The sequence below is a fragment of the Salinibacterium sp. dk2585 genome, from assembly GCF_008001035.1.
Classification (GTDB): domain Bacteria; phylum Actinomycetota; class Actinomycetes; order Actinomycetales; family Microbacteriaceae; genus Homoserinimonas.
In genome coordinates this window covers 961,912-1,871,888 of the sequence record NZ_CP042856.1, presented here as the reverse complement: position 1 = coordinate 1,871,888, position 909,977 = coordinate 961,912, and the positions used below count along the sequence as shown (strand labels likewise).

Annotated in this window: 836 protein-coding genes, 16 tRNA genes, 6 rRNA genes, 1 other RNA gene, 10 pseudogenes and 1 riboswitch (1 of these 870 running past the window's edge); of the genes and pseudogenes, 509 read left to right on the top strand and 360 right to left on the bottom strand. The window is 66.9% G+C overall.

All coding sequences use genetic code 11. From position 1 onward, the window contains the following. The 13 genes from dapA to dapF all read left to right on the top strand — a co-directional run. Positions 1 to 501: the 3' portion of a 4-hydroxy-tetrahydrodipicolinate synthase gene (dapA, locus tag FVA74_RS08805; protein WP_147721670.1), read on the top strand. It extends 477 nt beyond the left edge of the window; the window shows 501 of its 978 coding nt (coding positions 478-978); its start codon lies beyond the left edge, outside the window; it ends in the stop codon at positions 499 to 501. A gap of 76 nt (positions 502 to 577) precedes the next feature. Further along, positions 578 to 2,254, top strand: a complete 1,677-nt coding sequence (locus FVA74_RS08800) for a ribonuclease J (RefSeq protein WP_147721668.1) — start codon at positions 578 to 580, stop codon at positions 2,252 to 2,254. A 133-nt stretch (positions 2,255 to 2,387) separates the two neighbouring features. After that, complete coding sequence (locus tag FVA74_RS08795; protein WP_147721666.1) at positions 2,388 to 5,123, top strand: DNA translocase FtsK; 2,736 nt, start codon at positions 2,388 to 2,390, stop codon at positions 5,121 to 5,123. A gap of 5 nt (positions 5,124 to 5,128) precedes the next feature. Then, on the top strand, positions 5,129 to 5,737 hold the full coding sequence (gene pgsA, locus FVA74_RS08790; protein WP_147721664.1) for a CDP-diacylglycerol--glycerol-3-phosphate 3-phosphatidyltransferase: 609 nt from the start codon (positions 5,129 to 5,131) through the stop codon (positions 5,735 to 5,737). After that, positions 5,734 to 6,213: a CinA family protein gene (locus FVA74_RS08785; protein ID WP_147721662.1), complete on the top strand. Its 480-nt coding sequence runs from the start codon at positions 5,734 to 5,736 to the stop codon at positions 6,211 to 6,213. The genes pgsA and FVA74_RS08785 overlap by 4 nt, the downstream gene beginning before the upstream one ends. 129 nt (positions 6,214 to 6,342) lie before the next feature. Beyond that, a complete protein-coding gene (locus FVA74_RS08780; protein WP_147721661.1) occupies positions 6,343 to 6,690 on the top strand; it encodes a helix-turn-helix domain-containing protein in 348 nt (115 codons plus the stop codon). Between the two features lie 31 nt (positions 6,691 to 6,721). Next, entirely contained in the window at positions 6,722 to 6,943 is a 222-nt protein-coding gene (locus FVA74_RS13750) for a DUF3046 domain-containing protein (RefSeq protein WP_168220096.1), read from the top strand. 306 nt (positions 6,944 to 7,249) lie between these two features. After that, positions 7,250 to 8,329 carry a recombinase RecA gene (gene recA / locus FVA74_RS08770; protein ID WP_147721657.1) on the top strand — a complete coding sequence of 360 codons (1,080 nt, stop codon included), beginning with the start codon at positions 7,250 to 7,252 and terminating at the stop codon, positions 8,327 to 8,329. Between the two features lie 4 nt (positions 8,330 to 8,333). After that, positions 8,334 to 8,957: a regulatory protein RecX gene (locus FVA74_RS08765; protein WP_147721655.1), complete on the top strand. Its 624-nt coding sequence runs from the start codon at positions 8,334 to 8,336 to the stop codon at positions 8,955 to 8,957. A 31-nt stretch (positions 8,958 to 8,988) separates the two neighbouring features. Beyond that, complete coding sequence (locus FVA74_RS08760) at positions 8,989 to 9,420, top strand: hypothetical protein (RefSeq protein ID WP_147721653.1); 432 nt, start codon at positions 8,989 to 8,991, stop codon at positions 9,418 to 9,420. A 43-nt stretch (positions 9,421 to 9,463) separates the two neighbouring features. Next, a complete protein-coding gene (miaB, locus tag FVA74_RS08755) occupies positions 9,464 to 11,020 on the top strand; it encodes a tRNA (N6-isopentenyl adenosine(37)-C2)-methylthiotransferase MiaB (RefSeq protein ID WP_147721651.1) in 1,557 nt (518 codons plus the stop codon). Between the two features lie 5 nt (positions 11,021 to 11,025). Next, on the top strand, positions 11,026 to 11,985 hold the full coding sequence (gene miaA, locus FVA74_RS08750) for a tRNA (adenosine(37)-N6)-dimethylallyltransferase MiaA (protein WP_147721650.1): 960 nt from the start codon (positions 11,026 to 11,028) through the stop codon (positions 11,983 to 11,985). Beyond that, the gene (gene dapF, locus FVA74_RS08745; RefSeq protein WP_147721649.1) at positions 11,978 to 12,853 is read left to right on the top strand and encodes a diaminopimelate epimerase; all 876 of its coding nucleotides are present in this window, start codon (positions 11,978 to 11,980) and stop codon (positions 12,851 to 12,853) included. Before miaA ends, dapF begins: the two co-directional genes overlap by 8 nt. Before the next feature lie 5 nt (positions 12,854 to 12,858). Here the strand turns inward: dapF and FVA74_RS08740 are convergent, their stop codons facing one another. Next, positions 12,859 to 13,467, bottom strand: a complete 609-nt coding sequence (locus FVA74_RS08740; protein WP_147721648.1) for a class I SAM-dependent methyltransferase — start codon at positions 13,465 to 13,467, stop codon at positions 12,859 to 12,861. Between the two features lie 42 nt (positions 13,468 to 13,509). Here FVA74_RS08740 and hflX point away from each other — a divergent pair, with 42 nt between their 5' ends. After that, positions 13,510 to 15,060, top strand: a complete 1,551-nt coding sequence (hflX, locus tag FVA74_RS08735) for a GTPase HflX (RefSeq protein ID WP_147721647.1) — start codon at positions 13,510 to 13,512, stop codon at positions 15,058 to 15,060. An 85-nt stretch (positions 15,061 to 15,145) separates the two neighbouring features. Here hflX and FVA74_RS08730 read toward each other — a convergent pair whose 3' ends face one another. The 3 genes from FVA74_RS08730 to lexA all read right to left on the bottom strand — a co-directional run bounded on the left by FVA74_RS08730 (position 15,146) and on the right by lexA (position 17,746). Continuing rightward, positions 15,146 to 16,009, bottom strand: a complete 864-nt coding sequence (locus tag FVA74_RS08730; RefSeq protein WP_147721646.1) for an ABC transporter permease subunit — start codon at positions 16,007 to 16,009, stop codon at positions 15,146 to 15,148. Then, entirely contained in the window at positions 16,006 to 16,929 is a 924-nt protein-coding gene (locus tag FVA74_RS08725) for an ABC transporter ATP-binding protein (RefSeq protein ID WP_147721645.1), read from the bottom strand. The genes FVA74_RS08730 and FVA74_RS08725 overlap by 4 nt, the downstream gene beginning before the upstream one ends. Positions 16,930 to 17,071: 142 nt before the next feature. After that, positions 17,072 to 17,746: a transcriptional repressor LexA gene (gene lexA, locus FVA74_RS08720; protein WP_147723142.1), complete on the bottom strand. Its 675-nt coding sequence runs from the start codon at positions 17,744 to 17,746 to the stop codon at positions 17,072 to 17,074. Positions 17,747 to 18,029: 283 nt separating this feature from the next. On the opposite strand from lexA, the gene FVA74_RS08715 reads away from it, so the two are divergent. The 6 genes from FVA74_RS08715 to FVA74_RS08690 all read left to right on the top strand — a co-directional run bounded on the left by FVA74_RS08715 (position 18,030) and on the right by FVA74_RS08690 (position 22,540). Next, the gene (locus tag FVA74_RS08715) at positions 18,030 to 18,398 is read left to right on the top strand and encodes a LysM peptidoglycan-binding domain-containing protein (RefSeq protein ID WP_147721644.1); all 369 of its coding nucleotides are present in this window, start codon (positions 18,030 to 18,032) and stop codon (positions 18,396 to 18,398) included. 34 nt (positions 18,399 to 18,432) lie between these two features. Further along, complete coding sequence (locus tag FVA74_RS08710) at positions 18,433 to 19,527, top strand: histidinol-phosphate transaminase (protein ID WP_147721643.1); 1,095 nt, start codon at positions 18,433 to 18,435, stop codon at positions 19,525 to 19,527. Positions 19,528 to 19,632: 105 nt separating this feature from the next. Beyond that, positions 19,633 to 20,256, top strand: coding sequence for an imidazoleglycerol-phosphate dehydratase HisB (gene hisB / locus FVA74_RS08705; RefSeq protein WP_147721642.1), 624 nt, complete (start codon positions 19,633 to 19,635; stop codon positions 20,254 to 20,256). Then, a complete protein-coding gene (hisH, locus tag FVA74_RS08700; RefSeq protein WP_147721641.1) occupies positions 20,253 to 20,894 on the top strand; it encodes an imidazole glycerol phosphate synthase subunit HisH in 642 nt (213 codons plus the stop codon). The genes hisB and hisH overlap by 4 nt, the downstream gene beginning before the upstream one ends. Positions 20,895 to 21,005: 111 nt before the next feature. Continuing rightward, entirely contained in the window at positions 21,006 to 21,755 is a 750-nt protein-coding gene (gene priA, locus FVA74_RS08695) for a bifunctional 1-(5-phosphoribosyl)-5-((5-phosphoribosylamino)methylideneamino)imidazole-4-carboxamide isomerase/phosphoribosylanthranilate isomerase PriA (protein WP_147721640.1), read from the top strand. Continuing rightward, the gene (locus FVA74_RS08690) at positions 21,752 to 22,540 is read left to right on the top strand and encodes an SseB family protein (RefSeq protein WP_240792180.1); all 789 of its coding nucleotides are present in this window, start codon (positions 21,752 to 21,754) and stop codon (positions 22,538 to 22,540) included. The genes priA and FVA74_RS08690 overlap by 4 nt, the downstream gene beginning before the upstream one ends. Before the next feature lie 2 nt (positions 22,541 to 22,542). Here FVA74_RS08690 and FVA74_RS08685 read toward each other — a convergent pair whose 3' ends face one another. Continuing rightward, positions 22,543 to 22,869 carry a DUF1844 domain-containing protein gene (locus FVA74_RS08685; RefSeq protein WP_147723140.1) on the bottom strand — a complete coding sequence of 109 codons (327 nt, stop codon included), beginning with the start codon at positions 22,867 to 22,869 and terminating at the stop codon, positions 22,543 to 22,545. Positions 22,870 to 23,216: 347 nt separating this feature from the next. On the opposite strand from FVA74_RS08685, the gene infC reads away from it, so the two are divergent. From infC to rrf (FVA74_RS08565), 24 genes are all read left to right on the top strand, one after another. Then, entirely contained in the window at positions 23,217 to 23,822 is a 606-nt protein-coding gene (gene infC, locus FVA74_RS08680; protein ID WP_147721639.1) for a translation initiation factor IF-3, read from the top strand. A 61-nt stretch (positions 23,823 to 23,883) separates the two neighbouring features. After that, positions 23,884 to 24,087, top strand: coding sequence for a 50S ribosomal protein L35 (gene rpmI, locus FVA74_RS08675; RefSeq protein WP_147721638.1), 204 nt, complete (start codon positions 23,884 to 23,886; stop codon positions 24,085 to 24,087). Between the two features lie 35 nt (positions 24,088 to 24,122). Beyond that, positions 24,123 to 24,509, top strand: coding sequence for a 50S ribosomal protein L20 (rplT, locus tag FVA74_RS08670; protein WP_147721637.1), 387 nt, complete (start codon positions 24,123 to 24,125; stop codon positions 24,507 to 24,509). A gap of 26 nt (positions 24,510 to 24,535) precedes the next feature. Then, positions 24,536 to 25,366 (top strand): RNA methyltransferase, encoded by an 831-nt coding sequence (locus FVA74_RS08665; protein WP_147721636.1) that lies wholly within the window; start codon positions 24,536 to 24,538, stop codon positions 25,364 to 25,366. 50 nt (positions 25,367 to 25,416) lie between these two features. After that, on the top strand, positions 25,417 to 26,202 hold the full coding sequence (locus tag FVA74_RS08660) for an amino acid ABC transporter ATP-binding protein (protein WP_147721635.1): 786 nt from the start codon (positions 25,417 to 25,419) through the stop codon (positions 26,200 to 26,202). 56 nt (positions 26,203 to 26,258) lie between these two features. After that, positions 26,259 to 27,086, top strand: a complete 828-nt coding sequence (locus tag FVA74_RS08655) for a glutamate ABC transporter substrate-binding protein (RefSeq protein ID WP_147721634.1) — start codon at positions 26,259 to 26,261, stop codon at positions 27,084 to 27,086. An 84-nt stretch (positions 27,087 to 27,170) separates the two neighbouring features. Next, positions 27,171 to 27,818: an amino acid ABC transporter permease gene (locus tag FVA74_RS08650; protein WP_147721633.1), complete on the top strand. Its 648-nt coding sequence runs from the start codon at positions 27,171 to 27,173 to the stop codon at positions 27,816 to 27,818. Next, a complete protein-coding gene (locus FVA74_RS08645) occupies positions 27,815 to 28,678 on the top strand; it encodes an amino acid ABC transporter permease (protein ID WP_147721632.1) in 864 nt (287 codons plus the stop codon). Before FVA74_RS08650 ends, FVA74_RS08645 begins: the two co-directional genes overlap by 4 nt. A 38-nt stretch (positions 28,679 to 28,716) precedes the next feature. Further along, complete coding sequence (gene pheS / locus FVA74_RS08640) at positions 28,717 to 29,754, top strand: phenylalanine--tRNA ligase subunit alpha (protein WP_147721631.1); 1,038 nt, start codon at positions 28,717 to 28,719, stop codon at positions 29,752 to 29,754. Beyond that, positions 29,754 to 32,279: a phenylalanine--tRNA ligase subunit beta gene (gene pheT / locus FVA74_RS08635; RefSeq protein WP_147721630.1), complete on the top strand. Its 2,526-nt coding sequence runs from the start codon at positions 29,754 to 29,756 to the stop codon at positions 32,277 to 32,279. The genes pheS and pheT overlap by 1 nt, the downstream gene beginning before the upstream one ends. A 191-nt stretch (positions 32,280 to 32,470) precedes the next feature. Then, positions 32,471 to 33,517, top strand: coding sequence for an N-acetyl-gamma-glutamyl-phosphate reductase (argC, locus tag FVA74_RS08630; RefSeq protein WP_147721629.1), 1,047 nt, complete (start codon positions 32,471 to 32,473; stop codon positions 33,515 to 33,517). Beyond that, a complete protein-coding gene (argJ, locus tag FVA74_RS08625) occupies positions 33,514 to 34,698 on the top strand; it encodes a bifunctional glutamate N-acetyltransferase/amino-acid acetyltransferase ArgJ (protein WP_147721628.1) in 1,185 nt (394 codons plus the stop codon). Before argC ends, argJ begins: the two co-directional genes overlap by 4 nt. Further along, a complete protein-coding gene (gene argB, locus FVA74_RS08620) occupies positions 34,698 to 35,624 on the top strand; it encodes an acetylglutamate kinase (RefSeq protein WP_147721627.1) in 927 nt (308 codons plus the stop codon). The genes argJ and argB overlap by 1 nt, the downstream gene beginning before the upstream one ends. Positions 35,625 to 35,662: 38 nt before the next feature. Beyond that, entirely contained in the window at positions 35,663 to 36,811 is a 1,149-nt protein-coding gene (locus FVA74_RS08615) for an acetylornithine transaminase (RefSeq protein ID WP_147723139.1), read from the top strand. Then, positions 36,808 to 37,743, top strand: coding sequence for an ornithine carbamoyltransferase (argF, locus tag FVA74_RS08610; RefSeq protein ID WP_147721626.1), 936 nt, complete (start codon positions 36,808 to 36,810; stop codon positions 37,741 to 37,743). The genes FVA74_RS08615 and argF overlap by 4 nt, the downstream gene beginning before the upstream one ends. Continuing rightward, positions 37,743 to 39,152 carry an argininosuccinate lyase gene (argH, locus tag FVA74_RS08605; RefSeq protein WP_147721625.1) on the top strand — a complete coding sequence of 470 codons (1,410 nt, stop codon included), beginning with the start codon at positions 37,743 to 37,745 and terminating at the stop codon, positions 39,150 to 39,152. Before argF ends, argH begins: the two co-directional genes overlap by 1 nt. Continuing rightward, a complete protein-coding gene (locus FVA74_RS08600) occupies positions 39,152 to 39,775 on the top strand; it encodes a DNA-3-methyladenine glycosylase (RefSeq protein ID WP_147721624.1) in 624 nt (207 codons plus the stop codon). Before argH ends, FVA74_RS08600 begins: the two co-directional genes overlap by 1 nt. A gap of 57 nt (positions 39,776 to 39,832) precedes the next feature. Further along, on the top strand, positions 39,833 to 40,555 hold the full coding sequence (locus FVA74_RS08595) for an ABC transporter ATP-binding protein (RefSeq protein ID WP_147721623.1): 723 nt from the start codon (positions 39,833 to 39,835) through the stop codon (positions 40,553 to 40,555). After that, positions 40,552 to 41,946 (top strand): FtsX-like permease family protein, encoded by a 1,395-nt coding sequence (locus tag FVA74_RS08590; protein WP_240792179.1) that lies wholly within the window; start codon positions 40,552 to 40,554, stop codon positions 41,944 to 41,946. Before FVA74_RS08595 ends, FVA74_RS08590 begins: the two co-directional genes overlap by 4 nt. Positions 41,947 to 42,094: 148 nt before the next feature. After that, positions 42,095 to 43,399, top strand: a complete 1,305-nt coding sequence (tyrS, locus tag FVA74_RS08585; protein WP_240792178.1) for a tyrosine--tRNA ligase — start codon at positions 42,095 to 42,097, stop codon at positions 43,397 to 43,399. Positions 43,400 to 44,499: 1,100 nt separating this feature from the next. Further along, positions 44,500 to 45,102 (top strand): hypothetical protein, encoded by a 603-nt coding sequence (locus FVA74_RS08580; protein WP_147721621.1) that lies wholly within the window; start codon positions 44,500 to 44,502, stop codon positions 45,100 to 45,102. Positions 45,103 to 45,664: 562 nt separating this feature from the next. Then, positions 45,665 to 47,186: ribosomal RNA gene (locus FVA74_RS08575) — 16S ribosomal RNA — on the top strand. 451 nt (positions 47,187 to 47,637) lie between these two features. After that, positions 47,638 to 50,766: ribosomal RNA gene (locus FVA74_RS08570) — 23S ribosomal RNA — on the top strand. A gap of 129 nt (positions 50,767 to 50,895) precedes the next feature. Beyond that, a 5S ribosomal RNA gene (gene rrf / locus FVA74_RS08565) occupies positions 50,896 to 51,012 on the top strand. Between the two features lie 228 nt (positions 51,013 to 51,240). On the opposite strand, the gene FVA74_RS08560 is transcribed toward rrf (FVA74_RS08565), so the two are convergent. Continuing rightward, positions 51,241 to 51,765 (bottom strand): gamma carbonic anhydrase family protein, encoded by a 525-nt coding sequence (locus FVA74_RS08560; RefSeq protein ID WP_147723137.1) that lies wholly within the window; start codon positions 51,763 to 51,765, stop codon positions 51,241 to 51,243. 28 nt (positions 51,766 to 51,793) lie between these two features. On the opposite strand from FVA74_RS08560, the gene ffh reads away from it, so the two are divergent. After that, positions 51,794 to 53,359 (top strand): signal recognition particle protein, encoded by a 1,566-nt coding sequence (gene ffh, locus FVA74_RS08555; protein WP_147721620.1) that lies wholly within the window; start codon positions 51,794 to 51,796, stop codon positions 53,357 to 53,359. Positions 53,360 to 53,380: 21 nt separating this feature from the next. Beyond that, positions 53,381 to 54,196 (top strand): maleylpyruvate isomerase family mycothiol-dependent enzyme, encoded by an 816-nt coding sequence (locus FVA74_RS08550; protein WP_147721619.1) that lies wholly within the window; start codon positions 53,381 to 53,383, stop codon positions 54,194 to 54,196. Positions 54,197 to 54,207: 11 nt separating this feature from the next. Here the strand turns inward: FVA74_RS08550 and FVA74_RS08545 are convergent, their stop codons facing one another. Further along, positions 54,208 to 55,374 (bottom strand): glycosyltransferase family 1 protein, encoded by a 1,167-nt coding sequence (locus FVA74_RS08545; protein WP_147721618.1) that lies wholly within the window; start codon positions 55,372 to 55,374, stop codon positions 54,208 to 54,210. Between the two features lie 97 nt (positions 55,375 to 55,471). Between FVA74_RS08545 and FVA74_RS08540 the strand changes: the two genes are divergently transcribed. The 4 genes from FVA74_RS08540 (at position 55,472) to rimM (ending at position 57,840) form a co-directional block, all read left to right on the top strand. Next, positions 55,472 to 56,314: an LLM class F420-dependent oxidoreductase gene (locus FVA74_RS08540; protein ID WP_147721617.1), complete on the top strand. Its 843-nt coding sequence runs from the start codon at positions 55,472 to 55,474 to the stop codon at positions 56,312 to 56,314. 211 nt (positions 56,315 to 56,525) lie between these two features. After that, positions 56,526 to 56,981, top strand: a complete 456-nt coding sequence (rpsP, locus tag FVA74_RS08535) for a 30S ribosomal protein S16 (RefSeq protein ID WP_147721616.1) — start codon at positions 56,526 to 56,528, stop codon at positions 56,979 to 56,981. A gap of 3 nt (positions 56,982 to 56,984) precedes the next feature. Beyond that, positions 56,985 to 57,221 carry an RNA-binding protein gene (locus FVA74_RS08530; RefSeq protein WP_147721615.1) on the top strand — a complete coding sequence of 79 codons (237 nt, stop codon included), beginning with the start codon at positions 56,985 to 56,987 and terminating at the stop codon, positions 57,219 to 57,221. Next, positions 57,193 to 57,840 (top strand): ribosome maturation factor RimM, encoded by a 648-nt coding sequence (gene rimM / locus FVA74_RS08525; RefSeq protein WP_240792177.1) that lies wholly within the window; start codon positions 57,193 to 57,195, stop codon positions 57,838 to 57,840. The genes FVA74_RS08530 and rimM overlap by 29 nt, the downstream gene beginning before the upstream one ends. 5 nt (positions 57,841 to 57,845) lie before the next feature. Here rimM and FVA74_RS08520 read toward each other — a convergent pair whose 3' ends face one another. The 3 genes from FVA74_RS08520 to nirB are packed head-to-tail and all read right to left on the bottom strand — an operon-like array spanning position 57,846 to position 62,370. Continuing rightward, positions 57,846 to 59,012, bottom strand: a complete 1,167-nt coding sequence (locus tag FVA74_RS08520) for a uroporphyrinogen-III synthase (protein WP_240792176.1) — start codon at positions 59,010 to 59,012, stop codon at positions 57,846 to 57,848. Beyond that, on the bottom strand, positions 59,009 to 59,785 hold the full coding sequence (gene cobA, locus FVA74_RS08515) for a uroporphyrinogen-III C-methyltransferase (protein ID WP_147721613.1): 777 nt from the start codon (positions 59,783 to 59,785) through the stop codon (positions 59,009 to 59,011). The genes FVA74_RS08520 and cobA overlap by 4 nt, the downstream gene beginning before the upstream one ends. Further along, positions 59,779 to 62,370 (bottom strand): nitrite reductase large subunit NirB, encoded by a 2,592-nt coding sequence (gene nirB / locus FVA74_RS08510; protein ID WP_147721612.1) that lies wholly within the window; start codon positions 62,368 to 62,370, stop codon positions 59,779 to 59,781. Before nirB ends, cobA begins: the two co-directional genes overlap by 7 nt. A gap of 208 nt (positions 62,371 to 62,578) precedes the next feature. On the opposite strand from nirB, the gene nirD reads away from it, so the two are divergent. The 3 genes from nirD to trmD are packed head-to-tail and all read left to right on the top strand — an operon-like array spanning position 62,579 to position 64,431. Then, positions 62,579 to 62,968 carry a nitrite reductase small subunit NirD gene (gene nirD, locus FVA74_RS08505; RefSeq protein WP_147721611.1) on the top strand — a complete coding sequence of 130 codons (390 nt, stop codon included), beginning with the start codon at positions 62,579 to 62,581 and terminating at the stop codon, positions 62,966 to 62,968. Continuing rightward, positions 62,965 to 63,711 (top strand): sirohydrochlorin chelatase, encoded by a 747-nt coding sequence (locus tag FVA74_RS08500; protein WP_147721610.1) that lies wholly within the window; start codon positions 62,965 to 62,967, stop codon positions 63,709 to 63,711. The genes nirD and FVA74_RS08500 overlap by 4 nt, the downstream gene beginning before the upstream one ends. A gap of 21 nt (positions 63,712 to 63,732) precedes the next feature. Beyond that, positions 63,733 to 64,431 (top strand): tRNA (guanosine(37)-N1)-methyltransferase TrmD, encoded by a 699-nt coding sequence (gene trmD / locus FVA74_RS08495; RefSeq protein WP_147721609.1) that lies wholly within the window; start codon positions 63,733 to 63,735, stop codon positions 64,429 to 64,431. Positions 64,432 to 64,437: 6 nt separating this feature from the next. Here the strand turns inward: trmD and FVA74_RS08490 are convergent, their stop codons facing one another. Beyond that, positions 64,438 to 65,409, bottom strand: coding sequence for an LLM class F420-dependent oxidoreductase (locus FVA74_RS08490; RefSeq protein ID WP_147721608.1), 972 nt, complete (start codon positions 65,407 to 65,409; stop codon positions 64,438 to 64,440). A 145-nt stretch (positions 65,410 to 65,554) separates the two neighbouring features. Between FVA74_RS08490 and FVA74_RS08485 the strand changes: the two genes are divergently transcribed. The 5 genes from FVA74_RS08485 (at position 65,555) to FVA74_RS08465 (ending at position 68,475) form a co-directional block, all read left to right on the top strand. After that, positions 65,555 to 66,076 (top strand): hypothetical protein, encoded by a 522-nt coding sequence (locus FVA74_RS08485; RefSeq protein WP_147721607.1) that lies wholly within the window; start codon positions 65,555 to 65,557, stop codon positions 66,074 to 66,076. A 146-nt stretch (positions 66,077 to 66,222) separates the two neighbouring features. Beyond that, the gene (gene rplS, locus FVA74_RS08480; RefSeq protein ID WP_147721606.1) at positions 66,223 to 66,570 is read left to right on the top strand and encodes a 50S ribosomal protein L19; all 348 of its coding nucleotides are present in this window, start codon (positions 66,223 to 66,225) and stop codon (positions 66,568 to 66,570) included. Positions 66,571 to 66,653: 83 nt separating this feature from the next. Beyond that, entirely contained in the window at positions 66,654 to 67,403 is a 750-nt protein-coding gene (lepB, locus tag FVA74_RS08475; RefSeq protein WP_147721605.1) for a signal peptidase I, read from the top strand. A gap of 1 nt (position 67,404) precedes the next feature. After that, complete coding sequence (locus FVA74_RS08470; protein WP_147721604.1) at positions 67,405 to 68,106, top strand: ribonuclease HII; 702 nt, start codon at positions 67,405 to 67,407, stop codon at positions 68,104 to 68,106. A 45-nt stretch (positions 68,107 to 68,151) separates the two neighbouring features. Beyond that, the gene (locus tag FVA74_RS08465) at positions 68,152 to 68,475 is read left to right on the top strand and encodes a DUF2469 family protein (RefSeq protein WP_147721603.1); all 324 of its coding nucleotides are present in this window, start codon (positions 68,152 to 68,154) and stop codon (positions 68,473 to 68,475) included. Between the two features lie 36 nt (positions 68,476 to 68,511). On the opposite strand, the gene FVA74_RS08460 is transcribed toward FVA74_RS08465, so the two are convergent. Beyond that, a complete protein-coding gene (locus tag FVA74_RS08460) occupies positions 68,512 to 69,804 on the bottom strand; it encodes an LCP family protein (RefSeq protein WP_240792175.1) in 1,293 nt (430 codons plus the stop codon). 149 nt (positions 69,805 to 69,953) lie between these two features. Here FVA74_RS08460 and FVA74_RS08455 point away from each other — a divergent pair, with 149 nt between their 5' ends. The 6 genes and pseudogenes from FVA74_RS08455 to FVA74_RS13900 all read left to right on the top strand — a co-directional run bounded on the left by FVA74_RS08455 (position 69,954) and on the right by FVA74_RS13900 (position 74,627). Beyond that, positions 69,954 to 70,325: a YraN family protein gene (locus FVA74_RS08455; RefSeq protein WP_147721601.1), complete on the top strand. Its 372-nt coding sequence runs from the start codon at positions 69,954 to 69,956 to the stop codon at positions 70,323 to 70,325. Beyond that, a pseudogene (locus FVA74_RS08450) lies at positions 70,325 to 71,251 on the top strand (ATP-binding protein); the annotation flags it as partial. The gene FVA74_RS08455 and the pseudogene FVA74_RS08450, both read left to right, overlap by 1 nt. 196 nt (positions 71,252 to 71,447) lie before the next feature. Then, a complete protein-coding gene (locus FVA74_RS08445) occupies positions 71,448 to 72,593 on the top strand; it encodes a hypothetical protein (RefSeq protein ID WP_147721599.1) in 1,146 nt (381 codons plus the stop codon). 129 nt (positions 72,594 to 72,722) lie between these two features. Continuing rightward, on the top strand, positions 72,723 to 73,001 hold the full coding sequence (locus FVA74_RS08440; RefSeq protein ID WP_147721598.1) for a hypothetical protein: 279 nt from the start codon (positions 72,723 to 72,725) through the stop codon (positions 72,999 to 73,001). Between the two features lie 109 nt (positions 73,002 to 73,110). Then, positions 73,111 to 73,698, top strand: coding sequence for a hypothetical protein (locus tag FVA74_RS08435; RefSeq protein ID WP_147721597.1), 588 nt, complete (start codon positions 73,111 to 73,113; stop codon positions 73,696 to 73,698). A 641-nt stretch (positions 73,699 to 74,339) separates the two neighbouring features. Beyond that, positions 74,340 to 74,627 (top strand): helix-turn-helix domain-containing protein, encoded by a 288-nt coding sequence (locus tag FVA74_RS13900; RefSeq protein ID WP_370454536.1) that lies wholly within the window; start codon positions 74,340 to 74,342, stop codon positions 74,625 to 74,627. Here the strand turns inward: FVA74_RS13900 and FVA74_RS13610 are convergent. Next, positions 74,585 to 74,902 carry a hypothetical protein gene (locus FVA74_RS13610; protein WP_168220095.1) on the bottom strand — a complete coding sequence of 106 codons (318 nt, stop codon included), beginning with the start codon at positions 74,900 to 74,902 and terminating at the stop codon, positions 74,585 to 74,587. The genes FVA74_RS13900 and FVA74_RS13610 overlap by 43 nt on opposite strands. 29 nt (positions 74,903 to 74,931) lie before the next feature. On the opposite strand from FVA74_RS13610, the gene FVA74_RS08425 reads away from it, so the two are divergent. The 4 genes from FVA74_RS08425 to FVA74_RS08410 all read left to right on the top strand — a co-directional run bounded on the left by FVA74_RS08425 (position 74,932) and on the right by FVA74_RS08410 (position 80,723). Continuing rightward, positions 74,932 to 77,016, top strand: a complete 2,085-nt coding sequence (locus FVA74_RS08425; protein ID WP_147721595.1) for a bifunctional DNA primase/polymerase — start codon at positions 74,932 to 74,934, stop codon at positions 77,014 to 77,016. A gap of 802 nt (positions 77,017 to 77,818) precedes the next feature. Then, positions 77,819 to 78,310: a hypothetical protein gene (locus FVA74_RS08420; RefSeq protein ID WP_147721594.1), complete on the top strand. Its 492-nt coding sequence runs from the start codon at positions 77,819 to 77,821 to the stop codon at positions 78,308 to 78,310. Then, on the top strand, positions 78,208 to 78,822 hold the full coding sequence (locus tag FVA74_RS08415; RefSeq protein WP_147721593.1) for a recombinase family protein: 615 nt from the start codon (positions 78,208 to 78,210) through the stop codon (positions 78,820 to 78,822). Before FVA74_RS08420 ends, FVA74_RS08415 begins: the two co-directional genes overlap by 103 nt. Continuing rightward, positions 78,822 to 80,723: an N-6 DNA methylase gene (locus FVA74_RS08410; protein ID WP_240792174.1), complete on the top strand. Its 1,902-nt coding sequence runs from the start codon at positions 78,822 to 78,824 to the stop codon at positions 80,721 to 80,723. The genes FVA74_RS08415 and FVA74_RS08410 overlap by 1 nt, the downstream gene beginning before the upstream one ends. Here FVA74_RS08410 and FVA74_RS08405 read toward each other — a convergent pair. Beyond that, positions 80,720 to 81,415, bottom strand: coding sequence for a hypothetical protein (locus FVA74_RS08405; protein WP_370454537.1), 696 nt, complete (start codon positions 81,413 to 81,415; stop codon positions 80,720 to 80,722). The genes FVA74_RS08410 and FVA74_RS08405 overlap by 4 nt on opposite strands. Before the next feature lie 204 nt (positions 81,416 to 81,619). Between FVA74_RS08405 and FVA74_RS08400 the strand changes: the two genes are divergently transcribed. Then, positions 81,620 to 82,872 (top strand): IS3 family transposase gene (locus tag FVA74_RS08400; RefSeq protein ID WP_147721161.1). Its coding sequence is split into 2 segments (ribosomal slippage): positions 81,620 to 81,902 and positions 81,902 to 82,872, totalling 1,254 coding nucleotides; the frame shifts between segments, so codons are not numbered across the junction. A gap of 442 nt (positions 82,873 to 83,314) precedes the next feature. Here the strand turns inward: FVA74_RS08400 and FVA74_RS08395 are convergent. Further along, on the bottom strand, positions 83,315 to 84,880 hold the full coding sequence (locus FVA74_RS08395) for a recombinase family protein (RefSeq protein ID WP_168220094.1): 1,566 nt from the start codon (positions 84,878 to 84,880) through the stop codon (positions 83,315 to 83,317). A 43-nt stretch (positions 84,881 to 84,923) separates the two neighbouring features. Between FVA74_RS08395 and FVA74_RS13835 the strand changes: the two are divergent. From FVA74_RS13835 to FVA74_RS08370, 6 genes and pseudogenes are all read left to right on the top strand, one after another. Next, positions 84,924 to 85,178, top strand: a pseudogene (locus FVA74_RS13835) (ATP-binding protein); the annotation flags it as partial. 18 nt (positions 85,179 to 85,196) lie between these two features. Then, on the top strand, positions 85,197 to 85,520 hold the full coding sequence (locus FVA74_RS13830; protein WP_255471460.1) for a hypothetical protein: 324 nt from the start codon (positions 85,197 to 85,199) through the stop codon (positions 85,518 to 85,520). Continuing rightward, positions 85,517 to 86,758 carry a DNA-processing protein DprA gene (gene dprA / locus FVA74_RS08385; RefSeq protein WP_147721589.1) on the top strand — a complete coding sequence of 414 codons (1,242 nt, stop codon included), beginning with the start codon at positions 85,517 to 85,519 and terminating at the stop codon, positions 86,756 to 86,758. The genes FVA74_RS13830 and dprA overlap by 4 nt, the downstream gene beginning before the upstream one ends. A gap of 42 nt (positions 86,759 to 86,800) precedes the next feature. Further along, positions 86,801 to 87,727 carry a phosphodiesterase gene (locus FVA74_RS08380; protein ID WP_147721588.1) on the top strand — a complete coding sequence of 309 codons (927 nt, stop codon included), beginning with the start codon at positions 86,801 to 86,803 and terminating at the stop codon, positions 87,725 to 87,727. Between the two features lies 1 nt (position 87,728). Next, positions 87,729 to 88,640, top strand: a complete 912-nt coding sequence (locus tag FVA74_RS08375) for a tyrosine recombinase XerC (RefSeq protein ID WP_147721587.1) — start codon at positions 87,729 to 87,731, stop codon at positions 88,638 to 88,640. Between the two features lie 75 nt (positions 88,641 to 88,715). Next, positions 88,716 to 89,717 (top strand): FKBP-type peptidyl-prolyl cis-trans isomerase, encoded by a 1,002-nt coding sequence (locus FVA74_RS08370; RefSeq protein WP_240792173.1) that lies wholly within the window; start codon positions 88,716 to 88,718, stop codon positions 89,715 to 89,717. Between the two features lie 78 nt (positions 89,718 to 89,795). Here the strand turns inward: FVA74_RS08370 and FVA74_RS08365 are convergent. Further along, a pseudogene (locus FVA74_RS08365) lies at positions 89,796 to 90,254 on the bottom strand (peptidoglycan DD-metalloendopeptidase family protein); the annotation flags it as partial. A gap of 186 nt (positions 90,255 to 90,440) precedes the next feature. Here FVA74_RS08365 and FVA74_RS08360 point away from each other — a divergent pair. The 10 genes from FVA74_RS08360 to FVA74_RS08315 all read left to right on the top strand — a co-directional run bounded on the left by FVA74_RS08360 (position 90,441) and on the right by FVA74_RS08315 (position 98,890). Continuing rightward, positions 90,441 to 92,123 (top strand): BCCT family transporter, encoded by a 1,683-nt coding sequence (locus FVA74_RS08360; protein WP_147721586.1) that lies wholly within the window; start codon positions 90,441 to 90,443, stop codon positions 92,121 to 92,123. A 229-nt stretch (positions 92,124 to 92,352) separates the two neighbouring features. After that, positions 92,353 to 93,285: a 30S ribosomal protein S2 gene (gene rpsB / locus FVA74_RS08355; protein WP_147721585.1), complete on the top strand. Its 933-nt coding sequence runs from the start codon at positions 92,353 to 92,355 to the stop codon at positions 93,283 to 93,285. Between the two features lie 47 nt (positions 93,286 to 93,332). Next, positions 93,333 to 94,160, top strand: a complete 828-nt coding sequence (gene tsf, locus FVA74_RS08350) for a translation elongation factor Ts (RefSeq protein ID WP_147721584.1) — start codon at positions 93,333 to 93,335, stop codon at positions 94,158 to 94,160. Between the two features lie 99 nt (positions 94,161 to 94,259). After that, positions 94,260 to 94,976 (top strand): UMP kinase, encoded by a 717-nt coding sequence (pyrH, locus tag FVA74_RS08345; protein WP_147721583.1) that lies wholly within the window; start codon positions 94,260 to 94,262, stop codon positions 94,974 to 94,976. A 45-nt stretch (positions 94,977 to 95,021) separates the two neighbouring features. Further along, positions 95,022 to 95,576 (top strand): ribosome recycling factor, encoded by a 555-nt coding sequence (frr, locus tag FVA74_RS08340; RefSeq protein ID WP_147721582.1) that lies wholly within the window; start codon positions 95,022 to 95,024, stop codon positions 95,574 to 95,576. Further along, positions 95,577 to 96,563, top strand: coding sequence for a phosphatidate cytidylyltransferase (locus tag FVA74_RS08335; protein ID WP_240792172.1), 987 nt, complete (start codon positions 95,577 to 95,579; stop codon positions 96,561 to 96,563). A 37-nt stretch (positions 96,564 to 96,600) separates the two neighbouring features. Beyond that, positions 96,601 to 97,152: a DivIVA domain-containing protein gene (locus FVA74_RS08330; RefSeq protein ID WP_240792171.1), complete on the top strand. Its 552-nt coding sequence runs from the start codon at positions 96,601 to 96,603 to the stop codon at positions 97,150 to 97,152. A 114-nt stretch (positions 97,153 to 97,266) separates the two neighbouring features. Further along, positions 97,267 to 97,851 (top strand): transglycosylase SLT domain-containing protein, encoded by a 585-nt coding sequence (locus tag FVA74_RS13745; protein WP_240792170.1) that lies wholly within the window; start codon positions 97,267 to 97,269, stop codon positions 97,849 to 97,851. Between the two features lie 13 nt (positions 97,852 to 97,864). Beyond that, positions 97,865 to 98,158, top strand: a complete 294-nt coding sequence (locus FVA74_RS08320) for a hypothetical protein (protein ID WP_147721580.1) — start codon at positions 97,865 to 97,867, stop codon at positions 98,156 to 98,158. 9 nt (positions 98,159 to 98,167) lie between these two features. After that, the gene (locus FVA74_RS08315) at positions 98,168 to 98,890 is read left to right on the top strand and encodes an alpha/beta hydrolase (protein ID WP_147721579.1); all 723 of its coding nucleotides are present in this window, start codon (positions 98,168 to 98,170) and stop codon (positions 98,888 to 98,890) included. Between the two features lie 15 nt (positions 98,891 to 98,905). Here FVA74_RS08315 and FVA74_RS08310 read toward each other — a convergent pair whose 3' ends face one another. Both FVA74_RS08310 and FVA74_RS08305 read right to left on the bottom strand, forming a co-directional pair. Next, positions 98,906 to 99,949 (bottom strand): AI-2E family transporter, encoded by a 1,044-nt coding sequence (locus FVA74_RS08310; protein WP_147721578.1) that lies wholly within the window; start codon positions 99,947 to 99,949, stop codon positions 98,906 to 98,908. 15 nt (positions 99,950 to 99,964) lie between these two features. After that, complete coding sequence (locus FVA74_RS08305) at positions 99,965 to 102,544, bottom strand: DivIVA domain-containing protein (RefSeq protein WP_147721577.1); 2,580 nt, start codon at positions 102,542 to 102,544, stop codon at positions 99,965 to 99,967. 302 nt (positions 102,545 to 102,846) lie between these two features. Between FVA74_RS08305 and FVA74_RS08300 the strand changes: the two genes are divergently transcribed. Both FVA74_RS08300 and FVA74_RS08295 read left to right on the top strand, forming a co-directional pair. Continuing rightward, on the top strand, positions 102,847 to 104,628 hold the full coding sequence (locus FVA74_RS08300; protein ID WP_147721576.1) for a hypothetical protein: 1,782 nt from the start codon (positions 102,847 to 102,849) through the stop codon (positions 104,626 to 104,628). Continuing rightward, a complete protein-coding gene (locus tag FVA74_RS08295; protein ID WP_147721575.1) occupies positions 104,625 to 105,587 on the top strand; it encodes a tetratricopeptide repeat protein in 963 nt (320 codons plus the stop codon). Before FVA74_RS08300 ends, FVA74_RS08295 begins: the two co-directional genes overlap by 4 nt. Before the next feature lie 4 nt (positions 105,588 to 105,591). On the opposite strand, the gene glgB is transcribed toward FVA74_RS08295, so the two are convergent. Both glgB and FVA74_RS08285 read right to left on the bottom strand, forming a co-directional pair. Continuing rightward, positions 105,592 to 107,748: a 1,4-alpha-glucan branching protein GlgB gene (gene glgB, locus FVA74_RS08290; RefSeq protein WP_147721574.1), complete on the bottom strand. Its 2,157-nt coding sequence runs from the start codon at positions 107,746 to 107,748 to the stop codon at positions 105,592 to 105,594. Further along, positions 107,745 to 109,784: an alpha-1,4-glucan--maltose-1-phosphate maltosyltransferase gene (locus tag FVA74_RS08285; RefSeq protein WP_370454534.1), complete on the bottom strand. Its 2,040-nt coding sequence runs from the start codon at positions 109,782 to 109,784 to the stop codon at positions 107,745 to 107,747. Before FVA74_RS08285 ends, glgB begins: the two co-directional genes overlap by 4 nt. 397 nt (positions 109,785 to 110,181) lie before the next feature. On the opposite strand from FVA74_RS08285, the gene FVA74_RS08280 reads away from it, so the two are divergent. The 5 genes from FVA74_RS08280 to FVA74_RS08260 all read left to right on the top strand — a co-directional run bounded on the left by FVA74_RS08280 (position 110,182) and on the right by FVA74_RS08260 (position 113,825). Beyond that, positions 110,182 to 110,757, top strand: a complete 576-nt coding sequence (locus tag FVA74_RS08280; RefSeq protein ID WP_147721572.1) for an alternate-type signal peptide domain-containing protein — start codon at positions 110,182 to 110,184, stop codon at positions 110,755 to 110,757. A 95-nt stretch (positions 110,758 to 110,852) separates the two neighbouring features. Further along, a complete protein-coding gene (locus FVA74_RS08275) occupies positions 110,853 to 111,386 on the top strand; it encodes a hypothetical protein (protein ID WP_147721571.1) in 534 nt (177 codons plus the stop codon). Beyond that, positions 111,383 to 112,324: a hypothetical protein gene (locus tag FVA74_RS08270; protein ID WP_147721570.1), complete on the top strand. Its 942-nt coding sequence runs from the start codon at positions 111,383 to 111,385 to the stop codon at positions 112,322 to 112,324. The genes FVA74_RS08275 and FVA74_RS08270 overlap by 4 nt, the downstream gene beginning before the upstream one ends. A 23-nt stretch (positions 112,325 to 112,347) precedes the next feature. Next, entirely contained in the window at positions 112,348 to 113,184 is an 837-nt protein-coding gene (locus FVA74_RS08265; protein WP_147721569.1) for a hypothetical protein, read from the top strand. Further along, positions 113,181 to 113,825, top strand: coding sequence for a signal peptidase I (locus FVA74_RS08260; protein WP_147721568.1), 645 nt, complete (start codon positions 113,181 to 113,183; stop codon positions 113,823 to 113,825). The genes FVA74_RS08265 and FVA74_RS08260 overlap by 4 nt, the downstream gene beginning before the upstream one ends. Here the strand turns inward: FVA74_RS08260 and ybaK are convergent. Continuing rightward, positions 113,775 to 114,248 carry a Cys-tRNA(Pro) deacylase gene (gene ybaK, locus FVA74_RS08255; RefSeq protein WP_147721567.1) on the bottom strand — a complete coding sequence of 158 codons (474 nt, stop codon included), beginning with the start codon at positions 114,246 to 114,248 and terminating at the stop codon, positions 113,775 to 113,777. The two genes, FVA74_RS08260 and ybaK, sit on opposite strands and share 51 nt — an antisense overlap. Then, positions 114,248 to 116,278 carry a glycogen debranching protein GlgX gene (gene glgX, locus FVA74_RS08250; RefSeq protein WP_147721566.1) on the bottom strand — a complete coding sequence of 677 codons (2,031 nt, stop codon included), beginning with the start codon at positions 116,276 to 116,278 and terminating at the stop codon, positions 114,248 to 114,250. The genes ybaK and glgX (FVA74_RS08250) overlap by 1 nt, the downstream gene beginning before the upstream one ends. A 92-nt stretch (positions 116,279 to 116,370) precedes the next feature. Between glgX (FVA74_RS08250) and FVA74_RS08245 the strand changes: the two genes are divergently transcribed. Genes FVA74_RS08245 through FVA74_RS08225 form a run of 5 tightly spaced genes read left to right on the top strand, consistent with a single transcriptional unit; the run spans position 116,371 to position 123,257 of the window. Next, positions 116,371 to 117,525, top strand: coding sequence for a cysteine desulfurase family protein (locus tag FVA74_RS08245; RefSeq protein WP_147721565.1), 1,155 nt, complete (start codon positions 116,371 to 116,373; stop codon positions 117,523 to 117,525). Positions 117,526 to 117,549: 24 nt separating this feature from the next. Next, on the top strand, positions 117,550 to 118,920 hold the full coding sequence (locus FVA74_RS08240) for an MFS transporter (RefSeq protein ID WP_147721564.1): 1,371 nt from the start codon (positions 117,550 to 117,552) through the stop codon (positions 118,918 to 118,920). Then, the gene (locus FVA74_RS08235; protein ID WP_240792169.1) at positions 118,917 to 120,425 is read left to right on the top strand and encodes a pyridoxal-dependent decarboxylase; all 1,509 of its coding nucleotides are present in this window, start codon (positions 118,917 to 118,919) and stop codon (positions 120,423 to 120,425) included. The genes FVA74_RS08240 and FVA74_RS08235 overlap by 4 nt, the downstream gene beginning before the upstream one ends. Before the next feature lie 44 nt (positions 120,426 to 120,469). Next, on the top strand, positions 120,470 to 121,579 hold the full coding sequence (gene mnmA, locus FVA74_RS08230; RefSeq protein WP_147721563.1) for a tRNA 2-thiouridine(34) synthase MnmA: 1,110 nt from the start codon (positions 120,470 to 120,472) through the stop codon (positions 121,577 to 121,579). A gap of 40 nt (positions 121,580 to 121,619) precedes the next feature. Then, the gene (locus tag FVA74_RS08225) at positions 121,620 to 123,257 is read left to right on the top strand and encodes an ABC transporter ATP-binding protein (RefSeq protein ID WP_147721562.1); all 1,638 of its coding nucleotides are present in this window, start codon (positions 121,620 to 121,622) and stop codon (positions 123,255 to 123,257) included. A gap of 29 nt (positions 123,258 to 123,286) precedes the next feature. On the opposite strand, the gene FVA74_RS08220 is transcribed toward FVA74_RS08225, so the two are convergent. The 3 genes from FVA74_RS08220 to FVA74_RS08210 all read right to left on the bottom strand — a co-directional run bounded on the left by FVA74_RS08220 (position 123,287) and on the right by FVA74_RS08210 (position 126,980). Continuing rightward, positions 123,287 to 124,249 carry an ABC transporter permease gene (locus FVA74_RS08220; RefSeq protein ID WP_147721561.1) on the bottom strand — a complete coding sequence of 321 codons (963 nt, stop codon included), beginning with the start codon at positions 124,247 to 124,249 and terminating at the stop codon, positions 123,287 to 123,289. After that, positions 124,246 to 125,250: an ABC transporter permease gene (locus tag FVA74_RS08215; RefSeq protein WP_147721560.1), complete on the bottom strand. Its 1,005-nt coding sequence runs from the start codon at positions 125,248 to 125,250 to the stop codon at positions 124,246 to 124,248. Before FVA74_RS08215 ends, FVA74_RS08220 begins: the two co-directional genes overlap by 4 nt. 77 nt (positions 125,251 to 125,327) lie before the next feature. After that, a complete protein-coding gene (locus FVA74_RS08210) occupies positions 125,328 to 126,980 on the bottom strand; it encodes an ABC transporter substrate-binding protein (RefSeq protein ID WP_147721559.1) in 1,653 nt (550 codons plus the stop codon). A 113-nt stretch (positions 126,981 to 127,093) separates the two neighbouring features. Between FVA74_RS08210 and ligA the strand changes: the two genes are divergently transcribed. The 5 genes from ligA (at position 127,094) to gatB (ending at position 134,268) form a co-directional block, all read left to right on the top strand. Next, the gene (ligA, locus tag FVA74_RS08205; protein ID WP_147721558.1) at positions 127,094 to 129,349 is read left to right on the top strand and encodes an NAD-dependent DNA ligase LigA; all 2,256 of its coding nucleotides are present in this window, start codon (positions 127,094 to 127,096) and stop codon (positions 129,347 to 129,349) included. 96 nt (positions 129,350 to 129,445) lie between these two features. Next, positions 129,446 to 130,810 carry an alpha/beta hydrolase gene (locus FVA74_RS08200; protein WP_147721557.1) on the top strand — a complete coding sequence of 455 codons (1,365 nt, stop codon included), beginning with the start codon at positions 129,446 to 129,448 and terminating at the stop codon, positions 130,808 to 130,810. 58 nt (positions 130,811 to 130,868) lie between these two features. Further along, positions 130,869 to 131,201, top strand: coding sequence for an Asp-tRNA(Asn)/Glu-tRNA(Gln) amidotransferase subunit GatC (gene gatC, locus FVA74_RS08195; RefSeq protein WP_147721556.1), 333 nt, complete (start codon positions 130,869 to 130,871; stop codon positions 131,199 to 131,201). After that, entirely contained in the window at positions 131,198 to 132,739 is a 1,542-nt protein-coding gene (gene gatA, locus FVA74_RS08190; protein ID WP_147721555.1) for an Asp-tRNA(Asn)/Glu-tRNA(Gln) amidotransferase subunit GatA, read from the top strand. Before gatC ends, gatA begins: the two co-directional genes overlap by 4 nt. Next, entirely contained in the window at positions 132,739 to 134,268 is a 1,530-nt protein-coding gene (gene gatB / locus FVA74_RS08185) for an Asp-tRNA(Asn)/Glu-tRNA(Gln) amidotransferase subunit GatB (protein ID WP_147721554.1), read from the top strand. The genes gatA and gatB overlap by 1 nt, the downstream gene beginning before the upstream one ends. Positions 134,269 to 134,277: 9 nt before the next feature. Here the strand turns inward: gatB and FVA74_RS08180 are convergent, their stop codons facing one another. From FVA74_RS08180 to FVA74_RS08165, 4 genes are all read right to left on the bottom strand, one after another. Beyond that, the gene (locus FVA74_RS08180; RefSeq protein WP_168220093.1) at positions 134,278 to 135,081 is read right to left on the bottom strand and encodes a LysM domain-containing protein; all 804 of its coding nucleotides are present in this window, start codon (positions 135,079 to 135,081) and stop codon (positions 134,278 to 134,280) included. 58 nt (positions 135,082 to 135,139) lie between these two features. Then, entirely contained in the window at positions 135,140 to 135,931 is a 792-nt protein-coding gene (locus tag FVA74_RS08175) for an alpha/beta fold hydrolase (RefSeq protein WP_147721552.1), read from the bottom strand. Further along, complete coding sequence (locus FVA74_RS08170; RefSeq protein WP_147721551.1) at positions 135,928 to 136,863, bottom strand: serine/threonine-protein kinase; 936 nt, start codon at positions 136,861 to 136,863, stop codon at positions 135,928 to 135,930. The genes FVA74_RS08175 and FVA74_RS08170 overlap by 4 nt, the downstream gene beginning before the upstream one ends. Before the next feature lie 72 nt (positions 136,864 to 136,935). Further along, positions 136,936 to 137,148 (bottom strand): hypothetical protein, encoded by a 213-nt coding sequence (locus FVA74_RS08165; protein ID WP_147721550.1) that lies wholly within the window; start codon positions 137,146 to 137,148, stop codon positions 136,936 to 136,938. 101 nt (positions 137,149 to 137,249) lie between these two features. Between FVA74_RS08165 and FVA74_RS08160 the strand changes: the two genes are divergently transcribed. Continuing rightward, complete coding sequence (locus tag FVA74_RS08160) at positions 137,250 to 138,290, top strand: LLM class flavin-dependent oxidoreductase (protein ID WP_147721549.1); 1,041 nt, start codon at positions 137,250 to 137,252, stop codon at positions 138,288 to 138,290. Position 138,291: 1 nt separating this feature from the next. Here FVA74_RS08160 and FVA74_RS08155 read toward each other — a convergent pair whose 3' ends face one another. The 4 genes from FVA74_RS08155 to FVA74_RS08140 all read right to left on the bottom strand — a co-directional run bounded on the left by FVA74_RS08155 (position 138,292) and on the right by FVA74_RS08140 (position 141,222). Beyond that, positions 138,292 to 138,645 carry a VOC family protein gene (locus FVA74_RS08155; RefSeq protein ID WP_147721548.1) on the bottom strand — a complete coding sequence of 118 codons (354 nt, stop codon included), beginning with the start codon at positions 138,643 to 138,645 and terminating at the stop codon, positions 138,292 to 138,294. Positions 138,646 to 138,716: 71 nt separating this feature from the next. Beyond that, positions 138,717 to 139,526, bottom strand: coding sequence for a hypothetical protein (locus tag FVA74_RS08150; protein WP_147721547.1), 810 nt, complete (start codon positions 139,524 to 139,526; stop codon positions 138,717 to 138,719). Next, positions 139,523 to 140,188 (bottom strand): SatD family protein, encoded by a 666-nt coding sequence (locus tag FVA74_RS08145; protein WP_147721546.1) that lies wholly within the window; start codon positions 140,186 to 140,188, stop codon positions 139,523 to 139,525. The genes FVA74_RS08150 and FVA74_RS08145 overlap by 4 nt, the downstream gene beginning before the upstream one ends. Before the next feature lie 44 nt (positions 140,189 to 140,232). Further along, positions 140,233 to 141,222: an NYN domain-containing protein gene (locus tag FVA74_RS08140; RefSeq protein ID WP_147721545.1), complete on the bottom strand. Its 990-nt coding sequence runs from the start codon at positions 141,220 to 141,222 to the stop codon at positions 140,233 to 140,235. Positions 141,223 to 141,304: 82 nt separating this feature from the next. Between FVA74_RS08140 and FVA74_RS08135 the strand changes: the two genes are divergently transcribed. After that, positions 141,305 to 141,640, top strand: coding sequence for a hypothetical protein (locus FVA74_RS08135; protein WP_147721544.1), 336 nt, complete (start codon positions 141,305 to 141,307; stop codon positions 141,638 to 141,640). A 1-nt stretch (position 141,641) separates the two neighbouring features. On the opposite strand, the gene FVA74_RS08130 is transcribed toward FVA74_RS08135, so the two are convergent. Beyond that, positions 141,642 to 142,145, bottom strand: a complete 504-nt coding sequence (locus FVA74_RS08130; protein ID WP_147721543.1) for a metallophosphoesterase — start codon at positions 142,143 to 142,145, stop codon at positions 141,642 to 141,644. After that, positions 142,142 to 142,825 (bottom strand): NAD(P)H-hydrate epimerase, encoded by a 684-nt coding sequence (locus FVA74_RS08125; protein ID WP_147721542.1) that lies wholly within the window; start codon positions 142,823 to 142,825, stop codon positions 142,142 to 142,144. The genes FVA74_RS08130 and FVA74_RS08125 overlap by 4 nt, the downstream gene beginning before the upstream one ends. A gap of 36 nt (positions 142,826 to 142,861) precedes the next feature. Here FVA74_RS08125 and FVA74_RS08120 point away from each other — a divergent pair, with 36 nt between their 5' ends. Continuing rightward, complete coding sequence (locus FVA74_RS08120) at positions 142,862 to 143,155, top strand: DUF503 domain-containing protein (RefSeq protein WP_147721541.1); 294 nt, start codon at positions 142,862 to 142,864, stop codon at positions 143,153 to 143,155. 105 nt (positions 143,156 to 143,260) lie between these two features. Beyond that, complete coding sequence (locus FVA74_RS08115; protein ID WP_147721540.1) at positions 143,261 to 143,989, top strand: DUF4097 family beta strand repeat-containing protein; 729 nt, start codon at positions 143,261 to 143,263, stop codon at positions 143,987 to 143,989. 13 nt (positions 143,990 to 144,002) lie between these two features. Here the strand turns inward: FVA74_RS08115 and FVA74_RS08110 are convergent, their stop codons facing one another. After that, positions 144,003 to 145,052 carry a zinc-dependent alcohol dehydrogenase family protein gene (locus FVA74_RS08110; RefSeq protein WP_147721539.1) on the bottom strand — a complete coding sequence of 350 codons (1,050 nt, stop codon included), beginning with the start codon at positions 145,050 to 145,052 and terminating at the stop codon, positions 144,003 to 144,005. A gap of 122 nt (positions 145,053 to 145,174) precedes the next feature. On the opposite strand from FVA74_RS08110, the gene FVA74_RS08105 reads away from it, so the two are divergent. Further along, positions 145,175 to 145,468, top strand: coding sequence for a hypothetical protein (locus FVA74_RS08105; protein ID WP_147721538.1), 294 nt, complete (start codon positions 145,175 to 145,177; stop codon positions 145,466 to 145,468). 116 nt (positions 145,469 to 145,584) lie between these two features. Beyond that, positions 145,585 to 146,322 carry a membrane protein insertase YidC gene (locus tag FVA74_RS08100; RefSeq protein WP_147721537.1) on the top strand — a complete coding sequence of 246 codons (738 nt, stop codon included), beginning with the start codon at positions 145,585 to 145,587 and terminating at the stop codon, positions 146,320 to 146,322. 7 nt (positions 146,323 to 146,329) lie between these two features. Here the strand turns inward: FVA74_RS08100 and FVA74_RS08095 are convergent, their stop codons facing one another. Continuing rightward, complete coding sequence (locus FVA74_RS08095; RefSeq protein WP_147721536.1) at positions 146,330 to 146,905, bottom strand: YdeI family protein; 576 nt, start codon at positions 146,903 to 146,905, stop codon at positions 146,330 to 146,332. A gap of 73 nt (positions 146,906 to 146,978) precedes the next feature. Between FVA74_RS08095 and FVA74_RS08090 the strand changes: the two genes are divergently transcribed. Then, entirely contained in the window at positions 146,979 to 147,407 is a 429-nt protein-coding gene (locus tag FVA74_RS08090) for an ankyrin repeat domain-containing protein (RefSeq protein WP_240792168.1), read from the top strand. Then, positions 147,397 to 148,914 (top strand): methyltransferase, encoded by a 1,518-nt coding sequence (locus FVA74_RS08085; RefSeq protein WP_147721535.1) that lies wholly within the window; start codon positions 147,397 to 147,399, stop codon positions 148,912 to 148,914. Before FVA74_RS08090 ends, FVA74_RS08085 begins: the two co-directional genes overlap by 11 nt. Positions 148,915 to 148,924: 10 nt before the next feature. On the opposite strand, the gene FVA74_RS08080 is transcribed toward FVA74_RS08085, so the two are convergent. Then, positions 148,925 to 149,227 (bottom strand): GNAT family N-acetyltransferase, encoded by a 303-nt coding sequence (locus tag FVA74_RS08080; protein WP_168220092.1) that lies wholly within the window; start codon positions 149,225 to 149,227, stop codon positions 148,925 to 148,927. Between the two features lie 76 nt (positions 149,228 to 149,303). On the opposite strand from FVA74_RS08080, the gene FVA74_RS08075 reads away from it, so the two are divergent. Beyond that, entirely contained in the window at positions 149,304 to 150,449 is a 1,146-nt protein-coding gene (locus tag FVA74_RS08075) for an Rv2578c family radical SAM protein (protein WP_147721533.1), read from the top strand. 9 nt (positions 150,450 to 150,458) lie between these two features. Here FVA74_RS08075 and FVA74_RS08070 read toward each other — a convergent pair whose 3' ends face one another. Continuing rightward, the gene (locus tag FVA74_RS08070; RefSeq protein ID WP_147721532.1) at positions 150,459 to 150,914 is read right to left on the bottom strand and encodes an SRPBCC family protein; all 456 of its coding nucleotides are present in this window, start codon (positions 150,912 to 150,914) and stop codon (positions 150,459 to 150,461) included. Between the two features lie 127 nt (positions 150,915 to 151,041). Here FVA74_RS08070 and FVA74_RS08065 point away from each other — a divergent pair, with 127 nt between their 5' ends. The 3 genes from FVA74_RS08065 to FVA74_RS13605 all read left to right on the top strand — a co-directional run bounded on the left by FVA74_RS08065 (position 151,042) and on the right by FVA74_RS13605 (position 152,358). Further along, positions 151,042 to 151,896: a DUF3097 domain-containing protein gene (locus tag FVA74_RS08065; RefSeq protein ID WP_168220091.1), complete on the top strand. Its 855-nt coding sequence runs from the start codon at positions 151,042 to 151,044 to the stop codon at positions 151,894 to 151,896. A 70-nt stretch (positions 151,897 to 151,966) separates the two neighbouring features. Continuing rightward, positions 151,967 to 152,149 (top strand): PspC domain-containing protein, encoded by a 183-nt coding sequence (locus FVA74_RS08060; RefSeq protein ID WP_147721531.1) that lies wholly within the window; start codon positions 151,967 to 151,969, stop codon positions 152,147 to 152,149. A gap of 35 nt (positions 152,150 to 152,184) precedes the next feature. Continuing rightward, a complete protein-coding gene (locus FVA74_RS13605; protein ID WP_168220090.1) occupies positions 152,185 to 152,358 on the top strand; it encodes a hypothetical protein in 174 nt (57 codons plus the stop codon). A 20-nt stretch (positions 152,359 to 152,378) separates the two neighbouring features. On the opposite strand, the gene FVA74_RS08055 is transcribed toward FVA74_RS13605, so the two are convergent. Genes FVA74_RS08055 through FVA74_RS08030 form a run of 6 tightly spaced genes read right to left on the bottom strand, consistent with a single transcriptional unit; the run spans position 152,379 to position 159,014 of the window. Next, positions 152,379 to 153,233: a polysaccharide pyruvyl transferase family protein gene (locus FVA74_RS08055; RefSeq protein WP_147721530.1), complete on the bottom strand. Its 855-nt coding sequence runs from the start codon at positions 153,231 to 153,233 to the stop codon at positions 152,379 to 152,381. Beyond that, positions 153,230 to 154,411: a right-handed parallel beta-helix repeat-containing protein gene (locus tag FVA74_RS08050; protein WP_147721529.1), complete on the bottom strand. Its 1,182-nt coding sequence runs from the start codon at positions 154,409 to 154,411 to the stop codon at positions 153,230 to 153,232. Before FVA74_RS08050 ends, FVA74_RS08055 begins: the two co-directional genes overlap by 4 nt. Then, the gene (locus tag FVA74_RS08045; protein WP_147721528.1) at positions 154,408 to 155,886 is read right to left on the bottom strand and encodes a lipopolysaccharide biosynthesis protein; all 1,479 of its coding nucleotides are present in this window, start codon (positions 155,884 to 155,886) and stop codon (positions 154,408 to 154,410) included. The genes FVA74_RS08050 and FVA74_RS08045 overlap by 4 nt, the downstream gene beginning before the upstream one ends. Next, a complete protein-coding gene (locus FVA74_RS08040; RefSeq protein ID WP_147721527.1) occupies positions 155,883 to 156,743 on the bottom strand; it encodes a glycosyltransferase in 861 nt (286 codons plus the stop codon). Before FVA74_RS08040 ends, FVA74_RS08045 begins: the two co-directional genes overlap by 4 nt. Then, positions 156,740 to 158,176 carry an O-antigen ligase gene (locus tag FVA74_RS08035; protein WP_147721526.1) on the bottom strand — a complete coding sequence of 479 codons (1,437 nt, stop codon included), beginning with the start codon at positions 158,174 to 158,176 and terminating at the stop codon, positions 156,740 to 156,742. The genes FVA74_RS08040 and FVA74_RS08035 overlap by 4 nt, the downstream gene beginning before the upstream one ends. Next, entirely contained in the window at positions 158,154 to 159,014 is an 861-nt protein-coding gene (locus FVA74_RS08030) for a hypothetical protein (RefSeq protein WP_147721525.1), read from the bottom strand. Before FVA74_RS08030 ends, FVA74_RS08035 begins: the two co-directional genes overlap by 23 nt. A gap of 261 nt (positions 159,015 to 159,275) precedes the next feature. Between FVA74_RS08030 and FVA74_RS08025 the strand changes: the two genes are divergently transcribed. From FVA74_RS08025 to FVA74_RS08005, 5 genes are read left to right on the top strand one after another with little or no spacing between them, the layout of a single operon-like run. After that, the gene (locus FVA74_RS08025; RefSeq protein WP_147721524.1) at positions 159,276 to 159,869 is read left to right on the top strand and encodes a DapH/DapD/GlmU-related protein; all 594 of its coding nucleotides are present in this window, start codon (positions 159,276 to 159,278) and stop codon (positions 159,867 to 159,869) included. Continuing rightward, on the top strand, positions 159,866 to 160,861 hold the full coding sequence (locus FVA74_RS08020) for a glycosyltransferase family 2 protein (protein WP_147721523.1): 996 nt from the start codon (positions 159,866 to 159,868) through the stop codon (positions 160,859 to 160,861). Before FVA74_RS08025 ends, FVA74_RS08020 begins: the two co-directional genes overlap by 4 nt. Then, positions 160,858 to 162,030: a glycosyltransferase gene (locus tag FVA74_RS08015; RefSeq protein WP_168220089.1), complete on the top strand. Its 1,173-nt coding sequence runs from the start codon at positions 160,858 to 160,860 to the stop codon at positions 162,028 to 162,030. The genes FVA74_RS08020 and FVA74_RS08015 overlap by 4 nt, the downstream gene beginning before the upstream one ends. After that, positions 162,027 to 164,117, top strand: a complete 2,091-nt coding sequence (locus tag FVA74_RS08010; RefSeq protein ID WP_147721521.1) for a glycosyltransferase — start codon at positions 162,027 to 162,029, stop codon at positions 164,115 to 164,117. Before FVA74_RS08015 ends, FVA74_RS08010 begins: the two co-directional genes overlap by 4 nt. Positions 164,118 to 164,122: 5 nt before the next feature. Beyond that, entirely contained in the window at positions 164,123 to 165,148 is a 1,026-nt protein-coding gene (locus tag FVA74_RS08005) for a glycosyltransferase (RefSeq protein WP_168220088.1), read from the top strand. Positions 165,149 to 165,200: 52 nt separating this feature from the next. On the opposite strand, the gene FVA74_RS08000 is transcribed toward FVA74_RS08005, so the two are convergent. From FVA74_RS08000 to FVA74_RS07980, 6 genes are all read right to left on the bottom strand, one after another. Beyond that, entirely contained in the window at positions 165,201 to 166,706 is a 1,506-nt protein-coding gene (locus tag FVA74_RS08000) for a sugar transferase (RefSeq protein ID WP_240792167.1), read from the bottom strand. Between the two features lie 192 nt (positions 166,707 to 166,898). Further along, positions 166,899 to 167,072 (bottom strand): hypothetical protein, encoded by a 174-nt coding sequence (locus FVA74_RS13600; RefSeq protein ID WP_168220087.1) that lies wholly within the window; start codon positions 167,070 to 167,072, stop codon positions 166,899 to 166,901. Between the two features lie 85 nt (positions 167,073 to 167,157). Continuing rightward, positions 167,158 to 168,681 carry a glycerol kinase GlpK gene (gene glpK, locus FVA74_RS07995; protein ID WP_147721519.1) on the bottom strand — a complete coding sequence of 508 codons (1,524 nt, stop codon included), beginning with the start codon at positions 168,679 to 168,681 and terminating at the stop codon, positions 167,158 to 167,160. Continuing rightward, positions 168,681 to 170,393, bottom strand: a complete 1,713-nt coding sequence (locus FVA74_RS07990) for a long-chain-fatty-acid--CoA ligase (RefSeq protein ID WP_147721518.1) — start codon at positions 170,391 to 170,393, stop codon at positions 168,681 to 168,683. The genes glpK and FVA74_RS07990 overlap by 1 nt, the downstream gene beginning before the upstream one ends. 9 nt (positions 170,394 to 170,402) lie before the next feature. After that, a complete protein-coding gene (zapE, locus tag FVA74_RS07985) occupies positions 170,403 to 171,512 on the bottom strand; it encodes a cell division protein ZapE (RefSeq protein WP_147721517.1) in 1,110 nt (369 codons plus the stop codon). A 22-nt stretch (positions 171,513 to 171,534) separates the two neighbouring features. Beyond that, a complete protein-coding gene (locus FVA74_RS07980) occupies positions 171,535 to 172,455 on the bottom strand; it encodes an SDR family oxidoreductase (protein WP_147721516.1) in 921 nt (306 codons plus the stop codon). A 177-nt stretch (positions 172,456 to 172,632) separates the two neighbouring features. On the opposite strand from FVA74_RS07980, the gene FVA74_RS07975 reads away from it, so the two are divergent. After that, a complete protein-coding gene (locus tag FVA74_RS07975) occupies positions 172,633 to 172,869 on the top strand; it encodes a hypothetical protein (protein ID WP_147721515.1) in 237 nt (78 codons plus the stop codon). Positions 172,870 to 172,873: 4 nt separating this feature from the next. Here the strand turns inward: FVA74_RS07975 and FVA74_RS07970 are convergent, their stop codons facing one another. Further along, entirely contained in the window at positions 172,874 to 175,354 is a 2,481-nt protein-coding gene (locus tag FVA74_RS07970) for an ATP-dependent DNA ligase (protein ID WP_147721514.1), read from the bottom strand. Positions 175,355 to 175,423: 69 nt separating this feature from the next. Between FVA74_RS07970 and FVA74_RS07965 the strand changes: the two genes are divergently transcribed. The 4 genes from FVA74_RS07965 to dinB all read left to right on the top strand — a co-directional run bounded on the left by FVA74_RS07965 (position 175,424) and on the right by dinB (position 179,508). After that, positions 175,424 to 176,437 (top strand): Ku protein, encoded by a 1,014-nt coding sequence (locus tag FVA74_RS07965; RefSeq protein WP_147721513.1) that lies wholly within the window; start codon positions 175,424 to 175,426, stop codon positions 176,435 to 176,437. 32 nt (positions 176,438 to 176,469) lie between these two features. Next, on the top strand, positions 176,470 to 177,393 hold the full coding sequence (locus FVA74_RS07960) for a cation diffusion facilitator family transporter (RefSeq protein WP_147721512.1): 924 nt from the start codon (positions 176,470 to 176,472) through the stop codon (positions 177,391 to 177,393). A gap of 101 nt (positions 177,394 to 177,494) precedes the next feature. Further along, positions 177,495 to 178,244 (top strand): M23 family metallopeptidase, encoded by a 750-nt coding sequence (locus tag FVA74_RS07955; protein WP_168220086.1) that lies wholly within the window; start codon positions 177,495 to 177,497, stop codon positions 178,242 to 178,244. A 34-nt stretch (positions 178,245 to 178,278) separates the two neighbouring features. After that, positions 178,279 to 179,508: a DNA polymerase IV gene (gene dinB / locus FVA74_RS07950; protein WP_147721510.1), complete on the top strand. Its 1,230-nt coding sequence runs from the start codon at positions 178,279 to 178,281 to the stop codon at positions 179,506 to 179,508. A 6-nt stretch (positions 179,509 to 179,514) separates the two neighbouring features. On the opposite strand, the gene FVA74_RS07945 is transcribed toward dinB, so the two are convergent. The 5 genes from FVA74_RS07945 to orn all read right to left on the bottom strand — a co-directional run bounded on the left by FVA74_RS07945 (position 179,515) and on the right by orn (position 181,462). Next, positions 179,515 to 179,865, bottom strand: a complete 351-nt coding sequence (locus tag FVA74_RS07945) for a metallopeptidase family protein (RefSeq protein WP_147721509.1) — start codon at positions 179,863 to 179,865, stop codon at positions 179,515 to 179,517. After that, positions 179,858 to 180,328 (bottom strand): DUF2017 domain-containing protein, encoded by a 471-nt coding sequence (locus tag FVA74_RS07940; RefSeq protein ID WP_147721508.1) that lies wholly within the window; start codon positions 180,326 to 180,328, stop codon positions 179,858 to 179,860. Before FVA74_RS07940 ends, FVA74_RS07945 begins: the two co-directional genes overlap by 8 nt. Then, positions 180,325 to 180,609, bottom strand: a complete 285-nt coding sequence (clpS, locus tag FVA74_RS07935) for an ATP-dependent Clp protease adapter ClpS (RefSeq protein WP_147721507.1) — start codon at positions 180,607 to 180,609, stop codon at positions 180,325 to 180,327. Before clpS ends, FVA74_RS07940 begins: the two co-directional genes overlap by 4 nt. Before the next feature lie 101 nt (positions 180,610 to 180,710). Continuing rightward, positions 180,711 to 180,786, bottom strand: a tRNA-His gene (locus tag FVA74_RS07930). 55 nt (positions 180,787 to 180,841) lie between these two features. Next, positions 180,842 to 181,462 (bottom strand): oligoribonuclease, encoded by a 621-nt coding sequence (gene orn, locus FVA74_RS07925; RefSeq protein ID WP_147721506.1) that lies wholly within the window; start codon positions 181,460 to 181,462, stop codon positions 180,842 to 180,844. A 57-nt stretch (positions 181,463 to 181,519) separates the two neighbouring features. On the opposite strand from orn, the gene FVA74_RS07920 reads away from it, so the two are divergent. Together FVA74_RS07920 and FVA74_RS07915 are read left to right on the top strand one after the other, a co-directional pair. Next, on the top strand, positions 181,520 to 181,789 hold the full coding sequence (locus FVA74_RS07920) for an oligoribonuclease (RefSeq protein ID WP_147721505.1): 270 nt from the start codon (positions 181,520 to 181,522) through the stop codon (positions 181,787 to 181,789). An 83-nt stretch (positions 181,790 to 181,872) separates the two neighbouring features. Further along, a tRNA-Arg gene (locus tag FVA74_RS07915) sits at positions 181,873 to 181,945 on the top strand. Between the two features lie 97 nt (positions 181,946 to 182,042). Here FVA74_RS07915 and FVA74_RS07910 read toward each other — a convergent pair. From FVA74_RS07910 to FVA74_RS07895, 4 genes and pseudogenes are all read right to left on the bottom strand, one after another. After that, on the bottom strand, positions 182,043 to 185,444 hold the full coding sequence (locus FVA74_RS07910; protein ID WP_147721504.1) for a DEAD/DEAH box helicase family protein: 3,402 nt from the start codon (positions 185,442 to 185,444) through the stop codon (positions 182,043 to 182,045). A 147-nt stretch (positions 185,445 to 185,591) separates the two neighbouring features. Next, positions 185,592 to 186,800: a restriction endonuclease subunit S gene (locus FVA74_RS07905; protein ID WP_147721503.1), complete on the bottom strand. Its 1,209-nt coding sequence runs from the start codon at positions 186,798 to 186,800 to the stop codon at positions 185,592 to 185,594. Further along, positions 186,797 to 188,296: a class I SAM-dependent DNA methyltransferase gene (locus FVA74_RS07900; RefSeq protein ID WP_147721502.1), complete on the bottom strand. Its 1,500-nt coding sequence runs from the start codon at positions 188,294 to 188,296 to the stop codon at positions 186,797 to 186,799. Before FVA74_RS07900 ends, FVA74_RS07905 begins: the two co-directional genes overlap by 4 nt. A 204-nt stretch (positions 188,297 to 188,500) precedes the next feature. Beyond that, positions 188,501 to 189,672, bottom strand: a pseudogene (locus FVA74_RS07895) (IS3 family transposase). A 156-nt stretch (positions 189,673 to 189,828) separates the two neighbouring features. Here FVA74_RS07895 and FVA74_RS13595 point away from each other — a divergent pair. Both FVA74_RS13595 and FVA74_RS07890 read left to right on the top strand, forming a co-directional pair. Next, positions 189,829 to 189,975, top strand: coding sequence for a hypothetical protein (locus tag FVA74_RS13595; RefSeq protein WP_168220085.1), 147 nt, complete (start codon positions 189,829 to 189,831; stop codon positions 189,973 to 189,975). 335 nt (positions 189,976 to 190,310) lie between these two features. Further along, entirely contained in the window at positions 190,311 to 190,694 is a 384-nt protein-coding gene (locus FVA74_RS07890) for a hypothetical protein (RefSeq protein ID WP_147721501.1), read from the top strand. A 232-nt stretch (positions 190,695 to 190,926) separates the two neighbouring features. Here FVA74_RS07890 and FVA74_RS07885 read toward each other — a convergent pair whose 3' ends face one another. The 4 genes from FVA74_RS07885 to FVA74_RS07870 all read right to left on the bottom strand — a co-directional run bounded on the left by FVA74_RS07885 (position 190,927) and on the right by FVA74_RS07870 (position 194,233). Then, entirely contained in the window at positions 190,927 to 191,838 is a 912-nt protein-coding gene (locus tag FVA74_RS07885) for a hypothetical protein (protein WP_187266492.1), read from the bottom strand. A 74-nt stretch (positions 191,839 to 191,912) separates the two neighbouring features. After that, complete coding sequence (locus FVA74_RS07880; protein ID WP_147721500.1) at positions 191,913 to 192,233, bottom strand: hypothetical protein; 321 nt, start codon at positions 192,231 to 192,233, stop codon at positions 191,913 to 191,915. Between the two features lie 75 nt (positions 192,234 to 192,308). Then, positions 192,309 to 193,259: a DMT family transporter gene (locus FVA74_RS07875; RefSeq protein ID WP_168220084.1), complete on the bottom strand. Its 951-nt coding sequence runs from the start codon at positions 193,257 to 193,259 to the stop codon at positions 192,309 to 192,311. Between the two features lie 5 nt (positions 193,260 to 193,264). After that, complete coding sequence (locus FVA74_RS07870; RefSeq protein ID WP_147723127.1) at positions 193,265 to 194,233, bottom strand: aldo/keto reductase; 969 nt, start codon at positions 194,231 to 194,233, stop codon at positions 193,265 to 193,267. Positions 194,234 to 194,372: 139 nt separating this feature from the next. Here FVA74_RS07870 and msrA point away from each other — a divergent pair, with 139 nt between their 5' ends. From msrA to ettA, 5 genes are all read left to right on the top strand, one after another. Further along, a complete protein-coding gene (gene msrA, locus FVA74_RS07865; protein WP_147721498.1) occupies positions 194,373 to 194,900 on the top strand; it encodes a peptide-methionine (S)-S-oxide reductase MsrA in 528 nt (175 codons plus the stop codon). Between the two features lie 95 nt (positions 194,901 to 194,995). Continuing rightward, a complete protein-coding gene (locus FVA74_RS07860) occupies positions 194,996 to 195,202 on the top strand; it encodes a methyltransferase (protein WP_147721497.1) in 207 nt (68 codons plus the stop codon). Between the two features lie 97 nt (positions 195,203 to 195,299). After that, positions 195,300 to 195,797: a single-stranded DNA-binding protein gene (locus FVA74_RS07855; RefSeq protein WP_147721496.1), complete on the top strand. Its 498-nt coding sequence runs from the start codon at positions 195,300 to 195,302 to the stop codon at positions 195,795 to 195,797. An 87-nt stretch (positions 195,798 to 195,884) separates the two neighbouring features. Then, positions 195,885 to 196,346 (top strand): hypothetical protein, encoded by a 462-nt coding sequence (locus tag FVA74_RS07850; protein ID WP_147721495.1) that lies wholly within the window; start codon positions 195,885 to 195,887, stop codon positions 196,344 to 196,346. Positions 196,347 to 196,366: 20 nt separating this feature from the next. Continuing rightward, on the top strand, positions 196,367 to 198,049 hold the full coding sequence (gene ettA / locus FVA74_RS07845) for an energy-dependent translational throttle protein EttA (RefSeq protein ID WP_147721494.1): 1,683 nt from the start codon (positions 196,367 to 196,369) through the stop codon (positions 198,047 to 198,049). Here ettA and FVA74_RS07840 read toward each other — a convergent pair. After that, positions 198,025 to 198,411 carry a hypothetical protein gene (locus tag FVA74_RS07840; protein ID WP_147721493.1) on the bottom strand — a complete coding sequence of 129 codons (387 nt, stop codon included), beginning with the start codon at positions 198,409 to 198,411 and terminating at the stop codon, positions 198,025 to 198,027. The genes ettA and FVA74_RS07840 overlap by 25 nt on opposite strands. Positions 198,412 to 198,603: 192 nt before the next feature. On the opposite strand from FVA74_RS07840, the gene FVA74_RS07835 reads away from it, so the two are divergent. Further along, complete coding sequence (locus FVA74_RS07835) at positions 198,604 to 199,062, top strand: thioesterase family protein (protein WP_240792165.1); 459 nt, start codon at positions 198,604 to 198,606, stop codon at positions 199,060 to 199,062. A gap of 3 nt (positions 199,063 to 199,065) precedes the next feature. On the opposite strand, the gene FVA74_RS07830 is transcribed toward FVA74_RS07835, so the two are convergent. After that, the gene (locus tag FVA74_RS07830; RefSeq protein ID WP_147721492.1) at positions 199,066 to 199,947 is read right to left on the bottom strand and encodes an acyl-CoA thioesterase II; all 882 of its coding nucleotides are present in this window, start codon (positions 199,945 to 199,947) and stop codon (positions 199,066 to 199,068) included. A gap of 84 nt (positions 199,948 to 200,031) precedes the next feature. Between FVA74_RS07830 and FVA74_RS07825 the strand changes: the two genes are divergently transcribed. From FVA74_RS07825 to FVA74_RS07805, 5 genes are all read left to right on the top strand, one after another. Further along, a complete protein-coding gene (locus FVA74_RS07825; protein ID WP_147721491.1) occupies positions 200,032 to 200,715 on the top strand; it encodes a hypothetical protein in 684 nt (227 codons plus the stop codon). Between the two features lie 113 nt (positions 200,716 to 200,828). Next, the gene (locus tag FVA74_RS13740; protein ID WP_240792164.1) at positions 200,829 to 201,800 is read left to right on the top strand and encodes a siderophore ABC transporter substrate-binding protein; all 972 of its coding nucleotides are present in this window, start codon (positions 200,829 to 200,831) and stop codon (positions 201,798 to 201,800) included. Then, positions 201,797 to 202,774, top strand: a complete 978-nt coding sequence (locus FVA74_RS07815) for an ABC transporter permease (RefSeq protein WP_240792163.1) — start codon at positions 201,797 to 201,799, stop codon at positions 202,772 to 202,774. The genes FVA74_RS13740 and FVA74_RS07815 overlap by 4 nt, the downstream gene beginning before the upstream one ends. Then, the gene (locus FVA74_RS07810) at positions 202,767 to 203,804 is read left to right on the top strand and encodes an iron chelate uptake ABC transporter family permease subunit (protein WP_147721490.1); all 1,038 of its coding nucleotides are present in this window, start codon (positions 202,767 to 202,769) and stop codon (positions 203,802 to 203,804) included. The genes FVA74_RS07815 and FVA74_RS07810 overlap by 8 nt, the downstream gene beginning before the upstream one ends. Continuing rightward, a complete protein-coding gene (locus tag FVA74_RS07805; protein ID WP_147721489.1) occupies positions 203,801 to 204,592 on the top strand; it encodes an ABC transporter ATP-binding protein in 792 nt (263 codons plus the stop codon). The genes FVA74_RS07810 and FVA74_RS07805 overlap by 4 nt, the downstream gene beginning before the upstream one ends. On the opposite strand, the gene FVA74_RS07800 is transcribed toward FVA74_RS07805, so the two are convergent. Further along, positions 204,593 to 206,266 carry an FAD-binding dehydrogenase gene (locus FVA74_RS07800; RefSeq protein ID WP_147721488.1) on the bottom strand — a complete coding sequence of 558 codons (1,674 nt, stop codon included), beginning with the start codon at positions 206,264 to 206,266 and terminating at the stop codon, positions 204,593 to 204,595. 240 nt (positions 206,267 to 206,506) lie between these two features. Here FVA74_RS07800 and pdhA point away from each other — a divergent pair, with 240 nt between their 5' ends. The 7 genes from pdhA to FVA74_RS07765 are packed head-to-tail and all read left to right on the top strand — an operon-like array spanning position 206,507 to position 212,760. After that, positions 206,507 to 207,673: a pyruvate dehydrogenase (acetyl-transferring) E1 component subunit alpha gene (gene pdhA / locus FVA74_RS07795; RefSeq protein WP_147721487.1), complete on the top strand. Its 1,167-nt coding sequence runs from the start codon at positions 206,507 to 206,509 to the stop codon at positions 207,671 to 207,673. After that, positions 207,670 to 208,692, top strand: a complete 1,023-nt coding sequence (locus FVA74_RS07790) for an alpha-ketoacid dehydrogenase subunit beta (RefSeq protein WP_147721486.1) — start codon at positions 207,670 to 207,672, stop codon at positions 208,690 to 208,692. The genes pdhA and FVA74_RS07790 overlap by 4 nt, the downstream gene beginning before the upstream one ends. Beyond that, positions 208,689 to 209,945, top strand: a complete 1,257-nt coding sequence (locus FVA74_RS07785; protein ID WP_147721485.1) for a dihydrolipoamide acetyltransferase family protein — start codon at positions 208,689 to 208,691, stop codon at positions 209,943 to 209,945. Before FVA74_RS07790 ends, FVA74_RS07785 begins: the two co-directional genes overlap by 4 nt. A gap of 42 nt (positions 209,946 to 209,987) precedes the next feature. Beyond that, positions 209,988 to 210,656, top strand: a complete 669-nt coding sequence (locus tag FVA74_RS07780) for a VOC family protein (RefSeq protein ID WP_147721484.1) — start codon at positions 209,988 to 209,990, stop codon at positions 210,654 to 210,656. A gap of 15 nt (positions 210,657 to 210,671) precedes the next feature. Then, entirely contained in the window at positions 210,672 to 210,968 is a 297-nt protein-coding gene (locus tag FVA74_RS07775; RefSeq protein WP_147721483.1) for a DUF1905 domain-containing protein, read from the top strand. 23 nt (positions 210,969 to 210,991) lie between these two features. Continuing rightward, entirely contained in the window at positions 210,992 to 211,822 is an 831-nt protein-coding gene (locus tag FVA74_RS07770; protein ID WP_147721482.1) for a CoA ester lyase, read from the top strand. Positions 211,823 to 211,863: 41 nt separating this feature from the next. Next, positions 211,864 to 212,760, top strand: coding sequence for an SDR family oxidoreductase (locus tag FVA74_RS07765; RefSeq protein ID WP_147721481.1), 897 nt, complete (start codon positions 211,864 to 211,866; stop codon positions 212,758 to 212,760). On the opposite strand, the gene FVA74_RS07760 is transcribed toward FVA74_RS07765, so the two are convergent. The 4 genes from FVA74_RS07760 to FVA74_RS13665 all read right to left on the bottom strand — a co-directional run bounded on the left by FVA74_RS07760 (position 212,757) and on the right by FVA74_RS13665 (position 217,665). Beyond that, positions 212,757 to 213,227, bottom strand: a complete 471-nt coding sequence (locus FVA74_RS07760; protein WP_147721480.1) for a globin — start codon at positions 213,225 to 213,227, stop codon at positions 212,757 to 212,759. The genes FVA74_RS07765 and FVA74_RS07760 overlap by 4 nt on opposite strands. Further along, on the bottom strand, positions 213,224 to 214,249 hold the full coding sequence (locus FVA74_RS07755; protein ID WP_147721479.1) for a mechanosensitive ion channel family protein: 1,026 nt from the start codon (positions 214,247 to 214,249) through the stop codon (positions 213,224 to 213,226). Before FVA74_RS07755 ends, FVA74_RS07760 begins: the two co-directional genes overlap by 4 nt. A 61-nt stretch (positions 214,250 to 214,310) precedes the next feature. Beyond that, positions 214,311 to 216,851, bottom strand: coding sequence for an aminopeptidase N (pepN, locus tag FVA74_RS07750; RefSeq protein WP_147721478.1), 2,541 nt, complete (start codon positions 216,849 to 216,851; stop codon positions 214,311 to 214,313). 91 nt (positions 216,852 to 216,942) lie between these two features. Then, positions 216,943 to 217,665 (bottom strand): hypothetical protein, encoded by a 723-nt coding sequence (locus FVA74_RS13665; protein ID WP_187266491.1) that lies wholly within the window; start codon positions 217,663 to 217,665, stop codon positions 216,943 to 216,945. 107 nt (positions 217,666 to 217,772) lie between these two features. Here FVA74_RS13665 and FVA74_RS07740 point away from each other — a divergent pair, with 107 nt between their 5' ends. The 5 genes from FVA74_RS07740 to FVA74_RS07720 are packed head-to-tail and all read left to right on the top strand — an operon-like array spanning position 217,773 to position 222,078. Next, positions 217,773 to 218,390 (top strand): DsbA family protein, encoded by a 618-nt coding sequence (locus FVA74_RS07740; protein WP_370454510.1) that lies wholly within the window; start codon positions 217,773 to 217,775, stop codon positions 218,388 to 218,390. A 35-nt stretch (positions 218,391 to 218,425) separates the two neighbouring features. After that, on the top strand, positions 218,426 to 218,911 hold the full coding sequence (locus tag FVA74_RS07735) for a ribose-5-phosphate isomerase (protein ID WP_147721476.1): 486 nt from the start codon (positions 218,426 to 218,428) through the stop codon (positions 218,909 to 218,911). Between the two features lie 15 nt (positions 218,912 to 218,926). Continuing rightward, the gene (locus FVA74_RS07730; RefSeq protein ID WP_147721475.1) at positions 218,927 to 219,940 is read left to right on the top strand and encodes an Fpg/Nei family DNA glycosylase; all 1,014 of its coding nucleotides are present in this window, start codon (positions 218,927 to 218,929) and stop codon (positions 219,938 to 219,940) included. Positions 219,941 to 219,961: 21 nt separating this feature from the next. Further along, the gene (locus FVA74_RS07725; RefSeq protein WP_147721474.1) at positions 219,962 to 220,582 is read left to right on the top strand and encodes an FMN-binding negative transcriptional regulator; all 621 of its coding nucleotides are present in this window, start codon (positions 219,962 to 219,964) and stop codon (positions 220,580 to 220,582) included. After that, positions 220,579 to 222,078, top strand: a complete 1,500-nt coding sequence (locus FVA74_RS07720; protein ID WP_147721473.1) for an amidohydrolase — start codon at positions 220,579 to 220,581, stop codon at positions 222,076 to 222,078. The genes FVA74_RS07725 and FVA74_RS07720 overlap by 4 nt, the downstream gene beginning before the upstream one ends. A gap of 16 nt (positions 222,079 to 222,094) precedes the next feature. Here the strand turns inward: FVA74_RS07720 and FVA74_RS07715 are convergent, their stop codons facing one another. Then, complete coding sequence (locus tag FVA74_RS07715) at positions 222,095 to 225,838, bottom strand: SCO7613 C-terminal domain-containing membrane protein (RefSeq protein WP_147721472.1); 3,744 nt, start codon at positions 225,836 to 225,838, stop codon at positions 222,095 to 222,097. Positions 225,839 to 225,951: 113 nt separating this feature from the next. Then, positions 225,952 to 226,140, bottom strand: coding sequence for a DUF2510 domain-containing protein (locus FVA74_RS07710; RefSeq protein ID WP_168220083.1), 189 nt, complete (start codon positions 226,138 to 226,140; stop codon positions 225,952 to 225,954). A 229-nt stretch (positions 226,141 to 226,369) separates the two neighbouring features. Between FVA74_RS07710 and FVA74_RS07705 the strand changes: the two genes are divergently transcribed. From FVA74_RS07705 to FVA74_RS07690, 4 genes are read left to right on the top strand one after another with little or no spacing between them, the layout of a single operon-like run. Further along, positions 226,370 to 227,503: a glycosyltransferase gene (locus tag FVA74_RS07705; RefSeq protein WP_240792162.1), complete on the top strand. Its 1,134-nt coding sequence runs from the start codon at positions 226,370 to 226,372 to the stop codon at positions 227,501 to 227,503. Beyond that, positions 227,500 to 228,576, top strand: a complete 1,077-nt coding sequence (locus FVA74_RS07700) for a glycosyltransferase (RefSeq protein ID WP_147721470.1) — start codon at positions 227,500 to 227,502, stop codon at positions 228,574 to 228,576. The genes FVA74_RS07705 and FVA74_RS07700 overlap by 4 nt, the downstream gene beginning before the upstream one ends. Then, positions 228,573 to 229,562, top strand: a complete 990-nt coding sequence (locus FVA74_RS07695; protein WP_147721469.1) for a glycosyltransferase — start codon at positions 228,573 to 228,575, stop codon at positions 229,560 to 229,562. The genes FVA74_RS07700 and FVA74_RS07695 overlap by 4 nt, the downstream gene beginning before the upstream one ends. After that, a complete protein-coding gene (locus FVA74_RS07690) occupies positions 229,559 to 230,401 on the top strand; it encodes a glycosyltransferase family 2 protein (protein WP_240792161.1) in 843 nt (280 codons plus the stop codon). Before FVA74_RS07695 ends, FVA74_RS07690 begins: the two co-directional genes overlap by 4 nt. Before the next feature lie 17 nt (positions 230,402 to 230,418). Here the strand turns inward: FVA74_RS07690 and FVA74_RS07685 are convergent. After that, positions 230,419 to 230,492 (bottom strand) — tRNA-Gly (locus FVA74_RS07685). Between the two features lie 132 nt (positions 230,493 to 230,624). On the opposite strand from FVA74_RS07685, the gene FVA74_RS07680 reads away from it, so the two are divergent. The 8 genes from FVA74_RS07680 to FVA74_RS07645 all read left to right on the top strand — a co-directional run bounded on the left by FVA74_RS07680 (position 230,625) and on the right by FVA74_RS07645 (position 238,260). Beyond that, positions 230,625 to 230,698, top strand: a tRNA-Pro gene (locus FVA74_RS07680). A 54-nt stretch (positions 230,699 to 230,752) separates the two neighbouring features. Continuing rightward, entirely contained in the window at positions 230,753 to 232,132 is a 1,380-nt protein-coding gene (gene tig, locus FVA74_RS07675; protein WP_147721467.1) for a trigger factor, read from the top strand. 95 nt (positions 232,133 to 232,227) lie between these two features. Further along, positions 232,228 to 233,427: a PLP-dependent aspartate aminotransferase family protein gene (locus FVA74_RS07670; protein ID WP_147721466.1), complete on the top strand. Its 1,200-nt coding sequence runs from the start codon at positions 232,228 to 232,230 to the stop codon at positions 233,425 to 233,427. Positions 233,428 to 233,518: 91 nt separating this feature from the next. Continuing rightward, positions 233,519 to 234,130 carry an ATP-dependent Clp protease proteolytic subunit gene (locus FVA74_RS07665; protein WP_147721465.1) on the top strand — a complete coding sequence of 204 codons (612 nt, stop codon included), beginning with the start codon at positions 233,519 to 233,521 and terminating at the stop codon, positions 234,128 to 234,130. Between the two features lie 42 nt (positions 234,131 to 234,172). Beyond that, positions 234,173 to 234,826 carry an ATP-dependent Clp protease proteolytic subunit gene (locus FVA74_RS07660; protein WP_147721464.1) on the top strand — a complete coding sequence of 218 codons (654 nt, stop codon included), beginning with the start codon at positions 234,173 to 234,175 and terminating at the stop codon, positions 234,824 to 234,826. 151 nt (positions 234,827 to 234,977) lie between these two features. Beyond that, positions 234,978 to 236,255 carry an ATP-dependent Clp protease ATP-binding subunit ClpX gene (clpX, locus tag FVA74_RS07655; protein ID WP_147721463.1) on the top strand — a complete coding sequence of 426 codons (1,278 nt, stop codon included), beginning with the start codon at positions 234,978 to 234,980 and terminating at the stop codon, positions 236,253 to 236,255. After that, a complete protein-coding gene (locus tag FVA74_RS07650; RefSeq protein WP_255471453.1) occupies positions 236,197 to 237,432 on the top strand; it encodes a benzoate/H(+) symporter BenE family transporter in 1,236 nt (411 codons plus the stop codon). Before clpX ends, FVA74_RS07650 begins: the two co-directional genes overlap by 59 nt. Positions 237,433 to 237,441: 9 nt before the next feature. After that, on the top strand, positions 237,442 to 238,260 hold the full coding sequence (locus tag FVA74_RS07645) for a methyltransferase domain-containing protein (RefSeq protein WP_147721462.1): 819 nt from the start codon (positions 237,442 to 237,444) through the stop codon (positions 238,258 to 238,260). 13 nt (positions 238,261 to 238,273) lie between these two features. Here FVA74_RS07645 and FVA74_RS07640 read toward each other — a convergent pair whose 3' ends face one another. From FVA74_RS07640 to FVA74_RS07605, 8 genes are all read right to left on the bottom strand, one after another. Continuing rightward, positions 238,274 to 238,516, bottom strand: a complete 243-nt coding sequence (locus FVA74_RS07640) for a hypothetical protein (RefSeq protein ID WP_147721461.1) — start codon at positions 238,514 to 238,516, stop codon at positions 238,274 to 238,276. Further along, the gene (valS, locus tag FVA74_RS07635) at positions 238,516 to 241,086 is read right to left on the bottom strand and encodes a valine--tRNA ligase (protein WP_147721460.1); all 2,571 of its coding nucleotides are present in this window, start codon (positions 241,084 to 241,086) and stop codon (positions 238,516 to 238,518) included. Before valS ends, FVA74_RS07640 begins: the two co-directional genes overlap by 1 nt. 109 nt (positions 241,087 to 241,195) lie before the next feature. Continuing rightward, on the bottom strand, positions 241,196 to 241,795 hold the full coding sequence (locus tag FVA74_RS07630; protein ID WP_147721459.1) for a TetR/AcrR family transcriptional regulator: 600 nt from the start codon (positions 241,793 to 241,795) through the stop codon (positions 241,196 to 241,198). Continuing rightward, positions 241,792 to 243,408, bottom strand: a complete 1,617-nt coding sequence (locus FVA74_RS07625; protein WP_147721458.1) for an ABC transporter ATP-binding protein — start codon at positions 243,406 to 243,408, stop codon at positions 241,792 to 241,794. Before FVA74_RS07625 ends, FVA74_RS07630 begins: the two co-directional genes overlap by 4 nt. Next, positions 243,405 to 244,274 carry an ABC transporter permease gene (locus tag FVA74_RS07620; RefSeq protein WP_147721457.1) on the bottom strand — a complete coding sequence of 290 codons (870 nt, stop codon included), beginning with the start codon at positions 244,272 to 244,274 and terminating at the stop codon, positions 243,405 to 243,407. The genes FVA74_RS07625 and FVA74_RS07620 overlap by 4 nt, the downstream gene beginning before the upstream one ends. Beyond that, positions 244,271 to 245,197: an ABC transporter permease gene (locus tag FVA74_RS07615; RefSeq protein WP_370454508.1), complete on the bottom strand. Its 927-nt coding sequence runs from the start codon at positions 245,195 to 245,197 to the stop codon at positions 244,271 to 244,273. The genes FVA74_RS07620 and FVA74_RS07615 overlap by 4 nt, the downstream gene beginning before the upstream one ends. Before the next feature lie 19 nt (positions 245,198 to 245,216). Continuing rightward, positions 245,217 to 246,854 (bottom strand): ABC transporter substrate-binding protein, encoded by a 1,638-nt coding sequence (locus tag FVA74_RS07610; RefSeq protein WP_147721455.1) that lies wholly within the window; start codon positions 246,852 to 246,854, stop codon positions 245,217 to 245,219. 138 nt (positions 246,855 to 246,992) lie between these two features. Then, the gene (locus tag FVA74_RS07605; protein ID WP_147721454.1) at positions 246,993 to 247,592 is read right to left on the bottom strand and encodes a biotin transporter BioY; all 600 of its coding nucleotides are present in this window, start codon (positions 247,590 to 247,592) and stop codon (positions 246,993 to 246,995) included. Positions 247,593 to 247,733: 141 nt separating this feature from the next. On the opposite strand from FVA74_RS07605, the gene FVA74_RS07600 reads away from it, so the two are divergent. Beyond that, entirely contained in the window at positions 247,734 to 249,398 is a 1,665-nt protein-coding gene (locus FVA74_RS07600; RefSeq protein ID WP_147721453.1) for a catalase, read from the top strand. A gap of 28 nt (positions 249,399 to 249,426) precedes the next feature. Here the strand turns inward: FVA74_RS07600 and FVA74_RS07595 are convergent, their stop codons facing one another. Next, entirely contained in the window at positions 249,427 to 250,215 is a 789-nt protein-coding gene (locus tag FVA74_RS07595; protein ID WP_147721452.1) for an enoyl-CoA hydratase/isomerase family protein, read from the bottom strand. Further along, a complete protein-coding gene (locus FVA74_RS07590) occupies positions 250,202 to 251,377 on the bottom strand; it encodes a MalY/PatB family protein (protein WP_147721451.1) in 1,176 nt (391 codons plus the stop codon). Before FVA74_RS07590 ends, FVA74_RS07595 begins: the two co-directional genes overlap by 14 nt. Positions 251,378 to 251,478: 101 nt before the next feature. Here FVA74_RS07590 and FVA74_RS07585 point away from each other — a divergent pair, with 101 nt between their 5' ends. The 6 genes from FVA74_RS07585 to ndk all read left to right on the top strand — a co-directional run bounded on the left by FVA74_RS07585 (position 251,479) and on the right by ndk (position 258,773). Beyond that, positions 251,479 to 252,375 carry a L,D-transpeptidase gene (locus FVA74_RS07585; RefSeq protein ID WP_168220082.1) on the top strand — a complete coding sequence of 299 codons (897 nt, stop codon included), beginning with the start codon at positions 251,479 to 251,481 and terminating at the stop codon, positions 252,373 to 252,375. Positions 252,376 to 252,385: 10 nt separating this feature from the next. Continuing rightward, complete coding sequence (locus tag FVA74_RS07580) at positions 252,386 to 252,976, top strand: hypothetical protein (RefSeq protein WP_147721449.1); 591 nt, start codon at positions 252,386 to 252,388, stop codon at positions 252,974 to 252,976. A 290-nt stretch (positions 252,977 to 253,266) separates the two neighbouring features. Beyond that, a complete protein-coding gene (ileS, locus tag FVA74_RS07575; protein WP_147721448.1) occupies positions 253,267 to 256,572 on the top strand; it encodes an isoleucine--tRNA ligase in 3,306 nt (1,101 codons plus the stop codon). Next, a complete protein-coding gene (locus tag FVA74_RS07570) occupies positions 256,565 to 257,950 on the top strand; it encodes a folylpolyglutamate synthase/dihydrofolate synthase family protein (RefSeq protein ID WP_147721447.1) in 1,386 nt (461 codons plus the stop codon). Before ileS ends, FVA74_RS07570 begins: the two co-directional genes overlap by 8 nt. Then, on the top strand, positions 257,947 to 258,324 hold the full coding sequence (locus tag FVA74_RS07565) for a DUF4233 domain-containing protein (RefSeq protein WP_147723121.1): 378 nt from the start codon (positions 257,947 to 257,949) through the stop codon (positions 258,322 to 258,324). The genes FVA74_RS07570 and FVA74_RS07565 overlap by 4 nt, the downstream gene beginning before the upstream one ends. Positions 258,325 to 258,356: 32 nt before the next feature. Continuing rightward, a complete protein-coding gene (gene ndk / locus FVA74_RS07560) occupies positions 258,357 to 258,773 on the top strand; it encodes a nucleoside-diphosphate kinase (RefSeq protein ID WP_147723120.1) in 417 nt (138 codons plus the stop codon). Positions 258,774 to 258,780: 7 nt separating this feature from the next. On the opposite strand, the gene FVA74_RS07555 is transcribed toward ndk, so the two are convergent. After that, positions 258,781 to 259,602: a vitamin K epoxide reductase family protein gene (locus tag FVA74_RS07555; protein ID WP_240792159.1), complete on the bottom strand. Its 822-nt coding sequence runs from the start codon at positions 259,600 to 259,602 to the stop codon at positions 258,781 to 258,783. Between the two features lie 432 nt (positions 259,603 to 260,034). On the opposite strand from FVA74_RS07555, the gene FVA74_RS07550 reads away from it, so the two are divergent. Beyond that, the gene (locus FVA74_RS07550) at positions 260,035 to 262,659 is read left to right on the top strand and encodes an Rne/Rng family ribonuclease (protein WP_147721446.1); all 2,625 of its coding nucleotides are present in this window, start codon (positions 260,035 to 260,037) and stop codon (positions 262,657 to 262,659) included. Between the two features lie 17 nt (positions 262,660 to 262,676). After that, positions 262,677 to 263,816, top strand: a complete 1,140-nt coding sequence (locus FVA74_RS07545) for a hypothetical protein (protein WP_147721445.1) — start codon at positions 262,677 to 262,679, stop codon at positions 263,814 to 263,816. Here the strand turns inward: FVA74_RS07545 and FVA74_RS07540 are convergent. Further along, a complete protein-coding gene (locus tag FVA74_RS07540) occupies positions 263,805 to 264,089 on the bottom strand; it encodes a DUF4031 domain-containing protein (RefSeq protein ID WP_147721444.1) in 285 nt (94 codons plus the stop codon). The genes FVA74_RS07545 and FVA74_RS07540 overlap by 12 nt on opposite strands. 228 nt (positions 264,090 to 264,317) lie before the next feature. Here FVA74_RS07540 and rplU point away from each other — a divergent pair, with 228 nt between their 5' ends. From rplU to FVA74_RS07480, 12 genes are all read left to right on the top strand, one after another. Then, a complete protein-coding gene (rplU, locus tag FVA74_RS07535) occupies positions 264,318 to 264,626 on the top strand; it encodes a 50S ribosomal protein L21 (RefSeq protein WP_147721443.1) in 309 nt (102 codons plus the stop codon). 26 nt (positions 264,627 to 264,652) lie between these two features. Next, a complete protein-coding gene (gene rpmA, locus FVA74_RS07530; RefSeq protein ID WP_147721442.1) occupies positions 264,653 to 264,910 on the top strand; it encodes a 50S ribosomal protein L27 in 258 nt (85 codons plus the stop codon). 95 nt (positions 264,911 to 265,005) lie between these two features. Next, positions 265,006 to 266,580 (top strand): GTPase ObgE, encoded by a 1,575-nt coding sequence (obgE, locus tag FVA74_RS07525; protein WP_147721441.1) that lies wholly within the window; start codon positions 265,006 to 265,008, stop codon positions 266,578 to 266,580. Between the two features lie 8 nt (positions 266,581 to 266,588). Beyond that, positions 266,589 to 267,428, top strand: coding sequence for a glutamate 5-kinase (gene proB / locus FVA74_RS07520; protein ID WP_147721440.1), 840 nt, complete (start codon positions 266,589 to 266,591; stop codon positions 267,426 to 267,428). Positions 267,429 to 267,465: 37 nt separating this feature from the next. Next, positions 267,466 to 268,734, top strand: coding sequence for a glutamate-5-semialdehyde dehydrogenase (locus tag FVA74_RS07515; protein ID WP_147721439.1), 1,269 nt, complete (start codon positions 267,466 to 267,468; stop codon positions 268,732 to 268,734). Between the two features lie 44 nt (positions 268,735 to 268,778). Further along, a complete protein-coding gene (locus FVA74_RS07510) occupies positions 268,779 to 268,979 on the top strand; it encodes a hypothetical protein (protein WP_147721438.1) in 201 nt (66 codons plus the stop codon). A 10-nt stretch (positions 268,980 to 268,989) separates the two neighbouring features. Continuing rightward, on the top strand, positions 268,990 to 269,595 hold the full coding sequence (gene nadD / locus FVA74_RS07505) for a nicotinate-nucleotide adenylyltransferase (RefSeq protein WP_147721437.1): 606 nt from the start codon (positions 268,990 to 268,992) through the stop codon (positions 269,593 to 269,595). A gap of 47 nt (positions 269,596 to 269,642) precedes the next feature. Beyond that, positions 269,643 to 271,208, top strand: a complete 1,566-nt coding sequence (locus tag FVA74_RS07500) for a hypothetical protein (RefSeq protein WP_147721436.1) — start codon at positions 269,643 to 269,645, stop codon at positions 271,206 to 271,208. 41 nt (positions 271,209 to 271,249) lie between these two features. After that, entirely contained in the window at positions 271,250 to 271,651 is a 402-nt protein-coding gene (gene rsfS / locus FVA74_RS07495) for a ribosome silencing factor (RefSeq protein WP_147721435.1), read from the top strand. Continuing rightward, positions 271,648 to 272,610: a hypothetical protein gene (locus FVA74_RS07490; protein ID WP_147721434.1), complete on the top strand. Its 963-nt coding sequence runs from the start codon at positions 271,648 to 271,650 to the stop codon at positions 272,608 to 272,610. Before rsfS ends, FVA74_RS07490 begins: the two co-directional genes overlap by 4 nt. 39 nt (positions 272,611 to 272,649) lie before the next feature. Continuing rightward, positions 272,650 to 272,723: transfer RNA gene (locus FVA74_RS07485), tRNA-Ala, on the top strand. A gap of 356 nt (positions 272,724 to 273,079) precedes the next feature. Continuing rightward, positions 273,080 to 276,562 carry an FUSC family protein gene (locus tag FVA74_RS07480; RefSeq protein ID WP_147721433.1) on the top strand — a complete coding sequence of 1,161 codons (3,483 nt, stop codon included), beginning with the start codon at positions 273,080 to 273,082 and terminating at the stop codon, positions 276,560 to 276,562. Between the two features lie 214 nt (positions 276,563 to 276,776). On the opposite strand, the gene crcB is transcribed toward FVA74_RS07480, so the two are convergent. Then, on the bottom strand, positions 276,777 to 277,145 hold the full coding sequence (gene crcB, locus FVA74_RS07475) for a fluoride efflux transporter CrcB (protein WP_370454507.1): 369 nt from the start codon (positions 277,143 to 277,145) through the stop codon (positions 276,777 to 276,779). A 5-nt stretch (positions 277,146 to 277,150) separates the two neighbouring features. After that, positions 277,151 to 277,612, bottom strand: a complete 462-nt coding sequence (locus FVA74_RS07470; protein WP_147721431.1) for a CrcB family protein — start codon at positions 277,610 to 277,612, stop codon at positions 277,151 to 277,153. A gap of 162 nt (positions 277,613 to 277,774) precedes the next feature. On the opposite strand from FVA74_RS07470, the gene FVA74_RS07465 reads away from it, so the two are divergent. The 5 genes from FVA74_RS07465 (at position 277,775) to FVA74_RS07445 (ending at position 283,207) form a co-directional block, all read left to right on the top strand. Next, entirely contained in the window at positions 277,775 to 278,452 is a 678-nt protein-coding gene (locus FVA74_RS07465; RefSeq protein ID WP_147721430.1) for a protein-L-isoaspartate(D-aspartate) O-methyltransferase, read from the top strand. Between the two features lie 130 nt (positions 278,453 to 278,582). Continuing rightward, positions 278,583 to 279,425, top strand: a complete 843-nt coding sequence (locus FVA74_RS07460; RefSeq protein WP_240792158.1) for an IclR family transcriptional regulator — start codon at positions 278,583 to 278,585, stop codon at positions 279,423 to 279,425. A gap of 107 nt (positions 279,426 to 279,532) precedes the next feature. Then, entirely contained in the window at positions 279,533 to 280,525 is a 993-nt protein-coding gene (locus tag FVA74_RS07455) for a PDR/VanB family oxidoreductase (protein WP_147721429.1), read from the top strand. A gap of 61 nt (positions 280,526 to 280,586) precedes the next feature. Next, positions 280,587 to 281,786: a cytochrome P450 gene (locus tag FVA74_RS07450; RefSeq protein WP_147721428.1), complete on the top strand. Its 1,200-nt coding sequence runs from the start codon at positions 280,587 to 280,589 to the stop codon at positions 281,784 to 281,786. A gap of 56 nt (positions 281,787 to 281,842) precedes the next feature. Further along, positions 281,843 to 283,207: an MFS transporter gene (locus FVA74_RS07445; RefSeq protein ID WP_147721427.1), complete on the top strand. Its 1,365-nt coding sequence runs from the start codon at positions 281,843 to 281,845 to the stop codon at positions 283,205 to 283,207. Positions 283,208 to 283,264: 57 nt separating this feature from the next. Here the strand turns inward: FVA74_RS07445 and FVA74_RS07440 are convergent, their stop codons facing one another. Further along, positions 283,265 to 284,194, bottom strand: a complete 930-nt coding sequence (locus tag FVA74_RS07440) for an MBL fold metallo-hydrolase (protein ID WP_147721426.1) — start codon at positions 284,192 to 284,194, stop codon at positions 283,265 to 283,267. 18 nt (positions 284,195 to 284,212) lie between these two features. Further along, on the bottom strand, positions 284,213 to 285,589 hold the full coding sequence (locus FVA74_RS07435; RefSeq protein ID WP_147721425.1) for an aldehyde dehydrogenase family protein: 1,377 nt from the start codon (positions 285,587 to 285,589) through the stop codon (positions 284,213 to 284,215). 151 nt (positions 285,590 to 285,740) lie between these two features. On the opposite strand from FVA74_RS07435, the gene FVA74_RS07430 reads away from it, so the two are divergent. From FVA74_RS07430 to FVA74_RS07420, 3 genes are read left to right on the top strand one after another with little or no spacing between them, the layout of a single operon-like run. Further along, on the top strand, positions 285,741 to 286,529 hold the full coding sequence (locus tag FVA74_RS07430; RefSeq protein ID WP_147721424.1) for an SDR family oxidoreductase: 789 nt from the start codon (positions 285,741 to 285,743) through the stop codon (positions 286,527 to 286,529). 4 nt (positions 286,530 to 286,533) lie between these two features. Beyond that, on the top strand, positions 286,534 to 286,902 hold the full coding sequence (locus FVA74_RS07425) for a YidH family protein (protein ID WP_147721423.1): 369 nt from the start codon (positions 286,534 to 286,536) through the stop codon (positions 286,900 to 286,902). Continuing rightward, on the top strand, positions 286,899 to 287,237 hold the full coding sequence (locus FVA74_RS07420; protein ID WP_147721422.1) for a DUF202 domain-containing protein: 339 nt from the start codon (positions 286,899 to 286,901) through the stop codon (positions 287,235 to 287,237). The genes FVA74_RS07425 and FVA74_RS07420 overlap by 4 nt, the downstream gene beginning before the upstream one ends. 10 nt (positions 287,238 to 287,247) lie before the next feature. On the opposite strand, the gene FVA74_RS07415 is transcribed toward FVA74_RS07420, so the two are convergent. Beyond that, positions 287,248 to 288,081, bottom strand: coding sequence for an aminoglycoside phosphotransferase family protein (locus FVA74_RS07415; RefSeq protein WP_147721421.1), 834 nt, complete (start codon positions 288,079 to 288,081; stop codon positions 287,248 to 287,250). Further along, positions 288,081 to 289,592, bottom strand: coding sequence for an SDR family oxidoreductase (locus FVA74_RS07410; protein WP_147721420.1), 1,512 nt, complete (start codon positions 289,590 to 289,592; stop codon positions 288,081 to 288,083). The genes FVA74_RS07415 and FVA74_RS07410 overlap by 1 nt, the downstream gene beginning before the upstream one ends. Positions 289,593 to 289,665: 73 nt before the next feature. Here FVA74_RS07410 and FVA74_RS13660 point away from each other — a divergent pair, with 73 nt between their 5' ends. The 3 genes from FVA74_RS13660 (at position 289,666) to FVA74_RS07395 (ending at position 294,511) form a co-directional block, all read left to right on the top strand. Beyond that, positions 289,666 to 291,411 (top strand): hypothetical protein, encoded by a 1,746-nt coding sequence (locus FVA74_RS13660; protein WP_147721419.1) that lies wholly within the window; start codon positions 289,666 to 289,668, stop codon positions 291,409 to 291,411. 17 nt (positions 291,412 to 291,428) lie between these two features. Then, complete coding sequence (locus tag FVA74_RS07400) at positions 291,429 to 293,957, top strand: RNA helicase (RefSeq protein ID WP_147721418.1); 2,529 nt, start codon at positions 291,429 to 291,431, stop codon at positions 293,955 to 293,957. A 74-nt stretch (positions 293,958 to 294,031) separates the two neighbouring features. Further along, the gene (locus tag FVA74_RS07395; RefSeq protein WP_147721417.1) at positions 294,032 to 294,511 is read left to right on the top strand and encodes a hypothetical protein; all 480 of its coding nucleotides are present in this window, start codon (positions 294,032 to 294,034) and stop codon (positions 294,509 to 294,511) included. 8 nt (positions 294,512 to 294,519) lie between these two features. On the opposite strand, the gene FVA74_RS07390 is transcribed toward FVA74_RS07395, so the two are convergent. The 4 genes from FVA74_RS07390 to FVA74_RS07375 all read right to left on the bottom strand — a co-directional run bounded on the left by FVA74_RS07390 (position 294,520) and on the right by FVA74_RS07375 (position 298,057). After that, on the bottom strand, positions 294,520 to 294,894 hold the full coding sequence (locus FVA74_RS07390) for a hypothetical protein (RefSeq protein ID WP_147721416.1): 375 nt from the start codon (positions 294,892 to 294,894) through the stop codon (positions 294,520 to 294,522). Positions 294,895 to 295,022: 128 nt separating this feature from the next. Then, on the bottom strand, positions 295,023 to 296,069 hold the full coding sequence (locus FVA74_RS07385) for an aromatic acid exporter family protein (protein ID WP_147721415.1): 1,047 nt from the start codon (positions 296,067 to 296,069) through the stop codon (positions 295,023 to 295,025). A gap of 47 nt (positions 296,070 to 296,116) precedes the next feature. Beyond that, positions 296,117 to 296,944 carry a siderophore-interacting protein gene (locus tag FVA74_RS07380; RefSeq protein WP_147721414.1) on the bottom strand — a complete coding sequence of 276 codons (828 nt, stop codon included), beginning with the start codon at positions 296,942 to 296,944 and terminating at the stop codon, positions 296,117 to 296,119. Between the two features lie 72 nt (positions 296,945 to 297,016). After that, positions 297,017 to 298,057, bottom strand: coding sequence for an App1 family protein (locus FVA74_RS07375; RefSeq protein WP_147721413.1), 1,041 nt, complete (start codon positions 298,055 to 298,057; stop codon positions 297,017 to 297,019). Positions 298,058 to 298,232: 175 nt separating this feature from the next. Here FVA74_RS07375 and FVA74_RS07370 point away from each other — a divergent pair, with 175 nt between their 5' ends. Beyond that, on the top strand, positions 298,233 to 298,874 hold the full coding sequence (locus tag FVA74_RS07370; protein WP_147721412.1) for a TetR/AcrR family transcriptional regulator: 642 nt from the start codon (positions 298,233 to 298,235) through the stop codon (positions 298,872 to 298,874). 26 nt (positions 298,875 to 298,900) lie between these two features. Here FVA74_RS07370 and FVA74_RS07365 read toward each other — a convergent pair whose 3' ends face one another. Both FVA74_RS07365 and FVA74_RS07360 read right to left on the bottom strand, forming a co-directional pair. Next, the gene (locus FVA74_RS07365; protein ID WP_147721411.1) at positions 298,901 to 299,572 is read right to left on the bottom strand and encodes a DedA family protein; all 672 of its coding nucleotides are present in this window, start codon (positions 299,570 to 299,572) and stop codon (positions 298,901 to 298,903) included. Beyond that, a complete protein-coding gene (locus FVA74_RS07360; RefSeq protein ID WP_147721410.1) occupies positions 299,569 to 300,366 on the bottom strand; it encodes an aminotransferase class IV in 798 nt (265 codons plus the stop codon). The genes FVA74_RS07365 and FVA74_RS07360 overlap by 4 nt, the downstream gene beginning before the upstream one ends. 11 nt (positions 300,367 to 300,377) lie before the next feature. Here FVA74_RS07360 and pabB point away from each other — a divergent pair, with 11 nt between their 5' ends. The 6 genes from pabB to holA all read left to right on the top strand — a co-directional run bounded on the left by pabB (position 300,378) and on the right by holA (position 309,353). After that, complete coding sequence (pabB, locus tag FVA74_RS07355) at positions 300,378 to 301,772, top strand: aminodeoxychorismate synthase component I (protein WP_147721409.1); 1,395 nt, start codon at positions 300,378 to 300,380, stop codon at positions 301,770 to 301,772. Next, a complete protein-coding gene (locus tag FVA74_RS07350; RefSeq protein ID WP_240792157.1) occupies positions 301,769 to 302,539 on the top strand; it encodes an SGNH/GDSL hydrolase family protein in 771 nt (256 codons plus the stop codon). The genes pabB and FVA74_RS07350 overlap by 4 nt, the downstream gene beginning before the upstream one ends. A gap of 69 nt (positions 302,540 to 302,608) precedes the next feature. After that, entirely contained in the window at positions 302,609 to 305,164 is a 2,556-nt protein-coding gene (gene leuS, locus FVA74_RS07345) for a leucine--tRNA ligase (protein WP_147721408.1), read from the top strand. A gap of 88 nt (positions 305,165 to 305,252) precedes the next feature. Continuing rightward, entirely contained in the window at positions 305,253 to 305,879 is a 627-nt protein-coding gene (locus tag FVA74_RS07340) for a ComEA family DNA-binding protein (RefSeq protein WP_240792156.1), read from the top strand. A 13-nt stretch (positions 305,880 to 305,892) separates the two neighbouring features. Then, entirely contained in the window at positions 305,893 to 308,247 is a 2,355-nt protein-coding gene (locus FVA74_RS07335) for a ComEC/Rec2 family competence protein (RefSeq protein ID WP_147721407.1), read from the top strand. 65 nt (positions 308,248 to 308,312) lie between these two features. Then, a complete protein-coding gene (gene holA / locus FVA74_RS07330) occupies positions 308,313 to 309,353 on the top strand; it encodes a DNA polymerase III subunit delta (RefSeq protein ID WP_147721406.1) in 1,041 nt (346 codons plus the stop codon). A gap of 9 nt (positions 309,354 to 309,362) precedes the next feature. Here holA and FVA74_RS07325 read toward each other — a convergent pair whose 3' ends face one another. Next, a complete protein-coding gene (locus FVA74_RS07325) occupies positions 309,363 to 310,061 on the bottom strand; it encodes a hypothetical protein (RefSeq protein WP_147721405.1) in 699 nt (232 codons plus the stop codon). Between the two features lie 111 nt (positions 310,062 to 310,172). Continuing rightward, positions 310,173 to 310,433 carry a 30S ribosomal protein S20 gene (gene rpsT / locus FVA74_RS07320; RefSeq protein ID WP_147721404.1) on the bottom strand — a complete coding sequence of 87 codons (261 nt, stop codon included), beginning with the start codon at positions 310,431 to 310,433 and terminating at the stop codon, positions 310,173 to 310,175. A 283-nt stretch (positions 310,434 to 310,716) separates the two neighbouring features. Here rpsT and lepA point away from each other — a divergent pair, with 283 nt between their 5' ends. The 3 genes from lepA (at position 310,717) to hemW (ending at position 314,895) form a co-directional block, all read left to right on the top strand. Next, positions 310,717 to 312,570 (top strand): translation elongation factor 4, encoded by a 1,854-nt coding sequence (lepA, locus tag FVA74_RS07315; RefSeq protein ID WP_147721403.1) that lies wholly within the window; start codon positions 310,717 to 310,719, stop codon positions 312,568 to 312,570. A 433-nt stretch (positions 312,571 to 313,003) separates the two neighbouring features. After that, a complete protein-coding gene (locus FVA74_RS07310) occupies positions 313,004 to 313,660 on the top strand; it encodes a DUF1990 family protein (RefSeq protein WP_206022613.1) in 657 nt (218 codons plus the stop codon). A gap of 2 nt (positions 313,661 to 313,662) precedes the next feature. Next, positions 313,663 to 314,895: a radical SAM family heme chaperone HemW gene (gene hemW, locus FVA74_RS07305; RefSeq protein WP_147721402.1), complete on the top strand. Its 1,233-nt coding sequence runs from the start codon at positions 313,663 to 313,665 to the stop codon at positions 314,893 to 314,895. Between the two features lie 17 nt (positions 314,896 to 314,912). On the opposite strand, the gene FVA74_RS07300 is transcribed toward hemW, so the two are convergent. Both FVA74_RS07300 and FVA74_RS07295 read right to left on the bottom strand, forming a co-directional pair. After that, positions 314,913 to 315,329, bottom strand: coding sequence for a DUF4870 domain-containing protein (locus FVA74_RS07300; protein ID WP_240792155.1), 417 nt, complete (start codon positions 315,327 to 315,329; stop codon positions 314,913 to 314,915). Positions 315,330 to 315,406: 77 nt separating this feature from the next. Beyond that, positions 315,407 to 315,799: a DUF4870 domain-containing protein gene (locus tag FVA74_RS07295; RefSeq protein ID WP_147721401.1), complete on the bottom strand. Its 393-nt coding sequence runs from the start codon at positions 315,797 to 315,799 to the stop codon at positions 315,407 to 315,409. Positions 315,800 to 315,993: 194 nt separating this feature from the next. Between FVA74_RS07295 and hrcA the strand changes: the two genes are divergently transcribed. The 12 genes from hrcA to FVA74_RS07235 all read left to right on the top strand — a co-directional run bounded on the left by hrcA (position 315,994) and on the right by FVA74_RS07235 (position 327,272). Next, positions 315,994 to 317,016 carry a heat-inducible transcriptional repressor HrcA gene (gene hrcA / locus FVA74_RS07290; protein ID WP_147721400.1) on the top strand — a complete coding sequence of 341 codons (1,023 nt, stop codon included), beginning with the start codon at positions 315,994 to 315,996 and terminating at the stop codon, positions 317,014 to 317,016. A 93-nt stretch (positions 317,017 to 317,109) separates the two neighbouring features. Then, positions 317,110 to 318,210 carry a molecular chaperone DnaJ gene (dnaJ, locus tag FVA74_RS07285; protein ID WP_147721399.1) on the top strand — a complete coding sequence of 367 codons (1,101 nt, stop codon included), beginning with the start codon at positions 317,110 to 317,112 and terminating at the stop codon, positions 318,208 to 318,210. A 5-nt stretch (positions 318,211 to 318,215) separates the two neighbouring features. Next, a complete protein-coding gene (locus FVA74_RS07280) occupies positions 318,216 to 318,944 on the top strand; it encodes a 16S rRNA (uracil(1498)-N(3))-methyltransferase (protein WP_147721398.1) in 729 nt (242 codons plus the stop codon). Positions 318,945 to 318,983: 39 nt separating this feature from the next. Further along, positions 318,984 to 319,340 carry a histidine triad nucleotide-binding protein gene (locus FVA74_RS07275; RefSeq protein ID WP_147721397.1) on the top strand — a complete coding sequence of 119 codons (357 nt, stop codon included), beginning with the start codon at positions 318,984 to 318,986 and terminating at the stop codon, positions 319,338 to 319,340. A gap of 61 nt (positions 319,341 to 319,401) precedes the next feature. After that, entirely contained in the window at positions 319,402 to 320,352 is a 951-nt protein-coding gene (locus FVA74_RS07270; protein ID WP_147723113.1) for a PhoH family protein, read from the top strand. Then, complete coding sequence (ybeY, locus tag FVA74_RS07265; RefSeq protein WP_147721396.1) at positions 320,349 to 320,813, top strand: rRNA maturation RNase YbeY; 465 nt, start codon at positions 320,349 to 320,351, stop codon at positions 320,811 to 320,813. Before FVA74_RS07270 ends, ybeY begins: the two co-directional genes overlap by 4 nt. A 43-nt stretch (positions 320,814 to 320,856) precedes the next feature. Beyond that, positions 320,857 to 322,155: a hemolysin family protein gene (locus tag FVA74_RS07260; protein ID WP_147721395.1), complete on the top strand. Its 1,299-nt coding sequence runs from the start codon at positions 320,857 to 320,859 to the stop codon at positions 322,153 to 322,155. Continuing rightward, positions 322,152 to 323,063, top strand: a complete 912-nt coding sequence (era, locus tag FVA74_RS07255; RefSeq protein WP_147721394.1) for a GTPase Era — start codon at positions 322,152 to 322,154, stop codon at positions 323,061 to 323,063. The genes FVA74_RS07260 and era overlap by 4 nt, the downstream gene beginning before the upstream one ends. A gap of 82 nt (positions 323,064 to 323,145) precedes the next feature. Then, positions 323,146 to 324,378 carry a sensor histidine kinase gene (locus tag FVA74_RS07250; protein WP_147721393.1) on the top strand — a complete coding sequence of 411 codons (1,233 nt, stop codon included), beginning with the start codon at positions 323,146 to 323,148 and terminating at the stop codon, positions 324,376 to 324,378. Beyond that, positions 324,371 to 325,036: a response regulator transcription factor gene (locus FVA74_RS07245; RefSeq protein WP_255471451.1), complete on the top strand. Its 666-nt coding sequence runs from the start codon at positions 324,371 to 324,373 to the stop codon at positions 325,034 to 325,036. The genes FVA74_RS07250 and FVA74_RS07245 overlap by 8 nt, the downstream gene beginning before the upstream one ends. Positions 325,037 to 325,116: 80 nt before the next feature. Then, the gene (locus FVA74_RS07240; RefSeq protein WP_147721392.1) at positions 325,117 to 325,878 is read left to right on the top strand and encodes an ABC transporter ATP-binding protein; all 762 of its coding nucleotides are present in this window, start codon (positions 325,117 to 325,119) and stop codon (positions 325,876 to 325,878) included. Next, positions 325,875 to 327,272 carry an FtsX-like permease family protein gene (locus FVA74_RS07235; RefSeq protein WP_147721391.1) on the top strand — a complete coding sequence of 466 codons (1,398 nt, stop codon included), beginning with the start codon at positions 325,875 to 325,877 and terminating at the stop codon, positions 327,270 to 327,272. Before FVA74_RS07240 ends, FVA74_RS07235 begins: the two co-directional genes overlap by 4 nt. 23 nt (positions 327,273 to 327,295) lie before the next feature. Here the strand turns inward: FVA74_RS07235 and FVA74_RS07230 are convergent, their stop codons facing one another. Further along, positions 327,296 to 327,913 carry a hypothetical protein gene (locus FVA74_RS07230; protein ID WP_147721390.1) on the bottom strand — a complete coding sequence of 206 codons (618 nt, stop codon included), beginning with the start codon at positions 327,911 to 327,913 and terminating at the stop codon, positions 327,296 to 327,298. Positions 327,914 to 328,134: 221 nt separating this feature from the next. Between FVA74_RS07230 and leuA the strand changes: the two genes are divergently transcribed. From leuA to FVA74_RS07170, 12 genes are all read left to right on the top strand, one after another. Further along, on the top strand, positions 328,135 to 329,904 hold the full coding sequence (leuA, locus tag FVA74_RS07225; RefSeq protein ID WP_147721389.1) for a 2-isopropylmalate synthase: 1,770 nt from the start codon (positions 328,135 to 328,137) through the stop codon (positions 329,902 to 329,904). A gap of 46 nt (positions 329,905 to 329,950) precedes the next feature. Beyond that, a complete protein-coding gene (gene recO / locus FVA74_RS07220) occupies positions 329,951 to 330,709 on the top strand; it encodes a DNA repair protein RecO (protein WP_147721388.1) in 759 nt (252 codons plus the stop codon). After that, positions 330,706 to 331,509, top strand: a complete 804-nt coding sequence (locus tag FVA74_RS07215) for an isoprenyl transferase (RefSeq protein ID WP_147721387.1) — start codon at positions 330,706 to 330,708, stop codon at positions 331,507 to 331,509. The genes recO and FVA74_RS07215 overlap by 4 nt, the downstream gene beginning before the upstream one ends. A gap of 108 nt (positions 331,510 to 331,617) precedes the next feature. Beyond that, complete coding sequence (locus FVA74_RS07210; protein WP_147721386.1) at positions 331,618 to 332,319, top strand: NUDIX domain-containing protein; 702 nt, start codon at positions 331,618 to 331,620, stop codon at positions 332,317 to 332,319. A gap of 67 nt (positions 332,320 to 332,386) precedes the next feature. After that, complete coding sequence (gene nadA, locus FVA74_RS07205) at positions 332,387 to 333,661, top strand: quinolinate synthase NadA (RefSeq protein ID WP_147723111.1); 1,275 nt, start codon at positions 332,387 to 332,389, stop codon at positions 333,659 to 333,661. A gap of 2 nt (positions 333,662 to 333,663) precedes the next feature. Beyond that, on the top strand, positions 333,664 to 335,163 hold the full coding sequence (gene nadB / locus FVA74_RS07200) for an L-aspartate oxidase (RefSeq protein WP_147721385.1): 1,500 nt from the start codon (positions 333,664 to 333,666) through the stop codon (positions 335,161 to 335,163). After that, positions 335,157 to 336,008: a carboxylating nicotinate-nucleotide diphosphorylase gene (gene nadC, locus FVA74_RS07195; protein WP_147721384.1), complete on the top strand. Its 852-nt coding sequence runs from the start codon at positions 335,157 to 335,159 to the stop codon at positions 336,006 to 336,008. Before nadB ends, nadC begins: the two co-directional genes overlap by 7 nt. A 4-nt stretch (positions 336,009 to 336,012) precedes the next feature. Beyond that, positions 336,013 to 337,176: a cysteine desulfurase family protein gene (locus FVA74_RS07190; RefSeq protein WP_147721383.1), complete on the top strand. Its 1,164-nt coding sequence runs from the start codon at positions 336,013 to 336,015 to the stop codon at positions 337,174 to 337,176. A 77-nt stretch (positions 337,177 to 337,253) separates the two neighbouring features. Beyond that, entirely contained in the window at positions 337,254 to 338,321 is a 1,068-nt protein-coding gene (locus FVA74_RS07185; RefSeq protein ID WP_147721382.1) for an aminotransferase class V-fold PLP-dependent enzyme, read from the top strand. A 104-nt stretch (positions 338,322 to 338,425) separates the two neighbouring features. Beyond that, positions 338,426 to 339,811: a glycine--tRNA ligase gene (locus FVA74_RS07180; RefSeq protein WP_147721381.1), complete on the top strand. Its 1,386-nt coding sequence runs from the start codon at positions 338,426 to 338,428 to the stop codon at positions 339,809 to 339,811. Between the two features lie 501 nt (positions 339,812 to 340,312). Further along, the gene (locus FVA74_RS07175; protein ID WP_147721380.1) at positions 340,313 to 341,278 is read left to right on the top strand and encodes a glycyl-tRNA synthetase; all 966 of its coding nucleotides are present in this window, start codon (positions 340,313 to 340,315) and stop codon (positions 341,276 to 341,278) included. Positions 341,279 to 341,405: 127 nt separating this feature from the next. Next, positions 341,406 to 342,053 carry a DsbA family protein gene (locus tag FVA74_RS07170; protein WP_147721379.1) on the top strand — a complete coding sequence of 216 codons (648 nt, stop codon included), beginning with the start codon at positions 341,406 to 341,408 and terminating at the stop codon, positions 342,051 to 342,053. Positions 342,054 to 342,149: 96 nt separating this feature from the next. Here the strand turns inward: FVA74_RS07170 and FVA74_RS07165 are convergent, their stop codons facing one another. Beyond that, positions 342,150 to 342,626, bottom strand: a complete 477-nt coding sequence (locus FVA74_RS07165) for an aminoacyl-tRNA deacylase (protein ID WP_147721378.1) — start codon at positions 342,624 to 342,626, stop codon at positions 342,150 to 342,152. Between the two features lie 32 nt (positions 342,627 to 342,658). Between FVA74_RS07165 and dusB the strand changes: the two genes are divergently transcribed. The 8 genes from dusB to FVA74_RS07125 all read left to right on the top strand — a co-directional run bounded on the left by dusB (position 342,659) and on the right by FVA74_RS07125 (position 350,130). Further along, positions 342,659 to 343,846: a tRNA dihydrouridine synthase DusB gene (dusB, locus tag FVA74_RS07160; protein WP_147721377.1), complete on the top strand. Its 1,188-nt coding sequence runs from the start codon at positions 342,659 to 342,661 to the stop codon at positions 343,844 to 343,846. Further along, entirely contained in the window at positions 343,839 to 345,116 is a 1,278-nt protein-coding gene (locus FVA74_RS07155) for a deoxyguanosinetriphosphate triphosphohydrolase (RefSeq protein ID WP_187266489.1), read from the top strand. Before dusB ends, FVA74_RS07155 begins: the two co-directional genes overlap by 8 nt. Before the next feature lie 53 nt (positions 345,117 to 345,169). Next, the gene (gene dnaG / locus FVA74_RS07150) at positions 345,170 to 347,083 is read left to right on the top strand and encodes a DNA primase (RefSeq protein WP_147721376.1); all 1,914 of its coding nucleotides are present in this window, start codon (positions 345,170 to 345,172) and stop codon (positions 347,081 to 347,083) included. 45 nt (positions 347,084 to 347,128) lie between these two features. Continuing rightward, positions 347,129 to 347,968, top strand: coding sequence for an ATP-binding cassette domain-containing protein (locus FVA74_RS07145; RefSeq protein ID WP_147721375.1), 840 nt, complete (start codon positions 347,129 to 347,131; stop codon positions 347,966 to 347,968). 87 nt (positions 347,969 to 348,055) lie between these two features. Beyond that, positions 348,056 to 348,128: transfer RNA gene (locus FVA74_RS07140), tRNA-Asn, on the top strand. 94 nt (positions 348,129 to 348,222) lie between these two features. Further along, positions 348,223 to 349,131: a sensor histidine kinase gene (locus FVA74_RS07135; protein ID WP_147721374.1), complete on the top strand. Its 909-nt coding sequence runs from the start codon at positions 348,223 to 348,225 to the stop codon at positions 349,129 to 349,131. A 1-nt stretch (position 349,132) separates the two neighbouring features. Beyond that, positions 349,133 to 349,822, top strand: a complete 690-nt coding sequence (locus FVA74_RS07130) for an AzlC family ABC transporter permease (protein WP_147721373.1) — start codon at positions 349,133 to 349,135, stop codon at positions 349,820 to 349,822. Then, positions 349,819 to 350,130: an AzlD domain-containing protein gene (locus tag FVA74_RS07125; protein ID WP_147721372.1), complete on the top strand. Its 312-nt coding sequence runs from the start codon at positions 349,819 to 349,821 to the stop codon at positions 350,128 to 350,130. Before FVA74_RS07130 ends, FVA74_RS07125 begins: the two co-directional genes overlap by 4 nt. Positions 350,131 to 350,138: 8 nt before the next feature. Here the strand turns inward: FVA74_RS07125 and def are convergent, their stop codons facing one another. After that, positions 350,139 to 350,705: a peptide deformylase gene (gene def, locus FVA74_RS07120; protein ID WP_147721371.1), complete on the bottom strand. Its 567-nt coding sequence runs from the start codon at positions 350,703 to 350,705 to the stop codon at positions 350,139 to 350,141. Between the two features lie 40 nt (positions 350,706 to 350,745). Here def and FVA74_RS07115 point away from each other — a divergent pair, with 40 nt between their 5' ends. The 3 genes from FVA74_RS07115 (at position 350,746) to FVA74_RS07105 (ending at position 353,137) form a co-directional block, all read left to right on the top strand. Next, entirely contained in the window at positions 350,746 to 351,699 is a 954-nt protein-coding gene (locus FVA74_RS07115) for a multidrug DMT transporter permease (protein WP_147721370.1), read from the top strand. A gap of 103 nt (positions 351,700 to 351,802) precedes the next feature. Further along, a complete protein-coding gene (locus FVA74_RS07110) occupies positions 351,803 to 353,047 on the top strand; it encodes a glycosyltransferase (RefSeq protein WP_240792154.1) in 1,245 nt (414 codons plus the stop codon). Between the two features lie 16 nt (positions 353,048 to 353,063). Continuing rightward, a tRNA-Ile gene (locus FVA74_RS07105) sits at positions 353,064 to 353,137 on the top strand. 417 nt (positions 353,138 to 353,554) lie between these two features. Here FVA74_RS07105 and FVA74_RS07095 read toward each other — a convergent pair. Beyond that, positions 353,555 to 354,586 (bottom strand): alpha/beta hydrolase, encoded by a 1,032-nt coding sequence (locus tag FVA74_RS07095; protein ID WP_147721368.1) that lies wholly within the window; start codon positions 354,584 to 354,586, stop codon positions 353,555 to 353,557. A 67-nt stretch (positions 354,587 to 354,653) separates the two neighbouring features. Between FVA74_RS07095 and FVA74_RS07090 the strand changes: the two genes are divergently transcribed. The 5 genes from FVA74_RS07090 to FVA74_RS07070 all read left to right on the top strand — a co-directional run bounded on the left by FVA74_RS07090 (position 354,654) and on the right by FVA74_RS07070 (position 359,677). After that, a complete protein-coding gene (locus FVA74_RS07090) occupies positions 354,654 to 355,862 on the top strand; it encodes an MFS transporter (protein WP_147723108.1) in 1,209 nt (402 codons plus the stop codon). A gap of 248 nt (positions 355,863 to 356,110) precedes the next feature. Further along, positions 356,111 to 356,314, top strand: coding sequence for a cold-shock protein (locus tag FVA74_RS07085; RefSeq protein ID WP_147721367.1), 204 nt, complete (start codon positions 356,111 to 356,113; stop codon positions 356,312 to 356,314). A gap of 148 nt (positions 356,315 to 356,462) precedes the next feature. Next, entirely contained in the window at positions 356,463 to 357,281 is an 819-nt protein-coding gene (locus tag FVA74_RS07080; RefSeq protein ID WP_147721366.1) for a DUF1684 domain-containing protein, read from the top strand. A 56-nt stretch (positions 357,282 to 357,337) separates the two neighbouring features. Next, positions 357,338 to 358,987 (top strand): bifunctional 3'-5' exonuclease/DNA polymerase, encoded by a 1,650-nt coding sequence (locus tag FVA74_RS07075; RefSeq protein ID WP_147721365.1) that lies wholly within the window; start codon positions 357,338 to 357,340, stop codon positions 358,985 to 358,987. Between the two features lie 186 nt (positions 358,988 to 359,173). Beyond that, a complete protein-coding gene (locus FVA74_RS07070; RefSeq protein WP_147721364.1) occupies positions 359,174 to 359,677 on the top strand; it encodes a DUF3145 domain-containing protein in 504 nt (167 codons plus the stop codon). A gap of 30 nt (positions 359,678 to 359,707) precedes the next feature. On the opposite strand, the gene FVA74_RS07065 is transcribed toward FVA74_RS07070, so the two are convergent. The 7 genes from FVA74_RS07065 to aceE form a co-directional block, all read right to left on the bottom strand. Then, positions 359,708 to 360,895, bottom strand: coding sequence for a glycosyltransferase family 4 protein (locus FVA74_RS07065; RefSeq protein WP_147721363.1), 1,188 nt, complete (start codon positions 360,893 to 360,895; stop codon positions 359,708 to 359,710). A gap of 11 nt (positions 360,896 to 360,906) precedes the next feature. Then, positions 360,907 to 362,142, bottom strand: coding sequence for a beta-ketoacyl synthase (locus tag FVA74_RS07060; protein ID WP_147721362.1), 1,236 nt, complete (start codon positions 362,140 to 362,142; stop codon positions 360,907 to 360,909). 128 nt (positions 362,143 to 362,270) lie between these two features. Further along, a complete protein-coding gene (locus tag FVA74_RS07055) occupies positions 362,271 to 362,519 on the bottom strand; it encodes an acyl carrier protein (RefSeq protein WP_147721361.1) in 249 nt (82 codons plus the stop codon). Between the two features lie 40 nt (positions 362,520 to 362,559). After that, positions 362,560 to 363,564: a beta-ketoacyl-ACP synthase III gene (locus tag FVA74_RS07050; protein ID WP_147721360.1), complete on the bottom strand. Its 1,005-nt coding sequence runs from the start codon at positions 363,562 to 363,564 to the stop codon at positions 362,560 to 362,562. Then, positions 363,561 to 364,478, bottom strand: a complete 918-nt coding sequence (locus FVA74_RS07045; protein ID WP_147721359.1) for an ACP S-malonyltransferase — start codon at positions 364,476 to 364,478, stop codon at positions 363,561 to 363,563. The genes FVA74_RS07050 and FVA74_RS07045 overlap by 4 nt, the downstream gene beginning before the upstream one ends. A gap of 89 nt (positions 364,479 to 364,567) precedes the next feature. Further along, complete coding sequence (locus FVA74_RS07040) at positions 364,568 to 365,776, bottom strand: CdaR family transcriptional regulator (protein ID WP_147721358.1); 1,209 nt, start codon at positions 365,774 to 365,776, stop codon at positions 364,568 to 364,570. A gap of 15 nt (positions 365,777 to 365,791) precedes the next feature. Then, positions 365,792 to 368,518 (bottom strand): pyruvate dehydrogenase (acetyl-transferring), homodimeric type, encoded by a 2,727-nt coding sequence (gene aceE / locus FVA74_RS07035; protein WP_147721357.1) that lies wholly within the window; start codon positions 368,516 to 368,518, stop codon positions 365,792 to 365,794. Positions 368,519 to 368,704: 186 nt separating this feature from the next. Here aceE and FVA74_RS07030 point away from each other — a divergent pair, with 186 nt between their 5' ends. Further along, positions 368,705 to 369,166, top strand: coding sequence for a peroxiredoxin (locus tag FVA74_RS07030; RefSeq protein ID WP_147721356.1), 462 nt, complete (start codon positions 368,705 to 368,707; stop codon positions 369,164 to 369,166). A gap of 52 nt (positions 369,167 to 369,218) precedes the next feature. Then, positions 369,219 to 369,291, top strand: a tRNA-Val gene (locus tag FVA74_RS07025). A 60-nt stretch (positions 369,292 to 369,351) separates the two neighbouring features. Here FVA74_RS07025 and FVA74_RS07020 read toward each other — a convergent pair. Together FVA74_RS07020 and FVA74_RS07015 are read right to left on the bottom strand one after the other, a co-directional pair. Beyond that, positions 369,352 to 369,543, bottom strand: coding sequence for a hypothetical protein (locus tag FVA74_RS07020; protein ID WP_147721355.1), 192 nt, complete (start codon positions 369,541 to 369,543; stop codon positions 369,352 to 369,354). A gap of 323 nt (positions 369,544 to 369,866) precedes the next feature. Continuing rightward, positions 369,867 to 370,316, bottom strand: coding sequence for a hypothetical protein (locus FVA74_RS07015; protein ID WP_147721354.1), 450 nt, complete (start codon positions 370,314 to 370,316; stop codon positions 369,867 to 369,869). A gap of 241 nt (positions 370,317 to 370,557) precedes the next feature. On the opposite strand from FVA74_RS07015, the gene FVA74_RS07010 reads away from it, so the two are divergent. The 3 genes from FVA74_RS07010 (at position 370,558) to FVA74_RS07000 (ending at position 373,290) form a co-directional block, all read left to right on the top strand. After that, the gene (locus tag FVA74_RS07010) at positions 370,558 to 371,484 is read left to right on the top strand and encodes an ABC transporter ATP-binding protein (protein ID WP_147721353.1); all 927 of its coding nucleotides are present in this window, start codon (positions 370,558 to 370,560) and stop codon (positions 371,482 to 371,484) included. Continuing rightward, on the top strand, positions 371,481 to 372,362 hold the full coding sequence (locus FVA74_RS07005) for an ABC transporter permease subunit (protein ID WP_147721352.1): 882 nt from the start codon (positions 371,481 to 371,483) through the stop codon (positions 372,360 to 372,362). The genes FVA74_RS07010 and FVA74_RS07005 overlap by 4 nt, the downstream gene beginning before the upstream one ends. Positions 372,363 to 372,621: 259 nt before the next feature. After that, complete coding sequence (locus FVA74_RS07000; RefSeq protein ID WP_168220080.1) at positions 372,622 to 373,290, top strand: DUF1345 domain-containing protein; 669 nt, start codon at positions 372,622 to 372,624, stop codon at positions 373,288 to 373,290. A 143-nt stretch (positions 373,291 to 373,433) separates the two neighbouring features. Here the strand turns inward: FVA74_RS07000 and FVA74_RS06995 are convergent, their stop codons facing one another. From FVA74_RS06995 to FVA74_RS06985, 3 genes and pseudogenes are all read right to left on the bottom strand, one after another. Further along, on the bottom strand, positions 373,434 to 375,077 hold the full coding sequence (locus tag FVA74_RS06995; RefSeq protein WP_240792153.1) for a carboxylesterase/lipase family protein: 1,644 nt from the start codon (positions 375,075 to 375,077) through the stop codon (positions 373,434 to 373,436). A gap of 297 nt (positions 375,078 to 375,374) precedes the next feature. Then, positions 375,375 to 376,019: a hypothetical protein gene (locus FVA74_RS06990; RefSeq protein WP_147721349.1), complete on the bottom strand. Its 645-nt coding sequence runs from the start codon at positions 376,017 to 376,019 to the stop codon at positions 375,375 to 375,377. 842 nt (positions 376,020 to 376,861) lie between these two features. Further along, positions 376,862 to 378,004: pseudogene (locus FVA74_RS06985) on the bottom strand (ABC transporter ATP-binding protein). 565 nt (positions 378,005 to 378,569) lie between these two features. Between FVA74_RS06985 and FVA74_RS06980 the strand changes: the two are divergent. Next, positions 378,570 to 379,334 (top strand): MerR family transcriptional regulator, encoded by a 765-nt coding sequence (locus FVA74_RS06980; RefSeq protein ID WP_147721348.1) that lies wholly within the window; start codon positions 378,570 to 378,572, stop codon positions 379,332 to 379,334. 120 nt (positions 379,335 to 379,454) lie between these two features. On the opposite strand, the gene FVA74_RS06975 is transcribed toward FVA74_RS06980, so the two are convergent. Beyond that, positions 379,455 to 379,736: a hypothetical protein gene (locus FVA74_RS06975; RefSeq protein WP_147721347.1), complete on the bottom strand. Its 282-nt coding sequence runs from the start codon at positions 379,734 to 379,736 to the stop codon at positions 379,455 to 379,457. Positions 379,737 to 380,580: 844 nt separating this feature from the next. Between FVA74_RS06975 and FVA74_RS06970 the strand changes: the two genes are divergently transcribed. From FVA74_RS06970 to rnpB, 6 genes are all read left to right on the top strand, one after another. Continuing rightward, positions 380,581 to 383,328, top strand: a complete 2,748-nt coding sequence (locus FVA74_RS06970; protein ID WP_147721346.1) for an AAA family ATPase — start codon at positions 380,581 to 380,583, stop codon at positions 383,326 to 383,328. A 174-nt stretch (positions 383,329 to 383,502) separates the two neighbouring features. Continuing rightward, positions 383,503 to 383,952, top strand: a complete 450-nt coding sequence (locus FVA74_RS06965; protein ID WP_147721345.1) for a nucleotidyl transferase AbiEii/AbiGii toxin family protein — start codon at positions 383,503 to 383,505, stop codon at positions 383,950 to 383,952. 386 nt (positions 383,953 to 384,338) lie between these two features. Beyond that, positions 384,339 to 387,419, top strand: coding sequence for a cytosine permease (locus FVA74_RS06960; RefSeq protein ID WP_147721344.1), 3,081 nt, complete (start codon positions 384,339 to 384,341; stop codon positions 387,417 to 387,419). Between the two features lie 28 nt (positions 387,420 to 387,447). Continuing rightward, the gene (locus FVA74_RS06955; RefSeq protein ID WP_147721343.1) at positions 387,448 to 388,266 is read left to right on the top strand and encodes a Nif3-like dinuclear metal center hexameric protein; all 819 of its coding nucleotides are present in this window, start codon (positions 387,448 to 387,450) and stop codon (positions 388,264 to 388,266) included. 34 nt (positions 388,267 to 388,300) lie between these two features. Beyond that, positions 388,301 to 389,041: a zinc ribbon domain-containing protein gene (locus tag FVA74_RS06950; protein ID WP_147721342.1), complete on the top strand. Its 741-nt coding sequence runs from the start codon at positions 388,301 to 388,303 to the stop codon at positions 389,039 to 389,041. A gap of 59 nt (positions 389,042 to 389,100) precedes the next feature. After that, positions 389,101 to 389,477: RNase P RNA component class A (gene rnpB / locus FVA74_RS06945), an RNA gene on the top strand. Positions 389,478 to 389,502: 25 nt separating this feature from the next. Here rnpB and ppgK read toward each other — a convergent pair. Together ppgK and map are read right to left on the bottom strand one after the other, a co-directional pair. Then, on the bottom strand, positions 389,503 to 390,258 hold the full coding sequence (ppgK, locus tag FVA74_RS06940; protein ID WP_147721341.1) for a polyphosphate--glucose phosphotransferase: 756 nt from the start codon (positions 390,256 to 390,258) through the stop codon (positions 389,503 to 389,505). Beyond that, the gene (gene map / locus FVA74_RS06935) at positions 390,258 to 391,136 is read right to left on the bottom strand and encodes a type I methionyl aminopeptidase (RefSeq protein WP_147721340.1); all 879 of its coding nucleotides are present in this window, start codon (positions 391,134 to 391,136) and stop codon (positions 390,258 to 390,260) included. Before map ends, ppgK begins: the two co-directional genes overlap by 1 nt. 33 nt (positions 391,137 to 391,169) lie before the next feature. On the opposite strand from map, the gene FVA74_RS06930 reads away from it, so the two are divergent. Further along, the gene (locus FVA74_RS06930; protein WP_147721339.1) at positions 391,170 to 391,343 is read left to right on the top strand and encodes an SPOR domain-containing protein; all 174 of its coding nucleotides are present in this window, start codon (positions 391,170 to 391,172) and stop codon (positions 391,341 to 391,343) included. Between the two features lie 25 nt (positions 391,344 to 391,368). Here FVA74_RS06930 and gdhA read toward each other — a convergent pair whose 3' ends face one another. From gdhA to FVA74_RS06915, 3 genes are read right to left on the bottom strand one after another with little or no spacing between them, the layout of a single operon-like run. Next, a complete protein-coding gene (gene gdhA, locus FVA74_RS06925) occupies positions 391,369 to 392,718 on the bottom strand; it encodes an NADP-specific glutamate dehydrogenase (RefSeq protein ID WP_147721338.1) in 1,350 nt (449 codons plus the stop codon). A 36-nt stretch (positions 392,719 to 392,754) separates the two neighbouring features. Continuing rightward, on the bottom strand, positions 392,755 to 393,588 hold the full coding sequence (gene panB, locus FVA74_RS06920; protein ID WP_147721337.1) for a 3-methyl-2-oxobutanoate hydroxymethyltransferase: 834 nt from the start codon (positions 393,586 to 393,588) through the stop codon (positions 392,755 to 392,757). Between the two features lie 25 nt (positions 393,589 to 393,613). Continuing rightward, a complete protein-coding gene (locus tag FVA74_RS06915) occupies positions 393,614 to 395,350 on the bottom strand; it encodes an NAD+ synthase (protein ID WP_147721336.1) in 1,737 nt (578 codons plus the stop codon). Between the two features lie 69 nt (positions 395,351 to 395,419). Here FVA74_RS06915 and glnA (FVA74_RS06910) point away from each other — a divergent pair, with 69 nt between their 5' ends. Together glnA (FVA74_RS06910) and FVA74_RS06905 are read left to right on the top strand one after the other, a co-directional pair. Then, entirely contained in the window at positions 395,420 to 396,757 is a 1,338-nt protein-coding gene (gene glnA / locus FVA74_RS06910) for a type I glutamate--ammonia ligase (protein ID WP_147721335.1), read from the top strand. Positions 396,758 to 396,765: 8 nt separating this feature from the next. Further along, positions 396,766 to 399,714 (top strand): bifunctional [glutamine synthetase] adenylyltransferase/[glutamine synthetase]-adenylyl-L-tyrosine phosphorylase, encoded by a 2,949-nt coding sequence (locus tag FVA74_RS06905; RefSeq protein ID WP_147721334.1) that lies wholly within the window; start codon positions 396,766 to 396,768, stop codon positions 399,712 to 399,714. A 67-nt stretch (positions 399,715 to 399,781) separates the two neighbouring features. Here FVA74_RS06905 and glnA (FVA74_RS06900) read toward each other — a convergent pair whose 3' ends face one another. Further along, complete coding sequence (gene glnA / locus FVA74_RS06900) at positions 399,782 to 401,206, bottom strand: type I glutamate--ammonia ligase (protein ID WP_147721333.1); 1,425 nt, start codon at positions 401,204 to 401,206, stop codon at positions 399,782 to 399,784. Between the two features lie 137 nt (positions 401,207 to 401,343). Between glnA (FVA74_RS06900) and FVA74_RS06895 the strand changes: the two genes are divergently transcribed. Beyond that, a complete protein-coding gene (locus FVA74_RS06895) occupies positions 401,344 to 401,757 on the top strand; it encodes an RDD family protein (protein WP_147721332.1) in 414 nt (137 codons plus the stop codon). A 60-nt stretch (positions 401,758 to 401,817) separates the two neighbouring features. Here FVA74_RS06895 and FVA74_RS06890 read toward each other — a convergent pair whose 3' ends face one another. Next, positions 401,818 to 402,534, bottom strand: a complete 717-nt coding sequence (locus FVA74_RS06890) for a DUF4191 domain-containing protein (protein WP_147721331.1) — start codon at positions 402,532 to 402,534, stop codon at positions 401,818 to 401,820. 121 nt (positions 402,535 to 402,655) lie between these two features. Here FVA74_RS06890 and FVA74_RS06885 point away from each other — a divergent pair, with 121 nt between their 5' ends. Then, positions 402,656 to 404,149, top strand: coding sequence for a protein kinase (locus FVA74_RS06885; RefSeq protein ID WP_168220079.1), 1,494 nt, complete (start codon positions 402,656 to 402,658; stop codon positions 404,147 to 404,149). Here FVA74_RS06885 and sucB read toward each other — a convergent pair. From sucB to FVA74_RS06870, 3 genes are all read right to left on the bottom strand, one after another. Beyond that, positions 404,146 to 406,029: a 2-oxoglutarate dehydrogenase, E2 component, dihydrolipoamide succinyltransferase gene (sucB, locus tag FVA74_RS06880; protein ID WP_147721329.1), complete on the bottom strand. Its 1,884-nt coding sequence runs from the start codon at positions 406,027 to 406,029 to the stop codon at positions 404,146 to 404,148. The genes FVA74_RS06885 and sucB overlap by 4 nt on opposite strands. Positions 406,030 to 406,080: 51 nt before the next feature. Then, positions 406,081 to 407,454: a dihydrolipoyl dehydrogenase gene (gene lpdA, locus FVA74_RS06875; RefSeq protein WP_147721328.1), complete on the bottom strand. Its 1,374-nt coding sequence runs from the start codon at positions 407,452 to 407,454 to the stop codon at positions 406,081 to 406,083. A 92-nt stretch (positions 407,455 to 407,546) separates the two neighbouring features. Further along, entirely contained in the window at positions 407,547 to 409,040 is a 1,494-nt protein-coding gene (locus FVA74_RS06870) for a leucyl aminopeptidase (RefSeq protein ID WP_147721327.1), read from the bottom strand. Positions 409,041 to 409,128: 88 nt separating this feature from the next. On the opposite strand from FVA74_RS06870, the gene FVA74_RS06865 reads away from it, so the two are divergent. From FVA74_RS06865 to FVA74_RS06835, 7 genes are all read left to right on the top strand, one after another. Beyond that, positions 409,129 to 410,055, top strand: a complete 927-nt coding sequence (locus tag FVA74_RS06865) for a proteasome assembly chaperone family protein (RefSeq protein ID WP_147721326.1) — start codon at positions 409,129 to 409,131, stop codon at positions 410,053 to 410,055. Positions 410,056 to 410,096: 41 nt separating this feature from the next. Further along, positions 410,097 to 411,410 carry a nitrate/nitrite transporter gene (locus tag FVA74_RS06860; RefSeq protein WP_147721325.1) on the top strand — a complete coding sequence of 438 codons (1,314 nt, stop codon included), beginning with the start codon at positions 410,097 to 410,099 and terminating at the stop codon, positions 411,408 to 411,410. Positions 411,411 to 411,579: 169 nt separating this feature from the next. Next, positions 411,580 to 412,890 carry an RNA polymerase sigma factor gene (locus FVA74_RS06855; protein WP_147721324.1) on the top strand — a complete coding sequence of 437 codons (1,311 nt, stop codon included), beginning with the start codon at positions 411,580 to 411,582 and terminating at the stop codon, positions 412,888 to 412,890. Beyond that, positions 412,883 to 414,208 carry a MurT ligase domain-containing protein gene (locus FVA74_RS06850; RefSeq protein ID WP_147721323.1) on the top strand — a complete coding sequence of 442 codons (1,326 nt, stop codon included), beginning with the start codon at positions 412,883 to 412,885 and terminating at the stop codon, positions 414,206 to 414,208. Before FVA74_RS06855 ends, FVA74_RS06850 begins: the two co-directional genes overlap by 8 nt. After that, a complete protein-coding gene (locus tag FVA74_RS06845) occupies positions 414,205 to 414,957 on the top strand; it encodes a type 1 glutamine amidotransferase (protein WP_147721322.1) in 753 nt (250 codons plus the stop codon). The genes FVA74_RS06850 and FVA74_RS06845 overlap by 4 nt, the downstream gene beginning before the upstream one ends. A 9-nt stretch (positions 414,958 to 414,966) precedes the next feature. Continuing rightward, complete coding sequence (locus FVA74_RS06840; protein ID WP_147721321.1) at positions 414,967 to 416,058, top strand: alanine racemase; 1,092 nt, start codon at positions 414,967 to 414,969, stop codon at positions 416,056 to 416,058. After that, a complete protein-coding gene (locus tag FVA74_RS06835; protein WP_147721320.1) occupies positions 416,055 to 417,125 on the top strand; it encodes an alanine racemase in 1,071 nt (356 codons plus the stop codon). Before FVA74_RS06840 ends, FVA74_RS06835 begins: the two co-directional genes overlap by 4 nt. Positions 417,126 to 417,134: 9 nt before the next feature. Here the strand turns inward: FVA74_RS06835 and FVA74_RS06830 are convergent, their stop codons facing one another. Further along, a complete protein-coding gene (locus tag FVA74_RS06830) occupies positions 417,135 to 417,359 on the bottom strand; it encodes a hypothetical protein (RefSeq protein WP_147721319.1) in 225 nt (74 codons plus the stop codon). 236 nt (positions 417,360 to 417,595) lie between these two features. Between FVA74_RS06830 and FVA74_RS06825 the strand changes: the two genes are divergently transcribed. After that, positions 417,596 to 419,677: a type IIA DNA topoisomerase subunit B gene (locus tag FVA74_RS06825; RefSeq protein WP_147721318.1), complete on the top strand. Its 2,082-nt coding sequence runs from the start codon at positions 417,596 to 417,598 to the stop codon at positions 419,675 to 419,677. A 51-nt stretch (positions 419,678 to 419,728) separates the two neighbouring features. On the opposite strand, the gene FVA74_RS06820 is transcribed toward FVA74_RS06825, so the two are convergent. Continuing rightward, the gene (locus tag FVA74_RS06820; RefSeq protein ID WP_147721317.1) at positions 419,729 to 422,179 is read right to left on the bottom strand and encodes a DNA topoisomerase (ATP-hydrolyzing) subunit A; all 2,451 of its coding nucleotides are present in this window, start codon (positions 422,177 to 422,179) and stop codon (positions 419,729 to 419,731) included. Positions 422,180 to 422,182: 3 nt separating this feature from the next. Here FVA74_RS06820 and FVA74_RS06815 point away from each other — a divergent pair, with 3 nt between their 5' ends. Beyond that, positions 422,183 to 423,322, top strand: a complete 1,140-nt coding sequence (locus FVA74_RS06815; RefSeq protein WP_206022609.1) for an alkaline phosphatase family protein — start codon at positions 422,183 to 422,185, stop codon at positions 423,320 to 423,322. An 11-nt stretch (positions 423,323 to 423,333) separates the two neighbouring features. Here FVA74_RS06815 and sepH read toward each other — a convergent pair whose 3' ends face one another. Beyond that, the gene (gene sepH, locus FVA74_RS06810; RefSeq protein WP_147721316.1) at positions 423,334 to 424,431 is read right to left on the bottom strand and encodes a septation protein SepH; all 1,098 of its coding nucleotides are present in this window, start codon (positions 424,429 to 424,431) and stop codon (positions 423,334 to 423,336) included. 198 nt (positions 424,432 to 424,629) lie between these two features. On the opposite strand from sepH, the gene FVA74_RS06805 reads away from it, so the two are divergent. Continuing rightward, positions 424,630 to 424,923, top strand: coding sequence for a DUF4193 domain-containing protein (locus FVA74_RS06805; protein WP_147723106.1), 294 nt, complete (start codon positions 424,630 to 424,632; stop codon positions 424,921 to 424,923). Positions 424,924 to 424,933: 10 nt separating this feature from the next. Here FVA74_RS06805 and FVA74_RS06800 read toward each other — a convergent pair whose 3' ends face one another. Then, on the bottom strand, positions 424,934 to 425,377 hold the full coding sequence (locus tag FVA74_RS06800; RefSeq protein WP_147721315.1) for a DUF3093 domain-containing protein: 444 nt from the start codon (positions 425,375 to 425,377) through the stop codon (positions 424,934 to 424,936). A 56-nt stretch (positions 425,378 to 425,433) separates the two neighbouring features. Between FVA74_RS06800 and dut the strand changes: the two genes are divergently transcribed. The 5 genes from dut to dxs all read left to right on the top strand — a co-directional run bounded on the left by dut (position 425,434) and on the right by dxs (position 432,325). Further along, the gene (gene dut / locus FVA74_RS06795) at positions 425,434 to 425,892 is read left to right on the top strand and encodes a dUTP diphosphatase (RefSeq protein ID WP_147721314.1); all 459 of its coding nucleotides are present in this window, start codon (positions 425,434 to 425,436) and stop codon (positions 425,890 to 425,892) included. After that, entirely contained in the window at positions 425,889 to 426,521 is a 633-nt protein-coding gene (locus FVA74_RS06790; RefSeq protein ID WP_147721313.1) for a DUF3710 domain-containing protein, read from the top strand. The genes dut and FVA74_RS06790 overlap by 4 nt, the downstream gene beginning before the upstream one ends. A 2-nt stretch (positions 426,522 to 426,523) precedes the next feature. Continuing rightward, positions 426,524 to 427,339 (top strand): DUF3159 domain-containing protein, encoded by an 816-nt coding sequence (locus FVA74_RS06785; RefSeq protein ID WP_240792152.1) that lies wholly within the window; start codon positions 426,524 to 426,526, stop codon positions 427,337 to 427,339. A 204-nt stretch (positions 427,340 to 427,543) separates the two neighbouring features. Then, entirely contained in the window at positions 427,544 to 430,378 is a 2,835-nt protein-coding gene (locus FVA74_RS06780; protein WP_147721312.1) for an aconitate hydratase, read from the top strand. 9 nt (positions 430,379 to 430,387) lie between these two features. Continuing rightward, positions 430,388 to 432,325 (top strand): 1-deoxy-D-xylulose-5-phosphate synthase, encoded by a 1,938-nt coding sequence (gene dxs / locus FVA74_RS06775; protein ID WP_147721311.1) that lies wholly within the window; start codon positions 430,388 to 430,390, stop codon positions 432,323 to 432,325. Positions 432,326 to 432,397: 72 nt separating this feature from the next. On the opposite strand, the gene FVA74_RS06770 is transcribed toward dxs, so the two are convergent. The 4 genes from FVA74_RS06770 to FVA74_RS06755 all read right to left on the bottom strand — a co-directional run bounded on the left by FVA74_RS06770 (position 432,398) and on the right by FVA74_RS06755 (position 437,642). Further along, a complete protein-coding gene (locus FVA74_RS06770) occupies positions 432,398 to 434,530 on the bottom strand; it encodes a 3-hydroxyacyl-CoA dehydrogenase NAD-binding domain-containing protein (RefSeq protein ID WP_147721310.1) in 2,133 nt (710 codons plus the stop codon). Continuing rightward, a complete protein-coding gene (locus FVA74_RS06765; RefSeq protein ID WP_370454509.1) occupies positions 434,530 to 435,720 on the bottom strand; it encodes an acetyl-CoA C-acyltransferase in 1,191 nt (396 codons plus the stop codon). Before FVA74_RS06765 ends, FVA74_RS06770 begins: the two co-directional genes overlap by 1 nt. A gap of 82 nt (positions 435,721 to 435,802) precedes the next feature. Next, entirely contained in the window at positions 435,803 to 437,035 is a 1,233-nt protein-coding gene (locus FVA74_RS06760) for a ribonuclease D (RefSeq protein ID WP_187266488.1), read from the bottom strand. 13 nt (positions 437,036 to 437,048) lie between these two features. Continuing rightward, positions 437,049 to 437,642, bottom strand: coding sequence for a DUF3000 domain-containing protein (locus tag FVA74_RS06755; protein ID WP_147721307.1), 594 nt, complete (start codon positions 437,640 to 437,642; stop codon positions 437,049 to 437,051). 22 nt (positions 437,643 to 437,664) lie between these two features. Between FVA74_RS06755 and FVA74_RS06750 the strand changes: the two genes are divergently transcribed. Continuing rightward, positions 437,665 to 438,873 (top strand): S9 family peptidase, encoded by a 1,209-nt coding sequence (locus tag FVA74_RS06750; RefSeq protein WP_147721306.1) that lies wholly within the window; start codon positions 437,665 to 437,667, stop codon positions 438,871 to 438,873. Here FVA74_RS06750 and FVA74_RS06745 read toward each other — a convergent pair. Then, the gene (locus FVA74_RS06745) at positions 438,839 to 439,279 is read right to left on the bottom strand and encodes a SufE family protein (protein ID WP_147721305.1); all 441 of its coding nucleotides are present in this window, start codon (positions 439,277 to 439,279) and stop codon (positions 438,839 to 438,841) included. The genes FVA74_RS06750 and FVA74_RS06745 overlap by 35 nt on opposite strands. Positions 439,280 to 439,308: 29 nt before the next feature. Then, positions 439,309 to 440,208 carry a sulfurtransferase gene (locus tag FVA74_RS06740; RefSeq protein ID WP_147721304.1) on the bottom strand — a complete coding sequence of 300 codons (900 nt, stop codon included), beginning with the start codon at positions 440,206 to 440,208 and terminating at the stop codon, positions 439,309 to 439,311. 160 nt (positions 440,209 to 440,368) lie between these two features. Between FVA74_RS06740 and zapE (FVA74_RS06735) the strand changes: the two genes are divergently transcribed. The 3 genes from zapE (FVA74_RS06735) to FVA74_RS06725 all read left to right on the top strand — a co-directional run bounded on the left by zapE (FVA74_RS06735) (position 440,369) and on the right by FVA74_RS06725 (position 443,803). Beyond that, positions 440,369 to 441,406, top strand: a complete 1,038-nt coding sequence (gene zapE, locus FVA74_RS06735; RefSeq protein WP_370454505.1) for a cell division protein ZapE — start codon at positions 440,369 to 440,371, stop codon at positions 441,404 to 441,406. A gap of 212 nt (positions 441,407 to 441,618) precedes the next feature. Continuing rightward, complete coding sequence (locus FVA74_RS06730) at positions 441,619 to 442,833, top strand: ammonium transporter (RefSeq protein ID WP_147721303.1); 1,215 nt, start codon at positions 441,619 to 441,621, stop codon at positions 442,831 to 442,833. A gap of 109 nt (positions 442,834 to 442,942) precedes the next feature. Further along, positions 442,943 to 443,803: a hypothetical protein gene (locus FVA74_RS06725; RefSeq protein WP_147721302.1), complete on the top strand. Its 861-nt coding sequence runs from the start codon at positions 442,943 to 442,945 to the stop codon at positions 443,801 to 443,803. A 57-nt stretch (positions 443,804 to 443,860) separates the two neighbouring features. Here FVA74_RS06725 and FVA74_RS06720 read toward each other — a convergent pair. Beyond that, positions 443,861 to 443,936: transfer RNA gene (locus tag FVA74_RS06720), tRNA-Val, on the bottom strand. 149 nt (positions 443,937 to 444,085) lie between these two features. Between FVA74_RS06720 and FVA74_RS06715 the strand changes: the two genes are divergently transcribed. The 5 genes from FVA74_RS06715 to FVA74_RS06695 all read left to right on the top strand — a co-directional run bounded on the left by FVA74_RS06715 (position 444,086) and on the right by FVA74_RS06695 (position 447,086). Beyond that, positions 444,086 to 444,157: transfer RNA gene (locus FVA74_RS06715), tRNA-Gly, on the top strand. A gap of 34 nt (positions 444,158 to 444,191) precedes the next feature. After that, positions 444,192 to 444,265 (top strand) — tRNA-Cys (locus FVA74_RS06710). A 19-nt stretch (positions 444,266 to 444,284) separates the two neighbouring features. Continuing rightward, a tRNA-Val gene (locus FVA74_RS06705) sits at positions 444,285 to 444,359 on the top strand. Between the two features lie 202 nt (positions 444,360 to 444,561). Continuing rightward, entirely contained in the window at positions 444,562 to 446,517 is a 1,956-nt protein-coding gene (gene thrS / locus FVA74_RS06700) for a threonine--tRNA ligase (protein ID WP_147721301.1), read from the top strand. After that, positions 446,517 to 447,086: an HIT domain-containing protein gene (locus tag FVA74_RS06695; RefSeq protein WP_147721300.1), complete on the top strand. Its 570-nt coding sequence runs from the start codon at positions 446,517 to 446,519 to the stop codon at positions 447,084 to 447,086. Before thrS ends, FVA74_RS06695 begins: the two co-directional genes overlap by 1 nt. Positions 447,087 to 447,108: 22 nt before the next feature. On the opposite strand, the gene pdxY is transcribed toward FVA74_RS06695, so the two are convergent. Together pdxY and FVA74_RS06685 are read right to left on the bottom strand one after the other, a co-directional pair. Then, the gene (gene pdxY, locus FVA74_RS06690) at positions 447,109 to 447,960 is read right to left on the bottom strand and encodes a pyridoxal kinase PdxY (RefSeq protein WP_147721299.1); all 852 of its coding nucleotides are present in this window, start codon (positions 447,958 to 447,960) and stop codon (positions 447,109 to 447,111) included. Positions 447,961 to 447,987: 27 nt separating this feature from the next. Continuing rightward, the gene (locus tag FVA74_RS06685) at positions 447,988 to 449,337 is read right to left on the bottom strand and encodes an aminotransferase class I/II-fold pyridoxal phosphate-dependent enzyme (protein ID WP_240792151.1); all 1,350 of its coding nucleotides are present in this window, start codon (positions 449,335 to 449,337) and stop codon (positions 447,988 to 447,990) included. A gap of 62 nt (positions 449,338 to 449,399) precedes the next feature. Between FVA74_RS06685 and pdxS the strand changes: the two genes are divergently transcribed. The 10 genes from pdxS to FVA74_RS06635 all read left to right on the top strand — a co-directional run bounded on the left by pdxS (position 449,400) and on the right by FVA74_RS06635 (position 459,641). Further along, positions 449,400 to 450,287 (top strand): pyridoxal 5'-phosphate synthase lyase subunit PdxS, encoded by an 888-nt coding sequence (pdxS, locus tag FVA74_RS06680; protein ID WP_147721297.1) that lies wholly within the window; start codon positions 449,400 to 449,402, stop codon positions 450,285 to 450,287. Continuing rightward, entirely contained in the window at positions 450,277 to 450,894 is a 618-nt protein-coding gene (gene pdxT, locus FVA74_RS06675) for a pyridoxal 5'-phosphate synthase glutaminase subunit PdxT (RefSeq protein WP_147721296.1), read from the top strand. Before pdxS ends, pdxT begins: the two co-directional genes overlap by 11 nt. A gap of 38 nt (positions 450,895 to 450,932) precedes the next feature. Next, the gene (locus FVA74_RS06670; protein WP_147721295.1) at positions 450,933 to 451,691 is read left to right on the top strand and encodes a YebC/PmpR family DNA-binding transcriptional regulator; all 759 of its coding nucleotides are present in this window, start codon (positions 450,933 to 450,935) and stop codon (positions 451,689 to 451,691) included. Beyond that, positions 451,692 to 452,255, top strand: coding sequence for a crossover junction endodeoxyribonuclease RuvC (ruvC, locus tag FVA74_RS06665; protein ID WP_240792150.1), 564 nt, complete (start codon positions 451,692 to 451,694; stop codon positions 452,253 to 452,255). It begins immediately after the preceding gene. Between the two features lie 28 nt (positions 452,256 to 452,283). Further along, positions 452,284 to 452,913 (top strand): Holliday junction branch migration protein RuvA, encoded by a 630-nt coding sequence (ruvA, locus tag FVA74_RS06660; RefSeq protein WP_147721294.1) that lies wholly within the window; start codon positions 452,284 to 452,286, stop codon positions 452,911 to 452,913. Next, positions 452,910 to 453,971 (top strand): Holliday junction branch migration DNA helicase RuvB, encoded by a 1,062-nt coding sequence (gene ruvB / locus FVA74_RS06655; RefSeq protein ID WP_147721293.1) that lies wholly within the window; start codon positions 452,910 to 452,912, stop codon positions 453,969 to 453,971. The genes ruvA and ruvB overlap by 4 nt, the downstream gene beginning before the upstream one ends. A 74-nt stretch (positions 453,972 to 454,045) precedes the next feature. After that, positions 454,046 to 454,384, top strand: a complete 339-nt coding sequence (yajC, locus tag FVA74_RS06650; protein ID WP_147721292.1) for a preprotein translocase subunit YajC — start codon at positions 454,046 to 454,048, stop codon at positions 454,382 to 454,384. A gap of 99 nt (positions 454,385 to 454,483) precedes the next feature. Continuing rightward, a complete protein-coding gene (gene secD, locus FVA74_RS06645; protein ID WP_147721291.1) occupies positions 454,484 to 456,328 on the top strand; it encodes a protein translocase subunit SecD in 1,845 nt (614 codons plus the stop codon). After that, a complete protein-coding gene (secF, locus tag FVA74_RS06640) occupies positions 456,328 to 457,323 on the top strand; it encodes a protein translocase subunit SecF (protein WP_147721290.1) in 996 nt (331 codons plus the stop codon). Before secD ends, secF begins: the two co-directional genes overlap by 1 nt. 74 nt (positions 457,324 to 457,397) lie before the next feature. Next, on the top strand, positions 457,398 to 459,641 hold the full coding sequence (locus FVA74_RS06635; protein ID WP_147721289.1) for a bifunctional (p)ppGpp synthetase/guanosine-3',5'-bis(diphosphate) 3'-pyrophosphohydrolase: 2,244 nt from the start codon (positions 457,398 to 457,400) through the stop codon (positions 459,639 to 459,641). Here the strand turns inward: FVA74_RS06635 and FVA74_RS06630 are convergent. The 3 genes from FVA74_RS06630 to FVA74_RS06620 all read right to left on the bottom strand — a co-directional run bounded on the left by FVA74_RS06630 (position 459,631) and on the right by FVA74_RS06620 (position 462,368). Beyond that, positions 459,631 to 460,191 carry a hypothetical protein gene (locus FVA74_RS06630; protein WP_147721288.1) on the bottom strand — a complete coding sequence of 187 codons (561 nt, stop codon included), beginning with the start codon at positions 460,189 to 460,191 and terminating at the stop codon, positions 459,631 to 459,633. The genes FVA74_RS06635 and FVA74_RS06630 overlap by 11 nt on opposite strands. Before the next feature lie 88 nt (positions 460,192 to 460,279). Then, entirely contained in the window at positions 460,280 to 461,512 is a 1,233-nt protein-coding gene (locus FVA74_RS06625) for a DUF349 domain-containing protein (RefSeq protein WP_147721287.1), read from the bottom strand. A 76-nt stretch (positions 461,513 to 461,588) separates the two neighbouring features. Continuing rightward, entirely contained in the window at positions 461,589 to 462,368 is a 780-nt protein-coding gene (locus tag FVA74_RS06620) for a peptidylprolyl isomerase (protein ID WP_240792336.1), read from the bottom strand. Between the two features lie 94 nt (positions 462,369 to 462,462). Here FVA74_RS06620 and FVA74_RS06615 point away from each other — a divergent pair, with 94 nt between their 5' ends. The 45 genes from FVA74_RS06615 to pyk all read left to right on the top strand — a co-directional run bounded on the left by FVA74_RS06615 (position 462,463) and on the right by pyk (position 511,242). Then, the gene (locus FVA74_RS06615; protein ID WP_147721286.1) at positions 462,463 to 463,803 is read left to right on the top strand and encodes a replication-associated recombination protein A; all 1,341 of its coding nucleotides are present in this window, start codon (positions 462,463 to 462,465) and stop codon (positions 463,801 to 463,803) included. A gap of 177 nt (positions 463,804 to 463,980) precedes the next feature. Then, the gene (rpsD, locus tag FVA74_RS06610) at positions 463,981 to 464,610 is read left to right on the top strand and encodes a 30S ribosomal protein S4 (RefSeq protein ID WP_147721285.1); all 630 of its coding nucleotides are present in this window, start codon (positions 463,981 to 463,983) and stop codon (positions 464,608 to 464,610) included. Positions 464,611 to 464,740: 130 nt separating this feature from the next. Further along, complete coding sequence (locus tag FVA74_RS06605; protein WP_147721284.1) at positions 464,741 to 464,968, top strand: M15 family metallopeptidase; 228 nt, start codon at positions 464,741 to 464,743, stop codon at positions 464,966 to 464,968. 38 nt (positions 464,969 to 465,006) lie between these two features. Continuing rightward, positions 465,007 to 467,664 carry an alanine--tRNA ligase gene (gene alaS / locus FVA74_RS06600; protein WP_147721283.1) on the top strand — a complete coding sequence of 886 codons (2,658 nt, stop codon included), beginning with the start codon at positions 465,007 to 465,009 and terminating at the stop codon, positions 467,662 to 467,664. 2 nt (positions 467,665 to 467,666) lie between these two features. Continuing rightward, on the top strand, positions 467,667 to 468,143 hold the full coding sequence (gene ruvX, locus FVA74_RS06595) for a Holliday junction resolvase RuvX (RefSeq protein ID WP_147721282.1): 477 nt from the start codon (positions 467,667 to 467,669) through the stop codon (positions 468,141 to 468,143). Further along, positions 468,127 to 469,398, top strand: coding sequence for an endolytic transglycosylase MltG (gene mltG / locus FVA74_RS06590; RefSeq protein WP_168220078.1), 1,272 nt, complete (start codon positions 468,127 to 468,129; stop codon positions 469,396 to 469,398). The genes ruvX and mltG overlap by 17 nt, the downstream gene beginning before the upstream one ends. Next, positions 469,391 to 470,236, top strand: a complete 846-nt coding sequence (locus FVA74_RS06585) for a shikimate dehydrogenase (RefSeq protein ID WP_147721280.1) — start codon at positions 469,391 to 469,393, stop codon at positions 470,234 to 470,236. The genes mltG and FVA74_RS06585 overlap by 8 nt, the downstream gene beginning before the upstream one ends. Positions 470,237 to 470,286: 50 nt before the next feature. Beyond that, complete coding sequence (gene aroC, locus FVA74_RS06580; RefSeq protein WP_147723101.1) at positions 470,287 to 471,498, top strand: chorismate synthase; 1,212 nt, start codon at positions 470,287 to 470,289, stop codon at positions 471,496 to 471,498. After that, positions 471,495 to 472,052 (top strand): shikimate kinase, encoded by a 558-nt coding sequence (locus FVA74_RS06575; RefSeq protein ID WP_240792335.1) that lies wholly within the window; start codon positions 471,495 to 471,497, stop codon positions 472,050 to 472,052. The genes aroC and FVA74_RS06575 overlap by 4 nt, the downstream gene beginning before the upstream one ends. Further along, on the top strand, positions 472,049 to 473,122 hold the full coding sequence (aroB, locus tag FVA74_RS06570; RefSeq protein ID WP_240792334.1) for a 3-dehydroquinate synthase: 1,074 nt from the start codon (positions 472,049 to 472,051) through the stop codon (positions 473,120 to 473,122). The genes FVA74_RS06575 and aroB overlap by 4 nt, the downstream gene beginning before the upstream one ends. Positions 473,123 to 473,238: 116 nt before the next feature. Next, complete coding sequence (efp, locus tag FVA74_RS06565) at positions 473,239 to 473,802, top strand: elongation factor P (RefSeq protein WP_147721278.1); 564 nt, start codon at positions 473,239 to 473,241, stop codon at positions 473,800 to 473,802. Further along, positions 473,802 to 474,218: a transcription antitermination factor NusB gene (nusB, locus tag FVA74_RS06560; protein WP_147721277.1), complete on the top strand. Its 417-nt coding sequence runs from the start codon at positions 473,802 to 473,804 to the stop codon at positions 474,216 to 474,218. The genes efp and nusB overlap by 1 nt, the downstream gene beginning before the upstream one ends. 101 nt (positions 474,219 to 474,319) lie before the next feature. Then, entirely contained in the window at positions 474,320 to 475,123 is an 804-nt protein-coding gene (locus FVA74_RS06555) for an ABC transporter ATP-binding protein (RefSeq protein WP_147721276.1), read from the top strand. Between the two features lie 47 nt (positions 475,124 to 475,170). Next, positions 475,171 to 476,202: an aliphatic sulfonate ABC transporter substrate-binding protein gene (locus FVA74_RS06550; RefSeq protein WP_147721275.1), complete on the top strand. Its 1,032-nt coding sequence runs from the start codon at positions 475,171 to 475,173 to the stop codon at positions 476,200 to 476,202. Then, the gene (locus tag FVA74_RS06545) at positions 476,202 to 477,104 is read left to right on the top strand and encodes an ABC transporter permease (RefSeq protein WP_147721274.1); all 903 of its coding nucleotides are present in this window, start codon (positions 476,202 to 476,204) and stop codon (positions 477,102 to 477,104) included. The genes FVA74_RS06550 and FVA74_RS06545 overlap by 1 nt, the downstream gene beginning before the upstream one ends. Before the next feature lie 89 nt (positions 477,105 to 477,193). Beyond that, a complete protein-coding gene (gene pyrR, locus FVA74_RS06540) occupies positions 477,194 to 477,742 on the top strand; it encodes a bifunctional pyr operon transcriptional regulator/uracil phosphoribosyltransferase PyrR (RefSeq protein WP_147721273.1) in 549 nt (182 codons plus the stop codon). Then, entirely contained in the window at positions 477,739 to 478,692 is a 954-nt protein-coding gene (locus FVA74_RS06535; RefSeq protein ID WP_147721272.1) for an aspartate carbamoyltransferase catalytic subunit, read from the top strand. Before pyrR ends, FVA74_RS06535 begins: the two co-directional genes overlap by 4 nt. Further along, positions 478,689 to 480,017, top strand: a complete 1,329-nt coding sequence (locus FVA74_RS06530) for a dihydroorotase (protein ID WP_147721271.1) — start codon at positions 478,689 to 478,691, stop codon at positions 480,015 to 480,017. Before FVA74_RS06535 ends, FVA74_RS06530 begins: the two co-directional genes overlap by 4 nt. Next, positions 480,010 to 480,546, top strand: a complete 537-nt coding sequence (locus tag FVA74_RS06525) for a hypothetical protein (RefSeq protein WP_147721270.1) — start codon at positions 480,010 to 480,012, stop codon at positions 480,544 to 480,546. Before FVA74_RS06530 ends, FVA74_RS06525 begins: the two co-directional genes overlap by 8 nt. Further along, positions 480,546 to 481,691, top strand: coding sequence for a glutamine-hydrolyzing carbamoyl-phosphate synthase small subunit (gene carA, locus FVA74_RS06520; RefSeq protein ID WP_147721269.1), 1,146 nt, complete (start codon positions 480,546 to 480,548; stop codon positions 481,689 to 481,691). The genes FVA74_RS06525 and carA overlap by 1 nt, the downstream gene beginning before the upstream one ends. Then, positions 481,691 to 484,996 carry a carbamoyl-phosphate synthase large subunit gene (carB, locus tag FVA74_RS06515; RefSeq protein WP_147721268.1) on the top strand — a complete coding sequence of 1,102 codons (3,306 nt, stop codon included), beginning with the start codon at positions 481,691 to 481,693 and terminating at the stop codon, positions 484,994 to 484,996. The genes carA and carB overlap by 1 nt, the downstream gene beginning before the upstream one ends. Further along, positions 484,986 to 485,828, top strand: coding sequence for an orotidine-5'-phosphate decarboxylase (gene pyrF, locus FVA74_RS06510; protein ID WP_147721267.1), 843 nt, complete (start codon positions 484,986 to 484,988; stop codon positions 485,826 to 485,828). The genes carB and pyrF overlap by 11 nt, the downstream gene beginning before the upstream one ends. Before the next feature lie 9 nt (positions 485,829 to 485,837). Next, a complete protein-coding gene (gene gmk, locus FVA74_RS06505) occupies positions 485,838 to 486,752 on the top strand; it encodes a guanylate kinase (RefSeq protein ID WP_147721266.1) in 915 nt (304 codons plus the stop codon). A 22-nt stretch (positions 486,753 to 486,774) separates the two neighbouring features. Beyond that, a complete protein-coding gene (rpoZ, locus tag FVA74_RS06500) occupies positions 486,775 to 487,032 on the top strand; it encodes a DNA-directed RNA polymerase subunit omega (protein WP_147721265.1) in 258 nt (85 codons plus the stop codon). A gap of 10 nt (positions 487,033 to 487,042) precedes the next feature. Then, positions 487,043 to 488,260: a bifunctional phosphopantothenoylcysteine decarboxylase/phosphopantothenate--cysteine ligase CoaBC gene (gene coaBC / locus FVA74_RS06495; RefSeq protein ID WP_147721264.1), complete on the top strand. Its 1,218-nt coding sequence runs from the start codon at positions 487,043 to 487,045 to the stop codon at positions 488,258 to 488,260. A 24-nt stretch (positions 488,261 to 488,284) separates the two neighbouring features. Further along, positions 488,285 to 489,481, top strand: coding sequence for a methionine adenosyltransferase (gene metK / locus FVA74_RS06490; protein ID WP_147721263.1), 1,197 nt, complete (start codon positions 488,285 to 488,287; stop codon positions 489,479 to 489,481). Then, a complete protein-coding gene (locus FVA74_RS06485) occupies positions 489,481 to 491,484 on the top strand; it encodes a primosomal protein N' (RefSeq protein ID WP_147721262.1) in 2,004 nt (667 codons plus the stop codon). Before metK ends, FVA74_RS06485 begins: the two co-directional genes overlap by 1 nt. Before the next feature lie 43 nt (positions 491,485 to 491,527). Then, a complete protein-coding gene (fmt, locus tag FVA74_RS06480) occupies positions 491,528 to 492,463 on the top strand; it encodes a methionyl-tRNA formyltransferase (RefSeq protein WP_147721261.1) in 936 nt (311 codons plus the stop codon). Further along, positions 492,460 to 493,854 carry an RsmB/NOP family class I SAM-dependent RNA methyltransferase gene (locus tag FVA74_RS06475; protein ID WP_147721260.1) on the top strand — a complete coding sequence of 465 codons (1,395 nt, stop codon included), beginning with the start codon at positions 492,460 to 492,462 and terminating at the stop codon, positions 493,852 to 493,854. The genes fmt and FVA74_RS06475 overlap by 4 nt, the downstream gene beginning before the upstream one ends. A gap of 9 nt (positions 493,855 to 493,863) precedes the next feature. Next, the gene (gene rpe / locus FVA74_RS06470) at positions 493,864 to 494,532 is read left to right on the top strand and encodes a ribulose-phosphate 3-epimerase (RefSeq protein ID WP_147721259.1); all 669 of its coding nucleotides are present in this window, start codon (positions 493,864 to 493,866) and stop codon (positions 494,530 to 494,532) included. Between the two features lie 46 nt (positions 494,533 to 494,578). Then, complete coding sequence (locus FVA74_RS06465; RefSeq protein ID WP_147721258.1) at positions 494,579 to 494,953, top strand: FKBP-type peptidyl-prolyl cis-trans isomerase; 375 nt, start codon at positions 494,579 to 494,581, stop codon at positions 494,951 to 494,953. A gap of 44 nt (positions 494,954 to 494,997) precedes the next feature. Beyond that, a complete protein-coding gene (locus FVA74_RS06460; RefSeq protein ID WP_147721257.1) occupies positions 494,998 to 495,261 on the top strand; it encodes a phosphoribosyl-ATP diphosphatase in 264 nt (87 codons plus the stop codon). Between the two features lie 54 nt (positions 495,262 to 495,315). Further along, positions 495,316 to 496,155, top strand: coding sequence for an ATP phosphoribosyltransferase (gene hisG / locus FVA74_RS06455; RefSeq protein ID WP_147721256.1), 840 nt, complete (start codon positions 495,316 to 495,318; stop codon positions 496,153 to 496,155). Between the two features lies 1 nt (position 496,156). Continuing rightward, positions 496,157 to 496,918, top strand: coding sequence for an imidazole glycerol phosphate synthase subunit HisF (gene hisF / locus FVA74_RS06450; RefSeq protein ID WP_147721255.1), 762 nt, complete (start codon positions 496,157 to 496,159; stop codon positions 496,916 to 496,918). Between the two features lie 12 nt (positions 496,919 to 496,930). Beyond that, positions 496,931 to 497,299 (top strand): phosphoribosyl-AMP cyclohydrolase, encoded by a 369-nt coding sequence (gene hisI / locus FVA74_RS06445; RefSeq protein WP_147721254.1) that lies wholly within the window; start codon positions 496,931 to 496,933, stop codon positions 497,297 to 497,299. Continuing rightward, entirely contained in the window at positions 497,292 to 498,815 is a 1,524-nt protein-coding gene (locus FVA74_RS06440; protein WP_147721253.1) for an anthranilate synthase component I, read from the top strand. Before hisI ends, FVA74_RS06440 begins: the two co-directional genes overlap by 8 nt. Beyond that, on the top strand, positions 498,812 to 499,423 hold the full coding sequence (locus tag FVA74_RS06435; protein ID WP_147721252.1) for a Trp biosynthesis-associated membrane protein: 612 nt from the start codon (positions 498,812 to 498,814) through the stop codon (positions 499,421 to 499,423). Before FVA74_RS06440 ends, FVA74_RS06435 begins: the two co-directional genes overlap by 4 nt. A 31-nt stretch (positions 499,424 to 499,454) precedes the next feature. Further along, positions 499,455 to 499,685, top strand: coding sequence for a DUF6704 family protein (locus tag FVA74_RS06430; protein ID WP_147721251.1), 231 nt, complete (start codon positions 499,455 to 499,457; stop codon positions 499,683 to 499,685). A gap of 6 nt (positions 499,686 to 499,691) precedes the next feature. Continuing rightward, the gene (trpC, locus tag FVA74_RS06425) at positions 499,692 to 500,465 is read left to right on the top strand and encodes an indole-3-glycerol phosphate synthase TrpC (RefSeq protein ID WP_147721250.1); all 774 of its coding nucleotides are present in this window, start codon (positions 499,692 to 499,694) and stop codon (positions 500,463 to 500,465) included. Between the two features lie 28 nt (positions 500,466 to 500,493). Further along, the gene (gene trpB, locus FVA74_RS06420) at positions 500,494 to 501,705 is read left to right on the top strand and encodes a tryptophan synthase subunit beta (protein ID WP_147721249.1); all 1,212 of its coding nucleotides are present in this window, start codon (positions 500,494 to 500,496) and stop codon (positions 501,703 to 501,705) included. After that, positions 501,702 to 502,505: a tryptophan synthase subunit alpha gene (trpA, locus tag FVA74_RS06415; protein WP_147721248.1), complete on the top strand. Its 804-nt coding sequence runs from the start codon at positions 501,702 to 501,704 to the stop codon at positions 502,503 to 502,505. Before trpB ends, trpA begins: the two co-directional genes overlap by 4 nt. Before the next feature lie 54 nt (positions 502,506 to 502,559). Beyond that, positions 502,560 to 503,600, top strand: coding sequence for a prolipoprotein diacylglyceryl transferase (gene lgt, locus FVA74_RS06410; protein WP_147721247.1), 1,041 nt, complete (start codon positions 502,560 to 502,562; stop codon positions 503,598 to 503,600). Positions 503,601 to 503,672: 72 nt separating this feature from the next. Continuing rightward, positions 503,673 to 508,247, top strand: a complete 4,575-nt coding sequence (gene gltB / locus FVA74_RS06405) for a glutamate synthase large subunit (protein ID WP_147721246.1) — start codon at positions 503,673 to 503,675, stop codon at positions 508,245 to 508,247. Further along, on the top strand, positions 508,240 to 509,694 hold the full coding sequence (locus FVA74_RS06400; RefSeq protein WP_147721245.1) for a glutamate synthase subunit beta: 1,455 nt from the start codon (positions 508,240 to 508,242) through the stop codon (positions 509,692 to 509,694). The genes gltB and FVA74_RS06400 overlap by 8 nt, the downstream gene beginning before the upstream one ends. A 75-nt stretch (positions 509,695 to 509,769) precedes the next feature. Next, the gene (pyk, locus tag FVA74_RS06395; protein ID WP_147721244.1) at positions 509,770 to 511,242 is read left to right on the top strand and encodes a pyruvate kinase; all 1,473 of its coding nucleotides are present in this window, start codon (positions 509,770 to 509,772) and stop codon (positions 511,240 to 511,242) included. A gap of 7 nt (positions 511,243 to 511,249) precedes the next feature. On the opposite strand, the gene FVA74_RS06390 is transcribed toward pyk, so the two are convergent. Together FVA74_RS06390 and FVA74_RS06385 are read right to left on the bottom strand one after the other, a co-directional pair. Then, positions 511,250 to 511,723: a 2'-5' RNA ligase family protein gene (locus FVA74_RS06390; protein ID WP_147721243.1), complete on the bottom strand. Its 474-nt coding sequence runs from the start codon at positions 511,721 to 511,723 to the stop codon at positions 511,250 to 511,252. Positions 511,724 to 511,774: 51 nt separating this feature from the next. Then, a tRNA-Leu gene (locus tag FVA74_RS06385) sits at positions 511,775 to 511,857 on the bottom strand. Between the two features lie 39 nt (positions 511,858 to 511,896). Here FVA74_RS06385 and FVA74_RS06380 point away from each other — a divergent pair. Further along, the gene (locus FVA74_RS06380) at positions 511,897 to 512,499 is read left to right on the top strand and encodes an ANTAR domain-containing response regulator (RefSeq protein ID WP_147721242.1); all 603 of its coding nucleotides are present in this window, start codon (positions 511,897 to 511,899) and stop codon (positions 512,497 to 512,499) included. Between the two features lie 43 nt (positions 512,500 to 512,542). Here FVA74_RS06380 and FVA74_RS06375 read toward each other — a convergent pair whose 3' ends face one another. Further along, positions 512,543 to 512,971 (bottom strand): PaaI family thioesterase, encoded by a 429-nt coding sequence (locus tag FVA74_RS06375; RefSeq protein WP_147721241.1) that lies wholly within the window; start codon positions 512,969 to 512,971, stop codon positions 512,543 to 512,545. A 58-nt stretch (positions 512,972 to 513,029) separates the two neighbouring features. Between FVA74_RS06375 and polA the strand changes: the two genes are divergently transcribed. From polA to rpsA, 4 genes are all read left to right on the top strand, one after another. Next, positions 513,030 to 515,708, top strand: coding sequence for a DNA polymerase I (gene polA / locus FVA74_RS06370; RefSeq protein WP_147721240.1), 2,679 nt, complete (start codon positions 513,030 to 513,032; stop codon positions 515,706 to 515,708). A 51-nt stretch (positions 515,709 to 515,759) separates the two neighbouring features. After that, on the top strand, positions 515,760 to 517,418 hold the full coding sequence (locus FVA74_RS06365) for a DUF885 domain-containing protein (protein WP_147721239.1): 1,659 nt from the start codon (positions 515,760 to 515,762) through the stop codon (positions 517,416 to 517,418). Between the two features lie 97 nt (positions 517,419 to 517,515). Next, positions 517,516 to 519,624, top strand: coding sequence for a hypothetical protein (locus FVA74_RS06360; protein ID WP_147721238.1), 2,109 nt, complete (start codon positions 517,516 to 517,518; stop codon positions 519,622 to 519,624). 191 nt (positions 519,625 to 519,815) lie between these two features. Continuing rightward, entirely contained in the window at positions 519,816 to 521,264 is a 1,449-nt protein-coding gene (gene rpsA / locus FVA74_RS06355) for a 30S ribosomal protein S1 (protein WP_147721237.1), read from the top strand. 95 nt (positions 521,265 to 521,359) lie between these two features. On the opposite strand, the gene FVA74_RS06350 is transcribed toward rpsA, so the two are convergent. After that, positions 521,360 to 521,941, bottom strand: a complete 582-nt coding sequence (locus FVA74_RS06350) for a DUF4126 domain-containing protein (RefSeq protein ID WP_206022673.1) — start codon at positions 521,939 to 521,941, stop codon at positions 521,360 to 521,362. 80 nt (positions 521,942 to 522,021) lie between these two features. On the opposite strand from FVA74_RS06350, the gene coaE reads away from it, so the two are divergent. From coaE to FVA74_RS06290, 12 genes and pseudogenes are all read left to right on the top strand, one after another. Further along, positions 522,022 to 522,666 (top strand): dephospho-CoA kinase, encoded by a 645-nt coding sequence (coaE, locus tag FVA74_RS06345; RefSeq protein WP_147721236.1) that lies wholly within the window; start codon positions 522,022 to 522,024, stop codon positions 522,664 to 522,666. A gap of 9 nt (positions 522,667 to 522,675) precedes the next feature. Then, entirely contained in the window at positions 522,676 to 524,757 is a 2,082-nt protein-coding gene (gene uvrB, locus FVA74_RS06340) for an excinuclease ABC subunit UvrB (protein ID WP_147721235.1), read from the top strand. A gap of 90 nt (positions 524,758 to 524,847) precedes the next feature. Continuing rightward, positions 524,848 to 527,841, top strand: a complete 2,994-nt coding sequence (gene uvrA, locus FVA74_RS06335; RefSeq protein WP_147721234.1) for an excinuclease ABC subunit UvrA — start codon at positions 524,848 to 524,850, stop codon at positions 527,839 to 527,841. Between the two features lie 27 nt (positions 527,842 to 527,868). Beyond that, entirely contained in the window at positions 527,869 to 529,770 is a 1,902-nt protein-coding gene (gene uvrC / locus FVA74_RS06330) for an excinuclease ABC subunit UvrC (RefSeq protein WP_147721233.1), read from the top strand. Positions 529,771 to 529,812: 42 nt separating this feature from the next. After that, the gene (gene rapZ / locus FVA74_RS06325) at positions 529,813 to 530,688 is read left to right on the top strand and encodes an RNase adapter RapZ (protein ID WP_147721232.1); all 876 of its coding nucleotides are present in this window, start codon (positions 529,813 to 529,815) and stop codon (positions 530,686 to 530,688) included. Between the two features lie 63 nt (positions 530,689 to 530,751). After that, positions 530,752 to 531,729 carry a DNA-binding protein WhiA gene (gene whiA / locus FVA74_RS06320; protein WP_147721231.1) on the top strand — a complete coding sequence of 326 codons (978 nt, stop codon included), beginning with the start codon at positions 530,752 to 530,754 and terminating at the stop codon, positions 531,727 to 531,729. Between the two features lie 64 nt (positions 531,730 to 531,793). Continuing rightward, positions 531,794 to 532,420 carry a superoxide dismutase gene (locus tag FVA74_RS06315; protein WP_147721230.1) on the top strand — a complete coding sequence of 209 codons (627 nt, stop codon included), beginning with the start codon at positions 531,794 to 531,796 and terminating at the stop codon, positions 532,418 to 532,420. 185 nt (positions 532,421 to 532,605) lie between these two features. Further along, on the top strand, positions 532,606 to 533,613 hold the full coding sequence (gene gap, locus FVA74_RS06310; protein ID WP_147721229.1) for a type I glyceraldehyde-3-phosphate dehydrogenase: 1,008 nt from the start codon (positions 532,606 to 532,608) through the stop codon (positions 533,611 to 533,613). 63 nt (positions 533,614 to 533,676) lie between these two features. Beyond that, entirely contained in the window at positions 533,677 to 534,891 is a 1,215-nt protein-coding gene (gene pgk, locus FVA74_RS06305; protein WP_147721228.1) for a phosphoglycerate kinase, read from the top strand. Then, positions 534,882 to 535,688, top strand: coding sequence for a triose-phosphate isomerase (gene tpiA, locus FVA74_RS06300; protein ID WP_147721227.1), 807 nt, complete (start codon positions 534,882 to 534,884; stop codon positions 535,686 to 535,688). Before pgk ends, tpiA begins: the two co-directional genes overlap by 10 nt. Before the next feature lie 105 nt (positions 535,689 to 535,793). After that, positions 535,794 to 536,045, top strand: coding sequence for a preprotein translocase subunit SecG (gene secG, locus FVA74_RS06295; protein ID WP_147721226.1), 252 nt, complete (start codon positions 535,794 to 535,796; stop codon positions 536,043 to 536,045). A 9-nt stretch (positions 536,046 to 536,054) separates the two neighbouring features. Then, a pseudogene (locus tag FVA74_RS06290) lies at positions 536,055 to 536,418 on the top strand (RNA polymerase-binding protein RbpA). A 40-nt stretch (positions 536,419 to 536,458) separates the two neighbouring features. Here FVA74_RS06290 and pgl read toward each other — a convergent pair. From pgl to tkt, 6 genes are read right to left on the bottom strand one after another with little or no spacing between them, the layout of a single operon-like run. Then, a complete protein-coding gene (gene pgl, locus FVA74_RS06285; RefSeq protein WP_147721225.1) occupies positions 536,459 to 537,223 on the bottom strand; it encodes a 6-phosphogluconolactonase in 765 nt (254 codons plus the stop codon). A gap of 2 nt (positions 537,224 to 537,225) precedes the next feature. Then, the gene (locus tag FVA74_RS06280; protein WP_147721224.1) at positions 537,226 to 538,170 is read right to left on the bottom strand and encodes a glucose-6-phosphate dehydrogenase assembly protein OpcA; all 945 of its coding nucleotides are present in this window, start codon (positions 538,168 to 538,170) and stop codon (positions 537,226 to 537,228) included. Further along, positions 538,167 to 539,705, bottom strand: coding sequence for a glucose-6-phosphate dehydrogenase (gene zwf, locus FVA74_RS06275; RefSeq protein WP_147721223.1), 1,539 nt, complete (start codon positions 539,703 to 539,705; stop codon positions 538,167 to 538,169). The genes FVA74_RS06280 and zwf overlap by 4 nt, the downstream gene beginning before the upstream one ends. Continuing rightward, complete coding sequence (locus FVA74_RS06270; RefSeq protein WP_147721222.1) at positions 539,705 to 541,303, bottom strand: glucose-6-phosphate isomerase; 1,599 nt, start codon at positions 541,301 to 541,303, stop codon at positions 539,705 to 539,707. The genes zwf and FVA74_RS06270 overlap by 1 nt, the downstream gene beginning before the upstream one ends. Continuing rightward, positions 541,300 to 542,409, bottom strand: coding sequence for a transaldolase (gene tal / locus FVA74_RS06265; RefSeq protein WP_147721221.1), 1,110 nt, complete (start codon positions 542,407 to 542,409; stop codon positions 541,300 to 541,302). Before tal ends, FVA74_RS06270 begins: the two co-directional genes overlap by 4 nt. A 58-nt stretch (positions 542,410 to 542,467) precedes the next feature. Beyond that, entirely contained in the window at positions 542,468 to 544,564 is a 2,097-nt protein-coding gene (tkt, locus tag FVA74_RS06260) for a transketolase (protein WP_147721220.1), read from the bottom strand. A gap of 272 nt (positions 544,565 to 544,836) precedes the next feature. Between tkt and FVA74_RS06255 the strand changes: the two genes are divergently transcribed. After that, a complete protein-coding gene (locus tag FVA74_RS06255; protein ID WP_147721219.1) occupies positions 544,837 to 545,757 on the top strand; it encodes a heme o synthase in 921 nt (306 codons plus the stop codon). Between the two features lie 96 nt (positions 545,758 to 545,853). Here the strand turns inward: FVA74_RS06255 and FVA74_RS06250 are convergent, their stop codons facing one another. Continuing rightward, the gene (locus FVA74_RS06250; protein ID WP_240792332.1) at positions 545,854 to 546,954 is read right to left on the bottom strand and encodes a heme A synthase; all 1,101 of its coding nucleotides are present in this window, start codon (positions 546,952 to 546,954) and stop codon (positions 545,854 to 545,856) included. Between the two features lie 275 nt (positions 546,955 to 547,229). Here FVA74_RS06250 and sufB point away from each other — a divergent pair, with 275 nt between their 5' ends. The 5 genes from sufB to FVA74_RS06225 are packed head-to-tail and all read left to right on the top strand — an operon-like array spanning position 547,230 to position 551,325. Next, a complete protein-coding gene (gene sufB / locus FVA74_RS06245) occupies positions 547,230 to 548,648 on the top strand; it encodes a Fe-S cluster assembly protein SufB (protein ID WP_147721218.1) in 1,419 nt (472 codons plus the stop codon). Continuing rightward, a complete protein-coding gene (gene sufD, locus FVA74_RS06240) occupies positions 548,649 to 549,851 on the top strand; it encodes a Fe-S cluster assembly protein SufD (protein ID WP_147721217.1) in 1,203 nt (400 codons plus the stop codon). It abuts the gene before it with no gap. Further along, on the top strand, positions 549,848 to 550,171 hold the full coding sequence (locus FVA74_RS06235; protein WP_147721216.1) for a non-heme iron oxygenase ferredoxin subunit: 324 nt from the start codon (positions 549,848 to 549,850) through the stop codon (positions 550,169 to 550,171). The genes sufD and FVA74_RS06235 overlap by 4 nt, the downstream gene beginning before the upstream one ends. A gap of 55 nt (positions 550,172 to 550,226) precedes the next feature. Continuing rightward, positions 550,227 to 550,991, top strand: coding sequence for a Fe-S cluster assembly ATPase SufC (gene sufC, locus FVA74_RS06230; RefSeq protein WP_147721215.1), 765 nt, complete (start codon positions 550,227 to 550,229; stop codon positions 550,989 to 550,991). Positions 550,992 to 550,995: 4 nt separating this feature from the next. Next, complete coding sequence (locus FVA74_RS06225; RefSeq protein ID WP_147721214.1) at positions 550,996 to 551,325, top strand: metal-sulfur cluster assembly factor; 330 nt, start codon at positions 550,996 to 550,998, stop codon at positions 551,323 to 551,325. Between the two features lie 8 nt (positions 551,326 to 551,333). On the opposite strand, the gene FVA74_RS06220 is transcribed toward FVA74_RS06225, so the two are convergent. After that, positions 551,334 to 551,999 carry a biotin transporter BioY gene (locus FVA74_RS06220; RefSeq protein ID WP_147721213.1) on the bottom strand — a complete coding sequence of 222 codons (666 nt, stop codon included), beginning with the start codon at positions 551,997 to 551,999 and terminating at the stop codon, positions 551,334 to 551,336. 107 nt (positions 552,000 to 552,106) lie between these two features. On the opposite strand from FVA74_RS06220, the gene FVA74_RS06215 reads away from it, so the two are divergent. Next, on the top strand, positions 552,107 to 553,705 hold the full coding sequence (locus FVA74_RS06215) for an ABC-F family ATP-binding cassette domain-containing protein (RefSeq protein ID WP_147723097.1): 1,599 nt from the start codon (positions 552,107 to 552,109) through the stop codon (positions 553,703 to 553,705). A 6-nt stretch (positions 553,706 to 553,711) separates the two neighbouring features. Here FVA74_RS06215 and FVA74_RS06210 read toward each other — a convergent pair whose 3' ends face one another. The 3 genes from FVA74_RS06210 to FVA74_RS06200 are packed head-to-tail and all read right to left on the bottom strand — an operon-like array spanning position 553,712 to position 555,056. Further along, a complete protein-coding gene (locus tag FVA74_RS06210; RefSeq protein ID WP_147721212.1) occupies positions 553,712 to 554,566 on the bottom strand; it encodes an SURF1 family protein in 855 nt (284 codons plus the stop codon). Then, positions 554,563 to 554,781 carry a hypothetical protein gene (locus FVA74_RS06205; RefSeq protein WP_370454504.1) on the bottom strand — a complete coding sequence of 73 codons (219 nt, stop codon included), beginning with the start codon at positions 554,779 to 554,781 and terminating at the stop codon, positions 554,563 to 554,565. The genes FVA74_RS06210 and FVA74_RS06205 overlap by 4 nt, the downstream gene beginning before the upstream one ends. Next, positions 554,778 to 555,056 (bottom strand): DUF3099 domain-containing protein, encoded by a 279-nt coding sequence (locus FVA74_RS06200; RefSeq protein ID WP_147721211.1) that lies wholly within the window; start codon positions 555,054 to 555,056, stop codon positions 554,778 to 554,780. Before FVA74_RS06200 ends, FVA74_RS06205 begins: the two co-directional genes overlap by 4 nt. 119 nt (positions 555,057 to 555,175) lie before the next feature. Here FVA74_RS06200 and fabG point away from each other — a divergent pair, with 119 nt between their 5' ends. After that, positions 555,176 to 555,883, top strand: coding sequence for a 3-oxoacyl-ACP reductase FabG (gene fabG / locus FVA74_RS06195; protein WP_147721210.1), 708 nt, complete (start codon positions 555,176 to 555,178; stop codon positions 555,881 to 555,883). Positions 555,884 to 555,913: 30 nt separating this feature from the next. On the opposite strand, the gene serB is transcribed toward fabG, so the two are convergent. Beyond that, positions 555,914 to 556,552 (bottom strand): phosphoserine phosphatase SerB, encoded by a 639-nt coding sequence (gene serB / locus FVA74_RS06190; protein WP_147721209.1) that lies wholly within the window; start codon positions 556,550 to 556,552, stop codon positions 555,914 to 555,916. A 39-nt stretch (positions 556,553 to 556,591) separates the two neighbouring features. After that, the gene (gene glgC / locus FVA74_RS06185; protein ID WP_147721208.1) at positions 556,592 to 557,833 is read right to left on the bottom strand and encodes a glucose-1-phosphate adenylyltransferase; all 1,242 of its coding nucleotides are present in this window, start codon (positions 557,831 to 557,833) and stop codon (positions 556,592 to 556,594) included. Between the two features lie 46 nt (positions 557,834 to 557,879). Between glgC and glgA the strand changes: the two genes are divergently transcribed. From glgA to FVA74_RS06170, 3 genes are all read left to right on the top strand, one after another. Further along, positions 557,880 to 559,082 carry a glycogen synthase gene (gene glgA, locus FVA74_RS06180; RefSeq protein ID WP_147721207.1) on the top strand — a complete coding sequence of 401 codons (1,203 nt, stop codon included), beginning with the start codon at positions 557,880 to 557,882 and terminating at the stop codon, positions 559,080 to 559,082. A gap of 32 nt (positions 559,083 to 559,114) precedes the next feature. Continuing rightward, the gene (locus FVA74_RS06175) at positions 559,115 to 559,897 is read left to right on the top strand and encodes an ABC transporter ATP-binding protein (RefSeq protein WP_147721206.1); all 783 of its coding nucleotides are present in this window, start codon (positions 559,115 to 559,117) and stop codon (positions 559,895 to 559,897) included. Positions 559,898 to 559,985: 88 nt separating this feature from the next. Beyond that, positions 559,986 to 560,237 (top strand): type B 50S ribosomal protein L31, encoded by a 252-nt coding sequence (locus FVA74_RS06170; protein ID WP_147721205.1) that lies wholly within the window; start codon positions 559,986 to 559,988, stop codon positions 560,235 to 560,237. Positions 560,238 to 560,350: 113 nt separating this feature from the next. Here FVA74_RS06170 and FVA74_RS06165 read toward each other — a convergent pair whose 3' ends face one another. Together FVA74_RS06165 and treS are read right to left on the bottom strand one after the other, a co-directional pair. After that, positions 560,351 to 561,040, bottom strand: a complete 690-nt coding sequence (locus tag FVA74_RS06165; RefSeq protein WP_147721204.1) for an exonuclease domain-containing protein — start codon at positions 561,038 to 561,040, stop codon at positions 560,351 to 560,353. Between the two features lie 52 nt (positions 561,041 to 561,092). Continuing rightward, on the bottom strand, positions 561,093 to 562,796 hold the full coding sequence (treS, locus tag FVA74_RS06160; RefSeq protein WP_147721203.1) for a maltose alpha-D-glucosyltransferase: 1,704 nt from the start codon (positions 562,794 to 562,796) through the stop codon (positions 561,093 to 561,095). Between the two features lie 106 nt (positions 562,797 to 562,902). On the opposite strand from treS, the gene FVA74_RS06155 reads away from it, so the two are divergent. Both FVA74_RS06155 and FVA74_RS06150 read left to right on the top strand, forming a co-directional pair. After that, positions 562,903 to 563,817, top strand: a complete 915-nt coding sequence (locus FVA74_RS06155) for an alpha/beta fold hydrolase (protein ID WP_147721202.1) — start codon at positions 562,903 to 562,905, stop codon at positions 563,815 to 563,817. Then, a complete protein-coding gene (locus FVA74_RS06150) occupies positions 563,814 to 564,923 on the top strand; it encodes a glycosyltransferase family 1 protein (protein ID WP_147721201.1) in 1,110 nt (369 codons plus the stop codon). Before FVA74_RS06155 ends, FVA74_RS06150 begins: the two co-directional genes overlap by 4 nt. Here FVA74_RS06150 and FVA74_RS06145 read toward each other — a convergent pair. Together FVA74_RS06145 and FVA74_RS06140 are read right to left on the bottom strand one after the other, a co-directional pair. Then, the gene (locus FVA74_RS06145) at positions 564,877 to 565,515 is read right to left on the bottom strand and encodes a histidine phosphatase family protein (protein WP_147721200.1); all 639 of its coding nucleotides are present in this window, start codon (positions 565,513 to 565,515) and stop codon (positions 564,877 to 564,879) included. The two genes, FVA74_RS06150 and FVA74_RS06145, sit on opposite strands and share 47 nt — an antisense overlap. Then, positions 565,512 to 566,372 carry a Sir2 family NAD-dependent protein deacetylase gene (locus tag FVA74_RS06140; protein ID WP_147721199.1) on the bottom strand — a complete coding sequence of 287 codons (861 nt, stop codon included), beginning with the start codon at positions 566,370 to 566,372 and terminating at the stop codon, positions 565,512 to 565,514. The genes FVA74_RS06145 and FVA74_RS06140 overlap by 4 nt, the downstream gene beginning before the upstream one ends. A 114-nt stretch (positions 566,373 to 566,486) precedes the next feature. On the opposite strand from FVA74_RS06140, the gene FVA74_RS06135 reads away from it, so the two are divergent. The 3 genes from FVA74_RS06135 (at position 566,487) to FVA74_RS06125 (ending at position 569,820) form a co-directional block, all read left to right on the top strand. Next, complete coding sequence (locus FVA74_RS06135; RefSeq protein WP_147721198.1) at positions 566,487 to 567,290, top strand: RNA methyltransferase; 804 nt, start codon at positions 566,487 to 566,489, stop codon at positions 567,288 to 567,290. 33 nt (positions 567,291 to 567,323) lie between these two features. Continuing rightward, positions 567,324 to 568,553, top strand: a complete 1,230-nt coding sequence (locus FVA74_RS06130; RefSeq protein WP_147721197.1) for a D-alanyl-D-alanine carboxypeptidase family protein — start codon at positions 567,324 to 567,326, stop codon at positions 568,551 to 568,553. Positions 568,554 to 568,716: 163 nt separating this feature from the next. Continuing rightward, positions 568,717 to 569,820, top strand: coding sequence for an acyl-CoA desaturase (locus FVA74_RS06125; protein ID WP_147721196.1), 1,104 nt, complete (start codon positions 568,717 to 568,719; stop codon positions 569,818 to 569,820). A gap of 30 nt (positions 569,821 to 569,850) precedes the next feature. On the opposite strand, the gene FVA74_RS06120 is transcribed toward FVA74_RS06125, so the two are convergent. Beyond that, a complete protein-coding gene (locus tag FVA74_RS06120) occupies positions 569,851 to 570,612 on the bottom strand; it encodes an SGNH/GDSL hydrolase family protein (RefSeq protein WP_147721195.1) in 762 nt (253 codons plus the stop codon). A 157-nt stretch (positions 570,613 to 570,769) separates the two neighbouring features. Here FVA74_RS06120 and FVA74_RS06115 point away from each other — a divergent pair, with 157 nt between their 5' ends. Then, positions 570,770 to 571,039 (top strand): GlsB/YeaQ/YmgE family stress response membrane protein, encoded by a 270-nt coding sequence (locus FVA74_RS06115; protein ID WP_147721194.1) that lies wholly within the window; start codon positions 570,770 to 570,772, stop codon positions 571,037 to 571,039. A gap of 103 nt (positions 571,040 to 571,142) precedes the next feature. Next, on the top strand, positions 571,143 to 572,957 hold the full coding sequence (locus tag FVA74_RS06110; protein ID WP_147721193.1) for a DEAD/DEAH box helicase: 1,815 nt from the start codon (positions 571,143 to 571,145) through the stop codon (positions 572,955 to 572,957). Positions 572,958 to 572,988: 31 nt separating this feature from the next. Here FVA74_RS06110 and FVA74_RS06105 read toward each other — a convergent pair whose 3' ends face one another. Continuing rightward, the gene (locus FVA74_RS06105; RefSeq protein WP_240792331.1) at positions 572,989 to 574,281 is read right to left on the bottom strand and encodes a glutamyl-tRNA reductase; all 1,293 of its coding nucleotides are present in this window, start codon (positions 574,279 to 574,281) and stop codon (positions 572,989 to 572,991) included. Positions 574,282 to 574,299: 18 nt separating this feature from the next. Between FVA74_RS06105 and hemE the strand changes: the two genes are divergently transcribed. Genes hemE through hemL form a run of 8 tightly spaced genes read left to right on the top strand, consistent with a single transcriptional unit; the run spans position 574,300 to position 582,728 of the window. Next, positions 574,300 to 575,370 (top strand): uroporphyrinogen decarboxylase, encoded by a 1,071-nt coding sequence (gene hemE, locus FVA74_RS06100; RefSeq protein WP_147721192.1) that lies wholly within the window; start codon positions 574,300 to 574,302, stop codon positions 575,368 to 575,370. A 10-nt stretch (positions 575,371 to 575,380) separates the two neighbouring features. Further along, positions 575,381 to 576,793, top strand: a complete 1,413-nt coding sequence (locus tag FVA74_RS06095) for an NAD(P)/FAD-dependent oxidoreductase (RefSeq protein ID WP_147721191.1) — start codon at positions 575,381 to 575,383, stop codon at positions 576,791 to 576,793. A gap of 55 nt (positions 576,794 to 576,848) precedes the next feature. After that, a complete protein-coding gene (gene hemQ, locus FVA74_RS06090; RefSeq protein ID WP_147721190.1) occupies positions 576,849 to 577,577 on the top strand; it encodes a hydrogen peroxide-dependent heme synthase in 729 nt (242 codons plus the stop codon). After that, entirely contained in the window at positions 577,574 to 578,719 is a 1,146-nt protein-coding gene (locus FVA74_RS06085) for a ferrochelatase (protein ID WP_147721189.1), read from the top strand. The genes hemQ and FVA74_RS06085 overlap by 4 nt, the downstream gene beginning before the upstream one ends. Continuing rightward, positions 578,716 to 579,660 carry a hydroxymethylbilane synthase gene (gene hemC, locus FVA74_RS06080; RefSeq protein ID WP_147721188.1) on the top strand — a complete coding sequence of 315 codons (945 nt, stop codon included), beginning with the start codon at positions 578,716 to 578,718 and terminating at the stop codon, positions 579,658 to 579,660. The genes FVA74_RS06085 and hemC overlap by 4 nt, the downstream gene beginning before the upstream one ends. 39 nt (positions 579,661 to 579,699) lie before the next feature. Continuing rightward, complete coding sequence (locus FVA74_RS06075; protein ID WP_240792330.1) at positions 579,700 to 580,413, top strand: uroporphyrinogen-III synthase; 714 nt, start codon at positions 579,700 to 579,702, stop codon at positions 580,411 to 580,413. Further along, positions 580,410 to 581,387, top strand: a complete 978-nt coding sequence (gene hemB / locus FVA74_RS06070; RefSeq protein WP_147721186.1) for a porphobilinogen synthase — start codon at positions 580,410 to 580,412, stop codon at positions 581,385 to 581,387. Before FVA74_RS06075 ends, hemB begins: the two co-directional genes overlap by 4 nt. A gap of 30 nt (positions 581,388 to 581,417) precedes the next feature. Then, positions 581,418 to 582,728 (top strand): glutamate-1-semialdehyde 2,1-aminomutase, encoded by a 1,311-nt coding sequence (gene hemL / locus FVA74_RS06065; protein WP_147721185.1) that lies wholly within the window; start codon positions 581,418 to 581,420, stop codon positions 582,726 to 582,728. On the opposite strand, the gene FVA74_RS06060 is transcribed toward hemL, so the two are convergent. Further along, a complete protein-coding gene (locus tag FVA74_RS06060) occupies positions 582,725 to 583,564 on the bottom strand; it encodes an endonuclease/exonuclease/phosphatase family protein (RefSeq protein ID WP_147721184.1) in 840 nt (279 codons plus the stop codon). The two genes, hemL and FVA74_RS06060, sit on opposite strands and share 4 nt — an antisense overlap. Next, the gene (locus FVA74_RS06055; protein WP_147721183.1) at positions 583,561 to 584,238 is read right to left on the bottom strand and encodes a LysR family transcriptional regulator substrate-binding protein; all 678 of its coding nucleotides are present in this window, start codon (positions 584,236 to 584,238) and stop codon (positions 583,561 to 583,563) included. Before FVA74_RS06055 ends, FVA74_RS06060 begins: the two co-directional genes overlap by 4 nt. Before the next feature lie 22 nt (positions 584,239 to 584,260). Here FVA74_RS06055 and FVA74_RS06050 point away from each other — a divergent pair, with 22 nt between their 5' ends. The 5 genes from FVA74_RS06050 to FVA74_RS06030 all read left to right on the top strand — a co-directional run bounded on the left by FVA74_RS06050 (position 584,261) and on the right by FVA74_RS06030 (position 586,636). Further along, the gene (locus FVA74_RS06050; protein ID WP_147721182.1) at positions 584,261 to 584,623 is read left to right on the top strand and encodes a DUF5997 family protein; all 363 of its coding nucleotides are present in this window, start codon (positions 584,261 to 584,263) and stop codon (positions 584,621 to 584,623) included. Positions 584,624 to 584,876: 253 nt separating this feature from the next. Beyond that, positions 584,877 to 585,626 carry a glycosyltransferase family 2 protein gene (locus FVA74_RS06045; RefSeq protein WP_147721181.1) on the top strand — a complete coding sequence of 250 codons (750 nt, stop codon included), beginning with the start codon at positions 584,877 to 584,879 and terminating at the stop codon, positions 585,624 to 585,626. Positions 585,627 to 585,697: 71 nt separating this feature from the next. Then, positions 585,698 to 585,979 carry a hypothetical protein gene (locus FVA74_RS06040; protein WP_147721180.1) on the top strand — a complete coding sequence of 94 codons (282 nt, stop codon included), beginning with the start codon at positions 585,698 to 585,700 and terminating at the stop codon, positions 585,977 to 585,979. Between the two features lie 40 nt (positions 585,980 to 586,019). Continuing rightward, positions 586,020 to 586,382 (top strand): hypothetical protein, encoded by a 363-nt coding sequence (locus tag FVA74_RS06035; RefSeq protein ID WP_147721179.1) that lies wholly within the window; start codon positions 586,020 to 586,022, stop codon positions 586,380 to 586,382. After that, positions 586,379 to 586,636: a DUF1653 domain-containing protein gene (locus FVA74_RS06030; RefSeq protein ID WP_147721178.1), complete on the top strand. Its 258-nt coding sequence runs from the start codon at positions 586,379 to 586,381 to the stop codon at positions 586,634 to 586,636. The genes FVA74_RS06035 and FVA74_RS06030 overlap by 4 nt, the downstream gene beginning before the upstream one ends. A 62-nt stretch (positions 586,637 to 586,698) precedes the next feature. On the opposite strand, the gene FVA74_RS06025 is transcribed toward FVA74_RS06030, so the two are convergent. Then, on the bottom strand, positions 586,699 to 588,333 hold the full coding sequence (locus FVA74_RS06025) for a M28 family metallopeptidase (protein ID WP_168220077.1): 1,635 nt from the start codon (positions 588,331 to 588,333) through the stop codon (positions 586,699 to 586,701). Positions 588,334 to 588,468: 135 nt separating this feature from the next. On the opposite strand from FVA74_RS06025, the gene FVA74_RS06020 reads away from it, so the two are divergent. Next, a complete protein-coding gene (locus tag FVA74_RS06020) occupies positions 588,469 to 589,107 on the top strand; it encodes a YitT family protein (RefSeq protein WP_240792329.1) in 639 nt (212 codons plus the stop codon). Between the two features lie 21 nt (positions 589,108 to 589,128). On the opposite strand, the gene FVA74_RS06015 is transcribed toward FVA74_RS06020, so the two are convergent. Further along, positions 589,129 to 590,640, bottom strand: a complete 1,512-nt coding sequence (locus FVA74_RS06015) for an NCS2 family permease (RefSeq protein WP_168220076.1) — start codon at positions 590,638 to 590,640, stop codon at positions 589,129 to 589,131. Positions 590,641 to 590,752: 112 nt separating this feature from the next. Between FVA74_RS06015 and FVA74_RS06010 the strand changes: the two genes are divergently transcribed. The 6 genes from FVA74_RS06010 (at position 590,753) to FVA74_RS05990 (ending at position 596,702) form a co-directional block, all read left to right on the top strand. Then, positions 590,753 to 591,886, top strand: a complete 1,134-nt coding sequence (locus tag FVA74_RS06010) for a glutathione-independent formaldehyde dehydrogenase (RefSeq protein ID WP_147721176.1) — start codon at positions 590,753 to 590,755, stop codon at positions 591,884 to 591,886. A gap of 63 nt (positions 591,887 to 591,949) precedes the next feature. Further along, complete coding sequence (locus tag FVA74_RS06005) at positions 591,950 to 593,542, top strand: bifunctional phosphatase PAP2/diacylglycerol kinase family protein (protein ID WP_147721175.1); 1,593 nt, start codon at positions 591,950 to 591,952, stop codon at positions 593,540 to 593,542. 50 nt (positions 593,543 to 593,592) lie between these two features. Next, on the top strand, positions 593,593 to 593,721 hold the full coding sequence (locus FVA74_RS13825) for a hypothetical protein (protein ID WP_255471450.1): 129 nt from the start codon (positions 593,593 to 593,595) through the stop codon (positions 593,719 to 593,721). Positions 593,722 to 593,833: 112 nt separating this feature from the next. Continuing rightward, entirely contained in the window at positions 593,834 to 594,886 is a 1,053-nt protein-coding gene (locus FVA74_RS06000; RefSeq protein ID WP_147721174.1) for a zinc-dependent alcohol dehydrogenase family protein, read from the top strand. A 178-nt stretch (positions 594,887 to 595,064) separates the two neighbouring features. After that, on the top strand, positions 595,065 to 596,075 hold the full coding sequence (locus FVA74_RS05995) for a DUF808 domain-containing protein (protein ID WP_147721173.1): 1,011 nt from the start codon (positions 595,065 to 595,067) through the stop codon (positions 596,073 to 596,075). A 195-nt stretch (positions 596,076 to 596,270) separates the two neighbouring features. After that, positions 596,271 to 596,702 carry a pyridoxamine 5'-phosphate oxidase family protein gene (locus FVA74_RS05990; RefSeq protein WP_147721172.1) on the top strand — a complete coding sequence of 144 codons (432 nt, stop codon included), beginning with the start codon at positions 596,271 to 596,273 and terminating at the stop codon, positions 596,700 to 596,702. Positions 596,703 to 596,811: 109 nt separating this feature from the next. Here the strand turns inward: FVA74_RS05990 and FVA74_RS05985 are convergent, their stop codons facing one another. Beyond that, positions 596,812 to 597,585: a CPBP family intramembrane glutamic endopeptidase gene (locus FVA74_RS05985; RefSeq protein WP_147721171.1), complete on the bottom strand. Its 774-nt coding sequence runs from the start codon at positions 597,583 to 597,585 to the stop codon at positions 596,812 to 596,814. Between the two features lie 957 nt (positions 597,586 to 598,542). On the opposite strand from FVA74_RS05985, the gene FVA74_RS05980 reads away from it, so the two are divergent. The 4 genes from FVA74_RS05980 (at position 598,543) to FVA74_RS05965 (ending at position 602,896) form a co-directional block, all read left to right on the top strand. Further along, entirely contained in the window at positions 598,543 to 599,499 is a 957-nt protein-coding gene (locus FVA74_RS05980; RefSeq protein WP_168220075.1) for a TIR domain-containing protein, read from the top strand. Positions 599,500 to 599,754: 255 nt separating this feature from the next. After that, on the top strand, positions 599,755 to 600,432 hold the full coding sequence (locus FVA74_RS05975; protein WP_147721170.1) for a hypothetical protein: 678 nt from the start codon (positions 599,755 to 599,757) through the stop codon (positions 600,430 to 600,432). Positions 600,433 to 600,658: 226 nt separating this feature from the next. After that, positions 600,659 to 601,897 carry a hypothetical protein gene (locus FVA74_RS05970; RefSeq protein ID WP_147721169.1) on the top strand — a complete coding sequence of 413 codons (1,239 nt, stop codon included), beginning with the start codon at positions 600,659 to 600,661 and terminating at the stop codon, positions 601,895 to 601,897. A gap of 33 nt (positions 601,898 to 601,930) precedes the next feature. Beyond that, positions 601,931 to 602,896: a hypothetical protein gene (locus tag FVA74_RS05965; RefSeq protein WP_147721168.1), complete on the top strand. Its 966-nt coding sequence runs from the start codon at positions 601,931 to 601,933 to the stop codon at positions 602,894 to 602,896. A 100-nt stretch (positions 602,897 to 602,996) separates the two neighbouring features. On the opposite strand, the gene FVA74_RS05960 is transcribed toward FVA74_RS05965, so the two are convergent. Further along, positions 602,997 to 603,497: a hypothetical protein gene (locus tag FVA74_RS05960; RefSeq protein WP_147721167.1), complete on the bottom strand. Its 501-nt coding sequence runs from the start codon at positions 603,495 to 603,497 to the stop codon at positions 602,997 to 602,999. 620 nt (positions 603,498 to 604,117) lie between these two features. On the opposite strand from FVA74_RS05960, the gene FVA74_RS05955 reads away from it, so the two are divergent. Beyond that, entirely contained in the window at positions 604,118 to 605,119 is a 1,002-nt protein-coding gene (locus FVA74_RS05955) for a hypothetical protein (RefSeq protein ID WP_147721166.1), read from the top strand. Between the two features lie 124 nt (positions 605,120 to 605,243). Here the strand turns inward: FVA74_RS05955 and FVA74_RS05950 are convergent, their stop codons facing one another. Next, complete coding sequence (locus tag FVA74_RS05950; protein WP_147721165.1) at positions 605,244 to 605,756, bottom strand: hypothetical protein; 513 nt, start codon at positions 605,754 to 605,756, stop codon at positions 605,244 to 605,246. A 338-nt stretch (positions 605,757 to 606,094) separates the two neighbouring features. Next, positions 606,095 to 607,186 carry a hypothetical protein gene (locus FVA74_RS05945; RefSeq protein ID WP_147721164.1) on the bottom strand — a complete coding sequence of 364 codons (1,092 nt, stop codon included), beginning with the start codon at positions 607,184 to 607,186 and terminating at the stop codon, positions 606,095 to 606,097. A gap of 283 nt (positions 607,187 to 607,469) precedes the next feature. Between FVA74_RS05945 and FVA74_RS05940 the strand changes: the two genes are divergently transcribed. Together FVA74_RS05940 and FVA74_RS05935 are read left to right on the top strand one after the other, a co-directional pair. After that, a complete protein-coding gene (locus FVA74_RS05940) occupies positions 607,470 to 608,375 on the top strand; it encodes a hypothetical protein (RefSeq protein ID WP_147721163.1) in 906 nt (301 codons plus the stop codon). Between the two features lie 236 nt (positions 608,376 to 608,611). Next, the gene (locus FVA74_RS05935) at positions 608,612 to 609,685 is read left to right on the top strand and encodes a ParA family protein (RefSeq protein WP_168220074.1); all 1,074 of its coding nucleotides are present in this window, start codon (positions 608,612 to 608,614) and stop codon (positions 609,683 to 609,685) included. A 158-nt stretch (positions 609,686 to 609,843) separates the two neighbouring features. Here FVA74_RS05935 and FVA74_RS05930 read toward each other — a convergent pair. Next, a protein-coding gene (locus FVA74_RS05930; protein ID WP_147721161.1) for an IS3 family transposase occupies positions 609,844 to 611,096 on the bottom strand; the annotation gives its coding sequence in 2 pieces (ribosomal slippage) (positions 609,844 to 610,814 and positions 610,814 to 611,096; 1,254 coding nt in all). 88 nt (positions 611,097 to 611,184) lie between these two features. Between FVA74_RS05930 and FVA74_RS13820 the strand changes: the two genes are divergently transcribed. From FVA74_RS13820 to FVA74_RS13590, 3 genes and pseudogenes are all read left to right on the top strand, one after another. Beyond that, entirely contained in the window at positions 611,185 to 611,319 is a 135-nt protein-coding gene (locus FVA74_RS13820; RefSeq protein ID WP_255471465.1) for a hypothetical protein, read from the top strand. Between the two features lie 343 nt (positions 611,320 to 611,662). Beyond that, positions 611,663 to 611,974, top strand: a pseudogene (locus FVA74_RS13895) (leucine zipper domain-containing protein); the annotation flags it as partial. A 95-nt stretch (positions 611,975 to 612,069) separates the two neighbouring features. Beyond that, positions 612,070 to 612,222 carry a hypothetical protein gene (locus FVA74_RS13590; RefSeq protein ID WP_168220073.1) on the top strand — a complete coding sequence of 51 codons (153 nt, stop codon included), beginning with the start codon at positions 612,070 to 612,072 and terminating at the stop codon, positions 612,220 to 612,222. Between the two features lie 53 nt (positions 612,223 to 612,275). On the opposite strand, the gene FVA74_RS05920 is transcribed toward FVA74_RS13590, so the two are convergent. After that, positions 612,276 to 612,360 (bottom strand) — tRNA-Leu (locus FVA74_RS05920). 101 nt (positions 612,361 to 612,461) lie between these two features. On the opposite strand from FVA74_RS05920, the gene FVA74_RS05915 reads away from it, so the two are divergent. The 3 genes from FVA74_RS05915 to mshC all read left to right on the top strand — a co-directional run bounded on the left by FVA74_RS05915 (position 612,462) and on the right by mshC (position 615,947). Further along, positions 612,462 to 613,784: a M20/M25/M40 family metallo-hydrolase gene (locus tag FVA74_RS05915; protein WP_147721160.1), complete on the top strand. Its 1,323-nt coding sequence runs from the start codon at positions 612,462 to 612,464 to the stop codon at positions 613,782 to 613,784. A gap of 66 nt (positions 613,785 to 613,850) precedes the next feature. Next, positions 613,851 to 614,705: an undecaprenyl-diphosphate phosphatase gene (locus FVA74_RS05910; RefSeq protein ID WP_147721159.1), complete on the top strand. Its 855-nt coding sequence runs from the start codon at positions 613,851 to 613,853 to the stop codon at positions 614,703 to 614,705. Positions 614,706 to 614,714: 9 nt separating this feature from the next. Further along, positions 614,715 to 615,947, top strand: coding sequence for a cysteine--1-D-myo-inosityl 2-amino-2-deoxy-alpha-D-glucopyranoside ligase (mshC, locus tag FVA74_RS05905; RefSeq protein WP_147721158.1), 1,233 nt, complete (start codon positions 614,715 to 614,717; stop codon positions 615,945 to 615,947). Between the two features lie 14 nt (positions 615,948 to 615,961). On the opposite strand, the gene FVA74_RS05900 is transcribed toward mshC, so the two are convergent. Beyond that, on the bottom strand, positions 615,962 to 616,822 hold the full coding sequence (locus FVA74_RS05900; protein WP_147721157.1) for a PAC2 family protein: 861 nt from the start codon (positions 616,820 to 616,822) through the stop codon (positions 615,962 to 615,964). Between the two features lie 99 nt (positions 616,823 to 616,921). Between FVA74_RS05900 and FVA74_RS05895 the strand changes: the two genes are divergently transcribed. Genes FVA74_RS05895 through FVA74_RS05850 form a run of 10 tightly spaced genes read left to right on the top strand, consistent with a single transcriptional unit; the run spans position 616,922 to position 627,447 of the window. Next, positions 616,922 to 617,602, top strand: a complete 681-nt coding sequence (locus FVA74_RS05895; protein ID WP_147721156.1) for an HAD family phosphatase — start codon at positions 616,922 to 616,924, stop codon at positions 617,600 to 617,602. Then, positions 617,599 to 618,624 carry a tRNA (adenine-N1)-methyltransferase gene (locus FVA74_RS05890; RefSeq protein ID WP_147721155.1) on the top strand — a complete coding sequence of 342 codons (1,026 nt, stop codon included), beginning with the start codon at positions 617,599 to 617,601 and terminating at the stop codon, positions 618,622 to 618,624. Before FVA74_RS05895 ends, FVA74_RS05890 begins: the two co-directional genes overlap by 4 nt. Before the next feature lie 36 nt (positions 618,625 to 618,660). Then, complete coding sequence (locus tag FVA74_RS05885; protein ID WP_168220072.1) at positions 618,661 to 619,590, top strand: FKBP-type peptidyl-prolyl cis-trans isomerase; 930 nt, start codon at positions 618,661 to 618,663, stop codon at positions 619,588 to 619,590. 5 nt (positions 619,591 to 619,595) lie between these two features. Further along, positions 619,596 to 620,594, top strand: a complete 999-nt coding sequence (locus tag FVA74_RS05880; RefSeq protein ID WP_147721153.1) for a YafY family protein — start codon at positions 619,596 to 619,598, stop codon at positions 620,592 to 620,594. Further along, positions 620,594 to 621,583 (top strand): YafY family protein, encoded by a 990-nt coding sequence (locus FVA74_RS05875; RefSeq protein WP_147721152.1) that lies wholly within the window; start codon positions 620,594 to 620,596, stop codon positions 621,581 to 621,583. The genes FVA74_RS05880 and FVA74_RS05875 overlap by 1 nt, the downstream gene beginning before the upstream one ends. 54 nt (positions 621,584 to 621,637) lie before the next feature. Next, complete coding sequence (locus FVA74_RS05870; protein WP_147721151.1) at positions 621,638 to 621,838, top strand: twin-arginine translocase TatA/TatE family subunit; 201 nt, start codon at positions 621,638 to 621,640, stop codon at positions 621,836 to 621,838. A 41-nt stretch (positions 621,839 to 621,879) separates the two neighbouring features. Next, the gene (gene tatC, locus FVA74_RS05865; protein WP_147721150.1) at positions 621,880 to 622,635 is read left to right on the top strand and encodes a twin-arginine translocase subunit TatC; all 756 of its coding nucleotides are present in this window, start codon (positions 621,880 to 621,882) and stop codon (positions 622,633 to 622,635) included. 11 nt (positions 622,636 to 622,646) lie between these two features. Then, positions 622,647 to 625,076, top strand: a complete 2,430-nt coding sequence (locus FVA74_RS05860; protein ID WP_147723091.1) for an RNA helicase — start codon at positions 622,647 to 622,649, stop codon at positions 625,074 to 625,076. Between the two features lie 12 nt (positions 625,077 to 625,088). Beyond that, positions 625,089 to 626,726, top strand: a complete 1,638-nt coding sequence (gene lnt, locus FVA74_RS05855; protein ID WP_240792328.1) for an apolipoprotein N-acyltransferase — start codon at positions 625,089 to 625,091, stop codon at positions 626,724 to 626,726. After that, complete coding sequence (locus FVA74_RS05850) at positions 626,719 to 627,447, top strand: polyprenol monophosphomannose synthase (RefSeq protein ID WP_147721149.1); 729 nt, start codon at positions 626,719 to 626,721, stop codon at positions 627,445 to 627,447. The genes lnt and FVA74_RS05850 overlap by 8 nt, the downstream gene beginning before the upstream one ends. A 59-nt stretch (positions 627,448 to 627,506) precedes the next feature. Here FVA74_RS05850 and FVA74_RS05845 read toward each other — a convergent pair whose 3' ends face one another. From FVA74_RS05845 to FVA74_RS05830, 4 genes are all read right to left on the bottom strand, one after another. After that, complete coding sequence (locus FVA74_RS05845; RefSeq protein WP_147721148.1) at positions 627,507 to 627,872, bottom strand: RNA polymerase-binding protein RbpA; 366 nt, start codon at positions 627,870 to 627,872, stop codon at positions 627,507 to 627,509. Between the two features lie 88 nt (positions 627,873 to 627,960). Continuing rightward, entirely contained in the window at positions 627,961 to 628,746 is a 786-nt protein-coding gene (locus tag FVA74_RS05840; RefSeq protein ID WP_147721147.1) for a glycerophosphodiester phosphodiesterase family protein, read from the bottom strand. Further along, positions 628,739 to 629,659, bottom strand: a complete 921-nt coding sequence (locus tag FVA74_RS05835) for an SPFH domain-containing protein (RefSeq protein WP_147721146.1) — start codon at positions 629,657 to 629,659, stop codon at positions 628,739 to 628,741. The genes FVA74_RS05840 and FVA74_RS05835 overlap by 8 nt, the downstream gene beginning before the upstream one ends. Then, complete coding sequence (locus FVA74_RS05830) at positions 629,656 to 630,138, bottom strand: NfeD family protein (RefSeq protein WP_147721145.1); 483 nt, start codon at positions 630,136 to 630,138, stop codon at positions 629,656 to 629,658. Before FVA74_RS05830 ends, FVA74_RS05835 begins: the two co-directional genes overlap by 4 nt. 164 nt (positions 630,139 to 630,302) lie before the next feature. Between FVA74_RS05830 and FVA74_RS05825 the strand changes: the two genes are divergently transcribed. Next, positions 630,303 to 631,064, top strand: coding sequence for an SDR family oxidoreductase (locus tag FVA74_RS05825; protein ID WP_147721144.1), 762 nt, complete (start codon positions 630,303 to 630,305; stop codon positions 631,062 to 631,064). 14 nt (positions 631,065 to 631,078) lie between these two features. Further along, positions 631,079 to 633,487 (top strand): excinuclease ABC subunit UvrA, encoded by a 2,409-nt coding sequence (locus FVA74_RS05820; protein ID WP_147721143.1) that lies wholly within the window; start codon positions 631,079 to 631,081, stop codon positions 633,485 to 633,487. A gap of 227 nt (positions 633,488 to 633,714) precedes the next feature. Here FVA74_RS05820 and FVA74_RS05815 read toward each other — a convergent pair whose 3' ends face one another. Together FVA74_RS05815 and FVA74_RS05810 are read right to left on the bottom strand one after the other, a co-directional pair. After that, the gene (locus FVA74_RS05815) at positions 633,715 to 634,332 is read right to left on the bottom strand and encodes a trimeric intracellular cation channel family protein (RefSeq protein ID WP_147721142.1); all 618 of its coding nucleotides are present in this window, start codon (positions 634,330 to 634,332) and stop codon (positions 633,715 to 633,717) included. Positions 634,333 to 634,399: 67 nt separating this feature from the next. After that, a complete protein-coding gene (locus FVA74_RS05810) occupies positions 634,400 to 634,921 on the bottom strand; it encodes a DUF1269 domain-containing protein (protein ID WP_147721141.1) in 522 nt (173 codons plus the stop codon). Positions 634,922 to 635,141: 220 nt separating this feature from the next. On the opposite strand from FVA74_RS05810, the gene bsh reads away from it, so the two are divergent. After that, positions 635,142 to 636,116 (top strand): choloylglycine hydrolase, encoded by a 975-nt coding sequence (gene bsh / locus FVA74_RS05805; protein WP_147721140.1) that lies wholly within the window; start codon positions 635,142 to 635,144, stop codon positions 636,114 to 636,116. 18 nt (positions 636,117 to 636,134) lie between these two features. On the opposite strand, the gene FVA74_RS05800 is transcribed toward bsh, so the two are convergent. Both FVA74_RS05800 and trpD read right to left on the bottom strand, forming a co-directional pair. After that, a complete protein-coding gene (locus FVA74_RS05800; protein WP_147721139.1) occupies positions 636,135 to 636,425 on the bottom strand; it encodes a hypothetical protein in 291 nt (96 codons plus the stop codon). A 48-nt stretch (positions 636,426 to 636,473) separates the two neighbouring features. Beyond that, a complete protein-coding gene (trpD, locus tag FVA74_RS05795; protein WP_147721138.1) occupies positions 636,474 to 637,526 on the bottom strand; it encodes an anthranilate phosphoribosyltransferase in 1,053 nt (350 codons plus the stop codon). Between the two features lie 71 nt (positions 637,527 to 637,597). On the opposite strand from trpD, the gene FVA74_RS05790 reads away from it, so the two are divergent. From FVA74_RS05790 to FVA74_RS05775, 4 genes are all read left to right on the top strand, one after another. Further along, entirely contained in the window at positions 637,598 to 638,242 is a 645-nt protein-coding gene (locus FVA74_RS05790; RefSeq protein ID WP_147721137.1) for a heme-copper oxidase subunit III, read from the top strand. A gap of 72 nt (positions 638,243 to 638,314) precedes the next feature. Beyond that, positions 638,315 to 639,133, top strand: a complete 819-nt coding sequence (locus tag FVA74_RS05785; RefSeq protein ID WP_147721136.1) for a c-type cytochrome — start codon at positions 638,315 to 638,317, stop codon at positions 639,131 to 639,133. Between the two features lie 61 nt (positions 639,134 to 639,194). Then, complete coding sequence (locus tag FVA74_RS05780; protein ID WP_147721135.1) at positions 639,195 to 640,268, top strand: ubiquinol-cytochrome c reductase iron-sulfur subunit; 1,074 nt, start codon at positions 639,195 to 639,197, stop codon at positions 640,266 to 640,268. After that, complete coding sequence (locus tag FVA74_RS05775) at positions 640,265 to 641,899, top strand: ubiquinol-cytochrome c reductase cytochrome b subunit (RefSeq protein ID WP_147721134.1); 1,635 nt, start codon at positions 640,265 to 640,267, stop codon at positions 641,897 to 641,899. Before FVA74_RS05780 ends, FVA74_RS05775 begins: the two co-directional genes overlap by 4 nt. Positions 641,900 to 642,561: 662 nt before the next feature. Here the strand turns inward: FVA74_RS05775 and FVA74_RS05770 are convergent. The 6 genes from FVA74_RS05770 to FVA74_RS05745 all read right to left on the bottom strand — a co-directional run bounded on the left by FVA74_RS05770 (position 642,562) and on the right by FVA74_RS05745 (position 648,179). Beyond that, positions 642,562 to 642,996, bottom strand: a complete 435-nt coding sequence (locus FVA74_RS05770) for a GNAT family N-acetyltransferase (protein ID WP_168220071.1) — start codon at positions 642,994 to 642,996, stop codon at positions 642,562 to 642,564. A 1-nt stretch (position 642,997) separates the two neighbouring features. After that, entirely contained in the window at positions 642,998 to 643,468 is a 471-nt protein-coding gene (locus tag FVA74_RS05765) for a cytochrome c oxidase subunit 4 (protein ID WP_147721132.1), read from the bottom strand. A gap of 7 nt (positions 643,469 to 643,475) precedes the next feature. Next, positions 643,476 to 645,230: a cytochrome c oxidase subunit I gene (gene ctaD / locus FVA74_RS05760; RefSeq protein ID WP_147721131.1), complete on the bottom strand. Its 1,755-nt coding sequence runs from the start codon at positions 645,228 to 645,230 to the stop codon at positions 643,476 to 643,478. 9 nt (positions 645,231 to 645,239) lie between these two features. Further along, a complete protein-coding gene (gene coxB, locus FVA74_RS05755; protein WP_147721129.1) occupies positions 645,240 to 646,136 on the bottom strand; it encodes a cytochrome c oxidase subunit II in 897 nt (298 codons plus the stop codon). 143 nt (positions 646,137 to 646,279) lie between these two features. After that, entirely contained in the window at positions 646,280 to 646,651 is a 372-nt protein-coding gene (erpA, locus tag FVA74_RS05750; protein ID WP_370454529.1) for an iron-sulfur cluster insertion protein ErpA, read from the bottom strand. Between the two features lie 97 nt (positions 646,652 to 646,748). Further along, positions 646,749 to 648,179: a dipeptidase gene (locus tag FVA74_RS05745; protein ID WP_147721125.1), complete on the bottom strand. Its 1,431-nt coding sequence runs from the start codon at positions 648,177 to 648,179 to the stop codon at positions 646,749 to 646,751. A 39-nt stretch (positions 648,180 to 648,218) separates the two neighbouring features. On the opposite strand from FVA74_RS05745, the gene FVA74_RS05740 reads away from it, so the two are divergent. Further along, complete coding sequence (locus FVA74_RS05740) at positions 648,219 to 648,791, top strand: DUF3043 domain-containing protein (protein ID WP_147721123.1); 573 nt, start codon at positions 648,219 to 648,221, stop codon at positions 648,789 to 648,791. Here FVA74_RS05740 and FVA74_RS05735 read toward each other — a convergent pair. The 24 genes from FVA74_RS05735 to FVA74_RS05620 all read right to left on the bottom strand — a co-directional run bounded on the left by FVA74_RS05735 (position 648,766) and on the right by FVA74_RS05620 (position 674,588). Next, on the bottom strand, positions 648,766 to 649,827 hold the full coding sequence (locus FVA74_RS05735; protein WP_147721121.1) for a quinone-dependent dihydroorotate dehydrogenase: 1,062 nt from the start codon (positions 649,825 to 649,827) through the stop codon (positions 648,766 to 648,768). The genes FVA74_RS05740 and FVA74_RS05735 overlap by 26 nt on opposite strands. A 45-nt stretch (positions 649,828 to 649,872) precedes the next feature. Continuing rightward, positions 649,873 to 650,328, bottom strand: coding sequence for a transcriptional regulator NrdR (gene nrdR, locus FVA74_RS05730; protein WP_147721119.1), 456 nt, complete (start codon positions 650,326 to 650,328; stop codon positions 649,873 to 649,875). Between the two features lie 66 nt (positions 650,329 to 650,394). Then, positions 650,395 to 651,720, bottom strand: a complete 1,326-nt coding sequence (gene hisD / locus FVA74_RS05725; RefSeq protein WP_147721118.1) for a histidinol dehydrogenase — start codon at positions 651,718 to 651,720, stop codon at positions 650,395 to 650,397. Between the two features lie 45 nt (positions 651,721 to 651,765). Then, positions 651,766 to 655,227, bottom strand: coding sequence for a DNA polymerase III subunit alpha (dnaE, locus tag FVA74_RS05720; protein WP_147723089.1), 3,462 nt, complete (start codon positions 655,225 to 655,227; stop codon positions 651,766 to 651,768). Between the two features lie 138 nt (positions 655,228 to 655,365). Continuing rightward, positions 655,366 to 656,286: an RluA family pseudouridine synthase gene (locus FVA74_RS05715; protein WP_147721116.1), complete on the bottom strand. Its 921-nt coding sequence runs from the start codon at positions 656,284 to 656,286 to the stop codon at positions 655,366 to 655,368. Positions 656,287 to 656,288: 2 nt separating this feature from the next. After that, positions 656,289 to 656,873, bottom strand: a complete 585-nt coding sequence (gene lspA, locus FVA74_RS05710) for a signal peptidase II (protein ID WP_240792326.1) — start codon at positions 656,871 to 656,873, stop codon at positions 656,289 to 656,291. Then, positions 656,860 to 657,576: a DivIVA domain-containing protein gene (locus FVA74_RS05705; protein ID WP_147721114.1), complete on the bottom strand. Its 717-nt coding sequence runs from the start codon at positions 657,574 to 657,576 to the stop codon at positions 656,860 to 656,862. Before FVA74_RS05705 ends, lspA begins: the two co-directional genes overlap by 14 nt. A 116-nt stretch (positions 657,577 to 657,692) precedes the next feature. Beyond that, entirely contained in the window at positions 657,693 to 658,004 is a 312-nt protein-coding gene (locus FVA74_RS05700) for a YggT family protein (protein WP_147721112.1), read from the bottom strand. A 136-nt stretch (positions 658,005 to 658,140) separates the two neighbouring features. Continuing rightward, on the bottom strand, positions 658,141 to 658,632 hold the full coding sequence (locus FVA74_RS05695; RefSeq protein ID WP_147721110.1) for a cell division protein SepF: 492 nt from the start codon (positions 658,630 to 658,632) through the stop codon (positions 658,141 to 658,143). Positions 658,633 to 658,673: 41 nt separating this feature from the next. Beyond that, complete coding sequence (locus FVA74_RS05690; protein ID WP_370454528.1) at positions 658,674 to 659,375, bottom strand: YggS family pyridoxal phosphate-dependent enzyme; 702 nt, start codon at positions 659,373 to 659,375, stop codon at positions 658,674 to 658,676. Between the two features lie 2 nt (positions 659,376 to 659,377). Then, positions 659,378 to 660,544 carry a cell division protein FtsZ gene (gene ftsZ, locus FVA74_RS05685; RefSeq protein WP_147721108.1) on the bottom strand — a complete coding sequence of 389 codons (1,167 nt, stop codon included), beginning with the start codon at positions 660,542 to 660,544 and terminating at the stop codon, positions 659,378 to 659,380. 157 nt (positions 660,545 to 660,701) lie between these two features. Next, a complete protein-coding gene (locus FVA74_RS05680) occupies positions 660,702 to 661,373 on the bottom strand; it encodes an FtsQ-type POTRA domain-containing protein (protein ID WP_206022672.1) in 672 nt (223 codons plus the stop codon). Between the two features lie 304 nt (positions 661,374 to 661,677). Next, positions 661,678 to 663,090 (bottom strand): UDP-N-acetylmuramate--L-alanine ligase, encoded by a 1,413-nt coding sequence (gene murC, locus FVA74_RS05675; protein ID WP_147721104.1) that lies wholly within the window; start codon positions 663,088 to 663,090, stop codon positions 661,678 to 661,680. Between the two features lie 5 nt (positions 663,091 to 663,095). Continuing rightward, a complete protein-coding gene (locus tag FVA74_RS05670; RefSeq protein ID WP_147721102.1) occupies positions 663,096 to 664,172 on the bottom strand; it encodes a glycosyltransferase in 1,077 nt (358 codons plus the stop codon). Beyond that, entirely contained in the window at positions 664,169 to 665,377 is a 1,209-nt protein-coding gene (gene ftsW / locus FVA74_RS05665) for a putative lipid II flippase FtsW (RefSeq protein WP_168220070.1), read from the bottom strand. Before ftsW ends, FVA74_RS05670 begins: the two co-directional genes overlap by 4 nt. A gap of 63 nt (positions 665,378 to 665,440) precedes the next feature. Next, positions 665,441 to 666,442, bottom strand: a complete 1,002-nt coding sequence (locus FVA74_RS05660; RefSeq protein WP_147721098.1) for a hypothetical protein — start codon at positions 666,440 to 666,442, stop codon at positions 665,441 to 665,443. After that, a complete protein-coding gene (gene mraY, locus FVA74_RS05655; protein ID WP_147721096.1) occupies positions 666,439 to 667,545 on the bottom strand; it encodes a phospho-N-acetylmuramoyl-pentapeptide-transferase in 1,107 nt (368 codons plus the stop codon). The genes FVA74_RS05660 and mraY overlap by 4 nt, the downstream gene beginning before the upstream one ends. Continuing rightward, positions 667,542 to 668,522, bottom strand: coding sequence for a Mur ligase family protein (locus FVA74_RS05650; RefSeq protein WP_147721094.1), 981 nt, complete (start codon positions 668,520 to 668,522; stop codon positions 667,542 to 667,544). Before FVA74_RS05650 ends, mraY begins: the two co-directional genes overlap by 4 nt. Continuing rightward, the gene (locus FVA74_RS05645; RefSeq protein ID WP_147721092.1) at positions 668,513 to 670,051 is read right to left on the bottom strand and encodes a Mur ligase family protein; all 1,539 of its coding nucleotides are present in this window, start codon (positions 670,049 to 670,051) and stop codon (positions 668,513 to 668,515) included. Before FVA74_RS05645 ends, FVA74_RS05650 begins: the two co-directional genes overlap by 10 nt. A gap of 13 nt (positions 670,052 to 670,064) precedes the next feature. After that, positions 670,065 to 671,804: a penicillin-binding protein 2 gene (locus tag FVA74_RS05640; protein ID WP_147721090.1), complete on the bottom strand. Its 1,740-nt coding sequence runs from the start codon at positions 671,802 to 671,804 to the stop codon at positions 670,065 to 670,067. Positions 671,805 to 671,877: 73 nt separating this feature from the next. Then, the gene (locus FVA74_RS05635) at positions 671,878 to 672,501 is read right to left on the bottom strand and encodes a hypothetical protein (RefSeq protein WP_147721088.1); all 624 of its coding nucleotides are present in this window, start codon (positions 672,499 to 672,501) and stop codon (positions 671,878 to 671,880) included. Then, the gene (gene rsmH / locus FVA74_RS05630) at positions 672,498 to 673,454 is read right to left on the bottom strand and encodes a 16S rRNA (cytosine(1402)-N(4))-methyltransferase RsmH (protein WP_147721086.1); all 957 of its coding nucleotides are present in this window, start codon (positions 673,452 to 673,454) and stop codon (positions 672,498 to 672,500) included. The genes FVA74_RS05635 and rsmH overlap by 4 nt, the downstream gene beginning before the upstream one ends. Positions 673,455 to 673,552: 98 nt before the next feature. Continuing rightward, positions 673,553 to 673,984, bottom strand: coding sequence for a division/cell wall cluster transcriptional repressor MraZ (mraZ, locus tag FVA74_RS05625; RefSeq protein ID WP_147721084.1), 432 nt, complete (start codon positions 673,982 to 673,984; stop codon positions 673,553 to 673,555). A 235-nt stretch (positions 673,985 to 674,219) separates the two neighbouring features. Further along, positions 674,220 to 674,588 (bottom strand): DUF3040 domain-containing protein, encoded by a 369-nt coding sequence (locus tag FVA74_RS05620; RefSeq protein WP_147721082.1) that lies wholly within the window; start codon positions 674,586 to 674,588, stop codon positions 674,220 to 674,222. 73 nt (positions 674,589 to 674,661) lie between these two features. Here FVA74_RS05620 and FVA74_RS05615 point away from each other — a divergent pair, with 73 nt between their 5' ends. Further along, positions 674,662 to 675,750, top strand: coding sequence for a polyprenyl synthetase family protein (locus FVA74_RS05615; RefSeq protein WP_147721080.1), 1,089 nt, complete (start codon positions 674,662 to 674,664; stop codon positions 675,748 to 675,750). Positions 675,751 to 675,782: 32 nt separating this feature from the next. On the opposite strand, the gene FVA74_RS05610 is transcribed toward FVA74_RS05615, so the two are convergent. Then, positions 675,783 to 676,121: an Rv2175c family DNA-binding protein gene (locus FVA74_RS05610; RefSeq protein WP_147721078.1), complete on the bottom strand. Its 339-nt coding sequence runs from the start codon at positions 676,119 to 676,121 to the stop codon at positions 675,783 to 675,785. 191 nt (positions 676,122 to 676,312) lie between these two features. On the opposite strand from FVA74_RS05610, the gene FVA74_RS05605 reads away from it, so the two are divergent. Together FVA74_RS05605 and pknB are read left to right on the top strand one after the other, a co-directional pair. Further along, positions 676,313 to 677,572 (top strand): LysM peptidoglycan-binding domain-containing protein, encoded by a 1,260-nt coding sequence (locus FVA74_RS05605; RefSeq protein ID WP_240792324.1) that lies wholly within the window; start codon positions 676,313 to 676,315, stop codon positions 677,570 to 677,572. A 69-nt stretch (positions 677,573 to 677,641) separates the two neighbouring features. Beyond that, positions 677,642 to 679,582: a Stk1 family PASTA domain-containing Ser/Thr kinase gene (gene pknB / locus FVA74_RS05600; RefSeq protein WP_147721076.1), complete on the top strand. Its 1,941-nt coding sequence runs from the start codon at positions 677,642 to 677,644 to the stop codon at positions 679,580 to 679,582. 80 nt (positions 679,583 to 679,662) lie between these two features. On the opposite strand, the gene FVA74_RS05595 is transcribed toward pknB, so the two are convergent. The 3 genes from FVA74_RS05595 to FVA74_RS05585 all read right to left on the bottom strand — a co-directional run bounded on the left by FVA74_RS05595 (position 679,663) and on the right by FVA74_RS05585 (position 682,798). Next, positions 679,663 to 680,991 carry a class II 3-deoxy-7-phosphoheptulonate synthase gene (locus tag FVA74_RS05595; protein ID WP_147723085.1) on the bottom strand — a complete coding sequence of 443 codons (1,329 nt, stop codon included), beginning with the start codon at positions 680,989 to 680,991 and terminating at the stop codon, positions 679,663 to 679,665. Positions 680,992 to 681,128: 137 nt separating this feature from the next. Then, positions 681,129 to 681,818, bottom strand: a complete 690-nt coding sequence (locus tag FVA74_RS05590; protein ID WP_147721074.1) for a 1-acyl-sn-glycerol-3-phosphate acyltransferase — start codon at positions 681,816 to 681,818, stop codon at positions 681,129 to 681,131. A 32-nt stretch (positions 681,819 to 681,850) separates the two neighbouring features. Further along, the gene (locus FVA74_RS05585; protein ID WP_147721072.1) at positions 681,851 to 682,798 is read right to left on the bottom strand and encodes an ROK family glucokinase; all 948 of its coding nucleotides are present in this window, start codon (positions 682,796 to 682,798) and stop codon (positions 681,851 to 681,853) included. A 186-nt stretch (positions 682,799 to 682,984) separates the two neighbouring features. Between FVA74_RS05585 and FVA74_RS05580 the strand changes: the two genes are divergently transcribed. After that, entirely contained in the window at positions 682,985 to 684,811 is a 1,827-nt protein-coding gene (locus tag FVA74_RS05580) for a long-chain fatty acid--CoA ligase (RefSeq protein WP_147721070.1), read from the top strand. 88 nt (positions 684,812 to 684,899) lie between these two features. Here FVA74_RS05580 and FVA74_RS05575 read toward each other — a convergent pair whose 3' ends face one another. From FVA74_RS05575 to FVA74_RS05565, 3 genes are read right to left on the bottom strand one after another with little or no spacing between them, the layout of a single operon-like run. Continuing rightward, entirely contained in the window at positions 684,900 to 685,388 is a 489-nt protein-coding gene (locus tag FVA74_RS05575; protein ID WP_147721068.1) for a peptide deformylase, read from the bottom strand. 19 nt (positions 685,389 to 685,407) lie between these two features. Next, on the bottom strand, positions 685,408 to 686,775 hold the full coding sequence (locus FVA74_RS05570; RefSeq protein WP_370454526.1) for an AAA family ATPase: 1,368 nt from the start codon (positions 686,773 to 686,775) through the stop codon (positions 685,408 to 685,410). A gap of 47 nt (positions 686,776 to 686,822) precedes the next feature. Beyond that, on the bottom strand, positions 686,823 to 690,227 hold the full coding sequence (locus FVA74_RS05565; protein ID WP_147721066.1) for a pyruvate carboxylase: 3,405 nt from the start codon (positions 690,225 to 690,227) through the stop codon (positions 686,823 to 686,825). Between the two features lie 122 nt (positions 690,228 to 690,349). Here FVA74_RS05565 and FVA74_RS05560 point away from each other — a divergent pair, with 122 nt between their 5' ends. Beyond that, the gene (locus FVA74_RS05560) at positions 690,350 to 691,138 is read left to right on the top strand and encodes a ParA family protein (protein WP_147721064.1); all 789 of its coding nucleotides are present in this window, start codon (positions 690,350 to 690,352) and stop codon (positions 691,136 to 691,138) included. 126 nt (positions 691,139 to 691,264) lie between these two features. Here FVA74_RS05560 and FVA74_RS05555 read toward each other — a convergent pair whose 3' ends face one another. From FVA74_RS05555 to FVA74_RS05540, 4 genes are all read right to left on the bottom strand, one after another. Next, a complete protein-coding gene (locus FVA74_RS05555; RefSeq protein ID WP_147721062.1) occupies positions 691,265 to 691,813 on the bottom strand; it encodes a MerR family transcriptional regulator in 549 nt (182 codons plus the stop codon). A 183-nt stretch (positions 691,814 to 691,996) separates the two neighbouring features. Continuing rightward, positions 691,997 to 692,644, bottom strand: a complete 648-nt coding sequence (locus tag FVA74_RS05550; protein WP_240792345.1) for a MerR family transcriptional regulator — start codon at positions 692,642 to 692,644, stop codon at positions 691,997 to 691,999. 80 nt (positions 692,645 to 692,724) lie between these two features. Beyond that, positions 692,725 to 693,279, bottom strand: coding sequence for an FHA domain-containing protein (locus FVA74_RS05545; protein ID WP_147721058.1), 555 nt, complete (start codon positions 693,277 to 693,279; stop codon positions 692,725 to 692,727). A gap of 18 nt (positions 693,280 to 693,297) precedes the next feature. Continuing rightward, positions 693,298 to 693,981, bottom strand: a complete 684-nt coding sequence (locus tag FVA74_RS05540) for a CDP-alcohol phosphatidyltransferase family protein (protein ID WP_240792323.1) — start codon at positions 693,979 to 693,981, stop codon at positions 693,298 to 693,300. Between the two features lie 54 nt (positions 693,982 to 694,035). On the opposite strand from FVA74_RS05540, the gene FVA74_RS05535 reads away from it, so the two are divergent. Both FVA74_RS05535 and FVA74_RS13890 read left to right on the top strand, forming a co-directional pair. Further along, complete coding sequence (locus FVA74_RS05535; protein ID WP_147721056.1) at positions 694,036 to 694,479, top strand: HEAT repeat domain-containing protein; 444 nt, start codon at positions 694,036 to 694,038, stop codon at positions 694,477 to 694,479. Further along, positions 694,365 to 695,048, top strand: a pseudogene (locus tag FVA74_RS13890) (Pr6Pr family membrane protein); the annotation flags it as partial. The gene FVA74_RS05535 and the pseudogene FVA74_RS13890, both read left to right, overlap by 115 nt. Before the next feature lie 52 nt (positions 695,049 to 695,100). Here the strand turns inward: FVA74_RS13890 and FVA74_RS05530 are convergent. Further along, positions 695,101 to 696,543 (bottom strand): FAD-dependent oxidoreductase, encoded by a 1,443-nt coding sequence (locus FVA74_RS05530; protein ID WP_147721054.1) that lies wholly within the window; start codon positions 696,541 to 696,543, stop codon positions 695,101 to 695,103. 63 nt (positions 696,544 to 696,606) lie between these two features. On the opposite strand from FVA74_RS05530, the gene FVA74_RS05525 reads away from it, so the two are divergent. Continuing rightward, a complete protein-coding gene (locus FVA74_RS05525) occupies positions 696,607 to 697,002 on the top strand; it encodes an RNA-binding S4 domain-containing protein (protein WP_147721052.1) in 396 nt (131 codons plus the stop codon). Here FVA74_RS05525 and FVA74_RS05520 read toward each other — a convergent pair. The 6 genes from FVA74_RS05520 to FVA74_RS05495 form a co-directional block, all read right to left on the bottom strand. Beyond that, on the bottom strand, positions 696,999 to 698,453 hold the full coding sequence (locus tag FVA74_RS05520) for a glyceraldehyde-3-phosphate dehydrogenase (RefSeq protein WP_147721050.1): 1,455 nt from the start codon (positions 698,451 to 698,453) through the stop codon (positions 696,999 to 697,001). The two genes, FVA74_RS05525 and FVA74_RS05520, sit on opposite strands and share 4 nt — an antisense overlap. Before the next feature lie 92 nt (positions 698,454 to 698,545). Continuing rightward, positions 698,546 to 700,306 (bottom strand): malto-oligosyltrehalose trehalohydrolase, encoded by a 1,761-nt coding sequence (treZ, locus tag FVA74_RS05515; protein WP_147721048.1) that lies wholly within the window; start codon positions 700,304 to 700,306, stop codon positions 698,546 to 698,548. Beyond that, the gene (gene treY / locus FVA74_RS05510) at positions 700,303 to 702,582 is read right to left on the bottom strand and encodes a malto-oligosyltrehalose synthase (RefSeq protein WP_147723082.1); all 2,280 of its coding nucleotides are present in this window, start codon (positions 702,580 to 702,582) and stop codon (positions 700,303 to 700,305) included. The genes treZ and treY overlap by 4 nt, the downstream gene beginning before the upstream one ends. Continuing rightward, positions 702,582 to 704,765 (bottom strand): glycogen debranching protein GlgX, encoded by a 2,184-nt coding sequence (gene glgX, locus FVA74_RS05505; protein ID WP_147721046.1) that lies wholly within the window; start codon positions 704,763 to 704,765, stop codon positions 702,582 to 702,584. Before glgX (FVA74_RS05505) ends, treY begins: the two co-directional genes overlap by 1 nt. A 70-nt stretch (positions 704,766 to 704,835) precedes the next feature. Beyond that, positions 704,836 to 705,810: a serine hydrolase gene (locus FVA74_RS05500; RefSeq protein ID WP_147721044.1), complete on the bottom strand. Its 975-nt coding sequence runs from the start codon at positions 705,808 to 705,810 to the stop codon at positions 704,836 to 704,838. 1 nt (position 705,811) lies between these two features. Further along, positions 705,812 to 706,633, bottom strand: coding sequence for a type II CAAX prenyl endopeptidase Rce1 family protein (locus FVA74_RS05495; RefSeq protein WP_240792322.1), 822 nt, complete (start codon positions 706,631 to 706,633; stop codon positions 705,812 to 705,814). Positions 706,634 to 706,708: 75 nt separating this feature from the next. Between FVA74_RS05495 and FVA74_RS05490 the strand changes: the two genes are divergently transcribed. The 7 genes from FVA74_RS05490 (at position 706,709) to FVA74_RS05460 (ending at position 716,807) form a co-directional block, all read left to right on the top strand. Then, entirely contained in the window at positions 706,709 to 707,425 is a 717-nt protein-coding gene (locus FVA74_RS05490) for a hypothetical protein (RefSeq protein ID WP_147721042.1), read from the top strand. Continuing rightward, positions 707,422 to 709,002 (top strand): DNA polymerase Y family protein, encoded by a 1,581-nt coding sequence (locus FVA74_RS05485; protein ID WP_240792321.1) that lies wholly within the window; start codon positions 707,422 to 707,424, stop codon positions 709,000 to 709,002. Before FVA74_RS05490 ends, FVA74_RS05485 begins: the two co-directional genes overlap by 4 nt. A 30-nt stretch (positions 709,003 to 709,032) precedes the next feature. Then, the gene (locus FVA74_RS05480; protein WP_147721041.1) at positions 709,033 to 712,377 is read left to right on the top strand and encodes an error-prone DNA polymerase; all 3,345 of its coding nucleotides are present in this window, start codon (positions 709,033 to 709,035) and stop codon (positions 712,375 to 712,377) included. A 78-nt stretch (positions 712,378 to 712,455) separates the two neighbouring features. Next, the gene (locus FVA74_RS05475; RefSeq protein ID WP_147721040.1) at positions 712,456 to 714,252 is read left to right on the top strand and encodes a thiamine pyrophosphate-requiring protein; all 1,797 of its coding nucleotides are present in this window, start codon (positions 712,456 to 712,458) and stop codon (positions 714,250 to 714,252) included. Continuing rightward, entirely contained in the window at positions 714,249 to 715,316 is a 1,068-nt protein-coding gene (locus FVA74_RS05470; protein WP_147721038.1) for an aromatic acid exporter family protein, read from the top strand. Before FVA74_RS05475 ends, FVA74_RS05470 begins: the two co-directional genes overlap by 4 nt. A gap of 71 nt (positions 715,317 to 715,387) precedes the next feature. Further along, positions 715,388 to 715,891: a pyridoxamine 5'-phosphate oxidase family protein gene (locus FVA74_RS05465; protein ID WP_147721036.1), complete on the top strand. Its 504-nt coding sequence runs from the start codon at positions 715,388 to 715,390 to the stop codon at positions 715,889 to 715,891. Positions 715,892 to 715,907: 16 nt separating this feature from the next. Continuing rightward, positions 715,908 to 716,807: a TIGR01777 family oxidoreductase gene (locus tag FVA74_RS05460; RefSeq protein WP_147723079.1), complete on the top strand. Its 900-nt coding sequence runs from the start codon at positions 715,908 to 715,910 to the stop codon at positions 716,805 to 716,807. Here the strand turns inward: FVA74_RS05460 and FVA74_RS05455 are convergent. After that, positions 716,785 to 718,164: a flotillin family protein gene (locus FVA74_RS05455; protein ID WP_147721034.1), complete on the bottom strand. Its 1,380-nt coding sequence runs from the start codon at positions 718,162 to 718,164 to the stop codon at positions 716,785 to 716,787. The two genes, FVA74_RS05460 and FVA74_RS05455, sit on opposite strands and share 23 nt — an antisense overlap. Positions 718,165 to 718,436: 272 nt before the next feature. Here FVA74_RS05455 and FVA74_RS05450 point away from each other — a divergent pair, with 272 nt between their 5' ends. The 7 genes from FVA74_RS05450 (at position 718,437) to FVA74_RS05420 (ending at position 727,465) form a co-directional block, all read left to right on the top strand. Continuing rightward, positions 718,437 to 719,924 carry an MDR family MFS transporter gene (locus tag FVA74_RS05450; RefSeq protein WP_370454524.1) on the top strand — a complete coding sequence of 496 codons (1,488 nt, stop codon included), beginning with the start codon at positions 718,437 to 718,439 and terminating at the stop codon, positions 719,922 to 719,924. A gap of 129 nt (positions 719,925 to 720,053) precedes the next feature. Then, positions 720,054 to 721,712, top strand: coding sequence for an ABC transporter substrate-binding protein (locus FVA74_RS05445; protein WP_240792320.1), 1,659 nt, complete (start codon positions 720,054 to 720,056; stop codon positions 721,710 to 721,712). Between the two features lie 11 nt (positions 721,713 to 721,723). Further along, positions 721,724 to 722,713, top strand: coding sequence for an ABC transporter permease (locus FVA74_RS05440; protein ID WP_240792319.1), 990 nt, complete (start codon positions 721,724 to 721,726; stop codon positions 722,711 to 722,713). Beyond that, the gene (locus tag FVA74_RS05435) at positions 722,710 to 723,555 is read left to right on the top strand and encodes an ABC transporter permease (RefSeq protein WP_147721030.1); all 846 of its coding nucleotides are present in this window, start codon (positions 722,710 to 722,712) and stop codon (positions 723,553 to 723,555) included. The genes FVA74_RS05440 and FVA74_RS05435 overlap by 4 nt, the downstream gene beginning before the upstream one ends. Beyond that, on the top strand, positions 723,552 to 725,237 hold the full coding sequence (locus FVA74_RS05430) for an ABC transporter ATP-binding protein (protein ID WP_147721028.1): 1,686 nt from the start codon (positions 723,552 to 723,554) through the stop codon (positions 725,235 to 725,237). Before FVA74_RS05435 ends, FVA74_RS05430 begins: the two co-directional genes overlap by 4 nt. After that, complete coding sequence (locus FVA74_RS05425) at positions 725,234 to 726,634, top strand: LLM class flavin-dependent oxidoreductase (protein ID WP_147721026.1); 1,401 nt, start codon at positions 725,234 to 725,236, stop codon at positions 726,632 to 726,634. Before FVA74_RS05430 ends, FVA74_RS05425 begins: the two co-directional genes overlap by 4 nt. A 36-nt stretch (positions 726,635 to 726,670) precedes the next feature. Continuing rightward, positions 726,671 to 727,465, top strand: coding sequence for an EI24 domain-containing protein (locus FVA74_RS05420; protein WP_147721024.1), 795 nt, complete (start codon positions 726,671 to 726,673; stop codon positions 727,463 to 727,465). On the opposite strand, the gene FVA74_RS05415 is transcribed toward FVA74_RS05420, so the two are convergent. Further along, entirely contained in the window at positions 727,466 to 727,771 is a 306-nt protein-coding gene (locus FVA74_RS05415) for a thiamine-binding protein (RefSeq protein WP_147721022.1), read from the bottom strand. A 109-nt stretch (positions 727,772 to 727,880) separates the two neighbouring features. Between FVA74_RS05415 and FVA74_RS05410 the strand changes: the two genes are divergently transcribed. From FVA74_RS05410 to FVA74_RS05400, 3 genes are all read left to right on the top strand, one after another. Next, positions 727,881 to 730,154, top strand: a complete 2,274-nt coding sequence (locus tag FVA74_RS05410) for a carbon starvation CstA family protein (protein ID WP_147721020.1) — start codon at positions 727,881 to 727,883, stop codon at positions 730,152 to 730,154. Then, entirely contained in the window at positions 730,151 to 730,351 is a 201-nt protein-coding gene (locus tag FVA74_RS05405) for a YbdD/YjiX family protein (protein WP_147721018.1), read from the top strand. Before FVA74_RS05410 ends, FVA74_RS05405 begins: the two co-directional genes overlap by 4 nt. A gap of 118 nt (positions 730,352 to 730,469) precedes the next feature. After that, positions 730,470 to 730,943: a hypothetical protein gene (locus FVA74_RS05400; protein WP_147721016.1), complete on the top strand. Its 474-nt coding sequence runs from the start codon at positions 730,470 to 730,472 to the stop codon at positions 730,941 to 730,943. Here the strand turns inward: FVA74_RS05400 and FVA74_RS05395 are convergent. From FVA74_RS05395 to FVA74_RS05365, 7 genes are all read right to left on the bottom strand, one after another. Continuing rightward, positions 730,931 to 731,545, bottom strand: coding sequence for an ATP-binding protein (locus FVA74_RS05395; protein ID WP_147721014.1), 615 nt, complete (start codon positions 731,543 to 731,545; stop codon positions 730,931 to 730,933). The two genes, FVA74_RS05400 and FVA74_RS05395, sit on opposite strands and share 13 nt — an antisense overlap. Beyond that, positions 731,542 to 732,327 (bottom strand): energy-coupling factor transporter transmembrane protein EcfT, encoded by a 786-nt coding sequence (locus FVA74_RS05390; protein WP_147721012.1) that lies wholly within the window; start codon positions 732,325 to 732,327, stop codon positions 731,542 to 731,544. The genes FVA74_RS05395 and FVA74_RS05390 overlap by 4 nt, the downstream gene beginning before the upstream one ends. Further along, entirely contained in the window at positions 732,324 to 733,790 is a 1,467-nt protein-coding gene (locus FVA74_RS05385; RefSeq protein WP_187266501.1) for an ABC transporter ATP-binding protein, read from the bottom strand. Before FVA74_RS05385 ends, FVA74_RS05390 begins: the two co-directional genes overlap by 4 nt. Before the next feature lie 5 nt (positions 733,791 to 733,795). After that, complete coding sequence (locus FVA74_RS05380) at positions 733,796 to 734,416, bottom strand: ECF transporter S component (protein ID WP_147721008.1); 621 nt, start codon at positions 734,414 to 734,416, stop codon at positions 733,796 to 733,798. Next, a riboswitch (TPP riboswitch) is annotated at positions 734,407 to 734,517 on the bottom strand. It overlaps the preceding gene by 10 nt. 33 nt (positions 734,518 to 734,550) lie before the next feature. Next, positions 734,551 to 735,579 carry an NADP-dependent oxidoreductase gene (locus tag FVA74_RS05375; protein WP_240792318.1) on the bottom strand — a complete coding sequence of 343 codons (1,029 nt, stop codon included), beginning with the start codon at positions 735,577 to 735,579 and terminating at the stop codon, positions 734,551 to 734,553. 83 nt (positions 735,580 to 735,662) lie between these two features. Then, entirely contained in the window at positions 735,663 to 736,109 is a 447-nt protein-coding gene (gene sufU / locus FVA74_RS05370) for a Fe-S cluster assembly sulfur transfer protein SufU (RefSeq protein ID WP_147721004.1), read from the bottom strand. Next, positions 736,106 to 737,398 carry an aminotransferase class V-fold PLP-dependent enzyme gene (locus FVA74_RS05365; protein ID WP_240792344.1) on the bottom strand — a complete coding sequence of 431 codons (1,293 nt, stop codon included), beginning with the start codon at positions 737,396 to 737,398 and terminating at the stop codon, positions 736,106 to 736,108. The genes sufU and FVA74_RS05365 overlap by 4 nt, the downstream gene beginning before the upstream one ends. Before the next feature lie 670 nt (positions 737,399 to 738,068). Between FVA74_RS05365 and ehuB the strand changes: the two genes are divergently transcribed. The 8 genes from ehuB (at position 738,069) to thpD (ending at position 744,428) form a co-directional block, all read left to right on the top strand. Beyond that, entirely contained in the window at positions 738,069 to 738,968 is a 900-nt protein-coding gene (ehuB, locus tag FVA74_RS05360) for an ectoine/hydroxyectoine ABC transporter substrate-binding protein EhuB (protein ID WP_240792317.1), read from the top strand. 11 nt (positions 738,969 to 738,979) lie between these two features. Further along, complete coding sequence (ehuC, locus tag FVA74_RS05355) at positions 738,980 to 739,714, top strand: ectoine/hydroxyectoine ABC transporter permease subunit EhuC (RefSeq protein ID WP_147721000.1); 735 nt, start codon at positions 738,980 to 738,982, stop codon at positions 739,712 to 739,714. Continuing rightward, on the top strand, positions 739,711 to 740,364 hold the full coding sequence (gene ehuD / locus FVA74_RS05350; RefSeq protein ID WP_147720998.1) for an ectoine/hydroxyectoine ABC transporter permease subunit EhuD: 654 nt from the start codon (positions 739,711 to 739,713) through the stop codon (positions 740,362 to 740,364). Before ehuC ends, ehuD (FVA74_RS05350) begins: the two co-directional genes overlap by 4 nt. Continuing rightward, the gene (gene ehuA, locus FVA74_RS05345) at positions 740,348 to 741,217 is read left to right on the top strand and encodes an ectoine/hydroxyectoine ABC transporter ATP-binding protein EhuA (protein ID WP_147720996.1); all 870 of its coding nucleotides are present in this window, start codon (positions 740,348 to 740,350) and stop codon (positions 741,215 to 741,217) included. The genes ehuD (FVA74_RS05350) and ehuA (FVA74_RS05345) overlap by 17 nt, the downstream gene beginning before the upstream one ends. Continuing rightward, complete coding sequence (gene ectA, locus FVA74_RS05340) at positions 741,214 to 741,723, top strand: diaminobutyrate acetyltransferase (RefSeq protein ID WP_255471459.1); 510 nt, start codon at positions 741,214 to 741,216, stop codon at positions 741,721 to 741,723. The genes ehuA (FVA74_RS05345) and ectA overlap by 4 nt, the downstream gene beginning before the upstream one ends. Before the next feature lie 78 nt (positions 741,724 to 741,801). After that, positions 741,802 to 743,100 carry a diaminobutyrate--2-oxoglutarate transaminase gene (ectB, locus tag FVA74_RS05335; RefSeq protein ID WP_147720992.1) on the top strand — a complete coding sequence of 433 codons (1,299 nt, stop codon included), beginning with the start codon at positions 741,802 to 741,804 and terminating at the stop codon, positions 743,098 to 743,100. Further along, positions 743,097 to 743,489 (top strand): ectoine synthase, encoded by a 393-nt coding sequence (locus FVA74_RS05330; RefSeq protein ID WP_147720990.1) that lies wholly within the window; start codon positions 743,097 to 743,099, stop codon positions 743,487 to 743,489. The genes ectB and FVA74_RS05330 overlap by 4 nt, the downstream gene beginning before the upstream one ends. A gap of 45 nt (positions 743,490 to 743,534) precedes the next feature. Further along, complete coding sequence (thpD, locus tag FVA74_RS05325) at positions 743,535 to 744,428, top strand: ectoine hydroxylase (protein ID WP_206022671.1); 894 nt, start codon at positions 743,535 to 743,537, stop codon at positions 744,426 to 744,428. Between the two features lie 6 nt (positions 744,429 to 744,434). Here thpD and FVA74_RS05320 read toward each other — a convergent pair whose 3' ends face one another. Beyond that, a complete protein-coding gene (locus FVA74_RS05320) occupies positions 744,435 to 744,968 on the bottom strand; it encodes a GAF domain-containing protein (RefSeq protein WP_147720986.1) in 534 nt (177 codons plus the stop codon). A gap of 65 nt (positions 744,969 to 745,033) precedes the next feature. On the opposite strand from FVA74_RS05320, the gene FVA74_RS05315 reads away from it, so the two are divergent. Together FVA74_RS05315 and FVA74_RS05310 are read left to right on the top strand one after the other, a co-directional pair. After that, entirely contained in the window at positions 745,034 to 746,473 is a 1,440-nt protein-coding gene (locus FVA74_RS05315) for a glycosyltransferase family 2 protein (protein WP_147720984.1), read from the top strand. Then, on the top strand, positions 746,466 to 746,678 hold the full coding sequence (locus tag FVA74_RS05310; RefSeq protein ID WP_168220069.1) for a hypothetical protein: 213 nt from the start codon (positions 746,466 to 746,468) through the stop codon (positions 746,676 to 746,678). The genes FVA74_RS05315 and FVA74_RS05310 overlap by 8 nt, the downstream gene beginning before the upstream one ends. An 87-nt stretch (positions 746,679 to 746,765) precedes the next feature. On the opposite strand, the gene FVA74_RS13585 is transcribed toward FVA74_RS05310, so the two are convergent. Further along, on the bottom strand, positions 746,766 to 746,909 hold the full coding sequence (locus FVA74_RS13585) for a GPGG-motif small membrane protein (protein ID WP_168220068.1): 144 nt from the start codon (positions 746,907 to 746,909) through the stop codon (positions 746,766 to 746,768). A gap of 173 nt (positions 746,910 to 747,082) precedes the next feature. On the opposite strand from FVA74_RS13585, the gene FVA74_RS05305 reads away from it, so the two are divergent. Further along, positions 747,083 to 747,349 (top strand): hypothetical protein, encoded by a 267-nt coding sequence (locus FVA74_RS05305; RefSeq protein WP_147720982.1) that lies wholly within the window; start codon positions 747,083 to 747,085, stop codon positions 747,347 to 747,349. A 3-nt stretch (positions 747,350 to 747,352) separates the two neighbouring features. Here FVA74_RS05305 and FVA74_RS05300 read toward each other — a convergent pair whose 3' ends face one another. Continuing rightward, positions 747,353 to 748,021: a CoA pyrophosphatase gene (locus tag FVA74_RS05300; protein ID WP_147720980.1), complete on the bottom strand. Its 669-nt coding sequence runs from the start codon at positions 748,019 to 748,021 to the stop codon at positions 747,353 to 747,355. Between the two features lie 129 nt (positions 748,022 to 748,150). Here FVA74_RS05300 and FVA74_RS05295 point away from each other — a divergent pair, with 129 nt between their 5' ends. From FVA74_RS05295 to FVA74_RS05285, 3 genes are all read left to right on the top strand, one after another. Then, positions 748,151 to 749,299, top strand: a complete 1,149-nt coding sequence (locus FVA74_RS05295) for a zinc-dependent alcohol dehydrogenase (protein ID WP_147720978.1) — start codon at positions 748,151 to 748,153, stop codon at positions 749,297 to 749,299. Between the two features lie 13 nt (positions 749,300 to 749,312). After that, the gene (locus FVA74_RS05290; RefSeq protein ID WP_147720977.1) at positions 749,313 to 749,879 is read left to right on the top strand and encodes a hypothetical protein; all 567 of its coding nucleotides are present in this window, start codon (positions 749,313 to 749,315) and stop codon (positions 749,877 to 749,879) included. Between the two features lie 169 nt (positions 749,880 to 750,048). After that, a complete protein-coding gene (locus FVA74_RS05285; RefSeq protein ID WP_147720975.1) occupies positions 750,049 to 750,867 on the top strand; it encodes an oxygenase MpaB family protein in 819 nt (272 codons plus the stop codon). A 14-nt stretch (positions 750,868 to 750,881) separates the two neighbouring features. On the opposite strand, the gene FVA74_RS05280 is transcribed toward FVA74_RS05285, so the two are convergent. Further along, positions 750,882 to 751,070, bottom strand: coding sequence for a hypothetical protein (locus FVA74_RS05280; RefSeq protein WP_147720973.1), 189 nt, complete (start codon positions 751,068 to 751,070; stop codon positions 750,882 to 750,884). 110 nt (positions 751,071 to 751,180) lie between these two features. On the opposite strand from FVA74_RS05280, the gene FVA74_RS05275 reads away from it, so the two are divergent. Further along, positions 751,181 to 752,893: a DEAD/DEAH box helicase gene (locus tag FVA74_RS05275; RefSeq protein ID WP_147720971.1), complete on the top strand. Its 1,713-nt coding sequence runs from the start codon at positions 751,181 to 751,183 to the stop codon at positions 752,891 to 752,893. Between the two features lie 109 nt (positions 752,894 to 753,002). Here FVA74_RS05275 and FVA74_RS05270 read toward each other — a convergent pair whose 3' ends face one another. From FVA74_RS05270 to FVA74_RS05260, 4 genes are all read right to left on the bottom strand, one after another. Next, positions 753,003 to 753,932: an NAD(P)/FAD-dependent oxidoreductase gene (locus tag FVA74_RS05270; protein ID WP_168220067.1), complete on the bottom strand. Its 930-nt coding sequence runs from the start codon at positions 753,930 to 753,932 to the stop codon at positions 753,003 to 753,005. Between the two features lie 58 nt (positions 753,933 to 753,990). Beyond that, positions 753,991 to 754,608, bottom strand: a complete 618-nt coding sequence (locus tag FVA74_RS13580) for a hypothetical protein (RefSeq protein ID WP_168220066.1) — start codon at positions 754,606 to 754,608, stop codon at positions 753,991 to 753,993. Between the two features lie 155 nt (positions 754,609 to 754,763). Further along, a complete protein-coding gene (locus FVA74_RS05265; RefSeq protein ID WP_168220065.1) occupies positions 754,764 to 755,531 on the bottom strand; it encodes a thioredoxin domain-containing protein in 768 nt (255 codons plus the stop codon). A gap of 77 nt (positions 755,532 to 755,608) precedes the next feature. Then, on the bottom strand, positions 755,609 to 756,382 hold the full coding sequence (locus tag FVA74_RS05260; protein ID WP_147723074.1) for a hypothetical protein: 774 nt from the start codon (positions 756,380 to 756,382) through the stop codon (positions 755,609 to 755,611). A gap of 93 nt (positions 756,383 to 756,475) precedes the next feature. On the opposite strand from FVA74_RS05260, the gene FVA74_RS05255 reads away from it, so the two are divergent. Both FVA74_RS05255 and FVA74_RS05250 read left to right on the top strand, forming a co-directional pair. Next, on the top strand, positions 756,476 to 758,497 hold the full coding sequence (locus FVA74_RS05255; protein ID WP_147720965.1) for a DUF262 domain-containing protein: 2,022 nt from the start codon (positions 756,476 to 756,478) through the stop codon (positions 758,495 to 758,497). Next, the gene (locus FVA74_RS05250) at positions 758,497 to 759,678 is read left to right on the top strand and encodes an SGNH/GDSL hydrolase family protein (RefSeq protein ID WP_147720963.1); all 1,182 of its coding nucleotides are present in this window, start codon (positions 758,497 to 758,499) and stop codon (positions 759,676 to 759,678) included. Before FVA74_RS05255 ends, FVA74_RS05250 begins: the two co-directional genes overlap by 1 nt. Here the strand turns inward: FVA74_RS05250 and FVA74_RS05245 are convergent. Then, positions 759,675 to 760,067, bottom strand: a complete 393-nt coding sequence (locus FVA74_RS05245; RefSeq protein WP_147720961.1) for a ChaB family protein — start codon at positions 760,065 to 760,067, stop codon at positions 759,675 to 759,677. The two genes, FVA74_RS05250 and FVA74_RS05245, sit on opposite strands and share 4 nt — an antisense overlap. Positions 760,068 to 760,133: 66 nt before the next feature. Continuing rightward, positions 760,134 to 760,910, bottom strand: coding sequence for an SDR family NAD(P)-dependent oxidoreductase (locus tag FVA74_RS05240; protein ID WP_147720959.1), 777 nt, complete (start codon positions 760,908 to 760,910; stop codon positions 760,134 to 760,136). Positions 760,911 to 761,022: 112 nt separating this feature from the next. Here FVA74_RS05240 and FVA74_RS05235 point away from each other — a divergent pair, with 112 nt between their 5' ends. After that, entirely contained in the window at positions 761,023 to 763,962 is a 2,940-nt protein-coding gene (locus tag FVA74_RS05235; protein WP_147720957.1) for a DUF2207 domain-containing protein, read from the top strand. A 98-nt stretch (positions 763,963 to 764,060) separates the two neighbouring features. Beyond that, complete coding sequence (locus FVA74_RS05230; RefSeq protein ID WP_147720955.1) at positions 764,061 to 765,482, top strand: FAD-dependent monooxygenase; 1,422 nt, start codon at positions 764,061 to 764,063, stop codon at positions 765,480 to 765,482. A 2-nt stretch (positions 765,483 to 765,484) separates the two neighbouring features. Here the strand turns inward: FVA74_RS05230 and FVA74_RS05225 are convergent, their stop codons facing one another. Next, the gene (locus FVA74_RS05225) at positions 765,485 to 766,531 is read right to left on the bottom strand and encodes a DUF418 domain-containing protein (protein ID WP_147720953.1); all 1,047 of its coding nucleotides are present in this window, start codon (positions 766,529 to 766,531) and stop codon (positions 765,485 to 765,487) included. 21 nt (positions 766,532 to 766,552) lie between these two features. After that, positions 766,553 to 766,969, bottom strand: coding sequence for a DUF3151 domain-containing protein (locus FVA74_RS05220; RefSeq protein ID WP_147720951.1), 417 nt, complete (start codon positions 766,967 to 766,969; stop codon positions 766,553 to 766,555). A 127-nt stretch (positions 766,970 to 767,096) separates the two neighbouring features. Here FVA74_RS05220 and FVA74_RS05215 point away from each other — a divergent pair, with 127 nt between their 5' ends. Continuing rightward, complete coding sequence (locus tag FVA74_RS05215) at positions 767,097 to 767,873, top strand: Cof-type HAD-IIB family hydrolase (protein WP_370454523.1); 777 nt, start codon at positions 767,097 to 767,099, stop codon at positions 767,871 to 767,873. Positions 767,874 to 767,956: 83 nt separating this feature from the next. Here the strand turns inward: FVA74_RS05215 and FVA74_RS05210 are convergent, their stop codons facing one another. Continuing rightward, positions 767,957 to 769,720 carry a glycosyltransferase family A protein gene (locus FVA74_RS05210; protein ID WP_147720947.1) on the bottom strand — a complete coding sequence of 588 codons (1,764 nt, stop codon included), beginning with the start codon at positions 769,718 to 769,720 and terminating at the stop codon, positions 767,957 to 767,959. Between the two features lie 253 nt (positions 769,721 to 769,973). Between FVA74_RS05210 and FVA74_RS05205 the strand changes: the two genes are divergently transcribed. From FVA74_RS05205 to FVA74_RS05195, 3 genes are read left to right on the top strand one after another with little or no spacing between them, the layout of a single operon-like run. Further along, positions 769,974 to 770,303 (top strand): ATP-dependent DNA ligase, encoded by a 330-nt coding sequence (locus FVA74_RS05205; RefSeq protein ID WP_147720945.1) that lies wholly within the window; start codon positions 769,974 to 769,976, stop codon positions 770,301 to 770,303. Then, positions 770,300 to 770,524: a hypothetical protein gene (locus FVA74_RS05200; protein WP_147720943.1), complete on the top strand. Its 225-nt coding sequence runs from the start codon at positions 770,300 to 770,302 to the stop codon at positions 770,522 to 770,524. Before FVA74_RS05205 ends, FVA74_RS05200 begins: the two co-directional genes overlap by 4 nt. A 35-nt stretch (positions 770,525 to 770,559) precedes the next feature. Further along, positions 770,560 to 770,901 (top strand): hypothetical protein, encoded by a 342-nt coding sequence (locus tag FVA74_RS05195; protein ID WP_147720941.1) that lies wholly within the window; start codon positions 770,560 to 770,562, stop codon positions 770,899 to 770,901. A 34-nt stretch (positions 770,902 to 770,935) separates the two neighbouring features. Here the strand turns inward: FVA74_RS05195 and FVA74_RS05190 are convergent, their stop codons facing one another. Beyond that, on the bottom strand, positions 770,936 to 771,655 hold the full coding sequence (locus FVA74_RS05190) for a DUF1345 domain-containing protein (protein WP_168220064.1): 720 nt from the start codon (positions 771,653 to 771,655) through the stop codon (positions 770,936 to 770,938). Between the two features lie 151 nt (positions 771,656 to 771,806). Here FVA74_RS05190 and FVA74_RS05185 point away from each other — a divergent pair, with 151 nt between their 5' ends. Together FVA74_RS05185 and FVA74_RS05180 are read left to right on the top strand one after the other, a co-directional pair. Further along, positions 771,807 to 772,916, top strand: a complete 1,110-nt coding sequence (locus FVA74_RS05185) for a DNA glycosylase AlkZ-like family protein (RefSeq protein ID WP_147720937.1) — start codon at positions 771,807 to 771,809, stop codon at positions 772,914 to 772,916. A 74-nt stretch (positions 772,917 to 772,990) separates the two neighbouring features. Beyond that, entirely contained in the window at positions 772,991 to 773,377 is a 387-nt protein-coding gene (locus FVA74_RS05180) for a hypothetical protein (protein WP_147720935.1), read from the top strand. Between the two features lie 6 nt (positions 773,378 to 773,383). On the opposite strand, the gene FVA74_RS05175 is transcribed toward FVA74_RS05180, so the two are convergent. Then, positions 773,384 to 773,680: a DUF2277 domain-containing protein gene (locus FVA74_RS05175; protein ID WP_147720933.1), complete on the bottom strand. Its 297-nt coding sequence runs from the start codon at positions 773,678 to 773,680 to the stop codon at positions 773,384 to 773,386. A gap of 38 nt (positions 773,681 to 773,718) precedes the next feature. After that, entirely contained in the window at positions 773,719 to 774,159 is a 441-nt protein-coding gene (locus FVA74_RS05170; protein ID WP_147720931.1) for an Hsp20/alpha crystallin family protein, read from the bottom strand. Between the two features lie 206 nt (positions 774,160 to 774,365). Between FVA74_RS05170 and FVA74_RS13575 the strand changes: the two genes are divergently transcribed. After that, positions 774,366 to 774,506 (top strand): hypothetical protein, encoded by a 141-nt coding sequence (locus FVA74_RS13575; RefSeq protein WP_168220063.1) that lies wholly within the window; start codon positions 774,366 to 774,368, stop codon positions 774,504 to 774,506. An 84-nt stretch (positions 774,507 to 774,590) separates the two neighbouring features. On the opposite strand, the gene FVA74_RS05165 is transcribed toward FVA74_RS13575, so the two are convergent. Continuing rightward, entirely contained in the window at positions 774,591 to 775,250 is a 660-nt protein-coding gene (locus tag FVA74_RS05165; RefSeq protein ID WP_147720929.1) for a response regulator transcription factor, read from the bottom strand. Continuing rightward, on the bottom strand, positions 775,247 to 776,746 hold the full coding sequence (locus FVA74_RS05160; RefSeq protein WP_168220062.1) for an ATP-binding protein: 1,500 nt from the start codon (positions 776,744 to 776,746) through the stop codon (positions 775,247 to 775,249). The genes FVA74_RS05165 and FVA74_RS05160 overlap by 4 nt, the downstream gene beginning before the upstream one ends. 423 nt (positions 776,747 to 777,169) lie before the next feature. On the opposite strand from FVA74_RS05160, the gene FVA74_RS13570 reads away from it, so the two are divergent. After that, positions 777,170 to 777,310 carry a hypothetical protein gene (locus FVA74_RS13570; RefSeq protein ID WP_168220061.1) on the top strand — a complete coding sequence of 47 codons (141 nt, stop codon included), beginning with the start codon at positions 777,170 to 777,172 and terminating at the stop codon, positions 777,308 to 777,310. 522 nt (positions 777,311 to 777,832) lie between these two features. On the opposite strand, the gene FVA74_RS05155 is transcribed toward FVA74_RS13570, so the two are convergent. Both FVA74_RS05155 and FVA74_RS05150 read right to left on the bottom strand, forming a co-directional pair. Further along, positions 777,833 to 778,228, bottom strand: coding sequence for a PLDc N-terminal domain-containing protein (locus tag FVA74_RS05155; protein WP_147720925.1), 396 nt, complete (start codon positions 778,226 to 778,228; stop codon positions 777,833 to 777,835). 125 nt (positions 778,229 to 778,353) lie between these two features. Beyond that, positions 778,354 to 778,971: an NAD(P)-dependent oxidoreductase gene (locus FVA74_RS05150; protein WP_147720923.1), complete on the bottom strand. Its 618-nt coding sequence runs from the start codon at positions 778,969 to 778,971 to the stop codon at positions 778,354 to 778,356. Between the two features lie 119 nt (positions 778,972 to 779,090). Here FVA74_RS05150 and FVA74_RS05145 point away from each other — a divergent pair, with 119 nt between their 5' ends. Further along, positions 779,091 to 779,489, top strand: coding sequence for a tautomerase family protein (locus FVA74_RS05145; RefSeq protein ID WP_147720921.1), 399 nt, complete (start codon positions 779,091 to 779,093; stop codon positions 779,487 to 779,489). Positions 779,490 to 779,571: 82 nt separating this feature from the next. On the opposite strand, the gene FVA74_RS05140 is transcribed toward FVA74_RS05145, so the two are convergent. Further along, positions 779,572 to 779,889 (bottom strand): nuclear transport factor 2 family protein, encoded by a 318-nt coding sequence (locus tag FVA74_RS05140; RefSeq protein WP_147720919.1) that lies wholly within the window; start codon positions 779,887 to 779,889, stop codon positions 779,572 to 779,574. Here FVA74_RS05140 and FVA74_RS05135 point away from each other — a divergent pair. Further along, positions 779,880 to 780,383 carry an O-acetyl-ADP-ribose deacetylase gene (locus FVA74_RS05135; RefSeq protein ID WP_147720917.1) on the top strand — a complete coding sequence of 168 codons (504 nt, stop codon included), beginning with the start codon at positions 779,880 to 779,882 and terminating at the stop codon, positions 780,381 to 780,383. The genes FVA74_RS05140 and FVA74_RS05135 overlap by 10 nt on opposite strands. Before the next feature lie 91 nt (positions 780,384 to 780,474). Here the strand turns inward: FVA74_RS05135 and FVA74_RS05130 are convergent, their stop codons facing one another. From FVA74_RS05130 to FVA74_RS05120, 3 genes are all read right to left on the bottom strand, one after another. Further along, a complete protein-coding gene (locus FVA74_RS05130; RefSeq protein ID WP_147720914.1) occupies positions 780,475 to 781,260 on the bottom strand; it encodes an SDR family oxidoreductase in 786 nt (261 codons plus the stop codon). Positions 781,261 to 781,301: 41 nt separating this feature from the next. After that, complete coding sequence (locus FVA74_RS05125) at positions 781,302 to 782,030, bottom strand: SDR family oxidoreductase (protein WP_240792342.1); 729 nt, start codon at positions 782,028 to 782,030, stop codon at positions 781,302 to 781,304. A 73-nt stretch (positions 782,031 to 782,103) separates the two neighbouring features. Beyond that, on the bottom strand, positions 782,104 to 783,234 hold the full coding sequence (locus FVA74_RS05120) for a dihydroorotase family protein (RefSeq protein ID WP_240792315.1): 1,131 nt from the start codon (positions 783,232 to 783,234) through the stop codon (positions 782,104 to 782,106). A gap of 33 nt (positions 783,235 to 783,267) precedes the next feature. Between FVA74_RS05120 and FVA74_RS13730 the strand changes: the two genes are divergently transcribed. Then, positions 783,268 to 783,447 carry a hypothetical protein gene (locus FVA74_RS13730; protein WP_240792314.1) on the top strand — a complete coding sequence of 60 codons (180 nt, stop codon included), beginning with the start codon at positions 783,268 to 783,270 and terminating at the stop codon, positions 783,445 to 783,447. Here FVA74_RS13730 and FVA74_RS05115 read toward each other — a convergent pair. The 6 genes from FVA74_RS05115 to FVA74_RS05090 all read right to left on the bottom strand — a co-directional run bounded on the left by FVA74_RS05115 (position 783,437) and on the right by FVA74_RS05090 (position 788,780). Beyond that, a complete protein-coding gene (locus FVA74_RS05115) occupies positions 783,437 to 784,390 on the bottom strand; it encodes a dihydrodipicolinate synthase family protein (RefSeq protein ID WP_147720910.1) in 954 nt (317 codons plus the stop codon). The genes FVA74_RS13730 and FVA74_RS05115 overlap by 11 nt on opposite strands. After that, on the bottom strand, positions 784,390 to 785,595 hold the full coding sequence (locus FVA74_RS05110) for an amidohydrolase (RefSeq protein WP_147720908.1): 1,206 nt from the start codon (positions 785,593 to 785,595) through the stop codon (positions 784,390 to 784,392). Before FVA74_RS05110 ends, FVA74_RS05115 begins: the two co-directional genes overlap by 1 nt. A gap of 48 nt (positions 785,596 to 785,643) precedes the next feature. Continuing rightward, positions 785,644 to 786,432, bottom strand: coding sequence for an ectoine/hydroxyectoine ABC transporter ATP-binding protein EhuA (gene ehuA, locus FVA74_RS05105; RefSeq protein WP_304610602.1), 789 nt, complete (start codon positions 786,430 to 786,432; stop codon positions 785,644 to 785,646). Positions 786,433 to 786,479: 47 nt separating this feature from the next. Then, positions 786,480 to 787,154, bottom strand: a complete 675-nt coding sequence (gene ehuD, locus FVA74_RS05100) for an ectoine/hydroxyectoine ABC transporter permease subunit EhuD (protein ID WP_147720906.1) — start codon at positions 787,152 to 787,154, stop codon at positions 786,480 to 786,482. Continuing rightward, a complete protein-coding gene (locus FVA74_RS05095) occupies positions 787,151 to 787,867 on the bottom strand; it encodes an amino acid ABC transporter permease (protein WP_147720905.1) in 717 nt (238 codons plus the stop codon). The genes ehuD (FVA74_RS05100) and FVA74_RS05095 overlap by 4 nt, the downstream gene beginning before the upstream one ends. A 94-nt stretch (positions 787,868 to 787,961) precedes the next feature. Further along, positions 787,962 to 788,780 (bottom strand): transporter substrate-binding domain-containing protein, encoded by an 819-nt coding sequence (locus FVA74_RS05090; protein ID WP_168220057.1) that lies wholly within the window; start codon positions 788,778 to 788,780, stop codon positions 787,962 to 787,964. A gap of 304 nt (positions 788,781 to 789,084) precedes the next feature. On the opposite strand from FVA74_RS05090, the gene FVA74_RS05085 reads away from it, so the two are divergent. Beyond that, complete coding sequence (locus tag FVA74_RS05085; RefSeq protein ID WP_147720901.1) at positions 789,085 to 789,792, top strand: GntR family transcriptional regulator; 708 nt, start codon at positions 789,085 to 789,087, stop codon at positions 789,790 to 789,792. Between the two features lie 135 nt (positions 789,793 to 789,927). Here the strand turns inward: FVA74_RS05085 and FVA74_RS05080 are convergent, their stop codons facing one another. Next, on the bottom strand, positions 789,928 to 790,884 hold the full coding sequence (locus FVA74_RS05080) for an L-lactate dehydrogenase (protein ID WP_147720899.1): 957 nt from the start codon (positions 790,882 to 790,884) through the stop codon (positions 789,928 to 789,930). Positions 790,885 to 790,963: 79 nt separating this feature from the next. Beyond that, a complete protein-coding gene (locus FVA74_RS05075) occupies positions 790,964 to 791,176 on the bottom strand; it encodes a DUF1304 domain-containing protein (RefSeq protein ID WP_147720897.1) in 213 nt (70 codons plus the stop codon). Positions 791,177 to 791,310: 134 nt separating this feature from the next. Between FVA74_RS05075 and FVA74_RS05070 the strand changes: the two genes are divergently transcribed. The 3 genes from FVA74_RS05070 (at position 791,311) to FVA74_RS05060 (ending at position 793,347) form a co-directional block, all read left to right on the top strand. After that, positions 791,311 to 791,781, top strand: a complete 471-nt coding sequence (locus FVA74_RS05070) for a GNAT family N-acetyltransferase (RefSeq protein ID WP_147720895.1) — start codon at positions 791,311 to 791,313, stop codon at positions 791,779 to 791,781. 97 nt (positions 791,782 to 791,878) lie between these two features. Continuing rightward, a complete protein-coding gene (locus tag FVA74_RS05065) occupies positions 791,879 to 792,424 on the top strand; it encodes an RNA polymerase sigma factor (RefSeq protein ID WP_147720893.1) in 546 nt (181 codons plus the stop codon). Positions 792,425 to 792,534: 110 nt separating this feature from the next. Further along, positions 792,535 to 793,347 (top strand): hypothetical protein, encoded by an 813-nt coding sequence (locus FVA74_RS05060; protein ID WP_147720891.1) that lies wholly within the window; start codon positions 792,535 to 792,537, stop codon positions 793,345 to 793,347. A gap of 157 nt (positions 793,348 to 793,504) precedes the next feature. On the opposite strand, the gene FVA74_RS13815 is transcribed toward FVA74_RS05060, so the two are convergent. Both FVA74_RS13815 and FVA74_RS05055 read right to left on the bottom strand, forming a co-directional pair. Further along, positions 793,505 to 793,636 carry a hypothetical protein gene (locus tag FVA74_RS13815; protein ID WP_255471455.1) on the bottom strand — a complete coding sequence of 44 codons (132 nt, stop codon included), beginning with the start codon at positions 793,634 to 793,636 and terminating at the stop codon, positions 793,505 to 793,507. Between the two features lie 33 nt (positions 793,637 to 793,669). Beyond that, complete coding sequence (locus tag FVA74_RS05055; protein WP_147720889.1) at positions 793,670 to 794,398, bottom strand: MerR family transcriptional regulator; 729 nt, start codon at positions 794,396 to 794,398, stop codon at positions 793,670 to 793,672. A gap of 400 nt (positions 794,399 to 794,798) precedes the next feature. Here FVA74_RS05055 and FVA74_RS05050 point away from each other — a divergent pair, with 400 nt between their 5' ends. Then, a complete protein-coding gene (locus FVA74_RS05050; protein ID WP_147720887.1) occupies positions 794,799 to 797,534 on the top strand; it encodes an AAA family ATPase in 2,736 nt (911 codons plus the stop codon). 69 nt (positions 797,535 to 797,603) lie between these two features. Here the strand turns inward: FVA74_RS05050 and FVA74_RS05045 are convergent, their stop codons facing one another. After that, on the bottom strand, positions 797,604 to 798,389 hold the full coding sequence (locus FVA74_RS05045) for an SDR family NAD(P)-dependent oxidoreductase (RefSeq protein ID WP_168220056.1): 786 nt from the start codon (positions 798,387 to 798,389) through the stop codon (positions 797,604 to 797,606). 87 nt (positions 798,390 to 798,476) lie between these two features. After that, complete coding sequence (locus tag FVA74_RS05040) at positions 798,477 to 800,681, bottom strand: LLM class flavin-dependent oxidoreductase (RefSeq protein ID WP_147720883.1); 2,205 nt, start codon at positions 800,679 to 800,681, stop codon at positions 798,477 to 798,479. A gap of 204 nt (positions 800,682 to 800,885) precedes the next feature. Here FVA74_RS05040 and FVA74_RS05035 point away from each other — a divergent pair, with 204 nt between their 5' ends. Continuing rightward, positions 800,886 to 801,269: a GNAT family N-acetyltransferase gene (locus FVA74_RS05035; RefSeq protein ID WP_147720881.1), complete on the top strand. Its 384-nt coding sequence runs from the start codon at positions 800,886 to 800,888 to the stop codon at positions 801,267 to 801,269. A 195-nt stretch (positions 801,270 to 801,464) separates the two neighbouring features. On the opposite strand, the gene FVA74_RS05030 is transcribed toward FVA74_RS05035, so the two are convergent. From FVA74_RS05030 to FVA74_RS05015, 6 genes and pseudogenes are all read right to left on the bottom strand, one after another. Beyond that, on the bottom strand, positions 801,465 to 801,944 hold the full coding sequence (locus FVA74_RS05030) for a TetR family transcriptional regulator C-terminal domain-containing protein (RefSeq protein ID WP_240792341.1): 480 nt from the start codon (positions 801,942 to 801,944) through the stop codon (positions 801,465 to 801,467). Continuing rightward, positions 801,945 to 802,115 (bottom strand): annotated as a pseudogene (locus FVA74_RS13810) (TetR/AcrR family transcriptional regulator); the annotation flags it as partial. A gap of 31 nt (positions 802,116 to 802,146) precedes the next feature. After that, on the bottom strand, positions 802,147 to 803,118 hold the full coding sequence (locus FVA74_RS05025; RefSeq protein ID WP_206022670.1) for a CPBP family intramembrane glutamic endopeptidase: 972 nt from the start codon (positions 803,116 to 803,118) through the stop codon (positions 802,147 to 802,149). Positions 803,119 to 803,168: 50 nt separating this feature from the next. Beyond that, entirely contained in the window at positions 803,169 to 803,831 is a 663-nt protein-coding gene (locus tag FVA74_RS05020) for a hypothetical protein (protein WP_206022667.1), read from the bottom strand. A 357-nt stretch (positions 803,832 to 804,188) separates the two neighbouring features. After that, the gene (locus FVA74_RS13565; RefSeq protein WP_168220055.1) at positions 804,189 to 804,356 is read right to left on the bottom strand and encodes a hypothetical protein; all 168 of its coding nucleotides are present in this window, start codon (positions 804,354 to 804,356) and stop codon (positions 804,189 to 804,191) included. Positions 804,357 to 804,425: 69 nt separating this feature from the next. Continuing rightward, the gene (locus FVA74_RS05015; protein WP_147723071.1) at positions 804,426 to 805,271 is read right to left on the bottom strand and encodes an alpha/beta fold hydrolase; all 846 of its coding nucleotides are present in this window, start codon (positions 805,269 to 805,271) and stop codon (positions 804,426 to 804,428) included. A 335-nt stretch (positions 805,272 to 805,606) separates the two neighbouring features. Between FVA74_RS05015 and FVA74_RS05010 the strand changes: the two genes are divergently transcribed. Together FVA74_RS05010 and FVA74_RS05005 are read left to right on the top strand one after the other, a co-directional pair. Beyond that, positions 805,607 to 805,888, top strand: coding sequence for a hypothetical protein (locus FVA74_RS05010; RefSeq protein WP_147720873.1), 282 nt, complete (start codon positions 805,607 to 805,609; stop codon positions 805,886 to 805,888). 332 nt (positions 805,889 to 806,220) lie between these two features. Further along, entirely contained in the window at positions 806,221 to 806,799 is a 579-nt protein-coding gene (locus FVA74_RS05005; RefSeq protein WP_147720871.1) for a small multidrug efflux protein, read from the top strand. 403 nt (positions 806,800 to 807,202) lie between these two features. Here the strand turns inward: FVA74_RS05005 and FVA74_RS04995 are convergent, their stop codons facing one another. The 5 genes from FVA74_RS04995 to poxB form a co-directional block, all read right to left on the bottom strand. Beyond that, complete coding sequence (locus tag FVA74_RS04995) at positions 807,203 to 808,537, bottom strand: glutaminase (RefSeq protein ID WP_147720869.1); 1,335 nt, start codon at positions 808,535 to 808,537, stop codon at positions 807,203 to 807,205. Further along, positions 808,537 to 809,235 (bottom strand): NADPH-dependent F420 reductase, encoded by a 699-nt coding sequence (locus FVA74_RS04990; RefSeq protein ID WP_147720867.1) that lies wholly within the window; start codon positions 809,233 to 809,235, stop codon positions 808,537 to 808,539. Before FVA74_RS04990 ends, FVA74_RS04995 begins: the two co-directional genes overlap by 1 nt. Then, on the bottom strand, positions 809,232 to 810,302 hold the full coding sequence (locus FVA74_RS04985; RefSeq protein WP_147720865.1) for an LLM class flavin-dependent oxidoreductase: 1,071 nt from the start codon (positions 810,300 to 810,302) through the stop codon (positions 809,232 to 809,234). Before FVA74_RS04985 ends, FVA74_RS04990 begins: the two co-directional genes overlap by 4 nt. 129 nt (positions 810,303 to 810,431) lie before the next feature. After that, positions 810,432 to 810,623, bottom strand: a complete 192-nt coding sequence (locus FVA74_RS04980) for a hypothetical protein (protein ID WP_147720863.1) — start codon at positions 810,621 to 810,623, stop codon at positions 810,432 to 810,434. Between the two features lie 148 nt (positions 810,624 to 810,771). Beyond that, positions 810,772 to 812,493: a ubiquinone-dependent pyruvate dehydrogenase gene (gene poxB, locus FVA74_RS04975; protein ID WP_147720861.1), complete on the bottom strand. Its 1,722-nt coding sequence runs from the start codon at positions 812,491 to 812,493 to the stop codon at positions 810,772 to 810,774. A 408-nt stretch (positions 812,494 to 812,901) separates the two neighbouring features. On the opposite strand from poxB, the pseudogene FVA74_RS04970 reads away from it, so the two are divergent. Beyond that, a pseudogene (locus FVA74_RS04970) lies at positions 812,902 to 813,162 on the top strand (integrase core domain-containing protein); the annotation flags it as partial. A gap of 186 nt (positions 813,163 to 813,348) precedes the next feature. Then, complete coding sequence (locus FVA74_RS04965; RefSeq protein ID WP_147720859.1) at positions 813,349 to 813,567, top strand: hypothetical protein; 219 nt, start codon at positions 813,349 to 813,351, stop codon at positions 813,565 to 813,567. 225 nt (positions 813,568 to 813,792) lie between these two features. Here the strand turns inward: FVA74_RS04965 and FVA74_RS04960 are convergent. Next, positions 813,793 to 813,866, bottom strand: a tRNA-Pro gene (locus FVA74_RS04960). A 267-nt stretch (positions 813,867 to 814,133) separates the two neighbouring features. Between FVA74_RS04960 and FVA74_RS04955 the strand changes: the two genes are divergently transcribed. The 3 genes from FVA74_RS04955 to FVA74_RS04945 are packed head-to-tail and all read left to right on the top strand — an operon-like array spanning position 814,134 to position 817,775. Beyond that, the gene (locus FVA74_RS04955) at positions 814,134 to 815,354 is read left to right on the top strand and encodes a TetR/AcrR family transcriptional regulator (RefSeq protein WP_147720857.1); all 1,221 of its coding nucleotides are present in this window, start codon (positions 814,134 to 814,136) and stop codon (positions 815,352 to 815,354) included. Positions 815,355 to 815,385: 31 nt separating this feature from the next. After that, positions 815,386 to 816,597: a TetR/AcrR family transcriptional regulator gene (locus tag FVA74_RS04950; protein ID WP_147720855.1), complete on the top strand. Its 1,212-nt coding sequence runs from the start codon at positions 815,386 to 815,388 to the stop codon at positions 816,595 to 816,597. Then, on the top strand, positions 816,594 to 817,775 hold the full coding sequence (locus FVA74_RS04945) for a TetR/AcrR family transcriptional regulator (RefSeq protein ID WP_147720853.1): 1,182 nt from the start codon (positions 816,594 to 816,596) through the stop codon (positions 817,773 to 817,775). Before FVA74_RS04950 ends, FVA74_RS04945 begins: the two co-directional genes overlap by 4 nt. Before the next feature lie 9 nt (positions 817,776 to 817,784). On the opposite strand, the gene FVA74_RS04940 is transcribed toward FVA74_RS04945, so the two are convergent. The 19 genes from FVA74_RS04940 to FVA74_RS04855 all read right to left on the bottom strand — a co-directional run bounded on the left by FVA74_RS04940 (position 817,785) and on the right by FVA74_RS04855 (position 836,006). Further along, on the bottom strand, positions 817,785 to 818,255 hold the full coding sequence (locus tag FVA74_RS04940; RefSeq protein ID WP_147720851.1) for an NUDIX domain-containing protein: 471 nt from the start codon (positions 818,253 to 818,255) through the stop codon (positions 817,785 to 817,787). 57 nt (positions 818,256 to 818,312) lie between these two features. Then, positions 818,313 to 819,425 carry an LLM class flavin-dependent oxidoreductase gene (locus FVA74_RS04935; RefSeq protein WP_147720849.1) on the bottom strand — a complete coding sequence of 371 codons (1,113 nt, stop codon included), beginning with the start codon at positions 819,423 to 819,425 and terminating at the stop codon, positions 818,313 to 818,315. A 44-nt stretch (positions 819,426 to 819,469) separates the two neighbouring features. After that, on the bottom strand, positions 819,470 to 820,531 hold the full coding sequence (locus tag FVA74_RS04930) for a serine hydrolase (RefSeq protein WP_147720848.1): 1,062 nt from the start codon (positions 820,529 to 820,531) through the stop codon (positions 819,470 to 819,472). A 59-nt stretch (positions 820,532 to 820,590) separates the two neighbouring features. Beyond that, positions 820,591 to 822,096, bottom strand: coding sequence for a ribosome biogenesis GTPase Der (der, locus tag FVA74_RS04925; RefSeq protein WP_147720846.1), 1,506 nt, complete (start codon positions 822,094 to 822,096; stop codon positions 820,591 to 820,593). 32 nt (positions 822,097 to 822,128) lie between these two features. Further along, entirely contained in the window at positions 822,129 to 822,809 is a 681-nt protein-coding gene (gene cmk, locus FVA74_RS04920) for a (d)CMP kinase (protein ID WP_240792313.1), read from the bottom strand. A gap of 35 nt (positions 822,810 to 822,844) precedes the next feature. Then, the gene (locus tag FVA74_RS04915; protein WP_147720844.1) at positions 822,845 to 823,942 is read right to left on the bottom strand and encodes a prephenate dehydrogenase; all 1,098 of its coding nucleotides are present in this window, start codon (positions 823,940 to 823,942) and stop codon (positions 822,845 to 822,847) included. Beyond that, the gene (locus tag FVA74_RS04910) at positions 823,939 to 824,706 is read right to left on the bottom strand and encodes a pseudouridine synthase (RefSeq protein ID WP_147720842.1); all 768 of its coding nucleotides are present in this window, start codon (positions 824,704 to 824,706) and stop codon (positions 823,939 to 823,941) included. Before FVA74_RS04910 ends, FVA74_RS04915 begins: the two co-directional genes overlap by 4 nt. Beyond that, complete coding sequence (gene scpB / locus FVA74_RS04905) at positions 824,693 to 825,313, bottom strand: SMC-Scp complex subunit ScpB (protein WP_147720840.1); 621 nt, start codon at positions 825,311 to 825,313, stop codon at positions 824,693 to 824,695. Before scpB ends, FVA74_RS04910 begins: the two co-directional genes overlap by 14 nt. After that, positions 825,303 to 826,127, bottom strand: a complete 825-nt coding sequence (locus tag FVA74_RS04900) for a ScpA family protein (protein WP_240792312.1) — start codon at positions 826,125 to 826,127, stop codon at positions 825,303 to 825,305. The genes scpB and FVA74_RS04900 overlap by 11 nt, the downstream gene beginning before the upstream one ends. A gap of 4 nt (positions 826,128 to 826,131) precedes the next feature. Next, positions 826,132 to 827,013 carry a ParA family protein gene (locus tag FVA74_RS04895; protein WP_370454527.1) on the bottom strand — a complete coding sequence of 294 codons (882 nt, stop codon included), beginning with the start codon at positions 827,011 to 827,013 and terminating at the stop codon, positions 826,132 to 826,134. 164 nt (positions 827,014 to 827,177) lie between these two features. Next, the gene (gene xerD, locus FVA74_RS04890) at positions 827,178 to 828,089 is read right to left on the bottom strand and encodes a site-specific tyrosine recombinase XerD (RefSeq protein ID WP_240792311.1); all 912 of its coding nucleotides are present in this window, start codon (positions 828,087 to 828,089) and stop codon (positions 827,178 to 827,180) included. A 4-nt stretch (positions 828,090 to 828,093) separates the two neighbouring features. After that, entirely contained in the window at positions 828,094 to 828,672 is a 579-nt protein-coding gene (locus FVA74_RS04885; RefSeq protein WP_147720834.1) for an NUDIX hydrolase, read from the bottom strand. 3 nt (positions 828,673 to 828,675) lie between these two features. Further along, positions 828,676 to 830,382 carry a CTP synthase gene (locus FVA74_RS04880; RefSeq protein ID WP_370454520.1) on the bottom strand — a complete coding sequence of 569 codons (1,707 nt, stop codon included), beginning with the start codon at positions 830,380 to 830,382 and terminating at the stop codon, positions 828,676 to 828,678. Positions 830,383 to 830,411: 29 nt separating this feature from the next. Continuing rightward, positions 830,412 to 832,112, bottom strand: coding sequence for a DNA repair protein RecN (recN, locus tag FVA74_RS04875; RefSeq protein ID WP_147720832.1), 1,701 nt, complete (start codon positions 832,110 to 832,112; stop codon positions 830,412 to 830,414). 27 nt (positions 832,113 to 832,139) lie between these two features. After that, on the bottom strand, positions 832,140 to 833,114 hold the full coding sequence (locus tag FVA74_RS04870) for an NAD kinase (protein ID WP_370454519.1): 975 nt from the start codon (positions 833,112 to 833,114) through the stop codon (positions 832,140 to 832,142). A gap of 31 nt (positions 833,115 to 833,145) precedes the next feature. Beyond that, positions 833,146 to 833,943, bottom strand: a complete 798-nt coding sequence (locus tag FVA74_RS04865; RefSeq protein ID WP_147720830.1) for a TlyA family RNA methyltransferase — start codon at positions 833,941 to 833,943, stop codon at positions 833,146 to 833,148. After that, the gene (locus FVA74_RS13560; protein ID WP_168220054.1) at positions 833,936 to 834,103 is read right to left on the bottom strand and encodes a hypothetical protein; all 168 of its coding nucleotides are present in this window, start codon (positions 834,101 to 834,103) and stop codon (positions 833,936 to 833,938) included. The genes FVA74_RS04865 and FVA74_RS13560 overlap by 8 nt, the downstream gene beginning before the upstream one ends. Positions 834,104 to 834,148: 45 nt before the next feature. Further along, positions 834,149 to 835,114 carry an HAD-IIA family hydrolase gene (locus FVA74_RS04860; RefSeq protein WP_147720828.1) on the bottom strand — a complete coding sequence of 322 codons (966 nt, stop codon included), beginning with the start codon at positions 835,112 to 835,114 and terminating at the stop codon, positions 834,149 to 834,151. A 58-nt stretch (positions 835,115 to 835,172) separates the two neighbouring features. Beyond that, positions 835,173 to 836,006 carry a hypothetical protein gene (locus tag FVA74_RS04855; RefSeq protein WP_240792310.1) on the bottom strand — a complete coding sequence of 278 codons (834 nt, stop codon included), beginning with the start codon at positions 836,004 to 836,006 and terminating at the stop codon, positions 835,173 to 835,175. A 279-nt stretch (positions 836,007 to 836,285) separates the two neighbouring features. On the opposite strand from FVA74_RS04855, the gene FVA74_RS04850 reads away from it, so the two are divergent. Further along, positions 836,286 to 836,522: a hypothetical protein gene (locus tag FVA74_RS04850; RefSeq protein ID WP_147720826.1), complete on the top strand. Its 237-nt coding sequence runs from the start codon at positions 836,286 to 836,288 to the stop codon at positions 836,520 to 836,522. Positions 836,523 to 836,616: 94 nt separating this feature from the next. Here FVA74_RS04850 and rrf (FVA74_RS04845) read toward each other — a convergent pair. The 4 genes from rrf (FVA74_RS04845) to ftsY all read right to left on the bottom strand — a co-directional run bounded on the left by rrf (FVA74_RS04845) (position 836,617) and on the right by ftsY (position 843,399). Beyond that, positions 836,617 to 836,733 (bottom strand): 5S ribosomal RNA (rrf, locus tag FVA74_RS04845). 129 nt (positions 836,734 to 836,862) lie between these two features. Beyond that, positions 836,863 to 839,981 (bottom strand): 23S ribosomal RNA (locus tag FVA74_RS04840). Positions 839,982 to 840,432: 451 nt separating this feature from the next. Continuing rightward, a 16S ribosomal RNA gene (locus tag FVA74_RS04835) occupies positions 840,433 to 841,955 on the bottom strand. Between the two features lie 568 nt (positions 841,956 to 842,523). After that, positions 842,524 to 843,399: a signal recognition particle-docking protein FtsY gene (gene ftsY / locus FVA74_RS04830; RefSeq protein WP_147720824.1), complete on the bottom strand. Its 876-nt coding sequence runs from the start codon at positions 843,397 to 843,399 to the stop codon at positions 842,524 to 842,526. Positions 843,400 to 843,490: 91 nt separating this feature from the next. Between ftsY and FVA74_RS04825 the strand changes: the two genes are divergently transcribed. Beyond that, complete coding sequence (locus FVA74_RS04825; RefSeq protein WP_147720822.1) at positions 843,491 to 844,486, top strand: TIGR03885 family FMN-dependent LLM class oxidoreductase; 996 nt, start codon at positions 843,491 to 843,493, stop codon at positions 844,484 to 844,486. Next, complete coding sequence (locus FVA74_RS04820) at positions 844,483 to 846,159, top strand: alpha-amylase family protein (RefSeq protein ID WP_147720820.1); 1,677 nt, start codon at positions 844,483 to 844,485, stop codon at positions 846,157 to 846,159. The genes FVA74_RS04825 and FVA74_RS04820 overlap by 4 nt, the downstream gene beginning before the upstream one ends. Before the next feature lies 1 nt (position 846,160). On the opposite strand, the gene FVA74_RS04815 is transcribed toward FVA74_RS04820, so the two are convergent. From FVA74_RS04815 to smc, 3 genes are read right to left on the bottom strand one after another with little or no spacing between them, the layout of a single operon-like run. After that, the gene (locus tag FVA74_RS04815; protein ID WP_147720818.1) at positions 846,161 to 847,396 is read right to left on the bottom strand and encodes an MFS transporter; all 1,236 of its coding nucleotides are present in this window, start codon (positions 847,394 to 847,396) and stop codon (positions 846,161 to 846,163) included. A 28-nt stretch (positions 847,397 to 847,424) separates the two neighbouring features. Then, positions 847,425 to 849,071, bottom strand: a complete 1,647-nt coding sequence (locus FVA74_RS04810) for a RecQ family ATP-dependent DNA helicase (protein ID WP_147720816.1) — start codon at positions 849,069 to 849,071, stop codon at positions 847,425 to 847,427. Positions 849,072 to 849,126: 55 nt separating this feature from the next. Continuing rightward, complete coding sequence (gene smc, locus FVA74_RS04805) at positions 849,127 to 852,750, bottom strand: chromosome segregation protein SMC (RefSeq protein ID WP_147720814.1); 3,624 nt, start codon at positions 852,748 to 852,750, stop codon at positions 849,127 to 849,129. 172 nt (positions 852,751 to 852,922) lie between these two features. Here smc and FVA74_RS13555 point away from each other — a divergent pair, with 172 nt between their 5' ends. Next, positions 852,923 to 853,996 (top strand): GNAT family N-acetyltransferase, encoded by a 1,074-nt coding sequence (locus FVA74_RS13555; RefSeq protein WP_168220053.1) that lies wholly within the window; start codon positions 852,923 to 852,925, stop codon positions 853,994 to 853,996. A gap of 71 nt (positions 853,997 to 854,067) precedes the next feature. On the opposite strand, the gene FVA74_RS04790 is transcribed toward FVA74_RS13555, so the two are convergent. Together FVA74_RS04790 and FVA74_RS04785 are read right to left on the bottom strand one after the other, a co-directional pair. Beyond that, positions 854,068 to 855,054: an ABC transporter substrate-binding protein gene (locus FVA74_RS04790; protein WP_147720808.1), complete on the bottom strand. Its 987-nt coding sequence runs from the start codon at positions 855,052 to 855,054 to the stop codon at positions 854,068 to 854,070. Between the two features lie 65 nt (positions 855,055 to 855,119). After that, complete coding sequence (locus tag FVA74_RS04785) at positions 855,120 to 855,587, bottom strand: MarR family winged helix-turn-helix transcriptional regulator (protein WP_147720806.1); 468 nt, start codon at positions 855,585 to 855,587, stop codon at positions 855,120 to 855,122. 102 nt (positions 855,588 to 855,689) lie between these two features. On the opposite strand from FVA74_RS04785, the gene FVA74_RS04780 reads away from it, so the two are divergent. The 3 genes from FVA74_RS04780 to FVA74_RS04770 are packed head-to-tail and all read left to right on the top strand — an operon-like array spanning position 855,690 to position 857,963. Then, positions 855,690 to 856,598, top strand: coding sequence for an SDR family NAD(P)-dependent oxidoreductase (locus FVA74_RS04780; RefSeq protein WP_147720804.1), 909 nt, complete (start codon positions 855,690 to 855,692; stop codon positions 856,596 to 856,598). A gap of 8 nt (positions 856,599 to 856,606) precedes the next feature. Continuing rightward, positions 856,607 to 857,485: an amidohydrolase family protein gene (locus tag FVA74_RS04775; RefSeq protein WP_147720802.1), complete on the top strand. Its 879-nt coding sequence runs from the start codon at positions 856,607 to 856,609 to the stop codon at positions 857,483 to 857,485. Between the two features lie 25 nt (positions 857,486 to 857,510). Further along, a complete protein-coding gene (locus FVA74_RS04770; protein ID WP_147720800.1) occupies positions 857,511 to 857,963 on the top strand; it encodes a MaoC family dehydratase in 453 nt (150 codons plus the stop codon). Between the two features lie 39 nt (positions 857,964 to 858,002). Here FVA74_RS04770 and mutM read toward each other — a convergent pair whose 3' ends face one another. From mutM to FVA74_RS04695, 15 genes are all read right to left on the bottom strand, one after another. Next, the gene (mutM, locus tag FVA74_RS04765) at positions 858,003 to 858,887 is read right to left on the bottom strand and encodes a bifunctional DNA-formamidopyrimidine glycosylase/DNA-(apurinic or apyrimidinic site) lyase (protein ID WP_147720798.1); all 885 of its coding nucleotides are present in this window, start codon (positions 858,885 to 858,887) and stop codon (positions 858,003 to 858,005) included. A 6-nt stretch (positions 858,888 to 858,893) separates the two neighbouring features. Next, complete coding sequence (gene rnc, locus FVA74_RS04760; protein ID WP_147720797.1) at positions 858,894 to 859,604, bottom strand: ribonuclease III; 711 nt, start codon at positions 859,602 to 859,604, stop codon at positions 858,894 to 858,896. A gap of 7 nt (positions 859,605 to 859,611) precedes the next feature. After that, positions 859,612 to 859,815, bottom strand: coding sequence for a 50S ribosomal protein L32 (rpmF, locus tag FVA74_RS04755; RefSeq protein ID WP_147720795.1), 204 nt, complete (start codon positions 859,813 to 859,815; stop codon positions 859,612 to 859,614). A gap of 2 nt (positions 859,816 to 859,817) precedes the next feature. Next, positions 859,818 to 860,366 carry a DUF177 domain-containing protein gene (locus tag FVA74_RS04750; RefSeq protein ID WP_240792309.1) on the bottom strand — a complete coding sequence of 183 codons (549 nt, stop codon included), beginning with the start codon at positions 860,364 to 860,366 and terminating at the stop codon, positions 859,818 to 859,820. 81 nt (positions 860,367 to 860,447) lie between these two features. Continuing rightward, positions 860,448 to 861,782 carry an aspartate aminotransferase family protein gene (locus tag FVA74_RS04745; protein WP_147720793.1) on the bottom strand — a complete coding sequence of 445 codons (1,335 nt, stop codon included), beginning with the start codon at positions 861,780 to 861,782 and terminating at the stop codon, positions 860,448 to 860,450. A gap of 52 nt (positions 861,783 to 861,834) precedes the next feature. Continuing rightward, positions 861,835 to 864,063, bottom strand: a complete 2,229-nt coding sequence (locus tag FVA74_RS04740; RefSeq protein WP_168220052.1) for a DUF3488 and transglutaminase-like domain-containing protein — start codon at positions 864,061 to 864,063, stop codon at positions 861,835 to 861,837. After that, entirely contained in the window at positions 864,050 to 865,333 is a 1,284-nt protein-coding gene (locus FVA74_RS04735) for a DUF58 domain-containing protein (RefSeq protein ID WP_147720789.1), read from the bottom strand. Before FVA74_RS04735 ends, FVA74_RS04740 begins: the two co-directional genes overlap by 14 nt. A gap of 13 nt (positions 865,334 to 865,346) precedes the next feature. Beyond that, positions 865,347 to 866,345 (bottom strand): MoxR family ATPase, encoded by a 999-nt coding sequence (locus FVA74_RS04730; RefSeq protein WP_147720787.1) that lies wholly within the window; start codon positions 866,343 to 866,345, stop codon positions 865,347 to 865,349. Positions 866,346 to 866,418: 73 nt separating this feature from the next. Next, positions 866,419 to 867,405 carry an iron-siderophore ABC transporter substrate-binding protein gene (locus FVA74_RS04725; RefSeq protein WP_147723065.1) on the bottom strand — a complete coding sequence of 329 codons (987 nt, stop codon included), beginning with the start codon at positions 867,403 to 867,405 and terminating at the stop codon, positions 866,419 to 866,421. A gap of 48 nt (positions 867,406 to 867,453) precedes the next feature. Then, positions 867,454 to 868,287, bottom strand: coding sequence for an ABC transporter ATP-binding protein (locus tag FVA74_RS04720; RefSeq protein ID WP_147720785.1), 834 nt, complete (start codon positions 868,285 to 868,287; stop codon positions 867,454 to 867,456). Next, entirely contained in the window at positions 868,284 to 869,333 is a 1,050-nt protein-coding gene (locus FVA74_RS04715) for an iron chelate uptake ABC transporter family permease subunit (RefSeq protein ID WP_240792308.1), read from the bottom strand. Before FVA74_RS04715 ends, FVA74_RS04720 begins: the two co-directional genes overlap by 4 nt. Further along, entirely contained in the window at positions 869,330 to 870,409 is a 1,080-nt protein-coding gene (locus tag FVA74_RS04710) for an iron ABC transporter permease (RefSeq protein ID WP_240792307.1), read from the bottom strand. Before FVA74_RS04710 ends, FVA74_RS04715 begins: the two co-directional genes overlap by 4 nt. Position 870,410: 1 nt before the next feature. Next, complete coding sequence (locus FVA74_RS04705) at positions 870,411 to 871,373, bottom strand: siderophore-interacting protein (protein WP_147720783.1); 963 nt, start codon at positions 871,371 to 871,373, stop codon at positions 870,411 to 870,413. 50 nt (positions 871,374 to 871,423) lie between these two features. Further along, the gene (gene coaD / locus FVA74_RS04700; RefSeq protein ID WP_147720781.1) at positions 871,424 to 871,915 is read right to left on the bottom strand and encodes a pantetheine-phosphate adenylyltransferase; all 492 of its coding nucleotides are present in this window, start codon (positions 871,913 to 871,915) and stop codon (positions 871,424 to 871,426) included. Between the two features lie 28 nt (positions 871,916 to 871,943). Further along, positions 871,944 to 874,106 (bottom strand): ATP-dependent DNA helicase RecG, encoded by a 2,163-nt coding sequence (locus FVA74_RS04695; RefSeq protein WP_147720779.1) that lies wholly within the window; start codon positions 874,104 to 874,106, stop codon positions 871,944 to 871,946. Positions 874,107 to 874,158: 52 nt separating this feature from the next. Here FVA74_RS04695 and rsmD point away from each other — a divergent pair, with 52 nt between their 5' ends. Next, complete coding sequence (gene rsmD, locus FVA74_RS04690) at positions 874,159 to 874,713, top strand: 16S rRNA (guanine(966)-N(2))-methyltransferase RsmD (RefSeq protein WP_147720777.1); 555 nt, start codon at positions 874,159 to 874,161, stop codon at positions 874,711 to 874,713. 6 nt (positions 874,714 to 874,719) lie between these two features. On the opposite strand, the gene thiL is transcribed toward rsmD, so the two are convergent. After that, on the bottom strand, positions 874,720 to 875,688 hold the full coding sequence (thiL, locus tag FVA74_RS04685) for a thiamine-phosphate kinase (RefSeq protein ID WP_147720775.1): 969 nt from the start codon (positions 875,686 to 875,688) through the stop codon (positions 874,720 to 874,722). Positions 875,689 to 875,712: 24 nt separating this feature from the next. On the opposite strand from thiL, the gene FVA74_RS04680 reads away from it, so the two are divergent. Together FVA74_RS04680 and FVA74_RS04675 are read left to right on the top strand one after the other, a co-directional pair. Further along, positions 875,713 to 876,198: a DUF3515 family protein gene (locus FVA74_RS04680; protein ID WP_147720773.1), complete on the top strand. Its 486-nt coding sequence runs from the start codon at positions 875,713 to 875,715 to the stop codon at positions 876,196 to 876,198. Between the two features lie 198 nt (positions 876,199 to 876,396). Then, positions 876,397 to 876,891 (top strand): hypothetical protein, encoded by a 495-nt coding sequence (locus FVA74_RS04675; RefSeq protein WP_147720771.1) that lies wholly within the window; start codon positions 876,397 to 876,399, stop codon positions 876,889 to 876,891. A gap of 7 nt (positions 876,892 to 876,898) precedes the next feature. Here the strand turns inward: FVA74_RS04675 and FVA74_RS04670 are convergent, their stop codons facing one another. From FVA74_RS04670 to FVA74_RS04655, 4 genes are all read right to left on the bottom strand, one after another. Beyond that, positions 876,899 to 878,041, bottom strand: coding sequence for a hypothetical protein (locus FVA74_RS04670; RefSeq protein ID WP_168220051.1), 1,143 nt, complete (start codon positions 878,039 to 878,041; stop codon positions 876,899 to 876,901). 104 nt (positions 878,042 to 878,145) lie between these two features. Next, positions 878,146 to 879,711, bottom strand: coding sequence for a Mur ligase family protein (locus FVA74_RS04665; RefSeq protein ID WP_147720767.1), 1,566 nt, complete (start codon positions 879,709 to 879,711; stop codon positions 878,146 to 878,148). Next, entirely contained in the window at positions 879,708 to 880,445 is a 738-nt protein-coding gene (locus FVA74_RS04660) for an alpha/beta fold hydrolase (RefSeq protein WP_147720765.1), read from the bottom strand. Before FVA74_RS04660 ends, FVA74_RS04665 begins: the two co-directional genes overlap by 4 nt. A gap of 39 nt (positions 880,446 to 880,484) precedes the next feature. Beyond that, complete coding sequence (locus FVA74_RS04655; RefSeq protein WP_240792306.1) at positions 880,485 to 881,906, bottom strand: glucose-6-phosphate dehydrogenase; 1,422 nt, start codon at positions 881,904 to 881,906, stop codon at positions 880,485 to 880,487. A 133-nt stretch (positions 881,907 to 882,039) separates the two neighbouring features. On the opposite strand from FVA74_RS04655, the gene FVA74_RS04650 reads away from it, so the two are divergent. Beyond that, entirely contained in the window at positions 882,040 to 882,885 is an 846-nt protein-coding gene (locus FVA74_RS04650) for an SMP-30/gluconolactonase/LRE family protein (protein WP_147720763.1), read from the top strand. A gap of 7 nt (positions 882,886 to 882,892) precedes the next feature. Here FVA74_RS04650 and FVA74_RS04645 read toward each other — a convergent pair whose 3' ends face one another. From FVA74_RS04645 to FVA74_RS04570, 16 genes are all read right to left on the bottom strand, one after another. Further along, a complete protein-coding gene (locus FVA74_RS04645; protein ID WP_240792305.1) occupies positions 882,893 to 883,933 on the bottom strand; it encodes an NAD(P)H-dependent glycerol-3-phosphate dehydrogenase in 1,041 nt (346 codons plus the stop codon). Beyond that, the gene (locus FVA74_RS04640) at positions 883,930 to 884,700 is read right to left on the bottom strand and encodes a lysophospholipid acyltransferase family protein (protein ID WP_370512091.1); all 771 of its coding nucleotides are present in this window, start codon (positions 884,698 to 884,700) and stop codon (positions 883,930 to 883,932) included. Before FVA74_RS04640 ends, FVA74_RS04645 begins: the two co-directional genes overlap by 4 nt. 10 nt (positions 884,701 to 884,710) lie before the next feature. Continuing rightward, positions 884,711 to 886,036: a UDP-N-acetylglucosamine 1-carboxyvinyltransferase gene (gene murA, locus FVA74_RS04635; protein ID WP_370454497.1), complete on the bottom strand. Its 1,326-nt coding sequence runs from the start codon at positions 886,034 to 886,036 to the stop codon at positions 884,711 to 884,713. 38 nt (positions 886,037 to 886,074) lie between these two features. Further along, positions 886,075 to 886,689, bottom strand: coding sequence for a 3-isopropylmalate dehydratase small subunit (gene leuD / locus FVA74_RS04630; protein ID WP_147720759.1), 615 nt, complete (start codon positions 886,687 to 886,689; stop codon positions 886,075 to 886,077). Then, positions 886,689 to 888,218, bottom strand: coding sequence for a 3-isopropylmalate dehydratase large subunit (gene leuC, locus FVA74_RS04625; protein WP_168220050.1), 1,530 nt, complete (start codon positions 888,216 to 888,218; stop codon positions 886,689 to 886,691). The genes leuD and leuC overlap by 1 nt, the downstream gene beginning before the upstream one ends. A 92-nt stretch (positions 888,219 to 888,310) precedes the next feature. Next, positions 888,311 to 888,985 (bottom strand): FHA domain-containing protein, encoded by a 675-nt coding sequence (locus FVA74_RS04620; protein WP_147720757.1) that lies wholly within the window; start codon positions 888,983 to 888,985, stop codon positions 888,311 to 888,313. Positions 888,986 to 889,047: 62 nt separating this feature from the next. After that, complete coding sequence (locus FVA74_RS04615) at positions 889,048 to 891,399, bottom strand: transglutaminase domain-containing protein (RefSeq protein WP_147720754.1); 2,352 nt, start codon at positions 891,397 to 891,399, stop codon at positions 889,048 to 889,050. Then, the gene (locus tag FVA74_RS04610) at positions 891,396 to 892,634 is read right to left on the bottom strand and encodes a DUF58 domain-containing protein (protein ID WP_147720752.1); all 1,239 of its coding nucleotides are present in this window, start codon (positions 892,632 to 892,634) and stop codon (positions 891,396 to 891,398) included. Before FVA74_RS04610 ends, FVA74_RS04615 begins: the two co-directional genes overlap by 4 nt. Before the next feature lie 5 nt (positions 892,635 to 892,639). Next, on the bottom strand, positions 892,640 to 893,608 hold the full coding sequence (locus tag FVA74_RS04605; RefSeq protein ID WP_147720750.1) for a MoxR family ATPase: 969 nt from the start codon (positions 893,606 to 893,608) through the stop codon (positions 892,640 to 892,642). Positions 893,609 to 893,642: 34 nt separating this feature from the next. Continuing rightward, complete coding sequence (locus FVA74_RS04600) at positions 893,643 to 899,243, bottom strand: Ig-like domain-containing protein (protein WP_147720748.1); 5,601 nt, start codon at positions 899,241 to 899,243, stop codon at positions 893,643 to 893,645. Positions 899,244 to 899,358: 115 nt separating this feature from the next. After that, positions 899,359 to 900,111 (bottom strand): hypothetical protein, encoded by a 753-nt coding sequence (locus FVA74_RS04595; RefSeq protein WP_147720746.1) that lies wholly within the window; start codon positions 900,109 to 900,111, stop codon positions 899,359 to 899,361. Further along, a complete protein-coding gene (locus FVA74_RS04590; protein ID WP_147720744.1) occupies positions 900,108 to 901,769 on the bottom strand; it encodes a serine/threonine-protein kinase in 1,662 nt (553 codons plus the stop codon). The genes FVA74_RS04595 and FVA74_RS04590 overlap by 4 nt, the downstream gene beginning before the upstream one ends. Further along, positions 901,769 to 902,878 (bottom strand): FHA domain-containing protein, encoded by a 1,110-nt coding sequence (locus FVA74_RS04585; RefSeq protein ID WP_147720743.1) that lies wholly within the window; start codon positions 902,876 to 902,878, stop codon positions 901,769 to 901,771. Before FVA74_RS04585 ends, FVA74_RS04590 begins: the two co-directional genes overlap by 1 nt. Positions 902,879 to 902,887: 9 nt before the next feature. Then, positions 902,888 to 903,718: a PP2C family serine/threonine-protein phosphatase gene (locus tag FVA74_RS04580; RefSeq protein WP_240792304.1), complete on the bottom strand. Its 831-nt coding sequence runs from the start codon at positions 903,716 to 903,718 to the stop codon at positions 902,888 to 902,890. Positions 903,719 to 903,790: 72 nt separating this feature from the next. Continuing rightward, the gene (locus tag FVA74_RS04575; protein WP_147720739.1) at positions 903,791 to 904,843 is read right to left on the bottom strand and encodes a TerC family protein; all 1,053 of its coding nucleotides are present in this window, start codon (positions 904,841 to 904,843) and stop codon (positions 903,791 to 903,793) included. Positions 904,844 to 905,033: 190 nt separating this feature from the next. Beyond that, complete coding sequence (locus tag FVA74_RS04570; protein WP_147720737.1) at positions 905,034 to 906,239, bottom strand: MFS transporter; 1,206 nt, start codon at positions 906,237 to 906,239, stop codon at positions 905,034 to 905,036. A gap of 15 nt (positions 906,240 to 906,254) precedes the next feature. Between FVA74_RS04570 and FVA74_RS04565 the strand changes: the two genes are divergently transcribed. Together FVA74_RS04565 and FVA74_RS04560 are read left to right on the top strand one after the other, a co-directional pair. Then, positions 906,255 to 906,950: a TIGR00645 family protein gene (locus tag FVA74_RS04565; RefSeq protein ID WP_147720735.1), complete on the top strand. Its 696-nt coding sequence runs from the start codon at positions 906,255 to 906,257 to the stop codon at positions 906,948 to 906,950. Between the two features lie 53 nt (positions 906,951 to 907,003). Beyond that, complete coding sequence (locus tag FVA74_RS04560; protein ID WP_187266470.1) at positions 907,004 to 907,426, top strand: GIY-YIG nuclease family protein; 423 nt, start codon at positions 907,004 to 907,006, stop codon at positions 907,424 to 907,426. Positions 907,427 to 907,524: 98 nt separating this feature from the next. Here the strand turns inward: FVA74_RS04560 and FVA74_RS04555 are convergent. Then, a tRNA-Glu gene (locus FVA74_RS04555) sits at positions 907,525 to 907,597 on the bottom strand. A 134-nt stretch (positions 907,598 to 907,731) separates the two neighbouring features. Here FVA74_RS04555 and FVA74_RS04550 point away from each other — a divergent pair. Next, complete coding sequence (locus tag FVA74_RS04550; RefSeq protein ID WP_147720734.1) at positions 907,732 to 908,367, top strand: MBL fold metallo-hydrolase; 636 nt, start codon at positions 907,732 to 907,734, stop codon at positions 908,365 to 908,367. 9 nt (positions 908,368 to 908,376) lie between these two features. Here the strand turns inward: FVA74_RS04550 and FVA74_RS04545 are convergent, their stop codons facing one another. Both FVA74_RS04545 and FVA74_RS04540 read right to left on the bottom strand, forming a co-directional pair. Continuing rightward, positions 908,377 to 909,660, bottom strand: a complete 1,284-nt coding sequence (locus FVA74_RS04545; protein WP_147720732.1) for an MFS transporter — start codon at positions 909,658 to 909,660, stop codon at positions 908,377 to 908,379. Positions 909,661 to 909,746: 86 nt separating this feature from the next. Further along, the gene (locus FVA74_RS04540; protein ID WP_147720730.1) at positions 909,747 to 909,974 is read right to left on the bottom strand and encodes a DUF2795 domain-containing protein; all 228 of its coding nucleotides are present in this window, start codon (positions 909,972 to 909,974) and stop codon (positions 909,747 to 909,749) included. Positions 909,975 to 909,977: the final 3 nt, after the last annotated feature.

Here is a 909,977-nt window from a genome sequence, read left to right as displayed (position 1 = left end):
CACCCCAACATCCTCGCCGTCAAGGATGCGAAGGGCGACTTCAGCGAGGTCAGCCGGGTGCTGAACCAGACCGACCTCCTGTACTTCTCGGGCGATGACGCCAACGTGCTGCCGCATCTCGCGATCGGCGCGAGCGGGCTCATCGGCGTGACGGCGAACATCGCCCCGACGCCGTACCGGGTCATCATCGACGCGGTCAACGCGGGCGACCTCAGCTCCGCGACGGCCGCGCACAAGTCGCTCGAGCCGCTCGTGCGTGCCGTCATGACGCACGTGCCGGGCACGGTCGCCGCCAAGTACATCCTGCACGGGCTCGGCCGCATCGGCTCTCCGCGCGTGCGGCTGCCGCTCGTGGGCCCGGAGGACTTCGAGGCCGCCGTGATCGAAGACGAGCTCGCGCTCGTCGGCGACATCCCGGGCCTCGACCTCAGTAACTTCCGTCCCGACCGCAATGCGGCGGCCGGCGGTGCCCTGCCCAAGGTGGCGGGCACGACTCGCTGACACAGCGACGCACAACTTGATACCGAGGGCTAGCGACCCTTCCATCGGCCTGCGGGCCGCGACACCACAGGACGCCATGAACTCACACATCTACGCACCCGCGAAGCTCAAGCCAGGCACGCTCCGTGTCATCCCGATCGGCGGTCTCGGCGAGATCGGCCGAAACATGACGGTCTTCGAGATCGACGGCAAGCTTCTGATCGTCGACTGCGGCGTGCTCTTCCCTGAGGAGCACCAGCCCGGCGTCGACCTCATCCTTCCCGACTTCACGCCCATCCGCGATCGCCTCGACGACGTGCTTGGCATCGTGCTCACGCACGGCCACGAAGACCACATCGGTGCCGTTCCTTACCTGTTGCGCCTGCGGCAGGACATCCCGCTCATCGGCTCGAACCTCACGCTCGCCCTCATCGAGGCGAAGCTCAAGGAGCACCGCATCACGCCGTACACCCTCACGGTCAAGGAGGGGCAGAAGGAGACCTTCGGGCCCTTCGACCTCGAGTTCATCGCCGTGAACCACTCGATTCCGGATGCCCTTGCCGTCCACATCACGACCGTCGCCGGCACCGTGCTCCACACGGGCGACTTCAAGATGGACCAGCTGCCCCTCGATGACCGCATCACCGACCTGCGGGCCTTCGCACGGCTCGGCGAGGCTGGGGTCGACCTCTTCTTGCCCGACTCCACCAATGCGGATGTCCCGGGCTTCACCGCGCCCGAACGGGGCATCGGTCCTGTGCTCGAGTCGGTCATCGCCAAGGCGCCGCGCCGGGTCATCGTGGCGAGCTTCTCGAGTCACGTGCACCGTGTTCAGCAGGTGCTGGATGCCGCCCACGCGAACGGGCGAAGGGTTGCCTTCATGGGCCGGTCAATGGTGCGCAACATGGGCATCGCGGCTGACCTCGGCTACCTCAAGGTGCCCGATGGCGTGCTGATCGACCAGAAGAAGGCCGACCAGTTGCCCGACGACAAGATCGTCTACATGAGCACGGGGTCGCAGGGCGAGCCGATGGCCGTGCTGGCCCGCATGGCGAACCTTGAACACAAGATTGAGATCGGCAAGGGCGACACGGTCATCCTCGCGTCGAGCCTCATCCCGGGCAACGAGAACGCGGTCTACCGCGTCATCAACGGCCTGACCAAGCTCGGGGCCAACGTCGTGCACAAGGGCAACGCCAAGGTGCACGTCTCTGGCCACGCGAGCGCGGGCGAGCTGCTCTACTGCTACAACATCCTGAAGCCGAAGAACGTGCTTCCCGTCCACGGTGAATACCGGCACCTGGTGGCCAACCAGCAGCTCGCGGTGCAGACGGGCATCCCGGAGGAGAACACGATCATCGCCGAGGACGGCACGGTCATCGACCTGCGCGACGGCGAGGCGACGGTGGTCGGCCAACTCGACCTCGGGTATGTCTACGTCGACGGCTCGACCGTTGGTGAGATCACAGATGCCGACCTCAAGGATCGACGGATCCTCGCCGAGGAGGGCTTCATCTCGATTTTCGCAGCGATCGACGCACAGACGGGTCGCGTCATCGTCGGGCCGGAGATCCAGTCCCGCGGCTTCGCGGAGGATGAGGCCGTGTTCGACGCCGTCAAGCCGCAGGTCGTGAGGGCCCTCGCGGAGGCCGCCGAGAACGGCACTCGCGATACACACGCCTTCAGCCAGGTCATCCGTCGTACGGTCGGGCGCTGGGTCAACACACAGCACCGTCGCCGGCCCATGATTGTCCCGGTCGTGATCGAGGCCTAGAGTCCGGCAGGTTGATAGGCCCGCCAGGGTCGTCGCGAAACCCGGCGGGTTGAGTGAAGCCCGCCAGGGCTGTATCGAAACCACGCCGCACCCCTAACCGGCCTTCGTCGGTGCCCGCAGGTACCGTGGTCGCATGGCTACGAGCACCAAGTCGACGTCGCGCGCGCGAAACGCTCCGGCGCGCAACGCGAAGGCTCCCGCGCGCACGGCGGCGACGAAGAAACTCCCCGCGCAGCCTCCTGCGCCGGAGCGAGGCGTCGTCACGAGTGCCTGGCTCGGTGCTGCCCATGTCGTGGGTGCCGCCGCTCGCCTCTTCGGGCGTGAGACGCTCGCCAAGGAGGAGCGCCGCGACGGGGTGCCGTTCTTCATCTTCCTGCTGGCGATTGCTGGCGCCGTGGTCGAGTGGTTCATGCCGAATGACCCGGTCGCAATGGCGCTCGACGCCTGGACCTTCGGCGGGCTCTTCGGGCGGGTCGCATACGCGCTTCCCGTCATCATGGTGCTTTTCGCGCTGTGGCTCTTCCGCCATCCGGCCTCCGTCAACGACAACGGCCGCATCGGCATCGGGCTTGCCGTGCTCCTCGTCAGTGTGAGCGGGCTCTGCCACATCTTCGGGGGCACACCGCAGCCGAGCGCGGGACCCGTCGCGCTCGCCTATGCGGGCGGCATTCTCGGCTGGATCGCGGGGCAGCCCTTCGTGCAGCTGGGGGTCGCGTGGCTCGGCGTCGTACTCATGGGCGTGCTGCTCATGCTGTCGATCTTCATCATCACCAAGACACCGCCGAATCGCATCGGTCGTCGACTGCGCGAGCTCTATGCCTACCTCTTCGGTGAGCAGTTGCCCGAGGGGGAAGGCCGAGCCAAGGATCAGGCCACAAGCGAGATCGCCGACTTCGGCGACCTCGGCATCGACCCGGAGGAAGCGGCGACGCTTCCATGGTGGCGCCGAAACAAAACGCAACGCGAGACCGATCCGGCCTTCGACAGCCCTGTCGTCGCCCGCGCCGACGAGACCGAGGTCGTCCCGAGCGATGCCCCGCCCATGACTGAGAATCCCTTCGGCGGCGTCGAGCTGCTCGAGGAACTCGCGAAGGCAGAGGATGCGGTGAAGCGCTTCACGGGGGAGGTACCGCCGGCCGCTGGCCAGGGCACGGGCATTCGTGACGACGGCGACTCGGCCGTCGACCTTCTTCCCGGCTTCACGGACTCGGCGTCGGAGAAGGGCCGCAAGGGCGAATTCGACGGCGATGCCGAGCGTCCGCAGGCGCCCTACCGGCTCCCCGCATCCTCGGCGCTCAAGCAGGGCACGCCGCCCAAGTCGCGGTCCCAGGTCAACGACGACGTGGTCGCGGCGATCACCGAGGTGCTCAAGCAGTTCTCGGTCGACGCGAAGGTCACGGGCTTCAGCCGCGGCCCGACAGTGACCCGCTACGAGATCGAGCTCGGTCCGGGCGTCAAGGTCGAGCGCGTCACCGCGCTCAGCAAGAACCTCTCCTACGCCGTCGCGAGCAACGAGGTGCGCATCCTCTCGCCCATCCCCGGCAAGAGTGCGATCGGCATTGAGATCCCGAACCTCGACCGCGAGATCGTCTCGCTCGGCGATGTGCTTCGCTCGAAGGCGAGCACCTCGAGCCGGCACCCCATGACGATCGGGGTCGGCAAGGACGTCGAGGGCGGCTTCGTCGTCGCCAATCTCGCGAAGATGCCCCACCTCCTCGTCGCCGGTTCGACCGGCTCGGGCAAGTCGAGCTTCGTGAACTCGATGATCACCTCGCTCCTCATGCGCGCCAAACCCTCCGAGGTCCGCATGGTGCTGATCGACCCCAAGCGCGTCGAGCTGGCGCCCTATGCCGGCATCCCGCACCTCATCACGCCCATCATCACGAACCCGAAGAAGGCCGCTGAGGCGCTCGCATGGGTCGTGAAGGAGATGGATATGCGGTACGACGACCTCGCGAGTTTCGGGTACCGGCACATCGACGACTTCAACGCCGCGGTCATCAACAACGAGATCGTGCTTCCGGAGGGCAGCCAGCGCAAGCTGAAGGCATACCCGTACCTCCTGGTCGTGGTCGATGAGCTGGCCGACCTCATGATGGTCGCGCCGCGCGACGTCGAGGACTCGATCGTGCGCATCACGCAGCTCGCCCGAGCATCCGGTATCCATCTCGTGCTGGCGACCCAGCGACCCAGCGTCGATGTCGTGACGGGCCTCATCAAGGCCAACGTGCCGAGCCGCCTCGCCTTTGCGGTCAGCAGCATGACCGACTCCCGTGTGATCCTCGATCAGCCCGGCGCCGACAAGCTCATCGGCCAGGGTGACGCCCTTTTCCTGCCCATGGGTGCTTCGAAGGCCATCCGCGTGCAGGGTGCCTGGGTCGGCGAAGACGAGGTCAACGCCGTCGTCAAGCACGTGACGCAGCAGGCCCGGCCCGAATACCGCCAGGATGTCGCCGAGGTCGCCGAGAAGAAGCAGATCGACAGCGACATCGGCGATGACCTCGAGGTGCTACTCGCCGCGGCGGAGCTCGTCGTGAGCACGCAGTTCGGCTCGACCTCGATGCTCCAGCGCAAGCTCCGTGTCGGCTTCGCTAAGGCGGGACGCCTCATGGACCTCCTGGAGTCTCGCGAGATCGTGGGCCCGTCGGAGGGTTCCAAGGCGCGCGATGTGTTGGTCACGCCCGAGCAGCTCCCTGGCGTGCTGGCGCGCCTGCGCGGGGAGGAGCCGCCGGCCCCATCGGCTGCGCCCGTCGCCTCCTCTGCCCAGGCCTCGCACGCCGACGACCCCGTCGCTGCCATGACGAGCGGCTACGATGAGGTCGAGGCGTCTGACAACGAGGATGCCTGGCAGCTGACCGACAGGGAGTAAGGCACGTGGGGGTCCCCGATTCACTGCGTGGCCGCGTCATTCGCGCGGGAGACACGCCGGCAAGCATCCTGAACGTGCCGAACATCATCACGATCGTACGCATCCTCCTGGCGCCCCTGTTCTTCTGGATGCTCCTTGCCGATGGGGGAGCGTATTCGCCCCTCCGCTGGGCCGCCGCTGCGGTCTTCATCGTCGGCATCGCGACCGACAGCATCGACGGGCACATCGCCCGCCGGCGCAATCTCGTGACCGACTTCGGCAAGCTCATGGACCCGATCGCAGACAAGCTACTGACGGGTGGTGCGCTGGTCTGCCTCGCCCTGCTCCACGAACTCGCGTGGTGGGTCGTTGCGGTGATCCTCGTCCGCGAGATCGGCATCACGCTCTACCGGGTTGCGATGCTGCGTGACCGGGTCATCCCGGCGTCGCGCGGAGGCAAGCTCAAGACAGTGCTGCAGTCGGTCGCGATCTCCTTCTTTCTGGTTCCGCTGTGGACGGTCGTGGGGGATTGGATCCACTGGGTCAACGGCGCGCTCATGACGGCTGCTGTCGCGGCGACCGTCCTCTCGGGCCTTGACTATCTCCTCAAGGCGCGCCAGGGGAGGTCGGCGTGACTGCTTCACGCGAACTCGTCGAACTGCTGATCGAGCGGCGGCTCACGATCGCCATTGCGGAGTCACTCACGGGAGGGCTTGTGGTGTCCGACCTGATCGCGACGCCCGGGGCATCCGCGACCGTGCTGGGCGGGGTGGTCGCCTACAACACCGAACTCAAGCGCAGCGTGCTGGGCGTCGACGCCTCGATCCTCAATGTGCACGGGGCCGTGCATCCGGATGTCGCGGGCCAGATGGCATCCCTCGTGCGGGATGTACTCGCGGTCGATGGCGTGCCCGCCGACATCGGCGTCTCGACGACGGGCGTCGCTGGGCCAGACTGGCAGGACGGCCGCCAGCCCGGCACTGTTTTCATTGGTGTCGCGATCGGCTCTGATCTCCGCGTCTCGTCGCACGAGTTTGAGGGGGACCGCGACGCGATCCGACGCCAGGCGGCGGATGCCGCAGTGCTCGCGGTGCTCGATCGACTTCGCTGATCGAGTCTGGGAATACCCATCGCTACGATCTGGTTACAGCAGGTACATTCACAAGCACCGCACAGACTGCGATGACTAGAGTTTCACCCACGCTAGGCTTCCAGTCACGTACATTTTGGGGAGGGTCCAATGGTTCTCGTTCGTCAGGAAATCGGGGACGTTCTGCGGGACTTCCGCCTGCAGAAGGGGCACACCCTCCGTCAGGTTGCGAGCCGCGCCAGTGTGGCGCTCGGCTATTTGAGCGAGGTGGAGCGTGGCCAGAAAGAGGCCAGCTCCGAGATCCTCGCCTCGGTCGCAGAAGCGCTCGACACTCCGATCTCCGTCATCATGCACGAGGTCGGTGATCGCATGGCGATCATCGAGGGCCTCAATGTCATTCCCGACACCGTTCCGGAAGACTTCGGCAGCGCCTTCAAGCGGGAGTTCCCGCGCAACGGCTTCGGGTCGTCCATCGAGCCAGGCATGGCGGTCCGCTGAGCCTCTTCGCCTTGCCGTTCTCGGAGGCGTCGTGCGTCTGAGTGAGTTCTGGATCGCCGTCACCGAGGAGTTCGGCGAAGCCTATGGCCGGATGCTCGTACACGACCTGGTCTTGACCGAGCTGGGCGGCGTCACCGGCGAGGTGGCGCTCCGCCAGGGCGCTTCTCCGCGCGACATCTGGGTTGCCCTCTGCAGGGCGTCTGACGTGCCGTCGGACCGGTGGCACGGCGTCGGTCGGCTGCGGGAGCCCTGACCCGGGCGCGACTCTGCTGTCATTCAAAGACGACACGCCGAACATTCACTCGAACATGTGTTCGGTCGAGAGTAGGCTCCTTCACAGCGGTGGATCGAAAGCAGTTCTCACACTTCCGGCTGCGCCCCGACGACTGTCGGTGGTGCCTCCTAGTGTCTGAGGTGCTGGCGATACGCCGACAACCAGCCTTGTCGTACGCGGTCGGACCCTGCACCATCGGTCCTCCTGCAAGGCGACAGAAGACAGGCACACCACCTCGTCACGGCCGAAGAGATTCCGGGCGTGCGCAACGACAGGAGCTTCACAATGGCATCAGCAGCCGATCGCGAGAAGGCACTCGACACCGCACTCGCGCAGATCGACCGGCAGTTCGGCAAGGGCTCGGTCATGCGCCTCGGCAGTGACGATCGTGCACCCGTCCAGGTCATCCCCACCGGTTCCATCGCCCTCGACGTCGCGCTGGGCGTCGGCGGCCTGCCCCGCGGGCGCATCGTCGAGATCTACGGCCCGGAGTCCTCGGGTAAGACGACGCTCACGCTTCACGCAATCGCCAATGCGCAGCGCGCTGGCGGCATCGCGGCCTTCATCGACGCGGAGCACGCGCTCGACCCCGAGTACGCAAAGTCCCTCGGCGTCGACATTGACTCGCTCCTCGTCTCCCAGCCAGACACGGGTGAGCAGGCACTCGAGATCGCCGACATGCTCGTGCGCTCGGGCTCGATCGACCTGATCGTCATCGACTCCGTCGCCGCACTCGTGCCGCGTGCTGAGATCGAGGGCGAGATGGGCGACTCCCACGTCGGCCTGCAGGCGCGACTCATGTCCCAGGCGCTCCGCAAGCTCACCGGTGGCCTCAACTCGACCGGCACCACCATGATCTTCATCAACCAGCTCCGCGAGAAGATCGGCGTGTTCTTCGGCAGCCCCGAGACCACTGCGGGTGGTAAGGCGCTCAAGTTCTACGCTTCGGTTCGCCTTGACATCCGCCGCATCGAGACCCTCAAGGAGGGCACCGACGCGGTCGGAAACCGCACTCGCGTGAAGGTCGTCAAGAACAAGATGGCACCGCCTTTCAAGCAGGCCGAGTTCGACATCCTCTACGGCGTCGGCATCTCCCGCGAGGGCAGCCTGCTCGACTTCGGTGTGGAGCACGGCATCGTCCGCAAGTCGGGTGCCTGGTACACCTACGACGGTGACCAGCTCGGGCAGGGCAAGGAGAACTCCCGCCGGTACCTCATCGAGCACCCCGAGGTCGCCAAGGAGATCGAAGACAAGATCCTCGTCAAGCTCGGCATCACGAAGGACCCGAATGCTGTCGCAGCGCCGGCAGACAACGTCGAGCCGATCGTGCCGAAGGTCGCTGGCCGCAAGGCCGTAGGGGCCTGACGTAGTGTCCTCCAGCAGCGGTGACGGGGGCGGGCATCTCGCCCCCGTCACCTACCTCCCGGGCGCACGCGCCGACGCAGAGTGGGCGGTGCCCGGGGTCGACGAGGCGCCGCGCGACGCGCCGCAGGTTCCTGAGCGCCAGGCGAAGCGCGCGTCCAATGTGAGTCTCGCGGGACTCGGCCGTCGCAACATGTCTCGCTGGGAGCTCGAAAACCTCCTGCGCTCGAGAGACCTTGACGATGAGGCGATCGAGTACGAGCTCGGCCGGCTCGAGGCGGTGGGCCTGGTCGATGATGCTGCCCTCGCAGAGACCCTCGTGCGCACGCAGCACGAGCGCAAAGGGCTCGGCAGGCAGGCGATCGTGGCGGAGCTCCGGCGCAGGCACATCGAGCAGGAGATCATCGACGCAGCGCTCGAGTCGCTGGGGCGAGATGACGAGCGTGAGCGTGCCATCGAGCTCGCCGAGAAGCGCGCCTCCCAGTTGCAGTCCTATGACCATGAGACCGCCAAGCGCCGCCTGACCGGCTTCCTCCAGCGCAAGGGCTACTCGTCCGAGGTCATCCGCGACGCTGTCGACCGGGCCCTCGGGTCGCCGCGCTCCCGCCCGGGAGGCGTGCGCTTCCGCTGAGGGCCACGCAGCCCGCGACTACCATGGGGCCATGCAACTGGGCCGAGCTATCCTGTGCGGCTTCGCGGTCGCTGCCCTCGCCGGGTGCTCGGCGATGCCTCCCGTCGTCGAGTCCGCAAGTCCGCAACCTCCCTCGCCCAGCGCGGTCTCTAAGGAGACATCGCTGGAGCAATCCCTCGTCGGCACCTCGTGGCAGGGGGTGGACAGTGCAGGCGACCGTACGTCTTTCACCCTTGAGCCCGATCACACGGTCATCGTCGCCTTCAACGATGGCGACTGGCATGACGAGCGCGACACCTGGCAACTCGACGGCGGAGTGCTCACGATCACTGTGCACGTGGACGCCGTCCACGGTGATCTCGTCTACCGGGCCGACTACGTAGCATCCGCCGACACGCTCGAGGCGACGGCCACCTCGACGCTGAGTGAGCGCACGCTCACGGTCACTCTCGAGCGCTCCTGAGCGCCCCACCCGTGCGGCCCAGCGGCGTTAGGCTAGCGTGATCATGACCACGCTCGCTCCGTCCCTCGCATCGCCCCAGGGCACATCGCCGCGCACCTACGAGGTGCGCACCTATGGGTGCCAGATGAACGTCCACGACTCAGAGCGGCTCAGTGGTTCCCTCGAAGCGGCGGGCTACGTGCGGGCTGACGGCACGGAAGCGGATGTCGTCGTCATCAACACCTGCGCTGTGCGGGAGAACGCCGACAACAAGCTGTACGGCAACCTTGGCCAGCTCGCCTCGATCAAGCGTCGCCACGAGGGGATGCAGATCGCCGTGGGTGGCTGCCTCGCGCAAAAGGACAAGAACGTCATCCTTGAGAAGGCCCCCTGGGTCGATGTCGTCTTCGGCACGCACAACATGGGGTCCCTCCCCACGCTCCTCGAGCGCGCGCGGCACAACGGCAAGGCCGAGATCGAGATCCTCGAGTCGCTCGAGGTGTTCCCCTCGACGCTCCCGACGCGGCGTGAATCGACCCACAGCGGCTGGGTCTCCATCTCCGTCGGCTGCAACAACACCTGCACCTTCTGCATCGTGCCGGCGCTGCGCGGTAAGGAGAAGGATCGCCGTCCCGGCGACATCCTCGCTGAGGTACAGGCGCTCGTGGACGACGGCGCGATCGAGGTCACGCTGCTCGGCCAGAACGTCAACTCCTACGGCGTCGAGTTCGGCGACCGGCAGGCCTTCAGTAAGCTCCTTCGTGCGACGGGGGAGATCGACGGGCTCGAGCGCGTGCGCTTCACGAGTCCGCATCCTGCCGCATTCACTGACGACGTGATCCACGCCATGGCGGAGACGCCCAACGTCATGCCACAGCTCCACATGCCCCTCCAATCGGGCTCCGACCGCGTCCTCAAGGCGATGCGTCGCAGCTACCGCTCGGAGCGCTTCCTCGGCATCCTCGACCGCGTGCGTGATCGCATCCCGCACGCCGCGATCTCGACCGACATCATCGTGGGCTTCCCGGGGGAGACAGAGGAGGACTTCCAGGAGACGCTTCGCGTGGTCCAGCAGGCGCGCTTCGCCTCTGCATTCACCTTCCAGTATTCAATCCGGCCTGGCACGCCCGCGGCCACTATGCCCGACCAGGTGCCCAAGGCTGTCGTGCAGGAGCGCTACGAGCGGCTTGTCGAGCTGCAGGACCGCATCTCCTGGGAGGAGAACCAGAAGCTCGTCGGCACCACGGTCAACGTCATGGTCTCGGCCGAGGGCACGAAGGACGCGCAGACGCACCGGCTCTCCGGTCGCGCCGAGGACAGCCGTCTCGTGCACTTCGCGCTGCCCCAGGACTCGCCGACGCCGCGCCCCGGTGACATCGTGACGGTCGTCGTGAGCGACGCCAAGCCCTTCTACCTCATTGCGGATGCCGCGGCGGGAACAGCCCCGAGCATCCGACGCACCCGTTCCGGCGATGCGTGGGACCGTGCCGAGGCGGCTTCGTGCGGCGTGCCCGCGTCGGCGGCCTCGGGCACGAGCACGCCGGGGCGGGTCTCGCTTGGCCTGCCGTCGCTCCGCGTGGCGACCGTGCCGATCTACGACTCGGCTGACGGAGAGCGCTGAGCACTGTGGCCGAGCAGCCGCCCCTGATCGCGATCGTCGGTGCGACCGGCACAGGCAAGAGCGAACTCTCGCTGGAGGTGGCCGAACGGATCGCGGATGCCGGGGGTTCGGCCGAGATCGTCAACGGCGACGCCATGCAGCTCTACCGCGGCATGGACATCGGCACGGCGAAGATTCCCCTAGGGGAGCGTCGAGGTGTCCCGCATCACATGTTCGACGTGCTCGACGTCGACGAGGAGGCGAGTGTCGCCGCCTTCCAGGAGCAGGCACGCGCGGCCGTGACGGAGATCGCGGAGCGAGGCGCGACGCCGATTCTCGTGGGAGGCTCGGGACTCTACATCTCCTCGGTGCTCTTCGACTTCCGGTTTCCTGGCACGGATGCCAGCGTGCGCGAGCGCCTCGAGGTCGAGCTTGAGGCGGCCGGCCCCGGTGCGCTGTTCCGACGGCTGCAGGAGCGCGACCCCGACGCGGCAAAGTCGATCGGGCCGCACAATGGTCGACGCATCGTGAGGGCCCTCGAGGTGATCGAGATCACGGGGGAGCCTTTCGGCGCGGGCCTCCCGGAGGACGCTCCCTGGTGGCCCGACACGCGCATCCTGGGCCTCACGGCGCCGCGCGACGTGCTCGTGCAGCGACTCGATGCCCGTGTGGAAGGCATGTGGCGCTCCGGCATGCTCGATGAGGTCGAGTCGCTCATGGCCGCGGGAATCGAGCGCGGCGTCACGGCACAGCGCGCAATCGGCTACGCGCAGGCGATCGCCCAACTGCGGGGCGAGCTTTCCCGTGAGGCCGCGATCGAGCAGACTCAGGCGCTCACCCGACGCTACGCACGGCGGCAGGTGGGCTGGTTCCGCCGCTATCGTTCGGCGCTGTGGCTCGAGCACGACAACCCGGAGAGGGCCGATGCCGCGGCTGTCCGCGCACTGGCCGGCACAACCGCGCACGTATCCTTGGACAATGCCTGAGATCCATTTCACCAAGGGGCACGGCACGGGCAATGACTTCGTGCTGTTCGCCGACCCAGACGGCACGATCGAGCTGAGCCCCGAACAGCTCGCCGCGATCGCCGACCGACGCTTCGGCGTGGGTGGCGACGGCGTGATCCGGGCGGTCCGCTCGTCCAAGCTTCCGGAGGGGGCGGCTGCCCTCGCTGAGGATGACGCTGCCGAGTGGTTCATGGACTACCACAATGCGGATGGTTCACCGTCGGAGATGTGTGGCAACGGCATCCGTGTCTTCGCGGAGTACCTCACGGCAAACGGTCTCGTCGAGCTTGGACGCAATGACACGCTGACGGTTGGCACGCGGGCTGGAGTGCGCGACCTCCAGCGCAACCAGCGCGGCTTCCAGGTCGACCTCGGCCGCTGGCGCCTCGACGGTTCCGATCCCCTCGTCCGCACGGCAGGCGTGCCCGTCGCGCGTCCCGGCCTCGGCATCAATGTCGGCAACCCGCATGTCGTCGTGGCGTTGTCATCGAAGGACGAGCTGGATGCCGCAGATCTTTCTGTCCCGCCCGTCCTGGAACCCGAGGCGCCGGATGGGGCGAACGTCGAGTTCGTCGTACCGCACGACCCGCTCGTCGTGGATGGCATAGGGCACATCACGATGCGGGTGCACGAGCGTGGGAGCGGCGAGACCCTCTCCTGCGGCACGGGTGCCGCGGCGGCTGCGCTTGCAACGCGTCACTGGGCGGGCGCCGGCGCTCCAGACCACTGGCGCGTTGACGTGCCGGGTGGGTCACTCGGCGTGCGGATGTGGGCGGCTGAGGACGGCGAGCACGTCTCGCTGAGTGGTCCAGCGGTGCTGGTCTTCGAGGGAGACCTCAGCGTCTGACGCCGTCAGCGTCGGCGAACGCGGAGTACGCGGAAGCCCTTGTTTGTGGCCGCCCTGGTGACGGCGAATCCCGTGGGCAGTGCGCCTTCCATCCAGCGCTGCAGAGAGTCGGAACCGAGATTCTTCTGCACGACGAGCCAGGCGTCGGCTGCCGCCTCGAGCCGCGGCAGCCAGTGCAGCAGCATGTCGTGGAGCACGTTCTTGCCCACCCTGATGGGCGGGTTCGAGCGGATGCCCATGAAGGTCACGTCGTCGGGAACATCCTGGGGCAGCACTGCGTTCACATTCGACAGGCCGAGGGTCTCGGCATTTCGGCGCACGAGGTCGAGCGCACGCTCGTTCACGTCGACTGCCCAGACGGTTGCGTGAGGTGATTCGAGCGCCATCGTGAGGGCGATCGGGCCCCAACCGCTGCCAAGATCCAGCAGGTGTCCTCCCGGCGGCGGAGGGGGAGTATTGGCAAGAAGCACCTGGGTCCCAACGTCGATGCGATCGGGACTAAACACTCCACCTGCGGTCGTGAGTGTGCGGGGCAACCCCGCGAGGTTCACAGTCAGCGGGCGTAGTTTGAGCTCACTCTCCGGTTCTGCGGAGAAGTAGTGCTCGTTGGCCATGGAGAGAAACCTATCGAATAGCGAGGAGCTAGGGTTAACCCAATGACTGAAGCTGAATCTGAAGAGCGTCGTGACGAGGACGTCATCGAGCGCGTGTTGGCCAGCGCGGCGACCCGACCTGTAGGCTCCACGATCTTCACGAGTGAACGCGCCCAGGCGCTCCAGTCTGATCCGGGCGCTGCGCCGACCGGCGAGACGGATGGCGAGCAGTTCGACCGCGAGGAGCGCGAGGCGCTTCGCCGGGTCTCTGGCCTCTCGACCGAGCTCGAAGACGTCACCGAGGTCGAGTATCGGCAGCTGCGCCTCGAGAAGGTCGTCCTGATCGGGATCTACTCGCAGGGCACGCTCAAGGAGGCGGAGAACTCCATGCGGGAGCTCTTCGCGCTTGCAGAGACGGCCGGTGCTGTCGTGCTTGACGGACTGCTGCAGAAGCGGGCGACGCCCGACCCGAGCACCTACTTCGGCAAGGGCAAGGCGCATGAACTGCGGGATGTCGTCGCCTCGGTCGGCGCTGACACCGTGATCGTCGATGGTGAGCTGGCCCCAAGCCAGCGGAGGGCCCTGGAAGACGTCATCCGGGTCAAGGTCATCGACCGCACGGCCGTCATCCTCGACATCTTCAGCCAGCACGCCAAGAGCCGGGAGGGCAAGGCCCAGGTCGAGCTCGCGCAACTCGAGTACCTGCTCCCGCGTCTTCGCGGGTGGGGCGAGTCGATGTCCCGCCAGGCCGGTGGTCAGGTGGGTGGCGCTGGGGCGGGTATGGGAAGCCGTGGGCCGGGTGAGACGAAGATCGAGCTCGACCGTCGCCGCATCCATTCCCGCATGGCGAAACTTCGGCGTCAGATCAAGGAGTTCAAGCCTGCACGTGAGGCGAAGCGCGCGAACCGTAATCGCTTCGCGGTGCCGAGTGTGGCGATCGCGGGCTACACCAACGCGGGCAAGTCGAGCCTGCTCAACCGCATCACGCGGGCCGGCGTGCTCGTCGAGAACGCCCTGTTCGCGACACTGGATGCGACGGTGCGCAAGGCCGTGACGGCCGATGGTCGCAACTACACGCTGACCGACACGGTCGGCTTCGTCCGCAACCTACCCCACCAGCTCGTCGAGGCGTTCCGTTCGACGCTCGAGGAGGTCGCCGAGGCCGATGTCATCGTGCACGTAGTCGACGCGTCGCATCCGGATCCGGCGAGCCAACTCGCGACCGTGCGTGACGTCATCGGCGAGGTGGGTGCGCGCGACATCCCAGAGATCGTTGCGTTCAACAAGGCCGACCTGGCGGATGATGACCAGCGGCTGCTCCTTCGCGGTCTCGAGCCCGACGGCATCTTCGTGTCCGCACGCACGGGTGAGGGCGTGGAGGAGCTGCTCGCGCGCATCCAGGACGTGCTGCCCGACCTCGCCGAAGAGATCGAGGTCGTCGTGCCCTTTGACCGGGGAGACCTCGTCGCGCTCGCCCATGACCGGGGGCGCGTCCTCGCCTCGACGTATGACGAGCACGGCACAAAGCTCCACGCCATGGTTGACGGGCAACTTGCGTCCCAGCTGCGCGCGGTCGATGTGGCGGCCCTGGGCGAGCCGACGCCGAGCTCCTAGCCGGCTGTAGCATCCCTGTGCTGCCGAGAACGGGCGAGGCCCCAGCCGGCAAACCGACCGGGGCCCCGCACGTGCTCATGCGCGATCAGGCGTCGCGCCCCTTGAGGGCGAGCGCTCCGAGCAGCAGGCTGGCGGCGGTCCACGCGAGCGCGACCAGCGTAGCCATGCCCGGCTCGAGTGCCGTCATCATGCCGTTCGGCGTTGGGGTGCCCTCGCCGCCTGGAATCGTCAGCATGGCGTTGCCCGCGGTATCGAGCATGTAAGGGATGACATCTGAGATCCAGTCGATCCAGATGGAGAAGATGCCGAGCGCCATCGGCAGCACCATGAGCACGCCGACGACGATCGCGATCCCGCCCGCGCCCGAGCGGACGAGGGTGCCGACGCCGAGACCGAAAAGTCCGACGAAGCCGAGGAATGTCGCGGCGCCCAGCATGGCCACCAGTTCCTCGGCCCCAAGGGGCGCGAGCATGTCGTCTGCGCTCAGGAATGGCATCGCTACAAGGTAGGCGGCGAGCACGCTGACCGCACCGAGCAGGAACATCCAGACAAAGGTCACGACGCCCTTGGCCGCATACATGCCGAGACGGCGCGGTGCCGCGGCGAGGCTCGACTTGATCATCCCCGTCGAGTACTCGCCTGAGATGCTCAGCACGCCCTGGATGCCCGCCACGAGCATCCCGAACATGATGCCGCTCGTGACGGCCGACATCGTCGCGCTCTGGCGAAGTTCGTCGGTGGCGGGGAGGTCCTCACCGGTCATGGGGTCGATCGCCTGGAAGTTGGCGGCGGATGAGAGCAGCAGCGCGAGGAGCAGCCACAGCACGAGGATGATGCCGGAGCTCCAGTAGGTCGAGCGCAGGCTCGTGAACTTGATCCACTCGGAGCGCACGAGACCGCCGAAGCTGAGTCGCGCGCCGCGCGTGATGGAGGCGGATGTCGCGGTCATCGGGCACCTCCCACGGGCACGGCGCCGCCGGCGCGGTACTCGACTTCGTCCTGGGTGAGGGCCATGTAGGCCTCTTCGAGTGAGCTTGCGACGGGCGTGAGCTCGTGGAGTACGACACCGTGGACCGCCGCGGCCTCGCCGACCTCTTCCGCCGTGACGCCGTTCAGGCTGATCGCACCGTCGGAGAGCGGAGTCTGCTGCGCCTGGGGGAGTGCCTCGGCCAGGAGTTCGGGGCGCGGTGTGCGCACGCGCACGGTCGAGCCGCCGGCGCCCGCGATGATGTCGGAGACGGGCGCGTCGGCGAGGATGCGACCGCGACCGAGAACGATGATGTGGTCAGCGGTCTGTGCCATCTCGCTCATGAGATGGGAGGAGAGCAGCACAGTGCGTCCCTCGGCGGCAAGGTGCCGCACGAGCTTGCGCACCCACTGCACGCCCTCTGGGTCGAGGCCGTTGACGGGCTCGTCGAGGATGAGCGTCGCTGGGTCGCCGAGGAGCGCGGCTGCGATGCCGAGCCGCTGCCCCATCCCGAGGGAGAAGCCGCCGACACGCTTGCGCGCGACGCTGGCGAGGCCGGTCAGCTCGATGACCTCCTGCACGCGGGCCTTGCCGATGCCGTGCGTCGCCCCCATCGCAAGGAGGTGCTTGTAGGCGCTGCGACCGGTGTGCACGGCCTTGGCGTCGAGCAGCACGCCGACCTCGCGCATGGGAGCCCGGTGTTCGCGGTACGCCTTGCCATTGACGGTGACGCTCCCCGCGCTCGGCTTGTCGAGCCCCACGATCATGCGCATGGTCGTTGACTTGCCGGCACCGTTCGGGCCGAGAAAACCCGTCACCGTGCCGGGCCGCACGGTGAAGTTGACATTGTCTACCGCCGTTCGGCTTCCATAGCGCTTCGTGAGCGTTGCCGCCTCGATCAAGGTTCCCCTCTCCGTCGTCGTATGGAGACAGTCGTCCCCGCGACAATCACGCTAGGGCACCGTGCCTCGCCGGGGCATCCGTCGCGCGGATGGTCTTCACAACCCCCGCTACGGCTCGGGGTACCGTCTCAAGGGGGAGGTGCTAGACCGCCCGGAGGACAGCGACGACCTTGCCGAGGACCTCGGCGTAGTCCCCGAGGATAGGGGCGAAGGCGCTGTTTCGGGGGAGGAGCCAGGTGTGACCGTCGCGCTGCTGGAAGACCTTGACGGTGGCTTCGTCATCGAGCATTGCCGCGACGATGTCGCCGTTCTCCGCAGTCTTCTGCTGGCGCACGACGATCCAGTCGCCGTCGCAGATGGCGGCGTCGATCATCGAGTCGCCGACGACCTTGAGCATGAAGAGTTCGCCCTTGCCGACGAGCTGCCGCGGCACGGGGAACACCTCGTCGATCTGCTCCTCGGCCGTGATCGGAACTCCGGCCGCGATGCGTCCCACGAGGGGGACCATCGCCGCGTCGCCGCGCGGCACTGAAGAGATCGCCTCCTCGGGGCTCTCGCTGCGCTCGTTCTGCGGCAGGTCGATCAGCACCTCGATAGCGCGTGGCCTGTTGGGGTCCCGTCGGAGATAGCCGCTCAGCTCGAGCTGCCCCAACTGGTGTGTGACGCTCGAGAGGGATGCGAGGCCGACCGCGTCGCCGATCTCGCGCATGCTCGGCGGGTACCCCTTGGTCGACACCGCGCGCTGGATGAACTCGAGGATGGCGAGTTGCTTCTCGCTGAGGCTCTTGCGCCTGCGGGGTGAGGGCTTCTCGTCCATGGTCTCCTCGTCGCGCGACTCAATGTCGGTGGGTGCTGGTGTGCTGTCTCTCAACAATCGAAACTGTATCCGCCTGGATGCCCAGATACAAACATCTGTTCGAGTGTGTCGCGGCACGCTTCGCGGAATCTTCTTGATTCTCGGTGCTTGCACTGCGACGCATTCGAAGATATGTTCGGTACAAAGTTCCGCACCCGGCCCTCCCGGCCGAGTGTCGGGTGCGGAACCTTCTCCCGAGGCCACAGCGGCCACCTGGGCAGCACGACGGCGAAAGGAGTCAGCAATGAGCACCACCGCATCACCCACCCGCGAGTACCCGAGGCTGCGCCCGGTCGAGTCGATCGCCGCCCGCCCTCGCCTTCGCCTCACCCGGCGTGGCCGAATCGTCTTCACGACACTTGCTGCAACCCCTCTCGTCATCGCTGCACTCCTGCTTGGCCTCAACGGCGGCATGGCGACTGCGAGCGGCACGGCGGGCGCTCCGCTCGAAGCCGTGACCGTCTCATCCGGCCAGTCGCTCTGGTCGATCGCGAGCGAGGTTGCGCCCGACGCTGACCCGCGCGACGTGATCGCGTCCTTCGTGCAGGTGAACCAGCTCGACTCGCTCGACGTCGTGCCCGGTCAGGAACTCCTCGTTCCCTCTCGCTACTGAGCACGCTCGGTTCGCCCGCTCCTAGAATGGGGCAGTGGCATCACTCGCAGACCTCCCCATTCGCGACAATCTCCGGGGGCTGACTCCGTACGGAGCTCCCCAGGAGCAGGTGAGCGTTGCACTCAACGTCAACGAGAACACCCATCCGATTCCGGAGAGTGTCGCGCACGACGTTGTGACGTCCCTGGCGCGGGCCCTCATGGGCATCAACCGCTATCCCGACCGCGAGTTCACGACGCTGCGCGAGCGGCTCGCGAGCTATGTCGGCCACGGCGCGACGGCCGACCATGTCTGGGCGGCGAACGGATCGAACGAAGTGCTCCAGCAGGTGCTGCAGGCGTTCGGAGGTCCCGGACGTTCCGTGCTCGGTTTCCCCCCGACCTACTCGATGCACTCGATCATTGCCGCGGGCACTGACACCACGTGGGTCGCTGGCGAGCGCGACCCCGGCTACGAACTCTCGCCGGCGCTCGTGACGAAGTGGATCGAGAAGACGAAACCAGACCTCGTCTTCCTCTGTGCACCCAACAATCCGACCGGCACGCCCGTCTCCCTCGACACGATCGTCGCGGCATACGACGCAACCGACGGGATGGTAGTCGTCGACGAGGCCTACGCGGAGTTCGCTCCCGAAGGCTCGCCTTCGGCGCTTTCACTGCTCGAGGGCCGCGAGCGACTCATCGTCTCGCGCACCATGAGCAAGGCCTTCGCCTTCGCGGGTGCTCGCGTCGGGTACATGATCGCGGACCCAGCGGTCTGCGACGCGATCCGCCTCGTGCGCTTGCCGTACCACCTCTCTGCGCTCACCCAGGCAGCGGCGGTGGCGGCGCTCGACCACACGAGCGAGATGCTCGGCATGGTCGGCGACATCCGCGGGCAGCGCGACCGGCTCCTGAAGGAGCTGTCCGAACTGGGCTTCACGGTCTGGCCGAGCGAGGCCAACTTCGTGCTGTTCGGGGGAGTCCACCAACCCCACGCGCTCTTCGAGGCGCTCCTGGAACGCGACATCATCATTCGTGACCTCGGAATCCCACACCACCTCCGGGTCACGGCAGGCACCGAGCGCGAGACGACGCTGTTCCTCGAAGCGCTCCGCGACCTTGGCGGAGCATCATTCGGCGCTCGGTGAACACAGCGGCCGCAGTTCCCGCCGCTCGCTAGACTTGATGCGGGCATTCGCCCACCCCAACTGGCTCGCCGCGCGGCGGCGACGCCGCGAGATGAGGATGCAGCAATGGCAGAGCAGGCCGAAACATCGGGTCGTCGTGTCGCGCAGCTGACGCGCCAGACGAGCGAGTCGAGCGTCGAGCTCTCACTTGACCTCGATGGCACGGGGCGCGCCGACATCAGTACCTCGGTGCCCTTCTATGACCACATGCTGACGGCGTTCGCAAAGCACTCACTCATCGACCTCACGGTTCGCGCCACAGGTGACGTCGAGATCGACGTGCACCACACGGTTGAGGACATCGGCATCGTGCTGGGCAAGGCGCTCGCGCAGGCGCTCGGTGACAAAGCTGGAATCTCGCGCTTCGGCGACGCGATGGTCCCACTCGATGAGGCGCTCGTCAGTGCCGTCGTCGACGTGTCTGGCCGGCCCTACCTCGTGCACGAGGGTGAGCCCGCAGGTTTCGAGTTTCACCTCATCGGCGGGCACTTCACGGGGTCGATGGTGCGCCACGTGTTTGAGGCCATCACGTTCCACGCCGGGCTCACAGTGCACGTGCGCGTGCTGGGGGGCCGGGATCCCCACCACATCGCCGAGGCCGAGTTCAAGGCCTTCGCGCGCGCAATGCGCAAGGCGATCGAGCGGGACGCCCGCGTGAGCGGGGTGCCGTCGACGAAGGGCGCCCTGTGACGCTCGCGTCCAAGCCCAGTGTCGTCGTACTCGATTACGGCAGCGGCAACGTCCACTCCGCCGTCAAGGCTCTCGAGCTCGCCGGTGCAGATGTGGAGTTGACGGCTGATCCCAAGCGGGTAGCCGAGGCCGACGGCCTCCTCGTGCCGGGAGTCGGCGCGTTCTCCGCCGTTATGGCGGCGCTCGAGAAGGTTGGTGGCGGCGAGATGATCGACCGTCGCCTCGCCGGAGGGCGCCCCGTGCTCGGGATCTGCGTCGGAATGCAGGTGATGTTCGAGAAGGGCGTCGAACGCGGCGTCACGACCGAAGGGCTGGGGGAGTGGCCTGGCACGGTCGACGAGCTTGACGCACCCGTCGTTCCCCACATGGGTTGGAACAGTGTCGAGGCGCCCGAGGATTCGGTGCTCTTCGACGGTGTCGAGGATGAGCGCTTCTACTTTGTGCACTCCTATGCGGCAAAGGAGTGGGGCATCGACGCGATGCCTCCCTTCCCCGCGGCGCGACTCACGTGGGCCGACCACGGTGGACGATTCCTCGCGGCGGTTGAGAATGGCCCGCTGAGCGCGACACAGTTCCATCCCGAGAAGTCTGGCGGCGCGGGCATCCGCGTGCTCAGCAACTGGCTTCGCACGCTCTGAGTCATCGAATTCGCCGCCGCCGCCTTCCGGAGTAGTATCGGTGACTTGTTGCGCGCGCCACGGCGCAAGCCTTCATTTCCTTCCCCCGGCATGCCCCGAAGAAAGCCCATGATGAGCGAGTTCAACACGACACCCGGCCTTACCCTGTTTCCTGCCGTCGATGTGTCTGACGGCAAGGCTGTGCGTCTCACGCGCGGCGAGGCTGGCAGCGAGACCAGCTACGGCGACCCCGTCGCGGCCGCCGAGGCCTGGGCGGCCCAGGGGGCCGACTGGATCCATCTCGTCGACCTCGACGCGGCATTCGGGCGCGGAAACAACTACGGGATCATCAAGAAGGTGATCCGGCAGGTGCGTGGCTCGCTCAACATCGAGCTCTCCGGTGGCATCCGCGACGACCGTTCCCTCGAGGCTGCGCTTGCGACGGGCGCGAAACGGCTGAATCTCGGCACGGCGGCCCTCGAGAACCCGGAGTGGGCAGCGCATGTCATCGCGGAGTATGGCGAGGCGATCGCGGTGGGGCTCGACGTGCGCGGCACGACCCTCGCAACCCGCGGCTGGACACAGGACGGTGGCGACCTCTGGTCGGTCATGGACCGTCTCGAAGAGGCCGGCTGTGCGCGCTACGTCGTGACGGATGTCACCAAGGACGGTACCATGCAGGGGCCGAACGGCGACCTCCTCCGCCAGGTGCTCGAGCACACCGACAAGCCCGTTATCGCCTCCGGCGGCATTTCGAGCCTCGATGACCTTCTGGCACTGCGGGAGCTCGTCCCGCTCGGGCTTGAGGGTGCCATTGTCGGCAAGGCCCTCTACAACGGCGCCTTCACCCTCGCCGAGGCCTTGGACGTCGCGGGCGCGTGACCTCGGGTTCCTCACACGGCCACCCCATCGGTGGCGCCGACTCGGCCGGCCAGCCCTGGGCGGGCCGTTCATTCGGCGAGACCCCCTTCGCCGATGACGACGGCTCGGCTCCCGCTGCGTTCCTCGCCGCTATCTCCGCCTTTCGACAGGGGGAGGCATCGTCCGCACAGGTCGTCGACATTATTCGCGGATGTCGCTTGCTCGTCCCGCTCGTTGCGTCGCTTGGCGAGGCGGGCACGAACGAACACGGCGTGACGGTCGACAAGAGCGCAGACCTCGCGATCGTGACGGTCGCTGGACCCGACGGGCGTGCTGTGCTCCCCGTATTCAGCTCGGTGGCGGCCATGCAGGCATGGAACCCCTCGGCTCGTCCCGTGCCTGCCGACGCCGTGCGGGTGGCGCTTGCCGCGGCGGATGAGTCGACCGAACTCGTCGTCGTTGACCCGACGAGCGAAACGGAGTTCGTCATCCGCCGGCCCGCACTCTGGGCGATAGCGCAGTCGCTGCCATGGGCGGCGCCGTTCGACAGCGCTGCGATCATCGGCGAGTTCGAGGCATCCGTCGCGTCAGAAGCGGACGTCGCGGCGGTGACGCTGCGCTCGGGCGATCCCACGGCGCGGCTGCAGGGCCCCGAGGCGGTCGTCGAGTTGGCGCTCAGGCCGGGCCTTGACGAAGGCGCACTGCAGGATCTGGTGTCGCGCCTGCAGGACCGGTGGTCACGCAGCGAGGGAATCGCCCTCGGGGTCGACTCCCTCGCGGTCCGCGTCGTGCCCGCTGCGGTCTGACCCTAGGAGACCGGGCCCGTGTACTTCTCGCCCGGGCCCTTGCCGGGTGCGTCGGGGATTGCGGATGCCTCGCGGAAGGCGAGCTGCAGTGAACGGAGCCCGTCGCGCAGCGGCCGCGCGTGCGAGTCGGAGAGGTCGGGGGCAGCGGCCGTGATGAGTCCCGCGAGGGCCGTGATGAGCTTGCGGGCCTCGTCGAGGTCGGTCTCCGCATCGGGGTCGTCGGCGAGACCGCACTTGACGGCCGCGGCGCTCATGAGGTGTACCGCGACGGTGTTGATGACCTCGATCGCGGGCACGTCGGCGATGTCGCGCGTCGCGCCGGCCGGCATGTCGTAGATGTCGTTGTCGTGGGCCTCGTGTCCACCGGGACGCGGGGTATCGCTCATCAAGATTTCCTCTGCTAGAATCGTCCGGGCTCTGGAACCGTTGTCGGTTCCGGATACGAAAGTGGAGATTCTCCCACCCGCGCTTGACCGCCGTGCTTTAAAGGTTACCGGGTTGTTGGCACCCCGCTGACGCGCACCACGTGCTCGTCGGTAGTACTGAAGGGTGCCGTGCCAGTGCAGTTCCGCATCCTGTGCGGGGTCTCTCTGGGTGAATCCTCCCTCTCGTCGCCACGGCATCCGCCGCAGGCCAGGCACACAGTTTTCGCAGACGAGTACATGAGGAGGACCGCATCAGCGATCCCAGAACGAATGACCGAATCCGCGTCCCGGAAGTCCGTCTCGTTGGCCCCGGGGGCGAGCAGGTCGGCGTTGTCCGCATTGAGGAGGCCCTGCGCCTAGCTCAGGAGGCCGACCTGGATTTGGTTGAGGTTGCTCCCAATTCCCGGCCCCCGGTCGTCAAGATCATGGACTTCGGCAAGTTCAAGTACGAGACGGCGCAGAAGGCGAAGGAAGCCAAGCGCAACCAGTCGAACACGATCCTCAAGGAGGTTCGTTTCCGGCTCAAGATCGACAAGCATGACTACGAGACCAAGCGCAAGCGCGCCGAGGGGTTCCTCAAGCAGGGCGACAAGGTCAAGGCCATGATCCTGTTCCGCGGTCGCGAGCAGTCGCGTCCCGAGCAGGGTGTTCGCCTCCTGCAGCGCTTCGCGGAGGATGTCGCGGAGCTCGGCACGGTCGAGTCGACCCCGACGATCGACGGTCGCAACATGGTGATGGTCATCGGCCCGCACAAGACGAAGGCCGAGATCAAGGTCGAGTCGGATGCCCGCAAGGCGTCGTCGAAGGAGCCCCGCGAGGCCCAGGACGAGTCCAGCGAGGCGACGCCTGCGGAGTAGTCCGCACCCCAGTCTTCGCCCGCACGGGCGTGATGAAGCACGACAGTGAACAAGGAGAGAAATGCCTAAGCAGAAGAGCCACTCAGGGGCCAAGAAGCGTTTCAAGGTCACCGGCAGCGGCAAGGTCATGAAGCAGCAGGCCGGCATGCGCCACAACCTCGAGGTCAAGTCGGGGCAGCGCAAGCGCCGCCTGAACGCCGACCAGGTGCTGGCACCCCAGGACGCGAAGGTCATCAAGCGCCTTCTTGGCAAGGCCGGCCGCTGAGCCGCCCCCGCATTCGGAACTAAGGAACAGAGAAAATGGCAAGAGTAAAGCGGGCTGTCAACGCCCACAAGAAGCGTCGGGTCATCCTCGAGCGCGCCAGCGGTTACCGCGGCCAGCGCTCGCGCCTCTACCGCAAGGCGAAGGAGCAGGTCACCCACTCGCTCGTCTACGCGTACCGTGACCGTCGTGCCCGCAAGGGCGACTTCCGTCGCCTGTGGATCCAGCGCATCAACGCTGCGTCGCGCGCCAACGGCCTCACCTACAACCGTCTCATCCAGGGCCTCGGCCTCGCGGGTGTGCAGGTTGACCGCCGCATGCTCGCCGACATGGCAGTGAACGACCCCAAGACGTTCGCGGCCATCGTCGCGACCGCCAAGGCGGCGCTGCCGGCCGACACGTCGGCTCCCAAGGTGTCGGCATAGCCGCACACCCGGCCTAGACTTAGGCCATGCTTGACAACCCGCGCTCACCCCGTGTGCGTGGCGTAGCGAAACTTCGCAAGAGAGACGCCCGGTCTGAGACCGGGCTCTTTCTTTTGGAGGGCCCGCAGGCGGTGTCGGAGGCGCTCGCCTGGCGCCCCGAACTCCTGCAGGAGCTCTACGCCACGCCCACGGCGCTCGAGCGACACCCAGACCTCGCTGCTGCGGCGGAAGAGGCGGATGTCACGGTCGAGTTCGTGACGGAGCAGGTGCTCGAGGCGATGGCCGACACGGTCACGCCGCAGGGCGTCGTCGCCGTCTGTCGACAGTTCCCCGTCTCGGTGCGCGAACTGCTCGCCCCGGGGGAGCCCGGGCGGCCGAGCCTCATTGTCGTGCTCGAGGAGGTTCGCGATCCGGGCAACGCGGGTACGATCATCCGGGCCGCGGATGCTGCTGGGGCGGACGGCGTGATCTTTAGCGGCCGCACGGTCGACCTCTACAACCCGAAGGTGGTCCGTTCGACGACGGGCTCGCTCTTCCACATCCCGGTCGCGGTGGGCGCGGAGTTCCCCGCGCTGCGGGAGCGCCTGCGCGATGCCGGGTTGAGCGTCTTGGCCGCCGACATCAAGGGCGACGACCTGCTCGCTGCCCGCCAGGAGGGCGTGCTGTCGCAGCCGACCGCGTGGCTGTTCGGCAACGAGGCGCGGGGCCTCAGCGACGACTACCTCGCGCTGGCTGACCGGGCCGTCTCGGTGCCGATCTACGGGCGGGCCGAATCGATGAATCTCGCGACCGCAGCATCCGTCTGTCTCTATGAAAGCGCGTTCGCGCAGCGGATCTCGTCGGTTACGAACACGTAACGGCATGACGGATCTCCCCGACAGGGGCCCCACCGGACTACGTTTGGCTCATGACCTCGAGTTTTGAGACCACGAGCAACCCGATCCACGCGGCACCTGGTGAACCTCTCGTCGTCCTGGAGAACGTAGATAAGCACTACGGTGACTTTCACGCGTTGAAGAACATCAACATGACGGTCAACAAGGGTGAGGTCGTCGTGGTCATCGGGCCCTCAGGCTCGGGCAAATCGACCCTCTGCCGCACGATCAACCGCCTCGAGACCATCACCTCGGGTGAGATCCGCATCGACGGCAAGGCGCTGCCCATGGAGGGCAAGGCACTGGCTGCGCTTCGTGCCGACGTCGGGATGGTCTTCCAGTCGTTCAACCTCTTCGCACACAAGACGATCCTCGAGAACGTCACGCTCGGCCCCATCAAGGTGCGGCGCCGGGCGAAGGCAGAGGCGGAAAAGGATGCCCGAGCGCTTCTCGAGCGCGTCGGTGTGGAGGTGCAGGCAGACAAGATGCCGGCCCAGCTCTCGGGCGGCCAGCAGCAGCGTGTCGCGATCGCGCGCGCGCTCGCGATGAAGCCGAAGGTCATGCTCTTCGACGAGCCGACCTCCGCGCTTGACCCCGAGATGATCAATGAGGTGCTCGACGTCATGGTGCACCTCGCAGCCGAGGGTATGACGATGATCGTCGTCACCCACGAGATGGGCTTCGCGCGCAAGGCCGCCGACCGTGTCGTGTTCATGGCGGACGGTGAGATCGTCGAGGAGGCGGCGCCGGAGGAGTTCTTCAGCAGCCCGAAGAGCGACCGCGCGAAGGACTTCCTCTCCAAGCTCCTGACCCACTGAGACCTGCACACAGGGCGGGGTCGCGCTTCGCCGCGACTCCTTACGAAAGGAACAACATGCACAAGAGATCAACACTTGTGGCCACGCTTGCCGCGGCTGCGCTCGTCCTGACCGGATGCGCTGGCGGCGACAGCGATAACGGCGGCGGAACGACCGACGGCGAGGGCACGGCATCGGGTTCGATCACGATTGGCGTTAAGGAAGACCAGCCAGGTCTCGGTTACCTCGACGCAGCGACCGGTGAGCGCAGTGGCTTCGACATCGAGATCGCGAAGTGGGTCGCCGAGGAGCTCGGCTACGGCGAGGACCAGATCGAGTGGGAGGCCATCCCGAGTGCCAACCGCGAGTCTGCCCTCGTGAACGGCGACGTCGACCTCTACGTCGGCACCTACTCGATCACCGACAGCCGGAAGGAGCAGATCGACTTCGCCGGTCCGTACTTCATCACGGGCCAGGGCCTCCTGGTGGCTGCAGACGAAGAGTCCATCCAGAGCGAGGAAGACCTCGCGGGCAAGACTGTGTGCTCCGCAACCGGTTCGACGCCCATCCAGAACATCAAGGACAACTTCCCCGACACCGAGACGGTCGAGTTCGACACCTACTCGCAGTGCGTCGAGGCTCTTCTCGACGGTCAGGTCGACGCAGTGACGACCGACCAGGCGATCCTTCTCGGCTATGCCTCGCAGGACCCCGACAACCTCAAGGTCGTCGGCGAGCCCTTCACGGTGGAGAAGTACGGTGTTGGCCTGCCCAAGGGCTCCGAGCTCCGCGGCCAGATCAACGAAATGTTCACCGAAGGTGGCGACCGCTGGCAGGAGATCTACGACGCGACGCTCGGCCAGTCCGGCACTGAGGTCGAGCAGCCCGAGATCGAGGACTACTAAGCCCTCAACGGATGGCGGCGCCGCTGAGGCGGCGCCGCCATCCCTTCCCGCCGTTTCTCGCCCTTCGAAAGGACTGTCGCTGACGTGGATCCCCTGATCAACAATCTCGACATCTTCGTTCCCGCCTTCAGGAACACGATCATCCTGTTCGTGGTGTCAGGCGTTGCGGCGCTCATCCTGGGCACGATCGTTGGCGGCATGAGGGTCTCGCCCGTGCCAATCATGCGTGGTGTCGGCACGGTCTACGTCAACTTCATCCGCAACACCCCGCTCACGCTGCTCATGTTCTTCTTCGCTTTTGGCTATCCGAAGCTCGAGCTCGGCAAGCTTTCCTACATGACGCTCGCGATCATCGCGCTGAGCCTCTACACGGCGACGTATGTCGCCGAGGTCATCCGCTCGGGCTTCAACACGGTTCCCGTGGGCCAGGCCGAGGCCGCGAGGGCGATCGGGCTTCCCTTCGCGCAGACGATGTCGCTCGTGATCCTGCCCCAGGCATTCCGTGCGGTCATCCCGCCCCTCATGAGCGTGTTCATCGCGCTCCTCAAGAACACGACGGTTGCGGCCGGGTTCTCCGTCTTCGAGGCCGGCGCGATTCGCGCGTACCTCTCTGAGCGCGGCGAACCCGCGATCGTCGTGCTGCTGTGGGTCGCCGCAATCTTCGTCGTGCTCGTGACGGTCCTGTCGCTCGTGCAGCGACGACTTGAGAACAAGTGGAGGGTGGCCCGATGAGCAGCGTGCTCTATGACGTCCCCGGACCGAAGGCGATCCTGCGCAACCGCATCCTCGCGGTCGTGACCGTGGTCGTCGTGCTGGCGATCCTCGGCTTCATCATCTACCGCCTCGCGGTCACCGGCCAGTTCACTGCGGAGAAGTGGCGCATCTTCACGTTCCCGCTTGTTCACCAGAACATCATCGACGCGACGCTGCGTACGCTGTCGGCCTTCGCTGTCGCAGCGGTCGCGAGCCTCGTGCTCGGGCTGCTGCTGTCGATCGGTCGTCTGAGCGATCACGCGATCATCCGCGTGCCGGTCATGCTGTTCACGGAGCTCTTCCGTGCCATTCCCGTCCTGATCCTCATGATGATCATGTACTACGGTCTCCCGCCGCTCGGTGTCACGTTCATGACCCCGTTCCTGGCCGTTGTCATCGGGCTCACCCTCTACAACGGTTCGGTGCTCGCTGAGGTCTTCCGAGCCGGCATCGAGTCGCTGCCGAAGGGCCAGACCGAAGCCGGTTACGCGATCGGGATGCGCAAGTCCGCCGTCATGCTGCTGATCCAGTACCCGCAGGCGATCCGCGCAATGATGCCCGTCATCATCTCGCAGCTCGTCGTGGTGCTGAAGGACACAGCCCTTGGCTTCATCGTGACGTTCCAGGAGCTGCTGTACCTCGCCAAGTTCTACGGCGGACAGGTGACCTACGGCTCGCCAATCATCCCGTCGACGATCGTCTTCGGCACGATCTACATCCTGCTCTGCCTTGCTCTATCCGCGGTCGCGAAGTGGGTCGAGGTGCGCTCGCGGCGCAATCCGAGGATCACGAAGGTGGCACCGGCCGTCCAGGCAGCCAACCAGGTCGAAATCAAGTAGACGGGGGCCCGGCCCGAGGCAGACTAAACTTGAGCCTCGTGTCTGAACCCCTGATCACCGAGTCCCGTGTCGCCGAGGCGGTGGATGCCGCCCTTGCCGCGATCGCGGAGGCCAGCGACTCTGCCGCGCTCAAGTCGGTGCGCTCCGCCCACCTCGGCGAGGCTTCCGCGCTCGCCAAACTGAATGGCGAGCTGCGCAACGTGCCCAACGACCAGAAGGCCGCCCTCGGCAAGCTCGTCGGCCAGGCCCGCGGGCGCGTGAACCAGGCGTTTACAGCGCGCGAGCACGAGGTTGCGGCTGCCGAGGAGACGGCGCGGCTTGCTGCTGAGGCGGTGGATGTCACGGCCCTTGGTTCCCGCTGGACTCCCGGGGCGCGGCATCCGCTCACCCTCCTCATGGAGCAGATGTCGGATGTCTTCGTCGGCATGGGCTGGGAGGTCGCGGAGGGCCCCGAGCTCGAGAACGAGTGGTTCAACTTCGACGCGCTCAACTTCGATGAGGACCACCCCGCGCGCGCAATGCAGGACACCTTCTTCATCGACCCGGTCGATTCGCACCTCGTGATGCGCACGCACACTTCGCCCGTGCAGATCCGTTCGCTGCTGGAGCGCCCGCTGCCGGTCTACGTCGTGGCGCCGGGCCGCACCTTCCGCACGGACGAGCTCGACGCGACCCACACCCCCGTCTTCAACCAGATCGAGGGCATCGCGATCGACAAGGGACTCACGATGGCGCACCTTCGCGGCACGCTCGAGCACCTCGCCCGCGCGATGTTCGGGGAGGAGGCGAAGATTCGCCTGCGCCCCAACTACTTCCCCTTCACCGAGCCGAGCGCCGAGATGGACGTGTGGCAGCCGAACGCCAAGGGTGGCGCCCGCTGGGTCGAGTGGGGCGGATGCGGCATGGTCAATCGCAACGTGCTCCGCGCGGCCGGCATCGACCCCGAGGAGTACCAGGGCTTCGCCTTCGGAATGGGGATCGAGCGCACGCTCCAGTTCCGCAACGACATGAATGACATGCGCGACATGGTCGAGGGCGACATCCGCTTCTCGCAGCAGTTCGGAATGGTGGTCTGATGCGCGTCCCAGCCTCGTGGCTTCGTGAATTCGTCGAGGTCCCCGCAAGCTCGACCCCCGAGGACATCCACGCCGCGCTCGTGCGCGTGGGGCTCGAGGAGGAAGACATCCACCGCGCCGAGCTGAGCGGACCGATCGTGGTCGGCACCGTGCTCGAGTTCGTCGATGAGCCGCAGTCGAACGGCAAGACGATCCGCTGGTGCCAGGTCGACGTGGGCCCGCGGCGTGAGCCTGTCGACACCGAGGGGGAGAGGGACATCCGCGGCATCGTCTGCGGCGCCCACAACTTCTTCGCCGGCGACAAGGTCGTGGTGTCACTCCCCGGCGCCGTGCTGCCCGGCCCCTTCCCGATCTCGGCGCGCAAGACCTACGGTCACGTGAGCGACGGCATGATCGCCTCCGCCAAGGAGTTGGGCCTCGGCGACGAGCACGGCGGTATCCTGCGCCTGGCCGAGCTCGGCCTCGACCCGGAGCCCGGCACCGACGCGATCGCGCTCCTCGGCCTCGACGACTACGCGGTCGAGGTCAACGTCACGCCAGACCGTGGCTACGCCTTCTCGATCCGCGGCATCGCCCGCGAGTACTCCAACTCGACGGGGGCGGCCTTCCGCGACCCCGCGCTCGCGCCCGAGCTGCGTGAGCTCGTCGAGTCCACGCACGAGGGCTTTTCGGTGACGGTTGCGGACCAGGCGCCGATCCGCGGGAACGTCGGATGCTCGGTCTTCGTCACGCGGGTCGTGCGCGGCATCGACCCGACCCGGCCGACCCCCGCATGGATGGTCTCGCGACTCAAGCTCGCGGGCGTCCGCTCCATCTCCCTCGCGGTCGACATCACGAACTACGTCATGTTCGAGCTCGGCCAGCCGATCCACGGCTACGACCTCGCCAAGCTCACGGGGGGCATCACCGTGCGTCGCGCGAACCAGGGTGAGACCCTCACGACGCTCGACGACCAGGTGCGCAAGCTCAGCACGGAAGACCTCCTGATCACCGACAATTCCGGCCCGATCGGCCTTGCGGGCGTCATGGGCGGCGCGACGACCGAGATCTCGGATGCCACGACCGACGTACTGATCGAGGCCGCGAACTTCGATCCAGTCTCGATTGCGCGCACGGCCCGCCGTCACAAGTTGCCGAGCGAGGCGTCCAAGCGCTTCGAGCGTGGTGTGGACCCGCACGTCGCTGAGGCGGCCGCGGCGCGAGTCGCCCAGCTCCTCGTCGAGCTCGCCGGCGGCACGGTCGACACACTCGGGTCGACCCTGTTCGAGGGATCCGCCCCGTCGCCCATCATGCTGCGCGACGGGCTCACGACGTCGCTGCTCGGCGTCGAGTACACGAGCGAGGAGGTGCGCTCCTCGCTCGAAGCGATCGGCGCAAGCGTCGAGGATGTTGACGGCGGGCTCTCCGTGACGCCGCCGTCGTGGCGACCCGACCTGACTGACGAGCCGACCCTCGCGGAGGAGGTCGCCCGACTCATCGGCTATGACCGCATCCCGTCGATCCTGCCTGTGGCCCCTCCCGGCCGTGGCTTGTCACGCTCGCAGCGCCTGCGTCGCGCGGCGTCGAACATGCTCGCGGCGAATGGCCTGACCGAGGTGCAGTCGTACCCTTTCCTCTCGGAGGCAACGCACGCCCGCTTCTCGGGTGATGCTCCGGCCATGCGCCTCGCGAACGCACTCGACGCGAGCGTGCCGCTGCTTCGCCGCAGCCTCGTGCCGGGCCTGCTCGAGACGGCGCGCCGCAACCTCTCCCGCGGCCTCACCGATCTCGCACTGTTCGAGGTCGGCACGGTGTTCCTGCCGGAGGCCGGTCGCGCCTACGGCAGCGGCCCGTTGCCCGTTGGCAACGCTCACCCGGGTGACGAGGTCGTCGCGGCGCTGAACGCCGGCATCCCGCCGCAGCCGTGGCATGTCGCCGCGCTCTTCGTTGGCGAACGAGTCGTGCACCAGCCGGGTATCGGCGCTGTGCCGTCGTCGGTCTCCGACGCGATCGATGCGGCCCGCCAGCTTGCACTTGCGCTCGCGGTCGACATCCGCGTCGAGCAGGGCAATCACCCCGCCTACCACCCCGGCCGCACGGCCGAGATCTTTGCGGGCGAGCGCGTGGTCGGAATCACGGGCGAGCTGCTTCCGGCAATCGCCGACGATCTCGACCTGCCCCGCGTGGTCGCGCTCCTGGAACTCGACCTCGACGCCCTGATCGAGCTCGGTACTCGCGAGGTTGTCACCTCACCGATCTCTGGATATCCCGCCGCGACGCAGGACGTGTCGCTCGTGGTTCCCGTCGAGGTGCCCGCAGGCGATGTGCTTGCGGCGCTCACGGAAGGCGCGGGCGCGCTGCTCGAGAGTGCGCAGTTGGTTGACGACTACCGAGGTCAGGGCATCCCTGAGGGCAGCCGTTCGCTCACCTTCGCGCTGCGCTTCAGGGCAGCCGACCGCACGCTGACGGCGGCCGAGGCATCCGATGCTCGTCTCGCGGGCGTCGCCGTCGCGGCGGAGCGATTCAGGGCAACCCTGCGCGAGTAGTCGAGAGGGGCGCGGTTCGCGCTACAGTGTTCGGGTGGACATGATCCGTGGAACCCTGCTCGGCGAGCGTCGCCTCGAGCTGTTCCGCGCGCGCCGACTCTCGGCGACGTCGCCTCGCTGAGCCCTTCGCTCAGCCGCCGCGTCGCCGCCTCCGGCCTTTCATCGTCCGTTCCTCATTTAAGGTAGAACCCATGACCCTCTCCGTTGCCGTCGCCGGCGCGAGCGGCTATGCGGGTGGCGAGCTGCTGCGCATCCTCGCTCACCATCCGGATGTCACGATCACGACCGTCACCGCCCATTCCAACGCTGGGCAGCCGCTCATCGCGGCGCAACCGCACCTCCGTTCCCTCGAGCACCTCACGCTCGTCGACACGACCCCCGAGAACCTTGCGGGTCACGACGTCGTCTTCGTCGCGCTCCCGCACGGTAAGTCGGGGGAGCTGACCGACCACCTCGGCGAGGGCGCCCTCGTGATCGACTGCGGCGCAGACCACCGCCTCACTTCGGAGGCAGACTGGACCAAGTTCTACGGCGGTGAGTTCTACGGCGCCTGGACCTACGGCATGCCCGAACTCCTGCTCGCTGACGGCTCGCGGCAGCGGGAACGGATCGTCGGCGCCCGCCGCATCGCGGTGCCCGGATGCAATGTCACGGCGATCACGCTGGGCCTGGCCCCCGGCCTCCAGGCTGGGCTCGTGCATTCGCAAGACCTGGTCTCCGTGCTCGCGGTCGGCACGAGTGGGGCGGGCAAGAGCCTTAAGACACATCTCCTGGCGAGCGAGATCCACGGTTCGGCCATGCCGTACGGGGTCGGGGGAACGCACCGGCACACCCCCGAGATTGTGCAGAACCTCACGGTCGCCGGCGCGGAGGGAGCAACGGTCTCGTTCACGCCCGTGCTGGTGCCGATGTCGCGGGGCATCCTTGCGACGAGCACAGCGCAGCTGCTGCCCGGCGTCAGCCTTTCGGATGCTCGGGCCGCATGGGAACTCGCCTACGGCACGGAACCCTTCGTGCATGTGCTGCCGGAGGGTCAGTTCCCGAAGACGGCCGACGTGCTGGGCGCGAACACGGCGGTCATGGGACTCGCGGTCGATGAGGCGGCCAACCGGCTTGTCGTCATCAGCGCGATCGACAATCTCGTGAAGGGCACGGCGGGCGCCGCCGTGCAGTCGATGAACATCGCCCTCGGGCTGCCCGAGACAACGGGCCTTGAGACGAACGGAGTGGCGCCATGAGGCAGCCGGTGGAGAGTGGCGTCGGGGGAGTGACCGAGCCCGCGGGCTTCGAGGCCGCCGGTATTGAGGCCGGCCTCAAGGATTCGGGCGGGCTCGACCTCGCACTTGTCGTGAACCGCGGCCCCCTGCAGTCGGCGGCGGCCGTCTTCACCTCCAACCGGGCCGTGGCCAACCCGATCATCTGGTCGCGGCAGGTCATCCAAGATGGTGTCGTCTCTGCCGTCGTGCTCAATTCGGGCGGGGCGAACTGCTTTACGGGGTCCTTCGGCTTCCAGACGGCGCATGCGACCGCCGAGGCCGTCGGCAAAGCCCTCGACGTCTCGGCGGGTGACGTGCTCGTCTGCTCGACGGGCCTCATCGGTGTGGGTGACCAGACCTTCCGCGACCGCGTGCTCGCGGGCGTCGACGTCGCGGCGAAGGCCCTCAGCGCGACCGGTGGCGACGACGCCTCCCGCGCCATCATGACGACCGACACCCAGCCCAAGCGCGCGACGGTGCGGGGCGACGGGTACACGATCGGCGGCATGGCGAAGGGCGCAGGGATGCTCGCGCCCGGGCTCGCGACCATGCTCGTCGTCATCACGACGGATGCGGAACTCACGAGTTCCGAGCTCGACGAGGCACTTCGCGCGGCCACTCGGATCAGCTTCGACCGGCTCGACTCCGACGGCTGCATGTCGACCAACGACCAGGTGACGCTCATGGCGAGCGGGGCATCCGGAGTCCGTCCCGACCTTTCGATGTTCACGGTGCAGCTGCAGGGGCTGTGCATGGACCTCGCGTTCCAGCTTCAGCGTGATGCGGAGGGCGCGAGCCACGACATCGTGATCGAGGTCATGAGCGCCGCGAGCGAGGACGACGCGGTCGAGGTCGGGCGGTCGATTGCCCGCAACAATCTCTTCAAGGCAGCGATCTTCGGCAACGACCCCAACTGGGGCCGCGTGCTCGCCGCGATCGGCACGACCTCGGCCGAGTTCGACCCCTACAACGTCGACGTGCTCATGAACGGCGTGCGGGTGTGCACCAAGGGCGGCCCAGACCGGCCGCGCGAGGAGGTCGACCTGAGTGGTCGCGAGGTGCTGCTGCAGCTTGAACTCAACGCGGGGCATGCTGCCGCGATGATCCTCACGAACGACCTCACGCACGACTACGTGCACGAGAACAGCGCGTACTCAAGCTGATGGGCGAGCCGACCGACCTCAACGCCGTGCAGGCGCAGACGCTCATCGACTCCCTGCCGTGGCTGACCCTCTTCCGTGACCGCATCATCGTCGTGAAGTTCGGCGGTAACGCGATGGTCGACGATGAACTCAAGAGGGCCTTCGCTGCCGACATGGTCTACCTGCACCACGTGGGCATCCGGCCCGTCGTCGTGCACGGTGGTGGCCCCCAGATCTCGCGCGCCCTCAAGGAGCGCGGCATCGAAAGCGAGTTCCGCGGCGGCCTGCGGGTGACGAGCCCCGATGCGATGGACGTCGTGCGCGACGTGCTGACGCGAGAGGTCAGCGGTGAACTCGCGGCCCTCATCAACGAGCACGGTGACCTGGCGCAGCCGGTGTCGGGCGAGACGCAGGGCCTCTTCCGCGGCCGTCGCCGTGGCACGGTCGTCGACGGGGAAGAAGTCGATCTCGGACTCGTCGGTGAGGTCGTCGATGTCGATCCCTCCGTGCTGCACGCCCTCCTCGACGCGGGCAAGATCCCCGTCGTCTCCTCCGTCGCACCCGATGGGGAGGTGCCGGGGCAGGCGCTCAACGTCAATGCGGACTCGGCCGCGGCATCCGTCGCCGTCGCGCTCGGTGCCGTCAAGCTGGTGGTACTGACGGATGTCGCGGGGCTCTACTCCGACTGGCCGAACCGCGACTCGCTCGTGTCTCGGATCACGGCGTGCGAGCTCTCCGCACTGCTCCCGTCGCTCGAGTCCGGCATGATCCCCAAGATGACGGCCTGCCTCGAAGCCGTCGCGGGCGGGGTGGACAAGGCCGCGATCATCGACGGGCGAGTCGCCCACTCGATCCTCCTCGAGGTGTTCCGCAGCAGCGGCGTGGGCACGGAGGTCGTGCCCGACGCCACCCCAAACGACAACGACTCGACAGCGAAGGCAGGGTAGTGGTGAATCACGACTGGAGCAGCAGGTTCGGTGCGGCCATGATGGGCTCGCACGCGACACCCCTCACGATGCTCGAGCGGGGTGAGGGCTGCTACGTGTGGGGAACCAACGGCAAGCGATACCTGGACTTCCTCGCGGGAATTGCCGTGAACTCGCTCGGGCACGCGCATCCGGCACTCGTCGACGCGGTCTCGAGCCAGGTCGCAACGCTCGCGCACGTTTCCAACTACTTCGCGACGCCGCCGCAGATCGAGCTCGCTGAGCGGCTCAAGCGCATCACTGGCGCGGGGGAGCGCGGGCGCGTCTACTTCGGCAACTCGGGAGCAGAGGCGATGGAGGCCGCGTTCAAGCTCGCGCGCCTCAACAACGACGGTGGCAAGCGGCGCCGCATCCTCGCCCTCACGAACGCCTTCCACGGCCGTACCATGGGCGCCCTGTCGCTCACCGGCAAGGCCGCCCTTCGCGATCCCTTCGCTCCGCTCCTCGACGGTGTCGAGCACATCGACAGCACGATCGAGGCGCTCGAAGCGGCAATGGATGACACCGTCGCCGCCGTCGTGTTCGAGCCCATCAAGGGCGAGGCCGGCGTCGTCGACCTGCCGGAGGGCTTCATCGTGCGTGCACGTGAGCTCACGCGGGAGCACGGCGCGCTGCTCATCCTCGATGAGATCCAGACGGGCGTCGGCCGCACGGGCACGTGGTTCACCTACCAGCAGTTCGACATCGAGCCCGATGCCGTCACGATCGCGAAGGGCATCGCCGGCGGCATGCCCATCAGTGCCCTCGTGACGTTCGGAGAGGCATCCGAGCTCTTCAAGCGGGGCCACCACGGGAGCACCTTCGGCGGCAACCCTCTCGCGACCGCGGCGGCCAACGCAGTGCTCGGCGAGATCGAGGCATCCGGCCTCATCGGCAACGCGGAGCAGCGCGGCACGCAGCTGCGGGAACTGATCCGCGAGATGGACTCCCCGCTCGTCGACGAGGTGCGCGGACGCGGTCTGCTGATCGGCGTCGGCCTCACGGAGCCGGTGGCGAACAGGGTGTCTGCGGCCGCGCTCGACGCAGGCCTCATCGTCAACGCGGCGAACGAGTACAGTGTGCGGATCGCGCCGCCCCTCATCGTCGGCGACGTCGAGATCGACGAGTTCGGCAGACTCTTCAGCACGGCATTGGAGGCCGCACAGTGACCAGGCATTTCCTTCGCGATGACGACTTGAGCCAGGCGGAGCAGCGTGAGATCCTCGACCTCGCTATAGCGCTGAAGGCGGAGCGCTTCTCGCAGCGCCCCCTTGAGGGCCCGCAGACGGTTGCCGTGATCTTCGACAAGTCGTCGACGCGCACCCGCGTCTCCTTTGCCGTCGGCATCGCCGATCTCGGGGGAGTGCCCCTCATCATCAGCACGGCCAACAGCCAGCTTGGTGGCAAGGAGACCGCGTCCGACACCGCAAGGGTGCTCGAGCGCATGGTCGCCGCGATCGTGTGGCGCACCTACGGCCAGGCCGGGCTCGAGGAGATGGCGGAGGGCACGACTGTCCCCGTCGTCAACGCGCTCTCCGACGACTTCCACCCGTGCCAGCTGCTCGCAGACCTGCTGACCATTCGGGAGCACCGCGGTGCGCTCGAGGGCCAGACCGTGACCTTCATCGGCGATGGCGCCTGCAACATGGCGCAGTCCTACGCGCTCGCAGGCGCAACGGCCGGCATGCACGTGCGCATCGCGGCACCGGAGGGCTTCCACCCGACGCAGTCCGTCATCGACGACGCGGTCGCGATCGCGGCAACGACGGGCGGTTCGGTCGAGTGCTTCTACGACCCCAAGGAGGCCGTCACGGGCGCCGATGTCGTCGTGACCGACACCTGGGTGTCCATGGGCAAGGAGGAGGAGAAGGCCGAGCGCGTCAAGCTCCTCGGAGGTTATCGGGTCGATTCGGAGCTGATGGCGCTCGCGAAGGACGATGCGATCTTCATGCACTGCCTCCCAGCCGATCGCGGCTACGAGGTCACGGCCGACGTGATCGACGGTGGCCAAAGCGTCATCTGGGATGAGGCGGAGAACCGCCTGCACGCCCAGAAGGCGCTGCTCGTCTGGCTCCTTGAGCGCAACGGGGTGCAGGGCTGATGGCGGGAGAGACCAACACGGGCTCGCTCTGGGGTGGCCGTTTCAGCGATGGGCCGTCGCCCGAGCTCGCACGCCTCAGCAAGTCGACGCACTTCGACTGGCAGCTTGCGGCCTACGACATCCTTGGCTCCAAGGCTCATGCCAAGGCGCTTGCCGCGGCGGGCTACCTCGACCAGGACGAGCTTGAGCGCATGCTCGCGGCCCTTGACCGCCTCGCTTCCGACGTCGAGTCGGGGCAGATCGCGGCGGAGGAGTCCGACGAGGATGTCCACGGCGCCCTCGAGCGGCACCTCATCACGATCGCTGGTCCAGAACTCGGCGGCAAGCTGCGGGCGGGCCGCAGCCGCAACGACCAGATCGCGACCCTCGTGCGCCTCTACCTGCTCGACCATGCGGCGAACATCCGCCACCTGGTCGTGCAGCTGATCGACGCGCTCGCCGCCCAAGCGGATGCGCACCCCACGGCGATCATGCCGGGTCGCACCCACCTGCAGCACGCGCAGCCTGTGCTGCTTGCGCACCACATCTTGGCTCACGCGTGGCCGCTCGTGCGCGACCTCGAGCGCCTGCGGGACTGGGGCGTCCGGGCATCCGCCTCTCCCTACGGTTCGGGCGCGCTCGCGGGCAGTTCCCTCGGGCTCGATCCCGCCCTCGTGGCAACGGAGCTCGGGCTCTCCGCACCGACCGAGAACTCGATCGACGCGACCGCAAGCCGCGACGTCGTCGCCGAGTTCGCCTTCATTGCCTCGACGATCGGCATCAACCTGTCGCGCCTGGCGGAGGAGATCATCCTCTGGAACACGCGCGAGTTCGACTTCGTCACCCTCGACGACGGCTACTCGACGGGATCGTCGATCATGCCGCAGAAGAAGAACCCCGACATTGCGGAACTCGCGCGCGGCAAGTCCGGCCGACTCATCGGCAACCTCACGGGTCTCCTGACGACGCTCAAGGGCCTCCCGCTCGCCTACAATCGCGACCTCCAGGAAGACAAGGAGCCGGTCTTCGACTCTGTCGAGACGCTCGAGGTCCTCCTGCCCGCCTTCACGGGGATGCTTGCGACCCTGCGCTTCAATACCGAGCGCATGGCGGAGCTCGCGCCGCAGGGCTTCTCCCTGGCAACGGATGTCGCGGAGTGGCTCGTGCGCCAGCATGTGCCGTTCCGCGAGGCGCACGAGATCAGCGGTGCGCTCGTCTCCTTCTGCGAGGCACGTGGGCTTGAACTCCATGAGCCGAGCGACGACGACTATGCCGCGATCGACCGCCGCCTCACGGGGGCGGTGCGTGAGGTCCTCTCGATCGACGGTGCCGTCTCGAGCCGCAACGGCGTCGGCGGCACCGCACCGGAACGCGTCGCGGAGCAACTCGCCGCCCTCACAGCACGGGTGCGCGACCTGACAGTGCGGTGATGCCCGAGGAACTCGCGAGCGTCCTCGCGCAGGACGCCGTGCAGGCGGCCCCACGCCTGCTCGGCTCGTTCCTGTCCGTCGACTCGCCCGAGGGGCGCGTGACGCTCCGCATCACGGAGCTTGAGGCGTACCACGGCGCGGATGACCCCGGGTCGCACGCCTTCCGCGGCCAGACCCCGCGCAACTCCGTCATGTTCGGTCCGGCCGGGCACCTCTACACGTACTTCACCTACGGCATGCACACGTGCTCGAACATCGTCTGCGGCACGGAGGGCGTGGCATCCGGATGCCTCATCCGAGCGGGCGAGATCGTCGAGGGCATCGAGCTGGCCCGCGCGCGTCGGCACACCTCCCGCGTCGACGACGACCTCGCCCGCGGCCCTGGCCGGGTCAGCGTGGCGCTCGGCATCACGCTCGCCGACGGTGGTGCTGACCTGTCGAGCTCGCGTATCCGCTTGTCCCTCGGAAGCGAGCAGCCGGATATCGCGGCCGGACCCCGCACGGGAGTCTCCGGGCCCGGGGGCACGGATGCCTTCCCATGGCGCTTCTGGATCCCGGGCGCCCCCACGGTCTCGCCCTACAAGCGGCACGTGCCGAAGCCCCGGAATACATCGCGAGGATGACGCGGGATGCGCCGCCCGACCGATGTGGTCGAACGGTGCGTCGGCGAGGCTGGAAGCATGAATTCTTCCGCCTCAACACCTCTGCTCTCGGCATCGCGCGTCTCGATGACGTACCCCGGAACCCGCGCCCTCGACGGGGTCGACCTGGCCATCTATCCCGGCGAGTCCGTCGCCATCATGGGGCCCTCAGGATCGGGCAAGACGACGCTGCTCCACGCGCTTGCGGGCATCATCACCCCGACGAGCGGCGAGGTCGTCGTGCACACGCCGAGCGGCGCCATTGCCGTGAGTGCCCTCGCGGAGTCCGAGCGCTCGAGACTGCGCCGCGAGGAGTTCGGCTTCGTGTTCCAGCAGGGACTCCTGATCCCCGAACTCACGGTCGTCGAGAATGTCGCCCTTCCCCTTCTCCTGGCGGGGCGCACGCGGGCGACCGCCGAGGCGCACGCCGTTGAGTGGCTCGGCCGGCTCGGCCTCGGCGGCCTCGAGCGGCGCCGCATCGGCGAACTCTCGGGTGGCCAGGCTCAGCGCGTCGCGATCGCTCGCGCCCAGGTCACGGGCGCTCGGGTGATCTTCGCCGACGAGCCGACGGGAGCCCTCGATTCCGTGACCTCGACCGAGACAATGACGGCGCTCCTCGATGCCGCGACGGAAGACGGTCGTGCGCTCGTCGTCGTCACGCACGACGACCAGGTCGCCGCCCGCTGCTCGCGCGTCGTGCGGCTACGTGACGGGCGCCTCGATGTCCAGGCCGCGACGACCGTTTCGAGGGCCAGCGCATGAGCAGCATGACGGATGTCCGCGCTCCTGCCCCGGGGCGCCTCGCGCCGTCGAGGCGTCGCGCGCCCATCGGAACCCTGACGTGGATGCTCGCGAGGCCCAGCGCCGACTCGGTCTCGACGCTCGTGCTTCCTGGTGTCGCGTTCGCCATCACGACCGCCCTGCTCCTCACGGTCGCGGGTGGTGGCGTGATGTTCTGGAACTGGCCCGACGAAGTGAATGCGGCCACATACCAGGTGCTGAGTGGGCTCGCCCTCGCGCTGCTCGTGATTCCGCTCGCGAGCCTGAGCGGCGCCGCCGCGAGGCTCTCGGCGCGTCGGCGTGACGACCGCCTGGCGACCCTCCGCCTCCTCGGGGCGACGCCCGGCAACGTCGTCGCGATCACGGTCCTCGAGTCGGTCATGGTCGCCGCGGCAGGCGCGCTGGTGGGCGTCGTCCTGTACCTCGCGGCCTCTCCGCTGGTCGGCCTCATCCCCTTCGGCGGGGAGGCCATCGGCGCGGCGTCGATCATCCTGAATCCGCTCGCGATCATCGGCGTCATCGCAGGGATCGTGCTGCTCGCCGCCGTGAGTGCCGTCATCGGCCTGCGCAAAGTCGTCATCTCACCGCTGGGCGTGAGGCTGAAGCAGAGCGCGCCGCGCATGAGTTGGCTCCGCGGCCTCATCGGGGGAGTCGTTGTCATCGTCGCCGTCGTCGTGCTGCAAAGCTTCGGCGTGCTGCCCGACTACACGGCGGTCGCGGTGGCCATAGCCGCAACCTTCGCGGTCGGAGTTGCCGTGCTCAACCTGGTCGGCCCGTGGCTCATCTGGGTCTTTGCACGGATGCAAGTCGGTCGCGCCCGTACGGCGGCGCGCCTCATCGCCGCACGCACGACGCTCGAGGCACCCAAGGTCGCGTGGCGCCAGGTCAGCGGCCTCGCGATGACCAGCTTCGTCGCGGTCGTGGGCGGCACCGGTGTGTCGTTCCTGATCGAGGAGGGCGGTCCTGCCAACGAGCTGGCGCTCTACGTCGACGTGCGCACGGGCATCATCATCACCCTCGTCGCCTCCTTCCTCATGGTCGCCTGCTCTGTGGGGGTCAACCAGGCATCCGCAGTGCTCGACCGCCGTGACCTCTACGTCGGGCTCGACCGGGTCGGCATGCCGCGCGAGGTGCAGGAACAGGCGCGGGCTCGCGCGATCCTCGTGCCGCTGTGCTGGGTCTCGCTGGGATCGGCGGCCCTCGGCGGACTGCTCGTCTTCCCGCTCGCGGGGTACGCGCTCATCGTCGCCCCCACGTCGCTCCTCGTGATCGCTCTCGCGTTCGTCGCCGGAATCGCGCTCGTCGCCCTGTCGCTCGTTGCGACCCGTCCCGTCGTGACAAGCGTGCTGCGCAGCCCCGAGCGCGCGCAGTAGCTCGGAACGGCAGGGGTTCTCCATGCGGCCGGCGGTGGCACCGCCGGCCGCATTGTGCACGAATCGGAGGTATCCGTGCGTGATCGCACGGCGCTCACCGACTCGGGCGAGTGAGGCGGGGTCTTCGGCCGCTGGTAGCCTTGGTCGGGTGTCAGCGAGCGCGCAGAACCTAGAACAGCAGAACAACGACGAGTCATTCGAGTCCCTGTGGGACGAGCTTTTGTGGCGAGGCCTCGTCCACGTCTCGACGGACCCTGAGGCGCTCAAGACGCTGTTGGATGGTCCGCCCATCGTCTACTACTGCGGCTTCGACCCGACGGCGCCGAGCCTGCACCTCGGCAATCTCGTGCAGGTGTTACTGCTGCGTCGCATCCAGCTAGCGGGTCACCGGCCGCTCGCGCTCGTCGGCGGTTCGACGGGACTCATCGGTGACCCGAAGCCCACGGCTGAGCGCACCCTCAACACCCCCGAGGTCGTTGCCGAGTGGGTCGGCAAGATCCAGGGCCAGGTGTCACGGTTCCTGAGTTTCGAAGGCGACAACGCGGCGCGCTTGGTGAACAACCTCGACTGGACTGCACCGATGTCGGCCATTGACTTCCTGCGCGACGTCGGCAAGTACTTCCGCGTGGGCTCGATGCTCAAGAAGGATGCGGTGACCGCCCGCCTCAATTCCGACGCGGGCATCAGCTACACCGAGTTCAGCTACCAGGTGCTCCAGGGGATGGACTTCCTCCAGTTGTACCGCAATTACGACTGTGTGCTCCAGACGGGCGGCTCCGACCAGTGGGGCAACCTGACGAGCGGCTCCGATCTGATCCACAAGGCGGAGGGCGCGAGCGTCCACGCGATCGGCACGCCGCTCATCACGAACTCTGACGGCACCAAGTTCGGCAAGAGCGAGGGCAACGCCGTGTGGCTGGATGCCTCGCTCACGAGCCCCTACGCGATGTACCAGTTCTGGCTCAACACCGACGACGCGGATGTCATCGCTCGTCTCAAGGTCTTCACCTTCCTGTCGCGTGCGCGCATCGAGGCGCTGGCGGAGTCGGTCGCGAATGAACCCTTCCGGCGCGAGGCGCAGCGCACACTGGCCTTCGAGGTGACCTCGCTCGTGCACGGCGCGGAGGCAACGCACGCGGCCATCGCCGCGGCCGAGGCGCTCTTCGGCCAGGGCGACCTCACGGCGCTCGACGAGCCCACCCTCTCCGCCGCGCTCGCTGAGCTTCCGCAGGCTGAGGCGACGGCCGAATCCTCGCTCGCCCAGTTGCTTGTCGACACCCGCCTCACCAAGAGCCTGGGGGAGTCCCGCCGGGCGATCGAGCAGGGCGGTGTCTACTGCAACAACGTGAAAGTGACGGACGTGGGGGAGTCGATCGGCGACCGCTTCCTGTTCTCCCGCTTCGCCGTCCTGCGTCGCGGCAAGAAGACCCTCGCGGGCGTCGTCGCACGGTAAGCACAGTCGCGTCTCGTTAGGATGGGGCGAACTTTTGAGGGGAGAGCGTGGACGATAAGCCTGATGTCGGTCAGGGGACTGGTGCCCCGAACAGTCCCGACGGCGGACTTCGTCGCGATCGCAGGCGACTCCGCGAGAGCGCCCGCATAGAGGCAGAAGAAACCGTCTCTCGCGAGCAGCCCGCGGAATCGACGGCGCTCCCTGACACGGGAGGCTTCAGTGCATTCGAGGCGCTGGGCTTCGAACGCCGATCCTTCGAACCGCCGGCTCAGGAGTCGGCTCCCGTCGACGTCTCGCGCTTCCGCAACATCCCCGCGCCAGCGTCTCCGGCTGCCGCTGAGCCCCTGACGCCGCCGCAGTCCTCAGGCGTCATCCCGCCCGCGTATGGTTCCGAGCCCGCGCGGCCCGTTGCACCGGCACAGGCCTCCGGGTCGGTGACTTCCGGGCTGGTGACTTTCGAGCCGGATGCGTCCACGCCGCCGCTCCTGCAGCCGCCGCCCCTTGAAGAACCGCCGCGCCCGGCCGTCCCGCCCGTGACCCACGCCTTCGCTTCGCCTGGCCCCTTCTCCCAGTCGACACAGCCGCCTGTTCGCCCGCAGGACACGTCCACCGCCTACCTGCCCGTCGCGCCGGTCACGGGTGCAGGGGCTCCGAGTGCAGGGGTTCCGAGTGCAGGTGTTCCGAGTGCAGGGGCTCCGGATGCCGCGGCTCCCGGCGTTTCCCCGGCGGCGTTCACCGTCCCCCCGGTTCCCTCGCGTTCTGAGGCCGAGACGCCGACTCAGGCCATTTCGGCTGCCGAGCTGTACTCACCGCCCGCTGCGGCCGCCCCCGTGGTGTCGCCCGGCCCTATGCCGCCCGCCGAAGCACCGACCTCGGACTTTGAGGCTGCACCGGTTTCGGCGGGGTCACCGTCGCTACCAGGGGCAAACCCGTCCGTCGCCTTGTCGGCGCCGCTTGCCCCTCCCGCTGTTCCGCCGCAGGAACTTCCGCCAGCACCTTCCGCGGGAGCGGACGTCAAGCCGACCACGGCGGCTGCGCCATCCTCCGGGCACCCCGTCCTCGGACCGCTGGCGCCCCGAGTTCAGGAGACTCCGCAGGAGGTGGTGCTCCTCGACCGCGTCGCCCTCGCCGCCGCCATCCTGCTCCCGCCCGTCGGGTTCGTGCTCGGCCTCGTGGCATCCGCGCGTGGTCGCGCCTACCGAGGGTGGACATCCGCCATGGCGCGGGCCTCGCTCTGGATCGCCGTCGGCATGACCTTCGTGTTCATCGTTGCCGGGGTCCTCCTCTGGTCCGAACATCGAAAGCAGCTCGACGCTGAAGAGAGCGCGCAAGCCGCTGCCGCCGCACATGCGGCGCTGGTCGAGGAGAGCGCCGCATTCTGCGGGGCGTTGACGGGCTCGCCCGTGCTGGCGACGGATGCTGCCGACTTCGGTTGGCCCGCGGCGGACGACACTGCCGGCTACGTCCCTGGGATCTCCGCCTACGCCGCCACTTGGCAGGGCTTGGTTCCTCTCGCACCGGCGATCATTGCTGAGCAGGTGACGTCGGCCAGCGCGCAGATCGATCAGATCGTCGCGAGGGCCGCGAGTTTCCCCGACACGAATCGGGCAGGAGACCTCCTCGACCTGCAGGCAGTGCCCGAGATCGCTTCAGTCCAGGCGCACGTCGCGGAGTACTGCGCGCCCGGCGACACGGGCGAGTGAGGCGCGACACGCCCGGGGTGCACCATGATTTGGCGCCGGTCCCAAAGCCTGCGTAAAGTAATCACTCGTCACCCCAAAGGTGCGGAAAGCCGCAGAGCTTCCCGGCCTCACGTGGGACACAATCCGAAGGCGAAAGCCGCCGAAGATTCCGGCCAGCGACTCATGTTGCAAAGTCACGATCTTCGGGTCTAGGATTAAAAACCCTTCCCACTCTCGACTCCATCATGGAGTACGCAGCGGGTCTGCATGGCCTCTCGGCCGTCAGAAACCCAGCGCAGAGGGTGGTAAGTTTGGAAAGTTGCCTCGGCAGCTGCCGCCGGGAGGTGGGGCACCGGGAGCGTCCGTTCCTTGAGAACTCAACAGCGTGCACAATGTCAAATGCCAAAAACCTCGTACATCCTTTTGGGGTGTAGGAGATTCCTTTGGAAAAACATTAAACAACAATGCAAATGTCAGCAATGATGTTTGTTCTTGTCAGTTTCAAACTTGTGTTCGGTCTGCCTATTCCGGTGGTCGTTCACACTAGATGTGCCAGTCGCTTCGGTGATTGTGCAATCAAACATTTACGGAGAGTTTGATCCTGGCTCAGGATGAACGCTGGCGGCGTGCTTAACACATGCAAGTCGAACGATGAAGCCGGAGCTTGCTCTGGTGGATTAGTGGCGAACGGGTGAGTAACACGTGAGTAACCTGCCCCTGACTCTGGGATAAGCGCTGGAAACGGCGTCTAATACCGGATACGAGCTTCCACCGCATGGTGAGGAGTTGGAAAGAATTTCGGTCTGGGATGGACTCGCGGCCTATCAGCTAGTTGGTGAGGTAACGGCTCACCAAGGCGACGACGGGTAGCCGGCCTGAGAGGGTGACCGGCCACACTGGGACTGAGACACGGCCCAGACTCCTACGGGAGGCAGCAGTGGGGAATATTGCACAATGGGCGCAAGCCTGATGCAGCAACGCCGCGTGAGGGATGACGGCCTTCGGGTTGTAAACCTCTTTTAGTAGGGAAGAAGCGAAAGTGACGGTACCTGCAGAAAAAGCACCGGCTAACTACGTGCCAGCAGCCGCGGTAATACGTAGGGTGCAAGCGTTATCCGGAATTATTGGGCGTAAAGAGCTCGTAGGCGGTTTGTCGCGTCTGCTGTGAAAACTGGAGGCTCAACCTCCAGCCTGCAGTGGGTACGGGCAGACTAGAGTGCGGTAGGGGAGATTGGAATTCCTGGTGTAGCGGTGGAATGCGCAGATATCAGGAGGAACACCGATGGCGAAGGCAGATCTCTGGGCCGTAACTGACGCTGAGGAGCGAAAGCATGGGGAGCGAACAGGATTAGATACCCTGGTAGTCCATGCCGTAAACGTTGGGAACTAGATGTAGGGACCATTCCACGGTTTCTGTGTCGCAGCTAACGCATTAAGTTCCCCGCCTGGGGAGTACGGCCGCAAGGCTAAAACTCAAAGGAATTGACGGGGGCCCGCACAAGCGGCGGAGCATGCGGATTAATTCGATGCAACGCGAAGAACCTTACCAAGGCTTGACATATACGAGAACGGGCCAGAAATGGTCAACTCTTTGGACACTCGTAAACAGGTGGTGCATGGTTGTCGTCAGCTCGTGTCGTGAGATGTTGGGTTAAGTCCCGCAACGAGCGCAACCCTCGTCGTATGTTGCCAGCACGTAATGGTGGGAACTCATATGAGACTGCCGGGGTCAACTCGGAGGAAGGTGGGGATGACGTCAAATCATCATGCCCCTTATGTCTTGGGCTTCACGCATGCTACAATGGCCGGTACAAAGGGCTGCAATACCGTAAGGTGGAGCGAATCCCAAAAGCCGGTCTCAGTTCGGATTGAGGTCTGCAACTCGACCTCATGAAGTCGGAGTCGCTAGTAATCGCAGATCAGCAACGCTGCGGTGAATACGTTCCCGGGCCTTGTACACACCGCCCGTCAAGTCATGAAAGTCGGTAACACCCGAAGCCAGTGGCCCAACCGCAAGGAGGGAGCTGTCGAAGGTGGGATCGGTAATTAGGACTAAGTCGTAACAAGGTAGCCGTACCGGAAGGTGCGGCTGGATCACCTCCTTTCTAAGGAGCATGTGCCAGTCCGTCTGTCTACAGCGGAATTCACTGGCCAAGTCAGTTCAGGAACGAATGTTTCCTGCTGGCGCTCATGGGTGGAACATTGACATTGTGACCAGAACCGATGGGTTCGAACTTAGTACGCCGGCTGCTTGCAGTCGGAAGGAAGGGTTTGGGCCGGGAGGGTCTGGTCTTTGCACGCTGTTGGGTCCTGAGGGACCGGGCCGGTCCAGGTGGGAACATCTGGGTCTGTCGAACTCCTCTGGGCCTCTGTCTGACACACTTCGGTGTGGTGGAGGGGGTACCGCCCGTATTTTGAGAACTACACAGTGGACGCGAGCATCTTAGACACTCGCGCAAATTCAGCCGACAGGGCTTGCCTTGGATGGTTGTTGGAGCGCGCAGATGTCTTCAATTGATTTGCAAATTTATTTGCTGATCTTTGTGTAATTTTTGTCATCAAGTTTCTAAGTGCAAACGGTGAATGCCTTGGCTTCTGGAGCCGAAGAAGGACGTAGAAATCTGCGATAAGCCTCGGGGAGTTGATAATCGAACTGTGATCCGAGGATTTCCGAATGGGGAAACCCCGCCAGGCGTAGCAATACGACCTGGTGACTCCCGCCTGAATATATAGGGCGGGTAGAGGGAACGTGGGGAAGTGAAACATCTCAGTACCCACAGGAAGAGAAAACAATAGTGATTCCGTCAGTAGTGGCGAGCGAACGCGGATCAGGCCAAACCGATCATGTGTGATAGCCGGCAGGCGTTGCATGGTCGGGGTTGTGGGACTTCCAGGTATCTCTGCCGAGATACGCATCGACGAGCGCGATATAGATGAACGATCTTGAAAGGTCGACCATAGAGGGTGCCAGTCCCGTAATTGAAATGTCGCGCCGCGGTGGGAAGGATCCCAAGTAGCACGGGGCCCGAGAAATCCCGTGTGAATCTGTCAGGACCACCTGATAAGCCTAAATACTCCCAGAAGACCGATAGCGGACAAGTACCGTGAGGGAAAGGTGAAAAGTACCCCGGGAGGGGAGTGAAATAGTACCTGAAACCGTTTGCATACAAACCGTTGGAGCCTCCTTAGTAGGGGTGACAGCGTGCCTTTTGAAGAATGAGCCTGCGAGTTAGCGATATGTGGCGAGGTTAACCCGAGTGGGGAAGCCGTAGCGAAAGCGAGTCTGAATAGGGCGATTCAGTCGCATGTCCTAGACCCGAAGCGAAGTGATCTATCCATGGCCAGGTTGAAGCGACGGTAAGACGTCGTGGAGGACCGAACCCACTTAGGTTGAAAACTGAGGGGATGAGCTGTGGATAGGGGTGAAAGGCCAATCAAACTTCGTGATAGCTGGTTCTCTCCGAAATGCATTTAGGTGCAGCGTTGCGTGTTTCTTGCCGGAGGTAGAGCTACTGGATGGCCGATGGGCCCCAAAAGGTTACTGACGTCAGCCAAACTCCGAATGCCGGTAAGTGAGAGCGCAGCAGTGAGACGGTGGGGGATAAGCTTCATCGTCGAGAGGGAAACAACCCAGACTACCAACTAAGGTCCCCAAGCGTGTGCTAAGTGGAAAAGGATGTGGAGTTGCAGAGACAACCAGGAGGTTGGCTTAGAAGCAGCCACCCTTGAAAGAGTGCGTAATAGCTCACTGGTCAAGTGATTCCGCGCCGACAATGTAACGGGGCTCAAGCACACCACCGAAGTTGTAGATTTCGTACTATAGGCAAGCCTTCGTGGTTCAGCCGTACGCGGGACCGTGAGTGGTAGGAGAGCGTCGTGTGGCAGTGAAGCGGCGGTGTGAACCAGCCGTGGAGCCTACACGAGTGAGAATGCAGGCATGAGTAGCGAAAGACGGGTGAGAAACCCGTCCGCCGAATGAACAAGGGTTCCAGGGCCAGGTTAATCCGCCCTGGGTAAGTCGGGACCTAAGGCGAGGCCGACAGGCGTAGTCGATGGACAACGGGTTGATATTCCCGTACCGGCGAAGAACCGCCCAAGCCAATCCAGTGGTGCTAAGAGTCCTAACCCGGATGAGCGGATCCCTTCGGGGGATGATGCGGTCCGTCTAACGCTCGACCCCATGCTGGTGCGGCTAGCGTATTAACAGGTTGTGACGCAGGAAGGTAGCTGAGCCGGGCGATGGTTGTCCCGGTCTAAGGATGTAGGGCGAGAGATAGGCAAATCCGTCTCTCATAACGCCTGAGACCCGATGGGTAGCCCGAATGGGCGAAATCAGTGATCCTATGCTGCCAAGAAAAGCATCGACGCGAGGTTCTAGCCGCCCGTACCCCAAACCGACTCAGGTGTTCAGGTAGAGAATACTAAGGCGATCGAGAGAATCGTGGTTAAGGAACTCGGCAAAATGCCCCCGTAACTTCGGGAGAAGGGGGGCCTGAGGCGTATTAGGACTTGCTCCGAAAGCGTTTGAAGGCCGCAGAGACCAGTGGGAAGCGACTGTTTACTAAAAACACAGGTCCGTGCCAAGTCGCAAGACGATGTATACGGACTGACGCCTGCCCGGTGCTGGAAGGTTAAGAGGAGCGGTTAGCGTAAGCGAAGCTGCGAATTTAAGCCCCAGTAAACGGCGGTGGTAACTATAACCATCCTAAGGTAGCGAAATTCCTTGTCGGGTAAGTTCCGACCTGCACGAATGGCGTAACGACTTCCCAGCTGTCTCAACCGCGAACTCGGCGAAATTGCACTACGAGTAAAGATGCTCGTTACGCGCAGAAGGACGGAAAGACCCCGTGACCTTTACTACAGCTTGGTATTGGTGTTCGGTGTGGCTTGTGTAGGATAGGTGGGAGACTGTGAAGCGGGCACGCTAGTGTTCGTGGAGTCATTGTTGAAATACCACTCTGGTCATATTGGATATCTAACGACGAACCGTGATCCGGTTCTCGGACAGTGCCTGGTGGGTAGTTTAACTGGGGCGGTTGCCTCCCAAAAAGTAACGGAGGCGCCCAAAGGTTCCCTCAACCTGGTTGGCAATCAGGTGGCGAGTGTAAGTGCACAAGGGAGCTTGACTGTGAGACTGACAAGTCGAGCAGGGACGAAAGTCGGGACTAGTGATCCGGCAGTGGCTTGTGGAAGCGCTGTCGCTCAACGGATAAAAGGTACCTCGGGGATAACAGGCTGATCTTGCCCAAGAGTCCATATCGACGGCATGGTTTGGCACCTCGATGTCGGCTCGTCGCATCCTGGGGCTGGAGTAGGTCCCAAGGGTTGGGCTGTTCGCCCATTAAAGCGGTACGCGAGCTGGGTTTAGAACGTCGTGAGACAGTTCGGTCCCTATCCTCTGCGCGCGCAGGAAATTTGAGAAGATCTATCCCTAGTACGAGAGGACCGGGATGGACGAACCTCTGGTGTGTCAGTTGTTCCGCCAGGAGCACCGCTGATTAGCTACGTTCGGAATGGATAACCGCTGAAAGCATCTAAGCGGGAAGCCAGCTTCAAGATGAGATTTCCATACCCTTCGGGGTGAGAGGCTCCCAGCTAGACTACTGGGTTGATAGGCAGGATGTGGAAGCGAGGACTAACGACTCGTGCAGCTGACCTGTACTAATAAGCCGATAACTTGATAACACCTTACAAAGGTGTCTCGCGTCCACTTTGTGGTTCCCGATTTACGGTCGGGAATCATCCCGCACACCAGTGCCGAGCTTCCGCTCGAGACGGTGCGCGGCTATGAACTGATACATAAATCAATAGTGTTTCGGCGGCCATAGCGAGAGGGAAACGCCCGGTTACATTCCGAACCCGGAAGCTAAGACTCTCTGCGCCGATGGTACTGCAGGGGGGACCCTGTGGGAGAGTAGGACACCGCCGGACTTCTTTCGAGAAATGGCCACCCCACCGGGGTGGCCATTTCCCGTTAACCCGACCCCACCCACCGGGACACACGCGCCAGGGCGGCTCCCGGCTCAGAAGGGCAATAGCCTCAGTCCTCGCTGCCACTGGGCTCGATGGTGCATCTTGACGGCACGTCTTGACTGGCGCCGAAGCGCGAGGCGCACCGGGCTTGTCGCCGCGGTGCCTTTCAGTAGGAGCGGTCGGGTCTCAGCCGCCGAGAGCTTCGCGGTGGAGCTCCTTGTAGCCGACGTAGCGCACGCCGTTCTCGCGGAGGCCGGCTTGCTCGTCGAGGCTCAGTTCGCGGCGGACCTTCGCAGGCACCCCCGCGACGAGCGAGCCGGGTGGGATCACGGTTCCTTCGAGCACGACTGCGCCGGCTGCGACCAAGGATCCCTTGCCGATGACCGCCCCGTTGAGGACGGTCGCGCTCATGCCGATGAGGCAGTCGTCTTCGACAGTGCATCCGTGCAGCATCGCGGCATGTCCGACGCTCACGCCAGCACCGATCGAGGTGGGAACGCCGGCGTCGCAGTGCACCGTCACGTTGTCCTGGAGATTGCTGCCGGCGCCCAGCGTGATGGTGTCCACATCCGCCCGAAGCACTGTCCCGTAGAAGACGCTCGACTGCTCGTGGAGCGTCACGCGCCCGATGAGTGTTGCATTGGGGGCGACCCAGGCGGTGTTGGCGACGGTGGGCGAAACCCCGTCGATGGGAACGATCAGCGGCGACATGTCCATGGCAGTTAAACTAGTAGGCATCATGGCCACTTTTGGAAACCTCACCGACCGCCTCGCGGATACCTTCAAGAACCTCCGCAACAAGGGCAAGCTGAGCCCGGCGGATGTCGACGGCACCGTCCGCGAGATCCGTCGCGCCCTGCTCGAGGCGGATGTCGCGCTCGATGTTGTCAAGCAGTTCACCTCTGCCGTGCGCGAGCGCGCTCTCGGCGACGAGGTGAACAAGGCGCTCAACCCGGCGCAGCAGGTCGTCAAGGTGGTCAACGACGAGCTTGTGACGATCCTCGGCGGGGAACAGCGGCGCCTGCAGTTCGCAAAGTCAGGCCCGACGGTCATCATGCTCGCGGGCCTGCAGGGTGCAGGCAAGACGACGCTCGCCGGCAAGTTGGCGAAGTGGCTGGCTGGGGAGGGCCACACCCCGCTCCTCGTTGCCGCCGACCTCCAGCGCCCCAACGCCGTCACGCAGCTCCAGGTGGTTGGCGAGCAGGCGGGCGTGCACGTCTTCGCACCGGAGCCCGGCAACGGCGTCGGCAACCCGGTGAAGGTCGCGAAGGACGCGATCAAGTACGCCAACGACAAGGTGCACGACGTGGTCATCGTCGACACGGCCGGCCGTCTCGGTGTCGACGCCGAGATGATGAAGCAGGCCGCCGACATCCGCAAGGCCGTTGATCCCGACGAGGTGCTCTTCGTGATCGATGCCATGATCGGTCAGGATGCCGTCGCTACGGCGAAGGCGTTCCAGGAGGGTGTCGACTTCACGGGTGTCGTGTTGACGAAGCTGGATGGTGATGCCCGCGGTGGTGCTGCCCTCTCGGTCGCGTCCGTCACCGGCCGTCCCATCATCTTCGCGAGCACGGGGGAGCGGCTCGAGGAGTTCGAGCCTTTCCACCCAGAGCGCATGGCGAGCCGGATTCTCGACCTCGGTGACATCCTCACGCTCATCGAGCAGGCGCAGAAGACCTTCGACGAGGAGGAGGCGAAGAAGGTCGCGGAGAAGTTCGCGACCGACAGCTTCACGCTCGAGGACTTCCTCTCCCAGATGCAGCAGCTGAAGAAGATGGGCTCCATGAAGGGCCTGCTCGGCATGCTGCCTGGCGCGCGCGGCATGAAGGAGCAGCTCGAGAACTTCGATGAGTCTGAGCTGACCCGCACGGAGGCGATCATCCAGTCGATGACCCCCGCAGAGCGCCGCAACCCCAAGCTCCTCAACGGCTCGCGTCGCCTGCGCATTGCACGTGGTTCGGGCACGACCGTGACCGAGGTCAACGGCCTAGTGCAGCGCTTCGAGCAGGCCGCCAAGATGATGAAGACGGTGGCGAAGGGTGGCGTGCCGCAGATTCCGGGCATGGGTCCCATCCCCGGTGCTGGTTTCGGTGGCGGCAAGAAGAAGGGCAAGGCGCCGCAGAAGAAGTCTCGCTCGGGCAACCCCGCGAAGCGGGCGGCCGAGGAGAAGGCCCTGGCCGCTGGCAAGCCGGCGTCGAACGCTCCTGCCGGGTCGGGTTTCGGGCTCGGTGGCGGCACGGCGGATGGCATGCCGAGCGAGGAAGAGCTGGCCGCGCTCCAGAAGATGCTCGGGGGTCGCTGAGCGTTGCTCTAGTGTGGCTCCATGACTGATCAGGAGCTCCTCGCCGGATACATTACGGTTGGTCGGCGGGCCATCGGTGACTTCGTCGCTTTGCTTGAGCGGCTTCCGGATGCCGCCTGGTCAACTCCGACGGACCTGCCCGGCTGGGACGTCAAGGCGGTCGCATCGCACGTAGCGCACTTGGAATCGGTGTTGGCCGGCGACCCTGAGCCGACCGTGGGACTCGGTGACCTCCCGCACCTGACGGCACCAACGGGTGACTACACGGAGCGCGGAGTCGTTGCACGTCGGGACCACGCGCCGGCAGACATCATCCGGGAGATCCGCGAGTCGGCCGATGCACGGTTCGCCGCGCTCAAGGCGGATCCACCGACGGATGCTTCGGCCAAGCCTGCCCTCGGTGTGCCCGGCCTGTCATGGGACTGGCGCACCCTCCTGCGCAATCGGCCCCTCGACGTGTGGATGCACGAGCAGGACATCCGGCGTGCTGTCGGCCTGCCGGGCGGCTTCGACACCCCGCCCGCTGAGCACACGGTGCGCTACTTCGCGGAGAGCCTGGGCTTCGTTGTTGCGAAGCGGGGGAAGGCGACGCCCGGAACGACGGTGGTCTTCGCGCTCGATGGGCTACCGCCACTCGCGGTCGGCGTGGGTGAGGACCGTCGAGGCAGAGTCCTTCCCGCCGTGCCTGAGCAGCCTGATCTGCGCATCGACTTCGATTCCGAGTCGTTCATCGTGTTGGCAGGCGGACGCCGGTCAGCGGACCCGGAGCGCGTGCGCGTGACGGGAGACGAGCAGCTGGCCGAACGCATCCTCTCCGGCATGACCGTCACCGGCTGAGCCCGCCGCGCTCACCTCGTGACGGAGGGGCGGCCGGTGGTGACCGCCCAGCCGCCAGCGGGACGCCGACGGTGGAGCTCGAGCGACTCGCTGTAGTGGCCCATGAGCTCTTCGCACAGCGAGGTCCAGGTGCGCGGCAGCACGCTCGCGCGTCCCACCTCGGCGAAGGCGCGACGCTTCGCATCGTCGCCCACGAGGTCGGCGACGCGGTCGCGCAGCTCGTGCAGGTTGCCCGGCGCGTAGAGCCATCCGTTTCGGCTCGAGTCGACGAGGTCGACAGGTCCGCCGCGGCCTGTTGCGACAACGGGCACCCCGCTCGCCATGGCCTCCTGAATGGTCTGGCAGAAGGTCTCCAGCTCTCCCGGATGCACGAAGACGTCGAAGCTTGCGAGTGCCGTTGCGAGCCGGTTCCCGCCGAGGAATCCCGTGAAGTGCGCGGTCGGCATGAGGTCTTCTAGGCGAGCACGCAGCGGCCCTGCGCCGACGATCACGAGCTTGGTGTGGGGAAGTGTCGTGAGTACGCGGAGGTCCTCCACCTGCTTTTCTGAGGCGAGCCGCCCGACGTAGCCGACGACCCGCTCGCCGTTCGGCGCCACGGCGCGGCGCCAGTCCTCGTCGCGTCGTGCTGGCATGAATCGTTCGGTGTCGACGCCTCGTCCCCAGCGCCGCACCCGGGTGACGCGGTGTTCCTCGAGCTGCTGTTCCGCGTAGCTCGAGGGGGCCAGGGTGAGTGTGGCGCGCTGGTGGATGCGCTGCACCTGGCGCCAGAGCAGCGGCTCTGCGCCACGGAAGCCGTAGCGAGCGGCGTAGGCGGGGACATCCGTCTGGTAGACGGCGACGGTCGGGATGCCGAGCTGCTCGGCCGCAATGACCGCTTGCAGGCCAAGCACGAATGGTGAGGCGAGGTGCACGACATCAGGGCGGAAGCGTCGCAGCGACTTCGCAACCCGCGCGACCGTCACCGTAGCGATGCGAACGTTACGATAGCTCGGCAGCGCAAGCGCGGGCAGGCCCTCGATGTCGAAGCCCGAGAGTTCCTGGGGCAATTCGCTGTCGCGCGGTGCGATCACGAGCACGTCATCCCCGCGGGCGGCGAGATGATCGATCACACGCAAGAGGGAGTGCGTGACGCCATTCATGTGCGGGAGGAAGGTTTCGGCGACGAGCGCGATTCTCATGCCCCGAGCCTCGGCACCGCGTGCGTCCGCGCGACTGCGTGCGGGTAGCCGCGGCGTGAACGCCACAAGAATCGCTCGCCCTGCATAGTCTGGACACATGACAAGCACACGACCCATCCGCATCGGCGTACAGCTCGCGCCCCAGCACGCCCCCTACGAGCGAATCCGCGACGCCGCTGCGGAGCTCGAGGAACTGGGGGTCGACATCCTCTTCAACTGGGACCACTTCTTCCCACTCTCGGGTGAACCCGACGGGCAACACTTCGAATCCTGGACGATGCTCGCGGCGCTCGCTGAGCAGACAACACGAGTCGAGATCGGTGCGCTCGTCAACTGCAACAGCTACCGCAATCCCAACCTGCAGGCCGACATGGCGCGCACGATCGACCACATCAGCGCCAAGGGCGGGGAGGGTCGCTTCATTTTCGGCACGGGTGCCGGGTGGTTCCAACGGGACTACGACGAATACGGTTACGACTTCGGCACTCCGGGCACTCGGCTTGCGGCGCTCGCTCGCGACTTGCCCATCATCCGGTCCCGCTGGGAGGAGCTCAACCCCCTTCCGACGCGGCGCATCCCGATTCTCATTGGGGGCGGCGGCGAGAAGAAGACACTTCGGATCGTCGCGGAGCACGCGAACATCTGGCACAGCTTCTCGGATGCCCCGACCCTCGAACGCAAGCTCGGCATCCTCGCACAGCACGGCAGGGACGTGGGCCGCGACACGAGCGAGATTGAGATCTCCACGGAGGTCAAGCGGCGCCCGATCGGCACGAGTGGTGGATCTACGGGCGCGGATGCCGCGGACGAGCTGGTCGACCTCGGCGCGACGCTGTTCACGGTTGGCCTCTCAGGGCCGCACTACGACGTCGATGCCGTGAAGGACTGGCTCGAATGGCGGGACGCCCACAACGCGCGGCGCGGAACTGCCGCCAGCTGAGCGTCACCAGGGCACCCGCAGACACAATGACGGGGAGCGTGGCGCCCGCGGTGCGCAGTGTCCGCGAATCTCTGGCAGAATAGAGCGTTGAGCCCGCGTCATCCGACCCTCTAATCAGATGACGACGGGATCCATTAGACCTTTCTGGCCGAGTGTGCCCCCACGCTCACGGCTGTCAGTTCGCTCCCATATCTAGAAACACAGGAGAATTGTGGCTGTAAAGATTCGTTTGAAGCGCCTTGGCAAGATCCGGGCACCGTACTACCGCATCGTTGTGGCCGACTCGCGCACCAAGCGCGACGGTCGCGTGATCGAGGAGATCGGCAAGTACCACCCGACCGAGGAGCCCTCGTTCATCGAGGTCGACTCGGAGCGCGCGCAGTACTGGCTCAGCGTCGGCGCACAGCCGACCGAGCAGGTTGCCGCGATCCTCAAGCTCACGGGCGACTGGGGCAAGTTCAAGGGCGACGCCAAGGCTGTCTCGACCGTCAAGGTCAAGGAGCCCAAGGAGGCGTTCGTCGCCGACGAGAAGAAGAAGCCCGTGCTCAAGCCCAAGAAGGCTGAGCCAAAGGCAGACGAGGCCCCTGCCAAGTCCGAGGCTCCCGCCGAGGAGACCGCACCCGCCGAGGCCGTCGAGGCCGAGGCAACCGACGCAGACAAGGCCTGATCCTTGCTGGCTGCTGCTCTGGAACACCTTGTCAAGGGGATCGTCGATCACCCGGACGAGGTCGCAGTGGACGCCAGGAACACGCCGCGCGGCGAGGTCCTCGAGGTGCGCGTGCACCCCGAGGACCTCGGCCGCGTGATCGGTCGTTCCGGTCGTACTGCCAAAGCCCTCCGCACTCTTGTCTCGGCGATCGCCGATGGCAAGAAGGTTCGTGTCGACGTGGTGGATACCGATTTCTAGAGAAGCTGGCCCCAACACGACCCAGCTTCGGGTCGGTCGCCTGACAAAGGCCCATGGCCTCAAGGGCGCAATCAAGCTTGAGCTGTACACGGATGACCCGGCACGTCGCTTCGTGCCGGGCGCCGTGTTCACCCTCCAGGTGCCGACGACGTCGCCCTGGCACGGCAAGACCCTCGAGCTTGCCGAGCTCCGCTGGTACAACGCGCACCCGGTCGCCTTCTTCAAGGGAGTGCCGGATCGCACGACCGCGGAGTCCCTCCTCAAGGCCATCCTGTGGATCGACCAGGACCTCGAGCAGGAGTCTGGCGAAGAGGACGCGTGGTTCGACCACCAATTGGTCGGACTCTCTGTCGTTCGCGACGGCACCGTCATCGGTCGCATCGCGCGGGTCGAGCACATGCCCGCGCAAGACCTCCTGCACGTCGAGACGGATTCCGGGGACGTGCTGGTGCCGTTCGTGAAGGCGATCGTGCCCAGCGTGGACATCGCAGCGGGCACCGTGACGGTGACGCCTCCGGCGGGCCTCTTCGAAGAGCTTCCCGACGATGAGCCTGCCCCCGCGCAGGACCGCGCTGAGGCGGAATCGAGCGGCGACGCCCCGGAGACCGAGCAGTCCTGAATTCGTTAGACGTCGAGCCGGTAGCCGCGCTTGACGACTGTCACCACGAGCCCGGGGGTTCCGAGGGCGCGCCGTAGGCGGCTCAAGGCCACCTCCATGACGTGATCGTCGTGCGTGCCGGGTAGCGACGCGACAAGGTCTGAACGGGAGACGACAGCGCCGGGGACGGCGGCGAGTCGTCGCAGGAGTGCGAGCGGTGTCGGCGCGAGCATGGCGCTGGTACCGCCGATCTCGACCAATTGTCCCCGCAAGACGAGCGTGCCGTGCGCCGTCGGGACCCGCTGGACTCGTTCCGTCTCGAGGTGCTCACAGAGCAAGCGGATGAGCGCCCCCATTCGGTAGCGTTCTGGCTGCACGACGCGGATGCCGGCGGCGAGGAGCGGAGCGGCCGTCACGGGGCCAACTGCCGCGGCCAGGACGTCGCCGCGGAAGGCGTCGTGGACGCTGTCGAGTACGCCCATGCATTCTGCTGCGAGGAAGAGGGCATCGACGGCGGGCGCGCTCGTGAAGGTGACGGCATCGAGGGCCCTCGCGCAGATCGACTCGATGAGGCGCTGCACGCGTTCGTCGGCGCTTCCGAGGTGCGTCCAGCTGTAAGGCGCCACGGTCAGCACCGTGTGGCGTGCGCGAAGTCGTGCGAGCTGGAGTTCGTCGGTGTGTCCATGCAGCTGCACCGCGATCGTGAGGCCGTCGGGCAACTCCTCGAGCGCCTTCGACACCAGCGACTGCGTGGTCTCCTCCTCGCTCATGCCGTCGTCGTCGAGACCGGCCGCACGGATGCCCCCGCGGGCCTTGGGGCCGCGCACCAGTATCCGGGCACGGGCGAGCGCGAGCAGCAGTTCATCGCCGAGGCCCGCGGCATCCGTCACCTCGAACCAGCGCCGGACTCCGTACCCGGTTGTCGCGAGCAGGGCGTCTGGCTGCGCCGCGATGATCGCGCGCGTGTCAGCCAGTACCGGCCCGTCGGCACGGTCATGCGTCACCCTCAGTGTCGGTGCGTGCGTGACGCTTGCCCCGCGACGTTCGAACGCGTCGATCAGGTCGTCGCTTCGCCGGTGGGAGGTGACTCCGATGCGGAAGCCTGCGAGCTGGTCGTGCCGAAACCCAGGGACACCCTGGCCGATCGTGTCCGGGAGCACGGCGGGCGGGTCGAGGGTCACGTCCGGCGTCACAGTCCCTCCGTCAGGAACTCGGCCGAATGGAGGACTCCGGCCGCGACGAGGTCCCCAGAGTGAGCCAGTCGCACGACCTCTCCCACGACGAGGACGGCGGGCGCAGCGACGTCGGCGCGAGTGGCGTCGGCCACCACGTCTGCCAGGTTCGAGATCGTCGTCTTCTGCTCGTTGCTGTAGCCGCGCTCGATGATTGCCACGGGCAGGTCTGCAGCGGCGCCGTGGCGGCGCAGTCCCGCCGAGAGGTGGGGGAGTGTGCCCACACCCATCAGCACGACGATGGTGCCGCCAAGCGCCGCCAGATGCTGGAGTTCCTCCTCGCTGAGCGGCGCGTGCCCCGAGACGACCGTGAAGAGTTTGCTCACGCCCCGGTGGGTCAACGGGATGCCGGCGGCCGCGGGAACCGAGATTGCGCTCGTGACCCCCGGGATCACCTCGACGGGAATCCCGGCCGCACGGCAGGCGATGACCTCTTCGCTGCCACGGCCGAAGACGTAGGGGTCGCCGCCCTTCAGCCGCACCACGTGGCATCCGGCCCTCGCATGGTCGATGAGGAGCAGCTCGATGCCCTGCTGGCTCACGGGGTGGTGTCCGGGAAGCTTGCCGACGTTGATCAGCAGGGCACGCGGAGCCCACTCGCTGAGCCGCTCGTGGGGCGAAAGCCTGTCGTAGAGCACGACGTCTGCATCGGCGAGCGCGCGCAGGGCACCGACCGTCATGAGGTGCTCGGCCCCTGGCCCGCCGCCAACGAGCGTCACCCGGCCGGTCACGATCCGCTCCTCACCGGGATCGTTCTGCCCGCGAGGAGGATGGTCGCCGGGTCCGCGGTCTCCTCAGTGGTGGCAGGGCGCCACTGTTCGCGTTCCGCAACCCGGGGGAACCCGAGATCCGGAGCGTCCGGCGCGTTCACGAAACTGCGGAACCTGAGGAGCTTGTCTGGGTCCGCGAGGGTCGCCGCCCATTCGTCCTGGTAGGTGCCGACGTGACGCTCCATGGCCGATTCGAGGTCGGCGGCGAGGCCCAGCGAATCGTCGACGACCACGTCGCGCACATGGTCTATGCCGCCGGGGAGTTCCTCCATCCACCTGGCCGTGCGCTGGAGCCGGTCGGCCGTGCGGATGTAGTAGACCAGGTAGCGGTCGATATAGCGCACGAGGGTGTCATCGTCGAGGTCGGAGGCGAGCAGTTGGCCGTGGGTGGGCTGGAAACCGCCGTTACCACCGACGTAGAGGTTCCAGCCCTGATCGGTCGCGATGACCCCTACGTCCTTGCCGCGCGCCTCCGCGCACTCGCGGGCGCAGCCCGAGACGCCAAACTTGAACTTATGCGGCGCGCGTAGGCCGCGATAGCGCAGTTCGAGCCGGATGGCCATGCCCACCGAATCCTGCACGCCGAAACGACACCAAGTCGACCCGACACAGCTCTTGACGTTGCGAAGAGACTTGCCGTAGGCCTGTCCCGACTCGAAGCCGGCATCGACGAGCCTCCTCCAGATATCAGGCAGCTGGTCGAGTCGCGCGCCGAACATGTCGATGCGCTGACCACCGGTGATCTTCGTGTAGAGCTTGAAGTCAGCCGCCACCTGCGCGATGACGGCGAGCTTCGCGGGCGAGATCTCGCCGCCCGGGATGCGCGGCACCACAGAGTAGGTGCCGTCCTTCTGCATGTTGGCGAGCGCCCGATCGTTCGTGTCCTGCAGGCCACCACGACCCGCGTCGAGAATGTGGCCATTGAAGTGGCTGGCGAGCATGGAGGCGATTGCCGGCTTGCAGACGTCGCATCCGTGTCCTTCGCCGAAGCGCGCGATGATGTCGTCAAAGGAGGCCAGCTCGAGCACTCGGACGGAGTCGAAGAGCTCCTGTCGGCTCAGGGAGAAATGCTCGCACAGCGCTCGATCGACGGCGAGGCCCGCCTTCGTCAGTTCGCTCTCGAGCAGTTTCTTGACGAGCGGGACACAGGAGCCGCACTGCGTACCTGCACGGCTGCACGCCTTCAGCGCACCAAGTTCGGTGCAGCCGTCCTCATGGATGCCGGCGCGAACCGTGCCGGCCGTGACGGCATTGCAGGAACACACGAGCGCGTCATCCGGAAGCTCGGCGCCCTCGGGGGCGGTGGCACCCGGTACCGAGAGATACGAGCCGGGGTCGGCGCTGAGCTGGGAACCAAGCAGGGGACGCAGCGAGGCGAATGGCTCGACGTTGCCCACGAAGACGCCGCCGAGGAGCGTGCGGGCATCGTTCGAGACGACGAGCTTCTGGTAGAGGCCGCGGGCGGGGTCGGCGTACACGACTTCGAGCGCGCCCGGCTGCTCGGCGCGCGTGTCGCCGAAGCTCGCGACATCCACCCCCGACAGCTTGAGCTTCGTGGCGTCGTCGACCGTCGTGAACTCGGCGGCGCCGCCCAGAAGGCGATCGGCGACAACCTCCGCCATCGCATTGGCCGGGGCGACCAGCCCGATGCACCGACCCTCGAAGCAGGCCACCTCGCCGATGGCCCAGATGCGGGCATCCGAGGTCCTGCAGTCGCGGCCGATGATGACCCCGCCGCGCTCGCCGACGTCAAGTCCCGCCGCGCGAGCGAGCTCATCACGCGGACGAATGCCGATTGCGAAGACGACGAGATCGGCAGCGACGCGGCTGTGGTTCGTGAACTCGACGGAGGTCACGGCCCCCGTGTCACCCACATGCACCGCCGAGGGCAGTGTCGCCAGGTGCAGCTCGATGCCCTGCGACGTGATGATCCTCCCGAGCGCCTGTCCGGCACCCTCGTCGAGCTGCGCGTTCATGAGCCAGCCGGCAGAGTTCACGACCGCGGCATCTGCTCCGCGCCGTTGAAGGCCCCCAGCGGCTTCGAGACCGAGGAGACCGCCGCCGGCGACAAGCACGCGCGGCCGCCGGCCCAAGTCGTTCGAGAGCCGCTCGACCTCGGCCATCAGGGCGTCGATGTCGTCGATCGTGCGGTAGACCCGCGCGTGCTCCGCTCCCTCGATGGGCGGGACCGTCGCGGATGAACCGGTCGCGAGTACGAGTTCGTCCCACTCGACCACGTGGCCCGCCGCTGTCGTCACCGTGCGGGCGGCGCGGTCGATCGCAGTCACGCCGTCGCCCAGGCGAAGACTGACGTTGGCCGCATCCCACGGCGCGGTCGGGAGGGTGATGTCATCGCCCCCGTCGAGCCGACGACTGAGGGCGACCCGATCGTATGGAAGGTGGGGCTCTTCAGAGATGACCGTGATGTGCAGCGTGCCCGCGGTGTCGCGGTTCGTGAGCGCGTCGGCCAAGCGGTGTGCCGCTGGACCGCCGCCGATGATGACGAGGCGGCGCGGTGTGGAGGAGGGCCGGTGCTGGTCTCGTGTCATGGCGTGAGCCTATGGACGGGGTATTTCCTGGCGGTTTCCCCATCATGACCGCGGCGTGACCTTCACGCCACAACGCTCGGCCTGCGCTGTGAGACAAGCTTCACGGGCGTGAAACACGCTGTGACGGGCGCGAAACACGGCGAGCCTAGGGTCGGTATCGCCTCGCGAGAGACTCGCACGCTCACTCGCCTACGAGAACGGACCGGCCATGACCCTACTGGAATCGCCCCCGCACCACGCACCTCCGCTCCTCTTCGCTCCGCAGTGGCACACCGTGTGCTCCTCTTCGGAGCTGGAATCCGGTTGGGCAGTGGCAGCGCTGGTCGGTGACAGGCAGGTGGCAATCGCCGTCGTGGGCGGCGAGGTCTTCGCCGTGAGCCACCTGGATCCGATGAGCGGCGCCCCCGTCATGGCGCGAGGCATCGTGGGCTCTCGGCGCGCCGAGGGTGAAGGGCACCGGCCGACCATTACGTCGCCGCTCCTCAAGCAGGTCTACGACCTCCGCACGGGGCGCTGCTACAACGACCCGGATCTCATGCTTGAGTGCTACCCGACCCGGGTCGTCGACGGCATGGTCGAGGTGGGGGTACCGATGTGAACACGACGGATGTCGCGGCGCTCGCCGCCATCTCTCATGGCACGTCGTCGCCACTGGGCCAGGCAGCCGTCGCTGCTCTCGTCGCGGCGGTCGGCCGTGCACTCGATGGTGTGCCGGTGCGCGGCGGTTTCGTCGACGTGCAGCAGCCGGATGTTCCGCTCACGATCGCCAGCCTCGGACGCGAGCGGCCCGTCGTCGTGGTGCCGCTTCTCCTGTCTGCGGGCTACCACGTGCACGTCGATCTCGCGCAGGAGGTCGAGAAGTGGCCCCGCGCTGTGCTGACCGATGCCCTCGGCCCCGACCGCGACCTTGTCGACATCCTTGTCAGTCGGCTGCTCTCAGTCGGCCTGCGCGTCTCTGACCGCATCGTGCTCGCCTGTGCGGGGTCGAGTGACGAGCGGGCGCTCGATGACTGCCGCGAGGTGGCGCGGATGCTCTCCGCGTCCCTCGGCATGCCGGTGCGTACCGCCTTCATCTCGGCGGCATCCCCGACCGTTGCGGATGCCGTCGCGGCAGAACGCCGCGAGTGGCCCTCCGACCGGGTCGTCGTGAGCACCTACCTGCTCGCGCCCGGCTACTTCGCCCACCTCGTTGCGACTTCCTCGGCCGACGTGGTCGCGCCGCCACTCCTGCTCGCGCATGAGGAACCGGACTCCCGCATCGTGCAACTCGTGCTCGATCGTTACGCCCACGCGCCCATCGATGTGGAGGAGGGAGCCATGCCTGCGGTCGGCCTCGCCTGAGTCGCTGCATAGACTTTGCGAGTGCGCATCGACATTGTCACGATCTTTCCCGAGTTCTTCTCCGTGCTCGACGTCTCCCTGCTTGGCAAGGCGCGGCAGAGCGGCGTGATGACACTGCAGGTGCATGACTTGCGCGACCACGCGCACGACCGGCATCGCACGGTCGACGACACTCCCTACGGCGGGGGAGCGGGAATGGTCATGAAGCCGGAGCCGTGGGGCGAGGCGCTCGACGGCATCCTGGAGTCGTCGGATGCGCCAACCGTCATCTTCCCCTCACCGGCGGGCGAGGTGTTCACGCAGGCCACCGCGCGCGAGCTCGCGCAGCGTTCGCATCTGATCTTCGGATGCGGTCGTTACGAGGGCATTGACCAGCGTGTCGTTGACTACGCGGCGACGCGTGCGGAGGTGCGTCTCATCAGCCTCGGCGACTACGTGCTCAATGGCGGCGAGGTGGCCACAATGGCGATGATCGAGGCGATCGGCCGCCTGATCCCCGGGGTCATCGGGAACCCGGAGAGTCTCGTCGAGGAGAGCCACGAAGCCGGCCTGCTCGAGTACCCGAGCTACACGAAGCCCGCGTCGTGGCGCGGACTCGACGTGCCTCCCGTGCTCCTCAGCGGCAACCATGCGGCGATCGCGGCGTGGCGCCACGAGCAACAGGTCGAGCGCACTCGTCGCGTGCGGCCGGAACTGCTGCCGCCTCCCTCACTCGACTGAACTGCGTCAGAGGCTCCGAAGGCGTTCGAGTAGCGGCTCGGCGACCTCGGCGAGGAACTGTTCCTGGTAGCGATCGCCGATCTGCACGAGGGCGATGTCAGTGAACCCGGCGTCCATGAACGGGCGCACGCTCTCGGCAAGCTCATCGAGGTCGGGCCCGCACGCGATGGATTCCGCCACGTCGTCCGGACGCACGGAGTTCGTTGCGGCGCTGAAGCCGGCAGGCGTCGGAAGGTCAGCGTTCACCTTCCAGCCCCCGGCGAACCAGCGGAACTGCTCGTGCGCGAGCGCGACACCATCCTCGCGGTTGGGCGCCCAGCAGATGGGCACCTGCCCGATGACGCGAGCGCCGTCTCCTGCATTCGCTGCGTCGTGCCACGACGAGACGAGGTCTCCGTCTGGCTCGGTCGTGATCATGTGGTCAGACAGGGGCGCGAAGCGCGCGATCGACTTCGCGCCAGAGACGGCGATGCCGATGGGGACACCCTCGTCGGGCAGGTCCCAGATTCTCCCCGAATCCACCCTGAAGTACTCGCCCTGCCACGTCACGAGCTCGCCGGTGTGAAGCTCCCGGATGATCATGACGGCCTCTTCGAGCATGTCGTGCCGGGCATCCACCATCGGCCAGCCCTCACCAACGACGTGCTCGTTGAGGTTCTCGCCGGCGCCGAGCCCGAGGATGAAACGGCCGCCCGACAGCAGCTGCATCGTCGCCGCCTTCTGCGCCACGACAGCGGGGTGGTACCGGATGCTCGGGCATGTGACATACGTCGCCAGGTCCACCCGCGTGGTCGCGTGGGCCACTGCGCCCAGCACAGACCACGCGTAGGGGGAATGGCCCTGCTCGGTCAGCCAGGGGGAGTAGTGGTCACTCGAGACCTCGAAGTCGAAGCCTGCCTGCTCAGCGGCGACCGCGTAGGACACGAGTTCGCGGGGCCCGCTCTGTTCCGTCATGAGGGTGTAACCGAAGCGTGTCATATCTCGACTCTCCCGCGGCTTGGCGTGCTGCCGATAAATCCCCAGCAAACACGAAGCCTTGCGCTCGCCCGGTGGGGGAGGGGAACGCGGTGCGCTCTCGGCGAAACGGGCGGAGGCGCTCGGGCGGGAGTCGTACTCTGGAGGCATGGTCATCCGGCGCGGTATCTACTTCGCCCTGCGGTGGGCGCCCGTCGTGCTCCCCACCTGGTTCGTGGTCGTGTCCTGGATCTGGCACTGGCGGGACATCGGAGGCGTCATCGCGCCGCTCTTCTTCGCGCTCGTGATCGCCGCAGCGCTTGCGGTGGTGTTCTTCCTCACGTGGATGCGCAAGGGCGTGCGGCTCGACCAGGCGGTCTCGTGGGTCGACGTCGGCGTACTGGGCACCTGGCTCCTGCTGATCGTCGCGTCCCCGTTTCCGATTCCCGTCCCCATGCTGCTCCTCGTGCTCATCGTGGGCGTCATCGCATTCTGGTCTGCCGTCGTGCAGTGGGTCTTGGAGACGCGTCGCCGCGTGAAGGCAGTCGTCGATGAGTTCAGTGAGGCCGCGGCATCCGCGCGGGAGTTCCAGGCCGCGCGAGTCACGGTCCCGGGCCGCCCCACTCCGGATGCGCCGCTTCGCGGGCAGGTCATCCGCCTTGACCCGCCAGTGCAGCGCGAGGGCGATTAGCGCCAGCCCCAGCGCTGTGGCAGAATGAGTGTTTGTGCCTGCGCACGACCCTGCCACAGGGGGGTCTGCAACGTCTCGGCACCATCCCACTTTCTGCAGTACTGAGAACGCGGTCGACCTGTGGCGGTCGCAGAGAGCGAATCACCATGAACATTCTCGACGCCGTCGACGCGGCTTCACTCCGCTCCGACATCCCGGAGTTCCGCGCCGGTGACACCGTCAAGGTGCACGTCAACATCATCGAGGGCAACCGCTCGCGTATCCAGATCTTCCAGGGCGTCGTCATCGGCCGCCAGGGCGAGGGTGTGCGCGAGACGTTCACGGTTCGCAAGGTGAGCTTCCAGGTCGGCGTCGAGCGTACCTTCCCGGTGCACTCGCCCGTCATCGACCACATCGAGGTCGTGACGCGCGGTGACGTCCGCCGCGCCAAGCTCTACTACCTGCGTGACCTGCGCGGCAAGAAGGCCAAGATCAAGGAGAAGCGCGAAAGCTGATCCATCGCTTCGCGCGACGCACGTAAAGAACGTGTCCACCTGAGCTCCCCGCCACGTAAACTGGCGGGGAGCTCAGGGGTTTAATGTCAGAAAATTCTTCGCCGGCGGATGCTGCTGCGACAACTGCTTCGGGCCGCCGACGTCGCGGCGCCCTGCTGTTCCTTCGTGACCTCCTGGTCATCTTCGTTGCCGCCGTGCTCATCTCGGTCGTCATCAAGACCTTCCTCGTGCGGTCGTTCTATATCCCGTCCTCGTCGATGGAGGACACGCTCCAGATCTATGACCGCATCATCGTCAACCAGCTCGTTCCCGATGTCGTCGAGCTCAACCGCGGCGACATCATCGTCTTCCAGGATCCGGGCGGGTGGCTCGCACCGTCACCCCAGGAGGAACGCTCCCCGGTGGTCGAGGCGGTCGACTGGGTGCTCGCGGCCGTCGGCCTGAGCGCTCCCGACAGCAATGATCACCTCATCAAGCGGGTCATCGGCCTGCCCGGCGACGAGGTTGCCTGCTGCAACACCTTTGGCCAGATGTCGGTCAATGGCGTTCCGCTCGACGAGCCATACCTGAAGCTCCCGGAGCGCGTGACAAAGGTCGCGAAAGACGACTTCGCCGTCACCGTTCCGGACGACGCCCTCTGGGTGATGGGCGACAACCGCTACAACTCCTGCGACTCGCGCTGCAACGCCTCGGGGCCGAGCAAGGGTTTCGTGCCGCTTGAGAATGTCGTGGGGCGCGCCGTCGTGATCAGTTGGCCGACTGATCGCTGGGTCTGGCTCGACAATCACCCCGAGGTCTTCGAAGGCGTCGACGATTCGGAAAGCGCGGGCTGACGTGACGGTCGCGACTCCAAGCCTCACGATCGAGCGACGCCTTCAGCGGGTCGGCTCTCGTTTCGTCATCGGCGTGGATGAGGTCGGGCGCGGCGCAATCGCGGGTCCGGTCGGCGTCGGCATGTGCGTCGTGGGCGGGCGCATGTCGAAGATTCCAGAGGGTCTGCGTGATTCCAAGCTCCTGAGCGAGCGTCGCCGTGAGCAACTCGCGCCCGTCGCCGAGTCATGGAGCCTCCACAGCGGGGTGGGCCTCGCCTCGCCTGCGGAAGTCGACCGGCTCGGCATCTCGGCATGTCTCGGACTCGCGGGCGCCCGCGCACTCGAGTCGCTCCAGGACGCAGGGATTCCGCTCGCTGAGAGCACCATCATCCTTGATGGCCACTTCGACTGGCTCAGCCCCGCACTGGGCGGCGTAGCGAACGTCGTCACGCGGGTCAAGGCCGACCGGGACTGCGCCTCAGTCTCCGCGGCATCCGTCATCGCGAAGGTGCACCGCGACTCGCTCATGATCCAGCACGATGAGCGCATCCCGGGCTACGGATGGCGCGGCAACAAGGGCTACGGCAGCGCGGCGCACTACGCCGCGATCACGGAACTCGGCCCGAGCGAGCTGCACCGGCACAGCTGGCTCAAGCCGCCGAGCCTCCTCGATGGGCTGCTTGATGACAGCGAGTCTGCAGCCGAGGAGCTTCAGGCCTCCTGAGCTCAACCTGGCCGCTCCGCGCGAACAGCGTAGGATTGAGCCGCTATGGAAGACGACGAGTTTGAAGACTACGACCGCGAGGTCGAGCTGGCCCTGTTCCGGGAGTACCGCGACGTGGTCTCGCAGTTCCGCTATGTCGTCGAGACCGAGCGTCGCTTCTACCTCGCCAACGAGGTCGAACTCGTGCGGCAGGACACGGAGCACGACTTCTACTTCGAGCTGACGATGAAAGACGTCTGGGTCTGGGACGTCTACCGTTCAGATCGGTTCGTCAAGGCAGTTCGCGTCCTGACGTTCAAGGATGTCAACGTCGAGGAACTCAACGCGAAGGAGCTGGAGCTGCCGAAGGAGCTCGCACTCGACGAGTAGCGCCCTGCCTGTAGCGCTACGCGCTGGCGTCTGACCCTACTGGCCCGCCGAGCAGGAGGGCGTCGCCGCGGTCGATCCCGTGATCGAGTCCGGCAGTTGCACCACGGGACTCTCCGCAGGGGTGCCCGGCTCGACGGCTCCAGTCTCTGGGGTGGCCGGCGTTCCCGGAGTGCCGGGCTCGGGCTGTGTTGGTGTTGTAGCCTCGCTCGGTTCAGGGGTCGTGACACCAGCATCCGGGTTCTGCACGGCGCCCTCGCCGAGGGAGCCAGTCAGGTGCACCGGTACATCGTTGATGAGGGCATCGAAGAGCTCTTGGGCGTCATCCTTCTTCAGCAGCACGCCGCTCTGGCTGCCGCTGTTGCCGTAGTAGGTCGGCAGTTGGGCGAAGGTGACGTTCTCGAGCGGGATGTCCTTGAGCGCGACGGCGATGGACGCGAGCGTCGACACGTTCTGCAGGCTGTTCGACATCTCCATGTTCTGCACGGCCGCCTGCGCGAGCCCGTAGACCTTCACGGGGTCAGACAGTGTGTCGGCGCTCTTGATGGTGCGGGCCAGCGAGGAGAGGAAGACCTGCTGGTTGCTGATGCGGGCGAGGTCGCTGCCATCACCGACGCCGTAGCGCGAGCGGACGAACTGCAGGGCATCAAAGCCGGAGAGGGTGTGCTCGCCTGCCGCGAGCGAGAAGTTGATCTGCTTGTCGTTGATGTCGCTTGCAACACAGACGGGTACACCGCCGACGGCGTTGGACATCTGGATGACACCGTCGAACTCGATCATGCCGGCGAACGGGATCGTCAGGCCCGTGAGCTTCTCGACCGTCAGCACGGTGCAGGCGAGGCCGCCGTAGGTCAGGGTCGTGTTGATCTTCTGCGATGACATGGCGGGGGAGCTGCCGCCGTCCTCCGCCGGGCAGGAGGGAATCGAGACAAACAGGTCCCGGGGAAAGCTGACGACGGTCGCATGCGTGTGGTCCTCGGAGATATGCAACAGGATCGTGACGTCGTTGAGGGTCTGGCCCCGCTCGCCATAGGCGGCATTCCCGCCTCCGCTGTCACTGCCAACCAGCAGGAGGTTCACGCCGCCCTCGATGGCGCCGATCTCCGGCACCTGGTCCTCGCCGGCAAGCTCGATCCCCGGCTTGATCTGGTTCGTGATGTTCGCGACCGCCACGCCGGCCACCGCGAGCGTGCTCGTCAGGGTGACGGCAAGCGCAGCCCCGAGCAGCTTGAGAAGACCGCGGCCGGTGCCGCGGTTCGGCAGTCGACCGTGTCGCGCGACGGGCGAGGGGCCGGATACGCGCCGGCGGCGGGTGGGTGGTTCGGGATGCACAGCGGATGAGCCTAATCCGTGCTGCCTGTGTGGCAGATGTGCTTCCGTCAGTTCCTCCCCAGCCCGCCTCCGCGTCCTTCCCTCACGGATGCGGAAGTACCGCAAGACGCCGCTGCGCCCGACGGCCATCCTCGACGCAGGAGGTGGCGATGTCCGCAAAGGATGAGCTCGGCAGATGGGGTGAAGATCACGCGGCGGCGTTCCTGGCACGCGCCGGATACACGATCATGGAACGCAACTGGCGGTGCCAGCAGGGCGAGATCGACATCGTTGCGGTCGACGGTCGCGACACGGTCTTCGTTGAGGTGAAGACGCGGTCCGGGCTCGGTTTCGGGCATCCCCTCGAAGCGATCACGAGCGCTAAGCTGTCCCGCCTTCGACGTCTGGCACGAGCATGGTGCGAGGCGAACCCCCAGGACGGCGTTCCGGCCCCGCGACGCAGTATCCGCATCGACGCGATCTCGGTCATCCGTCGTGCCGGCGCCGCGCCCGTCGTCGAACACCTGCAGCAGGTGTACTGATGCCGGTCGCGCGAACGCGAGCCGTCGCATTGCTCGGGCTGGCCGGCGGACTCGTCGAGGTCGAAGCCGACATCTCCAGCAACCTTCCCGGTTTCTCGATCATCGGCCTGCCCGACGCCGCGCTGGGAGAAGCAAGGGAGAGGGTGCGTTCAGCCGCCTCGAACTCCGGATGTCCGCTGGCAAGTCGCAAGATCACGATCAACCTCTCGCCGGCTTCGCTTCCGAAGCACGGTTCGGGCTTCGACCTGGCCATCGCAGTCGCGGCGCTCGCCGCCGATGAGGTCATCTCCCGAGAGTCCGTCGAGCGCGTCGTGCATGTCGGGGAGGTCGGACTCGACGGCAGGCTTCGCCCCACCATCGGGATACTGCCCTCGGTGCTCGCCGCCTCGCGAGCAGGCGCAGAGACCGTCATGGTGCCGCGCGCCAACGCCGACGAAGCGTCGCTCGTGCCGGGCGTGCGCATCGTCGCTGTCGCGTCGCTGCGAGACGCCGCGATCTGGCATGGTGCCGAACTCGAGCCGATTCCCGTGGACGAGCTCGCCCTCCCCTCATCGCACTCGGAAGCGCGTCGCACACCAGACCTGGCCGATGTCGTGGGCAATCCGGATGCTGTCGACGCGCTTGTCGTCGCGGCGGCCGGTGGTCACCACATGTTCATGCTCGGGCCACCCGGCGCGGGCAAGACCATGTTGGCGGAGAGACTTCCCGGCCTCCTGCCCGAGCTCGATGCGGAACGGGCCCTCGAGGTCAACTGCCTGCGGTCACTCGTCGGCCAACCGCCCGGGTCGACGCTCGACACGCGCCCACCATTCGAATCGCCCCACCACACGGCGACCGCTGCCTCCCTCGTGGGAGGAGGCAGTGGCATCGTGCGCCCGGGCGCGGCGGCGAGGGCGTCGCACGGCGTGCTCTTCCTCGACGAATCGAATTGTTCGTACTCAATACAAGCAATAGCCTGCGGGTCCGCAACCCTCCTAGTACAATTTTTGTAACGGGAAACCAGTGGTTACCGCGTACTCGCTGAGTAGAGGTTCGACGTAGCTCCATCGCTACTCCCTCTCGCACTCGGCCTCACGCGCACCCGCGGTGGCGTGGTCCAACCACTAACCGTTAGGAGTTGCCATGGAACTCACATTCCCTGACATCTACGGAGCCGATCGCGGCTTCAGCGTGCGGGCAGATGTCCTCACGCAAACGGCAGACGGGGTGTCCCTCAACGTTATCTGGAACGAGTTCCAGGAAGCACTGACAGAGTGGAATCAGGGACGCTCCGCGTTTCAGGCTCTGTTCTCGTTCAACACCACGGACGCCTATTCGTTGCACGCCGTTGATCACAAGAACAACATCAGCTTCGAGCAGGCATCGGAGTTTGGTCTCGCGAAGGCAGGGCGCGCGAAGCCCGACTACATGCGCATGGGCTACGACTTCACTTGGTACGACCTGGCTCTGCGCTATACACGCTCGTTCCTTCGCGAAGCGAGTGCAGAACAGGTTCGAAGCCAGCACGCTGCAATCTTCGAAGCCGACAACCGCCTGGTCTTCGGCGGCATAATGCGCGCACTCACGACCAAACCTGCTGACGCATCGAGTCGTCCGGTCTCGCCGGAAGGTCTGCCGATCTTCTCGCTGTGGGACGGTCTCTCGGACTCGAAGCCGGAACCGTTCGGCGGAAGGACCTTCTCCGGCGGTCACCAGCATTACTTCGTGTCTGGTGCTGCAACCGTCGATGGTGGCGACCTCAAGCAACTGATCGACACCATTCAGGAGCACGGCTACGGTCTCCGCTCGTCTAACGAGCAGATTGTGATCTTCGTGCATCCCACGGACTTCGAGGCCATCCGGCAATTCCGCCGCGACTCGGAGAACGACGCCGCGCACCCCTACGACTTCATCCCGTCTGTCAGTGCGCCCGCGTATCTCACCGACGTGTCGATCATCGGGGATCGTGCGCCATCCACGTACCAGAACCTCTCCATCGAGGGTTCGTACGGCGATGCGTGGATTCACAAGGACTACCTCGTGCCGCAGGGCTACATGGTTGCTCTCGCGTCGTCCGGTCCGGGAAGCACCCGCAACCCAGTCGCATTCCGCCAGCACTCACAGAGCCAGAACCACGGGCTGATTCTCCACTCGGAGAATGCGTCCTACCCGCTCGTCGGTTCGACGTACGAGCGCGGGTTCGGAACTGGAATCGAGAATCGTTCGGCCGCGGCTGTCATGCAGATCAAAGCTTCGGGGTCGTACGTCAACCCCGAATGGCCGTCATAGGCCGACCTCCGGTAGTCGCTGGGGTTTCCACCCTCTTTCCTCCGGCGACACCAACTCAGGGCGTCGCGCTGCGTGGCTCCGGCGCGGCGCCCTGTCAGTTCATTCGAGCCACGGATTGGAGCCATACCAATGACCACCTTCCTCGAATCCCACCTTTCGGATAGGGACATACGGACCGCCAAGGCCGTGAACGACTTCAAGTCCACGCACGCCCTCAACGGGCCGGGGACTGACCCAGAGTTCGTGGCCAGCTTCAACGCCATTCTCAAGGCGGAAATGGAGCCGATTGCTGCGCGCCTGCACGCCTCAGTCTCAGAGCGCGTGCGCGTCGATCCGCTCCTGAACCTGACATCGGATGAGATGACTGCCGAGCTCCGAGCCACACCACGGCGAGGGCGTCGTGGGTGACAGCCAGTGCACTGCAACCACGCGAGCCGGTAACCCGTGCCGTCGAAGTCGCGTTCGTGGGTCTGACAAGTGCCAGGCGCACGGGGGAGCGAAGTACAAACCGAATGACGTGATCGCCAAAGCACTCGATGGTCTGGAAAAGCCGCGCTGTAGATACACGAAGCGCAACGGCGAACAGTGCAAGCTCGCGCCGATCAAGGGTGGCACGGTCTGCAAGAAGCATGGCGGTGCTGCCGCGCATATTCAGCGCAAGGCCAAAGAGCGTTTGATGAACATGGTGAATCCTGCGCTGGTCGAGCTCAACAAGATTCTGTTGGCTCCCGCTACGTCGGACGGCGACAAGCTGCGAGCTATCAGCATGGTGCTGGACCGTACTGGCTATGGCAAGGGCATGACCATCGAGCACGTTCAGTCGAAGCCATGGGAAGTCACGATGGGGCACATCATTACGGAGATGCCCGAATCACATCCATCTGAGAGCCAAGCGACTTACGTGCTCCCCGCGCTCGAAGACATCGAAGACGCCGAGATAGTCGAAGAATCCACCCTGCCTTATCCGGAGCCGGTGCGTCCGCACTTCGACGGCCCTCGAATCGGACCCCATATGGATGGCAATGTCACCGTGCTCCGTCATGGCGCACTCCACATCAAGAGCACCGTAGAGCGACCCGAACGAAAGAGACGCGACGATGACTGACAGTCGTGAGCAAGGTGGCGAGTTCTCTCCGGACGCGCAGAAGCTGATTCCATACCCTGACCCGCTCGATCCCCCTAGCGCGTTCCGTGACTACATCGAGTTCAGATACGAGCATGATCGCCCCTATCGGTGAGAGGGGTTGGAGGCTCCGATCCGTTGGAGCGGGCTCGGGGTGGGGCACTTACAAGCAAGCGTTCTTCGCAGTGGCTCCCGGTTGCCCTGAGTATGCCCACTCGACGCGTCATTGCGGCTGCAAAGCATTCCGGCACCGGCGAGCGGCCTTGGACCACATTCGCGAGCACGACGACAGCGTTACTTAGGTTTGCTGGTATCGAATTGTTCGACAGTTGCGAGAAGGTCGCTCAGGTCGACGCTCAGCGACGCTCAGCGACGCTCAGCCGCGGTTCCATTGCTCCGGGTCGATTCGATTGTTGCCGCAACACTCCGAGCTCGACAGCAGTTCAAGATCGGCACAATAGTTGATATATATCCTGATATTATTGTTGTATCGAACAAACGCGACAGCGCCGATCTGATCTCTGCCTCTCACCCTGAGAAGCAACTCAGCTAGTCGGGCGAGTCTCGGACCTCCGGTTAGTACCTAACGGATAGAGCCTCTGGTCGATCACACCGAATAGGTAGTGATCCCATTGAGTCTCCCTCGACGCCGACAGCCGGTCGGCGATTTCATTCAAGATCGCAGGTTCACACACGAGGAGGTTGCGCGAGCCCTCGGCTGCAAAGTTCCTCGCGTCAACACGATCATCAGCGGAGCGGTCTACCCAACCGCCGCAGAGATTGAAGCCCTCGAACGTCTGATCGGGCTCCCGATTCAGGTCATGTTCGAAGATGAGGTACTGAAGTACTTCAACCCTCTAGGCAGCATCTACAGCCAGGTCCGTCGCAGCGCCGAGGGGTTGGACAAATGAGCGCCCCGGCCGAGGTTCCCGACGAAGTAGTAGATGCCGTCGTTGCTTTCCTGCATGGTTTGGAGGCCGACAATGCTGCCCGCGCATGAGAAAGGGGCCGCCCGGGACAAGAACGGCCCCACATTCGCAGAAAGGAAGAAGAACGCTGCGGACATCGCGATCAACAGGTTCGAGTCGATTGTACTAGGAAACCCCAGATCAGCAAGGGTTTTGCGCTGGCTGGACGAGCGCATCCTGGCTGCGTTCTCCTTCGGACTTCTCATCCAGATCACCATCTTGTTTTCGCTTCTGGGAGGTCGTCACCATGGCTGATCCGGTGTTCACTCTCGAATCCCTCCAGACGTTCACGGATCAGGGCTGGGCGATCTTCCCTTGCCACTCGATCCGCGACGGCCAGTGCTCCTGTGGGAACTCGTCGTGCAGTAGCCCCGGTAAGCATCCGAGAATCTACAACGGCGTAAAGGGCGCATCGACTAGTCGCGAGCAGGTAGCTGAGTGGCATCAGTCGTGGCCTGACGCCAACTGGGCGCTCGCTACCGGCGCACCGTCTGGGGTGTGGTTGCTCGATCTTGACAAGAGCGACGTCAAGGACGGTGCCGCCGCGATCAAGGCCTGGATGGAGGAGCGCGCAATCGTGCCATTCGCGACGCACGTCGTGCAGACCGGCAGTGGTGGGTTGCACTACTACTTCACCGGTCGCGGGATCGATCTGCGGAACCGTGTCAACGTGCTTCCCGGCGTAGATGTCCGGGCGACCGGGGGATACGCTCTCCTGCCCGGGTCGAATCATCTCAAGGGTGTCTACCGCGTGGTCCGAGACGTACGGATTACGGATGCTCCCGATCTCTTGGTGGACTTCCTATCCTCAACGCAGGGTGCTGGCGGTGGTGAGCACGGTCCTCTGCCATCAGATCTCGACTTCCTGCAAGGCGTCGATGAGGGCGCTCGTGATGACACGCTCTTCCGAAAGGCTTGTCAGCTTCGGCGCAAGTACAACGACAACCGGGAGATCGTAACGGCGTTCGTGATCGCGGCTGCAACCCGATGCGATCCGCCGTTTCCGATCGATCAGGCGATGGTCAAGGTGGAGCAAGCCTTCAAGCAGGATCACGAAGACGGCGACCCCTTCTTCCACGACAAGGAGGGCTTCTGGGACCGTCGTCCTGTCCTGGCGTCCATCTATGAGAATTCCGAGAAGACGGGTGTATCGCCGTGGGGCGCACTTGGTGGAGCGATTCTGCGTGGGCTCCACACCGTGCCGTACGACGTCCGATATCGGTCGTTCCGCGGTCCGGCGTCGCTCAATCTCGGGGTCATCAACGTCGGGGAGTCCGGCGGCAATAAGAGCCTCACGGGCCGGCTGTTGGACGACATGCTCGACTTCGGTCCGTTCGCTGAATTCTCCGAGAGTGAGGCCGGATCAGGAGAGTCCATCGTGGACTCGTACGCCTACTGGCGGAATCTTTCGAAGGACGAGCGCGAGGAAGGTGGCCCGACCCGGGAACTCGCGTGGCTCATGCCGTCGCACGCGCACCGGTTTCGGTTCGATGAGGTCGGCAAGCTCGGTGCTATCGCGAAGCGGGATGGCGCGACGATCTTCGAGTACATCAAGTCGGCGCTGACCGGTGAACAGATTGGCCGCAAGCTCGCGGGCAACCTCGGCGTCCAGCTCAAGAAGGACGAGTATCGCTTCACGATCACCATCAACGCGCAGCCCACACGCGCCGAAGTGCTGTTGTCAGAGTCTGAAGTTGCGGGCGGCACTCCTGGCCGGTTCCTGTGGTGTCTCATGGACTACCCGCCGTTCGGGGACTCGGCGCTTGACCACGACGACTTCAACGCGATCCGCGTCGAGCCGTTCGAACTCAAACCGGTGCCGTGGGACGGCGTGCCTGAAATCAAGGCGCTGGAGGCAATGAACCGCGAACACCGAGATCACATGCGCGCAGGTCACCGAGGGGAGCGCAACGCCATCGACGGCCACGCCGTCATGGTTCGCGTGAAGGTCGCGATCGGTCTCATGGTTCTCGACGGTCGGGCGCACCTGAACGACGAGGACTGGGAGCTGGCGGGTGCCGTGATGGACCACAGCAACGCCACCAGAGCGCGCGTCCAGTTGGCTCTCGCAGGCATGAGGGAACGCAACCTCGAGGCGTCAGCAAAGCGCGCAGCCTTCGTCCAGACCCGGACTCTAGAGCACGTCGCAGACGCTAAACAAGCACGTCTGACGCGCGTGACCGAGCGCCTGCGCAAGTTCATCGAGGACAACCCGAACGCGAGCGAGAGCCGCCAGAAACAGCATCTCAAGCACGGGCCGGACCGGGAGCTCTACGCCGAGGCAATGGCCCGTCTCGACCGCGAGACGAGCGCTGACGTGATCGAGGGCTAGTTCCCGTCGAGCGTGGGCTAGTACCCGTTAGTACCCAGTACGTCGGGTACTAGCCCCAATAACAACAATTCGACGGACCCCTATTCGCGAATCGGAATTTGCATCTCTCTTTGAGATATCGATTTTGTTGTTGCACCTAGTTCCACGGGTACTGGGTACTACTTGGGTACTAGCGCGGTAGGTCTTAGGCTCCTACGACTTCGGCAGCTAAGAGCGGTAAAGGCCTTGGTAGCTGGTCTCAAGGTCACTTTGAGAACGATTCGACAGTCTCGTCTCCGTTTAGGGCAGGGCAAACCTCTACCTACGACGTTGCTCTAGAGAGGCCGCGAGTTCGAATCGACCTGGCCGGGGCATAGAGAAACACGTTGCCAGGGTCGCTGAGCGTCGATCTGAGACGAGAACTCCAGGGGTTGGTATCGAACTACCGGGAGACAATCCTAAGAACGCTGTCGTCGCTCTATCGAGAATAGAGAAAGCCCAGGTCAGAGGCTTATAAAGCATTCGTTGGTATGTTTTACATGAGCAATACTTCCTGATTGAATTGTTGTAACAGGTTCGAACATATGTACGAATCTGACTAACGATTCAACGAAGGAATGACCATGACTGTTGCCGACCTAATAGAGCATCTAGAGCAATGCGACCCAGCTGCTCAGGTCCGAATCGCGCACCAACCCTCGTACCCACTTGCCGTGGACTTGGGTGGCGTTGCCATTGAGGAACACGACGACACCGTTTACCTGCTCGAAGATCCGAACGGTTCATCGAGCTACGCAAGCGCTGAACTGTGGGCGAGTGCGCGATGAGTCTCGATATGTACTGGAAGCGCTACGACCAGACTCTTGCCTTGATCCGGGCGGAGAAACCAACCACCTTTGCCGGAGTCAAGCTGATCCTCGACAGATTCGAGCCACCTAGCTCTGGCGACGCCTTCTTTCCTGGCGGAGCTGACGACACCCTTGCCGATGCCATGAACGACGCGGGTTGGAGCGTCAAGTTGGAGGAAGGCGACTACCTGTGGACTGCGGTCCACCCGTACTCCGGCGCTGTTGTGCAACACGTCGAGGGCGATGTCTATTGCCTGCTCGAAGGTCAAATATCGCCGCGTGGCGCAACGATCGCGACCACTGACGGAGTGGTCATTGCCGAGCAACGCCACATTGACCTTGCGAGCGGGGACGAGTCGTCAACATCATCGGCTACCTGCGTGTCTCCACCGCAGATCAGGAACATGGCATCGATGCCCAGAGAACGGCGATCACCCTCGAAGCGACTCGGAGAGGGTGGGACGTAATCTGGCTGGAGGACGCCGGACGTTCAGGCAAGTCACTCGACCGTCCTGCTGTACGCGAAGCGCTCGACATGCTCGAACGCGGCGAAGCAGTTGCCCTTGCAGTCTCGAAGCTCGACCGGCTGACGCGATCAGTCCACGACTTCTCTGGGATCCTCACGACGGCATCGAGACAAGGCTGGGGTTTGATCATGCTCGACCTAGGGGTGGACACCACGACGCCGGCTGGCAAGCTTGTCGCCAATGTCGTTGCCGCAGTCGCTGAATGGGAGCGGGACATGATCGCACTTCGCACCAAGGAGGGTCTAGCCGCTGCCAGAGCTAAAGGCGTCCGACTCGGCGCTCCGTCGCGACAAGATCCTGCCACGGTTGAGCGCATCCAGTTTCTCCGCAGCGGTGGCCTGACCTATCGCGCAATCGCAGACCTGCTCAATCAGGGCGACGTGCCGTTACCTGGTGGTGGGGCGCGGTGGCATCCAGCGAGTGTCCGCCAGGCAGGGAGAGTTGCCGCGTGATGTCTGTCAAGAACCGTAGAATCAGCAGAGTGCATGCCGACTTGAATCTCACAGAGCTGTTCCGCCGTCTCTACTACTTCTTGTATTCGAACGGACAGGCCAGCCGCGCGGAGCGAATTGTCGAAGACATGACTCTCGTGCTTCTCTCGAAGTTGGCGGTAGAACGCGTAGATGACCAGACCTCGTACAACGCCGTCTTAGACGGGGGAGATCCGGACATCCTGTTGGAGCTTGTCCACCGGGAGTTTCCCGAGGCTCTCCGAGAGGGGGAGCGATTCAACAATGACTCCGAATCGATTCGCCACTCGCTGCGTGAACTCAAAGGAGTAATGCTTTCTGGTGCTCCGGCGCACATCATCGGTGATGCTTTCCAGGCCGTTATGGGGCCTCGGGTAAGGGGGGACAAGGGTCAGTTCTTCACTCCTCGTAGCGTTGTGCGCGCCATGGTCGAGATCGTCAACCCTCGCCCGGGAGAGAGTGTCCTTGACCCCGCCGCGGGTTCGGGTGGATTCCTCGCTGAGGCGTACGCTCATCAATTGTCTGAAGGTGGCCCCGGCAAGATTGTCGGGCTTGACAAGGACTTCGACCTCTACCGGCTCATGACCGCGATGCTAGCGATAGTGGCGGGCCCCCAGGCCGAGGCCCGAAACAGGAACTCGCTGGATCTCGAAGAGTGGCGCCAAGACCACGGCGTTGATAGCGAGCTCTTCGATGTGGTTCTCACCAACCCCCCGTTTGGCGCTCGAATCGGGGTCAGTGATCAGCGGATTCTCGCGGAATACGACTTTGGCCACAACTGGGTGAAGAAGTCAGGGAGTTGGACCAAAACGAGCGAACTAGCATCCAGCCGCGACCCCCAGATCATGTTTCTTGAACTCTGCGTTCGACTCTTGAAGCCCGGCGGTCGCTTGGGAATCGTCCTGCCTGAGGGGGTGTTTGGAAACTCGTCGAGTGCGTACGTCTGGTCCTGGCTGCGCGAACGTGGGAGCATAGAAGCCCTATTGGACTGCCCCCGCACGACATTCCAGCCGGGTACCGATACGAAGACCAATGTCCTCTTCTTTGTAAAGGGAGAGCTTCAAGGACCAACCCGCGTGGCAACAGCCTTGAGTTGCGGGCATGATCGCCGCGGCCGAACAGTGCGCGCTGACGGAACCCGGTATCCCGACGACTTCGAGACGCTGGCGGACGACTACGCAAAGTCGGATCCAGAACTCTGGTCAGAGGTCGACCTCGGAACCCGGGAGTACTTGGTTCCGCGATACTACGAGGCGGCAATCCCGCGAGACGAGAAGGAACAGGCGATCGTCGACGGTGCCACCTGGGTGACATTGCAAGATCTCGTTGATGCAGGAGAGCTTACAGTTCGAAAGGGGCATGAGCCTGGCTCGGAAGCGTACGGTACGGGCGATATCCCCTTCATCCGAACGTCCGATATTGGCAACTTTGAGATCCATACTGACCCGACTAAGTCAGTCAGCGAAGCGACCTACGACAAATTCCAGAAGTCACAGAACCTGAGAGCCGGTGACGTGCTGATGGTTGTCGACGGGCGGTACAGGATTGGTTCGGCGGCCATGGTTTCAGAACGAACGAGACGGAGTGTCGTTCAAAGCCATCTGCGGATCTTGAGCTTGAGTGATTCTTCCCGACTGGATTCTTACGCGTTGCTGTACGCGCTAACGCTCCCATCGGTGCGCCGACGCGTCCGTGACCTGGTTTTTGTTCAGAGCACTCTCGGAACACTGGGCAAGCGGGTGCTTGAGCTGGAAATCCCACTCCTCGTAGGGGACGGCCCTTGGCTGCGCAACATCGACGAGTTCAGAAACGTGCTCCAACAGCGCGACGTTCTCCTGGGCAAGCTCAACGCAACAGCTGGCGGCGACGAGTTCGAACTCTAGGCAGCAGTGCCCTTCTGGGCCTCGACGTTCGCAAGAATCTGCGCGATCCACTCGTAGAAGCCGTCGAGGCCCTTGTCTCCTTGAGCAATGTTGCACGGTCGGTGCGCAAAGCCGACGTTGCCGGGGTTGTGCTGTCGCGGTGACGCGTGCGCCGTCTCGATGGCGGCCTTGCCTCGTTGAGCGTCGGCGAATGCCTCGAAGGGGATTCGCTCCCGACAGATCAGGCATACCGTGTTGTTGGTCTGGATAGGGCCAAATTCGGCTTCGAGAGCATTGCGGATATCGGAGCGGGGCGCGGGCGCATTGACCGTACCGTAAGCAAGCCAGGTGAGCCTACGTGCCACAGACATGCAATCCTCGTATGACGCCGCCTTTTCGCGCAGCTTTGCTTGGATGAGCGGGCTAAGGGCCGCCATGTCAATGTCATATTCGAGTAGCGCAGCATTGTCGAGCTGCATCACCCATCGCAGTATTCGGTTCGGCCCCGCGTTGGTGCCTGCCCATGCAGCCCCGGTTGTCATCGTCGCGTCACGCTTGATCTTGTCGTGAACACGTCGCGCATCGACAAAAAACTGAGCAAGAAACGGGTACTGCTGGCAGAGCCCGGAATGCCCGCGTTCTCGATAGCACGTAGACGGAAAGCGGTCAGCGTACTTTGATCGGCTTGGGACAACCAATCCGCAAAACGACATAGGGCCTCCTTAGGCGACACTATGAGGCTATCGGATCCTCTGAGTTGCGCTCATCGCCGGAGCGTCAACGAGTCAACGGCCCACGGTTCCCTCAATCAATCGACTGTCGAGAACCGTGGGCCGAACTCAGATCGACCTACTCGAACGGGACTGTGAATCGCCCCGGCATGTCCGGAGACAGAGTTCTTTGGAAGGATCTGTCTCATGGCACGACCCAGCAAGTATCCGCGCGAGCTTCGTGAGCGCGCTGTCCGTATGGTCGCCGAGGTGCGCCCTGACTATCCGAGCGAGTACGCCGCGCTGAGCGCGGTCGCGAAGATGCTCGGCGTCGGCTCATCGGAGACAATCCGTCTCTGGTGCCGCCGCGCCGAGGTTGACACCGGGCAGCGTCCCGGGCTGACGACCGAGGCGCAGGCGGAGATCAAGAAGCTCAAGCGCGAAAACGCTGAGTTGCGTCGGGCGAACGAGATTTTGAAGGCGGCGTCAGCTTTCTTCGCGGCCGAACTCGACCGGCCACATCAGCGATAGTCGCCTTCATCGAGGCGCACAAGGACCGCACCGATGGCGGTTTGCGGTGGGGTGTCGAGTCGATCTGTTCCGTGCTCACTGAGCACGGGGCACGGATCGCCCCATCGACCTATTACGACGCCCGAGGACGCGGTCCCTCGGCGCGCGTGCTGGCAGATGAACGGTGGAAGCAGATCATCTTGACCACCTGGCAGGCGCAGCGCCGGCTCCTGGGCGCCCGCAAGCTCTGGCTACGACTCCGCCGCGACGGGCACGACATCGCCCGCTGCACGGTGGAGCGACTCATGCGCGAACTTGGGATCGCGGGCGTGGTGCGCGGCAAGCGCCGTCGCCTGGTCGATATCGATCCGCGGGAGACCCGACCGGCTGACCTCGTCGACAGGCACTTCGCAAGGCTTCGAGTGAACCAGCTCTGGGTGGCCGATTTCACCTACGTGTGGACGTGGTCCGGCTGGGTTTACGTCGCGTTCGTGTTCGACGCGCACTCCCGCCGGATCCTCGGCTGGCGGGCGGCGACCAGCATGACGACGCCGCTCGTGCTCGACTGCCTAGAGATGGCGCTGTTCACCCGCCGCCGTGAGGGCGCCGACGACTTCACTGCACTGACCCATCACACCGATGCCGGCAGCGTCTACACCTCGATTGCGTTCACCGACCGGCTCGTCGAGGAGGGCATCGACCCCTCGGTCGGCTCCGTTGGCGATGCCTACGACAACGCCCTGGCCGAGTCGCAGATCGGGCTCTACAAGACCGAGCTCATTCATCACGAAGGCCCATGGCGAGACGTTGACCAGGTCGAGGCCGCAACCGCTGGGTGGGTCCACTGGTTCAACACGGAGCGCATCCACGGCTCGATCCACGACCTCACACCCGTCGAACTCGAGCACCTCGACTACGCTCTGACGGAACCTCTCGAACGAGCGGGCTGACACCAGTAATACGCTCTCCGGACATGCCGGGGCGATTCACTGGCTCGCCAGTGGTCGAGTTGCGCCATTCAAGCTTCGGCTCAGCTAGGTAGTCTGCAATCAAACGCCCCGCGAACGCACCCGCACGAACTGGGTCATACTCGTGACCTTCCGATAGCCCAGTTACGTAGCGTTCCTCGCTGTCCTCGGGCTGCGTCGCATCCTCGATGCCAATCGAGTATGAGCCGCTCGATTCGAGCGTGACGGTTGTAATGAGCGAGGTATAGCCTCTGTACCGGCTGTCTGTCCCCATTGGATCTCCCTTTCGTTGGAGTCCCACAGCACAAACAAAAAAGCACCGTGAGACGAAATGTCTCGCGGTGCTTCGGTTCCCGGCACGTTATCTCTCCGGGCTATTGGACCTTGTGCCGCTCTTGTCGGCCATCCATGCGATACCAACAGGCTATATCAGCGCACCCCACGTTGACCAGACCTTGATTCGCGATTCGACTGTTGCCTTGATGCGAGCATGGTGCAGCGCCTTACGTTCGGCGGCTTGCTCCGGAGTTTCGTTGAGCTTCCAGCCCGCGTTGCGAGGGGCACCGTCTGGGTAAGGAAATACCTCGATGCGGTCCACAACGAGTTTCAGAAATGACCGGCGATCCAGTGGCGGCCATTCGCGCCAGTTCTCCAACTTCCCACCTTGCACAATGGCGTTGAGTTGCGGCTTGCCAATCAGGTCACCGATGCGACGATTCACATCTTCCATCTCGGTTTTGATGCGCTCGACTTCAGTGCGACCCTTACGTTCGTCCCACGCGCCGATCATTACGGACCTGCCGACGCCATCGAGTTCGGCGTTGAGTTCTCGCTGGCGATCTTCGAGAGCCTTCAACGTGTTCTCGTCTTTCGGACTCTTCTCCTGCATACGCGCCTTCCAGCGCTCCGTGTCGTTGAGGAGGGCAATGACTTTCTCGAAAACGATCTCTTCCGTCGGATCGTGTGCGATCGAGACTCTGTTGGTGTCCTCCCATACCGAGACTCTCCTGCCGTCTCGAGTCCGTACGCGCTCAACGCGAGGATGGTTCTCGGGGTCAGGACCGTGCACGCGAGCCAGACACGCGAGAGTCGCGGTACTCGAACCCTTCCCCTTGCCGGTTGCCTTGCTGTGGGTGATGAGTGGCTTACCGCAAAGTCCACAGCGCGCGAGCCCTCCACCAAGAGAACGTTTCCCACCGTTCGCACCGGGGGAGTGGACGATCTTTCGCGTCGGGTCTGTGAGCAGCGTGGAGAGACGGTCGAACGTCTGCTGGTCGATGATCGGGTCCCAACCCCGGACGCCTGCGACAGTTTCACCGAGCATGCTCCGGTTGAGAAGGATCGGACGCAAACCGGTCTGTCGCCAGTGGTGGCCCTTGCGAGTCCGTTCGCCCCGGTCGTTCCACTCAACAACGATTGAGTGTAGAGACTGGCCACGATCAAGGAGCCTGGTTGATGCCTCCTTGATAAGAGCGACCTCCTTCTCGTTCGGAACAAGAGACTTTGTCTCGGGGTCGCGTTCGTAGCCATATGGGGGAGTTCCACCGTGCCACTCACCGCGCGCAGCTTTGGCGGCTTTGTGTCGTTGCTGGCGCTCGCTCGCGCGACGTGTCTCGAAACGCGCGATACCTGCGAGCATCGTGCCGCGAAACTCACCGTCTGCGGTCGTTAGGTCGATCTCGCCATCGACGGTTACGATCTGCGCTCCGAGGTCTGCGAGAGTGCTCAAGTCTTTGATGCTTCGCAGGAGTCGGTCAACGTCGACCGCCACGATAACTTCGAAGTCCTTACCGATCCGGGAGAGCATTCGACTCCACGCAGTGTTACTGCCGCGCGCCTTCGATGCCTTAGTTTCGTTGTCCTCGAAGGTCTCTACGATCTGCCAACCGCGAGCGTTCGCGAGGGCAGTGCAGCGGTCGCGCTGCGATCCGATGCCTTCGGCTCGATCAAGCGACTGTCGGAGATAGAGCGCAGCTCGTCTTGTTCCCATAATCAATTGTATTGTACTTTGACAATTCGCCGAAGCTCCCGAGTTCTCCGCCTCCGTGCTCGACGCGCTGCGGCAACCCCTCGAGTCGGGTGCCATCACGATCCACCGGGCCAATGCGGTTGCGTCGTTCCCCGGACGCTTCCAGCTCGTACTCGCGGCAAACCCGTGCCCGTGCGGCCAATACGGCAGCCGGGACAGCGAATGCACGTGCACGCCGCACAACCGACGCCGCTACCTTGCGCGACTCTCGGGGCCGCTCCTCGATCGCATCGACATCCAACTCAGGGTCAGCCGGATCACGGCAGCCCAGCTCCGGATGGCAGGCGAGGGAGGCACTTCAAGCGATGAGGCGCGGCAGCGCGTCCGCGAGGCGCGCGCGGTCGCGGCGGACCGGCTTCGGGACACCCCGTGGGAAGTCAACGCCCACGTCCCCGGCACCTGGTTGCGGAGCCCGGGCATCCGCCTTCCACCGACATCGACCGCAAGCCTCGATCGCGCGCTCGAGCGGGGCGGAATCACCATGCGTGGATACGACCGGGTGCTTCGTACGGCCTGGACTATCGCGGATCTGGATGGGGCAGGGACCCCAAGCCCCGACCACGTCGGCCGGGCACTGTTCCTGAGGAGAGGCATCACATGAGCATGTTCGGAGTCGATGCGAGTGAGGTGACCCGCAACGTGCAGCTGCTGCGGCGCACGGAGCTTTCGACAACGCAGGCGCGGGAGAGCTTCGCGCGGGCCGCCTGGAGCGGCATCGCCGAGCCCGGGGATGCGGTCGCCGGAGCGCTTGTACACGCACTCGGTGGATCCTTGGCCCTCACCGTCGTCGTCGAGCGGTGGGCTGTGGGTCGCGTGCTCTCGGCGCTCGAAGAGCGAGGCGCCGCCATGGCCGAGAAGGAGGTGACGGAGGCTCTCGCCCGGTGGTTCCCGCGGCTGAACTCGAAGTCCGTCATCGGGGCACTTCGCCAGGGAGCCCGTCTCGGGGCACGCCTCCTCTTGCCGGGGGACCACCTCTGGCCGGCGGGCGTGGATGACCTCGGCCATCACGCGCCGATCGCCCTGTGGGTGCGCGGCACCGATGACGCGCTGAGCTCGGTCGCCAACTCGATCTCGCTCGTCGGTGCGCGGGCCGCAACGGGATACGGCGAGCACGTGACGATGGAAGCCGCAGCGGGACTCGTGGACCGTGGCTTCGCGATCGTGTCGGGCGCGGCCTACGGCATCGACGGCATGGCCCACCGCTCAGCTCTCGCCAGCGACGGCCAGACGATCGCCTTCCTCGCGGGAGGCGTCGACCGGTTCTACCCCTCGGGGCACGACTCCTTGCTCAGCCGCATGGTCGACGGCGGAGCGGTGATCACGGAGCTGCCGCCCGGCGCGCAGCCCACCAAATGGCGCTTCCTCCAGCGGAACCGGCTCATCGCGGCGGCGAGCCAGACAACCATCGTTCTCGAGGCGGGCTGGAGATCAGGGTCGCTCAATACCGCGGCACACGCCGCCGCCCTCGGTAGGCCCCTCGGCGCGGTCCCCGGCCCGGTGACGAGTCCAGCGTCGGCGGGCTGTCACCGACTCATCCGGGAGTTCGACGCGGTGTGCGTCACGAGTGCGGAGGAGATGGCAGAGCTTGCCCCCGGCGGTGCAGGCCGTGACCGCGCTCGCACAGAGGGCGACCAAGCGGGAAACGACGGTTCGAACGACGCCGCCTCGCCGGACCGTATCCGCATCCTCGACGCCCTCAGTCGCCGATCGCCGCGCAGCGTCGAGGACATCGCTGCCCGCTCGGGGCTGTCCTTCGCGGCGACGCAGGGGCAACTCGGCCTGCTCGGCATGGAAGACGCGGTGATCGAACGCGAGCGAGGATGGGTGCGCGTGTCGTGACGAGGTGGTGCGCTTGTCACCCCCACCGAATACTGTGAAGGCGTGACCGCCCTAGGACAACATCCTGATCCCAGCCACGTGATCGCCCACATCAGCGACACGCACCTGCTCGCGGGCGGACGTCGGCTCTATGACGCCGTCGACACGGCGCAGAACCTGGAGCGGGCACTCGTGCAGCTGGAGCGCTCCGACATCCGGCCCGAGGCCCTCGTCTTCACGGGTGACCTGGCTGACCTGGGGGAGCCGGAGGCGTATGCCACCCTCAAAGACTTGGTGGAGCCCGTGGCAGAACGACTCGGCGCGCAGGTCATCTGGGTCATGGGAAACCATGACGAGCGCTACCAGTACTCCGAGGCGCTGTTCGGCAACGGTTCGGAGCAGCCGCAGGACCGCGTCTATGACATCAACGGACTGAGGATCGTTTCCCTCGACACGACGGTGCCCGGCTATCACCATGGCGAGCTCACGGACGAACAACTCGAATGGCTCGCCGAGGAACTCGCGAGGCCCGCGGCCCACGGCACGCTCATCGCGGTGCACCACCCCCCAATCCCGACGCCGCTCCTCTGGGCAATGCAGATGCTCGAGCTTCACGACCAGCACCGCTTCGCGAACGTCGTCGAGGGCACGGATGTGCGCGGCATCCTCGCGGGACACCTCCACTATTCAAGCCACAGCACGGTAGCGGGAATTCCAGTCTCCGTCGCGGCGGCGACGTGCTACACCCTCGACCTCAGTGCCCGCGAACGACTGCTCTCGGGACGCGACAGCGCTCAGTCCATGAACATTGTTCACACCTATCCCGACAGGGTCGTGCACTCGCTCGTGCCTATCGGAGCCAGCAAAGAGATCTCCGGCGTGGACGCCAAGCACCGGGCGCAGATCGAAGCCATGACGCCGGAGCAGCGAATCGCGATGTTCTCCAAGAAGGACTCGCCCTTCAACCTCGGCACCGAACCGGCGAGATGACATGCGTCTCGACGAGGCCGTAGACGCCTACTCCCGTCACCTCGAACACGAGCGCGGCTTCAGCGCTCACACGGTGCGGGCCTACCGTGCGGACCTGGCGTCGCTCGCCTCCTTCGCGGAAGAACAGGGAGTCGAACGGATGCACGAGCTCACCCTCGAACTCCTCCGAGACTGGCTCTGGCAGGAGTCCCAGCGGGGTCTCTCGAAAGCGACCCTGGCGCGTCGCTCGGCCTCCGCCCGTGGCGTTACCGCGTGGCACGCACACCGTAGCGGCGAAGCGGATCCCGCTGCGCGGCTTCGCGCCCCTCGGCCCGATCGGCACCTGCCACGTGTGCTGACACGCGAGCAAATGGACACGATGCTCGGCTCCCTGTGGAAGCGTGCGTCCACCGCTGACGCACGGGCCATGCGCGATCTCGCCGTGGTCGAGATGCTGTACGCCTCGGCGCTGCGCGTCAGTGAACTCGTGACCCTCGATATCGACGACGTCGACCTCGCTCGCCTGACAGTGCGCGTGACCGGCAAGGGAGCGAAAGAGCGCGTCGTGCCGTTCGGGGTTCCGGCCAAGGAGGCGCTGGTCGACTACCTCACTGACGCCCGACCACGACTCATATCGAAGGACGCACAGCGCGCGGGGCGAGCCGTCTTCATCGGAGACCGCGGTGCGCGCCTTGGCGCCAGGTCGGTGTACTCGCTCGTCGCATCGCTGCTCGAGGCGGTTCCGGGCGGCGGGCCGTCGGGGCCGCACTCGCTCCGTCACACGGCGGCCACCCACCTGCTCGACGGGGGAGCCGACCTGCGGGCGGTGCAGGAGATGTTGGGGCACGCGAGCCTCGGCACGACCCAGGTCTACACGCACGTCTCGATGGACAGGCTCAAGGACTCCTACCGCTCCGCCCATCCAAGAGCCTGACTTCCCAGCGCGCGCATAGGCGCCGGGATGAGAAGCTAGGACTAGTCGCAACATCCCCCACACGGAAAGTCTCACGTGCCTGCATCCTTCACGGCGTCCCGCCGAATCCTGACCGTCTTCATCGCCCTCGGCCTCGGCGCCACTGCGCTCACGGCGTGTGCGCCCGGTGACGACGAAGCAGCATCGACGGCTGCGGCCAAGGACTGCGCGGTCGAGGGCAACGCTTCTGGTGCGGTCGATGTCACGGGTGAACTCGGGGCAGCCCCCGAGGTGTCATTCGACAGCCCGCTTGAGTCTGCCGAGACACAGCGCTCCGTCATCATCGAGGGTGACGGCTCCGCACCTGCGACGGAGGGTGACACCGTCACGGTCTCGTACACCCTGTTCAATGGCGGCACCGGCGAGGAGATGGAGTCGACGGGGCACCTCGACGACAGCGACCGCGTGCCGTTCGTGCTCGATGAGGCGATGTACCTTCCCGGAATCGTGAAGGCACTGAACTGCTCAGTCGAGGGCGAGCGCGTGGTTGCGACGATAGCGCCGGAGGATGCCTTCGGCGAGGCCGGAAACGAGTCGATCGGTGTATCGGGCGACGACACGCTCATCTTCGTGTTCGACATCCTCAGCGTCAGCAAGCCCGTCGACGCAGCGGCTGACATGGTTGTCGTGGAGCCCGGCGCCGAGGGCATGCCCACGGTCGAGTATGCGGAGGACGGTTCGCCGACGATCACCTTCCCCGAGACGGCTCCTCTTGAGAAGCCCACCCTTGCGGTCATCACGGAAGGCGACGGGGATGTCGTTGGTGAGGGCGACACGGTCGAGGTCCACTACAGGGGCGTGAACTGGGACACGGGCGAAGAGTTCGACTCCTCGTGGTCGCGCGGCGAGCCGTCGGCGTTCCCGACCTCCGGCGTGATTCCCGGGTTCAAGGCTGCGCTCGAGGGCCAGACCGTCGGCTCCCAGCTGATCGTCGTCATCCCCCCGGCGTACGGCTACGGTTCGGCGGGTCAGGGAGCGATCGGCGGCACCGACACGATCGTGTTCGCCATCGACATCCTCAGCACGACCGCCGGCTGAGCCGCCTCGCCCGAGGGTGCGAGTAGGTAACAGCACGGAGCGGGGGATTCCGCCGAGGTAGTTGAGCGGTGACACGTAGTCTCCGTGCACTCTCACGCCAATATGGATGCACGGCGATCGGCAGTGCGTGCCGCTCCACGCAGAACGTGCATCCATCGCCGCTACGTTGCCGATCGTCTGACCCCGCGTGACGGCCTGGCCCGCGGCGAGCCCGGAAGTGACGGGTTCCATGCTCGAGATGACGCCGTCCGCATGTCGAATGGATACGACGGCGCGGTCGACGACGACACCGACATAGTGCACGGTGCCATCTGCGGGCGCCACGACAGTCCCATCCGAGGGAGCGGCGACGTCGATCCCGCGGTGGCCGGCAGCGTACGGAGTCGGCGGAGCCAGGTACGAACCCACGATTCGTCGCGGGCCCTCCACCGGCCACAGCCACCTGCCGGGTGCCGCCTCCGCCGCCGTGCTCGCACGCTTCTCGTGCGACGCGGCGGCAATGGGGGAGTTGCTCGCGCCCACGAGGAAGACGGGCATGCACAGCGCCAGAGCAATGAGCCGGATCGCTCTGGCTGGCGGCGGAGGCGACATGACAACAGCGTGCCGCTCGTGATGCTCGCGCGTGGTCGCGCTGCCGTGAAGCGTGGGCTTTTGCGAGCCTCCGTGTCCTGTGGAGGAGGTTCGCATCTGTCGAAAAGCGGTATGCCGGGGCAGCATGAAGCTATGTCCCAAGTTTCTCCGCCCGATCATCCCGTCGCTCCAACCACTGTCGTAGCGAAGTGGGTGTTCTGGCCATCCGCTGCAATCGTGCTCGTCTTCGTCGTCTACGCCCTCGTCGCACCCCAATCGGCGGAGCAACTCTTCGACGGACTGCAATCGACGATCGTGCGCAACTTCAGCTGGTACTACGTGCTGATTGCGGCGCTCTTCGTCTTCTTCGCCCTGTGGATGGGCTTCAGTCGTTTTGGCTCGATCAAGCTCGGCAAGGACGATGACGAGCCGGAGTTCTCGCTCATGTCGTGGCTCTCCCTGCTGTTCGCTGCGGGTATGGGCATCGGTCTCGTCTTCTACGGCGTATCCGAGCCGCTCAGCCACTTTGCGAACCCGCGGCCCGGGGTCTCCGGGTCCGACAGCGTGCTCGCCCAGAGCGCGCTCTCGCAGACGTTCCTCCACTGGGGCTTCCACGCGTGGGCGATTTACGTGGTCGTGGGCCTCGCGCTCGGCTACGCGATCCACCGCCGCAACCGTCCCGTCTCCATCCGCTGGGCACTCGAGCCGCTCCTCGGTCGCAGGGTGCGTGGCGGCTGGGGGAACCTCATCGACATCATCGCGCTGGTCGGCACGCTCTTCGGCGTCGCGACCTCGCTCGGCTTGGGCGTGCTGCAAATCGGCGCCGGACTCGAGACCAGCGGCATCGCCGAGAGCACGCGCACGAGCCAGATCATCATTATCGTGGTCATCACGGGGGCGGCTGTGTTCTCGCTCATCACCGGCGTAAATCGCGGAATGAAGTGGCTGTCGAACACGAACCTTGTGATCGCGGGCGTCTTGCTGCTCGCCGTGCTGTTCCTCGGTCCGACCCAGTTCCTGCTGCGCGAGTTCGTGCAGTCCATCGGTGCCTACCTCCAGAACTTCCTCGGGCTCGCCTTCACTGTCAGCGCCTTCGCTGGGCGCGCTGGTGAGGAGTGGCAGGCCGCGTGGACGACGTTCTACTGGGGCTGGTGGATGTCGTGGGCGCCCTTTGTGGGAATCTTCATCGCGCGCATCTCGCGCGGCCGCACCGTGCGGCAGTTCGTCGCTGGCGTGCTGCTCGTGCCGACAGCGATCACCTTCCTCTGGTTCAGCGTCTTGGGCGGCGCGGCCATCATCCGCGAGACGGAGGGGAACGGCGGTCTCATCGGGCCCGATGGGGCGGTCGACCTGGAGGGGTCCCTCTTCCTCCTGCTCGAGGATCTCCCCGCAGGAGGAGTGCTCATCGCGGGCGCCATCATTCTCATCGCCCTGTTCTTCGTGACCTCCTCGGATTCGGGCTCCCTCGTCATGGCCATGCTGGCGACGGGCGGACAGGTCGAGCCCCGCAACACGATCCGGGTCTTCTTCGCGATCGTCACGGCACTCGTTGCGATCGCTCTGCTCTTCTCAGGCGGCCTGGAAGCGCTCAAGACCGCGGCCATCACAACGGCACTTCCGTTCAGCGTCGTCATGCTGCTGATGTGTTGGTCGACGGTCGTCGCCTTTGGGCGGGAGCGTCGGGCCTACGAAAAGGCCGAGCGCGACGTCTTGATCGATCGCGTTGGTGTCTACTATGGGCTCGAAGTCGACGCACCGACCGAGCAGGCGCCCCGAGGCCTCGGTTTCAAGCGGCGCAGGCCAACGCGAGGACACCACGAGCCGGACGTCTTCTAGCAACCTCTTCGCCCGGCCACGGGTGATATAGTTGCCCCTGCATCCCGTGTAGACGGGGTGACTACGCGTGCCCATCAGGCCTCCGCATCCATTCAGTCCCCACTCCGCCGCAAGGCGAGCAGGGGCGGATGCGCGTCGGGCACCAGGTTCTGCGCCGACCGGCGCGATTCAACTGAGAATATGCACGGATGCTGCTGCGGTGGCGTCCTGCAAGAAAAGGAGAACGGCCATGGCCGTCGTTACCATCCGCCAGCTGCTCGACAGCGGCGTTCACTTCGGACACCAGACCCGTCGCTGGAACCCCAAGATGAAGCGCTTCATCCTCACGGAGCGTTCGGGTAGCCACATCATCGACCTCCAGCAGTCGCTCGCGTACATCGACAAGACCTACGACTACGTCAAGGAGACGGTCGCCCACGGCGGCACCATCCTCTTCGTCGGCACCAAGAAGCAGGCCCAGAACGCGATCGCCGAGCAGGCGCAGCGCGTCGGCCAGCCTTACGTCAACCAGCGTTGGCTCGGAGGACTCCTCACGAACTTCCAGACGGTGAGCAAGCGTCTTGCTCGCATGAAGGAGCTCGAGGAGCTCGACTTCGACGACACCACGAAGGGCTTCACCAAGAAGGAGCTCCTCATCAAGAAGCGTGAGCTCGACAAGCTGCACAAGTCGCTTGGCGGTATCCGCAACCTGACGAAGACGCCGTCGGCGATCTGGGTTGTCGACACCAAGAAGGAGCACCTCGCGATCGACGAGGCCAAGAAGCTTGGCATCCCGGTCATCGCGATCCTCGACTCCAACTGCGACCCCGACGAGGTGCAGTACCCCATTCCGGGCAACGACGACGCGATCCGCTCGGTCGGCCTCCTCACCCGCATCATCGCGGATGCTGCGGCTGAGGGCCTCATCCAGCGTCACCAGAAGCCTGAAGAAGGCAACGTCTCGGCCGTCGAGCCGCTCGCGGAGTGGGAGGCCGAGCTCCTCGGCCAGTCCGAGGGCGTCGGCGCGACGACCGCTGAGAACGACGCAGACGCACAGGTAGCCGAGAAGGCGCCGACGACGGATGCGACGCCCGAGCACGCGACGGAGTCGAAGGCTGACGCCGAGGCGAAGATCGAGGCTGAGGCGACCGAGGCCGAGAAGGCCCCGGCCACCGACGCGTAGTAGTCGTCGACTCCCCAAGTCCACTTCCATCACACTTAGGAGTTCCCATGGCAGATTTCAGCCTGGAAGACATCAAGACCCTGCGCGAGCGCCTCGGCACCGGCATGGTCGACACGAAGAACGCGCTCGTCGAGGCGGGCGGTGACCTCGAGAAGGCCACCGAGCTGCTTCGCCTCAAGGGCGCCAAGGGCAACGCGAAGCGTGCTGACCGCTCCACGAGTGAGGGCGTCGTCGTCGCGAAGGCCGTCGACGGTCGCGCGACCGTCATCGAGCTCGCCTGTGAGACCGACTTCGTCGCGAAGGGCGAGAAGTTCGGCGCACTGAGCGAGCGCGTGCTCGACGCGGCCGTCGCCGCCGGCGCCAACACCGTCGAGGAGGCCCTCGCGGCCGACCTCGACGGCAAGACCGTCGCCGCCGCGATCGATGAAGAGGCTGCCGTCATCGGCGAGAAGTTCGAGCTTCGTCGCGTTGCGGTCGTCGAGGCCGAGAAGTTCGAGATCTACATGCACAAGACGAGCAAGGACCTGCCCCCGCAGATCGCTGTCGTCGTGGGCTACACGGGTGACGATGCTGAGGCAGCTCGCGGCATCGCGCAGCACATCTCCTTCGCCAACCCGTCCGTGCTCTCGCGCGAGGACGTCTCCGAGGCCGACATCGAGAACGAGCGTCGCATCGTCGAGGAGATCAGCCGCGGCGAGGGCAAGCCCGAGGCTGCCCTGCCGAAGATCATCGAGGGTCGCCTGGGTGCCTACTTCAAGCAGGTCGCCCTGCTTGAGCAGGACTACGCTCGCGACAACAAGGTGACGATCGCGAAGGTCGCCCAGGATGCCGGTATCACGGTGACGGGCTTCGTCCGCATCAAGGTCGGCGCCTAACATACGCGTTATGAGGGGGTCCGAGACGCTGAGCGTCTCGGGCCCCCTTTTCGCGGGCCATAGCAATACTCTGTAGACACGACGACCTTGGGAGCGAGCATGACATCTGAGACGGGCAAGCGGAGGGTGCTCCTGAAGCTTTCGGGTGAGGCATTCGGTGGGGGCCAACTCGGAGTGAACCCTGACGTCGTCAGCCGACTGGCGCGCGAGATTGCCGACGCCTCGAAAGAGGTCGAGATCGCGATCGTCGTCGGCGGCGGTAACTTCTTCCGCGGCGCCGAACTGAGCCAGCGCGGCATGGACCGCGGCCGTGCGGACTACATGGGGATGCTGGGCACCGTCATGAACGCCCTCGCGCTCCAGGATTTCCTCGAGCAGGCGGGTGCGGAGCCTCGCGTGCAGTCCGCCATCACCATGACGCAGGTTGCGGAGTCCTACATCCCGCTGCGCGCGGAGCGACACCTCGAGAAGGGTCGCATCGTGATCTTCGGCGCCGGTGCAGGCCTGCCGTACTTCTCGACCGACACGGTCTCGGCTCAGCGCGCCCTCGAGATCGGTGCTGATGTCGTGCTCGTCGCGAAGAACGGCGTTGACGGGGTCTACGATGACGACCCACGCAAGAACGACTCGGCTGCCAAGCTCGAGAAGGTCACGTACCAGGAGGCGCTCGTGCAGGGCCTCAAGGTGGTCGATTCGACCGCGTTCAGCCTCTGCATGGACAACGAAATGCCCATGGTGGTCTTCGGAATGGAGCCCGAGGGCAACGTCGCGAAGGCGATCCGCGGCGAGGCCATCGGCACGCTCGTCAGCAATTAGCACCGGCTCGCCGGTACACTCGCTACAGACCCAGAAGGAGCACCAGTGATCAGCGACGTTTTGGCAGAGGCCAAAGACAAGATGGGCAAGTCGGTCGAGGCGGCGAAGGATGACTTCGCAAACGTCCGCACCGGCCGCGCCAACCCCGCCCTCTTCCAGAAGCTGCTGGTGGACTATTACGGCACGCCGACCCCTCTCGGTCAGCTCGCCACGATGAACAATCCCGAGGCGCGCATGCTCATCATCACGCCGTTCGACAAGTCCGCGCTGAAGGACATCGAGAAGGCCATCGCGAAGGCGGAGCACCTCGGTGCCAACGTGGGCAATGACGGCACGATCATCCGTGCCGTACTCCCCGAGCTCACGGCGGACCGCCGCAAGGAGTACGTCAAGCTCGTGAAGGGCAAGGGCGAGGACGCCAAGGTGTCGATCCGAAACATCCGTCGCAAGGCGAAGGACGACCTCGACGCCCTCAAGTCCGAGGTCGGCGAGGACGAGATCGCTCGCGGCGAGAAGGAGCTCGAGGCGATCACGAAGACCTACATCGACGCGGTCGACGAAGCGCTCAAGAAGAAGGAAGCCGAGCTGCTCGAGGTCTGAATGTCGGAGGAGTCGGACGGCCACACGCCCGCGCCGCGATCCGGCCGAGCCCATTCGAAGCGCGACGAGCTCGAGGCGCTCGCCCACGCGCGCGCTGAGGACATCAAGGCACAGTTCGAGGCGCAGCGGGCCAAGCTCGAGGCGACCAATGAGCGCATAGAGGCGAAGGCGGGCCGCAACCTCTTCGCGGCTACCGCCATCGGCCTGGCGCTTGGAGCCATGCTCCTTCTGAGCCTGATGGTGTTCAAAGAACTGTTCCTGCTCTTCGCCGGGGCGCTCGTGGGGTTCACGGCATTCGAGCTCGCAAGCGCACTGCGCTTCGGTGGGCGCAATGTTCCCCGGCTGCCGACCGTGCTCGCCGCCGTCGCGACAGTCCCCGCAGCGTTCTACCTGGGGGCGGACGGCAAGTGGTTCGCCGCTCTCGCCGGCATCGCCTTCGTTGCGCTCTGGCGGACGGTGGAACTCGTGCGCCCCAGCCACCGCGTCTCTGCCAGGGAGTTCTGGCTCGACATCGCCGGCGGAACGCTCGTGCAGGTGTACATCCCGTTCATGGCGGGTTTCGCCGTGCTGCTGACGGCACAGGACGGCGGTGAGCGCTGGGTGCTGGCGTTCATCATCACGGTGGTCGCCGCCGACATCGGTGCCTATGTGACGGGCCTCAACTTCGGACGCCACAAGATGGCTCCGCGCATCAGCCCAGGCAAGACGTGGGAAGGGCTCGCGGGTGGAGTCGTCGCGACCCAGGTGGTGGGCATCCTGCTCACCGTGTTCCTGCTTGAGAAGCCGTGGTGGGTCGGCGTGATCTTCGGGCTGACGATGATCTTCACGGCGACGATCGGCGATCTCGCTGAGTCGCTCATCAAGCGGGATCTCGGCATCAAGGACATCAGCACATGGCTGCCCGGTCATGGGGGCTTCCTCGACCGCCTCGATTCCATTCTCCCGAGCGCTGCAGCAGCCTGGGTACTCTTCTACCTCTTCGGATAGCGACGGGTCCCAAGCCTCGGTAGGGCAGAATGGGTGCGTGAGCGCTACCTTCCCCAAGACCCGCAGGAACCGTCTCGGTTACGACATCGAACAGGTCGAGGACTTCCTTGAGGATGCACGCCGCGCCTACACAGCGGAGCGTGGGGAGGTTTCCAGCATTTCAGCCGGCGACATCCGCCTGACGGCCTTCGCAATGCGCAAGGGGGGGTATTCCCCTGAGCATGTGGACGCGGCGCTTGAGCGACTCGAAGACGCCTTCGCGATGCGAGAGCGTGCTCGGCTGGCGGCGGAGCTTGGTGAAGACACTCTCGTGCAACAGCGGCGCGAGCTCGCCCAGGAGATCGTCGACCGGCTGGCGCGGCCCTCGGGCAACCGCTTCGCACGCGTCAACCTCCTCGTCAACGGCTATCGCCGGAGCGAGGTGGATGCTTTGGCAGACCGCATCTCTGCGTATCTCACGAGGGGTGAGCCCCTTGCGGTCTCTGACGTACGCAGGTCGGCGTTCCGACCCCAGCGCGGCGGCTACCGGGAGGCGCAGGTCGACATGGTGCTGGATGCCGTCGTCGACATCATGCAGACGGTCGACTGAGCCGCGCGTGGCCTATATTTTCCCAGTCCCGTCGGCTAAGGTCTGTTCACTGTGAGTAGGCGAGGGATTCATCGCGCATCCCGGGCCGGGGGAACCAGGTCGGGCGATGCCCTGTTGTCGACCCGCATGCACGGGCGCCTCGCGCTCCAGGTCTTCGCGTTCACCGTTGCGGCTGGCGTCATGGCGGTGTCGGTGGTTGCCCCGAACATGCCGCAGACGGCACAGGCCGGTGCCGATGCATCCGCGACTCCGGATGCAGACGTGGCCCAGTCGATCTCGGTCGCATCGGTCGCAGCGCTGCAGCCGCTCGGTCGTGACAGCTTCCAGGCCGAGCGTTACGTGCCTCCGCCGCCTCCCAAGGTTTCCACCGGTGCGCCCGCTGCTGGCAGCCCGGATCCTGGCTCCGCCAAGGCAATCGCCTATGACATGGTGGCGGCGCGCGGATGGGGAGTCGACCAGTACGACTGCCTCGTTGCGCTCTGGAACAAGGAATCCGGCTGGAACACCTTCGCGCACAACCCCTCCAGCGGTGCCTACGGCATCCCGCAGTCCCTGCCCGGCAGCAAAATGGCCTCGGCGGGGGCCGACTGGGCGACGAACCCGGCGACGCAGATCACTTGGGGCCTCGGCTACATCCAGGGCCGCTACGGCACTCCCTGCGGCGCCTGGGGGGCCAGCCAGGCCAAGGGCTGGTACTAACTACACTGGGGTGATGCCCCGCTCCAATCGCCCTCGCGGCCGTCGCCGGCCAGCAGGGGAGGAGCGCGATCTCGCGGCAATCATGCTTGGCGGGCGCCGCACCGAGACAAAGCGTGACGGGGAATGGATCGTGCAGCCCGTGACTGGCGCTTCAGCGGTCAAGTCGTACTCGTGCCCTGGATGCCCCACGGCCATCGCGCCCGGCACCCCGCACGTCGTGACGTGGCGCGCCGACTCGATGCTGGGCGATGAGCGCGCGCTCGCTGAGCGGCGCCACTGGCATTCGCACTGTTGGAAGATCAAGTAGGGAGTCACGATGACCGAGACGATCGAGATCAAGGCTGGCGTGGAACTGCCCGCGCAACGCGAGGACATCGAGCTCCACACGACCGACGGGCTGACACTCGTGGGCGAACTCGCGTTGCCGCTCGACCGTGAGCCTGTCGCGACGATGCTTGCGCTGCATCCCCTGCCGACCGCGGGCGGCTTCATGGACTCGCACATCATCCGGAAGGCTGCAGCGCGGTTGCCAGCGCTGAGCGACATCGCCGTGCTGCGTTTCAACTTCCGCGGCACGACCTCGCCGCGTGGCACGAGCGGCGGTGAGTTCGGCGACGGCGTCGACGAGGCCTGGGACCTCCAGGCGGCCGTGGAGTTCCTGCACCGGCGCGGCCTGCCCGCGCCTTGGCTGGTCGGCTGGTCGTTCGGCACGGAGGTTGCGCTCAAGCACGGGCGCCGCTACGACATCCCCGGCGTCGTGTTGCTTTCGCCGCCGTTGCGCCGCACGAGCGACGCGGAGTTGGCCGCGTGGGCGGGCAGCGGCAAGCGGATGATCGCGGTCGTCCCGGAGTTTGATGACTTCCTGCGTCCAGACGAGGCGGTGCAGCGTTTCGCGGCTGTTCCCGAGGCGGAGGTCATCGCCGTCGAGGACGGTAAGCACCTGTGGGTGGGGGAGAAACAGACACGGAGGGTGCTCAACGAGATCGTCGAGCGGCTCAACCCGGCGCGTGCGCCGCTGCCGACGACCTACCCGAGCTGATCCCCAGCGCAGCGCTCAGAGCTCGTTCTGCCGCGGGATGAAGACCTGCTTGACGATGATGAGGACCGACGCCGCGACGGGGATCGCCACGAGCGCGCCGAGGACGCCGAGCAAGGCCCCACCGGCGAGGGCCGCGATGACGACCAGCACGCCAGGGACTTTCACCGCCCGGTTCATGATGCGCGGGTTGATTACGTAGGCCTCGATCTGCATGTAGACGAGGTACCAGATCGCAGCGAAGAGCACTGTCGGCCAACCGTTGAACGCGAGCACGCCGAGCACGATGATCGTTGAACCGGTGAGCGTTCCCACGAGCGGCACGAGGCTGAAGAGGAACGCGATGAAGGCGAGTAGCACGGAGTACTTGGCGCCGATGATCGACAGGAAGATGAAACTCAGCACGCCGTTCGTGAGCGCGAGCGTCGCCTGGCCGACGACGTAGCGTCCCACCGACTCGATCACCTGCTCAGCGATGTCGATGAACTTGCCTCGCTTCGACGCCGGGACGAGCTGGTAGATGCCGCGCTTCATGGTGTGGAGCGATGAGACGAAGTACAGGGTCAGGATGAGGATGATGATGGCCCCGAAGGCGGCGGTCGCGATGCCGATGCCCGCCTGGAGCACACCTCCGCCGATCGAGAAGAAGTCGAGCTCCTCGACGAATTTCGTGATCTCCTCGAAGACAAGCGGCACGTCGAGTGCGGGGAAGACCCGCTGCACTTCCTTGGCGAGCTCGCCATTCTGGGTAAGTTCGATGATGTCGAGCACCTGGTCGGCGAGCCGTTCCACCTGCTCCACAATGACCGGGATGAGCGCGAAGACGAGGCCAGTGGCCGCGCCGACGACGCCGGCGAGCACCGTGAGAATGGCCGCCCATCGCGGGAAGCGCTTTCGCTCGAGGAAGGATACGAGCGGATCGAGGCCGAGGGCGATGAAGAGCGCGGCACCGATGTAGGTCAGAATCGTCGCGAGGCTGCCGATCGCGGTGCCGATACCGATCGCGACGAGCGCACCGAGTGCTGCGAAGAGGCCGAACCGGAAGGCATTCTGGATCTTCATCGGGCTCCCGTGGTGTTAGTTGTCGCCGGAGATCCTCTCCGCCTCCTTGAGCATGCCACGGAGGTTCTCGAAGTACCCAGCGACGGCGTCTCGCTCGATCCTAATCTTGGCGAGCCGTTCCTCCGCCTCCGACACGAGCCCTGCCGAGTCACGCTCGGCCTCGTCGACGATGGCGCGTGCGCGCTTCTCGGCGTTGGCGAGGATTTCCGCCGCGGTCGCGGAGGTCTCCTCGCGCAGGGCTCGCGCCTCCGCCCTCGAAGTCGCCTCGAGGTGCTCGGCCTCCGCCCGCTTTTCGGCTGCGCGCTTCGTGACGTCGGCGAGTTGGGCCTGGGCCTCCTCGAGGTACTTCTGTGTCTGGGCGACCGCCTCCTGCTGTTTTGCGAGGAAGTCCTTCTCGGCTTCGTCGCGCCGGGCGGTGAGTTCGACGTCGAGGTCGATGCGTGCCTGCTCAGTCTCCCGCGCGATCGTGGCGCGTGCCTCGTCGGCTTCAGCTGCGAGAGCCGCCCGCACCGTCTCGTCCTCGTGCTTGAGCGCTGCGCGCTGGGTCTCTGCCTCACGAGCGAGGTCCTTGCGCTGCTTCTCGACGTCGCGGCGGAGCCGCTCGAGTGACGTTGTCGTCTCCTCCTCCGCAGCTGTCCGGCGCCCGGCGATCTCGAGCTCCAGTTCGGCCCGGGCACGGGAGATCTCTTCTTCGAGCTCGCTGCGTGCGCGTGTCGTCTCCTCGTGGAGTGTCGTACGCGTCGTTGTCGTCTCCTCCTCAAGGTCGGCACGTGTCTGCGCCGCCTCCCGCTCGAGTGCGGCGCGCACCCGCTCCGCCTCCTGCTCGAGGGTTGTGCGGATTCGCGTGGCATCTGCCTCGAGTTCGCCGCGCACGCGGCTCGTCTCCTCCTGCAGGCGAGCGGTCTCCTCGGCCACGTGCTGCTCGAGCTCGGCCGTGCGGGTGGCGACCTCCCGCTCGATCGCAGTGCGCTTCGTTGAGACCTCCTGGTCGACCTTTGCGCGCTTATTCGCGACTTGCTGTGCGATCTCGCTGCGCTTGCTGGCGACCTCTTGATCGACCTCGCTGCGCTTGGCCTCTACTTCGTGGTCGATCTCGCTGCGCTTCGCGGCGACTTCCTGCTCGATCTCGCTGCGTTTCGCCGCGACTTCGTGCTCGATCTCGCTGCGACGGGTTTCGATCTCCCGTTCGAGCTCCTGCATGCGGGCTTCGATCGTGCGTTCGAGTTCCTGGGCTCGGGTCTCGAGTTCACGCTCGACTTCGAGAGTGCGCGACTCGATATCGCGTTCGAGCTCGCCCCGCCGGGTCGACACCTCGAGGTCGATCGCGGACTGCTTGCTGGCGACCTCCTGGTCCGCCGCACTTCGCTTCGCGGCGACCTCCTGGTCGATCGCCGAACGCTTGGACGCAACCTCATGGTCGATGTCGGTGCGCTTGGCATCGACCTCCTGGGTGATCTCCGCCGTGCGTGTGGCGATCTCCTGTTCCAGCTCTTCGCGCCTGCTCGTGATCTCACGGTCGAGCTCACTGCGCCGGGTGAGGATCTCGTGCGCGAGGGCGGCACGCTGTTCCGTGGTCTCGCGTTCGAGCTCAGCACGGGCATCCGCTGTCTCGGTGGCGAGCTGGGCCCTGGCCTCTGCCGTCTCGCGCGCGAGCGTGGCGTGCGCCTCGCTCGTCTCGCGTTCGAGAGCACCGCGGGCCTCGCGGGTGTCGCGCTCGAGTGCGCCGCGTGCCTCCGCGGTGTCGAGTTCAAGCGAGGTGCGCGCCTCGGCGATCTCCCGTGCCAACTCGGCGCGAGTGGACTCGACGGTGGCCGCCAGTTCTGCCCGCGTCTGCTCGACGTGCCGGTCGAGGTCGGTGCGCTTCTGCTCGATCTCGCGCTCGAGGTCGCCGCGCTGCTTCTCGCTTTCGGCCGTGAACTCGGCCCTGCCCCGTTCCGTGTCACGGGCGAGGGCGACGGCGGCCTCCCGGGCTTCGCCTGCTTCGCGGTCCACGACGGCGCGCAGTTCGGCGACTTCTCGCTCTGCCTCCGCACGAACGGCAGCAGCCTCGCGCTTGGCGCTTGTACGCACCTCAGCTGCCTCGGTGGCGACAGCGCCACGGATGCTCGCAGCCTCGCGCAGCGCGTCCTGCGTCAGGGTCTCGGCCTCGACGCGTGCCCTGGTGACAAGGTCCTCGGCGTCAGTGCGCGCATCCGCCAGCATCTTGTCGGCGCGTGCCGTCGCATCGGCGATCAGGCTGTCTGCGGCCTCTGCGGCTTCCGCCCGGAGCGCCTGCACCTCTGCCTGCACCGTGCTGCGGAGCTTCTCGGCATCGATGTCGGCCTGGCTGATGAGCCGGGTCGATTGCTCCTCGGCGACGCGGAGCGTGTTCTCGAGCTTGGTGCCGAGGCCCGCATACGTCGGGCTGCCGGTCTCATCGAGTTCGGCCTGGAGGTCGTCGACCGTCGCCTTGAGGCGCTTGATCTCCTTGGTGGCCTCTGCCTTGTCAGCATTCGCCTTGATGAGTTCGCGGCGAAGATCCTGGAGGGCGGAGTCGACCTCCTCGCGGTTGTAGCCGCGCATTGTGGTGCTGAACGATCCCTCGTCGATGGGCACGGTCGTCTCCTGTGGTCGTCGAATCAGCGTCGGCTGGTTCCGCTAGCTGAGTTTAGTCGGTGGGGGACAGCGACCCGATTCGAGTCGTTCGATGTGCGCTGTGAGCAATCCTCCTCGCATCCGCGAGTCGGCGCATTCAGCCCGCTGTTAGGAGGCATTCAGACTCGATGACTTAGTGTGGAATGTCTTCGCCTGCCGTTTCGGTACCCGAACAAGAGGGCGCCACAGGCCGACTGACCGGGGAACCTCCTTCGTGTCGGCGGCACCCCAGATCCGACACGGCACCGAGAGAGGAGGGTTCGTTGCGGTTTGTAGCAGCGATCGTCAGCTTTGTTCTTGCCTTTGTACTGATCGGTCTCGGCCTCGCCCAGCGAACCGTGTTCGCGGGACCAGAGCGTCTCGTCGCGGAAACGTCGTCGATGGATGACGCGCCCGTGACGCTCATCGAGAGCGAGACGCTCCACGCCCACGACGGCCGGCAGCGCCTGAACATCAGCGGGCCGGGGGACATCGTGGCGGTGTACGGCCGGACCGCCGACGTCCAGGCTTGGATCGGCGACGCCACACACAACGTACTGACCTTGGACGAGGAGTCGGACTCACTCGAGGCGGAACTCGTCGAGGGCGAAGAGGAGACCGTGCCGAGCGCGCTGGGCTCTGACCTGTGGCTGGCGGAGTACACGGGCGAAGCTGCCCTGACCTTCATGGCCAATGTGCCGGAGGGCATCTCTGTGCTCGTCATGTCGAACGGCAAAGAGGCGGCACCGAAGGACGTCAGCATCGCGTGGCCACTCGACAATCGCACGCCCTGGGCTGGGCCGCTCATTGTCGCCGGTGTCGTGTTGCTCATCGCCGGAATCGGTCTCTACCTCTGGGCGCTCGCGCACTGGCGTCGCATGCGTGGCCCGCGCCGCAAGTCCGGCAAGGGGCAGAAGATGCCGCGGCCACCGAAGTACAGCGCCCGGAAGGCCGCCAAGGCAGTGCGTCCCGCGGCACCGCGGCCGGAAGCCTCCACGCGCGGGCGGCGTTCGGGCCGGGCACGCATCGCGGTTGTGCCGGGGCTGCTCATCGGCTCGCTCGTGTTCACGGGCTGCTCGCCAGACATGTGGCCGCGCATCGACGAACCCGAGCCTTCGCCGTCGGCGACCGCGGGTGCCGAGGCCAGCGTGGCTGCACTCAAAGATGTCGCGGTCACGGAGGCGCAGCTTCGCAGCATCATGGCGGACATTGCCACGGTTGCCGCAGAGGCCGATGCGTCGCTCGACGCCGACCTGTTGGCGACGCGCTTCGAAGGTCCGGCCCTCGAGATGCGCAAGTCCAACTACGTCATGCGGGCCGCCGACGGCGCCCAGCCTGCGCCCACACCCGTGCACGCCGAGCCGATCGCGCTCTCGCTGCCGCAGCAGACGGATGCGTGGCCCCGCGTCGCGCTGGTGATCGTGCAGGACCCCGAGGACGAGACGGTCGTGCCGATGGCCTACGTGCTGCAGCAGGAGTCCCCGCGCGAGAACTATCGCGTGCAGTACGGGGTGAAGCTGCAAGCGACCGAGCAACCCTTCCCGCAGGTCGCCGCTGAGACCGTGGGCGCCGTGCGCTACTCACCCGACAACAAGTTCCTCAAGCTCACGCCCGAGCAGGTCGCCACGGCGTATGCCGACGTGCTGCTGAACGGCACCGCGAGTGAGTACGCGGAGGAGTTCGATCTCGAGAACGACTCCTTCCTCTCGATCGCCGGCCCGGATGCCCGGGCAGCGCGTGCCGCTGCCGTCTCCGGTCCCGTGGCGCTCGCGACCACCCCTGCAGAGGGAACAGGTGAGCGCATCGCCCTCGCGACCAACGACACCGGCGCGCTTCTGACGCTGAACTTCGGTGACACCGAAACCGTCACGCCGACGGAAGCGGGGGCCACCATCAGCGTGGGGCCGACGGTAAAGTTGATGACCGGCCTCACCGAGACGACCAAGGGTGTCTACGTCACCTATGGCTACCAGCTGCTCTTCTATGTGCCGCCGGCAGGCAGTGACGAGAAGATCCGTCTCATTGGGGCGACCGAAGGCGTGACAGCGGCAGGAGAACTCCCATGACCAGCGTTCCCCCCTCCGGCGCGCACCTGCGTGGTGCCGTCGACCTCTCATCCCTCGTCCGGCCCGCCGCGCAGGCGCAGCCCTCGGCTCCGCAGGGCGGACCTCAGGCGGGCGGTGCTGCGGCGGGAGGCTCCGCGCCTGGGACGATGACCGTCCCGTCGCTCGCGCTCGAAAGCGGCGACGCAGCGCTCCAGGGCCTGCTTGAACTCTCCAACACCGTGCCGGTCGTCGTGGAGTTCAATGCCGGCGAGCCGTGGCAGGGCATCGCATCCGTCGTCAAATCCTTCGGTGGGCGTCTCGTGCTCGCGAGCGTGGATGCCACTCGAAACCCGCAACTGCAGCAGGCGTTCAACGTCGCGGCCGTACCGACCGTCGCCGCCATCGTGGCGGGGCGCCCTCTCGCGCTGTTCGAGGGGGAGGTCGCCGAGGACCAGCTCCGGGCCGTGTTCGAACAACTCCTCGCCCTGGCAGCGCAGAACGGTGTCTCGGGTGCCGTGACTGTGGACGGCCAGCAAGCAGACGATGCCGAGCCGCAGGAGGAGCCCCTTCCACCCCTGCACCAGGAGGCGTACGACGCGATCGAGCGGGGCGACTTCCCGGCGGCGATCGCCGCATACGAGAAGGCGATCGCACAGGACCCGCGAGACCAGCTTGCTGTTGCCGGCCTCGCACAGGTGTCGCTGCTGAACCGGCTCTCCGGCAAGGCCGCAGCCCAGATCCGCACCGCCGCCGCGGACGCGCCCAAGGATCTCGACGCGCAACTGGATGTCGCCGACCTCGACGTCTCGGGCGGTCACCTCGAGGATGCGTTCGCGCGCCTCCTCGACCTGTTCATCGCGCTCGACCAGGACGGCCGCGACCGCGTGCGCACGCGCCTGCTCGAGTACTTCGAGGTTGCCGGCGCGGAGGACCCGCGCGTCATCGCAGCCCGTCGGCAGCTCACGAACCTGCTCTACTGAGCAGTCACGCGCGCGGTTTGAGGTAGAGCGCGCCGAGCGGGGGGATCGTGAGTTCCGCCGATGCCGGCTGCCCGTGTGACGGTGTCTCGTCGGCGGTGACCATGCCGAAATTGCCGACGCCCGAGCCGCCGAACTCCGTGGCATCCGTGTTGACGAGCTCGACCCACTCGCCCGCCTGGGGCAGGCCGACGCGGTAGGGCCCCACGGCGATGCCGGAGAAGTTCACGACCGCGACGACCGGCTGCCGGTCTGCCGACCAGCGCACGAAGGCCACGACATTGTTGGTGGCATCGTCGCCGACCAGCCACTGGAAGCCGCGCGGGTCATTGTCCCTCTGCCACAGTGAGGGCTCAGCCGCGTAGACGCGGTTGAGCTCGCCGACCAGACGGTGCAGCCCCTGGTGGGCCGGCTGGTCGAGAATCCACCAGTCGAGTCCGCGCTGCTCGCTCCATTCGGATGGCTGGCCGAACTCCTGGCCCATGAAGAGCAACTGCTTGCCCGGATGCGCCCACATGTAGGCGAGAAACGCGCGCACGTTCGCGAGCTTCTGCCACTGGTCGCCCGGCATCTTGCCGAGCAGCGAGCCCTTGCCGTGCACGACCTCGTCATGGCTGATCGGCAGCAGGAAGCTCTCGCTGAAGGCGTACTGCAGGCTGAAGGTGATGTCGTGGTGGTGGTGTGAGCGCCACATGGGATCGACGGCGACGTACTGCAGGGCGTCGTGCATCCAACCCATGTTCCACTTGAGGCCGAAGCCGAGGCCGTTGCCCGCCGTGGGGCGCGTGACGCCCGGGAACGCGGTCGACTCCTCCGCGATCATGACGATGCCGGGGTAGCGCTTGTAGGCGGTCGCGTTGACCTCCTGCAGGAAGCTGATGGCCTCGAGGTTCTCGCGGCCGCCGAACTCATTGGGCAACCACTCGTCGCGCGAGTAGTCGAGGTAGAGCATGCTCGCGACGGCGTCGACGCGGAGGCCATCGATATGGAACTCCTCAAGCCAATAGAGGGCGTTGGCGACGAGAAAATTTCGCACCTGGGAGTCGCCGAAGTTGAATACGAGCGTGCCCCAGTCGGGCTGCTCGCCGCGGCGTGGGTCGCTGTGCTCGTAGAGCGGCATGCCGTCGAAGTTCGCGAGCGCCCACTCGTCTTTGGGGAAGTGGCCGGGCACCCAGTCCATGAGCACGCCGATGCCCGCCCGGTGGAGGCGGTCGATGAGGTAACGCAGGTCGTCGGGGTGACCGAAACGGCTCGTCGGCGCGTAGTAACCGGTGACCTGGTAGCCCCAGGAGGGACCATAGGGATGCTCGGCGAGCGGCATGAACTCGACGTGCGTGAAGCCCAGCTCGGTCACGTAGTCGATGAGCTGATCCGCGACGTCACGGTAGCCGAGCCCGGGACGCCAGGAGCCCAGGTGGAGTTCGTAGACGCTCATGGGCGTGTTGTGTGGGTCGCGCGCCGCGCGCCGCGCGAGCCACTCGTTGTCGCCCCACTCGTAACTGCTCCTGCCCACGACTGACGCGGTCTTGGGCGGTACCTCGGTGTAGCGGGCCATGGGGTCGGCGCGGCTCACCCAGTCGCCGTGGCGGGTGAGGATCTCGAACTTGTAGTTGCTGCCTGGCTCGAGCTCGGGGATGAAGAGCTCCCAGACCCCGTTGTCGTCGAGGCGGCGCATGGCGTGACCGACGCCATTCCACCCGTTGAAGTCGCCCATGATGCGCACGGCCCGCGCGTGCGGTGCCCACACGGCGAACGCCGTGCCCTCGACGCCCTCGTGCGTCGTGAAGCGGGCCCCGAGCATCCGCCACAGTTCTTCGTGTCGGCCCTCGCCAAACAGGTACACGTCCATCTCGCCGAGGGTGGGCCCGAAGCGGTAGGGGTCATGGGCGATCCACGCGGGGGCACCCTCGTAGCGGGTCTCGAGCCGGTAGGGGCGCGCGGGGGCTGATGCGCTAGCCTGCCACAACCCGTCAGCGACATGCGCGAGTGCCAGGCGTGCGCCGTCGTCGAAGACCGCCTCGACCGCTGCGGCGAGGGGTCGTAGCGCCCGGATGACGACGTTGCCATCGCGCTCATGCTGCCCCAGCACGCTGTGGGGGTGCGGATGCCGCCCCTCAGCGATCGCGAGGATGGTGCCGGTTTCGAGGGTGGTGTCGCGCGTCATGCCTTGGCGCTCTCTTCACTCGTGCTCCGGTAGTCAACGCGCAGGATGTGCACGGGCTCTGTGAACGGGTCGAGCCGCACGAAGTTGTCGCTCGACCAGGTGAAGCGCTGCTTTGTGAGGAGATCGGTCACTTCGTACTCGTCGCCGTGTTGCAGGCCGAGGCGCGTGAGGTCGAGGTGCACCATGGTCTCCCTCACCGCGTGCGGGTCGACGTTCGCGACGATGATGAGCCCGTCCGACTGGCCAGAGCGAATGTATTGCCCGTCGAGGTACTTGCTGTAGACGAGGATCGAGTCGTCATCGCTCCAGTGCACATCGAGGTTTCGCAGTTGTCGAAGCGCGGGGTGCTCCGAGCGGATGCGGTTGAGCTGGCGCAGGTAGGGCGCAAGCGAGCGACCCTCCGCCTCGGCGGCCTCCCAGTCGCGAACCTTGTACTCGTATTTCTCGTTGTCGATGTTCTCCTCGGAACCCGGGCGCGCGACATCCTCGAACAGCTCATAGCCGGAGTACACACCCCAGGTCGGCGACGAGGTCGCGGCGATCGCAGCGCGCACCTTGTAGGCGGCCGGCCCGCCGAACTGCAGGTACTCCGTGAGGATGTCAGGGGTGTTGACGAAGAAGTTGGGCCGCAAGTAGTCAGCGGTCTCGCGCGTGAGTTCCGTGAGGTACTCCTCGAGCTCCTCCTTCGTGTTGCGCCAGGTGAAGTAGGTGTACGACTGCTGGAAGCCGACCTGCGCCAGCGAGCGCAGCATCGCTGGGCGTGTGAAGGCCTCCGCCAGGAAGACGACATCAGGATGCTTGCTGTTGACCTCGTGCAGCAGCCACTCCCAGAACCACAGCGGCTTGGTGTGGGGATTGTCGACGCGGAAGATCTGCACGCCCGTCGCGATCCAGTGCTCGACGATGCGCAGCACCTCGCGGCTGAGGCCCTCGGGGTCGTTGTCGAAGTTGAGCGGGTAAATGTCCTGGTACTTCTTGGGCGGGTTCTCGGCGTAGGCGATCGAGCCGTCGACCCGCGTCGTGAACCACTCGGGATGCTCCGTGACCCACGGGTGATCGGGGGAGCACTGGAGGGCAAGGTCAAGCGCGATCTCGAGCCCGGCCTTCTTCGCGGTCGCCACGAACGCTTTGAAGTCGGTGAGGGTGCCGAGGTCTGGATGGACGGCGTCGTGCCCGCCTTCTTTCGCGCCGATCGCCCAAGGGGAACCGGGGTCGTTCGGCCCGGCATGCAGCGTGTTGTTGGGTCCCTTGCGGAAGGCGGTGCCGATGGGGTGGATCGGCGGGAGGTAGACGACGTCGAAGCCCATCGCGGCGACGGCCGGGAGGCGGCGGGCCGCAGTGCGGAACGTGCCGCTCTTGAAGGTGCCGTCCTTCTTCTGCTTGGCGCCTTCCGAGCGGGGGAAGAACTCGTACCAGCTGCCGACCGCAGCACGCGTGCGCTCGACGCGGAGGTCCAGCGGCAGGCTGAGGGTCGTACGGCTCGTGATCGGGGTGCGCTCTATCTCGGCAGCAAGCCTGGAGTCGGATGCCGCAGCCAAGCGCTCCATCGGCGAGAGCTTCGTGTTCGCGAGCACGGTCGCCGCGTCCTTGAGTGCGGGGATGGCGCTCGCCGATGCCGACAGCATCGCGGCCCCCTCCGCCATCATGAGCTCAGCGTCGATGCCGGCGGGCACCTTGATCTTGGCGTTGTGCAACCAGGTGGCCCATTCGTCAACCGCGGCCCGCACGCTCCACGTCCATACCCCGGGCGCGGAGACCTGCGCCTCGGCACGCCAGCGGTCGGTACCTGGGGCGACCGGGCGCATCCGGTGCCTCTCCTGCGCGCCAAGGGGGTCACTGAGGAGGATGTCGACGCGAAGGATGTCGTGGCCCTCCATGAAGACGGTCGCCTCGAAGGGCACGACTTCGCCCACGAATGACTTGGCTGGCCACTGGTTCTCCGGCTGCTGTGGGCTGCGGTCGCGGATGGCGATGCGGCCAGTCTTCGGTGTGTAGTCGGCCGTCGCGAGCTGGGGGGTCGGTTTCGGTGTAGCCACGATCTTGACCGTACTCGCTCCCTCCTCGCGCAGGGAGGGAAGAGCGGCATCCACAGGGCTTTAGGGGGACATTTCGCCGGATTCGGGGGACGAGATGGGTCCGTATTTAGGGGGACCCCCACGATTGGGGACAGAGATTCGATGCGGCAGGACAGACACGTTCGTACAGTCATGTGCGGGGGAACACCCTGAGCGGAATATCGGATGGTGGATCGCTCATCCCAAGCCTTACCAGCACCACGACCCGAGCGGCCTAGACCCCCGCGAGGAAACCCATACAAGACAACCCGAATCGTCTTGCACGCACGCCACAGGCCCTACCCGGGGCGGCGTCAGCGTGCGCGCATCGGGCCACCCAACCCGGCATCCTTCGCGATGTCCAGCGAAAGGAAACATCATGAACAAGCTTCTCAAGGGCTCCATCGCCGGCGCAGCTGGCATTGCACTGCTCCTCGGTGGCGCGGGCACGCTCGCCTCATGGAACTCATCCGTGTCGGCGGCCAACACCGGTAGCTCCGCGACCATCACGGCGGGCACGCTGAACGTGCAGGCCAAGGCTGGCAGCGACGGCACCTGGACCGTCAAGAACGGCACTGGCGCTCCGCAGACGGTCGCGAACATCGCCACCTTCCGCGCTGTTCCCGGCGACCAGCTGACCTTCTCGCGTGACTTCACGGTCACCGCGACGGGCGACAACCTGGAGGCCGAGCTCGAGCTGTCCGGCTCGGCCATCTCCGTGCCCAGCTCGCCCACGACCGCAGACACCGCCCTCGCGAACCTTCTCGGCAGCAGCGCCACATTCGCCGTCGACGGCACGTCCGGCTCGACGCTGGCCGTCAACACCGGAACCACCGACGTCACCGTGTCGGCCACCATCACATTCCCGAACGGTGCCGATGGTGCTGAGAACGCAGCGATGGCGGGCCGCGTGGACCTCAGCGGCTTCGCCGTCACGGTCTCGCAGACCAACTGACGTCCAGTCGGGCACGCTGCCACGCAGCGTGCCCGGCACCCCGGCGTCTACAGGTAACAGCACGAAGAAGACAGGAACTCGAGGAGGTGACGATCGTGACGGAAGCAATGCAGCCCACGACCGCCGGCTCTCGGCGCCCCTCGAATGTCCTCAGTAGGATCCTGAGCCTCGTACTCAGCGTAGGCGTGGCCGTCGTGATCGGTGCCCTGGGCACCGGCGGCACCTACGCCTACCTCAACGCTTCGACGAGTTCGGGAGCGGGCGTGATGGTCACCGCAGGCAGCGCGCGCCTGACCGCGACGGCTCCCACCGCAATGACCAACTTCTCGCCCGGGCTCGTGCAGCGATCACCGTTCACCGTGAGCAACACCGGCGATGTGGCGCTCAGCGTCTCCGCCTCGTCGGTCGCCAGCTCAAACGCGGCCGCTGCGCTCGTGGGCGGGGTCGCCGCCGGCGACTGCAGTGGCCTGCCCGCAGCAGGGGCACCCCTCGGGACCGCCCTTGCGACCGTGCAGCCCGGCCAGTCGGCGACGCTGTGCTTCGTCGCCCAGATGCCCGCATCGGCGGCACTCGGGGCTGCGGGACAGAGCACGCAGTTCACGATCACACTGAGCGGAGTGCAGCAGTGAACGATGCCAGCGGACGCGCGGCGCGGCTGATCCGCCCTCGCACGACGATCGCCATCGCCCTTGCCCTCATCCTGGCGATGGGCTCCACCGTGAGCTTCGCGGCCTGGAGGGCCACCACGACCGCGTCCTCCGCGGCGTCGAACGGCACCATCACGCTCGCCAGTTCTGGCATCCCGAACCTCGCCCACACCTACACGAGCGTCGAGAGTTCGAAGATCGTGCCCGTCACGTTGAGCAACTCGGGGTCGGTCGCCCTCCCTCTTACGTCTGTCGCCATTGCGACGACCGGCGCACTCCCCGCAGCCAACGTCACTCTCACGGTGTGGGCCAGGTCCGGTAGCACGTGCCCCGCCTCCATTCCGGCGGCGCCGACAGTGAAGGCGTCGGCGAGCCTGTCAGCTTCAATCCTGTCGCTCCCCGCGGGGCTCGGCACGGTTCCCGCTGCCGGCTCCGTCGTGCTCTGCGTCGCAACGACGTTGACGGGAACGCTGGGGGAGGTGGCCGGCCTCTCCCTGACACCCACCCTGACGTTCTCCGGCCGGGTTGGCGACAACTGGACCGCGACGGATCCGAGCACGACCCGATCGTTCACGCAGAACGTTGCCGGCCTTGCGGCGCCGAGGATCGTGGATTGCATCAACGGGACGCGTTGGACCCTCCTCTACACCTACGACACGGCCCGCATCGTGTGGACGGCTGTTCCCGGCGCAACGTCCTACCGGCTCTACCGGAATGGCGCCGCCATCGGTTCCGCGATCACGGGGACCGAGTTCACCGCCAACGGCAGTACCGCGGTGATCACCCAGGGCGGAACGATCACGGTGCGCGCATTCGCGGGCTCGGTCCAATCCGAACCGTCGAACCCCCTCACGGTGACGACTTACGACCCCATCGGCTTCGTCCCCGGCAACGATGTGCGCTGCGGAGCGATCGGATGACGCGGCGGAAAGCAGTCGGAGCGTTGGCCCTGGGTGCAATGACGGTCGCCGCGATGCTGGCGGGTGGCGCGCTGCCCGCGCACGCAGCATCCGGAAACCTTGAGGTGAGCGCGGACGGCACGAGCTATTCCAAGAACTTCACTGGCGTGCTCTTCGATTCGCTCGGCGCCGTGGTGCCGGGCGACGAGGAACTCGAGTCGTTCTGGCTCCGCAATAGCGGGGACGAGGCCGGCTATCTGCGCGTCACCCTTGAGGGCGTCACCTTCGACGACCTCGACTTCGCCAATGCGCTCACGCTCCAGGCCACCGTCGGCGGAAGCCAGGGACCGCGCTCTGCCGTCAGCCTCGCGCAACCCTGCTGGGTCCTGAACGAGGGGACCGTGCTACTGCCGGGCCAGGCGATCCGGGTCGATACGCTGCTTCACTTCGGCAACCTCGACGGCATGCTTGGGCAGGGGGGCACGGCAACGGTGGCGCTCGCCGCGGCGCTGAGCGACACGAGGCCAGGGAGCTTGCCCGCCACGAGCTGCGGCGGCAGCGATGTGTCGATCGGAGTCGTGGGTGCGCCCGGCCGTGGCCCCGAGGGGCCGGGGCAGGCCATCGGGGTGTCCTCAACCACGGCCCCTGCGACGGAGGTTCCGCAAGCCCCGGGAGACCTGCCGGTGCTCAACCTGCCCGGGGGGATCGTCATCGACCCCAATACGTGGCAGCTGTTCGAGGAATACCTGGTGCTGATCCTGGTGGGTGCGATGGCCGCGGGCGGCCTAGTCTTCCTGCTCGGGAGGCGCCGCAAGAAGGATGAGGCTGCCCAGGGACCGGCGGGGCCGGCGGGCCCGGCCGAGGCGGGAGGTGCCCCGTGACTGGCAAGCGAGCGCAGACCGACGAGGCTACACCTCGCGGGATCCTGTACTCCCTAGGTGTCGGTGCGAGTGCAGGCCTGCTCGCTTTCGTCGTGCTCCTCGGTCTCCTCGTCATCGTGGTCCCGATGGCGGTGGGAGCAACCCCCCTCACGGTGCTGACCAGTTCCATGGAACCGAAGCTCCCACCGGGAACGCTTGTCATCGTGCGCCCTGTCGACCCCATGCAGGTCAAGGTGGGCGACGTGATCACCTACCAGATCGAATCCGGCAAGGAGGGGGTCGTCACCCACCGCGTGACGGGCATCATCAATTCATCGGATGGCACGCGCACGTTCACGACGAAGGGGGACAACAACGACGTCGAGGACGCAGCGCCTGTGCTCCCCGTGCAGGTGCAGGGCGAGCTCTGGTACTCAGTGCCGTGGATCGGCTATGTCAACAACCTCGTCAATGGTGCGAATCGCGCATGGATCGTCCCGACAATCGCTATCGGCCTGTTCCTCTATGCCGGCTACATGATCGCGAGCGGCATCGCAGGGGCCGTGAAGAAGAGGCGCTCCTCCACGGCGGCTGTGGAGGGCTCGACCCGGTCAGCGGGCGATGTCGAACACGAGCGCGTCGGTGACGCGCACCAGGTCTGACGGGGCCAGCTCGATATCGAGCCCGCGCCGTCCGCCGCTCACGAAGACGGTGTCCCACAGCTCGGCCGTCTCGTCGATGACCGTGTCGTGGCGCATCTTCTGCCCGATCGGGCTGATGCCGCCGACGACGTAGCCGGTGCGACGCTGTGCGACGGAAGGGTCGGCCATCACCGCCTTCTTGCTGCCGACGGCCGCAGCGAGCGCCTTGAGGTCGAGCTTGCCCGAGACGGGCACGAGACCTACGACGAGGCGACCATCGACATCCGCCAGCAGGGTCTTGAAGACGCGGTCGGGATCGACGCCGATCGCTTCCGCCGCCTCAAGCCCGAAGTTCGTATTGCTGGGGTCGTGCTCGTAGCTGTGCACCGAGTAGCGGATGCCCGCAGCATCGAGCGCCACGGTCGCAGGGGTGCCGACCGCCATCAGCGGGCCAGGAAGAGCTGCATCGACGTCGGCGCCATTCGCACCTTCGAACCGGGCGCGTGCACGTCGGGGCCAGTGATGTCGAGGGCCGAATCCCACAGCAGCATGTAGTCGCTGACGCCGGGATGCTCCGGGAGGCACACGAACTCCTCCGACTCGCGCCCCTGCACAACGAGGAGGATGCGGTTGAACCCCTCGTGCTCGGGTGTCGACGCCGCGAGGTACTGGGAGACGCGCTGGCTGGGGGAGTCCCAGTCCTCGATCGACATCTCGGAGCCCGCGGCGTTGTACCAGTGCATCTCGCTCGCCGACGGCACCTTCTCGCCCAGCTTGCCGAAGCGCACCGGGCGCAGCGCGGGGTTCTCCCGCCGCAGCCGGAGCAGCTTCTTGGAGATCTCGAACAGGTCGCGCTGCCACTCCTCGTGCTCCCACGGCAACCAGCTGAGCTCGTCGTCGTGGCAGTAGGCGTTGTTGTTGCCGCGCTGGCTGCGACCGAACTCGTCGCCAGCCGTGATCATGGGGATGCCCGCCGACAGCAGCAGCGTGCCGAGGAGATTGCGCATGGCCTTGCGCCGGCAGGTCGTGATCTCGGGATCGTCGCTCGGCCCCTCCCACCCGTGGTTGAAGGAGTGGTTGTTATCGGTGCCGTCGCGGTTGAACTCGCCGTTGCCGAGGTTGTGCTTGCGGTTGTAGGAGGTCAGGTCTGCCATCGTGAAACCGTCGTGGGCCGTGATGAAGTTGACACTCGCGAGCGGTCCGCGCTCTTGGTTGAACACGTGCGCGGAGCCTGCGAAGCGCCGCGTCATGCTGCCGATGCCCTGGCTCGCGGTGCCGTGGTGACGCTCTGCGGCGATGTCCGAGAGCCAGAAGTCGCGCATCCGGTCGCGGTAGCCGTCGTTCCACTCCATCCAACCCGCGGGAAAGTTGCCCGTCTGCCAACCGCCCACGCCAACATCCCACGGCTCGGCAATCATCTTCACCCCCTGCAGTTGGGGGTCTTCGATGATCGCCTGGAGCAGCGGATGCTCCGGGTCAAACTCGTGGGCGGCATTGCGCCCCAGCGTCGCGGCCAGATCGAAGCGGAACCCGTCGACCTGCACCTCATTCGCCCAATACCGCAGCGAATCGAGGACGAGCCGCTGCACCGCGGGCACCGAGGTATTGAGGGAGTTGCCGCATCCGGTGACGTCGACGTAGTTGCCGTCGGCATCCTGCCGGTAGTAGGAGGCGTCGTCGATCCCTCGGAAACTTGTCGTGGGCCCGCCCGGCCCCTGCTCGGAGGTGTGGTTGTAGACGACATCGAGGACGACCTCGAGGCCGGCCTCGTGCAGCAGCTTGACCATGCCCTTGAACTCGCGCAGCACCGCCGCAGTGCCGCCGGCCCTGGCAGCGGCCGACGCGTACTCCGTGTGGGGCGTGAAGAAGTTGAGGGTGTTGTAGCCCCAGTAGTTGCTGAAACCGAGCTTGGTGAGTCGTTCCTCACTCACCGACTGGTGCACCGGAAGCAGCTGGATGGTGGTCACGCCCAAGTCCTTGAGCTGCGCGATCGCCGTCTCGTGGGCGAGACCGGCATAGGTTCCGCGGAACTCCTCCGGCAGCGCCGGGTTGAGCTTCGAGATCCCCTTGGCGTGCGCCTCATAGATGACGGTGTGATCGAGCGGCACACGCGGCTTGTTGACCCCGCACCAGTCGAAGGCGTCATCCTGCACATAGGAACGCCATTCGCCGCTTGGGCTGCGCACCAGCCCCCTGGCATAGGGGTCGAGCAGGTTCCGCCGGTCATCGAAGCGCTCGCCCTCGCCGCGCACCCGCAACGAATACCGGGTACCCGGTACGAGCAGCGGATGCCGCACACTCCACACATCGTGCTCGTCGCGGCTGAGCGGGGCCGTCGCCACGATGCGATCGGCATCCGCGTGGTCGAAGAGGCACACCTCGACGGCCGTCGCATGGGCCGACCACATGCGGAGCTCACCGCCGCCCTCGTCGACGCGCACCCCGAGGTCGCGGAGAGGATCGTGTGTGGCCATCGTTCTAGAGTAATGAGGGCCCGTGTCACGCCAGTGACGAGGGCTACCCCAATACGGGTTCTGGAACGAGCACTTCACCTGCAAGGAGCAGCATGCCGGTCTACCTGGACCACGCGGCCACGACGCCGATGCTGCCTGCCGTGCGCGATGCCTATGTGGCGGCGCTCGATCTCGTCGGCAACCCGGCATCCATCCACTCCCACGGCCAGAACGCCAAGCGGATGCTCGAGGAGGCCCGCGAGCAGGTCGCGGCATCGCTCGGCTGCGACCCCATCGAGGTCGTCTTCACGTCGGGCGGCACAGAGGCGGTCAACCTCGGCATCAAGGGACTCTTCTGGGCGCGCAATGGCGCGGGCGCATCGAGGCCCAGGATCCTCGTGCCGCGCGGTGAGCACCACGCAACGATCGACACGGTCGAGTGGCTGGCCGCCCACGAGGGTGCCGTCGTCGACTGGCTACCGGTCGACGACGTGGGCCGCATAGACGTCGCCGCCGTCGACAGCGCGCTGCGCAAGCACGACGACATCGCACTCCTCACCTTCCTCTGGGCCAACAACGAGGTGGGCACCATCCAGCCCGTCGAGGAGCTCGCGGCGCTCGCCGCAGCCCACGGGGTGCCCGTGCATGTGGACGCTGTCTCGGCCTACGGGCACCTGCCCGTCTCCCTGCGCGACAGCGGAGCATCCGCCATCAGCATCTCCGCACACAAGATCGGTGGGCCGCTCGGCATCGGCGCCCTCGCTCTCTCGCGAAGCGCAACGCTCGAGCCGCTGCTCCACGGGGGAGGGCAGCAACGGAACGTGAGGTCGGGAACGCAGGATGCCCCCGCCGCGATCGCGTTCGGCGTCGCGGCGCAGCATCCGCTCTCTTCCCTCGAGCCTCTGCGCGACCGCCTCATCGAGGGCGTGCTCGCGAGTGTTGAGGGGGCCGTGCTGCGGGGAGATCCCGTGGGACGGCTGGACAACAACGCCCACTTCACCTTCGAGGGGTGCCAGGGCGACTCGCTGCTCTTCATGCTCGACATGGCGGGCATCTCCGCGAGCACGGGCTCGGCCTGCCAGGCGGGCATCCCGGAGCCCTCGCACGTGCTGCTCGGCATGGGGCTGACGGAGGCGGATGCTCGCAGCGCCCTGCGCTTCTCGCTCGGCCATGATTCGAGCGAGGCCGACGTCGATGCCCTCCTGGCGGCCCTCCCCGCCGCGGTCGAGCGCGCGCGGCGCGCGGGGTTCAGCGATCGCGCCGTCTGACGCCGCCACCAATATGCTGGCGCCATGGATGCAATGGCGCAGACAGTCAGCCGTAGGTCTATCGCCACCTACGCGGTCGGTTCGCTCGGAACGGGCGGCTTCGGCACGCTTCCGGGCCTCGTGCTCGTCTACTACCTGACCGACACGCTCGGTGTCGCGGCGCTCGCCGCGGGGCTGGTCGTCACGCTCGCGAAGATCTGGGACGTCATCATCGACCCGGTTATCGGTGCGCGCAGCGACGCGAGCCTCGTCGCGACCGGGTCGCGTCGACGGTTCATGGTGCTTGGCGGCGTCGCCCTGCCGGTCTTCTTCGTGCTGACCTTCGCTGTTCCCGCGGGGATCGGACCGGTGGCATCCGCAGTGTGGGTCGCGCTCGCGTTCCTGCTCTGCGCGACGGCGTTCAGCCTCTTCCAGGTGCCGTACATCGCACTGCCCGCCGAGCTCACGGCCGGCTACGACGACCGCACCCGCCTGCTCACGTGGCGTGTCGTGGTGCTGACCCTCGCGATCCTGCTCTTCGGCGCAGGCGGGCCGGTGCTGCGCGGACTCGGCGATGATCCGCGTGCCGGGTACCTCCTCATGGCGGTCGTCGCGGGGCTCGTCATCGGGGGTGGGATGCTCCTCTCCTCGCGTGTGGCTCCCGTCGCGTCGCCGGGAACCGCGCCGAGGACGTCGCTCGGGGAGTCCTACCGCGGCGGGCTCGCGGCACTGCGCTCGAGCCAGCCGTTCCGCGCCCTCCTCGCGACCTTCGTGCTGCAGGGCCTGGCGACGGGACTCATGCTCGCGGGCGCACAGTATGTCGCGACGTGGGTGCTCCGCTCCGAGGACGCCGTGACGCTGCTCTTCGTCGCGCTCATCGCGCCCGCGCTGCTGCTCGCGCCTGTCTGGGGGCGGGTGTCTCGCCGTGTGGGCAAGCACGGCGCATTCGTGGTCGCGAGCGTGCTGTTCAGCCTCGCCGCGCTGTCGATGCTCGGCCTCCTCTGGGCCCCCGGCCCGTGGGTCTATCTGCCGGTGGCCGTGGCGGGCGGAGCATACGCGGGCATGCAGTCGCTGCCCATGGCGATGCTGCCGGATGTGATCTCGCACGACGAACGCGTGACGGGGCTGAGCCGCGCTGGCATCTTCGGGGGAGTGTGGACGGCGGGCGAGACCACCGGCATGGCATTCGGCGCGACGGTGCTCACGATCGTGCTCGCCGTCAGCGGGTACGTCGAGAGTGTCGCGGGAGTCGTTGCCGTGCAGCCCGACGCTGCGATCGATGGCATCGTGCTCAGCTTCAGCGTCGTGCCCGCGGCATTCATGCTTGCGAGCCTCGTCACCCTCCGCCACTATCGCCTTCGCAAGGCAGACACCGATGAACCGCGACGTTCCCCCATCGTGCAGGAGGCACCGTGACTGCGACCCCGCTGAGCCCCGAATCGGAGGCGATCCTCGCCCGGCTCCGCACGCTTCGTGAAGCGGATGCCCCGACACACGGCGGACGCGTGCTCTCCTACGTCTACGACTCCGGCCTCGCGGAACTCGATGAGCTCGCAGCACAGGCGATCCGCATCATGCAGCCGGTCAATGGCCTCGATCCGACGACGTTCCCATCGGTCGCGGCCATGGAACGCGAGGTTGTCGGATTCGCACGACGGATACTCCATGGTGACGACTCGGTCGTCGGCTCCGTCACCTCAGGCGGCACGGAGAGCTGCCTCCTGGCCGTCAAGACGGCCCGCGACCTGTGGAGGGCCGCGGGTGGCTCTGGGACACCCCGGCTCCTCGCCCCCGCGACCGTGCACGCCGCGTTCCACAAGGCTGCCCACTACTTCGGGCTCGAGCTCGACCTCGTACCGGTCGCCGCCGACGGTTCGGCCGATGCCGGGGAGCTGCTCGCGCGCGTGTCGGCGGATGTTGCGCTCATCGTGGTCTCCGCGCCCGCCTACCCGCACGCGAGCCTCGACCCCATCGATGAGGTCGCCGCCGCGGCATCCGCCGCCGGAGTTCCATGCCACGTCGACGCCTGCATCGGCGGGTGGGCGCTGCCCTGGTGGGGTGGGGTGCCCCAGTGGGACTTCGCGGTCGAGGGCGTCACGAGCATCTCCGCCGACCTGCACAAGTACGGCTACGCACCCAAGGGCGCGTCTGTGCTGCTGCATCGCGGACTCGATCGTCACCGTGCGCAGTACTTCGCCACGACACGCTGGCCTGGTTACCCCGTCGTGAATCCGACGATGATGGGGTCGAAGTCCGCCGGTTCCCTTGCGGCCGCCTGGGCCATCATCGAGCGGCTGGGGGAGCACGGCTTCGCTCGCCTGACAGCCGCCATGCGGCGGGCGACGGAGGCCCTGCGCGGCGTCATCGACGGCATCGAGGGGCTTCGCGTCGTCGGCGCGCCCGTCGGCCCGCTCTTCGCCGTCGAGACGGATGTCGCGGCACCCGCCGCACGCCAGGTCGACCCGCACCACTGGGCCGACGCGGTGCGCGCACACGGGTGGCTCCTGCAGCAGCAACCGGGGCTCGTGCAGGCGAACGGCGTGCGCCTGGCAAAGACTACGCACCTCACCATCACTCCCGTGACTGAGGGGGTGCTCGGGGAGCTCGGCACTGCACTGTGCTCCGGAGCGGATGAGGTGAGGGGCGTTCCCTCCGCCGGGGAGCGCGATGTACTCGCATCCGTCCCCGCCGGGATGCTCGCGGCGGCTGGCGCGGGCGGCATGGATTCGCACACGGCGGCCGCCGTCTTGGCCGGCCTGGGACTCGGCGGGGCTGGCGGGGCGCTCCCCGCCCGCATGGCGCCCGTGCTCGCGCTCATGGAAGCGCTGCCGCCGGAAGTCACCGAGCGCCTGCTCGTGGAACTCCTCGCACGCCTCATCGAACCCGGAACTGACCACACCCCCTTGTGCGACGGCGCTTGACGACACCCCGTGACCGCTCAGATGCGGCCGCGTAGACTGCTGCGATGAAGATTCTGGCGGCGATGAGCGGCGGGGTGGACTCAGCGGTCGCCGCCGCGCGCGCGGTCGACGCGGGCCATGAGGTCGTCGGCGTACACCTCGCGCTGAGCCGAATGCCGGGCACGCTCCGCGCCGGCAGCCGCGGATGCTGCACCATCGAGGACTCGATGGACGCGCAGCGCGCTGCCAACATCATGGGCATCCCGTACTACGTGTGGGATTTCTCGGAGCGCTTCAAGGCCGATGTCGTCGACGACTTCATCGCCGAGTATGAGGCGGGTCGCACGCCCAACCCCTGCATGCGCTGCAACGAGAAGATCAAGTTCGCGGCGCTCCTCGAGAAGGCACTCGACCTCGGCTTCGACGCTGTCGTCACGGGCCACTATGCCGCGATTCGTGAAGACGAACACGGCAACCGTGAACTCCACCGTGCGGCCGACTGGGCCAAGGACCAGTCATATGTGCTGGGCGTGCTCACGGCCGAGCAGCTGGAGCACTGCATGTTCCCGCTGGCCGACACGCCGTCCAAGGCGGAGGTGCGGGCCGAGGCAGCCGAGCGCGGCTTCAGCGTCGCGAGCAAGCCCGACAGCCACGACATCTGCTTCATCCCCGACGGCGACACGCGCGGCTGGCTCGCCGAGCGGCTGGGCGCCGAGCCCGGCATCATCCTCGATCGCGAGGGCAACAAGGTCGGTAAGCACGAGGGTGCCGCGGCCTTCACGATCGGCCAGCGCAAAGGACTCAATCTCGGTATCCCCAGCGTGGATGGTCGTCCTCGCTACGTGCTCGACATCCAGCCCAAGCAGAACACGGTCGTCGTGGGCCCGCGCGAGGCGCTCGACCTCGCCGAGATCGCGGGGAGCCGCTTCAGCTGGGCGGGCCTCGCTCCCGCCGACGCCGCCACTCCATTCGCTTGCCACGTGCAGGTGCGGGCACACTCGGAGCCGGTTCCGGCGCTCGCCCATGTCGAGGCGGGCGAGCTGGTTATCCGTCCAAACGTGCCCCTGAACGGTGTCTCGACGGGCCAGACCGCCGTCGTCTACGTCGGCACGCGCGTGCTCGGCCAGTGCACGATCGACCGCACCGTGAGTGCGGCGCCGCTCGCCGCGCACTGAAGCACCCCCGAAATGGGGTGCCCTGCGGCACAATGGGGGAATGACGGATGCCCCACAGCACGCCCCTCTCCTGCAGGTCCGCGATCTCGCGATCAGCTTCTCGACCGAGTCGGGGCCCGTTGAGGCGGTCACGGGCTTTTCGCTCGACATCGCACAGGGCGAGACGGTCGCCATCGTGGGGGAGTCAGGCTCTGGCAAGTCGACGAGCGCCATGGCGATCATCGGCCTCCTGCCGGGGAATGCGCGCGTCGGCGCCGGCAGCAGCATCCTCTTCGACGGAGCCGAACTAGTGGGGGCCAAGGAGTCGCGGCTTCGCAGCATCCGGGGCGCCTCGATCGGACTCGTGCCGCAGGACCCAATGTCAAACCTTAACCCCGTCTCCAAGATCGGCACGCAGGTGGCCGAGACGCTCCTGGCACATGAGATGGCGACCCGACGGGACGTCGATCGCAAGGTGGTCGAGGTGCTGGCGTCGGCGGGGATCCCCGATCCGGCCCAGCGCGCCAAGCAGTACCCCCACGAACTCTCTGGCGGCCTTCGCCAGCGCGCGCTCATCGCGATTGGGCTTGCCTGCCGTCCGCGCCTGCTGATCGCGGACGAGCCGACCAGCGCCCTGGACGTCACGGTGCAGCGCACGATCCTCGACCAGATCGAACGGATGACCGACGAGATCGGCACGAGCGTCCTGCTCATCACGCACGACCTCGGCCTCGCCGCCGAGCGCGCCTCCCGCGTCGTCGTCATGAGCCAGGGGCGCACCGTGGAGACGGGGCCGGCCCAGCAGATCCTCACGGCACCCGAACACGAGTACACGCGTCGACTCGTTGCGGCGGCCCCGAGCATTGCCGCCATCCGCGAGCAGCCACAGCGGCACGCGGCCTCGGGTGGACAACACGAGAACATCATGGAGGTGCGGGGGCTCACGAAGGTGTTCCGCCGGCGCGGCAAGGCGGGCGACTTTGTCGCTGCCGACGATGTCACGATCGACGTGCCCCGCGGCACGACCGTGGCGATCGTGGGGGAGTCGGGCTCGGGTAAGACGACGACGGCACGGATGCTGCTGCGCGTCGTCGAGCCCACGAGCGGCTCCATCCTCTTCGACGGCAATGACGTTGCGAATCTCTCGAAGGCGCAGCTGCGCGACTTCCGCCAGCGCGTGCAGCCGATCTTCCAAGACCCGTACTCCTCGCTCAACCCCTCGTTCACGGTCGAGCGGATCATCGAGGAACCCCTCAAGGTCTACCGCCGCGGTACCCCCGCCGAGCGCCGTGCCAAGGTTCGCGAGCTACTGGAACAGGTCGCGTTGCCGAGCGACACGGCGAAGCGCTACCCCTCCGAGTTGAGTGGCGGCCAGCGACAGCGCGTCGCAATCGCGCGAGCACTCGCGCTCGACCCTGACCTCATCGTGTGCGACGAACCGGTCTCGGCCCTCGACGTGCTCGTGCAGTCGCAGGTGCTCACGCTGCTCGACGACCTGCAGGTGAAACTCGGGCTCAGTTACGTCTTCATCAGCCATGACCTCGCGGTCGTGCGGCTGATCAGCGACTACGTGTGTGTCATGAAGGACGGCCGTATCGTCGAGGCGGCGCCGAGCGAGGAACTGTTCCAGAACCCGAAGCACGAGTACACGAAGGCGCTGCTGGCGGCCATCCCGGGCAACGAGCGCGCCTCAGCCTGAGCTGTCGACTCGGGGCGCCGACTGCCGCGTCAGCGGCGGCGTGCTCCCGAACGGGGGTCGAGTGCCTCGCGCATGGACTCTCCCAGCAGTGTGAAGCCGAGCGCCGTGATCGCGATGCAGAGACCTGGAAGGAAGGCCAGCTGCGGCGCGATCGCCAGTTCGTTCTGGGCGTAGGTGAGCATCCGCCCCCACTCGGCGGTCTCTGGGCGCCCTCCGCCGAGGCCGAGGAATGAGAGGGCGGCGGCCTCGATGACGGCCGTCGCGAGCGAGAGCGTGCCCTGCACGATGACGGGGCCGAGGCTGTTTGGCAGCACGTGCGTGAAGGAGATCGCGGGCTTGCCGAGCCCGAGCGACTTCGCCGCGAGCACATACTCGGAACTCTGCTGCGCGAGCATGGAGGAGCGCAGGAGGCGGGCGAAGATGGGCACCTGGCTCACGGCGATCGCGATCATGACGGCATAGGGAGTCTGCCCCAGGACGGCGGCGATGCTTACCGCGAGCAGGAGGTTCGGAACCGAGAGGAGCACATCGACGACGCGCATGACCACGTTGTCGACCCAGCCACCGAAGGTTGCGGCGACCAGGCCAAGCAGGAGGCCACCGAGCAGCCCGAGGGCGGTCGAGATGAGGCCGATGAGCAGCGACGCCTGCGCGCCCCAGATGAGCTTGCTCAGCACATCCCCGCCGAAACGGTCGAGGCCGAGCACGAAGCCCTCCACCTCGCCGATGCCCGGGATGACGGTGGGGCGGATGAAGCGGGCGCCGGGCAGTTCCTGGCCGCCGTAGGGCGCGAGCACGGGCGCCAGGATCGCAACGAGCACGAAGACGGCCACGATCGAGGCGCCCACGATCGCCTGCGGATTGCGCCTGAGCCGGCGCCACGCGTCGCCCCAGAGGCTCGAACCGCGGCTCGCGCGAGCCGAATCTGCGCCGCCAGAGGGAGCGGTGGCGCCGGCGCCGGATTCGGGGGCGGGAGGAAGGTAGGAGCTCACTGCACACGCACCCTCGGGTCGATGATGCTGTAACTCACATCAACGATCAGGTTGATGAGGGCGTACAGCACCGCGATGAACAGGATGAATCCCTGGAGGACGGGATAATCGCGCCGGAAGATCGCGGTCGCAAGGAACTGGCCGATGCCCGAGAAGGCGAAGACCGTCTCGGTGAGCACGGCTCCCGAGATGAGGAGGCCGAGTTGCAGGCCGATCGTCGTGACGACGGGCAGCATGGCGTTGCGCAGCACGAAGCGGTCACGGATCGAGGAGTCGTGAAGCCCCTTGGCCCGTGCCGTGCGCACGAAGTCGGCGCCCTGTGTCTCGAGCACGGAGGCGCGTGTGATGCGCGCGATGATCGCGAGCGGGATCGTGCCGAGGGCGATGCCGGGAAGGACGAGGTGCATGAAGGCATCCCACGCGGCGTCCCATTCGGCCGTGAGGATGCCGTCGAGCACGTAGAAGCCCGTCACGCGGGTCGCGTCCATCCGGGCGTCCATGCGCCCGTCTGGTGGGAACCAGCCGAGCTCGACGGCGAAGAAGTACTTGAGGATGAAGGCGAGGAAGAAGACGGGCACCGTGATGCCGACGAGACTCACGACGACCGCGACGTGGTCGGGAAGCCTCCCGTAGCGCTTCGCGGAGATGTAGCCGAGGGGAACACCGATGCCGACTGCGAGAATGAGGGCGACGATGCTGAGTTCCATGGTCGCGGGGAAGCGGTTGGCGAACTCCTCGAGCACGGGTCGGCCAGTCTGGATCGAGACGCCGAAGTCCCCACTCAGCAGGCGGCCCATGTAGGTCAGGTACTGCTCGAGGATCGGCTTGTTGAAGCCGTAAAGCTCGTTGATTTGCTCGACGCGCTCTGGCGTGGCGCGCTCGCCGAGGAGCGCACTCGCGGGTCCGCCCGGGAGCGCCCGCACCCAGAGGAAGAGCAGCAGCGAGAGGCCGAAGAGGGTGGGCACGACGAGCGCAAGGCGCTTCGCGATCACTTGGAGCACAGGCATCCTCAGGGTTGGCCAGCCGGCGCTGGTCGTGGTGATGGGGGCACCCCGCGGGGTGCCCCCATCATGACGGACTAGTCGTTCAGCTCGACCAGGTTGTAGACCTCGTCATTGACGGGGCTCACGGGGTAGCTGCCGACTCGCTCACTGAATGCGAGCGAGGGTGCCGGGTGGGCGAGGGGCACGGCCGGGATGTACTCGGCGATCATCTGGTTGATGTCCTCATACAGCGGCAGCTGTTCCTCGATCGTCGCGGTGCCTCGCGCCTCCGTCAGGGCGTTGAAGAGTTCGGGGTTGTCGAATCCGAACTCCATCGAGGGCTGGCCGAAGAAGACGCCGACGAAGTTGTCGGTGTCGTTGTAGTCTCCCGTCCAGCCGAGCAGGTGGATGCCGTGGTCGGAGCTGCCCTGCATGATGTCGAGGTACTCACCCCACTCATTCGCCTGGGGCACGACTGTGATGCCGATCTCGGAGAGCTGGGTGCTCAACACCGTGAAGATCTCCTCCGGGTTCGGCATGTAGGGACGCGACACGTTGGTCGGGTAGTTGAAGGTCAGCTCCCAACCCTCGGGGATTCCCGCCTCGGCGAGCAGCGCTTTGGCCGCGTCGACGTCGTAGTCGTAGGTCGTGACGTCCTCGTTGTACCCCGAGACGACGGGCGGGATGAACTGCGTCGCCAGTTCGGTGCCCTCGGGCAGCGTCTGGTTGACGAGCTGCTCCTTGTCGATCGCCATGCTGATCGCCTGACGAACGCGCACGTCCTGGAGCTCCGGCACGGCCTGGTTGATGCCCAGGTAGAGGATCGTGAAGGGGTCGCGGGCGAGGATCTGGAAGCCGTCCTCCTCGAGGGCAGCGGTGTCGGCGGGGGACACGAGGTCGTAGCCGTCGATCGTGCCTGCCTCAAGCGCCTGGCGACGGGCGTTGGGGTCGTCGATCACGCGGAAGATGACATCCGTGACATCGCCCTGCTCGCCCCAGTAGTCGTCATACGCCGTGAGCTCGACCTGCGAGCCGGCGTCCCACGAGGAGAACGTGAAGGGGCCCGTGCCCGTCGGGTGCTCTGAGCCGTACTCGGAGATGCTCGGGGCCTCCTCCGTGCCGCCGATGTCGTCGGCGCCGTACTCCTGGAGGGCGGTCGGGCTCTGCATCGAGAACGACGGGAGCGACAGGGCGGCGATGAATCCGGCCCAGGGCTGCGTCAGGTGCACGATGGCCTCATTCTCGCTCGGTGCCTCGCAGCTCTCGTAGACCGCGCCCTCGTCACCCGCGAAACCCTTGAAGAGGTTGTTGTAGTAGTACGAGGCGCTCGGGCTCTGTGCGATGCCCTCGAAGTTGTGCCAGCGGTCGAAGTTATAGCACACCGCCTCGGCATTGAACTCGGTGCCGTCGTGGAAGGTCACGCCCTCCTTGAGGTCGAAGGTGTAGCTCAGGCCGTCGTCGCTTCCCTCCCACGATTCAGCGAGGAGGGGAGCGGGGTCAGCGCTGCCCTGTTCGACGCCGATGAGGCCCTCGAAGATCTGCCGGGCGACGCGGAACGTCTCGCCGTCGTTGGCGAAGGCCGGATCGAGCGTCACGGGCTCCGCGGATGCTGCGAACACGAAGGTGCCCGCGGCATCCCCTGAGTCTTCGCCTCGCTCGCTCGCGACGCACCCCGTCACGAGCATTGCGCCGAGCGCGGTTCCGGCGACAGCGCCGAGGCGGCGCTGTCGGCGAGTTCTTGTGTGCATGGACATCCTCCGTTGGGTAGGGGCATGGTGCAGATTTCGATGACTTTACCCCCCAAGTGGGTTACGGCATTGTTTCGATCGCTGTGTCGGCGGTCGTACATACACTTGACCTCGTGGCAGAGTCCGTGACCCCTCCAGAGCTCGAGTCGGCGAAGGCCGAGGCAGATCAGCTCACGAACCGCATCCTTGAACTGCGCGAGGCCTACTACGAGCGCGACGAGGTGCTCGTCTCCGACGAGGAGTATGACGCCATGATGCGTCGCCTCGAGGAGCTCGAGCGACTCTTCCCCGAGCTGCAGGGGCAGGACAGCCCGACGCAGACGGTCGGGGGTCGCGCACAAGCGCTCTTCGATCCCGTGGAGCACGCGGAACGCATGCTGAGCCTCGACAACGTCTTCTCACTCGAGGAATTCGGCGCGTGGGCCACGAAGGTCGAGCGCGACGCGCACCGCCACATCGACTACCTGTGCGAACTCAAGATCGACGGCCTGGCGATCAACCTGCGCTACGAGAACGGCGTGCTCACGACCGCCGCGACGCGCGGTGACGGGCGCACTGGCGAAGACGTCACCGAGAACATCCGCCTCGTCGAATCGATTCCGCAGAGGCTTGCCGGCACGGGGCATCCGCCCCTCGTCGAGGTGCGCGGCGAGGTGTTCATTCCCGTCGAGGCGTTCCGCGAGCTGAACGCAGAGCAGGCCGAAGCAGGCGAGCGGATCTTCGCCAACCCGCGCAACGCCGCCTCGGGCTCCCTGCGCCAGAAGGCGGAGGGCAAGTCTGCCGAGAAGCTCGCCCAGATGCACCGCCGACTGTCGAAGCTCCGGATGCTCGTGCACGGCATCGGCGCCTGGCCGAACCCGCCCGTCGCCGCGCAGTCGCAGGTCTACGAACTCCTCGCGCAGTGGGGCCTGCCCACAAGCTCCCACTACCGCGTCGTCGGCACGGCGAAGGAGGTCGAGGCCTTCATCGAGCACTATGGCGAGCACCGTGCCTCGGTCGAGCACGAGATCGACGGCATCGTCATCAAGGTCGATGAGCTCGCGCTGCACGACGAGCTCGGGGCGACGAGTCGAGCGCCACGGTGGGCGATTGCCTACAAGTACCCGCCGGAGCAGGTCAACACGAAGCTGCTCGACATCGTCGTGAGCGTCGGACGCACGGGCCGAGCCACCCCGTTCGCTGTCATGGAGAAGGTGCGCGTCGCCGGCAGCGAGGTGCGCCAGGCGACGCTCCACAATCAAGACGTCGTGAAGGCGAAGGGCGTGCTCATCGGCGACACGGTGGTGCTCCGCAAGGCAGGCGACGTGATTCCCGAGGTTCTCGGCCCCGTCGTCGAGTTGCGCGACGGCTCGGAGCGCGAGTTCGTCATGCCGAGCGACTGTCCAGAGTGCGGCACGCCGCTGCGGCCGGCAAAGGAGGGCGATATCGACCTCAGGTGCCCCAACGCGCGGGCCTGCCCAGCGCAGGTGCGGGGCCGCGTCGAGCACGTCGGCAGCCGTGGCGCACTCGACATCGAGGGATTGGGGGAGGTCAGCGCCGCGGCCCTCACCCAGCCGCTGTTTCCTGCCGAGCCACCGCTCGAGACGGAGGCAGGCCTTTTCGAGCTCACGGTGCGCGAGCTCTTCCCCATCAGGGTGCAGGTTCGCGACAGCGAGACGGGAATGGTCAAACTCGGCGATGATGGGGAACCCAAGGTCGTCACGCCGTTCCAGCGGCAGCGCAAGAAGAGCGACCCGCCATATGATCCCGAGTCCGGTGAGTTCTCCGGGGACGAGCACGCAGTTCCCTCTAAAGGCGCGATCGAGCTCATCGACAACCTCGAGTCGGCGAAGACGAAGCCCCTGTGGCGCATCCTCGTGAGCCTCAACATCCGTCACGTCGGGCCCGTGGCCGCGAGGGCCCTCGCCGACTACTTCGGCTCGCTTGACGCGATTCGCACGGCGACGCGCGAGGAACTTGCCGCGGTCGACGGCGTTGGCGGCATCATCGCGGACGCGCTCATCGACTGGTTCGAAATCGACTGGCACCGCGAGATCGTCGACCGTTGGGCGGCCGCCGGCGTGCAGTTCTCGACCCCGGGGCATCCCGGGCCAGGGGCTGCTGCTGCGGGCGGTCCGCTTGCCGGCCTGACGGTCGTGGCCACCGGTTCGCTCGAGGGCTTCACACGCGAGGGTGCACAGGAGGCAATCATCGCGGCCGGGGGCAAGGCGGCGTCAAGCGTGTCGAAGAAGACCGACTTCGTCGCGGCCGGGCCGGGCGCCGGTTCGAAACTCGCGAAGGCCGAGGAACTCGGCCTCCGAATCATCGACGCAGACCAGTTCGCCATCCTCGTGCGTGAGGGGCCTGCGGGGCTCGAGAACAACGACTGACGGGTGGCCGCTCGCGCCAGCGCGGTAGCTCATTTGCGGGAGACCCGAAGTAGACTCAACACGAAACTGTCCGATCGCTCGGCAGAAGGGCTACTCGTGTTGCCTCGTCTTGTGGCGCTGATCGCGGCATCGACCATCCTCCTCGGACTCGCGTCGACTCTCGTCGCCACCTTCGACGAGCCTACGAAAGGCTCGCAAGCACCGGTCACACGGGCACACGCCGTCTCCTACAACGCGGCAGTCAGCGGGCTGCCCACCCTTTCCGTCGAAACGGCGGTCACGTCGGATGAGCTTGCGGGGCTCACGGGTGCCGAGCTCCTTCATGCGCTGGCGCTGAGCGACGTCGTGAGCCTCGAACGCTTCGCGCTCGACCACCCCGGTGTGGTGGCTTCTGTGCTGGAGGAGCCGCCTCCCGCGTCCGTCGTCGCCGATTGGTGGTCGAGCGTGCACGCGGGGCAACGGCACAGCCTGCTTCGCACGCTCCCTCGCCTGCTCGGCAACCTCGAGGGCATGCCCTATTCCATTCGCGACAAGGCGAACCGCGCCTTCCTCGAGGACTCGCTGCGGCAACTCGAAGATGACGTCGCCACGACGACGGGGCGCTCGGCGCGGCACGAGGCGGAGTCCCGCCTGTCGATGCTCCGCGAGATCGAGAAAGCACTGGGCCCGAGGCAGGCAGCGCCCATGCGTTCCCTCATCGCGGTGGATGACACGTGGCCGGGCCGCGCCGTCGTGGCGCTCGGTGACCTCGATGTCGCCGACTACGTTAGCTACCTCGTGCCGGGAATGTTCTTCACGGTCGAGGGCCAGATCGTCGACTGGACGGAGATCGCCCTCGACATCCACCGCGACAAGGCTGGCCTCGTGCGAGGCAGTTCGCAGGATGCGTCCCTTGCCGCCGCAAGCTTCGCGACCGTGGCATGGATGGGCTACGAGACCCCCGACATCTTCACGGTCGGCACCCTCGACAGGGCACGTGAGGGCGCGCAGCAGCTGGATGCCACGGTCGCGGGCCTTCGCGCGGCGCGGGGTGCCGAGCAACCGCACGTCTCCCTCATCGCCCATTCCTATGGTTCGACCGCGGCGTCGCTCTCCCTCGCCCGCGGCACGCTCGATATTGACGCGATCGCCATCGCGGGTTCCCCGGGAGTCGGGGTCGAGCGCGCGGCCGACTTCGGGCTCGAGGAGGGAACGGTCTTCGTCGCAGAGGCGAGCTGGGATCCGATCGTTGACACCGCGATCCACGGGGCGGACCCAGGCGCCCCGGGTTTCGGAGCAGTCGTCATGGGCGTCGCGGGCGGAGTCGATGGCGCAACGGGCGAGACCCTCGCCGCGGTCACCGGCCACCTCGGATACTTCGCGAAGCACTCCGAATCGATGCGCAACTTCGCGCTCATCGGGCTCGGCCTCGGGGAACGCGTGACAGGGGCCTCGGGCCAGCAACTCCTGGCCGCCGGATAGAATTGGCCGATTGGCCCTGACTGGGGCCCGAACCCCCGCACATCCACCTTGGAGCCGCATGTCCCAGAACTCGACAGGGCGCCCCGCGCCGCACGAGCAGATCACGCCGGAACAGGTTGCGCACCTCGCCAACCTCGCGCGAATCGCCCTCACTCCCGAGGAGATCGACAAGTTGACCGGTGAACTCGGTGCCATCGTCGATTCGATCGCGAAGGTCTCCGAGATCGCAACGCCCGACGTCCCGGCAACCTCGCACCCGATCCCGCTGTCGAACGTCTTCCGCGACGACGTCGTGGGGGAGACGCTGACGACCGAGCAGGCGCTTGCGGGCGCGCCCGAGCACGATGGCACGCGCTTCGCCGTCTCCGCGATCCTGGGAGAAGAACAGTGAGCGACCTGACCACCCTCACAGCGGCCGCGCTCGCGGAGAAGCTCTCGAGCGGCGAGGTGTCGAGCGTCGAGGCGACGCAGGCCCACCTCGACCGCATCGCCGCGGTCGACGGCGACGTGCACGCGTTCCTCCACGTGTCGGATGCCGCGGTCCAGACCGCCGCAGCGGTCGACGCGCGGCGCGCGGCGGGCGAGAAGCTGTCGCCGCTTGCGGGAGTACCCGTGGCGATCAAGGACGTGCTCTGCACGATCGACATGCCATCGACCGCCGGGTCGAAGATCCTCGAGGGCTGGGTGCCGCCGTATGACGCGACGGTCGTGCGTCGGCTGCGCGACGCCGACCTGATTCCCCTCGGCAAGACCAACATGGATGAGTTCGCGATGGGCTCGTCGACCGAGCACTCGGCCTACGGCCCGACGCGCAATCCCTGGGACCTCGAGCGCATCCCGGGCGGCTCGGGCGGCGGTTCGGCCGCGGCAGTCGCGGCCTTTGAGGCGCCCCTCGCGCTCGGTTCCGACACGGGTGGCTCGATCCGCCAGCCCGGGGCCGTGACCGGCACGGTGGGTGTCAAGCCGACCTACGGCGGCGTCTCACGCTACGGTGCGATCGCCCTCGCGTCGTCGCTCGACCAGGTGGGCCCCGTCACGCGCACGGTGCTCGACGCGGCCCTGCTGCACGACGTCATCGGAGGGCATGACCCGCGCGACTCGACGTCGCTGCGCGACGCATGGCCGAGCTTCGCCGAGGCGGCTCGCGCCGGTGCCCAGTCGCGTTCGCTCGCCGGCGTGCGTGTCGGCGTCGTCAAGGAGCTCGACCGCGAGGGCTTCCAGCCGGGTGTCCACTCGCTGTTCCTCAAGGCGCTCGACACGATGGCCGCCGCCGGCGCCGAGATCGTCGAGGTCTCGGCTCCGAGCTTCGACTACGCAATCGCGGCCTACTACCTGATCCTCCCCGCTGAGGCCTCGAGCAACCTCGCCAAGTTCGACTCCGTGCGCTTCGGCATGCGTGCCACGCTGCCGAACGGCGGCACGGTCGAGGAGGTCATGGCGGCAACGCGCGAGCAGGGCTTCGGCGATGAGGTCAAGCGCCGCATCATCCTGGGCACCTATGCGCTCAGCGCGGGCTACTACGACGCCTACTACGGCAGCGCGCAGAAGGTGCGCACGCTCATCCAGCGCGACTTCGACGCAGCCTTCACGCAGGCCGACGTGCTCGTCTCGCCCGCGGCGCCCACGACGGCGTTCAAGCTCGGTGAGAAGCTCAACGACCCGCTCGCGATGTACCTCAACGACGTCACGACGATTCCTGCCAACCTCGCTGGCGTGCCCGGCATGAGCCTGCCGATGGGCCTCGCCGAGGAAGACGGGCTCCCCACGGGCCTGCAGATCATGGCCCCTGTCCGAGAGGACGCCCGTCTGTACACGGTCGGCGCGGCACTCGAGTCGCTCTTTGAGGAGCAGTGGGGACATCCGCTGCTCAGTAAGGCACCAAATCTCGCCTTCGGCGAGGACTTCGCGGCTCAGGAGGGAGCGGTCTGATGGCCAAGGCAGAACTGATGGACTTCGACAAGGCCCTCGAGCTCTTCGAGCCCGTACTGGGTTTCGAGGTGCACGTCGAACTCAACACCACGACGAAGATGTTCTCGGATGCCCCCAACCCGGCAGCGGCGGACGGCGGCACGGGCGAGCCCAACACCATGATCACGCCCGTCGACCTCGGGCTGCCCGGGTCGCTGCCCGTGGTCAACGAGCAGGCCGTCAAGTACTCGATCAGCCTGGGCCTCGCGCTCGGTTGCGAGATCGCGCCGTCGTCGCGCTTCGCCCGGAAGAACTACTTCTACCCGGACCTCGCGAAGAACTACCAGATCAGCCAGTACGACGAGCCCATCGCGTTCGAGGGTTCCGTCGAGGTGGAGCTTGCCGACGGCACACGCTTCGAGGTGCCGATCGAACGCGCCCACATGGAGGAGGACGCCGGCAAGCTGACGCACGTCGGTGGCGCTACCGGTCGCATCCAGGGCGCCGAGTACTCGCTCGTCGACTACAACCGCGCGGGTGTGCCGCTCGTGGAGATCGTCACGAAGACGATCTTCGGCGCGGAGCACCGTGCCCCCGAGCTCGCCAAGGCCTACGTCGCGACCATTCGCGACATCGTCATCGGCCTCGGCATCTCTGAGGCGCGCATGGAGCGCGGCAACCTTCGCTGTGACGCCAACGTCTCGCTGCGTCCGCGCACGGCACCCGGTGAAGAGCCGGCGCCCCTCGGCACCCGCACTGAGACGAAGAACGTCAACAGCCTCCGCAGCGTCGAGCGGGCGATTCGCTACGAGATCCAGCGGCAGGCGGCCATCCTGGCGAAGGGTGGCACGATCATCCAGGAGACTCGCCACTGGCACGAGGACACGGGCGTGACCTCTGCGGGGCGTCCGAAGAGCGACGCCGACGACTATCGCTACTTCCCTGAGCCCGACCTTGTGCCGGTCGAGCCGTCGCGGGAGCTGATCGAGGAACTGCGAGCAGCCCTTCCTGAGCCGCCGGCCGTGCGTCGCCGTCGCCTCAAGGAGGCCTGGGGCTTCACCGACCTGGAGTTCCAGGATGTCGTGAACTCGGGCCTGCTCAACGAGGTCGAGGCCACGACGGCGGCCGGGGCATCCGCCCACGCCGCCCGCAAGTGGTGGACGGGCGAGATCGCGCGCATCGCGAACGAGCGTGGCGTCGACGCGGCAACGCTTGTCTCGCCCATGCAGGTCTCCGAGCTCGTCGCGATGGTGGAGGACGGCGAACTGACCGACCGCCTCGCGCGCCAGGTGCTCGAAGGCGTCATCGCGGGGGAGGGCTCGCCTCAGGACGTCGTCAAGGCGCGCGGTCTTGCCGTCGTCTCTGATGACGGCGCACTGATCGCCGCGATCGATGAGGCACTCGCCTCGCAGCCCGACGTGCTCGAGAAGATCCGCGACGGCAAGGTGCAGGCCGCCGGCGCGATCATCGGTGCCGTCATGAAGGCCATGAAGGGCCAGGCGGATGCCGCGCGGGTGCGTGAACTCGTGTTGGAGCGCGCTGCCCAGTAGCGAGTGTGGCTAGCGGCGTGCCCGGTCGAGGTTGAGCACCTCGCCGGCGCACGCCATGTCGCCGCACGTGCTGATGCGCGCGGGATTGAGATACCTGATGTCGGCACCCGTGATCCCGAAGCGCTGCGCAATCCCGCTCATGGTGTCGTTCTTCGCCACCGTGTAGCTCTGGACGGTGCCGTCGGCGCTTTCCGTGGTGCCGCGTGCCCCGTTCGTCGATCCCGCGTCGACGGGGTGAAGGTCAGTCCGCTGTTCTGCTGTGTGCCACATGAGGGGCGCGACCGCGATGACGCGGTGGAGGCATCCCGCGGCCGCGGCAGCTTCGGTCTCGCTTGCGTTCGGCGTGCGGATGAGCAGTATCGTCCTGATGAAGCTCGGGTCGCCCGAGCCGAGTTCGGTTGCGAACGGTAGGTCTCCCGAGCCCGGACTCCCGAGACCCAGGTTCAGGCCTCCCGGAAGACAGTCGCCGACCGCGGGCGACTCTGGGCTGCCGTAGAGCGAGTGGATCGCGGGCTCATAGCCATCCAGCGCGAGCGCTGTCGTGGCGTGGTGGGCATCGACCTGCGTGATGGTCACGGTGCTGAGCTCCGCACCCGCGCCATCTGTCAGCACCCCGCTCGCCAGCAGGGTGCCGGGCGGTGGCGTCTCGATCCGCGGCGGTGCAGTGACCGGCTCTGACGGGGCGCTCGGAGTTGCCGAAGTTCCCTTCGCCACTGCTTTGTCCCGCGGCCCGAGCGTGAAGGAGCACGCCGCCAAGCTCAGGGTGGTGAGGCAGGCGAGCGCCGCGGCAGCGAGCCGCCCAAACTGATGCATGCTCGCGAAGCTATCGGCTCCGCGCCGAGATGTCGAGCACCGCGGAGGTCTCGTGCCGTCAGCTCGGCGGCGCATCCTGGCGGTTCGGCGACAGGAACTCGATGGCCGCGTGGCGGAAGTCCCGGGAGGTGGGGGCGTTGAAGTGGTGGCGGCCGGGAAGCTCGAGGAATGAGGCATCCGGAGCCGCCTCGCTGAGCGATCGGGACTGCTCGAGGAGGGGATCCTCCGTGCCGGTCGCGAGGAGGAGCGCTTGGGTGGGGGCGCGCGCGATGTCGACCTGGGGTCCGCTCCGCAGGCCCTCCACGACCGCGATGAGGGCCTCGAGGTCGTTGCCCGGGAGCGTTGACGCCATGCGCATGAAGGTCGCCGTGAGCGCGTCGTCGATTGGCCGGCCCAAGCGGACGAGGTCCCGCGCTGCCGCGAGGTCGAAGCGCTCCAGGGGGTCGCCCGATGGCAAGCCACCCAACACGGCACGTCGCACGAGACGAGGGGAGTCGGATGCTGCGAGCCAGCTCACGCGCGCGCCGAGCGAGTATCCGAGGAGCATGACGTCTGACAGGCCGTACTCCTCGACGACGGTGGACACATCGCGGGCAAAGCGATCCATGGCGTAGAACGCGGGATCGTGGGGGGCGTCGCTCTCGCCGTGTCCGCGCTGGTCGAGGGCGAGGATGCGGTGGCCCGCCCTGCTCAGGTCGCGCACCCACCCGGTGCTGCTCCAGTTCGCGATCGCACTCGAGGCGAAGCCGTGCAGCGCGAGCACCGGGGGAGCGTCGGGTTCCCCGAACTCGTGCACGGTGAGCCGCAGTCCGTCGCGCGTGGCAACGGAGCGACGAGCGTGCGCTGTCATGAAGACGCCACGTCGGGGCCGTTCGTGTCCGCCGGCTCCGCGGCATCCGAGGGATCATGAGCCGGATCGTGCGCGCGAGCGAGTTCGCCGACCGCGATGGTGCGGAGGTCCAGGACAACATCGCTGAGCGCCGGTCGATCCTCTGGCTTCCGTGCCGTCATGGCGCCCAGCAGGGTGCGCCACTCCTCTGGCAGGTCCTTCGGCACCTCGGGGTCCCGCATGAGGCGCGCGACCGCGGAGGGGATCGAGTCCCCGGGAAAGGCACGAGCGCCCGTGATGCACTCCAGCAGCACGAGTCCGAGTGAGTACACGTCGCTCGGCGGCCCGACTTCCTCGCCGCTGGCCTGCTCGGGGCTCAGGTACTGTGCGGTGCCCGTTGCGGTGCCCGGCGTCGTGATCTCGGGCCGACCGTCACTCTTTGCGATCCCGAAGTCGATGAGCTTGGCGTGGATGCGCGTGTCGGTGCGCGCGTAGGTCACGAGCAGGATGTTGCCGGGCTTGATGTCGCGATGCACGACGTTGCGCTCGGCAAGGTAGTTGAGGGCGCTCGCGATGTCATAGCCAAGGAGCGCGGCCTCGAGCGACTCGAGCCTTCCGCGGAGCAAGCGCTCGTGCAGGCTGCCGCCGCTCAGGAGTTCCATCACGAGGAAGATCGTGGGCGTGTCGGGGTGCGGCAGGTAGACGCCGGCGTCGAGTACGGTCACGAGGCCCGGGTGGTTGAGTCCCGCGATCGTGCGGATCTCGGCCTCCTGTCGGTCGATCTCGGCCTGGTCGAGTGCGGCCGAGCGATAGACCTTGATCGCGACCTCACGACCCAGCAGCATGTCTCGCGAGCGATACACCGAGGCCATCCCGCCGGCGCCGAGCGCGGGACCGAGGCGATAGCGACCGCCCAACAGTACGGCGCTGTCGTGGGCAGCGTCGTGACTCATGGACGCAGGCTAACCCCGCGCCTCACGCTCTGCATCGGCCGATATCGTTTCGTGATACTTGCGAGCCGCGGCTCAGTTGCGGCGTGCCCTGCGCTCGAGTTCCACGGTCGTGACGGCCCCGACGGCGGCGATGCCGAAGCAGGCAAGGCCGACCCAGGCGGAGACAAGGCTCGGGTCACGGAGCAGGAGGCCAGCGAAGAGCATGGCGAGCACGATGGAAACGGATGCGACGGCCCACGCAGCGAAGGTGCGGATATTGGAGCGGCGGTGTGGTGATGTGCTCATGGATCCATTGTCGTCGGAGCTGGAAGGGAATACGCCGGGTGCGGTGCGAGTTCCGTGTATATGTCAACGTATGAATCCAATGAAACAGATTGAAGGATGCCTTGAGCGCGCAGATTGAACTAGGACTCGACACCTTCGGAGATGTCATGATCGACGCGGGTGGCCGTGTGCTGTCGCATGCCGAGAGCATCCGCAATATTGTCGAGCAGGCGGTGCTGGCAGACGGGCTGGGAATCGATTTCATCGGCATTGGCGAGCACCACCGTGCCGACTTCGCCGTGTCTGCTCCGGAAGTCGTGCTCGCGGGCATCGCGACACGCACCTCCCGCATCAAGCTCGGCTCTGCCGTGACGGTGCTCAGTTCCGACGATCCAGTGCGCGTGTTCGAGCGCTTCAGCACGGTTGACGCGCTGTCGAACGGGCGCGCTGAAGTCATCATCGGTCGCGGTTCCTTCACGGAGTCGTTCCCGCTCTTCGGGTTCGACATGGGTGACTACCAGCAGCTCTTCGAGGAGAAGATCGAGCTCTTCAGTGAGCTCATCAAGAACGACGCAGTGACCTGGTCAGGCACCATGCGTTCGTCGCTCACCGAGCAGCACGTCTACCCCAAGCTCGAGCGGGGCACGCTCAAGACGTGGGTGGGCGTCGGCGGCAGCCCCGAGTCGGTCGTGCGCGCCGCCCACTTTGGCCTGCCGCTCATGCTGGCGATCATCGGCGGCGACCCCCTCCGTTTCGCCCCCTACGCTGACCTCTACAAGCGTGCGCTCGCCCAATTCGATAGGGACGAATTGCCGATCGGCGCTCACTCGCCCGGGCATGTCGCTGCGAGCGACCAGCAGGCGGCCGATGAGCTGTTCCCGCACTTCAAGGCGAATCGCGACAATATCGGACGCGAGCGCGGGTGGCCGCCCATGACGCGGGCGGAATACGAGCAGGAGATCGCCCAGGGCGCCCTCTTCGTCGGCTCTCCCGAGACCGTCGCCAGCAAGATCGTGCGTGCCGTGCGAGGACTCGGGCTCTCTCGCTTCGACCTGAAATACGCCAATGGCACCATGCCGCACGCGCAGCTCATGTCGTCCATCGGGCTCTATGGTCGCGAGGTCCTGCCCCGTGTGCGGGAGATGCTCGCCGCGGAAGCGTGAGCTAGCCCTTGGCCACGATGCAGAAGCGATTGCCGTCTGGGTCTTCGAGCACGACGTAGTCGGCGTCGTCCTCGTACTCCCAGTCGTGCACCTCGTGCGCGCCCAGGGTGAGCAGCCGTGCTACTTCAGCCTGCTGGTCGGCTGCGTAGAGGTCGAGGTGATGGCGACGGTGCGTGCGGGCATCCGATGTCACCTGCATGAGCGAGATTGGCACGCCGACGCCATTGCGGGGGATGAGGGTGGCCCAGTCCACCTCTGGCTGCTCGCGCGTCTGGTAGTCGAGCGCGGTGCACCAGAACTCGACGGCAGCGGGGATGTCGCGGACTCCCCACACGACGGACCCGATCGTCAGCATGCCGCCAGTATGCGCCGCGGCTGCCGCGCAATCAAGGGATTAGCTCAGCGCTAATAACCGCGGAGTATAAGTTATATTGTGATGCTGGCCGTCTGATTCGACGTGAGATACAGCAGTACGGCGACGGCGAGCACGACGCCCCAGCTGGCGAAGCTTCCGACGAGGAAGTACTCGGCCTTCGAGCCGTGGGCGGTGTCTTTCGAGATCTCCGGGAACCGGATGATGCCCTTCGCCGCGACGAGCGCTGCGAGCGCCGTGAACTGGCCCGCCATGATGAGGGCGAAGAGGAACACGCGCTCGAAGGGGCCGAGGATGCGCCCGCCCTTGAGGGGGAGCTCACCGGTCGGGGCCGGGCTCACGGCGGGCTCGCGCGACAGGGAGAACCAGGAGCGGCGAGTTGGCGGGGCCGGCGGCGGCGACGTGGACGCTGCGCGTGGCACGGCCGCCAGGATGAGCCGCACGATGATGTTCGATGTCTCGACCAGTAGCAGCACGCTGGCGACTGCGAGGACGAAGGTCTCGAGGCTCACCTCTTCGACGATGCCGTAGGGGAGCTGCCGGTACCAGGACGCGATCGCCCCGTTGTGATCCGCCTGCACGACGGGGAAAGCCCACGCCGCGACTGTCGAGACCCCAAGTATGGCGAGCTTGAGGTAGCTGCTCTGGCCGCTTGAGGGGAGCGCGGTGGAGGCAACCCAGGCCAGCATGACGCCGACGACCGCGACACTCCACACGAGAGGGATGCCGAGACCCAGGGCCACGAGCACTGCGGCAGTTGTGCCCGCGACAGCTCCCACGAGCGGCCCGGCCGGCTTGCGGAAGCGTTCTCGCGCGATGTCGGCCACGCCGACGGAGACGAAAAGCAGGGCAATGAGCATCACGGGCGACCTCCTGCGACAAGCGTCTCACCGGCGAGCACCGCGGCCGCGCCACTGCGGCGGAGATTCTGCGATACGGCCGACTGTGTGATGCCCTCGTCGTCGGCGAGTTCCGTCTGGGTTCGTCCCAGGAGTTGCCCCAACAGCAGGCGCCGTTCCCTGGCGGACATCGATGTGACGAGGTGGTCCCGGGTCATGAGGTATGCGTTGACGATGGATTCTGACGCTGGCGCGGTCGCATCGAGCGGGGCATCCGTGGCGCTTCGATACCAGGTACGCAGGAAGGGCTGTCGCGAGTACTCGCGTTCGCGCGCCTCGGAGACGGCGTCGCGGGCCGACCACCAGGCGGAGCCGTCCTGGAGCGTGCCGGCGGCGCCCTCGCCGATCCTGCGGAGCTCGCCATGGCCGAGTCCGAAGCGACAGTCGACTCCCTCCGGAAGCGCCAGGCGAGCGAGCAGGGTCAGTCGCAGGGCCCCCGCGAGGTCGCGGTGGATGGCCTGGAATTCATCGCCGATGGTCGCATGGAGGGGCTCGATCGACTCGAGCTCCTGAGAGGCGCGGGCGAATGCGGTCTCGACAGTGTCTTGAAGCGCCCGCCGGTCGGGGTGGCTGCGTGAACGCGAGACGTCCGCGATCACGGCGATGGCTCGTTCGGGAAGCTCCATCCCATAAGCATAAAGCTAATTCCGAGCGAATATAAGGGGAGGGCTTATTCGGCCTCGTCTTTACCCCGGAGCCGAAGCAGGCGCATCTGGCCGTCCTGCTTCACCTCCACGATGTTCCCGCGCGAAGTCAGGAACTCGGTGAAGCTCTTGTAGCCCAGCGCGGACTCCTGGAATGAGGGGTCCATCCGCAGCATCTGGTTCTTCACCGAGGAGCTCACGAGCCAATCGGCATCGTCCTTCGCGTGGCCAAGCCGCAGCGCGCGGATCAGGAGAGCGGATGCCGCCTGCTGCGCCGCCTGCTTCGCGCGCTTGCTGGGGGCAGACGGGGTCGTGCTGTCCGAGGCGGCCTTCGGGTTGGCGCGCCGGCGAGCGCGACCGTTGCCGGACGCATCGGCCGGGGCCGTCGCATCCGTCGTCTTCGGTTCCGGCTCGGGTGCCTCCACCTCGGCTGGCTCATCATCGCTGATGCCTGGGAGCGCGTCGTAGTCAGCGAACTCGTCGCAGGCCGCCGCAAGGAACTTGCTCGTCGAACCGGCGACGCCGATTCCCACGACGTAGCGGCCCAGTCGTGCCGCGCGCTGGGCGAGGGGGATGTAGTCGCTGTCGCCCGCCACGATCACGACATGGGTGAGGTCGGGAAGTCGGAACAGGTCTTCGACGACGTCGACCGCGAGTCGGATGTCAGCACCGTTCTTCATCGACTTGACGGCGGGAAACAATTGCACGAGGTCGACGGCGCGCTCCATCAACTGCCCCTTGTAGCTGGCATTCACCTCGATCGACCAGTCCGCGTAGGCGCGGCTGATGACGATCGACCCGAAGGAGGACGCGTAGTCGAGCACCGCACCGATGTCGACGGTCGCGCGCTCGAGTCGTGCTGCGAGATCCCGGTCGTCGCGCACGCTGTCGGCCGTAATGCTGCGGATCTGCTCCTTGTTGAAGTGCCCCCGCCCGTGGATCTGGTCGTAACGGCTGATGACGATGTTGTCGAAGTCGATGTAGACGGCGACGCGTCCCTCTGTCGTTTCAGGCATAGGCCCAGTCTGCTGCCTCCGGCTGGGAGACGGAACCACACGGCGCTGGGCTTGCGGGCAAACGAGGGCTATCGTCGTCGCCATGACGAACATCGTGGAGCAACTGTCGGAGCGCGTCACATCGTCGCTGGGCGCCAAGGTCAACTACGGAGAGAAGCTGCAGATCGGCGGAGTCGACGCAGTTCCCGTCTCCCTCGTCACCTTCGGGTTCGGGGGAGGGTCTGGGGGTGACGACAGCACGGGACAAGGCGAAGGCGGCGGTGGAGGAGGCGCGAGCATTCCCCTCGGCATGTTCGTGCCGGGGCCAAACGGCCCGCGTTTCGCGCCAGCCCTCATACCGCTCCTCGCCGTCTCGATCCCGCTCACCTGGGTTGCCGGAAAGGCGCTGAGTCGAGTCATCCGCGCGCTCAAGAAATAGGTCAGCCGCGGTCGACGGTCACCAACTCGACGTCGTGGACGTCACCGTCGTGGACGACCGTGGTCATCATGGTGCATTGCGGCTGCCGCCGCCGGTCGGTTGGCGAACCGGGGTTGAGTAGGCGCATGCCCCGCGGTGTCGTCGTGTCCCACGGGATGTGGCTGTGCCCGAAGACGAGCACGTCGGTGTCGGGGAACGCTGCGTCGCAGCGCTTCTCGCGACCCTGCGCGGCGCCCGTCTCGTGCACGACCGAGAAACGGATGCCTTCGATCGTCTCGTGGGCAACCTCGGGCAGTCGATGCCTGAGTTCCGCGCCATCATTGTTGCCCCACACCCCGACAAGGCGTGTCGCGCGGGCCTCCAGCTCGTCGAGCACGGATGCCTCGACCCAGTCGCCCGCGTGGATCACGACGTCGGCGTCATCCACTGCGCGCCACACCTGCTCCGGAATGCGCAGCGCGCGCTTCGGCACGTGCGTATCGGCGATCAGGAGAAGCGTCGTCATGCCGTCTCCGCCTCCTCGAGGTCGTAGTGCGCCGCCGGCTCCATCTTCGCGAGTTCCGCGCCGATGCCGATATCGACCACGATGATGCGGCCCGCGTACGCGCGCGCGGGTGGCCGCAGCAGCCCGGCCTTCATGACGCCGAAGGTGACCGTGATGTCGGCGGGCAGCACGGCGGGTGCTGGCACGGAGCCGTCGTCGGGGTCGACGCCGCTCGGCAGGTCGACGGCGACGACGAGCGGATGCTTCGGCTCGCGCGTGACCGGCAACACCGACTCCACGACGGCGCGGGCTGCGCCCCGCAGGGCGGGGTCTCCCGCTGAACCGGTGCCCACGATCCCATCGACGAGCGCGTCACAGGAGCGGGCGAGGCGATCCGCGGCAGCCGCGCCCTCGACCGTTGCGCCTGCGTCGAGGGCCGCGCTGAGGCCCTCCTCATGGAGCCGCGCTGCGGTGGGCACGATGTGCACGCGGTGGCCGGCGCGGGCGAGCTCCGCGCCTGCAAAGAGCGCGTCGCCACCGTTGTTTCCGGCGCCGACGAGCAGCAGGACTGTTGCCTGCGGCGGCAACAGCCTCGCCACCTCTTCGGAGAGGGCGGCGGCAGCCCGCGCCATGAGCGGGGCGCCGGCCGCGAGGAAGGGAGCCTCGGCATCACGCACCTGGGAGGCGAGGTAGGCGTGCATAGCAAGAACCTTACGTCGGCGCGTAGCGTGGCCGGCATGTGGATTGCGGTGGCCGAGTTCGACCTCCTGCTGGGGGACGTGCGGTCCCTCAAGCAGAAGCGGTCGATCGTGCGCCCCCTCGTGGCAGAACTGCGCCGCTTCGACATCAGCGTCGCCGAGGTGGGGCATCTCGACCTGCATCGCCGGGCGCTCGTGGGTGCGGCCGCGGTGTCGTCGAGCGCTGCACACGCGCGCGATGTGCTCGACCGGGCTGAAGACGTCGTGGCCGAGCATCCGGAGTTCGAACTGTTGAGCGTGCGCAGGATACTGCACTCGAGCGACGACGAGTAGTGCGACCCTGAGACCAGAATCGGGGGAGACCCCGATATCGGCCCTGCCCTGCCGCGCCCTACGCTCGAGTCGCGCCCACCGGCGCCAGCACCCGAAGGAGCCACCATGCACCGCCCCGCCCGAATCGCCGCCGCAGCCCTCGTTGCGGCCTCCCTCGTCACACTCAGCGGATGCGTGCTCCTGCCGCAGAAGACCTTCGACGAGACGATCGCGATCGACGAGGAGATCACCGCAGTCGAGTTCGATGGCGACTCCGGCAGCGTGACGATCCGCGGAGTCGATGACCTCGACGAGGTGACGGTGTACCGCGATCTGCGGTACCGCTTCGACCTGCCGGACGAGGACTCGCACCGGGTCAGGGGAGGCGTGCTCGTCCTCGAGGACTGCGGGCCGCAGTGCTCGGTCAGCTACACGGTCGAGGTGCCCTCGCGCATCCCCGTGAGCGGTGCCACCAGCAACGGGGCGATCGACGTGAGCAACCTCGGCGATGTTGATGTGAAGACGTCCAACGGCCGCATCACGCTCGACGACATCGTGGGCGAGGTCTACGCCAAGACGAGCAACGGACGAATCGAAGGGCGCGCGCTCACCGACGGCGCGGTTGAGGCCGAGTCATCCAACGGCTCCATCGAGCTTGAGACCGACGGAACGGCGGATGTCAGGGCGCACACCTCGAACGGATCGATCACCCTCACGGCACCAAGGGGCGACTACCGCATCGACGTCGAGACCAGCAATGGCGGCACCTCAAACGAGCTGGGCAGCGACCCGGATGCCGACATCCGCTTTGACCTGCGCACCTCGAACGGCTCCATCACGGTGCTTCGCGGCTGACGCGCGGTCATCGTCAGGGGCGGAGCAGCACCTTCGTGGCCCGGCGCTCGTCCATCGCGGCGTAGGCCTCCGCGACCTCCTCGAGGGGAAGCTGCAGGTCGAAGACGCGTCCGGGGTTGATGGCGCCCGAGAAGACCTCCTGCATGAGTTCCTCGATGTAGCCGCGCACGGGGGCGACTCCGCCGCGCACGCCGATGTTGCTCTGGAAGAGGCGCCGCACGGGCAGTTCGGGGCCACCGGCGGGCACCCCCACGTAGCCCACCATGCCGCCGGGCCGCGTGGAGCGGATCGCCTGGTCCATCGACTCCTTCGTGCCGACGCACTCGAGCACGCAGTCGGCGCCGACGCCGTCGAAGAGCTCGCGGATGCGAGCGACTCCCTCGTCGCCGCGCTCCGCCACGATGTCGGTCGCGCCGAACTCGCGGGCGATCTCCTGGCGATCCTCGTGGCGCGACATCGCGACGATGCGGCTCGCGCCGAGTCGCTTGGCGGCGAGCACGGCGCAGAGCCCGACCGCCCCGTCGCCGACGACCACAACCGTCTTGCCTGGGCCGACGCCGGCCGATACTGCCGCGTGGTGTCCAGTGCCCATGACGTCGGCAAGGGTCAGCACGCTCGGGACGAGGTCCTCATCGGGATGCCGCGGGGTGACGACGAGCGTGCCGTCGGCGTTGGGCACCCTGACGCGCTCGCCCTGGGCTCCGCTGGCGAGGTGGCCCTCGCGATCGGGGGCACCCCACCAGCCGCCGTGCTGGCACGATGTCGTCACGCCGTTTCGGCAGTTCACGCAGGTGTTGTCGCAGTGGTAGAAGGGCGCGATCACGAAGTCTCCGACGGAGATGTTCGAGACCTCTGTTCCGGTGTCTTCCACGACACCAATGAACTCGTGCCCGATCGGTCGCGGCTCCCGCACCTTCTCGACACCCCGGTAGGACCACAGGTCGGAGCCGCACACACAGGCGGCGACAACGCGCACGATCGCGTCCCGCGGGGTCAGGATGGTGGGTTCTGGAACCTCTTCGAGGCGAACATCGCGTTCGCCGTGGATCACCGTTGCTCGCATGCGTAGCAGTCTAAGCAGTCACGATCTGCAGGAGGCATACCGCTTGCCGAACGCCCGCGGCACCTGACCTGGTCGCGGGTGCGTGCGCTAGCCTCGAGTCACCAGATCACGCGGAGGCAACAGTGGAATCGGCCGTCATGCAGCGACTCGTCGCGACCATGACATTCGCGTTCCTCGCCTTCGCCGCCGTGCCGAGCGAGCCGATGACGGTCGTCCTGGCGATCACGACGACCCTCGTGCTGGGGTACGTCGCGCTTCGCATGGCCTCACGCCCGAGCGCGCAGGCCACGGTTCCCGGCATCGGCCGCCGCGCGAGGGCCCACAGTCAGGCGCTCGACCGTTCACCTGAGCCGCAGCATCCGACGACCGATGGTCGTCCGCGCAGTCGCGCCCCCGGAGTGTTCCTCTCCGCGTAACCCGCGGGACACCCACCTCTGCCGTGGTGCGTGCCGCGACGCGCGGCCAGCATGCCTGCGTGCCCACCGACGCCCAATCCGGCGCGTCCCTTCTTCGATGCTGAACGGAAACTCTCATGGACTTCACCTCTATTGCCCCCTTCTCGACCGTGCTCGACGCCGCCTACTCGGTCGTGCTTGCCTTCGCCGACCTGCTGGCCCCCCTCGCCGGGGCAATGGCGGCGGCGTTGGCGGTCGTGCTCATCACCGTCATCGTGCGCACCCTCCTCATCCCCGTCGGCGCGTCCCAGGTGCGCGCCGAGTACACGCGGCGTCGTCTCGCACCGAAGCTTGCGGAACTGCGACGACGCTTCTCGAAGAACCCCGAGCTGTTGCAGCGCAAGACGATGGCGCTCTACGCAGAGGAGAAGGCCTCGCCCCTCGCCGGATGTCTGCCCCTGCTCCTGCAGGCCCCCGTGCTCTCGACTGTCTATGCCCTCTTCGCCTTCGGCGTCATCAATGGCCACGCCAACGTGCTACTTGATGAGTCCTTCCTTGGCACCGCCCTCGGCGATTCCCTCCTCGCGGCCGTCTCCGGGGGCGCGGGCGTCCTGGCCCACGCGCTCGTGATGGGCGTCATCGCGGTCGCCGCCTTCATGTCGCGTCTCGTCGCCATCCGCTTCGCCGCCTCTGCGCCCGTCGTCGGTGACATTCCCGGCGCTCTCGCACCCGACGGGCCGCTCAGCTGGCTGGCCTTCGCGACCGTGATCGTCGCGGCGATCGTGCCGCTCGCCGCCGCGCTCTACCTCGCGGTCAGCACGAGCTGGACGCTCGGCGAGCGGGTCATCCTGCGGCGAGTGCTGGCTCCCCGGTGACGGCGCTTCAGTAGAGGGTCTCGCCGCGCTCGAGCATCTCCACGAAGCGTGCAATCCGGCGCGCGCGCGTCTCGGGACGCTTCGCGTCGTTCGTGCGGAAGATGATCGCGAAGCGGTTCTGCGAACTCAGGGCGTCGAAGGCAGCGGATGCCACGGGTGAGGCGTCGAGCGCGGCACGGAGGTCGGCGGGTGCCTCCGCCGTCGCGACGCGGTAGGCGGCATCCCAGCGGCCGTCCGCTTTGGCGGCCTCGACGGCGGCGATGCCGGCCGGGCGCATCCGTCCCTCCGCCGTGAGCCGCTCGATGTAGTCGCGGTTTCGCTGCGACCACACGCTCCTGGGCCGGCGCGGTGTGAAGGACTGCAGCACGAAGTCGCTGTCGAGGGAGTTGATCTGGCCGTCGATCCAACCGAAGCAGAGGGCGACATCGAGCGCATCCGGGTAGCGGATGCCCGGCTTGGTGGAGGCCTTCTTGCGCAGTTGCAGGCGGACCCCCGGGTGGGAGGAGCCGTGCTCGTCGAGCCACGCCTCCCACGCCTCGGCGGTGTGCGGATAGAGCACGGGCTTGTCGTTGTGTGCGACCACGACGACAGGCTATTGCGTGCAGCCGACATCACCGAGCGCGAGTACCGTGGAGAGGACGACCAGAAGGAGACACGTGGACGACAGCGCGGGCACACCCAGCTTCACCGCCGAAGAACTCGAGCTCATCGAGTCGATCTTCGGGATGGCTCGCTCCGGCAGCACGCATGAGCTCGCGGCGCTCATCGACGGGGGAGTGCCCGCCAATCTGACGAACGCCAAGGGCGACTCGCTCCTGATCCTCGCGGCCTATCACCAGCATCCGGAGACCGTCGCGGCCCTCCTGGAGCGCGGCGCCGACACCGATCGGGTCAACGACATGGGGCAGACGGCCATGGCGTGCGCCGTGTTCAGGAACAACGCGCAGATCGCCCAGGCGCTGCTCGACGCGGGAGCAGACCCTGACGTCGGCAACCACACGGCCCTCGAGATCGCGCGCCAGTTCGGCATCAGTGACATGGTCGAGCTGCTCGAGAAGCACGCCGCGGGACCCCGTGGCAGCTGACGAGGGCGACGCCCGACTCATCGAGGCGCTGCGTTCCGACCTCGCGTCCGCCCGGTTTACCGTCGACACCCTCACGGCGCTGTGGGGAACCGAAGCGGATGCCGCGTTGTTCCGTGGACAGCGCGTGCCGGCCCTTCGCGCGCTCGACAGGGACGAATCGAGTGCGGGCACCCTGGCAAGGCTCTTCGTGCTCGGCCTTCCGACGAGCGTCGAGCGGCTCGACGCCGCCCTGCCCACGCTTGGCGCGGAGGGCGCGGAACGCCTCGGGCTCGTCGCCCGCGTCGGCGGCGACGTCACGCCGCGCCTTGACGTGCGGCCCTATGACTTCATCGACGCGCACGGTGCTGGCAGCTTCGTGCTCGCGAGCGATCTCGGGGAGCTCGCGCTCGGCCGCGCGATCCCGGAGGGCCACGTGCTCGGCGTCGGGGGAGCGTCGCGCACGCTCAGCGGCCTCACGGTACGCGACCGGGTCGGCGCTGTGCTCGACCTCGGCACGGGATGCGGCATCCAGGCGCTCCACGCTGCGCGGCACGCGGACCGCGTCGTGGCCACCGATATCTCGAGCCGTGCACTCGAGCTCGCGCGCCTCAACAGCCGCCTTGCGGGAATCGAGACGGTGGACTTGCGCGAGGGGAGCCTCTTCGAGCCCGTCGTGGGCGAACGCTTCGACCTCGTCGTCTCCAACCCGCCCTTTGTGATCACGCCCCGCATGGAGGGAGTGCCGAGCTACGAGTACCGCGACGGAGGCATGGTCGGCGACGACCTCGTCGCGGGGGTCGTGCGCGGCGTCGGCGAGCACCTGGAACCGGGCGGGATCGCGCAACTGCTCGGCAACTGGGAGTACCGGGCTGGCGAAGACGGCCTCGACCGCGTCGGCCGGTGGGTCGACGAGTCCGGGCTCGACGCCTGGGTCGTCGAGCGCGAGGTGCAGTCGGTGGAGGAATACGCGGAGACATGGATCCGCGACGGCGGCACGCGCCCAGGCACGGACGACTTCGACCGCCTCTACTCGGCATGGCTCGACGACTTCGCGGAGCGTGGCGTCGACCGGGTCGGCTTCGGCTATCTCACCCTGCGCCGGCCTCGCGCGGGTGCTCCGACGCTCCGCAGGCTCGAGCGGCTGCACGGTCCGCTCGGCTCGACCGCGCTGGGAGAGGCCATCGCCACCTCGCTCCGCGCGCATGACATCCTCACCGCGCTTGGCGACGAGCGGCTGGCGGATGCCCGACTCACGCTCGCGGGCGACGTCACCGAGGAGCGGCACTACTGGCCGGGTGACGAGGATCCGACCGTCATGACCCTGCGGCAGGGCGGAGGCTTCGGCAGGACGCGTCAGGTCGATACGGCGCTCGCGGCCGTGGTGGGGGCGTGCGACGGTGAGTTGAGCATCCGGGCCATCACGGCTGCGATCGCCCAGCTCCTGGAGGTCGACGCCGACAGCCTGCTCGCGGAGGTGCTCCCGGGCGTGCGGGAACTCGTCTTCACCGGCTTCCTGCGTTTCGGCTGAGGTCCATCGCTTAGCTGTCGAGCACGTGCGGCGGGTCGACGATGTCGCGGTAGCCGTCGTGCTTCGTCACATACGCGGTCGCCATGGGGCACAGGGTCACGGCCCGCTTGCCCTTGGCCCTGATGTCGTCGAGGGCGGCGACGATCAACTTCGTGCCGTAGCCCTGGCCCGTCTGGTCATCGTCGACCTTCGTATGGAGGATCACGCGGCGATCGCCGTCGTCGCGGTAGTTGATGTGGCCGATGACCTTGCCATCGAGGGTGAGGTCATAGTGGTGGGCCTGCTCATTGGGGATCACGGTCGCGTCGCTCATACGTCCATCCTCACCTCCTCGCCTACGAGCAGGCTGGGTGGTGGCGCGCGATTCGAACATATGTTCTAATGGGCGCATGCGTTGGAGCGGCCAGGAGATCAACGAGGAAGAGGCGGATGCCCTGCCAGGCCTTGCCCGCTTGAACAACCTGGTGCGCACGACCCGCACCCCCGAGTTTGACGGCATCACCTTCTACGAGGTGCTCGCCAAATCCGCCCTCAACCGGGTTCCGGGGCAGAGCAAGATGCCCTTCGGTTGGACGATCAACCCGATGCGTGGATGCCTGCACCAGTGCACCTACTGCTTCGCCCGGCCTACCCACAACTACCTCGACCTCGACTCGGGCCGGGACTTCGATACGCAGATCATCGTGAAGGTCAATGTGGGCGAGGTGCTCACGAAGGAACTCTCGAAGCCGTCGTGGGGGAGGCATCCGGTCGCCCTTGGCACGAACACCGACCCCTACCAGCGTGCTGAGGGCCGGTACCGGCTCATGCCGGGAATCATCTCGGCGCTCGCCGCATCCGGCACCCCCATTTCGGTGCTCACCAAGGGCACGCTGCTGCGCCGCGACCTCCCGCTCCTCGCGGAGGCGCGCCAGCATGTGCCGGTCGACCTCGCGATGTCGATCGCGATCTACGACGACGAGTTGCAGCAGTCGGTCGAGCCAGGCACGCCCACGGCTGCCGCGCGGCTCGCGACCGTGACCGCGGCGCGGGAGGCAGGATTCAACTGCACGGTCTTCATGATGCCGATCCTGCCGTTCCTCACCGACACGCGCGCGCACCTCGACGAGGCGCTCCGGCGCATCCGTGAGGCGGGTGCCACCTCGGTCACCTACTCCGCGCTGCACCTCAAGCCGGGCGTCAAGGAGTGGTACTTCGCCTGGCTTGAGCGGGAGCATCCCGAGCTGCTGGGGCGATACCGCTCGATGTACTCGCAGGGCACCTATGCGCCCAAGGAGTACCGCAAGTGGCTGGCGAGCAAGATCCATCCGCTCATCAAGGCGCACGGCCTGCAGCGAGGCCTCGAAGACCCCGCCACGGGCGGCGTGATGTCGAGTGCGCTCGAGGGCGACGGCGTGCCGACACGACGAACGGGCGAGCTCCCGAAGGAACTCGCCCGTGTCAGCGCGACGGCGGTGAGCCCGCCGTCGCTCATCTCAGAGGAGTTGCCGCCGGGCCTCGCCGCTCGGGCGATGGCCCAGCCAACCCTCTTCTGAGCGCTGTCGTCAGTTGTCGACCTCGCCGCGCCAGGCACCGGTCTCGTGCCCGCGGCCCTCGATGAACTTCTTGAAGTTTTTCATGTCTGCCTTGACCGAGCGGTCGTCGAATCCGAGCACGTCACCGGCCTTCTCGAGGAGGCCATGAGGCTCCCAATCGAGCTGCACCGTAACGCGCGTCGAGGTGTCGGTGAGCTTGTGGAAGGTGACGACCCCGGCGTGGTTGTCGTCGCCGCCGATGCTGTTCCAGGCGATGCGTTCGTCGGGGATCTGCTCCGTGATCTTGGCGTCGAACTCTCGTTCCTGACCGGCGATCACGACCTCCCAGTGGGTGACCTCGTCGGTGGTCTGGGTGATCTTCTTCACCATGCTCATGAAGTGAGGGAACGACTCGAACTGCGTCCACTGGTTGTACGCGGTGTTGACGGGCACGTCCACGTCGATGGTCTCGATTACCTGTGCCATATCCTGCTCCTTCGATAGTGGTGAGCCTTCGGATGGGGAGTGGCTCCCGGCTTCGGACGTTAGTCACACCTTGCTGAAGGCTGTGCCTATTCACAGCGATCGCGGAGCAAGGGGATAGCCTCTCTGGGTGAGTGACGACCCCTTCGGCCCCGACCGTTACAGCTCCGATGTGCTCGCCGACTTCTCGCGACGCAAGAGTCCCGCTCCACCGCCGCAGGTCGAGGCAGTCGACGACCTCGTGATCGAGTGGGGCGACACCGGATACTGCGGTGCCGTCGTCGGGATCGATGGCCGACACGTGCAGTTGGAGGACTTCAAGGGGGCCGTGCGGCTCTTTCCGCTCGGGCCTGGATTCCTGCTCGAGGGCAAGCCCGTCGTGCTCACGGCACCCGCCCGCAAGGCGCCGAGCGGAATGCTGCGTTCCGCCTCAGGGTCAGTGGCCGTGACCGACCACACGGCGCGCGTCGCGCGAGCGAGCCGCATCTTCGTTGAGGGTCGCCACGATGCGGAACTCGTCGAGAAGGTGTGGGGACACGACCTGCGGGTCGAGGGCGTCGTCGTTGAGTACCTCGAGGGGGTCGATGATCTTGAGTCGATCATCCGCGACTTCCGCCCGACGGCAGAGCGGCGCGTGGGCGTGCTGGTCGACCACCTCGTGCCGGGGTCGAAGGAACAGCGCATCGCCGACGCGGTGCGGCGCGGACCCCACGGCGCGAACGTACTCGTGGTGGGGCATCCCTTCATCGATATCTGGCAGTCTGTCAAGCCGGCCCGCCTCGGCCTCGACGCGTGGCCCGTCATCCCCCGGGGCATCGAATGGAAGCACGGTATCTGCGAGGCACTCGGCTGGCCGCACGAGGAGCAGGCTGATATCGCTCGGGCCTGGCAGCGCATCCTGGGCACCGTGCGCAGTTATGCAGACCTTGAGCCAGTGCTGCTCGGCCGAGTCGAGGAACTCATCGACTTCGTGACGGTGGAGTGACCCCAGATTCAGGGTCGGATGGGGGTGATCCCCCATGGCACGCTGGGCGGACTCGCGTCAGGCTGTAGGCATGCCACAACTTGAACGCCCTCGCCACGGCCGCGTCATCGCGGGAGTCTGCGCCGCGATCGCCAACCGCTTCGGTTGGTCGGCCGGAATCGTGCGACTCGTCTTCGTGCTCTCGATCCTGCTGCCCGGCCCTCAGGTGCTGATCTACCTGCTCTTGTGGATCTTCGTTCCCAAGGAGCGTTGACGCCTTCGGGGCCTGCGGCGCGGTAGAGTCGAAGCATGAACATCGTCGCCTTCGTGCTGTCTTTCGTCATCTTCGCCGGTGGCCTGGTACTCATGGGGTACGCGCCGGAGATCGAGGGCCTCGAGCTCGTGTCGTTCCTCGGCGGAATCCTCGCCGTCTCCCTCGCGGTAGCGATCCCCGTTCACGTGATGAAGCGCGCCGACCGCTAGCACGAGCGCAGTCTCGGCCATCAGTGCCAGAGATCGCTCGGAAATGACGCGAGGAGAGGCCCCGGGTCCCAGTTGAGGGCCGGGGCCCCTCCCATGTCGATGGCCTCATCGACGGATGCCGCGAGCAATCCCCGAGGGTCCCGCCCCGTGCCGAGGTAGTAGTCCTCGTACTTGAAGGGGTCCTCGTGCCGTGTCGCAACGGCACGCGCCGGCACACCCAGGCTCTCGGCGGCGATGATTGCGTGGAGTGATGAACCCACCACGAGCTGGCTGTGACGGATGCGCCGGAGGATTCCCCGCACGGGCGAACGCGGATTGACGATGTCGCGGCGCCATCCTGCCGGGAACGTCGCGCGGGGCGCCAGCTCGTTCAGGTTCGGCACGACCGTCAACTCGTGCCGCGGGGGAGCCGGGCGGCTTGCCAGCGCGGGGAACACCCTTGGGAGCAGGAGCGCCGGGTCGCCGTAGACCGCCGGGACCTCGGCGCCGAGGGCCCTGAGCGACTCGGCCGTGCGGGGGCCGCGGACCGCGCGCACATCGAGGGTGCCGGCGATCGTGGCATCCGCCGGCCCCTTGGGGTTGAGTCCCGTGCCCCACACGACGTCGCCCGGCTCCGCGAAGTGCAGGATCGAACCGATCGCGACGAGGCGAGGGTCGCCGGATGCCCGTGGCAGTCCCTGCGCCAGGCGGGAGACGATGAGCGGGCCGAGCAGGTCGCCGAAGTTGCGCAGCGGCCTCGACCGGCGCGCGGGCCTGCCCCACCTGGAGGTGCGGCGCAGGGGGTCCCAGTGCACGACGGCGACGCCGTTCGCGTCGCCGAGCACGACCTGGCCCCGCCGCTCGCCGAGGAGCGGGCGCGCCGCCAACCCGGTCATCCCGCTCCCGCCTGTGTCTCGGCGAGGCTCTCGCCATCGAAGGACTTCTCGGCGGGGGCCACGTCACCGGTGCCTTCCACCTCCGCCTGTGCGGGTTCGGCGAGCCTGAGGTCACCCGCCGTGCGGTCGACGACCTCGACCTCCTGCACGCGGTTGCCGTCGCGGCCGATCGCGGCGGGTTCGTCGCAGAGGCCCGTGTTCCACCTGGCGACGATCGTGTTGCTCATCGGCATGTCGCAGTTGGAGACGTAGTCGATCACGTTGCGGTCGAACACGAGGCCCGGCAGCTCCTCGACGAGCACTGAGCCGTCGATCATGGTGTTGTTCCGCACGATGACGTCGGATGCCGTGGTCTCCCGAAGGTCGAGGAGGGTGCCGTTGCCGCACAGCTCGCTCTTCTCGACGCAGCCCTGCACGTGGTTGGACTCGATGAGCACATCCGAGATGCCGTTCCCGTTGCCCGGGGAGAAGATGATGCTCGCGTTGTGGCAGTTGCCGATGTAGTTGCCGCGGAGCACGAGCGCCGAGCTGTCGAAGATCTGCACGCAGTCGGCGTGCACGTCATTATCTGCCGTCTGGTCGTAGTCGCGGATGATGCTGTTCTCGACGAGCACATTCGACGCGCCCGAGAACTGGATTCCGTCGATCGAGCTGCCACCCTCGAAGGTTGAGGAGCTGATGACCACGTCATCCGCGTGCACGAAGAGGCCAGAGCCGGTCACGTGCACGGAGTCGAGCGTCGTGCCGCTCGCTCCCTCATCGAGGTAGACGACGCCGGCGACCGGCAGGTCGCGCCACGTGATGTTCGGCGCGTCGGTCTTGATCGCCGAGATCACGGGCGCCGATTCCGGCGCAGGCTCGACGACGACGTTCTCTGCGACTGAGGCGAGTGTGCCGACCTCCCCGATGTCGATCTCGCCGTACTCACCATCGCCCAACTGGATGACGGTGCCAGCGATCGCCGTGCCGAGTGCGTCGTGAAGCGCGCAGGGCTCGGCAGTCGAGCATTGGGTTCCCGAACCTTCCGGGGATACCGAGAGCGCGCTCGGGCCTGTCGCGGGGGCGCCGCCGTCGGGGTCGTCGCCCGTACAGCCGCTGAGCAGGAGGGCAGCGACTGCCGCGACGCCCGCAACCGTGGCAGCCGGGCTGCTGCGGCGCCGCGAGGTGGTGGTGGTCATGCTGTGCTCCTTTCCGTGAGGTCGCGCCGGGACCGCGCCCGCGCGATGAAGTCGAGCAATTGGCGGATGTCGGCCCTGTAGGCCGGGATCAGGAGGGCGGCAGCGAGCGGCAGTGCCCCGAAGAGCGCGCCGATCGCGAGCTCGAGGAGGTCGTGCAGTTCAACGAGTGAGGCACCCAGATGCGCCATGCCGAAGCAGAGGGGCGACACGAGGAGGGGGCGGATGACGGGGGCCGCGACATCCGTCACCGTCACGGCGGTGCCGCGAATCGCGACGAGGAAGCCGGGAACGAGCAGCGCGAGCGACACGAGACCGTAGAGGAGCGCGAGGCCGTGGAGCCCGCCGAGGAGCACGCCGACGATGAAGGAGGCGATGACGATGGGCTTGGTCACGAGGAAGTAGACGAGCTGCACGTGGGCCCGGCCGAGGGAGATGTAGATCCAGCCCGAGACGTTTCCGAGGGTCTGGGCGACCCCCGCGATGGCCAGCAGGCTGAAGATGGGGGCGGCCTCCGCCCACTGCGGGCCGAGGAGTAGGCCGACGAGGGGCACGGAGAGTGCCGCCGCGATCGCGAAGCTCGGCAGTGAGACATACGCGAGCACGAGGAGCGAGGCGCGGATGTAGCGGCGGTAGCGTTCCGGCTCGTCACGGAGCCTGCTCAACACCGGGAGGGCGACCCGCGCGAGCGGTCCATTGAGCTGGTTGATCGGCAGCATGAGCAGCGCGTAGGCCCGCGAATACATGCCGAGGGCGCTCGCGCCGAGCACGCGCCCGATGATGACGTTGTCGAGGTTCCTGGCCGCGTAGTTGAGAAGCTGCACGCCGAGGACGCTCCCGCCGATCGAGACGAGCGGATTCACGGAGCGGTCGATGCGCGGTGAGCCGAAGTGGGGACGCACGATGAGCGCGAGCGACGCGAGCCGCCAGGTGAAGGTCACGGCGTTGAGCGCGATGAGTGACCAGACGCCGGCGCCGAGGAAGGCTGCGACGATGGACGCTGCGACCCCGGCCGCCATCGCGAGCACCTCGATCGTGGCGAGTGACTGGAACCGGAGGTCGCGCTGCAGGCGCGCCTGCAAGGGCGTGGAGAGGCTGTTGATGAGCACGGTCGGGGCGAGTGCGAGGGTGAGGAGCACGAGCCGTTCGTCCTGGTAGACGGCCGCGACGAGAGGGGCGGATGCCGCGGCGAGCCCCGCGAAGACCACGCCCAGCAGCACCGAGAGCCAGTGGAGCGATGACCATTGCCGCTCATCGATGCGGGAGGCCTGCACGATTGCGCTGCCGAGGCCGAACTCGCGCAGGAGTTCGGCGACCCCGACAATCGCCGTCACCATCGCGACAAGCCCGAAGTCGTCTGGCGCGAGGAGCCGCGCGAGCACGACCGTGGAGAGCAACTGGATGAGTGTGCGCGACCACTGGCCCGCAATCGTGACCATGGTGCCCCGGGAGGTGTCGCGCGCGAGGGTGTCTGTCACAAGCGGCTCGTCTCGTCGCGGTCCCAGTGATGCGTCGTGCCCGCGCGCAGCTTGCGCTCAGCCGCGAAGTGCGTCGCGGCCTGCGTGGCGCAGTAGACGAGGAAGGGCCACCAGAGCCGCGGTCGCGTCGGCAACTGGGGGAGCACGCTGCGCACGCCGGATCGCTCGGGCGAGGCATCCGCGCTCTCGGGCCGTCGTGCGAGGCCGAGTCGTGCGAGCTCCCTGTTGCCGGCTGCGATGCGGCCGCCGCGAGTGATGAGGGCCCGCAGGGTGCGCGGGGGACGCACGATGAAGCAGTGGTCGTGGAGGGTCGCCCGCTCGTCGAGGCGGAACAGCTGCTGCACGTAGCGGTCGTCGGCGACGACGGAGGGGAAGACACCGAAACGGGCACGCCCCTCCCGAGACAGCGCGTAGAGCCCCGAACCGACGTGCCCCTCGGTGCGGAAGGAGGTGCGTTCCCAGATGCGGTAGTAGGCCCGCACGAGGCCGCTCGCGCCCTCGAGGTCGAGCACCATGCGAGGGCTCGCCACGAGCGGCCCGCCGGGCTGTGCAAGCAACTCGGCGAGGGCCGCGAGGGCTTCGCCGCTGACCTCGACGTCGGCATCGACGTAGGCGCGCGGGAAGCGGCTGGCCGCTGCATCCGCCGCATTGAGGGCAGCGACCTTTGACGCCGACTGCAGTTCGATCACGCGCACCTCGGGCGCGACGGCCCGGCAGCGATCGGCGGTGCCGTCCGAGCATCCGTTCGCCGCGACGATGACCTCGAGGTCACCAGGGGCGCCCTCGAGCATCCTGCGCAGCGAATGGCCGATGACCGTCTCTTCGTCGTGCGCCGGCACGATCACGCTGAGGCTCATGACACCACAGCCTCTCGCGGGAGCTCTGCAGGCTGGGCACGGGGCAGCCGCTGTGAGGCCACCCACGAGCCGAGGCCGAGCAGCACGAAGAACATCAGGAAGGTCTGGATGAACATGAAGGCGTCGAAGAAGAAGAGCGAGACGGAATAGCCGAGGATGGCGATGCCGACCGCGAGAGCAAGGTCGCGCTGGCGCTCGCTCAGCCCGCGTTCCGCCGCGCCAGTGCGTCGCGCAAGGCCGATGAGGTGCATCGCGGGAAGGAGGATCAGCGCGAGCACGCCCATGACGCCGAGGATGCCCGACTCAAGGAGCGTGCTGAGCATCTGGTTATCGAGGATGAACGCGTTCGCGAGGCGTCCAGTGGTGATGCGGCTGCCGAGCCCGGTGCCGAAGAGCGGGTTGATCGATGCCTGCTCGAGGCTCGGCTCGAGGTCGGCGAGCCGCCCGGAGCCGGTCATCCCGGGTGCCGTCAGTTGCGATTCGATCAGCGCCGTGGGGCTCGCGAGATTGCGGATCATGTCGCCCACGTTGCGAGGGGAGGCCAGGTAGGCGAGAAGGGCTGCGGGGATGCCGAAGACCAGCACACGGCTGATGGCACTCGGCCGCATGAGCACGAAGACGATGGTCATGACGGCGAGCATCACCATCCCGGTGCGGGATACGGCCGCGATCATCCCGACGCCGAGGCAGAAGGTGCAGCCGAGCCAGAAGAGTTGCCGGTTGCCGAGGGTCACGGGCCAGCGCGCATGGCGCGACTGGTAGATGGCGAGTGGGATGAGCAGGCAGAGGAAGACCGCGAGGGCGATGGGATGCTGGGACGGGCCGAAGGCGCGCACCGTGCCCTCCTTGACGAACTCGTTCTCCTCGAGCGTCGTGCGTTGGAGGAAGGGCAGGGCGTTCGCGAAGAGGATGAAGACATTGATGCGCGTGACACGTTCGAGCGCCACGAGCACGCCTGTGATCGCACCGAGCACGGTCGCGAAGGCGATGACCCTGTCGACGGCCGACTCGGTGTTTGCGAGCATCCGAACGACGAAGAAGACCGCGGAGATGAGCACGACGCTTCCGAGGCTCGATACGGCGTTCTCTGCGAGGCCCTCCGCGACGAGGCCCGGCACGTTGAGGCCGATCGACACCACCTGCGTGAGCAGGTACACACCGATGAGTCCGCCGAAGCTGAGTCGCTGCCAGCGGAAGCCCCTGTCGGTCAGGAGCGCGACGACGATCGCCGCCACGGTCAGCGCGATCATGATGCGGTAGGGCTCGAGCGCGAACGACGACGGAATCGGCAGCGAGTACCGCCGCGCGGGCACGATCATGATGATCGTCACGAGGAGGAGCAGGAGCCCCGACCATCCGAGCACGAAGCCCGAGCGGCGCGGGGGTGCCGCCGCGGTGTCGAGCGGCGACTCAGTGCGTGAGCGCACGGTCATCGGCTCGGTCCTCGATCAGCGGATGCTGCGGGGCCGCCGTTGCTCCGGCCCGATCCGCCCTGGCGTCTCGCTCGACGCCCGCTACCCTGAGCTGTTCGGCCGTGGGCTCTTCGGCCTCCTGCCTCTTGCGGGCGCGGGCCTCCCGGCGGTTCCGTCCGGCGTTGTCGACGATGAGGATGAACACGACGAAGGCGAGGAAGACGCCGACGCCGACCGCGACCATGGGAAGGTAGGGGCTGCTTCCCTCGAGTACCTCCGCTTCTTCCGTGCGGAGGGTCTCGAAGATGACGCGGTCGCTCGCAGGAATTGCCTGGGCATCCTGCTGGGCTGTCGCGTACTGCTTGAAGATCTCGGCACCCGCGGTCGAGATGGCCTCGGCGCGGGCGGGCGAGGTCGAGGTGCCGAGCACGTCGACGATGGGGAGCTTGTAGTCGCCCGGGAAGCGCTCGCTGCCGTCAGGCTGCGTGGTGCGCTGCACACCACTGATGGTCTCGTCGTTGCTGAGGGGCCCGACCTGCTGTTCGACGAGGTCGCGGATGCCGTCACTGCTGATGAGGTAGGCGTAGATCACGGCCGTGTCGGCGAGGCTGCGACTGTCGCCCGGCGTCTGGCCCTCGATGAGCGGGCGGGGCGGGATCTCGCTCGAGAAGATCGACTGGCGCGGTGTCTGCAGCATGACGGTCGTCGACGCGGAGTGCTCCTGCTCCGCGCGAAGGTCGAAGGTGCCCTTCTCGAGGGTGAAGCCCGAGAACAGGGCGGCGCCGAGCGAGACCAGGATGCCGAGCGCGAGGAGGATCTTGTGCCGGAACAGCGCCGCAAAGAAGAGGCCTACGTCCATGGTTGTTCTCCCTGGTGATGGTCTGCGGCGACGATGAGTGTTCGCCTCGGTGCCGTGGCGACCGGGCGGGGTGCCCGAGACCCGGCATGGATAGGGGTGAGATGACGGCGACCCTGCCGCAGGAGTGGAGTTCACCCTAGGCAGCCGTTCGCTTCGAAATCAACGAAATCGGCGTGAGAAAAGCCTCATGTGGAGAGCCGGCTCGGCTCATCTTCGAGTGGTGCCCTGTGGGGGTTGGACACGACCCTGAAAGGACCGCGAATGAGCGCCATCACGAGCGCGGTGCGCTCCATCACGAGCGTGCGCACCTACCTGCATGGTCTGCGGATCGCGCACTTCTACTCCTACAGCCACGCTCGACAGCTGGGCCGCCTGCGGAGGGGCGAGCGGGTCACCTTCGCCCCCAACGTCTCCTTTCGCAATGCGGAGCGGATCTGGCTGGGAGACGGCACGCACATCGGCGAGCGCAGCCTTGTCTGGGCCGGCGACTCGACGGGGCGGATCCGCCTCGGTACCAAGTGCCTGCTCGCGCCTGGCGTCATGCTCACGGCTTCGAACTACTCGACGGTGCCCGGGGTGCCGATCATGGACCAGGCGAAGGTCGAGCGCGACATCATGCTTGGCGACGACGTGTGGCTCGGCGCCAATGTCGTCGTGACGGCGGGGGTCACGATCGGATCGGGATGCATCGTTGGTGCCGGCGCGGTCGTGACGCGTGATCTCCCGCCCGGCAGCATCGCCGCGGGAGTCCCAGCCAGGGTGATCGGCCGGAGGGGCGGCGAAGGCGCCGAGCCCTCGGCATCCGATGCTGACGATGCGATCGCCGTCGTCACTCCCATGGCGGGACGCTCATGACGGTGCACGCTGCGGCCGGCGGCCTGGCCGTCATCGTCGTGAGCTTCAATACCCGCGAACGCACACTCGCGTGCCTCGACTCCATCGTGCGAGCACGGCATGACACGCCCGTGCGGATGATCGTGGTCGACAACGCGTCCCGCGACGGCAGCGCCGATGCGGTGGCGGCACGGTTTCCCAAAGCGACCCTCGTCCGTGCCGGGGAGAACCTGGGCTTTTCGCGCGCCGTCAACGTCGGCGCCGCTCATGCCACCGAGGAACACCTCGTGCTGCTCAATCCCGACACGCTCGTGCGGGAGCGCTCGCTGGCCACGCTCCGCGAGTTCGCGCTCGAGCACCCGGAGTACGGGCTCTATGGCGGCCGCACCCTCAGCGACGCGGGAGCGCTCGATCCGAGTTCCTGCTGGGGTGCGCCGACGCTCTGGTCGCTGCTGTGCTTCGCGACGGGCCTCTCGACGGCTTTCCCGCAATCGCGAGTCTTCGACCCGGAGTCGCTCGGCTCGTGGCAACGCGACACGGTTCGTGAGGTCCCCATCGTGACCGGATGCCTCCTGCTCATGCGCCGCCGTGACTTCGAGCAGCTCGGTGGGCTCGATGAACGCTTCTTCCTCTACGGCGAAGACGCGGAGTTCTCGATCCGCGCCGCGGAACACGGGCACCGTCCCGTCATCGTGCCGGAGGCAAGCATCATCCACTCGGTTGGCGCATCGACGGGCGACCGCGGCCGCAAGATGGCGATGGTGCTGGCGGGCAAGGTGACGCTGTTCCGGACGCTGTGGCGCTGGCCGAGGTCAGCTATCGCGATCGGGTTGCTGCGTGCTGGCGTGCGCCTGCGTGCGGTGCTCGAGCGGGCCACTCGGCGACCGGATGCGATGTGGGCGCGCGCCTGGCACCTGCGCGGCTCATGGACCCCGGGGTATCCACGGGCGAAGCAGGCCCTCTTCGGGGAATCGGCGACCGAGGTGCCGACAGCGGAGGGGATAGCGGCATGAGCGACTTCGTCTTCACCTTCACCTTCGAGACCTACGACGATGCCGTCACGAGGGGGATGAATCGACCCCCTGACCGGCTCCTGGCCACTCTGCTCGACCATCCCCGTGTGGACGGGCTGCTCGTCGCCAACCCGCACCGCAGCCTCCTCAAACGGGGAGCCAAGAAGCTCCTGGGGGGCGGTGACGCGCCATTCCCGGCGCGAGAGCGCGTCGGCCTGCACACACCGCTCCGGCTGCGAGCAAGCGACCCGGTCGACATCGGTGGCCTGCGCGCGGCGGGACAGGACTACGACGCGTCCCTCCGGCGCGCGGCGGCGCGACTCGGGCTGCGCACACCGCACGTCATCACCGCGAGTCCGCTCGTCGCGGGGTTCGCGCCGCTCGACTGGGCGGCATCCGTGACCTACTACGCGCGGGACGACTGGACGGAGCTCCCCGCCAGGCGACCGTGGTGGCCCGGCATCCGCGAGGCCTACCGGCAGATCGCGACGCGCGGCGCGAGTGTCGCCGCCGTGTCGCAGCAGATCATCGACCGTATCGAGCCGATCGGACCCGCCCGGGTGGTGCCCAATGGCGTCGAACCTGCGGAATGGGCCGGGGAGACGCCGGCCGAGCCCGACTGGCTCGCGACGATACCCCGACCGAGGGCGCTCTATGTGGGCACGCTCGACAGTCGGCTCGACACGGCGGGGCTCCGTGTCCTGGCCGACGCGCGTCCCGAGCTGCAGATCGTGCTGCTCGGGGTCGTCGGCGAGGAGGCTGCCGTCGCGTCGATCGCCTCAGTGCCGAACATCCACGTGAGGCCGCCTGTGGGGCGTGCGCCCCTTGTCGCCGCCATCCGCAACAGCGACATGTGCCTCGTCGCGCACAATCGCACGCGGCTCACAGAGGCCATGAGCCCGCTCAAGATCTATGAGTACCTCGCGGGCGGCGCCCCCGTGCTGTCGATCGACCTCGAACCGGTGCGAGGGATCAGTGATCGGGTGCTGTTGACGCAGGATGTCGCGGGCTTCGCCGAGCGGCTCGATGAGGCGCTCGCCCACGGCCCCGCGCGAGAGGATGATCGCCTGCGCTTCGTGGGCGAGAACTCTTGGCGGTCGCGCCATGAGCAGATCCTCGACCTCGCACTCGGTGTACGCGCCGGGGTGACAGGGGACGGCCGATCGTGAGGGAGATCCTGCGCGTCGCATCCGCCCCCGCCCGGTCGACGCGGAAGGCGAACCCCTACAATCACCTGCTTGCGACGGCCCTCGAGTCGCTCCCAGGTGAGCCGAGTGTCGAGGTCGAGGAATTCTCTCTCGCGAAGCTTCTGCGCACGCCTCCCCACATCGTGCACCTGCACTGGCCAGAACTCACCTTCCTCTCGGGTCATCGTGGTCTTCGCCACCTGGCACGGCTCATGGGGTTCCGCCTGGCGCTCGCGCGAGCACGCCGCGTCGCGGGAACGCGGGTGATCTGGACGGTGCACAATCCGCGCCCCCACGAGGAACGGTCGACCACCATCGTGCGCGGCCTGTACCGGCGGATGCTGGAGCGCACGGTCGACGGTGTGCTGGCGCTCTCACACGACGGTCTCGAGGCCGTGCGGCAGGAGTGGCCGGGCCTCGCGCACCGGCCCGCTGCCGTGACGCGCCACGGGCACTACGGCCACGAGTACCCCCTCGACATCCCGCGCGAAAAGGCCCGTGATGCACTCGGCATCGCGAAGACGGAGACGATCGTGCTCTTCGCAGGCCAGGTGCGCCCCTACAAGAACGCGGGAGCCCTGCTGCGTGCGGCGACCGCACTGCGGGCTGAGCGGGCTGCGGCAGCCGACGGCCTCCGCGTCGTCGTCGCGGGCAAGCCCTCGGATCCGGGACTCGAAGGGGAACTGCGGATGCTTGCCGCCGAGCATGCGGAGGCCGGGGGCGCCGCGACGCTCGAACTCGAGGCGCTCGACGATGACAGGCTGGCCCTGTGGCTGCGCGCCGCCGACCTCCTCGTGCTGCCGTATCGACGCATCCAGAACTCGGGCTCGGCGATCCTCGCCCTGACGGCGGGACGGCCCGTCGTCGTGCCAGCCCTCGGTGCGATGGAGGAGCTGGCGGGGGAGGTGGGCCGCGAGTGGGTGCACGCCTACCCGGGCGACTTCGACGCGACGACCCTGCGCGCTGCCCTCGAATGGCTTCGTCGCGAACCGCGTGCCGAGCATCCTGACCTGTCCGCGCTCGACTGGCAGCACATCGCCGAGGCCACCCGCCACGCCTTTCTCACTGTGCTTTCCGCCCCACGACAGAAGGAGTCCAGGATGCATCACGCGGCATCACCGTCCGGCCGAGTCATGCTTGTCGCGACGAGCGGCGGGCACCTCACCCAGCTGCATTCCCTCCGCTTGCGCATCGCCGGCACCGAGAACGTGCTGTGGGTGACGGATGTCACGGCGCAGAGCCGATCGCTGCTGCGGGGTGAGCGCGTGTTCGGCCTCCCGAACCGCCCACCGCGCGCCTATCTGGGTGTTGTGCGCGACGCCATCTCCCTCGCGAAGCGCATGCGCGGCGAACGCATCACGCACGTCTACAGCACGGGAGCGCAGATGGCGCTCTCGGCTCTCCTCGCGGCGAAGCTCCACCGCGTTCCCTTCTCCTACATCGAGAGCGGCACGCGCGTGCGGGAGCTATCGGCGACCGGTCGCGTGATCGACCGCATCCCCGGGGTGCAGCGCTACGTGCAATACCCCTTCGCGACGAATGACCGTTGGCGTTTCGCACTCTCGGTCTTCGATGGCCTGAGCGTCGAAGAGGTGCCCCTGCCTCCCGAGGGGCACACGCCGCGGGTCGTGGTCTCTGTCGGTGGCAACGCCCACTACGGTTTCGAGCGCCTCATCCGGCGGCTGCACGCCATCATCCCGCCGACCTGGTCGGTGCTGTGGCAGGTGGGGCCGACGGATGTTTCGGACCTCGACATCGACGCCGTCCCGAGTCTGCCCGCAGCCGAGCTCGCGCACGAGATCGAGCGGGCCGACATCGTGGTCTCCCACGCGGGCACGGGGTCCATCCTGAGTGTGCTGCGTGCGGGGAAGCGACCCATCGTCGTGCCGCGCAGGGCCGCCCATGGCGAGCACGTCGACGGGCACCAGGATGACCTCGCCGACTATGTCGACGCCCGCGGTTTCGCCCTCGTGCGTGAGGCCGATGAACTCACGCTCGACGACCTCATCGAGAACCAGCGCTGGGTGGTGCGCCCCGCGGGGCGGGCTGCACCCGTCGCGGTCGCGTGATGGCCATGCGGGTACTCCACGTGACTGAGGCGCTCGGCGGTGGCCTGCAGAGCGCGATCGTCAACTATGCGCGAGTGACGCCGGACCTTGAGCACCGCGTGTTCTCCCGGGCGCGCGAGGGCCAGTCGACCCACGGGTGGCCCGAGGGAGTGCAGGCGACGACCTACTCGGGCAGGCTGCCGGGCTTCTACCGCGCCGTCAACAAGGCGGTCCGACGCATCCAGCCCGATGTCGTGCACCTGCATTCCTCCTTCGCAGGTGTGGCTCGGGGCTTTCTCCCTCCCGGCACGCGAATCGTCTATTCGCCCCACTGCTTCGCCTTCGAGCGCACCGACGTGCCTTCCGCCGTCCGTTGGGCATTCGGTGCGCTCGAGTATGCGCTCGCCCGTCGGCCGCAGACGACCCTCAGCGTGAGCCCCCACGAAGCCCTGCTGAGTCGCTCGCTCAGCAGGGGGAATCCGGTTGTCGTCGCCCCCAACCCCTCGCCGCTCGCGCCCGCGGACGAGGCGCGTCCGTCTCCCACTGGCAACGACCTCTCCGTGACCATGGTGGGGCGGCTGGGCGCCCAGAAGGCCCCCGATATCTTCGCGGAGGTGGCCCACCTCTGCCAGGACGACGGCATCCGCTTCACCTGGATCGGCGACGGCCCCGCGGGCGTGCCCGAGATGCTGCGCGCCTCAGGCGCGGCCGTCACGGGGTGGCGGCCGCCGGAGGAGGTGCGGGAGTTGCTCACGCGCTCGAACCTCTACCTGCACACGGCGTCGTGGGAGGGAGGGCCAGTCTCCGCCATCGAGGCGGCGACCCTCGGCGTTCCCGTGATCAGCCGCACGATCCCGAGCATGCGCTCGCTCGGCTACGCGACGGCGGGTGGCAGTGCCCCCGAGCTCGCGGGGGCGGTGCGGCGTTTCGCGCGCGACCTTGAGTATCGGCGCCATGTTGAGGCGCGCACGGCTGCCGTGCGCCGTCGTTGCAGCACCCAGCGACTCGAAGAGGGACTGCGTCGGGCCTACGCGATCGCGGCAGCTCGCTGACCATGAGGTGCTGGCCCCGGGCGCGAGCCGGCGGTCGGCTCGGCTTGGCGGCTCAGTAGGCGCCGTCGCGCGCGAGCACGGCTCGGGCCGTGCGCCAGAGCAGCAGGAGGTCGCCCGTGAGCGTCCAGTTCTCGACGTAATAGAGGTCGAGGCGCACGCTCTCCTCCCAGGAGAGCTTGGAACGTCCGCTCACCTGCCAGAGCCCCGTGACGCCCGGCTTCACGAGGAAGCGGCGGTGCACGTGCCCGTCATACTCGGCGACCTCACGGGCGAGCGGCGGTCGCGGGCCGACGAGCGACATGGCGCCGACAAGCACGTTGAACAGCTGGGGCAGTTCGTCGATGCTGAAGCGCCGCAGCACACCGCCGATGCGGGTGATGCGGGGATCGTCGCGCATCTTGAAGAGCACGCCATTGCCGTCGTCGGCCGTGAGGCGACCCTCGCGGCGCATCCGTTCGAGCACAGCCTCGGCGTCGGGCACCATGGTGCGGAACTTCAACATCGTGAACTGCCGACCGTCGCGGCCTACGCGGGGCTGACGGAAGAGCACCGGTCCGGGGGAGTCGAGCCGGATGGCGACGGCCACGAACAGCATGAGCGGCGCGAGGACGGCGAGCCCGAGCGAGGTGGCGACGACATCGAGCGCCCGCTTGAGATACAGCTTCGCACCGTCGTAGCGCGGGGTCTCTACATGGATCAGCGGGAGTCCCGCCACCGGGCGCGTGTGGATGCGGGGTCCGCCGATGTCCGTGAGGCTCGGGGCAACGATCAGGTGGTGGCGCCCTGGTTCGAGCTGCCAGCTGAGCTGACGGATGCGTTCGGCCGAGAGCTCGTCGGAACTCGTCACGATCACGGTGTCGGCGAGTGACGACTGTAGTGCCTCGAGCACCGTCTCGAAGCATCCGACGATGGGAACGCCCGCGTCAGCCTCTCGGCGGTCCACGGGAACACAAGCGCCCAGCACGGTGTACCCGGCCTCAGGCATGCGGGCGAGCTCCCGCATGGTGTGACGCACCGACTCTGGCGACCCGACGAGCAGCACGCGACTCGAATAGTCGCCCTCGCGACGCTTGGCGCGCAGCCAGGTGCGCCACGACCAGCGAACGAAGATGAGCGAGAGCAGGCCGATCGGGAGGGCGACCAGAAAGTAGCCGCGGGCGAGTTGGAGGTCGAAGAGGTAGACGACGATCGCCAGGCCGCCGAAGGTGGCAAACGATGCCTGGGCCACCCTGCGGTACTCCGCCGCGCCGACTCCGAGCACGCGACTATCGCGGCTCCCCACGACGGTGAGCATGACGGTCCAGGCCGCGCTGAGGCCGATCGAGTACACGGTGGCAAAGGGTTGCGCGGCGTTGATGCTGGCCGGGTCGCCACTCGCGATGCTGTGGATGTGCACCCAGGCGAGCTGCGCGCCGAAGACGGCGATGACGACGACGAAGAGGTCGCTGAGGGCGAGTCGCGCGGCGAAGCGCTTCTCCCAGCTCGCGGTCGTCGCGTGCTGGAGCGCTGCCGCGAAGTCGGCGTGCCCGACCTCGGTCCTGCCAATCGCTACCGTCACGCCGCTCCCTCTCGCCACCCGCGGGACTCCGCGGTCGGGCCGTCATCGAATCGATGCTGAGAAGGCCACGCTAACGAGGGTGGACACCGCTTTCTAGGGGCGCCCGGACGGTTCTCATTTGGGCGAGAAACGGCGGAAACACCGGCGAAATGTCACGTTCTCCGCAGATTTGGGGAGGCGGATGCGGCAGCGCTATGACTGCGCGATCGCCACCACGACCACGATGGTCGCGACGAGGCCGCCGAGGGCCAGCGCCGACGTGGCAATGAGGTCGAGACGAGCGGACCGGGAGAGCGAACGGGAAGCCGGTGCGGAGGCGTCACGAGGTGATCTCGTGGGCGCTGGAGCGTCGGTGCCGATGGCCATGGGGGCCAGTGTAGACCCGCCGTTCATGAACGGCTTCTCATGGTCGGCTCATGCCCCGACGTGGCGTGTCGCGCGCCGCGCGCGGTCACTTCACGTCCTCGTCCACCCAGTCGAGGGTGCGCAGCACGGCCTTGTCCCAGTTGCGGTTGAGCCTGTCGCGCTCGGCCGCACCCATCGTCGGCTCCCAGCGTTTGCTCTCGCGCCAGTTCGCCCGCAACTCATCGAGGTCGCTCCAGAACCCTGTCGCGAGACCAGCGGCATAGGCTGCGCCGAGCGCAGTCGTCTCGCCCACCTCCGGTCGCACGACGGGGAGGCCGAGGATGTCCGCCTGGAACTGCAGGAGCGTGTCGTTGCCGGTTGCCCCGCCATCCACCTTCAACTCCTCGAGCCTCGTGCCGGTGTCTGCCGTTGCGGCGTCGAGCACCTCGCGGGTCTGGAACGCGATCGACTCGAGTGCGGCACGGGCGATGTGCCCCTTGTTGACGAAGCGGGTCAGTCCGACGAGGGCGCCACGGGCATCCGGTCGCCAGTGGGGAGCGAAGAGACCGGAGAAGGCCGGCACGAAGTATGCCCCACCGTTGTCTTCCACGCTGAGCGCGAGTGATTCGACCTCAGGCGCCTTCGAGATGATGCCGAGGTTGTCGCGCAGCCACTGCACGAGGGAGCCCGTCACGGCAATCGACCCCTCGAGCGCGTAGTGCGGCTCACCGTCACCCAGTTTGTACGCGATCGTCGTGAGCAGGCCGTTGGCGCTCATGACGGGTTCCGTTCCCGTTCCGACGATCAGAAAGTTGCCCGTGCCGTAGGTGTTCTTGGCCTCTCCCGCGTCGAAGGCGGCCTGGCCGAACGTCGCCGCCTGCTGGTCACCGAGGATGCCCGCGATCGGCGTCTCGCGTAGCAGGCTCGACGGCCCCGCTGTGCCGTACACCTCACTCGAGCTGCGCACCTCCGGCAGCATCGAAGCGGGGATGCCGAAGGCGTCGAGGATGTCGTGCCGCCACTCGAGCGTGCGAAGGTCGAGCAGCAGCGTGCGGCTCGCGTTCGTCACATCCGTCGCATGGATTCCGCCGCGCACGCCGCCCGTGAGGTTCCAGAGCACCCACGTGTCGGTCGTGCCGAAGAGCAGTTCGCCGCGCTCGGCTCGTTCGCGGGCGCCCTCGACGTTCTCAAGGATCCACGCGATCTTCGTCGCCGAGAAGTAGGTGCTGAGCGGCAGGCCCGTCGCCTCCCTGAAGCGGTCGAGGCCCCCGTCGGCCGCGAGTCGCTCGGCGATGCCCTGCGTGCGGGTGTCCTGCCACACGATCGCGTTCGTGATCGGGCGCCCCGTCCTGGCGTCCCAGACGACCGTTGTCTCGCGCTGGTTCGTGATGCCGACCGCATGGATCGAATGGCGGGTGATGTCGGCCCGAGCGAGCGCCTGGCCGATGACCTCACGCACGCCGTTCCAGATTTCGGATGCGTCATGCTCGACCAAGCCCGCGCGCGGCAGTATCTGGCGGTGCTCCTTTTGCCCCACACTCACGACTGCCCCGGACCTGTCGAAGACGATCGCTCGGGAACTCGTCGTGCCCTGGTCGATCGCGAGAATGTACCGGGCGTCGTCGCTCATCAGAGCAGGCTATCGCGCACCACTCGCCGCAGCGTCTTGCCGATGAGGGATTTCGGCAGCTCGTCGACCTCGACCACACGCCGTGGAACCTTGTAGGGCGTGAGGAGCGGGCGAACGTGCGTGCGCACGGCTTCGGCGTCGAAGGTGGCGCCAGGGCGGAGCACGACGGCGGCCACGACCTCCTCGCCGTTGCGTTCGTTCGGGATGCCGACGACGGCCGCATCCACGATGTCCTGGTGGGTCTTGACGGCTTCCTCGACCTCGCTCGGCGACACGTTGAAGCCGCCGGTGATGATGAGTTCCTTGATGCGGTCAACGATCGTGACGAAGCCACCCGTGTCGATCGTCACGATGTCGCCGGTGCGGAACCAGGGCGCTCCGCCGTCGGGGTCGGGCACGAAGACGGCTGCCGTTTCCTCCGGTTTCTTCCAGTAGCCGCTCATGACCTGCGGGCCGCGCACGACGAGTTCGCCAGGCTCCCCGAGAAGACGCTCGATGGAGGGATCGTCGGGGTCGATGACCTTCGCCTCCGTGTCGGGGAGGGGGAGGCCGACCGTGCCGGCGCGGCGTGCTTCCGAGACGGGATTGGCCATGAGCACGGGGGAGCACTCGGAGAGGCCGTATCCCTCATTGAGGTAGCCGCTCGTTGCCTTCTCCCACGGTTCGACGAGGGCTGTCGAGAGGGGCATGGCACCCGAGATGCTGACCTGCACGCCCTCGAGGGAGACGCCCTGCTCCTTCGCGGCCGTGAGGAGTCGCTCATAGATGGGCGGCACGGCGGGAAGCACCGTGGCGGGGCGCTTGCGCATGACCTTCAGCACGAGGTCGGGGTCGAACTTCGGGAACAGCACGAGGCGTGCGCCCATGCTCATGGCGAAGGTGAGGCAGAGCGTGAGCCCGTAGGCGTGGAACATGGGCAGTACCGCGTAGAACACGCAGCCCTCGCCGCGTGGCACGGAGGGCACCCAGGCGCGGGCCTGTGCTGCGTTGGCCGCGAGGTTGAGGTGTGTCAGCGTTGCACCCTTGGGGTGCCCCGTCGTGCCACTCGTGTATTGGATGACCGCGACGTCGTCGATGGTCGGCTTCGGCACGTCGCCGCTGATGCGGTTCGACGTCAGGAGTCCGTGCCACGGCGTCGTGCCAGAGACGGTCGTCGTGAGCGAGGCGCGGGTCTCGCGCAGGCGCGGCACCGGCAGGCGGAGCGCTGCCCGGGTGAGTGCTGGCATGGCCCGCGTCACGTCGACCGACACGATGGCATCCACCGCGACATCGGCGGGGAAGGCCTGGATGTGCTCGACCACCTTGTCCCAGGCGATCACGACCTTGGCGCGGTGGTCCTCGAACTGGTGGCGCAGCTCCCGCGCCGTATAGAGCGGATTGTGCTCGACAACGATTGCTCCGAGCCTCAGCACGGCGTAGAAGGCGGCGATGTGCTGCGGGCAGTTCGGCAGCACGAGGGCGACCGGATCGCCCGCCGTCACGCCGAGGGCGCGAAGCCCTTCAGCGGCTCGGTCGATCTGTTCACCCAACTGGGCGTAGGTCGTCGTTGAGCCGAAGAACTCGAGGGCCGGCGCCTCGGGAAACTCGCGCACGGAGTTCTCGACGATGTCGAGCAGGCTGCCCTTCGGGAGTTCGAGTTCGTGCGGCACTCCCGGTGCGTAGTTCGCGAGCCAGGGGCGCGGGGGATTTGAAAGGGAGGAGTGCGCGTTCACTCCGACAGCCTAGTCAGGCATATGGGCGGCGGATGCCACGGGACGGCGCAGCAACGCGAGCCTGCTGGCGGTCCGCGCGACGTCGATGGGCAGGCCGTCGACGCCGAGGCCGAGTTCTTCCCGGTCGGCGACGGCACCGCGCTCCGCCGGCACGGGGGTGCCCTCAAGCACCTCCTCCGGCGAGAGCTTGCTCAGGAAGCTCGTGGCGACACCGCGGTCGTTGAGCACGTCGATGAGGTTGAGGAACCGCTGGCGCGCCTGTGGTGAGCACGTCGTGAGCCGGGGAACGCCCTCCACGATCCACGTCGACCAGCGTTCGGCCCACTCTAGGTAGTCGCCGGGGGAGGTCGGGCGTTCACACAGCTCGGCGAAGGTGATCCAGAGCTCCGAATCATCCGCTCGTCGTGCCGTGACGCCCTGGCCGCTGCTGCGGAGTTCGCGCGCCTCCTCAGCCGCTGGTTCTGCCAGCAGGCCGGGCGGCCCCCAGCTGCCGCGTGCGAATCCCTGACGGCGCTCCTCCGGCCGTTCGCGCCGGCGGTAGTCGGTCGTGCCGTCGAGCGAGACGACCTGCATGCTCGACTCGATGAGGCGGATGCCCGGCTCGAAGAGGTGGTGGAAGAGCGGGGCGGGCAGCAGGCCGCTCGGCGGGTAGTTCGAGGTGGCGAGCAGCGGAATCCCGCGCTCGGTGATGCGCCGCAGCACCCTCAGTGCGAGCGTCGCGTCCCCAGCGTCGTGCAGGTGGAATTCGTCGAAGTACAGCAGGGTCACGTCGTCGAGCAGCGCGTCGATCGCGCTGTCGATCGCTCCCGCGCGCGGGCGGCCATCGCGGTAGAGATCGGCGTGCAGCTCCCGATAGAAGGAGTGGAAGTGCAGTCGCCGGATGCCTTTCGCCGGCAGCGCTGCGACAAAGGCATCGGCGAGCCAGGTCTTGCCCCGTCCGACAGTGCCCCACAGGTAGAGGCCTCGCGCCGGGGCATCCGCCGTCTCGCCGAGCGCGGCGCCGAAGTCGGTGAGGACCTGCAGTGCCTGCAGTTGGTGCTCGTCGAGCGTGTGTCCGGTCGCGTGTGCCGCCGACTCGATCGAGGCACGGATGTCGGGGGCAGCGGGGGAGGGACTCACCCTCCCACGCTACCCGCTGTGCTCAGAGCCCCTTGCCGCCCGTCACCGGCAGCACGGCCCCGGACACGTAGCTCGCGTCCTCCGACGCGAGGTACACATAGGCGGGCGCCAGCTCGGCCGGCTGGCCGGCGCGACCCAGGGGAGTGTCCTGCCCGAACTCGGGAAGCTTGCTCGGCCATCCCGTGGCCGGGATGAGGGGCGTCCAGATGGGGCCGGGCGCAACCGCGTTGACACGGATGCCCTTCTCGCCCACTTCCTGAGCGAGGGCCTTGACGAAAGCGACCTGTGCCGCCTTCGTCATCGCGTAGTCGATCAGTTCGGGCGAGGGGTTGAACGCCTGGATCGACGAGGTCACGGTGATGGTCGAACCAGCGCTGAGTGACGGCAGCGCGGTGCGTGCGATCCAGAGCATCGAGTAGAGGTTGGTCTCGAACACGCGGCGGAACTCCTCGGTGGGCAGCTCGGCGAGCGACTCGCGGTTCTTCTGGTAGCCCGCGTTGAGCACGAGCGTATCGAGTCCGCCGAACTCGCCAATCGTGCGCTCGACGACCGAGGTGCTGTGCTGTTCATCCCGCAGGTCACCGGGGAGGAGCAGCGCCCGACGCCCCGCCGAACGGATCAACTCCGCCGTCGACTCGGCGTCCTCCGCTTCCTCCTCGAGGTAGGTGATCGCGACATCCGCCCCTTCGCGAGCAAACGCAATTGCGACCGCTCGACCGATCCCGGAGTCGCCACCCGTGATGAGGGCCCTGCGCCCCTCGAGGCGTCCCGTGCCGACATAGCTGTCCTCGCCATGGTCGGGAGTGGGCATGGTCTCGTCATTCGTGCCCGGCTGGGAAAGATCCTGTTCCGGGAACCCCTCCTCGCGGTGGGCGGAGCGGGGATCCTCATTCGAGCCGTTCTGCGATGACGTCTGGCCGGGGTTCTTGGTGTTCTCGCTCATGCCGGGGAGGTTACGCTCGCGTGAACTTCAAGGCTCCCAGCGGATTCCCTGTTGATGCGCCCCCCAGTCGGGGGTACGTTGACGGCAACGTCGCGAATCGGGTCGCGACCGCCGGGACCTTCACCGGCCCTGCGGGGCCGCTGAGCTCGGCATGCACTGAGGGTGATGGTGAGTGGCATGACGTCGTTGGCGGAGAAGAGCACGTTCCGGACGGTGGATGGAGATCGGGCCACCGAGGCACAGGCTGTCGTCTGGACGGAGATGGGCCAGGGGGTCTGGGTCGCGAAGCGCGGCAAGGATTTCATGGGGCTCATCGAGGAGCTGTGGGGTGCTGGCTATCGGGTGACCGACCGGAACGGTGCGATCGTGGGCGAGTTCGCGACCTACGAGAGCGCGCGCCGACGTATCGCCTGAGCGCTCAGGATTCGAGCCGCACGTCGTCCACGGTCTTGTCCTCCCTGAGGCCCCGCCACGCGGGATGCCGCAGGCGTCCGGTGCGCGTCCACTCGGTGAATTCCACCTCCCCGACGAGGGCGGGCGTCACCCAGACGGCGTCGCGCGCGTCGGCGGCTGGCACGTCGCTGAGCGGGTTCGTCTTGCGTTCGCGACGCCGCAGGGTCTTCTGAAGTTCGTCGAGTTGCTTTTCGCTGAAGCCCGTGCCGACGCGGCCGATGTAGCGCAGGGTGCCCTCCGCATCCGGCAGGCCGAGCAGTAGGGAGCCGATGCGGCCGCTACGGGAGCCAGAGCCCGGGCGCCAGCCCGCGATGACTACCTCCTGCGTACGATTGTGCTTGAGCTTGACCCAGCTCTTGGAACGGCGGCCCGGGGTGTAGGTCGATGCCCGGCGCTTGGCCAGCACTCCTTCCAGGCCGAGCGTCGTGCTGGCTTCGAGGGCGCTGTCGAGGTCGCCGTCGAATGCCGGCGGAACCTTGACTCGCTCCGTTTCATTGACGGTGTCGACGAGCACCTTCCGGCGTTCGTCGTAGGGCTCCTTCAGCAGCGATCGTCCCGCGCTCCACAGCACGTCGAAGGCCATAAAGTGCACGGGCGTGCGCTCCATCGCCTTCTCGACGTCGCTCGCCTTCGTGAGGTTCATCCGATCCTGCAGGCGCCCGAAGTCGGGTCTCCCCGCGCGATTGATCGCGACGATCTCACCATCCAGGATTGCAAATGCCTCGGATGCCTCGGCGAGCTCCTCCAGCTCCGGATAGCTGTGCGTGAGGTCGCGCCCGTTGCGACTCGTGAGGCGCACCCCTGAGTCATCGACGACGGCGATCGCCCGGATGCCGTCCCACTTCATCTCGAACGCCCAGTCGTCCCGTTCCTGCTGCAGGAGCAGCCTGTCGCCGTCGTCACCTGCGGAGGCCAGCATGGGTGAGGGAGGCTCTGGGGGCGCCTCGCGTGGTGTCTTGGCACGGGCATCCGGCGCCTCTGTCTTCTTCGACCGCGCCGATGAGGAGCCCTTGGGCGCCATGAGGTGGATGAGCCAGTTGTTCTCTTCCCTGCCGTCCCTGCCGCCCGTGTGGATGAGGGCATAGCGGTGCGTGCCGTGCTTCTCGCCGTGGAGCGTCGCGATGACCTCCTTGCCGTCTCGCCACTTCTCGAGTTCGTACCAGCCGCTGTCCCAGATCGTCACCTCGCCACCGCCGTACTCGCCCTCGGGGATCGACCCCTCGAACGCCCCGTACTCGAGCGGGTGGTCTTCCGTCTGCACGGCGAGGTGGTTCGTGCCAGGGTCCGTGGGCACACCCTTGGGGATCGCCCAGCTCACGAGCACGCCCTCATGTTCGAGCCGGAAGTCGTAGTGCAGGCGCCGTGCGTGGTGCTCCTGGATGACGAAGGAGGGGCGATCCGATGAGGGGGAGGCGGACCCGCCCATGGGCTCGCTCGTCTTGTCGGGATCACGCATGCTGCGGTACTTCGCGAGCCGCTCGACCGTCTCCGGTGTCGCATCGAAGCTGTCGAGCCGCTCGCGCGTCGGCTCGAGTGATGCGAGGTGGCCTGCTGTGAGCGAGGCGAGCGGGTCGCCGCGACGGCGCACGCGATCGAGCACCTCCGTGTAGTCGAGGTGGCGCAGGCCGGGCTGGGCGAGTTCTCGCCACGTGCGCGGCGCTGCGACCATGGGGCGCAGCCGACCCCGCAGGGAGTAGGGCGCGATGGTCGTCTTTGCGCCGTTGTTCTGGCTCCAGTCGACGAGCACCTTCCCCTTGCGCAGGGCCTTCTTCATGTCGCTCACGACGAGACCCGGATGATCTGCCTCGAGCGCCCTTGCGAGCTCGTGTGCCACGGCCGAGACCGCATCGGAGTCCTGTCTCCCGTCGAGGGCGGCATAGAGATGGATGCCCTTGCTGCCGCTCGTCACCGGAAACGGCTCGAGTCCCATGTCCTTCAGGATGGCTCGGGCGAGCCGCGCGACCTCCGCGCACTCCTCGAGGCCGGCGCCCTCGCCGGGGTCGAGGTCGAGCACGAGCCGGTCGGGGTTCTTGCGCACGCCGGTGCGGCCGAACTGCCACTGCGGCACGTGGATCTCGAGCGCGGCGATCTGCCCAAGCCAGGCGAGCGTCGCGCGATCGTTGACGAGGGGATAGGTGTTCACATGGTCGCTGTGCTGGATGTCGCGACGGGCGACCCACTTGGGTGCGGAGTTGTCAAGGTTCTTCTGGAAGAAGACCTGGCCCGGCGCATCCGCCGTTCCGACGCCGTGCACCCAGCGCTTGCGCGTCACGGGCCGATTGGCGACGTGAGGGATCATGACCTCCGCGATGCGCGAGTAGTAGTCGAGCACGTCGGCCTTGGTGGTGCCCGTCTCGGGATACAGCACCTTGTCGAGGCTCGTCAGCTTGAGGCGCTTGCCGTCGATGTTGACGACCTGATCTGCTTCCCGGTCACGCGTGGCCATGCGCCCATAGTGCCCTCGATTCCGTGGGAAGCCTGTGAATGCTTGTGAAAGGAGCGCACAATGTGAGCCATGAGAGCCATTTGGAAGGGTGCCATCGCGTTCGGCCTCGTCAATGTGCCCGTCAAGGTCTACAGCGCGACGGAGGACCACGACATTTCGCTGCACCAGGTGCACGATGCCGATGGTGGGCGCATCCGTTACCAGCGGCGCTGCGAGATCTGCGGCGAGGTCGTCGACTACGCCCACATCGACAAGGCCTACGACGATGGGGAACGCACCGTCGTGCTGGCGAAGGAGGACTTCGACGCGCTTCCCGTCGAGCGCAGCCGGGAGATCGACGTCGTCGAGTTCGTGCCGAGCGAGCAGATCGACCCCATCATGTTCGAGCGGGCCTACTATCTCGAACCCGACTCCAAGTCGACCAAGGCCTACGCGCTGCTGCGCCGCACCCTCGAGGAGACCGACCGCACGGCCATCGTGAAGTTCGCGCTGCGGCAGAAGACGCGGCTCGCCGCCCTGCGGGTGCGCGGCGACGTGCTCATGATTCAGACCCTCCTCTGGGACGACGAGGTGCGGGAGGCGAGCTTCCCCGCCCTTGACGAGCGGGTGCGCATCTCGCAGAAGGAACTCGACATGTCGGCCGCCCTCGTCGAATCCTTCGAGGCCGACTTCGATCCTTCGCGGTTCACGGACGAGTACCAGGAGCAGCTTCGCGAGCTCATCGAGGCGAAGCTGGAACAGGGCGACGCGCTCGACACGGATGCGACCTTCGGCGAGTCGGACGAGGGCGGCGAGGGCGGTGGCGAGGTGCTCGACCTCATGGAGGCGCTCCGCCGCAGCGTCGAGAAGAGTCGCGGGGGCGGAGCATCTGGCAGCAAGGCGCCCGCGAAGTCCTCGGCCAAGGGGTCGTCGAAGTCGAAGAGCACGTCAGGGTCGTCGACCGCGAAATCCCCCGTCTCGAAGAAGACAACGGGGCAGAAGACGGCACCGAAGAAGGCGGCTTCGAAGGGGACATCTGACGACAAGAAGTCGACGGGAACCAAGACCGCGGCCAAGAAATCCTCCTCTCGCAAGTCGGCGTGAGCCCGGCCTGAGCCGGCCATAGAGTGGAGCCGATGGGCTTCCACAATCACGATCATCACGACCACGCGGCTGGAGCGGCGAACCGCCGCCGCCTCGTGATCGCGATCGCCATCATCGCGTCGGTGCTCGTGGTCGAGGTCATCGGTGCTGTGCTGAGCGGCTCGCTCGCGCTCCTCGCGGATGCCGGTCACATGCTCTCCGACCTGATCGCGCTCATCATCGCACTCGTGGCGACCGTCATCGCTGCGCGCCCTCCGAGCGAGCGGCGCACCTTCGGCCACCGCCGCGTCGAGGTGTTCGCCGCCTTCGTGAACGCGGGCCTGCTCGCTGCGGTTGTGATCTCCGTCGCGGTCGAGGCGATCTCGCGCCTCGGCGCGTCGTCCGAGCAGGTGCAGGCACTGCCCATGCTCGTCGTTGCGATCGTCGGTGCCCTCGCGAATGTCGCCGCACTGCTCGTCTTGCGGGGCGGCGCCACATCGAGCATCAACATGCGCGCCGCCTACCTCGAGGTCCTGGGCGACCTGGCCGGCTCGATCGCGGTCATCGCCTCGTCGATCGTGATCCTCGCCACCGGGTTCATGCCTGCGGATGCGATCGCCTCCCTCCTGATCGTCGCGCTCATCCTGCCGCGCGTCTTCGTCATCCTGCGCGATGTCGTCGCCGTGCTGGGGCAGGAGGTGCCGAGGGGCACGGATGTCACGCTGATCCGCGAGCACGTGCTCGCGACGCCTGGCGTGCTCGATGTACACGACGTGCACGTCTGGTCGGTGACGCCGGGGCAGAACGTCTTCTCGGCCCATGTCGTGGTCGAGGGCGGGGTGTTGATGGGAGGCGGCGCATCCGCTCTCCTCACCCGGCTCGATGCGTGCCTGGCCGATCATTTCGACGTCGAACACTCGACCTTCCAGCTCGAGCCTCCGGAGCACGCGGAGCAGGAACCCCTGCAGCATCCCTGACGAGGCGCCGAGGGCTCTCAGGCGGCTCGGAGGGTCCTGCGTCTAGCGTTGTGGCCTTGCCCAGCCCGGCGCCTGCCGGGAACGCACCCGGAAACGCTCTCGTGACTCCCTTCGATACTGAATCCCATTCCCCACGCCACCTCGCGGCGCCAGCCTCACCGGCCCTCGCCTCACCTGCACCGAGCCTGCCGCCCGCGCTCCTGCGCCGCCTGCGCGGGGTCCGGACGGTCAAGGCGCTGCGCTCGCCCGTGGGCGTCCTGACCGCAGGGCTCCTCGCTGCCGCGTCTATCGCCCTCGTGCTCCCGACGACCACCGGCTCCGAGGCGCTCGTCGCGTCGGTGCCCGAGCCCCCGGCGCAGTCACTCTCCATCGCGGCGGCATCCCCGCTCGCAGCGCTCGCCCGCGACTCCTATTCTGCGGTCGCACCGCCGAAGCTCCAATATCCTCTGCCCCCGGGTAGCGCCGTCGCGAGTGGCTACGGCCCGCGGGAATGCTCCAACTGCTACTCCAACTTCCACCACGGCATCGACATCTTCCCCGGCGCAGGCACGCCGATTGCCGCCATGGCCAACGGTGTCGTGAGCAAGGCGAACGCCGCCGGTGACAACGCCATGGGCGTCAACGTGCACATCGACCATGTGATCGATGGCGTGCCCGTGACGAGTGTCTACGGGCACCTCCAGGCCGGCTCGCTCGGCCTTCGCGTCGGCGACACCGTCACGGTGGGCCAGCTCATCGGCAGGGTCGGGGCGACGGGCAATGCTGCCGGCGCTCACCTGCACTTCGAGATCCACCCGGGCGGCTCAGGCTCCGTCAATCCCTACGCGTGGTTGGCCGCCCGCATCGGCTGAAACGGATGACGGTGGTTGCGCGTAGCCTTATGCGGTGAGTAAGCAGGATGGCAGCGCGCGACAGGTCAGCGCGGCATCCGTCGACAGTTCGACCTCGCCGATCTTGCATGTCGACCTCGACGCGTTCTTCGCCTCGGTCGAGTTGCTCGACCATCCTCACCTGGCCAACCGGCCGGTCGTCGTCGCCCGCGACTCGCCGCGCTCGGTCGTGACAGCAGCCAACTATCCGGCACGGCGCTTCGGTGTGCGTTCGGCCATGCCGCTCGCGCAGGCCAAGCGGCGCTGCCCCTCGGCGGTCGTGCTCGAGCCGCATTTCGAGAAATACCGGCACTACTCGCGCATGGTCATGTCGATCTTCGATGACATGACCCCCACGGTGGAGCGGCTCGGCATCGACGAGGCATTCCTCGATGTTTCGGGGGCAGGCAAGGTGCTCGGCAGTCCCGCGCAGGTCGCGACGCTCATCAGGCAGCGGGTGCGCGACGAGACGGGGCTGGCCTGCTCGGTCGGGGCGGCATCCACCAAGTTCGTTGCGAAGCTTGCGTCGGGCCGCGCCAAGCCCGACGGGCTGCTCGTGATCCCGGCGGCAGAGACGCTCGAGTTCCTGCACCCGCTTCCCGTCTCGGCCCTCTGGGGTGTCGGCGAGGCGACCGAGCAGGCGCTGACGCGCCACGCGCTCCGCACGATCGGTGACATCGCTGCCACCCCGCGCGAGAGCCTGCAGCGCGCGCTCGGCACAGCACTCGGCAGCAAGCTGCACGACCTTGCCAACGGCATCGACCCGCGGCGCGTCACGACCGAACGTGTCGAGAAGAGCGTCGGCCATGAGGTGACCTTCGAGGTGGACGTGACGGATGGCGAGCAGTTGCGCCGAGAACTGCTTCGCCTCTGCACCCGCGTCGGTGCCCGCCTGAGGGCCAACGGCCTCGAGGCCAATACGGTCGCGCTCAAGCTCCGTTACGCGGATTTCACGACCATCAGTCGCTCGCGCAAGCTGTCGACGCCGAGTGACCTCGCCCGCACGCTCTTCACCGAGGCGCGTGCCCTGCTCGATTCGGTGGGCGAGCATCCGCCCATCCGGCTCATCGGGGTGCGCGCCGAGCAGCTCGTCGAGGCCGGGGGAGCGGCCCTCACGCTGTGGGATCAGGATGACGGATGGCGCGACGCCGAGCGCACGGTCGACGGCGTCACCCGTCGTTTCGGTATCGACAGCCTGCGCCCGGCTTCGCTGCTGTCCCGGCGGGCGGAACGGCCCAGGCCCTAGCCGACCTCAGCCCCAGCCGAGCTCGTGCAGTTGCACGTCGTCGATGCCGTAGTAATGCGCGATCTCGTGCACGAGGGTCACGTGGATCTGGTCCTTGAGCTCGTCCACGTCTTGGCAGGCGGCAAGGAGTGGTTCCCTGAAGAGCACGATGCGGTCGGGGAGTTCGCCGAAGCCGTACTGGCCGCGGTCGGTGATCGCGACACCCTCGTAGACGCCGAGCAGGTCGAGCGAACCGTCCTCTGGCCGGTCCTCGGTTACGAAGATGAGGTTGTCGAGCCCGTCCACCATCTCGTCGGGCAGCAGGTCGAGCTCATCGACGACGAGGCGCTCGAACTCCTCGGCCGACAGCTCAAGCATCGATCGCCTCGATGAGGGAGTTCTGCACGAAGCCCAACCAGTCATAGACATCCCGCATCATGGGGTCGACGCCGGGACGGTCCTCGTCACCCTCCGCCTGGATGCCTAGGCGCGTAGCCAGGATCAGCCGGATGTCGGTGAGGCTGCGGAGCCACGCCTGCACCTGCTCGGGTCGGAGGCGCAGTTCGCCTTCCCGCACCGCGTCGAGCGCTTCGAGGATGACGCCGGCATTCGCGAGCTTGCGGCCGGCGAGATCCACCTGGGTGAAGCGCCGAAACTCAGCGGAGGCCTCCGCGTCATCAGGGTACGCATCGGGAAGGATTCGCCCGACCGCCGGGTCGTCGAAGTCTGCCGCGGCGACAACATCGGCCGCCTGGCGGGCCAGGGTGCTCAGGAGTGCCACCTCGGCCTCCTCGATCTGCGCCACGACAGCACCATCGGGTTGCGGCTCGAAGCGCCTCATGCGTCGGCCTTCGTCAAGGTGGCCCACAGGCCGTAGTCGTGCATCGCCTCGACATGTCGCTCCATCTCCTCGCGACTCCCGGATGCGACGACCGCCTTGCCCTCGAAGTGCACGAGCAGCATGAGCCGCTCGGCCTCGACCGGCGTGAACCCGAAGTATGTGCGGAAGACGTAGGAGACATACGACATGAGGTTGACCGGATCGTTCCAGACGACCGTCTGCCACGGCGAGTCGGAGGCGACCTCGTGCCGTGTGTCGGTGCTCTCGAGCGTGCGGGTCATGAGTCCAGCCTGTCACATGAGGGATCAGTCGTCCGTGGGGGCGCAAACAGGAAAGGCCCGGCAATGCCGGGCCTTTCCTGGGCCTCCGGGGAGGCTCACTGTGGGGTGAACGACGGGACTCGAACCCGCGACATCCGGCACCACAAGCCAGCGCTCTACCAACTGAGCTACGCCCACCATGTGTTCTCGCCTGCCGATTTCTCGACCTGGCGATGGCAACTAGAAGATTCTATTACAGACGCGAGGCGAAATCTTCCACCACGCCGGCGGAGATGACCTGCAGCTCCTCGGTCGTCGGCCCGGGGTCGGAGACGAAGACGGCCTTGCGGTAATACTCGAGCTCGCGGATCGACTCGAGGATGTCGGCGAGGGCCCGGTGTCCGCCGTTCTTGACGGGCGCGTTGATGTACACCCGGGGGAACCAGCGGCGGGCGAGTTCCTTGATCGATGACACATCGACGCTGCGGTAGTGCAGGTGGCTGTCGACGCGGGGCATGTACTTGGCGATGAAGGCGCGGTCGGTGCCGATCGTGTTGCCCGCGAGGGGAGCCTTGCCGGCCAATGGCACATGCTTCAGGATGTACTCGTTAACGGCGAACTCAGCGTCAGCGAGGCTCACGCCGTTGGGGAGTTCCTCAAGGAGGCCGGACTCCTCGTGCATGTTGCGCACGAAGTCGCCCATGTTGTCGAGCGCCGACTGGTCGGGCTTGATGACGATCGAGAATCCCGGGTCGACCGGATTCAGGTCGTAGTCGGTGATGACGACGGCGACCTCGACGAGCTCGTCGTTCTCAAGGTCGAGTCCTGTCATCTCGCAGTCGATCCAGACGAGTCGGTCGGAGGTGCTAGCCATTAGGGAATCCTATCGCCGCCCAGTGACGCGACATCACAGTGGTGCTAACAATGAGGCATGACTGACTCGAAGCCCACACTCGCCCACGGCGACGAATACATCGTGATCTACAGCGGAGGCCCGAGCGACGGGCAGACCGACCGTCGCATCAGCACGGACGGCAGCTGGGATGATTCGCTCACCGTCCTTGCCTCAGAGGGCGGCATCGAGAGCATGATGAACTACGACGCCACCTCCTGGCGTGAGGTCGGCGGCGTCTACCACGTGACCTACACCTTTGACCCGGGCGACAGCGACGAGCTCGAAGACCCCATCGACCGCGACTGAGTCACCCGACTCAGACCCCACGCAGAGACGCCGCGACGGGCACCCTCGAGGGTGCCCGTCGCGGTATCCTAGGGGGGTGCCCAGCCTCCGTAGCTCAGGGGATAGAGCAGGAGCCTTCTAATCTCTTGGTCGCAGGTTCGAATCCTGCCGGGGGCACTTGTCACTTGTCACGCTAGTTCGGAAAATTGCCACCTAGTTCGGAAAACCTCGGCACCAAGCCTTCTCGTGCCGGAAAGCACTCGGAGTGGTTTGCTTATGCCGTCTGGTTGTCGACCACGCTGGCGACGGGCTCTGCGGCCGCCCGTATACGCCGTAGCGCGGCCACTAGTTCCGCGATCTGAGCGCCGTTGAAGAGGCTCTCGGGCCCCGTAGGGGCTATTCCGGTGAACGGGGGCTCATAGAGCAGGGCGGGATCAACGGTGCCGCGCTGGGCCAGTTGATCGACGATGAGACCGATGAAGACGAGCTGATTACCCGTAAGTGTAGTTCCGCCAGCGAATGCGCTGAGGGCGTCTGACGCGGCGGCGCGGTCCATGCCGACCAGCGAACGCACGAAGTGTCCGAGCCCTTCCGCTTCGGTTGCTGCTGCTGCAATCTCGTTACGCTCGAATTGACCGCTTTCGAGCATAATCCGCTCGAGTTCGGTGAGGTCCAGTTCGGTGAGCTGATGGCCGAGCCGAAGCTTCGCCAACGTCAGATGATCGGCGTGGTCACGAAGGAACGCGAGTGCCTTGTCCCGGAAGCGAGCCCGGTCGACCCCGGCGGACACGTGTTTGAGCTCGACCTCGCCGGCATCCGCTGTCGTGTCGGTGAAGTTGGTGTAGACGATTGAGCGGGCCTGGTGGTCGATGAGCCCGACGAGTTCGCGCAGACGGATGCGCATCATTTCGAGCATGGGCACGGTGACGTCCTGCCACCATTCGTCGCCAGCCACGTCCGCGAGGAGCTTTAGGTTCACAGCGACCCGGGGGATGCTCTTCTGCTCGGCCAGGGCGTTGGCTATCGCTTGAATGCGCTTGCGTGCGGCGGAGAATCCGGCGTCGGCGGTGAGTACGCCCAGTTGGGCGCGCAAGGCGAACAGGTCGAAGCGCTTGGCCTGCTCGTCGGAGTCGATCACGTCATCGGCGGATGGCAGCCCCGCCAGGCTGGCGGCCTCTTCGTAGTCGTCGTCCCGCAGGGTCAACCAGGCGGCACCTTCGCTGAAGCGCTCCACCGCGCGGCGCCGCGGCCGCACGAGAAAGTTGTCCAGGTTCATGCCGCTGACCTGTCTGTGCAGGCGCGCTGCGAGGCCTTCGCGTACCGCAGCCAGCTCGGCATCGTCGGGGGCATCGTCGATGCTGGCCAGCAGGGTGACCCTGGCGCGGAACAGTCGCTCCCCCAGAGAGAGTCCGGCAGAGGCTTCCGCCGCCGGGTAGTCCTCGTTGAAGTATTCGATGTTCTGGCATACGTCGAAGATGACGAAGTCCGTTTTGTGCTCGCCCGGCCCGTACAGGTCGGTGCGCAGCCGGGTGCCGCGTCCCACCATCTGCCAGTACTTGGTGCGCGAGTGCACGGGCTTGAAGAACACGAGGTTCACCACGTCGGGCACATCGATTCCCGTGTCGAGCATGTCGACGGAGATCGCTATCTGCGGCAGTTTCGCCGGGTCGGAGAAGTCATCAATGAGGCTTTGCGGGTGGGTGGTCTTGTGGGTGATGATGCGGGCGAAGTGGCCAGCGTGCTCCGGATAGTTAGCGTTGAAGCGACGTTCGATGAACTCGGCGTGCTTGTTGTTCTTGGCAAAGACGATGGTCTTGCCGAGCCGATCGCCGCCGGCAACTTTCCGCCCCTCGGACATCAGGGTTTGCAGCACCTTGTCGACGGTGTCCTGGTTGAACAGCCAAGTGTTCATCGCGCTGGCCCCCACCTCATCGGGGATCGCGTCGTCCTCCCAATCGAGGAGATCCCAAGCCTCTTTCTCGTCCTCGCTGAGGTCGACGTAGCGGATGCCTTCCCGCACGAACTGGGTGGCGATCGAGCGACCCACCGGAGGGACGAGGTAACCCTCGGCGATGGCATCGGTCAGCTCGTACGAGTCGGTGGGCACCCCATCTTCGAGGTGGAATAGCCCATACGTGTTGTGGTCGACCTCGTTCTTCGGCGTCGCGGTGAGCCCCACGAGCAGGGCGTCGAAGTAGTCGAAGATTGCACCGTACTTCTGGTAAACCGACCGGTGCGCCTCGTCGATCACGATGAGATCGAAGTACCCGGGGCCGAAGCGACGCAGGCCGTCACCGCTCAAATCGATTAGACCCATCATCGTCGGGTATGTCGAGAGGTATACGCGTCCCTCAGTGTCCTTTTCCGCGATCAGATTCACCGGGGCGGCATCCGGAAGCAACGCCTTGAACGCGCTGGTGGCCTGGTTGACGAGGGCAATCCGGTCGGCCAGGAAGAGGATGCGTTTGGCACGGTTTGCCCGGATCATCAGGTCGGACAGGGCGATGACCGTGCGGGTCTTGCCGCTGCCGGTGGCCATGACCAAGAGGGCCCGGCGCTCTTTCTTCTCGAAGGCCTCACCGACCTTGCGCACGGCACGCTGCTGGTAGTGCCGGTCGATGATGGTGTCGCTGATCGCCAGCGACCCCAGCGGTGTAGCGGTGGTGCGGCGTTGGATGATGAGGGCGAGCTGGTCCTGCGTGTAGAACCCCTGCACCTGCCGGGGCGGGTAGGAGCCGTCGTCCCAGATCCAATGCTCGTAGCCGTTCGTGTAGAAAATAACCGGGCGCTGGCCGTAGGCGACGTGCAAGGCGTCTGCATAGAGCTTGGCTTGCTGCTGCCCGACGTTCGCGTCCTTGCGGGTGCGCTTAGCTTCGACGACCGCTAACGGCATGCCGTCGTCACCCCAGAGCACGTAATCCACGAAGCCGTCGCCGGTGCCGTTGGGCATTCCCGCGACGGGGAACTCGCGGTCACGCGGCTGGTCGAGCGTCCAGCCAGCTTCGTGCAGCAGCACGTCGATGAAGAGGTCGCGGGTCTCGTCTTCGCGGTAGTCGTGGGTGTCGACGACGGTGGCGTTTTGCTGCTTGGCGAGCGCGACCTGACGCTGCAGCTCGGCCAGCTGCGCGGCGAGTTGCTCGTTTTGGGCGGTGGCGTTGGCGAGTTCGTCGTCCTTGGCTGCAAGCTCGGCGGCAAGCGACCGCAGCTGGGCCAGCGATTTTGCGGCGGCTCCCATCTGCGGCCGGGGCAGGGATGCGGCGTCAAACGGCAGCCCTGGCTCGGGCCGATGCTGGGGCGAGCGCGCGTAGTGGGTCGCGAACCAGAACATCACGTGAAAGAGTTCCCGCACGACGGGCACGCTGTCCACCGCCGAGATCGGGGCGGTCTTGTGCACTGCTGTATTGCCCTGCTTGCGGATCAGATTCAGCTTGGTCAGAAGGCCCGGGCCGACGAGCTGCTTGAAGCTGGGCTCGTGAAGCATGCCCGACAAGTCATTTTGGTACGGCTGGGTGAGCGTGGCATCGGCCCGATACATCCAGGTGACGGCGAGCTCGATGGTACGGCGGGCGTAGAACAGCGCGGACCGGGGGTCGCCGTGGGTGTAGAACTCAGCGCGGCGGGCCTCGTCGGCGATCGCTGGCCACTCGGTCCGCACGAAGTCGAAGTTGCTCGGCATGGCTTTCTCCCCCCACGGCCGGCTAACGATGTCGCCAGACTATCCGTCGCTAGCGACAGCGTGTCGATTTCGCTGCCTATGTGTGTCGATATCCGATGCCCGTCACTCCAACGGCCGTCAGCGAATCACTAAACCGAGCGGCCGCCGCTACAGTTCCCCGCGGAACGCTCGATGCTGCAGGGAGGCGAAGAGTTCGTCGAGGCGGGCGAGGTGTGAACGCATCTCGCCCCTGCTCTCTTCGACACTTCGCACGAGAGAGGTGAATCGCTCTTGTTCAGCGATTGTTGGCATAGTGACGGGGATGGCGGCGAGCGACTTGGTGTTGATGTTGTACTGACCAGCGGAAGTCGTTGCCCCGCTCATGAGCGAGGCCCTCCCGCGGGAGGAAGCGAGATACTTGGCGAGATACGTCGAACTGATACCTGGACGTGGTCGCGCTCTGATCAAGTAGGAGGCGTAGACGAAATCACGCCCGACAAGGCAGTCAGGGAACTCGACAGTTGCCCCCACTATGGCCCGATTGCCGTTTGAGCGCACGATCAACAGGTCACCTGGACGGAGTAGCAACCGCGCCTTCTCCGCGTCCGACAGTTCGACCGACTTGATTTGAGTGAGATCCAGCTCACGCGATGAGACATTGGGAATTCTCAGTACCGGAGCACCAACTGCGCCAGCTTTGACCGATGTGCCATAGCGAAATTCTTGAACCAACTCGCCCAACAGTGCTGTTCCATCGGACTTGGCGACAAGTGAACTCAAGGCCGAATCGAGGAACTCATCGAGGAGGGCGAGGGACCGGCGGCGCTGAGCGCGGAGCTCGTCGACCTGGTCGAGGATCCCCGCGATTCGCCGCTGCTCGGGGAGGGGTGGGAGGGGAATCTCCAGTGCTAGGCATCGCTCGAAGTTCAGGTTGGAGATGTTAGTCGTCTGCTGACCGAAACTTCGAACGGTGCGCTGTACAGATTCCGATGTAAACCACCAAAACAGATATCGGGAATCGAGATTACAGCTGGCGGCTCGCAGGACCGAAATGAATCCGCCTACTGCCATAGGTTCCTGCAGTTCACCGACCCACGAAGCCTTGCCCACCATGTTCCAACTGTTGGCACTTGAAACAACTAGATCGCCAGTCTGAACGAACTGCTCAGCCCTTCTTACGATATGCCTTGGAATTCGAATAACGTCGGACAGATCAAGTTCGCGTTGAACATTCTTCGTTCGGAGACAGATGACACCTGTGCCGTCACCGGAGACATCCGCCGGTTTGAACGTGACGCCGCGAATGAACTTCGCGACGGAGCCCAGACTGACGACGACTGAAGCAGTCTTGGCGGACTCAACGAGCGGCAGGGTCATTTAAGGGTCTCGGCGAGGACGGCCGTGGCATCCGTTATCTTCTGTTCGAGGGCGGAGAGGTCGGCGAGGATTTCTCCGGGGGCGCGGTGCTCGACATGCTCGTGCTCGACCTCTTTGTAGCGGTTGAGGCTGAGGTCGTAGTTGTTGGCGGCAATCTCGTCCTTCGGCACGAGGAACGACTGGGCCGTGCGGGGACGGCCCGCCTCGGGGCTGCCGGGTGCGGAGAGCGACTGCCAACGCGCCAGCACGTCCGGCAGATCGTTGGCGTCGATGGGGGTGCGCTTGTCGTCGAGGGTGAAGCCGTCGGTCTTTATATCGTAGAACCAGACGCTGTTGGTGCCTCCCGAGCTTGTTTTGGTGAAGAAGAGGATCGCTGTAGAGACGCCGGTGTACGGCTTGAACGCACCGCTCGGGAGCTTGATTACCGCGTCGAGCTTGTGGTCTTCGACGAGCATCCGCCGCAGCGATCTGTGGGCGGTTGAGGAGCCGAACAGCACGCCGTCGGGCACGATCACGGCGGCCCGCCCGCCGTTCTTCAGCAGACGCAGCATGAGGGCGAGAAAGAGCAGCTCGGTCTTCTTCGTCTTGACGATCGCCAGCAGGTCTTTGGCTGTCGTGTCGTAGTCGAGGCTTCCCGCAAACGGCGGATTCGCAAGCACCAAGGTGTGCTTGCCCACCGCCTCAGTGTGCTCCTCGGCGAGGGAATCGCGACGCACCATCGTCGCGTTCTCCACCCCGTGCAGCAGCATGTTCATGCTGCCGATGCGGCTCATTGCGGCGTCGGAGTCGAAGCCGGTGAACATGGTGCGGTCGAAGTGCTGCCGCAGTGCCGCATCCGCCCACAATTCAGGGTGGCGCCCGCGCACGTATTCTCCAGCAACCAGCAGGAACCCGGCGGTACCGGCGGCCGGGTCGACGATCACATCCTGCGGGGTAGGAGCTGCCATGTCGACCATGAGCTGGATGATGTGACGAGGGGTGCGGAACTGGCCGTTCTGCCCACTCGTGGCCAGCTTGCTCAGCATGTACTCGTAGACGTCGCCTTTGGTGTCGCGGTCCTGCATCGGGATGTTCTCGAGCAGCTCCACCACCTTTACCAGCAGCGCCGGTGTTGGGATTGTGAAGCGGGCGTCTTTCATATTGACGGCGAAGCTCGACCCGGCCTCGCCCATCCCCTGGATGAAGGGGAAGACATTCTGGCTGACGACCTTGTACATGTCAGCGGCGCCAAAATGCTTGAAGTGGGACCACCTCAGGTCGCTGTACGGGCGGGGCCATCCGCTGGAGTCATCGATCCCGTCGGGGAAAACGGGGTTCTCGATTGACTTGCCGAGAGTGTTCGCCTTGTTCTCGGCGAGGGTGTGCAGCTCGTCGAGGCGCTTGATGAAGAGCAGGTAGGTGATCTGCTCGATCACCTCCATCGGGTTGGCGATGCCACCCGACCAGAATGCATTCCAGACCTTGTCGACTTGGGATTTTAGCTCGCCTGTAACCACGTGTGTTGCTCCCCTTGAAACCGTTGGTGCGGTTGCGCACGCCCTCAGAGTCTCTCAGATTCCCGAAGAGTGTCAGTTTTGGCCGTTGCGTTGTACGCACTTTCTGAGACGTCAGCCGCGGCAGATAGACAGCCGCATCGTGGGCCCCCCGAACCATAGACTCTGACCATTGGGGACTGCTGAAGGTCTTGGTGACTCTTCGGGTTAGGCCGCGAGTGCGGCCGGTGTGGTCATGATGGTCTCGAATTCGATCGGCGTCAAACGGCCCAACGCTCGCTGTTTCCTGCGGCGGTGATAGGTCGCCTCGATCCAGGACACGATCGCCAGGCGGAGCTGCTGGCGAGTTGCCCATCGGTGCTGGTTCAGGAGGTTCTTCTGGAGTAGTGCGAAGAAGGACTCCATCGCGGCGTTGTCTCCGGCGGCACCGACCCGTCCCATCGATCCGGCGAGCCCGGCGGCGCTGAGTTCGTGAACGAAGCGCCGGGAACGAAACTGACTGCCGCGGTCCGAGTGAACGATCGTGCCGACCGGGCGGCGGCGTTGGATCGCCATCCGCAGCGCGTTCACCGCCAGTTGCGAGGTCATGGTGTCATCGATCGAGTAACCCACGATCCGGTTCGAGAACACGTCCTTGATCGCGCACAAATACACCTTTCCCTCGGCGGTCCAGTGCTCGGTGATGTCGGTCAACCACAGCTGGTTCGGTCCGGCCGCGGCGAAGCGGCGACGAACCAAGTCGTCATGGACCGGCGGGCCGGCCTTGCGGTTCTTGCCGCCCTTCTTCTTGGCGAACACGCTCCAGATTCGCTGCTGAGAGCACACCCGCCACACCCGCCGCTCCGAGACTTCAAAGCCGAGGTCGGCCAGCTCGTCGGCGATGAACCGATACCCAAACACCGGATCCTCCCGATGCACATCGATCGCCGCGTTGATCAGCTGGGCCTCATCCCAATCCCGATCCGCCACAGGCCTGCGCAACCATCGATAGAACGGTTGCTTGGCGATCTTCAACACCCGGCACGTCACCGCGACCGGCACCCTGATCGGGGCGCCGGTCGCGGCCAGCTCGCGGACGAGCGGGTAGATCATTTTGGGCTGCGCAGAACCCCTTGCGACAAATACGCCGCCGCCCGACGCAGCACCTCGTTCTCCTGCTCCAGCAAACGGATGCGCTTCTTCGCCTCTCGCAGCTCGGCATGTTCGGTCGAGCTCACCCCGGGCTTGACGCCGTCGTCGACCTCGGCGATCTTGACCCACCGCTGGACACAGGACTCGGAGATCCCGAAGTCCTTCGCGATCTGCGCAAACGACGCCTCACGGCGTCTTGCGATCGCGACGACATCATCGCGGAACTCCTTCGGAAACGCTCTCGGCATGGCAAACATCCTTCCAGAGGCGAGCATCTCGCCCCAGATCAGGAGTCACCTAAACCTTCAGCAGTCCCCTGCATGGAGTCGTATCCACTGCAATGCCCGGCGGTAGAGGTTGTGGGAAGTGGTCTTACGGCAACCAGTGTCGGGCTATCTGCTTGCGTGCTGTTGCTTTTCTACGCCAGCACGAGCCAGACCCCCAAGGTTCGCGTCCCAACCGCCGTTGTGGGGTTCGCGGCTCTCTTCACGGTCATGATCGTGGGTGCGGATGCGTCGCTGGCGCACACCATTGAGGTGCGCTACTACTAGCGGACATTCCGGAATAAGCAGTGCAATCGCCGACTGCAATTCCTATCGAGTCGCCCGCAAACCTGGCATTCCATCGAAGTCAACATTTCCGAACTAGCCCGGCAAGTGACAGCACTTGTCGCTTGCCACGCCGGTTCGGGCACGCATGGACGTTCCACGACCTCTGCCAAGCATTGGACGCTGACCGACGCTGGAATCCGAGGCTTGAACGACGCAAAGGAAGCGGGCCTCGCGAGGTCCTCAGCACGATACTTGCCCACAATCGCGGTGCAGAACTTGCCGGTGCGGCGAGCGCGCCACCCTGACAGGGCGACCCCGGCGAGGTTTGCAGCGACGTGCAGCACCGCCCCGCCAGGTTTCGTGACCGCCGCCATACGTGCGAAGGGCACGTTTCCGACGCAATCAACGACGACATCGTAGGTGCGATTCTGGGGGCCTGGGGAGGTCACTACTCGGGCAGGCTGCCCCTCGGCTACCGGATCGCGTCGGCTGCCTCGATCCTGATCTACGCCTTCCTCATCACTGTCATCCTTGACCGGGCCGAGTTCATCGAGCTGTACCCACCCGGTTGGTCGACCACCGGCGCATGGATCGTGTTCGGCTATCTCGCGTTTGGCGTCCTGCTCAACGTGATCTCCCGATCCGAGCCCGAACGCTACGTCATGACCCCCGTGGCGCTCGTACTTGCGACACTGGCGCTGCTTGTCGCGCTCGCATGATTCGATGGACGCGCACTCGCGGCCACGCGACGCTGAGTCAGGTCGACGGCGGGCGCTGGCTGGCTCGCGTGGGCATGGGGAGTGTGGCTGAGGAGGTGGACTCGGTCGCCGAGGCCGTCGAGCTGTATGCGCAGCGTTACCGTCGCCCACATCCCAATCCGCAGCCCATCGCCCTCGAGAGGCGGATCACGAGGGCGATGGGTTCTGCTGGCATGTGGGCTAGGCCAGCGGCTTAGTAGTCGCGCTCCTCCGGAGCGATGCGCTGACGCACGGTGCCAGCAGACACCGGACCGGGGGCGAGGGGCGACTCGCCGGTGGTGGTGTCTTCGTCGGAGCCGGGCATCTCGGACGAGCGCGGCGTCTCGGCGGCAGCTGTCGGCTGGTCCGCCGGGGCGGCAGCAGCCCAGTCCTGCACCGGCGCGTCGTCTTCTCGGCTCGCAAGTGACTGCGGAAGCGCGTAGCTCGGCGCGGTGAAAGCGCTGGGCGTTGCGTCACCGAACGAGGGGGTGCTCGCGGCGTCGCCGCGTTCCGGCGTCGGGGAGACGGTGGAACTCGCGGCGTTGCTCGCGTTCAAGACCGGCTCGGTCTCGTTCACCTGCTGCTTTGCCCACTCCTTCTGCTTGTTGACGAGGTCCTGGTCGGCCTGACCCGCCTCGTAGGCCCACGTGTCAAGGTCGGCCTTGAACAGCTTCTTGGCGCGTCCCGGCCGCATCTGCCAGTCCACGAGCCGGTTGCGGAACTCGATGAGTGACTGCTCAGCCTGGAAGCTGAACGACACCGAGTTGCGCTTCATCTCCTCGATCTCGTGCGCGGCCCAGTCGGCGACCATGCTGCTGCCGTTGAGGGGGAGGAGTCGCAGGCGAGTGTCGGCGTCGTGCAGCAGGTGCTCGGCGTGCTGCTGCTCCGGGTGAGAGAGCGCATTCCAGCGCGCTGCCCGCCGGGCACCGCTGATGAGCGCGGCCACCGTGGCGATGCGTCGCTCCTGCTCGGCGTGCGCGATCACGCGGCGCGCGCTTCCGCGGCCGATGAGGGCGGCGACGACGCCGGCCACAACGATCGCGAGGAAGGGGATGACAGCCGTCGAGATGACGCGCCACCCATCGTCAGAATTGAGCCAGTCCACGAGATCGTTCCACCATTGCATGGGGCAGATACTATGCGAGTTCGGGGTACATCCCGGGCGTGGTGGGGCGTGTCGTCCGGGGCCGCACGAGATGCTCAGGCGACGCCGAAGCAGGCGAGCGCGTCATCCATGCGCCAGAACTCGCCGAGCGAGATGAAGCGGCGCAGTGAGCTGCTGACGCGCTTTGCCCGGTAGCGCTCGCCCTGCGGATCCTGATAGCGCTCCACATAGCCGAGGACCTCGCCGTCGCTGCGCGTCACGCGCCAGAGTCCGCCCCGCAGGGGGACAAGCGTTGGTCCTGCGGGGCCGGCGCCGCGAGCCGCCCCCGTGGCAGAGTGCTGGGTGGCGGAGTACAGGCGCGGGCGGTCGGGAACAGAGGTCGGTGCGAGCATGATTCTCTCCGGGTCGACGGTCATGAATGCACCGTCGGCCGGCCCCGATCGGTGTGACATGAACGCTATCGACGGCCACCGACATCCGTCGCCCGCACCTCAGGCGATCGCGCGGGTCTCGCTGTCACTCAGCGCGAGGTCGGCGTCGACCACCTTGTCCTTGCGGGCGGTCTGCGCGAGCACGATGCCGATCAGGACGACCGCAGCGCCGAGGATCTGCACCCCTGCGAGCCCTTCACCAAGCCAAAGCCAGGCGAAGATGAAGGCGAAGATGATCTCGGCCGTTGCCACGACCCCCGCCGCGGTCGCGGTCAGGTAGCGCAGGGCGAGCAGCGAGAAGAAGAAGGGCGCGAAGGATCCCAGGAGCATGTTCCATGCGAGGGGGATCCAGAGGGGCAACTCCACGTGGGCGAGGTTGCCCTGCAGCGAGACGGCGTCGGTGAAGAGGGCCGGGTCGAGGTTCCACCACCCGCTGAAGAGCAGCCAGAAGACGGTGGCCGACGACATGGCCCAGAACGCCACGGCCATGGCCGAGGACTTTCCCACCTCACGCTCACCGCCGAGGAAGTAGATCGAGAGCGAGGCAGCCGCGCCCAGGCCGAAAAGCACGCCGACGGGGTCGAGTTCAGCCGTCCACAGTTGCGCCACGACCACGAGCCCGCCCAGCACGCAGGCGATCGCGACCCAGAGACGGGCCTTGACCTGCTCCTTGAAGAACGCCCACGCGATGACCGCGACGATGAGCACGGCCGTGTATTCCAGGAGGAGCGTGATGCCGACGGGCAGACGCTGGATCGCCATGGCGTAGGTCCACTGGAGCATCGCGATGCCGAAGATGCCGAGGAGGACGAGGGCGAGCAGCTGGCGTGGCGTCACGCGGAAGGCGCGCCTGTTGGCGATGAGCAGGTAGATCCCGGCGATGACCGCCGTGCTCGCGACCCTGAAGAGCGTGAGCTGGGCTGGGTCGAGCCCGGAGTCGACGACGATGCGCGTGACGCTCCCGTTCACGCCGAACAGCACCGCGGCGAGGAGCGCGTAGAAGTACCCCACGCCCGTCAGCGGGTGCCGGTGCCGTGCACCGCGTAGGGCTCGATCTCGGCGAGTTCCTCCCCAGTGAGCGCGGGAGCCTCCAGCGCTGCGAGGTTGTCGTCCAGCTGCGCGACGCTGCTGGCACCGATGAGGGCCGAGGTCACCTGCGGATGCCGCAGCACCCACGTGAGCGCCAGCTGCGAGACGCTCTGCCCACGGGCATCCGCCACCTTGGAGATCGCGGCGATCCGCTCGCGGTAGGCCGCGTCGAGGTTCTTCTCCGTCAGCCAGCGGCCCTCGGCGACGCGTGAGTCGGAGGGAATGCCGGCGGCATAGCGGGAGGTCAGGAGTCCCTGGGCGAGGGGAGAGAAGACAATTCCGCCCATGCCGAGTTCCTCCAGCACGCCCAGCAGGCCTTGCTCGGGCGTGCGGTCGAACATGTTGTAGCGCGGCTGGTGGATCACGAGGGGGATGCCGTGGGCTGCGAGGGCGCGATGTGCCGCCCGCGTCTGTTCCGGGTTGTAGTTGGAGATTCCGGCATAGAGCGCGCGGCCGGACTGCACGGCAGTCGCGAGTGCCCCCATGGTCTCCTCGATGGGCGTCTCGGGGTCGGGACGGTGCGAGTAGAAGATGTCGACGTAGTCGAGTCCGAGGCGATCGAGGCTCTGGTCGAGCGAGGCGAGCAGGTACTTGCGCGATCCCCATTCGCCGTAGGGGCCAGGCCACATGTCATAGCCGGCCTTGCTCGAGATGATGAGCTCGTCGCGGTGGCGGGAGAAGTCGCTCTTCAGGATGCGCCCGAAGTTCTCCTCGGCAGAGCCCGCGGGCGGCCCGTAGTTGTTCGCCAGGTCGAAGTGGGTCACGCCGCGGTCGAAGGCTCGTCGCACGATCGCCCGCTGTGTCTCGAGCGGATGATCGTGCCCGAAGTTGTTCCACAGGCCGAGCGAGATCCGGGGCAATTTGAGCCCGCTGCGCCCTGACCGCGCGTAGGGCATCGAGTCGTACCGGTCGGCGGCTGGGGTGTAGGTCTCGGCGTTCACCGCTAAAGGATATGGCCGTCCCACGGGAATGCGGCGCGGATGCTGCCTGTTGTCCCTCGTGTCTCGCAACCGTTGCAGACGTAGGGTGGTGAACATGCAGACTTTCGTACTCGCCGGTGGATGCTTCTGGTGTCTCGATGCGGTTTATCGCACGCTCGAGGGTGTGCACGATGTCGTCTCGGGCTACACGGGCGGACACGTCGAGCAGCCGAGCTATGAGGCCGTGTGCACGGGTGCGACGGGGCACGCAGAGGCCGTTGCGGTGACCTTCGACGAGTCGGTCATTCCGGCCGAGGTCATCCTCGACGTCTTCTTCACGCTTCACGACCCGCGGCAGCTGAACCGCCAGGGCGCGGATGTCGGCACCCAGTACCGCTCCGAGATGTTCTACACGGATGACGCGCAGCGCGAACTCTTCGAGGCCGCCCGCGAACGGGCATCCGAGACCTGGGGCGGGGGCGTTGTCACCGTGATCTCGCCGCTCGGGGTCTTCTTCGAGGCCGAGGAGTACCACCAGGACTTCTTCGCAAAGAACCCGGGCCAGGGCTACTGCATGGCCGTTGCGGTTCCCAAGGTCTCGAAGGTGCGCAAGAGCTTCGCGAGCTACGTGCGCGCCTCCTGAGTCTCCCTGGCGCCGACTGTGTCTGGGAGTGCCCTGAATTCTGGCCTTCCGAGAGCCAGTCGTCGTATCGTCGAGGCACGACGAAAGGAGCACTCGTGAGCGACATCGTTGTCGGCAAGACCTGGGTCGCATTCGGGCCTGCGGGAGCCGTGGGATCCATCCATTCGACTGACCACGGCTACGAGGTGCGGATGCTCTCTGGCGGGTCTACGGGCGTGTATCCCAGCCTCGACGTGGCCAAGAGTGCGCTGCACTCGAACCTGCTGCCGGGCAGTGACTGGCCGGAGTTTCGCGAGCACTAGGAGTCATCTCTGCCTCCACACGGGGGCCGGCTGCGTGCCCTCCACAGTCGTGGAGGTGAGCCTGCTCGTGTGGTCGAGCGCGCCGAAGAATGGCGGCATGACAGACACAATTACCCTGACAGGGCTCGTTGCGACCGAGCCGAAGCATCTCACGACGAGCGAGGGGCTGCCGATCACGAGCTTCCGGCTCGTCTCGACCCAGCGCAGGTATGACCGCGCCGCGCAATCCTGGGTCGACGGAGACACGAACTGGTACACGGTCACGGCATTCCGTCGACTCGCGTCCAACGCCTCCGTGTCGCTCCAGAAAGGCCAGCGGGTGCTCCTGACCGGTCGACTGCGCCTGCGTGATTGGCAGAGTGGTGATCGCAGCGGACTGACCGTTGAGGTCGAGGCCGAGTCGATCGGGCACGACCTCATGTGGGGCACCGCGAGCTTCAGCCGCAATTCTGTCGTTGTCTCGGCGCCAGAGGAGCGAGCGGATGCCCCGGCCGAGACGAGCGACCCGGTCCGCCCCCTCGGCGACAGCGCCTCGGATTGGGCGGCGGCACCCGCGGGAGCACTGCAGGACGCGGGTGCGGAGAAGCCGTTCTGAGCACAGCCTCCCGGCGTCGGCGTGCCCCTAGAATCGGTGGAGCCGGCGCCGGGGGAGCGCCCACCAACCAGACGCAGGGGAGGCAACATGCGAACGCCACGTCGCGGAGTGCTCGCTCTCACTGCAGTTGCCGTCGCTTTTGCGCTTGCGGGCTGCGCGTCTGAAGCGCCAACGCCTTCGCCCTCGCCGCGCCCCACCGCGAGTCCAAGCGTCGAGCCGGCCCCGCCTCCCACGTTCGACCCCGAGGCTGGAGCGAGCGACAACCGCGCGTACTTCGACGAGGTCGTGCGGGGTCACATCGAGGCAGGGGGAGACATGTCGAATGCCACGATCATCTCCCTGTTGACTTCGGCCGGCTGGACCGCCGCGCAACTCGAGGTCACCCCGGATGGCACGCCCCTCGGCAATGCCACGGACGCTCTCTCCTTCGCCGCCCTGATGGGCGAGAAGTGCATCGTCGGCCAGTGGAACGGCGAGTACACGAGCACGGTCGTGCCAGTGCTCTCAAGTGGCACCTGCCTCATCGGCACCCCGCATCGCGTGGGCTGAGCGACAACTAGACTCAAGGCATGGCCGAATACATTTACTCGATGGTCCGCGCCCGCAAGGCGGTTGGCGACAAGGTGATTCTCGACGACGTCACCATGGCTTTCCTCCCCGGGGCCAAGATCGGTGTCGTCGGTCCGAACGGTGCCGGTAAGTCGACGATCCTCAAAATCATGGCGGGGCTCGACACCCCGAGCAACGGCGAGGCTCGACTTACGCCGGGCTTCTCGGTCGGCATCCTCATGCAGGAGCCCGAGCTCGACGAAGACAAGACCGTGCTCGAGAACGTGCAGCAGGGCGTCTCTGAAATCAAGGGCAAGATCGACCGTTTCAATGAGATTTCCCTCGCGATGGGCGAGCCCGACGCTGACTTCGATGCGCTCATGGCCGAGATGGGCACGCTCCAGGAAGCCATCGACGCCGCCGACGCGTGGGACCTCGACTCACAGCTCGAGCAGGCCATGGACGCCCTGCGCTGCCCGCCCGCCGACGAGAAGGTCGGGCACCTCTCCGGCGGTGAGAAGCGCCGCGTCGCACTCTGCAAGCTCCTCCTCGAGAAGCCTGACCTGCTCCTCCTCGACGAGCCCACCAACCACCTCGACGCCGAGAGTGTGCTCTGGCTCGAGCAGCACCTGGCCAAGTACCCAGGCGCCGTCATGGCCGTGACCCACGACCGGTACTTCCTCGACCACGTGGCTGAGTGGATCTGTGAGGTCGACCGCGGTCGCCTCTACCCCTATGAGGGCAACTACTCGACCTACCTGGAGAAGAAGGCAGAGCGCCTCGAGATCCAGGGCAAGAAGGACCAGAAGCTCGCGAAGCGCCTCGCGGGCGAGCTCGAGTGGGTGCGATCCAACGCCAAGGGCCGCCAGGCCAAGTCGAAGGCACGTCTTGCTCGCTACGAGGAGATGGCTGCCGAGGCGGAGCGCACCAGGAAGCTCGACTTCGAGGAGATCGTGATCCCCGTGGGACCACGACTCGGCGACGTCGTGATCGAAGCGAAGAACCTCAAGAAGGGCTTCGGTGACCGCGTCCTCATCGACGGGCTCTCCTTCAGCCTTCCCCGCAACGGCATCGTCGGCATCATCGGACCCAACGGCGTCGGCAAGACGACACTCTTCAAGACGATCGTGGGCCTCGAGCCGCTCGATGGTGGGGATCTCAAGATCGGTGAGACGGTCGACATCTCCTATGTCGACCAGAGCCGTGGCGGCATCGATCCCAACAAGAACCTGTGGGAGGTCGTCTCCGACGGCCAGGACTACATCCAGGTGGGCAAGACCGAGATCCCCTCGCGCGCCTACGTCTCCCAGTTCGGCTTCAAGGGTCCTGACCAGCAGAAGAAGGCGGGCGTGCTCTCCGGTGGTGAGCGCAACAGGCTCAACCTGGCGCTCACGCTCAAGCAGGGCGGAAACCTCCTGCTGCTCGATGAGCCGACCAACGACCTCGACATCGAGACCCTGTCGAGCCTTGAGAACGCGCTCCTCGAGTTCCCCGGTTGCGCCGTGGTCATCACCCACGACCGGTGGTTCCTCGACCGTATCGCCACGCACATCCTGGCCTACGAGGGCACGGAGGAGAACCCGAGCTACTGGCACTGGTTCGAGGGCAACTTCGAATCCTACGAGCAGAACAAGATCGAGCGCCTCGGTCCCGACGCGGCGAAGCCGAGCCGAGCGAGCTACCGCAAGCTCACGCGCGACTGAGCGCCAGTCGCCACCGCGTCCGATTCGAGGGCGGCCTGCCTTCGGGCGGCCGCCCTCGAGCGTTTGGTGAGCACCTGGTCGATCGCAATGCCGATGACAATGGCGATAGCCACGCCGATGGCCATGGCTGCACTCGCCTGCAGCCTTCGGCATGCCCAGCCGACGGCGGAGGCCCCACGGCGGCTCCGCATCCGGCGGAACCTGTCGACGCAGATCCGGCTCCCCATGGCGTGGGTGGTGGCGTCACCGAGCAGGGCCCCGATCGCGGCAGCCGCGGCGACGGCAACGAGGTTCGCGTCCGTTCCTGCGGCGGCCAGGGCGGCCACGGCCACAAGAACGGTTTCACTGGGCACCTGCTCCATGAGTCGAGCCTTGCCGCTGCGCGAGGCTCCGACATCCGGCATCCCCCGGAGTGGACCCTGACTCTGTCGATGGGGAATGCAATAGCCTGATGCGGTCGTGGTGGAGTCGCCCGACGCCCGTGCACCCTCGGCCAAGTCATGCGCCAACTGCGTGCACGACTTGTTTCAGGGATGCTGCCAGGAGGTCCAGTAGTGCGAATCCATGTGCCCGTTCACCTTCGCTGGGGCGACCTCGACGCCTACAACCACGTGAACAATGTCGAGGTGTTCCGCATCCTCGAAGAGGCCCGCGTGAGGGCCTTCTGGGCATCGGATGACTCTCGCGACGAGCCGCTGGACTCCGCAGTCTTCGAGCCCGGCGGCTCCTCGCTGAGCCTCATCTCCGGGCATCGGATCGAGTACATCCGGCCGCTCGCATACCAGCGCGCGCCCGTCGACGTGCAGCTGTGGTTTACCTCGTTGAGCGGGGCACGGGCGACGATTGGCTACGAGCTCTTCGACGGGGCGAGTCCGACCGTGTACGCCCGGGCGTCGAGCACGATGGTGTTCGTCGAGGAGGACGGCTATCGCCCGCGCCGGATGACCCGCGAGGAGAACGCCGCCTGGGCGCCCTACCTCGGCGAGCCGGTGTCATTCAGCGGCCGCGGCTGAGCCTCAGTCGAGGGCCGCCGTGGGCACCCGCACCATGCCCTCTTGCGCCACACTCGCCATGAGTGCGCCGTCGCGCCGGAAGAACCGGCCGAGGGCAAGCCCCCGACCCCCGATCGCGTTGGGTGCCTCCTGCGCATAGAGGATCCACTCGTCGACCCGCCCGAAGCGATGCCACCACATCGCGTGATCGAGGCTCGCCATTTTGAGGCCGGGGGTCATCCAGGAGACGCCGTGGCGTCGCAGGATGGGCTCCAGCAGCGAGTAGTCGCTCGCGTAGGCGAGGGCAGCGCGATGGATCTCGGGATCGTCCGGGAGGGGTGAGGTGGCCTTCATCCACACCGCCTGGTGCGCGACTCGCTCGCCCTCGACCCGCAGGTAGATGGGGGAGGGGACGTGCCGGATGTCGAAGGCGCGGTCCTCCGACCACTGCCGGGCGGCCGGGTGGTCGATGCCCTCAAGCACGGCCGCTGTCGTCGGGAGGCTCTCGGGGTCCGGGATGTTCTCCGGCATCGGCACCTGGTGCTCGAGGCCCGTGTCCTCGGTCTGGAAGGAGCAGATGAGCGACATGATCGGCACACCGTCCTGATAACTCTGCACATTGCGGGCGCTGAAGGAGCGACCGTCGTGGATGCGCGCGACGGAGAAGGTGATGGGCTTGCTCGCGTCGCCCGGCCGCAGGAAGTACCCGTGGAGCGAGTGGATGACGCGGCCCTCGGGGATCGTGCGCATGGCGGCGACCGCCGATTGGGCCAGCACCTGGCCACCGAAGACGCGTCCGCCGTGCATCCACTGGCTCTTGCCCGTGTAGATGTCGTATGAGGTGCGGGCTCCCGTGTCGCTGAGATCGAGAGTCGCGAGGAGTTCCTCGATCGGTGAGTCAGTCATTGAGTGGCGTTCCCTTTTCGCTGCTGCCCGGCATGCCGGTGCTGGCCATGCGGTGCCCAGCCTGTCAAGTAGTTTAGAACCGCGATGAGTAATACTTTCACCCTTGCGGATTCCCTCTCCCTCGATGACTTGCATCTCTACCTGAGCCGCGCGAGTCGCATCGAGGACGGCGCGGTCCGGCTCATTGCGGGCTCGGGTGTGCTTGCCGTGTACACGGGGGTCATCTTTCCCATCGGACTGCTCGATGAGAGCCCGACCGTGCTCGGCCTGCGCACCTTCGCGCTCCACGACGACTCAAGCTTCGACGCCGTCGTTCCCATCCGCTCGCTCGTGGAGCGGCTCGTGCGCCTCCAGGGAGCCGAGCGTGACCGCGAGGCGGCGGTGACGGTTGGAGTTCCCATCCAGGTGAACACGGCGACGTGGGCGGCGATCTCACCGCCCCGTGGGGGCTGGCGCTCGGTCGCTGAGGTCGACGCGACGCATTTGGATGCGACCGCGCGTGGCGGCATCGCGGAGGTGGCCGAGGCGATTCCCACGGGCATGGGGGAGCAGCTCGTGCACAGGGTGCGCTCTGAGGTCTGGGGCCGTGGCATCCCTGGGTTCGAGTACGTGCCAGCTGGTGCCGCATTTGGTGCGTTCTCGCTCGGGTTCCTGGGAGAGCCCGCGGAGGGCCCTGTCGGCGTGTTCGAGACCGGGCCGTGGACGCGGTTGAGCTCTCCGCGCGGGCACGTTCTCGTGCGGCGACGGGGTTGGACCCTGCAGCGCTGAGCCGCGTTTCACGCTGCGGAACACTCCAGTTGGGAACTTAGGTTAGGCAATGCTAACCTTCTGATCGGCGCCCAAGCGGGGCGTCAAATACCCCACTTCCTGGAGAACTCATCGTGCCCAGAATCACCAGTGTCGTTGCCCTCAGTGGCGTTGCCGTGCTCGCAGTCGGACTCCTGAGCGGTTGCGCCTCCGACAGCACGGCAGCGGATGACGCGGCCCCCGCGAAGATGATCACGATCGAGACCAACACGGGCGCCGTTGAGGTTCCCGTGAACCCGGAGCGTGTTGCCGTGCTCGACAACACCGCCTTCGAGACCCTGCTCTCGTGGGGGATCGAGCCTGTTGCCGTGCCAAAGCCCCTGCTTCCGCGGAGCGGCTTCGACGCCTGGAACGACGACGCGGAGATCTTTGATGCGGGCAGCCACCGCGAGCCCAACCTCGAGGCAGTCAGTGAGGCGGAGCCCGAGCTCATTATCGGAGGCCTGCGCTTCCAGGACTTCACCGACGAACTCTCCTCCATCGCGACCGTGATCGACATTGCCCCGTCCGACGAGTCCAAGGACGGCTACGTGGCGGGACTCCGCGCGCAGACCGAGGTCCTCGGGCAGATCTTTGACCGCGAAGACGAAGCAGCAGAGCTCATCGCGGAACTGGATGAGGCCGTCGAGGGCGCTGCCGACCTCACGAACGGCGAGACGGTGTTCCTCGCCAACTCGAGCGGCGGGCGCATCGACAACGGCGCTGGTCGTCTCTCGCGCATCCTCGATGAGATCGACCTCGTCGACGCCTTCGCGAAGCAGGACCTCGACGCCGATTCGGTGCATGCGGACTCGGGCCTCGCCCCCGAGACGGTCGCCGCGGCCAACCCTGACTGGATGATCGTGATGGACCGCGACGCCATTGCGGCGGAGGGCGAGTACACGCCCGCCAAGCAGGTCGTCGAGGCCCAGGAGGCATGGAAGGCGACGACCTTCATGACCGAGGATCAGGTGATCTACCTCGAGCCCGACTTCTACGTGACCGAGGGCATCCAGGCCTACACGACGGTGTACCAGCAGATCGTCGCGGCGTTCAACGCCCGGTGACTTCCCTGACGACGAGGCGCGCCCTCCTCACCGCGACCGCGGTGGGGACGGGCGCCCTTGTCGTGGCCTCACTCCTCGTCGGAGGCTATGACATCTCGGTGGTCGGGCTTGTGACCGATCCCGCGCAGTGGGAGATGTTCCTCATCTCGAGGGTGCCCCGCACCCTCGCACTCATCTTCGCCGCAATCGCGATGAGCATCTCCGGCGTCATCATGCAGATGATCACACAGAACAAGTTCGTCGAACCTACGACTGCCGGCACGGCGCAGTGGTCGGGACTCGGGATGCTGGTCGGTCTCATTCTCTTCCCCTCGGCACCGCCGCTGCTGAAGATGCTCATCGCCTGCGTCTTCGCCTTCATCGGCACGGCGATCTTCCTGGGCGTGCTGCGGCGCCTCGCTTCTCGCTCATCGCTCATCGTGCCGCTCGTCGGCATCATGCTCGGTGCGGTCGTCGGCGCGGGAACCACCTACCTCGCCAACAGCTTCAACCTGCTCCAGGCGCTCACCGCGTGGCGCTCGGGCGGCTTCAGCAACGTCGTCCGCGGGTTCTACGAGCCGCTCTGGGTCGTCGCGATCATCGCGGTGCTCGCGTTCCTCGTCGCAGATCGCCTCACGGTAGCGGGCCTCGGCAAGGACCTCGCGACGAACGCGGGCGTGAACTACGACCGGGTCGTGCTCCTCGGGGTCATGATGGTCGCCGTCGCCACCGGAGTCACGACCGTCGTCGTCGGCTTCATCCCCTTCCTGGGGCTCGTGGTGCCGAACCTCGTCTCGATGCTCATGGGTGATGACCTGCGCAAGAACATGCCTTGGGTCGCCGTGATCGGCACAGGGCTTCTGCTGGCCTGCGACCTCGTGGGCCGCACGGTCGTCTCCCCCATGGAGATTCCCGCCTCCGTCATCATGGGCGCCGTTGGGGCTGCCCTCTTCATCGGCCTCGTGCTGCGCCAGAGGAAGGTGGCGCATGTCTAGTGCCGACGTGAAGGCGGTCGCCGCAGCGGCCGGGGTCAGTCGGGGGATGCGCCTGCGTCGCGGCGCACGCCGCCTGCCTACCCTGTCGCCGAAGGCGAGGCTGCTCCTCGCCGCGGGCATCCTCGTGGTCGCGATCGCCTGTTACCTCCTGCTTTTCATCCGCGGCTCGTTCGCCTTCAGCTTTGACCGCCGATTGACGATGCTCGGCGCGATGACGATCGCCGCCTTCACGCAGGGCGTGGGAACAGTGATCTTCCATACCGTCACGAGCAACCGCATCCTGTCGCCGTCGATCATGGGTTTCGACTCCCTCTACACGCTCATGCAGACGCTCATGGTCTTCTTCTTCGGGGGAGCGGCGCTGGCACAGACGGAGGGCATCCCGAAGCTGCTCGCGCAGACGGCACTCATGGTCGTCTTCGCCACGATCCTCTACCGCTGGCTCTTCTCCGGGCGCTTCGGCAGCCTCTTCCTGCTCCTCCTCGTCGGAGTCGTCTTCGGCATGGCTTTCGACAGCCTGAGCACTTTTGTGCAGCGCCTGCTCGACCCCACCGACTACGACCTGCTCTCGACGAGGCTCTTCGGCCGCATGAGCAACGTCGAGGCGGGATACCTGCCGATCGCGGCCGGCATCTGCGTGCTCGTGGCGCTGTTCCTCTGGCAGCGTCGCCACCGCCTCGACACCCTGCTCTTGGGCAGGGAGACCGCCACGAACCTCGGCATCTCGTACAAGCGCGAGCTCACCCTCATGCTCATCGTCATCGCCCTCCTCGTCGCGCTGTCGACCGCCCTCGTCGGGCCGATGACCTTCTTCGGCTTCGTCGTCGCGATCCTGTCGTACCAGTTCACGGGCACGCACAAGCATGCCTACGTCATGCCGATGGCGTTCCTCGTCGGCCTCACGACGCTGGTCGTGGGCCAGTTCGTGCTGCAGCACATCTTCTACGCCTCAGGGATGCTCAGCGTCATCATCGAGTTCGGCGGCGGCATCCTCTTCCTCATCCTGATCCTGCGAAAGGGAACCCTGTGATCACGATCTCCGACGTCACGAAGTCCTACGGCGACGACACCGTGCTCGGCCCTGTCACGGGACAGATCGAGAAGGGCGGCATCACCTCGCTCGTCGGCCCCAACGGGGCAGGCAAGTCGACCCTCATGACCGTCATCGGTCGCCTCCTCGAGCCGACCACGGGGGCGGTCTCGGTCGGCGGGCTCGACGTGCAGGTGGCCAAGTCTCGCGACCTCGCCAAGATGATGTCGATCCTGCGGCAGGAGAATCACGTCACGGCGAGGCTCACCGTGCGTGAACTCGTCGGGTACGGGCGCTTTCCCCACTCGCAGGGGAGCTTGACGGCTGCCGACCGCGAGCACGTCGACTCCGCGCTCGAGTTCCTGGGGCTCGAGCCACTTGCCGACCGCTTCCTCGACCAGCTCTCCGGCGGGCAGCGCCAGCGCGCCTTCGTCGCCATGGTGCTCGCGCAGGACACCGAGTACGTGCTGCTCGATGAGCCGCTCAACAACCTCGACATGAAGCACGCCGTGCTCATGATGCGCAGGCTTCGCGACGCGGCTGACCAGCTCGGCAAGACGATCGTCATCATTGTCCACGACATCAACATCGCGGCCGCCTACTCCGATCGCATCATCGCGATGCGTGACGGATGCATCCTCCACAGCGGCACGGCGGCAGAGATCATGCGCGACGACATCCTGAGCGAGGTGTTTGACACCCCCATCGAGGTGCACGAACTGGCGGGCCGGCCGATCGCGGTCTTCGACGCGCTGCCCAGCATCGCGCCGACAGTGCAGCCCGCCTGATCAGGCCCCGGCTGCGGCGCGCCCCGCGACACGACCGCTGAACAGGCAGCCGCCGAGGAACGTGCCCTCGAGCGAACGGTAGCCGTGCATGCCGCCGCCGCCGAAGCCGGCTGCCTCCCCAACCGCATACAGCCCCGGCACGGGTGCCCCATCGGTGCCGAGCACGCGGGCCGAGAGGTCGGTCTGCAGGCCGCCCAGGCTCTTGCGGGTCAGCACGTGCATCCTCACGGCGATGAGCGGACCCGCGGCGGGATCGAGGATGCGATGCGGGCTTGCGACACGGATCAGCTTGTCACCCTTGTAATTGCGCGCCTGGCGGAGGGCGGCGACCTGTGAGTCCTTCGTGAACTCGTTGGCCATCTCACGGTCGCGGGCGACGATCTCAGCGCGTGCCCGCTCGGCGTCGAATGGAACCTCCGGCTCGAGCTCGGCCATGCTGCGCAGCAGCTCGTCGAGGTCGTCGGCAACGATGAAGTCGGCGCCGTTGCGCTTGAAGGCCTCGACCGGCCCGGGGGCACCCTTCTTGATGCGCTCGAGCAGCAGCGGCACATCCTTGCCCGTGAGGTCGGGATTCTGCTCGCTGCCCGAGAGCGCGAATTCTTTCTCGATGATCTTCTGCGTCAGCACGAACCAGCTGTGGTCGTGGCCGGTCTTTCGGAGGTACTCGAGGGTGCCTAGCGTGTCGAAGCCTGGAAAGAGCGGGGTTGGCAGGCGCTTGCCCGTCGCATCCAGCCAAACGCTGGAGGGCCCAGGGAGAATACGGATGCCGTGCCTCGCCCAGACGGGATCCCAGTTCTCGATGCCCTCCACGTAATGCCACATGCGGTCGCCGTTCACGAGGCGTCCGCCCGCGCGCTCACTGATGGCGAGCATCCGACCATCGACGTGCGCTGGCACACCGGAGAGCATGCGTTCCGGGGGTGTGCCGAGTCGCGCGGGCCACTGCGCGCGCACCATGTCGTGGTTGCCGCCGATCCCGCCGGAAGCGACGATGACGGATGCCGCACGCGCCTCGAAGTCTCCGGCGACCCCGCGGCCGCTCGCTGCACCCCGCGCCGCCGGATGCGGCGTCAGCACGACGCCGCGAGCCCCCACGACGGCGCCGTCTTCCAAGATGAGTTCGTCGACCCTGTGCCGGAAGGCGAGCGTTGCGCGACCCGTCGCCTGCGCCGCGCGGACTCGGGCGATGAACGGCGCGACGACACCGGGTCCCGTGCCCCAGGTGATGTGGAACCGCGGCACCGAGTTGCCGTGCGTCATGGCGGTGCCGCCACCACGTTCGGCCCAGCCGACCACGGGGAACCAGCGCACCCCCATGCCGTGCAGCCACGCCCGCTTCTCACCCGCCGCGAACTCGAGGTAGGCGTCGGCCCAGCGGCGCGCCCACAGGTCTTCATCGTCTCGATCGAAGCCCGCGCTCGCGTACCAGTCCTGTCGAGCCAATTCCAGGCTGTCGCGCACCCCGAGGCGCCGCTGCTCGGGCGAGTCGACGAGGAAGAGGCCGCCGAACGCCCACCACGCCTGCCCGCCGAGGCTGGCCTCGGGCTCCTGCTCCAGCACGATGACGGACCGTCCCGCCTCGAGGAGTTCGGCCGCGGCAACGAGGCCGGCGAGTCCCGCGCCGATCACGATCGCGTCTGCGGCGAGGTGCGAAGGTGCGTGGGGCTGTGGCATCCGTTGGTCCCTCCGGGGCGATGAGTCGCTCGATTGCGCCCCACGATAGCGTGCGGTGCACTCCGGCGTCGCGTGACGGCACGGGTGCTTGATCGCGGTGCTTGATTTCTGGGCTGCGCATGCGTAGCGTCGCGTTCACCGGGCAGAGTGGCCCGGTCGGTTCGAGCCACAAGCCCGAGCCGAGAGGATCGTGCCCGCCATGGCTCACCTGCTGCGGTCGGCACCGGTCGAGGAGGCAGCATGAGTTCGGTCGTTGTCAGTTCTAGCCGCGAGGTCGACGCCGCATCCGGCGCTCCGCACGATGAGCCCACGCGGCTCCAGCGGCCGGGGGAACAGCTCGTCACGATGCTCGCCCCGGATGGCACGCGGCACCCGAACCCTCCCCTCGATCACTTCGTCGCCGATCTCACGCCCGAGCGCTTGCTCGCCCTGCACGAGGACATGGTGACGGTGCGCCGCATTGACATGGAAGGCGTGGCGCTGCAGCGGCAGGGCCAGCTCGGCCTCTGGCCGCCGCTGCTCGGCCAGGAGGCTGCGCAGGTCGGCTCGGCGAGGGCACTGCGTTCTGATGACTTCGTGTTCACGAGCTATCGCGAGCACGCCGTCGCGTACTGCCGGGGCATCGCGATCGACACCATCATGCCGATGTGGCGCGGCACGGCGGCATCCGGCTGGAACCCCTTCGAGTTCGGCATGGCGCCACCGGCGATCATCATCGGGGCGCAGACGCTGCACGCGACCGGCTATGCGATGGGGTGCGCCAAGGACGGCGTCGACTCGACGGCCATCGCCTACTTCGGCGACGGCGCGACGAGCCAGGGCGACGTCAACGAGGCCATGGTCTTCGCCGCGACCTACTCCGCTCCCGTCGTGTTCTTCTGCCAGAACAACCACTGGGCGATCTCGGAGCCCGTCGGGCTCGTGGCCCGTCGGCCGCTCGCGGATCGCGCTCCGGGCTTCGGCATCCCGAGCATGCGCGTCGACGGCAACGACGTGATCGCGGTCATGGCGGCGACGCGGTGGGCGCTCGAGCGTGCACGCTCCGGCGACGGGCCGTCGTGGATCGAAGCGGTGACCTATCGTATGGGGCCACACACGACCTCCGATGATCCGAGCCGTTATGAGGACCCCCTCGAGCGCGAGGAGTGGGCCGCGAAGGACCCGATCGACAGGCTCGAGCGGCACCTCGAGCAACTCGGGGTGCTCGGGGACGCGCATCGCGCCGCGGTGAAGGAGAAGGCGGATGCGACGGCCGCAGCCATGCGGGCCGCCTGCGTCGGCCTGCCAGACCCGGAAGCGCTCAAGCTCTTCGACCATGTGTACACCGAGCCGACCGCGTGGCTGAACCGGCAGAGGAGCCAGTACGAGGCATACCTCGCGATGTTCGAGGGTGGCGACGAGGCATGACCGAGCTCACTCTCGCCTCCGCGATCACTTCGGGACTGCGCCACGCCCTCGCCCAGGATGATCGCGTCGTGATCATGGGGGAGGACATCGGCCGGCTTGGCGGCGTGTTCCGCGTGACGGACGGCCTGCAGCGCGACTTCGGGGCCGACCGGGTCATGGACACGCCACTCGCTGAGGCGGGGATCCTGGGCACGGCGGTCGGCCTCGCCTATCGCGGCTATCGTCCCGTCGTCGAGATCCAGTTCGATGGCTTCATCTACCCGGCCTTCGACCAGATCGTGGCACAGGTGGCCAAGCTGCACTACCGCACCCGCGGGGTCGTGCGCATGCCGATCACGGTGCGCGTGCCCTACGGAGGCGGCATCGGGGCGGTCGAACACCACTCGGAGTCACCCGAGGCCTACTTCACCCACACCTCCGGGCTCCGCGTCGTCACCTGCTCGAACCCGCAGGACGCCCACTGGATGGTGCGCCAGGCGATCGCGAGTGACGATCCCGTCATCTTCTTCGAGCCCAAGCGCCGGTACTGGGTCAAGGGCGAGGTCGAGGACGCGATGCAGGCGGCGCCGCCGCTCGACCGCGCTCGGGTCGTGATGGAGGGGGCGGATGTCACGCTCGTCGCCTACGGTCCGCTCGTCGCGACGGCGATCGATGCCGCCGTGGCCGCCGCGGATGAGGGCGTCTCGGTCGAGGTCGTCGATCTCCGTTCGCTGTCGCCCGTCGACTTCGAGACGGTCGAGGCATCCGTGCGCCGGACGGGGCGCCTCGTCGTCACCCACGAGGCGCAGCAGTTTGGGGGACTCGGTGCAGAGATCGCCACGAGCGTCACGGAGCGTTGTTTCGAACACCTGCGTTCGGCGCCCGTGCGCGTGACGGGGCACGACGTGCCCTATCCCGCGTCGCGACTCGAGGAGCACTTCCTCCCCGACCTCGATCGGCTGCTCGACGGCATCGACCGCGCCCTCGGCCGTGTCAATTCGCTCACCGGCTGGTCAGCACCCGCGGGGAGGCCGGCATGAGCGTGCAGGAGTTCGCCCTCCCCGACCTCGGCGAGGGGCTGACGGAGTCGGAGATCGTCTCGTGGGAGGTCGACGTCGGCGACACCGTCGAGCTCAACCAGGTGCTTGCCGAGGTCGAGACGGCCAAGGCGCTTGTCGAGCTGCCGTCGCCCTTCGCGGGCACGATCTCCCAGCTTCTCGTCGAGCCGGGCACGACCGTGCGGGTCGGCACGCCAATCATCACGATCGAGACAGCGGATGCTGGGGGGCTGAGCTTAACGGTGGAGGTACCGCCGATCTCGGCCGAACCCCCCGATGCGGCCGAGAGCATCCCGGACGCGCCGGAGCCGCCGCCTGCCCCGCCGACGCCCACACCTCCCGAGACGCCGCCAGCACCCGAGCGCACCTCGGTGCTGGTCGGCTACGGCCCCAAGGTCGCATCGGCGGAGCGACCGCGCCGGCGCCACCGTCGGGAGGAGTGGCTTGCCTCACGCAGCGACGCTGCCGAGGAGCCGCAGCGTGCCTCGGATGCCGCGCCGCGGGATCCAAACCGCTCGCCCCTCGGTGCACGAGGAAGCGACACGCGCGTGCCCATCGCTGGAGTGCGTCGACGCATGGCCGAGGCCATGGTGCACAGCGCGTTTACGGCGCCGCACGCGAGCCTGCGCCTCGATGTCGATGTGACTGAGAGCCTCGGCCTCGTGGAGAGACTCAAGCGGCACCCGCGCCTGGAGGGAACGCGCGTGGGCTTCCTCACGATCGCGGCGGCCGCCTGCCTCAGCGCGCTGCGCACCTCGCCCGCGATCAACAGCCGCTGGGACGCTGAGCGCGACGAGGTGGTGGAGTTCGCCCACGTGGGGCTCGGCATCGCGGTGGCCACCGACCGCGGACTTCTCGTGCCGCACATTCACGACGCGGATCGGCTCTCCTTCGTCGAGCTCGCCAGCGCGATGACGGAACTTGTCACGAAGGCGCGTGAGGCGACCACGACTCCCGCGCAGCTGGCTGGTGGCACCTTCACGATCACGAACGTGGGAGTCTTCGGGGTCGACGCGGGCACGCCGATCCTGCCCCCGGGCGAGGCAGCGATCCTTGCGCTCGGCGCGGTGCGGAAGCGACCGTGGGAGCACGAGGGTGAGGTGGCACTGCGTTCTGTCGTGAGCCTCACGCTTTCCTTCGATCACCGACTGGTCGACGGCAGGCAGGGCTCCGAGTTCCTGACGGCGGTCGGCGACATCCTGGGCGATCCCTCGAGCGTGCTGGCGTATCGGTGATGGGGTCTTGCATCGAACCCTCGGGCGGGCCAGTGTGGGCGCATGCTGAACGACTCCACAGCCACGCTGCTTCCTGAACAGACCGCCGACAGCCTGCGCGAGAGCGCTTTCTCGCACCTCCAACGTGCCCTCCGGGGCTCCTACCGCACGGTGGATTTCGCCTCGGCCGCGCGGATGGTCGCGACAGTGGCGGAGATCGCCGACGAGCTGAACCACCATCCGGAGGTGCGCCTCGGATGGGGGCGTGTGGCGTTCGAGTTGACCTCGCACGACGCCGGGGGAGTGACGGAGCGCGACCTCGACCTCGCCGCCCGCATCGATGCTGCCGCGGCGGATGCCGGTGCAACGCCCGCCAAGGCCGTGCTGAGCCTCTACGAACTCGCGATCGATGCACGCGACGCCGACGCCATCCGGCCGTTTTGGAAGGCCGTGCTCGACTACGTGGAGGTGCCCGCGAGCGACGGTGGGGTCGAGCTGGCAGACCCGCGGCGGCTTGGCCCAAGGGTCTGGTTTCAGGGCATGGATGTCGCGCGCACCGAGCGCAACCGCCTGCACATGGATGTCTACGTGCCCGCCGAGGATGCGGAGGAGCGACTCGAGGCGACGCTCGAGGCTGGAGGAACGCTCGTCACCGATGAGTTCGCGCCCGACTGGTGGGTCGTGGCGGATGCGGAGGGGAATGAGGCCTGCATCTGCACCTCGTCCCGCTGATGGCAGGTGACGCGCATGCGGTATGAGTTCACGAGCGAGCTGTGGCGGTGGAAGGGCCGAGTCGATTCGACCTGGGTGTTCGCCTCGGTGCCGGAGGAGGTCTCCGACGAGATCCAGCAGGTCGTCGCCGGGATGGAGAAAGGCTTCGGCTCGGTGCGGGTCGATGTCTCGCTTGGTGCGAGCAGGTGGCGCACCTCGATCTTTCCGAGCGATCGCGCCTACTCCCTGCCGATCAAGAAGGCCGTGCGCTCCGCGGAGGGCGTGGAGCTGGGCGACGAGGTGCACATCGCGATCGCGCTGGTCGACTTCTAGCCCGCGCTCGGTACCATGAATCGATGAGCACCCCCTTCACGATGGGCCCGGCGATCCTCTTCTGCCCCGCCGACCGACCCGAGCGTTTCGCCAAGGCCGCTGAGCGAGCAGATGCCGTCATCCTCGACCTCGAGGATGCGGTGGGTGAGGCGCACAAAGCGGCAGCGCGCGAGGCGGTCATCGCCTCCTCACTCGACCCCGACCGCACGATCCTCCGCATCAATAGCACGCGCAGCGATCACTTCGAGGCAGACCTCGACACGCTCGCGAGGAGCGGCTACAGCACCGTCATGGTGCCCAAGGTCATGACACCGGAGGAACTCGCGCTCCTCGCCCCATACCGAGTCGTCTCCCTCATCGAATCCGCGCGGGGAGTCCTCGCCGCGCCCGAGATCGCCGCGCTGCCGCACGTCGTTGGCCTCTTCTGGGGTGCGGAGGACCTCACGGTCTCCCTCGGTGGCACGAGCAGTCGCGGAGCGGACGGGCGCTACCGCGATGTGGTCCGGGTCGCGCGCTCGAACATCCTCCTCGCGGCGCGGGCCAACGGCAAGGCCGCCATCGACGCGATCAACGTCGACTTCACGAAGCTCGACTCCCTCGCGGCGGAAGCAGCGGATGCCGCGGCGAGCGGCTTTTCCGCGACCGCCTGCATACACCCTGCCCAGGCTGAGACGATTCGTGCCGCCTACCGTCCCACCCAGGAGCAGCTCGACTGGGCACAGCGGGTCGTGGACGGGGCCGCCGGGACCCAGGGGGCATTCAGCGTCGACGGAGCGATGATCGACGAGCCGGTCATCCGTCACGCAGAGGCGCTCCTGCGTCGCGCGGGCTCACACGAGCGCTCCGCGCGTTAGCTCCACCGTACGTACAACCCCGTCGAAAGGCCCCTCACCGCATGACCACCCTTGCCGTCGCCGGTGCCACCGGTCACCTCGGCCGACTCGTCCTCGCCAGCCTCATCGAGAGGGGTGCGGCCCCGAGTGACATCGTCGCGATCGGCCGGGATGTCTCGAAGGTCGCCGACTTCGCCGAGCAGGGGGTCGTTGTCCGCCCCGCCGACTATTCGCGCCCGGCGACACTCGACACGGCGCTTGAGGGCGTCGACCGCCTGCTCCTCATCTCGGGCAGCGAGGTGGGTCGCCGGGTCGCCCAGCACAGCAACGTCGTGCAGGCAGCCAAGCGGGCAGGGGTGCAGTTCATCGCCTATACGAGCGCGCCGCACGCCGACACGACGAGCCTCGCGCTCGCGCCCGAGCACAAGGCGACGGAGGAGTTGGTGCGCAGTTCGGGCATTCCCTTCGCGATCCTGCGCAATAACTGGTACACCGAGAGCTACGTGCAGGTCGCCCAGCAGGCCAAGTACACGGGGCTGATCATCGCGAGCCTCGGCGACGGGCGCGTCGCGAGTGCTGACCGACGTGACTACGCGGAGGGGGCAGCCGTCGTGCTCGCGGGCGAGGGGCACGAAGGCGCGGTCTACGAGTTCTCGGGGGATGTCGCGTGGGGCTACGAGGAGCTCGCCCGGGTCATCTCCTCGATCGTCGAGAGGGAGGTGACATACAAACGTGTGTCACCCAGGGAACACCGCAAGATCCTCACCAAGGCGGGGCTCGACATCGGCACGGCCGGATTCATCGTCACCCTCGATACGAACACGCGTGAGGGTGCGCTGGCGGATGCGACGGACACCCTCAGTTCCCTCATCGGGCGGCCCACGACCCCGCTCGCCGAGGGACTCGCAGCCTCCTACGCCGAGTCGGTGGCGGCGCAGCAGGGCGAGGTGCGGGACTAGTCCTCGAAGGTGTTCAGCAGGCTGTGCGCAGCGCGATCCAGGTACGACCACAGGGTCGCGTCGTCGAGCGGGCTGAGTTCGAGCGTGTCGAGTGCTCGGCGCATGTTCGCGAGCCAGGCATCGCGCGCTTTCGGGCCGACCTTGTAGGCGGCGTGACGCATCCGGAGTCGCGGGTGGCCGCGCTGCTCACTGTAGGTGCCTGGCCCGCCCCAGTACTGCTCGAGGAACATCGTGAGGCGCTGCACGGCCCCCTCGAGGTCGTGCGCCGGATACATGGGCCACAGCACTGGGTCCTGCTGCACGCCGTCGTAGAACGCACGCACGAGGCGATCGAAGGTGTCGTGACCGCCGACCTGCTCGAAGAAGCTTCCGCCGGCAGCCGGGCCGTTCTCGGTCGAACGGAGCGTCACGGGGCTTCGCACGCCCTCGGGGCCGGCGGGAACGTCTGCCGGGTGGGACTGGCTCATCGTGACTCCTTGCGGGTTCGTGCAGGCTTGGGGGCGGCGGGCTCCGTGATCGCGAGAGGGCTCGTCTTCGGCGGTCGCGCTCCCGTGACATTCGTGGCGCCGTCGTAGCCCTGCAAGACGACACTGTTGAGCGCGGGAAGGCGCACGCCCATCTCGTCGAGCGTCGCCTTCAGCCGGGCGCGAAGCTCGCGGGCGACATCATCCTTGCTCGATGACCTCGTCTTGACGACGAGGCGCACAACGACCGCCTCGGAGGAGATCGACTCGATGCCCCAGATCTCCGGCTTCTCGAGGATGCGACTGCGCCACTTGGAGTTCTGGTGCATGTCGACGGCGGTCGCGAGCATCCGTTCCTGCACCAGCTCGACATCGGCCTCATAGGGCACCGCGAGGTCGATGATCGCGCGCGCCCAACCCTGCGAGAGGTTCCCCACACGCAGAATCTCGCCATTGCGCACGAACCACAGGGTTCCGTTGACGTCGCGCACCTGCGTGACCCGGATGCCGACCACCTCGACGACGCCCGTTGCGGGTCCGAGATCGACGACGTCACCGACGCCGAGCTGGTCCTCCGCGACCATGAAGATGCCGTTGAGCACGTCCTTGACGATGTTCTGGGCACCGAAGCCGAGGCCGGCTCCCACGGCGGCGCTGATGATCGCGAAGGCACCGGAGGCGTTGGGGAACAGCACCCCCACAAGCAGGATGAGCGCGAGGACGACCAGGACCGCAGTCAAGGCGCTATTCAGCACGGTTCCAAGCGCCCGCGTACGCTGCACGACGCGAGCGGCCGCGAGCGGGGATGCGGACAGTGCCTGGGTGTCCTCGATGTTCTGCCGCTTCTTCACGCCGCGCACGACGCGGTCCACGACGCGTGCGACGATCCGCAGCAGCACGTACCGAACCACGATGGCCCCGGCGACGATGAGCAGCACCTTGAGCGGCACCTGCCAGGTGTCGATGAACGTCAGTGCGTCCGCCCAGAAGGCGGTCCAGTCGAAGGCGGAGGGAGTGTCGTCCATTTGCCGCCAAGTCTAAGCGGGGTGCCTGCGTGACCCCGGAGGATCACGCAGGCACAAGCGCTTAACGGGCGTCGCGCTCCTGCACGCGCAGTGCACGCTCCACGCCATCGAGGTTCTCGACCACGAGGCGGCGGAGGGCCGGGATCTCCTGGTTCGCGTCGAGCCACTGGCGCGTGGCATCCACCAGCTCCTGCGAGGCGAGGGGTGCCGGGTAGAGGCCCACGATGAGGGCGGATGCGATGCCGTAGCTGCGAGACTCCCACAGCGTCAGGAGGGAGGAGAAGTAGCGTTCGACGAGCGGCTCGAGCGAGGAGGGGTCATTGACATGCTGCACGCCCATGCCGGTGTGCCGCACGATCATGTTGGGCACCGTGTCGGAGTCCACGATCGACGAGAACGCGGCGAGCTTGGCCTCGGCCGTCGGGATCGTCGCGCGGGCTCGCGCCGCCGCCTGCTGGCCGTTCGCCGTGTTGTCCTTCTCGAGCGCTGCTGCGATCTCAGCCACGCCGGCGGCGCCATTGAGCACGAGGCCCTCGAGCAGCTCCCACGACAGGTCGGTGTCGACCTCGAGGCCCTCGAGCGTGATCTCGCCATCGCGGAGGCCGCGCAGCACTTCGGCGTGGTCCTGCGTCGATGCAATCGCCGCGAAGAACTTCACGAACTGGAACTGGGCATCGGAGCCGGCCTCGGCCCGCTGGGCGAGCGCCCACAGTTCCGTGCCGACCTTCTCGATCGTCGCCTCGCGCGTCGCCGGGTCGACGTACATGCGCGCCGTCGTCATGAGCTGCGTCAGGGTCGTGCGGATCGTGGTCGACTCGGTCTCGCTCGCGATGTTGCCGAGCACGAGGCGCACGTAGTCGCTCGCCTTCGTCTCGCCGTCGCGCGTGGAGTCCCACGCCGAGCCCCAGACGAGCGCTCGCGCGAGCGGGTCCGAGATGCGGCTGAGGTTCTCGATCGCCGTCTCGAGCGAGGCGTCGTCGAGACGGATCTTTGCGTAGGCGAGGTCGTCGTCATTGATGAGCACGAGTGCGGGACGCTGCATGCCGACGAGTTCCGCGACATCCGTTCGCTCCCCGTCGACGTCGATCTCGATGCGGTGCGAGCGGGTGAGTGCGCCGTCGGCGTCGTGGTCGTAGAAGCCGATCGCGAGGCGGTGCGGACGGATGGTCGGGTAGTCCTCAGGAGCGGTCTGCGCGACCGCGAAGGAGGTGATGCGGCCGTCGGCATCCGTCTCGATCTCGGGCCGCAGCGTGTTGACGCCCGCCGTCTCGAGCCACAGCTTTGACCACGTCGACAGGTCGCGGCCGCTCGTGGCCTCGAGCTCGGTGAGGAGGTCAACGAGTTGCGTGTTGCCCCAGGCGTGCTTCTTGAAGTACGCCGCGACGCCCGAGAAGAACGCCTCGCGGCCGACCCAGGCCACGAGCTGCTTGAGCACCGAGCCGCCCTTGGCGTAGGTGATGCCGTCGAAGTTGACCTGCACGTCCTCGAGGTCGTTGATCGTCGCGACGACGGGGTGCGTCGAGGGCAGCTGGTCCTGGCGGTAGGCCCAGCTCTTCTCCATCGCCTGGAAGGTCGTCCACGCCTCGGTCCACTCGGTCGCCTCAGCGGTCGAGATGGTCGAAGCCCACTCCGCGAAGGACTCGTTGAGCCACAGGTCGTTCCACCACTTCATGGTCACGAGGTCGCCGAACCACATGTGGGCCAGCTCGTGAAGGATCGTGACGACGCGACGCTCCTTGATGGCATCCGTCACCTTGCTGCGGAAGACGTAGGTCTCGGTGAAGGTGACGCAGCCCGCGTTCTCCATGGCGCCCGCGTTGAACTCGGGCACGAAGAGCTGGTCGTACTTCTCGAAGGGGTAGGCGTAGTCGAACTGTTCCTCGTAGTACTCGAAGCCCTTGCGGGTGATGTCGAAGATGTAGTCGGCATCGAGGTATTCGCTGAGCGACTTGCGGCAGAAGACGCCGAGGGGGATCGTGCGGCCGTCGCGGCTCGTGAGCTCGGTGCGCACGACGTCGTACGGTCCCGCGACGATCGCCGTGATGTAGGAGGAGATGCGGGGCGTCGGCGCGAAACGCCAGGTGCCGACCTCCCCGTCGATCTCGGGTTCGGGGGTGGGGGAGTTGGAGACGACCTGCCAGCGGGCGGGTGCCGTCACGGTGAATGAGAACTCCGCCTTGAGGTCGGGCTGCTCGAAGACGGGGAACACCCGGCGGCTGTCGGGCACTTCGAACTGCGAGTAGAGGTAGACCTCGCCGTCGACGGGGTCGACGAAGCGGTGCAGGCCCTCACCTGTGTTGGTGTACTCCATGTCGGCGACGATCGTGAGTTCGTTCCGCTCCGTGAGCGCTTCGAGCTGGATGCGCATGCCGTCGGCGGCAGACACATTGACCTGCTCACCGTTGAGCGTGATCGAGTGCACGGTGCGCGTGATCGCGTCGATGAAGGTTGACGTTCCCGCCTCGGCCGTGAAGGCGATCGTCGTCGTGCTGCGGAAGGTCTCGTCACCCGTCGTCAGGTCGAGTGCCACGTCGTAGCGCTCTACTGAGAGGAGGGCACTGCGTTCCTGTGCCTCGAGGCGGGTGAGATTGTCTCCGGGCATGCGAATGCTCCTCCATTGTGAGTCGGTTGTCGTGCGACGCTGCGCACGTTCGGTGCGGCAGCCGTCGTCAGCAAGCCTAATCGCGAGACGGTCAGTGGATGCTCGTTGTCATGCCATCTCTCGTCGGCACCGCCTGCGCGGCCTCCGTCGGCTGCGGCGCCTTGGTCAGTAGGCCCCGCGTGTCCGCGATCGCACCCACGAGTATCGCGTGGAGCAGTGCGTCAGAGTCGTCGACGAGGGCATCGGCGGCTGCAAGCACCGCGGTGCTCACGATGGCCCGACCCCGACGCGAGAACGAGACAGGGCGCCGCGACGGCGGAATGCTCGCAGCGAAGTCTTTCGCCCAGGCCATGGCGAGCGGTGCGCTCGAATGTGCCTCCGCGAGGAGCTCCGCTGCGGTGTCCGGCGTCGGGCACGCGAGTTCGTCGAGGGCCGACTCACACGCGAGCACACCCGCGGCGAGACTGCGCTGGGCGGACTCGGCGGCGACCCCGATAGGGGTGACCGCGGCGCGGAGGGCCACGAGGGGCTCGATGATCGGTGAGTCACCCGTCAGGCCGACCACGCTCGGGATATGGGTCGCGAGGCGCTGGCGGCCCTCATCGCTCGTGAAGTCGTTGACCCCGCGGGCGAGGAATGCGAGGAATGGATGCGTGCACTGCGGATGGTCACTCCACGCCTCACCCGCGAGATAGGAGGCGAATTCCATGAAGCAGGCGCCCTGCCGAGGACGCCGGTGGCGTCCCCTCGACAACACGGGCATGCCGCCCGGGGCCTCCCACGAGAACCGGTCGCGCTGTCCTCCGATAGTCATCAGACACCTCCACGTTGAGACGCTTGTGTCCCTTCAGTGTGCGCTCCTTGTTCGGCGATTACCAGAGCCAAGCGCGCAAGCACGGCTACCGTGGAGCTATGACTGACATGACCGCCGCCACGCCCACCCGAGTCGACTTCTGGTTCGACCCCTCCTGCCCGTGGGCCTGGATGACGAGCCGCTGGATCGATGAGGTTGCAGCGCTCCGGGACCTCGATGTGCACTGGCACATCATGAGCCTCGCCGTGCTCAACGAGGACCGTGACGACCTGTCGGACCATTACCGCGAGTTCCTCCCTCGCGCACTGCGCTACGCCCGCCTCGTCGCGGCCGTCACCGAAATGGAGGGAGAGCAGGCGGTCAAGCCGCTCTACGATGCGCTGGGAACGCGCATCCACCCGGGCGGGTCGACCGACGCCGACACCGTCATGCGGGAGGCGCTTGCCGAAGTGGGCCTCGACGCCGGCCTCATCGCCTACGCCGACACCGAGGAATATGAGCCGCAGCTGCGGGCGAGTCACGCCGAGGGCATCGGTCGCGTGGGCCAGGATGTCGGCACGCCTGTCATCGCGGTCGAGGGCACCGCCTTCTTCGGCCCCGTCATCTCGCCCGCCCCCAAGGGCGAGGAAGCCGCGAAGCTGTGGGATGGCGTCGTGGCCGTCGCCGCCTACGACGGCTTCTTCGAACTCAAGCGCTCACGCACTCGGGGCCCCCAGTTCGACTGACCTCTGGGGGTGCGCACCGCTCCTAAACTGGACGGATGCGCATCCACATCGCCACCGATCATGCCGGCCTCGATTTCAGCCGCCACCTGCAGCAGCACCTCGCCGAGCAGGGGCACGAGGTCATCGACCACGGTCCGAGCGACTACGACCCCCTTGACGACTACCCCTCGTTCTGCATCAACGCGGCCCGGGCGGTCGCGCGCGACCAGGAGGCGGGTGTCGAGGCGCTCGGCGTCGTCTTCGGTGGCTCGGGAAACGGTGAGCAGATCGCGGCCAACAAGGTCACGGGCATCCGTGCCGCACTCGTGTGGAGCACTGCGACGGCCGAACTCGCCCGCGAGCACAACAACGCCAACGTGATTTCGATCGGCGCGCGCCAGCACCCCGTCGAGGATGCCGTCACGTTCATCGACACCTTCATCGCGACACCGTTCCCCGGCGAGGAGCGGCACGCCCGTCGCATCGCGCAGCTCGGTGAGTACGAGACGACAGGCCACATCGCGGGCCACGAGATCGTCTGAGGCCCGGCTCCTCCCATGCCCGAGGGTCACTCCGTCCACCGCATCGCGCGGCAGTTCTCCCTGCACTTTGTCGGCCACGTGGTCGCTGTGTCGTCCCCGCAGGGGCGCTTCGCGTCTGGGGCGGCCCAGCTCGACGGGCACCGCATGGTCGACGCGGTCGCGGTCGGCAAGCAGATGTTCCTCGAGTTCGACCACGGGCTTTGGATGCGCGTGCACCTCGGCCTCTATGGCGCCTGGGACTTCGCGGGCGACATCACCGCTGATGCGACTACAGCATCCGCCGACGGCCGTATGGGCCAGACCAACATGCGCGGCACGATCATCGACGACGTCGAAGGCGAGGTTCCGGATGCCGCGGGCGCACGCGGTGAGAACGAGGCGAGCCTGCGCAGCATCGGCGCCCCGCGCCGCACGCGCCTCCGCATGGCCGAGAACGAGAAGCTCGGTGACGACATCGCGGTGTTTCCCCCGGAACCCGTTGGACAGGTGCGGGTGCGCCTCCTCACGGACGTTGCTGTCGCCGACCTGCGGGGCCCGACCGCGTGCGAGGTGCAGACGCCGGACGAGGTCGCCGCGTCGATGGCGAAGCTCGGCCCAGACCCGCTCGTGGGTGACCCCGGCGAGGGCGAGGAGCGCTTCGTCGCCGCCGTTCGCCGCACCACGACGCCGATCGGCCTCCTGCTCATGGATCAGAAGGTCGTGAGCGGCATCGGCAACGTCTACCGGGCGGAACTGCTGTACCGCGCGCGACTCGACCCACACACGCCTGGCAAGCAGGTGCCGGAGGAGCTCGTACGCGAACTCTGGCGCGACTGGGTGTACCTGCTCGGCGTGGGCGTCGAGACCGGCCAGATGATGACGATGGACGGCCTCGAGGGCGAGGCCTATCGCGCTGCGCTCGCGAGCCGAGATGACCGCCACTGGGTCTATCACCGCGCTGGCGAGCCATGCCGGGTGTGCGGCACCAACATCGCGATGGAGATGGCCGCTGGGCGCAAGCTCTACTGGTGTCCGCGCTGTCAGAAGTAGCGCGTCTGCCATGATTTCCCCATGCGGCACACACCCGACTTCATCGTCACCGACCCCGATGAGGTCAAGCGACTGATCCGGCACAATCCGTGGGCGACGATCGTTTCCCATACCGCCAAGGGGCTCGTTGCATCCCACTATCCCGTCGTGCTCGAAGAGGGGTGCGACGAGATCAGCATCGTGAGCCATGTCGGCCGTCCCGACGATCGCTCGCTCGAGCTTGGCCAGCACGAGGTCATGGTCATCATCCAGGGGCCGCACGGCTACGTCTCGCCCGGCTGGTATGGCGACGGACCCGCCGTCCCGACCTGGAACCACGTGACCGCGCACCTCTATGGGACGCCCCAAATCCTCAGCGACGAGGAGAACTGGCAGGTGCTCACCGACCTCGTGCATCGCTTCGAAGACGCGATGCCGCATCCGAAACTGCTCGAAGACAACGAGGAGTACGGGCGCAGCATCATGTCGGGCACGGTCGGGTTCCGCCTCGTCGTCGAACGCTTTGAGGCGCGTGCGAAGCTGAGCCAGAACAAGCCGGCCGAGGTCGTCGAGTCGGTCATGCACGGGCTGGAAGGTGGGGGCGAGTACGCGGACCCGCAGCTCGTGGACGAGATGCGGAGAGTGCACGGGGGCGGCGAATGAGCTCCGCGCGCGTGCTCAGGAATGCGCGCGTGGTGGGCTCCGATCACGGCGACGCGGTCGACATAACGATCAACGATGGACGCATTGAAGCGGTGTTCCCTGCGGGCGAGCCCGCGCCCGATGCCGATGCCGGTGCCGAGGTCACGGATCTCGACGGGCGCTGGGTGGCGCCGGGCCTGTGGGACAACCACATCCATATGAACCAGTGGGCCCTCGCCACGCACCGCCTCGACGTCTCGTCCGCGATGTCGGCGCGCGAAGCCGCCGGGCTCGTCGCCGAGGCACTCAGGAGTTCGCCACCCGCCCTCGACCACGATGGACGCCCGCTCACCTTCGTGGCCAATGGCTTCCGCGACGGCGTGTGGCCGGATGCGCCGAATCTCGAAGACCTGGATGCAGCGAGCCCGAACATCCCCATCGTGCTCGTGAGCTTCGACCTCCACGCAGTCTGGCTGAACAGCCCCGCGCTCGAACGATACGGTCTCGCGGGGCACCCGAGCGGCCTGCTGAGGGAGGACCCGGCCTTCGAGATCGAACGACGCGTGAACGAGGTTCCCGACGCGGTGCTCGACGCCTGGGTTTCGGAAGCCGCGGCCGCGGCCGCGGCCCGCGGCGTCGTCGGGGTCGTCGACCTCGAGATGAGCTGGACCATGGACGCCTGGTTGCGCCGGCAAGGCGCCGGGGTGGACGCGCTCCGCGTGGAGTTCGGGATCTACACCCAGGACATCGACCGCGCCATCGGCATGGGGCTTCGCACGGGGCAGCGCGTCGGCGACCTGCTGACGGTCGGGCGGCACAAGATCCTCACCGACGGCTCACTCGGCACTCGCACGGCCTACTGCTTCGATCCCTATCCGGGAGTGCCCGCGGACCAGCATCCGCACGGGCTGTTGACGGTGCCACCGGAGGAGTTGCTGCCACTGCTAGGTCGTTCGGCGGATGCGGGCATCCTCGCGACAGTGCACGCGATCGGCGACCACGCCAATTCCCACGTGCTCGACGTCTTCGAGCAGCTCGGGGTGCGTGGGGGACGCGTCGAGCACGCGCAGTTGCTCGCCCAGGCCGACATCGCGAGGTTTGGGCGCCTGGGTATCGAGGCGAGTGTGCAGCCCGAGCACGCAATGGATGACCGCGACATCGCCGAGCGGCACTGGCATGGTCGCACGGAGCGCGCCTTCATGCTGCGCTCGCTCCTCGATGCGGGCGCGACGCTGCTGCTCGGTTCCGATGCACCGGTTGCGCCCCTTGACCCGTGGGTGACGATGTCCGCCGCCGTCAGCCGCTCGCGGGATGGTCGGCTCCCGTGGCATCCCGAGCAGGCGATCTCGAGCAGTGAGGCACTCGCGTCTTCCGTGCGCTCATCCGTGAGCAGTGGTGAACCGGCAGATCTCGCTGTGACGGACGAGAACCCGCTTCAGGTGGAGGCGGTCTCGCTTCGCACGATGGATGTCGCGGCAACCATGCTCGACGGTCGCTGGACCTTCCTCGACCTCTAGCCGCTGCCAGCCTTCCTCAGCGCAGGGAGCCGATCCGCGTGGCGATGCGCGCGACGTCGCGCACTCTCTGCTCGTAACGGATCGCGAGGGCGAGAAGGATCGCGCCTCCGATTCCCGCCCAGACGTACCAGTCGGCCGCCTCGTAGACCGCACGGATCTGCGGCGAGAAGGTGCGCAGCGCGTGCGCCAGGACGACGACGGTGCCGATGACGAAGGGCGCCTGCAGGCGGAACGCAACTCCGGCGACGATCGTCACCACTGCGGCGATACCGAGCGCGACGAGTCGCCACACCTCGGGCTCGAAGAAGGTGGCGAAGAGCGTGGGAAGCAGCAGGAGCGCGATTCCCGGTCCGAGCTGCGGCCAACTGCGTGATTCCGGCACCCGGCGAAGCGTGATCGCCCCGCCCGCGATGAGCGCGAGCGCTATCGGGACGCTGAGCAACTCGACGTGGTCGACCGTCCAGCTTCCAATCACCGCGACGAGCACCGCAAGCGTGAGGCTCGTCCACGAGGTGACGGTGCCGAGTGGGGGAGCCGTCCATGCCAGGGCAATGACGTGGAGGGCAGAGAGCGCGAACACGAGGATCAGGATGCGCAGCGCGGCGTACCCGGCATCCGATTCATTCGCAGCTGCGACTTCCGCGCCGGCCAGGAGCGCGATCGCACCGCGGAATACCCAGTGGCCTGTCGTGCTCGCGATTCGAGCTGGTCTGTTGGCCATGCCGCTTCGTACCCGCGCAAGCTTGGTGCCGGCCACAGCGAGGGCGGCGACGCCGGGAAGCAGCCACGGCTCCAGCAGGGCTCCTTCAGTCAACGCCGTATCTGAACGGATGACGGTCACGATGACGGTCCCGATGAGGCCGACAACCGCCGCCGCCCCAGCAAGCCGAGCCGTGGCACCGACGGCGCCCCTTCGCGATATCAGGACGCATGCGCCGAGGAGCAATGCTGCGGAGACGGCGAGCGTCAGCACGGCGCGGAGCGTCTCGGCCGCGGTGGGAGCCGCGCTGCTGAACACGAGCGGGAGGATGGCGAGCGCGAGGGCGAAGAGCAGCACCCAGGGCGATACCCGCGCCGCGTCGCCGTCGGTGGAGCGCGCTTCGCGACGCCGGATGAGCAGGGCGACGACGACAAGGGCGAGCGCCGGCGGCAAGACGTAGGGTTCGGGGTGCGTGACGTCGCCGCCGTCGAGTGCCCACCACAAGGCGGCCGTCGCGAACGCGAGCGCCAGCCAGCCGAGATGGCGACGTCGTGACAGAGACCCCACGAGACCGTCGTCACTCGTCGCCGCCAGGGCGATGGCGATGGCGGCAAGCGCGAGCACGATCCATCCGTCGCCGATTCGCCCTGACAGAGTGGCGAGCAATGACGGGACGAAGGAGAGTGCAGCACCGACTTCGAGGGCTTGCCTGTTCACTCGGCGGCCGGCGTCTCTCGACGTGTGGAGCAGGAGTGCACCGGCCGTCACGACCGCGGCGACGAGGGCGGGGGCGAAGCTCGGCATCGACCCGGAGGGCAACCAGACGGTGGCTGCCGCGGACAGGCCGAAAGCGAGGGCGGGCGCGACCGTGAGGGCGGCCGCATACTGCTCCGGGACCGCTCGGTAGTCCTTCCTCAGCGCCAGCCACGCGCACGCAGCGGCGGCGATGAGCACGGAAGAGGTCACCGTGAGCACGGGCAACGGCATGTCGGAACTCCACCGCGTTGCCACAGCCGCTGCGGCGACGAGGGCGGATGCCAGGGCCGCCCAGAACACGCCCCGGGCCTCAACGGACCTGGAGGGCGCGCGGAACGCGGCCGTGAGGAGCAACAGCATCGCCGCGCCGGCGAGGGCGCCCACGGCGTCCGTCCCCGTGCCGTCTGCAAACTGTTCGGCCGCTGCGGCTGCCGCAAGCACTACGACACCCGTCCCTGCAGTAGCGAGTGACCCCCTCGTCAGCGCGACCTGCGCCGTGCGGAGCGTCAGGATGATCGCGGCGAGCGTCACGACGGTCGTGACCGGCCACGTCGAGTCGGAGCCCCATCCCGCGAGCCACGCGAGCCCAAGGCCGCCGATCGCGACGGTGGTGAGGCTTGAACCTAGGCGAGGCCTGCGCGGCCGAAGCAGGAGTCCTGCTGCCCCGAGCAGGATCCAGCCCGCGATCGTGAGCCAGAGACTGGGGAGCACGGGAGGAAGCAGGAGGGCAGCGACGCTCGCGGCCAAGCCGAGCGCGGGCGCTACGCGAGCCAAGGAGCGGACGATTGCCGCCGCCGCTACAGCTGCGATCACGAGCGCGAGTGTCCCCGCCGCGGCATCGAGTTCGGCGAGGGTCCACGCATGCATCTCGGAAGCATCGCCGCGCCCGCCAAGGAGCGATTCGGCGATGGTTGCGGCCGCATTTGCGAGGGCGATGGTCACGGCCGGCGCTGTCGCCAGGAGCGCGACGACCGCGGCAGCTGAGACGGCCAGACGGAGCGGAAGACGGTAGGTGGAGTTCTCCGGCCGCAGGAGCAGTGTCACGAGCAGGGCCGCGGCGAGCGTGGGGACCGCGACGGAGACGAGGGGGAGATCGCTCGTCGTGAAGACGCGGAGGCCATAGGCCGCACCCGCGAGTGCGATCGCGCCTCCCGCGGCAGCGCCGGACAGTGCCGCTCCCACCCGGTCATACGGGCTGGCGGAGCGCAGATGGAGGAAGACGTGCAGCGTGGCCACCAGAGCGCTGCCCACAAGCGCGAGGCTCGCGCCCACGGTGAGCTCCGGTGCGACCAGGAAGGAACTGACGATAGCGGCCAGCAGCGCGGGAGCGCTCACGAGTGTGACGAGGAGCCGTTCGGGCTGCGCTGGGCGACGACCGCTTGCCGCAGGAAGCCAGGCCGTATGCTGCACGACGCCGGAGAGCGAGGTCACGATCGCAACCGCGAAGATGGCCGCGCCGGTTTCGAAGGAGGCAACGAGGCTCGAGGCGAGCACGGCGGTGCCGATGGGAATCGCGAGGTACCCGACGAGGCTCGCTGCGCGGAGGCGCGAAAGGCGATACCAGGCGATGAACGCGACACCGCTCGCGAGGAGCACGATTCCCCAGTATCGAGCCCCGTCGACTGAGGCGACACCGAAGAGGTCGTTGGCCCGGATGGCGAAGGCGTCCAGATAGGTGAGGACGAGGGCGAAGACGGCGACGGCTTCGCTGCTTGCACGGAGTGATCGGCGTCGCAGGATGCCAGCGGTTGCGAAGGCAGCCACCGTCACGCTCGCAATGATGATCGAGCGCCAGACCAAGCCGTAGTTGATGAAGGCGTACACCATGAAGAAGATGGCGAAGACCGACAGGAGCGAGATCCCCGTCACGAGCAGGGCCACCTGCACGCCTGAGCGGCGCGGACCACGGGCGTCCGGGTCGCCGGCCCGCGGGTCTCGGTCCGGTTCGCGGTCACCGGAGGGGCCAATTCTCGGGGCCGGCGCCAACGGGACATCCGCCTGGGCCGGGACGAGCGTCGCCGGCGCCGCAGTCAGGGGAGGCGGCGCGGGTTCGACGTCGTGCCTCGGCGTCGCGCGCATCGTTGCGATGAGGGAGGCACGCTCGTCGAGCAGGGCGGCGGCCCGGAACGAGAGCTCGGCGAGCTCTGCCGCTCGCTCGTGGGAGAGGTCAAGGCCGCAGCGGTGGCAGGTGGCGGATCGAAGGGAGGCGAAGCAGGAAGGGCACCTCGTCGTATCCCGCAGGAAAGCGCGAGCTGCCGACAAGTCCTGCCTGAGCGCGCCGTGGTTCTGTTCTGTTGCTTCCACCTGATGCCTTCCGCGTCAACTGGTCTGACCCTAGCGGCGGGGAAAGGTCACGGCAGCGATCCCGCACACGAATGTGGAGAACGTCGTGGAACCCGTGCGGTGGAGAGGTGCAGCTAGGGGCGCCCCACGAGCGGGGTGCGGTAGGTCGACGAGACCTGGATCTCCGGGCGGGGAGGCTGCACCTCATTGGTCCACATGAGGCCGTTCCACCAGCGGACCTGGGGGAGGCCGAGCGGGTCGTGGTACCAGCCAGCGGGGGCGGTCGAGGTGACGGCGCTGTCGAATGTTGCGGTAGAAGACATCGGGTGGCTCCTGAGGGCATTGCTCGGGCAGGTTCGGGGCCTTGCCGAGCTCGGGTGGGGTAGCTCGATGCTAGCCCCCAGTAGGGGGGACATTGCAATATGCGGAGGGGTACATTTTGCCCCGCGGACGGGGGCCACGATTTCGTGAAATCCGCTCGCAGCCACCTTTGAGCAAGCTGTGGTCGCCTGTGACCGGCACGCCGCTGGGCTGCCGGAAAGGGATGCCGGAATGCAGCCGATGCTCGACGCCACCGCAGTCTCGACCCCGGAGCGGTCGGAGCGCGAAATCCGGGTGGCTTCAGTTCCGGCGAACCACGTCTATGTTCGGCACATCGCCCCGGAGGGGAGCCAGGATGCCGGGGTGCCGAATGTGACGAGGCTGCCCGATCCCGATCCCTCTGACCCCCAGCGATCGACTATCTCGACGTGGTGGCCTCCCGTCATGCTCGATCCCGCCTGGGTGCGGGACGCCGAGGGGGTTGACATCTTCCACGTGCACTTCGGCTTCGACTCGCGCTCGCCCGCCGCCCTCCGCGAACTCGTCGCCGAACTGCGCCGCAGGGGCATCCCGCTCGTCTATACCGTGCATGACCTTCGCAATCCGCATCACGACACCACCACGGAGCATGACGCGCAGCTCGACGCGCTCATCCCGGCAGCGGATGCCCTCATCACTCTCACAGAGGGCGCGGCCAAGGAGATCGCGACCAGATGGGGGCGCACGGCCCACGTGCTGCCGCATCCGCATGTCGTCGACCTGGGCACGGCGGCGCGCTTGCGCCTGGAGAAGCCTGTCAGCGATGGGGACTTCAGGGTGGGCGTGCACGTCAAGAGCCTGCGGGCGGGGATGGACCCGCTTCCAGTCATAAGGACGCTCTCCGCCACGGTTGCTCGACTCGACGACGCCGTGCTGCAGGTCGACGGCCACCGTGACGTGCTGGAGGCTGACGGAGCGAGATACTCGAGGGAGCTCGCAGAATTTCTCCGCGCGGAGGCGGACGCTGGGCGGGTCGACCTTCGCATCCACGACTACTTCTCAGACGACGAGCTGTGGCACTACCTCGCGTCACTCGATGTGAGTGTGCTGCCGTACCGACACGGCACGCACTCCGGCTGGCTTGAGGCGTGCCGCGATCTGGGCACCACGGTGGTGGCGCCGACGTGTGGCTACTACGCAGACCAGGGGCCAGTGCTCAGCTATGGGCATGACCGCTCGGGATTCGATGGCGAGGCGCTGGCGGAGGCGATCCGTCTCGCATACGCGGAGCGCCCCGACTTCAGCGCGTCGCTCGACTCGAGACGTGAGCAGAGGAACATGCTGGCGCGGGAGCACGCGCGCATCTACTCGGAGCTCCTCTCATGAGCGCAACCCTGCGGGTGTGCCTCGTCGCGTCGAGCCGCTATCCCGTCGCGGAGCCCTTCGCGGGCGGGCTTGAGGCCCACACACACCTGTTGGCGCGCGAGCTCATCGCTCGCGGCCACGAGGTTTGCATGTTTGCCGCGCCCGGGTCCGACGACTCCCTCAACGTGCGCCTCCTCGATGTCGAGCCGTTCACGCCGAGCGAGGTGGCGCGTCGGGATGCGAACGCCATGCCGGATGCCTGGATGAGGGAGCATCACGCCTACCTCGGACTCATGCTCAGGCTCGGCAGGGGAGAGTTCGGCCCCTTCGATGTCGTGCACAACAACAGCCTGCATCACCTCCCGGTCGCGCTTGCAGAGTTCGCCGGATGCCCGATCGTCACGACGCTCCACACGCCGCCCACCCCGTGGCTGGAGTCGGCTGCCGCGTTCGCGCAGGGTGACGCCTCTTTCACTGCGGTGAGTGCTCACACCGCGCGGCAGTGGTCTCACGTGGCGGACGCGACTGTCGTGCACAACGGTGTCGATCTCACCCGATGGACCCCTGGACCGGGCGGGGACTCCGCCATCTGGTTCGGCCGGATGGTGCCCGAGAAAGCGCCGCACCTGGCAGCAGTGGCGGCGAAGAAGGCCGGGCTCGCTCTCGATATCGTCGGGCCGCTGTCCGACCCGGACTATTTCGCGGTCGAGGTCGAGCCGCTGCTCGGCGGGCGCATCCGGTACCTGGGTCATCTGCGGCACGATGCACTCGCCTCCGCCATCGGGGCAGCGTCGCTTGCGGTTGCGACGCCGGAGTGGGACGAGCCCTACGGTCTCGTCGTGGCAGAGGCGCTCGCCTGCGGGACCCCCGTCGCCGCATTCGAGCGTGGCGCGATCTCCGAGATCGTCGACGAGTCGAGCGGATGCCTCGCGAGGCCGGGCGACGTCGACTCGCTCGCGCACGCGATGGTCGCGGCCACTCGACTCAGCAGGGCGGACGCGCGCCGACGTGCTGAGGACTTCTGCTCGATGACGCGCATGGTCGATGAGTACGAGGAGATCTACCGTAACTCCGCCCGTCTCGCTGCGGCATGATCGGCTACTACATCCACCACCAGGGTCGTGGACACCTGCACCGCGCCCTCGCGATCTCGGCCGAACTGGATGAGCCCGTCACGGGGCTGTCGTCGCTGGAGCGTCCCGCCGAGTGGCAGGGCGAGTGGGTGCAACTCGCGCGGGACGATGAAGGCGGCAACCCGGTCGAAACGACCGCCGGTGGCGTGCTGCACTGGGTGCCGCTGCACGACGCCGGACTCGCGGCCCGCATGGCCGCCGTCTCCCATTGGATCGACCGGACGCATCCGCGGGCGGTCGTCGTCGATGTCTCGGTCGAGGTGGCGCTGCTCTGCCGCCTGCACGGCGTGCCGGTCGTGACTGTTGCGATGCCGGGGGAGCGCAGCGACGTGCCGCACGCGCTCGGTTACGCTGCGTCATCCGCCCTGATCGGAGCCTGGCCGGCGAGCGCGAGGGGCATCTTCAGCTCCGAAGACTCAACAGAGGCGAAGGTGAGGCCCGTCGGTGGAATCTCCAGGTTCGCTGGCCGGCCGATCGCCGGAGAGCCGGATGAGAGGCGCGTGCTCGTGCTCCTCGGTCGCGGCGGCGATTCCGTCGATGTGTCCGCACTTGAGGCAGCCCAGCGCGAGACTCCGGATTGGCAGTGGCAGATCGTGGGCGGCGACGGGGGAGCGTGGGTCGATGACCCGTGGGAACTCATCTGCCGCGCGACCGTCGTTGTCACCCACGCTGGCCAGAACTCGGTGGCGGATGTCGCAGCGGCCCGCCGGCCCGCCGTGATCCTGCCGCAGCGGCGGCCCCATGACGAGCAGGCGGCCACCGCACGCGTGCTGGCTCGGGATGAATGGCCCGCGACCGTCATCCGGGAGTTCCCGAGCACGGGCTGGAACGAACTCCTCGCGACCACGCAGGGCCTCGACGGCGCGCTCTGGAGCGAATGGACCGACGGCTCGGGGGCGTCAGGCGCGGCCGAGGTCATCCGCTCCGTTGCGGGACTGGGAACGTGACGCGACTCGCCGTCGTGACGATCGCCCATGGGCGCCATGACCACCTCCGGATGCAGCACCTCGGCATCGCCGCGAGCCATCGCCTTCCTGATGACCACATCGTGGTCGCGATGGACGATCCCGATCTTCTGCGCTGGCGTCCTGTTCGCGCCCCGGCACCGCATGTCGTGCCCATTGCCCGCGACCGGCTCGGGCTTCCGCTCGCGGCCGCACGCAACCTGGGCGCCGAGGTCGCAATCGCCCGCGGGGCCGACGTTCTCGTGTTCCTCGACGTGGATTGCATTCCCGGCCCTGAGCTCGTGCCCGCGTACCTTCTGGCTGCGCTCAATGGCGAGACCCGCAACGACCTCCTGTGCGGGCCGGTCGCATATCTTCCTCCCCCTCCACCCGGTGGATACCGCCTCGATGAGCTGGATGCCATGGCGCCCCCGCATCCGGCACGCCCCGCTCCTGCGCCGGGCACGGTCGAGCGGGGCGGCGACCACCGGCTGTTCTGGTCGCTCTCGTTCGCGGTGACGCGAGACACGTGGCGTCGGATCGGCGGCTTCCACGCCGACTACGTGGGCTACGGGGGAGAGGACACCGACTTCGCGAGGGTGGCCGCTGAGCGGGGCGTCGAGATCGCGTGGCTCGGCTCAGCGCGCGCCTATCACCAGCACCACGCCGTGGAATCCCCTCCCGTGCGCCACCTCGACGACATCCTTCGCAACGGGGCGATCTACGCGGAGCGCTGGGGAGAATGGCCCATGGAGGGCTGGTTCGAGGGCTTCGAGCGTCTCGGACTCGTCGAACGCGACGGGCCAGGGTGGCGAGCCACCTCGAAGGGAGCCGACGCATAGGCGAGCCACCGCGCTATTGGAGGGGATGACGGGAATCGAACCCGCGTAATCAGTTTGGAAGACTGAGGCTCTACCATTGAGCTACATCCCCGCGGCCCCCGGAATCCGGGTGCGCCCAGCAATACTAATACATCCGCGTCGGCGCATTTGTGCCCCTGTGCGTCGGCCGGGACACCGTCGGCTAGACTTGCCGAGGCCCTTTTATGGGATGCCGGCATAATCCCGGGGCGTAGCTCAGGTTGGTAGAGCGCTCGGTTTGGGACCGAGAGGTCGCAGGTTCAAATCCTGTCGCCCCGACATATTTCCCACGTTTCACTCGTCGACAACGAACACCCAGGAGAAAGCAGCAACGTGAAGACCACGCTGGAGAAGCTGAACCCGACGCGCGCGAAGCTCGTCATCTCGATCAGCCCCGAAGACCTCAAGCCCAGCATCGACAAGGCGTACAAGGCCATCGCGGAGCAGATCAGCATCCCGGGCTTCCGCAAGGGCAAGGTTCCCCCGGCGATCATCGACCAGCGTGTCGGCCGTGCCGAGGTGCTCAACCAGGCGGTCAACGAGGGTCTCGACGGTTTCTACCGCACCGCTGCGGAGGAGCACTCGCTGCGTCCCCTCGGTCGTCCCGAGGCGGATGTCACGGCGCTTCCCGAGCTGAAGGACTTCTCCGGCGACCTCGAGGTCACCGTCGAGGTCGACGTGCGCCCCGAGTTCACGCTGCCGAGCCTTGAAGGGCTCGAGCTCACGGTTGACGCCGTCGAGGTCAGCGATGAGGAGGTCGAGGAGGAGCTGAATGGCCTGCTCGCTCGCTTCGGCACGCTCGTGACGGTCGAGCGCCCCGCGAAGACGGGTGACTTCGCCCAGATCGACCTCGTGGCCACGATCGATGGCAACGAGGTGGACACCGCCAAGGGCATCTCGTACGAGGTCGGCTCCGGCGAACTCATCGAGGGCATCGACGAGGCCCTCGACACGCTGACCGCTGGCGAGACCACGACCTTCGAGGCACCCCTGCTCGGCGGAGACAACGCCGGCCAGAACGCGCTCATCACCGTGACGCTGAACGCCGTCAAGGAGCGCGAGCTGCCCGCAGCCGACGATGACTTCGCGCAGATCGCGAGCCAGTTCGACACGATCGACGAGCTCAAGGCAGACCTGCGCGAGCAGCTCGGCAAGCGCAAGGCCATGGGCCAGGGCACGCAGGCTCGCGACCAGATCGTCGACAAGCTCCTCGAGCAGGTCGAGATCCCCGTCCCCGAGAAGCTCGTCGAAGACGAGGTGCACCGTCACCTCGAGAACGAGAACCGCCTGGAGGACGACGAGCACCGCGCAGAGGTCAAGGAGTCGAGCGAGAAGACGTTCCGCACCCAGATCCTGCTCGACGCGGTCGTCGAGGCCGAAGAGGTCAAGGTCGGCCAGAACGAGCTGACCCAGTACCTCATCCAGGGTGCCGCCCAGTACAACATGGAGCCCGGCGAGTTCATCCAGATCCTCGACCAGAACGGTCAGATCCCCGGCATGATCGGTGAGGTCGCGCGCGGCAAGGCGCTCGCAAAGGTCCTGGCCAAGGCGAAGGTCGTCGACAGCAACGGTGCGGAGGTCGACCTCTCGGCCTTCACCGCTGGAATCGATGACGCGGGCGACGACGTCGAGTTCCCTGCGATGCCTGAGGGTGGCACCGACAGCCACGGCCGCGAGCCGGGTCACGAGCACTACGGGCACAGCCACGCCTGATCGCGAATAGTTTGAGCCGAGGGCCCGCGCGAGTGATCGCGCGGGCCCGTGTCATATTCCGAGCGAGGCTGCGTTTCGCCACGTAGTTTGTTGGGATGACGCGACGCCCTGATAAACACGAGCCATCGACCCTCCGAGACCTCAGCCGGGCGGTGCACGCGGGCAATGCGGTCGACGCGGGCACGGGTGCGGTGCGCACCCCGATCGTCATGGCGAACTCCTATGCGCTGCCCGAGGATCCCAGCTCGATCAGCTGGTCGTCCGCCGAGGCGACCATCTACACCCGCAACGGTGCCGCGAACCAGAAGCTGCTCCAGCAGAAGCTTGCGCTCCTCGACCACGGGGAGGATTCGGTGGTGCTCGCGAGCGGGGTCGCCGCCCTCCACGCGGTGTTCTTCACATTCCTGCGCACGGGTGACCACGCGATCATCGCCGACCAGACCTACGAGGCGAGCTTTCGGCTCTTCGACGAGCTGCTCCCCGAGAAGTACGGCATCGAGGCGAGCTTCGTCGACACCTCCGACCTCGAGGCGGTTCGCGCGGCCGTCCGGCCCAACACGAAGCTGATCCATACGGAGACGATCGCTAACCCCACGACACGGCTGGCGGATGTCGCGGCCCTCGCCGACATCGCACATGACGCCGGCGCCCTCCTCAGTGTCGACTCGACCTTCACGCCGCCACCGCTCTCAGTGCCGCTGGATGACGGTGCCGACCTCGTCGTGCACTCGCTCACGAAGTACATCAACGGGCACGGCGACGCCATGGGCGGTTCCGTCGCGGGCGCCGCCGAGCTCATTGGCCGCATCAAGGCGGATGCCATGGTCGATGTCGGAGGAGTCATCAGCCCCTTCAACGCGTGGCTCATCACGCGGGGTTCGGTGACGCTGCCCCTGCGCATCCGGCAGCACGTCGCATCCGCTCTTCGCGTCGCGGAGTTCCTCGACGCCGACCCGCGCGTGGCGTACACGTACTACCCGGGCCTCAGCTCGCACCCGCAGCACCAGCTCGCCCGGCGCGTGCTGCCGCACGGCTTCGGGGGTGTCATGGCCTTCGCGGTCGATGGCGACGCCGACACGCAGAACCGTTTCGTATCGCAGCTCCGCGTGATCACGTCCGCGGTGTCGCTCGGGCACGACGAATCGCTCATCGTGCACGTCGGCACCTCGGGCCCTCGCGTCGCCCACTATCCGGAGGAGTTCCGCCGCTACGGGCACCTGAGGCTCTCGATCGGCCTGGAGGACGCCGACGACCTCATCGATGACCTGCGCTCCGCCCTCGACGCGACATTCTGACGCGCGATCTGCCGACAGCGAACGCGGCCCGGGAGGTGGGTTGCCTAACGGTAGATTCGACATACGCGATAACTGGAATGGAGCGTAGCCAATGGCCCAACCGGCACTGGTCAGCAGTGTTTTCGACCAACTCCTCAAGGACCGCATCGTCTGGCTCGGGTCAGAGGTGCGCGACGACAACGCGAACGAGATCTGCGCAAAGATCCTCCTCCTCGCGGCAGAGGACCCGAAGCGCGACATCTACCTCTACATCAACTCGCCCGGTGGCTCGATCACGGCCGGCATGGCGATCTACGACACCATGAAGTTCGTGCCAAACGACATCGTCACGGTGGGCATCGGCCTCGCCGCATCGATGGGGCAGTTCCTGCTCTCCTCTGGCACGAAGGGCAAGCGCTACATCACGCCCAACGCCCGCGTCCTTCTGCACCAGCCCTCCGGTGGATTCGGCGGCACGGCAGCTGACATCCAGACGCAGGCCAAGGTCATCCTCGACATGAAGAAGCGCATGGCCGAGCTGACGGCCGAGCAGACCGGCAAGTCGGTTGAGCAGATCCTTAAGGACGGCGACCGCGACAACTGGTTCACCGCCCAGGAGGCCCTCGAGTACGGCTTCGTCGACCACCTGCGCGAGTTCGCCTCGGATGTCGCCGGCGGCGGCGGCACCGACGTCGAGGCGTCCATCGCCGAGTCGAAGGAATAGGGGCTCACCATGGAATTCACGACACCGACAGGACACGCATCAATGCTCAATGCACCAGGTGGCATGGCTCGCCCGGCTGAGTCGCGCTACATCCTCCCGACCTTCGAGGAGCGCACCGCCTACGGCTACAAGCGCCAGGACCCCTACGCCAAGCTCTTCGAGGACCGCATCATCTTCCTCGGCGTGCAGATCGACGACGCCTCGGCCGATGACATCATGGCGCAGCTCCTCGTGCTCGAGAGCCAGGACCCCGACCGCGACATCGTCATGTACATCAATTCGCCGGGTGGCTCCTTCACCGCCATGACGGCGATCTACGACACGATGCAGTACGTGCGCCCGCAGATCCAGACTGTCGTCCTGGGGCAGGCCGCGTCGGCGGCGGCGGTCATCCTCGCGGCGGGCACCCCCGGCAAGCGCCTCGCGCTGCCGAACGCGCGCGTGCTGATCCACCAGCCCTCGGCGGGTGACGCGGGTCGCGGCCAGGCCTCCGACATCGAGATCCAGGCGCGGGAGATCCTCCGCATGCGCGAGTGGCTCGAGGAGACGATCGCAAGCCACTCCAACCGCACCAAGGAGCAGGTGAACCAGGACATCGAGCGCGACAAGATTCTCAGCGGACATGAGGCGCTCGAGTACGGCCTCGTCGACCAGGTGCTCACGTCGCGCAAGAACCTGCCGGCGATCACCAAGTAGGTATCGACCGTGAGGGCCCCGTCGCAGTCGCGGCGGGGCCCTTCGCATCCCGCGGCGTCTCAGGGCGCGCGGATGACGACGGATGCAGCGGGATGTCACTGGATCGGGTTAGGCTCGTATCCACTGTCCCGATCGATGGAGGAGGGGGCGCATGGCGCGAATTGGCGAGAGTGCCGACCTGCTCAAGTGTTCTTTCTGCGGAAAGAGCCAGAAGCAGGTCCAGCAGCTCATTGCGGGCCCCGGCGTATACATCTGCGACGAATGTGTCGAACTGTGCAACGAGATCATCGAGGAGCGCCTCGCTGAAGCCGGCGAGGTGGCCACGAGTGAGTTCGACCTGCCCAAGCCGCGCGAGATCTACGGCTTCCTCGAGGAGTATGTGATCGGCCAGGAGAAGGCCAAGAAGGCACTCTCCGTCGCCGTCTACAACCACTACAAGCGCGTCCGCGCCCGCAACACCATCGCGCCGGCCGACGCCGCCGTCGACGATGTGGAGATCGCAAAGTCCAACATCCTGCTGATCGGTCCCACGGGCTGTGGCAAGACCTACCTCGCGCAGACGCTCGCCAAGCGATTGAACGTGCCCTTCGCGGTCGCGGATGCCACCGCGCTGACCGAGGCGGGCTACGTCGGCGAAGACGTCGAGAACATCCTCCTGAAGCTCATCCAGGCCGCCGACTACGACGTCAAGCGTGCCGAGACGGGCATCATCTACATCGACGAGATCGACAAGATCGCGCGCAAGGCCGAGAACCCCTCGATCACGCGCGATGTCTCTGGCGAGGGCGTGCAGCAGGCGCTGCTGAAGATCATCGAGGGCACCGTCGCCTCCGTTCCGCCGCAGGGCGGGCGCAAGCATCCGCACCAGGAGTTCATCCAGGTCGACACGACCAACGTGCTCTTCATCGTGGCGGGCGCGTTCGCAGGCCTCGAGGAGATCATCTCCCAGCGCGCGGGCAAGAAGGGCATCGGCTTCGGTGCGCCCCTGCACAGCAAGGGCGACGAGGTCAACCTCTTCAGCGAGGTGCTGCCGGAAGACCTGCACAAGTTCGGCCTCATCCCCGAGTTCATCGGGCGCCTGCCCGTCGTGACCACGGTCACGCCGCTCGACCAGGTCGCGCTCATGGACATCCTCACGCAACCGAAGAATGCGCTTGTCAAGCAGTACCAGCGCATGTTCGAGCTCGACGGTGTCGAGCTCGAGTTCGAGCCCGACGCGCTCGAGTCGATCGCCGATCTCGCGGTCCTGCGCCAGACGGGCGCCCGCGGATTGCGCTCGATCATGGAGGAGGTGCTCGGTTCGATCATGTTCGACGTGCCCTCCGACGATGACATCGCCCGCGTCGTGGTAACGCGCGACGCAGTGCTGAGTGGAGCAGCGCCGACGATCGTGCCGCGCACGCAGAGGCGCCAGGAGAAGTCTGCCTAGTACGGCGGGAGCGGGAGTCCCCCTGCTCCAGCCGGTCTCCACCGGGTTCGTCGCCGCGATCAGTGGCTTCGCATCGTCGTTCGCACTGGTGATCGCCGGACTGCACGCCGTCGGCGCCAGCGATGCGCAGGCGTCGTCTGGACTGCTGGCCCTCTGCGTCGCATCCGGGCTCATCACCATCCTCTTGTCGTGGCGTTTCCGCCAACCCATCTCGGTCGTCTGGTCTACCCCCGGCGCGGCAGTATTGATCGCTGCCAGCGGTGGCGAAGTCAGCTTTGCCAGTGCCGTCGGTGCATTCATCGTGTGCGGAGTCCTGATCGCACTGTGTGGGCTCTGGCCCTGGCTCGGGCGTGCAGTGACCCGCATCCCTACGCCCCTCGCGAGCGCGATGCTGGCCGGGATCCTGCTGCCGATCTGCCTTGCGCCCATCACAGCCGTGGTGGAACACCCCCTCCTCGCGAGCCCCATCGTGCTGGTCTGGGCACTCTTGCTGCGCTTGGCGCCGCGGTGGGCGGTGCCGGCCGCAATGGCAGTCGCGGTCGCGGTCATCCTTGCCAGCGCGGGCACGGAGTGGCTCTCGCGTGACGGCCTGGCACCCGTGCTCGTGCCGGTGCTGCCCGAGTTCGATCCGCTCGTCGTCGTCAGCCTGGGCCTGCCCCTGTTCATCGTCACGATGGCGGGACAGAACGTTCCCGGTTTCGTGGTCATGAAGAGCTTCGGCTACGAGCCCCCGCCGCGTGCGGTCTTCATTTCGACTGGCCTCGGAACGGTGGCCGGGAGCGTGCTCGGGGGTCACGCGATCAACCTCGCCGCCATCACGGCCGCCATCGCCGCGAGCCCCGAGGCGCACCCGGACCGGCACCGGCGCTGGGTCGCGGCTGCGAGCAGCGGTGCCGTGTTCATCGCGCTGGGGCTGGGCGCGGGGGTCGCCACAGCGGTCGTCTCTGCCGCCCCTGCCATCCTCATCATCGCTGTGGCCGGGCTCGCCGTGCTGGGGGCGCTCGTGAGTTCCGTGAGCTCGGCGCTGGATGACGCGCGACACCGCACGGCAGCCATCGCGACGTTTCTCGTGACGGCGTCGGGACTGACCTTCCTCGGCATCGGGGCCGCATTCTGGGGCCTCCTGGTGGGCGCGGCGCTTATGGCCTGGTTCTCCTGGGGTCGAGGGCGCAAATAGGCTGACGGTGTGAGCGAAGACACGGCAGCGCGCGAGCGCTACACCCATGGACACCACGAGAGCGTTCTCAGGTCGCACACCTGGCGCACGGTCGACAACTCTGCCGCGTATCTCGCGCCCGAGCTGAGTCCAGGCATGTCGGTGCTCGACATCGGCAGCGGTCCCGGCACGATCACAATCGACCTGGCCCGTCGGGTTGCTCCTGGCCGGGTCGTTGGGCTTGACGCGGCGCCTGAGATCGTCGAGCAGGCGAGGGCGCTCGCGCGCGAACAGGGCGTCGACAATGTCGAGTTCGTGGTCGGGAGTGCCTACGAGACGGGCTTGCCCGAAGCATCCTTCGAGGTCGTGCATACGCACCAGACGCTGCAGCACCTGGCCGATCCGATCGCCGCCCTGAGGGAGATGCGGCGGGTCGTCACGCCGGACGGTGTCGTCGCTGCTCGCGATGTGGACTATGCGGGCACCGTGGTGCACCCAAGCTCGGCAGGGCTCACGGCGTGGGCGGAGCTGTACCAGCGTGTTGCCCGCCGTAACGCAGGCGAGCCGGACGCGGGCCGACGCCTCAAGGAATGGGCTCGCGCGGCGGGCTTCACGCGCATCGAGAGCTCGGCCTCGATCTGGTGCTTCGCATCCGATGAAGAGCGCGAGTGGTGGGGCGGCCTGTGGCGAGATCGCGCACTTGAGTCCGCCTTCGCCGTGAGCGCACTGGAGCACGGCCTGGCAAGTCCGGCTGACCTGAAGGGAATCTCGGAGGCATGGGCTGCCTGGGCCGTTGACCCTGACGGGTGGATGGGAATGCCGCACGGCGAGGTGCTCTGCCGCGGCTGATCTTCCGCGCTGGCTATCCGGCCGGGGTGACGAGGACCCCGCCCGCCGCGTCGAGCATCACGACCGTGCCGTCGTCGAGCTCGGCGATGGGGCGGCCCTCGAGCCAGGTGAGGGTCCAGCGCCACGTCGTGGGGTCGAAAGTCTCGGAGGCGAGCGCAAGGAGTTCCTCGTCCACTCCGCGGATCGCGTCGCGCACGGGCGCAGGCAGCCGGTCGGGGCTCTCAGCCCCGACCGACCAGCGTGTGCCGAGCTGCATCAGGACGGCTGCTCTTCCAGGACGATGTCGATGACGGCGAGCTCCTCGCCGACCACGAAGCTCAACTCGGCGATGCGTCCAACGGCCTTGAGGTCGTCCTCCGCGAGTCGCAGGAGCGAGAGCTGCTCCTCCGGTGCGGCAATCGTCGCGGAGGTGACGGGCGTCTTCTGCGAGGCCTTGGCATCCGTCTTCGCGCGCCGGATGCCGATCAGGGCGGCGCTCACGGCGGGCAGGATTCCGGTGGGAGCCTCAGTGCCGCGCGGCGCGGGCCACTCGGCTGCGTGGATCGAGGACTCGTGCGTCCACGACCACACCTCCTCGGTTGCGAAGGGAAGGAACGGCGCGAGCAGGCGCAGCATCGTGTCGACGGCGGCGCGGAGCGTGAGCACCGCGCTGGCCTGCCCCTCGGGCGTCGAAGCGCCGTAGGCGCGTTCCTTGACCAGCTCGAGGTAGTCGTCGCAGAAGGTCCAGAAGAACTGCTCGGTCGTCTCGAGCGCACGCGCGTGGTCGAATTCATCGAACGCATGCGTCGCTGTGGCGATCACCTGGTCGAGTTCCGCCAGCACGTCCCGGTCGAGCGGGTTCGTGATGTCGTGCTCCCCGCCCGGCAGTTCGTAGGAGTAGGCGAACTTGGATGCGTTGAGCACCTTGATCGCGAGTCGGCGGCCGATCTTGATCTGCTTGGGGTTCTGCGGGTCGAACGCGGCATCCGTTCCGAGCCGGCTCGAGGCAGCCCAGTAGCGCACCGCGTCGGAACCGTGGTCGTCGAGCATGCCCGCGGGCGTGACGACGTTGCCCTTCGACTTCGACATCTTCTTGCGGTCGGGGTCGACGATGAAGCCCGAGATCGCGGCGTGCTTCCACGGCGCGACGCCGTCATGCTCGAGGTGCGAACGCAGCGCGGTCGAGAACAGCCAGGTGCGGATGATGTCCTGGCCCTGGGGGCGCAGGTCGTAGGGAAACACGAGGTTGAAGAGCTCGGGGTCTGTTTCCCAGCCGCCCGCGAGTTGCGGGGTCAGGGAGGAGGTGGCCCAGGTGTCCATGACGTCGATCTCGCCGATGAAGCCGCCGGGCACGCCACGCTGTGACTCCTCGAAGCCGGGGGCGGCATCCGACGAGGGGTCGACGGGGAGCTGCGCCTCGCTCGGCACGATGGGGGAGTCGAAGACGGGGTTGCCGTCGCCATCGAGCGGATACCACACGGGGATCGGCACACCGAAGAAGCGCTGGCGGCTGATGAGCCAGTCACCATTGAGTCCGTTGACCCAGTTTTCGTAGCGCACCCGCATGAAGTCGGGGTGCCAGTCGATTTGCTTGCCGAGGGCGACGAGCGCGTCGCGAAGGGCCTCGTCGCGCCCGCCGTTGGTGATGTACCACTGTCGCGTCGACACGATCTCGAGGGGCTTGTCACCCTTCTCGAAGAACTTCACGGGGTGGGTGATTGCCTTGGCCTCGCCGATCATCTCGCCGGATGCCTGCAGCAGCTCAACGATGGTCTTTTTGGCGCTGAACACTGTCTTGCCGGCAAGCTGCGCGTAGGCCTCGCGTCCAGCCGCACTCGTGATCGCGTCGGGTGCCTCACTCACGACGCGGCCGTCGAAGCCGATGATCGCGCGGTTCGGCAGGTCGAGTTCGCGCCACCAGATGACGTCGGTCAGGTCGCCGAAGGTGCAGATCATGGCGATGCCAGACCCCTTGTCCTTCTGCGCGAGGCGGTGGGCCACGACGGGAACCTCGACGTCGAAGAGGGGCGTGCGCACGGTTGTGCCGAAGAGCGCCTGGTAGCGCTCGTCGTCCGGATGCGCGACGAGGGCGACACAGGCCGGCAGCAGTTCCGGCCGGGTCGTCTCGATGTGGATGTCGCCCTCGGGCCCGTGGAACGCGAGCCGGTGGTAGGCGCCGGGCTGCTCCTTGTCCTCAAGCTCGGCCTGGGCGACGGCGGTACGGAAGGTGACATCCCAGAGGGTGGGCGCATCAGCCTGGTAGGCCTCGCCGCGCTCAAGGTTGCGCAGGAACGCGCGCTGTGCGGTGGCCTGCGCCTCGGGCGAGATCGTGCGGTAGGTCTGGCTCCAGTCGACGCTGAGGCCGAGCTTGCGCCACAGGTCTTCGAACTGCTTCTCGTCTTCGACCGTCAGGCGCTCGCACAGCTCAACAAAGTTGCGACGGCTGATCGGCAGCTGGTCGGCTGCCTTGGAACTCTTGTTGTCCCCGCCCTCGAAGGGCGGCGTGAAGTCCGGGTCATAGGGGAGCGTGGGGTCGCAGCGCACGCCGTAGTAGTTCTGCACGCGGCGCTCGGTCGGCAGGCCGTTGTCGTCCCAGCCCATGGGGTAGAAGACGGTGCGGCCACGCATCCGCTGGTAGCGCGCGACGACGTCGGTGTGCGTGTAGCTGAAGACGTGCCCGATGTGGAGTGAACCCGACGCCGTGGGCGGGGGAGTGTCGATCGAGAAGATGTTCTCGCGCGTCGCTGAGTCACGATCGAAACGGTAGGTGCCCTTCTCCTCCCAGCGCGGGCCCCACTTCTGCTCGAGACCTTCGAGGGCGGGCTTGTCGGGGATGGCGTCGGCCATGGGATGCTCCGGTTCGATGTGTGCGGCACCGTGTCTGTGCTGAGGTGCCTGAGTGTCAGGTCATCCCATGCTATCGGAGGCCCTTTCGTGCTGCGGGCGTCGCCCCGCCTCAGCGGCCGTGCTGGTACCCCGCGAGAATCGGTGTGACCGTCGCATCGATGTAGGTCGAGAGGGCGCCCCTCTGCGGCCCGGCGGCGGCCCACGACTGGGTCGCGGCGACGCACGCGGCCATGACGGCGTACGCGACGGCCTGCGCCATGTCGCTCGCGACCCCGCGCTCGACGAGGAAGGTGCGGATGCCGCGGGCCGCGGCCACGAAGCGAGTGACGGCGGAGGCCTGGAGTTCGTGCACGCCGCCGATCAGTTCCCGTTGCGTCAGCGCGAAAGGCACGGCGTCTGCGCCGTAATCCGCGCCCAGCGTGAGCAGCACGTCACGCAGCGCGGGCAGCGGTTCGCTGCCCGGCTTATGCGCCGCGAGCTCCTCCGCAAGCCGAGCGAGGGCATCGTCGAGCTCGACCCAGAAGACATCGCCCTTCGCGTCGAAGTAGTTGAAGAAGGTGTTGCGGCTGACGCCCGCCCTCCGCGTGATGTGCTCAACGGTGGTGCCGGCGTAGCCCTGCTCGAGGAAGAGCTCGAATGCCGCGTCCTGGAGCATCTCCCGCGAGGCCGCGGGCGGACGACCCTTGCCTGTTGCGCGTGCGCTCGTCATGACCGCTGATTCCTCTCGAGACGGGGTGTGGATTCCACGAGTTGCCCTGTGTGCTCGTGCTGCGGCGAGGCGAACACCGTCGTCGCGTCACCCTCCTCCACGATCATGCCCGCACGCATGACGGCGATGCGGTCGCTCATGTGCTGCACCACTCCGAGGTCGTGTGAGATGAAGAGGTAGGCGAGCCCGTGTTCGCGCTGCAGCTCATCGAGCAGGTCGAGCACCTGCGCCTGCACCGAGACGTCGAGGGCCGAGACGGGTTCGTCGCAGATGAGCACCTCGGGCCGGGGAGCGAGGGCGCGGGCGATCGCGACCCGCTGGCGCTGCCCGCCCGAGAGATGCAGTGGTCGGCGTGTCAGCACGGAGCTCGGCAGGCCGACCGAGTCGAGCAGTTCCGTGACCCGATGGGGCGCATTCGCATCCCTCGGGTGTAGCGCGTCGCGCAGGATGCGCTGCACCGTGTGACGCGGGTCGAAGGAGCTGAGTGGGTCTTGGTAGACGGCGCCGAGCATCCGTCGTCGTGGCCGTCGTAGGCGCTCCGGGATGCCGCTGAACCGCTCACCGGCGAGGTCGACCGCGCCTTCATCGGGCGTCGCAAGGCCGAGGAGCATGCGCGCGACGGTCGTCTTGCCCGAGCCGGACTCTCCGACGAGACCGAGGGTGCTGCCGCGCCGAAGCGAGATCGAGACATCGTCCACCGCGAGGAGCGGTGCCTGATGCCGGCGTGGGAACGACTTGCTGAGTCCGCGCGCCTCCAGCACGATCGGCCCGGTCGAGGGCGACGGCGCCGCCGTGTTCCGTGTGCCGCCTGCATCGCTCGGCGCGGTGAGCGGTGCGCCCCGAGGGACCCCCGACGGCACTGAACGGATGAGTGCGCGCGTGTAGTCATGCCGAGGAGAATCCAGCACCTCGCCGACGCTGCCGGTCTCGACGATCTCGCCGGCGCGCATGACGACGATCCGGTCGGCCACCTCCCTGACGACGGCGAGGTCGTGGCTGATGAGCAGGAGGGCGGTGCCGTCGGCGCGGAGTTGCGCGAGCAGGCGCAGCACCTGGGCCTGGACGGTCGCGTCGAGCGCGGTCGTCGGCTCGTCGGCGATGATGAGGCGTGGTGACGCCGCGATCGCACTCGCGATGAGTGCCCGCTGGCGAAGGCCGCCGGAGAGTTCACCCGCGCGTTGCAACGCGCGGGACGGGGCATCCGGCATGCTCACCGACTCGAGCACCTCGATGACCCTGTCGCGACGTTCGGCAGGGGAGAGCGAGGTGTGCAGGCGCAGGGTGTCGTCGATCTCCCGGCCGACCGGCCTCAGGGGGTCGAGCGAGACGAGCGCATCCTGCAGCACGAGGCCGACCTCGCCGCCGCGAATGGAGCGCCACTGCTTCGGTCCAGCAGCCAGGAGGTCGTGCTCGCCCAAGCGCAGGCGCTCGGCCGAGACGTGGCCACCCGTAAGGCCCAGGAGTGATCGCGCGGTCACGCTCTTGCCAGACCCGGATTCACCAACGATCGCGAGGCACTCTCCCGGGCTGATCTCAAATGAGACCTCGCGTACGACCGTGCCTCCCGAGAAGGCGACCGAGAGCCGGTCGACCGTGAGCAGCGGAACCGTCATGACTGCTCCTGTCTCGTGCGCGACTGCAGGCTGCGGCCGAGCGCCGTCGCTGATGCTGCGGTGGCGACGATCGCGAGCCCCGGGAACACCGTGAGCCACCACGCGACGGAGATGTAGGGGCGGCCCGCCGAGAGCATCGCACCCCACTCCGCCGCGGGAGGCACGACACCGAGGCCGAGGTAGCTGAGGGATGAGGCCCACACGATGGCCTGGCCGACCCCGAGCGTCGCGAGCACGAAGACCGGTGCCACTGCGTTGGGCAGGATGTGCCGCCCGAGGACGGTCAGCGGGCGGTGGCCGAGGACGACCGCAGCTTCGACGTACCCGGAGCGCCGCACAGCCAGGATGCGACTCCTGATGATGCGCGCGTAGCCGGGCGCTGTCGAGAGCCCGACGGCGATCGTCGTCGTCGTGACCCCCGGGCCGACGATCGCGATGAACACGAGCGCGAGCAGCAGTCCGGGGAGTGCGAACAGCACTTCATTGATGCGGGTCGTGGCGAAGTCGAGGGCGCGTCCGCCGACGGCCCCGAGCGTGCCCAGCACGAGCGCGAGGCCGATCCCGATCGCTGTCGCCGCAAGCCCGATGAGAAGGGACTGGCCCGCGCCGTGGATGACGCGGGTGTAGACATCCCGGCCCGATTCGTCGGTGCCGAAGGGATGCTGCCACGAGGGTGCCTGGAACGCCTCCGTCGGTGAGATCGCGAGGGGGTCGCCGGGCGCGAGCAACTGGGGCACGAGTGCGGCGGCCGCCAAGAGCAGGATGACCGCGAGGCTGACTACCTCTCCGGCTGTCAGGCCGGCGCCGGGCCGGGCGGCGACGTGTGCCGTTCCGTAGCCCGTGCCCGCGGTCTCGGGGGCGGTCATGCGCGCCTCAGTCGCGGGTCGGCGACACGGTCGATCGCGTCGGTCGCGATCGTCACGAGGACGAACGAGAGCGCAGAGACAAGCGCGATGCCCGTGACCATGGGGATGTCGCGCGCCGTGACCGCGCTGAGCAGGCTCCGGCCGAGGCCGGGACGGGCGAAGACGGTCTCGACGACGACCGCGCCACTGATGAGCGAGCCGAAGGCCCACCCGGAGAGCGAGATGGCGGGCAAGGAGGCATGCCGGATGGCGTGCCGCCAGCGAACGCCGGTCTCGGTCTCGCCCCGGGCGCGCGCCGAGAGCACGAAGGGCGATTCGAGCGCATCCGCGAGCGATTCGCGCATGACCTGCGCGAGGAACCCCGCGAGGGGAAGCGCGAGCGTGAGCACTGGTAGCACGAGACCGCTCGGCCCCTCCACGCTCACGGGCGGCAACAGCCCGAGGAGGGAACTGAAGAGCAGGATGAGCATCGATGCGAGCCAGAAGTGCGGCACGGCAGAGGCAACGACCTCGAGCCCGGATGCAACGGCTCGCCCCGACCGGCTGCCTCGCGTCGCCCACGTCGCCAGGAGCAGCGCGATCGCCCACGCGGTCGCGAGCGAGAGCACGGTGAGCAGGAGGGTGCCCCAGAACTGTTGCCCGATGAGCGTGAGCACGTCCTGGCGGAGTGAATAGGACGTGCCGAGGTCACCCGTCGCGAGGCGCCCCATCGCGAGCAGGTACTGTTCCGCGAGGGGCAGGTCCAGGCCGTGCTCGCGGCGGACGAGGGCGAGGGCCTCCGCCGAGGCCTGTGACCCGGGCCCGCCAAGGAGTGCCTGGGCCGGGTCGCCCGGGATCAGCCGCAGGCCGAAGAAGATGAGCGTCGCGATGGCCCACAGCACGAAGGCGCCACCGGCAACCTTCGCGGCGACCCACCGCAACACCCTGGCCCCCATCGCGGCGTCAGCGCGAGAGCCAGGCGTCGAAGAACGTCGGGGTCGACACCGTCGGCAGGGCGCGCATGCCCTCCACGTCCTCACCATGGAGGTAGTGATTCTGCTGGTCGTAGAGCGGGAGCACGTGGTAGCCGGAAAGCACGATGTCCTGTGCCTCCTCGTAGAGCTCGGCGCGAAGCGTGGCATCCGTCGTCTCGCTGGCCTGCGTCAGGAGCGCGTCGAGCTTGGGGTCCTTCAACTGGGCGAGGTTGGCGAAGTAGCCGCTCGGCGCCGGCACGGTCGAGTCGCTGTGGTACAGGATGCGCAGCACGTCGGGCCCGACCTTGGTGTAGGGAGCGCTCACGAGGTTGTACTCGTGCGCAGCGAGGGCGCCGTACCAGCTCGACAGGTCGAGGGGTTCAAGGATCACCTGGAACCCTGCCTGCTTCGCCGTCGCCTGGATCTGCTCGAAGAGCGACTGCTCGGCCGGCACCGACTGGTTCGTGCTCACGGGGAACTCCAACACGAGCCGCTGGCCATCCTTCACGCGGTAGCCATCGGCGTCACGCTGCGTCCATCCCGCGGCATCGAGGAGCGCGTTGGCGGCGTCGAGATCAGCGTCAAAGTACTCGGGAGTGGAGAGGGAGTCAGCCTCGACGCTCGAGAGCACGGAGTATGAGCGGGCCACGGTGCCGAAGAAGAGCCCCTCGATGCCGTCGTTGACCTTTGCGGCGCGGATGAACGCCTCGCGAACACGCGCATCGTCGAAGGGCGCCTTGCCCGCGTTCAGTTCGATGCGGTTGGAGGCTCCGGGGCGCGGCGCGGCCACCGCGGTGATCGGCCCGTCTTCGGAGGCCGCCGCGAGGGCGTTGGGCTGGGGGTTGTCGATCACGTCGACCTCGCCGGACTGGAGGGCGGCATAGCGCGTCGCGGCATCCGGAATGAAACGCCAGTCGATCGCCTCCAGCCATGCGGTGCCTTCGTGCGCCGCGTCCTGCGGCCATGAGTTGTAGTCCTCGTTGCGAACGAGCCGCACGCCCTGCTGCCTCGTCCATTCCTCGACGATGAAGGGGCCAGTGCCGACGGGGGATTCGCAGTTCGCGTCCTCGCCGCGTTCAAGGGCAGTGGGGGACTGGATGCCGACCCACGGCATGCTGAAGGAATCGAGCAGTGCGCTGTCGGGAGCCGAGAGGTCGATGCGGAGGGTGTGCTCATCGAGGGATGTCGTCGACTCGATCTTGCCGACCGCGAGGTAGCCGGTCGACGACGCGGTTTCGGGGTCCTTGAGGTGGGCGATGTTCGCGGCGACGGCATCAGCCGTGAGCGGCGTGCCGTCGGTGAAGCTCACGTCGTCGCGGAGTCTGAACTCCCAGCTGAGGCCGTCGTCGCTCTCCTCCCATGACTCCGCGAGCCACGGGATGATGTCGCCGTCTGCGTTCTTCGAGACGAGGGACTCGATGTACTGCGTGGCGAGCAGCGCCTGCGGGTAGTTGCCGCCGACGTGCGGGTCGAGGCAGCTGGGCTCCGCGTCACCCGTCGCATAGACGAGCGTGCCGCCTGCGACGGGTTCCTCCGAAGACGGAGCTGCGGCGGCGCAGCCCGCGAGCAGGCTGAGGGCGAGGGCGGACCCGCCGACGAAGGTCAGGGTTCTTTGGGCGCGACGCATGGGGTCCTTTGAGCTGGGGAGCGGTCGGGATTGGGATTGTTGGTCTGAGTGCAACAAACCCCTGCGACCAGCATAGACCCGGAAACGACGACGGCCCGACCGCAGTGCGGTCGGGCCGTCGCTGACGGTGGAGCGGTGTCAGTCGCCCGCCTTCGCGATGCGGTCGGCGAGTTTCCAGGTTGCAGGGACGGCAGCCGCGGCGATGCCGGCCTTGACGATGCCGCCGATGATGAAGGGGTAGAGACCCCATGCAAGCGTCTGCTCGAGCGTGCCGCCGAGCGTGACCGCGAGGCCGAGGAGACCGAAGGCGAAAATCACGACCGTGCCGGCGCTGAAGGAGAGGGCGGCGCCCAGGAACTTCTTGTCCCAGTCGCGCTGGGCGAGCCAGCCGGTGAGCGCGGCCGCAAAGGCGAAGCCGATGATGTATCCGCCGGTCGCACCGAACAACACCGCCGCGCCCGAAGTGCCCTCACTGAAGACGGGGAGGCCGACGAGGCCAAGCGCCATGTAGAGCACCATCGCGAGCGTACCGCGGAGCGCTCCGAGCGTGCTGCCGACGAGCAACACCGCGAGCGTCTGCATCGTGATCGGCACGGGCTGGATCGGAATGTAAAGCTGCGATGCAACCGCGACTACGGCGGCGCCCGCCGTGATGAGCACGACGTCCATCGCGAGGCTCCGCGAGACGAGACGGTCGGCGAGGGTCGGGCGACCGGGGCTGAGAGTGAGAGTCGACACGCGACATCCTTTCGACGAGTGGTGCCATCCTATGGGGGCCAGACCAGCATCCTCCACGTTCCCCGAGCATCCGTGCACGACCCGCACAAGCGATGCAGAGTGGGTCTGTAGACACCGGCAGTTCGACAAGAGGAGTGGAACATGGCATCCGACAAGCAGGCGACGTCGACGGCGCGGGGCACACTGACCACCAGGCAGGGGCATCCGGTTGTCGACAACCAGAACACGCGCTCGGTGGGCGCGCGAGGGCCGGCAACGCTCGAGAACTACCAGTTCCTCGAGAAGATCAGCCACTTCGACCGCGAGCGCATCCCGGAGCGCGTCGTGCATGCCCGCGGCTTCGTCTCCTATGGCTACTTCGAGGCGACCGGCAAAGTCGGCGACGAACCCATTGAGAAGTACACGCGGGCGAAGCTCTTCAACACGGCTGGCAAGCGCACGGATGTCGCCGTGCGCCTCTCGAGCGTCATCGGCGGTCGCGATTCATCCGAGGCGGCGCGCGACCCGCGCGGCTTCGCCGTCAAGTTCTATACGGAGGACGGCAACTGGGACCTCGTGGGCAACAACCTCGCGGTCTTCTTCATCCGTGACGCGATCAAGTTCCCTGACGTCATCCACTCGCTTAAGCCCGATCCGGTGACCTTCCGCCAGGAGCCAGCACGCATCTTCGACTTCATGTCGCAGACCCCGGAGTCGATGCACATGCTCGTGAACCTCTTCAGCCCGCGCGGCATCCCGGCGAGCTACCGCACGATGCAGGGCTTCGGAGTCAACACCTACCGCTGGGTCAACGCGGAGGGCGTCAGCCACTTGGTCAAGTACCACTGGATTCCCAAGGCCGGGGTCAAGAGCTTCACCGAGGCGGATGCCGCGGCCGTGCAGGCGGGCGACCTCGGTCACGCCTCCCACGACATGTTCCAAGCGATCGAGGAGGGCGACTACCCCGAGTGGGAGCTCTACGTGCAACTCATGAGCGATGACGAGCACCCCGAACTCGACTTCGACCCGCTCGACGACACCAAAGTGTGGCCCGAGAACGAGTTCCCCACGCGGCACGTCGGCACCATGGTGCTCAACCGCAATGTCGAGAACTTCTTCGCAGAGAACGAGCAGATCGCCTTCGGCACGGGGGTCCTGGTCGACGGACTCGAGTTCTCCGACGACAAGATGCTCGTCGGTCGCACCTTCTCCTACAGTGACACGCAGCGGTACCGCGTCGGCCCGAACTACCTGCAGCTGCCGGTGAACCGGGCGAAGAACGCGAAGGTCGCGACGAATCAGCGTGACGGCCAGATGACCTACTTCGTTGACGGCGGCGATGAGAACCCCCACGTCAACTACGAGCCGTCGATCACGGGTGGCCTCGCAGAAGCGCCGCGCGAGCACCAGTCCGAGATCGGCCCCGAGATCACTGCGCGACTCGTGCGCGCCCGCATCCCGCGCACGAACGACTACATGCAGGCCGGACAGCGCTACCAGCTCCTGGAGGACTGGGAGAAGGACGACCTCGTGCTCAACTTCGTCACCCTCATCGGGGAGGCCGCGCGGCCCGTGCAGGAACGGATGCTGTGGCACTTCTACATGTGCGACGACGAACTCGGCGCGCGGGTGGGTGAGGGCCTGGGCATCGGGCTCGAGGAGGTGGCCGATCTCGGTCCGCTCGCGACGCAGACGCTCAACGCCGAAGAGAGCCAGCGCATGCAGAATCTGGGCAAGAACGGTCACCGCAATGTCGAGGGCCTCACGATGACCCACTGTGTTCCCAACGAGCGGGTCAACATGGTCGACGTCCCCGTCATGTCCTGACGGGGAGTCAGCGTTCCGCTTTGGGGAGCTAGCGCTTCCGTGGGGCGGTGAAGGCGGCGATGAGACGCTGCGCATCCGGGGTGCTGAACGCCCGCGCGATCGTGCGCGCCTCATCGTCGAGGGACTCCTGCACCGGGCGGAGGGGTGCGGCCCTGAGGAGGCGTCGCGCTTCTCCGTAGGCGCCGGCCGCCCCCGCGAGCCAATGTGTCGCGACCTCCTCGGCTCGAGTCGCGATCTGGTCTGCCTGCACGACCTCGGTGACGAGCCCCCACTCCCTCGCCTCGTCCGCCGTGAGGCGCACGTCGCTGAGGGCCAACTGGAGTGCGCGGCGCATGCCGACCGCCTCCGTGAGGAGCGTGCTCACGCCGCAGTCGGGGGTGAGGCCGATCGCGGCATAGCGGGATGCGAAGAAAGCCGTGTCGGCGGCGATGATGTAGTCGGCGCAGAGCATGAATCCGAGGCCGCCGCCCGCGACCGCGCCCTGGACCGCTGCGACGATCGGCTTCGTGCCCGCTCGCAGGAGGGCGTGACCCTCGTGGATCACGTCTGCGTGGTCGGCGATCGATGCGGCGTCGTAGTCTGCGGTCGCCATCGCCTGCACGTCGCCACCCGCGCAGAATGCCGGCCCCGCGGCATCCAGCAGCACCGCTTGCACGTCGTCGCGCTCCGTGACCTCGCGGGCGACGTCGCGCCAGCGATCTGCCGCGTCGGCATCGATCGCGTTCAGGCGAGCGGGACGGTTGAGGGTGACCCGGGCGAGCCCGTCGGTCACGCTGAGCAGTACGGTCGAGTTCTTGGCGTCGTCATTGGCGGTCATGGGAGCCGATGGTAGCGGCGGCGATGCGCTCGATCGCCTCCGTTAGCACTTCCGGCGAACATCCGAAGTTCAGGCGGGCGAAACCTGTGCCCTGCCCACCAAAGTCCGGGCCCGGGCTGAGGGCGACGCGGGCATCCGAGAGCAGGCGCTCGGCCGGGTTGTCGCCGAGCCCGAGCGCCCTGAAGTCGAGCCACGCGAGGTAGCTCGCAGCGGGCTCGCGATAGGCGACGCCGGGGAGCTTCTCAGCGAGTAGGCGCGTGAGCAGCGAGCGATTGCCTTCGAGCGTCGCGATGGCATCGTCGAGCCACGCGCTGCCATAGCGGAACGCCGCGACGCTCGCGATGGCACCAAGGTGTGAGGTGCGCCAGAAGACCTCCTGGTACATGCCGGACACGACGGCACGCATGCGCGCACTTGCCGTCACCATGACGGCGCACTTCAGCCCGGCCAGGTTGAAGGCCTTGCTCGCGGATGTGATCGCGATGCCGTGGTCGCGGGCCTCCTGGCTCACCGTGAGGTAAGGCACAGAGTCGCCATCGCTGTGCGTGAGGGGAGCATGGATCTCGTCACTCACGATCGTGACGCCGTAGCGGTCGGCGATGCGGGCCAGTTCCTCGAGTTCGCTCCGCGGGTGCGGATGTCCGAGGGGATTGTGCGGGTTGCACAGCACCATGGCCTTCGCTCCGTCGCGGAACGCGGCCTCGATGGCATCGAGATCGAGGCTCCATGCGGAGTGGTCCGAGGCATCCGAATCTCGAAGCGGCACCGCGACGACGGCGGCTCCCGATTCGCGGACGAGGTCGAAGAACGGCGGATAGACGGGTGGCGTGATGACGACCCGGTCGCCTGTCTCGGTGACGCGGCGCAGGCACTCGACAATGCCCATGCTGACGTCCGCCGTCGAACGCACGTGCTGGATGTCGACGCTCCAGCCCCAGCGCTCGGCGGCAAAGCGGCTGAAGGCCTCGGGAAGCTCAGCGTCGCCCGATGCGTACCCCGTGTCGCTGCGACGGATGCTGTCGTGCAGTGCCTCTGCGATGGGTGCGGCGAGCGCGAAGTCGAGTTCGGCGACGAAGAGGGGGAGCACGTCGTCGGGGTATGTGCGCCACTTTGCGCTCGAACGGGTTCGGAGTTGCTCGAGGGACGGAACCGAGATCGTCATGCGTCCAGCATTGCGCATGCACCGCATCGCAGCGAGAGTGGCTGCACGATGTGAGAGCGTGGGAGTCGCGCAACAGTGGCGTCGTCGAGGAAGGGGCCCAAGTGGAGAGGCGGAGCACGACGCACGTCGCGGGGGCGGGCATCGCGATCGCGGTGGCGGGGCTGTGTGCCGTGCTCCTCTGGCCGCGCGATGACGACGCCCCCGCCGAGAAGGCGTCCACGAGCACCGAGAGCACCGCGAAAGCGCGCCCCAGCCCCACTCCAAGCCCCAGTCCTGTCGAGCAATACCCGGCGGATCCCTCCACCTACGACCTCGCGGCGCTGCCGGCGACACAGGTGTACTCGGTCATCCCCGAGCTGCCGCTCGACCCCGAGCCGGATGCGCCCGTGCTGCCCCTGACCGCATCGGCGCTTGCCCCGGCGATCCCCGTCTTCGCCGAACCCGGCGCATTGCCCGTCGCCCAGCTTCCTCAGGCGCAGGCCCATGATGGCACCGCGGTCCCCGTGATCGAGCAGCACGCGCACTGGGTTCGGGTGCTCCTGCCAGCGCGGGCCGGCCTTCCCTCTGGCGGTGTCGTGGGCCAGACGACGGGGTGGCTTCGTGCCGCCGACGTGACGCTCAGCGAGAACCCCTACCTCGTGCGCGTGAGCCTCTCCGTGGGCACCATCTCCGTCACGGAGTCGGGGCAGAGCGTCTACGAGAGTTCCGGTTTCGGCTTCGGCACGCCGGCGACGCCCACCCCGCTCGGCCGCACCTTCGTCATGACGGTGTTCACCGACCCGGCAGCCACGTACACGCGGGGCAACCCGACGACTGCCCTCGCGGTGCAGTCGCCGACCCTCGATGGCTTTGGGGGAGCATCCGTCGCCGTCACGGCATTCCACTATCACGACGCCCGCTCCGGCCCGATCTCCAACGGATGCGTCCGCGTCGACGCGGCGACGGCACAGTACCTCGCGGCCCTGCCACTCGGCACGCCCGTACTGGTGGCCCCCTGAAGGGAGAAGGATGAGCAGGGAGCATCGGATGCGCCGCTCGGGCGCGAAGGCCAGCGTCGCGATCGGGCTGGCGTGGTGCCTCCTTCTCAGTGCCTGCACGGCGAGCGAGCAGGGCAATCCCGAGCCATCCAGCCTGAGACCGACGGCGACCTCCGAAACCCCGGGCGATCCCGACTACATGCCTCCGGCATCGCAGGCATGCCCCTTCCTCATCGGAGAGGGCGGCGAGGGCTTCGCGGCGTTCACCGGGACAGACCTTGGCGGCCTGACTATCGTGGACGACGTCGAGGAGTTGGCCGACAGCGGGCAACTGGAGTGGATGGCACCCCTCATCGACCACGATCCGCTCGTGTGCCTACTCTCGCCCGGCCAGGCCAGTGAACATGTGGCGTTCGCCTGGCTGCCCATCGACGAGGAGCAGCGGGAGCAGGCGATCGCCGAACTTGAGGCCGCGGGATACGAGCGTCGAGACAGCGAGGGCGGCACTGAGATGACCGACCCGAGTGGCGCAGCCGCATCGCACCTCGTCACGAACGCGGGCTGGTACTACTCGACGGCGGTTGACGGGGCTCGCTACCTGCGCATCCTGTTCGAGGACTGAGGGCAGCACCAGCGCGCACGCCGGAGGCATTCGTGTCGCGCCGAGCCGCACGGTATCCTTGAGCCAAAGGCACTGATCCGGCCATCACCGGGGAGTCTTCGGCAGAACAGCGGATGCCCCGGCACCCGCCCAGTAGAACCGAACGGGTATGGCCCGTCACAGCCAAGGAACAAGCGGTCGCATCGCGGGTTGAGCTCGCCGAAACCGGATGCGGCAAGCGAGGTGGTACCGCGGAGGGTGAGCAGATCATCCGTCGTCCTCGTGCAGATTCAACACTGCCAGGAGAAGACTTGACCTACCCGCGCCCCTCCCACGACGGTACGCCCGCAGGCCCCGTGACGCCGAGCCCTGACTTCCCGGCCATCGAGAAGGGCATCCTCGCCTTCTGGAAGGGCGACGACACCTTCCAGGCGTCGATCGACAATCGCGAGGGATGCGATGAGTGGGTCTTCTACGACGGCCCGCCCTTCGCGAACGGCCTGCCGCACTACGGCCACCTTCTGACGGGCTACGCGAAGGACCTGTTCCCGCGCTACCAGACCATGCGCGGCAAGCAGGTGCACCGCCGCTTCGGCTGGGACACCCACGGGCTCCCAGCCGAGCTCGAGGCGATGCGCCAGCTGGGCATCACCCGCAAGGACGAGATCGAGTCGATGGGCGTCGAGGCATTCAATGCGACGGCGCGCGAGTCAGTGCTCCGGTACACGAACGAGTGGCGGGAGTACGTCACCCGGCAGGCTCGCTGGGTCGACTTCGATAACGACTACAAGACCCTCGACATTTCCTTCATGGAGTCGGTCATCTGGGCTTTCAAGCGCCTCTACGACAAGGGCCTCGCCTATGAGGGCTTCCGAGTGCTCCCGTACTGCTGGAACGACGAGACGCCGCTCTCCAACCACGAGCTGCGCATGGATGACGACGTCTACAAGATGCGCCAGGACCAGACCGTCACGGTCACCTTCCCGCTCGTGGGGGAGAAGGCCGAGGCGCTCGGGCTGACGGGCGTGCGCGCCCTCGCGTGGACGACGACCCCCTGGACGCTCCCCACCAACGCGGCCCTCGCCGTTGGCCCCGAGATTGAGTACGCCGTGATCCCGAGCGGTCCGCTCGGCGCGGGTGACGGCTCGGCCGAGGCGGTCTCCCAGTACCTCCTCGCTGCCGATACGGTCGCTGCTTATGCGAAGGACCTCGGTTACGAGAGCGCAGCGGATGCCGTGGCATCCGTCGCCCGCACCCTCAAGGGCGCCGATCTGGGCGGTGTGAAGTACGACCGGCTCTGGGACTTCTATGCCGACGCGGAGGGCTACGAGAATGCGTGGCAGATCCTCGTCGCCGAGTACGTCGCGACGGGCGAGGGCACGGGCATCGTGCACCAGGCCCCCGCCTACGGCGAAGACGACCAGGTGACGTGCGCCAAGGCGGGCATCCCCGTCGTGATCTCAGTCGATGACGGTGGTCGCTTCTTGCCCGCCGTCGAGCCGGTCGCCGGCCTGCAGGTCTTCGACGCCAACAAGCCGCTCACCCAGCTGCTGAAGGCCGACGGACGCCTCGTGCAGCAGAAGAGCTATGAGCACAGCTACCCGCACTGCTGGCGCTGCCGCCAGCCGCTCATCTACAAAGCGGTCTCGAGCTGGTTCATCCGCGTGCCCGAGTTCCGCGACCGCGCGGTCGAGATCAACGAGCAGATCAACTGGGTGCCGGAGAACGTCAAGCACGGCCAGTTCGGCAAGTGGATGGCGAACGCCCGCGACTGGTCGATCTCGCGCAACCGCTACTGGGGTTCGCCAATCCCGGTCTGGAAGAGCGACAACCCCGAGTACCCCCGCGTCGATGTCTACGGCTCCCTCGAGGAGCTCGAGCGCGACTTCGGCACGCTGCCACGCAATGCCGAGGGCGAGCCCGACCTGCACCGCCCCTTCATCGACGACCTGACGCGCCCGAACCCGGATGACCCGACGGGCCAGTCGACCATGCGTCGCATCGAGGACGTGCTCGACGTCTGGTTCGACTCCGGTTCAATGCCCTACGCCCAGGTGCACTACCCCTTCGAGAACAAGGATTGGTTCGACACCCACAACCCGGCCGACTTCATCGTCGAGTACATCGGCCAGACGCGCGGCTGGTTCTACACGATGCACGTGCTCTCGACCGCGCTCTTCGACCGTCCGGCCTTCAAGAACGTCATCAGCCACGGCATCGTGCTCGGCAACGATGGCCAGAAGATGTCGAAGTCGCTGCGCAACTACCCCGATGTCAACGAGGTTTTCGAACGCGATGGCGCGGATGCCATGCGCTGGTTCCTCATGTCGTCCTCGGTCATCCGCGGTGGCAACCTCATCGTGACGGAGGAAGGCATCCGCGAGGGAGTGCGCCAGTTCCTCCTTCCGCTCTGGAGCACCTACTACTTCTTCACCCTCTACGCGAACGCGGCGCAGGAGGGCGGCTATCAGGCGAGCCGCCGCACCGACTCGAGCCACGTGCTCGATCGCTACCTGCTCGCGAAGACCCGACAGCTGGTGACGGATGTCACGGCTCACCTCGACGCCCTCGACTCGCCGCTCGCCGCCAATGCGCTCCGCGACTTCGCCGACGTGCTCACGAACTGGTACGTGCGCAGGAGTCGCGACCGCTTCTGGGCGGGCACCGACAAGGACGCTTTCGACACGCTCTACACCGTGTTGGAGACCCTGACCCGGCTCGCCGCCCCGCTCGCACCGCTCGTGAGCGAGAAGGTGTGGCAGGGCCTCACCGGCGGGCGCAGCGTGCACCTCACCGACTGGCCAGACGCGCAGGAGTTCCCGGCTGACGCGACTCTTGCAGCCACGATGGACCGCGTGCGCGAGATCGCCTCCGCCGGGCTCGCCCTTCGCAAGGCGACTGGTCGCCGCGTGCGTTTGCCGCTCGCGAGCCTCACGGTCGTGAGCGACGACGGCGCACGCCTCGCGGAGTTCAGCGCGATCGTGCGCGACGAACTCAACGTCAAATCGGTCGAACTTGTGCCGCTGGAGGAGGACAGCCTCAGTGCCTTCGGCATCGAGCGCAAGCTCACGGTCAACGCCCGCGCGGCAGGCCCCCGCATCGGCAAGGCCGTGCAACAGGTCATCGCGGCGGCGAAGTCCGGCGACTGGACTCCCGCCGGCGACAATGTGATCGCAGGCGGCGTCGAACTGCTGCCGGGGGAGTTCGAGTTGCAGCTCACGGCAGGGTCCTCCGAGCAGGCCATCAGCTTTCTACCCGGCGGTGGCTTCGTGCTGCTCGACACCGCGACGACGCCTGAGCTTGAGGCGGAGGGACTCGCACGTGACCTCGTGAGGGCCGTGCAGGACGCTCGCCGTGGCGCCGGATTCGACGTGAGCGACCGCATCCGCCTTGACGTCTTCGCTGAGACGGACGCGGATGCCGACGCGCTCGAGTCGTTCACGGAACTCGTGTCGCGAGAGACCCTGTCACGCGAGATGCGAGTGCATCACGGCGGCGGAGCGTTACTGCAGGGCGACGCCGGCGGGCACCGTGCCGAGATTCGCGCCGGGCAGTACTCGAATGCGGGCCGCATCGTGCTCGATGTTGCGCGCTGGGGAGAGGGAATCGATGTCTGAACTCACGAATGATCCCGAGCTGTCGGACGACGCCCTGCTGCAGGGCGACGCCGACACCGTCTACGCCGAACTGCTCGCGCGCGTGGGCGAGGCGACACCGCGGGTGCGACTCGAGCCGACGCGGCGTGCGGCAGCCCTCCTGGGTGATCCGCAGGCCGCCGCGCCCGTCATCCACGTCGCGGGCACCAACGGCAAGACGAGCACGGCCCGCATGATCGACAGCCTGCTCAGGGCACACGGCCTGCGCACGGGGCTCCTCACGAGCCCGCACCTCAGCCGCGTCAATGAGCGCATCCTCATCGACGGTGAACCCATCAGCAATGAGGCGTTCATCGCGAACTGGCGTGACATCCAGCCCTACCTCCAGATGACCGACGCCCAGCTCGAGGAGGAGGGTGAAGCGCCGCTGACATTCTTCGAAGCATTCACCCTGCTCGCCTTTGCAAGCTTTGCGGATGCGCCCGTCGACGTCGTCGTGCTCGAGACCGGCATGGGCGGCGAGTGGGATTCGACCAACATCGCCGACGGCGCGGTTGCCGTGCTCACCCCCATCGCCCTCGACCACATGCACCGCCTCGGTTCGACCGTGCAGGAGATCGCGCGCACGAAGGCCGGCATCATCAAGCCCGGCGCGATCGTCGTCTCGGCCCAACAGGATGCGACGGCCCTGGCGGAGCTGCAGGCGAAGTCCCGCGAGGCGGGCGCCGAGCTCGTGCTCCAGGGTGAGGCCTTCGATGTGGCCGCCTCGACTGTTGCCGTGGGGGGACAGCTTGTCTCCGTGCGGGGGCGCGCGGCGACCTACTCCGAGGTCTTCCTGCCGCTGTATGGAACCCACCAGGCGCAGAACGCCGCGCTGGCGGTTGCCGCTGTTGAGTCGTTCCTCGGCGGCGGTGCCCAGGCGATCGTCAGCGACGTGATCGAACAGGGCCTCGCCGAGTCAACGTCACCCGGGCGGCTCGAACTCATCGGCGTGGACCCCACCGTCATCGTCGACGCCGCCCACAACCCTCAGGGCGCGGAGTCCATCGTCGCTGCCATGCGGGACTACTTCGACTTCGACGAAATCGCCGTCGTGCTGGGCGTGCTCGAGGACAAGGACCTGGACGGCATTGTGGCGAGGCTTGCCCCGATGGCGACCCGCTTCTACGTGACCCAATCGGAATCCGAGCGAGCCGTGGCATCCGACGACCTCGCCTATGTCGTGCGCAACCTCGCGGGAGCCGACGCCACCTGGGAGTACGACGTGCTCGCCGAGGCAATGGATGCCGCGCGGCGCTGGGCCTCAGAAGCGCCCAAGCGCGCCGTCATCGTGACTGGGTCCATCACGCTCGTGGGTGAAGCGATGGACCTGGCCAGGAGCGAGGGGTGGAAGGCATGATGGCCCGCGCGCCCCGGCAGCGCCGTATCCGCAGCGTGACCGAGAGCCTGCTCTCGATCGTGCTCGGCCTCGAGGCGGCCCTCGTGTTCTTTGTCGCGCTCACGATCTTCGGGCTCGACATCCTGCCGCCCCTCGTGGCGCTCGGCGGGGGAGTGCTGCTCATCGCGCTGCTCCTGGTCACAGCGGCGTACCTGCGCTTCCCGTGGGCCGAGTGGCTGGGGTGGGCGCTCCAGGTCGGCCTCATCGCGCTGGGCCTACTCCTGCCGGCCCTCTACGTCTCGGGCGCCATCTTCGTGGCGATCTGGATCTATTGTTTCGTCACCGGTCGAAAGCTCGACCGACGCAATGCCGCGATGGGCATCACCCCCGCCTGACCTTTGTCCCCAGCAAAAGGAGCACCATGTCAATGGAAATCGAAGAAACACTCGTCCTGGTCAAGCCCGACGGCGTTGCCCGTGGCCTGACGGGGGAAATCCTCCGCCGCATCGAGTCGAAGGGGTACCAGCTCGTCGACCTGCGCCTCGTGCAGGCCGATCGTGAGCTGCTGGCGAAGCACTACGCCGAGCACGAGGGCAAGCCCTTCTATGAGCCCCTGGTCGAGTTCATGGAGAGCGGACCGGTCGTCGCCATCCGCCTCGCGGGCAACCGCGTGATCGAGGGCTTCCGTTCCCTCGCCGGGACAACCGACCCCACTACGGCGGCGCCAGGCACTATCCGCGGCGACCTCGGGCGCGACTGGGGTGCTCGTGTGCAGCAGAACCTCGTGCACGGCAGCGACTCGCCCGAGTCTGCAGCGCGGGAACTCGCGCTCTGGTTCGACTGAGCCCAGTTCAGAGACGAGCGATCACGTCGAGCTGTAGCTGTGCGAGGACGGCCACGACGAGGTAGCTGAATACCGTCAGGGTGGGCCACCACCCTGCAGCGCGGGCGCCCCCGGCTGAGAGCCGGGGGCCTCCGACCCGCCGCGCGAGTTCTGCCGAGACCCACCAGAACACGGGAATCGTGACGATCCACGTGACCATGCACCATGGGCACAGCGTGCCGAGCACGTAGACGCTCTGGCCGATGAGCCACAGCACGAATGCCATCGCTGCCGCGACACCGACCGTGAAGGCGACCCAGAGCCAGTCCGTGATGCGGATGCCGACGAAGAGGCAGACGCCCACCGCGATCGCTGCCGACCATCCCACCAGGCCGAGCAGCGGATTGGGAAAGCCGAGCAGTGAGCCCTGCCACGACTCGAGGTTGGCGCCGCACTGCACCAGCAGGCTGAAATTGCATTCGAGAGGTGCCTCGGGTTGGGTCAGCGTCACGACCTTGTCCGCCGTGAGCGCCCATGCGGCGAGCAAGCCGATCCCGCCCGCGATGACGAGCAACGCTCCAGCCAGCCGCCGCGGTGCCGTTCGGGTGCCCCCGGGCGAGCGCAGGGCCGCCGCGCGGATGATCGCGAGGGCGATGACCAAGGTCGCAAGCGGAAGGGCGGCGGTCGGCGCGGGCACCCCCAGGAGGAGCGCTTCGACCCGCGACTCGGGGGACATGCCGCCGAAGGCATGCACTGTCAAGAAGAAGCATGCGATCCCGATGGACAGGGCCACGGCGGCGATTGCGAGAAGCGCCCAGACCTGACGGCGGGCACGCTGGACATCGACCATAAGGCCATCCTGTCATCCCTCCAGGTTGGCAGTCGCAGGCGACTTGCACCCCCGAATGCGGCACTCTCGCGGATGCATGCGATAATTTGTGAGATGTTCACCGCGAGCCGCGCTCACGGTGACGAAGAAGAAGCTTTCCGGCCTGCCAGCCGAGTCGTTCGCGACAGTGACGACGAGGTCGTCACAGGCATGGCACGCCGGGCGTGCAGTACAGAATGACAGAAGACGAGCGAGACAGGGCCGATACCGCTACAGCAGCATCCGTGAGTTCGCCTGAGGACGAAAGCGTCAAGGGCAGGAGCCGCAGGGCACAGCTGCACGTATCCCCGCGAAACGCGTCGTAAGGATTAGCGGGACCGCCGATAGCGGGCCCCGCGAGAGAGTTCCGGATGGCAGCGCGGTTTGCCACACCGGCTTAGGAGTGCACCAGCGATGGTGGAGACAAACGAAAACAATGACGGTGGTACGCAGAAGGAAGGCTCGCGCAGGCGTGTGAGGCTCTTCGGTGGCCGTAAGGCGAAGAGCGGCGAGGCCGAGGCCTCGCAGGGTGCCGTCTCTGCACCTTCCGAGGAACGAACGGATTCGGGTGCCGAGGCCGTGACTCCTTCGGTGGAGCCCGCTGCTGGTTCGACCGCGGCAGCAGAGACCCGTGCCGCTGAAGGCAGTGAGGCTGCCGCCGCGACGGAGCCTGCCGAGGACGCCGCTGCAGACACCTCGGCCACGACCGAGTCACAGGAGATTCCCGCTGCGCCTGAGCCGCTCGTTGCGACGTCGACGACGACCCTGCTCTTCCGTGCCCCCGACCTGCCGACCATGGTGCCGCCACGGCCATCCGACGATGCCGAGGACGAGTCCTCGTCGAGCCGCCGTCGCACTCGTCGCCGTTCCGGTGATGACGAGCAGGCTGAGTCCGAGCGCTCCCAGGACCGGGGGCCGCAGGAGCGATCCTCCGGCCGCCAGGCTCGCCAGTCGAAGCAGCAGCCCGAGCCCTCGAATGAACCGCAGAAGGTGCGCGGATCGACGCGGCTCGAGGCCAAGAAGCAGCGCCGTCGCGACGGCCGTGACGCTGGCCGTCGTCGTCCCGTGGTCACGGAGGCCGAGTTCCTGGCGCGTCGCGAGAGCGTTGACCGTGTCATGGTCGTGCGCCAGAAGAACAACCGCATCCAGATCGGCGTGCTGGAGGACGGCGTGCTTGTCGAGCACTACGTTGCCCAGTCGCAGGAGTCGTCGCTCATCGGCAACGTGTACCTCGGTCGCGTGCAGAACGTGCTCCCCAGCATGGAGGCCGCCTTCGTCGACATCGGTCGCGGCCGAAACGCCGTGCTGTACTCGGGCGAGGTCGACTGGGATGCTGCGGCCGAGAACTCCGCCGAAGGCAAGAACCAAGCGCGGCGCATCGAGCTGGCGCTCAAGCCCGGCGACAAGGTGCTCGTGCAGGTGACGAAGGACCCCGTCGGACACAAGGGTGCCCGGCTCACGAGCCAGGTTTCGCTCCCCGGCCGCTACCTCGTGTACGTGCCAAACGGCTCGATGAACGGCATCAGCCGCAAGCTGCCCGACACCGAGCGGGCACGCCTCAAGAAGATTCTCAAGGAGGTGCTCCCCGACAACACCGGCGTCATCGTGCGCACGGCTGCCGAGGGTGCTACGGAGGAGCAGCTGACGCTCGACGTCAACCGACTCACGTCGCAGTGGTCGGCGATCAGTGCCGCGATTGAATCGGTCAACGCGCCCGCCCTGCTTCACAGCGAGCCGGACCTCCTCGTCAAGATCGTGCGCGATGTCTTCAACGAGGACTTCCACAAGCTCGTTATCGAGGGTGCGGATGCCCGCGAGACCATCACGAGCTACCTGCGTCAGGTCGCACCTGACCTCGTCGACCGGGTCGAGGCTCACGTCGGTGAGAAGGACTCCTTCGACGAGTACCGCATTAGCGAGCAGATCGAGAAGGCGCTCGACCGCAAGGTCTGGCTGCCATCTGGTGGCTCGCTCGTGATCGACCGCACCGAGGCCATGACCGTCGTCGACGTCAACACGGGCAAGTTCGTCGGCTCGGGAGGAAACCTCGAGGAGACGGTCACCAAGAACAACCTCGAGGCTGCCGAGGAGATCGTGCGCCAGCTGCGCCTGCGTGACATCGGCGGCATCATCGTCGTCGACTTCATCGACATGGTGCTCGAGTCGAACCGCGACCTCGTGCTTCGTCGCCTCGTCGAGTGCCTGAGCCGTGACCGCACGAAGCACCAGGTCGCCGAGGTCACCTCGCTCGGCCTCGTGCAGATGACGCGCAAGAAGCTCGGACTCGGCCTGCTCGAGTCCTTCAGCGAGCCCTGCGAGACCTGTGCCGGCCGCGGCATCATCGTGCACCACGACCCCGTCACGAAGCACCGCCAGACGCCGCAGCCCGAATCGCGCCGCGGCCGTGGCGGCAAGGGTGGCAATGGCAATGGCAATGGCAATGGCAGCGGCAGCGGCAACAGCAACAGCGGTGGCGGCTCCAACGCCGCTCCCAAGGCGGCCGCGACCCACGCCATCACGGAGGACGTGAAGAACGCGCTCGCACAGATCGCGGCGAGCACGATTGCCAACCAGACGGCGGAGTCGGAGAGCGCGGAGAAGTCGGACACCGAGGGAGCGCAGGCCACGGCCGATGCCACGGCGGGGAGTGCCAGCGCCGAGGAGAAGCCCTCGAAGTCGCGTTCCCGGCGCTCGCGTTCGAAGGGTGCCGCGGAGTCGAAGGATGCCGATGCCGGAGACGCGGCCGCGAAGGCCGACGCGACCCCGCAGGCGGGCGTGAAGGGCGACAGCGCTGCGGAAGACCGTACTGCCGAAGCGCAGGAAGAGGTCGTTGAGATCCTCGACATTCCCGTCGTGAAGGCACCCCGTGCCGCGCGCAAGATCAGCTCGGAGGACGCGGAGCAGATCCTCGGCACCGTGCTGGACGCCCTACCGGAGCCGAAGCAGCCCGGGCAGGGTCGCTCCCGCGGTTCGCGCCGCGCGTCGAGCGCCGGCGTCGTACAGGCGGGATCGGGCACGTCGATCACCCTCGACGACTGATCGGGGAACGAACAGCCATGAGCAAGACGACGCGAGGTCGTGCCCTCTGGGTCGGCGTCGCGGTGCTCACGGTGGGGGTTGCCGCAGTCGTGTTCTTCACGTTCCTGCGGGGCGGCAGCCCCGTGGGCGGCAGCGAGTCTGCGACCCCGCTTCCTGAGGTGCGCACGGGCTTTGTGCTCGATCGCGCGGATCCGGCCGTGGGCGGTCCGGACGCAGTCATCGAGTTCGATCTCGAGACCGGCGAGTCAACGGTCGTCTACTCGGCGGAGAGGATCGTAGCGTTCGCCGCCACGGAGAGCAGCCTGGTCGTCGTGAGTGGCACGCCGGACGCTCACTCTGTGACGACCGTCGACACGGCGGACGGTACCTCGAGCGAGGTCGCTCTGCCCGCGGTGGGTTCTGTCGATTCGCTCGCGTCGGAGGGGGAACGAGCCGCGTTCCGGTTCACGAGTGTGGGCGATCCTCAGGTGCGCAAATTCTCGAATGCCCTGCTTTGGCTCGATGCTAGCGACGACGCCGTGAAGGTTGTCGAGCGCGACGGCGCTCCTTTCGAGGCGGCCGCATGGTCCTGGGTCCCAGGAACAGGCGAGATGCTCGCAATCGATACGGAGGAAGAGCTGCTCCGATTCTCTCCCGACGCGCCGGAGAACGCTGAGGGCCTGGGGGAGTGGGAGGGCATCGAGGCCGTCTCGGCAGACGGCGGCACCGCCATCGTGCGGGACCATCACGACACCGTCGCACTGTCGCTCGACGACGGCACGGCTACCCCGTTCGGTCCCACCCCGGTAGACGGCGCGGTTCCCTTTGGTGGTGACGTCGTGTTCCTTGTCGATGGACCCGAGCGCGTGCAGAAGCTTGCGCTTCCTGCGGGCGACAGCGGGCGCGTGTCGAGCGCAATCGTCGTCGACGACGGCGAGTCGCCGCGCGTGCTCTACCGCGCGAGCGAAGAGGAGGGTGTTGACGGCTTCAAGCTTGCCCCTGACGGGCGGCACGTGGCGGTCGAAGTGGTTCCGGATGTCGCGGGCATGGTCTCCGACGCATACTTCCCGCACGCTAGGGCAGTGTCGATCGTCACCCGCATCATCTCGGTCGCCGAGGGCAAGGTCGTCGCCGAGTTCCCGGGATTCGGAACGCAGTGGAGCGCCTCAGCGGGATGAGTCTCCCGCGCGCCGTTCACGTTGGCTGACGCGAAGGCCGCTCGCAGCGAGGCGCCGCACGAGTTCGCGGTTGCTCACGGGTGTGGCCCCCAGCTCAACGAGCGCCGGCACCCGCTCGGCGGGCACGTCATAGTGGTCGAGGTCGAACGACCGCCGGGGGAGTCCGGCGCGCCGGGCGAAGTCGTGGAGCTCGTCGATCGCCTCGTCGCTCACGAGGTGAGCCCAGAGAGTGCCGTGCGCCGGCCACATGGGCGTGTCGATCAGAACCGCCATGTGTGGAGTCTAGACTTGGAAGCCTTGCGAACGTCGCACGGCCGGCTCATGGCCCGGCGTCGTTCGCGGAGCGGCTATGCTTGACGAGGTTTGACCGCCAGCCCGGGTGTCGACTAGTATTGACCCTTGGCGTGCGCTGGCCAAGCCCGCATTCAACGCCAAGTTCTTCGCCGGGCATCAGTCGCGGTGAAATCATGAAGCTTTTCTTCAAGTAGTTAGGGTTCCCAAGTGGTTTACGCAATCGTGCGCGCCGGCGGTCGGCAGGAAAAGGTCGAGGTCGGCTCGGTCGTCGTCCTTGACCGTGTCGCGGCCAACAAGGATGGCAACATCGAGCTCGCCCCCGTGCTGCTCGTTGACGGCGACAAGATCACGCACGACGCGAAGGCGCTTGCGAAGGTCACGGTCACGGCAGAGGTCCTCGGCGACCTGCGCGGCCCCAAGATCGTCATCCAGAAGTTCAAGAACAAGACCGGCTACAAGAAGCGCCAGGGCCACCGCTCGGAGCTCACGCGCGTCAAGATCACCGGCATCAAGTAAGCATCGAAAGCATTAGGGGCTGACAAATGGCACACAAAAAGGGCGCATCGTCCACCCGTAACGGCCGCGACTCCAACGCGCAGCGCCTCGGCGTCAAGCGCTTCGGCGGCCAGACCGTCAACGCCGGCGAGATCCTCGTCCGCCAGCGCGGCACGCACTTCCACCCCGGCGTGAACGTCGGGCGCGGCGGCGACGACACGCTGTTCGCACTCGAGGCTGGCGCCGTCGAGTTCGGCCAGAAGGGCGGCCGCAAGGTCGTCAACATCGTGGCGGCTGCCTCCTAGGCACAATCACTTCACTCGTGGGGCGGGCTTCGGCTCGCCCTTCGGTGTTTTCACCCCGGCCGCTTTCGGCCCGTTTCGAGACAAGGATCACGGTTATGGCAACCTTCGTGGACCACGTGACCCTGCATCTGCGCTCGGGGCACGGCGGCAATGGCTGCGTGTCAGTCAAGCGCGAGAAGTTCAAGCCCCTCGCGGGCCCCGACGGCGGCAATGGCGGTCACGGTGGTGACATCGTGCTGGTCAGCGACCCGCAGGTCACGACGCTGCTGTCGTACCACCGCTCGCCGCACCGCAGCTCCGAGAACGGGCAGCCCGGCATGGGAGACCACCGTGCGGGCACGACGGGATCCGACCTCGAGCTGGCGGTTCCTGTCGGCACCGTCGTGAAGGACCCAGACGGCACCGTCCTCGCCGATCTCACGGAGCCGGACATGCGCATCGTCGTCGCGCCCGGTGGCCAGGGGGGCCTCGGCAACGCAGCCCTCGCCAACACCAAGCGCAAGGCCCCCGGCTTCGCCCTGCTCGGCACCCCCGGCTGGGAGGGCGACGTCGTCCTCGAGCTCAAGGTCGTCGCGGATGTCGCTCTCGTCGGGTACCCCTCGGCGGGCAAGTCGAGCCTCATTGCGGCAGTGTCGGCTGCGAAGCCCAAGATCGCCGACTACCCCTTCACGACGCTGCACCCGAACCTCGGCGTCGTCCAGGCGGGGGAGAGTCGCTACACGGTCGCTGACGTCCCCGGCCTCATCGAGGGCGCGAGCGAGGGCAGGGGGCTCGGGCTCGAGTTCCTCCGTCACGTGGAGCGGTGCTCCGCGCTCGTGCACGTGCTCGACTGCGCGACCTTGGAACCGGGCCGCGACCCGCTCAGCGACCTCGAGATCATCCGTCACGAACTGGAGTCCTACGAGGTGCCGGAGGGGCAGACGCCACTGCTGGAGCGCCCGCAGGTCGTCGTCCTGAACAAGATCGACGTGCCGGATGCGCGCGACCTCGCCGAGTTCGTGCGCCCCGAGCTCGAGCAGCAGGGTTACCGCGTCTTCGAGGTCTCGGCCGTCAGTCGCGCCGGGCTCCGAGAGCTCTCCTATGCCCTCGGAGAGCTCGTAGAGGAGGAGCGTGCCGCCAAGGCAGCAGAGCCTCCTCGCGAGCGCATCGTGCTTCGACCCCGCGCAGTCAATGAGGCGGCCTTCGACGTGCGCGTCGAAGGCGGTACGCACGGCAACATCTACCGCATCATCGGAGCCAAGCCGGAGCGCTGGGTCGCCCAGACCGACTTCACGAACGACGAGGCGATCGGCTTCCTCGCGGATCGCCTTGCCAAGCTCGGCGTCGAGGATTCGCTCTTCAAGTCGGGCGCCGTCGCCGGATCTACCGTCATCATCGGGGCGGGCGAGGGTGTCGTCTTCGACTGGGAGCCGACGCTGACCTCCGCCGCCGAACTCATCACGAGCCCTCGAGGCACGGATGCTCGCCTCGGCGAGTCCGCAAGGCCGACCCGTAATGCGCGCCGAGAAGCGTACTTCGAGCGCATGGACGCCAAGGCGGCCGCCCGCGCCGAACTCATTCGCGAACGCGAGGCCGGGCTCTGGAATGATGATGAGGGCTTCGCGGTGGATCGCCGCGACGCTGCAGCGTCGGAGGAGACCTCCGGCGAAACATCCGTTTCAGACGACTGACAGGACCGATGACAGCGCAGCCCACGACAAGCACGATTCCCACGCTGAGCCCCGTCACGTCGCGAGCGGACATCCCGCGCGCCCGCCGGATCGTCGTCAAGGTGGGCTCGTCGTCGATCAGCGGCGAGAACGCAGGCCAGGTCGCCCCCCTCATGGATGCCCTCGCAGGCGCCCACGCGCGCGGTGCGGAGATCGTGCTCGTGTCGTCCGGTGCGATCGCAACGGGGCTGCCGTTCCTGAACCTGCAGGACCGGCCCGCAGACCTCGCCACGAAGCAGGCCGCCGCGGCCGTAGGTCAGAACGTGCTCATCTATCGGTACCAGGAGAGCCTCGCTCGTTACAAGATCGTCGCTGCCCAGGTGCTCCTGACCGCGGGAGACCTCGAGGCGAAGGTCAATCGGGCCAACGCACGACGCGCCATGGAACGACTGCTGGATCTGCGGATCCTGCCGATCGTCAACGAGAACGACACGGTCGCGACCGCCGAGATCCGCTTCGGCGACAACGATGAGCTGGCGGCTCGCGTGTCAAAGCTCCTCAATGCGGATGTGCTCGTACTGCTCTCCGATGTCGACAGCCTCTACACGAAGCCGCCGTGGGTCGAGGGCTCGGAGCGCATCGTCGACGTTCCCTTCGGTGAGCCGCTCGACTCGGTCGAGTTCGGCGGCATCGGAGCGGCCGGGGTCGGCACGGGAGGAGCGCGCACCAAGGTGGATGCCGCGCGGCTCGCCGCCGGTGCCGGAACCCCTGTGCTGCTCACCTCGACTGCGCAGGTGAGCGAGGCGCTGGGCGGCGCACCCGTCGGCACGTGGTTCGCGGCGGGCCTCGTCGAGCACTCCCTCGGCTGACGGGCCGGTGCCGTCGGGCAGTCGATAGACTGGGCCCATGCCCGAGCAGACCCTTGCGACCCCAACTCTCCAGCAGAAGCTGGTGGCGTCGAGAGACGCCTCCCGTGCTCTCGCCACGGCGACGACGCAGCTCAAGAATGACGCGCTGGAGGCAATCGCCGCGGCCGTCCTGGGAAACGCGGATCGCATCCTCGCGGCGAACGAGCTCGACCTCGCCAATGGGCGTGAGAACGGGCTGAGCGAGGGCTTGCAAGACCGCCTCCGGCTCGACGAGGCGCGACTCAGCGGTCTCGCGGCCGCGGTGCGCGACATTGCGGCGTTGGCCGACCCCGTGGGTCGCGTCGTGCAGGGCTCGAGCCTGCCGAACGGCTTGGCGCTCACGCAGGTGCGCGTTCCCTTCGGCGTGGTCGGCGCCATCTATGAGGCCCGGCCCAATGTCACAATCGACATCGCGTCGCTGGCACTCAAGAGCGGCAACGCTGTCGTGCTTCGTGGGGGTTCGGCGGCGATCCACTCCAACACGGCCCTCGTGCGGATCATCCAGGATGCCGTCTCCTCGGTGGGCCTGCCCGGTGAGCTCGTGCAGGGTATCGACGAGTTCGGCCGCGAGGGTGCGACCGAGCTCATGCGCTCGCGTGGCCTCATCGACGTGCTGATCCCGCGCGGCAGTGCAGACCTCATCCAGACGGTCGTGCGCGAATCCCAGGTCCCGGTCATCGAGACGGGCGCTGGCGTCGTGCACGTCTTCCTCGACGCCTCGGCTGACGTCAGCGCTGCGGTCGAGATCGTGCACAACGCGAAGACGCACCGCCCCAGCGTCTGCAACGCCGCCGAGACCCTGCTCGTGCACGCGGATGCGGCAGAGCGACTGCTGCCTCCCGTGCTCTACGCGCTCCGCGAGAGCGGCGTCACGCTGCACGCCGACGAGCGCACTGCGGGCATCTTCGCGGATGTCGTGCCCGCGACGGAGGAGGACTGGGCGACCGAGTACATGAGCCTTGACCTCGCCGTGCGGGTCGTCGACGACCTCGACGGCGCACTCGACCACATCCGTCGGTACTCCACCCACCACACCGAGTCGATCGTCACCGCGGATCTCGCAAGCAGCGAACGATTCCTCGCTGAGGTGGATTCGGCCGTCGTGATGGTCAACGCCTCGACCCGATTCACCGACGGGGGAGAGTTCGGCTTTGGCGCTGAGGTGGGCATTTCAACCCAGAAGCTGCACGCGCGCGGCCCGATGGGGCTCCCTGAACTGACGAGCACCAAGTGGATTGTGCGCGGTTCCGGGCAGGTGCGCGGCTGAGCCGCCACGCACGGTAGATTAGAGTCGCGTCGAACGGAGAACTAATGTCACTGCTTGCTGTCATCGCTGCCGAAGAGGGCCACCACGAGCTCGCCCCGATGATCATGGACCCAATCTGGTTCGCAGTCATCGCTGCGGCCTTCTTCGTGACGATCGGCCTCGTCACCTACAGCTTCCGCGACGTGGCACACCGCAACAAGCGTCAGTCCACGAACGCGGGCCCCGGCGCGGGCACGCACGACTGACGGCGCCTCGATGACGGCGGTGGACCCCGACTCCGGTCGTCCTCGCGTCGGCATCATGGGCGGGACATTTGATCCCATCCATAACGGTCACCTCGTCGCCGCCAGCGAGGTTGCCCAGCATTTCGGCCTGGACGAGGTGGTCTTCGTTCCGACCGGGCAGCCGTACCAGAAGCCGGATGCCACGGGCAGCGAGCACCGCTACCTCATGACGGTGATTGCGACGGCTTCGAACCCGTCGTTCACGGTGAGCCGAGTCGACATCGATCGAGACCGGCCCACCTACACGATCGACACGCTGCACGACATGCGGCGCCTTCGGCCGGAGGCAGAGCTCTTCTTCATCACGGGAGCGGACGCCATCGCCCAGATCGTGGACTGGAAGAACGTCGACGAACTCTTCGAACTTGCTCATTTCGTAGCAGTTTCACGGCCAGGTCACATCCTCAACGTTTCCGGTTTGCCGGAGCACGACGTAAGCTTGCTTGAGGTGCCTGCCTTGGCGATTTCTTCGACGGACTGTCGTAGCCGGGTGGGTCGGGGGTTTCCCGTCTGGTATCTCGTACCGGACGGGGTAGTACAGTACATCGCCAAACATCATCTGTATCGGAGTGAGTAATGACAGCCTGGGGTGACCAGCCGCCGCTTTCGCGGAGGCAGGTCAGGATGAACGAGCGTGCCCACGAAGGTGGCAGCGAGTTCTCCGGCGCCCGGGGCCAGACGGGCAGCATCGATCTCGACAACCCGGAGGCGACCATGGGCGATTCCGGCCACGAGGACTCTGTTCCGTTCGATACCTTCCCGCCAGCAGCTCCCACCGCCTCGGATGCGACCCCCGCCCGATTCGATGGTGCGCCCTCGACCTCCGCGAACGCCATCCGGCCCGGATCGCGTCGTGCGCAGCGTCTTGCAGAGACGGGCGCACTTTCCTTTGCCGACCTCGCCGCATTCACCCCCGCGGCTGACACTCGGGAAGCTCCTCCGGCTCCGGCTCCGGCTCCCGCGTCCGAGCCCGATTCGGACGCCCACGCGTACCGCCTCCGGGATTTCCGTCCCGCCGGGTCCGCCGCTGCGGCGGTCGCCCCGCCGTCGGCGCCAGCCGTGGGCGACGCTTCGCCAGCTGCGGCCGGTCGGCCGCTCACCCGGCGTGAACTGCGCGCGCTCGAGGCCGCTCGGGCTCGCGAGGCCGAGCCGGAAGCCGCTGTCGAGGCGCTGGATGCCGCGCCCGCTAGTGCGCCGTTCCCTGCGCCGGCAGCTCCGCCGCAGTTCGATGCGTCCTCCGTTGACGTCGCGCAGCCCAGCACAGTGCAGCCCAGCACAGGTCTGGCCGATCTGGCCGAGGCGCAGGCGGCCCCCGAACAGCCGCAGGCGGTGACGGAGCCGCCGCCCCTGGTTGAGCCCCCGCACGCGGCCCTCGCGAGCCCCCAGTACATCCCGTCCTCGCTCGATGTGACCGGGGTCGCGCCCGCTGAGCCGCGTGCTGAAGACGCAGTCGAGACACCGTCCGACACGGCGGTACCGCTCTCTGAGCTTGCTCCGCCCGCCGGGATGCCGTTCGGCACGTCGCCGACTGAGATCCCGACTCTTGCGGACCTGCCGGCACCACAGCTGCCCCCACCCCCTGCACCGATGGGCGAGTTCGTTCCCCAGTACTCGCTTGCGCAGTACCCGCCGCCTACCATGCTGCCCGGGTCGCCCGAGTCCGCTCGAGGCATCGACTTCGCGCCGCAGCAGCAGGTGACCCCCGTCGGCCACTGGTCGACCCAGGAGGCGCTCGACGACGCGAGCCAGTCCGCCGAATCGGTGACGTCTCGCGACGTCGCGGCGTCGACCGGTCCCATCACGAGCAATGCCCTCGTGCTGCCCGCGGTTCCGGACGGCTCCGACCTCGCCGTTCCCTTCGCGACGGCGACGGGCGAAGTGCTCATCACAGGGTCTATCACGCTGCCGACGACGCTTGGCACGACGGGTGCGCATCCTGCGCGCTACGACCACTCTGAACTCGACGCCATCATCGATGCTGCCGACCGTGACGACATCGAGGGAGAGTCCGCTCCCGTCCGAGCGATCCGTGCCGTCAGCACGCACACCTCACCGCGCGACGTCATCGCGATGTCGCGCAACTCCGGCAGCGGCAACCGCCTGCCCGTCGTGCTCGCGATCACCGCGGGAGCGATGATGGTGAGCGTCACTGTGCTCGTTGTCGTGGGATTCGTGTTCGGTACGTTCTAGACTCGTCCCCACGAATGCCAGTACCCACCCTTTAGGAATCTGTGACCGCATCCCAGCACGCCCTCGAACTTCTCACCATCGCCGCCACGGCGGCCGACTCGAAGAAGGCGTCCGACCTCGTCGCCCTCGATGTCTCGGAGCCGCTGCCGTTCACGGACGTGTTCCTGCTTGCATCCGGTCGGAACGAGCGCAACGTGCTCGCCATCGCTGGCGAGATCGAGGACAAGCTGATTGAGGCTGGAAGCAAGCCCCTGCGCCGTGAGGGCCGCAGTGAGGGACGGTGGGTGCTCCTCGACTTCGGCGACCTTGTCGTGCACGTCTTCCACGAGGAGGAGCGCATCTACTACTCGCTCGAGCGCCTCTGGAAGGACTGCCCTGCGATTCCTCTCGACCTGCCTGAAGCGCCCGGTGACGGCAGTGCAGGAGCCGACGCGCGGGCATGACCGCCTGGGTGCCGTCGTGGCGCGGCGGTGTTGGTGCCGCCGAGGCGACAGCTGACGGCATCGCGGCATGGGTACGTTCCGACGCGCTCGGGCGACTTGTGCGCCTCTGGGGCGAACAGCGCCCCGTCGCGGCAGACACGGACTCCCTGCTCGAGTGGCTCGACGCCTTCTCGGCTGAGCACTGGGACTTTCGCAAGGGGAGAGAGCGTAACCTCGCGGCATCCGCTGCACTGAGCCCGGCGCAGGCTGCCGCTGTGTTCGAGGCCGCCCCGGAACTCGGCCTCGTCGCATCGTGGCCCACGGCGCGAACGTATGACGCGATCGTGATGACCGGCGGAATGGTGCGCGCCGGCCTAGTGAAACCACGATTTGTGCGCTCGCTCCTCGATGCGGGAGTCGCGGCGCGGCGGATCGTGTTCCTGGGGGCGCACAGGGCATTCCAGGGCGACGAAGCCGCGCTGGCGACAGCGCTGGGCGTTCCCGGTCACGACGAGGTGGATGCCATGGCCGAGGGGATGCGGCGGGCGTTCGACCTGGGCGCACCCGCTTTGACCCATGGCGGTGCAGGCAACGCGCGGACGACCCGTCTCGCGTGGGACGCGCATCCGGGCGTGCGCTTCGAGGTGGTCGCGGCTCCGTCCAGCGACCCGGATGCCCGGCGCGCCGACACCGCCGACACGTTCCGGCACTGGGCGCGGTCGAGCGGCGCCGATACGAGGTCGGTGCTCGTCGTGACCACGCCTGTCTACGTGCCGTACCAGGCCGCCGTTGCCGTGGAAACGCTGGGGATCGAGGCAGGAATGGCGGTCGAGACGGTTGGGGCGGACGCCCAGTCGAACGACCTCGGTGAGTACACGCAGCACTTCGGCGCGCAGCAGCATCTGCAGGAGATTCGCTCCGCCATCCGTGGAATGAAGGCTCTCTGGGCGCACTCGATTTTGCGCTCGGCAGGAATGTAGTAATCTTGAGAAGTTGCTTCACGGAGTGACAAACACCGAGGGTCCATGGCGCAGCCCGGTAGCGCACCTGCATGGCATGCAGGGGGTCAGGGGTTCAAATCCCCTTGGATCCACAGAAAGCACTGGTCAGACGGCCATTCCAGAACCCGAGCGAGGGATTTGGAATGGCCGTTTGACGTGTATTCGACGCGTTTCGCTTTCGTAGTCGCCTCATCGAATGCCCGGGCGCTTCGGAATCGTCTGCACACCCTCGTAGGTAGGGCCAGTGAGGCTTCTCGTTCCAGCGCCTTCGAGTCGGTTCGGTCTCTCTCGATCTGGCGGCACGTCTCGTAGCGAGGCAGACACTCCGACCGCCCACGCAGTGGCCATCGGCACGTACGGACTGACCAGCGTTCGCCGCCGAGTCGGCCGCGATTCCCAATGGTCCTAGGCATCTTGTGCTCGGCAGGCTGAGTTCTAGGCTGACCGCATGGATGCCCTGTGGGTAGGACTCGGATTCGTCGTTCTAGCGGTGACGCTCATCGATGTGTTCCTCAGCGCGCTCAACTATGACGAGGCGGGGTTCGTAGCCGGGCGGGTTGCCCGCTGGCAGTGGGGGCTGACGAGACGGTTCACCCGACGCCTCTCGCGGCGCTGGCGGCCGGTTGTTCTCCGTCAGGTGATCGGGCTGCAGGTTCTGGGAGCCGTGATCACCTGGATCGGCGGAACCATCATCGGTTTCGGGTTGATCTACCTCGGTTCGATGCAGGGCAAGAACTTCACGTACGACGGCGTGCACGGCGATTTGTTCGGTGCGATGTACTTCAGCACCGCCCAACTGTCTGCCGTCGGGACATCACAACTGACGCCGAACACGGATTTTCTCCGAATCCTTTCGGTCGTGGAGACCGTGAGCGGGGTTGTCCTGGTCTCGCTCATTCTCACCTTCCTGCTCGGCGTATATGACGTGATCTCCAATCTTCGGTCTCTGTCGTCGCAGTTCTACAGCGCAGGAGACGGGATCGGGCCCCCGATCTCGAGCCTCGAACCGTACTTCCCCGGCGGCACTGAGACAGGGCTCGACTCACACCTGCAGAGCGTGTCTGACAGCTTCAGCTCATACACCGACGGGGTGCGTCTGTACCACGCCGCCTACTACTTCCAAAGCGGTCGCGATACGTTCTCGCTGCCGTACTCGATCCAGATGTTGGCCGGGATTATCGGCGGTCTGCGCTGGGGCCTCCCCGCGCCGAACCCGGTCACCGCTCAGCCAATGCTCCTGCCGCTGACGGACCAGTTCGAAGAGTTCGAGACCTACATGCATCCATTGCTCAACTGGACGAGCACCGATGTGCCTGAGACGGTGACGGCCGGTGAGTTCTCTCGGCAGGTACGCGCCGAACTCGCGCAGGAACGGACCACGTTGCGTCGACGTGTCAGGAGAAAGGACGACGTCGACTACTGGGTGAGCCGCTTCGTCCTCGTCAACCGAGAGATGGCCAGGCTCGTGGGTATTGAACCCCTGACAGACCTGAACGAGTCGTACTCCCGCTACCTGGCGTGGCTGCCGTTCGCCTACCGTGCCCAGCAGTTCAGCGCGGCGATCAGTCGCGACCTGGACTACCAGCCGATCTACTCCAACCCGCAGGATGAAGCGCCGGAGGCGATCCTGGCGCCAGCGCCAGATGAAACCGAGCGGAAGGACGGCAACGGAGGAATTTGGGGCTTCCTGTCCCGGAGAATCACCCTCGTCGACCCGGGCTTCACTCGGCTCATCGGGGCCATCAGGGGACTCCTCGCTGCGGCGCTCGCAGTGGCAGTTCTTGCCGTCAGTCTGCCCCAGATTGGCCTCCCGGCGTTCCCGGCCGCCATCTTCGGCGGAATGATCGCCATGTTCACCAGTGCGGCATCCGGGGGTGGGCACGGGATCCGGCGGCTCGCCGCGCTCATCTCCCTCGTGCCCGTGCTGGTCTCGCTCGGAATTCATGCACTGATTCCGCGCGAGCCGCTTCCGGCGAGCGCGGCCCTTGTCGCCTTGGCCTTTATCGGGATCGCCGTCACTCGTTTCGGTCCGAAATTGGGTGGGCTGGGCCAGCTCGCGTTCATGACGTACTACTTCACGCTGATCCTCGACCTCCAGGTCGACGAACTCCTCCCGTTCGCCGGCGCAGCGGTTGTCGGCGTCCTCAGTTCCGTCGTGCTTCAGCTGGTGCCGAACAAGGGCGCACACGCCCGGGTGGTGAAAGGCGGGGTTGTCGCTTTTGAGAACCGCCTGGTGCGCGCGCTCGATCCGATGATCGATGCGGTGTCCGCGGCGCGATGGGACCCCGATCTCATGCACCGCACCAGGAGTGAACTCCGGCGAACGCACCAGATGGCCTCCTTCCTGGCTGGTCAGTTGACGGGTGATGACCCCGACATCGGGTCGACGGCCGAGCAGGCGAGTGCGCTGCGCATCCGCGTTCACGAGGCTGAACTTGCGCTGGTGAACCTGTCGTCCGAAGCCCGATTGGCGACGGGAGCCGGTGTGCCGGTCGACGTTCGCGCGCGCCTTGCCGGAGCCCTTCAGTCGGTGCAGAAGCACATCACCGGCTACCCGGATGCTCCGGCGTGGGTTTCGCCTACAAAAAAGGGTGACGAGGCCCCGACCCCGAACCCGCCCGCTGCTGTCTCCGCAGCCGATTCACTGGAATCGCTGCCGTCACTCAAGTCGGCTGCCCACTGGCCACGAGCCGCACGTCGCGTTCTCGGCGCTGCGCACGAGTTGCAGCACGCGGTCGACGTGCTGCATTCGGCGCGTGCCGTTGACCTCGCATCCGTGCCTGCGTGGGCCGACCTGTCGACGCAATCGTCCCCCGCGCCCGAGACCGCGGTTCCGGCGACAACCGCCGACGGGGATGCAAGGGCGACGGACGGCGTCCCCGCAGCCGCGGAAGCTCCTGTCTCCGCCGACACCGCACCCATCTGGCGCAGAGCCGTCCAGGCCGGTGTCTCAACAGCCGTTGCCCTCTCCCTCGGGTCGTTCGTGTCGACAACCCACCAGTACTGGGCAGCCATGCCCGCATACCAGGCGATCGGGGGAACCGATGGCGAAACCTTCGTGAAGGGCTCGCAGCGGATCGCCGGAACCGTGCTCGGTGCGATCGTCGGGTTCAGCATTGCCATTGCGGCAGGATCAAATCCGGCGGTGCTCGTGCCGGTGCTCGCGGTCAGCATTTTCGCGACGACGTACTTCCGCGGGGCGTCGTCACCGCTCACGTCGTTCTGGACGACGATGATGTTCGCGCAGATGTACGAGTTCATGGGCCGCTTGAACACTGAGACAATCGGTGTGCGCATCGTCGAGACCATCATCGGAGCCGGCGTCGCCCTGATCGTCGCCGCGTTGATTCTGCCGACACGCACGAGCGACAAGTTCGCCAGGCAGGCGGTCGAGCTCGCGAGGACTGTTGAGTCGATCACGACGGCGACCCTGGAGCTGTGGAAGCGCAATCGACAGCCGTCGGCCGACGATATTGCCGCGCTGTCGAAGCAGGAAGTCGTGATGACGAGCCGGCTGCGAGACCTTCAGGCAACGGCGGGTCCGCTGCGTCACGGTTCCGGTGCATTCGCGCCCGGCGGGATCGAGAACCGCCTCACCGGATTCTGGGAGCTGCTGTACTACACCAGGCACTTCATCGCATCCGCTGAACAGGGCCATCGCGCCAAAGCGCGCCTCACCGATGACCAGTGGGAGCAGCTCGAGACGGCGACCGCTCAGAACTTTGATGCCCTCATTGCGGCCTATGAAGGTCGGGCCTCCGGTCCGGTGCGCCCTGACATCGGCATCGACGATCTCGGGGATACGGACGAGCCACACTCGGCCGAGGCGGCGCTCCGTGCGCTCGCGAGGGCCAACCAAACGGTCGCGATCATGGCCGTCGACCTTGCGCCGCAGGCCGGCGATATCCGGCTGGATCGCGCCGGGACATAGCGCAGCCGAGGGGCCAGTGGGCACAGAAGGCGCGGGAGGCGGGCACGCACTCGACATCCCCGAAGACGTGTCGTTCGCCGACTCGCGGGTGCACGCCGAGACGATCGCGGCAGAAACGGTGCTGCACGACGAAGGCGTGATCTCGATCGTGTCGTCGGACTCGCAGGCGATGGGCGGGTGCAAGTCTGCCGATACCGGGGCGCGGGCTTCTTCGTCAGATGGAGGCGCCGATCCAGAGTCCGAGTCCGGCGAGTGCGACACAGAGCACGAGCATGACAACGCCGCTGATAAACGCGTGGCCGTAGCGCTTCTCCTTGATGAGTTGCACGGTCTCGTAGCTGGCGGTGCTGAAGGTCGTGTACCCGCCGAGCAATCCGGTGCCGATGACGATGCCGAGGTCGGTGGGCAGCAGATGCACCATGGTCAGGCCGGTGAGGAAGCCGAGCACCAGTGATCCTGAGGCATTGATGATCGTTGTCGCCCACTGGAATTTGGTCTTCATATGTGAGCGGATCAGCCCGTCGACGGTGAAGCGGATGCAAGCGCCTACGCCGCCGCCAACGGCGAGGAGCAGAAAGATCATGGGAGTCATGATGCCTTCCAGGTCTGGTCAGCGGGCTGCTCCGTTTCGGGCCCGCGGGCCTTGTTCACCGCGTTGGCGATGACGATGCCGAGCCAGGTGGCACATGCTCCGACGAGAACGGTGCCCAGCGAGTAGATAGTCGCTTCAACCGGCAAGCCATCGCGGAACAGCACGCCGGTGTCGGTGGCGAGTGAGCTGTAGGTCGTGAAACCGCCGCAGTATCCGGTGCCCAAAAGGAGCTTGAGGTTCTTGCCGGTCGGCTTCGTGTTGTCGAGGCGGGTCAACGCTTCGTACAAGTAGCCGAGGAGGAAGGCACCGATGACGTTGATGATGGCGATGGAGACAGGCACTTCGCCGAGTTTGGGGATGACCAGCGAGAGCCACTCGCTAGTTGCTGCACCACACGCGCCGCCAACGAAGACGAGCCCGATCGGTGCCCACTTGAGGTGCTCGGGGCGCGGTGCCATCAGGTGTCGCCTGGCCGTGTCGCGATTTCAGGGTGAGTGCTCATGGGAAGAACGCTAGCGGCGCCGGGTCGAACCACGGCGGCGTGGTGTGGGAAGGCATCGCTCACAGTGTATTGCGTGCGAGGCCTTGGCGGGTGAGGAAGGCGGCGGCATGATTGCGGCATGGACGGCCTGGACAGGGACAAGGAGGTCATGCTCGCCCGCCACCTCCGTGCGAGGGGGATTGATGACGAGCGGGTGCTCGCGGCGATGGCGACGGTGCCGCGCGAGGAGTTCGTTGCCGAGCACGCGCGGAGGTATGCCTATGCCGACCGTCCCCTGCCGATCGAGGAGGGCCAGACCATCTCGCAGCCCTACATCGTGGCCTTCATGGCCCAGTCGGTCCGGGTGGAGGAGGGCGACAGGGTGCTCGAGATCGGCGCAGGGTCGGGCTACGGTGCCGCCGTGCTGGGGATGCTCGCCGCCCGTGTCGATACGGTGGAGCGCCATCCCCGCCTCGCGGAGCAGGCGGCGGAGCGAATGGCTCGACTCGGCTACGCCAACGTGCACGTGCATTCGGCGGACGGGACGTGGGGACTGGCGGAGGAGGCACCCTTCGACGCGATCGTGGTGACGGCGGCGGGGCACTCGGTTCCCCCGCCGCTCCTGGAACAACTGGCGCCGGGCGGCCGGCTCGTCATGCCGGTCGAAGGTTCCTACGGTCACCAGCAGCTGCTCCTCGTGCGCAAGGACGTCGACGGCCGGGTCACCGAGACGCCACTCCTGGGGGTGGCATTCGTGCCGCTCGTGGGGGACCACGGCCATCCTGGGGACGAGGATCGGGACAGGCCAGGGGGATAGGCGACCGAGAAGTCCAAGAGGGTGCGCCCCCCGATTCTCGGGCGAATTCCCGGGGCGAAGATCTCTACCAGCCGCCTGCGGTACCGTGCACTGAGCGTCCGGCGAGAGCGCACGGCGACGCATCGCTGGAATGCACGGAGAGATCATGGTAAACCCGCGGCCCCGTCAGGCCAGAGACCCGCACGCGACCCCCAGCGCGCAACCCTCCGTCACCTCCAAGGCAATCGCGATCCTCGCGGCCTTCGACAGCGAGCATCCGCGCCTGGCGCTCACGGAACTCGCCAAGCGAGCGGGGCTCCCCGTCGCCACCACCCACCGCATCGCTGGCGAACTGGTGCACGCCGAAGCGCTCGCGAAGGTGGGCCGGGAGTTCGTCATCGGGCGCGAGATCTGGCGGCTCGGCCTGCTCGCGCCCGTGCGCCAGAACATCGCCGAGGTCGCCGCGCCCTACATGCAGGACGTGCTCTTCGTCACGCAGAACATCGTGAATCTCTTCGTGCCCGACGGCGACCGGGCCCTCCTCGTCGAACGCATCTCCGGCACGCGCGCTGGCACTCCCTTCCGCCAGGTGGGTGCCCGGATGCCGCTGCATGCGAGTGCCGCAGGCAAGGTGATGCTCGCCTTCGGTGACCCCGAGATGCTGTCGCGGGTTTCTCGCCGTCTCGAGCGCCACACCGCCAACACCATCACGGATGCCGACGCACTCGCTCGCGAGATCGCTGCCGTGAAGTCGCGGGGGTACGCAGCGACGGCGGAGGAGGCGGGACCGGCGAACTATGGCCTCGCAGTGCCGATCATCCTCGCGAGTGGCACCTTCGTCGGGGCACTCGGCGTGGTGACGCAGGACCGTCCGCCTGCCCGCGGCACGGTCATCCCCGTGCTCCGCATTGCGGCCCGCAGCGTCGCTCGTCGCCTCTACAGCGACTCGAGCTCCTTTCCAGAGGATGGCCTCGTGGCGAGCGAATTCCATTAGACGAAAAACCGCGCCGAGTGGCGCTGGAGGCAGCCCTAGCATCGCTCTCGTCAAGGTCACGCGAGCGTCGACCGCGAACGAGCTAGGAGCAATGGAGCATGAGGGCTATGACCATCGAGACCGGCCCGGCCGAGGCCAGCGGCACGACCGGGGCGATCGACGCGATCGTGGACCGCGTCGAGACCGTCGCTGACCGGGTCGTTTCGCTCGTGCTTCGCCGCGCCGACGGAGAGCCTTTCCACGGCTGGGATCCGGGGTCACACATCGACGTCCACGTCGGCGACGACATCGTGCGGCAGTACTCGCTCTGCTCGAGTCCGAGCGACCTGAGCCACCTCCGCATCGCTGTGCTGTACACACCCGACTCCCGCGGCGGTTCCCGGCGGGTCCACGAGGCCCTGGTCGAGGGCGCGCCCGTCACGATCTCTGAGCCACGCAATAACTTTCCCCTCCTCGACTCGCGCAAGTACCTCTTCATCGCCGGCGGTATCGGCATCACGCCGATCATCCCGATGATCGAGGCAGCCGAGCGCGACGGCAGGGACTGGCGCCTCATCTACGGCGGTCGCAGCCGCTCGACGATGGCCTTTGCCCGCCAGCTCGTCGAGACGTACGGCGCGGAACGGCTGACAGTCGCGGCCGAGGACGAGAGCGGCCGTCTCGACCTAGCATCGCTCCTCGCCCTGCCGAGGGCCCACATGCTCGTCTACGCGTGCGGCCCCGCCGGCATGCTTGCCGCGATCGAGGAGTTCTGCATGGGCTGGCCCCCCGGCGCGCTCCACACCGAGCGGTTCGTGGCCGCCGCACTCGACGCGGGCGGCTCGACCGAACCCTTCGAGGTCGAGTTGGTGCGCTCGGGCACGACCGTGACGGTCGAGGTGGGCACGACCGTGCTCGAGGCCGTCGAAGCGGTCGGAGCGCGCGTGCTCTCCAGCTGCCGCACCGGCCTCTGCGGCACGTGTGAGACCCGGGTCGTCTCGGGTGACATCGAACACCGCGATGCTGTGCTGACCGAGGCCGACCGCGATGCGGGCGACGTCATGCTCGTCTGCGTCTCCCGCGCGGCGGCTGGCTGCCCACGTCTCGTGCTCGACCTCTGACCGTGCTCGAACCCCGACCCTTGCTCAAACCCTGACCCGTGCCGACGAACAGGAATCTCCGATGACGAAGACGATGATCGACGCGATGGTGCTCGACGACGACCCGTTCTCGATCGAGAACATCCAGGACCCGCATCCGCTCCTGGCGCGACTTCGCGATGCCGGCTCGGTGACGTGGCTCTCCAAGTACAACTGTTTCGCGGTCGCGGGCCACGAGGAGGTTTACGAGATCCTCACAGACTTCGAGACCTACTGTTCCTCCGGCGGCCTCGGCCCCCATGACATCCGCGAGGACGAGGGATGGCGCCCGCCGAGCATCCTCGAATCCGACCCGCCGACGCACACCGTCATGCGTCGTGCCCTCACGGGCGTGATTAACCCAGGCACGGTGCGGTCGCTGCGTGGCCCGTTCACTCCGCCGGCCGCTGAGATCACCTCTGCGCTGGCCAGACTGGACCGCTTCGACGCGGTGACCGACCTTGCCGAGCAGTACCCGATCCGCGTCTTCCCGGATGCGGTCGGGATTCCGCAGGAGGGACGGGAGCACCTGCTGCCCTACGGCAACATGGTCTTCAACGCCTTCGGCCCCAAGAACGCCATCCTCGAGGAGGCCTTCGCCGAGGGAGAGGCACACGCGGAGGTCGTCATGCGTGCGTGCGAGCGCGAAAGCCTCGACGCCGACGGCTTCGGCGCCAAGATCTGGGACCGGGTCGAGGATGGCCTGATCTCTGTGCAGCAGGCAACGCTGCTCGTGCGCGCGCTCCTGTCGGCAGGAATCGACACCACGATCTTCGGCATCGGCAACACCCTCTCGGTGCTGGCGCGGCTGCCAGAGGTGTGGGCGCAGCTTCGCGAGACGCCATCGCTCGCGAAATTCGCGATTGACGAGGCGCTGCGGCTCGAATCGCCCTTCCAGAAGTACCACCGCACCGTCACGGTAGACACCGTCCTCGGCGGCGTACACCTGCCAGCGGGAGCGAAGGTGCTCGTGTTCATCGGCGCCGCCAATCGCGATCCCCGCCGATGGGGCGACGACGCCGACGAGTTCAGGCTCGACCGCAACTCCTCGGGGCACCTCGCCTTTGGGATGGGCCTGCACCAGTGCGTCGGCCAGCCCATTGCCCGCCTCGAGATCGAGATCGTGCTGCAGCAATTGCTCGAGCGGGTGCTCACGATCGAGCCGGCCGGAGAACCCGTGCCCCTCGTCCACAACGTGTTGCGGGGATTCACCTCGCTGCCCGTGGCCATTAGGGCCGCGTAACCAATTTCGCACACGACATCGCGCCCTCACCGCCGAGCGCGCGATTCAGGAGACCCATGACTGCCACCGTGCCACCACCCCAGACCGTCGCTCCGGCATCGCAGGACCCCGCGACCTGGACCCCTCGTCGTCGCAGGATGATCGGCTGGTCGATGACGACCATGTTGCTCGTCCTGATGATGATCAGCTGGGCAGACAAAGCCATCCTCGGCATCGTCGCGGTGCCGCTCATGAACGACCTCGGCATCACGCCGAGCCAGTTCGGCCTGCTCGGCAGCGCCGTCTTCATGCTGTTCGGCATCGCCCAGTTCGTCGCAGCACCGATCGCCAACAGGGTCAAGTCCAAGTGGATCCTGCTGACGCTCTGCCTGATCTGGTCTATTGCGCAGGTGCCCATCTTCGTCTTCGCCTCCCTCCCGGCGCTGTGGTTCAGTCGCCTGCTCCTGGGCGCAGGGGAGGGGCCGCTCGCGCCCATCTCGATGCATGCCGCCTACAAGTGGTTCCCCGCCGCGAAGTCGGCGACCCCCGCATCCATCGTCTCGTCGGGCGTGACGCTCGGGATCGTCGCCTTCGCGCCCGTGCTGGCCTGGATCAGCTCGGAGTTCGGGTGGAAGTCGACTTTCGTCTTCCTCGCCATTATCGGTGTCGTGTGGTCGGTCATCTGGGTCATCGTCGGCCGAGAGGGCCCCTACACCTCAGCAAGGGAGGAGGCCCGTATCGAGGGCACCGCGGCGACGATCGTCGATGAGCGTGCCGCGGCTGCCGCCGACACCAAGGTGCCCTACCTGCGCTCCTTCCTCACGCCGACCTGGCTCCTCGCCGTGCTCTGCTCGTTCCTTGGCTACTGGACGTTCACGGTCGCAACAACCTGGCTGCCGGCCTACTACGAGACGGTGCTCGGCACGACGACCCAGCAGGGTGGCTCGCTCATCGCGCTTCCGGCGATCTGGGGCACGATCGCGACGATCGGTCTCGGCTGGTTCACACAGGTGTTGAGCGCTCGAGGTCTCGCGACCCGCAAGTCGCGCGGTCTCGTGCTCGGGGGTGCGGCGCTGTTTGCGGGCGTCATGGTCATCGCGGGCACGGTCGTCGCCGACCCGACGCTCGCCACCATCTGCTTCATGTTCGGCTTCGGCACCTCGCCCGCGCTGTTCGCGATGACCTACCTCATCGCAGCCGAGACCTCTAGCGTGTCGCAACGTGGCGCCGTGCTGCAGATCACGAACGCCTTCCTCACGGCCGGCGGCCTCTGCGCGCCCATGGTCGTCGGATTCCTGGTCGACGGGGCACCCACGGCCGCGATCGGATACTCGAACGCCTTCCTGCTCACGGGCGCGATGCTCGCGGTCGCCGGTCTCGCGGCCTGCCTGTTCATCAACCAACAGCGCGACCGTCGCAAGCTCGGACTCGACATCGCCTGACTCCCGGCACACGAAAGGGGCCACGCTCAGTGAGCGGGGCCCCTTCCTCTGTTGCTGTCAGGCCATCGTGGCCGAAGCGACCTCACGCAGCGCGATCCGGTCGCCGCCGCTGGCAACATGGATCGGGCCCGAGTATGTCGTCGCGGCCCGCTCCTGCCATTCCTCAGCGGAGGCGACGCCAGCGAGGTGGGAGAGCACGAGCATCCGGGCCCCCGCCCTGCTCGCGATGCGCCCGGCGCCCTCTGGTGACGTGTGGGACTCGGCCTGGTGCGCGATGAAGGCGGGATCGAAGCCGCGTGCCGTGTAGTAGTCGAGGTTGACTGCCTCGTGGACGAGCACGTCCGTGCCATCCGCTAGGGTCGCGAGCGCGTCGCACTCAGCGGTGTCGCCGGAGAAGGTCACCGAGCCGGCGGCCGTCTCGAAGCGATACGCGAGCGCGGGAAAGACCGGCGGATGCTCCACGAGGGCCGCAGTCACGGCGACGCGGTCGTCGCTGTAGACACCGAAGGGGAGCGCGGCATCGGGAGCATCCGGTTCCGGTGTCGTGATGTCGGAGACCCGTACGAGGCGGGACATCTCGGGCCGTGCCTCGTCGTTCACCCGGATGTCGAGGTCGTAGGAGTAGGCCTGCAGCGTGTGCGCGACCATCTGGGCCGTGCCGGAGAGGCTCGCGCCGTCGGCGTGCGTTGGGTCCTGCCCCGGGCCGAGGATCGCGATGGGGTGTTCGAAGCCGTCAACGGGCGCGCCCCAGTTCCACAGCAGGAACCCGGGCAGTTCGATGACGTGGTCGGAGTGCAGGTGGGTGATGAAGCCCGCCACGAAGTCACGACCCCGCAGGCCCGCAGCGTGCGCGGCTCGCACGCAGCCGAGCCCGAAGTCGACGATGTAGTGCCTACCGTCGACGATGAGGGCGCTCGAGATGCCGGGTTCGGTGCCCCGGATTGCGGGCCCGGCGGCGGTGCCGAGCGTGATGAGTTCTGTGGTCATGACGTCTTTCCGTGTGGTCTAGCCGTGTGGCCGGGCGTTGAGCGTGCGCGTCTGGAGGTACTCCGAAAGGCCCCAGCGGCCTCGCTCACGGCCGATGCCTGAGGCCTTCCAGCCGCCGAATGGCGCGTCGACTTCGACGAGCGTGTGCTGATTGATCCACACGGTTCCCGCGTCAATGCGGGAGGCGATCGTGTGGGCGCGCTCGAGGTCGGGGCTCCAGACGGAGGCGCCGAGGCCGAACTCGCCGGCGTTGACGAGCTCGAGCGTCGTCTCGAGCTCGTCGTAGGCGACGATGGGCAGCGCGTTGCCGAACTGTTCCTCCTCGACGATGCGCATGCCGGGTTCGGCGTTCGCGATGACGGTGGGCTGCAGGAAGTGGCCCGGCAGCTCGCATCCGCGTGCCCCGCCGGTCACGACGCGTGCGCCGGATGCCTCGGCATCGATGATGAGGCCACTCACGATGTCGAGCTGCGAGCGGTTGTGCATGGGGCCCATGGTCGTGCCCTCGGCGACACCGTGACCGAGCACGTGGGCGGCGGCGGCGGCCGCGATGGCGTCGATGAGTTCGTCGACCCGATTGCGGGGCGCGTAGACGCGCTTAACGGCCATGCAGACCTGGCCGGAATTGCGGAAGGCGCTGCCGACGATGCCTCGGGCAGTGGTCTCGATGTGGGCGTCGTCAAGCACGATGGCGGGGTCGTTGCCGCCCAGCTCCAGCGTGACCCGCTTGACGGTCGCGGCGGCCTGCTGCGCGATCGCGGAACCGACCTCCGTCGATCCTGTGAAGGAGATCTTGCGCACCCCGGGCAGCGTGCTTAGGGCGACGTTGACGGCGCGTCCGCGGCTCGTGCTCGCCTGCAGCACGCCCTCTGGCAGTACCCTGGCCGCGAGCTCCACGAGCGCGATGGTCGAGAGCGGCGTCGTGGCGGAGGGCTTGGCGATGACGGTGCAGCCAGCCACGAGGGCGGGAGCGAGCTTGACGCAGAGCAGCGAGATGGGAAAGTTCCAGGGCGTGATGGTACCGACGACCCCGACGGGGCGATTGTGCACCTCGAGGGAGCGGTCGGCGCGGTCGGGCAGCGTCTCGACTTCAGGCCAATCGAGTTCGGCGTAGTAGTCGAAGAGACCGGCGGCCACGCGGAATTCACCCACGGCGTCCGCCATGACCTTGCCCTGTTCGAGCGAGAGCAGGCGGGCGAGGCGCTCCTCATCGGCGCGGATGCTGCCGGCGATGGCTCGCAGGGCGCCTCGCCGCTGTTCGCGGTCGGAGGCCCAGGACCGTTCGGCCCGGATCGCGCGGTCGACGGCGGCCGCGACATCCGCCTCGCTGTGGTCGGGGGCGACGCCGATGACCTCGAGGGTTGCGGGGTCGATGACCTCGTACACGGCAGTCATGGGTGTCCTTCCTCGGAGCGATTCCCCTCCAGCATCGCGACGGGAGCCCCTTCCGCCGATGTCGGTTTCACTGAATGGAAGTCGGTGTGCGCGCAGGGCCGTGCCGGGCGCAGCATGGTGAGGCACGCACCCCGAACCGAAGGAGTCCTGGATGCCCAAGCCACTGCCCATCGTCGTCACCGGTGTCGCCTCGGGGATCGGTGCCGCCACCGCCGCGCTGCTGGCTGAGGCTGGACACCCCGTCATCGGGATCGACCGCGCCGTCCCCGCGTCCTTCGACGGCCACTTCGTGCAGGGCGACCTCTCGAGTGCTGAGGGGATCGACGCGATCGCGGCAGCCGTGCGGGAAGCGGCTCCTGGCGGAATCGCCGGCCTCGCCAATGTCGCGGGGGTCCCGGGCACCGCACCGTGGCAGCTCGTGTTGGGCATCAACGTCTTCGGCCTGCGCGACCTGACGCGCGCGCTCGAACCCGCGCTGCAGCCGGGCTCGAGCGTGGTCAACCTCGCCTCGTCCGTCGCCTTCCAATGGCGTTCGCACGCAGAACAGTGCGCGGCCTTCGCCCTCGCCGAGGATCGCGCCGCTGCCCTTAACGCGGTGGCCGAGCCGCTGCGCGAGGAGTCGTACCTCTTCTCGAAGCAGTGTGTGAACCTGCTGACCGAGTACCTGGCGGGGGAGCTGCTGCCGAAGCGCATCCGGGTCAACTCGGTGAGCCCCGGCCCCGTGCAGACCCCCATCCTCGAGGACTTCAAGAACGACCACGGCCGCGACAGGGTCGACAGCGCCGCCGCGCTGCTCGGACGTTTTGGTGAACCGCTCGACATCGCACGGGTCATCGTGTTCCTGCTCGGGCAGGACTCCGCCTGGGTCAACGGTGCCGACCTGCGGGTCGACGGCGGCCTCACGGCCTACCGTGCGACCGCGGCAGCGCTCGGGGCGTAGTCGGATGGGGGAGCGCGGGCGGGTCGCCGAGGCAGTGCTGCCGGGCGGCGTCGAGCCCGACCCGCGATTCACGCTCGCCAACGAGCGCACCTTCCTGGCCTGGATCCGCACGGCCCTCGCCTTCATTGCGGGCGGGCTGGCGCTCGAGGCTTTCGCGGCGGATAGCTTCGCGGCGCCCCTGCGCCAGGCGCTCGTGCTGCTGGTCATCCTGCTGGGCATCCTGATCGCGATCGGGGCAGCTGCGCGCTGGCGCCGTGTCGAGCTCAGCATGCGCCACGGGCGGGCGCTGCCGATCCCATCCATCGTGCCCTTGCTATCCCTTGGCGTCGCGGCCGCAGCCATCGTGACCCTCGCTGTCGTCCTTGCATCGTGAGCGCTGTTGCCGGCCCGTGCCGACCTCATTCCGACGATGGCCTCCAGCCGGAGCGCACGGCCCTCGCATGGTCGCGCACCGCCGTCTCCTTTCTGGTTGCCGCCGCCATCATGCTGCGCTGGACACCCCACTTCGGTGCCGCACTCGTTGCCCCGTTGGCGCTCTGCACTGCCATCGGCGTCGTCATCGTCATGTCGCAGCGCCGCCGCTACACGCGACAGTCGCTCGGCATCGTGCAGGCTCGCACACAGGCATCCGTCGGCAATGTGGTCCTCGTGTCGGCGCTCGTGACGCTCCTGGGTGCGGGTGCACTCACCGTCGCACTCACGGGTTGAGCCCGCAGGATCAGGATTCGCCGAGCATCCGCTCGGCAAGGCTCGCGAGCGCCAAGCTCGTGGATGCGGCCTCGGTGTCGCCGTCATTCGTCGACCAAGCCGCGCTCAGCGCGCACGATGCGACAGCCCACTCGAGCACGGTGCTCACGGGAGCACGGCTCGACTTCGCGATGAGCTGCACGCGTTCGGCGAAATGGGCGAGGGCGACATCCCTCCGTGGGTTTCTGAGCAGCACCGTGTAGTCGAAGAGCCGGTTGCCGTGCACGCCCTTCGGGTCGATCGCACGCCAGTCACCGTCGCCGAAATCGAGCACGTTGTCGTGGTGCAGGTCGCCGTGCAGCACGACGTCCTGGCTCGCATCCGCGAGGAGCGTTGAGGCGAGCCCTGCTGCCCGGCTCCAGACGCCGCCGGCGCCGCGCGGATGGTGCTCGGCCATCTCGAACAGCTCACGGAACCAGTCAGCCAGCGCCACGAGCCCTGCCGGCGGCGACGAGAGCGCGGATGCCCCATGTAGGGTCTGCGCCAGTGAACAGAGTTCGAGCGTCGCGGCATGATCGTCGCCGTCGACGGAGATGGTGGCGAGCGTGCGCCCCGTGGCCCGCGCCAGGAGTGCCGCGTGCTCATCGACGCGCCAGACGGGTGCGGCGCCCGCGCCGTGCCACCACGCCAGCACGCTGTTGCCGCGCGCCTCCTCGTCGATCCGGGCGACCTTGAGCATTCCCTCCCTGCCGTCGAACGATACGGGGATGAGCGTTGACGACGGCGTCGTGAGGGTCTCGCCGACAACCGTGAGCCCCCAGCGCGCGAGGTAGTCCTCGGGCTGCGCGGGGGTCCACATCTGCATCACCAGGCGGCGGGCTTGTAGTCCTTGAGGAAGACGCCGAAAAGGTCGGTCCCCGCTTCGCCCATCACGATGGGGTCGTAGACCCGCGCCGCGCCGTCGACGAGATCGAGGGGAGCGTGGAAGCCCTCCTCGGCCAGGCGCACTTTCGTGTGATGCGGGCGCTCGTCCGTAATCCATCCCGTATCGACGGCTGTCATGAGAATTCCGTCGGCCTCGAGCATCTCGCCCGCGCTCGTGCGGGTGAGCATATTGAGGGCGGCCTTCGCCATGTTGGTGTGCGGATGCCCCGGGCCCTTGTAGCGCCGCGAGAACTGGCCCTCCATCGCCGAGACGTTGACGACGTACTTGCGGCGGGCCGGTGACGCGGCCATCGCGGCGCGGAGGCGGCTGATGAGGAGGAAGGGCGCGGTCGCGTTGGCGAGCTGCACCTCGAGCATCTCGAGCGGCTCGACCTGCTGCACGTGCTGGGTCCAGCTGTTGATGTGGTCCTCGTCGGGGATGAGCCCGCCGGCGTCGATCGCGGTGCCGGCGGCCAGTCGCTCGAGTGACGACGAACCGGCCGTCATCGCCTCGGCCGCGAGTGCCTCTGCCGCCGTGCGTTGGTCGGCGTCGACGGCCGTGCGAGCGAGCAGCGGGTGCGCTGTGACCGATGCGGCGATGGAGAGCGGATGCTGGTCATTCGTGTGCCCGAAGGTCACCAGCTCGACCTGGGGGCCGTCTGGCAGCGGAGCCCTTTCGGCCTCGACGAGCGCGCTGTACGCGCCGGGGGAGCGGCGCACCGTCTGGGCGGCGTTGTTGATGAGGATGTCGAGCGGGCCCTGCTCGGCGACGGAGTCTGCAAGGCCGATGACCTGGGCCGGGTCGCGCAGGTCGATTCCGACGACACGCAGGCGGTGGAGCCAATCTGCCGAGTCCTCGAGCGAGGAGAATCGCCGCACGGCGTCGCGAGGGAAGCGTGTCGTGATCGTCGTGTGGGCACCATCGCGCAGCAGGCGGAGGGCAATGTGCATGCCGATCTTCGCGCGGCCACCGGTGAGCAGGGCACGCTTGCCCGTGAGGTCGGTGCGGGCATTCCGCTTCTCGTGGCTAAAGGCGGCGCAGTCGGGGCAGAGCTGGTGGTAGAAGGCGTCGACCTGCGTGAAGTGCTGCTTGCAGATGTAGCAGGCACGCGACTTGATGAGATGACCGGCGATGGGAGCGGTCGTGCCCGGCGCGAGCGGCACGCCCCGCGTCTCGTCATCGATGCGGTCAGGCGCACCCGTCGCGGTCGCCGCGACGACGGCACGGTCGGCCTCCGCGACGGCACTGCGCTTCTCAACCTTGCGGTTGCGCTTGACGGCCTTGAACATCCGTGCCGTCGCGCGACGCACGGCCACGAAATCGGGATGCTCATCGTCGAGTCGATCGAGTTCCGCGAGCACCCGCAGGGTCGTGGCGAGATCGTCGGGGTCTATCCCGTCGTGGCCTGTCGCGGGCGACACGTCGGTCGACGATTCTGGGGCGGTGCTCATTGTGCCGATTCTACCCGGCACAGGCATGGAGTCGCCCGCCACATTGTCATGCGCTGCTCGTATCCTCGGCAGCATGAACGACGTCGGCCACGGGGAGCACGCGCCACCGCACGTGTCATTCGTCGAACTCGTGCTCGTGCACGGCATCGGTCGGCAGCGACCGCGAGAGACGCTCCTGAGGTGGGCCGAGCCGCTGGTTCGGCGCATCGACTGGCTTGCGGGAGACGAAGCTTCCGCTCGCCTCGTCGCGGTCGACCTCGATGTCGACCTGGATCCGAGAGTCGTCGTGGCGACGCAGGTGGCGGATGACTCGGGGGCAGAGCGGCTCGTCGAGGTGACGATCACGGAGGCCCGCTGGGCCGAGGCCTTCCCCGGGATCGGCAGGGGTGAGACCTTCGTGTGGGGGCTCAGCTTCCTCCGCCGCACGATCGCTCGTCTCGGTGGCTTCATCGCTCGGCTCCTTGTGCAGATGATGCTCGACGTCGTCGCGCTTCCGGCTTGGGCCGCCGCGAGGACGCCCGTGCCACGCGCCGTGTGGACGATCCTGCTGCTGCCGCTGTCCGTGGCGACCGCGGTGGCCACCCTGGCTGCGCTGGTGATCCTCGGGCTTGCGCTCGCCGCGCTCCTCCTCGCCGGGTACGCCGCGCTCATCCTCGTCGGCCCCGTGCTGCTGATTCCCGGTGTCTCCCGCGTGCTCGGGCCCATCGTGGAGCTTGTCGTGGAGTTCATCGGTGATGCGGCCGCGTGGACTCGTCGACCTGTGCGAGCCGCTGCGATGCGCCGCGTCGTGGCGGAGGCCCTGGATGAGGCGGAGGGGCGGCTCGAGCGTGCGGTCGCTGCCAACGGCGGCGAGGGCCGGCTCGTCGTGCTTGGGCATTCACAGGGCGCCTCGATCGCGGCGGACGTGCTCTTCAATCGGCCCGACGGTCGCAGGCCGCCCCGCGTCGACTCGCTTATCACGGTCGGCGCCGCCGTCACGCTTCTCGGGCGCGCCAGGTGGTCTGGCGCGGCCCAGGACCTTCCCGCGATGGAGAACCCGGTTGTGGGCTGGTCGCGGCACGAACCACCCGTGCGCTGGAGCAACTTCTGGGGCGTCTTCGATCCCTTCCCCTCGGGACCGATCTCGACGACCGCCGTCAACCGCCTGCACCGTTGGCGGGAGTCCTTCGAGCGCACGACGCCACGGCGCTCGGCGCCCGGGCCGGAGGAGCGTCCCGTGCTCAACACGGGCTGGCCGTTCACGGAACACCTCGCCTATGCCGGCAACATTCCCCAGGTCGTCGACCCGGTCGCGCGACTGCTGCTCGACCTTCCGACGCCCGCCGCGGATCCGCACGCGTCACTGCGTCGCATCCGGCATTCCCGTGGCGTGCGCGCGCTGGGACTGCAACGGATGCTCGTGCTCGCACTCTCGGCGACCGTACTGATGGCTGGCCCGCCGCTTCTTGGCCCGGTCGAATGGACGCCTCCGGCCCTCACCGACCTGCTCGGGGAGAATGCGGCCTGGATCGTCGCGGCCGTCGCGCTCGCGGTGCTGGGGCTGTGGATCAACGAGGCGCTCTGGCGCCAGCACGCTGCCAGGATCGCCTGGCGGCGGGTGCCGCGCCCGCCGCGCCTGTGGCTGGGTGGCCTCGTCTACAGGGCCATCCTGCTTGCGATGCTCACGACGTCCGCTGCGCTCTCGTGGCGGGGCGCGGCCCCCGGTTTGCTTGCAGGCGCCGTCTCGCTCGTGTTGCTCGTGGCGCCTCACGTGGGCAGGCTGCCGCGCGTCGCCCCGGCCCGACGTGTGACGCCTCGTCAGCCGGCACGCCGCGACTAGGGCAGGATCGAGAGATCATGCCGACACATCCCGTGGACCTCGCCGCTGCCGTCGAAGGGCTCGGGGGTGACCCTGACGGGGTCTACGCCGCGTTCGAAGCGTGGGCGTCGGGGCGGGGTTTGACGCTCTATCCGGCACAGGAGGAGGCGGTGCTCGAGATCGTCACGGGCGCCAATGTCGTGCTGAGCACGCCGACCGGCACGGGAAAGTCCCTCGTTGCGGTCGCCGCGCACGCGGCGGCGCTCGCCTCGGGGCGACGCAGCTACTACACGGCGCCCATCAAGGCGCTCGTGTCGGAGAAGTTCTTCTCGCTCGTCGAGATCTTCGGGGCGAAGAACGTCGGCATGGTTACGGGCGATTCGAGTGTCAATGCGGATGCGCCCATCGTCTGCTGCACGGCAGAGATCCTCGCGAACGTCGCGCTGCGCCACGGCGAGCAGGCCGAGGTTGGGCTTGTCGTCATGGACGAGTTCCACTTCTACGCCGACCCGGAACGCGGCTGGGCCTGGCAGGTGCCGCTGCTCGCCCTGCCGCACGCGCAGTTCGTGCTCATGTCCGCAACGCTCGGCGACGTCGCCTGGCTCGCCGACGACCTCTCCCGGCGCACCGGTCGCAGCACCGCGACGGTGACTGGTGTCGAACGGCCGGTCCCTCTCTCCTACGAGTACGTCACGACCCCCGTGCACGAGACGGTTGAGGAACTCCTCGAGACCCACCGTGCGCCCATCTACATCGTGCACTTCTCCCAGGCAGCAGCTCTCGAGCGGGCACAGGCGCTCACGAGTATCCGGGTCGCGACTCGCGAACAGCGCGATCGCATCGCCGACGCGATCGGCGACTTCAGATTCACGACGGGCTTCGGCCGCACGTTGTCGCGCCTCGTGCGTGCGGGCATCGGCGTGCACCACGCGGGGATGCTCCCCAAGTACCGCCGCCTCGTCGAGCAGCTCGCCCAGCAGGGCCTGCTCAAGGTCATCTGCGGAACCGACACGCTCGGCGTCGGAATCAACGTGCCCATTCGCACAGTGCTCCTGACAGGCCTCACCAAGTTCGACGGCATCCGGATGCGCCAGCTCTCGGCACGGGAATTCCACCAGGTCGCAGGGCGGGCCGGGCGTGCGGGCTTCGACACGGCGGGCACCGTCGTCGTGCAGTCGCCCGAGCATGAGTCGGAGAACGCGAAGGCCGTCGCGAAGGCGGGGGACGACCCCAAGAAGCTCAAGAAGATCGTGCGCAAGCGAGCGCCGGAGGGCTTCGTGTCGTGGGGTGAACCGAGCTTCGAGCGCCTCATCTCGGCTGACCCCGAACGCCTCACCTCGACCATGTCGGTGAGTCACTCCCTGGTGCTCAACGTGATCGCACGCGGGCAGGATCCCTTCACCGAGGTGCGGCGCCTGCTGGAGGACAATCACGAGCCTCGGCCGCGACAGCGCGCGCTGCTGCGACAAGCGCTGGCCATCTACCGCACGCTGCGCACGGCCGGGGTCGTCGAGGAGGTCGACGGCCAGATCCGCCTCACGGTCGACCTGCAACCGAACTTCGCCCTCAACCAGCCGCTCTCGCCATTCGCGCTGGCCGTGTTCGACCTCATCAGCCCGCCCGAGGACGGTTCTGCGCCGCCATCCGACACACTCGCGCTCGACATCATCTCGGTGCTCGAGGCGATCCTTGAGGACCCTCGTCCAGTGCTCTCCGCGCAGCAATCCCGAGCGCGAGGCGAGGCCGTTGCCGCCATGAAGGCGGAGGGCATCGAGTACGAGCAACGCATGGAGCTTCTCGAACAGGTGACCTACCCCAAGCCGCTCGAGGAGCTGCTCCAGCAGGCCTTCGAGACCTATCGTTCCTCGCAGCCCTGGGTCGGCGACTTCGAGCTCAAGCCCAAGTCTGTTGTCAGGGACCTCTACGAGCGCGCGATGACGTTCAATGAGTACGTGGGCTTCTATTCGCTCGCGCGGAGCGAGGGCCTCCTGCTGCGCTATCTCTCGGATGCCTACCGGGCGGCCCGGCAGACCATTCCCGAGGAGCTCAAGACCGAGCAGCTGCGCGACCTCATCGAGTGGCTGGGTGAACTCGTGCGCCAGGTCGACTCGAGCCTTCTCGACGAGTGGGAGGAACTCAGCCACCCCGATCCAGAGCGGCATTCTGACGCACCCGTGACGCCACCGGCGCCGCGCGGCGTGACGTCGAACGAGCGGGCCTTCATGGTGCTCGTGCGCAACGCACTGTTCCGGCGAGTGCAGCTCGCGGCGCTCGAACGCTACGACGACCTGGGCGAACTCGACGCGCACGCAGGCTTCACGGCCGAGCGTTGGCGGGAGGCACTCGACTCCTACTGGCAGGAGCACGACGAGATCCTGACGGGCGCGGATGCTCGCAGCAGCGCACTCCTGCTCGTCGAGCGCGTGCCGGGCGAGTGGCGCGTGCGGCAGATCCTCGACGACCCGGAGGGGCACCACGACTGGGGGATCAGCGCTGTCGTAGACCTCGATGCTTCGGATGAGGCGGGCGAGGCGATCATCGCGGTGACGGCCGTCGATCGCCTCTGACGGCATCCGGTCGGGATCGCAACCCTCCCGGACTGGGGTGAAAGCCTCCCAGACAGCCTCGTTAGTGTGGGGGAATGCGCACGCGGCCGACGTCCCACCGTCTCGCCGAGGTGCTCCCGGGCTCATGGGGCCTCGGTGCGACAAGCCAACTCTTCTGGCTTGACGGGCGACACGGCGAGCCGCGTTTCACCTTCCGTGTCGCTGGCACCTCGCCGCTGCGCCTGACCGAGACGATCGAGTTCGCGGGCGTGGACGGCCGACCGCGCACCCTGTCGGGCAAGACGCGCTGGGTCCGTGACGAGTTCGCGTGGAGGGGTTCGGGCACCGACGCTCTCGTGACTCGCCGCTGGTCGGCTGCTGGCGTCGACGAGACGGGGTCGATCCTTGTCATGCGCAACCGGCGCACGCGTGCCGTCGCGAGCGGGATCGACATCCTGGTGCGCGAGGGTGCAGAACTGGGCGAGCTGCGCACGATCGTCGCATCGACGGCTGCCGAACTGGGGATCTCACCGGAGGACTTCGCCTCGCTCACCTGGATCCGACGGAACGACTGATCCTGCCGTCACTCCGCGGGGAGGGTGGGGAGCTGCACACCGAGGAGCGGGTCCTGCACGGCGTCGGGTGAGACATCGGCAATGCCATTCCCGACCGTGTCCGCGCGCGCCGCTGGCACCGTCGCGATCCCGGCGGCGAAGACCGCCGCGAGCGACACGACCGCCGCTGCGAGCATGACGCTCGCGACTGTGTGCAGGGCGGTGAGTCGTGATTCGCGTCGAAGACGCAGCAGGTCAACCACCAGCACGATGAGGATGCCGCAGGCGGCGGCGATGACGAGGAGCACGGGCACGCTGACGAGGCCGGTGACGTTGAATGTCGTCTCGTCGTGGGTGACGAGTGCAGGCTCGATTAAGACGAGCGCGAAGGTGCGCACGGACATGGCGGGTAAGGCCTTCGGGTAAAGGAACTGCCTTCGGGTGTGCAGTGGTCGAACGTTAGCAGCGGGCCCCGTGCTGGTCAATCATTGCGGGCGTTATCCACGCGGGCGCGGTCGCCTGCATCGGCGGGTCACGCGTCCTCGCGGCCGCCCATGATCTCCTCACGCACCCGCCGCAGGTCCTCCATCAGGGCACCGATGAGGATCCAGTGTTCCGGGTGGGGGACGGCGATCGCGAGCGGGGCCGTGAGCGCCGGGAGATCAGACGTCAGGGGTTCGGCATCCGGTTCGCGGCGCGGTGCGGCGAGCAGTCGCAGGTCGTGCGCGGCACGGTCGAGTTCGGAGCCGATCGCCCGCACCATCGGCTCCGCGCGGAGTGTCTCGTCGTAGTGGTCGTGCACCGCCCTGGTCATGCCGAGCACGCGCGTCACGAGCACGTTGAGCCGGCGCAGCAGTTCCGCGTCCCAGGCGATTTCCTCGCGGTGGATGCCGCGGCGAGGGTTGAGCAGCAGGCTCTCCTCAGCGCGGGTGACCTGTTCGGCCGCATCCCGTTGGAGGGCACGCAACCGGCGCGCGCGCGTCAGGATGTCCTGGAGTTCTGCGCGATCGGTGCCCCGCGTGAGTACCTGCGAGAGCTCGTCGAGCGTGTCGGCGATGCGGTTGGCGAGCTCCCGGACCGCGCGTCGCGAGGGCTCGCGCAGCACGGGCGGCACGATGGCGAAGTTGACGATGAGGGCCACGATCACGCCGATGACGGTCTCGATGACGCGTTCGAGCGCGTAGTCGGCAGTGTTGCCGGCCCCGATCGCGAGCACGAGCATGGCGCTGATGGGGATCTGGTTGGTGGAGCCGGGCGTGAGGCGCAACGCCCAGGCGAGGAAGAGCGCGACGACGATGATCCCGAGCACGCCCCAGCTCGAATCCCCGAACAGGTGGCTCGCGCCATAGGCGAGCAGCACGCCGAGGAGCACCCCGAGACTGCGCTCGATCCCCTTCGCGAGCGACTGGTTGAGGCTCGGCTGCACGACCAGCAGGGCCGCGATCGTCGCAAAGATCGGGAGAGGCTGGTCGAGCAGGAACCACGCTGCGACCCACGCGATCACCGAGGCGAGTGAGGTCTTGACCACCTGCAGCAGGGGGCTCCGCGAGGCGGCTCTCACAGCGGTGATCGGGCGCATGTCAACACCGTATGCCCGGGCGCGCGGAGGCGTCGCTGACTTGTCGGTCAGTCCTCAGGGTCGCTCGGGTCGATTGGCGCGTGGTGGTCACGTCCCTGCTCACCGCGACGCCAGTAGCCGTCGACCTTCACCTGCTCGGCGGGCAGGCCGAGCTCGCGGCGGAGGTAGCGGCGCACGGGCACGAGGGCATCCGCTTCGCCTGCGAGCCAGAGGTAGGTGTCGTCGCCGATGTCACCGAGGCGACGGATGGCGCGCTCGAGCGAGCCAGCGCCGCCATCGAGCCAGATGACGTTCGCCCGGTGCACCAGTTCGGGGTCGAGGTATCCGGCGTCTGACGGATGCTCCAGCTCGACGAACGCGCAAATCTCGACGTCTTCCGGCAGCATCTCGATCCAGCGGGCTACGGCCGGGAGAGCACTGAGGTCGGCACCCAGGATGACCCGCGTCATCCCTGTCGGCACCGGATGCGATCCGCGGGGGCCCCCAACGACGAGCGTGTCGCCGGGCGCGGCCGAGCTTGCCCAGGTGCTGGCCGGGGCATCCGTGCCGTGGATGACAAAGTCGAGGTCGAGTTGTGCAGGGGAGCCCTCCGTCGCGGGCCTGAAGGCGCGTGGGGTGTAGTCGCGAGCGATGACGGTGCCGTGCTCCGGACGCTTCATGCCCTCGGCGGTCATGGTGGGCACGGCGAGTTCGCCTGTTACGGGGTCGGCGAAGAACGCCTTGACGTGGTCGGCGGGCCCCGTGCTCGTGAAGCCTCGCAGGTCGTCGCCCGTGAGGGTCACCCGCACGAAGGAGGCTCCGAGCCGGGCAACAGAATCAACCGTCAGCGTGCGGATCGCCATCGGGTGGCGTTCAACGGGCGGGTGCTCGATCATTGCTCTCCATGGTCCAGGGCCGTCGATGAGACGTCGTCGGCATACGGCATCCCACGCTAGCCCATGGGGTGTTCAGAGGGGGTCTGGCCCGATCAACTGCTCCGAGAGGCCGGCGCCGTCGGCGGCGTAGTACCAGGGGGTCGCGGTCCTCTCGGCACGCTCGTCGTCTGACTTGCGTCCACCCGCGAGCACAGCCTCGCCGGTCGAGAGCTGGCGAATGGCGATCGCCTGCACCTGCTCGGGGTGCTCCTCGGCGAAGCCGCCGTAGATCTCGGGGTCGTGCTGCCCGTCGTCTCCGACGAGCAGCCAGCGCATGTCGGGGAACTCCTTCGCGAGGCGGCGCAGCGTCTCCTCCTTGTGCAACCGTCCGCTGCGGAACCAGCGGTCGTGCGTCGGCCCCCAGTCCGTGAGCAGGAGCGGCCCGCTCGGGTACAGGTGGCGAAGCAGGAACCGGCTCAGGGTCGGTGCGACATTCCACGCGCCCGTCGAGAGGTAGAAGCAGGGGGCACCCGGATGATCGTGCAGGAGCCGTTCATAGAGCACGGCCATGCCGGGCACGGGTCGGCGGGCGTGCTCATCGAGCACGAAGGTGTTCCAGGCGGCGAGAAAGGGCCGGGGCAGTGCCGTCACCATGACGGTGTCGTCGATGTCGGAGATGAGCCCGAAGCGCACGGCCGGGTCGACGATGAAGACGGGTGCCTCGACCTCCTCCGAGCCCTCCGTGCGGATGTGCACGGTGTTCCAACCGGGCTCGAGTTGGACGGCCACGACCGCGTCGATCACACCCCCGCGGTCTGCGTGGACTGGATGCTCCTCGTCTCCGATCCGGATCGTGACTGCGACGTCGTTGAGGGGCACGCTCGTGAAGCTGCGCCATCCCCGGATCTTCTTGTACCTGGTCGCGGTGCCGGGCTTCGAGAGCAGCACGCGGCCGAGCACGCGGATCCAGCCGGTGGAACCGTAGCCGGCGTAGGGAATCACTGTCGGCTGGTGGCCCCGGCGGCGGGCGCTGCGTTCACGGAAGTCGTGGAATGCATCCTCGAGCCGTGAGGCGAAATGTGGAATCGGCGAGACCGCACTGCCGCGATCCGGCGCGTTGTGGGGCTTCGCCATTGCTCCAGTCTGGCATGAGCGCGCCGCCTCGATGAGCGGATGCCCGGAGTCGCCCCGCCATGCAGTCTGACAGTTTGCCTTGACATGCTGGCGCCCGCGCTCGACCCGCGCCCCCGCTACGGGGGCGGGGCGTAGGATTACAAGCTGAACTTTCGTTAATAGAGGAGCCCCCGCCTTGCCCAATTCCGATCTGGACGCCCTGCACGCCACGACGGCTGCCCTTCGAAATGAGCCCGTCCAGGCCCGCAGTGCCGCCCGACTGACCCGCCTGCTGGATTCCGCGGCCGAGGTCATCGATGAGATCGGATACGAGCGCCTCACGACAGCCATGGTTGCCGAGCGGGCCGGCGCCTCCATCGGCACGGTCTACCGCTACTTTCCCGACCGCATCGCGGTGCTGCAGAGCCTCAGCGTGCGCTTCCTCAACGACTTCATCGAGGAGGTGTCGAGCGCGCTCCAGGCGGAGTCGGTGACCTCGTGGCAGGAGGCGGTTGACGCCGTGATCGACACGGCTGTGCGCTCCTTCGCGACCAAGCCTGGCTTTCGCTCGCTCCGCTTCGGCGACGTGATTGACGTGCGCCCGCGCGAGGAGGACCGCACGCACAACGCGGTCGTCGCGTCCGTCCTGGCGGAGGTGTTCGCCAACCGCTTCGACGTGACGGGCGACGATCTTTCGCTGCGCGTCGAGGTCGCCGTGCAGCTCGTCGACTCGCTGCTCGCACGCGCCTTCGCCTTCGACCCGGCGGGCGACGAGCGCATCATCGCGGAGGGCCGGGCCCTCGTGCACTCCTACCTGGCGAGCGCCTTCACGTCCTGATCGCCGCTCGCGTCAGTCGTCGACCATCAGTCGTCGATCGTCGACGCGTCCCCGTCACCAGCGCGCCGCATGTAGCGCGCCTCGGCTCGTCCCAGCAGGTACTTGGCGAGCACAACGAGCAGCAGGAACGCGACGATGACGGCCACGAAGATGTACCCGGCGTAGTGCAGTTGGTCGGCCAGCTCGCGGTATGACCCTGCGGCGAGCCATCCGACAGTCACGTACCCGCCAGCCCAGAGCAGGCAGGCCGGCACAGTCCACGCCATGAAGGTGCGGTAGCGCATGGAGCTCATGCCCGCCGTGAGCGGCACGAGCGAGTGCAGCACGGGCAGGAAGCGCGAGATGAAGACCGCGACGCCCGCGCGCCTGTCGGTGTAGTTCTCGGCGCGCACCCACTGCTTCTCGCCGATGCGCCGTCCCAGGCGGCTGGCGCGGATGCGCGGGCCGAAGTAGCGGCCGAGCATGAAACCGATGCTCTCGCCGCCGAGTGCTCCGAGCACGACCGCGGCGAGCATCGCGACGTACTCGACGACGGAGTCAATGGCGGTGGACGCGACAATCACGATCGAGTCGCCCGGCACGATCAGGCCCACGAGCACCGAGGTTTCGAGGAGGATGCCCACCCCTGCGAGGATCGTGCGCAGCACGGGATCGACCGACTGCACGAGGTCGAGGAGCCAGGTGAGTACCTCGTTCACGCGGGGGTCACCGTCATCTGCGGAAGCGGGCGACATAGGGTTTCAAGCCGGGCACGCCATTCGCCGAGCCTGCCGGGCTTCTCCGCCGTCGCGGGCCCATCCACCCAGTTCGTGGCGATGCGCACCCCGTGGAGGGCATTCAGGGTCCAGACCTCAAGGCCGTCGAGCTCCTCGGGAGTCGTCGTCTCCCACGAGAGCTGTGTGCCCGTGGCGGTCGCGAGCGCGAGGAGGGCGCGTGCCGTCACGCTGTCGACACGATCGAGTTCCTGGGCGGGAAGGCAGAGTATGTCGCCGCGCCACCAGGCGAGCGCAGACGACGCCGTCTCGGCGACGTGACCGAGCGGATCGACGATCACGACGTCATCCGCCCCCCTGTCGCGGGCCTGTGCTCGGAGGGTCTCGAGCGCCGCGAGCGACGGACCCTTGATGCGGGGCCGGTCGCGGGGATCCTCGCCCTCGTGCGTCAGCAGCGTCGTGCTGAGGCGTCGCTCGGGCGCCGGGCGCACGCGAAGGAAGGCCTCGACGCGACGGCCGGTGCGACGCAGCTCGACCCGGGGGAACCATTCGCCGGTGCGGGGGATGGTCGCGATCACCGCGTCCCAGAACGCCTCCGCATCCTTGACAAGCTCGCTCGCGGTCGCGAGGAAGCGGTCCCGGTGCAGGGCGATCGCAAGGGCAGCGCCATGTGTGACAAGCCACGAGTCTGCGACGAGGATGTCTCCGTCATCGGCCTCACCCTGCAGGGCAGCGTCGAGTCCGGTTCCGGTCCACCGCAGGATCGCGTGAGCACTCATATTGTTAGCGTATGCGTCGACGGGTTCTCGAAGCTCCACTGGGGCTGTGGCTGGACCCTGAAAGCGCATACCTCACCCTGCATTCGCAGGATGAGGACTCCTTCTGGCTCGACTGCGGCCCGGCGGCGACCGCCGGCGTGAGTGCCATGGGACGGGCATCCGCCCGGGTCTCTCCCCAGTCAGGCGAGCCACTGCTGCATACCCTCCGGCGGGAGTTTGCAGCCCACGGCGACGTCGAGGTGTCCGCTGCCCAGGGCTTCCGCCTCGGCTGGGTCGGCTGGATCGGCTACGACTACAGCGCCCACACGCTGGGGGAGTCCTTCGGGCAGGGCAGTCAGCATCCGGATGCCGCCATGCTGCGCGTCGATCGAGCCCTCGTGTTCGATCACGCCTCCCGCACGGTGACGCTGCTCGCCCTCGGCGAGGAGTGGAGCGGTGAGCTCGAGGCGTGGCGGGAGTCGACCTGCCGGACGCTCCGGGCCGCCTCCGCCAACCCGCCGACCGTCCCTGCGCAGGTGCCGCACGGCGGGCCAGTCGTGTGGGCGCACGACGACGAGCAGTACCTTCGCATGATCGCGGAGTGCCAGCATGCGATCAGGCAGGGGGATGCCTACCAGCTGTGCCTCACGACGACGGCGCGCGTCGAGGGCGCGACGGATGCGGTGGCCGCCTACCTCGCGCTCCGGCGGTCGAGCCCCGCCCACCACGGTGGCCTCCTGCGCATCGGCGACACCGCCCTGCTGAGTGCCTCGCCCGAGCAGTTCCTCGCGGTGGATCCTGTTGAGAGAACCGTCGAGACCCAGCCCATCAAAGGCACGCGGCCGCGCGGCCGCACACCCGAGGCCGACCGCGACCTGGCGCGCGAACTCAGGGCGAGCGACAAGGAGCAGGCCGAGAACCTCATGATCGTCGACCTCATGCGCAACGACCTCGCTCGCGTCTGCGAGCTCGGAACAGTCGCGGTGCCCTCGCTCCTTCGTGTCGAGACCTATCCGCACGTGCACCAGCTCGTGAGCACGGTGCGTGGCCGGCTTCGCGCCGGCCTGTCCGCGATCGACGCCATCGCGGCGTGCTTCCCCGCCGGCTCGATGACGGGTGCCCCCAAGCGTGAGGCCGTGCGCATCCTCACCCGCCTCGAGGTCCGCCCGCGCGGCATCTATGCGGGGACATTCGGGTATCTCGGCTTCGATGGCCGTCTCGACCTCGCGATGGTGATCCGCACGATCGTGATGGACAAAGACGGGGCGACTGTCGGCGCAGGCGGCGGTATCACGGCGCTCTCCGTCCCGGACGAGGAACTCGCGGAGGTCAAGCTCAAGGCCGCCGCGCTCCTGGGGGTGCTGCTCAGGCGCGATGGGCAGTCGGAGGATTCGGTCAGCGAGCGACACCGTAGGGTGTTGGCGTGACCATTCGATACGTGGCGCTGGGAGACTCGTTCACGGAGGGCGTCGGCGACCCTGACCCGAGCCTGCCGAACGGCGTCAGGGGCTGGGCGGACCGCTTCGCAGCACTCCTCGCGGCGACGGATGCCGACACGAGCTATGCCAACCTCGCGATCCGCGGGCGCAAACTGCTCCAGGTCGTGGAGGAGCAGGTCGAACCCGCAATCGAGATGGCGCCGACGCTGGTCACGATCTATGCGGGCGGCAACGACATCCTGCGCCCCTCCGTCGACATCGATGCGCTCATGGCGGTCTACGACGACGCTGTGGGGCGCATCCGGGATGCAGGGGCTGACGTCGTGCTGTTCACGGGGTTCGACACGGCCAAGTCAGCGTTCTTCCGCAAGACCCGGCCGCGCACGGCGATCTACAACGAACTGCTCCGCGAGATCGCCGACGAGCGCGGTGCGCACATCGTCGACTACTGGCGCTTCGACGAGTACAACGACCCGCGCATGTGGGATGTCGACCGGCTGCACATGTCGACAAGGGGCCATATCACCATGGCGAAGCGTGTGATGGCCCGTCTTCGTGAGGACCACATGGTCGAGCCCGAGTCACTTGAGCCGCTCCCCAGGCGGAGCCGGCTGGAGGCGGCGCGCGCGGATGCCGCGTGGGCACGCGAGTATCTCGGGCCCTGGTTCGGCCGCCGGCTCACCGGCCGCTCCTCTGGCGACGGGCTCGCACCTCGCTGGCCGCAGCTGCGGCCGGTCGCGCCAGACGAGGGGTAGCTCGGCGGCGCGCCCAGTTCGCTAATCTGGGAGGTCTGCACCGAATCACGCAACGAATAGAGAGCACCAGTGGCCCAGCAGCACGATGACGGCACCGAGTACGACTTCCACTCCATCCAGGCGAAGTGGCAGGCCGTTTGGGAGGAGACCAAGCCCTTCCGCACCTCGAACGACGACAACAAGCCGCGCAAGTATGTGCTCGACATGTTTCCGTACCCCTCCGGCGACCTCCACATGGGCCACGCGGAGGCATACGCCCTCGGCGATGTGATCGCCCGCTACTGGCGGCAGCAGGGCTTCAACGTGCTGCACCCGATCGGCTGGGATTCCTTCGGCCTGCCGGCCGAGAATGCGGCGATCAAGCGCGGCATCGACCCGCGCGACTGGACGTACCAGAACATCGACCAGCAGAAGCGGAGCATGAAGCTCTATGCCGCATCGTTCGACTGGGACCGCGTCATTCACACGAGCGACCCTGAGTACTACAAGTGGAACCAGTGGCTGTTCCTCAAGATGTATGAGAAGGGCCTCGCCTACCGCAAGGCATCGTGGGTCAACTGGTGCCCCCAGGACCAGACCGTGCTCGCCAACGAGCAGGTGGTCGACGGCACGTGCGAGCGCTGCGGTGCCGCGGCCGAGAAGAAGAAGCTCACGCAGTGGTACTTCAAGATCACCGACTACGCCGACCGCCTGCTCGATGACCTGAACCAGCTCGAGGGCAACTGGCCTTCGAAGGTCATCGCGATGCAGCGCAACTGGATCGGCCGCTCGATCGGTGCCGAAGTCGACTTCGAGATCGAGGGCAGGAGCGAGAAGGTCTCCGTCTTCACGACCCGTCCCGACACGCTCTATGGCGCGACCTTCATGGTCGTGGCCCCTGATTCCGACCTCGCCGCAGAGCTCGTCTCGGACTCGAACGAGACGGTCAAGCAGCAGTTCGCCGGCTACCTCTCCGAGGTGCAAAAGAAGTCCGAGATCGACCGGCAGGATGCTGGCCGTGAGAAGACGGGCGTCTTCCTCGACCGCTTCGCGATCAATCCCGTCAATGGCGAGCGATTGCCGATCTGGGCTGCCGACTACGTGCTCTCGGACTACGGCACGGGCGCCATCATGGCTGTTCCCGCACACGACCAGCGCGACCTCGACTTCGCACTCAAGTTCGGCCTGCCCGTTCGGGTCGTCGTCGACACAAACGCGCCCGTGACCGGCGCGATCCCCGTCATCGAGACCGACGAGAATGGCGACCCGGTACTTCCCGATCTCCCACCGGTCGACCCGGCCGTTACTGGTGAGGCCCTCGGCGGCGAGGGGCGAATGATCAACTCCGGTCCGCTCGACGGCTTGAGCAAGGCCAACGCGATCAAGCGCGTCATCGAGCAGCTTGAGGCCGCCGGCACGGGGCGCTCGGCTCGCAACTACCGCCTGCGCGACTGGCTGATCTCGCGCCAGCGCTACTGGGGAACGCCCATCCCGATCATCCACGGGGAGGACGGCTCAATGGTTCCCGTTCCCGAGGACCAGCTGCCCGTCGTGCTTCCGCCCTCCGAGGGTCTCGACCTCAAGCCCAAGGGCTCGTCGCCGCTCGGTGCGGCCGAGGACTGGGTGAATGTGCCGCATCCGATCGACGGTTCGCCCGCGCGTCGCGACGCCGACACGATGGACACCTTCGTCGACAGCTCCTGGTACTTCCTGCGGTTCCTCAACCCGAAGGACGACAGCCGGGCCTTCGACCCGGCCGAGGCCGAGAAGTGGGCGCCCGTCGACCAGTACGTCGGTGGCGTGACCCACGCGATCCTCCACCTGCTCTACGCGCGCTTCATCACCAAGGTGCTCTACGACCTCGGCTATGTCACGTTCACGGAGCCCTTCTCGGCGCTGCTCAACCAGGGCATGGTGCTCATGGACGGCTCGGCAATGAGCAAGTCCAAGGGCAACATCGTGCAGCTGAGCGAGCAGCTCGAGGAGCACGGCGTCGACGCGGTGCGCCTCACGATGGCCTTCGCAGGTCCGCCTGAGGATGACATCGACTGGGCGGATGTCTCGCCCGCCGGTTCGGCGAAGTTCCTGGCGCGAGCGTGGCGCCTCGCGGGCGACGTGACGAGCTCACCGGATGTCGAGTGGAAGACGGGGGACGAGTCGCTGCGGCGCGTCACCCACCGCTTCCTCGCCGACGCCCCCGGCCTGACGGAGTCCTTCAAGTTCAATGTCGTCGTCGCGCGGCTCATGGAGCTGGTCAACGCGACGCGGAAGGCGATCGACGGTGGCGCAGGCGGTGCGGACCCTGCGGTGCGTGAGGCGACCGAGACGGTCGCCCTCGGACTCAGCCTCTTCGCCCCCTACACGGCGGAGGACATGTGGGAGCGGCTCGGCTACACCGGCTCGGTGGCTCACTACGGCTGGCGCAAGCCTGACCCCGTGTTGCTCGTCGAGCAGTCGGTGACGGCGGTCGTGCAGGTTGACGGCAAGGTACGCGAAAAGCTCGAGGTCAGCCCCACGATCGACCCCGCCGAGCTCGAGTCACTCGCGCTCGCGTCGGCTGGCGCGGTGCGGGCCCTGGGCGACCGCGAGGTGGACCGCGTGATCGTGCGCGCACCGAAGATCGTGAGCATCACGACCAAGAAGTAACGTCCTCCACGGCATGCGCCCGCGGTATGCCCTCACAGGGCATCCCGCCCGCCGTCGCCGGGGGTCGCGGCGTGCGTAGCGTGCCGCCATGGGCTCGCAGCGATCCTCAGGGATGTCGTCGGCGGCTGCAGCGATGCTGGCCGCACCCGGGCCGGCGCGCCTGCGTGTCGGCGCGGGAGCGGCCGTCATCCTGCTGCTTCTCGGGCTCGGGGTCGCGGTCCTGGTCTCGGCGCTGGGATCCCGGGGCGAGACCGGCACGCTCGGGCAGGATGTCCCGCCGACCGAAGCTCCCGCGGCGGCCATCTACGTCCACGTCCTCGGGGCCGTTGCCAGTCCGGGACTGTTCGAGCTCCCGGAGGGGTCGCGGGCGGTGGATGCCGTTGCGGCGGCGGGTGGATTCGCGCCGGATGCCGATCGTGGCGCCATCAACCTCGCCCGCTTCGTGGACGACGGTGAGCAGATCGCAGTGCCCGTGATCGGCGCCGTCGGTGACCCCGTCGGAGCCGCGGGTACGGCCGGGGATGGACGAGTCAACATCAACATGGCCGATGCGGCGACGCTTGAGACCCTGCCGCGCGTGGGGCCGGCAATGGCGGCGCGCATCATCGCATGGCGCGACGCCAACGGCCGCTTCTCCAGCGTCGACGATCTCCTTGCGGTCACCGGAATCGGCGAGAAGACCCTGGAAGGCATGCGGAGCCTCGTGACCGTATGACCGCGCCGACGAAATGACCGATCGACGTCCGCCGCTCGACCTGCGTCTCGCGGTGCCCGTCGCGGCCTCCTGGCTTGTCGTCGGCATCCTGCTGGGCGTCGAGGGAGCCGCCGCTCCGGCGGCGATTGCCGCCGCGCTGCTCGCCGTCCTTCTCTTCCTGACCGGCCGGGGTCGGCGGCGCGGGGTGCTGATGACAATTGCCTTGGCCTCGGCAGCCGGGGCGCTCCTGCTCGCGTGCGCCGCCGCATCCGTCGATGAGCGACGCCCTGCCGAACTCGTCGCCGCGGCCGAGGACTCGCGCCACGTCACGCTCGAGGCGACCGCCACCCAGGCGGTCGTGCAACCGGCAGCAACCGCGAGGTTCGGTGCGCGAATCGATCACGTCGAAGGAGCGGGGTTGCGGATGGATGCCGCCGTGCCGGTCACGATCTTCGCGAGGGTCACGGAGCCGATCGAGGTGGGGGACCGCGTCACGGTGTCGGGCACACTCGCCGTGACCTCGCCGGCCGATGCCTCGGCGTTCCTCGTCTTCGCGAGGAGTCAGGCTTCCGTCGAGCAGGTCCAGCCGGGGCCGGTCGCATGGGCGGGCGAGCTCCGCGAGGGGTTCCGGACGCTCGTGGCAGGAATGCCGCAGCCGGGCGCCGGTCTCCTTCCGGGCCTGGCGATCGGGGACACCAGTGCGGTCGACGAGGCGCTGGAGGAGGAGATGAAGACCTCCTCGCTGACGCACCTCACCGCCGTGTCTGGCGCGAACTGCGCCATCGTGGTCGGCCTGGTCCTCGCGCTGGGAGCAGCCCTGCGGGTTCCCCGAGGCATGCGCGTGCTCACCTCCCTCGCCGCCCTGGCCCTCTTTGTGCTCATCGTGACCCCGGAACCCAGCGTCATGCGCGCCTCTGCCATGGCCGTCGCGGTGCTCGTGGCCAAGGCGTGGGGGAGAGGTGCGGCCGGGGTGCCGGTGCTGGCCCTCGCCGTGCTCGTCCTGCTCGCGATCGACCCGTGGTTGGCGCGCAGCTATGGCTTCGTGCTCTCGGTGCTCGCGACCGCGGGGCTTCTCGTGCTCGCCGGGCCCCTGGCGGCGCGCATGACCACCGTGCTTCCGGCACCGCTTGCCGCCGTGATCGCCGTGCCCCTTGCGGCGCAGCTCGCCTGCCAGCCGGTCATCATCCTGCTCGCGCCCGCCATTCCCAGCTACGGGGTGATCGCCAACCTCCTTGCGGCGCCGGCGGCGCCGGCAGCGACGGTGCTGGGGCTCGTGGCCTGCGTGGTCAATCCGCTCGCCCCGTGGGCCGCCGAGGCGATCGCGTGGCTCGCATGGCTTCCGTCCGCCTGGATTGCCGCAGTGGCCGCGTTCTTCAGCGGGCTCCCCGGCGCCCAGCTCCCGTGGGCGGAGGGTGCACTCGGCTTCGGGCTCGCGGTTGCTCTGACGGTGCTCGGCCTCGGAGTGACGCTCGCGCGAAGGAGGCGCTGGTGGACCCTCGGGTTGTGCGGTGTGCTCGTCATTGCGGGCGGCCTCGTCGCCGGTGACCGGATCCGCGTGGCCCTCCACACTCCCGGGGAGTGGCAGTTCGCAGCGTGCGACGTAGGGCAGGGTGACGCCCAGCTCCTCCGCGACAGCGACACCGTCATGCTCGTCGATGCGGGCCCCGACGCCGCCGCGCTCGACGACTGCCTTTCACGGCTCGGCATCTCACACGTCGATATCCTGGTGCTCTCGCATTTCGACCTCGACCACGTGGGCGGCGTCGAGGCGGTCGTCGGTAGGGTCGGCACGGTCGTGGCTGGTCCGCCGGCGTCGGCCGAGGACGAGCGGATGCTTCGAGACTTCGCCGACGCAGGCGCCCAGGTTCTCCCGGCCACACGTGGCCTCGCGGGCGAGCTCGGGCGACTGCGGTGGACGGTCCTGTGGCCGGCGCGAACGCCGGCCATGCCGCCCGGCAACGATGCGAGCGTCGTGCTCGCGGTCGACGGGCGTGCGTGCCAGTGCCTGAGCACGCTCCTCCTTGGTGACCTCGGACGCGAGGCACAGCTCCGGATGCTCGCGGGCGCCCGTTCGCAGTTGAGCGCCTTGGGCGGTGTGGACATCGTCAAGGTGTCGCACCACGGCTCCGCCGACCAGTACGAACGCCTCTACGAGTCTGTTCCCGCCACCATCGGGGTCATCGGCGTCGGCGCCGACAACACCTATGGGCACCCGACTCCGAGCATCCTGTCGCTCCTCGGGCGCCTCGGCACGGCGGTGGCCCGCACCGATCAGCACGGCCTCGTGCTCTCGTGGGCGCGGGACGACGGCAGGATCGGGGTGTGGAGCGAGACGGGGCAGGTGGCACCAGCGTCGGCTTCAGACGAGGATGTCGCCGCCCGACGCTAGGCTGTCATTCGTCGTCACGAGACCGAGCGTCATGCCTCGGACGACCTTGAGTGAGTAGGAGCACCGTGGCAGCAAGGCCTGCAGCGCGAAGCGCGAAATCGTCGGTCGCCATCCCGCAACTGGACTGGTCGAAGGTGCGTCCGGCCCCGATCGTGCTCGTGTCGGGCACGGAGGGCTTCCTCGCTGACCGTGCCATCCGGATGCTCCGCGACCTGCTCAAGGCCGAGGACCCGAGCCTTGAGGTGAGCGATATCGACGCGGCCGGCTATGCGCCGGGGCAGCTCCTCACGGTTGCAAGCCCGTCGCTCTTCGGCGAGCCCCGCATGATCCGTGTGACGGGCGTCGAGAAGTGCACGGACGCCTTCATCGCGGAGGCGCTCTCATACCTCGAGTCGCCCGCCGAAGGCACCTACCTTGTGTTGCGGCACGCGGGCGGCGTGCGCGGAAAGAAGCTGCTCGACGCCATCCGGAGCGGCGCCGGTGGCGGGATCGAGGTCGCCTGCACAGAGCTCAAGAAGGAGTCTGACAAGGCAGACTTCGCTGTCGCCGAGTTCAAAGTCGCGGGGCGCCGGGCCACGGCGGGCGCCATCCGCGCGCTCGTTGCCGCGTTCGCCGACGACATCGCCGAACTCGCATCCGCCTGCCAGCAACTCATCTCGGACTCGAGCGCCGAGATCACCGAGGCAACGGTGGAGAAGTACTACTCGGGCCGGGTCGAGACCACGGCCTTCAAGGTCGCGGATGTCGCGATCGCCGGCCGCCACGGCGAGGCCCTCGTCATGCTCCGCCACGCCTTGGCATCCGGTGCCGACCCCGTGCCGATCGTCGCAGCCTTCGCCATGAAGCTCCGCACGATGGCGAAGGTCTCGGGTGCGAGGGGAGGCTCGGGCCAGCTCGCGCAGCAGCTGGGGATGGCGCCGTGGCAGGTCGACCGTGCCAAGCGTGACCTGCAGGGGTGGAGCGGCAATGGCCTCGGTCGCTGCATCGAGGTGCTCGCCGAGACCGATGCCGCGGTCAAGGGTGCCGAGCGCGACCCCGTCTTCGCGCTCGAGCGCATGGTCGGCGTGATCGCCTCACGCGGAGAGTATCGCTTGGAGCGGCGGTAAGCAGCTTGGTCAGAGGCAGCCACCCGCGATCGCGTCGGAGGAGTTCCAGCCGTAGGGCTCACGACCGGGAGCAGTGATCTGGATGTTGAGCACGAGATCCACGGCGTTGTAAGAGCCTAAGCTCGGATCTGTGCCGATCTCGAAGCCGAGGTTGCCCTCAGGAGTTGACAGGTACTCCATCGTCGAGTCGATTGCCCCGGGCCCCTGCCGAAGACCGTGGTGGGTCATTCGTATCTCTGTGCCGACAGGTTTGCCAACGGCGAAGCCCTCGGGTGTGCTCAGCGCGGGATTACGCACGTCGATAACCTGCACGATGCCAGCATCATCGACCCAAAGGCTCAGCCCTAGGTTCGGGTCGACAGTGATCCACCGGCCGGGGTTCCAGGCCTCATCCCACCAGCCTTTCGGTGTACCGCGGGTGCAGAACTCTGGATCGTAAGTGACGAGCGTCGAGTTAGCGGCGGGCTTACCGACGCGGAGGTCGCCGATGCCCCCCGGTGTGAGTGCCCACGGGTCGTCACTCGGGGTCGGCTCAGGCGCTGGCTCGGGCGGTTCGCTCGGCGGCTCGGGCGTGCGGGCCGGCGCTGGCGCTGTGGACGATGGGACAGGCGCTGCCACTGTGCCGGGTGCGATCACGCAGCCGCTCAGCGCGAGCACCCAGGCGAGCAGAGCCAGAGCCGGGACGAGGATGCGGGAACGCGTCGGCATGATGCCGACGATATCGAAGCCGAACTCAACTATGGAGGGCCGTAAATCACACTTCCGCAACGAAAACGCCCCGCCTCACAGTGTGAGACGGGGCGTTCGAGGTTTTGCTGCTTAGAGCGCCGCAACCTGCTTGGCGATCGCCGACTTCTTGTTGGCGGCCTGGTTCTTGTGGATGACGCCCTTGCTCACAGCCTTGTCGAGCTTCTTGCTGGCGAGCTGGAGCGCGGTCGTGGCGGCTTCCTTGTCGCCGGCGGCGATGGCTGTACGCGTGGCGCGCACGGCGGTCTTGAGCTCGCTCTTGACGGCCTTGTTGCGCTCCGTCGCCTTCTTGTTGGTGAGGATGCGCTTCAGCTGCGACTTGATGTTTGCCAAGGTAGTTCTTTCTGTTGTTCCGGACGGTGTGTGGCAGCCATTCCCAGCGCCGTTGTAGAGGGCAACGAGCGGTGGCGGGGCTGCAGTTCGCACCGGGTGAATCGTGGGGGATGAACGCGGTGCGCAAGCCAACAGGCAACTTTACCAGTGTGCGGGGCGATTCGACAATTCGATTGCCGTGTGGGTGCGGGGCGGGATTCGAGTGCCGGGCCTCGTCATGGGACAATCGTGGCGTCCATCTTCGTGCCGCGTCCGCGGCGCCGACCCAGTCACAGAGGAACGCGTGAGTCCCAAAGCCCAGAAGGCCCTCCAGCCGGCGTCGACCGACCCCGCCTTCATCCGCAACTTCTGCATCATCGCCCACATCGACCACGGCAAGTCGACCTTGGCCGACCGGATGCTGCAGGAGACCGGCGTCGTCGCCGACCGTGACATGCGCGCCCAATACCTCGACCGCATGGACATCGAGCGTGAGCGCGGCATCACGATCAAGAGCCAAGCGGTGCGGATGCCGTGGGCACTCGACGGGCAGTCCTACGCGCTCAACATGATCGACACCCCCGGCCACGTCGACTTCACCTACGAGGTGTCGCGCAGCCTGGCGGCCTGTGAGGGCGCCATCCTGCTGGTCGACGCCGCCCAGGGCATCGAGGCGCAGACCCTCGCGAACCTGTATCTCGCGCTCGAGAACGACCTCACGATCATCCCGGTCCTCAACAAGATCGACCTGCCGGCGGCCGACCCTGAGAAGTACGCCAACGAGCTCGCGGGGCTCATCGGCGGGTCGCCTGATGACGTGCTGCGCGTCTCGGGCAAGACCGGTGTCGGCGTGCCCGAGCTCCTCGACCGCGTCACGCAACTCATCCCCGCGCCCAAGGGCGTCAAGGATGCTCCCGCTCGCGCGATGATCTTCGACTCCGTCTACGACAGCTACCGCGGTGTGGTCACCTACGTGCGAATGATCGACGGCAAGCTGCACCCACGCGAGAAGATCCAGATGATGTCGACCCGCGCGACCCACGAGGTGCTCGAGATCGGTGTCAGCTCTCCCGAGCCGATCCCCAGCAAGGGCCTCGGCGTGGGCGAGGTGGGGTACATCATCACGGGCGTGAAGGACGTGCGACAGTCCAAGGTCGGTGACACGGTGACGACGGCCGCCAAGCCCGCGACCGAGGCACTGCCCGGCTACACCGAGCCGCTGCCCATGGTCTTCTCGGGGCTCTACCCGATCGACGGCAGCGATTATCCGGTGCTGCGTGAGGCGCTCGACAAGCTGAAGCTGTCGGATGCCGCGCTCAACTATGAGCCCGAGACATCCGTCGCCCTCGGCTTCGGTTTCCGCTGCGGCTTCCTCGGCCTGCTGCACCTCGAGATCATCACAGAACGCCTGCGCCGCGAGTTCGATCTCGACATCATCACAACGGCGCCGAGCGTGATCTACGAGGTCACGACCGACGACAAGAAGACCGTCACGGTCACGAACCCGAGCGAGTTTCCGGTCGGCAAGATCCAGAGCGTGCGCGAGCCGGTCGTGAAGGCGGCCATCCTCGCGCCGAAGGACTACGTCGGCGTCATCATGGAGCTCTGCCAGAGCCGCCGCGGCACGCTGCTCGGCATGGACTACCTCGGCGAGGACCGCGTCGAGATTAAGTACACGATCCCCCTCGGCGAGATCGTCTTCGATTTCTTCGACCAGCTGAAGAGCAAGACGGCCGGCTACGCGAGCCTCGACTACGAGCCCGCGGGGGAGCAGGAGGCAGACCTCGTCAAGGTCGACATCCTGCTGCAGGGCGAGCAGGTCGACGCCTTCAGCGCGATCGTGCACCGCGAGAAGGCCTACGCCTACGGTGTGCTCATGACGGGCCGCCTGCGCGAGCTGATTCCGCGGCAGCAGTTCGAGGTGCCCATCCAGGCCGCCATCGGCGCGCGCATCATCGCTCGCGAGAGCATCCGGGCGATGCGCAAGGACGTGCTGGCGAAGTGCTACGGCGGTGACATCACTCGAAAGCGCAAACTCCTTGAGAAGCAGAAGGAGGGTAAGAAGCGCATGAAGATGGTGGGCCGCGTCGAGGTGCCGCAGGAGGCGTTCATCGCCGCGCTGTCGGGCGACGTGGAGAAGAAGGACAAGAAGTCGTAGATCTCCGGTAGCACCCCGTCCTAGGGTCACATCATGCGCTCGATGCCAAGCACAACGACGAAGCTCGGAAGGACGAAGAGCTCGAGCGTTTGCGCGAGGTGAACCGGCTCGCCGACAAGGCCTTCAACAGGGCAGTAGAGGAGACCCTACGGGCGTGCGAAGACGCTCCGGACTGGTTGGCTGGAGTGTTGCAGCAGCCATCAGTTGTCGGCATCGCGAATGACGACGAGCTCGCCGATGACAATCTGAGCGGCGCATGCGGCCTGCTCGAGGGTTCACGTGTCTGCGCTGACGCTCGGGCGCGCGGCGTCTGGTAGCGCGGAAGGCACTCAGACGCGCGCGGTATCCTTGCCGGATGCCTCTGTCGTGCCGTTCCTTCCTGCGCTGTGAGGCGCAAACGCTTGCCGCATCCCTTTGCCTCGGAGCGAGCTAGGTGTCCAAGAAGGCGCTCTGGAGCCTCCCCGTCAACTACGCGGCCGTAGGCGCGACGCAGTCGCAGGAGTCGATCGCGTTTCCGCCGAAGGGGTACCGCGCGTTCGAGAAGCGCGTGCGCATCGGCACGGGACCGGCGCGGTGGGAGTTCGCATGGCGGGCGACCATGTCGTGGGGCATCAAGGTTCGCAGTGGCTTCGACGTTGAGCTCACGGAGACGCCCCGCGAGGTTCGTGAGGGCAGCTATACGCCCGTGACCTTCAACGACTCGGGAGCGCCCGTCGCCGCGGCCGGCACGGGTGAGCGCAAAGAGGTGACCTACGGGCCCGACGGTTTGCCATTCGTGACCCCCGGTGACTCGGTCTGGCTCGTGTTCTCGGTCGGCCCTTTCACACTGCGCGAACCCGTGCGCGTCATCTACGTGATCGACGAGCCGAATCGCAAGGGCTTCGCCTACGGCACGCTGCCGGGCCACCCCCTCAGCGGCGAGGAGCTCTTCGTGGTCGACCTTGAGGATGACGGCTCGGTCTGGATGATGCTGAGGTCGCTTTCCCGTCCGGCACCCGGCAAGTGGACAGCCGTTAGCCCCCTCCTTTTGCTCGCGCAGCGCGCGCTTCGCCGCCGGTACTTCTCGGCGCTCTCTGGTCCCGTCGACTGACGATGCCCTCCGCCCTTCCCCTCGCCGACCCGGCTCCCCTCGACGGCCTCTTGCCGGTGACGGTCGCTGGCGGCGCTGCCGCGCGCGATTTCGGCGTCTACCTGCACGTGCCGTTCTGTCGCGTGCGCTGCGGTTACTGCGACTTCAACACCTACACAGCCGAAGAGCTGCGCGGCGTGCATCGTCGCGACTATGCCGGGCAGGCGGCGCTCGAGGTCTCCTTCGCTGCGCGGGTTCTGCGGGAGGCTGGGCTTGCGCCGCGGCCCGTGTCGGCCGTCTTCTTCGGAGGCGGCACGCCAACTCTGCTGCCCGCATCCGATCTCGTGCACATGCTTGACGCCGTCCGCGCTGAGTGGGCGCTGGCCGCTGGAGCCGAGGTCACGACGGAGGCCAATCCAGATTCAGTGGATGCCGCCTATCTCCAGGAGCTCGCACGGGCAGGATTCACCCGTGTGTCGTTCGGCATGCAGTCGGCCGTTCCCCACGTGCTCGCCACCCTGGAGCGCACGCATGACCCCGCGCGCATCCCGCTCGTCGTGCAGTGGGCGCGCGACGCCGGCCTCGACGTGAGCCTCGACCTCATCTACGGCACGCCGGGGGAGTCTCTCGAGGACTGGCGCCGCTCGCTGGAGCACGCGATCGCGCAGGAACCTGACCACCTCTCCGCCTATGCGCTCATCGTCGAGGACGGCACCAAGCTCGCGCGGCAGATCCGTCGCGGCGAGGTGGCGGAGCCCGACGATGACCTCGAGGCCGACATGTACGAGCTTGCGGATGCCCTGCTCGCCGATGCCGGCTACGACTGGTACGAGGTCAGTAACTGGGCCAGGCCGACGGACGGCGGTGATCATCGCAGCCGCCATAACCTCGCGTACTGGCGCGGACAGGACTGGTGGGGCGTCGGGCCCGGCGCCCACAGCCATGTCGGGGGCGTGCGCTGGTGGAATGTGAAGCATCCAGCCGCCTATGCAGAGCGCGTGCTTGGTGGGAACTCGCCAGCGGCCGGACGCGAGGTACTCGACGACCAGACGAAGGCTGTTGAGCGCGTGCTTCTCGGCGCTCGCGTCCGCGATGGCCTCCGCACGACGGAACTCTCCGAGGCGGGCAGGCTTGCGGTAGCCGGGCTCATCGCGGATGAGCTGCTGGACGCCAAAGCCGCCCTGCGCGGATCAGTCGTGCTGACCCTGCGAGGGCGGCTCCTTGCGGATGCTGTCGTGCGGCGACTGCTTGAGTGACGGCGGCCGCGAATCTCCTACTGCTTGATGAACTCGATCGTGAGTGGATAGCGGTAGTAGAAGCCCTGGTTGGCCTTGACCGCCGCGATGATCATGAAGACGACCATCGCGATCGGGATGATCATGGCCAGGTAGACGATCGCGAATCCGATGCCGAAGGTGAACACCGCCAGCGGGATGGCCACGATGAAAAGAATGATGGCGGCAGCGATCGAGTAGATCGTGTACGAGATCTGGAAGTTCAGCGCCGAACGGGTGTGTTCGCGCACGAAGGGGCCGCGATCCTTGAGCACGAGGTAGCCGACGAGCGCCGGGATGAAGCTGAAAAAGATCCCGCCCACGTGCACGAGCGTCGCCCAGAGCTTCTCATCGGCGGGACTCATGGGCTGGTTCGGCTGGTACTGCCCGGGAGGGGGCGGGGCTGCGTTGGTCATGCGCCTATTAAACCAAGCGCCCGAGGCAAAGGAGAAGGCCGGGAACGAAGTCCCGGCCTTCTCCTTCGGCTCAACGACTACTTGACGAGCCGGAGCGTCAGCGGGTAGCGGTACGCAATGCCGTCTTTCGTCTTCGTGAAGGCGATGATGCAGAACACGACTGCTCCGGCCCAGATCGCGAACGCGATGAGTGGCTGCAGGAAGAGCCCAAAAATGCTCCAGAACCCGAACGTGATGGCGGTCAGCACGAGGTTGACGACGAACCAGGCGATCTGTGCGATGGCCACTGTGATCTGGAAGTTGAGGGACTCCTTCGCCTCCTGGTCCGTGAACGACCCGCGGTCTTTGAACACGAGCCAAATGATGAGCGGGGGCAGGAAGGAGAGGATCCCGCCAAGATGAGCGAACGAGGCCCACTGGCGGTCCTCGGCCTGGCTCAGCGGAGCTGCGGGAGGAGTCTGGTCGGTCATGTCATGCCTTTCTCTGGGCGATCCCCGACGTGGGGGATCGAGTGTTCTGTCTGCCTGAGAAAAAGCTGAGGGTAGCGCAGGCACTGCATAACCTAGCGCCACCCACTCCGGGGGGCAATGATTTCGCGGGCGGTGCATCGCGGTAGAATTGGCAGTCACTTGATGCGAGTGCCAAGACGGTGGAGGTGATGGGGATGGTTTCCGATCGGGGCCTTGAGGTGCTTCGTGTCATCGTGCAGGACTATGTCGCCTCACGGGAGCCGGTCGGCTCCAAGTCGATCGTCGAGCGTCACTCCTTCGGAGTGTCCGCGGCCACGATCCGCAGCGACATGGCGCAGCTGGAGGAGGAAGACCTCATCACGGCGCCGCACACGTCGTCCGGACGGGTGCCGACAGACAAGGGGTATCGCCTCTTCGTCAATCAGCTCGCCGATCTCCGGCCCCTGTCTGCAGCGCAGCGGCACGCGATCGAGGCCTTCCTGGGTGAGTCGACCGATCTCGACGACGTGCTCGCGCGCAGCGTGCGACTGCTCTCGCAGCTGACGCACCAGGTGGCCCTCGTGCAGTACCCGACGCTCGGGCGATCACGCATCCGTCATGTCGAGCTCGTGCCACTCAACCAGGTGCGCCTCATGACCGTGCTTATCACCGACACGGGCCGGGTTGAGCAGCGCATCATCGACGTGCCAATGGGGATCGACGAGGAGTTCCTTGGGGAGCTCCGCACCCGCATCAACAGCGAACTCGCGGGCCTCGTGTTGAAGGATGCCGCGGAGCAGCTGGAGGGCTTGGCCGAATCCTTCGAGCCGCACCGGCGACCTTTCGTCGCGGTCGTCGCGAGCAGCCTCGGTGAGCAGGTTGTCGCAAGCCGGCACGACAAGCTCGTGATGGCTGGAGCGGCGAACCTCGCCCGCACCGAGGAGGATTTCAGTGGCAGCATCTATCCTGTGCTGGAGGCGATCGAGGAGCAGGTGACCCTGCTGCGCCTGTTCAGCGAGATGGAACAGGAGATGGGCGGCATCGCGGTGCGGATCGGCCGCGAGAATGAGTCCTTCGGGCTCGGTGAGGCATCGGTGCTCAGCTCTGGATACGCGGGATCGAGCGGCGAGGTCGCGCGGCTCGGTGTGCTCGGCCCGACGCGCATGGACTATTCGAGCAACATGACGGCGGTGCGTGCTGTGGCGCGCTACCTCTCCAAGCTGCTGAGCGAGAACTGACGAGAACAGATCGACGGTCGAGGGCGGGAGCCCGCGACATCCGCACGCCGCAGGGTGGACGGAGCCGTGAGAGAACAATATTGAGGAACTGCATTGGCTGACCATTACGAGGTGCTCGGCGTCGACCGCAGCGCGACGCCGGAAGAGATCAAGAAGGCGTACCGCCGCCTCGCGCGCGAACTGCACCCCGACGTGAACCCGGGAGCCGATGCAGCCGACCGCTTCAAGGACGTGACCCACGCCTACGACGTGCTGTCGGATCCCAAGCGCAAGCAGGAATATGACCTGGGCGACCAGGCTGGCTTCGGCGCCGGTTTCGGGGGCGGCTTCGGTGACATCTTCGAGACCTTCTTCGGTGGCGGGGGCGGCACTCGTCCGCCCCGGTCGCGCACAGAGCGTGGCCAGGACGCCCTGCTGCGCGTCGAGGTCGAGCTCGCGGATGTCATCTTCGGCACGTCCCGTGAGGTCGAGGTCGACACGGCTGTCGTGTGCAAGACGTGTGGCGGCTCCTGCTGTGCGCCCGGCACCGACCTCCAGACCTGCGACATCTGTGGCGGATCGGGACTCATCCAGCGCTCCGTGCGCAGCCTGCTGGGCAACGTCATGACCTCGAGCCCGTGTGGCACCTGCCGCGGCTACGGCACGGTCATCCCGCACCCGTGCCAGACCTGCTCAGGCCAGGGTCGCGTGCGCGCGCGGCGCAAGATTCCCGTCGACATCCCGGCCGGGGTTGACACGGGCCTCCGCCTGCAGATGCCCGGCCAGGGTGAGGTCGGCCAGGGTGGCGGGCCGAGCGGTGACCTCTACCTCGAGATCAAGGTGCGGCACCACGACGTCTTCAGTCGCAACGGCGACGACCTGCTCGCAACGCTCGAGGTGCAGATGACGGATGCCGTGCTCGGCACGCGCGCCGTCTTCGAGTCCCTCGACGGCCCGGTCGAGGTGGAGATCAAGCCCGGCACGCAAAGCGCCGAGGTCATCACGGTCAAGGACCGTGGTATCACACACCTTCGCGGCTCAGGCCGCGGCGACCTCAAGATCGGGGTGCAGGTGCTGACGCCGACGAAGCTCAACGGCAAGGCGAAGGACCTCATCCAGGAACTGGCACGAGTGCAGAATGCGGTGCCTCCGCACCTCTCGCATTTCCAGCAGGGACTCTTCCAGAAGCTTCGCGACCGCTTCCTCAACATCTAGCGCGCATGGCGCACTTCTATCTCGCGGACGGCCTCAGCGACACCGCGCCGGGGTCGCTGGTGACGATCGAGGGTGCCGAGGCGAAGCACGCCGTTTCGGTGAGCCGGGTGCGCGTGGGCGAGGTGCTGTCGATCGGCAACGGGGAGGGCCTCGTCGCGACGGGAACCGTCGAGGAGGCCGCGCCCACACGGCTGAGCATCCGGGCCGACGAGGTCGTGAGGCATCCGCCGCCTTCCGCTCGGATCACGCTCGTGCAGGCGCTGGCGAAGGGCGGGCGCGACGAGTCGGCCGTGCAGGCATCGACAGAGCTCGGCGTCGATGCGGTCGTGCCCTGGGCGGCCAGCAGGTCGGTCGTGAAGTGGGACGCCAACAAGCGGGACAAGGGGCGGGAACGCTGGCGCGCGATCGTGCGTGAGGCCACGAAGCAGTCGATGAGGCCGTATCTGCCGCAGGTGCATGAGCCCGTGACCACGAAGGAGATCGCTCGACTCGCCGAGTCGGCACTCGTGCTCGTGCTCGAGCCGACGGCGCAGACCCCGCTGACCTCGGTGGAGGCATCTGGAAGGGACATCGTGCTCGTCGTCGGTCCCGAGGGCGGCATTGCGCCGGAGGAACTCGACATGCTCGCCGCCGCTGGCTGTGTGCCCGTGAGGCTCGGCAGCAGTGTCTTGCGCACGAGCACTGCGGGCCCGGCGGCACTTGCCGTGCTCAGCGCACTCACGGAACGCTGGTAGCGCCTCACCCGCGAGAGCGGAAGCGCTTAAGCTGGACTCATGCCAGGCCAAGACGAAGTCTCGATCTTCACGCGAATCATCAACAGGGAGATCCCCGCAGAGATCCTGTTCGAGAGCGACGCGGTCATCGCCATCCGTGACATCGCGCCGCAGGCGCCCGTGCACCTCCTCGTGATTCCCAAGACGCCGAAGTACCGCGACGTCGTCGAGCTGGCGGAGGCCGACCCCAGCCTCCTGGCGGAGATGGTGGCGACCGCGAAGAAGCTGGCAGAGGAGCACTGCGGCGGTGAGTTCCGGCTCGTGTTCAACACCGGCACGGCGGCAGGCCAGACCGTATTCCACGTGCACGCCCACGTTCTCGGGGGCCGCCTGACAGAAGAGACCATTGGTGACTGACGACCCGATAGGAACACCAGCCCCCGTGAAGCGGGAGACCGTCTACGTCGACGGCGTCGCCATGGTGCGGCTGCTGGGCCCCAACGACCGCCTGCTGCGCACGATCGAGGCGCAGCATCCACTCGTCGAGGTGCACGTGAGGGGCAACGAGGTCACCCTCGAAGGCCCCGATGACGACGTGAGGGCTGCGCGATCGCTCGTCGACGAACTGGTAGCCCTCATTCGCGACGACGTCGAGCTCAGCGCGAGCGACGTCACCGAGGCAGCCCGGATCATCGCGGATGACTCGGGCGCACGGGCGTCGGATGTGCTCGGCCAGGTCATCCTCACGAGCCGTGGCAAGAGCATCCGCCCGAAGACCATGGGACAGCGCGCCTACGTTGATGCGATCGATGACCACACGGTCGTCTTCGGGATCGGTCCCGCGGGAACCGGAAAGACCTACCTCGCGATGGCCAAGGCGGTGCAGGCGTTGCAGCGCAAGGAGGTCGAGCGCATCATCCTGACGCGGCCGGCGGTCGAGGCGGGGGAGCGCCTCGGGTTCCTTCCCGGCACCCTCACCGACAAGATCGACCCCTACCTGCGGCCTCTCTACGACGCGCTCAACGAGATGATGGACCCCGAGGTCGTCGTCAAGCTTCTCGCGATCGGCACGATCGAGGTCGCGCCGCTCGCCTACATGCGAGGTCGCACCCTCAACAACTCCTTCGTGATCCTCGACGAGGCGCAGAACACGACGCCCGAGCAGATGAAGATGTTCCTCACACGGCTCGGCTTCGGCTCCAAGATGGTTGTCACGGGCGACATCACGCAGATGGACCTGCCGACGGGCGCGAGCGGTCTCAAGCTTGTGACCCGCGTGCTCGATTCGATCGATGAGATCCACTTCGCGGAGCTCACGAGCGACGACGTCGTGCGTCACAGCCTCGTCGGACGCATCGTCGACGCCTACACGCGCTACGACGCCGAGAAGCAGCGCGATGATTACGAGAGACGGGGGCGCTCCAGGTGAGCATCGAGATCAACAACGAGTCGGTTGTGGAGGTCGACGAGGCCGCGCTGCAGCGGCTCGCGACCTATGCGCTCGACGAGCTTCACGTGCATCCAGACGCGGAACTCTCGATCGTGCTGGTCGACGAGGCAGCCATGGAGCAGCTCCACGTGCAGTGGATGGACGAGCCGGGTCCGACCGACGTGCTCAGCTTCCCCATGGACGAACTGCGGCCCGGTACTGAGGATGCGATCACCCCAGCCGGCCTGCTGGGCGATGTCGTGCTCTGCCCCCAGGTGGCACAGGCACAGGCGGAGACCGCCGGCCACAGCCTCGGCGACGAACTCCTCATGCTGACGACGCACGGCATCCTGCACCTCCTCGGCTTCGACCACGCCGAGCCTGAGGAGGAGCGCGAGATGTTCGGGCTGCAGCGCGACATCCTCGTGGGCTTCACCATGCAGGAGCGTCGACGACGGTGAGCGACGGCCCGAGTGCCACCCCGCCGATGCGGGGAGTGCGCAGGTGACCGCGGCGTTCGTCATTGCGGCCATCCTGCTCATCGCGTTCGGTGGTCTCCTGGCCGCCATAGACTCCGCGCTCGGCGTGCTCTCGCGCAACGACCTGCAAGAGCTCGCCCAGCGCTCGCGCAGCAGAGACGCGATCCTCGCACTTGCAGCGGATGTGGGCGCCCACGTCAACGTCGTCAACTTCGTGCGAGTCGTGGCGGAGACGACCGCGGCCGTGCTCGTCACCATGAGTTTCGCGACGCTCTTCGAGGAGTGGTGGTGGGCCCTCCTGTGCTCCGCGCTCGTCATGATTGTGGCGTCCTTCGTTCTCGTCGGATCGAGCCCGCGCTCGGTCGGGCGGGAGCATGCGGCCCCGATCATCCAGTTGACCGCGGGACTCGTCCACGCGCTTCGGGTGCTGCTCGGACCCCTCGCGGCCGCCCTCGTGGCGGTCGGCAATCGAGTGACCCCCGGCCGGCCGCGCACGGTGACCTTCAGTTCCGAGCAGCAGCTGCTCAGCATGGTTGACGAGGCGACCGAGCTCGAGGTGCTTGAGGAACAGGACCGCGAACTCATCCATTCGATCTTCGAGTTCAACCAGACGGTTGTGCGTGAGGTCATGGTGCCGCGCACCGACATGGTGACGATCGACGGCACAGCAAGCATCGGTGAGGCGCTTGCGCTGTTCTTCGGAAAGGGTGTCTCGCGCATCCCTGTGACCGGTGAGGATATCGACGAGGTGCTCGGTGTGCTCTACCTGCGTGACGTTGCCCGGCTCACTCACGAACAGCCGCGTGGCCACGAGAGTTTGACGGTTGCCGAGGTCGCCCGCCCGGCGCTCTTCGTGCCGGAGTCCAAGAACGTCGATGACCTCCTTCGCCAGATGCAGCTCGAGTCAAACCACCTTGCGATGGTGGTGGATGAGTACGGCGGAATCGCTGGTCTCGTCTCGCTTGAGGATCTCATCGAGGAACTCGTGGGGGATATCTCCGACGAGTACGACCGCACGCTGAGGGACGTCAAGGACCTCGGCGAGGGGCGATACCGTGTCTCGGCACGCCTCGCGGTCGATGAGCTCGGGGAGCTGTTCGGTTTCGACCTCGACGATGACGATGTCGACTCGGTGGGTGGCCTCCTCACCAAGGGACTCGGCCGCATCCCGGAGAGCGGCGACACCGCGAGCGTCTCGGGGCTGCTGCTCACGGCCGACCGCACTGAGGGCAGGCGCCGACGCCTCGCCACGGTCATTGTGGAACGAGACCAGAGCCTCGCACCCGAGGCCGACGACGACGATGAGAGAGAAGACGAGTCATGAATGATGCACCCAAGGAGTCGACCGCCCACCGGGCGGGCTTCGTGACTTTTGTCGGCCGGCCGAATGTCGGGAAGTCGACGCTCACGAACGCGCTCGTCGGCGAGAAGGTCGCGATCACGAGCAGCAAGCCGCAGACGACGAGGCGGGCGATCCGAGGGATCGTCCATCGCGAGCACGGACAGCTCGTGCTCGTGGACACCCCCGGGATGCACCGCCCGCGCACCCTCCTGGGCGAGCGACTCAACTCAGTCGTGCAGGACACGCTGGCCGAGGTCGATGTCATCTGTTTCTGCGTTCCTGCCGACGAGAAGCTGGGCCCGGGCGACCGCTTCATCAACGAGCAACTCGAGGCATACCCGCGCGCACGCCGTGTGGCCCTCGTCACGAAGGTCGACAAGGCCTCCAAGGCGGCCGTTGCGGAGCAGCTCCTTGCGGTGTCGGCCCTCCGTGACTGGGACACGATCATCCCCGTCTCCGCCCTCACGAACGTGCAATTGGACGTGCTCGTCGACGAGCTTGTCGCCCTCATGCCCGAGTCACCGCCGCTCTACCCGGCCGAGTCGGTCACGGAGGAACAGCTCGAAGATCGAATCTCAGAGCTCATCCGTGAAGCCGCCCTCGAGGGTGTGCAGGACGAGCTGCCGCATTCGATTGCCGTCACAGTCGACGACATCATCGAACGCGAGGACAAGGACCTCGTCGAGATCTACGCGAACCTCTTCGTGGAGCGTGACAGCCAGAAGGGCATCATCATCGGACACAAGGGCGAGCGACTACGTGAGGTCGGCGCAGCGGCACGCGCGCAGATCGAACCGCTCGTGGGCTCACCCGTCTACCTGTCGCTGCGGGTCAAGGTTGCCAAGGAGTGGCAGCGCGACCCCAAGCAGCTCGGCCGCCTCGGGTTCTGACCGCGTACATCCTCAGGATGATCTTCGCTCACCCTGGAATGATTGGCCGCCAGCGCGGCCGAGCACCGCGTAGCGTTGGATGATGCTTCGTCGCCTGACCGCTCGCCAACTCACCTTCGATGTGGTGGTGTCGGTGTTCTGCGTGCTCGTGCGCTTGGCCATGACCGTGGAGTTCAACCTCGCAGAGATCACCTTCGTGCTCTGCATGGGCGCGGCGCTCGCAACACGGCGGCTCAGCCCGCCCATCGCGCTGGTGATTGCCTGGCTCGGTGCCGTCGTCCAGATGTTCGGCGGTTTTCCGCCCGACCTCGCGAATCTGTCGATACTCGCGGTCCTCTACGCGACGGCCGCCTACGGTTCCGACAGGGTCAAGTGGCTCGGCCTCATATCCGCTGGTGCCGGGGCCCTCGTCGCGGCGGCATACCTCGTGCTCCTTCCCTCCATGATGAACGGCTGGGAGATGTCGCCCGCATCGATCCCGATCGGCTCGCTCCCCGTGACCGTGTTCGTGTTCGCCTTCACCGTGGGCGCCATGGCCACACTGCTAGGCCTGAGCTGGACGCTGGGGCTCCTCACACGCACTCGGGCGGCCGCCAGAGCCAGCCGGCAAGCGCAGGCGCGTGCCGAGGAGGAGGAGCGCCAGGCCCGGCAGCAGGCCATCGTCGAGCAGGAGCGCAACCGCATCGCCCGCGACATGCATGACGTCGTCGCGCACTCGCTCGCGGTCGTGATCGCCCAGGCCGACGGCGCCCGCTTCGCCCTTCGGGCCGACCCGGATGCCGCCTCCGGGGCGCTCTCGACGATCGCGACCGTCGCGCGCGAGGCACTTGGCGATGTGCGGGTGCTGCTGGAGCAGCTCCGGCACAGCCAGGTCGAGGGGCCGCAGCCGACCCTTGACGACCTGAGGCAGCTCCTCGAGCAGGTGCGTGCATCCGGACTCCCCGTCTCTGATTCGACGATCGGCATTCAGAGGGAGCTCAGCGCGGCGCATCAGATGGCCGTCTACCGAATCGTGCAGGAGGCGCTCACGAATGTGCTCCGTCACGGCGACGCGGGCAGGCCCGTGTCGGTCGTGTTCGACTGGACGGGGCCCGACCTCAGCATCGTCGTCGACAGCGCGACCCACGGCGCGGTTCCTCCCGAGCGCACGCTCGTCGGTCACGGCCTCGCCGGCATGAGGGAACGCGCAACACTGATCGGCGGCACATTCGCGGCGGGCCCACGCGGCGACCGCTTCGTTGTCGAGGCGAGCATCCCCGCGCCCGAACTTTCCAGCCCGCCGCCCACCCACCAGCACGGAGTATCCCTTGGCTGAACCCATCACCGTCGCCCTCGTCGACGACCAGGCATTGTTTCGTGCGGGCATCCGCATGCTCGTTGCCTCGCAACCCGACCTCGAATTCGCGGGCGAGGCCGGCGACGGCAAGCAGGGCGTGGACCTCGTCGCGTCCCGCCAGCCCGACGTGGTGCTGATGGACATCCGGATGCCCGTCATGGACGGCATCGAGGCGACCGCGCAGATCCTGGCCGATGCGGAGCGCCGCGGTGGTGTCGCCCCGAAGATCATCGTGCTGACCACCTTCGACCTCGACGAGGCGGCCACTCGGGCGATCAGGGCGGGAGCGAGCGGCTTCCTCCTGAAGGATGCCGAGCCCGAGTTCCTCCTCGCGGCGATTCGCACGGTGCACTCCGGCAATGCCGTCATCGCGGCATCCGCGACGCGTGAACTCTTTGAGCACTTCGGAGCGGCGCCTGCGCGCAAGGAGCCGGAGGCCTACGGCACGCTCACGGACCGCGAGCGCCAGATCTTCGAGCTTGCAGCACGCGGACTCAGCAATGCGGAGATCGCACGGCAGGAGTTCCTGAGCGAGGCGACCGTCAAGACCCACGTGAGCCGCATCCTCTCCAAGCTTGCCCTGCGAGACCGGGTGCAGCTCGTCGTCTTCGCTTACGAACACGGCCTCGCGACGTAAGCCAGATCATCCTCGCGATGTAGTGCTAGGCGACGAGAGGGCGACGCGCGAGGGGCGACGGTGCTCGTAGCGTCGAAGCCATGTCCTTCATCAACTCCGACGCTGGCCTGGTCGCCCGCGTCTCCGCCGTCAGCAAGTCATATGGTTCCTCGTCGAACCGCGTCACTGCGGTCGATGCGGTGTCGCTTGGAATCCGTTCGGGAGAGTTCACCGCGATTATGGGCCCGAGCGGCTCGGGCAAGTCGACCCTCATGCACATCATGGCGGGGCTCGACACCCCGACGTCTGGCCGCGTCTGGCTGGGTGACACGGAGATCACCTCGCTGAGCGATTCGGAGCTCACGGTGCTGCGCCGCCGCCGTGTCGGCTTCGTGTTCCAGGCCTTCAATCTCGTGCCGACGCTGGACGTCGCAGGCAACATCGAGTTGCCCTTCGAACTCGACGGTCGCCGGCCGGCCGCCGCGGAGCGTCAGCGCATCACGGAGCTCGTGCACGCGCTTGGACTGGGGGACCGGCTCACGCACCGCCCGCACCAACTGTCGGGCGGACAGCAGCAGCGGGTCGCGATCGCGCGAGCCCTCGCGACCAAACCCGACCTCGTCTTCGCCGATGAACCGACCGGCAACCTCGACTCGCGTACAGGGCGTGAGGTGCTCGCGCTGCTCTCCGCCGCCAGTAGCGACTACGGCCAGAGCATCGCGATGGTGACGCACGATCCGATTGCCGCGAGTCACGCTGACCGCATCGTGTTCCTTGCGGACGGCCGCGTCGTGGAGGAACGTGAGCGCTCGACCCCGGAGGAGATCAGCTCGTTCATGCTCGGGATGGAGCGTGCAGCGTGAGAGGGCCACGGCGCGACACGATCGCGAGCATCGTCGTGACGTCGCTGAGCGCGGCGTTCGGTGCTGCCCTCATCCAGGCGACCTCGATCCTGGCCACCGTCATCTCGGCCGACGACATCAGCTCGCGCTCAACTGCGCAACTCGCCCTCGTGTTGGTGGCGGGGGTGTTCATCGTGATCGCCGTCTACGTCGGCTCGATCGTCACGACGAACACCTTCGCCACCATCATCGCGGGCCGCACGCGCACGATCGCACTCATGCGACTCCTTGGTTCATCGGCATCCGCCCAGCGGCGGGCAGTCGCCAAGGAAGGCCTGATCGTCGGACTCATGGGCTCCGCGATCGGTGCGGCCCTGGGCGTGGTGTTGACGGCCGGCGGAATTCGGATCGCCGCCGCATCCGGAGCCGTTCCCGACCTCGACTATGTGCTGGTCGACCCTCTCGTGCTGCTGCCTGTCGTGATGGTCATCGTCTCGACCTGGGCCGCGTCATGGCTTGGGTCGCGGGGCGTCCTCCAGGTCTCGCCGATGCAGGCAACCGGTGCCGCGATCGAGCCTTCGCGTGAGGAGAGTGTGCGTCGTCCCGTGCGCAACGCCTTCGCCGCGGTCCTCTTCTTCGGCGGGCTTGCGGTACTGGGCGCCGGCATCGCCATCGGTCTCGTGAGCCCGCTCGGCTTCCTCGTCGCGTTTCTTGGCGGCATCGCGTCGTTCAGCGGAATCGTGCTGGGTGCGCACCTCGTGCTCCCGCCGCTCCTGCGACTGAGCGGTCGGATGCTCGGGGGCAGTGCCGCGGCCAGGCTCGCCGCCGAGAACGGCATGCGGTATCCGGGACGCAGCGCCCGCACGACGATCGGGCTGGTCATCGGTGTAACGCTCATCACGACGTTCGCAGTGGCGGCGCAGGGCTACCTCGACATGATCGAGTACTCGCAGCAGCAGTCGCCCGATTCCTATGGGGGAGGAGTCGACGAATTGCTGCTCGTGACGGTCGGGATCTTCAGTGCCCTCATCGGCTTCTCTGCCGTGACCGCGGCCTTCGGCATGGTCAACACGCTCTCGCTCAGCGTCCTGCAGCGCTCGCGCGAACTCGGCCTCCTGCGAGCGCTCGGCTTCACGGCACGCCAGGTACGGTCCATGATCATCGCGGAGAGCCTGCAGCTGACCGTGACGGGTGTCGGGTTCGGTGTCGTCCTCGGCGTCGTCTATGGCTGGGCGGGGGCCCAATCCCTCCTGGGTTCCATCGAGGGCAGCCCGGGACTGGTGTGGCCCTCGGTGCCGTGGATGCTCGTGGTGGTGGTCGTCGCCGGAGCCGCGCTCGTGACGCTCGTCACGGCCCAGCTCCCGGCTCGACGGGCTACTCGTGTGAGCCCTGTGGCAGCCCTCACCGTCGATTGAGCTGGGCGTGCGGCCCCTCCGGCTCAGTCGACGGGGCGCAGCTGCGACCTCACGACGGTGACGTCGGCACCGTAGAGCTCGTCGAGTTCCTCTTGAAGGGCGCCGTCGTCGTGGACGACCTCGACGAAGACGTAGCCGTTGTCGAGGTAGGTGGCGAGTACCCCATCTCGTGTGGCGAGTTCCTGTACGACCCGTGCGAGCTCCGCCTCGGGAGTCGTGCCTGCGTTGGCGGGGTCGGTGTAGGGGTCCTCGACCGTGATGGGGTCGTAGAGCGCGAGCATGATCGGGGGCTCCGTGACGGTGAGTCGTTCGCCGTCCCATGTGCCCTGGACGGCGTAGGTGCCCCACGTCGTGCCGCCCTCGGTGGTCGCGCCGTCCACGGAGTCCCAGTCCCAAGCGGCGACCTCTGGGCCACCGCACGACGGCGGATAGATCATCGTGATGGGGCCAAGGCAGATCTCGACCGGACCGTCGTCCTTCTGGATGACGGTGCCCTGGCCGATCACCTCGGCGCCGATCGCGGGTGCGGGAACGTCCATGATGCCTCCGGGGTCGGCGCCATTGCCCGCACACGCGGCCAGGAACAGGCAGGCTGTCGCGGCGAGGATCGCGAAACCAGCGCGTGGGGTCGTGTTCGTCATGCTCAAATTCTCGACATCGCGGGGCCCCCGCGCCACCCAACGTTTTCGGCGTCCTGATCGTCAGCGTTGCGGTTCGGGCAACGTGAGGTGGTGTTACCCTGTTGTTGTGCTGTTCGGTCTGCTTCTCCTTAGCTGCCGCGACGAGTCCTAGTCTCCAGGCCTCCCTCGTCGCGGTGTTTGTCATCGGCTGATCCGAACCGAAGCGAGAGAGAACCAAGACCATGAAGAACATGCAGAAGCCGTCCGCGATGCCGATTCACCGGTACCGCCCCTTCCATGAGCAGATCGTCGTCGACCTGCCAGACCGCACGTGGCCGTCCAAGCGCATCACACAGGCGCCCCGCTGGTGCGCAGTTGACCTCCGCGACGGCAACCAGGCGCTCATCGACCCCATGAGTCCCGAGCGCAAGCGCATCATGTTCGAACTGCTCGTCAAGATGGGCTACAAGGAGATCGAGGTCGGCTTTCCCTCGGCGAGCCAGACGGACTTCGACTTCGTGCGCTCGCTCATCGAAGACGACCTGATTCCCGACGACGTCACGATCCAGGTCCTGACGCAGGCGCGCGAGGCGCTCATCAACCGCACCTACGAGTCGCTCAAGGGTGCGAAGCGCGCGATCGTGCACCTCTACAACTCCACGAGCATCCTGCAGCGAGATGTCGTGTTCCGCACTGACAAGCAGGGCATCATCGACATCGCGCTTGAAGGCGCGCGCCTCTGCAAGGCGGCCGAGCCCATCGCCGAGGGCACCGAGATCTACTACGAGTACTCGCCCGAGAGCTACACGGGCACGGAGCTCGAGTTCGCGGTCGACGTCTGCAACCAGGTGCTCGAGGTGCTTGAGCCGACTCCCGAGCGCAAGGTCATCATCAACCTCCCCGCGACGGTCGAGATGGCGACGCCCAACGTCTATGCCGACTCGATCGAGTGGATGTCTCGGCACCTGAACCACCGCGAGAACGTCATCCTCAGCCTCCACCCGCACAACGACCGCGGCACCGCCGTCGCGGCTGCTGAGCTCGGCTACCTGGCCGGGGGAGACCGCATCGAGGGATGCCTCTTCGGCAATGGCGAGCGCACGGGCAACGTTGACCTGGTCGCGCTCGGCATCAACATGTTCACGCAGGGGGTCGACCCCCAGATCGACTTCAGCAACCTCGACGAGATCAAGCGCACAGCAGAGTACTGCAACCAGCTGCCCGTGCCGGAGCGCAGTCCCTGGGCCGGCGACCTCGTCTACACGGCCTTCAGCGGATCGCACCAGGACGCCATCAAGAAGGGCTTCGAGGCCATGGAGGCGCGGGCGGCCGCGCAGGGCGTCTCGGTCGACGACCTCGAGTGGGCTGTTCCGTATCTCCCTGTCGACCCGAAGGACCTTGGCCGCAATTACGAGGCGGTCATCCGGGTCAATTCGCAGTCGGGTAAGGGCGGCGTCGCCTACCTGCTGAAGTCCGACCACGCGCTGGACCTGCCCCGCAAGCTGCAGATCGAGTTCTCGGGCGTCGTGCAGGCGAAGACGGATGCCGAGGGTGGCGAGGTGACGAGCGACGAGATCTGGACGATCTTCAGTGACGAGTACCTGCCGGCGGCGGAACGCGAGCAGAAGTGGGGGCGCTTCGAGATCCGGCAGACCCGCACCGCCAGCAACCTCGATGGCCAGGTCGACCTCTCCGTGAACCTCCGGGTCGACGATGAGGATCGCGAGGTGCACGCGACGGGCAATGGGCCTATCGCGGCGTTCCTCAACATCCTGCGCGATCGTGGCGGCATCGACGTCTCGCTCTACGACTACCAGGAGCACGCGATGAGCGCCGGCGGCGACGCCCACGCGGCGGCCTACGTCGAGCTCAACGTCAACGGCCGGGTGCTCTGGGGCGTCGGCATCGACGCAGACATCTCGACGGCATCCCTCAAGGCGGTCGTCTCGGCGGTCAACCGTGCGGTGCGCCTGGATTCGGTCGCACCGGCGGCGGTGGCTCAGGTCGGCTGACAGGCCGCAGGTGAGCTGGCCGGGCGGGGTCGGGGATACTTGACGGATGCCCCTCTACCGCGATGAGGTCGTCGTCCTCCGCACCCACAAGCTGGGTGAGGCCGACCGTATCGTCACGATGCTGAGCCGCCAACACGGCAAGATTCGGGCGGTTGCGAAGGGTGTGCGGCGCACGGCGTCGAAGTTCGGTGCCCGCCTCGAGCCGTTCATGGTGGCCGACGCCCAGTTCTTCGAGGGCCGCACGCTGGACGTCGTGACGCAGGCGGTCTCGATCGGGGCATACGGCTCCGCCATCACGGCCGATTACGGCGCGTACACGGCGGCGAGCGCCATGGTGGAGACTGCTGACAAGCTCACGGAGGACGAGGGCAGCCTGCAGCAGTACCTCCTGCTCGTGGGCGCGCTTCGTTCCCTCGCGCGGCGCGAGCACGGCCCCAGCCTGACCCTCGACTCCTACCTGCTGCGTTCCCTTGCCATCGCCGGCTGGTCGCCGAGTTTCTACGACTGCGCCATGACGGGGGCCCCTGGTCCCCACTCGGCGTTCGTGGTGCAGTTGGGTGGTGTCGTGAGCGATGAGGTCGCCCCTCCCGGCTCCCCGAGGCTGGATGCGGCGACCCTGCGACTGCTCGGCGCGCTCCTGTCGGGCGACTGGGCGGTGGCCGAGGAGGCTGACGAGCGCACCCGCTCGCAGGCCAGCGGGGTCGTGGCCGCCTACGCCCAGTTCCACATGGAGCGCAGGCTGCGATCCCTCGAACACGTCGATCGCAGCGCGCGCGCCGCGCAGAAGGAGGAGTCAGCCCCGTGAGTCCCGTGCGTAAGACACATCCCGACGCGGTCGATTTCAAGCCGCTCGACTGGACCGGCCTGACACCGCCGAAGCTCCCACGAGGTGCCGTGCCGGAGCACGTCGCGGTCGTCATGGATGGCAACGGGCGCTGGGCGAACTCGCGCGGCTTGACCAGGGTCGAGGGTCACCGGGCAGGGGAGGCCGCCCTGCTCGACGTCGTCGCGGGTGCGATCCAGATCGGCGTCAAGCACCTGAGTGTCTATGCCTTCTCGACCGAGAACTGGAAGCGCTCGCCCGACGAGGTGCGCTTTCTCATGGGCTTCAACCGCGAGGTGCTCCACCGCCGCAGGGACCAACTCAACGAGTGGGGGGTGCGCGTTCGGTGGGCCGGGCGCCGCCCGCGGCTGTGGGCATCCGTCATCAAGGAGTTGCAGTTCGCGGAACGCCTGACGGCGAGCAACAGCACCCTCACGCTGACGATGTGTGTCAACTATGGCGGCCGCAACGAGCTCACGGATGCGGTGCGCGACATTGCCTCGGAGGTAGCGGCCGGGCGGCTGAGCCCGGCGGGAATCAGCGAGAAGACGATCCAACGCCACCTCTACACGCCCGAGATGCCCGATGTCGACCTCTTCGTTCGCTCGTCGGGGGAGCAGCGCACGAGCAACTTCCTGCTCTGGCAGAGCGCCTATGCCGAGATGGTGTTCCTTGACACACTCTGGCCGGACTTCTCACGCACGGACCTGTGGCACGCGATCGAGTTGTATGCCCAGCGCAACCGCCGTTTCGGGGGCGCGGTCGATTCTCCGACCGCCTGAGGTGCGCGCGTAGCATCCTGCGAGCGAGTTTGGGTCATCGACACCCTAAGCGCTATCATGTGTTCTGGTCTGAGTGACCTTTACTAAACCTGATAGGAACGGCGGAGGATGGCCGAAAGCCCGACGCACGGCGAGGTCGACCTTGCCGTCTCGACCGTCATCTTCGCGCTGCGGCCAGGCCGCGACGGGGGCGCCCCGACGCTCTGGATTCCTCTTGTGCGGCGCATCCGCGAGCCCTACGTGGGTCGCTGGGCGCTCCCGGGTGGCCGCCTCCAGGCGGCTGAGTCCCTCGCGGAGGCAGCCCGCCGCCACCTCAAGGACACGATCGACCTCGAGCCGAAGTACCTCGAGCAGCTGTATGCCTTCGGCGATCCCGAGCGCTCACCGGGCGAGCGTGTCGTCTCGATCGTCTATTGGGCGCTTGTGCACGCCGAGCAGGCCGACCGCGTCACCGAGGGTGAGAACGTCCGTTGGTTCATGGCTGACGAACTGCCTGAGCTCGCCTTCGACCACAACGTCATCGTCGAGTATGCGCTCTGGCGGCTGCGGAACAAGGTCGAGTACAGCCGTATCGCGCACGCGCTCCTCGGCGAGACCTTCACCCTTAGCCAGCTGAGGGGTGTGCACGAAGCCATCCTTCGCAAGCCCCTGGACCCGGCCAACTTCCGGCGACAGATCGAGGCGACGGGCGCGCTCGTCGCCACGACCGCCGTTGTGACGGGTGGTCGACACCGCCCACCCCGCCTCTACCGCTACAACGACGCGATCGACATGGCCGACAACGGCCCCCTCGGGCCGCGCGCCACCTGACCCGCTCACTTCCCGACACCCCGAAAAGCGCACCAGCCACCAGGAGCATCCCGTGACCTCGGTCGATATGACGATCCAGAGCTTCCGCCTCACGCCCACCGCAACGGCCCGCTCGGCCGACACGTTCTGCACGCCAGACCTCGCCGAGGCGCCCTGGAACTTCGACGCCGTGCCGGGATACGGCCCGGGCTCGTCGATGACTGATGTGATCCCCGCCGGTGCACCACGGCAGGGGGCCCTCCCGGAGCAGTACCGCACGGCGAGCGCAGACGAGCTCGACGCCCGCATCCGCACTGCCAAGGGTGCCCTCGGTGAGCGTCTCGTCATCCTCGGCCACCATTACCAACGCGACGAGATCATCCAGTACGCCGACTTCGTCGGCGACTCCTTCCAGCTCGCGAATGCCGCGCAGTCGAAGCCTGAGGCGCAGCACATTGTCTTCTGCGGCGTTCACTTCATGGCCGAGACCGCCGACATCCTCGCGCAGCCTGGCCAGTCGGTGCTGCTCCCGAATCTCGCCGCCGGATGCTCCATGGCCGACATGGCCGACATCGACTCCGTCCAGGCGTGCTGGGAACAACTCGAGGCGCTCTACGGCACGGAACCGGATGCGAGCGGCCGGGTGCCCGTCATCCCCGTCACCTACATGAACTCCTCGGCGGCGCTCAAGGGATTCTGCGGCCAGCACGGCGGCATCGTCTGCACCTCGAGCAACGCCGAAACCGTGCTGGAGTGGGCTTTCGAGCGCGGGCAGAGGGTGCTGTTCTTCCCCGACCAGCACCTCGGCCGCAACACCGCCAAGGCGATGGGGGTGCCGGTCGAGCGGATGCCCATGTGGAACCCGCGTAAGCCGCTGGGTGGCAACACCCCCGCAGGCCTGCTCGACGCCCGCGTGCTGCTGTGGCACGGGTTCTGCTCCGTGCACAAGCGCTTCACGACGGCGCAGATCGACAAGGCCCGCGCCGAGCGCCCCGGGGTGCGCGTCATCGTGCATCCCGAATGCCCCATGCCGGTCGTCGACGCCGCCGACGAGGCCGGGTCGACCGACTACATCCAGAAGGCGGTCGCAGCAGCGACGGAACCGACGACCTTCGCGATCGGCACCGAGATCAACATGGTGTCGCGGCTCGCGGCCGAGCATCCGCAGCACGAGATCTTCTGCCTCGATCCCGTGATCTGCCCGTGCTCGACCATGTACCGCATCCACCCCGGCTACCTCGCCTGGGTGCTCGAGGCCCTCGTGCGCGGCGAGGTGCTCAACCAGATCACGGTCTCGCAACACGTCGCCGAGACCGCCAAGATCGCCCTCGAGCGGATGCTCGCGGCCAAGCCGAAGGGCTGACGATGGCCGAGCGCGTGGTCGTCGTCGGGTCCGGGGCGGCCGGGCTGACGGCGGCACTCACCGCAGCGCAAGCCGGGCACGACGTCATGCTCCTGACCAAGGGCACCCTCGGCGAGAGCAACAGCCTCTACGCCCAGGGTGGCGTCGCGGCGGCGTTGTTCGACGACGACAGTGTCGAGGCCCACATCGCGGACACGCTCGCGGCCGGGGCCGGACTCTCAGACCCCGTGTCCGTGCGCGTCCTGTGCCAGGACGGCCCCGCGCGGATCCACGAGCTGATTGCGCTGGGCGCGGAGTTCGACCGGTGCCCCGATGGGCGGCTCGCGCGCGGCCTCGAGGCGGCGCACTCGGTTCCGCGCGTGGTCCACGCGGGCGGGGATGCGACTGGCCGCGCCATCATCGCCACGCTCGTGCGCGCCACACTGACGTCCCGCATCACCGTCTGGGAGCACTGCTTCGCCCGGGACCTGGTCATCGGGAACGGCTCGGTCACGGGCATCCGGATCATCCGCGACGGCCGCGAGCACGTGATTGCCGCGTCCGCCGTCATCATTGCGAGTGGTGGTGCCGGCCAGCTCTACCGCCACAGCACCAATCCGCTCGGCGCGACGGGGGACGGCGTCGCGATGGCGCTCCGCGCGGGTGTGCGGCTCATCGACGCCGAGTTCGTGCAGTTCCATCCCACAACGCTCGCTGTACCGGGCACCCCGCTCATCTCCGAAGCGGTGCGTGGAGAGGGCGCGGTGCTCCTCGATGCCCGCGGCGAACGCTTCATGATGCGGGAACACCCAGATGCCGAACTCGCCCCGCGCGATGTCGTCGCGAGGGCAATCGCACGCCAGATGCAGTTGCAGGGAGACGTGCCCGTGCTTCTCGACGCTCGCGCTCTCGGCGACGGCGTCCTGCGCCGGCGTTTCCCCGGTTTCGTGGCGCTGGCGGCAGCACACGGCTTCAACCCGAGCGAGGTGCCCGTGCCCGTAACCCCCGCCGCGCACTACTGGATGGGCGGCATCGAGGTCGACGATGATGGCCGAACGGCCGTTCGCGGGCTCTATGCCGTCGGCGAGGCGGCGTGCACGCGTGCCCATGGCGCCAACCGGCTCGCTTCCAATTCACTCCTCGAGGCACTCGTCACGGGCCACCGCGCGGCACTCGCCCTGGAACAGGCCACACCCGCGGCGCTTCCGGGCGCGCGCGCAAGGCCCACCGACGGCCACCGGGCTATCACGCGCGGCAAATTGCAGCAGGTCATGTGGCAGTGGGTCGGGCTGCACCGCGACGCGGCCGGGCTCGCGACCGCGGGGGCGGTCCTCGCGGAGGCCCGCGTGCAGGTCAGCGCCGAGCACCGCGTCGCTGACCTCGAGACCGCAAACCTGCTCCAGCTCGCGCGAGAAGTCGTGGCCGCAGCATCCGCCCGCACCGAATCCATCGGGGCACACCACCGGAGCGACGCTGATATGTCGTCGCGCCAACCCGAACGAGAGGTTTCCATCGCATGCTGACGCGATCCGCAATCGAAGCAGTAGTCCTGCCTGCCCTCGCGGAGGATGCGCCGTGGGGCGACGTGACGAGCGAGACGATTTTGCCCGCTGGCAGCAGGGCCGCTGCGGTGCTCGCTGCGCGTGAGGCCGGGGTGCTGTCGGGGATGGCAGTGTTCACGGCAGCGATGCTGGCGTGCGACCCGGATGCGCAGGTTGACGAGCTGCTGGTCGACGGTGAGCGCTTCGAGGCCGGCATGCCCCTCGCTCGCGTCACGGGAGACGCCCGCGGCATCCTGCGCGCCGAACGGGTGGCCCTCAACCTCGTGCAGCGGATGAGCGGCATCGCGACCGAGACGGCCCGTTATGTCGAGGCCGTCGCCGGCACGTCCGCCCGTATCGCGGACACACGCAAGACGACCCCGGGCCTTCGCGTTCTGGAACGCCACGCCGTGCGGTGTGGCGGTGGCAGCAACCACCGCTTCTCGCTCTCCGATGCGGTGCTCGCGAAAGACAATCACCTCGCGGTGCTCACGGCCGGCGGGCGGGACCTCACCGAGGCGCTCCGCGACGCACGCGCCAGGCTCGGCCACACGGTGCACTTCGAGGTCGAGGTCGACCGCATCGACCAGATCGAACCCGTGCTCGCGGCAGGCGTCGACGCGATCCTGCTCGACAACTTCACACTCGAGCAGCTGCGCGAGGGCGTGCGGCTCGTCGCGGGCCGCGCGGTCGTCGACGCCAGCGGGGGAGTGACCCTCGAGACGGTCGCCGACATCGCCCGCACGGGTGTCGACGTGATCTCGGTAGGTGCCATCACCCACAGTGTGGGTGCGCTCGACCTGGGCCTCGACATCGAGCTGGACTGACACGATGCCGTACCTGGACGTCGCCGCCACCGCCCCCGTGCGCCGAGAGGTGCTCGAGGCGATGACCCCCTTCCTGACGACCGAGTTCGGCAATCCCTCGAGCCACCACGAGCTCGGTGAGCGCGCGGCATCCGCCCTCGAATGGGCCCGCACCCGCGTCGCCTCGGTACTCGGTTGCCGCCCCGGTGAGATCGTGTTCACGAGCGGCGGCACGGAATCGAATAACCTCGCGATCAAGGGCATCTCGCTCGCAAACCCTCGCGGGCGCCACATCGTGACGACGGCCATCGAGCATCCCTCCGTGCTCGAGTCCTGCGCCTACCTCGAGCGGTTCCACGGCTTCACGGTCGAGCACGTTCCTGTCGATGGCGACGGTCTCGTCGACCCTCTCGCGCTCGAGCGGATGCTGCGTCCCGACACCACGCTCGTGAGCGTCATGCTTGCCAACAACGAGGTCGGAACGGTGCAGCCTCTCGCAGAGATCGGTGCCACGACGCGCGCGGCAGGCGTTCCATTGCACTCGGATGCCGTCCAGGCCGCCGGCTGGCTTGACCTGCGGCTCAGGGGTGCGGGAGGCGAGGGTGGCCTGCCCGTCGAGGCGCTGACACTCGCCGGGCACAAGCTCGGCGCTCCCAAGGGAGTGGGCGCGCTCTTCGTGGGCGGGCGCATCCCGCTCGAGCCGCTCGTGCACGGGGGAGGCCAGGAGGCTGGGCGTCGCTCCGGCACGGAGAATGTCGCGGGGGCGGTCGGTCTCGCGACGGCGCTCACGCTCGCCGAAGCGGAGCGCGCGTCCCGGGCCGAGGAGGCACGCGAGTCGCGGGATGTCTTCATTGCGACGATCCTCTCGGCGCTTCCCGGCGCCCGTCTCACGGGGCACGCTGAGGCGCGGCTGCCTGGCAACGCGTCGTTCTGCTTCGAGGGAACCAGCGGCGAGGCCGTACTCCTCGAGCTGGAGCGACGCGGCATCGTCTGCTCGAGCGGCTCGGCATGCGCGGCAGGCAGCGACGAGCCGTCGCCCGTCCTGCTTGCCCTCGGGATCGATCCGACCGTGGCGCAGACGGCGGTGCGCTTCACCTTCGCGGCGACGACGCCGCGCCCGCACCTGCTCGCGGCTGCTGAATCCGTCATCGAGTCCGTGCGCATCGTGCAGGGGATCGCCTCAAGATAGACGTCGCGCGCAAGACCGTTGCATCGGCTCGCCAACTTCGCACGATTCGTGCTGCACGCGCGCGGCAGGATGGACCCATGGCATCCCTCCCCACGCCCAGTGCACCCCTTCGCGCCGCGATCGACCGCTTCGATGCATCCGCCGCACGGGGCTACCTTGCCGCCGCTTCGATCGGCCTGCCGATCGACGCCACGGTGGCTGCGATGCGCGCAGATCTCTCAGCGTGGCGTGCCGCTAAGCGCGACCCGATGGGCTACGAGGAGGTCGTCGAGGCGACTCGCGCACACTTCGCGCGGCTCGTCAATGTCGGCGTCGAGAGGGTCGCAATCGGGTCCCAGACCTCCGTCATGACGAGCGTGATCGCAGCCGCCGTGCCCGCAGGCGCCGAGGTCCTGTGCGTCGAGGGCGACTTCACCTCGATCGTCTTCCCGTTCCTCCAACGCGCCGACATCACGGTGCGTTCCGTGCCGCTCGATGACCTGGCCGCCAGCATCACGGATGCCACATGGCTCGTCGTCTTCTCGCTCGTGCAGTCCTCCAATGGGCGCGTGGCCGAAGCGGCCGCGGTGCGAGCGGCAGCGGCCGCGCACGGATGCCGCACACTGTGTGACGCAACGCAGGCGGCGGGAGTGCATCCCTTTGACGCGTCGCTCTACGACGCAACGGTCTGCCACGCATACAAGTGGCTGTGCGCGCCGCGCGGCGTCGGCTTCCTCACCGTCTCCGAGGCCTTCGCGGAGCAGCTGACTCCTGTGCACGCTGGCTGGTATGCCGGTGAGCACATCTGGCAGTCCATCTACGGGCCGGGCATGGAGCTCGCGGCCGATGCCAGGCGCTTCGACGTCTCGCCAGCGTGGCCCTGCTGGCCCGGGGCGGAGCCGGTCATCGGGATGTTCGCAGAACTCGACATCGCCGAAGTCTGGGCCAGGACCTCGGGCCTTGGCGACCTGCTCTGCGACGCGCTCGGCATCCCGCAGCAGCACCAGGCGATCGTGACCTGGCCGGATGCCGGTGGCGACGCGCTCGGCCGCCTCACGGCCGCCGGAATCAAAGCGTCTGGGCGTGCCGGCCGCCTCAGGACGGCGTTCCACCTCTGGAATGACGAGAGCGATGTCGAGGCCGTGGCACGCGCACTCGTGCGCTGACTCGCGTGCATCGTCCCGGCAAGTAGGCTGGGTGTCGCGCATCGCGCATGCACCGCACCCCCTTCGACCGCGCATCCAGCGTGGCTGACCCTTGGAGTTACACCGTGGCCAACGCCTCTGCTCTCGATCCCGTCATCAACCTCGCGAAGCGTCGCGGCTTCGTCTTCCAGGCCGGTGACATCTACGGCGGCTCGCGTTCCGCCTGGGACTACGGGCCCCTTGGCGTCGCGCTCAAAGAGAACATCAAGAAGCAGTGGTGGCAGACCATGGTCAACGGCCGCGACGATGTTGTCGGGCTCGACTCCTCCGTCATCCTGCCCCGCAAGGTATGGGAGGCATCCGGGCACGTCGAGGTCTTCAGCGATCCCCTCGTGGAGTGCCTCTCCTGCCACAAGCGTTACCGTGCCGACCACCTCATCGAGGAGTTCGAGGAGAAGAAGGGCCGCGCCCCCGAGGGCGGCCTCGCGGAGATCGCGTGCGCGAACTGCGGCACCCGCGGTCAGTGGACGGAACCCAAGGAGTTCTCCGGCCTGCTCAAGACCTACCTCGGCCCCGTCGACGATGAGGCGGGGATGCACTACCTCCGCCCCGAGACGGCGCAGGGCATCTTCGTGAACTTCGCCAACGTGCTCAACGTCTCGCGCCAGAAGCCGCCGTTCGGCATCGGCCAGATCGGCAAGAGCTTCCGCAACGAGATCACGCCCGGCAACTTCATCTTCCGCACCCGCGAGTTCGAGCAGATGGAGATGGAGTTCTTCGTCGAGCCCGGCACTGACGAAGAGTGGCACCAGTACTGGATCGACGCCCGTCTCCAGTGGTACATCGACCTCGGCATCAACCCCGAGAACCTGCGACTCTTCGAGCACCCCAAGGAGAAGCTGTCGCACTACTCGAAGCGAACGGTCGACATCGAGTACCGTTTTGGCTTCCAGGGCAGCGAGTTCGGCGAGCTCGAGGGCATCGCCAACCGCACCGACTTCGACCTCTCGACGCACTCCAAGCACTCGGGCACCGACCTGTCGTACTTCGACCAGGCCAAGAATGAGCGCTGGGTTCCCTACGTCATCGAGCCCGCGGCTGGCCTGACCCGCTCCCTCATGGCGTTCCTCGTAGACGCCTACGCGGAGGACGAGGCGCCCAATACCAAGGGTGGCGTCGACAAACGTACGGTTCTGCGCCTTGACCGCCGCCTTGCGCCCGTCAAGGCGGCCGTCCTGCCGCTGTCGCGCAACGAACAACTCTCGCCGGTCGCCCGCGAGCTCGCGGCCGACCTGCGCAAGTACTGGAACATCGACTTCGACGATGCCGGCGCGATCGGCCGTCGCTACCGCCGCCAGGACGAGATCGGCACGCCGTTCTGTATCACGGTCGACTTCGACACGCTCGACGACAAGGCGGTCACCGTCCGGGAGCGTGACAGCATGCAGCAGGAGCGCGTCTCGCTCGACCGCCTGCAGGGCTACCTCGCGGAGCGCCTCCTCGGCGCGTAGTCTCACCCGGCACCCTCGCGCCCGCTGCGCCTAGTGCAGCGCCAGCAAGGGCAGGCGCGCGTGGCGCCCTGACGGCCGTCCCCGCACCAGCGGCGACGGCCGTCACCGTCCGCCGCCGTCGCGCCCGCCGCCTCCCGCCGGTGCCGAGCATGGCCCGCGGCCGTCACCGTTCGCCGTCACGCCGTCACGCCGTCACGCCGTCACGCCGTCACGCCGTCACGCTGTCGGCCGCCGTCGACGCATGTCGCCCGAGGCCTCCAGCCGCCGCCCGGCCATCCTCAGCACCCGTCGGAAACTCAGGAACTCCGCCTCACCAGGGTCTCTTTCACAGCCGAACTCGCGGAATCACGCGCAGGCTTCCTGAGTTTCCGGAGCGCAGGACCGACATGGGCACCCCTCGGTTCAGAGGCTCGAGCCCTCCACAATCAGCCCGGCAGATCGGGATCCACGGACAGCAGGCGTGGGGCGCCCCGCACCGCCAGGGTTCCGCAGGATCGTGCGATGTCGATTATCGCGAAGTGGGTGTCGGACCTGGGTGGCTTCGCCCAGAAGCAGCAGCTCGTGCGTCTCGGTGCGACGGATGCCTCCCTGACCTCAGCAATCCGTTTGGGCGCAGTGCGGCGTGCCCGCAACGGCTGGTACTCGACCGCTGATCATCGAGCCCCAGAGTTCATGGCAGTGCGGATCGGGGGACGGTTGACTGGTCTCTCCGCTATCAGAGCGGCCGACGGGTGGGTCCTGGAACGCAACGGGCCCCTCCATGTGTCGGTTCCCCGTAACGCGGCACGGTTGCGGTCGCCGCGGAATCGCCGCGTCGCGCTGACGGCACGGTACAAGCACGGCGTGATGGTGCACTGGGACGACGCCAATATCCGCGACGCGGGGTCTGCCACCGCGGTCGGCCTCCAGGATGCCCTCGTACGCGTCATCTCGGACGAGGATGCCGTGACGGCCGTCGCGGCTCTCGACTGGGCGCTGCACACGCGCCGAATCGAGCTGAGCGACCTCGACCGCATGCTGGCGAGGTTGCCGGAGCGCTACCGCTACCTGCGCGACTGGGTGGACCCGGCGTGCGAGAGTCTGCCAGAAAGCCTGTCCCGCACGCGCCTCCGTCTTTTGGGCCACCACGTTTCATCGCAGGCCGCGCTGCGCACGGCGGAACGCGTGGATCTTGTCATCGACGGCGCCGTCGGTCTCGAGACCGACGGCGAGGAGTTCCACTGGGATCGCTTCCTCGCCGATCGCCTCAAGGACATCCAGATACTCCGCGAGGGATTAATCCCAGTCCGCCTGCCCGCGAAGGTCGTCTTTCACAACTGGCCGCTCGCGGTGGCCGCGGTCCGCGCAGCCCTCGCTCTCCGCGCCACCTTCGGAAACTCAGGAAGCTGCGGAGACGCGTGCAGCGCAGGGCCTGCAGCTCCGCCGTGTCTGAGAGGCGAACGGCCGACGTTAGCGCGAGGTTCCTGAATTTCCGAAAGGGGAGCCGGGAAGGCGGGCGAACCGCGGGCGGCCGGCGAACTGTGGGGCGCGTCCGGCGGGCAGGTGGTCGCCGCAGCACGGGAATACGGTTGCCGCGGCACTGGTTGCGCCCAGCATGAGTAACGCAATCAAGGTCGATGTGTGGTCCGACATCCAGTGCCCGTGGTGCTACATCGGCAAGCGCCGTTTCGAGCAGGCGCTTGAGCAGTTCGACGGCGAGGTCGAGATCGAATACCACTCTTTCGAGCTGTCTCCCGATACCCCGGTGGATTACGACGGCACTCCGGCCGAATACCTGTCGCAGCGTAAGGGTCTCTCGGTGGAGCAGACACACGGCATGCTTCGGCAGGTGACGGCGGTGGCGAGCAGCGTCGGCCTCGACTACGACTTCGATCGCGTGCACCAGACCAACACGGTGAAGGCGCACGAGCTGCTTCACTACGCCAAGTCGAAGGGCCGACAGGCGGAGCTCAAGGAGCGGTTGCTCGAGGCCTACTTCGTGAAGGGCGAGCATGTCGGCCGTGTCGAGTCGCTCGCTGATATCGCCGCCGAGCTCGGGTTCGATCGCGATGAGGTCGTGCGAGTGCTGGAGTCAGGCGAGTTCACACCGGCCGTGAAGGCGGATGTCGCGCAGGCCGCCGCCTATGGCATCCAGGGCGTGCCGTTCTTCGTCTTCGAGGGCAAGTACGGCGTGTCCGGCGCCCAGGAGGCGTCAACTTTCGAGCAGGTGCTGCGCCGGGTGCGCGAGGAGGCGGCGGCGTGACGGATGCGCAGAAGCTGACAGTGCTTGGCGACCCGCAGGCGTTCGCGTGCGAAGGGGACGCATGCGTCATCCCGAAGCTGGAGGAAGAGGACGGTCCTAGGCCGGGTCTGTGATGTCGGTGACGGTGGCGCCGAGGGCCGCGACGAGCGCGTCGGCGTCGACGAACAGCGTGACCCCGTGTTCTCCGCCTCCGAGCGAGACTCGTTTGCCGAGCATCCGTTCGTCTGCGTAGACGGGCCACGGGGCCGTGCTGCCGAGCGGCGTGATGGTGCCTCGTTCGTAGCCGGTCGCCTCATAGGCGAGTTGCGCGTCGGGGAGGGAGAGCTTGTTGACCCCGACGACGGCCCGAAGCTTGGCCCACGAGATCTGCCGGTCGCCTGGCACGAGGGCGAAGGCGAAGGTGCCGTCCTTCCGTTTCACGACGAGGCTTTTCACCACGTACGAGGGGTCGACACCGAGGGATGCCGCGGCCTCGGCCAGGCTCGTTGCGGGCCCTCGCTCGACGAACTCCACGTCGAGGCCGAGCTGCTCGGCGGCGGCGGCCACGCGCGCCCTTCCTGTGAGTGCTGTCATGCTCTCGCGCTGCTTTCTGGGAGAATCGGGGAGTGACTGTTCTCGACGCTACCGTTTCCCGCCCGGCTGACGCCGCTGCGGCCGGTCGCGCGCCGCTGCGCATCGGTCGCCTGGAGCTCGATGTTCCTGTCGTGTTGGCGCCCATGGCGGGCATCACGAACACGGCGTTCCGCAGGCTGTGCCGCGAGTTCGGCGCCGGGCTGTATGTGAGCGAGATGATCACGAGCCGCGCCCTGGTGGAGCGCACGCCCGCAAGCATGCGGTTGATCACCCACCACGAGTCTGAGACGCCCCGCAGCATCCAGCTCTATGGCGTCGACCCGAAGACGGTGTCTGAGGCGGTAACGATGCTGGTCGCTGAAGACCGGGCAGACCACATCGATCTGAACTTCGGATGCCCGGTGCCCAAGGTGACCCGCAAGGGCGGCGGGTCCGCGCTCCCGTGGAAGACTGGCCTGTTCCGCGACATCGTGTCGGGCGCGGTCACGGCGGCGGGCGACGTCCCGTTGACGATCAAGATGCGCAAGGGCATCGACGCCGATCACCTCACCTATCTCGAGGCGGGCCGCATCGCCGAGGATGCCGGGGTTGCCGCCGTCGCCCTGCACGCTCGCACGGCTGCCGAGTTCTACAGCGGTCACGCTGACTGGTCGGCGATCGAGAAGCTGAAGCAGGTTGTGACGAGCGTGCCCGTGCTCGGCAACGGTGACATCTGGTCGGGCGACGACGCGGTGCGCATGGTCGAGCAGACCGGATGCGATGGAGTTGTCGTCGGTCGCGGATGCCTCGGACGCCCGTGGCTGTTCGGCGACCTGGTGGCGGCGTTCAATGGCCAGCGTGATGTTGCGCGTCCCGGCCTGGGTGTTGTGGCGCAGACGGTGCGCCGCCATGCCGAGTTGCTGGGCGAGTTTTTCGGCAGCGAGGAGTGGGCTTGCCGCGACATCCGCAAGCACATGTCCTGGTACTTCAAGGGGTACCCGGTGGGCGGAGACATTCGCACCCGCCTGGCCACGGTCGAGAGTTTCGCCCAGATGGACGACATCCTTGGCGAGCTCGACTGGAGCACGCCGTACCCGGGGGAGGGCGCCGAGGGTCCGCGCGGTCGCGCCGGCACCCCGAAGCGTCCCGCGCTTCCGCAGGGTTGGCTCGACAGTCGCGAGCTTGACGAGGCCGCCGCGTGCGAGGTCGCCGGGGCTGAACTGGATTCCAGTGGTGGTTGAGACGAGTGCCGTCGAGCCGGGGCTTGCGGCCCAGGGCTACGGCGAGCACGACATCGCACGATTCCTTCCCGAGGAGCACTACTCCCGCCGCAGCGACTTCGCTCGCGATCGCGCCCGGCTGCTGCACTCGAGCGCGCTCCGTCGCCTTGCCGCCAAGACGCAGGTGCTGAGTCCGACACAGGGAGCCGATTTCGCTCGCAACCGCCTGACGCACTCGCTCGAGGTCGCACAGGTGGGGCGCGAGCTCGCGACGGCGCTCGGCTTGAATCCGGATGTCGTGGACACTGCCTGCCTGGCTCACGACCTGGGGCATCCGCCCTTCGGTCACAACGGCGAGCGCGCACTCAACGCCTGGGCGTCCGAGATCGGGGGCTTCGAGGGCAACGCGCAGACGCTGCGCCTGCTGACGCGTCTCGAGCCGAAGGTTTTCGGGGATGACGGGCGGGCCTACGGCCTGAACCTCACGCGTGCGAGCCTCGACGCGAGCTGCAAGTATCCCTGGCCGGACACGCGCTCGGTCGCAGATCCGAGCGGGCGGGCCAAATTCGGTTTCTACAAGGATGATGTCGCCGCCTTCGAGTGGTTGCGGGAGGGCGCGCCCGATGGTCGCCTCTGCATTGAGGCGCAGGTCATGGACCTCTCCGACGACATCGCCTATTCGGTGCACGATTTCGAGGATGCGATCTTCGGTGGTTACATCGACGTGCGGGCGCTTGGCGCAAGGGTCGACCATGACGAGCTCGTCGATTCGATGTTCGAGTGGATCGGCGGTGAGCTTGGCCACGATGAGCTCATCGACGCCTTCGACCGACTCGACAACTTGGATGTGTGGATCGATTCCTGGGACGGCAGTCGCCTCGCGCAGAGTCGGCTCAAGAACCTGACGAGCCAGCTGATTGGCCGTTTCGCGGCGGGCGCGGTGCAGGCAACGCACGATGCCTACCCGCAGGAGAGTCTCATCCGCTTCGGTGCCGATGTGGTGGTACCGCGGGAGATCCGCGCGGAGATCGCCGTGCTGAAGGGCATCGTGGCGGCCTTCGTGATGTCGAAGAACACGCGGCAACCCATCTACGCCGAGCAGCGGGAGATTCTCACGAGTGTCGCCGATGTGCTCTACGCTTCGGGGCCGAGCGCGCTCGACCCGGGCTTCGCTGCCGACTGGGCCACGGCGTCCGATGACGCGGCCCGCAAACGCGTCGTTGTCGACCAGGTGGCGAGCCTCACCGATCAGTCGGCCATGAGCTGGCACGACCGCCTCGTCGGCTCCTAGCCGCCCGCCGCATCCCGTGCCGGTGGGTGTGACGCGCTCAGTAGGATTGCGACATGGCCGGTCTCATTCGTCGTAGCGACATCGATGAGGTGCGGGCGAGGGTCAACATCGCGGATGTCGTGGGCGACTATGTGACGCTCAAGGGCGCTGGTGTCGGCTCGTTGAAGGGCCTCTGCCCCTTCCACGACGAGCGGAGCCCGAGCTTCCATGTGCGCCCGCAGGTGGGTCGATATCACTGCTTCGGCTGCGGTGAGGACGGCGACATCTTCACCTTTCTGCAGCGCATGGACCACGTCTCCTTCTCCGAGGCTGTCGAGCTCATGGCGCAGCGCATCGGCTTCGAGCTGCACTACGAGGATGGCGGCACCGCGTCGAAGGACCATGGCAACCGTGCCCGCTTGATCGCCGCCAACACGGCAGCGGCCGAGTACTTCACCGCCCAGCTCGGAACGCCGGAAGCTGAGCCTGCCAGGCGCTTCCTCGGCGAGCGCGGTTTCGACGCCGCGGCGGCGGCCCGCTTCGGGGTCGGCTTCGCGCCGAAGAGCTTCGACGCCCTCGGCAAGCATCTCAAGGGTCTCGGCTTCACGGAGCTCGAGCTCGTGACCTCCGGCCTCGTCAGCAAGAACGATCGGGGCAGCACCTACGACCGGTTCCGCGGCAGACTGGTGTGGCCGATTCGGGATGTCACGGGGCAGACCCTCGGCTTCGGCGCCCGTCGGCTGCTGGACGACGACCAGGGACCCAAGTATCTCAACACCCCCGAGACGCCGATCTATCACAAGTCGCAGGTGCTCTATGGGCTCGACCTTGCGAAGCGTGACATCTCCCGCGGCAAGCAGGTTGTGGTGGTCGAGGGCTATACGGACGTCATGGCCTGCCACCTCGCGGGCGTCACGACGGCGGTCGCCACCTGTGGCACCGCGTTCGGCGTGGACCACATCAAGGTGGTGCGCCGCGTGCTCGGTGATTTCGAGACGGCGGATTCGACGGCGCTCGGCGAGGTCGTGTTCACCTTCGATCCGGACGAGGCGGGCCAGAAGGCCGCCAGTCGTGCCTTCGCCGAGGAGCAGCGCTTCGCCGCGCAGACCTATGTCGCCGTCGCGCCGGAGGGCCTCGACCCTTGCGATCTTCGACTCAAGCGCGGGGACGACGCTGTGCGCCTGCTCATCGCGGGCAAGAAGCCCATGTTTGAGTTCATGGTGCGGCGCACGCTTGCCCGCTTCGACCTCGACACGGTCGAGGGTCGAGTTGCGGGCCTTCGGGCGGCAGCGCCGATCGTCGCGGGCATCCGTGACCGTGCCCTGAGCATCGGCTACGTTCGCACGCTCGCGGGCTGGCTCGGCATGGACCCCGACGAGGTTGGTCGCGCGGTCGCGGCCGCCCAGCGTCGCTCCCAGTCGGAGCAGAAGGGGAGCGACGCGCCCGAGCGTGCTCCAGGCTCGCAGCAGTCGGCCGAGCCGGTGACGGATGCTGGCCCTTCGATTTCGCAGCTGCCGAACGACCCGGCAACCCGGCTCGAGCGTGACGCCCTCATGGCACTCCTGCAGGCACCGCTCGAGGTGGGGCGCGATCTCGCGTCCCGGGTGAGCCAGGCGGCCTTCGCGCATCCGTCGCTCTCCGTCGTGCGCGATGGGGTCGCTGCCGCGCTGGGCATGGGCCCCGCGGGCGATTCCTTCACGGAGCAGGCATGGCTGGAGAGGGTGCTCGAGGAGGTGCCAGCCCCGTTCCGACGGCTCGTGACGGAGCTGGCCATCGCCCCCCTGCCCGAGCAGTCCGGCCGCGACCTGCGCGTCTACTGCCGGGGGATTGCGACCTCCGTGATCGATCGTGACCTCCTGCGCCAGAAGGCCGAGTTGTTGGGGCGGCTGCAGCGCACGGATGCCACTGCGGAGCCGGAGCGCCATGCGCAGATTCAGCGGGCGCTCGTGCAAGTCGAGCAGGAACGCCGTTCACTGCGGCAGGACTGACGCGTCGGCAGTAGTCTCGATGGGGCGAAGGTTGAGGGACGTGGGATGAAGCGGTTGAACGATGGGGTCGTAGTCGAGGCGAGAGATCTATCGATCCACTACCGCTCTCGGGATGCGCTGTCGTACCACCTCGCGGTCGACGGGATATCGTTCGACATCCTGCCCGGTGACGTGCTGGGCGTCGTGGGGGAGTCGGGCTCCGGCAAGTCCACGCTCGCGCTGACGATCGCCGCGATGGGCGATCGCTATGCCCTCGACGAGAACTCGCCCGAGATCTGCGGTGGCTCGCTCCGTGTCTACGGCACCGACATGCGGTCCCTCACGCGCCGGCGGCGCGACCGCGTGACGCTCGTGACGGGGTACCTGGCCCAGGATGCCGCCGTGAGGCTGAACCCGCAGCTCACGGTGGGCGAAAACGTCGCCGAACCGATCTTCCAGCGTGACCGTCGTTTCAGCCAGCGTGAGGCGGCTCAGGCGGTCGCGACGCTCGTGGATGCTGTGCGGCTGCCCCTCAGCATGCTCGAGCGCTATCCCTTCGAACTCAGTAGCGGCCAGCGTCAGCGTGTCGCGCTGGCTCGCGCCTTGGTCCTGGAGCCGACGTTCCTCGTCGCCGACGAGCCGACGCGAGGCGTGGATGCGACGGTGCGCGACGGCGTCATCGGCGTGCTGCGTGACCTCCAGGAGCAGCTCGGCTTCGCGGCGATGGTCGTCAGCAGTGACCTCGATGTCGTCTCCGCCCTGACGGACCGAGTTGCCGTGCTCGATCGGGGTGTGCTGATCGGTATCGGCGCGATGGATGAGCTGCTCGTCGCGCCGCAGCATCCGTACCTGCGTTCGCTCGCCGCCGCGCGCAGCAAACTCGGCCCCCACAAGGCCGCCTCGTGAGCAATCGGCGCGCCCGGGTCAGGACTGAGGTCTTGTCGATTTGGCGCAGCGCGATTCCTTGATAAAGTAGGCACGCTGTTCCAGCAATCCTCGATAGCTCAATTGGCAGAGCAGCCGGCTGTTAACCGGCAGGTTCTTGGTTCGAGTCCAAGTCGGGGAGCATTACTCAGTGCGCACGATGGGGTTAGGATGATCCTCCCGTGGCGGTTTCTCTCCGCCGATCGTGCGCACTGTCTGTCTCCGGGGGTGGGTTGATGCAAGCGTGGCTGTCTGAAGACACCTCGTTCCCCAACATCGCCCTTGTCGCGGCGGCCTTCGTGGCGCTTGTCGCGATCGCCGCGATCATCACGAGCCTCGTGCTTGCCGGATCCCGGCGGCGCGTGCGCAAAGACCTCGCTGAGGCCGATCGCGATGTCCTCGACCTCGAGCTGAGCCTCGCAGAGCAGGGAGCCCGGCTTCGAATGGTCGGCGAACTGCACGAGGTTGCGATCCAGTCGGTGTCGGCGATCGTCGCCCAGGCCGATGGCGCCAGGTACAAGGCCGAGTCCGACCCGGCCGCGGCCGGCCGTGCTGCCGTCGCGATCGGTGACTCCGCCCGCTCCACGCTTGCAGAACTCAGGCGGGTTATGGCGATCGTGCGGCAGGGTGAGGCGGATGCCGTGCGGCAGCCCGGCATCAAGACCTCGCGCGAACTCTTCCGGGTCATGCGCGAAGCCGGCCTCGACATCCGCTTCGAGGAGATCGGCGAGCGCTTCGAGCTGAAGCATGGTGCCGAGGTCGCGGTCTTCCGCATCCTGCAGGAGGCACTCTCCAACGCGCTCAAGTACGGCGGCGAGGGCACCGAGGTGCGGGTGACCTTCCGCTGGTCGGAGGATGGCCTCAATGTTCTGGTCGATGACGACGGCATCCGCGCTGCCACCCGGCGCGCCGGCGATGATCCCAACCGGGTCGCGCGTGACGGCGGCTATTCGATCGATGACGACGCGGCAGCGCTCACGTCGACGCCGAGTGGTCCGGGCATCACCGAGATGCGCGAGCGCACCGAGCTCTTCGGCGGCGTCTTCAACGCCTACGTCGTGCCGGGTGTCGGCTTCTCCGTCTCGGCGGCGTTCCCCAACCTTCGCACCGTCAAGGGCGTGCCCGGCACGAGCCTCCAGAGCTGAGGTGAGCACCGCCGAGCAGGCCGAGCGACGAGAGCCGGTCGCCCGAACCGCTGTCAGCGTGGCATTGGCGGTATCGGCCTACGGCATCTCCTTCGGGGCCTTGGGGGTCGCAGCCGGCCTGGATGTGTGGCAGGCCTGCGTGCTGAGCCTTGTGATGTTCTCCGGGGGTTCGCAGTTCGCACTCGTCGGGGTCATCGCGGCGGGAGGGGCGGCCGCCGGCCCTGCCGCGATCGCAAGTGCCACCCTCCTGGGCAGCCGCAACGCGATCTATGCGATGCGGATGGGGCCGATCATCGGCAAGGGTTGGGCCCGCAGGCTCGTGGCCGCCCACCTGACGATCGATGAGAGCACCGCCGTCGCCACCGCGCAGAAGGAGCTGCCGGAACAGCGCAAGGGGTTCTGGCTGACGGGCATCCTGGTTTTCGTCGGGTGGAACATCACGACGCTCGCCGGCGCCCTCCTCGGCAATGTGATGGGCGACGTGAGCCGTTACGGTCTCGATGCCGCCGCGGCTGCCGCATTCCTCGGCCTGCTGTGGCCGCGCCTCAGCGCCCTGCAGCCGATCGCGGTTGCTGTGGGCGCCGCCGTCGTCGCGACCGTGCTCACACCGTGGCTGCCGCCGGGGCTCCCCGTTATCGCCGCCGCCCTCGTCGCGGTCGTCGTCGGTCTCACGAACTGGGGTGCCCGTTGACTCTCTGGGCCATCGTCATCATCGCGTCGATCGCGGGGCTTGCCGTCAAGATCTCCGGCTATCTCGTGCCAGCGGAGTTCATGGAGCGGGAGAAGCCCTCCCGAGTCGCGGGTCTGCTGACGGTGGCGTTGCTCGCAGCGCTCGTCGCGACGCAGTCGCTCGCGAGCGGCCAGCAGGTCGAGATTGACGCACGAGTGCCCGCGATCTTCGTCGCTGCCGCGCTCTTCGCCCTGCGGGTGCCGTTCATCCTCGTAATCGTGGCGGCGGCCCTTACTGCGGCCATCATCCGCGCGACGATCGGCGGATGACCGGGGGTTTAGCCCTCGAGGTCGTCGACGCCTGGCATCCAGGTCAGGCCTGGCGTGCCCCAGCCCGCACGCTTGACGGCTTTCGCCGCTGCCTTTCCGTTGGCATGGTCCAGCCGATCGACATAGAGCACGCCGTCGAGGTGGTCATATTCGTGCTGGAAGATCCGCGCGAGCCAACCATCGGCGGTGATCTCGTAGGGCTGGCCGTCGAGGTCGAGTGCGCGGAGGATGATGCGGTGTGCGCGACGGAGGGGGTAGCGTTCCCCGGGCACCGAGAGGCAGCCCTCCGCCTCCGCCATGTCGTGCAGTGGCGCGGTAGAGAGCGGGCTGAGCCACAACTCCGGGTTGATCGCGACACCGCGATACTCCACGTCGTCATCGTCGACCCAGCCATAGACGAAGACGCGGAGCGGCACACCGACCTGTGGTGCGGCGAGGCCGACGCCGGGCGCGGCATCCATCGTCTCGAACATGTCATCGACGAGGCTGCGGAGCTCGTCGTTGAAGTCCTTGACAGGCCCCGCGGGAGTATGGAGCACAGGGTCACCTGTGATGACGATCGGTAGCACGGCCATTCGGCAAGAATATCCCGGCGTCACCCGGTAGTGTCGTCACGTGCTGCCAGACCTGACCTCTCTCGCGGTGGAGTCACTGACTCCGTTGCAGTACCTCGGAATCCCCGTGGCGCTGCTTGGCGCAGTCTTCCTCGCCGTGGGCGCACAGCTACAGCACCGCGGTGTTGCCCAGGTTGAGGCTCGTGCGCAGGCCGAAGAGCAGTCGGCAGGCGTCGAGGCCCTCCAGCCGGGCGCAAAGACGGCCGGACTCAGCCTGCGACAGCTCGCTCATCTTGCGGCGCGCCCCTCGTGGCTCATCGGTACCGCGATGCTCGGGCTCGCGGTCGTGCTGCAGCTGACGAGCCTCTATCTCGCACCGATCACGCTCGTACAGCCGCTCGGCGCCGTCGCGCTCGTCATCACCGCCGTGCTCAACGCTCGCGTGTCCAGGGTGAAGCTGGATGGCGTCAGCATCCGGGCGATCGCGTTCTGCGTCGTCGGCGTCGCACTCTTCGTCGGCGTCGCCGCGTTCACGACGCGTTCCCATCCCGTGAGCAATACACAGGTGCTGGTGATCCTCGGCATCCTCGCCGTCGTCGCGATCGCGTTCGCCGTGCTGTTCGTCGTGTACCGAAGTCGGCTCAAGGCGCTCATGTACATCCTCGGCGCCGGCATCCTCTATGGCTTCGTTGCGACGCTCGCCAAGGTTGTCATCGACCGCATGAAGACGGGCGACTTCGAGTGGCTCACCTTCGCCGCGCTCATCGCGCTCCTGATCGGCACGGTGCTCGGGGGCTACTTCGTGCAGAACGCCTATGCCTCTGGTCCTCCTGACCTCGTGATCGCCGGTCTTACGGTCGTGGACCCCATCATTGCCGTGACGATCGGCATCACGGTGTTGGGCGAGGCGAGCGACGCCCACTGGTCGGTGCTCCTCGTCTTCCTTGTGGCGGGTGCCCTTGCCGTGCGTGGAGTCTTCATGCTCGCGCAGCATCATCCACAGTCGCGCGCCTGACCAGGGGATCAGCCACGCCTGCGGTAGGTTAGTGCGAGCTTTCCGCCCCACCCGGGCCGCACCCTGCCGCCAGGCGGTACACCACAAAAAGGAACCCATCCGCGTGCAAGAACACCGAGCTGCTCCCGACTCGACGACCTCGCAGCCGTCGCCGCTGCGCGTGCTGATCGGGTGCGACACCTTTCCCCCCGATGTGAACGGCGCTGCGAATTTCGCTTCACGGCTCGCCGCCGGCCTCACTCAACGAGGACATGACGTCGTCGTGGAGGCGCCCGCATTCAGTCGGCGCCACGGTCGATTCACCGAGGAACATGACGGTGCCAAGTTCACCGTCCACCGCGTCTATTCGTGGCGCTGGTATCCGCATGACTGGCTGCGGTTCGTGCTGCCGTGGCGGTCCCAGGCCCATGCGGCTCGCATCCTCGACGAGGTCAAGCCCGATGTCGTGCACATCCAGTCCCACATCGTCGTGGGCCGCGGCCTCGCGAGGCAGGCGAGCAAGCGAGGCATCCGTGTCATTGGCACCAACCACTTCATGCCCGAGAACATGATCGAGCACGCACTGCTGCCGAAGTTCCTGCAGAAGCCCGTCATTCGGGCGGTGTGGGCGGATGCGTCGCGCACCTTCGCGCTGTGCGCGGCGGTCACGACGCCCACCAAGAAGGCTGCGGCGTTCCTCGAGGACGAGACCACCGTCAAGGGCGTGCACGCGATCTCCTGCGGTATCGACGCGAGCCTGTACACGCCGAGTTTCGAGCAGCCGAAGGAACACCGCATCGTCTTCGTTGGGCGTGTGACGGGGGAGAAGCACATCGACGTCCTCCTGCGCGCGGTCGCGAAGCTCGACCCCGCGCTCGACGTCAAGGTCGACATCGTGGGCGGCGGTGACCAGCTCGCGGCGCTCAAGCAGCTCGCTGTCTCGCTCGGCATCCGTTCGAACGTCAATTTCACCGGGTATGTGAGTGACGAGGAGCTCCGTTCCGTGCTCACGCGCGCCTCGGTCTTCGCGATGCCCTCCATTGCAGAGCTGCAGAGCATTGCCACGATGGAGGCCATGGCTTCGGGACTGCCGGTCGTGGCCGCCGACGCGATGGCGCTGCCGCATCTCGTGCACGATGGCGAGAACGGCTTCCTCTTCGAGCCCGGTGATTCCGATGGCCTGGCAGACAAGCTGACGCGCGTGCTCCGGATGCCCTGGGACGAGGCGCTGCAACTCAAGCGGGCGAGCCTCAAGCTGATCGAGGCACACGACATCGAGCGCACGCTGAGCACCTTCGAGAGCCTGTATCGTGGGGAAGCGGTCGCAGATCCGGCGACCGATGTCACTCTTGGTGAGCCAGCTCCCTGACTCCGCGGGTGGCCACGGGGCGGTAGCTCAGCTGGTTAGAGCAGCGGACTCATAATCCGTCGGTCACGGGTTCAAGTCCCGTCCGCCCTACTATCGCGTCATACTCGGTCACGCTCGGAGGGAGACACGTGGCGCGGCGTCCGGTTCGGACTCCCTCGCATGGTCGTTACCCTGAGGGTTGCGCTTATGGTCGGCGAGTGTGCGCACGTTCGTTGCCGCGCTTGTAGTTTCCCGTAACGCGCGCCATCACCTGCTGGGGGTCGGCCCGCTCAATGTCGCTCAGGAACTTTGTGACGGCGGCTTTGCGCAACGTCGCAGCGAGACGACCGCTGTGCCGAATCTCGACGCGGTCGCCGCGGACATCGAACTCAAAGCCACTAGGTTCACCCGACATGACCACGAGCATGGCTCAGCGCCGGGCCGTATGCAAACACGGCGGTGTCGAACGTTCTCTTCGCGCCCGCGCTCAGGCGGCGGACGGGGCTGCGCCCAACAGACTTCGCCGCCCTAGCGGCTTGGGGCTTCCGTCACCCGTTCCAGGAAGCCGAGAGTCTGCGCCAGCGCCTCCTGCGCCTCTGGGCGGTCGAGCTGGAATTGGTACTCGTGGGGGAGTGCGGGCTCGTGCTCGGCGGCCCAGAAGAGGGCGGTGACGTCGACATCCTTGTCCTGCAGGGCGTGATGCATCGGCACGGATTGGAGCCACGTGAGGCCGTCGCCGTTGCCACCCGTGATGAACGTGGCGGGGAAGTCCTCTGTGACGAAGTTGACGGTGGACATCGTCGCTCCCGCAGACGTCGATGACCAGTCGCGGGTGCCCGTGTAAGCCCAGAGCGCGGTCTTGAAGCCCCAGGCAGTGATGCCGCTCAGCTCGGCCATCGCGCGGAGGTCGTAGACGCCGCAGTTGAGCACGACGCCAACGAGTTGTCCGGCCTTGAGCGCCGGAGCAAGTCCGAGCAGGTTCGCATAGGAGTCGTTGACCGTGAGTGTGGCGAGTTGGCTTGCCAGCTGTGCCCCCGCGGAGTCGCCCGCGAGCACGATCCGATCCGGGTCGATGCGGAGCTCATCCGACCGCTCCACGAGTTCTGCCAACGCGGCATTCAGCTGGTGCACCGCTGCGCTGTAGGTGACCTCAGGACCGTACTCGTAGGCCAGGCCCACGGCCGCATAGCCTTCCGACGCGAGAATCTGGAGGTATGGCGCGACATCCGATTTCGATCCTGAGATCCAGGCGCCGCCGTGGACCCAGACGACAGTCGGCAGCAGCGCATCAGAGCCGTCGTCAGGCAGGAACAGGTCGAATGCGAGGGCCTCGTCGTGTACCGCGGGCTGCACGTCGATCTCAGAGCTGACCTCGGTCGGCGCGAACTGCTGCATGATGTCGACATTGCGTTCGGCGCCCATGCCGAAGACCCACCTAATCAGCATCGCCGAAGGCCACGGTGTGGCGGCCGTGACGAGCAGCACCGCGAGCAGCACCGCGCCGGCGACGATCCCGCCGGTGCGAACGGGGGACAGACGCAAGCGGCGCTTCGAAGGCATGTCGAGAGGATATCGAGCGCACACCCCGTGCCGTGCCCGCAGGCTCCCGTCCTAGGCTTGATGCGTGATGAACGCCCTTCTCTCCCGGTTCTTTCCGCCGAAGGGCGAGCGACTCGAACGCGACGTGATCATTCTGGGCGTCATTGCATTCTTCGTGATGCTCGGTTTCGGCGTCGTGATCCCCGTGCTCCCCGTGTATGTGCGGAGTTTTGACGTCGGGTTCCTCGAGGTCGGTGCGGTCGTGTCGGCGTTCGCGCTCATGCGACTCATCGCGACTCCTTTCGTGGGCCGCCTCGTCGACCGCGGCGGCGAGCGCACCATCCTCGCAATCGGCATCGGTATCGTCGCAATCTCCAGCGGCCTGGTGGGCCTCGCGGCGAACTACCCGCAGGTACTCCTGCTGAGGGGGGCCGGCGGCATTGGCTCGGCGATGTTCTCCGTCTCGGCGATGACCCTGCTGCTCGCTACGACTGCCCCTGAACGGCGCGGACGCGCTGTCGGCTTCTACCAGTCGGGCTTCCTCATCGGTGGCATGGCGGGTCCCGGCATCGGCGGCATCCTCGCGGTCATCTCCCTGCGCGCGCCGTTCTTCTTCTACTCGGCAACGCTCGTGATCGCCGGCCTTGTTGGCTTGCTCCTGCTGAGTCGAGTGGATGCCAGGCCATCCGCTGATGCTGCCGCGCGCATCCCAATGCGTCAGGTCGTGCGGGATTCTCGTTTCATCGCGGCGTGCCTCGCGAACTTCGCGCAGGGGTGGGGATCGATGGGCGTCCGCAGCGCCCTCATCCCGGTCCTCGTCGTGGAGCTGCTCCACGAGACCGCCGTGTGGACGGGCGTTGCCTTCGCGATCGCGGCCGTCGTGCAGGCGATTGCCCTCGGGCCAGCTGGGCGCTTTGTCGACAGGGTGGGTCGTCGCCCGGCGATCATCGGTGCCTTCGCAGCGGCTGCCGTGCTCATGATGGCGATCCCGTTCGTGCGAAGCCTGCCGCTGCTGATCGTGCTCCTGTGTGCCTACGGTGTGGTCGCCGCCTTCATGGGCACCGCGCCAGCCGCCGCGCTCGGTGACGCGGCCGGCCCGCGCAATGCTCGCCCGGTCGCCGTCTTCTCCGCATTCTCGGATGCCGGTGCGATCGTCGGCCCCCTCGTCGCCGGGGCGCTGCTCGACGCGGTGTCCTACCCGGCGGCCTTCGCATCTGCGGCGGTGCTGTTGCTTGGGGCCTCGCTGTTCGGACTGCGGATGCCGCGGCATGAGCGCACAGCGAGCGCCTCTCCCTGACCTCTCCCCGGGCTGCACGCGGAAGGTCGAGCCTGTGAACCTGAGGTCAATGCATGCGAATACCTATTGCGTTCCGAGCGCTGTGCACTAGGGTCGGAGATAGCAGTTGCAGTACCTCGCAGATCTTGATTGACCGTTCTGGCCCTCACAGGCCGGCACGGGTTTCTTTCGGGAGCGGACGATGATCACCGCGACGAGTGACTCCGGAGGTCGGAGTCACGCGAAGAGCTCCTGAAGGAGAAGAAAAAATGGCAACAGGAACCGTTAAGTGGTTTAACGCTGAAAAGGGATTCGGCTTCATCGCCCCCGAAGACGGCAGCCCCGATGTGTTCGCACACTACTCGGCGATCTCGACGAGCGGCTACCGCTCGCTCGACGAGAACCAGCGGGTCGAGTTCGACCTCGCCCAGGGCCCCAAGGGCCCGCAGGCGGAGAACATCCGCCCCCTCTGAGTTTGACTGATCGCATCGCCATCGTGCGACGCATCACGTGAGACTTTGTCGGCCCCCGCCACTCGGCGGGGGCCGACTTTTTTGTGTCCCGATGGAACACGCGGCCCACGTCCGCGTTGCATCCTGTGTCAGCCGAGAGGATGGACCTATGACCGACACCATGACACCCGAAGCCCGTCTTGCCACGTTCCGTCGCCGTCGCGATGAATCGGTCATCACGCCCCAGGGCAGCCTGGCGCTCACGACGACGCAGCTCATCGACTCCGCACAGACCGTTTGGGGTGTACCCGGTACTTGGGCACCGCTCGATGAGGGTGGATCGGGCGTGCAGCTCACGGCCACCGCTGCCGATGGCATCCTCGTCGATGGTGATCTTGTCGACGGCTCGGTCACCGTGCGCGGCAAGGACTCTGACTCGCCGTCCTCGATCAGCTTCAGCGACACGGTGAGCGGCTTCGTGATCGCGGTGGACGGTGGCTATGCGCTGCGCGTGTGGGACGCCAACTCCGCGGCGATCCAGAACTTCGGCACGATCGATGCCTTCCCGTACAACCCCGACTGGGTCATCACGGGCACCTTCCGCGAGAACCCGGAGGGCACGACCCTCGGCTTCGAACACCTCAAGGATGACGGCAAGACGCGCGAGATGGTGATCCCGGGCGAGATCTCCTTCGAGAAGGACGGCACGGAGTACAACCTGGCCGCATTCAAGTCGGGGCGTGCGCTCCAACTCGTCTTCGCCGACGCCACGAACGGTGAGAGCACCTACAGTGTCGGACGATTCCTCTTCGTGGCGCCCAACCCCGATGGCACGATCACGCTCGACTTCAACCTCGCCGTGCTTCCCCCCTGCGCCTTCTCCTACGCCTTCAACTGCCCCATGCCGCCGAAGCAGAACCGTTTCGCTGTGCCGATCGAGGCGGGCGAGAAGAATGTCCTCGCGAAGGACGGCTCGCTCCTCCACTAGGGAGGTCCGCGCGTAGCGCGGGGGCGGCTGTCGGTGGCATACGCCAGACTTGGCTGGTGCACATCGTCGCGAGTTCCATCCCTTCGGGAGTGCGGCTCACGACGGTGGACGACGCGGGCACGCCGCGAGAGTCGAGCGACGTGCCCACGAGTGCCTTCGCGTCCGAGGTGGCGCGGCGAAAGCATGATCGACCGCGGTGGGTCTGGGACGACACCGACCGCTGGTATCCGTCGTTGCTCGACGCGGGTGTGCGCGTGGAGCGCTGCGTCGACCTGCGCCTGAGCCGCGCCATCCTCCGCAGTTCGCCACACACGGAGACAACGGATGTCGCGACCGCCCCGCACGACCCGCTTGACGAGCCGCCCGGCGACGGGCCGACACAGCGTGCCGCCGATGCGCTGTTCGAATTGGAGCCCGTCCACGGCCTTCCCGGCGTCGATCCCGTGGAGGAGTTCTCGCGCCAGCGTCGAGCCACGCCCAAGGCGCTCGGCCTTCTGCTTTCCGCCGAATCGGCCGGTGCTCTCGTTGCGGCGGAGATTCGGCACGTCGGGCTGCCGTGGCGCGCTGACGTGCACGAGGAGCTGCTGGTGCGCGAACTCGGCCCGCGGCCCAGGACCGGCGAGCGGCCGGCGCGCATGGAGGCGCTTGCCCGCGACATCCGTGCCGCCCTTGGTGCGCCCGATCTGAACCCGGACTCCGCGGCGGCCGTGCTGAAGGCGCTGCGACGTGCCGGGCTGCAGGTCGAGTCCACCAGCAAGTGGGAGTTGCAGCGCGTCGAGCATCCGGTCGTGCCTTTTCTGCTCCAGTACAAGTCGCTCGCGAGGCTTCACAGCGCGAACGGATGGCACTGGCTCGACAGTAACGTGCGCGAGGGTCGGTTTCACCCGGACTATGTGCCCGGCGGCGTCGTGACGGGGCGCTGGGCCAGCCGCGGCGGCGGGGGAGCCCTGCAACTGCCGAAGCAGGTGCGGGGTGCTGTTCTGTCCGACCACGGGCGCGTCTTGGTTGTGGCGGATGCCGCTCAACTCGAACCGCGCATCCTCGCTGCCATGGCGAGGGATCGCGGCATGGTCGAGGCCGGCGCGCAAGGCGATCTCTACGCGGGCATCGTCGAGCGAGGCGCCGTCGCGACGAGGCAACAGGCGAAGCTGGCCATGCTTGGCGCGATGTATGGCGCGACACAGGGCGAGAGCGGGAGGCTCATGCCCTCGCTCGCCCGCGCCTATCCCCGGGCGATCGCGCTCGTCGAGGCGGCGGCACGCGCGGGGGAACGGGGAGAGCGAGTCTCGACGCTGCTGGGGCGCGGTTCACCGCTGCCCGGTGAAGAGTGGCGCGAGCTGCAGTCGCTCGCGAGTGCTGAGGGTGTGGCAGGCGCTGTGCAGGAGCGAGCCCGCTCGGCCGCGCGCTCCTGGGGTCGATTCACTCGCAACTTCGTCGTGCAGGGCACGGCCGCGGAATGGGCGTTGTGCTGGATGGCGGCGCTGCGACAGCGCCTCCACGCGCTCGATGCCTCGGCCAATGGTCCCCGCCTCGTGTTCTTCCTCCACGACGAGCTCGTCATTGACGCCCCGGATGCACTGGCCGATGAGGTGTCTCGGGCCGTAGCGGAGGCGGCATCTGAGGCAGGCAGGCTGCTCTTCGGGGAGTTACCCATTCGCTTCCCCCTCTCGGTTGCGATCGTGAAGAGCTACGCCGAGGCGAAGTGAACCGGCGGCGAGAGCGGGCAAGCGTCCGCGAGTCGATTTCGGATAGCGAATGACAGGCTTGTCATTAGTCCCCATGTTCCGGCATACTTCTAGGAGGCGTTCGCGCCATAACTGAAGATTCTCGCTGCACGCAGCCTGCATTCCAGTGGTCGATGGGGAAGTCGCACCAAAGGGAATGGAGAGATTGTGGCTGCAGCAACTGCACGCGGGGTGCTTTTTGTGCACTCCGCTCCTCGCGCGCTTGCCCCGCATATCGAATGGGCCGCAGGTCGCGCTCTTGATCGCGCCGTCAGCTTTGACTGGGCCGAACAGCCCGTGCTGAAAGGCGCGCTCCGCACCGAGTTCTACTGGGAGGGCGAGCAGGGCACAGGCGCTGCGCTCGCATCCGCCCTTCGCGGGTGGGAACACCTCCGCTACGAGGTCACCGAGGATCCGACTCCCGGCAGCGACGGCGGACGGTGGCTACACACTCCCGACCTCGGGATCTTCTTCGCCCAGACCGATACGGCTGGCAATGTCGTCATCCCCGAGGACCGCATCCGCTACGCGATGGAGGTCGCTGGCTCCGACGCCTTCGAGCTGCACCGCGAACTGCGACTCGCGCTCGGCCAGGCGTGGGACGACGAACTCGAGGCCTTCCGCCACGCGAGCGACTCCAACCAGGTCGTGTGGCTGCACAAAGTCGGCTGAGCGAATTGGCTGAGCCCCTCTCCGAACAGCTCAGGCGGCGTAGATCGCGAGCATACGCTCCACGTAGTGGGCCGGGTCGAAGAGCTCCCGGTCCCGCACAGCACCGCGCGAGAGCTCAAGCACGCGCTGAGGGTCGCGCGACAGGGCGGTGAGGGCGGTCGCAAGCCCCTCGGCATCCGGAGTCTCCGAGAGATAGCCGGAGCTCTCAAGCCCCTCTCGGAGCTTCGGGTCGCAGTACAACACGCCGCGCTGCCGACTCACGGCCTCGGCGATGGTCATTGGCTGGTTGTCGAAGCCGAGCGAGGTGAGCACCACCATGGCCGACTCGTCCATCATCTGGAGCACGCGCTCGTGTGGCAGGTTGCCGTGCACCCGGATCTCGGGGCGGTCGGCGACCACCCTGCGCAACGCCGCGAGTTCGCTGCCGTCACCGACGAAGTCGACCGAGAATGCCCCCGGGGTGGCCTGCAGGGCGGCGACTGCCGCCTCCGCGAAGACAAGGGGCCGTTTGACGGCCTCGCAGCGAGCCACCCAAAGGAACGACGGATGCGCTGCCGCCTCCTCTGACAGCGGCACAGAAAGGCGACCGGAGGTCGCGATGGGGTTCGGCACCACCTCGACGGGTGCCTCCACGCCGGCATCCTGTAGGTCGCGCGCCTGGTGCGCCGAGGGCGACACGACGGTGTCGGCTCGCAGCGCCACCGCGAGTGTCAGGTTGCGCAGCAGGTCGTCGAAGCCGCCTCGCTGGCTGAGGGAAAGCCGGGGGATACGCGTGCCGGTGAAGCGTTCGAGCAGCGTGCGCACGAGGGGCGCGAGTGGCACGTGCCAGCGACCCTCGCTCGCCCAGTAGAAGGTGTGCACGGTGTGCACGAGGGGGATGCCCATCTCGCGTGCGACGTCCGCCGCAGCGTGCGCGAGCGCGAACTCCGTCTGCACGTGAACGACCTCGACGCGCTGGCGCTCGAACACCTGCCGCAGCATCGACCGCAGGCGCGCAGTGTTCGGCACAACGGGCAGCAGCAGCGCAGGCAGCACGAAATCCGGGCGCACATGCAACTCGTCACCGTCTGCCTGGAGGCGTGCCCCTCGCATCCGCTTGGCTGAGACGAGGAGCACCTCGTGCCCCGCGTCCTGCAGTGCCTTGCGCTGTTGCAGCATCGACGTCTGGGCGCCGCCGACATAGTCGAGGAGGTAGTCGCTAACGATCGCGATGCGCATCCCGCGGATGCCTAGGCGCTGCGGAACGCGGCGACGGCGTTGTGCCCGCCGAAGCCGAAGGAGTTGCTGATCGCGAGCAGCGGTCCCTCACCCAGGTCACGGGGCGAGGTCACGACGTCGAGCGGAATCTCGGGGTCCTGCTCCGTGAGATTGATGGTCGGGGGCGCCGTGCGCTCGTGGATCGCAAGGATCGTGAAGATCGCCTCGAGAGCCCCAGTGCCGCCGAGCAGGTGGCCCGTCGATGCCTTCGTGGCCGAGACCGGGATACTCCCGGTGCGGTCGCCGAAGATGCGCAGCAGCGCGTTGTACTCGGCGACGTCGCCGACCGGCGTGCTCGTTGCATGCGCGTTGATGTGGTCGACGTCGTCGGGGGTCGCGCCAGCCTGCTCGAGTGCGGTGGCCACGGCTCGGGCCGCGCCGGAACCCATGGGGTCAGGCGCCGTGATGTGGTGGGAGTCGCTCGTGACCGCACCGCCCGCGAGTTCCGCGTAGATGCGGGCACCGCGTGCCAGCGCGTGCTCCTCGGTCTCCAGCACGATCGCGCCGGCGCCCTCGCCGAGCACGAAACCATCGCGTGCCACGTCGTAGGGGCGCGAGGCCGCCTGTGGGTCGTCATTGCGCTTTGAGAGGGCCTGCATGGATGCGAATGCGGCGATGGGCAGCGGATGCGTCGCTGCCTCCGTGCCACCCGCGATGACGATGTCGGCGATACCGAGCTGCAGGTGCTCATAGGCGTTCACGATCGACTCGGTGCCGGATGCGCACGCCGAGACGACGGTGCGGGCGCCGCCGCGCGCGGAGAGGTCCATGCTGATGGCTGCTGCTGCGCTGTTGGGCATGAGCATCGGCACGGTCATGGGGAGCACGCGACGCGGGCCCTTCTCACGAAGCGTGTCCCAAGCGTCGAGCAGTGTCCACACACCACCGATGCCGGTGGCGAAGTCGACGAGGATGCGCTCGGGATCGATCTCGGGAGCGCCCGCGTCGGCCCACGCCTCGCGTGCGGCAATGAGCGCGAACTGGCTGCTGGGGTCGAGGCGCTTGGTCTCGACGCGTTCGAGCACTTCAGCGGCAGGCACCTTCGCCTGTCCCGCGAAGGTCACGGGGAGTTCATACTTCGCGACCCACTCCTGCTCGAGGGGGCGGACGCCGGACTCACCAGCGAGGAGTGCCCGCCAGGTGTCGGCCACGTTCCCGCCGAGGGGCGAGGTGGTGCCGAGGCCGGTGACAACGATCTTCTTGGTCATAGCGAATCTCTCTGTCGAAAACAGGTGACCGCGCACCCTGCGCGATCGATGGCTGCGGTGCGAGCACTTCAGCGGGGTCGACCCGAGGTTCCGGATCGACCCCGCACAGTGAGCAGCGTGTGGCTGTTCTAGCCCTGAGCGGCGACGATGAAGGTGACGGCGTCGCCGACCGTCTTCAGGTTCTTGACCTCGTCGTCCGGGATCTTCACGTCGAACTTCTCTTCTGCGTTGACGACGATGGTCATCATCGAGATGGAGTCGATGTCGAGGTCGTCGGTGAACGACTTGTCGAGCTCAACCGTGTCGGTTGCGATTCCGGTCTCGTCATTGATCAGCTCGGCGAGGCCGGCAAGAACTTCTTCGGTTGACAGTGCCATGTGTTTTCTCCTTGGGGGTGTCGTATGACCGTGGGCAAGTTTAGGGCAGAACGATGACCTGGGCGCCGAAGACGAGCCCAGCGCCGAAGCCGATCTGCAGGGCGAGTCCGCCGCTCAGTTCGGGGTGCTCCTCCAATAGGCGGTGGGTCGCGAGCGGAATCGAGGCGGCAGAGGTATTGCCGGTCGTCGCGATGTCGCGAGCGATAACGACGGTCTCGGGGAGCTTCAGCTGCTTCGCGAACTCGTCGATGATTCGCATGTTTGCCTGATGGGGGATGAAGGCCGAGAGGTCATCCGGAGTGATGCCGGCGGCCTCGATCGCGCGCTTCGCGACCTTCGCCATGTCCCAGACGGCCCAGCGGAACACCGTCTGGCCCTCCTGTCGCAGGGTCGGCCAGGCGGCGTCGCCATCGCGGTAGTCGACGAGCGTTGCGTTCATGCCCACCGCGGCGGCCTTGGAGCCGTCTGAGCCCCACACGGGCGCGGCGATGCCGGGGAACTCACTCGGCCCGATCACGACGGCGCCCGCTCCATCACCCAGCAGGAAGGAGATGGAACGGTCGGTGGGGTCGACAACATCCGAGAGCTTCTCGGCACCGATCACGAGGGCATAGTGGGCGGCGCCGCTGCGGATGAGGGCATCCGCCTGTGTAACGGCGTAGCTGAACCCGGCGCAGGCGGCATTGGCGTCGTAGGCGGCGGCGGGGTTCGCACCCACCCTGTCCGCAACGACCGCGGCGATTGACGGCGTCTGCTGCACGTTGCTGACCGTCGCGACGATGACGAGGTCGATCTGCTCCGGGGCAACGCCCGACTTCTCGATCGCCTCACGCGCGGCATCCGTCGCCATGTCGACGGCAAGGATGCCGACGGATGCGCGGGTGCGCGTGATGATGCCGGTGCGCTGCTGGATCCACTCATCGCTCGAGTCGATCGGCCCCACGAGTTCCTGGTTCGGAACGACCAGGTCGCCGCGGGCGGCGCCGTAGCTGTAGATGCGCGTGTACTGCGCGCCGGTGGACTGGGTCAGTGTGGGGGCGGTCATGACTTCCCATCGATGAGGTCGTGTGCGGCTGCGAGGTCGTCTGGGGTCTTGATGGCGACGGCCGGCACGCCGCGGAGCGCGCGCTTGGCGAGCCCGACGAGGGCGCCGGCGGGGGCCACCTCGATGAGCCCCGTGACGCCGTCTGCTGCGAATGACTCCATCGTGAGGTCCCAGCGCACGGGCGAGGAGACCTGCCCGACGAGGAGGTCCACGAATGTGGCGCCGTCGCTCACTTGGGAGCCATCACGGTTGGTCCAGAGCGCAAGCGAGGGGTCGCTGGCGGTGACGCTGCCGGCGGCATCGCGGAGACGGTCCACGGCGGGTGCCATGTGACGCGTGTGGAACGCTCCGGCCACCTGGAGGGGAATGACGCGCGCGCCAGCGGGAGGTTCGCTCTTCAGCCGCTCGAGCGCGTCGAGTTCCCCGGCAACGACGATCTGGCCGCCCCCGTTGAAGTTGGCGGGCTCGAGCCCGAGCTCGTCGAGGCGTGCGAGCAGTTCGTCCTGGTCGGCCCCGATGACCGCGCTCATGCCGGTGGGGGCGACGGCGGCGGCCTCAGCCATGGCTGCGCCGCGCGCGGCGACGAGGCGGACGGCATCCGTGCTGCTGAGCACGCCGGCGCCGGCAGCGGCGGTGAACTCGCCGACAGAGTGGCCCGCAATGCCGCCCACGCGGTCGCGCCGCCCGTCGAGCAGTGCCTCGAGGGTCAGGATGCCGGCCGCGACGATGAGGGGCTGGGCGACGGCCGTGTCGCGAATCGTGTCGGCGTCTGAGACCGTGCCGTGCGCGGCGAGGTCCATGCCTGCGGCCTCGGAGAGCTCGTCGAGGCGCGACGCCATCGCGGGTTCAGCGAGCCACGGGGCAAGGAACTCGGGTGTCTGGGAGCCCTGTCCTGGGCAGATGATGACGATCACTTCTCTAGTCTCCCTGTCCGTGTCGAGATTGCTGTGGGGAAGCCGACGAAGATTTCGCGAAACCCTTGGGGGTGTCGTCAGTCCTCGTGTCAGTGGTGCGGGCGCCGACGCGGAAGGTGCTCGGTCTCGGCGATGGATCCGACGATGAGCGCCGCCTGCAGGATGAGGGACTCGCGCGCACCCGTGGCATCCCATCCGATCACCTCGGAGACGCGCTTCAGCCGGTATCGCACGGTGTTCGGGTGCACGAAGAGCTCGCGTGCGGTTGCCTCGAGCGAACGCCCGTTGTCGAGGTAGCACCACAGAGTGCCGAGCAGCTCGGTCGAGTGGGCCTGCAGCGGCTTGTAGATGCGGTTGATCAGGGTCGACCTCGCGAGAGGGTCACCCGCGAGGGCGCGCTCGGGCAGCAGGTCATCGGCGAGGGCGGGACGCGGGGCGTTCCGCCACGAGCGTGCGACCGCGAAACCGGCGAGCGCCGCCTTCGCACTCCGCGACGCCTCGACGAGCGACGGCACCTCGTGGCCGAGGATGAGGTATCCCTCGCCGAAGCCTGGCTCGAGGGCACGAGCGATGTCGAGGAACGAGATGCGGGTTTCGGATGCTGCTTCCTCCGGCTCTTCGGAGGAGGGAGTCGCACGGCCGATGACGAGCACGAGCCGGCTACCCTGCACACCGATGAGCACGTCGGCGTCGAGGTGCCGCGCCGTGCGACGCAGCATGTCGACGTCGAGCATCTTGGGGGCGGTGCCCACCAGCACCGACACCTCGCCGTGACCGTGCCATCCGAGTGCCGCGATGCGGCTGGGCAGCTCGTCGTCATACTCGCCACTGAGGATCGAGTCGACAACGAGTGCCTCGAGGCGTGCGTCCCACAGGCCTCGAGCCTCGGCGGCCCTGGCATAGACATCCGCGGCGGCGAAGGCGATCTCGCGCGAGTAGAGGAGGATCGCCTCGGCGAGTGATTCATCCCGCCCCTTGATGCGCTCCTCGACGACCTCGACGGTGACCTTGATGAGCTGCAGGGTCTGCGTGAGGCTGACCGAGCGCAGCAGCTCCCGAGGAGCGGCACCGAAGACGTCTGCCGCGATCCAGGGCGTCGACGTGGGGTCGTCGTACCAGTGGATGAACGACGTGATGCCGTTCTGCGCGACCATCCCCACAGCGGAGCGGCGCCCGGGGGGCATGTCTCCGTACCAGGGGAGGGTGTCTTCGAGTCGCTTGAGCGTCGCGGTGGCGAGTTCGCCCGACATGGTCTTGAGCCAGGCGAGCGTCTGCGCCTTTGTGCGGGGTGCGGCCATCGGTTACCAGATCACCTAGCTCTCTCCGCCGGCGTTACCGGTCGTGCCCGCCGTGACGTCGTGCAGCTTGTAGCGCTCGATCGCTTGCGCCGGCAGCGAGGCATCTACGGCACCGCGAGCCGCGAGCGACTGCAGCGTGCGCACGACGATCGACGGTCCGTCGATCTTGAAGTAGCGACGCGCCGCGGCACGCGTGTCGGAGAACCCGAAGCCGTCGGCGCCGAGCGTCGCGTAGTCGCCCGGCACAAACTGGCGGATCTGGTCGGGAACGGCGTGCATGAAGTCGGTCGCGGCGATGAATGGCCCCTCGCTGTCCTGCAGCTTCTGCGTGACGTAGGGGACCCGCTGCTCGCCGCCCGGGTTCATGAAGTTGTGCTCGTCGGCCTCGAGTCCCTCCCGCCGGAGCTCAGTCCACGAAGTGATCGACCACACATCGGCGGAGACGCCCCAGTCGTTCGCGAGGAGCTCCTGCGCTTCGAGTGCCCACGGCACCGCGACGCCCGAGGCGAGCAGCTGTGCCTTGGGTCCGGATGCCTCGCTCGCTTTAAGGCGGTAGATACCCTTCAGCAGGCCGTCGACGTCGAGGTTCTCGGGCTCGGCGGGCTGTGGGAGCGGCTCGTTGTACACGGTGAGGTAGTACATGACGTTGGGGTCCGGGTGCTCGCCCCCGTACATGCGCTCGATGCCGGCCTTGACGATGTGCCCCAACTCGTAGCCCCACGCGGGGTCATAGGTGATGACAGCCGGGTTCGTCGATGCGAGCAGGGGCGAGTGGCCGTCAGCGTGCTGGAGGCCCTCTCCCGTCAGTGTCGTGCGGCCCGCTGTCGCGCCGATGATGAAGCCGCGCGCCATCTGGTCGCCGGCTGCCCACATCGCGTCGCCCGTGCGCTGGAACCCGAACATCGAGTAGAAGACGTAGACCGGGATGAGCGGCTCGCCGTGCGTCGCGTAGGAGGTTCCGACGCCGGTGAAGGCGGCGAAGGCACCCGCCTCATTGATGCCGGTGTGGAGGATCTGGCCCTGCACGCTCTCCTTGTAAGCGAGGAGCAGTTCCCGGTCGACCGAGGTGTAGTGCATCCCGTTGGGGTTGTAGATCTTTGCCGTCGGGAAGTAGGCGTCCATTCCGAAGGTGCGCGCCTCATCGGGGATGATCGGCACGATCCGAGCGCCGAAGTCCTTCGAGCGGAGCAGGTCCTTCAGCAGGCGCGCGAACGCCATGGTCGTGGCGACCTCCTGCTTGCCGGACCCCTTGCGCACGATGTCGTAGGTCGAGGCATCCGGAACCGACACCTGCGTGTAGCGCGAACGACGCTCCGGCAGGTAGCCGCCGAGCGCGCGCCGGCGCTCGTGCATGTACTCGATCGCCTCGTCGCGCTCTCCAGGGTGGTAGAACGGCGGACGGTACGGGTCTTCCTCAAGCTGGGCGTCTGAGATCGGAATGCGCATCTCGTCGCGGAACTGCTTGAGGTCGGACAGCGTCAGCTTCTTCATCTGGTGCGTCGCGTTGCGACCCTCGAAAGACTTGCCGAGGCCGTAGCCCTTGATGGTGTGGGCGAGGATGACGGTCGGCTGCCCCTTGTGCTCGGATGCCGCCTTGAAGGCCGCATAGACCTTGCGGTAGTCGTGGCCGCCACGCTTGAGCCCCCAGACCTGCTCGTCTGTGTAGTCCTTGACGAGTTCGAGGGTGCGCGGGTCGCGGCCGAAGAAGTGTTCGCGCACGTAGGCGCCGTCCTCCGCCTTGTAGGTCTGGTAGTCGCCATCTGGCGTCACGTTCATGAGGTTGACGAGCGCGCCGTCGTGGTCGCGCGCGAGGAGGTCGTCCCATTCGCGGCCCCACACGACCTTGATGACGTTCCAGCCAGCGCCGCGGAAGAAGCTCTCAAGCTCCTGGATGATCTTGCCGTTGCCGCGCACCGGCCCGTCCAGGCGCTGGAGATTGCAGTTGATGACGAAGTTGAGGTTGTCGAGGCCGTCGTTCGCCGCGAGTTGCAGCGCGCCGCGTGACTCGACCTCGTCCATCTCGCCGTCGCCCAGGAAGGCCCAGACCTGCGAGTCGGAGAGGTCCTTGATGCCGCGGTTGGTCAGGTAACGGTTCGTCTGCGCCTGGTAGATCGCGTTGATCGGGCCGAGCCCCATCGAGACGGTGGGGAACTGCCAGTAGTTCGGCATGAGGCGCGGGTGCGGGTAGGACGAGAGCCCGTAGGGCGCGCGGGACTTCTCCTGCCGGAAGCTGTCGAGCTGTTCTTCTCCGAGGCGCCCCTCGAGGAAGGAGCGGGCATACATGCCGGGGGAGGCGTGACCCTGGTAGAAGATCTGGTCACCACCACCGGCGTGGTCCTGCCCACGGAAGAAGTGGTTGTGGCCGACCTCATAGAGGGATGCCGAGGATGCGTAGGTCGAGATGTGCCCGCCGACCGAAATGTCGGGGCGCTGGGCGCGGTGCACGGTGATGGCCGCGTTCCAGCGGATCCACGCGCGGTAGCGGCGCTCGATATCCTCATCGCCGGGGAACTCGGGCTCGTTCTCGGCGGCAATCGTGTTGATGTAGTCCGTCGTGGGCACCATTGGCACCCCGAGCTGCAGTTCCTTCGAGCGCTTGAGCAGGCTCAGCATGATCTCGCGGCCGCGACCGCGACCCTGTCCGGCGACGATCCCGTCCAGGGATTCCTGCCACTCTGCTGTCTCTTCGGGGTCCGCGTCGATGTGATTCACCGAGTACGGGTCCTGGTCGTGAATAGTCACGGTCTTGCCTCACTTAACTCTGCGGACTCTGGTCCCGCGCATCGTGCGGCCGGGTCGCGACTCGACGTTGGGCGGGCTTCACCATCCTAGTTACAGACCTGGCCGCCGGTTTGGATGATTCCAACAGCGATCGATACTGTTTCGAGCATCCGCCCACCAATCAGCACTAAAGCAAGGATGGCATCGATGACTGCAGAGATCGGCGAGAAGGCCCCCGAATTCTCCCTTGAGGACCAGTTCGGACAGACGATCGAACTCAGTCGACTGCTCGAGTCGAAGCCCGTCGCGCTCGTCTTCTTCCCCCTCGCGTTCACCGGTATCTGCACGGGCGAGCTCTGCGAGCTGCGTGACAACCTGGCCATGTTCGACGACGCGGGCGTCGAACTCGTCGCCATCTCCGTCAATAACAAGGCGACACTTCGCGAGTTCGCGGAGCGGGAGGGCTACAGCTTCACTCTTCTCGGCGATTTCTGGCCGCACGGGGAGGTTGCCAAGAAGTACGGCGTGTTCCTCGAGGAGCGAGGCATCGCCACGCGGGCGACCGTCGTGATCGGCCGTGATGGCGTGATCGCTGCCAAGTTCGTCAACGCTCCGGGCGAGGCGCGCGACCTCGCCGCCTATCGCGAGGCCATCGCTGCCATCAGCTGAGCCGCAAGGGCGACAGCCCCTGTACTATGGAGCGCGTCCCCCAGGGGAACGAGGGCCTTTAGCTCAGCTGGTAGAGCGCCACGTTTACACCGTGGATGTCGTCGGTTCGATCCCGGCAGGGCCCACAAGGGAAAAGCCCCGGTCAGCATCGTCTTGCGGACCGGGGCTTCCTCATTGGGCGACTCTCAGGTTAGCCCTCGTGACTGTGCCGTGAAGGTGGGGTCCGTGCTCAGTGTTGCGTTCCACCGCGCGAGAGCCGCGGCGTCGGCATCGGTGCCCATCCAGTGGGCGTAGAGGTCAGCGGTGAGCGTGGCGGAGGAGTGCCCCAGCCACGCCTGGGTGGTCTTGCGGTCGATTCCTGTGCCGAGACAGAGCATCGCGGGGTGTGGCTTAGATCATGAATGCGTCGGCCGAACGCGACGTCGGCCCAGCGGGTGTCGCGCTTGAAGTTGGGGCCGGAGTACGGCGTCCCAGCCGGCGTGGAGAACAGGACGTCCTCCGGAGCCTTGCCCGCCGACCGCTGTTCGATCAACGGAAGCAGCTCGGCTGCCAACGGCACTGTCCGGGCGCCGCCGCCTTTGGTCACGTTCCGGACCGGCTCGCCGTCGGGCCACGATCGGGATACCCGCGACGGCCGGGTAGGGCACGCGCTGGACGTCGCGCACCCGCAACCCTCGGAGCTCTCCCCACCGGATCCCGGTCAGCCAAGGGGGAGTACTACATCGGCAAGATCCGGGCGGTGCGCCTCAACCGCACCGTGCACTGCTCGCAGCTCCTGAATGGCGAAGGGGTAGACCTCCCGCCGGGTTCCCGCCGCGTTGCCGCGGGGGACGCGTGACGCCAACACGGGATTCGTGCTGAGCCTCCCCTCCCACACGGCCCAGCCGAACATGCTCGGCAAGGTGTTGCGGAAGCGCGACACCGTTGAGCGCGCCAACGTGCCGAGCAAGGTCGCGTAGAGGGCGTCGAAGTGAGCGGGGCGGAGCGCCGCGATCGGGCGATCGCGAAGAGTCGGCGGCAGGTAGGCCAGCGAGTAGCCCTCCTCGCGCAAAGTGGAGGCGGCGACAGTGTTCGCCCTCGCCTCCGTACACTGCTCCGCCAGCTCACCGAGTGTGGGCTTCCCTCGTGCCGGTGGAACGTAGGTGCCCATCGCCAGCTGCCTGACCTGCTCGGCTTCTAGGTGCGGGCGTCGGTCTTGAGCGTGAACGTGCGAGTCGCGATTATGCGCCCGCTGGCGTAGGCCCGCGCCCGCCACTTGCCACGCAATGGACGAAGTCGCGATCAGCACGGGGGTGTCCCTCTTGACACTGTCCCTGCCACATAGTTTCCACTAGGTGAGCTAGTTTCTCGCCCGGCAGTACGACCTGCGGCACCGCAGAGAATGGAATCGTGTGATTCACGCTCAGTCCCTGACCAAACGCTACGGACCGAAGACCGCCGTCGACGGCATCGACTTCTCGGTCGCTCCGGGACGAGTAACCGGTTTCCTCGGCCCGAATGGGGCGGGCAAGTCGACGACGATGCGCATGATCGTCGGGCTCGATCGCCCCACCTCCGGCACGGTAACGATCAACGGGCGGTCCTACGAAGACCACCGGTCGCCGCTGCACGAGGTGGGAGTGCTCCTCGACGCGCGTGCCGTGCACCCAGGGCGCACCGCCCGCGACCATCTGCTCGCCATGGCGGCGACGCATCGCATCGGAACGAAGCGCGTCGACGAGGTCATCCGCCTCGCCGGTCTCGACTCGGTGGCGCGGAAGCGCGTACGCGGCTTCTCGCTGGGAATGGGACAGCGCCTCGGGCTCGCCACCGCACTGCTCGGCGACCCCGCCACGCTTATCCTCGACGAACCGGTCAACGGGCTCGACCCCGAGGGCGTCGTTTGGGTGCGCCGACTCGCCCGCACCCTCGCCGCGGAAGGGAGGACGGTCTTGCTCTCGTCGCACCTGATGAGCGAGATGGCGCAGACCGCGGAGCATCTGATCGTGCTCGGGCGCGGAAGGGTGCTCGCTGATGCACCTGTCAGCCAGATCCTCGCGAAGGCGTCGGGGGACTCCGTGCTGGTGCGTGCGAACGATGCTGCCCGTCTCGGCGCGCTGCTCGCCGCGCAGGGCGCCGGCGTCACCAGCGCCGAGACGGGCCTCCTCTCGGTCACCCAGGTCGCCGCGGCGCGCATCGCGGAGATCGCGGCCGGAGCCGGCATCATCGTCTACGAGCTCACGCCCGTGACGAGGTCTCTCGAAGAGGCGTACTTGGAACTGACTCGTGATGAGGCCGAGTACACGACCACTCACATCCCTTCGGAGGGCACCCGATGAGCGCGAGCACCACTCCAGTCTTCGCGGCCAGAGGGCAGAACCTCAGCATCGGAGGGATCATCCACTCCGAGTGGATCAAGCTCCGCAGCATCCGATCGACCTGGTGGATCTACGCCGCCATCGTCGCGATCACCGTCGGTGTGGGAGCTCAGATGTCCTCCTCGACGAGTTTCGCCTGGTTCGACGGAGAGGTCGCACAGACAGGCCAGCAGTATGCCGGCGTGAATGTCATCAATCTCAGCACCGATATCAACGTTCTTATCGTGGGCGTGTTGGGCGTGCTGGTGATTGCTGGCGAATACAGCAGCGGGATGATCAGGTCCACCCTCACGGCTGTACCGCGTCGGGTTCCCGCGCTGCTCGCCAAAGCGTTGGTGTTCGCCGTCATCACCTTCCTTATAGGTGCAATGGCGGTGGCCGTCACGATCCCGATCTCCATCCCGCTTCTCGCCGGGAACGGCATCGACATCCGCCTCGACGACCCGCACTACTGGCGTGCCATGATCGGCAGCGTCGGCTACCTCGTGATGGTCGGGCTCATCGCCTTCGCGATCGGCGCGTGCCTGCGCAACATCGCTAGCGGCATCGCCACGGCACTCGGACTCGTGTTCGTCGTACCGCTCGGGCTCGGCCTCGTGGCCGGTGGTGCCGCGTCGCAGGTCTGGTTGCAGAACCTCGTAGCGCTGCTCCCGTTCAACCTGGGCCGAGCCCTCACCAGCCACCCGGGCTACGCCGAGTTCGTTGCACCGGGCTCACCGCTCAACCGAGCCGATGGTCTCTGGGTCCTCGAACCGTGGCAGGGGGCTCTCGGCCTCGTGGTCTGGGTCGTCGTACTGTTCAGCGTGGCGATCGTGACGCTCAAGCGTCGCGATGCGTGAGCGATCGCATGACGCGTCCGAGGATGAGGACCGTTGCTGAATCAGCGCACGTACCCGCTCTGGTCATGCGCAGAGCCTATCTGTGCAGAACTAGAGCAGAGCCAGCCGTAAGTCCCTACCGATCGAGGCTTTCAGCTCTTCCTCGCGAGCCAGCATCCTGAAAGATGGCGGTATGAGCCCACAGCACGCGCGGCCCCGACCATGGCAGGGCGCACGGCGCACGGCGCCGGCATTTCGTTGGAAAACCGACGTCGTGCGGGTGACCGTCAGCACCGTGGTGGCCACGCTCGTCACGGCGCTTGTCCTGCTGGCCATCATCCGGTTCACCGATGTCGACCTGAGCGAAACATTGCAGATGCAAGTGACGGCCTTCGTCATCCTCTGGCCCACCTACACACTCGTCTACGTCGCCTGGGGGTCGTGGGTGTACTCGCGGCTCGATCACGCCTCCCTCGCGCAGGTAATCGCAGCCGACGATGAAGGCGAGCGACGCCTGCTGTCCCGGCTGCTCGGACTGACGGGCACCACCAACACGACCATCTCGGCCGCCGTCGTCGCCGTCATCGTCACCGTGGTGATCGGGCAGCGCCCCGAGTTTCGCGGGGAAGCCGTCTACATCGCCGCAGCCCTGTCAATGGTCGCGAGTTCCTGGATACTCATGGTCTTCTCGTTCGCGCAGACCTACCTGCGCCTCGGGGTCGCCGACGACGGCGAACACGTGCGCTTCCACTTTCCCGAGCGGGCACGCTTCGGCGACTACGTGACCCTCGCCGTGCTGCTCTCCACTATGGCGGCCACGACACCCGCTCAGCTCAATTCGCGCCGAGCATGGCGCGTCGTACGCACCAACGTGATCATCGCGTTCGTCTTCAACTCGGTGGTAATCGCGATGATGGTCTCCCTCCTGTTCGGCGGCCTGTTCAGCTGAACGAGGGTTCTTGCAGACCTGAAAGTCAGCGGCAGGCCGAACGGACTTGGTCATCCTCGGCACACCGTTTCAGTTGCCGTACGGCGCTCGAAATCAGCGAGTCCCACTTTCGCTATCGCGACTCGCATCCCAGAGGCCAACGGTCACGGCAACGGGCCCTCGTAGGCGAGCCAGAAGTCGATTGCCGCCGCACGCGGACGGGCCGTCATTTCTCCGCCGTCGACGCTGAACTCCATCACTTGTCCAGGGGCGTCCTCCACATTCGGCCAGTCGTGTCGGGTGAGCGCGCCGGGGTCGCCGGTCCGGACGAACGAGACCCAGTGCGCGCTCATCTGATCCCGCAAGCGATGGTCGGCATCGGTGTAGGCGGCGCCACTGTCGGCTCCTAGATTGTCGTAGGCGTACGCGACTTCCGCTCCGTGATAGGCGCCGAACTCCGCAAGTTTCTTCTCCGGGGGTGTGTGCGAGAAGAAGTAGAGAAAGGCATCCGCTGTTCCCGACTGGGTCTGCAGGTGTGCCCACCGGTGCATCGCGCGAGTCATGACACGGTCGGTCTGCGCTTGCAAGGAGGACTCGAGCACCTGCTCCGGCGTGTCTCCGGGGTAGAGGTCGAGGAAGCTGCCAGCCAGTTCGCCATACGTCTTCTGAACCGACGACTGATACTCGTCCACGTCGGAGTCGGCCGGAAGGGCGAGCGCAAGCGACGCTTCGTGGGCATTGCTGCCGACGAGGATCGGGACGTCGTGTTGCTGTCCTGCAGCGTAGAGGTCAGCAGGGGGCCGCGGGAGGACGCGACCGTCGACGGAGGGGCGCCAGTGGGACGCGAGATCTGCGGATGCATCGAGGATGCGATCGACGGGCATCGATCGCATTTCTTCGATCGTCGCCCCGCCCAATCGCGTGCTCAGGCGAAGGCCTGCGTCGTCTGCCACCTCGCGCGTATCGAACTGATCACCCGCCTCGGTGTCCCCGGTCGTCCCCATGCAGGCGCCGCTGCCCGCGATGATGCCGTCGAACAGCCCCACCGCGAGCGGCGTCGCACCCAGAACGCACACGCTCTCTCCTCCGGCGGATTCGCCCGCGATCGTCAGTCGATCAGGGTCGCCGCCGAACGACGCGATGTTGTCCCGTACCCACTCGAGCGCCGCGATCTGATCCAGGATGCCGAAGTTGCCGGAAGCGGTCTGGCCGGACGCTTCTGCCAGCTCGGGGTGAGAGAGGAACCCGAACACGCCCAGGCGGTAGTTGAGCGTGATCGTGATCACGCTCCCTCGGGAGGCGAGGGCTTCCCCGTCGTAGAGCGGCAGAGCACCGGAGCCGGTCGTGAAACCGCCGCCCGGGATGTAGACCATCACCGGGAGCTTCTCCTCCACCGGCGCAGCGCTCCGCCAGATGTTGAGAGTCAGGCTGTCCTCACTGGTCCGGAACGGGTTGAGCAAGGTGCCCTCGAGGGGAACGTCGACGATCTGCGAGAGAGCCCGGGTGAAGAAGGTCGACTCTCCCTGCACTGGTACGGCGGAGAACCGGTCGGCGACGAACACCGTGTCGCGCTCCTCGGGTGGCTCCGGTGCGCGCCAGCGCAGATCCGCGACCGGCGGCCGGGCGTATGGGATGCCCGCGAAGATCTCCACCGTGCGCGCCTCGTTGAACACGCCGCGCACGGGCCCCTCGCGTGTCGAGACCAATTCCGTGACGGCCGGACTGCTTCCGCCGGCCGCTCGCGTATCCAGGGGTGGATAGGCGAACACGGCCGTGGCGCTGATGACTGCGGTCCCGAGCAGCCACACTCCCCATCGACGAAGGGCCGAACGCCGACGCAGTCGATGCAGGAACACAGCGAGGGCTGCCAGGAGCGTTGCCGCAAGCGCCCATCCCCACCAGGGACTTCGATTGAGCCAGGCGAGGACGGACGCGCCGGCGGCCGTGAACAGTATCGGGAGAGCGCATCCCGCGGCTTGCGCGAGCCGCCCTCGAGGAGAGCTCGCTGCTTGGGCCTCTCCGCCTCCTGGTTGTGTCCGCGCGCGCACGTCATCCCTCTTCGTCTGGGCGGTCGGCGGGGACGGTGTCCGGGCCGAGCGGCCGGTTCACTCGTCACCACCGTCGAGAAGCCCGCCATCGAGGATCCGGTTGTAGCGCAGCCGGAGTGCACGCTCGGTGCTCGCTACGAGCGTTCCGACAAGAAGCGACACGTTTGCCCAGTCGGGGAGGTGGAGCGGGCTGGAAAACGTGCCGATGCTCTCCGCGATGGGTGGGAGCTGCGTGAGCTGCTCGACAAGCTGCGGCACGCCGAGCACAAGAGCGACCGAAAGCACGCTCACCGACGCGATGCCAACGGCACGACTCAGCGCCGGGTTGGTTCTTTCAAGGCGGGCGCGCCGTCCTTCGGCCGAGGCGGGATCGGGTTCAAGCTGCCGCTCCGAACCGTCGTGCGAGACATAGTGGCCACGCCTGAGCCCGAAGTTGCTGACCGCGACTTCGATGGTGCCACCAGGCACCGCGAACGCGGCGGGAAGCGTAGCGCTGGCCTGGTGGACACCATTGCGGTAGAGCCGCGCGTGCACCTCGCCGTCTGAATCGCCCCCGTGCCGCACGTCGACGGACCAGGTCTCCGGTGTGCCGCCCTCGCCGGTGAGGTGCAGATGGAGGAGGGACCGTGAAAACAGCTGCCACCAGCGATAGTTCGACAGCGTATGGCCGTCCCCGGGCTTCACCGTTTCGTTGCGCGCCACATGTCCCTCTCATGCTGCTCTGCAATGGGTGGTCGACGCGGCGCTCGTGCAGTGGCCGCCCTCTTGACGTCGGAAGGGCGGGCCGCCGCCCACGGGGCTGCCTTCTCCCGCCCAGAGACGACGGAAGCATGCTGAAAACCCTCGAGGATGCGTTTCCTGCGGTCCGAGATGAGTGAGAGGGCACACAGGGCGACACCGACCGTGGCCAACGTCATTCCGGCGACGACGAGCATTCCTGCGCCGATGTTCGCGTCCGGCGTCGGAAGAAGCGCGTGCCACAGCGACCCGACCATTCCGCTGATGGTGCCGGTGAGTCCGACTCCGATTCCGACTCTTCGCAGCATCGAGGTTTCCTTTTCCCTGAGGTGTCGCGCTCCGAACCGCGCGTGCCGGACGCAGCTTGCGGTCTGACAGCCACCTGCCGGCTGCGGTTCTTACTGAACGCTTTTCTTCCCTGGTTCCGTGAAGAGTCGACACCCTGTTGTCGCCACATGGTCAAGGCAGAGGTAGTGCCGCAACGCATTCACGGTGGTACCGGCGCTATCCGCGCCCACTCGTGTGCTCCGCCATGCTTACAACGCACCTCTCGCGCCGATCTCGCGCGATTCGTCGGCGGCCGGGGGAGCGCAGCATCGGTTCGGGTTCTCATCCACCCTGTCGTTGGACGACGGCGCCCCGGCACCCTTCGACGCTCTCGCGGATGCGACTCGCGCACTGCCGGAAACCTTGACCATGTTGCGACGAAACAGCGTCAGCGGATGCAGAGCGGCCGGCAGCATCCCGGGCCAGCAAAGAGAAGCGGCCGCACCTCAAGGGGCACGGCCGCTTCCTGCTTCCGCTGGTCAGGCGGCGGCGATCGCGGCCTTCGACAGGCGCTCGCCGGTCACCTGGTCGAAAACGTGGATGTGCTGCGGCTTCGGGGTGATGAAGATGTGGTCACCGGTCACCGGCCATCGGGTGGTTGCGGCCGTCGACGCGAGCGACGATGTCGAGCCGCGCCCCGTTGACCTGCGTGTGGCCGTAGAGGTAGCCGCCCGCACCCAGCTCCTCGATCACGTCGACCTCGAGCTGCAGACCCTCGCCGCTCGTCGCGACCAGCACATCCTCGCGGCAGATGCCGACGGTGACGGTGCTCGAGCTCGCGCGCGCCAAGGCGTCCCGCTCGGTGGCAGCGACGGCGGTGCCGAACTTGACGCCACCCTCGGTGACGTCGGCAGGGAACAGGTTCATCGCGGGGCTGCCGATGAAGCCCGCGACGAAAACGTAGTTCGGCTTCTCGTAGAGGTCGCGCGGGGTGCCGACCTGCTGCAGGACGCCGTCCTTCAGCACGGCGATCCGGTCGCCCATCGTCAGGGCCTCGGTCTGGTCGTGGTGACGTAGACGGTGGTGACGCCGAGCCGGAGCTGCAGCGACGCGATCTGCGTGCGCGTCTGCACCCGGAGCTTCGCGTCGAGGTTCGAGAGCGGCTCGTCCATGAGGAACACCTGCGGCTGCCGCACGATCGCGCGACCCATCGCCACCCGCTGCCGCTGACCGCCGGGAAGCGCCTTCGGCTTGCGGTTCAGGTACGGCTCGAGGTCCAGGTACGGCTCGAGGTCCAGCAGCTTCGCGGCCTCGCGGACGCGGCTGGCCCGCTCCTCCGTTTTGATGCCGACGATCTTGAGCGCGAATCCCATGTTCTCGGCCGCCGTCATGTTCGGTTACAGCGCGTAGTTCTGGGACACCATCGCGATGTCGCGGTCCTTCGGCGGCACGTCGGTGACGTCGCGGTCGCCGATCAGGATGCGACCGTCGTTGACCTCTTCGAGACCGGCCAGCGTGCGCAGCGCGGTGGACTTCCCGCTTCCGGAGGGGCCAACGAGGACGAGGAACTCGCCGTCATCCACGTGGAGGTCGAGCTTCTCGACGGCCGGGACCGTGGATCCCGGGTAGAGGCGGGTGGACTGGTCGAAGCGTAAGTAGCCATGTTCAGTTTTCTCCTTCACCGGCAGGTACGTGTCCCGGGCGGGAACGAGCGGCATCAGACGGGCGGGTTCCTCCGAGGGCGATCCCGGGTCGGACCGCGATGGTGCAGAACGAGCGCATCGAGAGCGGCGCCCTCCAGGGTGCGATCACGCCGCTTGCCGGGACTCGACCAGACGGCGCTGCTCGATCACGCCCGCCTCCTGGCGGACTCCTTGGGCTTCCGAGTGGAGTCCGCGGTCGGAGTTGAGTCCGAGACACAGTTCGCGTTCGCCCGGCCTGCACCAGTTATGCACGCCCCTGCTGGACCGCGTGGGCGCGCTGCCCGATCCGCAGCGGGCAGCCCTCGGCGTGGCGTTCGGGCAGGAAGGCGGTCCCGCGCCCGACCGGTTCCTGGTCGGGCGCGGGACCCTCAATGCTTTGCAAGCTCGAGATCACCTCCCGCCGGGATCTCCGGGCGCTGACCCTTCGCTGACGCGGGCGCTCCGAGTTCGGCTGGTGCTCGGTGCCGCCCCCGGCAGCCGGGAGCGGCTTGACTGTGTCCCCGGAACATGGTCTTAGCTGAGGTGCACGAGGAAGGGGCCGCACATGGCGTGGAGCACACGAGAGATCGCGGATCTTGCCGGGACGACCGTGAACACCGTCCGCCACTACCACCGCGTGGGCGTGCTCGAGGAACCTGATCGCATGTCGAACGGGTACAAGAAGTACGAGGTCCGGCATCTGATCCGACTCCTGCAGATCCGCCGCCTGCGCGACCTGGGAGTGCCCGTCGACCGGATTCAGCAGGTGGGGTTCGGCGACGACACTCCCACTGCGGCGCTGACGGCGGTTGATGCGGATCTCGCGAAGAGCATCGAGCGGCTCCAGCGTGCTCGCGCTGAGATCAGTGCGATCCTTATCGGCTCTTCCGTGACGGACCTGCCTCCCGGTTTCGAAGGAGTCGCGTCGAAGCTGTCCAAGCCGGAGCGGGCGCTCATGCTCATCTACTCCCGGCTGTATGACGAGGAGGCGATGGCAGATCTCCGTGAAATGGTCGAGTCGGAGCCGGAAGATGTCGGCGGTGCGTTCGACACGTTGGCGCCCGACGCCGACGAGCACACCCGACAGCGGGTGGCTGAGCAGTATGCACCGAGCATCGCGAGGCATCTGTCCGACTACCACTGGTTGAGCGATCAAACCGGGCACGTCTCCAAGAGCCTCAAGGCGACGCAGGACACTCTCATCGAGTCGGTGGCCGCCCTCTACAACCCAGCGCAGCTCGACGTGATCGTCCGGGCGAGCCGGCTCGCGCATGAGCAGATGCAGCAGCGCGATGCCGATCCGGCCGACGAGGGGCGCGCGTCCGAATAGCCGCGCCGGGATCGCAACGCCCTTATTCCTTGTACTTCTTCAGCCCGGTAGCCGTGAAGTAGTTCTGCGTCACGTTGCTGATGAGCACGAGATACCTGGCGCGCTTCTCATCAATGTGGATCACGGTTCGGCGTCGGCGTCGGCGTCCGCGGGGAGCGCCTGCCGGCGCTTGACCCGCTTGCCGAGCGCTCTGTAGCCGACGATCCCGGCGATGAGCACCGCCACCGCGCCGAACCGGACGGCTGTGCCGGCGACGGTGTCCGCATCCGGCCACAGCGCGAGCACGCTCCGCACGCCGCCAGGAAAACTGGAGACGTCGGCGATGCTGTTGACGAAGCTCCCTGCCGCGATCACCCAGGCAAAGATGATGACGGCGAGGAGCGCGACTCGAATGGGTTTCATCGCTCGAATCCTCGCGATCTCGCGGATCGATGTTGCTCGTATCGTTGGCGCGGGCGTGAACCTCGCGCGTTCTCGTTTCTCATGACGTTCAGCGAACACCGTGTTGTCGGAACACGGTCAAGCGTCCGCCTAGAGTCGCCGGGGCTGGCCCACGGCGACGTCGCGGCATGATGGGCGACCGTGACGGGACCGCTGAGATGGATGGACGGAATCGGCGGCGAGTCGGTCTGAGCGGTTGGCAGGCGAGGGATGCTCGCACGTTGCCCCAGCAGGTGACGGAGGCGATAGAGCCAACGCTCGCGTCTAGCTTCGACCCTGGCGAAGCCAGGCGGGCACTCAAATCCGCCATCGCAGCACTCCTCGTGGAAGGTCAGGAGTCAACGGCGCTCGCCTCTCAGGTCCGGAACGACCTGCTACTTCTCGTGGAGTGAGGCCAGGCGGCCAATGGCTTCCGAAGTCGAATGAGGGCCGCTCCGGCCAGGGCGGCATCAGCCGCCAGCCCGGACCGCGTCTGCGGCGAAGTACCCGTCTTCTCTCTACTCATTCAATTGTGCGTCCCAGACAGGGTTCGGAGAGTGCGTGCCCAACACCTGTCTGCATGAGAGGCGGTGCGACAGAGGCGACCGCTGGCCGTTCGGGGAGGTTCGAGTTGTCCGGCTCCGTGCTGGCACCCGCATATGAGCGCAAAGAACCGGGTACGGTTCGCCCTGGGCAGGATATGTAGCCACCCGACTCCCCATCCGTGCCTATCACCCCTGGATATATTGTGTGTCGTTAGCACACACTTTCACGGGGTTCGAACGGAACCCGCGAGGCTTGGACGGGAACCGCCTTGGTAACTCTCTTGGGGCGTCGCGCAGAGCGCGACGCGCTCGACCACTTGCTCGTCGAGGCGCAGGCCGGCCGCAGCGGGACCCTGGTGGTGCGAGGTGAAGCCGGCATCGGCAAGACCGCATTACTCGAGCATGCCCGCGAGGCCGCGACGTCTCTCGGCTTCGAAGTCGCGGGATGCTGCGGGGCCGAGTCCGAGACGCAGTTCGCATTCGCGGCCCTCCACCAGTTGTGTGCGCCGTTGCTCGACCATGCCGATGCGCTGCCGGAGCCGCAGCAGGCCGCTCTCGGTGTGGCCCTCGGGCTGCGCAGCGGTGCGGTACCCGACCCTTTCCTCGTCGGGCTCGCGACGCTGAGCCTCCTGGCCGAAGTCGCCGAGCAGGGCCCGCTACTGTGCCTCGTCGACGACGCACAATGGATCGACCAGGCCTCGGCGCAGGTCCTGACGTTCGTCGCCCGACGGATCTCGGCCGAGCGAGTCGCACTGTTATTCGCCGCGCGCGACGTGGGCATCGACGACATTGATCCCCTGGCCGGCCTGTCGCCCGAGCTGCGGGTGAACGGTCTTCCCGAGAACGACGCCCGGATGCTGCTGGCCGCGGGAGTCAGAGCCCCGCTCGATGACGACGTGCGTGACCGGATCCTTGCGGAGTCGCGTGGTAACCCTCTCGCGCTCCTGGAGCTGCCACGGAGCACGCCGCCCAGCCGGCTCGCGGGCGGGTTCGAGGTTCCGGACTCGCTCACCGTCCCGCGCCGAGTCGAGGAGGTCTTCCATCGCCGGTCGGCTGAGCTTTCCGCCCAGGCGCAGTTGCTGCTGTTGCTCGCCGCCGCCGAACCGACCGGAGATGGGGCTCTGCTCTGGCGAGCGGCCGAGCACCTGGGGGTGCCTCGCGAAGCTGCGGGGCCCGCGGAAGACTCAGGGCTGCTGGAGATCGATACCCGTGTGCGATTCCGTCACCCGCTCGTGCGCTCAGCCGTCTACCGCGCCGCCTCACCGACCGATCGCCGACGCGTGCATGCGGCGCTCGCCACCGCCATCGACCCGCAGGTCCACCCGGACCGTTATGCCTGGCATCGAGCGCAAGCAGTGTGGGGGCAAGACGAGGAGGTTGCGGCCGAGCTGGAGCGCTCGGCCGATCGGACACGCGAACGCGGCGGAGTGGCCGCCGCCGCCGCGTTCCTGCAGCAGGCTGCGGATCTCTCACCCGAACCGGCCGCCCGCGCCCGGCGGGCGCTGGCAGCGGCCCACGCAAAGCACGACTCCGGGGCGTCGATGGCGGCGGCGGAACTTTTGGACGTCGCGGCGGTCGGGCCGCTGGACGAGCTGCAGCGCGCCCGACTCGGGCTCCTCCGAGCACGAATCGCCTTCCAGCTGACACAGGGTGCAGAGGTGCCGGGCATGCTGCTCGACGCCGCCGAGACTCTCGCCCCGCTCGATCCCGCCTTGGCTCGCGAGACGTATCTCCACGCGATCGACGCGGCAATGATCATCGGCGGGGCCGGAAAAGTCCGCGGCGCGCGCGAAGTGGCCGCGGCGGCTCTCGGAGCGCCGCCGCCCCCGGGACCGCCGACGCCGTCGGATCTGCTGCTCGACGCCCTGATCGTGACCTTCACGCGGGGGTACGTGGAGGGAGCGCCCGCAGTGCGCGGAGCGATCGAGGCGTTCCACGATCACGGGTTCGACGGGGAGGCGCTGGGTGAGATGGGCAGCCGCCGCTGGCTGTGGCTCGCGACGCGGAGCGCGGCCGCCCTGTTCGACGAGGAGCGGCTGCGTGTGCTGGCGGCACGCAACGTCCGGCTGGCCCGCGAGTCCGGTGCGCTGGCCACCCTGCCGGGGGCGCTCGTCGGCCACGCCGGGATACTCGTGCTCACCGGCGAGCTGTCCCAGGCGGCAGAGCTCTCCGCAGAAGCGTCGGCAATCACGCTGGCGACTGGCGCCGTGCCGTTGCGGTATGCGGAGGTCATCTTGGCGTCTTGGCGTGGTCACGAGACCGAGACCACCCGGCTGTACGCGGCGAGCGTACAGAACGCGGCGGGACACCGCGGTGGCGCGGAGATGGCCACCGCCAACTACTCGCTGGCCGTGCTGCGCAACGGTTTGAGCGATTACGAGTCGGCTGCGACCGCGGCGGCCGAGGGGTGCGAGACGAACGAGCTCTCCAACACCGGCCTCGCCCTGCTCGAGCTGGTTGAGGCTGCCACTCGCGCCGGTCAGCCCGAACTCGCGGCCACGGCGCTGACCGAACTCTGCGCCCGCGCCGAAGCCAGCGGCACCCCGTGGGCACTCGGGGCGGCCGCGCTTTCGCGCGCGTTGGCCACCTCAGGAGCCGCTGCCGAAGAGCAGTATCTCGAGGCGATCGAGCGAATCCGGGCATCCCGGATGACGGGCTATCTCGGCCGCACGCACCTTGTGTATGGAGAGTGGCTCCGCCGAGAAGGGCGGCGCCAAGACGCCCGGGAACAGCTCCGGGTCGCGCACGAGCTCCTGTCAGCCATGGGCGCGGAGGCGTTCGCCGAACGCGCCGCCCTGGAGTTGCGCGCGACGGGCGAGTATCCGCGGAAACGCACCGCTTCGCCGGCCACTGCGCTCACCAGTCACGAGTTGCAGATCGCTCGACTGGTCGCGACGGGCGCGACATCCCGGGAGGTCGGTTTGCAGCTCTTCCTGAGTCCCCGAACGATCGAGGCCCACCTACGTAACATCTTCCGCAAGCTCGGCATCACCTCTCGACGCCAGCTCAGGGAAGTGCGGCTCCCTTGAGCCCGGGATTGGAGGGACTCGTCGGAAGGGTCGCCTTCGCGCCGAAGCGGCGGTCGTTCCTGCCGCGCTGGTACTGCGCCGCCCTGCATCAGTCGGCGCGCGCGTCTCCCGGACGACGCCGGTCTCGGCCTGTTCGCGTCGCCCGGTGGTCTTCCCCAGCCGCCGGCATACACGATGAGCGCCCCGATCAGCACGGCGACGGCGCTGAAACGTGCTGGGATGCCCAGCGCGGTGCCCCGCTCCGGCCACCGTCGGCCCCTCGAGGTCGAGGTCGTCCGGCGAGTACGCAACGAGGTCCGAGAGGAGACCGTCGGGGGTGAGCGACGATGTCTCGGGCTGGAAGAGACTGCGTTCGCTGCCGCGAAGCTGTCCTCCTGGCAGGACCGGAACGCCCCGCGCGATCTCTACGATCTGTGGGCCATGACGGGGGCCGGGATGGTCGACGCCGCCGCGGCGGCGCTGTTTGCCCGGTTCGGGCCGTTTACGCACGTCACCGACCGCTCCTTCGATCTGATCCCCTCGGAGGACGAGTGGGAGAGGTCGCTCGGTCACCAGGGCCGCATCCGCGTCGGTCCGGAGGAAGCTTCACGGCGAGTGCGTGACGCGCTCGACCGGCTGCGCTGACCCGATCCGCCAAAAGGGGTTCGCCGCATCTATCCAGCCATGCAGATCCGGGCGAATAGAGCCGAACCGCAGACGGTTCGAGAACGGTGCGACAGTGGCGGATCGACAACAGTCGATAGGTCCGAGAAGACGCTCAGCACGAGCTGCCCCTTCAAGTGGCCGTCAGATTTCGTGACTGTGTGGTGACTGCGACGCCTGGCTCGGAGGGTTTGAAGGTGGCCTGAGGAACGAAAGTTCCGCATGTTTCCGGCCTTCTGCTCGCGCCAATCGGGTCTCGGTCGCATTTACACCGAGGATGTCGTCGGTTCGATCCCGGCAGGGCCCACCCCACACCGCTTGCGTCTGAGCCTTCTTCGAATGCGCATCCGTATCGCTAGTATTTGGCCATGGATGACGCCCGGAGCCCCGACGTAGAGCCGATCCGTCGGCGCACGACGTGGCGGCATACGGATGAATCGTCGTCGCAGTTCGACCGTCATGATGACGATGCCCTGGCCGACGCCCTCGCCGCAGAGGTCGCTGCCGTCACCTCGTCGATACCGATCGTCGACGCCGGGGCCCGCGCCGCATCGTATTCGGCGGACGATCTCTTCGCCGCGCTGATGGACGAGTCACGGCCCGAACCGCGTGTCGGACTCGCACAGGATGTCACTGCGGATGCGGAGTACCTTCCCTTCGCCGCGGCGGAGGCGTCCCCTGTCGCGGCAGTGCCCACGATCGTGGGAGACGCGGCGCTTGTCGATGCGCCGGCACTCGTCCCGGAGTCTGCGGCCGAGGTGTCATCGCTCGCCGAGACGCCGCTGGGTGTCGCCGAGCCCGCTGAGGAACTGCCGGTCACCCGCGGACCCGCCGAGGAAGCGCGTGTCATTGCGGAGTCCGTGACTGAGCACCAGGCATTCACCACCGTGCCCGCCGCCGCCGAGCCACCAGTCGCTGCTGCGGCACCAGTCGTCGCTGAGGAGGTCGTTGCTGAGGCACCAGCCGTTGCCGACGCTCCAGCTCTCGGCGACGCGTTCCTCCCGTCCGTTCCACCAATTGACGTGTTCGACGGTTCGGAGTCCGAGCGCGTGCCAATGCCGCCGCAGTATGAACCGAGCCAAGGCGAGTGGCACGACCTCGCGCTGTACCCGTTCCCCTCGGCCATCGGCTCCTCCTCACCCGATCCCGAGCCGGTGCTCGCCGTGCAGCCAGAGCCGGAGCCGGAGCCGGAGCCTGCTGCGCCGACCGACGCGACGTCTCCCGTGCCTGAGCGCTCCTCCGAGCCCGCGTACGTCCTGCCTCCGCCGCTCGTGGAGCCGCCAGCGCCGCCCGGGCCAGCCCCAGCAGGTGGTGGCGGTGCAGCGGCCCACTCGTTCGGGTCGCTGCTCGAGGCCGCCCCTCCGCCGAGTCCGGGGAGCATGGCCGTGCCCCCGCCCGGGTCTCAACTGCCTGAGCCGCCCCGTCTGCGCTCCCTTGACGATGATGCCCTCGCCTCAGTCCTCAACCGCACGACGGCGAACATCGGCGTCGCAGGGGCGCTTGCCGAGCTCGAAGTCCAGATGCAGCTTCGGGACGAGGATGCTCGGGAGTTCGAAACGTGGGAGCGTTCACTTCGCGCGATCGGCACGGACGAGGCGCTCGGTGCAATCGAGCGCGCGCGAGAGCGTTTCGCCGCCCGATTCACGATCCCGTTCCTCTCGGACGAGCCCGCGTCGCCCCCGATGCAGGAGCCCACGTTCGATTCAGGCGGCGCAGACGTTCCCACCGCCCTCTACGATCCCTTGGCGGACACCGGGCCCGAAACCATGCTCCCAGGCCGCGCGGATGCCCCAGGCACATCGCCGGAACTGCTCTCGACTGGCGAGGGCCGACTGCTTGACGACGAGTTCGCAGATTCCCAGCACGTCGACGAGACGGACTGGGTGAGCATCCTGAGCCCGGAACCGGCGCCCGCAGCACTCGCGGAACCAGTATCTATCCCGCTCCCGAGCGGCCTGCCACAGCCAGCGCAAGCACCTCACGACGATGCTCCAGTGCTCACCGACGAGGCGATCATGCGTCAGCGGGCCTTCTCGCTCGAAGCCAACAACGGCGAGCCGACCCTCCTGGAGTACCGTGCGGGCCGCGCGACTCGAATGTTCTGGCAGTGGTTCGCCGTCAACTCCTCCATCGCAAGCATCGGGGTCGGCGCGGTCGTCTTCGGGCTGGGCCTGAGCGTGCGTCAGGCGCTCGTCGCCGTCCTGGCCGGCGTCGCCCTCTCGCTCCTCCCGCTCGGGCTCGCGACTCTCGCAGGCAAGTGGAGCGGCCAGCCCACCATGGTCGTGTCCCGTGCGGCATTCGGCGTCGTGGGCAACCTTGTGCCAGCACTGCTCGCCGTCATCACCCGGGTCTTCTGGGGTGGCGCCATCCTCTGGGTGATTGCTGTCGCTGCCCAGGAGGCGGCTCGTCTCGCGAGCGGCGCGTCCGCCCCTGCGTGGGCCGGGTTGGTTGCGCTCGGCGCCGCCTTCGTGATCGCGACCCTGGTTGCCCTCTTCGGCTACGCGTTGCTCGTGCGCTTCGCTTTTGTGCTGGCGCTCATCAGCGCGGTGCTCATCGTCGGCATGGTGGCCTTGACCTCGTCGAGCATCGACATCGGCGTCGCCCTGCTCGTGGTCGACGGGTCGTGGGCGCACGTCATCACGGGAACCGTTCTCGTCTTCAGTGTGCTCGGCCTCGCGTGGGCGAACGCGGGCTCGGAGGTGGCGCGGTACCAGCGCCCGGGTGGCTCGGGCGCAGCGTCCATCGCGTTCACGATGGCGGGCGCGGCGGTTCCGGCCCTCCTGCTCATCGGCTACGGCGTGCTGCTTGCTGCATCGGGTGGTCAGCTCGACGGGCTCGCCCCCGACCCCCTTGGCGCTCTCGCCTCTGTCCTGCCCGCCTGGGCACCAATCCCGCTCCTGGCGGCACTGTCCCTGGGCCTCATCTGTTCGCTCGCGCTCACCGTGTATTCCGGCGGGTTCTCACTCCAGGCCGCGGGTGTGACCCTGCCGCGGAGCGCAAGCACGCTCGTCATCGCTGCGGCCACGGCAGCCGCCGGTCTCGCGCTTGTCGCGGCCGGCAGCGACATCCGAGGTCTTCTTCTCGACGCCGTGACGACGCTTGCCGTGCCCGTCGCTGCATGGGTCGGAATCTTTGCGTGCGACCTCATGATTCGCAATGAGCGCTTCGACGGCGCGGCGCTCATGCGTCGGCGCAGCATCTACGGCGATGTCAATTGGGTCAACCTCGGGATGCTGCTGCTGGCCTCGGCGGTCGGTTTCGGCTTCACCTCGGGGGCTGTCCCCGGGTTCGACTGGCAGGGATACCTCTGGCCGCTCCTCGGCGTCGCGCCAGAGGGAGGCCTGGGGGCGAGCGACATCGGCGTCATCGTCGCGCTTGTGCTCGGATTGCTCGCGCCCGTGGTCGCTGGCGTCCCTCGCATCCGTGCACAAGAGCGCGCGAGCCGTTGACCGACGCGCTCGTCGATAGAATTGCCGGATGTCAGTTTCTGTCGATCAGGTGACCCAGGCGGTCGAGACCCTGTGGCCTGCAGCGGGTGCCGAGTCATGGGACGCTGTGGGCCTTCTCGCGGGTGATCCCGGGGCCACGGTCGAGCGAATACACCTCGCCGTGGACGCCGTGCTCGATACGGCGGAGGAGGCGATTGTCGCCGACGCCGACCTGCTTCTCGTGCATCACCCGCTCCTGCTCAGGGGCGTCACGTCGGTGGCGGAGGACCGCTACAAGGGCGCGGTCGTGGCAAGGCTCATCCGGGGTGGTTGCGCGTTGATCGCCGCCCACACCAACGCGGATGTCGTCGAATCCGGCACCTCGGCCGTCCTGGCTTCGCGGCTGAGGCTCGAGGACCTGGCGCCCATCGTCCCCGGAGCGATCACCTCGCGTGGTCTCGGACGTACGGGCCGGCTGCCGCAGCCCACGACTCTCGGGCGCCTCGCCCGCAGCCTTGGCGACATCCTGCCCGCCACTGCCTCCGGCATCCGTGTCGCGGGCGGCCACGAGCGCCCCGTGTCTCGCGTGGCACTGTGTGCGGGCGCGGGAGACTCACTTCTCGGGCATCCTTCGGTGGCGGATGCGGACGTGTACATCACCTCAGACCTGCGACACCACCCGGCGTCCGAAGCGCGCGAAGCACTGCGCCTCGGTCACGGCCCTGCGCTGATCGATGTCTCTCATTGGGCCTCGGAGTGGCTCTGGCTTGACACCGCGGCTGAGCAACTGCGCGACGCCCTTCCCGGCGTCACGGTCACCGTCAGTGAACTGCGAACGGATCCCTGGGACTTCTGCATCGTGCAGTGAGCACGACCCCCCTCTCTCTACAGAAAGTGTGACTATGGCGCTCAAGGCGACACCCGAATCCCAGGCTGCGCTGCTGTCGCTGCAAGCCAGCGACATGCGCCTGCAGCAGCTCGCGCACCAGACCAAGACCATCCCTCAGCTCGCGCGGCTCGCGGAACTGACGGCGGAGTCTGAGCGCCTGCGCCAACAGCTCCTCGCCGACATGGGAGCGGTCGAGGATGCGCGCCTGGAGCTGGGAAGGGTCGAGTCCGATGTTGCGGTCGTGGAGGCTCGCATGGCGCGCGACGCGGAGCGCATCGCCGGTTCCTCCTCGGCAAAGGATGTCGCCGGTCTCGAACACGAGATCGAATCTCTGCGTCGGCGGCGCGACGACCTCGAGGAGATCCAGCTCGGGGTGATGGAGCGGCTCGAGGGTCTTGAGGTGCAGGCCGAGGAGAGCAAGCGACAGCGGGACGCGGTGCTCGATGAGATTCGCACGGTCGAGGAGGAGCGCGACGTCGCCCTCTCCTCCATTGAGAACGAGCGTAGGCATGCGCAGGCGAACCGCACGGAGATCGCCGCGACGATTCCGGATGAACTCCTCGCGCTCTACGAGCGCCAGCGGGAGCGCTATGGCGCGGGAGCGTCGCACCTTCGCGGGGGAGTGTCGTCCGCGAGCGGCGTGCGCCTCACGGAGAGCGACATGGCACGCATCAGGGCGGCCGCCCCAGACGAGGTCATCATGTGTCCTGACTCCGAAGCCATCCTCGTGCGCACCGACGAGTCCGGCCTCTAGCCCGGGCAGACGGAGCGAGCGCCCGTCGCGCGCGCTGGTAGCTAGACTGGGCGAGCGAATGGGTCGGCAAGACGGTCGCGTCGCCAGGGCTGCTTCGGCAGCCCGGCGCCGAGGAACGTCCGGGCTCCACAGAGCAGGACGGTGGGTAACACCCACCCGGGGCAACCCGCGAGAAAGTGCAACAGAAAGCAGACCGCCACTGGCTTCGGCCAGCGGTAAGGGTGAAACGGTGGTGTAAGAGACCACCAGCGGCCCGAGCGATCGGGCTGGCTGGGTAAACCTCGTCCGGAGCAAGGTCAGACAGGAAGCGTTACGGGTTGCTCGCCCAGCTTCCGGGTAGACCGCTAGAGGGCTGCGGCAACGTAGTCCCGAGATAGATGGCCGTCCAGCACCCGAGCGGTGTGAACAGAACCCGGCGTATCAGCCGGCCCATTCGCCCCATCGCAGCCGTGAGCGGCGCGTCAGCGTCCCTTCGGATGCCGTGCCAGGGCCGCCGCACCGATGATGCCCGCGTTGTTCCGCATGGCCGCAGGCACGATCTCGGTCTGCAGGTCGAGGAGCGGCAGGAATTCATCGTGGTGCTTTGATACGCCTCCTCCGACGACGAAGCGTTCGGGGGAGAGATAGCGTTCCAGTCGTGTGTAGAAGCGCTGCAGGCGCTCCGCCCACTCGCCCCAGCTCAGCCCTTCGCGTTCACGAGCCGAGTTGGATGCCACGGTCTCCCAATCGACACCGTCGATCTCGAGATGACCGAGCTCGGCGTTGGGCACCAGTGTGCCGTTGTTGATGAGCGCCGTGCCTATCCCGGTGCCAAGCGTCGTCATGATCACGAGGCCGGCGACATTCTTGGCGGCACCGTAGCGGGCCTCAGCGACCCCCGCTGCATCCGCATCGTTGACGAAGTGGATGTCGCGACCAAGCGCCTGCTCGAAGAGCTGCTCAGCCTCGAGCCCGATCCATGCGTCGCTGACGTTGGCGGCCGACATGGTGCGACCGCCCTGCACGACGGCGGGGAAGCAGACACCGACCGGCATTGAGTCGTCGATGCCCTCGATCTCGGCCAAGAGGCCGACGGCCGCCTGCACGACAGCGTCAGGTTCTCCGCCGTCGGGCGTCGGTACCTTGTGCCGGTCGCCGGTGAGTGCACCCTTCTCGAGGTCCACGAGCGCGGCCTTGATGCCAGTGCCTCCGATGTCGATCCCGATCGCCGCTGACATCAGGTACCTTCACGAGGGAGGGTCAGGATCTCGGCGCCGCGCTCTGTCACGACGATCGTGTGCTCGAACTGGGCGGTCATGCGCTTGTCTTTCGTCGTGACCGTCCAGTCGTCGCTCCACATGTCCCACTCGTGCGTGCCGAGCGTGAGCATCGGCTCGATCGTGAACACCATGCCGACCTCCATGACGGTGTCGAACTCTGGCGCGGAGTCGTAGTGGGGGATGATCAGCCCGGAGTGGAAAGCCGCGCCGACACCGTGCCCTGTGAAGTCGCGCACAACGCCATAGCCGAAGCGGCGTGCGTAGGACTCAATGGTCCTTCCGATGACGTTGACCTGCCTGCCGGGGGCGACAGCCTTGATGCCGCGTGCGAGCGCCTCCTCGGTGCGGCTGACGAGGTCCGTCACCTCCTGGGAGGCGCTGCCGACGACGAAGGTGCGGTTCGTGTCACCGTGAAAGCCGTTCTTGAAGGCGGTGATATCGAGGTTGACGATGTCGCCCTCCTCCAGCACCGTGTCGTCGGGGATGCCATGGCACACGACTTCGTTCACCGAGGTGCACACCGACTTCGGGAAACCGCGGTAGCCCAAGCACGACGGGTAGGCGCCGTGTTCCACGACGTACTCGTGGCCGAGGCGATCCAACTCCTCGGTGGTGACGCCGGGGCGGATGTGCGTCGCCACGTGTTCGATGGCGGATGCCGCGATGCGCCCGGATTCGCGGATTAACTCCACCTGCTCGGGGCCGTACACGTCGCCACCCGTGAACTTCGCGGGCGCGGGACGGCCGACATACTCGGGCTTTGCGATCGAAGCGGGGACAGCCCGCCTGGGGGACACCACCCCCGGGATCAGGTGTCCGTTGGAGTCCTTGGGCATAGGATCGATCTTAGGTCGACAGTGGGAGGTGCCATGTCCGAGTGGTGGTACAACACGAGAACCGGCGAGGTCGAAGAGGGCATGAAGTCCCCGGTGATCGATCGTGCCGGGCCGTTCTCATCGCGCGAGGAGGCCCTTCGAGCGCCCGAGATCATCGCGGAACGTTCGCGCCTTTGGGCGGAGGAAGAGGCCAGCGACGAGCGCTGACCTCCTCCCATCCGTTGCTCGCGAGTTAAATGAGGCCCTGGGCGATCATCGCGTCTGCGACCCGGCGGAAGCCGCTCGCATTCGCGCCGATGACGTAGTTTCCGGGAGCGCCGTAGTGGTCGGCCGCCTCATAGGCCGCGCGGTGAACATCGCTCATGATGGTGCGCAGCCGGTCCTCGCTCTTGGCGAAGTTCCAACGCTGACGGGCCGCATTCTGACTCATCTCCAGCGCTGAGGTGGCCACGCCGCCCGCATTGGCAGCCTTACCGGGCGCGAACAGCACCCCCGCCGCCTGCAGCAACGCGATGGCCTCCGGAGTCGTCGGCATGTTCGCACCCTCAGAGACGGCCGTGACGCCGTTCTTGAGCAGGTTCTTCGCGTCGTCCTCGTTGAGCTCGTTCTGGGTGGCGGAGGGGAAGGCGAGTTCCGCCGGAACCTCCCAGACGCGGCGGTCGGCGACGAAGCGCGCGCCGGGCCTGCGCTCCGCGTACTCCGAGATGCGTCCCCGTTCGACCTCCTTGATCTGCTTCAGCAGGTCGAGGTCGATGCCGTGGTCGTCGACGATGTAACCGCTCGAGTCCGAGGCGGTGATCGCGCGGCCTCCGAGCTGGTGGATCTTCTCGATCGCATAGATCGCGACGTTGCCCGAGCCGGAGACGAGGGCCGTCTTGCCCTCGATTGCCTCGCCCTTCTTCGCGAGCATCTCCTCCATGAAGAAGACGGCACCGTAGCCGGTCGCCTCGGTGCGCACCTGGGCGCCGCCCCACAGCACGCCTTTGCCGGTGAACATGCCCGACTCGTGCCGGTTGGTGAGGCGGCGGTACTGGCCGAAGAGGTAGCCGATCTCGCGAGAGCCGACACCGATGTCGCCCGCGGGCACGTCGGTGTGTTCGCCGAGGTGGCGGTAGAGCTCGCTCATGAAGCTCTGGCAGAAGCGCATGATCTCCGCGTCGGAACGGCCGTGCGGGTCGAAGTCGGCGCCGCCCTTGGCTCCACCGATGCCCTGGCCGGTCAGCGCATTCTTGAAGATCTGCTCGAAGCCGAGGAACTTGATGATGCTCAGGTTGACGCTTGGGTGGAAGCGAAGGCCGCCCTTGTACGGGCCGAGGGCGGAGTTGTACTGCACTCGGTATCCGCGGTTGACGTGGACGCGACCGTTGTCGTCAACCCATGGCACGCGGAAGAGGATCTGGCGCTCGGGCTCGACGAGCAGGTCGACGACGCCGCTCTCGACGTACTCGGGATGCTTGGCGACAACCGGCGCGATGGACTCGAGTACCTCACGCATTGCCTGATGGAACTCGGTCTCGCCAGCGCTGCGTGCGACAGCGCGGTCATAAACGGCCACAAGGGCCGGGTCTAGTGCAGAGTGCATGAAAACTTTCTCGGTTCGGTGGCTCCCTGCGCCGGACTATTCGTAGGAGTGCTCGGGGCCGGGATAGGTGCCAGACTCGACATCCGATCGGAATGCGGTCACAGCCTCGGTGAGAATACCGTGTAGATCAGCATACTTGCGAACGAAGCGGGGGATTCGACCGCTCGTGAGCCCCGCCCAGTCGGTCCACACGAGCAGCTGGCCATCTACCTCCGGACCCGCTCCGACGCCAATTGTGGGAATCCGGAGTTCTTGCGTGACGAGGGCTGCTGAGTCTGCGGGAACCATCTCAAGTACGACCGCGAATGCTCCCGCATCCTGCACTGCGCGGGCGTCTTCGAGCAACTGCTTCACCTGGTCGCCGCGTCCCTGGATCATGTGGCCGCCGAGGCCGTGTTCGCTCTGCGGGGTGAAGCCGATGTGCGCCATGACGGGGATACCGGCCGAGACAATGCGACGGATCTGCTCTGCGCTCCGCACGCCGCCCTCGAGCTTGACGGCATGGGCACCCGTCTCCTTCATGAAGCGGAAGGCGGTGTGGAGGGCCTCATCTGGGCTCGTCTCGTATGAACCGAAGGGGAGGTCAGCGACGACGAGGGCTCGCTTGGCCGCGATGGCGACGGCACGCGTGAGCGGGATGAGTTCGTCGATCGTGACCGGCAGGGTCGTGTCGTGACCGAAGACAGTGTTGCCCGCTGAGTCGCCGACAAGGAGGAAGTCAACACCTGCGTCGTCGAAGATCCGGGCCGTCAGATAGTCGTAGCTCGTGAGGCCCGTGATTCGGATGCCACGTTCCTTCGCCTGCTGAAAGTGCCGGGTGCGCACGCGCTTGACGGGAGCGGGGGTGGAAGCATCGCTGGTTTCACTCATGTGGCCACTCTATGACGGCGTTGCATCACTCCGCCCGACTCGGCCGATACGTGACGGGGAGGCGTCGGTCGCGACCGAAGGCCATCCCAGAGATCTTCGGGCCGATCGCCCCCTGGCGTCGCTTCCACTCGGAACGGTCGACGAGCGTGGTCACCTCATCGACGATCGCCGGGTCGAAACCGAGGGCAACGACATCGGCAGCGCCGAGCTTACGCGTCACATAGGCATCGATCAGCGGATCGAGGATCTCGTAGGGCGGAAGGGAATCCTCATCCACCTGGCCCGGCTTGAGCTCGGCGGAGGGCGGCTTGGTGATCGAGTTCTCCGGGATGGGCGGCACCTCGCCCCGTGCTGCCGCGAACTCGTTGCGCCACGCTGCGAGCTCCCAGACGAGGAGTTTCGGCACATCCTTGATGGGAGCGAAACCGCCGACCGAGTCTCCATAGATGGTGGAGTAGCCCACGGCGAGTTCAGTCTTGTTGCCGGTCGTGAGCACCAGGTGGCCATGCATGTTGGAGAGGCCCATGAGAATCACGGCGCGCACGCGCGCTTGAAGGTTCTCGGCCGCGACTCCCGTGAGGCCGAGCTGCTCCTCGAACGGTGCGACGAGTCCTGCGATCGGCTGCGTTTCGAAGTGCACGCCAGTGCGCTCGGCGAGGTCGTCTGCGTCGGATCGGGAATGCTCGGAGGAGTACCTGCTCGGCATCGACACCCCGTAGACGGAATCGGCGCCGATCGCATCGACTGCGAGGGCCGCGCATACGGCTGAGTCGATCCCGCCCGAGAGTCCCAAGACAACAGTGCGGAAACCGTTCTTCTTGACATAGTCACGAAGCCCGAGGACGAGGGCGTTCCAGAGCTGTTCACGGTCATCGGGAAGCTCCGTGACATCCCGGCCCAGCTCGGGTTTCGTGGGCACGGCTGCCGTGAGCTCGATCCGGTGCACCTCAGGCGGCAGAGGCGTGTCGGTGGCGTCAGCGGCGTTGACATCGACGACGAGAAGGTGTTCCCGGAATTGGGGCGCCCGGGCAATGATCGTGCCGCTTCCGTCGACCACGACGCTGTCGCCGTCGAATACGAGGTCGTCCTGGCCGCCGACAAGGTTCACGTAGGCGACGATCGTGTCGGTCTCGACGGCACGGCGTGTGACGAGTGGGAGGCGCACCTCGTCCTTGTCTCGCTCGAAGGGGGAGCCGTTGAGTACCGCCAACACACCGGCATCCGCCTCGAGTACGCGCGCGACGGGCCCGCCGTCCCGCCAGAGGTCTTCGCAGATCACGACAGCGACATCGACATCATTCACACGCACGACGAGCAACTCGTCGCCGGGGATAAAGATGCGGTACTCGTCGAAGACCGAGTAGTTGGGCAGGTGGTGCTTCGAGTAGGTGGCCTTGACGTGACCGTGGTGGAGCACGCTGGCCGAGTTCTTCGCGATTGCCGTGGGCGCGTTGCTCGTGCCGAGGAGGCGCGGCTCGTGGGGTCCATCCGGATGTCCCACAATGACGACGAGGTCGCCGAGGCCCTCATCCTGGAGGCGCTTTGCGAGCACATTGACCGCATCCACCGCGGCGGTGAGGAAGCTCGGACGGGACGCGAGGTCTTCAATGGGGTAGCCCGAGAGTGCCATCTCGCCCGTGATCAGCAGCTCGGCCCCCTGGGCTGCTGCTCGTCGAGCGGCCTCGAGCACCTGCATGCAGTTGCCTTCGAGGTCGCCCAGCACCGGATTTGTCTGCGCGAGTGCCAAGCGGATTCGTCCCATAGCCAGTAGCCTAATAGCGCATCTTCGCCCCGGTCAGGGGCGAGAATCGGTCGAGACCACGAGGAGCACATGGACAAGCAGCGGGACTTCGTCCTTCGTACCATCGAAGAGCGTGGCATCAAGTTCATCCGCCTGTGGTTCACCGACGTTGTCGGCACGCTGAAGTCCGTTGCCATCGCACCGGCTGAGGTGGAGGGTGCGTTCGCGGAGGGCCTCGGCTTCGACGGCTCCGCGATCGAGGGCCTGACCCGCTCCTATGAGGCCGATGTCCTCGCCCATCCAGACCCGGCGACGTTCCAGATCCTCCCGTGGCGCGGCGAGATCGATCCAACGGCGCGCATGTTTTGCGACATCATGACGCCTGACGGCCAGCCGGCCATCGCTGACCCCCGCAATGTGCTCAAGCGCACGCTGGAGAAGGCCGCGGATGCTGGTTTCACCTTCTACACGCACCCCGAGATCGAGTTCTACCTCCTCAAGAGCTCCAAGTTCGGCACCGAGGGGCCGCAGCCGGTCGACTCTGCCGGGTACTTCGACAACGTGCCGGGCGGCACGGCCCACGATTTCAGGCGTCGTTCCGTGCGAATGCTCGAGGACCTCGGCATCTCGGTCGAGTTCAGCCACCACGAGGCTGGTCCTGGCCAGAACGAGATCGACCTGCGCTACGCCGACGCCCTCACGACAGCGGACAACATCATGACCTTCCGCACCGTGATCAAGGAGGTCGCGATTGAGCAGGGGGTCTACGCGACCTTCATGCCGAAGCCGTTCTCCGAGCATCCAGGTTCGGGAATGCACACCCACATGTCGCTCTTCGAGGGCGACACGAACGCCTTCTACGAGGCGGGCGCGCAGTACCAGCTCTCCAAGACCGGCCGTCACTTCATTGCCGGTCTCCTGAAGCACGCGCCCGAGATCACGGCCGTCACGAATCAGTTCGTCAACTCCTACAAGCGGCTGTGGGGCGGCGACGAAGCGCCGAGCTTCATCACGTGGGGACACAACAACCGCTCTGCCCTCGTGCGTGTTCCGCTGTACAAGCCCAACAAGGGTCAGAGCGCGCGCGTCGAGTACCGCGGTATCGACTCGGCCTCGAACCCCTACCTCTCCTTCTCGCTCATGCTTGCCGCGGGCCTCAAGGGCATCGAGGGGGAGTACGAGCTCCAGCCGGAGGCCGAGGACAACGTCTGGCAGATGACCGACTCCGAGCGCCGGGCGCTCGGCTACAACGCACTGCCAGCCAGCCTCGACCACGCCGTGTCGCTCATGGAGGACTCTGAGCTCGTTGCCGAGACACTCGGAGAGCAGGTGTTCAACTTCGTGCTGCGCAACAAGCGGCAGGAGTGGCGCGAGTATCGCTCCCAGGTCACTCCCTATGAGCTCAACCGGAACCTGGAGATGCTCTAGCCCCGCTCATGGCCCGCGACCAGACGTCCCTGACCGAGCTCGCGCGCCTCGGCTTCGCGCGTCTCGGCGAGGCGAGGGAGTCCCTGGACGCGCTCGGCCGAGAGCGCGCGACGGCGCTCTTCGGCGTGTTCTCCCTTGCGGCAGATCCCGACGAAGCACTCCGCCTCCTGCTGGAACTGCGTGACCGGGCTCCTGCTGAGACCGATGCGCTCCTCGCGGAGGAGGGTGCTGCCCGCCGCCTCATCCGCCTGCTCGGGGCGTCGCCCGCCCTGGGCGAGTTCTTTCGGCGTCACCCCGCCGAGATGGCGACCCTGACGCATCCGCTGATATCGCCCTGGAGCGCCGAGCAGTATCGTGCCGACCTGCAGGATGCGGTCGCTGAGCTCAACGGCGAAGCCGGGTGGAACGCCCTTCGGGTGCGCTACCGCCGCCATCTTGCCGCCCTGGCCGCCTACGACCTTGAGCTGCCGAATCCGCTTGTCGGTATTTCGGAGGTGACGGCGGCGCTGGCCGACCTTGCCTCGGCAGCCCTCGATGCCTCCCTCACCGTCGCGCGACGCGACGTGCCGTACCCGGCGGATGAAGTCGCCGCCACGCGCCTCGCCGTGATCGGCATGGGTAAGGCGGGAGCGCGCGAACTCAACTACGTCAGTGACGTCGACGTCATTTTCGTCGTCGAGGGCTCGGAGTCGATCCCAACTGGGCTCGCGATCGACATCGGCACGCGGCTTGCGATCGCCACCATGAAGGGCATCAGCGACCTCGCAACCGAGCCTTTGCTCTGGGAGGTCGATGCGAATCTGCGACCGGAAGGCAAGGACGGCGCGCTCGTTCGCACGCTGGAATCCCACGTTGCCTACTACGAGCGATGGGCGCAGAACTGGGAGTTCCAGGCACTCCTCAAGTCACGCCACATCGCTGGCGACCGAGACCTCGGTGAGCGGTACGAGGAGGCAATCCGCCCCTTCGTCTGGCGGAGCTCCTCGCGGGACGGCTTCGTGCAGGGCGTGCAGCGGATGCGCGAGCGCGTCACCGAGCACATCCCCGCTGAAGAGGTCGACATCCAGCTGAAACTCGGTCCCGGCGGCATCCGTGACATCGAGTTCACAGTGCAACTGCTGCAGCTCGTCCACGGCAGTGCGGATGAGCACGTGCGCCAGCGAGCGAGCCTCGATGCCCTGGATGCCCTCGCCGAACAGGGCTACATCGGTAGGGCAGAGGCGGCCGAGTTCGCGCACGACTACCAGTTCCTGCGGGTACTCGAGCACCGGCTACAGCTGAACCGTCTGACACGGACCCACCTCATGCCGCGTGACCCGGACGCCCTCCGGGTGCTCGCGCGCGCCTCTGGTCTCGCAGCGACGGCGGAGAGCATCACGGAACAGTGGGCGGCGCGGAAGTCGACCGTGCGCACCCTCCACGAGAAGCTCTTCTACCGGCCTCTCCTCTCCGCGGTCGCGGCGCTTCCCGAAGAGGAGCTGGCGCTCACGAGTGGGCAGGCCGAGGCGCGTCTCGCCGCGATCGGCTTCATCGACACCCGCGGGGCCCTCGCGCACATCGCCGCCATGACGGCGGGGGTCTCCCGACGTGCCCAGATCCAGAAGAACCTGCTGCCCGTGATGCTCCAGTGGTTCGCCGAAGGGGCAGACCCCGATTACGGCCTGCTCGCGTTCCGCCGGCTCAGCGACGAACTGGGGGAGTCGTACTGGTACCTGCGGATGCTGCGGGATTCCTCCGGCGCTGCCAAGCGACTCACGGCTGCCCTGAGTGGTTCCCGCTTCGTCGGTGGCCTGCTTGAACGGATGCCGGAGTCCGCCGCGTGGCTCGAGAGCGACGACGACCTGCGACCGAGGCCCGCATCCCTGCTGGACGAGGAGTCCACGGCCATCCTGCGCCGCCACAGCGAGCCGAAGACGGCAGTTGCCGCCCTCCGCGCCATCCGCAGGCGAGAGGTGCTGAGGGTCGCCCTCGGGGCGATCCTGGGCGTTGTGGGCATCGAGGAGCTTGGCACGGCGCTCTCCGACATCAACACGGCCCTGCTGCGGGGGGTGCTCGCGGCCGTACGTCGTGCCGATGACGGCCTGGAGTTCGCCATCATCGCTATGGGTCGTTACGGCGGCGCTGAGCTCGGTTTCGGTTCGGATGCCGACGTCATGTATGTCTATCGGCCCACGACTGCGGAGCCCCACATCGCGCAGCGAGCCGCCGAGCGCATCGTCTCTGACATCGTCGCGCTGACGGAGGACCTCAGGCTGCCCTTCGATCTCGACGCGAACCTGAGACCGGAGGGACGAAACGGCCCAATCGCGCGCTCCCTCGACTCCTACCGTGCCTACTATGAGCGCTGGTCCCTCACCTGGGAGGCTCAGGCCCTCCTGCGGGCTCGGGGCGTCGCGGGCGACGCCCAACTCCTCGCCGACTTCGAGGAACTGGCCGACTCGGTCCGCTATCCGGATGCGATCTCCGAGACGGATGTGCGAGAGGTCAAACGCATCAAGGCCCGGGTCGAATCGGAGCGCCTTCCCCAGGCGGCCGACCCATCGCGGCACCTGAAGCTCGGTCGTGGCTCGTTGAGCGATGTCGAGTGGTTCGTACAGCTCATCCAGCTGCAGCATGCTCACGAGCACCCGGAACTTCGCACCACGTCGACGCTTCGTGCCCTCGCCGCGGCAGCCGAGCTTGGATTCGTGCCCGAAGAGGAGGCGCACACGCTGCGCGAGGCGTGGATCCTGGCGTCGCGCATCCGCTCGGCTATCACGCTGTGGTCAGGCAAGACCTCCGACGTGATCCCCACCGACCGCGAGCAGCTCGACGGAATTGCGCGCCTCCTCGGATACCCCGCAGGCTCTGCGACGTTGCTGGAGGAGCACTACATGCGCTCGACTCGGCACGCGCGCACCGTGTTCGAGCGCCGCTTCTACGGGGTGTCGAAGCCCTACCAGCCGTCCACCGGCTGACACTGGCCGAGCATGAGGAAAGGGCCGCGGAACAGAGTTCCGCGGCCCTTCTCATTGGCTCCTGCGATCAGACTCCGAAGTACAGCTCGTACTCGATCGGGGTCGGGCGCATGGCGGCGGGAAGGATCTCCTTCTCGCGCTTGTACGCAATCCAGGTCTCGATGAGGTCCTTCGTGAACACGTTGCCCTGCATCAGGAAGTCGTGGTCCTGCTCGAGCGCGTCCAGCGCCTCAGCGAGGTTCGCGGGCACCTGCGGGATGTTCTTGGCCTCCTCGGGCGGGAGCTCGTAGAGGTCCTTGTCGACCGGGTCGAGCGGCTCGATGCGGTTCTTGATTCCGTCGAGGCCCGCCATGAGCTGAGCCGCGAATGCGAGGTACGGGTTGCCCGAGGCATCCGGCGCTCGGAACTCGATGCGCTTCGCCTTCGGGTTGGTTCCCGTGATCGGGATGCGGATGGCAGCTGAGCGGTTGCCGGCCGAGTACACGAGGTTGACGGGGGCCTCAAAGCCGGGCACCAGACGACGGTAGGAGTTCAGCGTGGGGTTCGTGAACGCGAGCACGGCGGGTGCGTGCTTGAGCAGGCCACCGATGTACCAGCGTGCGGTGTCGCTGAGCCCGCCGTAGCCGGCCTCATCGTAGAAGAGCGGCTTGCCCTCGTTCCAAAGCGACTGGTGGGTGTGCATGCCGGAGCCGTTGTCTCCGAAGAGCGGCTTGGGCATGAAGGTCGCGGTCTTGCCCCACTCGTTCGCCGTGTTCTTGACGATGTACTTGAACTTCAGGATGTCGTCTGCCGCGTGCACCATGGTGTCGAAGCGGTAGTTGATCTCCGCCTGTCCACCGGTGCCAACCTCGTGGTGCGCACGCTCGAGGATAAGGCCCGCATCGATGAGCTTAAGGCTGATGTCGTCACGCAGGTCTGCCTGCTTGTCAACGGGGCTCACGGGGAAGTAGCCGCCCTTGTATGGGGTCTTGTTGCCGAGGTTGCCGCCGGCCTCCTCGCGACCCGTGTTCCATGCGCCCTCCTCCGAGTCGACGCTGAAGAAGCTTGCGTTCTGCTTCGTCTCGTAGCGCACGTCGTCGAAGATATAGAACTCCGCCTCTGGGGCGAAGAAGGCGGTGTCTGCGATGCCCGTCGAGGCAAGGTACTTCTCGGCCTTCTTGGCGACCTGGCGCGGGTCACGTCCATAGACTTCACCGTTGCGCGGGTTGTAGATGTCGAAGACCATGATGAGCGTCTTCTCGGCGCGGAACGGGTCCAGGTAGGCCGTGCTCACATCGGGGATCAGCTGCATGTCTGATTCGTGAATCGACGCGAAGCCTCGAATCGAGGAACCGTCGAAGAGCTGGCCGTCGCGGAAGAAGTCCTCGTCGACGGTCGATGCCGGGATGTTGAAGTGCTGCTGAACACCGGGGAGATCGGTGAAGCGGATATCAAGGAACTTGATGTCGTTTTCCTTGATGTACTTGAGCACCTCGGAAGAATCATTGAACATGCGATGGACTCCAATGGCGAGGGATTTGCGGTGGTCGCTGCGTGCGCAGCCATGGGGAGGCTAACGGGAAGGCATTTCTTCGCGGTGTCCCCATTGTTTCGCCAATGTTACGCGTCGCGTGAAACTAAGCTTGTGGGATGCCTGAACCGAGCACCATGATCCCCGCGAACAACGACTGGCCAGGGCAGCGGCTCGGGCTTCCGGAACATGGTCCACGCTCGGTCGCGCGCCCGGGACGCCGCATCGCCGCGCTGGCGATCGACTTCGCCATCGCCGCGATCCTCTGGGCCGCGTTCTTCCCCAACGAGCAGTGGGCCTCGACCCTCATCTTCGTGGGCATGCAGATCTTGTTCATCCCGCTGCTTTCCGGGGGAATCGGACATCTGTGCGTCGGCCTTCGCGTGGTGACGCTCAACGGCACGTGGGTCGGCGTGCTCCGTCCGATCATCCGCACGCTGCTGCTTGCGCTGCTGGTTCCGGCGCTCATCTGGGATGCCGACCAGCGAGGGCTCCACGACAAGCTCGCAGGCACCGTACTCGTGCGGGTCTGACGCGGATCGTTTCGTGCGTCTGCCAGGCGCTGGCGTGTCGAGACGCCTCCGCAGCGCCTGCTAGCGCGGCCGCGGAGCGCGAACGCGCATTGGGTCGATACCCTTCGGGATGGGCATGCCAGCCTTGGACGTGAGCGACGTGATGCGGTTGTTGACGGCGTAGACCTCAGCCTTCGACAGCTGCTTCTTGTATCCGCCCAGCGTGCGGGCGATCCTGTGGAGCGGAACCGAGTCCTCATCCGGGCCCACATGGATGATGTTGATGGGCACATTGGGCAGCACGCGCGCGACCTTGCGGCGCTCGTCATCCAGCATCCGGGTCGTGCGTGACTTGGGTCCCTCGCCAATGAGGACGACGCCGCCGCGCCCCACCGCCCGGTAGACGGCGTCCTGCGTGCGCGGACTGACAGCGACTGGCATCTCGCTCGCCGTCCACCCGCGACGGAGCGAACTCTTCAGCACGGCGCCGACCGCACCGGGCTGGCCCTCGATCTGCGAGTAGGCGGCCCTCTCGGCGCGCCGGCTCAGGACGATGAGGAACACGAGTGTACCCGCGAGCAGGCCAGAGATGCTCCACAGCACGAGACCGAACACGTTGGTGCCGGAGATCAGGATGCCTGCCGTCACCACCGCGACGAGCGGCAGGACGAAGCCGAGCAGCATCCACCAGACTGACCGCGGATCGTGCCGCTTGGTCATGGTGAAGACCTGATACATCTGTTTGATGCGGCCTGGTTCCTTGGGCGCCTTGGGTGCCTTGTCGCTGCGTCGTGCCATGGTTCAAGGATAGGGCCTGCCGGGCAGTTTCAGACTCCTCCCGAAGGTCAGCTCGAGCGGCCGTTCCACAGGCCAGTCACCGATCACTGACTCCCGCCGCTGCTGGCAGCACGATTTCGAGGTGGGAATCATCGGCGGGTATCGAGTGGTCAGAAGGCTCGGCGCAGGCGAGCGCAGCGAGGTATGGCTCGGACGAGCCGAAACACCGAAGGACGCGGGCGGATCGGCCACTGCGACGGCGCACGAGGGCACCGGTCTCGCGGCCATCAAGGTCTACCGGGAAGACGTGGCGTCGGAAGCGGTTGACCGGGAACTCACGGCACTCACCCGCATGGTCTCGCCCCACATCGTCGGGGTGATCGACGCTGCCGCTGCGGGCACGCGTCAGTGCGTGGTACTCCCGCTTCTGGACCCCGGCGGCCTGACGCGCCTGCTTACCAGTCGGGCGACGCTCAGCCGCGGCGAGTTGGTCACCCTCCTGGTGCCACTGGCCCGTGCGGTCAACTCCATGCATGCTGCCGGCGTGACACACGGGTCGCTTCGCGCCTCCAAGGTGTTGTTCTCTGATGCCGGCGCCCCCGTCCTCCTCGGCGGCGCGCGCATGACCCAATCGCCGCATCCGCCGTCGCGATCGGTGTTGAAGGACGGACGGGAGTTCATCGACGACCGTCACGCACTCTGGCTGCTCGCCAACGACCTGCTTGCGCGGGCCGCGCAGCCCGAGGAGGTCGCGGGACTTGGCGAATGGTTGCGAACGGAACCGTGGATGGCCCCGGGATTTCAGGACGAGCTGTCGGAGCGGGCGTTTGAGACAGGCGCGCCAACGCCGGTTTCCATCCCGTGGGTGGGACTCGAACCCCCGGCAGACAGCAGTCGCCAAGCACCACAGTCCCGGCCGCGGCGTGAACCCGCGCAACACACCGTGGTGCGCGAGACAGCGGCATGGTCGCGGGCGCTGAATGCGGTGACGGGCAGCAGCCGTTCGGTACTGCGTCGACTACGTGATGCCTACACCGGGGTGCGTCCACGTTTCAGGGTTCTCGGACTGCTTGGCGTCGTTCTGATCAGTGGTGGCCTGGTTGTCGCGACCACTATGGATTCCGGCAGCACACAGGCTTTGGGGCCGGGGGAGGCGGCGGCATCGCATCGCGTCGACGGTGCCGCCTCGGACGAGTCTGGCGTCGACGTGGATACCGAACCTGAGTCGATCGACGCGGAGAACGGGAGCGCCCCTGACGAGGCGGCGTTGACGGGGGACGATCCGGTGCTTGCCGCCAGGCGCCTGCTTACCCTGCGCGACGCCTGTCTCAGCGCGGCGTCCGCCGAGTGTCTCAAAGACGTGCTCCAACGGGATTCCGCCGCGTGGATGGCTGACAGCGCCAGGGTCATCGACGAACGCGCCGACGGGGGGACCCACGTTCCGCTTTTTCGGGAAGACGACGAGCTCGCTGTCGTCGACATCATGGGCGGCGTCGTGCTGCTCAGCGTCGACGGTCCGGCTCTGCACGTCGAAACCGACGGTTCCCAGGACGCGACCGCGGAAAGAGCACCGGCCTCGGTCCTGATCATCAGGACCGAGGCCGGGTGGAGGATTCGGGACGTGCTGCCGGGCTAGATACCCAGGGATCCTTCGAAGTTGCCCTCTTCGAGACGCGACTTGACGGCGACCAGGAAGCGCGATGCATCCGCGCCATCGATGATCCGGTGGTCATACGAGAGTGCCAGGTAGACCATCGAACGGATCGAGATGGCCTCAACCCCTTCGCTCTGCACAACGACGGGCCGCTTCGTGACGATGCCCGTGCCAAGGATGGCCGACTGCGGCAGGAACACCACAGGCGTGTCGAACAGTGCGCCGCGCGAACCGGTGTTCGTGAGCGTGAACGTGCCGCCAGCAAGCTCATCAGGCTTGAGCTTGTTCTCGCGAGTACGCTCGGCCAGATCGGCGATCTCCTTCGCCAGTCCGGCGATGTCGAGCGAGCCCGCATCCCTGATCACAGGGGTGAGCAGCCCGCGCTCGGTGTCGACCGCGATGCTCAGGTTCTCCTGTGGCGGATAGACGATGTTCTCGCCATCGATCGTCGCGTTGATGATCGGGTAGGCCTGGAGAGCCTCCGACGCAGCAAGGGCGAAGAAGGGGAGGAAGGAGAGCTTGGTGCCCGTCTTCTCCAGGAACGCGTCCTTCACCCGCGAACGGAGCGCGGCCACCTTCGTGACATCGACCTCGACGACGGTCGTCAGCTGCGCGGACGACTGCATCGAGATGACAGCACGCTCGGCGACGACCTTACGGAGGCGCGTCATGGGAACCGTCGTGCCGCGGAGGGCTGAGATCTCGAGCTTCGGCGCCGGCGTCGAAGCCGCCGTTTCGGCGGGCTTCTCGCTCGCTGAGCCACTCGACTTCGCGGCCTCCAGCACGTCCTCCTTGCGGATGCGACCGCCGACCCCCGAGCCGGAAACCGTCGAAAGGTCGACGCCCTTCTCTGCTGCGAGCTTGCGTACGATCGGGGTCACGTAACCGGAGCTGCTGCTCGAGGACGCGCTTGCCGCCGGCACTGCGGCCGGAGCGGTGGCACCAGCCTGCTCCTCAGCCGGCTGGTGCGTCACGGATGCGGACGGAACCGACTCGGTGGTCGCGCCGCCGTCAGGCGCGTCGGCCTCGGCGGCCTGCGACTCGGATGCCTTCGCAGGCTCCTCCTGCGCTGGGGACGGCACAGCGGCGGGAGGCTCGGAAGGCAGGTACTCCTGCTGCGGGGCCGCCTGCTCTTCCCGCTGCGGCTGCTCGGCCTGCTGCGGCTGGTCTTGCGCCGCCTCAGCTGCACCAGCGCTCGCGCCGGAACCGATGCGCAGGAGCTCCGCACCGATCTCGATGGTCTGGTCCTCAGCGACCAGGATCTCCTGGACGATGCCCGCGATGGGCGAAGGGATCTCGGTGTCGACCTTGTCGGTCGAGATCTCCAGCAGAGGCTCGTCGACCTCGACGGAGTCGCCAACCTGCTTGAGGATCCGAGTGACTGTGCCCTCGGTGACGCTTTCGCCGAGGGAGGGGAGCGTGACTGCCTGACCACCGGATGCTGCGGGCGCCGACTGCACCTCTGCCTGCGGGGCCTCCTCCTGCTGGGGTTCGGCCTGCTCCTGCGACGGCGACGCCGGCTCCGGGGCGCTGTCCTCGCTTGGAGCCGCTGCCTCGGCCGGAGCGGCTTCCTCGGCGGCCGGGGCAGATTCTGCGGGCGCCTCCGGCTCTCCGCCTTCGGACGAGCCGTCGCCGATGCGCACGAGCGGAGCGCCGACCTCGACGGTCTCGTCCTCGGCGACGAGGATCTCCTCGATCACACCGGCAATGGGGGACGGAATCTCCGTGTCGACCTTGTCGGTGGATACCTCGAGCAGAGGCTCGTCGACCTCCACACGGTCTCCGACGTTCTTCAGCCAGCGCGTTACCGTGCCCTCGGTGACGCTCTCGCCGAGCGCCGGGAGGTTGACGGATTGGCTCATCAGGGGTGCTCCTTCGGTGAATTCTCTTGATTCAGCATAGTTCTGGGGGCGTCAGACGCCGTGAAGCGGCTTGCCAGCAAGTGCGAGGAAGGCTTCGCCAAGCGCCTCGTTCTGGGTCGGGTGCGCGTGCAGCAGGGGTGCGATGTCTTCGGGGTACGCGTCCCAGTTGACGGCGAGCTGTGCTTCGCCAATGAGCTCTCCCACACGGCCGCCGATCATGTGCACGCCGACCACGGGGCCGTCATTGACGCGGACGACCTTGATGAGGCCCGAGGTGCCGATGATGTGGCTCTTGCCGTTGCCCGCGAGGTTGTAGTCGTAGCTCGAGACGTTCTCGGCTCCGTGCAGTTCCTTGGCCTTCGCCTCCGAAAGGCCGACAGAGGCGACCTCGGGGTCGGAGTAGGTGACCTTCGGGATGTTCACATCGCTCACCACGACCGGGTTCAGCCCGGCGATCTCCTCCGCGACGAAGATGCCCTGCTGGAATCCCCTGTGGGCGAGCTGGAGGCCGGGGACGATGTCGCCGACCGCGTAGACGCCGGGCACGTTCGTGGCGAGACGCTCGTTCGTGAGCACGAAGCCGCGGTCCATCTCGACCCCGACCTCGTCGAAGCCAAGGCCCTCGGTCACGGGGCCACGGCCGACGGCCACGAGCAGGAGCTCGGCCTCGACCGTCTCGCCGTTCTCAAGCGTCACGACGACGCCGTCGTCGTTCTGGGTGACGCCCTGGAAGCGCACGCCCAGCTTGAAGTTGATGCCGCGCTTGCGGAACGCCCGCTCGAACTGCTTGCTGATCGCCTCGTCTTCATTGGGCACGAGGTGGGGGAGCGCCTCGATGATCGTGACATCGGCGCCCCACGACTTCCAGACACTCGAGAACTCGACGCCGATGACGCCGCCACCGAGGACGGCGACCTTCTTGGGCACGAAGTCGAGTTCGAGCGCCTGCTCGGAGGTGATCACTCGTCCGCCGATCTCGAGGCCCGGGAGGGTGCGTGAGTACGAGCCGGTCGCAAGGATGACGCTCTTGCCGGTGTAGCGGCTTCCGGCGACCTCGACGGTGTTGGGCGCGACGAGTCGACCCTCACCCTCGACGACCGTGATGCCACGCATCTTGATGAGCCCGGTGAGCCCCTTGAACTTGCTGGAGACGACCTCCTGGCGGTACGCCGTCACGCCGGCGATGTCGATCCCCTCGAGGGAGGCCGTGACACCGTACTTGGCGGACTCACGCGCAACGTCTGCAACCTCGGCCGAGTGCAGGAGTGCCTTGGTCGGGATGCAACCGACGTGGAGACAGGTGCCGCCCAGCTTGTTCTTCTCGATGAGCACCACCGAGAATCCCAACTGCACCGATCGGAGCGCTGCGGCGTAGCCGCCGCTTCCGCCGCCGAGGATCACTACGTCATACGTCTCTTCAGACACCCGTCAACTCCTTGTGGATGAGGCTTTGTGCAAGACCGCATCCCGGAGCCGAGACACGCATCCAGCGGCAGATCAATCGTTCTGCCAGCCTACTACGACCGGCCGAACTCGTCCGTCAGTTCGAGGAGCGCCCGCAGGGCGACACCGGTCGGGCCCTTCCCCGTGAATCCGTAGCCGGAGCCCTGATTGTTCGCCGGTCCGGCGATATCGATGTGGGCCCACGGGATCGTGGAGTCCCCGCTGGGGCGCGGCGTCGCGAACTCCTTCAGGAATGCGCCTGCCAGCAGCATCCCGCCAGCCGTGCTGCCGATCTTGGCGTTCGCGATGTCGGCGACGTCTGAGTTGAGCGAAGCGCGGAGCTCTTCGGCGAACGGCATTGGCCAGAACTTCTCGCCGACCCGATCGGCGGCGTCGCAGAGTTGGCCGACGAGCTCGCGGTCACCCATCACGCCCGCGTAGCGCGTGCCCAGCGCGACAATTGCGGCCCCCGTCAACGTCGCGATGTCGATGATCGCGTCGGGCTGCTCCTCGCCCGCAGCCACGAGTCCGTCGGCGAGAACCAGTCGTCCCTCCGCGTCGGTGTTGAGCACCTCGACCGTGGTGCCACCCCGCACGGTGATGACATCGTTGGGGCGCATGGCTTCGCCAGAGGGCATGTTCTCCGCGAGGCACAGCCACGCCGTGAGGCGCACGGGGAGTGCGAGCCTGGCAGCCGCGAGCACCACGCCGAGTGCGGTGGCAGCACCGGCCATGTCGTACTTCATGCCGACCATGGATGCCGCGGGCTTCAGGGAGAGGCCGCCGCTGTCGAAGGTGATGCCCTTGCCGACGAGAGCGAGGTGCTTGCTCGCATCAGCGGGCACGTAATCGATACGCACTAGCCGGGGACCGCGCTCGGAGCCGCGACCGACGCCCAAGAGGCCGCCGAAACCGCCCTCCTCCAGTTGCGCCTCGTCGAACACCGTGACCTCGACGCCCGTCCGATCGTCGAAGAGTTCGCGGGCGCGCTTGGCAAAACTGTCGGGGTACAGGACGGAGGGTGGAAGATTGACGAGATGTCTCGCGACCGTCATCGCCTCGGCGATCGCATCCGACCGCTCGACGAGTTCGGGGGACTCGGATTCGGCTGCCACGAGAATTTCAGACGCGGGCACCTTGGTCGAGGCCTTCGACTTGCCGCGTGACTCCGTATAGGCGTACGCACCGATGGCAGCGCCTTCGAGCACTGCGGAGAGTTCCATCGCGCTGTTGTGGGGGAGCGCGATGGCCACGGTGGTCGTTCCCACCAGTTGGCGAGTCGCACTTCCCGCAGCTGCGCGGAGCGATTCCACTGTCGGCTCACCCTTTCCGAGTCCGACGAGCGCGACAGCGCGCGCCGCGACCTCCGGAACCGTGATCCGCACGAGCTCGTCGCGTGCACCCGTGACGCCGAGGTCAGTGAGCCGATCACTGAGTGCGGTGATGGCAGCGATGTCCGTGTGGACCAGGGGCGCCTCATCGCCCCGGTTGCTGACGCCGACGACGAGGACGTCCGCGGCGATTGCTTCGGGTGGAGTGGTGGCGATGGCGAGGCTCGGTGTTGGCATGCCGCAATGCTATTCGTGTTCGCTCTCGGCGTGCTGGCTCGGCGGCCTGCGCGCGCGCCCGCCGAGCGCCCGCGGATACCATTGGAGCATGCGAGAGATCGATGGGCTCTACAGCGCTGGGGATGCCTTCGAGGCAGTTCCGCCCGGCGTACCGCTCGTCGCTGCCCTGACGGGCTTTGCCGATGCTGGATCCGCCGTGTCCCAGTTCACGGAGGCGGTCCGCGAGGACCTCGGCGGTTCGCCCGTCGCCGTCTTCGACAATGATGAGCTGCTCGACTACAGGGCCAGACGGCCGCTCATCTCCTTTGATCGCGACCATCTCGCAAACTACGTTCCGGCCCGGCTGTCGTTGGAACTCCTGACTGATGAGCTGGGCAGGCCCTTCCTTTTGCTGTCCGGCTACGAGCCCGACTACCAGTGGGACCGCTTCACCCGTGCACTGTTGTCCCTCGTCGAGCGCTTCGAAGTGGGCTCGGTCACCTGGGTCCATTCGATTCCCATGCCGGTGCCGCACACGCGCCCGATCGGAGTCACCGTGAGCGGCAACCGCACGGAGTTGATCGACGCGATGTCGGTGTGGCGCCCGCACACCCAGGTGCCCGCGAACGCGCTCCACCTCCTCGAGTTCTCGCTACAGCAGACTGCGCAAGATGTTGCTGGCTTCGTCCTCCTGATTCCGCACTATCTCTCTGACACGGAGTTCCCGGATGCCGCAGTGAAGGCGCTCGAATGCATCACTGCGGCGACCGGCCTCATCTTCCCGACCGATCGACTGCGCGAGGACGGCCGCGATTTCGTCTCTCGGATCGATCTTCAGGTCGCGGAGAACGGTGAGCTGGCGAAACTCGTGGGCGCGCTCGAGGAGCGCCATGACGCCTACATGGAGGGCAACGCGGTGCGCTCGCCCCTGACGGATGTCGATGGCGCCCTGCCGACCGCCGATGAGATCGCGGCAGAGCTCGAGAAGTTCCTGGCGACCCGCCGCAAGGGAGACGACGACTCTCCCGCACGCTAGGCGCGCCGTCGCTCGCGCTACTGCGTCGCTAGGATCGTGGAGTGAATTCACGCCGGTCCTGGGTCATCTGGGGCTGCGCGGTATTCGCCTACGTGGTCGCCGTGATGCAGCGGTCATCCTTGGGCGTCGCGGCTGTCGAGGCAACCGATCGCTATGAGATCACGGCCTCCGTGCTGTCGACGCTCGCGGTCGTGCAGCTCATCGTGTATGCCGGGTTGCAGATCCCCGTGGGCGTGATGCTCGACAGGGTGGGCCCGCGGGTGCTCATCAGCGGGGGCGCAGCCGTCATGCTTGTGGGGCAGCTCGCGGTCGCATTCGCTGATCACTTCTGGCTCGCCGTCGTCGGGCGCGTCCTGGTGGGTATGGGCGACGCCATGACCTTCATCTCCGTTCTGCGGCTGCTGCCCCTCTGGTTTGCCGGGCGCATCCTGCCGCAGGTCTCCCAGTGGACGGGCAACGTGGGCCAGTTGGGCCAACTGCTCTCCGCGGTGCCCTTCGCGTGGGTGCTCCATGACTTCGGGTGGACGCCCGCCTTCGGTCTGGCGAGTGCGACGGCGCTGTGCTCGCTCCTGCTGACGCTCGCGGTCGTGAGGGACTCGCCAGCTGGCACTGCGGCATCCGGCGAGATGGAGTCGTGGGGGCACGCATTCCGTGAAGCCCGACACGCACTCCGGCGGCCAGGCACGCAGCTCGGGTTCTGGTCGCACTTCACGACGCAGGCGCCTGGTTCCATGTTCGCCCTCCTCTGGGGGTTCCCGTTCCTCGTGAGTGGTCTTGGCTACTCTCCTGGAACCGCCGCGGGACTCCTCAGCCTGCTGCTGCTCTCCGGCGTGATCGCAGGGCCTATCCTCGGCATCCTGACCGCGCGCTACCCCTTCCGCCGTTCCTCGCTCGTACTCGCCATCGTCGGATGCACCGCCATCGCGTGGCTCGTAGTGCTCGCGCAAGCCTCGCCTCCTCCCTTCTGGCTCGTCTGCGTGCTGATTATCGTCCTCGGGGCCGGTGGACCCGGTTCCCTGATCGGCTTCGAGTTCGCACGAAGCTTCAACCCCCTGCGAAGCCACGGTTCCGCCACGGGCATCGTCAATGTGGGCGGTTTCGTTGCAAGCCTGACGATGATGTTCCTGATCGGAATGACGCTCGATGCCGTCTCGGGGGACGCCGGGGAGGGACTCTACAGTTGGCAGTCGTTCAGAGCCGCCTTTGCCACGCAGTTCCTCGTCCTCGCGGTGGGAATATATTTCATCCTGCACACTCGTCGCCTCACGCGGCGACGCCTGAAGGACGACGAGGGAATAGAAGTGGGACCGCTGTGGGTTGCTCTCTACAGAGCCCTTCGGCGCAAGCGAAGCTGAGCAGCACCCCCGGTGGAGTAGCATCCCGGCAAAGCGTGCAATAATTGCTGTTTGAGACCCGTTCGATGGTCCGATTGCTGATGCGAGGTTTCGCTGGCTCCCGGACTTGACATGGGTCTTAGTGCTGCCCGAAGGGAAGGCACGATCCTCCCGAAAGAAAGGTATCCGCATGGCTACCCGCACCACGACCACATCCAAGTCTGCCAAGGGCAAGGCCTCGCAGGAGGCGCCCGACACCGTGGTCGACTCCGTCGACGCGCAGGACGTCGACACGACGGCAGCGGCCAAGAAGGCACCCGCGAAGAAGAAGCCCGCCGCGAAGAAGACGGCCGCGGGCGAGGGTGCCGCACCCAAGGCTCCCGCCAAGACGCGCGCGAAGAAGAAGGCAGTCGCCGTCGAAGAGCCCGCTGAGGAGCCGGAGGTCGACGGCGCCGTTGTCGAGGATGCCGACGACGAGGCCACGGCGGCGAGCGGCGCGGCCGACGAGAAGCTGCCCACGGGCGCGATCGTGCTCTCGATGGCAGACGAGGACGATGAGGTTCCCGTCTACTCGGCCACGATCACGGGCGCGACGGCTGACCCGGTCAAGGACTACCTCAAGCAGATCGGTAAGGTCGCTCTCCTCAACGCCGCCGAGGAGGTGGAGTTGGCCATGCGTATCGAGGCGGGCCTGTTCGCCGAGGACAAGCTCGCGAACGAGGGCGACAAGCTGTCACCCGCACAGAAGCGCGAGCTGCAGTGGGTCGCGAAGGACGGCCAGCGCGCCAAGAGCCACCTGCTCGGTGCCAACCTCCGCCTCGTAGTTTCACTTGCCAAGCGTTACACGGGGCGCGGCATGCAGTTCCTCGACCTCATCCAGGAAGGAAACCTGGGCCTCATCCGCGCTGTCGAGAAGTTCGACTACACGAAGGGCTTCAAGTTCTCCACCTACGCGACCTGGTGGATCCGGCAGGCCATCACGCGCGCCATGGCTGACCAGGCGCGCACGATTCGTATCCCGGTGCACATGGTCGAAGTCATCAACAAGCTCGCGCGAGTGCAGCGCCAGATGTTGCAGGACCTGGGCCGAGAGCCCACGCCGGAAGAGCTGAGCCGCGAACTCGACATGACGCCCGAGAAGGTCGTCGAGGTGCAGAAGTACGGTCGCGAACCGATTTCGCTCCACACGCCGCTCGGCGAGGACGGCGACAGCGAGTTCGGTGACCTCATCGAAGACACCGAGGCCGTCGTTCCGGCGGACGCCGTGGGATTCACGATGCTGCAGAAGCAGCTCGAATCGCTTCTCGACTCGCTCTCGGAGCGCGAGGCTGGCGTGATCCGCATGCGATTCGGACTGGGAGACGGCATGCCGAAGACCCTTGACCAGATCGGCGACACCTTCGGCGTGACTCGCGAACGCATCCGCCAGATCGAGTCGAAGACCATGGCCAAGCTTCGCCATCCGTCCCGGTCGCAGTCGCTCCGGGACTACCTTGAGTAGGCCTCCAAAGCCTCTCGGAACGCGACCGTCTCCCGCCAGGTACGTCATCCCGATCCTGGCGGGCAAGGTCGTTCGGCTGCTCGCGCGGCTGAGGGGAGGCGGCTCGGCGTTCCCGGGATACGTGACGCTCAAGCTTGCGCCGCGATTCCTGCACGACATCACGAGACAGTTCACGCACGGCAATGTCTTCGTGCTCGGGTCGAACGGCAAGTCCACGACGACCCACATGCTCACGTCGATCATGCGCGCCCACGGCCTGACGGTGTTCACGAATCCCTCCGGCGGCAACCTTCCTCAGGGAATTGCGTCGTCTCTGCTCGGGCAGGTCAGCCTCTCCGGTCGCCTCAATGCTGACATCGGTGTGATCGAGGTTGATGAGGCGTTTGGCAAGGTCATCGCTGAAGCGCTCACCCCCTCCGCGGCCGTGATCCTCAACCTGCAGATCGACCAGATCTATCGCTTCCACGAGCCCGAGCGCGTGGCTGGAATGTTCCGGGACATCGTCGCCGAGGTCAGTGACGTCGTCGTGCTCAACCGGGATGACCACTTCCTCCGCACCCTTGCGGGCCGGCTCGAGGAGGAGGGTCGTCTCGACTTGGGCTTCTTCGGTCTCACCGACGAGGCGGTGGCATCCGCGCCGCACGGCCAGGTCATCGCGCGCGACTACGAGAACGAGTCCATCTCTTCGCACTCCGCACGCGAGGTCTACGCCGAGGTGCAGGCCGTCGACGGGGCGACCGCGACGATCGCATTCGATGGCGTTGCACGCAGCGTGACCCTTTCCGCGCGAGGGCTGCACTACGCAGTCGACGCAGCGGCCGCGATCACGCTTGCCCGCAAGGTGCTCAGCGAGCGGTTCTCGCTCGATACCGCGATCTCGGCCCTCGAGTCGGCGAAGCCCGTGTACGGTCGCGGCGAGACCGTGCAGCACGACGGCCAAGACCTTGAGATCCTTCTGCTCAAGAACCTCGCGAGCTTTCAGATGAACGTCGACTATCTCGACGGCGCTCCCGAATCGGTCATGATCGCGCTCGACGAGGGCAGCAAGGACCTGTCCTGGCTCTATGCGGCGGATGTCTCGAAGTTTTCCCACGTCGACGTCGTCTCCGGGCCGAAGGCTGCCTTCATGGCCCTGCGCCTCGCCTACGACAACATCGACTACGGCACTGTGGAACCCGACCTCGAGAAGGCGCTCAACACCATGCTCGCCTCGGAGCTTCCCTCCTCCGGCAAGCGAACCCTCATCCTCGACTATGACCAGATGATCCTCGCGCGCAAGCTCCTCGGACACAGCGACCTGGAACGAGGCGCATCATGACACAGCTGACGATTCTCGAGCTCTTTCCCGAGCACTTGGCGGTCAACGGCGACATGGGCAACGTCACTGTCCTACGGGAGCGCCTGCGCTTGGCAGGCATCGACGTCACCCATGTGCAGCACAATCCCGGCGACGACGTGCCTGGGGATGTCGACATCGTCACGGTTGGCACTGGGCCGGCATCCGCTCTTCGTGTCCTTGAGCATTCTGCGCAAGCGATCGGGGACCGCCTCCGTGGCTGGCGCGACGATGGCGTGCCGATGCTGGCAGTGACCGCCGGCATGCAGTTGCTCGGCTCGCGCGTCACTATGCCCGGAGGCGCCGTGCTCGAAGGCGCCCGTGTGCTGGAGATCGAGACGGATGCTTCGGTAGACCGTGTCGTCACCAACTGCTTCGTCATCGACCATGTGGAGCTCGGGCGCCTTATCGGCATCGAGAACCACGGTTCGAGCATGACATTGACCGGCTCAGCCACCGGAGCGTTCGGCACGGCGGTCACGGGGCGCGGGAACGGCCAGGCGAAAGACGAGGGCGCGAGGGCCGCGAACGTGATCGGCACGCATCTCCAGGGACCGGTGCTCGCGATGAACCCCGTGCTCGCTGACCACCTGATCGAACTTGCATGCGGACGGAAGGGAATTTCGTACTCGCAGAACGAGGGCCACGCCAAACTGGACTCACTCGCGCTCGAGTGCCGCCGCATCCTTGCTCGCTCCGCGAACGTCGCCGTCGATCGCCCCGCCTCCTGACAGCATCCGGTGACTGACGCGCTCGGCGACGCCACTGCGGGGGAGCCGTCTGTCTTCCCTCGGGGATGCACGCGGCTCGCGTTCGTCTCGAGGGTGGCCGTCGAAGAGAACATTCGCGCTCTCCGCCGTGCGTCACTCCGAGCCGGCGTACTGATCGATCTCTCCTCGGAGGCCTGGGGGCACGGTCTACTGGATGCCGCTCGCGCGGTGAGCTCCTCGGGGTCAGCCACGTTCGCTGTATCGGATATGGCCGATGGAATCGCGCTGCGGGGCGCGGGTGTCGACGGTGAGATCGTCGTGTGGGATCTTCCGGTCACCGCCTCCCAGGGGGAGCTTTCTGCATTCGGGCTCTCCGCTGCCGCGTCCTCGCCGGAAGCGGTTGGTGTCGCCGTCCGCGCTGGCGCGCAAAGCGTGTGGCTCGACCTTGGCATCAAGCGCGTCACCGGCCCGAGCGAGCACCCTGAACTCGAGGCATTCGCTCGTGCGCTGTCGGCGGCGGGCCAGGGGAGTGTCACTCTCTGTGCCAGCGACGCACGGCTGCTGCACAATGCGGCCAGCGTTCTCACCGCCGAGGGCACCGAAGTGCGTGGGCTCGTTTCTCCCGCAGGAGGAGATGTCGCGCCCGTCGGCGGCTACGCCGGCCTCGTGCGGATCGGCGCCGAGGCATTCGGCCTCAGCGAAGCCCTCACGCCCGCGCCCGCGAGCGTGAGGCCCGCCCTGAGCCTCAGAGCGCCGATTATCGCCCTCAAAAATGTCGACGCGGATGTCGGCGTCTCGTATGGCTACACCTACCGCACCAGCGAGCAGACAACTCTCGCCTTGGTGCCGATCGGCTACGGCGATGGGGTGGATCGTTCGCTCGGAAACCGCGCCCAGGTACTCCTGCGCGGGCAGCGTCTCACGATCGCGGGCAGAGTTGCTATGGATGCCACTGTGCTCGACGTCGGTGCTGGAGGTGCTGAGGTCGGCGACGTGGTCGAGTTCTTCGGTGACCCCGCCGGGGGTGCGCCTTCGGCGCAGGACTATGCCGAGTTGCTTGGCATCTCAAGCGCTGCAGTTGTCGCCGGCCTCACGGCGCGAGTGATGCGGAGGTGGAAATGACGAGCGAGGCAATTGTTGACCTCACGGCCTTCGGCAAGAACGTCAGGCACCTGCGCTCAGTTGTCGCACCCGCCGAACTCATGGTCGTTCTGAAGGCTGACGCCTACGGCCACGGCCTCGTGCCTATGGCTCGAGCAGCCGTCGAGGCAGGAGCCAAGCGCATCGGTGTGCTCGATGTCGATTCCGCCCTGGCCGTCCGCGAGGCTGGCGTCGGTACCGGCACCATGGTGATGGCCTGGCAGTACGGCCCCTCCCAGGACTTCACTGCGGCGGTGGCCGCGCAGGTCGACCTCGGGGTTTCCCAGCAGCATGAACTTTGGGCGATAGCGGATGCGGCGACGTCCGTGCCTGCCTCGGTGCACCTCAAGATCGACACCGGCCTGAACCGCAACGGCGCCGCTCCGCAGGACTGGCCCGCACTCGTATCCTTGGCGCGCTCGCTTCGCGATGCAGGGCGCATTCGGATCATCGGCGTGTGGTCGCACATCGCGGAAGCATCAGAGGACGAGGACACCGAGTCCATGCGGCGCTTCGAGCGAGCGATCGACGTCGCAGACGAGCTCGGGGTCGCGTTCGAGGTGCGCCACCTCGCCGCCAGCTCCGCTGGACTCCGGCGCTCCGACATTAGGTACGACATGGTGCGGATGGGCGGGCACTGCTGGGGCATTCCCTCCTTCGACGGAGTCACACCGTCCGAGATCGGCATCATCCCGGTCATGACCCTGACATCCGAAATCGCGAGCACATTCACGGAGCGCGGCGAGCGCATGGCGGTGCTGGCGCTGGGCCACGCGCAGGGCATCCCGGCGAAGGCGGCAGGCAGGGTCGCCACGACGATCGCGGGACGCCACGCGCCGGTGCGGCATGTCGGAACCGACTTCATGCTCGTGACCGTGGATGAGACGGTGCGCGTCGGCGACACCGCCACACTGTTCGGCACTGGTGCGGGCGGAGAGCAGACGGTGCGGGAGTGGGGAGACCTCACGGACACGCTGGGCGACGAGATCGTCACTCGCATTGCCCGAGGCGTGCCACGACGGTACGTGGGCAGCGCCTCGGGGAAATGACGTGCGGAGCTATGCCTTGGTGCCTTCGAGCAGGCGACTCGACTCGTCGAGCCACTCTGTAGCAACAGCCTCGAGCTTCTCCTGGTGACGGCGCCCGTGGTGGGCGCAGAACAGAAGTTCGCTGTCACCGATTGCGACTCGGATGTAGGCCTGGGCCCCGCAGCTATCGCAACGGTCGGCAGCGGTCAACTGGTAGGAGTCTCGCTCCGTCGTCTCTGCTGAGATCTGAGACATGGGTTCCTCCTCCGTCTTTGACTTACGACGAAGTAATCGCCGTAGGTCAATACAAGCACGCGAAGGCTGAATGGCGGGCATCCGTCCGCCGTATTTCGCTCACCGCGTAGCCGTGCGAGGAGCGGGTGTCGATACCGGCCCGCTTGCTCGGCGCTGGATAGGCTTGACGACGGCGCACCCCGAGCCATTCCTGGTCGCTGTGCGCTCATGCTTTCCCAGCTGAAGGAGTCCACTTCTTGTCGAGTTCCGACTATTCCGCCCGCCATCTCTCGGTGCTCGAGGGCTTGGAGGCCGTGCGCAAGCGGCCCGGCATGTACATCGGTTCGACGGATTCCCGCGGGCTCATGCATTGCCTGTGGGAGATCATCGACAACTCTGTCGATGAGGCCCTCGCCGGCCACGGGGACTCGATCGATATCGTCCTGCACGGCGATGGCAGCGTCGAGGTCCGGGACCGCGCCCGGGGAATCCCGGTTGACGCGGAACCGAAGACCGGCCTCTCAGGTGTGGAGGTCGTCTTCACGAAGCTGCACGCTGGCGGCAAGTTCGGAAGTGGCTCGTACGCATCCTCTGGTGGCCTCCACGGCGTGGGCGCATCCGTCGTCAATGCCTTGTCGGAGCGACTCGACGTCGAGGTGGATCGCGGAGGCAAGACCTGGGCGATGTCCTTCCATCGCGGCGAACCCGGCATCTTCAAGGACAACGGCGAGCCCCGTCCGGATGCATCCTTCACACCGTTCGAGAAGGGGAGCGAACTCAGGGTCATCGGCAAGGTCGCCAAGGGTGTCACGGGCACCCGGGTCCGCTACTGGGCTGACCCGCAGATCTTCACACGCGGAGCGACGTTCCAGACCGACGAGCTCATGGCGCGAGCACGGCAGACGGCATTCCTGGTGGACGGGCTTACGCTCACCGTCACCGACCGGCGCGGAAGCGAAGAGCTCAGCGACTCGTTCCGCTTCGACGGCGGCATCTCAGAGTTCGTCGACTACCTCGCGCCTGACACTGCGCTGACGTCAACCTGGCGTATGACCGGCACCGGCACGTTCACCGAGACGGTGCCTGTGCTCGACGACAAGGGTCACATGGTCGCGACGGAGCTCGAGCGCAGCTGCGAGGTCGACGTCGCGCTGCGCTGGGGCACCGGCTACGACACCGTCTTCCGCAGCTTTGTGAACATCATTGCAACACCCAAGGGTGGCACGCACCAGTCCGGTTTCGAACAGGGAATGATGAAGTTCCTGCGCGCGCAGGTCGAGCAGAATGCGCGCCGCTTGAAGGTCGGCAACGACAAGCTCGAGAAGGACGACATCCTCGCCGGCCTCACGGCCGTGCTGACGGTTCGCCTGCCCGAGCCCCAGTTTGAAGGCCAGACGAAGGAGATCCTCGGCACGCCCGCGGTGCGCTCGATCGTCGCAAGCGTCATCGCGAGGGAGATGAAGGAACGCTTCGCTTCCACCAAGCGCGATGACAAAGCGCAGAGCGCCCTCGTCCTGGAGAAGATCGTCGCCGAGATGAAGTCTCGGGTCTCTGCCCGCGCGCACAAGGAGACCCAGCGGCGTAAGAACGCCCTCGAGAACTCGACGCTTCCCGCCAAGCTCGTCGATTGCCGCAGCAATGACGTGGCGAACAGCGAGCTCTTCATCGTCGAGGGCGACTCCGCCCTCGGTACCGCAAAGCTGGCCCGTGACAGCGAGTACCAAGCCCTTCTCCCCATCAGGGGAAAGATCCTGAACGTGCAGAAAGCGTCAGTGTCCGACATGCTCTCGAATGCCGAGTGCGCGTCGATCATCCAGGTCATCGGAGCGGGCTCCGGCCGCAGTTTTGACCTCTCGTCCGCCCGCTACGGCAAGGTCATCATCATGAGCGACGCGGATGTCGACGGTGCTCACATCCGCACCCTCCTGCTGACGCTCTTCTTTCGGTACATGCCCGAGATGATCCGCGATGGGCGCATCTACGCGGCAGTGCCGCCCCTGCATCGCGTGGTCGTGATGAATCCGGGCTCCAAGCCGAATGAGACGATCTACACGTACTCTGAAGCGGAACTCCAGGGCGTGCTCAAGCAGCTGAAGAAGTCTGGCAAGCGCTACCAGGATCCGATCCAGCGGTACAAGGGCCTCGGCGAGATGGATGCCGACCAGCTGGCGACGACGACGATGGACAGGGCACAGCGCACGCTTCGCCGCGTTAACATCGCAGATGCTGCCGGCGCCGAGAAGGTCTTTGAACTGCTCATGGGCAACGATGTCGCCCCGCGCAAGGAGTTCATTATCGAGGGATCACAGGCGCTCAGCCGCGACCGCATCGACGTCTGAGTGGATTCGGGTGCCCGCGGTGCACGGGTCACGCCATCACCTCGGACGGCCTCAGTGCCCGAGCGCGAAGCCTATCGACGCGACGACGGTGTCAAGCGGCATACCTGAGGCGTCGCGGCGAGCACCGGCGTCTGGCAGGGCGCGCGCAGCTCCGTCGGACGACACGGCGTGCGCCGGCGCGGGACCGGCCCAGGCAAGCGTCAAGCTGTCTTCACCCTTGAGGAAGGAGTGCGCCCGCACGCCGCCCGTGCCGCGACCCTTCGCCGGGAACTCACTCAGGCGAGACACCTTGGCTCGTCCGGGGTCTGTGCCCGGGATCGTGGCCGCAGAGCCGGAGACCGTCGCGACGATCGTCGCATCGGGGTCTGTCACGACTGCGAAACTGATCACGGAAGCACCCGGTGAAACCCGGATGCCCGCCATGCCGCCCGCTGAACGTCCCTGCGGGCGCACGGCCGCGGCGGAGAAGCGCAGCAGCTGCGCGTCCGACGTGATGAAGACGAGTTCGGCATCGTCTGGAGCGAGCCCAGCGCCGACGACCTCATCGCCCTCCTTGAGCGAAATCGCTTCGAACTCGGGCTTGTTGGGCACGTCGCCGGGCGTGACGCGCTTGACGATGCCGGCTCTGGTGCCCAAGGCGAGGGGAATCTCGCTCTCGAAGGGGACGAGGGCCAGGACGCGTTCCTTGCGGTCGAGGCCCATGTACTCGGCGATCTTGCGCCCTGCAGCCAACTGGACCGAGTTTCCGGGAACGACCGGAAGGTCGACAGGGGAGAGGCGCACGATCCTGCCCAGGTTGGTCACTGCCCCAATCTCGCTACGACTCGTGGTCAAGACCTGGGAGAGGATCGCGTCATGCTTGCTCCTGCGCGCCGCCGCCGAAATCGGCTCGACGGGACCTTCGGGGTAGTCGACCCGCACGAGGCGACCTGTCGTGGAGAGCAGCACCCGGCAGGGAACATCCGCGATCTCAAGCACGGGCGCCGTCTTGGAGCGCCCGGATGTCGCAAGGCTCGGGGCCGCCTCAGTCAGCATCGTCCGACGTGGCGTGCCGAAGCGCTCGGCGACCTCCTCCAGTTCGCTCGAGACGAGGGCGCGGAGGAGCGCGGGGTCGGCGAGCAGCCGCTCGAGCTCTGCGATCTCCGCCTTCAGCGAGTCCCGCTCCGCCTCAAGCTCAATGCGAGAGAACTTGGTGAGACGACGCAGGCGCAACTCGAGGATGTACTCCGCCTGCACTTCGCTGAGGTCGAAGACATCGCGAAGGCGGCCGCGCGCCTGCTCGGAGTCGTCGGAGGTGCGGATCACCTGGATGACCTCGTCGATGTCGAGGATCGCGATCAGCAGTCCCTCGACGAGGTGTAGGCGCTCGCGCCGACGGTCGAGTCGATAGCGGCTGCGGCGGGTCGTGACGCTCATGCGGTGGTCGAGGTACACCTGCAGGAGCTGTTTGAGGCCGAGGGTCTGCGGTCCACCGTCGACGAGGGCGACGTTGTTGATGTTGAACTGTTCTTCGAGAGGCGTGAACTTGTAGAGCTGCTCGAGCACGGCCTGCGGGTTGAATCCTGTCTTGATGCCGATGACGAGTCGCAGGCCACGCTTGCGGTCGGTCAGGTCAGCGACATCCGAGATCCCGCTGAGCTTCTTGGAGCTCACGCCGTCCTTGATCTTCTCGATGACCTTCTCGGTGCCGACCATGTACGGCAGCTCCGACACGACGAGGCCCATCTTGCGGGCCGTGACCGGCTCTATCGAGACGCGAGCCCGCGTCTTGAAGCTGCCGCGACCCGTGGCGTATGCGTCCCGGACGCCGCTGAGCCCCATGATGGTGCCACCGCTCGGCAGGTCGGGCCCCGGCACATACGCCATCAGTTCCTCGAGGGTGGCGTCCGGGTGCTCGAGCAAGTGCCGTGCGGCGCCGACCACCTCGATGAGGTTGTGGGGTGCCATGTTGGTCGCCATGCCCACCGCGATGCCCGTGGCCCCATTGACGAGCAGGTTGGGGAACGCGGAGGGAAGCACCTCGGGCTGCAGCAACTGGTTGTCGTAGTTGGGCACGAAGTCGACGACGTCTTCGTCGAGGTCGGCTGTGAGGGCGAGCGCTGCCGCCGTCAGGCGTGCTTCCGTGTATCGCGGGGCGGCGGGGCCGTCGTCGAGAGAGCCGAAGTTGCCGTGACCATCGATCAGCGGGACCCGCATGATGAACGGCTGGTTCAGCCGCACCATCGCGTCGTAGATGGAGGCGTCGCCGTGCGGGTGCAGCTTGCCCATGACATCGCCGACAACGCGCGCGGACTTCACATGTCCACGATCAGGCCGCAGGCCCATCTCGGTCATCTGGAACAGGATGCGGCGCTGCACCGGCTTGAGCCCATCCCGCGCATCGGGAAGAGCTCGGGAATAGATGACGGAGTAGGCGTATTCGAGGAACGAGCCCTCCATCTCTGTTGCGAGATCGATGTCGTCAATACGCTCGTCAGCGGCGCTGTGTGCGGGAGTAGTCATAGTATGGCTGCCATGCTACCGGCGCCGTTCTCCCACCGGTTTAGCCTCGCCGACGTGTTGCCGTCCATGCTCGGAGCCGTTCGTAGTGAGCCGAATGGGCTCGGGCTTCCTCCCGTTACCAAAGCGATCCTCCTCGTCATCGACGGGCTCGGTTCGCACATGCTGGCGTCGCGAGCGGGGCATGCGAGGACACTGGCGAGCGCCCCTTCCTTCAAGCTCCAGTCGGGCTTCCCGACAACGACGGCAGCGGCGCTCACGACGCTGACGACCGGGGCGCACCCCGGTGCCCATGGCATTGTCGGGTACTCCGTTCGCCACCCTGGCACGGGCGTCGTGCTGAACCAGCTGAATGGCTGGGGCGGGGCGCTTGATCCGGCCAGCTGGCAACGGTGTAGGACGCAGTTCGAGATCGCTCGCGATCACGGTCTTGCGTCGGTCGCTGTCGGCGCTGCCCGCTACGAGGACTCCGGCTTCACGCGAGCGATCCTTCGTGGCGCCGACTACGCTGTGGCCCCCGAGCTCTCAGAGCGCCTGCACGTGGCGCGAGCGCAGCTGGATGCCGCGGGCGGGGGGCTGGCGTATGTCTACGTGCCCGAGCTCGACCAGGTCGCACACCGCTACGGCTGGGAGTCCGATCGCTGGCTCGCGGCGCTCGAAGAACTCGACGCCGCGGTCCGCGGCTTCGTGTCGTCGCCACGCCACGGAGAGGGCATCCTCGTCACGGCGGATCACGGGATGGTCGACGTCCCGCCATCCGGCCACGTGATGTTCGACGCGATCGACGGCCTACTCGACGGTGTCGCCGCTGTCGCGGGGGAGCCGCGATGCCTGCAACTGCACCTGGAGCCGAGTCTCTCGCCGGCTGAACGAGCCGAGCTCGTCCGCCGCTGGGAGGCATCCGAGTCCCACCGCTCATGGGTCGTGACCCGCGAGGATGCGATCGGCGCGGGGTGGTTCGGCACAGTCGTCGATGACGAGGTGGTCCCGCGCCTGGGTGACGTGTTCGTCGCCGCCCGCAAGAGGATCGCCTACTACGACAGTCGCAGTGCCTCGCAGTCAGCCCTCCTGATGGTCGGGCAGCACGGCTCGCTGGGACCCGAGGAGACCACGGTGCCCCTCATTCGATTCGGTGCGTTCGCCTGACGCGGTTCGCGTCAGTCGTCGTCGGCCTTCGCCCCGAAGACGATGTCGTCCCAGCTCGGCATCGAGACGCGCCCACGGCGCTGCGACTTCGGCTGCGCCGGCTCGTTCTTCGCGGGAGCACGCGGCTGATCGTTCTGCGAGTTCGAGAAGAGTTGCGGATGCGTTGCGCCGTTTGACGCCTCCGAGCTTGGGCGCTCCCCATCGTCGTTGAAGTCGTCGAGCGGGATGTCGATGACGCGGATGCTGCCGGTAGACGGGTGGGCGAACCGAGGCTCCTCGGCCTCGATGCCCGGTGAGGATTCCCGCTCGCCGCGACGGCGGCGAAGGGCCTCGAGCAGGTCGGCGGTGTTCCCACTGTCGCTCTGCGGCTCGTCGGTGTTGATTGCAGAGGGAGAGACCGACTGAGCTCCGCGTCCGAATGGAATCGCGTCTGCGTAGGGTGCGGTGTCCCGTGCTTCGAGGTCCGCTGCTGTGAAGGCCCCGCTGTCGAAGCGGGTCGTGTCTGGCGAACGATCCACAGGCACAGCACGGAGGCGCGGAATCAGAGTGCCGGCGACCTCACCCTGCTGGCTTAAGCGCGTCGCCTCGCTGTTGAGCGGGGCCAGGGTGGTCTTCTTCGGGTCGAACTGCCACCGGGCGTCGTGCTCGACTTCATCGGATTGGAACGTGAGCTTGACGATCCATCCCGTGTCGGGGTCCTTCCAACTCGCCCACTCGATGTCCGTGGCCCCGATCTCCTCGAGCCGCTCTTCCATGACCGCGCCGAAGTTCGCCCCGGCGAGGGGGCCGGTGTCGCTCGCAGTGCTGACCGGCACCGCCATCGCCGCCGTGACGACGAACTGTCGCTCGGCGAGGACCGGACCCTCGAACTTCTCGACGTACTCGAGGGGCGCACCGGTCATCTCGGCGACTTCCCGCGCCGACATGCCCGCTCGAATATGGGACTGGATGTCGCGCGGGGCGATCCGCCGCTCCCCGAGCGGGGTGGCTGCCTTGCGGCGCAACATCGAGTACGTCTCGTCGTCGATTTGGATCCGGTAGCGGGTGCCGTCATCGGCGCTCGCGAGGAGCGCATTGTTCTCGACTCCGATGACTCTCAGGTCATGCATGCTGATCGCCCTTCAGACTGTCGCGGGTTGCTCTATAGAGTCTCACGACGACCGCGGATAGCCGGGAATAGACCGGGCGCGCCGCGAGTTGGCATGGCATGGACCCGGGCTTCCGAGTTCGTTTGCTATTCAGATTCGAATAAGGCAAACTGTCGCCGCCGATTCAGACTGATCGGCAAGTACCAAGACTGGATGGGCATGGCAACCGACTACGACGCACCTCGTAAGACCGACGATGATTCTGAGAGCATCGAGGCACTGAAGGAGCGCGTGCCCGACAAGATGTCCGGTGTTGTCGACTCTGACGACGCTGACAATCCTGGCGGTTTCGAGCTTCCCGGAGCCGACCTTTCAGACATGGATCTCGATGTCGTCGTGCTTCCTCCGCAGGCCGACGAGTTCACCTGCATCAGTTGCTTCCTCGTGAAGCACCGCTCGCAGATCGATCACCAGGAGAAGCTCGGGGCGATCTGCCTCGAATGTGCTGCCTAACCGCGGCCGGCTACGCGCGTCTCGTGGCGTTGAGCGCCTCCTCCAACTGCCGCGGCTTCCGCGTGGAGACGAGCCAGTAGGGTGTCGGGTCCGCAGGGTCGAGCACCTCGATGCGCACCACCGGCGAAATGCCGCCCCTGATCGCGAGCCAGGCCCGCGCATCCAGGCGCACACCTCGTTCGGCGGTCGCTTCTTCGCCCTCGAATGAGGAGACCTCGCCGATGGCGTCACGCGGAAGGTGCGCGGGCCCCACGGTGAGGCCGTCGTCGGTCACGGTGATGCGTCGCGATGACACGACGAGCACTGCCGTGACTGCGGCATAGAGGAGCACCGCGACGACGATCCCGACTCGCGTGTCGATGGGCACGAAGACCAGGAGGGTGGCGGGCAGCAGCAGGATGAGGGCGAATAGCAGGGCGAAGGACGGCCATTGCCGCTCGTTGTAGCGGGACATACCCCTATTCGAGCAGACTTTTCACCGGCCCATCCTCACTGGACTACTCTCGTGTCGTGGTCGATACCGTCAGAGTCCCCATCGTGGGCACCTATACCCCGGCCTATGCGCATCCCGGCGATGCGGGCGCCGACCTCAGGGCGGCCGAGTCCCTTGTGCTGGCACCGGGTTCCCGCGCGACGGTCGGAACGGGCGTCTCGATAGCGCTTCCTTTCGGGTACGCGGCCTTCGTGGTCCCGCGCAGCGGCCTCGCCGCGCGACACGGAATTACCATCGTGAACAGCCCGGGCACGGTGGATGCCGGTTATCGTGGAGAACTGCGGGTCACCCTGCTGAATACGGATGCCGAAGAGCCATTCTCGATTGAGGTGGGCGACCGCATTGCCCAGTTGATCGTGATGCCGGTCACGAGAGCGGAGTTCGCAAGCGTGAAGGAACTCGATGAGACACAGCGGGGCACGGCGGGGTTTGGTTCTACCGGTCACCGCGACACAACAGAAGGAAGTATCGAGTGAGCGACACCACGCCAGGTTCTGAAGAGGAGCTCGCGCAGGCCAAGTCGGCGCCGGCTGACCGCGCGACTGCCGGGCCGCTGGACGACAGTGAGGCCAACGCCGTTCGCCCCTATGTCGACCTCGGCGGCATCAAGCTCCTGCCCCGTGAGGGCCTGCAGCTTCGTCTCGAGGTCGAGGAGGGAAGCAAGCGCGTCGTCGCCATCGGCCTCGACTACGCGGGCTCGAGCCTCCAGGTGCAGCCCTTCGCGGCGCCCCGGTCGACGGGACTCTGGCACGAGATCCGCCAGCAGATCGCCGAGCAGATCTCACGCCAGGGTGGTTCGACGAAGCTGACGACTGGTGTCTTCGGCCCTGAACTCCTCGCTGAGATTCCCGCTGCCGGCGCGGGGCAACCAGGCACGATGCGGCTCGCGCGTTTCATTGGCGTCGATGGTCCCCGGTGGTTCCTGCGCGGAGTCATTGCCGGAGAAGGCGTCGTCGATCCGGATGCCGCCGCCAAAATCGAGGATCTCTTCCGTAGCCTCGTGGTCGTGCGCGGCATCGCCCCCATGCCTCCCCGCGACCTCATCCCGCTGCAGATGCCGCGCACGGGAACCGCGACGGCGCCCGTCTCGCCCCAGGCCACCTAGTGATGTCGTATCCGCGCGAGGGTGGCGCGGGTGAGCGTGAAGCGCATCCCTCGCCTGAGAAGCCTTCGCAACCCGAATCCGGCGAGTCGATGGGCGAGCTATTCCGCGCGAGCTTCGGTGAAGCAGCCCGTCGTGCCGGTATCGGCGCGGTTGCACCCGGGGAGGTGCCGACGGCCACCTCGCTCCTTCGTGCCGTAGGGGGCATCCGGGGCCTAGTCGAAGCGATCCTGCCGGGACTCGGGTTTCTCGTCGTCTACACCGTCACGGGTGACCTGGTTCCCTCGGTGCTGGCTCCCTTGGCGGTGTCGCTCGTCTTCGTCGGCGTGCGTGCTATCACTCGCTCGGCCGTGACCCCTGCCCTCGCCGGGCTCGTGGGCATCGGCATCTCGGCGGCCCTCGCGCTGCTGACGGGCCGTGCTGAAGACAACTTCCTGCCCGGGCTCATCGTCAACGTCGTCTCCGCCGTCGTGCTACTCGTGTCATTGGCGCTCCGTTGGCCGCTCATAGGGGTGATCGTCGGGTTACTGAGCAACGAGCTCACGGAGTGGCGGGAGAACCGTGCAAAGCGGCGTGTGCTGACCGTGGCCACGTGGCTCTGGGTGGGACTCTTCGCGGGCCGACTCCTCGTGCAGGCACCGCTCTACATGACGGGGCAGGCCGATTTCCTCGCTGCTGCCAAGCTGATCATGGGCGTTCCCCTGTACGCGGCCATGCTCTGGGTGACGTGGCTGCTGGTGCGCTCGGTCTACGCATCCGATGTGAGCCAGGCCAGCGGTGGCGCCGCTCCGGAACCCGGCCGACCAGGCGGGGCCGATTAGCGCGCGTCGCTCTGAGGCCGAGCAGGTTGCGCATGGTATATTTATCTCGATATCAAGATAAATTCTTCGGAGTTCCAACCTCGCTCAGCGGTAAGCCGACTTAGGCTTGCCTTGCTGGTGGCGATCAGTTTTCGTCACGAGGATTGGCTACGAGAGTGCGGCGTATGCGGCACGCCGACAGAGCTCAGCAAGGGAGTCGACGCCATGTCGTCAGTAAACAGCTTTGGATCGCGGGACACACTCGCGGTCGGTTCGACCGAGTACGAGATCTTCCGGATCGACAAGGTCGCCGGGCACGAGAAGCTTCCGTTCAGCCTCAAGGTGCTGCTCGAGAACCTCCTTCGCACCGAGGACGGTGCGAACGTCACGAAGGAGCAGATCGAGGCACTCGGCTCGTGGGACCCCTCGGCCGAGCCCGACACCGAGATCCAGTTCACCCCGGCCCGTGTCGTCATGCAGGACTTCACTGGCGTTCCCTGCATCGTCGACCTCGCCACGATGCGCGAGGCCGTGACCGAACTCGGCGGTGACCCCAACAAGATCAACCCGCTATCGCCCGCCGAGCTCGTGATCGACCACTCGGTGATCGCGGACCTCTTCGGTAGCGAGAACGCCCTCGAGCGCAACGTTGAAATCGAGTACGAGCGCAACGGCGAGCGTTACCAGTTCCTCCGCTGGGGCCAGACGGCCTTCCAGGACTTCAAGGTCGTGCCCCCCGGCACCGGCATCGTGCACCAGGTCAACATCGAGCACCTCGCCAAGGTTATCTACGACCGCACCGTCGATGGCACCCTGCGCGCGTACCCCGACACCTGCGTCGGCACCGACTCGCACACGACGATGGTCAACGGCCTCGGCGTTCTCGGCTGGGGCGTCGGTGGCATCGAGGCAGAGGCGGCCATGCTCGGCCAGTCGGTGTCGATGCTCATCCCGCGTGTCGTCGGCTTCAAGCTGACGGGTGAGATTCCCGCGGGCGTGACGGCGACGGATGTCGTGCTCACCATCACCGACATACTTCGCAAGCACGGTGTCGTCGGCAAGTTCGTGGAGTTCTACGGAGCGGGCGTTGCATCGGTGCCGCTCGCGAACCGCGCGACGATCGGCAACATGAGCCCCGAGTTCGGTTCGACGGCCGCGATCTTCCCGATCGACGACGTCACGCTCGACTACCTCCGCCTCACGGGTCGCGACGAGCAGACGGTGTCGCTCGTGGAGTCGTACGCCAAGGAGCAGGGCCTCTGGCACAACGCTGCCGTGGAGCCGAACTTCTCGGAGTACCTCGAGCTCGACCTCAGCACCGTGGTGCCCTCGATCGCTGGCCCGAAGCGTCCGCAGGACCGCATCCTGCTGTCCGAGGCGAAGGAGCAGTTCAGCAAGGACATCCTGTCTTACGCGGCGCCCACGACGACTCACGACATGGCCGACCTGATGGCCAAGCACTCGTTCCCGGCATCCGACCCCGGCCCCGTGCCCGGCGAGGAGGACACCGACACGCGTGACGTGCACATCAACAGCGGCAGCGCTCAGGAGTGGTCGAAGCCCGTGCCCGTCACGACGCCTGAGGGCCAGGAGTACGTGCTCGACAACGGGGCAGTCACGCTCGCTGCGATCACGTCGTGCACCAACACTTCGAACCCCTCCGTCATGCTCGCCGCGGGCCTCCTCGCCAAGAAGGCGGTGGACCGGGGGCTGACTCGCAAGCCGTGGGTCAAGACGACGCTCGGCCCGGGCTCGAAGGTCGTGACCGACTACTACGAGAAGTCGGGGCTCGACAAGGCGCTTGAGGCTGTCGGGTTCTACACGGTCGGCTACGGCTGCACCATCTGCATCGGCAACTCCGGCCCGCTCATCGAAGAGGTTTCCGAGGCGATCAACTCGCACGACCTCGCCGTGACGGCGGTGCTCTCGGGCAACCGCAACTTCGAAGGCCGCATCAGCCCGGACGTCAAGATGAACTACCTTGCGTCGCCGCCCCTCGTCGTGGCCTACGCCCTGGCCGGTTCGATGAACTTCAACTTCGACACTGACCCGCTTGGCAGGGACCAGGACGGCAACGACGTGTTCCTCAAGGACATCTGGCCTTCGCCGGAGGAGGTCCAGGAGGTCATCGACACGTCGATCTCGCGCGAGCAGTTCATCAAGCAGTACGCAACGGTCTTCGACGGTGACGAGCGCTGGCAGAACCTGCCCACGCCGACGGGGCCGACCTTCGAGTGGGATGAGCAGTCCACCTACGTGCGCAAGCCTCCGTACTTCGAGGAGATGTCGATGGAGCTCACGCCCGTCTCGGACATCCGCGGCGCGCGCGTGATGGCGACGCTTGGTGACTCGGTCACGACCGACCACATCAGCCCCGCCGGCAACATCAAGCCGGGCACCCCGGCAGCCGAGTACCTCGAGGCCAACGGTGTGCAGCGTAAGGACTACAACTCCTACGGTTCGCGCCGTGGAAACCACGAGGTCATGATCCGCGGCACGTTCGCGAACATCCGCCTGAAGAACGAGCTCGTCGCGGCAGTCAACGATGGGCAGGTGGTCGAGGGTGGATACACGCGTGACTTCACCAAGGAGGGTGGCCCGCAGTCGTACATCTACGACGCGTGCATGAACTACCAGTCGCAGGGCACGCCGCTCGTCGTGTTCGGTGGCAAGGAGTACGGCTCCGGCTCCTCACGTGACTGGGCCGCGAAGGGCACGAGCCTGCTCGGCGTGAAGGCCGTCATCACCGAGAGCTTCGAGCGCATCCACCGCTCGAACCTCATCGGCATGGGCGTGGTTCCGCTCCAGTTCCCGCAGGGCGAGAGCTGGAAGTCGCTTGGCCTCGACGGCACCGAGACGGTCTCGATCATTGGCCTCGAGCAGCTCAACGAGGGCGTGACGCCGAAGACCGTCAAGGTCGTGTGTGAGCCGAGCGAGTTCTCGGCCGAGGGCAAGCAGACCGTGGAGTTCGACGCGACCGTACGCATCGACACCCCCGGCGAGGCGGACTACTACCGCAATGGGGGCATCCTGCAGTACGTCCTCAGGAGCCTCGTCTAAGCTCGCAACATGAGCCTTCTCGAGACCATTCACGGTCCTCGTGATCTCGACGGACTCTCTCCCGTCCAGCTCCAGCAGCTGGCGGGAGAGGTCCGTCGATTCCTTATCACCGAGGTATCGAAGACCGGGGGCCACCTGGGTCCGAACCTCGGAGTGGTAGAGCTGACCATCGCGCTCCACCGGGTGTTCCAGTCGCCGCGCGACCCGATCATCTTCGACACCGGACACCAGTCCTATGTCCACAAGCTCCTCACGGGGCGACAGGACTTCAGTATGCTCCGCCAGAAGGGCGGCCTCGCGGGCTACCCGCAGCGCTCCGAATCGGTGCACGACGTCGTCGAGAGCTCCCACGCCTCAAGCTCGCTGTCATGGGCTGACGGGGTCTCCCGCGCGTTCGAGATGTCTGGCCAGGATGACCGTCATGTGGCGGTCGTCGTCGGCGATGGCGCGCTTACGGGCGGCATGACGTGGGAAGCGCTGAACAATATCAGCGACGACAACACCCGCAACCTTGTCATCGTCGTCAACGACAACGGACGCTCCTACGCCCCGACGATCGGTGGCATGGCGCGCTTCCTGAACGACGTGCGCACCCGCCGTACCTACCGCAACCTGCATCTCGGCAGCCGTCAGCTGTTCAACCGACTCGGCTCGCCGGCTCGGGCCCTCTACCGCGGTGTCCGCGGCGGGCTCCACGGGTTCCTCAGCCGTTTCACCAACAACGAGGCGCTCTACTCGAACCTCGACATCAAGTACCTCGGGCCGATCGACGGCCATGACCTGCCCGCACTCGAGCAGGCGCTTCGCCAGGCGAAGCAATACGAGGCCCCCGTCATCGTGCACGTCATCACCCAAAAGGGGCGCGGATACGAACCCGCCCTCGCGGACGAGGCCGATCAGTTCCACGCGGTGGGGCAGATCGATGCGGAGACGGGTGAACCCGTCGGCGCCACCAATTCCCCGTCGTGGACATCGGTCTTCGCGGATGAAATCGTCGCGATCGCTGAGGAGAATCCTCGACTCGTCGGCATCACGGCGGCGATGCTTCGACCCGTCGGGCTCCACAAGATGGCTGCCCGATTCCCGGAGCGCGTGCTGGATGTGGGAATCGCCGAGCAACACGCCGTCACCTCGGCAGCTGGACTTGCCTTCGGTGGCTTGCATCCCGTCGTGGCCGTCTACGCGACCTTCATCAATCGCGCCTTCGACCAGGTCCTGATGGATGTCGCCCTGCACAAGGCAGGGGTGACGTTCGTGCTCGACCGTGCCGGCGTCACGGGCCCCGATGGTCCCAGCCATCACGGCATGTGGGATCTCGCAATCCTCCAGGTGGTGCCCGGTATCCATCTGAGTGCCCCGCGCGACGCCACCCGCCTGCGCGAACAGCTGCGTGAGGCCGTCGCAATCGAGGATGCCCCCACCGTGCTCCGCTTCTCGAAGGGAAGCGTGGGCGCGGAGGTCGAGGCCGTCAGGCGCACGGCCGATGGCGTTGACGTGCTCGCCGAAGCGGCGCAACAGGACGTACTCATCATGACGGTGGGTCCCATGGCCGACATCGGCCTCGACGTCGCAGCTCGGCTCAAGCAGCAGGGTATCGGCGCGACGGTCGTCGATCCACGCTGGGTCGTGCCGATCCCGCGCAGCATCATCGAGATGGCCGCCGCGCACCGAATCGTCATCTCGATCGAGGACGGCGTACGCGTTGGGGGAGTCGGCACCCGCTTGCGCCAGGACATGCGCGCTGCGGGCGTCGACACGGCGGTGACCGAACTCGGACTTCCCGATCAATTCCTCGACCACGCCACGCGCGCCGAGATCCTTGAACAGGTCGGGCTCACGCCTCAGCAGATCGCGCGTGACGTCGTCGCGCAAGTGCTGGGAAGCAAGATCCCAGTGGCTCGCCAAGAGTCCCGGCGGACGCAGGTCGACATCGACGCAGAAACGTGAACGATCGCCATTGAAGCGTGAACGACCGAGGGCCCGGAGCGGATGCTCCGGGCCCTCATCTGTCTGCCTCGCTCAGCGCGCTGAGTCGATTCCCCTGATAGCGGGGGAGTGGAAGGTGCCCCCGAAGACTCGCTCGGATGCTCCCACCCGGTCGAGGTAAGGCGTTGCACCACCCATCTGGAACGGCCAGCCGGCCCCGAGCAGCATGCAGAGGTCAATGTCCTCCGCCGCGGCCACGACACCGTCATCCAGCATTCGCTTGATCTCGTCGGCCAGACCGTCCTCGAGCCGGCGAAGGATTTCCTCGCGTGTCATGGGCGTAGAGCCGCCGGACACGATCTTGACTGCCTGCTTGTCGAAGCCCTTGATCTTGCCCTTGTTGTCGCGATCGAAGATGCGACCGTGCTCCGCCAGGCGGTGCAGGTTCCTGCTCTCGAAGAAGCGCTCAGGGAAGGCCGCGTGGTGAGTGTCGAGCACGTGGGCGCCGACCTTCAGTCCGACAAGCTCAAGCAGCTCGAACGGTGACATGGGCAGGCCGAGCGGGGCCGCCGCCGTGTTGACAACCTCGAAGGGGGTGCCCGTGTCCACCGCGTGCATCGCCTCGCCGAGAAGCTTCGCGAGCACGCGGTTCACAACGAATCCGGGCGTGTCTGCCGTAATCACTGCGGTCTTGTAGAGCTTCGCGGCGGTGACCATCGCCGTGCTCAGGGTCGCATCATCCGTGTGGGGAGTCTTTACGACCTCGATGAGCGGCATGACCGCAACCGGGTTGAAGAAGTGGAAGCCGACCACTCGCTCAGGGTGCGCCAGCTTGGCACCGATCTGCTCGACCGAGAGCGAGGAGGTGTTCGTCGCCAGGACCGCCGTATCGACGACGTGCTTCTCGATCTCTGCGAAGACATCCTGCTTCGCCTCGAGATTCTCGAAGATTGCCTCGATGACCCAGTCCGCGTCCGCGAAGTCCGCCTTGTTCGTCGTGCCCGTCACGAGAGCCTTCAGGCGGTTCGAGTCGTCGCGGCTCAGCTTGCCTTTCGACTCGAGCTTGTCGATCTCGCCGTGGATGTAGGCGAGTCCCTTGTCGATCTGCTCCTGCGAAATGTCGGTGATCACGACCGGCACCTTGAGTCGGCGTACGAAGAGAAGTGCGAACTGCTGGGCCATGAGGCCCGCACCGATCACGCCGATCTTCGTGACGGGCTTGGCGAGCGACTTGTCAGGAGCGCCCGCCGGGCGCTTGCCTCGCTTTTGCACGAGGTTGAAGGAGTAGATGCTCGCGGCGAACTGGTCGCCAGCAATGAGCTCAGCGAGCTTCTCGTCCTCAGCAGCGAACCCGGTCGCACGGTCGGTGTTCTTCGCCGCCTTGAGCAGTTCGAGTGCCGCGTAGGGCGACTTCGCAACCTTGCCGATGCGGCTCTCGAGCATCTTCTGCGCGATGCCGATCGCGACATCCCACTTGACGGCGCGTTCAATCTTGCCTGGTTCATTGGAACGCTTGACCTTCACGGCACCCGAGATGACGGCATCCGCCCACCGGATCGACTCCTCGAGGAAGTTCGCGGGGTCGAAGATGACGTCGGCGATTCCCATGTCGAAGGCCTGCTGCGGCTTGAGCATGGTGTTGTTCTTCAGGGGGTTCTCGATCACGACCTTGAGGGCGTTCTCGATGCCGATCAGGTTGGGGAGGAGCCAGGCCCCGCCCCATCCGGGGATGATCCCCAGGAACACCTCGGGCAGCGCGATTCCGGCACCCGAACGGTCCACCGTGCGGTAGTCGGCATGGAGGGCGACCTCGAGGCCGCCGCCCAGTGCGAGGCCGTTGATGAAGGCAAACGACGGGACACCCATGCCGTGGAGCTTGCCGAGCGCCTGGTGCCCGAGCTGGGCGAGCTGCTTGGCCGCCTCGCGACTGGGGATCTCGCTCACCTTGCTGAGGTCGGCCCCCGCTGCGAGGATGTACTGCTTACCGGTGATCGCGACCCCGGCGATCTCCCCACGAGAGGCCCTCCCGCGCAGGCCGTCCAGGACCCCGTCGAGCTCCAGGAGTCCGCGCGGGCCGAAGGTGTTGGGCCGGGTGTGGTCCTTGCCGTTGTCCAGCGTGACGAGCGCGAGAACGCGGCCACCGGAAATCGGTACTTCAGTCACATAGGAGTGAGTGACGACCTCGTCTGCGGAGAGTTCCGTGAGTTCATCGAACTGTGATGCCATTACTTCTTCCTCCCAGTAAAGTGCGGGTTCTCCCAGATGACCGATCCGCCCTGTCCGAGGCCGACGCACATCGCGGTCAGGCCGTAGCGCACCTCCGGGTGCTCCTCGAACTGGCGGGCGAGCTGGATCATGAGTCGCACGCCGGACGACGCGAGAGGATGCCCGACGGCGATAGCTCCGCCCCACTTGTTCACCCGCGGGTCGTCGTCGGCGATGCCGTAGTGGTCGAGGAGGGAGAGCACCTGCACGGCGAATGCCTCATTAAGCTCGAAGAGCCCGATGTCGTCGATTGTGAGCCCGGCCTTCTTGAGGGCCTTCTCTGTGGACGGGATGGGACCGATGCCCATGATCTCGGGCTCGACGCCGGCGAAGGCGTAGCTCACGAGCCGCATCTTGGGCGTGAGGCCGAGCTCCTTGGCCGCGCGAGCGCTGGCCATCAGGCTGACGGTTGCTCCGTCATTCAGGCCAGAGGAGTTACCTGCCGTGACACGCCCATGGGGGCGGAAGGGCGTCTTCAGGTTCGCGAGCCCCTCCATCGTCGTCTCGGGGCGCGGCGCCTCGTCGCGGGATGCGAGGCCCCAGCCTTCGGCCGTCTTGACGGCAATGGGGACGAGGTCCGGGTCGATCTTGCCCGCCGCAACCGCGGCGGCGAACTTCTGCTGGCTGCCGAGCGCGAAGCGGTCGGCGCGTTCCTTCGTGATCTCAGGGAAGCGGTCGTGGATCTTCTCCGCCGTGTTGCCCATGTTGAGCGCCTCGGCGTTCACGAGCTTCTCCGCGACGAAGCGCGGGTTGGGGTCGACGCCCGAGCCCATTGGGTGGTGCCCCATGTGCTCGACACCGCCCGCGATCGCGAGGTCGTAGGCACCGAAGGCGATTCCGCCGGCCACGGTCGTGACGGAGGTCATGGCGCCCGCGCACATACGGTCGATTGCGTATCCGGGCACCGTCTGGGGGAGACCCGCGAGGATCGCGGTGCTGCGACCCAATGTCAGTCCCTGGTCGCCGGTCTGGGTGGTGGCAGCGATCGCCACCTCATCGATACGGTCCTTCGGCACCGCGGGGTTTCGCTCGAGGAGAGCGATCATCGCCTTCACGACGAGATCATCCGCGCGGGTGTTCCAGTACATACCCTTTTCGCCGGCTCGTCCGAACGGGGTCCTCACCCCGTCGATGAACACGACATCCTGCATTTCGGCCACAACGCCTCCTTGATTTCAGATCTGCGTCGATCCTAGGCGCGGCGATTTTTGGCCCTGAATCGTTTGCACCTTCCTACGAAGCGGCGTTGTCGCGCTCCGAGGCAGACTGTGTAGCCTCTACAAAGGCTTCGTGGATGATCTGTACAGTAGCTTCAATCTGCCACTGCCTGGCGCCATGGGAAGCGAGGGCATCAGCGAGACTTTCTGCACTCAGCGGCTCGGGAGGCGACCACGAGACGCGCCGGAGCGTGTCGGGGGTCAGGAGGTTCTCTACTGGGAGCTGCAGCTCCTCCGCTAGCTCGACGATGCGGGGCCGCACGATCTTGAGCCGCTCATCAGCATCGGGGTTGCGATCCGCCCATGCCTTTGGGGGCGGGACGGCGTCTCCCCCGGGCACCCGCAGTGTCGGCAGTTCCGTGCTCGCGAGGCCCGTCTCGATCGCCGCCCACCAGCGGGACAGCTCAGTTCGGCTGGCTCGACCCACGAACTCCTTGAGGCCGGCGAGTTCCTTTTTGCTGGAAGGGAGCGCCTTGGCGGCGGCGACGAGGCTCGCGTCGGGGACGAGCCTGCCCGGGGCGGTGTCGATCTCGCGAGCGTAGGCATCCCGCGCTTCCCACAGTGCCTTCGCGACAGCGAGGTTGCGGCCGCCCCGGACCGAGTGCACGCCGGAAAGGCGACGCCACCCCTCACCACGTGAACTCGGGCGGGCAGGACGCGTGAGCACGTCAGCGAACTCCTGCGCCGCGATCTCGGTCTTGCCTTGTTCCTCCAGGAGCTTGGCGACAGCTTCGCGGAGGTCTGGGAGAAGCTCGACATCGAGGGCTGCGTAGAGCAGCCAGGACTCGGGGAGGGGCCTCGTCGACCAGTCCGCCGCCGAGTGCTCCTTCGCAAGGTGGATCCCGAGGAGCGACTCGACCACGGTGCCGAGACCGACTCTCGGGAGCCCGGCGAGACGTGCGCCTAGTTCCGTGTCGAAGATCCGTTGGGGGACGAGCCCGACCTCCTTCAGGCAGTCGAGATCCTGGCTCGCGGCATGGAACACCCACTCGACTTGCTGGATTGCCTCGTTCAGCTCCGTCATGGCACCGATCGCCGGCGGGTCGAAGAGGAAGGTGCCCGCATCACGGCGGAAGATCTGGATGAGATACGCGCGTTGGGAATAGCGATATCCGGATGCGCGTTCGGCGTCGACCGCGACCGGCCCCTCTCCCGCGGCAATCAGTGCGACCGCCTCGAGATACTCGTCGCGCGTGTCGATGACCGTGTGGGCCTTCGGTTCAGCCGCCTCGGGGGTGGCATCCGTCATTGTGGTTCTCCCGTCATGCATCCCGCGCCGCCCGGCGCGCTGAAAGAGACGCGACACCTTCGGCCGGCGGCAAGCCGGCGAGCATGCACAGCAATTCGCCCCAGCCTTCGACGTGAGCTGAGACATCGGAATCCTCGGGCGTCCACGACGCACGCAGTTCGATCTGGGCGCCATCGCCCTGGTCCGCGAGCTCGCCGTAGCCGGTGGAGAGAATCTTGGTCGCTGTGCCGGACGGCTTCGAATATCGCGCGTCGCGAGCGTCGAGCGCATCGATGAGCCACGACCACGCGACATCCGCCAAGAACGGGTCGACACCGATGTCGGTTTCGAGCGGTGCCTGCACAAAGCAGACGACGCGGAAGACCCCGCCCCACGCCTCGGGAGCCTCCGGGTCGTGCAGGAGAACGAAGCGCCCGGTGCCCAGTTCGGAATCCTCGTCGTGCCGTGCGGGGGTCACATCAGCCGACAGGGCGAGCGAGTACGGAGAGAGCGATGAGGGGGAGGGGATGTCGTTGACGCTGAGCTCTGATCGAAAGCTCGCCCGCCGAATTGAGTCCACGGCATCGCGGAAAGGAGCCGGGATGGGACCCGCTTCGTTGTTCGGCACAAGTGAAGACTAAAGTTCAAGCGTGTACCTTGCACGCAGGCACGCCGCTCCCGCTCGCCCCTGGTGGTTCGCGGTCGGCCTGCTGTCGGCCATCGGCCTCACCGCCGCCGCCGTGTTCGTGGGTGTGGCCTCCTTCGTCGCTCGCCTCGTCGTCACGCCACCCCGCCGGGCCATTGAGGATATGAGGATCCTCGACCATGACGTCGATCGCGGAACCATCACCCTGACACGAACAGTCGACTCCGTCATTGAAGGCCGATACGGACTCTGGTTTGATCGGGACTCCGGCTACGCGAAGGTCGGAGACGTGATGAGACTGGGCGCGAACAGCGTTGTTCGAGAGCTCCATGCTGTCGAGGAGGGCACGCCGCGCCGCGGGGCCAGGTGCCGCTTGTCCGGCTGGTACTACCGCGATCCGAGCGAGCTCGGCGTCCCTTTCGACGAGGTCGATATCTCGACGACGATCGGCGCCGCCCCCGCGTGGCGTGTTCCCGCACACGACGACCTCGGCAGGTGGGTGATCCAGGTCCATGGCCGAGCGGTCGACCGTCGCGAGGTCATTCGCGCTGTGCCGGTATTCCGCGACGCCGGCTTTACCTCGCTCCTCGTCTCCTATCGCAACGACGGACTTGCGCCAGGCAGCGACGACGGACTCTATGCCCTCGGCGACATTGAGTGGCTCGACGTCGAGGCGGCAATCCGCTTCGCCGTCGACAACGGCGCCAAGCAGATCATCCTCATGGGCTGGTCGATGGGCGGCGCAACCGTGCTGCAGGCTGTCTCGCGCTCACGACTCGCGCACTTTGTCACCGGAATCGTGCTCGAATCGCCAGTCGTCGACTGGGTAACCGCCCTCGACCACCAAGCGGGTACCCGACACATCCCCCGCGTCATCACGGCAACCGTCTACCGTCTACTGACTCGCCCCTGGGGCCGGGTGATGACCGGGCAGGCCGCGCCCATCGACCTGCGTCGACTCGACTTCGTGACGCGTGCGATGGAGCTCCGACTTCCCATGCTCATCCTGCACAGCGACGATGACAGGTTCGTGCCTAACTCGGCATCACGGGCGCTGGCCCACGCACGGCCCGACATCGTCACGTTCCCCGAGATCACCGGCGCAGGGCACACGCGCGTGTGGAACGTGGACCCCGAGCGATGGACGCGCATGATCCGCGAGTGGCTCGATGCCCGGGTCAGCGAGCCGTCTTCTCGCGAACCTGGCGCTTGATCCGGGCGAGCATGCCGGTCATGCCGTGCAGTCGAAGCGGGCTGATCGCCTTCGACAGGCCGATCGTCTGAGGAAAGTCGCTGGGAACGCCGAGTACCTCGTCGACCGTCAGCCCTTCGAGGCCCTGCGTCAGGATGGATGCGAAACCGCGGGTCGTCGGGGATTCCCTCGGCGCAGTGATGAAGAGATGCACCACGGCGGAATCGTCTACCTCGACGAAGAGGTAGACGGGAGCCTGACATTCCTCCACGCGTTCGAGGAGGTCCGGATGCTCGGAGTAGCGGGTGGGCAGCTCTGGAAGCTCGTTGGCGAACTCGAGCAGAAGAGTCAGCCTCTCCTTCTCTCCGACGTCGAGGAACTCGTCGCGGATGTCGGAGAGTGCCTCGGGAAGCGCGTGTTCAGTCACGCATTCGAGTATCGCATTTAGCACATCGGTCAACGCTGGGGAGCGTCACCAGGCTCCTCGCCGATGACGATGGGCACCCGCACCGCAGATCCCCATTCCGTCCAGGAACCGTCGTAGTTGCGCACGTTCTCGATGCCAAGGAGGAAGGCGAGTACGAACCAGGTGTGGCTCGAACGTTCTCCGATGCGGCAGTAGGCGATGACGTCGTCGTCCTTCGAGATGTTTGCCTCGTCGAAGTAGAGGCGCTCGAGCTCGTCGCGCGAGCGGAATGTGCCGTCCTCTGCCGCTGCCTTTCCCCATGGGATGCTGACGGCTGTCGGGATGTGCCCGGCGCGCAGCGACGACTCCTCCGGGTATGCGGGCGCGGTCGTGCGCTGACCCGAGTACTCCTCCGGCGAGCGTACGTCGATGAGGGGCTTGCCGAGGTGGGCGATGACATCGTCACGATAGGCGCGGATCGCAGAGTCGTCACGCTCGACCACTGGGTAGTCGGTGGGCTCGGGCATGGGCACGTCGGTCGTGTATTCGCGCCCCTCCGCTTCCCACTTGGCGCGTCCGCCGTCGAGGAGGCGCACATCCTCGTGGCCGAAGAGCGTGAAGACCCAGAGGGCATACGCAGCCCACCAGTTGCTCTTGTCGCCGTAGATCACGACGGTGGAATCCCGCGAGATGCCTTTCTCTGACATCAGACGGGCGAACTCCTCGCCGTCTATGTAGTCGCGCTGAACGGGGTCGTTGAGTTCGGTGTGCCAGTCGATCTTGACTGCGCCGGGGATGTGGCCAGTCTCGTAGAGCAGCACGTCTTCGTCTGATTCGACGACGACGAGGCCCGGCTGGCCGAGGTTGTGGGCGAGCCATTCAGTGCTCACAAGGCGCTCAGGATGGGCGTACTCGGCGAACTTCGGATTCTCGTCTCGTGCGACGGTCATGGTGCCTCCGTGGTGCGTCTCTGCGGCATCCTGCCAGCGATGCGCGGGTTAACATGGGAATCTCCCCTTGAAGACTGTATGCGCTCGGCGTGCCGCATTGCAGCAGAGCGTAAGACTTCGACACGGGCTACTTCGCCACCGATAGACAGGCTCATTCCTCTTGACCGTTGACCAGCCCTCTCCCGCCACGACTGCTCCCTCAAGCCTGCTGCAGCGGGATGACAGACTCTCGGGCAAGGAGATGGTGGAGCACCTGGTGCCGCCTCGCCAGTTCATGCAAGCTTCGCTCGACAATTACCGTCCAGACCCCGACTTCCCCTCCCAGGCCGACGCGGTCGCGGCAGTGCGCGACTTTGCCTCGGGTGCTGCCCCGAAGCGCGGTGGGCTCTTCTCGCGCAAGAAGAGCGACGATTCGCGCCCCGGTATCTACCTCGACGGTGGCTTCGGCGTTGGCAAGACTCATCTCCTCGCCTCACTGTGGCACCGCGCACGCGGCCGCAAGTACTTTGGCACCTTCATCGAGTACACCGCCCTCGTGGGCGCGCTCGGCTATTCCGACACGGTCAAGGCGCTGAAGGGCGCGTCGCTGATCTGCATTGATGAGTTCGAACTGGATGACCCGGGCGACACGCGGCTGATGGCGCGCCTCCTCGGGGAACTCGTCGCGTCGGGCACGCGCATCGCCGCGACATCCAACACCCCTCCGAACGCGCTGGGGGAGGGCCGCTTCGCCGCCCAGGACTTCCTTCGCGAGATCGACGCGCTTGCGGGACAGTTCAACACGGTGCGTGTCGACGGTGTCGACTACCGCCACCGCGAGAACTCAGGTCACGCCGTGACTGTTCCCAGTGAGGAGATCGCGGAGCGCCTCACTGGGATCGAAGGGGAGACGACCCTCGACGATTTCGCCGCGGTGTTGGGACTGCTCGGGCGGGTACATCCGTCCCGCTACGTCAAGGTGGTCGACAACGTCGCTGCGATCGGCCTGCTCGATGTGCAGGCCTTCACGAGCCAGACCGACGCGCTCCGATTCGTCGCGTTCGTCGACCGCCTCTACGACGCCCAAGTGCAGATCGTCGCGAGCGGAACCCCGCTCGACGAGATCTTCCCCGCAGACATGCTCGCCGGCGGGTACCGCAAGAAGTACCTGCGCGCGGTGTCGCGCCTGATCGCCCTGACCTCCGGCCAGCGCGAGTAGCGCTTCACGCAGACCTCGCCCGGCTCCTTCGCAGTGAATGCGAGGCAGCCGGAAACAATCTGTTTACGAATGCCGTTCTCGCGTAACACAGCTGAAATATACGAACACACCCGCCGAAACCTTGCCTCACGAAACTGGGCCGGTACCGACGCAGACCCGCTGACAGCGGGACCCGATGCTCGGTCGATCCTGATTCGAGAGAGGCAAAAGCTATGGATACCGGCGAACTGACCTGGGCCCTCGTGGCCACGGCGCTCGTGCTCTTCATGACCCCGGGCGTCGCGCTCTTCTATGGCGGCCTGGTGAAGGCCAAGAGTGTCGTCAGCATGATGATGATGAGTTTCGGCTCGATGGCGCTCATCGGCGTGCTGTGGATTCTCTACGGATTCAACATGTCCGCAACGACGGGGCCGTGGGCCTTCTCCGGCAACCCCTTCGGTGAGAACTTCGGCCTCGCAGGACTCGACAACGACGGCCTCATCGGTGCCGTCTTCGGCTCGACCTTCGCCATCATCACGGTCGCGCTCATCTCGGGTGCGATCGCCGACCGCGCGAAGTTCGGTTCGTGGATGCTCTTCGCCGGCATCTGGGCCACGGTGGTCTACTTTCCCGTCGCTGCATGGGTTTGGGGCGGTGGCTGGATCCTCAGCATCGGTGACTCCATCATGGAGGGCCTCCCCGCCGTCATCGACTACGCGGGTGGAACGGCAGTGCACATCAACGCTGGTGCCGCCGCGCTTGCGCTCGCGCTCGTGCTCGGTAAGCGCGTCGTGTTCCAGAAGGGCGCCCACAAGCCGCACAACGTTCCCCTCGTGCTCCTCGGCGCTTCCGTGCTGTGGTTCGGTTGGTTCGGCTTCAACGCGGGCGCCGAGTTCGCCAACGGACTCGCGGGAGTCGGCCTCATCGCGGTCAACACGCTCGGCGCCACGGCTGCTGCCATCCTCGGTTGGGCCATCGTCGAGAAGCTCAAGGACGGCAAGGCCACCGCTGTCGGCGCAGCGTCTGGAGCGGTCTCCGGTCTCGTCGCCATCACCCCTGCCTGCGCCAACCTCGACCCGATCTGGGCACTCGTGCTCGGTGTGGTCGCCGGCGCAGTCTGTGCCCTCGCGATCGAGCTGAAGTTCAAGCTCGGCTTTGATGACTCTCTCGACGTCGTCGGCATCCACCTCGTCGGTGGCCTCATCGGCACGATCTACCTCGGCTTCTTCGCGATCGAGACCGGCCTCTTCACGGGTGGCGACGCTGGCCAGCTGCTCGTGCAGGTTGTTGCAGCGCTCGGCGTGCTCGTCTACTCCTTCGTGGTCGCTCTCGTGCTCGGCTTCGCGATCGAGAAGACGCTCGGCTTCCGCGTCAAGAACGAAGACGAGATCGCAGGCATCGACACGATCGTTCACGGCGAGGAGGGCTACGCGCTCGAGAACGCGTGACACTCTGGCATAGAGGGGGTGCAGCCGACGGCTGCACCCCCTCTCGCTGTGCCTGCGGCGCGTTAGCCCCCAGCTGCGGGCGTCACCCGTCCAGACAGTGCAGGATGCAATGGTGATCGGTCACCTCTCGCTCCTGCTCGTGATGGGGTTCGCGGTCATGGCGGCGCTCATCGAGGCGCTGCGGGGGAGAGCGGGTAGGTCGTCGGCTGTCTGGTCAGCCGTAGCCTGGTACCTCTTCTGCTTCGTGCCACTCGTGCTGTTGGAGGAGGACATCATCGAGCTCCCCGCCATCACGGCAGACGACTTCGGCGGCGCAGCACCCCTGCACTTGAGCGCAGGAGTCTTCCTCTGGCTCATGACCCGGTCATCACAGGTGCGGCGCACGGAGGGCGACAGGGTGCTCGAATCGCCCATACCGCGACCCCTCGTACTCACGGTCGCCCTGATCGTCGCGTGGGCTGCCTGGCTGGTTGCCCTCGAGGGCGAACTCAGCAGCTTCACCGGCCCGCTCGTGCTGAACTGCGTGACGGCGGGTGTCCTCGGCGCGGTCACGGCAGGGGCACTCTCGCTGCGCACCCGCGAGCAAGCGGCACAACGGATGCTGAACGGCTCCTTGGCAGGCCTCGCCGCCGCAGCTGCGTGTGCCGCATCCGTCTCCCTCCTCGCAGCCGCAGTCATCGGCGCTGTCGCCGCGTACCTTGCCCGGCTTGCCGAACTGCGGCTGAACGGCGAGCGTGGGGCATGGGGCTCGGCACTGCGGGCGGCCGGCGTCGGCGCGCTTCTCGGGCTACTCGCGATCGGTGTCGTCGACGACCGAGCCGGTTTCTTCTTCACCGGCCAGCCCACGCTGATGCTGGGGCAGGTCGCAGCGGTGCTCGCGACGCTCGTGCTGTCGATCGCGGTCGCTGCCTGCGTAAGAGGCGTCCTGGCGCTGGGGCATGCCCGAAGGGCGGCAGGCTCCCGCGGCTGAACCGAAGCCACTGCACGGGGAGACCCGGGCATTCGCGTTGCGAAGCAGTGTGCTGTGTGGTGGGCGATACCAGACTCGAACTGATGACCTCTTCCGTGTGAAGGAAGCGCGCTACCAACTGCGCCAATCGCCCGTCAATGACAATCTTGCCACAGGTTTCGGTGGCGCCGTGCACACCTCGACCGCCACCAGATCGGCGCGTGACGCGCCCGGGCTGCGCCGGTTTGGTGTCGGAGAGATTCATCGGATAGAGTTCCTGAGCACGCAGAAATGCGAGCAAATGCGGATGTGGCGCAGTGGTAGCGCATCACCTTGCCAAGGTGAGGGTCGCGAGTTCGAATCTCGTCATCCGCTCGAGTGAAGTCTCACGCACGTGGGAACCCTCCACGGTGGCGTGGCCGAGAGGCGAGGCAGCGGCCTGCAAAGCCGTCCACACGGGTTCGAATCCCGTCGCCACCTCCACTCGGTACGACAACACAATGGGCGATTGGCGCAGCGGTAGCGCGCTTCCCTGACACGGAAGAGGTCACTGGTTCGATCCCAGTATCGCCCACCAAGAGTTGAAGCCCCGACGCGAGTCGGGGCTTCAACTGTTTCTGGCGGGATCGAACGAGCGACCTCGCAACCGCCTGTCGGCGCTGGCGCTGGTTCGATCCCAGTATCGCCCAGCAGATATCGAAGGCCCCGGAGAAATCCGGGGCCTTCAGTGTTTCCGGGCACGGCAGAGCGGATGGCATCCGCCCACTAAACTGGGCCGAATGAGCCAGCAGTCAGGATTTGACCTCTTCACAGATCGCGACATCGTCGCAATGCGCGTCAACGGCGAGCTGAGGGACCTGGCTGCAACTGTCACGGACGCTGACGAGGTCGAACCCGTGCGCATTGACTCGGAGGACGGGCTGAGCATCCTGCGTCACTCCGCCGCGCACGTTGCGGCCCAGGCGGTGCAGTCGATCAACCCGGAGGCGAAGCTCGGCATCGGCCCGCCCGTCACCGACGGCTTCTATTACGACTTCGATGTCGAGCAGCCCTTCACTCCCGAGGACCTGAAGGCGATCGAGAAGGCCATGGAGCGGATCGTCAAGCAGGGCCAGCGCTTCGTGCGCCGGGTCGTGAGCGACGAGGAGGCACGAGCTGAGCTCGCCGAGGAGCCCTACAAGCTCGAGCTGATCGGGCTCAAGGGTTCGGCGGCCGAGGGCGGGGACAACGAGGCCGTCGAGGTCGGCGCGGGGGAGCTCACGATCTACGACAATGTCGACCCAAAGACGGGGGAGACGGTGTGGAAGGACCTATGCCGTGGTCCGCACCTGCCGAACACCCGCATGATCGGCAACGGCTGGAAGCTCATGCGCACGGCCGCCGCCTACTGGCGGGGTTCTGAGAAGAACAAGCAGCTCCAGCGCGTCTACGGCACCGCCTGGCCCAGCAAGGACGAGTTGCGCGCCTACACGACCCGTCTCGAGGAGGCGGCGAAGCGCGATCACCGCAAGCTTGGCTCGGAACTCGACCTCTTCTCCTTCCCCGAGGAGATCGGCTCAGGTCTCGCTGTCTTCCACCCCAAGGGCGGCACCATCCGCAACGAGATCGAGAACTACATGCGCCAGCAGTTGCTGTCGCACGACTACGAGCTCGTCAACACGCCCCACATCACAAAGGGCCACCTCTTCGAGACGAGCCAGCACCTCAACTGGTACAAGGACGGCATGTTCCCCGCCATGCACCTCGACGAGGAGCGGGATGCCGACGGGCATGTCACGAAGCAGGGCCAGGACTACTACCTGAAGCCCATGAACTGCCCCTTCCACAACCTGATCTTCCGAGCGCGGGGCCGCAGCTACCGCGAACTTCCTCTCCGGCTCGCCGAGTTCGGCACCGTGTACCGCTACGAGAAGAGCGGCACCCTCTCGGGGCTCACCCGGGTGCGCGGCCTCACGCAGGACGACGCCCACATCTATGTGACTCCGGAGCAGGTGAAGGACGAGATCAAGCGCCAGCTCGAGTTCGTCTTCGAGACGCTGCGCGGCTACGGCCTCGATGACTTCTACCTCGAGCTTTCGACCCGCGACCCCGAGAAGTCAGTCGGCACGGATGAGCAGTGGGAGGAAGCAACCGAGACGCTCCGCCAGGTGGGCGAGGAGTCCGGCCTCGAACTGGTCAAGGACCCGGGCGGTGCCGCGTTCTACGGTCCCAAGATCTCTGTACAGGCGCGCGACGCCATCGGCCGCACGTGGCAGCTCTCGACCGTGCAACTGGACTTCAACCAGCCGGAACTCTTCGAGCTCGCATACACGGCGGCGGATGGCACGCGCCAGCAGCCCGTCATGATCCACCGGGCGCTGCTCGGATCGATCGAGCGCTTCTTCGCGATCCTCCTCGAGCACTACGCAGGCGCCTTCCCTGTCTGGCTCTCTCCCGTGCAGGTCGTGGGCATCCCCGTCGCGGAGGAGTACAACGACTATCTCTCGGATGTCGTCGTGAAGCTCAAGTCGCGTGGCGTTCGTGCCGAGGTCGACCTCTCGAGCGACCGGATGCCCAAGAAGATTCGTACGCACACCAAGGCGAAGGTTCCCTTCCAGCTCATCGCTGGGGAGGAGGACCGGGCAAACGGCGCGGTGAGTTTCCGCTTCAGGGATGGCAGCCAGGAGAATGGCGTCCCGGTCGATGAGGCGATTGCGCGCATCCTGGAGACGATCGCCACAAAGGCGCAGGTCTGATGGCCGCCCCGTACGGGCCGGACGAGTTCGAGGGCATCGAGCGTGAGCCGGCGAGCGGCTTTGCGGCGAGCCCGGATGCGTTCCAGCGCCTGTGGACGCCTCATCGCCTCGTCTACATCGAGGATGGGCAACAGCCGCCCGCGCACGACTGCCCCTTCTGCAATGCGCCCACGATGCCGGACGAGAGGGGCCTCATTGTCGCGAGGGGCAAGCACGCCTATGTGCTCCTGAACCTCTACCCCTACAACTCCGGTCACCTGCTGGTGTGCCCATATCGCCACATTGCGACCTATGACGAGGCCAACGCCGAGGAGGTCGCCGAGATCGGGAGCCTCACGCAGACCGCCATGCGGGTGCTCAAGGCGACGTCGTCGTGCGACGGCTTCAACCTCGGCATGAACCAGGGGCGCATCGCAGGCGCCGGCATCGCGGAGCACCTTCACCAGCACATCGTGCCGCGGTGGGCGCTCGACTCGAACTTCTTTCCTATCATCGCCAAGACGAAGGCCGTGCCGCGCCTGCTGGGCGAGGTGCGCGCCGAGATCGCCGCGGCCTGGCCCAAGGACTGACCAGGCGGCATCCGGTGTGCGGCTAGCGCACCTGCGTGACCTCGAACTGCAGGCGCGGATGCGCGTACGCCTCCTGCGATTCCACGAGCAGCAACTCCCGAGCACCGGCGTCGTAGGTCGTCTGTAGGAGGTCGTAGACACTGGAAGTGGTGCGAGCGAGGGCCGTCGCCGCGTCGCCCGTCTCGCGATAGTGAGCGGAGAAGAGTGCGGCCGTGACGTCGCCAGAGCCGTTCGCCTTCATCGGGATGTGCGGGGTCTGCACGATCCAGGCGCCCTTGTCATCCACCGCAAGCATCTCGATCGTTCCCTCCGGCCGCTCCGGGCGCTCGACGCTCGTGACGAGCACCGTGCTCGGACCCATCGCGCGTGCCGCATCGACCGACGCCAGCGTCGAATCGAGGTCGGCCGGGTCCGTCGCCGTGAGGAAGCCCAACTCGAACTGGTTGGGGGTGATGATGTCGGCGGCGGGCGCGACCCGCTCCCGAAGGAGGATCGGGATGGCCGGGGCGACGAAGCATCCGGACTTTGCATTGCCCATAACGGGATCGCAGGAGTACACAGCGCTTGGATTCGCAGCCTTGACGCGCGCAACCGCGTCGAGGATGACATCCGCGATGCCCTCGCTGCCCTGGTAGCCGGAGAGCACGACATCGATGTCGGCGAATGCGCCACGCTCCTCGATGCCCGTGATCACCTCGCGCACGTCGTCAGGGCTGATGAGTGGCCCGCGCCAGGCGCCGTAACCCGTGTGGTTCGAGAAGTTCACGGTGTAGACGGGGTACACCTCGGCGCCGATGCGCTGCAGCGGGAACACCGCGGCGGAGTTGCCGACATGACCGTAGGCGACGGCGGACTGGATGGAGAGGATCTTCACAAGGGCTCCTGCGGGATAGCGGACGGTTCAGGTGGTGCGGAGAACGGTGTCGACCGCGGCGGCGATGTCTGCTGCCAGCCGGGCGGCTTCCTCGGCGCTCAGGTCGTGGACGGTGAGTCGGAGGTGGCGCAGCGCTGCCTCCCCGGCGAGCAGGAAGTCGTCACCGGGACGGGCAAGCCACCCGCGGCGCATCAGCTGCTCCGTGACAGCGCGGGCGGGGGCCGGCAGGGGCAGCCAGAGGCTCAAACCGTCGCCCGCATGACAGGGCAGGCCGGCGGCGCGTGCGTGCTCTGCGAACGCGGCGTTGCGCTCGCGGTAGTGTTCGGCGGCGCGCTCGACAGCGGCCATCACGTCAGCATCGGTGACGAGCGCGACCACGAGGCGCTGCAGAAGGTGGCTCACCCAGGTCGACCCCGGGCTCAGCCGTTCGGCGAGGCGGGCTGCGGTCTCGGCGTCACTTGCCGTGACCGCGAGACAGAGGTCGGGTCCGAGGAACTTCGAAACCGAGCGGATGAGCGCCCACCGACGGTGCTCCGGCCCGATGATCGAGACATAGGGGCGGCGCGACAGCATCGAGAAGTGGTCGTCCTCGATGACGAGCACATGCGGATGCTCGGCGAGAACCTCTCGCAGGGCCGCAGCACGCTCTGGCGAGAGGCTCGCTCCCGTCGGGTTGTGAGCGCGGGGCGTGCACACGATCGCGCGGACGCCGGCTGCGAGTGCAGCGCGAAGGCCGCCGACCGTCATCCCCTCTTCGTCGACCGGGATCGCGTGCGGCCGGTATCCGCCGACACGCACGGTGCGCAGTGCGGAGAGGAAGCACGGGTCCTCGAGTCCGACGAGGTCGTCGCGGGCGAGCGCATCCGCGAAGAGCCGCTCCAGCGCATCGACGGCACCACCCGTCACAGTGAGGCGCAGGTCATTCCGCGTCCCGAGGTCCCGGGTGATCCACGCGTGTGCCCAGCGCTCGAGCGAGGGATCGATCGTTGGCTCGCCGTAGAGGACTGGGCGTCCCGCGAGCGTCGCGAGCGCGGGGGAGAGGTCGGGAATGAGCGCGGGGTCGGGGTTGCCGTTCGCGACGTCGCGAAGCACTGAGTCGGGCGAGTAGCCCTCGAGGGGCACTGCGGCACGGGTCGCGACGCGGGTGCCGCCCCGCCCGCGGGTCTCTACCGCGCCGGCCTGGTTCAGCAGTCGGTAGGCAGCAACGACCGTGTTCCGGTTGACCCCCAGTTGGTCCGCAAGCGAACGGACGGGAGGGAGTGTGTCGCCCGGTGTTAGCACCCCACGGTCGATCAATGCGCGAACGCTCTCGGCGATCTCAGCCGCCGTTTCGCCGCCGATGGGCCCGAGGGCCAGCCGTGTGTCTGCGATCGTCACACGAGCAAGTCTATGGGTCATGCCATGCTAGGTTTTGGCCTAAGCCAAACAAGGGAGTGCGCATGTCCACGACAGCAGGGACCGCTCGCGTCAAGCGCGGGCTCGCCGAGATGCTGAAGGGCGGCGTCATCATGGACGTCGTCACCGCCGAACAGGCACGAGTTGCCGAGGAAGCGGGAGCCGTCGCGGTCATGGCCCTCGAGCGCGTACCCGCGGATATCCGCTCGCAGGGTGGCGTCGCAAGAATGAGCGATCCCGACCTCATCGACGAGATCATCGCATCCGTCTCCATCCCCGTCATGGCGAAGGCGCGCATAGGCCACTTCGTCGAGGCACAGGTGCTGCAGTCGCTCGGCGTCGACTACATCGACGAGTCTGAGGTTCTCAGCCCAGCCGACTACGTCAACCACATCGACAAGTGGAACTTCACGGTGCCGTTCGTGTGCGGCGCCACCAACCTTGGAGAGGCGCTGCGACGCGTCAACGAAGGTGCCGCCATGATCCGATCCAAGGGCGAGGCCGGTACAGGTGACGTCTCGGAGGCGACCAAGCACATCCGCACGATCCGCAGCGAGATCGCCCGCCTGACATCGATGAGTGATGACGAGTTGTATGTCGCGGCCAAGGAGTTGCAGGCGCCGTATGAACTCGTGGTCGAGGTCGCGAAGTCAGGCACGCTGCCCGTCGTGCTGTTCACCGCTGGCGGAGTCGCAACGCCCGCGGATGCCGCGCTCATGATGCAACTCGGTGCCGACGGTGTCTTCGTGGGCTCCGGCATCTTCAAGTCGGGCAACCCGGCCAAGCGTGCCGCCGCCATCGTCAAGGCGACAACCTTCCACGACGACCCGGCAGTCATCGCCGAGGCCTCCCGCGGCCTCGGCGAGGCGATGGTGGGCATCAACGTCGCCGATCTTCCGGCTCCCCACCGGCTCGCCGAGCGTGGCTGGTAGCACGCCAATCCAGATCACGGTCGGCGTCCTGGCCCTCCAGGGGGCAGTCCGCGAACACCTCGATGCCCTGAGGCGGCTGGGTACGGAGGCGCAGCCCGTGCGCACTCCCGCCGATCTCGCTGCCGTAAACGCGCTCGTCATCCCGGGCGGCGAGTCGACCGTGATCGACAAGCTGTCGCGTGCATTCGGGCTCGACGGGCCGATCAGGGCGGCGATATCGGGAGGCCTGCCTGTGCTGGGCACCTGCGCTGGTCTCATCATGCTCGCGGATCGCATCCAAGGGCAGGCCGCCGGCCAGAGGACCTTCGGCGGACTCGACGCGACCGTGCGGAGGAACGCTTTCGGGAGTCAGGCGGAGTCATTCGAGACCGACGTCGCCGTTCCGGAGCTTGGCGGCCCGGCGATGCATGGCGTCTTCATCCGGGCGCCCATCGTTGAGGAGGTCGGCCCAGGGGTGACCGTCCTGGGGCGCCTCGACGACGGGAGGATCGTCGCGGTGCAGCAGGGGAAACTGCTCGGCGTCGCCTTCCACCCGGAGATCTCCGGCGAAGACCGCTTCCATGCCAGGCTCATTGATCTCGCGCGAGAGGCGGCGGGCCGCAACTAAGCACGGGCTACGAAGTGCCCCTCTATAGAATGTTCTCCATGTCAGGGCATTCCAAGTGGGCGACCACGAAGCACAAGAAGGCGGTCATCGACGCGCGCAGGGCCAAGTCCTTCGCGAAGCTGATCAAGAACATCGAGGTTGCGGCCAAGATCGGCGGCGCTGACCTCTCGGGCAACCCGACCCTCGTTGACGCGGTGCAGAAGGCCAAGAAGACCTCGGTGCCCAACGACAACATCGACCGCGCGATCAAGCGTGGCGCAGGCCTCACCGGTGAGTCCGTCGAATACATGACCATCATGTACGAGGGCTACGCCCAGGGCGGCGTCGCGCTCCTTATCGAATGTCTCACCGACAACAAGAACCGCGCCGCCGCGGAGGTCCGCACCGCCATGACGCGCAACGGCGGCAACATGGCCGACCCGGGCAGCGTGGCCTACAACTTCTCACGCAAGGGCGTCGTGTCGATCACGAAGACCGAGGGCCTGGCAGAAGATGACGTCCTCCTCGCCGTGCTCGATGCAGGAGCCGAAGAGGTCGTCGACCGGGGAGCGGGCTTCGAGGTCATCACCGAGCCTTCCGACCTGGTCGCTGTCCGCACCGCGCTGCAGGATGCCGGCATCGACTATGACTCGGCAGAGGCGGAGTTCGTGCCGAACCTCAGCGTCGAGATCGACGCCGAGACAGCCCGCAAGGTGTTCAAGCTGATCGATGCGCTCGAAGACAGCGACGACGTGCAGAACGTCTTCGTCAACTACTCCCTGTCGCCGGAGACCCAGGCCGAACTCGACGAGGACTAGTTGTCCGCCTCGCCTGCACGCATCCTCGGCGTCGACCCCGGGCTCACCCGCTGCGGTATCGGGGTCATCGATGTCATGGCGGGCAGGCGCGCCCGGCTCGTCGACGTCGGCGTGATCAGGACACCCGCCGAGATGCCCCTAGAGCGGCGCCTCCAACTCATCGGTGACGCGCTCGACGGCTTGCTTGACGAGCACCGCCCGACCGCGATCGCCCTGGAGCGAGTCTTCGCGCAGCACAACCTTCGCTCGGTGATGGGCACGGCACAGGCGAGTGGTGTCGTGCTGTTGGCTGCGGGGCGCCGCTCGCTTCCCGTTGGGCTCCACACGCCGTCTGAGGTCAAGGCTGCGGTGACCGGCTACGGTGCTGCCGACAAGCGGCAGGTCGGCGAAATGGTCGCGCGCATCCTCGAGCTCTCGGCGCCGCCGACCCCGGCAGATGCCGCCGACGCCCTCGCGCTTGCCCTTTGTCATGCGTGGAGAGGCAGCACGACGAGCGCGCGAGTTCAGGCGGATGCGGGAACTCCCGCACAGCAGGCGTGGCGCGCCGCAGAACGTCGACGATGACGTCGGGGGCGCCTCGTAGGCTTGGAGCATGATCTCCTCTGTGCGCGGACCCGTGCTCTCCGTCGGCGTCACAACGGCCGTGGTGGAGGTGGGGGGCGTCGGCCTGCTCATGACCATCACGCCGGCGCACGCGGCGACACTCCGTGTCGGAACCGAAGCGAGTATTCGCACAGTCCTCATCGTGAAGGAGGACGATCTCGCCCTGTTCGGCTTCGCCGACACCGAACAGTTGCATGTCTTCGACCTGCTTCGCGGTGTGACGGGGGTCGGGCCGAAGTCGGCCATGGGAGTGCTGTCGGCTATGACGCCAGCCCAGGTCGCCCAGGCGGTGAATCTCGAAGACGATGGCGCCTTCCGCAAGGTCTCGGGCATTGGGCCCAAGACTGCCAAGCTCATCATCGTTTCCCTCGCGGGCAAAATGGTGCACACGCCAACCGGCGCACCGGCCGCCGCGCGGGCGGTCGCGGGGGATGCCCGCGCACAGGTCGTTGAAGCGCTCATCGGCCTCGGCTGGAACGAGCGTTCGGCCACGAAGGCCGCGGACGATGCCAAGGATGCCGTCGATCCCGCCAAGACGGGCGACATGCAGGCACTTCTCCGCATCGCCCTCGCCAGCCTCGGACCGTCGCAGGCCATGACACGTGAGGGCGCGCGATGAGCCAGGGCGAGGATGGGCGCATCGGGAGCTTCGAGCGCAGCACCGAATCAGTCACGACCCCGCAGCCGGAATCCCAGGCCGAGCTTGCGTTCGAAGGGGCGCTCCGACCACGCTCACTCTCTGAATTCGTCGGCCAGTCAAAGGTGCGGGCGCAGCTCGAGCTTCTGCTCAACGCCGCCACGATCCAGAACCGCACACCCGACCACATCCTGCTGGCCGGGCCGCCAGGGCTCGGCAAGACCACGCTCGCGATGATCGTCGCTGAGGAGGGATCGCGGCCGCTGCGCCTCTCGAGCGGTCCAGCAATCCAGCACGCGGGTGACCTCGCTGCGCTGCTCTCGTCCCTGGTCCCGGGTGAAGTGCTCTTCATCGACGAGATCCACCGCATGGCGCGTTCCGCGGAGGAGATGCTATACCTCGCGATGGAGGACTTCCGCATTGACATCATGGTGGGCAAGGGCGCTGGCGCGACCTCGATTCCCCTGGACCTCGCCCCGTTCACGCTCGTCGGAGCGACCACCCGCTCCGGGCTCCTGCCCAACCCGCTCCGGGACCGCTTCGGCTTCACCGCCCACCTCGAGTTTTACTCGGACGGCGAGCTCGCGCAGGTCATCGCGCGCGCCGCAACACTGCTCAACCTCGAGGTCGATGACCCTTCCCTCGCCGAAATCGCGGGACGGAGTCGGGGCACTCCCAGGATCGCGAACCGCCTCCTCCGGCGTGTGCGGGACTACTCGCTCGTGCACAGGAGGGACGGACTCGACGCCGTGCGAGAGGCGCTGCGCCTGTATGACGTCGACGACCTCGGCCTCGACCGTCTCGACCGTGCGGTCCTGATGACAATCGTCACGCAGTTCGACGGGGGACCGGTGGGACTCGGGACGCTCGCGGCATCGGTCGGCGAGGAGGCGGAGACGATCGAGTCGGTCGTCGAGCCCTTCCTCGTGCGAATGGGCCTTCTCTCGCGCACGCCGCGAGGTCGTACTGCCACGCGACGCGCCTTCGAGCACCTCGGAGTACAACGTGCTGAAGCGACGCTTTTCGGGGATGGCCTGTAGGATCTGAGGGTCGTCTTTCGACGACGTCCCCGCGCACTCTGCGCCACATCACCACGGAAGGTCTTCCCACCCGTATGGATCCGCTGCTTCTTGCCATGATGGCCGTCCTGGCCCTCTTCATCTTCTTCCAGTTCCGCGCCTCGAAGAAGAGGAAGGTCGAGCAGGAGGAGCTCAGCACCAAGATGGTGCCCGGCGCCGAGGTGATGACGCAGTTCGGCGTCTTCGGCACGCTGCTCTCGATCGACGAGGAGAAGAACGAGGCACTCCTGGAGACGACGCCTGGCACGGTTATCCGGCTCCACCGCCAGACGATCCTCAAGGTCGTCGAAAACGAGCCCGTCTCCGAGGACGTCGCGGGTGACGCCGACGGCATTGCCGACGGCGATGCGCCGACGACCAAGAACGACAACTGAACCATTAGTCTTTCCTGAGTTCGGCCGAGCCTGAGCCGAACCACCCGACCCTGATCCATGGCACCCGAGCCATCGGAGCAATAGAAAGCTGAGTTCCAGGTGGCAGCACCACGATCGACTCCGGCCAAGAAGGCCTGGCGTTCGCTGACATGGCTGGCGGTAATCATCGTCGGCCTGATCGGCCTCAACGCTGCGGGAGCAATCTGGCAGGGTTCCGGCTGGACGCCGAAACTCGCGCTTGACCTCGAGGGTGGCACCCAGATCATCCTGGCCCCGCAGCTCGAGAGCGGCCAGCAGGTGACAGGCGAGCAGCTCGACCAAGCCGTCGAGATCATCCGCTCGCGGGTCGACGCTGCCGGTGTTTCTGAGGCCGAGATCAACACGCAGGGCGCCCAGAACATCGTCGTCTCCATCCCTGGAACGCCGGACGAGGAGACCCTCGCCCGCATCGAGTCCTCCGCGAAGCTCGAGTTCCGTCCCGTACTGCAGGTCGCGTCGGCGGTCGACGCGACGCAGGCTCCTGCCCCCGAGACGGGCGAAGGTGAGGGGACGGATGATACGGAGCCGTCGCCGTCAGTCTCGCCGTCGGCGGGTGCGGGCCAGGGGGGTGCGGCGCCCGCGACTGCGGAGACACCCGCACCTTCGGCTTCGCCGTCCCCTTCAGCCGAGGCCGACCCCGCCCAGCCTGGAGAGGGCGAGCCCACTCCAACTCCGAGCAACGCCAGCGACCTCGCATGGATCACTCCGGAGCTGCTCGACGAGTTCACGAACTTCGACTGCGCCGAGCTCGACGAGGCGGGCACCAACGTCGCTCCTGCAGCAAAGCCACTCATCACCTGCGACAGCACGCGCACGGTCAAATACATTCTCGGCCCGGTGGAGGTCGCCGGCGAGCGGATCGTCGATGCCACTCACGGCCTTGCCTCGAACAGCCAGGGCGTGAGCACAGGCCAGTGGGCCGTCAACATCGTCTTCGACGGCGAAGGATCAGAAGAGTTCGGCGAGGTCACGACGCGACTCTTCTCCCTCACCGGCGTTCAGAACCAGTTCGCGATCGTGCTCGACGGCACGGTCATCTCGGCCCCGCGCACCAACACCATCATCACCAACGGCAAGCCACAGATCACGGGCGACTTCACACAGGACACCGCGAAGGTCCTAGCCGACCAGCTGAAGTTCGGCGCGCTGCCCATCGGCTTCGAGGTGCAGAGTAGCGAGAACATCTCGGCCACGCTCGGCGAGAGCCAACTCTGGAGCGGACTGCTCGCGGGTGTCATCGGTCTCGCCTTGGTCGTCGCGTACTCGCTGTTCCAGTACCGCACGCTCGGGCTCGTCACGGTCGCCTCACTGGGAGTCGCCGGAGTCATCGTCTACCTCGTCATCAACCTGATGTCGTGGCGCGAGGGATATCGGCTCTCCCTCGCAGGCGTCGCCGGCCTCATCGTCGCCATCGGCATCATCGCTGACTCCTTCATCGTCTACTTCGAGCGCATCAAGGATGAATTGCGAGACGGGCGGATGCTCGGCTCGGCCGTCGAGGCGGGATGGAAGAGAGCGATCCGCACCGTGCTCGCCTCCGACGCGGTCAACTTCCTCGCCGCGGCTGTGCTCTTCGTTCTCGCCATCGGCAACGTCCGGGGCTTCGCGCTCACCCTGGGTATCACGACCCTCATTGACCTCCTCGTCGTATCGCTGTTCACACACCCCGTAATGCAGTTGCTCGCCAAGACAAAGTTCTTCGGTGAAGGTCACCCCGCGAGCGGACTCAACCCGCGAGCGCTGGGTGCCGTGTACCGCGGGCGCGCCACGTTCCGCGAGCCGGTCGGCGTCAGTGCCTCGAAGCGAGCTTCGAGCGTGCGCGAGGCGCAGAAGCGGCAGACGATCGCCGAGCGCAAGGCCGCTGCGGATGCCGCGGCTTCGGTTTCGAAGGGCAAGGATTCCTGATGGCCAGCTTCTCCACCTTCGGTAACGACCTCTACACAGGGCGTCGATCCATCAACTTCGTCGGTCGCCGTCGACTCTGGTACATCATCGCGGCCGTGCTGATCGTCGCATCCGTCGTCGGGCCGTTCATTCGTGGTGGCTTCGAGTTCGGCATCGAGTTCCGTGGTGGCTCCCAGTTCATCGTCGAGCGCACGTCTGAGCTCGATCAGGTGCTCGGCGAGGAAGCGGTGCGGGCGACGGTCGCCGATGCAACGCCTCGCGTCACCGTGGTCGGGCAGGACTCCGTTCGCGTGCAGACCGACATCGTCACCGACGATGAGGCGTTCGAGATCAGGACTGCTCTCGCGTCCTCCTATGACGTGCCCGTCGACCAGGTGAGCTACTCCTTCATCGGGCCGACCTGGGGCGCTGACATCACGGCACAGTCGATCAGGGCCCTCGTCGTCTTCCTTCTCCTGGCCGGCGTCGTCATGGCGCTCTACTTCCGCACATGGAAGATGTCGCTGGCGGCCATGGTCGCGCTCTTCCACGACCTCATCCTGACGGCAGGCATCTACGGCATCCTCGGCTTCGAGGTGACGCCCGCCGCGGTCATCGGCTTCCTCACGATTCTTGGTTACTCCCTCTACGACACCGTCGTGGTCTTCGACAAGATCCGAGAGAACACGGCCGGGGACGGCGAAGCCTCGCCTCGCACCTTCGCAGAGTCAGTGAACCTCGCGGTCAACCAGACGCTCGTTCGTTCCATCAACACCTCGGTCGTGGCGGTGTTGCCCGTCGCGGCGATCCTCTTCATCGGATCATTCGCACTGGGGGCGGAGACGCTGCGTGACATCTCGCTCGCGCTCTTCATCGGCATCATCGTCGGTGCATACTCCACGATCTTCATCGCCTCCCCGGTCTACAACCACCTGCGTGAGAACGAGCCGGAGATCAAGAAGCAGACCGCCCGAATCCTCGCTGCCCGTCGCACGGAGCCCGCTCCCGTCGGGTGACGGCGGCCGCTCGCTCGGCATCCCATTCATCCCAGGAGTGATAGTTTTGCTGCACGGGAAAGGTGGGAGGTGAGATGACCGAAGTCACCAACAGTCCTGCTACGAGGCGACTGCTTCTCCCTCGCCTCTTCTCTCGGGCGCAGCATGCTGGCGCGATCGAGAACCTGATCCGCACGGTGCGTGCGCATCATCCGCGCGCCGACATTGACACGATCGAGCGGGCATACAAGGTCGCGGAGATCGCCCACCGAGGTCAGACCCGCAAGAGCGGCGAGCCATACATCACGCACCCCGTCGCGGTCGCGCAGATTCTTGCCGACCTCGGCATCGGAGCGAAGACCGTTGCAGCCGCGCTGCTACACGACACTGTAGAAGACACCGACTACACCCTCGATATGGTGCGCAAGGACTTCGGTGACGAAGTGGCAATGCTCGTCGATGGCGTCACCAAGCTCGACAAGCTCAAGTACGGCGACAGCGCCCAGGCCGAGACCGTCCGCAAGATGGTCGTTGCGATGTCCAAGGACATCCGGGTACTCGTGATCAAGCTCGCAGACAGGCTCCACAATGCGCGGACGTGGGGGTTCGTCTCCTCTGAGTCGGCCAAGCGCAAGGCGCAGGAGACGCTGGAGATCTATGCGCCGCTGGCACACCGCCTCGGCATCCAGGCGATCAAGTGGGAACTCGAGGACCTATCGTTCGCGGTGCTGCACCCGAAGCTGTACGTCGAGATCGAGAGCCTCGTCAAGCAGCGCACACCGCAGCGCGAGGAGTTCGTGCACCAGGTCATCGAGGCGGTGACGGAAGACCTGAAGGCCGCACGTATCAAGGGCAAGGTGGTCGGCCGTCCGAAGCAGTATTACTCGATCTACCAGAAGATGATTCTCCGCGGCCGTGAGTTCGACGAGATCTACGACCTGGTGGGCATCCGAATCCTGGTTTCGACCGTTCGCGACTGCTACGCGGTCCTCGGCTCCATCCACGCACGCTGGACCCCGATTCCCGGCCGCTTCAAGGACTACATCGCGACGCCGAAGTTCAATCTCTACCAGTCGCTGCACACGACGGTAATCGGGCCCAAGGGCCGGCCCGTCGAGATCCAGATCCGTACCGAGGACATGCATCAGCGCGCCGAGTACGGTGTGGCTGCCCACTGGAAGTACAAGGAGCGCGTCAATGGCGGTCGCTCCGCTGACAACACGCCCGTCGGCGATTCCGACATGGCGTGGCTCGCGCACATCTCCGACTGGCAGGCAGAGACGTCTGACCCGGGCGAGTTCCTCGATTCGCTGCGCTTCGAGATCGGAGCGAAAGAGGTCTACGTCTTCACCCCCCAGGGCAAGGTCATCGGCCTGCCCGCCGGCGCGACGCCCGTCGACTTCGCCTACGCCGTACACACCGAGGTGGGCCACCGCACGATGGGTGCGAAGGTCAACGGGCGGCTTGTACCTCTCGAGAGCGAACTCTCCAGCGGCGACGTCGTCGAGGTCTTCACGTCGAAGAACCCGGATGCCGGCCCCAGCCAGGGCTGGCTGACCTTCGTCAAGTCGACGCGGGCACGAAACAAGATCCGGCAGTGGTTCACGAAGGAACGTCGTGACGAGGCGATGGAGCAGGGCAAGGATGCCATTGCTCGCGCCATGCGCAAGCAGAACCTGCCGCTCCAGCGCCTCATGAACCAGGGCGCGCTGAGCGAGGTGGCGGCGCAGCTGCGGTATGACGATGTCTCGGCACTCTACGCGGCAGTAGGCGAAGGGCATGTGTCCACGCAATCCGTGCTGGAGAAGCTCGTCGCGACGCTGCAGGTCGACACCGAGGCGGAGGAAGAGTTCACCGTTTCTCGCGCGAAGGGCAAGCGCCGCGCGAGCGGGAACTCGGGAGTGCTGGTGAAGGGTGCGCCAGACATCCTCGTCAAGCTCGCGAAATGCTGCACCCCGGTGCCTGGGGACGAGATCATGGGCTTCGTCACGCGTGGATCCGGAGTCTCGGTGCACCAGTCCTCCTGCGTCAACGTGAAAGCACTGATGAACGAGCCCGAGCGCGTCGTCGAGGTCGAGTGGGCACCGTCATCGACGAGTGTGTTCCTCGTTCAGATCCAGGTAGAGGCGCTCGACCGAGCTGGACTCCTCTCAGACGTCACTCGCGTGCTCTCCGAGCACCACGTGAACATCCTGTCTGCCACGGTGGCGACCTCGACGGAACGCCTTGCGATCAGCCGTTTCGTCTTCGAGATGGGCGACACGACGCATCTCGACCGCGTGCTCAATGCCGTGCGACGAATCGATACGGTCTACGACGTCTACCGCGTCACGACCTAGGCGCTTCTCTCAGGGCGGCAATGCGATCGAGCGCCCGTCGTTTGCCTGCCAGTTTGTGGCGGGACTCGACTTCACAGCGACACTCGTCGAGCTCGATGGCGTTCGCCGCCATGAGCTGAAGCAACTGCTCCACCCTGTCCTTCGCGAAATCCCCCTCAGCCCTCAACAGGTCGATGGCGGTGCGCAGGGGAGTGGTGACCGCAATGCGGCCGAAGCGCATAACATCACCCGGCGAGATCACGACCTCCCGCACCTGCACCCGTGGCGACACCTGCGCACGCGCCCTCGCCGAATGCGAGACGCAGAACTCGAAGACCTCGGGCGGCGAGGACAGGGCGCCGTGCACCCACGCCGCCGTCATCCGTTCCGCAATGAAACGTGGGCGGGCGAGCACACCGAGCGAGAGCGCGCGGTGGTGCGCTTGCTCGAACTCGTCGATTGAGGCAAAGCCGTCACCGATCGCGTAGATATCTCCGTCCAGGCGCGCAGCCTGGAGCTCCTGGAGCGGAAGGTCGAGTTCGGTCAGCACAGGGGCTAGTCGTGGCGCCATGCGAACATCGTGCCGCTAGAGAGGCGGGGCCTGCCGCTCAACGCGAGAACTGTGGAGAACCCATCCCGGAAGAAGCTTGGGGACTGCGTCAGCCGGAGACGACGCCTAGCCACGCTCGCCGGGCGTCCAGTGCCTCCTGAGCCTTCGTGATGCGTGTGGCATCACCGCTGCGCTTCGCATCGTCGAGATCAGCTTCAAGGGCGGCGATGGCCGATTCGAGCTGGGCAGCGAGTCCCTCCGCGCGAGCCTTGCGCTCCGGGTTGTTGCGCTGCCAGTGCTCCTCATCGAGCTTGCGCACGGCTGCTTCGACCTTGCGAAGCCTGTCCTCGATGACCTTGACCTTGGCGCGTGGCACCTTACCGATCTCGTCCCAGCGGCGCTGGATCGAGATGAGGGCTTGGCGTGCCGCATCGCGGTCGGTGGCCTTCAGCAGGGGTTCCGCTTCCGCGAGGAGCGCCTCCTTGCGCACCAGGTTCTCCTCGAACTCCTCGTTGTCTCGCGCGTCAATCTCGGACTTCGCGGCATAGAGGGCGTCGCCCGCAGCCTTGAACTTGGCCCACAGCGCGTCATCGTGCTTCTTGCCGGCACGACCTGCGGCCTTCCAATCGTCAAGGAGTCGGCGGTACTGGGAAATGCCGTCTGCGCCCTGAGCCACAAGACTTTCCGCGGCAGCGACGAGTTCCTGCTTGCGCGCCTTGGCCTGCTTGTGGGTGGCATCCAACTCAGCGAAGAATGCCTTGCGCTCGGTCTCAAGGGTCGAGCGGGCAGTCCTGAACCGCTTCCAAAGCTCGTTGGCCTCGTTCTTGGGCAGCCGGGGGCCGGTCTGCTGGTGGGCCTTCCACCGCGCGAAGACGTCATCGATTGCGGCGCTTGTGTGCTTCCACTGGATCTTGGCGGGATCCTGGGAGGCAAGCCGCTCAGCCTCGTCGACGAGGCCCGCGCGGTAGGCGATGGCGTCCTGCAGGGCAGCCTTCTCCTCGGCCTCCTGCTTCTCGGCGAGTTCACCGACCGCGCCACCGAGAGCCTCGAGCCTGCTCCGCAGGGACGCGAGGTCACCCACGGCGTTCGCAGTCACGACGGTCTGCATCAGCGCGTCGACCGTCTTCGCGACGTCGGCGCCCGGCGCACCACGCTTGATGCGCTGCTCGAGCAACGTCACTTGGCCCGCGAGGTCACTGAACTTGCGTTCGAAGTATGCGAGCGCCTCTTCGGGCGTTCCATCCGGGTACTGGCCGACGGCTCGCTCGCCGTCACCCTCACGGACGAAGACGGTGCCCGTCTCGTCGACGCGACCCCAGGGTGTCTCGTTGTTGTTCGTCAAAGCCTCACCTTGTCGCCGGGGTCGGCCACCTGTGGCCAACCGGCAACAAGCCTATTGCACGACTGCCCCCGGGGGATCAGTTGATGTCGAGGGAGGTAATCGTCGTGGGAACGACCGGCGTGCCGTCGTTCTCGGCGCTCCCGGGGACGACACCCGCATCCGTGATCTCGGAGGCAAGCGCCTCGAGGCCGCCGGTGACCCGACCGAGCACTGTGTAGCCGCCCGCAGCATCCGACGGGATCGTCGTGTCCTCATAGACGATGAAGAACTGGCGACCGTTGCTCTCGGCGTCGCCGGAGGCACGCGCCATCGCAATCGTTCCCTCGGGATAGGAATCATCGGAGGGAGCATTCTCGATCGGTCCGAAGCGGAAGCTCGGGTCGCCGGCGCCCGTGCCGTCGACCGAGCCACACTGGAGCACGAAGAAGCCGTCGTTCGTGAGCCGGTGGCAGGACTTGCCCTCGTAATAGCCGTCGCGCGCGCCCTGTATGACTGCGGCCACCGCCTGCGGTGCTGCACGGCCGTCGAGTTCGATACCGAGTTCGACGTCGTTGAGCGTGAGCGTGCCCGTCCACAGTCGATCCTCCGCCAGATCGGGAGAGGGCACAGCGGAATCGGGGCTTGCGGAGGGCGAGGCGGGCGGCTCTGCTTCGGAAGCACCGGGACCCGCAGTGAAGAACGCGACCTGGGCCGCGACAGCGACGATCACGACCGCGAACGCGACACTCATCGCGATGATGTTGTCGCGGCGTCGCCGTGCGACGCGGTGTTCGTGTACGCCCTGCCGAGCCCGATACAAGCGCAGGCGCTCACGCTCGACGCGGTCCTGCTTCGGGTTGCTCCTATTGCCTGCCAATGGTCCTCCGACTCGCCGAGATTGCCACGAGAACACTAGCCGACGACGTCAGCCCTGGGATCTCGTGTCGGCCGCGCCGCATAGCATTGCAGGCATGAGTGGCGCGCAGGGCCTGTTCTCGGGGTCGACCCCCCTGGCTGTGCGGATGCGCCCTCGAAGCCTCGATGAGGTCGCTGGCCAGTCCCACCTCCTGACGCCTGGCTCACCCTTGGTCTCGCTCGCTTCGTCGTCGGCCGAACAGGGCGCCGTGTCCCTCATCCTCTGGGGGCCGCCCGGTACAGGCAAAACAACGCTGGCGCAGGCGATTGCGCACAGCTCCGGGCGCCGCTTCGTCGAGCTCTCAGCGGTCACAGCCGGCGTCAAAGACGTTCGGGAGGTCATGGAGTCCTCGCTCACCCAGCGCGATCTCTACGGACAGTCGACGGTCCTCTTCCTCGACGAGATCCACCGTTTCACCAAGTCCCAACAGGACGCTCTTCTTCCCGGAGTCGAGAATGGTTGGGTCATCCTGATCGCAGCGACGACCGAGAACCCCTCCTTCTCCGTCGTCGCACCGCTGCTCTCACGTTCGCTCCTCCTCACGCTTCAACCGCTCGGCGATGACGACCTGCGCCTGCTGATAGACCGCGCCATCTCCGACGAACGCGGTCTCGGGGGCCGCTTCGCCCTCGCGGATGACGCTCGTGACGACATCGTGCGGCTCGCCTCGGGCGATGCCCGCCGCGCACTGACTGCCCTCGAAGCGGCGGCCATGTCCGTGGCGGCGTCGTTGGCCCCAGGGGAGGAGAACGATGAGCCCCCGATCATCACGGCGGAGGCTGTGTCACTCGCGGTGGACCGTGCGCTGCTCCGTTATGACCGCAAGGGCGACGAGCATTACGACGTCATCAGCGCATTCATCAAATCCATCCGGGGTTCCGATCCGGATGCCGCGTTGCATTACCTCGCGCGCATGATCGAGGCGGGGGAGGACCCGCGCTTCATCGCGCGCCGCATCATCGTGCACGCGGCGGAGGACATCGGGATGGCGGACCCGCAGGCCCTCGTCGTCGCCACCTCGGCCGCGACAGCCGTCCAGTTGATCGGCATGCCGGAGGGTCGCATCCCTCTCGCCGAGGCCGTCATCTACCTGGCCACGGCACCGAAGTCTCCCAGTGTTATTCGCGGCATCGACGCGGCCATCTCGGATGTGCGCGCCGGCAAGATGGGTCCGGTGCCGAAGCACCTGCGCGATGCCCACTATGCGGGAGCGAAGAAGCTGGGCCACGGTAAGGGCTACGTCTACCCCCACGACTCCTCCTTGGGAGTCGTCGAACAGCAGTACCTTCCCACGACCCTCCGCAAGCGGCGCTACTACGAACCCACGGAGCACGGCAACGAGCGTGACGTGGGTGCACGGCTGCAGAGGCTGCTGCGTATCATCCGCGGCGGGTGATACGATGTCTGGTGCCTACAGTGGGTATTCGTGCACGGCTGCCTCGATACCAACGCTGAAGGGGCTGGTCCTTTAGCCGGACGCCCCGCGGCACACATCCCTCTTCTGAACCGTTCGCAGGCGCATGCCTGCGGATCCACTGTTGAAGACTGATGACTTCTGTATCGAAAGGAAATCGTGTCTACCAAGTCACGTACTCGTAGCAAGACCAAGCTGTCTCGTGCGCTCGGCATCCCGCTGACCCCGAAGGCCGCCAAGGGTTTCGAGAAGCGCCCGTACCCGCCCGGGGAGCACGGCCGCACCAAGCGCAAGACCGACAGCGACTACGCCGTTCGCCTTCGCGAGAAGCAGCGCCTGCGCGCGCAGTACGGCATCCGTGAGGCCCAGCTTCGCATCGCCTTCAACGAGGCACGCCGCACGGAGGGCCTGACGGGTGAGAACCTCGTCGAGCTGCTCGAGATGCGCCTCGACGCGATTCTCGTTCGTGCGGCGATCGCGCGTACGACCGCGCAGGCCCGTCAGATGATCGTGCACCGCCACATCATTGTTGACGGCCAGCGCGTCGACCGTCCCTCCTTCCGCGTGAAGCCCGGCCAGCTCGTCGGCGTTCACCAGCGCAGCGAGGGCATGGAGCCCTTCCAGGTCGCAGCCGCCGGCGGTCACGTCGACCTCCTGCCGAAGACCCCGCCGTACCTCGAGGTCGAGCTCGACAAGCTCCAGGTTCGTCTCGTGCGTCGCCCCAAGCGGGCCGAGGTTCCCGTGACCTGTGAGGTCCAGCTCGTCGTCGAGTACTACGCAGCGCGCTAGTCCTCGAATCTGTCGGAAGCGGGTCGCCTGTGGCGGCCCGCTTTCGTCGTCCCGGTAAGCTTGCGGGGATGTGACCGGCGCGTACACCCGTTCGGCGCCATCCTCCACGAAACGTAGCCAGGAGACAGGCATGAAGAATCTCGCGATGCTCATCATCGGCGTCGGCATTGGTTTTGTCGCCGCCCACCAGATCAACAAGACGCCTGAGGGCCGTCGCTTCTTCGAAGAGGTCGACAGCAGGGTGGGGGAGTTCACCGGCGCTGTCGTCGACGGCTACCGTTCCCGCGAGGCCGAGCTTCGGGCTGCCGTCGCTGAGGCGGAAGAAACCATCGCCGACCTGAAGCGCGCTCAGGCCTGACGCCATCCATCTGACCCACTCTCAAGCAACAGGACCCAATGCAGACCGCTGAACTCCGTCAACGCTGGCTCGACTACTTCGGCACACGAGGCCACACGGTCGTGCCCTCGGCATCGCTTGTCAGCGATGATCCAACGCTCATGTTCACGGTCGCGGGCATGGTTCCGTTCATCCCGTACCTCTCAGGACTCATCCCGGCGCCCTATCCTCGCGCGACGAGTGTGCAGAAGTGCATCCGTACCCTCGACATCGAGGAGGTCGGAAAGACGACGCGACACGGCACCTTCTTCCAGATGGCGGGCAACTTCTCCTTCGGCGACTACTTCAAGGAACAGGCCATCACCTACGCGTGGGACCTGCTGACGACGAGCGAGTCCGACGGCGGTTACGGCTTCGAGGAGCGCGACCTCTGGGTCACGGTGTACGAGGACGACGACGAGGCCATTGAGCTCTGGAAGCGCATCGCCGGACTTCCCGAGTCGCGCATCCAGCGCCTCGGCAAGGCCGACAATTACTGGCACACCGGGCAGCCCGGCCCCGGTGGACCATGCTCTGAGATCTACTTTGACCGCGGTCCGAAGTACGGCGCCGAGGGTGGTCCCGCCGTCGACGATTCCCGGTATCTCGAGATCTGGAACCTCGTGTTCATGCAGTACCTGCTCGACGATGTCAGGTCGAAGACCGACTTCCGCGTGGTGCGTGAACTTCCCAAGAAGAACATCGACACGGGCCTCGGCATCGAGCGCGTCGCGTTCCTGAAGCAGGGCGTCGAGAACATGTACGAGATCGACCAGGTTCGTCCTGTGCTCGATCGCGCCGCCGAACTCTCCGGGCGCCGCTACGGCGCCTCACACGACGACGACGTGCGGATGCGCGTGGTGGCCGATCACGTGCGCTCTGCGCTCATGCTGATGGCCGATGGCGTGACACCGTCGAACGAGGGTCGCGGTTACATCCTGCGCCGGCTGCTTCGTCGCTCGGTTCGGGCCATGCGACTCCTTGGAGTCGACACGGCGACGTTCCCCGAACTCTTCACGAGTTCGCGCGACGCGATGCGCACGGCCTACCCCGAGGTGGAGACGAACTACGACCGGATCTCGCGCCTCGCATACGCCGAGGAGGAGAACTTCCTCGGCACGCTCGCGAGCGGCACGAGCATCCTCGACCTCGCGGTCACCAAGACACGCGAGCAGGGCGCAGCGCAGCTTCCCGGTGACACGGCGTTCCTCCTCCACGACACCTTCGGCTTCCCGATCGATCTCACGCTCGAAATGGCGGAGGAAGCCGGCCTGAGCGTGGACCGCGCCGCATTCGATGCCCTCATGACGGAGCAGCGCACGAAGGCGAAGGCCGACGCGAAGGCGAAGAAGACCGCTCTCGCCGACCTGTCGGTCTACAGCGATTTCCGTGCAATGGGCGAGACGATCTTCACGGGGTATGACTATCTCGAGACCGAGACGCGCGTGCTCGGCATCATCGTCGATGGACAGTCCGTCACCAAGGCAGTGTCAGGCCAGACGGCCGAGGTCATCCTGGCTGAGACCTCCCTCTACGCGGAGTCCGGCGGTCAGGAGGCGGATGCGGGCACGATCGTTGGCGCGGGCTTCGAGCTCGACGTCGCCGACGTGCAGAAGCCCGTCAAGGGGCTCGTGAGCCACCGCGTCGTCGTGCGCTCTGGCGAGGTCGCTGTCGACGATGCCGCCACGACGCTCGTCGATGCCGAGTGGCGTCGCGGCGCGACCCAGGCCCACTCGGCGACCCACCTCGTGCACGCCGCGCTCCGTGACGTGCTGGGCCCGGATGCGCACCAGTCCGGCTCCTACAACAAGGCCGGCTACATGCGACTCGACTTCGGCTGGAACAAGGCCCTCTCGCCCGAGACTCGGAGCGAGATCGAGGAGATCACGAACATCGCGATCCGTAAGGACCTCGAAGTCGAGACTCGGCTCATGCCCCTCGACGAGGCGAAGGCGCTCGGCGCGATGGCCCTCTTCGGCGAGAAGTATGGCGAGACGGTCCGCGTGGTCGACATCGGCGGACCGTGGTCGCGCGAGCTCTGCGCCGGCACCCACGTCTCGAGCTCGGCGCAGATCGGTCTCATCAACCTGGTGAGCGAGTCGTCGGTCGGTTCGACGAATCGTCGGGTGGAGGCCCTCGTGGGCATCGATGCCTTCCGTGAGCTCGCGACCGAGCGGGCAATCGTCTCCCAGCTGACTTCGAACCTCAAGACACCGCGGGAGCAGCTTCCCGAGAAGGTTGCCGACCTCATCGCGTCGCTCAAGGCAGCTGAGAAGCGAATAGCGGAGTTCGAGTCAGCCGCCCTCGCGCAGCGAGTTCCCGCGCTGGCGGAGACCGCGTATCGGCACGGGGCCCTCCTGGTCGTCACGGAGGACATCGGCACGCTGGGCTCCGCTGACGACCTGCGCAGCCTCGTCGGTTCCGTCCGCGGACGTCTCGGAAACGACGCCGCGGTCATCGCCCTGGCAGCTCGTGTGAACGGCAAGCCAGCCGTCATCGTCGCTGCGAACGAGGCTGCGAGGCAGCAGGGCGTCAGGGCAGGCGCGCTGGCCAAGTCCGCAGCCACGGTGCTCGGCGGTGGTGGTGGCGGCAAGGACGACCTGGCGCAGGGCGGCGGCACGGATGTCGCGGCGATCGGTGCTGCCCTCGAGGCCGTCGTCCAGGGCCTGCCCCACTGAGCATGCGTTCGGGCGTTCGCATCGGGGTCGACGTGGGTCGGGTGCGCATCGGCGTCGCCCGGAGTGACCTCCACGGCGTGCTGGCAACCCCCGTCGAGACCCTCCCTCGCGGTGCCGGTGACGTCGCCGCGATCGTCGCGCTGGCGAAGGAACTCGAGGCAGTCGAGGTGGTCGTCGGACTGCCCCTGTCGCTTTCGGGAGCGAGCACGGCATCCACCGATGACGCGCGCGCGTTCGCGGGACAACTCGCTACTGCGGGCCTCAGCGTACGACTCGTCGACGAGCGCCTGTCCACTGTGTCTGCGCAGCACGCGCTACGCGCGAATGGTCGCACGACGAAGAACTCGCGCAAGGTCGTGGATCAGGTAGCGGCCGTTATAATCCTGCAGCATGCCCTCGACGCCGAACGATCCAGGGGAGACGCCCCGGGAACCGCGGTCGACCCCCACGAAGGACCCGACGATGCCATTGGACGATGACGCCCGCGAATCCGGTCGTACCCGCACCGACGAGCCGGATTGGGATTCGATCTTCGCTTCGCAGCCCGAGCCATCGCCTGGCGCAGCGACCGAGCATCGGATGAGTCCGGCTCGCGACACGCCTCCGCCGCGTCGCAGGGCACGCCGCGCATCGGGCGGTTCATCATCCGGTGGCGGCAAGCGCTGGATCGCCTGGCTGGTTGCACTTCTTGTTGTCCTGGGCATCGGCGGCGGCGCCGTCGCATTCGTGTGGCTCAACTTCGAGGACCAGGTTCGCAAGGTCATGGGATGGGAGATCCCTCCGGCGGACTACGAGGGTGCAGGCACGGGCGAGACAACAATCGTGATCAAGCCCGGCGACACCGGGGGCGATGTCGCCAACGCCCTGCTCGAGGCCGACGTGATCGCGAGCTATGAGGCCTTCTGGGCGCTTCTCCTCAAGGAGGAACCCCAGTTCCACCCAGGCAACTACATGCTCGCGGAGAAGATGAGCTCCCGCGCGGCGCTCGACGCCCTGCTCGATCCCGCGAACCGTGTCGAGAACACCGCCCTCATCCGGGAGGGCCTCAGCGCCGATCAGGCCTTCGACCTCTTGGCGGCCGCGACGGGCATCCCGGTCGAAGAGTTCGAGGCAGTGACTGCTGATCCGACGGCGTTCGGGGTCCCGGCCGAGGCAATCAACATCGAGGGATATCTCTTCCCGGCTCGCTACACGTTCGACCCAGGGGTGGACGCCACGACCGTCATCTCGACCCTTGTGAACCGCACCTTCCAGTCGCTCGATCAGGCTGGAGTGCCAGCCGAAGACAGGCACAGGGTGCTCACGATCGCCTCGCTCATCCAGCGTGAGGCAGGGAGTAACCAGGATGACTTCTACAAGGTCTCTCGCGTCATCCAGAACCGCATCGAGCAGGGGATGAAGCTCCAGTTCGATTCGACCTCGCACTACGGCTACGCCTGGGCGCACGGCGAGCGGCAGGAGGGCGGTGTGTTCAGCACCCGCGAAGAGCTCGACGACGACAACCCCTACAACACCTACTACCACACGGGTCTGCCGCCCGGTCCGATCTCGGCAGCGGGAGACCTCGCGATCGATGCGGCGATGCACCCCGTCGATGGGCCGTGGCTCTACTTCGTGGCGGTGAACCTCGACACGGGCGAGACCGAGTTCAACGAGACATCCGCTGGGCACTCGGCCTCCGTGAAGAAGATGCAGGATTGGTGCAGGTCGACGGGAAGCCCGAACTGTGACTGATGACCGCCGACTGGCGGTACTCGGGAGTCCCATCGCTCACTCCCTGTCGCCCCTGCTCCACACGGCCGCCTACGAGCACCTCGGGCTGAGTTGGCGCTACGACCGCATTGAGATGACCGGTGCGGGACTGCAGGACTTCCTCTCGGGGCTCGGCCCCGAATGGCGTGGCCTGTCGTTGACGATGCCGGTCAAGCACGACGTGATCCCTCTCCTGGATGAGCGGCATCCGCTCGTCGAACTCACGGGCGCCTGCAACACAGCGCTGCTCGAGGAGGGAAGGCTGACGGGGTTCAATACGGATGTCCACGGCGTCGTGATGGCGTTTCGCGAAGCCGGCGTGCAGGGCCTTGAGCACGTGCACGTGCTCGGTGGTGGCGCCACGGCCGCCTCCGCGATCGCGGCAGCGTCAATGCTCGGCGCCACGCGCGTCACTGTCGCGGTGCGCACGCCGAGTCGGGCGCTGCACCTCGCCGAGCTCGCTGCTTCGCTCCACCTGCAACTCGATGTCCATGCGCTGGCGGATGGAGCGCCCGGCTCCCCGGATGCCGTCATCAGCACGCTCCCGAATGGCACGGTCTTCGACAACGACAGCAACGGCTTCAGTGAACAGCTCAGGCGCTCTGCCGTCTTGTTCGACGTCGCCTACGACCCTTGGCCGAGCGCGCTTGCGGCGTCATGGAGTGCCGCTGGCGGCCGTGTGATCTCCGGTTTCGAGATGTTGCTCCACCAGGCCGTGATGCAGGTGCGCATCTTCGCCGGCACGGGCGCTGAGGTGCCGCTCCCCGATGAGGACACGATCGTCGAGATCATGCGCGCTTCTGTCGCGCGCGCCGTCTGAGCCCAGCCGAACGGCGAGGGGGGCCCCGCCACTGTGGGAAGATCGTGTACATGCTTCGTTGGTTGACCGCTGGGGAATCCCATGGGCCCGAACTGCTCGCAATCCTTGAAGGGATGCCGGCGGGGGTGCCCGTCTCGCTCGATGACATCCGGGCCGATCTCGCCCGTCGCAAGCTGGGCTACGGCCGCGGCGCGCGCATGAAGTTCGAGGAAGACGAGTTGACGATCTCCGGCGGCGTTCGCTTCGGCGCCACCATGGGGAGCCCTGTCGCGCTCCGGATCGGCAATACGGAGTGGCCGCGCTGGGTCGACGTGATGAGCGCTTCGCCCGTGGACCCGGCAACCCTGCCGAAGGGACGCGGCGCACCCCTCACACGGCCCCGCCCCGGACACGCCGACCTCGTCGGCATGCAGAAGTACCACTTTCCCGAGGCTCGCAACGTGCTCGAGCGCGCGAGCGCGCGGGAGACCGCCGCGCGTGTCGCGCTCGGAGCGGTCGCTCGCAAGTTCCTTGCCGAGCTTGGCGTCGAGCTCGTCGCCCACACGCTCGCGATCGGTACGGTGCGCGTTCCCGAGGGATCGCCACTTCCCGCGGCGGCGGACGTCAACGTTCTCGATGCAGACCCCCTGCGCTGTTTCGACCCGGCGACCTCGGCTCGCATGGTCGAGGAGGTTGACAGGGCGCATGACGATGGCGACACGCTTGGCGGCGTCGTCGAGGTGCTCGCCTACGGCCTGCCCCCGGGACTCGGATCGTATGTGCACTGGGACCGTCGCCTCGACGCCCAGCTCGCCGGCGCCATCATGGGCATCCAGGCCATCAAGGGTGTTGAGATCGGCGACGGCTTCACCACGAGCACACGGCGCGGCTCCGAGGCCCACGACGAGCTCTTCCAGGCAGCCGCCGGCATCACGCGGGCAAGCGACCGCGCGGGCGGCACGGAGGGCGGCATGTCGACCGGCACTGTCCTGCGCGTGCGCGCGGGAATGAAGCCGATCGCAACCGTGCCGCACGCCCTGCGCACGGTGGACGTCGAGACGGGGGATGCCGCCGGGGCTCACCACCAGCGTTCCGACGTGTGCGCTGTTCCCGCATCCGGTGTCGTTGCGGAGGCCATGGTCGCCCTCGTGCTGGCCAATGCCATGCTCGAGAAGTTCGGTGGGGATTCGGTCGCCGAGACGCGACGCAATCGCGACGCGTACCTCGCCGCAATCCCGCAGAGCCTGCTCACCGCACACGAATCGGACCCGACCCTGTCGTGACCGAGGCACTCCTGCCAGAACCGATCGTCACCTTCGTCGGCGCCCCCGGCTCGGGCAAGACGAAGGTGGGCAAACGCGTGGCCCGCTTACTCGGCGTCCCCTTCATCGATACCGACAAGAGGATCGTCGCGGAGCACGGCCCCATCGCCGACATCTTCGAACAGCACGGCGAGCCGTACTTCCGTCGGCTCGAGCGCGCTGCCGTGGCGGCAGCGCTGGGGGAGCATGCCGTGCTCTCCTTGGGCGGGGGCGCAGTCATCGACCCCGACACAAGGGCTGACCTCGCGCAGCGCCGAGTTGTCAGGCTCACCGTGAGCGCGGAGGCCGTCGCAACTCGGATCACGGGCGGCAAACGTCCGCTCCTCGGCGCAGGCGTCGAAGCGTGGAAGTCTCTCGTGGAGTCACGCCAGCCCTTCTACGAAGCCGTCACGACCCGATCATGGGATACCTCCGCGCGTCCCATCGACCTCATCGCCGAGGAGATCGCCTCGTGGGTCTCGCACGAGTCCGGTATTCCCCTCGCACGCGCATCCGAGCAGAAAGGCTCCCTGTGAGCATCACCACGATCCCGGTCACGGGAACCTCGCCCTACGACGTGCTCGTCGGCCGGGACATCCTCGGCTCCCTGCCGGAGCTCATCGGTGCTGACGCCCGCAAGGTGCTGATCGTCCATCCGCCGACGCTGGGCGCGCGCGCCGCCGCGCTCCGGGAGTCGCTCCTCGACCGCTATGAGGTGCTCCTTGCCGAGATTCCGGATGCTGAGGCGGGCAAGCGCATCGAGGTCGCGGCATTCTGCTGGCAGGTCTTGGGGCAGTCCGACTTCACTCGCTCCGACGTGGTCGTCGGCTTCGGCGGCGGTGCTGTGACAGACCTCGCCGGTTTCGTCGCGGCAACCTGGCTTCGCGGTGTGCGGCTCGTGCAGGTCCCGACGACGCTACTCGGCATGGTCGACGCCGCGATCGGCGGAAAGACCGGCATCAACACGAACGAGGGCAAGAACCTCGTCGGCTCCTTCTACGCGCCCGCTGGCGTGCTCGTCGACCTCGAGGTACTCGACAAGCTGAGCAGAATGGAGATCCTCGCGGGCTTCGGCGAGGTCGTGAAGTACGGCTTTATCGCCGAGCCCGAGATCCTCGACATCATCGAGCGGGACGTGGATGTCGCGACTGACCCGACGACGGAGGAGTTCCGTCGCCTCGTGGAGTTGTCGATCGGCATCAAGGCGCGGGTCGTGAGCGACGACTTCACGGAACAGGGCCAGCGCGAGATCCTCAACTACGGCCACACGCTCGGCCACGCCGTCGAGTATGCCGAGCGCTTCCAGTGGCGCCACGGGGCCGCCGTCGCCGTCGGCATGATGTTCGCTGCTGAGCTCGCTCGCCTGAGCGGCAGGCTCTCGGACGAGGTCGTCGACCGGCACCGTCGCATCCTCGAATCCCTCCAGCTGCCGACCACCTACCCGGCGGGTCGCTGGAACAGCCTCTTCGCGGTCATGAAGCGCGACAAGAAGGCCCGCGGCGACCTCTTGCGGTTCATCATCCTCGACGACGTCGGGCGCCCAACGGTGCTCGCGGGTCCCGACCAGAGCCTGCTCTTCGCCGCGTACCAGGAGATCGGGGTCTAGCCCCGTCATTCGTTGTCGGCCAGCTGGAACCGCTAAACTCTCCCTCCGGCACAACTGCCACGTCTCTTCCGGCCCTGCGCGCCGGTCCATGTCCCGATCGAACGGATTCTCTCCTCATGGCCACAACCGCTGACATCAAGAACGGCGTCGTCATCAAGATTGACGGCCAGCTCTGGACGGTCATCGACTTCCAGCACGTCAAGCCCGGCAAGGGTGGCGCCTTCGTCCGCACGAAGATGAAGAACGTCGTGACCGGCAAGACCGTCGACAAGACCTACAACGCGGGCACGAAGATCGAGGTCGAGAACGTCGACCGCCGCGACTTCACCTACCTCTACGCGGATGGCGACTCCTTCGTCTTCATGGACTCGACGGACTACGACCAGATCACGATCTCCGACGCGATCGTCGGTGACGCGAAGAACTTCATGCTGGAGAACCAGCCGGTCACGATCGCCCTCAACAACGGCAACCCGCTCTACATCGACCTGCCGGCATCCGTCGTGCTCGAGGTCACCTACACCGAGCCCGGCCTCCAGGGTGACCGCTCGACCGGCGGCACGAAGCCCGCGACGGTCGAGACCGGCTACGAGATCCAGGTTCCCCTGTTCCTCGAGGCGGGCACGAAGGTCAAGGTCGACACTCGCACGGGTGACTACCTGGGCCGCGTCAACGACTAGTGAGCGCCCGCACCAAGGCACGCAAGCGTGCCCTCGACCTGCTGTACGGCGCTGACCTGCGCGAGATTTCCCTCAACAACGCGATCGCCGTCGAATCGGAACGTGCCGCGGCCGAACCCGCTCGGCAGGAGTCGTGGCGCTACGCCCTCCAGATCGTGACGGGCATCGCGGAGCACGGCGACGAGATCGACGAACTGATCGAGACTTACGCGCAGGGGTGGACGATCGACCGGATGCCCGTGCTCGACCGCGCACTGGTGCGCATCGGCATCTGGGAGATCATGTTCAACGACGAGGTTCCGGATGCTGTCGCGATCTCCGAGGCAGTCAAGCTGGCAGGCGAGCTCAGCACCGACGACTCGGCCGGCTTCGTGAACGGCCTCCTGGGGCGCATCGCGAGCGTGCACGGGGCCTGAAGCACCGCCCGCGGGGGATACGTGGCGGCATCTCGGGGCTTGCGTTTCGTTTCGTTACGCGCCGACTTTGGCGAGTGTGACGGCGGCCGTAGCCTCAACGGGTGTCCATAGCATCCCCCGCCCTCAGCACGGCAGCCGCACTCGGCGTGAGCCTGTCAGGCGTCTCGCGTGTCTTCGACTCCAAGGTCGTACTGCGGGACGTTGACCTCACGGTCGCGCCCGGCGAGATCATCGCCCTCATCGGGGCGTCGGGCTGTGGCAAGTCGACGCTGCTGCGCCAGATCTCAGGGCTCGACCTGCCGTCCTCCGGCGCGATAGCGATCAACGGCGAGCGTGTCACGGGCATCGATCTCCGCTGCTCTGTCGGCTTCCAGGAGCCGAGGCTGCTGCCGTGGCGCACGCTCGAACAGAACGCCCTGCTCGGGCTGTCCCGAGGCACAGCCAAGTCCGAGGGCCAGGAGCGCGTCCGTGAGCTCCTCCGCCTGGTCGGGCTCGCGGATGCCAGCAGCCTCCGCCCGCGACAGGTCTCCGGCGGCATGGCCCAGCGTGCGTCCCTGGCTCGCGCCCTCGCCCGCCGGCCCGGCGTGCTCGTGCTCGATGAGCCGTTCGGCGCCCTCGACGCGCTGACCCGCCTGCAGATGCAGGATCTGCTCCTCGATGTGCACGCCGCCGAGCCGACCACGATCATCCTCGTGACGCACGATGTCGACGAGGCGCTCTATCTCGCGGACCGCGTCGTGCTGCTCGGCACCGATCCCGCAGCGCCGGGCAGCGGCGCGAGCATCCGAAGCATCACGGCCGTGCCTGGTTCGCGCCCCCGCGACCGCGGCGACGCGACCCTCGCCCACCTGCGCGCCGAGCTCCTTGAGGGCCTCGGCGTGCACACGCACCACAGCAAGCACTGACCCCCTTCCCGCCACATCACCTCTTCTCGAGCTAGGACGACCACCACATGCGACGCAGATCCCTCGCCTCCACCCTTGCCCTCGTTGCCGCGGGCGCCCTGCTCATGACCGGCTGCGCCGCCGGCGAGGGCAGTGCACTCCAAGACGACGCCGCGAGCACGGGGGAGTGGAGCACCGACACGCTCAACATCGACTTCGCGACCTACAACCCACTGAGCCTCGTCATCAAGGAGCAGGGTTGGCTCGAAGACGAACTCGAGGGTGTCACGGTGAACTGGCTGCAGTCCGCCGGCTCCAACAAGGCCAACGAGGCACTCCGAGCGGGGGCCGTCGACGTCGGCTCGACCGCCGGCTCCGCCGCACTGCTCGCCCGCTCCAACGGCTCGCCCATCCAGGTCATCGACATCTACTCGCAGCCTGAGTGGGCGGCGATCGTCGTGGCGGCTGACTCCGACATCGAGAGCGCCGAGGACCTCCGCGGCAAGCGCATCGCCGCGACCAAGGGCACCGACCCGTACTTCTTCCTGCTCCAGACCCTCGAGGAGGCGGGCATCGGTCTCGACGAGGTCACCATCGAGAACCTGCAGCACGCCGACGGCGGCGCTGCCCTCACCTCGGGCGCGGTCGACGCGTGGTCCGGCCTCGACCCGATCATGGCGACGACCGAGATCCAGTCGGGCACGAAGCTGATCTACCGCAACGTGGACTTCAACACCTACGGCTTCCTCAACGCCACCGAGGACTTCGTCAAGAACCACGCGGATGTTGCCCAGGTTGTCGTGAACGCCTATGAGAAGGCCCGCTCGTGGACACAGGAGAACCCCGACGAGGCGGCACAGATCCTCGCGGATGTCGCGGGCATTGACATCGCGGTCGCCGACAAGGTGCTCAACGAGCGCACCATCCTTGAGGGGGTTGGTGAACCCGGCAAGAAGCAGCGGGATGTACTCGAGATCGTCGGGCCGATCTTCGTCGAGTCGCAGGACGTCAAGACGCAGGAACAGATTGACGAGGCGCTCGACTCACTCTTCAACGACAGCTTCTTCGCCAAGGCCGACCCGGCCGCGATCGGAGACTGATGCCGAACCGCTCAATCGCCGAAGCCCCTGCGCCAGAGACTGGCGCGGGGGCTCCCGCGAGCCTTCACCAATATTCATCGACCTACGGCTACTCCGCCGCCGGGTCCGAAGCGAATCCTCCCGCGGAGGCGCCCGCCGCCGGCCGGCGGAGCGCTCGCGGCTGGTTGATCGCTGCGGGCGTGGTCCTGCCCGTCCTGCTCTTCGCCGCTTGGTGGACCATCTCGGCCCTGGCACTCGTGCCCGAGCACCGCCTGCCGTCCCCGGCATCCGTGCTCGAGGCCGCTGTCGAGCTCGGCTCGAACGGCACGCTGCTCACGCATATCGCGATCTCGACACAGCGGGTGCTCATCGGCTTCGCGGCAGGATCGCTCATCGGGCTGGCACTCGGAGCCCTCGTCGGACTCTCGAAGTGGGGGAGGGCCTTCCTGTCCCCGACGGTCGGCGCCTTCAGGGCTGTCCCTTCACTCGCCTGGGTTCCCCTCCTCGTGCTCTACGTCGGCATCAATGAGGACTCCAAGGTCGCGCTCATCGCGATCGGTGCGCTCTTCCCCGTCTACACGACGGTGGCGGGCGCGCTCCGCCACGTCGACGCCCACCTCGTCGAGCTCGGGCGCGCCTACGGGCTCAGTCGTTGGGAGCTCCTCACGCAGGTGCAGCTGCCGGCCGTCGTCCCGAGCATCGTCTCGGGGCTGCGGCTGGCGCTCGCGCAGGCGTGGCTCTTCCTCGTGGCGGCAGAACTCATCGCCTCGTCCATGGGCCTTGGCTTCCTGCTCGTCGACTCTCAGAACAACGGCCGGGTCGATCGCATGTTCCTCACGATCATCCTCCTCGGCATCCTTGGTAAGACGACGGATGCGTTGATCGGTCTTCTCGAGAAGTACCTGCTCAAGCGCTGGTCCTGACCCTGGGGAGCCTCGACCGGACTGTATGCTGGTCGAAACACCACGACATCCTTTAACCACCGTCCTGTGAGGCGGGAAAGGAGGTCAGAATGCCGGAGCGAGTCGTTCTCCAGCAGGCTGATATTGCGCGCGCACTCACGCGCATCTCGCACGAGATCCTCGAATCCAATCGCGGAGCGGACGGCATCGTCCTCCTCGGAATCCCAACGCGTGGAGTACTTCTCGGCCGAAGGATCGCCGAGACGATGTCCCAGATTGCCTCTGTGCCCGTGCCGCACGGCTCCCTCGACGTCACGATGTACCGAGACGACCTCTCGCGGGGCCGCATCCGCACGCCCTCGCCGACCGAGATCCCGCCCGGCGGTATCGATGGCGCCGTCGTCGTGCTCGTCGACGACGTCCTGTACTCAGGTCGCACGATCAGGGCAGCCCTCGACGCCCTCGGTGACCTCGGACGTCCCCGCGCGGTGCGACTCGCCGCACTCGTCGACCGCGGGCACCGTGAGCTTCCTATCCGGCCGGACTTCGTCGGCAAGAACCTTCCCTCCTCGCAGCACGAGCGCATCAACGTGAGGCTCACGGAGGTCGACGGCGATGAGTACGTGAGCATCGTCTCTCCGGAAGGAGACTCCGCGTGAGGCACCTCCTGAGCACCCGGCACCTGAGTCGAGACGATGCGGTCGCGATCCTCGACGTCGCGGAGGACATGTCGGATGTCTCGACCCGCGAGATCAAGAAACTTCCCGCGCTCCGCGGCAAGACGGTCGTCAACCTCTTCTTCGAGGACTCCACCCGCACGCGGATCTCTTTCGAGGCTGCGGCCAAGCGCCTGAGCGCGGATGTCATCAACTTCGCCGCGAAAGGTTCGAGCGTCTCGAAGGGCGAGAGCCTGAAGGACACGGCACAGACGCTCGCCGCAATCGGCGCCGACGCAGTCGTCGTGCGGCATGGGGCATCCGGCGCCCCACAGGTCCTAGCCACGAGCGGCTGGATCGACGCTGGCGTCGTCAATGCGGGCGACGGCACGCACGAACACCCGACGCAGGCCCTGCTCGACGCATTCACGATCCGGCGCCGGTTCTTCGGTGCGGATGCTCGGGGCCGCGACCTCACCGGCCTGTCGGTCGTGATCGTGGGCGACGTCTTGCACTCCCGAGTTGCTCGATCGAATGCCTGGCTCCTCACGACGCTCGGTGCAGAGGTGCGCCTGGTGGCCCCGCCCACGCTCCTGCCCGTCGGGGTGGAAGCCTGGCCCGTGACGATCGACTACTCGCTGGATTCCGCGCTCGCAACGCCGGCCGACGTCGTCATGATGCTCCGCGTGCAGGCCGAGCGCATGAGCGCCGCCTTCTTTCCCACGGCGCGTGAGTACGCCCGGCTGTGGGGCCTCGATGACGAACGGTTGGCCCGTCTCGACGAGGGTACGATTGTCATGCACCCCGGACCGATGAACCGCGGGCTCGAGATCTCCTCTGGAGCAGCGGATTCAGCGCGCTCGACGGTTCTCGAGCAGGTCTCGAACGGGGTTTCGGTGAGGATGGCTGTGCTGTACCTCTTGCTTTCTGGCGAACGGGAGGACCTGGCATGAGAGAGTCGATTGTTGTGAAGGGCGCCCGGCTGCTGGGCGGCGACGCGAGCGACCTGCTCGTGCGCGACGGAGTCATCGCGGAGATGGGCTCTGGCCTCAGCGAGCACGGTGCGCGGGTCATCGACGCGTCCGGTCTCATCGCGTTGCCTGGCCTCGTCGACCTCCACACGCACCTGCGCGAGCCTGGATTTGAGCACAGCGAGACCGTCCTGACGGGATCTCGCGCCGCCGCAGCGGGCGGCTTCACGGCCGTGCACGCGATGGCGAACACCTCGCCCGTCGCCGATACGGCAGGAGTCGTCGAACAGGTCGCCTCTCTGGGTGACGCCGCTGGCTACGTCACGGTTCGTCCCGTCGGCGCGGTCACGGTCGGCCTCAATGGCGAGGCCCTCGCAGAGATCGGTGCCATGGCCCGCAGCCGCGCATCGGTGCGCGTCTTCAGCGACGACGGGAAGTGCGTCTCAGACCCTCTCCTCATGCGCCGGGCCCTTGAGTACGTCAAGGCCTTCGACGGCGTCATCGCGCAGCACGCACAGGAGCCTCGCCTCACGGAGGGCGCCCAGATGAACGAGGGCACCGTGTCGGGCGAACTGGGACTCGCTGGATGGCCCGCCGTGGCCGAGGAAGCGATCATCGCGCGGGACGTGCTGCTCGCCGAACACGTCGGCTCTCGGGTCCACATCTGCCACCTCTCCACGGCCGGCTCCGTCGAGGTCGTGCGCTGGGCCAAGTCCCGCGGCATCGCGGTGACGGCCGAGGTGACTCCTCACCACCTCCTCCTCGACGAGGAGCTCGTGCGCAGCTACGACGCGCGGTACAAGGTCAACCCACCGCTTCGCCGCGCCGAAGACGTCAGTGCACTCCGCGCCGGGCTCGCGGATGGCACGATCGACATCGTCGCGACCGACCATGCCCCGCACCCCGCCGAGGACAAGGACTGCGAGTGGTCGGGCGCCGCTTTCGGGATGGTGGGGCTCGAGACCGCGCTCTCGGTCGTGCAGGCATCCGTCGTCGACTCGGGGCACCTGGACTGGGCGGATGTCGCGCGCGTCTTCTCGCGGGTTCCCGCCGAGATCGGGCGACTCTCGGGCTACGACCGCGGCATCGCAGTGGGAGCGGAAGCGAACTTCACCCTCTACGACGCGACGGCATCGCGGGTCATCGAGCAGGGCGACCTTCGAGGCAAGAGCACGAACTCGCCGTATCTCTCCCTCACACTGCCCGGGCGCGTCGTGACAACGGTTCATTCAGGCCGGGCCACTGTGCTCGACGGTGAGCTCGTTGACCCGAACGTCCTGCATTCCGTTGGAGGCGCCCGTGGATAAGAACAGCCTGATGGCGATCGTCGTCGCCCTCATGATCATCCTGCCGGCGCTGATGGCTCTGGGATGGCACAACCGCCGTCGCCGGCAGTCGTCGATTCCGGCGCCGCGCCGTCTCGATGCCGCCCTCGTCGACGCGAGCTTCGCCGCTGATGTCTTCTACGTGGCCACGACGGTGGCGGGGGAGCCGCTCGAGCGCATCGCGGTGGGCGGGCTCGGCTTCCGCGCCCGCGCTTCCATCGCCGCGAACGGCGAGGGTGTCGCGTTGACGATCCCGGGCCAGGCGCCCGCCTGGATTCCCGCGGAAGAGATCGTCGGCATCGACCGGGCGACCTGGACGATCGACCGTGTGGTCGAGCCAGACGGCCTCGTACTGCTCGCGTGGCGACTCGTCGCCGACTCGGGGGAGTCCACCCCCGTCGATTCCTACCTGCGATTCGACCTACCCACGCTCGCGGCAGACTTCATCGCCGCCGTCACCGAACTCATCAACCAGTCATCACCGTCATCCGCCCAGGGAGGAACCGCCTAGTGGCCATCGAAGAACCCGCCGTGCTCGTACTCGAGGACGGCAGCAGATACCCGGGACGTGCCTATGGCGCCCGCGGCACGACCCTTGGCGAGGCGGTCTTCGCGACCGGCATGACCGGGTACCAGGAGACGATCACCGATCCCTCCTACGCGGGCCAGATCGTCATCATGACAGCGCCCCACATCGGCAACACGGGGGTGAACAGCGAGGACAACGAATCGAAGCGTATCTGGGTCAACGGCTTCGTCGTGCGCGACCCCTCCCGAGTCGTCTCGAACTACCGTGCTGAGGGCGACCTCGCTGAGCGCCTCGAACGCGAGAACGTCGTGGGCATCAGCGGCATCGACACCCGCGCCGTGACTCGTCGCATCCGCGATGCCGGCGCCATGCGGGCGGGCGTGTTCTCGGGAGCGGATGCGGAACTGTCACCCGAGGAGCAGCTTGCGGCGGTGCGAGCGACCGAAGGAATGGTCGGCCAGAACCTCTCGGGCGACGTCTCGACGGCCGAGGCATACGTCATTCCGGCCGAGGGTGATCGGCTCGGCACCGTCGCGGTGCTCGACCTCGGCGTCAAGGATTCCACCCTCAACTACATCTCAGCTCGCGGCTTCGACGTGCACGTCCTCCCGCAGACGACGTCGATCGGCGAGGTGCTCGCTGTCGAACCGGATGCCGTCTTCTACTCCAACGGGCCGGGTGACCCCGGTGCATCCGACAATCACGTCGAGCTCCTGCAGAACGTGCTCCGCGAGGGGCTGCCCTTCTTCGGCATCTGCTTCGGCAACCAGTTGCTGGGGCGCGCCCTCGGCTACGGCACCTACAAGCTCCCCTTCGGTCACCGCGGCATCAACCAGCCCGTCGTTGACAAGGGCACTGGGCGCGTCGAGATCACCTCGCACAACCATGGCTTCGCGGTGGATGCACCGACCGACGGCCCGAGTGATTCGCCCGCCGGTTTCGGGCGGGTCGAGGTGAGCCACGTCAACCTCAACGACAACGTCGTGGAGGGGCTCCGCGCGCTCGATATCCCCGCGTTCTCGGTGCAGTACCACCCCGAGGCGGCGGCCGGCCCGCACGACGCCAACTACCTCTTCGACCGGTTCCGCGACATGGTGCTCGAGCACAAGCAGAAGGAAAGCAAGTAATGCCCAAGCGCGACGACATCAAGTCCGTCCTCGTCATCGGCTCCGGCCCCATCGTCATCGGCCAGGCGGCCGAGTTCGACTACTCGGGCACGCAGGCGTGCCGGGTGCTGCGAGAGGAGGGCGTGCGCGTCATCCTCGTGAACTCCAATCCGGCGACGATCATGACTGACCCCGACTTCGCCGACGCGACCTACGTCGAGCCGATCACGTGGGAGGTTATCGAGACGATCATCCAGAAGGAGAAACCAGACGCGATCCTTCCGACGCTCGGCGGCCAGACCGCGCTCAACGCCGCGATCGACCTGCACGAGCACGGCATCCTCGAGAAGTACGACGTCGAACTGATCGGCGCCAACTTCGAGGCGATCCAGAAGGGTGAGGACCGCCAGATCTTCAAGGAGCTCGTACTGGAGTGCGGGGCGGATGTCGCGCGCTCGCACATCGCGCGCACGCTCGACGAGGCGATCGAGTTCGCGGAGGACCTTGGCTATCCGCTCGTCATTCGCCCCTCCTTCACGATGGGCGGCCTCGGTTCAGGATTCGCCTACACGCGTGAGGACCTCGTGCGCATGGTGACCGACGGCCTCCACCAGAGCCCGACGACCGAGGTGCTGCTCGAGGAGTCGATCCTCGGGTGGAAGGAATACGAGCTCGAGCTCATGCGCGACACGTCCGACAACACGGTCGTCGTCTGCTCGATCGAGAACGTCGACCCCGTCGGCGTGCACACGGGCGACTCGATCACGGTCGCGCCCGCGCTGACGCTGACGGATGTCGAGTTCCAGAACCTGCGCAACATCGGCATCGATATCATCCGCGCGGTGGGCGTCGACACGGGCGGCTGCAACATCCAGTTCGCGATCGACCCCAAGACGGGGCGGGTCATCGTGATCGAGATGAACCCGCGCGTCTCCCGCTCCAGTGCCCTCGCCTCGAAGGCCACCGGCTTCCCGATCGCGAAGATCGCCGCGAAGCTCGCGATCGGGTACCGCCTCGACGAGATCCCCAACGACATCACCCGCGTGACCCCGGCGAGTTTCGAGCCGACCCTCGACTACATCGTCGTCAAGGTTCCCCGCTTCGGCTTCGAGAAGTTCCCCGCGGCCGACACGACCCTCACGACGACCATGAAGTCGGTCGGCGAGGCGATGGCAATCGGTCGCAACTACTCGACCGCCCTCCAGAAGGCGCTCCGTTCGCTCGAAAAGCGGGGCTCATCCTTCCACTGGACCGGTGAGAGCCGCTCCAAGGAGGAACTCCTAAAGGTCGCATCCGTGCCCACCGACGGCCGCATCGTGACCGTCCAGCAGGCACTGCGTGCGGGCGCGACCGTCGACGAGGTCTTCACGGCGACGGGGATCGACCCCTGGTTCGTCGACCAGATCGTGCTCATCAACGAGGTTGCGGCGGATGTCGCGGCTGCCACTGCGCTCGACGCCCACGTGCTCCGGCACGCCAAGGAGCACGGTTTCAGCGACCAGCAGATCGCCGAGCTGCGGGGCCTCACCGAGCAGCAGGTGCGGGATGCCCGCCACGACGCCGGTGTCCGCCCCGTCTTCAAGACGGTTGACACCTGTGCCGGTGAGTTTCCCGCGCTCACGCCGTACCACTACTCGAGCTACGAGCAGGAGACCGAGGTGACGCCGAGCGACCGCCGCAAGGTCGTCATCCTGGGTTCCGGCCCCAACCGCATCGGCCAGGGGATCGAGTTCGACTACTCCTGCGTGCACGCGTCATTCGCGCTCTCAGATGCCGGTTTCGAGACGATCATGATCAACTGCAACCCCGAGACCGTCTCGACGGATTACGACACGTCCGACCGCCTGTACTTCGAGCCGCTGACGCTCGAGGACGTGCTGGAGATCATCGACGCGGAGCGCGCGAGCGGCGAACTCGTCGGTGTCATCGTGCAGCTCGGCGGGCAGACCGCGCTCGGCCTCGCCAAGGGACTCAAGGAGGCGGGCGTGCCGATCCTCGGCACCTCGCCTGAGGCGATTGACCTCGCCGAGGAGCGTGGCCTCTTCCAGGGCATCCTCGACGAAGCTGGTCTCGTGGCGCCCCGCAACGGCACGGCGGTGGACCCGGCCGGCGCGGTGAAGGTCGCCGAGGCGATCGGGTACCCCGTGCTGGTGCGACCGTCCTTCGTCCTGGGTGGCCGCGGCATGGAGATTGTGTATGACACGCCGTCCCTCGAGGACTACTTCCGCCGCATGGAGGGCCAGGTCGTCATCGCGGAGGGTTACCCGCTCCTCGTCGACCGCTTCCTCGACGACGCCGTGGAGATCGATATCGACGCGCTCTACGACGGCGAGCAACTCTACGTGGGCGGCGTCATGGAGCACATCGAGGAGGCGGGCATCCACTCGGGCGACTCGAGCTGCACGCTGCCTCCCGTGACCCTGGGTCGCGACCAGATCGAGCGTGTGCGCCAGGCGACGCACGCCATCGCGGCCGGACTCGGCGTGCGCGGCCTGCTCAACGTGCAGTTCGCGATCGGCGCTGGCGTGCTCTACGTGCTCGAGGCGAACCCTCGCGCTTCGCGCACGGTGCCCTTCGTGGCGAAGGCGACGGGAACTCAGATCGCCAAGGCAGCCGCCCGCATCATGGTCGGCACGAGCATCGCCGAGTTGATCAAGGAGGGCATGCTCCCCGCGCTCGACGGCTCAGTCATCCCCATGGACTCGCCGGTCGCGGTCAAGGAGGCGGTGCTCCCGTTCAAGCGCTTCCGCACGGCGGACGGACGCATCGTCGACTCGATCCTCGGGCCGGAGATGCGTTCGACGGGTGAGGTCATGGGCTTCGACTCCAACTTCCCCCGGGCCTTCGCGAAGAGCCAGGTGGCGGCATCCGTGCGCCTTCCACACAGCGGCACGGTCTTCGTCTCGGTCGCCGACCGCGACAAGCGGGCCATCGTGCTGCCCGTCGTGCGCCTCCAGCAGCTCGGGTTCACAATCCTCGCGACCCTCGGCACCGCAGAGATCCTCAGCCGCAATGGAATCCACGCGGAGGTCGTGCGCAAGTACGACCAGGGCGAGGCATCCGTCGAGGGCGAACCTTCGATCGTGGAGTTGATCGACCAGCGCAAGGTCGACATCGTGATCAACACGCCGAGCGGACGGAGCGCGCGAGCTGACGGCTACGAGATCCGCGCGGCTGCTGTGGCGGCAGACCTGCCGCTGTACACGACGATCGCGCAGGTCGGCGCTGCCGTCGCATCGATCGAGTCGACGCGTGACGGCTTCACCGTCACGTCCCTGCAGGATTACGCAGCGGCGCGAAGCGAACGGCTGGCACTTGTCGAATAGCTTCGGGGAACGCCTTCGCACCGCCGTCGACGAGACGGGCCGACTGTGCGTGGGGATCGACCCACACGCGTACCTTCTGGGGGACTGGGGCCTCACTGACACGGCCGAGGGCGTACGCGAGCTGTCGCTTCGCGTCATCGACGCGATCGGCGACGCCGCAGCGGTCATCAAGCCGCAGGTCGCCTTCTTCGAACGCCACGGGGCTGCCGGATACGCGGTGCTCGAGGAGGTGCTCGCTTCAGCGCGTGCGGCCGGCCTGCTCGTGATCGCGGATGCCAAGCGCGGCGACGTCGGCACGAGCGTCGAGGCCTACGGCCAGGCCTGGCTCACACCGGGCTCACCTCTCGAGGCAGATGCCCTCACCGTGAGCGCCTTCCAGGGAGTCGCTTCATTGGCATCCGTTCTCGACCTGGCGGCGAGGGAGGGCAAGGGACTTTTCGTGCTGGCAGCGACCTCCAACCCCGAGTCCCGGGTCATCCAGCAATCGCTGACCGCGCAGGGCCGATCTGTCGCGGCAACGATCACCGACGAGGTCGCTCGCTGGAACGCTGTGTCGACCCCGGATGCCGGGTGGGGCTCTGTCGGGCTCGTGCTGGGCGCGACCGTCTCCCTTCGGGACTACGGCATCGACCCGAGTGAGCTGGCCGGCACGCCCGTCCTCGCTCCCGGATTCGGGCACCAGGGGGCAAAGATCGCTGAGCTCTCCGCGATCTTCGGTGCCGTGGCACCCTCGGTGCTCGTGAACGCCTCACGCAGCATCCTCAGCGCGGGACCCGACGGAGTCGCCCGAGCGATCCGCGAGCACGCGGAAGAGATCGCGGCGGCTCTCTAGGATGGCGTCATGGTGAGCTCCAAGCCCCCCGAGGTCGATCGGAGAGCTGCGGCGGTCGCGGCGGTCGCTGCTCGCCGCGCCCGCGCCGCGGTGAAGCGTGCGGTGGCCACGGGCGCCCGCACGCCCCTCGATGTCGCTCTCGCCGCGTGGGAAGCCGAGCAGCGTTCCCCGGAAGCAACGCTCAGGGTGCGCGAACTGCTCGGAAGCATCCCCGGCTTCGGTCCCGTACGGGTTGCCGCCGTCATGCAAGAGCTCGGTATCGCGGATTCCAAGAAGGTGGGCGGCCTCGGGCGCCGACAGAGGCTCCGCTTTGAAGAGTGGCTCCGTAGCCGCGAGGCGTCCCACGAAAGCGAGGGGCGCCTGGTCGTCCTGGCGGGCCCGACGGCTGTCGGCAAGGGCACCGTCTCCACGTACATCCGGGAGAACTTCCCGGATGTCCACCTCTCGGTCTCTGCGACGACGCGCGCGCCTCGGCCGGGCGAGATCGAAGGCGTCAACTACTTCTTCGTGAGCGACGAGCAGTTCGATGAACTCGAGGCGTCGGGCAAGATGCTCGAGACGGCGACCGTGCACAACGCCTACCGCTATGGCACCCCGCGGGGGCCAATCGAAGAAGCCCTAGCATCCGGCCGCAGCGTGCTCCTCGAGATTGACATCCAGGGCGCACGCTCGGTGAAGGCCGCCATGCCGGAGGCCGTGCTCGTGTTCTTGCTCCCGCCAACCTGGGAGGAGCTCGTGCGTCGTCTTATCGGCCGGGGCACGGAGGACGCCGAGGAGCAGGCGCGGCGACTCGAGACCGCCAAGGTCGAACTCGCCGCCCAGGACGAGTTCGATCACCGCGTCGTCAACCACCAGGTCAGCGAGGCGGCCCAAGAGGTCGTAGACTTGATGTCTACCTCTCGCAGACGCACGACGGCCCACTGAGGGCATTCAAGGAGTTCCGACCATGGTCAACCGTTCACAGGGCATCATCGATCCGCCCATCGACGAGCTGCTCTCGAAGGTCGATTCCAAGTACGCGCTCGTGATCTTCGCGTCCAAGCGCGCTCGCCAGATCAACGACTACTACGCTGACCTCCACGAGGGCAGCCTCTTCGACAACGTGGGCCCACTCGTTGACTCGACGATCGACGACAAGCCCCTCACGGTCGCCCTCCACGAGATCAACGAGGACAAGCTCGTAGCGAAGCCGCTCGCCGAGTAGCCTCGCTCATATGGGAGTCGACGCAGCAACGACCGCGCACACGGAACGACTCAATGTCCTCTTCGGCGTGACTGGCGGCATTGCCGCCTACAAGGCCGTCGCGGCGATCCGGCGGCTCGTCTTGGAAGGCCACGACGTGCATGTGGTTGCGACCGAAGCCGCCCTGCGCTTCGTCGGCAAGCCGACGTTCGAGGCGATCAGTCGCAACCAGGTGCACAGCGAGCTCTACGAGGGCGTCGCGGAAGTTCGCCATGTGGCCCTCGGCCAACGGGCGGATGTCATCGTCATCGCGCCGGCGACCGCCAACACGATCGCCAAGCTGGCATCGGGAGCCGCGGAAGACCTGCTCGGCAACTCGGTGCTGGCAAGCACGGCCCCGCTCGTCGTCGCTCCCGCCATGCACACCGAGATGTGGCAGCATCCGGCCACCGTCGCGAATGTCGCGACCCTTCGTGACCGGGGAGCAGTCATCGTCGGACCGGACTCCGGGCAGTTGACGGGCTCGGATTCCGGCCCCGGCCGCCTCGTCGACCCCGACGTGCTCGTTGACGCTGTCCTCGGGGCGGCGGCTCCGCGAGACCTCACGGGCCGCTCGATCGTCGTATCCGCCGGCGGCACTCGCGAGCCCATCGACCCCGTGCGCTTTGTGGGTAACCGCTCGACGGGCCGACAGGGCATCGCGATTGCGACCGCCGCTGCACGTCGCGGGGCGGACGTCACCCTCGTGCTCGCCAACGGTGAGGTCGAGGCCCCGCGAGGAATGTCCGTCGTGCGGGTGTCGTCAACAGCCGACCTCAGGAAGGCGATGGCGGAAGCGTCATCGCGGCACGACATCGTCATCATGGCTGCGGCGATCGCCGACTACCGGCCCAGTTCGGTGTCGGAATCCAAGATCAAGAAGGAGTCGCAGGGCGACACGCTCTCGATCGAACTCGTGCGCAACCCCGACATCCTCGCCGAGCTGTCGTCGGGGCGGCGTGAAGGCCAGACGATCATCGGCTTCGCCGCCGAGACGGAGCGCGACGATGAGGAGATGCTCCGACTCGGTCGCGAGAAGATCAAGCGCAAGGGCTGCGACTTTCTCGTGCTCAACCGCGTCGGCTGGGCGGAGGGCTTCGGCGTCGAAAGCAACAGGATCACGGTGCTCGACCCCTCGGGTGCCATCGTCGGGGAGGCATCCGGGTCCAAGGCGTCGGTGGCCGACCGTATCCTTGACCTGCTCATCTGACCTCACGACCGAAGGTTCCGCTCCATGACCAGTTCCCTGCGCCTCTTCACGTCCGAGTCGGTCACTGAGGGTCACCCGGACAAGATCTGCGACCAGATTTCCGACTCGATCCTCGATGCCCTCCTCGAGCAGGACCCCCGCAGCCGCGTCGCGGTCGAGACGCTCGTCACGACCGGCCTCGTGCATGTCGCGGGTGAGGTCACGACCGACGGTTATGTCGAGATTCCGGGGATCGTGCGAGACGTCATCACGCGCATCGGCTACAACTCCTCCGAAGTTGGTTTCGACGGCAGCAACTGCGGTGTCACCGTCTCCATCGGAGCGCAGTCGCCCGATATCGCGCAGGGGGTGGACGTGGCGCTCGAGGAGCGCCTGGGCGACACAGGCGACGCCTTCAATAGCCAGGGAGCCGGCGACCAGGGGATCATGTTCGGCTTCGCCACGACCGAGACGCCGCAGCTCATGCCCGTGCCGATCTGGCTGGCGCACCGCCTGTCCGAGCGTCTCACGGAAATGCGCAAGGACGGCCATGTCGACTACCTGCGCCCGGACGGCAAGACGCAGGTCACGGTCGGCTACGAGGGTCATGTGCCGAAGACGATTGACACCGTCGTGCTCTCGACACAGCACGCTCCCGGCGTCGGCGCGGCCGCCCTCGAGGCGGAGATGCGCGAGTTCGTGATCGAACCCGTGCTGGCGCAGGCCGGACTCGACCACTCGGGTGTCAAGCTCCTCGTGAACCCGACCGGCAAGTTCGAGATTGGCGGTCCCAAGGGAGACGCGGGGCTCACCGGCCGCAAGGTCATCGTCGACACCTACGGCGGAGCAGCACGGCATGGTGGTGGCGCCTTCAGCGGCAAGGACCCCTCCAAGGTCGACCGTTCGGCCGCGTATGCCATGCGCTGGGTCGCGAAGAACGCGGTGGCGGCGGGTCTCGCCGACCGTCTTGAACTGCAGGTCGCCTACGCGATCGGCCGCGCAGCTCCCGTCGGACTCTATGTCGAGACCTTTGGCACGGGGAAGGTGGCAGACAGCGTCATCATCGACGCGATTCGGCAGGTCTTCGACCTCCGCCCGGCCGCGATTATCCGCGACCTCGAACTGCTGCGACCCATCTACGCACAGACGGCGGCCTACGGCCACTTCGGTCGGGAGCTTCCTGACTTCACCTGGGAGCGGCTGGACCGCGTCGACGATCTCCGCTCCGCCGCGAGGCTCTAGTGCCGGCGGGCTCGACGCGCGTCGCGCGAGTCATGATCGAATCCCCCCTGCCGCAGCTCGACCGACTGTTCGACTATGAGATTCCGGCCGACATGGCGGGAGACTGTGCCGTCGGCGTACGAGTGCGGGTGCCGCTTCGTTCCGTCGGGCGCATCGCGGACGGCTACGTGGTCGAGGTCAGCGATGGCGCGGACTATGACGGCAAGCTGAGCCCGCTCGAGGAGGTCGTCTCGACCGTGCCCGTCCTCGCCCCCGAGGTGTGGTCCTTGGCGCGACGCGTCGCCGACCGCGCGGCCGGCACGGCAAGCGATGTCGTGAGACTTGCCGTGCCTCGGCGCCAGGTTCGCGTCGAGAAGTCCTGGCTGCAGGCCGCGGGCCAGGCGAAGGATCAATCGGCCACGACGCCTGTCTCGCCCGTCGAGGTCCCCGAGTATGGCGAGGGGCGCATTCGCGAGCTCATTTCCGGCAGACAACGTGTGGCCCTTTCCGCGATTCCACGAGTCCTGGCCCTTCCAGCCGCGGAGGGCGACGCCGAGCCGCAGTGGGTTGCGCATTGGGCGGTCACGCTGGCAGCGGCGGCGAGCCACGCGCTTGCCGAGGGCACGAGCGCAATCCTCGCAGTGCCGGACTATCGCGACCAGAACCAGCTCCTGGCCGCGCTTCACGGAGTGTTGCCCGCCGACTGCATCGTGCGCTGCGACGCGCGCCAGTCGAATCCGGATCGTTACCGTTCCCACCTCACGGCACTGGATGACCGGCCGAAGGTCGTCGTGGGCAATCGCTCCGCCGTCTACGCGCCCGCCGCACGCCTGGGGCTCATTGCACTCTGGGATGACGGCGACCCGCTTCATTCCGAACCCCTTGCCCCGTACGTGCACGCCAGGGATGCAGCGCTCGTGCGGCAGGAACAGCAGTCATGCGCCCTCATATTCGCCTCGCACATGCGCAGTGCAGAGACTGAGCGGCTCGTCGAGCTCGGGTGGCTGACGGCGGTGGAGCCGCAGCGTGCCGTGCTCCCGCGCGTCATAGCGACAGCTGCGCAGGAATCGGGCGAAGGCTTTGCCGCCGTCGCCCGCATCCCCTCGCTCGCCTGGCGGGAGGCGAGGGAGGCCTTGAAGGCCGGCCCCGTGCTCGTCCAGGTGGCACGGCCCGGATATGCACCGAAACTGGCCTGTGCCTCGTGTGGCGTCGCGTGCCGCTGCGCCACCTGCGGTGGCCCCCTGGCGATGCGAACGGCCGGCTCCGCACCGTCGTGTCGACTCTGCGGAGCCATCGCGACCGCCTGGCGCTGCTCGGAGTGTGGTCACGACCGCATGCGCACGGTGGGGCAGGGCTCCCAGCGCACGGCCGACGACCTCGGCAGGGCGTTCCCCGGGGTGCGCGTCGTCGTGTCCGACGGCGATCGTCCCCTCGAGTCCGTGCCCGCCAAGCCCGCCCTTGTGATCGCGACCCGAGGAGCAGAGCCGCTGGCCGCGGGCGGCTACCGAGCCGTCTTGCTGCTGGACGGAGAACGGATGCTGGCGCGGGAGAGCCTCACGGTCGCTGAGGATTGCCTTCGCTGGTGGACCAGCGCCGTTTCCCTCGCGGCACCGGGGGCGCCGACCGTGCTCGTGGGCGTCGGCGGGGACCTCGCCAAGGCGCTCGCGACCTGGCGCACGAATGACTTCGTCGCTCGTGAGTTGGCCGAGCGACGGACGCTTCGCTTCCCGCCGGCGGTTCGGGTCGCGACGATCACGGGGTCGCGTGAGCCGGTCGATGATGCCGTCGCCGCGGTGTCGGCCCTGCCGGGCGTCGACGTCCTGGGCCCGACCCTGACGGACGATGGCCTTCGCGCCGTCGTGCGCTTCGACTATGGCGCAGGGGCTGAGGTCGCGTCGGCACTGCGCTCCGAGGTAATCCGGGCCGCGGCGAATCGTCGCCGTCGCCTCTCGCCCGGATCGAACGAGCGAGCGCCACTGCCTAAACTCAGAGTGCGGTTCGACGATCCCGAGCCGTTCCTCTGACGGGCGATCAATCCGTCATCCAGTGAGAAGTGGTTTCCACGCTATGCGTCTCGTCTTCGCCGGCTCTCCCGATGCCGCCGTCCCCAGCCTTCGCGCCCTCGCGGCGTCGTCCCACGACGTCGTGGGCGTGATCACTCGCGAGGATTCGCCCCAGGGGCGCAAGCGGGTCATGACGCCAACGCCCGTCGCCCTCGCGGCGCAGGAGTACGGCGTGCCCGCCATCAAGGCCAATCGGCTCGATGAGCGCGTCGACGAACTTGTCACGGCGCTGGAACCAGACCTCGGCGTCATCGTGGCATACGGCGGGCTCGTGCGGGAACCACTCCTGTCGCGTCCTCCCTTCGGCTGGATCAACCTCCACTTCTCGCTCCTGCCGCGCTGGCGAGGCGCCGCCCCTGTCCAGCGAGCACTCATGGCCGGCGACGAGGTGACGGGCGCGACGGTGTTCCAGCTCGTCAAGGAGCTAGACGCCGGGGATGTCTTCGGCCACCTCACCCAGGCGATCGCGCCCGCCGACACGGCCGGCGACCTCCTCGGGTCGTTGGCAGCGTCGGGCTCTGAACTCGTGACGCGTGTCGTCGACTCGATCGCGCGCGGCGAGGCGCGGCCCGAACCACAGGAGGGCGACGTCACACTCGCGCCGAAGCTCACCCAGGCCGACGGACTCATCGGTTTCGATCGCCACCCGGCACTCGTCTCCGGCCACATTCGCGGCGTGACGCCGGAACCCGGTGCCTATGCAGAGATCGAGGGACAGCGACTCAAGCTCCTGGCAATCGCCCCCGGCCTCCACGAGCATCCTCTCGAGGCCGGCGAGGTGGTCGAGGCGGACGGTCGCATTCTGGTCGGCACGGCCGGTGCAGCAATCGAGCTGTTGCTCGTGCAGCCCGCAGGCAAGAAGGCCATGGCTGCGGGGGACTGGCTGCGCGGACGGCAGGGTCGGCCCACCCGTTTCGACGCGATTGGAGGCACGGAATGAAGCGCTCAGCATCCGGTGCACCACGGCAGGGCAGCGTACAACCGGCACGCCGAGTTGCCTACGAGGTCATCGCAGCGGTGCGAGAGACGGATGCCTACGCGAACCTCCTCCTCCCCGTGAAACTCGAGCGGGCGGGATTGCATGGGGGTGACGCAGCGCTCGCGACCGAGTTGACCTATGGCACCCTCCGCCAGCGCGGTTACTACGACGCCGTCATCGAACACGCCGCGGGCCGTTCCGTCGACAAGATCGATCCGGCGATCCTCGATGTACTGCGTCTCGGCACACACCAGCTGCTCTCGATGCGAGTGGCTTCGCATGCCGCTGTCGACGAGGCGGTCTCGCAGGCCCGCCAGGTCGGTTCACGCTCCGCGACCGGATTCGTCAACGGCGTGCTCCGGACGATCTCGCGCAGCACTCCGGGGGAGTGGCGCGATCGGGTCCTCGCAGCACCTCGCTCGGAGGACGAACGCCTCGCAGTCGAGCATTCGCACCCGGTATGGGTTGTCCGTGCCCTGCGCCGGGCACTCGCCGCGGAGGGCCGGGAGCACGAGCTGGAGGCCTTGCTTGAGGCCGACAACTCCGCCCCGGCCGTGAGCCTCGCCGCCCTGCCTGGACTCTCGAAGCCGGAAGAGCTGAGCGGCGAGCCCGGACACCATTCACCCTTCGCCGTGACGAGTTCCGGCGGCGATCCGGCACGCATCCCCGCCATCGCCGACGGCCGGGCTCGTGTGCAGGACGAGGGTTCGCAGCTCGCCGCGCTCGCGCTGAGCCGTGTCGCTGAGCCGAGGCCCGGGGAGCGCTGGCTCGACATGTGTGCCGGCCCCGGCGGCAAGGCCGCCTTGCTCGCGGCCGAGGCGGTCGCATCCGGTGCCACCCTTGTCGCGAACGAGGTCGTGCCGGCGCGGGCCGAACTGGTTCGGCGCGCGCTCGCCCCGATCTCGCCGTCGATCCAGGTCACCGTGAACGATGGACGACTTGCGGGCACTGAGACGCCCGGCCACTACGACCGCGTGCTCATCGACGCCCCCTGCACGGGGCTTGGTGCACTGCGGCGACGTCCTGAGGCTCGCTGGCGCAAGCAGCCAAAGGATGTTCCCGCGCTGGCCTCCCTGCAGGCGGAGTTGCTCGAATCCGGTCTCAAGGCCACGCGCCCCGGTGGCGTCGTCGCCTACGTGACCTGCTCGCCCCACCTGGCAGAGACGCGTGCCGTGCTCGCCTCGGTGTTGAAACGGCATCCGGATGTCGAACGACTCGACGCGAGCGCTGTCCTGGCCGATGTCGTGACGTCCCCCCTGGACCTCGGCGACTCAGATGGCACGGTGCAGCTCTGGCCGCACCGGCACGGCACGGACGCCATGTTCATCTCGCTCCTTCGCGTGCCTCGATAGGCTCGCCCCATGCCAGTGCGCGTCAACCCCAGCATCCTGTCGGCTGACTTCGTCAACATGCAGAGCGAGCTCGATCGCATCGCGACGGCCGACCTCGTGCACGTCGATGTCATGGACAACCACTTCGTGCCAAACCTGACCTTCGGTCCCCAGATGGTCGAGCGCATCCAGGCGGTGTCTCCCGTGCCGCTCGATGTGCACCTTATGATCGACGATCCCGATCGATGGGCACCCGGCTACGCCGAACTGGGCGCCTACTCCGTCACCTTCCATGCCGAGGCCGCAGCCGACGCGGTGTCGCTCGCGCGGCGGCTCAGGCAGATCGGTGCGCGAGCGGGCGTCGCGCTGAAGCCCGGCACCCCCGTCGAGCCTTACCTGGAACTGCTCACCGAGTTCGACCAGGTGCTCGTCATGACGGTGGAGCCCGGTTTCGGGGGGCAGAAGTTCATGCACGAGGTCATGCCGAAACTGACGTCACTGCGTGAGGCCGTCTCCCGGAGCGGCCTCGACGTGTGGCTCCAGGTCGACGGGGGAGTCACAGAGGAGACCATCGGGATCGCCTCCGAGGCGGGGGCCGACACCTTCGTCGCCGGCTCGAGTGTCTACAACGCGGGAGACCCGGCGGCGCAGATTGAGGCGCTGCGAGCCGCTGCGCTTGCGTCACATCACCACCATTGACCGATCGGATGCCCGTGCATGCGCTCTCGTCTGCTTGGATGGTCACATGACTGACACGAACCGCACGAAGCCCGAGATCGACTTCTACGAGGGCGAGGCCCCGACCGAGCTCGTCGTCACCGATATCGAGGTCGGCACGGGGGCTGAGGCAAAGCCCGGAGCGACCGTCGACGTGCACTACCTCGGCGTCGACCTGGAGAGCGGCGAGGAGTTCGACTCTTCGTGGAGCCGCGGCCAGTCCATCAACTTCCCACTCGGCAGCCTGATCGCCGGATGGCAGCAGGGCATCCCCGGCATGAAGGTCGGCGGCCGTCGCCAGCTGATCTGCCCGCCCAACCTCGCCTACGGACCGGCCGGTGGCGGGCACCAGCTCTCGGGTCGCACCCTGATCTTCGTGATCGACCTGCTCGGCGTTAGCTGAGCGCATGGGCGTCCGGCCCTTCCGGGGCTAGTACCCTTGACACCGTGAAGACGTTCGATGACCTGTTCGCTGAGCTCGAGGCCAAGGCCACTGAGCGTCCCGAGGGCTCCCGCACGGTCGCCGAACTCGATGCGGGTGTGCACGCGATCGGCAAGAAGATCGTCGAGGAGGCCGCCGAAGTCTGGATGGCCGCCGAGTACCAGTCCGACACGGAGACGGCAGAGGAGATCTCGCAGCTGCTGTACCACCTGCAGGTGCTCATGCTCGCGAAGGGCCTGTCGACGGCAGACGTCTACCGACATCTCTGAGCCACCGCCTCCAGTTACGTTCGACACCGGCATCCGGCCCACAGAGAGAGAATGATGCTTCGCATTGCAGTGCCCAACAAGGGCTCCCTTGCCGAAACCGCAGCCGAGATGCTGCACGAGGCCGGTTACGCGGGCCGCCGCGACCCCAGGGCCCTGACGGTCGCCGACCCCCAGAACGACGTCGAGTTCTTCTTCCTTCGCCCGCGTGACATCGCGACCTATGTCGGGTCGGGCGCCCTCGATGTGGGCATCACGGGTCGTGACCTGCTCCTCGACTCCGGTTCAAACGCGAAGGAGATCACGAATCTCTCCTTCGGCGACTCGACGTTCCGCTTCGCGGGCCCTGCTGGGCGTTTCTCGGAGTTGGAACACCTCCAGGGTGTGCGGGTTGCAACGAGTTACCCGGGTCTCGTGGGCGACTTCCTCACCGAGAGGGGAGTGACCGCCGAACTGGTCAAGCTCGATGGCGCCGTCGAGTCGGCCGTCAAGCTCGGGGTCGCGGATGCCGTCGCCGACGTCGTCTCGACCGGTTCAACGCTTCGAGCCCAGGGCCTCGAGATCTTCGGGCCGGTCATCCTCGAGTCGAGCGCCGTGCTCATCAGCGCCGACGCGAGCATCCCCGGGATCTCCACGCTGCAGCGCCGCTTGCAGGGCGTACTGGTCGCACGCCAGTTCGTCATGATGGACTACGACCTTCCCATCGGGCTTCTCGAGAAGGCGTCGGCCATCACGCCGGGCCTTGAGTCGCCGACCGTGTCTCCCCTGAGGGATGAGACGTGGGTCGCTGTCCGCGTCATGGTGCGCCGGGTCGGCATGAACCGCATCATGGACGAGCTCTACGACCTCGGCGCTCGCGCAATCCTCGTGAGCCCCATCCACGCTGCGAGGCTCTGACATGACCGTCTCCGTGAGAGTCATCCCGTGCCTCGATGTCGCGGCGGGGCGTGTCGTCAAGGGGGTCAACTTCCTCAACCTTCGCGACGCGGGAGATCCGGTTGAGCTCGCGCGCCGCTACTTCGAGCAGGGCGCAGACGAGATCACCTTCCTCGACGTGACCGCAACGGTCGATGACCGGGCGACCATGTACGACGTGGTGCAGGCGACGGCCGAGCAGGTCTTTATTCCGCTCACGGTGGGCGGCGGTGTCCGAAGCGCGGATGACGTGGCCCGGCTGCAGGGGCACGGAGCAGACAAGGTCGGGGTCAACAGCGCCGCGATCGCTCGACCCGAGCTGCTCTCGGAGATCGCAGACCGCTTCGGCTCACAGGCGCTCGTACTCTCGCTCGACCTCAAGCGCTCCGAACGCACCCCATCCGGCTTCGTCGTGACGACGCACGGTGGCAGGACAGAGACCGAGCGCGACGGCCTGGAGTGGGCCCGCGAGGCGATCGAGCGCGGTGCAGGCGAGCTCCTCGTGAACTCGATCGACGCCGACGGCACGAAGTCAGGCTTCGATCTTGAGCTCATCGCCGCCATGCGTGAGGTCAGCTCGGTGCCCGTCATCGCGAGCGGGGGAGCCGGCGCAGTCGAGCACTTCCCACCCGCGATCGCGGCAGGGGCCGATGCCGTGCTTGCGGCATCCGTATTCCACCTCGGCCAGCTGACGGTGGCCGACGTCAAGGGAGGCCTGCGCGACGCTGGCTTCACCGTGCGCTAGGAGGCGACGCTCATGACCGGAGCCGATGTCAACGCCGTGATCGAGCGGGCGGCGTTCAACAGCGATGGGCTGTTGCCCGCCATCATCCAGCAGCACGACACACTCGAGGTGCTCATGCTCGGTTGGATGGACGCCGAGGCGCTCCGCCGAACACTCACGGAAGGTCGGGTCACCTTCTGGTCTCGCTCTCGCCAGGAGTACTGGCGCAAGGGCGACACTTCGGGCAACATGCAGTTCGTCCGTGGTGCCGCCCTCGATTGCGACGCAGACACGATCCTCGTGAGCGTCGACCAGGTGGGGCCCGCCTGCCACACGGGGGCGCGCCGCTGCTTCGATGTCGACCCGCTCGAGCCGGCCTTGGGAAGTCCAGACAATGAATGATTCGACTACACGGGCACAGTTCGATGCCCTGCTCCCGACGCACCGCGTCATCCCCGTGATCAGGGAGGTGTTCGCCGACGGGGAGACCCCGGTCGGCATCTACCGCAAACTTGCCGACGGCCGGCCTGGCTCCTTTCTGCTCGAGTCGGCGGAGCAGGGCGGCATCTGGTCCCGCTTCTCCTTCATCGGGGTGTCATCGTTCGGGGTGCTCACGGAGCACGATGACCGTGCCCAGTGGCTCGACTACGGTCTCGACGAGTCGAGGGCGTTCGGCGAAGCGATTCCCGACGGTCCTCTCGCCGCACTCGACCACCTGCAGCGCCGTTGGGCGACGCCGAAGGTCGAGGGGCATCCCCCTCTCACCGGCGGACTCGTCGGGTTCATCGGCTGGGAGGCAGTGCGCCAGATCGAGCGGCTCCCGGACGCACCCCCAGCCGACTATGACTTCCCCGGGCAGGCGATGAGCTTCGTCTCGGAGCTCGCCGTGAAGGACCACCGCACCGGGTCGGTGCTGCTGGTCGTTGCCGCGCTCAACGACGGCGTGTCGACGCCCGAGGAACTCTGGGCGGATGCCTCGGCTCGCCTCGATGGCCTGCAGGAACGTCTCTCGCGGCCCGCCGAGGCATGGTTGGCCGAGGTCGACATGTCGCTCGCACCAACGCCGAAGCCCCGCATCTCCGAGTCGGACTACACCGGCATGGTCGAGGCATCCAAGCGCTTCATCCGCGACGGCGACGTGTTCCAGGTCGTGATCTCCCAGCGTTTCGACCATGAGATCACGGCCCAGCCGATCGACGTCTACCGGGTGCTTCGTACGCTCAATCCGAGCCCGTACATGTACCTCCTCTCGCTCGAGTCGGCAAGTGGCGAACCATACTGGGTCGTCGGCTCCTCCCCTGAGGCACTCGTCAAGGTGCAGGACGGCCGCGTCTTCAGCCATCCGATCGCCGGCTCGCGTCCGCGCGGGGCCACTCCAGAGGAGGACGTCGCCTTCGCAGACGACCTACTGCGCGACCCCAAGGAGCGGGCGGAACACCTCATGCTCGTCGACCTCGCTCGCAACGACCTGCAGAAGGTGTGCGAACCGGGTTCGGTTGAGGTGACCGAGTTCATGCAGGTCGAGCGATACAGCCACATCATGCACCTCGTCTCGAGTGTCGAGGGCGACCTGCGGAATGAGGCATCCCCGCTCAATGTCTTCACTGCGACCTTCCCCGCGGGCACGCTCTCGGGAGCGCCGAAGCCGAGGGCGCTCGAAATCATCGACGAACTCGAGGTCTCACGCCGCGGTCTCTACGGGGGAGTGGTGGGCTACTTCGGCCTCGCGGGTGACATCGACCTTGCCATCGCCATCCGCACCACGACGATTGCAGGAGGTGTCGCCCGAGTGCAGGCCGGAGCCGGTCTCGTCGCTGACTCCGACCCTGCGCTCGAGCACCAAGAGGCGAAGAACAAGGCAGCAGCACCCCTCCGCGCCGTCGCAATCGCGAATGCCATGCGACGGATCGACGGATGACCCGCCTCCTCCGCTCGAAGCCGATCGCGCTGGCAGTGAGCGCCCTGCTGGGCGGCACAGTGTTGCTGGCGTGGTCACAAACGTGGATCACGAGCACCCTCGCACCGGGGATCTCACTCGAAGAGCGCATCCCGGTCGGGGGAGACACTGCAGCGCCCGCCCTGGCGCCCCTTGCCCTGGCCATGATGGCGCTCGTCGCGGCCCTCGCGATCGCGTCGCGCATGGTCCGGGTCGTGCTCTCGGTTATCTTCATGCTGCTCGGCGCCGCCGTCGTGGCGGTCGCCTCCGGTACGCTCATCGACCCCCTCCGTGCGGCGACGGCATCCGTGGTCTCCTCGACCGGGCTCGAGGGCGATGCGGCAGTCGCATCCGCGGTCGTCGCGCTCGAGATCACTCCGTGGCCCATGGTCGCCCTTATCACCGGCGCGCTGGTGTTCGTATGGGGCGTCGTGCTGGCGCTGAACTCGCGCGGCTGGGGCTCAGCTTCGGCGCGCTATGACACCGCGGCCGGCGCCCTTGACACGACAGCCGCCGCTCCGTCGAAGGTATCCGACTGGGACTCGCTCAGCGGCGGGGATGACCCGACGAGCCCGTCGGGGTCACGATAGACTTGCCAGATCGCACCGAGAAGGAGTTTCAGTGAGCGACCACAACACCGATCCCGGCCACGGCCACTCTCCGGCAGCCTGGACCGCCGTCACGATCATGCTCGTGGCCTTTGCCGCGGGCACGCTGGCGTTCTGGTTCGACATGCCTGCCCTGGTCTGGGCATCCGCCGGGCTCCTCGTCGTCGGCCTGATCGTGGGCTGGATCATGGCGAAGGTCGGTTACGGCGCCGGCGGGCACCGCTACACGCCGAAGGATCACTGACGCGCAGTGCTAGATGACCTGTTAGCCGGGGCGCTTGCGGACGCCGAAGCGCGTCGTGCTGAGCGTCCCTTGCACGAGGTCGAGGCCCTCGCGCTCGCACGTCCTCCGGCGATCGATGCGATCGAGGCGCTTTCCCCCGCAGACCGGGTGAAGATTATCGCGGAGGTTAAGCGAGCGAGCCCCTCGCGCGGCACTTTGGCAGAGATCCCAGACCCCGCCGCTCTCGCGGTCTCCTACGAGACGGGAGGGGCGAGCGCGATCAGCGTGCTGACTGAGCAGCGCAGGTTCGGCGGCTCCCTCGACGACCTCGAGGCCGTGCGCAGCGCCGTGTCGCTGCCCGTGCTCCGCAAGGACTTCATCGGCGACCCGTACCAGGTCTTCGAGGCTCGCGCAGCGGGAGCCGACATCGTGCTCCTCATCGTCGCCGCGCTTGACCAGGACCGCCTGGCCTCGCTGTATTCGCTGATTCGCCAGCTGGGAATGACGGCGCTCGTCGAGACCCACAGCGCCGAGGAATTGAGCCGCGCGCTCGACCTCGGAGCGGGTCTGGTCGGCGTCAACGCTCGCAACCTGTCGACTTTCGAGCTTGATCAGAACCTTTTCGGTGAACTCGCGGTACAGATCCCGGCCGGCGTCATCAGGGTCGCCGAGTCCGCGGTGAAGTCTGCAGCGGATGTCGCCCACTACCGCGCTGCAGGGGCTGACGTCGTGCTGGTCGGCGAGGCACTCGTCACCCAGGGCGACCCTGTGCGCACCCTCCAGGACTTCCTCGCCGTCTGACGGCCTCCACGAACGGAACCCCAAGCACATGTCGCTGCGTGACAACACCGGCCCCTTCTTCGGTGAATACGGCGGACGCTTCATGCCGGAATCCCTCATCGCCGCCATCGACGAGATCGCCGAGGCCTATGAGTCGTGCCGCACGGACGAGTCATTCCAGGCAGAGCTGCGTGAGCTGCACCGTTCCTACACGGGGAGGCCGTCGATCATCACGGAGGTGCCTCGTTTCGCAGAGCACGCCGGAGGCGCGCGGGTCATCCTCAAGCGGGAGGACTTGAACCACACGGGCTCACACAAGATCAACAACGTGCTGGGCCAGGCGCTCCTCACGAAGCGACTCGGCAAGACTCGTGTCATCGCGGAGACGGGCGCCGGACAGCACGGCGTGGCCACCGCGACGGCGGCTGCACTGTTCGGGCTCGAGTGCACCGTCTACATGGGCGAAGTCGACACGCAGCGCCAGGCGCTCAACGTGGCGCGCATGCGGCTGCTGGGTGCCGAGGTCGTGTCTGTGACGACCGGATCACGCACGCTCAAGGATGCGATCAACGAGGCCTACCGCGAGTGGGTCACCTCGGTCGAGACCACCAACTACGTGTTCGGCACGGCCGCTGGCCCGCATCCGTTCCCCCTGATGGTGCGCGACTTCCAGAAGATCATCGGTGAGGAAGCACGCGAGCAGGTGCAGGAGCTGACCGGTCGCCTGCCCGACGCCGTCGCTGCTTGTGTGGGTGGTGGCTCGAACGCCATCGGAATCTTCCACGCCTTCCTCGACGACCCCGATGTGCGTCTCTTCGGCTTTGAGGCGGCGGGCGATGGCGTTGACACGCCTCGCCACGCGGCCTCGATCAGTAAGGGCCGGCCGGGAGTCCTCCATGGGGCGCGCAGCTACCTCCTGCAGGACGAAGACGGCCAGACGATCGAGTCCCACTCGATCTCGGCGGGACTCGACTATCCGGGTGTCGGGCCGGAGCATGCCTGGCTCGCGGACATCAAGCGCGCCGAGTATCGGCCAACGACAGACACGGAGGCGATGGATGCCCTGCGACTCCTCAGCCGCACGGAGGGCATCATCCCCGCCATCGAGTCCGCGCACGCCCTCGCCGGCGCGCTGAAGCTGGGCAAGGAGCTGGGCCCCGAGTCCACGATCCTCGTGAACCTCAGCGGCCGCGGCGATAAGGATGTGGCGACTGCCGGGGAGTGGTTCGGACTGTTCGATGAGGGGGCGCGACAGGCATGAATGGATCGCTGAACACGGCGTCTGTAGAGTCCGTCATCCAGCGTCGCCGGGACGAAGGCAGCGGCGCGCTCATCGGCTACCTGCCAGTCGGCTTCCCCGACCTCGCAACCAGTGTCGACGCGGCCGTGGCACTCGCGGAGAACGGCGTCGATGTCCTCGAGCTCGGCGTGCCGTACTCCGACCCCGTGATGGATGGCCTCGTGATCCAGCGGGCCACGCAAGAGGCGCTGAAACAGGGCTTTCGCGTGCGCGACGTCTTCACGGCGGTCGAGCAGATCCGCGCCCGCGTCGATGTGCCGGTGCTGGTCATGACCTACTGGAACCCCGTTCTCCAGTACGGGGTCGACCGTTTCGCCGACGAGCTCGTCTCCGCAGGAGGCGCTGGCCTCATCACTCCTGACATCACCCCCGATGCCGCCGACGAGTGGATCGCTACGAGCGACAGGACAAGCCTCGACCGGGTCTTCCTCGCCGCGCCAACCTCGAGCGATGAACGACTCAAGCGCACGGTGGAGGCAACGCGCGGCTTCGTCTACGCGGTATCCACGATGGGCATCACGGGGCTTCGCACCGACCTGGATGCCGCGGCACGCACGCTCATCGCACGCCTCCGTGATGCGGGCGCCCGCACGGCGTGCGTCGGCATCGGCATCTCGAATCCTGACCAGGTGCACCAGGTCCTCGAGTACGCGGACGGCGCGATCGTAGGAACCGCGCTAGTGAAGGCTCTCGCAGACGGGGGAGTGGCGAAGCTCGCCGAGACGGCGGCGGCACTCTCCGCCGGTACTACGCTTAACTAGTTTTCCCCGCGGGCTGCTCGCTGTTGCAGACCGCTCCCGACGAAAGGTTGTCGCGTGTTCGTGCCTTCCAGCATCCCCAGCCCGAGCGAAGAGTGGCGCGCGTTCAACATCGGCGCGTGGCTCCGCGAACTCGGGCTTGAGTGGTTCACGCTCGACATCACAGTCACGGCCTATGCGCTGTGCATCCTGACCGGCATCCTCGTGGCCGCGTGGCTGACGAACCGTCGCCTGACCGCCCGTGGCGCTGAACCCTGGATCGTCATCGACGTGAGCCTCTTCGCCGTCCTCCTCGGAATCGTCGGCGCTCGCATCTTCCACGTCGTGACCCATCCAGACGACTACTTCGGCGCGGGCGCAGACCCCTTGGCCGTGTTCCGTGTCTGGGAGGGCGGGATCGCGATCTTCGGCGCGCTCCTCGGCGGCGCGGTCGGCGCATACATCGGCTGCCGCATGACAGGACTGCGGTTCTGGACCTATGCGGATGCCCTCGCCCCGGGTCTGCTCATCGCCCAGGCCCTCGGCCGCTTCGGCAATTGGTTCAACCACGAGCTGTTCGGTACCCCGACCGACCTGCCGTGGGGCCTCGAGATCGAGCCCGACAATCCCGCCTTCCCCGTCGGACTCCCTGATGACACCCTCTTCCACCCCACCTTCCTCTACGAGGTGATCTGGAACCTGCTCGGTGCGTTTGTCATCATTGCCGTCTCGCGTCGCTTGACGCTCCAGTGGGGGAGAACCTTCGGCCTGTACCTCATCTGGTACGGGGCCGGTCGCGTCGTCTGGGAGTCGATCCGGGTCGACCCGAGCGAGGTGTTCTTCGGCCTCCGCACGAATGTGTGGGCCGCCATCTTCGCGATCGTCGTCGGCATCATCATCATGATGGTGCAGGCGCGCCGGCATCCAGGACTCGAGCCGAGCCCGTACGTGCCCGGTCGATCGTGGGAGCCGGAGGGTGTTGTACACTCTGACGACACTTACTCCGACAACGACGATGACTACAGGGCAGTGGTCAGTCCAAACGCCTCGTCGGACGAGGTGTCGTCAAGCGAGACTGCCACAAGCGAGTCGAGCACCACCCCCTCTTCCGGTCGGTAATCAGCGAGCCGGAAAGAGTTTCTCCAGCGGGCCAGCGACGTCCCACTTGTTCCAACCCTGAGGACGGTCCCCATGACTCTTCCGAACCCCTTTTCCCGGTTCTCCGCGCTGCCAGAGGCAGCTGGGCTCTACAGCCCCGACCAGGAGCGCGACGCGTGCGGCCTCGCGATGGTTGCCACGCTTCGCGGAACGCCAGGCCACGACATCGTTGAGACGGCACTCGAGGCGCTGCGCAACCTCGAGCACCGCGGCGCCATCGGCTCCGACGCCGGCACCGGTGATGGCGCGGGCATCATGGTGCAGGTTCCTGACGCCTTCCTCCGCGAGGTCGTCGACTTCAACCTGCCTCGCGCAGGCCACTACGCCGTCGGCACGGCGTTCCTTCCCCTCGACGCTGACGCTCGCGCCACCGAGAAGGGTGCGATCGAAGACCTCGCGCGCGAAGAGGGACTGACGGTACTCGGATGGCGAGAGGTTCCGGTCGTGCCCGGCGTGCTCGGCAACCTTGCCCGCCAGGCTATGCCGGCCTTCGAGCAGCTGTTCATCTCCAGCAACCAGGGCGGCGACGGCCAGCTGCTCTCCGGCCTCGAACTCGATCGGCGCGCTTTCCGCTTGCGGAAGCGCGCCGAACGCGTCTTGGGCTCCTATTTCCCCTCGCTGAGCTCGCGCACCCTCGTCTACAAGGGCATGGTCACGACGCTCCAGTTGCAGCCGTTCTACCCCGATCTGGCTGACGAGCGTTTCGCGTCGAAGCTTGCGCTCGTGCATTCGCGCTACTCGACCAACACCTTCCCGTCGTGGCCTCTCGCGCAGCCGTTCCGAATGATCGCGCACAACGGCGAGATCAACACGGTGCAGGGCAACCGCAACTGGATGCGCGCGCGCCAGTCGCAGCTCGAGTCCGAACTGCTGGGCGACCTCGCGCCGCTCATGCCGATCGTGAGCCCGGGCGCAAGCGACTCCGCCTCCTTCGATGAGGTCGTCGAATTGCTGCAGCTCTCAGGTCGCTCGCTCCCACACGCCATGATGATGATGGTGCCCGAGGCATGGGAGAACCAAGCGGACATCGACCCCGCCAGGCGCGCGTTCTACGAATACCACTCGATGCTCATGGAGCCGTGGGACGGTCCAGCCGCACTCGTCTTCACCGACGGGAGCCTCGTCGGCGCGACGCTCGACCGTAACGGCCTTCGCCCCGGTCGCTTCCTCATCACGGACGACGGCCTGGTCGTGCTCGCAAGCGAGATCGGCGTGCTTGATGTCGAACCGAGTCGGGTGGTGCGCAAGGGCCGCCTGCGTCCCGGACGCATGTTCCTCGTCGACACCGAAGCGGGTCGGCTCATCGAGGACGACGAGATCAAGGGACAGCTCGCTGCGGCGCAACCATGGCAGGAGTGGCTCGACAGCGGCCGCATCAACCTTCGGGATCTCCCTGAGCGTGAGCACATCGTGCACACGCCGGCTTCCGTCACTCGCCGCCAGCGCACCTTCGGCTACACCGAGGAAGAGGTACGCATCCTGATCGGCCCCATGGCCGCATCCGGCGCGGAGCCCATCGGCGCGATGGGGTCAGACACCCCGATCGCGGTGCTTTCCGAGCGTCCACGCCTCCTGTTTGACTACTTCACGCAGCAGTTCGCGCAGGTCACGAATCCGCCGCTTGACTCGATCCGCGAGGAGGTCGTGACGTCGATGCGCTGCGGGCTCGGGCCCGAGCGCAACCTGCTCGCCGCGACGCCCGAGCACGCCTACCAGATCACGCTCGACTTCCCCGTCATCGACAACGACGAACTCGCGAAGATCACTCGCATCGACTCGTCCCCGGGCAGCCGCACGACGACCACGGTCAAGGGCCTGTACCACTTCGACGAGGGCAAGGATGCGCTGCGCAACCGCCTCAGGGCGATCTGCGACGAGGTCGATGATGCAATCGAACGAGGCGCGAAGTTCATCGTGCTCTCGGACCGAGACTCGAACAAGGACATGACGCCCATCCCGTCGCTCCTGCTCCTCTCGGCAGTGCACCACCACCTCATCAGGCGGGAGAACCGCCTCAAGGTCGGGCTCATCGTCGAAGCCGGCGACGTGCGCGAGGTGCACCACGTGGCCCTCCTCGTCGGCTACGGGGCCTCCGCCGTCAACCCGTACCTCGCAATGGAGACCGCTGAGGAGCTGGTGCGAAACGGCACGATCACGGGCGTGAGCCCGGATGAGGCCGTGCACAACCTGATCAAGGCGCTCGGCAAGGGCGTGCTCAAGATCATGTCGAAGATGGGCATCTCCGTCGTGGGTTCCTACATCGGTGCGCAGGCATTCGAGGCAGTGGGCCTCTCGCAGGAGCTCGTCGACGAGTACTTCACCGGCACCACGACGAAACTCGGCGGCGTCGGCCTGGAGGCCATCGCGGCCGAGAACCTCGCGCGCCACTTCTCCGCATACCCGGAGGAGGGCACTTCGCGAGCACACGAGCGACTCTCGACCGGTGGCGAATACCAGTGGCGCCGCGAGGGACCGCCGCACCTGTTCAACCCCGACACGGTCTTCCGGCTGCAGCACTCGACTCGCACGCGTCGCTACGACATCTTCAGGGATTACACGAGGCTCGTTGACGACCAGGCGAAGAACCTCATGACCCTTCGAGGGCTCTTCGAACTCCGCAGCGACACGCGCACGCCCGTGCCGATCGACGAGGTCGAACCGGTCTCCGAGATCGTCAAGCGCTTCAACACGGGCGCGATGAGCTACGGGTCAATCAGCAAGGAGGCTCACGAGACTCTCGCGATCGCGATGAACCGACTCGGTGCCCGCAGCAACACCGGCGAGGGCGGCGAGGATGTCGACCGCCTCCTCGACCCGGAGCGTCGCAGTGCGATCAAGCAGGTCGCATCCGGTCGTTTCGGCGTCACGAGCATGTACCTGACGCACGCCACCGATATCCAGATCAAGATGGCGCAGGGGGCCAAGCCCGGCGAGGGCGGACAGCTTCCCGCGGGCAAGGTCTACCCGTGGATCGCGCGCACCAGGCACGGCACGGCGGGAGTCGGCCTCATCTCCCCGCCGCCGCACCACGACATCTACTCGATCGAAGACCTCAAGCAGCTCATCTTCGATGTGAAGCGTGCGAACCCCGAGGCCCGCGTGCACGTCAAGCTGGTGAGCCAGAACGGCATCGGCGCTGTCGCTGCCGGTGTGTCCAAGGCCCTGGCGGATGTCGTCCTGGTCTCCGGCCACGACGGCGGCACGGGGGCGAGCCCGCTCAATTCGCTCAAGCACGCCGGCACCCCGTGGGAACTCGGGCTCGCCGAGACCCAGCAGACACTCATGCTCAATGGCATGCGCGACCGCGTCGTCGTGCAGGTCGACGGCCAGCTGAAGACGGGTCGCGACGTCATCGTCGCAGCGCTGCTCGGCGCGGAGGAGTTCGGTTTTGCGACCGCGCCGCTCGTGGTCTCCGGCTGCATCATGATGCGCGTCTGTCACCTCGATACTTGTCCCGTCGGGGTCGCCACTCAGAACCCTGAGCTGCGCGAGCGCTTCACTGGCAAGGCCGAGTACGTCGTGAACTTCTTCGAGTTCATCGCGCAGGAGATCCGCGAGTACCTGGCGGAGCTGGGCTTCCGCTCCCTCGACGAGGCGATCGGCCACCGCGAGCTGCTCGATGTCGACCGTGCCGTGAAGCACTGGAAGGCAGAGGGGCTCGACCTCTCGCCGATCCTCGTAGGCCCCGACTTCGCTCCCGATGAGCCGAAGCGCAACCTGACCGTCCAGGATCACGAGCTCGAGAGTCACTTCGATGTCGGGCTCATCCAGCAGGCAGCAGCAGCCCTGGAGAACGGCACCCCCGTCACGATCGAGCTGGCGGTGCGCAACACCGAACGTGCCGTCGGCACCATGCTCGGCAACCGAGTCACGCTCGCCCACGGTGAGCACGGCCTGCCTGATGGCACGATCGACGTGCGACTTCGCGGCTCTGCCGGGCAGTCCCTCGGCGCCTTCCTCCCCTCTGGCATCACCATCCGCCTCGAGGGCGACAGCAACGACTACGTCGGCAAGGGTCTCTCGGGGGGAAGCATCGTCCTTCGCCCCGACCGCGACGCCGTCTTCCCGGCCGAGCTCAACGTCATCGCGGGCAACGTGATCGGCTACGGCGCGACGCGGGGAAGCATGTTCATCCGCGGCCGTGTGGGAGAGCGCTTCCTCGTGCGCAACTCCGGCGCGACGGGCGTGGTCGAAGGGGTGGGGGACCACGCGCTCGAATACATGACGGGCGGCTTGGCGCTCATCCTGGGCTCGACGGGCCGCAACCTCGGTGCCGGCATGTCGGGTGGCACCGCGTACGTCTACGAACTCACGCGGGAGCGCGTGAACCGCGAGTCGCTCTCCACGGGCGAACTCCTCCTCGAGCCGCTCGGCAGCGGGGATGTCGCAATCGTGACTGACCTCCTTGAGCGCCACGTTGCTGAGACCGGCTCGACGCTCGCCAAGCGGATGCTCGAGGGCGGCGAGGCGACCATGGAACGCTTCGTCAAGGTCGTACCGCGCGACTACGCCGCCGTGATCGAAGCACGCGAGGCGGCCATCAATGAAGGACTCGACCCCGACGGCGACGTCGTGTGGTCTCGCATCATGGAGGTGACGGGTGGCTGATCCGAAGGGATTCCTGAAGACCCGAGAACGTGAACTGCCCGCCCGCCGGCCTGTCGCCCTGCGCCTCATGGATTGGAAAGAGGTGTACGAGCAGGGTGATGCGGCAACGCTGCGTCGTCAGGCTGGTCGTTGCATGGACTGCGGCATCCCCTTCTGTCATCAGGGCTGCCCGCTGGGCAACCTGATCCCCGAGTGGAACGACCTCATGCGGCGCGGTGAGGGTCGCGAGGCGATCGAGCGTCTCCACGCGACGAACAACTTCCCCGAGTTCACGGGCCGCCTCTGTCCTGCACCGTGCGAGAGCTCCTGCGTTCTGGGCATCAACCAGCCGCCCGTGACGATCAAGCAGGTCGAGGTGTCGATCATCGACCAGGCGTGGGGCAACGACTGGGTGCAGCCGCACCCGCCGGAGCGGCTGACCGGCAAGACTGTTGCTGTGGTCGGCTCCGGCCCCGCTGGCCTCGCCGCTGCACAGCAGCTCACCCGTGCCGGGCACACGGTCGCGGTGTTCGAACGCGACGACCGCATCGGCGGCCTGCTGCGCTACGGCATCCCTGACTTCAAGATGGAGAAGCGGGTACTCGAACTCCGGCTGAAGCAGATGCAGGCGGAGGGAACCCGGTTCCGCGCTGGCGTGAACATCGGCGTCGACATCTCCTGGTCTGACCTTCGTGCTCGCTACGACGCTGTCGTGGTCGCGACGGGCGCGACGGTGCCGCGCGACCTTCCCATCCCGGGTCGCGACCTCGCGGGCGTGCACTTTGCGATGGAGTATCTCGTTGAGCAGAACCGTGCGGTGGCTGGCGACCAGGTCGTCGACCAGATCACGGCCGAGGGCAAGCATGTCGTGGTCCTCGGCGGCGGCGACACGGGTGCTGACTGCATCGGAACGGCGCACCGGCAGAAGGCGCTCTCGGTGACGAACCTCGCGATCGGCATGCAGCCGCCAGTCGAACGGCCCGACCACCAGCCGTGGCCGACGACTCCGACCCTGTTCGAGGTCCAGTCGGCGCACGAGGAGGGCGGCGAGCGGGTCTACCTTGCGTCGACCGTCGAGTTCCTCTCGAACGACGTGGGAGAGGTCCGGGCGATCCGCGTGGCTGAGACCGAGTACATCGACGGGCGTCGCGTACCAAAGTCGGGCACGGAGCGCGAGATCCCCGCTGATCTCGTGCTGCTCGCGCTCGGGTTCACGGGACCGGAGCAGCAGGACCTCGAGGCACAGCTCGCCGTCCCGTTCGACGGCACCCTGCCGACGCGCGGCGCCAACTACGAGACCCAGCACCCCGGTGTCTTCGTCGCGGGCGACGCGGGTCGCGGCCAGTCCCTCATCGTGTGGGCAATCGCCGAGGGCCGGGCTGCCGCGGCCGAGGTGGATCGCTTCCTCGAGGGCGACACGCTGCTCCCCGCCCCTGTCCGCCCGAGTGACCGGCCGCTGGCCTTGTGATGCTTACGTCGGCGGGGGTTTTGGCAATAGGCTTGGGTACCGTCCCAGACCTGTGTGCCCGACGGAGAGAACTGAATGAGACGCGCCAAGATCGTTGCTACCCTCGGGCCTGCGACCTCAAGCTATGAGAACATCCGGGCCCTGATCGAGGCGGGTGTGAACGTCGCTCGCATGAACCTCAGCCACGGCAGCTACACCGTGCACGAAGAGGTCTACAGCAACGTGAGGCGGGCCGCTGCTGCGACGAATCGGCCCATCGCCGTGCTCGTCGACCTCCAGGGTCCCAAGATCCGTCTCGGCAAGTTCGCCGACGGCCCGCACTTCCTCGAGGTCGGTGACCGTTTCACGATCACCACAGAGGACATCGAGGGCACCGTAGACATCTGCGGCACGACCTACAAGGGGCTGCCTGCCGACGTGAAGCCGGGCGACGTCCTGCTGATCGACGACGGCCGCGTGAAGCTGAAGGCGATCTCCTCCGACGAGACGAAGGTCGTCGCAGAGACCGTCGTTGCCGGCACGGTGTCGAATAATAAGGGCATCAACCTCCCGGGCGTCGCGGTCAATGTGCCGGCCCTGTCCGAGAAAGACGAGGATGACCTGCGCTGGGGTCTCAAGCTGGGCGCTGACTATATCGCGCTGAGCTTCGTCCGCAACGCCGACGACGTCACCCGCGTGCACGAGATCATGGCGGAGGAGGGCATCCGCGTGCCCGTCATCGCGAAGATCGAGAAGCCGCAGGCGGTCGACAACCTTGAGGCCATCATTGACGCCTTCGACGGCATCATGGTCGCCCGCGGTGACCTCGGCGTCGAGCTCCCACTCGAGGCCGTCCCGATCGTGCAGAAGCGTGCGGTCGAGCTGTGCCGCCGCATGGCGAAGCCCGTCATCGTCGCGACCCAGATGCTCGAGTCGATGATCTCCAACCCCATTCCCACACGCGCCGAGACCTCCGATGTGGCCAATGCCGTCCTCGACGGCGCCGACGCGGTCATGCTGAGCGGCGAGACGAGCGTGGGGGAGTACCCCGTCGTCACCGTCCAGACGATGGCCCGCATCATCGCGTCGACCGAGGACCACGGCCTCGAGCGAGTTCCTCCGCTCGGCACGAAGCCGCGCACGCAGGGTGGCGCGATCACGCTCGCCGCGGCAGAGGTTGCCGAGTTCGTCCAGGCCAAGTACCTCTGCGTCTTCACAGAGTCGGGCGACTCCGTGCGACGCATGACACGCTTGCGCAACCCCATCCCGATCCTGGGTTTCACTCCTGAGGAGTCCATTGAGCGACGGATGTCGCTGAGCTGGGGTGTAGAGAGCTTCAAGGTCGCGCGCGTGACCCACACCGACGCGATGTACCGTCAGGTCGACGAGGTGCTTCTGAGCAAGGGGCTCGCGGAGATCGGCGATCGCGTTATCGTCATCTCGGGTTCGCCTCCCGGAATTCCCGGCTCGACGAACGACCTTCGCGTGCACCGCGTCGGTGACGCGCGCAACGCCGTCGCACCAGCTTGGGCGACCCAGCTCCCCGGCAACGCGGTTCCGGAGTCCTGACCAGACTTCAGGCCGTGTGAGGCCCGAATGGCGCGATCGCGAGCACCCTTCGCCCCTTCGGGTCTGAGCGCGGTGCCATGTCGACGACGGCGAGCCTGTCGATGAGGTACGAATCCCCGGCATACGCCCGCGCGTGGTCCTTCATGGTGATGTGAGGCGAGAACGGATGCTTCGGCGCGCCGGCTCCCGCCTCGACGAGCGCGTCCGTGAGCCTCTGTCGGAGTCGGAACAGGCGCTCCTCCTCGACGATGAGGTTGACCGGCACATCGTGGTTTCTCCCGAAGAGGGCCTCATCGCCCACCGTGACGGTGAACGGCTCCTCACCCTGCGCCACGGAGTGCGCGAGCCGCACGATCTCGGCCAATGAAACGCGCGCTGTGAACGGCGGCACGACGGTGATGTGGAGCGGCCACCGGTCGACACGAAAGCTGTCATCGACGCCGAGCGGCTCGACCGGGAGGACGAGGACGACGCGCTGCATGTGGTCAGAGTAGCGAAGGCAATCGCACCCCCATTGGAGCGCTGGGTACTGTGCCGGTGGTGGGGGTCGAACCCACACGTCCTCTCGGACAAAGCATTTTGAGTGCTCCGCGTCTGCCATTCCGCCACACCGGCGCACGTTGACCGGGATCAGAATACCGTAGGCTTTACCTCGTGGCAGACCAGGAAACAACGCAGGCCCCCCGTCGCGTCGTCGTGGCGGAGGACGAATCACTCATCCGTCTCGACATTGTTGAGACCCTTCGCGACAACGGCTTCGATGTCGTCGGCGAGGCTGGCGACGGCGAAGCTGCCGTGGCCCTCGCGACCGAGCTTCGTCCTGATCTCGTCGTCATGGATGTGAAGATGCCGCTCCTTGACGGCATCTCGGCCGCCGAGAAGCTCAGCAAGAACCACATCGCCCCCGTCGTGCTTCTTACGGCATTCAGCCAGAAAGAACTGGTCGAGCGTGCCACCGAGGCCGGCGCACTCGCCTACGTCGTGAAGCCCTTCACGCCCAACGACCTCCTGCCTGCGATCGAGATCGCCCTGGCCAGGCACGCCCAGATCATCGCGCTCGAGACCGAGGTCTCCGACCTGGTCGAGCGCTTCGAGACCCGCAAGCTCGTTGACCGCGCCAAGGGCCTGCTGAACGAGAAGATGGGGCTCACCGAGCCGGAGGCGTTCCGCTGGATCCAGAAGGCCTCGATGGACCGTCGCCTGACGATGCATGACGTCGCGAAGACGATCATCGACCAGTTCGCGCCCAAGAAGTAGACGCCTCGACGACCGGGTTTCCCCGGCGTCGGAAGGAACGTGCTTAGCGCACGTCCCGAAGCATGTTGGTCATCCGCATGGTCGAGAGGCGATTGCCTGCTTCGTCCGTCACGACGATCTCGTGCGTTGCCAGAGTGCGACCAAGCGTCAGGGCCCTGCACGTTCCCGTGACCCAGCCTTCGGTCGCTGAGCGACTGTGCGTTGCATTGATCTCGATACCGACGGCGTAGCGGCCGGGTCCCGCATGGATGGCGGACGAGATGGACCCGAGCGACTCGCCGAGCACGACGTGGGCGCCCCCGTGGAGGAGTCCTGTGACTTGCCGATTGCCTTCGACGGGCATCCGCGCCACCGAGTACTCGGCCGACAGTTCGAGGAACTCCATGCCCATGCGACGTGGAAGCTCACCGCCTCCCGTCTGCTCGAGGATCTCCACCAGGCGTGGGTCGAGGTCAGCAGGAAGTATCGTCATAGGAGCGCCTTTCACCGCCGCGCGGCGGCGTGTCAGCGGCCCCCGTTAGGCTGGCATCGTGTCGGATACCGCAAAGCCTACCCTCCTCGTCATCGACGGCCATTCCCTCGCCTTCCGGGCGTTCTATGCCCTCCCGATCGACAGCTTCGTCAACAGGGAGGGGCAGCACACGAATGCGATCCACGGCTTCCTGTCGATGTTGCTGAGCCTTCTCAACCAGGAGAAGCCGACGCACCTGGCGGTCGCGTTCGACATCTCTCGCTATTCCTTCCGCACGCGCGAGTATGCCGAGTACAAGGGCACGCGCGGCGAGACACCGCCAGAGTTCATCGGCCAGGTGCCCCTTCTCGAAGAGGCACTCGCCGCGATGAACATCGTGACGATCTCGAAGGAGGACTACGAGGCCGACGACATCCTCGCGACACTGGCGACCAGGGGTGCCGCTGAGGGCTACCGTGTCCTCGTCGTGAGCGGCGACCGAGACACGATCCAGTTGGTCAACGATGACGTGACGCTGCTCTACCCGAATGCTCGCGGGGTGTCCGAGCTCAAGCGCTATGACCACGACGCGGTCGTTGAGCGCTACGGCATTGAGCCGGCGCAGTACCCGGATGTCGCGGCGCTCGTCGGTGAGACAAGCGACAACCTCATCGGCATCGACAAGGTCGGGGAGAAGACGGCCGTCAAGTGGCTCAAGCAGTATGGCTCGCTCGATGAGATCCTCGCGCACGCCGACGAGATCAAGGGCGTTGTGGGCCAGAACCTTCGAGACCAGAAGGAGAATGCGATCCGCAACCGGCGCCTCAATCGCCTGGTCACCGACGTGGACCTCCCGTTGGAGCTCACCGAACTCGAGCGCCGGCAGATCAACGTCGGGGCGGTGCGGGAGGTCTTTGACCGGCTGCAGTTCCGCACCCTGCTCGAACGGGTCCTGAAGATCGCTGCGGCGGAGGGCTCAACTGAGGCACTCACAGAACCTGCTTCTGTCGATGACGCGAGCGCGGCCCAGCTCGCACCCGTCGTGCGCACGATGGTCGATGAAGAACTCGCGCAGTGGCTGTCTCGCCACTCCGGGAGCGACGCGACACCGCTCGGCCTCCAGGTCGAAACGGGTCCCGGCGGCATCTCGGGCTTCGGCATCGCGGCCAAGGATGACTCCGTCTACGTGCCGTGGGCAGAAGGACGGCAGGACTACGCTGCCCTCGAGTCATGGCTGGCGAGCGATGCCCCCAAGGTCATGCTCGACGCCAAGCGGCAGTACAAGGCTCTGGCCGCTGTCGGGCTGGCGGTCAGCGGCGTGACCTTCGACACGAGTCTCGCTTCGTGGCTGCTACGGCCAGGCGGACGCTCAGAGGATCTCGCATCGCAGGTCTACGCAGTTCTTGGGGAGACCGTCACGGTGTCCGACCCCAATCAGTTGCTGCCAGAGGTCGAGTCGCTCAGCGTGGCGACAGAGGCCTGGTTCGTGTTGCGACTGGCCGAGGCACTCGCCGAGCGGCTCGACGCGGGCACGAAGCGCGTGCTGACCGACATCGAGCTGCCGATTGTGCCCGTCCTCGCCGAGATGGAACGCACAGGCATCCAGGTCTCGGCGGACATCCTCAGCGGTCTCCGCTCTCGCCTCGCAGCATCCGCCGCAGACTTCGCGGCCAAGGCATACGCCGAGATCGGTCGCGAGGTGAACCTTGGCTCGCCCAAGCAGCTGCAGCAGGTGCTCTTCGAAGAACTCGGAATGCCGAAGACGAGGGCCAACAAGACGGGTTACTCGACTGACGCGGCATCCCTCGCAGACCTCCAGGAGAAGAGCCCCCATCCCTTCCTCGGCCTGCTCCTGCAGCACCGCGATGTGACGAAGCTCGGTCAGATCGTCGACACGCTCGAGAAGAGCGTTCGACCGGACGGCCGAATCCACACGACGTACGAGCAGACCGGCACGAGCACCGGGCGCATCTCCTCCAACGACCCCAACCTCCAGAACATCCCCATCAAAACCGAGGTGGGCCGGGAGATCCGCTCGGCCTTCACACACGGCGAGCAGTTCACGACGCTCCTGACCGCCGACTACTCACAGATCGAGATGCGCATCATGGCGCACCTCTCCGGGGACGCCGGGCTGATCGAGGCGTTCAATGCGGGGGAGGACCTTCACCGTTTCGTCGGTTCTCGCATCTTCCACGTCGAGCCAGCCGATGTCACGCCTCTCATGCGCACGAAGGTCAAGGCGATGTCCTACGGTCTCGCATATGGCCTGAGCGCATTCGGCCTCTCGAAGCAGCTGCGCATCGACACGGCCGAGGCCAAGCAGCTCATGAGCGACTACTTCGCGCGTTTCGGGGCCGTGCGTGACTACCTCCGCTCGGTCGTCGAGAAGGCTCGTGAAGACGGCTACACCGAGACGATCTTCGGCCGCCGCCGCCCCTTCGGTGACCTTCGCTCCAAGAACAGGGTGCTGCGTGAGAACGCCGAGCGCGCGGCCCTCAATGCGCCCATCCAGGGCTCAGCCGCCGACATCATGAAGATCGCGATGATCGATATCGCCAGCGACCTGCGCGAGAAGGACATGACGTCCCGGCTTCTCCTGCAGGTGCACGACGAACTCGTCTTCGAGGTCGCCAACGGCGAGCTGGAGTCGCTCTCGGCCATCGTCCGCGAGCGAATGGGCGGTGCTGCCGAGCTTGCTGTTCCCCTCGAGGTCCAGGTCGGCATCGGTGCGAACTGGGAGGCCGCAGCGCACTGAGCGCACCAAGCCCACCCAGCGCTCGGTGCGATGCTCCCGTACGCTGAAAGCATGACGACGCCACGCACCCCGACCCCTGTTGACGAGGTTGCCGAACGGTGGGTGAACACCGTCACTGACCTCGATCCCACGATCGCCACCTACATCGGTGTCCCCGGGAGACTGGGCGAGTACGGTGACTATTCGCCGGCGGGCGCCGAGGCCAAGGCGGACGCCGCGCGCTCCGCGCTGGCGGAACTTCGCGCATGTTCGCCCGTCGACGACGTCGACCGCGTGACGGCAGCGGACCTCGGGGCGGCGCTCGAGCTAGAACTCGAGTCCCACGAGGCGCGGCTCCACCTGCGCGACCTCAACGTGCTCGCCTCGCCAGCCACGGACATCCGCGAGATCTTCGACCTCATGCCCACCGAGACGGAGGGCGACTGGAGCGATATCGCGAGCAGGATGGGAGGAGTCCCCGACGCGGTCGACGGCTACATCGAGACACTTCGTCGCGGGATTTCGGAAGGGGTCACCCCCGCGCGCCGCCAGGTGCTCGCGGTCGCAGAGCTGACTGGACGTGTCGGCACCGCCGGCGGCTTCTTCTCGGAGTTCGCTCACGAGGCGTCAGACGTGCCCGAGTCGCTCAGTGCGACCCTTAGCACGAACGCTCGACTGGCGACCGAAGCCTATTCGCGACTCACCGAGTTCCTGCGCATTGAGCTCGCGGCAAGCGCCACCGAGGTCGACGCGGTGGGACGGGAGAGCTACGCGCTGCACTCGCGCCGGTTCCTCGGTGCGACGATCGACCTCGATGAGGCCTACGAGTGGGGCATCGAGGAGCTCGCACGGATGCGGAGCGAACAGGAGGCTCTCGCCCACGAGATCTCGCCCGGCGCCTCCGTCGAAGAGGCGATCGCCGTGCTCGACTCAGACCCGTCGCGCATCCTTCACGGCACCGACGCGCTGCAGGCCTGGATGCAGGACCTGAGCGACCGCGCCGTCGCCGAGCTCGGGCAGACACAGTTCGACATCCCGCAGGAGATTCGCCGCCTCGAGTGCATGATCGCGCCCACGCAGAACGGCGGCATCTACTACACGGGGCCGTCTGATGACTTCACGAGGCCCGGCAGGATGTGGTGGTCAGTTCCGGTCGGCATCACCGAGTTCTCAACGTGGCGCGAGACGACCACCGTCTACCACGAGGGCGTCCCTGGCCACCACCTGCAGATCGGTCAGGCGGTCGTCAATCGTGGCGAGCTGAACACGTGGCGGCGCCAGCTGGCAGGGACATCGGGCCACGCCGAAGGCTGGGCACTGTACGCCGAGCGGCTCATGGAGGAGCTTGGCTACCTCAATGATCCGGGCGACCGATTCGGGATGCTCGACGCCCAGCGCATGCGTGCCGCGCGGGTCGTGCTTGACATCGGCGTGCACCTCGGCAAACGTCGTCTCGATGGCGAGGGTCGCTGGGACTTTGACTACGCCCTCGCGTTCTTCCGCGAGAACTGCCACGAGTCGGACCCGAGCACGCTCTTCGAGGTGAATCGCTATTTCGGCTGGCCAGGCCAGGCGCCGTCGTACAAGGTGGGCCAGCGTCTGTGGATGGAACTGCGCGATGAGGCTCGCCGTCGGGGCGGCGCAGACTTCGACGTGCGGTCCTTCCACCGCGACGCGCTCGCACTCGGCGGAGTCGGCCTCGACACCCTGCGCTCCGCCCTCCTCGACTGACGCGAGGCATACTCACCCCTGAATTGGGGTCACGCCCTTGACGCTTCGTGATGGTTTCTCCTCGCGGGTTCTCATCTTCGCTGTCTAGGCTTCCGGCATGACCAACCCCAATCGTGGTGGGCTGGTGGTCCTGGGGGGACTTCTCACGAGTCTGATGCTGGGAGCATCCGTTGTCTCGCCGAGCCCTGCAACAGCCGTCACCGTCGCACCGAGCAGCATCCATGCATCCCAGGAAGCCTCGGCCGCCCTGGGGACGGATGCCGCTGAGCCGGATGCCGCTGAGCCCGTGCCGGGCACCGAGATTACGATCGACGACCCGGGGCGCGCTCAGGATGCCGCGGTCGAACTGAGCGGCGAAGTCGTCGTCTCGGTCTCGGAGACCCTTTCTGTCGACGCACACAGCGAGCCGACGGTGTACACCAGCTACGCCGTCGAGACCGCTGCGGGACAGGTCGTGCCGGTCACGGGCGAGTTTCCGGACTCGGTCAGCACTGGTGACCAATTCACTGGCACCGTTGCTGTTGACGCAGTCGTCAAGCAGCTCGCACCCGAGACCGCGCTCGAGTTGGAATCGTCCACTCAGGGTTCGGGTGCGCTGCCCGAGGCGGCGGAAGCGACGCAGGAGGCGATTGCCGCGGCAGACGAGAGTGGCACCGAGCTGCCCGTCGTGCAGGCGCAGGTCACGGTTGCTGCAGCAGCGACCACGGCGGCGGGACAGGCGCATGAGATCGTCATCGTCGCGAATGCACCTACGGGCCTTAGCCGGCCGATCCAGACCGATGCCCAGCTGAGGACCCTCGCTGAGCAGGCGGGGGCACACTGGCGGACGTCCTCCAATGGTCAGATCAGCCGCTTCTCCGTGGCACCGCAGGTCACCCAGCTGACCGGGGGGAGCTGCGGCGAAGACCCCTTCACGACCTGGAACCGTGCTGCGCAGAAACTCGGCTATTCGAGCTGGTCAACATTCCGCACGAGCACCCCCGGCACGAGTCGCCATCTTGTCGTGCTGAACCCGGCACAGTGCGCGGAGACCGGCGTCGGGGTGGTCGGCTCGGGCATCCACTACGGTGGCGCCGTTCGTCAGTCGCTTGGCAAGGGCGTCGACCTCTCGACCCTGACGCACGAGATCGGACACAACCTCGGCCTGGGCCACTCAGACCTGCACGTGTGCACGAGCGGCTCGTGCTCGAAACACGAGTACTGGGACATCTACGACGTCATGGGACTCGGCGTCCAGGGCTATGACACCCTCACCCCGCTCAACACGTCAACCGCGTCGCGGCTGGGCTTCCTCCCCGCCTCAGCGAGCACAGCGCTCGCGCTGCCGGCCGGCACCGCGACAAAGACCTGGACGATCGACCTGGCACCGCTGCGTTCCGCGAGCGGCATCCGACACGTGGCTGCGACAGACCCGCAGACTGGCGAGCTCTTCCACATCGAACTCCGCAGCGGCCAGGGCACCCCGACGCCCTACTATGCTTCGGCACAGCGCAGTCTCTCCGGCAAGACGGTGAGTTTCACGCCGGGAGTGCGGATGCTGCGAGCTGTCAGCAACGGATCTGCCGCGGTCACCTCCGCCCAGCCTGGGGGAGTGCACCTCCCCGCTGTCCGCGCTGGGCAGTCCCTGTCAAGCCCGTCCGGGGGCATCAAGGTCACGGCCGTCTCAGGGTCACCGACAACGTCGATGCGGGTGCAGGTGACGCTGGGATCATCAACTGCATCAACCGCGAGCCCCGACGGATCGTTCCCCGTCTACCGCTTCTGGAGCGACGCCTACCAGGGCCACTTCTATACGATCAGCGCCGCGGAGAAGGCGCACGTCCAGGCCAACTACCCCAGCCACATCTGGCGCTATGAAGCCGTCGCCTATCGCGCCTTCACGAGTAAGAAACCGGGCACGATCCCGCTCTATCGTTTCTGGAGCAACACCATGAACGGTCACTTCTACACGGCAAGCGAGGCGGAGAAGAACCACGTCATCGCGGCCTATGACGACAACGTATGGAAGTACGAGACGATCGCCTACTACGTCTACCCGACATCGAGCGCGACATCGGCAACAATGCCCGTGTACCGGTTCTGGAGCGATACGCAGCGGCACCACTTCTATACCGCCAGCGCGGCTGAGCGGGATCACGTGATCCGAAGCTACGACGATCGAGTGTGGAAGTACGAGACCGCGGCATACCGCGTTCCGTCCAGCTAAGGGCGGCCTGACTGTTGCTCCCACGAGGGCAAGCCGGGTATGCTGGAGAGTCGCAATTTCTGCGAATACCTATCCGCCTGCCACGGCGACGTCGGTCTGGATTTCTTCCAGCACGGCGATACACACCAGCAACATCTCGTTCGTGGCCTGATTTCTGCCCTCGGGCATGTCCATCCTGGAGCAACTACTACATGACAATCGCAACGACCGGTAAGGCACCCAAGCAGGTCGCCATCAACGACATCGGATCTGCTGAAGACTTTCTCGCCGCGGTCGAAAAGACGCTGAAGTTCTTCAACGACGGAGACCTCATCGAGGGCACCGTCGTCAAGATCGACCGTGACGAGGTTCTCCTCGACGTCGGTTACAAGACCGAGGGTGTCATCCCCTCCCGCGAACTCTCCATCAAGCACGACGTGAACCCCGACGAGGTTGTCACGGTCGGCGACACGGTCGAGGCCCTCGTTCTCCAGAAGGAGGACAAGGAAGGCCGTCTGATCCTGTCCAAGAAGCGCGCGCAGTACGAGCGTGCGTGGGGCGACGTCGAAAAGATCAAGGAAGACGACGGAGTCGTCACGGGCACGGTCATCGAGGTCGTCAAGGGCGGCCTCATCGTCGACATCGGCCTCCGCGGCTTCCTCCCGGCATCGCTCATCGAGCTCCGCCGCGTGCGCGACCTCACGCCGTACCTCGGCCAGGAGATCGAGGCCAAGATCCTCGAGCTCGACAAGAACCGCAACAACGTGGTCCTTTCGCGCCGCGCCCTCCTCGAGCAGACGCAGTCCGAGAGCCGCACGACCTTCCTCAACAACCTCGCCAAGGGCCAGGTTCGCAAGGGTGTCGTCTCGTCGATCGTCAACTTCGGTGCCTTCGTGGACCTCGGTGGCGTCGATGGCCTCGTGCACGTCTCCGAGCTCAGCTGGAAGCACATTGAGCACGCCAGCGAGGTTGTCGAGGTTGGCCAGGAGGTCACCGTCGAGATCCTTGAGGTCGACCTCGAGCGCGAGCGCGTCTCCCTGTCGCTCAAGGCGACGCAGGAAGACCCGTGGCAGGTCTTCGCCCGCACCCACGCCATCGGCCAGGTTGCACCGGGCAAGGTCACGAAGCTCGTCCCCTTCGGCGCGTTCGTCCGCGTCGCAGAGGGCATCGAGGGCCTCGTCCACATCTCCGAGCTCTCCGGCAAGCACGTCGAGCTCGCCGAGCAGGTCGTGTCGGTCGGCGAAGAGGTCTTCGTCAAGGTCATCGACATCGACCTCGAGCGTCGCCGCATCTCGCTGAGCCTCAAGCAGGCCAACGAGGGTGTCGACCCCGAGGGCACCGAGTTCGACCCGGCGCTGTACGGCATGCTCACGGAGTACGACGAGCAGGGCAACTACAAGTACCCGGAGGGCTTCGACCCCGAGACGAACGAGTGGAAGGAAGGCTTCGAGGAGCAGCGCGCCAAGTGGGAGGCCGACTACGCGGCCGCTCAGGCTCGCTGGGAGGCTCACAAGAAGCAGGTCGCTGCTGCCGCAGCCAAGGACATCGACGATGTCCCCTCGGCTGGTGGATCGTCCTTCTCGAGCGAGTCGTCCTCGGTCGGCACGCTCGCCGACGACGAGGCGCTTGCCGCTCTTCGCGAGAAGCTCTCGAGCAACTAGCACGATCGCGTCATCCAGACGCATGTGGAACGGCCGGACCCCAGGGTCCGGCCGTTCTGCGTTTCCGGTGCTCCTTCGTCCCGAATCTTCGCGGCTCAGGCGCGGCGGGCACGCGCCCGCTTGACGCTCGCGATGGCCAGCCAAGCAAGGAGCGGCACGGCGACGACCAGGAGAATCGGCAATATGAGCGCGAGCACCGTGAGCGTCACGCTCGCGACATCCTCGAGCGTGCTGACGACGGGGGCCGCGACACCCGCCGTGACCGCATTGACGACCGGGCGAACTGCGAGCTTCGCGAGGTGCACGACGAGCGCGATGACGACGCCGGAGACGATGGGCACCCACTGCTGTGACTCGAGGAACTGTGCGGGATCGGCCACAGCAACAGTCTCGGCAGATGAACCCGACCCGAACGCGAGGCCACCGGCGGTCGGGCGAACGACGGTCTGGATCCAGTCATTGATGCTGTCAACGACCGGCACCTTGTCGGCCACGACCTCGATGAGCAGGAGGAGCCCGACGATACCTAGCACCCACTCGTTCTCGAGCCAGGCCCACTGTGCCGGCAGGTTCACGAACTCCGTGAACCGACTGGCGAGACCCAACACAAGGAGCGGGACGTAGGCGTTGAGTCCCGCTGACATCGCGAGCCCTGCCCCGGTGAGGACCTCGATCATGCGCGCTCCCTCTGCTGGCTGACGCCAGCACCTGGCTTTCGGGCGGTGATGAGGCGAGACTAGCCCACTAGCATTGCCCCGTGTATCTCATCGCTTTGACGGGAGGGATCGCGTCGGGCAAGTCGCTCGTCGCGTCCCGACTCCGAGACCTCGGCGCCGTTCACATCGACGCCGACCAGCTTGCTCGGGAGGTGGTCGAGCCGGGAACAGACGGGCTTCGCGAGATCGCGCAGGAGTTCGGTCCCGACGTGATCGACAGCGACGGAGCGCTCGATCGCGCCGCCCTAGGGGCCCGTGTCTTCGGTGACGCGGAGAAGCTCGCAGTGCTCAACCGGATCACCCACCCTCGCGTGCGGGAACTCGCCACGGCGCGCATCCAGGAGGCGGCCGCAGCAAATCCCGCGGCGATCGTCGTGTACGACGTTCCCCTCCTCGCTGAGGCGGGCGGCCGGCATGCGCTCCCGTTCGACTCAATCGTCGTCGTCCACGCCGATGAGTCAGAGCGGGTACGGCGCATGATCGAGTATCGAGGCATGTCTCGCGACGACGCGCTGAGTCGAGTGGGTGCCCAGGCCAGTGATGAGGAGCGCCTTGCGATCGCCGATGTCGTGATCGAGAACACCGGCACGGTTGACCAGCTGATGGAGCGGGTCGAGGAGTACTGGAGCGAGCTCAGCGCTCGTGGTGCGGGCTCCTCCCAGCCGAGTGTCGGTGGGCCTGCCTAGACTTGGAGCATGCAGCCGACCAGGTCCGTGCGGCCCTTTGAGGTCATCAGCGAGTACAGCCCAAGTGGAGACCAGCCGGCGGCCATCGCCGAGCTTGCAGGGCGTATCAACGCCGGGGAGACCGACGTCGTGCTCCTCGGAGCGACGGGAACCGGAAAGTCGGCGACAACCGCATGGCTCATCGAGCAGGTGCAGCGACCGACGCTCGTGATGGCGCACAACAAAACGCTTGCGGCACAACTCGCGAACGAGTTCCGCGACCTCATGCCCAACAACGCCGTCGAGTATTTCGTCTCGTACTACGACTACTACCAGCCCGAGGCCTACGTGCCGCAGACCGACACCTTCATCGAGAAGGACAGCTCGATCAACGCTGAGGTCGAGCGACTTCGCCACTCGACGACCAATTCGCTCCTCAGCCGCCGTGACGTCATCGTGGTCTCGACAGTGTCGTGCATCTACGGCCTCGGCGCCGCCGAAGAGTACCTCCAGGCGATGATTCCCCTGCAGGTCGGGCAGCGCATCGCGCGTGACGCGATCATCCGGCAGTTCGTCAACATGCAGTACCAGCGCAACGATGTGGACTTCTCGCGGGGCAAGTTCCGCGTGCGCGGAGACACGATCGAGATCATCCCGATGTACGAGGAGAACGCGATCCGCATCGAGATGTTCGGTGACGAGATCGAGGCGCTCTACGCCCTGCACCCGCTGACAGGCGAGGTGCTGAAGAAGATGGATGCCGTCTCCGTGTTTCCCGCGACGCATTACGCCGCCAGCCCGGTGACCATGCAACGCGCAATCGTCAGCATCCGCGAGGAGCTCGAAGAGCGCTTGGGAGAGCTGGAGCGCCAGGGCAAGCTCCTGGAGGCCCAGCGTCTGCGCATGCGCACGACCTTCGACCTCGAGATGATGGAGCAGATCGGCTTCTGCAGCGGCATCGAGAACTACTCGCGCCATATCGACGGCCGCGCGCCCGGTGCCCCGCCGAACTGCCTCCTCGACTACTTCCCCGACGACTTCCTCGTCGTGATCGACGAGTCGCACGTTACCGTGCCGCAGATCGGTGCCATGTTCGAGGGAGACGCGTCCCGCAAGCGCACGCTGGTCGAGCACGGCTTCCGTCTCCCGAGCGCGCTCGACAACCGCCCCCTCAAGTTCAGTGAGTTCCTCGACCGCGTGGGCCAGAAGGTCTACCTCTCCGCGACGCCTGGCAAGTACGAACTCGGGGTCTCTGACGGGGTTGTCGAGCAGATCATCCGCCCGACGGGACTTGTGGACCCGGAGATCGTCGTGAAGCCGAGCAAGGGGCAGATCGATGACCTGCTGGAGGAGATCCGTCGCCGCACAGAGCGCGACGAGCGCGTGCTCGTCACAACGCTGACCAAGAAGATGGCCGAGGAACTGACTGACTTCCTGACGGAGGCCGGGGTTCGCGTGCGCTACCTCCACTCCGACGTCGACACCCTGCGGCGCGTCGAACTGCTCACCGAACTGCGGCAGGGCGTCTACGACGTGCTCGTCGGCATCAACCTCCTGCGTGAGGGCCTCGACCTGCCAGAGGTGTCACTCGTCGCCATCCTCGACGCCGACAAAGAGGGGTTCCTCCGCTCTTCGACCTCGCTCATCCAGACGATCGGGCGTGCGGCCCGCAACGTCTCGGGCGCAGTGCACATGTATGCCGACGTGGTCACCGACTCTATGCGGCTTGCGATCGAGGAGACCGACCGTCGACGGGAAAAGCAGGTCGCCTACAACCTCGAACACGGCATCGATCCCACGCCGCTTCGCAAGAAGATCGCCGATATCACCGATGTGCTGGCCCGCGAAGAGGCTGACACGGCGGAGTTCCTCGCTGGCCGCGGGGCAGACCGCCGCAGGGCGCCCACCCCAGCACTCGGCACGGAAGGCCGGCGCTTCGAGGGCCTTGCGGCATCAGGAGCAAACGACCTGGACGCCCTCATCCGCGATCTCAACGACCAGATGCTCCGGGCCGCCGGCGAACTCAAGTTCGAGCTCGCCGGCAGGCTGCGCGACGAGGTCGCCGACCTCAAGAAGGAGTTGCGGCGCATGGAGGCCGCTGGCCATATCTGAGCGATACAATAGAACAGGTGTTCGAGCGGGGCGACCTGTGCGCAGCATCCCATCGAGAGACCCGAACTGAGAGAACATAGGCTGGCAAACGTGTCCATCACCCCCGTCGAATCGTCGTCGCGACTGAGCGTGCGTGGAGCGCGCGTTCACAACCTGCACAACGTCGATCTGGAGATCCCTCGCGACGCTCTCGTGGTGTTCACAGGCCTCTCGGGGTCGGGCAAGTCGTCCCTCGCCTTCGACACGATCTTCGCTGAGGGCCAGAGGCGCTATGTCGAGTCACTCTCGGCGTACGCGCGCCAGTTCCTCGGCCAGGTCGACCGCCCGGATGTCGACTTCATCGAGGGCCTCAGCCCCGCGGTGTCGATCGATCAGAAGTCGACCAACCGCAACCCGCGGTCGACCGTCGGCACGATCACCGAGATCTACGACTACATGCGCCTCCTCTGGGCACGCATCGGCATCGCGCACTGCCCCCAGTGCGGCGAGCCGATCCAGAAGCAGACCGTGCAGCAGATCGCTGACCAGCTCATGACACTCGAGTCCGGCACGCGCTATCAGGTCGTGGCGCCCGTCATCTCGCAGAAGAAGGGGGAGTTTGTCGACCTCTTCCGCGAGTTGGCCGCATCCGGATACTCCAGGGCGATCGTCGACGGCGAGGTCATCCAGCTCAGTACTCCTCCCACGCTGAAGAAGCAGGTCAAGCACGACATCTCGGTCGTGGTCGACAGGCTGGTCGCAGCAGACGACATCCTCAATCGGCTCACCGACTCCCTCGAGACAGCGCTTCGCCTCACCGATGGGCTCGTCGCCGTGAACTTCGTCGACGAGGAGGGGGATGCCGCGTGGCGCAGCTTCTCCGAGAAGCTCTCGTGCCCCAACAACCACCCGGTCCAGCTGACCGAGATCGAACCACGCACCTTCTCGTTCAACGCGCCATTCGGCGCGTGTCCCGAGTGCTCGGGCCTGGGCACCCGGATGGCAGTGGACTCCGAGTTGCTGCTCGGCGACCCCGCGCTGAGCCTCGCTGACGGCGTCATCCTGCCGTGGACCCAGAGCGGCAAGGGACTCTACAACTACTTTCAGCGCCTGCTGGAGGGTCTCGCCCGCGACCTGGATTTCTCGTTGAAGACGCCGTGGGAGCAGCTCGACCCGTCCGTACAGGAGGCCGTGCTCCGCGGAAACGACTTCCAGGTGAGCGTCAAGTGGCGCAACCGCTTCGGTCGTGAAATGAAGTACACGACCGGCTTCGAGGGCGTCATTCCCTATATCGAGCGCAAGTTTCTCGAGGCCGAGACAGACTCAGCGCGGCAGCGCTTCGCCAGCTACCTGCGCGAGATCCCGTGTGCCGTGTGCAATGGAAAGCGCCTCAAGCCTGAGGTCCTGGCTGTCACGGTACAGGGGCAGAGCATCGCCGACGTCGCGGAGCTCAGCCTCACTGATGCCTACGGCTTCATGCACGACCTCACGCTGACCGACCGCGAGGCCCACATCGCGGCGGCCGTGCTGCGCGAGATCCGGGCGCGACTCGAGTTCCTGCTCGAGGTGGGTCTCAACTACCTGAACCTCGCACGTTCGGCCGGCTCGCTCTCGGGAGGCGAGGCGCAGCGCATCCGCCTGGCAACCCAGATCGGGTCGGGGCTGACCGGCGTGCTCTACGTGCTCGATGAGCCAAGCATCGGCCTTCACCAGCGTGACAACCGACGTCTCATCGAGACGCTCGTCAAACTCAAGAACCTCGGAAACACGCTCATCGTCGTCGAGCACGACGAAGACACGATCCGCACGGCCGACTGGGTGGTCGACATCGGTCCCGGGGCGGGCGAGCATGGCGGCAAGGTCGTGCACTCCGGCTCGTATGACGACCTCTTGGTGAACGACATGTCGGTGACGGGCGATTACCTGTCGGGGCGCAGAAGCATCGCCGTTCCGCAGTCCCGCCGTGCCGTCGACCCGGAACGCATGCTGCGAATCGAGGGGGCACGGGCCAACAACCTCAAGGACGTGACGGCCGAGATTCCCCTTGGTACCCTGACCGCCATCACGGGCGTCAGCGGCTCGGGGAAGTCGACGTTGATCAACGACATCCTCTACAAGGTCCTCGCCAACGAGCTCAATGGCGCTCGACAGATCCCCGGCAAGCACACGCGCGTTCGCGGGCTTGAGAGCCTCGACAAGGTGGTCCACGTTGACCAGGCGCCCATCGGGCGCACTCCGCGGTCGAATCCCGCCACCTACACGGGCGTCTTCGACCGCATTCGCACGCTGTTCGCGGAGACGGCAGAGGCCAAGGCACGCGGCTACCTGCCGGGGCGCTTCAGCTTCAACGTCAAGGGCGGCCGCTGCGAGAACTGCTCCGGCGACGGCACGATCAAGATCGAGATGAACTTCCTGCCAGACGTGTACGTCACCTGCGAGGTCTGCAACGGAGCACGGTATAACCGCGAGACCCTCTCGGTGCACTACAAGGGCAAGAACATTGCCGAGGTCCTCGAGATGCCGATCAGCGAGGCCGCAGAGTTCTTCCAGGCGATCGGTGCCATCCACCGCTACCTCATGACCCTTGTCGATGTCGGCCTCGGATACGTCCGTCTCGGCCAGAGCGCGACGACCCTCTCGGGCGGTGAGGCGCAGCGCGTCAAGTTGGCCACCGAACTGCAGCGGCGCTCAAGCGGTCGCAGCATCTACGTGCTCGACGAACCAACGACCGGCCTTCACTTCGAAGACGTGCGCAAGCTCCTCCTCGTGCTCGAGGGCCTCGTTGAGAAGGGCAACACGGTGGTCGTGATCGAGCACAACCTCGACGTCATCAAGTCTGCAGACTGGATCATCGACATGGGCCCGGAGGGCGGCGCGGGCGGTGGTCAGGTCATCGCGACCGGCACGCCAGAACAGGTCGCCGGCGCTGAGGTGAGCCACACGGGTCGCTTCCTTCGGGAACTCCTCCCTGCGGCATCCGTCGAAGCGGCAATCGCCGCCGGGCGCACCAAGACGCCACGCAAGAAGCCAGCACGCGCAACGGGTTCCGCCACGAAGACAGCGGCAGCTGGCGCGAAGGCGCGAACCGCACAGTCGGCTCGGTGAGACCGCGAGGCCGCGTGAGTCGATTGCATGAGTGACACGGTCGCATACAGGCCCAAGGCTGGGGAGATACCAACGCAACCGGGCGTGTACCGGTTCAGGGACGCGCAGCAGCGGGTGCTCTACGTGGGCAAGGCGAAGAACCTCCGCGCGCGGCTGAGCAACTACTTCGCGCCTCTCGCGAGCCTGCACGAACGAACACGGCGCATGGTGACGACGGCGACATCCGTCGAATGGACCGTCGTCGCGAGCGAGTTCGAGGCACTCCAACTCGAGTTCACGTGGATCAAGGAGTTCGACCCGCCGTTCAACGTGCAATTCCGGGACGACAAGTCGTACCCGTACCTTGCGATCACACTCCAGGACGACGTGCCCCGCGTGCTCGTGACCCGCAACAAGGGCATCCGGGGCGCCAGGTACTTCGGCCCGTACACGAAGGTCGGCGCGCTCAGAGAGACGGTCGACCTCATGCTCAAGGCCTTCCCGATGCGCAGCTGCACCGACACCATCTATCGGCGCGCCGAACAGTCGGGTCGACCCTGTCTCCTCGGCGACATCGGCAAGTGCTCCGCGCCCTGCGTTGGGCGCGTCTCGAAGGGGGAGCACAAGTCGATCGCGCTCGACTTTGCGTCGTTCATGGCGGGGCAGGACAAACGCTACGTGGCGGAGCTCACGAAGCGGATGACCGAGGCAGCTGCCCGGCAGGACTACGAGGCTGCCGCACGCTACCGTGACCAGCGCAGCGCCCTCGAGACCGTGCTCTCCAAGAACACGATCGTGCTCTCCGACTCGATCGACGCCGACATCTTCGGAATCGCCCACGACGAGCTCGCCGCGGCCGTGCAGCAGTTCTCGGTGCGCGGCGGTCGCATCCGCGGCGTGCGCAGCTGGGTCGTCGACAAGGAACTCGACGTCGAGCTGCCCGACCTGGTTGAGTCGGTCATCCAGAAGGCCTACGGCGACGACACGGAGCCGCCCCGCAGGGTCATCGTGCCAGCGCTTCCCGCTGACGCGACGGAGCTGGAGCACTGGCTCGCCACACGGAAGTGGGAGCTCAGCGGCCGCAGCGGTCGCATCGCGCTCTCGGTCGCGCGACGCGGCGAGCTGGCGGCCCTCGCGCAGACGGTCGACACCAACGCCAAGAATTCGCTGATCCTCTACAAGACCCGCCGGAGCGCGGACTTCACCTCACGATCCCAAGCACTTGCTGACATCCAGGAGGCGCTCGGCATGGGGGAGGCCCCTCTCCGCATGGAGTGCTTCGACGTCTCGCACCTCTCGGGCACCAATATCGTGGCCTCAATGGTCGTCTTCGAAGACGGCCTGCCGCGCAAAGACCAGTACCGCCGGTTCAGCATCAAGGAGGCCGCTGACGACACCGAGGCGATCGCCGATGTCCTGCGTCGCCGGCTCTCGCACCTCGATGAGGAGGACGATGAACCGGCGACTGACGGCGCTAGAGCGACGAAGAGGTTCGCGTACCGCCCCAACCTCCTGATCGTGGATGGGGGCCAGCCCCAGGTTGCGGCGGCAGCCGCCGTGCTTCGAGAGCTCGGCGTGACGGACATCGCGCTCTGCGGCATCGCGAAGCGGCTCGAGGAGGTGTGGCTGCCTGACACGGATTTCCCGGTCATCCTGCCGCGAAACAGCGACGCCCTGTTCCTCATCCAGCGAATCCGCGATGAGGCGCACCGCTTCGCGATCTCCTTCCAGCGCCAACGACGCAAGCGTGACATCACAACCGTCCTCAGCGAGATTCCCGGCGTCGGTCCGTCGCGCGTCAAGGAGCTCCTGCGCCATTTCGGATCCGTCGCGCGCCTGCGCGAGGCATCCGTCGATGACATCTCCCAGGTCAAGGGCGTGGGCCGAGTCGTGGCGACGGCGATCCATTCGCGTCTGCGTGAGTCCCCGGGAGGTGCGCAGGGTGGGTAGGCTTGGAAGGCACGAGACGGCGAGGGGATGAGGACGACCGGAATGGCGGAGGGATCCGAACGACAGGAAGTCCTGATCGTCACCGGCATGTCCGGCGCGGGCCGCTCCACGGCGGGCAATGCTCTCGAGGACCTCGGCTGGTACGTCGTCGACAACCTTCCGCCCCAGATGCTGCGCCCCCTGGTCGAACTCGCGGGGAGAGCGGGAAGCAATCTGCCGCGTATCGCCGCAATCGTCGACGTTCGCGGTGGGCGCCTGTTCTCCGACCTCGCTGAGACGATCGAGATGCTCAGCTCCAGCTCGACCGTGCGCGTCATGTTCCTGGACGCGACGGATGCCGCACTGGTCCGCCGCTTCGAGCAGGTGCGACGCCCGCATCCGCTGCAGGGCAACGGCACCTTGCTCGACGGCATCTCGGAGGAGCGGGCCCGCATGCTCGAGATCCGCGAGAAGAGCGACTTCGTGATCGACACCTCGGATCTCAACATCCACCAGTTGGCCACGGTGGTCACCGAGACGTTCGCGCCGGGAGGTACTCCGGGCGTGAAGACGACCGTCATGAGCTTCGGATTCAAGTACGGCGTACCGACCGATGCCGATCTCATCGTGGACATGCGCTTCCTTCCCAACCCGTTCTGGATTCCTGAACTGCGCTCCCAGAACGGATTGGACGACTCCGTCAGGTCCTTCGTGCTCGCGCAGGAAGGTGCGCAGGAGTTTCTTGACGCCTATGTTCGGGCGCTCGAGCCCGTGCTCGCCGGCTACCAGCGCGAGAACAAGCGGCACGCCACCATCGCGGTTGGCTGCACGGGTGGAAAGCACCGGTCGGTCGCTGCGGCAGAGGAGCTTGCACGCAGGCTCTCTTCGCTGCCGAGCGTGGCCACCAGCGTCAAGCACCGCGATCTCGGTCGTGAGTAGACGGGCATCGCCCCGCCTCACGCTTCTCATATCTCTTCACAGACTGCACGAAAGGATTCGCCCGTGGCTCTCACCGCCGATGTCAAGGAGGAGCTCACCGGAGTCGAGGTGAGCAAGACCAGCGTTCGCGCCGCGGAGCTGTCAACGATCCTCCGGTTCTCGGGTGGGCTCCACACGATCTCGGGGCGCATTGCGGTCGAGTCGGAGGTCGACAGTCCCGCGCTCGCCCGTCGCGTCCGCAAAGACCTCGCGGAGCTCTATGGGGTTCGCGGTGACGTTGCCGTCATCCCCGCGAACGGCATGCGCAAGGCGACCAGCTACCTCGTACGCGTGCTTGACGGCGAGACGCTCGCACGCCAGACAGGCCTCCTCGATGCCAGGCGTCGCCCGATCCGCGGGCTGCCCAACCGGCTTACGACCGGTTCCCGCGAGGACCTCGCCGCCATTTGGCGCGGGGCCTTCCTCGCGCAGGGCACCCTCACCGATCCCGGCCGCTCGGCTGCCCTCGAAGTCGTATGCCCCGGTAACGAGGCTGCCATGGCGCTCGTGGGTGCTGCTTCTCGACTCGGCATCGCGTCGAAGGCGCGAGAGGTTCGTGGCGTGCACCGTGTCGTCATCCGAGACGGCGAGGCGATCAGCGCCATGCTTGTCACGATGGGCGCGGTCGAGACAGTGACCGCATGGGAGGCGCTGCGCCAACGACGCGAGGTTCGCGCGACCGCGAACCGACTCGTGAACTTCGATGACGCCAACCTCCGCCGCTCAGCCCAGGCCGCCGTTGCGGCGTGCGCGCGGGTCGAGCGCGCACTCGAGATTCTGGGCGAGGAGATCCCCGAGCACCTGCGCTACGCGGGCGAACTTCGCCTGCGATTCCGAGAGGCGAGCCTCGACGAGCTCGGCCACCAGGCCGAGCCCCCAATGACGAAGGATGCCGTCGCCGGAAGGATCCGACGCCTCCTCGCGATGGCAGATAAGAAGGCCGAGGAACTCGGAGTTCCGGGCACCGATGCCAACCTGCCGCCAGAGTACGAGGACGCGTAGACTGGCGAACATCCCCCTTGCGCACGAGTTCTGTGCGCAGCGGTAACACCCCAAGGAGAAGTAAATGCCTGAATACACCCTTCCCGAACTTCCGTACGACTACGCAGCGCTTGAGCCGAGCATCAGCGCCACCATCATGGAGCTTCACCACAGCAAGCACCACCAGGCGTACGTGACGGGTGCCAACACCGCGCTTGCGCAGCTGGCCGAGGCCCGCGACAAGGGCGACCTCGCCAACGTCAACAAGCTCGAGAAGGACCTGGCGTTCAACCTTGGCGGTCACGTCAACCACTCGGTCTTCTGGACCAACATGTCTCCGGATGGCGGCGACAAGCCCACCGGCGAGCTTGCGGCGGCGATCGATGACAACTTCGGTTCCTTCGAGAAGTTCCAGGCACACTTCACGGCGACCGCCCTCGGCGTGCAGGGCTCCGGCTGGGCCGTCCTCGCTTGGGACTCGATCGGCCAGCGCCTCATCATCGAGCAGCTCTTCGACCAGCAGAGCAACGCCGCGCTCGGCACCGTGCCGGTCCTGATGCTCGATGTCTGGGAGCACGCTTACTACATTGACTACAAGAACGTCCGCGCCGACTACGTGAAGGCGTTCTGGAACATCGTGAACTGGCAGAACGTCCAGCAGCGCTTCGAGGCGGCTCGCACGTCGACCTCGGGCCTCATCGTTCTTTCCTAGCACCTTGTCGCGGCCGGGTCATTTTGGCCCGGCCGCCCGTATCCTCATATTGCTCGACTCGCTCGGCGCCACGAAGGCCGTGCTCAGCACAACTGGCAACACTGTGACACCGCACCACTGTTCCGTACCTTCCCGCCACGAAGATCACGACCTGGTCATCGGGGCATAGTCAGACAGGAGTCTCCATGAGCGTCAAAATCGGCATCAACGGCTTCGGCCGTATCGGCCGCAACTACTTCCGCGCCGCCCTCGCACAGGGCAGCGACCTCGAGATCGTCGCAGTCAACGACCTGACAGACAACGCGACCCTCGCGCACCTCCTCAAGTACGACTCGATCACGGGTCGCCTCGACGCTGAGGTGTCGCTCGAGGGCGACAAGATCGTCGTCGGCGGCAAGTCCATCACCGTGATGGAGGAGCGCGACCCGGCGAACCTCCCATGGGGCGACCTCGGCGTCGACATCGTGATCGAGTCCACCGGCTTCTTCACCAAGGCGGAGGGTGCCCGCAAGCACCTGGACGCGGGCGCCAAGAAGGTGCTCATCTCCGCGCCCGCCTCCGGCGAGGACGCCACGTTCGTCATGGGCGTCAATCACGAGTCGTATGACCCGGCAAACCACCACATCATCTCCAACGCCTCGTGCACGACCAACTGCCTCGCGCCGCTCGCGAAGGTCTTCAACGACACCTTCGGCATCGAGCGCGGCCTCATGACCACCGTGCACGCCTACACCGCCGACCAGAACCTGCAGGACGGCCCCCACCGCGACCTGCGTCGTGCGCGCGCCGCCGCCGTCAACATCGTCCCGACCTCCACAGGTGCTGCCAAAGCGATCGGCCTCGTGCTGCCCGAGCTCAAGGGCAAACTCGACGGCTTTGCGCTGCGCGTTCCCGTGCCGACCGGGTCGATCACCGACCTCACGGTCACGGCAAGCCGCACGGCATCCGTCGACGACATCAAGGCGGCCTACCGCGAGGCAGCAGAGGGCCCACTCAAGGGCATCCTCAAGTACACGGAGGACCTGATTGTCTCGAGCGACATCGTCACCGATCCGCACTCGTCGATCTTCGACTCCGACCTGCTGCGCGTCATGGGCGACCAGGTGAAGCTGTCCGCGTGGTACGACAACGAGTGGGGCTACTCGAACCGTCTCGTCGACCTGACGGAGTATGTCGCGGCTCGCCTCGACTGACCCGCAGCGTCAGCACATTTCCCGGCTCCGTCACCTGCAGAACGAATCGAGAAGATCCGCCTCATGACCCTCCGAACGCTCGACAGCCTTGGTGAGCTCGCAGGCAAGACCGTCATCGTGCGGTGCGACCTGAACGTGCCGCTCGATGAAGGCCGAATCACCGACGATGGGCGCATCCGTGCCTCACTGTCCACGCTGCAGCGCCTGCTCGACGCAGGGGCGAAGGTGGTCGTGATCTCGCATCTCGGTCGCCCCAAGGGCGCTCCGGACCCGGCCTTCAGCCTCGCACCCGTGGCCACGCGCCTGGGCGAACTGCTCGGCAGGGACGTCGTCTTCGCGGGCGACACCGTGGGGGAGTCTGCCAAGGCCGCGGTGGCGGAACTTGAATCCGGCGGGATCGTACTGCTCGAGAACCTCCGGTTCTCGCCAGAGGAGACATCGAAGGATGACGGTGAGCGAGCAGCATTCGCTGCACGACTTGCCGCCTTCGGTGACGCCTTCGTCTCTGACGGCTTCGGCGTCGTGCACCGCCGCCAGGCCAGCGTGTATGAACTCGCGAAGGCACTGCCGAGTGCGGCAGGGCTCCTGATCGAGGCGGAGCTCGACGTGCTCGATCGGCTGACCGAGCGTCCGACGCGCCCGTACACGGTCGTGCTCGGGGGGTCGAAGGTCTCCGACAAGCTCGGTGTCATCGGCCACCTGCTCCCCAAGGTGGACACCCTTCTCGTGGGAGGCGGCATGATGTTCACCTTCCTCGCCGCACTGGGGCACAGCGTCGGCTCGAGCCTTCTCGAGGAGGACCAGCTCGAGAATGTGCGCGGCTACATTGCGGAGGCGGAGCAACGCGGCGTGCAGATCATCGTGCCCAGCGATGCCGTCGTCGCGTCGCACTTCGGAGCGGATGCGCGCCATGAGGTGCGCCCCACAGACCAGCTCGAGAGCACGGAGTGGGGCGAGAAGGGCATTGGCCTCGACATCGGGCCGGAGACTGCGCACCGCTTCGCCGAGGTCATCGCTTCGTCGAAGACGGTCTTCTGGAACGGCCCCATGGGAGTATTCGAGATCGACGCCTTCGCGGCAGGCACAAGGACGGTAGCCCAGGCACTCACTGAGGTCGACGGGCTCTCAGTGGTTGGCGGCGGCGACTCTGCGGCAGCGGTGCGCGCGCTCGGGTTCGACGACGCTCAGTTTGGTCACATTTCTACTGGCGGTGGAGCGAGTCTCGAGTTCCTCGAGGGCAAGTCCCTGCCCGGCTTGGAGGTACTGGGATGGCAGTGACAAAGGGCAAAAGCGGCGGTCGTACGCCGCTCATCGCCGGCAACTGGAAGATGAATCTCGATCATCTCCAGGCGATCGCCTTCGTGCAGAAGCTTGCATGGAGCCTCAAGGACGCCCACTTCGATTTCGACGAGGTCGAAGTCGCGGTCTTTCCACCTTTCACGGACCTGCGCTCGGTGCAGACGCTCATCTCGGCTGACAAGCTCCTGCTCAAGTTCGGTGCGCAGGATGTCTCGGCTCATGACTCTGGCGCGTACACGGGGGAGGTCTCCGGAGCGTTCCTGTCGGCGCTCGACTGCGACTACGTGATCATCGGCCATTCGGAGCGCCGTACGCTGCACCTCGAGACGGACGAGCAGGTCGGCGCCAAGGCACTGGCGGCGATCAAGCACGGACTCGTGCCGGTCATCTGCGTCGGCGAGACCGCTGATGACCTGGCTGAGCACGGTCCAAGCGCGGTTCCCGTCGCACAGCTCACCGCCGCGCTCGAGAACGTCGCCGAGGGTGCAGACATTGTCGTCGCCTATGAGCCGGTCTGGGCCATCGGCTCCGGACAGGCTGCAACGCCAGAACAGGCGGAGCAGGTAGCGGCAGCATTGCGCGATGTCGTACGGTCCCGCCTCGGCGAGGACGCGGGAGCGAAGACGCGGGTCCTCTATGGCGGATCCGTCAAGGCCGCCAACATCGCCTCGTTCATGCGACAGCCGAACGTCGACGGTGCCCTCGTCGGCGGTGCGAGCATCCAGGTCGAGGAGTTCGCGAGCATCTGCCGCTACAAGGCTCACGTCGGCACCTGACGTCCAGAACCCACACATATCGGGTCGCGGGTTATACTGGTCAACGGCTTACGCGCTCCCGAAGGCGCTTCACCGTGCCGGCGCGCATCCACCGAAAGGCTCCACGTGCAAATCCTCCAGGTACTGTTCCAGGTGGTGCTGGGAATCACCAGCGTCCTCCTGACTCTCCTCATCCTCCTGCACAGGGGGCGTGGCGGTGGCCTTTCCGACATGTTCGGCGGCGGGGTCACCTCGAATCTCGGGGCGTCCGGTGTCGCTGAGCGAAACCTCAACCGCTTCACCGTCATCCTTGGTCTGGTCTGGCTCACGTCGATCGTGGTCCTCGGCCTCATCACCAAGTTCGATTCGGCAGTCTAAGGAGTAATCGTGGCGTCAGGTGGCAGTGCAATCAGGGGCTCCCGAGTCGGAGCTGGCCCCATGGGGGAGCAGGACCGGGGGTTCCACGCGGAGCGCATCCAGGTGCACTACTGGTGTGGCAGCGGTCACCAGCTGAGCCCTTATTTCCTCGCGACAATCGAGCCTGAGGAAATCCCTGAGCAGCTTGACTGCCCGAACTGCGGCGCGCCCGCTGGTCGTGACAAGGAGAACCCCCCCGCAGGTTGCGAAGCTCGAGCCGTACAAAACGCACCTCGCGTACGTCAAGGAGCGCCGCACCGAAGAAGAGGCCGTGGCCCTCCTCGAAGAAGCACTCCAGCAGCTTCGCGCGCGTCGGGGCACCGTCAACTCCTAGCGCTGGTCGAGGCTTCGCGTTGCCGAGGCGACGCGCCTCGTCAGTACGAATCGACGATCAGCTCTCGTGGCACATCCGCTGCCGCGTCCTCGTCGACGAAGAACACCGTCTCAAGCACGCCCTTGACGCCCGCGACCGGCACTAGGTCACGACTCGCCCCCGCCAGCGCAAGCCCGATCGGCGAAGCCTTGTCTGTGCCTGCCAACGCGAGCCAGATCCGCTCTGACGAGTTGATCACGGGCAGGGTGAGGCTCAGTCGCTCGGGAGGTGGCTTCGGCGAATTGCGCACCGCGACGACAGAGTCCTGAGCATTGACCTGCTCGAAATGCGGAAACAGTGAGGCGACGTGGCCGTCAGGGCCGACACCGAGGAACGTCACGTCGAATGCTGGCGCGGCGCCTCCATTGCCTGCGTGGCGTGCGAGCTCGTCCCGGTACTGTAGGGCGGCATCGTCGAGCGCGATTCCAGCATCCGCCGCCGGAAAGCGGTGCACGTTGCCGGAGGGAATCGCGACGTGCGTGAGGAGGGCCAGATCGGCCTGGTGGTCATTCCGTTCGGCATCCCCGGATTCGAGCCAGCGCTCGTCGCCCCACCACACATGCACCCGGTCCCACTCCAGGGCGCCGACCTCGGCATGTTCGGCGATCGCGCGGAGCACCGCGATACCGACACTCCCGCCCGTGAGGCAGACGTGCACGGTGGGGCTCCCCTGCAGGATTGCCCGCACGACGGACACGAAACGGCCAGCCACGGCGTCGATGAGCTGTTCCTTCGATTCGTGGACGACTACAGCCTTGTTGGGCACGCTCACTCCTTCTTGCTCGGCGTCGCGAGGGCGCTGAGCCCCTCCTGCAGGACGGAGCCGAAGAGCTTGTCGGGGCTCAGCCGACGAAGCTCCTCCGCGAGGCAATCGCGGAGTCCGCGTCGCGGCAGGGAGATGTCGTGCACGGGTTGACCCGGCTGCGTCAGCGTCGCGACGGGGGGCTCAGTCCGTTCGAGCGTGATGTCGCCCGAAGCACGAGTGAGCGTCACGCCGTGGATACCCACGTCGCCCGGTCGGGTGATCTCAACCGTGACGGGAACCTCGAGCTGCCGCTGTAGCCACGCGGCGAGCAGCAGCGTAGAGGGGGACTCGGACGAGCCGCGAACGTGCACGGCTGTCACCGGCTCGTAGGGCGGCTGGTCCAATACTGCGGCGAGTTGGCCTCTCCAGAGGGTCAGGCGGGTCCACGCGAAGTCGGTGTCGCCCGGCGCATAGCTCGCAGCAAGCGAACGGAGGAAGGCCGCGGGATCGGGCTGAGCCGCCGCATCCGTGATCCGTCGCTGCGCGATCCGCCCGATCGCGGATTCCGAGACAACCCCGAGCGTGCGCCCGGGCCACCATGCGACGACCGGCGCGTCAGGCAGGAGTAAGCCCATCACGAGGCTCTCCTCACTTCGCGCGATGTCGCCGTAGGCGCGCAGCACGATAACCTCGCTCGCGCCCGCGTCGCCGCCGACCCGAATCTGCGCGTCGATGCGTGCGCTGGTATCGGCGTCACCCTCGGGGGGAGTGGAGACGACGATGACGCGCATGGGATGCTCGCGGGAGGCCTCGTTGGCTGCCTCGATCGCCTCTTCCTCTCGCCCGATCTCTGTGGAGATGACGAGGGTGAGTACCCTGCCGAGGGCGACCGCTCCGCCCTCCTCCCGGATGCGGACGAGGGCCTTCGAGATGGCGCTTCCCGTGGTGTCTGGAAGATCGACGATCATGGGCGCCTCCACTGTCGGCCGTCACGAGCGAGCAGTTCATCCGCCGAGGCGGGCCCCCAGGTGCCGGGCCGATATTGCTCTGGCGGTCCCTGCTCGGCCCAGTACTCCTCGATGGGGTCGAGGATCTTCCACGAGAGCTCGACCTCCTCGTGGCGGGGGAAGAGGGGCGGGTCGCCCAGGAGCACGTCGAGAATGAGTCGCTCGTAGGCCTCCGGGCTCGCCTCCGTGAAGGCGTGGCCGTAGCCGAAGTCCATCGTGACGTCGCGAACACGCATGCTCGTGCCGGGAACCTTCGAACCGAAACGGATCGTGACCCCCTCGTCGGGCTGCACCCGGATCACGAGGGCGTTCTGGCCGAGCGAGGTGGTCTGGTCCTCAGCGAAGAGGGTCTGCGGGGCACGCTTGAACACCACCGCGATTTCCGTCACGCGCCTGCCGAGGCGCTTACCGGCACGCAGGTAGAAGGGAACGCCGGCCCAACGCCTCGTGCCGATGCCCAGCCGGATTGCCGCGTAGGTCTCCGTCTCCGACTGCGGATTCATGCCTTCCTCCTCGAGGAAGCCGACGACCTTCTCACCGCCCTGCCAACCGGCGCTGTACTGGCCGCGCGCAGTAGCCGTGCTCAGGTCGGAAGGCAGGGAGACCGCCGACAGCACCTTCTCCTTCTCGACCCGAAGGTCTGCGGCGTCGAAGGAGATGGGCTCCTCCATCGCCGTGAGCGCGAGCAGCTGCAGGAGATGATTCTGGATGACGTCGCGGGCAGCACCGATGCCGTCGTAGTACCCGGCGCGTCCGCCGACGCCGATGTCTTCGGCCATCGTGATCTGCACGTGGTCAACGTAGTGGCCGTTCCACAGCGGCTCGAAGAGCTGGTTGGCGAAGCGCAATGCCAGGAGGTTCTGCACCGTCTCCTTGCCGAGGTAGTGGTCGATGCGGAACACCGAATCGGGCGGGAACACCGACTCCACGACGCTGTTGAGTTCTCGCGCGGTCGTCAGGTCGCTGCCGAATGGCTTCTCGATGACGACCCTCCGCCATCCCGTGCCCGACTGCTCGGCCAGGCCGGAGCGGCGAAGCTGCTCCGTGACGAGCGGGAACGACTTCGGCGGAATCGACAGGTAGAAGGCGTGGTTGCCCATGGTGCCGCGGTCGCGGTCGAGCGCGTCGAGGGTGCTCTTCAGCTCTGCGAAGGCTTCGTCATCGTCGAAGTCTCCCTGCACGAAGCGGATGCCCTGGGCCAACTGTGCCCAGACGTCCTCGTCAAATGGGGTGCGGGCGTGCTGCTTGACGGCCTCGTACACCTCGCGTTCGAAGTCCTCGTCCTCCCATTCACGCCGCGCAAAGCCGACGAGGCCGAAGCCGGGGGGAAGCAGCCCTCGGTTGGCGAGGTCGTAGACGGCCGGCATGAGCTTCTTGCGCGAGAGGTCGCCAGTGACGCCGAAGATGATGAGGGCGCTCGGGCCAGCGATCCGGCTGAGCCGCCGGTCGCTCGCAATTCGCAGGGGGTTGAAGTCGGGGGTGATCTCCACCGACATCAGCGAATCGCGTCCCGGATGGAAGCGAGGCCGCGCTCGATGTCGCGCACCGTGAGTGTCAGCACGGGTCGTCCGTGCGCTTCAAGCACGCTCGCGTCGCCCGCTGCCTGGGCGCGGAGCAGCATGCCGAAGGTGAACGGCCGGTCGGGGATCTCGAGGTCGTGCTCGCCCTCGGTCACGATCTGCAGGAAGACCCCGTTGGCGGGCCCGCCCTTGTGGTACTGGCCGGTCGAGTGCAGGAAGCGCGGTCCCCAGCCGAAGGTCGTGGGGCGTCCGGTCCGAGCCGCGATGCGATCGCGAAGGTCAAGGAGTTCGGGGTGCGCTGCACGGTTGGCGTAGGCGTGCACGGCGACATAGCCGTCGGCCGGCACGGTCTCCAGCAGGCGCGCCACAGCCGCGTCGAGTGTCGCTTCGCCCGCTGTGACGGCGAAGGTTCCGCGCACCTCGACCCCAGCATCGATGAAGGCGGGTGCCGGAGCCTCAGGCTGGGCATCGAGGAGACCCCTCGTGGCGGTCTTGGCCGACTCGACATCCGGCTGGTCGAATGGGTTGATGCCGAGCAGCCGTCCCGCGACTGCCGTCGCATACTCCCAGACGAGGATCTGCGCACCGAGCGTGCCGCTGATCTCAACCTCGCCCTCGATCACGTCGCGCGTCTCCTTGGCGCTCTCGACGAGGCGCACGACCTGCACGTCGTCGGGCCGGCTCGCGAGCTCGGGGGAGTCTGTATCAAGCACGATCGGCAGGATTCCCTTGCCTTCTTTGCCTGTGGACTCCGCGATGAGTTGCTCGGCCCAGTCGGCGAAGCCGACGATGTAGGTGCCGTCGGAGACGATCGCCAGCTTGTCGCGCAGGGGACGGGTGCCCGCCATGACTGCACCGAGGATGAGCGCGGGGTTCTCCTCGTGATCGACCGCGAGGCGGCCGGCGACCGACGATGCCTCGTCGAGCAGCGCCGCGATGTCGACGCCCGCGAGACCGGAGGGCACGAGCCCGAACGCGGTGAGCGCCGAGTAGCGGCCGCCCACGTTGGGGTCCGCATTGAATACGCGGTAGCCGGTTTCGCGAGCGGATTCATCGAGGGGGGAGCCGGGATCCGTGACGATGATGATGCGGTCGACGGGGTCGATGCCGGCGTCACGAAACGCCTGCTCGTAGGCGCGCTTCTGGCTGTCGGTCTCGACGGTCGAACCGGACTTCGAGGAGACGACCACCGCCGTCGCCTCGAGTCGCTCGCCGAGTGCCGCAGCGACTTGGCTCGGCTCGGTCGCGTCAAGCACGGTCAGGGGGGCGCCCGCCGTGCGCGTGATGACCTCGGGGGCGAGGGAGGAGCCGCCCATCCCGCACAGCACGATGTGGTCGACCCCGTTCTCGCGCAGGTGGTCGCGGAGCGCGATGATGTCGTCCACGAGTCCCTCAGAGACGACGACCGCCTCGGTCCACCCGAGCCGCTTCGAGGCCTCGTCCTCCGCCTCGCGGCCCCACAGTGTCGCATCCTGCGCCGTGATCCTGGATGCCACAAGGTCGGTCACGAGCTGCGGCACGACACGCTCGACCGCAGCCGCAGCGGCCCCGCTGACCGCGATGTCGAAACTCATCGCGCGGCCTCGAGGGCAGCGCCGACGGTGTCGAGAAGCTCGTTCCACGACACGATGAACTTGTCGACGCCCTCCGATTCCAGCACGTTGGTGACCTCTTCGTAGGAGATTCCGAGTGCGTCGATCTCGTCAAGGACCTCGTTTGCCTCGGGGTAGGAGTTCGTGATGGTGTCGCCGCGGATAACGCCGTGGTCGAAGGTCGCCTCCATGGTCTTCTCCGGCATGGTGTTGACGACATTGGGTGCGACGAGCTCGACGACGTACGCGGTGTCGGGCAGCGCCGGGTCCTTCACGCCGGTCGACGCCCAGAGCGGCCGCTGGATGTTTGCACCCGCTGCAAGCAAGCCCTTTGCCCGCTCGGTCTCGAAGGACTGCTCGAACACCTGGTAGGCGAGCCGCGCATTTGCGATACCGGCCTTGCCCTTGAGAGCGAGGGCCTTCTCGCTGCCATTCTCCTCGAGTCGACGGTCGATCTCCGTGTCGACACGCGACACGAAGAAGGAGGCGACGGATCGGATGGTCGCCAGGTCGATGCCCTCGGCACGAGCCTGCTCGAGCCCCGTCAGGTAAGCATTGATGACGTCGCGGTAGCGCTCAAGGCTGAAGATGAGGGTGACATTCACGCTGATGCCCGATGCCGTGAGCGCGGTGATCGCTTCGAGCCCCTCGACGGTCGCGGGAACCTTGATCATGGCGTTGGGACGGTTCACCTTCTCCCAGAGCTGGCGACCCTCCTCGATCGTACCGGCCGCGTCGTTGGCGAGGCCGGGCTCGACCTCGATCGAGACGCGACCGTCCATGCCATCGGTCGCGTCGTACACGGGGCGAAGGATGTCGCACCCGGCAGCGACGTCATCCGTCGTGATCTCGAACACCGCGGTCGTCACGTCGACGCCCGATGCTGCAAGCGCGGCGACCTGCTCGTCGTAGGCGTCGCCCTTTGCGAGTGCCGTCGCGAAGATCGTGGGATTCGTTGTGACGCCGACGACGTGCCGTTCGTCGAGGAGCTTCTGGAGCGCGCCGGAGGAGATGCGCTCCCGGGAAAGGTCGTCCAGCCAGATGCTGACGCCGGCCGCGGAGAGTTCTGCAAGGGGATTGGTGGTCATGACTTCATCTTCCGCTCGACTTCTGTGGGGGTGTTGGGAGCTTGATCTCGCGTGATGCTCAGCCTGCAGCCTTGAGCGACTCGTGTGCGGCCGCGACGGCGTGCTCGGTCGTCATGCCGAACTCGCGGTAGAGCGTCTTGTAGTCGGCCGAAGCGCCGAAGTGCTCAATCGAGACGGAGCGACCGGCGTCGCCCACGTACTGGCGCCACGTGAGGTCGATACCGGCCTCGATCGACACCCGTGCGCGAACCGACGCGGGGAGCACCGACTCGCGGTAGGCCTGGTCCTGCTCCTCGAACCATTCGAGGCATGGGGCGGAGACAACACGCGCGTTGATGCCCTCTTCGCGCAACTTGTCACGTGCGTCCACCGCGATCTGCACCTCGGAGCCTGTCGCGATGAAGATCACGTCGGGCGTTCCGCCTGGCGCCTCTGCGAGCACGTACGCGCCGCGCGAGACGTTGCGGGCGGAGGCGAGGCTGTCACCGTCGGCATCGCCTTCACCTCGCTCGAACACGGGGACATTCTGACGAGTCAGCGCGATGCCGGCCGGGCCCCCGCGGCGCTCGAGGATCGTCTTCCAGGCCCACGCGACCTCGTTGGCATCCGCCGGACGCACGATGTCGAGCCCGGGAATCGCGCGCAGCGTCGCGAGCTGCTCGACCGGCTGGTGTGTCGGCCCGTCTTCACCGAGCGCGACGGAGTCGTGCGTCCACACGAAGATGGACGGCGCCTTCATGAGGGCAGCCAGGCGCACCGCGGGTCGCATGTAATCGCTGAAGATGAGGAACGTTCCACCGTAGGGGCGCGTGTTGCCGTGCAGCACGATGCCATTCAGGATCGCCGCCATCGCGTGCTCACGGATGCCGAAGTGCAGCACGCGTCCGTAGGGGTTGCCGCTCCACTCCTCAGTCGAGCGGTGGGCCGGCACGAAGGAGGCAGCGCCCGCAATGGTCGTCAGGTTCGACTCTGCGAGGTCGGCGGAGCCGCCCCAGAGTTCGGGGATGACGGCCCCCAGGGCACCGAGGACCTTGCCCGATGCTGCCCTCGTGGAGACGTCCTTGCCGGACTCGAAGGTGGGGAGTGCCTCATCGACGCCATCCGGCAGCGCTCCCGTGAGCACGCGGTCGAGCAGCTGCTTGCGCTCGGGGTTCGCCTCTGCCCAGGCGTCGAACTGCCTCTGCCACTCTGCGTGCTGCGCCTGGCCTCGCTCGACCGCCTTGCGGGTATGTGCGATGACCTCGTCGGAGACCTCGAAGGTCTTCTCGGGGTCGAAGCCGAGCACCTGCTTGGTTGCGGCGAGCTCCTCGGCACCCAGGGCCGAGCCGTGGATCTTGCCCGTGTCCTTCTTGTTGGGGGCGGGCCATCCGATGATCGTCCTGAGCACGATGAGTGAGGGCTTCGTCGTCTCGGCCTTCGCGGCCTCGATCGCGACGTGCAACTCCTCAATGTCCTCGTGGTAGTCGCCGCCCTTCTTCCAGTCGACGACCACGACCTGCCAGCCGTACGACTCGTAGCGTGCCTGCACGTCCTCGGTGAAGGCGATGTCGGTGTCGTCTTCGATCGAGATCTGGTTGCTGTCGTAGATCACGACGAGATTGCCGAGCTCCTGGTGGCCGGCGAGGGAGGATGCCTCGCTCGTGACGCCTTCCTGCAGGTCGCCGTCACTCGCGATGACGTAGACGTAGTGGTCGAACGGGCTCGTGCCCGGCGCAGCCTCGGGGTCGAAGAGACCACGCTCGAAGCGGGACGCGTAGGCGAAGCCGACGGCCGAGGCAAGGCCCTGGCCGAGCGGGCCTGTCGTGATCTCGACACCGTCGGTGTGGCCGTACTCGGGGTGTCCAGGAGTCTTCGAGCCCCAGGTGCGGAGTGCCTTCAGGTCATCGAGCTCGAGGCCGTAGCCACCGAGGTAGAGCTGGATGTACTGCGTGAGTGAGGAGTGACCCGCCGACAGGATGAAGCGGTCGCGCCCGATCCACTCGTTGTCGCTCGGGTCACGGCGCATGACCTTCTGGAAGAGGAGGTAGGCCGCCGGCGCGAGGGACATCGCGGTGCCCGGGTGACCGTTGCCGACCTTCTCGACAGCATCGGCCGCAAGGATACGCGCGGTATCCACGGCGAGGTTATCGATGGGGTCCCACTGGAGAGCTGCCACGTTGTTCTGACCCTTCTGACGCAGGTTTGCGTGCGCGACCGACGCGGTGCGCATCCGTAATGCACCCGCCCTGGCGACTCCGGTCGGCCCGCGTGCGACGTCGCCACGGTGCGATCCATTCAGGTGAGTCGCCTCGAACGTGGGGGGAGGCCCTCCCAAGTATAGGGACAGGTACCGCGTTGACAGGGGAACTGCGCCTCTCGAAGGGAACGCAGGGTGCCAGCAGTGAACTAGACTGGTTCATTGGACACTGGAGAGCCGTTAGAGGAGCGATGAACGCAACCGTAGACACCCCGATCCGACAGGAACGGGCCCGCGGGATCGCAAAGGCCCGCGCCTATCTCGCCCTCACGAAACCCCGCGTGATCGAGTTGTTGCTCGTCACGACCGCTCCCGTCATGATCCTGGCGCAGGGCGGCATCCCGAATCTCTGGCTCATGTTCTGGACGCTCGTCGGCGGTGCGCTCAGCGCGGGAGCCGCCGGGGCGTTCAACTGCTACATCGACCGCGACATTGATCGCGTGATGGCGCGCACGAGCAATCGCCCGCTCGTGACGGGTGCGCTGAGCGACCGCGAGGCGCTCGTCTTCTCGTGGGTGCTGACCTTCCTGTCGATCGGCGTGCTCTACTTCGCGACCAACTGGCTCGCCGCCACACTCTCCGCGGCAGCGATCTTCTTCTACGTCGTGGTCTACTCGCTCATCCTCAAGCGCCGAACCTCGCAGAACATCATCTGGGGCGGGATCGCGGGCTGCTTCCCCGTGCTCATCGGGTGGGCGGCCGTGACGGAGTCGATCAGCTGGTCGCCGCTGATCCTCTTCCTCGTCGTCTTCCTGTGGACGCCGCCCCATTACTGGCCGCTCTCCATGAAGTACCGCGCTGACTATGCGAGCGCCCAGGTGCCCATGCTCGCCGTGATCCGCGGTCGCGCCCAGGTGGGCCTGCAGACGATCCTCTACGCGTGGGCGACCGTCGGATGCTCGCTCCTGCTGATTCCCGTGCACCCCATGGGCCTCACCTACACACTCGTGGCCTTGGGTTCGGGCGCATGGTTCATCATCGAGTCGCACCGTCTCTACAACCGGGCCATCCGCGGTGAAGAGGCCAAGCCCATGAAGCTCTTCCACGCGTCGATCACCTACCTGACGCTCGTCTTCGTCGCCGTAGGCGTCGACCCGCTGCTGCCCTTCTAGGCCGGCCGGTCCAGGCAGGGCGGGCCCTGCCAGCGGGTTCCGAGCTCTCGGCGATCGGATCGCCTCTACGAACCCGGCGACGTGTGAGGGGACTGCCTAGGCGGGCCGCTTGAGCCGCAGCACCACGACGACATAGGTTGCGGCCGACAACGCGGCAAGCACCATGTGGATGCCGACGAGCAGGGCGGGCAGTCCCTCGCGGGCCTGGATGACACCGACGATGACTTGCAGGACGATGATCGCGGCGAGCACGAGGAGCCAGCGGCGCGGCTGAAGACGCTGGACCCAGGCGGCAAGCGTGAGCACCAGCACGAGGACGGCCAGCACGTAGCCGGGCCACGAGTGAACGTGCGCGAGCACGGTGGCGTCGAAGCCATTCCGCACGACGTTCGCGTCACCCGAGTGCGGTCCCGAGCCCGTGGTCAGCACGCCGAAGAAGATGGTGGCCGCGAGGGCAAGCCCCGTGACGTGGGTGACGATGGCGAACCACTTCGGCACGGCGCGCACCCGCGGGCCGGCGACTGCGGTCATGCGCACCAGGTAGGTCGCCGTGACCGTCACGAGCAGCACGGATGCCACGTAGTGGAAGCCCACGATGAAGGGGTTGAGCTGGGTGAGCACCGTGATGCCTCCCACGAAGGCCTGCGCGACGACCCCGATGAGCACGATCCACGCCAGGACGGAGAGGTCACGCCGCTGCGGGGTGATGCGCACAGAACGTACGGCACCGATGATCGTCACCAGGAGAAGCGCGGCCGTGAAGAACGGAAAGCCTTCGTCCCCCTCGAAGCCAAGCAGGGAGGCGACAGTCCAGGCCACCCCACCGGCGCCGAGAGCGCCCACGGCGAAGAGGAGCGCCGACGTGAGGGAGCGTCGCCCGCCCAGCGCACGCAGGGTCAGGAGCAGCACGACGATCGCGAGGATGCCGACGAGGCCGGTCAGTGTGCGGTTGCCGAACTCGATGATGCCGTGGAAACCCTGCTCCGCGGTCGGCACAAGGGACTCCGGCGTGCAGAGGGGCCACTCCGAGCATCCGAGGCCAGAGCCCGTGAGGCGCACCGCGCCACCCGTCGCGATGATGAGCACCTCAGCACAGAAGGAGGCCCACGCGGCGATGCGGATGCCGCGGCCGAGGGGGATGGGGACGCTGCCGATGAACCCACGGTGACGGACTTCGGTAGACGACTGGCGGTTCACTGGCAACTTTCTCGTTTCGGCAGCGGCACCCTATAGAATTGACAGGTTCATGAACACAGCCAATGCCGGGGTGTCAGCGCAGACATGACGGGGTTCATCCCCGTTCCTCCTGTTCATTCTAGGCAGGCAGCTCGGGCGCGATGCTTCGCGCATCCGATCCTGCGATCGACCCCGCGCATTGAAACGCACGCACGAGTGTGCCGTCACGGCACTCGGGTCGGGAATGTTTGCCCACACCGACCTGTTGGGGCCAGTGAGGAATGAAGAGGTATGCCATGTCAGACGTTCTGATTGACCGCCCGGAACTCTCGAGCCTGGGAATTTACGAGTTCGGCTGGGCTGACTCGGATGTTGCGGGTTCGTCAGCCCGCAGGGGACTCTCCCCGGAGGTCGTCGCCGACATTTCCCAGCTCAAGGCTGAGCCAGAGTGGATGCTGAAGAACCGCCTCAAGGCGCTTTCACTCTTCTACAAGAAGCCCATGCCCTCGTGGGGTGCTGATCTCTCGGGGATCGACTTCGAGAACATCAAGTACTTCGTGCGCTCGACCGAGAAGCAAGCGGCCACCTGGGAGGACCTTCCCGAGGAGATCAAGAACACCTACGAGAAGCTCGGCATCCCCGAGGCTGAACGCCAGCGCCTCGTCGGAGGTGTCGCTGCCCAGTACGAGTCCGAGGTCGTCTATCACCAGATCCGTGAGGACCTGGAGGAGCAGGGCGTGCTGTTCCTCGACACCGACACCGCGCTTCGCGAGCACCCGGAGATCTTCCAGGAGTACTTCGGAACGGTCATCCCGGCCGGTGACAACAAGTTCGCCGCACTCAACACCGCCGTGTGGTCCGGTGGTTCCTTCGTCTATGTGCCGCCCGGCGTGCACGTCGAGATCCCGCTCCAGGCCTACTTCCGCATCAACACGGAGAACATGGGCCAGTTCGAGCGCACGCTCATCATCGCCGACGAGGGCAGCTACGTGCACTACATCGAAGGATGCACGGCGCCCATCTACAAGTCGGACTCGCTGCATTCGGCAGTCGTCGAGATCATCGTGAAGAAGAACGCACGCGTTCGCTACACGACGATCCAGAACTGGTCGAACAACGTCTACAACCTCGTCACCAAGCGCGCCATCGCACACGAGGGCGCGACCATGGAGTGGGTCGACGGCAACATCGGCTCCAAGGTCACCATGAAGTACCCCTCCGTGTACCTCGTAGGGGAGCGCGCCAAGGGGGAGACCCTCTCGGTCGCCTTCGCCGGCCCGGGCCAGCACCAGGATGCCGGCGCCAAGATGGTGCACATGGCGCCGCACACGCAGTCGTCGATCGTCTCCAAGTCGATCGCTCGCGGCGGGGGCCGCACGGGATACCGTGGCGAGATCCGCATCGCGGCCGGAGCGCACCACTCCGCCAACACGGTGCGTTGCGACGCGCTGCTCGTCGACACGATCTCGCGCTCCGACACCTACCCCGTGACCGACATCCGTGAAGACGATGTCGTCATGGGACACGAGGCGACGGTCTCCCGCGTCAGCGAGGAGCAGCTCTTCTACCTGATGTCGCGTGGCCTGCCCGAAGACGAGGCGATGGCGATGATCGTGCGTGGATTCATCGAGCCGATTGCGCGCGAACTGCCCATGGAGTACGCCATGGAGTTGAACAAGCTCATCGAGATGGGCATGGAAGGATCTGTCGGATAGATGTCAGCGCCCGTAGTCTCTGCGAACGCCAATACCGCAGCTCTTACCGACCATTCCAAGATCGCCTCGCGCCAGCACAGCGTGGGCGGGCTCGGACTCACCCCCGTGCAGACCCGCTCGGAGCGCTTCGCGTCCTATGACGTGAACGACTTCGAGGCGGTTGTCCCCAATCACGCAGAGTGGAAGTACACGCCGCTCGCGAAGATCGCGCCCCTGACAGGCGACGCGCTCGACGGCTCGACCTACGAATACTCCGCCGCGACGGAGGGTGGAGCGAGCGTGGCCTGGACGGGACGGGACAACGCGCTCATCGGCCGCGCCGGAACGCCAGAGGACCGGGCATCCGCCAACGCCTGGAGCTCCTTCGAACAGGCCCTCGTCATCACGCTTGAGGGCGAGGAGGCGAGCGCAACGCTGAGCCGTTCGGCCATCGGCGCGAACGCTCGCGCCGCACACCTCGTCATCCACGCCACTGCACACTCTCGCGGCCTGGTCGTGCTCGAGAACGCGGGCGACGCGATGCTCGCGGAGAACGTCGAGATCATCGTCGACGACAACGCCGACCTCAGCGTGGTCGTACTGCACGAATGGGCCGACGACGCCGTCTACCTCGCGAGCCATTTCGCAAGCGTCGGACGGGGTGCTCGGCTCAAGCACGTGACGGTGACCCTCGGCGGCGACGTGGTGCGCGTCAACCCGACGGCGCACCTCGGCGCAGAGCGCGGGGAAGTCGAGCTCTACGGGCTCTACTTCGCCGACGCTGGCCAGCACATTGAGCACCAGGTCTTCGTGCACCACGACGGCCCGCATACGAAGTCGACCGTCACCTACAAGGGCGCCCTCCAGGGTGATGGTGCGCACACCGTGTGGATTGGCGACGTGCTGATCGGTCGCGAGGGCAACGGCACCGAGAGCTACGAGCAGAACCGCAACCTGCTGCTCTCGGACGGTGCACGTGCCGACTCCGTGCCGAACCTCGAGATCGAGACGGGCGACATCCTCGGCGCAGGCCACGCGAGCGCGAGCGGCCGCTTCGATGATGAGCAGCTCTTCTACCTCCAGGCACGCGGGATCCCCGAGGAGGAGGCACGCCGCCTCGTCGTCCGCGGCTTCCTTGGCGAAGTCATCCAGAAGATCGGCGTGCCGTCGATCGAGGAGCGTCTCGACGCGGCGGTCGAAGCCGAACTGGCGGTGAGCGCATGAGTGTTCGAATCTGCGCCCTCGACGAGCTGACCGTCAACGCGGCGGTGCGTGTCGTGATCGGCGATACGCCCATCGCAGTCGTGCGCGACTCCGCTGGCGACGTCCACGCAATCGGGGACACCTGCACGCACGGCGACATCTCACTGTCGGAGGGCTTCGTCGAGGACGAGACCCTCGAGTGCTGGGCACACGGCTCCCAGTTCTCACTCAAGTCCGGCAAGCCACTGACGCTGCCCGCCTACGAACCGGTCCCGGTCTTCGCGGTCTCCGTTGTCGACGGCGACGTCTTCGTCGATCCCACGCCGACCTTCCCCTCCTAAGCACCCGGCCCAAAGCATCCGGCCCAGCGGCCGAAGAGAAAGAAGAATTCGCACAATGTCAGAACTGATCATCCGCGATCTCCACGTCAGCGTCGAGACCGAGCAGGGCGACAAGCAGATCCTGAAGGGCGTCGACCTCACGATCGCCTCGGGGCAGACCCACGCGATCATGGGTCCCAACGGCTCCGGCAAGTCCACGCTCGCCTACACCCTCGCGGGACACCCCAAGTACAAGGTCGAAAACGGCACGATCACCCTTGATGGTGAAGACGTGCTCGAGATGAGCGTCGACGAGCGCGCTCGTGCCGGGCTCTTCCTCGCCATGCAGTACCCCGTTGAGATCCCCGGCGTCACGGTCTCGAACTTCCTCCGCACCGCCAAGACCGCGATCGACGGAGAAGCCCCGGCGATCCGCAACTGGATCAAGGAGGTGCGCGCGTCGATGGACAACCTTCGCATGGACCGCACCTTCGCTGAGCGCAATGTCAACGAGGGCTTCTCGGGTGGCGAGAAGAAGCGCCACGAGATCCTCCAGATGGAACTCCTCAAGCCGCGCTTCGCCGTGCTCGACGAGACAGACTCGGGGCTCGATGTCGACGCACTGAAGGTGGTGTCCGAGGGCGTCAACCGCGCCAAGGAGACCACGGATCTCGGCATCCTGCTCATCACGCACTACACGCGCATCCTGCGCTACATCAAGCCGGACTTCGTGCACGTCTTCGTCGACGGCCGTGTTGCCGAGCAGGGCGGTCCCGAACTGGCCGACCGCCTTGAGAACGAGGGCTACGATCGCTACCTCTCAGGCTCGAACGTAGGCTAGAAACATGGCTGTTGCACTCGAGCCCCAACTGTTCAACCAGGTCGAAGAGGCGCTCAAGGAGGTCATGGACCCCGAGCTCGGCGTGAACATCGTCGACCTTGGGCTTATCTACGACCTCACCTGGGACGAGGAGAACGACGCGCTCATCATCAGCATGACGCTGACCTCTGCGGGATGCCCCCTCACCGACGTGATCGAGGATGAGACGGCCCAGGCGCTCGATGGCGTCGTCGAGCAGTTCCGCATTAACTGGGTGTGGATGCCGCCGTGGGGTCCCGAGAAGATCACGGACGACGGCCGCGAGATGATGCGGGCGCTCGGCTTCGCGATGTGAGGACGATCTCAGACGATCGTTGACTGTTGTGATGACCTCGGCGTGGGGAGACCCTCGTCGAGGCGCCACGCCAGGGGCACCACGATAGCGACAGCCAGCACCTTCACAACGGCCGCCAAGACGAGCGGCAGGAATCCGTCGTTGAGCGCGCTCACCAGGTCATAGCCGCGAACGTTCATGAGTCGCGCGACGCCGAAGGCGTAGACCACGAGCGTGATCATCCAGGAGCACACGAAGTTCGGGATGAACCGGCGATCCCACCCTCGCGCAGCACACAGTCCTGCCAGGATCGCCGCGACGACGAAGCCGACGAGGTACCCGCCGGTGTCTCCCGAGAGGTGTTGCCAGCCGGCGCCGCCATTGTTGAAGACGGGGACGCCGACCCCGCCGAGCACGAGGTAGAGCGTGAGCGCGAGCCCCGCCCTCAGGGCACCCAGGCAGTACCCGACGAGGAGTACCCCGATGATCTGCCCTGTCGACGGCACGGGCCAGAGTGCCACGACGAACTGGGCAGCGAGCGACACGATCGCCATCCCGCAGAGCACGAGCACGAAGTCCATGAGGAGTGACGGTGCGAACACGCGGTCCGCGAGCGTCTCGGGACCGAGGTGCAGGCGTCGACGATTGAGCGAGTTGAACGCCCCTCGCAGGCCCACCGTCCTTGGGTCGAGCATCCTCACCCTCTCGTGCTGGAGCCCCCACACATGTGAACGCAAATATACTAGGGGTTTCCCCCTTTTCCCTCTGCTCCTTGACCGGAGCCCCTGAATGGATGCTGCCTGTGCTGAGCGTGCAAGACCTCGAGATCCGCGTCGGAGCTCGCACGCTCATGGAGGGCGTCACATTCCGCGTCGACAGGGGAGACAAGATCGGGCTGGTCGGCCGTAACGGCGCGGGCAAGACGACCCTGACCAAGACACTCGCCGGCGAGACCCTCCCTACGAGCGGGCGCATCGATCGCTCCGGCGAGGTCGGTTACCTTCCCCAGGACCCGCGCTCCGGCAACCCGGACGACCTCGCCCGCACACGCATCCTCGACGCCCGCGGACTCGGGCAGCTGGTGCTCGGGATGCAGGAGACAAGCGCGCAGATGGGCTCGGATGACCCCGAGGTGGCCGAAGCAGCGATGAAGAGGTACTCGCGCCTCACCGACCGCTTCGATGCCCTCGGCGGCTACGCGGCGGAAGCGGAGGCCGCGTCGATCGCCAGCAACCTCAACCTTCCCGATCGCATCCTCGACCAGCCGCTCAGAACGCTCTCGGGTGGCCAGCGGCGCCGCATCGAACTGGCACGCATCCTGTTCTCCGATGCCGAGACCATGATCCTCGACGAGCCGACCAACCACCTCGATGCCGACTCCGTCGTGTGGCTTCGCGAGTTCCTCAAGGGCTACTCCGGCGGCTTCATCGTCATCAGCCACGACATCGAGCTCGTGGGGGAGACCGTCAACAAGGTCTTCTACCTCGATGCGAACCGCCAGGTCATCGACGTCTACAACATGGGCTGGAAACACTACCTGCGCCAGCGCGAGGCCGATGAGGAACGCCGCAAGAAGGAGCGCGCCAACGTCGAGAAGAAGGCGACCGTGCTGCAGCAGCAGGCGGCGCGCTTCGGGGCGAAGGCGAGCAAGGCGGCCGCGGCACACCAGATGGTGCGTCGCGCGGAGAAGATGCTCTCTGGTCTGGAAGAGGTGCGCTCGGTCGACCGCGTGGCCAAGCTCCGCTTTCCCGAGCCGGCCCCCTGCGGCCGCACTCCGCTCACCGCCAAGAACCTCAGCAAGAGCTACGGCTCACTCGAGATCTTCACGGCGGTCGACCTCGCGATCGATCGCGGATCGAAGGTCGTCGTGCTCGGGCTCAACGGTGCAGGCAAGACCACGCTGCTCCGGATGCTCGCTGGCGTCGACAAGCCCGATACGGGCCAGGTCGAACCGGGCCACGGCCTCCGCATCGGGTACTACGCCCAGGAACACGAGACGCTCGACGTCAAGCGATCCGTGCTCGAGAACATGGTCTCCGCCTCTCCCAACCTGACCGAGACGGAGGCGCGGAGGGTGCTCGGATCGTTCCTCTTCACAGGTGATGACTCGCACAAGCCCGCCGGGGTGCTCTCGGGCGGCGAGAAGACCCGCCTCGCGCTCGCGATGATCGTCGTCTCTGGCGCCAACGTACTCCTGCTCGACGAGCCCACGAACAACCTCGATCCGGCGAGCCGGATCGAGATCCTGGATGCCCTGGCCAACTACGCGGGGGCGGTCGTGCTCGTGAGCCACGATGAGGGCGCGGTCGAGGCGCTAAACCCGGAGCGCGTGCTCATCCTTCCCGACGGCGTTGAGGACCACTGGAGCCCCGACTACGCGGACCTCATCACGCTCGCCTGAGCCGGTCTAGCGACGCCCAGCGCCGTCGAGGAGGGCATCCTCGATCTCGTCGTCGCTCGGCGATCGGCGCGACCTGCGGGCTTCGCGGCGCTCGGCGTCGCGCTGCACCCGCTCATCCTCCGAGTTGACGACGCGGTACTCCTGGCGCAGTGCCCACCAGAGTCCGATGAACGCGAGCAGCGCGAAGACGTACCACTGCAGCGCGTAGGAGAGGTGAGGACCCTCATCGGGTTCCGGCTTGGGCGGAGTCACGAGGCTCTCGCTCGGCGCGGGCTCCTGCGACTCCACCGCGCCGAAGGCGCCCGTGTAGGTGGGCAGGCCCAGGCGCTCCGCGACCTCCGGCAGGTGGATCGTCGCGATCTGGTTCGTGCCGATGGGGGAGCTTCGTCCCGGCAGCGTCGGCTCGCCCTCCTTCAGGCGCGCAACAACCGTCACCGGACCGTCGGGCGCCTCGGCAATCGAGTCGGGAGCGTCCTGGAGGTTGCCGGTCGGAACCCATCCGCGGTTCACGACGAAAACGGTTCCGTCGTCGAGCAGCAGGGGGGTCAGCACCTCGAAGCCAGGCGAGCCTCGATAGGGACGGTTGCGCACGAGCACCTCCTCATCCTTGAGGTAGGTGCCGCTGAGCGTCACCGGCGTCCATTTCTGGCTCTCGTCGTAGGCGCCGAGCGCGTCCAGCACGGAGGTCACGGGCACGGGTTCGCGCTCATAGTTCGCCTCGACGAGCGCAATCGCATGCTGTGCTTCAGCACGCCGGTCGAACTGCCAGTTGCCGAAACCGCAGCTGACGATCGCGAAGACGATGACGAGCGCCGTGTATCCCGCCCAGCGCCACGAGAGCACGAAGCGCCAGCCGCTCATCGGCTTTCCTCAAAGGGAACGGCCTCAACGGGGAAGTCCCGCGTCGCGAGGTAGTCGCGGAGGTATTCGACGTGCTCCGCGCACGCAAGCCACACCTTCGTGCGGGACTCGTCATGGATACGCGGGTTTCGCCAGTTGACCGACCAGCCAGCATCGGCACGGCAGCCGGCACGCGAGCACTGCGGGGCCTCTGGGGCCTGGTCCAGCAAGATCACTGCTCTCCTTCACCGCGATAGAGCTCGACACTGCGGGGGTCTGGAGCCTCGACCCCGCCGCGAACTCCCGTCGAGACATTCGCCACGACGACGGCAATGTAGGGAAGCACGATCGCGCCGATCGCGGGGATCGCCATCCACCAACCGGGCACGACGAAGCACGCAAAAAGGCACACGACGCGAATGCTCATCGCGATCGTGTAGCGCAGCATCCGCCTCCTGCGGTCGTCATCTGGCGACAGCGGAAGGGATGTGATCGATTGGGGCTTTGCCATGAGGGTCTCGCTCTAGCCTACGACTAAGATCGTATGAGTTTGCCGGGTACCGGACCATGCCCGGCACGGATGCGTCGGCACATCTCCGACAGCGGCAAATCAAGGTGATGAGGGCAAGGATGACCAAGAGAACTGTGCTCGTGACGGGCGGCAACCGAGGCATCGGCTATGCGATCGCCGAAGAGTTCCTGGCACAGGGCCACAGGGTCGCCGTCACCGCACGCTCGGGCGAGGGCCCCGAGGGTTCCCTGACGGTGCGAGCGGATGTTACTGACCCGGAGTCGATCGATGCCGCCTTCACCCAGATCGAGGCCGAACTCGGCCCCGTCGAGGTCGTCATCGCGAACGCCGGCATCACTCGCGACACCCTCCTGATGCGGATGAGCGACGAGGACTTCACGTCGGTCGTCGACACGAACCTCACGGGGGCGTTCCGCGTCGTGAAGCGCGCCTCGAAGGGCATGCTCAAGGCCCGCTACGGCAGGATCGTGCTCGTCTCGAGTGTCGTCGGCCTCTACGGCGGCCCGGGGCAGGCCAACTACGCCGCATCGAAGGCGGGCCTCGTGGGCCTTGCACGCTCCATCACGCGCGAGCTCGGCGCCAGGGGCATCACGGCCAACGTCGTCGCCCCCGGCTTCATCGAGACCGACATGACAGCGGAACTCCCGGCCGACACGCAGGCGCAGTACAAGGCGAGCATCCCGGCCGCCCGCTTCGCGTCTCCCCAGGAGGTCGCGCGCGTCATCGCCTGGGTCGCCGGCGACGACGCTGCCTACATCAGTGGGGCAGTGATTCCTGTCGACGGCGGCCTCGGGATGGGGCACTAGCTCACAGACCTCGGCCCGCAGGTCCACGCCTCACCCGGCGTCGAGCCCAAGGGCCCCGAGCACGAGCGAAAGGTCCCGCTCGTCGAGCACGAGGTCTGCGGCCTGGCGCACGGGTGCCTTGGCATCGAAGGCGATCGAGAGTCCGGCGCGTTCCATCATCCGGAGGTCGTTGGCGCCGTCCCCGACCGCGACGGTGCAGCGCATGGGCACTCCGGCATCCAGAGCCCACTCCGCGATGGCATCCGCCTTGGCCTCCGCATGGATGACCCCGCCAAGCACGCGACCCGTGAGCACGCCATCGCGCGTCTCGAGTCGGTTGGCACGGCAGTAGTCGAGGCGGAGCTCCGCGGCGAAGGGGTCCACGATCTCGTGGAAGCCACCTGAGACCACCCCGATCCTCCCCCCGACTGCGTGGAGGCCTGCCACGAGCTCAGGCACACCCTTGGTGACCTCGACACGGGCGCGGACGGTCTCGAAGGCTGAGACGGGGAGGCCCTCGAGTGTGGCCACCCGCAGGCGCAGGCTCTCCGCGAAGTCGATCTCGCCGTTCATCGCCCGCGCGGTGACATCGGCGACGAGTTCCAGGCTGCCCGCCTCCTCAGCGAGCAGCTCGATCACCTCGTTCTCGATGAGGGTCGAGTCGACGTCGAGCACAACGAGAAAGGGCATGGGCGCATCCAAACGACGGGCGGCGCACCAGCGCCGGAATCAGGTGACGACGTGGACTCCCTTGCCGACGACCGTGATGCCCGAATCTGTGACGGTATAGCCGCGCGAGCGGTCAGCAGCGGCATCCACCCCCACTGTCGCACCCGGGTCGACAACGACTTCCTTGTCCAGAATAGCCCGCTGCACGACCGCTCCCTGCCCGATGCGCACGTGGTCGAAGACGATCGAGTCGACGACGCGGGCACCGGACTCGATCGTCGCCCAGGGTCCCAGCACGCTGCGCTCGACGTGCGCGCCCGACAGGAGCGAGCCGAGCGACACGATCGAGTCGATCGTCGTGCCGAGGTTTCCTGAAGCGTCGCGCACGAACTTCGCCGGGGGAGCGTTGAACTGCTGGTTGAAAATCGGCCAGGTGCGGTTGTAGAGGTTGAATACCGGCAACGCCGAAATGAGGTCCCGGTGTGCGTCGTAGTAGGAGTCGATCGTTCCCACGTCGCGCCAGTAGTAGCGGTCGCGATCCGTGGCCCCCGGCACCTCGTTGCGGATGAGGTCGTACACAGCCGCGTCGCCTCGCGAGACGAAATCCGGCACGATGTCCCCACCCATGTCGTGGTTCGACGATGGCGTCTCGCCATCGCGCAGCACGGCATCCATCAGCACGTCGGCGTCGAAGACGTAGTTGCCCATCGACGCGAGCACTTCGTTCGGGGAGTCGGGCAGGCCGACTGGCTCCTGCGGCTTTTCATGGAAGGCGTGGATGCGGGTGGGGTCGTCCTTCTCCACTTCGATCACACCGAACTGGTTCGCGAGGGAGATCGGCTGGCGGATCGCGGCGACCGTCACACCGGCCCCGGACTCGATGTGGGCGTCGATCATCTGGCTGAAGTCCATGCGGTACACGTGGTCGGCACCGACCACGACGACGATGTCGGGCTTCTCATCGCGCAGGAGGTTGAGGCTCTGCAGGATCGCGTCAGCGGAGCCAGCGAACCACCGCTTGCCGAGCCGCTGCTGCGCCGGCACGGATGCCACATAGGAGTTGGTCAACCCCGAGAGCCGCCAGGTCTGGGAGACGTGGCGGTCGAGGCTGTGCGACTTGTACTGCGTCAGCACGACGATCTGCCGCAGGCCCGAGTTGATCAGGTTGGAGAGGGCGAAATCGATGAGGCGATAGTTGCCCGCGAAGGGGACCGCTGGCTTCGCCCGGTCTGCCGTGAGGGGCATGAGGCGCTTGCCCTCGCCGCCGGCGAGCACGATTCCGAAGATCTTCTGGGAGGCCATTGCTCCACAGTATGCGCGAACATGCGTCTGTACTACCGTTCAATCTGTGAGAGTCGACGTCGTCACCCGCGAGTACCCGCCCGAGGTTTACGGGGGTGCCGGAGTCCATGTGGCCGAGCTGGTCAAGGAGCTCAGGCGCACGCTTGACGTGCAGGTGCGCTGCTTTGGCGCCGAACGCGCTGAACCGGGAGTGACGGCGTACAGCACGCCGGATGCCCTTCAGACTGCAAACGCAGCGATCACGACCCTCGGCACCGACCTCGAGATCGCCCAGGATGTCGCGGGCGCCGATATCGTGCACTCCCACACCTGGTACGCGAATGGCGCGGGGCACGTCGCGAGCCTCCTCCACGGCATCCCTCACGTCGTCACCGCTCACAGCCTCGAGCCGCTGCGCCCGTGGAAGGCCGAGCAGCTCGGCGGCGGCTACCGGGTGTCAAGTTGGATCGAGGAGCAGGCATTCTCCGGCGCGGCTGCCGTCATCGCCGTGAGCGAGGGCATGCGCCGAGACATCCTGCGTTCCTACCCGCACCTCGACGGAGACAGGGTGCACGTCGTCTACAACGGCATCGACCTCGAAGCCTGGCAGCCCACGGAGGACCCAGAGACCCTGCGCTCGCTCGGCATCGACCCCACACGACCCTCGGTGGTTTTCGTCGGGCGCATCACACGGCAGAAGGGGCTCACCTACCTGCTGAAGGCGGCCGCGCAGCTGCCGCGCGACGTGCAGCTCGTGCTGTGCGCTGGCGCGCCCGACACGCCCGCGCTCATGGCCGAGGTGCGGGAGGCCGTGCAGAAGCTGCAGGATGCGAGGGGCGGGGTGGTCTGGATTGACCGCGTGCTCCCGCGCAATGAGCTCTCCGCCGTGCTCACTGCCGCAACGACCTTCGTCTGCCCTTCCGTCTACGAGCCGCTCGGCATCGTGAACCTCGAAGCGATGGCGTGTGGTGCGGCCGTCGTGGGGACCGCGACGGGAGGAATCCCGGAGGTCGTCGACGACGGTGTCACGGGGCGACTCGTGCCCATTGAGCAGGTCGACGACGGCTCGGGCACTCCGCTCGATCCCGAGCATTTCGTGCACGACCTCGCGCAGGTTCTGCTCGAGGTCGTCTCCGACCCGGCGGAGGCTGCTCGGATGGGCGCGGCAGGACGACGCCGCGCCGAGCAGGAGTTCGGCTGGGACCGAATCGCGCGCCGCACGGAGGAGATCTACCGCAGCCTGCTCACCGCGCCCGCTGTGTCACCCTAAAAGACGCAGTCACTGAGGGTAGGGTTTAGTTCATGGCCAGCGTTCTCAAGCTCTCTGATGTGTCCGTAGTCCGAGACGGGAACCGCATTCTCGATTCGATCGACTGGACCGTCGACAGTGAGGAACGCTGGGTCATCCTCGGCCCGAACGGAGCAGGCAAGACGACGCTCCTCCAGCTCGCCTCGGCGCTCATCCACCCGACGTCGGGCGAGGCTGAACTGCTCGACGCGCGCCTCGGAAGCGTCGACGTCTTTGAACTTCGCCCGCGCATCGGTTTCGCATCCACCGCCATGGCGCGTCGCCTGCCGCGCAACGAGCGGGTGATCGACGTCGTCATGACGGCGGCATACTCCGTCACTGGTCGATGGACAGAGTCCTACGAGGAACTTGACACGCGCCGAGCCGAACGCGTGCTCGCAGAATGGAAGCTCGGCCACCTGGCCGAGCGCCGCTTCGGTGACCTGAGCGACGGCGAGCAGAAGCGAGTGCAGATCGCGCGCTCGGTCATGACCGATCCCGAGATCCTGCTCCTCGATGAGCCGGCGGCAAGCCTCGACCTCGGTTCGCGCGAGGAACTCCTCCAGTTGCTGAGCGGCTACGCCTCCTCGCAGGATGCTCCCGCCATCGTCATGGTCACGCACCACGTCGAGGAGATCCCCGTCGGGTTCAGCCACGCGATGCTCATGGCAGAGGGTCGAATCCGGGCGGCCGGACCAATCGGCGAGGTGCTGACCTCCGAGTTGCTGAGCGACACATTCGGGCTCGGGCTCGAGATCCGCAACGACGAGGGCCGGTACACCGCGCGCGCCGCCTAAGTTCTGGTATCGTAGATGGTTGGCCGTTGCGCCACGAGTTTCTGTCTTTTCTCACCTGTCCCATGACATCCCACTCAAGGAAGTACCAATGAAGTCTGGCATCCACCCCGAGTACGCACCCGTCGTCTTCCGTGACCTCGCGTCGGGCGCCACATTCCTGACCCGGTCCACCGTCGGCAGCGACAAGACCATCGAGTGGGAAGACGGCAGCACCTACCCCGTCATCGACGTCGAGATCTCGTCGGAGTCGCACCCCTTCTACACCGGCAAGCAGCGCATCATGGACTCCGCTGGCCGCGTCGAGAAGTTCAAGAACCGCTACAAGGGCTTCGGTTCCTGATCAGTCTTCTCGGGTGACCACACCCGAATCAGCGGGCGGATGGCTTCGGCCAGCCGCCCGCTTCTTCTTTGCCCCGGAACGTCTGCCCGGGAGCGAGGCGGGCCGCTCGACTGCTAGCGCAGTGGCCACTCCGTCGACGTCACGAACGACGGGTCCTTGGTGCGCCGCATGTAGTCCTGAAAGCTTTCGGCCTGCTGCTCATACCAGCCGACCTGCGCGTGGTGGAGGCCAGCGGCATCCGTCGGCAGGTCACTGGCGAAGCGCCGCACGATCGCCTGGGCGACACGGCCAGCAGCAATCGCATCGGCGCCAGCGTCGTGGGCATCGGTGAGCGGCACCCCGTAGTGCTGTGCCGACACCTCCAAGGTGCGCTTGCCACGCCGGTAGCGATCCACCGCCTTGTCGATCACCAGTGGGTCGATCACGGGGAAGGGCTCGGCAAGCGGCTCGAGACCGTGACGCACCGCCTCCCGCTGCAGCAATGACAGGTCATAGGGCGCGTTGAAGACCGTGACGGGCACGCCGCGCTCGAAGAGGTGGCGGAGGCTCTCGAGGATCTCCGAGACGACTTCGCGCGCTGGGCGCCCCAGGGTGCGGGCGCGCTCCGTCGTGATGCCATGCACGGCCGCGGCCTGCGCCGGGATTTCGACGCCAGGATTTGCCAGCCACAGGTGCTGCTCGACGCTTGCGCCCAAGCCGTCGATGAGGCCGACATGCGCCGAGACGATGCGGCTCGTCTCGATGTCGATCCCCGTCGTCTCCAGGTCGAAGACCCCCAGCACATCAACCCATGAAGTAGTCACGCCCTCACTCTATGGGCGACCTCCGACACCGCCTGGGCAGCTCAGCGGGGTGTCAGTGGGAACCGATGTGCAGCCAGAAGAAGCTCTGCGTGCCGAGCGTCAGCGTCAGCGATCCCGAATCATCGAAGGCGGGGAACTCACTGCCACCGAAGAGATCGACGAGCGACGCGCCAGCGAGATCGTCTGCCTTGATCGTGACCGAGATCGGGTTGTGCGCGAAGCTGAAGACGCACAGCACGTCTTCCGCAGGGTCACCGAACTGCGTGCCCGCTCCCTCATAGGAACGCACGAAGGCGAGCACCGACTCGTGGCTCGTCTCCAGCACCCGAATGCTGCCGAGGCCGAACACGGGATGTGCCTTGCGCACGTGGATGACGTTGCGCACCCAGTGGAGCAAGGAGCGCGACTGGGCGAGCTGTGACTCGACGTTTGTCTGGGTGTAGTGGTACACGAGCGACTGCACGACGGGCAGGTAGAGCTTTCCCGGGTCGGCAGAGGAGAAGCCGGCGTTGCGGTCGGGGGTCCACTGCATGGGAGTGCGAGAGGCATCGCGGTCATCGAGCCAGATGTTGTCGCCCATGCCGATCTCATCGCCGTAGTAGATGAAGGGGCTGCCCGGCAGCGAGAAGAGGAGTGCGTGCGCGAGCTCGAGCTCGTCGCGCGAGTTATCGAGCAGGGGGGCGAGACGCCGACGAATACCGACGTTGACGCGCATCCGCGGGTCGTAGGCGTACCAGCCGTACATCGCCTGGCGATACTCCTCCGAGACCATCTCGAGAGTCAACTCGTCGTGGTTGCGCAGGAAGACCCCCCAGCCGGCACCCTCGGGGATGTCGGTCGTCTCACTGAGCACCTGCACGAGTTCCTTGGCGTTCTGCGAGCGGAGCGAGTAGAAGATGCGCGGCATGACGGGGAAGTCGAACGCCATGTGGCACTCAGGCTCCTCCTCCGTGCCGAGGAACGCGGCGACCTCGCGCGGCCACTGGTTGGCCTCGGCGATCATGATGCGGCCCGGGTAGTCGCGGTCGACCATGGCTCTCAGCTTCTTGAGGAACTCGTGGGTCTTGGGCTCGCCCTCACCATTGCCCTCATCCGACTCGTAGAGGTAGGGGATCGCGTCGAGGCGGAACCCGTCGACGCCCAGGTCGAGCCAGAACCGCACGACGTCAAAGACGGCGTCGTGCACGGCAGGGTTGTCGTAGTTCAGGTCGGGCTGGTGCGAGAAGAAGCGGTGAAAGTAGAACTGGCGGCGCTCGGAGTCGAAGGCCCAGTTCGATTCCTCGTAGTCGGTGAAGATGATGCGGACGTTGGGGTACTTCTCGTCGCTGTCGCTCCAGACATAGAAGTCGCCGTAGGGACCCTCCGGGTCTGTGCGTGACTGCTGGAACCAGTCGTGCTGGTCGGAGGTGTGGTTGAGCGGAAGGTCGATGATGACCCGCATGTTGCGCTCGTGCGCCTTCGTTACGAGGTCGCGGAACTCATCGAGCGTGCCGAACTCGGGCAGGATCGACTTGTAGTCGGCGACGTCGTAGCCACCGTCGCGCAGGGGCGAGGTGAAGAACGGCGGGATCCAGAGGGCGTCGACCCCGAGCCACTGCAGATAGTCGAGTCGCGAGATAAGACCCGCCAGGTCGCCATTGCCGTCGCCGTTGCTGTCGACGAATGACCGCACCATCACCTGGTAGAAGACGGACCTGCGATGCCACAGGGGGTCAAGGGTGAGACCGGGCAACTGGATGGGTGCGGTGAAGCTCACGAGTCTCCTCTGGGCTGGTGACGGATCATCGTCTCGAGTCTAAGTCGACCTCGAGCATCCCGGGTGTGAAACGGCTGACGCCCAGCCGAACCGTAGACTGGGGGTGATGAACGCCCAGTCGCCGCATGCGGCATCGCCCTACGCGCAGCAGCTCGCCCGCATCCCCGTCACCGAGCATTCGGTGCCACTGCTGGGCAGCGAGACCCGATACTGGACATACGGCGAAGCGGATGCCACGACCACCGTCGTGCTGGTGCACGGCTATCGCGGCGAGCACCACGGGCTCGAGCCGATCGTGGCCCACCTCCCCGGCATGCGTTTCATCGCACCCGACCTCCCCGGCTTCGGCGAATCCGGCGCGATGACGGAGGCCGCACACGACATCGACGGATACGCGACCTGGCTCATTGCCTTCATGGAGGCCCTCGGCCTGGCGGGGGACGCGGCCGTGCTTGGCCACTCCTTCGGCTCGATCGTGGCGTCGGCCGCGATAGCGCGCGGCCTCGCGGCACCCGCCGTCGTGCTCGTGAACCCCATCGCTGTGCCAGGGCTCGAGGGCCCGCGGCCCGTCGCCACAGCGCTCACCGTCGGGTTCTACCGCTCCGCCCGGCTGCTACCTGAGCGCGCCGCCCGCGCCTTCCTCAGCTCACCCGTCATCGTTCGGGGCATGAGCGTCGCCCTGGCGAAGACGAAGGACAAAGGGCTCCGCCGGTGGATCCACGGGCAGCACGACACCTACTTCAGCCGCTTTGCGTCAAAGCAGACGATCCTGGAGGGCTTCGACGCATCCGTCACCCGCTCGGTCGGCGAGTTCGCCGCCACGATCAAGGCGCCGACCCTGCTCGTGGCGGCAGAGCGCGACGACATCACGCCGCTCTCCGCGATCCGCGCGCTCAAGGGGGCAATCGCCGGTTCTGAGCTCATCGTGATCCCAGAGGTCGGGCACCTCATCCACTACGAGACGCCCGCGGTCGCGGCATCCGCCATCGAGTCGTTCCTGGCCCGCCACCCCACGTCGTGAAGATCGTCTTCGACTGCCGGTACACGCGGCTCGAGCGTCACGATGGGATCAGCCGCTATACGGCGGAACTCGTCAGCGAACTCGCTCGGCTCACGCCCGTCACGATGCTCATCAGCGACGAGCGACAACTCGCCATGCTGCCCGAGCTGCCATGGATCAAGGGAACTGACCCCACCAGCCTTCGCGAGCCGTGGGTCTCGCTCATCGTCAACCGCGCCCAGCCCGACGTCGTCTTCACGCCCATGCAGATGATGGGTTCCTTCGGCCGTCGCTATCGCTTCATCCTCACGCTGCACGACCTGATCTACTACCGCAGCCCGACACCACCCCGCGAGTTCTCCTGGGCTGTTCGGGCTGGCTGGCGCGTGTACCACTGGACCTACCTGCCCGTGCGCATGCTCTTGAGGAGAGCGGATGCCATCGTGACGGGCTCCTACACGACGAGCCGGGAGATCCGGGCGGCCGGCATCACCAATCGGCCGCTCACGGTCGTGCGCAGTGCCGTACGGCAGGAGCCGGTGGCACCGCGGCGCGCACCGCAGCGCCGCGAACTCGTCTACATGGGTTCCTTCATGCCCTACAAGAACGTCGAGGCGATCGCCAGGGCGCTCCACCACCTCCCGGGCTACACGGCGCTCCTCCTCAGCAGGGCGAGCGAAAACGACCGGCGGCGACTCGAAGCGCTTGCCCCGGCTGGCGCCCTCGTGTTCAAGGGCGGTGTGAGCGACGAGGAGTACCGGGAGCTGCTCCAGGGCGCGACTGCCCTCGTCTCGGCGTCACGTGACGAGGGCTTCGGCATCCCGCTCGTCGAGGCGATGGCGCAGGGCACGCCGATCGTCGTGAGCGACATCCGCGTCTTCCACGAGATCGGCGGAGGCGCGGCAGGCTACTTCAAGCCGGATGACCCTGCCGAGCTCGCGGCAAGGGTGCGCGAGTTGGAGGAGCCCGGGGAGTGGGAGCGCCGATCGGCGCTCGCGACCCTGCAGGCGCAGGAGTTCACCTGGGAACGCTCGGCCCGCACGCTCTATGAACTCGCGCAGGAGCTCATGAAGCATCCGCTCACTCGCGGTCGGATTCGCGAGCCTCGACGGGATTCTGCTCAGTGATGTCTTCATCGCCCTCGCCTGGCACGACGAGTTCCTCGTTAAAGCCGACGAGCGCGAGCGCGCCCTCCGCGTAGTCGAGCGAGTGCACTGAGCCGTTGGGGATGGCCTCCGTGTGGTGGTCGCCCTCCCCGGGCTCCAGGCGCATGAGGAGTGAGCGGATGAGGCCGCCATGCGTCACCACGAGCACACGGCCACCCGGGTGTTCCTCCGCGATGTCCACGAGCGCGGGGATGGCACGTGCGACGGCGTGCGAGCGCCGCTCACGGCCGGGTACCTCGATCGAGCCGGGGAAACGTGCCGCGACCTCCTGCGCCGTCAGGCCCTCGGCGTCTCCGTAGTTGCGTTCCATGAGCGCGTCGCGTGCCTCGGGTGCTGCGAGCCCCAGCGCGTCCGCCATGATGCGAGCCGTCTCGAAGGCGCGCGAGAGGGGGCTCGCGTAGATGGCGTCCCAGCGCTGGCTCGCGAGTGCCGCGGCCGTGCGTCGAGCCTGCCCCCGTCCCGTCTCGTTGAGCGGGATGTCGGTGCGGCCCTGCACGCGTCGCGCGCGGTTCCAGTCGGTCTCGCCGTGGCGAACCAGCACGAGCCGCGTCACGGCAGCAGCCGTTCCACGAGGCCCTCGAGCGTGGGGCTGGCCCCGGCATCGATCTTGAGCGCCGCGCGGCCGTCGCCCTTGGTCGTCCCCCGATTGACGATGATGACGGGCGCGCGCCTGCGCAGGGCCACCTCGAGCAGACGGATGCCAGAGTTCACGACGAGCGAGGAGCCAGCCACAAGGAAGACGTCGGCGCTGTGCACGAGGGCGCGCGCCTCGGCGAATCGTTCGGTCGGCACGAACTCGCCGAAGAAGACGACATCTGGCTTGAGCATGCCGCCGCAGACCGTGCAGGAGGGGATCGTAAAGTCGCCCAAGCTGCCGGGCGCCACGTCACCATCCGGGCCCAACTCGACCGCGCCGGGTTCCTCGAGCCATGGGTTCGCAGCGACGATCGTCTCGGCGACGGCCGACCGGGCGAAGTACTGCCCGCATTCCAGGCACTTGACCCGCGCCATGGACCCGTGCAGGTCTACGACCTTGGCGGAGCCCGCCTCAACGTGGAGGCCATCGACGTTCTGCGTCACGACCCCATTGGAGACGCCGCCTGCCTCAAGGGCGGCAAGGGCGAGGTGTCCCGCGTTGGGCTGCGCGCGCGAGAACGCCCGCCATCCGAGGTGGCTGCCGGCCCAGTAGCGCTTGCGGTACTGCTCACTCTCAAGGAACTGGGAGAACGTCATGGGTGATCGCGCGGGCGCACCCTCGCCTCGGTAGTCAGGGATTCCCGAGTCGGTGCTGAGCCCGGCACCCGTGAGCACGGCGAGCGTCCTGCCGCGAATGAGTCCGGCGGCGGCATCGAGCGACTCGGGGGAGGGGGACGTCGCGTGGCGGCGCGTCGCGGGAGTGTCTTCTGGCATCGGTTCCTCGTCGCGGGCGGAGTGGAAACGCCCTCTCACACCTTAAGCGTTCGCGGCATCCGATATGTTTCCTCGGGGCACCGAATCGGGTCCCCGGAGCTGGAAGAGTCACACATGCGCACGATCAGGGTCGAGGATCTCTCCGCGCCCGGGCTGGACGACTATGCGCGGCTCACCGACGTCGTCCTGCGCAGGCTGCAGGAACCGGCTGGTGGCCTCTACATCGCCGAGTCCTCCAAGGTCATCGGCCGCGCGATCGATGCAGGCCACCGCCCCCGGTCGTTCCTCGTACTCGAGAAGTGGCTAGCCGACGTAGCCGATTACGCCGAACGGTTCGACGTGCCGGTCTACGTCGGTGACGACGCCGTCCTCACGGCGCTCACCGGCTTCAGCCTGCACAGGGGCGCGCTCGCCTCGATGCACCGGCCCCCGCTGGCATCCGTCGCCGACATCATTTCGGATGCCCGGCGTGTCGTGATCCTCGAGGATCTCGCCGACCACACGAATGTCGGCGCGATCTTCCGCGCGGCGGCAGGGCTCGGTGCGGATGCCGTGCTCATCACCCCGCGCTGCGCAGACCCCTTCTACCGCCGTAGCGTGCGCGTCAGCATGGGGAGCGTGTTGCAAGTTCCCTGGACGAGACTCCCCGAGTGGCCAGAAGCCCGGGAGATACTCTCCGCCGCCGGGTTCCACATCGCAGCCCTCGCGCTCGAGGACCGCGCAGTGACGCTCGACGAGTTCGCCGCAGATGCTCCCGAGCGGATCGCCCTCGTGCTCGGCACGGAGGGTGACGGGCTCAGCCGCGCTGCGATCGCCGCGGCCGACACGGTCGTAACGATCCCCATGTCTCGGGGCATCGATTCCCTCAACGTGGCCGCCGCGAGTGCCGTCGCCATGTGGGAGCTGCGCGTGCGCTGAGGCCCCGGCCCCGCAAGCTATTAGGATTGCGCGGTGTCAGCATCGCGAGCCCAGGTCTATCGACGTCGCCGTCTCGTCGTCTTCGGAGGCGCAGCCGTCTTCCTCGCCGCGGCGACCTACCTGCCCATGACGCTCTTCGCGCCGCTCGACCCGACGCCTGCGATCCTCGTCGACGCTCCAGCACCGGCGGCGGCTGCCGCGGAACTCGCGTGGCCGAACAGCACGGCGGTCGGCATCGGTGCAGTCGGATTCGAAGGCGTACTCGCGGCAACGGGCAGCACCGAAGCGCTCCCGATGGCGAGCATCACGAAAGTCATCACTGCGCTCACGGTGCTGGAGAGGCATCCGATCACGCTCGAGGACCACGGGCCCACCATCACGTTCACCTCGAAAGACCTCGCTCACTTCGGCACCTTCCAGGCGCGGGGGGCCACCGTCAAGCCGGTGCAGGCCGGTATGCAGCTCACGCAGTACGAGGCAATGCAGGCCATGCTCCTGCCGTCGGCCGCGAACTACACCCTTTCGCTCGTCGAATGGGCCTTCGGCGACGAGGCGACGTTCGTCTCCGCGGCACAGGAGTGGATCGCGAGCCATGGGCTCGACAACACGACACTCGTCGAGCCGACGGGGCTCTCGCCGGCGAATCGAAGCACGGTCAGCGATCTCATCCAGCTCGGCAAGATCGCGCTCGAGAACCCGGTCATTGCCGAGATCGTCGCGACGCCGCAGGTGTACTTCGACGGAGCGGGCGTGCTCGAGAACTCCAACAAGATCCTCGGCACCTACGGTGTCGATGGCATCAAGACGGGCACCCTGCCGGAGGCCGGTGCCTGCCTGCTCTTCTCCGCCGACCTCGAGATCGAATCCTCCTCGGTCACTCTCGTGGGTGTCGCCCTCGGGGGTGAACTCCACGCGGTCCAGTACCCCCAGATCCAGTCGCTCATCCAGACGGTCGAGGCCGGGTTCCAGGAGATCGCGCTCACGGAGGAGGGGCAGTCCTTCGGCAGCTATTCGACCGTCTGGGGCGACACCGCACGGGTCGTCGCGCGCGAGTCGAAGAAGGCGCTGGTCTGGGCCGATACGCCGATCTCCGTCGCGGTGCACACGGAGCCGGTGGTCACGGCAGCTGCGGGAACACAGGTAGGAACGGCGAGCTATACCGTCGGCCAGGACGTCGTGAACGTGCCGCTCGTGCTCGGCGACGACATCGTGGATCCCGGCGCAGCATGGCGGATGGGCAACCCCAGCCTCGTGTTCGGCTGAGACATATTCCCTCGCGGGAATAGACAAGGCTGGGAATATGCCATATTCGGCGCGCCCTCGTTGATGGAGGTCACCTGACCGCGTAGGGTCAGTAAGTATCCGTTGAACGCACGCGCTTCATCTATAACCCCGGCTGGGAAGTCGCAAGAACCAGAGGAGATGGATGTCCGCCTCAGCACAACCCCAACCGACTGTCACCTTCACGCGCACACGGCCGGGTGGCGATCGCAAAAGCCCGACGAGCGAGTACTCGGCACTGCTCAACACGGTGAGGGATGCGGGGCTCCTCCGGAGGGCGCGCGGCTTCTATATCGCGATGTTCTCGGGCATCACCCTCGCACTCGGCGGCGTCATCACGGGGTTCATCCTGCTGGGCGACAGCTGGTTCCAGCTGCTCATGGCAGCGGCACTCGGCGTGATCCTCACGCAGTACGCATTCCTTGCGCACGAGGCCTCGCATCGCCAGATCTTCACCTCGGGCAAGCTCAATGACGCAGTGGGGCGCACGCTCGCCAACCTCTTCGTGGGCATCAGCTACCAGTGGTGGATGACGAAGCACTCCCGCCACCACGCCAACCCCAACATGGTGGGCAAGGACCCCGACATCGAGCCCGACTTCGTCGTATTCCGCGAAGAGGATGCTGCCAAGACCAAGGGTCTCTACGCCTGGCTCCTGAAGCGCCAGGGCTACCTCTTCTTCCCCGCCCTCATGCTCGAGGGTCTCAACCTGCACATGCACGGCTTCCGCACGGCCTTCGGCAAGGGCAAGGTGCAGGAACGCTGGATCGAGATCACGATGCTCACAACGCGCATGGGCGCGTACCTCGCCGTGGTCTTCCTCACCCTGCCCCTCGGCATGGCATTCGCCTTCATCGGCGTGCAGATGGCCGTCTTCGGTGTCTACATGGGTGCGTCTTTCGCGCCCAACCACAAGGGGATGCCGATCCTGCCGCACGACAGCAAGGTTGACTTCCTGCGTCGCCAGGTGCTCACGTCGCGCAATATCCGTGGTGGCTGGCTCATGGACACCTTCATGGGCGGACTCAACTACCAGATCGAACACCACCTATTCCCCAACATGCCGCGGCCGCATCTCAAGAAGGCGAACGAGATCGCCAAGGAGTACTGCGAGACTCACAAGATCCCCTTCACCGAGGTGGGGCTGCTGACCTCGTACGGAATCGTCGTGCAGTACCTCAACCGTGTCGGGCTCTCAGCCGGCGGTGACCCCTTCGACTGCCCGGCGGCCGCACAGTTCGGCCGCTAGGAGCTCTCCCAGCATCACGGAACGGCCCGGCTAGAAGCCGGGCCGTTTCGGCGTGATGGAGTCGCCCGAAGAGCGTCCACGGATGCGCCGGACGACCCACGGCACGAGGTGCTCGCGGGCCCACACGATGTCGTCGGCCCGCGCCTGCCGCCAAGGCCGCTCAGGCAAGGGCTCCGGCGCGTAGGGCTCGAGGTCGTGCTCCACATTCAGGGCATCGAGCATGGCACGGGCGATTGTGTGGTGCCCGACGGGGGAGAAGTGCAGGCGGTCGGGTGCCCACATCCGCGGGTCCTGTAGCTCGCGCATCGACCACATGTCGACGACGATCGCGTCATGACGGTGGGCGATGCCCCGAAGGTTCTCGTTGTAGATGGCGACCTTGCCGCGCAGTCGACGCATGACCGGGGTCATGCCGATATCTGGTCCGTTGAAGAGCACGACGGTCGCCCCGTCGGAACGAAGTCGGGTGATGGCACCCTCGAGCCGATGGGCGACCTCATCGGGATCCGTGTTCGGGCGGATGATGTCGTTGCCGCCGGCCGAGATCGAAACGAGGTCCGGCTTCAGGGCGAGGGCGGGCTCCACCTGCTCATCGATGATCTGTTGCAGCAGTCGCCCGCGGATCGCGAGATTGGCATAGGAGAACGGCTGGTGGTCGATGCTGAGCACCTCGGCCACGCGGTCGGCCCAGCCGCGGTGACCACCGGGACTCTGCGGTTCCGGATCGCCGATGCCTTCTGTGAACGAGTCCCCGAGCGCGACGTAGCGCGACCACGGATGCTGGGATGCCATGCCCCAATGCTGACGCACGACCGGGGGTGGCAGCAAACGCCCCTTTACTACCGATCGCCAGAAAATTGCAGGGTGTCCCTCATGCGGGGGTCGAGCCATCATTGACTCGTGCTCCGCTGTGGAGCATGAACACCGACATTCTGGAGTGTGAAAGACCATGGGAATCATCGCGTGGATTGTTCTTGGCCTCATCGCCGGCGCGATCGCGAAGGCCATCCTTCCCGGTCGGCAGGGCGGTGGCTGGATCGCAACCCTTGTCATCGGCGTCATTGGCGCCCTGCTCGGCGGTTGGATCGGCAGCGCAATTTTCGGCGTCGGACTCGAGGAGTTCTGGTCGATCCAGACGTGGCTTGTCGCCATCCTGGGCGCCCTCCTCGTGCTCGTGATCTGGGGCTTCGTCACGCGCGGCAGCAACCGCCGCGCCTGACGCTCAGCGTCTGAGAAGGGGCACCGTTCCTCGCTTGGCGAGGTCGGTGCCCCTTGTTCGTTTCGGGGGTCCGTGTCGGTGGGGGCGGGTACCATTGTCTCCAGTGAACACCTCCGCGAACTTCGGTCGGCCAGTCGGCACATTCGCGGCCGAGCACCTTTCCCCCGCCTTCCCCGAGCGGGCGGCGAGGGGCACCGCAAACAAGCTGCGAGCGTGGCAGCAGGAAGCGCTCGACCTCTACCTCGAACGCCAACCCCGCGACTTCCTCGCCGCCGCGACACCGGGCGCAGGCAAGACGACGTTCGCGCTCCGAATCGCGACGGAACTCCTTGCTAGCGGCGTCATCAACCGTGTGACGGTCGTGGCCCCCACCGAGCACCTCAAGACCCAGTGGGCGGAGGCCGCCCACCGCGTGGGCATCCGGCTTGACCCCTCGTTCCGCAATGCCGACGGCACGCACGGGCGACACTTCCATGGCGTCGCCGTGACCTACGCGCAGGTCGCCACGCGAGCATCGCTCCATCGCCACATGACCGAGCAGGGCCGGTCGCTTGTGATCCTCGACGAGGTGCACCACGGCGGCGATGCGCTCAGCTGGGGTGATGCGATCCGCGAGGCATTCGAGCCGGCAGTGCGACGTCTCTCCCTCACGGGTACGCCGTTCCGCTCCGACACGGCGCCGATCCCGTTCGTGACCTACCATCCCGACGAGAACGGCATCCGAACCTCCCAGTCCGACTACACCTACGGCTACGGCCGCGCTCTCGCAGACGGCGTCGTGCGTCCCGTCATCTTCCTCTCCTATGCGGGCAGGATGCGCTGGCGCACGCGCACGGGCGACGAGATGGAAGCGCACCTGGGGCAGGGCGACACGAAGGATGTCACGGCGCAGGCCTGGCGCACGGCGCTCGACCCCGAGGGGGACTGGATTCCCTCCGTGTTGAAGGCCGCGAACCGGCGACTCACTGAAGTGCGCAACGGCGTGCCGGATGCCGGCGGCCTCGTGATCGCGACGGACCACTTCGCGGCCCGAGCCTACGCGGACATCCTCAAGCAGATCACGGGCGAGGAACCGACCGTCGTGCTCTCAGACGAGAAGGCCGCGAGCGATCGGATCGCCGAGTTCTCGGCGGGAACGTCACGGTGGATGGTCGCCGTGCGCATGGTGTCGGAGGGGGTCGACGTTCCGCGCCTGGGTGTCGGCGTCTACGCGACATCCGCCTCCACGCCCCTCTTCTTCGCGCAGGCCATCGGTCGCTTCGTGCGCACACGGAGGCGAGGTGAGACGGCATCCATCTTCCTGCCGAACGTTCCCGCGCTCATGGCGCTCGCGCAGACGATGGAGCTCGAACGCGACCACGCCCTCGACAGAGAAGTCAACGAGGACGGTCTCGAGGAGATCGTGCTCGACGATGACGCCCTCGACGCCGCGAACCGCACCGAGTCGGCGTCGGCCGACGCCGACCTCTTCGACTTCAAGGCGCTCGGCTCAGAAGCGCAGTTCGACCGCGTGCTCTACGACGGGGGAGAGTTCGGGTTCCAGGCGGAGGTTGGCAGCCTGGAGGAACTCGACTTCCTCGGCCTGCCTGGGCTGCTTGAGCCCGAGCAGGTGCGTGAGCTGCTGCAGGCCCGCCAGGCACGGCAGTCGCGTCGTTCGGAAGGGCGTCAGCGCATCGCCGAGGCCTTCGAGAGTGAGGTGCAGGAGGATCAGCCGCTCCACCGCACCCTGAAGGAGCAGCGCAAGCTCCTCAACAGCCTCGTGGGCATGCGGGCCAAGCGCACGGGTGAACAGCACGCCCACATCCACGCCGAACTCCGTCGGATGGCCGGAGGGCCGGCGGTTCCGCAGGCGAGCGTCGCCCAGTTGCAGGCGAGGATCGACCTGCTGCGTCGGGGAGCCATGCGCTACAACTCCTGAGGCGGCGGCCGCACCGCCGAGGCATTGGGCCTCAGGCGGGGAGCTGCTCCTCGCGGTCTTCGTCCCGGCTCGCGAGATTGACGTTGTCGACCGGCCCGATCAGGGTCTCCACCGCGGCGAACACTGACTCGACGTCACCCTCGCGGGCTGCCTGCCGGGCTCGTTCGGAGGGCGTATGCAGCAGCACGCCCAGCAGGTGGCGCATGTCGGCCTCGGACTCCTCCGTCCAGGTGCCGCGGCGCTTCGCGCGCTCGATCTCGGCGTCGAGGATCTCGAATGCGCGACCGCGCATCGCGGTGATGGCGGGGCCGGCACGACGTTCGGCCTCCCTCGCGTGAAACTCGGCAGCGGCGTCGAGCACGAGTTCGTGCGCATCGCTTGTAGCAGTCAGCTCCTCGAGGGGAGCGTGGAGGCGGATGGTCTCGAGGTCGAGCAACTCGATGCCCGTGATGTGGGCGACCGCGGGGTCGACGTTGCGCGGCAGACCGAGATCGACCACGAGGCGACGTTCGCCCTCGTGCACCACCTCGGGCGTGACGACCGGCTCGGGGCGGCTCGTGCAGGTGATGACGACACCCGCGGCATCGAGGGCGGCCGGCAGGTCTTCCGTCGCGACGAGTCCCAGTCGAGCGGCGAACTTCGCGGCCCTGCCGGAGGGTGAGAACACCGTGATCTGCTGGACCCCGCGGTCGCGGAGCGCGGCGACCGTGGTGGCGGCATACGCGCCAGTGCCGATCAGGAGCACGTGGGTCTGCGACCAGTCGGAGATGCGGCTGGAGGCGAGTTGGAGGGCCAGGCGCACGACGGAGCGCCCTGCGTGGCCGATGGCGGTGCGGGTCTTCACGCCGCGAGACGCCGTCGAGGCCTTCTGGAAGAGGCGTTCGAGACTGGAGGTGGCGGTGCCGAGCGTGCGCGCGGCATCGAGCGATCGGCGCACCTGGCCGGCGATCTCGTCTTCGCCGACGACAACGGACTTGAGGCCGGACGACACCGCGAAGAGGTGGTGCACGACCTCGTCACCGTCGATCGCCTCGACAGAGGACTCGAGTTGCCGGCAGTCGATGCCGCTCGACTCGGCCAGCGCGCCGAGGATCTTCTCGGCCGCTTCGGCCCGATCGTGCACCCGCGTCTCGTCGACATCGAGGTACGCCTCGAATCGGTTGCACGTGGCGAGCACGACGGCACCTTGCACGAATTCGTTGTCCCGCACGAAGCGCGGGCCGATATCGGCGCCGCCCGCAGACAGGCGTTCGAGTACGTCGAAACTCGCACTGCTGTGGTTGGCGGAGAGGCAGACGAGCACCCATCCATGGTACTCGCCCATCGATGACAGACTTGACGTGTGAGCCTTCCTGACCAGCATCCCCTCGTGACCGGCCGCACGGCCGGCTCCGCCCTTATCCGCAGCTACCGGGGCGAGCGCGTGTCGCCCCTTCCCGTCTGGTTCATGCGGCAGGCGGGCCGCTCGCTTCCCGAGTACCGCGAGCTGCGTGAGGGCACCGCGATGCTTGACTCGTGCCTGACCCCGTCCATGGCAAGCGAGATCACACTGCAGCCGGTGCGGCGCCACGGCGTGGACGCCGCGATCTTCTTCAGCGACATCGTGATCCCCCTGCGACTGGCGGGTGTCGGGGTTGAGATCGTCGCGGGCCGAGGCCCGGTCCTCGACAACCCGGTGAGGTCGGCGGCGGATGTCGCAGCGCTTCCCGAACTCGACCCGGATTCCCTTGCCCCCATCACCGAGGCGGTCGGCATGACCGTCGAGGAGCTCGGCGACACGCCGCTCATTGGCTTCGCGGGCGCGCCGTTCACGCTCGCCTCGTACCTCGTCGAGGGCGGGCCGTCGCGCGAGCAATTGCGCACACGGGCCCTCATGCACTCCGAGCCCGAGGTGTGGGCCCGGCTCCTTGACTGGACCGCCGACGTCACGGGCGCCTTCCTGCGCGCCCAGCTGATGGCGGGCGCGAGCGCCGCGCAGCTCTTTGACTCCTGGGCGGGCTCCCTCTCGCTGACCGACTACGAACTGCGGGTCGCGCCCCATTCCCGGCGCGCCTTCTCGCACATCGATGACCTGCCGGTCTCCAAGGTGCACTTCGGCGTCGGCACGGGCGAGTTGCTCGCCGCGATGCGCGATGTCGGCGCGGACGTCGTCGGGGTCGACCACCGCATCCCTCTCGACGAGGCGAACCGTCGCCTCGGGGGTTCCGTCCCCTTGCAGGGCAACATCGACCCTGCGCTGCTTGCCGCGCCGTGGCCCGTGCTCGAGAGCCACGTGCGCGACGTGATCACCCGCGGCGGTGAGGCTCCCGCCCACGTCGTGAACCTCGGACACGGCGTGCCGCCGGAGACCGACCCGACGGTGCTGACGCGCATCGTCGAGCTCGTGCACTCGATCGGTGCGGCGGGGGAGTGACCGTCAGACGATGACCGGTCCTGCCGAGAGCGAGGTGCCCGGCGAGGGCCGGGACGACGCGCCGCTTGGGGCGCCGACCGCTGAGCCCGAGTCGCCCGCCCACGTCGCCGACTGCATCGTCGTCGGGGCCGGCGTCGCCGGCCTTGTGGCCGCCCGCGAGTTGGTGCTCGCCGGCCTCTCGGTTGTCGTGCTCGAGGCGAGCGACCGTGCGGGCGGCAAGGTGCGCTCCCAGGTGGTCGACGGGCTCACGCTCGACGCGGGTGCCGAGAGTTTCGCCACCCGTCGGCACACAGTCGCCGATCTCCTGGAGCGCCTCAGCCTCGGCGATGACATCGAGCTCCCTGATGCCGCGGGGGCTTGGCTGCAGGCGAACGACTCCAATGCAATGCCTCTGCCCAAGGCCGGGCTGCTCGGCATCCCGTCGGTGCCGCTCGCGGCGGACGTGATACGCGTCATCGGCCTCCGTGCGGCCCTTCGAGCTCAGCTCGACTCGCTCATGCCGGGGGTGATCGGTTCCCGCGAGTCAACCCTGGGGGCTCTCGTTCGTCGGCGCATGGGCGTTCGCGTCGTGGAGCGTTTGGTGGCGCCGGTCACCATGGGGGTGCACTCGCGGCATCCGGACTCCCTCGCGGTGGACGCCGTGGCGCCTGGGCTCCGCGCCGGTCTCAAGCGCGAGGCGTCGCTCGCCTCGACCGTGCGGGCGCTGCGGGCGGCGGCACCCGCTGGCTCCGCTGTGGCGGGCATCCGCGGGGGAGTGTCGCGGCTCGTCACGGCACTCGTGTCTGCGCTCGAGCGCTTCGGCGTCGAGGTGAAGTATGGCGCTGCCGTCGAGGCCGCGGATGCCTCGGGCGTGACGCTCACTGACGGCACCCGGCTCACGGCCCGCGCCGTCGTGGTCGCCGCTCCCGACCGGGGGCTGACCGAGCGTGAGGGCATTTGGCCGGACGCGGAGGAGTCCCGAATCGCGCTCGCGACCCTCGTCGTGCGATCGCAGGAGCTCGACCGCGCACCCCGCGGCACGGGCGTGCTCGTCGCCGAGGGCTGCTCGACGATCACAGCGAAGGCGCTGACGCATTCCAGCGCGAAGTGGGCCTGGTTGGGGAAGAAGGCGGGGGAGCACCGGCACGTGCTGAGGCTCTCCTACGACGCCCGCCGGGTGGAGAGGCACGACGAGACCGCCTTCCTGGAGCTGGCCATCGGCGACGCGTCGAGGCTGCTCGGCACGCGGCTCTCCCGCGGCGAGGTGCTCGGCTTCGCCCGCACGGACTGGGTCGCGGGCACGCCGGATCGCAGGCCGGCGGATGACGGCATCACGCGGCTCGGCGAGACGGTCGCGGGCACGGGCCTCGCGGCGGTGGTCGGCCACGCGCAGACGGAGGCACGCGCGCTTGCCGCCCGCCTCACGGAGGAAGCCGCAACCTGAGCACCGGCGTGCGGCAGGATTTCGATTCTCAGCGGCGCGAGAGGATGATTGAGGCATGACCTCGACCCCTCCCTCACCGTCTGTCGCCCCCATCGTCACCCCGGTTTCTGGTGAGACCGAGTACACGCTCTGGGCGGTGCTGCGCAAGGACCCGCAGGCGCACGCGGCGGGCACTCCGGCGATCGACCCGGCCGCGCAGGCTGAGCTGCGCGCGACGATCGAGCAGGTCGAGGCGAACGGCACGACACTTCGGGGGGTCTATGACGTCTCGTCGATCCGCGCCGACGCCGACGTGATGCTCTGGCTGCACGGCACCTCACCCGAGGCGATCCAGGCGGCCCTGCGCGACCTGCGGCGCACGAGCATCCTGCGCCCACTCCTTCCGACCTGGAACGCCATGGGCGTGCACCGCGACGCCGAGTTCTCTGCCGATCACATCCCGTCCTTCATGCGCGGCAAGGAGCCTGCTGACTGGCTCACCGTGTACCCCTTCGTGCGCAGCTACGAGTGGTACCTCATGGACCCGGCAGAGCGCCGCTCGATGCTGGGCAAGCACGGGCGCCTGGGCGGGGCATTCCCCAATGTGCTTGCCAACACCGTGGCATCCTTCGCGCTCGGCGACTACGAGTGGATCCTCGCACTCGAGGCCGACAACCTGCTCGAACTGGTCGACCTCATGCGACACCTGCGGGCGACGGATGCGCGCATGCACGTGCGCGAGGAAGTCCCGTTCTACACGGGCCGCCGCATCGACCTGAGCGAGCTCGTGGACGTGCTCTCGTGAGTGTCGTGCCGGGAGCAAGTGCTGCCGCGGCAGACGGTGCTGAGCATGTGACCGAGCCCGTCGCCTACGACGCCATCCTGCTCGCTTCCTTTGGCGGGCCCGAGGGCCAGGACGACGTGATCCCGTTCCTGCGGAATGTGACCCGCGGCCGCGGCATCCCCGACGAGCGACTCGAAGAGGTCGCCCACCACTACCGCGCCTTCGGCGGCGTCAGCCCCATCAACGACCAGAACCGCGAGCTCAAGGCCGCGATCGAGGCCGAGCTCGAGCGGCGCGGCATCGACCTGCCTGTCTACTGGGGCAACCGCAACTGGGCGCCGTATGTCTCTGAGGCGCTGCAGCAGGCGCACGACGACGGGCACCGCACCCTCATCGCGATCGGTACGAGCGCCTACAGCTCCTACTCGAGCTGCCGCCAGTACCGCGAAGACTTTGCCGGCGCTCTCGCCGAGACCGGGCTCGAGGGCATTGTCACGATCGACAAGGTGCGGCAGTTCTTCGACCACCCCGGCTTCGTCGAGCCCTTCGTCGAGGGTGTCTCCTCGGGACTCGAGGAGCTCGCTGGGCGTGGCTTCGCTCCCTCGGAGACGCACGTGCTCTTCTCGACGCACTCCATCCCGACGACGGATGCCGCGAGAAGCGGGCCGGCAGAGCGCGGCTTCGGTGAGGGTGGCGCCTACGCAGCCCAGCACCTCGCGGTCGCCGAGGCCGTCATGGCCGGCCGCGAGGTCGCCTGGACACTCGTCTACCAGTCTCGCAGCGGCCCGCCCAGCCAGCCCTGGCTCGAGCCCGACATCAATGACGAGATCGAGCAACTCGCCGCGAAGGGCATCAAGGCCGTCGTGATCGTGCCGCTCGGCTTCGTGAGCGACCACATGGAGGTCAAATGGGACCTCGACACCGAGGCCATGCAGACCTCCGAGCAACACGGCGTCGCGGCGATTCGCGTGCCCACGCCCGGCGTGCATCGCGCATTCGTCTCCGGCCTCGTCGACCTCGTGCTTGAGCGGCGCGACGGCGTTCCCGTCGAGGAGCGCCCCGCCGTGACATCCCTCGGCCCCTGGTACGACGTGTGTCGGCCCGGATGCTGTGAGAACGTGCGGCTCGGCTTCAAGCCCGCCCTCGCGGGGATCGCGCCGTGAGCGCCCGCGAGCCGATCCGTATCGGCACGAGGGGCAGCGCGCTCGCCCTCGCCCAGACGGGCCACATGGCCGAAAAGATCCGTGCCGTCTCCGGCCGCGAGGTCGAAATCGTGCGCGTGACGACGGAGGGCGACACCAGCCGCGCCTCCCTCTCGAGCCTCGGTGGCACAGGAGTCTTCGCTAGCGCGCTCCGCGAGGCGCTCCTCGCGGGCGAGTGCGACCTTGTCGTGCACTCCCTCAAGGACCTTCCGACAGCTCCCGCGCCGGGCCTGCGCATCGGGGCCGTGCCCAAGAGGGCGGATGCCCGCGACGCCCTCGTCGCGCGCGATGGCGTGACGCTCGAGGCGCTGCCCGAGGGTGCATCCGTCGGCACCGGCTCGCCGCGACGCGTGGCGCAGTTGCGCGCCCGCCGTGCCGACCTCGACGTGCGCGACATCCGGGGCAACATCGACACGCGTATCGGCTTTGTGACCTCCGGGGAGCTCGACGCCGTCGTGCTCGCGGCGGCGGGGCTTGGCCGTGTCGACCGGCTCGAGGTCGTGACAGACTTCTTCGACCTCGACGAGCACCCTTCCGCTCCGGGGCAGGGTGCCCTCGCAATCGAGATGCGTGCCGCCCCCGAGCCCGCGCTCGACCGCGTGGTGCAGGCGATCGACCACGGCACGGCCCGCCAGACCTCGACCGCGGAACGCTCCGTGCTCGCACGCCTCGAGGCCGGATGCGCGGCGCCCGTCGGCGCGACCGCGATCGTCGACAGCCAGCTCCTGCTGCTGACGGCGACCGTCTACAGCATTGACGGCACGCAGTCCCTCACGGCATCGCACGGCGCAGTGCTGGAGGGTTCCGCCGCCGAGCGTGAGATGCAGGCGCGCGAACTCGGCGAGCGGGCGGCGGATGAGCTACTCGAGCGGGGTGCCGCCGACCTCGCACCGCTTTCCTGAGCCATGTCCGCGGCGCGCACGCCTCTCGACGGATGCCGGGTGCTGATTCCCCGAGGTGGGGAGTTCGGCGACCGCCTGGCCGCGGGGGTGCGTGCCCTCGGGGGCGTGCCCCTCGTCGCGCCGCTCATCGATTTCGGCGAGCCAGACGACCGTCGCCCGCTGGAGGATGCGATCGCTCGCTTGGCCGCGGGAGCATACGACTGGCTCGTGGTGACGAGTGCGACGACGGCCGAGGCGCTCGGCGAGGTGCTCGCGGCCCTGCCGTCGACGACCCGCGTCGCGGCCGTTGGTCCCGCGACCGCCGCCGCGCTCGAGGCGCGCGGGGCCGAGGTGCATCTCACGCCGGCCAACGACCACTCCGCGCTCGGGCTGCTTGCCGAGTGGCCCGACGACTCCGGCCGGGTGCTGCTCCCGCAGTCCGAGATCGCCGCCGAAACCCTCGAGGCGGGGCTGCGTGACCGGGGCCTGACCCTGGACGTCGTGACCGCCTATCGCACGGTCGCGGTGGAGCTAGACCCGGCGATGCGTAAGACCGTGCGTGCGGGGGTGATCGATGCGATCCTGCTCACCTCTGGCAGCACCGCGCGCCACCTCGCCGCCCAGTGCGCACCGCTGCCGGAGGGCATCCAGGTGGTCTGCATCGGTGAGTCGACAGCGCGGGCGGCCACAGCATCCGGGCTGCGGGTCGATGCCATCGCGGAGCGCAGCGAGGGGGAGTCTCTCATCGACGCCCTCGTAGGATTGACGGCATGACTTCCGGCCCAGGAATCCGCCCACGCCGCCTTCGCAGCACCCCGGCGATGCGCCGCCTCGTGGCGGAGACACGCATCCACCCAGCCCAGCTCGTGCTCCCCGTCTTCGTGCGCGAGGGCATCTCTGAGCCGGCGCCTATCGCGTCGATGCCGGGCGTGATGCAGCATGACCTCGACGGCCTGCGCAGGGTCATCGGCGAGGCGGCCGAGGCCGGGCTCGGCGGGGTGATGCTCTTCGGGATTCCCGAGACAAAAGACGCGATCGGATGCGGCGCGACCGATGAGGACGGCATCCTGAACGTGGCGACGCGCGTCGCGGTCGAGGAGGCAGGCGACGCGCTCGTCGTGCAGACGGACCTCTGCCTCGACGAGTTCACCGACCACGGCCACTGCGGCGTGCTCGACGGCGCCGGCCGGGTGGACAACGACGCGACGCTCGAACGCTATCGCGAGATGGCAGTCGCGCAAGCCGCAAGCGGCTCGCAGCTGCTGGGGCTCAGCGGCATGATGGACGGCCAGGTCGCCGCCGTGCGCGACGCCCTCGACGCCGAGGGCTACTCCGACACCGCGATCCTCGCCTACAGCGCCAAGTATGCCTCCGCCTTCTACGGGCCCTTCCGCGACGCCGTCGACTCGAGCCTGCAGGGAGACCGCAAGACGTACCAGCAGGACCCCGCCAATCGTCGGGAGGGGCTGCGCGAAGCACTGCTCGACCTCGCCGAAGGCGCCGACATCGTCATGGTCAAGCCAGCCATGAGCTACCTCGACGTGCTCGCCGATGTCGCCGACGCGAGCGACGTGCCCGTGTGGGCCTACCAGGTCTCGGGGGAGTACTCGATGATCGAGGCTGCCGCCGCGAACGGCTGGATCGATCGCGAGCGGGCCATCGAGGAATCGATCGTGGGCATCCTGCGCGCCGGTGCCGACACCGTGCTCACCTACTGGGCGGTCGAACTCGCCCGCAGCCTGCGCTGACAATTTACGCCGAGACCACAAGGATCCGCCATGACCTCCAACACCTCCTCCTTCGATCGCGCCCGCGTACTCATCCCGGGCGGCGTGAACTCACCGGTGCGGGCCTTCGGCTCCGTCGGCGGCACGCCCCGCTTCCTCGTCTCCGCGAAGGGCGCGATGGTCACGGATGTCGAGGGGCGGGAGTACGTCGACCTCGTGGCGTCCTGGGGTCCTGCGCTGCTGGGCCACGCGCATCCGGCAACCGTCGAGGCCGTGCAACAGGCGGCCGCACGCGGGCTCTCCTTCGGCGCCTCGACGCCTGGAGAGACCGAGCTTGCGGAGCTCGTGATCGAGCGCCTCAGCCCCGCCGTCGAGAAGCTTCGCCTCGTGTCGACGGGCACAGAGGCGACCATGACCGCGATCCGCCTCGCGCGCGGGGTCACGGGCCGCGACCTCCTCATCAAGTTCGCCGGCCACTACCACGGGCATTCCGACGGGCTGCTCGCCGAGGGTGGCTCCGGCATTGCAACGCTCGCACTGCCGGGTTCGGCGGGCGTGCCCGCCGCGGTTGCCGCCCAGACCCTCGTCGTTCCCTACAACGACCTTGATGCCCTGCGCGAGGTGTTCTCAACCCACGGTCCGAACATCGCGGCCGTCATCACCGAGGCGGCGGCCGCCAACATGGGCGTCGTCGCGCCCGATGAGGGGTTCAACGCCGAGCTCGTCCGCATCGCACACGAGCACGGCGCGCTCGTCATCCTTGACGAGGTCCTCACGGGCTTCCGCGTCTCGCAGGCCGGCTGGTGGGGCGTCGACGGCCGCGGAGCGCATCCCTACATGCCCGACATCTTCACCTTCGGCAAGGTCATCGGCGGCGGCATGCCCATCGCCGCCGTGGGTGCCTCGGCCGCCATCATGGACCATCTCGCGCCCGTCGGCCCCGTCTACCAGGCGGGAACGCTGAGCGGCAATCCGCTTGCCGTCGCAGCGGGAATCGCCACCATGCGGGCAGCGGATGCCGCGGTCTACGAGCACCTCGACCGCACCGCAGACGTGCTCGCCGACGCGGTCTCCCGGGCCCTCGCGGCGGAAGGGGTCACGCACGTGGTGCAGCGGGCCGGCAACCTCTTCTCCTTCGCCTTCCGCGACTCGGCTCCGCGGGACTATGCCGCCGTGAAGGAGCAGGAGGCGTTCCGCTACGCGCCGTTCTTCCACGCCATGCTCGACGCTGGGGTCTCCCTGCCGCCCTCGGTCTTCGAGGCGTGGTTCGTGACGGCGGCCCACGACGATACCGCGGTGTCGCGCATCCTCGAGGCGCTGCCCGCGGCCGCGAAGGCGACGGCTGAGGCGGTCGCGCCCTAGGGGATCTCGATGACCGACTGGATGGGCTCGTGGTCCGAGGGCGCGCGCCCCTCGAAGCGGCTCGAATTGATGGCGGCGACGAGCACCTGCAGCTCGGGCGTCGCCAGCATCCAGTCAATCCTTGGGTCGTTCGCCTTGGGTGCCTTGTAGCCGGAGTAGGTGCCCACGTCTCGGCCTCGCCGCTCGCGAGCGCGCTCCAAGGTGTCGACGAGCCCCGCCCCTTGCAGTGCGCGGTAGGTCGCTGAACCTGGCACGTCATTGAAGTCACCCATGACGATCGCCGGGCGGGGAGATCGCTGCGCCAGCGACGCCAGGAGGTCGGCCGATCGCCTGCGTGAGCGGCGCGACAGGTGGTCGAGGTGCACGTTGAGCAGGCCGAAGCGTGCTCCCGCCAAGGTGCGGAACTTGGCCTGCACAACGACGCGGGGCACCATGTTTCCCCAGCCGCGCGACCCCGCGACCGTCGGAGTGGGGGAGAGGGCAAACTGCGACCACGCCGTGAGTTCGACACGGCTGGTGTCGTAGAAGACGGGACATCCCTCGCCGCGGCCGTCGGCCCGGCGACCGCGACCGACGCGCCTGTAGTCGGAGCCGAGCATCTCGGTGAGGTCATCGGCCTGTCGCAGCATGGCTTCCTGCACGCCGATGATCGTCGGCGCCTCCGCACGGAGCAAGCGCTCTACGAGCGGACGCCGGGTAGGCCAGAAGTCGGGGCTGTTCTTTCGGGTTCCCGCGATCGTACGACGGATGTTCCAGCTCATGATGTGCACGGCCGGGGGCGCTACGGGACCGATGACGGCGGCGTCGTTCTGCAAGTGTGGCGCCAGCACGGTCATCGCCGTCCGCGTCGGGTGCCGCCGCGAGAGGCGCGGGAGGACTTGCCGGATGCTCCGGATGGCTTGCCGGACTTCGGCGTGGCAGCGCCACGGCGCTTGGCGGGCGGGGAGGACTCCGCCTTCGCCGGCGCGGCGCCGCGGGAACTCGCGGCACTGCGACCCCGGACTATCCCGACGAAGTACTCGACGTCGTCGCTCGTCGCGTCGATGGGCCACGCGATGGCGACCTCCGTCGCGGGCGCGTCTGAGAGCGGCACGGCTGCGACATCCTTGCGGGCGTGCAGCCGGGCGATGGAGTGGGGAAGGCGCACGTAGCCAGCGCCAGCGGCGACGATCTCGACGGCATCCGCAGCCGACTCGTGTCGCTCGACTTCTCCCTCGAGGTCGGCCTGGGTGACCGCTTCGAAGAGGCTGATCGGATGTTCCTTGGCCACCACCACGACGGGCACCTCGCTGTAGAGGCGGATGACGTTCAGGTCATCGCGCTCGATCGGCAGGCGCACGAAGCACACGTCGACGTCTCGGGCGTCGAGCGCCGCACGTTGCTGCGCCTCAGCGAGCGGGAGCACCTCGAGGGGGACCCCGGGGCGGCGTTCCTTCCAGGCCCGCGTCCACTTGGCCACGGTGACGCCGGGGACGATTCCGACGCGGAAGGGCTCGGCGGGCGAAGGCATGCCCTCAGGTTACGCTGGATGGATGACCGAGCAGACCATGAAACCAGCAACCGCGGCCCAGAAGCTCGGCGTGTACCTCCCGGCGACCCCGGCCGAGTTCCAGGCGACACCTGTGACCCGCAGCCAACTGAACGAGCTGCTGGAGTCACCGCCCGAGTGGCTCGTCGAACTGCGACGCACGGGCCCGCACCCGCGCTCGGTCGTTGCAGCCAAGCTGGGCGTCTCGAACGCCGGACTCGCCCGCGGCGGCATCACCGAGGCGCTCACGACGGCGGAGATCGACGCCCTGCTGCAGGACCGCCCGGAGTGGCTGGTCCGCGAGCGGGCGACGCAGGCCGCCGTCCGCGACGAAAAGGCGCGACTCCGCGAGAAGAAGGCCAAGTAAGACGAAGCGAGCCGACCCCTCAGGGTCGGCTCGTGTTGTCACTCCGCCTTGCGCTTGCTTGCGGCCTTGTCCTTCTTGTCGAGGCGCTTTTCTTTCAGCGTCTTGCTCGCTGCAGTCTTGTCGCTGGACTTCCGAACGGATTTGTCTGCCATGGCCTGGCCTCTCCTTGGTAGCGGGATGCTCCTTCCTGACCATACGCGCTGCACGGGCATCCCGCGCGCGCCGCGTCGTGACCGCGCCTAGAATCCACAGCATGCCCACGGTCTCCGTCATCGTTCCGTCCTGGAACGACGCCGAACTCCTTCGTGAGTGCCTGACGGCCCTCGCGGCACAGACGGTGCTGCCCGATGAGGTCATCGTCGTCGACAACGCGAGCACGGATGCCACCGTGAGCGTCGCCCTCGACTTCGGCGCCCGCGTGGTCGAGGAGCCGGTGCGTGGCATCCTGCGCGCGACCTGCGCGGGTTTCAACGCCGCAACGGGCGACATCGTCGCTCGCCTCGACGCCGACTCGGTTCCCGCGGCCGACTGGGTCGAGCGTGTCGTGTCACGCCTCGAGCAGACCCCCGCACCTGCCGCCGTTGTCTCCGATGGCGAATTCGTCGGCTCGACGCGCGTCATCCGCTGGTTCGGGCGGCGCGTCTACCTCGGCGGGTACTTCCGCGCGATGCGCCTGCTGTTGGGCCAGCCGCCCCTCTTCGGTTCCAACATGGCGATGCACCGCAGCGCGTGGATCGCGGCGCGCCCCCGGGTCGATGTCTCGACCCCCGCCGTGCACGACGACCTGTACCTCAGCATCCGACTGCCCCCGCAGGTGCGCGTCGTCTATGACGACTCCATGCGGGTCACGATCTCGGCGCGGCCCTTCGCTTCACCCGGGGCCATCATCAAGCGGATGGTGTGGGGTTGCAACACGCTCCTCGAGGGACTGATCCGGGGCGGCCTGCTTCGCGGTCGTCGAGAACGTCGGCGCGAGCACAGGGGAGTGGCCGCGAGCCTGTGAGCCCGCCGCATGCCCCGGCCGCGGTGCGGTGCTTCGCTGGAGAGCGAACCGTTTCGCAAGGAGGAGGCATCATGAGCACGAGCGACAGCCACGAGAACGCCAAGCACGACGACATCAAGAACGACAACGAGTCGACCGAGCTCGAGGGCGCCGCGGTCGACAGTCCTCGAAGCGAGCGCGAAGTGCAGGAGCTCCAGCGCTCCCAGATCGGCGAAAGCCCGGCCCTCGACGATCCCGACATCGACGAGTCGGATGTCGCGGTGCTGCCCGGTACGGGTGGACAGGACGACCAGGGAGACGTCTCTGTCGACCCCGACGAGATCAACATGCCGAGGGACACGGGTGCCCACTAGCACGCTTCGGCATGCGATCAGCCCCGGTATCGTAGGGCCGATGATCTCGCTACGTGAGGCCGCCCAGCGGCTCGACATCCCCCTCGAGATGGCGAAGCGCCACGGGCTTCCCGCGCGCATGGAGGAGGCCGAGCTCGAACGGATGCGCGAGCATCCGCCGCAGTGGCTCGCCCAGTCGCTCGCGAACCGCAAGGCGGGGGCACGCCCGGTCTGGGTCGAGCTGCGCTGCGATGTCTGTGGGCGCACGGAGTCGGTGCGGCCGAAGAAGTGGTGGCCGGAGTTCACCTACGTCACGTGCGAGGAACACTCCCGCGACGAACTGCCGAGCCCCGGCGCCCTGTACCGGCAGGAGGTCGAGGGCATCGGCAGCCGATTCGTCGGCATTGCGGATGTGACGGCATGAGCGGCATCGACCCCTCTGGACTCGCTCCGGATGCGGCGGCGCACCTGCGCGGGCGCTACCGGCACTTCAAGGGTGGCGTCTACGACCTCATCGACGTTGCCCGCCACAGTGAGACGAGCGAGGAGTTCGTCGTGTACCGCTCGGCATCGGGCGAGCTGTGGGTGCGCCCACGGGCCATGTTCTTCGAAACAGTCGACGTCGATGGTCGCCAGGTCAGTCGCTTCGAGCGCATGGGCGACTCCGAACTCTCCTAGCCGGACGCCACGGGCCCCGGATCGCTCCGGGGCCCGCGGCGGGTGTCACTCAGTAGCTCGACTCAGCGCCCGTCGTGCTTTCCGAAGGAGTGGTGCCAGGGGTGCGGGTGCGCCTTGCCCTTTCCGTGACCCTTGCCGTGGCCCCAGCCCTTGCCCTTGCCGGGGTGCTTCTTCACGTCGGCGTAGCTCGCCGTCGCGTGGGCGATCGCGTCGGAGAACTGGTCGAGTGCTTCCACGTTGACGTTCTCGATCGTGTCGCATTCGGAGTGGTAGCAGGCGTCGTAGGCCTCACCGGCGGTGCCGCCGAACACGGCGGCCTCCTCCTCCGTCTTGATGCCCTCGGCGCCCGAGAAGAGCCCGCCGGCAGGGATGCCCGCGTCGATGAACGCCTTGTAGTCCGAGCGGCCGCTGAACTCGGTCGGCGCCGATGCGAGGCCCTGCGAGGCGAACCACTCCGTGAAGAGCGCTTCAATCTCCGCGGAGCCGTCGGGCCCCGCTGTCCCGAAGGCGTCGCCGTCCCCGTCGTAGACGAAGCGCACGAAGTTCGGCGACCCGACCATGTCGAAGTTGAGGTTTGCGCTGTGCTGCTGGATCTCGGCCTCCGTCAGCTGCTCCACGTAGTGGGTCGAGCCGATGAGCCCGTCCTCCTCGCCGCCCCAGAAGGCGAACCGCACCCGGTTCTGCGGCGTTCCCTTCGAGTTGGCCAGCTGGATGGCGGTCTCGAGGATGGCCGCGCTGCCGCTCGCGTTGTCGTTGATGCCGGGGCCCTCCGCGACACCATCGAGGTGGCCGCCGACGACAACGGTCTTGTCGGGGTTGCCCTTGCGCGTGTCAGCGATGACGTTGAAGGTCTCCACCGTGCGGGTGGTTGCCTCGACCGCGACCCGCACGGTCACCTCCTCCTGCGCCGACGCGAGCGCGAGGGTCTCACCGAGCGCATACGTCGTTCCCACCGTGGGAATCGAGACCTGCGGCGTCGCGAGGGTCGCGAGCAGCAGGCCACTGCGGTCCTCGCCGTTGCCCTGATTGAAGATCACCGCGGCGACGGCGCCAGCCGCGGCAGCGTTCTCGACCTTGACCCTGAAGTCACACGTGCCGCGCTGCACGAGTGCGATCGAGCCGGCCGTGAAGCCTTCGAAATCCTCCGCCTCGCATCCGCTCGTCGATGCCCGGTCACCCTCGAGGTTCACGTCGACGGCCTCGATGGGGGCAGCGATGTCGCCCGCCCCCGAGTACTCGACGACATCGAACTCGGTGCCGACCACATAGGGCAGTGCTGTGGGACTCACCTGTTCGAAGGTGGTGCTGCCCTCGACGAACTGGTCGTAGGTGAAGGGCTGGCGCACGGGGTCGTAGCCTGCCTTGCGGAGCTTGGACTCGACATACTCGGCCGCGGCCTCATAGCCCGGTGTGCCCGACTGGCGGTTGCCGCCGTTGGCATCCGCGATCGCCTGGAAGGCTTCGAGGTGGTCGATGACCTTGTTGACTTTGACAGCCTCGGGCAGCGTCTTACCCTTGCCGTGGCCGTGGCCGTGGCCGTGGCCGTGGCCGTGGCCCGGGCCCTTCCCCTGTCCGTGCCCATAGCCTGGGCCGTGCCCCGCGTAGGCGGGCAGGGTGCCAGCGACGAGCCCTCCGCTGGCGAGGAGGCCTGCGCTGGCGACAATTGCGACGCGGCGCAGCGTTCGACTGGTTCTCATGTGGATCCCTTCAGTGATGAGACATCCGGCAGTCCGGAATCGTGAAGATGACGCTAACTGGCGCACCCCTACTTTGGGGGCATGTGAGAGCCTTCTCATCTGTCGGAAGGCCGCCAGCTGCGTTAGGTTTCGCAGGTGACGGATGACACATCCCCTGGACTCGTCGGCGGTACGGCCCTCTCGATCAAGCCGCACCGGCCGACCGAGGATGCCGTCGCGCTCGTCGTCGGGTCACTACTGATGTCGTTCGGTGTGCTCCTCCTGCAGGAGGTCGGTGCCGTGTCGGGCGGGCTCGCCGGGGTGGCCTTCCTCATCAGTTATTCGAGCGGCTGGCCCTTCGGCGTCGCCTTCTTCCTCGTCAACCTGCCGTTCTACGTGCTGTCGGTGTTGCGCATGGGCATCGCATTCACCGTCAAGACCGCCACGGTCGTTGTTCTGATCTCCGTCTTCGCCGAGGTGCATCCGCTCTTCCTCGAGATCGACAGCATGGAGCCGCTCTACGCCTGCCTCCTTGGGGGAGTGCTCATGGGCATGGGCATGCTCGTGCTGTTTCGCCACCGTGCGAGCGCAGGCGGGCTGGGCATCCTCGCGCTCTACCTACAGGATCGCTTCGGCTGGAGCGCGGGGCTCGTGCAGCTCGCATTCGATGCGGGCATCGTGCTCGTGGCCTTGCTGGTGACGGATGTAGCGACCGTCCTCGCCTCCGTGGCGGGCGTCGTCGTGCTCAACGTCATCCTGGCGATGAACCACCGCCCCGGGCGCTACCTCGGTTGAGCCTGCGCCCGGCTCGTGGGCTTAGGCGCCGATGAGCGTTTCGATGGGGCCGCGCGCGAAGTAGACGAGGAAGCCGACGGCGACGATCCACAGGAGCGGGGAGATCTCCCGCGCCTTGCCCGAGAGCGCACGGACGATGACCCAGCTGATGAAGCCGACGCCGATGCCGTTGGCGATCGAGTAGGTCAGCGGCATGACGACGACCGTGAGGAAGACGGGCAGGCCGACCGAGAACTCGGTCCAGTCGATAAAGCGGATCTGCGAGACCATGAGCACGCCGACGACGACGAGCGCGGCACCGGCGACCTCGAGGGGCACGACCTGCGTCAGCGGGGTGAAGAACATCGCGGCGAGGAAGAGCACGCCCGTGACGATGTTGGCGAGGCCCGTGCGGGCACCCTCTCCCACGCCGGCGGCGGAGTCGATGAAGATCGTGTTGGACGACGAGGAGGTGGCGCCACCGGCGACGGCGCCGATGCCTTCGACGAGGAGTGCGCTGCGTCGGCGGGGGAAGTTGCCCGTCTCGTCCTGGAGGCCGGCCTCCTTCGTGAGCCCCGTCAGGGTGCCGACCGCGTCGAAGAAGTTCGTGAAGACGAGCGTGAAGACGAGCATGATGGCGGCGAGCCACCCGATGCGCTCGAAGGAGCCGAAGCTGAAGGCGCCGATGAGGCCAAGGTCGGGGATCGAGACGATCGACTCTGGCAGCGTCGGCACGTTGAGGTTCCAGCCGGCCGGGTTGGGCCCCTCTTCGGTGAACGACGGGCCGATCTTGAAGATGGCCTCCACGATGATCGCGATGACCGTGGTTGCGACGATTCCGATGAGCAGGGCGCCCTTGACCTTGCGGGCCATGAGCACGCCCATGATCAGGAGGCCGAGCACGAAGATGACGGTCGGGATGCTTGAGACCGATCCGCCCTCACCGAGCTGGACGGGCGGGGATGCTGCACCGCTCGAGCGCACGAAGCCAGCGTCGACGAGACCGATGAAGGCGATGAAGAGGCCGATGCCGACCGTGATCGCTGTCTTGAGCGGCGCCGGCACGGCGTTGAAGATCAGCTCACGCAGCTTGGTCACGGAGAGCAACACGATGATGAGCCCGTTGATGACGACGAGGCCCATCGCCTCCGCCCAGGTGACCTGGCCGACCACGCTGACGGCGAGGAAGGAGTTGATGCCGAGGCCAGCCGCGAGGCCAAAGGGCAGATTCGCGACGAGGCCAAAGAGGATCGTCATAACACCGGCGGTGAGCCCCGTGACGGCGGCGAGCTGCTGGCCGTCGAGCACGTTGCCCGCGACATCCTCCGTGCCGCCCAGGATGAGCGGGTTGAGGATGACGATGTACGCCATCGTCATGAAGGTGACGAGCCCGCCGCGGATCTCGCGTCCGACATTCGACCCCCGCTCAGTGATGCGGAAGAACGTGTCGATGCGATTGCGGGCAGGTGATGGTGTCGTCGTGGTCACCGGATCACTGTAGCGATATCTGGGCTGCTCATATGCGCACGAACCGGCCCGCCACGTCGATGCCATCCGTCGGTGAGTTCTCCGTGAAAGCGCCGAGTGAGGGTGAGCGCCTCCGGAGGCCAGTCCTAGCGTCGAGCGCAGCACAAGCATCCGTCTTTACCTGTGGAGGGAATGAACCATGAGAGCCGTCGTCTTCAACGGACCGTATGACGTGAGCGTCGAGACTGTCGACGATCCCAGGATCGAGGCACCGAGTGACGCGATCATCCGCATTACGACGGCCAACATCTGCGGCTCCGACCTGCACCCCTACGAGGGCAGGGCCGATATGGATGCGGGCATGGTCATCGGACACGAGAACATGGGGATCGTCGAGGAGGTCGGCCCCGGCGTAGACCGCATCAAGGTCGGCGATCGCGTGTCGGTGCCGTTCAACCTCGCGTGCGGAACGTGTCGCAACTGCAACGACGGCTACACCTCCGCGTGCCTGCGCGCGAACCCGTCGGGCATGCCCGGCGCGGGCTACGGCTACCCCATGATGGGCCCGTACTGGGGCGGGCAGGCGGAGTTGCTCCGCGTACCGTGGGCCGACTTCAACCTACTCACGCTTCCCTCTGGCGACGAGTGGGAGCGGGACTTCACGATGCTCTCCGACATCTTCCCGACGGGATATCACGCGACCGAGCTGGCGCAGGTCACACCCGGCAAGTCCGTCGTGATCTTCGGCGCGGGGCCAGTCGGCCTCATGGCGGCGCACAGTGCCGCCATCCGTGGTGCCTCCCAGATCTTCGTCGTCGACAAGGAACCCGACCGTCTGGCTCTCGCCGAGCAGTTCGGTGCGACCGCGATCGACTTCTCGAAGACCGATATCGAAGAAGTGGTCATGGATGCCACGGACGGCATGGGAGCCGACTGCGGTGTCGAGGCGGTCGGGTATCAGGCACACGACGCGACGGGGGAGGAGCACCCCGAGATGGTGCTCGACAACCTCGTGAAGGTCGTGCGGGCAACCGGCAGGCTCGGTGTGGTCGGCGTGTACGTTCCGGAGGACCCGGGCGCGGCCACGGAGGGTGCCAAGGAGGGCCGTATCGCCTTCAACTACGGCGAAGTGTTCACGAAGGGCCTCTCCATCGCCGGCGGCCAATGCCCAGTAAAGAAGTACAACCGCTGCCTTCGCGACCTCATCATCCAGGGTCGAGCCACACCGTCCCAGATCGTGTCCCACGAACTCTCGCTCGAAGAGGCGCCCGGCGCATACAAGAGCTTCGACAGTCGTGAGGATGGCTGGACAAAGGTGATCCTCCACCCCTAGCGGAAATCGAGCCAGCACTGCCAGCACCTGTGGCGCTGGCCTGCTCCGGCCTACCCTGTGCGCATGAGCCGACCCATGCATCCGCTTGCCTCGCTCCGCCGCTTCAGGGTCATGCCGCGCTGGGTGCGGCGAATGGATGCCCGGGTCTCGCGCGCCGTCAACGGGCACCGTCACCTTGCCGAGCTCGACCGGGGCCTGGCGCGACTCTCGCGCAGCGCTGACCGCAGCCGGCTCTGGCTCGTCATCGCCCTGGCCCTCTACGTCTCGGGCGGCGCCCGGCGCCGTGCGGCAGTGCGGGGCGCGGCATCCATCGTCGTGGGCAGCGCCCTCGCGAACCTGGTCGGCAAGCGCATCTTCGGCGGGGAACGCCCACTCCTCAAGGATGTGCCGTTGCCACGCCGGCTCGAGAAGACGCCCACCTCTGGGTCGTTCCCCTCGGGGCATTCGGCCTCGGCGGCAGCCTTCGTCACGGGCGTCGCGCTCGAGCATCCCCGCGCGGGCGCTGCGCTTGCGCCGCTTGGCGCGGCGGTCGCCTACTCGCGACTCCACGTCGGCGCGCACTGGCTCTCTGATGTGCTCGGCGGAATGCTCCTCGGCTCCGGTGTCGCGGTGGCGGGGCGGATGCTCGTGCCTGCCCATCCCCGACCGGAGCTCGAACCCTCCGCCCCCTCCGTCACCCTTCCTGCGCTCCCTGACGGTTCAGGGGCCTTCATCCTCGTGAACCCGGCGTCTGGCATCGACCCGCGCCGTCCTGACCCTGCCGAGCTCATCAGGGAGGCCCTTCCCGGGGCGAGGATCCACCTGCTGGAGGAGGGCGACGACCTGGCCGAAGTCGTGAAGGCCGCGCTCGAGTCGACTCCGCCGCCGCGCGTGCTCGGAGTGTGCGGTGGCGACGGCTCCGTCTCTGCGGTCGCCGACGCCGCCCGGCGTGCCGGCCTGCCCTTCCTCGTGCTGCCCGGCGGCACCTTCAACCACTTCGCCCGCACCGCTGGCGTCCCCGACATCCAGTCCGGCATCGACGCACTCCGTACGGGGGCCGGACGGAGGGTGGATGTCGCGGAACTAGCGCTCGACGGCGAACATCCCTTCACGGTGCTCAACGCGGCATCCGTCGGGGTCTACCCGGCCTTCGTCGCGGAGCGGGAGACGATGCAGTCACGCCTCGGCAAACCGGTCGCGGCCGTCATTGCGGCCTTCAGGGTGCTCGCACGCGCCCAGACGATCGACGTGAGCATTGACGGCCGAGGTGCCCGCGTGTGGTCGGTCGCGGTCGCGGCGGGGGAGAACTCCTCAGCCTCAATGGTGCCCCTGCAGCGGCGCAGCCTCGACGATGCAACCCTCGACGTGCGCGTGCTGCACGCCTTCGGCCGGATGCCACGGCTTCGCGGCCTCGTCGCGCTTGCGTTCGGCCAGCGCGCATCCGCTCTCCTCGACAGGCTACCGCTGCGTGCGGAGCTCGCGACGATCGAATCGTTCACGGCGAAGCGGGTGACCATCGAGGTGCACCGGCGCGGGAACGAGACGCCCGAGTTCGGGCATGACGGCGAGGTGTCGACCAGCCACGCACCCCGCGGTGATGGCACTTCGACCGCGGTTGTTTCGATCGTTCCGAGGGGGCTCGACGTCTACAGCGCGGGGCCGCCGGCGGCGACCTGAGCGGCAGGATGAGCGTTCCGCATCCGAGTCGCGACTGCAGTTGCTGCGGCGTGACAGTGCTGGATCCGCAGTCGCTCGACCTGGAGCACGCCATCGCGACCGCCGATGCTGCGCTCTACGAGGCGAAGTCGCTCGGGCGCGACCGCGTTGAGCGAGCAGGCCCGACGGCAACGGCCTAGGTCGGGACCTTCGTCCCTGCTTCCACCGCTCCGAGCCACTGAGTATTGACTACAGCGGTCGGGACGCTGACAGCAACTGTCGGGCGCTGCCGCGTCAAACTGGAGGTTGATCATGAAGGCGCTCGTCTACCACGGACCAGGAAAGAAGAGTTGGGAGGACGTTCCCGACCCGACGATTCAGCATTCGACCGACGTGATCGTCAAGATGGTCGCCACCACCATCTGCGGCACCGACCTTCACATCCTCAAGGGCGACGTTCCCGAAGTCACTCCCGGGCGCATCCTCGGCCATGAGGGCATTGGTGAGATCACCGAGATTGGTGACGGCATCACCCAGTTGAAGGTGGGGGACCGGGTGATCCTCTCGTGTGTAAGCGCCTGCGGCGTGTGCAGCAACTGTCGCCAGAACCTTTACAGCCATTGCCTCAACCCCGAGGGCGAAGCGGGTATCGGGTGGATCTTTGGCCATCTGATCGACGGCACGCAGGCCGAGTATGTGCGGGTGCCGTTCGCCGAGAACTCTGTCTACAAGGTTCCCGAGGGCGTCAGCGACGCCGAAGGGATCCTGATCTCCGACATCCTCCCGACCGGCTTCGAGATCGGCGTGCAGTATGGCCAGGTCAAGCCCGGCGACATCGTGGCCGTGATTGGCGCCGGGCCGGTCGGGCTCGCCGCCGTCATGACCTCCCAGCTCTACGGCCCGTCGAGGGTAATTGCACTCGACCTTGATGATGCCCGTCTTGCCCGGGCGAAGGACTTCGGTGCCACGGACACCGTCAACTCGGGCAACGCGGACTGGAAGGAGCGCGTTCTCGCCCTCACCGACGGCGACGGTGTCGATGTCGCCATCGAGGCGGTGGGTGTTCCGCAGACCTTCACCATGGCGCTCGACCTGATCCGTCCCGGTGGGCATGTCGCGAACGTTGGGGTGCATGGCAAGCCGGTGGAATTTGCCCTCAACGAGTTGTGGATCAGAAACATCACCGTCTCGACAGGACTCGTCAATACCAACACCAGCGCCATGCTGCTCAAACTCGTCACCCAGCACCGGCTTCCCGTGGAGGAGTTCGTCACTCACGAGTTCTCGTTCGACCAGATCGAGGAGGCGTATGAGATCTTCGGCAACGCCGCCAAACATGATGCCCTCAAAGTGCTCATCCACTGACGCCGCCGCGGTGAGCCCCGAGGTGAGCGAGCGACCGCGAGCCCTCTGAGGCGGGCCACTCCATCTATGGCCTGCCCGTTTGATCTATGGCCTGCCCGTTTGCCTATACTGCGACTATGCCAACCACGCGAGGCGTCCAACCTCGACCGTTCACCCGCACGAATCTCGGAGTCCCCCTGTGAGCGGCGGTCTCGTCGCGCTCTTGGACGACATCGCAGCCCTGGCCCGCATAGCGGCCGCTTCCCTTGACGATGTCGCCGCCGGAGCCACGAAGGCGGGGGCCAAAGCGGCAGGCGTCGTGATTGACGATGCGGCTGTCACGCCGCAGTACGTGTCTGGGTCGCATCCGTCACGTGAACTGCCGATGATCAAGAAGATCTTCTGGGGGTCGCTGAGAAACAAGCTGCTGATCATCCTGCCTGCGCTGCTGCTCGTGAGCGCGTTCATCCCGGCTGTGATTCCGTTCATCCTCATGTTGGGTGGCACCTACCTCTGTTACGAGGGCGCCGAGAAGGTGTGGCACAAGCTGCGAGGCCACTCGGCGGCGAAGGAGGTACCCGCGGTCGAACGGGGTCCCGAGGCGGAGGCCAAGGTGACCAAGGGCGCCATCACGACCGACTTCATCCTGTCGTGCGAGATCATGGTGATCTCGATGAACGAGGTGGCCGAGGAGTCCCTCTGGGTTCGGGCGGCCATCCTGGTGGTCGTCGCGATCGCGATCACGATCCTCGTCTACGGCGCCGTGGGGCTCATCGTGAAGATGGACGATATCGGCCTGCACCTCACCACAAAGGACTCCGAGGGCACCCAGCGCCTCGGGCGGATGCTCGTCAAGGGGATGCCCGGCGTCCTGGCCGCGATCACCCTCGTCGGGACGGTGGCCATGCTGTGGGTGGGCGGTCACATCATGCTGCAGGGCGTCTACGACCTCGGTTGGCACCTGCCCTACGACGTGGTCCATCTTCTCGAGACACCTTTCGTCGACATCCCAGTCGTGGGCGGCTTCCTGGTCTGGCTCGTCGACACCCTGTGCTCGGCCATCCTCGGACTCGTGTGGGGGCTTGCCGTCTTTGCGGTCGTGCACCCGCTCCTGAAGGCGCTGCCACTCGGCAAGAAGAAGGGCGGGCACGAGGAAGGCGACGTTCGCGCGGCAATCGCTGGCTACCGGCCGACGAAACGGGGCGACTGAACCCAACTCGCCACAGTCGCATAGCCCGTGGGATGCCGCCGCGCCGTATTGACGACAGGCGCATGGCGCAGCAATAGCCACTCGAGACTCCGGGAGCCAGAACTGCAGGCCCCGCGTCGGGCAGGGGACCTAGGACCCTGTTCCGGCTCACCTCCTCGGCGATCGTTGTCCTGTCGCCCGCAGAAGGAGGATGCCGTGTCTCTCAGTGACGAAAGCCCGATCACTTCACTCAGTGATGATGAGTGCTGGGGTTTATTGCCGACGAGTCAGCTCGGTCGTCTTGCCGTCAGCGTTGGCGGGTCTCCGGACATCTTCCCTGTCAACTATGTGGTTGACGGCCGGTCTGTCGTCTTTCGCACCGCAGAGGGAACGAAACTGCTGGAGCTGACCATCAACAGCAACGTGGCCTTCGAGGCTGACGGGTGGGACGAACTCACTGCCTGGAGTGTTGTTGTGAGGGGGACTGCGAGGCAACTGGAGCGCCAGCGGGACATCCTCCGCGCGGACGAACTGCCACTACGACCGTGGACGCCGACCTTGAAGTACATTTACGTCCGGATATCGCCTGAAGTGGTGACGGGTCGACGAATCGTCAGGGGCGAGGAGCCGGAGCGCTACCTCGTGTGAGGAGGTGTGGCAAGGCCGGCGGTTCCACGGGAGGGGATGGCGGCGTTCTGTTCACAGCACGAGTAGAGAGGCGGTAGCGCAGCCGAGATTGGATGAGGACGCCCTCGATTCAATGCTGCGCGGATTCTCCCGCCGGTGATGGGTCATCGCTGAATGTGGGATGAACCCCCCGCCTTCGTAGCACCATGGCCAGGTAGACGGCGTAAGCCGCGCCTATGATGACGGTCACTCCGAGCATCCGCCACTCGGACTCCGCACTCGCCTCCGTGAGGCTCCCGCCGATATTGAAGAGCGCGTGGAACGCTATGAGTGGCACAATCGTCCCTGACACAGCGAAGAGCAGCGTCAGCACCACACCGATGACGATGGCGCCTGCGACCTGGATGATCTGCTCAGTGCCCGTGTATCCGCGCGCGAGGTTGAGGATGTGTCCGATGCCGAACGTGACACCGGAGATAGCGACAGCGCGTGCCAGGCTGCCCTCATTGAGGATCGCGCGGAACAAGAATCCCCTGAAGAGCACTTCCTCAACGATGCCAACGCCGATCATCAGCAAGATGATGAGCAGCACCGTCATCAAGTCAAGGCGTTCCCTGAAACCATTCGCGAACTGCAGTACGACGAGAACCGCCAGAGGCAAGTACAGCAGCGTCCCGCGGAACTGGTCCCTTCGAATGGGCCGAAGGCCGTAGCGGCGAGCCCAACCATTTCTGATCACGTAAAGGACGAGTGCGATCGAGAATACAAGCAGGAGCGGAGCAGTTGCCGAGTTGGGTTCGCCGAACAGCTCGGACGCCCAATCGCCCACAGAAACGAGGAGCACGTAGGCCACGATCCAGACGACTGCGTGCCAGACCGGCTGCACATCGTGGAGTTTCTTCATTGGTGTCTCCCTGCTTCCGCGCGGGCCGACAGTCTTCGTCACCACGGCCAGCCGCCGCAGGGCGCCAGCCTTACACACTCAGCCGTGCCCTTCTCCAGCTTCGCGCCACCGAAGCACAAGCACGCCCGGAAAGACAGTCGGCACCGCTCCGTTCAAGTGCCCCAAGCGTCCAAGCGTCCAAGCGAGGCACGATCGCACGGCGAACTGAGCGCTGGTCCGTAGCCGCCCATCGAATTCGAGACCATCATGACCGCACCGGCCGCACCCTCGGCCCGCGCCCGAACACTCTCGGGCGCGCCATTTTTCGTTAACCCGCGCGTTGAACGCCGCCTAGATCGCGCCAGGACCCTGCCGCCATGGTGCAACTAGCGCCCAATGGGCACGAAAAAGGGCCGGTACCCAGATTTCTCTGCGTACCGGCCCAATTCTCTGAACAATCTGCGTAGATTGTCCGAAGTACTCTCTGTGGGAGGTTCGGACAATTGAAAACCCCTGATCGGAGAAACCGATTTCCGAGGTACCCGAAAGTCATTCCACACGATAACTCCTGAGATTCCACGCTCATCCTCGGTGCTCAATGATCTCAGGGGTTCACAGCCGTCTTCGCGGACTGACCCAAGGCGTCCGAAGAAGGGAGCCAACTCTCCTGCGCGGGCTGCCACGCCGCTACAGCAGAGTTGGCATACGGACTCGCGCCGAGAGCAGCCTCTGATCCAGTCACGAAGCTGGCGAGGTGAGAGCGCAGCTTCACTGATTGTCGTCGGCATTCGAATCGAAGGCATCCAGCGCCTCTGAAACTTCGATGCTGTTCGAGTCCCTTTCGCTGGGCTCTATCTATTCCATCTCCATACGAAGCTCGTTGACATCCATGTCGAGACCGTGTCCATGTGCGAGGGCTTCGACTTCACAAGCCGAGAGCTCATGAGCTCATGAGCCGTTTGTCCATAGAATTCGGATATGGCCCGAATTGATCCGCTGCAGTCCGCCGCAGCCGCATTTACCGCCGACCAATGGGACGAGGACGACTGGCGACAGTTTGGCCGCGACACCGGGACCTCGGATATCCTCGTAAACCACTCCCGGCTGTACCGTTCGCTTAGCTTTGGAGACAAGGACTACCCGGACGCAGCAATGGACGTTCTTGGGCGAATCCTAAGCGAGGCAGCGGAGGACCACACGGGCGAAAGAGGCCGCATGGAGCTCTTGGCCGATTCGATGCCGGAGCTTCCAAGGTGGCTCGCTTCAAATGCACCTGCCCGCACCAGACGTCTGTTCACCGAGTACCTGGCAGCTCGCGACATCTCAGAGATCCCCGTTTCTTGGATCGACAGCCATTACGACAACCCAGGGCCCGTGGCTGAACCCCTCGTCGGAGATCCTTCCGAGCCGACGCCGGCTGTACCGATAACCTCGCTCCCCGTGGATGCGGACACGAAGCGTGTGGACGGGGAGACAACGGCTTCTAAGCCCCCCACGACGCGGCCCAAATTATTCATCGTCCACGGCCACGACGAAGCAGCACGCGACTCGATCCGAATCTACGTGCACGGACTTACTGGTGTTATGCCCACTTCTCTCGCCGAGGAGGCAGGCAATGGCGCAACCATTATCGAAAAATTCGAGAAGCACGGTTCCGACACTTCGTTCGTAATCGTCCTCCTCACGCCCGACGACGTCGGCCAAACGGTCGCCGCCCATGAGGCAGGCGCGGCACCCAACCCCCGCGCTCGGCAAAACGTCGTGCTTGAGCTCGGCTACTTCATCGGAAGAGTCGGGCGCGACAAGATCGTCGTCGTCAATGCAGACGTCGAGCGCCCCTCCGACCTCGCGGGTCTGAGTTACGTCGAATATCCCGGTACGAACTGGAAGGACGCTCTCCGCGTGGAACTCAAAGGAGCAGGGCTCACGTCCTAGCTTGTTGCTCTGAGCTCCTCGCGAACCAGCCGGCGATCCACGTCTTCGCGGTTTGTCGTTCAGCGCCGACGATTTTCGCCTGTGTGGGTCGACGGGGCGGCAAGGAAGGGGCGCCCCGGCGCAGCACACGGCTACAGCACTTGGAAATCGAAGAAGGACTCGCACCGAGGAAGTACCGTCACGAAGGGGCTGCCGGCTGAAGCGAGAGCTGATGCCAGCACATTGGATATGGCTGGCCCAGATACGCTCATCAGCATGGAGACCTCAACGCCGGTATGGGTGGCTATAGTCGTCGCGGTGATCGCTCTCCTTGGCGTCCTGATCGCCCAAAGCATCGCGTTGTACAACGAGCGAACTCGACGTCGTGACGAGCAAACGAAACTTGTCCGCGAAGAAGTCCACGCTGTAATGATGACGTTCTTCAACTTCTCCGCGTTCGCCCAAACGACATGGCCTGGCAAGCGAATGGATACAGTCTGCGAGGTCTATGACGAAGAGTGGAGCAAGGTCGCCGGGCCCTTAGCGGCCGGAGCCGCGAACATGGCGGGTCGAGGAAGACATCGTGATGCGGCGTTAACTCTGATGGACGGAATCGGTCTGCAGTCAACTGCGTACCGCGAGGGCGAGAGTATCGGCCAAACTCCTCAAATTGGGTACATCCAGATGTCTTGGGCAGGCTTCGAAATCGTCGCGGCTTGGCTCCGAGGCGAAGCTCTTCCGCGCCACGCACGTCGCGTTACGCGTAGCGCACGGCGAATGCGTACTCGGCTAGACGCCGAGTACGCATCTCGGCGGCTCACCGAGAATGAAGCACGCCCGACTGGCGTTGTGCGGTTTGCCTTCCGCAAGACTCGTTGGTGGGTGAAGGCACAATGGAAGAAGTGGATTGCTAGGCCGGCATTGAAGGTCTGGAACTTTCTTTTCGCTCCGTAACGCTCACCGGAAATCACGTGTCCAAGCGATATAGCGAGTTTCCGTGTATTGACTGCTGAACGGATAGGTGACACCGTCATCTACCCTGCGGCAGCCCCGTCTTCGAACTGGACAGGCATGTTTCACCGCAGCAGACCAAGTCGAGCCCTCCGCTATGTTTGGCGGCATAGGTCGCGGCACTCTCCCGGCCTTGTTGCCAGGCCTGCGGGCCATAGGAGGTCACGCTGTGAGCGACAACATCGAGCTAATTAGCGATGGAGAGGGTGTGGCTCTTGTAGGTAAGAAGTCCGCCGTCGAGCGGTTCCTCCGCGAGAAGGGCCTACTCGCGAGCTCTCAGCAACTCAACCTGGACAAATTGGGCGATCTCGCTCAGACCGTTGACGCCCTCGCCGGTGGGGTCTCCGAGATTGCATCGAGCTCTGGCAGGTGGGTCAAGCTGACGGAGGAGTCCGCTGAGCTGGTCAAGGAATTCGGCTTCATGGAGTCGAAGACTCGCGGCGTGAGCCACGCAATGATTGGTGACCCGGGTTCAATTGGCAAGTGGCTACAGGTCGAGAACGGTGCCGGCACCCTCCTCACCAACCCGGCCGTGCTCGCGGGAGCTGCTGGAGTGATGGCACAGATCGCGCGCCAGCAAGAGATGCGCGAGATCAAGGCATACCTGCGACAGATCGACTCAAGAGTTACCGAGGTGCTTCGCGCTCAAAAGGATGTGGAGCTCGCCAAGCTATTCGGCTCCCGTCGCAGCATCGATCGCGCCTTGAGCGTGCGGGAAGAGCAGGGCGGCCAAACGGACCCGACGACATGGTCGACTGTGCAAGACAGAGTCGGAGCGATAGATGACCTACTGAGTTGGGCAATCGTCGGTCTCGATCGAGCCGCGAGCAAGTTGGACGACGTGAAGAAGGCGAGCGAGCGCGCGAAACTCGCCAGCAGCGTGGAAGAAGAGGTCGCCGAGTTCTTGGCCGTCATCGCCCATTGCTTTGAACTGCAGGACGCGCTCGACGTGATGCGTCTCGACAGGGTCTTGGAAGAATCACCCGACCGGCTCGATGACCAACGCAACGCGTTGGAGAGACATCGGCGAGAGAGACGCTCGGAGATTCTGGAGGCGTCTGAGCAGTTGGTAGCGCGGATGGACGAGGCAGCAGGAACAGCGAACTCGCACGTGGTGCTGCACTCCAGGCCAGCAAAAAAGGTCTCGGGCGCGGCAAACAACGTAGGGAAAGCAGTGGCCGACCTGCACACACCACTCGGAATCAGCTCGAAACGCCAGGAAGTAACAGTGCCCGCATGGCTGCGTGCTGCTCGGGACACAAGACAACTGCAGAACGCCGGCAAAGAGGTCGGTCCGAAGTTGATTGTTCCAGCACTGGCCGTTGGAGGGGTCGCACTGTACATACATCCAACAACGCGTCCCCTGGCGAGAAGAGCGCTCGATGCAGCAAGGAGCGCGCTGGGATGAATCGTCGATATGCCGAGCGCTTGGTATGCGTGCGTGGTGTCCAACGAGTTTGACCCAGCACGGTTGCGTGTAGCCCGAGCCAGCGAGCACTCGGCGGAGATGGCTCACGTATGGAACGAGTTCCTGGAGCCCCACCCCTTCGAGTTCCGATTGCGACGAATGTCGATCGCGGAGTACGAGATGCAAGTCCATCTGCGAACCCCCATGCCACCAGCGCTGTCGGTCCTCTTCGGAGAATGGCTGTACAACCTGCGAAGCGCACTCGACTATGTGATCTGGGCTGCGGCCGTGCACACCTCAAGGCAATACCCGCCACCTGGCGAATCCGCCCTGCAGTACCCGATCTATGACGATGAGTCGTCCTGGCGGCGAAATCTCTACCGGCTCGCGCCGCTTGCAGAACATCATCGCGAGATGCTCCTGACTATGCAGCCCTTCAATTCCAACCCAGACGGAAACTACCTCGGCTGGCTCAATCGACTGGCCCGAATCGACAGACACAGGACCCTCGCAGTGTCGACCGCACGAATCGCAGAGGCCGAGCCCGTCATTGGGGTGCCGCGTGACGCCGCTCCCGTATTCAGCTGGGGCGAGCGAACCGTCCGGAATGGAATCTGCCGCCTCGGACGCCTCAAGTTCGAACGCGCGGTGGAGCCCGAAGAACTGCAATACAACCCTCGCGTTGGAATCGATCCCGAAATTGACGAATGGTCCGCGTCGCCGTTCTGGAGAAAAATCCGCTTCTTGGAACGTCTCCGCATGATTGAGCTCTTCGTCGCTGTCGAAATCACCATCTACGAGTTCGACACGACCGGCAACTCCGAAAAGGTCGAGCGCCTGTCCGAATCATTCCGAAATGAAGTGCTCCAGCGTCGAGCGTCGCAAGTTGAAGAGCCGATCCGACGCCCGGGGGACATTGACATGAAGTGGAGCGACCCGGTGACAGGCCGCGAGAGTAGTCGAAGTCGGCTGCTAGGCGAGGACTTTCCATCGCGCTGAGCAATTTTGGGTTGGTTGAAGCGGGCGAGCGCTGGAGAATCCATACTGCCGCTGAGTCGCTTGTTCGAACCCGGCCCTCACTGCAGAACTAGGTAGTTTCCTACTCGACGCGGCGAAACCGCCTTCCAAATTGACTCCTCGGGCCAATTCCGATTGCTCTATTCATCAGGGCGAGTAAGACACCTCTCGCCTGCGCCTGTGCGTCCGCATCGTCCACATCAAAGTTGACGAGATCGTTGGGTTCAGAGAGCTGCTCGAAAGCGACCGCTCTGTCCAGTGCAAGTCCGTGACAGCGTCCGGCCGCCTGCCGAACAACGTCGGGACCCAGGAGGTACACCCTGGAGACAGCGGCTCCGAACCGGCGCTCAGCATCGCTGACTACTGACTTGTACTTGTCGACATCATGGGGCCGTTCAACGAGCATTCGAATGCGGTCAGTCGTAGACGCGCTGTCCCATGCATCAAGTGCGATCAGGAACTCGGTGTAGGCCTCCATTCTTGACTGTCGTATCCAGCGGTCATGCTCACGCCCGCTCTGTAGGGTTCCGCCGAGGATGCTGAAAATACCGGCGAGCGCCGCGCCTAGGACGAGGGGAATCAAGGTCGACCATGGTTCAGGAATCATTCGGCGACTACCTCGCGTTCATGCCTACATTGTTCACTCGCCGTCCTGGCGCATCATCGAACTCTAGCGATGGGGCATGCAGCGTGGCGACGAGTCCCGTGCGCCCTCCATCTTGATCGCGCGCAGTCCCACGAAACGCGTACGGCGATCCGTGCTGCCGCCCAAGGAACGCGAGTGCTATTCAACGAAGAGACCAGAGCGCTGCCCACAAGATAGACCCGACCCCGCTGTCGCCTACAGCAACGATCACACCGACGGGGAGCAAGGCCCTCACAACAAGAACCGTGCTGAGACGTGCGGTAGCCCCCCAGCCATCTCGCACTGCCTCCGCGATACTGAACCACATTCCCGACTCGGGTCCGGCCCCAGGCTTCCGGCGTTCTGCCGCCATCGCCAGTCACCTCCTCAACTTCTGTCTCGCGCAGCCCCAATTTGACCGCTCTGTCGGCCAGTAATCCACAGATGACCGGGGCTGTCCACTATGCTGAAAAGACGCTTCAACCAGCCAGACTCGATCACGAAGATTAACGGTTGTGAGACGACGCCTCTGCCCGGTTAAGACGTTCAGATTTATTCGACATAAATGGGGGTTGTCCATGGCCGACACCGTTGACTTCACCCGCCCGCCGACCTCGAAGGAGCGGTTGAAACTGCAGGCACGTCTTCAACGGCTTGGTCGACCGGAACACGTCGCTAGGATCGATCGGGTCTACGGGGCCATGCCCGGCACGATTCCATCCACCGGACTCGTCGTCCGCTCGGGCTTCTCGTATCGAGAAAGCGATATCGATCTTGATGCGTCAGACCGAAAGGCCCCGCCGCGCAACCAGCGGCCGCCAGCTACACGATTGATCACGAGCCGCGGAGCGACTCTCCGCTTTGCCCTGACACTTCTCGCCCTCGTGCAGACGAAGCGCAAGCCAGGCGCGAAAGCACGACTAGGTGAGTTGGGCTTCGGGGTAGCAGGCAGCTCAAGAACGCTCGGATTGGCAGACCTGATTGTCACTGACGCAGCCGACAGCAACCAGGGCGGAGTGTACCTGACAGCAAGGAACAAGCGTGCGCGCAGCGTGCGAAGTGCGCTCGCTGCCCTGGCCGAGGCGGGCCTCGTCGCAATACCTGGCGAACCTGGCGCGCGCGATCGAATGAAGGACTTTGTTCTTCTTAACGAATGCGGCGTCGAAGCCGTCGGAGAAAAGGAAGAGTACTACGTGCCGAGTCGAGGCGAGGCGACATTTGAAATGCCCGCCGGGTTCGTCGCAAACGGATGGTTGCATGTTCTCGAAGATTCAGAGATCGCTCTCCTACTGATGGTGGCGTGCCAGAAAGGTGGGTGGCCCGAGAACGGGCTTCTCGTGGTCCCCGCTGACGTCCGGCTGAGACATTACGGAATCCATCGTGACGCATACTCATCGGCGCGAAAGGTGCTGGAATGGTGTGGCCTGTTGATGGTAGAGGAGGTGGCGCGGCACCGCGATGGCAGAGCAGAGAACGCAGAGCTTCGGGTCCACAGGCTCGGACTCATTCCGAGCGGATTCGAAGCGCTAGCGGTTCCGACGACGATCGAGGCACTGGCGCGCCAGATCACTCGCTTCTAGAGAGCCACTCAACTCCGACGGGCGTCGTGTCCCAGTGAATAGTCTTGGACACGGAGGGGCGGGGCTTCGGAGCTGGACGTAAGTGCTGTTATCAGCGTGAAGGCGGTCTCGCGCCTTCCCGAGCTCAGATCCGCAGCGAGCCGTCGCCGACCACATCGCTGATGCGCTGGGCGAGGCCGGGAATGTACTCGTCCGGGTTCGATCCGATGGTGTCGAGATGGTCGCCGATGATCGACACCAGATCCTGCACGGTGCCCTCGAAGAGGATCCTGACGCGATCGACGTCCTCGATCATGCGGATCTCTGTCTCGATGCCCGTCCAGATATCCGCCCACTGTCCGAAGAACTGGTGGGCAAGGCGATTGCGCTCTGCAACGGCGAGGGTGAGCTTGTCTTCCAGGGGCGGGTTCTGCGTGAGCGATCGAAGCGCAGCGAACACCGTCCCCATCGTCGACGTGGAGAGTGTGTTGAAGGCTGGCTCCAGTTCCTCGTGAGAGGCGAAGTGCTTCGTTGCCACCCGATGTACCTGAACCAGAACCCGGAGCCAGTATTCGAGAGCCTGCGCACCATGCATCGCCCTGCCATACGCAGCGAAGACATGCTCCTCGGCAGCACTACTGGAATCGATGAAAGGCATGGGAGGACGATATCGACGATTCGCCGCTTGCGGCGAGACCTGGGATGACGACCGACCCGCAGGAATGACGGATTGTTGAGCGCGGGGGAGCGGAGAACGACCACCAACCCGGAAGGATTCCTACCGTGTTCATCTCGGCGTCCACCTGCGCTGCCACGTCAGCAATCCACAAGGATCACTTTTTGGTTGCCGACCCTACGTGCCGGTTCCCACCGCAGACCGGAGTCTTCGCGAGCAACTGCCCGGAACATCCGGATAGTTGGCTTCTGTTCCACGGGCCGTCACACCGCGTCCGTGTGGACCTGAGCCGGGTATCCAATGGCACCCGGTTGCACCGCCTAGTCGTCGAGCCCGAACGCTGCCGAGACTTGCTCGATGGTGAACTGTTGACGGAGCTTCGCCACAGTGTTCTGATTGGCAAACATTCCGGTCTTCCAGAACCCCTGCTCTTTCGGCACGGTGTAGGTCCATTCGACTGGGACCGCCCATTCCGCGAAGTTGTCATCCTCATCGCCGTCGTGGCGATAGTTGCCGACAAGGTTCAGGTCCGTGAGAAGGGCCGCGGCGCCGTCAATCGTGACTGCAGTCTCATCGAAGCGCTGGGCTCCTCCGATGACTGTGCCGACGCCGACGTATCCGATCTTCGGTATGCACGCGAAGATACGGGCACCGGGTTGGAGGTTCTTCAGGGTGCGTGAAAACCACTCTCCACCGCCGGCAGAAATGAATCCGTGCTTCATCGCGTCTGCCCACTGGCGGCCGCCGGGATTGTCGCCAAAGGACACGTACCAATCAGAGCCGTTCCACGGCTCGCGCGTCTTTGTCTTACGGGACGAGATCGCGTTCGTTGTCGCTGTCTGGCCGTCATTCTCGACCAGCCAAGTACGAGCGAGATAGACGGCTCCGTTGTCGATGAAATGACGGAAGAAGACGACGTTGATGGGCACCCCGAAGTCTTCGTTCAGGAATCGAACGATTCGCTCGGTGGCGGGATCGACGCTCGCGGCGACGATCGTGAAGACCTGAGCGGCGTTAACTTCGCCCGGCAAAGTTTCGTTAAACCGTTCAGCGAAGGCCTCTTCAAGAGCAGTACCCGGGCTGTAAAGGTCGTAGATCGCGTGGATCTCGGCCCGGCCGAGCGTTGCGACCCACGATCCGTAGTCGAGCGTCTGTGCGGTCACCTCTCGCGGGGTCTTGTCACGTTTGAGTTCGATAACATGAACTGCTGCGGTCTCGTCAAGAGCGAGAAGGTCGATATAGCCACCGTGAGCCGTAGGCACCTGCCTGCCGATGATAAGCAGCGTCGTACCGAGCATCGCGGAGTCGGATTCGATGTAGTTCTCCAGCTGCGACTCCAAACCAATCGCAGTGGGCACAATCCTGACCAGCTTGTCTCCCTCTGCCCTCCACAGACCCATTTCTACAGCCATTACAGCTTCTCCGCTTCAGTCCCAGGATCCCACGAGCGAATGCCGCGGTCAGGTTTCGCTCACCCGCACTCAGTCTGACAGCGAATCGCACCGCGAGGCGATCAACCTCGGACGCTGCCACCCCGCCGAGGCTGCCAGACGCCGGTATGCGTGCTTGCGCCCGTCGGCGCGCGTCGATAGGTTGCGGACCGAGACATCAGATAACGGGCATGACATAGGTACTGGCGTCAGCTCGTGTCGCGCTCGTTGACCGCCCCATGACCGAGCGCAGGAGGATGAATCGGTGAGAACAGAGGATGACCGCGCGCCCGAGCGCATCCAGTACCTGCTCGCGATGTTCGAATCGATCGAGAGCAACTCTGCGGACTTCTACGATCTCGCAGCCGAAGGCTCCGAGCTCGTAGAAGACGACCATCAGCTGGCCCCGTTTCAGGCAAGCCACCTCGTTGGGCATTGTCTTGCCGTTTCGATAGACGCTCTCCGAACCGTCCGCCTAGTGCTTCGAAAGGACGACGCGGGCGGTCTTCGCGTACCTATGATTGGTGCCTACCCGCTCTTGCGAACCGTGATCGAAGCTAGCTCTCTTGCTGTATGGCTCCTAGCACCCGCAGACCAGACGGAGCGGCTGAAGCGCGTCCTTCGAACTCGAATGGACGACATCCTGCACGACGATCGCTTCGTCGTGACCATGACGGCGCAGGTCGAAGGAGAAGACCGATCTGCTAGGTCGCGGAAGCAGAAGACACGGCGGGCCAATTCCACGGACGTGCGGGCGAAAAAGCGCCTCCTCCGCGATCTTGCCGCCGCGGCGGGCATCAACTCAGACGAGATCAACACAGGCTTGCCCGGTTTTGGCTACATCATCGAGCAGGCCGCGCCCGAACTCGGTCTCGACCCGAATCTAACCCGCGGCACCTGGAGTTTCGTGAGCGGGCTCACTCACCCGTCCGTGTCGAGATCATTGATGGGCTCCTCCATCGAATGGGTGAACGATGATTCGCAGGCCTTGATCACGGCCAATCTCGACAACCTCGCATGGGCTATGGACGCCGCCTTGAACGCGCTTCTCACGGCCCTCAGGCTAACCTCGGAGCGTGGCGGCCGGCCCGAGATCGATTGGACACCCGGACCGGATTTCCCGCCGCCGTCTGACTACACCCATATGAGCCGTCCGAGCGATCAAGCCTAGTTCAGGTGCTGTCGACCTGCTTCGGGCCAGGTGCACGCTACCCCGACGAGATAGGTCCGGTAGAGCCTGCGAGAACATCTGGTGGACCGATTTGGGTGCCGCGGCCCGTGAGAAGGCATTGGTTTCCTCAGGCCGGCGCGATGAAGGTCGGATGGAGATCCCGTTTCGAAACGCTGAGGCCAAGCGTGCTGTATAAGCTGAGCGAAGCTTGACCACGATAGCGAGAGTTGGACCTAGTGAAAACCATTGCCTTCTTCAACAACAAGGGTGGGGTCGGGAAGACGACCCTGGTCTGCAACTTGGGGCACTATCTCTCGACGGTTGAGGGCAAGCGAGTCTTGATCGTAGATCTCGACCCTCAGTGCAACTCAACACAGTTGATTCTCTCTGCCGACCGCTGTGCTGCGCTCTATTGGCCCGATGAAGTAGTGGAAGGAATCCTGGGCGAGAACGTGGAGGACCTGTGGGGAGACGCGCTACGCGTCGATACGATCTACGACGCGGTCCGGCCTTTGGAAGAGGGCGAGGGTTCGGTGGCAACAGTGACACCTGTGCGCGCCGTGGCGAATCGGTTTGCGGTGGACTTACTCCCTGGTCACCCCAGAATGTCCGTCTTTGAAGACCAGCTGGGGCAGTGGTTTCGCGACGCGACGTCCGGAGACATCGCCGGACTTCGCAAGACACTGTGGCTGACACAGTTACTGGAAGGACTTGAGGCTGAATACGACGTAGTTCTGTTCGATCTGGGACCTTCACTCGGTGCTCTCAATCGTTCAGTCCTGGCGTCCTCCGACTTTTTTGTCACGCCCATGGGAGCAGACATTTTCAGCATCGTGGCCTTGCGGAACATCGCGGAATGGTTGACCCATTGGGTTCGTCTCTACAAACAGGGTGTTGCGCTTTGTAACCTCAATAACCCCGGCGCGACAGCCCGTTTCTCGATACCAGCCGAGCTGTCAATCGAGCGTGGGTTCGCTGGCTACACAATTCAGCAATACTCGACAGTCACTATTCGAGGCGAGCGCCGAGCCACGGTCGCATACGATCAAATTCTCAATCAGGTCCCTTCACAGGTAGCTGCCCATCTGCACGCGCTTGCTATTCCTGCACTGCAGCTAGAAGCACTCAAGCTGGGTGACGTGCCCAACTTGCGAAGCTTGGTACCTCTGGCTCAAAGCGCAAACGCGCCACTTGCGTCGCTGGCATCCGCGGATGGATTAGCCGGCGGACAGTACAGTCAGCAGAAGACTTACACCTCGCTAATTGACAACGTCGGCGCGAGGCTTACCGAAAACTGTCTGCAGTCGTGAACGACTTCTGGCCGGTGGACCTAGTGCAGGCTTTCTCCCAACGGCGTGGGATCGTCTTCCTTGGCGCTGGCGCCTCTGCTAGTTGTGTGTCGCCCACAGGAAAGAGACAGCCCAACTGGTGAATCGCCCCGGCATGTCCGGAGAGCGTATTACTGGTGTCAGCCCGCTCGTTCGAGAGGTTCCGTCAGAGCGTAGTCGAGGTGCTCGAGTTCGACGGGTGTGAGGTCGTGGATCGAGCCGTGGATGCGCTCCGTGTTGAACCAGTGGACCCACCCAGCGGTTGCGGCCTCGACCTGGTCAACGTCTCGCCATGGGCCTTCGTGATGAATGAGCTCGGTCTTGTAGAGCCCGATCTGCGACTCGGCCAGGGCGTTGTCGTAGGCATCGCCAACGGAGCCGACCGAGGGGTCGATGCCCTCCTCGACGAGCCGGTCGGTGAACGCAATCGAGGTGTAGACGCTGCCGGCATCGGTGTGATGGGTCAGTGCAGTGAAGTCGTCGGCGCCCTCACGGCGGCGGGTGAACAGCGCCATCTCTAGGCAGTCGAGCACGAGCGGCGTCGTCATGCTGGTCGCCGCCCGCCAGCCGAGGATCCGGCGGGAGTGCGCGTCGAACACGAACGCGACGTAAACCCAGCCGGACCACGTCCACACGTAGGTGAAATCGGCCACCCAGAGCTGGTTCACTCGAAGCCTTGCGAAGTGCCTGTCGACGAGGTCAGCCGGTCGGGTCTCCCGCGGATCGATATCGACCAGGCGACGGCGCTTGCCGCGCACCACGCCCGCGATCCCAAGTTCGCGCATGAGTCGCTCCACCGTGCAGCGGGCGATGTCGTGCCCGTCGCGGCGGAGTCGTAGCCAGAGCTTGCGGGCGCCCAGGAGCCGGCGCTGCGCCTGCCAGGTGGTCAAGATGATCTGCTTCCACCGTTCATCTGCCAGCACGCGCGCCGAGGGACCGCGTCCTCGGGCGTCGTAATAGGTCGATGGGGCGATCCGTGCCCCGTGCTCAGTGAGCACGGAACAGATCGACTCGACACCCCACCGCAAACCGCCATCGGTGCGGTCCTTGTGCGCCTCGATGAAGGCGACTATCGCTGATGTGGCCGGTCGAGTTCGGCCGCGAAGAAAGCTGACGCCGCCTTCAAAATCTCGTTCGCCCGACGCAACTCAGCGTTTTCGCGCTTGAGCTTCTTGATCTCCGCCTGCGCCTCGGTCGTCAGCCCGGGACGCTGCCCGGTGTCAACCTCGGCGCGGCGGCACCAGAGACGGATTGTCTCCGATGAGCCGACGCCGAGCATCTTCGCGACCGCGCTCAGCGCGGCGTACTCGCTCGGATAGTCAGGGCGCACCTCGGCGACCATACGGACAGCGCGCTCACGAAGCTCGCGCGGATACTTGCTGGGTCGTGCCATGAGACAGATCCTTCCAAAGAACTCTGTCTCCGGACATGCCGGGGCGATTCACATCGCCCTCGCACTCGTCGCAGAGAACCTCCGCCAAATGCTGACCTTCTTCCAACAGCGACTTCAAGCCAAGGGAACCTTCGGCTCGAAGACCAGATACGCCGCAGACGCGTACTGGCAGAGCCCCGGCCACATCGACCCGCCCGAGGTCACCGCGCCTCAGCGGCGATAGCCCGAGGCTGAATCACAGACATCACACCGCAAGACCGAACGATACGGCGCGCCTGAAATCACTCAGGCGCGCCGTTTCGTCGTTAAACCGCGCGTCTCGCGCCGGCTCGCGAAGCATCCAGGCCGCATCCGGGCATGAAAAAAGGCCGGGCAGCCACCTCAGTGACCACGTCGACCTATTTTCCGGAGATGACCGTTCGATTTTACGAACTAGTCTCTGTGTCCGAAGGGGTGTCTGGTTTCAGGACATCGTGAACGCATGTCTCGGGACATCGTGAACGATCCGCCGGTCGACTGCGGCATGTCCCAAGACATCGTGAACGCTTTCTCGCCACGGTCAGGGGATGAGCAAAGCCGAGGTGCTGATCAAGGCCGTGACCATCCAGAACCTCTCCTACGCCGAGGTCGCCCGACGCCACGGAGTCTCCAAGTCCCTCGTCCACAAGCCGCATCATCGCTGGCTAACGGAGGGAGATGCAGCCTTCGAGTCGAGATCACGCCGACCCGTCTCAAGCCCGAACCAGACCGCCGAACCTGTTCGCGCCCGCATACTGACGCTGCGCAAGGACCTCACCCAAGCCGGACTCGATTCCGGCGCGGACACCATCCAAGCCCACCTCGCCCGAGAGGGCATCCGCGTCGGTCGCACCACGATCTGGCGCATCCTCACCGCCGCCGGCACCGTCGCCAGACAACCCGCTACGACACGATCGACAACGACGGAAAGATCAGCCTCCGCCACTCAGGCCGCATGCTCCACCTCGGAATCGGACGCCCCCACGCCCGCACCGACATCATCGCCCTCATCCACAACAACAACGCCACCGTCATCACCCACGACGGCACAGTCCTCGCCGAATTCACCCTCAACCCCAACAAGGGATACCAAGCAAACAACGGCTGAACCCCCGAAACCGGGGGTTCAGCCGTTCACGATGTCCTGGGACATCACATCTGTGTCCGAAGGGGGACTTGAACCCCCACGCCCTATACGGGCACTAGCACCTCAAGCTAGCGCGTCTACCAATTCCGCCATCCGGACCGGATGTCTGTCGCTTGCGCAACGAGGTACGACTTTAGCATGATCCGGGACCCCCTTTTGCACATGAGACGCACCACGCCCTCGGGCGATAGCGTGGAGGTATGACGACTGAGGCGCAACTCGACGAGACGGCCATCATCGCGCGCGACCTGATCCGCTTCGACACCACGAACTACGGCGAGGGCAGGTCCAACGGCGAGACGGATGCCGCGGAGTACGTCGGCCAGAAGCTCATCGAGCTCGGCCTGGAGCCGCTCATGTTCGAGGGGGCACCCGGCCGCACGAGCGTCATCGCCCATGTAAAGGGCCACGGGGTTTCGACAGGGTCAAGCCGCGAGAAGGGCAAGCTTGTCGTGCACGGTCACCTCGACGTCGTGCCGGCGGTGGCCGACAACTGGAGCGTCGACCCCTTCGAGGGCGTCATCAAAGACGGGATGCTGTGGGGGCGTGGCGCGGTCGACATGAAGAACATGGACGCCATGATCCTCACCGCCCTCGGCGACATCCTGAAGTCGGGGGAGCGGCCCGCCCGCGACCTCATCATCGCCTTCTTCGCCGACGAGGAGGCGGGCGGCGTGTTCGGTTCCGGCTACCTCGTGCGCGAGCATCCTGAGCTCTTCGAGGGGGCGACGGAGGCCATCAGCGAGGTCGGCGGCTACTCCATCACGGTCGGTGAGCAGCGCGCCTACCTGCTGCAGACGGGGGAGAAGGCGCTCATCTGGGCGAAGCTCGTCGCCCGCGGCACGGCAGGCCACGGTTCACGTATCCACCCCGATAACGCCATCACGCGCCTCGCCGAAGCCGTCGCCAAGGTCGGAAAACTCGAATGGCCCGTGCGCCTCACCGACACGACCGAGCAGTTGCTGGGCGAGATCGCCCGCATCCTCGGCGTCGACCCGCAGCGCGTCGGCCCCGACGAGCTCGCCCTCGCGACCGGCACGGCCTCCAACTGGATCCAGGCCTCCCTGCGCAACACTGCGAATCCGACCATGCTCGCCTCCGGCTACAAGCACAACGTCATCCCCGACACGGCAGAGGCGGCGCTCGACATCCGCGCCTTCCCCGGCGAAGAAGACGCCGTACTGGCCGCGATCCAGGATGCTGTCGGGCCCGACATCGAGGTCGTGACGTCCTTCCGCGACGTCGGCACCGAGACGACCTTCGACGGCGCGCTGGTCGACGCTGTCAAGACCACGCTGGAACGCCACGACCCCGGCGCGCCCGTGCTGCCCTACCTGCTCGCCGCCGGCACCGACAACAAAGCGCTCAGCAAGCTCGGCATCCGCGGCTTCGGCTTCGCGCCCCTCAAGCTGCCGGCAGACCTGGACTTCCCGGGCATGTTCCACGGGGTCGACGAACGGGTACCGCTCGACTCGCTGGTGTTCGGACGGCGCGTGCTTCGGGACCTGTTGCTGGAATACTAAGGCGGTTGCCGGGTTTCGATACGGCGCTTGCGCGCCGACTCAACCCACCGATCGACAGGGAGTCCCATGAGTTTCATCGAGGCGATCATCCTCGGCCTGGTCCAGGGCCTCACGGAGTTCCTGCCGATCTCCTCGAGCGCCCACCTGCGCATCGTGGGCGAGATCCTGCCATCGGCGACCGACCCCGGCGCGACCTTCACCGCCATCACGCAGCTGGGCACGGAGGCGGCCGTCGTCATCTACTTCTGGAAGGACATCACCCGCATCATCGGGCGATGGTTCCGACACTGGCGCGCCAGCGAGAACATCCCCAAGAACGACCCGGATGTGCGCCTCGGCTGGCTCGTCATCATCGGCACCGTGCCAATCGTGCTCGTCGGTTTCTTCGCGCAGGAGTACATCCGCTCCGCCTTCCGCTCACTCTGGCTGGTCGCGATCGTGCTGATCGTCTTCGGCCTGCTGCTGTGGGCGGCCGACTGGTGGGGCCGCCGCACGCGTGAGATGCGCGAAATGACCTACCGCGACGGGATCCTCATCGGACTCGCCCAGATGCTCGCCCTCGTTCCCGGCGTCTCCCGCTCCGGCGCCACGACAAGCGCAGGACTCGCCCTCGGCTACACGCGACCTGCCGCCGCCCGCTTCGCATTCCTCCTCGCGATCCCCGCCGTCTTCGGCAGCGGCTTCTACGAGCTCTACCACGGCCTCACCTGCGATCCCGCCGTCGAGGCCTGCGTCGAGGTCTACGGGCCGCTCGAGACTCTCGTCGCCACCGTCGTCGCCTTCGGCGTCGGCTGGGCCGTCATCGCGTTCCTCATGGCCTACATCTCGAAGCGCTCCTTCCTGCCCTTCGTGATCTATCGCCTCGCACTTGGCGGAGTGCTGCTCGTGCTCCTGTCAATGGGCGTCATCGAAGCGATCTAGGCTGGAGGGGTGAAGTCCTGGAGCCACCCCTCAGTACCGTCCCTCTCCGGCACAGGGCCGATCCCCGAACTCTTCGACACGGCGGCGGGCGCACTCAAGCGGGCATGCTCGAATGCCCACGCCTCGCTGTACGTGTGCGGCATCACGCCATACGACGCGACGCACCTTGGGCACGCGGCGACCTACCTGGCCTACGACACCCTCGTTCGCGTCTGGCTCGACGCGGGCAAGGACGTGCGCTACGTGCAGAACATCACCGACGTCGATGACCCGCTGCTCGAGCGCGCCGCCGCGACGGGCGTCGACTGGCGCGAACTCGCCGCCTCCCAGATCGAGCTCTTCCGCTCCGACATGCAGCACCTGCGTGTCATCCCGCCGCAGCACTATGTGGGCGTCACCGAGGTCATCGATGACGTCGCGGATGCCGTGGCGCGCCTCCTGCAGTCGGGTATCGCCTACCGGGTGCCGAGCGAGGACGCCGACGATGACCTCTACTTCGACAGCGCCGCGGCGGCGAACGCCGCCTGGTCGCTGGGCAGCGAGAGCGGGCTCGACCGCGAGACGATGATGCGCCTCTCGGCCGAGCGCGGGGGAGACCCCGAGCGTCCCGGCAAGCGCGACCCGCTCGACCCGCTCCTGTGGCGTGCGGAGCGCGCAGGTGAGCCCGCGTGGGACTCGGTGCTCGGGCGAGGGCGTCCCGGCTGGCACATCGAATGCGCCGTCATCGCCCTCGATCGTCATGACGAGACCATCACGGTCAACGGCGGCGGCTCAGACCTGATCTTCCCGCACCACGAGTTCAGCGCCGGCCACGTCGCCGCCCTCACGGGAGCGCCCCTCGCCGAGATCTACTCCCACACGGGGATGGTCGCCTACCAGGGCGAGAAGATGAGCAAGTCGCTCGGCAACCTGGTGCTGGTCTCGCGGCTTGTTGCGTCGGGAGTCGACCCCCGCGCCATCCGCCTCGCCCTCCTGTCGGAGCATTACCGCAGCGACTGGGAGTGGACCGACGCGCACGTGCGCCGCGCCAACGTGCGACTCAGCAGGTGGAGCGACTGGGCAGCCGACTGCGACGCCGTCGACACCGACCCGAAGGTCGCCGTGCTGCGCGAGACCCTGAGCCACGACCTCGATACGCCACGCGCCCTCGAACAGATCGATGCACACGTCGCGGCGGGACGGCCTGCCACGCGCGCGCTCGTCGACGCGATCGACGCCCTCCTGGGCATTCGCCTGGGCTAGCGCCGGAGAACCCCTCAGGGCCCGTTGCCCCCACGGCCGTCGGCCCGCCCACCATCGCCGCGGTGGCGCAGGTACTTCTCAAACTCCTCCGCGATCGCCTCGCCGCTCGCTTCGGGGGAGTCGACCGTGTCGCGCGCCTGTTCGAGCTGGGCGATGTACGACGCCATCTCGTCGTCTTCGCCCGCGAGCGTGTCGATGTTGTCCTCCCACGCGGCTGCCTCGGCCTCGAGGTCCTCGCGCGGCACGCTGATGTCGGCGAGTTCCTGCAGCTTGTCGAGCAGCGCGAGCGTCGCCTTGGGGGAGGGCACGCTGTGCACGTAGTGGGGCACGGATGCCCACACCGAAAGGGTGCGCACGTCGGCCCGCTCACAAGCATCCGCCAGGATCGCAAGAATGCCGACCGGCCCCTCGTAGGCGCTGCGCTCCAGGTCGAGCGCCTGACGAAGTTCGGCGTTCTCACTCGTGACGAACACCGAGATGGGCCGGGTGTGCGGCACGTCAGCGAGCATGGCGCCGAGGAAGATCACGGTGTCGATCTCGCGATCCTCGATCGTCTCGAGGATCTCGGCACTAAAGGTCTTCCAGTTGCGGGAAGGCTCAGTGCCCAGCATGAGGTAGACGTCGCCGAGCGGATCGCGTGGGCCGAAGACCGTCACGCCCGGCCACTCGATACGGCGAGCACCATCCTCATCAGTTCGCACGGTGGGGCGATTGAACTGGTAGTCGAAGTAGTCCTCAGGGTCCACCGCGGCGACGGGATCGACCTCGAGGAGGTCCCTCAGGGCAGCGACGGCGCTGCTCGCCGCGTCACCCGCGTCGTTCCAACCCGAGAAGGCGACGATGAGCACGCGCTTGCCGAGGATGTCGTCTCGCATGCGTCTCCATTCCGTCGTGGTCAATGTTCAAGGATACGGCGGATGCCCCGGCTCAGGTGCAGTGGCGGGGCCCGAGCCCGCGCCGCATAGACTCGATCGGTGACTTCACCTCTTCCCTCCGGCGTGTTCTGGGACATGGACGGCACGATCGTCGACACGGAGCCCTACTGGATGGCGGCCGAGGAGCAACTCGTTACCGAGTTCGGCATCCCGTGGACCCACGAGGACTCGCTCGAGATCGTGGGCGCAGCACTCCTCGACGCGGCCCGTGTATTCCAGCGGCACGGGGTCGACCTCCCCGCGGAGGAGATCGTCTCCCGCCTCAACGACAGCGTCATCAAGCAGATCCGCATTGCCGTGCCGTGGCGCCCCGGCGCGCGCGAACTCCTGCTTCAGCTGCGCGAGCGCAGCGTGCCAACGGCCCTCGTCACGATGTCGTACGGCGAGATGGCACACCTCGTGGCGGAGTCCATCGGGTTCCCGGCATTCGACGCCGTCATCACGGGCGACCTCGTGAGCCGGGGCAAGCCGCATCCGGAGCCCTACCTGCACGCCGCGCGCACGCTGGGGCTCGACCCCACCGAGTGCGTCGCCATCGAAGATTCACCCACGGGTGTGGCATCCGCTGTCGCCTCCGGCATGGCGACCATCGCGGTACCCGCCCACGTGCACCTGGCCGAGAGCGACGACTACACCCTCTGGACCACCCTTGACGGGCGCAGCGTCGACGACCTGTCGGCTGTACTCGCGGCGACACGAACGAAAGAGACACTCCGATGAGCTTCAGCGGCCCCTTCCGACTGGGCGACAAGGTGCAGCTGACGGGCCCCAAGGCTCGCCTGCACACGATCATCCTTGAGAGCGGCAAGGTGTTCCACTCCCATCGGGGCACGATCGACCACGATGCCCTCGTCGGACTGCCTGACGGCTCCGTCGTCACGAACTCCTCGGGCGACGAGTACCTCGCGCTTCGCCCGCTGCTGGGCGACTTCGTCATGTCGATGCCGCGCGGTGCGGCCATCATCTACCCGAAGGATGCCGCGCAGATCCTCGCGGTCGGCGACATCTTCCCGGGCGCGACCGTCGTCGAGGCCGGCGTCGGCTCAGGCGCCCTGAGCCTCTGGCTTCTCCGGGGGATCGGCGACAGCGGCACCCTCAAGTCCTACGAGCGCCGTGAGGAGTTCGCCGAGATCGCGCAGGGCAACGTTACGAGCTTCCTCGGCCGACGTCCCGAGAACTGGAGCGTCACCGTCGGCGACCTCGTAGAGGCGCTGCCGCAGACGACCGAGCCGGCATCCGTCGACCGCATCATCCTCGACATGCTCGCCCCCTGGGAGTGCCTCGACGCCTGCGCGGATGCCCTCAAGTCCGGCGGGGTGCTCGTCTGCTACATCGCGACCGTCACCCAGCTCTCGCGCGTGGCCGAGGCGATCCGCGCGACGGGCCGCTTCACCGACCCCCAGTCGTCGGAGACGATGGTGCGCGGATGGCACGTGGAGGGCCTCGCGGTGCGTCCCGACCACCGCATGGTCGCCCACACGGGGTTCCTGCTCACCGCCCGCAAGCTCGCCGACGGCACAGTGCTGCCGCAGTTGAAGCGCCGCGTCTCGAAGACCGAATTCAGCGACGAGGACGTCGAGCTGTGGACCCCGGGCGCGCTTGGCGACCGCCGGGGCAGCGACAAGAAGCTGCGCAAGACGGCGCGGGAGGCACACTCCGCCGCCGAGCATGCACTCGCAGCCGCCGCGGCGGCTGCGGACAGCGACGCTCCGGATGCCGACCCGGATGCCCCGTCCAACTAGAATTGCCAGAATCCCGTCGCAATGAAAAGAGGATCCGTGCGCACACTGCCCGCGCTGCTCACCGTCATCATCGCCATTCCGGCGTTAGCCGCCTGCTCCGCCCAGCCGGCCGACTGCGAGTTCCCCTCGGGTGACGCTTCCTCCGTCGTGACGGTTGAGGGCCCGCTCGGCACCGCTCCGAGCATCGACATGCCCACCCCGGTCATCGCGGAGTCGACCGAGGTCAGCACTGTCGTCAAGGGCGAAGGCAAGCGGCTCAGCCCCGGGCAGCCCGCACTCGTCGACGTGTCGATCGTCAACGGTGCGACGGGTGAAGTGCTGCAGGACACCGGCTACGACGGAGGAGTGCTGCTCACCGCGGCATCCGAGTCCCTGCCTCCCGTGACCGAGGCACTCGAATGCGCCCGCGAGGGTTCGCGCCTCGTGGTCGTCGGCACTGCCGAGGACACGCACCAGGGCCAGCCCATCCCGCAGCTTGGCGTCGCGGCCGAGGATTCACTCGTCTTCGTCGTCGACGTGCTCGAGACCTTCCTGCCCAAGGCAGACGGCACCCCGCGTGCCGGCAATAACGGCGACCCCGCCGTGGTCCTCGCACCCAATGGGCGACCCGGCATCACGGTGCCCAACACCGAGGCCCCCGAAGAGGCGGTTATCTCGGTGCTCAAGGAGGGCGACGGCCCCACCCTCGAGGAGGGCGACAAGGCGGTCGTGCACTACACGGGCGTCACCTGGGCAGACGAGAAGGTCTTCGACAGCTCATGGGAGAAGAAGCAGCCCGCCATCTTCGAACTCCGCGAGGGCGCCCTGATCGAGGGCTTCCTCGACGGGCTCGTCGGGCAGAACGTCGGCTCGCAGGTGCTGCTCGTGATCCCGCCGGAGCTCGGCTACGGCGAGCAGGCCAGCCCCTCGATCCCCGCGAACTCGACGCTCATCTTCGTTGTCGACGTGCTCGGGATCGCCGAATAGTCACCATGGCGTCAGGTCGTGTTCCCGTCGAGGAGAGGCTGTTCAGCCTTGTGCTCGCGCTGCTCGCGACCGAGGCAGGGCTGACCAAGCAGGAGATCCTCTCCACCGTGCAGGGGTACCGCCAGCGCTACATCCCCGGCGGCGACAACGCGAACCTGGAGCGCCAGTTCGAGCGCGACAAGGACGACATCCGCGAACTGGGTGTGCCCCTCGAGACGGTTGAACCGCTCGGCGAGGCGGGCAACAACCAGAACCTTCGCTACCGCATCCCCAAGGGCAGTTATGAACTGCCCGCCGATGTGCGGTTCACGCCGGAGGAGGAGACCCTCCTGCACCTCGCGTCGATGGTCTGGCGCGAGGGCAGCCTCTCGGCGGAGTCCGATCGTGCCGTGCTCAAGCTGCGCTCGCTCGGCCTCACACCCGCGGAACCCGTGCTCGGGTATACGCCGCGGCTGCGCGCACGCGACGACGCATTCGAGCCGCTCTCGGGCGCCCTCCAGAAGAGTGCCGTCGTGACCTTCTCCTACCTGCGACCCGGCATGACCGCCCCCACGTCTCGCACGGTCGAGCCGCTCGCGCTCTTCCAGCACGAGGGCCGATGGCACCTGTACTCGCGCATCCCGGGCACGAATGACGTGCGCACCTACCTGCTCCGCCGCATCGTCGGCCCCGTCACCGTGACTTCGCGCCGCTTCACACCACCCGCTGGCGACCAGGCGGCGATCGGCCTGGCCGAGCTCGCCAAGGTCTGGAACGCCAATACCTCGGTCGTGCGCGCCGTGCCCGGTTCGGATGCCGCGACCCGGCTGCTTCGCCGTCGCGGCAGCGTCGCATCCGCCGACGAGATCACGCTGCACTTCGCCGACGCGTCGATCCTCGCCGACGAGCTTGCCGAATTCGGCCCCGAGGTCGTCGTCGTGCAGCCCAAGTCCTTGGCCACCGCCGTGCGGGAGCGACTTGAGCGGGTCGTCGCAGCTCATGCCGAGAGCGGGGGAGGAGCCTGATGGCAGACAAGGCCCGCGCCAAGGCACCACAGGCTGGCGACAAGCTTGCCTTCCTGTTGGTGCTCGTGCCCTACCTCATGGAACGCGGTCGCATCAGTGTCACGGAGGTCGCGACCCACTTCAGCGTGCCCGAGGAGCAGGTGCGCGATGCGGTGCGACTGATCGCGATCTCCGGAATCCCGGGGGACACCGGCACCTACCAGCACGGGGACCTCTTCGACCTCGCCTGGGACGACTTCGAGGAGAACGACGAGATCCTCCTCACGAACCTCGTCGCGATCGATGATTCGCCGAGGTTCTCGGCGCGCGAGGCAGCCGCGCTCATCGCAGGCCTGCAGTATCTCTCCGGGCTCCCCGAGAATGCCGACCGCACGGCGATCTCGACCCTCATGGCCAAGCTCTCGCGCGGGGCATCCGCGACTCCAAGCCCCGTCGCGGTGGAGGGCACCGAGTCGAACGCCGTGCTGGCGGTCATCCGTGATGCCGTCGACAGCGGCACGCAACTCGGATTCGACTACATCGATTGGAAGGGCGAGGCGGGCCACCGCATCGTCGACCCGCTGCGGGTCGAGTCGCTCGACAACGACTGGTACCTGCGCGCCTGGTGCCACATGCGGGAGTCGGTGCGAACCTTCCGCATCGACCGCATGATTGACCCCGCCTCGACCGGCGAGCCGGTCGCGTTCCGCACGCGGGACATCGCGCTCGGGGAGTCGCTCTTCGAGGGTTCGCGCGACGACATCGAGGTGACGCTCGAGGTTGCCAGGGCCGCGCTGCCGCTTCTCGCCGATTTCTCCCCGGCCGCTGCCGAGCCGACGGACGACCCCGAGTGGGTGCGAACGACCATCCGCGTTCCCCACTTCCATCGCCTCAAGCGCCTTGCCGCCGGAATGTCTGCGACAGTGCGCGTTGTCGCCCCCTCGGATGCTCGCGCTGCCGTCGCTGAATGGGCCGCCGCGGCCGTCACGCGGTACACGGGCAACTCATAGCCGGTGACGTAGACTCGAAGAACTGCAGTTCACCCCTCTCGAAAGAAGAGACCCATGCCTAATCTCGGTGGTGCAACCGGACTGATCCTCGTCCTGATCGTGCTCGTGATCTTCGCAGCGCCGAAGCTGCCCCAGATGGCCAAGAGCGTCGCCCAGTCGATGAACATCTTCAAGAGCGAGATCAAGACCGGCAAGAACGAGCCGTCCGCGGCCGACGCCGAGGCGTCGACCGACGAGAAGCAACCGAAGAACTGAGCCGCGTGGCTTCGCGCGCGCCGCGGAACCGTGAGGGGCGAATGTCCCTCGGCCAACACCTTCTCGAATTCCGACGCCGTCTCTTCATCTCTGCGGGGGCCGTCCTGGTGGGCGCGGTGGGCGGCTTCTTCACCGCCGACTGGGTATGGGGTCAGCTTCGCGAACCGCTCAAGCGCGTCGCCGCGGAGCAGGGACGCACAGCGGATGTCTCGTACACCTACGTCACGGAGGCCTTCGACACTCGACTCCAGATCGCGTTCATTGTCGCGCTGATCATTGCGAGCCCCGTCTGGCTCTACCAGATCTGGGCCTTCTTCATGCCGGCCCTGCACCGGCATGAGAAGCGTCTCGCGCTGGGCTTCATCCTCACGGCCGTGCCGTTGTTCCTCGCCGGCTGCTACGTCGGCTGGGTGGTCCTGCCCAACATGGTGACGCTGCTCGTCGGCTTCGCCTCGGAGGACGCACCCTCGCTCCTGCAGGCCAAGACCTATCTCGACTTCACGGCGAAGCTCCTCATCGCGGTCGGGATCGCCTTCGTGCTTCCCGTGTTCCTCGTGCTGCTCAACGTGGCGGGTGTCATCACGGCCAAGCAAATCCTGGGCGGATGGCGAGTCGCCATTGTGCTGATCGCGACCTTCGCCGCCCTCGCGACGCCCGCGGCGGATGTCGTGTCGATGTTCATCCTCATGGGCGCCATGATCGTGCTCTACTTTGCGGCTGCGGCGATCGCCTGGTTGCACGACCGTCGCGCTGCCCGGCGTCTCGACTCCATGACAGGCCAGGAGGCCATGACGTGATCGACGAGAACATGTCTCCCGCTGAACGCTATGCCGCGTCCCGCCTCCGGCAGGGTTCCCCCATCCTTGAAGAGTTCCGGGCGGGGCTGTCGTTCGATCTTGACCCGTTCCAGATGGAGGCCTGCGCCGCCCTCGAGTCGGGCGACAGCGTGCTCGTCGCAGCGCCGACGGGCGCGGGCAAGACGATCGTCGCCGAGTTCGCCGTCTACCTGGCGATGAAGCGCGCCAACGACAAGGTCTTCTACACGGCGCCCATGAAGGCGCTGAGCAACCAGAAGTTCCAGGAATTCGTCGCCGAGTACGGTGCCTCCGAGGTGGGACTCCTCACGGGTGACACCAACATCAACTCGGGTGCCCGCATCGTCGTCATGACGACCGAGGTGCTCCGCAACATGCTCTATGCGGATTCCGACCTCCTGCGCAATCTCTCCTTCGTCGTCATGGACGAGGTCCACTACCTCGCCGACCGCTTCCGCGGGGCCGTGTGGGAGGAGGTCATCATCCACCTCCCGCAGTCCGTGCGTCTCGTCTCCCTGAGCGCGACGGTCTCGAACGCCGAGGAGTTCGGTGACTGGCTGCAGGCCGTGCGCGGCGACACCTCCGTCATCGTCTCGGAGGAGCGCCCCGTGCCCCTCGACCAGCACGTGCTGGTGCGCAGCAAGCTCATCGACCTTTTCGACTCCTCCGGCCAGGCGGCCACTAACAGGGTGAACCCCGAGCTTCTCCAGCTCACCTCCGTCGGCGGCCGCGGCAGCAGTCGCCCTCCCGAGCGGGGTCGCGCGCGCGGCCGTGACCGCAATCGCTATCACGCCCGCCAGTTCGAGGAGGGCAGGCTCGACCGCGCACAGGTGGTCGACCTCCTGGGGTCGAAGCACCTCCTGCCGGCGATCTTCTTTATCTTCAGCCGCAACGGATGCGACCAGGCCGTCACGCAGGTGCTGCGAGCCGGCGTTCGCCTCACGGATGCCACGGAGCGTGACGAGATCCGCGAGATCGTCGAGGAGCGCTGCCGCGCGATTCCGGATGCGGATCTCGCCGTGCTCGGCTACTGGCAGTGGCTCGATGGTCTCCAGCGAGGTGTCGCCGCCCACCACGCAGGAATGCTCCCCGCTTTCAAGGAGGTCGTGGAAGAGCTCTTTCAGAAGAAACTCGTGAAGGCCGTCTTCGCCACCGAGACGCTCGCGCTCGGCATCAACATGCCGGCGCGCACCGTCGTGCTGGAAAAGCTCGAGAAGTTCAATGGCGAGGCTCGCGTGCCGATCACGCCGGGCGAGTACACACAGTTGACCGGACGAGCCGGTCGACGCGGCATCGATGTCGAAGGCCACTCGGTCATCCAGTGGCAGGGGGGCCTCGACCCGCAGTCGGTTGCCTCTCTCGCCTCGCGCCGCACCTACCCGCTGAATTCGAGCTTCTCGCCGACCTACAACATGGCGGTCAACCTCATCGAGCAGTTCGGGCGGGAGCGCACTCGCGACATCCTGGAGTCCTCCTTCGCCCAGTTCCAGGCCGACCGCTCCGTCGTGTCGATGGCCCGGAAGGTGCGCACGCAGGAGGAATCGCTCGAGGGCTACGCCAAAGCGATGGAATGCCACCTCGGCGACTTCGAGGAGTACTGGAGTATCCGCCGCGAACTCACCGACCTGGAGCGACGGGTCGTTCGCAGCGACCACGGCATCCGTGGCGAGAAGGAGCGGCGACAGAAGCAGCTCAATGCGCTCCGCCGACGCATGAAGCAGCATCCCTGCCACAGCTGCAGCGACCGCGAGGCGCACGCGCGCTGGGCCGAGCGCTGGTCGAAGCTCAAGAAGCAGACGGATGAGCTGCGCCGCCAGGTTACGACCCGCACGGGTGCCGTCGCCAAGGTCTTCGACCGCGTCACGGAGGTGCTGCTCGAACTCGGCTACCTGACACGGAACGGGCACGGTGCCGTCGTCGTGGGGGAGGGCGGTCGCATCCTGCGCCGCATCTACGGTGAACGCGACCTGCTCGTCGCCGAATGCATCCGCCGAGGACTCTGGGACTCGCTCGACACTCCCGGCATGGCAGCCATGGCGGCAGCCCTCGTGTACGAGCCCCGGCGTGACGAGCAGGGTGCCGACTGGAACCTTCCGAAGGGCCCGTTCCGCGCCGCGCTCGACAACACGACGACGTTGTGGGCGCAGCTCGATGACCTCGAGACCGCCCACCGCCTGCCCGGCTCCAACCCCGTCGCGACGGGGCTTTCCGGACCCATGTACCGCTGGGCGCAGGGTGCGTCGCTTGACAGCGTGCTGCGCGATGCCGAGCTCGCGGCCGGTGACTTCGTGCGCATGACGAAGCAGACGATCGACCTGCTCGACCAGCTCTCCCTCGTCGCCGACGCGCCGGTAGGCTCAACGGCCCGCAAGGCGCTCGACGCCATCCGGCGCGGCATCGTCGCCTACTCGAGCGTGGGCTGACGCTTGGTAACGGTGACACAGCGACCCACACCGGCGGGCCCCGAGTCAGACGGAGTTCGCGCCACGCGCCCACGCCTGCAGCTGCTGTGGCAGCTGCTCGCGGCAATTTCGGGCGGCTTCATGCTCGCAGGCGCGTTCCCGCCCCTCGGCTGGTGGCCCCTCGCCATTCCGGCAACCGCACTGCTGCTCTGGTCGATTCGCGGTGCCCGCGTCGGGGCCGCGTTCGTCGTGGGGCTCGCGGGGGGCTTCGCCTTCTACGGAACGCACATCATCTGGCTCACGACCTACCTCGGCCCGGTGCCGTGGCTCGCCCTCGCGGGGGTGGAGACGCTGTTCTTCGCCGTCGCCGCCGTCGTGGTCTCGCTTGCATGGCGCTGGGGTGCCCGCTTCTCCGCTAGTCCAGCCTGGCAGCTCCTCGGCCTTCCCGTAGTCCTGGCCGGTCTGTGGACCGCCAGGGAGGGGATCGTCAGCGTCTGGCCATACGGCGGTTTCTCCTGGGGTCGGCTCTCGTTCTCGCAGTCGGAGGGACCGTTCCGCGAACTCGTCGCGTGGGTGGGTGCCGCGGGACTGAGCTTCGTGGTCGCCCTGATCGCGGCGATGCTCCTGCAGGCCGTGATCGTCATGCTCGGGCAGGGAAGGGTGCTCCTCCGCGTCATCCGAATCGCGCCGACCATAGCGCTCACGCTCATCGCGCTCGTAGTGCCGGCCTGGCCGATCGACACCACGGGGGAGGTGCGGGTCGCCGCCGTGCAGGGCAATGCGGATGCCGGCCTCTGGTCGCAGCGCGAGCGCGGCGCGATCCTCGACGATCACCTGCAGGCTACCGTGCCGATCCTCGATGAAGAGGTCGACCTTGTTGTGTGGCCCGAGAACGCCGCCGACCTTAACCCGGTGCGCTACCCCCAGGCGGCGGCCGTCCTCGACTTCGTGAGCGAGGAGATGGATGCGCCGCTCATCGCGGGCACGATCACCGACGGCCCGGAGGACGAGACCTTCAACAGCATCCTGCTCTGGCAGCCGGGAGAGGGCTACGTCGACCAGTACGACAAGATCCACCCGGTTCCCTTCGCGGAATACCTCCCTGACCGGGACTTCTGGTACCCGCTCGCGCCGGAGCTCTTCGACCTCATCCCGCGCGACTACTCCTTCGGGCAACGCCCCAATGTGCTCGACATCGCGCTCCCCGACGGCGATTCCCTTGCGGCGGGAGTCGCAATCTGCTTCGACATCGTCGACGACGAGTTGCTCCACGAGATGATCGATGGCGGAGCAGAGATCATCCTCGCCCCGACGAACAACGCAGACTTCGGCCAGAGTGCGGAGAGCGAGCAGCAGCTCGCGATCGCGAGGCTCCGGGCCATCGAGTACGGCCGTTCGGTTGTCAACATCTCGACCGTCGGCATGAGCGCGATCATCTCGCCCGACGGCCGCACGATCGCCGACCTGCCCACCTTCGAGCCCGGCGCGATGGTCGAACAGGTGCCGCTCAGCACGACCGTGACCCCGGCCGCGAGCATCGGCCGCGCGATCGAGTGGACTGTCTCGGGTCTCGGCGTGCTGGGGGTCACGATGCTGGGATTCGTCGCCCTGCGGCGGGCCCGCGGCGGCACCTCGGCGAGCCGTGGCGACCACGATGGTCGCGATGCCTGAGACCGTCGTACTCGTACCGACCTACAACGAGGCGGCGAGCATCCGTGCCATCATCCAGCGCATTCACGCAGCAGTTCCGGATGCCCACGTACTCGTGCTCGATGACGCCTCGCCAGACGGCACGGGAGCGATCGTGGGCTCACTCGCGGCCGAGGACCCGCGAGTGGCCGTGCTGCACCGTGCAGACAAACAGGGACTCGGCGCCGCCTACCGCGCCGGCTTCGAGTACGCCCTCGACCACGGTTATGACCGGGTCGTCGAGATCGATGCCGACGGCTCGCATGACCCCGCCGAACTTCCCGCCATGCTGCGCGCGGCTGAGACAGCCGACCTCGTGATCGGCTCGCGCTGGGTCGCCGGGGGAGGCGTGCACGACTGGCCACGTCACCGACTCGCGGTCTCGCGGCTCGGCAATCGCTACGCGCGCGCCGCGCTTGGCTCCACCATCCTCGACCTGACCGCTGGCTTCAGGGTGTACCGATCGAGCGCGTTACGGATGCTCGACCTCGAGCGGGTTTCGTCGCAGGGCTACTGCTTCCAGGTCGAGATGGCGTGGCGGCTCGAGCAAGCCGGATGCACGGTTGCCGAGCATCCGATCCTGTTTCAGGAGCGCACGGTCGGACGCTCGAAGATGCACATCGGAATCGTCGCCGAGGCGCTCATCCGGGTGACCGGCTGGGGGCTCCAGCACCGTCTCGGCCGCGGAGCGCCCCTGCGGTGAGCGCACATGCAGAAGGCCCGCGGGGCGAACCCGCGGGCCTTCGTCGTGTGTGACGGCGTCTATGCGCCGATCTTCTGCTGGCCCTTGCGGGCACGCAGATAGTCGAGGCGCTCCTGCAGCAACTCTTCGAGCTCTGCACGGGTGCGCCGCTCCAGGAGCATGTCCCAGTGGGTACGAGCGACCTTCTCATCGCCCCGCACCTGTTCGACGAGTTCGCCGTCCTCGGCCACCAGTCGGCCTTCGACGCCCGTCTTCGGCGATTCCCACACTGCGGGAACCTCGGCGTCTGCCGCGAACGTGACCTCGAAGGTCGAGCCGTCCGCCGAACGATATGTACTCTTCTTGCGCGCGGAGAACGTGACGCCCTCTTCACTCTGAAGACTCTGGGATCCGAGCCTCATGCCGCGCAAACTGCGATCCGCCATTGTGTGGTCCCTCCTCGCGTTGCTCAAGTTATAAACCGTCAAGCTGGGAGATTCATTCCCTGGGCGGTGAGGTCGGCCGGCTCACAGGCTACTTACGGCTGCCTCGTCCCTTTCCTCCGGGCTTGAGTCGCTCGACGGCCAGGTCGGCGCGGTCGGTCACGACCCCGTCGACGCCCATCTCGACGAGGCGCTCCATGTCGTCCGGCTCGTTGACGGTCCAGACGTGCACCTCGACGCCAGCCGCGTGCACCATGTCCACGAAGCGCCGGGTCACGACTCGCACGCTTCCATAGCGCTCGGGCACCTGCACGGCATGCACTCCCGAGAGCGCGCGGGCGAGCATCCGGCCGCTCCTCATCCGCACCGCGAGAAGGGCGGCGGCCACCGTCTTCGAAGACGCGGATGTCGCGACCCCCTCCAGTTGCAACGTCGCCGCCACGCGGCGCCCCTCGTCGAAGGATGCCAGCAGCACGCGGCGCTCGGCCCTCGCATCCCGCACAGCCGCGACGACGGGATCGACCGCAGCGGCTGCCTTGATGTCGACGTTGAAGCACGCCGTCGGGAAGGCATCGAGCGCCTCGGCGAGGCTGCAGAAGGCCTGGCCTTCACCCAGGTCGACGCGCCGCAGTTCGGCCATCGTCAGCTGCTCGACGCGCACGTCACGCTCAGCGAGGCGCCTGAGGTCGGCGTCGTGGCTGATGACCGCAACTCCGTCAGCGGAGGCGTGCACATCGGTCTCGAGGTGCGTTGCGCCCGCGCTGAGCGCCTTCAGGAATGCGAGAAGCGTGTTCTCCGGCGCGTCGGTTGCAAGGCCCCGGTGCGCGAAGACCCGCGGAAGGGCCGATTCGAAGAACGACGGCTCGGTGCTAGGCACCCGGCCCGCTCGGTGCGCGACCCCCCGCGAAGCCCGCCGCGATGCCCTTGAGCGACTCGGTCAACTCGGACGGGATGATCCACAGCTTGCTCGCCTCACCCTCCGCGATCTTGGGCAGCGTCTGCAGGTACTGGTAGGCGAGGAGGGGGCCGTCAGGATTACCCTCGTGGATCGCCTTGAAGACAGTCGTGATCGCCTCCGATTCGCCCTGGGCGCGCAGCACGGCCGCCTTGGCCTCACCCTCAGCCGTCAGGATCGCCGCCTGGCGTGCACCCTCAGCCTCGAGGATCGCCGCCTGCTTGGTTCCCTCAGCCGTGAGGATCTGCGCGCGACGGTCGCGCTCGGCGCGCATCTGCTTCTCCATCGAGTCCTGGATCGAGAGGGGCGGGTCGATGGCCTTGAGCTCGACACGTCCGACGCGGATGCCCCACTTGCCGGTTGCCTCGTCGAGCACGATGCGGAGCTGGCCGTTGATGTTGTCGCGGCTCGTCAGCGCTTCCTCGAGGTTCAGGCCGCCCACGACGTTGCGGAGCGTCGTCGTGGTCAGCTGCTCGACCGCACCGAGGTAATTCGCGATCTCATAGGTCGCGGCACGGGCATCCGTCACCTGGAAATAGACGACCGTGTCGATCGAGACGACGAGGTTGTCCTCCGTGATGACCGGCTGGGGCGGGAACGATACGACCTGCTCGCGCATGTCGATCAACGGCCGCATACGGTCGATGAACGGCACGAGGATGTTCAGGCCCGGCTGCAGCGTCTTGTGGTAGCGCCCGAGACGTTCCACGATGCCCGCCGTTGCCTGCGGCACGATCCGGATGGACCTGAACAGCACGACGACGACGAAGACGCCCAGTACGACCAGGAGGGCGGCGACGAAGAGCTGCCCGATGGAATCGGCGAAGGTGTTCATCCTTGGTTCCTCTCAACGGGGACGACGACGGCCGTCGACCCCTCGATGGCGGTGACGACAACCCGTTCGCCTTCCGCGACGACACGGTGTTCGGTAAGAGCGGAGAGGCGGCTGGTCCAGACCTCGCCGTTGGCAAGCTTGACCTGCCCGGGGGAATCGCCGATCGCGATCACGACGCGACCGTCCATGCCCATGAGGGCATCGATGTTGCTCGGAGTGGTGTCCTCACCGCGCCGGAGTCGGCGCAACAGTACGGGACGGATCAACAGGATCAGGAGCACCGACAGGATGGCGGCCACGGCAATCTGTACCCACCAGGGGGCGCCCAAGAGGTTTGCGCCGAGGCCACCGAGGCTCCCCGCGGCAATCATCAAGAAGGTGAACTCGAGCGTGATGAGCTCGATAATGACCGCGATCAGGATGAACACGAGCCAGACAATCCAGATGTACTGGGTCAGGTCGACGAACAGCACGTCCATGGGCTTCGGCTCCTTGCGGGGTCGGGTCTGTGTACCGAAACTACCACCGGACATGGCTGCCGTGCGGATGCCGCAGCACGGTCTTCGAGCCGACGGCCGCTGTCGCGACAGTTGCTATTGTCGTGGGGGCGACCGCGCCACCCCCGACGACCGAGGAGCCACTCGTGACCAACCCCCTTGCAGCCGGATCTCTCGCGGGCAAGCGTGCCCTCGTCACGGGCTCGTCCCGTGGCATCGGAGCCGACACCGTGACGATGCTGGCCGAAGCCGGCGCGCGCGTCGTCGTCAACTTCCGCAACAAGGAGAAGCGGGCGCTTCAGCTGGTCGAGAAGATCCAGTCGGCCGGGGGAGAGGCCATCGCGATCGGTGCCGACCTCACCGACCCGGCCTCGCTCGCGCAGATGTTCGCCCGCATCCGCGAGGAGTTCGGTGGCCTCGACATCCTCGTCATGAATGCGTCCGGCGGCATGGAGTCCGGCATGGCGGAGGACTACGCCATGCGCCTCAACCGCGACGCCCAGGTACAGCTGCTCGAGGCGGCACTCGACGTGCTCGATGAGGGCGCACGCGTCGTCTTCGTCACGAGCCACCAGGCCCACTTCATCAAGACCGTGCCCACGATGCCCGAGTACGAGCAGGTGGCCCTGAGCAAGCGGGCGGGCGAAGATGCCCTCCGTGCGATGATCCCGCAGCTGGAAGAGCGAAACATCGGCTTCGTCGTCGTCTCGGGCGACATGATCGAGGGCACCATCACGGCGACCCTGCTCGAGCGTGCCAACCCGGGCGCGATCAGCGCGCGCAAGGAAGCGGCCGGCAAGCTCTACAACGTCAACGAGTTCGCGGCCGAGGTCGCCTCGGCGGCCGTTGACCCCGTGCCCGGGGACAACACGCGCTATGTGGGAGACCTGAGCGACTTCACCGGCTGACTTCGCACTGTGCGATGTCTGTCGTTCGTGACAGCATCGCAGTCGTGGAGAACCAAGACACAGAGGTCTCAGCCGCCGAGCACATCGCCGATACCCACGATGTGATCCGTGTCCGCGGAGCGCGGGAGAACAACCTCAAGGACGTCAGCGTCGAGATCCCCAAGCGCCGCCTCACGGTGTTCACGGGCGTCTCTGGCTCGGGCAAGAGTTCTCTCGTCTTCGACACGATCGCGGCAGAGTCGCGTCGGATGATCGACGAGACCTACAGCGCATTCGTCCAGGGCTTCATGCCGTCCGTGCCCAGGCCGGATGTCGACGTGCTGGAGGGCCTCACCACGGCCATCATCGTCGACCAGGAGCGGCTGGGGGCGAACCCTCGATCCACGGTCGGTACCGTGACCGACGCGAACGCGATGCTGCGCATCCTGTTCAGCCGTCTGGGGCAGCCGTACATCGGCGGGCCGACGGCGTTCTCCTTCAATATCCCCACCCAGAAGGCCAGCGGCGTGATGACCGGCCCCAAGGGCGAGAAGAAAATCGTGAAGGATGCGATCTACCTCGGCGGCATGTGCCCGCGCTGCGAGGGGAGGGGCGCGGTGTCCGATATCGACCTGTCGCAGGTGGTCGACGAGTCGAAGTCCCTCAACGAAGGCGCCATCATGGTGCCGGGCTACACGGCCGACGGCTGGATGGTCAAGGGCTTCTCGGAGTCCGGCCTCTATCCAGCAGACAAGCCAATCGCGGAATTCACCGAGAAACAGCGCCACAGCTTTCTCTATGGCGAGGTGACCAAGGTCAAGATCTCCGGCATCAACATGACCTATGAGGGGCTCATCCCCAAGATCACCAAGTCGATGCTCTCGAAGGACCTCGATGCCCTCCAACCGCACATCCGCGCATTCGTGGAACGAGTCGCGACGTTCACGACCTGCCCAGAGTGTGAGGGATCCCGCCTGACGGAGGGGGCACGGTCATCCAAGATCGACGGAATCAGCATTGCGGATGCCTGCCGCATGCAGGTGACGGACCTCACCACGTGGGTCCAAGGTCTCAACAAGCCCGGGGCCGGACCGCTCCTCGACGCACTGCGCGCGAACCTCGAGGCATTCGTCACCTTGGGCCTCGGGTACCTGAGCCTCGACCGGCCCTCCGGCACGCTGAGCGGGGGAGAGGCGCAGCGCATCAAAATGCTCCGGCACCTCGGCTCATCGCTGACCGACATCACCTACGTCTTCGATGAGCCGACGATCGGCCTGCACCCGCATGACATCGAGCGGATGAACTCGCTCCTGCTGCGCCTGCGCGACAAAGGCAACACGGTGCTCGTTGTCGAGCACAAGCCGGAAACGATCACGATTGCCGACCACGTCGTCGACCTTGGGCCGCGCGCCGGGGGAGAGGGCGGCACGATCTGTTTCGAGGGCACCGTCGAGGAGCTCAAGCACAGCGACACCCTGACCGGTCGGCACCTGGGATACCGAGCGCAGCTCAAACCCGAGGTGAGGGCATCCTCGGGAGCGATCCAGGTCAGGGGAGCGACGCGCAACAACCTTCAGGATGTCGACGTCGACATCCCTACGGGCGTGCTCACGGTCGTCACCGGTGTCGCCGGTTCGGGCAAGAGCTCGCTCATCCACGGCTACGTCGCAGCGCGCGACGGCGTCGCGGCGATGGACCAGAGCGCGATCAAGGGGTCTCGCCGTAGCAATCCCGCGACCTACACCGGCATGCTGGAGCCGATTCGCAAGGCGTTCGCGAAGGCGAATGCGGTCAAGCCTGCGCTCTTCAGTGCGAACTCCGAGGGAGCGTGCCCGACGTGCAAGGGCGCCGGCGTGATCATCACAGAGCTCGGTTTCATGGACACGGTCGAGACCCCCTGCGAGGACTGTGGCGGGCGTCGGTTCCAAGCCGCCGTGCTGGACTACAAGCTCGGCGGGCTCGACATCACCGAGGTCTACGACCTCTCCGTCGCGGCCGCACGTGAGTTCTTTTCATCCGACGAGGCGAAGATTCCGGCCGCGGCGACGATCCTGAGCCGCCTGGATGATGTCGGCCTCGGCTACCTGAAGCTCGGCCAGCCGCTGTCCACACTGTCGGGCGGCGAACGCCAGCGCATCAAGCTCGCAATCCAGATGGGCGAGAAAGCCGAGGTTTACATCCTGGATGAACCGACCTCCGGCCTGCACCTGGCCGACGTTGAGAACTTGCTGCGCCTTCTGGACCGCTTGGTCGACTCGGGTAAGACCGTCATCGTCATCGAACACCACCAGGCGGTCATGGCACACGCGGACTGGATCATCGACATCGGGCCGGGCGCTGGCCACGACGGTGGCACGGTCGTCTTCCAGGGAACGCCTGAGCAGCTCATCGCAGACGGCGCGACACTGACGGCGGAGCACCTGGCCAAGTACGTCAGCGCGTGACCCGGCACACTGCTGAGCGCGAAGGCTGGCTGGTACGAGTCGCTCACCACACCACGTCGGGGTATTTCGCGACGCGGGAAGGGGCTCACTGCAGCACCCGCGCCGCACTCCTTAGCCGCCGATAATGCACATTATGTCAATAGTGATGCCGCGGCGCATGGCTCAGCCCGCTGCCCTCCGCAGCAGAACTCCCCAGCTGAGCCGCGGATGCCGCACGACGCGGCTGTTTAGGTGCGCCGGTGCCACGAGACCACCGCGAGGGGAACCCGCCAGCGGAATCGCAGCGACGCGAGCCTGAGTGCGAACACGAACACACCAACCCCCAGGTTGATCGTCGCGCCAGACCAGCCAGTGAGCCACGCCACGGTGACGAGCGTGGCGCCGATCATCGCCGGGACGGCGTAGATATCGTTCTGGTCAAACAGCTGAGGGTCCCGGTTGGCGACGACGTCACGAAGGAGCCCGCCGCCTACCCCGGTCGTCACTCCCAGGAGTGCTGCGGCGACCGGATTCATCCCCAAGTCGAGCGCTTTCGCCGCCCCGGTGGTACAGAACAGGCCCAGCCCTGCTGCATCAAACACGAGCAGGGTGCGTGGCAGCCGCTTGACGGCAGTGTAGAAGAAGAAGACGACCGCTGCCGCTGCGAGCGGAGCGAGCAGGTACAGGGTTTGCGAGAAGGCTGTTGGGGTGACTCCCAGTATGAGGTCGCGGAGCACCCCTCCCCCGAGCCCTGTCAGCGACCCCAACAGTAACGAGCCCACAATGTCGAATCCCCTGTGCGCAGCGAGCAGGGAACCGGATATGGCAAAGAAGAACGTGCCGAGCAGTTCCAGCGTTGTGTCCATACGACGTCGATCCCCCGCTCTCCTTCACCCGCAAGTCGGAGCTCTTGGCTCCGACTTGCGATGATGGTCAAGCGTTGATGGCTTCGACGATCTTCTCGTCACCCTCGTTGATCGCCTTGACAACAGCGTCGTAATCGCCCTTGTCGATTGCCTTGTTGATTCGCTTCGTGGCCCGCTCGAGAATCTTGTCGACGCGGTCGAGGAACACATCATCCACCACCGCGACGATTGCGGATGTGCCAGGAACAAGCCATTCCTCTGCGTCGACGCCGATGGACTTCTCTTCGTGCCGCTTCACGATCGCGCCGATCCCGGCACCGGCCCCGAGTCCGACGACTCCCGTGAGAAGAAGCAGCGGCGGGGCGAAGAGTCCGATCACCAAGCCGGCAACTGCGCCCACTGCGGTGCCGTTCGCGACGAACCTCCCGCCATGTTCCTTGACATGAACGTTACCGTCGGCATCGCGGGATAGCACGACCGCGGCAACGACCCGCACATCGTCCAACTCCTTGAGTGAAGAGAAGTCTTCTTTCGCCGTCTGCTCGTCGTCATAGCTGGCAACGAGGAGTTCGAAGTTCCGGTCGGTCATTGGGATCTGCCTTTCGTTGGTCTCTTTACACGGTTCGGACCCACTCTGCAGTGGCGTTGACCTCATCGCAGAGCCGTTGGTCCCGCCGGGACAGTGAGATGCATCCCCGGGGCTCCTCATTGAGGAGGCGCGAAGGGTCTTTCGTCCGTAGGGAGGCCTGCCTCAGCGACGTACGGTGGCACGACCAGACACGACGGACGAGCTTATGTCGGAGGAACAGATGTGCACTAGCGCGAACTACACCACTCGGGATCACTACTTCGGACGCAATCTTGATCTTGAGATCTCCTACCACGAGACAGTCACCGTGACGCCTCGAAACTTTCCTTTCGAGTTCCGCAAGGCAGCACCGCTTCCCACCCATCACGCCATCATCGGGATGGCGACCATTTCGGATGGCTACCCCCTGTACTACGACGCGACCAACGAAAAGGGCCTCAGCATGGCGGGCCTCAACTTCCCCGGGAATGCCGATTACAAGCCCGAGGCGCCGGACAAGACCAACATCACGCCGTTCGAGTTCATCCCGTGGATCCTCGGGCAGTTCGAGACCGTGGAGGAGGTGAAGGCCGCCCTGCAGACGATGAACCTCATTGACATCTCCTTCAGCGAGGCATTCCCACTGTCACCGCTGCATTGGATCATCTCCGACCGGACGGCATCGATCACGGTGGAGAGCGTGAAGGAGGGCCTGAAGGTGTATGACAACCCGTTCGGGGTCCTCACCAACAACCCGACGTTCGACATCCAATCGTTCAACCTCAACAACTTCATGCACCTGTCGAAGAACCCGCCCGAGAATCGTTTCTCCGAAAAGCTGGAATTCGACGTCTACAGCCGCGGCATGGGCGGAATCGGCCTTCCCGGAGACCTGTCGTCGGCATCCCGGTTCGTCAAAGCTGTCTTCACGAAGATGAACTCCGTCTCGGGCGAGTCCGAATCTGAATCGATCAGCCAGTTCTTCCAGATCCTTGGCTCCGTCGCACAACAGCGAGGATGCGCCGAGGTGTCGCCGGGCGAGTTCGAGATCACCATCTATTCCTCCTGCTGCAACACAAACAAGGGGATCTACTACTACACGACCTACGAGAACAGCCAGGTCACCGGGATCGACATGCACAAGGAAGACCTCGACGGTAGCGCGCTCGCGGACTATCCGCTCATTAAGGGACAGCAGGTCAAGATGGCGAACTGAGCGCCCCTAGACCCCCGGCTAGAACTTGGTCTGCCCTGTCTCACCGAGTGGCGGCGCCGGAGGCGGGTCCGACTCCTCTGGACCCACCGGACAGGAAAACACGGTGTGCTCGCCTGTCTGGTCCAGCACGTGTTCCGAGAGTTGCCGACCGCATACCGAGCAGTGCCATTCAGCGAAGCGACGCTCGCTGGCACGGCGCTCATCATCCGAGCGAACGTCGCCTTGCTCGGCATGCGGCAGTTCGAGCCATTGGGCGAGTGTGATCCTGCCTTGATGCTGGCCATACGTACCAGCTGTGCTCTGGTCCATGGCTGCGACGGTACGCCCACTCCCCCGGTCGCGCCACTGGCGTGATTCTCAGGATTGCGTGGCGGCGACCCACTCGTCGAGCTTGGCAATTGCCCTGCCGGAATCGATCGCCTCGGCGGCAACGACGAGCTTCTCCTTGAAACGCTCCAGAATCGGTACCTGGCTCTGCGCAGCGTCATGGGCCAGCTCCCAGGAGATGAGGCCAGCGGCCGCATTGAGCAGCACGATGTCCCGCACCGGACCCGCCTCTCCCGCGAGTGTGGCCCGCGCAATCTCGGCGTTCGCGACGCCGTCGCCCCCGATGAGGTCTTCGATCTTCGCCGTCGGGATGCCGAGCTCGCGGGGATCCAGGTCATGCTCGTGCACGTCACCCCGCGAAACCTCCCAGATGTGGCTGTGCCCGGTGGTCGTCAATTCGTCCAGGCCGTCATCGCCTCGGAACACCAGAGCCGTCGCGCCGCGCGTGCGAAACACCCCGACGAACAGCGGCACCGTCTCGAGATTCGCGACTCCCACTGCGGATGCTTCGGGCCGCGCCGGGTTACAGAGCGGACCGAGGAAGTTGAACACGGTCGGCACGCCCAGCTCTGCGCGCACGGGGCCCGCGTGGCGAAATCCCGGGTGGAACATCGCGGCAAATGCGAACGCGATACCGGTGCGCTCGAGCACCTCCCCCACACGCTCCGCCGGGAGGCCGAGGTTGACCCCCAGCTCCGTCAGCACATCCGAAGCACCGGACTTTGAACTCACGGCGCGGTTCCCGTGCTTGAGCACGCGGGCGCCGGATGCAGCGCACACGACACTCGCCATCGTGGATACGTTCACCGTGCCATGACGGTCTCCTCCGGTGCCGACGATATCGAGAACCATGGGATCGACTTGGAGCGGCATCGCGTTCTCGAGCACTGCGTCCCGAAAGCCGACGATCTCGCCCACAGACTCGCCCTTGGCCCTCAGCGCCATCAGGAACCCGCCCAGCTGTGCTGAACTCGCGCGACCCTCCATGACCTCACGCATGGCCCATGCGGCCTCGCTGATGCTGAGATCCTTCCCATCCAGCAGCGTCGTGAGGAGTTCCGGCCAGGTGGGAAGTGAAGACATATCCAAATCCTAATGAACCTGATTCGGCACACACGGCTGCCTGACAACCCTTCGTCCGAATTTCGGCCATAATGGGACTCGTGACCAGCACCTCTCTCTCCCCCACTACCGGAGCGCCTGTCGTGAACAGGCCGAACGTCGTCGCGGTCGGCACGATCGTCTGGCTTGGCAGCGAGGTGATGTTCTTCGCTGGGCTCTTCGCCATCTACTTCACGCTTCGCGGCACCTCGCCCGAGTTGTGGGCCTCAGAGACCGCCCTCTTGAACGTTCCCTTCGCGCTGACGATCACGATCATCCTCGTGGCTTCGTCGTTCACCGCGCAGTTTGGCGTCTTCGCTGCCGAGCGAATGCAGCCACGACGCACGGGCAGCCTCCTGCAGATCGGCAAGTGGGGCATGGTCGAGTGGTTCTGGGTCACCTTCATCATGGGTGCGATGTTCGTGACGGGCCAGGTCTTCGAGTACGCCGTGCTCGTCAGCGAGTTCGTCGGCCTCGGCTCAAACTCCTACGGCTCCGCCTTCTACATCACGACCGGCTTCCACGGCCTTCACGTGCTGGGTGGCCTCATCGCATTCCTCCTCATCATCGGCCGTGCCTACAGCGTCTCTCGGTTCGGCCACAAGGAGGCGACGAGCGCCATCGTCGTCTCGTACTACTGGCACTTCGTCGACGTGGTGTGGATCGGGCTCTTCCTGGTCATCTACGTCCTCAAATAGTCGCGACGGCGCCACGTCACGGCCGCCTCGTCATCGCAACCGCAACTCGAAGAACGGGAAGACCACAGCACCATGGGAAATGACTCGACCACTACGGATCGTCGTGGCAAGCGAGCAGGACGTCGCCACCCTCTCGCGAGCGTCGCGCTGATCCTCGCGGGCCTCGTCACGACCGGTGGCGCCTACGCGCTCTTCACCTCGACTGCGACTGCGGAGACCGCCAACACCGCAATCGTGCACCAGCAGCTGGTCGATGAGGGCCAGGCGCTCTTCGACGCAAACTGCGCCACCTGCCACGGCTTCAATGCTGAGGGAACCGAGGCAGGCGTGAGCCTCTACGGTGTCGGCGCAGCCGCCGTCGACTTCCAGGTCGGCACGGGCCGCATGCCCATGGCCGCCCAGGGACCCCAGGCTCCGCAGAAGCCGGTGCAGTTCACGGATGAGCAGATCGACGCCCTCGCTGCATACGTCGCGTCGCTCGCTCCCGGGCCTGCGGTGCCCGATGAGTCGCTCTTCGAAGGCGAGGCTGACCTCGCCAACGGCGGCGAACTGTTCCGCATCAACTGCGCCATGTGCCACAACGTCGCCGGCGCCGGCGGCGCCCTGACGGAGGGCAAGTGGGCTCCCAGCCTCATGGGCGTCGAGGCGAAGCACATCTACGAGGCCATGGTCACGGGTCCGCAGAACATGCCGGTGTTCAATGACCTGAACCTCACCCCCGAAGACAAGGCTGACATCGTCGCCTACCTCAAGTTCATGGAGGAGAGCCCCAGCGTCGGAGGGTTCGGCCTCGGAAACCTCGGCCCTGTATCTGAGGGCCTCTTCATCTGGATCTTCGGTCTCGGAGCCGTGGTCGGCGTGACGGTGTGGATCGCCGCACGCGCCAACTAGGCACTGAACCAACCGTCACAGTCACACCGCACCACACAGCGTGCCAATCGAAGGGAAGAGAATGGCAAAGCAGGACAACGGCGAGTCATCCGCCGCTGCCGGCTCGGCTGTCGAGAATCACGAAGCCGTTCCGGTTTCGTCAGGCACGGCCGTCGTCGCCTCAGACGCGTTCACCAACCCGGGGCTCCCTCCGCACGAGCCGCGCGTCACTGACCTCGACCCCGCGAAGGAGCGCCGCGCGTCACGCACGGTCGGCATGCTCTTCATCCTCTCGATCATCGGCAGTATTCTCGCGATCGTCGCCTACATCGTGTTCCCGATCGTTCCTGGCGACATGCTTTCCGTCAGGCTCAACACGCTCTTCCTGGGTCTCGGCATCACGCTCGCACTTATCCCCCTCGGCATCGGGGCGATCTACTGGGCGAAGAACCTCATGAGCAGCCACGAGCACGTGGAGATGCGCCACCCCACTCGCGGCACAGAAGAGACCCGCGCCGCTGCGGCACGGATCTTCACGCTCGGCAATGAGGAGTCCGGCTTCACGCGTCGCAAGCTCATCCGCAACAGCCTCATCGGGGCCCTCGCCGTGTTCCCGCTGCCCGCGATCGTCATGTTCCGCGACCTCGCACCCGCCAAGAGCCCGGTCACGCTGTTCAAGCAGACGGCCTGGGACAAGGGCACCCGCCTCACCCTCGATCCCGCCGGCACCCCCATCAAGGCCTCGGATGTCACTATCGGCTCCGTCTTCCACGTCATGCCGGAGGGGATCGACGAGACAGCCCACCCGCTCGACGAGAAGGCCAAGGCCGCTGTCCTGCTGATGCGCCTCGACCCCTCTGCCCTCCACGAGGCGGAGGACCGCAAGGGCTGGTCGTACGACGGAATCGTCGCCTACTCCAAGATCTGCACGCACGTCGGATGCCCGGTGGCTCTCTACGAGCAGCACACGCACCATCTCCTGTGCCCCTGCCACCAGTCGGAGTTCGACGTATCCAACCACTGTGAGGTCATCTTCGGACCGGCGGCGAGGCCACTCCCCCAGCTTCCGATCGCCGTGGACGCAGAAGGCTACCTGGTGGCCCAGAGCGACTTCCATGAGCCCGTTGGTCCTAGCTTCTGGGAGCGTTCCGCATGACAACCACCACCACACCCGCAGCCGCAGCCGCCTCGACGGTGACCGAGAAGCCCGTCGGCAAGGGCATGCGCTTCACGAACGCGGCAGCCAATTACATCGATGAGCGCACCAGCATCTCTGGCCTCGTCAAGGAGCTCGGTCGCAAGATCTTCCCCGACCACTGGTCGTTCATGCTCGGTGAAGTTGCGATGTACAGCTTCGTCGTCATCCTCCTTTCGGGTACCTTCCTGACGTTCTTCTTCGACCCGTCGATGTCGCACGTCACCTACAACGGCTCGTATGCACCGCTCAAGGGCATCGAGATGTCCGCGGCGATGGCCTCGACACTCGACATCTCCTTCGACATCCGCGGCGGCCTGCTCATGCGCCAGGTCCACCACTGGGCCGCGCTCCTGTTCATCGCCTCGATCGGCCTGCACATGCTCCGCGTGTTCTTCACGGGTGCGTTCCGCAAGCCGCGCGAGATCAACTGGGTGATCGGCTTCGTGCTCTTCATCCTCGCGATGGCTGAAGGCTTCACGGGCTACTCGCTCCCCGACGACCTGCTGTCGGGCAACGGTCTCCGCATCATCGACGGAATGCTCAAGGGCTTCCCCATTGTCGGCACGTGGATCTCCTACCTCCTCTTTGGTGGTGAGTTCCCGGGAGTCGTGGTCATCCCCCGCCTCTTCGTGCTGCACATCATGCTGCTGCCCGCGATCCTGATCGCGGCGCTCGGCGTGCACCTGCTGCTCATGATCATCAACAAGCACACGCAGTTCGCTGGCCCCGGCCGCACCAATGACAACGTCGTGGGTGTTCCGGTCATGCCGGTGTTCGCTGCCAAGGCCGGTGGCTTCTTCTTCGTCGTCTTCGGCATCCTGGTGCTCATCGCGTCGCTCTTCCAGATCAACCCGGTCTGGAACTACGGGCCGTACGACCCCTCCCCCGTGTCGGCGGGTACGCAGCCTGACTGGTACATCGGGTTCGCCGATGGCGCGCTCCGTCTCGTGCCCCCGGGCTGGGAGTTCGTACTGTGGGGCTGGACGTTCTCGCTGAACATCCTCGTGCCCGTCGCGGTGCTTGGTCTCTTCATCGTGATGGTCGCGATCTACCCCTTCATCGAGGCCTGGGTCACGGGTGACAAGCGCGAGCACCACATCGCAGAGCGTCCGCGCAACGCCCCGACTCGCACCGCCATCGGTGCCGCCGGCGTCTCGTTCTACGCCGTGTTGTGGGCCGCCGCGAGTTCGGACCTCATGGCAACGCACTTCCGCCTGACAATCGAGGGCGTGATCCACACGCTGCAGGCACTCCTCTTCCTGGGGCCGATCATCGCCTACTTCGTCACCAAGCGTGTGTGCCTCGCGCTGCAGAAGAAGGACCGCGAGATCGCGCTGCACGGCTACGAGTCCGGCCGCATCGTCCGTCTCCCCGGCGGCGAGTACGTTGAGGTTCACCAGCCCGTCTCTGAGTATGAGCGGTGGCGTCTGGTCAGCTACGAGGACTACAAGCCCCTCATGCTGCGCCCCAACGACAAGGGCAAGATCACGGTCGGTATGCGCCTCCGCGCGCGCATGTCGCGATGGTTCTTCGAGGACCGTGTCTCACCCGCGACCAAGGGCGAGCTCGAACAGGGCGGACACCACTAGTCCGCAAGGTGCTTGACCTGAAGGGCCCCGTAGCTTCGGCTGCGGGGCCCTTTCCGCGCGGAGGGGCACACTAGGGTAGGCCGGCCGGCGGCATATCGCGCTACGACGGACTCAAACGAGGCCGTATGAGTATGGCGATCCGAGTACTGCGAGGCCTACACCGGGTGGACCGGCCGTCGCGCCGCATCAGCGGCCCGGCGCAACCAGCCGATCGGGCGGCCAGCCGAACTGTACAGCGCCGTGCCGCACACCTGGACGACGTGTGTATGCACCGGAGAGGCCAGCTGGCTCGAGGATGTCGGCCGGTCAGCGACGCGCTCGCACGGCCTCACATCCTCTCGCCGTATGGCGCCGCATAGAGCCTGCTCACAGCGGCCGTTCGAGGGGACCGCCAGTTGTGCGACGTAGCGAAGCACGCAACGCCCCGTCATGACGTCACGACGCGCGTGCGATCGCGTGCGTTCACTGTCTCTGAGCCGGGACACGGGGCGGCCGGTGCCGGGGGCTTATCGAGGCGGCTCATGGACCGAACGCGCGCGCACGCCGCGACCGCTTCCCTACATACATGCGTCCGTCCCGTTCGTCGGACGCGTGCGCCAGATCGGCCTTTACATCAGTACGGATCGGCTTCGAGATCCAGCGAACACTGGAGCGCGCCGCATTCAATCCCTGTGCGAGAAGAAGACCTTCTTCAGGAAGTCCGCAGTGGAGCGGTAGTCGAGTCGGTCGTAGAACGCGGGCGTGCGGCTGCTTGCCACGGTCAGCTGGTTCAGGCCGCGCTGGAAGCAGATGTCTTCGACGGCGGCCACAAGGCGGCTGCCGATCCCCCGCCCACGCAACGACTCATCGACGATGAGCTCCTGAATCTGTGCCGAGTCCACCCGCGTGTAGAGGAGTCTCGAGACGATCATGAGCGCATAGCCCGCGACGCGACCGTCGAGCTCAGCGATGAGGAGCACGCTGCGGTCCGGATCCTTGAGGGCGTCCGCGTACGCGGCGTCGAACGATGCGCGATCGACCTCATAGGTATCGGCAAGCTGCTCAATCAACGCAAAAACGCCGTCGACATCTGCCGACGACGCTTTGCGTATCTCCACGTCAGTGCCTGAAGTTGCCGCGGTAGTACTCATATGTCCAACCGACAACCGCGATGACGGTGAGCGCCGCACCGATGAAGCAGATCCAGAAGCCAACTGCGAATCCGAGCATCAGGATCGAAGCAGAACCGGCGAGCACGATGGGCCACCAGCTCCAGGGGCTGAAGTGCCCGAGCTCGGGGTCACCGTCGTCGATGTTGGCGTCGAGGCGGTCCTCGGGCAGCTCGCCGCCCTGCGACTTGTACGACTTACCCACGTAGAAGGCGAGGAAGCCCGCCAGCACGGCGCAGAGCCAGAGAGTCACCGTGCCAGCCCACTCGGGGTGCCCGGCGGCGATACCGCCCGGCCCGACGCGCTGCGCGTACTCCTCCATCTGCTGGTTCGATACCACCCATGACCAGCCGGTGTAGATCGCGGCGACGATGGCGAAGAAGACCGTGAGGACCCAGAAGATTACTGCATTGACCTTCATGTTGTGCCTACTTCACCTTCTCGTCAGCGCTGTCGTACACGGGAGCATCCGGAGCGTCCTTGGCGGGACCGATTCCCACCGGGATGCCTGCCTCCGGGTGGTGGAGGTCGAACGCCGGGGACTCGGAACGGATCCGCGGGATCGAGGTGAAGTTGTGGCGCGGCGGCGGGCACGACGTGGCCCACTCGAGCGAGCGTCCGTATCCCCACGGGTCGTCCACGGTCACCTTCGGCGCCTTGCGGGCCGTGATGTACACGTTGAGCAGGAAGGGGATCATCGAGGCGCCGAGGACCATCGCGCCCACAGTGGACAGCTGGTTCATCCACGTGTAGCCGTCTTCAGGCTGGTAGACCGCGTAACGACGCGGCATGCCCACGACGCCCAGCCAGTGCTGGATGAGGAAGGTCATGTGGAAGCCGATGAAAAGCACCCAGAAGTGGATCTTGCCGAGCTTCTCGTTGAGCATCTTGCCGGTCCACTTTGGCCACCAGAAGTAGAAGCCACTGAACATCGCGAAGACGACCGTGCCGAAGACCACGTAGTGGAAGTGGGCGACGACGAAGTAGGTGTCGGAGACGTGGAAGTCGAGCGGCGGCGACGCCAGGATGACGCCCGTCAGTCCACCGAAGGTGAACGTGACGATAAAGCCGATGGCCCAGAGCATTGGTGTCTCGAACGTGACGGAGCCCCGCCACATCGTGCCGATCCAGTTGAAGATCTTCACGCCGGTAGGCACCGCGATCAACATCGTCATGAGGGCGAAGAACGGAAGCAGCACGGATCCGGTCACGTACATGTGGTGCGCCCACACCGTGACGGAGAGGGCCGCGATCGCGATCGTCGCGTACACGAGGGTCTTGTAGCCGAAGATCGGCTTGCGGCTGAACACGGGGAAGACCTCGGACACGATGCCGAAGAATGGCAGCGCGATGATGTAGACCTCGGGGTGGCCGAAGAACCAGAAGAGGTGCTGCCAGAGGATCGCTCCCCCGGCGTCGACGTTGTAGACGTGGCCGCCGAAGATACGGTCGATCGCGAGGCCGAACAGGGCCGCCGCGAGCACGGGGAAGGCCATCAGCACGAGGATCGAGGTGACGAGCGTGTTCCACGTGAAGATCGGCATGCGCCACATCGTCATGCCGGGGGCACGCATCGTGATGATGGTCGTGATGAAGTTGACGGCACCGAGGATGGTTCCGAAACCTGAGATCGCAAGGCCGACGACCCAGAGATGCCCACCGACGCCCGGGGTGAATGTCGTTGTCGACAGCGGCGTGTAGGCGAACCATCCGAAGGAGGCGGCACCCTGCGGCGTGAGGAAGCCGGCGACCGCCATGAGGCTACCGAAGCTATAGGCCCAGTAGGCGAAGGCGTTGAGACGCGGGAACGCGACATCCGGTGCACCGATCTGCAGCGGCATCAGCACATTCGCGAAACCCGCGAAGAGCGGCGTCGCAAACATGAGCAGCATGATCGTGCCGTGCATCGTGAAGAGCTGGTTGTACTGCTCCTTGGTCTGGAGCAGGTCCAGGCCAGGTGCGAACAGCTGCGCGCGGATGATGAGTGCCATCACGCCGCCGATGCAGAAGTAGACGAACGAGCTGATGAGGTACATGTACCCGATCGTCTTGTGGTCAGTCGAGGTGATCCAGTTGACGAGAACGTTGCCCTTGCGACGGGCACTCGGCGACATCGTGTGACCGATGGTCGCGGTGCCGGCCGTGGGGGCGGCCTCCGGACGACTCTCAGTAGTGGTGCTCATGATCTCGCCTTACTTTGAGCGCACGGGCTCGGTGCCCGGCAGGTTGCTGTTCGTGTTGTACTCGGCGCCGCGGATGCCGGTGTTGCCGGCGTCGACGAGGCTCTGGATGTATGCGTCGTACTCCGCCTCGGAGACGACCTTCACCTTGAAGAGCATGAGCGCGTGGTATTCGCCACAGAGCTCCGCACACTTGCCGATGTACTCGCCTTCCTCCTGCGGAGTGAAGTACATGTAGTTGCTCTTGCCGGGGACCGTGTCCTTCTTGTAGAGGAAGTCGACGACCCAGAAGGAGTGGATGACGTCGCGGCTCTCCAGCGCAATCTCGACCGTCTTGTCGACGGGGAGGTAGAGCACGGGCAGCAGGTCGTAGTCGATGTACGGCGACTTCTCGGTCTCCTGTGCCTGGATGCCCTGGTAGTGCACACCCTCGCCGCCGGGGCCCTCGTTGAGGTAGTTGAAGTCCCAGGCCCAGCGCTTGGCATAGACCTCGATCTGCACGTCCGGGTCTTCGATCGGCTCCTCGATCGCCGCCTGGTCGCGCGCCGTGAAGGCGAAGAAGCCCATGACGAGGATGAGCGGCACGACCGTGTAGAGGATCTCGATCGGCATGTTGTAGCGAAGCTGCACGGGGAGGCCGGTCTGACCCTTGCGCCGGCGGTAGACCGTCGCAACCCAGAGCACGAGACCCCACGTGACGATGCCGACGACGAGCAGCACCATCCACGAGGTGGTCCACAGTCCCGCGATGCGGTCGGTGTGGTTAGTGATGCCGGGCTCGCCCGGCAGGTAGCCACGGAGCTGGGCCTGCGTACATCCGGCTAGGACGACGACAAGTGATGCTGCCAGGGGGACGGCAGCCCATCGAAGACGGCGGTTAGAGCGCACCTGTGACCTCTCGGATGACACGGGACTGGATGGAACTCAGTCTATTGACAGCAACCAGCCTATCGCTCCCGAGACGCGCTGCCGAACCCGAATGGCCGCTCGCGAGACGAAAGAAGGGGAAGTCGCGACGCGACTTCCCCTTCGTTGGCAACAGCCACAAAAACTCAGCTGAATGAATCCCCACACGCGCAGCTGCTGCCGGCGTTGGGGTTGTCGATCGTGAAGCCCTGCTTCTGGATCGTGTCCTCGAAATCGATCGTCGCGCCCTCCAGATAGGGCACGCTCATCTTGTCGACCACGACCTCCACGCCGTCGAAGTCGACTGTCGCGTCACCGTCGAGCAGGCGCTCGTCGAAATACAACTGGTAGATGAGTCCCGAGCATCCGCCCGGCTGCACGGCGACGCGCAGGCGGAGGTCGTCGCGCCCCTCCTGCTCGTAGAGCGAACGCACCTTCGCGGCTGCTGCGTCGGTCAGGAGCACGCCGTGCTCCGGGGCGTCAGCGGCCTGCTGGTCGTTGAGCGTTCCCACGCTCATTGCGGTGTCAGTCATGCCGTCTCCTCACGTCTCGGCCCCACGAGGGGCATTTCCAGTGTAAGCGTGCGCGCTGGGAAATCATTCCCTGCGGGCGAAGTCACGATCGTGAAAAGCCCTTACGCTCGTTGAGCTGCGCAAGGAGCACCGCCTCCGTCAGGATCGCCTTGCGGAACACTCCGAGGTGCAGTGACTCGTTGGGGCTGTGCGCGCGCGTGTGTGGGTCCTCGACGCCCGTCACGAGGATCTGCGCCTGCGGAAACTCGCCGACGAGGTCTGCGATGAAGGGGATCGACCCGCCGATGCCTGCGAGGACGGCATCGTTGCCCCACGCTGATGCCATCGCGTCCCGCGCCTCCTGCACGGCCCAGCCCTCGGTGTCGACGAGGAAGGGGTCACCGAGTTCGGGATTCGCGAAGGAGACGTGGGCACCGAAGGGGGTGTGGGCCTCGATGTGTCGGCGGATGAGGGCGTACGCCTCCTCCGCGTCTTGCCCCGGGGCCACCCTCACGCTGACCTTCGCCCTCGCGCTGGGTAGGAGGGTATTCGATGCGCGCCCGACGGAGGGCGCGTCAATACCCGTGACCGTGACGGCCGGCTGGGCCCAGACGCGCGAGTAGATGCTGCCGCGACCCACCGGCGTCACGCCATCCAGGAGCCCCGCCTCGTCACGGAGTCGCTGCTCGTCATCCGCAGGGGTCTCGAAGGACGCGGACCTCAACCCGTCGATCGCGACAGAGCCGTCGTCGTCATGGAAGGAGGCGAGGATCCGCACGAGCGCCATCATCGCGTCGGGCGCGGCCCCACCGAACAAGCCGGAGTGGGATGCGTGGGCGAGAGTGCGCACCTCGAGCGCGAACGCGACATTGCCGCGAAGCGAGACGGTGAGCGAGGGGGTCTCCGTGTCCCAGTTGTCCGAGTCGGCGACGACGATCAGGTCCGATGCGAGCTCTTCACGGTGCTGGCGCAGGAATGAGGCGAAGGACAGCGAGCCCGCCTCCTCCTCCCCCTCAATGAAGACGCTGATACCGAGATCGAAATCGTCGCCAAGCGTCTCCCGCAGTGCGCGGATCGCGGCAACGTGGGCCATGACGCCGGCCTTGTCATCCGCGGAGCCACGACCGTAGAGACGTTCACCGCGGAGGGTCGGCTCGAAGGGCGGTGAGTCCCACTCCCCCTCGTCCCCTGGAGGCTGCACGTCGTGGTGAGCGTAGAGAAGGACGGTCGGACGCCCATTGCGTGCCGCACGGGTCGCCAGCACTGCGGGCAACCCGTTGGCATCGCCATCACCGACGGGGGCGCGGGAGACGATGACCGAGTCGAAGACGCCAAGTCCCTCCAGCAAGCCCGCAACCGCGCTCGCGCTCTCCTCGACGTGATGCGGGTCGAACGCCGACCACGACACCGACGGGATGCGCACAAGGCGCGACAGGTCAGCGACCGCCGAGGGGAAGCCCGACTGCACCGCAGTGCCGAGCGCCTCCCTCAACTGTTGCCGGGTCGGAACGTTCTGATTGGAGTCCGAGGTCATGCAGGTAATCTTAAGCAGTCCCCAACGCAAGGAACTCCCATGGCCAAGCCCGCACCAGAATCACAGCCCGCCGTCGAAGCAGACGAGCAGGGCACGACCACGGGCAAGGGGCGCCCCACCCCCACGCGCAAGGAGCGTGAGGCTGCGAACCTCCGTCCCCTCGTCTCGAACGACCGCAAGGCGGCGAACCGCGAGGCCCGCGCGAAGTACAACGAGGCGCGCGATCGTGCGCGCGTCGGAATGGCCAACGGCGAGGAGAGGTACCTCCCGCAGCGCGACAAGGGCCCGCAGCGCCGCTACGTGCGTGACTACGTGGACGCGCGCTTCAGCATCGGCGAGCTTATGATTCCCGTCATGCTCCTCGTGATCGTGCTCACGGTCATCCCCGACCCCATGATCGCGATCGTCAGCATGGCCGTGCTGTGGGGATTCTTCCTCCTCGCTGTCCTCGACTGCGTCATCGCAGGACTCGTCGTCACCAAGCGCCTGAAGGCGAAGTTCGGCGAGGACAAGGTCGAGAAGGTGCGCTGGTACACCGCCATGCGTTGCCTGCAGATGCGTCCAATGCGCCTGCCGAAGCCGCAGGTCAAGCGGGGGCAGTACCCCGCCTGAGCGTGCCATCGTTCGCCATGCGAGCGAGCACACGGTTGATGTGGGCAGCCCACAGAGGTCCCTCATAGATGAACGCCGTATAGCCCTGCACGAGCGTTGCTCCGGCACGCAGGCGTGCCGCGACATCCCTCGCTGACTCGACTCCGCCGACCGAGATGATGCAGGCGTCGGCGGGGAGCACTGAGCGCAGCCGTGTGAGCACCTCGAGCGAGCGCGCCTTGAGCGGTGCGCCTGACAGGCCGCCCGCCCCGATCCTCTCGATCTCCGAAGCACTCGCCCTGAGACCTGTGCGGGCGATCGTGGTGTTGGTCGCGATGACGCCCGGCAGGCCGAGTTTCGTCACGAGGGACGCGATGCGGTCGATCTCCTCGTCGGAGAGGTCCGGGGCGATCTTCACCAGCACGGGAGTGCCGGATGCCTCGTCCCGCACGGCCGCGAGAAGCGGCTCGAGCCGATCGAGCTCCTGCAGGCCACGGAGGCCTGGCGTGTTGGGGGAACTGACGTTCACCACGAGGTAGTCGCTCTCGGGAGCGAGGAGGCGCGTGCTCGTCAGGTAGTCAGCGATCGCATCGTCGACGTCGACCATGCGGCTCTTGCCGATGTTCACGCCGATCACGGGGCGTCCGCGACGCCGGCGCTCCCGGGCGAGCCGAGGAGCGGCATCCGCGGCCCCATGATTGTTGAAGCCCATGCGGTTGACGAGTGCCCGGTCTTCGACGAGTCGGAACATGCGGGGCTTCTCGTTTCCCGGTTGGGGCTGCGCCGTCAGGGTGCCCACCTCGACGTGACCGAAGCCGAGCTGGCCCAGTCCACGGATGGCGAGGGCCTCCTTGTCGAAGCCGGCTGCGAGCCCGAAGGGCGACGCGAACTGGAGGCCGAGGGCCTCGACCGCGAGCACGGGATCCGGGCGTGAGTAGGCACGGGCGAGCGCACCGAGCCCCACGTAGGGAAGCAGACGGATGACGCGGAACGCGAGGCCGTGCGCGGTCTCGGGATCGAGGCGTCGCAGGAATATGGTGAAAAGGAAGCGATACATGCCACGGCAACACTAGCGGCAGGAGACCCGCCGCGTCGCTCGGCCCTACGCGGACTCGTGCTCGGAGCGAAGCTGGCCGATCGCGGACTCGAAGTCCTCGAGCGACTCGAAGGCCTGGTAGACGCTGGCGAAACGGAGGTACGCAACTTCATCGAGCTCCCGAAGCGGAGGAAGGATCGCGAGCCCGATGTCGTTGGCCTCGATCTGGGATGCACCCGTCGCTCGGATCGCCTCTTCCACGCGCTGCGCCAGGAGGGCGAGATCGGTGTCGGTCACAGGCCTGCCCTGGCAGGCCTTGCGAACACCGGCGACGACCTTCTCGCGACTGAAGGGCTCGAGCACACCGTTTCGCTTGACCACGCTCAGGCTTGCCGTCTCAGTCGTGCTGAAGCGGCGTCCGCATTCAGGGCACTGCCGACGGCGACGGATCGAGAGGCCGTCGTCGCTCGTGCGGGAATCGATGACTCGGGAATCTGGGTGGCGACAGAAAGGGCAGAACATGGTGCCCCAAGGATAGGCCCCGGCGACTCGGATGCGTCGCGACGAGCCGCTGGAATGGGGAAAGCGTCAGCCCTGCGGACGCTCGCCCCCCGCGAAGCGAGCCGTGACGGCGGCGGCATGGGCGGGTAGGTCCTCGGCCGTCGCCAGGGCCACGATCCGCCGCTCGACCTCACGGAGGCCCGTTTCGTCGTACCGCACGACCTGCTGCGGGCGAAGGAAGGTGTAGGCGCCAAGACCCGCAGCGAAGCGCGCCTGACCACCCGTCGGGAGCACGTGGTTCGAGCCCGCGAGGTAGTCACCGAGGCTCACGGGCGAATAGCGGCCAACGAAAATGGCTCCCGCGTTCTCGATCGACTCGAGGAGGGAGTCGACGTCGGCCACCTGCAACTCGAGGTGCTCGGGGCCGTAGGCATTGCTGAAGTCAGCGGCGACCGCGAGGTCATCCACGAGCACGATGGAGGACTGGCGACCCCCGAGAGCCTCTGTGACGCGCTCCCGGTGAGCCGTCTGGGGCACGAGGCGCGCGAGCTCCTCCTCGACCCTCGATGCGAGGGCTGGCGAGTCCGTGACGAGCACGGCGGCCGCAAGCTCGTCGTGCTCCGCCTGGCTGATGAGGTCAACCGCAACGATCGACGCATCGGCCGAATCATCCGCGATGATCAGGATCTCTGTGGGACCCGCCTCAGAATCGATGCCGGCCTGCCCTCGGACAAGCCGCTTGGCCGCCGCGACGAACACGTTGCCGGGCCCGGTGATCAACTGGACGGGCTCGAGGCCCGCGTCTGCAACACCGTAGGCGAAGGCGCCGATCGCGCCAGCACCACCCATGGCGTAGACCTCATCGACGCCCAGGAGGCCGGCGGCGCCAAGGATCGTGGGGTGCACGGAACCGCCGAATTGTTGCTGCGGCGGGGATGCGAGGGCCACGGAGGAGACGCCCGCAACCTGCGCAGGCACCACGTTCATGACGACACTCGACGGATAGACCGCTTTGCCGCCGGGCACGTAGAGACCGACGCGGCGCACCGGCGCCCAGCGCTGGACGATGGATGCCCCTGCACCGAGCGTCGTCGTGACGGGAGCGGGCACCTGCGCCTCGCTTGCCGCCCGCACGCGCTCGATCGCCGACTCGAGGGCGTCGCGTACATCCGCCTGCAGGGAGCCAACGGCCGCCGCGATCTCGGATGCCGGAACCCGCACCTGCTGTGGCCGCACCCTGTCGAGGCGCTCGGCCTGGTCGAGGAGGGCCGCACTCCCCCGGCTGCGTACGTCGTCGATGAGCTCCTGCGCGATCGAGGAGGCGGCCGCCACATCGGTGAGGGCGCGGGGAATGAGAGCAAGAAGCGTTGCGATGTCTGGTCGCTGATTCCGCAGGTCGATGGTCTGGATCATGGCCACGCCATTCTAGTCGCCGCGGCCGCGTCCACCGCCGCGCGATCAGCTCAGGCAGGCGGGGCCAAGCAGTGACTTGAGTTCGCCATAGAGGTCTGCCGTGACCGACACGGGGTAGGGAACCTCGAACATCCGCGCCGTGCTGCCCTTGATGAGCTTGAGGCGCACCTCCGTCTCGCCCGCGTGCCGGATGAGCACGTCTCCCAGCGCCGAGACGACCTCCGTCGTCGCCCGCACCTCGGGAACAGAGATCATGAGCGGGCCCGAGCCGAGACTCGCTCCCATGTCGGGGACGAACATGCTGTTCGCGTGGAGGTTCACTCCGTCGTCGCGCTGGCTCACGCGGGCGCGGATGACGACAATCGAGTCCGGGGTGAGCCCTGGCGAGAACTCCTGGTAGGTCTTGCCGAGGAACATGACCGTGATCTCGCCGCCGAAGTCCTCGACGGTGACCAGCCCGTACTGGTTGCCCGAGTTTCGGGCGGTGCGATGCTGCACGCTCGTCATGAGCCCGGCGATCGTCACGGTCTCGCCGTCGTGCACCGTTTCGCCGGCGAGAATCTCGGCGATCGTGGTGCTGGCATGCTTCGCGAGTTGCAGTTCCAGCCCTGCCAGCGGGTGGTCGGAGACGTAGAGCCCCAGCATCTCGCGCTCGAAGGCGAGCTTGTCGCCTTTCGACCACTCGGGCCGATCCGGCACCGTGTTGGCCGCCTGGGGCTCATCCCAGAGGTTGTCGAAGTCGAAGCCCACCTGGCCGTTGGCCTCCGCGCGCTTTTCGCGCACAGCGGCCTCCGTGGCATCCTCGTGGATCTCGAAGAGCGCCCTGCGCGTGTGGCCGAGCGAATCGAAGGCGCCCGCCTTGATGAGTGACTCGATCGTGCGCTTGTTGGCAACGCCGATGGGAACCTTTTTGAGGAAGTCGTCGAAGGACGTGAAGCGGCCCTTCTCCTCACGCGCGCCCCGGATGAGTTCGACGACGGAGAAGCCCACGTTGCGAACGGCGCCGAGTCCGAAGCGGATGTCGTCACCGACGGCGGCGAAGAAGCCGATCGACTCGTTGACGTCGGGCGGGAGCACTTTGATGCCCATGCGGCGGCACTCGTTGAGGTAAATCGCCAGCTTGTCCTTGGAGTCGCCGACGCTCGTGAGCAGCGCGGCCATGTACTCCGCGGGATAGTGGGCCTTGAGGTAGGCGGTCCAGTAGGAGATCACGCCATAGGCGGCCGAGTGCGCCTTGTTGAAGGCGTAATCGGAGAAGGGCAGCAAGATGTCCCAGAGCGCCTTGATCGCGGGCTCAGAGAAGCCGCGTTCCTTCATGCCGCCGCTGAAGCCCTCATACTGCTTGTCGAGTTCGGACTTCTTCTTCTTGCCCATCGCGCGCCGCAGGATGTCGGCCTGTCCGAGCGAGAATCCGGCGACCTTCTGTGCGATCGCCATCACCTGCTCCTGGTAGATGATGAGGCCGTAGGTGCCATCGAGGATCTCGCGCAGCGGCTCCTCGAGCTCCGGATGGATCGGAGTGATGTCCTGCAGCCCGTTCTTGCGCAGCGCGTAGTTCGTGTGCGAGTCGGCGCCCATGGGGCCGGGGCGGTAGAGCGCGATGACGGCCGAGACGTCTTCGAAGTTGTCGGGCTTCATGAGCCGCAGCAGCCCGCGCATGGGGCCACCGTCGAGCTGGAAGACACCGAGCGTGTCACCCCTCGCGAGCAGCTCGTATGAGGCCGGGTCGTCGAGCGTGAGCGTCTCGAGGTCGAGCGTCTCGCCGCGGTTGGTCTCGATGTTCTCGAGGGCGTCGGAGATGATCGTGAGGTTTCGCAGGCCGAGGAAGTCCATCTTGATGAGGCCGAGGGCCTCGCAGGCGGGGTAGTCGAACTGCGTGACGATCTGGCCGTCCTGCTCCCGCTTCATGAGCGGGATGATGTCGATCAGCGGATCGCTCGACATGATCACGCCGGCGGCGTGCACGCCCCACTGGCGCTTGAGGTTCTCGAGGCCGAGTGCCGTGTCGAAGACGGTCTTGGCTTCGGGGTCGGTCTCGACGACCGCACGAATGTCTGCGGCCTCCTTGTAGCGAGGGTGCGCTTTGTCGAAGATGCCGGTGAGTGGGATGTCCTTGCCCATGATGGGCGGCGGCATCGCCTTTGTCAGCTTCTCGCCCATGCCGAAGGGGAAGCCCAGCACGCGGGAGGAGTCCTTGAGCGCCTGCTTGGCCTTGATGGTGCCGTAGGTGACGATCTGTGCGACGCGCTCGTCGCCGTACTTCTCGGTCACATACTTGATGACCTCGCCGCGGCGACGGTCGTCGAAGTCGACGTCGAAGTCGGGCATCGACACGCGGTCTGGATTCAGGAAGCGCTCAAAGATGAGGCCGTGCTTGAGAGGGTCGAGGTCAGTGATGCGCATCGCGTACGCGACCATCGAGCCCGCACCGGAACCACGCCCGGGACCGACGCGGATGCCGTTCTCCTTCGACCAGTTGATGAAGTCTGCGACGACGAGGAAGTAGCCGGGGAAGCCCATCTGGATGATGACCTGCTTCTCGTACTCCGCCTGGCGCCGGACATCGTCGGGGATCCCATCCGGATAGCGGTAGTGGAGCCCCTTCTCAACCTCCTTGGCAAACCACGTGTCTTCCGTCTCACCCTCGGGCACGGGGAAGCGCGGCATGTAGTTCGCCGACTCATCGAACGCGACCTCGCAGCGTTCCGCGATCAACAGGGTGTTGTCACAGGCCTCGGGATGGTCGCGGAAGAGCGTCCGCATCTGGCTCGCCGACTTGAGGTAGAACTCGTCGGCGTCGAACTTGAAGCGCTTCGGGTCGTCAAGTGTCGTGCCCGACTGCACGCACAGGAGCGCCGCGTGGCTGGTGGCGTCGTGGGCGTGGGTGTAGTGGAGGTCGTTCGTCGCGACGAGCGGCAGCTCGAGGTCTTTGGCCAGGCGAAGGAGGTCACTCATGATGCGCCGCTCGATGCCGAGCCCGTGGTCCATGATCTCGGCGAAGAAGCTCTCACGGCCGAAGATGTCACGGAAATCGGCGGCAGCCTTGACCGCCTCGTCGTACTGTCCAAGTCGAAGCCGTGTCTGCACCTCGCCACTCGGGCACCCCGTGGTGGCGATGAGACCCTTGCCGTACTGGGAGAGCAGTTCGCGGTCCATGCGGGGTTTGAAGTAATAGCCCTCGAGCGAGGCCTTCGACGAGAGTCGGAAGAGGTTGTGCAGCCCCTCGTTCGTCTCGCTCAGGAGCGTCATGTGCGTGTAGGCACCCGCGCCCGAGACATCGTCGCCACCGCCGTCGCCCCACTTGATACGGGCCTTGTCACTGCGGTGGGTGCCGGGCGTGAGGTAGGCCTCGGTGCCGATGATGGGCTTGATTCCCGCCGCGGTCGCGGTCTTCCAGAAGTCGTAGGCACCGAAGACGTTGCCATGGTCAGTCACGGCGACGGCGGGCATCCCCTGCTCGACCGCCGCCTCGATGAGGGGCTTCACACGGGCCGCTCCGTCCAGCATCGAATACTCGCTGTGCACGTGCAGGTGCACGAAGGAATCGCTGCTCGCGGGCACTGCTTCTCCGTCTGGTTCAGGCGTCTGCTCGGGTGGTCTCCCAGTCTACGGCCGAGCACCGACGCCGCCGCCCAGCCGCTCCGATCAGGAGGAGCGGAGCACGTCGAGCGCGTGCTGCAGGTCGTGCGGATATGTGGATTCGAACTCCACCGGCTCGCCGGTCGCCGGGTGACGGAAGCCCAGGCGCATGGCGTGAAGCCATTGGCGGGAAAGCCCGAGCCGCGCTGACAGCGTGGGGTCGGCGCCATACATGGCATCACCGACACAGGGATGCCGCTGGGCCGCCATGTGCACCCGGATCTGGTGCGTGCGCCCCGTCTCGAGGTGCACCTCGAGCAGCGACGCCGATGGGAAGGCCTCAAGCGTCTCGTAGTGCGTGACGGAATCCTTGCCACCGGCCACCACCGCGAACTTCCATGCCGAGGAGGGGTGTCGCCCGATGGGCGCGTCGATCGTTCCCCTCAGCGGGTCCGGATGCCCCTGCACGACCGCGTGGTAGACCTTGTCAACTTCACGGTCGTGGAACGCGCGCTTGAGCTCCGAATATGCCCGCTCCGACTTGGCCACGACCATGAGCCCGCTTGTGCCAGCGTCGAGCCGGTGCACGATGCCCGCGCGTTCGGCCGCCCCCGAAGTTGAGATGCGATAGCCGGCGCCCGCGAGGGCGCCGAGCACGGTTGGTCCGGTCCACCCGACGGAGGGATGCGCGGCGACGCCGACGGGCTTGTCGATCACAACGATGTCGTCGTCGTCATGCACGATGCCGAAACCTGGCACGAGCGTGGGTTCGATGGTCGGGGCAGACCGGCGCGTCCATTCGACCTCGAGCCAGGCATCCGCCCTCAGCCGATCGGACTTCGCGACGGGCACGCCGTCGACCCGCACTCCCCCGGCCTCGACGACCTCGGCTGCAAAGGTGCGCGAGAAGCCCATGAGCTTCGACAGGGCGGCGTCGACACGCTCCCCCACAAGCCCATCAGGTACCGGAAGGCTGCGACTCTCCATGATCAGTCGCGCTCGCCATCCGTGCCGGCGTCAACGCTCGCGCCCGCCTTCGATGCGGGAACCTCGCGAGTGCCATCGAGACCGATACCGCGCAGCGTCAGGATCACGAAGAGCCCCATGCTCGACACAATGAAGATGTCTGCGATGTTGAAGATTGCGGGGAAGCCCCAGACCTCGATGAAGTCGATCACGTGGCCCATGCCGAAGGACGGCTCCCTCACGAGCCGGTCAGTGAGGTTGCCGAGCACTCCACCAAGCAACATCCCGAACACGAGGGCCCAGCTGAGGGCACGGATGCGACGGGCGAAGACCACGATCACGACCGTGACGACCGCAGCCGCAATCGAGAAGATCCAGGTCGCCCCGCTTGCCAGCGAGAAGGCAGCACCGGGATTGCGGACGAAGGTGAAATGCAACAGGTCGCCGAGCACGGGCACGCTCGCACGCTCGGTCAGGGTCGAGACGACCCATGCCTTGCTGAGCTGGTCTGCACCGTAGACGAGAAGTGCGGTGCAGACCAGCGCGGCGATGGCCTTGAGGCTCAGGCGGGACTGACGAGAGGGAGCGGCCGACTCAGTTGCCGACAAAGCCCTGGTAGCTGGCGGGCGGCTGGTTGGCCGGCACGCCGTAGTCGCCGCCACCGAAGTCACCCGATGCCTGGGAAGTGCTCGCTCCCGAGTTCACAGCGTCGACGGACTCGAGTTCACGCAGCTGCCCCTCGATGTAGCTCTTGAGGTTGCTGCGGTAGTCACGCTCGAAGGAACGGAGCTCCTCGATCTGCGCCTCGAGCGCCGTGCGCTGCTGCTCAAGCTCAGTGACCTTGCGACCGTGCTCGGCCTCGGCCTCGGAGATGAGGCGTGCTGCGGTCGACTGGCCCTCGGCGATGAGAGCATCGCGCTTCTCGATGCCCTCGCGGACGTGCTCCTCGTGCAGGCGACGAGCGAGCTGGAGAAGGTTGTTGGTGCTGCCGGTCTCGTCGAACGCAGGGGCCACCTCGGCCGCGGGGGCCGGTGCCGCTGCGACGGGCTCGGGAGCAGCCACGGGCTCGGTGTAGCTCGGCGCGGCCGCAGCGGCCTGCTGCTGCTCACCACCTCCGCTGCGCTGGAGCTCAGAGATGCGCGACTCGCTCGCCACGAGACGCTGGCGCAGCTCCTCGTTCTCCTGGTTGAGGCGGCGAAGCTCGACGACGACCTCGTCGAGGAAGTCATCCACCTCGTCCTGGTCGTAGCCCTCGCGGAACTTGGTCGGCTGGAACCGCTTGTTGACTACGTCTTCAGGCGTAAGGGCCATTCTCGTCACCTCTGAAAATTCTCTTGTCGATCGACAGTGCCGTCGAGCGTGAACGCTATCAGTGCCTGCTGTCCACCCACTGGGCTGACCGAAGGGCGCAGCGGACGATCACTAGATTACAGGTAAGCCGCCAATTGGCGACCCCATGAGATGACATAGAGCAACACCAACACCACGAGCATCACGATGCTCCAGGCGAAATCGAGCGAGATGCCGCCGAAGCGAACGGGAGGCACGAGTCGCCTGGTGAAGAGCACCGGTGGATCCGTCAGCGTGTAGACGCCCTCGGCGACCACGAGCAGCGCGCCCGTCGGCCGCCACCGCGGAGAGAACACGGTCACGAGTTCGAGCACGAACCGTGCCCACATCACCAGGAAATAGACGAAGAGGGCCACGTAGGCGATTGTGAGCAGAACGACGAGGATCATGGACCACCTGGGGATGCAGAGGGAGAGCCCGCCCCGCTCCGTACCGCTCGAGGGCGGCCCGGGAGTCGGGATGCGACGGGGCGCAAGGCCCGACGGGCGGAACGCCGCGCGGCCATTCTATTGCCGTAGCGAGAGCCTACTGCTGACCGTACAGCGCCTCTGCGTCATCACTGTGACCCTGGTCACCGCTGACGGCGACGTGGGCGGGCGACAGCAGGAAGACCTTCGAGGTCACACGCTCGATCTTGCCGTAGAGGCCCTGCGAGAGGCCACTCGCGAAGTCGACGAGGCGACGCGCATCCGGCTCGCTCATCTGAGACAGGTTGATGATGACCGGGATGCCCTCGCGGAAGCTCTCTGCGATGACCTGGGCGTCCTTGTACTGGCGGGGGTGGACAGTGAGGATCTCGTTCATTTCAGTGGGTCCCACCACTCGAGCGGGCGCGGGGCGACGAAGAGGCGTCACAGGCGCACGCTGGGCTGAATTCTGGGCAGGAACAGGAGCGGGCGCCGGGGCGGCGTGCTGCTGGACCGGGGCAGGCGCAGCGTTGGCCGGCTGCTCTTCGTAGTCGAATTCCTCATCGGCAAGGCCGAGGTACACCATCGTCTTGCGAAGTGGATTAGCCATTGGTTGTGAGCCTCCTGGTCGTTGCGTGTCTCGTCTTGAGATTAACCCGGCGTCGGCCGGTTTCCCGTGATTGCCGTGCCGATCCTGAGGTGTGTCGCGCCCTCGCGGATGGCGGCGGCATAGTCGTGCGACATGCCTGCGGAGATCGCGTCGGCGTGGGGCGAGAGCCGCCTCACTCGTTCCGAGGCCTCACGCACTCGCGCGAACGCCGAGGCGGGATCCTCGTCGAGGGGAGCCACCGCCATGACGCCACGCAGATTCAGGGCCTCGCTCTCGAGGACTTTCTCGACGAGGGCCTCCAGGTCGGGTTCCGCGACGCCACCGCGGCCGGGGTCGTCGGTCAGGTTGAGCTGCACGAAGCACTCAACGACACGGCCGTCGTCGCGCGAGAGCGCATCGACGAGCGACTCGCGATCGACGGAGTGGATGACGTCGGCGTACTGGCGCACAGCCTTTGCCTTCTTGCCCTGTAGCTGGCCGACGAAATGCCAGCGGAGGCCCGCGTCGCCAAGCTCGGCGAACTTCTCCTGTGCCTCCTGGTGCCGGTTCTCGCCCACATCCCGCACACCGAGCTGCGAGAGCTGCCGTATGAGCGAGACGGGGTGGAATTTCGTGACGACGATGAGCGTGATGTCATCGGCGCTGCGACCGGCGGATGCCGCGGCATCCGCAATTCCAGACCGCACCGTGTCGAGACGCTCGGCGAGCCGAGGGTCTGGAGTCGATGACAGTGGGTCGGAAATCGTCACTTCAGGAAGTCAGGGATGTCGAGACTGTCGTTGTTGTCATCGAACACCGGGTCGCTGGGTGCCTTGGGAAGCTCCGGCTCGGCAGACCAGTTCGAGGACGACGTTCCCTCGCCCTCGGATGAGGACGACGATGAGGATGAGTTGGCAGCAGGCGCGGAATCGGCGGAGGACGGGTCGACGAAGTTCGACCGGTGACCCTGGCGCTTGATGACTGGCTCTCCCCCATCGAAGCCTGCCGCGATGACCGTCACGCGAACCTCGTCGCCGAGCGTGTCATCGATGACGGCACCGAAGATGATGTTGGCCTCGGGGTGGACGGCCTCCTGCACGAGCTTTGCTGCGTCGTTGATCTCGAAGATGCCGAGGTTGGAGCCACCCTGCACGGAGAGCAGCACGCCGTGGGCCCCGTCGATGCTCGCCTCGAGCAGCGGAGACGCGACCGCAAGCTCGGCGGCCTTGATGGCCCGATCGGCACCCCGGGAGGAGCCGATGCCCATGAGCGCCGAACCGGCACCCTGCATGACCGACTTCACATCGGCGAAGTCGAGGTTGATGAGGCCGGGGGTTGTGATGAGGTCGGTGATGCCCTGGACACCCGCGAGGAGCACCTGGTCTGCCGTCGCGAAGGCCTCGAGGAAGCTGATGCCGCGGTCGCTGATCTCGAGCAGGCGGTCGTTGGGCACGACGATGAGCGTGTCAACCTCGCTCTTGAGTGCCGCGATGCCGAGCTCGGCCTGCGCCGCGCGCCGCTTGCCCTCGAAGCCGAAGGGGCGCGTCACGACACCGATGGTCAGCGCACCGATCGACTTGGCGATGCGTGCCACGACGGGCGCACCGCCCGTGCCGGTGCCGCCGCCCTCCCCGGCCGTGACGAAGACCATGTCGGCGCCCGCGAGGGCCTCCTCGATCTCGTCCGCGTGGTCCTCCGCTGCGCGGCGACCCACCTCAGGGTCAGCTCCGGCGCCGAGGCCGCGTGTCAGTTCGCGCCCGACGTCGAGCTTGACGTCGGCGTCGCTCATGAGGAGAGCCTGCGCGTCGGTGTTGATGGCGATGAACTCGACTCCGCGGAGCCCGAGCTCGATCATGCGGTTCACCGCATTCACGCCGCCGCCGCCGATGCCGACGACCTTGATCACGGCGAGGTAGTTCTGGTTTGTTGACACGTCCGGCCTCCGCTGGGAACTTTCAACCTCTACTAGAAGCTTAAAGTTATGCTCAGTATGTATTTCCTGACTGCGACGCTATGCGCGTCGCGCGCCGCATTCCCTCACCCAAGGGGCGTGTCGCGAAAAGAACCGCCAAACTCGCAGGAAGGAGGCGTCAGAGCGGGCGTACGACGGCACTGAGGGGCGCCGTCACATCGAACTCGACCGAGGCACCGGGGTCGTGCGCCGCCATGAGTCGTTCGAGGACGCGCGCCTTGAGCTCCGCACGGTCGGCGCTCCCCCAGACGATGCGTTGGCCGCCCGCCAGCTTGAGGGTCACGTCGTCCATCGTCGTCGCCGAGACCTGGTCGACCTGCGGCAGGAGTGGCTCGGGCAAGGCCAGGAGCACCTCGATGATGGCGTCGAAGACGTCACCGCCGATCTCGTCTTCTTCCACCTCAACGAGCGGCACGCCAGCCGGCCGAGCCTCTGTTCGCTCGATCTCCACCCCGGCAGGGTCGACCAGCACGTAGCCATCCGATGCCATGACGGATGCCACGGGCTGCCGTTCGACGACATGGATCACGAGGGTGTGCGGCGGAACCGCCTCCGTCACATAACTGCGGATGAGCGGAAACTCGGAAAGGTCGTCCGTGAGCTTGTCGAAGTCGAGCAGCGCGAGGGGCGTGCCGAGCTGGGAATCGACCGCCTCGCTCAGCTGCTCGGCATCGAGGCGCGCGGTGCCCGTCACCCTGATCTCTTGCAGGGCCAACAGCGGCGAATACACGGCGACGGCGATGAGCGTGGCGAACACCGTGACGACGCCGCCTGCCGTGATCCAAGCCATGCGACGGTTTCGGGCGCGACGCGTGAAACGACGTACCTCGGAACGCTCGAAACGTCGCCGCTCAGCAGCGGCCCTCCGTGCGTCGCGGCGAGCCGCGCGCGCGCTGGCCTTGGCCTCCTTCGCCGCGAGCTCTGCCTCACTTGGCTCGCGGCGCTGCCGCTTCTGCTTCGCCGGATGCGGTTCTCGGGGGGCTCGCTCTGGGCGCTTCGGGAGACTCGCTAGTGTGCTGACCCGCGCCCTCACCGCGTGCCGCGGTTCCGTGTCTTCCTCCACCGGAGGAGCGGGCGGGCGCGGGTCGAAGCCGTCAGGCCGTTTCATCCACCTGCTGGTTCCGCTCAAGTGCAGCAAGGAGCTGCGGGATGATGAGGTGGATGTCTCCCCCGCCCATGGGAATGAGGATGTCGCCGGGCCGTGCAATGCTCGCGGCATACTCGACTGCCTCGGACCAGTCCTCGATGTACTGCGCAACCGAGGCATCCGAGAAGCGCTCCGTGATGAGCCTGCCCGTGACGCCGGGGATGGGTTCCTGCCGCGCGGGATAGATCGGCACGACAATCGTGTGGTCGGCGAGCCGCTCGAGCGTGTCGGCGAACTCCTGCGCCATATCCTGCGTGCGAGTGAAGAGGTGAGGCTGGAAGACGGGGATGAGTCGCCCGGTTCCGACGACACCGCGGGCGCCCGACAGCGCCGCCTCCACCTCCGTGGGGTGGTGGGCGAAGTCGTCGAACACGCGCACTCCCCCGACCTCGCCGCGGAACTCGAATCGGCGCTCGGCACCCGCGAAGTGGGACAGCGCCTCAATCGAGTCCGCCGCATCGAAACCGAGGCCGACAAGCACGGCGAATGCGCCGGCCGCATTAAGGGCGTTGTGGAGTCCGGCGACGGCCAGCGTAACCCGGTGCTCCTCCCCCGCCCAGGACAGCGTGAACGCCACCTGCGGGCCCGTGTCGACGGCATGGATGCGCACGTCCGCGTTCTCCGACATGCCGAAGGTGAGCACCCGGCGGGCCGAGAGACGTGAGGTGATTCCCCGCGCGCCGGGATCGTCGGCCGAGATGACGACGAACTCGCTCGCGGTCTCGGCGAAACGCACGAACGCCTGCTCGAAGGCCTCTCGTGAACCGAAGTGGTCGAGGTGGTCGGGATCGACGTTCGTGATGAGCGCGACTGCGGTGTCGTAGAGGAGGAAGGACCCGTCGGACTCATCGGCCTCGACAACGAAGATTTCGCCCTCGCCGTGGGCCGCACTCGTGCCGAGCTCCCGGATCACGCCGCCGTTGACGAAGCTCGGGGCCGCCCCGCGCCTGAGCAGCGCGGAGACGAGCATCGCGGTGGAGGTGGTCTTGCCGTGCGCGCCCGCGACGGCGACGAGGCGGGAATCGCGCGTGAGCCATGCCAACGCCTGGGCACGGTGAAGGGCCGGGATGCCGCGCTCACGCGCCGCCAGGTACTCGGGGTTCGACTCCGAGATCGCGCCCGTGACCACGAGCGCATCGACCTCGCCCACGTTGGCGGCATCATGACCGATCGCGACGGGGATGCCCCGCTCGCGAAGGGAGTCGACGGTCGCGCCCTCGCGGGAATCCGAACCCGTGACGGCGATGCCCTGCTCATGGAACATGGCGGCGATACCGCTCATGCCGGCACCGCCGATGCCGACGAAGTGCACGGAGTCGAGGCGAGTGGGAATGGGGGTGGAGAAATCCGACTTGATCATCGTGCCTACCGTATCCCGACTGCCTCATGCACGAGATCGAGCATGCGGCGCGTGCCGTCGCGCACGCCAATCTCCCCAGCCCTCGTCGCCATCGCGGCGATGGCCGCCTCGTCCCGAAGCAGCGGCACGAGCGACGAACGCACCCACTCGGAGGTGAACTCGGCATTGTCGACCAGTCGCGCCGCGCCAGCATCGACTGCCTGCCGCGCGTTCAGCCGCTGCTCGCCATTGCCGATCGCAAGAGGAACGTACACGGCCGGGATGCCGAGCGCAGTGAGCTCACTGACGGTCGCCGAGCCGGCGCGTGAGACGGCAAGGTCGGCCACCGCGAGGGCCAGGTCCATGCGGTCGCAGTAGTCGAGCGGGTGGTAGTGCTCAGCCCGCACCGCCGCGCCCGAGTCGCGCGTGCCGGTGATGTGCAGCACCTGCCAGCCAGCACCCACGAGCTCGGTGACGGATGCCCGCACTGTCTCGTTGAGGCGCACGGCGCCGAGCGATCCCCCCGTCACGAGGAGGGTGCGGCGCGAGGGGTCGAGCCCGAACGACTGCAGGGCTTCACCGCGCACGGCAGCGCGGTCGAGCGTCTCGATCTCGGCGCGCAGCGGCATCCCGACGAACCGGGCGTGGCGAAGGGGCGTGCCCTCGAAGGCGACGCCCACGAAACGCGTGAACCGGCTGCCGAGGCGGTTCGCCATGCCCGGGCGGGCGTTCGCCTCGTGCAGTGCGAGCGGTACCCGTGCTCGCCGAGCGGCGAGGTAGGCAGGGGCGGCGACGTAGCCGCCGACACCCACGACGACGTCGACACCGCGGTCGCGGATGAGGGATTCGATGGAACGGATGACGCCCGACAGTCGCGAGGGGAACGCCAGGGCGGCCCTGCTCGGCCTGCGCGGGAAGGGCAGCTTCACGACCGTGACGAGCTCGTAGCCGCGCTCGGGCACCAGCCGGGCCTCGAGGCCCTCAGCGGTGCCGAGGACGATGATGCGAGCATCCGCTTCGTCGCGGCGGATCCGATCGGCGATGGCAAGGAGGGGGTTGACGTGCCCAGCCGTTCCCCCGCCACAGAGGAGGTACGTGGTCACCTGGCGACCCGCTGCCGCTGCTCGGCCGGTTTGCGGGCAAACGACAGGGCGATGCCGATCGCCGCCATGCCGGAGATGAGGGCCGTGCCACCGGCGGAGATCAGCGGCAGCGGAACGCCGAGCACGGGCAGCACGCCGAGCACGACCGCGATGTTGACAAAGGCCTGGCCGATGAGCCAGACCATGATGGTGCTCACCGCGATGCGGGCGAACGGGTCGCGGTTGGCGCGGATGATGCGAACGAAGGCGATGAGCATCACGACGAAGAGCGCGAGCACCGTGACCGCACCCAGCAGGCCGAGCTCCTCGCCGATGATCGCGAAGATGAAGTCGTTGTCGGCTTCTGGCAGCCAGTTCCACTTCGATTTGGAGTTGCCGAGGCCCACGCCGAAGATGCCACCGGATGCCAGCGCCCACCATCCATGGAGCGTCTGCCAGCAGGTGCCCAACCCGTCATCCGTCGTGACGCATCCGCCCTGCCAGGCAGAGATGCGCACCATACGGGAGGAACCGCCGGAGAACAGCACGATGGCGGCGAGACTCGCCATCGCGAGGAACGCCGTGCCGAGGTGCACGAGGCGGGCCCCCGCGAAGTAGAGGGTGCCGAACACCATGATGGTGAGGATGCTCGCAGTGCCGAGATCGCCACCGGCCATGACGAGCACGATGGCCGCGATCGCAACGGGGGCGAGCGGGATCACGAGCTCCTTCCAGTTGCGGAGCGCGGCCTGCTTGCGCGCGAGCACGAGGGCCATCCACACGACCATGGCAAGCTTGATCGTCTCGGACGGCTGGAAGCTGAAGCCCCCGACCTGGATCCAGTTCTGGTTTCCGTTGACGGCGTATCCGAGGGGCGTCGCGACCGTGAGGAGCTGGAGCCCGAGCGCGACGACGATCGCGACGGGAGCCCACTTCTTCCAGAAGATGGCCGGCGCCCGCGACGCCAGGAGCATGATGGGCAGCCCGATCACGGCGAAAAGCGCCTGCCGCTCGATGCCCCCGAAGAACTTCTGCGATTCCGTGTAGGAGGTGACCGACGATGCGGAGAGCACCATGACGAGCCCAAATGCGACAAGGAAGAGCGTCGTGCCGAGGAGCAGGTAGAAGTTCGCTGTCTCGGCACCGAAGAGCTTGCGGACGGCCACCACCGCGCCGGCACCGCGGGGGGCCGACCTCGTCGAGTCGATGGTGGGTGTGTCAGTCACCCGTCTAGTCTCGGTCACCTTCTCGCCTCCGGGCTCACGCTCGGCGCGTGTCGTCCCACGCGATCACTCGGATGCCGTGCCGAGGCCCCTGAGTGCGGCGTTCAAGGCAGAGATGGGTGCACCGAAGGAGCGCGCGAGCGCCGCTGCCGCCAGCACCTCGTTGAGTCCACTCGCCGTGGCCAGTCCGGCGGCGTCGAGCATGTCGACCGTGCCGAACTCGAGCGCCGACTCCCGGCGCTCTTCGAGAAAGGCCCTGTCGCAGAGGATTCCCTCCACGACGCCGAAATCGCTCGGGCCGGGAATGCCCGCGCCGAAGCCAATTGCGCGGCATCCCTCCTCGACCTCTGCCTCTTCAACCATGTGCATGGTGGCGTCGTCGGCCCGGTTGTAGACGCACGCGACCTGTGCCCCCTCGTAGACCCGGCCCAGCAGATCGACGGCCGCGCCCGTGCCCGAGGTGAGGCAGGCAGCCGACCAGGCGGCTACCGAGGGCGAGTAGCGGAGGTCCTCTGCCGATACGGCGACGACGAGGCACTCCCACTGCTCCGGGACGCGCAGCGCGTCGAGCACCGGCACGCCAGCCGTGGTGTCGCCGCAGGCCATGGCCCGTGCGCCTGCCGCCAGCAGCATGGCCTCCGTCAGGTGCGCGGCCCGACCGGCTTCCGAGCCGCCCGCCGTGAGCAACCACGGGGCGGGCTCGCCGTTCTTGTCACGCAGCCTCCATGCGAGTTCGATGTCACTCGCTACCGGGACGCCCTCCTCGTCAGCCCACTGGACGAGCGGATGCTCGGTGCTCCCGGCACTCACGACGAGCACATCTGGCCGCCACTGGGCCACGAGGTCCTCGGCCTCCTGCAGCCCCACGATGAGTCGTGCTCCGATGACGTCGACGAGCTGGGCGAGGTCGGACGAGTGTTCGCCCTCCGATACGACCGTGACATCCGCGCCGAGTTCGGTGAGCGTATCCGCAACGGCAAAACCGCGGGTATCCAGCCCGACCATCATCACTCGCAGGCCGGCCCAATCATGGTGCCAACTGCGCAGGGCATCCCACCGATGGCTCATGGCAGGAGCGCAAGCCACTCGATGTAGAAGAGGAACACGCCGCTCGCGACGAAGAGCCCCGCGATGAGCCAGAACCGCACGACGATCGTGACCTCGGGCCACCCGACCATCTCGAAGTGGTGGTGCAGCGGGCTCGCGCGCCAGATGCGCTTGCCCTTGGTCGCCTTGAAGTAGAGGCGCTGGATGATGACCTGGCCTGTCACGATGACGAAGATGCCGCCCAGGAGCACGAGGAGCAGCTCGGTGCGCGAGAGGATCGCGAGGGCCGCGAGGGCGCCGCCAAGGCCGAAGGAGCCGGTGTCGCCCATCATGATCTGCGCGGGCGAGGTGTTCCACCAGAGGAAGCCGATGAGGGCACCGACGATGGAGGCCGCGATCACTGCGAGGTCGAGAGGACTCGAGACGACGTAGCACTGCTCGGCAACGGCAGGGTCGAGCCGCGGGGCGAAGCACGACTGGTTCTGCTGCCAGAAGCCGATGATGATGTATGAGCCGATCGCGAAGATCGATGAGCCCGCTGCGAGGCCGTCGAGACCGTCGGTCAGGTTGACGGCGTTCGACACGCTCGTCGTGATGAGCACCATCCAGGCGATCGCAAGCGCTGTGCCGAGGCCCACGCCGAAGATCGCCGTCAGGTCGAGGAAGGGCAAGTCACGCGTCAGCGAGATGGCGGTCGATGCGGGGCTCAACCCGTTCTCGTCGCGGTAGCTGAGGGCCAGGCCGGCGAAGACGACGGCGACGATCACGGTGCCGATGATCTTCGCGGGACCGCTCAGGCCGAGGCTGTTCTGCCGCGTGACCTTCATGAAGTCATCGAGGAAGCCGATGAGGCCGAGGCCGACCATCATCAGGATGACGAGCAAGGCCGGTACGGAGGGTGTCTCGCGGCCCACGATGTTGCCAAGGAAGTAGCCAACGACGGCCGCCAGGATGAAGACCACACCGCCCATCGAGGGGGTGCCGCGCTTGACGACGTGGGTGGTTGGGGTGTCCGCGCGCACGAACTGGCCGAGGTTCATCCGGCGGAACGTCCGCGCGAAGAGCGGCGTCAGCAGGAGCGAGAAGGCGAGGGAGACGCCGCCCGCGACCAGCAGGGGGATCATCGGGCGCCTCCCTGCTGCGCGCCGAGGGCGGAGAGGATCGTTGTCGCCGCTTCGCGGCTCTTCACCAGCACGACATCTCCCGGGCGCACGACTTCACGCACTCGATCGTAGGCTGCCGCCGCATCCGCCACGAGCACCGACTCTCCATTCCATGAGCCTTCCAAGCCCGCCGCGTTGTGGATGTGGCGGGCGTTGTCGCCGACCACGATGAGGGAGGAAATGTTCAATCGCACGACGATGCGCCCGATCCTGTCGTGCGCTTCCCGGTGCAACTCGGCAGCAAGCGCCGCAGAGTCCTCGGATGGACCGAGGTCGAGTTCGCCGATGACCGCGACAGTGCGGTGGCCCTCCGTGCCGAACATGGCCAGTGCCTTCAGCCCGGCCGTCACCGACTCGGGTGCCATCGACGCGGAGTCGTCGATCAGCAGGATGTCGCCACCGGCATCCACGGGGCTCATGATGCCCTCCCCCGCTGCGCTGAGAGCTTCGAGCGCGGCGACCGCGTTCGCGAGGGGCACGCCATTGGCGTGTGCCGCGGCAAGGGCTCCGAGCGAGTTCTCGGCGAGGTGCTCGCCCAGGAGCGAGAGGCGCACGTCGGCGCGGTCCGAGCCGATGGTCACGGCGTAGTCGGTGCCGCCTGTGCTCGCGTGGAGTCCAGCCCCGCGCACCTCGGCCGTCGCGTCGAAGCCGAAGGTCACGACGCGGGCGCCCGTGAGCCGGGCCGCCTCGATGAGGCGGGCGTCCGAGGCTGGAACGGCCACGATTGACTCGAGATCGAGCGAGGAGAGCACTTCGCCCCACGATTTCGCTGGCGCATCAGGCGCCGCTTCGGAGCTGCCGCGCGAGAGCAGCACGACCGTGCGCCTGGGGTTGTGCGACGTGGCGCCCAGCACGGCGGTGAGCATGGCGGAGGTCGACGAGCGGCCGACGGTACCGACGACCGTCGCGACGCTCGCGGTCGCCTGCACTATGCCCACCCCGCCTCGCGCAGGGCGGCGCGCGCCTCGGCACGAGCGGAGTACGGCGTGCGCACCCCGCGGATGTCGCGGTAGTCCTGGTGACCTGGTCCCGCCCACAGGATCGAGTCGCCCTCACGGGCAAGCGACACGGCGTGGCGGATCGCCTGCTCAGGCGGGCTCACCTCGTGCAGTTCGGCCTGGTTCTCGGCGAGGCTGGCCCCCTCGATGAGGGTCCTGCGAATCGCCGCCGGGTCTTCGAAGCGCGGGTGGTGATCGGTGACGACGAGGATGTCCGAGTACTCGGATGCGATGCGCCCCATCTCGTGACGTTTGGTCGCGTCGCGGTCACCATCGGCGCCGAAGACCATGATCGTGCGGCCGGTCGTGAAGCGACGGACCGCCGTGAGGGTGTTGAGGAAGGCGTCGGGGCTGTGCCCGAAGTCAACGAACACTGCGGGGCCGCGTTCGCCCGAGACCCGCTCGGTTCGTCCGGGCAGGTACGCCTCGATGCCGTCCTTGACCGCGTGCCCGATGGCCTCGAGCTCGAAACCGGCCTCAACGAGCATGACGATCGAGAGCGCGGCATTCGCCGCCATGTGCCGGCCGATGAGGGGCACACTGGTCTCGATCGAGCGCCCCTGCGGGCCGGTGAGGCGGAATGAGGTGTACTCGGCCCGCTCCTCAAGGATCTCGACACCCCACTCGGCATCCGTTCCCTCGGTCGATGCGATCGTTGTGACCGGGATGCGTGACTCATCAACGACACGCTGCCCCCAGGGGGAATCGAGCGACACGACGCCGCGACGCGCGCGTTCCGGGTCGAAGAAGGCAAGCTTCGCCTCGAAGTACTCGTCCATGTCGGCGTAGTCGTCGAGGTGGTCGTGGCTGAGGTTCGTGAACGAAACGACGTCGAAGGAGATGCCGTCCACCCGGTGATGGCTGAGCGCCTGCGCGCTCACCTCGAGCACGGCGGCGCGCACCTCGCTCTCGCGCATCCGTGCGAGGAGCGCGTGGATCTCACTCGCCTCGGGGGTGGTCAGACGGCTCACAACGGTGAGGTCCCCAATGTGCCGCTCGGCCGTCGTGCTGAGGCCCGTCACGAGACCGAGCTGGCGAAGGATGCCCTCGAGGATGTACGCCGTCGAGGTTTTGCCGTTCGTGCCGGTGATGCCGAGCATGAGCGGCGGATGTTCGTTGCTTTGGTAGAGCCAGGACGAGACCTCGCCCAGGGCCGCCCTCGGCGAGTCGACCAGCACGATGGGGAGTCCGCAGCCTGCGGCGATGTCAGCGCCACGGGCATCCGTCAGCAGGGCGACAGCGCCCGAGTCGCGGGCTGCCTCTGCGAACTGGGCACCGTGTGCCGCCGCTCCCGGCATGCCGACGAAGAGGTCACCCGGCTGCACCTCGTTGGAGCGAAGCGTGATTCCGGTCAGTTCGACGCCGTCGAGCGAGCCGATTGACTCCAGTTGGAATTCGGAGACGAGGCCCGTCAGCGATCTCGCCGACGGATGTTCAGGGCGAAGGACCGGGGGTATCCGATCAGCCAATGGGTCCTCTTTCTCACCAGGTGGTCGGGAGGCTCGGGGCCGGCTGCGTGGACGGCTCGACACGGTAGGTCTTGAGCACCTGGGTCATGATCTTTTGGAAGGTGGGGGCCGCCGCCGCGGAAGTCCTAATTGTATCCGGCTTGACGAAGCTGACGATCACGACGTACTCGGGATCCTCCGCGGGAGCCATGCCTGCGACGGAGACGACTCGTTCCGAGCTGTAGACGCCGTTGATGGCAAGCTGCGCCGTTCCCGACTTGGCGGCGACGCGGTAGCCGGGGATCGTCAGCATGTTGGCGAGGTCTCCACCAGTGGCGACCGTCTCCATCATCCCGACGACCTGCTCGGCGCTCGACTGGGAGACGACGCTGACGGGCTCCGGCTTCGGCTTCTCGACGACGGTTCCATCGGGCAGCGTGCACTTGTCGACGAGCGTGAGCGGCAGGCGCACTCCGTCGTTGCCGAGCGCCTGGTAGGCGCCCGCAAGCTGCGCGAGGGTCGCGGCGACGCCCTGGCCGTAGGAGACGTCGTATTTCTGTTGCGAGTCCCAGTAGTCCGAGAGGATGCCGGCGCTCTCGCCCTGGAAGCCGACCGAGGTCTGTGCGCCCATGCCGAACTTTTTCAGATAGTCGTACCGCACGGAGTTCGAGAGCTTGGTCGACAGCATCGAGATGCCGACATTCGACGAGGTCTGGATCACTCCCGCGAGCGTCAATCTCGCCTCGGGGTGTGGCACGGCATCCCGCACCTGACCGCCCTCGGGCGTCTGCCACAGCGACGGTACCGTGAGCTGCGTCGCCGGCGTCGCCGCGCCCTCCTCGAGGAGCATCGCTGCGCTGAGCGGCTTGAAGGTCGAGCCCTGCTCGTAGGCGGCGTTGAACCCGGCCGAGCCGAGGTGCTCGACGGGTGTCGCGTCGACGTTGTTCGGGTCAACGGCGGGCCAGTCCGCGAGGGCCATGATGTGAGCATCCTTGACCCGGACGACGATCGCGGATGCGGAATCGGCCCCGATTGCGATCGCCTGCTCTGCGAGGCGCTGGTTGGTAAACCATTGCAGGTCGCTGTCGATCGTGAGTGAGAGCGATCCGCCGTCGATCGCCTCCTTTGTCACGACGGTGCTCCCGGGGAGTCGCACGCCGTCGACCCCGCGCTCATACGTCGAGGTGCCCGGCTCGCTCCTCAGGCAGTCGTTCTCGGTGTACTCGAGCCCGTTCTGGGGACCGTCCGTGCCCTCGAAGCCGACGAGGTTGCCCGCCACCGCGCCATTCGGATAGGTGCGATCGGGAAGGGATTCGAAGTACAACCACGGAATATTGAGCTCCCGCACGGCACGGTACTGCTCAGTGTCGAGGTTCTTCGCGAGGATCTCGTAGTTCGAGTCGGGATTGCTTGTGATCTGCATGTACAGGTCAGCGGCGTTGCCGCCCGTGACGGCCGCGAGCTCCTCGAGCGCGTCGAGCGCGGTGACGGTCTCGACGGTGTCGTCATCGAGCTCCCGCACGAAGGTGTCCTTGACGATCTTCGGCGCGACCGTCACGTTGTAGCGCAGCACCGTGTCGGCAAGGACGGTGCCATTCGTGTCGAGGATCTGCCCGCGGATGCCGTGTGTCGTCATCGCGACGGCCCGCTTGTTGACGGACGCCTCATTGAGTTCGTTTGCCCGCACGACCTGGAAGTCGACGAGGCGAACCACGAAGACGGCGACGATCGCGAGTGTCACGACGATCGCGGTTGCAAGCCTGCGACTACTCATCCGCCTGTCGTTCACTACCCACCTCGCCCATCACTGCTCGGATCCTGCATTCTGAGAACACCCGTGGTCGCCGCTATTGCGTCACGGGGGCGGGGATGCCGTCCGGGAACGACGGTACAGACTGGTCTGCCACACCCGGTTGCGCCACGCCCGCCGCGTCGCCTGCCGAGTCAGCAGCCGCGGCGGCAGCGGCGGCAGCGGCGGACTCCGCCGCAAGAAGGCCTCCCATGTCGGGAATCTCGCCGATCAATTCGTTGGAGATGAGGAGCGTGCCGTTCTCGCCGATGACGCCTCCCGCACCCTCACTCGCTGCCGTCGGCACGCCGAGCACGGCACCCGTCGCGAGACTCAGGTAGACCGCGCTCTCATTGCTCACCATTCCGAGTGACTCGGCGCGCGCGGCAAGGTTTTGGGGCGAGTTCAGCACGTCGAGCTTCTCGCTCAGGATCTGCTCGTCGCGGCTCAACTCCTTGCGGTCGGCCTGAAGCGCTGCAATCTCGTAGGCGCCGTCAGCGAGGGCGATGCTCAGGAGCAGTTGCGAGACGAGCACGGCGAAGAGGCCGCCGACGACGACCATCGCGTAGGCGAGCCGCGGGCGGGAACGGCGCTGCTGGCGCGTCGGCGCGATCTCGATATAGGGGGCCGGCTCCTCGTGTGGGCGTGGCGCCACACGGGCCTGTGCGTGAACGGCGCTCATGCCGCCCTCCTGATGCGTTCGGCGGCGCGGAGCCGCACGGGGATGGCACGTGGGTTGAGTTCGCGCTCCTGCTCGGGCGCGAGCTCTGCACCCCTGACGAGGAGCCGAAGCTCGGGCGCGTGTTCCGGCAGTTCCACGGGGAGCCCGGCCGGCGCGCTCGACGTCGAGTGGGCTGCGAGATACCGCTTGACGAGGCGGTCCTCGAGGGACTGGTAGGCAAGCACGACGATGCGACCGCCGACCCCGAGGCTGTCGACGGCGGCCGGGATGGCCCGCTCGAGCACGGCGAGCTCCTGGTTGACCTCGATACGCAGCGCCTGGAAGACGCGCTTGGCGGGGTGGCCCTTGCGCTGGATCGCGACAGGCGTCGCCTCCGTGATGATGCGCACCAGTTGAGCGGATGAGGTGAGCGGCGTGCGAGCGCGCTCCGCGACGATTCGCTGGGCGTAGCGGGGGGCGAGTCGCTCCTCGCCATAGTCGCGGAAGATCCGCCGAAGCTCGGCCTCGGAGTACTCCGCCAGCACGCGCTCGGCAGTCAGGTCGGATGTCGAGTCCATGCGCATGTCGAGGGGCGCATCCTTCGAATAGGAGAAGCCTCGCTCCACGCGGTCGAGCTGGAGCGACGAGACGCCGAGGTCGAAGAGGATGCCCTGCACCTCCGCAATGCCGAGCCCGTCGAGTGCTTCCTCAAACTCGTCGTAGATGGTGTGGACGAGGTGCACTCGGTCACCGAAGCGCTCGAGGCGTTGGCCCGCGATGGCGAGCGCCTCGGGGTCGCGGTCGAGCCCGACGAGGGTCAGCCCCGGGAACCGCTCGAGGAGGGCCTCGGAATGACCTCCCATGCCGAGGGTTGCGTCCACGACGACCGCGCCGGGTTCACTGATGGCGGGCGCGAGCAACTCAATCGTGCGCTCGAGCATGACGGGGGTGTGGATCTCGTTGGCTTCAGTCATGTCATTTCCCGATGCCCCCTCGGTCTGATCCCCATCCGACTCGACCTGCCGCCGGGGAAGTGCGGCAGGGCGTTCGGCTGGGAGTCAGGCCCAGGGCGCTAGAAGAGTCCCGGGATCACCTCCTCCGTGGTGTCAGCGAAGGCACTTTCCTGCTCGGCGTAGTAGGCCTCCCACGCGGCGGTGTCCCAGATCTCGGCGCGGTTGCCCACACCGATCACGGTGAGCTCGCGGTCGAGGCCCGCGTAGGCGCGCAGGGCAGCGGGGATCGTGACTCGGTTCTGGCTGTCCGGCACCTCTGCCGTGGCTCCGGAGAGGAAGAGGCGCATGTAGTCGCGGGCCTGCTTGCCCGTGACGGGGGCCTGACGCATCTTGTCGGCGAGCTCCTCGAACTCACGCGTGCTGAAGACGTAGAGGCAACGCTCCTGGCCGCGAGCAAGCACTACGCCGTTCTCCAGCTCCTGGCGGAACTTGGCGGGAAGGATCACTCGACCCTTGTCGTCGAGCTTGGGCGCGTAGGTGCCAAGGAACATCTCGGCACCCCCTTCCACTCCGGCCCAGCTTCGGTATGCCCCACTTTACTCCACTCTCCCCCACTTAACAAGGAAACTGAGAAGGAAAGACGCACATTGCCGGCAAAGAGGCCCGAAATCACAGCGAAGTAGGGAGTGGAGGAGGGTGGAGGGAATATTCGCCATCCGGAGTCCGGAGGGGCACAAAAAAGGGCCGACCCGAAGGTCGACCCTGTTGTGGAGCGGAACTACTGCATCAGCGTTCGCCCTGTCGGCGCTCCCAGCGCTCGTTCATACGATCCATGAACCCTGCATGGGACTTGCCGCGAGATGGACCAGCGACGGGGCTAACGGGAGAATCCGATCGGCGGGGCGAGGAGATCGCGAGAAGCGCACCGCCGAAGACGACGATGAAGCCGAGAACGCCGACAAGCGGCTGCTTGATGACGACACCGACCACGATCGCTGCGACACCGGCGAGTGCGATGAGCACACCGCCCACGAGCAGGCGATAGTTCGGGGCGCCCCGGCGCTGACTCACCGTCGACACGAAGTCGGCGTCATTTTGATAGAGGCTGCGCTCCATCTCGTCGAGGAGACGCTGCTCACGTTCAGACAGCGGCATGGTGACTCCTCCCGGCGGATCCGTTGAACTGCCACCCCAAGTGTATGCCGCTCTCGCTGGCTAGGCTATACGCGTGACTGAGAGTACGCGGATAGTTGAGCAGGTTCAGGCAAACATCGACCGCACTCTCGAGGCCCAGGCGACACAACTGGCCGACGTCTCCCCCGACTTGAGTCCTTTTATCGACTGGTCACGTGAGCTGCTCTCGGGCGGCAAGCGCTTCCGCGCGCTGTTCTGCTACTGGGGGTGGCGTGCGGCGGGGGGTTCCCCGGACGGGCCGCTCGAAGCAATCGTGAATGCCGCCACGGCCCTCGAATTCTTCCACGCAGCAGCTCTCGTGCACGACGACATCATCGACAACTCCGACACTCGCCGCGGCATGCCGGCAGCCCACCGGCGCTTCGAACGCCTCCACCGGGAGACGGGATGGTCGGGCGACGCCGACTCCTTCGGGCGATCGAGCGCGATCCTCCTCGGCGACCTGCTCCTGGGCTGGAGCGACGAGATCCTTGATGCCGGCCTGCACTCGCTCGGCGATGCATCCGCTGCCCTCACCGCGCGTCGCGAGTTCAACCGCATGCGCACCGAGGTCACGGCTGGCCAGTATCTCGATGTGCTCGAGGAGCACTCGTGGCGGTCCTGGCCGGATGACTCACTACTCGAGCGCGCCCAGCGGGTGATCGTCTACAAGTCCGCCAAATACAGCGTCGAGGCCCCGCTCCTCATCGGGGCGGCCCTGAGCGGCGCGAGCATCGAGCAGTCGACGGCATTTCGGGACTTCGGGCTTCCCCTCGGCATCGCGTACCAGCTGAGGGACGACCTCCTCGGCGTCTATGGCGATCCGACTGAGACCGGCAAGCCCTCGGGTGATGACCTTCGCGAAGGCAAGCGCACGGTGCTCGTCGCGCAGGCGCGTCGACGGATGCCCGGGCCCTCGACCCGGCTGCTCGATGAACTCCTCGGCGACCCCGAACTGAGCGACGAGCAGGTCAGGACCCTCCAGTCGACCCTGTTGCAGAGTGGCGCCGTCGACGACGTGGAGCGGGCCATCCAGCGCAACGCAGACCGCGCCCGCGCAGCCCTCGATTCGGCGTCGATCAACCCCGAGGCCCGGGGACGGCTCATCGAGCTCGTCGAGAAGGTTACGCAGCGCGTCGTCTGAGGCGCGACGCCGGCAGCCAGCGCAGGGCGGCTTCAGGCGAGGGCCTGTGCGACCCGTCGAACCTCGGCCTTGCGTCCGGCCCGCAACGCCTCGATGGGCGAGGTGCCGAGGCTCTCCTCCGGTGAGAGCAGCCAGTCGAGCGCTTCGTCATCACTGAAACCCGCATCCGTCAAGACAATGAGCGTGCCCCGCAGTTCCGACAGGGGCTCCCCGTCACGGATGAACATTTCCGGCACCTGCCACACCCCATCGATGCGACGCGCGGCGAGGCTTCGGTCCTCGATGAGGCGGCGCACCTTGCTCACGCCTATCCCGAGTGTCTCCACAAGATCGGGGATGGTCAACCAACGGATGTCTGTGGCTTCAGTCACAACAAAATCCTGTCAGATATTGCCTCTGGGTTCCGCAACGCCTCGGCCACGAGTCGCGCCAGACAATGTTACGGATACGTAAACTTGAACCACATCAGCCTCATCAGTCACATTGGTTGACAGGACTATCCTTCTGTGTCAGTTTGGCTGTTACTGCGCAGCACTGAAGCACGAGACCCCCGGGGACAGCCATGACCACTCTCACTGACCGAGCCACCTCGCGCGGACTGTTCCGCGACCGCTCTCGCGCCGCACGCGCCTCGCTATCCACGGTGCCGATCGTCATCGCGTCCTCGCTCGCCATGAGCATGAACCTCACGGGCCCCGTCGTGGTCGACACGGAACGGACTACCGATCGCGACGACTCCGACTCGCGCTCCCACCTCAGGGAGAACGTGCGCGCGGCATTCGCCGGCGTGCACGCGAAGAGCGAAGCGACCGCGAGTGCTCCTGAGGGCGACTTCGCCTTCGCTTCAGCCCCCGCGACCTACACGGTCAAGGAGGGTGATTCGATCAGCGGTATCGCCGGTCGCTACGGTCTCTCCACCGCGACGGTGCTCGCCATGAATGGACTCGGGTGGAAGTCGATCATCCACCCCGGCCAGGTGCTCGTGCTGTCGAAGACCGCGGTCCCTGTGACTCCCACGCCCGCCGTCCGCAGCGCATCGGCCTACACGATCGCCGCAGGAGACACCATCAGTGGCATCGCCTCCAAGTTCGGAGTCAGCGCGAAGGCGGTGCTTGCCGCGAATGGCCTCAGCGCGCAGTCGATCATCTACCCGGGCCAGAAGCTGACCATCCCGAGCAGCAGCACCGTCGCATCCGCGGCTCCCACCGCTGCGGCCACCCATGCAGCAACGAGCCACACGGTCGTCTCCGGCGAGACCGCCACCTCAATCGCACAGCGCCACGGCGTGAGCCTCGGGGCGCTCCTCTCCGCCAACGGCCTGACCACATCGAGCACGATCTTCGCGGGCCAGAGCCTCGTGGTCCCCGGCGTGCAGCCCGCCGGTACCGTCCCGGCAGCGGCGGACGTCGTCGTGCCCATGACCCCGGAGATGGAGGGCCACGCGCGCACGATCGTCTCCGTCGGGCGCTCCCTCGGCGTCGACGACTACGGTCTCGTGATCGCGCTCGCGGCGGCGGCCCAGGAGTCCACGCTGCGCAACCTCGACTGGGGCGACCTCGACTCTGTCGGGCTCTTCCAGCAGCGCCCGAGCGCTGGCTGGGGAACCGTCGCACAGCTCACGACCCCCGACTACGCCGCCAGGCTGTTCTTCGGCGGTCCGAGTAACCCCAATGCCGGCGTGACCCGCGGCCTCCTCGACATCCCCGGCTGGCACGGAATGACCGTGACCCAGGCGGCGCAGGCCGTGCAGATCTCCGCGTTCCCCGACGCCTACGCCAAGTGGGAGACCTCGGCGCGGGCATGGCTCGCACAACTCAGCTGATACCCAGCCGTGATGGCCCCGGGTGTTTCGCACCCGGTCGACCGTGCATGCCAACTCTAGACTTGAGCGGTGAGCACTGTGAGTTCTGACCCGATGATTGGACGTCTGCTCGACGGCCGATACCAGGTGCGCTCACGCATCGCCCGCGGTGGCATGGCGACCGTCTACCTCGCGACCGACCTGAGGCTCGAACGGCGCGTCGCCATCAAGGTCATCCACCCACACCTGGCGGATGACTCGCAGTACCGCCTGCGATTCATCCAGGAGGCCAGGTCTGCCGCGAGGCTCGCCCACCCGAACGTCGTCAACGTCTACGACCAGGGTCAGGATGACGAGACCGCCTACCTCGTGATGGAGTACCTGCCCGGCATCACGCTGCGCGACCTCCTCAATGACCACCGCGTACTCACGACCGAACAGGCACTCGACATCATGGAGGCCGTGCTGAGCGGCCTCGCCGCGGCGCACCGGAGCGGGATCGTGCACCGTGACCTCAAGCCCGAGAACGTGCTCCTCGCCGACGACGGACGCATCAAGATCAGCGACTTCGGGCTCGCGCGCGCCGCATCCGCCGCCACTGCGACCGGCAACGCGCTGCTCGGAACCGTCGCCTACCTCTCCCCCGAACTCGTCACGCGCGGTGTCGCCGACACCCGAAGCGATATCTACGCGATCGGCATCATGCTCTACGAGATGCTCGCGGGCGAGCAGCCCTTCCAGGGCGAGCAACCCTTCCACGTCGCTCAGCAGCACGCGAATGACACCGTGCCGACTCCCAGCACACTCAACCCGCGAGTGCCCGCGGAACTCGACGAGCTCGTGCTCTGGGCGACCGCTCGCGACCCCGAACAGCGGCCCCGCGACGCCGGCATCATGCTGAGCCAGTTGCTCGAGACGCAGAGGATCCTCTCGGGACTGGGCAACGACGACACGACGCCCATGCAGCACACCATGGTGCTCCCCATGGCGGTTGGCGGCACCGACGCGACACAGGTCATCGCGCCCGTGCAGCCCATACGCCCAGACGCCGACCTCGGCCCGAACGTCGCCACGCTCACCGAGAAGAGCGCCAAGCGCAAGTCGCGCGGCGGTTGGCTCGTTGCGCTCGTGCTCCTGCTGGCGGGACTCGCGGCGGGAGCTGGCTGGTATTTCGGCGCAGGGCCGGGCGCGAGCGTGTCGGTTCCCGACGTCGCCGGACTCGAGCCGGCCGCCGCGGCTGAAGCGCTCGAGGCACAGAACCTCGTGGTCGCGGCTGAGAACGCGACGGCCCACAGCCCCACCGTTCCCGTTGACAGGATCATTGGCACCGACCCGCCCGTCGGCAGCGCTGTCGAGCATGGTTCGACGGTCACCCTCATCGTCTCGCTGGGACCGGAGATGCTCCCGATCCCCACCCTCGTTGGCTTGTCGGAGGCGGATGCCCTCACGGCGATCGCCGATGCGCGCTTCACAGCGGGAACATCGCGCTACGTCTTCCATGCCGACTCCGCAGCGGGCACCGTGCTCCAAGCGCTCGGCGCGGGAGACGTCGACCTGGTGCCGGGCGAGACCTATGGCGAGCAGCAGGAGATCACGCTGATCGTCTCGCGCGGCCCTATTCCGGATGTCTCCGGCCAGGCGGTCGAGGAGGCGAAGGCCCTCCTCGCAGAGGCTGGACTCACGGGCGTCGAGGCGGTCGAGGAGTACAACGACACGATCCCCGCCGGGCTCGTCATCCGCGCGCAGGCGCCGCAGGGCCAGGCAACAGTCCCGGAGGGCGGCGCTGTCGATCTGATCATCTCGAAGGGCATCGAGCAGGTCGCCGTGCCCGACGTGGAGGGCGATTTCTGGGCCGACGCGAAGGCAGCTCTTGAAGGGGCGGGGCTCACCGTTGACTTCGCCGACCTGCTCAGCGGCACGATTGCGAACTCGCCACTGGCCAACGTGGCTACCGTGACTGGCGCGAATCCCGCGGCCGGAAGCATGGTCGACAAGGGTTCCGCAGTCCAGCTCAAGCTACGAGTCCTGTAGGCAAGCCACAGCACCAAGAGTGACGGCGCTGAGTTCCCCGCGATAAGGAACACAGCGCCATCACTGATCAGCTGGAAAGATCAGCTGGCGCTGAGCTCCTCCGCGACGAGGAACGCAAGTTCGAGCGACTGCATGTGGTTGAGTCGCGGGTCGCACAGCGACTCGTAGCGCGTCGCAAGGGTCGCCTCGTCGATGAACTCAGAACCGCCCAGGCACTCGGTCACGTCGTCGCCCGTGAGCTCGATGTGGATACCGCCGGGGTGCGTGCCGGCGGCGCGATGTGCCTCGAAGAAGCCCTTGACCTCATCCATGACATCGTCGAAACGGCGGGTCTTGTAGCCGGTCGGCGTCGTGATCCCATTGCCGTGCATGGGGTCGGTGACCCAGAGCGGATTGGCATCCATGCCCTTGATCGCTTCGAGGAGTGGCGGCAGGGCGTCGCGGATCTTGCCAGCGCCCATGCGCGTGATGAAGGTGAGTCGCCCTGGCTCGCGCTCCGGGTCGAGCTTGTCGATGATCCTCTTCATCTCATCCGCAGTCACGCTCGGACCGAGCTTGATTCCGATCGGGTTGCGAAGGCGCGAGAAGAAGTCGATGTGGGCACCATCGAGGTCGCGAGTGCGCTCACCGATCCAGAGGAAGTGCGCCGAGGTGTTGTAGGGCGTGCCCGTGCGCGAATCGATGCGCGTCATGGGGCGCTCGTAGTCCATGAGGAGGCCCTCGTGGCTCGAGTAGAACTCGACGCGCTTGAGCTCCTCGAAGTCGGCACCCGCAGCCTCCATGAACCGGATGGCCTTGTCGATCTCGCGGGCGAGCGCCTCGTAGCGCTTGTTGGCCGGGTTCGAGGCGAAGCCGCGGTTCCAGCTGTGCACCTCGCGCAGGTCGGCGAAGCCACCCTGCGTGAATGCGCGGATGAGGTTCAGCGTCGACGCGGAGGTGTGGTACCCCTGCACGAGGCGGCGGGGATCCGCCTCCCGCGACTCAGGCGTGAAGTCGTAGCCGTTGACGATGTCCCCGCGGTAGGCCGGAAGCGTGACATCGCCGCGGGTCTCGGTGTCGCTCGAACGCGGCTTGGCGAACTGGCCCGCCATGCGCCCCATCTTGACGATCGGCATCGAGGCGCCATAAGTGAGCACGACCGCCATCTGGAGGATCGTCTTGACCCGGTTGCGGATCTGGTCGGCCGTGGCACCCGCGAAGGTCTCGGCGCAGTCACCACCCTGCAGCAGGAATGCCTTGCCCGCAGCGGCATCCGCCAGACGTGTGCGCAGCTGGTCGACCTCGCCAGCGAACACGAGCGGCGGCAGCGAGGCGATCTCGTCCGAGGCGGCGCCGACCGCGTCGGCATCGGGCCACTGCGGCTGCTGCTTGATGGGAAGCGTGCGCCAATAGTCGAGGCCTGTGAGCACTGAAGGATCTGCTTGCACGACGGGTTCTTCAGACGACTTGGCCACGGCTGGTTCCTATTCGGGTGAACAATGAAATGCCGGGCGTCCCTGCCCAGTTGCGGCAAGTTTACTGGACGTCGTGGGCGGCGCCGTGCACGTCAGCGACTGAGGGAGCCGCGCTTCTCCTTGACCGACGACGCGTACACGTCTGAATACTCCTGTTCGCCCAGGCGCATCAGTTCGTAGATGATCTCGTCGGTGATCGACCTCAGGATGAAGCGATCACCCTCCATGCCCTCGAAACGAGAGAAATCGAGAGGCTTGCCGATGATCACGCCGACCCGGCGCACCTTGGGGATTCTGGTGCCGATCGGCATGACCTTCTCGGTGTCGACCATGACGACGGGCACGACAGGCACTCCGCCCTCGAGGATCATGCGGGCGACGCCCGTGCGACCGCGATAGAGCTTGCCGTCAGGGCTGCGGGTGCCTTCGGGGTAGATGCCGAGCACCTCGCCCCTCGCCAGCACGCCGAGGCCAGTATTGAGGGATGCCTCGCTCGCCTTGCCGCCCGAGCGGTCGATGGGCAGCATCCCCGTTGCCGTCAGGAAGTTCTTGATCGCCCAGCCCTTGAGGCCCTTGGCGGTGTAGTAGTCACTCTTGGCGAGGAAGCTGATGCGCCGATCCATGACAAGCGGCAGGAAGACCGAGTCGATGACAGAAAGGTGATTGCTTGCGAGGATCACGCCGCCCGTCTTGGGGATGTTCTCGTGCCCAACCACCCACGGCCTGAACACGGTGCGCAGGATCGGGCCTGCGACCAGGTTCTTCATGAACCAATAGAACATCGAGACCTCTCTACTGCAGTGGCTCGAACACTCTAGCGCGAGCGGAAGTGCAGCCGGGCAAGGTCGGCCGCGCCCACGACGCCAGCATCGTTGACGAGCTGCGCCGTGACGAACCTCGGCTCGGGATGATAGCCGCGAGCAGGCAGATGCGCGAGGTACGTCTCGCGGATTGGCGCCAGCAGCAGCTCCCCCGCGGCAGCGACGCCGCCGCCGAAGACGAAGAGCCGCGGATCGAGCACGGCACCAAGCGACGCGCAGGCCTGGCCAAGCCAGCCGCCCAACTCCCGGAGCGCCTGCACGGCGCCGGGGTCATCGGCGGCGATCAGCTCGGCCACGTCCTCGCCGCGGAGTGTGCCATTGTGCTCGCGAATCTCGGCAAGGCGCAAGCCGATTCCGCCCACGTCGGCGATCTCATTCGCCATGCGCAGGAGCGCGCGCCCCGAACCGTATTGCTCGATGCATCCGCGGGCCCCGCAACCGCACGGGAGGCCACCGGGCACCACCCGCAGGTGGCCGAGCTCCGCGCCCGCCCCGAAACCGCCGCGCACCAGCTGTCCGCCCGCGACAACCGCTCCCCCGACACCCGTGCCGATCGTGAGCATCGTCATGTCGTCGACACCGCGACCCGCGCCGAAGCGAAACTCTGCCCATCCCGCGGCATTCGCGTCGTTGTCGATCGTGACGTCAAGGTCGAGCTCGGCCATGAGGCGGTCGCGGAACGGCTCGTTTCGCCAGTTGATGTTGGGCGCGTAATACACGGTCGACTGCTGCTCGTCGATGAAGCCCGCCGCCGCGACGCCGGCGGCCATGACGTCGTGGCCTTCCGAAAGGCGTGTGATCATGCCGACGACGACCTCGACGATCGCGGCGGGGCTGCCGGCTGGCGTCGGCGAGCGTTCGGAGCGCAGGATCGTGCCGTCTTCAGCGACGAGTGCTCCCGCGATCTTGGTGCCACCAATGTCAATTCCGACTGCGTGCATCGAGAATCCTCACTTTAAGGGCCGAGGGTGGACGACGCTCGCAGCCCACGGTGCGATGCGCGATAACAGTGTTCGCTGATGCGTTCTGTCCAGTGTAGAGATTCGACAACGGCATCGAGACTGGGAGCCCGCTGCGAGTAGGGTATATCGAATACCCGCACCCTCTGAGGTACCGAAGGAGTTGCCGTGAAAGAGTACAGCGTGCCCGCATTGGTTGAGGCAGATCCGAACGCGAACACCACCGACCTATTGGTTGAGCGGGTGAAGCAGACACCAGACAAAGCCCTCTTTGCCATTCCCCAGCCCGACGGCTCGTGGAAGGACATCTCGTCGCGCGAGTTCGAGCGCCAGGTGATCGCTCTCGCGAAGGGCTTCGTCGCGGCCGGCATCGAGCCGGGCGACCGCATCGCCCTGATGGCGAAGACCCGCTATGAGTGGAGCCTCATCGACTTCGCCGCCTGGTATGCGGGTGCGATGCTCGTGCCCATCTACGAGACCTCCGCGCCTGCGCAGATCCAGTGGTACCTCTCCGACTCGAACGCCGTCGCGTTCTTCGGTGAGACGCCAGACCACTTCGCACGCTTCGACGAGGTGCGCGCGGACCTCCCCCAGGTTCGCAGCGTGTGGCAGATCGACCTCGGCGACATCGACAAGCTCTCCGCCTCTGGCTCCGCCGTCACCGACGAGGAGATCGAGCGCCGCCGCTCGATCGCCAAGGCAGGCGACATCGCGACGATCATCTACACCTCAGGCACCACCGGCAAGCCCAAGGGCGTTCGGCTCAACCACGCGAACTTCTACGAGCTCGCGCGCAACAGCCGCCTCAACATGCCCGAGGTTATGCACGACAACTCGAGCACCGTGCTGTTCATCACCCTCGCCCACGTCTTCGCACGCTTCATCTCGGTGCTGAGCATCCACGGCGGTGTGAAGGTGGGCCACGAGCCAGACACCAAGAAGCTGCTGCAGGCGCTTGGAAGCTTCAAGCCGACCTTCCTCCTCGCGGTTCCCCGCGTCTTCGAGAAGGTCTACAACGCCTCCGAGCAGAAGGCTGAGGCAGGCGGCAAGGGCAAGATCTTCCACGCCGCCGCTGCAACGGCCATCGAGTACTCGAAGGCACTCGACACCGGTCGCATCCCGCTCGGGCTCAAGCTCAAGTTCAAGGTGCTCGACACGCTCGTGCTCTCGAAGCTGCGTGCGGCAATGGGTGGCCGCGTGGAGTACGCCGTCTCCGGCTCCGCTCCCCTTGGACTGCGGCTCGGGCACTTCTACCGCGCCCTCGGCCTCACGATCCTCGAGGGGTACGGCTTGACCGAGACGACCGCGCCCGTGACGGTCAACCTCGTCAAGAAGTTCAAGATCGGCACGGTCGGACCGGCCGTGCCCGGCAACTCCATCCGCATCAGTGATGACGGAGAGGTGCAGGCCAAGGGCGTCAGCGTGTTCCCCGGCTACTGGAACAACGACGCCGCGACGGCCGAGTCGTTCGACGGCGAATGGTTCAAGACCGGTGACATCGGCGAGATCGATGCCGACGGTTACCTCGTCATCACGGGCCGCAAGAAGGAGATCATCGTGACGGCCGGCGGCAAGAACGTCGCTCCCGCCGCGCTCGAAGACCCGATCCGGGCCAACCCGATCGTGGGCCAGGTCGTCGTGGTCGGCGACCAGAAGCCCTTCGTCTCGGCGCTCATCACGCTCGACGAGGAGATGCTCCCGGTCTGGCTCAACAACGCCGGTGAAGACGCCACGATGAACGCGGCGCAGGCGGCGAAGAACCCGAAGGTCATCGCCGAGGTCCAGGGTGCGATCGACGCGGCCAACGCGACCGTCTCGCGTGCCGAGTCCATCCGCAAGTTCACGATCCTCGATCGCGAGCTCACGGAGGCGAGCGGTCACCTCACGCCGAAGCTGTCGGTCAAGCGCGACCGCGTGATCGCCGACTTCGCCGATGTCATCGAGAGCATGTACAGCGGCACCCCCGCAACCGAGGGCATCTCGGTCAGCGGCTGATACACCTAGCAATACGAGGGGCCCGCATGCCTGGCATGCGGGCCCCTCGTCGCTTCGGAAGGCTCGTGGAGAGAGCGGATGTGCCCGCCTAGAACCAATCCGACTCGCGGATGGCGCGCATGGCCTCGCGCTTGGTGTCCTTATCGAGCCCGTCGATGTAGAGCTCGCCGTTCAGGTGATCGGTCTCGTGCTGCAGGGCCTGCGCCATCGTTCCCGTGCCGCTGAGCTCGACGGGCTTGCCTTCGAGGTCGACACCGCGCACCTTCGCGAAGGGGTAGCGACGGCGCTTGAAGTAGAGCCCCGGCACTGAGAGGCAGCCCTCGTCAACGAGCTCGGGTTCACCCGAGACCTCGAGCAGCTCGGGGTTGATGACGTAACCGATGCGTCCGTCGACGTTGTAGCTGAACACGCGCAGGTTCACGCCGATCTGCGGCGCGGCGACGCCCGCGCGCCCCGGAACCTTGACAGAGTCGATGAGGTCCTCCACGAGGCCGGTCACGTCGACGCCGGGGCCGACGGGGTCAGACACCGTCTTGAGCACGGGGTCTCCGAAGATCCTGATCTGTCGTACGGTCATGTGGTTCTCCAGGTGGGCGTCAGCTGCCGCGACGCACAGGAAGACCGTCCATGACGAGCGCGGCGAGCCGCCGGGCGGCGTCGCGGGTCAGGGGCTTGAGCGTTGCGTAGTCGATGACGGAGCCGGCAGCGAGCTGCGGGTCGTAGGGGATTCGGACGATCTCGCGGACGCGAGACTGGAAGTGGGACTCGATCTCGTCGAGCTTGATGAGGTTGGTGCCCTGGGTCGCCGTGTTGATGACGACAACCGCATTGCGCACGAGCTCGGAATAGCCGTTGGACTCGAGCCAGGTGAGCGTCTCGGATGCGAGGCGGGCCTCGTCGACGCTGCCACCCGAGACGATGACGATCGAGTCCGCGCGCTGGAGCGTCGCGCGCATGACGGAGTGGACGATGCCCGTGCCGCAGTCGGTCAGGGCGATCGAGTAGAACCTCGCTGCGAGATCGGCGACCACGTTGTAGTCGTTCTCGTCGAAGGCCTCTGAGAGCAGCGGATCGGTGTCGGAGGCGAGGATATCGAGCCGGGTGTCATCGCGCGAGACCATCATCGAGAAGTCGTTGAAGCTCGTGATCGACGCCGCCTGGGTGACGACATCGCGAACGGTCGACCTGGTCTGCTTGTTGATGCGTTCGGCGAGCGTTCCCCTGTCGGGGTTGGCATCGATCGCGATGATGCGATCCTCACGCACATCGGAGAGCGCCATGCCCAGCAGCGCCGTGACGGTCGTCTTGCCGACTCCGCCCTTGCGCGTGAGCACGGGCACGAAGCGCGTTCCGCCCTCGAACTGCTTGTCGATGCGCGCCTCGAGTTCCTTGCGCTGGCGTGCCTTCGGTGAATCGCCGAGGTTCACGAGGTGCAGTGTCGCGGTGTAGACGAACGACTGCCACGCACCCTCGGGTGCGGGCCGGCGGCGCTTCTTGACGTCGATGAGGCGATCGGCGGTCAGCATGCTTGCCGACTCAGGCGACATCGACACCTCCCCGCGGAGACGGTCGCGCCTGCTCTGGCTATCGGAGGACCGTTCCTCGCGCGCTGGCAGCGGCAGCACGTCCACGGCGTCGTCCACCCCATCGTCGTCGGCCGCTTCGAAGAGCCCCGGATCGACGCTGATCGAGAGGTTGCTCGCGTCCACGCCCGCTAGGAGCCCAGGACTCACCGGCTCGTCGGAGATCCTCACCGCCATCTCGTCTTCGGGAACCGTGCGCACCGGGGCCGGAAGGTCGACGCTCACCGTCAGGCTGGGCGGCACGTCGGCGGCGAGGTCCTCGCCGCCGTCTTCCAACAGCACGGTGTCTGCAAGATCAGACGCGCCCTCCTGTTCCCCAGCGAATTCGCGCCCACGGGTCGCGTCGTCAGCATCGCCTGATGCACCGCGCTTGACCGCCACAGAAGCATTCCTTTCGCCTGAGACCAACGATCGAGCCTACCAAAGGCTCAGTCGGCGACGATCTCGAGCAGCAGGTCACCGCCCTCCACGGGAGATGTGGCCTTGACGGCAAGCCGCTGCACGGTGCCCGAGATGCCGGCCGTGATCGACGCTTCCATCTTCATGGCCTCGATCGTGGCGACGGACTGGCCCGCCTGCACGGTTGCACCCTCCTCGATCTGGAGGGTGACCACGCCCGCGAAGGGCGCCGCGACATGCCCGGGCTTGGAGGCATCCGCCTTCTCGGTTGCGCGCGTCTCGACCTTGATGCTGCGGTCGCGGACGAAGACCGGGCGGAGCTGGCCGTTCATGGTCGCCATGACGGTGCGCATGCCCTTGTCGTCCGCGTCGCCGATCGCCTCAAGCCCGACATAGAGGCTCACGCCGCGTTCCATCTCGACGATGTGCTCCTCGCCTTGCCGGAGACCGTAGAGGTAGTCGACCGTGTCGACGATGGAGAGGTCACCGTACTGCTCGCGCACCTCCGCAAACTGCGCGGCGGGGGCCGGGAACAGCAGGCGGTTGAGTGCCTGGCGACGTTCCTCAGAAGAGCCCTCGAGTGCGGTTGAATCGTCCTCGGAAATATCGGTCAGGCCGACACGCACGGTGCGACCCTCGAGCACCCGGCTGCGGAAGGGCTCCGGCCATCCACCGGGCAGGTCGCCCAGTTCGCCGGCCATGAAGCCGATGACAGAGTCGGGGATGTCGTACTTCTGCGGGTTCGCCTCGAAGTCGGCGGGGTCTGCGTCGGCCGCGACCAAGGCGAGCGCAAGGTCTCCGACGACCTTTGACGAGGGCGTGACCTTGGGCGGACGCCCGAGCATGGCATTGGCCGCGGCGTAAGCGTCTTCGATGCGCTCGAACTGGTCGCCGAGGCCGAGTGCAATCGCCTGCTGGCGCAGGTTGCTGAGCTGGCCACCCGGAATCTCGTGGTGGTACACGCGGCCGGTCGGGCCGGCGAGGCCCGACTCGAAGGGCGCGTAGACCTCGCGCACCGCCTCCCAGTACGGCTCGAGATCCGAGACGTTCGAGAGCGAGAGGCCCGTATCGCGGTCCGTATGCGACAGTGCCGCGACGAGGGCCGACATCGAGGGCTGGCTCGTCGTGCCCGCCATGGGGGCGGATGCCACATCCACCGCATCTGCGCCGGCCCTCGCGGCTGCGAGCAGCGTTGCGAGCTGGCCGCCCGCCGTGTCGTGCGTGTGCACGTGCACGGGAAGGTCGAAGCGATCGCGAAGCGCCGTCACGAGAGTCTCGGCGGCACCCGCGCGAAGCAGCCCGGCCATGTCCTTGATCGCGAGGATGTGCGCGCCGGACTCGACGATCTGCTCAGCGAGGCGGAGGTAGTAGTCGAGCGTGTAGAGGTCTTCCGCCGGGTCGAGCAGATCGCCCGTGTAGCAGAGGGCGACCTCGGCGAGCGTCGTGCCCGTCTCGAGCACGGCGTCGATCGCCGGCCGCATCTGGGAGACGTCGTTGAGGGCGTCGAAGATGCGGAAGATGTCGACGCCGGTCGCGGCGGCCTCGCGCACGAAGGCATCCGTCACCTCAGTCGGGTAGGGCGTGTAGCCGACCGTGTTTCGCCCGCGCAGCAGCATCTGGATCGCAACGTTCGGCAGGGCCTCACGGAGGGCCTCCAGGCGCTCCCACGGGTCCTCGCCGAGGAAGCGGAGGGCCACGTCGTAGGTCGCGCCGCCCCAAGCCTCAACCGAGAGCAGCTCGGGTGTGAGGCGTGCCACGTGGGGGGCGACCGCCACGAGATCGCGCGTGCGCACGCGCGTCGCGAGCAGCGACTGGTGTGCGTCGCGGAAGGTCGTCTCGGTGACGGCAAGCGCCTTCTGCTCCCGCAGCGCGGTCGCGAACCCCTTCGGGCCGAGCTCGAGCAGTCGCTGGCGCGAACCCGCCGGCGGCTGCTGCGTGAGGTCGATGCTCGGAAGCTTGACAATGGGGGCGGATGCGACGGGGGCCGCTCCGTTCGGCTGGTTGACCGTGACATCCGCGAGCCAGTTGAGGATCTTGGTGCCGCGGTCGCGCGAGGGGTGGGCGTGCAGAAGGTGCGGGCGCGTATCGATGAACGCCGTGCTGATGTCGCCGGCGATGAACTCGGGGTCCTCCAGCACCGCCTGGATGAAGGGGATGTTGGTGGAGACACCACGGATGCGGAACTCCGCGAGACCGCGGCGCGCACGGCCTACCGCCGCCCCGAAGTCACGGCCGCGGCACGTCATCTTGACGAGCATGGAGTCGAAGTGGGGGCTGATCTCGGAGCCCGTCGCGACCGTGCCGCCGTCGAGGCGGATGCCGCCACCACCGGGCGAACGGTAGGTCGTGATCTTGCCCGTGTCGGGGCGGAAGCCCTGCGTCGGGTCCTCCGTCGTGATGCGGCACTGGAGCGCCGAACCGTGGAGTCGCAGCTCGCCCTGCGTGAGCTTCAGCTGCTCGAGGGTCTCCCCCGCGGCGATGCGCATCTGCGCCTGCACGAGGTCGACATCCGTGACCTCCTCGGTGACGGTGTGCTCAACCTGGATGCGCGGGTTCATCTCGATGAAGACGTGCTGGCCTGCGCGCTCCCCCTCGGTGTCGAGCAGGAACTCGACCGTGCCCGCGTTGACGTAGCCGATCGACTTCGCGAACGCGACCGCGTCGCGGTAGAGCGCCTGCCTCGTGGCCTCGTCAAGGTTGGGGGCCGGGGCGATCTCGACGACCTTCTGGTTGCGGCGCTGGATCGAGCAGTCACGCTCGAAGAGGTGCACCGTCTCACCCGTCGTGTCAGCCAGGATCTGCACCTCGATGTGGCGCGGCCGCAGCACGGCCTGCTCGACGAACATCGTGGGGTCGCCGAAGGCGCTGTCTGCCTCGCGCATCGCCTCTTCGAGCGCTGGCCGAAGCTCCTCGCGCGTGTTGACACGGCGCATGCCGCGGCCACCGCCACCCGCGACCGCCTTGGCGAAGACGGGGAAGCCGATCTCGTCAGCCGCAGCGACGAGCACATCGATGTCGGTCGTCGCAGGCGACGAGGCCAGCACAGGCACGCCAGCAGCGATCGCATACTCCTTGGCGGTGACCTTGTTGCCCGCCATCTCCAGCACGCTGTCGCCAGGGCCGATGAAGGTGATGCCCGCGGCCGCCGCCTCGCGCGCCAGCTCAGGGTTCTCGGAGAGGAAGCCGTAGCCCGGGTAGATCGCGTCGGCGCCACTCAGCTTCGCGACGCGAATGATCTCCGAGACATCGAGATAGGCGCGAACCGGATGCCCCTTCTCGCCGATCAGGTAGGCCTCGTCAGCCTTCTGCCGGTGAAGCGAGCCCCTGTCCTCGTAGGGGAAGACCGCGACCGTGCGCGCCCCCAACTCGTAGGCCGCTCTGAAGGCCCTGATAGCAATTTCGCCACGGTTGGCCACGAGAATCTTGGAGAACATCCTGCCCCTTTCGCCGCACCCGTGCGGCATTGCACCCGATCACGACCGAGCGCAGACACACGAAACATGCCGGAGCGTCGGTAGTGGATGCGTCCAGACTACTGAAGGTAGAGTCTGCTCTTGTGCATGTACTCAGCGTGAGCTCTCTCAAGGGAGGCGTCGGAAAGACCACTGTCACGCTTGGCCTCGCGTCTGCGGCATTCGCCAAGGGACTGCGCACCCTCGTCGTCGACCTCGACCCCCAGTCTGATGTCTCGACCGGCATGGACATCAACGTCGTCGGCCGCCTCAACATCGCCGATGTGCTCGCCTCCCCCAAGGAAAAGATCGTCAGGCAGGCGATCGCGCCGAGCGGCTGGACCAAGGGTCGCCCCGGCAAGATCGACGTCTTGATCGGCAGCCCCTCCGCCATCAACTTCGACGGGCCACACCCCAGCATCCGGGACATCTGGAAGCTCGAGGAGGCACTCGCAAACGTCGAGGACGACTACGACCTCGTGCTGATCGACTGCGCCCCCTCACTCAATGCCCTGACCAGGACGGCGTGGGCCGCGAGCGATCGCGTGGCCGTCGTGACGGAACCCGGCCTCTTCTCGGTCGCGGCCGCCGACAGGGCGCTCCGCGCCATCGAGGAGATTCGACGCGGCCTGAGCCCCCGGCTGCAGCCGCTCGGCATCATCGTCAACCGCGCCCGCGTGCAGTCGCTGGAGCACCAGTTCCGCATCAAGGAGCTGCGGGACATGTTCGGTCCCCTCGTGCTGAGCCCCCAGCTGCCAGAGCGCACCTCGTTGCAGCAGGCCCAGGGAGCCGCCAAGCCGCTCCACATGTGGCCCGGCGAGAGCGCGCAGGAGATGGCGCGGAACTTCGACCAACTGCTTGAGCGCATCATGCGCACCGCCGGCCTGGTCTGACTCGCGGCGGGGTTTCGATACGGCCCTGGTCCCCTCCCGCGCAGGCTCGGTCGACGCGGTTCGCGCAATCGCTGGCGCGATTGCCAGCAAGCGAACCGCGCTACTTCACCTGCGGCTTGCGTAGCGTCAGGAGGCTTTGGTGGCGCGGCGCGCCGCGAGCTCGTCCATCGCCTCCGGCTTGTCGGTCTCGAGCTCCACGAGGCTCGTCTCGACCTCGCGCAGCACCTTGCCGACGGCGATGCCGAAGACGCCCTGGCCGCGGTTCACGAGGTCGATGACCTCGTCGTTCGAGGTGCAGAGATACACGCTCGCACCGTCGCTCATGAGGGTCGTCTGGGCGAGGTCGTTGACCCCGGCCTCGCGCAGCTGGTTGACCGCCGTGCGGATCTGCTGGAGCGAGATGCCCGTGTCAAGGAGTCGCTTGACGAGCTTGAGCACGAGGATGTCGCGGAAACCGTAGAGACGCTGTGATCCCGAGCCGGCGGCGCCACGAACGGTCGGCTGCACGAGCTCGGTGCGGGCCCAGTAGTCGAGCTGGCGGTAGCTGATACCGGCGGCGCGAGCCGCAACGGCACCGCGATAGCCGGAGGCGTCGTCGAGGTCGGGGAGACCATCGGTGAAGAGGAGCCCGAGGTCGTAGCGAGACTCTTCGTTCCGATTGCTGAGTTCGCTCATCTCGCTGTGCCTTCCACGGTGGGTCTTGGATGCTTCATGCCGCCGTGACGGCGGCGGATGAACTTTCAACGTGAGGTTGAAGTTCATCTTGCACCAACGCTACGAGCACTCAGGGTGATTGCTCGGCATTGAGCCGTGTCACCCGCGGCGTGTCGCCGCGGAGGCGGATGCGCTGCCCCCAGCTTACGGGTCGAGACGCGAAAGCGCACCGCGAATGAGGCTGCTGCGCACGACCTCGAGCTGTCCCGCGATCTCGCGAGCGAGTTCGCTCGCTTTCGCCCGACTGGAGGCATCTTTGCGTCGCGACACAGGCATGAGCGCACTCTCGATGAGGCCCAGCTCACGCTCTGCGGCGGCGCGGAACCCCCTGAGGTGGCGCGGCTCGATGCCAGAACGCTTGAGTTCCACGAGTGCCGTGAGCACTCGGAGCGCATCTTCCCCGTAGACGTCTGCCGCGACGATGAGTGACGACGACACGGCGTCGGAGAGCAGCTGGGGTGTTGCGCCGGCCTCGCGGATGATCTCCTCACGGCTGAAGCGACGCTCGGTCGAGAGCATGGAGGGTGCCGAACTGCCCGGCACGCCCGGAAGTTCGGGCTGGCGCCCCGCGTCGAGGTCGTCGAGGTAACCCTTGATGACCTTGAGCGGCAGGTAGTGGTCGCGCTGCATCGTCAGCACGAGGCGAAGACGCTCGACGTCGTCGTGCGAGAACTTGCGGTAGCCCGATTCGGTGCGGGCTGGCGAGACGAGTCGCCGCTCCTCGAGGAAGCGCAGCTTCGACGGCGTGAGGTCGGGAAACTCTGAGGTCAGGCGGGCCAGGACCTGCCCGATGCTGAGGAGCGGGGCGGAGGAACCGGTGAGCGCCCCCTGCGCCTCGGGAAGGACCTTGACCTGGGCCGCGGCCCGGGCCACTAGCTCCCCGCCCGCGACGCGAGGTCGACGCGCGAGGCGTAGAAGGTGAGCCGGAACTTGCCGATCTGGACCTCCGAGCCATCCGTCAGCACGGCGGAATCGACACGCACCCCGTCGAAATAGGTGCCGTTGAGCGAGCCCAGGTCACGGATCTCGAACGAGGTGCCCGTGCGCACGAACTGTGAATGCTTGCGCGACACCGTGACGTCGTCGAGGAAGATGTCGGCATCCGGATGACGACCGACGGTCGTGAGGTCGGAGTCGAGCAGGAAGCGGGCGCCGATGTTGGGGCCGCGCCTGACGATCAGGAGCGCGGAGCGCGACGGGAGCGCACCGACTGCCTCGAGTTCCTCCGGCGTGACATCCCCGCTCAGGGCAGCCAGCTGGGACTCGAACTCGGGTCCGAAGTGCGCGGTCGTGTCGACCGTACTGGCGTCACGCTGTTGCGGCGTGACGGCCACCGTGTCACTCGAGACAGGCTCGGGCCGCACCTCGGGCGAGGGAGCGGGACGACCGGCCTTCGGGTCATGCGGCGACGACGTCGAATCGACCATGTGAACCTCCCTAGCTCGTTAGCGTCCCAGCGTATCGGATTCCGGCAACTCGTCGGGAGTCGAATTTGCCGCAAGCCGGGCGGCCTGCCGGGCGTAGATGACGGCCGCCCACCAGTAGATGAACGCGCCCCACAGCCCGAACGCCCAGCCGAGCGGGTCAGCGATGGGTGCGGCCACTGGGATCGCCTGCCCCAGCATCAGGAGGGGGAAGGCGTAGAGCAGGCAGAACGTGGCGAGCTTGCCCATGTGATGCACGGGCAGTGGCCCATAGCCGTGGTTGGCGAGCACGACGCCCACCGCCAGCAGGAAGACGTCGCGAGCCACGACGACGGCGACGAGCCACCACGGCAGCACGTCCCTGAGCGCGAGCCCGAGGAGCGCGGCGAAGATGAAGAGCCGATCGGCCGCCGGATCGAGGATCTGGCCCAGCTTCGTCATCTGGTTGAAGCGGCGCGCGATGACGCCGTCGAGGTAGTCGGTGATGCTCGAGATCGCCAGGACGATGAGTGCCGCGACGTCGTCACCGCGGGCGACGAACACGAGAAAGACCGGCACCATGAGCAGGCGCAGCATGCTCAGCACATTGGGGACCGTGAACACGCGACCCGAGACGGAACCGCTCGACACATCCTCCACAGCCCCGAGTCTATCGAGTGCGGGCGGCATGGGCAGGGCGGGCGCGCGCGGGGCGACGGATGCCACGGCACGCCAGCGAACAGCCGGGGACGCTCAGGCCCCCGGAGTACCCTCGAGGGCATGTCGTGCATCCGTTTCAACACTCCAGCCCAGCGTGAGGCGATGCGAGACCTCGCCCCCGCCATGCTCACCGCTGAAGAGGCGGCCCGACTGCACCCCGCTCCCCCGGTGACGGCGAGCAAGCTTCGCCGCCTGCGGCTGCTTGCGAAGGACCCGAACCCGCGCATCCGCGAGAGCGCCGCAAGCAACTACAACACCCCGGAAGACGTGCTCGCCGAGCTCGCGCGCGACCCCGACGAGAGGGTGCGCGAGAGCGTCGCCCGCAATGAGCGTGCATCATGCGACGTGCTGCGCAGCATGGCGGGGGACCCCTCCGAACAGGTGCGCGGATGGCTCGCCGTCAACTACCACGTACCCGCCGACGTCATGCACCGACTCTCAGCCGATCCCAGCGACACGGTGCGCAAGCTCGTGCGCTGGAAGGGCTCCCTCGTCGACGCCTGAGCGCGGCCGCCAGCAGACGAGTGCCATCGAGACGCAAGTGGTTCGGGATCGCGAGGATCATCGCCGCGATCACGGCCGTCGTCGCGCTCATCGGTGACGTGAACTTCACGATCGGCACGAGCCCCTTCGCGATCGGCAACTTCTTCAGCTACTTCACGGTGCAGAGCATGATGCTCGCCGTCATCGTGTTCGTGATCGGGGCGCTCATCGCGCTCAGGCAGCCCAGGGATCCCGTGTGGCTCGACCAGGTGCGCGCGCTCGTGACGACCTACGTGACGGTCTCGGGGATCGTCTTCAGCGTGCTGCTGGTCGAGGGCACGACGCGGGGGGTTCCCGTCTGGGCGCCGTGGTCGAGCCAGATCCTGCACTTCGTGCTGCCCGCCTATGCCCTGCTCGACTGGTGGCTCGCTCCCGGCAGGGAGGTGCCGTGGAAGACCCTCGGGATCGTCATGCTCTTTCCCGCCGCGTGGGTCGTCTACACGATGATCCGCGGGCTACAGGTCTACTGGTATCCCTACTTCTTCCTCGACCCGGCCCTCGTCGAGATCCCGTTCGAGCTCGCGCTCTACCTGCTCGCGATCGTCGCGGTGTTCTCGCTCATCGTCGCGCTGCTGATTGCGCTCAGCCGTCGACACCATCCGAGGGGGCCGGTGACACGAGCGACGGGTCGAGGAACGGTTCGAGACTCGCGAGCGCTGCGTCGAGGAACTCCTGGTCGGAGTACTCAGCGAGGCGAGCCACGGCCTCACCACCCGTGAGGCCCACGAGGATCGGCTCCCCTGTCGAGGGCAGGAGGTTGACCCAGAGTGGGAAGTCGGAATCGCCGTCGACGACGCTCCAGCACGTGGCATCCGTCGACCAGAAGGGCGCATCGAAGCGGATGACGACCCGCTCGTGCATGCCCATGCCGAGCGCGCTGATGGCGCCGCGGTGCTCGAAGGGAAGCGGCGGCTCGAACTCGATCGCGCCAGCCTTGAGCACACCGAGCGGAACCGTGACGACCACGCGGTCAGCCGAGTAGGACTCGCCGCGCGCAAGCCGAAGACTCACGCCCCGATCGGTCGTCGTGATGTGCGAGACGGTGCTCGAGGGCAGGATGTCAATGCCCTCCAGTTCGCCCGCGACCAAGTCGTCGAAGGCCCCGACGACCAGGGCATCGCCCTCGCGCAGCGCGAGTACCGGTTCGGAATACCACGACGACAGCTCGTCGGCGTCGGCGCTCGATGCGAGCATCACATTGGAAAGGACATAGTTCTCGAGCAGGTCGGCATCGGAGACGCCCTCAGGCGAGGTCGCCTGGCTCACATCGCCCTCCCCCGACTCCACGATCGCATCGGCGATCGAAAGGTCTGAGAGCTGGCCGGCGGCCCATTCGCGCGCCGACTCGACCGCGTCGGCCGGCCCCTCAGAGGGCTCGACAACCGCGCCCGCCCGCGTGCGCCGCTCGGTCGTCGCCGCGATCGGCACCGTCTCGATTCCGGCATCCACGAGCGACATCCACACGGAGTTCGATCGCGGGTCATGCACGAGCGACGCGCCCAACTCGACGGGGAACGGCCACGCGTCACCCGCGACAGAGCGGATGCGACCGCCCGCACGCTCGCGGCCCTCGATGACCACGACGTCGAAGCCTGCATCCGCCAGGACCCTCGCGGCGGTGGCCCCCGCAAGGCCCGCGCCCACGACCGCGACGCGCTCGCCAGGTTCAGCCCGCAGGAGCACGTCACTTGCCGCCCGACGGCCCGAGGCGCGCGCGCCCTGCACCGTGCCGGCCCCGACGGCAGCCGTGTGCTCACCTGCGAAGAAGATGCGGCCATCGACGGGTTCGCAGAGCGTGGCACGCTGTTCGGGAGTCGCGCCGACCGGGATGTAGCTCACGGCACCCAAGGTGAAGGGGTCGTCGGCCCAGTTGCTGCGCTCGAAGGCGCTCGGCTGCGGGATGTTCGACCGGGTCGGCGGCACGCTCGGTGTCGGCTGCGGCTCTGCCTCGGTGCAGGCCGCGACGGCGAGCATGGTCAGCCCGGAGACCGAGCCGACGATGAAGGATCGCCGCGTGATTGACATCGTGGGTCACTGTATCGCCGGAGTACGGGAAGCTCCAGCGAGGCACGCGGCTACGCTGGCATTGTGGAGGCAACGAGTGCGCGCGTCGACAGCTGGCTGTGGGCCATCCGCGTCTACAAGACCCGATCGGCTGCGACATCCGCGTGCCGTGCCGGCCATGTGAGGGTCGGCGGCGAACGGGTCAAAGCGGCCCAGGCCGTACGCATCGGTGATGAGGTGCGCGTGCGCATCGCCGGCTTCGACCGCACCTTCATCGTGCGCAGGCTCCTCACGAAGCGCGTCGGGGCCCCCGAGGCGGCCACCGCCTACGACGAGACAACCCCGCCTCCCCCGCCGAGGGAGGAACGACCGCTGGCCCCGGTGCGCGACCGCGGAGCCGGGCGCCCCACCAAGAGGGAGCGCCGCGAACTCGAGCGACTGCGCGGCCGGGGCCAGGATCAGCGCGAGGACGAGGGCTAGCCGGGAGCGACCGGCGTGCGCTCCGGGAAGACGTGCGGGTGGTTGCCCGCGATCGTCTCGAGCACACGGATGACCTGGCGGCTGTAGCCGAACTCGTTGTCGTACCAGACGTAGAGCACGAGGTTCTTGCCCGTGCTGAGCGTCGCGAGGCCGTCGACGATGCCGGCGCGGCTCGTGCCGACGAAGTCGGAGGAGACGATCTCGGCCGACTCGACGTAGTCGATCTGCTGGCGGAGCACCGAGTTGAGGGCGAGGTCGCGGATGTAGTCGTTGACCTCCTCGCGCGGCGCTTCCCGGTCGAGGGTGAGGTTGAGGATCGCGAGCGACACGTTGGGGGTAGGAACGCGGATCGCGTTGCCCGTGAGCTTGCCCGCGAGCTCGGGGAGGGCCTTCGCGACGGCCTTCGCCGCACCGGTCTCAGTGATGACCATGTTGAGCGCGGCCGAACGGCCACGACGGTCGCCCTTGTGGAAGTTGTCGATCAGGTTCTGGTCGTTCGTGAAGGAGTGCACCGTCTCGACGTGGCCGTGCACGATGCCGTAGGCGTCGTTGACGGCCTTGAGCACGGGGGTGATGGCGTTGGTCGTGCAGGATGCCGCCGAGAGGATGAGGTCGTCGTCCGTGATGGTGTCGTGGTTGATGCCGTGCACGATGTTCTTGATCTCGCCCTTGCCGGGCGCCGTGAGCAGCACGCGCGAGGCGCCGGGGCTCTTGAGGTGCTCCGAGAGGCCTTCTGAGTCGCGCCAGCGGCCCGTGTTGTCGACGATGACCGCGTTCTTGATGCCGTGGGCCGTGTAGTCGACCTCGGCCGGGCTGTTTGAGTAGATGAACTGGATCAGGGTGCCGTTGGCGAGGAGCGTGTTGTTCTCCTCGTCCACCTCGATCGTTCCCTCGAATGGGCCGTGCACCGAGTCGCGTCGCAGGAGGCTCGCGCGCTTGATGAGGTCGTTCTCCGAGCCCTTGCGCACGACGACCGCGCGGAGCCGCAGGCCGGTCGAGCCGCCGCCCTGGTGGGCGATCAGGATGCGGGCCAGCAGGCGGCCGATCCGGCCGAAGCCGTAGAGCACGACGTCGACGGGTTCGGCATCCTCGTCGGCGCTGTGGCCGACGACGGCCGCGAGTTCACGGCGGAGGAACTCGGTGAGGTCGCCGCCTTCATGCTGGTGGCGCAGGAGCAGGCTCGCGACGTCGATAGAGGCGGGACCGAGGTCGAGGGTCGTGAGCGCCTCGATGATGGGGAGGGTCTCCGTGACGGAGAACTCAGTGCCCTGGCGGGTGAGGTTGTGCGCCTTGAGCACGCCGATCGCAGACTTGTTGATGAGGCGGCGACCGTGGATCGAGGTCACGACGCCGTTCTCCCGATAGAGCCGTCCGACGAGGGGGATGATTGCCTCGGCGACCGTCTCGCGGTCGCTCCAACTGTGCAGGTACTGGTCGGACGAGTGGCCCATGGGGATCCTTTCAGGCATGCGAACGTGGGGCGGCCCCAAGGCCGTTGAACCCCGCGCAAGTCTACCCGGATCCGGACACTGTTGATCTTTGCTCAGTTGCCACGGGCGGCGTCTGCCGGGCGCGTGTCGACGACGGCGAAGGCGTGCCCGGGCAGCTCGAGCAGGCCGTGACCGCGTTCGGCCGCGTCATCCGTCTGCCGCGATGCGAACGCGAGCAGCACCTCGCCGGCGACGGGCACCTCGCGCGACTCGGGCGCCAGGTTGACCGCGACGGCGAGGCCACCGCGATGCATCACGAGCCAGCGCCCTGCGGGGTCGAGCTCGACGCGCGTCCGCGTCATGCGCGGGTCGCAGAACTCCGGATGCTCGCGGCGCATCCCGGCAAGGTCGCGGTAGAGGGCCAGCAGCCGGGCGTGCTCGGGCTGCCGCAGCTCATCCCAGCGGAGCTTCGAGCGCTCGAAGGTCTGCGGATCCTGCGGGTCGGGCACGAGTGATTCGTCCCAGCCCATGCGGGCGAACTCGGCGATGCGCCCCTTGGCCGTCGCCTCGCCCAGCTCCGGCTCCGGGTGTGACGTGAAGAACTGCCACGGGGTCGAGGCGCCCCACTCCTCACCCATGAAGAGCATGGGAGTGAAGGGGCCGAGCAGGGTCAGCGCCGCCGCGATGCCGAGTTGGCCGGCATCGAGGTGCGCCGTGAGGCGATCACCCGTCGCGCGGTTGCCGATCTGGTCATGGTTCTGGTTCGCGACGACGAGACGCCAGCCGGGCATCCGTTCGACATCGACGGGACGGCCGTGCGTGCGTCCCCGGAAGGATGACCAGGTTCCGTCGTGGAAGAAGCCGCGTTCGAGCACCTTCGCGAGGGCCTCGAGAGGTTCGAAATCGGCGTAGTAGCCGCTCGTCTCCCGGGTCAGCGCGACGTGCACGGCATGGTGGAAGTCATCGCTCCACTGGCCGTCGAGCCCGAAGCCGCCCCCCTCGCGCGGCGTAATGAGCTTTGGGTCGTTGAGGTCGGATTCGGCGATGAGCGAGAGCGGGCGGCCCACCGCGGCACTCAGCGCGGCGACCTCGACCGCCATCTCCTCGAGCACGTGGACGGCACGGGAGTCGACGAGCGCGTGGACGGCATCGAGCCGCAGCCCGTCGACGCGGTAGTCGCCCAGCCACATGAGTGCGTTGTCGATGATGAAGCGGCGCACCTCGTCTGAGCCGTCGCCGTCGAGGTTGACCGACGAGCCCCACGTGTTGCCGCGCCCCTCACTCAGGTAGGGCCCAAACTCTGGCAGGTAGTTACCGCTTGGTCCGAGGTGGTTGTAGACGACATCCTGGATGACCCCGAGGCCTGCGCGGTGGCACGCGTCGACGAAGCGCTGGTAGGCGGCCGGCCCGCCGTAGCCCTCGTGCACCGCGAACCAGCCCACCCCGTCGTAACCCCAGTTGTGCGTGCCGTTGAATGCATTGACGGGCAGCAGCTCCACGAAATCGACGCCGATCGACACGAGGTGATCGAGCTTCTCGATCGCCGCGTCGAGGGTTCCCTCGGGCGTGAAGGTGCCGAGGTGGAGCTCGTAGATGACGGCGCCGGCGAGTTGGCGGCCCGTCCACGCGGCATCCGCCCACTCATGCTCGGCGGGGTCGAAACGGCGCGAGAGGCCGTGCACGCCGTCGGGCTGGCGCCGCGAGCGCGGATCGGGGAACGGCCCCCGCCCATCGATGCGGAAGCCATAATCCTGCGCGTCGACGGGAGATGACGGATGCCACCACCCGCGATCTCCGCGCCGCATCGCGACACTGCCGCCCGGGTGCACGAGCTCGACCGTCTCGGCCGCCGGTGCCCAGACCGTGTACGTCATGACTGCTCCTCCCCTGAGGCCGGTCGCAGGAGGGCGACCGGGTAGTCGGCGAGCAGCTCTGCGAGCTGGACGGTGCCGCCGTGCTTCGTGCCCGTGAGCTCGTCCACGAGCCCGCCGGGGAGTTCGATCGTCGTGTCGCGCCAACCACCCGCGGCCTCGAGGCCGAGGGGCAGCCGGGTGACGACCGTGATGGCACCGCCCCGATCGAATGCGACGACATGATCGGCTGCGGACCCCTCCGCCCGGAGGGCCGCGTAGCCGCGGAAGAACTCAGGCTGGTCGCGGCGGAGCCTGAGGGCCCGGGAGGTGAGCAGGAGCTTGGCGGCGCCGGTCTCATCGATGGGCGGGCGCCAGCCCTCGTCGAGCCGCGCGAGAAGCGTGCGACGCTCGTCGAAATCGACGGGACGCCGGTTGTCTGGGTCGACGAGCGAGGTCTCCCAGAGCTCACTGCCCTGGTAGACGTCGGGAACGCCCGGCATCGTCAGCTGAAGCAGCTTGGCCGACAGCGAGTTGATGCGACCGGGGCCGGTGAGGCGTTCGACGATGCCGTCCAGCACGCCGGCGATCTCCGCATCGTCGAACGCGGCGTCGACCAGCGCGTGCATGGCCGCTTCGAACTCCTCGTTCGGTGTCGTCCAGGTGGTCGAGGTGTTGGCCTCACGGCTGGCCTTCTCGGCGTAGGCGTGCAGCCGTTCGCGCGACGCCGGCCACGCGCCCACGATCGCCTGCCAGAGCAGGTTCTCGAAGGGCGGGTCGCCGATCGGCCGCAGCTCGCGCAGGCGCGAGAGCGCGGCATCCCACTCCCCCGGGATCTCCGCGATGACGTCGATGCGTGCGCGCACGTCTTCCCCGCGCTTGGTGTCATGCGTCGACAGGGTCGTCATGGACTGCGGATGCGACTCGAGCCGCCGCAACTGGCGCGCGTGGAACTCGTCGACCGAGACACTGAAGTGCCCGGGGTCGCCGCCGACCTCGGCGAGTGACGTGAGCCGGCTGTAGCGGTAGAAGGCCGTGTCTTCGACGCCCTTCGCCATGACCATGCCTGAGGTCTGCTGGAAGCGCACGGCGGCCGGATGCCCGGGGTCGCCGAGCACGGGAGCGAGCGAGTCGATCGCCTCCGCGAGGTCCGGGCGACGACGGCGGGCCTCCGCAAGCGCCACGTCGAGGTGCTCGCGCCCAGTCGGAAGGTAGGAGCGGTAGACGGGGAAACAGGTGAGGACCTCGGCGATCGCATCCGGATCGGAACCCGGGATGAGGCGCGAGAGGCGAAGCACCTCGGAGCGCAGGATGCCATCCGCGATGCCGCGCTTGCCCTCGTGCACCAGCTCGGCCCACTCGACGGCCCGGCCCTGGAGCCTCGCCTCGAGTGCGTCGAGCGGCGCCTGCCCGCGCGGGTCGACGAGTACGCGGTCGATGTCACCGAGCGCGTCGTAGCCTGTTGTGCCATCGACGGGCCACTCGGGCGGAAGCGGCTCGTCACCCTCGAGGATCTTCTCCACGAGCAGCCAAGCGTCCCCCGTCTCGCTCCGCAGCCGCTCGAAGTAGCCGAGCGGATCGGCGAGCCCGTCGGGGTGGTCGACACGGAGCCCGTCGGCGAGGCCGTCGCGCACCCAACGCAGGATCTCGCGGTGTGACTCCTCGAAGACCCACGGCACCTCGACCCGCACCCCCGCGAGCGTGTTGACCCCGAAGAAGCGGCGGTAGTTGAGCTCGCTGTCGGCGCGGGTCCAGTGCACGAGTTCATAGTGCTGGCGCGCGTGCACCTCGGCGGGGTCGTCGCCCTCCGTGCCGAGCGCGATCGGGTACGCCTGCTCGTGGTAACGAAGGAGCCCGCCCTCGAGCGTGAGCGCATCGACGCCGTCGTCGCCCAGCACGGGGAGACGGATGCGACCGCCCGCCGCATCCCAGTCGACGTCGAAGGCCTCGGCGTAGCGGGAGTCGCGCCCGTGTGCGAGCAGGTCCCACCACCAGGGGTTGGCGCGGGCGGTCGCCACGCCGACGTGATTGGGGACGATGTCGACGATCAGCCGCATGCCCCTGGCCGCGGCATCCGTCGCCAGGTCGGCGAGCGCATCGGGCCCACCGCGGCTCGGGTCAACCGTGCCGTGGTCGGTGACGTCGTAGCCGTGGTCGGAGCCCTCCTCCGCGACCAGCAGCGGCGAGAGGTAGAGCCAGTCGACGCCGAGCGCGTCAAAGTAGTCGAGGATGCCCCGCGTCGCCTCGAGGTCGAAGCTCGGCCGTACCTGGATGCGGTAGGTGGAGGCGGGTCGCGGCATCATCGGTCCGCCAAAGGCAGAGGGCTGGTCGCGTTGGCCGCGAGGGATGCCGCAACCGAGTGGTCTTCCACGACCTCGGGTTCTGACCAGGCACGCATGACGACGAGCGAACGGGCTGCGATCGTCTGCCGCGCGCCCGCGGGGCGCGCCACGGTGTCAACCTCCTCCCCCGCCGTGTCGACGACGATCTCCCATTTCGGCGAGTATTCATCCGGCGGCAGCACGACCTCGACGTCCTCCGGCGCGGCATTGAAATAGACGAGAAAGTTGACGTCGGTCACGGGCCGGCCACGCGCATCCCGCTCCCGGATGCCGAGGCCGTTGAGGAAGACGCCGACGCTGCGGTTGAGTTGCTCATCCCAGTCCTCGGGCTGCATGGGCTCACCCTCGGGGCCGAACCAGGCGATGTCGGGCACCGGCTCCCCCTCGCCGCGGCGCACCGGCCTGCCGTCGAAGAAGCGGCTGCGCCGGAAGACCGGATGATCGCGCCGCAGTCGCGAGATCGCAGCGGTGAACGCGACGAGGGGCTGGTCGGCCTCGTCCCAGTGCATCCAGGTGAGCTCGGAGTCCTGCGCGTAGCCGTTGTTGTTGCCCTGCTGCGTGCGACCCATCTCGTCGCCGTGCGCGATCATGGGCACCCCCTGCGAGAGCAACAGCGTTGCGAGGAAGTTGCGCTGCTGCCGCGCCCGCAGGCCGAGCACCTCCGGGTCATCCGTGGGCCCCTCGACCCCGCTGTTCCAGGAGCGGTTGTGCGATTCTCCGTCGTTGTTGTCTTCGCCGTTGGCCTCGTTGTGCTTCTCGTTGTAGGAGACGAGGTCGGCGAGGGTGAAGCCATCGTGAGCGGTCACGAAGTTGATGGATGCGACGGGGCGGCGACCCGAGTGCTCATAGAGGTCTGCAGAGCCGGTGATGCGGGAGGCGAACTCCCCCAACGTCGACACCTCCCCCCGCCAGAAGTCGCGCACCGTGTCGCGGTACTTGCCGTTCCACTCCGTCCACTGCGGCGGGAAGTTGCCGACCTGGTAGCCGCCGGGGCCGATGTCCCAGGGCTCGGCGATGAGTTTGACCTGCGAGACCACGGGGTCTTGCTGCACGAGTTCGAAGAACGATGAGAGCCGGTCGACGTCGTAGAACTCACGGGCGAGGGTCGCCGCGAGGTCGAAGCGGAATCCGTCGACATGCATCTCGGTCACCCAGTAGCGCAGCGAGTCCATGATGAGCTGCAGCGAAGCCGGCTGGCGCACATTGAGGCTGTTGCCGGTGCCCGTGTAGTCGGTGTAGTAGCGCTTGTCGTCTTCTTCGAGCCGGTAGTAGGTCTCGTTGTCGATGCCCTTGAAGCTCAGGGTGGGCCCCAGGTGGTTGCCCTCAGCCGTGTGGTTGTAGACGACGTCGAGGATGACCTCGATACCCGCCGCGTGCAGGTCTCGCACCATCGCCTTGAACTCCTGCACCTGCTGGCCGGAGTCGGAGGATGCGTACTCGCTGTGGGGCGCAAAGAAGCCAATCGTGTTGTAGCCCCAGTAGTTGGAGAGGCCCTTCTCCTGCAGCGTGCTGTCGTTGATGAACTGGTGCACGGGCATGAGTTCAAGCGCGGTGACGCCGAGGCGCTGCAGGTGCTCGATCACGGCCGGGTGGGCGACGCCGGCGTAGGTGCCGCGCATCTGCTCCGGGATCTCCGGATGCAGCTGGGTGAGACCCTTCACGTGGGCCTCGTAGATGACGGTCTCGCTGTAGGGGGTGCGGGGATGCCGGTCGCCCGTCCAGTCGAAGTAGGGGTTCGTGACGATGCTCAGCATCGCGTGCGGCGCCGAATCGTCATCGTTGCGGCTGTCGGGCTCCCCGAAGTTGTAGGCGAAGAGCGCCTGGTCCCAGTCGATCTCGCCGCACGTCGCCTTGGCATAGGGGTCGAGCAGGAGCTTGTTGGGGTTGCAGCGCTGGCCCTGCGCGGGGTCCCATGGCCCATGCACGCGGTATCCGTAGCGCTGCCCCGGCTGCACCTCCGGCAGGTAGCAGTGCCAGATGAAGGCATCCACCTCCCGCATCTTCACGCGGGTCTCGCCCCGCTGCTCGTCGAAGAGGCAGAGTTCGACAACATCGGCGACCTCGCTGAAGAGCGCGAAGTTGGTGCCACTGCCGTCGTACGTCGCTCCGAGGGGGTATGCCGATCCGGGCCAGGTTTCCATGCGCTCACGGTATGCGGAACCCGGCGCCATCCACAGGTGCGCCGTGCTAAATCTCACCGTCGATCTGCGCTCAGGCGAGCGTGCCGAGCAGGCCGAACCCCTGGCGGTCGACGGGTGCGGCGGTCGCAGAAAGGATGACCGCAGCGGTGCCCGCCTCACGATCGAGGCCCATCCACGTGCGGAAGCCGCCCGTGCCGCCGTTGTGCCACGTCATCCGGCGGCCCTTCACCTCAAGGGTGATCCAGGCGGCCCCGATGCGCATGTCGCGGCTCATCTTCGTGACGGGATCGAGGGCGGCGACTCCGGGTGCCGTGCCGTCGAGCAGCGCGGATGCGAAGCGGGCCATGTCGCCCACGGCCGAGCGGATGCCACCCGCCGGGGCGAGGTCCTCGCCCGTCCATGGTTCCATGGCGCGGCCGCGAGCACTGCGACCCGGGATGTCGACGGCGCTGAGTTCCTCGGCGGAAGTCGGCACGGTCCACGACGTGAGGCCGAGCGGAGTCGCGATGCGCTCCCGCACGAGCGCGGGGTAACTCGTGCCGGCGGCCGCTGCGAGCGCGTGCCCCAGCAGTTCGAAACCGAGGTTCGAGTAGCTCACGCGAGGCGACGGCGTGACCTTCGCCTCCCGCGCCACCGCTAGAAGCCCCTCGAGCGACTCGCCGTAGGGGTTGCTGCCGCGACGGTAAAGCTCCCAGCTCTTGCGCCACACGTGCGCCATCGCGAGTCGGGGCAGGCCGGAGGTGTGGGTGCTGAGGGCGGCGAGCGTCGCGCTCGCCGCGGGGCTCCCGCCGAGCGGGAGCAGGGTGCCAACCTCGGTCTCGGGAGCAACCTCGCCGCGCTTGACCGCGTCCACATAGAGCAGGCCCGTCACGCCCTTCGAGATCGAGCCGATCTCGTAACGCGAGTCCAGGCCCGTGCCGAGCGATGCAGCCCGGGTCTCGCCGCGCGCGACCGTTGCGGCCGCCGCGACGGGGTGCGCACGCCCGAGGCGCACACGCAGCAGCTCCGCGAGGGAGCTGTCGCCCGTGGCATCCGTCTCGCTCATGTCAGTAGATGAAGATCGGCAGGAAGGAGCGGTCGTGCGCGTGCACGAGCGCGAGGAACAGCACGAGGTCGAAGAGCAGGTGCACCGAGACGACGTAGGTGAAGGACTTCGTGAGGCGGAAGGTGTAGCCCTGCAGGAGTGCGAAGGGGAAGGTCAGGAGCGGACCCCACGCCTCGTACCCGATCTCCCACAGGAACGAGGAGAACATCACCGCCGTCAACACGTTGGCGATCCACACGGGGAAGTGCCGAAGCAGCAGGGTGAAACAGGTGCAGATGAAGAACAGCTCGTCCCAGATGCCGACGGCGTTGACCCCGACGAAGAGGCGCCAGAAGATCGAGGTGTCGCTCGAGGCATCCGGCCAGTTCTGGTAGACGTCGGTGCTGATGAGGTAGACGGGCAGGATCAGATACCCGAGCAGCACGACGCCGGGCAGGTAGAGCTTCGCCGCGAGCGACCACTTCTGCCCCGTGAACATTGGGAAGCGGATGATCCGCTCGCGATAGATGTAGCGGTCGATGACCCACGGCACGATCACGGCGAGCGCGAGGGCCGCGCCCATCGCCGCCATGTGCCCGAGGCTCAAGTCTGCGTTGAGCGGAACAGTGCTGATGATGAGCAGGCCCGCCGCGATGAGGGACAGGTGCTTGAGCAACTGCCTGTCGACCGCCATGGCGACGAGCAACCCCGCCGCGAGGGTCGCATAGCCGAAGGGCGTTTGGATGCCGAAGAGCAGCAGCGCTGACGCCGACACGAGGGCGGTTGGCAGCAGCTTGCGCGCATAGGCGGTGGGCGGGGCGGCGGTGGCGTCGCTCGGAGTCACTCCCCCAGCATGCCCTATCGCCGCCGAGCAAAGAACACGTTTGCGTTGTTCGAACATATGTTCGAAACTAAGGGCATGACGATGCTCGCCGACCCTCGGACCTCCGCTCCTGCGGAACGTTCGAGTGTGCAGGAGGAGTTGCAGGCGCGCATCCGTCAGATGCAGTCGACTCGCCTGCCGGAACGCACGCTTCCCATGCTCGACGGTCTTCGCGCCGTCTTGCCGAGCGGCCTTCGGGCTGGCGCCACCTACTCCGTCACGGGTTCGACGAGCCTCGCCCTCGCCCTACTCGCCGCCCCCTCGCAGCAGGGTGCCTGGTGCGGCGTGCTCGGCCTCCCCCACCTCGGCACGGAGGCTGCCGCTGGGCTCGGCATCGACCTCGACCGCCTCGTGCTCGTGCCGCAGCCGGGCGGGCAGTGGCTCACGGTCGCGGCCGCCATGGCCGACGTGCTCGGTGTCATCATCGCGGCACCCACCCGCGTGGCCCCCAGCGAGGCCTCACGGCTCGCCGCCCGGCTGCGCCAGCGGGAGAGCACCCTCATCATGCTCGGCCCCTGGCCGCAGGCCGACGCCGTGCTGCACGCCACCGAGAGCGGCTGGACGGGGCTCGGCCGCGGGCACGGGCACCTCACGGCGCAGCGCCTCCGGGTCGAGACCACCCCGCGCGGCGGGCGGGCACGGGCCCGCGTCATCACGCTCGACCCCACCGCACGCAACGCGGATGCGGATGCGACTGGCACGCAGGGCGCCTCCGTCCCCCGGCTGCGCCTCGCTCCCCACCTGGCGGGATGACGATGGAGACGATCGTGCGCGCCATGGTCATGTGGTTTCCCGACTGGCCCGTTGCGGCGGCGCGCAGTAGCGAGGGCCTTCCCCCGACAGCCCCTGTCGCAATCATCGACAAGGGAGTCGTCATCGCCTGCTCCGCGGAAGCGCGGGCGGAGGGCGTGAAGCGAGGGCTACGCGTACGAGAAGCGCAACTGCGCTGCCCCACCCTCACGGTGCACCCCCACGATCCCGATACCGACGCCCGCACCTTCGAGCCCGTCATCGCCGCAATCGAGGAGACCATCCCGGGGGTGCAGCTCATCCGCCCCGGGCTGTGCGCCGTCCGCGCGCGCGGGGCGGCCCGCTACTACGGCGGGGAGCAGCAGGCCGCCGACGCCGTGCTCGACCGCATGCTCCACGACGGCAGGCCACCCGCCGTCATCGGCATCGCCGACGGCAGGTACACGGCGGAACAGGCCGCACTCCATGCCTTCACGGGCGCCACCGCTGGCCCCGCCGTGCACATCGTTCCGCCCGGTGAGTCACCCGCCTTCCTCGCATCCCTCGCCATCGAGGCGGTCGACGCCCCCGAACTCGCCCCGCTCCTGCGGCGGCTCGGCGCCCGCACCCTCGGCGACTTCGCCGCCCTCAAGCCGGGCGACGTGCGCGCCCGCTTCGGCGAGGCGGGCGCGGCGGCCCACGAACGGGCGGCGGGACTCGACCGGCGGGCGGTGACCCCGCGCATCCCGCCCCGCGACTTCGACGCCGCAATCGACTTCGAGCCGCCGCTCGACCGCGTCGACCAGATCGCCTTCGCCCTGCGCACGGTCGCCGAACGCTTCGCGAGCGGCATCACGGATGCGGGACTCGTGTGCACGGGCATCCGCGTCACCGTCACGAGTGACCGGGGCGGCAGCTCCGAGCGGGAATGGAGCCACCCGCGCTACTTCACCCCCGCCGACCTGGTCGACCGCGTGCGCTGGCAGTTGCAGGGTTCGGGCGGAGTGGATGCGGGACTCGACTCCCCCATCGCGCGCGTCGTGCTCTCCCCCAGCCAGGTCGACGCGATCGCCAACCACGAGGAGGGGCTGTGGGGCCGCAATCCCGACGAGCGCATCCACCATGGGCTCTCCCGCATCCAGAGCATGCTCGGCCACGACGCCGTGCTCACGGCCGTGCCCGGTGGGGGCCGCCTGCTCGCGGAGCGGCGGGTGCTCGTGCCCTGGGGCGACGCCCCGCCGGCGCGCGAACGGCTCGCCGCCGACCGGCCCTGGCCCGGCAGCCTGCCCGACCCCGCGCCCGCGACCGTCTACGACCCGCCCCGCGACGCACGGGTGCTCGATGACGCCGACGCTCCCGTCGATGTCGACCGGCGCGGTCGCCTGAGTGCCGAGCCAGCCTGGCTCGACCTCCCCGACGAGCAACACCACCGGCAGCGCCGCATTGCCGCCTGGGCCGGCCCGTGGCCGCTGCGGCAGCGCTGGTGGGACCCCAGCAGGGCGCGGCGCATCGACCGGTTCCAGCTGCTCGATGACAGAGGAGAGGGCTGGCTGCTCCTGCTGGAGCAACAGCACTGGCGGGTCGAGGCCCGCTACGACTGACCGTCATGACCGTGCGCGAGGAGGTGAGACATGGGGTGGAACAACCCGCCCGTGACCTGGGCTGAGCTTGAGCGTGCCCTCTCGGGCGAGCCGATGCCAGCACGACCGCGGCGGGAGCGCGAGCATCCGCCCGCCCCTGCCGAGCCCGGTGCGGTCGTGCCTTATGCGGAGCTGCACGTGCACTCCCACTTCAGCTTCCTCGACGGCGCATCCTCACCCCAGGCGCTCGTCGATGAGGCCGTGCGACTCGGCCTGCACGCGATCGCGCTCACCGACCATGACGGCTTCTACGGCATCGTGCGCCTCGCGGAGGCCGCCGAGGGCACGGGGCTGGGGACGGTCTACGGCGCCGAGCTCTCCCTCGGCCTGCGAGCGCCACAGAACGGCCAGGCCGATCCGGAGGGCGAGCACCTCCTCGTGCTCGCCCGCAAGGAGGGGGGCTACCACCGGCTCGCGGGGGCCATCACGACAGCGCAGCTCGCGAACGAGGCGGAGAAGGGCCGCCCCGTCTACGACCTGGAGCAGCTTGCCGCGGCCGCGGACGGGCACTGGGTCGTGCTCACGGGATGCCGCAAGGGCGCCGTGCGGCGGGCCCTCGTCGACGAGGGCGAGGCGGCAGCGGCGCGCGAGGTCGAGCGGCTCGTCGGCCTCTTCGGCCACGACAATGTCGTCGTCGAGCTCTTCGACCAGGGAGGCCCCCTCGACTCCGAGCACAACGACGCCCTCGCGCGCATCGCCGCCCGCACGGGCCTCGCGACGATCGCGAGCAACGTTGTGCACTATGCGACACCCGATGAGCATCCGCTCGCCTCTGCCGTCTCGGCCGTGCGGGCCAGGCGCAGCCTCGACGAGATGGATGCCTGGTTGCCGGCCACCGACGGCGCGCACCTGCGCAGCGGCGCCGAGATGGCCGAGCGGTTCGCGCGCTACCCGGGGGCGGTCGCGCGCACGGTCGAGCTCGCGGACCAGCTCGCCTTCCCCCTCCGCGCGGCACGACCCAAGCTGCCGAAGCAGGACGTGCCCGAGGGCCACACCCCCATGTCGTGGCTGCGGGAACTCGTGCGGCTCGGCACGCTCGAGAAGTACCCGGATGCCGACGAGTCGGTGCACGCCCGCCTCGAGCAGGAGCTGCGCGTGATCGAGGCAAAGGACTTTCCCGGCTACTTCTTGATCGTCTACGACATCGTGCGCTTCGCGAAGAGCCAAGGCATCCTCTGCCAGGGCCGCGGCTCGGCCGCCAACTCGGCCGTCTGCTACGCGCTCGGCATCACGGCCGTCGACTCGATCTTCTACGGCCTGCCCTTCGAGCGCTTCCTCTCGAGCCTGCGCGAGGAGGAGCCCGACATCGATGTCGACTTCGACTCCGACCGGCGCGAGGAGGTCATCCAGTACGTCTACCGCAAGTACGGCAGGCGCAACGCTGCGCAGGTCGCCAACGTCATCAGCTACCGCCCCAAGAACGCCGTGCGCGACATGGCGAAGGCCCTCGGCTACAGCCAGGGCCAGCAGGATGCCTGGTCGAAGCAGGTCGAGCGCTGGCACGACATCGGGAGCGATCACGAGATTCCCGGCCCCGTCGTCGACCTGGCCGAGCGGATGCTCAAGGCTCCGCGCCATCTCGGCATCCATTCGGGCGGCATGGTGCTGACAGAGCGCCCCGTCGGCGAGGTGTGCCCCATCGAGCACGCCCGCATGGAAGACCGCACGGTGCTGCAGTGGGACAAGGACGACTGCGAGTGGATGGGCCTCGTCAAGTTCGACCTGCTGGGCCTCGGGATGCTCGCGGCCATGCAGTACTGCTTCGACCTCGTGGCCGACAACCTCGGCGAGCGCTGGACCGTCGAGACCATTCCCCGGGAGGAACAGGGCGTCTACGACATGCTCTGCCGGGCGGACGCCATCGGCGTCTTCCAGGTCGAGAGTCGCGCCCAGCTCGCGACGCTCCCCCGCCTCAAGCCGCGCTGCTTCTACGACCTCGTGATCGAGATCGCGCTCATCCGGCCCGGCCCCATCCAGGGCGGCGCGGTGCATCCGTACATCCGTCGCCGCACGGGCGAGGAGGATGTCACCTACCTGCACCCCATTGTCGAGCCGGTGCTCAAGCGCACGCTCGGGGTTCCCCTGTTCCAGGAGCAGCTCATGCAGATGGCGGTTGCGGTGGGCGGCTGCTCGGCGGAGGACGCCGACCTGCTGCGGCGGGCGATGGGCTCCAAGCGCGGCATCGAACGCATCGAGTCGCTCAAGGCGAAGCTCTATGAGGGCATGGCGGGCAACGGCATCACTGGCAAGGTCGCCGATGACGTCTATGCCCGCATCGAGGCCTTCGCGAACTTCGGCTTCGCGGAGTCGCACTCGCTCAGTTTCGGCGTGCTCGTCTATGCGAGTTCGTGGCTCAAGCTGCACTATCCGGGCGCCTTCCTCGCTGCCCTCCTGCGCGCGCAACCCATGGGCTTCTACTCGCCGCAGACCCTCGTGGCGGATGCGCGGCGGCACGGCGTGCAGGTGCTTCGACCCGACATCCTTCGTTCGGCCGCCGATGCGACCCTTGAGCCCGTGGGGCCGGATGCCGCGGCGACGGGTGATGACGCCTGCCGCAGCTTCACGCAGCCCCCCGTCGCCCCCTTCGACCGCTCACAGCCTGACCCGATCGACCACCGCAGGGACGGTGCCTTCGCGGTGCGCCTCGGACTCGCCGGGGTCACGAGCATCGGCGCGAGCCTCGCAACGCGCATCGTGGCGGAGCGCGAGGAGGGCGGGCCCTACCGCGACCTCGCCGACCTCTCCCGGCGGGTCGGGCTGAGCACGGAGCAGCTCGAGGCGCTCGCCTCGGCGGGCGCCTTCGACTCCCTCGGCATGTCCCGCCGTGAGGCACTGTGGGATGCGGGCGCGGCCGCGCAGGAACGTCCAGGCACGCTCGAGGGCACGTCCGTCTCGATCCAGCCACCCCTCCTGCCCATGCTCTCCCCCGCCGAGCAGGTCGCCTACGACCTGTGGGCGACGGGAGTGTCGACCGACGATCATCCGGTGCGCCACATCCGCCCCCACCTCGACCGGCGCGGGGCCTGGCCGATCTCGCGCCTCGAGACGGGCGAATCGGGCCGCCGCATCGAGATCGGCGGCGTCGTGACGCACCGGCAGCGACCGCAGACGGCGAGCGGCATGACCTTCCTCAATATCGAGGACGAGACGGGCATGCTCAACGTGCTCGCGAGCAAGGGGGTGTGGGCCAGGTACCGCCGGGTCGCGCGCGAGTCACCCGCGCTCATCGTGCGCGGCATCCTCGAGCGCTCCCCCGATGGGGTCGTGAACCTCGTCGCTGACCGTTTCGAGGCCCTGCGGATGCCCGTGCGCACGGAGTCGCGCAACTTCCGCTAAGCCCTCGGCTGTGCGATCGCTGGACGTCCCGGCCGCGGGGCGGGAATAGCATGCCGGGCACCCGACAAAGGAGGGGCAATGGCCGACAGCGACACCACCGCGACCGTCTCCGACGTGATCGTCGAGCGCCTGCTGGAATGGGGCGTCGACCGAATCTTCGGTTACAGCGGCGACGGCATCAATGGATTCTTTGCGGCGCTGCAGCGCTCCGAGCGCGGGCCCGAGTTCGTGCAGGCCCGTCACGAAGAGAACGCCGCGCTGATGGCGGTGGGCCACGCCAAGTACACGGGCGGTGTCGGCGTCGTCACCTCAACGCAGGGGCCGGGCGCCGTGCACCTGCTCAACGGGCTCTACGACGCCAAGCTCGACCACGTGCCCGTCATCGCGATCGTCGGGCAGCAGACGGCGAGCGTGCTCGGCTCCGGCTACATGCAGGAGATCAACCTCTCGACGCTCTTCGCCGATGTCGCATCCTTCGTGCAGGTCGTCGCCACCCCCGAGCAGATCCCCATGGTGGTCGACAGGGCGTTCCGAAGTGCGCTCAGCACGCGCTCGCCCGCCGTCGTCATCCTGCCGCATGACGTGCAGATCGCGGATGCCCCAGAACACGAGCACACGCACGGCGTCGTGCTCACCTCGGCCGGTTTCGAGACCGGGCGGATGCTGCCCTCCGCCGAGCAGCTCGAAGACGCCGCTCGCCTGCTCGCGAGCGGGTCCAAGGTCGCCCTCCTCGTCGGCCAGGGCGCCAAGGGTGCGAACGAGGAAGTGGTTGCGATCGCTGAGAAGCTCGGCGCGGGCATCACGACGAGCCTGCTCGGCAAGCCCCACGTCGACGAGTCACTACCGTTCTCGACGGGCGTCATGGGGCATCTCGGCACGACCGCGAGCGCCCACCTCATGGACAACTGCGACACGCTGCTGATCGTGGGGTCGAGCGACCCGTGGACGGAGTTCTATCCGAAGCCAGGCCAGGCGCGGGCCGTGCAGGTGGATCTCGACGCCGGTCGCATCGGCGACCGCTACCCCGTCGAGGTCGGGCTGGTCGGCGACGCGGCCGCGACGCTGCGGGCGCTCGTGAAGCTGCTGCCTGAGGCATCCGACACGTCCTGGCGCGAGGAGGTCGAAGGGCACGTGCGCGATTGGCACGAGATCAATGAGTTGCGGGCACACGTCGAGGTGCAGGGCGTCAACCCGGAGCTCGTCGTGCGCACCCTCAGTGAGCGGATACCGGACGACGCGCAGGTCGCGCTCGACATCGGCAGCGTCGTCTACTGGTACGCCCGGCAGCTTCGCCTGCCAGCAGGGGTTCCCGCGCACCTCTCGTCGACCCTCGCGAGCATGGGCTGCGGCATGCCCTACGGCATCGCGGGCAAGCTCGCCCACCCGGAGCGACCCATGATCGTGCTCGCGGGCGACGGCGGAACCCAGATGACGGGGGTCGCCGAGCTCATCACCCTCAGCAAGATGTGGATGCGCTGGAACGACCCGCGCTTCGTACTATGCGTGCTCAACAACCGCGACCTTGCGGAAGTGAGTTGGGAGCAGCGGGAGAACGAGAGGGCACCACGCTTCGCCGCGAGCCAGGCCCTGCCCGACTTCCGCTACTCCTCCTACGGCGAGCTCCTCGGGCTGAAGGGCATCCTCGTCGACAGTCCGGAGCAGTTGGGGCGGGCATGGGACGAGGCCCTGTCTGCTGACCGGCCCGTCGTGCTGGAGGTCATCACCGACCCATCGACCCCGCTCCTGCCCCCGTTCCCCGCCGGTGGGGAGAAGCTCGAGGGCATGCATGACGCGATCGCGCAGGAGGGCGAGTCGGGCGAACGGGCCAACGCGCTGCTCGACGAGTACGCGGAGCACGAGCGTACCGACCGGTGACGTCGCGTGTAGGCCTGAAGCGGAGGCTCTCGCGTGTCATCGCGCCGAGCATCCGCCCGGCTCGGCTCGTGCTGGCCTTCAAGACGGCGCTCGCTGCGGGGGTTGCCTGGCCCGTCGGGCACCTGCTGCCGGGAGTCGACGAGTATTCCTACTACGCGCCCCTCGGGGCGCTCATCGTCATGATGCCGACACTCATGAGTTCGCTGCGCTCGACCCTGCAGACGGCCCTCGGCCTGCTGATCGGCATCGGCCTCGCCTTCGCCGTCATCTTCTCGCCCCTGCCGGGCTCCCTCAGCGTCGCGATCGCCGTCGGCCTCGGGGTGCTCCTGGGCGGGCTGGGTGGCCTGGGCGCGGGGCGCGACTACGTGCCCATCGCGGCACTCTTCGTGCTCGTCCTCGGCGGCGCCAACGCAGACGACTTCTCCCTGGGCTACCTCGTGCAGATGGGGGTCGGGATGCTCGTGGGTGTCACCATCAACGCCGCGATCATGCCTCCCCTCTGGATCCAGGAGTCCTCCGCTTCGGTGTCAGGGCTGCGACAGCGCATCGCCGAGACGCTCGATGACCTGGCGCTGCGAGTCGTTGATGGATCGGAACTGCACGGCTCCCTCGACCAGGTGCGGGAGATCGACTCGGCCCTTCGCGAGGCGGAGTCGACCGCCGCGGATGCCGCCGAGAGTAGGCGGCTCAATCCCAGGGCCCGCCGCCACCACTACGACATCGATGAGGACTTCGATGACCTGCTCGCGCTCACCCGGCTGGCGAGCCAGCTGCGGCACGTCATCGAGGACGCACAGGCGCGGCGCGACTGCCTCGAGGGCGCGAGCGATCCGGCCTCCGCGACGGTCGAGCTGGTGCTGAGGCGTCTCGCCGACCTGCTGCGCGCGTGGGATGCCAGGCGGGGCGCTCAGGATGCCGTGCAGGAGGCACGAGACGCGATCGTGCGCCTCGCTGCGCTCGAACGGCAGCACCCCCTGAGCCTGGACGGACACGAAGAGCCGACGCTCAGCCCGGATGCCCGCCACATGGTTGCGATCGTCGAGCGACGCCTGCACCGCACCTGAATCACACACCCCACTGCCAGCGATCGCGGGTAGCGTCCGCGGCATCCGAAGCCATGACAGGAAGGATGACCATGGCAAACACGACGACGGCACCCGCCACGGATCAGGACCTCTCCACGATCGCCGCGCTCGTCTCGGCGTCGAAGATCGCGATGCTCACGACCATGACGGCGGAGGGCCGGCACGAGAGCCGCCCGCTCGCGGTGCAGGAGGAGGAGTTCGCGGGTGACCTCTGGTTCTTCACGCAGGACCCGAGCAACAAGGTCGAGGCGATCCGCACGCATCCGCAGGTCAACGCGAGCTTCCAGTCAAACAAGGGTTTCGTCTCGATCGCGGGGACAGCCGAGATCATCCACGATCGCCAGCTCATCGACGAGCTTTGGAACCCCATGGTCGAGGCATGGTTCCCCGAGGGCCGCGAAGACCCCAAGGTCGCTCTGATCCGCGTGCGGGCCGAGGCCGCCGAGTACTGGCACTCGGACGAGCCCGGCGTGGTCGCGGCCGTCAAGGGCGTCAAGGCCCTCATCACGGGCGGCCAGCCCGATATCGGCGAGAACCGCACCGTGGGACTGTGACGGCCGCACCGTGACCATGACAGAACGCACCGTGCTAGTGAGCGGGGCGTCAGGCTTCATCGGCTCAGAGCTGCGGCAGCAGCTCCGAGCCGATGGACACCCCGTCCTGCGGCTCGTACGCAGGCCCGCCGAAGAGCGGGACGAATACGAGTGGCACCCTGAGCACGGGGCGCTTCCCGTCGAGGCGATCGAACGCGCCGATGCCGTCGTGAACCTCTCCGGTGCATCCCTCTCGCGCCTCCCCTGGACCTACCGTTACAAGCGGCAGATCCTCCACTCCCGCCTGCAGGCGACCCGCACGCTCGCGACCGCGATCGCGCGGTCATCCTCGCGACCCGAGGTCTTCGTGAGCGGTTCCGCCGTTGGCTACTACGGCGATCGCCCCGGCGAAGTGCTCGCGGAAGGCGCCCAGCGGGGCGCGGGCTTCCTCCCCAAGGTCGTCGCCTCGTGGGAGGGCGCCACTGCGCCAGCGGATGCCGCGACCAGGGTGGTGCACGCGCGCACTGGCATCGTGCTCGGGAGCGGGGGTGCACTTGCGCCCCTGCAGCTGCTCACCCGGCTCGGGCTCGCGGGCCCCATCGGCACGGGCCGCCAGCACTGGCCCTGGATCAGCCTGCACGATGAGGCCGCGGCCATCCGTCACCTTCTCTTCGACTCGAAGCTCTCCGGGCCCGTGAACCTCGCGGGGCCCGCACCCGCGACGGCCGACGAGATCGGCAGGGCCGTCGCACGGGCGATGGGCCGACCGTACTGGCTCCGTGCTCCCCGCTGGGCGATCACGGCGGGGCTCGCCGACGCCGGCCGGGAACTGCTGCTCGCCGATCAGAACGTCGACGCGGGGAAGCTCCTTGGTGACGGCTTCGCCTTCCGTCACCAGAGCGCGCGAGAGGCGGTTACTGCGTCGCTGTCGACGTAGACGGGGCGGCCATCGCCTCGGCGATCGCCGACCCTGTGGCCTCACCCGAGGCGCGGCCCGTGACGATGTCGGCGATGTCGATGCCGACGAGGTCCTTGATGATCTGGGTCGATGTGGCGAGTTGCGCTGCGACGTTCTGGCCGAGCTGGGTGCCCCCGTCGCCGGAGATGACCGTGAAGTTCGAGATGGCAGCGTAGGGCTCGGAGGCGGCGCGCACGATCTCTGGGAGCTTCTCGATGAGCTGCTGGCGCAGGAGTTCGGTTGCTCGCTCCTCGAGCGCCTCGGCACGGGCCCTCGCAGCCTCGGCCTCAGCGGAGCCGCGGGCCCGAATCGCATCGGCTTCGGCCTCACCCTCGGCACGCAGCGCCTCGGCGGCCGCGATGCGGCGGCTCTTCTCGGCGGCGGCGGATGCCTCGGCCTGCTTTTCCACCGAGTACGCCTCGGCGTCGGCGACTGCGCGGATCTCGGCATCGAGTTCCTGCTTGCGCAGGCCGACGCGCTTCTGGGCCGTGACCTCCTGCTGGGAGATGACCTCCTGCTGCGCGATCGCTTCGGCGAGCGGGCGCGAGGCGTCGGCCTCGGCTCGGGCCTTGTCGGTCTCCTTCTGGATCTCGGCATTGCGCAGGTCGAGCTTGCGCTGCTGCTCGGCGACGGCCTGTTCCGCTCCGATGCGGGCCTCCTCGGAGGCCTGTTTCGAAACCGACTCCGCGATCTCGGCCACCTGCTTGACGCGGGCGGCCTCCGCACGACCGAGGTCGCGGATGTAGCCGTTGTCGTCGTCGATCTCCTTGATCTGGAGGGTATCGATCTGGAGCCCCTGCACGTCGAGTGACTCGCGGACGGCCTCGAGCACCTGCCCCTGCAGTGCGGAACGGTTCGTGATGATCTCGGTCACCGTGAGCTGCCCGACGATCGATCGTACGGAACCGCTCAGCACCTCCTCGGTGGAGGCCTCGATCTCCTCCTGCTGGTTGAGGAAGCGCTGCGCCGCGGCACGCACCATCTCCTCCGTGCCGCCGACCTTGACGACGGCGACGGCATTGACGCGGATCGTGATGGCGTCGCGCGTCTGCGCCGTCGCCTGCACGTTGAGCTGCCGGCTGCGGAGGCTGAGCTTGAAGTGCGCCTCGACGATCGGTTTGACGAAGACGCGGGACCCGAAGACGACCTTCTGTCCGGCGTTCTCGATCTCGCCGCTCTCCGCTCGCGCACCCGCCTTCTGCCGGGAGGTGACGATGATCGCCTCGTCGGGCTTTGCGATCTTGATGCCGCGCAGGGTCAGAAAGAGGAACACCAGCAGGACTACGCCGGCGACGGCGAGGAGCGCCGTACCGAGGAGCGCGTCGAAGAAGAACATGCAGAGCCTTTCGGGTGGTCGTGGAAGCTGTCACACGAGCGCACGAAGATCGCCGACATCCGCTCAGCTTCGAGTATGTCGGAGAGTCGCCCGCTGTGGCCAGAGCCAGCTCGCTGCGCCCTCGCGGCGAGATTGCGGATGCTCGGGAATATCGAGACCCCTCGCGGCGTTTGCTCGGTGTCGGCGTCACCCTCGGGTAGTCTCGATCCCCTGTCATTCGCGCCGTCTGTTCCGCGCGCAGTGCCCATCACTCTTCTGAAGGAAGCCACTTCTTGACCCTGCAGGACTCCTCTCCCAGCACCGCCTCCGTGCCCGCACAGCCGACGACCCCGGCAGTCAAGCCGGGTCTCGTCATTGCGCTCCTCGTGGTGTCCGCCTTCGTCGTCATCCTCAACGAGACCGTCATGGGCGTCGCGCTGACGCCCATCATGAAGGACCTCGATATCACCGCGGCAACAGGCCAGTGGCTCACGACCGGCTTCCTCCTCACGATGGCCGTCGTCATCCCGCTGACCGGCTTCCTGCTGGAGCGCTTTCCGCTGCGGGGGGTCTTCCTCGCTGCGATGTCACTCTTCTCGCTCGGCACCCTCATCGGCGCGCTCGCGCCGGGCTTCGAGGTGCTGCTCGCGGGTCGTGTCGTGCAGGCGAGCGGCACCGCGATCATGATGCCGCTCCTCTTCACGACGGTGCTCAACGTCGTGCCGGCCTCGCACCGCGGCCGAATGATGGGCGTCATCTCGATCGTCATCGCCGTTGCTCCGGCGCTCGGCCCGACGGTGTCCGGGCTCATCCTCAATGTCGCCACCTGGCACATGCTGTTCTGGTCAATGCTCCCCATCGCCCTGCTTGCACTCGTGCTGGGCGCTGTCTGGGTGCGCAACGTCACGAACACGCGTCCGGATGCTCGCTTCGACGTGCTCTCGGTGGTGCTCTCCGGCCTCGGCTTCGGTGGCCTGATCTACGGCCTCAGCAGCATCGGCGAAGCCGCCTCCGGCCACACGCCCGTGCCGATCTGGATTCCCCTCATCGGTGGTGCGGCATCGCTCATCCTCTTCGTGCTGCGCCAGCTGCAGCTGCAGAAGGTCGACAGCGCCCTCCTCGACCTGCGCACCTTCCAGAGCAAGACCTTCAGCCTCGCGATCGTGCTCGTCGTGATCGTCATGGCAAGCCTGTTCGGCTCGCTCATCCTGCTGCCCATCTACCTGCAGCAGGTGCTCGGCCTCGACGTGCTGGGCGTCGGCCTCATGCTGCTGCCCGGCGGCGTGCTGATGGGCGCGATCGCCCCCGTCGTCGGCAACCTCTTCGACCGCTTCGGGCCGACTCCGCTGGTCATCCCGGGCATGATCGTGTCGGCCGCGGCCCTGTGGGGCATGGCGACCTTCGACCCCGGCACCTCCATCGCCTGGATCATCGCCGTCCATCTCGCCCTCAACCTCGGACTGGGCTTCGTCTTCACCCCGCTCCTTACCTCCGCGCTCGGCTCGCTGCCGCCGCACCTGTACCCGCACGGCAGCGCGATCGTCGGCACCGTGCAGCAGGTCGCGGGCGCTGCAGGCACGGCGCTCTTCGTGACGCTCATGTCGGTGACCGCGGCTGCGGCGCTCGGCTCCGGCACCAGCGAGAGGCTCGCAACCGGGGAGGGCATCCACGCGGCGTTCCTGGTCGGAGCTGCCGTCGCATCCGCCGCTGTGATCCTGGCGCTCTTCGTGCGCAAGCCCGCAGACATGGTCCACGGCGAAGGCGTCGCACCCACCCACTAGATGACCGCGCGTGACGTTTCTTGACGTCATGTGACGACCTGTGACCGCGCGTGACTTGGCACGTTGTCGCGGCACGAACCGGCGTCCTACTCTCGGCACACCCCGCCGTCGAGAACCAGGAGCGCCATCGTGCCAACACCGATCCACACCCCCGCACCCCGTGATCGTCGACGCGGCCCCGTAGCGATGACGGCGGCCGCAGCATCCCTCGCCATCGCCCTGATGGCCGGATGCTCGGGGCCCCAGGCCGCTGTCGGGGACGAGCGCGTCGAGGGCGGCACGATCGTCTACGGCCACCTGCAGGAGCCGCCGTGCATCTTCGGCGGCTGGGTGCAGCAGGCGTACCTGTCGCGTCAGGTGCTCGACTCGCTCGTCTCGCTCGAGGACGACGGCACCGTCGTGCCGTGGCTCGCGACCGACTGGACCGTGTCGGGCGACCAGCGCGCCTGGACCTTCACCCTGCGCGACGATGTCACCTTCACCGACGGCACCGCGCTGGATGCCCAGGCGGTCAGCGACAACTTCGAGTACTGGCTCGACGGCGGCAATGGCACCGTGCAGGCCTACCTCGCCGATTACTACGAGTCGAGCCGCGCGGTGGACGCCACGACCCTCGAGGTCACGCTTTCGGCCCCGTACTCGCCGCTGCTGACCGTGCTGTCGCAGGGCTACTTCGGCATCCAGTCGCCGACCGCGCTCGCCCGCGGCAACGAGGCGAACTGCGAACAGCCTGTTGGCACGGGACCCTTCACGGTCGCCGGGTGGAAGCGCGGTGAGAGCGTGACCTTCGAGCGCAACGACGACTACAACTCGGCGCCCGCCAACGCCCGACACGACGGCCCGGCCTACGTCGAGGGCATCGAGTGGCGCTTCCTCCCCGACGCCACGACCCGCTATGGATCGCTCGTTTCGGGTGAGACCGATGTCATCTACGACGTGCCGAGCATCGAGTGGGCTACCGCGGGCGAGCACTTCGAGGTGCAGCGCTACATCACGCCCGGTCGGCCGGTCGCACTCTCCTTCAACACGGTCGAGGGCCCCTTCGTCGATGAGCGCGTGCGGCAGGCCTTCGCCTTCGCAAGCGACCGCAAGGCGATCGTCGAGACGGTGTTCCGGGGCGCGGTGCCCTTCGAGGGCAACGGCTCCGTGAGCCAGGGCACAAGCAACTACAACGCCGAGGTCGCCGATGCCTACCCCTACGACCCCGACCGCGCCGCCGAGCTTCTCGACGCGGCCGGCTGGACCGCGACGGATGCCGCGGGGTATCGCACGAAAGACGGCGAGGCCCTCGAGGTCGTCATCCCCTACGGTGCTGGCTCGATCCTGACGCAGGAAGGCTCGGCCGTGCTGCAGGCGATCCAGCAGCAGGTCAAGGAGGTCGGCTTCAAGGTCACGCTCATCCCCGTCACGCAGAGTGAACTCTTCGGGGGCGCCTACTCGCAACCAGACGAGCGCGACATCTACGTCGGCTACTGGACGTCGCCGACCGCGGGCATCCTGCACATCAACTACCGCCACCACCTGCCCGAGTCGCCGAACGGCGCCAACTCGACCTTCTACAACGACGACGAGCTGCTCGCCCTCATCGAGGGGGCCAACGGCACGACGGAGCCGTCTGAGCAGGAGCGCCTCTTCGCCGAAGCCCAGCAGCTCATCAGCGACCGCGCCGTCGCGGTCGGCCTCTACACACAGACGACGTCGCTCGCCGTGGGGCAGCAGCTGCGGGATGTGTGGCTGGAAGCCTCCCAGGGTGAGCCCGTGTTCCACGACGCCTACTTCGTCCAGTGAGCAGCCACACCGTGACCGCGCTGGCCGTAGACGAGCGGCAGGTGAAGCGTCGAGTGGGCAGCGGGGTTGCCCTGAGGGTGCTTGGGCGACTTGGGAGCGCCGTGCTCGTGCTCTTCGCCGCGGCGAGCGCGACCTTCTTCGCGCAGGCGCTCCTCCCGGGCGACCGGGCGACACTCCTACTCAACCAGCGCACGGGCCAGACTGAGGCGCGCAGCGATGAGGAGCTCGCACCGATCCGGGCGGAGTACGGCTTCGACGACCCGATCCTTCTGCAGTACGCCGACTACCTGGGCGGCCTGTTGAGCGGCCGGCTCGGTGTCTCGTACCAGATGCACCAGCCGGTCGAGGCGCTCATCGCGGAACAGATTCCCTCGACCCTCCTCCTGACGGTCACGGCGCTCGCGGTCGCCTGGGTACTCACGGTCATCTGGACCGTCGCGACGACGCGCCGTTCAGCCCGCATCGACGCGATTGGCAGCGGGGTCGAGACGGTTGCCGCGGGCTTGCCGCCCTACTGGCTCGGCGTCATCCTGCTCGTGGTCTTCGCTCTCGGGCTGGGCTGGTTCCCCGTCATCGGCGGCTCCGAGGCCGCGCGCCTCGTCCTCCCCGCCCTGACGCTCGGCATCCCCCTCGCCGGCTTCATGGGCCAGGCGACGCGAGCAGCATTCGAGCGGGCGCTCGATGAGCCCTTCGTGACCTCAGCACGGATGCGCGGCATGAGCGACCTCGGCGTGCGGGTGTGGCACGTGCTCCGGCACGCGGCACTCCCTGGCATCACTCTCTCGGGGTGGGCGCTCGGCTCGCTCATATCGGGCGCCGTCATCGTCGAGACGATTTTTGCCAGACCCGGCATCGGCCGCGTGCTCGTCTCGGCAGTCAACTCGCGTGACCTCCCCGTCGTCGGCGGCGTCGTGATCGTCGTCGCGCTCGTCTACGTCGTCGTGAACCTCGTCGTCGACCTCGCCTATTCCGCCGTCGACCCAAGATTGGCCACCGAATGACCGCGACCGCTGCTCCCCCGCTGTCCCGCACCCGCAGGACGCCCTCCCCGACGCTCGTGCTCTCGCTCCTCGTGGTCGCGTTCTTCCTCGCGGCCGCGATCGTTCCCGGCGCACTTGCGACGCACGATCCGCTCCAGTTCGACCTCGCCGCCGCCCTCCAGGGCCCCTCGCTCTCGCATCTGGCGGGCACGGACGAGGCGGGTCGTGACCTGTACTCCCGCATCATCTTCGGTACCCGCGAGTCCCTGTCGATCGGGCTCGGGGCGACCGCGCTGAGCCTCGCGATCGCGCTCGTCCTTGGCGTGACGGCGGGGCTGGGTGGCCGGCTCATCGACGCGATCGTCTCGCGCGGCCTGGATGTGCTCTTCGCCTTCCCCATGCTCCTCGTCGCGCTCCTCTTCGTGGCCGCGTTCGGCCCCTCACCCGCGACCCTCGTGCTCGCGGTCGGCATCGGCACGGCCCCCGGCTACGCGCGCATGATCCGTGGACAGGTCCTCGCGGTGCGCACGTCGCCCTACGTCGAGGCGGCGCACGCCGTGGGACACAGCTCGTGGCGCGTCCTTCGCCAGCACATCGTGCCCAACGCGGTGCGCCCACTCGTGGCGGTCGCGACCCTCAGCGTCGGGCAGTCGATTGTGTGGGCATCCGGCCTCTCATTCCTCGGGCTCGGCGTTGCCCCACCCTCACCCGAGTGGGGCGCCCTGCTCGACGCGGGCCGCGCCTACATGACCCACGCGTGGTGGCTCGAGGTGCTCCCCGGACTCGCGATCGTGCTCCTCGCCCTCGCCGTCACCACGATCGGCCGCCACCTGCAGCAGCATCTGGAAGGACACCGCGCATGAGCCTCACCCTCGACCCCGCCACGACCGAGATTCGGGATGCTGCGGCCACGGGCTACCTCGTCGAAGACCTGTCGGTCACGTTCCCCGGGCGCACCGCGCCCACCGTGCAGGGGGTCTCCTTGGCGCTCGCACCCGGCCGCTGCCTCGCGCTCGTGGGCGAGTCCGGCTCAGGCAAGAGCGTCACCGCCCGCACGCTCGTCGGCCTCACGGGCGCAGGCGCCTCGGTGCGCGCGCGTCGGCTTGAGCTCGAGGGCCGAGACCTCTCGGCGTTGCGCGACCGCCAGTGGCGTGGCATCCGGGGCCAGCGCGTCGGCTTCGTGCTGCAGGACGCGCTCGTCTCACTCGACCCCCTGCGGCCCGTCGGCCGCGAGATCGAGGAGGCCCTGCGCCTCCACGGCTGGGGTGACCGTGCCGCGAGGCGACGCAAGGTCATCGACCTGCTCTCGGCGGTCGGCGTGCCCGACCCCGAACTGCGGGCACGGCAGCGTCCCGACGAGCTCTCGGGTGGACTGCGGCAGCGGGCACTCATCGCCTCGGCCCTCGCACTCTCCCCCGGCGTCATCATCGCCGACGAGCCGACCACCGCGCTCGACGTCACCGTGCAAGCACAGGTGCTCCACCTGCTCGAGGCTGCGAAGCAGCGGGGTGCCGCCCTCCTCCTCATCAGCCACGACCTCGCCGTCGTCTCCCGCCTGGCGGATGACATCGCGGTCATGCACGACGGTCGCATCGTGGAGCAGGGTGCCGCTCGCGCGGTGCTCTCCGCACCGAGCCACGAGTACACGCGGACGCTGATCGACGCGGTCCCGAGCGCGCACACCCGCGGCAGCCGACTCGCGCCGCACGTGCCAATCGTCGTGCACGAGCCGGGCCCCGGCGAGCGCCGCGACCCGGGCGGTGGGCCCGTGCTCACGGCCGAGGGGCTCGCCAAGCGCTTCCCTGGACCGGGACGGACGAGCCGCACTGCGGTCGACGGCGTCTCATTCAGCCTCGCAGCGGGTGAGACGCTCGGCATCGTGGGCGAATCGGGCTCCGGCAAGAGCACGGTCGCGCGCATGGCCCTCGCCCTCACGCACCCCGACGCGGGGCGTGTGCTGCTCCACGGCCAGCCGTGGACGGAGGCGAGCCGCAGCATCCGGCGCCCGCTCCGCCGCGAGATCACGGCCGTGTACCAGGACCCACTGAGCTCCTTCGACCCGCGTTGGACCGTCGAACGGATCATCGCCGACAGCGTCGCCGGACCCACCCGTGAGCGCACAGCCCGCGTTGACCAGTTGCTCGACTGGGTAGGCCTGCCGCGCAGCGTGCGCGAGCGGCATCCGCTGACCCTCTCGGGAGGCCAACGCCAGCGTGTCGCGATCGCCCGCGCCCTCGCCCCGCGCCCCTCCGTCATGGTGCTTGACGAAGCGGTGTCGGCGCTCGACGTCTCGATCCAGGCGCAGGTGCTCGACCTGCTCGGCGCGCTGCAGCAGCAGCTCGGCGTCAGCTACCTCTTCATCAGCCACGACCTCGGGGTCGTGCACCACGTGAGCGACCGAGTGCTCGTCATGAAGGACGGCCGCGTCGTCGAGCACGGCGACGCCGACGCCGTCTTCACCGCCCCGCAACAGCCCTACACGCGACAACTCATCGCCTCACTGCCACGCCTCGAACGCCCCGCCCCCTCGAAAGGAACAGCATGACCACCCCCCTGCGCTTCAACGCCTTCGTCATGAACACCGGATCCCACATCCACCACGGCCAGTGGCGGAGACCGGATGCCCGCCAGCACGAGTTCGCAGACGTGGGCCTCTGGATCGACCTCGCCAAGACGCTCGAGGCCGCCCGCTTCGACGCCCTCTTCTTCGCCGACGTCAGCGGGCACTACGGCGACGCGGATGCCGACTACGGCGTCTACGTGCGCGAGGGACTGCAGATTCCCAGCAACGACCCGCTCGTGCTACTCGGCGCGCTCGCCGTCACCACGGAACACATCGGACTCGCGCTGACGAGCAACGTGATGCAGCAGCATCCGTTTAATTTCGCCCGCCAGGTCTCGACGCTCGACCACATCTCCAAGGGCCGGGTCGCGTGGAACATCGTGACCGGCACGCAGGACAACGGCGCGCGCAACTACGGCCTGCCACAGCTGACCGACCACGCCGAGCGCTACCGCTGGGCGGAGGAATACGTCGACGTCGCCTACAAGCTCTGGGAGGGCTCGTGGGACGACGACGCCGTGCTCGTCGACAAGGAGGGCGGCGTCTTCTCCGACGTGTCAAAGGTGCACAAGATCCACCACGTCGGCGAGCGTTACACGGTCGAGGGGCCGCACCTGCCCTCCCCCTCGCCGCAGCGCACGCCCGTGCTGTACCAGGCGGGTTCGTCGGGCGCCGGCCGCGCCTTCGCCGCGAACAACGCCGAGGCGGTCTTCATCATCAGCCCGACGCCCGAGGCAGCACGCGCGCAGATTGAAGACACCCGTGCGCAGGCGGTCGCTGCGGGACGCCGCGCGGAGGATGTGAAGTTCTTCCAGGGCCTCTCCTTCGTGATCGGAGACACGCAGGAGGAGGCGCAGGCGAAGTGGGCGGAGTACCGCGAGTACTCGAGCCTCGACGGCTACCTCGCCCACGCCGCGATCGTGGACAAGGATGGTCGCACCTACCCGCCCGAGACGCCGCTTTGCGAGGTCGACACCAACACCGCGAAGGGCTTCCTGGATGCCGCGGCCGCCCTCGTGACCGATCGCGAGCCGGTCGTGGCCGACCTTGCGGCACGCGCCCGAGGCGACCACACCGTCATCGTGGGCACGCCCGAGCACATCGCGGACGAGTTGGAGCGCTGGCAGGCCGCCGGCGTCGATGGCATCAACGTCATCAACTGGGTCATCCCGGGCTCCTTCGAAGAGTTCGCAGAGAAGGTCATCCCCGTGCTGCAGGCGCGCGGGCTCGCCCAGTCGGAGTACACGCCCGGGTCGCTGCGTCGCAAGCTCTTCGGCACCGACCGCGTGAACGAGCGGCACCCGGCCGCCCGCTACCGGGGCGCCTTCGCTGAGGGTGCCCTCGTCGGCGGCAGCGCGAGGGACGCGGTCTCGGCGTGAGGCACGCGGGCATGCCTCAGCGGATATTCTCGAGGCATGCCCGCCGCCGCCACTGCCCCGAGGGCGCCCGGCATGTTGCGAGGCTTCGCTGAGGGCGTCGGGCTGCTGTTCCGCGGCTTCCGGGCCTGGGGGTCCAACCCCCGCGCGATGCTGCTCGGCCTTGTGCCCGGCCTCATCACGTCACTCGTCTTCGGTGCCGCAATCTTCGCCCTCCTGATGAACCTCGACCAGCTCGTGACGTGGCTCACGGGCTTCGCCGACGGCTGGGCCGAGCTGTGGCGCACGGTCATCCAGATCGCCGTCGGCATCGGGATCATCGGCGCCGCGGCCCTCGTGGCCGTCTATACGTTCACGGTCGTCACCCTGACGATCGGGGCACCATTCTTTGAGCGCATCTCCCGCGCCGTCGACGACCGCATCTCCCCCGTGGCCGAAGGGCCGGAGGTGCCCATGCTTCGCGGTATCCTGCGCGGCATCGGGGAGGCCATTGCCGTGCTGGCGCTCACCATCCTCGTCGGGCTCGGGCTGTTCCTGCTCGGGCTCATCCCGGTCGCGGGCAGTGTCACGGCCGCAATCATCGGTGCGTTCACTGGCGGGTGGTTCCTGGCGCTCGAACTCACGGCGACGGCATTCGAGCGCCGCGGCATCCGCTTCGGTGCACGGCGACGGATGCTCGGCCAGCGCCGCTCGGTAACGCTCGGTTTCGGCGTCGCAGCCTTCGTGCTGTTCCTCGTGCCGCTCGGTGCCGTCGCCACCATGCCGGCGGCGGTTGCCGGCGCGACGCTGCTCGCGCGCCGAACGCTCGGCGAGCCGACGCGCGCGGTCGCGTAGCTACTCTCCTGAGATGGCCTGCTCGAGGCGTGCTACCTTGCCGTCGAGCTCGCCCGTGTAGCCGGGGCGGATGTCGGCCTTGAGCACGAGCGAGACGCGCGAGCCGAACTCGCCGACGGCATCCGTCGCGCGCTTGACGACATCGAAGACCTCGTCCCACTCGCCCTCGATCGTCGTGAACATCGCGTCCGTGCGGTGTGGGAGGCCGGATTCGCGGACAACCTTGACGGCGGCAGCGACCGCGTCATGCACGGATCCATTGGTGCGGCCGGTGCCGCCTGGCGAGACAGAGAAGGCAACAAGCATGGCTCCAGTCTAGGGCCGAGCCCGTGCCCCGAACGGGGCAGAAAGTTGGGTCTAGCGCGGCTGGCGGGTGAGTTCTAGCCTGCGACTAGGCAGCCCCGAGGAGGCATAGATGGACTCGACGACGAGACCCGGCGACGGTTCCACCCTGGAGCAGGATCCCTCCCTCCCACCCGTGGCGGTCCCCGCCGCGGAGCTTGAGACGGAGGACCGACGCTGGACCCCACTCAAGATCGTCATCTGGGCTGCGATCGCCCTGCTCGGCGGGGTCGCGTGGGTCATGCTCGCGATCGTTCGCGGCGAGACGGTCAACGCGATCTGGTTCGTGTTCGCGGCGGTCTGCACCTACTTCATCTTCTATCGCTTCTACTCGAAGTACATCGAGCGTCACGTGACGAGGCCGGATGACCGGCGAGCCACGCCCGCGGAGTACAGGGCCGACGGCAAGGACTACGTCGCGACCGACCGGCGTGTGCTCTACGGTCACCACTTCGCCGCCATTGCGGGCGCTGGCCCTCTCGTCGGGCCCGTGCTCGCCGCCCAGATGGGCTTCCTGCCCGGCACCCTCTGGATCATCGTCGGTGTCGTGCTCGCCGGCGCCGTGCAGGACTACCTGGTGCTCTTCTTCTCGATGCGCCGCGGCGGTCGCTCCCTCGGCCAGATGGCGCGCGACGAACTCGGCGTGATCGGCGGCACTGCGGCGATCATCGCGACCCTCACGATCATGGTGATCATCGTCGCCATCCTCGCGCTGGTCGTCGTCAACGCGCTCGCCGAGAGCCCGTGGGGTGTCTTCTCCGTCGCGATGACGATCCCCATCGCACTGTTCATGGGCGTGTACCTCCGCTTCCTCCGCCCCGGCAGGGTCATGGAAGTCTCGATCATCGGCTTCGTGCTGCTCCTGGCCGCGATCATCGGCGGCGGCGCCGTCGCTGAGACCGAATGGGGTGCCTCGCTCTTCACCCTCGAACCGCTCACGATCGCGATCGCGATCGTCATCTACGGCTTCATCGCCGCGATCCTCCCGGTGTGGCTCCTGCTCGCCCCGCGCGACTACCTCTCGACCTTCATGAAGATCGGCACGATCGTCATGCTCGCCGTCGCGATCGTCATCGTGCGGCCCGAGATCGAGGTGCCAGCCTTCACCGAGTTCGCCGCCACGGGCGAGGGCCCCGTCGTCGCGGGGCCGCTCTGGCCATTCCTCTTCGTGACGATCGCCTGCGGTGCCCTCTCGGGCTTCCACGCCCTCATCTCCTCCGGCACGACCCCGAAGCTCGTCGAGAAGGAACGCCAGACGCGCTTCATCGGCTACGGCGGCATGCTCATGGAGTCCTTCGTTGCCATCATGGCGCTCGTCGCGGCCCTCTCGATCGACCAGGGCATCTACTTCGCCATGAACTCCTCGGCGGCGGCAACGGGTGGCACTGTCGAGGGCGCTGTCGCATTCGTCAACAACCTGGGCCTCACGGGGGTCGAGGTCGACGAGGCGGCACTGCTGCAGACGGCGAAGGATGTCGGCGAGGAGTCGATCGTCAGCCGCACGGGCGGCGCGCCCACGCTCGCCGTCGGCCTCGCCCACATCATGCAGCAGCTCATTGGCGGCACCGGCATGATGGCGTTCTGGTACCACTTCGCGATCATGTTCGAGGCGCTCTTCATCCTCACGGCCGTCGACGCCGGCACGCGAGTCGCCCGCTTCATGCTGCAGGACAGCATCGGCAACTTCTGGACCCGCTTCAAGGACACCTCGTGGCGCCCGGGCGCGTGGCTCGCAACGGCCGTCATGGTCGCCGCGTGGGGCGCAATCCTCGTGCTCGGGGTCACCGACCCGCTCGGCGGCATCAACACCTTCTTCCCGCTCTTCGGCATCGCCAACCAGCTCCTCGCGGCGATCGCGCTCGCGATCTGCATGGCGATCATCGCCAAGCGCGGGCTCTTCAAGTGGCTGTGGGTCGTCGTACTCCCGCTCGGCTTCGCGGCCGTCATCACGATCTGGGCGTCGTTCCTCAAGATCTTCTCGACCGTGCCGGCCATCGGGTACTTCGCCCAGAACGCGGCCTTCCGCGAGGCGCTCGCGGCAGGCGAGACGAGCTTCGGCACCGCCACGAGCGTCGAGGCGATGAACGCCGTCGTGCGCAACACCATGGTGCAGGGCATCCTCTCGGTGCTGTTCGTGCTCCTCGCGATCATCGTCATCCTGACGGCAGTCCTCGCGGTGTGGCGCTCCTACAAGCGGCGGTCGACCGCGACGAGTGAGGATGCCGCGGTGCCCTCCCGCATCTTCGCTCCGGCCGGCCTGATTGCAACGCCCGCCGAGAAGAAGATCCAGCAACAGTGGGACGCCCGCGGCGAGCCGGCCCGCACGCAGGGCGGTGGGCACCGATGACCGCAGCCGATGCCCTCGTGGCCACGGTCGTCGAGGCAAGGCGAATCCTCCGCGGCATCATGGGAGCCGATGCCTATGAGCGCTACCTCGAGTTCCATGCGACGCATCACGACGGGCATCCGCCCATGACGGAGCGTGAGTTCTGGCGGGACCGCGACGATCGCCGCGACCGGAACCCCGAAGGACGGTGCTGCTGATCGGCACCGGCGACAGGGCGTTCCGGATGACAGAACTCTCATGATCTGACGCCTCACCAAACGCGAACCGCCGCTCTACACTCCCGGTACCTCACCCCCTCGTTGACAGGTGGCTGCCATGTCCCGTGTTGTGACGTCATCCCTCGCCCTCCTCGGCGCTGCCGTGCTCGTGTTGCTCGGTGCGGCCCCCGCGAGCGCCGACCACTTCTCGGGAATGGAGGGCACCGAGCGATGCGAGCGCGGCAACAGTGCCTCCGGCGGGCCCTCGACGAACCTGTACACGACGGATGTCGCGGAGCTGCGGTATCGCGGTTCACTGACGATGATCTGCTATTTCGGGGTGCCCGAGTTCATCCCGGTCTGCGAGGACTGTATGGGTGCATACAAGGGCGACTGGACGGCGCCGAGCAGACCGCAGTTCGCGCGCGACGACTACTGCTTCGCCCCCGGCACGATCAGCGGGTCGATCTCCCCCGGCGGGCTGGACGCACGAGCCGCCGACCGCACCCTGGCCGTCTTCTACCGCACGCATGCCGTGCTGACGTGCTACTGGCAGGACGACCCCACCGACGATCCGGGTTACTGGGGCTGAGTCCCGACTCTCCCGGACGCTGTCGCGGTCTCGTCGATCACGAGGTCGGCGAGCGACCGCGGGTGCTCGCGGGCGATGAACTCGTCTTCCTGCGTGGCCCACCGGTCCCAGTACGGCGCATAGCCCTCCCCATCCCGTGCCAGGGCGCGCTGCTTCCTGGTGGGGGCGTCGAGTTCAACCCACACGCCGAAGGTCGCGAGCGCACGCGATGCGCGGCTGAGCGCACCGCAGCCTTCGATCACGAGCGGCCGCGCCGCATCGAGCGGATGCCACGTGCCTGGCCGGCCCACGTTCCAATCCCAGCCTCGCCACCCGGGGTCGTCCATCCGCATCACGTCGGCGACGACCATCGCGCTCCCAGCGTCGAGCCCGTCCCAGCCGGGGTAGAAGTCGTCGAGCCGCACGAGCTGCGCGCCGTCGATCGCCGCCGCGAGCGCCCTGGCGAGCGTCGTCTTCCCTGAGCCGGAGCGGCCGTCGATGAGCACGACCGGGCGGGCATCCACAGCAACGGCGTCGACGATGCGGGGCACGTGCGTCACGATCGCATGCGCCGTCTCTGGCTGCCGCCCTGGCGCGGGGTCAGGCGTGGCATCCGGTCTCATGCCCTCGCCCAGATGAAGTTCCAGTGGCCGGTCGCGACCGAGACCGCGACGGCGGTCGCCGCGATCGCCGCACCGATGATGATCAGCAGCACCTCGGGGCGGCCGAAGTGTGACGCACGCGCCCACGATCGAGGGGTGGCGCCGCCGAAGCCGCGAGCCTCCATCGCCGTCGCGAGCTTGCTGCCCCGCCGGATCGCGATCACGAGCAGCGCGAAGGCCTGCCCAGGCAGCCGTCGCACACGCCCGTGATCGCTTACGCCCCGGGCGCGGCGGCCGAGCTCAAGGCTGCGCCAGTCGGAGATCAGCAGGCCCACGAGCCGGAGCCCCGCGAGCGCGCCCAACACGAAGCGGCTCGGCAGTTTGGCGACCTGCGCGAGCCCGTCGGCGAGGTCGGTCGGGTCGATTGTGATGAAGAGCACGACGGCGGGGAGGCCGATCGCGAGCACTCGCAACACGGTCGCGATCGCGAGCGTGACCGAGCCCTCTGTCACGTGCACGAAGAGCCACTCGAAGTAGGTGGCGCCGGATGCCTCGCCATAGAGCGCGATCGTCACGCCGGCGAGCGGCGCCATGATCCAGATCGGCAGTGTGCGCAGCCAGAAGGTGCGGGCGCTCACGCCCGCGAAGGCGAAGAGGGCGAACTCCAGCACGAGGGCCACGGTCGCCGAGACCCAGTCGATCGTGAGCACGAGCACCCCGGCGACGAGGAGGGCCGTCGCCAGCTTCGCGACGGGATTGATTGTCACCACCGCGCGGTCGGGGCGTGCGGCGACCGCCGTCATGCGAGCACCTCCGCGCGCGGCTGCAGCCGGAGCGTCGACGTGGCGAGCGCGTCGACGAGCCGCTCGTCGTGCGTCGCCATGACGATCGCGTTGCCGTCATCGAGCAGGGAGGCGAGCATCGCCACGAGTTCCTCCCACGTGCGGGAGTCCTGGCCGAAGGTGGGTTCGTCGAGCATGAGCACGGGCGGCCGCGTCGCGAGCATTGTTGCGACGGAGAGCCGCCGCTTCTCGCCGCCTGACAGCGTGAAGGGGTTCGCGTCGGCGAGGTGTGCGAGCCGGAGCCGCTGCAGCAGTTCGTCGATGCGTGCTTCCTGTTCGGCTCGGCCGACCTTGAGCGCGCGCAGCCCGATCGCGAGTTCATCGCGCACCCGGCCGGTGAGCAACTGGTGCTCGGGGTCCTGGAACACCGTGCCGATGCGCGTGAGGAGGTCGCGCGATCGCCACCTGAGCGGCGCATCCCCCACCCCGCCTTTCAGCACGGGATGCGCGAGCACCCTGCCCGCCGCCGGCGCAAGCAGCCCCGCGAGGGTCAGCACAAGGGTCGACTTGCCGACACCGTTCGCTCCGGTGAGGGCGATTGCCTGCCCAGCGCCGACCGTGAGGTCGACCCCCTGCTGCACGACGCGCTTGCCTCGAGCGACCGACAGCCGTTCGGCGGACACGAGGGACTCATCGCTGCCGCGCTCCCGTCGTACGGGCGTCCGCGGCGGATGACTCGGAACCCAGACTCCGGATGCCGCGAGCGACTCACCCTCGTCGGTGAGCACCCGCGCGGGGTCCCCATCGGCGAGCACGCCCCCGTCCGCGCCGAGCACGATCACGCGGTCGACCAATTCTCGCCAGACCTCGACGCGGTGCTCGACGACCACGAGAGTTGCGCCGGTCTCGTCGAGCACGCGGCGCGTAGCGTCCACGACCTCGCGCACGCCCTCGGGGTCGAGGTTCGCAGTCGGTTCGTCGAGGAGGAGGAGTCCCGGCCGCATGGCGAGCACACCCGCGAGGGCGAGCCGCTGCTTCTGTCCGCCTGAGAGCGCCTCGGTCGAGTGATCGAGCGGCAGGTCCAGGCCCACGATCGCAAGTGCATCCCGCACGCGGCGCCAGGTCTCCTCACGCGACACGCCGAGGTTCTCGCAGCCGAAGGCCACGTCGTCACCGACCCGCGCGAGGATGACCTGGGAGTCGGGGTCCTGCAGCACGAGCCCCGCACGGCCCCGACGTGATGCGGGATGGTCACCGTCGAGCGTCAGCTCTCCCGTGCTCTCGCCCTCCTCATCCCCGCCGAGCACGCCGGCGAGCCCGTGGATGACCGTGGACTTGCCCGCACCGGAGGCACCGAGCAGCAGCACTCGCTCCCCCGGTTCGATCGCGAGGTCGAGGTCGCGCACGGCCCAGTCGTCCCGGCCTGCGTGCCGCCAACCCCATCCCCGGGCACTTATGCGGGCCCCGGGCATCCGGGATTCCATGGTCGTCAGCGCCGCGTGGGGACGCGCCCCGAGGCGAAGCGGTTCAGTGCCCCGGCACTCGCGAGTCCGCGGACGGCGAGCCACGAAAGCACGCCGGCGAGGATGGCGCCCGAGATGATCGCGGAGATCGTGTAGACGGTCGCGAACAGCGGTGCCGCACCCGGGTACCAGAGCGTGAGATCGGTGATCGCCATCGCGAGGCCAGCGCCCATGCCCGCGAGGATGGCGCCGCTCAGTCGCCAGTTCGTGTAGACGAAGAGCGCGAAGATGAGCTCGGCGCCGAGCCCCTGCACGAAGCCTGAGACAAGCGTGAGCGCGCCCCACTGGTTCCCCACGAGGGCCGAGACGGTCGCCGCGATCATCTCGCCATAGATCGCCGCGCCGGGCTTGCGCACGACGAGCGCCGTGAGCACGCCCGCGAACAACCAGCCGCCTCCGAAGAGCGCCTGGAGGCCGGGCAGGAATCCGACGAGCCCGCTGAGGGGCTCGTGGGCAACGTTCCAGGCCAGGAAGATGAGGCCGGATGCGACGCCGATGACGCTCGCAACGACGATGTCGACAACCCTCCAGCGGAGGTTCGGCTTCGCCTTGGCGGACGCGACGGCAGGTGCAGTTGAAGTGTTCATATTTCCCTCCCTGCGCTGGCATTATCCAGATCAGGTTCGACGGTCGAAGCTTGGAGTAGCTTCCTCTCAGCCCGGCTCACCGGACTCCCGTGTGTGTATGTGTGGCCCCATCATAGCCCGGGGCCGAACGCATTTCAGCCTCGGCCGACGCGCACGACCATCTTGCCGATGTTGGCCCCGTGCATCATGTCGAGGAACGCCGCGGGGGTGTTCTCGATCCCCTCGACGACGGTCTCGTCGTAGATGAGTTCACCAGAGCGCACCCAGGGCGTGACCTCGGCCGCGAACTCCTTGAAGTGCTCGTTGTAGCGGTTCACGGTGAAGCCCTGCAGGGTGAGGCCCCGCTTGATGAGGTTCGCGAGGTTGCGCGGCCCGGGTGCCGGTTCCGTCGCGTTGTACTGCGAGATCATGCCGCAGATGGCACCGCGGCCGCCGTCGCGGAAGGCCCCAAGCGCGGCCTCGAGGTGCTCGCCGCCGACATTGTCGAAGTACACGTCGATGCCGTCGGGCGCCGCCTCGCGCAGGCTCTTGCGCACGGGACCTTCCTTGTAGTTGAACGCGGCATCGAAGCCGTAGCGCTCCGTGAGCGTGCGCACCTTCTCCTCCGAGCCCGCCGAGCCGATGACCCGCGAGGCCCCGGCGAGCCGGGCGATCTGCCCCACCGAGCTGCCGACCGCCCCCGCAGCGCCGGAGACGAAGACGATGTCGCCCTCCCGCAGTCGGGCGATCTTGCGCAGGCCGACCCAGGCGGTGAAGCCGGGCATCCCGAGCGCCCCAAGGTAGACCGACGGGGTGATGCCCGGAATCTCCTCGACCTTACGGAAGGCGGATGCCTCGCCCTGGGCGACATCACGCCAGCCGAGCGAGTGCAGCACAAGGTCGCCAACGGCCAGCCGTTCCGAGTTGCTCGCGACGATGCGGCCGACGGCCCCGCCCTCCATCGTCTCGCCCAGCACGTAGGGCGGCACGTATGACTTCACGTCGTCCATGCGGCCGCGCATGTAGGGGTCGACGGAGACGAACTCGTTCGCGACGCGCACCTCGCCGTCGCCGAGTTCGGGCAGGTCAACCGTGACGGTGCGGAAGGTGTCGTCCGTGGGCCAGCCGCTCGGGCGCTCCGCGAGTTGGATCTGGATGCTCTTGGAATGGTCGGGTGATGCCACGATACCTCCTGTCGGTGGGGTCCGGCGCTGGACCCGTATCGACGCTAGCATTCACACCGACCAGCCGGTATGAGTGCGTCTGCTCAGGCGCGCGCTTGCGCGATCGCATCCTCTGCCGCGACCCAGGCGAGCATGGCGCACTTGACCCGCGCGATGTACCGCGAGACTCCCCCGAGCGCGGCCGCGTCACCGAGGAGCTCCTCATCGGGCTGGATCTTGCCGCGCGAACGCATGGCCGTGCGGAAGCTCTCGATGCGCCGGCCAAGGTCATCGAGTGACATGCCCTCCCCGACCATCTCGCTGAAGAGCGACGCCGAGGCCTGCGAGATGGCGCAGCCGTGGCCCTCCCAGTGCACGTGGGCCAGGCCGTGCTCGTCGACCGCGATCTCGAGCGTGACCTCATCGCCGCAGGTCGGGTTGAGCTGGTGCGAGCTCCCGTCGGCATTGCCGACGAGCCCAAAGCCGATCGGCTGGCGGGAGTGGTCCAGGATGATCTCTTGGTAGAGGGACTGCAGTTCTGAGGAACTCACGGGCGCACTCCGAAGAAATCGCGGGAGTCGGCGACCGCCTCGATGAAGCGGTCGACCTCCTCCTCTGTCGTGTAGATGTAGGTGCTCGCCCGCGTCGATGACGTGACACCGAGGCGACGATGCAGGGGCTGGGCGCAGTGGTGGCCGACGCGCGCCGCGATACCCCGGTCATCGAGGAACTGGCCGACATCATGCGAGTGGATGCCGGCAACGTCGACGCTCGCGAGGCCGACTCGCTCGGCGCCCGCCGCTGGGCCGAGCATCCGCACGCCCTCGATCCCGGCAAGGCCGTCGGCGAGCCGAGCGCCGAGGGTGGCCTCGTGGGCCGCAATCCTGTGCATGCCGACGGCATCGAGGTAATCGATCGCGGCCGCGAGGGCGACCGCCTGGGAGACGCGCTGCGTGCCGGCCTCGAAGCGCTGCGGCGCGGGGAGGTACTCTGCGCGCTCCATCGTCACGGTCGTAATCATGGAGCCGCCCGTGAGGAAGGGCGGCAGCGCATTGAGCAACTCGCGGCGCCCGTAGAGCACGCCGATACCGGTCGGCGCGAGCATCTTGTGCCCTGAGAAGGCCATGAAGTCGACGTCGAGTGATGCCACGTCGACGACCATATGGGGAACGGACTGGCACGCATCGAGCACCGTGATCGCCCCGACCTGGCGGGCGCGGGCCACAATGCGCTCGACGGGACTGATGCTGCCGAGCACGTTGGACACGTGCGTGAAGGCAACAAGCCGCGCACGTTCCGTGATGACCTCGTCGAGCCTGTCGAGCATGAGCTCCCCCGCGTCATCGACGGGAATGAAGCGCAGCGTCGCCCCGGTGCGAGCCGCGAGTTCCTGCCAGGGAATGAGGTTCGCATGGTGTTCCTGCTCGGTCACGACGATCTCGTCTCCGGCGCGCAGGCTGACCTCGTCAGCCCCGCCGCGCGCGCTCGCGGCCGAGATGCCGTAGGCCACGAGGTTGATGGCTTCGGTCGCATTCGAGGTCCAGACGACCTCATCCTCCGCTGCGCCAATGAAGCGCGCGACCGTCGCCCGGGCATCCTCGAAGCGTTCCGTCGCGAGTGCCGCAAGCGTGTGGGCACCGCGGTGCACCGCCGAGTTGTGCCGCTCATAGAACTCCCGTTCGGCATCCAGCACCTGCCTCGGCTTGAGCGAGGTGGCGCCGGAGTCGAGGTAGGCGAGCGGATGCCCGTTGACCTCCTGCTCGAGGCTCGGGAAGTCTGCGCGGATTGCGCTGACCTCGGCGGGGGTCAGCGCTTGGTTTGTCGGTGTCGCGGGGGTGATGGTGGTCCTGCTCTCGGTCGTCGCTTCCAGCCTATGCGCACCTGAGTATCGCCGCAGAGATCGCCCATCCAGATGATGTCGTCCAGAATCCTCGCCACCGCATTGCACATTCCAGGAGCGATCGCCCTCGGCCTCGGCGCCGTCGCGCTTGTCGTCGGTTTCATCAAGCGCGCTCCGAAGAAAGGTGAGCAGGCGGGGATCACGCGCGAGCGGTGAGTCGCGACATCGTAGGCGAATCCACCCGAGAATTGGACCTGTTATTGAAATGTGACATTCGACAACGGAGGCATTCGCGGCCGAGAGACTGCCGTCGCGATATGGGCGCGATCGCGAAAGTGACCATGACTCCACACTGCCGGTTGCGCGACCCCCGCCGATCGCCGCGAGCATGGGCGAGGAGGCGGTGTCACGCAGCAGCCCGAAACGCCGCATGGAGCGGTCGAATCGTCCTGTTTTCGCGGCGCCCCGAAGCCCTCGCTAGCACGCATCACGCGAGCCAGCAAGGTTCGTTCAGACCCCGGCGAGTCGCCGCCCGCGCAGCCCCAGAGGGGTGGCATCCCGTCGGAGCCCGTGCGTATGGTGGGGGCCCATCACCACTTCGGGTCGGGTCTGTCTGCGTCTCCCTAGTCCGCAGACGAGGTTCGTCCTACACGACCGAATGAGGAGCATGATGAACAAGCGACGGAGCCAGAAAGCTCGTCTAGCAATCGCCACGACGGGGGTCGCGGCACTCGCACTCACCGCGTGCAGCGGAGGAGGCGGCAACGGCGGTGACTCCGACGAGGACCTGCTGGCAACGCTTCAGGAAGACGGCACCATCACCGTCGCCATCGCCGATGAGCGTCCCTATTCTTGGCTCGACGGCGACGAGCCCACGGGGGCGACGATCGCCATGCACGAAGAGATCTTCGGCAACATGGGGATCGACAACGTCGAGGTCGTGCAGGTCGACTGGAATTCCCTGATCCCCGGCCTCAACGCGGGCCGCTTCGACGCGGTCAGCGCCGGAATGTCGATCCTCCCCGACCGCTGCGCGCAGGCCGCGTTCAGCGACCCCGAGATCATGTACACGACCGCACTCATGGTTCCCGAGGGCAACCCCAAGGGTCTCAGCGACCTCGACTCGGTCGTTGACGCGGGCGACGTGAACCTGGCCGTCCTCGCGGGTGGCATCGAGGCCGGCTATGCCGATGCCCTCGGCATCACGAACGTGCAGAGCGTTCCGGACGCGCAGTCCGGCATGGACGTCGTGGCCAACGGCCGCGCCGACGCCTTCGCGATGACCGCGATCTCCCTCAACTGGATGGTCGAGAACAACCCGGACGCAGGCGTGGAGACCACCCAGGCCTTCGTGCAGGAGATCGACGGCGTCGAGCAGGTCGGTGCCGGCTCGACCGTCTTCCGCAAGGGTGACACGACGCTGCTCGATGCGTACAACGAGGAGCTCGCGAAGATCATGGACAGCGAGGAGAAGTACCTCGAGCTGGTGGGCGAGTACGGCTTCACGAAGGAGAACATGCCCCCCGCTGACCTCACGACCGAGATGCTCTGCGCGGGTGACCTGGGCTAATCGCCTCTCCCATGGATAGCAATATCGAAGCGCTGGTGGCGGCGCTGCCGAGAATCCTGGATGGCGTGTGGATCACAATCCAGCTCACCCTCGGCGGCGCCGCGCTGGCCATGGTCATCGCAGTGGTCTTCGGGATCCTTGCGCGCAGCCCGAGGACACTCGTCCGCGGCTTCGCTCGCACGGTCATCGAGTTCTTCCGCGGCACATCACTCGTGGTCCAGATCTTCTGGTTCTTCTTCGTCCTGCCGCAGCTGGGCGTCGAACTCCACCCCATGGCCGCGGGCATCCTCGCGCTCGGGCTCAACTACGGCGCCTATGCCGCCGAGGTCGTTCGCGGGTCAATCAACTCCGTGCCTACCGGGCAGTGGGAGGCAACGACCGCGTTGAGCATGACGAGGGCCCAACGGATGCGCCGGGTGATCTTCCCGCAGGCGTGGGCGCTCATGATCCCGTCACTGACGAACCTGCTCATCCACCTGCTCAAGGGCACGGCCGTCGTCGGCACGATCACGATCGCCGACCTCACGTTCCGCCTGGATTCGCTCCAGCGCGACACCAACACCTTCTTCGCCTATGGATTGGGTCTCGTCATCTACTTCGTGCTCGCCTACGTCCTGACGCTCATCATGAATGCGCTTGAGGTGCAGGCGAAGCACCGCCTCGGACGCGGAGAGTCGCTCAAGGAGGCCCTGAGCCTCCGCTCCCCCGATACGGGAGTCGCAGCAGGAGAGGCGGCCAGGTCATGAACGAGTTCTGGAACTGGGACCTCGCCTTCGAAGCCCTCCCCCGGCTCTTGATGAGCTTCCTCACGGTGACCCTCCTGGTCACGGTGGTGAGCACGGCAATTGCCGCCGTCCTCGGCCTCGTCCTCGCGATACTCCGGATGTCGCTGCCGAAGCCGCTCGCCATGATCCTGAAGTTCATCATCGACTTCATCCGCATGACGCCCATCGTGGTGCAGTTGATCTTCGCCTACTTCGCGTTCACCAGCATCACGCCGCTGACGATCGGCATCATCATCTTCGGCATCCACTACGCCACCTATATGGCGGAGGTCTACCGTGCGGGCATCGAGTCCGTGCCGAAGGGCCAGTGGGAGGCGACGACAGCCCTGTCGATGTCGCGCACCCGCACGTGGGTCGCCGTGATCATCCCCCAGGCTGTCAGGGCCACCGTGCCGGCCCTCGGCAACTACGCGATCTCGATGTTCAAGGAGACGCCGTTCCTCCTCATGATCGGCGTCGTCGAGATGGTGCAGGCAGGGCTCATCTTCGGGGGCAACAACTTCAAGTACATCGAAGCAATCACTCTTGCCGGCGTCATCTTCCTGCTCGCCAGCTACCCGACATCGCTTCTCATCGGCAGATTGGAAAAGCGCCTTGCCTTCACACACTGACTCCCCGAACGGCGGGAACGCACCCGCCATCAGATTCGTCGACGTCGAGAAGCGATTCGGCGACACCGTCGTGCTCGACGGCCTCAACTTCACCGTCAACAAGGGCGACCGCGTCACGCTGATCGGCCCCTCGGGGTCTGGCAAGACGACCATCCTGCGCCTCGTCATGACGCTCGAGGAGTTGAGCGGCGGCTACATCTATATCGATGGCGAACCGCTCAGCCATGACAACGTCGACGGCAAGCGAGTCGAACTGAGCGAGAAGCACAAGAACGAGATCCGCAAGCGGATCGGCATGGTCTTCCAGCAGTTCAACCTCTTTCCCAACATGACCGTCATGGAGAACATCATTGAGGCGCCCGTGCATGTGCTCGGGATGTCGAAGGATGATGCCAAGGAGAAGGCTCGCGGCCTCCTGCGGCAGGTGGGTCTCGCCGACAAGGAGGACGCCCACCCGCTCGAGCTCTCGGGTGGCCAGCAGCAGCGCGTCGCGATCGCGCGGGCGCTGGCGATGGACCCCGAGATACTCCTGCTCGACGAGGTGACCTCGGCACTCGACCCCGAGATCGTCGGCGAGGTGCTCGGCATCCTGAAGCACGTGGCCGACACGACCGACATCACGATGCTGATCGTGACCCACGAGATGCAGTTCGCCCGCGACGTGTCGAACCGCATCCTCATGTTCGACGGTGGCCGCATCGTCGAGGAGGGCACGCCCGAGGAGTTCTTCACGAATCCGAAGGAGCAGCGCACACGCGACTTCCTGCAGGCGGTCGTCGCCGACCCGATCACGGGAGCGCTCCCCTGGCAGGCCGGCCCCGCAACGCCGACCCGGGATGGTGACACGCTCTGACTTCCCCCGACAGCGTCATCCGGCCCCCGCGGATCGGCGACGGTGCCGCTATGTGGCGCATCGCGCGCGACTCGCAGACCCTTGACCTGAACTCGTCATACGCCTACATCCTGTTCGCGCGTGACTTCGCCTCGACCTGTCGCGTCGCCGTGGTCGACGGCGAGATTGCCGGCTTCGTCATCGGCTACCGGCGGCCGGAGACCCCCGACACCGTCTTCGTCTGGCAGGTCGCCGTCGACGAGGCGTTCCGCGGGCTCGGGCTCGCCGGGCGGATGCTCGACAGCCTCGTCGAGGACGGCGTCGCCGACGGTTCCATCCGCATGCTGGAGACCACCATCACGGATGACAACCCGGCCTCGCAGAGGACCTTCGCCTCCTTTGCCGCGCGCTGGGGCGGGGCATCCGTCACGGTGCGGCCGCTCTTCGAACGCGACCACTTTCCCGAAGAGGGCGAGCACGAACCGGAGCCCCTCTATGAGATCGGCCCCCTGGCCGCCCAGCACTGAAGACCATCACCCACCCATCGCCTCGACCGGGGCGTGGCGTGCACTCCGCACGACACCACACAGGAGGAGAACACGGAAATGTCTACATCCACTCATCTCGAGTCCCAGGTGCGCAGCTACTCGCGTTCCTGGCCCGTCGTCTTCGACCGCGCCGTCGGCAGCACCATGTACGACGAAAGCGGTCGCGCCTACCTCGACTTCTTCGCGGGGGCCGGTGCCCTCAACTACGGGCACAACAACCCCGTGCTCAAGAAGGCACTCATCGACTACCTCAGCGACGACCGCGTCGTTCACTCGCTCGACATGTTCACGAGCGCGCGCAATGACTTCCTGCACACCTTTTCCGAGGTGATCCTCAAGCCGCGGGGCCTCGACTACAAGGTCGTCTTCCCCGGGCCCGGCGGCGCGAACGCGGTCGAGGCCGCGCTCAAGCTCGCGCGCAAGGTGACGGGTCGCGAGTCGGTCATCAACTTCACGAATGCGTTCCACGGCATGACGCTCGGCGCGCTCTCGGTGACGGGCAACTCGCTCAAGCGAGGTGGGGCCGGCGTGCCCCTCGTGCACGCCACCCCCATGCCCTACGACGACTACTTCAACGGCGATTACCCCGACTTCTTCTATATGGAGCGCCTCCTCGACGACAGTGGCAGCGGCCTCAACACCCCCGCCGCCGTTATCGTCGAGTCGGTGCAGGGCGAGGGCGGCATCAACGCGGCCCGCGCCGAGTGGCTCCGCCAGCTTGCCGAGGTGTGCCGCAACCACGGCATCCTGCTGATCCTCGACGACATCCAGATGGGCTGCGGCCGCACGGGCGACTTCTTCAGCTTCGAAGAGGCTGGCATCGTTCCCGACATCGTCTGCCTGTCGAAGTCCATCAGCGGCTACGGCCTGCCGATGGCACTCACGCTCGTGAAGCCGGAGTTCGACATCTGGGAGCCGGGCGAGCACAACGGCACGTTCCGCGGCATCAGCCCCGCCTTCGTGACCGCCGCCGAGGCCATCCGCACCTACTGGCAGGATGACGAGCTCAAGAACTCGACGATCGCCAAGGGCGCCAAGGTCGAGAGCCGCTTCAATGGCCTCGTCGCCCGCTATCCCGAGCGCGGCCTCATCGCCAAGGGACGCGGCCTCGCCCGCGGCCTCCAGTTCGCGACGGGCGACCTGGCTGATGCCGTGTGCCGCGAGGCCTTCGAGCGCGGCCTCCTCATGGAGACCTCAGGGCCTGAGGGTGAGGTCATGAAGATCCTCCCCGCCCTGACGCTGAGCGACGCCGAGCTCGAGCAGGGGCTCGCCATCATCGAGGCATCCGTCGCTGCCGTCCTCGACAACCCAGAGCTGACAGCATCCGAGACAGAGAAGGAGACGACGAGCGCATGATCGTTCGCACGATTGACGAGATCACCGATACCGAGGCCGATATCAAGACCGAGAACTGGCGCAGCAAGCGCATCGTTCTCGCGAAGGAGAAGGTCGGGTTCTCGGTGCACGAGACGACCCTCTATGCCGGCACGGTGAACCAGTTCTGGTACGCCAACCACATCGAGGCCGTCTTCATCGTGGAGGGCGAGGGCGAGATCACCGACCTCGCGACGGGAGAGACGCACCAGCTGGGCCCCGGCTCGCTCTACCTGCTCAACAACCACGACAAGCACGAGGTTCGCCCGCGCACCGAGATGCGCACCGTCTGCGTCTTCAACCCGCCCATCACGGGCCGCGAGGTGCACGACGAGAACGGTGTCTACCCGCTGGTGACAGAGGTAGCCTGACCGGCACACACCGCACGGAACAACGACGAAGGAGGAGGAATGTCAATGACCACGACGACCGCCGAGGACCTGTTCCCCACACGGCTCGCCGAGCCGAGTGACATGATCGAGCGCACACAGCCCGCCGTCTGGGGGTCGCCCGCCGACGGCCCCTTCACCGCGGATGAACTGGGAAAGCACGAGGAACGTGGCTTCACGATCCTCGACGACTTCATCTCGAGCGACGAGGTGCAGCTCTACAGCGACGAACTCGACCGCCTCGCGGCCGACGAGTCCCTGAAGGGCGACGCCCGCCTCATCACGGAGCGGGCGACGGGCGCCGTGCGATCCGTCTTCCAGGTGGAATCACTCAGCGCGCCGATCGCCGCGCTCGCCCGCAGCCCCAAGGTGCTCGACCGCGCACGCCAGATCCTCGGCTCCGAGGTCTACCTGCACCAGACGCGCGTCAACTACATGCCCGGCTTCAAAGGCACAGGCTTCTACTGGCACTCAGACTTCGAGACCTGGCACGCGGAGGACGGCATGCCCATCCCGCGCGCCGTGAGCCTGTCGATCGCCCTGACCGACAACTACCCCTACAACGGCGGGCTCATGGTGATGCCGGGCTCGCACAAGACCTTCGTGCCGAGCGTGGGCGAGACGCCCGACGACAACTACAAGGAGTCGCTCAAGGCGCAGGAGGCCGGCGTGCCCAGCCAGGAGGCCGTCACGGAGCTGGCTCGCCGCTACGGCATCGACCAGTTCACCGGCGCCGCAGGTTCCGCCCTGTGGTTCGACTCGAACATCATGCACGGCTCGGGCAGCAACATCACGCCCTACCCGCGCTCCAACGTGTTCCTCGTCTTCAACAGCGTCGAGAACACGCTTCGTGAGCCCTACGCGGCCAAGTCGCCGCGGCCGACGCACATCGCGAGCCGCGACTTCACGCCGCTGCGCTGAGTCGCCTCACGCGAGATGGCTGGGGTCGGATGCCGCGGCATCCGGCCCCTTCGTCATCTCACGCCATAGGGCCGCCGTCTGGGCCGAGACGTGCGGGTCGTGGGTCTGCTGCCAGTTGCGCCCACCTCGACGGAAGGTGAGCTGCACGGCGGGCGGCACGCTCGCTTCGGGGACTGGCCGCGCCACCCACTCGCACGGCCGCACGTGCACGAGGTCCACGTCGCGGGCTTCGCGGGAGTCATCGTAACGCCACGGACCGGCCAGCCGACCGAGCCAGGCGAGACCGTCAACGTCTCGCGTCCATATATAGGAGCCATCGGGCGCATCGGCGAAACGCTCGAGGCGGCGGGCGACCCGCTCGTCATGTTCCGTTGCGACGGCGGCCGCGGCATCGACGAGGCTCGCGGGCACCTGTGAGAGGCGTCCGCCAACGCCGCAGACGCCGATTCGGAGGGCGCGTTCGACGGCGATGCCGTCGGGCACGCTGTCATCACGCGAGCGCATGGGTGCCCGGTACACGTCGGGGTCGGGTGGCGTCATGAGGCAATCCTGCCCCAGCGCGTGTACCCCAACGTGCCCTCTTGTCCCCCGATAGCATCGACAGGATGAAGAAGGCTTGGCTGGATCGCGCTGTCGGCGTCGTGATCGCCGTGGTCATCGGGGCCGCCGCAGTGCTGCTGTGGTTCGCGGTCTCATGGACCGATCCGGAGGCAGCGGAGCCTCCCGCGCACGGGCTGGTCCTCGGCATCTGGGACCTCTTCTACGTAACCTCCGCACCGTCGGCTCGCGTACTCCTGGCAGCGGTGGCGCTCGCCCTGCTCGCTGCCGGGCTCATCGCTCTCCTCGAGCATCAGGCGACGAGCAAAGCCCGCCGTTCGCTCGACGACACCAGCACTCCCCTGTCGGCACGGGTGATCATGGCCGAGACGCGCGGGCGCTACGACGGTCCGGTCACGGTGACCGTCATGATCCCCGCCCACAACGAACAGGCGACCCTTCCCGCCACACTCACCTCGCTCCGCAGGCAGTCGCACAGCCCTGATCGCATCATCGTCGTCGCGGACAACTGCACGGATGCCACCGTCGCCCTCGCGCGCCAGCACGGCGTCGAGGTGATCGAGTCTCGCAACAACCGGCACAAGAAGGCCGGCGCCCTGAACCAGGCGCTGCAGCTCGTGCTGCCGGAGCAGGGGCTGAACGACGTTGTCATGATCATGGACGCCGACACGACACTCGACGACGGCTTTCTCGCGGCCGCGGTCGACGCCTTCACGCGGGACCGCGCCCTCATGGCGGTCGGCGGCCTCTTCTACGGGGAGGAGGGCAGTGGCATCCTCGGCCAGTTGCAACGGAACGAGTACATCCGGTACTCCCGCGAGATCCGCCGACGCCGCGGCCGCGTCTACATCCTCACCGGGACGGCCTCCCTTTTCAGGCCAGTCGCGCTGCGGACCGTCGCCGCCAGTCGCGGAACGAGGATCCCGGGAACCCCTGGAAATGTCTACGACACGGCGGCGCTGACGGAGGACAACGAGCTCACGATCGCACTCAAATCGCTCGGGGCCCTCATGATCTCGCCCCGCGAATGCACGGTCGTGACCGAGGTCATGCCGACATGGCGGATGCTCTGGAAGCAGCGGCTGCGTTGGGAACGTGGAGCGCTCGAGAACATCGGGTCCTACGGTGTCTCCCTGCAAACGGTGCGGTACTGGGCGCAGCAACTCGGCCTCGGCTACTCAGTGTTCGCCTTCGGGCTGTTCCTCGTCTTCATGGCGCTCACACTGCTCGCTGTCGACACGTGGATCTGGTTCCCGTTCTGGCTCGGGATGGGCCTCGTGTTCCTTGTCGAGCGAGTGGTGACCGTGTGGCACGGCGGCCGCTCCGCACGCCTCCTGGCCTTGTCGTTCTTTCCTGAACTCATCTTCGACCTCGTGCTGAACGTCATCTACGTCAAGGGCATCATCGACATCACACTGGGCCGGCAGGCGACGTGGAATCATGTCGACCGGGGCCAGCGGAGCACGCCGGAGGTGTCGAATGCCTGACATTAGGATCGGCATCCTCCTGCCGGAGTCCTTCCTCTACTCCGAGGTCTTCGCCGTCATGTCGACCGTCGTCGCCATCAACACCATCATCTTCGTCGCCCTGGCCGTCGCGAAGATGCTGCCCAGGATCTACCTGAGTGACCTGTACACGAGCCGGAATCGTCGCACGGAGACCCGCAGCATCCACCCCGACGACCCCGTCTGACACCGAACTCGGCCTGGACGCACGAATGCCCTCGGCAGGTGGCCGAGGGCATTCGCGCCGCACGCGCGGTGATGCGCGCGTGCCGAATCAGGTGAAGAGACTGACACCACCCGGCCCGACCAGCAGGCCGACGACGATGAGGACGATGCCCCACAGCAGCTGCCTGCGAACGATCGCGACGATGCCGGCGATGACGAGGATTGCAGCAATGATCCAAAGGAGGGTAGCCATGTGCTGTTGCTCCATTCCCCCGCGGCTGCCGCGCCCGGGTCTGGGCACGCAACTGAGCGGGTATCTGTTTTGTCGGACGCTACCCGCGCTCCCCATCTGGCGGCTCAGACGTTCAGCTAACATTCAGGTTTCGGAGACGCGGCACGCCCCGCGCACGGGAGAATAGGGGCACGATGAAAAACACCGACGAGATCAACGAGTGGCTCAGCGAGCTGAAGTCCGAACGCAAGAGCCTCGTGACGAAGCAAATGGTGCTCGGCAACACGGGGGCAATGGGCGCGCTCACCTGGGTGCTCGACACGAAGGCCGATGACGAGGCCGTGCGTCTCAAGATCAACGAACTCGAAGTCAAGCGCAACGAGAGCATGGCTGACGAGATGGCCGGGGTCGGCTATGGCGCCATGATCGAGGCGCTCAAGTGGGTACTGCGCCCCCAGTAGTCGCTACGGGGTGACCGTGCGGGACTCATCCCACGGAACGCCCCAGCCGAGCGCGTCGAACATGTTGGACAGCACGATCGCCGTGAAGCCCCACACAAGACGCTCGCCCACCTGGAACGCGGGTGTCGTGAAGCTGCGGCCCTCGATCCGGTGCACGACCGAGCGTCGATTCTCCGGATCGAGCAGGTCGGCAACCGGCATGCGGAACACGTCGACCGCCTCGCGATGGTCGATCGCCGCGACATCCGAGGGCCTGGTCCACCATGCGGGCACGGGAGTCACCAGGTTGTGACTGACCGCGAGCGGCAACTCCGGCAGGGTGCCCAGGATCTCGACGCCGGCCGGGTCGAGCCCAGTCTCCTCCACGGCTTCGCGCAGGGCCGTGGCCGTGACATCCGCGTCCTGTTGCTCGACGCCGCCACCGGGGAACGAGATCTGCCCCGGATGATGCCCCATCGTCGCGGCGCGACGCTGCAGGAGCACATCGAGGTCACCCGCGACGGTGCCCGTTGCACTCGCGGGCACAGCGTCGAGGCGTCCAAAGAGCACGAGCACCCCTGAGCGACGGGCCCGTGAACGATCGAAGTCGAAGCGCGAAGCATCCATGCGCCATTTGAAGCCGCCGTCGCAGAGCCGCCGCAGCTGCGCGCGCGCGTCATCCATCTCGGGCATGTGGTCAGCCTACCCAGCGGACGCCGCAGCGCCCTTTCTGCAAATTTGCTCCGCACGCCAGTGCCCGGCGGGAGGTACCGTGCCCCGAACGACGTGAACGATGATGCTCCGAGCGAAGGGATCGATGCGATGCGAGCGATGGTGTACCGGGGGCCATACAAGGTGCGGGTCGAGGAGAAGGACATCCCGAGGATCGAGCATCCCAACGATGCGATCGTGCGGGTCACGCACGCCGCGATCTGCGGTTCAGACCTGCACCTCTATCACGGCATGATGCCCGACACCCGCGTCGGAACGACCTTCGGCCACGAGTTCATCGGCGTCGTGCACGAGGTCGGGCCTTCGGTGCAGAACCTCAAGCCAGGCGACCGCGTCATGGTGCCATTCAACGTCTACTGCGGCTCCTGCTACTTTTGCGCGCGTGGCCTCTACTCGAACTGCCACAACGTCAACCCCAACGCGACCGCGGTCGGCGGCATCTACGGCTACTCGCACACCTGCGGCGGCTACGACGGAGGCCAGGCCGAGTACGTGCGGGTTCCCTTCGCCGATGTGGGCCCCTCGATCATCCCCGACTGGATGGAGGAGGAGGACGCCCTCCTCATGACCGACGCCCTCGCCACCGGGTACTTCGGTGCCCAACTCGGCGACATCGTGGAGGGCGACACCGTTGCAGTGTTCGGAGCGGGCCCCATCGGGCTCTACGCCGCGAAGTCCGCTTGGCTCATGGGCGCGGGCCGCGTCATCGTGATCGACCACCTCGACTACCGGCTCGAAAAGGCGCGCACCTTTGCCCACGCTGAGACGCTCAACTTCAACGAGTACAACGACATCGTCGTCGAGATGAAGAAGACCACGGACTACCTGGGGGCGGATGTCGCGATCGACGCCGTCGGGGCCGAAGCCGACGGCAACCTGCTCCAGCACATCACCGCAGCCAAGTTCAAGATGCAGGGAGGCTCCCCTGTCGCCCTCAACTGGGCGATCGACTCGGTTCGCAAGGGCGGCACGATCTCCGTCATGGGCGCCTACGGCCCCATCTTCTCGGCGGTGAAGTTCGGTGACGCCCTCAACAAGGGCCTCACCCTCAACATGAACCAATGCCCAGTGAAGCGGCAGTGGCCGAGGCTCTTCGAGCACGTGCGCAACGGCTACCTCAAGCCGAACGACATCGTGACCCACCGCATCCCGTTGGAGCACATCGCCGAGGGTTACCACATCTTCTCGGCGAAGCTGGATGACTGCATCAAGCCCATCATTGTCACGGACGCCAGCTGAGAGGAACGAGACCATGCCATACACCGCACAGGCACCCGACCGTCGCGAGTCCACTGAAGCGCTGAAGGCGCGAATCCCCGGTTGGGGCGTCGACCTCGACCCGGCCGACCGACCCGCCTTCCCGCAGGAGCGCTTCGCCCCCGAGGCGACAGGCGCGCACTGGGACTTTCCCGAACGCCAGGCTGGGGCCGAAACGCGCGAGCGTTCCATCGAGCACCGTTTCGTCACGCCCGTCTTCGGCACCTCAGCACCCCTGCACGGCCTATCGGGCGCCATCCGCCGCTTCGCCTACGAGAAGTTCAGCGAGGGGCGCGCCGCCCACTGGCTCATCCTGATCGCGGGAGACCGAGTGGATGCTGCTGGCAGCCACCTGCGCTCGCTCTTCACCCTGCGGCCCGACAACCCCATCAGCGAGACGGGCATCAAGGCCGAGTTCACGCACGGCGGCTTCCGCTCCCGCTTCGGTCGGGGTCGCGCCGACAACCGGCACACCTGGATGGACCCGATCCTTGTCGCGGGGCCGTGGGTATTGGCCGGCATTGCCGCGTTCTCAATCGTGCGGCGCATCGCCAAGCGCTGAGACCTGAGGCGTGCTGGAGCACGTCCCGGCTCCGGTCGATCGCGCTCAGCGGGACCGCCGAGAGCGGGTCGTGCCCTTGCGGCACACTCTCACCTTGGGTTCCCAGCCACGGGCGAGCCGAGAGCAGGCATCCGGTTGGATGCCAGCGACCCGGTGGCATTCTGGGGAGATGGACGCGTCGAACGCAGCGAACGACGGCGCCGGCCTGCATGACGGGGTCGGCCTGCTCGCGGCTGGCGCAAACGTCATCATGCAGCTGTCGATGCTGCCCGTCGGCCGGGGTGTCGCCGAGAGTCGCGTCGAGAGCGGACGGGTCGACCGGCATCCGTTCAAACGTGCGCGAACGACCCTCACCTACCTGGCCGTCGCGACGGGCGGCACCGAGGATGACCGCCAGCGCCTGCGGCGGGAGATCAACCGCGTGCACGCGCAGGTGCGATCCCGGCCCGGAGACGAGGTCGCGTATGACGCCTTCGATGAGCGCCTGCAGTTGTGGGTGGCCGCCTGCCTGTACTGGGGCATGGAGGATGTGGCCGTCAAGATGCACGGCCCGCTCGGGGATCGCGCCGAGGACTTCTACCGCCGCGGCGCCGTCCTCGGCACGACACTGCAGGTGCCCGCCGAGGCGTGGCCGGACGGTCGCGAGGCGTTCGAGCGGTACTGGCAGCACGGGATCGCCTCGATCCGCATGGATGACGTCACGCGCGCCTACCTGCGGGGCATCGCGGATGCCACGTTCCTGCCGTTTCCGCTCGACCGCACGGCAGGCCCGCTCAACCGTTTCCTGACACTGGGCTTCCTGCCGGAGCAGTTCCGTACCGAGCTGGGGCTGCCCTGGAGTGGGCGGCAGCAGCGCCGCTTCGATCGGCTCATCCGCGTGGTCGCGGCGGTCAACCGGCGCATGCCTCGGGCGCTGCGGGAGTTTCCATTCAACGTGCTGCTTCGGGATGCGCGCCGACGCTGGCGCCGCGGCATCGCCGTTGTCTAGGGAGCGAACGCTCGCTACGCGGCGAGCACGCCGTCGCGTTCCGAGCGTTCGCCCGCGTCGACCCACTCGGCCTCGACCGTCGCCCAGCCGCAGTCGGGCTCGACGCATTCGATCACAAGGACGAGCTCGTCGCCGTCGGCCCAGAGGGCGTGGCCGGCGGATACCGTCTCAGCAGCGCATTCGGGGCAGTTCTTGATCTCCATGTTTCAAGGGTAGGGAGCACCACCGACATTGCCGTGATTGACGAGGCATGTCCCGCCTGTCGAGCCCAGGATCCAGCACTCTTGCGGCTGCCGCCGGTAACGTTGCTTAGATGACCACGCTCGACACCCCCACGCAGGCCGATACCGACGCCGCCAGCCCCCAGACGACGTTCTCCGATCTCGGCCTCAGTGACAATGTCCTGCGCGCCGTCAAGGACGTCGGCTACGAGACCCCCTCCGCTATCCAGGCCGCGACGATTCCCGTGCTCCTCACGGGTCGCGACGTCGTCGGGCTCGCCCAGACGGGCACCGGCAAGACCGCGGCATTCGCCCTGCCCATCCTTTCTCGCCTCGACCCGGCGCAGAAGACGCCACAGGCGCTCGTGCTCTCCCCCACTCGCGAACTCGCGCTCCAGGTCTGTGAGGCCTTCGAACAGTACGCGGCGCACCTCCGCGGCGTGAGCGTGCTCCCCGTCTACGGCGGCCAGGCCTACGGCGTGCAGCTCTCGGCCCTCCGCCGCGGCGTGCACGTCGTCGTCGGCACCCCGGGCCGCATCATGGACCACATCGCCAAGGGCACCCTCGACCTCTCCGAGCTTAAGTACCTCGTGCTCGATGAGGCCGACGAGATGCTCAAGATGGGCTTCGCCGAAGACGTCGAGACGATCCTCGCCGAGACGCCCGACGAGAAGCAGGTTGCCCTGTTCTCGGCGACCATGCCAGCCGCGATCCGTCGCATCTCGCAGAAGTACCTGCACGACCCCGAAGAGATCACGGTCAAGACCAAGACCACGACCTCCGCGAACGTCACCCAGCGCTACCTCATCGTCTCCTACCCACAGAAAGTCGACGCGCTCACCCGCATCCTCGAGGTCGAGAACTTCGAGGGCATGATCGTCTTCGTCCGCACCAAGAGCGAGACGGAGAACCTCGCCGAGAAGCTCCGCGCCCGGGGCTACTCCGCCGCCGCGATCAGCGGCGACGTCGCCCAGGCCCAGCGCGAGCGCACGGTCGGGCAGCTCAAGTCGGGCAAGCTCGACATCCTGGTGGCAACGGATGTCGCGGCGCGAGGCCTCGACGTCGACCGCATCAGCCACGTGGTCAACTTCGACATCCCCATCGACACCGAGTCCTACGTGCACCGCATCGGCCGCACGGGTCGTGCGGGACGCAGCGGAGCCGCGATCAGCTTCGTGACCCCGCGCGAGCGTCGGCTCCTCACGGCGATCGAGCGTGCGACGCGCCAGCCGCTCACCGAGATGCAGCTCCCGAGCGTCGAGGACGTGAACGTCACTCGCCTCGCCCGCTTCGACGACGCCATCACGGCGGCGCTGAGCGAGACGGGCCGCATCTCGGCGTTCCGCGACATCATCACGCACTACGTGCAGCACCATGACGTGCCCGAGCTCGACGTCGCCGCGGCGCTCGCGGTCGTCGCCCAGGGTGAGACGCCGCTTCTCCTCTCGAAGGAGGACGAGCGCCCCGCTCGCCAGGCGCGCTTCGAACGCGACGACCGGCCCGAGCGCGGAGAGCGTCGCGAGCCCCGATCGCGCGGCGGCAACTCCACCTATGCGCCGTACCGCATCGAGGTGGGCCGTCGCCACAAGGTCGAGCCGCGCCAGATCGTCGGCGCGCTCGCGAATGAGGGCGGCTTCAGCCGCGAGGACTTCGGTGCGATCAAGATCATGCTCGACTTCTCGATCGTCGAGCTGCCTGCCGACCTGCCCCGTGACGTGCTCGGCAAGCTCCAGAACACGCGCATCAGCGGCAAGCTCATCGAGATCGCCCCGGACCGCGGCCGCAAGCAGCGCCGCGACCGCTAAGCGCCGGGTCGCCTGCGGGGTTTCGGCGACACTCTTGCCCGACACGCCGTGCGGGAATTCTCCGGCACGGCGTGTCGCCCCAAAACTGCATCAAGAACCGCACGCGGCGTCAGCCGCCCAGCGCGGCCTCGAACTCCTCTTCGATGAGGTCCATGTTGACGGCAGCCCCTGCGGCTGATCCGGCTGCCAGCACCATGGGCACCGTCTCGGCGGGCCGCGCGACGTTGCCGACCGCCCACACCTTCGGGTTGCTCGTGCGTCCCGCCTTGTCGGTCCTCAGGAAGCCGCCGAGCTTGGATTCCTCGCGTTCGAGGGCGAGCCCGTCGAGGTATTCCTCGTTGGATTTCAGGAGGGGCGTCGTGAAGAGCGCGTCGACCGGGATCACATCCCCACCGTGCAGTTCGACGCCCGTGAGGCGATCCTCGCTCACGACGAGCCGCGAAGGCGGGCGTGACTCGACGATCACGCCCCGTGCCTGCAGGCGAGTCGAGACATCCACCGGCAGGTCCCCCGCTTCGGCATTGAAGAACACGAGGCTCTCACTCCATTGGCGCACGAGCAGTGCCTGGTGGATGCTCGCGGACGACGACGCGAGCACGCCCAGCCGTGCGCCTCTGAACTCCCATCCGTGACAGTAAGGGCAGTGCAGCACATCCCTGCCCCAGCGATCCCCCATGCCGGGCACGTCTGCGACGCCGTCACGACATCCGGATGCCGCGATCACCCGCCTGCCCAAGAAGGCCTCCCCCGCCGCGGTCTCGACGCGCAGGAGCTGGCCTTCCTCTGCCGCCGTCGTGACCGAACCGCGGTGCAGTGCAACCCCGTAGTGCCGGATCTCCTCGCGCCCCCGCTCGAGGTACTCGAGCGGGGAAAGGCCGTCGCTGCCGAGCACGCCGTGCATGTGCTCGGCGAAACGGTTCCTTGGCTCCCCCGCGTCGATCACGAGCACGCGCCGTCCGGCCCTGCCGAGCTGAAGCGCGGCGCTCAGACCCGCGGAGCCACCCCCAATGACGATGACATCCCACTGATTGCTGTCCACCAGCACAGGCTCCCCTCGGTCCCGGCCGCGCGCAAGGGGCGCAGTGCTCAGGGAGGAGTCACGCCGGGATGGTGATGATGCCGGTGTCGCTGCCCGAGGCGGCCTGGGCCGCGGTAGGTGCGCTGCGCGTCGGCTCGGTCGGCTCGGTATGGCCCTCAACGGCCATGTCGGCCCCGAGCGGTTCGCTCGCAAGGATCGGGATCGTGCCCGTCGCGGTCGACTCTGCCTCGGCGTCTGCCGGGATCACGACGATGGGCGTCGTGATATCGAACTTGCCGAGTTCGTCAGCGACCGGCGTGACGGGGATCGACCCGGTCGCAACATCCAGGTGTGTCTCGTCGAGGTTGGAGTGCGTCTCGTCGGCCGAGATGATCGGCACCGAGACGGTCAACGGCAGGCGGCGCCCGCGGCGCACGATGACGACGGATGCGATGGCGATCGGCAGCGCGACGACGCTCGGCGCGGCGATCCACAGCGAGCCGGCGAGCACGCCGTAGACACCCCACACGAGGTAGCTGCCCGTGAGGAGCCACTGTGTCGTCTCGGAGATGCCAGCAAGCCGAGCCGGATCGTTGCGCGCGCCCCAGGTGATCCTCGCCTGCGGGATCCACATGAGGATTGAGAACGCGGTGCCGATGAAACCGAGCGCGTTCACGACGATGCTGCCGATGTCCATAGGGCTGTTCTGGTCTTTCTGACGGTCCTGGGGAGAGCCCCCGAGTGGACGGATGTTGCTAGGGCATCGGCGATGTCTCGCACATCATACGCATGCAGACGGGCGCGAAAGAAGCCCCAGTTCCGCGACGCGCCGTGACCCTCGAAAACTGGGTATCAGGAGACGATCTCCCCCACCGCGGCGCGCAGCTGCTCCGGGCTGAGCAGCGCCTCCTGGCGCTCTCCGTTGATGAGCAGCGTCGGGGTCGAGGCGATGCCTGCGTCGCGTGCCTCGAGCGTGTTCTGCTTGATCCAGTTGGCGTAGCGTCCCGACTCGACACACTCCGTCAGCTCGTCTCCCCCGATGCCCTGGCCGTTGAGGAAGGTGGCGAACTGTTCGTTGTTCCAGGCATCCGTCGACGCGTCGTGCACCGCAAACAGTGAGGCGTGCGCTGTCGTCCAGCTCTCAGGCTCGTGGGCGGCGACGCAGGCGGCAGCACTGCCGGCCCGGATGCCGTACTCGCTCACGACGTTGATGGGGTGGTACTCGACCGCGACATCACCCTCGGCGATGAGCTCTTGCAGCGTCTGCCCCACGGCGGCCTCGTAGTCTTTGCAGTGGGGGCAGGAGAAGTCCTCATAGAGGGAGATCGTGACGGGCGCCTCCTCCGAACCGACGCGCACGGCCGTGCCCGCGATCTGGAATGGGATGTCACTCGTCTCTCCCACCGAGATGGTGGCCGTGTTCTCCGGGATCGCGACCTCCCTCGCCGCCCGGTTGCCCAACACGACGGCGATGACGATCGCTGCGACGACGACGAGCACGCCGAGGATGATGCCGCCCTGGATGAGGGCCCGACGGCGCGCTTCAGCCTTCTTCTCCCGCATGCGGGCCTCGTTGGCCTTCTGCCGGATTGCGAGCGTGCGGTCGTCCTTCTTGCCCATGCCCCCAAGAATATCGATGCCCAGATGTGAAGAGCCCCCGGTGCCGGGCATCGGGGGCTCTTCGCGTCAGAGGAGGATCAGGCCTCGCTCATGGCCGTCTTCTCGGCCTGGCCCTTCGCCGCGTAGTAGGCGGCACGAGCGGCGATGCGACGCTCCTGCTCCGCCTGGCCCGCGTCGAGCACGTCCTGCGGAACTTCGACGTTGGGCACGCGGCTGACCGCGTTGTACTTGGCCATGTAGGCGTCAAGCTCCTCGCCCGACTCCCACGAGGTGATCAGGCAGTAGCGCGGCTCGGTGCCGTTGTGCGCGACGGCGTGCCAGAGGCGCTGCGTGTCGACGATGATCTGTGCGCCGGCGGGAAGCGCGATGCGATACTCGACGCTCGGGTCGGTGCGGTTCTCGCGGAGGACGAAGTAGCTGTCCTTGTCATCCGTGAGGTTGAAGAAGCCACGAACGACCCAGCCCGTACCATCGGGGTTGAGGCGGTTGTTGTCGTCCTGGTGGAGGTTGTACAGCGCGTCCGCGTAGGTGTTGGGCAGAAGCTCGATCACGCGGCAACGACCGACGTTGGCGCCCGGCTCGAGGGCACGCTCGGTGAGCGTGGGGGCCTTCTCGACCTGCGACGGAATCCAGACCCCGTCCTTGTCGGTGCGGGGCGGCGTGTGGTTCCAGAACCCGTTGACCTCGATCTCACCCTTGGCGCTGGCCAGGGGGGCGAACCGAGTCTCACCCGAGGACTTCCAGTCGACATACTCGATGTCGAGCCATTCCTTGGGGTCGATTTCGCGGTTGTACTTGTCGAGGACGACGTAGCCGGTCTCTTCGAGCGCGGCGGACTTGATGTAACCCATGAGGTGGATCATCCCTTTCGTTGAGGGCCAGCACGTTTTAACAGGCCCAACTAAGGGCAGCCTAACATCCGGGGGTGAATAGACTCGGAGGCGATGACCACAGCCACGAATGTCGATGCCACCGCGGTCAACACGATGCGCTGGCTCTCAGATCCCGCCACCACGATCGTCGTTCCCGTCTACCAGCGCCAGTACCGCTGGGACATCGACGGATGCGAACAGCTGCTGGCAGACATCCGTGCGGTCGCAGACTCCCGCGACGGCCACCACCACTTCATCGGCTCGATTCTCTCGTCGGCGAGCCATGACGGTGATTCGCGCGAGCTCGTGCTGATCGACGGGCAGCAGCGCATCACGACCCTCATGCTGCTGGTCGCGGCCCTTCACCACGCCGTGCTGCAGCATCCGGAGCTCACGGGAGACGTGACGCTTGCCGAGAAGCTGCGCGCTGTGCTCGCGAGGGCGGACGACCCGAACCGCACCAAGCTGCGGCCCCACCGCGAGTGGGCGCAGGTCTTCGAGAGTGTCGTGCTCGACCGGCGTGGGGCGGATGCCGAGCTGCGGGATTCACGCTTCGACGACAACTACGCCTTCTTCCGCAGCCAGATCCCCGCGAGTGAGGTTCCCCGCATCTGGCGCGGCTTGCAGCGCCTCGAGCATGTCGCGATCGCCCTCCACGAGGAGGCGAACGCGCAGCAGATCTTCGAGAGCCTGAACTCGACGGGCGCGCCCCTGCGTGACCACGAGCTCATCCACAACTACGTGCTCATGGGGCTGACACACGCCGAGCAGAGCGAGATCGAAGACGAGTTCTGGCTGCCGATCGAGCGCAACACGGGCACGACGATCGGCGAGTTCTGGCGGCACTACCTGATCGCGACGACGGGGCGCGAGGTCGACACCGCGATCCCGCGCGCGGTCTATGACGCCTTCCGACACGAGTTCCCCCGGCTCGACGTCGATACGCTGCGGGCCAGGGCGACCGAGTGGCGGGAGTTCTCGGAGATCTACCGCACCCTGTTGCATCCAGAGTCCGAGGCGGATGCGACGGTCTCGCGCCACCTCTCCTACCTCGGCACCTTCGGCCGGGGCATGTTCCCGCTCGCGATGCAGGCCTACCGCGATTACTCGCGCGGCACCGCGAGCAAGGAAGAGCTCATCGAGGTGCTGGAGCGCCTGCAATCGCTCCTCCTGCGCCGCTCGGTCATCGGCCTCAGCACCAAGCGCCTCGTCGCGCGCATGTGCCGCGCGCGGCTTGAGGGCACGGAGCAGCTGCTGCGCGCGATCGCCCGCGTCACGCCATCGGATGCCCGAGTGCGGGTCGCCCTGAAGTACGGGGCGCTCCCCCACCCCGCCTACGTGCTGGGTCGCATCGCAGGGGTCGACAGCACGGAGGGACTCGATGTCGACCACGTGCTGCCGCTTGCCCCTGGCGATGCGTGGACGGGCGACGGCGAGCGCAGCTGGGCCGAACTGAGCGAGGACGAGCAGAACAGCCACCGCGCCCTCGCCCCGACGATCGGCAACCTGACGCTGCTCGAGGAAGATCTCGCGGAACGCGGCATGGAGGCGCCGTTCCCGCAGAAACGCGCCGTCTACGGCGCAAGCGCGGTCGGTATCTCGCGGGACCTCGCCGAGCTGCCCGGCTGGGGCACGGCGGCCATCGGTGAGCGCACGGCGGCCCTGACCTCCGAGTTCCTGCGCATCTGGCCCACCGCACCGGAGGTCGGCATCGACGACGACGGCCTCACGCCGATCCTCGACGCGCAGCGCCGCAGCGGTTGGCCGCGCGGCTGGGAGCGCGAGTTCGAGTACGTCGAGTATCGCGGCGAGCACTGGGAGGTCTACGACGTCAAGTACCTCTTCAACCGTGTCTTCAAGCGCCTGTGGGCGGATGACCGGGCAGCCGTCATCGCGTTCACGGAGCAGCGCGGCGGCCCCATCTTCGACGAGCAGGCGTGGACGGGCCACTGGGACCAGATCGATGCGGACCATTTCATCTACATGGGCTGGGACTCCAAGTACATGCTGACGGCACTGCAGGGCCTGCTGGAAGAGGCGGGCATCGCGTCCGAGGTCTTCGTCAAGTACTCCTACATCGGCGAGGTGATGTGATGACGGCAGCGCCCCTCCGCACAATCCCTCTCACCGATGACTTGATCGTCGGGGCCGCCGAGATCGTGCGCACCGAGCGCGGACTCGTGCCGCACCGCCTGCCCGCGTGGGCGCGCGCCCAGTGCGCAGACCCGCAACTGGCCATGGTGGAGGCGCAGGCATCCGGTGTGCGCATCGCGTTCCGCTCGGAAGCGACCCACATCGAGCTCGACCTCCTGCGCTCGCGCACAACCTACGCCGGCGTTCCTCCCCGCGCGGACGGCATCGTCGACCTGGTGATCGACGGCGAGCGGCATGCCCACGCCGTCACTTCCGGTGGAACGCTCGTCACGATCGACCTTGCGACCGGCACGAGCGCCGTCGACGACGGGCCGCCCTTCACCGCGCGTTTCGACGCGCTTCCCGCCGGGATGAAGGATGTCGAACTGTGGTTGCCGCACATCGAGAACGTCTCGATCGTGGCACTCCGCGCCGATGCGGAGGTCCTGCCGCGCGCGACATCCGATCGCCCGCTCTGGGTGCACCACGGCAGTTCGATCAGCCACGGCTCGAATGCCGCCCACCCGACGGGAATCTGGCCCGCCGTCGCGGCGAGACTGGGCGGTGTTGAACTGCGCAACCTGGGCTTCGGCGGCAGCGCGCTGCTTGATCCCTTCGTGGCTCGCACCATCCGCGATGCGCCCGCCGATCTCATCAGCCTGAAGTTCGGCATCAACGTCGTGAACGCCGACCTCATGCGCTTGCGGGCGTTTGGTCCGGCGCTCCACGGCTTCCTCGACACCGTGCGCGACGGGCATCCCACGACGCCCCTGCTGGTGATGTCGCCGATCTTCTGCGAGATCCACGAAGACACCCCCGGTCCGGGCGCCTTCGACTTGGAAGCGCTGAAGGACGGCGACATGCGCTTCCGTGCGACGGGCGATCCCGCCGAGGTCGCGCAGGGCAAGCTCACGCTCACCGTCATCCGGCGCGAGATCGAGAGGGTTGTGACCGAGCGCCGCAGCAGCGATCCGCACCTGTTCTACCTCGACGGCAGGGAACTCTACGGCGAAGCGGATGCCACGGAGTTCCCGCTTCCCGATGCACTCCACCCCGACGCCGCGACCCATGCCTTCATGGGCGAGCGCTTCGCGAGGCTCGCGTTCGGCGACGGAGGGCCGCTGGCGCCCGAAAGCGTCTAACGGCTCCTGCGCGTCTCGCGGTCGTTGGCCTTCTGGATCGCGTCGACGAGTTCGTCCTTGTTCATGCGGGAGCGGCCGGGCACGTCGAGGCGCTTGGCGACGTCGTAGAGGTGCTCCTTGGTCGCGTTGGCGTTGACACCGCCCTTGGTGTCGCCCTTCGAGCCGCGCCCGCCCGATGCCTTGGTGTCGGAGGGGCCACTCGATGACTTCTTCTCCCAGCGGTCGCCGACCTTCTCGTACTCGTGCTTAAGGGCCGAGAAGGCGGTGCGGTGGGCGCGTTCGCCTTCGCCGTAGCTCTCCACGGCCGAGTCGTGGGCCTTGATCCAGATCTGCTGCGCGTGCTTCGGTGAGCGCTCGAGGGTCGAGGGAAGTTCCTGTGATCCCGGCATCCGTATCCTCCTTGTGCCGCTTGTGTCGCGACGGTAGGAGCGTCACCTCTGTATTGCCCGAGAGCGTCACATCCTGAAGTGGGAGGCCCCGTTGAGGTCGAGGATGGCGCCGGATGCCCACACGGCCCCGGGCGAGGCAAGGTAGACGATCGCCTCGGCGATCTCCTCCGGCGTGCCGACACGGCCGAAGGGGCTCTGCGCGCGGAGGGCGTCGCCGGTGGGGCCGTCGAGCTTCGCTGCCTGTCGCTCTGTGGCGATGAAGCCCGGGGCGACGGATGCCACGGAGATGCCGTGCGGCGCGAGCCGCGGTGCAATCGACTGCCCGAGAGCGTGCAGGGCTGCCTTCGTGGCGCCGTAGGCGGGGTAGTCGGGTTCACCGCGGAACGCGCCCCGTGACCCCACGTTGACGATCGCCCCGGGAGCCTCCCGCTCGATGAGGTGCCGGGCGAAGGCCCACGTGAGGTGGGCGGGGCCGAGGAGGTTGGTGCGGGTCATCCCCTCCCAGGCGCTGCGCCACGCCTCCCAGTCGCCCTCGTCGATCGGGTGCTGGTTGTCGAGCGAGGGGCCGTCGGCCGCGTTGTTGACGAGCACGTCCAGGGGGCCGACGCCCGCGACGGCGCGGTCGACGATGCCGCGGGCTTCCTCGGCGTCCGCGAGGTCACCCGCCACGACAGCGTGGCCCTCGCCCGCCAGCAGCGCGAGGGTCTCCTCCGCCGCGGCACGGCTGTTCGCGTAGTGCACCGCGACCCGGTCGCCCGCAGCAGCGAACGCAATGGCGGTGGCCCGTCCGAGGCCCCTCGAGGCTCCTGTGACGAGCACGCCGCGTCGAGTGTTGTCGGTCATCCTGGCCCCTTGCAGCATCCTGGTGAGCGCACGGTCGCGCGATGTTCAGGGTACTCGCACGCTGTGCGCGCGGCTGCCTGGGCACTCGCGGGCGCATGGCTAGACTGCACGCGTGCCACACGACCGTCCGCCAGTCGACGACCCCCTTCAGGATGGCGACGAATCCCTCCAGGATGGTGCCGAGCGGATTCCCGACGATGCCCCCAGGCACACACCCGTCTGGGCGTTCCTCTCCGCGGCGCTGCTCTCGCTCGAGGCGTGGCTGCGTTCGCACGGCGGCAAGAAGCTGCAGTACAGCATCCGTGCCTTCTGGGCCATGGTCGGGGTCGCGGGCCTCGTGCTCATGTTCGGCCCCGTCATCAACAAGCCCATGGAGCTCGAGGACATCACCTCCTCGGCATCCTCCGTGACCGAGACCTGGATCGCCCGCAAGTTCGACGTCGACTACACGATCACCCGCGCGCCCAACGGCACCGTGCGTGCCGAGGTTGTCGAGACGATCGACGCACTCTTCCCGGAGGACGTGACCGAGCGCGGCATCGAACGCGTGCTCGCAAGCAACTACCAGGGACACGACCTCGCGCCCAGCGACATCCGCGCGACCCTCGATGGCGCCCCCATCGAGGTGCGGCGCAGCGCGACGCCCGATCAGGTTCGGCTCTCGATGATGGGCGATCAGGAGCTGACGGGCGACCACCAGTACGTGCTCGAGTACACGCTGCACCATCTCGCCTACCAGACGACGGATGAGGCGTCGGGTGCGCCGATCGACATGCTCGAGTGGGACGTGTTCGGGCCGTCGTGGCCGCAGGGATTCGCGGCACTCGACGTGACGGTCACGCTGCCCGAGGAACTCGACGAGCGGCTACTGCGGCAGCCGCGCGGCGGGCTCGCGTGGACACTGTTGTCGGCGAGCGACTGGATCGAGGCAGAGGCGGATGCCCCGCCCGGCACCGCGGTCTACAACTTCACCAACGAGCAGAACATGCCGCCGCACTCGAGCGCGTGGTTCACGATGTCCTTCGAGGCCGACACCTTCACGATGCCGCCGAAGTCCACCCTCTGGTGGGTGCAGACCTTCGGCCCGCTCGCGCCGCTGGCCTTCCTCGCGGTCACACTCCTGTTCGCGCTCGCGGCACGCGCCGTCGCGTGGGGCGATGAGCGGGGGCGTCCGTGGTTCACCGCGCAGGCGGAGCCTCCGCACACGGTGTCACCGCGTCTCGCCGCGCAGATCCTGCGCACGCCTCGCACGATGGAGCTCGCGGAGGCCCTCGAGAGTCGCAGGCGGGTGCGGGTCGCACAGGTGGCGCGGCGAGCCGGCCGCGTGGGCGACCTGCCGCGGGCGCTGACGCGATACCTGACCGCCCGGGAACGCCGTGAGCAGCTCACCAGGGGCCTGCGGCGCATCCCGCGCGGTTTCGTGCGCGACCTCTTCATCGCCGCGCCCATCGCGCTGACGATCGTGCAGTGGGGGCTCGTGCGCCAGCTCTCGCACCAGGCGACGCTCGCGATCGTGTGGTGGCCTGTTGCCTTCGTGCTCGCGTCTTCGGCGATCGCGATCATCGTGCTCGCGATCGCGCTCTCGGCGCGGCCGCTCACGGAGAAGGGCGCGCTCGTTCGGCAGCACCTGCGCGGCATCGAGGTCTACGCCGAGCGCACGCAGCTCCTCGACCGCACGACGACACGCGACAGGCTGCTCCCCTACGTCGTGCTCTTCGGTGCTCCCCGTGCGACCGCGCGCCGGGTCGGCGAGCTCGCCGCGCAGGAGGCGACGGCTCCGGATGACGCGGCCGAGCGCGAACCGGACCCCGTCGGCTACCTCTCGCCGGCTCGCATCCTCGTGCGCCTGCTCGCCCTCGCACTCGTTGGCGGCTCGATCGCCATCGCGAGCACAATGACGAGCCCGTACGAGCGCGAGCCGGATGCCCTCATGTACGAGGGCGACCTGCCCGGTACGTGGGGTCACACCGTGCGCTCCTTTGAGGCGAGCGCCGAGTTGAGTCGCAGCGCGGACGACCGGGCCGTGCTCGAGGTGAGCCAGACGGCCCTCGTCGACTTCGACGACAGCATGCGGCATCCGCCCCAGTACATGCACCAGTGGCCCCGCATGCACGATGGCCAGGACCTCGGACTCGAGATCGAGCGCGTGACGGTGGACGGCACAGCGGTGCCCTTCGACACGGGCCTCGACGGCGACGACACCTACGTCGTGACGCGCATGGTCGAGGTCATGAGCGGTGAGCACGAGGTGCGCATCGACTACCGCTATACCTCCGCAGCCACGGCGGCGGATGCTGTCAGTGGCGACCGCGTCGAACGCGTGCGATGGGCCGCGCTGGTCGAGGGCTGGGAGTACGACTACGGGTGGGACCAGGACGGCGAACTCGAGCCGTTCACGCTGGAACTGCGCATCCCGCAGGGGCTCGAAGAACTCATGCGTGACGGCGGTTGGCTGACGAAAGACCCCGACACCTCCGAGGTCGTACGGGAGTGGATGGAGGCGCCCATCCCCTTCGGCACCGTCGCACGCCTCGACCACTACGGAGATGACGCTCCCGAGCCGGGCAGCGTCACGGAGGACACGACGTCACGCAGCGAGGAGGGCACTCGGGTGTACCTACTGGAGCTCCGCCATGGTGAGCACGGCAGCTACCCCTCGCGCCTCGGCTGGACCGACCTCGGCACGATCCTCGACTTCCCGGAGGGAACCTTCGCCGGGCCCGACGCCTCGGCGCTCGACCAGATCGAGGCGGAGAAGAACATGCCGACGGCGCTGGTCGGGGCACTCTCGGTCATTGCCGTCGGCCTCGGGCTGCTTACCCTCGCGAGGGGATCGCTGCGCGAGAAGGCCCGCCGCCCGGGCCTGCTGCGGGACATGATCCGGTGGCTCGCCCCCGCTGCGGCGCTCGGGGCGCTCATCCTGTGCTTCTGGGCGACGATCGATATGGCGAGCGATCATCCCGCGTTCGGCTCGATTGCGCTCCCGATGCTTGCGGGCCTCGCAGCCGCCGTCATGGCTCTGATTCTCACTCGGCGGCGCAAGCGGGGATAACCGCGCTTCCCCCGCATTTCCATGGTACTGCGGCAGTGGGGACTTGCCGCAAGACCCCCTCGCTGGTGCAAGATCATTCGCCGAGCGAAGGGGATGCGATGCACGATGTGATTGTGGTCGGTGGCGGGCCGACCGGGGTGATGCTGGCATGCGAGCTCGCACTGCAGGGCGTCGAGGCACTCGTACTGGAACGGGATCCCGAGCCGACCACGATTGTGAGGGCGCTCGGCCTGCACGTCCGAAGCATCGAGCTCATGGGGCAGCGCGGCCTCCTGGAGCGCATGCTCCCGTTGGGCCAGACGTACCCGCTCGGCGGGTTCTTCGCGGCGCTCACGGCACCCGCACCCAAGCTCGACACTGCGCACCCCTACGTCTTGGCCATCCCACAGACGGTCACGGAGCGCATCCTGCTCGAGCGGGCCGAGGAACTCGGCGTCGAACTGCGGCGCGGGTGCGAGGTCGTCGGCCTGCGGCAGGACGACGACGAGATGACGGTCGAGCTCGCGGATGCCTCCTCCCTCCGGGCTCGCTACGTGGTCGGATGCGACGGCGGGCGCGGCCGGGTGCGAGGGATCCTTGGCGTCGACTTCGTCGGCGAACCGAGCCGAAACGACACCCTCCTCGCCGAGGTGGCGCTCAGCGCACCGCTCGCCGAGATCATGGCGACCGTCGCGGAGGTGCGCACAACGCAGCTCCGCTTCGGCGCGGGCCCGATCGGCGACGGCTACTACCGCGTCGTGGCGCCGGCGCGCGAGGTGGCACGGGATCGCTCGGTGCCGCCGAGCCTCGATGACCTCAAGGAGGCGATGCGGCATGCCGCCCGCACCGACTTCGGCGCACACTCCCCTCGCTGGCTCTCACGCTTCGGTGACGGCACCCGACTCGCCGCGCGCTACCGCGTCGGCAGGGTGCTGCTCGCGGGAGATGCCGCGCACGTGCACCCTCCCGTCGGCGGGCAAGGACTCAATCTTGGGCTGCAGGATGCCGCCAACCTCGGGTGGAAGCTCGCCGCCGAGGTGCTCGGCCGGGCGCCGGATGGGCTGCTCGACAGCTACGAGCGCGAACGGCGGCCCGTGGCATCCGCTGTGCTCGACAACACCCGCGCCCAGATGGAACTCATGTCACTCGAGCCGGGAGCCCGGGCGGTACGTCGGCTCCTTGCGCAACTCATCGAGATCGGCGAGGTGAACCGCACGCTCACCGAGAAGGTCACGGGCGTCGATGTGCGTTACGAGCCGGGCCAGCACCGCCTTGTCGGCACCCACCTGCGCGACATGCCTCTGGGCGACGGCAGGCTCTACGAGCGGATGCGCGGGGCACGCGGTCTGCTCATTGACCCCGCCGGCCGGTGCTCCGTCACTGGCTGGGCCGACCGCGTCGACCACGTGCCTGAGCGCTGCGACGAACTCGGCGCTCCGGCCGTGCTGCTGCGACCCGACGGATACGTCGCATGGGCAGGTGATGACGGGGCCGAACTCCCCGAACACCTCGGCCGCTGGTTCGGCGCGCCCGCCGCCTGAGCTCAGTTCGCGCGAAGCCGAGGCACGAACCCCTTCCGCCCGCTGAGGAAGGCAAGCAGCCACTCGAGCGGCCCCTGCCCGATCGTCTTCCTCCACACGGGGGCGACGACGAGCGTCACGACCGTGAAGATCATCCAGGTCGTGGCATCCGGGGCCCACCCGGCAGGGTCGATAAGGTACCAGGCTGCGAGGGCGAGCACGTGCGCCGTGTAGACCGTGAGGGGCATGGCGCCCGCGGCGGCGAGGGGGTACAGGATGGCGCCGGCCAGCCTGCCAGGGGCACCGGCCCGCGGCGAGGTGGCCCACACCAGCATGGCGACGACGACGGCCGCGGCACCGAGGGCCGAGAGCTGCAGGGCCAGCGTGGCAGGCCAGGCCTCAGGGTCGGCCGAGGGGTCGAGCGCGGGCGTCAGCACGAGTCCCAGCAGGAATGCTGCGGCACCGAGGCCGCCCATCCAGCCCTGCGTCGCGGGCCGGGTGATGTCGGCACGGGCCAGGAGATAGCCGCCGATGACCGAGGGCAGCCACGTGACGAGCGGGTAGTCGCCGGTGAACGTCCAGCTCAGCGCCTGCTCCAAGACGGCGCGCGGTACTCCACCGTCACTCGCGTACGGCATCCGCCCCACACCCGCAGCGATCGCTATGTGCCCGACGAGCATGAGGGCAGAGGCGCCGAGCAGCAGCCACCGGCTCGGCACGATGAGCAGCGGAACCATCAGGAGGAAGAGCAGCCCCCACTCGTCGATGACGACGCTGACGCCCGAGAAGAACGATTGGAGCAGCAGGCCGAGCGCGAGCAGCAGGATGCCGCGGATGGCGACCTGCAGGCGCACTCGCACCCGTGGAGTCCCCGCCACGAACAGGCCGAGAGAGATGCCGCCGACCAGGGCGAACAGCATCCGTGGCCTGGTGCCACCCGAAAGCTCGTCGAGCACGACAAAGACTCCCGACGGCTCACTGACCGAGATCGTGTGGGCGGTGAACATGCCCAGCACGGCGACACCTCGCGCGATGTCGAGGCCCCGGATGCGCGTGTCGGGTGCTCGCATGGCCCGGCCGGGTGCGGCCCGCTATTCCCCGCTGCGGATCTTCTCGGCCGCGCCGGGGTCGGAGTCGTCGAGGAACGTGGCCAAGCGCTCGACCTCGTCCTCTTCGCCGATCGCGTCGGCGGCGCGCTGCAGGGCGAAGAGCGCGCGAAGCACTCCCCTGTTGGGCTCGTGCGACCACGGGATGGGGCCCTGGCCCTTCCATCCGGACCGGCGCAGCGCGTCGAGGCCGCGGTGGTAGCCGACCCGTGCGAAGGCGTAGGACTCGAGAGTCTTGCCCGCCTCGAAGGCCTCATCGGCGAGGAGCGCCCACGCGAGGGATGACGTCGGGTGGGCCATCGCGACATCGGATGCCGCGAAGTCAGCGTCGGCGATCGACTCAAGCACTTCGGGCTCTTCTGGCAGCAGGGTCGGCTCGGGGCCGAGAAGGTTCGTGGGCATGGGTCAACGCTAGCCGAGCGCTAGCCTTGAAGGGCGACGGCAGGAGGATCCAATCCCGAACGAGAAGCACACGACGAGGCCCACTCCCTGGAGTTCAATTCCGAGCGGGCCGCACGACATCCGCCTCGTGGTCTGCGACATGGACGGCTCGCTGCTGACGGATGACGGCGCGGTACCCGATTCCTTCTGGCCGCTCCTGGAGGTCATGCGGTCGCGCGGCATCGCCTTCGTTCCCGCGAGTGGCCGCCAGTATGCGGCGCTCAAGAAGGTGTTCTCACGCATTGATGGTGAGCTGACCTACATCGCTGAGAACGGCAACCTCGTCGTGCGGGATGGGAAGGTGCTCTCGTCCACGTCGATGGACGCCAGCACGGTTCGTGAGGTGATCGACACCGTGCGAGCGAGCGAGAGGGAGCTCGGCCTCGTCGTCTGCGGCCTCCAAAGTGCCTATGTCGAACGCACCGAGCCGACCTTCCTCGCCGAGGCGCAGAAGTATTACGCCCGGTTGGAGACCGTCGCCGACCTGACCGAGGTCACCGACGAGGTGCTCAAGCTGGCGACCTTCGACGACGTGGATGCGGAGAGCACCGCGAGCACGACCTTCCGCAACCTCGGCGAGACCCATCAGGTCGTCGTCTCTGGCAAGCACTGGGTCGACATCATGAACGACGGCGTCGACAAGGGCCGCGGCCTGCGCGCGCTGCAGGAGTCCTCCGGCATCACACCCGAGCAGACGGCCGTCTTCGGCGACTACCTCAACGACCTCCAGATGCTGGATGCCGCGGAGTGGTCGTTCGCCATGGCCAACGCACACCCGGCGGTCCGCGATAACGCGCGCTACCTCGCGCCGAGCAACCAGGAGCACGGCGTCGTCACGGCGCTCGCCCACCTGCTGAACATCTGACGACGGAGACAGTCGCCGCCAGCGTGAGACGTGCCCCAGCACGCGGCATCGTCCTGCCACCTGCCCGACGGAATCGTGCCTTGCTACCGCGCGACGCGTCGCAGTGCTCGTGCAGCGCGGCGAGCCGCACGCGCGACGAACTCCCTGAGCTGTCCGCCTCCAACATCACGGCGGAGTTCAAGCGTGCCGTCGCTGTGAAGCGCCAGCCAGCACCTGTGCCCTGCGAGGAACGGAGACCCGGCGGCGTCAGCGAGAACCGCTGGGTCTGCTCGCAGCGGCGTCTCGAAGGTCCAACCGGCGCGTCGGACGCTGGCGACGAGGCGCCCACCGCTGGATGTATCCCTTCGGCTGAAGACACGGATCGGGTCGAGCGTTGCCCTTGCGAGCCCTGAACTCACGCGAGCCCGGCCCGGGACCAGGTATTCGGCTCGTTCGATGCTGTCAAGCAAACGCAATTCCACCCAGTCCGATCGCAGGTCCCTGCTCGCGTCGAGGTCGCGCTCTGTGAGCGCGCTCTGCTCGACCCCCGGCGGCGGCTGCCAGATCGCTGCGCGTGTCATCGACGACGAGGGACGGACGCGTGCCACCTCGCGGGGAGTGAAGGTGAGCGCATCCTGCCCGTCCCGCAATACGCGCACCCGGATCTCCAGCGTGAGGGTTCCGCCCCGTGTCCAACGTGCGGAGATCACTTCAGCTCGGCATTCGAGACCGGCCTCGAACTCGGCAAGACGCAATAACTCGGCGCGTCGTCCTTCCTTCAAGAACCTCGAACGAATCCTCAACGGGAAGGCGAGGCCCTTCTCGACGCCAGGGCCAAATCGTTGGCGGGCGATGGGAATAACGGCGTCGAGGAACGCCTCGCGGTAGACCTCAGGGTACGCAACCATGCGCGCTCCATCGAGGCGCTTCAGGATCTTGCCGCGATACCAGTGACGAAACAGGGTGTCCCGCAAGGAGCCGGGTGCTGTCTTGTCCTCCACCAGGTCGAGGACCCTCTCCAGATGGGGAAAGTACGTGGCGGGGTCGATTCGCGACGAACTGGCGCTGCCTTGGTTCTTGACCCAGCCGTAGCAGGGTTCCGTCGCGAGAACCGAGATCGTGCGCGCGCTGAAGTACGCCTGCATGACGAAAAGGTGATCCTCTAAGCGCACCCGACCGTCGGGAAAGCGGATGTTGTGCTCACGGAGGAAGGACATCCTGAACAGCTTGTGGGGCGTGAGCAACTCGAGGATGGGGTCTTTCCCTAGCGTCGCCCTGGGGATATCGCGGCGGAAGATGGCCCGCGGAATCCGGCGCCCAATCCCCACGACCTTGCCGATGACAACATCGGAAGAGTGGCGATCGGCGTAGTCGCAGAGCTGTTCGAGCGCCCGCTCGAACATCACGTCGTCCTGGTCGGAGAAGAACACGTATCTGCCGCGGGCGGCATCGATGCCGTGGTTGCGAGGCGTCCCCGGCCAACCCGTGTGTGCGAGCGTGAGCACGCGGACGTTTGCTCGCGTGGCGGTGATCTCGGCGAGCCGACGGCGCGTCGCCTCGTCAGACCCGTCGTCGCACAGGATCACCTCGAACTCGTCAGGCTTCAGCGTCTGGGCATCGAAGGACTCGATGAGGGTCTCTAGACCCGGCCCCGGATTGAATACCGGAACCACAACGCTCGCTCGCACATGCCCGAACGTACCTCCGAGGCCGTTTCCTGCACACTGGGCAGAACGCCGAGATTCGTCCCACGAGACTCGCCTGCAGGCGACGAGACAGCGGAACGGCAGGGCACTCCAAATACTCTCTCGTTCCACAGATTTCAATCCCTGACGCCGAACGACAGGACTCCTTACCCTCTTGGGCATCGGACGCCTCAGGAGGTCTTGACATGCTGACGGAAGCTTTGCGTCCAGCACAGCTGGACGTCGTAGCGCTCGACGAGCACTCGTGGAGAGTCGCGAGTGTCGAGCTGGGACCGGCACACCGGCACTGCGTCCTGGCCTACGTGGAGGAGCGGAAGCCGGGGCGGTTGTCGGTGCTCATGCTCGCGCCACGCGCGGGCACCCGGGCAGAGTGCTCGACGATGGCTGAGGCCATGCACTTCATTGCGGAGTCTTCATGGGCCGGTTGACCTACGATTCGACGACGCATATCGACTTCGATGACCGGGTGCTGGCGCATCTTCAGGTGGTGATGGGCGCGAAGCTCCGACGAAAGGAGTCGTTCTTCTTCACCTGGACGAATGCGCAGGACATCGGGGACGGCCGGGGCTCGCTGTGGATCCATCCCGCGATCCCGCTCTACTTCAAGTTCACGGGGGGCCGCCCGCCGTCGATCAACCGCTCGTGGATCGACGCGCTCATGCTGACGGCGAATACACCGGGCGGACTGAGACTGATACCGGAGCCAGACGTTCGACTCCCTGATGCGGCGGAGGAACAGGAATGAAGCGCGTTCTCGTGATCTACGACGGCATGCAGTATTCGGTCGCCGCGGAGGACCTCGACCGGCTGAAGTCGTCCATCGAGGAGGCGGTCAGCTCTGGACGACCGCGCTGGGTGAGGGTCAACGAGGGCGAGGGTGCCCCAAGGACGGCCGAGGTCTTCGTCGGTCCCTCCACGTCGATCGCGCTGATCGTCGAGCCCTCGTCGGGCGAAGAAGCGCTCTGACCGCACCTTCGGCAGCTGAAAGGAAGAAGCCAATCGTGAAGCATGTCACCTACTCGGAGAAGTCCCTATTGATGGGCGACGAGGCGGCTGATGTCCTGATGGAGTACAGCGCCCTGCTGGGCCAGTACGGCACGGCCGATACTGTGACGCTGCGGTGCTTCGGGGCGGATGCTGACGAGGTGGATGCCACCTTCGTGCTGAACCAAGGCTCCGCGCTGATGGCTGAGACGACCCACACCTCGATGGCGGAACCGGACAACACTGAGGCGGTGAGGGTGATGCGGGCGAAGATGAAGCGGCTCGGAACCCCTAGCCTCGTGAGCCCCAGCGACCAGACCGCGCCAAGCTACTACGACGACTTCGACCTCGAAGCGTAGGCCCTGCCACACCGTTGGGATGCGGCTCCGCGAGCTATGGCCCGGGACTGACGAGACCGCCGAGCAGCAGCGAGACGACCATTGCGACGATGACCGAGTTGAAGGTGAACGCGAAGAGCACGTTGGTGCGCACGAGCCCCCACGCCTCGCGGGACCGGATGTCGGCGGAGACCGTTGCCGCCATTGTCGACAGGAGCACCGCGAGGGTGAGGTAGTCGGCGAAGCGGATGTCTCCGTCGATGCCGATCACGATGTGCGGATGCTCGCGGTCACTGCTGCTGCCGAGGCGCATGTACTGCAGGGCGAACGCGTAGACCATGAGCGCCCATGAGCCAGCCACGCAGAGCAGGCCCAAGGCCACGTAGAGCAGGTTGCCGCGGTACGAGGCATCCTGCGCGATCAGGACGGTGACGCCGACGGCACCGATCGCGGCCATGAGGGTCCAGCTGGATGCGCCGCCGTAGCCGAGCAGCGTCGACCACCACTTGCCCTGGTACGCACGCTCACGCTCGACCTGCACCGCGAGGGCGCGCGGGCCAGGGCGGGAGTAGGCACGGTGGGTCCACAGGAGGTAGATGGCGGCGAAGGCTGGCCAGATGAGCAGGTATGCGTCGATGCCGAAGGCGAGCGCGTCGATCCTGCCCAAGTCGCCGCGAATCGCCGTGAGGCCGAGGGCAAGTCCCGCGCCGACGACCGCAGAGATGAGGGAGCTCCAGTTGGCTCTCGCGGTGTCGCTCACGTAACGGTTCAGCACTAGAAGAAGTTTATGCTGCTGCCCTGTACGCATTCGCCTACACGAACGCCGCACCCCAGGCATCTCACGCCGCCTCCGCTGTAGTGTGACCGGCATCCGAGCCTGTGAACGAGCGGAAGAGGAGCGCACTGTGGCTGGGAAGGAACCCGCGATGTCGCGATCCGACATGCCGCTGGCGGAGGCGCTCAATCGTGCGACAGCGCTGCGCCGTGCTGAGGCCGACGAGCTTCTCACCGCTGCGCAGGCTCGGCGGATGCGCTGGCACGCCCAACTGCTGGGCGGCTCGTCCCTCACCCCCGCCGAGGTCGTGCGACGTGCCGTCGCCCTCCAGGGACAGGATCTCCCGGGCGTGCTGCGGGCGATCGCCATCCGCTCCCGTGCGGGCACGACCCTCGCCGATGTGCGCGCGGCGTTCGCAGCCGGAGAACTCGTGCGCTCGTGGCCCATGCGTGGCACGCTCTTCGCGACCACGCCCGAGCAGTTGGCCGCCCTGCTGCACTTCACTGGTGAGCGTCTTCACCGAGCGGCGGCGCGCCGACGAACCGATCTTGGACTCGACGATCGTGTCGTCGACGCCGCCCGCGAGGTTCTCCTGGACGGGCTCGGCTCGCGGCCACTCACCCGCGCCGAAGTGCTCGCCAGTTGGGAAGACGCGGGCATCGGGACCACCGAAGGCCGTGGCTACCACCTGATCGCCCACTTCGCGATCGCGGGCCTCGTGCACTGGGGAGCATTCGCCGGCTCCGGCTCCGAGCAACTGCTCACCCTCTCCCCCGCGAACGTACCGGCAGACCCCGATGCGGCGCTCGCCGCGGTGGTGCGCGGCTACGTCTCAGCGAGAGGTCCCGTGAGTGAGTCCGACCTGGCGTGGTGGACGAAACTGCCGCTCGGCGTGCTGCGCCGCGCCGTGGCATCCGTCGACGACGTTGTCACCGTCTCGGTGGACGGCGCGCCCGCATGGATGATCGGCGAACCGGCGCCGGCCGCGGCAAGCGGGGTGACGCTCATACCGGCCTTCGACGAGTGGATCCTCGGCTACGCAGACCGCTCGCTCGTCGCAAGCCCGCGGATGCTTGAGGCACTCGTGCCCGGAAACAACGGCGTGTTCCGCCCGGGCATCCTGGTCGATGGCGTGGTCGTCGGCACGTGGCGCATGCCGCGGGGCAAAGCGCCTGTCATCGAGCTGGTGGAGCCGGTGCCGGCACGGACGCGGCGCGCGATCGATGCGGCCATCAGCGATTGGCCGCACGCGGCAGATTAGACTCCGATCGCACCCATCCCGCGCCACCGACTCGAAAGCACGCCCTTGACGCCACGTCCCCCTCACGCCCGAGGATGACCACCGCCGAGGCCGTCGGCATCATCGGCGAGCTCATGTCGTGGATCGGCGGGGTAGTAGGCGTTCTCTGCTTCTCGGTCGCGCTCGTGCTGCGCGTGGCTGGCGGCAAGCGGCAACCCGTGCAGGTCACGGTGGTCGACGACCTCGAACACCGCCTCGTCGCGATCTGGACCGTCGACGACCGCACCTATTCGCAGGCGATCGACCCCAGCATCCGCCTCCCGGACTGGACTGTCACGGGCTACGTCTCCCCCGCGCGTCCCGAGCGCGTGGCGTTCACCAGGCGTTCACAGGCCGAGCGGATCTTCATGACGCTGGCCATCGTCATGCTGGCCACGGGCGCGGCCGGGTTCATCGCGTCGTCCGTCTCGCTGTTGTTCTGACGGCCCTCACGCCGAGGAGGTTCGGATGCGCACCTCTCGCTCCATGCGCTTCTCGTGACGCGCGCGACCCTTGAGCGCCTCCGCTTCCCGGCTCTTGGGGGGAGCGTTCGTCACGAGGTCATCGAGCAGCCGTCGCGTGGCCTGCGCGATCTCGTCGATCGCCCGCTCGAATACCTCGGCGTTGGCGCGCGAGGGGTGGGTGGACCCACTCGCCTTGCGCACAAACTGGAGGGCGGCCTCATGGACCTCTTCGTCAGTGGTCGGCGGATCGAAATTGTGGAGCACCCGGATGTTGCGACACATGCGAGGAGGATACTCCTGGCAGTGCACGGAGGCGAGTCTTACTCGCTCTCCTTGTCGCCCTTGGTCAAGGCAATCTTGCGCGGCGACGGCAGCTCCTTGAATGGCACGTTCACTTTGAGCACCCCGTGGTGGAAGCTCGCCTTGACGTTCTCCTCGTCTGCCTGCTCGGGAAGCATGATCCTTCGATAGAAGCTGGTGGCGCTCTCGCGCACGACATACTTCTTCTTCTTGTCCGTTTCCTTCTCGGTCTTCTCCGCTTGAATCACCAACGCACCCTGGTCGACGTTGACGCTCACATCCTCGTCGGAAAAGTGGGGCAGGTGCACTTCGACCGTCAACTGCTTGTCGTTCTCGGTGTAGACGTCCGTCGTCGGCAGCGCTGCCGTGCGGGAATGACCGAACAACCCATCGGAGAAGAGCTGCTTCTGAAGGGAGGTGAACTCCGCCAGCGGATCGAATCGAACTAGGTTGCGTGCCATGGTGGCTCTCCTTATCTGGGACTGGTGTCGTACACGCTAACGCCGCTCATTGCACGGTGTAGAGCCATAGGTCCCGCGTTCCGTGCTGCCGAAGGCGGGATCGCATGGCAGGACCAATTCCCCTATTCGTGCGAACGTCGCGGAGACGATGCTTGAGCCAACCCAGGCCCCATTTGCGGGGCCAGGGAAGTGGAGGAGAGAGCTGCATGACTGATTCCGCGCGGTACACCCCCGAGGATGCCTCGTTGCCGATTACGCAACCGCTGGATGTCGACGCCCTGATTCGCGCACTCAACGACGCCGACGAGCACGGCGGGACAGCGTGGGGCTCGAGCAGCAACGTCTGAGCCACACGACGATGTGTCACCCATCCGTGCAGCAGTCGCGAGTGAGGAATCCCGCGATCCCGAACGGAATCGTCTGTGGTCGCCTCATCCCCTGCTGCGCCACTGCGCGTTGAGGATTGCTGCCTGAGTGCGTCGTTCGATCCCAAGCTTGACCAGAAGACCGGAGACGTAGTTCTTGATCGTCTTCTCCGCCAGCCCGAGCCGCTGCCCGATCTGGCGATTCGTGAGGCCCTCACCGATGAGCGCAAGGATCTGTCGCTCGCGGAGACCGAGCGAGGCGAAGCGGGGATCAGGCGCATCTCCGGCAGCGAAGGACGAGCGAATCCGTTGCGCGGCCATCTGGTGCATGAGCGTCGCCCCGCCGGCTACCGCGCGTACGGCTGCGGCGAGATCGAACGCCCCCACATTCTTCAGGATGTAGCCCGAGGCACCGGCAAGGATGGCGCTGCGACTCGCTTCGTCGTCGTCGTACGCGGTGAAGAGCAGGCACTTGATGGCCGAGTTGAGTGAGCGAAGTTGTCGGCACAGGTCGATTCCGCTCCCGTCAGGGAGGCGAACATCGACGATCATCACCTCAGGGGCAAGCGCCGGGACCCTTCTGAGAGCCGTGTGGAAGTTCGCTGCCTCGCCGACGACCTCCAGCCCCGGGTCGGCCCTCAGCACGCTGGCAATGCCGAGCCTCACGACCTCGTGGTCGTCGACCAGAAAGACGCGAATGGGGCGGGGCGGGATCGTGAGTGTCATGGCAGGGGCACGACCCAGGTCGCAGATGTCCGGCGTGGCTTCTTCGAGACTTCAAATGAGCCCCCGCGCGCCAGCGCCCGTTTACGCATGTTGGCCAGCCCACCGTTTGGCGGCGTCGCCGACATGCCTACCCCGTCGTCCTCAACGGTCAGCACGAAGGAGCCATCGAGCACTGCAACATCCATCTCTACCCGATCGGCGCCTGAGTGCCTCACCACATTGGCGAGCATCTCACGGGCGACCGCGGTGACGTCATTGAGCAAGGAGCCAGTCACCATCGTGTCGATCGGGCCCGAGAGGTTCATGTTCACCGGCTGGGGTAGCAGGCGCGAGGCTTCCTCCGCCAGGTCCATCAGCGCCTGTCGGGCCGACTCAGGCGGGGCGGGGTTGATGGAGAAGATGGTCGTTCTTATCCGCCGGATGGCGTCATCGATACGATCGATCAGGCTCGCGCTGAGGGCCTCCTCGAGCACGTTGGAGTTTCGGCTCAGGACATTCTTCAGGTCCAGGCCCACACTGAAGAGGATCTGTATGACGTGGTCATGCAGGTCCCTCGCTATGCGAGCGCGATCGGTTGATCGTTCATGCGCCTCACGAGCTACGGCGAGATCCAAGACCAAGGACATGCGCTCGGCAAAATCAGCGGCAGCGTGCACTTCTGTGTCGCTGATCTCGGGGGAACCAGGCTGCCTGGCCGCCGCCAGCACCGCGCAGACCCGCTTCTGACGCGTGATGGCGAAGAACAGCACGGGACCCCTCATGCCATCGGTCTCGAGGGAGAGCGTCTCCGGGCCGTGACTGGTTCGGGCACCGGTGGCGCGGGGCATGCCATCTCCCAGCACACTGGCTCCCAGCGTCTCGCCGGCCGAGTAGGTCCTGCCGACGCATCGTTCACGGTCGGGCCCTTCGACCGCCACGACTCGAATCGATCCGGATGCGGGGCCAGGCTGCAGCACGGCGATTCTCTCCCCCTTGCGCTCGGCCGCGAGTTCGGCCGCGATCGTCCGCAAGCTCTCATGCGGGTCGACCGCCAGCAGCGCGGTGCTGACACGAGAAGACGCGTTGCCCCATTGCTCCCGCACTTCGATCTCCTGATAGAGGATGGCGCTTCGAATCAAGTTGCCTGCGAGGTTTGCGAGTCCCGCTGCGAGCTCGATGTCCTCACGCTCCAGGCGTCTCTGGTCCCCGCTGCGCAGGTGGAGGGTGCCGAAAGGGCCGTTCCCGAGGCGAACCGGCAAGGAATGCCAGCGTTCGTCGTTCTCTGCGGCGTTGCCATGCGTCCACGGTTCTCGGTCGACATCACCGTCGCGGGTCGCCATGATGAGCTCGGAACGTCTTCCACCTCGGTCATCGATTTCCAGCACCGCGCGCTCTGCCCCGACCATGTCGACCGCGACATCGACGAATCGCTGCAGAACGGCCCTGGTCTCGATGGCTGCGCTCATTCTCTCCAGGGCGAGAAACAAGGGATTCACCCGAGGATCTGCGCGCGACATGGGGCTTGGCTGCTCGGCGACCTGCCTGACCGTTCGCTCAGCCTCGCGGCCGGTGCCGTAGGAGTATGTGCTATCCCCCTCGCGACCATTCATAATCGATTCTCCTCTTCGGGTTCATCGACTACGCATCCGACAACCGTTGACCGGTTGCACCCGGCTGCTTGCGTCGAGGCTTGTTCACATGGACAAAGTAAACAGCGCAACATCCGTTTTGCCCACCCCCTTCGCCAACCCCTGATTCCGCTACGAGCGCGATCATCTAATGCCGAGATCGCTGAGGGAGATGGGACCAAGGTCCCCCGGCATGACGGCCCCCTTCGCAGCCGAAAATGGCCTGTGGGGAGGCCTCGGCGGTGGGACGTTTGGCCCGATCGCGGAGCGCGTTGAGGGTGAGTATGGGCTTTCAGAACCAAGGAGGCCGTCATGGAAACGACGTCTGCGTGGCCATCTGCTTGGGCCACTGTTATTGACCCGGCGGCAATCGCACTGCCGCCGACGTACTCCATCGACTTCACCGAGTACGTGGCCGTTCCCGTGAGCCCGGCCAAGGAGAGGCTGCGGTAGGCATGCACACACACACGGCTGGCAGCACAGTCGATGCCCACCAAAGGAGCGCGACCGCCCAGCTAGCCGAGACGTACGCTCAAATCGTATGGATCGCCCGCGCGCGGCAGGCCCTCGGCGCGGTTCCGCTGGAACGACGGATCGTGCGCCAGCGCCGTCGAATTGGGCGAATCATCCTCATCTCCTCCCCCGCGTGTTCTCCCGAGGACACTGCGCTGCATGCGTCTTCTGCACTCGCTACGGGGAACACCGTGAGATTCCTCTCGATCGACCCACCGGATCACCTCACCTACGAGTACCTCGTTGCGATTCGCGGGTGGAACCCGCCTGAGAGCCTGCTCCTCGACGAGGATCACCGCGCGTCGACACCGGAAGACCTTGGGGTTCTCGTATGCGCGACGCCTCGCGGGATCTACGAGGTCGACGGGTCATTCTCCGCACTGGGAGAGGGAGACACCGCGTGGGCGCGCCTGACCGAGTTCGTAGACCTGTATGCACGCCCGGCGGTCGACCTTAACCGTCTCACGTCCACTGAAGGGCGCGCGCGCGGAGCTTCTCGTACTCCTCCGCAGTGATGGTCCCCTCATCCAAGAGCGCCTTGCTCTTGGCGATCTCATCGGCCGGCGAGTGCGCCACGCCCAAACTGCGCACATAGTCCGCGGTCGCCTTCTGCGCGTCATTGGCCGCCTGTTCAGCGCGCTTGCGCATCCCGGATCCTCTGGCGACGAGATACACGAGCACGGTAATGAACGGGAGGAACACCAGCGCCAGCACCCACAGCGCCTTCCACCATCCGTTCAGGGATTCGTCACGGAACAGGTCGCCGATGACGGCGAACACCGCGATCAGATAGACGACGAACGCAAAGACCCAGAACACGGTGCCGATGACGTCCCAGAAGCCGTAAAAACCGTTCATATCGCTATTCCTCCTGATAGAGAGCGATGCTCGGAACGCATCGTTTCTAGCAGAGTGACAGAGGCCGAGTCGTGTGCTTGGGTCCTAAGTCACACTGCTCGATTCCCGAGGCTTCTCGGGGGCTACTACGGGAGCCCCAAGCCGACCGATGTGCCGCTGTACGCCTGCGGCTCTTCGAGTGCTTTCACCATGAAGTCGGCGACCGAGGCCCGCGGGATCGGCTTCGAACCCTCGGGCGCGCCGTCCATCGTCTCCACGTAGTCGGCGTATGGATCATTCGTGAGCGACATGGGGCGCGCAATCGTCGCATCGAGCCCGGCCGCCGCGATCAGGCCGAGAGCGGCGGCATGGTCGGCAAGCGGGTAGCGCAGCATCCACATCACTGTCTTGCCGATCGCACCGGGGAGTTCACCATCGACGCCCGCAGACGCACAGTACACAATGCGATTGACGCCACCGCGCTGCATTCCCTCGACAATGTTGCGGGTCATGCGGGCGAGCTCATCAGACTTCTTCAATGCGGTCGACGATGAGAGGCAGGAGACGACCGCGTCGTGCCCTTCGATAGCGGAGGCGACTGCCTCAGCATCGAAGGCATCGCCCTGCACCACAGTCACGCCCTCGTGGGGGCCGAGCTTCTCCGGGTTCCGAACGAACGCGGTGACCTCATGGCCAGCCGCGGCTGCACGCTCGACGACGCGCTGCCCTACCCCGCCGCTTGCCCCAAATACGATGATCTTCACGAGATCACCCTAGAGTCAGACGTGACTCCCGCACATTGCCCACCGCCCTCATCCCGGTGGGTGCCTCGAAGACACGCCCTGGTCCTCGATGACGTGCACTTCGCGTGAAAAGGATCGATATGCCCAAGGCACTGGTTGAGGTACGGCGTCAGTACACGGACGACGCGGCTGCAGCAATCCTGGACGCCGTGCACGAGGCGCTGGTCGTCGCGTTTCGGATACCGCAGGAGGATCGCGGTGCACGGTTGATCGAGCACCCACCGACTCGCTTCACAACCCCCGACGGGCTCGCAGAACCAGACCGATACACGCTCGTGACGATCGATTGCTTCGCCGGTCGCAGCATCGATGCGAAACGCCATCTGTTCGCAGAGCTCTCCAACCGGCTTCACGAAGCGGTCGGCATCCCGCGAGACCACGTGACGGTGATCCTGCACGAGATCTCGCAAGAGAACTGGGGAACGAGGGCCGGGCTGCCAGCCTCGGACATCGATCTCGGCTTCGACATTAACGTCTGACCGACGGGAAGCCGGAGCGAAGCGGGCCCGAGACTCGTCGTGACGGTCGATGAGGCGCCGGTGTGGGCCGAAGTACCCGGCTCTACGCCTCGGCGGGGACGGGCGTCTGCTGGTAGAGGGCGAGTCGCCAGGCGTCCCCTTGGCGGGTGTAGACGCTGGACATGAGCGCACTGAACGCGGGCTCCCCCGCGTCTCGGTAGGCCCGGCCGGTGTAGACGAGAATCGCGTGGTCGTGGCTCAAAGTGATGAGTCGTTCGTTCGCGATGTCATAGCTGCGCCACTGCGGTGCATCCGTGAGGGAGTCGATGACGCGCTGTCGGTCGAGGATCTGGCCGTGGGCGAGAACCTTCGATTGCCGGGCGTCTGTGCCAGGAAGTTTAGAGTGCTGGCATGACCGCACTCAGCGCCGTGCTCGGCGACATCACCACACAAGACGTCGACGCGATCGTCAACGCCGCGAACAATCGGATGCGCGGTGGGGGCGGCGTGGACGGCGCGATCCATCGCGCGGGCGGCCCGGCGGTGCTGGAGGACTGCATCGCCCGGTTCCCTCGCGGGCTGGCGACGGGCGATGCAGGGTGGACGACCGCGGGCGACCTTCCGGCGCGGTGGGTGATCCACACGGTCGGCCCGAACTACGCTGCCGGAGAGCGCGACCGCGGTCTGCTCGAGTCCTGCTACCGTCGCTCACTGGCCGTCGCGGACGAGCTCGGTGCGCGCAGTATCGCGTTCCCGCTGATCAGCGCGGGCGCCTACGGCTGGCCGAAGGATGACGCGGTCGCCGCCGCTGTCGACACGATCCGGACTGCCGAGACGGCGGTCGAGGATGTCCGCGTGGTCGCGTTCGACGAGGCGACGTACCGGCGCATCGAGGGACTACTTCGCGAGGCCTAAGCCGACGGATGCCCCGATGTCGCTGGTGCCTGTGCGAGCGCATTCACCAACGACATCGGTGATGGATTCCCGCGATCGCCTCTATCGAGATTCAGATCGACGGGATGAGGCCCCCATCCACACGCAGCGTCGTACCGGTGATGTACCCCGCCTGCACGCTCGCCAAGAACGCAACCGCCGCAGCATACTCATCGGGGTCGCCGTATCGACCGACCGGAATCGACGACACGCTCTCTGCTGTCACGTCGTTCACATCCCGACCCTCACGCTCAGCCTTCGCCTCATCAAGGAAGGTGATGCGCTTCGTCGCCACGCGACCAGGAACTACCAGGTTCGCAGTGACACCGGACGGGCCGACTTCGCGGGCCAACGTCTTCGACCACCCGAGCAGCGCCGACCGCAGCGCGTTCGACAGCCCGAGGTTCGGAATCGGCGTCACTACCCCTGAGCTCGTGCTTGTGATGATGCGCCCCCAGCCCCGCGCCTTCATCCCTGGCAGTACCCGATCCGTGAGGTGAATGATCGGCAGCACCATGCTGTTGAAATGGTCACGCCACACGTCATCCGACTGGCCCGACACAGGACTCGGCGGCGGCCCGCCCGTGATGTGCACCACGATGTCGACCTGCCAGTGGTCCTTCTCCAGACGATCGAGAGCAGCATCCATCGCGGCAAGATCAGCAAGATCCCAGATCAACGGAACGGCCTCACCACCGGCCTCCCTGATCGCCGCCACAGTGCCATTGGCAGCATCCTCGACGAAATCTCCCACCGCGACACGCACACCCTCACGCGCCAACGCTTTCGCGATCGCCCCACCGAGGCCACCTCCCGCGCCCAACACAAGCGCGCCTTTACCCGTTATACCCAGATCCATCGATCTCTCCTTGTCTCAAACCTGAAACTGCTACTCGACCGTCACGGCGCCCGCCGCGCACCGCCATCGATCACGATCGACGTGCCATTCACATACGACGCCGCGGGCGACACCATGAACGTCGCCACCCGTGCAAACTCCTCCGGCGTGCCCAAGCGGCCCGCCGGGATGGCCTTGTTGCGACGCTCCGACACTTCTGGGTGCGCACTGTCCAACTCGAGCGTGCGCGACGTCGCAATGCGCCCCGGCACAAGCCCCACGGTGCGAATGCGCGACCCAGCTAGCTCATCTGAGAGCGTCTTCATCGTCATCGCCACACCAGGCCGAAGTCCATTCGACAGCGCCAGATCTGGAATAGGTGCCAATGCACTGCCCGACAGCACCATCGCGATGCATCCACCTTCAGACATCAGGGAAGCTGCCCGCCTCGCCACCCTCAACGGGCCCAAGAAGACGCTCTCAAACGCACTCAGCCATTGCTCGTCTGTCGCGACCATGACACCGCCTACCGGCGGGCCACCACCGCTGATGATGGCACCGTCGAGCCGCCCCCACTTCTCGACCGCACCGCCGACGACGCGCTCCGCAGCGTCCCCATCTACCAAGTCGGCTGCCACTCCGAGCACCTGGCCGGGAAAGCGCTCCTCCAGAGAGGCCACCGATGCATCCACTCGCGCCTGAGCGCGCGAGGAGATCACTACACGGGCACCCTCCGCCAACAGGGCCTCAGCACACGCGCCACCCAGGCCACTCGTCGACCCCGTAGTCACGAAGACCCGATCCTTCAGCCCTAGATCCACCAGACACTCCCTTTCACGCGCCGCGAACTGACACCAAGCACCATCACGCACCGCCCCGACGCTGAGCCCCAGAGCCGCGTACGAAACGCCCGCCACCGGTTGAATGCGCCTCGCCGTCACGCACCACGAGCTGACCACGCCGCCACACCCTCGCGATGCTGCCGCGCGTCGTCATGCCCTCGTAGGGGCTGTAGTTGGCCGCGTCATGGAAATCCGCCACCGAGAGGCGCCGCTGGCCGGCTGGGTCAATCGCGACGAGGTCGGCGTCGAAACCCACGTCGATCGAGCCCTTGCCTGCCAGACCGAAGACCGACGCCGCATTCGACGACAGCAGTTGCACCGCTCGCTGCCGTGATAACCATGGGTCGTCGCCGATCACGGCATCCACGATGAGCGGCAGCATTGACTCAAGACCCGGGAGACCCGCCTTCGCTCCAGCGATCTGGTGCGTCGGCTTCGCGGCCGGGCCATGACCGCAATGGTCGCTCCCGAGCGTATCGACGAGTCCACTCGCCGCGGCACGGCGCAGAGCATCCCGATCGCCGCGTTCGCGGAGTGGGGGCAGGACAAAACCCTGCCCGCCCGGCGGCACATCATCGAGATCAAGAAACAGATAGTGCGGGCACGATTCCACATACACCTCGGTCCCCCGCAGTTTCGCCTCGGAGGCCTCACGGACGCCCTCCTCGCACGACGCGTGCACGATGTAGACGGGCGCACCCACCGCTTGTGCGACCACGGCAACGGCGCGCACCGCCGACGCTTCGATCGCCGTCGATCGCCATGCATTCACCTCGCGCATCGACCCCATTGAGCCGAGGCCGACGGCACCCAAGTCATCGACGACGTCGCCCAACTCGGCGTGCACGAGCGTCAGGAGCCCGGCCTTTCCCGCCGACGACATGGCTTTCACGAGGTCGCCCAGACTGCTTTGAATCTGCTTGTCAGGGTGCGCGAGAAAGACCTTGATCGAGATCGCGCCTGCCTCCGCCGCGCCGAGCAGATCCTCGAGGCCGCGTGTGCGATCCCATCGAACATGCGCTGCATAGTCGGCCGTACCGCCGACGCTCTCGGCGATCATGCGATCGATCGCGGCAGCGGCTGTTTCATCGCTTTGCGGGTACAGCTGGTTGGCTATTGTCGTCACACCACCATGCACGGCCGCCTGCGCCACTGACGCGAATGTCTCATCGTGTATCGGATGCACGTGAGCGTCGATCGCCCCCGGCATGATCTCCAGGCCGTCGAGGTCGGTGATGACCGCGCCGCCCTCGGCTGCACCCGCCTGGGTGACGGCAACGATGACGCCGCCATCGATGACGATGTCGCGCGGACCAGCCTCCGGCGACTCGAAAAGTCGAGCGCCACGCAGAATCTCAATCATTAGTGTTCCTCAGCTCCAGAATGTCGAGCAACTCACCGAGCTCCTCTACCGTGCGCGCATCCACCGGCCGTGCCGGCCTGCGGGCGAGCGGGGTGGCAATGAGACCCCGCTCGTAGAACAGCTGCTTGCGAATGGCCACACCGCCGACTCCCAGCTGCGCCTCGAAACGGATGATCGGCAGGTAGTGGTGGAAGATGCGCCGCGCCTCTGCATGGTCGCCGGCAAGATAGCGCTCACAGATCTGGACAAGGATGCCCGGAAAGCCGAAACCGGTCATGATGCCGACCGCACCGCGAGCCAACTCTTCGTAGATGGCCACACCACCCAGCCCGCCCAAGCAGAGCAGGTTCGGGGCGTGCTCCAGAATCGCGGACACCTTCGGGGGGCTCGGCGCTTCTTCGACCTTCGCGCAGAACACCCCGGGAATCTCAGCGAGTTGACCGATGAACTCACCCGGCATGATCACGCCGGTCGTCACCGGCTCATCTTGAACCACCACGGGAATGCCCGTCCGGGCAACCGCTCGATAGTGTTCGACGAGCCCAGGCCCGGGCTTGAAGTTGCGGGGAGGAGCCATCATGGCTGCGGTCGCTCCGAGACGCAAGGCACTCTCAGCCCGCGCAACTGCGACCGCTGTCGACTCGGAGGTGATGCCCGCAATCACGTGAAGCCGGTCACCAGCCCGTTCGACATAGGCGCGCAACACCTCATCGCGTTCGGAGTCGAGCAACTTGTGTGACTCCCCCATGATCCCCAGGGGAACGACCGCCGTGCATCCGACATTCACCGCCTCGTCAACGATGTTCTCGATGCCGGTGAAGTCGATCGTTTCGTCCTCGTTGAACGGCGTCAAGGCGATGTGGGCGACACCGTTGAGTTCTAAAATGTTCCCTCTCAAGGGGGCACTCTCCTTTGTTACTTGCCAATCGGTTCTTGGACGATGCACTAGGCGGCTTCCGGGGTCGCTCGGGCGGACACACGGCCGCGATGCACGACAAGGTCACGGGCCGGCCGACGCGCTAGTGCATCACCAACGTTGAGAGCATCGACCAGCACGAGGTCGGCGATCGAGCCAACCTCGAGTGCGCTCGTGCCTTCGCCCCGCACGAGCGCGCTACCGTGCGCCGAGGCAATGGTGAGCGCCAGCTGAAGCTGCTCGTCTGTGCGGAGCCCGCAGCGCACCGCGAGAATCCAGGCCCTTTCGAGCATGTCGCCCGTCCCAAACGGGGACCAGGTGTTGCGAATGCTGTCATTGCCCGCCGTGAGCAACACGCCTGAGTCGAAGAGCAGCTCCACGGGAGGCGGCGGATCATTGTGGGCGACACACGTCGTCATTGACACCCCCGCTGCCGCCATTGCCTCGGCCAAGCGCGCCTGGCGTCCAGCATCCACCTGCCCCAAGGCGATCGCGTGGCTCACGTTCACTCGGCCCGATAATCCCTCCACGCGCGTGCGTTCGCTGATGAGGTCAAGCTCCCATGCCCCCAACTCGCCGGGGTCGTGCAGGTGCAGGTCGATTTCGCAGTCCTTCGCCACCGCGAGCGCGAAGATCCGGTTGAGATGTCCCACCGGATCCCGTTCCGCACCGGCGGGGTCGAGCCCGCCGATGACCCTCACACCGCGGTCGATGGCCTCGGACAGGAGTCCCTCGACGGCAGCATCCGCGAGCATTCCTGATTGAGGAAACGCGACCTGCTGAATCGTGATGTCACCGCGGAATCGCTCGGCGACTGCGCTGACGACCTCCACGCCGGCAAGGCCGACTTCTGTGTCGATCTCGGTGTGCGTGCGCACCGATGTCGTGCCACTTCTGATGATCTGCTCGACCAGCGCGGTCGTGTTGTGAACGCTCGGCATTCCAAGCCCGCGTCTCAGCTCATGGTCGATTCGCACCCGCTCGGCGACGCTGTTGCCCGCACGATGCGAGTGCCAGGGGCGGCCCACCAGGGTCTTGTCGAGGTGGCAGTGCGCGTCGACGAAACCGGGCAGCGCAAGACGCCCGTTGGCTCGCTCAACGCGATCGTTCGGCCCTGCCTCGATGCTGGGCTCGATTCGCGCGATTCGCTCACCCTCGATCAAGAGATCGAGGGACTCAGCATCGCCGAAAGGCAACCGCACATCGGTGATGAGCAGACGCGAGTGCTCGCTCATTTCGCATCCCCCCGTGCTTGGCCCCGCCGGCCAGTGACGGCACACATATCAGCCGACCTTTCGCAGGAAGTTCTGAGTGCGTTCTTCCTGGGGGCTGTCAAATATCTGAGCAGGCGGCCCCTGCTCGACGACGCGTCCGCGGTCGAACATGATGACCCGGTCGGCTATATCGCGCGCGAAGCTCATTTCATGAGTGACGAACAGCATGGTGATGTTCGTGTTGACCGCGAGGTCGCGGATCACCTCGAGGACCTCACCGACCAGCTCGGGGTCGAGGGCAGACGTCACCTCGTCGAACAGCAGCACGCGAGGCTTGAGCGCAATCGCGCGGGCGATGGCTACCCGCTGCTGCTGCCCACCTGATAGCTGCCAGCTGTGATCCTTTGCCCTGTGTCGTAGGCCCACCCTTTCAAGGTTCGCGAGCGCCTCATGCTCGGCCTCGTCCTTCGCCATGCCCTTCACTCGTATAAGGCCCTCTGTGACGTTGCGCAACACCGTCATGTGCGGGAACAGGTTGAACTGCTGGAACACCATGCCCAGCGAGTTGCGCATGGAACGCAGATGCTTCTCATCCGCGTCGACCAGCTCGCCCTTCTTCTCCATATGCCACAGCGGCTCACCATCGATGAAGACATGGCCTTCGTCGGGACGCACGAGGGTCATGAGGATGCGCAGAATCGTCGTCTTGCCTGAACCGCTCGGCCCGATGATGACCGCCTTCTCACCTGGCGCGACTGACAGGTTCAAGCTGTCGAGCACGGTGGCGTCGTATTGCTTGACGACGTTCCTGAACTCCACCATCGCTTGGGTCCGGTTCACAGCTTCAATTCCACTCACAGCGTGGACTCCCACTCTCTCTAGGTCTGTCTCTGACATGGTGTTGCTCACAGGTCCGCCATCTGCGGGCGATTACGCTGCATCCGCTTCTCCAACTGGCGCAGCGATATGGTTGCCGCGACACTCACCACCAGGTAGAGGAGGCCGACAAGCGTGAACGGCTCTATATAGCGGTATGACTGCTCTCCCAGTCGGAGCGCGGTTCCGAACAGCTCTACCGTGCCGATGACGGCGACGTACGCGCTGAGCTTGAACGCCAGGTTGGCGTAGTTGCCGAGCATGGGAATGATCGGCGGGATTGCCTGCGGAAGAATCACCCGTGTCCAGGTGTGGAACTTCGACAGGTTTATCGAAGTCGTCGCCTCCCACTGGCCCACCGGCACCGATGCGATGCCTGCGCGGTACACCTCGGCCATGTAGGCCGAGATGAACAAGCCGAGGCCCAGTACGCCGCTCACCTGCGGAGTCAGCACGATGCCGATCTCGGGCAGCGCGAAGAAGATCAGATACAGCTGTACCAAGAAGGGCGAGTTACGAAACACGATCACATAGCCGTCGGCGATCTTGGAAAAGAACGGAATGCGCATCGACGACACGATGCCGAGGAGCAGCCCCCCGGCGAGGCCGAATGCGGTGGCGATGAGGGTCACGACCACGGTGACCAACAGCCCGTTGAGCAGCATGGGCATGATGCTTATTGCGTATCCCCAGTCCCAGTTCATGAGGAAAGCCCTTCGGTAAGCGACTTGCTGAGTCGTCGATTCTTGTTCGCGCTGGAGCCTCGTAACGGCTCGACCCGAGTCTTTGTCTCGAGCCACTTGGTGAGCTGGGTCAAGAGATAGGCGAGCAGGAGGTAGATGATCCCGATGCTCAAGAACATCTCGAGTGAGTGACCGATGTGCGTTCGCAGTTCGTTGGCGCTGAAGGTCAGGTCTGCGAGCCCAATGAGTGAGACGACGGCCGTCTCTTTGAGCGTGTTGACGAGCTGGTTGGCGTAGGGCGGGAGCATGATCGGCAGCGCCTGCGGGAAGACGATGTTGCGGAGCCGCGTCAGAGGGCTGAGGTTGATAGCGATGCTCGCTTCGATCTGACCTCGTGGAACGGCCTGAATGCCACCGCGCACGATCTCAGCGATGAAGGCGCTCTGGTTGAGACCGATCACGAGCCACGAGGTGACCAGGGTGCTGAGGTGGATTCCCAACAGGGGGAGCACGAAGAATGCCCAGAAGATGAGGACGATGACCGAAACGCCCCGGAAGAACTCCACGTACACCCAGGCGATACCGCGAACGATCGACGAGCGCGACAAGCGCAGCGCGCCGACCAGCACCCCTATGACCGTGGCGATGATGATCGAGCCGAAGAAGACCAGCAACGTAGTACACATGCCCTGAAACAGTGGGCTGGCTGAGGCTTCAAGCCAAGACAGATCCATCTACTGCACGCTTTCTCTCAATGGCGATGTTTGAGCGAGCGACGCAACACTGGGTGCAGGGGTGTGTTCGACTCCTGCACCCAGTGCCCCTGCGTCAGTCGCAGGTGGTCAGCTCGGGCGATGAGAGCAGCGAGAAGTCGAATCCGTACTCGTCGGACAGCTCCTCGAGCCAGCCTTCAGCGACCAGCTCGTCGAAGATCTTGTCGTAGGCCTCGACGAAGTCTTTGTCCTCGTTCCGCACGACGCTCGCCTGCGCCAGGATGGGAAGGTCGGGCACGATGCCGTCGGCAATGTCGAAGGCACCAGGGTTCGTCGACTGCAACTGCACAAGCGTCTCCAGTGGTGCAACAAAGGCGTCTACCCGGTCTGTGCGCAAAGCGTCGATGCCGCTCTGACGGTCGGGCAAGATGACGATGTTCTCGCTGCCGCCCATGACCTCGATGGCAACGCGCTCCTGCGTGGTCGCACCCTGCGTGCCGAGCTTGGAGTTCGTCGCGGCAAGGTCAGCGAGGCTGTGCAGATCGAGTGGGTTGCCCGGCTTCACCGCGAAGGCATAGGTGAGGACATGCGAGGGCTTCGTGAAGGCCATCACAGGGCAACGCTCGTCATTCGGTGTGAGCCCGCCGATACGGATGTCGGAGCGTTGCGCCATGAGCGCCGGGATGGCGCCAGGAAAATCTGTGACGAGGGCGCCGAATTCGGTGACGCCCATTCGCTTCAATATCTCCATCGTGACGAGGCTGCTAAACCCGGCCGGGGTTCCATCACTTTCGACGAAGCTGGTCGGCGGCGAGTCGACCATGCCGAGGATGGCGCCCTCCGCCTTCATCTTCGTGAGGAGCGCCGGTTCATCAGCGGCGGCCGGCGCGGCGCCGTTGCTGCCGGTGTCGGCCCCACATGCCACGAGCGACACAGCGAGAGCGATAGCTCCCAGCGCGGCGGTGACGGTTCGGGTTTTCTTGAGAGATGTTCTACGGTCCATGGCACGCGGTCCAATCCTGAAATATTGTTGCTCACACGAGATGTTTGGGTAACCGGGAGGCTGCTAGCCGCCGCGTTGTGGACAACGTATATTATTTGAATTTGCACGGTCAACGAGCTCGCCTGCATTTTACAGAGCCGAAACGTGATCGTATAATATATGTAACGCTCTCCCCCGGGGCGTAATCTGGGCTTGTTCCGTGCCACCCCCGACGACGAGGAAGAGTGAGAGCTCCATGGTTCGCAGTGAAGACAGTCGCCGCCGCAGCACGCGAGAGACGCCGGTGTTATCGACGGTGGATCGCATTCACGCCCAGCTGCGGCGGGAGATCCTCGAAGGGTTTCACCGCCCGGGGGCCTCGCTACCGGTCGCAGCGACCGCGACACGCATGGCCGTGAGCGCAGTGCCCGTGCGTGAGGCACTGCGTCGTCTGGAAGGCGAGCGGCTCGTACGATTCGAGGCGAACCTCGGCGCCACAGTCGAACCGATCTCAATCGAGGATTTGCGCGATATCTACGAAACCCGCAAGGTCGTTGAAGCGGCAGCCGTCCGCGTGGCTGTCGAGTCCGATGCTGTCGACAAAGACCACCTTGCCGACGTGATCGCCCGCATGTCCGAGGCGTACATGGCCGAAGACCACGGCGCCTCATACACGCTGCACCGCGAGTTCCATCACCTCATCGTGAATGCGACTGTTCAGCCGCGCCTCCACGCCATGACTCTCTCTCTGCTCGATGCATCCGACCGCTATCTGCGGCTGGCACCGGGCCTTCCCGATGAGGCGACAGTGCTCGTCGAGCTGCACAAAGACATCGCGGATGCCATCCTTGCCTCTGACCCTCAGGGCGCCCACGAGGCAGTGATTCGTCACACTGACTACTCTCTGGGCCGACTCGGAACGCGCCACTTCGCGAACGAGTTGCCACCACTGTCAGACATCTGAGCCTGGCCAGGCTCGCGCCGGATTGCGTCGGGTGCGCTGTCAAGCCGCCGCGGCGACATGGGCTCCTGTTCTGGACCACAGGCACGCCATCCTCCGCGATCCGCAATCCGAGCCGTGCCGGTCAGCAATCGACGCTCAGTACCCGATCGACGTAGCGGACGCCCGAAGGGCGTCGGCCGAGGCCTGCAGGTGGCCGAACTCGGCAGCATCCATTGGCACGTCGAGCACCAGCTCGACACCTCCGGAACCGACGATCGAGGGCATGCTAAGGGCCACCCCGTTGATTCCGCGGTAGTTCTGCAGCACCGAGCTGACCTGCATGATCGCGCGTTCATTGCGCAGAACGGCCTCGACGATGCGCGCTCCCGAGAGGCCGATCGCGTAGTTCGTGGCACCTTTGCCTGCGATGACCCGGTCGGCGGAGCGCACCACGTCGTAGCTAATCTGATCGAGCACGGCCTCGGGGAAGAGCAGCTCACCATCGGGGCCGCTCCATTCGCGGATCGGGGTCGGGCCGATGCGGGCGCTCGACCAGAGCGGGAACTCGGTGTCGCCGTGTTCGCCCACGATGTGCGCGTGCACGCTCCGCGCCGCGATGCCGGCGCGCTCGGCGATCAGCCAACGGAGCCGCGCCGAATCAAGCAGGGTGCCGGAGGAGAACACCCGCCCGGTGGGCAGTTGCGCGATCTGCTGGGCGACAACAGTGAGCACGTCGCACGGGTTGGTGACCAGCAGGAAGACTGCATTTGGGGCACGCTCGAGAAGCTGCGGCATGAGTTGCTCGAGGATGCCGGCGTTGGTCGCGGCGAGGTCCAGTCGGGTCTGTCCCGGCTTCTGCTTGGCGCCCGCAGTGATCACGATCATGTCGGCATCCGCCACCGCGTCGATCTCAGCCCCGCCGCTGATGCGGGAAGCACCGGTGAACGGGGTGCCATGGGCGAGGTCGAGCACCTCCGCCTCAGCCTTGGCCGCGTCGACGTCGTACAGCACGACCTCGCGGGCGGAGTTGCGGATGAGGGCGGCGTAGGCCAGCGAGGTGCCGACACTCCCTGCGCCGATCACGGCGAGTTTGGTGTTCCCGGATGCGCTCATGTGCTCATGATGTCAGGCTCAGGCCTCCGTGACTCGGCCAATAGTCCCTCCCCCGCGCTGAGTATTCTGCAGTGCGCAACTACAGCGCCAGGCCGAGTGCCAGCGCGATGACAGCAAGCAGCGGAACCGCGCCCTGGTTGAACGCGAGTTCCTTGGTTGCCTCCGCCTCCGCTTCGGTCATCCCAAACGTCGCCCTTGCCCGCGGCCTGGTCCAGGCTATGGACTCCAGATAGAAGATGAAGACGTGAATGAGCGCCGCGAACCCCGCGAGTACGAGACCGACAACAACCATGAGGCTTCTCCCTCTGTGCAGGAGGCGAGACTATGCCTGTCTGGGTCCGCCGACAAGAGGCGGAACTCCGGCGGCTCACACCTCGTCGCTCTCGCAGCGGACCGGCGCGTTCGTCGCTGTTTTAGGGTGAATCCATGTCGCCCGAGCCGCACCTCGTCGAATCGAGAGCCGATCATCCGCCCGCCCTCGCGCTGTTCGCGATCCAGGAGCGTGAGTTGATGCAGCGTTACGGCTCAGACACGACAGGCCCTCGCCCGGCAGCGGATGATCCAGTCCTTCTCCTCTATCTAGGTGCCGAGGCACTCGGTTGCGTGGCCGTCTCTCACGATGGCGAGATCGGCGAGATCAAGCGGATGTTCGTGGAGAAGTCCGCTCGGGGCAGAGGGCTCAGCCGCATACTGCTGGCTGGCGCCGAAGATCTCGCGCGCCGCCTCGGGGTTGAGACGCTGAGGCTGGAGACCGGCACCGAGCAACCAGAGGCCATGAACCTCTACGCCGGGTCTGGCTACACGCCCATCCCGGGCTATGGCTACTGGAAAGATTCGCCATCGACGCGCTGCTTCGAGAAGCGCCTTGTCCCCGAGAACGCGTCGCCGAGCACCTGAAAGCGCGGCCGTTGCCGATGCCGATTCTGCTCAGTCCATGAATTTCAAACAGATCGGCGCCGATGGAACTTTCTGAGGGGTGCCGGACATTACAGGTATGAGCACCACCGACGCCGAGGAATGGCAGCTGGCACTGGCAGGAGACGGCGAAGCGTTCGCACGCATATTCGACCGGCACGAGCAAAGGATCTTCCGCCACTGCCTCGCACTCGTTCCAACTCACGACGACGCCAAGGATGTCGTGGGAATCACCTTTCTCGAAGCGTGGCGCAAGAGAGCGAGCGTGCGATTTGTGGACGGATCGCTCCTGCCGTGGCTGTTGGTCACCGCGGGACACTCCGCGCGGAACGTCTCGCGATCTGCACGGCGCTACCGGGACCTGCTTGAGAGGGTTCCGCCGGCACCGCACGTTGAGGCGATTGATGACGACGGCCCCGCGCTCAGCGCTTTGAGCGAGCTCACCAAAGCGCACCGGGACGTTGTGACCCTCTGCGTGATCGAGGGCCTTAGCGAGGCGGAGGCCGCGAAGATGCTCTCCATTCCGGCGGGGACTGTCAAGTCCCGCCTCCACCGGGCAAAACAGCGGCTCGCCGCCCAGCTCTCCCCTGTATTGGCCACCACTGAAGTCAGGACATCGCTATGACCCTCACCAGTCCTCAACGCGCCGCCCTCCGTAGCATCGTCAAGGAAAGCGTCGAGCATCCGCCCAGTCGGCACCCTCGAGGGCTGGTCCTCGGCATGGCAGCACTGCCCGTGGCGGCGGCGATCGTCGCGGCCGGCGTCATCTTGCCCGGGATGCCCGCGGCGAAAGCCGCCGAAGTGCTCCGTGTTGCGTCTGCGCAGACGATCACGGTCGCCGACCCGGTCGTCGGCCCCGGCCAGTACCTGAAGGTGACGACCGACGCCGCCTACTTCGCTGGCGAATCAGACGCCAACGGCACCGTCACCGGCTACATCGCGCCTTCGACGACAGAAGTATGGATGCCTAGCGACAACACCGAGAACTGGGTACAGCGTGTCACCGCGAAACCGGCGACAGATTTCTATGGAGACGGCGCGCAAGACGCAGCGCAACGCGACTGGGAATCCACGTTGGCGAGCGGGATAGTACAGGTCACACATGCTGCAAACGGCCGCTTCATCGAATTGCGCGAGCTCGGTGGGGACGTAGACCTCGGCGATCTTCCCGATGCTCCGAGAGAGGCCCTCACCTATCTGCGGGCCACCACCGACCCCAGCGACGAGGGCGTCCTCCACTTCGCGGCAGAGCTACTGCGGGATGGCACCATGAGTGCGCCGCAGCGGGCCGTGCTTTACGAAGCGATCGCGCTGCTCCCAAGCATCCGGATTACTCAGGACACCGCCGTGCTCGACGGTCGGACCGGAACTGCCTTCAGCGTTGAACCAACCGGCGCCCATGACCGCCTGGAGATCATCATCGACCCCGCCACCGGGCGCTACATCGGAGAGCGAGAGGTCACTACGACAGCGATGGGTGCAGTCCCTGCGGGAACGACCGTGTCGTACTCTGCGGTAGACACGCAGGTCGTCAGTTCGGCCCCGTGACCCCGGACGGGTCCGTCTGTGCAGTCGCGCCGCTCAGCGGCACCTTCGCGTGGCCCACGTCAGGCGTCCCTGGCAGCCGGAAATCACCGCGAGGGCGTCGAGCGACCCACCCGAGCAGCCACACGATGAGCACGACTTCGCCGACGAACGTCACACGTCATGCCGCTGGCTTCGACTCGTTGGCGTGGCCCATCGTGGCCGCAGCCTCAAGCGCTGCCACGACGAGATGACTGAGATCGATGGACACTGTCGGCGGCAAGGTGATGTCGCTCGGTCGGATTTCGTACATGGATTGCCTCCTGTGGTGGCCCGTCGCAGGCCGTCAGCCGGTCGTTCTTCCGGCGAGGTTTCCGGCGCGCGCGAGCACATCCAGTTGGGCAGGGTTGTACAGTGCCGCGAGCGCTTCAACGAACGTGTGTTGCGTGACACGCGGCCCCTGAGAGAGGTGCTTGACCGGGTTCGTCAGCCATGGATAGTCGACCAGGTGCCGGGCAAGGATGGGCGCGAGGTCAGCAGCAAGCCGTTCTCGCGTTTCCTCATCCGCATCCGCTGGCAGGGTATCGATCGCTGGCCCGGCGTCGCTGCTATCGGCATCGAACTCCACCATCCGCCGCAAATCGGTCATCGCGTCGGCATCGTAGAGCCGGTTCGTGATGTGGAGCATCGACTTGTCTGACTCCGACAGTCGTGCTGCGACAGCCACGAAGCCGGCGGGGGCGTCGGTGGGCGCGTCATAACGCAGGATCGCTGCGATATCGGCACGCGCGCGTTGCAGTCGCACGATACGCGACTTGAGCTCCGCACTCTGCTCCTTCAGTATCGTCGTCGTAGTGACCCCGCCCGCTCCGACATCGGCGATCTTCGCCAGCGGCACGCCAAGGTCCACCAACCTGAGGATCCGCAGTAGACGCACCAACTCATCGGTGCCGTACTGCTTGTATCCGTTGTGACTGCGTTCCGGCTCGTCCAGCAGACCAATTCGGTGGTAATGCCGAATGGCGTTTACGGTCGTTCCTGCGAGTTCAGCGAGCTCACGCGTACTCCATGCCACGGTCTCATCCTCCTTACTGAGGAATTCGCGTTTCGCCGACGTTCAGGCTCAACATGATGGAGGCGAGCGCAGCGGCAAGACTGATTGGCCCCTCCAGCGGAGTCGCCGAATCATCGGTCGTGACAGATCCCATGGTCTTCTCCTTCGATCGAGGTTTGATGCCTTCAGCCTCATTCAGAGAGGCCTCACCTCGCGTCGGTGAAAAGCACCGAGCGGCGCACCCGGTCGGTGCGATGAACTACGTAGAAGCTTCGAGTGGGGGTGACACAGTGCTCCGGGCACGCGGTTGATCCAGATACACACCCGTATTCGCCGGTGTCGATTCGCCGGTGTCGGCGATATATGGTGTGGTACACATCCTTCGGTTCCAGGAACTGTCTATCTCTGAACGGGAGCGAACGTGTCGAAGCTTCTGGGTAGAAGCCTGGAGTGCCGCGAGGTCGAGCAGTTGCTGGTCGAGGCGCAAGCTGGCCGCAGCGCGGTGCTCGTCGTGCACGGCGACGCGGGAATGGGCAAGACCGCGCTGCTGGAGCATCTCCGCGATGCGGCGGTTGCCTCTCGATTCCGTGTGGAGTCCTCGACGGGTATCGAGGCGGAGACCCAGTTCGCGTTCGCCGGGCTTCATCAATTCTGCGCCCCGTTTCTCGAGCACCTCAGCGCACTACCCGAGCCGCAGCAGAGAGCTCTCGGAGTCGCCCTGGGCATGCGAAGCGGTCCGGCGCCGGACAGGTTTCTCATTGGACTCGCCACTCTCAACCTGGTCGCCGAGGTCGCCGAGCAAGGCCCGCTGCTCTGTCTTGTCGACGACGCCCAGTGGCTGGACCAGGCTTCTGCCGAAGTTGTGGCATTCGTGGCCCGGCGGGTTGATGCCGAGCGGCTGGCAATGGTGTTCGGCGTGCGCGATGTCGGCGGCGTTCCGAGCGTCTTCTCTGGCCTGCCGGGGTTAAAGTTGACCGGACTCGACGGTGCGGCTGCGCGCAGGCTGTTGGACACCGCGTTTCTAGCGCCGTTGGACAATGAGGTACGCGAACGGATCATCGCAGAGGCACGAGGCAACCCCCTTGCGCTCCTGGAGCTTCCCGCGAACGTCGCGGCAGCGAGGCTTGCGGGCGGATACGCACTGCCGGATCTGTCGGATGTTCCGGGCCGCATCGAGCACGGATTCCAACGTCGTTCGAATGACTTGCCCGAGGCGACGCAGTTGCTGCTGCTCGCCGCCGCGGCCGAACCGACCGGAGACCCGGTGCTGCTCTGCCGCGCAATCATCGAGCTCGGTATGGATTCGGGGTCAGCCGCACCCGCAGAAGCCGCCGGACTGATTGAGATCGATTCTCGGGTGCGGTTTCGCCACCCCTTGGTGCGCTCGGCCGTGTATCGAGCCGCGAATCCCGCGGATCGTCGCCGCGTACACAGCGCCTTGGCCGCCGCCACTGACGCCGACCTCGACCCCGACCGACGCGCATGGCACCGCGCTCAGGCGGTGCGGGGGGTCGACGAGGAGGCGGCCGCAGATCTGGAGCGTTCGGCAGGGCGGGCGCGTGCTCGCGGCGGCTACGCTGCGGCCGGCGCGTTCCTGCAGCGGTCAACGGAACTCACCCCTGAGGTGGCGGAGCGCACCAGGCGCGCGCTGGAAGCGGCGCAGGCGATGCATAGCGCCGGCGCATCCCAGGCGGCGTTGGACCTGCTCACGACGGCTGAGGGCGGCTCGCCCAATGCGCTGGAACGTGCTCGCATCCAACTGCTGCGCGCCCAGATCGCGTTCCATATCAATCAGGTGGCAGAGGTGCCGGAGATGCTGGCGGATGCCGCTGCGACGCTTGCCTCGTCCGACCCTGCGCTGTCTCGTGAAACGTATCTGCACGCACTGGATACAGCGATTATCAACGGACTGCCAAAGGTGGCGCTCATTGCCGATCGCGCTCTGGCTGCGCCGACTGTCGACCCTCCCCGGCCGGTAGACCTGCTCCTTGACGGCCTCGCGGTGACAATTGTGCGCGGGGTCGAGGCGGGCACCCCCCGTCTGCGGCTGGCATTAGACGCGCTGAGCCAGTCAATCAACGAGGGCACCGTTGTGGAAGGTGGCAGCCAGCCGTGGCTTTGGCTGGCAAGCCGACTTGCGGTCGGAATCCTCGATGAGGAACGAGCTCATGAGCTCGCCGAATACGATGTCACCTTGTCGCGCAGTACGGGGGCACTGGCACGACTGCCTGCCGCATTGGTTTTCCATGCCCACGTCTTGACGTTCAGCGGCAAGATCGCCCGTGCGGAAGAGCTGGGCGCCGAGGCCGAGATTGTCACGGAATCGACTGGCGGATTTCGGCTGCGTCGTATCCGAGCGGTGCTGGCCGCGTGGCGCGGTGACCGTGCCGTCGTAGCAGAGTCAAATGATCTCACGCTCCGTGACGAGCGCGTTCCCGAGGGGAGCGGAGAAGCGGCATTGGCGCACTATGCGAGCGCCGTGCTCCACAACGGGCTCGGCGATTATTCGCTCGCGCAACGTGCTGCAGCGAAGACGTGTGACTCTGCCGAGCTTTCGCTCAGCACCATCGGCCTGCCCGAGTTGATCGAAGCGTCCGTTCGTGCGGGCGACCAGGAGAGCGCGGCCCACGCCCTCGAGCGTTTCAGTTCGCGAGCCCGCGCCTCTGGTTCCGCTTGGGCCCTCGGGCTTGAGGCGCGTTCCCGCGCCTTGACCATCACTGGTGCTGCCGCAGAAGAGCACTATCTCGCAGCAATCGCGCATCTCAGTGGGACGAGAATCGCTCGCGAGGCCGCGCGAGCCCATCTGGTCTACGGCGAATGGTTACGCCGTGAAGGGCGCCGTCAAGAGGCACGCGATCATCTTCGTATCGCCCACGAGCTCCTGTCAGACATGGGCGTCGAAGCCTTTGCCGAGCGAGCCGCGCGCGAGCTGCATGCCACCGGCGAGCATCCGCGAAAGCGGACTGCCCGTCCGAGCGACGAACTCACGGCCCAGGAACTGCACATCGCACGACTGGTTGCCACTGGCGCGACGTCGCGGGAGGTCGGCAGCCAGCTGTTCTTGAGTCCGCGCACGATCGAGTCCCACCTGCGCAACATCTTCCGCAAACTCGAGATCACGTCTCGCCGACAGCTCAAAGAGCTGGAGCTCACCTGAGTGCACAGCGAGCTGGGGAGCATCGGCGTGATTGCCGATGCTCCCCCGCATGTGCCTAGGTGACGCTGCTTATGCGTCGTTCATCATGTTCCAATAGGACTGGAGCAACCGGATGTGCTGACCGCCATCGACAGGAACGACGGCACCCGTGACCCACCTCGCTTCCTCCGAAAGGAGGAAGGAGACCACCATCGCGATATCCTCCCCGTTGCCGAGTCGTGCGAGAGGAGTACGAGTGAGGAACTCGTGACGCATCCGGTCTGTCAGGATCGAATCGAGCATTGGCGTCTCGGTCGAACCGGGTGCGATGGAGTTCGCCCGAATCCGATGAGGTCCCCACTCCAGCGCGAGGCTGTTGGTGAGCTGCACTACCCCGGCCTTGGCCGCGCTGTATGCGGCGATGCCTTCTGACGGCGCCTGCCAATTCAGGGAGCTCACGTTCACGACGGCGCCCGGACCACCGGCCGCGATGAGACGACGACCGAACTCCTTGCTCACGAGGAAGGTTCCCTTCAGCACGACATCCACAATGCGATCCCAGGACGGTTCCTCCGTTTCTGCGACGAGGGACAGCCCTGACGTCCCGGCGTTGTTAACGAGCAGATCCACCTCACCGAACGCCGAACGTCCGACGTCGAACGCCTTCGCGATGTCGTCGGCGTCCGTCACCGATCCCATGACAGAGACCGCGCCCCCCTCGGACCCAATGGCGTTCAGCTCTTCGGCCAGAGAGGACGCAGGCTCGGCGTTCAGGTCGAAAATGACGACGTTGGCGCCGTCGAGGACCAGTCTCCTCGCGATCGCTGCGCCGATGCCCTGCCCTGCACCGGTGACGAGACCAGTGCGGCCACTCAATTTCCCCACTCTACTTCTCCTTATACTTGACGCCCACGAAACGGGGCTAACGGCCGCCGTCGGCGGTTCACGGTATGTTGCGATGGGCTATCGGACGGGAAAGTTGTCGCGGAAAAGGCCCTCGGGGTCGTGCTTCTCCTTGAGCGCCCGAAGCCGTTCAAGGGTCGCGGGTGGAAATGCCTGAGCCACGATGTCTGGTCCGGTGCGTGACTCGAAGCTCAGATAGAGGCCATCGAACCTCTCCTCGAGGCGTTTCCAGAGTCCGTCGAAGGAGGCAGAGCGACCGATTGCGGTGACGGAGTATCGGGCTCTGCGGTGCGCGTAGGCGGTCGCCTGTTCGGGGACGTCGGCGATGGCTCCGCCGACAGGGCGAAGCTGGAACCACGGCGTGCTGCCGGACAACACAAGCTCTGCGGCGACGGATACCGTCTCGGGACCGAACTCGTTGAGCAGGCCGGAGCGGAAACCCGGTTCACCTCGTCCATCGTGGGACGTGTCGGGGGCGTTCGAGATGACGTCGGCGTAGGAGCCGAGTTGCACGGATTGCTGCAACAGCGGGGCGATCGCGAGGAATGGCTGGAGCCGCTCGATGATCACGGAGGCATCATCCGAATCGATCACACCGTAGAGACGCGCAACCGGAGTGGTTGCGGCACGTGTCGTGCCGGCGACAAGGAAGAGCGTCGTGTCGCGCGGGGCGTTGTCCGTCGCGTCCGCATATCGCTGGAGCAGGGATGCTGCATCGGAGGCGTCGAAGGCCAGTTGAACCCATGCGACGTTCCCGGTCGGCGTCGCCTCGAACTCGAAGGAGACGACGATCCCGACGTTGGCGCCGGCTCCTCGCACGGCCCAGAACAGGTCCGGGTTCTCGTCCTCGGAGGCACGGACGAGCGTGCCGTCGGCCAGGACGACCTCCGCTGCGACCAGCTGGTCGATGGTCAGGCCGTGTTCGCGGCCGAGGAATCCGATGCCCCCGGCGGTGGCGAGCCCGCCGACGCCGACGCCGCCATAGTCGCCGCTGGTGATCGCCCACCCGTACGGTTCGAGCGCACGCGCGACCTCCTGCCAGCGAGCTCCAGGACCGACGCGCACCAACCGTCGTTGTTCGTCGAGAATCTCGATCTCGCGCAGTCCGGCAAGATCTATGACGATTCCTCCATCGTTCGTGCTGCGGCCGCTGACGCCGTGCCCGCCGCTGCGGATTCCCAGCGGCAGATCCCGGTGAGCGCGGGCGAATGCGACGGCGTCCTGCACCCCTGCGGTGTCTTCGGGACGGAGTACGATTCCGGGGGCGCCGCCGCGCATGTAGGTGGACCGCACGGCACGGTAGGCGAAGTCGCCCGGCTCGATCGCCTTGCCTCGCAGGGAAGCGGGCAACTCGTCGTAGGAGATCCCGTCCCGCCGGGCGGCGAGTGCGCGAGATGACCGTCCCGGTGCGGCTGTGCCCAGCCTCACTCTTTCCGTTTCGACGAGTTCGCGCACCATCGGTGCAGTCTCCTGCGCGAACTGGGCCAGTGCGCTCGGCTCGTCGGTAACGACGATGAACGTGGAGAATCCATGGACCAGAGCGAGCTCTGCCAGCCGTTTCGGCTCAATGCCGTAGGGGACGTTCAGCAGGCGCCGCACCTCTGCTGGGTTCCGCCCGACACCGCGTGCGGCGTCGTCGATCCGCTCCTGGTGGGAGTTGATCTCCGTAGGCTGGATGTAGCTCAGGCTCGGCAGCCAACCGTCGGCCTTCCGCCCGGTCAGGCGCAGCATCCTCGGCTTGAGTGCACCTATCCAGATCGGTATCTCGTGCGCAGGTGCGGGTCCTCTCTTCGCACCCGACAACGGGTAGTACTCTCCACTCGGCAGCGGTGTGCGCTCGTCTGGGTTCCAGATGCCTCGAATGAGGTCGATCGCCTCCTCGAGAGCCTCGATAGCCTGTCCTGGAGCCAGCCGCCCTCCTCCCATCGCCTCTATCGCGTCCCAGAACGCTCCCGCGCCCAAGCCGAGCTCGAATCTGCCGCCCGAGAGTAGGTCGAGGGACGTCGCCGCCCGCGCGAGTACAGCGGGAGGTCGCAGCGGGAGGTTCAGCACGTTCGGTGCGAGACGGATCGTCGATGTCGCCGCCGCTGCGTATGACAGCAGCGTCCACGTGTCCAAGAAGGCCGGCTGATAAGGGTGGTCCTGGAACGTCACGAGATCGAACCCGAGCTGTTCACTCAGCTGGGCCAACGCCACCGGCGTCTGTGGCTGCGAATTGGTGGGCGTGATGAAAGCGCCGAACTCCAATGCGTGACCGTAATCCATGGCTTCGGGCTCCCTCGTACTTCGTTCGTCTGTTCTTCGTCAGCGCGGGACCGCCCGCGGTGCGGCCCCAGACGTCAGTTGACACTGTGTTGTTGGCACATGGTCAAGTCCGGATCAGATCCGTCGGTGCGTCTTGACTGTGTCCCGACAACAGGGTGTCGAATACCTGCGCACAACGGGCGGAACAGAGGAGAGGACACCAGAATGGCTCAAGACCTGAAGGACAACACCGGCGAGCCGGTCACAGTCAGGATCGAACGCGGTGAGCCGGTCAGCGCTTTCACCGTGAGCTTCGCCCATGCACAGCAAGTCGGGAGGGCCGACTTCGTCGACTCTCGCGCAGCAGGTGATGAGCGGATCTTCTTCCACACCGAGGTGGATCCGGAGTTCGGAGGCCGTGGGCTCGCGGGGCTACTGGTACGCGAGGCGCTCGCAGACAGCGTCCGCAAGGGCCTCACCGTCATCCCGGTGTGTCCGCTGTTCGCCCGCCACCTCAGGAAGCACGGCGAGCAGTTCGTCGCGGCCGGCGGTGCGTACCGCACGCCGATGCCGTCCGACATCGATTTGATAAAGCGACTGGCCCGATGATCGGCTCCGGTGCGATCACCGCGCACTCGCTCGTCCGCCGGGAACATGAGGGTCGGCTGCCCGCGGCTCGGCTCGGGCGGCCACGAGGTCTATTCTGTTGATCTGGAAGCGTTCATCCGGGCACCCGCGCGCCCGCATCCGAGCCTCTGTCGTATAACCATCCCGGAGGGCCGTCTTGGCAACATCCAGACCTGGTCACTCCCCGGATTGAGTTGTCCCTGGCGACGGCGATTCCGAAGTGGGCTGCTCGTTCAGGACGTAGTCGACAGCCGTTCGCAGCACCTCCAGCTCGGTCGCCAGCCGCGAGTTCCCGGCAGGGAACACCTGAGCGATCGAAAGCCCGCTGACCACCGTATTCAAGAACATCGCTCGGCGCGAAGTATCCCCGGGAGCGAGTACACCCTCTTCCTGAAGGACTGCGAGGCTGTACTCGATGCGACGGCGCAGCTCCCTCTCGCTGGCCAAGTATTCCTCGCGTGCTGCCTCCGTCGGCTCCGACCTCACGTATCGGTCGAAGGCCTGGATCCACGCGCCGCGCGAATCCGAATCTTTCAGCTCGAGTGCGAGCAGTCGCTGGAGGGACGCGACGAGCCGATCCCTCGCCGGTATGGACGAGTCGTGCAAACTGTCCTCGGAAAGCACCGTGTCGTAGACGAGGATGAGCACCTCGTCCATCAGCTCGCGCTGAGTGGGAAAGTGGTGTTGCACGGAGCCCGTGCTCACCCCGGCCCGAGCGGCGACCGCACGAACGCTCGGCGTTGTCGCAGATTTCCCTCCCAACATCGTCGCCGCAGCCCAGAGGATTTTGTCACGGGTGCTGAGACCTGCCGGCGGTCCTTCCTCCATCTGCCACTCCCTGATACGCCGTAATAGGCTTCTAGCCTATCCGTGCGGCCGTCTCTTCCGGGGTCTCAACTCTCCCCTGCGGAGCATCTGTCGCAATACCAGCTGAGTGTTCGAGCATCGACGGTGTTAGCGCCGGCCCGGTACGTCGGGTGCGAACCCACACCACGAGCACCGCGACGATGACCACTGCTGCGGGCAGGATCGTCAGCACAGTCCCTACGCCAGCCGAGCGATCATAGGCCTCGGTGATATCGATGCCTAGCGCAGCATCGAACAGGAAGTTCAGTGTGTTGAATCCCGCGTGCAGCACCACCGCGATCTCGAGGCCACCGGTGCGCCATACAATCAGCGCGATTCCGGCAGCGAAAATGAGGTAGTTGAGGTTCAGCACCGGATCGGTGGAGAAGTGGACCACAGCGAAGAGCACACTCGAGACCAGGATGCCGACGATGAGGCCGGCCCGCGGCCGACGCGTCCACCCGCCGACAATGCGGAAGATCAGACCTCGGAAGCCGTATTCCTCGCCCGCGCCCTGGAGAGGCGTCAGCAGCAGCGTGGCGGCAAGGAACCAGATCACGTCCGCGTACGCCCAGCTGGCCTGTGGCAACGGGGACCAGTACAGGGCGGCCGTGACAGCTACCCACACGGGAAGAATGACAAGCAACGCTCGCCCGAAGATGTCGAAGCGGAACCGCGAGAGCACCGAGTGCAGCGATGCCCCCCTCACCCCGTAGAGCCAGCGCTGGATGAGCATGCTCCACGGAATCAGAAGCGCAACGGAGGCCAGGCCCGCAGCGTGGAACAGCGGTGTGTACGCGGCGCGGCCGTCGGCTTCGATCGGGCCGTTTACCAGCGCCGCAGCGACGGTAAAGAGGACATTGAATACGAGCATCCCGCCGATCAGAAGCACGATCGCAAGGATGCCGCGACCGATGCGACGTTTCTCCCCGGCGAGAACACGGTGGTACTCAACCTCAGACGGAATGCTGATCGTGCGGTTCATGCTGGTTCCGTTCGTATTGGATGAGGAGTGAGACAGAGAGAGCATTGGTTTCAGGTGCCGACGCCGTCGAGCAACCAATGGAACTTCAGGCGGAGCGCTCGCTCGGTGGCACCGAGTCCAGCCCCGAACCCAAACGCGATATTGAGCCACAGCGGCAGGTTCAGCGGTGATTCGAAGTGCCCGAAACGCTCCGCGACGGGCGGGATCTGGGAGAGGGGCTCCAGCAACTGCAAGCCATTCAGGCCAACGCCGATGACCAGCATGACGATTGAGAACGCAGCCACCCAGCGGCTGAGCACGGGATAGTTCCGATCGAATCGCAACCTCAGTCCGATTGCGGTCTTCGGGTGGGGAGTCAACTGAAGGGCTTCGCCATCGTCCGGCAGGTAGTGGGCACGCCGAAGCCCGACGGAGCTCAGGGCGACGACGATCACACCGCCTTCGACGGGCACCGCTGCGGGCAGGGGCGACTCGGCGTGGTGCCGGCCATCGAGGTACAGATGCATCATGCCGGCCATGCCCTCGTCTTGGGCTTGCTTCCCGGACACGCGGACGTCCACGGCGTAGTCCGCTCGGCTCCCGTCTGCGCGAACGATCGATCGGGTGAAGAGCTTCCGGCCGGAAAACAAGTGCCACCAGCGAAACGGCTCGAGCGGGCGCCCGTTGCCGGCACGCGTGCGCTTCGCACCCTTTCGCCGCTCGCGATCACTCAACATTCGACACCTTTCCCCTCTTGAACGCACCCTCTATTCAGACGAAACACCAATACGGCGTAATGGCGATCGTAACACCATCCCAATACGGCGTATTGGACTCTTTGGCTCCGTCCACTGCGAGGCCTTACCGGCAGTTGACACTGTGTTGTTGCCACATGGTCAAGCCCAGGCTGCTGATCACGGATCCGATCCGTGAGTGGCCTCGACCGTGTTCCGGCCACAGGGTGTCAACTGATTACCCCAAACGGCAAAGCACCGCGCTCGGCACATACCGCGTGCTTACGCGGACGGACTTCGACATGGTCAAGCGGACCCTCGAGGGGTAGCGATGATCCCGCTCGTTCACGTACGCAGCTAGGACGCCCCGTTGAAGTCGAGGATTGCGCCGGATGCCCAGACCGCGCGGGAGCGGATTGCCCCTCCCCCGGCGCCCGAGAGCTTGTCGGCCCGTCGTCCGGAGTTGATCACCCCCGGGGCGATCGACGCCACCGAGATGCCGTGGGGAGCGAAAGCGACCGCCATGGCAGCAGGGCTCGGGCGATCGACCTGCCGATTCCCCGCGATCCCCCAGTCACCAGCTCGTTTCCCACATCATGCTCCGTTGAGGAAGGCGCTCAGTGCAGCATTGACCTCGTCGGCGTGCGTCCACAACAGGCCGTGTGGCGCACCCTCGACTTCGACGTAGTCAGCCTCAGGGAAGGCGGCGTGGAAGCGACGCCCGGTGGCGTCGATCGGGAGGATGTTGTCCTTGGTTCCGTGCAGGATGAGCGCCGGCTTGCGGCTTGCGCGCACGGCGTAGATGTCATCGCGGAAGTCCTCGATCCAGGAGGGCACGACGGCGTACGCGGCGACAGGGGCGCTGGCGATGGCGACATTCCAGCTGCCAGTGACCGCCTCCTGACTGATCTTGGAGCCGAGGTTCTCATCGAGGTTGTAGAAGTCCCGGAAGAACTGGGTGAACCACGCGTACCGGTCACCCTCCGCAGCCGCCGCAATGCCATCGAAGACCTCCTGTGGCACGCCGTCCGGGTTGTCGTCGCGGGCGACGAGGAACGGCTCGAGCGAGGCGAGGAACGCGAGCTTCGCGACGCGCTCGTGCCCGTACCGTGCCATGTACCGCGCTAACTCTCCAGTGCCCATCGAGAAGCCGACCAGCACGACATCCGTCAGGTCGAGTGTCTCGAGCACGACATTCAGGTCGGAAGCGAACGTGTCATAGTCATAGCCGGCGCCGACCTTTGACGACTGCCCGAATCCGCGACGGTCGTAGGTGATAACCCGGTAGCCGGTGGCGAGGAGTTCGCGCGCCTGGCGTTCCCAGCTGTGCCCGTTCAGCGGATAGCCGTGGATCAGAACAACCGGCTGCCCCGAACCTTGGTCTTCGTAGTACAGCTCGACGGGGGCGCTGTTCTCGTTGCCGACGTTGATGTAACCCATGATCTTGCCTCTCTCTTCCGTATCGCCCAGTCCGATGCTGGGCATTGCGATTCAAAACCTCGTGGTAGCCACGCAGTCAAGCTCGGCACGATTTCACGAAACTGTGCCTCGGTCACCACTACGCCCACGCCACGTCAGATCTACGGGCTCGCGGCCGTCAGGAAGAGACCAAGGGCGCCGACCGGGACGCCGATCAGCGCGAGGGCGCCCGCGCCGATGTTGTCGGAACCAGGTCAAGTCGTGTCAAGCGTTCTAGTCGGCGCCGCCTTGGGCATAGGCGCGCCACTCGGGGAAAACGTAGGCGGCTGCTCGGTGGTCATGGTCACCACGTCGGGGTGCTGGGCGCATGCCTCACCGATGGCGTGCGCCGCCGCGACATGGGCAAGGCTCCGGACATCTCTCATCGGCCCACCTCGGGCTATCTCGCGGCATCCGAGGCGGTCGCGGCATTGTGGAGCTTCGCGAACGCCCAGGCGAGCGCGGTCGTGGATCCGGTCGGGATCGGCTCCGTAGGTCTCGATAACCTCGCGAACTACGCCAGCCAGGAGCTCTGGCTCTCCATCATCACCCGCAGTTTCCCGGATCCGCCGTGGTGCGGCGGGAGGTGCACCTGGTAGTGCTGTCGGACGCCGTCCCACGAGACATAGACGTGATTGCGGTCGGCGATGCCGCCGCCAATCCAACGCCGTCTGCGCCGGCGGGCCGTGGGCTTGTCGGGTGCGGTGGCGGGCATGGAGTCACTCCGTTCGATCGCGCGGTTCTCGAGCAGGGCAAAGACCGTGTCCCCGCAACACAGTCAAGGGGGCAATGGGCGTCGTATCTGCCAGCCGACGACGCCAGTGAAGCCCCGTCAGGACCGCTTGACCTTGTCCTGAGAACACGGTTTCTACTGGCTTCAGAGCCGCGATCGGTCGATATCGCGACCTGCAGACCCAAAGGAGTCGCCACCATGAGTCCCCTTCAAGAGACCATCATCAACTTCCAGAATCTTGTCGCCCAAGTGCCCGAGATCATCCAACCCTTCATCGTGATGCTCGCCGGCGCGGTCCCGTTCATAGAGGGTGAAGTTGCCTCCATGGTCGGCCTCGTTGGCGGCCTCCACCCAATCGTCGCCGCCCTCGCCGCCGCTGCTGGCAACTTCATCTCCGTCGCTCTCGTGGTGTTCCTGACGTCGCAGGCTCGCATGGCCGTCGTGAACCGCCGTAGATCCCGTGTCGGGGCGATGTCGGGAGCAGGGGCACCAATGTCCTCAGACGACGACCCGGCACCGTTCGAGGAAGCGGTGCCTGCCAAGCCCGATTCGAAGGGCCGTCTTCGCTTCAAGCGGTGGCTCGTCCGCTACGGCGTCCCCGGCGCGAGCATCCTCGGTCCCCTGGCAATCCCCACGCAGGTGACGGCCTCGATCCTCGTCGGCGGCGGAACCCCGCGCGGCTGGGTCCTGCTTTGGCAGGCGGTGGCGATCGTTCTCTGGACGACCGTCTCCACCATCTCGATATGGGCTGCCCTCACCTTCCTCGTCGGAGTCTGAGCGACCAACGAGTTGCGCTAACGCGCGGCCCCGCGTTCGCCGCCCGCGAGCAGCGCCTGTCCGGCCGAGTTTTCGGGTGACGTAGCGCTCCCCCAGCTCGCCGAGGTCGTCGGCACCCGGCAGCTCGAGGTCGACATGTCCGAGGCCGAGTGCGGGCATCCGCGGTCCCGCACCGCGAACCTATGGGCGGCCCTGCTCGCCACCGAGTAGACCGCGGCGGCCAGCGCCGCCTGCGATTTCAAACAGGATCGCCGTGTGGAGGAGTCCGGCCGACCCCTGCGGTGCGTGACGCAGCACAGGAGCTTACTCGAGCACGACGATCGGGCGGTCGGCCCGGCCGAGGGTGACGGTGTCGCCGTCGGCCGTCAGCACCGGAGGGTGACGACGTCGCGGTAGAACCGGGTCATGCCGTCGAGGTGATCGGATGCCGGGATGACGGCGCCGATGCGAGGCGCGTCCTTTCTGAAGCAGGCAGGCCGGTCAGCGACGCGACAACGTCGACTGCCCCGGCGTCGGACGGAAGGGGTGACGGGAAGAGGGAGTCCGGGTCGACCAGGATCACTCGATGCCCTTCCTCCTCGACCCGACGGGTGAGCTCCCGCAGCATTCGCTGCGCGACCTCGTCGACCGAGGACACGAGCGTGAGATCCAGGGCCACAGTGTGCTCTGTCAGGACCGTTCCCTCCACCTCGCGCACGATCTTCTCTGCTCCGGCGAAGCGGATGCCGCCCTGCAGCTTCAGCACGCGGATCGCATCTGGTCCGTCGCCGACGACGTCGTGTGACCGCACAACCGATCGCGCCGCCGGCGGGACCGACATGACGTGCAGACCCATGTCTGCAGAGAACTGCTCGAAGAGCTGCACGCCGCGCGCGCTGTTGCCATGCTCATCGAGTCGAGGTGAGAAGGTGGCGATGCCAACCTGCCCCGGCAGCGCGCCGATGAGTCCTCCGGCCACACCGCTCTTGGCGGGGATTCCCACCTGAGTGGCCCAGTCGCCCGCCGCGTCGTACATGCCGCACGTGGCCATGACGCTCAGCACCTGGCGGATGACCGACTCGTCAACCACCCGCTCCCCGGACAGCGGGTTGAGCCCGTGATTCGCGAGGGTCGCCGCCATCATCGCGAGGTCGCGGGTGGTGACGAGGACCGCACACTGGCGGATGTACCCGTCCACGACCACGCGTGGATCCTCCGTGAGGACGTCGTGACTGCGCAGCATGTGTGCGATGGCCAAGTTGCGGTGCGCATGCGTCATCTCCGAGGAGCACACCGCCTCATCGACCGAGAGGCGCCGACCGGCGAAGGCCGAGAGGCCGTCGATGACGCGCTGTGTACGCGCCGCGGCGTCCGCCCCCCGTGGGCCGGCCAGCGCATGTGTGGTGATCGCGCCCGCATTGATCATCGGGTTGCGTGGGCGCCCCGTGTCGGGCTCGAGCGAGATCTCGTTGAAGGCTTCCCCTGACGGCTCCACGCCGACCTTCGCGAGGACCATGTCGAAGCCCCGGTCGGCGAGCGCTAGGGCGTAGACGAACGGCTTCGAGATCGACTGGATCGTGAAAGGGGTGTCCACGTCTCCCGCACCGTAGACGGTTCCGTCTACCATCGCGAAGACGGCACCGAGACGTTCGGCATCGGCATCGGCGAGTTCGGGGATGTATTCCGCAAGGGATCCCGCCCTGTTGGTGTCCACGTCGTGGATCGCATCGCTCAGGTAGTCAGAGACGATCGAGCGCATCAGGCGACCTCGCGCGCAGCCGGGCATGGTTGTGCGTCGACCGGCAGCTCGTCGACATCGGCAACACGGGTCAGCGACCGGAGCTCGTCTGCGGTGACGTTCGCTCCGAAGGCAGGATTACCGGGCTCCAGCCGCGTTCCCGCGGAGAGGGCACCGATGATCAGCGGATCGAAACCCCACCCGTCGATGAGCGCCGAGACCGTCTCGAGGTCGTCGTCTCCGTCTCCGGCGAGAGCGATCGCCTTGCGTCCGGCCGCTCCGCGTTCACGGGCTTCGTCCTCCAGGTCGTGGTATCCCATGTGATTGAACGCTTTGACGACCCTGGCCGCCGGCAGGAACTGCTGCACGGCCTCACTCGACGAGATTCCCGGCGCGAGCACGATGTCGCGCGGGCCGTCCACCTCCCACCAGTGGTTCATGGCATCGATAACCAGCTTTTCGACGAGTTCATTCACCGGCAGCGACCAGTACTTGCTCAGCGGCAGTGCGAGGACCACGACATCCGCGCGCAGCGCAGCTTCCGCGGCGCGCACAGCTGTCGCGCCCGGGGTGAGCACCTCGGTCGACAGCGAGATCTTCGCCGGGTCAGCGGAGCCAGCGATGAGCACGCGATGGCCGGCGGCAAGCGCCAGTCGCGCCAACACTGTGCCCACCTTCCCCGCGCCGAGGATGCCGATGGTCTCCGTGGCGCGGTTCACCGCACGACCTCCGGCACGTGTTTTTCGGCGAGCAGCTCGCGGACACGAGGGATGACCTGGGTTCCGTACAGCTCGACCGAGCGTAGCCGCGCCGATGCCGACACGGTTCCTGCAGCGGAGTAGATCATGTCGAATCTGCCGACATCGAGGGTGCGGATCGCCTGAGCGATCTTCTGCGCCACCGTCTCGACGGAGCCGACGTAGAGGGATCCGCCCCGGACCTCAGATTCGAACTCTTCCCGCCGCATCGGTGGCCAACCGCGCTCGCCGCCGATGCGGTCGCGGATCACACGATAGCCGGGGTGAAACAACTCTTTCGCCTCGTCGTCGGTCGCCGCGATGAACCCGGGCGAGTGCATCCCTACCGACTGAACCGGCTGACCGAGCTGCTCCGCGGCCTTGCGGTACAGATCGACGTACGGCACGAACCGCTCCGGTGATCCGCTGATGATCGCGAGCATGAGGTTGAAGCCGTAATGGGCTGTCCTCAGCACGGATTGCGGCGATCCGCCCACACCCACCCACGTCTTCAGGCGCCCAGATTCGGTCTTCGGGTAGACGTCGGCATCGCGGAGCCACGCACGTGTCGTCCCTTCCCACGTGACCGGCTTCTCGTCGAGCAGATGGCGGAACAGGTCGATCTTCTCTTCGAAGAGCAACTCGTAGTCCTTCAGGTCGTAGCCGAAGAGTGGGAAGGATTCAGTGAAGGACCCGCGGCCCAGGATCACTTCGGCGCGGCCGTTCGACAGGGCGTCGACGGTCGCGAAGCGCTGGAACACGCGCACGGGGTCATCGGAGGAGAGCACGGTCACGCCGGATCCGAGGCTGATGCGCTTCGTCGCCGTCGCGATGCCGGCGAGCACGGTCTCGGGGCTCGAGATGGCGTACTCGCGTCGGTGATGCTCGCCGACCGTCATCGCGTCGATGCCGATCTCGTCGGCCAGGATCGCCTCGTCGACGACGGCACGGATCGCCGCGGCAGCAGACATGACATCACCGCGCTCGTCCCGCGGCAGATCACCGAAGGTGTCAATGCCGAACTCGATGGTCGAAGGTTCGCTGTTCACTGTTCTCCCTTGCCGACGATCCGCAGGTTGCGGTGAATCGCGCGCTCACCGCCTCATGGATGGCGAACGGGTGTAAAAGCTGCCGTGGTCGGTTGTGCTTAAATCCGACACCATGTCCCGGGCACACAGTCAAGTGAGCCAACTCTTGAACTTCGCGCGGCCCTTCGACTCCGGCTTCTCAGCGACGAAAGCCTCCGCGGAGCCCACGGCCCCGGAGGTGCCAGCGATGATCGGGTTGATCCCTCCGACGATGCCGACCATGGCCGCGACCTCGCCCTCGCCCCCGCCGAACGGCTGTACCAGTTCGGGCACATACCTCACGTGTGCCTTGACAGCCCGTTCTTGGGGTCGCGCCTCTACAACGCCGCAGCGCGACAGTTCAGCGTTAATGGCAGTGCGGATGCGGGGGAGCCGTCGATGCCTCATCCACTGAACCGCCAGCGGTACTGGTGAAGGCCAGCCGGTCCCCTCAGAACAGCAGGCGCCAGTTCGCTCGCGCCAGGTCGATCAACTCGTCGCCTCGACCCGACATGACCGTGCGGATCGCATACAGCGCGAAACCCTTCACGTGCGCGGCCTCGATCGCCGGGGGCATCGACAACTCCTGTCGCTCGGTCACGACGTCGAGCAGAGCAGGACCGTCGTGGGCGAGCACCTCACGCACCGCCTCAGGGAGATCCTCGCTGTTCTCCACCCGGCGCGCGAAGATGCCCATGGCCTCGGCGATCGCCGCGAAGCTGGGATTCGCGAGCCCGGTGCCGTAGGGCACCAAGCCGGCCGCCTTCATCTCGAGCTCGATGAAGTTGAGCGACGAATTGTTCACCACGATCGTCTTGACCGGCAGGCGGTTCTGCGTGAGAGTGAGCAGCTCGCCCAGCATCATCGCGAGACCCCCGTCACCTGCGAGCGCGACGACCTGACGGTCCGGATTCGCCACCTGCGCGCCGATCCCGTGCATGAGCGCGTTCGCCATGGAACCGTGCGTGAAGGAGCCAATCAATCGCCGCTCCTCGGTCATGGAGAGGTATCTCGCCGCCCACACGGTGGGCGAGCCGACATCTGCGGTGAAGATCGCGTCATCGGCCGCCTGCTCATCCAGGAGCCGGGCAAGGTACTGCGGATGGATGGCTCGGCCGGTCTTCGTTGGGACCGCGAGGTCGTCGAGCTTCGCCCGAGTCTTGCGATAGTGCGCGGTGGCGTCGTCGAGGTGTCCGCGGTCCTTCTTCGCGAGCCGCTGCAGGAGCGCCTCGGCCGTCGCGCCGACGTCTCCGACGAGACCGAGATCGAGCGGATGCCGCTTGCCCAGCTGCGAGCCGCGGATGTCAACCTGGATGGTCGTCGCGCGTGCGGGGTAGAACTGCTCGTATGGGAAGTCGCTGCCGAGCACCAGCAGGGCATCCGCCATCTCCATCGCCCGATACCCCGAGGCGAAGCCGAGCAGACCCGTCATGCCCACATCGAATGGATTGTCGTACTCGATGAACTCCTTGCCCCGCAGTGCGTGAACGATCGGTGAGCCCAGGCGATCAGCCAGCGCGATGACCTCGTCGTGCGCACCCTCCACACCAGCGCCGGCGAGGATCGTCACGCTCTTGGCCTCATTCAGCAGGGTCGCGGCTCGTTCGAGCTCAGCGCCACTCGGCACGACCACGGGATGGGTTCGCTCGATCACGACGGCGCGGTCATCGACGATGTCCGCCAGCGCGACGTCACCGGGGATCACCAGCACGGCGACGCCGCGCTTCTCGATCGCCGCACGCATCGCGATCTCGAGCAGGCGCGGCATCTGGCGCGGATCAGCGACGTACTCGACATAGACGCTGCACTCGCGGAAGAGCTCCTGCGGGTGCGTCTCCTGAAAGTAGCCCGTGCCGATCTCGTTCGTGGGGATGTGCGCCGCGATCGCGAGCACGGGTACACGTGAGCGGTTCGCGTCGTACAGACCGTTGATCAGGTGGAGGTTGCCGGGGCCGCAGGATCCGGCGACGACCGCGAGCTGCCCCGTCGTCGCAGCATCCGCCGCCGCCGCGAAGGCAGCGGACTCCTCGTGCCGCACGTGCACCCATCGGATCGTTTCGTTCTTGCGCAAGGCGTCTGTGAAGCCGTTCAGCGAATCTCCTGGGAGACCGTAGACGCGGTCGACCCCGTTGGCGTGCAGAGTCTTGACGATGTTCTCAGCGACGTTGGTCATGAGGTTGGTCCTCTCAGGGGTGAGGGCGGTGCGACTTTTCGGGAGGGTGACGGGTGCCCCGCCGGGGTCAAGGATGACAATCTTGCGGCGGGGAAGCCGTCACGATTGTCCAGTCGAATTCGCTCATGACCAGCGCGGCTGTACTCGCAAGTCGAGGTAAAAGAAGACCCCGACGATGAAGGTACCGAGAAGGATCCCCGCAACTCCCGCGAAGGCGAGCAAGGATTCCCCGAGGTCAGCGTGCATGGCGTTCTCCGTGCAGATGAGACATGGGTTCTCTCTCAGCGATCAAGATTGCGGTATACCCACCGAGTAAAGACCCTGTGCCAGCCACAGAGTCAAGAGCAAACCAGGGACTGCCTGAGAAGGTTGAGCGCAGACGCGAGGTGCGGCGTCCTCGTTCACGAACTCAGCGCCGCCGGGCTCACCGGATCGATGGGCCGGGTCGGTGCCGCCGAAGACAACGCAGCGATGGAGTGCTTCTTCGCACTACTGCAGAAGAACCTCCTGAACCAGCACCGATGGGCAACTCGCCAGCAACTCCGCCTGGCGATCGTGTCCTGGATCGAGGCGACCTATCACCGCCGCAGGAGACAGCGAGCGTTGGGCCGTTTGACGCCGATCGAATTCGAGACCATCATGACCACACCGGCCGCACTCGCGGCCTAACTCGAAGAGTCACCAAGACGTTCATCAGTCCCCTTCCAGTACAAGAGCGACGAGTGGCATGAGTTCCACAAGCACGCTCGGAACAGCATCGAAGGACTCAACGGCAACAGCAAGGATGACGGCCAGGAAAACATCGATAGTCCCTCGCGGCGTCGGGTCCGCGGATTCGCAGCGGCCGGATTCTTCATGGCATTCCTGCTCACCGTCTACAACCTGCGCGCCATCGCCACCTTCCTAAAAGAAGAAGCCATCGCAGCGCTGAAGGACCAACCAAGCGACCCCGGCGAGAAGAAGCGGCGCCGCCGCGACCGGGTGAGCATCAACCGGTACACGGGGACACTCCCGGACGATCCGGTCATCCTGCTCTACCACCAAGGTGAACTGGCGTCTCCACTCAGAATCTAGGCAACTCCCGCCCCTAGTTCCCGCACCACACCCCGCATACAGTTCGATACGACGCGCCCGAAAACGGGCGCGTTCCGTCATTTAACGCCCAGAGCTTCGTGAATCGGCCGGCCGAGCGCATTCATCCCGTTTCTATCCCACTGAAAACGACGAAATCCCTCCCGAACGTGTTCGGAAGGGATTTCGCTTTGAGTATTTGGGACGGTTTTTAGAACGACCCTTCTGTCGGGCTGACAGGATTTGAACCTGCGACCCCTTGACCCCCAGTCAAGTGCGCTACCAAGCTGCGCCACAGCCCGTGGCTTGCTGCTGCGGCTTCCGATCTCCCGGCGGCTGAAGCAACCGGACAAGCTTATCGTGTTTCTGGCGCGCATCCGAACACGACGGTTCCGACCTTCGCTCCGCGCTCATGCGAGCAACTGGGGTACAAACTGGGGGCCGCCTTGTACCCCGGTTTTCCGGCAGAATGCCCCGTATTTGCCCCCACACTGGGGGATTCTGTACCCCCATTTTGTCCCCCCAACGTGATTCACTGGGAACACGAGCAAGGCGAAGGGAAACCCGAAATGTCCCACCCGAATTCCGCCGCCCGCACCTCCGAAACGACTTCGGACCTCCGGCGGCGCGTCATCGACGCAGGCGTCGAGCTGTTTGACACCCGCGGTTTCGTGAACGCCACGCTCGAGGAGGTCTGCTCCGAGACCGGCGTCGACTGCGACACGCTCAAGGCAGAGTTCCCCACGGTCTACGACCTCTTCCGCGAGTGCATGCTGACGAGTGCCCGCGAGCTCAGAGCCGCCACCGACATCGGCGCAAACGTGCCCGACGACACCCGCCAGGCACGTGCCCTCCTCCTTTCCATGCTCGAGTCACTCGCCGCCGCCCACGTCGCCCGCCGCACTCGCGCTGGTTTCGTCCGCGGCGACTATCGCTATCTCACCGCGGAAGACCAGGCGGAGCTCCGAGCCACCCACGCCACCATCAACGAGCGCATCGCCGCCCTACTGCATCGCGTGCGTCCCGACCTCAACAGCGGCGACGTCGAACTCCTCTCCCGTGCCGCTGCGAGCACGATTGCGACAGCGGGGGCGGCGCCAACCGTCTTGCCCAGCCCCAAGCTGGAGACAATCCTCGTCGTATCGGCCATGCGCCTCCTCGAGAGCCAGTCGGCCCTCACCGCCACCACGGGCGAGTTCCGCCCCCGCATGACCCCACCGTGGATGGCGGACAACAGCAAGACCGGCCGGGTCATCGCCGCGACCATCAACCTTGTCTACGCGAAGGGCTTCTCCGCGGTCACCATGAAGGACATCGCCCGGGAGACCGGCTTCCCGAAGTGGGCGATCGAGCGGAAGGTCAAGAACACCGCCGACCTCCTGACTGCCGCATTCGCGACGGGCGGAGCAATCATGCGCGATGCGATGGACAACGCGGCGAAGGAGGCAGGAAGGCTCCCCCGCGACATCCTGCTCGCGCTCAGCCACAAGTTTGTCGAGCACTACTTCACCGACCCTAAGCTCATGACGGTGTTCATCCTCGACGGGCACCATCTCCCTCTGCAGTACGCAGAGCGTGCCGCGCAGCTGCACGAGGAGTTCATGGAAGGCTGGCTGGAGAACGTCAAGGCCATCCGCCCGGAGCTCGCCGACGCCGAAGCCCGCTTCCTCGTGTACGCCGCCCTCAATATCGTTGAGGACGTCGGCATCCACGTGAACTGGGAGTACGACCACGAGGCAATGGCGAAAACCGAGCGTCTCGTTCTCGCGACTCTCATCGGCGGTCGCTGAAGCGCACTCACCCGCAGCAAAGGAGCAACGGATGCACAACGACACGTCGAACCCGGACGCCGCCACGTCCCCCACCCTTGCAGACCCCCGCACCCGTCTGCGCATCGTCGCTGCCGGAGTGTTCGCCACACGCGGCTACAACGACGCCAGCATCGAAGAGGTGTGCTCCGAAGCGGGCCTGGACGCCGAGACGTTCTCCACCCACTACGAGGACAAGTACGCACTCTTCAAAGATGTCGTGCTCGCGAACGCGCGGGAGATGGTGCGCGCAACGGACGGCATCGAGACGCATGACCCACGGCAGGCGCGCAGCGTCATCACCCGCATCATCGAGAACGCCACCCGGGTTGCGATCGCCACTCGCGCGACGGGCGGCTTCTACCGTTCGGAGCACCGCTACCTTCGCCGCGAAGACGCGCATGAGCTCAGCGAACTCATCGGCGAACTGCACCGTCGAGTGTGGCAGCCGCTGATGCTTCACCGCCCGAAGCTCACGGAGGACGACGCAACCCTCATGGCCGCGGCCGCCTTCAGCGTCATCGCGAGCATCACGATCCATGCCACGAGCCTCCCCGCACCCAAGGTGCAGACGCTCCTCACGGTCACCGCAATGAGGATGCTCGACAGCGAACCTGCCCCCGCGCAGGTGCACATCGACCAGCCGGCGACCCGCCCCACCTGGCATGACGACACCAGCAGGGATGGGCAGCTCCTCAAGGCCGCGGTCGACCTGTGCTTCCAGCGTGGGTACCACGCCGTCACGATCGACGACGTCGCGACCGCTGCGGGAATCGATGTCGCGTGGGCACGACAGCACGCCTCCCTTTCCGACATTCTGACGCGCGGATGCCTCAACGGCTACCAAGCGCTCAAGACCGACCTCAACCAGGCGCTGGAGAGCTCCGTCAGCGCGCGCGACACCCTCCTCGGCCTGTGCCGCGCCTACGTGCGCCACTACATGGTCGACTACAAGCTCATGACCGTCTACCTCGCTGACGCGCGCAATTTCGACGACGGCGACCACGGCCCGATGCTCGAGCTGCAGGACTACTCGGTCACCCTCTGCACGAGGGCCATGCAGGATGCCCGGCCGGAGCTGTCGCCCACCGAGGCGACCTTCCTCGCCTTCGCCTCCATGAGCCTCGTGAGCGACCTTGCCCGCATGCTCCGGTGGAAGAACGACGACGCGACCACACGCAGGATCGAAAAGTTCGCGTGCATGGTCATGGCGTTGATCAGATGACCGACACCTCGACACTCGTGCTCTCTGCGGCCGCACGGGTCTTCGCCTCCCAGGGCTACCTGCGCACCACGCTGCACGACATCGCCGCAGCGGCCGGCCTGTCGAGCGATGACCTCGAACGGCAATCGCCAGACAAGTACGCGCTCTTCGCGCAATCCGTGCTCGGCGCCGCGCGCACCGTCCTGCGCGCCAGCGACCACCTCGTCGCAGACGTGCAGGACTCACGCCAGGCGCGCGCGCAGCTGGCCGCCGTCATCGAGGCGTCCGCGCGGGCCACGATCGCGCAACGCGATGCGAGCGGCTTCTACCGCTCGGAGGTGCGTTACCTGCTCCCGGATGACCGCGCCGAGAACGCGGCCATCGTCGAGGAGGTGCAGGCGCGCATCCGTCGCCCCCTGGCCCTGCTGCGACCTGAACTGGAACCGGTAGAGGTCGCGATGCTCGCGGCCGCCTCCCAGAGCGCCGTCGCGAGCATCACCATCCACCCCACCGACATGCCGGAACAGAAGATCCTCACGCTGCTGACCACGGCGGCCATGCGGGTGCTCGACAGCTCCCCCGTGCGGCCGAGCGAGGTCGCCCCAGCTCGCGAGGTGCACCTGCCCTGGCGGCACGACGATTCCCCGCGCAGTCGCATCCAGCGCGCCGCCCTGACCCTCTTCGCCAGGGACGGCTTCTGTGCCGTCGCCGCCGATGACGTCGCCGCAGCATCCGGCGTATCGCTTGACGTGATCGCGCGCGAGTTCGGCGACCTCTCCGGCTTGCTACGTGAGGCCTGCGTGGTGGGTCACGCCGAACTGCAGCGCATCGACAATGACGTACTCTCGACGGCGGAGACCCCCCGCGATGCCCTCATCGGCTTCTCCTGCAACTACGTGCACTACTCCTTCGAGGAGCCGGAGGGCATGACGGCCTTCCTCAACGACGGCCGTCGCCTCCCCGGTGATCAGAAGCTGGAGTTCCTGCGCATGCAGGCCTTCACGGTCGGCCACTGGGTGCGTTCCCTGCTCGGCATCCGGCCGGAGCTCTCCCTGTCGGAGGCACAGTTCCTCGTGTTCGCGGGCATGTGCATCGTCAACGATCTCGGGCGCAAGCTCGACTGGCAGCGAGACGAGCTCACCGAGACTCGCGTCCAGCGCGTCGTGCTCGCCGCCATGGCGAACATCCGCGCCGGCTGAGCTACCGCGTCAGAGCCGGCGCATGAGGGCGGGCCACGCCTCAGCGAAGAGCGGATGCAACGGCAACGACTCGACCGCGTCGAGCCGCACCCAGCGCAGGTCGAGGCTCTCGGGGTCGGCGATCCTCGGTTCGAAGGCGCGTGTGACGGTCACCGCGACCGTCGTGTACGACCAGAACCCCAGGTCGAGGGTCTCCTCGAACAGGGGAACGAGCGCGTCGCCCGGCACAGCCGCTTCCTCGGCGGCCTCGCGCGTTGCGGCGTCGTAGGCCGACTCCCCCTCGTGCCGCGCGCCGCCGGGAAGCCCCCACGTTCCGCCAAAGTGGCTCCAGGTCGCGCGGTGCTGCAGCAGCACGCCGCGCTGCGGGTCGTGGGCGAGCAGGCCTGCGGCACCGTAGAGCCCCCAGAACCGCGCGCCGTCGGCACCCTCCACCCAACCGTCGCCCGAGGTCCTCGGGCGGTAGGGCGGCTTGTGCGTCACTGTCCCACTCTCTCACGGGCGCGCTGACGGGTGCATGTGACAGCCCCGAGAGAAGCCCTACTCAAGCAGTTCGGCGGCGAGCAGCCGGAGAGCGTCGACGCGGGCGGGCGTCGCATTCGCGGCATCCGCGTCGCTGGCCGAGAGGCCGGGCACGACCATGACCTCATCGACGCCGTAGCGTCGTGCGAGTTCGCGGATGCGGCGAGCGGCCGCGACCGGCTCGTCGATGACCCAGCGCTCGAGCATGGCGTCGACGGTCTGCTGCTGCGCGGGGGTCAATTCGGCACGCGCCGCCTCCTCGATCGTGGCAAGCGGCCCGAGCGGTGCGCCCGTGCGCAGGCGCGCCATCTGCTGCAGGTTGGGCAGGGCGGCCGCCATGGCCTCCTGCGCGGTCGGCGCGACCGAGACGTTGAGCGTGAGGAAGGTGCGGGGCGTGTCACCCTCGGCGGCGGGCGTGAAGCCGCTGCGATAGAACTCAAGGATGCGCTCGGTCCCCTCCCCCGAGAAGTGGTGGGCGAAAACGTAGGGCAGCCCCAGCGTGGCGGCGAGCCGCGCGGAGTAGTCGCTCGAGCCGAGGAGCCAGGTCTGGGGCACACCGGATGCCTTCGGCGTGGCGCTCAGGGCATAGCTGCGGCCGTTCGGCAACTGCAGCATCGCGCCCTCGGTGTCGAGCAGCGTCGCAATGTCCTGCACGTTCTGCTCGAAGGCGTTCACGTCGCTCGTCGTGCCGCTCGAGCGCAGGAACGAGGTGATGACGGGGTCGCTGCCGGGCGCCCGCCCGATCCCCAGGTCGACGCGTCCGGGGAACGCCGCCTCGAGGATCGCGAACTGCTCCGCCACGACGAGCGGCGAATGATTCGGCAGCATGACACCGCCCGATCCCACGCGAATGCGCGAGGTGTTCGCCCCGATGATGCCGATCAACACGGCCGGGTTTGTCGACGCGACCGCGGGCATGTTGTGGTGCTCCGCGACCCAGAATCGCTCGAAGCCGAGCTCGTCAGCAACCTTGGCCAGCTCGATCGTGGCGGCCACGGCATCCGCCGTCGTCTGGTTGCTTCGCACCGGAATCAGGTCAAGCACCGAAAGGCGAAGCGGATGCTGCTGGCCAGAGCCGGTCGCAGAAGAGGAGCCAGTCGCAGAAGAGGAGTCAGTCGCAGAAGAAGTCATCGCTGACTGCAACGGCATGCTGGTGACGGCTATTCCCCGGGCTGCTACCCCCGCACGACACCCTTTGCCGCGACCGCCAGTTGCGCAAGGAGTCGGCGCGCGACATCCGCGTTCTGCATCTGGTTGATCGTGCCGGAGATGAAGAGGCCCGCGGCGGGGGCGAAATAGAGCACGGCACCGGTGGAACTCGGATGCCCCACGAACTCACGCGGTCCGCCCTGGCTTGCGAGGGCCGAGATCCGGCTGCGCATGATGCCCACCCCCGCGTGGCTGGGAAAGGTCAGTCGCCGCCAGTCCCCCGTCATCTCGCCCACGAGCTGCCGGTCGAAGAGCGAACCGTCGAGCAGCGCGCGCAGGAACACGATGCCGTCCTCCGCTGTCGAGACGATGCCGCCCTGCGCCCTCACCGAGGCCATCGTGAGCGGCAGCCGCACAGTGCGACGACCGTGCAGCACGGGCGAGACACCGTCATAGCGGTCGACGTCACCGACGGAGAACGACCACGTGCCCGCGAGCCCGAGTGGCCCGATGATGCGCTCGGCGACGGCAGCCTCCCAGGGCACGCTCGTCGCCTGCTCGATGATGCGCCCGAGGATCGCGTAGTTGGTGTGCGAGAAGTAGGCACGACGCGACGTCCCGGGAGGGAACGCCGGTCGCATGGTGCGGGTCACACCCAGTGCCTGGTCGAAGGTCCACCCGCGGTCGCGTTCGAGCGCATCCCCGAAGACCGATCCGCCGTCATCTCGGGGCTGCATGAGGTAGTTCGGCAGGCCGGAGGTATGCGAGAGCAGGTGCCGCACCGTGATCTGCTCCGAATAGTCCGTCTCGCGATAGACGTGGATGGCAGAGACCAGGTCGGGGTCGAGGAAGGTCGTGATGGGGTCGTCGAGCCCCAGCACCCCCTCCTGGCGCAGCTGCATGATGATGGCCGCCGTGTAGAGCTTCGTGATCGACCCGATGAAGTACGGGCGTGCGGGCGACTCACTCTCATAGAGCATCGACCACCCCGTGCTGGGAGTCGCGAGCGCGAATGAGACTGCACCCACGTCGGCGCGCGCCGCAAAGCGGTCGAGCACCGAGCGAATTCGGGTTTCGTCGACGGTCACGAGCGCGAGTCTAAGGTCGACGAGGAATCGTCGACCAACCCCCAATCTGGGGAGGAAGCCTAGCGCTTGCGCTTCTCCCGCACCCGCATATTGACGTTAATCGGCGTGCCCTCAAAGCCGAAGATCTCGCGCAGGCGTCGCTGGATGAAGCGGCGGTACTGCGGGTCGAGGAACCCGGTCGTGAAGAGCACGAACGTCGGCGGCCGGCTCGACGCCTGCGTGCCGAAGAGGATGCGCGGCTGCTTACCGCCACGCACCGGATGCGGATGCTCGGCCGTCAGGTCAGCGAGCAGCGCATTGAACTTGCCGGTCGGGATGCGCGTGTCCCACGACTCGAGCGCGGTCTCGAGGGCCGGCACGAGCTTCTCGAGGTGGCGTCCCGTCTTGGCGGAGATGTTGACGCGCGGCGCCCACGAGACGTGCGAGAGATCCTGTTCGATCTCACGCTCGAGGTAGATGCGGCGCTCGTCATCGAGCAGGTCCCACTTGTTGTAGGCCAGCACGAGCGCACGGCCCGACTCGAGCACGAGGTCGATGATCTTCAGGTCCTGCACGCTGATCGGCTCGGTCACGTCGAGCACGACGACAGCGACCTCCGCCTTCTCGAGGGCGGCGCTCGTGCGCAGCGACGCATAGAAGTCGGCGCCCTGCGAGAGGTTCACGCGACGACGGATGCCGGCGGTGTCGACGAAGCGCCACACCTTGCCCGCGATCTCCACCTGCTCATCGACCGGGTCGCGCGTGGTGCCCGCGAGGTCGTTGACGACGACGCGCTCCTCGCCTGCGGCCTTGTTGAGCAGGCTCGACTTGCCCACGTTGGGTCGACCGAGGATCGCGACGCGGCGAGGCCCGCCGACCTCCTCCTTCGCGACGGCAGAGATCTCGGGCAGCACCGTGAGTGCGTGGTCGAGCAGGTCGGCGACGCCACGGCCGTGCAGCGCCGAGACCGGCCACGGCTGTCCGAGGCCAAGGCTCCAGAGTTCGGCGGCGTTCGGCTCCTGCCGCACATCGTCGACCTTGTTCGCGACGAGGATGACGGGTCGCTTCGCTTGGCGGAGCATCCGTACGACGTGTTCGTCAGTCGCGGTCGCGCCGACGTTGGCGTCGACGACGAAGAGCACGGCGTCGGCCAGGTCGACTGCCACCTCGGCCTGGGCGGCGACGGATGCGTCGATGCCGCGGGCATCCGGCTCCCACCCGCCCGTGTCGACGAGGGTGAAGCGCCGCTCGTTCCATTCGGCCTTGTACGTCACGCGGTCACGGGTGACACCTGGGGTGTCTTCAACGACGGCCTCGCGGCGACCGAGGATGCGGTTGATGAGGGCGGACTTGCCGACATTCGGCCGACCAACGACCGCGAGCACGGGCAGGGCCGGAAGGTACACGACCTCGTCGGCATCCTCCCCCGTCGCCTCGAGGAGATCGATGTCCGACTCGTCGAGCTCGTAGTCCGCGAGTCCCGCGCGCAGGGCGTTCGCCCGAGTGGCCGCTTCCTCCTCGGAGAGGGCCGCCATGCGTTCGGCGAGTTGCTCGTCGAGCTCTGGGAAGTCGTCGTGGTCAGCCATTGGTGTCCTTCAGTCCTGGCACGGCGACGGCATCAGCCGACGCGATCGTGCACGAGATCGACCACCGCCTGGATGGTCTGGTCAAAGTCGAGATTGGTTGAGTCGATCGCCGTGACGCCCTCCGCGGCGTTCATGAAGTCCACCACCCGGGAATCCTGCGCGTCACGCGAAGTGAGATGCTTCGCGACCTCGGCAGCCGACTGCCCCGTGATTTCAGCGGAGCGCCTGGCCATTCTAGCTTCTTCGGATGCTGTGAGAAGAATGCGCACGGGAGCATCCGGGCACACCACGGTCGTGATGTCCCTACCCTCCGTGATGACACCCGGCTTGTCGCTCGAGTCGATCACGTGACGGAACAGTTCGACGAGGTAGGCCCGCACGGGCAGGATGCCTGCGACCGAGCTGACCACCGCCGAGATCCGCGGCTCGCGGATGGCCGCCTCGACGTCGACTCCCCCGACGCGCACGAAGTAGTCGTCAGGGTCGATGCCGATCGCGTAGTCGAAGTCGGCGAGCGCCGAGACGACCGCCTCCTGGTCGCTGGGGTCGATGCCGCGCTCAAGCACGAACCAGGCGAGGGCGCGGTATGCGGCGCCCGTGTCCTGGTAGTCGAAGCCGAGGCGCCGGGCTGCAGCGCGGCTCACGCTCGACTTACCGCTGCCGGCGGGTCCGTCGACCGCGACGATGATCTTCTCCTGCATGGTCTCCCTCATTGCGGCGCGCTGCTTCGCCGTGTGCTCCGGCGCACTCAACGGTACGCGCCCGCGATCTTCCAGCCGCGCTTCTCGAGCTCGGCCACGAGCCGCTCCTCCACCTCGGGAAGCACGGCGATCTCCGCGAGTCCGATCTGCGCCCCCGGCGAGTGCTCGAGGCGCAGGTCCTCCATGTTGACCCCGACCTCGCCGATCTCGGTCAGCAGCCGGGCGAGCTCGCCCGGGCGGTCGTCGACCTTGACCGTGATCTGCGCGAAGCGGCGATCCTGGCCGTGCTTGCCGGGGAGGCGCGCGACTCCCGCATTGCCCCCGGCGAGGATCTGAGCGAGCGAGCGACGGGCACCAGACGCCTCCTGGTCGGAGAGGGAGTGGATGAGCACGTCGAGGTCGGTACGCAGGTCACGAAGTATCTCGATGATGAACTTCGAGTTCGCCCCCATGATCTGCACCCACAGCTCGGGCGCACTCGCGGCGATGCGCGTCGTGTCACGCAGGCCCTGCCCTGCGAGGGAGAGCGACGTGTCCTCGGCATCGACGAGGCGCCGGGCCAGGAGCGTGGACACCGCCTGGGGCACGTGCGAGATGAGCGCGACAGCACGGTCGTGATCCTCCGCGCTCATCGCGACGGGCACAGCACCGAGGTCGAGCGCGAGCTGCTCGATGACGGAGATCTGTGCTGGCGGGATTCCGGCGTTCGCCGCGATGACCCAGGGGCGCCCGATGAAGAGATCGGCGCGCGCCGAGATGGCACCGCCGCGCTCACGGCCGGCCATGGGGTGCGAACCGATGTAGCGCGAGAGGTCGGCGCCGACGAGGCTCAGCTCGGCGAGGGGCGCCATCTTGACGCTCGCGACATCCGTCACCAGGGCATTCGGATGCGCCTGCAGCTCCTGCGCGACGACCTCCGCCACGAGGTCAGGCGGCACGGCGACGACGACGAGCGCGGGCGAGTCCGTGGGCTCGGCACGGCGTCCCGCCCCGTAGTCGACAGCCAGACTGAGGGTCGTGGGTGAGGCGTCGTGCAGGATGACATCGACGCCCTTCTCCCTCAGGCCGAGGCCGACACTCGCGCCGAGGAGTCCTGCGCCGACGACCCTGACGGGACCCTTCGTCCTTGCGATCGAGTCGTTCACCGGGTGGATCCGTTCTCTCGCGCGATCGTCAACAGCTTGCCGACCTCATCCTTCGTCAGCTCGCGCATCTGTCCCGCCTTGAGCGTGCCCAGGTGCAGTGGGCCGAACTGGCGACGCACCAGGTCGATGACGGGATGCCCGACCTCATCGAGCATCCGTCGCACGATGCGGTTGCGGCCCGAGTGCAGCGTGATCTCGACCATCGACGCATCGGCATTGCTGCCGCTCGTGAGGAGTCGAGCCTTGTCGGCCGCGATGAAGCCGTCCTCCAGCTCGAAACCGGTCGTGAGCTTTGCGATGGTCTGCGCGCTGACCTTGCCGCGCACCTTGGCGATGTAGGTCTTCATGACCCCGAACGACGGATGCGCGAGCACATGCGCCATCTCGCCATCGTTCGTGAGGATCAGAAGTCCGGAGGTCTGCGCGTCGAGCCTGCCGACGTTGAAGAGCCGTTCCTCGTACTGGGAGACGAAGCGACTGAGATCGGGACGCCCGCGCTCATCCTGCAGCGAGCTGACGATGCCGACCGGCTTGTTGAGCATGACGTAGCGCCGCGAGGTGTCGAGCTGGATGGCGACGCCATCGACCGACACCTGGTCCTCGGGCATGACTCGACGACCGAGCTCGGTCACGACCTCGCCGTTGACCTCGACACGGCCCGCGGCGATGAGATTCTCCGAGACGCGGCGCGAGGCAACGCCCGCGGCGGCCATGAGCTTCTGCAGCCGCACGCCCTCGGGCTGCTCGGAATCAGCGAACGTCATCGAAACCCTCCGATCCGTCAGCGAGCAGGGGCGAGATCGGCGGCAACTCGTTGAGGGAGTTGATGCCGAGCTGCACCAGCAGCAGGTCGGTCGTGGCGTAGTGAATCGCGCCCGTCTCGGCATCCGTGAACGCCTCGGTGATGAGCCCGCGGCCCAGCAGCGTGCGCACGACGGAATCGACGTTGACGGCGCGGATCGATGCGATCGCGCCGCGCGTGATCGGCTGCTTGTAGGCGATCACCGCGAGCGTCTCAAGGGCGGCCTGCGAGAGCCGGCTCGGGTTCTGCGTCAGCACGAAGTCCTTGACGATCGCGTCGTGCTCCTCGCGCACGTAGATGCGCCACCCGCCGCCGACCTCGCGCAGCTCGAAGCCACGACGGGGCGACGCCGCCTCGCCGTCGTAGTCCGCGACGAGCGCGTCGATCGCGGCGCGCACCGCCTTGACGGGTGCCCCGAGCGCCGTCGCGAGCGTCACGATCCCCTGCGGCTCATCGACGACCATGAGGATCGCCTCAAGGCGAGCGCGAAGTTCCTCGGCGGTCGGCGGCGCAGGAGCCGCGACATCCGCTTCGGCCTCGATCGTCGCGGTGCTCTCATCAGTTGCCATAGTCAGCCCCCAGGTTGGCGAGGTTCTCGTCGGACCAGTGTTCCGCTGTCCACTGCACGGTCAGTTCGCCGAGCGGCTCGATCTGCTCGAAGGAGATCGCGGCGCTGCGGTAGAGCTCGAGCACGGCGAGGAAGCGCGCGATGATGACGCCCTTCTGCTCCGCACCCGCGATGAGCTGGCGGAACGTCATGGGCTCGCCGCGACGCAGCAGCGCAACGACCGTCGCCGCCTGCTCCCGGATGCTCACGAGCGGCGCGTGCAGGTGGTCGAGCCCCACGGTCGGCAGTTCCTTGGGCGCGAGTGCCACGGCCGCGAGCGCCGCGAAGTCATCGGGCGAGAGCGTCCACACGAGCTCGGGTGTCGAGGCGCGGAACTTCTCCTCCAGTCGCACCGAGCGCACCGTGCGACCCGACTCGGCCGTGAGCCGCTCGTCGAACCACGCCGACGCCTCCTTGAAGGCGCGGTACTGCAGCAGGCGGGCGAACAGCAGGTCGCGGGCCTCCAGCAGCGCGACATCCTCCGCGTCGACGAGCTCCCCCTGCGGCAGCAGCCCCGCCACCTTCAGGTCGAGCAGCGTCGCGGCTACGACAAGGAACTCACTCGCCTCGTTGAGTTCGTCCTGCGTGTCAAGTGTGCGCAGGTAGGCGATGAACTCGGATGTCACGAGGCTCAACGAGACCTCCGTGATGTCGAGCTCATGCTTGCCGATCAGCGTCAGCAGCAGGTCGAACGGCCCGTCGAAGTCACCCACGGTGACGGTGAAACCGGCGGAACCGGCACCGCCTGCGGCATCCGCCCCCTCAGTCACCGTCACGGCGTCAAGCGACCGCACCGCGGAATACGAGCTCTCTCGCGAGCTGCCGGTAGGCCTCGGCGGCCGCGTGTTCGGGGGCGAACTGCGTGATGGGCGCCGCGGCGACGGATGCATCGGGGAACTTGATCGTGCGGCCGATGACGGTCTCGAACACCTTGTCGCCGAAGGTCTCCACGACTCGCTCGAGCACCTCACGCGAGTGCAGCGTGCGCGAGTCATACATCGTGGCGAGAATGCCGTCGAGCTGGATGGCGGGGTTCAGCCGGTCCTTGACCTTCTCGATCGTCTCGATGAGCAGCGCGACACCGCGGAGGGCGAAGAACTCGCACTCGAGGGGAATGAGCACGCCGTGGCTCGCCGTGAGCGCGTTGACGGTCAGCAGGCCGAGCGAGGGCTGGCAGTCGATCAGGATGACGTCGTACTCGTCCTTCACCTTGCGCAGCACGCCGGCGAGGATCTGCTCGCGCGCGACCTCGTTGACGAGGTGCACCTCCGCCGCCGAGAGGTCGATGTTCGCCGGGATCACGTCGAGGCCCGGCGTCGCCGTGTGCTGGATTGCCTCGTGGGGGTCCTTCAGCGTGCCGAGCAGTAGGTCGTAGATGTTGGGCACGTCGTGCGTCTGCACGCCAAGGCCCGCCGACAGCGCACCCTGCGGGTCGAAGTCGATCGCGAGCACGCGGCGGCCGTAGTCGGCGAGCGCCGCCCCGACACTGATGGTCGTCGTCGTCTTGCCGACGCCGCCCTTCTGGTTGCAGAGGGCGATGATGCGGGCAGGGCCGTGCGAGCCCAGCGGTTCAGGCTCGCCGAAGGTGCGTGCCGGCCGGCCCGTGGGGCCCAGCTTGGGCGACACTGCCTGCACGTCGACCCCGTCGAGTTCCGCCGACATGTCCCGTGATCTCGCCATCCGCTTCATCCTCACAGTGAGCGCAGGCCCGATTGGATACTCGGGCTGCAAGCCCTGATTCTATCGAGGAGGTCAGCCGCGGCCCCGACGCAACGCGTGGGCGGCGAGCAGGTCACCTCGACCCGTGCTTGAAGGTTCACGCGCCGTCACCGCGCGCGAGGGTGCGCCGTCGTGTACATGTCGCGGAGCGTGTCCGCCGTCACGAGCGTGTAGAGCTGCGTCGTGGCGACAGAGGCGTGGCCGAGCAACTCCTGCACGACGCGCACGTCCGCCCCGCCCTCGAGCAGGTGCGTCGCGAAGGAGTGCCGCAGGCTGTGTGGGGAGACCTCGCCCTCGATGCCGGCCTGCTCGGCCCGCGCGCGGATGATCAGCCACGCGTTCTGCCTCGAGACCCTGGCACCGCGCACCCCGAGGAACAGCGCGGGGGTCGCCCTGCCCTTCGCCGACATCCCGGGCCGCGCGCGCACGAGGTACGCGTCGATCGCCTCCCGAGCATACGAGCCAAGCGGAACGATGCGCTGCTTGCCGCCCTTGCCGAGCAGGCGCACGACGTCCCCCTCACCCATCACGTCGTCGACGTTGAGCCCCACGGCCTCCGAGACGCGCGCGCCCGTCGCGTAGAGCAGTTCGAGGAGGGCGCGATCGCGCAGCGACACGGGGTCGTCACCCGAGGCCGCTGCCAGGATCGCCTCCACCTGGTCGAGCGCGATCGCCTTCGGCAGGCGCAGCGCGAGCTTCGGCGGCTTCTGTTCGGCCGCGGCATCCGTCGCCGCATACCCCTCATCGAGGCAGAAGCGGTGGAAGCCGCGCACCGAAGACAGCACCCGCGCCACCGACGAGGCGCTCTTGCCCTCCCCCGCGGCAAGCTCCTGCGTCAACGCGGCGACATCCGTGCCAGACACGGCGTCGACCGAGCGGATGCCGCGTGCCTCAAGGAACTCGAGATACCGCCCCAGATCGCGCCCATACGCCGCGAGCGTGTTCGCCGCGCGCCCGCGCTCGATGCCGAGGTGCCGCAGGTACCGGTCGACGAGCACCGGCAGTGCCTCGCCCGTCACGGCACTACCGTCCTGCGGCGAGCGCCAGGGTGGCCGCGACGAGGATGCCGTTGCGCACGCGCCCCGCGCGGATCGCGTCCAACACCTCGTCGATCGCGACCCAGCGAAGCTCCATGTCGGCCTCTTCGTCGCCGCGCTCGAAGTCGTGCGTGACCGTCTCGAGTCCGCGCGCGAGGTACACGCGCAGGAGCTCGTCGCTCCCGCCCGGTGACGTGAAGAACTCGAGCAGCGGGCTCCACTCGCGCGCCGAGAGGTCGACCTCCTCCTCGAGTTCGCGCTTGGCCGCCTCGAGCGGGTCCTCACCCTCCTGGTCGAGCAGGCCGGCAGGGAGCTCCCAGTCGCGAGTCGCGATGGGGTGGCGATACTGCTTGATCAGGAGCATCCGCTCATGCTCGTCGAGGGCAAGCACGGCGACGGCTCCCGTGTGCGCCACATACTCGCGCACGATCTCGCCCTCGCCATAGGCGAAACGGTCGCGACGCACGTCCCAGACGGCACCCTCGAACACGACGTCGGAGGCGAGGATCGTCTGCGGGGCGGACTCATCCGCAAGCAGCTCGTCACTCCCCCGCTCAGCGCTCATCGCTCAGACCGCGGTCGTCTCGGCTGCTTCGCTGACCTCGAAGAGGCGGCTCGCGCGCTGGCGGTCGAGCGCTGCCGCGACGAGACCGGAGAAGAGCGGATGCGCGTTGTTGGGCCGCGAGCGCAGTTCCGGGTGCGCCTGCGTACCCACGTAGAACGGGTGCACGTCGCGCGGCAGCTCGACATACTCGACGAGCGTGCCGTCGGGCGAGGTGCCCGAGAACCACAGGCCCGCGTCCGCGATCTGCTCGCGGTAGGCATTGTTGACCTCGTAGCGGTGACGGTGACGCTCGGACGCGCTCGGGCCGCCGTAGAGCTCCGAGACAAGCGAGCCCTCGGCGAGGTCCGCCTCGTAGAGACCGAGGCGCATGGTGCCACCCAGGTCGCCGCCGGCGATGATGTCGACCTGCTCAGCCATGGTCGCGATGACCGGCACGGGCGTGCCCGGGTCGAACTCGGTCGACGAGGCACCGGCGAGGCCCGCGACATCCCTCGCGTACTCGATCACCATGCACTGCAGGCCGAGGCACAGCCCGAGGGTCGGGATGCCGTTCTCCCGCGCGAAGCGCAGGGCGCCGAGTTTGCCCTCGATGCCACGGATGCCGAAGCCGCCAGGGACGCAGATGCCGTCGAGGTGCGCGAGCATGCGCGAGGCACCTTCGGGCGTCTCGCACTCGTCGGACGGCACCCACTCAAGACGCACGCGCGTGTCATTCGCGAAGCCACCGGCCTTGAGCGCCTCGGTGACGGAGAGGTAGGCGTCGGGAAGGTCGATGTATTTGCCGACGAGCCCGATCGTCACCTCGTGCTTCGGGTTGTGCACGACATCGAGCAGGCCCTGCCAGCCGGTCCAGTCGACGTCGCTCGCGTCGAGGCCGAGGTGGTCGATGATGTACGCGTCGAGGCCCTGGTCGTGCAGTGTGCTCGGGATGTCATAGATGCTGGATGCGTCGGGGCAGTTGACGACCGCCTCCGGGTCGACGTCACACATGAGGGCGATCTTGCGGTTCATGCTGTCGGCGACGGGTCGGTCGGAACGCAGCACGATGGCATCCGGCTGGATACCGATCGAGCGCAGGGCCGCGACCGAGTGCTGCGTCGGCTTGGTCTTCTGCTCGCCCGCCGCGCTGAGGTAGGGAACGAGCGACACGTGTACGAAGAAGCAGTTGCCCCGGCCGAGCTCGTGACGCACCTGGCGGGCCGCCTCGATGAAGGGCTGCGACTCGATATCGCCGACCGTTCCGCCGATCTCGGTGATGATGACGTCGGGGCGGGGGCTGCCGTCGGCCGGCTCCTGCGCCTGCAGGCGCATCCGGCGCTTGATCTCGTCGGTGATGTGCGGGATGACCTGCACGGTGTCACCGAGGTACTCACCGCGGCGCTCGCGCGCGATCACGGTCGAGTAGATCTGGCCCGTCGTGACGTTGGCCGCCTGGTCGAGGTTGATGTCGAGGAAGCGCTCGTAGTGCCCGATGTCGAGGTCAGTCTCGGCGCCGTCATCCGTCACGAAGACTTCACCGTGCTGGAAGGGGTTCATGGTGCCCGGATCCACGTTGAGATAGGGATCGAGCTTCTGCATGACGACGCGCAGACCGCGGGCCGTCAGGAGGTTGCCCAGGCTGGCCGCCGTGAGGCCCTTGCCCAGGGAGGAGACGACACCCCCGGTGACGAAGATGTGCTTGGTTGTGCCCGCGTTCGAATTGTCCACCACGGGTTTGCAGCCTATCACCGGCACCTGTGTTATTCGGCGGCGAGCTCCAGCAGTTCGCGCGCGTGTTCGAGGCCGCTCGAGGAGTCGGGCAGGCCTGAGAGCAGTCGCGCCATCTCGGCAGTGCGCTCCTCGCCCGTCAGCTGGCGCACGCTGCTTGCGGTCACGGAGCCGTCGCTGTCTTTCACGACCGAGAGATGGTTGCTCGCGAATGCCGCCACCTGGGCCAGATGGGTGACGACGATGACCTGCGAACGCTCTGCGAGTCGGGCGAGTCGCCGACCGATCTCGATCGCCGCGGCACCGCCGACGCCCGCGTCGACTTCATCGAAGACGAAGGTCGGCACGGGATCGCTTCCCGCCAGCACGACCTCGATCGCGAGCATGACCCGCGAGAGCTCTCCCCCGGATGCGCCCCGGCCGAGCGGACGCGGTTCCGCACCGGGGTGTGGCTGCAGCAGCAGGGCGACCTGGTCCTTGCCGCTCAGCCCGTACTCCGCCCGCTCCGTGACCTCGACCGCGAGGGTCGCGTCGGGCATCGCGAGCGCGCTCAGTTCGGCGCTGACCTCCTCGCCGAGCCTGCCTCCCGCGGCGGCACGGATGTTGTGCAGCTGGGATGCGAGCGCCCCGATTCGCTCCCTGTTGCGCTCCACGGATGCCGAGAGCTCGCTGATGCGATCGCTGTCACTGTCGAGTTCGAGGAGTCGTGCGCTGCCCTCGTCGACGAAGGCGATGACGTCAGTCAGGGTCGGCCCATACTTTCGCGTGAGCGTCGCAAGTTCCGCCCGGCGCTCCTGGAGTCGCTCGAGTTCCGTCGCAGCCTCGGCGTCGAGCCCGCCGAGATAGCTCGCCAACTGTGAGCCGAGGTCGGCAACCACGAACGATGCGCTCGTCACGGATTCGGCGATGGAGGCGAGCGAGGCATCGTGGGCCGACACCCGCTCAAGCTGTCGGCGCGCGGCATCGAGGAGCGTCGCGGCTGCAGGGGTCTCATCGAGGTCGCCGGCCAGGAGCACCCGGGCCGACTCGGCGGCGAGGCGCAGGTCTTCGAGGTTCCCAAGGCGCTCGATGCGTTCATCCAGTTGCGTGTCCTCATCGGGCAGCGGCGCGACCGCCTCGATCTCGTCGAGCGCTCCACGCAGCTCCTCGGCCTCGCGCGCGCGACGGTCGCGCTCGGCCACGAGCACATCGAGCTCGCCCTGGCTGTCCTGCCACTCGCGGTACGCCGACTGGTATTCCGCAAGGACGGTCGCGAGCTCCTCGCCCGCGAAACGGTCGAGTGCCTCGCGCTGGGCAGTGGACGACTTGAGGCGCAACTGCTCGGACTGGCCGTGCACGACAACGAGCTGGCTCCCCAGGTCTGCGAGCACGCCGACGGGAGCCGAGCGCCCCCCGACAACAGCCCGGCTGCGTCCCTCCGCGGTGACGCTGCGGTTCAGGATCAACTCGGCACGACTGCCGCCGATGGGATCGACCTCGCCGCCGGCATCCGCAACTCGCTCGGTCACCGGGCTGCGCTCGTCGATGAGCCACCGGCCCTCCACCGAGGCTGCCGGGTTGCCCTTGCGCACGACGCCGCTGTCGGCACGGGCGCCCAGCAGGAGCCCGAGCGCCGTGACGACCATGGTCTTGCCCGCGCCCGTCTCGCCCGTGAGCGCAGTGAACCCCGGCCCGAGCGGCAAGCTCGCCTCTCCGATGACTCCGAGATTGCGGATTTGGATCTCCTCGATCACCTCACGCCCTCCCCACGTACTGCCGAGTCACTCATGTGCCGCCTGGATCGGGACCTCGCGCGTTGCCGTGCTCTCCGGGCCCCGCCATCCAGCAACCGGGAGCTGGAACTTGTTGACGAGCCGGTCGGTGAACGGGGCCTGGTGCAGGCGGGCGAGACGCACCGGGAGTTCGGATCGCCTCACGACGACACGCGCACCGGGCGGCAGGTCCCACGTGCGGCGTCCGTCACACCACAGCACCCCATTGCCCTGCGTGCGGTCGAGCACCTCGACGGCGAGCACCGAATCCGGGCCCACGACCAGGGGGCGCGCGAAGAGGGCGTGGGCACTCAGCGGCACGAGCAGGAGCGCATCCACGGCGGGCCAGACGACAGGCCCGCCCGCGGAGAAGGAATACGCCGTCGACCCGGTCGGGGTCGACATCACGACGCCATCGCAGCCGAACGACGAGAGTGGCCGCCGGTCGACCTCGATGACGACCTCGAGCATCCGTTCGCGGCTTGCCTTCTCGACCGTCGCCTCATTGAGCGCCCAGGTCTCGTAGGCGACGGCGTTGCCAACCTTGACCCGCACCTCGAGCGTCATGCGCTGCTCCACGAGGTAGTCGCGGTTGAGGGCTCGACGCACCGTCTCGGCGAGGTCGTCGCGCTCGCTTTCAGCGAGGAAGCCCACGTGCCCCAGGTTCACGCCGAGGATGGGAGCCGAACAGCCTCGCAGCAGTTCCGCCGCGCGAAGGATCGTGCCGTCGCCGCCCAGCACGATGCCGAGCTCGAGCATGTCGATCGAGACGTCCTCGCCCAAGACGCGAATCGTCTCGAGCGCGGGGTCATGCTTGATGAGGTCCAGGCGTTCCTCTCGCGTCGTGACCGCAGCGACCCCGCCGTCGAGCAATTCGCGACAGACCTGGGCCGCCGCCGCGAGCGACTCCGAGCGACCCGTGTGGGAGACGACAAGGATGCTGCGTACGCCCGCCACAGTGGACGAACCGTCACCTGCACTCACTCGGCACTCCCTAGTGGTTTGGCCAACCGGGTCACCGGCTCAGCTCTGAAACGCGCTCCAACCATTCTGTCGGATTGCTGCCGAGAGTGCTGAGATGCACGAGGTACTCGTGATTACCCGCGCCGCCGAGGATTGGTGAGGAGACGATGCCCGCGGTACCGAGCCCCGCATCCCAGGCGCTCCACAGCACCGTCGCCACCGCATCGGCCCTCAGGCCAGGGTCGCGCACGATCCCCTCGCGGATGCCCGTGCGTCCCACCTCGAACTGCGGCTTGACGAGGAGCACGAGGTCCGCTCCCGCGGGAGCCGTGCGCACGAGGGCAGGGATGACCATCGTGAGGCTGATGAACGACAGGTCACCCACCACGAGGTCAGGCACAAGCGACTCACCCACGGCGTCTGCGAGCGATTCCGGGCTGAGTTCCCGAGCGTTGAACCCCTCGACGACGGTGACGCGGGGGTCGGCCGCGACCTCAGCCGCCAGCTGCCCGTGCCCCACGTCGAGGGCAATCACTCGCGCGGCGCCGCGCTCGCACAGCACCTGCGTGAAGCCGCCCGTCGAAGCCCCGACATCCAAGGCTGTGCGCCCCGCGACCGGGATCGCGAAGGCATCCAGCGCCGCGACCAGCTTGTGCGCGGCGCGGCTGACATAGTGGTCAGCGCCCGCAACCTCGATCGCGTTCGAGTCGAGCACCTGCTGCGACGACTTCACCGCCTGCACGCCGTCCACACTCACGAGGCCGTCCGCGATCAGGCGCGCGGCGTGGGTGCGCGATCGAGCGAGTCCGCGCGCGGCAAGTGCCGCGTCGAGGCGGGCCGTCTCAGCGATGAGAGTTCTCCCCCGCCTCGAGCGTGGCGAGGAGCTCGTCGTGCACCTGCACGAAGGCCTCCGCGCGCTGCTCGAGCGGCTGGTCCTCGATCACGCGCAGTCGAGACACGAACTCGCCATCAGCGACGGCGTCGTCACGCACTGGTTGCTCCTGGTCCATGCCCCAATTCCACCACACGCGACCGCGAGGTCGGCGACGGCCCGCTCAGCGCGCGATACGCAGGGCGTCGAGCAGCGGCCCGGTCACGTCGATCGCAAAGATCGCCATCCCGGACCCCCACACGGCAGCGGATGCCGCGCGCACAAGGTCTGGGAAACTCCCCGCTTCCACGAGCTCGAGCGTCTGTCCCACGAGCCGCACGGCGGAACCTCCCACGCGCGTGACTCCGTCAGCCTGGGTGACGACCTCGGGATAGGGCGCGTCAAGCTCCGACAGGTCGCCCAGGATCACGTCGGGACGCATCGTGGGGCCAGCCGCGAGCAGCTGGCGCGCCCCGTCAATGCCCGTCAGCACCAGCGCGGAACGAAGACCGGCCCGATTGGCACCAAGGATGTCGGTGTCGAGCCGGTCGCCCACGAACAGGGCCGTGCGCGCGCCGAACCGCTCCATCGCCGCCTCGAAGATAGGGGTCTCCGGCTTGCCAGCGATCACAGGGAGCCTCGCCACGGCCGTGTGCACGGCAGAGACGAGCGTGCCGTTGCCGGGGGCGACGCCTCGCGCGAGCGGGATCGTCCAGTCATTGTTCGTCGCGACCCAATGCCGCTCGGCGTGGTCACCCTGCAGGGCATATGCCGCCTCAGCCAGATCCTTCCACCCGACCTCGGGAGAGAAGCCCTGCACGACGGCAGACGTCGCATCACTCGCGGTGCGCACGGGCCTGAGGCCCGCGCGCTCCACCTCCACGATGAGGCCCTCTCCCCCGACGACGAGCACCTCGGCGCCATCGTCGACGAGCCCCAGCAGCAGTCGCGCCGCCGCCTGCGAGGAGGTGACGACATCCGACTCGGATGCCGGCAGCCCGAGTCGCTGCAGGTGCTCGGCAACCGAGGCCGCCGTGCGCGAGGCATTGTTCGTCAGGTACCCAACGCGGAGGGTCGTCGACGTCAGGCTCTCGACCGCCGCAGGGATGGCGTGGTCACCCTTGTAGACGACGCCGTCGAGGTCGACCATGACGCAGTCGATACCACTGAGCGGAGTCTCCCCCGCCCGCAGCGCCGTCGCACTGCGCTCAGTCGTGGCTACTGTCGCCCTTCGGTCCTGCGCTGCCTGCGTCGGTCCCGCCTTCGTCTGGGGCGACCCGTTCTGCGTCGTCGCTGCCGAGCGCGGCGCCTTCGTCGTCGGCTTCCTCTTCAAAAACCTCAATGACATCCTCTTCGTTCGACCCTTCGCCAGCGAGCGCTGCCGCCGCGATATCCGCGCGGCGGTACCAAGCCTCGGCATCCTCTGCGCGCCCGAGGTCCTCGAGCACAGCGGCGTAGGCCGAGAACAGCGCGGGGCTCCAACTGTAGGCGCGTTCCGGATCCAGTTGCGGGATCTCCAGCTCGAGGAGCGCGGCATCCGTCTGGCCGAGGTCCAGCCGAGCACCCGACATCGCAATGGCGAGTTCAACCTGAACGTCAACAGGGAGCGTCTCGCGCGGCACCGAGCGGCCGAGCTCGAGCGCGCGGTCGGGCCGGCCGAGGCCGCGCTCCGAGTCGACCATCATCGGCAGCTGGTCATCCCGGCCAGAGATACGCCGGTAGGTGCGCAGTTCGCGCAGCGCCAGGGCGAAATCACCCACCGCGTAGGCGGTGATCGCGAGGGACTCACGCACAACCGCGATGCGGCCCGCCTTGCGAGCAGCGGATGTCGCGTGGCGGTGTGCCAGCTCCGGGTCCTCATCGATCAGCCGCGCCGCCATCACGAGATGGGTGGCGACGACGTCAGCGTTCTCCTTGGCCAGCGTCTTCAGTTGTGCGCGCGCAACTCGGTCGAGTTGGTCGGGCCTCACATCCGAGGGAATCTGCGGGTCATCGTGCCGGTTGCGCACCGAACGGATGCCATAGGGGTCACGATCCTCCATCGGCTCACGGTCGCGCGCATCCCGGTCGCCGCGAGCCGGCTTGCCGTCCTTGGTCCAGACACCGTCCCGGCCGGAACCCCCCGGCCGCCGGGGACCGGAAGGACGTCCGCCACGCTCGGGTCGCCCACCGTCGTTCCAGCGAGGGCGCGACTCGGAACCGCCGCGCGCTGATCCGGATGCACGTTCTCCATCGCGACGCGGCCGCTCGCCGTCCCCGCGCGGGGCATCGCCACCACGACGCGGGCGATCACTGTCCCTGCGCGGAGTCTCGCCATCACGATGCGGGCGATCACCTTCGCGACGGGGACGAGCGTCGCCGGCCGTCTGACCCTCCGAGCGCCACGGACGATCGTCGTCACGCAACGGCCGAGCGTCATCGCCAGCACGTCGGGCGTCGCCTCGCCCGGGGGCGTCGCGCCGCGGGGGCTTGCTGCCACGCGGTTCCCCTTTCGCGGGGCCGCGGTGGTCATCGCGAGCGCCGTCAGGGCGCTCACCTGGTCGGCGGGGACGATCTGATTCGCTCACGAATGTTCTCCTGATTGGTCCCGGTGGGTGGGGTCGGGTTAACGGGAAATGGCCACCCCGGTGGGGTGGCCATTTCTCGAAAGAAGTCCGGCGGTGTCCTACTCTCCCACAGGGTCCCCCCTGCAGTACCATCGGCGCAGAGAGTCTTAGCTTCCGGGTTCGGAATGTAACCGGGCGTTTCCCTCTCGCTATGGCCGCCGAAACACTATTGATTTATGTATCAGTTCATAGCCGCGCACCGTCTCGAGCGGAAGCTCGGCACTGGTGTGCGGGATGATTCCCGACCGTAAATCGGGAACCACAAAGTGGACGCGAGACACCTTTGTAAGGTGTTATCAAGTTATCGGCTTATTAGTACAGGTCAGCTGCACGAGTCGTTAGTCCTCGCTTCCACATCCTGCCTATCAACCCAGTAGTCTAGCTGGGAGCCTCTCACCCCGAAGGGTATGGAAATCTCATCTTGAAGCTGGCTTCCCGCTTAGATGCTTTCAGCGGTTATCCATTCCGAACGTAGCTAATCAGCGGTGCTCCTGGCGGAACAACTGACACACCAGAGGTTCGTCCATCCCGGTCCTCTCGTACTAGGGATAGATCTTCTCAAATTTCCTGCGCGCGCAGAGGATAGGGACCGAACTGTCTCACGACGTTCTAAACCCAGCTCGCGTACCGCTTTAATGGGCGAACAGCCCAACCCTTGGGACCTACTCCAGCCCCAGGATGCGACGAGCCGACATCGAGGTGCCAAACCATGCCGTCGATATGGACTCTTGGGCAAGATCAGCCTGTTATCCCCGAGGTACCTTTTATCCGTTGAGCGACAGCGCTTCCACAAGCCACTGCCGGATCACTAGTCCCGACTTTCGTCCCTGCTCGACTTGTCAGTCTCACAGTCAAGCTCCCTTGTGCACTTACACTCGCCACCTGATTGCCAACCAGGTTGAGGGAACCTTTGGGCGCCTCCGTTACTTTTTGGGAGGCAACCGCCCCAGTTAAACTACCCACCAGGCACTGTCCGAGAACCGGATCACGGTTCGTCGTTAGATATCCAATATGACCAGAGTGGTATTTCAACAATGACTCCACGAACACTAGCGTGCCCGCTTCACAGTCTCCCACCTATCCTACACAAGCCACACCGAACACCAATACCAAGCTGTAGTAAAGGTCACGGGGTCTTTCCGTCCTTCTGCGCGTAACGAGCATCTTTACTCGTAGTGCAATTTCGCCGAGTTCGCGGTTGAGACAGCTGGGAAGTCGTTACGCCATTCGTGCAGGTCGGAACTTACCCGACAAGGAATTTCGCTACCTTAGGATGGTTATAGTTACCACCGCCGTTTACTGGGGCTTAAATTCGCAGCTTCGCTTACGCTAACCGCTCCTCTTAACCTTCCAGCACCGGGCAGGCGTCAGTCCGTATACATCGTCTTGCGACTTGGCACGGACCTGTGTTTTTAGTAAACAGTCGCTTCCCACTGGTCTCTGCGGCCTTCAAACGCTTTCGGAGCAAGTCCTAATACGCCTCAGGCCCCCCTTCTCCCGAAGTTACGGGGGCATTTTGCCGAGTTCCTTAACCACGATTCTCTCGATCGCCTTAGTATTCTCTACCTGAACACCTGAGTCGGTTTGGGGTACGGGCGGCTAGAACCTCGCGTCGATGCTTTTCTTGGCAGCATAGGATCACTGATTTCGCCCATTCGGGCTACCCATCGGGTCTCAGGCGTTATGAGAGACGGATTTGCCTATCTCTCGCCCTACATCCTTAGACCGGGACAACCATCGCCCGGCTCAGCTACCTTCCTGCGTCACACCTGTTAATACGCTAGCCGCACCAGCATGGGGTCGAGCGTTAGACCGGACCGCATCACCCCGAAGGGATCCGCTCATCCGGGTTAGGACTCTTAGCACCACTGGATTGGCTTGGGCGGTTCTTCGCCGGTACGGGAATATCAACCCGTTGTCCATCGACTACGCCTGTCGGCCTCGCCTTAGGTCCCGACTTACCCAGGGCGGATTAACCTGGCCCTGGAACCCTTGTTCATTCGGCGGACGGGTTTCTCACCCGTCTTTCGCTACTCATGCCTGCATTCTCACTCGTGTAGGCTCCACGGCTGGTTCACACCGCCGCTTCACTGCCCACACGACGCTCTCCTACCACTCCGTACGGCTGAACCACGAAGGCTTGCCTATAGTACGAAATCTACAACTTCGGTGGTGTGCTTGAGCCCCGTTACATTGTCGGCGCGGAATCACTTGACCAGTGAGCTATTACGCACTCTTTCAAGGGTGGCTGCTTCTAAGCCAACCTCCTGGTTGTCTCTGCAACTCCACATCCTTTTCCACTTAGCACACGCTTGGGGACCTTAGTTGGTAGTCTGGGTTGTTTCCCTCTCGACGATGAAGCTTATCCCCCACCGTCTCACTGCTGCGCTCTCACTTACCGGCATTCGGAGTTTGGCTGACGTCAGTAACCTTTTGGGGCCCATCGGCCATCCAGTAGCTCTACCTCCGGCAAGAAACACGCAACGCTGCACCTAAATGCATTTCGGAGAGAACCAGCTATCACGAAGTTTGATTGGCCTTTCACCCCTATCCACAGCTCATCCCCTCAGTTTTCAACCTAAGTGGGTTCGGTCCTCCACGACGTCTTACCGTCGCTTCAACCTGGCCATGGATAGATCACTTCGCTTCGGGTCTAGGACATGCGACTGAATCGCCCTATTCAGACTCGCTTTCGCTACGGCTTCCCCACTCGGGTTAACCTCGCCACATATCGCTAACTCGCAGGCTCATTCTTCAAAAGGCACGCTGTCACCCCTACTAAGGAGGCTCCAACGGTTTGTATGCAAACGGTTTCAGGTACTATTTCACTCCCCTCCCGGGGTACTTTTCACCTTTCCCTCACGGTACTTGTCCGCTATCGGTCTTCTGGGAGTATTTAGGCTTATCAGGTGGTCCTGACAGATTCACACGGGATTTCTCGGGCCCCGTGCTACTTGGGATCCTTCCCACCGCGGCGCGACATTTCAATTACGGGACTGGCACCCTCTATGGTCGACCTTTCAAGATCGTTCATCTATATCGCGCTCGTCGATGCGTATCTCGGCAGAGATACCTGGAAGTCCCACAACCCCGACCATGCAACGCCTGCCGGCTATCACACATGATCGGTTTGGCCTGATCCGCGTTCGCTCGCCACTACTGACGGAATCACTATTGTTTTCTCTTCCTGTGGGTACTGAGATGTTTCACTTCCCCACGTTCCCTCTACCCGCCCTATATATTCAGGCGGGAGTCACCAGGTCGTATTGCTACGCCTGGCGGGGTTTCCCCATTCGGAAATCCTCGGATCACAGTTCGATTATCAACTCCCCGAGGCTTATCGCAGATTTCTACGTCCTTCTTCGGCTCCAGAAGCCAAGGCATTCACCGTTTGCACTTAGAAACTTGATGACAAAAATTACACAAAGATCAGCAAATAAATTTGCAAATCAATTGAAGACATCTGCGCGCTCCAACAACCATCCAAGGCAAGCCCTGTCGGCTGAATTTGCGCGAGTGTCTAAGATGCTCGCGTCCACTGTGTAGTTCTCAAAATACGGGCGGTACCCCCTCCACCACACCGAAGTGTGTCAGACAGAGGCCCAGAGGAGTTCGACAGACCCAGATGTTCCCACCTGGACCGGCCCGGTCCCTCAGGACCCAACAGCGTGCAAAGACCAGACCCTCCCGGCCCAAACCCTTCCTTCCGACTGCAAGCAGCCGGCGTACTAAGTTCGAACCCATCGGTTCTGGTCACAATGTCAATGTTCCACCCATGAGCGCCAGCAGGAAACATTCGTTCCTGAACTGACTTGGCCAGTGAATTCCGCTGTAGACAGACGGACTGGCACATGCTCCTTAGAAAGGAGGTGATCCAGCCGCACCTTCCGGTACGGCTACCTTGTTACGACTTAGTCCTAATTACCGATCCCACCTTCGACAGCTCCCTCCTTGCGGTTGGGCCACTGGCTTCGGGTGTTACCGACTTTCATGACTTGACGGGCGGTGTGTACAAGGCCCGGGAACGTATTCACCGCAGCGTTGCTGATCTGCGATTACTAGCGACTCCGACTTCATGAGGTCGAGTTGCAGACCTCAATCCGAACTGAGACCGGCTTTTTGGGATTCGCTCCACCTTACGGTATTGCAGCCCTTTGTACCGGCCATTGTAGCATGCGTGAAGCCCAAGACATAAGGGGCATGATGATTTGACGTCATCCCCACCTTCCTCCGAGTTGACCCCGGCAGTCTCATATGAGTTCCCACCATTACGTGCTGGCAACATACGACGAGGGTTGCGCTCGTTGCGGGACTTAACCCAACATCTCACGACACGAGCTGACGACAACCATGCACCACCTGTTTACGAGTGTCCAAAGAGTTGACCATTTCTGGCCCGTTCTCGTATATGTCAAGCCTTGGTAAGGTTCTTCGCGTTGCATCGAATTAATCCGCATGCTCCGCCGCTTGTGCGGGCCCCCGTCAATTCCTTTGAGTTTTAGCCTTGCGGCCGTACTCCCCAGGCGGGGAACTTAATGCGTTAGCTGCGACACAGAAACCGTGGAATGGTCCCTACATCTAGTTCCCAACGTTTACGGCATGGACTACCAGGGTATCTAATCCTGTTCGCTCCCCATGCTTTCGCTCCTCAGCGTCAGTTACGGCCCAGAGATCTGCCTTCGCCATCGGTGTTCCTCCTGATATCTGCGCATTCCACCGCTACACCAGGAATTCCAATCTCCCCTACCGCACTCTAGTCTGCCCGTACCCACTGCAGGCTGGAGGTTGAGCCTCCAGTTTTCACAGCAGACGCGACAAACCGCCTACGAGCTCTTTACGCCCAATAATTCCGGATAACGCTTGCACCCTACGTATTACCGCGGCTGCTGGCACGTAGTTAGCCGGTGCTTTTTCTGCAGGTACCGTCACTTTCGCTTCTTCCCTACTAAAAGAGGTTTACAACCCGAAGGCCGTCATCCCTCACGCGGCGTTGCTGCATCAGGCTTGCGCCCATTGTGCAATATTCCCCACTGCTGCCTCCCGTAGGAGTCTGGGCCGTGTCTCAGTCCCAGTGTGGCCGGTCACCCTCTCAGGCCGGCTACCCGTCGTCGCCTTGGTGAGCCGTTACCTCACCAACTAGCTGATAGGCCGCGAGTCCATCCCAGACCGAAATTCTTTCCAACTCCTCACCATGCGGTGGAAGCTCGTATCCGGTATTAGACGCCGTTTCCAGCGCTTATCCCAGAGTCAGGGGCAGGTTACTCACGTGTTACTCACCCGTTCGCCACTAATCCACCAGAGCAAGCTCCGGCTTCATCGTTCGACTTGCATGTGTTAAGCACGCCGCCAGCGTTCATCCTGAGCCAGGATCAAACTCTCCGTAAATGTTTGATTGCACAATCACCGAAGCGACTGGCACATCTAGTGTGAACGACCACCGGAATAGGCAGACCGAACACAAGTTTGAAACTGACAAGAACAAACATCATTGCTGACATTTGCATTGTTGTTTAATGTTTTTCCAAAGGAATCTCCTACACCCCAAAAGGATGTACGAGGTTTTTGGCATTTGACATTGTGCACGCTGTTGAGTTCTCAAGGAACGGACGCTCCCGGTGCCCCACCTTCCGGCGGCAGCTGCCGAGGCAACTTTCCAATCCTAGCACATCCTTCAGCCGGTGTTTACTCGGCCAGTCTGACTGCGTCAGGGTTTGCTGGAGTGATAGGCATCCTGCTTGGGAGCATCGACGTCAACGCGATGCGTTGTTGTCGGCTCTCGCCTGGAGGATGTTGGTCCCACGTGAGGCCGGGAAGCTCTGCGGCTTTCCGCACCTTTGGGGTGACAAGTGATTACTTTACGTGGCGCCGGGGGCGGCGGCAAATCATGGTTGCATCCCGGGCGTGTCGTGCGCATGCGGACGATTCCTCGCTGCTGAGCAGCCTGCACTGGACCTCAGCCGACGAGGTTCTGCACGAAGACGTGGGGCGTGAAACCGGTCAGGTCGCCGATGCCCTCGCCCTGCCCGACCAGCTTGATCGGAATGCCCGTGCGCTCCTGCACCGCCAGAACGAAGCCGCCCTTCGCCGAGCCGTCGAGCTTCGTGAGCACGAGGCCAGTCACCCCCGCATGCTCGATAAACGCCTCGGCCTGCGCCAAGCCGTTCTGGCCCGTCGTCGCATCCAGTACAAGGAGGACCTCAGCGATCTCGGTCTGCTTCTCGATGACGCGGCGGATCTTGGCGAGCTCGTCCATGAGCCCGCTCTTAGTCTGCAGGCGACCGGCCGTGTCGATGATCGCGATCTCGATGCCATCACGCATGGCCTTCTCGACCGTCTGGAAGGCGACGGATGCCGGGTCCTGCCCCTGCTGCTGCGGGCGGACGATCTGCGCTCCCCCGCGCTCGGCCCAGGTAGCCAACTGCTCGACCGCCGCCGCACGGAAGGTGTCGGCCGCGCCGACGACCACACTGCGACCGTAGTTGCCGAGGAACTTGGCGAACTTGCCGATCGTGGTGGTCTTGCCCACACCGTTCACGCCCACCACGAGCACGACCGCCGGCCGTGCCGTGAGCCGCAGCGTCGGGTCGAGGCGCGCGAGCCGTTCCTCGAGGTTCTCGCGAAGCATCCGCTTGAGGTCCGTCGGGTCGGTCGTGTTGTAGCGCCGCACCTGCTCCCGGAGCTCATCGATCACGGCGTCCGTGATGTCGGGGCCAAAGTCGGCCGTGATGAGGGCGGTCTCGAGGTCGTCCCATGTGTCGTCGTCGATCGTGGGCTTCGCGAACATTCCGCGAAGAGCGCCGGAGAGAGACCAGGGGGTGCGTTGAGCCATGGCTCCAAGGGTATTGCAGGACCTCCGTGCGCACAGGGACCGCGCAGGCTCGCGTGCTTACGTCACAGCTATTCCGACGGAAGGGACAACCGTGACCGTGATCGGCTGGCATGCCTCGCACGAACAAATCCACCCCAAGGACCTCCTCACCTCGCTGCAGCACGCAGAGCGCGCCGGTTTCACGGCGGCCATGTGCAGTGACCATTTCGCTCCGTGGAGCGAACGGCAGGGCCACTCGGGCTTCGCCTGGGCCTGGCTCGGCGCGGCACTGCAGGCGACCGAGCTGCCCATCGGCGTCGTGACAGCCCCGGGCCAGCGCTACCACCCGGCGATCATCGCGCAGGCGGTGGGAACACTTGAGGCGATGTACCCGGGCCGGTTCTGGGCCGCCCTCGGCAGCGGCGAGAACATGAATGAGCACATCACGGGTAATGCCTGGCCCCGCAAGGAGCATCGCAACGAACGGCTACTCGAGAGCGCACAGGTCATGCGCGCGCTGCTCGCGGGCGAGACCGTCAGCCACGACGGACATGTGCGAGTCGACCAGGCGAAGCTCTGGACGAGACCGGCTGCGCCCCCTCCCCTCCTCGCCGCCGCGGTCACCCCCAAGACGGCAGAGTGGGCTGCCGGATGGGCGGATGGTCTCGCGACCGTGAACCAGTCCCCCGAGGCACTCCGTCGAGTCGTCGAGGCCTACCGCGGGGCGGGTGGCACGGGACCACTCGTGCTGCAGGTGCACGTCAGCTACGCGGCATCCGCTGACGAAGCCCTCGCGATCGCCCACGATCAGTGGCGCAGCAATGTCTTCTCGCCACCACTGTGCTGGGACCTCGACACGGTGGAGGCCTTCGACGTGGCATCCGCTCACGTGCGTCCGGAGGACGTGCGCGGCTCGGTCGTCATCTCGGCCAACCTGGAGGAGCACGCCGAGCGGCTCCGGGAGCTGATCGAGATCGGCTTCGACGAGGTGTACCTGCACCACGTCGGCCAGCAGCAGCGCGACTTCATCGAAGCCTTCGGCGAGCGCGTGCTGCCGAGGCTCGGCGTGACGAGCAAGCCGGATGCGGCGAGCGAGGTCGTGGCATGAGGATCACCGACACGAGCGACCTCTGGTGGAAGAACGCGGTCGTCTACTGCCTCGACGTCGAGACCTTCATGGACTGGAACGGTGACGGCACGGGCGACTTCGACGGCCTCGCGCACCGACTCGACTACCTGGCCGAGCTCGGCGTGACGTGCATCTGGCTCATGCCCTTCTACCCGACCCCGGACAAAGACGATGGCTACGACGTCGCCGATTTCTACGGCGTCGACAAGCGTTTCGGCACGCACGGCGACCTTGTCGAGGTGATCCGCTCAGCGAGGGACCGCGGCATGCGCGTCATCGCGGACCTCGTCGTCAACCACACCTCGGAGAAGCATCCCTGGTTCGTGGCTGCCCGCTCGAGCCGCCGCTCCCCCTATCGCGACTACTACGTGTGGCGTGACGAGCCGCCCAAGGATGCGCCCGAGCCGATCTTCCCCGACAAGGAGGACGGAGTGTGGACGCTCGATGAGCGCACGGGCCAGTACTACCTCCACCGCTTCTACCGACACCAGCCTGACCTCAATGTCACCAACCCGCGCGTGCGCGAGGAGATCGGCAAGGTCATCGGCTTCTGGCTGGAACTCGGCCTCTCCGGCTTCCGCGTCGACGCCGTGCCGTTCTTCATCGACGGGGACGACGGCGGTGTCAACAGCGACTACGGCGACGGGGACGGCCACGAATACCTGCGCCAGCTCTCCGAGATGGTCAAGCGACGCAAGGGTGACGCCGTGCTCCTCGGCGAGGTCAACCTCCCCTACCGCGAGCAGGTGCGATTCTTCGGTGGCGACAAGGGCGATGAACTCGCGATGCAGTTCGACTTCGAGGCCATGCAGCGCACATACCTGTCACTTGCCCGGCGCGACGCCCGGCCCCTCGCCAAGATGCTCGCGAAGCGGCCGGCGCTCGCGCAGCGCTCGCAGTGGGCGAACTTCCTGCGGAACCACGACGAGCTGACCCTCGACAAGCTGAGCGAGAGGGAACGCGAGGAGGTGTTCGCGGCATTCGGCCCCGAGGAGCGGATGCGTGCCTTCGGCCGGGGCATCACGCGCCGCCTGCCTCCAATGCTCGACGGGGATCCCCGGCGCATCCGCATGGCCTACAGCCTGCTCTTCTCCCTGCCGGGCACGCCCGTGCTGTTCTACGGGGAAGAGATCGGCATGGGCGAGAACCTGGATGCCGGGGGACGCAACGCCGTGCGCACCCCAATGCAGTGGAACAACAGCAAGAACGGCGGCTTCTCGGCCGCGCGTCGGAGTTCTCTCGCAGCACCCGTCACCGAGGGTGCCTATGGGCCCGAGTTCGTGAACGCCGACGACCAGGTGCGCAATCCGGATTCGCTCGTGCACTTCATCCGGCTGCTGATCAGCCGCTACCGCACGTCGCCGGAGATCGGATGGGGCGAGCTCACGATCATCGAACAGCCACACGCCAGCCTGCTCGCCCACCGCGTGAGCGGCCCGCTCGGCAGCATGATCGCGCTGCACAACTTCTCGGGTGAGTCCCTCACGATCGAGATACCCGTCGAGGGCGGGAACGAGGACACGCGCCTCGTCGACCTGCTCGAGAACAGCACCACTGAGGTGTCGACGCGCGGCACCGCCGAGTTCACACTCGCACCCTACGGCTACCGCTGGCTGCGCGTCACGGACCCAGGAACTCGCAGGATCGGCTGAGCTAGCGCGGTCGGCGCGCCATCCGGAACATCGCCCAGGCGAACACGACGGCGACGAGCGTCGTCGTCGCGAGCCCGAGACCGGGATACCCGATCGCCGTCAGCACGGGTCCCGCGAGCGCCCCGCCCGCGGCACCCGCGAGGTTCATGAGCAGATCGGAGACGCCCTGCACCCCGGGCCGGTCGCCAGCCGGCACGGCATCGACGACCATTGCCGAGCCGGAGATGGTCGAGGCCGACCAGCCCAGGCCGAGCAGCACGAGGCTCACGGCGACCAGGTCATGGGACTCACTGCCGAACCACGCGGTCAGGAGCGCCGCGAGCAGGAGCGCCTGGCCGCCGAGGAGCACGGGAAGACGGCCGAGCCGGTCGGAAAGCCAGCCGAAGACGGGCGAGAGGGCGAACATGCCGGCCACGTGGAGGCTGATCGTGAACCCCACGATCGCCAGGGATGCCCCGTGCCCGTAGAGGTGCACGGGCGTCATCGCCATGAGCGCGACCATGGTCGCGTGGCTGAGGGCGACGGATGCCACGGCGAACCGCGCACGCGCGTTGACCCGCAGCGTCGCGAAACCGAGCCGGGGCGGCTCCCCCGGCGTCACCCCGAGTGCCTCACGAGCCTTCAGGAGCGGATCCGGGCGCAGGAAGATCGCGTAGACGAGCACCGTCACGGCCTGGGCCGCGAGCGCGAACAGGAAAGGGCCCGTGAGGCTCGGCAGGCCGAGCACGCGCCCGACCGCCTCACCGGGTTCGATGAGGTTGGGACCGAGCACCGAGCCGACCGTCGTCGACCACACGACGAGCGAGAGGTCGCGGCCGCGGTGGCGCGGCGAGGCGAGGTCGGTCGCCGCGAAACGGGCCTGGAGGTTGGTGGCGGAGCCCGCTCCGGCGAGCGCGAAGGCGAGCAGGAGGAGCGGGAATGACGAGAGTGCTGCCGCGACGATCAGCAGCACGGCGGACGCCGCGGCGAGCGCGGATCCGGTCGCCAGTGCGACGCGGCGTCCCCTCGCCCGCGCATACCTGGCCAGCGGGAGCGCGAGTAGCGCGGCGCCCAGGGTGGACATCGTCGATGCCATTCCCGACCAGGCGTCGGAGCCGGAGACATCCGCCGCGAGCAGCGCCCCGACCGACACCGTTGCGCCGATGCCGAGGCCTCCCACGACCTGGGCGGCCACGAGCACCCAGACGATCCGTCGCTGGAGGGTCTGGGCATCCGCTGGAGGCTTGGTCGTGGTCACGCGGCAAGTCTAGGGAGCCGCAGTCGCATCAGCCGGCCTTGAGGAGGCCGCGTGCCTCGACCGCCTGGCGCGAGAGCGTCTTGTAGCCCTCGTGTTCGAAGAAGACCGTGATGCGGTCGTCCTCCGTGCTCATGACGGTGCCGGCGCCGAATTCTGGGTGCACGACGCTCGTGTTGGGAGAGAAGGCCTCGTCGCCCGTCGGGTGCGACGCCGGGGCATTCGTCGTGTCGCCGCTCGCGCAGCGGTCGCAGTTGCCGCAGCGCTCGGGAGCCTCCTCGCCGAAGTATCCGAGGAGGAAGGCGCGCCGGCATCCGCTCGTCTCGGCATAGCCGCGCATCATCTCGATGCGGGACTCATCGATGCGCTCGCGCTCCTCGGCCGCGGCTGCAGCCCGGTCGGCCGCCGCCTCGGGGCTGACACGGTCGACGATGCGCACACCCCTGCGACCCCAGCGCACGACCCCCGCATCGGAGAGCAGGTTGAGCACCGAGGTCACGGTGCGCGATGAAACCTCGGCGGACTCCGCGAGCTCCTTCGGCTTCGCCGTGCCGGATGCGTGCAGGACAGCGCGATAGACGCCTGCAACCGTCTCGCCGCGCGGCGAGCTGGAGGCGAAGAATCGCCGGAGGCCGAGGTCCTCGCTGCGGTAGTGCAGCCGGACCCGTGCGGGCTCGTCGTCCCTCCCAGCGCGCCCCGCCTCCTGGTAGTAGGCATCCAGTGAGTCGGGCGGCGAGGCGTGCACGACGAACCGCACGTCAGCCTTGTCGATCCCCATGCCGAACGCCGAGGTCGCGACGACAACATCCGCAGTGCCGTCGTGGAAGGCGGCGTGGACTTCGCTGCGGGCGGAGGCGCTCATGGCGCCGTGATACGCGAAGGCGCGCAGCCCGCGTTCCTGCAAGGCGTGCGCGTACTCCTCGGTCTCACGGCGGGTCGCAACGTAGAGCAGGCCGGTGCCGCGTTCCCCCGTGATGCCGTCGATCACCGCTCGTTTCTTCTCCTCGGGACTCGTATGGCGGTCGACGTCGAGGGAGAGGTTTGCCCGATCGAAGCCCCGCACGAGCACGAGCGGGTCGCGCATCCTCAGTCGCTCGCTGATCTCCGCCTGCACGGGACTCGGCGCGGTCGCCGTCAGCGCGGCGACCGGAGGGCGGCCGAGCTGCTCGACCGCGGCACCCAGGCGCAGGTAGTCGGGCCGGAAATTGTGCCCCCAGGATGAGACGCAGTGGGCCTCGTCGACGACGACGAGGTCGACCCCGGCGGCAGCGAGCCTCGCGAGCGTCTCCTCCGAGGCGAGCTGCTCGGGGGCGAGCAGGAGGATCCGGGGGCCAGAACCCTCCGCGAGCTCCCACGCCGCGGCAAGGCGCCGTGCTCCCGCACGCGAGTTGACCGCAGCGGCGGGCGGGGCGTCGGGCGCATCCCGCAGCCCCTCCACCTGGTCTGCCTGCAGCGCGATCAGCGGCGACACGACCACCGTCAGGCCGCCTCGGATGATCGTCGCGAGCTGGTAGATGGCCGACTTGCCGTAGCCCGTCGCCATGACCGCCAGCACATCACGTCCCTCGGCGAGAGCTTCGACCGCGCGGCGCTGGCCGGCCTGCACGCTCTCCCAACCGAAACACTCCCGTGCGGCCGTCTCGATTCGCTGTCGGATGTCGCTGGCCTGAGGTGTCACCAAGACAGTGAACGCCCGCCGCCTCCCGGCAACAAGTGGCGGACTCCCAGCCAGCTCAGCTGGCGCGCTCCTCCGGGGCAACCACCCGCTGCCCGACGACCGCGCTCACGCCGTCCTGCCGCATCGAGACGCCGTAGAGGGCATCCGCGATCTCCATCGTGCGCTTCTGGTGCGTGATCACGATCAGCTGACTTGTCTCGCGGAGGTCCTGGAAGATCTGGAGCAAGCGGCCGAGGTTCGAATCGTCGAGGGCCGCCTCGACCTCGTCCATGATGTAGAACGGGCTCGGGCGCGCCTTGAAGATCGCGATCAGGAGCGCGACCGCGGCCAGGGAACGCTCACCGCCACTCAGGAGCGAGAGCCGCTCGATCTTCTTGCCCGCGGGCTTGACCGACACCTCGATGCCGGTCGTGAGCAGGTCGTCGGGGTCGGTGAGACGGATGCTGCCAGCCCCGCCAGGGAAGAGCACGGGGAAGACCTCGTCGAAGGCTGCCCTCGTGTCTTCGAATGCCGCCGAGAAGATGTCGCGCATCTTCTCGTCGAGCTCCTCGATGATCGTGAGGAGGTCCTTGCGGGTGTTCGTGAGGTCTGTCAGCTGCTCCGTGAGGAACTTGTGTCGCTGCTCGAGGGCGGAGAACTCTTCCAACGCGAGAGGGTTGACGCGACCCAGCTGGCTCAGCTTGCGCTCGGCACGGGCAAGGCGCGCCTCCTGCTCGGCGCGGACGAACGGGATGCCCGCCGGAACTTCAGGAGCCGCGGCATCCGTCGCCTCGTGATCAGTGGTTTCCTGCTCGTCTGCCGCCGCCGCTTCCTGAATTTCCGAAGCGACGCCCTCGGCGGGGAAGGCGTCTGGCGGCACGGGGACGGCGGGGCCGTACTCCGCGATGAGGACATCCTCGACCAGGCCGAGCTCCTCGCCCGCCCGCTCGAGCAGGGTCGACAGGTGCAATTTCTTCTCGTAGATCTGCATCTCGAGGCCGTGCACCGTCTCGCTCACGGCGTGCAGGCGCTCACGCAGCGACGCCTCCGTGCGCCGCAGCTCCGCGAGCTCCTCGTTCTGCTGGGCGCGGTCAGCCTCAGCGGCCGCGAGCGTGACGCGAGCCTCCGAGACGGAGCGGTCGACGGAATTGAGCACGGCAGGCAGGGCATCGAGCACGCGCTGGGCACTCTCCATCTGGCGACGACGGATGACGGCCCTGCGGGCCGCGAGTTCCGCGGCCGCCCGCTCGGCCTCGAGCTGCTGCTCGAGCTGGCGGGCCCGCTGCTCCTGCGCCCGCACCCGCTCGCGGGCCGTCTCCACCTGGAGCCGTGCCTCCACCTCGCGCTCTCGGCACGCGTCCAGTTCGTCGGCGAGTTCGTCGCGCGCACTGACATCGAGGATCGGGCGCGGCCGTGACTTGGCCGCCTCGAGTTCGGACTTCGCGCGTTCCGACGCCGACTCGGCATCCCCCACGGTCTCCTGGGCGAGCGCGAGGCCCTTCTCGATGCGCTGCGCCTCCGCCTCGGCCGCCTCGGCCTGCACGCGCGCCCGGTTGAGCCGCTCGGACTGCGCCGCGAGCTGCGAGTCGAACTCGCGAAGCGCCGCGAGCGCCCTCGTTGCCTGTTCCTTGGCGACCTTCACGACGCCGCGCTGCTCTGCCAGCGCGAACTGCGCGCGCTCGATGAGCGACGTGACCTCGCCGAGTCGTTCCGTCGCGGCATCACGGTCGGCGACGAGTTCAAGGCGGGAGCGCTTCGCGCCGGAACCGCCGCGGAGCACGTAGCGGCTGAGCACATCGCCCGCCTTGGTGATGATCGTGGTGTCGCTCGTGCCCGTGGCGTGGGCGCCGAGTGCGTCCCACACCCTGCGGGCAGCCTCCAGATCGTCGGCGATGATCGTGCGGCCGAGCAGGCCCATGACTCCGGGAGGCGCCGTCACGACACTCTGCGCCAGCACCGCGCCGTCGCCGAAGGAACCGCTGGCAAATGCAGAGACTCCCGCATCGGCGAGCACGAGCTCGACGCGGCCGAGCTGCTCAGCGTGGGCGTGCCCAAGCGCATCGACCGCCGCGTCGCGATCATCGGCCAGCACCGCATCAGCGAGGGAACCGAGGGCCGCCGCAATGGCCGCCTCATAGCCGGGCTGCACCTGCACATGCTCGGCGACAAGACCGCGGATGCCGCGGCGCTTGGCCCCGACGAGGGCGCTCGAGCCGTCCTTCTGGTCGAGCGCACTCGACAGCGCGCCCTGCCTCGCGGCGAGGGCATCCCGCTCGCGCTCCAGGTCGTGGAGTTCTTCACGGAGTGTGTCGATCTCCGCCTCAGCGGACACAACCTCTGCCTGGGCTGCCTGGTACGCGAGGTCGAGATCCGTCTCGCTCGTGTCGTCGAGGGTCGACTCCGCCTCCACCTGCTCGAGTGTTGCGCGCGCCTGGTCGCGACGAACCCTCGCGGCATCCAGCGCGTTCTGCTGCCGGAGCACCTCGCCGCGCACGGCGGCCAGACGGGACGCCGCAGTGTCTGCCTGGCCGGTGAGCTTGGAGATCTCGAGGTCGTGCTTGGAGACGAGCGAACTCTGGAGGGCGATCTCCTCGTCGAGGGCGTCGAGCGCAGCACGTGCCTCGGCCGTGCGCGACTGCGCCTCGCGCCACGCCTCCTCGGCCTCGGCAATCGTGTCGGCGATGCGTGCGGCCTCGTCGTGGGCATCCGCGACCATCTGCGAGGTGACGCCGGGCGTGACATCCGTCGCCTCGTTCTGGCTGCTGAGCAAAGCGAGCTTCTGGTTCGCGAGACTGTAGAGGCTGCGAAGCCGCTCCTGCACCGACTCGAGCCCGAAGGCCACCTGGCGAGCCTGGTCGACCGCGTCGCCGACCTGCTCCTGCTCGATGCGGGCCTCCCGAAGCTTGGCCTGGTCGAGCTGCTCCTGCAGCACGATGCGTTCCGTCTTGCGCTCCGACTCGCTGCGGCTGTGCAGCGAGAGGGCCTCGCGCAGTTCGACGACCTCATCAGCGAGGAGTCGGGCACGGGCGTCACGCACGATCGCCGCGATCGACTGTGCCTCACGCGCGATCTCCGCCTGGCGGCCGAGCGGCTTGAGCTGGCGGCGGATCTCGCCCGCAAGGTCGCTCAGCCGGGTCAGGTTGGCCTGCATCGCGTCGAGCTTGCGAAGCGTCTTCTCCTTGCGGCGACGATGCTTCAAGATGCCCGCGGCCTCCTCGATGAAGCCGCGACGGTCTTCGGGACTCGCGTGGAGTACCGCGTCGAGCTGGCCCTGGCCGACGATGACGTGCATCTCACGGCCGAGTCCCGAGTCGCTCAAGAGTTCCTGCACATCAAGCAGTCGGCAGTTCTCGCCGTTGATCGCATACTCGCTGCCGCCGTTGCGGAAGAGGGTGCGGCGGATCGTGACCTCGGAGTATTCGATCGGCAGGGCGCCATCCGAGTTGTCGATCGTGAGCGTCACCTCGGCGCGGCCGAGCGGACCGCGCGTCGCGGTGCCCGCGAAGATGACGTCTTCCATCTTGCCGCCGCGGAGGGTCTTCGCCCCCTGCTCACCCATGACCCAGGCGAGCGCATCGACGACGTTGGACTTGCCGGAACCGTTTGGCCCGACGACGCAGGTCACTCCGGGTTCGAAGGCGAAGGTGGTCGGCTGCGCGAATGATTTGAAGCCCTTGATCGTGAGGCTCTTGAGGTACACGCGCCAGCCCCTCCCTGCTTGCCGGATGAGCACCCGCGCGCCGGCCGCGTGAGACTCTCGCACAACGGTACCGGAGAGGTGCCGCCAACTCTGGTGCGACGCGACCACTGCGCCCTATGCTTTACGCCCCGGCATGGTCTCCGCCGTCACCGCCGGCCCGAAGGGAAACCCCGTGACCATCGACACCGCGAGCGATCCGACCCACGTCGACATCGAAGAGCTCGCGCTCCCCGAGACTATCGACGGAAGCGCCGAAGCGAACGCCTTCAGCGAGATGGTGCGGGTGCGCAACGAGATCGAGCGGGCCGTCATCGGCTCCTTCGACCTCGCCGTCACCCCCGCCGAGCTGCTCGCGATCGCCCGCAATCCCTATGAGACATGGCGCTGCCTCGTCGCGCGGGTCGACGGTGAGCTCGTCGCTCGCGGCCTCTACGAAGTGCAGGGGGGCGACGAGTCCGAGTCGGCCTGGTTCACGATCGAGGTGCTTCCGCAGTCCCGCCGCCGCGGCGTGGGTGCTGCGCTCTTCGACACCCTCGCCTCGATGGCCGAGGAGGAGGGGCGCACCGTGCTGCAGACATCCGCGTACCACCTCGCCGGGAGCGACGGCCCGCAACTGCGCTCCCCCACGGGCTACGGCACGGTTCCGGCCGATGACGACGCTGCGAGGTTCCTCAGCAAGCGCGGCTTCCGGCTCGCCCAGGTCGACCGGATCAGCCGGCTCGCCCTTCCCTCGGACGCCGAGGAGCCCACACCCCCGCCCGGCTACGAGCTGCTGCTGTGGGAGGGCGCCACCCCGGAAGACCTTGTCGAGGGGATGGCCACGCTCCATGCCCGCATGAGCACGGATCCACCGCTCGGCCAGGTCGACTGGAACCCGGAGGAGTGGGACGCCGAACGGGTGAAGGAGAACGACGCACGTCGAGGTGAGGACGGCAGGCTGTGGCTGACGGCCGCCGTGCGCCACGTGGCATCCGGAGCCCTGGCCGGGTTCACCGACCTCTCGGTGCCGCCGGAGCCAGACCGGCCAGCCATGCAAATGGACACGATCGTCGCCGCGGAGCACCGGGGCCGCCGACTCGGCATGCTGCTCAAGCTCGCAAACCTGCATGCGCTCGACCGACTGGCACCGGGGCATCCGGCCATCTATACGTGGAACGCCGAGGAGAACCGGCACATGCTCGACGTCAACGAAGCGGTCGGATTTGTCGCCATCGGCTACGAGAGTGCATGGCGTCGCGACGGATGATGGCTGTGCCGCGGCGCACATGAGCGACGGCCCCGGCGCTCATGCACCGGGGCCGTCGACTCACTGCGGAACTACTCGACGATCAGCTCCTTGAGGTTGATCTCCTCCTCCATGAACTCGAACTTGACCATGAGCTCCTGGAGCTTCTGGATCGAGTCGACGTTCAGCTCGGGGCCGAAATCCTCCATCAGGAGGTTCGCGGCGGCCTCCTCAGGCATGCCGAGGAACTCGGGCAGCACGGAGCGAGCCGCGTCGACGTCTTCATTCGCCAGGGCGCGGGTCTCGGCCAGGGCCTCCTGGAAGGCCTTCACGACCGCGGGGTTCTCGTCCATGTAGGCGCTGCTCGTGAAGCCGACGAGGGTCGTGAGGCCAGGGATCGTGTCCTGGTTGTTGTAGGTGACCAGCTGGCCGCCCTCACGGATCGTCTTGCTGAGGAACGGCTCGGGCAGCCACGCTGCGTCGAGCTCGCCAGCGACGAGCTGCGCCTGCATCTCGGGGAACGGCACCTCGACCCACTCGACGTTGCTGGGGTCGCCACCGTCCTGCTCGATGGCCTCCATGATGGTGAGATCACCGGCGGCCTTGAGCGTGTTGACCGCGACGCGCTTGCCCTCCAGGTCCTTGGGCGAGACGATCGAGGCGTCAAGGGCCGCGACGCCGTTGATGTCGTCACCCTCGGCGTAGGACGCCGAGTAGTTGCCGATGATCTTGACGTCGATGCCCTTGCTCGCGGCGAGGATGATGGGGAGCGGCTGGCCAATCGCGAAGTTGACCTGGCCCTGCGCGACGGCCGGGAGGATGGCGGCGCCACCCTGGCCGGTCGTGAGGTCCACCTCGAGGTTGTGCTTCTCGAAGATGCCCTCCTCGATGCCGAGGATGAGCGCCGCCGTCGGTGCGATCGGCAGCGCCGCGACCGAGATCTTGGTCATCTCGGTGAGCTCTTCTGCAGCGCTCGGGTCGGTAGTCGTCTCGCCACTGCCTGCGCAGCCGGTGGCGACGAGAGCAGTGACGGTTGCGAGGGCAGCGATGCTGCCCGCGCGCTTCAGGGAGAACTTCATTGTTTCCTCTTTTCTTGGTGCTGCTATTTCGGGTGATGGTGCGACTTTGGGCTTGGGCTGTGGGTCTAGAACGCCACTTTCAGGAGAAGACTCGTGAGCGTCTCGCGCTCCTCGGGGGAGAGGCTGGCAAGTGAGCGATCACGCGACCTGCTCACAGCCTCGCGCGCCTCGGCGTAGGTCGCCAGTCCCTGCTCAGTCGCCTCGACGATGTTGACCCGGCGGTCGCGGGGGTGCTGGGCCCGTCGAACGAATCCGGATGCCTCGAGCGAGTCGATCACGGCGACCACCTGGCTGGGGTCCAACTGGAGGAAATCGGCGATGTCGCGCTGGGTTGGACTGACGGATCCACACGCGAGCGAGAGGACAGCGTACGCGCGCACCCGCAGGCCAAAGGGAGCGAGGGCTTCCCGCGCATTGCCCGAGCCAATCGCGCGCACTCTCGCCACGAGGAATTCGACGTCTCCGAGCAGGTCGGAACCGTCTATGCGCTGGTCGCCTGCACTCGAAGGCCGGGTGGCCGTCGCATCCGTCATGGGTGGACCTTTCTGAAAGGTTGATTGGGATACTAATTGACGTTGTCAACTATTCACAAGATCATTTAGAGTCGGTCGCAGACTCGACGAGGAGAGGGATCGATGGATCTTCAAGGAAATGTTGCAATCGTCACCGGCAGCGGCCGGGGCCTGGGCCTTGCCTACGCCCAGGAACTCGCCCGCCGGGGCGCGAAAGTCGTCGTCAACGATATCGACGGCGACACCGCCCAGGCTGCAGCGGACACCATCACGGCGGCAGGCGGCGAAGCGGTCGCGCTCGTCGGCGCCGTTGGCCCGACCGAGACCGCCAAGGCGCTTGTCGCCAAGGCCGTCGACACGTGGGGTCGCCTCGACATCCTCGTGACCAACGCGGGCGTGCTGCGCGACACCGTGCTGTGGAAGATGAGCGACGAGGACTTCGACCTCGTCATCAACGTGCACCTGCGGGGCACCTTCACCTGCGTTCGCGCTGCCGCGATCCGCATGCGTGAGCAGGGCGAGGGCGGCCGCATCATCACGATCGGCTCCCCCACCGGCCAGGTCGGCAACTTCGGCCAGACCAACTACGCCGCCGCCAAGGCCGGGATCGTCGGCATGACCCGTACGTGGGCGCTCGAGCTCGCGCGCGCCGGCATCACGGCCAACACGGTCGTTCCCGTCGCGGCGACCGCCATGACCGAGACGGTTCCCTTCTTCAAGCAGTTCGCCGACGCGATGCACGCGGGCGAGGAGATGCCGCCGTTCGCGCGCCAGGAGCTCGGCTTCGGCACGCCCCAGGACGTCGCGGGCCTCATCGCCTTCCTCGCATCGAAGGAAGCCGCGGATGTCACGGGCCAGGCCATCAGCGTCGGCGGCGACCGCCTCTCCCTTTACTCCCACCCGAGCATGATCGTGAAGGAGATCAAGGAGGGCGGCTGGAGTGCCGAGGGCATCGCAGCAGCGTGGCAGGAGAAGTTCGCGCCCTTCCTCCAGGAGGTCGGCGAGAAGCTCCCCGAGCCCCCCGCCAGCTGAGGGCCGCAATGACTCGCTACGAATCGAAGATCGACGTCGCCTCGCGCGTCGCGATCGACACCCACGTGCACGTCGAGACCCATGGGCATGACCATGCGCTCCCCGATGACCTCTACAACGCCGCGGTCAAGTACTTCGGCAACGACGGTGAGTTCCCGGGGGTCGACGCGATCGCCGAGATGTACCGCGAACGCAGCATGGCCGCCGTGGTCTTCACCGTCGATGCCGAGGCCAACCTCGGCCACAAGGGCATCAGCAACGACGACGTCATCGACGGCGCTACTCGTCACTCGGATGTGCTCATTCCCTTCGTGAGCGTCGACCCCAACCGCGGCGCGGTCGCGATCGAGGAGGCCCGCCGCCTCGTGACCGAACGCGGCGCGCGCGGATTCAAGTTCCACCCCACCGTGCAGGGCTTCGACCCGAGCGAGCAGCAGCACTGGGACCTGTTCGCCACGATCGAGGAGCTCGACGTCCCGGCCGTCTTCCACACCGGTCAGACCGGTATCGGTGCGGGCACGCCGGGTGGGCGCGGCCTCAGGCTGCGCCTGTCGAACCCCGAGCTGCTCGACGATGTCGCGGCGGCCTTCCCGAAGCTGCAGATCGTCATGGCACACCCATCGGTGCCGTGGCAGGACGAGGCGATCTCGGTCGCGACGCACAAGGCCAACACCTGGATCGACCTCTCGGGCTGGTCACCGAAGTACTTCCCAGTCCAGCTGGTGAAACAGATGAACTCGCGACTGCAAGACCAGGTGCTCTTCGCATCCGATTTCCCCATGATCCACCCGGACCGGTGGATGTCGGACTTCGAGAAGCTCGAGCTGAAGGACACCGTGCGCCCGAAGATCATGCGCGAGAACGCAATCCGCCTACTCGGGCTCTAACCCCCATCGTCAGGAGACATACACAATGGCAACCAGCACGACACTCGCCGAACTCGAAACGCTCGTCGGCAAAGACCTGGGCGCGAGTTCATGGATCGACATCACGCAGGAGCGGGTCAACACCTTCGCTGACGCGACCGAGGACCACCAGTGGATTCACGTGGACCCCGAGCGCGCCAAGGACGGCCCATTCGGCGCGGCGATCGCCCACGGCTTCCTGACGCTCTCGCTCACGATCCCCCTGTGGACCGAACTGCTCGACGTGACGGATGCCACCACCAAGGTCAACTACGGGCTCAACAAGGTGCGCTTCCTCTCCCCCGTCAAGGTGGGCTCGCGCATCCGCCTGCAGGCGAGCATCGCCACGGTCGAAGAGGTCAAGGGCGGTCTGCAGATCACGGTCGACATGACCGTCGAGATCGAAGGCGCCGACAAGCCCGCCGCTGCGGCGCAGGCGATCCACCGCTTCTACGCGTAGATACTCGCCGGGTTGCGTAAGCCCGAATGGACCTCGTACTCACCCCGCGGGTCGTGCTCGCAGGCGCTGGCAGCGCGGACAGAAGTGCGAGCCGCGATTCATGAACTGCTCGCGCACGATCATCGTGCCGCAGCGGGGGCAGGGCTTGCCCTGCTGCCCGTAGGCGTTGAGGGAGTGCGCGAAGTACCCCGACTCGCCGTTGACGTTGAGGTACTGGGTGTCGAAGCTCGTGCCACCCTCCGCGAGGGCTTTGCGCAGCACGAGCCGCACCTCCTCGAGCAGCCGCCGCGCCCGCATCCGACTGAGCGTGTCGGCCCGCTCGTCGTAGTGGATGCGAGCAGCCCACAGCGCCTCGTCGGCGTAGATGTTGCCGATGCCGCTGATCAGCGTCTGGTCAAGCAGCGCGCGCTTGATGCCCGTGCGGCGAGCGGCGAGCCGGGCCAGGAAGCGGCGATCGTCGAAGTGTTCGTCAAGCGGATCGCGGGCAATGTGTGAAACCTGCGACGGGATGATGCCGCCGAGCCCGTCGGCTGAAGGCACGAGCGTGTCGATCGCCATCGAGCCGAAGATGCGCTGATCGACGAAGTTGAGTCGCAGCGGACCGTGCCCTGGGTGGACGATGTCGAGGCGGATGCGCGTGAGCCGGTCATCCGTCGCCCTGTCTCGCAGCAGGACTTGGCCGCTCATGCCGAGGTGGACGACGAGGGCGTTCTCGCGGTCGTCGAGCGGGATCCAGAGGAACTTGCCCCTGCGCTCCGGCGCGGCGAGGCGAGCGCAGCGGAGGCGGTCGATGAAGTCCTCTGACGGGCCCTCGTGGCGGCGCAGCGAACGTGTGTCGAGCACGACCACGGACTCGATCGTGGCGCCTGTGACTGCAGGCTCGAGCCCCGCGCGCACCACCTCGACCTCGGGCAGTTCGGGCATGCGGGATCAGCCGGCCGAGGCCTGGAGGCGCGTCCACGCCTCGAGGGCGGCAGCCATCTCGGCCTGCTTCTTGCTGCTGCCCTCGCCAGAGGCGACGTCTTCGTCGTCGAGGGTGACGGTCGCGTGGAACCGCTTCAGGTGGTCTGGGCCGCTGTCGACGATCCGATAGGCGGGGGCACCGCGACCGAGCTTTGCGGCAAGCTCCTGCAGGCTCGTCTTGGGGTCCATGGCGGCCCCGAAGCGGTCGGGGTCGGCAAGCAGCGGCTCGATCAGGCGAAGCACGAGCGCTGTGGCCTCATCGTGGCCAGCGCTCAGGTAGACCGCGCCGATGACTGCTTCGACCGTGTCGGCGAGGATCGACGACTTGTCACGCCCGCCCGTCAGCTCCTCGCCCCGCCCAAGGCGCAGGTAGTCACCGAGGCCGATGCCGCGTGCGATCTCCGCAAGCGCGGCACTGCTGACAAGGCTCGACCGTCGCTTCGCGAGGTCACCCTCGTCGCGGTCCGGATGCGAGGTGTAGAGCATGACCGTGACGGCCTGCCCGAGAATCGAATCGCCGAGGAACTCGAGTCGCTCGTTGTGAGCGATGCCACCGTTCTCGTACGCGAAAGAGCGGTGGGTCAGCGCGAGCTCCAAGAGCTCGCCACTGACATCCACCGCCAGGATTCGCGCGAGGTCAGCCGGATCGCGGCGAGTGGCCGCTCCCCCGTCACTCACGACGCGATCAGACGTCGGCGACCTTGCGGCCCTTGTACTCCATGTAGAGCGCGGTGCCGGCGGAGTCCTCAACGACCTTGGCGCGGTGCGGGAGGCTGTAGACGACCTTGCCGCCCTCGATCGTCTTCACGAGCGCAGGCGCGGTGGCCTTCCACTGGGCGCGGCGGGCACGGGTGCTCGCACGGGACATCTTCCGCTTGGGTACTGCCATGGCTATCTCTTCTCTCTGTCAGCGTCGCCATCCGGGCTGTCGCTGAGTGCGTCATTGGTGGTGGCCTCGGTCAGGCCTTCGAGCGCGGCAAGCTTCGCCCACCGCGGATCGATGGGTTCTTCATGCTCATGACCCGGGTTGTCGAGGAGCCGCACCCCACACTGGGGGCACAGGCCGAGGCAATCTTCTTGACAGACCGGTTGGAACGGCAGTGACAAGACCACCGCGTCCCTGACGACCGGTTCAAGATCCACGTGATCATCTTGAACCTGGTACTCGAAAGCTTCGTCTTCATCGTAGGCGAAAACCTCTTGGATTTCGACTTCGACCGGGAGGGCCACCTCCGTGAGGCACCTCACGCACTCGCCCTTGGCCACGGAGTCGACCTCAGCGGTCACGAGAATGCCGTCATGGAGCGACTCGAGTCGCACCTCGGCGTGGATGGTCTCCCCCGGTTCGACAGCGATGACGGCGTTGCCGAGACGCTCGGTGACAGGCGCCTCGAGCGAGGTCTCGCGCATCTCGCCGGGACGGCGCGCCAGGTCGAGCACGCTGATGCTCAGGGGGGAACGGTTGTGGTGTATCACCCGAAGAGTCTACTGCCCGGGGCGGCATGGCCCCTGAGCAGGGACTCAGTCTGCTGCCTGCCCCACCGCCGTGAGCGCCTCGTCGAGCAGCGCCAGGCCGCGCGCCACCTCGGCGGGGGTTACGACGCACGGGGGCACGACATGGATGCGATTCTCGACCGTGAACGGCAGCAGGCCGAGGTCGAGGAGCGCCGACTTGAGCAATGCCATGAGCTGTGGCGAGACGGGCTCTCGAGTGCCGCGGTCGCGCACCAGCTCGACCGCCCAGAACACGCCGCGCCCGCGCACCTCCCCGATCATGGGGTGCGCGCCTTGCAGCGCCTGCAGGCCGGGTCGCAGGTGCTCCTCCCCGACCTCGCGAGCGTGCTCGACGATCCGCTCAGCCTTCATCGCATCGATGGTCGCGACGATCGCGCCCATGGCGAGCGGATGCCCCGAGTAGGTGAGGCCGCCGGGGAACACCCGGTCGTCGAAGGCCGAGGAGATGGCATCCGTCACCATGACGCCGCCCGCGGGAACGTATCCGGAGTTCACTCCCTTGGCGAAGGTCACGAGGTCTGGGACGACCGAGTCGCGCCCGTCGCCGAAATCGCCGCGGAAGGCGAGCCACTCGCCCGTGCGGCCGAAGCCGCACATGACCTCATCGAGGATGAGGGCGATTCCGTGCTTCTCAGTGAGTTCGCGCACGCCGCGCAGGTAGCCGGGAGGCGGCACAAGCACACCCGCCCCGCCCGGAACGGTCTCGAGCAGCACGGCCGCGATCGTGCCGGGCCCTTCGCTCTCGATGACGCGCCCCAGGTGCCGGAGCGCGCGCTCCGACTCCTCCTCGGGGCTCGACGCCCAGAACTCGCTGCGAAAGAGGTATGGGCCGAAGAAGTGCACATGGCCGCGCGAATACTCGTTGGGGAGGCGGCGCCAGTCCCCCGTTGCAGCGATCGCTGCGCCCGTATTGCCGTGGTAGGAGCGATACGCCGACAGGACCTTGTCGCGACCCGTCGTGAGGCGGGCGAGGCGAATCGCGTTCTCGACGGCATCCGCGCCCGCGTTCGTGAAGAAGACCTTGCTGAACGAGCCACCGGCGACGTCGAGGATGCGCCTCGCCGCCTCACCCCTCGCGAGGGTCGCGTGCTGTGGCGCGACCGTCGCGAGCTCCTGGGCCTGTCGGGCGATCGCCTCGACGACGGCCGGATGCTGGTGCCCGATGTTGGTGTTGACGAGCTGACTCGAGAAGTCGAGATAGCGACGGCCCTCGTAGTCCCACACCGTGCTGCCCTCACCGCCCGCAATCGCGAGCGGGGTCAGCGAGCCTTGGGCGCTCCATGAATGGAACACGTGCGCTCGGTCGAGACCGACAACCTGTGAATTCGTGCGGGCGCTCATGACGCCACGCTATCGGCAGGCGGCCGAGCGCGGCCGAAGGCGCATCCGTCGCTCAGGAGATGGCGCCGATGATCCGCTCGACGAGCGTGCGCGGCCACAGCACGGCGGCAAGCCGCTGGGCGGGAGGCGCCGAGCGCCAGAGGGCCGACACGACGCTCTGCGCCTCGGACGACACGGATGCCGCGGCGCGAGCGCCAGCGGGCGCGTAGGACTCCCGTTCGAGCGCGTCGAGCAGGGCCGAGAGCGCGGGCGGGCCGCCCGCGCTCGCCCCGAGGACCTCGGCATTCTCCCGCGGCGTCGAGGTCGAGGCGACCTCAAGCCCGAGGTCGCGCGAGAACTCCATGACCTCGCGCCAGGCGACGGCGGCACTGCCGCCGCGACGCACCAGGGCAAGGCGACGGGAGCGCTGCAGGGCACGCACGATCGCCGGGACCAGCGCGAGCAGCAGCAGCGCCGCCAGCACGTACATGACCGGGGGGATGGTGATCTGGGTCTCCTCGGGGCCGGCCCCGAGACCGCCCACGTCGCCGCGATCCGGCGCGGCCGGTGCACTCGCGCTCGGGATCGGCGCCGCGACATCCGGAGTTTCGTCGGGAGCATCGTCGAGCTCCTCGAGGGCAGCGGGTTCCGCATAGTCGGCGGGCTCACCGCGCGTCGTCGTCGGCTCGAAGGGAACCCAGCCAATGCCCTCGAAGTAGAATTCGGGCCACGCGTGCAGCTCGTCGGAGGTCACGACCCACTGGCGCGAGGCATCCGGAACCCGCTGGCCCGTCTCCTCACCCGGGAGGAAGCCGAGCGCGATGCGTGACGGGATGCCGAGGGTGCGGGCCATGAATGCCATCGCCGAGGCGAACTGCACGCAGTAGCCGCTCCTCGCCTCGAGGAACGCGGCGACCGCGCCTGCGCTCGTATCGTCGTAGCCCTCCCGCTGGGGCGCAAACTCCGAGTATTCGAACTTGCCCTCATCGCGCAGGAACTCCTGCAGTGCGAGCGCCCGTTCGTAGTTGGTCGCGGTGCCCGCCGTGACGGATGCCGCGGTCTCGGCGATGAGCGAGGGCCACGAGGCATCCGGGATGGCCAACGCGCTGAACTCATCCGGCACCACCGTGCCGGCATCCTGCAGTTGCTGGGGCGTCGGCCGCAAGAGCATCGACTCGACCTCGTACTGCTCGCCCCTCACACTTCGACCCTCCGTGCGGAGCGCCTGGGCGCGCGTGTCCCAGGCCGCGTTCGCCGTGAGGCCGTCGACCGAGACGGCCGGATAGGGCACCGGCACCCAGCCTCCACCGAGGGAATCCACGCTCACGGTCGTGACCTCGCGCTCGCGGGTGATCTCGGGACTCAGTCCGGGCGGCGCGGGCGCCTCCTGCGGGCCGGCCCCCAACTCGGGCTGCTCTCCGACCGACCAGCCTTCCTCCGTGAGGCTGTCGAGGGCGGTGAGGCGGAAGTAGTGCCCCTTCCCCGAGCGCGACGAATAGTGCAGGGCCGTGATGGTCTCCTCGCGTCGGAGGTCCTCCCCCAGTGTCACGACAGGATTCACTCCGGAGCGGATCGAGTTTCCCGGACCGGAACCGGTGATCTCGCGGGCCGACGGCAAAGGCAGCACGACCGCCGCGACGAGCGCCGCAGCGATGCTTGCGGCGAGCACCCCCACAAGATCCCAGCCGCGCCTGCCTCGCCCTGGCCGCGATGCCGCCAACACGAGCAGCCAGGAGACAGCCGCGACGATGACCCAGGAGACGTCGTCGAGCGAAACGATGAACGCCGGCACGACGGCGACCGGCACGAGGAGCAGGCCCGTCAGCGCGGGCCTCCGCAGACCCACCGCCACGAGGTCGCAAAGCAGCGCGGCGACGGCGCTGCCGGCGCTGAAGAGCAGGATCACTCCGGGGTCGGCGAGCGCCGGCGGCTCCTGCGCGGCGAGGGAACCGACGCCCTCGGAGCCGAGGCGGAACAGGGCGCGGAAGGTGTCGAAGGTTGGCAGGCCGAAGAAGGTCGTTCCGGCCACGGAGCCGATCGCGACCGTCATGAGGGCCGCGAGCGCGGCGGCGGCGGTCGGGAGCGCGCCCGCCAGACGTAAGCGCGGGGTGGTCTCGAGCAGCCCGCGGATCGCGGCCGCGGCACCCAGGACGATCGTCGAGGTGAGGGCGATCGCAAGCCACCAGTCGTTGCCGCGCAACACCGCGTTGTACGACGCGAATGCGAGCGGGATCGCGAGCGCGAGCGCGGACGACACACGCCACGATGGCGCGTGCCGGCCCGCGCGCTCAGCCCGCGTCACGATGCATCCTCTCGTACTGGGCGAGCCGCCATGCCTCCTCGACCGGGGTGCGCGTCGACACGGGAACGCACAGCCAGCCCGCCGCGGCCAGGCGCTCAAGGGCGAAACGGGGGACGGATGTCGGCACCCAGGCGGTCGCCTCGTCGTACGCCGAGCGGGCGGCGATGAGGTCGACGATCGTGTCATCGTCGAGGTCGCCGAGCACGGCGAAGGCTGAGCCGAGCCGCACGCTCGCCTGGCGACCGGACGGCACGAGAGTCACTCCCGTCGTGCGGGCAAAGGGCGTCAGGGCGACGCGCGCGAGGCCCGCGAGGGAAGGGCCGGCACCTACCGGCAGCTGCGGCACCCCCGTCTCCAGCAGGTGCACGCGGAAGCCTTGCGCGTCCAGGTGCACGGCGAGCGAGGCCGCCATCGACACGCACCACTCGAACGACTCGCTGCGGTCGGAATCGCCAGAGTCGACATCCGGATGCCCGCTGCGCCTTGTCTCAAGCAGCACCGTGACCTCGGCGGCGCTGCGCTGCTCCTCCTGGCGCACCATGAGTTCGCCGTGCCGGGCCGAGGCCCTCCAGTGCACGCGCCGAAGGGGGTCGCCGACCCGGTAAACGCGCGTCGTGAGCTCGTGCTCGCCGCCCGTCGCCCGGTGGTCGGCCCTGTGCGCCTGCCCATCGGCACGGCGCGGCGTTGACAGCGTCTCCTCCAGCACCGCGACGCGTGGGAACACCGTGAGCGCGGTGGAGTCGCCCACGACGACCGTTGCCGATGCGAGCCCGAAGGGGTCCATGACTGTGACGCGGGCGGGGCCGATCGCGAAATCGCCCCTGCGCGGCGGAACGAAGTCCCACATGACCGTGACGCTGCGCTGCACGTCACCCCAGCGACCGCGGAGCAGCGGCAGCTCGGCCGGGGTGCTGGCGCCTGCGACCCGTCGGGCCAGCATGCCCGAGGGTGAGTGCCACGACCATTCGTCGGTCCAGGTGGCCTGCCCGACCGCTTGGAGCGCGCGATTGGCGATATCGAGCTGCACCGGCACGGGATGCCCCGGCATGGCGCGCTCGGCGCCAAAGGAGCGGTGCACGGCGAGCGACGGCCGACGATGCCTCGCGGCGAGGGCGGATGCCACGACCGCCGCGAGGAGCAGGATCGACACGAGGAACAGTGCGTCGACGCCGACCGAGTAGGCCACCACGAGCCCGACGGCCCCGGCGGCGAGCAGCGCCCTTCCCCGCCAGGTCAGCGAAACTCCCCCTCTCGGCGGTCGACGGCGCATGAGGCTCCCCCTACTAGTGCCGGGCGTCGGATGCGACGGGCACGGGCGTCGCGTTCACGATGCGGCGAACGATCGACTCGGAGACGGGCACCGAGGAGGAGCCCGAGGCCTGCCCGGAGGGGATGACTCGATGCGCCAGCACGGGCACCGCGAGTGCGTCGATGTCGTCGGGAAGCACGAAGTCCCGCCCGTCGAGTGCGGCTCGCGACTTCGCCGCTCGCACGAGGTGCAGGGTGCCGCGAGGACTCGCTCCGAGACGGAGTTCCGAGTCGAGCCGCGTCGCCTGGGCGATCGCGACGGTGTAGCGCTCAACGGCGGGCGCGACGTAGACGGCCCGCACCGTCGCGATCATCTGCAGCAATTCATCGAGCGAGACGACGGGCGCGAGGAGGTCGAGCGGGCTCGAGGTCTCCCGCGTGCGCAGCATGGCCTGTTCGGCGGCCTCGTCCGGGTAGCCCATCGAGATGCGCACCATGAAGCGGTCGCGCTGTGCCTCGGGCAGCGGATAGGTGCCATCCATCTCGATGGGGTTCTGGGTGGCGACGACGGTGAACGGCTCCTGCAGCGGATGCGTGTGGCCGTCGACCGTGACCTGGCGCTCCTCCATGCTCTCGAGCATCGCCGACTGGGTCTTGGGGCTCGCGCGGTTGATCTCGTCGCCGATCACGATGTTGGCGAAGATGGGCCCAGGCGTGAACTCGAAGCTGTGGTCGGCCTGGTTGTAGACGGAGACGCCTGTGATGTCGGAGGGCAGCAGGTCTGGCGTGAACTGGATTCGGCTGACCGAGCAGTCGACCGAGCGTGCGAGCGCTCGTGCCAGCATCGTCTTGCCGACGCCAGGCACATCCTCGATCAGCAGGTGCCCCTCCGCGAGCAGCGTCGCGAGTGCCAGTTCCACCGCGCTCCGCTTGCCGTCGATGACCCGCTCGATACTCGACAGGATCTGCTCACCGAGTTCTTCGAATCGGCTGGCGGGCATGATGGCGGGAACCGGCACGGCGTCGTTCAGCATTGAGCATCACCTCTTCTCAGGTGAGTCTCGCACACGCTGCCGACGCCGCGCAGGGTCCCTTTCGTGGGGATTCTTACTCGAGGTTCGAGGCGGCTTCCGAGATCAGGGTGACGTAGTCCTCGACGCCCCAGGCGAGCGAGAGCGGGCTCGGCGGCGACACGGACGAGATGAGGGATTCCCCGACGATGGTCGCGACGGAACCGCGCGCGACGGCGGGAATCGCCTGCGCGTAGGGCTGGGCGAGGAACGCGTCGGCCTCCTCCTGCGTCGTCGCGTAGTTCACGACGATGTCGGCCTCGAGCAGGTCGAGCTGCTCGTAGCTGAGCGTGTAGTAGAAGGTCGATTCGCCGTTCGCGAGTTCGTCGACCGCCGGGGCGTTCTCGAGGCCCAGGTCGAAGAGGAACTCAACGCGGGGGTCGGCGGCGCGGTAGACGTAGAAGACTCCGGCGCCGTCCCAGATCGCGGCCACGGTGCGGCCCCCGAGTTCCGGATGCGCGGCGGCCTGCTCCGCAACGGCCTTCTCGGCGTCAGCGATGACCTCCTCCGCCTCCTCGCCGAGGCCGAGAGACTCGCCGACGATGCGCACGACGTCGCGCCACGGGGTGGTCCACGCCTCGTCGGGGTACGGGACGGTCGGCGCGATGTCGGAGAGGACCTCGTACTGTTCCTGGGTGAGTCCGGAGTAGGGCGCGAGGATGACCTCGGGCTCGAGTTCGAGAATCTCCTCGTAGGCGGGCTCCTCCGCACTCGTCGGGAAGACGGTCGGCATCTCTGCCCCCATCCGCTCGATCTCCTCGGCGACCCACGGCACCACGCGGTCGTCGTTGCCGCCGTAGACCTGTTCCTCGATGCCGACCGGCACGAGGCCCAGGGAGAGCACCGCCTCGGTGCTGCCCCATCCGATCGTCACGATGCGCTCGACACCCTCGGGAACCGTCGTCTCACCGAATGCGTGCGTGATGGTGTTGCCGTCGGCACTGTCGCCGCCAGTGTTGTCGCCTCCACCCGTGGCACAGCCGGTGAGGGCGAGCGCTGCGACGGTGAGCAGGGCGAGAGTCATTCTCTTCACGTGGGGTTCTCCTGAGTGGTGGTAGTGGTAATGAATGGTTCAGTGGGACTGCGGCACGGAAGCCGGGGTTCGCGGATGCACGCGGCTCAGCGGCACGACCATGGGCGAGCCCGCGACGGGGTCGACCATGATGTGCGCGTCGAGCGCGAACGCGAGGCGCACGGTCTCGGCCGTGATGACCTCGGCGGGCGCACCCGAGGCGACGACCGCACCGCCCGCCATGACGACGACGTGGTCGGCGTAGCGTGCCGCCAGGTTGAGGTCGTGGAGCACCATGACAACCGTCGTGCCCTTCGCCCGATTGAGCGAGTGCAGCAGGTCGAGCACCTCGAGCTGGTGCGTGACGTCGAGATAGGTCGTGGGTTCGTCGAGCAGCAGGATGTCGGGGTCCTGGGCGAGCGCCATGGCGATCCAGGCGCGCTGCCGCTGGCCGCCCGAGAGGGACTCGACAGGCCGGTCGGCGAACTCGATGCAGTCGGTGGCGGTGAGCGCCTCGAGCGCGATGCGGTCGTCATCGCTCGTGCGACGGCCGAACCAGCCCTGGTGCGGGTAGCGGCCGCGGGCGACGAGGTCAGCGACCGTGATGCCCTCCGGCGCGATCGGAGACTGCGGGAGGATGCCGACGACCCTCGCAAACTCACGACCCGAGTAGGAACGGATGTCGCGCTCATCGAGCAGCACCCGCCCATCCGCCGGGCTGAGGATGCGGGCGAGCGTGCGCAGCAGGGTCGACTTGCCGCTCGCATTCGCGCCGACGATGACCGTGACCCGGCCAGCGGGGATCTCGATGTCGAGCCCATCGATGACGACATGCGAGTCGTAGGCGACACGGAGCCCCTCCGCGCGGAAGCTGTGATCGGGGGTGCGGGTCATGCGTTTCGCCTTCCGCGGTTCGAGGTGGCAAGCAGCCACAGGAGGTAGGGCGCCCCGATGATGCCCGTCACGATGCCGGCGGGCACGATCACGCCGGGGATGAGGGTCGACGCGGCGAAGTCGGCGAAGGTCACGACGATCGCGCCGATCAGCGCCGCCGGGATGATCGCGAGGTGCGCACCCCCCACGAGCCTGCGTGCGATGGGGGCGGAGGCAAACGCGACGAACGCGAGGGGGCCGGCGTAGGCGGTGGCGACGGCCGTGAGGGCGACGGCAACGGCAAGCACGGCGTAGCGGGCGGAGACGACTCGGAGCCCTAGGCCCGTCGCCGTGTCGTCGCCGAGCTGGAGGGTGCGGATGCGCGGCACGAGCACGGCGAGGAGCAGCAGCAGCGGCACGAGCGTCACGGCGATGACCCCGATGTCGTTCCAGCGAGCCCCCGCGACACCGCCGACCGTCCAGACGAGGGCAGCGACGGCCTCCTGCTCGTCGGCGCGCGTGAGGAGATAGCCGATGACGGACTGCGCGAGGAAGGCGAAGCCGACCCCGACGAGCACGAAGCGGTACCCGGAGAGGCCCTCCCTCGAGGCGAGCAGCGTGATTGCGAGTGCGACCGCCACGGCACCGCCGAAGGCCAACAGCGAGACCATGGCCCCGCTCACTCCAAGGATGAGGATGCCGAAGGCCGCAGCGGCACTCGCCCCGCCGCTGATGCCGATGATGTCGGGGCTCGCGAGCGGGTTTCGCAGCAGCGTCTGGAAGAGGGCGCCCGCGATGCCGAATGCGATCCCCGCGAGCACGCCGAGCACGATGCGCGGCAGCCGCAGGCGGAAGAGTACGAAGGCGTCCTTCGACTCTCCCGCGCCGAACAGCGTCGGCAGGATGCGCTCCGGGCTGATCGGGTAGGCGCCCGTGCCGAGCGAGATCGCAACGATCGCGGCCAGCAGCACGGCAAGCACGCCGCTCACCAGGGCCACCCTGCGCGCGAGGCGGCGGCGGACCATCGGCAGCGTTGGAGTCATCGGACGGGCGAGCGAGGTCGTCACAGCGCGCGTCCCTTCACTCGGCGAACGAGCGCGACCAGGACGGGCACTCCGATGACGGCGATCACGAGCCCGACTTCCAGCTCGGAGGGTTGCACGATGAGGCGTCCGACGACATCGGCGACCAGCACGAGGAGCGGTCCCAGCACGAGCGAGTACGCCAGCATCCACCGGTAATCGATACCCACGACCGCGCGCGCGATGTGCGGCACGACGAGTCCCACGAAGACGAGTGGCCCGGCAAGCGCTGTCGCGGTGCCGCAGAGGAGCACGATGGCGACGGCGGAGAGCCCGCGGGTGAGCCCCGCGTTGTGGCCGAGGCCTTTCGCGACGTCATCGCCGAAGGCGAGGAGCGTGAGGTCCCGACCCACGAACAGGGCGAGCAGGAGGCCAACGAGGACAAATGGCCACAGCATCCCGAGCATGTCAATGCCGCGCCCCGCGAGCGAACCGACCTGCCAGAAGCGGAAGGTGGCCAGGGTCTGCACGTCGGTGATGATGAGCAGCGTCACGATCGACGTCGAGACGGCCGCGATCGCCATGCCGGCGAGCGCGAGCGTCACGGGGGTCGCGCCGTCGCGTGCGAGTGTGCCGATGAAGTACACGAGCGCGGCCGTCACCGCCGCACCCGCGAACGCGAACCAGATGAAGCCGAAGGGCGAGGTCACGCCAAGGAGTGCGATCGCGATGACGACGAAGAGCGAGGCACCGGCATTGATGCCGAGGAGCCCCGGGTCGGCCAGGGGGTTGCGGGTCACACCCTGCATGAGGCATCCGGCCACCGCGAGGGCCAGCCCGACGAGCGCACCGATCACGGTGCGGGGCACGCGAAGTTCGCGCACGACCGAGTGGAGCGGGTTCGTCGGGTCGGGCTGCGCGAGCGCCGCGACCACGTCGACGAGTGGTGTCGCCCTCGTGCCGAGGGCGAGGCTCGCCACGACGACGAGGAGCAGCGCCACAACACTCGCCACCAGGCCGACGATGCGCCGCATCCGGCGCGACCGCGCAGCGGCACCCCCGCGGACGGGCTCCATCGTGTCGGACGCCCCCGCAGTGGGCGTCCTGGCCGTCGTGGTCACGCTACTGCCGCTCAGAGAGACCGTGGCGCCAGTACCCCATGAATGCAATGCGCTTGCGGTCGATGCCTGTCTCGCTCACGAGGAAGCGTCGCAAGGATTTGATGACGGATGATTCTCCCGCGAGCCAGCCGTAGAACCCAGCCTCAGCGCGCTCGGGAGACTCCCACAGCAGCTCGGAGTCGACGTCGACCTCGTCGACCGCCTGCGCGACCGCCGCGCGGGCACGCTCGATGGCGAGTGGGTTCTCGGCGACCCAGGCGCGTACGGCCGGGTCGAGGAGGCTGCCGTGCGCTCGTCCGTCTCGGGGCAGCCAGGTGACCACGACTCCGTCGTGGGTATCGATGGGAAGCATGTCGGCCGCATCCGGCACCTCGATAAAGGCTCGAGCGCGCGTGCCGGCGGGCAGGGACTCCAGGATGCTGCAGATGGCGGGTGTGGCCGTCTCGTCGCCAATCAGCAGGTATTCGCTCGCATCGCCGGGGTGCCAGTCGATGCCGACCGCGGAGTCGAGGCTGAAGCGGTCGGGCCCGACGATGATGAGGGGGTCACCCACGGACGCGCACGAGAGCCACCGGGATGCAGGACCACCGTCGGGGTGGAGCACCATGTCGACGTCGATCTCGCGCAGCTCGGGGCGGGACGCGCGGATCGTGTAAGTGCGGAACGGCGCGCGCAGCTCATCGGGGAGGTCGCGCCACCGCGAGTACCAGCTGCCGTCGGCGATGACCGAGGGGTTGTGGGCGCCGACGTCGCAGTGCTCGCCGCGGGCGGGCCCAGCCTCGAGGGGGAAGAGCAGCTTGATGCGCTGGTCGAGCCCGTCAGTGCCGAAGTCGCTGAGCGCTTCTCCCGCGAAGGTGACTCGCACGAAGTGCGGGCTGAGCCGCTCGAGCGCTGACACCGCGACCACATAGGGGCGGTAGGCGGGGCGCGCATCCTTCTCCACCGCGAGAGGCAAGGTAAGCATTACCTAAGTATGGCATGCCTAACTTCACGACGCGAGAAGTTTTTTCGCCCCTACTGCGAGCGCGGGGTCTGCAGGAACTCGGCGACCGCCGTCGGCACGTAAGGGGCAACGTCGCCACCGAGGGCGGCGACCTGCCGCACGAGCGAGCTCGACACGTGCGCGTGCGCCGGGTCTGGGAGCAGGAAGACCGTCTCGACGCCCGCGAGGTTGCGATTGACGATCGCCATGGGGGTCTCGTACGAGACATCCACACTTGAGCGCACGCCCTTGACGAGCACGCTCGCTCCCACATCCGTGCAGTAATCAACCAAGAGGCCGACCATCCAGGAGGTGACCCGGATGTTGCTGGGCAGCCCCGCGTCGGTGATCGACTTCTCGATCAGGCTGACGCGCTGCGCGACGGGCAGCAGCGCCGTCTTGTCGGGGTTGTGCACGACGAGCACGTGTATCTCGTCGAAGAGGCCCGCGGCACGCTCGATGACATCGAGGTGCCCCCTCGTGACGGGGTCGAATGATCCGGGGACGACGGCGATCCTGGGCATGCGAACAAGCCTAGTGGGCGCAAAGCCCTCAGCCTTGAGACATGAACTCCCGCGCACTCTCGTCGAGGCGACGATCGAGCGCCTCTCTCAGCGCCGGATGCCCGGCCAAGGTCGGGTCTTGCGCCAGCGTCTGCTCAGCCACGGCCCGCGCCTCCGTGATGAGGCCGGCGTCCTTCGCCACGCGCAGGAGGCGCAGGCTCGACCGGCCGCCGGACTGCACACTGCCGAGCACATCGCCCTCCTGCCGCAGCTCGAGATCCTTCTCGGCAAGCTCGAAACCATCGAGGGTGGATGCGACCGCCTCGACCCGGTCTCGGGCGAGCGAGCCCGTCTCCGCCGAGGTGACCATGAGGCACAGGCCGGGCAGGCCGCCCCGGCCGACCCGCCCGCGCAGTTGGTGAAGCTGGGAGACGCCGAAGCGGTCGGCGTCGAGGATGACCATGGTCGAGGCATTCGGCACGTCGACACCGACCTCGATGACGGTCGTTGCGACCAGCACGTCGATGTCGCCCGCAGCGAAGGCGCGCATCATGGAGTCCTTCTCCTCCCCCGGCATCCTCCCGTGCAGCGCCGCGATGCGTGCGGAAGCCAGGACGGGATTGGCCCGGAGCTCCTCCGAGACCCCCGCGACCGTCGCCGGCTTCGATGCCGGCCCGTCCTGCGACTCGGGGTCCTCCTCCGATTCCTCGCGTGACGCCGCATCGATGGCCGGGCACACCACGAAAGCCTGCCGGCCCTGCGCGAGCTCCTCGGCCACGCGCTGCCAGACGCGCGCCATCCATCCCGGCTTCTCCGCGACAGGAACGACGTGCGACTCGATCGGCACGCGACCCGAGGGAAGCTGCGCGATTGTCGACACGTCGAGGTCGCCGAAGACCGTCATCGCGACCGTGCGCGGGATCGGCGTGGCGGTCAGCACGAGCACGTGCGGCGGCACGGCGCCCTTGCGGCGCAGGGCTTCGCGCTGGGCGACGCCGAAACGGTGCTGCTCGTCGACCACGACGAGGCCGAGATCGAAGAACTCGACCGAGCCGCTCATGAGGGCGTGCGTGCCCACGACGATGTGGGCACTCCCCGAGACGGCCGCGAGCGTGGCCCGGCGACGGTCGGCCGCGGGCATCTGCCCCGTGATGAGCGTCGGCCGGACCTTCGCGGCAAGGTCGGGGCCGAGGGAGGCGACGATCGACCGTAGGTGCTGGGCCGCGAGCACCTCGGTCGGTGCGAGGAGGGCCGACTGTCCGCCGGATTCAGCGACGGCGAGCATGGCTCGCAGCGCGACGAGGGTCTTGCCGGAACCGACCTCGCCCTGCACGAGACGGTTCATGGGAACGGGCTGCGACAGGTCTGCCGAGATCGCCTCGCCCACAGTCACCTGGTCATCCGTTCGCCGGAAGGGCAGGCCCGCATCGAAACGCTCGAGGAGGCCACCCGGCTCCGCTCTGCGTGCTGTCGCCTGCCGCGAGCGCAGGGCCGCCCTCTGCTCGAGCAGCGCGGCCTGCAGCACGAACGCCTCCTGGAAGCGGAGCGCCTTGCGCGCGGCTCGCCACTCGATGTCCTTCGTGGGTCGATGGATGAGTTCGAGCGCCCGGCGGTAGTCCATGAGGGTGCGCTCCTTGCGCACGGATGCCGGCACCGGGTCGGCAATGGGCGGCAGCGTGTCGAGCACGACGCCGACGGCCTTGCCGATTTGCCACGACGGCACGGTCGCGGTCGCCGGGTAGATCGGGACGGGCTGTTCCGCCCACGCGCGATACGCCTCCGTATCGCCACCCGGAGCATCCGCGTCGAAGAGCTCGTAGTCGGGATGCGCGAGCTGCAGGCTGCCCCGATAGTCGCCGACCTTGCCCGTGAAGATGCCGCGCACACCCGGCCGCAGGTCCTTTGCCCGCCACGCCTGATTGAAGAACGTCAGCGACAGGACGCCCTTGCCATCGCTGATGCGCACCTCGAGGAGTGAGCCGCGACGGTTGCGCATCGAGCGCTCCCGGGCGTCGAGCACCTCGGCGACGATCGTGACGTTCTCGTCGATGGGAAGGGCGCCAAGTTCGGTGAGCTCACCGCGGAGGGCATAGCGCCTCGGGTAGTGCGCGAGCAGGTCACCGACGGTCTCAAGCCCCAGGTTGCGCGAGAACGACTGTGCCGTGCGTCCGCCCAGCGCGGACGAGAGCTTGGCGTCGAGCGGCGATCCCACGCAACGAGCGTACCTTCGACCCCCGTCATGCCAGCGCCGCTACGCTCGAAGGATGACGCGCATCATCGCCGGGTATGCCGGTTCCCTCGCGATCGCGGTGCCCCCGAAGGGCACGAGGCCCACGAGCGACCGCGTGCGCGAGGCGATCTTCTCAGCGCTCGAAGCCCGGGATGCACTCGAGGGCGCAACCGTGTTCGACCTCTACGCCGGCTCGGGCGCGCTGGGGCTCGAAGCCGCAAGCAGGGGCGCCGTGAGCGTCACGCTCGTCGAGAAGAATGCCGCAGCATCCGCCATTTGCCGGCGGAACGCCGACCTCATCCGCTCGAAGGCTCCCAAGGGCACGCGCATCACGGTCGCGCCGGTCTCGGTGCAGTCCTTCCTCGCGGGGGCCGTCGGCACCGTCGACCTCGTCTTCATCGACCCGCCCTACGAGCTCGGGGAGGACGCCCTGGCTGCAGATCTAGCCGCGCTGCCACTCGCCCCAGGCGCGATCGTGCTCGTCGAGCGCTCCTCGCGCTCCCCCGAACCACGCTGGCCAGAGGGCCTCAAACTCGACCGCAGCCGCAAGCACGGCGACACGACACTGTGGTGGGCCTCGGCCGCATAACGCCGTTCAGCCCGCTTGGCCGTCCCAGCCGCGATAGGGATCCCAACCGCGCGCCGGCGCGGGCTCCCCATCGAGGAGGACGCCCGCGCCCTCCCTCACACGCCCGACCGCGCGGAACCCGCCCGGGAGCGTCAGCCCCGGCGGGAACGTCGCGAGGAGGGAATGGTCCTCGCCGCCACCCAGCGCGAGGGCGACATCCGGGCCGAGCGTCGTCGAATCGAAGTCGATCGCCACGCCGCTTGCCACCGCCACGCGAGCGGCGTCCTTGGCGAGGCCATCGCTGAGATCGAGCATCGCCGTTGCGCCGACGGCAGCCGCATGTGGGCCGTCGGCGATGGGCGGAGTCGGCCTGCGCTGGGCTCGCGTGCGAGCCCGAAGCGCCTCGGCGCGCGTCGCATCCGGCTCGCCGTGGTCGTCGACGCCCTCGGTGAAGAGCACGCGCAGTCCCTCCGCCGCCTCACCGAGCGCGCCGGAGACCGCGACGACATCCCCTGGACGCGCGCCCGAGCGGATGACGGGGCGTCGTCCCTCAAGATCACCGAACGCCGTCACGGCGAAGGTCATGATGGGTGAGACGGAGAGGTCGCCGCCCACGACGCCGCAGCCCGGGGCGAGGGCGTCGCAGGCGGCACGGAGCCCCTCCGCGATCTCCTCCAGCACCGAGACAGGCGTGTCGGCGGGGAGCGCGAGCGCCACGACGAGCGCGGTCGGCACCGCGCCCATGGCCGCGACATCCGACAGGTTCGAGGCGGCCGCCTTCCAGCCGAGGTCGAAGGGACTCGACCATGCGAGGCGGAAATCCGGGCCGTGGATCATCATGTCGGTCGTGACGACGAAGCGACCGTCCGGGGCCGCGATGACGGCGGCGTCATCGCCTGGACCGAGCAGGGTCGCGCTGGCGTGCGGGAGGCGGGGAAAGATGCGCTGCAGTGCTGCGGACTCCCCCACCGACGCGAGGGTGTCGGGGGCGCTCATGCTTGACACGGTAGCCTGACAGGGATGGGCACCACGACTCGACCGGCACGCGCAGCGATCGCTGCGACGGCCGCACTCCTCGCCCTCACGGGCTGCAGCGCGGCCGTTCCCATGACGGCAGCACCGGATGCCGCGGCCGTCGAATGCGCCGATGTCACCGTGCGACTCCCCGCCGCGATCGACGACCTCGAGCGACGCGACACCGACGCGCAGGCGACGGGAGCGTGGGGGTCGCCGGCATCCGTCTTCCTGCACTGCGGGGTAGAGGCCCCCGGCCCCTCGACGCTGCCATGTTTCACCGTGCGCGGCATCGATTGGCTGCGCGACGACGCGGATGCTCCCACCTTCGTCTTCACGACCTATGGCCGCGAGCCCGCCGTGCGTGTCACGGTGGACAGCACGGCCTCCTCGGGAACCGCGGCGCTCGTCGCGGTCGCGAATGCGGTCGGGACGATCCCGGCTGAGCGCTTCTGCACGGCCGCGGAAGACGTGCTCGGCACCGAGGAGTAGCTGCGCTCTCGTCGAGAGCACTCCCGCCAGCGGTCGAGCGCGCGCAGGTCAACGTGTGGTGTGACGACGTGACCGAGGACCTCGAGCGACGGGACACGACGAAGGGGCACCCTGGCGGGCTCCACTCGCCGCGGCTAGGGTCACGAGTGATGGCATCGCGGCGAGCGTCCGGCTCCCGGCCACGACAGGAAGGCCCATGTGACCGTTCGAATCGCGACTCTCCCCCTTCTCGCCGTAGTTACCGCATTCGCGCTGAGCGGCTGCGCTCTGAACGGGAACGCGGGAACCGACACGGAAGCGAACTCGCCGGCGCAAGCCTCAGGGGGAAGCATTGAGTTGGCGATCTCCGAGACCTGCATTAACGGTTCCGGCCCAGATTGCGTGCTCGTCAACGGCGAGCACATCGCGCTGCCGCCGTCGTTCGAGCGCGCCAGCGTCGAGCGCGCGATCGCGTCCGTGGGCGGCCAGCACTCGGTCAGCGTGACCTTCGATAGCGACGGCGCGGCCATCTTTACCTCCCTCGCGGAGCAGGCCGCCAGCGCCCAGCCCCCCACGCGCATGCTCTTGAAGATCGGCGGAGAGGTCAAGGCGGCCGTGTCAGTCGTCGAGGTACCCCAAACGCCTCACATGGAGATCCTGTTCGCGCCCGAGGAAAACGTCGACAGGCTCGTCGAGCTCATCCAGGAAGGCTGAGCACCGCCTAGGCGCGGGGGCCGTCGAGTCCTACGAGCTTACCCGCGATGCCGCCGGCCGCGCGGAGTGCCGCACCCGAGCCGAAGCCGCCAGCAGGCAGGGTGAACGGCTTGTCGCGCGCCTCCGCGAGGGCGTCACGGAGCACGACCGCGGCCGGCTGCTGCGGCGCCCAGAGGTAGAGCGACATGGCACCGGGGATCGAGTTGACCTCGTTGACGAAGAGCTCGCCCGTCGCCTCATCGAGCAGCAGGTCGACGCGCACGACGCCCGTGAGTCCCGTGGTCTCGGCGACGAGGGTTGCGAGTTCAGCGGCCTTCTCGGCGACGCCCTCGGGGACGACGGCCGGGAACTCGCGCGGCGCGCTCGTGAGCCCGGCATCCTCGCCCGCACCACCCGCGAGGTACTTCTCGGCGTAGGAGTAGAGGCCAGACTCGCCGCCGCCGCGCAGCGGCTTCTCGAGCTGTGTCAGCTCGAGCTTGGGCGCGGTGCGGAAGCTGATGTTGAGGTCGATCAGCTCGGGCCGGTAGGGCTCGAGCACGGCGCCAGCGCGCAGGTGGCTTGAGGCCTTGCCGATCGCACGGGCAGCCGCGATGTCATCCACGATCTCGATGCCGATCGAGGAGCCACCGAAGCGGGGTTTGACGATGTAGGGACCTGCGAAGCTGGGCTCGCGCAGCGCGGAGAGCGGCTCACGCGGCAGCGAGGCAATGCCCGCCGACGTCATGAGCCCGCCGAAGGCCAGCTTGTCCATGCCGACAGCACCGGCGAAGAGGCTCGAGCCCGTCGCGGGGATGCCGAGCAGGCTGAAGAGCGCGGCCGCGCCGCCGCCCTCGCCCACGCCGCCGTGCAGGCAGAGCAGCGCGGCCTCTGGCGTGAGCTCGTCTTCGCCGAAGCGCTTCTTGATGAACAGGCCGGCATTCTCACCGAGACGCAGGTCAACGGGCTTGGAGCCCTTCGGCACACCCTCGAGGTAGTCCTTCGCCTCGGTCTTGTTTGGCACGAGGAACCAGCCGCCCGCGGGCGCCCAGTACAGCGGCAGCACGGTGTCGCCTGCGTCGAGCAGCACCCGCTCCGACTGGAGCCCAGTCAGGATCGAGATCTCGTGCTCGGGAGAGGGGCCTCCGAAAACGACCGCCCACGTGCTGCTCATGATCCTCCGGTGCTCGCTTTGCCCAGGCGCTGTGCGCATGGCCGTGTGGCCCGCATCCGGCCGCGTCTCCCGCCAGCCCCGATGCGTCCCCTCACGCTCAGCGATCAGGGGTAGTGGTCTGGCAGGTCGTTCTCATAGAGGATAACGCCTCTGTCTGCGGCTTGATCGAGCGCCACCTGCACCGCGTCCTCGCGGCGGTCGAAGACGAGGGACGGAAGCTCGGCGCCCGCCGATCCCGCAAGGAGTGCCGCGCGATTCGTGCGTCCGACGATGAGGAGCCTGCCGCCGCGAGCCGTCACGGATGCCGCGAAGGCGCGATTGCGCTCGAACTGCACCGATCCCAATTCAACCATGCCGGGCGTCACGACAACGAGTTGCCCGCCGCGCTCCCCCGCAAGGGCGGCGGCGCCCTCGAGCGCGCGTTCGGACCCGACAGGGTTGGAGTTGTAGGTGTCGTCGATGATGAGGGTGCCGTTCGGCGCCTTCTGCACCTCGGCACGGTGCTGTGAGCCCGGAAGCGCCGTGAGGCGCGGCGCGATCGCCGAGACGTCGACGTCGAGGGCGAGGGCGATGCCGACCGTGACGGCAATGTTGACGGCGTGGCCCGTGCCTGGGATTTCGACGGGGACGGTCGTTGTGCCCTCGGCGCTGCGGATCGTGACGACGGATGCTGCGGCATCCACGACCACGTCGGCGTCCGTTCCTGGCACGGTCGAGACCGTGACGACCCGCTTGCCCTCCGTGCGGCAGCGTTCCACGAGCGCGCGCAGTTCCGGCTCGTCAACGGGCAGCACGACAGTCTTGGCACGCTCCGTGATCTCGCCCTTCGCGCGGGCGATCGTCTCCTTGGTCTTCATGCGCGCCAGGTGCGCCTCGCCGATCGTCGTGATGGCCGCGACATCCGGCGGGAAGCTCTCGCTCAGCTCGCGGATCTCACCAGGGCCATAAACGCCCATCTCGGCGACGAAGACCTCCGTGCCCGGCACGACGCGGTCGTTGACCGCACGCGAGAGGCCCATGAGATTGTTGAAGCTCGCGGGGCTCGCGACGACCGAGAAGGCACCCGCGAGCACGTGCGCCACGTAGCCCTTGGTCGAGGTCTTGCCGTAGGAGCCCGTGATCGCCACGACCGTCGGACGCACCTGCCCAAGGCGCTTGCGGGCGCTGACCAGGTACTTGTGTGAGAGGCGCTTCTCGAGGGCGTTCATGGGCACGAGCACGCCGTCCATGATCACCGGGGCCAGGAGCACCGTGAGCGCGACGCCGGGCAGCCCGACGAGCCACCAGAGCAAGGCGCCGACCGCGAGGAGTGCCACGGCATAGGCGGCCGCGAGGCGGCGGGCCCGCTGCGTCCAGTTGAGCGGCGTGCTCCTGCCGCGCACGCCCAGCCCGACGGGGAGGAACGCGGCGGTGACGACCGCGAGGATGCTGGTGATGGCGCTTGCGAGCCCGGCGCCCGTGAGCACGAGCAGCACGGCGGCAGCGACCAGGAGAACCGCGAGGCTCGCGACAATCGCGTTGACGGGCCGGCGCACGACCCAGAGGGCCCCGATGCGGGAGACCCAGCCGGCGATGTAGTGCTCGCGCTGCGCGACACGCAACCAGCGCAGCACTGCGAGCGCGCCCGCGGCGACGCCAACGATGAGGGTCACGATGATGAGGGCAGTCACTGCGCCACGTCCTCCAACAGTGTCATGAGTTCTTCGCGTACGGCGGGCACGAGGCCGCCTTCCAGCAGGTGCCCGCTGCCGGGCACCACTCGGAAACGGGCGTCAGCAAGCAGTTCGCTCGCCGCCCTGCCCGCGCCGGCCGGGGCGGCCGTGTCGTGCTCACCCCACACCATGCGCACGGGCACCGTGATGCGCCCGAGGTCATCGCGGTAGTCCTCGCCGACAACCCGCACCATGACGTCGCGCATGACGCCCTGCGCATTGCGGTAGTCGGCCGAGCCGTGCTTGCGGCGCTGGGCCTCGAGCACGCCCTGTGAGACGAGCCCCCGCTTGGCGAGCGCTCGCACGAGCCGGTAGCTGAGGGCGGCCTTGGGTGCCGCGTGGAGACGCACGAGCGGCACGCCCGTCAGCACGAGACCCTTGACGAGTTCCGGATGCTTCGCCGCAAGTCGCACCGCGACGCGACCGCCGAAAGAATGGGCGACGATGACGGTCGGCCCGAGCTCGCGGAGGGCCTCGACGAGGTCATCCGCATACTGCTCGCTGCCCCAAGCATCCGAGGGTTCCGGGGTGATACCGAAGCCGGGAAGGTGGATCGCGAGGGCGTTGAGGCCTGCGACGATGGGGCCGAAATCGGCACCCGTGCGCCCCCACCCGTGGAGGGCGATGACCTGCACGGGGGTGCCGCCCGTCTTCTCGGCGAGGAGCCGCCCATCCGCCAACGCCGTGATCACCTAGCCACAGTACACCTGGGGTGGGGCCCGGACAGGTGCCTACGTCGTCGTCCAGCGCTCCGGCCCAAGCGACCCGGCGGGGTACTCCTCGAGGGGCACCTCGTCGCGCCCCCAGGCGTCAAGCACCGGTTCGACGATGCGCCAGCACTCGACGGCCGCGTCATCGCGAACGAAGAGGAGAGGGTCGCCCGCGAAGACGCCCTCGAGCACCTGCCCGTAGGGCCGCAGTTCTGACTCGGGAAGCTTGGTCCCCAGCACCGCGCGGTCGAGCGTGAAGACGTCGCCTGGGCTGTTGACGTCGAACTCGATCTCGAGCGTCTCGGGCGACAGCCCGATGCGCACGCGAGTCGGCGACTCGCGACCGCCGAAGCCCCTGGGGAGGTGGGGCACGGGCTTGAAGGTCACCAGGATCTCGCGGCGCCTGCCCGCGAGCGCCTTGCCCGAGCGCAGGATGAACGGCACTCCCGACCAACGCCAGTTGTTGATCGAGACACGCACCTCCGCCAGCGTCTCGGTGCCGCGTTCGGGGTCGACGCCGGGTTCGTCCACATAGTTCGGCACCTCGCGGCCTTCGATGTTGCCGGCCGTGTAGCGGGCACGCCTCGTGCTGCTCGCGAAATCGCTGTCAATCTCGCTCGCCCGCAGCACGGTCGCGATCGCGTCACGAACATCCCGCTCCCCGAGGCTCGCGGGCGGCTCGAGTGCGACGAGGCCCATCACGAGCAGGAGGTGGCTCTGGATCATGTCGCCCAGCGCGCCGGTCGCGTCGTAGTACCCGGCACGGCCCTCGAGGGTGAGATCCTCGTCGAAGATGATGTCGACGCGGTCGATGTAGCGGTTGTTCCACACGGGTTCGAGCACGAGGTTGGCAAAGCGCAGCCCGAGGAGGTTCACCGCGGTCGGCGCGGCGAGCCAGTGGTCGACCCGGAAGATCTGCTCCTCGGGCACCAGCGCCGCCAGCGTGCGGTTGAGAGTGCGAGCCGACCCGTGGTCGTGCCCGAAGGGCTTCTCGAGCACGAGCCTCGTGCCCTCCGGAAGATCGGCGGGCGTGAGCCCCGCGCAGGCCTCGACCGTGACGGAGGGCGGCAGCGCGAAATACACGGCGACAGGGGTTTCTGCGGCGGCGATCACCTCGGCGAGCGCACCGGATGCCGTGACATCCGCCCGGTGGAACCTTGCGTCCTCCACGATTGCCTGCAGCAGGCCCCTGGTCTCCTCGTCGCTCTCCCCCGCGGTCTCCGCGAAGGACTCTTCCACTCGCTCCTGCCACTGCTCGTCAGACCAGTCGCTCGATCCCACCCCCACAACGGTCAGGGCGTCGAGGCGGTCGCGTGCGACGAGACTCGCGAGCCCCGGCAGGAGCAGGCGGCCCGCCAGGTCGCCCGTCGCGCCCAGGATGATCAGGGTACGGATGCCCGTGGCGTCCGCGGCGCTCGGCTCTGCGACGTTCGGCTCTGCCACGTTCCCTCCTCGGTGGCCGGTACGAGCCGGCCTCAGGCGTCACTGTAGGCTCGCTCGCCAAACTTTCTCACCCCGCAGGGCACTGTGCGACGCTGGGACGACACCGACACCGACACCGCAAAGGAGCCTCCCCATGCAGGCAGAGCAGTTCACCGAACCCCTCGCGTATCACGGCGAGGGGCCCGTCTGGGCTGAGGCGTGGGGCGGCCTGCGCTGGGTCGACATGCTCGCGGGTGACCTGCTGACGACCGACGAGGCCGGCGTGACATCGCGCCGCCACGTCGGCTCGGTGGCTGCGGCGCTACGCCCGCGCGCGGGCGGAGGGGCGATCATCGCCGTCGAACGCGGATTCTGCCTCGAAGCGCCCGACGGCGCCCTCACGCAACTGCCCGAAGTGTGGTCGGATGCCGGCATCCGCATGAACGACGGAGGATGCGACCCGCAGGGGCGCTTCTACTGCGGCACGATGGCCTATGACGCGAGCCCGGGTGCGGCGAAGCTCTACCGCATCGACCCCGACCTCAGCGTGCATACCGTGCTGGAGGGGGCAACGATCTCGAACGGCCTCGAGTGGAGCCCGGATGGTTCCCTCGCTTACTACAACGACACCGACACCCACACCATCTCGGTCTTCGACCACGACCCCGACGCGGGACTCACGGGGCGACGCCCCTTCGTCGTGATGGCAGACGACGAGAACCCCGACGGCCTCACGATCGACGCGGATGGCGGCGTCTGGGTTGCGATGCATGGCGCGGGCGAGGTGCGCCGCTACGCCGCGGAAGGCAGACTCGACGCCGTGGTCTCCGTCGGCGCGCGCCAGACAACGGCCTGCGCCTTCGGTGGCCCGAAGCTTGACCGGCTGTACATCACGACCTCGCGGGAGGACCTCGAACCCGGGGACGACCCGCTCGCCGGATCGCTCTTCGCCGTCGACCTCGGCTTGGTCGGCATGCCCGCCCGCACCTTCGCGGGCTGAGGCACCCCTACTCCCCCTGCGGCAGGCCCGAGTCGGTCGTGAGGTGCGGCGCGATGTCGCGCGGGTTCATCGTGCCGGCGAGCACCTCGGCGACCTGCGAGACGATCGGCATGACGATGTCCTTGGCCTGTGCGAGCTCGAGCACCGGGGCGACGGATGCGAGGCCCTCCGCGGTCTGGTTCATCTGCTTAAGCACGTCGGGCAGCGCGAAGCCCTGCCCGAGCAGCCGTCCGGCCGTGTTGTTGCGCGAGAGCGAGGACTCACACGTCGCGATGAGGTCGCCGAGGCCCGCGAGCCCCGAGAGCGTCGACGCCTTGCCGCCGTAGGCGACCGCGAAGTCGGTCATCTCGACGAGGCCACGCGTGATGATCGATGCCTTGGTGTTCTCGCCGTAGCCGACACCGTCGACGATGCCGATCGCGACGGCGATGAGGTTCTTGAGTACACCGCCGAACTCGGTGCCGATGATGTCCCTGTTGACGAAGGCGCGGAAGTAGGGGGTCGTGGCCAGGAGCGCGACCTTGGTGGCCGTGTCGAGGCTGGCGGAGGCGACGACCGCGGCCGTCGGCTGCTCCTTCGCTATCTCGAGGGCGAGGTTGGGGCCGGATGCGACGGCGATCCGGTTCGCGTCGATGTCGAGCTCTTGGGTGATCACCTCGCTCATGCGCGAGCGGGTGCCCTTCTCGACGCCCTTCATGAGGCTCACGACGATGGCATCCCGCGGGATCAGCGCCCCGAACTCACGGAGGTTGCCGCGCAGCGTCTGGCTTGGGACCGAAAGGAAGACGACCTCGGCACCCTCGAGCGTCTCCTCGATGATGTGGCTCGCCCACAGGCTGCGGGGCAGGTTGATTCCCGGCAGGTAGTCGCTGTTGCGCTTGCTTTCGGCGATCTCGCGGGCGAGCTCCGGGCGGCGTGCCCACAGTGCCACATCGGCGCCGCCATCGGCGAGGATCTTGGCGAAGGTCGTGCCCCAGCTGCCCGCCCCAAGCACGGCGACGCGAGTCGCCCCTGGGACGGGAATGCGGATGGGTCGTGTGCTCGTCAAAAGCGCCCGGTCTCCTTCTGATTGTTCTTGGCCGGATTCCAGCGTTCGGCGGGTGGCGGCTCGTCGCGGAGCTCGGCCAGGAGAGCCGTGATGGCTTCCATGAGCAGGTCGGTCGCCTCGCTCAGCATCGTCGAGGTGATCGGCTTGCCGCGGTAGGCCGAGAGGTCGACGGGATCGCCGATCTTGACCGTGATCGTCTTGCGAGGGAACAGGCTGATCTTGCGCCCGTAGCGCGGCATGACCTTCTGAGTGCCCCAGTGCGCCGCCGGGATGAGGGGAGCATCCGCCTCGAGCGCCATCCGTACGGCTCCCGTCTTGCCGCGCATGGGCCAGAGCGCGGGATCGCGCGTGAGCGAACCCTCCGGGTAGATGACGACTGCGAGCCCCTTCTCGACGAGTGTGCCCGCCGCCTTGAGCGGCTCAGAGCCGCGCACGTTGCTCGAACGCTCGACGGGGATCTGCCCCGAGGCGTGCAGGAGCTTCGCGACGATGGGGTTCTTGAACACCGAGGCCTTCGCGAGAAAGCGGGGCATGCGCCCAAGCTTCCACATGATGACGCCGATCACGACGGGGTCGATCTCGCTGTAGTGGTTCGGCGCGAAGACGAAGGCCCCCTGTTTCGGCATCTTGTCGCCGTCGATGATGCGGTACCGCGCCAGCATGTGCATGGGTGGCAGCAGGAGGAAGGCGAGAAAACGGAAGACGGGAGTCTTCTCCGACCGCGCCCGTGTTCCCGGCGACGCTGCCGGCTGCGAGATATCGCTCACGGTTGCCCGCTCACCCTTCGTAGACGAAGTCGGCACCGAGGGCACCGAGCTTCTCGATGATGTGCTCGTAACCGCGGCTGATGATGCCGATGTTGCTGATGGTCGATCGTCCCTCGGCGCTGAGCGCGGCGATGAGATGGCTGAAGCCACCGCGCAGGTCTGGCACGTGCAGGTCGGCACCGTGCAGCGGCGTCGGCCCGACGATCGTCGCCGCCTGCTCGAAGTCGCGGCGGGCTACCCTGCGCGGGTGGTCGGGCAGGCCCTGCTCGTGCACGACGATGTTCGCGCCCATCTTGCCGAGCGCCTCCGTGAACCCGAAGCGGTTCTCATACACGGTCTCGTGCACGATCGAGGTGCCCTCCGCCTGCGTGAGCGCGACGATGAGCGGCTGCTGCCAGTCGGTCATGAAGCCGGGATGCACATCCGTCTCGATGGTGACGGGCTTGAGCGGTCCACCCGGGTGCCAGAAGCGGATGCCATCTTCCTGCACATCGAATGCGCCGCCGACCTTGCGGAAGACGTTGAGGAACGTCATCATCTCGGACTGGCGGGCACCCTCCACGAAGATGTCGCCCTTGGTCACGAGAGCAGCGCATGCCCAGCTGGCGACCTCGTTGCGGTCGAAGAGCGCGCTGTGCTTGTAGCCGTCGAGTCGGTCGACACCCTCGATGAGGATGACCCGGTTGGGCTCGACCGAGATGATCGCGCCCATCTTCTGCAGGATCGCGATGAGGTCCATGATCTCGGGCTCGATCGCGGCGTTCTTGAGCTCGGTAACACCCTTGGCGCGCACGGCCGTGAGCAGCACCTGCTCGGTCGCGCCAACGCTCGGGTAGGGCAGCTCGATGTCAGCGCCGTGCAGGCCGTCGGGCGCCGTCAGCACGATGCCCTCGTAGCTCTTCTCGACGACCGCCCCGAAGGCGCGGAGCGCGTCGAGGTGGTAGTTGATGGGCCGGTCGCCGATGCGGCAGCCACCAAGGTCGGGGATGCGTGCCTCGCCCAGTCGGTGCAGGAGGGGACCGCAGAAGAGGATCGGGATGCGGCTCGCGCCAGCGTGTGCGTCGATCTCGGCGAAGTGCGCCTTCTCCACGCTGGCGGTGTCGAAGTGCAACTCGCCCGCGGTCGGGCTCGTGACACCGACCCCGTAGACCTCAAGCAGCCCGCGCACGACCTGCACGTCACTGATGTCGGGGACACCGCGCAGCACGCTGGGCGTCTCCCCCAGGAGGGCGGCGACCATGGCCTTCGTCACGAGGTTCTTGGCCCCGCGCACCTGGATGCTGCCGGTCAGCGGCTTGCCACCGTTGATGATGATCTCGTCCGCCGTGAGGCCCACCCGAGCGGCAGCCTTTTGCGAGTCCTTCGTGAGGGCGTTCACTTCGCGACCGCCGCCGTGCGTGCGGGCAATGTCGTGGGGCGCCACTGTGCACGGCGGGATTCGAACTCCGTGATGGCCGGCTCGTCGCGCAGGGTGAGCCCGATGTCGTCGAAGCCCTCGAGGAGTCGCCACCGCGTGTAGTCGTCGATCTGGAAGGACGTCGTGAAGTCCCCCACCGTCACGGTGCGCGCTTCGAGGTCGACGGTCGCCTCGATACCGGGCTCCTCGTCGATGCGTGCCCAGATCGTCTCGGTGTCCTCCTCGGAGATCTGCCCGGCGAGCAGGCCCTGTTTGCCCGCATTCCCACGGAAGATGTCGCCGAAGCGGGGGCTCAGCACGGCGGCGAAACCGAAGTCGCGCAGTGCCCACACGGCGTGCTCGCGGCTCGAGCCCGTGCCGAAGTCAGGGCCCGCGATGAGCACGCGGGCACCCTGGAACTCGGGGCGGTTGAGCACGAAGTCCTCGTCCTGCCGCCAACCGTGGAAGAGCGCATCCTCGAAGCCGGTCTTGGTGACGCGCTTGAGGAACACCGCGGGGATGATCTGGTCGGTGTCGACATTGGAACGCTTGAGGGGCGCTGCGACTCCCGTGATCGTCGTGACTTTGTCCATCAGGCGTTGACCTCACTCATAGCGGAAGGGAACTGGCGCGCGATCGCGTCATAGATCGGGGTGTCGCCGGTGACGGACGAGACGGGGTCGGCAGAACCATCGGATGCCGCGGCGTCCGTGTCGACGTCCTCAAGATCCCACGGGCTCGCAAGCGTGCCGCGCACGGCCGTCGCTGCGGCGACGAGAGGCGATACGAGATGCGTGCGGCCGCCCTTGCCCTGGCGACCCTCGAAGTTGCGGTTCGAGGTCGAGGCGCAACGCTCGCCGGGGGCAAGCTGGTCGGGGTTCATGCCGAGGCACATCGAGCAACCGGCGAAGCGCCACTCGGCGCCGAACTCCGTCACGATCTTGTCGATGCCCTCAGCCTCGGCCTCCAGGCGCACGCGCGCGGAGCCGGGAACGACCATGACGCGAACGTTGTCGGCCTTCTTGCGGCCCTTGATGACGGATGCGAAGGCGCGAAGATCTTCGATGCGGCTGTTGGTGCACGAGCCCATGAAGACGGCGTCGACAGGGATCTGCTTCATGGGCGTGCCCGCCTCGAGCGCCATGTACTCGAGCGCGCGCTCCGCTGCGGCACGCTCGTTGGCGTCGACGATCGTGGCGGGGTCGGGAACCGACTCGCTCAGCGAGACACCCTGGCCGGGGTTCGTGCCCCAGGTCACGAAGGGCTCGAGCTCGTCGGCGTCGAGAAAGACCTCGGCGTCGAACACGGCGTCGTCGTCGGTCTTGAGCGTCTCCCAGTAGGCGACGGCCTCGTCCCAGGCCTCACCCTCCGGTGCGTGCGGGCGACCCTTGAGGTAGTCGTAGGTCGTCTGGTCGGGAGCAACCATGCCGGCGCGGGCGCCGGCCTCGATCGACATGTTGCAGATCGTCATGCGGCCCTCCATCGAGAGCGAGCGGATGGCGCTGCCACGGTACTCGAGCACGTAGCCCTGGCCACCGCCCGTGCCGATCTTGGCGATGACCGCGAGGATGATGTCTTTCGCGGTCACGCCTGGACGCAGCTCACCTTCGACCGTGATCGCCATCGTCTTGAAGGGCTTGAGCGGCAGCGTCTGGGTCGCGAGCACATGCTCGACCTCGCTCGTGCCGATACCGAAGGCCATCGCACCGAAAGCGCCGTGCGTCGAGGTGTGGCTGTCGCCGCAGACGACCGTGATGCCCGGCATGGTGAGGCCGAGCTGGGGACCGACCACGTGCACGATGCCCTGCTCGACGTCGCCGAGCGGGTGCAGGCGCAGACCGAACTCCTCGCAGTTGCGACGGAGGGTCTCGATCTGCGTGCGGCTCGTGACGTCTTCGATCTGCTTGTCGATGTTGAGCGTCGGAGTGTTGTGGTCCTCGGTGGCGATCGTCAGGTCGGGTCGGCGCACGGGTCGACCGGCCATGCGCAGGCCGTCGAAGGCCTGGGGGCTCGTCACCTCGTGCACGAGGTGGAGGTCGATGTAGAGGAGATCCGGATTGCCGTCGTCGCCCTTGACCACGATGTGGTCATCCCAGACTTTCTCTGCCAGCGTCCTGCCCACAGTGGTGCCTTCCTTCTACGTTTCGCGAGCGCGCGAGATCGCACGCGCCCAATCTCGACATTCTACGTCGGCCATGCTCCGAGCGTGCGGAGTCAGCGTCGCTGCAGGCGAATCCCGAACTCTCCGAGATGTAGCACCGCGCCGTCCTCGACAATTCCCGGGGAGCCCGGAACGACATCCACCTCGTCGCCGTTGGCGTAGCTCAGCCACACGCCGTTCGTGGAATCGAGGTCGTGCACCTTGAGCGTGCCTGCGCCGTCGAGTTCGAGCGCCGCGTGGGTCTTGGAGACTGACTTCCGCGGGTCGTCGAGCGGCAGCACCCCGGCGCCCGGCCACGCTGCGGATGCTGCGGGGCCCCGCCCGAGCAGCAGCACCCCAGCGCGGAGTTCCCTGCTCTCGCCTGCCGGGAGCGTCAAGGTCCACGCGGCTCGGCGACTCTGCACGACACGGGTCGCGTCGTCGAGCGGCGCGGCTGTCACCCGGGTCACCTCGTCGACAGGCTCCGCCGTCACGGCTGTCAGTGGGGTGACGGGAAGCCCCGGCACGATGGTCGGCACGAACACAGGCGGCCGTTCGGCGACGGGGGGCTCGGGCCTGCGCGCCTGGATGCGGTAGGTGCCCGAGTCGAAGTCCGCCATCCCGGGGGGAAGGCTGATGAAGTCCGACTCGTTGGTCACGGGAGCTGCGGGCGTGGGCGTGGGCGTGACAGCCTCGGGCGCCCCCGGGGGCGGAGGCGCGACAGCCGGCTCATCGTGCTCGCTCGCCACAGCATCTCCCTCCGGGTAACGGAGCCATGCTAATGCACCCGCGGCAGGCGGCTGCCGAGCGCTCACCGCCGCTCGGTGCCGCCATCCGCCATCCTCTTCGCCCAGTCACGCGCCGACCTGACGCGGTATCGACTCAGGAAGCGGCGCATCCGTGAGACTCCGGCGCGCATGGCCGCGACGGCGGCTTCTGCCTCGTTCCAGGTGCGCTCGGAGCGCTCCGGCTCGACCTCGACGCCGGAGAACACTGCGGCGTCGGTCGCGACGGCGAGCTGCCTGAGCTTGAGTGGCTGCTCCGTCGGTGCCTGCCGTTCGAGCGCCTCCGCGATCCGCAGGCGCGTGCTCGCCCGCGGCACCGAGAAACCGAGCTCCGAGAAGCGGTCGATCATCTCGTCCCACGCGCCAGCCACGCGGTCATGCGGCGCTGTCGCGGAACGTCGACGCCGCATGCGCCTCGCCTTGATCAGGGCGACGATCAGCATGGGCACGAAGACGATCATGGCGGGGACGAGCAGGCTCACCGCGAGCACGTAGACCCAGCCGGGCAGCTCGAAGGGAAGCTCATCGTCTTCCTCGTCGCTCTCCTCCAACTCGACGGGCGAGAGCAGATCCTCGTCGTCGTTGTCCATGCGGGGAGGCTGGCGCACCTGCGGCTGCGGCTCACTGCGCGGCTTCGGCGTCTGGTCCTGCGGGATGTCGGTCTCCTCCGGCGTGGGGTCGAAGGAGACCCACCCGATGCCATCGAACGCGACCTCGACCCAGGCTGAGACGTCGTCGCCCGTCACCTCGATCTGGCCCTCGTCGCCCGTGACCTCCGGCGCGAAGCCCATCACGACGCGGGCCGGATAGCCGAAACTGCGCGCCATGAGCGCGAAGGCGGAGGCGTACTGCTCCTCGTCACCGACCATTTGGTTTCGTTCCAGCAGTTCGGTGATGCGGTCGGCACCGTGCCCGGCCCGCGACGGCACCGTGTCCGAAGCGCGGCCGTGGCTCAGGAAGCCCTGCAGGGCGAGCGCCGAGCGGATGGCTTCGAGCTGCTGGGCGGGCGTCGTCGCCGATGCGGCGAACTCCTGCGCCTTCGTCGTGACGACATCGGGCACGCCCAGCACGGGCGGCAGCTCCACGGAGGCCGCTCCGATGTCTCGCAACTCCTCTGCCGAGAGGGGCTGCTGCACCGTCGCATCGATGCGGTACGAGTCCCCTGCGCCGAGACCGGAGGTCAACACCGCCGTGCCGGTCGCCGCGTTGTAGCGCAGGTTGTCGCGTTCCTCGACGGCGTCGCCGCCGATGAACTCGAGGTCGTCTGCGTAGCCGAGGCTCGGCATCCACACATCGTCGTAGCCGGCCATCGTGAAGACCACGTCGCGGCGCTTGTCGGGGGTTACGAAGCGCTGTTGCGGCAGCGTGCGACCCACGAGCTGGAAGGCACCCGAGCCATCGGTCGCGGTGTCGGGGCCCGTGACGTTCCACAGCTTGCCCGTGAAGGAATCCATGGTGGCCAAGCGGATGCGGTCACCCTGCTGCAGGCCTTCGACCGTGAACATGACATCGTCGGTGACCTGCTTGGTGTAGTGCCGGTAGCCGGAGAGCGGACTCGGATACTCGAGCGGATCGAAGGGCGGTTCAATCTCCTCCCGGAGCACGAAGCGCTGGTCGTTGGGCGGGGCGATCCAGAACCCCGCGCCGCCGCCGAGCAGGATCGCGGCGCCGACGACGACAGCCGTGCCGGCGAGCTTGCGCTTGCGCAACCGCGCCGCTCCCTCGGCCGCGACGCTCGCGCTCCCCTCGCGCCGCCAGCCGAGCCAGATGAGGGCGAGCGTCGCGAAGACCGCACCGCGGGCGCCGGCCTGGAAGGGTTGTTCGGTGCCGATCAGGATGCTCGCGAGGTAGAGCGCGAGCGGGCCGATGAGCGCAATCGCGAACCGCCAGGGGGTGCGAGGCCGGGACGCGAGCCACCGGCAGGCGAGCGTCACGGAGACGATCGAGACGATCCAGGTGGCCGCGTAGGGGACGACGGCAATGTACTGCGGTGCACCGACGGGGGTCGCGAGCGTGAGGATGTCTGCCCAGCCGTAGACCGAGCCGACGGCGACGCTGCCGAGCGACTGGAGGCTCGGCAGCACGCCGAGGATCGACTGCTGCGGCACTGTGAGGGGCGATGCGACGAGGAAGTAGGCGGCGAGTGCGACCAGCGTCGTCGGGATCAACCCGAGCCTGAAGAGTGAGGTGCCGATCGCGGTCGCTGTGCCGAGCACGAGCCCACCGATCGCCGGCAGGAGGAAGTTGTAGCTGCCGAATGAGGGCTCGAAGCCCATGAGTCCGAGCGCCATGAGCACGACGAGCACGGCAATGTCGAACCAGGTGCGGGGGCTCGGCATCCGCAGCCCTTTCCGGTCGTTCGGGGTCTGCGTCGTCATGGCGTCATCCCCCTCACGATCTTCGGCAGGTCGTCGAGGTCACCGATCGTGATCAGCGTGAGTCCCGCGACGGCCGCGAACTTCGGTTCCGCGCCCACCTCGACGCGGAAGGCGACCTGGCTCGTGTCGCTGCCGAAGAGTGACTGGATGCTGCGGAAGTCCGCCGTGGTCATGCGCGAGCCCGCGACGATCATGACGACACTGGGTGCGGGGAGCCGCTTGGTCATCTGCCGCGCGAAGTCGCGCATGGTCTCGAACATCTCGCCGACCGGTTCGATGCGACTCGACGAGTCGAGCATGCTCGTGACGGTCTGCGTGCGCCAGACACCGGACTCACTCACGACATCCATCTGCGTGCCATCGGCGATGACCTGTGAGGCGATCGACGCCGTGACCGACACCGCAAGCTCGAACTCCTCCTCCGAGGCGAAGAGGTCGCGCCGGGTCGCGTGGATCATGGTCAGCTGGGAACGCCTGGTCTCCTCGAACTGGCGCACCATGAGTTGGCCGATGCGCGCGGAGGTGCGCCAGTGCACGTAGCGTCGATCATCCCCCGGCACATAGGGCCGCAGCGCGTGGAACGCGATGTCGTTGCTCGTGATCTTCTTGGAGACCTGGCCTTCCAGGTCACGCACGAGGCCGGCCGCCGTCGGGGCAAGTCGCACGGTCCTCGGATGCACGAAGAGGTCGACCGGGTCGGCCCAGCGCAGTGCGCGACGCATAAGTCCGAGCTGGTCACCCTTCACCGACTCGGCCGGTCCCGCAACGATCACGGCGCGCTTATGGGTCGGCACGGCGAACAGTTCCTCATGCTCCTCGCGCGGCTGCATTGCGGGCAGCTGGAACTCCGCGACACCGCGACCGACCGGAAGCTCCATGCGCGTCGCCGGCAGATTCTTCGTGCCCGTATTGGTGACGAGCATCCTCCCCATCGCCCGCTGCCCCACGACCACGCGCCGCGGGTTCAGCTCGATGTGCACGCCGTAGGACGCCCGACCGAAGAGGAAGAAGGTGCTCACAAGGAGCGCTGCGAGCAGGACGGTGCCGAGGAATGTGAACTCCTGCCATCCGAAGGTCGCGCTCAGCACGAGGGCGAGGATGGCGAGTCCCAGCACGATCCACCCCGCGGAGGTCACGACACCGAGAATGGGCCCGAGGAAACGCCATACGGCGCGCACGATGGGCGCCATGACGGCAACCACCGCGCGCCAGAGGCGCCGGGCCTTGACGAGCACTCGATTCACGCTGCGCGATAGGCGGGCGGCTCGATGCCCACGAGGATCCGCTCGATGACCGCCTCGGCCTTGACCCCCGCGAACTCCGACTCCGGGTCGAGGATGACACGGTGCGCGAGCACGGGAACCGCAAGGTCGCGCACGTCATCCGGCGTCGCGTAGGTTCGGCCGTTGCTGATCGCCCAGGTCTTGATTGCCCGGGCGAGGGCCATCGCCCCACGCATGCTGACACCGAGGATCACGTCACGGTCGGTACGGGTCGCCTCGACGATGTCGCTCAGATAGGCCATGACCGACTCATCGACGTGCACCTCGTTCGCGAGCGCCGTCATGGCGACGATCGACTCGGGCTTGATGATGGGCGACACGAGGGATGCGCGCGCCCTGGTTGCCGAATCCATGAGCAGGGCAACCGAGGTTGCCCGGTCGGGGTAGCCGAGGGTTGTTTTGATGAGGAAGCGGTCGAGCTGCGCCTCGGGCAGCTTGTAGGTGCCGGCCTGCTCCACGGGGTTCTGCGTCGCGATCACGAGGAACGGCGCGCCGACCGGGTGCCCCTCCCCGTCGATCGTGACGATGCCCTCCTCCATGACCTCGAGGAGCGCACTCTGCGTCTTGGGGCTCGCGCGGTTGATCTCATCCGCGAGCACGATCGACGCGAAGATCGGGCCCTTGTGGAACTCGAAGCGGCCCTTCGACTGGTCGAAGATCTGCACGCCGCTCACGTCGGACGGCAGCAGGTCAGGGGTGAACTGGATGCGCGAGGTGGTGCCGTCGAGCGTGTTCGCGAGGGCCTTGGCCAGAACGGTCTTGCCCGTACCGGGATAGTCCTCGAGCAGCACATGGCCGTCGCTTACCAGCGCCGTCAGGACGAGACGGATCACGTGATCCTTGCCCATGATCGCCTTGTCCACGTTGGCGATCAGCTTGTCGAAGGCATCCGCGAACCACGTCGCCTGCTCCTGGGTTACTGGCACTTGTCTTCTCTCAATCTCGGTAAGGCTCGATCGACTAGGGCAAGAAGTCGACTGTGTTGCTTCGGACTCCGTCGACGACGACCCAGGCACGGTTCTCCCCGCAGTACGCGCCCGACGGGCTCGTCGTATAACGGTTACCGGTGAACGTGTAGGTGCGGAAGGGCGTATTGCTGTTGCAGTGCACCTCAAGCGTGTGCGTGCCGCCGGGGAAGTCCGACAGGGTGACGTCGTAGAAGTGGCAGTTGCCGCCCGTGCACCCGGCCGCCCCTGCGCCGACCTTGTTGCCGCGTTCCAGGTGCACAGTTGGGTTCTTCGGCGGTGGCGGCGGCGCATCAATCCGGCCGTTCGCCGGGCCAGCTGGTGCTCCCGCGCCCGCCTTGTTGACGGCGCGCACACTCAGGCTGTAGGTGCCCTCGGAGAGGTTGTTCCTCGTGTACTCGGTGCGCGTGCCGACGCCGGTCCATCCGTTGCCGAAATTCACCTCGTAGCTCAGGTTCGCCTGTCCGCCGGGGCTCGCGCTCACGGCGTTCCAGTGCCACGTGATGCTTCCCGGAGCCACGGAATCGGATACGCGAGCTCCCAGGCCACCCGGTGCAGGGGGCAAACCCTGCGCCGTGAGCGTGCCTGCCGGCGACGTGCCGGTCTGGCTGGACTTGCCGCCCGAGTTCGTCGCGATGACCTGCACGGAGTAGCTGCCCGCGGCGAGGCCCGTGATGGAGCCCGTCGAGGTGCCGGCCGTGTCGTTCCACGGGCGTCCCTCAGCGCTGCCGTTTCGAAGCAGCTGCCAACGGTAGTTCACGCTTCCACCATTCGGGGTCACGTTGTTCCAGGCCGCCGAGACGGCGCCGCCGGGGGCCCACTGGTCGACGACGGAGATCGTGACGCTCGGCGTCGAAGGAGTGCCATAGGGGATCACGGGATTGCTGGGGGTCGACCACGCGCCCGGACCGTGCTCGTTGATCGCCCGCACGGAGAAGGTGTAGCTCGTGCCGTTGTTGAGCCCCGTGATGGTGCACGACGGAGGCGCGCAGGTGCTCGGCGTCGACGCGTTCGGCGAAGCGCTGACCTCATAGCTCGTGATGGGCTTGCCGTTCGACGCGGGAGCCGCGAAGCCGATCGTCACGGTGCCCTCGTCTCCCTGCGTCGGCACGGTCGGCTTCTGCACCTCGTCGGGCACGTCGCTCACCGTGAGCGTGATCGTGCCGTTGACGTGACGGTCGCGGTCTTCTGTCGCGTCTTCGACCGTGTAGATGACCTCGACGACACCGCTTTTGAGCGACGGTGACGGCGTGATCTTCACCGAGGTACCGGTGTGGGAGATCGTCGCGGGTTCACCCGTGTTGGAGACCCGGGCATCCACGATCTTGAGCGGTTCGTTGGTCGATGCGAAGGGGTTGGCGTCGTTCGCGAGAGGCTGCGAGGTGATCGATCCTCCCCCGTCTCCCCCACCACGTTTCATCTCGAGCGTGTCGGAGACGGCGACGGCGAGGGGCTTGGTAGAGCCGACGACCGTCACGTTGATCGTGCCGGGCACCTCGAACTTGTCCCAGCGCAGCGTCACCCCGAGGGTCATGGTCGTCCCCTTCGGGGTATTCCTCGGCACGGTGAGGCTCAGTTCACTGCCACGCAGATTCGCCTCGAGCCCCGAACGCTGGCCGGTGATGTCGGAGTAGGTGACCTCCTGCAGGATCTGCGGGTTCTGGTGCGCCGTCGACGCGCGCAGGTCGATCGTCGTCACCTCGCCGACCTCAACCTGGGGGCTCGGTGTCGTGAACTCTGGCGGCATGTCCCGGAACTCCGGGTCGCCGACCACGATGTTGAGGGTCAGGTTCGCGGTGATGCCCTTGGGGTCGTTGAGGGATGCCCCGTCGGTCACCGTGAAGTTGATCGCGGCGGGCCCGCGGTAGTCGAGGGCGGGCGTGAACCGCAGGGTGTCCTTGTCGACGAAGCTCGACTGGCCGTTGGACTGGATGGCGGTGACGGTCGAGGCATCCGGAATCCAGGCGTCGCGGCCAGAGGGCACCTTGACGATGTCGGCGAGGTCCCATTCGCGGGTCTCGTTCATCGACACGTACTGCACGGGCAGGTTGGGGTCGATGTACGGCGGGTCGTCATAGCCCTCCTCGACCGCGGCGGGCACGAGGATGAAGGCGAGCGCGCTGAGTTCGTCTGCCTCATTCGTCACGCGGTAGGCGATCGCCTGGCGCTTCTCGCCGGGAGTGACCCGAATCTGCCCGTTCCGCTCGAGGAGCGTCGCCGAGTCGGCGTTGGGTCCCTCGACCGACACGACGAGATCGTCGTTGGGGCCGGCCGGGTTGAAGGCATAACCGTCGAGCACATCGACCGTGATGCTCTCCTCGCCAGCGATGTCCTTCGTGAGGATGGGCAGGTCGAGCGCCGTCGGCGGCAGCAGCGGCGCATCCGGGGTCACCTGCACGAGCACATAGCTCATGGCCGAACCGCCGCGGTTGTTGCTCAGCTCATAGCGGATCGTGAAGGACTGCTCCTCCTCCGGGGCCCTGATGACGAGGTAGCGATTCTCGAGCACCTCGGCCTCGATGCCCTCTGGCACGTCGGTCAGCTCCTCAGACACCTCGATGCGTGCGCCCTGCGGGTCGGAGTCGTTCGCCATGAGGTCGACCTGGGCGAGGCGCCCCGGCCGGATGGAGACGCTGTCGGGCACCGCTGTCGGGTCTTGCAGCTCGTCCGGTGGAGGGATGACGGCGATCTTTATCTCGCCGACGCCGGTGGCACCGAAGGCGTCGTAGACCTCGTAGCTGAAGACATCCGTGCCGGAGGCCGCGGGTGACGACTCGTAGTAGAAGTAGTCGGCGCCCGTCTCCGTGACGGTGCCCAACTGCGGGTTGCGCGGAAAGTTCAGGAGCTGCGTGGAATCGCCGTCCGGATCGATGTGGTTGAGGGGGAGGTCGACACGAATCGCGTTGCCCGCCAGCACGCGCGCCACGAGCGGGCGCGGTTCCGGGTCCTGGTTGTTCTCCTCATCCTCGGCAACGACCGTGAAGATGACGGTGGCCGCTGCCGTCTCGCCGAAGGGGTCGAGCACGCGGTAGTCGGCGCGGTACTCCCCCGGCTCGCGCGGCGCCTGGAACCGCACCGTGTTCTGACTCACGAAGGCGATGCCCGCCGACGGCTCCGAGATGAGCTCCGGCGCAAGGAACATGGGCGAGTCGTCCGGATGCGTGTCGTTCTCCAGCACCTCGACCGTCACGATGTCGCCCACCCGCACGCGGGCCGTATCGTTATCGGCCACGGGCGGCTGGTGCTTCGTGAGCGCGGGCACGGGAACCACCGAGACACCGGCGGACGCCGTCGAGACGCCGTCGGAGACCGTGTAGGTGAAGGATGCCTGCGTCGTGAGTGCCGCGGGCGAGGTCACACGGATGCTCGTTGATGCGAGGAGCTCCACGACGAGCCCCTTGGCACGGTACTCGGCCGGCACGCTGACGCTCTGCACCGCGAGCACGCGGCCCGATGGCGAGACATCGTTGGAGAGCACCGAGACGGTGGTTGGTTCCTCGCCGCGCAGGTAGGCGACGTCCTTGACAGCGACGGGCGGCAGATCATCGTCCGCCGGACGCTCGAGCACATTGATGCGCACGATGCCGACGCTCGTCGTTGCCCCCGCGGCCACCGTGTACTTCACGTAGTGGATGCCCGGACTCGACGCAGAGAAGGAGAGGGTGCCGGTGTCGGCGGAGAATCTCGCCGTCGTCGATCCGCCGGGCTCTTCGATCGCGACGAGGCTCAGGGGAGCCCCTGACGGAGAGAGGTCGTTGTCAGTCGGTTTGAGCTCGACGGTCTCGTCGACGAAGGTCTCCGCGAAGTCGGGTGTGCCGACGGGATTGAGGGTGCCGGGTGGCTCGACTGTGACGACAAGGGTGCCCGTGACCGCGGCATCCCGGCCGTCGGTCACCTGGAACACCACCTCCTTCTCGCCCAGCTCCGAGGTCCGGTGCGTGAAGGTCACGATGCCGTCGGGCGTAAAGCGCACGAGGTCACCCGACTTGGGCGAGGCTCCGATGAGGAAGAGGTCGTCACCGTCCGGGTCACGCCAGTTGGTCAGGACGTTGTACTTGACCTCCTGGTTGGCCTCGACGCTCACGCCCCCCAGCCGCACCTCGATCGGCACCTCGTTCGACTCATCGGGAACGACCCGCAGCGTCACGCGCGCCGTATCCGTGCCGCCGCGGCCGTCGTCCACCGTGTAGTTGATCGCGACACTTCCCACGAAACCCGGGGCGGGCGTGAACTGCAACGCCCGCGAGCCATCGATCGGGTCGATGCGCCCCGTCGATTCCGAGATCTGGTCGTACTGCGAGATGACGAGCACGTCGCCGTCAGGGTCGGTGTCGTTGTCGAGCAGGGGAAGGATGGTCGTGCGCCCTGGACGGATGCCGAAGTCGTCGTCGTTCGCCGTCGGCGGCCGGTTGTTCTCGGTGCGCTCGGCGAGCGTGTCTTCGAAGGACTGGATGGCGGACTTCTCGTCGCCGATCTCCTCGGTCTCCTCCTCCTCGGGAGGCGTGACGTCGTCCCAATTGTTGACGAGTCGCATGTTCTCGTCGACGAGCCACACGTTGCCGTTGTCGAGGTCATTGAGCGCGATGACGCTCCTGTTGACCCTGAACTCGAGCCGGCTGCCGCTCGTCGGCTCATCGATCTGCGCGGGGGCGGGCTCCTCGCCATCGCACGCAAGCAGGTAGCGCCCGGGTCCCGCCCACGCGCCGTGCGCGCATCCGTCGAGCGAGACGGGCGCGGCCACCTGCTGTGGCGAAGTCACGGTGGTCTCGACCCCCGCCGCGATCTCCTCGACCTCGCCCGATCCGAGGTTGACCCGCAGGAGGGATCTCCCCGTCGCGACGAGCGCGTGATCGGATGCCGCACTCACCTGCTGCAGGCGAAGCCCGTCCTCCTCGCCGAGGTCGAAGACCTTGCCGTCATCCGTCACCAGTTCATTCGTGGTTTGGTCGAACGCGATGGCTCGGTCGCCCACGGCCGTGAGCTGGAACTCGCCCATCTGGGGGAACTCGCTCTCGACGGGCAGTTCGGCGATCGACTCGAGTCGATACAGCGTCTTCTGCGAGGAGGACACCGCGAGCACGATCCCCTCGCGGCTGACCGTGACGTGGGAGTCCGTGCCCAGTTCTGCGATGGGCGGCTGCGAGACCTGGTTGAACTGCAGGTCGCCGATCGCGGGGATCGCCCAGAGCTCACCGGAGGGCGCGAGGATCGCCAGGACCTCGCCGCCGAATGCCACCTCGGCGCCCTTCGGCACCTCGATCGCCGAGGTCACCTGGGTCGAGGCGGGGTCAACCGACTCGACACGACCGGCGACGGGGTCGTGCATGAAGAGGGTGTCGCCGTGCTGCATGACGTCGAAATCCGAGGTCGACGCGACAACAGAACCGTTGAGCTCGTCGATCTGCCGGTTGAGACGGCCACCCATGAGTTGCTCGCCGTTCGTGACCCACACGTCGCGCGACGCGAGTTCCACGTCAGAGACAGGGAATCCCGGATGCAAGGCCGCGACGGCAAGCGGAACGCCCGCGATGATCGCAAAGACGAGCGTTGACGCGACCGTCTTTCGGGTGCGCGTCGCAAATCGTGGCCGAACCAAGTAACCATCCCCACTGTGATCACGCCAGCCGATGCGCTGATTCCTGACCTGAGTCCGAGAACAATGTACAGCAGATGCACCCCCCAAGTGGGGCAGAGATATGGGTACCTCTCCCCTACTGGCTCGCCGTCTGCTCCTGGCTCGCCGTGTGCTCCTGGCTCGCCGTGTGCTCCTGGTCGTTGCGATCGAGGAGGTAGAGGTCGTCGGCGCTCACGAGCCGTGTCGCGACCGCGTACTCCACGAGGCGCTGCCTGCGGTTCGTCGCCAGCTTGCCTCGCCCGCCACGGAGCCCCGCGACACCGACCTTGTCGAGCTTCTCGCACACGTTGTCGAGCTTGCGGTTGAAGGTCGTGATCGACCAGTGGAGGCGCGCCGCGGCTTCCGCCGACGATGGGATCTCGCCCCGCCCGGGCGACGACTGCCGTAGCACCTGTTCGGCGAGGGCCACGATCAGGAGGCGCTGCGAACTCGTCAGGGGAACAGGCGCAATCGTCGTGGAACCGCCCGAACCAGCAATGGCCGAAGAGGTGTCGAAGTAGTCCGAGGGCCCGTGGACCGAGAACTCGTAGGTGGTCGAGCCGGCGCTGAAGAGCACGGAGAGCTGCGGGAACACGATCGGAAGCCGCGCACCGGGTGCGAGCCAGGCCTGCACCTGCCCCGAGGCATCCGTCACCGTCGCAGAGAGCAGAGTGCCCACATTCGAGAGCCACCACAGGCCGAAGTCCTCGTGGATGCGCAGGAAACGACGGTGCAGATAGGGGTTGTCGTCGATGACAAGGTCGGACTCGCGCCCGACGTGGAAGTCGGAGCCAGGGGCGATGTCGTACCACTCGCCACAGAACTCGACGCGGAGGGGCGAGACGCTCACGAGGGGTAACACCCCGCAAGCGGGTTGGCCGAGCCCTTGCCAGCGCGCACGATGCTGACCTCGACGCAGACGGGTGCATCCGAGGCGCGGTCAACCGTGAACGTGCCCTCCTGCACCTGCCGCACGGGCTCATCGTCGCCGCGGTCGGTGCGCCGCCAGATCATCCTGTCGCCGTCTTGCTCGTCCGGGTTCTCGACGGTGAAGACGACCGCGCCATCGCTCGCCTGGGCCGACACGAGCTCGGGGGTCGGCACGCGATCGACGACGATCGCGGACCCTCCACCCGGACTCGGCGACGTCTTCGGCTCGACGGGAGCGGGCGGGCCCCCGAGCACGATCCCCGCCGTGACCGCGGCCGCGACGAGCACGAGGGCAGCAGCCCCGGCCCAGAGCGCGATGCGGTTGGCCCTCGACGCCTTCGGCTGCGGTGGCGCCTCTGATGCCGTCGCCGGCGCATGAGCCGCAGGCGGGTCGGCAGGGGGTGGCGCCTGCTGGGGACGCCGCACGACCGTCTCGAGTGGGGCGTCTTCGGCGACCGGCGCCGGGGCGGCGGGCACCTGGGCAGTCGGCGCCTGGGCGTGGACGGTCGTCGCTCCCCTCGCGACGGTGGCATCGTCGTCGACAAGCGGCGGCTCAATGGGAACGACCGGCTGCGCCTCGATCGTCGCCACGCCGCGTGCCCGGGTCGCATCCGCATCGTCGTCGCCGCCCTCGCGCACCGCCTCCTCCAGGTGGAGGTTTGGCACGTCGATCGTGGTCGGCGTGTAGCCCAGCTCGAGTTCGACGCGCTGCAGGGCGCGTGCGAACTCGATCGTGCTGGCGAATCGGTCCTCCCTGCGCGTGGCCATGCCCTTCATGAGTACGGCGACGAGGGAGCGCGGCACGTCATCGCGGGCGAGGGGTGTCACGGCACCGCGTTCGATCCGGCCGATGAGGTCGAGGGCCCCGTTGGAGCGCCCGCGGATCTCGAAGGGGGTGTGCCCCGCGAGGAGCGTGTAAAGCGTCGCGGCGAGGGAGAAGACGTCGGCTCTGACATCCGGCTCCGGGTCGTCTTCGAACATCTCGGCGGGCGACCACGGCACCGACATGCCGACGGAGGCGCTGCCGGTCGTGCCCGAGGTGTCGCCCGTGAGCGAGTCGAGGGTCGCGGTGCTCAGCGGCAGTCCGTCGTCGAGTGCCGAGGAGATGCCGAAGTCGGTGAGAGCGGGCCATCCGAAGTCGTTGGTCAGGATGTTCGCGGGCTTGATGTCGCGGTGGAGGATGCCGGCGCCGTGGGCGGTCGCGACGGCGCCCGATACGCGGATGCCCGTACGCAGCACGTCGACGACCGAGAGGGGTTCGCGCTTGTAGCGTTCCGCGAGGCTCGGGCCCGAGCAGTACTCCATGACGAAGTAGGGACGGTCATCAGACGCGACATCCGCGTGGAAGATCGACACGATATACGGATGCGCCGAGAGCTGCGCCATGAGGTTCGCCTCGGCGACGAACGCGGCCCGGTTCGCGGCGGTCAATTCCTCCGTGAGCAGCACCTTGACGGCGACGCGGCGCTTCGGCAGGTGTTGTTCGTAGAGGAAGACGTCACTGAATCCGCCCGAGCCGAGCAGCTTGACGAAGGTGTATCCAGGCAGTTCGGGGGGCGTGGATGGGGCGCGCCGCATCAGGCTCCCTCACGCAGGGTCAGGGTGACGCCGCCCCCGAGGTCGACGAGCGTGCCGACGATGATGGTCGTCGGTTCGCCCTGCCGAAGCTGCTGGGGAGCGCGGCCCGGCAGGACCACCTGGGTGCCGTTGCGCGAATGCAGGTCAGTCACGACGACCGTGTCGCCCTCGACCGCGAACTGCACGTGATTGCGCGAGATGTCCTTGTCGCCGGGAATCGTGACGAGTCGCGGCAGCGCGCCGCCCGACACTTTGTTGGCGCTCGGCGAGCGCCCGACGATGACGGTCTGGTCGAGCGTCTCTACGGTGCCGTTGGAGAGTTCGAGCCGCAGCGTCGCCTGCTGCGGCGGCGCCTCGGGTGGAGTCGCGGATGCCGCGGCACGGCGCTCCGCGCGGAGTCGCCGCAGGTCTCCCGCCACGATCGTCATGCCGTCGTGATCGCCAGCTGCCTGCGCCGCGCCCGGGACCGGCGGATGCTCCGCGGCGTCGCTGCGGTGAATCGTCGCCCCGAGCAGTTCATCGAGCTCCTGCGTCTCAGAGGACTCACCGAGCATGTTGTCGTTCTCTTCGTCCCAGACGTCGGCGACCGTGGTCTCAGGGACCGGCGCGGGTGGCGGCGTAGCGGCCGTCGGAGCCGCCGCCGGTGCCGGTGCGGCGGTCTCCAGGGGCCGTTCGGCGGCCTGGGCATCCGAACTGACCCGAACAGCCGTCACTGCGCCCGCGACGAGGGGAAGCGCGTTCCCCTCGGGGGTGCCGGGCAGCTCGAGTTCGAATCGCGTGTCGCGGCCGAAGAGCATCTCACTCCAGGTCGAGACGCCCGTGCCGTCGAGCGACCGTTCGCCCTCCCGCGACTCCACCCGCAGCTTCGCCGGCCCACGCACGATCGCGCGCAGCTCGCCGGCATCCGACCATGCGAGGAGCGCGAAGGACGGCGTGGCCGAGAAGCCTTTCTCCGTCAGGGTGTCGAGCACGCGTTGGAAACCGCCCTCGAGTGCGTGCCAGAGTTCGGCCACCTGGAGATGCTGACTCGGCTCGACAGCGAGGAGCGTGCCAGACGCAGCGAAGGTCATCCACCCTTCGCCTCCCGGTCGGTACCAGTGCTCTCTCACTCGTCGCTCCTACTTCCTGGGCCGCGTATCCTCGAGATGCTGGGCGAGCCCGCTCTCGTTCGTGTCGTCGTGGTCTGCCGAGACCGTCGCAAGCATCTGTGACTCCACGACGATGACCGACACATTGTCGCGTCCGCCTGCCGCAAGTGCCGCCTCCACGAGACGCTCCGCGACCGTGCTGCCGGAGCCTTCCGGATCGTGGCCCGCGAGGATTTGTGCGATCTGGTCATCGGCGAGCTCGCGACTGAGACCGTCGGAGCAGACGAGGAATGCCTGCTTGCCCGTGACGGGGAGGAGCCACACGTCGACATCAACCTCGTCGTGCACGCCGATCGCGCGCGTGACGACGTTGCGGTGTGGGTGGCTGAGGGCTTCGAGCGTCGTGATCTGCCCCGCATCGAGCAGTTCCTGCACGGCGGAGTGGTCCACGGTCACCTGCTCGAGCGCGCGGCCATCCCAGCGGTAGACGCGGCTGTCGCCGACGTTGAACACCATCCAGCGGTAGCCCGACACGGTCGAGACGAGGACGAGGCCCGTGAGGGTCGTGCCAGAGACGCTGTCCTCCCCCGGCTCCCGCATGGCCATGAGTGCTTCATTGGCCGAGTCGATCGTGGCGACGACGCTCTCGGGGCTCGGTGCATCGACCGTGCCGAGTGTCGAACGGAACGTAGCGACGACGGACTGGCTGGCACGGTCGCCGAAGGAGTGTCCTCCCATGCCGTCGGCCACAAGGAAGACGGGCGGCGCGGCGAGGATGCTGTCCTCATTGAGACGACGAACGTTGCCGACGTCGCTCGCGTAACTGAAGTCAAGGGCGAGCTCGCCCTCGGGGAGTGTCACGTCGTCATTCAACCTGCTCCCCCACCTCCCGCGACCGGTCACCATACGGTAGCAACGTTCGCGCACCCACGCCTATGCGCGACGCTCCGCGTTGTCGTCCTCGTCGTCCTCGTCGTCGTCGTGGAACTTCGGGGCACCGATCGGCATCGCAAGCGGGCTGCGGCGCAGCTTGATGAGGCTCGCGATGGTCGCAATGGCCATCGCGCCGACAATGACGCCGAGCGACATCCACGTGTTAATCACCGGGATCCACTCGATGTGCTGGCCACCGTTGATGAACGGGACCTCGTTCTCGTGCAGGGCATGGAATACAAGCTTCACGCCGATGAAGGCGAGGATGAACGCGATTCCGTACTTCAGGTACACGAGGCGGTCGATCAGGTCGCCGAGGAGGAAGTACAGCTGGCGGAGGCCCATGAGGGCGAAGACGTTCGCGGCGAACACGATGAACGGGCTCTGCGTGATGCCGAAGATCGCAGGAATCGAGTCGATCGCGAAGACGAGGTCGGTCGTGCCGAGCGCGAGGAAGACGATGATGATCGGGGTGAAGACCTTCTTGCCGTCGACGACCGTGCGCAGCTTGCCACCATCGAACTGCTCGGTGATGCTGATGCGCTTGCGGAGGAATCCGATGATCTTGTTCTCCGACTCCTCTTCCTCCTCGTGCCCTGTGAAGGCCTGCTGCCAGGCCGTGTAGAGCAGGAAGAGCCCGAAGATGTAGAAGATCCAGCTGAAGTTCTCAATGAGCGCGGCACCGATGAGGATGAAGATCGCGCGGAGCACGAGCGCGATGATGATGCCCACCATGAGCACCTCCTGCTGGTACTTCCTCGGCACCTTGAACCGCGACATGATGATGAGGAAGACGAACAGGTTGTCGATACTCAGGCTGTATTCGGTCAGCCAACCGGCGATGAACTGTCCGCCATGTTCAGCGTCGCCCAGCATGAACATGAGCGCCGCGAAGATGAGGGCGAGCGTCACGTAGAAGCCAACCCACAGCGAGGACTCCTTGACGGAGGGCACGTGGGGGCGCTTGTAGGCGATGATCAGGTCGAAGACGATGATCGCCGAGAGCACGACGAGCGAGCCGACTTCGAACCAGACAGGCAGGGCGGTTTCCATGGAGTTCCATTCGTGGGAAGGGTACGACAAAGCCCGAAAGTCTCTCCCGCACTCATACCGTGCCACCGCGCCCGGGCCAGCGTAAGTGGTGACCGTATTGACGAGCGCGATATAGGGGCGATGGCCCCAGGGATACTCCCCTTCGCGGCGTCAATGCTACTTGATCACGACGGGGAGACGGTGACGGATGTCACGGCCTCAGCCTGCGCCGCTCCAGCCCGAAGCTCACAGTCGCGATGGCAACCCCGATGAGCGCGAGCACGAGCCCGGCCCAGGCGGGCGAGAGGTAGCCGAACCCGGCCGCGATCGTCGCGCCTCCGATGAATGCCCCAAGGCTGTTGCCGATGTTGAGGGCCGAATGGTTGAGTGCGGCGGCCAGCGCCTTCGCGTCGCCCGCGACATCCATGAGTCGTGACTGCACGGCGGGAGAGATCGCGGACGAGGCGAGGCCGACAAGGAGTGAGCACAGCAGCAGGCCGACCACGTTCCCCGCCGTGAGAGCGAAGCCAAGGAGCGACGTGATCAGGAGCGCGAAGCCCGCATAGAGCGTCTTGCGCAGGTCGATGTCGGCGAGCCAGCCTCCCAGCATGTTGCCGATCGTCATGCCGACGCCGACACCGACAAGCACCCAGGGCACGAGGCCGGAGTCGAGGCCGGCGACGTCTGTGACGACGGGCGCGATGTAGGAGTAGACCGCGAAGAAGCCGCCGAAGCCGATTGCCGCGAGCGCGATCGTCATCCACAGCTGCGGGCGCCGGAACGCGCTGAGCTCGCGCCGGAATGATGCCTGGGCGTCGCCCGGTTGCCAGGGCACAGTCGCAGCGACGGCGAGGAATGTCGCCGCGAAGATGAGCGCGACCACGAGGTAGGCGCTGCGCCAGCCGGCCACCTGCCCGAGCCAGGTGATGGAGGGCACTCCCACGACGTTCGCGATCGTGAGGCCGCTCAGGACGAGTGCGACCCCCTTGCCCCTGTTGCCGGGCCCCATGATGTCGGCGGCAACGATCGACGCGATGCCGAAGTAGGCGCCGTGCGGCAGGGCGGCGACGAAGCGTGCCACGAGCACAAGCCCGAAGGTCGAGAGGAGGGCGGATGCGACGGTGCCGAGCGTGAATGCGGCGAGCAGGAACAGCAGCAGCCGTTTGCGCGGCAGGTGCGCCGTCGACGCGGCGATCGTGGGAGCCCCGACGACGACACCGAGGGCGTAGGCGCTGATGAGCCACCCCGCCTGCGCGATCCCCTCCTCCGGCGAGGCCGCATACAGCTCGGGGAGAAGATCTGCCGCGAGGTTCGGGAGCAGCCCCATGGCCACGAATTCGGTCGCACCGATGCCGAAACCGCCGAGCGCAAGGGAGAGGAGGGCGAGCCGACGGCGCACGGGAGAGAGTTGCTGCACATTTAGAATCGTCGCATGACAGAACCCCGAAGCTTCCGCCCGCAGAGTCCATGGGTTTCGGGAGTCGGGTACCTCATCTTCTTCAGCCGCTGGCTGCAGGCGCCGCTCTACCTCGGGCTCATCATCGCCCAGATCGTCTACGTGATCGTGTTCATGGTGGAGCTGTGGCACCTCGCCGATCACGTACTGAGCGATATGGCGCACATCGACGAGGCCATCATTATGCTCGGAGTCCTCGGCCTGATCGACGTGGTCATGATCGCGAACCTGCTCATCATGGTGATTATCGGCGGCTACGAGACCTTCGTCTCGAAGATCAAGCTCGAGGGGCATCCTGACCAGCCGGAGTGGCTCTCGCACGTCAACGCCAACGTGCTCAAGGTCAAGCTCGCGATGGCCATCATCGGCATCTCGTCGATCCACCTCCTCAAGACCTTCATCGAGGTCGCCGACCTGGGCGGCGAGACCGAGAGCGTCACGGGCAACGTCTACACCGAGTCGGGCGTGCTCTGGCAGGTCGTCATCCACATGGTGTTCATCGTGTCGGCTGTCGCCCTCGCCTGGATCGACAAGATCTCGCACGGGCACCTGACGCCCTCGGCGCAGCAGCGCCCGGGCACGCTGGAACCGGTCGGCCCCACCATGGTCGAGGAGCGCGAAGCACAGGCTCGTCGCTACGAGGAACTGGCGCGGGAACTGCGACAGAGCTGAGCTGGCGCGAGCGGCGCAGCGGTGTCACCAGCTGAGCGTAGGCTCGCCCGGTGATGACCCGAGGGGCGATGCCCGGACCGTGCAACCTGTGCGGCGCCGACAGTGGGCGGCGTGACGACGGCGCTTGGTTCTGCGCGCTGTGCGGGTGGCGCTACGGGGACGCTCCCGACCCTGAGCTCCCGCTCCCCCGCATTGATGTCGTCTATTACCTGCGCTTCGACCGCAGGGTCAAAATCGGCACAAGCGCGCATCCGCGGCGACGCCTCGCCGCCATCCGCCACGAAGAGCTGCTGGCGTTCGAGCCAGGAGACCGCCAGCTCGAGCAGCAGCGGCACCGCGAGTTCGCCGGATGCCGTGAAGGGGGCGAGTGGTTCACGCTGACGCCGGAGCTTGCCGCGCACATCGCCCGACTGCGCGCAGAAGGTGAGCCGTGGACCCTCTATACCCGGTGGCTCAGCGCGAAGCTGCGCGGCTGACAGGCACAAGGAGGGGCATCGGGCCGCCTGAAGCAGGCGGGCACCGGCTGACTTAACAAGAAGAAACCCCCGGCCTGAGACCGGGGGCTTCTTAACTGTGACCCCAGCGGGATTCGAACCCGCGTTACCGCCGTGAGAGGGCGGCGTACTAGGCCGCTATACGATGGGGCCCTAGTACTGCCGGGGCTTTTCGGCCCGGGCAACTCAAAGAGTATGGCATACCGCTGGGCCCCCTTCCAAACCGAGAAGGCATCACCTTCGAATGCCCTCTCCCGCCCGGGAAAACGACGCCGTAGGCTCAGTTCATGCGCATCACGAAACGCGAACACGCATGCCTCGTCGTCGAGGATCAGGGTGAACAGCTGGTCATCGATCCGGGCAGCTTCACTGCCCCACTGGAGGGCCTCGACTCGCTCGTCGCGGTCGTGGTCACGCACGAGCATCCCGACCATTGGACGCCCGAACACCTCGAACGCCTTCGCTCCGTGAAACCCGCGGTACCGATCTACGGGCCGGCCGGCGTGGCCACGGCGGCCGAGGGCTTCGACGTGCAGGTCGTCGCCGACGGAGACGAGGTCACAGTCGGGACGTTCACCCTCAGCTTCCATGGCAAGGAGCACGCGGTCATCCACCGCTCGCTCCCCATCGTCGACAACGTGGGCGTCTTCGTCAACGACACCCTCTACTACGGCGGGGACTCGTACACCGTGCCGCCCAAGCCCGTTGAGGTGCTCGCGGCACCGGCGGGCGCGCCGTGGCTGAAGATCGGCGAGGCGATGGACTACGTGGCGGAGGTTGCGCCCAGGCACGCCTTCCCCACCCACCAGGTGCCGCTCTCGACGATCGGCCAGAACATGGCGAACCAGCGCCTCTCCGCCGTCACGGAAGACGGCGGGGGCAGCTACCACGTGCTGGAGCCGGGCGATACGCTCGACGCCTGACGCGGCTGGTCACGCCTCCACGGGAGCGTCGACCGCCGCAAGCGAGCGCCTCGCCGATGGGATCGAGAGGATCGTCAGCAGTGTCACGACGAGCAGCAGCCCGGCGAACACGATGACGACCCGCTCCGACCAGACGTCGGCGAGGGGACCGAAGATCACCATCGACACGGGCATCGCCGTCGCCATCACGATGCCGACAAAGCCAAAGACGCGACCCTGCATCTCGGGTTCGACACGCTCCTGCAGGATCGTCATGGTGGGCGCATTCATGAGGCTGTAGCTGGCCGCGACGAGCGCGCCGACGAAGCAGAGCAGCAGGAGGTTCGGCGCGATGCCGAGCGCTGCCGTCAAGACGGCTGACGCGAGCAGCGCAAGCACGACGAAGAGCACACGGCGACGGATGCGCGGCCCGAGCACCGACACCAAGGCGCCCGCCGCCAGGAACCCGACTCCCCAGGCGAGCTCGTTCACCGTGAGCTTCCACACCTCGTCACCGAACTCGCGCACGACGAGCAGGGGCGTGAGGTAGCCGGGCGCACCCGTGAGGAGCATGACGAGCGCGAAGAGGGCCGTGAGCCACTTCACTGAGGAGTTCGAGGCGATGTAGCGCACGCCCGCGACGAGGTCGCCGAAGTAGCTGACGTCGCCTTCCCCGCTGCGGCTGATCGTCGGAACGCGGATGAACGCGAGCAGGCCGACCCCGATGAGCGCCGTCGTCGCGTCGATGAAGAAGACGGCGACGATGTCCATGCTCGCGTAGATGACGGCGGCCATCGCGGGCGCGAGGAGCATCATCCCCGCCTGCACCGTCTGGAACATGCCGTTGACCCGCATGAGCTGCGAGGTGGGCGTGATCTGGGGGATCATCGCGGTCACGGCCGGGGTCTGGATGCCGGCGAAGAAGGAGCGCACCGCGAGGGCGGCGTAGATGACCCATAGCGAGTCCACGCCGCTCGCCATCAGGAAGGCAAGCGCGAGCGTCGCGACCGCGATGGCCGAATCCGCCCCCATGATGAGCAGTTTGCGATTGTGCCGGTCTGCCCACACGCCGCCGAAGATCGACACGACCGCCTGCGGCAGCATTCCGAACACGAGGCTCAGCATGAGCACCGTGCCTGACCCGGTGAGGATCGTGAGGTGCCACATGACGGCGTACATCACGAGCATCGAGCCGAGCAGCGAGATCGTCTGGCCGGAGAGGAAGATGGCGACGTCGCGCTTCCATCCCGGTCGTTCAGCCAGCGTGTCGTCGTGCTGTGCCTGGGAGGTCGAGCCCTCCTGCGCGGGATCCATGCCAGCGATTATCCGCCCTCACGGCACGGTAGCGATAGTTTCGGCCGACGAAATTCGCTCCGAATCTCGTCGGCCGCAACCCTGGCTCAGGCGGTGACGGGTACGCGATCTTTCGCGCTCGAATGCCCCGAAGCGGATGCGAGCGCCTGGCACACCTGCCACGCACCGTCGTATGAGCCGTCGGGCAGGTTCTCAAGCCAGCGGCCGAGGCGACGGTCGACGAAGTCGGTGCGAGCGAGGCGCACGATGTCGTCGCGCGTCGCCGGGAAATCGATGGCCGAGAGGACGCCCGTGAGGGTGTGGATCGAGTTCATCAG

What these genes read in the sequence shown, in the direction of transcription:
- FVA74_RS08170 (WP_147721551.1), bottom strand. Translation starts at nt 136,863, where the DNA reads ATGAGTCACGACGCTGCCCACGACAGCGCCGTACTGTTGGGCGGTCGC.
- FVA74_RS05390 (WP_147721012.1), bottom strand. Translation starts at nt 732,327, where the DNA reads ATGACGGCGGTCGCCGCACGCCCCGACCGCGCGGTGGTGACAATCAAT.
- FVA74_RS13560 (WP_168220054.1), bottom strand. Translation starts at nt 834,103, where the DNA reads ATGGACCAGGAGCAACCAGTGCGTGACGACGCCGTCGCTGATGGCGAG.
- FVA74_RS05480 (WP_147721041.1), top strand. Translation starts at nt 709,033, where the DNA reads ATGGGGTGGAACAACCCGCCCGTGACCTGGGCTGAGCTTGAGCGTGCC.
- FVA74_RS06055 (WP_147721183.1), bottom strand. Translation starts at nt 584,238, where the DNA reads ATGCCTTCGCCCGCCGAGCCCTTCCGCGTCGGAATCGTCCCCGGCGTC.
- FVA74_RS05130 (WP_147720914.1), bottom strand. Translation starts at nt 781,260, where the DNA reads ATGGATCTGGGTATAACGGGTAAAGGCGCGCTTGTGTTGGGCGCGGGA.
- def (WP_147721371.1), bottom strand. Translation starts at nt 350,705, where the DNA reads ATGGCCGTGCTACCGATCGTCATCACAGGTGACCCTGTGCTCCATACT.
- FVA74_RS05605 (WP_240792324.1), top strand. Translation starts at nt 676,313, where the DNA reads ATGACCACTCTCACTGACCGAGCCACCTCGCGCGGACTGTTCCGCGAC.
- FVA74_RS07005 (WP_147721352.1), top strand. Translation starts at nt 371,481, where the DNA reads ATGAGCGCGAGCACCACTCCAGTCTTCGCGGCCAGAGGGCAGAACCTC.
- FVA74_RS05705 (WP_147721114.1), bottom strand. Translation starts at nt 657,576, where the DNA reads ATGGCCCTTACGCCTGAAGACGTAGTCAACAAGCGGTTCCAGCCGACC.
- FVA74_RS06235 (WP_147721216.1), top strand. Translation starts at nt 549,848, where the DNA reads ATGAGTGTTCGAATCTGCGCCCTCGACGAGCTGACCGTCAACGCGGCG.
- FVA74_RS05405 (WP_147721018.1), top strand. Translation starts at nt 730,151, where the DNA reads ATGACCGCAGCCGATGCCCTCGTGGCCACGGTCGTCGAGGCAAGGCGA.
- FVA74_RS05205 (WP_147720945.1), top strand. Translation starts at nt 769,974, where the DNA reads ATGGGCCGGTTGACCTACGATTCGACGACGCATATCGACTTCGATGAC.
- FVA74_RS13830 (WP_255471460.1), top strand. Translation starts at nt 85,197, where the DNA reads ATGGCAGGCGAGGGAGGCACTTCAAGCGATGAGGCGCGGCAGCGCGTC.
- FVA74_RS05070 (WP_147720895.1), top strand. Translation starts at nt 791,311, where the DNA reads ATGTCGCCCGAGCCGCACCTCGTCGAATCGAGAGCCGATCATCCGCCC.
- FVA74_RS07730 (WP_147721475.1), top strand. Translation starts at nt 218,927, where the DNA reads ATGCCCGAGGGTCACTCCGTCCACCGCATCGCGCGGCAGTTCTCCCTG.
- FVA74_RS05185 (WP_147720937.1), top strand. Translation starts at nt 771,807, where the DNA reads ATGTCGCGATCCGACATGCCGCTGGCGGAGGCGCTCAATCGTGCGACA.
- pdxS (WP_147721297.1), top strand. Translation starts at nt 449,400, where the DNA reads ATGTCCACGACAGCAGGGACCGCTCGCGTCAAGCGCGGGCTCGCCGAG.
- FVA74_RS08455 (WP_147721601.1), top strand. Translation starts at nt 69,954, where the DNA reads ATGTCCGCAAAGGATGAGCTCGGCAGATGGGGTGAAGATCACGCGGCG.
- tsf (WP_147721584.1), top strand. Translation starts at nt 93,333, where the DNA reads ATGGCAGATTTCAGCCTGGAAGACATCAAGACCCTGCGCGAGCGCCTC.
- FVA74_RS05225 (WP_147720953.1), bottom strand. Translation starts at nt 766,531, where the DNA reads ATGCGAGCACCCGACACGCGCATCCGGGGCCTCGACATCGCGCGAGGT.
- FVA74_RS08420 (WP_147721594.1), top strand. Translation starts at nt 77,819, where the DNA reads ATGAGTCTCGATATGTACTGGAAGCGCTACGACCAGACTCTTGCCTTG.
- FVA74_RS08145 (WP_147721546.1), bottom strand. Translation starts at nt 140,188, where the DNA reads ATGGAGCTTCCCGAACGAGCCATCGCCGTGATCGCGGACGTCTCGCGT.
- FVA74_RS07440 (WP_147721426.1), bottom strand. Translation starts at nt 284,194, where the DNA reads ATGACCACAGAACTCATCACGCTCGGCACCGCCGCCGGGCCCGCAATC.
- FVA74_RS08445 (WP_147721599.1), top strand. Translation starts at nt 71,448, where the DNA reads ATGGAACTCACATTCCCTGACATCTACGGAGCCGATCGCGGCTTCAGC.
- FVA74_RS05040 (WP_147720883.1), bottom strand. Translation starts at nt 800,681, where the DNA reads ATGGATTACGGTCACGCATTGGAGTTCGGCGCTTTCATCACGCCCACC.
- FVA74_RS06350 (WP_206022673.1), bottom strand. Translation starts at nt 521,941, where the DNA reads ATGATCGAGGTCCTCACCGGGGCAGGGCTCGCGATGTCAGCGGGACTC.
- FVA74_RS05265 (WP_168220065.1), bottom strand. Translation starts at nt 755,531, where the DNA reads ATGGGCAAGAAGGACGACCGCACGCTCGCAATCCGGCAGAAGGCCAAC.
- FVA74_RS05385 (WP_187266501.1), bottom strand. Translation starts at nt 733,790, where the DNA reads ATGGAATCCCGGATGCCCGGGGCCCGCATAAGTGCCCGGGGATGGGGT.
- FVA74_RS07490 (WP_147721434.1), top strand. Translation starts at nt 271,648, where the DNA reads ATGACCGCCTGGGTGCCGTCGTGGCGCGGCGGTGTTGGTGCCGCCGAG.
- dapF (WP_147721649.1), top strand. Translation starts at nt 11,978, where the DNA reads ATGCCTGAGATCCATTTCACCAAGGGGCACGGCACGGGCAATGACTTC.
- FVA74_RS07740 (WP_370454510.1), top strand. Translation starts at nt 217,773, where the DNA reads ATGACCGCCGCCACGCCCACCCGAGTCGACTTCTGGTTCGACCCCTCC.
- FVA74_RS05025 (WP_206022670.1), bottom strand. Translation starts at nt 803,118, where the DNA reads ATGAACCGCACGATCAGCATTCCGTCTGAGGTTGAGTACCACCGTGTT.
- map (WP_147721340.1), bottom strand. Translation starts at nt 391,136, where the DNA reads ATGCCCAAGGACTCCAACGGACACCTGATCCCGGGGGTGGTGTCCCCC.
- FVA74_RS08485 (WP_147721607.1), top strand. Translation starts at nt 65,555, where the DNA reads ATGGTCATCCGGCGCGGTATCTACTTCGCCCTGCGGTGGGCGCCCGTC.
- FVA74_RS05415 (WP_147721022.1), bottom strand. Translation starts at nt 727,771, where the DNA reads ATGCTTGTTGCCTTCTCTGTCTCGCCAGGCGGCACCGGCCGCACCAAT.
- FVA74_RS05475 (WP_147721040.1), top strand. Translation starts at nt 712,456, where the DNA reads ATGGCCGACAGCGACACCACCGCGACCGTCTCCGACGTGATCGTCGAG.
- ndk (WP_147723120.1), top strand. Translation starts at nt 258,357, where the DNA reads ATGGAAATCGAAGAAACACTCGTCCTGGTCAAGCCCGACGGCGTTGCC.
- bsh (WP_147721140.1), top strand. Translation starts at nt 635,142, where the DNA reads ATGTGCACTAGCGCGAACTACACCACTCGGGATCACTACTTCGGACGC.
- pyrH (WP_147721583.1), top strand. Translation starts at nt 94,260, where the DNA reads ATGACATCTGAGACGGGCAAGCGGAGGGTGCTCCTGAAGCTTTCGGGT.
- hemB (WP_147721186.1), top strand. Translation starts at nt 580,410, where the DNA reads ATGACTTCCGGCCCAGGAATCCGCCCACGCCGCCTTCGCAGCACCCCG.
- dprA (WP_147721589.1), top strand. Translation starts at nt 85,517, where the DNA reads ATGAGCATGTTCGGAGTCGATGCGAGTGAGGTGACCCGCAACGTGCAG.
- FVA74_RS06930 (WP_147721339.1), top strand. Translation starts at nt 391,170, where the DNA reads ATGTCCGAGTGGTGGTACAACACGAGAACCGGCGAGGTCGAAGAGGGC.
- FVA74_RS13585 (WP_168220068.1), bottom strand. Translation starts at nt 746,909, where the DNA reads ATGGCTACCCTCCTTTGGATCATTGCTGCAATCCTCGTCATCGCCGGC.
- FVA74_RS05435 (WP_147721030.1), top strand. Translation starts at nt 722,710, where the DNA reads ATGACCGCGACCGCTGCTCCCCCGCTGTCCCGCACCCGCAGGACGCCC.
- hemL (WP_147721185.1), top strand. Translation starts at nt 581,418, where the DNA reads ATGACCTCCAACACCTCCTCCTTCGATCGCGCCCGCGTACTCATCCCG.
- FVA74_RS06200 (WP_147721211.1), bottom strand. Translation starts at nt 555,056, where the DNA reads ATGGCAAAGCCCCAATCGATCACATCCCTTCCGCTGTCGCCAGATGAC.
- FVA74_RS05660 (WP_147721098.1), bottom strand. Translation starts at nt 666,442, where the DNA reads ATGAGCCATCGGTGGGATGCCCTGCGCAGTTGGCACCATGATTGGGCC.
- miaB (WP_147721651.1), top strand. Translation starts at nt 9,464, where the DNA reads ATGACCACGCTCGCTCCGTCCCTCGCATCGCCCCAGGGCACATCGCCG.
- FVA74_RS05745 (WP_147721125.1), bottom strand. Translation starts at nt 648,179, where the DNA reads ATGACCTCGGACTCCAATCAGAACGTTCCGACCCGGCAACAGTTGAGG.
- FVA74_RS06225 (WP_147721214.1), top strand. Translation starts at nt 550,996, where the DNA reads ATGGCTGTTGCACTCGAGCCCCAACTGTTCAACCAGGTCGAAGAGGCG.
- priA (WP_147721640.1), top strand. Translation starts at nt 21,006, where the DNA reads ATGAGCGAGTTCAACACGACACCCGGCCTTACCCTGTTTCCTGCCGTC.
- FVA74_RS06010 (WP_147721176.1), top strand. Translation starts at nt 590,753, where the DNA reads ATGAGAGCCGTCGTCTTCAACGGACCGTATGACGTGAGCGTCGAGACT.
- FVA74_RS07600 (WP_147721453.1), top strand. Translation starts at nt 247,734, where the DNA reads ATGGCATCCGACAAGCAGGCGACGTCGACGGCGCGGGGCACACTGACC.
- FVA74_RS07135 (WP_147721374.1), top strand. Translation starts at nt 348,223, where the DNA reads ATGCAAGCGTGGCTGTCTGAAGACACCTCGTTCCCCAACATCGCCCTT.
- FVA74_RS06365 (WP_147721239.1), top strand. Translation starts at nt 515,760, where the DNA reads ATGACGACGCCACGCACCCCGACCCCTGTTGACGAGGTTGCCGAACGG.
- FVA74_RS05410 (WP_147721020.1), top strand. Translation starts at nt 727,881, where the DNA reads ATGGACTCGACGACGAGACCCGGCGACGGTTCCACCCTGGAGCAGGAT.
- FVA74_RS06950 (WP_147721342.1), top strand. Translation starts at nt 388,301, where the DNA reads ATGGCGCTCAAGGCGACACCCGAATCCCAGGCTGCGCTGCTGTCGCTG.
- FVA74_RS05310 (WP_168220069.1), top strand. Translation starts at nt 746,466, where the DNA reads ATGCCTGACATTAGGATCGGCATCCTCCTGCCGGAGTCCTTCCTCTAC.
- FVA74_RS06780 (WP_147721312.1), top strand. Translation starts at nt 427,544, where the DNA reads ATGTCGTCAGTAAACAGCTTTGGATCGCGGGACACACTCGCGGTCGGT.
- FVA74_RS06905 (WP_147721334.1), top strand. Translation starts at nt 396,766, where the DNA reads ATGGCCCGCGACCAGACGTCCCTGACCGAGCTCGCGCGCCTCGGCTTC.
- FVA74_RS07670 (WP_147721466.1), top strand. Translation starts at nt 232,228, where the DNA reads ATGACGCGACGCCCTGATAAACACGAGCCATCGACCCTCCGAGACCTC.
- FVA74_RS07090 (WP_147723108.1), top strand. Translation starts at nt 354,654, where the DNA reads ATGAACGCCCTTCTCTCCCGGTTCTTTCCGCCGAAGGGCGAGCGACTC.
- nadA (WP_147723111.1), top strand. Translation starts at nt 332,387, where the DNA reads ATGACGATCCAGAGCTTCCGCCTCACGCCCACCGCAACGGCCCGCTCG.
- FVA74_RS07720 (WP_147721473.1), top strand. Translation starts at nt 220,579, where the DNA reads ATGAGCTCCGCGCGCGTGCTCAGGAATGCGCGCGTGGTGGGCTCCGAT.
- FVA74_RS05220 (WP_147720951.1), bottom strand. Translation starts at nt 766,969, where the DNA reads ATGCCCACGAACCTTCTCGGCCCCGAGCCGACCCTGCTGCCAGAAGAG.
- tatC (WP_147721150.1), top strand. Translation starts at nt 621,880, where the DNA reads ATGTCCCTCGGCCAACACCTTCTCGAATTCCGACGCCGTCTCTTCATC.
- FVA74_RS08550 (WP_147721619.1), top strand. Translation starts at nt 53,381, where the DNA reads ATGACTGATCAGGAGCTCCTCGCCGGATACATTACGGTTGGTCGGCGG.
- FVA74_RS08080 (WP_168220092.1), bottom strand. Translation starts at nt 149,227, where the DNA reads ATGAGCGACGCGACCGTGATCCCCAATGAGCAGGCCCACCACTATGAC.
- FVA74_RS07550 (WP_147721446.1), top strand. Translation starts at nt 260,035, where the DNA reads ATGGTGGAGACAAACGAAAACAATGACGGTGGTACGCAGAAGGAAGGC.
- FVA74_RS06175 (WP_147721206.1), top strand. Translation starts at nt 559,115, where the DNA reads ATGGCCAGCGTTCTCAAGCTCTCTGATGTGTCCGTAGTCCGAGACGGG.
- trpD (WP_147721138.1), bottom strand. Translation starts at nt 637,526, where the DNA reads ATGTCTTCACTTCCCACCTGGCCGGAACTCCTCACGACGCTGCTGGAT.
- coaBC (WP_147721264.1), top strand. Translation starts at nt 487,043, where the DNA reads ATGGGAGTCGACGCAGCAACGACCGCGCACACGGAACGACTCAATGTC.
- rpmA (WP_147721442.1), top strand. Translation starts at nt 264,653, where the DNA reads ATGGCACACAAAAAGGGCGCATCGTCCACCCGTAACGGCCGCGACTCC.
- treZ (WP_147721048.1), bottom strand. Translation starts at nt 700,306, where the DNA reads ATGACGTACACGGTCTGGGCACCGGCGGCCGAGACGGTCGAGCTCGTG.
- thpD (WP_206022671.1), top strand. Translation starts at nt 743,535, where the DNA reads ATGACCACGACGACCGCCGAGGACCTGTTCCCCACACGGCTCGCCGAG.
- rplS (WP_147721606.1), top strand. Translation starts at nt 66,223, where the DNA reads ATGAACATTCTCGACGCCGTCGACGCGGCTTCACTCCGCTCCGACATC.
- FVA74_RS05545 (WP_147721058.1), bottom strand. Translation starts at nt 693,279, where the DNA reads ATGGTCGATTCGACGTCGTCGCCGCATGACCCGAAGGCCGGTCGTCCC.
- FVA74_RS07785 (WP_147721485.1), top strand. Translation starts at nt 208,689, where the DNA reads ATGAGCGTGCAGGAGTTCGCCCTCCCCGACCTCGGCGAGGGGCTGACG.
- FVA74_RS05980 (WP_168220075.1), top strand. Translation starts at nt 598,543, where the DNA reads ATGGCCCGAATTGATCCGCTGCAGTCCGCCGCAGCCGCATTTACCGCC.
- FVA74_RS07595 (WP_147721452.1), bottom strand. Translation starts at nt 250,215, where the DNA reads ATGACCGCCAATGACGACGCCAAGAACTCGACCGTACTGCTCAGCGTG.
- FVA74_RS07540 (WP_147721444.1), bottom strand. Translation starts at nt 264,089, where the DNA reads ATGGCGGTTCTGATCGACACGCCCATGTGGCCGGCGCACGGCACTCTC.
- pyk (WP_147721244.1), top strand. Translation starts at nt 509,770, where the DNA reads ATGAGACGCGCCAAGATCGTTGCTACCCTCGGGCCTGCGACCTCAAGC.
- FVA74_RS05535 (WP_147721056.1), top strand. Translation starts at nt 694,036, where the DNA reads ATGTCGTGCATCCGTTTCAACACTCCAGCCCAGCGTGAGGCGATGCGA.
- murC (WP_147721104.1), bottom strand. Translation starts at nt 663,090, where the DNA reads ATGATCAAGTCGGATTTCTCCACCCCCATTCCCACTCGCCTCGACTCC.
- FVA74_RS05640 (WP_147721090.1), bottom strand. Translation starts at nt 671,804, where the DNA reads ATGAGTAGTCGCAGGCTTGCAACCGCGATCGTCGTGACACTCGCGATC.
- gmk (WP_147721266.1), top strand. Translation starts at nt 485,838, where the DNA reads ATGGTGAGCTCCAAGCCCCCCGAGGTCGATCGGAGAGCTGCGGCGGTC.
- FVA74_RS07060 (WP_147721362.1), bottom strand. Translation starts at nt 362,142, where the DNA reads ATGACCAAGAAGATCGTTGTCACCGGCCTCGGCACCACCTCGCCCCTC.
- FVA74_RS07095 (WP_147721368.1), bottom strand. Translation starts at nt 354,586, where the DNA reads ATGCCTTCGAAGCGCCGCTTGCGTCTGTCCCCCGTTCGCACCGGCGGG.
- FVA74_RS04860 (WP_147720828.1), bottom strand. Translation starts at nt 835,114, where the DNA reads ATGGTCGACCTCGACGGCGTCGTCTACAAGGGTGACCACGCCATCCCT.
- glgX (WP_147721566.1), bottom strand. Translation starts at nt 116,278, where the DNA reads ATGGCCACACACGATCCTCTCCGCGACCTCGGGGTGCGCGTCGACGAG.
- FVA74_RS08040 (WP_147721527.1), bottom strand. Translation starts at nt 156,743, where the DNA reads ATGAGCCTCAGCGTGATCGTGCCGGCGCACGACGAAGAGACGGTCATC.
- FVA74_RS06270 (WP_147721222.1), bottom strand. Translation starts at nt 541,303, where the DNA reads ATGAGTTTCGACATCGCGGTCAGCGGGGCCGCTGCGGCTGCGGTCGAG.
- FVA74_RS05975 (WP_147721170.1), top strand. Translation starts at nt 599,755, where the DNA reads ATGGAGACCTCAACGCCGGTATGGGTGGCTATAGTCGTCGCGGTGATC.
- FVA74_RS07170 (WP_147721379.1), top strand. Translation starts at nt 341,406, where the DNA reads ATGAGTAACGCAATCAAGGTCGATGTGTGGTCCGACATCCAGTGCCCG.
- FVA74_RS05775 (WP_147721134.1), top strand. Translation starts at nt 640,265, where the DNA reads ATGACAACCACCACCACACCCGCAGCCGCAGCCGCCTCGACGGTGACC.
- hflX (WP_147721647.1), top strand. Translation starts at nt 13,510, where the DNA reads ATGACTGAAGCTGAATCTGAAGAGCGTCGTGACGAGGACGTCATCGAG.
- FVA74_RS08130 (WP_147721543.1), bottom strand. Translation starts at nt 142,145, where the DNA reads ATGACGACGCTTCTCCTGATCGCCGATACGCACGTGCCGAAGCGCGCG.
- FVA74_RS07380 (WP_147721414.1), bottom strand. Translation starts at nt 296,944, where the DNA reads ATGATCGAGCACCCGCCCGTTGAACGCCACCCGATGGCGATCCGCACG.
- FVA74_RS13570 (WP_168220061.1), top strand. Translation starts at nt 777,170, where the DNA reads ATGGAAACGACGTCTGCGTGGCCATCTGCTTGGGCCACTGTTATTGAC.
- FVA74_RS07705 (WP_240792162.1), top strand. Translation starts at nt 226,370, where the DNA reads ATGCAGCCGATGCTCGACGCCACCGCAGTCTCGACCCCGGAGCGGTCG.
- FVA74_RS07870 (WP_147723127.1), bottom strand. Translation starts at nt 194,233, where the DNA reads ATGCCCTACGCGCGGTCAGGGCGCAGCGGGCTCAAATTGCCCCGGATC.
- FVA74_RS06465 (WP_147721258.1), top strand. Translation starts at nt 494,579, where the DNA reads ATGACTGACACGAACCGCACGAAGCCCGAGATCGACTTCTACGAGGGC.
- FVA74_RS08560 (WP_147723137.1), bottom strand. Translation starts at nt 51,765, where the DNA reads ATGTCGCCGCTGATCGTTCCCATCGACGGGGTTTCGCCCACCGTCGCC.
- dxs (WP_147721311.1), top strand. Translation starts at nt 430,388, where the DNA reads ATGAGCCTTCTCGAGACCATTCACGGTCCTCGTGATCTCGACGGACTC.
- FVA74_RS08655 (WP_147721634.1), top strand. Translation starts at nt 26,259, where the DNA reads ATGCACAAGAGATCAACACTTGTGGCCACGCTTGCCGCGGCTGCGCTC.
- FVA74_RS05555 (WP_147721062.1), bottom strand. Translation starts at nt 691,813, where the DNA reads ATGAGCGAACTCAGCAATCGGAACGAAGAGTCTCGCTACGACCTCGGG.
- FVA74_RS07910 (WP_147721504.1), bottom strand. Translation starts at nt 185,444, where the DNA reads ATGCCGAGCAACTTCGACTTCGTGCGGACCGAGTGGCCAGCGATCGCC.
- FVA74_RS05430 (WP_147721028.1), top strand. Translation starts at nt 723,552, where the DNA reads ATGAGCCTCACCCTCGACCCCGCCACGACCGAGATTCGGGATGCTGCG.
- gap (WP_147721229.1), top strand. Translation starts at nt 532,606, where the DNA reads ATGAGCGTCAAAATCGGCATCAACGGCTTCGGCCGTATCGGCCGCAAC.
- mutM (WP_147720798.1), bottom strand. Translation starts at nt 858,887, where the DNA reads ATGCCCGAACTGCCCGAGGTCGAGGTGGTGCGCGCGGGGCTCGAGCCT.
- FVA74_RS08135 (WP_147721544.1), top strand. Translation starts at nt 141,305, where the DNA reads ATGACGAACATCGTGGAGCAACTGTCGGAGCGCGTCACATCGTCGCTG.
- FVA74_RS08465 (WP_147721603.1), top strand. Translation starts at nt 68,152, where the DNA reads ATGGAAGACGACGAGTTTGAAGACTACGACCGCGAGGTCGAGCTGGCC.
- thrS (WP_147721301.1), top strand. Translation starts at nt 444,562, where the DNA reads ATGAGCCAGCAGTCAGGATTTGACCTCTTCACAGATCGCGACATCGTC.
- FVA74_RS07695 (WP_147721469.1), top strand. Translation starts at nt 228,573, where the DNA reads ATGATCGGCTACTACATCCACCACCAGGGTCGTGGACACCTGCACCGC.
- FVA74_RS07825 (WP_147721491.1), top strand. Translation starts at nt 200,032, where the DNA reads ATGAGTAATACTTTCACCCTTGCGGATTCCCTCTCCCTCGATGACTTG.
- FVA74_RS08780 (WP_147721661.1), top strand. Translation starts at nt 6,343, where the DNA reads ATGGTTCTCGTTCGTCAGGAAATCGGGGACGTTCTGCGGGACTTCCGC.
- FVA74_RS05565 (WP_147721066.1), bottom strand. Translation starts at nt 690,227, where the DNA reads ATGTTCTCCAAGATTCTCGTGGCCAACCGTGGCGAAATTGCTATCAGG.
- FVA74_RS07250 (WP_147721393.1), top strand. Translation starts at nt 323,146, where the DNA reads ATGCTTCGTCGCCTGACCGCTCGCCAACTCACCTTCGATGTGGTGGTG.
- FVA74_RS05425 (WP_147721026.1), top strand. Translation starts at nt 725,234, where the DNA reads ATGACCACCCCCCTGCGCTTCAACGCCTTCGTCATGAACACCGGATCC.
- FVA74_RS08015 (WP_168220089.1), top strand. Translation starts at nt 160,858, where the DNA reads ATGAGCGACTTCGTCTTCACCTTCACCTTCGAGACCTACGACGATGCC.
- FVA74_RS04780 (WP_147720804.1), top strand. Translation starts at nt 855,690, where the DNA reads ATGGATCTTCAAGGAAATGTTGCAATCGTCACCGGCAGCGGCCGGGGC.
- FVA74_RS06725 (WP_147721302.1), top strand. Translation starts at nt 442,943, where the DNA reads ATGGTGATCGGTCACCTCTCGCTCCTGCTCGTGATGGGGTTCGCGGTC.
- FVA74_RS07640 (WP_147721461.1), bottom strand. Translation starts at nt 238,516, where the DNA reads ATGCAGCTCGGCACACGCTGGTCGGTCGGGGCTGAGAGCCCCGACCGG.
- FVA74_RS07710 (WP_168220083.1), bottom strand. Translation starts at nt 226,140, where the DNA reads ATGTCTTCTACCGCAACATTCGACAGCGCCGTCACCTCGACCGCCCCC.
- FVA74_RS08375 (WP_147721587.1), top strand. Translation starts at nt 87,729, where the DNA reads ATGCGTCTCGACGAGGCCGTAGACGCCTACTCCCGTCACCTCGAACAC.
- rsmH (WP_147721086.1), bottom strand. Translation starts at nt 673,454, where the DNA reads ATGACTGAAGCCAACGAGATCCACACCCCCGTCATGCTCGAGCGCACG.
- FVA74_RS05500 (WP_147721044.1), bottom strand. Translation starts at nt 705,810, where the DNA reads ATGAGCGAGACGGATGCCACGGGCGACAGCTCCCTCGCGGAGCTGCTG.
- FVA74_RS06435 (WP_147721252.1), top strand. Translation starts at nt 498,812, where the DNA reads ATGACCCGCCTCCTCCGCTCGAAGCCGATCGCGCTGGCAGTGAGCGCC.
- FVA74_RS05585 (WP_147721072.1), bottom strand. Translation starts at nt 682,798, where the DNA reads ATGCACGCAGTCGGAATTGACATTGGTGGCACCAAGATCGCGGGAGCA.
- FVA74_RS07280 (WP_147721398.1), top strand. Translation starts at nt 318,216, where the DNA reads ATGGCGCACTTCTATCTCGCGGACGGCCTCAGCGACACCGCGCCGGGG.
- FVA74_RS07830 (WP_147721492.1), bottom strand. Translation starts at nt 199,947, where the DNA reads ATGACTGACTCACCGATCGAGGAACTCCTCGCGACTCTCGATCTCAGC.
- FVA74_RS08405 (WP_370454537.1), bottom strand. Translation starts at nt 81,415, where the DNA reads ATGTCGTTTTGCGGATTGGTTGTCCCAAGCCGATCAAAGTACGCTGAC.
- FVA74_RS05255 (WP_147720965.1), top strand. Translation starts at nt 756,476, where the DNA reads ATGACCACAGCCACGAATGTCGATGCCACCGCGGTCAACACGATGCGC.
- FVA74_RS07775 (WP_147721483.1), top strand. Translation starts at nt 210,672, where the DNA reads ATGCGGTATGAGTTCACGAGCGAGCTGTGGCGGTGGAAGGGCCGAGTC.
- FVA74_RS13590 (WP_168220073.1), top strand. Translation starts at nt 612,070, where the DNA reads ATGCTCCACCTCGGAATCGGACGCCCCCACGCCCGCACCGACATCATC.
- FVA74_RS07415 (WP_147721421.1), bottom strand. Translation starts at nt 288,081, where the DNA reads ATGCAGATGTGGACCCCCGCGCAGCCCGAGGACTACCTCGCGCGCTGG.
- dnaG (WP_147721376.1), top strand. Translation starts at nt 345,170, where the DNA reads ATGGCCGGTCTCATTCGTCGTAGCGACATCGATGAGGTGCGGGCGAGG.
- FVA74_RS07375 (WP_147721413.1), bottom strand. Translation starts at nt 298,057, where the DNA reads ATGGCGAAGCCCCACAACGCGCCGGATCGCGGCAGTGCGGTCTCGCCG.
- FVA74_RS07700 (WP_147721470.1), top strand. Translation starts at nt 227,500, where the DNA reads ATGAGCGCAACCCTGCGGGTGTGCCTCGTCGCGTCGAGCCGCTATCCC.
- scpB (WP_147720840.1), bottom strand. Translation starts at nt 825,313, where the DNA reads ATGGCAACTGATGAGAGCACCGCGACGATCGAGGCCGAAGCGGATGTC.
- FVA74_RS08395 (WP_168220094.1), bottom strand. Translation starts at nt 84,880, where the DNA reads ATGGGAACAAGACGAGCTGCGCTCTATCTCCGACAGTCGCTTGATCGA.
- FVA74_RS07725 (WP_147721474.1), top strand. Translation starts at nt 219,962, where the DNA reads ATGCGGCACACACCCGACTTCATCGTCACCGACCCCGATGAGGTCAAG.
- FVA74_RS06060 (WP_147721184.1), bottom strand. Translation starts at nt 583,564, where the DNA reads ATGACCGTGCTGGCGCCACACTTGCAGAACGACGCCGCCGTCATCGGT.
- FVA74_RS08060 (WP_147721531.1), top strand. Translation starts at nt 151,967, where the DNA reads ATGCCACAACTTGAACGCCCTCGCCACGGCCGCGTCATCGCGGGAGTC.
- FVA74_RS05820 (WP_147721143.1), top strand. Translation starts at nt 631,079, where the DNA reads ATGTCTGTCGTTCGTGACAGCATCGCAGTCGTGGAGAACCAAGACACA.
- FVA74_RS06120 (WP_147721195.1), bottom strand. Translation starts at nt 570,612, where the DNA reads ATGGCATCCCAGCATCCGTGGTCGCGCTACGTCGCGCTCGGGGACTCG.
- FVA74_RS04545 (WP_147720732.1), bottom strand. Translation starts at nt 909,660, where the DNA reads ATGGATCCCGCGCAGGAGGGCTCGACCTCCCAGGCACAGCACGACGAC.
- FVA74_RS07965 (WP_147721513.1), top strand. Translation starts at nt 175,424, where the DNA reads ATGAGAGCCATTTGGAAGGGTGCCATCGCGTTCGGCCTCGTCAATGTG.
- glnA (WP_147721335.1), top strand. Translation starts at nt 395,420, where the DNA reads ATGGACAAGCAGCGGGACTTCGTCCTTCGTACCATCGAAGAGCGTGGC.
- FVA74_RS06135 (WP_147721198.1), top strand. Translation starts at nt 566,487, where the DNA reads ATGCGCACGATCAGGGTCGAGGATCTCTCCGCGCCCGGGCTGGACGAC.
- yajC (WP_147721292.1), top strand. Translation starts at nt 454,046, where the DNA reads ATGGATCCGCTGCTTCTTGCCATGATGGCCGTCCTGGCCCTCTTCATC.
- FVA74_RS04945 (WP_147720853.1), top strand. Translation starts at nt 816,594, where the DNA reads ATGACCGACACCTCGACACTCGTGCTCTCTGCGGCCGCACGGGTCTTC.
- FVA74_RS08125 (WP_147721542.1), bottom strand. Translation starts at nt 142,825, where the DNA reads ATGCACGCCTACCTCGCCTCCCAGGTGCGTGATGCCGAGGCTCCCTTC.
- FVA74_RS06210 (WP_147721212.1), bottom strand. Translation starts at nt 554,566, where the DNA reads ATGAGCGGCTGGCGCTTCGTGCTCTCGTGGCGCTGGGCGGGATACACG.
- FVA74_RS06980 (WP_147721348.1), top strand. Translation starts at nt 378,570, where the DNA reads ATGGCGTGGAGCACACGAGAGATCGCGGATCTTGCCGGGACGACCGTG.
- pabB (WP_147721409.1), top strand. Translation starts at nt 300,378, where the DNA reads ATGCGTCGACGGGTTCTCGAAGCTCCACTGGGGCTGTGGCTGGACCCT.
- FVA74_RS07590 (WP_147721451.1), bottom strand. Translation starts at nt 251,377, where the DNA reads ATGACGATCTCGGTTCCGTCCCTCGAGCAACTCCGAACCCGTTCGAGC.
- FVA74_RS05620 (WP_147721082.1), bottom strand. Translation starts at nt 674,588, where the DNA reads ATGCCGCTGTCTGAACGTGAGCAGCGTCTCCTCGACGAGATGGAGCGC.
- FVA74_RS07905 (WP_147721503.1), bottom strand. Translation starts at nt 186,800, where the DNA reads ATGACCCTGCCGCTCGTTGAGTCCGCCAAGACTGCTTCAGTCGTCGTC.
- FVA74_RS04955 (WP_147720857.1), top strand. Translation starts at nt 814,134, where the DNA reads ATGTCCCACCCGAATTCCGCCGCCCGCACCTCCGAAACGACTTCGGAC.
- FVA74_RS06605 (WP_147721284.1), top strand. Translation starts at nt 464,741, where the DNA reads ATGAAGAATCTCGCGATGCTCATCATCGGCGTCGGCATTGGTTTTGTC.
- FVA74_RS05245 (WP_147720961.1), bottom strand. Translation starts at nt 760,067, where the DNA reads ATGCCGGGATCACAGGAACTTCCCTCGACCCTCGAGCGCTCACCGAAG.
- ruvX (WP_147721282.1), top strand. Translation starts at nt 467,667, where the DNA reads ATGCGTTCGGGCGTTCGCATCGGGGTCGACGTGGGTCGGGTGCGCATC.
- FVA74_RS08310 (WP_147721578.1), bottom strand. Translation starts at nt 99,949, where the DNA reads ATGAAGATCCAGAATGCCTTCCGGTTCGGCCTCTTCGCAGCACTCGGT.
- argB (WP_147721627.1), top strand. Translation starts at nt 34,698, where the DNA reads ATGGGCGAGCCGACCGACCTCAACGCCGTGCAGGCGCAGACGCTCATC.
- FVA74_RS08165 (WP_147721550.1), bottom strand. Translation starts at nt 137,148, where the DNA reads ATGAGCACATCACCACACCGCCGCTCCAATATCCGCACCTTCGCTGCG.
- FVA74_RS04895 (WP_370454527.1), bottom strand. Translation starts at nt 827,013, where the DNA reads ATGTCGGCGGAACTCGACGGGGTCGACGTGCAGGCAGTGTCGCCCAAG.
- FVA74_RS05285 (WP_147720975.1), top strand. Translation starts at nt 750,049, where the DNA reads ATGGACGCGTCGAACGCAGCGAACGACGGCGCCGGCCTGCATGACGGG.
- FVA74_RS07880 (WP_147721500.1), bottom strand. Translation starts at nt 192,233, where the DNA reads ATGACCGTCGACCCGGAGAGAATCATGCTCGCACCGACCTCTGTTCCC.
- FVA74_RS13580 (WP_168220066.1), bottom strand. Translation starts at nt 754,608, where the DNA reads ATGGACATCGGCAGCATCGTCGTGAACGCGCTCGGTTTCATCGGCACC.
- FVA74_RS13600 (WP_168220087.1), bottom strand. Translation starts at nt 167,072, where the DNA reads ATGGCCATCGGCACCGACGCTCCAGCGCCCACGAGATCACCTCGTGAC.
- FVA74_RS05815 (WP_147721142.1), bottom strand. Translation starts at nt 634,332, where the DNA reads ATGGACACAACGCTGGAACTGCTCGGCACGTTCTTCTTTGCCATATCC.
- FVA74_RS07500 (WP_147721436.1), top strand. Translation starts at nt 269,643, where the DNA reads ATGAACGAGCGTGCCCACGAAGGTGGCAGCGAGTTCTCCGGCGCCCGG.
- FVA74_RS08050 (WP_147721529.1), bottom strand. Translation starts at nt 154,411, where the DNA reads ATGACCACCACCACCTCGCGGCGCCGCAGCAGCCCGGCTGCCACGGTT.
- FVA74_RS05250 (WP_147720963.1), top strand. Translation starts at nt 758,497, where the DNA reads ATGACGGCAGCGCCCCTCCGCACAATCCCTCTCACCGATGACTTGATC.
- FVA74_RS05395 (WP_147721014.1), bottom strand. Translation starts at nt 731,545, where the DNA reads ATGAGACCGGATGCCACGCCTGACCCCGCGCCAGGGCGGCAGCCAGAG.
- FVA74_RS06815 (WP_206022609.1), top strand. Translation starts at nt 422,183, where the DNA reads ATGGCTGCCATGCTACCGGCGCCGTTCTCCCACCGGTTTAGCCTCGCC.
- FVA74_RS05275 (WP_147720971.1), top strand. Translation starts at nt 751,181, where the DNA reads ATGACCACGCTCGACACCCCCACGCAGGCCGATACCGACGCCGCCAGC.
- FVA74_RS07480 (WP_147721433.1), top strand. Translation starts at nt 273,080, where the DNA reads ATGGATGCCCTGTGGGTAGGACTCGGATTCGTCGTTCTAGCGGTGACG.
- FVA74_RS05880 (WP_147721153.1), top strand. Translation starts at nt 619,596, where the DNA reads ATGGCGTCAGGTCGTGTTCCCGTCGAGGAGAGGCTGTTCAGCCTTGTG.
- FVA74_RS05260 (WP_147723074.1), bottom strand. Translation starts at nt 756,382, where the DNA reads ATGGGTTACATCAAGTCCGCCGCGCTCGAAGAGACCGGCTACGTCGTC.
- ctaD (WP_147721131.1), bottom strand. Translation starts at nt 645,230, where the DNA reads ATGAGCACCACTACTGAGAGTCGTCCGGAGGCCGCCCCCACGGCCGGC.
- pyrR (WP_147721273.1), top strand. Translation starts at nt 477,194, where the DNA reads ATGCCGGAGCGAGTCGTTCTCCAGCAGGCTGATATTGCGCGCGCACTC.
- FVA74_RS07780 (WP_147721484.1), top strand. Translation starts at nt 209,988, where the DNA reads ATGCTGAACGACTCCACAGCCACGCTGCTTCCTGAACAGACCGCCGAC.
- FVA74_RS05400 (WP_147721016.1), top strand. Translation starts at nt 730,470, where the DNA reads ATGTCCCGTGTTGTGACGTCATCCCTCGCCCTCCTCGGCGCTGCCGTG.
- FVA74_RS05955 (WP_147721166.1), top strand. Translation starts at nt 604,118, where the DNA reads ATGGCCGACACCGTTGACTTCACCCGCCCGCCGACCTCGAAGGAGCGG.
- FVA74_RS07755 (WP_147721479.1), bottom strand. Translation starts at nt 214,249, where the DNA reads ATGGACGACACTCCCTCCGCCTTCGACTGGACCGCCTTCTGGGCGGAC.
- FVA74_RS04575 (WP_147720739.1), bottom strand. Translation starts at nt 904,843, where the DNA reads ATGGAAACCGCCCTGCCTGTCTGGTTCGAAGTCGGCTCGCTCGTCGTG.
- FVA74_RS06440 (WP_147721253.1), top strand. Translation starts at nt 497,292, where the DNA reads ATGAATGATTCGACTACACGGGCACAGTTCGATGCCCTGCTCCCGACG.
- FVA74_RS13665 (WP_187266491.1), bottom strand. Translation starts at nt 217,665, where the DNA reads ATGACTATCGGAGGACAGCGCGACCGGTTCTCGTGGGAGGCCCCGGGC.
- FVA74_RS07455 (WP_147721429.1), top strand. Translation starts at nt 279,533, where the DNA reads ATGACCATCGAGACCGGCCCGGCCGAGGCCAGCGGCACGACCGGGGCG.
- FVA74_RS05295 (WP_147720978.1), top strand. Translation starts at nt 748,151, where the DNA reads ATGCGAGCGATGGTGTACCGGGGGCCATACAAGGTGCGGGTCGAGGAG.
- FVA74_RS07185 (WP_147721382.1), top strand. Translation starts at nt 337,254, where the DNA reads ATGGCATCCCTCCCCACGCCCAGTGCACCCCTTCGCGCCGCGATCGAC.
- FVA74_RS05830 (WP_147721145.1), bottom strand. Translation starts at nt 630,138, where the DNA reads ATGGACGTGCTGTTCGTCGACCTGACCCAGTACATCTGGATTGTCTGG.
- rpmI (WP_147721638.1), top strand. Translation starts at nt 23,884, where the DNA reads ATGCCTAAGCAGAAGAGCCACTCAGGGGCCAAGAAGCGTTTCAAGGTC.
- hisG (WP_147721256.1), top strand. Translation starts at nt 495,316, where the DNA reads ATGCTTCGCATTGCAGTGCCCAACAAGGGCTCCCTTGCCGAAACCGCA.
- FVA74_RS13565 (WP_168220055.1), bottom strand. Translation starts at nt 804,356, where the DNA reads ATGGCGGTCGCTTTCGCTCCCCACGGCATCTCGGTGGCGTCGATCGCC.
- FVA74_RS07840 (WP_147721493.1), bottom strand. Translation starts at nt 198,411, where the DNA reads ATGGAGCAGGTGCCCAGTGAAACCGTTCTTGTGGCCGTGGCCGCCCTG.
- pgk (WP_147721228.1), top strand. Translation starts at nt 533,677, where the DNA reads ATGACCCTCCGAACGCTCGACAGCCTTGGTGAGCTCGCAGGCAAGACC.
- FVA74_RS07395 (WP_147721417.1), top strand. Translation starts at nt 294,032, where the DNA reads ATGCGCACGCGGCCGACGTCCCACCGTCTCGCCGAGGTGCTCCCGGGC.
- FVA74_RS04550 (WP_147720734.1), top strand. Translation starts at nt 907,732, where the DNA reads ATGCGCATCACGAAACGCGAACACGCATGCCTCGTCGTCGAGGATCAG.
- FVA74_RS05305 (WP_147720982.1), top strand. Translation starts at nt 747,083, where the DNA reads ATGAAAAACACCGACGAGATCAACGAGTGGCTCAGCGAGCTGAAGTCC.
- ruvA (WP_147721294.1), top strand. Translation starts at nt 452,284, where the DNA reads ATGATCTCCTCTGTGCGCGGACCCGTGCTCTCCGTCGGCGTCACAACG.
- erpA (WP_370454529.1), bottom strand. Translation starts at nt 646,651, where the DNA reads ATGAGCGTGGGAACGCTCAACGACCAGCAGGCCGCTGACGCCCCGGAG.
- pheT (WP_147721630.1), top strand. Translation starts at nt 29,754, where the DNA reads ATGCGCGTCCCAGCCTCGTGGCTTCGTGAATTCGTCGAGGTCCCCGCA.
- FVA74_RS07400 (WP_147721418.1), top strand. Translation starts at nt 291,429, where the DNA reads ATGCCGACACATCCCGTGGACCTCGCCGCTGCCGTCGAAGGGCTCGGG.
- FVA74_RS06670 (WP_147721295.1), top strand. Translation starts at nt 450,933, where the DNA reads ATGTCAGGGCATTCCAAGTGGGCGACCACGAAGCACAAGAAGGCGGTC.
- nirD (WP_147721611.1), top strand. Translation starts at nt 62,579, where the DNA reads ATGACCCTACTGGAATCGCCCCCGCACCACGCACCTCCGCTCCTCTTC.
- FVA74_RS08035 (WP_147721526.1), bottom strand. Translation starts at nt 158,176, where the DNA reads ATGACCGTGCGCTCACGCACTGAGTCGCCGCTCGACACCGCGGCGGCA.
- FVA74_RS06015 (WP_168220076.1), bottom strand. Translation starts at nt 590,640, where the DNA reads ATGGCATCGACGTGGCGGGCCGGTTCGTGCGCATATGAGCAGCCCAGA.
- FVA74_RS04745 (WP_147720793.1), bottom strand. Translation starts at nt 861,782, where the DNA reads ATGAGCGCCCGCACGAATTCACAGGTTGTCGGTCTCGACCGAGCGCAC.
- FVA74_RS08070 (WP_147721532.1), bottom strand. Translation starts at nt 150,914, where the DNA reads ATGGCACAGGTAATCGAGACCATCGACGTGGACGTGCCCGTCAACACC.
- FVA74_RS07165 (WP_147721378.1), bottom strand. Translation starts at nt 342,626, where the DNA reads ATGACAGCACTCACAGGAAGGGCGCGCGTGGCCGCCGCCGCCGAGCAG.
- FVA74_RS08110 (WP_147721539.1), bottom strand. Translation starts at nt 145,052, where the DNA reads ATGCGAGCAACGGTGATCCACGGCGAACGCGATGTTCGCCTCGAAGAG.
- FVA74_RS06005 (WP_147721175.1), top strand. Translation starts at nt 591,950, where the DNA reads ATGAGCCGACCCATGCATCCGCTTGCCTCGCTCCGCCGCTTCAGGGTC.
- FVA74_RS13815 (WP_255471455.1), bottom strand. Translation starts at nt 793,636, where the DNA reads ATGTACGAAATCCGACCGAGCGACATCACCTTGCCGCCGACAGTGTCC.
- panB (WP_147721337.1), bottom strand. Translation starts at nt 393,588, where the DNA reads ATGAGTGAAACCAGCGATGCTTCCACCCCCGCTCCCGTCAAGCGCGTG.
- FVA74_RS05200 (WP_147720943.1), top strand. Translation starts at nt 770,300, where the DNA reads ATGAAGCGCGTTCTCGTGATCTACGACGGCATGCAGTATTCGGTCGCC.
- FVA74_RS05715 (WP_147721116.1), bottom strand. Translation starts at nt 656,286, where the DNA reads ATGGAGAGTCGCAGCCTTCCGGTACCTGATGGGCTTGTGGGGGAGCGT.
- FVA74_RS05015 (WP_147723071.1), bottom strand. Translation starts at nt 805,271, where the DNA reads ATGGGTTACATCAACGTCGGCAACGAGAACAGCGCCCCCGTCGAGCTG.
- FVA74_RS07335 (WP_147721407.1), top strand. Translation starts at nt 305,893, where the DNA reads ATGACCGATCGACGTCCGCCGCTCGACCTGCGTCTCGCGGTGCCCGTC.
- FVA74_RS05075 (WP_147720897.1), bottom strand. Translation starts at nt 791,176, where the DNA reads ATGGTTGTTGTCGGTCTCGTACTCGCGGGGTTCGCGGCGCTCATTCAC.
- FVA74_RS04885 (WP_147720834.1), bottom strand. Translation starts at nt 828,672, where the DNA reads ATGAGCGCTGAGCGGGGGAGTGACGAGCTGCTTGCGGATGAGTCCGCC.
- FVA74_RS08600 (WP_147721624.1), top strand. Translation starts at nt 39,152, where the DNA reads ATGCCCGAGGAACTCGCGAGCGTCCTCGCGCAGGACGCCGTGCAGGCG.
- FVA74_RS08335 (WP_240792172.1), top strand. Translation starts at nt 95,577, where the DNA reads ATGTCGGAGGAGTCGGACGGCCACACGCCCGCGCCGCGATCCGGCCGA.
- FVA74_RS07885 (WP_187266492.1), bottom strand. Translation starts at nt 191,838, where the DNA reads ATGCAATGGTGGAACGATCTCGTGGACTGGCTCAATTCTGACGATGGG.
- FVA74_RS06830 (WP_147721319.1), bottom strand. Translation starts at nt 417,359, where the DNA reads ATGTCTCAGATCTCAGCAGAGACGACGGAGCGAGACTCCTACCAGTTG.
- FVA74_RS07610 (WP_147721455.1), bottom strand. Translation starts at nt 246,854, where the DNA reads ATGCGTCGCGCCCAAAGAACCCTGACCTTCGTCGGCGGGTCCGCCCTC.
- FVA74_RS08025 (WP_147721524.1), top strand. Translation starts at nt 159,276, where the DNA reads ATGAGCGCCATCACGAGCGCGGTGCGCTCCATCACGAGCGTGCGCACC.
- FVA74_RS06125 (WP_147721196.1), top strand. Translation starts at nt 568,717, where the DNA reads ATGTCCGCCTCAGCACAACCCCAACCGACTGTCACCTTCACGCGCACA.
- FVA74_RS06140 (WP_147721199.1), bottom strand. Translation starts at nt 566,372, where the DNA reads ATGCCAGAAGACACTCCCGCGACGCGCCGCCACGCGACGTCCCCCTCC.
- FVA74_RS05850 (WP_147721149.1), top strand. Translation starts at nt 626,719, where the DNA reads ATGCCTGAGACCGTCGTACTCGTACCGACCTACAACGAGGCGGCGAGC.
- clpX (WP_147721463.1), top strand. Translation starts at nt 234,978, where the DNA reads ATGGCGCGAATTGGCGAGAGTGCCGACCTGCTCAAGTGTTCTTTCTGC.
- gdhA (WP_147721338.1), bottom strand. Translation starts at nt 392,718, where the DNA reads ATGCACTCTGCACTAGACCCGGCCCTTGTGGCCGTTTATGACCGCGCT.
- FVA74_RS06975 (WP_147721347.1), bottom strand. Translation starts at nt 379,736, where the DNA reads ATGAAACCCATTCGAGTCGCGCTCCTCGCCGTCATCATCTTTGCCTGG.
- FVA74_RS05900 (WP_147721157.1), bottom strand. Translation starts at nt 616,822, where the DNA reads ATGCGAGACGACATCCTCGGCAAGCGCGTGCTCATCGTCGCCTTCTCG.
- rpmF (WP_147720795.1), bottom strand. Translation starts at nt 859,815, where the DNA reads ATGGCAGTACCCAAGCGGAAGATGTCCCGTGCGAGCACCCGTGCCCGC.
- FVA74_RS08055 (WP_147721530.1), bottom strand. Translation starts at nt 153,233, where the DNA reads ATGACCGGGTTGGCGGCGCGCCCGCTCCTCGGCGAGCGGCGGGGCCAG.
- FVA74_RS05280 (WP_147720973.1), bottom strand. Translation starts at nt 751,070, where the DNA reads ATGGAGATCAAGAACTGCCCCGAATGCGCTGCTGAGACGGTATCCGCC.
- FVA74_RS05145 (WP_147720921.1), top strand. Translation starts at nt 779,091, where the DNA reads ATGCCCAAGGCACTGGTTGAGGTACGGCGTCAGTACACGGACGACGCG.
- FVA74_RS05680 (WP_206022672.1), bottom strand. Translation starts at nt 661,373, where the DNA reads ATGGCTTGGATCACGGCAGGCGGCGTCGTCACGGTGTTCGCCACGCTC.
- FVA74_RS07040 (WP_147721358.1), bottom strand. Translation starts at nt 365,776, where the DNA reads ATGGCCGCACCCCGCACAAAGGCGCAGACGCTCGCCTGGCTCAAGACC.
- FVA74_RS05765 (WP_147721132.1), bottom strand. Translation starts at nt 643,468, where the DNA reads ATGAAGGTCAATGCAGTAATCTTCTGGGTCCTCACGGTCTTCTTCGCC.
- FVA74_RS05695 (WP_147721110.1), bottom strand. Translation starts at nt 658,632, where the DNA reads ATGGCTAATCCACTTCGCAAGACGATGGTGTACCTCGGCCTTGCCGAT.
- FVA74_RS04790 (WP_147720808.1), bottom strand. Translation starts at nt 855,054, where the DNA reads ATGAAGTTCTCCCTGAAGCGCGCGGGCAGCATCGCTGCCCTCGCAACC.
- FVA74_RS06855 (WP_147721324.1), top strand. Translation starts at nt 411,580, where the DNA reads ATGGCTACCCGCACCACGACCACATCCAAGTCTGCCAAGGGCAAGGCC.
- FVA74_RS07790 (WP_147721486.1), top strand. Translation starts at nt 207,670, where the DNA reads ATGACCGAGCTCACTCTCGCCTCCGCGATCACTTCGGGACTGCGCCAC.
- FVA74_RS07295 (WP_147721401.1), bottom strand. Translation starts at nt 315,799, where the DNA reads ATGACCGACCAGACTCCTCCCGCAGCTCCGCTGAGCCAGGCCGAGGAC.
- FVA74_RS06785 (WP_240792152.1), top strand. Translation starts at nt 426,524, where the DNA reads ATGTCGTATCCGCGCGAGGGTGGCGCGGGTGAGCGTGAAGCGCATCCC.
- ftsY (WP_147720824.1), bottom strand. Translation starts at nt 843,399, where the DNA reads ATGGCTCAACGCACCCCCTGGTCTCTCTCCGGCGCTCTTCGCGGAATG.
- FVA74_RS07660 (WP_147721464.1), top strand. Translation starts at nt 234,173, where the DNA reads ATGCTCAATGCACCAGGTGGCATGGCTCGCCCGGCTGAGTCGCGCTAC.
- argH (WP_147721625.1), top strand. Translation starts at nt 37,743, where the DNA reads ATGGCGGGAGAGACCAACACGGGCTCGCTCTGGGGTGGCCGTTTCAGC.
- FVA74_RS07275 (WP_147721397.1), top strand. Translation starts at nt 318,984, where the DNA reads ATGCCAGGCCAAGACGAAGTCTCGATCTTCACGCGAATCATCAACAGG.
- FVA74_RS13610 (WP_168220095.1), bottom strand. Translation starts at nt 74,902, where the DNA reads ATGGTGATCTGGATGAGAAGTCCGAAGGAGAACGCAGCCAGGATGCGC.
- FVA74_RS06835 (WP_147721320.1), top strand. Translation starts at nt 416,055, where the DNA reads ATGACGAGCGAGGCAATTGTTGACCTCACGGCCTTCGGCAAGAACGTC.
- ffh (WP_147721620.1), top strand. Translation starts at nt 51,794, where the DNA reads ATGGCCACTTTTGGAAACCTCACCGACCGCCTCGCGGATACCTTCAAG.
- ruvB (WP_147721293.1), top strand. Translation starts at nt 452,910, where the DNA reads ATGAGCCAGGGCGAGGATGGGCGCATCGGGAGCTTCGAGCGCAGCACC.
- FVA74_RS06770 (WP_147721310.1), bottom strand. Translation starts at nt 434,530, where the DNA reads ATGGCATCACAGTTCGATGAACTCACGGAACTCTCCGCAGACGAGGTC.
- FVA74_RS06915 (WP_147721336.1), bottom strand. Translation starts at nt 395,350, where the DNA reads ATGGGACGAATCCGCTTGGCACTCGCGCAGACAAATCCGGTGCTGGGC.
- FVA74_RS06155 (WP_147721202.1), top strand. Translation starts at nt 562,903, where the DNA reads ATGAACGCCCAGTCGCCGCATGCGGCATCGCCCTACGCGCAGCAGCTC.
- FVA74_RS06740 (WP_147721304.1), bottom strand. Translation starts at nt 440,208, where the DNA reads ATGACCGTCGCACGAGACGAGAATCCGAAGTTCGCCGAGTACGCCCAT.
- FVA74_RS05700 (WP_147721112.1), bottom strand. Translation starts at nt 658,004, where the DNA reads ATGATCCTCGTCGTTCTGCTCACAATCGCCTACGTGGCCCTCTTCGTC.
- FVA74_RS07460 (WP_240792158.1), top strand. Translation starts at nt 278,583, where the DNA reads ATGCACGGAGAGATCATGGTAAACCCGCGGCCCCGTCAGGCCAGAGAC.
- FVA74_RS13575 (WP_168220063.1), top strand. Translation starts at nt 774,366, where the DNA reads ATGACTGATTCCGCGCGGTACACCCCCGAGGATGCCTCGTTGCCGATT.
- FVA74_RS05575 (WP_147721068.1), bottom strand. Translation starts at nt 685,388, where the DNA reads ATGACCGTACGACAGATCAGGATCTTCGGAGACCCCGTGCTCAAGACG.
- rpsB (WP_147721585.1), top strand. Translation starts at nt 92,353, where the DNA reads ATGGCCGTCGTTACCATCCGCCAGCTGCTCGACAGCGGCGTTCACTTC.
- FVA74_RS07555 (WP_240792159.1), bottom strand. Translation starts at nt 259,602, where the DNA reads ATGGTCGATGTCCAGCGTGCCCGCCGTCAGGTCTGGGCGCTTCTCGCA.
- FVA74_RS05160 (WP_168220062.1), bottom strand. Translation starts at nt 776,746, where the DNA reads ATGTCGCGCGCAGATCCTCGGGTGAATCCCTTGTTTCTCGCCCTGGAG.
- trpB (WP_147721249.1), top strand. Translation starts at nt 500,494, where the DNA reads ATGTCGCTGCGTGACAACACCGGCCCCTTCTTCGGTGAATACGGCGGA.
- recO (WP_147721388.1), top strand. Translation starts at nt 329,951, where the DNA reads ATGCCCCTCTACCGCGATGAGGTCGTCGTCCTCCGCACCCACAAGCTG.
- FVA74_RS05165 (WP_147720929.1), bottom strand. Translation starts at nt 775,250, where the DNA reads ATGACACTCACGATCCCGCCCCGCCCCATTCGCGTCTTTCTGGTCGAC.
- FVA74_RS05835 (WP_147721146.1), bottom strand. Translation starts at nt 629,659, where the DNA reads ATGAACACCTTCGCCGATTCCATCGGGCAGCTCTTCGTCGCCGCCCTC.
- rpoZ (WP_147721265.1), top strand. Translation starts at nt 486,775, where the DNA reads ATGGTCAACCGTTCACAGGGCATCATCGATCCGCCCATCGACGAGCTG.
- hemQ (WP_147721190.1), top strand. Translation starts at nt 576,849, where the DNA reads ATGACCTCGACCCCTCCCTCACCGTCTGTCGCCCCCATCGTCACCCCG.
- FVA74_RS07665 (WP_147721465.1), top strand. Translation starts at nt 233,519, where the DNA reads ATGGCCCAACCGGCACTGGTCAGCAGTGTTTTCGACCAACTCCTCAAG.
- leuD (WP_147720759.1), bottom strand. Translation starts at nt 886,689, where the DNA reads ATGGACAAAGTCACGACGATCACGGGAGTCGCAGCGCCCCTCAAGCGT.
- FVA74_RS07145 (WP_147721375.1), top strand. Translation starts at nt 347,129, where the DNA reads ATGAAGCGGTTGAACGATGGGGTCGTAGTCGAGGCGAGAGATCTATCG.
- FVA74_RS06475 (WP_147721260.1), top strand. Translation starts at nt 492,460, where the DNA reads ATGAAGCGCTCAGCATCCGGTGCACCACGGCAGGGCAGCGTACAACCG.
- serB (WP_147721209.1), bottom strand. Translation starts at nt 556,552, where the DNA reads ATGCCCTTTCTCGTTGTGCTCGACGTCGACTCGACCCTCATCGAGAAC.
- FVA74_RS05985 (WP_147721171.1), bottom strand. Translation starts at nt 597,585, where the DNA reads ATGAAGAAACTCCACGATGTGCAGCCGGTCTGGCACGCAGTCGTCTGG.
- recA (WP_147721657.1), top strand. Translation starts at nt 7,250, where the DNA reads ATGGCATCAGCAGCCGATCGCGAGAAGGCACTCGACACCGCACTCGCG.
- FVA74_RS07175 (WP_147721380.1), top strand. Translation starts at nt 340,313, where the DNA reads ATGTCGATTATCGCGAAGTGGGTGTCGGACCTGGGTGGCTTCGCCCAG.
- coaD (WP_147720781.1), bottom strand. Translation starts at nt 871,915, where the DNA reads ATGCCCAGGATCGCCGTCGTCCCCGGATCATTCGACCCCGTCACGAGG.
- ehuD (WP_147720998.1), top strand. Translation starts at nt 739,711, where the DNA reads ATGAACGAGTTCTGGAACTGGGACCTCGCCTTCGAAGCCCTCCCCCGG.
- FVA74_RS06865 (WP_147721326.1), top strand. Translation starts at nt 409,129, where the DNA reads ATGCGAGAGATCGATGGGCTCTACAGCGCTGGGGATGCCTTCGAGGCA.
- FVA74_RS05790 (WP_147721137.1), top strand. Translation starts at nt 637,598, where the DNA reads ATGGGACTCGTGACCAGCACCTCTCTCTCCCCCACTACCGGAGCGCCT.
- FVA74_RS06805 (WP_147723106.1), top strand. Translation starts at nt 424,630, where the DNA reads ATGGCAACCGACTACGACGCACCTCGTAAGACCGACGATGATTCTGAG.
- FVA74_RS05870 (WP_147721151.1), top strand. Translation starts at nt 621,638, where the DNA reads ATGCCTAATCTCGGTGGTGCAACCGGACTGATCCTCGTCCTGATCGTG.
- rpsA (WP_147721237.1), top strand. Translation starts at nt 519,816, where the DNA reads ATGACAATCGCAACGACCGGTAAGGCACCCAAGCAGGTCGCCATCAAC.
- valS (WP_147721460.1), bottom strand. Translation starts at nt 241,086, where the DNA reads ATGGCCGACGCCATCCCCGACAAGCCCGCCCTCGAAGGTCTCGAGCAG.
- FVA74_RS04705 (WP_147720783.1), bottom strand. Translation starts at nt 871,373, where the DNA reads ATGCTTACCTTGCCTCTCGCGGTGGAGAAGGATGCGCGCCCCGCCTAC.
- ybaK (WP_147721567.1), bottom strand. Translation starts at nt 114,248, where the DNA reads ATGGCGGTCGGCACCCCTGCGACCGTGGCGCTCGATGCTGCGGGCATC.
- FVA74_RS07450 (WP_147721428.1), top strand. Translation starts at nt 280,587, where the DNA reads ATGACGAAGACGATGATCGACGCGATGGTGCTCGACGACGACCCGTTC.
- mraZ (WP_147721084.1), bottom strand. Translation starts at nt 673,984, where the DNA reads ATGTTCCTTGGCACCTACGCGCCCAAGCTCGACGACAAGGGTCGAGTG.
- fmt (WP_147721261.1), top strand. Translation starts at nt 491,528, where the DNA reads ATGCGTCTCGTCTTCGCCGGCTCTCCCGATGCCGCCGTCCCCAGCCTT.
- FVA74_RS08540 (WP_147721617.1), top strand. Translation starts at nt 55,472, where the DNA reads ATGACAAGCACACGACCCATCCGCATCGGCGTACAGCTCGCGCCCCAG.
- FVA74_RS07300 (WP_240792155.1), bottom strand. Translation starts at nt 315,329, where the DNA reads ATGACCAACGCAGCCCCGCCCCCTCCCGGGCAGTACCAGCCGAACCAG.
- FVA74_RS07545 (WP_147721445.1), top strand. Translation starts at nt 262,677, where the DNA reads ATGAGCAAGACGACGCGAGGTCGTGCCCTCTGGGTCGGCGTCGCGGTG.
- FVA74_RS08425 (WP_147721595.1), top strand. Translation starts at nt 74,932, where the DNA reads ATGGCTGATCCGGTGTTCACTCTCGAATCCCTCCAGACGTTCACGGAT.
- nadC (WP_147721384.1), top strand. Translation starts at nt 335,157, where the DNA reads ATGCTGACGCGATCCGCAATCGAAGCAGTAGTCCTGCCTGCCCTCGCG.
- FVA74_RS05875 (WP_147721152.1), top strand. Translation starts at nt 620,594, where the DNA reads ATGGCAGACAAGGCCCGCGCCAAGGCACCACAGGCTGGCGACAAGCTT.
- FVA74_RS08225 (WP_147721562.1), top strand. Translation starts at nt 121,620, where the DNA reads ATGACGGATGCCCCACAGCACGCCCCTCTCCTGCAGGTCCGCGATCTC.
- FVA74_RS07065 (WP_147721363.1), bottom strand. Translation starts at nt 360,895, where the DNA reads ATGCGCATCGCGATCGTTAGCGACTACCTCCTCGACTATGTCGGCGGC.
- FVA74_RS13660 (WP_147721419.1), top strand. Translation starts at nt 289,666, where the DNA reads ATGAACGACGTCGGCCACGGGGAGCACGCGCCACCGCACGTGTCATTC.
- FVA74_RS06220 (WP_147721213.1), bottom strand. Translation starts at nt 551,999, where the DNA reads ATGCTCGACCCAAGGACGGTGGGCCTGCGAGGGGCGTTCAACTCGCTC.
- FVA74_RS06895 (WP_147721332.1), top strand. Translation starts at nt 401,344, where the DNA reads ATGCCTGAACCGAGCACCATGATCCCCGCGAACAACGACTGGCCAGGG.
- FVA74_RS05085 (WP_147720901.1), top strand. Translation starts at nt 789,085, where the DNA reads ATGGTTCGCAGTGAAGACAGTCGCCGCCGCAGCACGCGAGAGACGCCG.
- FVA74_RS06280 (WP_147721224.1), bottom strand. Translation starts at nt 538,170, where the DNA reads ATGATCGTCGATCTTCCAGACACCACGGGAAGCGCCATCTCGAAGGCC.
- FVA74_RS07945 (WP_147721509.1), bottom strand. Translation starts at nt 179,865, where the DNA reads ATGCTTGAGCTGTCGGCCGAGGAGTTCGAGCGCCTCGTCGTCGATGAG.
- FVA74_RS08660 (WP_147721635.1), top strand. Translation starts at nt 25,417, where the DNA reads ATGACCTCGAGTTTTGAGACCACGAGCAACCCGATCCACGCGGCACCT.
- glpK (WP_147721519.1), bottom strand. Translation starts at nt 168,681, where the DNA reads ATGAGCGACGACGCCCGGTACATTCTCGCGATCGACCAGGGCACGACG.
- tpiA (WP_147721227.1), top strand. Translation starts at nt 534,882, where the DNA reads ATGGCAGTGACAAAGGGCAAAAGCGGCGGTCGTACGCCGCTCATCGCC.
- FVA74_RS06045 (WP_147721181.1), top strand. Translation starts at nt 584,877, where the DNA reads ATGCCCACGGTCTCCGTCATCGTTCCGTCCTGGAACGACGCCGAACTC.
- carB (WP_147721268.1), top strand. Translation starts at nt 481,691, where the DNA reads ATGCCCAAGCGCGACGACATCAAGTCCGTCCTCGTCATCGGCTCCGGC.
- FVA74_RS05135 (WP_147720917.1), top strand. Translation starts at nt 779,880, where the DNA reads ATGACCGCACTCAGCGCCGTGCTCGGCGACATCACCACACAAGACGTC.
- FVA74_RS06820 (WP_147721317.1), bottom strand. Translation starts at nt 422,179, where the DNA reads ATGACTACTCCCGCACACAGCGCCGCTGACGAGCGTATTGACGACATC.
- FVA74_RS05490 (WP_147721042.1), top strand. Translation starts at nt 706,709, where the DNA reads ATGACGATGCTCGCCGACCCTCGGACCTCCGCTCCTGCGGAACGTTCG.
- FVA74_RS05030 (WP_240792341.1), bottom strand. Translation starts at nt 801,944, where the DNA reads ATGGACGAGGTGCTCATCCTCGTCTACGACACGGTGCTTTCCGAGGAC.
- FVA74_RS05080 (WP_147720899.1), bottom strand. Translation starts at nt 790,884, where the DNA reads ATGAGCGCATCCGGGAACACCAAACTCGCCGTGATCGGCGCAGGGAGT.
- FVA74_RS08645 (WP_147721632.1), top strand. Translation starts at nt 27,815, where the DNA reads ATGAGCAGCGTGCTCTATGACGTCCCCGGACCGAAGGCGATCCTGCGC.
- alaS (WP_147721283.1), top strand. Translation starts at nt 465,007, where the DNA reads ATGCAGACCGCTGAACTCCGTCAACGCTGGCTCGACTACTTCGGCACA.
- FVA74_RS06545 (WP_147721274.1), top strand. Translation starts at nt 476,202, where the DNA reads ATGCCGAACCGCTCAATCGCCGAAGCCCCTGCGCCAGAGACTGGCGCG.
- rpe (WP_147721259.1), top strand. Translation starts at nt 493,864, where the DNA reads ATGCCAGTGCGCGTCAACCCCAGCATCCTGTCGGCTGACTTCGTCAAC.
- FVA74_RS08730 (WP_147721646.1), bottom strand. Translation starts at nt 16,009, where the DNA reads ATGACCGCGACATCCGCCTCCATCACGCGCGGCGCGCGACTCAGCTTC.
- FVA74_RS06630 (WP_147721288.1), bottom strand. Translation starts at nt 460,191, where the DNA reads ATGGCGCCACGACTAGCCCCTGTGCTGACCGAACTCGACCTTCCGCTC.
- uvrC (WP_147721233.1), top strand. Translation starts at nt 527,869, where the DNA reads ATGAGTGACACGGTCGCATACAGGCCCAAGGCTGGGGAGATACCAACG.
- FVA74_RS13605 (WP_168220090.1), top strand. Translation starts at nt 152,185, where the DNA reads ATGAACATCGTCGCCTTCGTGCTGTCTTTCGTCATCTTCGCCGGTGGC.
- FVA74_RS07340 (WP_240792156.1), top strand. Translation starts at nt 305,253, where the DNA reads ATGGGCTCGCAGCGATCCTCAGGGATGTCGTCGGCGGCTGCAGCGATG.
- FVA74_RS06360 (WP_147721238.1), top strand. Translation starts at nt 517,516, where the DNA reads ATGACCAACCCCAATCGTGGTGGGCTGGTGGTCCTGGGGGGACTTCTC.
- hisF (WP_147721255.1), top strand. Translation starts at nt 496,157, where the DNA reads ATGACCGTCTCCGTGAGAGTCATCCCGTGCCTCGATGTCGCGGCGGGG.
- trpA (WP_147721248.1), top strand. Translation starts at nt 501,702, where the DNA reads ATGAATGGATCGCTGAACACGGCGTCTGTAGAGTCCGTCATCCAGCGT.
- FVA74_RS08140 (WP_147721545.1), bottom strand. Translation starts at nt 141,222, where the DNA reads ATGCCTGAAACGACAGAGGGACGCGTCGCCGTCTACATCGACTTCGAC.
- FVA74_RS06695 (WP_147721300.1), top strand. Translation starts at nt 446,517, where the DNA reads ATGGCCGCCCCGTACGGGCCGGACGAGTTCGAGGGCATCGAGCGTGAG.
- FVA74_RS05180 (WP_147720935.1), top strand. Translation starts at nt 772,991, where the DNA reads ATGACCACCGCCGAGGCCGTCGGCATCATCGGCGAGCTCATGTCGTGG.
- FVA74_RS07470 (WP_147721431.1), bottom strand. Translation starts at nt 277,612, where the DNA reads ATGGCACCGCGCCCCGAGCACCTCAAGTGGGCACCGATCGGGCTCGTC.
- FVA74_RS05460 (WP_147723079.1), top strand. Translation starts at nt 715,908, where the DNA reads ATGACAGAACGCACCGTGCTAGTGAGCGGGGCGTCAGGCTTCATCGGC.
- FVA74_RS07850 (WP_147721495.1), top strand. Translation starts at nt 195,885, where the DNA reads ATGCGAACGCCACGTCGCGGAGTGCTCGCTCTCACTGCAGTTGCCGTC.
- FVA74_RS07050 (WP_147721360.1), bottom strand. Translation starts at nt 363,564, where the DNA reads ATGACCGCCCCCACACTGACCCAGTCCACCGGCGCGCAGTACACGCGC.
- glgB (WP_147721574.1), bottom strand. Translation starts at nt 107,748, where the DNA reads ATGACGCGCGACACCACCCTCGAAACCGGCACCATCCTCGCGATCGCT.
- argJ (WP_147721628.1), top strand. Translation starts at nt 33,514, where the DNA reads ATGAGGCAGCCGGTGGAGAGTGGCGTCGGGGGAGTGACCGAGCCCGCG.
- uvrB (WP_147721235.1), top strand. Translation starts at nt 522,676, where the DNA reads ATGCAGCCGACCAGGTCCGTGCGGCCCTTTGAGGTCATCAGCGAGTAC.
- FVA74_RS08740 (WP_147721648.1), bottom strand. Translation starts at nt 13,467, where the DNA reads ATGGCCAACGAGCACTACTTCTCCGCAGAACCGGAGAGTGAGCTCAAA.
- FVA74_RS07080 (WP_147721366.1), top strand. Translation starts at nt 356,463, where the DNA reads ATGACCGACACCATGACACCCGAAGCCCGTCTTGCCACGTTCCGTCGC.
- FVA74_RS04950 (WP_147720855.1), top strand. Translation starts at nt 815,386, where the DNA reads ATGCACAACGACACGTCGAACCCGGACGCCGCCACGTCCCCCACCCTT.
- FVA74_RS06635 (WP_147721289.1), top strand. Translation starts at nt 457,398, where the DNA reads ATGACCGAAGTCACCAACAGTCCTGCTACGAGGCGACTGCTTCTCCCT.
- FVA74_RS06255 (WP_147721219.1), top strand. Translation starts at nt 544,837, where the DNA reads ATGAACGCAACCGTAGACACCCCGATCCGACAGGAACGGGCCCGCGGG.
- FVA74_RS05520 (WP_147721050.1), bottom strand. Translation starts at nt 698,453, where the DNA reads ATGGGCCACTCGTCCGACCAGTACCTGCACAGTTGGAGCGACCGCGAG.
- crcB (WP_370454507.1), bottom strand. Translation starts at nt 277,145, where the DNA reads ATGATCTTTCTGCTCCTCGCCGTTGGCGGCGGCGTAGGCGCTTGCATC.
- FVA74_RS07920 (WP_147721505.1), top strand. Translation starts at nt 181,520, where the DNA reads ATGACTGACTCGAAGCCCACACTCGCCCACGGCGACGAATACATCGTG.
- mltG (WP_168220078.1), top strand. Translation starts at nt 468,127, where the DNA reads ATGCCATTGGACGATGACGCCCGCGAATCCGGTCGTACCCGCACCGAC.
- FVA74_RS07230 (WP_147721390.1), bottom strand. Translation starts at nt 327,913, where the DNA reads ATGACGAACACGACCCCACGCGCTGGTTTCGCGATCCTCGCCGCGACA.
- nrdR (WP_147721119.1), bottom strand. Translation starts at nt 650,328, where the DNA reads ATGTTCTGCCCTTTCTGTCGCCACCCAGATTCCCGAGTCATCGATTCC.
- FVA74_RS06730 (WP_147721303.1), top strand. Translation starts at nt 441,619, where the DNA reads ATGGATACCGGCGAACTGACCTGGGCCCTCGTGGCCACGGCGCTCGTG.
- FVA74_RS04670 (WP_168220051.1), bottom strand. Translation starts at nt 878,041, where the DNA reads ATGAGCAGCACGTGGGCGGTCGTTTTCGGAGGCCCCTCTCCCGAGCAC.
- FVA74_RS04650 (WP_147720763.1), top strand. Translation starts at nt 882,040, where the DNA reads ATGCAGGCAGAGCAGTTCACCGAACCCCTCGCGTATCACGGCGAGGGG.
- FVA74_RS06105 (WP_240792331.1), bottom strand. Translation starts at nt 574,281, where the DNA reads ATGGGCGAGTACCATGGATGGGTGCTCGTCTGCCTCTCCGCCAACCAC.
- FVA74_RS08115 (WP_147721540.1), top strand. Translation starts at nt 143,261, where the DNA reads ATGCACCGCCCCGCCCGAATCGCCGCCGCAGCCCTCGTTGCGGCCTCC.
- gltB (WP_147721246.1), top strand. Translation starts at nt 503,673, where the DNA reads ATGACTCTTCCGAACCCCTTTTCCCGGTTCTCCGCGCTGCCAGAGGCA.
- lepB (WP_147721605.1), top strand. Translation starts at nt 66,654, where the DNA reads ATGTCAGAAAATTCTTCGCCGGCGGATGCTGCTGCGACAACTGCTTCG.
- FVA74_RS07425 (WP_147721423.1), top strand. Translation starts at nt 286,534, where the DNA reads ATGGGGGAGCGCGGGCGGGTCGCCGAGGCAGTGCTGCCGGGCGGCGTC.
- FVA74_RS05330 (WP_147720990.1), top strand. Translation starts at nt 743,097, where the DNA reads ATGATCGTTCGCACGATTGACGAGATCACCGATACCGAGGCCGATATC.
- FVA74_RS04735 (WP_147720789.1), bottom strand. Translation starts at nt 865,333, where the DNA reads ATGCGCCGTCGACCGCCGAGAGGGGGAGTTTCGCTGACCTGGCGGGGA.
- sepH (WP_147721316.1), bottom strand. Translation starts at nt 424,431, where the DNA reads ATGCATGACCTGAGAGTCATCGGAGTCGAGAACAATGCGCTCCTCGCG.
- FVA74_RS07190 (WP_147721383.1), top strand. Translation starts at nt 336,013, where the DNA reads ATGCCGTACCTGGACGTCGCCGCCACCGCCCCCGTGCGCCGAGAGGTG.
- FVA74_RS07030 (WP_147721356.1), top strand. Translation starts at nt 368,705, where the DNA reads ATGACTGCAGAGATCGGCGAGAAGGCCCCCGAATTCTCCCTTGAGGAC.
- FVA74_RS08715 (WP_147721644.1), top strand. Translation starts at nt 18,030, where the DNA reads ATGAGCACCACCGCATCACCCACCCGCGAGTACCCGAGGCTGCGCCCG.
- FVA74_RS06760 (WP_187266488.1), bottom strand. Translation starts at nt 437,035, where the DNA reads ATGACGGATGCCACCCCCGAGGCGGCTGAACCGAAGGCCCACACGGTC.
- FVA74_RS08180 (WP_168220093.1), bottom strand. Translation starts at nt 135,081, where the DNA reads ATGCATCAGTTTGGGCGGCTCGCTGCCGCGGCGCTCGCCTGCCTCACC.
- FVA74_RS07975 (WP_147721515.1), top strand. Translation starts at nt 172,633, where the DNA reads ATGACGTCGTTGGCGGAGAAGAGCACGTTCCGGACGGTGGATGGAGAT.
- glnA (WP_147721333.1), bottom strand. Translation starts at nt 401,206, where the DNA reads ATGTTCAATGATTCTTCCGAGGTGCTCAAGTACATCAAGGAAAACGAC.
- FVA74_RS06035 (WP_147721179.1), top strand. Translation starts at nt 586,020, where the DNA reads ATGATCTCGCTACGTGAGGCCGCCCAGCGGCTCGACATCCCCCTCGAG.
- FVA74_RS07015 (WP_147721354.1), bottom strand. Translation starts at nt 370,316, where the DNA reads ATGGGCACCTACGTTCCACCGGCACGAGGGAAGCCCACACTCGGTGAG.
- FVA74_RS06390 (WP_147721243.1), bottom strand. Translation starts at nt 511,723, where the DNA reads ATGCAGCGCGTCGTCCTCGTCCTCCCGGTCGAGCCGCTCGGCGTCGAT.
- sucB (WP_147721329.1), bottom strand. Translation starts at nt 406,029, where the DNA reads ATGAGCCAATCCGTCAACCTCCCGGCGCTCGGCGAGAGCGTCACCGAG.
- ehuB (WP_240792317.1), top strand. Translation starts at nt 738,069, where the DNA reads ATGAACAAGCGACGGAGCCAGAAAGCTCGTCTAGCAATCGCCACGACG.
- FVA74_RS07970 (WP_147721514.1), bottom strand. Translation starts at nt 175,354, where the DNA reads ATGGCCACGCGTGACCGGGAAGCAGATCAGGTCGTCAACATCGACGGC.
- FVA74_RS07855 (WP_147721496.1), top strand. Translation starts at nt 195,300, where the DNA reads ATGACAGACACAATTACCCTGACAGGGCTCGTTGCGACCGAGCCGAAG.
- FVA74_RS07735 (WP_147721476.1), top strand. Translation starts at nt 218,426, where the DNA reads ATGCGCATCCACATCGCCACCGATCATGCCGGCCTCGATTTCAGCCGC.
- argC (WP_147721629.1), top strand. Translation starts at nt 32,471, where the DNA reads ATGACCCTCTCCGTTGCCGTCGCCGGCGCGAGCGGCTATGCGGGTGGC.
- FVA74_RS08155 (WP_147721548.1), bottom strand. Translation starts at nt 138,645, where the DNA reads ATGCTGACGATCGGGTCCGTCGTGTGGGGAGTCCGCGACATCCCCGCT.
- ectB (WP_147720992.1), top strand. Translation starts at nt 741,802, where the DNA reads ATGTCTACATCCACTCATCTCGAGTCCCAGGTGCGCAGCTACTCGCGT.
- poxB (WP_147720861.1), bottom strand. Translation starts at nt 812,493, where the DNA reads ATGACCAACGTCGCTGAGAACATCGTCAAGACTCTGCACGCCAACGGG.
- obgE (WP_147721441.1), top strand. Translation starts at nt 265,006, where the DNA reads ATGGCAACCTTCGTGGACCACGTGACCCTGCATCTGCGCTCGGGGCAC.
- FVA74_RS05785 (WP_147721136.1), top strand. Translation starts at nt 638,315, where the DNA reads ATGGGAAATGACTCGACCACTACGGATCGTCGTGGCAAGCGAGCAGGA.
- FVA74_RS04565 (WP_147720735.1), top strand. Translation starts at nt 906,255, where the DNA reads ATGACAGAACCCCGAAGCTTCCGCCCGCAGAGTCCATGGGTTTCGGGA.
- FVA74_RS05175 (WP_147720933.1), bottom strand. Translation starts at nt 773,680, where the DNA reads ATGTGTCGCAACATCCGGGTGCTCCACAATTTCGATCCGCCGACCACT.
- pdhA (WP_147721487.1), top strand. Translation starts at nt 206,507, where the DNA reads ATGAGTTCGGTCGTTGTCAGTTCTAGCCGCGAGGTCGACGCCGCATCC.
- FVA74_RS08020 (WP_147721523.1), top strand. Translation starts at nt 159,866, where the DNA reads ATGACGGTGCACGCTGCGGCCGGCGGCCTGGCCGTCATCGTCGTGAGC.
- FVA74_RS08760 (WP_147721653.1), top strand. Translation starts at nt 8,989, where the DNA reads ATGCAACTGGGCCGAGCTATCCTGTGCGGCTTCGCGGTCGCTGCCCTC.
- FVA74_RS08240 (WP_147721564.1), top strand. Translation starts at nt 117,550, where the DNA reads ATGGATGCAATGGCGCAGACAGTCAGCCGTAGGTCTATCGCCACCTAC.
- thiL (WP_147720775.1), bottom strand. Translation starts at nt 875,688, where the DNA reads ATGAGCGCCCCCGACACCCTCGCGTCGGTGGGGGAGTCCGCAGCACTG.
- hemW (WP_147721402.1), top strand. Translation starts at nt 313,663, where the DNA reads ATGCCCTCCGCCCTTCCCCTCGCCGACCCGGCTCCCCTCGACGGCCTC.
- era (WP_147721394.1), top strand. Translation starts at nt 322,152, where the DNA reads ATGAATGATGCACCCAAGGAGTCGACCGCCCACCGGGCGGGCTTCGTG.
- FVA74_RS07435 (WP_147721425.1), bottom strand. Translation starts at nt 285,589, where the DNA reads ATGACTGCCGTGTACGAGGTCATCGACCCCGCAACCCTCGAGGTCATC.
- FVA74_RS06965 (WP_147721345.1), top strand. Translation starts at nt 383,503, where the DNA reads ATGAGCGCCCCGATCAGCACGGCGACGGCGCTGAAACGTGCTGGGATG.
- FVA74_RS06870 (WP_147721327.1), bottom strand. Translation starts at nt 409,040, where the DNA reads ATGCCAACACCGAGCCTCGCCATCGCCACCACTCCACCCGAAGCAATC.
- nadB (WP_147721385.1), top strand. Translation starts at nt 333,664, where the DNA reads ATGGCCGAGCGCGTGGTCGTCGTCGGGTCCGGGGCGGCCGGGCTGACG.
- FVA74_RS07390 (WP_147721416.1), bottom strand. Translation starts at nt 294,894, where the DNA reads ATGTCCGTGCGCACCTTCGCGCTCGTCTTAATCGAGCCTGCACTCGTC.
- FVA74_RS08590 (WP_240792179.1), top strand. Translation starts at nt 40,552, where the DNA reads ATGAGCAGCATGACGGATGTCCGCGCTCCTGCCCCGGGGCGCCTCGCG.
- FVA74_RS05240 (WP_147720959.1), bottom strand. Translation starts at nt 760,910, where the DNA reads ATGACCGACAACACTCGACGCGGCGTGCTCGTCACAGGAGCCTCGAGG.
- FVA74_RS08280 (WP_147721572.1), top strand. Translation starts at nt 110,182, where the DNA reads ATGAACAAGCTTCTCAAGGGCTCCATCGCCGGCGCAGCTGGCATTGCA.
- glgC (WP_147721208.1), bottom strand. Translation starts at nt 557,833, where the DNA reads ATGGCCTCCCAGAAGATCTTCGGAATCGTGCTCGCCGGCGGCGAGGGC.
- FVA74_RS07760 (WP_147721480.1), bottom strand. Translation starts at nt 213,227, where the DNA reads ATGAGCCAGTCCCACCCGGCAGACGTTCCCGCCGGCCCCGAGGGCGTG.
- FVA74_RS06550 (WP_147721275.1), top strand. Translation starts at nt 475,171, where the DNA reads ATGCGACGCAGATCCCTCGCCTCCACCCTTGCCCTCGTTGCCGCGGGC.
- FVA74_RS05590 (WP_147721074.1), bottom strand. Translation starts at nt 681,818, where the DNA reads ATGTTCTATTGGTTCATGAAGAACCTGGTCGCAGGCCCGATCCTGCGC.
- FVA74_RS07270 (WP_147723113.1), top strand. Translation starts at nt 319,402, where the DNA reads ATGGTGCGGCTGCTGGGCCCCAACGACCGCCTGCTGCGCACGATCGAG.
- FVA74_RS06800 (WP_147721315.1), bottom strand. Translation starts at nt 425,377, where the DNA reads ATGTCCCGCTACAACGAGCGGCAATGGCCGTCCTTCGCCCTGCTATTC.
- mnmA (WP_147721563.1), top strand. Translation starts at nt 120,470, where the DNA reads ATGAAGATTCTGGCGGCGATGAGCGGCGGGGTGGACTCAGCGGTCGCC.
- FVA74_RS08320 (WP_147721580.1), top strand. Translation starts at nt 97,865, where the DNA reads ATGCCCCGCTCCAATCGCCCTCGCGGCCGTCGCCGGCCAGCAGGGGAG.
- FVA74_RS05780 (WP_147721135.1), top strand. Translation starts at nt 639,195, where the DNA reads ATGGCAAAGCAGGACAACGGCGAGTCATCCGCCGCTGCCGGCTCGGCT.
- rapZ (WP_147721232.1), top strand. Translation starts at nt 529,813, where the DNA reads ATGGCGGAGGGATCCGAACGACAGGAAGTCCTGATCGTCACCGGCATG.
- FVA74_RS06095 (WP_147721191.1), top strand. Translation starts at nt 575,381, where the DNA reads ATGACCGGTCCTGCCGAGAGCGAGGTGCCCGGCGAGGGCCGGGACGAC.
- sufB (WP_147721218.1), top strand. Translation starts at nt 547,230, where the DNA reads ATGTCAGACGTTCTGATTGACCGCCCGGAACTCTCGAGCCTGGGAATT.
- FVA74_RS07325 (WP_147721405.1), bottom strand. Translation starts at nt 310,061, where the DNA reads ATGCCGACGCGTTCCCGCATCCTCGTCCCGGCTCTGGCTCTGCTCGCC.
- FVA74_RS05910 (WP_147721159.1), top strand. Translation starts at nt 613,851, where the DNA reads ATGAGTTTCATCGAGGCGATCATCCTCGGCCTGGTCCAGGGCCTCACG.
- metK (WP_147721263.1), top strand. Translation starts at nt 488,285, where the DNA reads ATGACCAGTTCCCTGCGCCTCTTCACGTCCGAGTCGGTCACTGAGGGT.
- rplT (WP_147721637.1), top strand. Translation starts at nt 24,123, where the DNA reads ATGGCAAGAGTAAAGCGGGCTGTCAACGCCCACAAGAAGCGTCGGGTC.
- FVA74_RS05465 (WP_147721036.1), top strand. Translation starts at nt 715,388, where the DNA reads ATGGCAAACACGACGACGGCACCCGCCACGGATCAGGACCTCTCCACG.
- FVA74_RS07810 (WP_147721490.1), top strand. Translation starts at nt 202,767, where the DNA reads ATGTCTAGTGCCGACGTGAAGGCGGTCGCCGCAGCGGCCGGGGTCAGT.
- FVA74_RS05860 (WP_147723091.1), top strand. Translation starts at nt 622,647, where the DNA reads ATGTCTCCCGCTGAACGCTATGCCGCGTCCCGCCTCCGGCAGGGTTCC.
- FVA74_RS06955 (WP_147721343.1), top strand. Translation starts at nt 387,448, where the DNA reads ATGTCAGTTTCTGTCGATCAGGTGACCCAGGCGGTCGAGACCCTGTGG.
- FVA74_RS05290 (WP_147720977.1), top strand. Translation starts at nt 749,313, where the DNA reads ATGCCATACACCGCACAGGCACCCGACCGTCGCGAGTCCACTGAAGCG.
- FVA74_RS07960 (WP_147721512.1), top strand. Translation starts at nt 176,470, where the DNA reads ATGGGCTTCCACAATCACGATCATCACGACCACGCGGCTGGAGCGGCG.
- hisD (WP_147721118.1), bottom strand. Translation starts at nt 651,720, where the DNA reads ATGATCCAGACCATCGACCTGCGGAATCAGCGACCAGACATCGCAACG.
- FVA74_RS04730 (WP_147720787.1), bottom strand. Translation starts at nt 866,345, where the DNA reads ATGCTGAACGACGCCGTGCCGGTTCCCGCCATCATGCCCGCCAGCCGA.
- FVA74_RS04540 (WP_147720730.1), bottom strand. Translation starts at nt 909,974, where the DNA reads ATGAACTCGATCCACACCCTCACGGGCGTCCTCTCGGCCATCGATTTC.
- FVA74_RS04725 (WP_147723065.1), bottom strand. Translation starts at nt 867,405, where the DNA reads ATGACTCTCGCCCTGCTCACCGTCGCAGCGCTCGCCCTCACCGGCTGT.
- FVA74_RS05315 (WP_147720984.1), top strand. Translation starts at nt 745,034, where the DNA reads ATGAAGAAGGCTTGGCTGGATCGCGCTGTCGGCGTCGTGATCGCCGTG.
- FVA74_RS05380 (WP_147721008.1), bottom strand. Translation starts at nt 734,416, where the DNA reads ATGAACACTTCAACTGCACCTGCCGTCGCGTCCGCCAAGGCGAAGCCG.
- FVA74_RS08295 (WP_147721575.1), top strand. Translation starts at nt 104,625, where the DNA reads ATGACCAGCGTTCCCCCCTCCGGCGCGCACCTGCGTGGTGCCGTCGAC.
- FVA74_RS08800 (WP_147721668.1), top strand. Translation starts at nt 578, where the DNA reads ATGAACTCACACATCTACGCACCCGCGAAGCTCAAGCCAGGCACGCTC.
- FVA74_RS08005 (WP_168220088.1), top strand. Translation starts at nt 164,123, where the DNA reads ATGCGGGTACTCCACGTGACTGAGGCGCTCGGCGGTGGCCTGCAGAGC.
- FVA74_RS04720 (WP_147720785.1), bottom strand. Translation starts at nt 868,287, where the DNA reads ATGACCCGCACCCCCGATCACAGCTTCCGCGCGGAGGGGCTCCGTGTC.
- FVA74_RS07445 (WP_147721427.1), top strand. Translation starts at nt 281,843, where the DNA reads ATGACTGCCACCGTGCCACCACCCCAGACCGTCGCTCCGGCATCGCAG.
- FVA74_RS05530 (WP_147721054.1), bottom strand. Translation starts at nt 696,543, where the DNA reads ATGTCAATCACGCGGCGATCCTTCATCGTCGGCTCGGTCTCCGGGCTG.
- FVA74_RS06050 (WP_147721182.1), top strand. Translation starts at nt 584,261, where the DNA reads ATGACCGAGCAGACCATGAAACCAGCAACCGCGGCCCAGAAGCTCGGC.
- zwf (WP_147721223.1), bottom strand. Translation starts at nt 539,705, where the DNA reads ATGTCGGTGGAGATCACCCCCGACTTCAACCCCCTGCGAATTGCGAGC.
- FVA74_RS07980 (WP_147721516.1), bottom strand. Translation starts at nt 172,455, where the DNA reads ATGAGCGAGAACACCAAGAACCCCGGCCAGACGTCATCGCAGAACGGC.
- FVA74_RS08175 (WP_147721552.1), bottom strand. Translation starts at nt 135,931, where the DNA reads ATGACAGCGCACGCTCGTCGCTCCGTTGCCACGCGCGACGGACTGCGG.
- orn (WP_147721506.1), bottom strand. Translation starts at nt 181,462, where the DNA reads ATGGCTAGCACCTCCGACCGACTCGTCTGGATCGACTGCGAGATGACA.
- FVA74_RS07210 (WP_147721386.1), top strand. Translation starts at nt 331,618, where the DNA reads ATGGCCGAAAGCCCGACGCACGGCGAGGTCGACCTTGCCGTCTCGACC.
- FVA74_RS08685 (WP_147723140.1), bottom strand. Translation starts at nt 22,869, where the DNA reads ATGCCGGCCGGCGCGACGCGCGACATCGCCGACGTGCCCGCGATCGAG.
- proB (WP_147721440.1), top strand. Translation starts at nt 266,589, where the DNA reads ATGACAGCGCAGCCCACGACAAGCACGATTCCCACGCTGAGCCCCGTC.
- FVA74_RS07385 (WP_147721415.1), bottom strand. Translation starts at nt 296,069, where the DNA reads ATGCGCCCGATCACCGCTGTGAGAGCCGCCTCGCGGAGCCCCCTGCTG.
- FVA74_RS05065 (WP_147720893.1), top strand. Translation starts at nt 791,879, where the DNA reads ATGAGCACCACCGACGCCGAGGAATGGCAGCTGGCACTGGCAGGAGAC.
- FVA74_RS07630 (WP_147721459.1), bottom strand. Translation starts at nt 241,795, where the DNA reads ATGACGAGCGCACGCGCAACAGGCAAGGGTCGTCCGCCCGCGGCCTCG.
- FVA74_RS05035 (WP_147720881.1), top strand. Translation starts at nt 800,886, where the DNA reads ATGGCTCAAGACCTGAAGGACAACACCGGCGAGCCGGTCACAGTCAGG.
- clpS (WP_147721507.1), bottom strand. Translation starts at nt 180,609, where the DNA reads ATGACCCGCACGCTCGAGAGCACCGACACACGGCACGAGGTCGCCTCC.
- gatC (WP_147721556.1), top strand. Translation starts at nt 130,869, where the DNA reads ATGTCCCAGAACTCGACAGGGCGCCCCGCGCCGCACGAGCAGATCACG.
- nadD (WP_147721437.1), top strand. Translation starts at nt 268,990, where the DNA reads ATGACGGCGGTGGACCCCGACTCCGGTCGTCCTCGCGTCGGCATCATG.
- FVA74_RS06375 (WP_147721241.1), bottom strand. Translation starts at nt 512,971, where the DNA reads ATGACGATACTTCCTGCTGACCTCGACCCACGCCTGGTGGAGATCCTC.
- FVA74_RS07085 (WP_147721367.1), top strand. Translation starts at nt 356,111, where the DNA reads ATGGCAACAGGAACCGTTAAGTGGTTTAACGCTGAAAAGGGATTCGGC.
- FVA74_RS07410 (WP_147721420.1), bottom strand. Translation starts at nt 289,592, where the DNA reads ATGAGCACCGCCCCAGAATCGTCGACCGACGTGTCGCCCGCGACAGGC.
- FVA74_RS07940 (WP_147721508.1), bottom strand. Translation starts at nt 180,328, where the DNA reads ATGAGGCGCTTCGAGCCGCAACCCGATGGTGCTGTCGTGGCGCAGATC.
- FVA74_RS05230 (WP_147720955.1), top strand. Translation starts at nt 764,061, where the DNA reads ATGCACGATGTGATTGTGGTCGGTGGCGGGCCGACCGGGGTGATGCTG.
- hisB (WP_147721642.1), top strand. Translation starts at nt 19,633, where the DNA reads ATGGCAGAGCAGGCCGAAACATCGGGTCGTCGTGTCGCGCAGCTGACG.
- FVA74_RS07580 (WP_147721449.1), top strand. Translation starts at nt 252,386, where the DNA reads ATGAGCAGGGAGCATCGGATGCGCCGCTCGGGCGCGAAGGCCAGCGTC.
- sufC (WP_147721215.1), top strand. Translation starts at nt 550,227, where the DNA reads ATGTCAGAACTGATCATCCGCGATCTCCACGTCAGCGTCGAGACCGAG.
- FVA74_RS07430 (WP_147721424.1), top strand. Translation starts at nt 285,741, where the DNA reads ATGCCCAAGCCACTGCCCATCGTCGTCACCGGTGTCGCCTCGGGGATC.
- FVA74_RS05320 (WP_147720986.1), bottom strand. Translation starts at nt 744,968, where the DNA reads ATGACGCCACCCGACCCCGACGTGTACCGGGCACCCATGCGCTCGCGT.
- FVA74_RS04590 (WP_147720744.1), bottom strand. Translation starts at nt 901,769, where the DNA reads ATGCGGCGCGCCCCATCCACGCCCCCCGAACTGCCTGGATACACCTTC.
- sufD (WP_147721217.1), top strand. Translation starts at nt 548,649, where the DNA reads ATGTCAGCGCCCGTAGTCTCTGCGAACGCCAATACCGCAGCTCTTACC.
- ppgK (WP_147721341.1), bottom strand. Translation starts at nt 390,258, where the DNA reads ATGTCAGCGGCGATCGGGATCGACATCGGAGGCACTGGCATCAAGGCC.
- FVA74_RS05300 (WP_147720980.1), bottom strand. Translation starts at nt 748,021, where the DNA reads ATGCCCGAGATGGATGACGCGCGCGCGCAGCTGCGGCGGCTCTGCGAC.
- FVA74_RS05950 (WP_147721165.1), bottom strand. Translation starts at nt 605,756, where the DNA reads ATGCCTTTCATCGATTCCAGTAGTGCTGCCGAGGAGCATGTCTTCGCT.
- FVA74_RS05845 (WP_147721148.1), bottom strand. Translation starts at nt 627,872, where the DNA reads ATGGCGGATCGCAGTTTGCGCGGCATGAGGCTCGGATCCCAGAGTCTT.
- FVA74_RS07770 (WP_147721482.1), top strand. Translation starts at nt 210,992, where the DNA reads ATGAGCACCCCCTTCACGATGGGCCCGGCGATCCTCTTCTGCCCCGCC.
- FVA74_RS07620 (WP_147721457.1), bottom strand. Translation starts at nt 244,274, where the DNA reads ATGACCGCCCCCGAGACCGCGGGCACGGGCTACGGAACGGCACACGTC.
- FVA74_RS06315 (WP_147721230.1), top strand. Translation starts at nt 531,794, where the DNA reads ATGCCTGAATACACCCTTCCCGAACTTCCGTACGACTACGCAGCGCTT.
- FVA74_RS07565 (WP_147723121.1), top strand. Translation starts at nt 257,947, where the DNA reads ATGATGGCCCGCGCGCCCCGGCAGCGCCGTATCCGCAGCGTGACCGAG.
- gatB (WP_147721554.1), top strand. Translation starts at nt 132,739, where the DNA reads ATGGCCAAGGCAGAACTGATGGACTTCGACAAGGCCCTCGAGCTCTTC.
- FVA74_RS04785 (WP_147720806.1), bottom strand. Translation starts at nt 855,587, where the DNA reads ATGACGGATGCGACGGCCACCCGGCCTTCGAGTGCAGGCGACCAGCGC.
- tal (WP_147721221.1), bottom strand. Translation starts at nt 542,409, where the DNA reads ATGACCACCAATCCCCTTGCAGAACTCTCCGCGGCCGGCGTCAGCATC.
- treY (WP_147723082.1), bottom strand. Translation starts at nt 702,582, where the DNA reads ATGCCGCGACCCGCCTCCACCTACCGCATCCAGGTACGGCCGAGCTTC.
- FVA74_RS08545 (WP_147721618.1), bottom strand. Translation starts at nt 55,374, where the DNA reads ATGAGAATCGCGCTCGTCGCCGAAACCTTCCTCCCGCACATGAATGGC.
- cmk (WP_240792313.1), bottom strand. Translation starts at nt 822,809, where the DNA reads ATGAGGGAGACCATGCAGGAGAAGATCATCGTCGCGGTCGACGGACCC.
- FVA74_RS07800 (WP_147721488.1), bottom strand. Translation starts at nt 206,266, where the DNA reads ATGCCACAGCCCCACGCACCTTCGCACCTCGCCGCAGACGCGATCGTG.
- FVA74_RS05735 (WP_147721121.1), bottom strand. Translation starts at nt 649,827, where the DNA reads ATGTATCGCTTCCTTTTCACCATATTCCTGCGACGCCTCGATCCCGAG.
- FVA74_RS07510 (WP_147721438.1), top strand. Translation starts at nt 268,779, where the DNA reads ATGTCACTGCTTGCTGTCATCGCTGCCGAAGAGGGCCACCACGAGCTC.
- FVA74_RS07465 (WP_147721430.1), top strand. Translation starts at nt 277,775, where the DNA reads ATGGACGGCCTGGACAGGGACAAGGAGGTCATGCTCGCCCGCCACCTC.
- FVA74_RS13820 (WP_255471465.1), top strand. Translation starts at nt 611,185, where the DNA reads ATGCTGACCTTCTTCCAACAGCGACTTCAAGCCAAGGGAACCTTCGGC.
- FVA74_RS07625 (WP_147721458.1), bottom strand. Translation starts at nt 243,408, where the DNA reads ATGACGGTTCCGCTGCTCACGGTCGACCGGCTCTCGGTCGCCTTCTCG.
- FVA74_RS04855 (WP_240792310.1), bottom strand. Translation starts at nt 836,006, where the DNA reads ATGGAGGATCGTGACCCCTATGGCATCCGTTCGGTGCGCAACCGGCAC.
- aroC (WP_147723101.1), top strand. Translation starts at nt 470,287, where the DNA reads ATGCTTCGTTGGTTGACCGCTGGGGAATCCCATGGGCCCGAACTGCTC.
- FVA74_RS05005 (WP_147720871.1), top strand. Translation starts at nt 806,221, where the DNA reads ATGAGTCCCCTTCAAGAGACCATCATCAACTTCCAGAATCTTGTCGCC.
- FVA74_RS04560 (WP_187266470.1), top strand. Translation starts at nt 907,004, where the DNA reads ATGACCCGAGGGGCGATGCCCGGACCGTGCAACCTGTGCGGCGCCGAC.
- FVA74_RS08665 (WP_147721636.1), top strand. Translation starts at nt 24,536, where the DNA reads ATGCTTGACAACCCGCGCTCACCCCGTGTGCGTGGCGTAGCGAAACTT.
- FVA74_RS08030 (WP_147721525.1), bottom strand. Translation starts at nt 159,014, where the DNA reads ATGGACGTAGGCCTCTTCTTTGCGGCGCTGTTCCGGCACAAGATCCTC.
- FVA74_RS05635 (WP_147721088.1), bottom strand. Translation starts at nt 672,501, where the DNA reads ATGAGCGCCGTTCACGCACAGGCCCGTGTGGCGCCACGCCCACACGAG.
- FVA74_RS08595 (WP_147721623.1), top strand. Translation starts at nt 39,833, where the DNA reads ATGAATTCTTCCGCCTCAACACCTCTGCTCTCGGCATCGCGCGTCTCG.
- FVA74_RS05890 (WP_147721155.1), top strand. Translation starts at nt 617,599, where the DNA reads ATGAGCTTCAGCGGCCCCTTCCGACTGGGCGACAAGGTGCAGCTGACG.
- fabG (WP_147721210.1), top strand. Translation starts at nt 555,176, where the DNA reads ATGACCAAGAGAACTGTGCTCGTGACGGGCGGCAACCGAGGCATCGGC.
- FVA74_RS08120 (WP_147721541.1), top strand. Translation starts at nt 142,862, where the DNA reads ATGTGGATTGCGGTGGCCGAGTTCGACCTCCTGCTGGGGGACGTGCGG.
- ettA (WP_147721494.1), top strand. Translation starts at nt 196,367, where the DNA reads ATGGCCGAATACATTTACTCGATGGTCCGCGCCCGCAAGGCGGTTGGC.
- FVA74_RS06000 (WP_147721174.1), top strand. Translation starts at nt 593,834, where the DNA reads ATGAAGGCGCTCGTCTACCACGGACCAGGAAAGAAGAGTTGGGAGGAC.
- der (WP_147720846.1), bottom strand. Translation starts at nt 822,096, where the DNA reads ATGGCTGACCACGACGACTTCCCAGAGCTCGACGAGCAACTCGCCGAA.
- FVA74_RS04965 (WP_147720859.1), top strand. Translation starts at nt 813,349, where the DNA reads ATGGCATTCCTGCTCACCGTCTACAACCTGCGCGCCATCGCCACCTTC.
- FVA74_RS06960 (WP_147721344.1), top strand. Translation starts at nt 384,339, where the DNA reads ATGGATGACGCCCGGAGCCCCGACGTAGAGCCGATCCGTCGGCGCACG.
- ehuC (WP_147721000.1), top strand. Translation starts at nt 738,980, where the DNA reads ATGGATAGCAATATCGAAGCGCTGGTGGCGGCGCTGCCGAGAATCCTG.
- FVA74_RS05485 (WP_240792321.1), top strand. Translation starts at nt 707,422, where the DNA reads ATGACGATGGAGACGATCGTGCGCGCCATGGTCATGTGGTTTCCCGAC.
- FVA74_RS07515 (WP_147721439.1), top strand. Translation starts at nt 267,466, where the DNA reads ATGCCCGAGCAGACCCTTGCGACCCCAACTCTCCAGCAGAAGCTGGTG.
- FVA74_RS04680 (WP_147720773.1), top strand. Translation starts at nt 875,713, where the DNA reads ATGGGCACCACGACTCGACCGGCACGCGCAGCGATCGCTGCGACGGCC.
- FVA74_RS04850 (WP_147720826.1), top strand. Translation starts at nt 836,286, where the DNA reads ATGCGGGCGATCACCTTCGCGACGGGGACGAGCGTCGCCGGCCGTCTG.
- FVA74_RS08440 (WP_147721598.1), top strand. Translation starts at nt 72,723, where the DNA reads ATGACCACCTTCCTCGAATCCCACCTTTCGGATAGGGACATACGGACC.
- lexA (WP_147723142.1), bottom strand. Translation starts at nt 17,746, where the DNA reads ATGGACGAGAAGCCCTCACCCCGCAGGCGCAAGAGCCTCAGCGAGAAG.
- FVA74_RS07055 (WP_147721361.1), bottom strand. Translation starts at nt 362,519, where the DNA reads ATGGCACTGTCAACCGAAGAAGTTCTTGCCGGCCTCGCCGAGCTGATC.
- FVA74_RS06170 (WP_147721205.1), top strand. Translation starts at nt 559,986, where the DNA reads ATGAAGTCTGGCATCCACCCCGAGTACGCACCCGTCGTCTTCCGTGAC.
- msrA (WP_147721498.1), top strand. Translation starts at nt 194,373, where the DNA reads ATGCAGACTTTCGTACTCGCCGGTGGATGCTTCTGGTGTCTCGATGCG.
- pepN (WP_147721478.1), bottom strand. Translation starts at nt 216,851, where the DNA reads ATGCCCGGAGACAATCTCACCCGCCTCGAGGCACAGGAACGCAGTGCC.
- FVA74_RS04995 (WP_147720869.1), bottom strand. Translation starts at nt 808,537, where the DNA reads ATGCGCTCGATCGTCTCTGACTACCTGAGCGATGCGATCCACGACGTG.
- FVA74_RS08245 (WP_147721565.1), top strand. Translation starts at nt 116,371, where the DNA reads ATGCCGGTCTACCTGGACCACGCGGCCACGACGCCGATGCTGCCTGCC.
- FVA74_RS05740 (WP_147721123.1), top strand. Translation starts at nt 648,219, where the DNA reads ATGGCCAAGCCCGCACCAGAATCACAGCCCGCCGTCGAAGCAGACGAG.
- FVA74_RS05110 (WP_147720908.1), bottom strand. Translation starts at nt 785,595, where the DNA reads ATGAGCGAGCACTCGCGTCTGCTCATCACCGATGTGCGGTTGCCTTTC.
- rsmD (WP_147720777.1), top strand. Translation starts at nt 874,159, where the DNA reads ATGACGCGCATCATCGCCGGGTATGCCGGTTCCCTCGCGATCGCGGTG.
- FVA74_RS07765 (WP_147721481.1), top strand. Translation starts at nt 211,864, where the DNA reads ATGACCACCCTTGCCGTCGCCGGTGCCACCGGTCACCTCGGCCGACTC.
- FVA74_RS05810 (WP_147721141.1), bottom strand. Translation starts at nt 634,921, where the DNA reads ATGACCGACCGGAACTTCGAACTCCTCGTTGCCAGCTATGACGACGAG.
- FVA74_RS06530 (WP_147721271.1), top strand. Translation starts at nt 478,689, where the DNA reads ATGAGAGAGTCGATTGTTGTGAAGGGCGCCCGGCTGCTGGGCGGCGAC.
- FVA74_RS04775 (WP_147720802.1), top strand. Translation starts at nt 856,607, where the DNA reads ATGACTCGCTACGAATCGAAGATCGACGTCGCCTCGCGCGTCGCGATC.
- FVA74_RS04770 (WP_147720800.1), top strand. Translation starts at nt 857,511, where the DNA reads ATGGCAACCAGCACGACACTCGCCGAACTCGAAACGCTCGTCGGCAAA.
- FVA74_RS05945 (WP_147721164.1), bottom strand. Translation starts at nt 607,186, where the DNA reads ATGGCTGTAGAAATGGGTCTGTGGAGGGCAGAGGGAGACAAGCTGGTC.
- FVA74_RS04615 (WP_147720754.1), bottom strand. Translation starts at nt 891,399, where the DNA reads ATGACGACGCAGACCCCGAACGACCGGAAAGGGCTGCGGATGCCGAGC.
- efp (WP_147721278.1), top strand. Translation starts at nt 473,239, where the DNA reads ATGGCCACAACCGCTGACATCAAGAACGGCGTCGTCATCAAGATTGAC.
- leuA (WP_147721389.1), top strand. Translation starts at nt 328,135, where the DNA reads ATGAAGAACATGCAGAAGCCGTCCGCGATGCCGATTCACCGGTACCGC.
- FVA74_RS07360 (WP_147721410.1), bottom strand. Translation starts at nt 300,366, where the DNA reads ATGAGTGCTCACGCGATCCTGCGGTGGACCGGAACCGGACTCGACGCT.
- dnaE (WP_147723089.1), bottom strand. Translation starts at nt 655,227, where the DNA reads ATGCTGGACGGAGCGGCCCGTGTGAAGCCCCTCATCGAGGCGGCGGTC.
- FVA74_RS07240 (WP_147721392.1), top strand. Translation starts at nt 325,117, where the DNA reads ATGTCCTTCATCAACTCCGACGCTGGCCTGGTCGCCCGCGTCTCCGCC.
- FVA74_RS05155 (WP_147720925.1), bottom strand. Translation starts at nt 778,228, where the DNA reads ATGAACGGTTTTTACGGCTTCTGGGACGTCATCGGCACCGTGTTCTGG.
- FVA74_RS06115 (WP_147721194.1), top strand. Translation starts at nt 570,770, where the DNA reads ATGGGAATCATCGCGTGGATTGTTCTTGGCCTCATCGCCGGCGCGATC.
- FVA74_RS05455 (WP_147721034.1), bottom strand. Translation starts at nt 718,164, where the DNA reads ATGTTCTTCTTCGACGCGCTCCTCGGTACGGCGCTCCTCGCCGTCGCC.
- FVA74_RS08360 (WP_147721586.1), top strand. Translation starts at nt 90,441, where the DNA reads ATGTCCCAAGTTTCTCCGCCCGATCATCCCGTCGCTCCAACCACTGTC.
- FVA74_RS08210 (WP_147721559.1), bottom strand. Translation starts at nt 126,980, where the DNA reads ATGCACACAAGAACTCGCCGACAGCGCCGCCTCGGCGCTGTCGCCGGA.
- FVA74_RS05210 (WP_147720947.1), bottom strand. Translation starts at nt 769,720, where the DNA reads ATGCCCAAGAGGGTAAGGAGTCCTGTCGTTCGGCGTCAGGGATTGAAA.
- FVA74_RS06025 (WP_168220077.1), bottom strand. Translation starts at nt 588,333, where the DNA reads ATGAGAACCAGTCGAACGCTGCGCCGCGTCGCAATTGTCGCCAGCGCA.
- hisI (WP_147721254.1), top strand. Translation starts at nt 496,931, where the DNA reads ATGACCGGAGCCGATGTCAACGCCGTGATCGAGCGGGCGGCGTTCAAC.
- FVA74_RS06845 (WP_147721322.1), top strand. Translation starts at nt 414,205, where the DNA reads ATGACACAGCTGACGATTCTCGAGCTCTTTCCCGAGCACTTGGCGGTC.
- nirB (WP_147721612.1), bottom strand. Translation starts at nt 62,370, where the DNA reads ATGACACGAGACCAGCACCGGCCCTCCTCCACACCGCGCCGCCTCGTC.
- hrcA (WP_147721400.1), top strand. Translation starts at nt 315,994, where the DNA reads ATGGTTTCCGATCGGGGCCTTGAGGTGCTTCGTGTCATCGTGCAGGAC.
- FVA74_RS05170 (WP_147720931.1), bottom strand. Translation starts at nt 774,159, where the DNA reads ATGGCACGCAACCTAGTTCGATTCGATCCGCTGGCGGAGTTCACCTCC.
- FVA74_RS06040 (WP_147721180.1), top strand. Translation starts at nt 585,698, where the DNA reads ATGAGCACGAGCGACAGCCACGAGAACGCCAAGCACGACGACATCAAG.
- FVA74_RS04935 (WP_147720849.1), bottom strand. Translation starts at nt 819,425, where the DNA reads ATGACTTCTTCTGCGACTGACTCCTCTTCTGCGACTGGCTCCTCTTCT.
- FVA74_RS05915 (WP_147721160.1), top strand. Translation starts at nt 612,462, where the DNA reads ATGACGACTGAGGCGCAACTCGACGAGACGGCCATCATCGCGCGCGAC.
- FVA74_RS04910 (WP_147720842.1), bottom strand. Translation starts at nt 824,706, where the DNA reads ATGACGTTCGCTGATTCCGAGCAGCCCGAGGGCGTGCGGCTGCAGAAG.
- mraY (WP_147721096.1), bottom strand. Translation starts at nt 667,545, where the DNA reads ATGATCCCCCTGCTGGTCGCGGGCGGCGTCTCCCTCGCCTTCTCGCTC.
- FVA74_RS08615 (WP_147723139.1), top strand. Translation starts at nt 35,663, where the DNA reads ATGATGGGCTCGCACGCGACACCCCTCACGATGCTCGAGCGGGGTGAG.
- FVA74_RS07020 (WP_147721355.1), bottom strand. Translation starts at nt 369,543, where the DNA reads ATGCTCTGTCTCGGCACAGGAATCGACCGCAAGACCACCCAGGCGTGG.
- FVA74_RS08490 (WP_147721608.1), bottom strand. Translation starts at nt 65,409, where the DNA reads ATGACACGCTTCGGTTACACCCTCATGACGGAACAGAGCGGGCCCCGC.
- FVA74_RS06765 (WP_370454509.1), bottom strand. Translation starts at nt 435,720, where the DNA reads ATGCAGGATGTCGTGTTCATCGACGGGGTGAGGACCCCGTTCGGACGA.
- FVA74_RS08315 (WP_147721579.1), top strand. Translation starts at nt 98,168, where the DNA reads ATGACCGAGACGATCGAGATCAAGGCTGGCGTGGAACTGCCCGCGCAA.
- FVA74_RS05420 (WP_147721024.1), top strand. Translation starts at nt 726,671, where the DNA reads ATGCCCGCCGCCGCCACTGCCCCGAGGGCGCCCGGCATGTTGCGAGGC.
- FVA74_RS05800 (WP_147721139.1), bottom strand. Translation starts at nt 636,425, where the DNA reads ATGGACCAGAGCACAGCTGGTACGTATGGCCAGCATCAAGGCAGGATC.
- secF (WP_147721290.1), top strand. Translation starts at nt 456,328, where the DNA reads ATGGCCAGCTTCTCCACCTTCGGTAACGACCTCTACACAGGGCGTCGA.
- FVA74_RS06030 (WP_147721178.1), top strand. Translation starts at nt 586,379, where the DNA reads ATGAGCGGCATCGACCCCTCTGGACTCGCTCCGGATGCGGCGGCGCAC.
- FVA74_RS04820 (WP_147720820.1), top strand. Translation starts at nt 844,483, where the DNA reads ATGAGGATCACCGACACGAGCGACCTCTGGTGGAAGAACGCGGTCGTC.
- FVA74_RS08795 (WP_147721666.1), top strand. Translation starts at nt 2,388, where the DNA reads ATGGCTACGAGCACCAAGTCGACGTCGCGCGCGCGAAACGCTCCGGCG.
- ehuD (WP_147720906.1), bottom strand. Translation starts at nt 787,154, where the DNA reads ATGAACTGGGACTGGGGATACGCAATAAGCATCATGCCCATGCTGCTC.
- FVA74_RS07570 (WP_147721447.1), top strand. Translation starts at nt 256,565, where the DNA reads ATGTCTGAACTCACGAATGATCCCGAGCTGTCGGACGACGCCCTGCTG.
- FVA74_RS08410 (WP_240792174.1), top strand. Translation starts at nt 78,822, where the DNA reads ATGTCTGTCAAGAACCGTAGAATCAGCAGAGTGCATGCCGACTTGAAT.
- FVA74_RS06890 (WP_147721331.1), bottom strand. Translation starts at nt 402,534, where the DNA reads ATGGCACGACGCAGCGACAAGGCACCCAAGGCGCCCAAGGAACCAGGC.
- FVA74_RS05095 (WP_147720905.1), bottom strand. Translation starts at nt 787,867, where the DNA reads ATGGATCTGTCTTGGCTTGAAGCCTCAGCCAGCCCACTGTTTCAGGGC.
- FVA74_RS08100 (WP_147721537.1), top strand. Translation starts at nt 145,585, where the DNA reads ATGGACTTCACCTCTATTGCCCCCTTCTCGACCGTGCTCGACGCCGCC.
- FVA74_RS06615 (WP_147721286.1), top strand. Translation starts at nt 462,463, where the DNA reads ATGAGTGGCGCGCAGGGCCTGTTCTCGGGGTCGACCCCCCTGGCTGTG.
- glgX (WP_147721046.1), bottom strand. Translation starts at nt 704,765, where the DNA reads ATGGAAACCTGGCCCGGATCGGCATACCCCCTCGGAGCGACGTACGAC.
- FVA74_RS08075 (WP_147721533.1), top strand. Translation starts at nt 149,304, where the DNA reads ATGCGTTGGAGCGGCCAGGAGATCAACGAGGAAGAGGCGGATGCCCTG.